Below are 919694 nucleotides of genomic sequence, written 5' to 3'. Positions count from 1 at the left end.
AAGGGCACGGAGCAGGCCCGCTCTTCGGGACCTGCCGGAACGCCTGGAGAACTGCGGCCGGGAGGCCCTCGGCTTTCTAGCCGCCCATCCCCGGACGGTGGGGCTTATGCTCTTTAACGCCCTAGTGGGCGCCTGCGCCACACTGCTGCGTTTTTTTCTCCAGGACGCGCTGGTCCGCGCCGGCGCACCCTCTGCACTGCTGGGGCCGCTTCTGCTGCTGATCGAGCTGGGGGGTGTGGCTGGAGCACGGCTGGCGCTGCCGCTTTCCCGGCTCTCCTACCGTAGGGCCGGGGCGCTCTGCGCTGTGGGGGTAACCGTGGGATGCCTGATGCCGCTTACAGGGGCCGTCCATCTGATGGCTGCCGGCGGCCTCCTGGCCGTAGCCTGTGACGACGCGCTCGAGACGCTGACGGGCAGCCGGCTCAACGAAAACTTGCCCTCAGATCAGCGCGCCACGCTCATCTCCGTGTCCTCCATGGCGTTCAGCTTGGTGATGATCGCGCTCGCTCCGATGGCCGGGGGACTGGCCGCATAGGCATTGTTACAGGAATGTTACAGCAAAATCACGAAAAATTCGCTCTGCGCAGAGGGCGCACTTGGAACCTGTGACCCGATAAATGGTGGATATTTATAAAATAGAGGCAGGAATCCGCAACATATTGCGGCGTTACTCCGTCAAAAGAGCGGGAATGGACTCGACCGTTTCTTACCAAAAAGGACTTGACGCTGTACGGAAAAGCGTGTATCATTACTTTTGTAACCTTTTGTAATCATTTATTATCGCTCTGTCATTATTCTTCGATTATTTTGATCGGATTTTCTGACTAACGCATAAGGGAGGCTTCGTCTGCATGGATGAGATCCTACGGGCGCCGCAGGAAGAGTTCCCGCTCCATACGCAGCGCAAAGGCCGCGCCCCGTCTGCTCAGGGCGGGAGAGAGAAGGCTGAGCGCGCAGGAGAGCGGTTCCGCAAGCTGATGGAGGCGGGGGTTGCGCAGGGACGCGTGTTCCGGCTGCAGGGCATCCGGGTATATCACCGGACTCGGTCCGCTGTTGCCGGGCGGCCCAAAATGGCGCCGTTGCCATTTCTGGCGCTGACAGCCGTGATAGGCATTGCCGCTGTGGTGGGCACGATGTACACCCCGGCCTATGTTGTTACGGTAGACGGCGTGGATGTGGGGCTCGTAAGAGACCAGTCGGTGTTCCGGCAGGCGGTGGAGCGCGTGGAAGAGCGGGCCTCCGATATTTTGGGCTATGACTACCACTTGGCGCACGAGGTGAGCTACGAGATGGCCCTCACCGGACAGGATCAGATTACCCCGGCTGCTGAATTTGAGACCTATCTCTTTGATCAGATCGGTGAGGTCATGAAGAGCTATGTCCTCACGGTGGACGGCCAGTTCGTGGGTGCGGCCACGGATCGGGCGGCGCTGGACGGAATGTTGGAGCAGTTGGCGGCTCCCTACGTGACGGAGAACACGGTTTCCGTAAGTTACACCAAGAACGTCCACATCACCCGGGAGTACACGCCCTCCGATGTTCAGCAGGACACCGCCGCCATGCTGGCCATGCTCACGGAAAACACCAACGGGCAGACCACCTACGAGGTTCAAAAGGGCGATACCTTTATGGCTCTGGCCTTCGACAATGATATGACCATGGCCGAGATGGAGGAGCTTAACCCCGGTGTCGACATCAACAAGCTGTATATCGGCCAGATCCTGAACATCAAAGAGGAGATCCCCTTCCTGGGGGTGCAGACGGTGGACAGCCTCACCTACCATGAGGAGATCGCCTGCGAGGTCCGGGAAGTGGAGGATGACAGCATGTATCAGGGCGAGTCCAAGGTGCTGGATGCCGGTATCCCCGGCGAGGCGCTGGTGACCGCCGACGTGACTTATGTCAACGGCGTGGAAAAGGAGCGCAACGTCACCTCTACCACTGTCCTGCGGGAGGCCACGGAGAAGGTCATCGCAGTCGGGACCAAAGAGCGGCCCACCTGGTATCCCACAGGGAACTATATCTGGCCAGTCTATGGGCGCATCACATCCCGCTTTGGCTACCGCTCCATTTTCGGCTCTTACAGTTACCACTCTGGACTGGATATCGCCGTTCCCTACGGCACCTCGGTAAAGGCTTCTGACGGCGGTACCGTCACCTTTGCGGGGTACAAGGGCAGTTATGGCTACCTGGTCATCATCAACCATGGCAACGGCGAGCAGACCTATTACGGACACAATTCCAGCCTGCTGGTCTCTGCGGGCGACAAGGTCTATCAGGGGCAGACCATCGCCAAGGCCGGTTCCACCGGGCGCTCCACCGGCAGCCATTGCCACTTTGAGATCCGCATCAACGGCACGGCGGTAAATCCGGCGGCCTATCTCAATTGAAACGGAAGCTTGCAATATAAAAGGCCGCCCGTCCCTCAAGGGCTGATGACGAATAAGGAAAGAGACCATGATTCGGATAGGCGGCTAAACGGGCGAGGGTTTTAAGAAAAATACACGAAAAGGGACACTGACTTGAAGCAGTGTCCCTTTTTCATACCCATTTCCGGATAGCTGCCTCCAGGAAATGAGGCGAGAAGATGGCCGAGCCGGGTGCATAAGATCGCTTCTATGGAGCCGAGGCAGAGCAATACACCTTGCTTTGCCTGCCCAAAGACAAAGGCCGGAAGCGATGTCAGGGGTGCGCGTAGCGCATTTATTTTACCCTTGACTCCGTTTCCGGCTTTTGCTATGCCTCCGGAATAGAAGCGTCCGCAAGGACGCGCAAGCCACCACGTTCGCGTGGTGTTCGGCCCGCACGTTTTGTGTCGGGCCAGGGGCTTGGGAAACTCACCAGCAAGCGGGAAAGGATATCTCTTTCCATTGCGTGCTAACTAGTATTTTTCTGGAACCCGGATATTAGCCTGCTCGGAATCTACATGAGTCGAAAGAGTGAAAAGGCCGTTTACGAAATTGGTCAAATTTATATGTCTAGAATGAATGAACAAATGTCCAGACACTTTGAAACTGTTATTAAGTTGCGTTTTGATCAGGTCAGCGGCATTGTTTCTGCTGTCTCAGCAGATAATAACAATAAAGAAAAGTTATATGAGGAACTTGTTTACAGGGCACAGGTCAGGAACTTTGACTATTTAGCACTTTGTTCTACTGAGGGAGATTTTCAGACTCTTTGTGGACAATCAATACAGCCACTGAACCCGGAGCCCTTTGTAGAAGCATTAGTACGAGGAGAGCAAAGAGTCGCGTTAGGTAGTGATCCTGCTGGAAATCTAGTGGTATTGTTTGGCGTTGATGCTACTGCTTACCCTATGCAGGATGGCAGTATGAGCACTGGACTGATAGCAGCCGTCCCACTGGAGTACATCACCGATTTCCTTTCCTTAGAGGATGAAGAGTAGCTGATGTATTATCATATTATCAGGCCGGACGGTAGTTTTGTAATACAGAACTCCAACACGGAGTTGGGGTATTTTTCAAAAACAATTAAACAATTCAAAGGATACGCGCTCACCGGAAACGCCTCACTAAGCAAGAATTCCTGCGCTGTTCTCTGGAATGTTGTACTGTGCGGACTGGGGCTCCCCGCTCCGCGCTCATCGCGGCCAGATCATATTAAAGATGGCGAGTAATACACTTGAGGAACTGACCCCAGGAATGCTTCGAGATCTGATTAAAGAAATTGTTATTCATGATGGTGACAGAAGCAGCGGCCACCGGCAGCAGCGTATACCTTCATCGGCGCGATGGAGGACGCACAGGTGCTTGCAAAACTCGATCTAAAAGGTCAAGCAGCGTAATGTACTCTCGTACATTACGCTGCTTGACCTTTTGTGTCCTCAGCCAAGAGACGGGCTGCCTTTTATATTATCTGCGTTCCAGTGCCATGTCATAGGCGTGTTTGGTCTTTTCGTCAAAACAGACGAAGAGGATCTCGTCAAAGGCGGCTGGGTGGGAGGTGAGGAATCCCCGCACCGCTCCGACGGCAATGGGGGCGGCCCGGTCCAGAGGGAATCGATAGACGCCGGTGCTGATGGAGGGAAAGGCGACGGTCCGGCAGTCATGCGACAGGGCCAGTTCCAGACAGGAGCGGTAACAGGAGGCCAGCATAGCCTCCTCCCCATGTCCGCCGCCGTGCCATACCGGACCGGGGGTATGCAGAACGTATTTTGCGGGCAGAGAATAACCTTTTGTAATTTTAGCGCTCCCTGTTTTACAGCCGTGCAGGGTCCTGCATTCAGCCAGGAGGGCCGGGCCGGCCCGCCGGTGGATGGCCCCGTCCACACCCCCTCCTCCCAGAAGAGAGGGATTGGCGGCGTTGACGATGGCATCTGCCCGGATCTGTGTGATGTCGCCCAGCAGGGTGCGGATGGGCTCACGCATCGCCGTTGCCGGGTTCCGGCCAGGGGTCGGAGGCCGAGTCGCCGTCCCCGTCTGCGGGGAGCTGGGCCTGCAGAGAGGCCGGGTCGGTAAAGACCTGCTCAAAGGTCTTGGAGTCCATGGTCTCATGCTCCAGCAGGTAGCGCGCCACCAGGTCCAACTCCTTGGCGTGCGCCTTCAAAATGGACTCACACCGGGCGTAGGCGTTGTCGATGAGGGTCTTGACCTCCTCGTCGATGATACCGGCGACCTCCTCCGAATAGCTCTTGGCCTGGGCCATGGACCGACCGATAAAGACCTCGTCATGGCCGGTATCGAAGGTGACGCTACCCAACCGGTCGCTCATGCCGTAGCGCATGACCATGTTCCGGGCGATGGAAGAGGCCCGCTGGATGTCGTTGCCCGCGCCGGTGGAGATATCCCCCAGGGTGAGCTGTTCGGCCACCCGTCCGCCCAGCAGAGAGGCAATGCGTTCGGTGAGCTCCGTCCGGGAGAGGAAGTTCTTGTCCTCCTGGGGTAGGCTGATGGTCATGCCGCCTGCGCCGCCCCGGGGCACGATGGTGATCTGATGGACCGGATCGGCGGTCTCCAAGCTGTGATTGACCACGGCATGGCCTGCCTCATGATAGGCGGTGAGGCGCCGTTCCCGGGGCGTGACCACCTTGCTCTTCTTCTCCGGGCCGGCGATGACTTTGATGACCGCCTCGTGGAGATCCTCCATGGTGATGAAGCGCTCCTCCCGGCGGGCGGCCAGCAGGGCCGCCTCGTTCATCAGGTTCTCCAGGTCCGCACCGGTGAAGCCGCCGGTGGCCTTGGCAAGCTCCGCCAGGGAGACGTCGTCCGCCAGGGGCTTATTGCGGGCGTGGATCTTCAAAATGGCCTCCCGCCCTTTGATGTCGGGATACCCCACGTAGACCTGCCGATCGAACCGGCCGGGACGCAGGAGGGCGGGATCGAGGATGTCCACCCGGTTGGTAGCGGCCAGAACGATGACACCCTCGTTGGCCGAAAAGCCGTCCATTTCCACCAAAAGCTGGTTCAGGGTCTGCTCACGCTCGTCATGGCCGCCGCCCAGGCCGGCGCCGCGCTGGCGGCCCACGGCGTCGATCTCATCGATAAAGACGATGGCGGGGGAGTCCTTTTTGGCCTGGTCAAAGAGATCGCGGACCCGGGAGGCGCCCACGCCCACATAGAGCTCCACAAAGTCCGAGCCCGAGATGGAGAGGAAGTTGACGCCGGCCTCGCCCGCCACGGCGCGGGCCAGCAGGGTCTTGCCGGTGCCCGGTGGGCCTACCAGTAGCACGCCCTTGGGGATACGGGCCCCCAGGGCCACAAACCGCTTGGGGTCCCGGAGGAATTCTACGATCTCCCGGAGTTCCTCTTTTTCCTCATCCGCGCCGGCCACATTATCGAAGGTCACCTTTTTGTCGCCCTGGTCTGCCAGGGTCCGGGTCCGGGCACGGCCAAAACGGGCGGTCTTGTCTCCGCCTCCGCCCGCGCCGTTCTGGCGCAGAAACATAAAATACCACATAAAGCCGAAGATGACAAAAATGGCCAGATATGGCAGGAAGGACATCCAGGGAGAGGGTGTGGGGTCGGGGGGATAATCGTAGTCAGCGAGGATGCCCGCCTGCCACTGCTTTATAATGAGCTCGTTGAAATCCTCCCGGAAGAGCTCCAGGGAGTAGAGCTTGTAGGAGAGGGTGGTCCCGTCCTTCAGGAAGAGGGTCAGGTTGTTGTTTTTGTCCACCACCAGGCGCTCCACGTTCTGCTGTTCCAGCTCCCGGCGGACCTGGGCATAAGAGGGGGCGGCGGTGGCGTTCATATTCTGGAGGGTCCAGAGGGTCCCCACCAGGATCATCAGGATCAGGCCGTAAAAGGCCACGTCCCGCAGGCTGATTTTTTTCAAGAAAGTACCACGTCCTTCTGTATGGGGTGGGGATACTTAGTCCGCCGTGACAAGCTCCTCTTCATAGACACAGGGCTTCAGGATGCCTATGTAGGGAAGATTGCGGTATTTTTCCGCAAAGTCCAGCCCATAACCCACGACAAAGAGGTCGTCTACGGAAAAACCGGTGTAGTCGGCCTCCACGGGCTTGGTGCGGCGGGAGGGCTTATCCAGCAGCGTACACAGCCGGATGGAGGCGGGGTGCCGGGCCTGGAGCAGCTTGAGCAGATAGCTCAGGGTGTTGCCGCTGTCCAGAATGTCCTCCACCACGATGACATCCTTGCCCTCGATGCTCTCCGAGAGGTCCTTGGTGATCTTCACCTGACCGGAGGAGGTAGTGCCGGCGCCGTAAGAGGATACGGCCATGAAGTCCAGGGTGCAGGGGAGGGTGATGGAGCGCACCAGATCCGCCATAAAGACAAAGGAGCCCCGGAGGACGCTGATGAGAATGGGCTCCCTGCCCGCGTAGTCCCGGTCAATCTGTTTGGCCAGCTCTTGTACTCTGGTGCGGAGCGCCTCTTCGGTGAATAAGACCCGTTCGATGTCCTGTTCCAGCATATCCATATCCATCCTTTACTCATTCTGAAGCTCCTCAGCGGGAGCGGTTCTGAGGGCGATGACCTCCAGCGCCGGCGCGCCGGAAGACGAGAGGCGGCCCTGGTCGGGGCCGAAACCTGCCAGCCACAGAGGGCCTGATGCGTCAGCCAGCAGGGGAAGACGATCCCGGTCCCAACGGGGCACCTTGGCGTCGATGAGTAGCTTTTTGACTGTCTTGGCACGCCGCCGGGGGAGGGTGATCATATCTCCGGTCAAACGGGGGCGGACCACCAGGGGACCGGTCAGACGGGAGGGATCGAGAAAGAAGTGGTCTGGGGTATCGGGCGGCTGTTCCGGTGCCGGGGCCCGGCGGCAGGCAATGGTCCAGCCGATGGAGGGCAGGACCGCCTCGCCGGGAACGGACAGGGAAACAGGCGCAAAGGAGGGGGAGCGGCGTGCCCCACGGACCAGGATCAGCTCCCCATAGACACGCCGGGCGGTGAGGCTGTGGGGCAGACTCACTGCTCCGGAGGGGGATGGCGAGCGGGAGAGGGCCACCACGGCGGTAAGATGGGCGGCGCGGAACTGAAACTCCCCCAGACGGCCCAGCAGACAGCTCACGATGCGGACTGCGATGGGGTCGGGCTGAGAGGCCAGGAGGGCGGCAGAGATCGAAAGCCCGCCGTCGCCCGCAGGTCTCGCCCTGCGGGCGACCGCCGCGGCCTGGGCGGAGAGATAGTCGTTGTCGGAGCGGAGATAGCGAATGGTGTCCGCCATGCGGGGGACAAACCAGGGGTTGATCTCATCCAGCAGGGGGATCACCTGATGCCGGACCTGATTCCGGGTGTAGGCGTCGTCCTGGTTGGTGCTGTCCTCCACGTGGGGAATATGGTAAAGCTCCAGATAATCCTCGATTTCCCGGCGGGTGGTGGTGAGCAGGGGGCGGACCAGCCGCCCCTGGCGGGGGCGGATGCCGGTGAGGCCCTGGAGACCGGAGCCCCGGATGAGATGGAGGAGGACGGTCTCAGCGTTGTCGTCGGCGGTGTGGGCGGTGGCGATCCGGTCTGCACCCACGGCCCGCGCGGCCTCCTCCAGAAAGGCATACCGCATCCGGCGGGCGGTCTCTTCCAAGCCCAGGCCCAGGCGCTTTGCCTCCCCGGAGACGTCTCCTCCGCCGGTGATGAGCCGGACGGCAGGGAGGGGGGCCTGGCCCGCGGCTGGGTCTGGGCCACACCAGTCCTCCACCCAGCGCTTCACAAAGGCCTCGTCCCGGTCGGACTCGGCGCCCCGAAGATGATGGTTATAGTGGGCGGCCACCAGGGTGAAGGGACGTATCGCCCGCAGCTGGTTGAGCCGGTGGAGCAGACAGATGGAATCCGCTCCGCCGGAGACCGCACAGACCACGGTACACCCCGGAGGCAGCATATCATATTCGTCTATGAGCCGATTCATGGCACAGTCCGGGCGCTTATCCATAATCAGTACTCCTGATGGGTCCGGTCGATGGAGGAGAAGGTGGTGTACTCGGGCAGCCACTGGAGCTCCACCTTTCGGGTCTCCCCGTGGCGGTTTTTGGCAATGATGCACTCCGCCAGGTTCCGCAGCTCGGAATCCTCATTGTAATAGTCGTCCCGATAAAGGAACATGACAATGTCGGCATCCTGCTCGATGGCGCCGGATTCGCGCAGGTCGGAGAGCATGGGCCGTTTGTCCTGGCGGCTCTCCGGTCCACGGGAGAGCTGGGAAAGACACACCACGGGCACATTGAGCTCCTTTGCCATGATCTTCAGGGCCCGGGAGATGTCGGACACCACCTGCTGACGGTTCTCGCCGGAGTAGCGCTGCTTGCCGCCGGCGGATTGCATCAATTGGAGATAGTCTATGACGACGAGCCCCAGGTTATCCACCCGACGGCATTTGGCGTTCATATCGGCGACCGAGAGGGCGGGATTGTCGTCGATCAGGATCTTGGAGCGGCCCAGGGCGGCGGCGGCCAGGGCGATCTTGTCCCAGTCTTCATCGGAAAGCCGGCCGGTCACCAGCTTTTTGTTATCGACAAAGGCCTCGTTGGAGATGAGGCGCATGGCTAACTGTTCCCGGCTCATTTCCAGAGAAAAAAACACCGCCGTTTTGCCCGAGAACTTGCCTACCTGAAGAAGGACGTTCAGGGCAAAAGAAGTCTTGCCCATACCGGGACGGGCGGCCAGCAGGATCAGGTCGGAGTTGTTGAGGCCGGAGATGGCGGCGTCCACATCCGGGAGGCCGGTGGACAGTCCGGGCACGGCGGCGTCCAGCTTGGAGAGCTCCTCCAGCCGGTCCAACACGTCCAGCACCACGGAGGAGATGGGCGTGAGCCCCTGACTGGAGCGGCCCTGCCGGATGGCGTAGATGCGCTGTTCGGCGGCATCCAGCACCTCCTGGGCGGTACCGGTGCCCTCCTGCACCATGGCCGTGAGGTCTCCGGCGGTCTCCGCAATGCGGCGCAGCAAAGATTTGTCTTTTACGATCTCAATGTATTCCCCCACGTTGGCGGCGGTGGGGGTGACCTCCATAAGCTGAAGGATATAGGACCGGGAGGTGTTTTCGTCGAATACGCCTCCCAGACGCATATGGTCCAGTACAGTTACCGGATCGATGGTCTCGGAGAGACTGAACATGGAATAGATGGTCTCATAGATATCCCGGTTCTGCTTGAGATAAAAGTCCTCCGGGCGGAGTTTTTCGATGACGGCGGGGACGCATCGGACATCGATGAGCATGGAGCCCAGCACCGCCTGCTCCGCCTCCACCGAATGGGGCATCTGACGGACCAAGAGTTCCTCGTCCATTTTCTCTCCGCACCTCCTGTCGTCGGAGCAAGGTCCGCTCCGCACCGCCCGCTTTTCGGCGGGCTACCGTACCGCTTATTTCTCCTCGGCGACGACCACGTGAAGATTGCCGGCCACCTCATAGCCGAGCTTGCACTTGAGGTCATAGGTGCCGAAGGACTTGATGGGTTCCTCTTGGACGATTTTGCTCTTGGCCACATCCAGGCCGTATTGGGCCTTGAGGCACTCGGCGATCTCCTTGGAGGTGACGGCGCCGAAGAGGCGCCCGCCGGAGCCGGACTTGGCGTAGATTTTCACGGTGCAGCCCTTGAGCTGCTCGGCGATGGCCTCGGCCTCGGCCTTTTCCGCAGCCTCACGGGCCTTTTTGGCCTTTTCCTCCAGCTTCATCTTGTTTACGTTGTCAGCGTTAGCCTCCACAGCCAGCTTGCGGGGGAGCAGAAAATTGCGGGCGTAGCCGTCGGAGACCTCCACTAGTTGGCCCTTCTTGCCCTGGCCCTTGACGTCCTGATTCAAAATCACTTTCATGTTATGTCGTTCCTTTCCGGATCAAATTTAATATGCCGCATGGATTTCCGCAATGCGCCAACCGCTAAGGGCGTGCGCTTCAGGTGTCCTCCCGCTGTCAATCTTCCTCGAAATACTGGTCGATGGCGCGCAGAAGCCGCTGGAGGACCTCCTCCACACTGCCGGAGGGCACCTGGGCTCCGGCGGTGGCGGCATTGCCGCCGCCGCCCAGCTTTTCCAGAACCACCTGCACGTTGGTGTCCCCCATGCTGCGGGCGGAGATGACCACCCGCTCTCCATCCGCGTCGGGGAAGAGGACGAAAGAGGCGTCGATGCCGCTGATGTTGAGCAACTCGTCAGCGGCCTGCGCCGCCGTTACCCGCCCGACCGTGTGATCCACCGCAGCCACGGCGATGTCATTGTGGTACATCCGGGCGGTCCGAATGATGTCATAGCGGGCAATCACGCCGCTCAGATCATTTTGAAAGAGCTTCTTCACATCTCCGGTGTCGGCCCCGGAGCGGCGGAGAAACGCCGCCGCCTCGAAGGTACGAGTACCAGTACGCATGGTGAAGTTTTTGGTGTCCAGCACAATACCCGCCAAAATGGCCTCCGCTTCGATCTTGAGCAGGTCGGTGGGCTCCAGGATGTATTGGAGCAGCTCGGTGACCAGCTCACTGGCGGAAGAGGCGTAGGGCTCGTGGAAGTTGAGAGCGGCGTTGGAGATGTAGGAGGCGGCCCGCCGATGGTGGTCGATGACGGCCACCCTGGTACAGCACTCCAGCAAGTCCTGGCTCATGACCTGCTCCGGGCGGTTGGTGTCCACCACCACCAGCAGCGTCCGCGGATCGGCCAGGATGATGGCGTCCTGGGCGGAGAGGAACGTCTCCTTATACTCCGGCGTCTGACTGAGCTTGCCCACCATATCAGCGGCGGGATTGTTGCCCGGTTCCCGGATGATGCGGGCCTGTACGCCCCGCTTCCGGGCGATGGCGCACACCCCGGCACAGGCGCCGATGCAGTCCAGGTCCGGGAATTTATGACCCATGACAAAGACATAAGAGGAGTCGGCAATGAGCTCGCCCAGTGCATTGGCCATGACACGGCTCTTTACCTTGGTGCGCTTCTCCATCTCCTTGCTGCGGCCGCCGTAGAATTCGAAGTTGAATTTGTTTTTCACCACGGCCTGGTCGCCGCCCCGGGAGAGGGCCATCTCGATGGAGAGAGAGGCATACTCCAGCAGTTCCTTGAAACTGGGGGCGTCTTTCCCCACGCCGATGGAGAGCGTGGCGGGCACGCCGCTGGGGCTGGGAATATCGTGTACGGCGTCGAGTACATCGAATTTGGTCTCCTGAAAATGCTTGAGATAGCGCTCTTCAAAGAGGAAAAGATAGCGGTCCCGGTCATAGCGGCAGAAGAGACCGCCGGTGGGGGCCACCCAGGCGGCCAGACGCTTGTTAATCTCGCTGAGCAGGGCGGTGCGCCCGGATTCGTCGGCGGATTTCACCGCATCCTCATAGTTGTCCAGCAGCAGCACGGCCACCACAGGCTGAGAAGCGAAGAACTCCTCTTTCACGGCGGAGTAGTCGGTGATCTCCACCCAGTAAGTCGTGGCCAGCGCGGCCGCGCGGCCGCGCTTCTCCTCGGAGCGGACCAGGGAGCCGAAGACCAGAAAACGCTTGGCTCCCAGCTTCACCTCCCCGGGACAGGCGCTCTTTCCCTCCAGGAGCCACCGGGAATCGAAGCCGGGGACCAGTGTGGAGAGCTTGGTGTCAAAGAGATGGTCCCTCTCGTCGGTGAGCTGGAGAAACCGCTCGTTGGACCATATGACTTCGTCGGTGTCCGGCTGGAAGAGGACCATGGGCAGGGGAGAGTTGAGCATAGTGTCCCGGCTGGCCGCGTCCATGTTGGTCGTCACCGAGTCGATATATCGAAGCATCTCCTTTTTGCGAAGGCTGTTGCTGCGGCGAAGATAGAGGTAGAGAATGACGACCACGACCCCCTCCACCACGGCCAGCGGCACGGAAAACAGAGCGGAGGCGGCAGCAAAAAGGACCAGGCAGGTGAGATAGAGCCCCAGACTGGGCTCCAGCAGGTTGGAGAGCTTTTTGTTCTTCAAACGCACACCTCCTTAAAGTTGGATGAAAGCCTGATATGAGAATTTATTATATCAGAAAAGGGGGGAAAATACAAGGGCTGCCCCTGGGAGAGAGAAATGAAATAGTGACGGCGGAGCAGGGTGGGGAAATCCCATTTTCCGTCACTTCCTCTATTGCGTTAAAGTGGCGATACTGCTATAATATCCTCTAATCAGATAACGTTTAGGGAGGCATCCACCATGGAGGAGATCAAAATCCAGCGCGCCGCCAAGCTCAAGGAAAAGCCCGACCCCAAAACTCTGGGATTTGGCAAGATTTTTTCCGATCACATGTTCCTGCTCGACTATCACGCCGGACAGGGCTGGCACGACCCCCGCATCGTTCCCTATGGCCCCTTTATGCTGGACCCCTCCGCCATGGTGTTCCACTATGCCCAGGAGGTCTTTGAAGGGCTGAAGGCCTATCGGGCTCCCGACGGCAGCGTACAGCTCTTCCGGCCCGCCGACAACGCCCGGCGTATGGCCGACTCCTGTGACCGCCTGTGCATTCCGCCGGTCCCCGAGGAGCTGTTCGTAGAGGCGGTCAAGGCTCTGGTGAAGGTGGACGCCGACTGGGTGCCCAACGAGCCGGGCACTTCCCTCTATATCCGCCCCTTTGTGATCGCCACCGATGCCAGTCTGGGAGTCCACGCCTCCCACAGCTATCTCTTCTGCATCATCACCGGACCTGTGGGGGCATACTATGCCGAGGGCATCAACCCGGTGAAAATCTATGTGGAAAACGACGACGTCCGGGCCGTCAAGGGCGGTACGGGCTATACCAAGTGCGGCGGCAACTACGCCGCCTCCATCCGCGCCGGTGAGCGGGCGGAGGAGCAGGGCTACGCCCAGGTCCTCTGGCTGGACGGCGTCCACCGGAAGTATATTGAAGAAGTGGGCTCTATGAACGTGATGTTCAAGGTGGACGGCAAGATCATCACGCCCGCCCTCACCGGCTCCGTGCTGCCCGGCATCACCAGAAGGTCCTGCCTGGAACTGCTGCGGGACTGGGGCTACGCGGTGGAGGAGCGGCTCATTACCGCCGAGGAGCTGTTTGACGCCGCCGAAAGCGGCAAGCTGGAGGAGGCCTGGGGCACCGGCACCGCCGCCGTGATCTCTCCCATCGGTGAGATGGGCTGGAAGGACAAGCACGTGGTGGTCAACGGCGGGGAGATCGGGAGCCTGACCCAGAAGCTGTACGATACTCTGACAGGTATTCAGTGGGGTGTGGAGCCCGACCCCTACGGCTGGACCGTTAAACTGTAAACAGAAGAAGAAAAAGACAAGCCCCTGGAGCGCCTGAGCAGGCGTTCCGGGGGCTTTTATGCGTTTTGGGACGACGGGGACCTCCCTCAGCGCCAGTGATTGGGACCCTTTTCGACGATGCGGACCACTTGGTAGCGCATGGCCGTTCGCTCCTTTCCTGAGCGTGCTGCAAAGGGAGGGCCCTGAGGCCCTCCCTTTGCAGCTTGGAATTGGGTTTGCACAGACAGAGAAGGTAGTGCAGAATTGGAATCGCAGAGATGGAGGCCGAGGGATCAGACGAACGTGGGGATGAAGTACAGACCCAGGCAGGTGATGACCACCCAGAACATACAGATGAAGGCCATGAAGCCCCACACATCCTTCAGCTTCATGCCGACCACAGACAGGGCAGGAATGACATACAGCGGCTGGAGCAGGTTGGTGCACTCGTCGCCATAGACAAAGGCGTTGAGGCAGTTGACCAGGTTGGCGCCCGGAATAGCCTTGGCAGCTTCAACAATAAGAGGACCTTGCACAGTGAACTGACCGCCCTGAGAGGGAATGAACAGATTGGTGACACAGGCCGAAAGGAAGGAGAAAATAGGCAAGGTCTGAGCATTGGCTATGGAGACGATGGCGTTAACCAGCACGGAGCCCAGGCCGCCGTCCAGGTACATCATGCCCATGATGGCACCGTAGAAGGGGAACTGGAGCATAACGTCCGTGGCCAGGTGCATGCTGTTGGAGTGGGCCTCGATCCAGGCGTGGGGTTCGGGGAACAGGAAGCAGTTGATGCCCACGAACAGGAAGATGACCAGATTCATATTCAGAGCGCCCAACAGGCCTTTGGTGGCCACAGAATAGATGATATAGACGAAGATGAAGGCGCCGACCACCCACATGATGGGCTTGAAGGTGTTCATTTTCTCGGCCGGTGTCTCCGCTTTGGTAGTACTGCGATAGGACTTGGGTTCTACATCGGCCTGGGTGGCGATATTGCCCAGCTCCACCAGTTCATGCTCACCGGGCTGGGTGAAAAGGACCAGCAGAATAAACACGATGGCCAGGACAGTAAAGAGGATAATGTTCATGGGGTTGTAGCAGGTGTCGGCTACGCTCATGGTCTGGCCTACGATAGCCGCATAAGAACTGCCCTCGGTGGCCAGGTTGGAGTACAGGGTGGCGGAGGGCCCGAGACACTGGCCCAGGATCATGCAGGAGTAGCCGCCGGCCACCATCATGGGGAAATGGAGACCTTTGATGCGCTTTGCCAGATGCATGGCCAAAATGGGGGTGACGATGGTGCAGAAAGCCCAGTTCAGCATGGAAGTGACATAGCCGAAAATCATCAACACAATCAGCGCGGCGGTACGGCTGTTGACCAAGCCTGCAATTTTGTTCAACAGCTTAGCAACCTGAGGACTTTGGGCGCAGGTGGCACAGACAATGACCATCAGGCCCATCTGGAAGGCCAGGGTGAACTGGCTGCTCAGGCCATCCCACCAGGCGATCAGGAGTTCCAAGGGGCCCTTGCCGCAGAGGACCAGCGACAGGACGAAGACGACAAGCATCAGGATCACGCAAAATACGAAGGAATCGGGAATGATCTTTTCGGCGGCGAAGTTAAATTTCTTGCTGATCCGCCAGAGCGGCGTCCCCTTGGACTGGGCAGCGGTGTTGCTGGACATAAGAATCGCTTCCTTTCTCTCTCAACATTATAGCTTAAGCGCGGTGCGTGAGGAAACGGTGGAAAATTACTTCTTTTTTCCGTAGAGCATATCTACCAAGTAGTCGTTGAGCCCCTCGTTGGACGCCTTGATCTGCCCGGGGGTCCAGGTCTGGAAGCCCTCTCCGGTCTTGAAGCCGATCTTGCCCTCGCCGCGCAGCTTTTTGAGCAGGGGAGAGGGCTCATGGGAATCCTCCAGGTCCTTTAGAATGTAGTCGTGGATGTTGTAGGTGAGGTCGGTGCCCACCATGTCGGCGTTCTCCATGGGGCCCAACTGGGGCAGCCGCAGGCCGAAGGAGTAGCGCACAGCCTTGTCCACGGTGGCGGCGTCGGCAATGCCGCGCTCCACAATGGAGATGGCCTCCCGCCACAGCGCGTGCTGCATCCGGTTGGCGATGAAGCCGGGCACGTCCTTCTTACACAGGACGGGCTCCTTTCCGGCGGAGGCGAACACATCCATTACGGTCTGGGCCACCTCATCGGAGGAGGCGTCGGATTTGACCACTTCCACCAGGGGGATCAGATGGCCGGGATTCCAGAAGTGGGTGCCCACAAAGCGCTCCCGGTGCTGGAGCTCGGCGGAGATCTCACTGGGGCTCATAACGGAAGAGTTGGTGCAGAAGATGGTGTCGGGACGGCAGCGCGCCTCCAGCTTGGCGAAGATATCCCGCTTGATCTTCATGTCCTCGAATACGGCTTCGATCACCAAGTCGGCCCGCCTGACCAGCTCGCTGTCCAGGTCGGTGGTGAAGGAGATGCGGGAGAGCCGGGAAGCCAGCTCCTCCTCGGTGAGAGCGCCCTTGGCGATCAACTGCTTGGTGTTGGTCCGGATACCAGCCGCCACATCGGTCTCATACAGGTCATAGACACCCACCTCGTAGGTGGGATTGGACGCCATGACGAAGGCGATGTTCTTGCCCATCAGTCCGGCGCCGCAGATCAGAATATACTTAATATCTTTCATGAAAAGGACCTCCTCAATCCGCAGTGTCCTCGTAGTCATGGGGATCTGGTGGAACAGTTTTGCCGCTCTCGCCGACCAGCACGCCCTCGGTCCGGCAGGCGGGGCATCGACCGAAGGCGGGCTCGGTGATGGTGTCCGTGCCGGATTTGAATTTTTTGCCGCACACCGGACAGCGGTAAAACATCCAGTAGACTCCCCAGCTCATTTCTTCAGCCCCAGGATATCACGGGCTTCGTCGGGAGTGGCCACCTCATTGCCGTACTCCCGGATGACGCGGGCCGCACGCTCCACAAATTGGACGTTGCTCTCCGCGAGCTGCCCCTTGGCGTACATGACATTGTCCTCCATCCCCACACGGATATGGCCGCCCATGGCCACTGCGCCGTAGAGCATCTCCATTGCGGAATGGCCCACCCCGAAGCAGCTCCAGGTGGAGCCGGGGCACAGGGATTCCATCGTCTCTTTCATAAAGACCAGGTTCTTCATGCTGCCGGGGATACCGTTGGCGCACCCCATGCAGAACTGGAAGTGGAGGGGCGCCTTCAAAATGCCCTTCTTCAGATAGTAGGCGGCGTTTGCGATCATTCCGGGGTCAAAGGCCTCGATCTCGGGCTTTACGCCCCACTCCTGCATATGCGTGCCCAGCTCCTCCAGGAATTTGGGGTGGTTGATGAACAGGCTGGAATTCAGCCAGTTCATGGAACCGCAGTCATAGGAGCCCATCTCGGGGCGGAGCTCTTCCAGGTGGAGCTGGCGGGTCTCGTCGGTGGCGTTCAGATCGCCGGAGGTGGTCATATTGAGGACAATGTCACAGTCGGGATGATTTTTACGCAGCAGTTCCACAGTCTGACGGAACTTGTTCACATCCATGGTGCCGTTCCCCTCGTCGTCGCGCATATGCAGGTGGGCCACGGCTGCCCCCGCCTTCCAACAGGCGTATACGTCCTCGGCGATTTCGGCGGGTGTCATGGGGACATTCGGATTGTCCTTCTTCTTCGGCCACGCGCCGGTGGTCGCCACAGTGATGATGGTCTTTTTGCTCATGTTCTTTACCTCGACTTTCTCTTCGAGAATCTTTGGGCGAATACCCATTGCACACCTTCTATCTATGCAAACGCCGTGCCAATTCCGGAGAACGAGCGGAAAAAATACGCAACCCATTGGGGGAGAGGCGGTTGAGCAGGATGCAAAAAAACGGGGTACAGGGACAGAAAAAAGAAAAACGGTGATAAATTTCACCGACTGTAAATTTGCCTTCTATAGAGAAAGACCAATATAAAACAAATAAAATGGGAAAATTGCCCTATGATTTGGAATATTTCGAGACGAAATAAAGAAAAAAGCACCCGGTGAAACTCATCACCTATGTGGTGATGAGTTTCACCGGGTGCGGCATCAGCGCTAGGGACGGTTGTACTGCCGACATTTTTTGACCAGGGTGGAGTGGTCCACCCCCAGGACCCGGGCCGCTTTCCGGAGGGAGCCCTCCCGCTCCAGCGTGTGGAGGATGAGCTCGCGCTCGAAGGTGCCTACCTGGGCTTTCAGGGTCTGAGAGGTCTCAGAGGGGGAGAACGGCAGCCCATTGGGGTTGAGGGCCCGGAACACGCTGCTGCGGGCGATGGGGCCGGAGTCGTTGGTGACCACCAGGCGCTCAATCAGATTTTCAAGCTCCCGGATGTTGCCGGGCCAGTGGTACTCCATCAACAGATCCATCCCATCCGGGGAGAGGAGAACGGACTTTCCATATTTTTTGCTGTAGGCCCGGCAGAACTCCTCTGCCAGGAGAGGGATGTCCTCCCTGCGCTCCCGCAGGGGTTTCAGCGCGATAGGGACCACGTTGAGCCGGTAGAAAAGATCCTCCCGGAATCGTCCCCCTTTGATCTCCTCGCGCAGGTCTTTGTTGGTGGAGGCGATGACACGGATGTCCAGCTTGACCGGTTTACTGCCTCCGATGCGCATCAACTCCCGTTCCTGGAGCACGCGGAGCAGCTTGGTCTGGAGAGGAAGGGGCATGTCGCCGATCTCATCCAGGAGGATGACGCCGGTGTTGGCCAGCTCAAACATGCCCGCCTTGCCCATGCGCCGCGCCCCGGTGAAGGCTCCCTCCTCGTAGCCGAAGAGCTCTGACTCCAACAGCTCGGAGGGGATGGCGGCACAGTTGACCTTGATAAAGGGCTTGTCCCTCCGCTCACTGCGCTGATAGACCTCGTTGGCCACCAACTCCTTGCCGGTGCCGGACTCCCCGGTGATGAGCACCGTGACGTCGGCGGCGGACACGGTGCGGACCACCTCCATCACCTGCCGCATGGCCTCGCTGCGGTAATAGATCTGTTTGTGCCCTGTCTGCTGCCTGCGGAGATAGGCCAGCTCCTCGTTGACCTTTTTGCTCTCCTCCGCCATGGTGAGCAGCCGCTGTTCCAGCCGCTTGAGCTCAGGAAAGTCTCGGGTATTGGTCACCACCAGTTTGATGTTGCCCGCACCGTCAAAAACGGGGTTCCCCGTGACCAGCACTTCCTTATCCAGCTTGAGGATGATGGCCACGGAGTTGACCCGTTCCCGGCGCTTGAGGACCTGTTCGGTGACAGAGCCCCTGTAAAGGACGCCTTCGGCCTCGATATCGGCGACCTTCCGGCCCAGGATCTCCGCCGGGCGGATGCCGGTGGTGCGGGTATAGGCTTGGTTGATGAAGAGGACCTTCCCCTCTCCGTCGGTGATGTGGATGCCGTCGTATAGGTTGTCGCAGATCTCGCGAAAATCGTAATAGCCCGCCTGAAATTGGTCCAGCGCGCCCACGGCCTGGGCGGCCTGCTGTTCCAGATCGGTCCCCTTCAGGGCCCGATCCAGCTCCAGGAGGGAAGAACGGACCCGGTCGAGTGCCTCGGTCCCCTCCACAGTGCAGCCTCCTCTCTTATTTTCCCCACATCAGGGTGATGGCCTTATTCTGGTTTTCGATCCGCGCCACTTCCGGCGCGCCGCCGTACTCCCCGTCCAGCGTCCAGGGAAGCGCCTCAGCAGCGGTGATCTTCAGCTTCTGGGTGTGGAAGGCCACCACCTGCCGGCTCTCCTCTGCGTTCTGGCGGACCAGGGACAGCAGGGCGTCCTGGAGGTCCCCCACCTTCCGGGGCTGGCGGACCAGCACCACCTCAAACACCCCGTCGTCCAGAGAGACCTGGCTGGGAGGAAAGACCTTGAAGCCGCCTACGGAATTGGTGTTGGTTACCATGCCGTAAATAAAGTCGTCCTCCAGGGTGCCGCCGTCGTGTTCCACGGTGAGATGATAGCCCCGGCCCAGATCTCCCAGCTTGGTGGCGCCCTCCAGCAGGTAGGCCAGGTGTCCGAAGGCGTTTTTGAACTCCTGGGGGGTGCCGTAGCTCACATCGGTGAAGATGCCGAAGGCCGCCACATAGACAAAATACCGGTCATTGAAGCGGCCCATATCACAGGGGCGGGGCGTGCCCTCCACTGCGGTAAGGGCGGCCTTCTCCAGCCCGCGGGGAAGTCCCAGATTCCGCGAGAAGTCATTGGTGGTGCCGGCGGGAAGATAGCCCAGCACCGGCGGAGTCTCCAGGGTGAGAAGGCCGGATACCGTCTCGCTGAGGGTGCCGTCGCCTCCGCAGCAGACCACCCGGTCGTACCACCAGCCCTGCCGGGCAGCCACGCGGGTGGCGTCTTCCTTGCCCTGGGTGGGCCAGACCGTCACCAGATAGTCCGCTTTGGTGAAGATATCCACAATGTTGGCCAAGTGGTTTTTGACGATCCCCTTGCCCGCCTGGGGATTGTAGATGAAGAGCAGCCGTTTCATTCTGATTCCTCCGGATTCCTTGTGTTCCTGCCGCCGGGGCAGAGGATTATGGATATTTACAATTATACAAGTTTCCCTGGAAAAGCAAAGCCCCAATTTAGCAAAGGAGAGAAAAAGGACAGCCGCCCTTGCATTTCAGGCCGGACAACGGTAAACTATTAATTCAATAAGCAAAAAAGTATCGGACGAAAGGAAGTGTTGCCGCCGTGTATCGTCGCGCCTTTCGCGCCGCCTTTCCAGCCACTGTGCCGGTGCTGATGGGGTATCTGTCCATCGGGATCGCGTTTGGACTCATGCTGGAGGCCATCGGCTATAACGTCATCTGGGCCTTTTTTATGTCCCTGACCATTTATGCCGGATCAGGACAGTATATGGGGGTGGAGCTCCTGTCCACCGGCGCGGCGCTGGGAAGTGTGGCCGTGCTTACGCTGATCCTGAACTTCCGTCATCTGGTCTACGGGCTCTCCATGCTGGAAAAGTTCCGGGGGATGGGGCTTCGAAAGCTCTATATGATCTTCTCCCTGACCGACGAGACCTATGCGCTCCTCTCCTCAGCCCGGGTCCCGGAACGGGTGGACCCCCATGCCTACTATTTTGCCATCGCCGTTCTGGACCACGGCTATTGGATCCTGGGCTCGGTCATCGGCAGTGTGGCCGGAGCCCTCATCAGCTTTGACACCACCGGCATCGACTTTGCCATGACAGCGCTTTTCATTGTCATCGCGGTGGACCAGTGGAAGACCTATCGTTCCCACCTGCCCGCCCTTTTGGGCTGCGGTATCACGGTACTCGCCCTGGTCATTCTGAAACCCGACGCCATGCTGATTCCCGCTCTGTGCGTCATCGTTGTGGCGCTCCTGCTGCTGCGTGCCCGGTTGGATGATAGTCGGGCGGAAGCGGAAGAGGAGGTGAGATAAATGGCGCTTACCACCGGACAGGCCGTCGCCTCCATTGCGGTGATGGCGCTGGTCACCTTCCTGACCCGGGCGCTGCCCTTCCTCCTTTTTGACCGGGGAAGCGCCCCGCCCAAGGTGGTCCTCTATCTGGGAAAGGTCCTTCCTCCGGCAGTCATTGCCATGCTCATTATTTACTGCCTGCGGAATGTGAGTTTTTCCATCCCGGCGGACTGGACCTCCGAGGCAATCCTGGCCGCCATGTCCACCTGGGCGCCCCAGCTTGCTGCCGCCGCGGCGGTGGTGGTGCTCCACCTGTGGAAACGCAACAATCTTCTGTCCATTTTTGGCGGGACAGCACTCTACATGGTGCTCGTCCAGGCGGTATTCGTATAAAAACCGTCCCCTCCGGCTCGAGCCGGAGGGGACGGTTTCTTTTTTCAGAGATGAAGGCCTGTTTCAGCGGACAAATCGGCTCAGCCCAGGTAGGCTTTTTTGACCGCTTCGTTGCTGAGCAGCTCCCGACCGGTGCCCTTCATGGTCAGCCGACCGGTCTCCAGAACATAGGCGGTGTCCGCCGTGTGAAGGGCCATATTGGCGTTCTGCTCAATGAGCAGGATGGTCACGCCCTGGCGATTGATCTCCTTGATGATGTCGAAGATGCCCTTCACTACCAGCGGGGCGAGGCCGAGAGAGGGCTCATCCATCATCATGAGCTTGGGCCGGGACATCAAGGCCCGCCCCACCGCCAGCATTTGCTGCTCGCCGCCCGAGAGCGTGCCAGCCGCCTGCCAGGAGCGCTCCTTGAGCCGGGGAAAGAGATCGTAGACCCAGGCGAGGTCGTCCTCCAGGCTGTCCTTGCGGAGATAGGCCCCGATTTTCAGGTTCTCCAGCACCGTGAGGTCGGGAAAGACCCGCCGCCCTTCCGGCACCAGGGTAATGCCCTTGGACACGATGCGGTCCGGCGAGAGGGCGGTAATGTCCTCCGCCTGGAGGTGGATGCGGCCCGAGGCGGGCTTTACCAGTCCGGCAATGGCCCGCAGGGTGGTGGACTTGCCCGCGCCGTTGGCGCCGATGAGGGTGACGATTTCCCGCTCCGGCACCTCAAAGGTGATGTCCTTGACCGCTTCGATGCCGCCGTAATTGACCCGCAGGCCGTCAATCTTCAGCATCGTCTGCCACCCCCAAATACGCTTCGATGACCCGCTGGTCGTTTTGCACGGCCACCGGGGTGCCCTGGGCGATCAGTTTGCCGAAATCCAGGACATAAATACGGTCGGAGATCCGCATCACCAGGTCCATATGGTGCTCGATCATAAAAATGGTGAGATCGTACTCCTTCCGAATCTGCTGAATGAAATCCGTGAGGTCCTGTGTCTCCTGGGGATTCATGCCCGCGGCCGGCTCGTCCAGGAGGAGGAGCCTGGGACTGGTGGCCAGTGCCCGGGCGATCTCCAGCCGGCGCTGAAGGCCGTAGGGAAGGCTGCCTGCCACTTCATCCTTCAGATGGGCCAGGTTTTGCTCTTCCAACAGGGCCATAGCCTCCTCCCGCATCCGGCGCTCTTCCCTGGCGTTGAGACGGAAGGTGGCGGAGAGGAAATTCTGTCTGGCGCGCATATGCTTGGCAATTAGTACATTGTCAAATACTGTAAGCGCCCCAAAGAGCCGGATATTCTGGAAGGTGCGGGCGATGCCCAACTGAGTGATGTGGTCCGGGGTGGGGTTGCGCCTTTGGGTGAAAAGACCCTTGTTCTCTCCGGCGTAGAGCTTCTGCATCTTGCCCTGGGGGAAGTTTTCCACCATGGGCTCGCCTAGAAAGGAGACCCGGCCGTTGGTGGGCTCGTAAACGCCGGTGATGCAGTTGAAGGCGGTGGTCTTCCCGGCACCGTTGGGGCCGATCAGCGCCACGATCTCCCCCTTATTAACCTCCAGGGAGAGGTCGTTTACAGCCACCACGCCGCCGAACTGCATGGTCACATGTTCGACCTGAAGGACAGTTTCACTCATTTTATCGCCTCCTTCCGCCGCTTTGCACGTCTCCGGAAGAGATCCGGCAGCTCCTTGTCGCCCATGATGCCCCGGCGGAAGAAGAGGACCACGATCATGATGATGACGGAGAAGACCACCAGCCGGAACCCGTTGCGCAGGAAGGGGACCTTAAAGCCGTTTTCCAGGATGATCTCACTGTCCAGAAAGCGGAGCCACCACTCGCTGCAGGAGACGAAGAGAAACGAGGCCAGACAGCTTCCGGTGACGGAGCCGATGCCGCCGATGACCACGATGAGCAGGATCTCGTAGGTGAGCGCGGATTTGAACTGTGCAGCGGCCACGGTGCTCTGAAACATGGCCAGCAGCGCCCCGCCGATGCCGGCGAAAAAGGAGGAGATGCAGAAGGAGAGCTGCTTGTGCCGGAAGAGATTGATGCCCATCGCCTCCGCGGCGATCTCATCCTCCCGGATGGCTTTGAAGGCCCGCCCATAGGAGGAGTTGATGAGCAGCACGATGACGGTGATGCAGATGGCCGCCACCGCCAGAGGGAACAGGGTGGAGAAAAAGGCGATGTGCTGGCTGTAAAAACCGTAGAAGGGAGAGTCCTCGGAAATCAGGGTGCTGAAGGTGGGAAAACTCTTGAGCAGGTTGGACCCATTGGTGACCGGACCCAGGGGCTTCCACAGGAACACGGCCTTAATGATCTCGGCAAAACCGAGGGTGGCAATGGCCAGGTAATCGCTCTTGAGCCGGAGGACCGGCAGACCGATGAGCCAGGCGAAGACGGCCGCCAGCAGTCCGGCCAGCACCAGGGCCACCGGAATGGGCAGGCTGAAGCCGATGATGCAGTCATAGTACTGATAGACCTTCTCCTTGGCCTCTACGGGGATGGTGAAGATGGCGTAGGCATAGGCGCCGATGAGCATGAAGCCCGCCTGACCAAGAGAGAACAGGCCCGTAAACCCGTTGAGCAGGTTCATAGAGACCGCCACCAAAGCGTAGATGGCACTCTTTTTGAGTACGGTAAAGAGCATATGTCCGCTGGGCAGGACCAGATCCAGAATGTAGAGGAGCGCGATGCAGACCAGGGCGGCCGCCACGGGAACCCAGATATGATTTTGTTTTTTCATGGCAGTCACCTCAAACCTTGTCGGTGGCCTTCTCACCGAAGAGTCCGGTGGGCTTGGCGATGAGAATCACGATGAGCAGGGCGAAGGTAAAGGCGTCGGAGAAGGTGGTGAGCCCCAACCCCGTCTGGATGACGCCCAGTTGGACCAGCATGTCGTCCAGACCCTTGATGATGTTTTCACAGATGCCGATGAGGAAGGCGCCAACTACGGCGCCGGGGATAGAGCCGATGCCGCCGAATACGGCGGCCACGAAAGCCTTCAGGCCCGGCATGGCCCCCGAAGTGGGCACGACGCCGGGATAGTTGGTGAAGTAGAGCAGCGATCCGACGGCAGCCAGAAAGGAGCCGATGATAAAGGTGACGCTGATGACCGAATTGATCTTGATGCCCATGAGCTGGCTGGTCTCGAAGTCCTTGGCCACAGCCCGCATGGCCATGCCGGTCTTGGTGTGATTGATGAGCTGCATGAGCACCACCACCAGCACGATGGTGAGCACGGGGGTGACCAGGGTGACCACCTTGGTGGTGGCCGGGCCGATGGTGACCTGCTCAGAGATGCCGGGAATGGCGGGATAGTTCTTGTTGAGCCCGCCGGTGACATACAGGGCCAGGTTCTGGAGCAGATAGCTCACGCCGATGGCTGAGATCATCACCGACATGCGGGGCGCAGTGCGCAGGGGCTTGTAGGCCACGCGCTCGATGAGAAAGCCCAGCAACACGGTGAGCAGCAACACCAGAGGGATGGCGATCCACAGAGGGAGGGAGGCGGAGAGATACACCATCATGAGTCCCGCCACCATAAACACGTCGCCGTGGGCAAAGTTGATGAGACGAAGGATGCCGTAGACCATGGTATAGCCGATCGCAATGAGAGCGTACTGTCCTCCCACTGAGATGCCGGCCAGCAGATAGGATAGATTCTTTGTTAAAAACTCCATATAGGCGGACCTCCACTTTGGGCCGTCTCGAAAAAGGCCCACCGGCCTTTTTCGAGGCAGCCCAAAAATTGTAAGGGCGTTTTTTATGGGATAGCGGGGGCAATTCTGCCCCCGCTATCCAACCAATGCTTGCATTGTACAGTGCGCTGAGACAGGGTACACGGCGCAGGAGATCTCCTGCCGCCAGAGCCTTAGCTGGCCTTCTGCACGGTGACAAAGTCCCATGCGCCGGTCTCGGTGTTGGCCACTTTTACATAGGCCACGTCACGGATGGCGTCGCCGTTGGTGGACTCGAAGGCAATATCGCCGGACACGCCGGTATAAGTCGTGTCCCAGAGAGCCTCGTTGACAGCGGCGGGATCGGTGGAGCCCGCATTCTTCAGCGCCTCCAGCGCCACAAAATAGGCGTCATAGCCCATGGCGGAGACGGCGGCGATCATATCATTGCCGCCATTTTCCGCCAGACGGGTGGAGTCGGCGTTGATCCACTCTTTAATGCCGTTATCGAAGTCCTCGTTGCCGCCCTCCTGATAGAAGGTGGTGACATAAACTTCCACATCTTTGCCCTGGGCCGCGCCGGTGATCACGTTGGAATCCCAGGTGTCGCCCGCCATGATGGGCATACCCAGGCCCTGGGCGGCGGCATTGTCGATGATAAGCGCGGCGGCCTCTGTGGAGACGGGGGCGAAGAACACGTCGGCGCCGGCGTTCTTGGCAGCGGTGACATAGGAGGTGAAATCGGAGGTGCCCTCAGGGAATTCAGCGGCCACGACAGTGCCGCCCTTGGCTTCGAAGGCCTCCTTAAAGTAGTAGCACAGGCCGCCGGAATAGTCGTCGCCCTGCTTGCTCAGGGTGTAAGCGGTCTGGGCCTCAAAGTTATCCACGGCAAAGTTGGCCAGAACGGTGCCTTGGAATGGGTCCAGAAAGCAAATGCGGAAATAGTGGGTATTCCCCTCGGTGACCTGGGGATTCGTGCAGGTGACGCCGATGACGGGAATACCGGCGTTTTTAAAGGTGTCGGAACCGGCAATGGATACGCCGGAGCCATAAGAACCCAGCACCACGGAGCAGCCCTTGCTCACCAACTCGGAGGCGGCGGTGGCGGCCTTGTCGTTGGAGGACTGATTGTCTACAATGGCCAGCTCCACCTGATAGGTCTCGCCGCCGATCTCCACTGTGGGCTGTACGTCATGGGCGTACTTCATGCCCAGGACCTCCTGCTTGCCGCCGGCACCGTTGTCGCCGGAAGCGGGCTCAAAAATACCGATGGTAACGACCTTATCCCCGGACTCAGGAGCAGAAGAACCGGGGGTACCGCTCCCGGAGCCGGTACCGGAGCCGGAACAGCCCGCCAGTGCGGTCAGCGCCAGGGAGCAGGAAAGCGCGAGTGCAAGAAACTTTTTCATCAGATGGGATCCTCCTTCTTGTCCTTTCTGTGTGACGGGACTGTCTTTTCAAGAGAGACAATTGTCCGCGCCTGCTGCTTTATTATAGCAACGCACCAGAGAAAATGCAAGCAGAACCAGAGCAAAAAATCAGTTTTTTCCATTTTATATAAAAGAAGGCCCGGATATGGGAGAAAAATCGGCCTGCACAAGAATCACAAAAGAGAGAATCCTGCATATGAGGACAAAAAGAGTAAAAAAGCCCCCCCGCTGCGGACATAAGCCCACAAGGGGGAGCGTGATGGCCGATCAGGAGGAATGAGGCTGCTTCATTTCAAAGTGAATCAAAAAGGATAGAAGGGCCCGCAGAATGATGACGGCGCCTAGGACCACGAGCTCATTCAGTTCGCGGACCAAGACGGTCTTCAAGATCTCAGCGGCCATCTTGAACTCCAGACTAAGGGCCAGGCCGTTGGCCAACTGAAATTTTATATCGCATGGGGCGTGGGTAAAAAGAGTTTTGAGGTAACGACCAAAGGAACCCAGCGCAGAAACAGCTACAATAAAAATCCCCATAAACTCACACAGGGAGATTACCATGGGCAGCGCCCACTCGACGGCGGATTCCAGCATTGCTTCCCCTCCCGAATGAAATAGAGACGGATGTCCTCACTGCAAACAGGATACCCGCCGGCAGGGGACGGCATACCAAAATCTTAGGGCGGATGTTCTCAGACAAACCGGCATACGCGGACTCCGCAGCGCACGTCCCAAATGGAAACGATCGACGTATATCTGGTCAAGGGGTGGCGAAGAAATAACAATCAATAGATATTTGATAAATTATAAAATATCTATTGACAAGAATCCTGACAAATTGTAGACTAAAATAGATAACAAACACAGGGAGAGAATGCGGTAATTTGACGAAATCGAAAATAGAAAAGGGGTTTATTGATGATGAGAAAACTAATTATTACAGCGGCGCTGACAGGCTCTCTGCCAACCAAAGAGCAGAACCCCAATGTACCCATCACGCCGGACGAGATTGCCCAGGATGCCTTGGCCTGCTACAACGCAGGCGCCGCCGTGGTCCACATCCACGCCCGCAATGCCGAGGGGAAGAACTGCCATGACACCGCAGTATTCCAAGAGATCCACGACAAGATTAAGGCCCTGGCACCGGAACTCATTGTCCAGTTGTCCACAGGGGGCCGCGCCGGTATGAGCTTTGAGAGCCGCCGGGGATGCCTCTTTGTGAATCCCGAGATGGCCAGCCTCTCCACCGGATCGGTGAACTTCCCCACCTCAGTCTATGAAAACTCCCCCACCCTCATTACGCAGCTGGCCGAGATGATGCATGAGCGGCACATCATGCCGGAGATCGAGGTGTTCGACACCAGCATGGTCGCTCCGGCGGTGGAACTGAAGAAGAAGGGGCTGATCGACGGGCCCTTGTACCTGAACTTTGTCATGGGCATGCGGAATGTACAGCCCGCCAACATCGGCCAACTCAGCCACTTGCTGACCATGATCCCCGACGATGCGCTGTGGTCCATCTCCGGCGTGGGCGCCAACCAGGTCACCACTATGCTGCTGGGACTGGCGGCCGGCGGAAACGTGCGGGTGGGTCTGGAGGATAACCTGTATCAGACCAAAGGGGTGCCTGCCAGCAATGTTTCCCTGGTGGAGCGGGTGGCCCGTATCGCCAAGGATGTGGGCAGGGAGATCGCATCCCCGGCGGAGGCCCGCGAGATACTGGGGCTGTAACGCACGTGCGTCCGGCAGGCCGCCGCAGGAGCGGCGGAACAATGGAGGGAGAGATCGACAATATGAATCCATGTGCATTCCCGCTTCTCTTTTCCCCGCTTCAGGTGGGGAGCATGACGGTGAAGAACCGCATTTTTATGTCTGCCATGAGCACGGCTTTGTGCGACGGACAGAATCAGGTCACGGAGGAAGCGCTGGCCTACTATTCCGCCCGGGCGCGCGGCGGCGTGGGGCTGATTACCACAGAAAACGTGATGGTTGACGAGAACAGTCACTATAATATCCCCAACAATATGGGGCTTTACCGAGACGACCAGATCCCCGGGATCCGCCGTCTGGCCGACGAGGTTCACAAGTACGGTGCCAAGCTGGCCCTCCAACTGCTCCACGGAGGGCCAGCGGCTACCGCGCGGCTCAACGGGGGGCGTCAGCCGGTGGCGGCCTCGGCCATTCCGCTGCGGAATGTGGGTGAGATGCCCCGGGCCATGACGGTAGAGGAAATCCATGCATTTACCCATAAGATGGGACAGGCCGCCCGCAGGGCCAGGGAGGCGGGCGTGGACGCAGTGGAGATTCATGCGGCCCATCGCCATGGGGTGCTGGGAACATTCCTCTCCCCTCTGAGCAACAAGCGGGTGGATGACTACGGCGGCAGTGTGGACGGCAGACTGCGCTTCCTGCTGGAGGTAATCGCCGAAGTCCGCAGAACAGCCGGAGAGGACTATCCGATCATCGTCCGCATGTCCATGACGGAGTTCGAACCGGGCGGGCAGTCCATGCTGGACGCCATATACATCGCACGCCGCCTGGAAAAGGCGGGGGTGAGCCTGCTGAACCTGTCCAACGGCACTCTGGAGACCTATTGGAAGACCGTCACCCCCAACGGGACCCCCAGAGGAGTAAACACGGAGCTCTCCAAGCAGATCAAGGATGCCGTGAGTATCCCTGTGGGCGTGATCGGCCGGAACTGCGAACCCTGGGCGGCGGAGCAGGTGCTGGATCTGGGGCGCACCGACGCGGTGTACATGGCCCGTGCGCTTCTGTGTGATCCCGAGTTTCCCAATAAGGCCCGGGAGGACCGGGTAGAGGAGATTCGCCCCTGCATCGGCTGCACCGACTGCATCACCCATGTCCACGGTGCCCAGATCCGCTGCACGATGAATCCCTATGCAGGAAGAGAGACAGTGGCGGTGACGCCTGTGCCCGCGCCGAAGAAAGTATTGGTCATCGGCGGCGGCGCGGCGGGGCTCCAGGCCGCGGCCACTGCAGCCCGCCGGGGATGCCGGGTCAAGCTGGTGGAGGAGAGCACCGGCCTGGGCGGGCAGATGGTCCTGGCCGGAATCCCCATCGCAAAGCATGATATCACCCAGGGGACCCAGTATTTGATCCGCCAGGCCCGGAGGGCGGGCGTGGAGCTCTGCTGCGGGGTCCGGGCGGATGAAGCGCTGATCCGGGCGGAGGCCCCGGACGCCGTTATCGTCGCCACCGGCGGAAAGCCGGTGATCCCGGGATTCCTGAGAGAAGCCAAACAGTTGGTCTCCGCTTGGGATGTCCTGGCTGGCAAGGTGACCACCGGGCAGAATATCGTGGTCATCGGCGGCGGAGCCGTGGGCTGTGAGACGGCGGAGTTCCTGGTCCACCCGCAAAATGACCGCAAGCCCAACGGCAAGCACGTCACGGTCATTGAGATGATGGATAATCTGATGAAGGAGGACCGCTCTTACGCCCGTTCCCTGCTGGTACGGCGGATGCAGGAAAAAGGGTGCGAGATCCTGGTGGATACCAAGGTGGAATCGGTAAAAGGGGACGCCGTCACCTACTCCCATCAGGGGCAGAGCGTCACGCTTACCGGTGTGGACACAGTGGTGTGCGCCTTGGGCGTGCGGCCCAGCAACGAGCTCACGGAGCTGGTAGCTGAACTGGGTATCCCGGTCTATACCGCAGGGGACGCGCTGAAGACTGGCCGGATCTATGAGGCGATCACCAGCGGAGAGGCGCTGGGAGCGGGAATTTAGCCGTGGCCCTGGCAGCTACTGTTGGGGTCGCAGTGCTGGGGGCGTATCTGTTTTATCGGATGAAGGTGCCCGCCGGTGCGCTGATCGGTGCCATCCTGTTTACGGCCATTTTCAATATTATGACGGGAATGGGAACTTTCCCGACGGCTATGAAAACAGTGGTCCAGGCCATAGCGGGCGGCTTCATTGGACAGCGGATCACCCGCGGCGACCTAAAAGAGATGAAAACTATTTTGGGCGCAAGTCTGCTGATGTTTTTCTGCATGGCGGCGGATACCGTTGTCGTGGGCTTCCTGATGTTCCGATTTTCGGAGCTGGATCTGGCGACGGCTCTGGTGGCCGCCATGCCGGCGGGCCTGAGCGATATCGCGTTGATCAGCACGGACCTGGGAGCGGATGGGACCCTGAGCACGGCCCTTCAGCTCGTGCGGACACTCTTTGCGATTATGGTACTGCCGCAGATCGCCTTTCGGGTGTGCGCCCGGCTCGACGGGGAGAAAAATGAAATGGACCCGACCAGAGCGCCCGGCTACAAGGCGCCGGATATACGAACGTGGAAAAATGCCCTGATCACGCTTATACTGGCGGAAGCTGCGGGGATAGCGGGGAAGTTGGCGGGGATCCCGGCTGGGGCCATGATATTCGCAGTATTTGCCGTGGCGGCGCGCAATGTAAAAAGCGGCCACGCATACCTGCCCAAAAAGCTGCGCCTGGCAGCCCAATGCGTAGCGGGGACTATTGTAGGAGTGGGAATTACCATGCAGGATGTGGAAAATATTCGCTTTCTGCTGATTCCCGCCCTGATCTTGGTGGTCAGCCTCGTGCTCTGTAACTATCTCTTCGGTTGGCTGATCCACAAGGTCTGCGGGCTGGACCTTGCCACGGCACTTTTTGGGGCGATTCCGGCGGGAGTATCGGATATGGCCTTGATCTCCACTGAGACGGGCGGAGACGCGCCCAAGGTAGCGGCACTCCAACTGGTGCGGTATGTGGGTATTTTAAGCCTGATGCCGGCGGCCATTCAGCTTCTCACTACAGTATTGCACAAATAAGAAGCAGCCGCTGTCCGTTTGGACAGCGGCTGCTTCTTATTGCGCGGGACAAATTTAAAATTTAGTGTAGTCGTTTTTTTTCAGGATATCCTCAAAAATGGGGAGGAACTCCCGGACACAGTCCTTCGCGTCAGGGGCGGAGGCGGCCTGCTTGAGGAAATGGTTGATCTCCAAGGCGGGATCATCCGTCAGGATGGTGTGCATCAGCTCCAGGTTGGAGCGGCAGCGCTGATAGCGAATGATGGCCATGCTGCGCTGGATGTCGTGATTCCGAAAGGCCTCGATCCAGTCCCTGTGTTCTTGACAGGATTCTTTGCTGGCCTTGGGCACAACACTGAAGAAACTTACCGCAAGCTGTGTGCGGCTCATCAGAATATTGATGTACTCCAAAAGGGAGGGGTTGTTGCTGACCTCGCAGACCAAATTATGAGATTTGCGATTCACCCGGCCATAAGTCTCATAATCCTTGGCATCTCTGGCGGACTCCATGGCATGGTAGAGCTCCTCAAGCTCCTGAATAAACGCATCGCTGTGATTCATCGCGGCAAACATGGCGGCCAAAGCCTCAGCCTCAATGCGCAGCAGCATAAAAGTGAAATAATTGCGCAGGTTCATCTCGGAGACCCATGCCCCCTGATGAGCTGAGGTGTGGACAAAGCCCAGCTCTTCCAGCCGGGTGATGGCGTTGCGGATAGGCATGGAGCTTACCTGATATTCCTCCACTAGGTCCTTGACCACAAGCCGTGACCCGCCCGGAATTTTACCGCTCAGAATATCATCGTGCAGTCTCCGATAGGCATACTCGCCTTTGGTTATAATCTCCACAAAAATACCCCCAAATAGAGATAAAATATACAGAATAACTAAAATGAATCAATTGATTTGTGATTTATGATCTAATATCTTATATTATACAGAATATTTTTGAAATTGCAAGAAAGAGAGGTCAAAAACTGGCGAAAACCGCAATTTTGATGAAAATAGACAAGATTATAGAGAAGAAGAGAAATTTAATGATAATTTCGGGGCATATTGACCAAAAATAAAGAAGGTATTTAGGCATTTCTGACAATTTACATCATCTTTTATATTTGATAAAATATCGAATATAAAAGATGAGAGATAAAACTAGAGAATCTATACAAAAGGAGCAATGTAGCTGTGAGCGCGTTTGATATGAAGGGCACAATTGATATTCATGTGCACGCAGGCCCATCTGTGGCCAAGCGCAAAGTCGATTCCGGCGAGATGCTGCTCAATGCCCAGGCGGCAGGCTACCGGGCATTTGTCACCAAGGATCATTATTTCCCCAGTATGATGGGGACGGATATGGTGACCAAGCATATGGGAGACGGCACCACGCAGGCGATGGGGTGCATCTGTCTGAATAACTCCGTGGGCGGTATCAATGTCAGTGCGGTAGACGCGGCCTGTGGTATGGGGGCCAAAATTGTGTTTATGCCCACCGTGTCGGCAAAAAACCACATTGAACACCATAAGAAGACGGCTTTTGTGGGCGCAGGCAAGATGAAGCTGCCGGAGAAGCCCATTTACTATCTGGATGAGCAGGGCGAGTTGCTTCCCGAGGTCGTGGAGGTCCTGAACTATCTCAAAGAGTACCACCCCGAGGTGGTGCTGGGGACCGGACATGGCTCCGTGCCGGAGATCAACAAACTGATTGATAAGGCTGTGGAGCTGGGGCTGCCCAAGATCTTGGTAAACCACCCCTTCTTCCACATTGGCGCTACAGTGGATGATATGGTGCACTGGGCGGATCAAGGGGCCTATATTGAACTCAACGCCGTGGTGTTCAATGATGTAGAGCCTGCGTCCCACCATCTGCCCATCAGCATTGCGCAGGAAGTGCTGGATCGAGTGGGCTATCAGCGGATTGTAGTGGACTCCGATATGGGACAGAGCGTGTACAAAGAACCAGTCAGCGGCCTTCAGACGTTTGCTCAGGTCCTGATGGAGAAGTGCGGCGCCACAGAGGAGCAGCTCCGCGTAATGATGATAGAGAACCCGGCAAAACTGATGGACATCAGACTGTAAACTTAAATGATATGAAATACTTAGGAAAGACGAGGGAACAAAAATGGACGAAGTGAGACATCTCGATTGGGGCAAGTGCGACTGGTTTCATCCGAAGCCGAGCGTGATGCGGAAGGTGTACCAGGGCAGCAGTCACTACACCATCAGCATGGGCGTGATCCAGCCCGGCCATGTGCCCGGCCCCCACAAGCACGACTATGAGCAGTCCGTGGTGATTCTGAAGGGAAAATGCGACTTCCATGTGGATGACAAGGTGTACACTTTTGACGCCGACCTGGATAAGGACGGCGGCCTGTGCTTCATGACGATCCCGGCGGGCGCGATGCACTGGATCGAAAACCCGTATGACAAGCCTGTGTACAACATGGACATCTTCTTCCCCAAGCGCACCGCCGACCGTGAGGAGAGCGTGGAGGTCCGCTGACGGGAAACACCTGCCAGGAAAATACATTGCGATAAAAGGAGTGTACGATTTAAAATGGACGAAGTGAGACATCTCGATTGGGGCAAGTGCGACTGGTTTCATCCGAAGCCGAGCGTGATGCGGAAGGTGTACCAGGGCAGCAGTCACTACACCATCAGCATGGGCGTGATCCAGCCCGGCCATGTGCCCGGCCCCCACAAGCACGACTATGAGCAGTCCGTGGTGATCCTGAAGGGGAAATGCGACTTCCATGTGGATGACAAGGTGTACACCTTTGACGCCGACCTGGATAAGGACGGCGGCCTGTGCTTCATGACGATCCCAGCGGGCGCGATGCACTGGATCGAAAACCCGTATGACAAGCCTGTGTACAACATGGACATCTTTTTCCCCAAGCGCACCGCCGACCGTGAGGAGAGCGTGGAGGTCCGCTGAATCCTGTGAAACCGGCTGTGCCGGCTGCACGAGGAAGCGCGGCCAGCACAGCCATTTGGAATGGAGAAGACAACGCATGACTGATCAGAAATCCCTGCGTACCCGCCTGAAAGACGGCGAGACCGTATTCGGCATGTTCTATAAATTGAACAGTCCCCTGGTCACCGAGATCATGGGCTGGTCCGGCCTTGATTTCATTGTTGTGGATTGTGAGCACTCCGCCATCGGCTACGAAAGTGTGGAGAACATCGTCCGTACCGGGGAAAATGTGGGGCTGTCCACCATCATTCGCGTCCCCTCCGCCTCGGAGGAACATATTTTCCACGCCCTGGACTGCGGCGCCACCGGCGTTCAGATCCCCAATATGACCACGGTGGAGCAGTTCCGGGAGAACGTCAAATCCGCCAAGTACTACCCCGAGGGCACCCGGGGCCTCTCCCGCCAGACCCGCAACGCTATGTATGGCTTCTGGGATGAGAAGGCCAAGCCCTATGTGGAAGCCTCCAACGAGAAGTCCCTTGTGGTTGTCCACATTGAGAATAAGGAGATGGCGGACGCCGCTGAAGAGATCTGCCAGATCCCCCAGATCGATGTGGTGTTTGTCGGCCCCGCCGACATGAGCCAGTCCCTCGGCATCCCCGGCAAGTCCACCGATCCCCGCGTGGTGGAGGTAGCGGCCAAAGTGCTGAAGACCGCTGAAAAGTACGGTAAGGCCGGCGGCATTAACGTGACCAGCAAGGCCGATATGGAGCGATATATCGACCTTGGCGCCCGCTACATCCTTTACAGCTCCGACACTGCGGTATTTTCCAAGACCATGAAGGAGCTCGCGGCCCAGTTCGCACCTTACCGCAAGACCAACTGACGCAGCCAAGTCCAAGTTTTCCGGTCACCTGTGCACGGATCGAAATCAGAATTTAGGAGGAATACCAATGAAACGCAGATTGGCAAGCCTGATCGCCCTGGCGATGGTGGGCACCATCGCACTGACCTCTTGCAGCTCCGGTTCCGGCTCCACCACTCCCGCGCCCGCAAACACTGACTCTGTGCAGACAGAGGGGAAAGACTACGGCGGACTGAAGTATCTGCGGATGTGTTCCGGCACCCAAGGGGCAACCTGGACCACTGTGGGGTCCGCCATGATGGAGTATGTCGGTTCCGCCGTGAAGGATATGGGCGTGAGCGCCTCCAACGGACCCGGCGGCTCCGTGGCCAACTGCCGTGCCGTGGCCAACGGAGAGTATGAGCTGGGTTGGGCGTTCACTTCTACCGTATACGACGCTTACGGCGCTACCGGGGCGTTTTCGGAAGATGAACCCATGGAGAACCTGACCCATATTATGTCTATCTTCCCCAGCCAGCAGCACTTTGTGGTACCGGCCGACAGCAGCATTCAGTCTCTGGCCGATATCAACGGCAAGGTCGTCAATTTTACACCTGTCACCGAGACCAGCTATACTGTGAACAACAAGGTGTTCGAGGCTTACGGCATCAATCAGGATACCATTGAGAGCGCCGGCGGCACCGTGACCCTGACCCGATTCAATGAGGCCTCCGAGCTGCTGAAGAATGGAGAGCTGGACCTGTGGACCGCATGTATCGCCGCCCCCGGCTCCGCTGTCAGTGATATGGCATTTGCCCCTGGCATCCGCTTTGTCAACATTGACGAGGACAAGATTCCCCAGATTTTGGAACAGCTGCCTGGCTTTACTGAGATGACCATCCCCGCCGGTACCTACGAGGGCGTGGACGAGGATGTTCGTACCGTCGGTACCGTAGGATCCATCTTCTGCACGGCGGATCTCCCCGAAGATGTGGTCTACGACTTCCTGAAGACCATCTATGAGAACTGGGATGCACTGAAGGCCATCAATCCCACCGCCTTCGGTGATCTGGACGTGAACGACTGGCTCAACGGCGCTACCGCCCCCATCCATCCCGGCGCTGAGAAGTTCTATAAAGAGATGGGCGTCATGTAAACTCAATCATCTTTAGGGAGGGGCGATCCCCTTCTTACCGCCTGCACCGTAAGAAGGGGATCCCCTCCGCAATCGTTACTTGGCCGAGTTCAGGCGAATACCCCTGGGTCGGATTCAACGTAGCCTTGAAAAAGAGAAGGAAGGAGTTCAACTCCCATGCTGTTCAAAAAAGACAAGCAAGCGGCCTCTACCGGGTCCGAAAAGTCTCTTCAGGAGAAGATGATCGAAAAGGAAGAGGCCGCTGCCACCAAAGAGCGTATGGCGGAGGAACTGATCCAGGGCAAAATCAGCCTGTTCAAGAATCCTCTGGCGGTGGCGACCGCCCTTGTGGCGGTGGTACTCACCCTGCTGCATATTTTTTACGCCTACAATGGTGTGATCGAGGCCTGGAGCCTCCGATTTGCCCATCTGACCTTGATCCTGTTGATGTGCTTCCTCATGAAACCTACCGGCAGGGCCTCCGTCAAGCAGAAGCCCACCATTGGCACTGTCTGGGATCTCGTGGCCATTGCGGCCACCCTGGTGGTGGCGGTGTACATCTTCTCCGACATCGCAGGATTCCAGAACCGGGCCGGTATGCTGAATAAGATGGACGTCATCATGGGGGCTATCTTTATTGTGCTGGTGCTGGAGGCCGCCCGCCGCACCGTGGGTAAGGTCATGGTGATCCTCTGCCTCTTCTTCCTGGCCCACACCGCATTCTCCCACTATTTCCCGGGCTTCCTGAACGGACCTCCCAGCTCCTTGAAGAGTATCGTGAACTGGATCTTTGCCTCCACCGAGGGTATCTTCAGCACCCCTGTGGGCGTGATGGCCAGTTACATCTTCCTGTTTGTCCTCTTTGGCTCCCTGATGATCCACACCGGCGCCGGCGAACTGTTCATTGATTTCGCACTGGTTGCAACAGGAAAAATGCAGGGCGGGCCCGCCAAGGCCGCCGTGGTCTCCTCCGCCATCATGGGTACCGTCAGCGGCAGCGCCGCGGGCAATGTGGTGACCACCGGCACCTTTACCATCCCCCTGATGAAGAAGGTGGGTTTTCCTCCTGCCTTCGCCGGTGCGGTAGAGGCCTGCGCCTCCAGCGGCGGCCAGATCATGCCTCCGGTCATGGCCGCCACTGCATTTATCATCGCCGAGACCATGGGCGTGCCCTATATCAAGGTGGTGGTGGCCGCCATCATCCCCGCTGCCATGTACTACTGGAGCATTTTCAAGATGGTGGACATTGAGTCCTATATGCAGGACTTGAAGCCCTTGAAGCAAGAGGATCTGCCCGACCTGAAAGCTGAGTTCAAGGAAAAGGGACACCTGATCATTCCTCTTGCCGTATTGATCATTGTGATTTTCATGGGCATGTCCGCCGGTAAGTCTGTGGCCATCGCCATTGCCCTCATTTTTATCGTCTCCTCTCTGAGAAAGTCCACCCGCATGTCCATTACGGAGATTATCTGCGCCTTTGAGGAGGCGGCCAAGAGCGCGGTGCCCATCACTGCCGCCTGCGCCGCCGCCGGCATCATCATTGGCTCCCTGGTCACTTCAGGTCTGAACATCCGCCTCACCAGCATCATCACGAATCTGGCTGGCGGAAGCGTGCCCATTCTGCTGATCTTCACCATGATCGCAGCCATCATCCTGGGTATGGGCATGCCCACGGCCGGTGTGTATATCACCCTGTCCGCCCTGGTCATCCCTGCGCTGGTCAATGCCGGGATCAACCTCTATGCCTCTCACTTTTTCCCCTTCTTCTTCGGTGTGTTCTCCAGCATTACGCCTCCCGTCTGTTTAGCCGCCTTTGCTGCGGCGGGTATTGCGGGCACCGATCCCATGAAGACGGGATTCGAGAGCTTTAAACTGGGCCTGATTGCCTTGGCCATGCCGTTCTTCTTTGTGGTCAACCCGGCCCTGCTGGCCCAGGCATCTCTTCCCATCTGCATTAAGGAGGCATTCTTCGCTTTTGTCGCAGTCAACTGTCTGGGCTATGCCATCAAGGGCTGGTGGGGGAAAAAGCTCCCCGCATGGGAGCGGCTGCTGTTAGCGGCCCTGGTTTTGTTGCTGCTGACGCCTTCCACCATTGCGGAGATCGCCGCGACGGTAGTTTACTTCATTCTGTTCTTCAAGCACAAGAAGGACAAGGCGGTCCTGAAAGCCGCAGCCTGAGCAAGGAGGCATAACATTATGTATGAACTTCTGGAATACCTGATTGCCATCGGCGGCTCCGTAGTGCTCTTTTTTATCACAAAGAGCACCAATATGGGCGTACGCCAGTTTACGCTCTATCTGTGTGTGCTGGTCGTGTGGAGCATCGTTCTGTATGCGGCGCTCTACCTGATCCATAAAGCAAAGTCGAAGTCCAAGAAACCCTCCTGACGTTTTCCCAACACATCCCAACCAATACTTTGCGCTGGAATGCCGCCGGTCCGCTTTGCGGCCGGCGGCATTCCAGCATGAGGCAGACTGGACAACAGGAGGTTATGATGGAAGGACAATGTGCATTCTGCGGCCTGTCCAATCAGGTGCGGATCTGCAAGAATCCGGATACCGGCAAGGGCCCTCAGTTTTGTTCTACATTGCTGTACCCAGAGTGTATAGAGAAGGCGGCAGAGGAGTACCAATCGGAGGAGATGCACACATTTGCGGTAAACTCCGCAAAGAATGAGCGGTCCTGCTATGACTGCAGCGTGGAAACAGCCGGACTTCCCAAGCCGGTGAAGTGCCGGATCGAGGAGACCATCGACTTCTGCAAGAGCATGGATTATAAAAGAATCGGCCTTGCTTTCTGCGGCGCCCTTCACAGAGAGGCGGCCGTGGTAGCAAAGATTTTTCGGGCGCACGGGCTGGAGACCGTCTCCGTCATGTGTAAGGTAGGCGGCATAGACAAGGCCGCCATCGGTATCCAAGAGGAGGAAAAGCTTCACCCGGGGAGATTTGAGGCCATGTGCAACCCCATTGCTCAGGCAGAGATTCTGAACCAGGCGGATACGGACTTTAACGTGGTGATAGGGCTGTGCGTGGGGCATGACTCCTTGTTCTTATCTCACAGCAAAAAGATGTGTACCGTCCTGGCGGTAAAGGACCGGCTGCTGGGGCATAACCCCCTGGCCGCCGTATACACCAACCACAGCTACTACGGCTTTTTGAACAACGGGGATTGACCGCATAGAGACTTAATGTTACAAATAATGGATAAAAGGAGGGCCCGCCATGCAGGGCACCATAAGCAAGGACTTGATGAAGTCCGCCGTTAAGGAGGTTTGGATCCGCTCCCTCACAGAGATCCAGCCGGATATCCTCGAGGCGCTCAACGCCGCAAAGGAAAAAGAGACCAATGAAAGGGGCAGGCAGTATCTGGATATTTTGATTCAGAACGCGCTGCTTGCCACCCAGAATCGGACTGTGATCTGCCAGGATACCGGAGTGCCTACCTTTTTTATCAAAACATCACTGGGCTTTCCCTACGACGGCGATCTGCGGGAGGTCTTTGATGAGGCTCTCCACGAACTGACCATGGGGGAATTTCCCATGCGGCCCATGGTGGTGCATCCCCTGACCCGGGAAGACCGGTGTGATAACACTGCGGCTAACGTGCCCCTTCTGCACATCGAGCTGGACCACGGCACTGATTATATGGAGATCAAAGCCATGCCGAAGGGAGCAGGGTCCGGAATATGGGGGACACTCCAGTTCTTCCCACCATCGGTGGGAGCGGCCGGTGTGAAAAAATTTGTGGTGGACTCCGTTCTGCGGGCCGGTTCCAATCCCTGTCCGCCCCTCATTGTGGGCGTAGGCCTGGGCGGGCCTCTGGAGGAAGTGGCCCGACTGGCCACGGTGGCCTCTGCACGGCCCATAGACCGGCGTCACCCTGAACCGGAGATCGCCGCACTGGAGGAGGAGTTGAAGGAGGCGCTCAATATGAGTCAGATCGGCCCCATGGGCATGGGTGGGGACACCACAGTTCTGGCCGTCAATGTGGAGTATTCCGGCACACATAAGCCCTGGATGCCCGTGGCGGTGAACATCAACTGCTGGCCAGGGCGGAAGGCCACCTGCCGCATCTACAGCGACGGCCATGTTGAGCAAGTGAAGGGGGAATAGCCATGGCAAGAACCGTCTATTTGAAGACGCCGCTGACAGAGGAGGAGGTTCGAGGACTGCAGTTGGACGATGTGGTCTACCTCACCGGCGACGCCTATACGATGATGTATATCGACCATTTTACCCGTCTGACCGGTATGATCAAGGCAGGGGAGCCTCTGCCTATGGAACTGAAGGGGAATGTCATTTATAATACCGGCACAATTTTTCGCCGTGAGGAGGACGGCACATACGACTTCCGGGCCATTGGAGCCACCACCAGCTCGAAATTTAACGCCTATACGCCTGAGTTTATCCGTCTTTCGGGTGTCCGGGCCGTAATCGGCAAGGGCGGTATGGACCGGAATGTTTTGGACGCCATGCAGGAATGTGGCTGCGTGTATCTGGCCATCGTAGGGGGCTGTTCGGCCATCTATACCCCCCATGTGGAGTTGAAGCGGGAGTTCTGGCCGCAGAAGAGCTGGGCGGACAACCAGCTCCAGCTCAGACTGGACGCCTTCGGCCCCCTCTTCGTGGCCATGGATGCCAATGGGAACAGCATCTATGAGCAGTGCGGAGACACGGCCCAGGAGAACCTGCCCGCCATCTATGAAAAGCTGGGGATTAAGGCAACGTAATGAGTAGAAGGCGGGCAGCGGATCGGATGATCCGCTGCCCGCCTTTTCGCGTGGGGCCATCCCCGGGTTTCTCTTCTGGCCTGACCCTCTTTTTCATAGGATGGAACAAACACATTTAGGAGGGAACCGGATATGAAATTGTTTCTGGTCAGACGAAAGCTCATCACAGCGGTAGCCTGCCTGCTGCTGGCGGCGGGGATGTTCTATGTGGTGAACCACCCGGCCATAGTAGGGGCCGCCGCGACCACAAGGCAACTGCCCATCTACTGCGTGCAGCGGGACCAAAAGGTGCTGTCCATTTCCTTCGACGCAGCATGGGGTGATGACAGATTGCGGCCGTTGGGCCGCTAAGCGCTGCAGCGCAGACTGCGGGAGATGAGGAGCGCTCCGGCGAGATTTAACGGGAGCAGAAGAAGGCACACAGCGCCATAGCTGCCCCATTGGGTAGAGAGAGAGCTGCCCAACATGGGGCCCAGGAGGGAGGCGGGAACCATCTGGAGGGACATAATGGCGAGGTTTTGAGGATAGTGGCGCGGGCCGAAGAGGTCCCGAACCAGGGCGGCGCACAGACTGGACATGCCGCCATAACCGATGCCCAGCAGCCCAAGGCCCAGCAGCAGAAGCGGCAGACGGTCCAAAAGAAAGGAAATGACCATAAGTGCCATGGCGACCGCCATGATGAGGCTGTCCCACAGTGCACTTCTATGGCCGCCCAGCATGTCGAACAGCCGCCCAAAGGCCAGCCGACCTGCGCAGCCGAAGGCGGTCACAACGCCGGAGAGCAACGCCGCCGTCCCCGCCGCAGCGCCCAGCTCCAGTGCCATTTGGGCGGCGCTTCCGATGGCGGCCAGCCCTCCGGCTGTCAGGACCATGAGCCACAGAAAGACGCTGCAAAAGCGGCCTGTTCGCAGCATTTGAGCGGGAGACAGGTCCGCGGAGGACCCCGGCGCGCCCGGTTCCGACGGGACCGGGGTGGGAGAAGGGGGGAGGAGCAGTCCGCCCAGGACCAGCACACTTCCCTCAAAGAGACCGAATGCCAGTAGGGTCCGGGTCCAGCCCAACGCGGAGAGCAGATGATTGGCCGCAGCCGCCATGGGAAAGGTGGCAAAGCCGTAGCAGGTGAGGAGCAGGCCGTTACAGGATCCCGGCCTGTCCGGAAACCACCGGGCGGCGTATCCCAACAGGATGTTGTAGGCCATGCCCACGCCGCAGCCGCACAACACGCCATAGCCCAGGGCCACGCCCGCAAAAGAGGGGGTGGAGCCTCCCGCCGGAAGGAACCCCAGAAGCAGCGCGCCCCCAGAGCACCACAGAAGAGTTCGGGGCTTTAGGCGCGCCGACAGAAAGCCGCTGAGTAGCGAGCCGGCACAATAGGAGCACATGGACAGGGTGAATACGCCGGAGGTCTCTACCCGGGACCAGCCGTAGACTCCCTCCAGAGGGATGACGAACACTGACCAGGCGTACAGCACGGCCACGGACATCAGCAGCACACAGCACAGGGCCAGTACGGCCCACCGCTTGTTTCCCATTTGAACGCCTCCTGAGGAGCGCCCGCCGGGCCCGGCGGGCGCTTTCTGTGAAAAAACGCCCCCCAGAGCAGACTGGGGGGCGTTCCGGGTGATTGCAGGTTATTTCGCTCTGGCGTGGAACATGCGGAAGTCCACTTTTTCAGGGACCACCACCTCTTCGGGGTCCAGGGTCCTGCCCTCGCGGGCCGCCAAAGTCTGCTGGATAAAGATATACTCGTTGGGCACGGAGTTGTCGCCCTCCCGCAAATCGGGGATCTCCAGGCCGCCGCCGGCTTCCAGAATGGCCAGAGCTTCCTCTGGCCGTCCCGTGTGGGCCAGGGCAAAGGCGTGGTAGGCCTGCACCATGGGAGCCGCGCGCTGCTCGTCCGTCAGCTCGTCATAGACCGAATTCATCAGTGCGTATTCGCCGGCCTCATAGGCAAAACGAAGCGCCTCTTTGGCAAGCGGCAGATCACCAGGATTGAGCGCCCGGGCCTTGGCCATCAGGTAGGCGCTGCGGTGCTCATCCCCCAGTACCCGCCAGACATTGGCCAGACCGTGGTAGCCCCAGGTACTCTGTTCCAGAGCCATGGATGTCTCAAAGGCGTTCAGGGCGTCCTCGTAGAGGTCACGGGCAAAGTAGCACAGGCCCAGATGGTACCAGGCATACCAATTCTTTTCGTCGGCGGATTTCACCGCCTTTTTCAGAAGGTCAAACCACTCGTTCTGGACCAAGAAGGAGGCGGGAGAATCCTTGGGGTCGGGGCAGTCCAGATAGCCGTTTTTCAGGAAACGATACCACACTTGCTGCGCGGGCTCCAGCCCGCCGAAGTCAAGGTAAGGGGCCACCGGCTTGCGCCCCCGGGACTCCTGCATCAGGTTATCCAGCGCGCCCCAGCCCTGCCCCTTCAGCACCACCTTGGCGGGGGAGGTGGCGGCGGTATGGGTGGCCTGGAGCATCCGGTCCATCTCCGCCTCAGGGAGTACGCCGTCCAGCCACTGCTGTACGGCCTGTTTGCTCTCCTGCCAGGGGCCGTGGACGCGCTCGGGAGAGAAGTCCACCGCGCCGTAGGCCTCCAGCCATTCCCAAGCGGTCTGCGGGGGCATGGGGAGGCTCTCGTTCTGGGTGGGAGCCAGTCCTGCCTGGATCTCCAGGTAGGGCTGGTCGTAGCCGGTGCCGCCGGTGAGGAACTTCTGCCAGTTGTCCCCTCCCACAGAGGTGCCCCAGACAAACATTTTCCGGCCCTTCAGACGGCGGGTGGATGCGTGGATGATGCCCTTGCCGTCAGCCCGGACATAGGCCTCGTATTTCCGCTGTCCCTCGGGGATCTTGTAGAAATGATCCACCACAATGGTGTGGTTGGTGGGATAAGAGAGATCTACGCCGTCTACCATGGGGATGGGGAGCTTGTACACCGGATCCTCGTCCTGATTGATATAGGCCTCGTCGGCGGGAACGATGACTCTGGCCCCCTCCTCCTGCTTCACCGCGATGGTGCTCCACCAATACACCGGCTTCACCTCTGTGGAGCCGTTGACCAGGCGCATCCGGGCAAAGAGGAAGGGGACGTCGTCTTTCAGGAAGAAGTCCATTTGGAAGGTATTGGCCCGGATGCGTTCAAAGGCGTAAAGCCGCAGCACCGGGGTGCCGTCGTCGAGGGCATAGGAGGCGGCGAAAATGGGGGAACAGGTGAGGGCGGAATGTCCTCGGACACCGCAGTTCCACTCCACGCCGCCGGAGAACCAGGCGTTCCGCACGGCAAAGTTGCAGGGGCGAAACACAGGGTTGTTGATGATGAGGTCTCTCTGGGTTACCTTGTCGTAAAGGGACCACATGCGCCCGCCCAGGGCGGGGACAAAGGTGGCCTTGAGAAAGCGGTTTTCCAGCACGGCCACGTCAAAGACCTGCTCGGTCTCAGAGCGATCATAGTCGTCCTGACTGGTGTAGGGCAGCATGTGGAGGATATTTCCGTAGTTAATGTACAGACCCTCCGACTCATCCAGAATGCTGGTCTTTTCAAACATTTTCTGCTTGTAGAGGATGGGATAGGCGCTGTCGGGCCCCAGATGGGAGCCGGGAATATGCATTTTTTCAAAAGTCAGGCTGCTCATGCCGCACCCCTCCTCAATAAGTCACTTCGACGGGAATGCCCTTTTCGGCGGATTCGATGATGGCCAGAATTGCAATACAGGTCTTGCGGGAGTCCTCCAGCGTCACCCGGAACTCCTGGCCGTCCACCATGCGGTCGATAAAGTCGCGGATGCTCTCATAGGAGAGCCCCTTGCACTTGCCAAAGACAAAGTTGCTCACCAGAATATCGGGGACCATGATCTTCTCCTGGTCGGCAAAGGTGATAAGGTCGTGGTTGGAGAGATTCAGGTTTACCATGCCCTCGGTGCCCATGATGGAGAAACGGAAGTCGTTGACATTGCCGTTGCCGTTGGGGGTGACCCAGCCGTTTTCCATATGGGCGATCCCGCCGTGTTCAAATTCGATAGTGGACAGATAGATGTCGGGGGTATCGATGCCCTCCGCCTTTAGGATGCCCTCGCGTTTTACCGCGTAGACCCGCTTGACTTCGTCGTTGAAGAGCCAGCGCAGGGTGTCCAGGGAATGGCTGCCCAGGAACCAGAGGATGGAGGACTTGGCCGCCCATGGAAGCAGGTCCGTAGCGCACCACTTGATGTCGCTGTGGCGGATATAGGCGGTATAGGGATCTCCCAGCTTGCCCGCCTCGATGAGCTGCTTGCAGGTGTTGAAGGGGGCGTTCCAGCGGTTGTGGAGGTCCACCATACACCGCACGCCGTTGCGTTTCACCGCCTCCACAATGCGCTCGGCGTCCTCGCGGGTGGTGGCCAGGGGTTTCTCGATGAGCAGGTGCCGCTTGTGATCGGCAAAGCAGCAGGCGATGTCGGCGTGGGCAAAGTCTGGTGTGACGATGGCCACGGCGTCAATGTCGGCCTTTTCCGCCATCTCGTGGTAGTCGGTATAGACCTCTTTGATGCCGAATTCATCGGCGATGGCCTGAGCCCGCTCACGGTTCATGTCGCAGATGGCCACCGGCTCGGCATTGCTGTGCTCCCGATAGATATAGGCGTGGGTCCTGCCCCAGGTGCCGGCGCCTACGATACCCATTTTAATTTTCTTTTCCATCATTCATTCACCCTTATTCCATCAAAAATATTGAGAACCATAGAATCAGCCCTTGACGGCGCCCGCCGTCATACCGGCGACCAGATGCTTCTGGAGCAGCCAGAAGATGATGACCACCGGGACGGTGATCATGACGGCCCCGGCCATCAGCGTGCCCCAGTTGGTGTCGTATTGCCCCTGGAAGCTGGCGATACCGATGGGGAGCGTCCAGTTGCTGTAGCTGCGCAGCAGGACGCTGGCGAACACGTATTCGTTCCAACCGGAGATGAAGGCGAAGATCGTGGTAGCCGCAAGCCCGGGCAGGGAGAGCGGGAGCACGATTCTGGAGAAAACCTGAAAGCGGTTGGCTCCGTCCACCATGGCCGCTTCGTCGATGGTGGGCGAGATGGAGTCGAAATAGCCCTTCATCATCCAGGTGCAGAAGGGCACGGTAAAGGTGGTATAGGCTAAAATCAGTCCGAACATGTTGTCCAGCAGGTTCATATTGCCCATGATCACGTACATCGGCACCACGATGAGGGCGCCGGGAATGACTTGGGTCGTGAGGATAATGTAGGAGAGAGCGCTGCGTCCCTTAAAATGAAACCGGGAGATACCATAGGCGCCCAAGGTGGCGATGATCAGGGAGAACAGCGTGGTGCAGAGGGAAACGATGACGCTGTTCTGGAGCCAGGTGGTAAAGCTGAAGGCACCGGTGGTGGAGAGCATGGCCTTGTAGCCGTCGAGTGTGGGCGCTTTGGGGAAAAGGGTGGGCGCGGCATACACTTCGCTGGCGGGTTTGAAAGAGACGGAGATCATCCAGATAAAGGGGAAAATGGCAAAGAGGCAGACCAGCACTGCGACCACGACGACTCCGATCTTCAGTCCAAGTGATTTCTTCATGCCTTCTCTCCTTTATTCAGAGCTCGGAAGTAGAGCCCGGTGAAGATGCAGCTTGCCAGGAGCATGAGCATGCCCACTGCCGAGGCCTTACCGAAGTCAAAATATTTAAAGGCCGTCTGCTGCACAAAGATGGTGAGAATCTCCGTGGCACGTGCGGGGCCGCCCTTGGCCAGCAGATAGGCGATGGCGTAGTCTTTCAGCGTCCAGATGATGAGCAGAAGGAACACGACCATGGAGACGGGCTTGAGTGAGGGCCAGGTGATATAGCGCAGCTTTTGGAGGCGGGTAGCCCCGTCGACTGTGGCGGCCTCATACATCTCCTGATCAATCCCCTGCAGCCCGGCCAGCAGCATGATGGCCACAAAGGGGAACCCCTTCCAAATATTGACCGCCATGGCCGCCGGAAGCGCCACGTTTTTGTCCAGCAGCCAGCCCACGTTTCCTGAGAGGACTCCCATGCCGGTGAGCATTGAATTGATGATGCCGTAATCCTTGTCGTACATCAGGATCCAGACCAGGCATGCCACCACCTCCGGGACGGCCCAGGGGATGATGATCAGAGCTCTGGCCAGTCCGCAGCCCCGGAACTTTGTATTCAGGGTCAATGCGGTGCCAAAGCCGAGGATGAACCGGAACGCCACCGTCACCACCATGTACAGCACGGTCACCCGCGCCGAGTTCCAGAAAAACTCATCTTGGAACACGTTGACGTAGTTTTCCACACCCACAAAGTAGTGTCCGTCGGGCGACGGCTTGGTCATTTTCCAGTATTGCACGCTCATCAAAGCCGCCTTGAGGATCGGGTAGGCCAGGAAGACGGCCAGGATGATCACCAGCGGTAAGATAAAGAGATAGCCGCTCTTTGTCTCGCGGCTTATTTTCAGTCTTTTCATGGGGCGCCCTCCCTATCGGCGGAGAAGCGGACCGGGCCCGGACCGACTTCACCGGTTAAGCTCTGGCTGATTTGATTCCGGCGCCGGCGGCAACTGCCGCCGGCGCCGGTCCGTATGCGCTGTGGATCTGCGTCAGGCTCAGGAGCCCAGAATGGCGGCCATCTTGTCGTGGGCCTCGTCCAGGATCGGCTTGACATCCACCGGCGTATCGGTGAACATCTCGGCGGCGGCGTCGATCATGACCTGGCTGAGTTCGCTGTATTCGGGGATGGCAGGGTCGGCGATCAGAGTGGTGTAGTTGTTCTCCATGAAGTCATAGAACAGGGCGGAGAGGGGATACGCAGCCTTGTACTCGTCAGAGGAGGCGTACTCGATGCTGGCGGGAATCTGGCCGCAGTCGGCGATGATCTTCTGGGCCTCGGCGCTGGTCATCCAAAGCAGGAAGTCCCAAGCCTCGTCGGGGTGCTCGCACTTGCTGCTGATGAGACTGAGCACGGGGAAGTTGGTGGGGTTGGGCTTATAGGTTTCGCCGTTATAGACCACGTCGAACTGGGGGATGATGCCGATGTCGTCCATCATGGCGGCGTCATGCTCCTGGCACATGCCGATGAACCAAGGGCCATCCATGCAGAAGGGGACTTCGCCGTTCCAGAACATCTCGCGGGAGTCCTTCTTGTCCAGCACCAGCTTGCCGCACTTCTCGGTGGCGATGAAGTCGTTCCACCACTGGGCGGCCCAGACGTTGGCCTCAGAGTTACAGTTCAGATGGTCTGCGGTGTAAGGCGCGGTTTCGCCGTCGGCAAAATACAGGCCATTGGAGACGGGACGGGCGATCAGACGGTTCCACTCGCTGACGGAGAAGGCGTGGGTGCCGTATACGACGCCCATTGCCACGCTGTCGCCCTCGGAGAACTTGCGGCAGGCATCCAGGAAGTCGTCCTGTGTCTTGATGCTCTCGGGGTCGATGCCCTTTTCCTCCAGCATGGATTTGCGGTAGAACATGGCGGTAGTGCCCCAGGAGTAGTTGGACACGCCCAGCGTTTTATCGTCATATACACCGGTCTCCTGGCCGGTGAGCTTGCCCTCCAGCCCCGCTGCGTTGAAGCGATCGGTGAGGTCCAGGAAAGCGCCGCCCTCCCGCAGCGTCTGGTAGGAGGCCAGGTTCTCCGGATAGATCTGCATGATGTCGGTCTCGTTGTTAGCCAGGATCTCTGTGGTCAGGTTGTTCCAGTAGTCGGCATAGCCGGCGCCGGAGATCTCGATCTGCACATTGGGGTCAATCTTGTTGTACTCCTCCACCAGCCGGTCGATTACGGCACGGTGGGGGGCCTCAACATAGAGGAAGGTGGCCATCGTCAGCTTGATGGGCTCCGTGGCGGAGGAGGAGTCGGCGGGTTGGGTAGTGGCGGGGGCGGGAGTGCCGCCGCCGGAGCCGCCGCCGCAGGCGGCCAGGGAGAGCGCCAGGGCCGTTGCAAGAGAGAATGTGATCAGTCGTTTCGTCAGTTTCATTTCAGTACCTCCTTAAAATTCAATCGAGTTGAGTCCTTCCTGTGGGTGTGCGTCTGCGTTATCTTCCGATCGGCTACCCTCCACTTCTTTTCAGTGTCTTAATGTCGCGTATAGGTAATCCTCGATTACATCGCCCACATGGTCCTCCAATAGGGCGTTGGGCTCATTTTCCAGGGCCGTGGTCCGCACCCGTTCCGCCTGGCGGGGCAGGTACTGACTTAGCAGGGAATAGGGGATGGGGCGGCTGCCCAGACGGTCCATCAGCCGGCGGATGGAGCTGCGCACTTCTCCGTCGGTGAGATAGTAGCGGGCCCTGTCCGACAGGCTGAAGGCCCGGTCATATTTCTGCTGTGATTCGGTACCGTGATAATGCTTCCTCCAGTACTTGTCGTCCCGAAGCATGGCCGCCTCCAACACGGCACGAAAGCCGCTCAGGGGCGCCTCCGTATCGGAGAAGAGCTCCCGTTCGATACACTCCAGGGCAAAGAGACCCTCCCGCACGGCAAATGTGAGGGCAGGCCCCACCTTCAGGATGGCCACCCCGTCCTCCACCATCTCCCGCAGGGCATATCTGGTCTGATAGTCGGTGGAATGGCCCTCCAGCACCAACCGGTCATAGCGGTGCAGTGCACCGGTGATTTTGGCGGCGCTGGACCGGCTGTAATCAAAGACAGAATCGCTCCCAAACTCCACGCCGGGCTGGACCACCACGGCTACCACCCGTTCCCAGGCGTCCTCCAGCCCTCTGGAGAGGAAGGCGTCCCGAAATGCGTGCAGAGTATGGTCCAGATCGGAGGGTTCCGTAACGGCGATGCCCTCCTCCGCCTCCTGGGCACCGCCCGGAATGGGCACTTCGCTGCCCACCACATAGACCGGGGCTACGGCATCCGGGTCCTGAGCCCGCCGCTGGGTGTAAGCCGCTTCGGCCACGGCGCACAGCTCTGCGCCCCGCCGGGCGATGACCTCGTCGGGCAGGCGGAGATGGGCGTCGTCGTCCCCCACCTTCATACTGGTGTCGATATGTATTTTGGTAAAGCCGGCGAGGACGTACCGGCGGACGAGTTCACGGGCGAGGGCCATGGCCTCGGCCTCCGGTTTCTCAGCAAAGGTCAGGGGGCCCAGGTGATCGCCCCCCAGGATGACCTGGCTGCTGGGCACGTCCAGCTCACGGGCGAGCCCCAGTACATAGGCGTAAAATTGTTCCGGCGTCATGCCGATATAGCCGCCGAACTGATCTACCTGATTGGCGGTGGATTCGATGAGGACATAGGTGCGGTGTTCCCGGGCCTTTTTCAGAGCGGCGCGCAGCACATATTCGTTGGCGCTGCAGCAGGAATAGATGCCCACGCCCTCGCCCGCCCGGTTGGCGGCGGCAATTTCCTGTAAAATATGTCCCATGGCGCTCACAGCTTGATCCAGGCGTCCAGCCCGTCGGGGTGGTCGGGGTCGGTGCCGGTGACCCTGGACTTGTAGAAAGCGGTGAGCTGGCACAACACGATGACAGCCAGACCTCGCACGATGTGGTCCAGATCCTCGTCCACAGGAAAGTTGAGGGCCCCATCGATTGCAAGAGGACGGTCGGTACAGGTGACCACGGTGGAACCGTGCCCCACCATATCCCGGATCAGGTCCTGCTCCAGAGGTCCGCTGGCGATGGCGGCGATAACCAGGGTCCTGTCCCGGATGAGGACCATGGGCCCATGACGGACGTCCAGTACGTGGTAGCAGTTGCTGGGAAGCTGGCAGACCTCTTTAAAGGCCAGGGCACCCTCCTCGGCGATGCCGTGGATCTCCGCGTCCGCCAGGACCACGGCATGATCCCAGCTCCTGCCGGCCAGGGCCTCCCACTCGGCCTCGAAGCGCCGGACATAGCGCTCTCCTATGTCCGGGAAAGCCAGGAGCTGGGCCCGAAGGGTCTCGTCGCCCATCAGGCGGGAGAGCACGTATATCACTGAGTAATAGAGACAGCTCACCGTCCTGGTCTGGCATACGCTCTCATCGAAGCACCAGGGCATCTCAATGGACAGGGCGCTGTGCTCGGAAAGTTTGCAGTGTTCCGCACAGGAGAGACTGAGCACGGTAAAGGAGCAGCCGGCCGCCTTCAGCGCGTCCAGCGCGAACATCACTTCGGATGTGCTGCCGGAGCGGGACACCGGGACAATCAGGGCTCCCTCCATCGTGCCGGCATACCGTGCCGCGTGGACCGTGGCGTCTCCGGCGGGGACGGCAAAGGAGGGGCGTTTCAGGCGGATATTGACGGTGTCCGCCATGGATTTGGCCAGGGAGAAGCTGGAGCCGCAGCCCATAAAGACCACAAGGGGAGGGTTGACTTGCTCCACCAGAGCCCGGATTTCGGGGAGCCGTGCCTCCAGGTGCTCCGCGCACCTGCGCATGGCCTGGTACTGATTCTTGATCTCATCATAAATAAGGCTCATATTCCATCCTCCTCAGACGTCTGTTTCAGCCGTTCAAACCCAAATTTAGCGGCGCCCAGCAGGGCCGCGTCATTTCCCATGGAGGCATATACGATGGCGGTGTCTTTCATGCAGCCGCACACCCGCTCCCGGAACCGCCGCTCCAGGGCCTCCGCCCACACGCCGCGCGTATCAGAGATACCGCCTCCGATGAGAAAGGCGTCCGGGTTGCAGAGATTGGAGATGTCCACCATGACCAGACTCAAATCGTCCACAAAGGCGTCCATCACCTTGCGGGCCGCCGGGTCGCCGGATCGGAGGACTTCGAAAAATTGATAGCCGGAGTGGAGCCGGTCCGCGCCTACTTCCCGGTTATAGTTGCTCCACAGGGCGGTGCCGCTGACATAGCGCTCCACACAGCCCTTCTGACCGCAGTAACAGGGGAGGCCGTCCGGGTGAAGGATCATATGGCCGATTTCACCGGCGCCGAACTGCGCCCCATGCCAGAAAGCGCCGTTGGAGACCATGGCGCCCCCCAGGCCGGTACCGATGACGATTCCCACCACCACCGAGTATGTCCGGGCGGCCCCCTTCCACAGCTCACCCTTGATGGCGCAGTAGCAGTCGTTGTTCACGCTCACCGGTATGTGGAAGTCGTCCTCCAGCTCTTTTCGGAGGTGGCGCCCCTGCCAGTTGGCGTGGACCCCGCAGTTGAGGATGACGCCCTCCACGGGATCAATGCGCCCATTGCCGCCGATCCCCACCACGGAGATGGGATACTCTCCGCTGTACTGGGAAATAATGTCCCGGAAGGTGGCGATCAAAAAATTTCCATCCCGTTCCGGAATATCGTACCGCTTTTTGGTCAGAATGTTGCCATCGCCGTCCACAACCGCGCCGACCACTTTCGTTCCGCCGGAGTCTATGGAAATTGCGTACATACAGACCACACCTCACGGTTCTAGTATTGGTTTATATGCACAATTATAGAGGCCGTTTTCCCGCGCCTCAATGGATAAGTGTTCATCGTTTTAGTAAAAATGTCCGAACTTTTCGCCGATTTTTTCTGATTTATTGACTTATCACTTTCGAACGAATATACTGAAGAAAAAATGGTAGGCGAGGGGGGAGGATTGGTTCATGACATCCATCTATGATTTTGACAAACTGGCCAAGCTGCTCAACAGCCTCTATCTCCTAACGGGACGAAAGATCACGCTGAAAGACAGCGATTTCAACAACGTCATCACCAGCAATACCGCCTGCGAGTTCTGCAGACTCATCCAGAGCACACCGTTCGGCTACGAGAAATGCCTGGCCTGCGATACAGAGGCGCTGGCCTATGCGAAACGGCAGAACAAGGCGTATCTCTACCGATGTCATGCCGGACTGATGGAGGCGGCGGTGCCGGTGATGGAAAAAGGGAGGCTGCTGGCCTACCTCATGTATGGGCAGGTCCTGGACGAGTCCCCGCTGGAGGAGCAGTGGGCGCGGATCAAACGACAATGTGCCTGGCATGAGGATCTGCCCGCGCTCCGGGTGGCCTTTTACCGATTGGACCAATTGGAGCAGAAGACCTTGCAGGCATACGCCGACGTGCTCTCCGTCTGCGCCTCCTACATCTGGCTCCATGAGTATGTCAAGCAGAGCGAACCCACCGAGTCCCAGATGATTGCCTCTTACATTGATAAAAACTATACCCGGCCGCTCACGCTGGGGGTGATCTCCACAGAACTGGGGATAGGGAAGACCAAGCTGTGTGAAACGGCGAGAAACAGCTTTTCCTGCAGCGTGCAGCAGTTGATCCGCCAGAGACGGGTGGAGGCGGCCAAGGAGCTGATGGCCGAGGGCGATCTGCCCATCAGTCAGATCGCCGAAGCGGTGGGCATTGGGGACAGCAATTACTTTGTCAAGGTATTCAAAGCGGCGACGGGATACACACCTCTGCGCTACAAAAAGCTGCTTCAAAGTGCGGCGCGGGACGCCGGACCGGAAGCGGCGACCCGGGGGGAACGCCCAAACAATCTGTACGAAATGGAGAAAGGAGAGGAATCGCATGGCAACGATCTGTAATGTGCGCATATTTGACGGAACAGCGTTTCGAAAGGAGTCTGCGGTCACGTTTGAAAACGGCACGGTCACGGCCCTGGATGACCGCCGGGAGGGAGAGGACATGGGCGGAGTGCTCCTCTGCCCCGGGTTTGTGGACATCCACATGCATGGGCAGAAGGGGCTGGACAGCATGCGCCCGGGGGACAACGGGCGCATGGCGGAGACCCAGGTGAAGTATGGAGTCACCTCCTTCTGCCCCGCCTCCATCACAGAGACGGACGAGGCCATCCGGGCCTATCTGGCTGATATCCGCGCCGCCATGGAACTGGAGCGGGGCGCGCGGGTGCTGGGGGCCTACCTGGAGGGACCCTATCTTGCCGAGCGGGTGAAGGGCGCACATAACGCGGCCAAGCTCCGGGATCCGGAGTTGACGCACTACAAGGCGCTGACCGCCGGATTCGAGGATGAGATACGCCGGGTGACCCTGGCTCCTGAAAAGCCGGGGGGCATGGAGCTTGTGCAGTACCTCAAGGGCCGGGGGGTGGTGGCCTCTATCGGACATTCGGTCGCAACGGCGGCGGAGGCATCCCGGGCCGTGGCCCTGGGGATCACCTGCTCTACCCATACCTGCAACGGGATGGAACCGCTCCACCACAGAAAACCGGGCGTCCTGGGGGTGACCCTCACCAACGACGGGATCCGGGCCGAGTTCATCGCCGACCTGGTCCACATCGACCCCATCCTGATCCAGCTGATCTACCGGGCCAAAGGCGTGGAAGGCTGCTATTTCTGCACCGATTCCATGGAGGCCGCCGGTATGCCGGATGGGAACTACCACTTGGGCAATGAGGCGATCACAGTAAGGAATGGAATGGCGCTAAAAGGAGAAAGCCTGGCGGGGAGCACGCTGACGATGGACCAGGGCGTCCGGAATCTGGCGCAGAAAGTGGGTCTGCCCCTGGCGGACGCCCTGCGCATGGGGACCCGGAACCCGGCGGACGTGTTGGAACGGAAGGACCTGGGCCGGGTGGCCATAGGGGCTAAGGCGGATTTCGTCCTTTTGGATGACGGGCTCCGAGTCTGCGCCACCTATGTTCGGGGCAGACGGGAGTACAGCGCTCGCTGAGCCGCACCACCCCAAAACGAAATAAATATGAAAGAATAATACTTTCGTTTGATGGTATTGTACGTCTGTCCGATGGACTTGTCAACTACAAGACGGAATCTCATGACAGAAAGAGCGGCGCCGGAACCACCTCATGGGGGGCCGGCGCCGTATTTGGTCAAGGGACTCAAAGGGGGCATAGAATCCCCAGATCGTCGGAAAAGGTATATGTAACCTCAATCCTGCCGTGCTCAAAAACAAGGATCTGCTCCACGGCTTCGGCCATGGTGGCCCGGTCCAGTTCCAGGAGGGAGCCGCGCGCGACAAGAGATTCCAGCCAGCCCGGCGCGTGGGGGGGTGCCTTTTCAGCCGCCTCCAAATGGGCAAGCTGCGCCGAGAGGCCCGCCGTCTGACGTTCATAATCCGCCCGGTAAAGGAGGTAGTCCTCCCGGCTGAGCAGGCCCTCTCGATAGTCCTCATAAACCGCCTGCCGGAGGCGGTGGAGGCGGTCCAGGCTGGTCTGCAGCGCCCGCTGCCCATCGTCGGTTCCCCTTGGTTTGGCCTTTGGCAGGGCCTCTGCGGCCAGCAGACGCAGGTCCCCGGCGGCGGAGAGCAGCCGGTTCAGATCGCCCAGCAGAAGCTGTTCCAAGTCCCGATGGGCAATCTCATGGCGGGTGCAGATAGAAGAGCCATACCGCTTGTAAGAGCCGCAGCAGTAGAAGGCCCCTCCGTTTCGAGTGACTTTGCTCATGGCCCGGCCGCAGTCTCCGCACCGGAGAAAGCCGGCAAAGGGGCTCACATTCCGGGCGAAGTCGGGCGTCCGGGCCTCTCTTTCCAGCAGCGCTTGTACCCGTGCCCACTGCTCGGGACCGATGATGGCCTGATGCGTACCCTCTACCACCGCCCATTGGTCGGGCGTCAACTGCTTTGCTCTGCCGTGCAGGGTTTGCCGGGGAGCACGGCCCTGCTCCATATTGCCGATATACATCTGATTGTGAAGCATCCGGTGGATGGTAGCATAGGTCCAATAGGTCGTGCTCCGGATGCGGCGGCCGTTGCTGTATTTCTCCCCGTTCAGGCGCTTGTACTCACTGGGGCAGGGGATACCCTCCTCATTGAGCAGCTTGGCGATCGATACTTTTCCCATGCCGTGCTCAAAGAGGGTGAAGATGCGCGCCACCACGGCGGAGGCAGCGGGGTCCACCACCAGCCGGTTGTGGTTATCAGGGTCCTTGCGGTAACCGTAAGAGGCGAAGGCGCCGATGAACTCCCCCTGCCTCTGTTTGGTGCGGAAGGCACTCCTCACTTTTCGGGAGATGTCCCGGGCGTATTGCTCGTTAAAGACGTTTTTGACCGGCAGCAGCATGTCGTAAGGGCCCTTCTCACTGTCGATCCCGTCGTTGACGGCCAAAAAGCGTACGCCGTGCTCCGGAAACCAACGCTCCAGATAGCGACCCACATCGATGTAGTCCCGGCCAAACCGGGAGAGGTCCTTAACCACCACACAGTTGACCTGCCCGGCTTCAATATCGCCCAGCATCCTCCGGAAACCGGGACGGTCGAAATTGGTTCCCGTGTACCCGTCATCGGCATACCATCCGGCTGGACACAGGTCCGGCCGCCGGGACAGAAAGTCCTCCAGGAGCGCGCGCTGATTGGAGATGCTGTCGCTCTCCGGCTTGTCCCCGTCCTCCCGTGACAGCCTGGTATAGAGCGCGGCCCGCCATACGGGGGCGGCTTGCTCCCCCGCGCCCCGGCGGGATGCAGAGGGAGACGACTCCATCCATCTCTTCCTTTCCATATCCTAAAATATAGAAGTTCAGGAGCCGGTGTGGGCACGGATCAGCCGCTTGAGCATGTCTCGTGTCCCGTATGTCCCGCTGAATCGCCGCGCGATGGTGAGAGCGGAGCCCGCCTGCGGCCCCGCAGGTGGAGCTTCCTTTTTGGAAGGTACAGATGTCATTCTATGATTCTCCTCTCCCTGTGGTCTTTTTCTATAATGTATTGCGATGGACGGGCCGCTATGCAGGCGTTTGATGGGGCGGGAGGGAGAGAGAAGAGAGGATTTTGATCGAAAAAGTACGCCTGCCATTGCCATGGAGGCGTATTTTTGTTATGCTGCAAAGGACAAGAGGAGGGAACAGAATATGGTGAGACCCATTATAAAAGATGTCCTGCTTCTGGGCCGGAGGGCGGAAGCCGCAGTTGAGGCCGATCTCCCTGTGGTGCAGGATCTGATGGATACCCTGAGGGCCCACACAGGGCATTGTGTGGGGCTTGCGGCCAATATGATCGGCGTCAATAAGCGGATCATTGTGGTGGACGGAGGCGGAGTACCCTTTCCCATGCTCAACCCTGTCATTCGAAAAAGAATGGGAGAGCCCTATGAGGCGGAAGAGGGCTGTCTGTCCCACTCAGGAACCAGGAGGACGCTGCGCTATCCTTCCATTGAGGTGGAATTTCAGAATCTGAGTCTTCAAACATGCAGACAGAGGTACAGCGGATTCCTTGCACAGATCATCCAGCACGAGCTGGACCACTGTGAAGGGGTGCTCATATGAATGGACCTATGCTGTGCTTTGGCGATTCAAACACATACGGCTATGACCCGCGTTCTTATCTGGGAAGCCGTTATCCGACAGAGGAACGCTGGACCGGTATTTTAAAGGGCCGTGGGTGGGAAATTTTAAACTGCGGAGAGAATGGGCGGGAAATTCCGCACAGGGCATCTGAACTGGAGGCGCTGGACAGGCTGCTGGAACGGAGCGGGCGCCTGGAAGGAATCGTTCTCATGCTGGGAGGAAATGATCTGCTGCAAAATCCCGCATTTGCGGCGGAAGATGTGGCGGCCCGAATGGAGGAGATGCTGGGCAGGCTTTTGGAGCACAGCGCGGTCAGAGAGGACGGTGCGGGGGTGCTATTGCTTGCTCCGCCGCCCATGCGTCCCGGGACCTGGGTGACGGAGGAGAGTCTGCTGACGCAGTCCGCCCGGCTGGGCGGCTGTTATGGAGCATTGGCCCGGCGGCTGGATATCGGGTTTGCAGATACGGCGCCCTGGAATGTTGACCTAACCTTTGACGGAGTACACTTTTCTCCGGGGGGACACCGCACCTTCGCGCAGAAATTGGAACAGGTCCTGAAGCATATCTGTACCGAAAAACGGCGTTCGCAAGCTGACATCACCCTGGGGGAACGAGGACACCCAGATGCTGATCGATATTCTGGGCAAATATAAGGTCAAGGCAACCTTCTTTGTCGTGGGCGACTGGGTGGATAAATACCCGGAGTCGGTGAAGGCGCTCCACGACGCCGGGCATGAGGTGATGAACCATTCCAATACCCATGCCCATATGTCCCAGCTCTCCAAGGATGAGATCATCGCGGATGTGGAGGCGTGCAACGACAAAATTGAAGCGGTGACCGGGGTGCGGCCCACCCTGATCCGTCCGCCTTACGGAGAATATGACGACAACGTGATTACGGCGATCCGTTCTATTGGGATGGAACCCATCCAGTGGGATGTGGACAGCCTGGACTGGAAGGACCTGGAGGCGCCGGAGATCATCAAACGGGTGACCGGGAAAGTTCAGTCCGGCTCCATTGTTCTGTTCCACAATGCTGCACTGCACACACCGGAGGCTCTGCCAACCATTATTGAGACCCTTCTGCAGGAGGGGTATACCTTTGTGCCCATCTCGGAAATCATTCTTCCGCAGCCCTATACCATTGACCACACCGGGCGGCAGTTGCCTGCGGATGCGCAGGCATCCTAAAATGAGGAAACCGCCGGCTGCTGTAAATACAGCAGCCGGCGGTTTCCTCATTTTTTATTATATGCCGGAACAGGGTGTAATCCCGCTGTTCTTTTCACACAAGTCAAGGGGCCGGGAGGCAGAATCACTTCAAACCATATCTTTTCAGCTTATATTGCAGCGTCCGACGGGAGATCCCCAAATACCGGGCGGTATTTTCTCGGTGACCGTTGTTGAGCTTAAGGGCGGCGATAATTTGTTCCCTCTCGTCGTCAGACGAGCTCAGCTTCGGGGGAGGATCCTTCTGTACAGCTGGAACGCTGAGCAGCTCTGGAGGAAAGTGCCTGATTTTAACGACATCAGAGGCGCTCATTACGACGATCCGTTCAACAAAATTCCGGAGCTCGCGAATATTTTCCGGCCAGTCGTACTGCAAAAGGGCTTGGTATACCTTGGGGGAAAACTCTTTGTGGAGGCTGTATTTCTCACAAAATATTTTCAGCAAATGGAGAAGGGGGAGCACACGGAGAAGGTGAAGGAGCTCCTCTCGGCGCTGGAGGGGCTGCCGAAGTATGAGCACAAGGGGAAGAAAGTGATCCTGACGGGGATCACGGCGGAGCCCGACGAGTTTTTGGAGCTGTTCACGGAGTGCGGGATTGCGGTGGTAGGAGACGATCTGGCGCAGGAGTCCCGGCTGTACCGGACGGCGATCCCGAAGCGTGGAACGGCGCTGGAGGATCTGGCGGGGCAGTGGTTTGAGCGGAAGGGATGCTCGATGGTGCATGAGGTGGAGAGCACACGGGGCTCCATGCTGGTGGAGATGGCGCAGGCCGCGGGGGCCCAGGGGATCGTGGTGTGCCTGATGCGCTTCTGCGATGTGGAGGAGTACGACTATCCCATGATCGCACAGTGCGCCAAAGAGGCCGGCCTGCGCTGCCTCTGCCTGGAGATCGACCAGAGCACCCAGAACAACGAGCAGTCCCACACCAAGATTCAGAGCTTCGCTGAGATGGCGGAGTAGCACAGACAGGCCGTGATGGAAAAAAGACCGCCGCCCTATTGCCTCATGGCATAGGGCGGCGGTCTTTTTTCGCGCGTGGGCTGGCGCGTCACTCCGCAGCGGAGGTGGGGCGCTCCGCAGGGGGCTTTCTGCGGCGAAAGATGTGGCTGAGCTGATCGATCACAGAATAATAGACCGGAGTAAACAGCAGGGTGATAATGGTGGAAATCACCATGCCGCTGATCATGACCACACCCATGTCGGACATCATCTCATTGGTGTCCCCGATGCCCAGCGCCATGGGGACCATCGCCAGAATCGTGGTCAAAGTGGTCATCATCACTGGGCGGATGCGCAATGGGCAGGCATGGAGGATGGCCTCTTCGCGGCTCTCTCCGCGCTCCCGGCGCTGCTTGATATAGTCCACCAGGATGATGGAGGAGTTGACCACCGTGCCGGCCAGCATGATGATGGCCACCAGAGAGATCATGGACATATCCCGTCCGGTCAGCGGTAGGGCGAACAGCGCTCCGGCGAAAGCCACGGGCAGGATCATCATAATGATGACGGGCATGAGGAAGGATTCAAACTGAGAGGCCAGAATGAAGTAGACCAGACCCAGCGCCACCAGCAGAGCCAGCAGCAGGTCGGAGAAGCTTTCCATCATCTGAGAATAACTGCCGGTGATCTCGGCGGTATAGCCCTCCGGCATGGCGTATCCATCCAGAATGGCGTTGATCTCCGCGGTGATCGCGGTGGTGTTCCCACTGCGTGTATCGCCGGTGACGGTGACCTGGCGGGACTGGTTGTCCCGGGTGATGCTCTGGGGGGCCATCTCGATGCGCACATCCGCCACCGAGGAGAGGGGCACATAGCCGCCGTAAGAGGAAGCTACCGGCATGGAGCGCAGGGCGTCCAGACTGGCGGAGGAGGCGCCGTCGCCGCGGACCACCACGTCCAGCTCCTTATTGTCGATGGTGACGGTGGTGGCGGTGGTGCCGGTGAGCTCGGAGCGAACGGCAGCGCCCACGGTGGCCGCGGTAAGGCCGTACTGAGAGGCGGCCTCACGGTTCATGGTCACCTTCACCTGGGGCACCTGGTCGGCCATGGAGGTGGTCACGTCCACAGCGTCGGCCAGGCCGGAGATCTGAGCGGCCAAGTCGTCGGCGATCATGGAGAGCGTGCCGTAGTCGGTGCCGGTGATCTCCACGCTGATGTCGTCGCCGCCTCCCATCAGGGCGGTCATGTCGGAGGTGGACACCGTGATCTCACAGCCGGCGATATCCGCCAGCGCAGCCCGCAGCCCGTCTGCCACTTCGGCGCTGCTCCGGTCGCGCTCGCTCTTGTTCACCAAGGTGAGGGAGATGGTGGAGGATTCAGGCTGCGCCATATAGTACATGCTCTCCATCTCGGGCACCTGTTCCCGGGCGATGCCGGAAATGCGCTCGGAGATGGCGGAGGTCTCATCCACCTCAGAGCCAATGGGCATACTGACGCTGATGGACACCTGTCCCTGGTCCATATCCGGGATCAGCACCATATTGGTGGAGAGACAGGACGCCACAAAGACAACCGTCAGGGCAACGGAAACCAGCATCGCCAGTCCCAGGTGGCGCACAAAAAAGCCCAACAGCTTTTGGTAGAGCGCCATCAGGGGATTGGCACGGGACTTCCGGGAGGCCCTGCGGAGGTTCTGCCTGCGAATTTTCTCCTCGTCCAGCAGGAAATAGCACAGCAGGGGCACCAGCGTCAGCGCGATGACCAGGGAGGCCAGGATCAGAAAGGCGATGGTCAGGCAGAAATCTTTGAACATCATACCGGCCAGCCCGCCGGTGAGACCCAAAGGCAGAAAGACGGCCACCGTGGTCAGGGTGGAGGCCATGACGGAGGTGGTGACCTCCTTGGTGCCCTCCACGCAGGACTCCATGCGGCTGTGGCCCTCGCCGGCAAAGCGATAGATATTCTCCAGCACCACGATGGAGTTGTCCACGATCATGCCCACGCCCATGGCGATGCCGCCCAGACTCATCATGTTCAGCGTGAGGTCAAAGACATTCATCAGGATGAACACGGTCAGGATGCAGACGGGCATGGAGACGGCGATGGTCATGGTGGCGCCCCAGCGGCGCAGGAACAGGAACACCACAATGGCCGCCAGGACCACGCCCAGCACAATGTTCTGCATGGCGGATTCCACCGACAGATTGATATAGTCGGAGGCCAGGTAGGGGGTGGCGTATTGCATGGAGGGGTTGTCCGCCTTCAGCTCCGCCAGACGCGCCTCCACTGCGTTGGAGGCGTCCGCCTCGTTGGCGCCGGACTGCTTGGAGACCTGGAGCAGAACGCAGTTTGTGCCGTCCATGGTGGCAATGGTATCCGGGTCCGTGGTCTCCAGAGCTACGGTGGCCACTTCCGCGAGACGTATGGTCCCGCCGGTGGGCAGGGCCAGGATCATGTTGGCTACGTCGTCCACCGTCTGAAACTTGGCGTCGGTACTCACCGTCAGAGTTTTGGAACCATTCTTCATGTCGCCGCCGGGGTAGATGAGATTTTCCGCAGCCAGGAACTGTGAGATATAAGCATTGGAAAGGCCGAAGCCGGCAGCCCGGGTGGGGTCCACCTCCACGGCAATCTGCTGATCCACGCCGCCGTAAATATCCACAGAGGCCACGCCGGCCACACGCTCCAGCGCAGGGACCACGGTATCCTCGGCCATGGTCTGGAGTTGCGCCAGATCATCGCCCATAAGGGCGACCATAGCGGTGGGCATCATGTCGCTGATGTTCATGTTGACGATGACCGGATCGATGGCTCCGTCAGGGAGGGAGACCATATCAAACTGCTCCCGCAGTTTGGTGGCGGCGATGTCCACGTCGGTGCCGTCCACATAGGTGATCTGGATCTGGGTCGTGCTGTCGGAGGAGACGGACTGCACCTCGTCCACGCCAGGCACCGACATAACGGCGGCCTCCAGGGGGCGGGTCACCAGTTCCTCCATATCGCTGGGGCTGGCGCCGTTATAGTAGCAGATCACCACGGCGGCCGGGTATTCCATGTTGGGCAGCAGCGCCATCTGGAGCTGAGTGGTAAAGACCAGGCCGAAGATGGCGATCATGATGACGGCCAGCAGCGTGGTCACCTTATGCTTGATACAGAATTTCGCAGTACTCATGTGGGCATCAATCCTCCCCGGTTACGATCCGGACCGGGGCGCCGTCGGAGAGGTAGGCCTGTCCTACGGTGACAAGCTGCTGTCCCGCCTCGAGGCCGGAGGTGATCTCCGTTACGCCGTTTCCGGTGAGGCCGGTGGTCACCTCCACATAACGGGCAGTATCGCCCTCCACCACATAGACATATTGGGTGCCTCCGCTGGTCAGAACAGCCTGGGCGGGGATTACGATGGTGTCAGCAGAGGTGTCGGTATGGAACGTCACGTCGGCAAACATACCGGAGAGCAGACCATCCACCTCGGAGGGGATGGTGACCGTGACAGTATACAGCTTGGTCTGGGCATTGGCGGTCTTGTCCACGGCGCGGATGGTGCCGGTGAAGGAGGCACCGACGGAGCTGACGGTCACATCCACGCTGTCGCCGATGGAGAGCTTGGGCACCAGCGCCTCGGAGACGGTGACGGCAATCTTGAGCTGGTCCACCCCGTCGATGACGGCCACGGGCATGGCGCTGGAGACAAAGCCGTCCTTCTCTGCGGACAGGGACAGCAGTACGCCGGAGATAGGGGCAATGACGTTGCCGCGGGCATCCACATTTTCCAGAGCGGTGGCCAACTGTTCCACGCTGGCTTTGGCGCTTTGGATACCGGCCTCAAGCTGGGAGAGCGTGGAGTCCCGTGTGACCTGGGCCGACATCAGGGTCAGCTCGGCGGCGTCGATCTCCGACTGGGAAGCCGCGCCGATCTCCTGCAGGGCTTTCAGGTCGTTGACGTTTTTCTCATAGAGGGCGATTTGCTTATCAAACAGGGCGGCCTGATCCTGGTAGCTCTGTACGGCGGAGGTATAGCCGATATTGGCAGCCTCATAAGAGGAGAGTGTGCTGGCAAGGTCCAGCGTGCAGAGGGCTTGGCCGGCACGGACGGTGTCGCCCACCTCGACATAGACCGCCGTGCACTTGGCCGATGTGGCCACAAAGACCGACGCATCCAGGTCGGAGGTCACCTTTCCGGAGACCTTATTCTCTGAGGAAATGGTATCAGAGGTCACGGTCTCCACCTGGACGGCGGTACCGGCGGGTACGGATGCGCCGGCATCAGGGCTGGGCTGGCTGTCATCCTTGCCGCAGGCGGTAAGGAACAGGGCCAGCAGGCCGGCCAGCAGCAGGGAAACTATGGGTTTTTGATGAGTCATGGGTCGGAGTCCTCCTTATATTCAGTTCAAGATGCCGTGCTCGACAGCCCAGCAATAGGAGTTATATGCGGAAAACAGGTCCAGCTCGGCCTTCTCCACCGACTCCTGAGCGGCACTCACCTGATCGGCCGCATCCAGCAGAGCGTTCTGAGAGAGGTTCCCCTGCTCATATTTGAGCTGCAGAGAGGCATAGGTCGCCTCCTGGCTGGAGAGGGCGGCGCGGGAGGCGGAGAGGATCTGCTGGTAGTCCTTGACCTGCATATACAGGGTCCGGAAGTTCATTTCAAAGTTCTGGATCGTGGCGTTATATGTATGCTGGGCGGCTTGAAGCGTATGCTGGGCGGAAACGAGCTGGTACTTGCTGGTGTCATAATGGTAGTCCTTGGCGGTATCCTTGTAGTCCTCTTCGGCATCCTCCAGGGTTTTTTGGGCGGCATAGAGGTCATAGCTGGCCTCCCGCGCGGCGGTCAGGTCAGCCTCCAGATTCATGGCGTCCAGCCGGGCCTGGGGGAGCTCGGGCAGGGGCTGGAGTACCATTTTGCCGGTGAGATCGGTGCCGATCATCAGCTCAAGCTGCATATTGTAATTGGTAATGTTCATATCCAGCGTGGCCTGACTGCTGAGCAGAGAGGGGCGGCCGGCCTTCACCTGGTCCAGCGTCAGGGCGGAGATCTGGCCCAGTTCATAGCGAAGCTCCATCTCCTGAATGGAGCGGTCCAGCGCTGTCAGGGAGCGGTCCAGCGTACCGCGGTTGATGTCCATCTCCAGCAGAGCCACGTAAAGGGACTCGGCCGCCTTGACGATTTGATCCTGCGCATTGCGGAGCTGAAGCACAATGTCGGCGTTGTCCTGCTGCAGCTCGCCGTCCTTGAGGGAGTCAAAGGTCTCCCGCAGGGACTGATAACTCTGCTTGAGGGTGCCGGCGGTGTAAGAGTCCGACATGCCGAACTGGATCAGCATCCACTGCGCGTCGGCGATATCATTCAACGAGTCGCGCAGGTCATCATACATCTCATCATAGACCAGCGCCTCGATGGAGGCGATGGTCTCGTCCAGCGCCAGCAGGTTGCAATTGCCCTCCCTCAGGCGACGCTCCAGATTGTCAAAGGACAGGGTGCCGGTCGGGTCGGGCTGGGCTTCCCCCGAGGCGGCCGGCTCAGCCGCCTCGGCCGATCCCTCCGGCGATTCCGGCACGGGGTCTGTGTCAGGGTCGGCCGTTTCGACGATGCCCTGTGCTTCCGAGGCAACTGGCATCTCCTCTGTCTGCCCCGCTGCGAGAACGGATACCACACACAGAGAGAGGGTCATGGCCACAGCCAAAAACAGAGCGATTCCTCTTCGATTCATACTTGTTTTCCTCCTTGCTGCTGCTGCGGGGCCTCTTGACAGGGCAGGAGGCAGCCGCGTTTTACGATTTCGATCCTCTCCCGCAGCACGGTTCGCTGAAGCGCAGCGCGGTCCATGTGGGCAAAGGTATCCATGATCACAGAGATAAGACACATGATGGACAGGAAAAAGGCGGATTCGACAAAGTTGCGGTCCCTGCATCGAAACTGCGCGGTATCAATGAGCGGGAACAGCTCATCCGGCAAAAAGAAAGGGGGCTTGGAAAAGGTCTGGAACATATCCATTCCCGGATTGATCCGCAGGATCTGGATGCAGCGTCTGGGCATCAGGTCGCCGCGCTCCCGCCGCTGGAGGAACTGATCGTATGCCAGCATCGGTAGGGAGAACAGGTCCCCATCCACATCCAGCAGCAGAGACTTCAGGGCCTGGATAAAATGGTTTCGTACGTCGCCCAACAGATAGAAAAAGAGGTCCTCTTTCCCGTCAAAGTATTGGTAAAAGCTGCCCCGCGGAATTCCAGCAGCCTGAATGATTTTATTAATGGATACGTCGGCATAGCTGATGTGGGTAAACTCCTCCCAAGCAGACTCCATCAGGCGCATCCTTTTTTCCTCCGGCAGGCGGAAAAAAGTTCCCGTCGGCATGTGCTCAACTCCTATATGACAAACTGTCATATATTATAAAAAGGCAGTTACTCTATGTCAACTGTTTTTTCAGGTTTCTGATTTTTTCTACAGGTTTCACCCCTGGGCGGAGGAGAGGGGATCAATTGCCCGTGCTAAGGTACAAAAAGACAAGGAAAAGGCCGGACTGATTACAGTCCGGCCCTTGTCCGCTGGGAATTGGGAAGAGATAGGAGGGGACGCAAAAATTAGAAGGGATACATGATCGGAGCAAAGAAAACGGCACCGATGATGAGGAGAATCAGAAGCGGACCGCCGATCTTCATGTAGTCCATATACTTATAGCCGGCCGGGAGGGTCTGGGTGCAGGCAGGGGTGCCGACCGGCGTGGCGCAGGCCAGGTTGGTGGCCACACAGCCGATGGCGATAACAAAGGGAACGGGGCTGATCCCCAAGCTGTTGGCGATCTGGATGTAGATCGGGGTCATCATAGCGGCCAGCGCCGTGTTGGACATAAAATTGGTCAAAACTGCGGTGACGATGATGCCGGCCACCATGAGAACGGTAGTAGAGGCCTCCTGGCCGCCGAAGAGATTCAGCACTGCGTCGGCGATGACTCTCCCGCCGCCGGACACATCCAGCCCCTTGGCAAAGCCCTGGGCGGCGGCCAGAATGACCAAAGTGTTCCAGTCCATCTCGGCCAGCGTCTTTTTCAGGGGCATACAGCCGCTGGTGATAAGGACTGTGGCGCCGATCAAAGCCACGACGGCCACGTTGATGTAGGGCTTGAAGGCCGCCTGGTCGGTCAGGATAAAGCCCACGATGCAGAGGAGGAGGACGATCAGGGAGAACCAGCCCTTCCAGGCGGGGACATCATTTTGTGTTTCATCAGAAGTTTTGCTGGCCAGATCGGCATAGTAGTTGCCCTTGTCAAAGTCGGGGCTCTCCGGCTTCAGTACCTTCTTGGTGAGGGAGTAACCAACCGTAGCAAAGTAGATGATCATGATGAGGCACAGGGGAATCATGATTTTCGTCTGATCGAAGAGGCTCAGACCGTCCTCGTAGCCGGCCACCCCCATCAGGACGGCGTTGGCGGTCTGCTGGGAGGTGGAGCCCACCAGGGTGCCCGCGCCGCCGATGGCGCTGGCAATACCGGCGGCCATAATGACCATTTTGGAACGGATCACGCCGTTGGACTTGGCGGCCACGGCGGCGATCAGGGGCATCCACATGGCGATGGTGCCGGAATTGGACAGGAAGGCGGACATCACTGTGCAGCAGATCACCACGGCGACGAGGAAAGTGCGCTCATTTTTGGCGACGGCGCTTTTGCCGAGGGCCTTGCCGATCTTATTCGCCATGCCCGTTTTGAAAAGTGCATCGCCCACAATGCACATGCCGGCCACCATGATGACGTTGTTGCTGGCAAAGCCGGAATAGATGTCGCTCAATTTCATCTCTGGAACGAGAATACCCATCGCAAGAGAGGCGATCATAGCGGTCATTGCCAAAGGAATCTTTTCCAGAATGAAGGAGACGATTGTGATAACTGTGATGACAATTGCAATGGTGCTGGAGTCCATACCGAATTCTCCTCTCGCTGTTTTTTGAGCTTTCTGTGTCTATGCAGCCAAGGGGCGCGCGATGCAATAAGTAAAATCCCGATATCATTGGCATACCACCAACGCTAATTAGTTTTCCACGATTTGCCCCAAAAGTCAAGTTAAGAATGTGTCAAGAATTGATGAAAACGTAAAATGTCCTTTTGCAAAAAAGAAAGAAGAGAAAATTGCTTTAAAAGAAATAAGGCCGGAAAACATTGTGCCCGTAAGAAAATATCGGAGAATAGAAGGGCATGGAATTCTGGTATACCAATAAACTGTTGACAAATGCAACCAGCTCATGTAGACTAGAGCCATCCCGAGAGAGCCAGAGTACCTGAATTGGACCCAACGGCAGGTGTACCACCCCTTCACTTTCCCTTGATTCCCACTGAACCGACTTTGACTTTGAGAGGATTCACACGACATGGAAAACGAAAAAGACATGGGCACCGTAGTCTCTGACTACGCGATCGAAAATTTCAAGAATGGACTCAACTGCGCGGAGAGCGTGATGGATGCCCTGGTGCGCAGCGGCGCGCTGAAGGACTCACCTGAGATTGTGGGGCTGTGCACCGGCTTTGGCGGCGGGATCGGCCTGGCGGGCTATACCTGTGGGGCACTGTCCGCCGCAGTCATGGCCAACAGTGCGGTCTACGGTCGGCCTGAGCCCTGGAAGGTAGACGCCGAGGTGCGGGGCTCTGAGATCGCGGAGAAGTACTATCGGCGTTATAATCGCATGGTACAGGACTTCATAGCACGGAACGGCAGCGCACTGTGCGGAGAGATCTGTGCGCCTTATGGCGACTTCCACTGCAAGGAGCGCCGGATCGGCTGCCTCAAAATGATCGGCGCCACCGCCAAGCTGGCCTATGAATATCTTCAGATGACGCAGGATGAGGCGTTTGCGCTGCCCTATGGCCCCAATTTGGGAGGGAAAGAATAATGAAAGTCGTAATCATTGGCGGTGTGGCGGGCGGCGCCAGCGCCGCCGCCCGTCTGAGACGCCTGGATGAACAGGCGGAGATCCTTCTGTTCGAACGGGGAGAATACATCTCTTTTGCAAACTGCGGGCTGCCCTATTACATCGGCGGCACCATCCAGAAACGGAATAAGCTGCTCCTGCAAACGCCGGAATCCATGAAGGAGCGGTTCAACGTAGAAGTGCGCGTACAGTGCGAAGTGACGGCCATCGATCGGGCCCGCAAGGTTGTGACGGTCCTCGACCTCACCAGCGGAAAGACCTATGAGGAACGCTACGACAAACTGGTGCTCTCGCCCGGTGCGGCGCCCATGCGCCCGGACTTCCCGGGTTCCATGCTGCCCAATGTATTCACGCTGCGGAACATGGCGGACTGCGACGCCATCAAGGGATATCTGACCGAGTCCAAGCCAGCCAGGGCCCTGGTGGTGGGCGGCGGCTTCATCGGCGTGGAGATGGTGGAGAATCTGGTCCACGCCGGAGTGGACGTCACGGCCATTGAGCTGGCGGACCAGGTGCTGGCCCCGCTGGACTACGAGATGGCGTGTATGGTCCATCAGAATATGCGGGCCCATGGGGTAGACCTCAGACTGTCCACCGGTCTGGAGGCCATCGAGCAGGAGGGTGCGAGCCTCACATGCACCCTCAGTGGCGGGGTCAAGGTCTTTGCCGATATGGTCCTGCTGGCCATTGGCGTTCGGGCGGATCATGCCCTGGCGCAGCAGGCCGGCCTGGAACTGGACATCAAGGGATCCATTCGGGTGGATGAGCATATGGCCACTTCGGACCCGGATATCTATGCCGTGGGCGACGCAGTCGCCGTATCTGACTTTGTATCCGGGGAGAAGGCGGTCCTGCCTCTGGCGGGCCCCGCCAACCGGCAGGGCCGCATGGTGGCAGACCTCATCAACGGCCGCGAGGCCTCCTATGAGGGGACCCAGGGCACCATGATCTGCAAGGTGTTCGATCTTTCTGTCGGCGCCACCGGTAATAATGAGAAGCAGCTCCGGGCCAGCGGGCGGGCCTATGACAAAGTGTATGTGCATCCCTCCTCCCACGCCGGCTATTATCCCGGCGCGGAGACCCTCTCACTGAAACTCCTCTTCGATCCTGCGTCCGGCGTGATTTTGGGCGCTCAGGCCGTGGGCAAGGAGGGCGTGGATAAGCGTATCGACGTGATCGCCACTGCCATGCGGGGCAGAATGACGGTGCAGGACCTGGAAAAGCTGGAGCTGTGCTATGCGCCTCCCTTCTCCTCGGCGAAAGACCCCGTCAATATGGCGGGATTTACGGCCTGCAACGTAATGAAGGGCGATCTGCGTCAGATATTTATTGAGGACTTGAAGGATCTGGACCCGGAGAAGGATCTTCTGGTGGATATCCGGACCCAGGGCGAATACGATGCGGGGACCATCGGCAACGCGGTGCTCATCCCCCTTGACTCCATCCGGGACCGCCTTGCAGAGTTCCCCAAGGATAAGCGGGTCGTTATTTTCTGCCGTGCCGGACTGCGGGGCTATATCGGCTACCGTATTCTGGTGCAGAATGGGATCACCAATGTCTATAATCTCAGCGGCGGCTACCTCACCTGGGAGCCGGTCTATGGGGCAAAAAACAAATCATGCGGGGGTGGTAAAACCACGCGTATTCCAAAAGAAAAGGCGTGAAAGAAAATGAATAAAGTGGTCAGCCGTGAGACGGCGCTGGAACGGGTAAAGTCCGGCCAGACCCTCATGGTAGGAGATTTTCTTGCCACAGGCACGCCCGAATACCTCATTGACGGGGTGATGGAGCGGGATATCTCTGCGCTTACGATGATCTCCTGCACCACCGGTATGCCGGACAAAGGCTGCGGCAATCTGATTGTGGGGAAACGGGTCAAGAAAGTGATCACCTCCCACATCGGGACCAACCCTGAGACCGGACTCCAGATGATGGCCGGCGAGCTGGAAGTGGAATTTTCTCCCCAAGGGACGCTGGCGGAGCGGATTCGCTGCGGCGGGGCCGGGCTGGGCGGGGTCCTGACGCCCACTGGACTGGGTACCACGGTCGCGGAGGGAAAAGAGGTCGTGACGGTCCAGGGACAGGAGTATTTGCTGGAGACGGCCCTCCACGGCGAAGTGGCGCTGATCAAGGCGTGGAAAGCGGATGAGCGGGGGAATCTGGTCTACCGCCATACCTCTCATAATTATAATCCGCTGTGCGCGATGGCTGCGGATCTGGTCATCGCCGAGGTGGAGGAGGTGGTCCCGGTGGGCGGGCTGCTCCCTGACGAGATCGACACGCCGGGCGCACTGGTGGACATGGTGGTCCTAGCGCCGAAGGGAGGAGAAAAACATGAGTGACTCCCGTGTACGGATTGCGCGCCGTGTGGCAAAATTTCTCCAGAACGGTGATCTGGTAAATCTGGGTATCGGACTGCCCACCCTGGTGGCGAACTACCTTCCTGAGGGCCTGGAAGTAGAGTTCCAGTCGGAAAACGGGCTCATCGGCCTGGGCGGCGCGCCCGAGGCCGGACAGGAGGACCAGGATATCACCAACGCGGGCGCACAGCCTGCCACCTTGGCGATGGGCGCGTCCTGCTTTGACAGCGCGATGTCCTTCGCCGTTATCCGCGGCGGACATGTGGGCGTCACTGTCCTGGGCGCCCTGGAAGTGGACCAGGAGGGCAACCTGGCAAACTGGATCGTACCGGGGAAGATGGTGCCCGGCATGGGCGGCGCCATGGACTTGGTGGCCGGCGCCAAGACGGTGATCGTGGCCATGGAGCACTGCACCAAGGCCGGGGCCAGCAAAGTGCTCAAGCACTGCACCCTTCCCCTTACGGCCAGCAGGCGGGTCAAATACATCGTTACAGAGCTGGCGGTCCTGAAGGTCACGGAACATGGACTGGAGCTTATGGAGACAGCCCCGGGCGTGACCCCGGGGGAGGTCCAGGAAAAGACTGAGGCAACCCTACTGATCCCAGACACCGTGGGATGTATGGAGTAGTACCTATCAATTGGAAATTCCCTTAGGAGGACGGATTATCATGGCTGTTACGGCTGATTCAGAAAAGGAAAAGAACCTGTTCCCGCCTGTAGACCGCTTCAAGATGGCGGCCCCCACCAGGCTCTACGAGAGCATCATCGCGGATATCAGCGACCGTATCTCGCGGGGCGTATTGAAGCCGGGCGATATTCTCCCGTCGGAGCGGGAGCTGGCGGAGCAGTTCCAACTCAGCCGTATCCCGGTACGGGAGGCCCTGAAGATTCTGGAGTTTTTGGGTGTGATCAGCTATGTACCTGGAAAGGGCATGTACGTCCAGCCTCTGGAGGTGCCGGCCCTGGTCAGCAAGATCTTTTTTGGGCTGAACACCAGCTCAGACAACATTCGTCAGCTCTTTGAGGTCCGCCTCCTGCTGGAGACCTACGCGGCCCGTTACGGCGCGGAGCGGAGGACCGAGGAGGACCTGGAAGAGCTGCGCGCCGCTGTGGAGCATATGCCAGGCGAAGAGGGGGCTCAGATCGAAGAGTCCTTGCGCTTCCACATGGGCGTGATCAAGACGGCGCACAATGATATCATCACGGAGTTCTACAAGTTTCTCTCCACCCTGCTGACCGAGGCAAGGGAACGGACGCATATGGAAAAGCGGTTCGCCAGCCAGCCGCTCTATTACCATACGGAGATTTTCCATGCGATAGAGGGAAAGGACAGCCAGCGCGCCGCCGACCTCATGCGCGACCATCTGCGGATGGAGATGGAGTATCTGGACCGGGAGGATGCCCGGACATCTCTGCCCGACGCCGCATCCAACTGAGACGGCGGCTGTGGCGGAGCCCACGGGGCTCCGCCACAGAGAGGGAGATCAACACGATAAAGCGGTATACCAATATGACCAATAAAAGCTGATCAAATTTGAAACGGAGGAAAAGGTTATGAAAATCGTCAGCGTAGATGTCATGCAGGTCCCCAGTGGAAACGCAGGGTCCTCCCGCGGCGCTTGGAGTCCGGTCGTCGTCCGGGTGAATACCGATGAGGGGATCAGCGGATTCGGGGAGGTAGGTCTGGCCTACGGCAAGGGCTGGCGCGCCGGGTTCGGCATGGTGCAGGATTTTGCCGAGCAGATCATCGGTATGGACCCCATGAACAATGAGCAGATTTGGGAGACCATTTTCCGCAAGACCTTCTGGGGCATGGGCGGAGGCACCGTGGTCAACGCAGGTATCAGTGGCATCGACATTGCCCTGTGGGATATCAAGGGCAAGGCGCTGGGTGTGCCCATCCACACGCTGCTGGGCGGAAAGATGAACGATAATCTCCGTACTTATGCCAGCCAGCTCCAGTACAACTGGGGGACCAACCTCACCAAGCAGCGTCTGGTGGAGCCCGAAGAGTACGCGGAGGTCACCCGTGTGGCCATGGCGGAGGGCTATGATGCCATTAAGGTGGACCCCATCGTGATCCCCGGCGAAGAGGGCAAGCCCTGGAAGATCACCGGTCCGCTGGAGAACCGTGTGATCAGGACGGTGTACAACCGCGTAGCTGCTATGCGCGAGGTCGGTGGAGAGGACCTGGATATCATCATTGAGATGCACTCCAACACTGATACCACGGCCGCCATTCAGATCGGCCATGCGCTGGAGGACCTGCGCATCTTCTACTATGAGGAGCCCTGCCATCCCCTCAACGTGCAGAATATGGTCGAGGTGCGCAACGCCGTCAACATCCCCATCGCCACCGGCGAGCGCATTTACACCCGCTGGGGCTACCGCGATTTCTTTGAGAAGCGCGCCATCGATGTCATCCAGCCCGATATCTGCCTGTGCGGCGGGCTGACGGAGGCCAAGAAGATCTGCGACATGTCCCATACCTACGACTGCGCTGCGCAGATCCACGTTTGCGGCAGCCCCATCTCCAAGGCGGCGGCCCTGCAGATCGAGGCGGCCATCCCCAACTTCATCATTCACGAGCATCACCAGCGCGCTCTGAGCCCCGCCATGCGGGAGACCTGCCTGTACGACTATCAGCCTGTGAACGGCAAGTACAAGGTCCCCGACCTGCCCGGCCTGGGCCAGGAGCTGACCCCCGAGACCATCAAGAAGTGTGAGATTGTCACGGTGACCACCCGCCTGCCCTATATGGGCTGAGTCCGGCGTGGCGAATCAGTGAAAAAGAGCGGCCTGAGCGCCGGGGCCATTCGGCCCGGCGCTCAGGCCGGTTCTTTTGGCATGACCGCTCCGGGGAAGAGAGGGACGGGGGGGTGGCGGCTGACATTTCGGCTCCCCTTATAATAAAAAATTACGAGTGCAAGTCGCCGGAGTGGGAGATGTGGGTATGATCGTTCATGTGATAGAGACGGTGTTGTCCCTGGTGCTGCTGATCGGGGTCGGCTGGTGGATTGCCGGACGCCCCTGGTGCGGGAAGGCCGGTACGGATCTGTTTTCCAAATTTACCGCCAAGATCGCCATTCCCTGTTATATGTTCTACAACATGCTGGAGACCTGCGGAACCCGGGAAGAACTGCTGTCTCTCTTCACCAGCCTGCCGGTGCCTCTGTTCACTATTTTTTGCAGTCTGCTTCTGGCGCTGGTCCTGGCCCGGCTCTGCCGGGTGGAGTGGGGGCGCAGGGGGGTATTTCTCAATGCGGTCACCTTCTCTAATGTTGTGATCATCGGGTTCCCGGTGGTGACCTCTCTCTTTGGAGAGGAGAGCCTCCCGGCCGCGATGCGCTATTATATGGCGAACACACTGCTCTTTTGGACGCTGGGGGTCTATCTCCTGCGCCGCTTTGGGGGCGCGGGCGGGCCTCAGACGCTGGGAACCACCCTGAGGGGGATCCTATCGCCGTCCATCCTGGGGATGCTGGCAGGGCTCCTTGTGGTGCTGCTGGAGCTTCCCGTGCCCCAATTTCTGTTCAGCGCCGTCACCACCCTCAAAGGGACCACTACCGCGCTGGCCATGGTTTTTGTGGGCTGCGTGATCCGGGGCACGGACTTCAGCCGGATGAAGCTCACCCGGGACCTGGCCGTGGTGGTGCTGGTCCGCCTGCTCCTCTTCCCGGTGTTTGTAGGTGTACTGGTTGCGGCGCTCCCCATCGACAGCCTGACAAAACAGGTCTATTTCGTCTTTGCCACCATGCCGGCTATGACGCAGATGGGAATTATGGCGCGGGAGACCGGCAGCGACTATGAATTTGCGGCGGTGCTTATCACGGTCACTACGATTTTGAGCATGGCGGCCATCCCGATCTATATGGGGATCGTGACCCATTTCCATCTCTTCCTGTAGGAGCGCAGGAAATAGGAAACCGAGTGGCGGAACGGCTATGCCGTTCCGCCACTCGGTTTTTGATCCACAGGGAGCCCTCTTGTCAGACAGGCCTTAAGCGCGGAGACGGCTTAACCTGCCCAACAGGCGCAGCAGAGGGCGGCGGAAGGGGATCAGCGCGCCCCACAGCCGCTGAAGAAGGCGCTGATCCATGCGCCGGGGTGAAAATGGCGGTCCGTCGTCCCGGCGGATGTGCTCCACCACGGCCAGGACCTGCTCCTGGGACGCTGTTTCCAGCCAGGTCTGACCATCTCCGTTGAGGAGCAGAGTCCCGTCCCCGCGGACCTTGCGAAGCCGGTGGAGGACCAACTGGCCGCCCGCCCGGCGAAAAAGCAGGATGTCCCCCGGCTGATAGGGAAGGAATCGGGGCGCTCGGAGAGAGACGAGGTCCCGCCGGTCCCGGAGGAAGGGGACCATGCTGCTTCCCGTCACCCGTAGCGGAACGGAGGCGCCTGCCTCCAGCAAGGGGAGCAGCCGTCCGGCGGCCTCCCCGGGCGTGAGAAGGATAGGAGTCTCTCTCATGGGATCACCCGGTATTTTCTCAGCAGTGCCACGCGCCGGGTGCCGATTCCAACGCTCTCCCAGGCGGAGGCCCCCCTGCTCGGTCCTCCCAGCGCATAGCGCCCCAGCCGGTGAACCCAGGCGGCCGGGAGCAGCCAGGGCTGTTCCTCCAGATAGGGGTAGATGCCCTTCAGGGTATCCCGACGGGGAAAGACCGCGCGTAGCACGCCGCCGGTGGGCCGGCCGCAGGATTCGGCTGCGTGGAGCGTGATCAGACTGCTGTGCCGCCTCGCCTCGCTGCTGCCGCCATAGACGCCGGCAGAGAGCAGGTCATCCAGCAGAGGGACACAGTCCAGCGCTCCGTTGCGGCGCTCCATCTGAGACAGAAGGCCGTCGGGCAGCGCCAGACCCAGATATTCGCGGCCAATCTGAAAGATATTGGCCGCAAATACTCCGGCCTGCACCGCCTCCAGACTGGAAAATAACTGCTCCCAGTCCAGCTGGCGTCTCTGGGCGGAGGCAAACAGGCAGATGTCACAGACCTGCCGCACCCCAAAGCCGGAGTGGAGAAAATGCTTGCAGCTATGGAGGATGAGATAGAGCAGATGGTCCTGAGGGCACAGGGTCCACAGAGGCGTATCCTCCACTGTCGTTTCCTCCGCGCGGTCAAAGGCGGTGAGGAAGGGCGCATTGAACCGCCGGTAGGCTGCCGCGTCCCCGGGGAAAAGGTGGCGGTGGACCTCCACATAGAGGCCGCTCCCCGGGTCCCGATAGGCCGTCTCCTCCGTCTCCCGCGCTGTATCCCCCAGCGGCTGAAAGCCCAGGGAGAGGAGAAGGTCGCGGAGGGGGACGAATTCCTCCGCGCGGACGTACAGGTCCTCGTCCGCGGAGGGGCGCAGGTCCGGCTTGGGATAGAGGCTCCGGCACAGGATACCCTTGACCACCAGCGCCTGAAGGGAGGCATCCCGGAGCGCCCGGCACAGCTCCAGAAAAGCGAGGCTCTTTCGGGCCTGCTCTGCGGCGCTGCGGAGCGCCGGCGCTCTGGCCTGTCCCAGGGCCGGGCCAATGCCGCCTGATGCTCTGGCCCCTGCGGCCAGAGCATCATAGATCATGGGGAGCACCTTTTGTTCCGCCGACAGACGCAGCAGCGCGCGCCAGTCCTCCTCCGTCCTGGGACAGGAGGGGGCGGGCAGGCCCCGGAGGGAGGCACCCAGGGCGTCCAGAAATTGCCGCTCATATCCCTGCAAGGGGCACATCTCCTCTCCGTCAGGATTCCGGAGTTAGGTCGATCACCATGATCTCCGGGGGATTGTGGAAGCGGGGCAGGCGTTCCCGCTGGCTGCCCAGCCCGCTGGTCACGGCCATGGTGAGGCCGTCCTTGCGGCACATCCCATGGAGGTAGGGGGAAAACAGGCCCAGATCTCCACCGAACACACCCCCCAGCACAGGCAGCACCACCTGTCCGCCGTGGGCGTGGCCGCTGAGGACCAAGTCGATGCTCCAAGTGCGGGCGGCCTCCCCCAGTGCAAAGCTGTCCGGGCGGTGGGAGAGCATCAGTGTGAACCGCTCTGTATCCTGAAAATCGGTCAGGAACCGGCAGACCTCCGGGTCCATCCGGTCCGGATCGCAGGAGTTGCGGTCGTCCAGGGCGAAGGCATAATCGTAGAGCCCTCCCAGCCTCAGGGGCGTGCCGTGGATGTCCAGGTCGCACCAGGCGCGGTCCAGCACGGTAGCCCCCGCCGAGACGAGCTCCTCCTCCAGCAGGGAGGTCCCCGCCGCCAGATAGTCCAGCTCATGGTTGCCCCAGGCGTAGTAGACCGGGGCGATCTTGGAGAGCGCCCCCACCAGCTCCGTGCTGTTTTGAGAGGAGGCGGAGTAGGCGTTGAGCATGTCGCCGCACAGAAGGATGAGGTCGGGCCGCTGCTCCGCCACCGCCTCCACGAGGGGGGCGTTGTCCTGACCGAACACATGCTCGTGGAGATCGGACATCACCGCCAGGCGCACCGGCCCCTCTGCCTTGTCTGTGGGGAAGCGGTAGGTCGTGACGGTGAGCGAATGGTAGGAACGCCACACGGAAAAGCACACCGCGGCCAGGAGAAGGACCGCGGAAAAGGGGCAGATCGCCGGGAGCCGCCGCCCGGGCCGTTTCCTCATAGGATGCCCAGCGACCGCAGCTTGTCCAGGAATTCCGCCACGTCCCGGTCCAGCGTGTCCCGGTCCGCGTCGTACTCCTCCGCCAGTGCGTCGGTCAGCGCGGCCGCGCTCTCCGCGCCGGGAAGCAGCTCCCAGATGCGGGCGGCCACCTCGTTGATGGTAAACAAGCCGTTATTTTCAAGCACGGTAGTACCTGTTGGAATCAGCACAAAGTCTCCCGCGATGTCCCGCAGGACCAATTCTTTCTTCAGCTCCATGGCTCAGTCCTCCGTTCCGTATTTCTCCCGGGTGATCCGGCAGAGGGTGTGGGTCAGCGAACAGATGTAGTCCGGCTTCCGGTCGTAGTCGCCGGTCTCGGCGAAGCAGGAGGCGGCGCAGAGATTGCAGTGCCGCCGCAGGGCGCAGCCGGCGCAGGCGGCGGGCAGGCGGATCGCCTCCACCTCCGTCCGGACGGACCGCCAGGCGGCGGAAAACCCCTGTTCCATCACCGGTGTCCCGGGGGAGGCCATCATGCCGCAGGGGATCATCCGCCCGTCCCAGGTGAGCCAGAAGGAGCTGCGCCCCGCCCGGCACAGAACGGGTTCTCCCTCCGCGTTTCCGGTGCACTCGTCGCCGTCGGACAGGGGCACGCCTGCGGCCGAAGCCCGCAGCTCCTCCAAGGTGAACTGCTGCTCCCGGCACAGCAGCATATAGCGGGCTGCGTCCTCCGGGGCAAAGCGGTGTGGGGCGTCGCCGGGGCGGCCGTCGCCCAGCCGCACCGGAGGGTACATATAGGTGCTGGCCTTGGTGTGAAGGCCCAGCTCCCGGGCCAGCCGAAAGATCTCCGGCACGTCGTCCTTGTTGTCCGGGGTGACGGACACGTTGAGCCGCACAGGAATCCCCGCGTCCTTTAAGGCGCGGAGGTTGTCCACCACCTCCCGGAACATGGCCCGCCCGCACAGCCGCTCATAGGCAGCGTTGGAGCCGCCGTAGAGGGTGATGTTAAAGCGCAGGGGCGGGTCCCGCTTGACGGCCTCCAGCAGTTCGCCCCGGAGCAGGGAGCCGTTGGAGTTCACCGACACCAGGAACCCCATGTTCTTGAGGGCGTGGAGGAGCTCGGGAAAGTCCGGGCGCAGCAGCGGTTCCCCACCGGTGAGGAGGAGAAAGACCATCCCTGCCTTCCGGGCCTCCTCAGCGATGGCGAGCCACTCCGCCGTGGTGAGCTCCCGCCTGCCGCCCTGGGCCGCCTGGGCCTCGGTCTGGTGGACATAGCACATGTTGCAGTTGAAGTTGCACCGGGGCGTCAGCTCAAAGGTCCCGGTCACCGGGAGGCCCAGCCGGGCCCCCTTCTGGTGGATATAGGTGGACCAGAGGGGCTCTACCATCTGGGGAAGGGCGTTGTTCTGTCGGCTCATAAACATTCCTCCAGGGCCTTCACGGCGCTCTCATCCGGGAGACAGTCCAGCCGAAGGACCGGCGTCTCTCCGATGAGGCGGGAGAGGGTATCGGTGGCGGCGGCCACATCCTGCGGGTTCCAGGTGCGGTAGGCGCACTGGGGAAGGAGGGCGCGGAAGGCATCCTTCCCGCCCAGCCTCCGGCAGGTGGAGCGCTCCGCCTGCCCCAGCACCACCAGGGCGGAGAGAGGGGCGCTGCGGTTCCCGCAGATACCGGAGGTGCCGGAGAAGCAGATGCCGTGGGCCTGGAAACAGCCCTCACGCGCCCGGAGCAGAGCCCGGTCCCCGTTGACGATCTCCGCCCCCCGTAGCCGCGCCCACAGGGCGGCTTGGGTGGACTTTCCGGTGCCGCTGGGGGCGGAAAAGAGGAGGGCCCGCCCCCGATGCAGAATATAGGAGGCGTGAAGGACCACGCCTCCCTGCTCCAGCAGAAAGCGGAAGAGATCCACAGACTCCAGGATCTGCTGGGCGTGGAGTCCGGAGGAGAGGGCTGGGAGCCAGTCCACGGCCACCTCCATGCCGGAGCGCTCCACATAGCAATAGGGGACCTCCGGCTCCCCGGCGCTTCTGTAGTAATACAGCAAGCGGCAGTCACGGGGACCCGCCCGCCAGCCCCTGACCCTCCGGGTGTGGACATACAGCCCCTCCGGCGGCTGAGGAAAGGCGTCCGAGAGGCGGAGCTTCACGCGGTAGTCCGCGTCGGTCTCTCCGCCGGAAAAGAGGCGCAGGGCGTCCGACTCCCCGATGGGAACGGGGGCGGACAGAGAAAAGCCTACGCCTCCAAAGCAGTAGTTCCTTTGATACACAGCGGGCCCCCTTCCGAAAGATGGAGAAACAGGACCGAAGGAGAGAAAGCGGCCCCGCCCCACGTGGGGCGGGGCCGCTGCGGCGTTTGGCTCAGGAGGTGAAGAGGACGGTGTCCCAGGTGGGGATGTCGTAGCAGACCTTGACGCCCATCGTGCTCTTCTGATCGTTGTAGTCGAACTTACAGCCGTTCCAGGCAAAGAGATCCATGCCGCCGATCGTAATGCTGCACTGGCCATCCAGGTTTTGGTTGGCCGGAATGGCGCAGCCGGCAGCGATGCTGCTGGTGAGCTCAAAGCTCTCAAAGGCGATCTGGGGCTTGCAGTAAGTTTTCTTCATCTTGCAGCACCCCTTTCTCACTGATTGCCCGTGCCGGGCGTCTGCATGGCGGCGAGTACCTTGCCCACCGCAGCCTGGCTGGAGTAGAGGTTGAGGGTGGCGGTACCGCCGGTGGCCTTCAGGTTGGTCAGGGCCACCATGCCGTCACCGATGTTGGTGATGGTAACGACTTTGTCGGCGCCGATCGCGTTCTTGATAGAATAATACAGATTGGTAGCGCTGTCAAGCTGGATTGTCGTTCCATTCACCGTAATGGAGCTTGCTGCGGAGCCCGTCAGGCTGGCGCCGAGCTGGATATCCGCAAAGTCGATGCTGCTCAGCGTGAAGGTGACGCCCTGGCCCTTGCTGAGGTAGACCTCATTGTTGGGGCCATAGCTTTCATAGTCAGCGAGAACGGCCGTCTCGCCCTTGCCGTCGATGAAGGTGGTTCCCTGAACAACGGCGCCGGAGGTCAAAGCGGCTGCCTTCAGCAGGCTCTTCCGCAGCTCCACATACTGAGGCGCCGCCTCGCTGTCCGAAGCATAAGCGGAGTAGCTGCTGCCCATGGGATCATAGACCCGGATGCCGTCCAGCCAGAAGGAATAGCTGCTGTCGCCGGTGTGGTCCAGTTTTTGATGGTAGACCACGGTGACGGTCACGTCGTAGGTGCCGTAGGGAAGGCCCACCAGCTTGGCCACGGGTACCTGCTCGATGGAACCCTTGTCCGCAGTGACAAACGCTCCATTCACAAAGTCATAGCCATAGTAGTTGTCCACGATCAGCCGTTTGGTAGTGCCTCTGGTTCCCATAGCCTCGATGAAGATAACGCCGGAATCGCTGTCGGTCCGGCTGATAAGGTCAAAGCCGGTCCCCTTAAAGGAGAAGGAGGCGGTGGCGGAGTCGTTTGCGGCATTGACCGTGACGGTATGGGCGGAGCCCATGCTGAAGCCGGTGCCGGACGTGTAGGCCGGATCATAGCCGTAGAGATTTTGCTTGGCGCCCAGCTTCTCGGCGGTCTGCGCCGTACCGGCGAGGGTGCCGGTCCCGCTCCAGCTGCTGTCATACGTGGCGAAGCTGTCCTCATAGTAGACCACGCTGGCGGGGAGGACGGTGACAGAAATATCCTGATTTCCTCCGCTCTGGTAGGAAAGCCGCACAAAAAACTGCTCAGGCGCTTTCATTATGGAGGATTGCGTATAGGTCAGTCCGGCAGACGTTGTGCTTATGGTGCCGTATGTGCCCACGGCCTGGGAAGAATAATTGGCGGAAGAACCCGTAGATACCAGTATCGCCGTAGGCGGATTGGTAGCGCCCAAATCACTATAGCCTAACTGAAGAGGGAGACCATAGTCGACTATGAACTGGGGACCCTCCACGTCATAATAGAGGGTCAGCGTTTTGTTGTCATCGCTGACCTCTGCGCGTGTCCATACGTAGAGGCCGCTGGAATAAAGATCATCCAGCTCCGTCATATTCTCCAAGTCTGTTCCAAGATACTTGATGGTCTGGGTCTCGTTGTCGATGTTGACGACCGTGGGAGGCGTATGCACGGCGGTAAAGTTTCCATTGGAAACATAACCCGCAAAAGTAGTGCCTTCATGGACGTTGATATTATACGCATAGAACTGAGTGCCGGTCCCCTCATTCACATAGCGGACAGTGAGGGAGTCCTGATTGGGTTTCGCTTTGACATAAATACGGAGTAGCCAAGCCTTACGGTCAACGCTGGTTTTGGGTATGGGCTGAATGGTCCCCGTGGCAACGTCATAAATAGAGGTCTCCTCAAACTGGTCGAAGTCGGGCAATGTGAACGCAGAAGCAGATTTACCAGTGAATTTACAATTATCGTTGCCCATATCGGTCAAGGTGACGTCATAGATTTCATAATTGGTAGTCTCCTCGGCCAAAATAACAGAAAACTGGGTGCCTGTACCGGTAAACATCGTTGTGCCCGCATGGTCCAGGTCGGCGGGGTATTCGGTACCGTCCTCGTATACGACCTGAAGGGAGAGGGACATCATGTCTGCCCAGTACCAAATTTGATCATTATTGGCGTCCCAGGGATTGGAGCCCCAGTCGGAGATGTAGACGTCTATCTGAGGCGCCACGTTCCAATGTTCCACATAGTACGCAGTGAGCTGGGCGTCTTCAGGCAGATCGGTCCAGTCAAGAGAGTCGTTCCGGTACTGCCATTGACCGCCCTTGACGCGGAGATGGGTGGCCTCGGAACCGATATCCTGTCCCACATCGGTCAGGTCTTGCTGGTCTTGCTCTTGTTTTGGGCTGGTCTGGACATAGGCTTTCCAGAAGCGGCCGTCATTGCCTTGCGCAGTTGTCACACTGTCAGCCACCATATCCGCGATCGCCATGCCGTCGCCGCCGACAGGGATGGCGGTGGAAGCGTTCTTGCCCTCCACATTTTGATTGGAGCTAGCACCGCTGAGGTTATGGGCATTGGCCACGAAGTACATAAGCGTCAGCGTCTCGGCAGGGACGGATGTATAGGAGAAGGTAACTGTCATATCGCCCTGAACGGTAACGGTTTGGGAAGCGGTGTCCGCCGCATAGCCGGAGACAGTGGGGGATGTGACGGTCAGTTGACCGGCTGCGGCCCGGAGGGTCTCCGTATGAATGGTTTCACCGTCGGCGACACAGAGAATGGTCACCGTGTAGGGAGCCTTCACCAGCCCGGCATAGGCGGTGTTCAGGGCAGAGAGGGCGGCGTCGATGGCGTCCTGTGCCGCCTGAGCGGTCTCCGCGCTGGGGTAAGCGGTAGTGTTGGGGGTCAGATTCTGGGCGGCGTCCAGCGCGGCAGTGTAAGCACTCCAGCTCGCGGAGGTGTAGTCGTCTGCCTGAAGGCCCTCCGCAGCCAGCGCGGCCAGCTTGGCGTCCAGCGCCTCAGTGTCCACATGCCAGGCCTCGGTGCCCGCCGTGTACTCATAAAAATAGAGGGTGGTGCCGCTGCTGGCGGCGCCAAAGGAACCATTGCTGTAGCTTACGTAAGAATTCGAGCTGGTATTGGCAATCTGATAAGCGCCCGTACCGGACTGCGAGCTGAGGGAAATTTCGGTTTTAGAGTTGTCGATATTCAATGTATACCTACGGTTCGAACCGTAACCACTACGGCGGGGATACAAATAGTCGTTCCCGCTGCTGAGGTAGTAACTGTAGGAAACGCTACCAAACCATCCTTCTGTACGCTCCTCCGTATACGTCCACAGCATATCCTCCGTGACCTTGGAGACGACCCGGCCGTCTGCAATGGTGACCGGCACGGCGCTGCCGTCGTTCTTCAGGGCATAGCCGGAGGTGGAGTCGGACTGGTACACGATGAGGTACTGGCCGCCGTTGGACACGTCGCTCAGCTCATAGGCGTCTGCGGTGCCGCCGCCGGTGATGGTGCCGTTCTGGATTGCCGCCGCGTCGAGCTGTTCCTGCGTGACGGTGACGGCGGAGGACACAGGGGCGGCAGCGTCGCCGTCCAGCGCGGCGGATACGGTGTACGCCCCCGCTCGGGCGTTCTCCACGGTATAGGTGGTGGCGTCAGTGGCGCCCAGGACCGTCCCGTCTCTGGAGACCGTATAGGTCACGGCGGGAAGGGCCAGGGCGGCAACATCGCCCGTGGCTGTGATGAGCGGTTCGCTCCAGGTGAGGGTCAGGCTGCCGCCGGCGTTCACGGTAGGGGCGCCCACGGTCAGTTCGCCCAGTTCGTAGGTATATGCCAGGACTGCATAAATGGTCCCGTCGGCGTTGAAGCCGCCGGGTACCGCCTCGTTGCTGACGGTGGCGGAGGTGACAGAAGCGCCGCTCTTTTTATCCATCCGCCCGCCCATGACCCGCAGGGCCTGGCGGACGTTGGCGGCAATCTCCGTCTCGCTCTCAGCGGCGGGGTAATCGCACCAGATGCAGAACATGGAGCCGATGACCAGCGATTCGTCCTCGTCAAACGTGGTGCCCATAAACGTATAATTGCGGAAGCTGTCCGCACCGCTGCCGGTTTTGTCGCCGTCAAATTTGTCGCTCTTGCCCAACACATAGTAGTAGTCGCCGTTGGTGTTGATAACGGCGTGGCCCTCCTCCACAATGGTCGCCGCGGAGGCCACGGCATATCCGTTCCACCCGGAGGACCAGTAGCAGACCTGGATGTCCTGGTCAAAGGACACGGAGGTATCATTATTATAGTAGATGCCGTCATTGAAGGCCCGGGGGGTCAGGTCCAGGCTCTTGAGGACGCCGGCCAGGGAATTAACATAGTCTGCAAAGTCGCCGTACCGCCCGGCGCTGACCAAATGGCCAAAGCCCATGCCGACGGAGGAGTAGAGATCATTGGCAAACTCGTCGCAACCCATGTTGAAGTACTCGCAGCCCTCGTCGGCGAAGTATGCGGCGTACTTTTGTACCAGGGCGATACCGAAGGCTTTGGCGTCGTCGCTGGTGATGTCCAGGGAGTTGGAGTTCTGGTAGCGGTACTCTGGGGCGACAGTGTCCAGGATCTGCCCCAGATGGCCGGGGGAATTGAGCAGGGGCACGATGGCGACGTCCTCGCCTCTCGCCACGGACAGAATCTCGTCCATGTCGGCCTGGGTCAGCCAGGGGGTATCCGTGGCGGAACCATCTGCATCGCCGCCCAGGGCGGGGGTCAGATCGATGCTCCTCTCCACTCCGGACGCAGTCATAAAGGTGACATCCATATCGTCCAGCGCGAAGCGGAAGCCCTCGTTGTTGGAGAAGTCCAGCTCCAGTTCATTGTACCCGGCGGCGGCCATCTCATGGATCAGGGCGATGACCCACTCCTTGGTAAAGTATTTGCGGCCGCAGTCCAGGTGCAGGATCTTATGGCCGAAGCCGTTCTCCACACTGCTGACCGCAGCGGGCGGTGTCTCTACGGTCTCCAACTCGTCAAGCACCTCATCCATCGGAACTTCCGTGCTGGGCGTGGGGGTGGGGGTGGGGGAGACCTCAGGGCTCGCCTCCGGTGCAGGCGTGGGGGAGATCTCGGGGCTCACCTCCGCTGTAGACGCGGGGGAACCCTCTGGGGCAGCTTCCGGTGTGGAGACAGGGGTCTCCGTCTGGACGGGGGGCGTGCCAGTCCCCTCGTCCGCCAGCGCGCTCATGGGAAGCATCCCAAACAGCATCACCAGGCACAACAGCATGGCGACGAGCCGGGACGAGCCCTTTTGCATTCCAGTCCTCATCACAAACATCCTCCCTTGCGAACCTGCCCCCTCCACAGACAACTGCGGCCACGGCGAAGAAATGCCGGAGCGCGGCGCCGAACGACCCTGGCGCGGGGGAGACAAGCGTGAATAACAGAAAAGTGTCTATTGAACCACTTTGTGCCAGTATAGCACGGGGGGAGGACAAATTCAAGGATTCCTAAAGATAAAGTTAGGAAATTTACTAAATTTCACATGGAAAGGAGAACGCATGGTAAGAAAAAGTTACAAATTTATATTTTTAATAAATTTACATGAAAAATTTGTGACCGAAAGAAGTTTTTAGAGAGGAACTTCCCAAAACGGGCGGTTTTTTAGTTGCTGTTCCAGATTTGCCATGCTATAATGACATAAACTTGAAGAGAAATTGGGCGTTCTTCTGCGGATTGGCAGTTCCCGGTTTCTTTCACAGCCGATTCTGTGAATGTTTCAAATGGAGGGATCAGGGTAATGGATAAGCGCAGGATTTTGGCCGCCGCGCTGACCGCGGTGATGCTGCTTGGCATGCTGCCGGCCGCGCTGGCGGCGGAGCCGCAGCCCACGGAGGCGGCGGACGAGCTGGGGATCACGCTGCTGAAAACGGCGGGCGCCCTCAACAGCGTCCGCGAGACGAAGATCTCCCTGGAGATCTCCGCACCGGTCAACGAGACGCCGGTGGCCGTCGAGTTCGTCATGGACGCCACCAGCAGTCTTTTCAGCTCCGGAGACGAGATCATGATCCAGTTCTGGGCCGAGGAGATCCGCGGCGCCATGGCGGATAAGAATGTCTACGCGGGCCTCACCGTCTTTGCAAACGACGCCAAGACGGTCTATGAGATGTCCCAACTGACCGCGGAGAGCACGTTCGACTACAGTCTGGGCGAGGAGATGCTTTGGCTGGCCGGCCACACCGGCACCAACCTGCAGGCCGGTATCCGGGCAGGACTGGCCGACCTGGAAAAGGCCCCCGACACGATCCCCCAGGCCAACCGCTATCTGGTGCTCATCACCGACGGCGGCAGCTTCTGGTGGCTGGACGACGCCGGGAACCCGGCCAATGACACCTATAATGACGGGACCCGGCTCCAGAACAACGACGCCGCCGAGGGCGGCTATGAGAGCCTGACGGACCTGACCGCTCTGCTGGGGCAGACGGTCAGCGCCCAGCCCGCCGCGTACACCGCTGCGGGCGACGAGGCCCTGGCCGATGTGGTGGGCCAGATCAAGACCTCCGGCGCCCTCACCAATTTTGAAAAGGGCGTCTACTTCGCGGCCAAGGAGCTGGACAAGGTCACGGAGGCGGGGGTCAGGCTGATCACCGTGCGCTATCCCTACTATGCAGACGAGGAGGGCCTGTCGGCCCTGACCACGCTGGCAGGGCAGTTGATGGATTACGCCGAACGCAAGAGCGTCTTTACCGCCAGCCCCGCCTCCCTGGAGGAGACTGCCGCCGAGCTGGAGAGCGTAATGGACCAGATCTATGGCGGCGGAGTCAACGTGGTGGTCCCCGCCGGGAGCACCATCACGGACGTCATCGGCAAGGATGAGGATTACGATTTCGACCTGTCCATCAAGAGCAAGGAGATCCCCGCACTGGCGGACTTTGCGCTGAAGATCGGCGGCGACGCCCCCATGGAGGGGCAGTTGGACGAGAACAACCAGATCACCTTTGCCGACGGTTCCACATTGACCTATTACCCCGAGGCGGAAGGTCAGGATGAGCGCTTTGTGCTGACCCTGGGACAGGATATCCATCGTAGCGAGCGGGTGTCCCTGACCTATACCGCCCGGCTGGCGGAGCGGGATACCTCCAGAGGCGAGCACTACGTCTATCCCAATGTGGAGGCCTATCTGACCCTGTCTGACACGGGCGAGAGCTATCTCTTCCCACGTCCACGCTTGGGCTACACCATCAGCGGTGGCGGCAGCGGCGGTGGCGGTGGGGATACCGTCATCGATGAGAACGATACGCCTTTGGGACCCCTGCCGGAGCTGAACATGGCCGATCACTTTGCCTATATCATTGGGCGGGACGACGGTCTGGTCCACCCGGAGGCCAGCATCACCCGGGCCGAGGTGGCCACCATTTTCTTCCGTATGCTCACCGAGGACTCCAGGGCTCAGCTTTGGACCACCACAAACCCCTACTCCGACGTGGCGGCGGAGGCCTGGTACAACAACGCCGTCTCCACGCTGACCACCTCGGGGGTCATCATGGGCAAGCCGGGGAACGTCTTTGATCCCGACGCGCCCATCACCCGCGCTGAATTCGCCACCATCGCCGTGCGCTTCTTCGGCGGCAATTACGAGGGCGAGGACCAGTTCACCGATATCGCCGGGCACTGGGCCAACAAGTACATCAACCGCGCCGCCGTGCTGGGGCTCATCAACGGCAAGGGGGACGGAACCTTCGATCCCAACGCCGATATCACCCGGGCGGAGGCGATGGCCATCGTCAACCGCACCCTGGGCCGCAAGCCCGACGCCGACCACATGCTGCCCAATATGATCACTTGGGAGGACAATCTGGATGAGAGCAAGTGGTATTACGCCGATGTGCAGGAGGCCACCAACTCCCACGACTTTGAGGTGGAGAGCGGCGCAGACGGGCTCTATGAGATCTGGACCGGTCTGTTGCAGGTCCGCGACTGGGCGGCCCTGGAGCGGGAGTGGTCTGAGAGCAATTCCTCTTCCAACCCCGGCGATGTGGTGTCCGACGTGGTGACGGAGCCGGAGGCCGGCGAGGGAACCGCCGCGGACGGCGGACAGATCGAGACCGAAACCTGAGCCATATCTGGGCACGGTCAGCACACCCCAACTGAAACAGAGAACGGTCCGCGCCCGAGGGCACGGACCGTTCTGTTTTGACGGGGACGGCCTGCGGCGTACGCCGGGGCACTGTGCCGGGAGGTCAGGACTGGTTCATCTCCTCTACGGTGATGGACTTCTTGATGGGCTTGGAGGGGTCCAGGGGGGCCAGTGTCCAGCCCGTGAAGGCGTAGAGAATGGAGATCAGGGGGTTGATGATGGCCAGAAAACAGTACGGGGCATACTGGAAAGCACTGATGCCCAGGGTAGCCAGATAGACCGCGCCGCAGGTGGACCAGGGGACGATGCCGGAGGTGAGAGTGCCGGAATCCTCCAGGACGCGGGAGAGGTTTTTGGGTGCCAGGTTCAGCTTTTCATATACCTTTTTATACATCTGGCCAGGGATGACGATGGACATATACTGGTCGGCGGCCATGAAATTCATGGCGATGCAGGTGAACACGTTGGCGGTCATGATGCTGCCGCGGGAATGACAGCGCTTGAGAATGGCGGCGATGATGGTGTCCAGACAGCCGGCCGCCTTGACCGCACCGCCGAAGGCCAGTGCGCAGATGACAAGGGAGATGGTGAACATCATGGACTGCATGCCGCCGCGGTTCAGGAGGGCATCCACCATTTCGTTTCCACTGGAGAGCTGTACGCCGTATATCATCTGACTGAGAATGTCACCCAGTGGATTTCCCTGGGCCAGAGCGAAGCAGAAGCCGATGACCGTGCCGCCCAGCATACCGGGAATGGCGGGCACCTTAAAGACGATCATGAGGATGACGGACAGGGGAGCGATAAAGATGAGGGGTGTAATATTGAAGCTGGCCTCCAGCGTGGAGAGGATGACGTCGATCTGAGAGGTATCCACGGAATCGGCGCTGTAGCGGCTGCCGATAACGGCAAAGATAGACACTGCGATAAGAAAGCTGGGAATGGTGCTGTAGAGCATGTGGCGGACATGGTCAAACAGCTTGGTGCCCGCCACCCCGGCGGCCAGATTGGTGCTGTCGGAGAGGGGGGAGAGCTTGTCGCCGAAGGAGGCGCCGGTGACCACTGCTCCGGCGGCGATGGCGGGCGGGATACCCAAACCGGCGGCGATGCCCATGGCGGCGGCGCCCATGGTGCCCGCTGTGGTCCAGGCGCTGCCGGTGGATACCGCGATGATGGCGCAGATGACAGGGAGCAGGGCCAGGAACACGCTGGGCGAGAAAAGCTTGAGACCGTAATAGATCATGCCGGGGACAATACCGCCAGCGATCCAGGTGGCCACCAGGCAGCCCACGATCATAATGATGAAATTGGCCTGCATGGCCATTGTGTTGGTCTCGATCATGGAGTCTTCGATCTCCTGCCAGCCGCGTCCCAGGAAGCAGATGGCAATGACGGAGGTAACGGCGGTACAGATGATGAGGGGGATCTGGGGGTCGGCGCCCAGAATGATCACACTGGGCAGCATGATGGCGATGAGACAAATAAAGGGGACCAGCGCAAGGAGAAGGGGAGGCTGTTTTCGCACTTTGATCTTGGCTCCGGGGGAAGCAGTTGACATAACGTGACCCTCTTTCCTCAAGTTCTCGCAGGACGCCGTGGGCGCCCCAAGCGTGAGGAAAGCATAACATACCGGGTGTTAAATTTTCGTTAAGAGAAAAGCCTCGCCGGCGCAGGAATTGCGCCGGCGAGGCCATGGCCGTCAGGCGAGTAAGAATATCCCGGCCTCTCAGCCGATGAACATCTGGGTCCAGTAGTGACCGTTGGCCACATAACCCACGCCGATCTGCGTATAAGAGCTGCTCAGAATATTGGCCCGGTGGCCGCTGGAGTTCATCCAGGCATTGACCACAGCCTGGGGGGTGCGCTGGCCATAGGCGATGTTCTCACCGGCGCTCCGATAGGAGAGCCCGAAGGAGCGGATCATCTGGAAGGGGGTGCCGTAGGTGGGACTGGTGTGGGAGAAATAGCGGTTGTCTACCATGTCCTGGGACTTATAGCGGGCCACCCGGGAGAGCTCCCAGTTGTAGGTCAGGGCGCTCAGTCCGTTCTGCGCCCGAATTTCGTTGACCAGACGGATCACCTCCTGTTCGTACTGGGTGACCGCCGCGTCCTCTTCGGGGATGGTGAGGATCTGGCCGGGATAGATGAGGTCGGGATTGGAGACCTGCGGATTGGAAGCGATGATCTCGCTGGTGCCGACCTGATACTGCACGGCCAGTTTCCACATGGTGTCCCCGCGAACCACGGTGTGGGACAGGGCGGACGCGCTGGTGGTAAGGACGAGGGCCGACAGTGAAACTGCGGCCAGCTTGGAATAGAAATGCTTCATGGTGATGTACCTCCTGCCTATGAGGGTAACATTGGCCCGCCGCCAGACGCAAGGCAAAAATATTGCCAAAGAGATGTCCTCCCCCCGGGAAAGCAGCCGGAGGGAGGATATTCGCCCTCTTAGGGGAGAAGTTCAATTACGGCCCGTTTAAACCTGTCCGGAGGGAGCTGGCACAGTGTAAAGAGCTCAGCCATCTTGCTCACGAATTCCTGATTGCAGGAGATATCCTCCAGAACGATCTGCTTTCCGTCCGCGCCATGGTACGCGATACCGTAGGAGAGCCCATGGGGCTGTGCAAAGGAAGTGGCTGTGTAAATACCCGAATGGCTGCAGCCTGCAAGAGACATAGAATGGATCGCTTCCTTTCCTGCGTGTTAGAGAGGCGGATGCGCTGGCATTTGGCACAATATGTATCATACCGAATTATGGAGAAAAAAGAAAGACATAACATTTTACAAAAATTAACATGAAAAATCTCTGTTATGAACAAACAGTTTGCGGGACGATCAAAAACTTTGGCGGGTATACGGAATGCGGCGGCTGAGCGGGATGGGAGGAACGGCGCTCCCTGGGAAACAGGATGCCCGGCGGGGATTGAAAAGGGGCGGGCGCTGCTGATATAATGTTGCCTGCAATGGAAAGAGAGGGTAGGATATGCGGATTTTGGTGGTGGAGGATGAGCAGGACCTGTTGGAATCTCTGGTAGAGGGGCTGCGGCTCAATTCTTACGCGGTGGACGGCTGTGACGACGGCTGCAAGGCCCATGAGCTGGTCAGCGTGGTGGAGTACGATCTGGTTGTTCTGGACCTGAACCTGCCGGGAATGGATGGATTTCAGCTTCTGCGGGAAATACGGACCGTGAATGCGGAGGTGAAGGTCCTCATCCTCTCGGCGCGGGATGGCCTGGAGGACAAAGTGCGGGGGCTGGACGCCGGAGCCAACGACTATCTCACCAAGCCCTTCCACTTCGCAGAGCTGGAGGCGAGGGTCCGGGGCCTCCTGCGCCGCCGGTTTACCCAGCAGGATCGACTTCTCACCTTCCGGGGCGTTATGCTGGATACCGCCGCCCACGCGGTGGAGGCGGCCGGACAGCCCCTGACGCTTACCAGGAAGGAGTATGCCCTCCTGGAGTATCTGCTCCTCCATCGGGGCAAGGTTGTCAGCGCCGAGGAGTTCATGGAGCATGTCTGGGACGGCGGCGTGGACAGCCTGAGCAATGCGCTGCGGGTACATATGGCCTCCCTGCGGAAAAAACTCCGTGCTGCTCTGGGATGTGACCTCATCCGAACCAAGGTGGGGGTGGGATACTATCTGGACGAGGGGGCGGAGGTATGAGGGGCGTTCATCCGTTTCAAAGGCTCTCCCTTGGCAAACGCCTTACCCTGCTGGTGATGATCGCCATGGCCCTCTCCTGCATCGTACTGGCGGCCGCCATGACCGTAGCGGGGGATCAGATGCTCTATACCATCTATGCCTCCCAGACCACCGTCACCCGTGGGGACGACCGGTACGGTTTACCCACCGTCTCCAAGGGAGCCGCCGCCAGCGGCACGATCCTCCTTCCTACCGGGGAGAAAGGGCCTTTATACGCGGAGGATCGGGGCCTGGGGGCGAAATTCAAATACCGGATTGAGAGCATCGTCTATGTCATCTGTACCATCGCAGTGGCCGGTGTGGCCACCTATATGATCACAGAGAATTGTCTCAGTCCTTTGGTGAATTTGAAAAATCAGGTCGCCAATCTCAGTGCGCAGAACCTCTCCGACTCCCCGGAGGGCGGCGCACCCCAGACCGGAGACGAGATCGAGAGCCTGTCCAACGCCTTTCAGGGAATGCGGTTGCGGCTGGACAGCGCCTTTGAGACACAGAAGCGTTTTGCCGCAAACGCCGCCCACGAGCTGCGCACCCCGCTGGCGGCCATCCAGACCCGGCTGGACGTGTTTTCCAAGCATGAGGACCACACGGAAGAGGAGTATCAGGCCCTCATCGGGTCGTTGCGCCGGCAGACGGAGCGGCTGAGCCTGCTGGTCAAGGACCTGCTGGATATGTCCTGTATGGAGGAGGTCCCCATGCAGGATGTCATTGACGTGGCCCCTCTCATGGACGAGATTGCCCACGAGCTGGAGCCCTTGGCGGAGAAAAAGGGTATGAGCTTCCGGACGGAAGGGGGAGGCACCGTACTGGGCAGCGACAGGCTCATTGCAAGGGCCCTCTATAATCTGGCGGAAAATGCGGTCAAATACGGCGCGGACGGAGGACATGTTGTACTGGCTGCCAGCCTCCAGGACCGAAATGTGCTGATCCGGGTGGAGGACGACGGGCCCGGAATCCCAGAAGAACACAGGGAGAAGATCTTTGAACCCTTTTACCGGGTGGACAAGTCCCGCTCCCGGGCCATGGGCGGAGCGGGACTTGGGCTTCCCATGACACGCGCCATTCTGGAGCGCCACGGAGGGACCATCCGGCTGGAGGAGAAGCCGGGGGGAGGATGCTGCTTCTGTGCCGCCCTCCCCACGGGGAAGTGGGACGGGTACCCTGGAAGCGCGGGAGAGCCGAGAACAAAGGGAGTTGTTTGACTTTTCCGCACGGAAGAGGTATAATAAAAGGTAAAATTTTTGAAATTCAGGTTAAAATCGGGGAAGGAGGGGAGAATCGTGCATCTATCCCGTTTCCGCGGGTGGATCGTCCTGGCAGCCGACGTGCTGCTGATCTTTACCTGCAATTTCTTCCTCTTTCTTCCCGCGCTGCTGCGCAGTGACATTCAGCTTTTGAACCTGGTGCTCCATATCGGCTTTCTCACCCTCTGCGTACTGGTGTTCCAGCTCTCCTTCAAGACCTATGAGAGCCTGTGGCGCTATGCGGAGAGCCGGGAATATCTGGTGCTGCTGATGGGGATGTCCTGCGGATATGGCCTCTACGCGGTGGCCAACCTTGCCCTGAGAGCCAGCCTTATCTGGATCGTCCAGGCGCTGACGGGCACGGCGCTGGCGCTGCTGGCCATGCTGTTTATTCGCTTTCTCTACCGCATATACCGCTTCCGCGTCACGGGCCGCAGCGGCGAGGGCCGCAGCCAGGCGGCCATCATCGGCGCGGGTACGGCGGCGGTGGCCCTGTTGTCCGAGCTCCAGAGCAACCCTCTGGGGCGCTATGCGCCCTGTTGCCTGGTGGACGACGCCCCCGACAAGATAGGGAAGATGATCCACGGCGTGCCCATCAAAGGGCCCATCGACGACCTGCTGACGATTCTTCCGAACACGCCGGTCACAGAGATCATTTTGGCCATTCCCACCCTGACGCCCCAGCGGCGGTCGGAGATCCTGAACCTGTGCGCCCACACCAACTGCCGCCTCCACATCCTCTCCGACCCTCTGATGCAGTTGGAGAAGGGGAGAGGCTCCCTGGCCGCCAATGTGCGGGAGGTGCAGATCGAGGACCTGCTGGGCCGGGAGGCGGTCAAGCTGGACGACAGCCGGGTCCGCAGCTTTGTCCAGGGCAAGACCGTGATGGTCACCGGCGGCGCAGGGTCCATCGGCGCGGAGCTCTGCCGTCAAATCGCCGGCTGTCAGCCCCGACGCCTAGTGGTGGTGGATATCGCGGAGAACGCTGTCTACGATCTGCAGAACGATCTGCTCCACCGCCATGGAGACGGGCTGAAGCTGGCTGTGGAGATCGCCTCGGTGCGTGAGCTGGAGAAAATGGACCAGTTGTTCCGAAAATATCGACCGGAGCTGGTCTTTCACGCGGCGGCCCACAAGCACGTGCCCCTGATGGAGCAGTGTCCCGAGGAGGCCGTGAAAAACAACGTGTTCGGCACCTACAACACCGCGCTCTCCGCCAAGCGATATGGGGCGGAAAAATTCGTGCTCATTTCCACGGATAAGGCCGTGAACCCCACCAACATCATGGGCACGACCAAGTACCTCTGTGAGCAGGTGCTCCAGGGCCTGCGGGAGGGGAGCCGGACTGAATTCGCCGCCGTGCGCTTCGGGAATGTCCTGGGGTCCAGCGGCTCGGTGATACCACTCTTTAAAAAGCAGATTGCCTACGGCGGGCCGGTTACCATCACGGACCGGCGGATCATCCGCTATTTCATGACCATACCCGAGGCGGTACAGCTGGTGCTGGAGGCAGGGTCCTTTGCCCGCAGCGGCGAGGTCTATGTGCTGGACATGGGGCGGCCCGTTCATATATTGGAGCTGGCGGAAAATCTCATCCGCCTGTCGGGCTACACCCCTTATGTGGATATCAGGATCGAGGAGGTCGGGCTGCGTCCCGGTGAGAAGCTCTATGAGGAGCTCCTCACCCAGAGCGCCGACCTGCGCCGTACCGAGCACGAAAAGATCTTTGTGGAGGAACGGGCGCCTGTGGCTCCTACGGAGCTGGACCGATGGCTGGAGTCGCTGTCCGATGCGGTGGACAGCGGCAGCCGGGAGCGTATTTTTCAGGAGCTGCACCGTCTGGTTCCCACTTTCCGGGAGCCGGACGAGGTGAACGAGGCCGCCATCCGGGCGGTGGAACAGGGGGCGGCGGTCCAGTTGGAAGAGCTGGCGGCAGTCCGCCGCTGAAAGGAGTTGTGCTATGAAAAAAGGGGCGAAGATCGCGCTGTGTGTTCTGGTGGTGGCGGTGGCTGCCGGCGGGGCCGCGGCGGCGTGGCAGTGGAACAATATCAACGCCGCCCGCTACGGACTCACCATGGACAAGGACTCCATCAGCCAGCGGCTGGAGGAAAACCAGCGGGCCCTCAACGATGCCATGGTCAAATACAACGTCACCCAGTATAGTTTCTCGCAGGAGGAGATCGAGCAGCTTGCGGATGGGAGTCTTGCGCCTGAGGAGGCTGCCCGCAGGCTCCTAGACGGCGGCGGGGCGGAGCCCTCCGGCACTCCGGCGCCAGACGCCTCCCCGACCCCTACGCCCACTCTGTCCACCGGCGGGGATACGGCGGCTGTGGAAACGGCGCAGGAGGAGATCCGAGAAGAGATTGCCACTATGTATGTGCTCCGCTCCACTTATGTGGGCAAGCTGGAGGCCATCGTCCAGTCCGCCATTGACGAGTATACGGCGGGGGAGCACACCTCCGAGCGGCGCACCCAGGTAGTGTATGGCAAGCTGGAGGAGCTCACGGCGCTGGAGAAGGAGTGCGACCAGAAGGTGGCCGCTGTAGTGGCCCGGCTGCGGGAGCTCCTCAAGGCCACCGGACAGGACGACTCGCTCGCCAAGGAGGTGGAGGCGACCTACGAGGAGGAGAAGAGCCTGAAAAAGGCCTATTACCTCAAGGAATTCCAGGGTGGTTAGGCGATGATCGACCTGCACTGTCACATCCTGCCCGGCGTGGACGACGGATCCTCCTCTGAGGAGGAGAGCTGTCGGATGGCCCGTCTGGCGGTGGAGAGCGGCGTTACCGCCGTGTGCGCCACCCCGCACTGCAATGTGCCGGGTTGTTTTGACAATTACCGCACAGAGGCGTTGGAGGAGCGGTTCCTGTGCCTGGCCCGCCTGCTGGGGGAGCGGGACATCCCTCTGCGGCTGTATGCGGGGATGGAGGTCTATGTCACCCCGGAAACCCCACGGCATCTCCGGGAGGGGAAGCTCCTCACTCTGGGCGGCAGCCGGTATCTCCTGGTGGAGTTTGGATTTGAAGCGCCCTTCTCCTTTGCCCAGCGGATGCTGGAGGAGATCAGCGCCGCCGGGGCGGTCCCTGTGGTGGCCCACCCGGAACGCTACCGTTTTGCGCAGGAGGACCGGGGGTGCCTTCTCCGGTGGATAGAGGCGGGGTGGGCGCTCCAGATCAATAAAGGAAGCCTCTTTGGCCGGTTTGGCCGCCGGGCGGCCCGGACGGCTCACTGGTGCCTGGGGGAGGGGTGCATGCACCTCATCGGCAGCGATGCCCACAGCCCTTACCGGCGCACCCCATGGCTGGAGGACGCCCGGAGCTATGTGGCGGAGTACACCGCGCCGGAAATCGCGGATTTCCTGCTGGAGGAAAATCCCCGGCACATGTTGGAGAATGCGCCCATCAGGCCGGTGCTGGCCCAATTCTAACGACCGAGGAATGCCATGAAAAAGCTGAAAATTTTCACTCTGGTGCTCTTCCTGCTCACCGGGAGCGCCCTTGCCGCGTCCGAGTACTATCACTACCGGGCGGAGGACCGCACCCTGCCCGTGCTCCAGTGTCCCGATGAGCCCCTGGTCATCTCTGTAGGAGAAAACAGCCGGGAAAAGCTGCTGGAGGGAGTCACCGCCTGGGACGACAAGGATGGAGACCTCACCGAGAGGGTACTCATCCAGGGGATCGCCAAAACCATCGAGGGCAGTGAAACCACCATTACATATGCCGTGGTGGACAGCGACGCCCACGTCGCCCACCGCACCCGGACCGTGCGCTATACCGATTACGCGCCCCCCAAATTTGCCCTCTCCCGGGAGCTGCGCTATTCCGTGGGGACGGCGGTCCAGATCCGGGACCGGCTGACCGCCACGGATCTCATCGACGGGGATGTGTCCGAGCGCATCAAGGTGACCAGCAGTGGCCTCTCCGCTTACGCCGAGGGGACCTACCCCGTCACCTTTGAGGTCACCAACAGCCTGGGAGATACCGCCTCCTTCACGGCGGACATCGTCATCAGGAACCAGGCCCAGGGGGAGCCGCGCATCTACCTGACGGAATATTTGGTCTATCTGGCCAGGGACGCGGTTTTTCAGCCCATGGAGTATCTGGAGTCGGTGACCTACGGTGCCGAGGAGACGGTGACGGTGGACGCACAGGTGGACACCTCCGTGCCGGGGACCTATCGGGTGCGCTATACCTGCGCCGGGCCGACGGGGACCGAGGGGACCGCCGTGCTCTACGTCGTTGTGGAATGAGGGGGCGCGGGATGGAAGAAAAGCAGATGTTTTCCATGTCGGAGCTCAATCCCCTGTGTCTGTGGCGGCGGCTGTGGAAAAACTGGCTGCTGATCCTGGCGGCAGGGCTCATCGCCCTTATGGGGACGGAGATCGCCGTCCAGAACCTGTATGCCCCAGAGTACACCGCAGGTGCCGTGCTGGCCGTCAGTGTCAAACGGAGCAGTTACTCCACCGTGCTCTCCAACCTGAGCATGTCCGCCGAAATCGCGGACACCTTTACCCAGCTCTTTGAGAGCAATATGTTTGGTTCAGTGGCCGCCGGTCAGTTGGGCGTAGAGAGCCTGCCGGGCACCCTGAAAGCCACTGTGCTGCCCGAGACCAATCTGCTCAGCCTGCGGGTCACGGCGGACTCGCCTGAGGACGCCTTTCAGACCCTGAAGCTGATGCTGGAGAACTATGACACTGTTTCCGAGCATGTGTTCCAAAACGTGATCCTCAAGGAGCTGGACAGTCCCACCGTGCCGACAGCCCCCTCCAATCCGGTGGATATAAGCCGGGTGCGCAGGCAGGCCTTTCTGGTCGGCACGGCGGCTATGACGGCGCTGCTGTTGGCGGCGGCTCTCTGCTCCGACACCGTGCAGACCACCGCCGCCCTCCGGCGCAAGCTGGATGTGAAACTCTTCTCCACCCTCCACCATGAGGTGAAGAACAAGACCCTGCGGGCAAAGCTGCGCCGGGCCAACAAGGGGCTGCTCATCACCATGCCGGTGGCCAGCTTCCACTTCACCGAGTCGGTGTATAAGCTGGGAGTGAAGCTGACCTATGCCCTCCAGAAAGAGTCGGCCCAGGTGCTCCTGGTCACCAGTGTGGCGGAGAACGAGGGAAAATCCACCGTCTGCGCCAACATTGCCCTGACGCTGGCCCAGCGGAACAAGAAGGTGCTCCTCATCGACGCCGACCTCCACAAGGCGGCGCAGTACAAGCTCTTCGGACGGAAGCCGGAGCGGGAGCTGGCCGATCTGCTGGAGGGCAAGATCCCCTATGAGCCGGAATATCTGGAGCAGTATCCGCTCTACGCCCTCTTTTCCACCCGCTCCAACAGCCGGGCGGCGGAGCTCATCCCCTCGGAGAACATGGCGGCTCTGCTGCGCCAGGCGCGGGCGGAGATGGATTATATCATCATCGATTCGCCCCCCATCGCCCTTTTCTCTGACGTGGAAGCCCTGGCCGACCAGGCGGATGCCTCGCTGCTGGTGGTCCGGCAGGACGGGGTCCCGGCCGGGCGGATCAACGATGCGGCGGATATGCTCCGCCAGAGCCGGGCCAGGCTGCTGGGCTGTGTCTTCAACGATGTGCGCAGCATGCCCTTCTCCACCGACCACAGGGGCTATGGCTACGGATATGGGTATGGATACGGCTATAAATACGGATACGGTTATGGCCAAAGCGCGGGCCGAAAAGACCGAGACGGTGGGGAGGGCCCTGGAGCCGCGCCGTCCGACCAGGCGGGGAGTCACCATGGAAGAACATAAGCTGGATCAGGAAGAGGGCCGGATTGATCTGTACCGCCTTCTGCCGGAGCTGGGACGGGCCCTGCGCCGCCTGTTCTGGGTGCCGCTGCTGCTGGCGCTGCTGGGCGCCGCCGCGATGGGGGTGCGTGCCTGGAGGAGTTATGTGCCGCTCTACCACTCCGAAGCCACCTTCACCATCGAGACCAGCGCGTCCGCCCTCAGCGACATGGCCGGGAGCGGCAGTTATTATGACAAAGCCACGGCCGAACAACTGGCCAAGACCTTCCCCTATCTGCTGCAGTCCGACCTTCTTCAATCCCTGCTCCGGCAGGAGCTGGGAGTGAGCTGGCTCAACGGCAGCATCTCGGCCCGGGCGGTGGACAACACAAGCCTTTTCTCCCTCCGGGTCACCAGCACCAGCGCCCAGGACGCCTACGACATCCTGGAGACGGTCATCCGCATCTATCCCCGGGTGGCCGATTACGTGGTGGGCAGCACTGAGATGCACATTCTGACCCAGCCTGCGGTGGCCGCCCAGCCCGACGCCCCTTTTGATCCGGTACGCAGCATCTGCAAGGGCGCGCTGCTGGGCCTTGCCCTGGGGCTGGCGGTCGTGCTGCTCTTCGCCGCGACCCGGTGCACTGTCCGCACGCCGGAGGAGGTCAAGCGTCGACTCAATCAGACATGCCTTGCCTCCCTGCCCGCCGTGCGGTTCAAACGGCGCTCCGGGCAATTCGACCGTACCATCTCCATCCAAAACCCCAGGATATCCGGCGCTTTCCTGGAGAATGTACGTAGCCTGCGCATCAAGTTCCTCCGGGCGGCCGAGGGGCGCAAGGTGATCATGGTCTCCAGCACTCTCCCCGGCGAGGGAAAGACCACCGTGGCTGTCAACCTGGCCCTGACCCTCAGCCAGAACGGCGCGCGGGTCATTCTGGTGGACCTGGATCTGCGCAAGCCCTCCGTCAAGCGCTGCCTGGGGGTGAGCGTCCCCTCCAGGGGGGCGCCGGAGCTGCTGAACCTCCGGGGCGCAGATCCCAGGGAGCACCTGCTGACGCTGGAGGGGACGCAGGTCCGCCTGCTGGCCGGGGATGAGCCGTCGTCCAATCCGCGCAGACAGATGGAGTCCAGGCGCCTGGAAGCCCTTCTCACCACCCTGCGGGAGGAGGCCGACTACGTGATCCTGGACACGCCCCCCTGCGGTCTGCTGGGCGATGGGGCGGCGCTGGCCGGACTGGCCGACGCCTCCCTGTATGTGGTCCGCTCCGGGACCGCCCAGGTCTCCCATATCCTGGACAGCCTCCAGTTTCTCGCCGGCAGCGGGACTCCTCTGATGGGCTGTGTGCTCAATGGAGCCTCCGGCGGTGGGGGACGCTACGGGTATGGCTATGGGTACGGGTACGGCGGTGACCACTACGGGAAATATCACGCCTACCGGCAGGAAAAATAGGGGGCGTGAAGGCGGTCCCCTCTGCGCGCGGCGCTGAAAAACGGGGGCCGCCGTCCCGACCGGGACGGCGGCCCGTTTCTATGCGGATAGGGGGTGAGTATCCTGGCAGGGATGAAAAAAATATGGGACAAGCTGCGGGAGGGCTATCTGCAGGAAATGTGCCAGGAGCTAGGCTGGATTTACCGCTATGCCAGGCGCTACCGGGGACAAATCGCGCTGTATATCGCTCTGGGGCTCCTGGTGGCGGGGCTGGGCTTGGGCGGCAGTCTTCTCTCCCGCACCCTCACCACCGCCGTGGTGGGTGCGCATCGGGCCTGGGGAGAGGTGGCGGCCCTTGCGGCAGGCTATGTGCTGCTGGGGCTGGTGGCCCTGGGCCTCTCCGCCCTCAACAGCCGCATTTCCACCAAGGTGAATCTGAAGATCCAGAATGAGATGCAGGCCGACGTGTTCCGCCGCTTTCTCCAGGCGGATTGGAGCGCCCTCCAGGCATTCCACTCCGGCGATCTCCTCAGCCGGGTGACCGGGGACGTCGGCACCGTGGCGGGGAGCGTGTTTGGACTGCTGCCCAGCCTGGTAATCCGTCTGTTCCAGTTTTCGGCCTGCCTGATCCTGATCCTGTGGTATGACCCGGTGATGGCCCTGCTGGCCCTGCTCAGCGCCCCGGTGACTCTGCTGTTTTCCCGTGCCCTGATGGGACGGATGCGGGAGCATCAGAAACGGGTGCGGGGAGCCAACGCCCAGTTGATGGCCTTTCACGAGGAGGCCCTCCAGAATATGCAGGCCATCAAAGCCTTCGACCTGACGGGGCGGTTCACCGCGCGGGAGGGGGAGGAACAGGCCCGCTGGCGGGAGGCCAGCCTGGACTTCAACCGCTTTTCCATCCTGACCTCTTCTCTGATGTCCCTGATGGGGCAGGCGGTCTCCTATACCTGTCTGGCCTGGGGCGTTTACCGGCTGTGGACAGGATACATCGACCTTGCCCTGATGGTCATGTTTCTGCAGCTCGCCGGGCAGCTCTCCGCCGGGTTTTCCGCCCTGGTGGGGCTGGTGCCCGGCGCCATCTCCGCGACCGTGGCCGCCCGGCGCATCTTGGCTGTGCTGGACCTCCCCCGTGAACCGGAGGTCGCCCCTACGTTGGCGCGGCGGGTGGAGCGAATGGCCGCCGCGGGACGGGGAAAGGGGCTTACGCTGCGGCTGGACCGGGTGAGCTTCCGCTATGCGCCGGACCGTCCGGTGCTGGAGGAGGTCTCCCTCCTGGCGCGTCCGGGGGAGCTGGTGGCCCTGGCCGGCGCCTCCGGCGAGGGTAAGACCACCCTGCTGCGGGTGTTGCTGGGCCTGATCCGACCCCAGGGCGGGACGGCGATCCTCCAGGCGCCGGGGGAGGAGGACCTGCCTGTGTCGGCCTGTACTCGTCCCCTCTTTGCCTATGTGCCCCAGGAAAAGGCCGCCTTTTCCGGCACCATCGCCGAGAGCCTGCGCCTGCTGCGGCCGGATGCCGACGACCAGATGCTGGAGGAGGCCCTCAGGACCGCCTGCGCCTACGAATTCGTCAGCCGGCTTCCTCAGGGGATACACACCCCTTTGGGGGAACAGGGGGCGGGGCTCTCCGAGGGGCAGAACCAACGCCTCTCCATCGCCCGCGCGCTGCTGCGGGACGCTCCGGTCCTGCTGCTGGATGAGGCCACCTCGGCGCTGGACGCGGAGACCGAGGCCCGGGTGCTCCGGAACCTGCTCACAGGGCAGGGGGGACGCACCTGCATTGTCACCAGCCACCGGCCCACGGTCTTTGCCATGGCCGACCGGGTCTACCAGATCCGGGAGGGCAGGGTGGAGGAGGGTCCGTGCTAGGGCGTGTTTCCATAGTTCAAACAGGCCCCAGGCATCTCAAAAAAGGAGGATCCCGGCATGCAAAACGTCTCCAAGTCAAGGATCGGATGTTACCCCGTGTTGACCCTGCTGTGGCTGGGCGTCATCTGGGGGCACTCCCTCCAGCCCGCCGCCGTCTCCTCACAGGAGAGCGGTGCGGTGCTCTCGGGCCTTTCGGCGCTGCTGGAGGCGCTGTGCCTTCCCCCCTTTCTCACCGAGACGCTGGTGCGCAAGGGCGCCCATATGGCGGAGTATCTGGTGCTCGCGGCGCTGCTCACTGGGAGCCTGCGAAACCGGGACCGGACCGGGCGGGGCCTGTGTGCCGGGGTACTCTCCGCGTCGCTCTTCTGCGCCCTGATCGATGAGACCATCCAGCTCTTTGTGGAAGGGAGGGCGGGAAAGGTGTCCGACATCTGGGTGGACCTGGGGGGTGCGGCGCTGGGCTTGCTGCTGGCACTGGCGGCGGGGGTGCTGCGGAGGAAGAAAAGGTACGCCGCATAAAAAAGACAATGTCCCGCGCCGCTCCGGCCCTCCAGGGCCTGGGCGGCGCGGCTGCATGGAGGGAGAAATTTTCCTGTTGACATACATTTGTTCGAGAACTATAATACTAGTACAAATGTTTCATAACGGGAGGAAAAAGAACTGTGGAGCTGCTGGACAAGCTGACCATTCTGACCGATGCGGCCAAATACGATGCGGCCTGTACCTCCAGCGGTCTGGACCGGGCGGGGCGGCCGGGAAAACTGGGCTCCACGGTGCTGGGGGGATGCTGCCATTCCTTCTCCGCCGACGGGCGGTGTGTGACGCTGCTGAAGGTGCTGATGACCAACGCGTGCTGTTACGACTGTCAGTACTGCGTGAACCGCCGCTCCAACGACGTGCCACGCACGGCCTTTACGCCCCGGGAGCTGGCCGAGCTCACCATCGGCTTCTACCGGCGCAATTATATCGAGGGGCTTTTCCTCTCCTCTGCTGTGCTGAGAGACCCGGACTACACCACAGAGCGGATGATCGAGACCCTGCGCCTCATCCGGGAGGAGTACGGCTTTGCCGGATACATCCACGCAAAGGCCATCCCCGGAGCGGATCCGCTGCTCACCTATCGGCTGGGACTGCTGGCGGACCGGATGAGCGTGAACATCGAGCTGCCCTCCGAGGCATCCCTGAAAGCGTTGGCCCCGGACAAGACCAGGGCCTCCATCCTGACCCCCATGGCCCAGATTCGGGAGGCCATTCTAGAGTCCGGGCAGGCCCTCAGGCTGTACCGGGGCGCTCCCCGGTTCGCTCCGGCCGGACAGTCCACCCAGATGATCATCGGCGCCACGCCGGAGTCTGATCTCCATATCCTCCGCCTTACCGAGGGGCTCTATCAGAAGTATCAGCTCAAGCGGGTCTTTTATTCGGCCTATCTGCCCGTGTCCGACAGCAAGCTCCTGCCCGCCCCGCAGGGCTTCCAGCCACCCCTTCTCCGGGAGCACCGGCTGTATCAGGCCGACTGGCTGCTGCGGTTTTATCACTTTGAAGCGACGGAACTGCTGGATGAGGGCCACCCGGATCTCGACCCCCGCCTGGACCCCAAATGCTGCTGGGCGCTGCGGCATCTGGAGGAATTTCCGGTAGAGGTAAACCGGGCGGACTATGAGCGGCTGCTGCGGGTCCCCGGCATAGGGGTGCGTTCGGCGCGGCGGATCCTCACCGCCCGGCGGGTGGGCCCCATCACCTTTGAGGGGCTCAAAAAGCTGGGCGTGGTGCTCAAGCGGGCGCAGTACTTCCTCACCTGCTCCGGGCGGATGCTCCCGGGGCTGAGCCGCGTGAAGCCGGACAGTGTGCTGCGGCAGATGGTGGCGCTGGAACGGCCGCTGCTGGCCGGAGACGTTCCGGAGCAGCTCTCACTCTTTGCGCAAAATGCCGGATAAGGAGGCCCTTATGGACCACGGAACGCCCTTTGCCTATCTCTATGACGGCTCTTATGCGGGTTTCCTCACCTGTATCTATGAGAGCTACGTCCGAAAAGAACTGCCTGTGAGCTTCTCCACGCCGGAGGATCCCCGCATCTCCCTCTATCCCGAACGGGCGGTGGAGACCGAGGAAGCCCATGCCGGGCGGGTGTACCGCTCTCTCAGCCAGAGGATCTCGCTGGACGCACAGCGCATGGTGACCCGTGGCTTCCTCACCTGTATGCCCGAAAAGGAGGAGCGGATCTATGCGTTTGTCCGGCTGGGGTACCGGATCGGCCCCGCTGTGGTGCGGGACCTGACGGACCCGCGGGTGGCGCCGCTGGTGACTGCTCTGACCCATCTGAAGGGCGAGGCTCACCAGCTACAGGGCTTCCTCCGTTTCTCCGAACAGGGCGGCGTGCTGACGGCGGAGATCGAGCCTAAAAACCGGGTCCTCCCCCTGCTGCGGCCCCACTTCTGCGCCCGGTACTCCGGAGAGCGGTTCGTCATCTACGACCGCACACACCGGGAGGCGCTGTTTTACCAGCCGGGGCGGTGGGCCATTGTACCGCTGGAGGCGTTTTGTGCCGGCGCGCCGGGGGAGACGGAGCTGGATTACCGCAGGCTATGGCGGCGGTTCTACGATACCGTCTCCATCGAGGGACGCTATCATCCCAAGTGCCGTATGACCCATATGCCCAAACGCTACTGGAACACCATGACCGAGTTCCAGACTGAGCCGGGGCTGGGAGAGCGATAACGATTTTACCTATTTTTAATCTTGCCTTTATGGTGGTTTCAGAGAAGAATGGTAGGATAGGACCAACACAAAGGAGGGAACTTACGATGATCACGCTGCTTACGTTGAGTATTCTGTGTGTGGTGGGGGTGGCGCTCGTCAGCGTGGCGCTGCTGCTGATCGGGCTGCCGTTTGCCATTCTCTTCGGCCTGCTGCCCTGGTTTTTGAATCTGGCCGCCGTGGTGCTGCTGGTCAAGGGGCTCCTGGACCGGCCCTTCCGGTGGGAGAACCTCATTCCGGCGGGGGCGGCCCTGCTGTGCGCCGGCCTTCTCAAATGGCTCTTCTAAAACCTTATGATTTTCTTATCTTTTCTCAGGAGGCGTTGACTTGCCTGCGCCCCGGTGGATATAATATCCGGGAAGAGGTGAGAGATATGGAGGCCAATATCCTGGTGGTGGACGACGAGCCGGAGATCGCGGACCTGGTAGGGGTCTATCTCAAAAGCGAGGGATTCACCGTCTTTACCTGCGGCACAGCCGCGGAGGCGCTGGCCTGCGTCCGGGCGCAGAGCCTGGATCTGGCCGTGCTGGATGTGATGCTCCCGGACATGTCCGGTTTTGTCCTTTGTGGGGAGATCCGCAAGGAGTACCATTTTCCTGTGATCATGCTCACGGCCAAAGGATCGGATATGGACAAGATCACCGGGCTCACCATCGGGGCCGACGACTATATCACCAAGCCCTTCAATCCGCTGGAGCTGGTGGCGCGGGTCAAGGCGCAGCTTCGGAGATACACCCGCTATAATGGGACGGAGAAACCGCCTACAGGGGATGTGATCGACTTTAACGGTCTGGTCATCAACCGCAGCACCCATGAATGTACGCTCTATGACCAGGAGCTGAATCTTACCCCCATCGAGTTTGATATCCTTTGGATGCTCTGCGAAAACCGGGGGCAGGTCATCTCCGCCGAGCGTCTCTTCGAGACGGTGTGGGGCGAGAAGTATCTGGACCGGAACAATACTGTAATGGTGCATATCCGCCGCCTGAGGGAAAAAATGGGGGAGCCCTCCCGGGACCCCCGCTTTATCAAAACAGTGTGGGGAGTGGGCTACAAGATCGATTAGGGCCTGCCCCGATATTGGAAAGCGGTCCCAGGAGTGCCGTTTCCGCTGAATAAAGGAGCTGTCTGGCGGGCCCAAAAATTTGGCCTCCCCGGCGACGGAAAAATTTTAAAAAATCAGATATTTCTTGTTGACAACCGTGGACAAATCGGGTATACTAACTCTTGCCCTGTTCGTCGGGGCCTATTTGGCGGCATAGCTCAGTTGGCTAGAGCATGCGGTTCATACCCGCAGTGTCCCCGGTTCAAATCCAGGTGCCGCTACCATGCAGCACTAGCTGCACCGCACCCCATGGCGCGTTGGTCAAGCGGCTAAGACACCGCCCTTTCACGGCGGTAACATGGGTTCGATTCCCATACGCGTCACCAACACGTTCCCCATATGGAGGCATAGCTCAGCTGGTAGAGCGCTCGCCTCACACGCGAGAGGTCACAGATTCGAGTTCTGTTGTCTCCACCAGAAAACACCGTTAAAACCGCTTGGTTTTGACGGTGTTTTCTTCTTTGTCCAACTTTTTGGGCTGCTTTCTTAAAATTTCTAACGGATTTCTAACAGGCGGGATTTTTCTGTCAGTAACGTGGCAGTAACCCTTACCTTAAAGCTGCATCAATGGAATCCGCCATATCCCGCTTTGCTGAGTAGAGAAAGTGCGAATAGATGTTGGCGGTGATGGAGATGTCACTGCGGCCCAGCCATCCCTGAATATCCTGAATGTCCCGTCCAGCGCTATGGAGCAGTGTGGCTACGCTGTAACGCAGCCCGTGGAAGCGAATGTAAGGCAGGCCGTTTTTCCGGATCATCCGCCGAAAGTGCATAGAGACCGCATTGGGCGTCAGCGGAGCTCCGTCCGGACCCACGCACACATATCTACTGTCCACATAGGCAGCCCCAAGAAACGCCTTCTCTTTTGCACGCATCTCAGATGCTCCGCCATGGAGGCTGTCAGCGGTAGGGTACGGCAGCTGCTCCGTGTCTTTGTCGCATCGGCATAGATCACGCCATTCTTGCTGCTCACCGCAGTATGACAGATGGAGATCGTGCCTTTCTCAAAATCTACCGACTCCCATCTCAGGCCGCAGACCTCGGGCCAATCCCCGCAGCGTGACGTCCTGAAATGTCGGGAATATTGAAATCACGTTGCGGAACACCGCCTTATATTGCTCCAAGGTCGTAACGCGGATGGAATACCTCTCCACCTCGTTCAGCCACTGCTCCATAAAGGGCAGGAAGGGGCTGATTTGTCCCGGTCAAGTGGTGGTCCTGGATCTTCTCCGGCTTGTCCATCTCCTGCTTCAAAAAGGCTTCCGCTCTGCGCTTATTGTCCTTTTTCTCCTTCATGCCAAGATAGGACGGCACAATATTTATTCTTTTTAATTTGCAGGCTTCCTGTCATAAAAACTCTTTTCCAACAGGATAGAGTACCCGCTGTTACAAACCCATTATATCACATCCGGCGTTCGGATGCGATATAATGGCACTTGATTTCTAGGGTTACTCAGTTATTTTTCAAAAACCTTAGAACCTCCGCTTTGGGGATACAGATTCTTCTGCCGATTCTAACACTTCTGATCTGTCCGGAATGTATCAGCTCATAGGCCGTATTCCTGCCGACGGAGAGTATTGGCATCAGTTCTCTCACCGACAGCGTCAGGGGAAGGTCATCATAGGAGGTAGGACGTCTATCCATCCCCATCGCCTCCCTTCTTCTTCAGCGAAGCGAGGTAGATACGGGTCACATCATCCCGGCCATGTCCTAGCAGCTTAGCAACCTCTTTCCTGGCCTGATAGGGGCTCCTCCCCTTTTGGATGCGTTCCTGATACCACTCCGCTCCGCCGCCCGGGTGTGCCACAGCCCGTGAAAGGTCATAGGCCGGTCGGAGTCTGGGTCCTGGGCCAATGGCCGGTTGTCTGCCAGGAATCGCTGAAAGTCCTTGATCGCCTCGTGGGTCAAACGGTTGTCGGGAACGAACAGCTTATGCCCGCGGGCTGTATTACGCAAATGGAATCTGAGCCGGTCCAGAAAAGCGGTACCGCTCCGCCAGAAAGCGGCAAAAGCGTTTCATCGCCTCATATATCGCTCCCTGGGTTTGAAGCTGCCCTGCCGGTTGTGGCGGTGGAGTTTGTCCAGATGGAGCAAAAGGTTTTCATATTGTTTTAACATTGAAGTACATCTTTTCTAAAAAATATATTCTACCTCTATTTACTTCCAGGTCAAACCGGTCCGGCGGCACCCACAAGGGGTACGCCACGGCTCTAAGCGGCAAAGCCGCCAAGAGCCGTGCAGAGGGCATACTACGCCCCTGGTCCTCTCCATTCCGCCCTAACTTACTCCGCCCTGAAATACAAGCCCATTTTACCCCTTTACACCTGGCTTGTATAGTTGAAGTTTCTTTACCTAAGTCAAGTTTTACCTTAAAATAGCGGCGATAGAAAATCTATCGCCGCCTTGTCTTGCTAGGGAAACCCCTCTTTTTCATTTTTTCAATCCACTCTAACTGCTGTATCTGTCAGAGACTAATTTAGTATATCACGTAAAATTTTTTTGCAAATACCATTTTATATTCAATGAAAAAGATGAGTTAAACGTTGACAAAAATGAGGCCCTAGGGTAAAGTTTTGCCATCAAGGCAATCTCCAATTATCTAAAATTTGTTTCCGAGGCAAAAGATTGTCCAGTTTATTGGACAGCAGATGTTGTATTTTATAATAAAATCACGCATTTGGAAGTGGGACCAATGGAAAGCTACCTGGCACACATTCAGAGGGATCCATCTGACAAAATAATCGCCGTCCAATCGGTCAGTGAACACTGCCATAATACCGCAAGATATGCGGCAGCGGCACTGGAGCCCGTTGGCCTCTCCGCCGCTGGGGAGGCGGTGGGGCTGTTGCATGATCTCGGAAAATACTCAGAGCAGTTCCAAGACTACATAAAGGATGGAGCTGGCACACGCGGCTCGGTGAATCACACCTTCGCTGGAGTACGTCTTCTTCTGGAGCGATATCACCATGAGCCGCCAGAGGATCTGGCAGACATCGCCGCTGAACTGTTGGCCTTAGCCGTCGGCGGGCATCATGGCGGTCTGTTTGATTGTGTGGATGACCAACAAAAAAACGGTTTTCGGCACCGACTGACTAAGAAAGAGATCGGCTATGAAGAGGCAAAGGATAACTTTTTCCGTTTCTGCATCAACCAAGAGGAGCTTGACCAACGGTTTCAAACCGCCCTGAAAGAGTTAACACCGGTCCTGGAATACATCTGCGCCATGACTGGAGAGGAAGCCAGCGATGAACGTTATGACCAGGAAACAGCGTTTTACTCCGGGCTCCTCGCCCGCCTGCTGCTCTCCGCAGTGATTGAGGGAGACCGACGGGATACGGCAATCTCCATGAATGGTGTCGTGTTCCCTCCTGCCCGAAGCGGCGAGGAGCTGGAACAGATGTGGTTCACTCTTTTGACACAGACAGAGGAAAAGCTGAACACGCTGCCCTCAAAAACTCCCATTGACCAGGCCCGACGCACAATCTCGAACCAATGCGGACAGGCGGCGGAACAGCCCGGCGGCGTATTCCGTCTAAATGTACCAACCGGCGGCGGCAAGACCTTGTCCAGCCTCCGATTTGCTCTCGCCCACGCCCGCCGGCATCGAAAGCAGCGTATCATCTTCACCTCTCCCCTGCTCAGCATCTTGGATCAGAACGCAAAGGAGATTAGAAAATATATTCAGGACGACAGCCTGATTTTGGAGCATCACTCCAATCTGGTTCGCACAGAGGAAAACAGTGAGCAACTGGACAAGCGAGAACTTCTTACCGAGACTTGGGAGGCCCCTGTCATCATCACTACTCTGGTTCAACTGCTGAATACCCTATTCTCTGGAAAAACCACTTGTATCCGGCGGTTTCATTCTCTTTGTAACAGCGTTATCGTCATCGATGAGGTGCAGACAGTTCCCAGCAAAATGTTGTCTCTGTTTTCTCTGGCGGTTAACTTTTTAGCGGAGATTTGCGGAGTTACAGTGGTTCTCTGTTCCGCCACCCAACCCTGTACGGAGCAGATCGAGCATCCAATCCATGGCCCGATCCGTGATATTGTCCCATACAATCCCGCTCTTTGGCAAGTATTCCAGCGAACAGATATTCAAAGTGTCGGATCAATGTCCTTGGAACAGATCGCTGATTTTGCCGTAAAAAAGCTGGAGCATGTCGATAGTTTGCTGATTGTCTGCAACAAGAAGAATCAATCAGAACATCTGTATAGTCTCCTGAAGGACAAGAGCTTCGCTCTGTTTTCCCTTTCTGCCGCTATGTGCGTGACCCATCGGAGGGACACGCTGAACAAGCTGAAAAGCGCTCTGGGGCAGAGTAGTCAAAAAACAGTCTGTGTCTCTACCCAGGTCATTGAGGCCGGGGTGGACATCTCCTTCGGTTGTGTGATCCGCCTGTCCGCCGGGATGGACAGCGTGGTCCAGGCAGCGGGCCGCTGCAACCGCAACGGCGAGGCCAGGCCCGGTGTCCTGGCTCCGGTCTATCTGGTAGAGTGCCAGCAGGAGAACCTCTCCCATTTGCCAGACATCCAGCTGGGCAAAGACGCCACCCAAGAACTCATCGCGGAATTTGCAGCTCGCCCGGAACAGTTTCAGCACCGTTTGGATTCTGATGCTTCCATCGAATACTATTACCGGGCGCTGTATCGCCGGGAACCGGCGGGGCACCATGACTACTGTGTAAAAGACCGCCCCTCACTGTTTTCCCTTCTGTCGCTGAACGGCCAATACGCTCAGGAGCACCCTTATTATTTCAATCAGGCATTCCGGCTGGCCGGAACCCTTTTTGAAGTTTTTGAGGAAAACACCACGGACGTGGTAGTCCCCTACAAAGAAAGCGAAGCGCTCATTTCCGGTTTATGCAGTGAAAAAGCCCAACGGGACCCGTTTTATCTGCGCTCTCTTTTGGAGGCGGCAAAGCCCTATACCGTCTCACTGTACCAATATCAAATTGACCGTCTGAACGAGGAGCACAGCCTGATTCCCCTCCAGGGCGGTGCGCTGGGACTCAGCGGACATTACAGTGCGGAGACCGGCTTTTCTATGGGTGAATCAAATCTTGAATTCTTGTGGAGGTGATACGATGCGGCACCCAAATATTGTGGAGTTTCAGGTCACAGGGGATTATGGCCTCTTCTCCGACCCGATCATGCGGGTGGGCGGGGAGAAATGCAGCTATCAGGTGCCTACCTATGAAGCATTGAAAGGCATTTTGTCCTCTGTGTACTGGAAACCAACACTGATCTGGTACATTGACGCGGTCCGGGTCATGAACCAGATTCAAACCGAGGTAAAGGGTATCCGGCCCATCCACTACCAGGACGGCAAAAACGACCTGTCCTACTACACCTATTTGAAAAACTGCCGTTATCAGATACGGGCCCATTTTGAGTGGAACGAGAACCGCCCGGAGCTTGCTCAGGACCGCAGTGAGAACAAGCACCACAATATCGCCAAACGGATGATCGAAAAAGGCGGCCGTCGGGATATCTTCCTGGGGGCCAGGGAGTGCCAGGGATATGTGGAGCCCTGTGTATTTGGAGAAGAGCCAAGCGCCTATGACAAGCTGCCGGAGTTGAGTTTCGGTCTGATGTATCACGGTATCACCTATGCTGACGAGGCCTACTCCACCGAGACCCAGGGAAAAATGACTGCACGGTTTTGGTATCCGGTGATGAAGCAGGGAGTTATCACCTTCCCCCGTCCGGAGGACTGTCCGCTCACCAAGCCTCTGCGCAAGATGGAAATGAAACCCTTTGGGATTGATATGGAAAACTTCTCCGGTCTGCGGGAATTTGGGGAGGTGGAGTGATGGGGCTTTTGCAAAAGGCCTGTGAGACCTACGATGCGATGGCCGGCCGGGTTGGAATCATGTATGAGAAAGAAAAGGAGCCGCTGGCACCAATCTCCCACATGATGGCGCGGCCGCAAATCAAAATCACTTTGGATCAGAACGGAAACTTTATCACCGCTCAGGCGTTAGAGAAGGACGTCCCCAAAATTATCATTCCCGCAACGGAAGAATCAGCAGGACGAACGGTCAAGGCTGCTGAACTTCCCCACCCCTTATGCGATTACCTGCGGTATCTGCTGCCCCAAAACCAAGTGGAGTACAGCCACTATGTGTCACAGCTGTCCGCATGGGTCAATTCACCCTTTTCCCATCCAAAACTGCACGCCATCTTAAATTATGTGCAGGATAGAACCATTTTGGCAGATTTGAGTCAGGCGGGTATTACTGCCGAAGAGAAAGCGATGGTCTGCTGGGAGGTCAACGGCTTAGGGGAAAAACTCAACGGACCTTGCTGGACAGACCAGACGCTTATGAAAGCATTTATCGACTACACCGCCGCGAAACGGGCGGACACGCCGCCCGCACTGTGCATGGTTTCCGGCGAAATGGAAGCTCCCGCCGGACAGCATCCAAAAGGGATTATCCCCATCAACGGAAACGCCAAGCTGATCTCCGCCAACGACTCCAGCGGCTTCACATACCGGGGACGGTTCGACGATGCGGCGCAGGCCGCGACGGTAGGCTATACCGCATCCCAGAAGGCCCACAACGCCTTGCGGTGGCTGGTGGCCAACCAGAGCGTCTCTTTTGGCGGGCGGACCTTTGTTTGCTGGAGTCCCCAGGGCATCCAAATTCCCAAGGTGACAGGCCCCATGGGCCGCAAAGGTGGAGGAAACGTTCAGCGGGCGGCCACTCCCAGCCAGTATCAAAAGCAACTGTGGGAGGCTCTCTCCGGTTGGAAAGAGGACCTGCGCCCGCCTGCGGGCGTAGTGATCGCCGCTTTCGACGCGGCCACCACAGGCCGTCTGGCCGTCACCTACTACAACGAACTGCTGGCCTCCGATTTTCTGGACCGGCTGCACGACTGGGAGGTCTCCTGCTGTTGGGAAAACGGTCCCTATGGGATCCAGTCACCTTCGTTGTTCCAAATTGTCAGCTGGGCCTTCGGGACACCCCGAAACGGAAAAGCAGAAATTGATGACCGCATCTTGAAGCAGCAGATGCAGCGGCTGGTGGCCTGCCGGGTGGACAAAGCGCCATTCCCACTGGATATCGAGCGGGCCCTGGTGGAAAAAGCCTCCCATCTCCTGCTCTATGAAGGAGAGAACCGCCAAAAACTGCTGTTCACAGCCTGCGCGGCCATTCGAAAATACCATTCAAAGGAGAAGTGGGATATGGCTTTAGACAAAAATTGTTCCGACCGGAGCTATCTGTTCGGTCGCCTGCTAGCCATCGCGGACGCAATAGAAAACAGCACCTATACTGACGAGGACCGGCGGGAGACCAACGCCATAAGAATGCAGAAAGTCTTTACGCTGCGCCCAATGGCAACATGGTCCGCCCTATGGGACAAGTTAGCGCCCTACAACAAGCGTCTGGCACAGTCCAAACCAAAACTTTACCGATATTACCAGAATATGATTGATGATATTCTGGACAGCTTTTCTCCTTCCGACAGCACACTGAACCAGCAGTTGGATGATATCTATCTGTTGGGATATTCCCATCAGCGGGCCTACCGCAGCGAAAAAACGGATCAACAAGAGACAGAGGAGGAGTCTTAAATGGGTATCTTACAGAACAAAATCGACTTTGTGGCCTTTGTATCCGCCACCATGGCAAACCCCAACGGCGACCCTCTCAACGGCAACAGCCCCCGCACCGACTACAACGGTTTAGGGGAAATGAGCGACGTGTGCATCAAGCGCAAGCTGCGCAACCGGATGCAGGATCTGGGACAGGCCGTGTTTGTCCAGTCCGCTGACCGGTGTGAAGACGGATGCGGAAGTCTCAGCGACCGGGCCTCCGCCGTTCTGGGAAAAGCGAAGGAGTTCAAGGATTCAGAAGACTATGCACAAAAGGCCTGTGAAACATGGCTGGACGTACGTTCTTTCGGCCAGGTATTTGCGTTTAAGGACACAAAAGGCATGTCCATCGGTGTGCGGGGCCCGGTCTCTGTACATCAGGGTGTCAGCGTCTCCCCCGTGCAGATAGAGGATATGCAGATCACCAAGAGTGTAAACGGTGAGAGCAACGACAAAGGCCGTTCCTCCGACACCATGGGCATGAAGCACTTTGTCCGCTTCGGTCTCTATAAGATCAAGGGCTCTATCAATGTTCAGCTTGCGGAAAAAACCGGCTTCACTGAGAAGGACGCCGATATTTTGAAGGAGTGTCTGCGCACCCTCTTCGTCAATGACGCCTCTTCCGCCCGGCCGGAGGGCTCCATGGAGGTGGTCAGACTCTACTGGTTCCACCACAACTGCAAGGATGGGCAGTATTCCTCCGCCAAGGTCCACCGTTCGGTCCAGGCTGAGTTGATTGCTTCTGACGCCATCCCCGCCTGCGCGGAGGATTACAAGATTACATTGGAGCCTTTGGCCGGACTGGAGCCGGAGATTCTGAATGGGATTTAAGGAAGAGGATTATCTCCAGCTTTCGGGTTTGCAGCACTTTGTCTTTTGCCGCCGCCAGTGGGCGCTGATCCACATTGAAGGTCAGTGGGCGGAGAATTACCGCACGGTGGACGGCCATCTCATGCACGAGCGCGTCCACGACCAGGAATTTCGGGAGAGCCGGGGGGACTGTCTGACCGTCAGGGGGCTGGCCATCCACTCGACGGAGTTGGGTGTTTCCGGCCAGTGCGACGCGGTAGAGTTCCACAGAGCCCCTGCCGGAATTGCTTTGCAAAATCGTGAAGGTTTGTGGCTGCCTTATCCGGTGGAGTACAAACGGGGCAAGCCTAAGAAACACAGTGCGGACGAGCTTCAGCTGTGCGCCCAGGCCATGTGCCTGGAGGAGATGCTCTGCTGTGCCGTCCCGGAGGGGGCACTCTATTACGGAGAGCCCCGCCGCCGGACGGTGGTCCCCTTTACGCCTGAACTGCGCGGGCAGGTTCAAGATAACCTGAAGGAGATGCATGAGCTGTATAAAAGGCGCCACACACCCAAGGTCAAGCCGTCCAAGGCCTGTAACGCCTGCTCTTTGAAAGTCCTGTGCCTTCCAAAGCTGATGGGCTGCAAAAGAGTTGCGGACTATTTGGCCGCTGCCATGGAGGAGCTGAAATGAAACATCTGCTCAATACCCTCTACATCCTCTCAGAGGATATTTACCTGTCCCTGGACGGGGAGAATGTGGTGGCCAATCGGGACAAGCAGGTTGTCGCCCGCTATCCTCTACATACCTTGCAGAATATCATTACCTTTTCCTATGCCGGGGCGTCCCCCGCGCTGATGGGCGTCTGCGCCCAGCGTCAGATCGGCTTATCTTTCTGTACCCCCAGAGGAAAATTTCTGGCCCGGGTGTGCGGCGAGGGGAACGGAAACGTCCTGCTCCGCCGGACACAATATCGGACCGGGGATGATCCCACTCAATGCTGTCAGATCAGCCGCACTATGATCTTCGGCAAGCTGTTCAACGCCCGCTGGAGCATCGAGCGCACCCGCCGGGACCACGGTTTGCGGGTGGACGGCGAAAAACTGGTCTCCGCCTCCAAGCAAATCTACGGACTGCTGTCTCAGGTCAAGGAGGTAAGCGCTCCGGAGGAATTGCGGGGCCTGGAGGGGGTGGGAGCCTCCGCCTATTTCAGCGTTTTTGACGAGATGATCCTGGGGGATAAAGAGACGTTTTCCTTCCGGGGCCGCAGCCGTCGCCCTCCGCTGGACGCCGTCAACGCCATGCTCTCCTTCGCCTACAGCCTGCTGGCCCACGACTGCGCCTCCGCCTTGGAGAGTGTGGGGCTGGATTCCTATGTGGGATTCCTGCACCGGGACCGCCCGGGTCGGACTTCCTTGGCCCTGGACCTGATGGAGGAACTGCGTCCCTGCATGGCGGACCGCTTTGTGCTCACGCTCATCAACAACCGCCAGGTCAAGGCGGGAGATTTTCAATATATGGAGAGCGGCGCGGTGCTGCTGGCCGACGGCGGCAGGAAAACATTTCTGAAACATTGGCAGGAAAAGAAAAAAGAGACACTGACCCACCCCTATCTGGAGGAAAAGCTCCCATGGGGGATGATCCCCTATACGCAGGCACTTCTGCTGGCCCGTTATCTCCGGGGAGACTTGGACGCTTACCCACCTTTTTTGTGGAAGTGATAGTATGCTGGTTTTAATCACCTATGATGTGAACACCGAGGACGCCGCTGGCCGCAAACGTCTGCGGCAAATCGCGAAGCAGTGCGTCAACTACGGACAGCGGGTGCAGAACTCTGTCTTTGAATGTCTGCTGGATGCGGCCCAGTACCGCATGTTACAGGCAAAGCTGTGTAAGATCATGGACCCGGAAAAGGACAGTCTTCGTTTTTATTACTTGGGAAACCGCTATGAAAACAAGATCGAGCATTTTGGAGTAAAGGCATCCTACAACCCAGAAGATGTATTGATGCTTTAGGTGCGAAACGTAAACGCGCAGAAAATCACCGAGGTCTCGCACCAGATTTTGCAGTATTATCTGTAAGGAGGCAACCTTATTTTTCAAAATCGGATAAGAGTTAGGAGAGGATATTTGTAAGAATTGTCTATTTTTCGCGCGAACAGCTTGAATTTTTAGCTGTTTTTGCTGTCGCCCCCCACACGGGGGGCGTGGATTGAAATAGCGCTGTTCGGCCTGTCTGACCGGAGCATCACGTCGCCCCCCACACGGGGGGCGTGGATTGAAATTTGGAAATGAACCCCAAAGGACGGGTATAGTTGTCCGTCGCCCCCCACACGGGGGGCGTGGATTGAAATACCCCGGAACTTCTCGATGCCCTCCCGGAAGGACGTCGCCCCCCACACGGGGGGCGTGGATTGAAATATCAGAAACCTCTGTGTCTTTTACAACATCGTCAGTCGCCCCCCACACGGGGGGCGTGGATTGAAATCAAAGGGTACAAGGACGCTTACATTACCTGCGACAGTCGCCCCCCACACGGGGGGCGTGGATTGAAATGCCGCTCGTCCGCGTCCAGGCGCTTGTCATTACGTCGCCCCCCACACGGGGGGCGTGGATTGAAATTTTTGTCTGGAGGTGATAGCCCATGGCGCAAAAACCGTCGCCCCCCACACGGGGGGCGTGGATTGAAATACAAGTGGCACAAAGTTGCTGGAGAAGTCGAAAAGTCGCCCCCCACACGGGGGGCGTGGATTGAAATGACCCAGGGCGCCGCCGCCATCCAGACCATGGTGTGTCGCCCCCCACACGGGGGGCGTGGATTGAAATGTCAGGGTGTGTAGAAAAGGAGAAAAAGCCTTGGTCGCCCCCCACACGGGGGGCGTGGATTGAAATGGCGAAAGCCTGTCCCTGCCCGCCGCTCATGGTCGGTCGCCCCCCACACGGGGGGCGTGGATTGAAATATTTCCTACCTGACCGCCTATGCCATCTACCCCAGGGTCGCCCCCCACACGGGGGGCGTGGATTGAAATGGCCATCTCCAGAGCCGTTTTTTGGTTGTGATGCGTCGCCCCCCACACGGGGGGCGTGGATTGAAATACGGTAGCGCTATCTCCGTTGACTAGGACGACCACGTCGCCCCCCACACGGGGGGCGTGGATTGAAATCTATGGGGCGGCTACAACGCCGACGAGCTGCGGGTCGCCCCCCACACGGGGGGCGTGGATTGAAATTGGAGCAGGTATTGACCGAGCTGTGCCGGATCATGTCGCCCCCCACACGGGGGGCGTGGATTGAAATGACCACTGAAACCGCCACCCTGAACTGTAGTGGATGTCGCCCCCCACACGGGGGGCGTGGATTGAAATCATATGTCACCGCATCTGATGCTGGCAAGATTTTGTCGCCCCCCACACGGGGGGCGTGGATTGAAATAACGAGGTCGGCGCAGGAGATATTGCCGGTGTCCGTCGCCCCCCACACGGGGGGCGTGGATTGAAATCATGCCGTCAATGGATGCTTGCGACATTCCGTAAGTCGCCCCCCACACGGGGGGCGTGGATTGAAATAGTCCGGCATTCATGGCCGTGTTTCCCAGGCGGGTCGCCCCCCACACGGGGGGCGTGAATCTCCACTTTATACAGTCGCTCACATATGGATAAAACCGCTAAAAAATCCAATGAATCTTTCGTAACAGCATCCTATCCTACTTCTAACAAATTTCTAACAGAACGATAAAAAATGAATATCCAACAGGCCCAATGGTTTTTGAGATTTTATTCCGCATGAAACCCGGAACTCCTTGTGCCACAGCGGTTTTATTGGGTATTACCAGAGACAGCCAAACACCCGTAGGAACATACCATGCCCTCTTCGAGTTCTGCTGTCTCCACCAGAAAAATCCCTGGAGCCGCAAGGCTTAATAGTGATAAGGTACTATTTAGCTTTGCGAGGGGCAGAGAACGGTGTGACCGCAATGGTCACGCCGTTTTTCTGCGTCCAAGGGTAGATTTTGCAACAACAGGCTCGGAAATCACAGGAATCTCTACGTCATCCACGAAGTTGAAATAGATTTTTACCTTCTGTACCCGCTTGCCACTGGATTTGTCCGGCGCAAACACCTCAATCTTCTTGATATACTCATTGGCTATCGTAGGTGTTAATTCCGGCACATCCACATACTTCTGGGTCAGAGCGACAAAGGCATCTACATCTGCACTCATGGTTTCCTGCGTTTCCAGCCATTCTTCCGTCACTTCAATTTCGAGTTTTAACCGTTCCTGTTCTGCCTCGTAATCGGCGGTCATTTTCTTGTACCGCTCCTTGCTCAGATCGCCCAGGACAAAATCCTCATAGAGTCGGGACAGAAGAACATCCAAGTCAGCCAGCCGCTTCTTGGCCTGCTCCACTCGCTTCCGATCTTCACGGATGTTGCGTTCCTGATCGGAGCGGCGGCATTGCAGCCACTCCTCCTGAAAACTCTCCACGTCCTGCCGGATATAGGCATTGACCGCCTGAATGCGCTCCAACACCAATTCCCGCAGTACATCTTCCCGGATATAGTGGGCAGAACAGGTGCCTCGACCGCTTTTGTAGCTGGAGCATACATAGTGGTCTTGCTTACCGTCAAAGCTCTTGCAGGTAGCAAAGTGCAGCTTATTCCCGCAATCAGGACAGAACAGAAGCCCGGAGAATAATCCCTGCCGCTGGGCTTTTGTGGGACGGCGTTTGTTTTTTCGCAGCTCCTGCACTCTGTCCCACTGAGCCTGAGAGACGATAGCTTCCTGCGTGTCAGGGAAGATACACATATCTTCGATGGCATTGGGAATCCGCTTCTTCAGCTTGTAGGACTTGGAATAGGTCTTGAAATTGCAGGTACAGCCGGTGTACTCCATCCGTTCCAGAATACCCGCAACCGATTGACCAATCCAATGGTAAGGACGCTCCGGCATCTTCTTCCGTTTTTTGGGGTCAGGATGGTTTTCCGACTGTTTGGCATACAGCGCCTTGGTAGTCAACACCTGATCCTGCTCCAGTATACGGGCAATCTGTTCCGGCCCCTTGCCGTCAATGGCCAAGTCAAAGATGCGCTTGACTACTGGGGCGGCATCCTCGTCAATGATCCAATGGTCTTTATCGGCGGGATCGGTGCGATAGCCATAGGGCGGTTTTCCCAGATGCTTTCCGCTGGTGCCTTTCTGACGGAATACGACCCGAACTTTCTTACTGGTGTCCCGGGGATACCATTCGTTGAACAAATTACGGATAGCGGCAAAGCCGTCGCTGTCGCCCCGTTCACTGTCCACACCATCGTTGACGGCGATAAAGCGTACATCGTAGCTGGGGAAAATGATGTCCGTGTACTGCCCAACGGTCAGGTAATCTCGGCCAAACCTGCTGAGATCCTTGACCAGCCAGCAACCGACAAGCCCCTGCTTAACCAGTGCAAAGCCCTCCTGTACGCCAGGGCGGTCGAAGTTAGTTCCCGTATATCCATCGTCCACCAGAATTTTCAGGTTGGTGTAGCCATGTTCGGCTGCGTACCGAGTTAAAAACTCTTTTTGATTCTGTATCGAATTTGATTCTCCATCCAATGCATCCTCATTGCTGAGGCGGCAGTACAGGATGGTAATTTTCTGCTGATCCAACATAACGTCCTCCTTTACGGTTGGGTCAGCTGACAGAATCGGTGTGCATGGTGATATTGTAGCATGAATTTGAGTCTGTGTCATGAACAAAGCGCCTCCTTATCCGAGAAAATGAGCCGTTTTACCTTGTGGGTAAGCGGCTCATTTCCGTCACATACAGTCTCCAGCAGATACCAGGTATTCCCAATTTTCCGTTCCACCGTACCAGTGAACGGATTCATCCGGTTTTCCCAGCGTTTCCGGCATTCTTCCAGAAAATCAATCGGCGGCTCAAAAATTGGGTCAAAGCAAGATTCAATGTCGATATAGCCATAGTCGGGTTCGTTCATAAAATCTTCGTGTTTTCTCATGCAGTTTCCTCCATCAATTAAAGTTCCATATCTTGCGATTTACGGCGGACAGGTTGATTGTGTTGCTTTGTTTGCCGGGTCCGGGTCAGAATGGCGTCAAGAAAAGCCCGCACCTTTTCGGGTGCGAGCTTGACAGCTTCCAGATAGGGCCGTGCCTGTTCTTTCAGCGATTCATATCGCTGTTTCCAGACAGCGGCGCTCTTTTGCGCTTGTTGCAGCTTTTCTACCAAGCGGCTGTTTTCCGCCTTGGCAAGAATTCCATTGACCGCATAATCCTTGAGCGTGCTGCACTCGGATGGGGTCAGAGTGATGTTGCCGGTGATCGTCTTTTTCCCCATGGAGCGGATTTCCTGCACAGTCAGGGCGGCAGTACGCTGTTCTTGGGTCTGCTTTTGCAGGGATTGCAGCTCCTTCTGTTTTTTCTCAACGGCTGCCTGTGCGGTGTCCAGCGCCTGCTCTGACTGAGTGATTTGAGCAGTCACAGCTTCCAGCCGCTGTTGCTCCTGTGCCACCTTGAACTGGGTCACAGTCAGATGTTCCTCGGTGCTGCCACGCTCTCCACGCTCCACATCGGTATATCCGGCAGCTTTCATATAGTTGAAGAAATCGTCTTGCAGGACACTGTACGATGTCCGCAGGACTTTCTTGCCTTTGGAGGTCAGAAGCGGATTGCCCTGCTCATCCAGAGCAACTTTGGATTCCCACTTTTTGCTCCGGCTGACCTGCATAATGGTCTCCTTGACCGTGCCCACAAGGGACTTATCCTTGCACCGCTTCGACCAGAGAATCTGTTTTTCCACCACCGGGACATAGACCACATGAAGGTGGTAGTGGTACACATCCTGCCCCAGAGCTTCCGACATAGCCCGGTTGCGTTCATCGGCGTGCATAACAGCGGAGAGAATATATTGCTCACCGCCCACGATCTCTACGGCAGCTTTATATGCGTCGGTGTAAAATTGCTTGGCGTATTCATAGCCGCCGTGATTGTGGAAGTAAGCGGAGTTCACATCGAAAATCAGCTCCCCGTATTTCACCGCATCAGCTTTCAGGCCACGGGTGGAGATAGCGCCATCGGTAATCATCTGATCGAACATGGCGGCATAGCTGTCGGTGGGGGCTTTGAAGTGGATATTCCGGTAGGTCTGGGTGGTATCAATATCCTGGTTGGAGTAGCTCTCCTTTTCTCGTTCGTTATGCTCCTGAACCTTCGCCACATCATCAAGGGTGGGCAAGTCCTGGTTACGGGCAAAGGTGCGGTCGATTCCGTCGTTTCTGGCCATGGAAATCAGCTCCTTTCTGTTGCGTGGCAGACGGCTTGGGGACGGGGATGCACTTCCTGCGGGAAGTGTAATAACCCACTATGACACTTTCATCCCAGAGGGCTGCAAAGTGCCGTGGGCTCTCCGAGGGAGAATTGCGGTCATTGCGATGACCACTGCTGAACTGCCCGGAAACCGTCTGCATCGTTTCCTGTTGTTCAGCCCGGACAGCCGATGTTTTGCGAAACATCAGCCATCCGGCAGCAGCGAAAAATCGAATGTTTTCGCCGCCCGTCCATAGCAATACTGCGGTATTGCCATGGGGACGAGAGATACGGAGAATAGGAACGGCAGGCATCATTTGTCCCTCCGCTTCTGCCATACAAGGTCATAACCAAGGGCGTCAGCAAGCTGTACCGCCTCCACATACCGCAGAGACTCTCTCTGGAGCTTGTTGGACAGGTTGGAAACGCTGTCACTCCAGCCATAATCCTCGGAAAGCCGGTCAACGACTTCCTGCATCGTGTTGCCTGAACGCACGATGTACGACTTGATTTCATTTCTCAAATTGGATTTCATAGAAAACACCTCATTCTTTCGTAAAGTCGGTTTACCGTGGAGCATACTCACTGCACGACTCGACAAACACAGATAATATTCAAAAAAACGCTCAGGACTATGTCCATGAAGAACTGTCCGCAACAGCACCCCATCGACTTTACCGTTAGGTGGGCTTGCAAGCGAAACCGTGTAAATAGCCACCTTGCCGTATACCACCATCACCATTCTGTAAATCACCGAATGATGATTTATGTTCTGCTTATAGTAGTGTTTTTCACTGTTTGCACAACCATTGACTGAGCATTGCCAATTTTAACGCCCAGCCGGATTATCAAATATAAACTGAACTTCGATTTTTTGCGTTCGTGCGTTCCTTCGTTTCACAGGCTGCACCCGATCAGGAACGCATGAACGCACGAACAGAAGGTTTTGAAGTTTCATTACAACTCCATAGGCGAGAGCAGAACATAAATGCCCATATACCCCCGGCACCGTTTTCCGCCGCCGATGTGTAGATTGCTGACTGGTTCCAAATGGTAGCGTTCTGCGTTCTGGCTAAGCTGGTTTGCAAAGCTCTTTGGGGACAGTGGGTTTTCTGCGTTGTCCTCACACCACCGCTTATAGGCTGCGTACAGATTTTTGGTGCTGGATTCATAATCGGCCTTGAATGCCACATAACCCTCAGAATCGAGAAAGTCCAGAATGTTATTGGCATCCCGAACAGCGGAAGAGATATTGTCCTTGGCTCTCTGGCTAATGGTAAAGTGATAGTGATTAGCGATCAACCGCCGCAGTCCCTCCAGCATCCAGAGAAAGATCCCCTCTTTTTCGGCAATCAGTTTCTCGGCAAGAAACGGGTCATCGAACCGATCCGCAGGCTTGTCCTTGGTGGTCAGAATGATTTGGCGGCGAAAGAAACCGTCGCTGCGGTCGTGAAGCGCAGTCAATGCCCCGTTGCCGAAGCAGAGGAAGCGTACATAAAGCTGTCCTTGATAGCTCTGTTCTTTCTTCCTTTCCAAATCCATCCGCAGTTCTGCTGTCACGATTGATTTTACATAGTTGGTCTTGGTCAAGGCATTCATATCCAGATCATCGTCAATCATCAGCAGCTTGCCCTCCAGATCGGCTCTGGCGAAACGGTTGTTTTCTACCTTCTGGATAGAAGTGGTGTTCATGTTGAGCCCGAAAATGGCGTTCATCACCACACCGATGCGGCTTTTGCCTTCGCCGCCCTTGCCGATCAGCATGAGCATCTTCTGTCCCTTGGTAGAGGGAATCAGGCAGTAGCCCAGATACTCTTGCAAAGCGGGAATATCCTCCGGCTCCAACAGTTCCGAAAGAAAACGTAGCCAGTGTTGCGGTACAGGAGCATCTGCCCGATAAGACACCGATAGGCGGTTGCCGCAATACTCTTTTTCCTCTGTAAATGTACCGTCCAGAAAATAAGTGCCGTTCGCAACATGGATGCGGTCACATTGCAGGGGCAAAGGGTCTGCGTATGCCGCCAGCTTCAACGCCTTGATCACCTGCTCCACCGTCTGTGCGACCTTGGCATGAAGCCAGGGCGAGATTTCCTCATAAATCGTCCGCTTCAATTTGCTCTCATCCGGCAACGGTCCATCCACAGTATAAAAGCGTTCATTGATGCAGCGCATGGGATACCGGGCGAGGAAGTCCCGGCAATAATCCGGCTCGACGATTTTCCCCTTATCATCGATCCATACAGGGTTGTTCATGGTATCGCTCCTCTCTCAGGCAGGTCTGTAATTTGCGGATAAATCCGCCTGCCGTTAGTTCACTCACGACTTCGCCTCGTTCATAGGAATCGCCTTGCAGCAGGATGTCCAGCTGATACTCTGCCCAGGGCAGCCGGTGGCAGGCTTCCACAAACCGCTCGTCCAACACATCTTCCGGCGCTTGCGGCGCATACCGTTTTTCCCAATCCAGAAGCCACCTCCGATACTCGTTCAAAACAGAAAAGCACAGCTGCTCGTTCTCACGAAGCTGCTGTGCTTTGGTTTTGTATTTCATTTTCCGGCGAATGGCTTCCGGCAAGGGCTTGTCCGGCGCAAGGTGAAAGTCCGACGCCAGTTTTTGGGCCGCATCATACAGCCGAAGGTCAAACAGTTTGGCGGTTAGGTCGATTACATCCCCGTGTTCTCCGCAGGCGAAACAGTGGTAGTGGTCATCCGATACATACAAGCTGGGGTGACGGTCATTATGGAACGGACACAGTGCCATGCCATAGTGGTTGACATCGATTCCATACGCCTGCGCTGCTTCCTGTGTGTTGATACTGGCTTTCACCACTTCAAACAGATTCATACAGATTTCCTCCATTTCCTTTTTGATGGGGCAGTTTTCTCACCCCTCTGTATAGGTTATGGGGAAAAACGAAAAAAACAGGCTAATGGCATGACAAGCCGTTTTCAAAAAACATGACAAGGTCTTTGTTGTGTGCTATTATGAAAATAGAAAAACATGACAGGAGGGAGAAAATGGATCAAATCATCAACCATGCGGTTTTATCTCTGGATTTTTGGCAGGACACCGTGACCTATGAGGGGTGTACCATGCCCACAGGAACCATTGGCTGCGAGGTGCTGAACATCCCGGACAGTACCATTGAAAAGCTGGATACTCCCTGCAATGTGCTGAACCAGCTGCTTCAGGGGATGAACACCGGTTCTTTGGATATGGAGCTTCTGCCGCAGGTACAGCAGGCCGCTGGCGAGATCATCTCCTTTTTGCAGGCCACACCACCGTTCTCCCGCCTGAATCGAAGCTATTTCGAGCAAAAACTTGCAGCCATCTTTTCCGAAGAATATATGGAGGACACCAAAGCTTATTTACAGCTCACTCAGCAGGAGCAGCTAATCTGTGCTTTGACTGGTCAGCATGTCAAGGCAACAATGCTCGTCCGAATAGCGCAGGTGCTGGGGCATTTGAGTTATTCTCTGGGGCAATACAAGGAAGCCTTGACAAAACTTGCGGAGCGGTTGAATGAGCCAGACTATGACCGTACCCCGGACGGTTATGCGGCAATGTTCGGACAGTTCTTCAAAGGAGAGCCAACTTTATCGTTGGATAACCCGGCCTGGATGACCCTGACCAATGCTTCGGTACAGTATGTAGCCGCTATTCGGCCCGGAAAGACGGAGCCTCAGCTGGTCAAGCGGATGCACTATGTCTCCTTTGTGGGGATGTTCCGTTCCGATTTGTTTGAGGGACTTTGTGTGGGCCATGCGCCCAAGAAATGCCCCATCTGCGGCAGATGGTTTCTTACCATTGACGCACGGCATACCAAATACTGCGGCGGTCTGGCCCCCGGCGACCAGCGTGGACGGACGTGTCGGCAAATTGGCAATCTAAGGGGCCGGGAGCAGCGGGAGCTTGCCGACGATCATCCCATCAAGGCCATTTATAACCGGCGGATGAACACCATCGTACAAAGCAAGCACCGTGGAAAACTGGATGACGAAACGGCAGCAGCTATGAAAAAACTGGCAAAAGATAAGATGCTCCGTGCGCTTTCAGATCATCGTTATGCCAGCACAGCCTATGAGCAGGAAATGACCCAGGATGCACTTTTGAAGGCCATACAAAAGAAATAAGCAGTGAAACATCATCAGAAAGGTGGTGAGGGGAAATGGATGCAACGTGGACATGGGAGTTGCCCGGTTACTGTGTCAAGTATGGCTTTCTGGCTGAACCCAAGGGATTGACTATGTGGGAAGTGGAACGCATCTTTCAGCTTGACCCGGAACCGCCTGTCCATGAAAATCTGAATGATTATATTATTAAGGCTGTGCAGAGCCGAGAACTGTGCTGGTTTTCCTTTTTCCTGCACCACTATGAGAACCGGCTCGATGGTCGTATTCGCCGTTTCCTGCTGCGGGAGGGGCTGGATCGCTATGACCCAGAACGCTTTTTGGACTATAAAATGGGCTGTGTACTTACCATGCTGGATTGTCTCCGGGAATACGATCCCGCACAAGGGGCAGATTTTCTGACCTATGCCCATCATTTTATCGGGAACACCCTTTTGACCTGCCGGATGCAGGAGGAGGCCGGTTCCTTTGAAAATGTGGATGAGTACAAAGCTGTGCGCGGGATTGCTTGGCTCTATAATCAATCCGGGCACTCTGAACAGGCGGCAATCCAGAAATATGCCCAGAAACATAACTGCTCAGGTGAAACCGCAGCGAAGTTTTTGGCGTTAGCCAAGCAAAACCGAAGCCGTGTTCCGTTTTACCAGACCGTACAGGACGAGGACAGCGAAGAAACCGGCGAGGATGTCAGCCGAGATAACCACTGGGACTATGCGGAGATTCTCTGGAACGGTATCCGGGCTGAAGCTGTCCGAGAAGCGTTTGAAAAGCTGAATTACCGGGAGCAGACCCTTTTGGAAAAACGCAACGCTATCTGTATGACCTGTGGGCGGGTCAGCCCCATCAGCACCCGAAAGACCTTTGAAGAACTGGCGGTTCTCTTTGAGGGTAGCACGGCCAGCGGCGCAGAACGGGCCTACCGCAAAGCCGTGGAGCATTTGGCCTGTTTGCTGACAGAAGCCGGGGTGCTTCACATGATCCGGCTGAAACGAAAATCCCAGACCAAGCGCAAAAAGAAAATCGCCACCGCTGTCTACCTGTATCAGGTGGACAACGATGGCGAATGGGGTGAGATTTCGTTTGATTTTGAGTCCGGAACAGCGGAGATCATCCGGTTGGCGGAGTGGGATACGACAATCAGCCAGCAGTTTGCAAAGCAAATTATTCAGTGCCTGTTAAGTCCCAATAGCATCTCATTTTCGCATAATAGTACAGTTATCATTCAATGATAGAACAGCTATGGTATTTGCCATGGCTGTTTTTTATTGTAAGCTCCTTTAGGTGGTAGAGCTTTGCTGAACTATGCCATGAAAATCATCAATCATGGATTGTAGCGTAATTTCTTCCATCGCATTCCTAACGGCATCTTCAATTTTATGATACGGCGGCTCCAGTACTTTGCGAATATTTTGTGCAACCGGACAAGGGCGGCCATCACAGGGATGAATTCCGATGATGGAGGTCACGCCATCTGGCTCCAGTGCAGAATAGATTTGGTATAAGGTGATTTGGGATGGGTCGGCGCACAATTCTGCACCGCCGGTCCCACGGGGCACCGTAATAAGCCCTGCCTTTTTCAGGGCGCTGAGGATGTTGCGGATTACAACGGGATTGCTCCCTGTACTTTCAGCCAAAAGATTGCTGGTCACTTTTGCAATACCTTTCGCTTCATGGATAAAAATCAGGCAGTGAACCGCAACGGAACATTTTATACTGATCTGCATAGATACTCTATATCCTTTCAAAACAAACACGTTATCATTGATGTAATTATTAACTTTACATCTAACAAGTGCTAAACTAAAGAAGATGTAATTTGATTTATTACATCTAACATTTTATCGGTTCTTGCGAAAAAAAGCAAGAGAGATTCTATAAAAACAAAATTCATGCAGAGAGGTCTTATATGAAAGCGGTTCAAATCAAAAACTACTCAAAAGAAATCTATACGACCCTGAGCGACATCCCGAAGCCTCAGATTTCAGATTCTGAAGTACTGATTCAGGTAAAGGCTGCGGCAGTTAATCCGGTGGAACTGCTGATCCTGACAGGAAGCGTAAAACTGATTCAGGATTATCCGATGCCACTGACACTGGGCAATGAATGCTCCGGTATTGTGGAGCAGGTAGGCAGCAAGGTTGAGGGATTCAAAAACGGAGACCGAGTCTACACCCGCCTGCCGATTGGAAAAATCGGTGCTTTCGCAGAATATGTGGCGGTCGAGCAGGATGCCGTTGCCAAAATGCCGGAGGGGTATGATTTCAATACTGCCGCAGCTATCCCGCTGACCGGTTTGACGGCCTATCAGGCTATCGTGGAAGAGCTGGAAGCAAAGCCTGGTCAAACGATTCTGATTCCCGGCGGCTCGGGCAGTTTCGGTCAGATGGCGGTTCCTATCGCCAAGGCGCTGGGACTGAGAGTGATTGTGACAGGCAACGCACGGGCGAAAGAGCAGTTTCTTGCCATGGGAGTTGACCGGTATCTCGACTACAAGACAGAAAACTATTGGGAAGTGTTGTCTGATATGGACCATGTGATCGATACCCTGGGTCCTGCTGAATTTGAACATGAATTAGCGGTGCTGAAAAAGGGCGGGCGGTTGGTGAGCCTGCGAACTGGACCCAATAAAACTTTTGCCCTGCGGCATCAGTTCGGCGGCCTGAAAAAACAGCTGTTCACCTTGGCGGGCAGTAAATTAGACAAGGCTGCACAAAAGCAGGGCAAAGAATATCGGTTTGTGTTTGTCCGTTCCAATGGGGCACAGCTGCAAAAAATCACCGAGATCGTGGAGAAGCAACAGGTCAAGCCTGCCGTCGATTCTCGTATTTTTTCTCTGGATCAGGCCAATGAGGCATTACAGCTTGTGGCTAAGGGTCAGCTCAACGGTAAAGTTATGATTCAGCTGTGAGAGAGGGTGAAATACAATGAAATTGTCCATTCCTGTTGTAGAAACCGTTCAAAAACGGCACAGTGTTCGCACTTATAAGAGTAAGCCCTTGCTGCCCCAAGATCGAGAAGCCCTGCTTATGTGTATGAAACAGCTGGATAATCCCTTTGATGTTCCTGTTCATACATACATCATTGATCAGAAACTGAATGCAGATGGGGAAAAGCTGGGAACCTACGGCGTCATCAAGGGAGCAAGCACTTTCTTGGGAATCTCCATCCCGGATACAAAGCTGGCACCCCTGGCGGCCGGATATGAATTTGAAAATCTGATTCTGTCAGCCACTCATATGGGACTGGGTACGGTGTGGTTGGCAGCGACCTTCAATCGGGACAGCTTTGCTTCTGCCATGAAAATTCCAAAGGACGAACTGTTTCCGGCGATTTCACCGGTGGGCTATCCCGCAGCCAAACGCAGCCTGACGGAAAATCTGATGCGCTCCACCATGAAATCTTCTTCCCGAAAAGAGTGGAAAGAGCTATTCTATCAGGCGGATTTTCGCACTCCGCTTACCAAGGATACGGCCGGAGCCTATGCCCAGCCGCTGGAAATGGTGCGGTTGGCTCCCTCGGCAAAAAATGCCCAGCCTTGGCGGGTGCGTAAAACCGAAAACGCCTATCACTTTTATGCGGATTATAAACCCGAACTTTCCAAAGGAGAGGAAACCATCAAACAGGTGGATCTGGGCATTGCTCTGTCCCATTTCCATCAGACAGCTTTGGAGCTGGGGCTGACTGGAGCCTTTGAACAGATGGCCCAGGAAGATGAAAAACTTCCTGAGAACATACATTACATGATTTCCTGGCGTATTGCCGAGTAAAAGGAGGGTATTCTGATGAAACTTTATGACATCGTGTTCAGTCCCACGGGCGGAACAAAAAAGGTGGCCGACTATTTAACCGATGCACTGGAGGGGGATGTAACCACCGTTGATCTGAGCGACAGCAAGCAGGATTTTAAAGCCGCTTTACTGACAAAAGAGGATGTAGCAGTCATTTCCGTGCCGTCCTATGGTGGTCGTGTTCCCACTGTAGCAGTAGAGCGGCTGGGCATGGTACATGGCAACGGTGCCCGAGCCGTTCTGGTTTGTGTCTATGGCAACCGTGCCTATGAGGATACGTTGGTAGAATTGGAGGATACCGCAAAGCAGGCTGGTTTTCAGGTGATTGCGGCAGTTGCCGCCATTGCGGAACATTCCATCGCCCGTCAGTTTGCCGCCGGTCGGCCTGATGCACAGGACGCAACACAGCTTTCCGATTTTGCCAAACAGATTCAGCATAAGCTTTCTGCGGCAGACACTTCAGAACCTGCGATTCCCGGTAATCGTCCTTATAAGAAAGCTGGAGGAGCTGGTATGGTGCCCAAAGCAACAAAGGAGTGCACCAACTGTGGCGTCTGTGCAGCAGAGTGTCCTGTGCAGGCCATCGACAAGAAAGATCCGAAGAAAGTGGATGAGAAGGCGTGCATCTCCTGTATGCGTTGTATCGCTGTATGTCCGCAGGGTGCTCGCAAGATCAATCCTGTCATGCTCTGTGCGGCCAGCCTGATGCTGAAGAAGGTTTGCTCTGAGCGGAAAGAATGCGAGCTGTTCCTTTGATGTTGGAAACATCCCGCTTGGAAGGTGAGAATATATTATGAAAACAGGCGTGATAGATGTAGGCGGCGGGCTGAGAGGTATCTATGCCGTCGGCATATTCGACTATTGTATGGATCACGACATTCATTTTGATTTGGGAATCGGAATCTCAGCAGGGAGTGCAAACCTGGCGTCCTTCGCAGCAGGTCAAAGAGGAAGGAACTATCAATTCTACATGGAATACGCATTTCGTAAGCAGTATATGAGTGTAGGGAATTTCATCCTCAAGCGATCTTTTATCGATATGGATTATGTGTATGGGACGCTGAGTTGTTCAAACGGAGAAAATCCCTTGGATTACTGCGCCTTGCGGGATAACCCGATAGAATTCTATGTAATTGCAGCAGATGCCCGAACCGGACAGGCGAAGTATTTCGATAAGACAGATATTAGCCAAGATGATTACAGCATCTTTAAGGCTTCTTGTGCAATCCCCTTTGTTTGTAAGCCGTATAAAGTGAAGAACATCCCGTATTATGACGGCGCTTTAGGTGATCCGGTTCCGGTGGAAAAAGCCTTTCAACTGGGATGCGACCAGGTTGTTGTCATCCTCACCAAGCCAGAGGGCGAGTTGAGAACCGCAGATAAAGATGAAAAATTGGCTGCACGCATCCGAAAAAAGTATCCAAAAGCTGCGGAAAAGCTGTGTCAGCGGGCGCAAAGATACAATGAAGGCGTATCGGCGGCACAGAAATATGTCCGGCAGGGCAAAGCTCTCATCCCCTCACCAGACGATACCTGTGGCGTCAGCACCCTAAAAAAAGATAGGACTTCTCTACAACGTCTATACGATAAGGGGTATGCAGACGGGAAAAAGATTTCGGACTTTCTGCTCGCCATAAAATAAGGAAAATACCGCCACCCTATTTCTTCAACGGGAAACTGGGTGGCGGTATTTTCTGCTTAAATAAACAAGGACTTAAAGCCGACTCTCGCTTCTCGTGGAACTCCGCAATCGTTCATAGACAACACCCACCAACAAATCACGAACGGTATCTCCGAACTTGGCGTCATCCAAAACCCTTTCGCAGAACTGCTGATTCTGTGCCATGCGTCCGATAACCACATCCATGAACGCATCGTTAAAGGGAAAATGAAAATGCTCTTGTGAATTGTTGCGAGCTTGGACACGCAATTCCTCATTGGCATCCATATCAGAAACAATTTGTTCCAAGACCTTGTCGATGTTGGTAAACTCTGTGCCGAACTTTTCGTTGATTTTATCAATCAGCTCAGACAGGGGAGCCTTTTCTTCCTCTGGCTTCGGTTTTCCGGGGTGAAGTTTATTGGGCAACGGCTCACTCTGCTCCAGCGCAATAGACCCTTCAAAAATCTTCTGAACCCGGTAATATTGCAGCGATACTTCATCATCCAGAAAAATAGGACCGCCGCCTTCTCGCTTTGGCAGTTTCTTCTGAAGAAATTTTGCGTAAGCATGGAACTTATGCAGGTCGGCATCATCTAATCGGATGATATTGGTGAGGAACGTGTAGGTGCGAACAAACTTTACAAGGGTAGACTTGAATTCTTCCTGCTCGTTCTCATTCAAACCGTTATACCGATCTACTGCCGGGTCAAGGAAACTGTTGAGTACGCCAAAATCCATATTTCCCTGTTTTTTGGTAGGCTTGAAAAATGCTTTAGAGAAAGCCTCGATTTCACTCTGCCAATACACACGAAATTCATCCAGTTTGGATTTCAATTCATATACAATGTTGGCGTCTGTTGTCTCCTCAATGCTGGTTTCTTCATAATACGGGGCAAAAGCGGCTCGTATATCCTCGGCGGAGTTTACAAAGTCCAAAACAAATGTATCATCTTTTCCGAAGCAGGTTCTGTTCAATCTGGAAAGTGTTTGGACAGCTTTTACACCACTGAGCTTTTTATCTACAAACATGGTGTGCAACAACGGCTCATCAAACCCAGTTTGGTATTTTTCCGCAACCAAAAGCACCTGGTACTCGCCGCTGTGGAATTTTTCCGGCAGTTCGCTTTCTTTTATTCCGTTTAGACTGACTTCGGTGTATTCCTCGCCGCCATCATAGACAGTCCCAGAAAATGCGATCAGGATACCCAGCTCATTTTCGTATCCCATCTTTTTGATGTAACGCTGAAACTCCTGATAATACCGGACTGCGTGCAGGCGTGAGCCGGTCACTACCATTGCTTTGGCCTTGCCGCCAATCTTGTCTTTGGTGACAGTGCGGAAGTGCTCTACGATGATCTGGGTTTTCTGGGCCAGATTGTGCGGATGCAGACTTAAGAATTTGCCAAGCGCCTTATTTGCCTTGCTTTTTTCATAGCGGGGATCATCGGCAATTTTCTTGCCGATTTTGAAATAGGTATCGTAGGTCACGTAGTTTTTCAGAACATCCAGAATAAAACCTTCCTGAATGGCCTGCTTCATCGAGTAAATATGAAAAGCATGAGGAATACCGCTTGCATCCGGGGTTCCAAACATCTCCAGCGTTTTCGCCTTGGGTGTTGCGGTAAAGGCAAAGAAGGACAGGTTAGGCAACCGACCATGTGTAGCCATTTCTTTTGCGATTTCATCCTCGCTGTCGGATTGCTTGCGTTCTTCCTTGGCCTCCTCATCCGCAACCTTTTGGAGCTGTTCTTCCTCTGTTAGCCCCTCAGCGTTTCCCAGGATCGCCTTCATTTTTTTGCTGGCTTCTCCGGTCTGGGAAGAATGGGCCTCATCCACAATGACCGCAAACCGCTTGCCGCTTAAATCATCTACCTTTTCAAGGATAAACGGGAACTTCTGAAGTGTGGTAATAATGATTTTCTTGCCTGTGTTCAAAGCATCTGCCAGCTGTGCGGCGTTGTTGTCGATTTTAGTCACAACGCCTTCCACGTGCTCAAACTGGTAGATGGTATCCTGAAGCTGTTTATCCAATACGAGGCGATCTGTAATTACAATGATGCTGTTGAATACAACCTTGTCATTTTTATCGTGCAGGTTAGACAGATGGTGTGCCAGCCAAGAAATAGAGTTGGATTTTCCGCTCCCCGCACTGTGCTGAATCAGATAATTGTGTCCGGTTCCGTTTGCGTAGACATCGGCAACGAGCTTGCGGACCACATCCAGCTGGTGGTAACGTGGGAAGATCATAACAGACTTTTTAGGATTCTTTTTATCTTCCTGCAAATGGATAAATCTCTGTACAATGTCCAGCAGACTGTCTTTTTGCAGGACTTCTTCCCACAGATACGAAGTCCGGTAGGTGCTGTTCCCAACAGGGTTTCCCTTGCCGCCGTTGTTTCCCTTGTTGAACGGCAAAAAATAGGTGTTGATGCCATTGAGCTTTGTGGTCATCCACACTTCTTCGGTATCCACGGCAAAGTGAACCAAGCATCGGGCTTTGAACGAAAGCAGAAGTTCTCTGGGATCACGGTCTTTCATATACTGACGCTTTGCATTTTCGACAGTCTGACCCGTGATTGGATTTTTCAGTTCCACCGTCGCAACAGGCAATCCATTGATGAACAGCACAACATCTATGGAGTTCTCATTTTTCAGGCTATAATGCACCTGCCGGGTGATGGAGAGAATGTTCTTCTCATAGAGTGCCTGACTGGTTTGGTTCATGCCGCTGGCAGGCTTGAAATAGCACAGAGATAGTTTGGCGGGAGCATCTACAACGCCATGCCGCAGCACATATAATGTTCCGTATGTATCAAGATCACGATACAGCTTCTTCAGAAAACCCGTTTCCACATTCTCTCCGTGTTTTCTGCACAGCTTTTCCCATTCCACGGGCTGGCTGTCTTGAAGAAACTGAAAAAGCTGCTTGGTGTCTATGGCAAATTCACGATTATAGTCACGGGGATTCCCTTTGATGTATCCGCCGTGGTCAATCAGGCTGTATTCAATCTCTTGTTCAAATGTAATTTCTTTGGTTTCGATTGCCATTATTGACCACCTCCTATCAAAGTACAAATCCAGGGGATCAGCCCAACCATACCGCCAATGATGGCCGATATGACAGCAATCCGCCATTCCCGCCGTGAGAGTTTTCTTTCGGCTTTTTTTGCGGCCTTTTTGTTAGTGAAATAATTCTGACCATCCACTGTGAGGGACAGATAGTATGGAATGTTGTCAGCCCACTGTATGTGGACATAACCACATTCTCTCAGCTCTCGAAATGTATCCCGGAGCAGGGTATCCTGTTGCATGGATAATCCATCAAACCGCTTGCTCCAATAAGCTGCATTGTCCTGACCACTGGCTTGGAGGTCGATAATTTCTTTCAGCAAAGTTTCGCCTTGCGGTGACAATTCTTGATAGTTCATTCTACTGCCACCTTTCCGGTTACCACCTCAGAAATGACGCTTTGGCGGTATTCCTTTAGTTTTTCGATTTGTTGCTGAGTGAGAGAAATCAATTCATCAATATCTTTCACACGCTTGTCCAGATAAGCTACAATTTCATTCTGTTCTTCCAGAGGAGGCACCACTGCTGGAATTTTGAAGAAGTTCACAGGATATAAGCGCATCCGGTGTTCTGCAATGCCTGTGGAATAATTTTTGAAAATTTCCATGTACATCGGTGTCTTGAACAGGTAGTACAGGTACTGAGGATTTACCTCTTGCCTCGGATAATAAATGCAGTATGCAGGAGAGATCACGCCGTCATATCCAGAGATGCCATAGCTGCCATCTTTTGCTCGCATGATATTCATGACCAGGTCGCCTTTTCGGACAACCTTATACCCTTCGGTAGTTTCTGCCGGGGCAACGGTGGCAAGGTTTAGCTCCTCTGCCTGCGATTGCAAAATCACACCAAGATATTTGGTAACACTGAGTAAAACGGCGTCCTGTTCTGCGCACTTAATGTTCCGTTCAGCAAAAAGTTGATGATTAGTAAGAACTTGCCAGTGGGCAGGAACTTGCCCAAGCCAGCTTATACCGGTATCCTTTGTTGCAGAATTGCTATCCAATCCTTTTGTAACAGTCTCAGCAACAATGGATGTGCTTGCTTCTTGTAAGCGTTCAATAAGAGATTGTTTTTCGTTGATTAAATTAGATATGGTATTCACACAACCATCAAGATATTCTGAAACTTTCCTTTGAACACTTAAAGGTGGTAGAGGTATCTTTATTCGGTTCATTGCCGATTGCGTCAATTTGTTGAGGATCGCTCCATTTATATATTCTTTATAATCGACAGCATTAAGTGCATAAACAATATATTGGGGGTCAGCATTCTGATTTATTCGCAGTACATGGATGTGATTATTTGCCCATATAGGTTCAGTAATGTGAAAAGCAACAGGGCGTGTATGGTCAAAAAAGGGGGCGCCATCCTCACCTAATAGAACGAGTTCTTCGTCGAACAATGCCCTATCAACATAATCAACAATATTGCCTGCTCCCCAATACGGAATACTTCCTTGCATTTCGGAACGCAAGCCAGTTTCAACCGGAACCCTTTTCCCGTCAAGACATTCAATTACATAGCGTAGCTGTGAAAGGTTCCATGTGGCTGGAATATCACCAATCCAAGAAACTCCGCTATTTTTGTAAGCCGAATAACTCTTCATTCGGAAAACACCTCCACCAATCTGGTTTGGATGCGTTCCTCCAAAGCCTTAATTTCTTCCATAATCACAGAACTGTGACGCAGCGGAGTGAATTTGTAGAAATAGCGGGTAAACGGAATCTCATAGCCGATTTTGGTCTTGCTCTCGTCAATCCAGGCACCCGGCACAAACGGCAGAACCTCACGACGGAAATATTCGTGGATGTCTTCCTTCAACGGCACCATTTCGTAGTCACGAAGGGCGGCATCTGCTTTTCTATTGCCTTTGCGGTCGATTACCGGTGTACCATCTTCGTCGAGCAGAGGTCGCTCTATAACAATTTTCCGGTATCCGAAATCTTCATTATCCAAATCCATGTAGTTCTCATCCGACTCGTAGGTGCTGTACAGACGCACCAATTCCGCACGATTTTCCGGGCTGATCATGTTGCGCTTATTGCCGAGGCCCTTGCGCATCTTTTCATAGAAACCAGCTCCGTTGATCAGACGCACTTTGCCTTTTCTGCGGTTCTCTTTGCGGTTAGTCAAAATCCAGATATAAGTGGTAATGCCGGTGTTGTAGAACAGCTGATCCGGAAGGCCAATAATAGCCTCCAGCAGATCGTTTTCAATAATCCAGCGGCGGATTTCACTTTCTCCGCTTCCGGCATCGCCGGAGAACATGGGCGAACCGTTAAAAACAATACCGATGCGGCTTCCACCTTTTTCCGGCGGGTTCATTTTGGAGATCAGATGCTGGAGAAACAGGAAAGAGCCGTCCGAGATACGGGGCAGACCAGCGCCAAATCTGCCACGATACCCCTGAGAAGCCGCTTCGTCTTTGATGAATTTTTCTACTTTTTTCCATTCCACACCAAAGGGAGGGTTGCTCAGCATATAGTCAAACGTCTGGGACTTGAATCCGTCCTCATTGAAGCTGTTTCCCAAAACGATACGGCTGTTGGTGTTGCCTTTCAAAATCATATCGGAACGGCACGTTGCGTATGTTTCGGGGTTTAATTCCTGCCCAAAGGGGATTACCTGAGTAGTGCTGTTCAAAGCCTCCATCTTGTTCTGGGCAACGGACAGCATTCCACCCGTGCCGCAGGCCGGGTCCAGAATGGTGATGACCTTTCCGTCGGTATTTGCAATTTCATCCATGTCAGGATCGAGCAGCACTTCTACCATCAGTTCGATTACCTCACGGGGCGTGAAGTGCTCACCAGCGGTTTCGTTGGACTGCTCAGAAAATCGCCGGATCAATTCCTCGAACATATATCCCATTTCCAGATTGTCAATCTGGGTGTCGCTCATATCAATCTCCGCAAAACGCTGCACGACCAGATAAAGCAGATTCGCCCTTGATAGACGATCGATTACCCCGAAAATTTCAAAGTTGTCCATGATTTCACGGACATCTTCGGAAAAGCCATTGATGTAATCTCGTAGATTGGCTTCGATAGCGTTGCTGTCATCCATCAGCTTTTCGAAATCAAACTGGCTGACATTATAGTAATCATGGCCAGTCATGCGCTTAAAGATAGGGCGCTTGTTGCTGACCGTCAAAGTCTTATTAGCCTCCAAAATTTTTGCCTTGGAAGGTGCAAGTACACAGTCAAAGCGACGCAGCACAGTAAAGGGCAGAATCACCTTGCCGTATTCGCTCTGTTTGAAATCGCCACGCAGCAAATCGGCTATGCTCCATATAAAATTGGCTTGTTCATTGATGTTCATATATCTGCTCCCTCTTCCCTGAGTCTCTTATACCGTTCGTATGAGATAACGACGTTCTGCGGCTTGTTTTGCTTGCTGACAATTAAAACTTTGTCCTGCTCGTTCACTTCCTTAAAAATGCGTGAAGCCTGGCCTTTTTGAAATGATGTAATTGCTTCATAATCCGGCGTCACGGTAGAAGCGGACCTCTTTTTCGCCACAAAACCACCTCTTTTCGGCAAAATATGTCGATTTAATTTTAACACAAAGTCATTACTTTTCACAATATAAAAAACTATATAAAAGTAATGACTTTTTTCTTATAAATCGATATGCGGCAAGGCTGTCACCTGGATTAACCCTTTGCTCTCTCTTTTTCTTGCATATTCGAGAAGGTCTCTTGCATTGCTGGCAGGGTGCCACGCATAGGCAATGAGGAAATCAGTATGATCGACCATATACCGATTTGCCCTGACAATAGCAACCTTACGAGGGACATTTTCCATCCCTGGAGGATAGTAGGTACTGTCAAATCCATCCGGTACAGGAATCGGGCGCTCTGCTGGATGGTACGGCAGCAATAATGTCAGTCCGACTTCTGGATGGGTTTGTTTTGCGGTTTTTACGGCTTTTGCCGCAAGACCGTCAAAACATCCATAACGACCAACAATAAATTCAGTAACGCCGTAGCGGACTATATGCTCCTCAACAGCGGCGCATAGCACTGTGTAAATTTCTTCCGGTGTTTCTCTGTGCCCAATAAAGAAACAGCTTTTCTGGCTCACTGAAATCATTCTCCTTTTGCTTGCGTATATCGTTAAAATTATACGATTAAAATTATTAAAGAGCAACGACAAACAAAAGTATAATTTACGAAGAACACAAGCAAAGGGGTGATGCAGGTGAAAGATATTCTCTCTGCCATAACCACATATCGAGAGGATCGGGGCTGGACGGAGTATCAGCTTGCAGAACGCTCTGGTTTGCCGCAGTCTACGATCTCCTCGTGGTATCGCAAGAATATGGTTCCCACTATTCCGTCGTTGGAAAAAATCTGCATGGCTTTTGGCATCACGCTTTCTCAGCTATTCGCAGAAGAAGATTCACCGGTTTCTCTGACTGATTCACAAAGGAAGCTCCTGGAACGATGGTCGAGATTGAGTGAAGAGCAACAAGCCGTAGTGTTTGCTTTGATTGACAAAATGTAAAAAAGCCGCCAGAAGCAGCATCGCATGGATGTGCCTCTGGCGGCTTTGCTTATCAATCGAAATCTGACTGTGGTATCTCCGTGACGGTTCGTAAGTATTTTTCTGGATCACCATTCAAAATCAATTCCGCATAGGATAGCGGATCATTATAGATGAGCCAGTCCAGTTCAGACCGCTGGAAACGGCTATTCGCAACTTCGTCCTCTACAGCGGTGCAGTTAATGGAAATCATGCTGCCGTCAGAATATCTTAGTTCAACGCAGCCGGTATCCATGTTAAATTCACAAGAAAGTAATGTTTTCATAATGCTATCCTCCAATATAAGCTCTGTTAACAAGAAAAACTCCCGCCTAATTCCTGTTAGGAATCAGACGGGAGTTTCGTATGCACCCGAAAACCGTCAGCTAACAGTTGATAAGCGATTTAGTTCCTTATCACTGTTAAGCCAAGGCTTTGGGGATTTTTCGTTTTTGGTTAATTTTTAAATGTGACATTTCTTTGTATCAAATGTGTTTCTTTTATGAATTTTAGCACTCCTATATTGACAGTGCTAAAACAGAGGACTATAGTAGAACCGTACCAAGGGAAGGGGACCAGAAAAGGTCTTCTCTGCAGGGCAAAAAGGTAAGACAACGAATGGAGGAATGACTTATGTTGCCCAGCATTTTCAGCGAGAATTTGTTTGACGATTTCTTTGGAGACTCTTTTGAAAAGAATTTCTTTGGGGAGCACAATCCCCTTTATGGCAAGCGGGCCAAGAACCTGATGAAGACGGATGTGAAGGAAACCGAAAGCGGCTATGAGGTCGCGGTAGACCTGCCCGGCTTCAAGAAGGACGAGGTGAATGTAGAGCTCAACGACGGATACCTCACCATCAGCGCGGCCAAGGGTCTGGACAGGGATGAGAGGGATAAGAAGGGCCGTTACATCCGCCAGGAGCGCTATAGCGGGGCATGTAGCCGGAGTTTTTACGTGGGCGATGTAAAACCTGATGAAATCAAAGCCGGGTACGAGGATGGCATCCTCCGTCTGGAAATCCCCAAGCGGGAGGCCAAGGCGGCGTCGGCTCCGAACCGGATCGCAATTGAGTAAAACACACACAAAACCCGCAGGCCAAAAGCCTGCGGGTTTTGTGTGTGTTGGGCTCCTATTGTAAGGAGAGAGAGAAAAGGCAAGTTTTAGAAGAACATGGCCCAGCCCAGGAAGCCCAGGCAGGCAACCACGCCAGTGAAGATGGTCACAATGACCAGGTATCCCATGATATTGCGGGCGGACAGACCGGCCATACCCAAGATGGGCAGCGCCCAGAAGGGCTGTACCATGTTGGTCCACTGATCGCCCCAGGCGATGGCCATGGCGGCCCGGCCGTATTCGATTCCCATCGTGGTGGCGGCAGGCATGACGATAGGCGCCTGCACGGCCCATTGGCCGCCGCCGGAGGGGACGAAGAAGTTGATAAGGCCGGCGGACAGGAACGTCAGCATGGGGAAGGTGACGTCGTTGGAGATGCTGACAAAGAAGTCGGCGATGATGCCGGCCAGGGATACGCCGGTTTCGGGATTTTGAGCCACCATCAGCCCCATGATGCCGGCATAGAAGGGGAACTGAAGCAGGATACCGGCGGCGCCGGAAGCGGCGTCTCCAATGGCGTCCACATATTTCCGCAGGTCGCCGTGGAGCAAAATGCCCAGGAAGAGGAAAATCATGTTGACGATGTTCAGGTCCAGGTTAAAGCCCTTGGTGGCAAAGTAATAGATGATGTAGGCAAAGCCCAGCAGAAGAGTGATGGCCCACAGGATCTTGCTGTGCTCCATCTTTTCGGCGGGGGTGCCCACTGTATAAGTACGCTCTTCCTCGTCCACCAGCCGGGCGGGGTCCACGATGATGGTGTGCTCGGCATCAGGGTGCATGGCATAGTTGACAAAGGGCATCAGGAAGAGGATGACGGCCACCATGATCAGGTTGGCAGGATGCAGAACGGTATCGGTGATGGGGGCGGAGTAGAAGACGCCCAGGATCTCGGTACCGCCCTCTGCGGCCATTTGCAGGGGGATGGAGCCGGAGAGACCCGCGTGCCAGATCACGAAGCCGGAGTAGGCGGAGGCGATCAGAAGTGGATAGTCCACGTCACGAACCCGGCGGGCCACTTCTTTGGCCAGGAGGGCGCCGGCGATGAGGCCGAAGCCCCAGTTGAGCCAGCAGCAGACGGTGGAGACGAAGGTAGTGACCAGGATGGCGCTCTTTTTGTCCTTGGCGACAGAGGCAATGGCCCCCAGAAAACGCTTGCAGATCTTGGCGGAGGCCATGGCGGAGCCGAAGACCAGCACCAGGGCCATCTGCATGGAGAAAGACAGCAGGCCCCAGAAGCCCTTGGAATTACCCCAGGCGTCGACCAGCTCAAGGGGGGTCTGCTTTGTCCCGATCATGGACCCCACAAAGGTCACAATGGTCAGGATGACGGCGAACAGGAAGGCATCCGGCAGCCATCGATTGACTACGCGCACGCAGCCGTTTGTGAATTTCTTGAACATACAATTCCTCCCAATCTTCCCAATTGAAACTGGTGCCCCCCAACCTAGGCGCCAGTTACAGTTACAATCATATGGAAAAGAGGTCCGCTGTCAACACGGTTGGGGAAAGCTTGGCGGAAACTTAACGAGAGAATTGACGGAATCTTTATTGGAGAGAGGAATATCGTTCCCAGCCGCTGGGGCGGGCTTGTGTTTTGCCCTGGTATCCGGTATAATAATGGAGCTTATTTCGTATTCTTACACCGAAAGGACGTCTTTGCTATGAAGCTTGGCATCGTGGGGTTGCCCAACGTGGGCAAATCGACCTTGTTCAACGCCATTACCAATGCCGGCGCGGAGTCGGCCAACTATCCCTTCTGTACTATCGATCCCAACGTGGGGATGGTGGCGGTGCCGGATCACCGCCTGGACTGGCTCTCCGACTTCTATAAGCCCAAGAAGACCACCCCCGCCGTCATTGAGTTCGTGGACATTGCCGGGCTGGTGAAGGGAGCCTCCAAGGGAGAGGGGCTGGGGAACAAATTTCTCTCCAATATTCGGGCCACGGACGCCGTCGTTCATGTGGTGCGCTGCTTTGACGACCCCAATGTCATCCACGTGGAGGGCTCCACCGATCCACTGCGAGACATCGAGATCATTGACATAGAACTCATCATGGCGGATATGGAGATGGTCCAGCGCCGGGTGGAGAAGGCCGCCAAGCTGGTAAAGTCGGGTGATAAGAAGGCCGCACGGGAAGCGGAAGTCTTTCAGGAGCTGCTCACCTGGCTCAACGAAGGCCGCTCCGCTCGTTCCTATGAGTGCAGTGAGGAGGATGCGGCGCTCATCGCCACATCTGAGTTGCTCTCCCTCAAACCTGTCATCTACGCGGCAAACCTGGATGAGGCCGGATTCTCCGACTACGAAAACAATGCCTACTACAAACAGGTATCTGAAGTGGCCGCCAAGGAAGGTGCCCAGGTGATCCCCGTGTGTGCGCAGCTGGAGGCGGAGATCGCTGAACTGGAGAGCGATGAAAAGAAGATGTTTTTGGATGATCTGGGGATCGCCGAGTCCGGCTTGGACCGGCTGATCAAGGCATCCTATGCATTGCTGGGGCTCATCTCTTTTCTCACTTCGGGTGAGGATGAGTGCCGGGCCTGGACCATCAAGCAGGGGACCAAGGCGCCTCAGGCGGCCGGAAAAATACACTCCGATTTCGAGCGGGGCTTTATCCGCGCGGAGGTAGTGGCATTTGAGGACCTGGTGAAGTGCGGAGATCTGGTGCACGCAAAAGAAAAGGGCCTGGTGCGGTCAGAAGGAAAAGAATACGTGATGCAGGATGGGGACGTAGTGCTGTTCCGCTTCAACGTATGAGGGCCTTACCCCGGCGGATCGCCTGTCGGATATGGAACGACGTAAAACAGGGGGCCGCGGTCCATACGGACCGCGGCCCCCTGTTTGGCCGAGTGCAAATGCGGACAAACCCTAATCCCCCTTGTATTTTTTGCGGGTGGCGATACCGCCGCGGATGTGGCGCTCAGCCTTGTTTTCGTCCAGGACTGCCTTCACTTGCAAATAGAGGGGCTTATTGAACGCAGGCAGGCGGTCCTGGAGGTCCTTGTGAACCGTGGACTTGCTGATACCGAACTTCTGAGCCGCGGCGCGCACCGTCGCTTTGTTCTCGATTATGTAAAGAGCCAACTGACAGGCCCGCTCCTCGATGTTCCCTTTCACACTCACAACACTCCCCCGCATCTTGGATTCCACTGCTGGATGTATATGCGCGGAAGAGAGGAGAAAGAACGGGACCGCCAATCCGGCGGTCCCGTTTCCCATGGGGTGGATATGTTCTGACAGATGAGGCCCCGCCAGAATCCGCGCGGCGGATCACAGCACGCCCTCTACCAGGGCGCGCATGGCGGCACCGTCTAGTTGGGTGTCCGTAAAGTGTTCCAGAGCAAAGACGGCCTGGTGGATGAGCATGCCCAAGCCGTTCAGCGTCCGGTGGCCCCGCAGCCGGGCCTGGGCCAGGAGCTCCGTTTCAGCCGGGTGGTAAATGAGGTCGCACACCGCCGCCGCATGCGGAAGGGCGTCCAAAAAGTGAAAATCCTCGAATTGGCCCGCCACTCCCCCCATGCCCAGGGAGGTGCAGTTCACCAGCAGATCGGCCCTAGAGGCCTCCAGCCGCAGCGTTGCAGCGTCAAAGCCGACGGCGCGCATGACGGCTGCATTGAATTGACATAACATCTCGGCCCTTTCCAGGGTGCGGTTGCATACGGTCAGGGAGACGCACCCCTGTTGAACCAGCTTCAGAGCGACTGCTTTGGCCGCGCCCCCGGCGCCCAGCAGGAGCACCCGCTTTCCGGCGGGGTCCACTCCTGCGTCCAGAAGTGCCTGCAAAAAGCCCCGCCCATCGGTGTTGTATCCGTATACTTTCCCCTCTTTTATACATACAGTATTGACGGACTGGTATAGGCGGGCGTCCTCGTCCAGCTCGTCCATCAGGGGGACCAGGTCCAGCTTGTGGGGCATGGTGGCGTTGAAGCCCGCATATCCGGCCACCTTTGCCGCGGAGAGCCACTCTGCCGCCCGACCAGCTGAAACTGGTTGACATAAGTAAATATAATCCAAACCGAGTGCCGAGAGCATGGTGTTCTGGATGAGGGGGGATTTGGAGTGGAGCACCGGATCTCCGATGACGCAGAGCTTTCGAGTGGTGTTTTTCAGTTCGACATGCACAGGAAGTACCTCATGGCGGCCTCGTAGCCGTACAGCCCCAGCCCGCAGATCTGACCCACGCAGGCGGGCGCGGTCACGGACCTGTGCCGAAACTCTTCCCGCTGATGGACGTTGGAGATGTGGACCTCGATGCAGGGGATCCTGACCGCCTTGAGCGCGTCCAGGATGGCATAGCTATAGTGGGTAAAGGCGCCGGGATTCATGATGATAGCGTCATAGTTGCCCTGCGCGGCATGAATGGCGTCGATGATGGCTCCCTCGTGGTTGGACTGGAAGCACTCGGCAGTACTCTGATGGGCGGAGGCAAAGGCGCGCAGGCGGCCGCAGAGGGCGGTGTAGTTCTCCTCGCCATAGATGCCGGGCTCGCGCTGGCCCAGCAGGTTCAGATTGGGGCCGTTGATGATGAGAAATTTCATGACAATCCCTCCAGAATGGCATTGACCGTCGCCTCCGGCGACGAGAAATCCGTGACGATCTGATCGGCCCAGAAGCGGTAGACCGGCTCCCGGTTCCGGAATCGGGCGAGAAAGGCCTCGCGCCCCTCTTGGGCCAGCGGACGGGCGTCCATGGGCACGGTGTCGAAGGTCTCACCCGGGTCACGGCACAGAAAGACCACGGTGCCGCTGGACTTGAGGGGAGCCATGGCGTCGTCCCGCAGGGGCAGGCCGCCGCCGCAGGCCACCACCAGCCCTTCCCGCCGGGCCAGCTCCTCCGCTACGCCTCGTTCCAGCTCCCGGAAGCGGTCCTCACCCTGGGCGGCGAAGATTTCGGGAATGCTCCGTCCCTCACGGGCGGCGATCAGGGCGTCGGTATCCACCAGCTCCCGGTCCAGCCGCCGGGAGAGCAAGCCGCCGCAGGTGGTCTTGCCGCAGCCCATCATACCGATAAGGATAATGTTTTTCATTTTAAGCCACCGCCCTGCCCGTCGGAACACGCTGCGCCGCAGGCCTCCTTGTAATTGCCCAGCACCCGGAAACCCTCGGCCGTCTGGGAGAGCTCCAGCAGCACCCCGTCCATGCCCGGGGCGGCCAGGTCGCCGGTAAAATCCACAAAGAAGAGATATTCCCAGCTCCGGCCCACGATGGGACGGGACTCCAGCTTCATCATGTTGAGGCCGTTGACGGCAAAGATGGTCATGATCTCATGGAGAGAGCCGCTACGGTGGGGCAGGACGAAAAGGGCGCTCACCTTGTCGCAGCCCGCCCGGCGCTCCATCACCGGAGAGACCACCACGAAGCGGGTGTCGTTTTGAGCGTTGAAGTGGATGCGCTCGGCCAGGATATCCAGACCATAGAGCCGGGCGGCCCGGCGGGAGCAAATGGCGGCCAGAGTGAGATCTCCCCGCTCTGCGACGTATTTTGCGCTCTCCGCGGTGTTGAGACGCGGCACAGCCCGCCAGTCGGGATGGGCCTTGAGGAACTCGGCACACTGTCTGAGCCCCTGCTCGTGGGAACAGACTTCGCGGATGCCGTCCAGACAGGCCCCGGGAAGGGCCACCAGACAGTGCTCCACCCGCACCGTCTGCTCCCCTACGATATAGGCGCCGTACTGGGCCAGCAGATCATAGACCTGGCTGATGGAGCCGGTGGAGCTGTTCTCAATGGGCAGTACGCCGTAATCCGCCCGGCCCTCCCGCAGGGTCAGGAAGATGTCCTCCCAGGTCTCCACATGGGCCCGGGGGACATCCTCGCCAAAAAAGAGCGCGGCGGCCTCGTCGGCATAAGCCCCTGGCTCCCCCTGATAGAGGACCCTGGGGGCCGTCAAGGGGGCCAGGCTATGGGAGATGGCCTCCCGGATCTGCCGATAACCCTCGTTTCCGGCCTCATTCACCAGATTGCGCTGCTGGCGGCGGCTGAGCCCCATGATGGTCTCGTAGAGGGCGGTGACGTCGGCCCTGCGGGCCGGATCGGAGACTGCGGCCGACTTCCTGGCCAGGACCTCCTGTTCACGGGCCTCATCCAGGACAGGGAGACCGTTTTCCTGCTTGTAGGCGCCCACCCGTGCCGTCACATCCATGCGGCGGAGGAAGAGGGCGGTGAGCTGGGTGTCTATCTCGTCGATCTCGGAGCGGAGGGTGTCCAGTTCGCTCATGCTTTCACCTCACATCCCAAGTAGCTCGCAGGCGGCCAGTGCAGCGGCGGCCTCAATGACGGGCAGGGCGCGGGGGACGATGCAGGGGTCATGACGGCCGGTGATCTCCAGCTCGGCCTCCCTGCCGGCGGAGAGGTCCACCGTCTGCTGCCGGCGGGCAATGGAGGGCGTGGGGCGCAGGGTCACCTCGAACTCCACCGGCATTCCGTTGGTGATGCCGCCGTTGATGCCGCCGGAGTGGTTGGTGCGGGTCCTGACCGTGCCGCCGTCCAGGTAAAAGGGGTCGTTGGCCTGGCTGCCCCGCAGGGCGGCAAAGCCCTCGCCCAGGCCGAAGCCCACCGCCTTGACCGCAGGGACGGCGAAGAGGTATTGGGAGAAGATTCCCTCCACGTTGCATCCGAAGTCGGGACTGCCCAGGCCCACGGGAAGACCGGTGACGGAGCAGCGGATGCGGCCGCCCACGGAATCCAGCTCAGCCTTGGCGGCCAGAATGGCCGCCTCCATCTGCTCCGGCGTGGGGTCCGGGATCCCCGCCACGTTGGAGATCCGTCCCGTCACGGCCACGCCCCGCTCCCGCAGGACCAGCTTGGCCACTGCGCCGGCAAAGACCAGCGGGGCGGTAAGCCGCCCGGAGAAGTGGCCGCCGCCGCGGTAGTCGCCCCATCCGGCGTAGCGGACAAAGCCGGTATAATCGGCGTGGCCGGGGCGGGGCAGCGTCCTGAGCTTGGCGTAGTCCTGGCTGTGGGTATCGGTGTTCCGGATCACGGCGCACAGGGGAGTGCCTGTGGTCCTGCCCTCAAAGACGCCGGAGAGGATTTCCGGCGCATCCTTTTCTCTGCGGGCGGTGGTCATGGCGTTCTGTCCGGGCGCCCGGCGGGCCATTTCAGAGGCGATGAAGTCCATGTCCAGCGCGATGCCGGAGGGGAGGCCCTCCAGGGCCACCCCAATGGCGGGACCGTGGGACTCGCCGAAAATGATATATTTCATAGGAACATCCCTCCCAGACGCTGATAGTCCTCCCAGAAGTTCGGGTAGGATTTGCGTACGCTCTCCGCTCCCCGGATGGTGACGGGGGCGGCGGCACGGGTGGTCGCCACGGCGGCCATCATGGCGATGCGGTGGTCGTTATGACTATCCACCGCCACGCCGCCGGCCAGAGTGTCCACACCCAGAATGGTCAGGCTGTCCGGGTGCTCCTCCACACGGCTCCCCAGGGCGTTGAGGACCTGGGTCACCGCGGAGAGCCGGTCGCTCTCCTTCATGCGCAGCCGGGCGGCGCCTACGATGCGGGTGGTCTGTCCCGGACGCAGGGCGGCCTGGACCGCCAGCGGGGGGACAAGGTCGGGGCACTGGGACACGTCCAGCTCCACCGCTCCCGGGCCGCACAGGCTGGCGGAATCCTCCACGATGCACCGATCCCCCTGAACGGAGAAAGGGTTGAGCCCCTGTAGCTCCACCTGACTGCCCAAGCCCCTGGCGGCGTACCAGAAGGCCGCCTGGGAATAGTCGCTCTCGATGGCCATATCGTGGGGGCGGTAGGTCTGTCCGCCGGGTACATGGAAGGCGCAGGAACCGTTGGGGACGGCCCTGACGCCGAACCGCTCCAGCACATCCAGGGTCATGTCCACATAACCCCCGGATTCCAGAGGCGTGGTGAGGAGGATGTCTGAGTCGCCCTCCAGCAGGGGGAGGGCATAGAGAAGGCCGGTGATAAACTGGCTGGACACATTGCCGGGAAGGGCATAACGCCCCGATGGTAGCGCGCCCCGGACGGTGAGCACACCGGCCTCCAGGGAATAGCAGACATGCTTTTCCTCAAAAAGGCGAAAATAGGGCTCCTGCGGGCGCTCCATCAGCCTCCCGCGGCCGGTAAAACGGCCGCCTCCCCGGAGGACCAGGGAAAGGGGGATGAGAAAGCGCAGGGTGGAGCCGGATTCCCCGCAGTCCAGCAGAGGCAGGCCGCTGCTGGGCGCGCACAGGGCCGCCAGACAGCGGGAGGTGGCCTGGATATCCTGGGAGTCGGCCAGATTTTCGATGCGGCTCCCGCCTCCCGCCAGCGCAGCGGCGATGAGGGCGCGGTGCGCCTGGGATTTGGAGGGCGGGGGGGTGATGCGGCCCTTCAGCAGCCGGGGGGCGATGGTGATGTCCATATCCGCTTACCTCCCGCAGACGTGCGCCAGGTTTTGCAGCACGTCCTCCTTCTTCATCTTCATGGGCAAGGCCTTGCCCATGTGGGACAGAAAGATCATGGTAATGGCCTCTCCGTCGCCCTTCTTGTCCAGGCCGACGGCCTCCACGATGGCGCTCCAGTCGCAGTCAATGTGGGTGGGCAGGCCGAAAGCGGACAGCACCTCCAGCAGTTCGGAGAAGCCGTCGCCGTCGGAGACACCCAGGGCGGCGCCCAACCGTTCGGCGGCGACCATCCCGGCGGCGACCGCCTGTCCGTGGGTCCAAGTCTCATAGCCGCCCGCCTTTTCAAAGGCATGGCCCACGGTGTGGCCGAAGTTCAGGATCATCCGGACGCCGGTGTCCCGTTCATCCTCCTCCACCACCTGCCGCTTGATATCGCAGCAGGTATAGAGCACGGACTCAATGTGCTCCATGACCGCCGTCCGGGAGGAGTGGGCGCAGAGAAAATCGAAGAACGCCCGGTCCCGGATGCAGCCGTACTTGATGACCTCGGCCATGCCGTCGGAAAAGGTCTTGTCATCCAGTGTACGGAGGCACGCGGGGTCCATGAGAACCAGCCGGGGCTGCCAGAAGGCGCCAGCCAGGTTCTTGCCTGCCGGGAGGTCGATGGCCACCTTGCCCCCCACGGAGGAGTCCACCTGGGCCAGAAGTGTGGTGGGAATCTGTACGAAGTCCACGCCACGCAGGATGGTGGCCGCGGCGAAGCCCGCCAGATCGCCCACCACGCCGCCCCCCAGGGCCACCACGCCGTCGGAGCGGGTGAGCCCCTGAGCCGTGAAGGCGTCGTATAGACGCCCGAGCATGCTCAGGCATTTGGAGGACTCACCGGCGGGGATAGTGACCAGTTCCGCCTGAAAGCCGGCCCCGGCCAGGCTGGACATGATCGTTTCTCCGTAGAGGGGACCCACATGGGAATCCGTGACCACGGCCAGCCGCCCGGCGCGGGGGAGGGCGGCGCGGCAGAGCGCGCCCGCCTGGGACAGGAGGCCGGGCGCGATATGGATGTCGTAGGAGCGGTCGTCAAGACCGACATGAAGGGTTTTCATAGGGGGTTCTCCTTCCGGATGGAGGCGCATCAGCGGATCAGCTTCTTGCCCATCATGGGCACCAGGGCCTCCACCTTTTTCATCAGCTCGTCAAACTTTTTGGGGGTGAGGGACTGCTGGCCGTCGCACTTAGCGTGGGGGGGATCGTTGTGGACTTCAATGATGAGGCCGTCGCACCCGGCGGCGATGGCCGCCATGGCCAGCGGCTCCACCATCCAGTACATGCCGGAGGCATGAGAGGGGTCCACGATCACGGGCAGATGGCTCATCTGCTTGATGGCCGGGATGGCGGAGACATCCAGGGTGTTGCGGGTGAAGGTCTCAAAGGTGCGGATGCCCCGCTCGCAGAGAATGACGTTTTCGTTGCCTGCGGCCATGATATATTCGGCGGACATGATCCACTCCTCATAGGTGTTGGAGAGGCCGCGCTTGAGGAGGATGGGCTTGGACATCTTGCCCACCTCTTTCAAAAGCTCAAAATTCTGCATGTTCCGGGCGCCTACCTGGACCACGTCTACCTCCCGCTCGAAGAGCTCCGCCATGCGGGGGTCCATGATCTCGGTGACGATGGGCAGGCCGGTCTTTTCCCGGGCCTCCATAAGGAGGTCCAGACCGGGCGTGCCCATGCCCTGGAAGGAGTAGGGGGAGGTGCGGGGCTTGAAGGCGCCGCCGCGCAGCAGCGCCGCGCCGGAGGACTTTACGTCCTCCGCCACCGCGCAGATCTGCTCCTCCGACTCCACCGAGCAGGGACCGGCGATGACGGAAAAGCTGCCGCCGCCGATCCGGGCCTTCCCTACAGTGACCACCGAATCCTCAGGGTGAAACTTCCGGTTGGCCTTTTTATAGGGCTCCTGGACCCGCATGACCCGCTCCACATTGGGCTCCATGGAGATTTTGTCGATGTCCAGGCTGATGGTGTCACCCACAAGGCCCAGGATGGTACAGCCCACGCCATTGGTGATGCCCACGTCCAGACCCTGGTCGCGGAACTTGCGGACCAAAATGTCGATGTCCTCTTTTTTCGTGCCGGGTTTCATAATGACTACCATAGATTTTTCTCTCCTTTTCCGCCATGGGCGCGGATGCGGATGACAAAAAATGCGCCCATTGACGATAAAATCAATGAGCGCACGGTAAGACGATGCAAGGAGCCCTTGGGAGGGCCCGCCCATTCACTTTATCCCGCTGTTTTTACCCATGCCAAAAAAGCCGGCGCCCGTAAATCGAGCCCAGCCAAAATAGGTAAAGGAACGGGATTCGGTTGTGAGGCGGATCTTTTGCATAAAAATACCTCACTCAAAATGGTTGGAGTTATTTTACACCTGAAAACAGGAAAAAGCAACCCCTAATTTTTCACATTGCTGTGACAGAGCACGGACGGTCTCCCCGGGAGCCTGTGAAGCGGCGGTAGAGGGACTGACGGAGCGCCAGTCTCCCTTTGTAGAAACCAGAGGGCCGGGGAGTCGGAGCCGGGAACGGAGCCGCCGGGCTGCAAGCCCGGCGGCTCTTCGCTTTTTAGGCGGAGGCATAGGAAGTCTCCGCGCGGGTATAGAGAAATACGCCGGCCAATACGATCAGGGCGCCCAGAGCCTGGAGAGGACGGATAGCCTCCCGAAAGAGGAAAAAGCCGAGTATCGAGGCGAATACCGGCTCACACAGCTTGGCGGCGGAGACATAGGCGGAGGAGAGCCATTTGAGGCTCCAGGAGAAAAGAGAGTGGCCCAGCAGGGTACAGAAGACCGCCAGAAGCAGACCCACAGCCGCTTCCCGGAGACCCCAGCCCAGAATGGGCGTGCCGGTGAAAAGGTCCATACACAGCAGGGCGGCAAGACAGGAGGCATAGGTGAGAAAGGTATAGACGGTGGTGGACTGGTGTCCGCGCTGTACCTGCCCGATGAGGGTATAGGCGGCCACAAAGACCGCCGCCGCCACGGCCAGAAGATCCCCCTTCAGGGCGCCGGCACCGCCGGAATCCGACAGGGCCAGCGCCACGCTGCCGCCGAAGGCCAGAACAATGGCTAGGACTCCTGGTCTGGGGATCGTTCCCCGGAGAAAAAGGGCAAAGCCCAGGGCGGAAAAGATGACCTCTGTGGACACCAGTACGGTGGAGGAGGCGATGGAGGTCCACTTGAGGGATTCAAACCAGGCCGTGAAGTGGAACGCCAGCAGCAGGCCGCTGAGGGCGCAGAAGAGGAGGTCCCGGCCTGTGGCGGCCCTGAGCTCCTCCCGGTGCCGGAGTAGCACGGAGGGGAGGAGCAGCAGCACCGCCCAGCCCAGCCGCCAGGTGGCGGTCACCAGAGAGGGGGCGGCGGACCAGCGGACAAAAATAGAAGAAAAGGAGGCGCCCAGAACGCCGAGGAAGAGCCCGTATTTCGGGTTGAATGTGCCCTCCCGGGGGGACAGGGGCCTCACCGGGGCAGGCCCCGCCGGGCGGCCGCCTGGTCCAACCGCTCCAGGGCCCGCTCCAATTGGAGGCGGGGGCAGGCCAGCACCATGCGTTCAAATCCGGCGCCCTCCCGGCCGAATATGTACCCTTCATCCAGAAACAGCCCGGCCTCGTCCCGCATGAAGCGCTCCTGCTCCTCTGGCGTCAGACCCAGGCAGGAGAAGTCGGCCCAGAGGAGATAAGTGCCCTCCCACGGGGCCACCCATGCCGAGGGGAACCGCTGGGCCAGAAACTCCCGGCAAAGGCGGAAGTTGCCCTCCAGATGGACCAGCAGCGCATCCAGCCAGGCCTCGCCCTTTTCATAGGCGGTCCGGGTGGCCGTCAGGCCGAAATAGCCGGTGTAGCCTCCCGTATAGCCGTCGGTCTTGGCGCGGAAGCGGCGGCGCAGCGTATCGTTGGGGATGATGATGTTGGCGGTGGACAGCCCCGCCAGGTTGAAGGTCTTGCTGGCGGAGGTGCCCACGATGCAGTTGTCCCGGGTCTGCTCGTCCAGTGTGGCCAGAACGGTATGGCGGTGGCCGGGGGCGATAAAGTCAAAATGGATCTCGTCGGAGAAGAGCAGAACGCCGTTGCGGGCGCAGATATCCGCCACCCGGCGGAGCTCCTCCTCCGACCATACCCGTCCCGTGGGGTTGTGGGGGGAGCAGAAGAGGAGCAGCTTGGCGTCGGGGCGGGCACACAGGGCCTCCAGCGCCTCGAAATCCAGGGTATAGCCCTGTTCCCCGCGCAGCAGAGGATTGGAAAGGGGCGTCCGGCCCGTGGCCTGGAGGATACGGAGGAAGGGGGGATAGGCGGGGGTCTGGAAGATGACGCCCTCTCCCGGCTGGGTAAAGGCCTGCACAGCCTGTCCCACGGCGTGGACCACGCCGAAGGCGTTGATGATCCAGCCCGGCTGGATTTCCCAGCCGTGGCGGCGGCGCATCCATCCCGCCACAGCGGAGCGATACGCCTCATCCATGGAGGTGTAGCCGTAGACGCCGAACTCGGCGGCCTCCCGCAGGGCGGAGATGATCTCCGGCGCGGTCATCAGGTCCATGTCCGCGATGGAAAAGGGGATGACGTCGGGGTCGGCGACGCCTGCCCGCTCCAGAGGCTGCCACTTGGAGGCGCCGATGCCTCTCCGGGGGCGGAGGGTGGTGAAATCATACATAGGGGGACCAGCTCCTTTCTCTCTTTCGGGTCAATGAACATAACAGGAAGGCGGCCTCGCGGCCGCCTTCCTGGCAGAGCGGCGGGGCTTATTCCGCCGAAATGAGATAATAGTAGACGGGCTGTCCGCCGGAGAGCAGGGTGATCTCGGCGTTGGGACACTCGGCGGTGAAGATCTCCAAGGCGGTCTGGGCCTGGCTTTCGGTCACATCTTCGCCGTAATAGACGGTGATGAACTCGGCCTCCTTCTGCGGCGCATCCTGGGCCAGCCGCCGGAGCAGGGCCAGGATATCCCGGTCGGTGCCGAAGAGCTGGCTCTCGCTGAGGGCCAGATAGTCCCCCTCCTTGATGTCGAAGCCGTCGAAGTCGGAGTTGCGGGCGGCATAAGTGATCTGGGAGGTATGGACGTTCCCCAGCGCCTGGGTCATGGCCTGGGTGTTGTCCTCCTGAGAGGCGTCGGGGGCAAAGCACAGCAACGCGGAGACGCCCTGGGGAATGGTCTTGCTGGGCAGGACCACCACGGTTTTGCCTTCAGCCAGAGGGACGCACTGCTCGGCGGCCATGATGATGTTTTTGTTGTTGGGCAGGACATAGACCACCTCGGCAGGCGTCTTGTCGATCTCCTTCATGATATCCTCGGTGGAGGGGTTCATGGTCTGTCCGCCGGAGATGATGCCGTCCACCCCCAGGTCCCGGAACACGGCGCTGATGCCGTCGCCGGCGCAGACGGAGACGAAGCCGTATTTCTTCTCCGGGGGGGCCACCTTGCGCACCTCCTCCTGTTCTGCGGGATGGCCGGCGGCCTCCTCCAGGATCTCGGTGTGCTGATTGCGCATGTTTTCGATCTTCACGGTCTGGAGCGAGCCGTAGGTGATGGCCTCCTCCAGCACCTTGCCGGGGTGGTTGGTGTGGACGTGGACCTTGATGATCTCGTCGTCGTCCACCAGCACCAGGGAGTCGCCCAGTGCGGAGAGAAAGCCCCGCAGGGCCTCCGGGTCCTTCTTGCTGTCACGGGAGCAGATGAACTCGGTGCAGTAACCGAATTTGATGTCCTCCGTCTTGAAGGTGCCGAAATCAGCGTGCTCCTGGACCTTGGAGGGCGCCTCGTCCTCCGTGCCCGCGGGCATGGGCTCGCCCCGCAGCTCGTCCAGCATGCCCTGGAGAATGACCAGGAAGCCCTTGCCGCCGGCGTCCACCACGCCGGCCTTCTTGAGAACCGGGTTCTGGTTGACGGTGTCGGCCAGGGCGATGTGGCCCTCCTTGATGGCCTCGTCCAGCACGAACTCCACGGAGCGGTCCTCACGGGCGGCCTCCGCGGCCCGCCGGGCGGCCAGGCGGGAGACGGTGAGGATGGTGCCCTCGGCGGGCTTCATCACCGCCTTGTAGGCGGTTGCCACGCCGTAATCCAGGGCCACGGCGAAGTCGCCGCCGTCAGCCTGCTCCTTGTCCTTGAGGGCCTTGGCAAAGCCCCGGAACAGGAGGGAGAGAATGACGCCGGAGTTGCCGCGGGCGCCCCGCAGAAGGGCGTTGGCGTTGGTCTGGGCCACCGCGCCCACGCCGGCGGGCGCCTTCTTCTTCAGCTCGGCGGCGGCGGTGGAGATGGTCATGCTCATGTTGGTGCCGGTATCCCCGTCGGGGACCGGAAAGACGTTGAGCTCGTTGATCTGCTGCTTCTGGGAATTGATGGAGGCCGCGGCGTGGATCACCATCTGAGCCAGCGACGCCCCGTCAATGGTTCCTCTCATGTCGAATGTTCCTTTCTATGACGGTTTGGGCTGGGCGATCAGCCGATGACCATGGAGTCTACGCAGACGTCCACATTTTTTACCTTCACGCCGGTGATGCGCTCGACGATATAGCGCACCTCACTCATGATGGAGCGGCTGACGGCGGTGAGATTTACGCCGTTGTCCACAATGATGTGGAGCTCGATGGAGACGGTGGCGTCGTCGTTGAAGCGGACTTTGACGCCCTTGGCCATGGATTCCCGGCGCAGGAGATGGACCAGGCCGTCGGTGGTGGAGCGCACAGCCATACCCTTGACGCCGTAGCAGTTGGTGGCCGCGGCGCCGGTGATGTTGGTGAAGACGTCAGGGCTGATGGAGATGGCGCCCCGCTCTGTTTCCAGTCTCATATGGAACCTCCTTACAGGACAGAGTATACCTATTTTGGATTTTATATATTGTATTCTATTTTGGCCTTAAATACAAGGGAAAAAGTTATAAGGGGTGATTGTAATTTGCACAGAAATCGTGTACACTATGAATATCTCTGAACAATGGGAGGCGTATTTGGGATGAAAGTTGCCCGTTTTGTGTTGAAGATCGTCGGCTGGTCCTTGGCGCTGGCCGCGGCGGTGTGCTGTGTCGTGGCTTACTGGGACAAGATCACCAGCAGTCTGTGCTGCCTGAAAGATAAGCTCTCCGAGAAGGGCGAGTGCTGCTGCCACCCCTCCGAGTTCGACGATTATGCCGACTGGGACGAGTGAAAAAATGATGGATAGACAAGGCCCGGAGCCATTGCTCCGGGCCTTGTTTTCTATGACTCGTCCGCGGTGTGCTCCAGACATTCCGGGGTGGTGCCGTTGAGCCGCTTGTCCATCATAAAGAAGGTAAAGTTCCCGGTGGCCACCTCCAGGCCCTCGTCGTCGGTGAGGGATACGTGATAGACGCTGAGCGTACGCCCCGTTTTTTCCGGTGTGGCCCGGCAGCGGATCTTCTGATTGGTGCCCATGGCCGGACGGAGAAAGTGGAAGGCATAGTTCACCGTCACGCAGGTGCGGTGCTGGGCGGAGGAGGCGGTCCAGCCGCCCACGGAGTCGGCCAGGGCGGCCAGACAGCCCCCGTGGACAATGCCGTGGGGGTTCAGGCTCTCGCGGGTGACGATCAGCTCGCCCTCGCCGCTGCCGTCCTCGTAGGTGGCGGTGACCCGAATGTTGTTGTGGGAAGAAAAGGGATCGTACCGGGCGATGGCCTCGGCGTCCAAAAGCTTTTTTTTCGTGGAAGAATCCATGGAGCATCCTTTCCCTGGCCCCCTGAGAATGGGGACAGGCATGATTCAAAGACTTATAGGGCCGACATAAAATAGGTAAAGTCTCCGCTGGCCACCACGGTGTCGGCGTCGTCCAGGAGAACTACGTGATAGACGCACAGCGTCCGGCCCAGTTTTACCGGCGCGGCCCGGCAGCGGATTTTCCGGCTGGTGCCCATGGCCGGACGGAGAAAGTTGAGGGTATAGCTGGCGGTGGCGCTGTTGCAGTGCTGCACGGCACCCGCCACCCAGCCGCTGACGGCGTTGGCCAGCGTGGCGAGGCAGCCGCCGTGGACCGCGCCCCTGGGGTTGAGACATTCCGGCGTGATCGTCAGCTCGCCCTCGCCGCTGCCGTCGGCATAGGCGGCGGTAACACGAATGTTGTTGCGGGTGGAGAAGGGGTCCTTTTCGGCGATGGCCTGGGCGTCCAGAATGTTTTTCTTATTGCAGGAAGCCATTGAGTATCCTCTCCTCGGCCTCCTCTTCGGTAAGGCCCAGGGTCATGAGCTTCATGAGCTGGTCTCCCGCGATGCGGCCGATGGCGGCCTCGTGGATGAGCTGGGCGTCGGGACACTCGGCGGTGATGGCGGGGATGGACTTGATCTTGGCGTTGCCCATGATGATGGAGTCGCACTGGACATGGCCGAAGCACTTGGCCTCGCCGATCATTCTGGGGTAGAAGATCTGCTGGGACTCGTCCTGGGCCACAGAGCGGGAGATGACCCGACCGGAGGCGCCATCACCGGCCAGGACGATGTCCATCTCGGACTCGGCCACCTGCGCGCCGTCGGTGAGGAGCTTCTCAGTGATGGTCCCCTCGCCGCCGGGGCCCACCACGATCTTGGTGTAGCGCTTGGTGGAGTCCACGCCCCGGATCTGCGTGGTCTCCATATGGATGGAGGCGCCCTCCTCCAGATAGGCGATGGTCTGGGGGTTGAAGATGCGCTTGCCGGTCCCCTCGCCCTCGCCGTAGTGCTTTTCATAATAGCGCACCTTGGCGTTTTTGCCCACGTGGAAGGTGTGCACGCCGTCGTGCTGGCTGGTATCGCAGCCGCCGTTGTGGATGCCGCAGCCGGCGACGATGTCCACGTCGCAGTCCTCGCCGATATAGAAATCGTTGTACACCAGCTCCGTGAGGCCGGTCTCGGTGATGATGACGGGGATGTGGACCGACTCATGCTTGGTGCCGGGGGCGATGTGGATGTCGATGCCGGACTTGTCGGTCTTGGTGTCGATCACGATGTGGGCGGTGTTGTTCCGGCCGCCCGCGCCGCCGTTTTTGCGGATGTTATAGGCCCCCACGGGGAGACTGTCCAGGTCGGCGATCTCCTTGAGGAGCTTGGCTTCTAATTTGTCCATGGTGTTACGCCTCCTTCATATAGCTGCACCCGGACACGGTGTTGGCCAGGATCTGAGGAAAGATCTCCTCCTTGGGGCCATGCTGGGTGATGACGCCGCCGGAGACCATCACGATCTCGTCGGCCAGATCGATGATGCGCTCCTGATGGGAGATGACCACCAGGGTGGCGCTCTTCTCGTCATGGAGCTGGCGGAAGGTCTCGGTCAGACGGGAGAAGGACCACAGGTCGATGCCGGCCTCCGGCTCGTCAAAGATCATCAGCCCCGCGGACCGGGCCAGGATGGTGGCGATCTCTATGCGTTTGACCTCGCCGCCGGAGAGGGAGGCGTCCACCTCGCGGTCGATATAGTCGTTGGCGCACAGGCCCACCCGGGTGAGGTACTGGCACTCCTCCTCGTGGGAGAGGTCCTGGCGGCCGGAGGCGAGCTCCAGCAGATCCCGGACCCGCAGGCCCTTGAACCGGGGGGGCTGCTGGAAGCCGTAGCTGATGCCCTTCCGGGCGCGGTCGGTGATGGAAAGGCCGGTGATATCCTCGCCGTTCCAGAGGATGGAGCCGGAGGTGGGCTTCACCAGCCCCATAATGGCCTTCGCCAGCGTGGTCTTGCCGCCGCCGTTGGGGCCGGTGACGACCACGAATTTGTGATCCGCGATGGTAAGGGAGACGTCGTTGAGGATGCCGAGCTCCCCGCCGGATTCGTCGGACACCTGATAGGATAAATGCCTGATTTCCAGCATGTTAAGGACTCCTTTTGTTTCTATGTCGCATCTTGACTTTTTATTCTACCATAATTCCGATTGATTAACAAGAATTTCTTTTCCTCCCCGGCCCGTGCCGGTTTGGCCGCTTCTGCATAGTATGGACTGAATCACTGGATTTATAGGAGGCAGTTTCATATGGAACAGAATCAGATGCCACAGCCGGGCCCGGGACTCTGCGGCAGCGACCGCGAGATCTTCGAGCGGGTGTGGGGGCGCGTGACGCGCTCGGGCGGGGCGGAGAGCCCCATCGAGCCCGTTCCGGCGGCGGAATGGCCGCACGCCCCCCAGTACATACAGGGGTATATGCCCCAGGTCACGGCTCCCGAGCCGGCCCCTGTGCCGGCGATGCCGGCTCCGGTCCAGCCGGAGCCCTCTCCCGCCCCGGAGCCCAGGCGGGCGGAGGCCGCCGATATCCGCTGTCTGGGCCCCTCCTCCGCCGTCCACGGCGCGGAGCTCCAGGCCTTCATTGAGGATGAGCTGGGAGACCACAGGACCTATACCGCGCTGTCCCGGCGGACCGCCGGGCAGGCCTCCCGGACCTTCGCCTCCATGGCGGCGGATGAGAAGCGCCACGCCAAGCGGCTCTCTGCGGCCTATTTTCTCATCTCAGGCGTGCGCTACTGGCCGGCGGACCGGGCCCCTGTGCGGCTGGAGGGGACCTATCTGAGCACCCTGCGCAGCCGCTTTTTGGGAGAACAGAAGGGGGAGGCGGAGTACCGCGCCGCCGCCGGACGGACCGAGGACCCCTGCCTGCGGGAGCTGTACCTGGAGCTGGCGGAGGACGAAAACGCCCACGGCTGGATGCTGCGTGGGATGCTGGAGAAAATGTAAAGCCGTGCCCGCTGCAACCCGAGGGTTGCAGCGGGCACAGTTTTGGGGCCTCACTTTTTCAGGAGATAGCGGTGGCAGGCGGGGGTCTCCACCTTCTTGTCCCGGCAGCGGGGGTCCGTGCAGTGCCCCACGGACAGCGGGCGGAAGGTCTGTCCGAACTTGTAGTAGTGTTGGATAAAGTGTTTGCAGGTCTCGCAGGTTTTTGTGTTTTCCATCTATATCACCTCTGTACTTAGTATATACCATGTATGTACCACTTGTTGAAAAAAGTTGCATATGATATAGTGCATACATGGTGTATAGGGGGGTAATATGATGGGTGAAGCACAACTGGTAAATCGGACGAAGTTTATCTCATCCTTGAAAAATGAACTGGTTCCACAATTTAACCAGCTCTCTGCTGAGACGCGGGTCCCCAAATCCCGGCTCCTGGATGAGGCCATTGAGGACCTGCTCAAAAAATATGAGAAGAGGAGGGCGCTCTATTGAGCGCCCTCCTCTTTTGGCGTGTTCTATCATTATATCTCCTGGGGACCTTCGCCTGAGCCGCCGAAGGTCCTGATGGCCCTGGCGTCTTCGGCTCTCTTCTCCTCGATGGCGTCTTTGAGGAGCATATCCTTGACCTTCATGAGGCGGATGGTAGAGGCGCGCTCATTTTCATCCAGCTTCATGGAGATATATTTGATGCTCTCTTCCATCTGGGGGATCTTGACGTATTCCAGGGCGTTGACCCGGCGGCGGGTCTTTTCGATCTCCTCTGCCAGGAGCTGGGAGGTCTTTTCCATCTCAGCCAGGCGCAGCATATCCTGGAACACGCCCGAGAGGGCGTCCACCGCGTCGTCCAGAGCGCCGGAGGTGGCGGCAAAGCCGTAGGGGTACACGTCCCCCGCCTCGGCGTTCTTGGTCTTGAAGTGGTACTCCGGCACGTTGACCGACATGACGTTCTGGAAGTCCATGGTCAGCTCCACAGACTGCTTGGGGTACATGAGGGACTGCTCCAGCATCTCGGTGGACATCAGGGCCGAGGCCACGGTAAAGGAGCCGTGGGCCTGCATCAGGGCCTCCTCCACCCGCCTCCGGAGGGCGCGGTTTTCCCGGACCACATCCAGAAACTGCTTCATCAGCTCGTCCCGCTTATCCTTCAGGAGCTTGTGGCCCCGGCGGGCCGTCTTCAGCCGCCCCTTGAGGCGGGTGAGCTCCATTCGGGTGGGATTCACAGTGGTCGCAGGCATGCGTTATCCCTCCTTTTTCGGGAGGTACTTTTCAATGAACTCCGGCTTGATCCGCTTGAGCTCGGAGGCGGGCAGGATGGACAGAAGGTCCCAGCCCAGGTCCAGGGTCTCGGTGATGGAGCGGTTCTCGTCGGTGCCCTGGTTCACATACCGCTTTTCGAACTCATCGGCGAACTTGGCGTACAGGAGATCGGTGGGGGAGAGAGCCGCCTCGCCCAGGATGGACATCAGCTCCTTGTTCTCTTTGCCGGTGGCATAGGCGGCGAAGAGCTGGTTCATGGTCCCGGCGTGGTCCTCGCGGGTCCGCCCCACGCCGATGCCCTTGTCCTTCAGACGGGACAGGGAGGGCAGCACGTCCACAGGGGGATTGATGCCCTTGCGGTAGAGCTCGCGGGAGAGGATGATCTGGCCCTCGGTGATATAGCCGGTGAGGTCGGGGATGGGGTGGGTCTTGTCGTCCTCGGGCATGGTGAGGATGGGGATGAGGGTGATGGAGCCGGGCTTGCCCAACTGACGACCGGCCCGCTCGTAGATGGTGGCCAGGTTGGTATAGAGGTAGCCGGGATAGCCGCGGCGGCCCGGGACCTCCTTCTTGGCCGCGGACACCTCCCGGAGGGCCTCGGCATAGTTGGTGATGTCGGTAAGGATGACCAGCACGTGCATGCCCTTCTCAAAGGCCAGATACTCGGCGGCGGTCAGGGCCATGCGGGGGGTAGCGATACGCTCCACGGCCGGGTCGTTGGCCAGGTTGGTGAAGAGCACGGTGCGGTCGATGGCCCCGGTGCGGCGGAAGTCCTGGATAAAGAAGTCGGCCTCCTCGAAGGTGATGCCGATGGCGGCAAAGACCACGGCGAAATTGCCCGCGTCGTCCCCCAGCACCTTGGCCTGGCGGGCGATCTGGGCGGCCAGATTGGCGTGGGGCAGGCCGGAGCCGGAAAAGATGGGCAGCTTCTGGCCGCGGACCAGGGTGTTCAGGCCGTCGATGGTGGAGATACCCGTCTGAATGAACTCATTGGGGTAGTCCCGGGCGGCGGGGTTCATGGGCAGGCCGTTGATGTCCCGGAACTCCTCGGCCAGGATGGCGGGGCCGCCGTCGATGGGCTGGCCCATGCCGTTAAAGACCCGGCCCAGCATGTCGCCGGATACGCCGAGCTGCAGCGGATGGCCCAGGAAGCGGATCTTGGACTCGGCCAGATTGATGCCGGCGGAGGGCTCGAAAAGCTGGACCACGGCGGTATCGCCGTTGACCTCCAGCACCTGGCAGCGGCGGACGGAGCCGTCGGGCAGCTCGATCTCGCCCAGCTCGTCGTAGGCGACGCCCTGGACCTGCTTGACCAGCATCAGGGGTCCGTTGACCTCCTGAATGGTGCGGTATTCACGAATCATTCCTCAGCACCTCCCTTGGCAACCGCCGCGTCGATCTGCTCGGCCATCTCCTGCTCCATGGCGGCATAGACGGCGGGATAGTCGGCGTCGGGCACGCTCTTGGCGCGGCCCATCCGCTCCCGGAAGGGGATGGCGAAGAGGTCGGTCACCGGGGCGCCCTTTACAATGGCGGCGCGGCAGAGCTTGTCGTACTCCAGGATCATGCCCAGCATCTTGTCCTGGCGGTCATAGCTGGAGTACCAGTCCACCTCCATGAAGCCGTTCTGCTGGAGGAAATCCTCCCGCAGCATTTTTGCGGTCTCCAGGGTGAGCTGGTCGGCGGCGGACAGGGAGTCCTTGCCCACCAGCTGGACGATCTCGTTGAGGCTGGCCTCCTCCTGGAGGATGCTCATGGCCTTGTCGCGGTTGACCATGAACTGGGGCCCCAGATTCTCGTCGTACCAGGGCTTGAGGGAGTCGAGGTACAGGGAATAGGAGTTGAGCCAGTTGATGGCGGGGAAGTGACGGCGGTAGGCCAGCGAGGCGTCCAAAGCCCAGAACACCTTGACGATGCGCATGGTGGCCTGGCTGACGGGCTCGGAGAGGTCGCCGCCCGGGGGAGAGACCGCGCCCACGGCGGTCAGGCTGCCGCGGCGGTCTCCCTGGGAGGTGATGCACTCCACCGAACCGGCCCGCTCGTAGAACTGGGCCAGACGGGAGGCGAGGTAGGCGGGGTAGCCCTCCTCGCCGGGCATCTCCTCCAGGCGGCCGGACATCTCGCGCAGGGCCTCGGCCCAGCGGGAGGTGGAGTCGGCGATAACGGCCACGTCGTACCCCATGTCACGGAAATACTCGGCAATGGTGATGCCGGTGTAGATGGACGCCTCACGGGCGGCCACAGGCATATCGGAGGTGTTTGCGATGAGCACGGTCCGCTTCATCAGGGACTCGCCGGTACGGGGGTCCACCAGCTCGGGGAACTCCCGGAGCACGTCGGTCATCTCGTTGCCGCGCTCGCCGCAGCCGATGTAGATGACGATATCCACATCGGACCACTTGGCCAGCTGGTGCTGCATGACGGTCTTGCCGGAGCCGAAGGGCCCGGGGATGGCGGCGGTGCCGCCCTTGGCCACGGGGAACATGGCGTCCACGATGCGCTGGCCGGAGAGAAGGGGCGTCTTGGGGGGATATTTGTGTTTGTAGGGGCGGCCCACACGGACGGGCCATTTCTGCGTCATGGTGAGGGGCACCACGTCCCCCTTGGGGGTGCGCAGGGTGGCCACGGTGTCCAGCACGGTGAAGGAGCCGGACTGGATGGTCTCCAGGGTGCCGCTCATCTTGGGAGGGATCATGATCTTGTGGAGGACGGAGGAGGTCTCCTGGACGGTGCCGATGACGTCGCCGCCCTCCACCTTGTCGCCGGGCTTGGCGGTGGCCTGGAAGTCCCAGTGCTTCTGGCGGTCCAGGGCCGGGACCTCGATGCCGCGGGTAATGGTGGAGCCGGCGATCTTCATGATGCCCTCCAGGGGCCGCTGGATGCCGTCGTAGATATTTTCGATCAGGCCGGGGCCCAGCTCCACCGACAGGGGGGAGCCGGTGGTTTCTACCGCCGCGCCGGGGCCCAGGCCGGAGGTCTCCTCATAGACCTGGATGGAGGCGGAGTCCCCGTTCATGGTGAGGATCTCGCCGATGAGGCGCTGCTCGCCCACGCGGACCACGTCGGCCATGTTGGCGTCCGAAAGTCCCGTGGCGACCACCAGCGGGCCGGAGATTTTTACGATCTTTCCGCTGCTCAAATATATCGACCTTCTTTCGGGTGATTTCGCTGCGATGCGGGCGGGGGATTACAGGATATCCGCGCCTACCGCCCGTTCCACGGATTTTTTCACGTTGGCCATGCCGATGCCCAGACTGCCGCCCTTGCCGGGGATAAGGATGATGGCGGGGGTCAGATTATCCTTGTAGCGGGCGATCTCCGGCTCCAGCCCCTGGGCAAGCTGTTCGGTGAGGTAGATAATGGCGGTGTCGCTCTTGGCCAGGCGGTGGAGGATCTCCCGGGCCGCCTCCACCGTCTCGGCGGGGTAGACGTCCAGCCCCAGGGCCTTGAAGCCCAGGACGCTGGCCTGATCCCCCAGCACGGCGATGCGGTATTTTTCGTTAGACATAGCTCTCACGCAGCCTTTCCCGGATGGTATCCGAATCCAGCCCGGCCAGCCGGCCGGTGAGGATGATGCGGATGGTGGTGAGCTCGTTCTCTTTGGCGTACAGATAGCCGATCAGGGGGTGCTCACCGAAGGCCACCCGCTTTCCCTGGGTGAGATAAGCGGTGAGGGCGTTGTCGCAGAGCCGCTCAAAGTCGGTGAGGGCGCCCCCCTTGACCGCTTCGGCGCCGGAGGCCGCGGCGGCCTCCAGATAGGTGTGGGAAAAGACCTGCGTCAGCTCGCCGCGGCCGGTGACGGCGGCGGTGATGCTGTCCAGACTCACATTCCCACCGGGGATCAGCGCCCGGCGGAGGAAGTCCGCCCCCTTGCCCATCCGCGCGGAGCGGACCGCCGAGCGCAGGTTGGCGCTGTCGATGGACAGCCGGACGTAGCCCAGAAGGAACTGGCTGCGGGCGGCCTCCGCCGCCTGGAGCATCTCCGCATAATAGGCCCGGTCCAGCACAAAGTCCGCGGCCTGCGGGTCGCCGCTGGAGGCCATGGTGTCCTTGGCCTCCGCCACGGCGGCCCGGAAGGTCTCGCTGTACCGACTCAGATCTCCCTTGAGGTAGTCCTCCTGCAGGGCGGCGGCGGGATAGCGGCCGGCGTCCAGGAACAGCCCGTCCGGACGCTGCCCGGTGGCCTCCGCCTTCAGGAGCACCTTGGCGTTGTGGTAGTCGTACTTGATACAGAACACGTCCACGATGCTGGGGTCGGGCACGGAGCGGCGCAGCTCGGTGAACAGCTCCAGCCTGGCCTGATCCAGGGTGTGCTCGATGGAGGCGGGCGTCAGGGAGGCGAACTCCCCGTAACCGCACTCGGACAGGACCTTGGCGGCGTCGTCCACGCTGTGGGCGCCCAGCATCCGCTCCATGCGCTCCCGGGTCAGGAGCCGGTTTTCCATCGCATGGATGCGGGCCGAAATATAGAGATAGTCGTACTCATTGATTTTTTTGGCCAATGGTCACCCTCCTTTCCTTGCGGCGAGAGGCCCTAATCAAAGAGAGTCTTTGCCACTTCCGCGGCCAGGGCGTCCCGCTGGAGGTGGATGAGCACCTCGAAGGAGCAGTTGGTCTCCACGTTGTTGTCCCGGAGGATGAGACCGCCGGCCATGGGACGGGATTCCTCGGCCAGGGTGAGCATGCCGGTCCCTGCCAGCACGGCGGAGGCGCCGGCCACCACCTTGTCCAGAATGGCGCCGGCCTTGGAACCGGTGAGCTCCTCGGGAAGCTTGGGGGCCACCTTCCGGGCCAGGATGTCATTGGCCAGGGTGACGACCTGCTTGCCGAAGCGGGCCCGGTCCTTCTGTGAGAAGATGACAGCCTCATGTCCGGAGCGGCTGCCGGCTGCGGCCAGATTGGCCAGAAGAGAGACATACTCGGCGTCGGGCAGGCTGGTGAGCTTCTCCAGCGCCCGCTGGAAAGCCCTTTCCACCATCTCCTGCTTGGTGCCCAGCGTCAGCTTGCGGGCCTCCAGCCGGGCCATATCCCCCAGCCGCTCTTCCCGCTGGGCGGCGGCCAGAGCGCCCCGCTTCAGGGTGGCCTCGGCCTCGGCCCTGGCCCTGGCCTCATAGTCGGCCAGGATTTCCGCCGCCTGGGCCTGGGCCTGGGCGGTCAGATCGTCGATCTCGCGCTGGACGTCGGCCTCGATCTGACCGGTGATTTTTTCGATACCGTTCATAGGTTACCGCCTTTCCTTCCTGTCTTGTCCCGAAGGACCGCCCTTACAGAGCGTTCATCAGCAGCAGCACGGAGGCCAGCAGAGACAGGATGGCGTAGAACTCCACGATACCGCAGAGGATAATGCCCTTGGCCCAGTCGTCGGGCTTCTTGGCGACCACATTGATGGCGGAGGCGGCCACGCGGCCCTGATAGATGGCGGACAGCCAGCCGCCGATGGCCATGGGGATACAGGAGACGCAGATGGTGAGGCCCTGCGTGACGGAGAGGTCCACGATGCCGCCGGAGAAAGCGCCCATGGTAAACAGGGCGAAGAACCAGATGACCAATCCGTACAGGCCCTGGGTGCCGGGAAGCACCTGGAGGATCAGGCACTTGGAGAAATGCTCAGGGTTCTCACTCAGGACGCCGGTAGCGGCCTCGCCCACCATGCCGGTGCCTTTCGCGGAGCCGACGCAGCACAGGCCCACCGCCAGCGCGGCGCCCAGAAACGCCAGACCAATACCGCCAAATTGAGCAATGAATTCAGCCATGTTAATTTTCCTCCTTGATATCTACATATTTGGTTTGGATCAGCAGGGGCCGGAAGGGCTTGCCGCCCTCCTTGTAGAAACGGTTGAAGAATTCCAGGCACTGGAGCCGCAGGTCATGAACGTAGCAGCCCAGCAGATTCAGCGCGAAGTTGAGCATATTGCCGATGAGGGAGATGATCACGAAGCCGATCACGTTGCCCGTCACCGAGCCCAGCGTGTTGAATACCTGGGCGATGACGCTGCCCGCCAGCATCAGAGCCATCAGACGCGCGTAGGAGAGGATGTCGCTGAAAAAGCCGGTGGCGCCGTTGTAGACCGTCCCGATGAGGGAGGTGATCTTTCCAAAGCCCTTGGCATTCCGGGTCCCGGCGTAGAGCAGCATGACGAGTCCGACGATCAGGACCACGGGATAGCCGCCCACCGAGCCGATGCCCAGCACGGCCAGGGCGATGCCGGCGAGGATGATCCACCAGGTCACCTCGTCCCAAATGGCGTCGGCCACCTGGCCGGCCTGCACCTTGCGCACCACGCTGATGATCATGCCGGTGATGATCTGGATCAGGCCCAGGGCCAGAGAGCCCACCAGAATGGCCAGTGTGTCGTTGAGGGGGGTGAACAGGGCTGGAAGCTCGGTGAGTGTGGTGTTGGGGTTGATGATCTTGGCCAACTGGGGAATAAAGTCGCCCAGGAAGCCGCCGGTCAGCGCGCCCATGATAAAGGTGCTGATGCCGCACAGCAGCAGCAGACCGGCAAAGTCCCGCATACCGCCCTTGGGCCGCATGACGCGGAACATAAAGACGGCGCCCAGGACCATCAAAATGCCGTATGCCATATCCGCCATCATCAGCCCAAAGAAGAAAATGAAGAAGGGGGCCATCAGCGGATTGGGGTCCACGCCGTCATAGGCGGGGAGAACATACATATTGGTGACCATGTTGAGAGGCCGGGTCAGCGCATTGTTCTTGAGCTGGATCGGCACGGAGGGGTATTCCTCTGGCTGGGGATCCGAGGCTTCCCACGCGGTGGGGTACCGGCTCAGGAGCGACTCCAGACGGGGCAGGCTCTCCGCCGGGACCCAGCCCTCCAGAAAGATGGTGGTCTGGGAAGCCAGGAGCCGCCCCTTGACCTCCTCCCGCTGGATGTCCTGGGTCATACGGTCCATGCAGAGCTTCAGGTCCTCCCGGTGGACCACCTCGCCGGAGATGGCGGCCCTGCAGGCCTCCAGCTCCCGGCCCAATTCAGCAAGACGGGCCTCGATCCGGTCGGTGTTGGCCCGGGCGGTGCCCTCCCAGCCCCGCAGAGAGGAGGGAGTGAAACCAAAGCCCTTCAAAAGGTCCAGGGCCTCCTCTTCCGCTTTTCGATGGCAGAGGAGAAGCACATACTGAAATTCCCGGTCGTGCCCGGCCCAAGTGAGCTGGGCCAGCTCCGTGGCAGTGGCCAGCGCCCGCTCCACCGCCTGCCGGTCCGCCGATCCGGGAAAGGCGCCGAAGGTCACGGAGACCTCGCGGGTGGACGGGGTGTTCAGATCCACCTCCAGCTCCAGCCAGGGGGCGAGGGAGGCCTTCTGCGCGGCGAGCTTACTCTGCTCTGCGTAGATGGCGTTGATGCGCGCTTCGTGTCCGGTGATGCGTTCCGCAGCGTCCAAGGCTTCCCGCCGGGCCTGATCGTCAAAGAGCTGCCCTTCGGTGATCTCGGGCCTGGGAGAAAACAGACCGCCCTTGGAGGGTGCATAGCGGTTCAAGAGCTCCAGCGCGGCGCGCAGAGCGTCGGCACGGGCCCTGGTGTCCGCCAGAGCGGTGTCATCCACCCGGATGAAGGCGCTCCAGTCCGGATCCTCCATGCAGTCGGTGGGCTCCCGGACCTGCACGCAGCCCAGATGCTGGAGCTGGCGGAGAAGCTCCTCCCGGTGGGCGGCCATGCAAAACAGCCGCAGGCGTTTCATTTTGACAATGGACATTAGACTCCCACTACCCTTCTGATAATGAGTGCCGCCGCGTCCTCCAGTTTACCTTCCGCCGCTTGGCGCAGGCTGTCGCAGGACCGCCGCGTTTCCTCCATGACGGCTTCCGAGTGTTTCGCCGCGGACTCCTCCGCTTTGGTGAGCATGACCTTGACCTGGACGTCCGCCTCGGCCTTTGCCGCGCTCAGACGCTCTCGGCCCTGACGTTCTGCGTCGGCGATCAGCTTCTTTGCCTGTTCCACCGCCTCCGCCTTACGCGCGCGGGCCTTCTGCTCGGTTTCCGTCACCTTTTGGACTGCTTCCAAAGACATTCCATCACCGCCTTTCCATGTGCTTAAGCACGAACATCTGGATACTGCCCCAGAATACTTACCATGATACACGTTTGGGGCGTCAAAATCAATATACAAACTTGAACCAATGTCTAAATTGGTGGGGCCTATAGAAAAAATTTCAGGAGACCACACAAAAGCTGTCGCTGTGCGGCCTCCTAAAATTGTAATAAGTGGGAAAATAGTATCCAAATACTGACGGAAAAGGAAGAATGAGAACAAAAAATTTTTAGCTCCAACCCCGCCTCAAAATCAGGATGGAGAAAAATGGAGAGAAAATTCGGCGTTTTGACGGGGTCAAGGCCAGAGGCACCAACTGCGGTCTGAAACGCCCGCCTGCGTGTCGATAGATACCAGATTGACCTCGGGCCGGGAGAGGCCGGCTTCGTCCAGCAGTTGGACGCACTGTGTCCAGGCGGCGCCCAGATCCCGGACCCAGATCCGGTCCATGCGCTCTGCCATGCCGGACAGGGTCTGGCCGCTCTCTTCGCTGGTGGCAGCCTCTAGCGTGTCCCGGTCTGTGACTACGGAGAGGACCACTTCCGGGTACTGCTCCTCCAGCCGCTGTACCAGGTCCGTGTAAAAGCCGCGGACGGTGGCGGGGAAGAGGGCGCTGTCATAGGCATCGTTCCTCACGATATAATCCAAGTTTCCGTCCACGGGGTACCCTGCGTTGTCCAGCAGGATCTCGTCAAAACCAAGGCCCGCCAGCTCCAGACAGATATCGATGAGATAGCCCTGGGCGTCGCTGCTGGAGGGGGAGAGCCAGCGATAGCCGCCGTTGTCCCTCCAGTTTCCGGCGGGAGAGCGGACGGCCATGTCGTTGCGCGCCTTGGGCAGGGAATTGTCCCGGAAACAGGACACGCGGGCCACCGTATAGAGCCCGTCAGTCCCGTTGAGGGCCAGAATAGCGGCGTTGAGAGCGGTGTCCTTCGGATTGACGCCTGCCTGATCCGCCAGGGGGAGCTCGGAGCGGTAGTGCAGAAGCCCCTCATCGGTTTTCATATCAAAAAGAGCCGCCTCTGCGCCGGCCTCCGTAAGCCGTGCTGCGGCGCTGCCGTCATAGAGGGCCTCGCCGGGCAGAAAGGCGGCGTGGAGATATGCCGGGGTCTGGATCTCCGGCGTGACCACCACCACGGGAGAGGAGGAGAAGGGGCTGGGTTCGGCGGAAGGTGCGGGCGTCTGCTGGCTCCAAGGCAGGCGGAGCTGCGCCCCATCCGCGGAAACGACCCAATAGGGCTCCAGGAAAAACAGCGCCGCCACGCCCAGAAGCAGGACCACGGCCAGTACAACGGCGGTCGCCTTTAGAAATGTGCGGAGCGGGGAGCGCCCCCGATAGGAGTCGTAGCCGTAATGTTTCCTCATTTTTGGATTCCATCCTTCGTCACAGCGGCACGGAGTGAGGACCGCGCCGGATTCGTCCGTCCGGCGCCCGCCGGGAAAACCGTTTACTATAAAGTAAGTATATCAGATAATGAGGGAAAAATCACATGGAAAACAAACTTACAGCCCAGCGTCCTCCGCCTCCTTGGACAAAAGAGCCTCATCCAGCTTGTGCAAGGCGGAGGTGATGAGGAGTCGGTCCTCCTTCGGCATGGAGCACAGGACGGAGCTGAAGTAGCCGCCCACGTCGGTCTCCGCCTTTTTCCGCAGCGCCCGATAGTTTTCGGTGACGGCGACATAGATCACTCTGCGGTCCTCACCGGAGCGGTCGCGGCGGGCCAGCTCCAACTTCTCCAGGCGGTCCACGATGCCGGAAACGGTGGAATTGGTGCTGCCGGTGCGTTCGGCCAGGGTGCTGATGGGCATGGGACCCTCCTCGCCCAGCACGGTGAGGACCAGGGCCTGGGGGAAAGTGAGCTGCAGCCGGCCAAAATGGACGCGGAACAGCCGGGACATGTGCTGGGAGACCCGAAGATAGGTCATCAGGATATCGTCAGAACCCTTCATCGCCAAAACTCCTTTCCAAGAGAAGAGAGGCTATTTCGTGTATGAACAGAGCATATCGCGTTCTGCGGGGTTCGTCAATTCTCTCGGAGGAAGTTTTACGAAATGTTTATAAATGGAGAGGAGGCGGGGCCCAGGTGAGAAGGGCGAAGAAATCCTTGAAATACACGCGAAAATTGTGTAATTTATGCTTGACATCGGGCCTTGTATGTTATATCATAATCAAGCGCCTGTTTGGGCGCAGTCTGCGATGATGCAGGAGATTGCTCAGAAATGAGGTAACTTCTGCGGAGTATGTCCGTTGATCGGGCGGCTGAGAAATCATGCGCTCGGCGTATATCGCCGGGACTTGAGTGCGACGGCCGGCTACGTTATGTGTGCCGGCCTCCTTCATGCCTCGGAATGATACGCACGGAAGAGTGTATAAAAGATTTCTCACCGTACGGAGCGGCAGACGTCACAAACCACTTCGTATGTTTTAAGGAGGAACAACCATGGCAGCTCAGAAGGAAATGATCCGCATCCGTCTCAAGGCGTACGACCACCAGCTGATCGACCAGAGTGCCGAGAAGATCGTGGAGACCGCCAAACGCACCGGCGCCACCGTGTCCGGCCCCGTGCCCCTGCCCACTAAGAAGGAGGTCGTTACCATCCTGCGCGCCGTACACAAGTACAAGGACTCCCGTGAGCAGTTCGAGCGCCGCACCCATAAACGCCTCATCGACGTCATCAAGCCCTCTCCCAAGACGGTGGAGGCCCTGATGGCCCTGGAGCTTCCCGCCGGCGTTGAGATCGAAATCAAACTGTAAGCCAAGTGCGCCGCACATCTCCCGTCCTGCCAGATCAAAGCCCGGCGAAGCGGGTTTGATTCGGAGACGAGGAACAAGGTAGCGCAGCGCGGTTTTTGCCGCAGGCGAAAACGGAGCAAAGCGGACTTTGTAACGAAGTCAGTACCGCAGTCCATCGCGTTTTTGAGATGGACGGGTCAAGTCGCGAGAGCAATGCCAGCCTGATGGGCACCTCTCCCGACCAATAACCTTATTTTAAGGAGGAAGTCACATGGAAAAGGCGATCATCGGCAAGAAAGTGGGCATGTCCCAGATCTTCGATGAAGCCGGCCACATCATCCCGGTCACGGTCATCGAGGCCGGCCCCTGCACCGTGGTCCAGAAGAAGACCACGGAAAAGGACGGCTATGAGGCGGTCCAGCTGGGCTATGAAGATGTTGCCGAAAAGAAACTCACCAAGCCTGAGTTGGGCCACCTGAAGAAGACTGGCGAGGCCCGGAAGAAGGTCCTCAAGGAGTTCAAGCTCAACGGCGCCGCCGACCTGAACGTGGGCGACGAGATCAAGGTGGATACCTTTGCCGAGGGTGACCGCGTAGACGTCACCGGCGTCAGCAAGGGTAAGGGGTATGCCGGCGTCATCAAGCGCTGGGGCGCCCAGCGCACCCCCACCAGCCACGGCGGCGGCCCTGTGCACCGCCATGCTGGTTCTATGGGCTCCAGCACCGATCCCTCCCGCATCTTCAAGGGCAAGATCGGTGCCGGCCACATGGGAGACGAGCAGGTCACCGTCCTGAATCTGGACGTGGTCAAGGTCGACCCTGAGCTGGGCATCATTGCCGTGCGGGGCGCCGTTCCCGGCCCCAAGGGCGGCGTTGTGTATCTGCGCAACAGCGTGATCAACGTCAAGGAGAAGGGCGCCGCGGCCAACGCCAGCCTCAACCCGCAGAAGGCTTCCGCCCGCGTCAATCCCCAGAAGGCTTCCGCCCGTAACAAGTAAGAAAGGAGAGAAACCAAATGCCTAAGGCAACTGTTGTGAACATGTCCGGCACCAAGGTCGGTGAAGTGGAGCTCTCCGAAGCTGTGTTCGGGATCGAGCCCAACGAGGACGTCGTCCACGCCGTCGTGAAGAACCACCTGGCCAACTGCCGCCAGGGCACCCAGTCCGCCCTCACCCGCGCCGAGGTCTCCGGCGGCGGCATCAAGCCCTACCGCCAGAAGGGGACCGGCCGTGCCCGTCAGGGCTCCACCCGGGCTCCCCAGTGGACCCACGGCGGCATCGTGTTCGCCCCCAAGCCCCGCTCCTATCGCTACACCCTCAACAAGAAGGTGAAGCGTCTGGCCCTCAAGTCCGTCCTCTCCGCCAAGGCCGCTGAGGGCAACGTGATCGTGGTGGATGAGCTGAACGTCCCCGAGATCAAGACCAAGACCATGCAGAGCTTCCTCACCGCCGTGAACGCCGGCAAGGCCGTGCTGGTCACCCCTGAGGTCAACATGAACGTGGTGAAGTCCGCCCGGAACATCCCCGGCGTGAGCGCCACCACCGCAAAGCTCATCAATGTCTATGACATTCTCAACGCCAAGCAGCTCATCGTCGACAAGGCTGCGCTGGCCGTCATCGAGGAGGTGTTTGCGTAATGACAAAGGCTTATGACATCATTAAGCGCCCCATCATCACCGAGAAGTCTATGTCGATGACCGAGGACAAGCGCTACACCTTTGAGGTCGCCAAGGACGCCAACAAGATCGAGATCGCCAAGGCGGTGGAGGAGATCTTTGGCGTGAAGGTGGCCAAGGTCAATACTCTGAACATGTATGGCAAGGAGAAGCGCACCGGACGGTTCCCCGCCGGTCGCCGCCCCTCCTGGAAGAAGGCCATGGTCACCCTGACCGAGGACTCCAAGGCCATCGAGTTCTTTGAGGCGTAAGGAGGAGAAGAGAGACAATGGCTATCAAGACTTATAAGCCCACGACGCCCTCCCGCCGCCACATGACCGTGTCGGCCTTCGAGGGCATCGATAAGAAGGCCAAGCCTGAGCGCAGCCTGACCGAGAACCTGAAGAAGAACGCCGGGCGCAACAGCTACGGCCGCATTACCGTCCGCCATCGCGGCGGCGGCAACAAGAAGAAATACCGCATCATCGACTTCAAACGCCAGAAGGATGGCGTGGAGGCCACCGTGCTTCGCCTGGAGTACGATCCCAACCGCTCCGCCAACATTGCCCTCATCCAGTATACCGACGGAGAGAAGGCCTATATCCTGGCCCCTGTCGGCCTGAAGCCCGGCCACAAGATCGTCTCCGGCCCCGAGGCCGACATTCTCCCCGGCAACTGCCTGCCCATCGCCAACATTCCTGTGGGCGAGCTCATCCACAACATCGAGCTCTATCCCGGCAAGGGCGCCCAGTTGGTCCGCTCCGCCGGCGTGGCCGGTCAGCTCATGGCCAAGGAGAACGGCATGGCTCAGGTCCGCCTCCCTTCCGGCGAGGTCCGTTATGTGCGTGAGGAGTGCAAGGCCTGCATCGGCCAGGTCGGCAACACTGATCACGGCAACATTCAGATCGGCAAGGCCGGCCGCAAGCGCCACATGGGCTGGCGGCCCACCGTCCGCGGCAGCGTCATGAACCCCAACGACCACCCCCACGGCGGCGGCGAGGGCAAGAGCCCTGTGGGCCGTCCCGGGCCTGTCACCCCCTGGGGTAAGCCGGCCATGGGCTACAAGACCCGCAAGAAGAAGAGCCGCACCGAGCAGTTCATCGTCAAGCACCGGAATTCCAAGTAAGTAAGGAGGCAGTGAAACATGTCCAGAAGCGTTAAGAAAGGCCCGTTTTGCGCCCCCGAGCTGCTCAAGCGGGTTGACGAAATGAATAAGACCGGAGATAAGAAGGTCCTGAAGACCTGGAGCCGCGCCTCCACCATCTTCCCCTCCTTCGTCGGTCACACCTTTGCCGTCCATGACGGCCGCAAGCACGTTCCCGTCTATGTGACCGAGGATATGGTCGGCCACAAGCTGGGCGAGTTCGCCCCCACCCGCACCTTTAAGGGCCACGCGGGCGCCAAGTCCGGCAAGTAAGGAGGAGAGAGAAGAATGGAAGCGAAAGCACATCTGAGATACGTCCGGATCTCTCCCCGAAAGATCCAGATCGTCTGTGATCTCATCCGCGGGAAGAGCGTGGCCCAGGCCACCGCGATCCTGATGAATACCCCCAAGGCCGCCTCCGAGCCTCTGCTCAAGCTCCTCAAGAGCGCCGCGGCCAACGCCGAGAACAACCACGGGATGGACCCCGAGAAGCTCTACGTCTCCGAGACCTTCGCCACCCCCGGCCCCATCATCAAGCGCATGATGCCCCGGGCCCAGGGCCGCGGCTACCGGATCAACAAGCGAACTTCTCACGTCACCATCGCTGTGGCAGAACGCTAAGGGAGGAGGCAGAATCTATGGGACAGAAAGTGAATCCCCACGGCCTGCGCGTGGGCGTCATTAAGGATTGGGACTCCCGCTGGTATGCCCGCAACGAGAAGGTGGGCGACCTGCTGGTCGAGGACGACAAGATCCGCAAGTATCTGAAGAAGACCCTCTATTCCGCCGGCATCCCGAAGATCGAGATCGAGCGGGACAGCGCCAAGGTCCGCATCTACCTGCACTGCGCCCGCCCCGGCGTGGTCATCGGCAAGGGCGGCACCGAGATCGAGCGTATCCGCCTGGAGGTGGAGAAGCTCATCGGCAAGAGCGTAGCGCTGAACATCGTCGAGGTCAAGAACCCCGATATGGACGCCCAGCTGGTGGCGGAGAACATCGCCCAGCAGCTGGAGAAGCGTATCGCCTTCCGCCGCGCCATGAAAAACGCCATGGGTCGCGCCATGCGGATGGGCGCTCTGGGCATCAAGGTCCAGGTCTCCGGCCGTCTCAACGGCGCTGAGATCGCCCGCACCGAGCACTACCATGACGGCACCATTCCCCTGCAGACGCTCCGCGCCGATATCGATTACGGCTTTGCCGAGGCCGCTACCACTTACGGCCGCATCGGTGTTAAGTGCTGGATCTACAAGGGCGAGGTCCTTTCCCAGGCCCTGCGGACCACTCCCCGCACCCTAGATACCAAGAACTTCAAGGAGCGTCCCGACCGGCCCCGCCGCCGCGACGGTGACCGGAAGTTCGGCGATCGGAAGCCCGGTTTCGGCGACCGCAAGCCCGGCTTCGGCGGCCAGCGTCCTCAGGGCGGCTACGGCCAGCGCCCCGCCGGTCAGGGCTTCGGTGGCCAGCGTCCCCAGGGCGGCTTCAACAACCGTCCCGCCGCCCCCCGTCCCGCCGCTCCTGCTACTCCTAAGGAAGGAGGCGCCAACTAATGCTGCTGCCTAAGAGAGTCAAATATCGCCGCGTCCACCGCGGCCGCATGAAGGGCAAGGCCACCCGGGGCAATACCGTCACCTACGGTGAGTTCGGCCTGCAGGCCACCGAGCCCGCGTGGATCACCTCCAATCAGATCGAGGCCGCCCGTATCGCCATGACCCGCTATACCAAGCGTGGCGGTAAGGTCTGGATCAAGATCTTCCCCGACAAGCCCATCACCGAGAAGCCGGCCGAGACCCGCATGGGTTCCGGTAAGGGCTCTCCCGAGTACTGGGTGGCCGTGGTCAAGCCCGGCCGCGTCATGTTTGAGATCGCGGGCGTTTCCGAGGAGACCGCCCGTGAGGCCCTGCGTCTCGCCTCCCACAAGCTGCCTGTCAAGTGCAAAATCGTGGCGAAAGAGACCGCCGAGACCGAGAATGGTGGTGAATAATGATGAAGGCAACTGAGGTACGCAAGATGTCCGCCGCAGAGCTGGACGCCAAGCTCCTGGACCTGAAAAAGGACCTGTTCCAGCTGCGCCTGCAGCACGCCACCAATCAGCTCGACAACCCCATCCGCATCGCGGAGGTCAAGAAAGACATTGCCCGAGTCAAGACCATGATCCGTGAGCAGCAGCTCGCAGGCCGATAAGGAATAGGAGGAAATGAAGATGGAGAACAGAACTTCTTCCCGTAAAACCAGAGTCGGCCTGGTTGTCTCGGACAAGATGGATAAGACCGTGGTGGTGGCCATCGCCGACCGTGTGGCCCATCCCCTCTATAAGAAGATTGTAAAGAGGACCTACAAGCTCAAAGCCCATGACGAGCAGAACGCTTGCGGCGTGGGCGACCGCGTGAAGGTCATGGAGACCCGCCCCCTCAGCAAGGACAAGCGGTGGCGCGTGGTCGAAATCATTGAAAAAGCGAAGTAAGGAGGTGCCGGAATGATTCAGCAGGAAAGTTATCTGAAGGTGGCCGACAATACCGGCGCCAAGGAGATCAAGACCATCCGCGTGCTTGGCGGCTCCAAGCGCAAGTACGGCAATATCGGCGATGTGGTCGTGGCCTCCGTCCGTAAGGCTCAGCCCGGCGGCACCGTGAAGAAGGGCGAGGTCGTCAAGGCCGTGATCGTCCGCTCCGCCCGCGGCGTCCGCCGCGCCGACGGCAGCTATGTCCGCTTTGACGACAATGCCGCTGTCCTCATCAAGGACGACAAGAATCCCCGCGGTACCCGTATCTTTGGGCCCGTGGCCCGTGAGCTGCGCGACAAGGATTACATGAAGATCCTGTCCCTGGCTCCCGAAGTGCTGTAAGGGGGTAGGAGAAAACATGAACAAGATGAGCATCAAAAAAGACGACCTGGTGGTCGTCCTCTCCGGCAAGGACAAGGGCAAGCAGGGCAAGGTCCTCTCCGTCCTCCCCAAGGAGAGCAAGGTCATCGTGGAGAAGGTCAACATCGTCTCCCGCCACACCAAACCCCGCAAGCAGGGCGAGGAGGGTGGCATCCTGAAGAAGGAAGCCCCCATCTATGCCTGCAAGGTGCAGAAGGTGTGCCCCAAGTGCAATAAGCCCACCCGCATCGGCCATAAGGTCGAGGGCGGCAAGAAGGTCCGCGTCTGCAAGAAGTGCGGCGCTGAAATCTGAGAGAGGAGGAGTGATTGAATATGGCAGAGGAAAAGAAAGTGCCTAACCTGAAGGCCAAATACCAGCAGGAAGTCGCTCCTGCTCTCATGCAGAAGTTCGGCTACAAGAGCACCATGCAGATTCCCAAGCTGGATAAGATCGTGGTGAACTGCGGCTGCGGCGAAGCCCGCGACAACTCCAAGGTGCTGGAGGCCGTCGTGAGCGATCTCACCACCATCACCGGCCAGAAGGCGATCATTACGAAGGCCAAGAAGTCCGTGGCCAACTTCAAGCTCCGTGAGGGCATGCCCATCGGCGCCAAGGTCACCCTGCGCGGCGACCGGATGTGGGAGTTCCTGGACCGCCTCTTCAATGTGGCCCTGCCCCGCGTCCGCGACTTCCGCGGCATCAATCCCAACGCGTTCGATGGCCGCGGCAACTATGCCCTGGGCCTGAAGGAGCAGCTCATTTTCCCCGAGATCGAGTACGACAAGATCGACAAAATCCGCGGCCTAGACGTGGTGTTCTGCACCACCGCCCAGACCGACGAAGAGGCCAAGGAGTTGCTGACCCTGATCGGCGCTCCCTTTGCCGGGCGCTAAGGAGGAGAAGGAAACATGGCTAAGAAATCTATGATCCTCAAGCAGCAGCGTGAGCCCAAGTTCTCCACCCGGCGTTACAACCGGTGCAAGATCTGCGGCCGCCCCCACGCATATCTGCGTGACTACGGCATCTGCCGTATCTGCTTCCGTGAGCTGGCCTACAAGGGCCAGATTCCCGGCGTCAAGAAGGCGTCCTGGTAAGACGCGTCCCCGTGCAGCTCTCGTCCTTTTTTTCACATGGAAGCCCTTTGGGCTTCCATGTGATGAGGAGGAGCAGGGGAGTCGCCTGCACGCCCGGCCACAGCCGGGGCGGGAAGGCAGAACCTGCTCCGATTATGCCGGCGGTCAACAGGTCGAAGTTACCTAGCTCCGATACCTTCCGCTGCAACAGGCAGATGTCTGTAACTCTTATATAGGAGGTAAGATCCATGCATATCACGGACCCCATTGCGGATATGCTCACCCGCATCCGCAACGCCAACAATGCCAAGCATGACACTGTGGACGTGCCCGCGTCCAACATGAAGAAGTCCATCGCGCAGATCCTGCTGGATGAAGGCTATATCAAAAACTTCCAGCTCATCGACGACGGCACTCAGGGCGTGATCCGTATCACCCTGAAGTATAACCCCGGCAAGGAGAAGGTCATCACCGGCCTTCGCCGTGTCTCCAAGCCCGGCCTGCGCGTCTACGCGGGCGCTGACGAGCTCCCCAAGGTGCTCCGCGGCTTGGGTATCGCGATCGTGTCCACGTCCAAGGGCGTCATGACCGACAAGGCTGCCCGTGCCCAGCATGTCGGCGGTGAAGTCCTGGCCTTCGTGTGGTAAGGGAGGGAGAGAGAAATGTCTAGAATCGGAAGAATGCCTATCTCTGTCCCCGCCGGCGTGGAGATCACCATCGGCGCAGACAACCTGGTTACTGTGAAGGGCCCCAAGGGCACCCTCACCCAGCAGCTCAGCCCCGCCATGACCATCGCACAGGAGGGTGCCGAGCTCCATGTGACCCGTCCCAACGACGCCAAGGAGAACCGTGCGCTCCACGGCCTGACCCGCAGCCTTCTCCACAACATGGTGGTAGGCGTGACCGACGGCTTCAAAAAGGAGCTGGATGTCAACGGCGTGGGCTATCGTGTGGCCAAAGAGGGCAAGAAGCTTGTCATGAACCTGGGCTTCTCCCATCAGGTCACCATGGAGGAGCCGGAGGGTATCGCCATCGACGTGCCCAACCCCAACAAGATCATCATCTCCGGCGCCAGCAAGCAGCAGGTGGGCCAGTTCGCCGCCGAGGTCAGAGAGAAACGTCCGCCTGAGCCGTATAAGGGCAAGGGCATCAAATACACTGACGAGGTCATCCGCCGCAAGGAAGGCAAGACCGGCGTCAAGAAGAAATAAGGAGGTGTGCCAAAATGATCAACAGACCCAATACCAACGCTCAGCGGCTTAAGCGCCACAAGAGAGTGCGCGGGAAAATCTCCGGCACGCCCGAGAGACCCCGCCTGAATGTGTTCCGCAGCGAGACCAACATTTACGCTCAGGTCATCGACGACGTCAGCGGCAAGACCTTGGTCTCCGCTTCCTCCCTGGAGAAGGACTTTGCCTGCGAGGGCACCAAGTCCGACGCCGCCAAGAAGGTGGGCCAGATGGTGGCCGAGCGCGCCAAGGCCGCCGGCATCACTACTGTGGTCTTTGACCGCGGCGGCTATGTCTATCACGGCCGGGTCCAGGCTCTGGCCGAGGGCGCCCGCGAGGGCGGCCTGGAATTTTAAGGGGAGGAGAGAACGAACATGGCTAGATTTGAAAGAGAACCCAGCGAGTTCACCGAGAAGCTCGTTTCTCTGAACCGCGTCAGCAAGACCGTCAAGGGCGGCCGTATCTTCAAGTTTGCCGCCCTCATGGTGGTCGGCGACGAGAAGGGGCGCGTGGGCTTCGGCCTGGGTAAGGCCGCCGAGGTGCCCGAGGCGATCCGCAAGGGCATTGAAGACGCCAAGAAAAACATGATCAATGTGACGCTGTCCGGGACCACCATCCCCCACGAGGTGATCGGTGAGTTCGGCGCCGGCCGCGTGTTGCTCAAGCCCGCCGCCCCCGGTACCGGCGTGATTGCTGGCGGCCCCGTCCGCGCCGTGCTGGAGACTGCCGGCATCAAGGACATCCGTACCAAGTGCCTGCGCTCCAACAACCCCCAGAACGTGGTGGCCGCCACCATGCAGGGCCTCAAGTCCCTGCGCGGCCCTGAGGAGGTTGCCCGCATCCGCGGTAAGAGCGTGGAAGAGATCGTAGGTTAAGGAGGGCTAGGAAATGGCTAAGCTGAACATCAAGCTGGTCAAGAGCCTGAACGGCCGGATTGCCAAACACAAGGCGACGGCAGAGGCTCTGGGTCTGCGCAAGATCGGCGACACCACCGTGCAGCCCGACAACGAGGCTACCCGCGGCAAGATCGCCCATATCGGTTACCTGCTCCAGGTCACCGAGGAACAGTGAGGAGGTGCGCGAAATGAATCTGCATGAACTCTCCCCCGCGCCCGGCTCCGTGAAGAGCGCCTACCGTAAGGGCCGCGGCGCCGGCTCCGGCAACGGCAAGACCGCCGGCAAGGGTCACAAGGGCCAGAAGGCCCGCTCCGGCGGCGGCGTCCGCGTGGGCTTTGAGGGCGGCCAGATGCCTCTGGTCCGCCGTATCCCCAAGCGCGGCTTCAACAACATCTTTGCCAAGCCCCTGGAGATCGTCAATGTCTCCGCTCTGAATAAATTTGAGGACGGCGCCACCGTCAATGTTTGCGATCTGCTGGAGAAGGGTATCCTCTCTAAGTGCGAGTACGGTGTAAAGATCCTCGGCAACGGCAGCCTCGAGAAGAAGCTGATCGTCCGGGCCAACGCCTTCTCCGCCTCCGCTAAGGAGAAGATCGTTGCGGCAGGTGGAAAGTACGAGGTGGTCTGACGTGATCCAGACCATCAAAAATGCCTGGAAGATCCCTGAGCTGCGCAAAAAGATCATGTTTACAGTCTTTGCGCTCCTCATCTTCCGGCTGGGCTCCGCAGTGCCTGTACCCTTCGTGAACACGACACTGCTGGGCAACTACCTCAACAATATGAGCGGCACCATCTTTGGGCTGATGAACGCCATGAGCGGCGGCGCTTTCGCCACCGCCACGGTGTTCGCCCTGGGTGTGCAGCCCTATATCAACAGTTCGATCATCATCCAGCTCCTCACTGTCGCCATCCCTGCCCTGGAGCGGCTCCAGAAGGAGGGCGGCGAGGAGGGCCGGAAGAAGATCGCCGCCATCACCCGTTATACCACGGTGGCCATCGCCCTTTTGCAGGGCTTCGGCTACTACACCCTCATCAAGGCCAACGGCCTGCTCAATCTGGGCGGTATGAACGGCGTCTGGGCCGGCATCGTCATCGTGGTGTCCTTTACTGCCGGCTCTGCCTTCATCATGTGGCTGGGTGAGCAGATCACCGAGTTCGGTATCGGTAACGGCATCTCCATCATCCTGTTCGCCGGCATCGTGTCCCGGGTGCCCTCCATGGTGCAGACCCTCTGGCTGGGCGTCACCAACAACATCAGTGGCATCTCCGGCGACAACGTGTTCTCTCTGCCCTGGTGGGGCGCGGTCCTCATCGTGGTGGGTATGCTGGCTATCGTGGTCTTCATCGTCTTCATCTCCAACGCCGAACGGCGCCTGCCCGTGCAGTACGCCAAACGGGTGGTGGGTCGGAAGATGTACGGCGGCCAGTCCAGCCACATCCCCATGAAGGTGAATATGTCCGGCGTCATGCCCATCATCTTCGCCCAGTCCATCGCCTCTCTGCCGGCTACCATCGGCGCGTTCGCGGGGTGGGACACCACCACCGAGGGCTTTGGCGGCGGCCTGATGCGGGTGTTCGATACTGCGGGGCTCCTTTACTCCGTAATCTATTTCCTGCTGATTCTGGGCTTTAGCTACTTTTACTCCACCATGCAGTTCAACCCCATCGAGGTGGCCAACAATCTGAAGAAGAACGGCGGCTTCATCCCCGGCTTCCGCCCCGGCAAGCCTACCGCCGACTTCATTCACAAGGTGCTCAATAAGATCACCCTGTTCGGCGCGCTCTATCTGTCCGTCATCGCCATTGCCCCCATCATCACCCAGAACCTGACTGGGGCGCGGAACCTGGCCATCGGCGGTACGTCCATCATCATCGTTGTCAGCGTGGCGCTGGAGACGATGAAGGCGCTGGAAGCCCAGATGCTGATGCGGCATTACAAAGGCTTCCTGGAATAAGGGGAGGGTTCAGGCTATGAAGATGATCCTGTTAGGGCCACCGGGCGCCGGCAAAGGCACCCAGGCCGAGGTCCTCTCCCGTGAGCTGAACATCCCTACCATTTCCACCGGTAATATCCTCCGTGCCGCCGTCAAGGCCGGTACGCCCATCGGCCTGCAGGCCAAGTCCTATATGGATGCCGGCAAGCTGGTTCCCGACGAGGTCATCATCGGCATCATTCAGGAGAGGCTGGCCGAGCCCGACTGCACCGGCGGCTATATCCTGGACGGTGTGCCCCGTACCATCGCCCAGGCCGAAGCCCTGGAGGCACATGGGATCGAGTTTGACCATGTGATCTCTCTTGAAATCGCGGACGAGGCCATCGTGAAGCGGATGGACGGTCGCCGGGTATGCACCCACTGCGGCACGCCTTTCCACGTGGAGTCCAAGCCTCCCAGGGCGGAGGGGATCTGTGACCTGTGCGGCGGCGAACTCACCGAGCGCGATGACGACAGACCCGAGACGGTCCGGGCCCGGCTGGTGGTCTACCACGAGGAGACTGAGCCCCTGAAGCACTTCTACGAGAAACGCGGCAAGCTCGACACCGTGCCCGGCGATCTGGGCACCATTGAAGATACCACGAGGGCCATCAAGCAGGTCCTGGAGGCATCCCATTGAACATGATTTCCATCAAGTCCGACCGAGAGATCGAACTGATGCGCCGGGCCGGGGCCCTTACGTCCCAGGCCCGCGCGCTGGCCGGCTCTATGGTCAAGCCAGGCGTCTCCACCCTGGAAATCGACCACGCGGTGCGGGATTTCATCCGCTCTCACGGGGCCGAGCCTTCTTTCCTCAACTACAGCGGCTATCCCGGGTCCGCCTGCATCTCCATCAATGAGGTGGTGATCCACGGCATCCCGGACCACCGGAAGCTGCTGGAGGGGGATATCGTCAGTGTGGATGTGGGCGCCTACCTGGACGGCTTCCACGGCGATTGCTGCGGCACCTTTGCCTGCGGCACGATCAGCCCTGAGGCCAGACGGCTCATCGACGTGACCCGGCAGAGCTTTTTTGAGGGGATCAGGATGGCCAGACCCGGCAACCGGGTCTCCGACATCTCCCACGCGGTCCAGCAGTATGTGGAGCAGAACGGGTACTCCGTGGTCCGCAACTTTGTGGGCCATGGCGTGGGCGCCAAGCTCCATGAGCCCCCGGAGGTCCCCAATTTCGGCCCCGCCGGACACGGTGCCCGGCTCTTGCCCGGGATGGTCCTGGCGGTGGAGCCCATGGTGAACGCCGGAGGCTGGGAGGTCCGGGTCCTGAAGGACGGCTGGACCACCGTCACTGTGGACGGCTCCCTCGCCGCCCACTATGAGAACACCATACTCATTACCGAGGGGGAGCCGGAGCTGCTGACTCCCCTGGGCGGGGACGTGTAATGCCGGACTGCTGCAGTGCCGGCTGGATCGTCCGCTCCGCCGTGGGGCGCGACAGGGGGAAGCTCCTGTGCGTGCTGGGCGAGGAGGGGGAGTTCCTCCTGCTGGCGGACGGCAAGCGGCGAAAGGCGGCCTCACCCAAGCGCAAAAAGCGCGGCCACGTGGACATAGTGTGCCGAGGGAACTTTGGGCATCCGGTGCTCCGGAAGCTGAAGGACGGAACACCGGTGTCCGACAGGGAACTCAGGAGGGTGCTCGCCGCCTTCCGTGACGAGTCAGACCAAGGAGGGAATCACGCTTGGCAAAAAGCGATATGATCGAGCTGGAGGGGATCGTCACCGAATCCCTGCCCAACACCACCTTCCATGTGGATATCGGGAATGGGCATATCATTCTGGCCCATATCTCGGGAAAGCTCCGCATGAACTTTATCCGAATCCTGCCCGGCGACAAGGTAACGGTGCAGATGTCACCCTACGACCTGACCCGGGGCCGGATCACCTGGAGAAGCAAGTAAGCCCGGCCTCCGGGCCCGAATGGAAGCACAGCAAAGCGGTGTCCGTTTGGAGAGGAGGCACAGGGAAGCGGAACGAGCGCCCACAGAGGGCGCAGGGAAGCGGACCTTGCGACGACGACAACGACCGGCGGCCGCGCCAGGGCTTTGCCCACGGCCGTCGGGGCCATCAAGGCATTCAAGGAGGTTTATCATGAAAGTAAGACCGTCCGTGAAGCCCATGTGCGAGAAGTGCAAGATCATCAAGCGCAAGGGCAAAGTCATGGTTATTTGCGAAAACCCCAAGCATAAGCAGAGACAAGGTTAAAGGAGGCGCTGAAGAAATATGGCACGTATTGCCGGCATTGACCTGCCGAAGGATAAGAGAGTGGAGATCGGTCTCACTTACATCTTCGGCATTGGGCGCACCAGCGCCAACAAGATCCTGAAGGAGGCCGGGATCAATCCCGACACCCGCGTGAAGGATCTCACCGAGGAAGACGAGGCGAAGCTGCGCGAGGTGATCGCCAACGGATACACCGTGGAGGGCGACCTCCGCCGCGATGTGGCGATGGACATCAAGCGTTTGACCGAGATCGGCTGCTACCGCGGGATGCGTCACCGCAAGGGCCTGCCCGTCCGCGGTCAGCGCAGCAAGACCAACGCCCGTACCCGCAAGGGTCCGAAGCGCACGGTCGCCAACAAGAAGAAGTAAGGGAGGGATATGAACAATGGCTACTGCTGCTAAGGGCAAGAAAGTGGTGCGTAAGCGCCGCGAGCGTAAGAATATCGAGAAGGGCCAGGTGCATATCCGCTCCTCCTTCAACAACACCATGGTCACTGTGACCGATATGGGCGGCAACGCCCTGAGCTGGGCCTCCTCCGGCGGCCTGGGCTTCCGCGGTTCCCGTAAATCCACTCCCTTCGCCGCTCAGACCGCCGCCGAGACGGCTGCAAAGGCCGCCATGGAGCACGGGCTGAAGACCGTGGAGGTGTACGTCAAGGGCCCCGGCGCCGGTCGTGAGGCCGCCATCCGCGCCCTGCAGGCCGTGGGCCTGGAAGTCACCCTCATCAAGGACGTGACCCCCGTTCCCCACAACGGCTGCCGTCCGCCCAAGCGCCGCCGCGTCTGATTTAGAGGAGGGAAGAAAACAATATGGCTAAGAATATGCAACCTGTGGCCAAGCGCTGCGCGGCGCTGGACATCTCCCCCGCGGCCATGGGATACAGCAAAAAGACCACCAACCGCAACCCCAAGGCCAATGTGCGGAAGAAGAAGTCCGAGTACGCCATGCAGCTCAACGAGAAGCAGAAGGTCAAATTTGTCTACGGCATCATGGAGAAGCAGTTCCGTATGTACTACGAGAAGGCCTCCAAGACCCAGGGCAAGACCGGCGAGAACCTGCTGATCTTGGTGGAGCGCCGTCTGGACAATGTGGTGTACCGTCTGGGCCTCGCCATGACCCGTCGTGAGGCCCGCCAGCTGGTGAACCACGGCCACTTCACCGTGAACGGCAAGCGCGTGAACATCCCCTCTTACTTGGTGAGCGCGGGCGATGTGATCGAGGTGGCGGAGAAGAGCCGCTCCTCCGTCAAGTTCAAGCGCCTGACCGGAGAGGACGCCGTGGTGGTCATGGTGCCCCAGTGGCTGGAGCGGGAGAAGAATTCCCTCAAGGGTACTGTGACAAGGATGCCCTTCCGGGAAGACATCGACCTGCCCGTTGAGGAGCACCTGATCGTCGAGCTGTATTCCAAGTAATTTATTTGATACCCTCGACTGTGGGGACCGCGGGGGTGATCCCCCGCGGTCCCCGATGAACCTAATGACGATACGGCGGAGCCAACCCATCCGCCGCCGCAACAAGGAGGGTAACTGATTCATGGTAGAAATCGAAAAGCCGCGCATCGAATGCGTGGAAAACCCTGGCGACGGCTCCTATGGCAAATACGTGGTGGAGCCGCTGGAGCGCGGCTATGGCACTACGCTGGGAAACTCCCTGCGCCGGATCCTGCTCTCTTCTCTGCCCGGTACGGCTGTGACCTCCATCAAGATCGCAGGCGTACAGCATGAGTTCTCCACCATCCCCGGCGTCAAGGAAGACGTGACTGAGATCGTCCTCAACGTGAAGGGCATCATCGCCAAGCTTCACTCCGAGGGCGTGAAGACCGTCTACATTGAGATGAACGGCGAGTGCGAGGTCACTGCCGGCGATATCAAGGCTGACGGCGAGGTGGAGATCCTGAATCCCGACCACCACATCGCCACCCTGGGCCCCGATGCCTCCCTCAACATGGAGCTGACGCTGTCCCACGGCCGGGGCTATGTCCCTGCCGACCGGAACAAGCCGGCCCAGACGGTCATCGGTCTGATCCCGGTGGACTCCATCTACACTCCGGTCAAGAAGGTCAACTATACCGTTGAGAACACCCGTGTGGGTGATCTCACCGACTATGACAAGCTGACCCTGGAGGTGTGGACCAACGGCACCATCGACGCCCGGGATGCAGTTTCTCTGGGCGCCCGCATCCTGGTGGACCACTTTATGCTCTTCACCGATCTCTCCGAGACCATGGGCAACAAGTCCACGGTGGTGGAGAAGGCGGAGGCGCAGCGGGACAAGGTGCTGGAGCTGACCATCGAGGAGCTGGACCTCTCCGTCCGCTCCTTCAACTGCCTCAAGCGCGCCAACATCAACACGGTGGAGGACCTGATCTCCAAGACCGAGGATGAGATGATGAAGGTGCGCAACCTGGGACGCAAATCCCTGGAAGAGGTCATCAACAAGCTGGCTATGATGGGCCTGAGCCTGGCCAGCGACGACAGCAGCAACTAGGTCCCTGCGGCCTGCGATCAAACCGAGAGAAAGGCAGTCCGGGGGCATGTAACGTCCCCTCCCGGATACGGGCCCGCCATGACCGCGGGCCTGCTGCCGCACTGCGGCGTCTTTCCGAGGGCCGGGGGGTCCTCAGGACGAATTTACAAGGGCTTTCGCCGCGCGAAATGCCAATAGGAGTTGACTCACATGTCCGGATACCGTAAACTGGGTAAGCGTTCCGACCAGCGCAAGGCCATGCTCCGCGCTATGGTGACCTATCTGCTGGAGAACGGCCAGATCAAGACCACCTATGCCCGCGCCAAAGAGGTGGCCCCCGTGTGCGAAAAGATGATCACCCTGGCCAAACACAACAACCTGGCCTCTTATCGTCAGGCGCTGAGCTTCATCACTAAGGAAGATGTGGCCAAGAAGCTGTTTGATGAGATCGGCCCCAAGTACGCCACCCGTGACGGCGGCTATACCCGCGTCGTAAAGATCGGGCCCCGCCGCGGCGACGCCGCCGAGATGGCAATCGTTCAGTTGGTGTAATCCCTGCTTCAAGGGCGAAGAGAGCCTCTTGCGGCCCCCCCGGTGCCCGGGAGTCCGCAAGAGGCTCTTCCTTGTTTCAGAGGAAAAAGAATTGGACTTTTGAGAGGGAAGCGGCGGCGAAGCCCAGACGCAGGCGGCGTGTCCTGCCGCCTGAAGACACGCTTGACCAGCGTTTGACACAGCGCCCACGGAGCGGGAGGAGGACATATTTTATTATGCTGTATCTGATGACGTTTTCCTCCCATTTCGACGCTATTTTTGCGAATCGGACGCTGAAAAGCGCCGGTCTGGACGTCCGCCTCATGCCGGTGCCGAGGGCGGTGTCGGCCTCCTGCGGCACCTGTGTGTGCTTCCCGATGAAGGAGGGGGCGCGCCCTCCGGAGGCGCTGTGGCGGCATCTGGTGTGGGAGCGGCTGTACAGCCAGTGTGACGGAGCGTGGACGGAGCTGGTCAGGGGCCCCAGCAGGGGCGGGCCATGCTGAGCGGCGGCCCCGAAGCCATGCTCCCCCATGGGTTGGGAGAGTATGGCCGCTAGATTACGCTTATATTACAAATCCGGTTTTTCACTTGACGGAAAGGCGTTTGGATTGTATAGTATCGTCGTACCCTAGGGAAGAGGATGTCTCCTCCTCCCGGGAAAATAATGAAGGAGGAATTCCACATGAGAAACCTCAAGCGGGCTCTTAGCCTGGCAATGGCTTCCATCATGGTCCTGGGCATGATGGTTGTCGGCGCCGGCGCTGTGAGCTACGACGACTTTTCCGATAAGGACAAGATCGTCAACGACGACGCCGTTTCCATGCTCGTTGAGCTGAATGTCATCAACGGCAAGGACGACGGCAGCTTTGATCCCGAGGGGATCGTGACCCGTGCCGAGATGGCCAAGATGATCTGCGTCGTCCTCAACGGCGGCAAGGATCCCAGCCTGGGCAACGTGTCCAACTACACCTACACCGACACGGTGGGCCACTGGGCTGCTGCGTACATTGAGTACTGCACCACCCTGGGCATCGTGGCCGGCGACGGCACCGGCAAGTTCAACCCCTCCAACACCGTGACCGGTGCTGAGGCGGCCAAGATGCTGCTGGTGGCTCTGGGCTTCAAGTCCGAGATCGAAGGCTTCACCGGCGCGAACTGGGCCGTGAACGTCAACGTGCGCGCCAACCAGAAGGGCCTGTTCGACGAGCTGAGCATCAACCCCTCCGAGGGTCTGACCCGCGACAACGCCGCTCAGATGGTGTGGAACGCCCTGGATGCCGGCGTGGTCTCCTATGACTACACCCTGATCACCGACGGCTCCTCCATCACCTCCAGCCCCACCCTCATCGACAACGAGAGCAAGACCCTGCTGACCGACAAGTTTAAGGTCGCCAAGCTGGAGGGTGTGATCGTTGCCAACGAGAATGCCACCTCTACCGGCACCGCCGTGGAGAAGGAGGATGTCACTGTTCTCCTGCTGACCTCCGACGATGCCGACAGCAAGCAGGACGAGGGCGATACCATCACCCTGAAGACTGCCACCGCCGCCAACCTGCTGGGCAAGTCCGTCACCATGTTCGCCAAGGACTGGAAGAACGGCGCTTATCAGACCGTGCTGGGCAACCCCGTTGTCTCCTCTGACAACATGATCGCCACCATCAGCGAGTCCTCCGACGCCGACGACGTGAAGGACGCCCTGAAGGACGCCGGCATCAAGGAAGTGAGCAAGGCCGTTCTGGTGCAGAACTTCATCCGCGCCACTGACAAGGACGACAAGGAGCTCACCATCTCCGGCATGGCCGACGTGGCCAAGCTGACCGGCAACGGCATTGAGGTCACCGTCATCAGCAACGACAACGACAACAAGGCCGATTTCGTCATCGTGACCAAGATGATCGCCGGCAAGGTCTCCGCCTACAACGCCAAGGGCAACGACGGCGACGGCTACATCACCGTTTCTGCGCTGACCGATATTGCCAAGGCCGACCAGATCGCCGGCGCTGAGTTCGCTGACGTGAAGGGCTCTGAGGACCTGGCGAAGGACGACATCGTGCTCTACTACCGCGTGGGCGACACCTTCTATGCTGAGAAGGCCGACTCCGTCAACGTGACCGTCACCTCCACCAAGGGCAGTGACACCATCAAGGACGGAAAGAACACCTATAAGGCCTCCGCTCTGTCCAGCAAGTACGACGATGACAACAACACCGTGCTGACCACTGCTGTAGAGCCTGACGACGAGGTCACCCTGTATCTGGACAACTTCGGCTACGTGGTGTACACCGACGCCGTGACCGCCGCTGATGAGTATATGTTCATCACCGGTTCCGACGCCTCCGTGAAGCCCGGCTTTGAGAGCCTGACCATCAAGGGCGTGCTCTCCGACGGCACCGAGGTCACCGCTTCCGTCAACAAGCTCGACAGCAAGAAGCTCTCCTCTGCTTTCGACGGCAAGACTGAGTCTGCTGCCGAGGCCATGGTCAACAACAAGATCGTGACCTACACCAAGACCGGTGAGAAGTACAATATCACTGTGAAGGACGATACCAAAATCACTCAGATTCAGAAGAATAAGGCCAACCTGGGCGGCGCTACCGCCAACAGCAAGACCATCTTCGTGATCGGCGACAAGAACGACAACTACAAGGTCTACACCGGCATCTCCAACGTGCCCAATGTGACTAACAAGGATGCGAAGCTGTACTGCTATGCCAAGTCCGGCGTTGCCAAGTTCGTGGTTGCTCTGAGTGCCACCACCTCCGACGGCGATACCAACGGCATCTACATCCTGGGCAAGACCGCTTCCGCTAAGAAGGACGGCGACGACACCATCTATGTGGTTGAGGCCTATGTGAACGACGAGTACGTGGCTGAGCTGGAGCTGGACGGCTACACCAAGGGCGAGACCATCACCCGCGGCTACTACAAGGATGTGAGCACCAGCGGCGGCAACACCGTTGACTTTAGTAAGCTTGATCCCAAGAAGGTTGACGCCGGTAGCGCCGTGACCGATTTCGGCGACGGCATCATCAACAACGGCAAGGGTGCTCTGACCTACGATAAGGACACCACCGTCATCATCGTGGACGGCACCAAGCACATTGAGGGCGGCGACATCGATGAGATCGTCTATGTCAAGGGCGACACCAACGCCAGCTCCAAGGTGGTCCTGGTCGAGGGTACCGGCAGTGACGAGGGTCACGCCGACTATGTGTTCATCATCCGCTAAGGATCAGACACACCGCAATCACTAAAAAACAAGTGTTTTTCGTCCCCCATCCAGTACTGGATGGGGGACGTTTTTTGCTGTGCGAAGACACAGCAAAAAGGCCATCGTACCGCCTGCGGCGAGTACGGCCATGGGATCACAAGCGCATGGGCTGGGACTGCCCATATGCGCAAAAGCTTCCGGTGACGTCCGTTTCACCCGCCATCCTAGTGTGTCCCGGGCACAGGAAGCTTTATACCTGGAAGAGCGGCAAAAAAAAGAGAGAGGCCGACTTGCGCTGACCTCTCTGTATTCTTTTGCCCGGCTACGTGCGGACGGAGCCGCTGGGCTCCTGTGTCCCGGCGGGGACGATGAGGCCGTAGGCCTCCAGCACCTGAGGCAGTACCGCCTCCAGGCGGAGGCGTTCCGCGGCTCCGGCGGCGGCGAGGCCCAGGCGCATGGCCTCGCCGGGGGAATCCATCAGGAGCGTGACCGCCTTCTGGAAAGCGGCACGGTCGTCGTAGGGATATAAAAGACCGCAGCCGTCACCCAACAGATCCCGGTGGCCTTTTACATCGCTGGCCACCACCGGCAGACCGGCGTGCATGGCCTCCATGATATTGAAGGGAAGCCCCTCGCTGCGGCTGGAGGACACGGCGCAGTCCGCCGCCCGGTAACAGAGGGAGGGATCCCCGAGCTGACCGGGAAAGCGCACCCGCTCCGCCAACCCCAGCTCCTCCGCCAGAGCCTGGCAGGCCCCGCGCTCCGCACCCTCTCCAGGGAGCAGGAGCATGGCCCGCTCCGGCAGGCCGCGGAGGGCCTGGATGAGAAAAGCCTGATGCTTCCGCCGGGAGAATTCCGCGGCGTAGACCATCAAAAAGGCGGTGTCGGGGATACCAAGTTCCCGGCGGTATGTCCGCCCATCCGTCTCGCTGACCGCGTCCAGCCGCCCATAGGGGACCCCCATGCCCGGGATAAAGCCAATCTCGCCGCCCAAGCGGTAGCGCCGGGCCAGCGCCTCGTCGGCGCGGTTCATGACCAGCACCAGATCTGTGCAGGGGGCGGTGAGCCGTTCGGCGGCCAGAAGGATTTGCCGCTTGGGGGCGGTCGTGTCGTCGTCGAAGAGATAGCCGTGGACCGTATTGATGACGCGGGGGCGGTCCTTCCGCCCCAGAAGGGGCAGCCGGGTGAAAAAGGCCGCCAGGGAGGTATGGGTGATGACCAGATCATAGGCCTCACACTTCATCAATTCCCCCAGGCGGCGGGCGCACCCCAGGTTTTCCGGCGCGGTCATCCGCTTTGCAAAGGGGACGTCCACCACGCGGTCGGCTTCGGGAAGCGCCATGGCCGTTCCGCCGCAGGCCACATGCACGGTCCATCCCGCCTCCCGGAAGGCGCGCAGATAGGGCAGGTGAAAATTGGCGATATGGGAGTATGTAGAGGCGGTATAGAGCAGCTTGCCGGGCATGGGTGCACCTCCTGACGGCTTTGTTTCAAATAAGGGAAGCTGTGCCCAGCCTCCGATAAAAGAAGTAACCCCACTTTTCAAGTTATTTGATTATAGTATATCTTTTTTTCAGATGCAAGAGCGCAGGCCCTGTTTGGTCATAGGAAATATGACCAAACAGGGCCTGCGTCTGCGCTTCATTCGACCGAAAATACCGCTGCTTTCCCGGTAAAAACGTGCGGGAAAGCAGCGATATTCCGAATTTCCGTTATGTCAGGCCCAGCAGCGCCGCGGCGTCGGCCCCGGTAGCCCCGGTAGCCTTCACCGCTTGGATACGCTCCAGGAAAGCCAGATTGTCACCGGTCAGGGTGACAGGCTCCATCCTGTCGGCATTGTAGTCGTGCATCATCTGCTCGGTCTGGAGGACCTGATCGGCGAACCACTGGATGTCGTCCAGGACCCCCTCGGGGTCGCTGCGAAGGGCCTCTTCATAGAGGGAGAATTCCTCCTGCCATGTCCTGGACACGGAGGCTTTTTGAGGGATGCCCTCCCGGGAGGCGGTGAAGAGCTCCTCATACCGCCCCTGGGGCAGATAGACGTACCGTTCCAGGCTGAAGTTGATGGAGTGGACCCGCAGCTTGCGGCAGTCCTGGGCATAGCTTGCAGCGGTCTGGGCGAATTCCTCCACGGGAGAGCTGGCGGCGTTGACGGCCATATCCAGCTTGTATTGGGCCCAGCCGTAGCGGTCGCGGCGGGCCAGATTGGTCATGCTGTAGGCGTCCTGAATCCGGGTGCCGGCCTGGATCTCGGCGTAAGCCCGCTCCGCAGCGAGATTTCCGTAGAGCAGCCAGGCGAACACGGCGGAAAAGAGACACAAGAGGGCCGAAGAGGCCAGCGCGGCGGTTTTGGAGGTCAGTCTGGTCACAGGGCGGCCGAAGCAGACGGCGATCATGGACAGGACCAGCAGGGCCATGGTCTGATACTGTCCCAGGGACCACACCGCCTCCGCGGCGGCATGGAGCGCCGCCATGGCCAGGCAGGCACAGAGCGCCGGAAGCAGTGCGTCTTCCTCCCCCTCCCGCCGCCGCTTCCAGAGGGTGACGGCGGCGGAGCCCAGAATGGCCAGAAAAGCCAGCAGGCCCGGAATGCCCATCTCGGCCAGGACCTGGATATAGTGGTTGTGGACGTATTTGCTCTCATAGTAAAAGCTCTGTACGCTGGTGACCAACCCCTCCACACTGCCGAGCCCGTTTCCGATGACGGGGCTCTGGGCATAGATGCGCAGGCCGTCCCGGAAGAACTCCGTGCGCTGGATGGCGTTCTGATTGGCCCACAGGCCCTGGAGGCGGTTGGCGGCAAAGCCGGGCAGCAGGCGATAGCCCAGCTTGACGGAGGGGCCGCCCGAGAGGGACAGCCGCTCCAGCGCCGCACCGTCCTGGGCGGAGAGATCGAGGTAGACCACGGTGGAATCCTCCGGCACGGTGAAAGCCGCGCCGTCCAGCGGCCCTCTGTAGAGGACCGTGCTGGTGTGCATGATGGTTTCGGTCTTGTTCTGGCTCTCCACTGTGAGCTGGACCCCGCCGCTCCAGTCGCCCTCCAGCGTGTAGTCCCCGGGGGCGGGATACACCGAGCGGCGGAGGGTCTCTCCGGGGGAGAGGGCGTAGCCCCCGGTGACGTTGAAGGCCAGCACCGCGTAGACACACAGCAGCCCGGCCAGCCCGGCCACCACCAGACCGGCGGTCCGGCCATGGGCGGAGAGACGCTGGGAGAGGGGCAGGCCCACGAATTCGTGGAGCGCCCACAGGAGCACGCCGCCCAGCAGCGCCGCGCAGACCGGCAGCGCCGCCATGGCTCCGGTCTTTCCCAGACCGGCAAAGGAGAGAAAGGCCATCAGGAGGGCCACGGCGGCTGTCTCCACCATCAGGAGGAAGAGCGAGAAGCGGAGCCCCTTCCGTTCAGCCAGAAGATAGAAGAGCACCGCGACCGCAAACATGCCGATGGCGCCCATGCTGAAGGCCAGCAGGAAGCTGAGGGAGTTGACGAAAAGGAGCATACAGCCGCCCAGACGGGCCCGGCGGGAGCCCGCCGTGCGGACCAGATAGAGGGCGAGAAAAACGCCCAGCGCCAGGAAGCCGGCCAGAACATTGGCGTTGCCGAAGATGCCGGTGACGCGGATACCGGACTCGTAGCCCGTGCTGAGGCTGGCATAATAGCATCCCAGGGCCCCGTCCATCACCCGGATAAAGGCGGAGGAGAGCAGCTTGAGAGAGGAGCCGTCGATGCTGATGAGGCCGAAGACGGCGCTGACGGCGGAGGCCATGGCGGCCAGATACCGCGCCTCGCCCCGGCGTGCCCGGAGCAGCACCACACAGAACACACAGAAGGCGCAGAGGATCTTACCGAACTCCCCGGCGGCAAAGCTGCCGAACCGGGAATAGAGCCCGGCCGCGCTGTTGAGGAGGAGGTAGGCGAACACCGCCAGCACAGGGATCGAAAGACGGTGGCGCAGGCTCCATTGGGGCATTCTGCCGAAGACGCAGGCAATGAGGACCAGAGACATCCCCACCGCGGCGGCCCGGTCGTTCCCTCCGGCCTGGAGGGCGATCACCAGAAAGAGCAACACCCCCAGAATGGCATAGCGCAAAGGGGCGCTCCAGCCGATACGGAGAGGCGGCTCAGGGTCTGCGGGAGGGCGCCCGGGCGCGGGGGACGGCCTGACCGGTGCGGTCCGGGCCTCCCCACCGTCGGGGGCGGCGGCTTCCGTACCCGGCGCCGCAGGGGAAACATCCGGTCTCTTCCGGGACGCCTTGGTCTGTTTTTTTGACATGGTTCTACGCTCCTTGTATCAGTTCAGCTTTTCGCTGTTGATGAGCCCTTTGAAGAGGGTCATGAACAGAATCTTGATATCAAAAAAGAGGGTCCAATGCTCGATATAGTAGATGTCGCACTCGATCCGGCCGCGGATCGAGGTGTCGCCCCGGAATCCGTTGACCTGTGCCCAGCCGGTGATGCCCGGGCGGACCTGGTGCTTGACCATATAGAGCGGGATCTCCTCCTTAAATTGTTCCACGTAAAAGGGGACTTCGGGCCGCGGCCCCACCAAGCTCATATCGCCTTTGAGCACATTGAAGAGCTGGGGCAGCTCATCGATGGAGCACTTGCGGATCAAGGCGCCGAATTTGGTCTTGCGGTCGTCGCGGTCCCGGCTCCAGCCCGTGTCCTGGCCGCTGTTCAACCGCATGGATCGGAATTTGTACATGGAAAAGGGCTTTTTATCCCGCCCGATCCGCTCCTGGCGGAAGATGACGGGGCCGGGAGAGGAGAGCTTGACCCCGATGGCCGCGAAGAGCATCACCGGGGAGGTGAGAACGATGAGAAGCAGGGAGCCCACCAGGTCCATGCACCGCTTGAGAAAGGCGTTGCCCCAGTTGTCCAGGGGGATACGCCGGATATTCATGAGAGGGAGGCCGTCCAGGTCGTCGAACTGAGGGTTGGAGGGCATATATTCGGCGTAGAACGGGATCATGGAGAGCTTGACGCCCGCCTTTTCACAGGCGGAGATGATGGCCGGGGTCTGGCTGAATTCTTCCGCGGGGATGGCGGACACCACCTCGTCCGGACGGTACCGCTCCAGGACACGGTCCAGATCGGCGTACCCGCCCAGCCGGTCCAGGCCCTTCCAGCCGGTCCGGTCGGAGACATAGCCCATCGGATGGTAACCCAGCTCCTTGTCGGCGCGGATCTTATCCAGATAGCGCCGGGCCATGGGGCCCGCCCCCACGATGAGCACATGCTTGAGGTTGTAGCCCTTCTGGCGGTAATGCCGCAGGAGATAGCGCAGAAAAAAGCGCTTGGTTCCCAGGAGCGCGGTGTTCAGCAGGAAGAAAAAGATCAGCGTCCAGCGGGAGAAGTGGACCTCCTTGAACATGAAGAGAAAGGTCTGCAAAAGGGCCATATCCAGCACATTGGCGGTGCAGAGCCGGCCCAGCTCCTGATAGAGCCTTTTTTTGCGGAAGGATTCATAAAGGCTGAAGGAGGCATATGTGAAGAGATGGATGGGGACCAAGGCGAGGCCCAGATAGACATAGTGGGAAAAGGGGACGGAGATTTCGCCGCCGGGCAGCAGAAAAAAGCGTACCCAGAAGGCCAGAAGGAGGGTGAAAAAAACCGACACCCCATCTGTGATCACATTGAACTGATTCAGCAGCCGCTGATTTTCCTTGATCATGGCTTTCTCCCACATTCACCTGTATTCTACAGTATTTTATCCCGAATGGCCCGTTATGTCAATGAAAGTACACAGCTTCCCGCGATTGTGGGAACGCAGAGAAGAGGACCTTTTTAAAATACAAAAAAATTTCATTTTATATTCATATTTTGTTCACTAAATAATTCTACACTAAGTAAATATTTTGTGCCCAACTACAAAACCGCTCCCCATCCAATTCTTTGGATGGGGAGCGGAAAACAAACGTTTTTAATCAGGGGCTACAGGTACTCAGCGGATGATGAACACGTAGTCAGCGTGTTCATCATCGTCGTCAGGCACGATAACCACCACATCGCTGTCAGAGGGTGCGCCGTCCACGCAGATGACCTCGTCGATGTCGCCGGGGGCCATCTCCTTGGTGCCGTCCACAACGATCACCACGGTGTCTTTGTCGTAGGTCAGAGCGGTCTTATGGTTCTGACTGGAGATGATGCCGTCGCCGCAGTCGGTCACGTAGCTGCCGAAATCATACCAATCGTCCTTGCTGTAATCGGCTCCGTTCTTCTTCGCGTTCAGAAGATCGTGCCAGTCCACCACATTGCTGCCGCTGGTGGTCACACCGCCGTAGTAGCCGCGCGACACCTCGCCGTCGACCTTGTCGTAGCCCTCCAACTCCAACTCGGCCACATATTTGCCGTTCACATAGGCCTGGGTCACATAGATGGTGTCGTCGCTGCTGTTCTTCTTGGCAGAGGGGGTCTTGCCCAGGATATAGATGCCCTCGGTATCACCATCGGAGGTCTTGGCCTTGGTCACAGCCACGAACTTGGCCACCGTTTCCTTGTCCTTGACATAGGCGACCTTCACACCATTGGTTCCAACGCTGTCCACGTCGGGCACGTTGGAGATGCCGGTGTATGCCTTGTAGTTGTCGTTGTGGTCGCCGATTACAAAGATGGTCTTGCTGTTGGCGGAGTAGTTACCGGACAGCTTGGCGTTGCCCTTCTTCACCTGCTCAATCGCAACGGTCTTCTTCAGCTTAATGTTGTAGCTGGAACCGCTCTTGGTATAGGTTGCGATCTGATGGAGCACTTCCTTCTCAAGGTCGAGATCGCTGTAGTCTTTATTCTCCTTCTTGGCATCTTTCTTGGCATCTTCCTTGGCATCTTCCTTGGCATCTTCCTTGGCATTTTCCACATAGGTGGAGAGCTTCTTGCCGTCGATCTTGTTGACGGAGGCGGTGACCTCGGTGCCGTCGTTCAGCACGGCTTTGATGGTCAGGGTCTCGAAATTCGTCTTTACGCTGGCATCCGCACCGGTGATGAACATGTAGTCGTCACTGCTCTCGGAGCCGTCCGTATAGATGACGTAGCCGAAGTTGTCCAGATACAGGGTGACCTCGTCATCGATCTCCACCACGTCGGTCAGGTTCGCGTTCTTCTTGATGCTGCTGTCGTCGTCGAACTTCCAGGACAGGGCGGACTGCTCATAGGTGTCGGAGCCGTCCTTAATGGTGTCGCCGCCCTTGGTGGAGGTAACGGTCACGCTGACGGATTCGGCCTTCTCAATATAATAGGTGTCGTCCACGCGGTAGTAGAGCACGATGTCGTCCTTCGCCACGTCCTTGACGCCCACCACGTCGTCAAACTCCTCGCCAGAGATTCGATCATCGCTGTCATCAAGGTTGGTGAACGGGGTGACGGTAATATAGCCGTCGCCGTCGTTGCCGTTGGCGTTATAGGCGGAGACCTTGCCGGCGATCATCTTGGTCACGATGACGAAATCGGCCTCGTTGTCGTCATCGTTGCTGATGACGGTGACCTCAATGCCGTTGCCGGTCAGCTTGGACACAGCCTCCATGCCGGAGACGGTGCGGTCCACGTCCTTGCCGTCGACCTTATCGCTGTTGCGGACATAGTTTTCCACCAGGACGGCGTCCTTCACCGTCTTGATGCCGGCGGCCTTCAGGGCGTCGTTCACGTCGTCGGAGTCGGAATCCTCGGTGATGGTGGCGATCAGGTTGTCGGAGGAGAGGACAGGATTGCCCAGCACGGTGTCATAGGACCCGTTCTTCCAGTCCTTGGCAAACATAGTGACGGACTTGCCCAGCAGGTTGGCGGCGGTGGTGGTCTTCAGGGTGATCTTAGCGCCCTCGTCCTTGCCGCTGGTGGCGTCGTCAGAGGTCAGCAGCAGGATGGTGTTGCCCTCTTTTTCAGGAGCGGTGCTGGTGGAGGTGGCGTACTCGTTGGAGATGATCACGCCCTCCAGCTTGGCGACCTTGAACTTGTCCTCCAACAGGGTCTTGTCGTCCTTGTCGTCCTTGAGGGTGGGGCTGGAGGTGATGGAGGAGCCGTCGGTGATCAGGGTGTAGTCATAGGAGACCACGCCGGCATCCAGGGCGTTCCACACCATCTGAGCGGCGTTGTCGCGGGACAGACCCTCGGAGGGGTTGATGCTCAGCTCGTCGAACAGGCCCTTCTGGTTGGCGCGCACGTTGACGTTCACGGCCCAGTTCGCGCCGGTGAAGCCTTCGATCTCGGACTTGAAGCCCAGAGCCACCAGCAGCATCTTGGCCGCCTCAGCACCGGTCACGGTGTTGGAGGGGTTGAACTTGCCGGTGCCGTCGCCGGCCACGATGCCCAGGGTGGTGCAGTACTCAATGTACGCAGCAGCCCAGTGGCCCACCGTGTCGGTGTAGGTGTAGTTGGACACGTTGCCCAGGCTGGGATCCTTGCCGCCGTTGAGGACGACGCAGATCATCTTGGCCATCTCGGCACGGGTCACGATCCCCTCGGGATCAAAGCTGCCGTCGTCCTTGCCGTTGATGACATTCAGCTCAACGAGCATGGAGACGGCCTCGTCGTTGACGATCTTGTCCTTGTCGGAAAAGTCGTCGTAGCTCACAGCGCCGGCGCCGACGACCATCATGCCCAGGACCATGATGGAAGCCATTGCCAGGCTAAGAGCCCGCTTGAGGTTTCTCATGTGGAATTCCTCCTTCATTATTTTCCCGGGAGGAGGAGACATCTTGCCGCATACGGGGGAAAGGCCGCTCCGCACAAGCCTTTGCGAGGAGGCGGGTAGCCATCTGGTAACCGTGGATATCTGTGGGACGGACGCCGGAACGTCCCTGACACAGACCGATAGGAGGATACGATGTCTAGAAAACGGATAGGAAAGAATGTGGCCTATGACACGGAAAAGAAGCTCTACTACGCCTACTTTGACGGAGGGCGCGGAAAGAACGGGCGGCGGGAGCGATGGACAAGGACCTTCCGCAGCGAGCGGGAGGCGGTCCAGGCGGTCGAAACCTTTGCGGCGGAGCGCAGGGAGGGGGGGCTCCCGGCGGCCGAGGCCATCACCGTTGGGGCGTGGCTGGACTACTGGCTGGAGGAGATCGTACGGCCCAACTTGGAATACACCACCTACTACTGCTATGCCAACATCATCCGGAACCACCTCAAGCCAAGTCTGGGCCGGGTCCTGCTGCGGGAGCTCACGCCGCTGCGCATCCAGCAGTATTATACGCAGATGATCAAGGGCAAGGGGCTGAGCCCGAACACCGTGCATAAGCACCATATCCTGCTGCACACGGCGCTAAAGCTGGCGTTTCGCCAGGAGATCCTCGGCAGTAACCCTGTGGACCGGGTGGAGCCCCCCAGAGCGCGGGCGGCCCGCCAGCTCTACTATACGCCGCAGGAGCTCAAGCTGCTCTTCCAGGCCGCGGAGGGCGGGCGGATGGAGCTCATCGTCAAGCTGGCCGGGTATCTGGGCCTTCGCCGGGGGGAGATCTGCGGCCTGCGCTGGGAGAACATCGATTTTCGGAAGAAGGTGCTCTCCGTCCGTCTGGCCCGCACCACCGCCGGCGGGACCGTGGTGGAAAAGCCTCCCAAAACGCCCAACTCTCTCCGGAGCCTGGGCTTTGCGGGGCTGGAGGACCTGGAGCGTCTGCTCCGCCGTACCCGGGAGGAGCAGCGCGCGGCGGTGTGCGCCGGTCTGGCCGAGGACACCGGTTTTGTACTCGCAGACCGGCGGGGACGGCCCTGGAACCCCAATCAGGTCACCCGGGCCATGGAGGCGTTTGTGGAGGTCAACGGGCTACCCCCCATTACTCTCCACGGCCTGCGCCACACCTTTGCCAGTGTGGCCAACAGCGCCCACATCCCGCTGCCGGATATCAGTCGTGCGCTGGGGCACAAGGATGTGGTGGTGACGGGCAGGGTCTATACCCATATTTTCGACCAGACCCATGTCGAGGCGGTCAGCGCGGTGGCCAGAAGTATCCGGGGCGCTTGAAAACAGAAAAAGGAAGAGACTTTTTTTGAACTTTGTGCTATAATGACTCCACACAGCGCGCCATGCGCGCCGCTGCTGCATGATTTCGATTCTTGGAGGCGAAAACAGATGAGACATAAGAGGATCGCGGCCTGTACGGCGGCCGCACTCTGCATCGGTATGCTGACCTTTCCGGCCTCGGCGGCCTCGGAGGACTTTCCGGCCTGGGCGTCACAGGCGGCAAAGCGCTGGGAGGACTGCGGCAAGCTGGATCAGAGCATGTCCCCGGAGCATGTGATGACCCGGGGGGAGGTGGCCGCCGCCATCGACCGGGTGATGACCTACACCCAGGAGGCGGAGAACCGTTTTACCGACATCAGGGCGGAGGACGCCCATTCCGGCGCGCTGCTGCGCCTGGTAGACGCCGGAGTATTGCAGGGGAACGGGACCGGACAGCTTCTGCCCGACGCGGCCGTGACCCGTCAGGAGACTGCGGTGATGCTGGACCGGGCCTTCCACCTCTCCGCGGGCGGACAGACGGACTATACCGACGCGGCGGAGATCGCCGGCTGGGCGGAAGGGGCTGTGTCCGCAGTGACCCAGGCCGGTGTCATGCAGGGCTCGCAGGGGCTGTTCCGCCCTGCGAGCACCGTGACCTATGCCGAGATGGTCCAGAGCCTCACTGCGGCCGTGGAGGAGGAGGGCCTGATCACCGGGCTGATCGTCCGGACCAGAGACGCCGAAGGGGTGCTGGCAGAGGGTGCGGCCCGGCAGGTGAACGACGGAAAGTTCCGGGTGGAGACTGTGACGGCGTCAGAGGAGGGCTATACCGTGGCGCTCTCCGGCCTGGAGGCCCTGACCGGGCAGGAAGCGGATGCCGACGGCCCCGGCCAGCCCCGCGAGGCCGGGAAATGGATGGGTGTACAGCTCCAGCTGGGCGGCCTGGTCCGGGTGGAGACGCTTACATACAGCCGGGACGGAGAGACTTGGTTCCAGGCCAAGAGCAGCGATGCCCTCTCGGAGGCCCATCGTCTGGACAGCCTGATGGTCTACGTCAATGGCGCGGAAACGGCGGATATCGACGCCAATGAGGTGGAGAAAACCTCCACGCTCTACCTGCGGCAGGGCGAAGAGGGACCTGCGGTGAAGATCACATTCCACTATACCCCGGCGTCCGGGGAGAGCGGAACTTCGGAATAACGTCAATCGGGGCCGGATGCCGCACGCGGCGTCCGGCCCCAAAAAACGGCGGGAGCACAGAAATCAGGAGGGGTATGCGGCATGATGTATTATCTGGAGAGTGGCAGCCATGATCCCGGATTCAACCTGGCGTTGGAGCAGTATGTCTTTGACCGGCTGGACCGGGCCCATGCATACTGCATGCTCTGGCAAAACGACAACGCCATCATTGTGGGGAAAAACCAGAATACCGTCGGCGAGATCAACGCCGCCTATGTAAAGGAGCATGGAATCCGGGTGGTACGCCGGCTCTCCGGCGGCGGGGCGGTGTACCATGACCTGGGGAACATCAACTTTACCTTTATTGTAGACAGCGGCGCCACGGCTGCCTTTGACTTTTCCACCTTTTGCCGCCCTATTGTGAAGGCGCTGGAGCACTTTGGAGTCCATGCGGAGATCAACGGGCGGAACGATATGACCATTGACGGCAAGAAGTTCTCCGGGAATTCCCAGTACGGGAAACAGGGACGGACCATGCACCACGGCACCATTCTGTATGACTCCGACTTGGAGGTGGTGGGAAAGGCGCTGACGGTATCCCGGGATAAACTGGAGGGGAAGGGGATCCAGTCGGTCCGAAGCAGGGTGACCAATGTGCGCCCTTATATTGCCGGAGACATCTCCACCGAGGCGTTTTTTGCCGCCCTGCGCGACTTCCTGTTCCAGGAGTACGCTCTGCAGCCCTACCGCCTCTCCCAGGGGCAGCTTGCGGAGATCCGGGCCCTTCAGGCGGAGCGCTATGATCAGTGGAGCTGGAACTACGGGGCCTCCCCCGCATACCGGCTCCGCAAGGCCCGGCAGGTGGACGGATGCGGAAAGCTGGAGATTTTTTTGGATGTGCAGAAAGGGATCCTGCGGGACGTCGCTTTCTATGGAGACTATTTTGGGAATGAAGATACGCAGTCGTTGGCGCGCAGGTTGTCGGGCTGCCCCATGGAGGCGGCGGCCATCCGCACCGCCCTGAAGGACCTGGAGATCGGAACATATTTTAACCACATGGACCTGGAGACCTTTCTGGAGGTCCTGCTGCAGTGACGGACCGCGCCGCGTTCTGCCCTTGGGCTGAGCGCGGCGCGGTTAGTTTTGTAGGCAGGAGGCGCGGAAAGAGGAGAAAACAGGACCTTTTTGACGAGATTGAGCGCTGCGCCATTGCACATCCCAGGCACAGATGATAAAATATTACTATTACCAATGGCAGGGCGGAAAATGAATGCCGCGCAGTTGCGGCCGGGGAGGAATTCCAATGGAAAACGCCGCCGTTCAGGAGAGGGCTCAGGCGCCCCATATGCTGACGGGAGCGCAGCGGTTTTATATCGGTGTCAAACGGGCCGCCGACGTGGCGCTCTCACTGCTGGGGCTGGTCCTGCTCTCTCCGGTGCTGCTGGCCATTGGGATCGCCATTGTGCTGGACGACGGCTTTCCCGTTCTGTTCACCCAGAGGCGGGTGGGGCGTGGAAAGCGTCCCTTCCACATCCTCAAATTCCGCACCATGAAGAGCGATACCCCCCATGACAAGCCTACCCATCTGCTGGAGCATCCGGAGCAGTACATCACCAGGGTGGGAAAGGTCCTGCGGAAAACCTCACTGGATGAGCTGCCGCAGCTCCTGAATATCCTGACCGGGTCCCTTCACATCGTGTCCTACCGGCCCAGCCTGTACAATCAAACCGACCTGATCCGGGAGCGGGACCGCTGCGGTCTCCATCAGCTCCGCCCCGGGCTGACCGGCTGGGCGCAGATCCACGGCCGGGATGAGCTGGAAATTCAGGAGAAGGCCGCCCTGGACCGCTATTATCTGGAGCACTTGGGACCGGCCATCGACCTCAAGTGCTTTTTCGGCACCTTCCTGGCCGTGTTCCGGCAGAGCGGCGTGGTGGAGGGCGGCACGGGCGCCATGGAGCGCCGGGACAGGAAGGAAACGAGATGAAGATACTGGTGCTCACAAACCACTCCTATATGCTCTGGAGGTTCCGGAAGGAGCTCATTTCCACCCTTCTGGAAGAAAATGAAGTGGTCATCAGCACCCCTTTTGTGGGGCATGAGGAAGATTTTGAACACATGGGTTGCCGATGCCTGGAGACGCCGGTAGACCGCAGAGGCGTCAACCCCGCCACGGATCTCAAGCTGCTGCGCGCCTATCGGCAGCTGCTCCGTGCGGAGCGGCCGGATCTGGTGCTGACCTATTCCATCAAGCCCAATATTTACGGCGGTCTGGCATGCCGGATGATGAGAGTCCCCTATTGCGCCAATGTCCAGGGGCTGGGCACGGCGTTCCAGCGCCCCGGCCTGGCCCGGCTGGTCACAGTTTTGTACCGGACGGCATTGAGCGGCGCGAGACGGGTATTTTTTGAAAACAGCGACAATGCGGCGCTGTTTTTTCAAAGGCATATTATCCCGCAGAAGAAGGCGTGTGTGCTCCCTGGGGCGGGCGTCAGTCTGGCGGAGTACCCCCTGCGTCCCTACAGGGAAAACGGGCGGGTCCGCTTCCTCTTTGTGGGCCGTATCATGAGGGAAAAGGGTGTGGAAGAGCTGTTTTGGGCTGCCCAGCGCCTAAAGGAGGTCTTCGGCGCGGAGATCGGGTTCGATATGGTGGGGTTTTTTGAGGATGCATACCGGGAGGCGGTGGAGGGGCTGGTCCGGGAAGGCGTGGTGGATTTTCACGGCTTTCAGGAGGATGTCCGCCCATTTTATGAGGAGGCGAGCTGCGTGGTGCTCCCCTCCTACCATGAGGGAATGTCCAACGTACTGCTGGAGGCGGCGTCCAGTGGGCGTGCCCTCATCACCTCGGATATTCCGGGCTGCCGGGAGGCGGTGTGCGACGGGGAGAACGGGTTCCTCTGCCCGCCCGGCGACGCCCAGGCGCTTTATCATGCCATGCGCCGCTTCGTGGAGCTGCCCCCTATCCGGAGGGAGGAGATGGGCCGGGCCGGTCGGGTACATATGGAGGCGTGTTTTAACCGCGCCAACGTGGTGCGCAGGGTCCTCGCAGCGATGCAGGAGGAGGGCTTATGACCACGCTGCTTCTGGTATGTGCCTCCTCTGTCGTACTGGCACAGCTCTCTCAGTGGTACGGCGGCGGAATCCGTGAGAGGGGGAATAAGCCCCGGTGGGACCTGTTTGTGCTGGCGATAGTGGTGATCCTCTCCCTCTTCGCTGGGCTGCGGACCGATTACAATGATACTGCCGCCTATATTCGGGGATTTCAGAGCGCTGAGACCATCGGGGCCTTCCTGTCGGACAGTGAAAACCTTCATGTTCTGCACAATCCCCTGTTTTATGGGCTGACCGCTCTGATTCGCACGGTCACGGACAACTACCATATTTATCTGCTGATCTTTGCAGCAGTCAACGAAGTGCTGCTGATCCGCTTTGTCCAGCGGTATACCGCGGACGGAAATTTCGCGTTTGGCCTCTGGCTGTTCTTTGGAATCGGGGCCTATGTATTCTCCATGGCCGCCATGAAACAGATCACGGCCATGGCGGTGCTGACCTTGGCGGTCCCGGCGCTGAACGAACGGAAATGGGCGAAATATTATATCATCGTAGCGCTGGCGGGGCTCCTCCACACCTATGCGTTCCTGTTTGTGTTTCTGCCGCTGCTGACCGGAAAGCCCTGGGGCGGGAGGATTCTCCTTGTTGCGCTGGCGACTGTGACGGTGATGCTCACCTTCGAGGACTCCATCGGCACGCTCCTCTCCTATGCGGACTCTATGGGCAAGCATGTGGCGGAGTTTGAGGTATTTGACGGCAATCAGATGAATCCCCTGCGGGTAGCGGTCTTTGCCGTGGTGCCGGCGATGTCCCTGATTTTCCGGCGGCGGCTGTTTCCGGCAATGGGGAGGCAGGAGGCTGTGCTGATTAATATGAGCATCGTCAGCCTTATGTTCATGCTCATGGCAACCGTCAACGGAGCCAATATGTTTGGGCGGCTGGCCACATATTTTGAGCTGGGCGCGGCGTGTAGCCTCCCGTGGATGATCGATCAGATCTTTGAACGCCGTTCCGCCAGGCTGGTCAAGCTGTGTGCCACGGCATGCTTCCTGGTGTTTTTCCTGTATGATAACTGGGGGTTCACGTACCACGGGGTTTCCTTTTTTGCATTCATAGCGGGGCTGGTATAGAGGAGATGAGAAAGTGAAGGTATCCATCATTGTCCCTGTTTATCAGGTGGAACGCTATCTGCGGGCGTGTATTGAGAGCGTACTGTGCCAGACTCACCGGGAATGGGAACTGATTTTGGTGGAGGATGGATCGCCGGACCGCTGCGGTGTCATTTGTGACGAATATGCAAAGAATGATGCCAGGATCACCGTGATGCACAAGGAAAACGGAGGGCTATCCTCCGCAAGAAACGCCGGACTGTGTCGGGCCACAGGAGAGTATATCCTCTTTCTGGACGGAGATGACTTCTGGGCGGAGCCGGAGGGACTTGCACGGCTGATCCCCCAGCTCACATCGGATGTGGTGGTATTCGGCTTTTCCAAATGGTATGAACCCAATGGCGCGGAGCGGGGGCGGTGGATCGGCCCGGACATCGCAGAGGGGTGCCCGGTCTCCGGGCGGGAGGCACAGCTCGGCTACTTGCTTCAAAAGGGCTGTTATACCGCCTGTGCCTGGAACAAGGCGGTTCGGCGGGAGCTGTTTTCCTCGTGCGACCTCAGATTTCGGGAAGGCGTGACCTCAGAGGATATCGACTGGTGCGCACGCTTGGCGCTGGCCGCGAAGTCTTTCGGCCTCAGCGCCTGCCGATTTTACCGATACCGGCAGAGAACGGGCTCCATTACCCGCACAATGAACTTGAAAAGCCTGCGGGATTTGAAGGAAAATATAGAGCTGTGCCTCCAATTGCCTCAGGAGATGGGAGCGAGCACGGCGATAAAAGAGTTGTACTGGAGCTATGTGGCCTACCAATTTGGCACCTTCCTGGTGTGCGCACCCTCAGTCAACGGGCCGGAGGGGCGCGGACTGGTGCAGGAGATGCGGGAAAAGCGGTGGCTTCTGCGTTACAATGCTGCGAGTCGAAAAGTGCAGCTGCTGTATGTAGTGGACCGGCTCTTGGGATATCGGGCCCTGTGCCTCTTGTGCAGGGGCTATGCAGCAATTCGAAAGTAGGAAGAATATGGCGGCCATTACAGTATTCACCCCAACCTATAACCGGGCGTACTGCCTGCATCGGTGCTATGAGAGCCTCTGCCGCCAGAGCTGCAAAGATTTTGTGTGGCTTATTATTGATGATGGGTCCACCGACCAGACAAAGGATATCGTGGAGGGCTGGCAGAGGGCAGAAAATGGGTTTGAGATCGTGTATCTCTATAAAGAAAATGGCGGAATGCATACCGGGTATAACTGCGCCTACGCGAGAATAGACACAGAACTGAGCATTAATGTGGATTCTGACGACTATTTGACGGATACCGCCATCGAAGAGCTGCTGGCCTTCTGGAGGGAACATCAAAGAGAGGACATTGGAGGGATTTATGCACTGGACCGCTTTGAGGATGGCAGGATTGTCGGCCTGCCCTTTCCAGACGATTTGAAGGAATTCAAAGGTTGGGGCTATAAAGAGGTACACTATGTCGGTACGGACGGGAAGAAGAAGGTCTTCCACAACCGAGGGGACAAAAAATTCATTGGTGTAACCGCGGTGATCAACCGATATCCTCCTATTCCCGAGTTTCCCGGTGAGAAATATTACAGCCTTTACTATAAGCAGCACCGCATCGAGCGGGATAATGCCATTTTAGTTTATAACCGGCCGGTCTGTGTGGTGGAGTATCAGGAGGATGGCAGCACAAACCATATGTTGTCTCAATATGTCCGCAATCCCAAAGGCTTTTGCGACGAGCGGAAGTTTGTGCTGGAGTATGCCCCGACCCTGCGCCTGCGTGCCAACGCCGCAATCCACTATGTGGCGGAAAGTCTGCTGGCAGGGGATTGGGCGTTCTTTTCACACACGCCCAGGAAAGGCTTGACCCTGCTCTGTGCCCCAATGGGGCTGGCGCTGTATCTTTGGATCAGGAGGCGGACGAAGACGTGAAAATTGCGATGGTACTCCCCTATTTTGGCGCCTTTCCCGAATATGCTCCCCTGTTTTTTCAATCATGTGCGGCAAACCCCGATTATACATGGCTGATCCTGACCGATTCTGGTGTCCCGTGCGATCTGCCGAACAATGTAAAAATTATCTCCATGACGTTCCAGCGGTGCCGTGAGCTCATCCAGAATAAGTTTGACTTTCCGATCTCCTTAAAGACGCCGCAGAAGCTGTGCGATTATAAATGTGCGTACGGATACCTTTTTAAGTCATATCTGAGTGGATTTGATTTTTGGGGTCACTGTGATATGGACCAGATTTTTGGAGAGCTGGGGCGGTTTGTCACGCCCGAGCTCCTAGAGCGATATGACAAGCTGTATACGTTGGGGCACTTTACTCTGTATCGGAATAAGCCGGAAAACAATGTGAGATTTATGGAGCCCATCAACGGGGCATCCCGGTATCGGGAAGTATTTTCGACGCCTGGAAGTTGCGGCTTTGACGAATGGATGCCCGGGAATATCAATCAAAGCTATGCATGCCACGGTTGGCCCCTCCTCGCTGAGGCCATTGGCGCGGATGTCGACCCCTACTATACCTCGTTTCGGCTGGTGTGGTACGATCAAGCGGCAAAGCGGTACATCAGGGAAACAGCGGATAACAGCGTGTTCCGGTGGAAGGCGGGTCGGCTGTATCAGTACAGTTGGGCGGATGGGATGCTTTGCGAAAGGGAGCGGCCCTATGTACACCTCCAAAAACGCAGGATGAGGCATGTGGAGCGGGTCTGTGGGGCAGAGGAGTACTTTATCCTGCCCAACCGGTTCCTTCCGGGGCCCCAGCGGCCGGAACAACTGTTGCGAAATTGCAGGAAGTACCGGGTACTGAATTACCAGTATCCGGCGGTGAAGTGGCAAAGCCTGAAAAAACGGCTAAAGGATCGAAATTTTGTGTGCAGCAATGTATTCCGGGGGGATAATATATAATGGGACCTCTAATAAGTGTCATTATCCCGGTGTATAACCGCGAAAAACTCATTGTGGATGCGCTTGAGAGCGTCCTCAATCAACCCTGCCGATCATTAGAGATCATTGTGGTTGACGATGGCTCAAGTGACCGCAGCGCGGAGGTTTGCAAAAGATACCAAGCAAGGGACCCGCGCATAAAGATATTTCAAAAAGAAAACGGCGGAGTTTCAAGTGCGCGTAATTACGGTATCAAGCATGCCACAGGCAGATATGTTGCATTTCTGGATTCCGATGATGCTTGGGTGCCTGGAGCGATGACATCTGCCCTCTGCAAATATGTGGAAGAAAGTGATGCGGATATCATCAATTTTGCATACTATTACTGTAATGAGTCAATGACACGGTTTCGCTTACAGGCGGGACTGAGGGGCGAGTACGCCGGCGAGGAGAAAAGAGACCCCTGGAGATTTTCCTTTTTTTGGACCATGCTGTATAAAAATACATTTTTACTTCAGCACCAATTGCATTTCCCAGTTGGAATAAACGACGGAGAGGACGAGGTGTTTAAAACAGCAGCAATATATTTTTCGAATAGGATCATTTGTACTGAGATCCCGCTCGTCGCTTACCGAAAGACGCCGGGATCCCTTTCCCGGCGCAAAAAAGACGGCATACAAAAGTTCCTTCCCTATATAAACGGGCGGCTGGAGCTGGCGAAGGTATATCATATAGATAACGAAATATGGATAAATATGCAAGAGGAAGTGTGCTGCTGGCTGATGAAAGAGATGGCAGTGTGGCATTTCAAGTATGGCTGTAGACGAGATATTTTAGAGCAGACGATTCGGACGCATGCGCTGTTTAAAAAGTTTAGGGATTATGATCTGTTGGGGCTTGGGGAAAGAGATAAAAGAGAGATTCGGTTTTACCTGAGACATCCCTATCTGTTCGAAAGCCGTATGAGGCTAGCAGGGATGGTTGAGGCGGGAATAAAAGCCCTAGTGGAGAAGCCCGGGATAAAGGATATATTTGAAAAAGCACGTTACCCATTGGAGCGGTCATCAATAGGGAACATGGGGTAAGAAGCGTATGGGTCAAATGTTGAAAAAACAGGTGCTTTTTGTCATTCATGATCTGCACCTGGGTGGAGCTGAAAAGGTCCTGGTCAACCTGGTCAATCACATGGACCGAAGCAAATTCGATGTTACAGTCCTTGCCCTGTTCGGAGGCGGAGTCAACGAACCGTTTTTGAATCCGGATATCCGGCTGATCGTGGGGCACAAGCGGCCCTTTCCGGGTAACAGCCGCGTCATGAAACTGTTTTCCCCTGAACGGTTATTCCGGTACTATATTAAGGGGCGCTATGATGCCATCGTCTCCTATTTGGAGGGACCCAGCGCCCGTATTGTCAGTGGATGCCCCCGGGACGGGACAAAGCTGGTATCTTGGGTTCACTGTACCATGGAATCCCAGGAAACCATTGGAGTCGGGTTTCGAAGCTTTCAGGAGGCAAGGACCTGCTATGGAAAATTTCATATCGGTGTTTTTGTGTCACAAGAGGTGAGGACCGCATTCTGTCGGTGGATTCCGATGAGAGATACTGAGGTACTGTACAATACAGTGGACAGTGATGAAATCTTGAGGGATGCGGCGGAGCCGGTGGAGGATAAGAGCACTCCAGACGGGGAGATCAAGCTGATTGGGGTAGGAAAGGTCGTGCCGAATAAGGGCTTTGACCGGCTGGCCCGTATCCACAAAAGGCTTCGGGAAGAGGACGGATTGCCCGTACATACTTATATTCTGGGAGAGGGATTTCAAAGGAAGGGGCTGGAGGCATGGGCCGCGGAAAACGGACTTTCCGACACCTTTACGTTCCTGGGCTATCAGACCAATCCCTATAAATATGTAGCAGCCTGCGATCTGTTTGTATGCGCCTCCCATGCAGAGGGCTTTTCCACCGCCGTCACCGAGGCCCTCATCGTTGGGACGCCTGTGGTCACCACGGAGGTGTCCGGTATGCGGGAGATGTTGGGGGAGAATGAGTACGGCGTGATCACAGAAAACAGCGAAGAGGCGCTGTATCAGGGCGTGAAAGAGATGCTCACGGCGCCGGAGAGGCTCAGCCACTATAAAGAGAAGGCCAGGGAACGGGGACGCCGATTTTCCACGGGGCAGACGGTCCGGGCCGTAGAGGAGATGCTGGATAAGCTATGAACCCCTTAAAAGAATTTGTCTATCGCCTCAGGGGGGAGCACACCACAGAACGGCTGGTCTCCATGGGGATGCATGTCGGGAAGGATTTCAAGCGGCTGAAAGGCGTAATCCTGGACCCGTCTCACTGCTGGCTCATAGACATCGGCGACCGGGTGACCATGGCCCCCGGCGTACACATCCTCTGCCATGATGCCAGTACCAAAACGGCGCTGGGATACACCAAGATCGGGCGTGTAACCATTGGAAACAACGTGTTTATTGGCGCGTCCTCTGTGGTGCTGCCCGGTGTGACCATCGGGGATGATGTGATCATCGGCGTCAACAGCACGGTGACCCACGATATTCCGGCCGGTATGGTGGCTGCGGGCTGTCCGGCGCGGGTCCTCTGCACGACGGAGGCATATCTGGAGAAGGAGCGCGCCCGTATGGCGCATGCACCGTGCTATGGAGAGGAGTATACGCTCCGGCGGGACGTGTCCATGGAGAAGCGGGAACAGATGAAAAGCGAGCTCTCAGGCCGCATAGGGTATATCGACTGATGGGCGGACGAAGGATCAGCGTGATCGTCCCGGCCTATAATATCGCCCCCTATCTGGGGCGCTGCCTGGACAGCCTCCTGGCACAAACCCACGTCGATCTGGAGATCATTGTGGTGGACGACGGCTCTAAAGACGGGACCGGGGCGATTCTGGAGGCATATGCGGAGCGGGAGGGGCGGATCATACCGGTCCATCAGAAAAACGGCGGCGTTACCAGCGCCCGCTTCGCAGGGCTGAAGCTGGCGACCGGGGAATATATCGGGTTTGCCGATGGAGACGACTATGTGGAGCCGGACATGTTTGAACTGCTGTTCCGGCAGGCGGAAACGCATAGGGCTGATATCTCCCACTGCGGTTATCAGATGGTATTTCCCAACGGTCGGGTGGATTGGTACTATAATACCGGGCGTACCGTGGAGCAGGATCGGGAGACAGGGCTTTACGACCTGATCTGCGGGAAGTTTGTGGAACCAGGGCTCTGGAATAAGCTGTACCGGGCCGAGTTGCTGCAAAGCCTGCTGACACGGCCCACACTGGACAGGGACATTCGCATCAACGAGGACCTTTTGATGAACTTTATCCTGTTTTCCGATGCGGATCGTTCAATCTACACCGATCAGTGTAAATATCATTATATGATTCGACGGGGATCTGCCGCAACTTCGCGGCCCCAGGGGTATAAGTTTTCAGATCCGCAGCGGGTCATGGAGCGGCTGTACCAGGACACGATGGGAAATGATCGCCTTCACGGGGCGGCGCTGGAGCGGTATGTTCGGGTGCTGACAGGAAACTGCACACAAGACCAATTCCCGGAAATCGCCTCATCGGCTCGAAAAAAACTTTACGCGGTGCGGAGAGAGCTGGACAAGCTCCCGGCAAAGCTGCGCTGCATGGCGCTGGGGGCGCTGTATGCCCGCCCCCTGTACCGCATGGTACGGAAGGCGTATGATACGGCGACAGGTGCGGCACATAAATATGACGTATGATTGTTATATAATTTGAAGATATTGCGGACCTACGGGTTTTAAGGAGTCTAAAACTGAAAGCTATCATTAGGTGGAGGATATTTAAATTGTGATATATATTACAGTTTTTACACCAACGTATAACAGAGGGTACATATTAGAAAGGGTTTACCGTTGCCTACAGGAACAGACCTTCTCTGCATTTGAATGGCTCATTATAGATGATGGTTCTTGTGATAACACAAGGGAACTGGTAGAGGAATGGATGATGCGGGGAAATACGTTTCCAATTCATTATGTATACCAAGAAAATCAGGGAAAACAGAAAGCAATCAATCATGCACTTGATTTGGCCAGAGGTAAATTATTTTTTGTTGTAGATTCTGATGATATGCTAACAAAGAACGCATTGGAGAAGATAGACCAATGGGAACAAACACTTCCGGTGAATAAAAAGTTCTGCGGTTTTGCTGGCAGTGATGGAGACATGAGCGGAGAACCGACAAATCCCATTTTTAAAGAGGAATATGTTGATGCTACTTTTTTAAACCGATATCCTGAAAGTGGACAATTCATTGGATACGATAGACCATGGGTGTTCTACACAGATGTGCATCGGAAATATAAGTATCCAGAATTCAAAGAAGAAACTTTCGTACCAGAAGCAGTTGCATGGAATAGAATGGCACGCGATGGATACCAAGTGCGTTGTTTTAATGATGTGATTTATTTATGGGAACATCAAAATGATGGACTTACAAAGAATATCCAGAATATTTGCGCTCAAAATCCGTGGGGATATGGGGTATGGCAGAAGGAGAAAGCACAGTACCTGGAGTATTCGCTAAAAAAGAGATGGAAAATGTATTATAGCTTTTACTGCGATTTAAAGGAGAAACATTCGTGTAGAGAAATTGCTTTATATATAAGTGTTCCTACAATTGTTATAAAAATGTGTGCTGCCGTATTTTGTATAAAGAAAATGATTCGATAAGGTTATATAGAATGAAAAAGAAGATACTATTTTGCTGTTATGGAATTGGAGTGGGCGGTATTGAGAGGTGCATGATTAATCTGTTAAATGCAATAGATTATACACGCTATGATATTGACCTACTTCCAATGAATCCAGAATATGGAATGTTACCGAATTTGAAAGCAAAAGTGAATTTGCTCAATCCGGCCGATTATGTTATGGATACAGAAAATACAGTTGGGGAAATGAGAAAACGAAAGGCTCGGATAGCGGATTATGCAAGATATTTGCTGTTCCGAATTAGGAATAAATGGGGATGGAAACCATGGAAGATGTTCCATGCGCCGGATAATACATATGATATCGCCATTGCTTATGCGCACACGGGATATGTTCCCTATTATGTGATAGACCAAATAAATGCCCGAAAAAAATATATGTGGCACCATGAGGGCCGGTATGTGATAGAAAAGAGATATATGCTTGATAAACAGTACTACCCACGATTTGATTCAATTATTGCAGTGTCAAATGGAGATAGAGACATACTGTTAGAGGTGTTTCCTGAGCTATCAAATAAAATTAAAGTTTTATATAATATTGTCGATTGGAGCGAAATTAAAACAAAGGCACAAGAAAGAGTTCTATTCAGTAAAAAACCTGATGTGCAGCAGTTGGTGACAGTAGGAAGGCTGACGCATCAAAAGGGGCCAGATATTCTATTAAAGACCGCACAGATGCTGGCCCAAGATGGCATCCCCTTTCAATGGTTTTGGATAGGGGATGGGGATATGGCGGCAAGTTCAAAAGAAAAGTGTCATGAGTATGGATTGGAAGATAAAGTAATTTTTGCGGGCAATCAAGCTAATCCATATCCATATATTAAATTATGTGATATTTATATACAGCCTTCGTACTATGAGGCATACTGCACAACGACAATAGAAGCGAAGGTGCTTCAAAAGCCAATTGTAGTTACTGATGTGTGTGGAATGAGGGAGCAGTTCAAGCATGGGGAAACGGCCTTAATTGTAGGGGTGAAACCAGAAGAAATTTATGCCGCCATAAAACAGCTGATAACACAGGATGGGCTGAAAGAGTATTTAATGGATAATTTAAAAAAGCAAACAAACCCAATGGAGTGCCTTTTATCAAAATACTATCAGTTATTTGATGAATGACACTAAAAGAATGGACAACCATTTATGAGGAAATCTTATGAAAAAAATAGGAATTGTTGTCCCTTATTACGGTAAATTTCCGAACTATTTTGCATTGTTTTTAAGATCTTGTGAGAACAATCCAACAATAGATTGGATTGTTTTTACAGATATTATGGAGGTGGTTGAGTATCCGAAAAATGTTTTGAGGGTCCAAATGACATTTCAGGAATTAAAGAAGTGGTTCCAAAGTAAATTTGATTTTCCGATTGTGTTAGATAGTCCCTATAAGCTCTGCGATTATAAGGTAATGACCGGATACCTGTTCAATGATTATTTGAAGGATTATGATTATTGGGGTTATAGCGATGCAGACATGTTGTTTGGAGATATCCGCAAGTTTCTTCCGGATAATAAGCTGGAACAGTATGATAAGATAGGACATCTAGGCCATTTTACGTTATATCGCAACACAGAGGAAATAAATACGCTTTTTATGAAGCGCATTTATGGACATGAACGCTATAAAGAAGTACTAACTTCCAGCGCACATTTTGCATTTGACGAATGGTTTGGGATTAATATTAATGATATTTTTATTAACCAGAAAAAAAGAGTCTGGTTTTTTAACGATTTTTTCGATGTCGAAGCATATGAAGAGAACTTTCACCGCGTTATGCTAGAACTCGATTGCGTAGATATATCTAAACGAAGGTGGAGTGTCGAGAAAAGGGCATCTTTTGCGAGCTGGGAAGACGGACATGTATACCAGTGGCTAGAAAATGGTGATGGTTGGGCAAAAAAAGAATGGATGTATGTACATTTTCAGAAAAGAAAAATGGAAGTATGCCTTCCCTACAACAAAGCAACAAGATTTTTATGTGTACCAAATCAATTTATTCCTTATAGTGATATAATACCATGTAAATATCGTATTCGATCGTTCAAAATGGGACTTATAAATAAGAGGCATTGGAAGAAATGGGCAAGAGGGACGGTGTATTGGATAAAAGAAAAAACAGGTCCCGTCAGGCAATGGATATTTGGGAAAAAGAGGAGAGAAGAAATATGAAGTTTCCTGAAAAACAGGAACGAAATTCTTCACTGGAATTATTAAGAATCATAGGAATGATGGCAATTATAGGACTACACTACTTCAATGGTAACATGGGAGGGGCGGCTACTTACGCGATTTACCCAACACCGCAATGGTGGATAAATCAATTTTTTACATCCGCGTTTTATCCACTGGTAAATTGTTTTGTACTTATTACTGGATTTTTTATGATTATCAGTACACGACTCCGTCTCAGGAAAGCAGTGGAACTAGTAATTTTAACTGCATTCTATGGCGTAGTGTCTTATGCTGTTGGAGTCACTATGGGACAAGAGCTCTCGGCAAAATGCCTCTTTTTTGCACTATTCCCCTTTTTTCAAGGCCGAAGGTGGTTTGTGGAAACCTATATTATTTTGCTGTTTTTTGCTCCATTTATAAGCAGACTAGTGCAAACATTAAGTAAAAGAAATTATCAAATTCTTTTATTGGCGCAGCTTGGATTTTTTTCTCTATGGCCGACGCTGGGGCTTAGTGCGCCTCTGCTGGATGGTGGTTATGGGATAACTAATTTTTTTACACTTTACCTAATAGGCGGGTATATCCGTCTTTGGGGGAAAGATAGCAGGACAATAAAAACAATTACCAAGGGGAGGGCAATTTCCTTATATATCATATGTATATTAGGTGCATTTGCTGCGAGCTATTTTATAAATCCTTTCTCGTATGCATATATAAACAACATTGTTGCCGCAGTCGTAATATTTCTTTTGTTTTTACAAATTGATTTAAAAAGTTTGGGGATCAATGAGTTATCGAAATATGTATTTGATGTTTATTTTCTCCATAGTGATTTGAACTCATGCGCCCTCCTGTTTGAATGGTTACTCCGGTGTAGTGCGTTTTGGACTTCATTATGGATCATTCCGCATCTTTTCCTCTCGATCGTTGTAATTTTTATTCTGTGTACTGGGATTGCAGTATGCAGAAAAAAACTGTTTTCCCGCACGATAGACCACTGGCTGGACCGTTGGGATAAACTCAATCGACCTATAAATATTTAGCATATGGAGGGGGACTATCATATGGTCAGGCTGTACGCCCATGGTGGCAGCGGAAACCACGGCTGTGAAGCCATTGTGCGCGCCACGGTCAAGATGCTGGAGTCCCCGGCGGTGCTGGCGACGACCGCGCCGGAAGAGGACCGGCGGTACGGTGTGGAGGAGGCCGTCACACTCCTGCCGGATACACCGCGGCAGTTGGGCGCGGTGGAGCGCCTGCGGCACGCGGTGCATTTTAAGCTCCGCCACGACGACGCCGTATATATCCGCCTCGCGCATCAGGATTTTTTCCAGTCGGTCCATCCGGGCGATATCTGTCTCTCCATCGGCGGGGACAATTACTGTTATGGCGGCACGGACATCCTCGGCATCTACCGGCGGGAACTCCAACGGCGGGGTGCGAAAACGGTCCTGTGGGGCTGCTCGGTAGAACCTTCCCTGCTCCAGAACCCGGCCATAGCGGAGGATATGAGGGGATATGATCTCATTACGGCCCGGGAGTCCATCACCTATCAGGGGCTTCTGGAGGCGGGGATCAGAGAAAACGTGGTCCTCTGCGCTGACCCGGCCTTCCAACTGGACCGGGTGGACCTTCCTCTGCCGGAGGGCTTTTCGCCGGGGAACACCGTAGGGATCAATGTGAGCCCCCTTGCCGCGGGTTACGGGAGCGGCGATCTGGTGGTGGAAAATTATGCCGCACTGGTGGCGCTGATCCTGAACGAGACCGGGATGCAGGTGGCGCTGATCCCGCATGTGGAGAAAAGCGGAAATGAGGACCGCGCGAGTCTTCTGACGCTGTACGACCGGTTCCGCGGCACGGGCCGCGTCCTGCTGGTAGGGGACCACAACTGTATGGAGCTCAAGGGCTTCATCGGACGGTGCCGCTTCTTTGTGGGTGCGCGGACGCATGCCACCATCGCGGCCTACTCCTCCTGCGTGCCTACGCTGGCGGCAGGCTATTCGGTAAAGGCCAGAGGGATTGCCCGGGATCTTTTCGGCACAGAGGAGCACTATGTGGTACCGGTCCAAGGCATGGAGCGGAGGGATGATTTGGCGCGGGCCTTCCGCTGGATGCTGGAGCATGAGGAGGCGATACGCATCCGGCTCCAGGAGACGATGCCGGAATACCGGGCCCGGAGTTTTTCCGCCGTCCATGCCCTGTGCAGGCTGGCTGATATGTCCTGACGTGGGCGAATGGTGGGCCCGTGGCTTGCCGGGGTGCCGGCTCCGGCGTTGGAAGTAAGGGATGAGACTGATGCAGCGCGCAAGGCGGCTGGAAAGGATACAAAAATATGAAAAAGATCTGTATGGTTGTCCCGTATTTTGGGAAACTCCCCCAATCGTTTAATTTCTTCCTGCTCTCCTGTGCCTATAACCCGGATGTGGATTGGCTGCTGCTCACAGACGATGACAGGCCCCTTCCATACCCCGAAAATGTACACTGTGTCGTGATGAGCTTTGACGCGCTCAGAGCGCGTTTCCAAACAAAGTTTTCCTTCCCATTGTCGCTGGAACGGCCTTATAAGCTGCGTGATTACAGACCCGCCTATGGATTCCTGTTGGAAGAGGAGCTGCGGGGCTATGATTTCTGGGGCTGCTGCGACGTGGATATGATGTTTGGAGACATCGGCGTGTTCATAACGGAGGATATGCTCAGCCGGTACGATCAGATTGGCCGGATGGGACACTTTTCCCTGTACAGAAACACGCCGGAAATCAATCTGTTGTTTACCGCTGCGGCGGGGGAGGAGGAGCCATACCGCCGGATCTTTACGACGGAAGAAAACTGTATGTTTGACGAGTGGGGCGCGCCGGGAATCCGCGACCTGTTCCGCCAGGCGGGGAAGCCCACCTGCGACCTGGACTGTATCGCGGATATCTCCCCGGACGACAGCTATTTTCGAACCGCAGTGTTCCAGCCGGAAAAACAGCGGTGGTCCTACGGGAAGGAAAACTGTATGGGCTGCTGGGACCGGGGGCGGGCCTTCCTGATGTGGAAAAAAGGCTCATACTGGAAAAATAAAGAGGTCCTGTATCTCCATTTTCCGAAGCGAAACATGGAGCAGGAGGCGCTGACGGAAGACGCCTGCTATATCATCCCGGACAAATTTGTGAGCACGGAGTACAGCATAGAGCGGCTCTATACGATCTGCCGGAACCGGCAGCTCTGGAATAAGGCGAGATGGCAAAAGGGTCGGGAAGGACTGCGCGAGCGGCTGGCCAAAAACTCCGCCTCCAAGCGTTGAGCGGAGCGCCGAATGGCAAGGAATGAACTGAAGGCCGGCGTAATCCTGTCCTATGTGAATCTGCTGATTGGAAATCTGATTCCATTTTTTTATACGCCGGTGATGCTGGAGCTGCTGGGCCAGTCGGAATACGGGCTCTACGGCATCGCCAATTCGGTCATGGGGTACATCGGCCTTCTGAATTTTGGGATCGGAAGCGCCATTATCCGTTACCTTTCCCTTTACCGGGCCCGGGGAGACAGGGAAGGGGAGGAGGGGATGGCGGGCCTTTTCCTTAAGCTCTACGGCGGCATCGCCCTGTTGATTCTTCTGGCCGGAATGCTGGTCTCAGGCCATCTGGAGGGCTACAGCCGGTCTCTGTCGGCGGCGGAAGTGGACAAGCTCAAAATATTGGTGCGGCTGATGACGGCGAACACCGCAGTGTTCCTGCCGTTCAGCGTGTTCTCCTCCCTTACGGTGGTCCACGAGCGGTACCTCTTCAACCGCCTGATCAATATCCTCTCCACGGTGGCGGCGCCATGCCTGAATCTGGCCATGCTGTACGGAGGATTTGCCTCTGTGGGCCTGGTGGCCGCGGGAACCCTGCTCAATCTGATCTCTTACGCGGCCTATACCATTTATGCGGTGTGCCGCCTGAACATCCGGCCCCGGTTCGGGTGGCGCTGCCCCGGTCTTCTGCGGGAGATCTTTGTATTTTCCGCGTTTGCTTTCCTCGGCAGCATGGTGGACATCCTCTACTGGGCGACGGATAAGCTCATCATCGGCTGGGCGGTGGGCGCGGCTGCGGTAACCATTTATAATGTGGGCGCCAGCTTCAATTCTTATGTGACGAACCTCTCCACAGCCATCAGCGGCGTTCTGATGCCGCGGATCACCAGTATGGTCACCCGGGAGACCCCATCGGAAGAGTTCTCGGACCTCTTTATCAAAGTGGGGCGGCTGCAATTCCTTGTGGTCTCCTTCATCGTATCGGCCTTTGTGGTTTTCGGCCGGCAATTCCTTGCCTTGTGGGTGGGAGTGGGATATGAAGAGGCCTATCCGGTGGCGCTGCTGACCATGCTGCCGGTGACGGTGCCCCTCATTCAAAACACCGGGCTGAATATTTTGTACGCCATGAACCGCCACCGCTTTCGGTCGGTGGTCTATCTGATCATTGCGCTCTTGAACGTGGCGCTGACCTTCTGCTGGGTGGAGCGATACGGCATGATCGGGGCTGCGGCGGCCACCTGCCTTGCCTACCTGCTTGGAAATGTACTGATCATGAACTGGTATTATGCCCGGCGCATCGGGCTGAATATCTCCCGTTTTTGGAAGAATATTGGGAGGATGTGCCCCACTGTGATTGTCTTTCTGGCGGCGGGACTTTGGACGGCCGACCATGCGGCGCTGGACAGTTGGCCCCGTTTTTTCACAGGAGCAGCGATCTATACGCTGCTCTATTTGCCCGCGGCATATGCCTTTATGATGGACCGCTACGAGCGGGAGCTCTGCATCGGCGTGCTGAAAAAACTGTTGAGACGGAGAAAGAGGGAAGACTGATATGCAAGCGCCAGTGGAAAAGGAGCGGTGCACGGGCTGCTGGGCCTGTGCGAATGGCTGTCCTGCCGGCTGTATCTCCATGGAGCCGGATGAAGAGGGGTTTCTGTACCCCAAAATAGATGCCGCAGCCTGTACCGACTGCGGTCTGTGCCGACGGGTTTGTCCGGCTGCGCGGTCGGTCCCGGTGGAGGGGGACGTACCGAAGGCCTACGCCCTGCACGCCCTGGACCGGGAACTGCTGGAGGGGAGCGCCTCCGGCGGAGGCTCCGCCCTGCTGGCGCAGAGCATGCTGGAGCGCGGAGGGGTGGTATTCGGCGCGGTCTTTGACGAGGCCTTCCTGGTGTACCACGACCGGATAGAGAATATGGCGGAGCTGGAACGGTTTCAGGGCTCCAAGTATCCCCAGAGCGCCGTGGGGGACGTCTATCGTCAGACCAAGGCGCTGCTGGAGCGGGGGACGCCGGTGCTGTTCACAGGGACCCCCTGCCAGATCGCCGGTCTGCGGGCCTATCTGGCGCGGGACTATGAGGGGCTTCTCTGTCAGGACCTGATCTGCCACAGTGTGCCCTCGCCCCGGGTCTGGCGGGCCTATCTGTCCGAGCTGGAGCGTGCGCACGGCGGGCGGGCCGCCTCCGTATGCTTCCGCCACAAGGCGGAGGGTTGGACACGGTATCAATTCCGCGTGGAATTCACCGACGGGGAGGCCGCTGTGATGCCGGGAAAGGACAATCCCTATATGCAGGCGTTCCTGGGCGGGCTGATCTGCCGGCCCTCCTGCCACCAGTGTCCGTTCAAGGGCCTGTCCCGCCCCAGCGACATCACGCTGGCCGACTTCTGGGGGGTGAAGCAGATCTGTCCGGAGGCCCTGGAGCGTCAGGGGACCACCCTGGCCCTGGTCCATACGGAAAAAGGGGCGGCGGCATTGGAGGCGCTGCGGGAGCGCGCCGCCGTAACAGAGGTGGACCCTGTGGCCGCGGTGACCTATAATCGGGCGGCGCTCCGCCCCAGCCCGGCTGCTCCCCGGCGGAAAATGTTCTGGCGGGCCTACCGTGGAAACGGCCTGGAGGAGATCGCCCGGCGGTGCTTGGAGCCGACGCTCTCCCAGCGCTTCAAGACGGCGGCGGGGGGGAACCCACTGCTCAGGGCGGGGGGCAAGTGCTTGCACTTGCTGAGGAAAGAGTAGATATTGAGCGATTTTGTGCTGTATTTGCTCCAATATTTGTTAAGCACAAAACTTTTTCTTGCCACCATTTTCCTCGGATGCTAAAATAAATACAATATATGCTCAGGGCGGTTTGGGAATTGCCGCCCCAGGCAGATATAGGAATTGGAAATGGGAGGCACGACTATGGAGCAAACGGAACTTTACCGGCAGAAATTGACCACGGCGGCGGAGGCCGTCAAAGAGGTGCGGTCGGGGGACTGGGTGGACTACGGCTGGTGCACCGGGACGCCCGAGGCTCTGGATCGGGCGCTGGCTGCCCGGTATGAAGAGCTGCACGATGTGAAGGTGCGGGGCGGCATCATCTTTCACCGGCCCGCCATCATGTCGGTGCCGGACGCGCCGGAGCACTTTACCTGGAACTCGTGGCATATGTCCGGCGTGGAGCGGAAGATGATCGCCGAGGGAGGGACCTATTATATTCCCCTGCGCTATTCTGAGCTGCCCCGCTATTACCGGGAACATCTGGCGCCCGTCCACGTGGCCATGTTCCAGGTGGCACCCATGGATGAGCACGGATTCTTCAATTTCGGGCCCAATGCATCCCATATGGCGGCGCTGTGCGATGTGGCGGAAGTCATTATCGTGGAGGTAAATCGGAACATGCCACGGTGCCTGGGGGGAAGCCAGGAGGCGGTCCATATCAGCCAGGTGACCCACATCGTGGAGGGGGAGAACCCGCCCATGCCGGAACTGGGTGCGGGCGGACCCGCCACTGAGGTGGAGAAAGCCGTGGCGGAGCTGATCGTGCCGGAGATCCCCAACGGGGCGTGCCTCCAATTGGGCATCGGGGGGATGCCGAACGCGGTGGGAAGCATGATCGCCCAGTCAGATCTGAAAGATCTGGGTGTTCACACGGAGATGTATGTGGACGCCTTTGTAGATATTGCCCGCGCGGGAAAGATCACCGGTATGAAAAAGAATGTGGACCGGGGCCGTCAGGCCTATGCCTTTGGCGCGGGCACAAAGAAGCTGTATGAGTACTTAAACAACAATCCGTCCTGTATGGCCTCCCCGGTGGATTACACCAACGACGTGAGAGTGATCTCCCAACTGGACAACTTCATCTCCATCAATAATGCGGTGGATGTAGACCTGTTCGGGCAGGTGAATGCGGAGTCCTCCGGCACCAAGCATATCAGCGGGGCTGGCGGACAACTGGACTTTGTGCTGGGCGCCTACCTCTCCAAGGGAGGCAAGAGCTTTATCTGCTGCTCCTCTACCTATCAGGACAAGGAGGGGCTGCTCCATTCCCGCATCGTACCGATGCTCAGCCATGGGTCCATTGTGACGGACACCAGGACCAACATCCACCATCTGGTGACGGAATATGGGATGGTAAACTTGAAGGGTTGCTCCACTTGGGAGAGGACCGAGCGGATCATTTCCGTTTCTCACCCGGATTTCCGGGAGGAACTGATCCAGGAGGCGGAGAAGATGAAGATCTGGCGCAGAAGCAACCGAAAGTAAACAGGATCTGCTATGCGGAAGAAAAGGAGCTGTATCCCTCTAGGGATACAGCTCCTTTTCTTCCGACGAGGCGGCGGCTTCCGCCTGAAGGGCCGCTACCGTGGGAAGGCAGTACTCCAGGAAGTTTTGAGCCACGACCGGGAGATACCGGTCCTTTACAGTGACGATGGCATTGGGGTAATCCAGGCCGGGCTCGTCAATGATCTTATAGTGAAAGTCCGGAAAACCAAACTGCTTTACCGTGCGGACCGGAACGATGGCGCAGCCCGGGATGTTCTTTGCCCACAGCAAGTTGGTGGAGATCCGCTCATTCAGCGCCACAATGTTGGGCGTGAAACCGGCGGAGAGGCAGAGCGGAGAAAACCGGGTGTTCCAGAAGCGGGAAACAAACAGGGGGATATCCTCCAGATCCTGCAGCCGGATCTTAGGCCCGCACCCCTGAAAGTACTGCTCGCCGCGGTAGCAGGCCACAAGAGGGTCGGGCGCAGTGTAAAATACATCCAGCCCGCTCAGCTTGACGGGGGTCCGGATGAGGGCGATGTCACAGAGTCCGTCCCACAGCCGCTGGATCAGGATATCGGACCGCTCCTCATAGATATCGAATTTGATGTTGGGAAAGTCTTTATGAAAGCGAGGAAAGACTGTCTCCAGCCACACGTTGAACAGATTCGGAACGGTGCCAAGGCGCAAGGTCCCGGACAGACCCACGGAGAGGTCGTGGATCTCCTTGTGGATGGAGTCTGACCACAAAAGCGTTTTCTTGGCGTATACGTACAGGATCCGGCCCTCGTCGGTCAGCTTCATCTGCCGGGAGCCCCGAAGCATGAGTTGAGCGCCATACTCCTCCTCAATGTTTCGCAGATGCCGGGACAGGGCGGACTGAGCGATGTGCAGATTCTCAGCGGCGGCGGTCAGCGTACCGGCATCCGCGATGGCAACAAAGATTTGCAGGTACTTAAAATCCATATGATCACCATACTTGTCCTGTATCTGAATAGATAAATCTATGAAAATGATTCTATAGTAGATGAAAGAAAAAAGCAAGAAAGGAAAAAGCAAGAAAGGAAAAAGAGGCGGGGTGATGTAAAATGCAGGTGGAGAGAACTATCTTATTTTAGCATGGTAAGCGTGTTAAATTGATATTTGAATTATACCGGAGAGAAAGATATAATACAAGAAAAAATAATACAAACAGAGCAAAGAGATTGAGCTCTTTTTTGTTACAAAGTTCAGAAATGGCCGGCCATTTCTGTTGTCTGGGCTTGCCCAGACAACAGAAACATTAAGGCCTTTTGGCAGAAAAGGAAAAGGCGGGATTTTGTCGGGGCACGGAAAAGTGACCATGGAAGAGGGAGAGAACATGCCAATCAAAAAGGTCAACCACATCGCCATCGCCGTAAAAGATATAGACAAGGGAATTTCCTTCTACCGGGATATCCTGCGGCTCCCCTACTATGGCACGCAGATCGTGGAGGCGGCGGGCTGCAAAGCGGCGTTTTTTGGCTGTGGAGACCTGGAAATCGAGCTGGTGCAGGGGATTGAGGACTTTGCGGCTGTCAACAGGTTTATAGAGGAGAGGGGGGAAGGCCTATATCATATTGCGTATGAGGTGGACGACTTGGAGCAGGATATGAGATATTTTCGCAGCATAGGAGTTGGGCTCCGAAATCCTGTGCCAAGGCCGGGCGCCAATCATACGCTTGTCAACTACATTGACGCGGAAGCAGGACACGGTGTAATCAGCGAACTGGTCCAGAAGACAGAACAGTAATCTTTCAAACGCACAGCATGTCAATATCCTTGCGCCCCATCCCATACCTTTGCTTCAAAATGTTTGTTCTCTAAGCGAGTCAATCGAGAGAAGATCCCACGCAGAGCATGGACTCAAAATGAAGAGAGAAGGAGAGACAAAAACATGAGAGCAATTTCGAAAGCGCTTTGTAAGTTTGTGCAAAAGTGGCTGCCCAGCGCATATGTTCTGGCACTGCTTCTGACCCTGGTCGCCTTTTTGGGGGCCTGGGGGCTCACGGACAGCAGTCTGTTGGACTGCGTCAAGTACATGTCTCAGGGCATGTATTCCCTGCTCAGCTTCACCATGCAGATGGTGCTGGTGCTGGTGACCGGGCACTGCCTGGCCAGCTCCAAACCGGTGAAGAAGCTGCTGCGCTCCATCGCTTACCTGCCCAAGAACCGCGTTGCCGCCACCCTGACGGTAGCCCTGGTGGGCATGATCGCCACTTACCTGAACTGGGGCCTTGGCATGATCGCCGGCGCTCTGGTGGCCAAGGAGATCGCCCGTGTCTTTAAGGGCAGAGGCGTCAAGGTGGACTATGCGGTCCTGATCGCAGCCTGCCATGCCGGCAACATCATCCGCGGGCCCTCCTCCTCCATTCCTCTGGAGGTCACTGCTGAGAGCAGCATCGTCTATGAGATCGTAGGCGATATCATCCCCACCACTGCCACATTGTACAGCTCCTGGAACCTGATCATCACGGTCCTGGTGCTGATCTCCGGCCTGATTACATACGCCCTGATCTGTCCCAGGGAGAGCGAATGCATCGAGATTCAGCAGGCTGTGCTGGATGCCGACGCCGCCCGGGAAGAGGCCGAGGAAAAGGCCCATGCGGCTAAAAGCTGGAAGGACATGGACTTCGCTGAGAAGCTGGATAACTTTGCCCCTCTGGCTATCATCCCCGCGCTGATCGTTGTGGCCTACATGGTGTGGTACTTCTGGACCAAGCGCACCCTGAACTTTGGCCTGAATGAGGTCGTGCTGATGTTCTTTGCCGCCGGCGCCCTGTGCCACAAGACCCCCGGCAACTATTCCCGCGCCATGGGCGAGGCCATCAAATCCGCCGCCGGTATTACCCTGCAGTTCCTGTTCTACGCCGCCATTATGGGCCTGGTCAAAAATTCCGGCCTTGTGGATATCCTGGCCAATTTCTTTGTCAGCATCTCCTCCGCCAAGACGCTGCCCCTCTTCACCTTCTGGGCTGCTGGTCTCGTCAACATTTTCATTCCCTCCGGCGGCGGACAGTGGACCGTGCAGGGCCCCATCATGATGCAGGCCGCAGACACTCTGAACGCGGACTTTGCCAAGACAGCCATGGCGCTGTGCTGGGGCGACTCCTGGACCAACCAGATTCAGCCCTTCTGGGCGCTGCCCGCGCTGTCCCTGGCCGGCCTGGGGATCAAGGACATCATGGGCTACTGCTTCACCTTTGCCATTGTGTCCGGCATTGTGATCTCGGTCTGTTTCCTGGTCCTGTAAGCAACAAGGCAACCGTTTTTAATCCAGAGCTTTTTTAGAAGGGAAAACCAGAATGAAAAAAGTAATTATCACCTGTGCCCTGACGGGCTCCGTCCCCAGCAAGGAGAAATTTCCGGCCCTCCCCATCACTGTGGATGAGATCGTCAACGACGCCATCGCGGTCTATGAGGCCGGCGCCGCCGTCGTCCATGTCCATGTGAGGGACCGTGTGACCGGGAAGAATTCTCATGATATAGAACAGTTCCGCGAGATCAAGGAGACCCTGGAAGCCAAGTGCCCCGATCTCATCGTCCAGCTCTCCACCGGAGGACGGTATGACGCCAGTGAGGAGGACCGGGACAACGCCCTGCGTTGCCTCCCGGAGATGGCCAGCTATTGTCCCGGGTCCAGCGCCTTCCCCACAGGAGCTTATGTAAACCGCGTGGAATACTATACCGCGCAGGCGAAATTCATGCTGGAGCACAACATCAAGCCCGAGATCGAAGTGTTCGACACCAACATGATGAGCAACGCCATCAACCTCCACAAGGAAGGCCTGCTGACCGGCCCTCTGTACTTTGACTTTGTTATGGGTGTGAAAAACACCATGCCCGCGACGATGTCTCAACTGGGATATCTGCTCACCATGCTTCCGGAGGGAGCTGAGTGGAACCTGGCTGGTGTAGCCGGAATGCAGGTCAGCACCATCCTTTGGGCCATGGGTGCGGGCGGCCACGTCCGCGTGGGTCTGGAAGACAACCAGTACCTCTATAAGGGCGTCAAGGCCACCAACGTGCAGCTGGTGGAGCGCGCCGTGCGGATCGCCAAAGAGGTGGGCCGCGAGGTGGCCACCCCCGATGAGGCCCGGATCATGCTGGGCATGAAGCCCCGCGGCATGAGAAAGACCGAGGCCTCCGATACCTAAACGGAGCAGCGTGGGGGACGGTGCGCCGAATGCAGTCCCCCCGCGTTCCCCATACTTTTCCTCCCCAATATCCCAACACAAGAAAGGCGGCCGCCCAATCGGGCGGCCGCCTTTCTTGTGTTGGGGTGGGAAAAGCAAATGGGAGAGAAGTATGATGACGCGGTGCCGGAACTCAGATCGTCTCGTCGATCAGGGGACCCACGGCCTTCAGAACCTGGAAGAGCAGTTTGTCCCTCTTTTTGCAGACCTCGGCGGGATCGCGTCCGCTGTAGTCGTAGAAGCCTTTGCCGGTCTTGACGCCCAACTCGCCCTTATCCACATGATCGAAGAGGACGGCGGGGTGCTTGCTGGTCTCCGGCATGACATAGCTTGCGTTGATGATGTTGTTGGCGCTGATGTCCAGACCGGTAAAGTCGTAGCGCTGGACCAGGCCCAGTACCATGCCGCGGGGCATCAGGCTGGCCTTGACGGCCAGATCCAACTGCTCCGGCGTACATACACCGTTTCCAAGCAGATAAAATACCTCGGTGTTAAGCAGGATCTGGATGCGGTTGATGATGTAGCCGGGTACGAATTTTTCCATACGCACAGGCGTTTTACCGCACTCCTTGAGAAGGGCCAGGACCGTTTCCATGGTCTCTTCAGAGGTGCGCTCATCCCTGGCGACCTCCACCAGAGGAATGATGTGAGGGGGCGCAAACCAGTGGGCGGCGGCAAAATTGGCGGCGCGGCCCTCGGGGATAAGTGTGAAGGGGTTGAGCGAAGAGGTGTTGGAGACCAAGATGGCCTCCGGGGGGAGCAGGGCGTCCACCTGGGCAAAGACAGAGGTCTTGATGGCGGGCTTCTCCGCCACCGTCTCCTGGACATACTGCACGTCTTTCAGTGCGGCCTCCAGGTCGGCGGTGAAGCTGACCCGGGCAAAGACACCGTCGGCCTCCTCTGCGGTGAGGAGCTCCTCCTCCACAAAGGTGTCCAGATTGGTGCGGAGCATGACCTTGGCCTTTTCCAGGGCCTGCTCACTGATGTCGTAAAGATTGACGCTCCGCCCGCTCATGGCGTAGCGCTGGGCGATGCCGGGCCCCATGGTGCCCGCGCCCAAAACGGCGATCCGTTTGATCGATTCCAGCCTCATAGCAATGGGCTCCTTTCCGCTTTTGTTTAGATGTGTTTGGTCAGGCCGAGGATCTCCCGTGCATCGGCGGCGGTGGCGATGGTGCGGCCGGCCAGCTCGCCCAGCTTGCAGGCCCGCTCCACCAGCTGCGCGTTGGTGGCCAGGACGCCCTTCTCCAGGAAGATGTTGTCCTCCAGGCCCACCCGCAGGCCGTCGCAGCCCTCGGCCAGGCCCAGCAGCATGCAGGGCAGATGGTCTTTACCGATGCCCGTGATGGACCAGGTGGAGCCGGGGAGCATCTTGGGCAGCAGATAGGCCAGCGAGTCGGCGTTGCCCGGCATGCCGCCCGAAACACCCAGCACGAATTGATAGTGGATGGGGGTGGCGAGGAAGCCCTTCTTCATGTAGTAGGCGATGTTGCCCATCATGCCGCCGTCAAAGACCTCGCACTCAGGCTTGATGGCCTCCTTCTGGCAGAGGGTGCCCAGACGCTCCAGGAAGGAGGGGCTGTTGGCAAAGATGTAGCTGTTGGCCCAGTTCATGGAGCCGGGGTCGTAGGAGCACATCTCCGGCTTGAGGATGGGCAGGTGGGCAAGGCGCATATCCTCGGAGAACTTGGAGCCGGAGGAGGTGAGGTTGAGGACGGCGTCCAGATTGGCTTTGGCCAGCTCCTCCCGGACCAGGTTGACCACGTGGCAGAAGCGCTCGGTCTCCATGGTGTTTTTGCCGTCGTCGTCCCGGACGTGGATGTGGATGACGGAGGCGCCGGCCTTCACGACGGCCACGGCGTCGGCGGCGATCTCCTCGGGTGTGACGGGCACATAGGGCGTCTGGGATTTCATGGTGCCCGCCCCGCAGAGTGCCGCGGTGATGATGAGTTTTTTGCCCATAGTAATTTCCTCCTGAATCATATGTCAAATAAATGTAGGAAGTAGGAAAGTCGATTTACGCTGTCTTGCCGAAATGGGCGCCGGCGGCACAGCAGAGCAGACTGACCGCCATACCGAGAAAGAGGGAGTCGAAGGGCAGGGACAGCAGACTGCCCAGCAGGACGGCCAACGGGCCGCCGATGACGGAACAGAGCACCCACTTTTCAGAAATCGGCGCCTTGCAGAAGAGGGCGAAGGTCATGGGGACAAATACCACCGCGCCCCGCAGCCCCATGGAGAGGAAGCCGAAGTCGTTGATCACAGGGCCGGGGACCGATACGGCAATGAGCGCTGCGCAGAGCAGGACCACGATAATGGTGATGCGGGTGACCACCAGACCCGTCCTGGGGTCGTCCAGCCGGCGGGAGAGGCGCTTGAAGATGTCGTTGACCAAGATCGAAGCCACGCCCATGGAGAGACCGGAACCGCCGCCCACGATGGTGATGAAGAGGGTGCCCAGCACCACGCCGCCCACCAGGGAGGGCAGATGGTTCACCACAAACATGGGGAAAGCCTGAGAGGTGGAGGCCATCTCCGTAAGCCCCGGGGGGACGGCCTGACCGAGGGCGGCCAGGGCCTGTACCTCCGCCGTGGTGATGTAGTGCGCCCGCATATAGAGCCCGATGAGAATGCAGGCGATACCGATGGGCGGGATGAGCAGCGCGGAGAGAAGGGCCCCCTTCCGGGCGGCGGAGTCGCTCCTGGCGGACCAGATGGCCTGGGCGTAGGTCTGGGTAGAGAGCACGCCCAGCAGGAGAGAGATGCCGGACCCCACATCCTTGAGGGGACCCCGGGCCACCAGACTGAGAAAGCGGGTATGGAAGGCGTCCGCCCCGCCGGACAGCCCGAGGACCGCGTCCATGCCGGGCGTCTGGCACAGGTCGGAGACCCGCCCCAGAAGGGGGGTGACGCCCCCGCTCAGGGACCAGACGGTGAGGCTGCCCACGATACAGGCCAGATAGAGCAGGAAGAGCTTGACCACGCCGCCCATGCCCGCGCCGGTCACGCCGCCGAAGACGACATAGAGCGTCATGATGGCCACGCTCACCAGGGCCGCAGCCCCCATGCCCATGGGGAAGATGGTGGTCAAAAGGGCGGTGGCGGAGATGACCTGGGCGATGACGCTGATGAAGATGCCCAGGGAGCAGAGGACGGAGCCCCAGTAGCCGGCGGCCTTCCCATAGCGCTGGGAGACGATGCCCAGCAGGGTGGTGGAGCCGCTGTGCCGCAGCGGCACGACGTAGCCCACCGCCAGAAGCAGGCAGCCGATCCCAGCGCCCAGTGTAAACCACCAGGCGGCAAAACCGTAACTGTAGGCGAGCTGAGCCGTGCCTACGGTGGCCTGCCCGCTGACCAGGGAGCCCATGATGGCGCCCGCCACCAGCCAGGGGCCGGAGTTCCCGCCGCGGTCAAAATCCGCGGCGCTCTTTACGCTCCTCCCCGAGTAGACGCTGACGCCCACGATCACGGCCAGCGTGGCCAGGATGCCGGTGATGTGCCAAATGGTGAGCGTCATGTCAGATCATGCTCCCGATCCGGGTGGGAACGATGAGTTCGGCATCCGTCTTTGCCAGGACTTCTTCCACAGTGACGCCGGGGGCCAGCTCCTCCAGGACCAGACCCTCCTCCATGCGGTGGAGCACGCACAGTTCGGTGACGATATAGTCCACCTCATGGGCTGCGGTGAGCGGCAGCGTGCATTTTTTCAGGATCTTGGGCGCGCCGCTCTTGTTGCAATGCTCCATGGTGATGATGACCAAATTGGCCCCGGCTACCAGATCCATGGCTCCGCCCATACCGGGCACCTTTTTTCCGGGGATCATCCAGTTGGCCAGGTTGCCCTCCTGGTCCACCTCCAGGGCCCCAAGCACCGTGGCGTCCACGTGGCCCCCACGGATCAGGCCGAAGGAAGTGGCGCTGTCGAAACAGACGCCCCCGGGCAGGATGGTCACCGGCTGTCCTCCGGCGTTTACCATGTCCTTGTCCACGTGCCCTTCCTCGGGCGTGGGCCCCAGCCCAATGAAGCCGTTTTCCGACTGGAGCGTGATGTTGACGCCCTCCGGCAGATGGTTGGCCACCAGCGTGGGCATCCCAATCCCCAGGTTCACCAGGTCGCCGTCATGAAAGAAGCGGGCGGCCCGGGTGACGATCAATGTTCTGGCATCCATGCAATTGCCCTCCTTTCACAGCTTGACGACGAGGTCCACACAGACGCCGGGCGTCATGACCTCGTCCGGGTCAAGCTGCCCAACCTCCACCAGCTCCTCGACCTCGGCGATCACAAAATCCGCGGCCATCGCCATCAGGGGATTGAAGTTCCGGCCTGCCCGGCGATAGACCAGATTGCCGGAGGTGTCGGCCTTCCAGGCCTTCACCACGGCCACCTCGGCGTGAAGGGGCTTCTCCAGCAGGTAGTCGCGTCCGTCCACTTGGATGACCTGCTTGCCCTCGGCCACCACCGTGCCGATCCCCGTGGGGGTGAGCACGCCGCCCAGCCCGGTGCCGCCGCAGCGGATCCGCTCAGCCAGCGTTCCCTGGGGGACCAGCACCACCTCCAGCGTACCGGCGTTCATCTGCTCCGCCACCTTGGGGTTCAGGCCCACGTGGGAGGCGGTGAGCCGGCGCACCCGGTGCTGGCAGATCAGGGTCCCGATGCCGTCGGTATGGTCGTTGCCGGCGTCGTTGGAGATGAGGTCGATGTCCGTGATCCCGGCTTCCGCCATTTTGACAATAAACTTGTTGGGAGAACCCACATTGGTAAAGCCGGAGAGCATGATGGTCTGTCCGCTTCTGATGTGGGTAAGGGCCTCTTCCACACTGGCCGCTTTGGAACCGTGCATTGCGGTCACTCCTTTGCTAAAATGGAATATAAAAGATGAAATGGAATTTTATCTCTGGTAAAAAGGGTAGAAATGAGGCGGCGGCGCAAAAACCAATTTGCGCGCCGCCTCATTTTCATAGAGGAATAGGAATCAGCCGGCGGACTCGAAGTCCACGGTGCTGTAGAGCTCGTAGTACTCCCGGACCAGGGCCTCATACTCGTCGCCGGTCATATAGGCGGGGGCTTGGTTGGTATTGGTCATGATCTCCTGGAAGGCGGCGTCCTCAAAGGCCGTGGCACAGGCGTCGCGCAGGACCTCCACGATCTCGTCTGGGGTGTCGGCGGGGACGCACAGGCCCATGTAGGAGTCGCACACGGCGTCATAGCCCATCTCCTGAAGGGTCTCCACCTCGGGAGCCACGTCCCAGCGCTGGCTGTGGGCGGAGGCCAGCAGGCGCATGTCACCGCTCTTCACATAGGCGGCGAAGGAGGCCATGTCGCCCAGCGCACAGGGGACGAAACCGCCCAGCACGTCGGCCACGCAGTCGGTGGTGGAGGGATACTGGACAAAGCTGAACTGGGCGCCGGTTTCCTCACCCAGGTCCTTCATGGTCAGGGGCTGGGGATAGCCGGTGGCGCCGAAGCTGATGGGGGACTCTTTGGCGGCCTCGATCAGGTCATCCAGGGTCTGATAGGGGGAGTCCTTGGCCACAACGATGCCGTAGCCGTACTGGCCGAAGGCGCAGAGATACTGGAAGCTGTCGGGGGTATAGGACACGTCCAACTGATAGGGGACCAGGGCCAGCGGAGCCAGGGTGGCCACGCCGATGGTGTAGCCGTCGGCCTTGCTGTTGGCCAGCTCAGTGACACCCAGGCTGCCGGTGCCGCCGGGCAGGTTGGTGACGGTGATGTTGCCGCCCAGGGCCTTGGCGATGGCGTCGCCAAAGGCGCGGGCGCTCAGGTCGGTGCCGCCGCCGGCGGAGTAGTTGACGATCATGGTGATGACGCGGTCGGGGTAGCCCTCAGCGGCGCCGGAAGCGGCGGGCGCAGAGGAGGCAGCGGGGGCGGCAGTATCCTTGGGGGCGGGCGTGCCGGCGGACTGGCCGCCGGAGCAGGCGAACAGGGGGAGGAGCATGGCGGCGCAGAGGAGCAGCGAGAGCAGTTTCGTACGAGTCTTCATAACATGTTGCCTCCTATCAAAAATATGAAAAGGGATTGTGCGCGTCACTTACAGGCCATCCTGCAGGTTCTTGTCCTTCCGCTTGCCGCGGACGATGAAGAACACGGAGAGGATGGTGGCCGCCCAGAAGAGCCAGCACAGGGGGGAGCTGAAGAAAATGCTCCAGTCGCCGCTGTTGAGGATGAGGGCCCGGCGGAAATTCTTCTCAAAGAGGGGCGAGAGAATGAATCCGATGAGCAGGGTGGCCATGGGGAACTTGAACTTGGAGAGGATGTAGCCGATGACGCCGAAGAAGAGCATGATCCACACGTCGTCCAAGTTGGAGTTGAGGGCATACACACCGATGACGCAGAACGCCAGCACACAGGGGAAGATGATGGTGGTCTCCATGCTGCAGATTTTGGTAAAGGCCCGATAGATGAGCAGCGTGATTCCCAAGAGGACGATGTTGCAGAGGATGAGGCCGGCATAGACGTTGTACACGGTCTCGGGGGACTCGGTGAAGATCAGGGGACCGGGGGTGAGGCCCTGGACCAGGAAGGCACTGATGAGCAGGGCGGCGCCGGTGTCGCCGGGGACACCCAGGGAGAGCAGGGGGATCATGTTGGCGCCGCAGACGGCGTTGTTGGCCGCCTCTGCTGCCGCCACGCCCTCGAGGGCGCCCTTTCCGAACTGCTCGGGGTGCTTGGCCGTCTTATGACCCACATCATAGCCGATGTAGCAGGCCAGGGAGGGCCCCAGGCCCGGCAGGGCGCCGATGGCGCAGCCCAGCGCAGAGGACCGCAGCCAGTGTGGCAGGCAGAGCTTGAAATCGCTTTTCAGGAACCGGGTGTCATCTTTGCAGGATGGCTCGGGGAGCTGGGCGCTGGTCTGACCGAGGGCCACGGTCTCCACCTGCTTGAGCACCTCGCTGAGCGCCAGCGCACCGATGAGCATGACCACCAGGTCGATGCCGCTGGAGAGCTTCAGGCTGCCGAAGGTGAGCCGGGGGATGGTGTAGGAGGCGTCCATGCCCACACAGCCGAAGAAAAGGCCGATGCAGCCGCCCAGGAGCCCCTTGGTCAGGGACTTGCCCGCCGCCGAGGCAATGATGGTCAGGGAGAAGAGCATCAGCACCGCGTACTCAGCGGGGCCGAACTTCAGGGCGACCTTGGCAATGGGCTGGGCGATGATGACCAGGATGATGCTGGAGAAGAGGCAGCCAAAGCAGGAGCTGAACAGGGCTCCCTTAATGGCCTTGCGCGCCTTGCCCTGTTTTGCCAGGGCGTATCCGTCGGTCACGGTGGCCGCGGCGGATACTGTGCCGGGGGTGCCGATGAGGATGGCCGACATAGAGCCGCCAAAGGTGCCGGCGTTATAGGCGGCCAGCAGCATGATGAGGGACTGGGTGGGAGTGAGATAATAGGTGAGCGGAATGACCAGGGCGATCGCCATGGTGGCGGAGAGACCGGGAATGGCGCCCAGAATCACACCGACGAGGACGCCGCCCACCAGGTAGAGCAGGTTTTCCGGCTGTAATACGGCTACGAATCCGTCAAAGAGCATACTTAATGCGTCCATACATTCTCCTCCTTTAAGGCATGTGCAGCTGAAGCCCGTAGGTGAAGCCGACGTAGATGATGATAGGCAGGAGCACCGACGGCAGAATGATTTTCAGCTTGTTGCGCTGCCCATAAAGAGTGATGAGCACGGCCAGGAAAACCATCGTGGCGGGAATATAGGGGATGAAGTGAAGGATAATGACATAAAGGATCACGATCCCCAGGGTCAAAAGGACCAGGCGGGTCTCCTTCTTGCCGAGGGAATAGGTCTCCTCATCCTCCTGCTTTGGGGCTTTCCCCTTGCGCCAGCCGCTGGCAAACAGCACGATGCCCAGCACGGTCATCAATCCCGCGATGATATTGGGGAAGAACCGGGGCTGGGGGTAGGCATTTTTGACGTAGGCGATCTGTGTCGGGATGATGACCGCCAGAAGGAGAACGCCCAGGACGGTAAATACCACACCCAGGATTTTTTCTGCCTTGCTTTCGTTCAGAACCATTCTTTTCCTCACGTCCTCTCTGTGATTGAATCGTATCGCGTTGGCGCCGGGAACCCTGCTGGCCCGGCGGACCGGGTATTCTGACACCTCCCTTCCTTATACACGCTTCCTGTTCCGGAAAAATGGATTGACAAAGATAAATTAAGCAAATGGCATGCCAAAATGGAGAATTGGCACATGGATTGCATGAATAAAAAAGAGAAAAGCCTTGGAAGGACGGAATTTCGGCAGGGCAAAAGGTTGAAAATTTGACAGGAGGAACAAAAATAACCGGGATTAAAACAAATTAAAGCGGATTATATTGCCGGATGACGGCTGGGAAGAAATGATTTAATATCGATTAATGCGGATTAATCACGCCTTTTGACAGAAAGGAAAACAGGATGGAAAGAGGATACCAAGAAAATTCCAAGCGGCTTCTGTGTGTGACGGGGACAGAACAAATGTCCCGGCATTTGCTGTCCCACACCAGGTCTGTTTTCGGGGACAGGCTCGGGGTAGCCTGTTTTACCCGAAATGTGGACGAGCCCTCTCTTTTCAAGGAGTACTGTGCGCGAAGGCCCGGGATCATCATCGGGCTGTCGGAGGAGTCGGTGGAATATGCGCGGGCCCGTTCAGAGGGAATCCCCATCATCAACGCCCGATTTTGCCTCCATGAGCCCCGAAACATCGATAAGCTCTTCCTCTTGCCGCCGGGCAAGGAGGTCCTGGTCATCAATAAGACCAAGCTCCACACGGAGGAGACGATCCGGGCGCTGGAGGATATGGGCATCCGCCACATCCGGTATGTCCCCTATTACGAGGGCTGCGCCGAGGATGTTTCCGGGCTGGACACCGCCATTTCTCCCAGTGTGTTCAACTACGGACCCCAGCACATCACCAACCGGATCGACATCGGATTCCGGGGCATCACCATAGAGACATGCGCGGCCATCGCTGAGGCGCTGGACATGCCCAAGGATTATTTGAACAACTATATCAATATCCAGAGGAACGTACTGACGCAAACCTTTAAGCATCTCAGCGAAGAATACCTACAGGCCCAGCACCTGAAAAACACGCTGCAGTCCATGATCGACAATCTGGATGAGGCCATTGTGGCGGTGGACCAGGAAAACCGGATCGTGGCGCTCAACGCTCTGGCCGTGGAGCTCTTTCAGCTCGACGGGGAGACGGCGCCCGGGAATCCCTTCGAGTGGCTTGTCAAGCACAGCTATTTGGAGCAGGACATCCTGGACACGCCGGAGGATTGGAAGACCGTTGTGAACATCGGAGAGCGCCAGTGCTATATGACCTTTGCGTCCGTGGAGCTCTCCGGTATCACCACCCGGATCGTACGCTTCCGGGATGTAAACCGTGCCCAAGCCAACGATTCCAACATGCGCCGGCTCCTCTACCAAAAGCATAAGGGACATGTGGCGAAGTACCATTTTGAAAACCTCTGTATGGCGGACAGCGCCATGCAGAAGGTGGTGGGCACGGCCAGGAGCCTGGCCGCCACGAATTACACCATCCTCATCACCGGCGAGAGCGGCACCGGAAAGGAGCTGCTGGCCTCCTCCATCCACAATGCGTCCGCACGGGCAAACTGCCCCTTCGTGGCCGCCAACTTTGCGGCCATTCCGGAAAATCTCATCGAGAGCGAACTCTTCGGCTATGAGGAAGGGGCCTTCACCGGTGCGAAGAAGCACGGAAAGGCCGGGCTCTTCGAGCTGGCCCACACAGGGACCATTTTCCTGGATGAGATCGGCGACGCCTCCCTCTCCGTTCAGGCCCGGCTCCTCCGGGTGCTGGAGGAAAAGGAGGTCATGCGGGTGGGGGACACGAAGGTCACCCCCATCGACGTCCGGGTCATCGCCGCCACCAACAAGGACCTCCGGGAACTCATCCGGCAGGGACAGTTCCGGTCCGACCTCTACTTCCGCATCAATGTGTTCCAGCTCATGCTGCCGCCCCTGCGGGAGCGGACAGAGAGCATCTTCCCGCTGATCGGCAGCTTTTCCAGGGGGAAGATCGCGCGGGAGAGCTTTACAGAAAACGCGATACATATCATAGAGACCTACGACTGGCCGGGCAATCTCCGGGAACTGCGGAACATGGTGGATTACATCTCCATCATGCGCAGCCGGAAGAAAAAGATCGATGAGGATCAGCTCCCCATCGACATCACGGCGGCGGCCAGCCAGGGCTACCAGCCCTATTGTCCCTCTATGGAGCAGGTGATCAGCCGCTTCGGCCGCCCGCTGGTGCAGACGCTCCTGGAGCTGCTCGCCCAGAACAAAGATGGAGAGATTCGCTACAGCCGCTCGGATATTCTCCAGTACCTGCAGGCGCGGAAGCTGCGCTGCTCCACCACCATGCTGCGCGCCATCCTCTCCGAACTGGAAGGGCAGGGCATGGTCCTGGCGGGCAAGACCCGGCAGGGGACCCGGCTGTCCGCATCCGGGCAGCGGTATTTGGACGCCCTGCATGCGGAAGAGTGAGTCCCCCCCTTGCGGGGTTCTCGATTGACAGAAATTGAAGGAGGAAAAATCATGAGTCAAACAGTGCGGGAAGTTGTTGTGGCGGCCTACGGGCGCACGGGGATCGCCAAGGCGCGAAAGGGGGGGCTGCACCTTACCCATCCGGTGGATTTTACCGGGCAGCTGCTGGCGGGCGTGGTCCGCAAGGTACCCCAGTTGGCTGTAAGTGAAATCGACGACGTGGTGCTAGGCTGCGCCCGGCCCCAGGAGATCCAGTGCTCCAACATCGGCCGCCTGTCGGCGCTGCGGGCGGGCTTCCCGGCCAGCGTACCGGGGCAGACGGTGTCCCGGCTGTGTTCCTCGGGCCTGCAGGCCATCGGGAGCGCGGCCAATTCCATCGCGGTGGGGGAGGCCGATGTGATCGTGGCCGGCGGCGTGGAGTTCCTCACCTCTATCGGAATGGGGACACCGGAACAGTACCAGTGTAAAGAGCTCAAGGAGATTGACGATGGCCCCTATCTCTCCATGGGTATAACAGCGGAAAATGTGGCGCGGCGCTACGGGGTGAGCCGGGCCGAGATGGAGGCCCTGGCAGTAGAGAGCCACCGGCGGGCCCATGCGGCGCAGGAGGCCGGCGTGTTCGACGCCGAGATCGTGCCGGTAAACGCGGTCCAGGAGGACGGAAGCACTGCGCTTTTCCGGCGGGACGAGGGGATACGGCCCGGCACCACGGCGGAAAAGCTGGCTGAGCTCAAGCCATGCTTCCTGGAGGACGGGCTGGTGACGGCGGCCACGTCCTCCCAGGTCAGCGACGGCGCGGCCGCCGTGGTCCTGATGAGCCGGGAGAAGGCGGAACAGCTCGGCGTGCGCCCCATCGCCCGGTTCCTGGGCTTCGCGGTGGCGGGGGTGGACCCCTCCTATATGGGGATCGGCCCCATCTACGCCGTACCCAAGATCATGGCCCGTACCGGACTCACGGTGGCGGATATGGATGTGATCGAGCTCAATGAGGCGTTCGCGGCCCAGGCCATCCCCTGTATCCGGGAGCTGGGGATCGATACCCAGCGTCAGCTCAACCCCAACGGCGGCGCCATGGCGCTGGGACATCCGCTGGGCGCCACGGGGGGGATTCTCACCTGCAAGCTGCTCAACGAACTCACCCGGCGCCGCGGGCGCTACGGCCTCGTGACCATGTGTGTGGGCGGCGGTATGGGAGCCGCCGGGATCTATGAGATGCTGGACTGACGGACAAAAAACAAGGAGAGCGGGACAGCCTTAAGGCTGTCCCGCTCTCCTTGTTGGGAGGAAAATAAAGCAGAAGGATGGAAAAAACACGGCTTGTATCCGCGCTCAGGGAGGTTGGAGTCTTTAAACGTGCTTGGTGAGGTGGAGGATCTCCCGGGCGTCGGCAGCGGTGGCGATGGTGCGGCCGGCCAGCTCGCCCAGCTTGCAGGCCCGCTCCACCAGCTGCGCGTTGGTGGCCAGGACGCCCTTCTCCAGGAAGATGTTGTCCTCCAGGCCCACCCGCAGGCCGTCGCAGCCCTCGGCCAGGCCCAGCAGCATGCAGGGCAGATGGTCTTTACCGATGCCCGTGATGGACCAGGTGGAGCCGGGGAGCATCTTGGGCAGCAGATAGGCCAGCGAGTCGGCGTTGCCCGGCATGCCGCCCGACACGCCCAGCACGAATTGATAGTGGACGGGGGTGGCGAGGAAGCCCTTCTTCATATAGTAGGCGATGTTGCCCATCATGCCGCCGTCAAAGACCTCGCACTCAGGCTTGATGGCCTCCTTCTGGCAGAGGGTGCCCAGGCGCTCCAGGAAGGAGGGGCTGTTGGCAAAGATGTAGCTGTTGGCCCAGTTCATGGAGCCGGGGTCGTAGGAGCACATCTCCGGCTTGAGGATGGGCAGGTGGGCAAGGCGCATATCCTCGGAGAACTTGGAGCCGGAGGAGGTGAGGTTGAGGACGGCGTCCAGATTGGCCTTGGCCAGCTCCTCCCGAACCAGGTTGACCACGTGGCAGAAGCGCTCGGTCTCCATGGTGTTCTTGCCCTCGTCGTCCCGGACGTGGATGTGGATGACGGAGGCGCCGGCCTTCACGACGGCCACGGCGTCGGCGGCGATCTCCTCGGGTGTGACGGGCACGTAGGGCGTCTGGGATTTCATGGTGCCCGCCCCGCAGAGTGCCGCGGTGATGATGAGTTTTTTGCCCATACAGGGATAGATCTCCTTTCTAGGGTAGGATGCACAGTCTGGGACTGCGGCGAATGGCAGAAGGCGATTACACAGAGGGCTCCGTCTTTGTCAGGAAGCCGGCCTCCTTCAGGTACTCGCCCACCGCATACCGGGGCTTGGAGGAGATGGCGTGCTGTCCGCGGGCGATCCAGCCGAACTCGTTGGGATCGCTGGTGTGCTTGAGGAAGTATTCGCGGACCTCGTTGTCATAGGCAACCAGCGCGTCGGGATCTGGGAGGGCGGGATAGCGGTCCACCGCGTGGATAAACCGGGTCTCGAAGCGTGGGCGCTGCACGGGAACGGACTCAGGATAGCCCAGGCAGAGCACGTACAGCGGGAATACCAGCTCCGGCAGGTCAAAGAGGCGGGCCATTTTGGCGGTCTCATTGCGGACGCCTCCTACGATCACGCCGCCAAGACCAAGGGCCTGCGCCGCGATAAAGGCCCGCTGGGCCACCAGAGAGGCGTCAGAGACGGCGACGGTGAAGAGCTCCGCATTGTGCAGTACGTTCTGATCGGCCGGGTGGAGGAGCTGGTCGTCCCGGTGCAGATCGCCGCAGAACAGGAGCACCAGCGGGGCGTTGACCAGCCACTTTTGCCCGCCGGAGAACTCCATCAGGGCGGCCCGCTTCTCTTTGTCTTCCACCTGAATGATGGTATAGGACTGAAGATAGCTGGAGGTAGGCGCCCGCTGCGCGCAGTTCAAAATGGTGTCCACCACCTCCTGGGAGACCGGTTTGTCCTGATACTGGCGGACAGAGCTGTGAGCGAGCAAAAGATCGATGGTTTCGTTATGGATCATAGTGATGTTCCTTTCTGGGAAATTTTCAGATTAGTCTTTCTCTGCGGACGTATCCGCACCTTTGGCAGAGTTTAGTTTTGCATCCATGGTATTGGACTGTTTGTTTTTGACCAGCATCCAGGTGGTCAGCACGATGGCAGCGACCCAGATGCCGATGCTTAGGGGGCTGGAGAAGAAGCAGAGGGGATCCATATTGCTCCCGATCAGGGCCCGCTGGAAGTTGTTCTCGATGATGTTGCCCAGCACAAAGCCCAGGACCATAGGAGCCATACTGAAGCCAGCTTTGATGAGCAGGAAACCGACTGCGCCGAGGATCACGATGAGGAACAGGTTGTAGTAGGTGGAAGCGGCCGCATAGACGCCGCAGATACACATGACGATGACAAAGGGCATCAGGATCTGAGTGGGGACGGAGAGGATATAGGGGAACAGCTTGCTGCCCAAAAGACCAAACGCCCACATAAACAGATTGGCAATGATGAGGACGATAAAGAAGAAGTACAGCATGTCGGCGTAATTGGTGACAAAGGTCACGCCGGGGGTCATGCCGTGGATCATCAGGGCGCCCAGCAGGATGGCGGTGACGGAGTCGCCGGGGATACCAAGGGTGGTAAGCGGGATCATGGCACCGCCGGTCACCGCATTGTTGGACGACTCGCAGGCGATGACGCCCTCCGGAGAGCCCTTGCCGTACAGCTCGGGATGCTTGGAGGAGCGCTTGGCCTCGTTGTAGGCCATCCAGGCGGAGATGGTGGGGCCGGTGCCGGGGATCGCGCCAATGACGGTGCCAATTACACAGGACTTGAAGAGAATCCATTTGATATGGATATAGTCTGCGAGTTTGGGGGGATAGAATTTGAAGTCGGTAATGGTCCCCTTCTTCTCCCGGCCGATCTCTTCCGCCTTATTGAGGACCTCTGTCACGGCGAACAGACCAATGAGGCCGGGGATCAGGGAAATGCCGGAGATCATCTGGACAGAGCCGAAGGTGAAGCGGGTCATGCCGGTGATGGCATCCTGGCCGATCATGGCCATGCACAGGCCCAGAAGGCCGGAGGCGATGCCCTTGCAGAGGTCCTTGCCGGAGACGCCGGCCAGACAAGTCATGCCCATCATGGCGATGGCAAAGTACTCGGGCGCGCCGAACAGGTAACCCATTTTACCGATCAGCGGTGCAAAAAACAGCAGAACCAGAGCGGAAAAAATGCCGCCGATCATGGAAGAGGTGACAGAGAGGGAGAGTGCCTTGCCAGCCAAGCCCTGTTCCCGCATGGGGTAGCCGTCCACACAGGTGGCCGCGTTGCCAGGGGCGCCGGGTGTTTTGAGCAGAATGGCGGGGATGCTGCCCGCGTAGTAGCCGCCGCAGTAAATGCCCAGCAGAAAGCCGAAGGCGGGGTAGCGGGAAAGCGCAAACGTCAAGGGGGTAAACATGGCGAGTGCAGTGGTGGCGGTCAGACCTGGAATGGCGCCAAACACGATGCCGACGGCAACACCGAGGATAATGAAGAGCCAAACCTCAGGGCTGGCCAGGTGGGCAATGCCTGCGGCGAGGTTTTGCAGTATGTCCATATATAGTTTCTCCTTTCCGATTGACCCAGTTCGTCGGTGTCGCTGTTAGAAGCGTACGCTCATGATCTGAACGAAGAACAAGTACAGCACAGCAGTACCCGCGACACTGATGATCACCATGCGAAGCCACTTCCGCTCACCGAACAGCAGCATGGCAAGGAAAAGAAAGACAGGCGTGGTGAATAGGAACCCAAAGGCGCGAAGTGCAAAAATATAAACTAGAGTTAGGACGGTAACCGCGGCGACGTTTACCAGGTGCATGTCGATCACACGGTCCAGCTCAGCCGCAGAGTCCTTCTTGGAAAGGAACATCTTAAAAAGGGCCCTGCCCAGGATGATGGCGCCGCAGATGAGAATGCAGGTGAATACCGCGCGAGGATAGACTCTGGGGGAGAGGCCGCTGGATGCAGCGGATACTTTCCAGGTGGACGTCTCATACCAACCCCAGAGGGCAAACAAGATAAGTACCGTACCTGAGATACAATCCATGTATTTCTTCTTCATAATTCTCTGGTCTCCCTTCCAACGGACATTAGGATTTGACGAAGAACGGGCCTGCCCGGCCACGACGTTCTTGCATTGGGCTGGGCAGGCCGCTGTTCCTGCTGACTTAGATGGAATACCGAGAATATGAATCAGGAGAGGACGCCCAGGTCCTTCAGAATCCCCTCGTACAGGGCAAAGTCTTCCGGGATCCGGGCAGCGAAGTCCTCAGAACTGGTGAAGCTCATGGGGAAATCCAGCTTGGTAAAGGAGTCCTGCACATCGGCATTTTCCATGGCGGCGCCTACGGCATCGGAAAGGCACTGCGCCACAGCGGGGTCCATGTCGGCAGGGCCGACGATGCAGAAGTAGACAGAGGCGGGGAAATCATAGCCCAGCTCTTTAAAGGTAGGGACGTCAGGATAAGACGGGTTGCGCTCGTCGCCGGTAACGGCCAGCAGGCGGACGCTGCCGTCATTGGTAGAGCTCTTGAAGGTGGGCAGGTTGACGGATACGGCGTCAATGTGGCCGCCGATCAGCTCGGCAATGGCGGCGGGGGAACTGCTGTTGGGGGAGTGGTTCCACTGTACGCCGGCCTGCTGGCCAACGGCGGCAACCAGAAGATGGGGGGTGCTGTTGGCGCCGGGGGAAACATAGGTCACGCTGCCGGGGGCGGCGGCGGCCGCGTCAATCAGGTCCTGCAGGGTCTCATAGGGGCTGCTGGCGGCAACTCCGAGAGCGATGGGAATCTCGGAGACGATGCAGATGGGAGTGGTGGTCTCCCAGGTATAGCCCACTTCGTTGATCTCGGGATTGATGAGGTAGCCGCCGTTGGAGCAGATGGCCAGCGTGTAGCCATCGGCCTTGCTGTTTACGGCCTGGGAGGTACCGGTGGTACCGCCGCCGCCCTCCACATTCTGTACGATCACGTTGACACCAAGGTCATCGCTCAGCTGAGTGGTCAGGGCGCGGGCCAGCAGATCGGTGGTGCCGCCGGCGGCATAGGGAACGATGAGGGTGATGTCCTGCTTGGGGAAGTCCAGCGTGGCGCCGTCCGGAGAAGTCGAAGCGGGAGTTCCGGTGGAAGCGGGCTGGTTGGAGCCGCCGGAGCACGCTGCAAGAGAGAAGAGCGTGGCCGCTGCCATCAGGGAAACCAAGAGCCGTTTGCAAGTCTTTTTCATGATAGTTCCTCCTCTTATATTTCCGCGGCGACCGATAGGAGCCGCCATAAACGGTAGCGCGAAGGTTTATAGATCTTTCGGAACGAAGGCCACAACCCGGGACCAGCTGGCGCTGCCCTGGTAGAGGTTGACGGGGAAACAGGAGATGTAAAAACCCTTTTCGGGGACCTTGTCCAGGTTGCCCAGCTTTTCGATGTGGGAGTAGTCGTAATCGATGCCGGCGCAGTGTGCCTCCCAGAGGATGGATTTGTCGTGGGAATCGGCAAAATTTGCCTTTGTCTTGGCAAAGGGAACATCGAAGCCGGGGGAGTCGACGCCGATAACTTTGACGCCCTGATCCAGGATAAAGCGTACGGCCTCCGCGCTCAGGCCCGGATGCTCGCCCCAATAGGCCGCCGTACCGAAGGTCTTGTCCGTGTCATAGCGGATGCAGACGATGTCGCCATAGCTCAGGGTATAATCCAGAGCGGCCAGCGCGTCTTTTACGTCCTGGGCAGAGACGGTCTCGCCGCTCTTTTTGTGGGTCATATTGAGCACCACGCCGCGGCCGAAATACCACTCTAGGGGGCACTCGTCAATCCTGCGGGAGGGCTTACCGCCGGAAGCGGGAGCATAATGCCATGGCGCATCCACATGTGTCCCCGCATGGGTGGAGGTCCTGACACGCTCTGTGGCCCAGCCGCAGCCCCCGTGCAGATCCTCCGGACGACAGCCGAAATATCCGCTGACCAGGGGGATGGTATCCTCGTGATCCAGATATTCGATCTCAGCCGCCAGGCTTGTGGCCAGTTTCGGGTCCATCTCTTCCAAGTTCGGGGTCTTGATGGGGACGGTCAAATCCACCAGCCTGTAGTTTTCCAACAGTTCCATTGAAAGCATACCCTCTCTATCCCATGAATTTTCTGTTTTGCACGATTTTTTCGGAAAGCTTACCGGCCTTTTCTGTAACTTTCTCTTGACAGGCTCATCATAACACAGGATAATATTAAGTATCAATTTCATTTTTTGACGAGTTTTGTTAAGAAATATCTTAATGAAAGGACGGGAGAACGATGGACTTGCTGCAGTTGAAGTACTTTTCCGAGTTGGCAAAACGGCAGCACCTGAACAAAACGGCGCAGGAAATGCTGGTGACTCCCTCCGCCATCAGCTCCAGCCTGGCCAGACTGGAGAAGGAAATGGGCGTTAAGCTGTTTGACCGGGTGGGAAGAAATATCCGGCTGAACAATTATGGGAAAATATTACAGAAATATGTGGATCAGGTCTTTTATGCGCTGGACAGTGCAGAGACGGAGATCAAGGAGGCTCAGAATCTGGGCGAAGCAAGCGTCTCTGTGGCGGTGACCAATCCAAACCTCTGGAACAATCCGCTGCGCGCCTTTTCGGCTGAACATCCGGAGATTTCCATCTCCCTGCTCGCGTTCGACACAGGGACGAACTCCGATTATTCCGGCCGCTCGAACCCCCTGGTGGAGAACGCTGATTTTTATATTGCCACGACAGGGGAGATCATCAACCCCAAGTATGAATTCGAATACCAGCTTCTCTTTAATTCCCAGGTGTTTTTGGCCGTTCCGCCGACTCACCGATTTGCCGGGCGGGCATGGATCGATCTGGCGGAGGCCAAAGACGAGTGGTTTGTCAATTCCCCTCACAATACCTCTTTTCGGAATTTTTGCGATAGTCTCTGCCTCAAGGCAGGGTTTACGCCGAAATCGAGGATCGAGTGCGACTATATCCTGCGCCCAAGAATGCTCATCAGTGAAAATATGGTCTGTATTGCCACTTCGACGGGACAGAACAGCGGGCTGTATGACGGCACTGTCATGATTCCAATTGTAAACCCACCCTGTTCCCGGCCCCAGGCGATTTACTGGAGGGCAAAAAGCCATCTGTGCAAGAGCGCCCAGATATTCAAAGACTTCATGGTGGATTATTGCAGTAAGCTGTAGCGAGAGTGAGCGAGGAGGGGCCCAATAAAAAAGCGGCGGCCCAGTGGGGAACATACCGTAAGGAAGTTAACACCCGCCGAAAAGCAATTGCTTTTCGGCGGGTGTTGTTTTATAATGAACCAACCCAAAAAGCGGGATTTTCATAAGAGGAATACTACATGGAAAGATATAAGAAAATGGATGCAAATACAATCAAGTTAATTGCTGTTATTGCAATGACAATTGATCATGTTACATGGATGATCTATCCCGGCTATCCAAAAGAGTTTGTACCGATTTTGCTTCATATCATAGGCAGACTTACCTGCCCCATTATGTGTTACTTTATTGCGGAGGGGTATCACTATACTAAAAATTTGAACAAATACACGGTGCGGCTGTTTCTGTTTGCATTCATATCACACTTTGCCTATGTGTTTGCGTCGATGGATTTTGTCAATTGGAAGTCCTTTATTCCCTTTTACTACGGAAGTGTACTGAACCAGACAAGCGTCATGTGGTCGCTTGCATGGGGGTTGGTTATGCTTCGGGTGGTGAACAGCCGAAGCGTACAGAAAAATACAGTAAAAGTCATCCTTATCGTACTGATCTGCTTGATAAGCTTCCCCAGCGACTGGAGTTGTGTTGCAAATCTGTGTATTTTGGCGTTCGGAACAAATTGGGGAAAATTCAAAACACAAATGTTGTGGATGGTTTTCTATGTGGCGATTTATGCGACGGTGTATTTCTTTGCAATTGACAAAGTCTATGGGCTATTGCAGATGGGCATCATTTTTGCAATTCCAATTATCAGGCTATACAATGGCCAAAGAGGTAACAACGAGAAATTGAACCGTGTCATGAAATGGCTGTTTTACCTCTATTATCCGCTGCATCTTCTGATTATCGGGTGGATTCAATATGCGCGGTAACCTTCAGTTTATCTCTCTCCCACAGGCACTTTCCCCGAAAGTGTCATAGTGGGTTTACACACTATAAACAGGGCAAGGCAAACCATTGCGGTCTGCCTTGCCCTTAACTTCTTTATGAAACTTTGCCCTTCGGGCCGCCGCCTTTTTATATTGGATCTATCATTTTTAAAATAGGTCCATCCAACCTCGTCAACTCCGGGACGATGAAGAAAAAAATCAACTTACGCTGTCGAGCACGGCATCCCTGAAGTGGAGGGGAGAGAGCTGCAGCGTGTTGAACCTGGAGGCCAGGCTGAACACGTCGTCTCCGCAGAGGGAGATGTCCTGGATCATATCGAGCTGTATCCACTGTCCAGACAGCTTGCAGAGGCACTGAAGGCCGTAGGTATAGTAGGTATCCGCAGATGTATTTTTAATGCAGAAGCAGACGACTTGATAGTGGATACGGCAGGGGCCGACAGGAGAAAGGGACGCCTGATCGATCTCATCCAGTTTTTCCTGAAAGCGGAGCTGCCATTGGGCCAGCGTGTGTGAGCTGAAGCGCTGACCGCGGAGGAGGTCCGAGAGGCCCTGGGACGTTGTGCCCAGCAGGTGGGCAAATTCTCTCAACTGGATATCCCTGCGGCTCAACTCCGGAAGCAGCCACAGGCCCAGATGATTGAGCGAATGCTTTTTCATCATGATCGAATTCCTCCATCTCAGAGTTTGCACCACATATAAACTTATGTTATACTGTTCCCGTCAAACGGATTTCAGATATCTATACAAGATAGTAGGGCAGAGGGCGGAATGTGTCAAACACAAATCTGGTAATGGGTTTGGAAAAACGCGATATATCTGATAAATTGTCTTATCGTGGGTGATAAAAAATGATTTCGACACAGCTGAAAGAGTTGAAGGACCAGAGAAAGCTGACGAATCAGCAATTGGCAGATCTGGCGGGGATTCCGGTGGGAACGATCAATCGAATTATGGCAGGACAGACAGATAACCCCAGCTTTCAGACGGTGTGTGATATTGTCATGGCGCTGGACGGTTCGCTGGATGAGCTGGTGGGAATAAAGGACAAGGGCGGCCAACGGGCTGCGCCGCTCAACAATGAAATCATAGAGCTGTACGAAAAGATCATTGCAGGGAAGGAGAAGTGGCTGCACCGCCTGTTTCTGTGCTGCTGTGTGCTGACCCTGTTTGTACTAGGAGTACTGATTTATGATTTGACCCATCCCATGGTGGGTTTTTTCAGACAATAGGAAGAGGAAAATGTCCCAGGTGGACCCGGTTGGGTCTACCTGGGACATTTTTTAGAGCGGCGATGGCCCGTGACGGACGGTTCAGCCGCCCTGGGGCAATGCTTTGGATTTCATATCGGAGTCAGAGGCGTTCTTCTTCTCTATGTAGTCGAGGTACTACTGGCGGATTGCCTTCAGATCCCGCTGCCGGATGGAGACGATATCTCCGGTCAGCAGTTCAAAGTGCTTGTCCGCCTGCCGTATATAGTCCATGTTCACCAGAAAACTCTGATGACTGCGCAGAAAACGAGGATCGTTCAGCTCCTGTTCAATGGTATCCAAGCGTTTATAAATGTTATAAGTGGCTCCGCCCTTACTGTGGAGGATACACTTGGAGTTGGAACTCTCCACATACTGAATATCATGATAGGGGATCAGTATAAGCCGGTTCCACTGCTGCACCTGATAGGCGCTGATGTCAAAGTCATGGGTGAGCCGGTCCATGAGCTTCTAGATCTTCTCCACGCTGTGGGGCTTCAGAAGATAGCCGAAGGCGGACACCTCATAGCTGTCCACCGCAAATTTTTTCGTGCCGGTGAGAAAAACAATGGCGCCGTCGTAATGAAGGGAACGCAGCCTGCGGGCCACTTCGATCCCGAGCAGTTCTCTCATATAAATATCAAGAAAGACCGCGTCGAACCAGAGGCCGTCTTCCATGTCGCAGATTAGTGTGACCCCATCCTCATAGCCGGTCAGTTCACATCGGATGGAGCGATCTTCCAGATACTGCTGCAATAGGTCCATAATAAGTGCCCGGTCAAGGGCTTTATCATCGCATATTGCAATGCGCATTTCAAGCATCCTTTCCAACGAAATCAGAAAACCAATGCGTCTTGAGGTAAAAAAGACGCCAATATCCATGAAAAATTTGTTATTTTCGCAGAGAGTGCCCGGAAGCTGCTCTCATTTTGAGCGACAGCGCATACAGCAAATTGACCAGAGCGATTGGGAGGAATAGTATATGTATCAGTACAGGCTCATCAAGGAGGAGCAATATAACCAAGAACACGGAGTATATACCGCCTATGGAATTTGCGGGTGCGAACTTGCCCAGAATGTCATGCGAGAGACCATCTATCTGCCGGATGTATTTTTGAGTAAAACTGTGGCCGAACGCTTTGTGGCGCTGTGCAATGAGCTGGAACTCAGCCTGGTCCACCTGCACAATGCTGTACAGGATGCGCTCTGCTGGGAAACAGAATCGTCCGGACCATGATCCGAACGATGCGCAGAGGGGCGAAAAAAGTCGAAAAGCGCAAGCAAAGAGAAAACCCTAGAACCTTTGCGGTCCTAGGGTTTATGGTTGCGGGGAGTGGATTTGAACCACTGACCTCCGGGTTATGAGCCCGACGAGCTACCAAACTGCTCTACCCCGCGATATTGGTACCGGAGACCGGAGTCGAACCGGCACGGGATCGCTCCCACAGGATTTTAAGTCCCGGGCGTCTACCAATTCCGCCACTCCGGCGTGTTACTCCAGCTCACTGTACTTTTTAAGTGCTCAAATAGAATAACACATCTGGAGCGGCGTGTCAACCCCAAAAGTTTTGACAATGCCCGACAATTTTGGCAGAGGGCGAGCGCACATACTGAGGATGGTACTGCATATACTGATACGTACATCAAAAAACAGAGGGAGGCGCAGGGAAATGCCGGAAGAGCAGCGGGAGAATGAGCCGCGTCGGGCGACCGGAGCGGGAGACGTGGACGATCTCATTTTTCACGGCGACCAACAGCCCAATATCAGCGATAGATGAACCCGCCCGCCTTTTGGGCGGGTTTTTCTTTACATCATGGGGAGATTCGGATATAATATATGAGCTATTTGAACGGAAGTGAGCGTGCGAGCGATGCTGCAATTTGACGAGTACAAGGTAAAGCTGAACAACATCAAGCCGGCCCTGGACGAGCTGGCCCAGGCCCTGAACCTGCCCGCCGCCGAGCAGGAGCTGGATATGCTGAACTCTGAAAGCGCCGCGCCCGGCTTTTGGGACGACCTGGAGAAGTCCCAAAAGGTGACCCGCAGAATGCGTCAGCTGGAGAACAAGCTGGAGGCGCAGCGGAAACGGGAAGGCCAGTGGGACGATCTGATGACCCTGTGCGAAATGGGCAACGAGGAAGAGGACGACTCCCTGGTGCCAGAGGTGGAGACGGGTTTTGCACGGCTGGAGGCTGAGATGGAGGAGGCGCGCCTCTCCACGCTGCTCACCGGAGAGTATGACAGTGCCAATGCCATCCTCACGATCCATGCCGGAGCGGGCGGCACCGAGGCCCAGGACTGGGCGCAGATGCTTTACCGTATGTATACCCGCTGGGCAGAGCGGCACGATTTCACCTACCAGGTGGTGGATTACCTGGACGGCGACGAGGCCGGCATCAAATCCGCAACCATTATGATCCAGGGCGACAACGCATACGGACACCTCAAGAGCGAACACGGCGTCCACCGGCTGGTCCGGGTCTCTCCCTTTGATGCCAATGCCCGGAGGCAGACCTCCTTTGCCGCTGTGGAGGTCATGCCGGAGATCCCGGACGACGTGGAGGTGGATATCCGTCCCGAGGATATCGAGATGCAGGTCTACCGCTCCTCCGGCGCCGGCGGCCAGCACATCAACAAGACATCCTCCGCCGTCCGGCTGATCCACAAGCCCACGGGGGTGGTAGTGGCCTGTCAGACCGAGCGGAGCCAGTTCCAGAACAAAGACACCTGTATGCGGATGCTCCGCTCCAAACTGGTGGAGCTCAAAATGCAGGAGCATGCCGAGAAGATCTCCGACATCAAGGGCGTGCAGCTCAAGATCGAGTGGGGCAGCCAGATCCGCTCCTATGTGTTCATGCCCTATCAGCTGGTCAAAGACAACCGCACCGCCTTTGAGACCAGCAACATCAACGCCGTCATGGACGGTGAGCTGGACGGGTTCATCAACGCCTACCTCACCGCCGAGGCCACGGGCAATTGGGCCACGAAATAAGAATGAAAGGGCCGGAGACGAGCATGCTCGTTTTCGGCCCCTCTGCATTGAAAAAGCAAAATCCCGCACTTTTCGACCGCCGGCTCTTGTATTCCCCGCACTGCTTTGCTACTATTATAAAGATCCAGACCATACGGGCAAATGGTATCCGAACTGTGGAAAAGAAAGGTGGAAGCAAAAGAATGAAGCAGAAAAAATTGTTGTCGCTGCTGCTGGCGGCGGCCCTGGTATTCTCCCTGGCCGCACCTGCGGCGGCAGAGGAGACGACCTCTGAGGCCGCCCCCTACACGGTTCCGGACGATATGTCCGGAGAGATCGTGATCCTGCATACCAATGACGTGCACGGTGCCATCGCCGGCTATGCCAAGGTGGCCGCCTTGAAAGCCGCCATGGAGGAGGCGGGCGCCTATGTCCTGCTGATGGACGCCGGTGATTTCATCCAGGGAGATCCCACCGTCAGCATCTCGGAAGGGGCATCCGCCGTGGAGCTGATGAATTTGGCAGGGTATGATGTGGCGGCCCCCGGCAACCACGAATTTGACTACGGCTACGCCAATCTGGCCGCGCTGGCCGATGAAGCGGAGTTCCCCATCGTGGCCGCCAACGTCCTCTATGGAGACACGGTGGCCTTCGGCGCCAACACGGTATTCACCACGGAGGACGGCGTCAAGATCGGTGTGTTCGGCTTGGATACCCCTGAGACCGCCACCAAAGCCCACCCCGCCAAGATCGAGGGCGTTACCTTCCTGGCCGGTGAGGCGCTCTTCGCCGCTGCGCAGGAGCAGGTGGATGCGCTGGAGGCCGAAGGCTGTGATTATATTGTCTGCCTGGGGCATCTGGGCATTGACGATGAGTCCGCCGGTAACCGCTCCGTGGATCTGCTGGCCGAGGTCTCCGGCATTGATGTGTTCATTGACGGGCACTCCCATTCCACCATGGAAGATATCGCCGCTGTGGCCGAGGGCAATCAGGTGGGCGACACCGTGATCGCCTCCACCGGCACCAAGCTGGCAAACATCGGAATGGTCGTTCTCGACGAGACGGGGATCACTGCCCAGAGCATCCCCGCCGAAAGCGTCAGCCTGACCGACGAAGCGGTGGCTGCCCGTGCCGCCGAGATCCAGGCCCAGGTAGACGAGGAGTACGGCGCGGTGTTTGCCGGCACGGAGGCCCTTCTTAACGGCGAGCGTGAGCCCGGCAACCGAACGGAGGAAACCAATCTGGGCGACCTGATCACCGACGCTTTGGTCTGGGGCGCCGAGCGGGAAGGCGAGGCGGTGGACGCGGCCGTTACCAACGGAGGCGGCATCCGCGCCAGCATCGCCGCCGGGGACATCACCAAGAAGGATGTCAACACCGTGCTCCCCTTCGGCAACACGCTGAGCATCGTCAAGGTTACCGGAGCCGAGCTGCTGGAGGCGCTGGAGGCCTCCACCTACTGCACGCCCACTGCCATCGGCGGGTTCCCCCAGGTGTCCGGCATCGTATTCACCGTAGACGCCGGCGTGGCCTATGACCAGGGCGAGCAGTACCCCGGCTCCACCTACTACGCTCCCGCTTCCATCGGGCGCGTCTCCATTGAAAGCGTGGGGGGCAGGGACTTCAGCCTCACCGAAACTTACACCATTGCCACCAATGACTTCATGGCTTCCGGCGGCGATACCTACTATGCCTTCAAGGCTGCTACCGTCAACTATGATTTGGGAGTTTCCATGGATGAGGTCCTGATGGATTATATCACCGATGAGCTGGGTGGCACGGTCACTGAGGCTCGTTATGGGCAGACCGGGGGTCGTATCACAGTGACGAACGCCCCTGCCGAGACCCCTGAGGAGCCCGAGGCTGCCGACTGGGCGGATGTGGACGCGGATGCGTGGTACGCTGAGGCGGTGCATTATGTTATCGAGAACGGCATCATGGGCTCCACCAGCACTGAGGCCAAGGTATTCACCCCCAACGGCACGGTGACCCGCGCCACAGTGTTCCAGACCCTCTACAACATGGAGGGACAGCCCGACTCGGCTGAGATGCCCGCCGAGGATGGCGCCGCCCTGGTGTCCGCTGATGGAGACCTGACCTGGTCCGCCTTCCGCGACATCAGCGGCAAGTGGTACGCCGACGCGGCCAACTGGGCGGCAGGCATTGGTCTCGCCGCCATCCCGGAGGACGGCAGCTTCAACGGCGAGCGCGCCATCACCCGCGCCGAGCTGGCCACCGTGGTCGCCCGCTACGCCGAGTACCAAAACATGGACGTCACCGCGGGTGGTATGGCTATGCAGGAGATGGCCGATTACGACGCCATTCCGGACTGGGCGCTCTCCGGTATGAGCATCTGCTTTTACAACGGGATTCTCTCCGGCAAGCCGGGGAACCTGCTGGACCCCAACGGCACCGCCGTGCGCACCGAGCTGGCCGTCATTCTTATGAATTACGCCAAGCTGGAGCCCTCCGGCACCGTGGAGACCGACGCCTATACCGCCACCACCGTTTCCATCCCCAACGGAGATCGTCAGGTGCCTGCCGTAGTCACCATCCCCAAGGGGGAGGGACCCTTCCCGGCTGTGGTTATGAACCACGGCCACGGCGGCAGCAAAGATGAGAACGTGGGTTTCGGCGGCGTGGCCGCCGCTCTGGCCGAGGCGGGCATTGCCTCCATCCGCATGGACTTCCCCGGCTGCGGTGATTCCACCGCGCCTTTTACGGAGAATACGCTCTCCAACATGAAGTCCGACTCCAATGCCTCCCTGGCCTATCTGCTGGAAAACTATGATATTGATGAGGCGAAGCTGGGTATTTTGGGCTATTCCATGGGCGGACGCCTGGCGCTGGAGATCATCAGCGAGGAGGGGAACCCCTATAAGGCCGTGGTCCTCCTGTCCGCCGCCGCGAACCCCGGCGAAGAGTCCATTGCGGGCATACTGCCCGAGGGGACTTCCATCGAGGATGCCATCGCTTCTGCCGAGGAGAAGGGCTCCTTTGACTACACCACCCGCTATGGACAGAATCTGTCCCTCTCCGCCCAATGGTTTGAGGATATGTTGGTGGACCCCCTGGCCAACATCAAAAATTATACCGGTCCCATGCTGGTGCTCCACGGCGACAAGGATGATGTGGTGACCGACGCCACCAATAAGCTCATCGTGGCGGCTTACCCCGCCGCCGAGGAGATCGTTGTGCCCGACGCCGACCATGGCTATGGATTCTATTCCGATCAGCCCGCCGTGACCGCCGCCGTGGAGGGCAGCATCTCCGCCTTCTTCTCCAGAAATCTGCTGGGTAAGACGAGCATGGAGGATTACCTGGCCACCACCGAATACGAATGGTTTGCCACCGGCAAGACCGACTATATGATCCAGGGCAAAATGGTCTCTCAGGACACCGAGGTGTACAATGAGCTGGAGGACGCCCACTATACGGCCCAGCCCAATGGCGCGGATGTGATCCTCAAGGGTACGGTAGGCGAGGAGTGGGTGACCAAGCTTGAGAAGGTCATCCAGACCTACACCAAGGCCGACGGCAGCGAGCTCACGGCCGAGGATTTCACCGCCGATACGTATATCGAACTCAAGACAAAGCCCACCACCGGAAACTTTGCCTGCTTTGTTCCCGCAGAGCTCCAGGTGGAGGTGCAGACCTCCTGGGGCGACGTGCTCCAGGCCAATCGGGCCGGGGTCCCCCATGGCGAGGGCGACTATCTGGTCTGCGCGGTGGGTGAGGACGGCCAGCCCGACCTCACCGACGTATGGGTGGTCAACGGCGCCGTGTTCCCGAGCACCTATGACATGACAAACGCGGAGACGGAGCCATCCGCCGCGGCGTGACAGGACATACAGCCGACCCAAGGGGTCCGGAGCCGACTGGCTCCGGACCCCTTTTCTGAGCCTGGAGATCGAAAATAATCTGCGGTCGGTGCTTGTATTCTTGTCACCGTTTTGTTACTATTATAAATATCCGTACCATGCAGGTAAATGGTATGTAAGACGTGGAAAAGAAAGGTGGAAACAGGTCAATGAAAAAGAAGATGCTCTCGCTGTTCCTGGCGTTTGCCATGGTGATCACGATGGCGGCGCCAGCGCTGGCTGCGGAAGAGAGCGAAGGCGGAAAGATCGTGATCCTGCACACAAACGATGTGCACTGCGGGATCGATCAGGCGAAGAACGAAGAAGGGGAAGTCACCAACATGGGATACGCGGGTGTGGCCGCGTATAAGACGGCGATGGAGACCGAGTACGGCGCTGGAAACGTAACGCTGGTGGACGCCGGCGATGCGATCCAGGGCGGCCCCATCGGGACGCTGTCCAAGGGCGCATACATCGTGGACATCATGAACGAGGTGGGCTACGATCTGGCCATCCCGGGAAACCATGAGTTCGACTACGGGATGGAAAACTTCCTGAGCCTGGCAAAGGAGAAGGCGGAGTACGAGTACCTGTGCGCCAATTTTACGGACCTGGAGGGGAACCCTGTACTGGAAGGGTACAAGGTGCTGACCTATGGGGATGTGAAGGTGGGCTATGTGGGCATCGATACGCCTGAGTCCTTCACAAAGTCGACGCCGACCTACTTCCAGGATGCAGAGGGAAACTATATCTACAGCTTCTGCCAGGGGAACGAGGGCGCGGACCTGTATAACGCGGTGCAGAAGGCCGTGGACGCGGCGAGGGCCGAGGGCGCGGACTATGTGGTGGCGTTGGGGCACTTGGGCATCGATGAGCAGAGCTCCCCATGGACCTCTACGGAGGTGATCGCAAACACCACCGGCATCGACGTGCTGATCGACGGCCATTCCCACAGCACCTTTGAAAAGACGGAGAAGAACAAGGACGGTGAGGACGTGGTGGTGGCCCAGACCGGCACGAAGCTGGAGAACCTGGGCAAGGTAGTCATCGACACCGCGACGGGCGAAATCACCAGCGAGCTGGTGGCGGCGAAGGACTGCGCGGCGGAGGATGAGGCCACGGCGGCTTTTGTGAAGGGCATCAACGACGAATTTGCGGAAGTGCTGAAAAAAGTGGTGGCCAAGACCGACGTGGAGCTGACCACCAAGGACACTGTTACGGGGGAGCGCGCGGTGCGGAGCGCGGAGACCAATCTGGGCGACCTGTGCGCCGACGCATACCGTGTGATGCTGGACGCGGACGTAGCGTTTGTCAACGGCGGCGGCGTACGCGCGGACATTCCCGCCGGAGACATCACCTATGAGCAGATCATCAACGTGCATCCCTTCGGAAACGAGGCGTGCGTGGTGGAGACCACGGGCCAGGACATCCTGGACGCGCTGGAGATGGGCGCGCGGGTGATGCCTGAGGAGAACGGAGGGTTCCTGCAGGTGTCCGGGCTCACCTACACAATCGATACCAGCATCCCCTCCAGCGTGGTGCTGAACGACGAGAAGGAGTTCGTGAAGGTGGAGGGTGAGCGCCGGGTAAAGGATGTACTGGTAAACGGCGCGCCCATTGACCCTGAGAAGACCTATACGCTGGCGTCCCATAACTATATGCTGAAGTCCGGCGGCGACGGATTCGTGATGTTCAAGGACGACCCGTTGCTGAAGGACTGTGTGATGATCGACAACCAGGTGTTGATCAACTACATCGTGGATGAGCTGGGCGGTGTGGTGAGCGAGGACTATGCCGACCCCGCCGGACAGGGGCGGATCAAAGTGACCGGCACGCCCGCCGAGACCCCTGAGGAGCCCGAGACCGCCGACTGGGCGGATGTGGATGCCGATGCGTGGTACGCCGAGGCGGTGCATTATGTCATCGAAAACGGCATCATGGGCTCCACCAGCACCGAGGCCAAGGTGTTCACCCCCAACGGTATGGTGACCCGCGCCACGGTGTTCCAGACGCTGTACAACGCGCAGGGCAAGCCCGAGGTGGGCGAGACCACCTTTGCCGATGTGAAGGGCAAGTGGTATGCGTCCGCCGCCGCCTGGGCGGAGGAAGTGGGACTTGCCGTTGTTCCCACTGACGGCGGCTTCTATGGCGAGCGCGCCATCACCCGCGCTGAGATCGCCACCATCTTTGCCCGTTACGCCGAGCTGGAGGGCAAGATCGTGACGGACGGCGACCTGAGCGCCTATACCGACGTGGCCGATGTGGCCGATTGGGCCGCAGACGGCATGCGCGTGGCCGTGGGCTCGGGCATCATCGGCGGCAAGCCGGGGAACCTGCTGGATCCCAACGGCACCGCCGTGCGCACCGAACTGGCCACCATCCTTATGAATTACGCCAAGCTGTCCTCCGGCTACAGCGAGACCTACGTGGAGATCGAGGTACCCGAGACCGACGGCATCCCCGCCCACACCATTCCCGGCGTGCTGACGGTGCCTGACGAGGGCGCTTACGCCGCGGTGGTCATGCTCCACGGCACCGGCTCCAACAAGGACGAGGCGGGCAACGGCTATGCCACAGCCGCCCCCTTGATGGCACTCCAGGGCCTCGCCACCCTGCGCATCGACTTTATGGGCAACGGCGACTCCACCGCGTCCTACAGCGACTACTGCTATACCTCGGCCAACATTGACGCCAAGGCGGCCGCGGACTACCTGACCGCAGAGCTGAAGCTGAACAATCTGGCCGTCATGGGCTGGAGCCAGGGCGGCACCAACGCTCTGCTGGCCGCCGCCGCGTATCCCGACACCTTCAAGGCCGTGATCACTTGGGCGGGCGCCATGCGTCTGAGTGGGGCCAATTTCTTTGAGGACTACGACGCTGCTTATGAGACTGCCAAGAAGGAGGGCTCTGTGGAGCTCACCTTCGACTGGCGCGATCCCCTGCCCCTGGGCCTGCGTTGGTTCGAGGAGTCTCTGAGCACCGATAAGGCCGCCGAGGTGGCCAAGATCACCGGCCCCATTTTGGCCATCAACGGCCTGGCCGACACCACCGTGACTCCGGACAACGCCGATCAGATCGTGGCGGCCTCCAAGAATGAGAACTCCCGCACCTATTTCATTGAAAACTGTGATCACACCTTTAATGTGTTCTCCGGAGACGATACCGCCCTCACCGACGCCATCTACGCCGGCATCGGCTTCCTGGAAAATACCTTTAACGGCGGCATCGGCGCCGGCGTCACCAGCGTGAGCAAGTACGGCAACGTCACCACCAATATCCCCGCTTATCAGTTTGCCGGCGCCGGTTTTGAGCTGGGCGACATTCTGAACGTCACTGTGGGCGACACCACTGTGCAGGCCCCCTACGGCGACGCATACAGCAACGTGGACAACGGGAATGTGGTCATCCTCGCCGACGGAGACGGCTATGTGACCGTGGCCATCAACATGGGCAACTTTTCCGGTACTTATGGCGCCGAGGTGGGCTCTTACCTGGAGTTCACTATGGCGGAGAAAGCCGGCTACCTGGAGGAGTACGAGATCCGCAACATCGACTCCCTGCGTACCAATGAGCGGGACGACTACGCCTCTGATGAGGTGTTTGCCAATTTCCGTCCCGTGGTCATGGGAGATATCCCCGCCGGCATCCTCTACCGCTCCTCCAGCCCGGTGAACCCCGAGCTGGGCCGCAACAGCTATGCCGACAAGCTGGCCGAGGCCGCAGGGATCAAGACGGTCCTCAACCTGGCCGACAGCCTGGAGGTCCTGGAGGCCTATGAGGGCTATGCCGGCACCTATTACGCCACCCTCAATGTGGCACCCCTGGACATGGGTGTGGACTTTGCCGCTGAGGAATTCAATGCCAAGCTGAAGACCGGCCTTGTGTACCTGATCGACAATGAGGGCCCCTATCTCATCCACTGCAACGAGGGCAAAGACCGGGCCGGCTTTGTCGCCGCCCTCCTGGAGGCCCTGGGCGGCGCTGAGGCGGAAGAGATCGTGGAGGACTATATGCTCTCCTATGAAAACTACTACCATGTAGAGCATCATTCCGACCGCTGGTACAGCATCGCCAACAGCAACATCATCAAGACCCTGTGCACCCTGACCGGCACCGAGACCAAGGAGGAAATGAAGCAGGCCGACCTCCGGCAGGCCGCTGAGACCTACCTCATGGGGACCGTGGGCCTCACCGCCGAGCAGGTAGCCGCCGTGCGGACCGCCATTACCACCCCGGTGACCGCTGAGGCGGCTGCCTGAGGATATCCATCTGTTTCCATGCTCCGCCAAAGGGCGCCGGCTTTGTCCGGCGCCCTTTCCTCTGCGGGAGCCCGCTGCGGCGCTTGGAAGGCGGCCCGTCCCCGCAGAAGGCGCGGAAGGGGCGGAAGATGCTTGACATCCGGGGGATTTGGTGATATAGTGTCCCCGTTATGAAGGCAATGATGGGGACAACGTCCATCTCAGCGGCACAGAGAGGGAGCGCCACCGGCTGAAAGCGCGCCTGTCAGTCTGTATGGAACTGAAACCACCCCGGAGCCGCCCACCGAAGCGTTTTGTAGGCTGGGCCGGGTCCTCCCGTTACAGAGGACACGAGCGGCGGCGCTCTTTTAGGGCGGCGCAAGCAGGGTGGAACCGTGGGACCGTCTGCGTCTCACCCCTGGAATTCGATTCAGGGGTGAGACGTTTTTTATCGCCCCTACCCCAATACAAGGAGGAATTACCATGAGCGAAGAAAACAAAGAGTATACATTTGAAAACCCGGAATACCGGAAAACCTACTGGCATACCTGTTCCCACATCCTGGCCCAGGCGGTGAAGCGCCTGTATCCGGAGGTGAAGCTGGCCATCGGACCTTCCATTGACGAGGGGTTTTACTACGATATGGACTCGCCCTTCCCCTTTACCCCTGAGATCATGGAAAAAATCGAGGGCGAAATGCGGAAGATTTGCAAGGAGAAGCTGAAGCTGGAGCGGTTTGAGCTGCCCCGGGAGGAGGCCCTTAGGTTTATGGAGGAGAAGGGTGAGCCCTACAAGGTGGAGCTTATCAACGATCTCCCAGCCGACGCCCATATCTCGTTTTATCGGCAGGGGGAGTTTACCGACCTGTGCGCCGGACCTCATCTGGATTCCACCGGACGGGTCAAGGGTAACGCCATCAAGCTCACCGCCTGCAATGCGGCCTACTGGCGGGGCGACTCCAACCGGGAGACCCTCCAGCGGATCTATGGCATCGCGTTCCCCAAGAAGGATGAGCTGGACGCTTACCTCCAGCGCATCGAAGAGGCCAAGAAGCGGGATCACCGCAAGCTGGGCAAAGAGCTGGGACTCTTTACCCTCCTGGAGGAGGGCCCCGGGTTCCCCTTCTTCCTGCCCAAGGGCATGGTGCTGCGCAATACGCTGCTGGACTATTGGCGTGCGGTCCACAAGAAGTACGGTTATATGGAGATCTCCACTCCCATCATGCTCAACCGCCAGCTGTGGGAGCGCTCCGGCCACTGGGACCACTATAAGAACAACATGTATACTACCGTCATCGACGATGTGGACTTCGCTGTCAAGCCCATGAACTGCCCCGGCGGCATGCTGGTCTACGCCAGCGAGCCCCACTCCTACAAGGAACTGCCCCTCCGGATGGGCGAGATCGGTCTGGTCCACCGCCACGAGCTCTCCGGTGCTCTCCACGGCCTCTTCCGGGTACGTTGCTTCAGCCAGGACGACGCCCATGTGTTCATGACCCGGGATCAGATGCAGGACGTGATCCAGGAGACCGTCCGCCTCTTTGACGAGGTCTACTCCACCTTCGGCCTGAGCTACACCATCGAGCTCTCCACCATGCCCGAGGACCACATCGGCACCGTGGAGGAGTGGGAACGCAATCAGGACATCCTGAAGGCCGCCATCACTGCCATGGGCAAGGAGTTCGTCATCAATGAGGGCGACGGCGCCTTCTACGGCCCCAAGCTGGACTTCCATCTGGCTGACTCCCTGGGCCGGACCTGGCAGTGCGGCACCATCCAGCTGGACTCCCAGCTGCCCGAGCGATTTGAGCTGGAGTATACCGGCGAGGACGGCCAGAAGCACCGCCCAGTCATGATCCACCGGGTGGTACTGGGCTCCATCGAGCGGTTCATCGGCGTCATCACCGAGCACTTCGCCGGCGCCTTTCCCGCTTGGCTCAATCCCGTCCAAGTAAAGGTGCTCCCGGTCACCGACCGGGCCTCCGGCTATGCCGACCGGGTCGCCGCCGAGTTGGACGCCCAGGGCTTCCGGGCAGAGGTGGACCACCGAAACGAGAAGATCGGCAAGAAGATCCGGGAGGCCACAATGGAAAAGATCCCCTATATGCTGGTGGTGGGAGACCGGGATATGGAAAACGAGACCGTGTCCGTCCGTCATCGTACCGGGGAGGACTTGGGTGCCATGAGTTGCGGCGACTTTATCGCCAAGCTCCGCGAGGAAGTGGATTCCAAGGCCATTCGATAAACAGAGCCTGTACTGCGGTTGGAGCGCCAACGCGCTCCAACCGCAAACTATCTGGAGGGGGGAGCATATGGAAGAGATATGGGCGTTTCTCCAGGGGGATGAGGAGACCCGGCAGGCACGGAGGGCTTTTTCCAGGGCGGGCTGGGCCCTGGCAGCACTGATGGTCCTCCAGGTGGCGGTACAATATCCCGTCCTGGCTCTGGTGGAACGGATGGCGCCCTCCTGGCTGGCATACAGCGGCGTGAGCTTTGTGATCGCCGCCCTGGCCAGCTATGGGGCGGCCTTTCCTGCCGCACTCCTGATCCTGCGCACCCTGCCCGGAGAGGGGCCGGGGAAACTGCGGGATCTGAGCGGACAGACCTTGGGTGTGCTGTGGCTGGTGAGCCTGGGATGGCTTTACATGGCCAATCTGGTCACCTTAACCCTGGTGGGAGCGCTGGAGACGGCCAGGGGCGCCCCCATCTTCAACCCGGTGGAACAGATGGCGGACCAGCCGGTGGTCCTGAATCTGCTGCTGGGCTGTGTTCTGGCTCCTGCGGCAGAGGAGCTGCTCTTCCGCAGGACGCTGATGGACCGGCTGCGCCCCTGGGGAGAGGGGTTTGCCTTGGTGGTCTCCGCATTGGCTTTCGCACTGGTGCACGGGAACCTGTACCAGATGCTCTATGCCTTTTCGGTGGGGCTGGTGTTCGGCGGGGTATACCTCCACACCGGGCGCGTCCGGTACACCATGCTGCTCCATGCCGGGGTCAATGCGGTCTCTACTGGACTGGCCCCCGTCGCGCGTCTGCTGGGACAGGGTGCGGATGTGTGCCTCTCCCTGCTGGTTTTGGGGTCCATGATCTGTGCCTTCCAGTGGACACTGCATAACCGGGACGTGCTGGACGAGGCTGCCCGCAGAGCCGGTTGGGGAGACGGAGAGACCTGGGGACAGCTTGTGGTAAATCCGGGCATGACGGGATTCTGCCTGACGGTCATTGCCGCGATATGGCTGAGCATGTATCGATAGGCCTTCCAAAAAGCAAGCCCTCGGACGGGACGTCCGAGGGCTTTTTCTATGGCGTGACGTTAGGGGTAGGCGTCACTGTAGGTCTTTCCCGTCTCCAGGGGGATGTGCCTCGCGGCGAAAAGCTGGTCGACGGTGACGAACAGATACCCCTGGGCGTGAAGCTGATCCACGATCTGGAGGGCGGCGTCTACGCTCTCGGGGAAGATATCATGCATGAGGATGATGGAGCCGTCCCTGGCCTGGGAGACCACCTGCTGGACGACTCGGGCGGTATTCTGATCCCGCCAGTCCTCCGGATCTACTGACCAGAGGATGATCGGGCAGCCAGCGTGCTTTTTGACGCCCTGGTCGGTCATCCCGTAGGGCGGGCGCAGAAGGAAGTCGTTGTGCCCCAGAATACGGAGAAGGCACTGACGGGTCTTGTCGACCTGGGCGTCGAAATCGGTCTTGGAGAGACCGGTGAGCTTTACGTGGTCAAAGGTGTGGATTCCGATTTGGTGTCCCTCCGCGTCCATGCGCTGGACCACATCCTCGTTGTTGACAAGCTGTTCTCCGATCAGGAAAAAGGTGGCGTTGACGCCCCGCTGGGCCAGACCGTCCAGCAGAGCGGTGGTGGTGGAGCGGCGAGGGCCGTCATCAAAGGTCAGAGCAATCAGCTTTTGACCGGTCTCGGCGGCGGGCGCGCCGTCGTCCTCCGGCAGGGACTCGGCCGCGTCGGCATACACCGCCGGAGCGGTGAGGGCAAGAACGGAGGCAAACCAGGGGGCAGCGGTCCCGACAGTAAGGAGAAAGGCCATCAAGGCCGTAAACCAGCCCGGTGACCAGGGGGATTTGGACATAAAAACGCCCGCCTTTCATCTGTTCATTCCTAAACAGTATGTCCGGCGGGCAAAATTTGTTGTCATACAATTTTTTCAAATTTTATGCAGATCCTGATGGGACGCCTGCCCGGTGGAGGCGCGTCCGCCCTCCCCAGGCTCCGGGTCTCCGTCCAGGGATGAGAAGTACAAATACATGGGCATGAGGGCAGTAAAGCCCTCGATGAGCTCCCGGGCCAGGTCAGGAGAAAAGAGAAGCTCGTCGTGGTTCCGCTCACAGATGAGGGAAAAGTTCTTGCTGTTATACCAGTCCTGCAGCAGCGCGCCGGGGTGGCCCTTGGGACGCTTATAGCACTCGCTTTCCAGCACAAAGCGATCCTGATGGTGAAACCTGCGGACCAGCGTTTCAAAGGGACGGGGATCGCGGTCCAGGCGGGCGCGGAATTTGGCCATGGTCAGCGGGCGGGCGGAGTAGTATCCCATACCGAAGGAGTAACCCTCGGGCGCAAGCTCGAACCAAAAGACCGGATGGCTGGTCCATTCCTCCACAGGCTGTTCAATAGACATCCACAGACGGTCCTTGTAGGGGCCCCGCCCGTGGAGACGCCGGGCGTCCCGATAAATGCGGGAGACCTTGGAAATGAGGCCCAGGTCGGGGTACGCCTCGCACATGGCCGCATAGACCTCCCGGCTGAGCGACTTCATCGGCTCGTAAAAATACTGGAGATATTCCGCTTTATGGGCCTCAAACCAGCCCTTTTCATTGTTGAAGCGGATGCCCCACATAAAATCGATGGTCTCATTGGAAAATCCCTGAAACATTGTGATGCCTCCCTGCATGTTCCCGGAGTCTGCCGCCGGAGCCGCCCAGGACAAGCCGCCTGCCCGCCGGTCTTTCCTATTGTACCACAGAACCCGGCCGCACGGAACGACAAAATCCCGCATAGACTGAGAACGGAGGGATACAGTATGGATTATTGTGAGCTCTGTTTTGACCGGCCTCAGCCCCTGGAGTGCCGGGGACTGGGCAAGGTGAGGCTGGACGCGGTGGAGGGAGGCCGCCGTCTGCTGGGGGAGCTGGAGATCCGGGGGCCTGTCCGGCTCCATTTTGTGGAGGTGGAGGCCCACCGGCGGACCTGGTTTTCCGGCGACCGGGCACTGTATGCCGTGACGGTATATAACCGCTCGTCCCTGCCGATGGACCGGGTCGTCGTCTCCGGCGGCACCAGTGCTTTCCTGGAGGGCTCCGTTCGCATCAATGGCCTGAGCCAGCCCATGGAGGAGCCGGGCGTGGGGGTGGAGATCCCCGGCCTGGACGCGGGCTGCGAGGCTGTGATCACCTGGCAGGAGGGCCTCCGGGCGGAGGAACCGCTGCGGGAGGAGCCGGTGGAGGTCCGGTATGAGTACCAGTTCGGCGGCGAGCAGATGGACGGTAAAACACAGGTATAAAGAAGAGGCGGCGCTGCTTTCTAAAAGCCGCGCCGCCTCTTCTTGGTCCGTTATAGCGCCACAGGCGGAGCCTCCGGGTCAGGCGGAGGATCCAGAAAGAGGTAGTTTGAAAGCTCCATATAGGGAACGAGGTACAGGTTTGGGATGTTCCACAGGACCATGGAGAGGACTTGGAGTGGGAGAAAGGAGAGGTTGAGTTTAAAATAGTCCCCACGGCGGCCGGTGAGCAGGCGGAAGCCCCGGGAGAGCGCCTGCCTGACCGAGAGACCGGGTGATTGGGCCAGCAGATAGCGGGCGGGGAGGAGGAGCATATAGAGATAATAGCCTCCCAGCATCCCGAGGATGGAGAGGGATGAGGAGAGCAGGAGCATCCACTCCCCATTGGGAAAGGCGGAACCGGCGATGAGGCAGAGAAGGCCGGGCACCATGCACACCAGCCGCGCGGTCCACTGCCACAGGGTCAGCAGCACCTGTACCGCCAGGGCCTTGCCTGTAAGGTGCAGGTCGAGGTACCAGCGGAGCACGCTGCGGAAGGGAGCGGGGCGGCCCTCCAGAATACTGCGGAACTGGGTCAAAACGCCGTATTGCAGAGGGACGGTGACCAGGAAGACGATGCCCTGAATGACGACCAAGTTGATCAGCTGGCGCCAGGCCACAGGCAGGACGATGACAAGACCGGAGACGGCGTCGCTCAGGGCAAAGACCATGCCACCCAGGTCTCCCAGCCGCTCCAGCCCCAGCATGGACATCAGTGTGGTCATCAGGGTGGGATCGGCTCGCCACAGTCCCGTCTCCATGGGGAACTGCCGGATATCCAGCATGAGATAATAGAGCGCGCCTCCGGCATAGACCGAGAACGCCCGGGCCAGCACGGTAAAGGCCAGCAGAAGGCAGGCAGCCGCGATGCAGGGACGGGAAAAGCGGGCGATGGTCCGCTTCGCCCGGGCCTTCAGGATGCGGCGCGTCAGTGTGGGTCCATTCATGCCGCACCGCCTTCCGCCTGTCCGCCGGACTCCTCGGAGGGAGCCGCGGATACGATGGGAATGCCGATATCAGGCACCGCAGGGGTGGGGTCGGCCGTCGGGGTGTCCGACGGCTCCGCAGAAGGAGCGGCGGACTCTGCGGGGGACGGCGTCTCTGTGACCGCCGGGGCATCGGTGACCGGGGCGGAGGTCTCCGGAGCCGGAGCCGTACTGGCGGAGGGTGTGGGCGTGGCCGCCGGAGTGGGGGTGGCGGCGGGAGGCGTATAGGGTGTTCCGTCGGCGTTTAGACCGTACTGGTTGGCATCCGCAGGATTGACCAGAAGGATGCGCTCACGGACCTTGTATTTGTTGGTGGTCTCCAGGGTGGAACTCACCAGATTGCCGTCGCCGTCATAGAGGTTCCGGTAGGTGTCGGCATTGCGGCCGGTATAGCCGTTTTGCCCCTCTTTTACGGTGCCGGCGGGAACAGAGGCATCCACCTGATAGACGGTTTCGTAACTGACCCAGTTATAGACGTTGTTGGTCATTTTTACCGCGAGGTCATCCAGCTTGGTGCCATAAATGGTGACGGTGAGATAGGTGGCGCCGCCCTTCTGATAGCTTTCCGATACCAGCTTGATGGGGTAGTCGGTGTCGTTTTCAAATCGATAGTCCAGACTGCCGTAGTAGACGGTGGCGTCCATTCCGTCCGGCACATAGCCCACGGCGTAAGTGTGGTGGTGCCGTTCCACAATTTTCAGATTGGAGTTGAGCGTGGCGAGATACAGGGTGGAGGAGGGCTGGCAGATCCCGCCGCCGATCTCGTCCACTGATTTGCCGCCCTTGTAGACCGGAGCCATTTTGTAGCCTTTTTCAGCGGTGCGGCTGCCGGTAGAGGTGTTATAGGAGAAAACCTCGCCGGGGAGCAGGATGCGCCCGTTGAAGGTGGAGGCGGCGAGCGCCACATTGGATTTTCGGTTGGCCGAGCCGCCCACCTTAGAGGTGGCGGAGCCTAGGACATCCCGAAACAGGAGGTCACGGAGGCTCTCGGTGGACACCGTGGGCTCTGTGACAGCCAGGGGAACGGATACGTCGGAACCCCAAGCCGCGCCCTCCAGGGCAGCGGAGGCTGTGCTGATCTCAAAGTCCAGGCCAGTGACGCTGGGAGTGATCTCAAAGGTTTCAGGGTCCAGCGAGGCGTTGGATACTTCAGTGCAGACCTCGCTGTGGACCTGCTCCAGGTCCACAGCGGCGGGATCGGTCGTCTCGGCGGTAAGCTCCAGAGGGGTGGTGTCTCCGGAGGAGAAGTGGGCGAGAATGCCGCTCTTGACTGTGGACAGGTCGAAAGCCCTGCCCGGCTTCCCCAAGTGGAACACCAGCTCGTCACCCTCCACGGACCAGGTGGTCTCCTGGACCACGCCGCCCAGCTCAGACTCGATCCCGGCCAGAATGTCATCCACCTGAGCCTCTCCGGTCGCGGTGAAGCCGACGGATACCTCCACATCGTGGCCAACGATCAGGCTCTTGAGAAAATAGGCGCCCTGAGCGAAAAAGCCGTGCGCCCTGGGCCAGGAGTCGGCATCGGTAACGGCCTGGAGTACGTCGGCCTCCACAGCGCCGATTGGGATGGGATAGGCCTGGCTGTCTCCGGCCACGGTGAGGGAGAGGGACTGTGCCCTCCGAGAGAATTCCTGCTCCAGTTTTTCCTGGGCCTGCGGAAAGGACAACCCTCCAATGTCCACGCCCGCGACGGTGGTGCCGGGAAGCGGGTTGCCGCTGGTGGTTCCCACCCAGGCGCACAGGGCCACATAGGCGGCGGCCAGCGCCGCCGCTACGGCCCCAACAATGATCAGACCGCGCTTGGCTCCGGGGGATTTGGTCGCCCCCACGGCCAGGCGCTTGCCCGGTTTCTTTTCCTCCATGGTGTCTGCCTCCAAACTGTCAGTGCAGGCGTTTGCCTACAACAAATCATTGTACATTATACGGTCCCGCCGGGAAAAAAGCAATTACAGAACGGTTACACCACCGGTTTTCTGAAATCCCGGAGGAAATGCCCCGCCGCCCTGCTTTACTTTTTCCGTTTTTCGATGTATGATTATCCTGTTTTGTTGCCCTTGTTCCCCGAGGGAGGCATGGGGAAGAGGCCGCCCCGCGGAGCGGCCATGTGGGAAGATCAACCGGTGTTGGAGGGAAACGGGTATGCCCGAGGATCGCAAATACGACTATGGCTATGATGGGGACGGTGGCCCCGACAACGGGAACGACGGCGATCTGAGCGAGTGGATCCCGGTGCTGATCTTTTTGGTCTGCTTTCCGCCGGTGGGCGTGGTGCTGCTGGTGCTCAAGCTGATGGGGATCACCGGAAAGGGAGGACGGCGGCAGGGAAGCCGCCATCCCTATGATCTCCAGCGGGAGGCGTCCCAGACCGGAGGAGAGCGGAGGTACTACCGCCAGGCGCAGGCCGTGAATCAGAATCCCAAAAAGAAAAAGAAGTATGTCCGAAAGCCGGACCGGGACCCCGGAAGGGGATTTACCATCGGCGGCGCCATCATGGCGGGTATCTTTGCGCTGGGTGCCGCCGATGAGTTCTTCAGCGCCCTCTCCCGGGGCGGTCTCCTGGCCAGCCTGGGCGACATTTTTACTCCGCTGGCCTTCTGCGGTGTGGGGCTCTTTCTCATGTATTTGGGCGTCACCAAGAGCAAGAAGGCAAAACGGTACCGCAAGTACATGGCGCTGATCGGCAGGCGGGATGCCATCCCGGTAGCCATTCTGGCTCAGGCTATGGGGCTGTCCGTCCGCAGAGTGTGTGGAGATCTCCAGGATATGCTGGATGAAGGCGTGATCCCAATGGGCTATCTGGATATGGGAGCGGGACGGCTGGTACTCACGGCAGAGGGTATCCAGGACCCGCCGCCGGAGCCGGAAAAGGAAGCGCAGCCTCCCAAGGGGATGGAGCGGGAAGAGGCGGTGCTCACAGAGATCCGGGAGGTCAACGACGCCATTGCCGACGCCGTGATGTCCGCCAAGATCGATCACATCGGCGAGATCACCAGCAAGATTTTCGTCTATCTCCGGGAAAAACCTGATAAGGAGGGGCAGCTCCGCAGCTTTTTGAGTTATTACCTACCCACGACCCTTAAGATCCTGCGGGCCTACGCCCAGATGGAGGCCCAGGGGATCGAAGGGGAGAACATCAAGGCCGCCAAGAGCCGCATCGAGGGCATGATGGACAAGGTGGTGGACGGCTTTGAAAAACAGCTGGACCGACTGTTCCAGGATGACGCCATGGACATTGCCACCGATGTGGAAGTACTGGAGCGAATGTTGGATAAGGACGGCCTGGGGGGACAGGGCATGACCCTGGGCGGATGAAAACGGGCAAGAGCGGGCGCTCCGTCGCAGAACGGAGGCCCGCTTTTTGTTAAATTGCTGATTCCATAAAAAGCCGGGGCGCAAAAAGTGGAAAAAGTATGTATTGTGGGAGGCGGAGAAAGCCCCTATAATGGAAAGCAACGCGCCGGAGAAGCCGGCGTGAAATCGGAAGAAAAAGGAGATCGAGAGATGAAAAGAACCGTCACACTGGCGCTGGCCCTATCCCTGGCCCTCACGCTGCTGGGAGGCTGCGCCAACTCTGACACACCGGCTCAAGGTGCCGAGAGCAAGGAAAATTTTACGGATGAAATGAAGATCCCCTACGCTGTGGACCTCTCCCCGGAAGATGGCGCAGACTCGGTAGAGCGCCTGGGTGACCATCAGGACTCCCCCTATTTCGCCCACCCGGATGTGTACCATCTGGAGTCTACCGAAACGCTCACCGTACTCAGCCGGTTCCAGACCATGCAGCAGACCAGCGAATGGGCCTGCGGCGTCACCTCGGCCCTCATGGTGCTCAACTGGTATGGTGAGTTGGGCGACTGGAACGAGAAGACCCTGGCGGCGCTGCGGCATCCTCTGGAGGGAGAGCTGGCCGAATACCCCGGCACCACGCTGCGGCAGGCCATGGATATTTTTGACGGCGTAGGCGGCTTTACTTATACCACAACATTGGATCAGCCGGAGATCTGGACGGAAGATATCCGGGGCTGGCTGGCCGAGGGGACCCCGGTCATGGTCTGCTGGAATGACTGGGGCGGACACTGGCAGGTCATTGTGGGCTATGACACCATGGGCGCCGAGAGCGAGCAGGACGATGTGATCCTGGTGGCGGACCCCTACGATACCACCGACCACAATCAGGATGGCTACGGTGTGATCCCCGCCGAGCGGTTTTTGTATAATTTCTCCATGTACGGCGCCTTCCCCGAGGAGGAGGGTGGAAGCGATATGCTGTACATCGCCGCCAAACCGGTGGCGTAAGGACATAGAAACGGGGCCGCCGCACGATGTCTCATCGTGTGGCGGCCCTTTTTTGAAACAAGGCTCAATGCTCCATCTCCGTGATCAGGCCCACTCTGCGGGCGTGGCGACCGCCCTCAAATTCTGTGGTAAGGAAGGCCTCCACGATACGCTCGGCCAGATTGGGACCTACGATGCCCGCCCCGAGGGCGAGCATATTGGCGTCGTTGTGACGGCGGCACATCTCCGCCATGAGGGGATCGGTGCACAGGGCGCAGCGTATGCCGCGGACCTTGTTGGCGGCGATGGAGATGCCGATGCCGGTGGTGCAGATGACGATGCCCTTCTCACACTGGCCGGAGGCTACGGACTCAGCCGCCGCCTTGGCATAGACAGGGTAGTCGCAGCTACTCTCGTCCATGCAGCCGAAATCTCGATAGTCCAGCCCGTGGGAGTCAAGATAGTCCCTGATGTGCTGCTTCAGGCCATATCCGCCGTGATCGGAACCGAGTGCAATCATGATAAAATACCTCCAAGTTTTTTGATTCAACGTTGCAACGTGGTCCGCCTTTTATAGCGGAATAAAGGCCGGCTTTCGCCGCGCGTAGACCGCCACGTACCGGAACCCGGCCTCCGCGATGAGCGCATAGGCATCCCGAATGCCCCGGGCCACGTTCCGGGGGGCATGGGCGTCGGAGCCCACGGTGAGGATCTCGCCGCCCACTTCTCGGTACAGATCCAGAATAGGGCGCCAGTCGGAGACGGTCCGGCCGTTATAGGTGTTGACCTCTATGCCGTGGCCGGTCTCCACCACTGTCTTCAGGATCTCCCGGATGGCGTCCATATAGCGGTCCAGCGAGACGCTCTGGCCATCCCGCATACACATATACCGCAGGGGGTAGATGATGTGGCCCAGACTGTCATAGAAGGGCAGCGGCGCAAGGCGCGCCATATGGGCGAAATAGTCGTCCAGCGCGGCATAGCAGATATCCGGAGAGGTGTAGTCGCCCAGATAGAAGTCCGCGCCGCCCGCCTCCGGGGAGTAGTTGTGGAGAGAACCGATCACAAAATCAAGCAGAGACTGATCCAGAGTGCGCCGGGCGGCGGTGTGGTCATAGGTGGGGCTTCCGAACTCCACGCCCAGCTTGAGGATGAGGCGCCCCGCCATCCGACGGCGGACCTCCTCCCACTGGGCGACGGCGGCGGGCCAGTCCAGAGGCTGTGTCCGGGGGGTGCCGTCCATCTCCACCAGATCGTAGTGATCGGTGATGCACAGCTCGGAGAGGCCAGCGCGGGCCGCGGCCTCCGCCATGTCGAGGAGGGGGGCGTCGCTGTCGGGAGAGAGGCGGGAGTGGGTGTGGTAATCTGCATAGTACATAGAAAAGAACCTCCGTCAGAAGGGCCACGAGGGCAGCCACTTGAGGATATTGGACGTATACCAGGTCGGCGTCATCAGTCCGATGAGGACTGGGTAGAAAAGGACATAAAGCCCGACGACCCCTGCGGTGAGACCGTATACCGGCCCCCTCCAGGCATCTGGCCTGCGCCGGATCATCCCATCCATCACATAGGAGACGGCCAGCACCAGAAAGACCGTGGAGGGGAAGTAGTGGTATTCAAACGTGGTACGGCCGATGAACACCCAGGGGAGGAATTGAGAGAGATAGCCGATGAGGATGAAGATCCCCCGCCCGTCAGGGGCCAGAAAGTCCAGGACCGGCGCACCGTCGCAGCGGACCGTTCCGCCAGGCAGGAGGCGGGCCAGGAGCGCCCGCAGGGGGCGGGTAAGAGTGGACAGGAGGGACAGAAGGGGCGGCAGGAGCAGCGTGAGCATGGCCAGCAGACCTGCCCAGCAGACAATGGGGTTGTTGAAACAGCCGAAGGCGGCCTTGAGTTCCTGTGCGGCGCCGGATTTGTTGTCCAGGTAGTAGAGGATGGGCCGGGCGTCCACGAGCCACTGATACCAGCGGGAGGAATAGGGGTGAGCGGCGTGGACCCCCTCATGGTAGGTGAGCATAAACCACTGGTTGTCGGCCATGATTCCCGGCAGGCTGTCCTTGGGGATGGAGGCGGCCTGGAAGCCCTCTCCGCCGGTGTACCTGCCCCAGAGGTTCTGTATGAGGACCGGCAGACTCTCCCGCGCCCCGGCCAGTGTGTTGGCAAAGGACAGGTCCACCCCCTTGGCCTGGGCATAGGGGAGGTAGCTCAGGCAGTAGATACAGGCCGGGATCGCCACAAAGCACAGGGCGGAAAGGAGCAGCGTCTTGACCAGCCAGGGGGCGAACCTGGGAGCCTGTTCTCCCACGGGCCAAGCCCGCCACTTGGCATGGAGGCCGATGAAGTAGAGTACCGCCAGGCCCGCCGCACCATAGATCACCGTCCATTTGCTGGCCGCCCCGATCCCCCAGAAGAGCCCGGAGAGAAAGAGGGGCAGGGCGCCCCGCAGGAAAGGCGTGCCCGCCGGGAGGGTCAGATAGCGGTAAAGGAAGAAATACATCAGCAGAATGAAAAAGACGCCGTAGGTGTCGATGGTGGCGATACGGGTCTGGGTGAGGTGCATGAAGTCGAAGGCAAACAGACAGGTACCGCAGGCGGCCACCGCCGTTCTGCCGAAGAGATTTTTCAAAAACACGTAGAGGATAGGGAGCATGCAGACGCCGAAAAGGGTCCCCATAAAGCGCCAGCCGAAGGGGGTCATGCCAAAGACGCGGATCCCCAGACCGATGATGAGCTTGCCCAAAGGCGGATGGGAGACCTCGTAGGGATAAACGCCCTCCAAATGCTCCAGGGCGGTGCGGGCGTGATAGATCTCATCAAAGTAGGCGGAATTGTACCAGGTGGACTGCGCCGGAACGGTGTCCTGCTCGTCAAAAAGGGCGTCCGCCCCGGATACGGTGATGCCGGTGAGGTCGGCGCCGTTCCGGGCCGACAGGGGAGCAGGGGAGACGTTGAGGCGGCCCAGGGGGTCTCGGCTTTCTCCGACGGCGCTGTAAAGAGCCAGCTCTCCCAGCTCCAGGAGACCCTTGTCAGCCTTGCCGGTGAGACGGAGATAGCGGACGTTCTGGGGGTTCTCCGGCTCGATCTCCAGCCACTTGAAGAGATCGTTATACTTCTGGAGCAGGGCGTAACTGGGGGAATAGCCCTCGGCGTCGGCCCAGTAGTAGCCCGTCACATCCCCCTCCTCGTCCTTCCTGGCCCAAAGGGTGTACCAAGTCTCCCCGTCTGCGGAGACCTCCAGATTGTAGCTTCCGGTCCCCAGGTTGGAGAAGTACATCAGCTTGGTAAGATAGACCTGCTCCGAGAGCTCGATCTCCACGGAGCCGTTGTCCCCCAGGTCCAGGGCCGACTGTGGGGCGGAGAGGGAGCCCAACCGGAAAAAGGCGCTGAAGGCGTAAAGCACAGTGATCAGGAGCAGAGGGAGGGCGTCCCGCCGCTCCATGGGGTGCAGCGGAAGGGAAAAGCCGCGCCGGGTACGGCGCTCCCGCAGGGCGATCCACTCCACGTTGCCCCGGCGCGGGCGGCAGGCGGAGCAATAGGCGGAGAAGAAGAGGACGATCCCCAGCAGTACCACCAGGGCAAAGGCCATGCCGGTAAGACAGGGGTAGATATACTGCCGGAAGCCGGACTCCAAGTTCTGCGCGAGGTCGGACATAGGACACCTCCGAGGCTTTCAAAAAAGGGCGTGCTTTCCATGGGAAACAGGGACCCGTGTGGAAGGGGCGGATGAAGTGGGCAGGGATCACAGCCTGTCCCGCTGCGCTCCGCAGAAGGGCGGAAAAACAAAAGGGGCGGCCCTATGGGCCGCCCCTTATTTTATTTCTTTTTCCTGTGCTTGTCAAAGAGATTCTTCAAGGAATCGGTTTCAGGCGCTGTTTCACCCATGGTGGTGCCGAACGCCTTCAGCGCGTCCTTCTGGGCACGGGAGAGGCCGGTGGGCACCTGGACCTTGACGGTGACGTACTGATCGCCGCGCCCGCGGCCGTTGAGACCGGGGATGCCTTTCCCGCGCAGCCGGAAGGTGGTGCCCGACTGGGTCCCCTCGGGCATGGTATACTTCACCGTGCCGTCGATGGTGGGGATCTCCAGCTCGGCACCCAGAGCGGCCTGGACAAAGGAGACGGGTTGGTCCATGTAGACGGAGGTGCCCTCCCGGCGGAAGGTGGGATGGGGCCTCACCGTGACGGCGATGAGCAGATCACCCGCCGGACCACCGTTCTTGCCGGCACCGCCCTGACCCCGGAGGGAGACGGCCTGGCCGTTGTCGATGCCCGCAGGAATGGTGACGGCCAGCTTTTTCTGCCGCCGCACGCTGCCCGCGCCGTTGCAGGTCTTACAGGGCTGGTGAATGATTTTTCCAGCACCCCGGCACTTGGGGCAGGTGGTGGTGGTGGCGAAGGAAAAGCCACCGCCGCCTCGCTGGATGCGGACTGTACCACTGCCGTGGCAGTCCGGGCAGACCTCCGCCGTGGTGCCGGGGGCGCATCCGGTGCCGTGGCAGACGTCGCACTGCTCGGTGCGGCTCACCGTGACCTCCTTCTCGCAGCCGAAGGCCGCCTCCTCAAAGGAGATGGCGACCCCTGTACGGATGGTCTCCCCCTTCTGGGGGCCGTTCCGGCGGCTGGAGCCGCCTCCGCCAAAGCCTCCGCCGAAGAAGGAGCCGAAGAGGTCGCCTAGGTCGATGTCGCCCATATCCGTAAAGCCGCCGAAGCCGCCTCCGAACCCGCCGCCAGGATTGAAGTTGGGGTCCACGCCCGCATGTCCGAACTGGTCGTAACGGGCGCGTTTTTCCTTGTCGGACAGGATCTCGTAAGCCTCGTTGACCTCCTTGAACCTGGCCTCGGCCGCCTTGTCGCCCGGGTTCAGGTCCGGGTGGTACTGTTTGGCCAATTTCCGGTAGGACTTTTTGATCTCATCGTCCGTGGCGCCCTTTGAGACGCCCAGAACTTCATAATAATCTCGTTTTTGGTCAGCCATATATGGTCACCTCTTTCAATGAGGAGGATCGATTGCGCAGATACAGCGGGCGCGGACCGTCCGCCGATACATTCTGCGTGGGACGGAGGAAGCTCCCCCGTCCCACGGCAGTCAGGTCATTCCGGGATTTACTTGTTGCCGTCGTCGTCCACGACCTCATAGTCGGCATCCACTACATTGGGATCGGTGTCCGCGCCGCCGGCCTGTGCTCCACCGGTGAAACCGGCGCTGCCCTGCGCGCCGCCGGCCTGGGCGCCGGCCTGATTATAGAGCTTTTCGCTGATGGGATAAAAGGCCTTGCTCAGTTCCTCGGTGGCGGACTTGATGGCCTCCACGTCGGTGCCCTTCAGGGCGTCCTTGAGCTTGGTGAGGGCGGCGTCCAGGGTCGCCTTGTCGCCGGAGTCGATCTTGTCCTTGAGCTCTTCCATGACCTTTTCGGTCTGGTACACCATCTGGTCGCCCTGGTTGCGGACATCCACCTCTTCCTTCCGCTTGGCGTCCTCGGCGGCAAACTGTTCGGCCTCCTTGACGGCCTTCTCCACATCCTCTTTGGACATGTTGGTGGAGGAGGTGATAGTAATGTGCTGCTCTTTGCCGGTGCCCATATCTTTGGCGGAGACGTTCACGATGCCGTTTGCGTCGATGTCAAAGGTGACTTCGATCTGAGGCACGCCGCGGCGGGCCGGTGCGATCCCGTCCAGATTGAAGCGTCCCAGGGTCTTGTTATACTGCGCCATCTCCCGCTCGCCCTGGAGCACATGGACCTCCACGGAGGTCTGATTGTCTGCGGCGGTGGTGAAGATCTGGCTCTTCTTGGTGGGGATGGTGGTGTTGCGCTCGATGAGTTTGGTCATTACGCCGCCCATGGTCTCAATACCCAGGCTGAGGGGGGTGACGTCCAGGAGCAGCAGGCCCTTCACATCGCCCACCAGCACGCCGCCCTGGATGGCGGCACCGATGGCCACACACTCGTCGGGGTTGATGCCCTTGAAGCCCTCTTTGCCGGTGAGCTTTTTGACCATCTCCTGCACGGCGGGGATACGGCTGGAGCCGCCCACCAGCAGGACCTTGGCGATGTCGTTGGCGGCGAGACCGGCGTCGCTCATGGCCTGGCGCACAGGACCGGAGGTCCGCTCCACCAGGGAGGCGGTGAGCTGGTCGAACTTGGCCCTGGTGAGGGTCAGATCCAGGTGCTTGGGGCCGGTGGCGTCGGCGGTGATATAGGGGAGGTTAATGGCGGTGGAGGTGACGCCGGAGAGCTCGATCTTGGCCTTCTCGGCGGCCTCCTTCAGCCGCTGCATGGCCACTTTGTCGCTGGAGAGGTCGATGCCGTTGGAGCTCTTGAACTCAGCTACCATCCAGTCCATCACGGCCTGGTCGAAGTCGTCGCCGCCCAGATGGGTGTCGCCGGAGGTGGACAGCACCTCGATGACGCCGTCGCCGATTTCCAGGATGGACACGTCGAAGGTGCCGCCGCCCAGGTCGTAGACCATGATCTTCTGATCCTGCTTCTCCTTGTCCACGCCGTACGCCACGGCGGCGGCGGTGGGCTCGTTGATGATCCGTTTCACGTCCAGGCCGGCGATCTTGCCGGCATCCTTGGTGGCCTGGCGCTGGGCGTCATTGAAGTAGGCGGGGACGGTGATGACGGCCTCGGTGACGCTCTGGCCCAGATAGGCCTCGGCGTCCGCCTTCAGCTTCTGCAGGATCATGGCGGAAATCTCCTGGGGTGTGTAGGCCTTGCCGTCGATGTTTACCTTGTGGTTGGTGCCCATCTCGCGCTTGATGGACATAATAGTGCGGTCGGGGTTGGTGATGGCCTGGCGCTTTGCCACTTGGCCCACCATCCGCTCGCCGTCCTTGGAGAAGGCCACCACGGACGGGGTGGTACGGTTGCCCTCTGCATTGGCGATGACAACGGGCTCGCCGCCCTCCATAACAGCCACGCAGGAGTTGGTCGTACCCAGGTCGATACCGATAATCTTAGACATAATAAATTCCTCCAATAATAAAGAAATTGGCTTTACAAATTCAACTGAAACGGCGTCTTCCGCCTGTTCCGGGGGACCCTGGCGTCTCTAGTTGGCCACCTTTACCATAGCGAACCGGATGACCTTTTCCCCCAGCCGGAAGCCGGCCTGAAAGACCTCCACGACGGTGTTCTCTTCGGCGCTCTCGTCCTCCACATGCATCACGGCGTTGTGAAGCGAGGGGTCAAAGGGCTGCCCCAGGGCGGGAATCTCTTCGATGCCCAGCCGGGTCATGATCTCCTTCAACCCGGTCATGGTCATCTCCACACCCTTGGCGTAGGCCTCGTCACAGGTCTCCTGCTTGAGGGCACGCTCCAGGTTGTCATAGACGGGAAGGAAAGCGGATACCGCGTCGGTTTTGGCGTCGGCATAGGCGGATTCCTTCTCCTTCTGTGACCGCTTCCGGAAGTTATCATATTCAGCGGCCAGACGCAGATATTTGCTCTCTTTTTCCGCCAGCTCGTTTTTCAAGGCTTCCAGCTCCTCCACCAGGGGATCGGGGGCAGTCTCAGCCTCCGGCGTACAGTCAGGCTCCGCTGAGGGCTGGGCCTGTGCGTGTTCTGCGGGAGACTCTTGGATGGGGTCCTTTTTCTGATCCTTTTTACTCAAGGTGTTTCCTCCTATTTTTCCTTGGCGCCGTCGTCCGCCGGAGGGAGCTCGCCCGTTCCGAAGAGGCGGGTGAGGCCGGAGGCGAAATACGCAAGGCGCGCGGTGATCTTGGCGTAGTCCATTCGGGTGGGGCCCACCACGCCGATGACCCCTCGCATACCGTCGCCGATCTCGTAGCTTGCCACCACCACGCTGGTGTCTTTCAGGGCGTCTACTACGTTTTCGGGACCGATGAGGATCTCCATGGGACCGACCTGAGGCATGGGGAAGCGGCCTGCGTCCTGATCCTCGCTGAGGTAGCTCATGAGGGGGGCGGCCCGGTCCAGACTCTGGTACTCGGGGTGGGAGAGCAGACTGGCGATGCCCGCCGTATGGACGGTGCGCTGCTCCAGGCTCTCCAGCACGTCGATGGCGAAGGACACCACCAAGGAGATGAGCCCATAGGCCTCACCGGCCGCGTGGGAGGCTACCCGCATCAGCTCAGGGGTGATCTCATCCAGCGTGAGACCGGTAAAGGTAGTGTTCAAAAGGGTGTTCAAAAGCTGAAGCTGTGCCTCCGAGAGATCGGCGGGCAGCCTGACCAGCCGGTTGCGCACCACATTGGTATCGGTCATCACCACGATGATGAAGGAGTCGCTGGCGACCATCAGAAGGTCAAAGCGCTGGATGGTGACCTTGCTGGCCCGGTCGGCCAGGGCAAAGGCGGGATACCGGGTGAGCTGGGAGACCACCCGCCCGGCCTGGTCGATGACCTGGTCCAGCTCCCGCATCTTCAGGTGAAGCGCCTGGTTGAGCCGCTTGGTCTCCTGGACCGACAGGCGGTAGTCGTCCATCAGCTCGTTGACATAGATGCGGTAGCCCTTGGGGGAGGGAATCCGCCCCGCGGAGGTATGGGGCTGCTCCAGCAGGCCCAGCTCCTCCAGGTCCGCCATCTCGTTGCGGACAGTGGCCGAGGAGACGTTCAGGCCGGGCGTGGAGGCCACAGCCTTGGAGCCCACAGGCTCCGCCGTCTCGATATAGTTTTCGATGATGGCGCGGAGGATTTTTTTCTTCCGGTCGCTCAGGTCCATACCGCGCTCACCTTCTTTTCCAATCTCAGTATGTTTAAAATCTTAGCACTCGACATCTCTGAGTGCTAATGTAAATCTACCACTACCCGGAAAAAAAGTCAATAGCAAAGGATGTAAATTAAATGTGAACGAAAAATCCCGGATTTATGCTTGCAAAAGCGGGATTTGATTGCCAGCGGAATTGCCAAAAGGGGGGGAGTGTGGTAAGATGGGTAAAACGGCGAAAGTGGGGGAGCATATGTCAGAGGAATTTGTCATTATCGACTACGAGGACCAATATAAGCCGGAGCTGTTGGCGATCTCTCTGCCCTGGCTGGAGGAAAACGACATTCTGGAGCCGGCAGACCTGGAACAGTTGGAGCATCCGGAACGGGTGCTGGCAGGCGGCGGGCGCATCTTTCTGGCCCGGGCGGGGGAAGAGATCGTGGGAATGATGATGCTGGAGCTCTTCCGGGACGGCGTGGCGGAGCCCTTCAAATTTGGGGTGAAGGCTCCCTGGCGCAACCGTGGGATCGGCAAAGCTCTGATGCGTGCAACCATCGACGCGGCCCGGGAACTGGGGGTACATACCCTGGTCCTCACCTCCCACCACAGTCTGAAAGCGGCCCTCCATGTATATGAAAGCTTCGGTTTCCGCTACGAGGCCCATGACAACGTGGCCTTTGCGCTCTCCGATATCATGATGAAGATGGAGCTCTAGGGCGTATCGGAAAAGGGGAGAGCGCCCGACCGGCGCGGGGCTCCCTTGCGATCGGCCGGGCCCCTGGACCGCCTCTCCGATGCGCCCCCGCCTGCTCTGCCCTGGGACGGCGTCGCAATTGCGGGGCGGTGTCTGAAATAAAATTTCTTCCAGTATAGAAGGCTCGCTTCCTCCACATCCTTTTCGTAGTAACTTCGATGATGGAGGAGAAGACCAACTATGAAACGAATTCTCGCGGCATTTCTATGCGCCTGTCTGCTGGTCCTGCCCGCCGCCGCCGTTACCGGCGCTCCGGAGACCGAGGCAGGGTCCGCCGTCCTGATGGAGAAGGAGACGGGCACCGTCCTCTATGAGGACCACGCCCACGACAAGCTGGAGCCCGCCAGCGTGACTAAGGTGATGACACTGCTGCTGGTGATGGAGGCCATCGACTCGGGGCGGCTCAAGCTGGACGATATGGTTACCGTCTCTGCCCGCGCCGCCTCCATGGGAGGGTCACAGGTCTACCTCAAAGAGGGGGAGCAAATGACGGTGGACGACATGCTCAAGGCAGTCGCCGTGGTGTCGGGCAACGATGCCGCCGTGGCTCTGGCCGAACACCTGGCCGGCAGTGAGTCCGCCTTTGTGGAGAGGATGAATCAGCGGGCCCGCGAGTTGGGGATGGAGGATACCAATTTCCTCAACTGTACGGGCCTTCCGGCGGCGGGACATCTCACCTCCGCCTATGATATCGCATTGATGAGTCGGGCGCTGATCGGCCACGCCAAGATCCGGGAGTACACCACCATCTGGATGGACACCATCCGGGACGGACAGTTCCAACTGGCCAACACCAACAAGCTGGTGCGATTCTATGAGGGCTGTACGGGGCTGAAGACCGGCTCCACCGACTCCGCTCTCTACTGCCTGTCCGCCACTGCCGAGCGGGACGGAATGGAGCTGATCGCCGTGGTGATGAAGTCCCCCACCTCCGCCCAGCGGTTTGAAAGCGCCAAATCCCTTCTGAACTTCGGCTTTGCCAACTATACCCTGTTGGATATCCAGCCGGACGCGGCCATCCCGCCGGTGGAGGTATCCCTGGGTACCCTGGATCAGGTGCAGCCCATTCTGGGACAGGGCAGCCGGATTCTGGTGGACCGGAATGAACTCAATGAGGTGACCACGGAGCTTCGACTGACGGACAATGTGGAGGCCCCGGTGGAACAGGGACAGAAACTGGGAGAGATGGTGGTTTCCGTGGGGGGACAGGAGCGGCAGGTGATTCCCCTGGTGGCCGACCAGGCTGTGGAACGTCTGACCCTGCCCGGAATCTTTGCAAAGTTCGTGAAACAGTTATTTATGGCAGGATAAGCGGTATAAAGACGCCCGCCGGGACATAAAATCCCGGCGGGCGCCTTTCTCTTGGTGGGCGCTGTATGCCGATCTTACAAAAAGCTGAGAAACTTTATGTGCAGAATTTACGATTCGCGGCGACCTGCGCCTTGACGGATAAAGGTTTGTGTTGTATAATTCATACAAATATATGGAACAAAAAAATTAAGCAATTAGCCGTAATGACAACATATGAGACAAAATTTTTTTAAAATTTGGATAAATATACCAATGAAATGAGGAGTGTGCCATGGAAAGCCCAAAAAAGTACCCTCCGGCGGACAGCCGGACGGAGCAAATGATAAAGGAGTATGCCGCCGGAGAGGCCCTTCGGGCGTGGGAGTACATGGGTTCCCATCAGGAGGAGCGTGAAGGCATCCCGGGCTATGTGTTCCGGGTCTGGGCGCCCCATGCGGCAAAGGTGTCGGTAGTGGGGGACTTCAACGGCTGGGAGGCGGAGCGGGGCCCCATGCACCTGCTGGGCGGGGGAATCTGGGAGGCCTTTGTGCCTGGGCTCCAGCGGTATGACATCTATAAGTATGCGGTGGAAGCTGCGGACGGGCGCGTCCTTCTCAAGGCCGATCCCTACGCCTTCCACGCCGAGACCCGGCCCGGCACGGCCTCCAAGCTCTATGAGCTGGGGGAATACCGGTGGGGGGACAGGGCCTGGCTGGAGTACCGGAAGAACAACCCGGTCTACCACAGACCGCTGAATATCTATGAGATCCATTTGGGGTCTTGGCGCAGAACAGGGGAGGGGGAGTTCCTCTCCTATCGGGACATTGCTCAATACCTGGTCCCATATGTAAAGGAGATGGGTTTTACCCATGTGGAGCTGTTGCCCATCACCGAGCATCCGCTGGACGACTCCTGGGGCTATCAGTGTACCGGGTATTTTGCGGCCACCAGCCGCTTTGGCACACCCGACGACCTGATGTATCTCATCGACCAGCTCCACCAGGCCGGTGTGGGCGTGATTCTGGACTGGGTACCCGCCCACTTCCCGAAGGACGCCTTCGGACTCTATGAGTTTGACGGACAGCCCTGCTATGAATATGCCGATCTGCGCAAGGGAGAACACGCCGACTGGGGTACCCGTGTCTTTGACTATGGGAGGAACGAAGTCCGCTCCTTTCTCTACTCTTCGGCCCTCTTCTGGCTGGAAATGTTTCACATCGACGGATTGAGGGTAGACGCCGTAGCCTCCATGCTGTATCTTGACTATGGCCGCAAGGACGGAGCGTGGGTCCGCAATATCCACGGCGGCAATGAGAACCTGGAGGCCGTGGATTTCCTGCAGAAGCTCAATGAGCGGGTCTTCGCCGCCCATGACGATGTGCTGATGGTCGCGGAGGAGTCCACCGCCTGGCCCAAGGTATCTCATCCGGTCTCTGAAGGCGGCCTGGGCTTCAACCTGAAGTGGAACATGGGATGGATGAACGATGTCCTCCACTATATGAAGATGGACCCCTACTTCCGCCAGTTCAACCATAAGGATATCACCTTTTCGTTCCTGTACGCCTTTTCCGAAAACTTTATCCTGCCCCTTTCCCACGACGAGGTGGTGCACATGAAGGGCTCGCTCCTCAACAAGATGCCGGGGAGCTATGAGGAGAAGTTCGCCGGTGTGCGGGCCTTTTATGCCTACATGCTCACCCATCCGGGCAAAAAGCTGCTGATGATGGGCAGCGAGTTTGGACAGTGGAACGAGTGGCACTTTGAATATTCACTGGACTGGCACCTGCTGGACAATGAGATTAACCGCAAGACCCAGGCCTTCTTCCAGGCGGCCAACCACTTTTATTTGGCGCAGGCCCCGCTGTGGGAGGAGGATTTCTCCTGGGAGGGCTTTGAGTGGATTTATGCCGATGACAGCCAGGCCAACACCATTTCCTTCCTCCGCAGGGATAAGAAGGGGAACGCGCTGGTGGTGGTGTGCAACTTCTCGCCTGTAGATCGGACGGGCTACTGTGTGGGCGTGCCGGCGGCGGGCGCGTATACCTGCCTGTTCAACACCGACGATCCGGCGTTTGGAGGCGAGGGCCGGGGGGATCGCGAGGCCGTAAAGAGCCAGTATATCCCCTGCCACGGCAGAGAACAGTCCATCGTGATCACCCTGCCCCCCATGAGCGCGGTCATTTACAAGTGCACCCGGAAGTTCCCGCCCAGGAGAAGGAAGGGAACCTCTGCGCTGGCGGTCAAGTCCGCAGCCAAGCCAGCCGTGAAGAAGAAGGCGGCCAAGCCGGCCGTCAAGGCCGGAGCCTCCCATCCCGCGGTCAAGGAAAAGGCCAGGTATCCGATGGTGAAGCCGAAATCCCCCAAGCCGGCCGTCAAGAAGGAACAGCCGTAGTGCGGCGCGGACCATCCCATCGTCCAAGTTTCACTTCAAAGCGAGAGAGGTGTTCGATAAGATGAAGAAAGAATGCGTCGCCATGCTGCTGGCAGGCGGCCAGGGAAGCCGCCTGCGGGCCTTGACGTCCAGGGTGGCAAAGCCAGCCGTCCCCTTCGGGGGAAAATTCCGCATCATCGATTTCCCCCTGAGCAACTGCGTTAACTCCGGCATCGACACGGTGGGAGTGCTTACCCAGTATCAGCCGCTGGAGCTCAACGGCTACATTGGAAACGGACAGCCCTGGGACCTGGACCGGTCGGACGGGGGCGTCCATATCCTGCCCCCCTATGTGAAGGAGGGGGACAAGGGCACCTGGTACAAGGGCACCGCCAACGCCATCTATCAGAATATCGGCTTTATCCAGCTCTATGACCCGGACTATGTGCTCATTCTCTCCGGCGACCACATCTATAAGATGGATTATGAGAAGATGCTTGAGCATCACAAGGCCATGGACGCCGCCTGTACCATCTCCGTCATGGAAGTCCCCATGGAGGAGGCCTCCCGGTTCGGCATCATGAATGTGGACGAGCACGACATGATCTATGAATTCGAGGAGAAGCCTAAGCGGCCCAAGAGCAACCTCGCCTCTATGGGCATTTACATCTTCAATTGGAAACAGCTCCGGGAGTATCTGGTGGCGGACGAGGCGGATGAGAAGTCCAGCAACGACTTTGGAAAGAACATCATCCCCGCCATGCTGGAGAAGGGGGAGCGGATGGCTGCCTACCGCTTTGAGGGCTACTGGAAGGACGTGGGCACCATCGACTCCCTGTGGGACGCCAATATGGATATGCTCTCCGTCCACAGCGGCTTCAATCTCTATGATACGGAGTGGCCCATCTATGCCCGCACGCCCACGCGCCCGCCTCACTTTACCGGCCCCGACGCGGTGGTCAGCCACTCTCTGGTCACCGGCGGCTGTGAGGTGGACGGCACGGTGGAGAATTCGGTGCTCTTCCACTCGGTCAAGGTGGAGAAGGGGGCCAGTGTCCGCTACTCCATCCTGATGCCCGGCGCGGTGGTGCGGGAAGGCGCCGCGGTGGAGTACGCCATTGTGGCGGAAAACGCCGTCATCGGCGCCGAGGCCAAGGTGGGCGCGCCGCCGGAGGGGGAAGGCGCCCCTGACGACTGGGGCATCGCCGTGGTAGCCGAGGGGATCAAGGTGGGGGACAAGGCCGTGGTACCCCCCAAGGCCATGATCACCCGGAATGTGAAAGGGGGTGCGGTGAAATGACCAACAAGCTGCACGGGATCATCTTTGCCTACCGCTCCAATCCGCAGCTCCGGGAGCTCTCCCAGCACCGGAATACCTGCTCCATCCCCTATGGCGGGCGCTACCGCATCGTGGATTTCATGCTCTCCAATATGGTAAATGCCGGCATCTCCGATGTGGGACTCATCGTCCACGCCAATTATCAGTCTCTGCTGGACCACGTGGGCTCCGGCAAGGACTGGGACCTCTCCCGGAAGCACGGCGGTCTGCGGATACTGCCCCCCTTCGGCTATGCCGACAAGCGGCGGGAGGGCGAATACCGGGGGCGTATGGACGCCCTGGCCGGTGTCTATTCCTACCTGGAGCGTATCCGTCAGGACTATGTGGTCCTCTCCGGCGGCGATGTGGCGGTGAACCTGGATCTGGACGATGTCTTTGAGCAGCACCTGCGCACCGGGGCGGACATTACCGCCGTCTGCACCCCCGTCCCCAGGGGCGATCCCAGAAGCTCCGATTACTTCACCGTGGATGAGAACAGCGTCATCACCGACGTCTCCGTCCACCCCATCAACCCCATGGGCTGCGAATCCATGGAGGTGTACATCATGTCGAAGGATCTGCTCATCTCCCTGGTGGAGTACTGCATCGCCCATAATATCCCCTCCTTCAGCCAGGGCGTGCTCCTCAATATGGGCGGCCGGCTCAAGATCATGTCCTATTGCTTTGAGGGCTATGCCGCCCGGCTCCAGTCCGTGGCGGGCTATTACGCCCGGAGTATGGAACTGCTGGACCCGGCGGTGCGGGCCGATCTCTTCAATCCTATGCGTCCGGTCAAGACCAAGGACATGTCCAATCCCTCCACCTATTACGGCCCTCTCTCCAAGTCCAAAAGCTCCCTGGTGGCCGACGGCTGCATCATCGAGGGCGAGGTGGAAAACTCGATCCTCTTCCGCGGCGTCCGTGTGGAGAAGGGTGCCAAGGTACAAAACTGCATCCTGATGCAGGGCACGGTCATCCAGCAGGGCGCCACCCTCAAATACGCCATCACCGACAAGAACGTGCAGGTGAACGCCGGGCGGATGCTGATGGGTCACGAGACCTACCCGCTGGCGATTGCAAAAAACGCCGTGGTATAGTATAACAAAGGGACCGGGCGCCGCCGTGGGGCCGCGCGGGTCCCGGAGCGGCACAAGGACGCGGCCGCCATATGGGGCGGAGGGCCCGTATATGGCGGCCGCGCGGTGTATCACCCCTGAGAATATGAAAAGGAGACAAGTATGAATATTCTGTTCGCCTCTTCCGAGGTAGCCCCTTTTATCAAGACCGGCGGCCTGGCCGATGTGGCCGGCTCCCTGCCCAAAAAGCTGGCCGAAATGGGACACGACGTAAAGGTGATCCTCCCGCTCTATGAGGGCGTGGCGCAGCAGTACCGGGAGAAAATGAAGCTCCTGTGCCACTGGAACTGCCGGGTGGCCTGGCGGACGCCCTACTGCGGCATCCTGGAGCTGCGGGAGGACAACATCTCCTACCTCTTCGTGGACAACGAATATTATTTCAAACGCGCCGAGGTCTACGGCCACTATGACGACGGCGAGCGGTTCACCTTTTTCTCCCGTGCCGTCGTCGAGACGCCGGCCCACCTGGACTGGCACCCGGACGTCATCCACTGCAACGACTGGCAGACCGCTCTGGTGCCCATCTACCTCCTGGAGGAGCGGGAACGGGTCTGGCAGTTGCGGGGAAGCAAGAGCGTGTTCACCATCCACAATATCGAGTACCAGGGGCGTTACGGCGACCAGGTGCTGGAGGACCTGCTGGGTTTGAACCGCGGGTATATGAATGAGCATATGCTGGCCTATCACGGGGACGTGAATCTGATGAAAGGGGCCATTTATGCCGCCGACTATGTGACCACGGTCTCCCCCACCTATGCCGAGGAGCTCCAGTATCCCTTCTATGCCCACGGCCTGGAGGGCGTGGTGGCCGACAACCGCTGGAAGCTGCAGGGCATCCTCAACGGCCTGGACGCGGACCTCTACGACCCCTCCAACGGTGCCGGGCTGGCCGCGGCCTTCACGCCCGACGATCTGGGTGGGAAGGCCGCCTGCAAGGCCGCGCTGCAGCGGGCGGTGGGGCTGCGTGAGGACCCCAATGTGCCCATCATCGCCTGCGTCTCCCGCCTGGTCCGGCACAAGGGCTTCGAACTGGTGGCCTCCGCCATCCCAGAGATCATGAATATGGATGTGCAGATGGTGGTGCTGGGTACCGGCGAATGGAATTTTGAGGAGGCGTTCCGCCATGCGGAGGCCCAGTATCCCAGCCGCTTCTCTGCCCGCATCCAGTATTCCGCCGCTCTCAGCACCGCCATTTACGGCGGCGCGGATCTGTTCCTCATGCCCTCCGTCTCCGAGCCCTGCGGCCTCTCCCAGATGATCGCCATGCGGTACGGCACCGTACCGGTGGTCCGGGAGACCGGAGGACTCAAGGATACGGTGGTCCCCCACGGGGTATTTGGGGACAACGGCTTTACCTTTGCCGACATCAACGCCCACGACATGGTGTGGGTGCTGGGGGAGGCGGTGGACCTCTATTACAACGATAAGAGCGCTTGGCGGGGCCTCCAGCATAACGGCATGACCCGGGACTTTAGCTGGAACGAGCCCGCCCGGGAGTACGAGGGCGTGTACTACCAGATCACCGGGATTCCGCGCCCGGAGGCAGAGTTCCACGCCCCCGCCGGGGCGCCTGCACCGACGGAGGTCCCCATTCCCGACGAGGCGCCTGTGGCGGAGGAGCATCCCGCGCCCGCGCTCGCGGAAGAGCCTGTGCCGGAGGTGCCCGCTGCGCCCGCGGAGGAGCCCCCCGCCGCGCCTGTGAAGAGGCCCGCGGTCAGGAAGGCGGCGACCAGGAAGTCTGCCTCCTCCGGCGGCGCGAAAAAAGCGTCCTCCGGCGCCGGTACGGCCGGAACAAAAAAGCCGGCGGCGCGGAAAAAGAAGGAGACGCCGGCGGACTGAGCGCCGGACGTCTCGGTCCTGGGCTCCCCCGAAGGCCTGTGAAAAAACGGCATGAGGGCGGGAAAGCCCCACGGCGACGGATGGGGCCCCAAGCTCCGGGTATGGTTTCAATCTTCAAACGGGCCATAAGCACATGTTTAGTTGACAGGGCGGGGCCCCCTGTGATAGACTTTTGCCGCAAAATTGTACCCTTACACGGAGACACACGCAGACGAGGCGGGGGGAGGACCCCCGCCGTTTGCGTCCCTGCTCCGATCCTTTTGAAATGGAGACATACACATGGCGAAGAAATACACCAAAAAAGAGCTGGAGCAGCAGATTATCGGCAAGCTGCGCCGGAATTTCGGCCGGGAAGTGGAAGAGGCCACCCCTGTCCACATGTTCCGGGCATGCGCCCTGGTGCTCCGGGATATTATGTCCGCCCGGGAGCTGGAGACCGAGAGCCGCATCCGGGACAGCCACGCCCGCCAGGTCCACTACCTCTCCCTGGAGTTTCTCATGGGCCGCTCCCTGGAGAAGAACGCCTATAACCTGGGGGTCCTCCCCCAGTTGAAGGAGGCCGTCGAGGGCCTGGGCTTCTCCGCCCCCGACCTCTTTGAGGTGGAGCCCGACGCGGGTCTGGGCAACGGCGGCCTGGGCCGCCTGGCCGCCTGCTATCTGGAGTCCATGACCACCCTGGAGATCCCCGCTACCGGCTACTCCATCTGCTATGAGCTGGGCCTCTTCAAACAGAAGATCGTGGACGGCCAACAGGTGGAGCTTCCGGACAACTGGCTGGACGTGGCCGACTGCTGGCTGATCCCCAAGGTGGATGAGACCGAGCGGGTCCACTTCGGCGGCGAGGTCAGGGACATCTGGGGCGAGGACGGCAGCCACCGGGTCGCCTATGTGGGGGGCAGCGATGTGCTGGCCGTGCCCAAGGATATGGAGATCGCGGGCTACGGCACCGAGCATGTCAACGTCCTCCGGCTGTGGGACGCCAAGAGCCCCACGCCGCTGGACATGTCCCTCTTCTCCCGGGGAGAATACCTCAAGGCGGTGGAGCAGCAGGCCATGGCGGAGTCCATTGCCAAGATCCTCTATCCCGAGGACAACCACTATGAGGGCAAGTCCCTGCGCCTGAAGCAGCAGTATTTCTTCGTCTCCGCCACGGTCCAGTGCATCTGCCGCCAGCACAAGGCGGAGTACGGCACCCTGCGGAATTTCCATCAGAAGCACGTCATCCAGATCAACGACACCCATCCCACGCTGGTCATCCCCGAGCTCATGCGCATCCTTCTGGACGAGGAGGGGTATGGCTGGGATGAGGCGTGGCACATCGTCACCCATACTGTTGCCTATACCAACCATACCATCATGGTGGAGGCCCTGGAGCGCTGGCCGCAGCAGCTCATAGAGACCCTGCTGCCCCGGGTGTGGCAGATCCTGGTGGAGATCAGCAACCGCTATCAGGCGCATCTCAACGAGTACTTCCACGGCGACCAGTCCAAGGTGCGGGATCTGGCCGTCATCTGGGGCGGAGAGGTGCGCATGGCCAACCTCTGTGTGTGCGCCTGCTTCGCGGTGAACGGCGTATCCGCGCTCCACTCGGATATCCTCAAGCGGGAGACCTTCCATGATGTCTATGTCCAGACGCCTGAAAAGTTCAAGAACGTGACGAACGGCATCGACCACCGCCGCTGGCTCAGCGAGATCAATCCCAAGCTGGACGCGCTGATCCGGGAGTGCGCCGGCGGGGACTCCTATCTGCTCCAGCCGGAAAAGCTTGTCCAACTGGAGAGATATAAAGAGGATGCCAGCGTGCTCAATCGCCTGGCTGAGATCAAGGCGGAGAACAAGCGCAGCTTTGCCGGCTATGTGGCCCGGGAGTCGGGGGTCCTGCTGAATACCGACGCCATATTCGACGTGCAGGTGAAGCGCCTGCATGAGTACAAGCGCCAGCTCCTCAATGTCATGCACATCACCTATCTCTATCAGCGGCTCAAGGCCGATCCCCACTTCGAGTTTACCCCCAGGGTCTATCTCTTCGGGGCCAAGGCGGCGCCGGGCTACTCCGTGGCCAAGGAGATCATCCACCTCATCAACTCCCTTGCCGCCACCGTGAACGCCGACCCGGCCTGCAAGGACCGGCTCCAGGTGGTGTTTTTGGAGAACTACCGGGTTTCCCTGGCGGAAAAGCTCATGCCCGCCAGCGAGCTCTCCGAGCAGATCTCCACCGCCGGCAAGGAGGCATCCGGCACCGGCAACATGAAGTTCATGATGAACGGCGCCCTGACCATCGGCACGCTGGACGGCGCCAATGTGGAGATGCACCAGCAGGTGGGGGACGAGAATATCTTCCTCTTCGGGCTCAAGGCCAACGAGGTGGCGGAGAAAAAGGCCAAGGGCTACCGCTCCTATGAGTACTACATGCACGATGAGTTTCTCAAGGCGGTCATCGACCAGATTACCCGCGGCTTTGACGACGGGGTGGGCTATGCCGACGTCACCAACCGCCTCCTCTTCGGAAAGGGGGGGCCCGCCGACGAGTATATGCTCCTGGCGGACTTCGAGAGCTACCGGGAGGCCCAGGAGCGGGCGGGCCGCACCTACCGGGACCCCGGCCGGTGGAACCGGATGGCGCTGGTGAACATCGCCCGGTCCGGCATCTTTGCCGCGGACCGCAGCATCCGGGAGTACGCCCGGAACATCTGGGACGTACCCGCCAAAAAGCTGTAACGCGGAACAGAAAATCGCCGCCCCGTCCGGGGCGGCGATTTTTTACAGGGCGTGGAGCTTCTCCAGGCAGGCGGGACAGATGTACTTGTCCTGAAAGGAGCGCAGGTCCTCCGTCTCTCCGCAGAAAATACAGGTGCACTGATGCTTTTTCAGAATGATGGAGTTCCCCTCCACGTAGATTTCCAAGGGAGCCTTTTCACCAATCTCCATGGATTTGCGCAGCTCCATGGGAAGCACAATACGTCCCAGCTCGTCTACTCTGCGTACAATACCAGTTGATTTCATAATTTGACACACACTCCTTAAAAATCCTTTTATTCCCTGGTTTATATTTACATTTTACAACATTGTCTTACTTGTGTCAATCCTAGAAATAATGTTTTTAAACGTTAAATTCGGGTTTGATGAGAAATAGAACTGGTCCATGGATATAATGCAATCAATAGGGAGTTGATTGCATGACCGTGGGAGAAAAGATTCAAGAACTCCTGGACTGGGGCGGCAAAAATCAAAAAGAACTCGCAGAGCTGTCAGGCGTCTCCCAGAGCGCAATCAGCGATTATATTAGGAATATACGAATTCCATCTATTGAGGCGGCGCAGAAGATCGCCGATGCGCTGGACGTATCCCTGTGGGTACTGCTCAACGGCGAGGCCCTTCCGGTGACGACCCTGGATATGACGGAGAAGGAGCGGAGGCTGATTGGCGAGTACCGCCGCCTTACAGGGAGCGAACGGGAGGCAGTAGACCATGTGATCCAGGTCTACAATGAGAGAAAAAAGGAGAGGACCGGTGGATGACGGGCACATCCACCGGCCTTTTCTATCCAATAGCGGTATTTTATGATTGCGTCCGTGCCGGAAATCAGATATAATATCCGCCGGCGGTTTTGGAGCGAAAAGCTCCAGCCCCGAGAAAGGAAGTGGCCTTTGCTTTGAACCGGCGTCCCATCAAACGTATCCAGTGCTGGCACAATACCCGATTTCCCCGCAGGCCGCCTCCGGAGGGCATCCTTCCCAATGGATTGAAAAGGAAAGGATGACAACAAAATATGAATTGGTTTCTTCTCTCCCTGATCGCGATCCTCTTTTGGAGCGGCTCCGACCTCTTTTCCAAGATGGGGGCCAAGCCGGAGGACACGTACAGCCACTGGAAAATGGTCATGGCGGTGGGCGTGGTCATGGGGCTCCATGCCGTCTTCATGATCGCCACCGGCACCCCCTTCTCCCTGGGGGACATCGTAACCTATCTGCCCGCGTCCTTCTGCTACATCACCTCCATGGTCATCGGCTATGCCGGGCTGCGGTACATCGAGCTGTCCATCTCCTCCCCCGTGTGCAATTCCTCCGGAGCGGTGGCCGCCCTGCTGTGCTTCCTCGTCCTGGGCGAGACCATGACCGGCCTCCAGCTCTTCGGCGTGGTGCTGGTATGCGCCGGGGTCTTTGCCCTGTCGTACATTGAGAAGAAAAAGGACGACGCGCTCCGGGAGGCGGAGGGCTTCACCCCCGACAAAAAGCACACCCGCAGCGTCATCGCCATCGTGTTCCCCCTCCTCTACTGTGCCATCGACGGCCTGGGGACCTTTGTGGACGCGCTGCTGCTGGACACCGTCATCGCCGAGGAGCAGGCCAATATCGCCTATGAGTTCACCTTCCTGCTGATGGCGGTGTTCGCCTTCGTCTATGTGGTGGTAATCAAAAAGCAGCGCATCCGCCTCTCCGCAGAGCGGCCCAAGATCGTGGGCGCGCTGTGCGAGACCGCGGGACAGTTTGCCTATGTGTTTGCCATCGGGGCCAACGCCGTGGTGGCCGCCCCCATGATCTCTTCCTACTGCATTGCCTCTCTGCTGTGGAGCCGGATCATCCTGAAGGAAAAGCTCACCCGGGGCCAATACGCGGTCATCGCCGTGGCCGCCGTGGGCATCGCTATTTTGGGCATGGAGTGAGTCCATAAAAACAGACGTACCGCGCCCCGTTGGGGCGCGGTACGTCTGTTTTTTTATCTCGGTCAGGAGAGCCGCCCCATTCCCGGCAGGGGCGTGCCCTCAGTCCAGGGGCTTGAACATGGCCTTGTCCATGCCGCACAGGGGGCAGGTCCACAGCTTCGGCATATCTTCAAAGGCGGTGCCGGGGGCCACGCCCCGGTCCGGGTCGCCCGTCTCGGGATCGTAAATATAGCCGCAGAGCTTGCAGATGTACTTCTGCGCCTTGGGCTTGACCGACTCCGGAGCTTTGACCAGGTCTGCCACCCCGCGGGCCCACTCCGCCATGGCGGTGAGGTCGGCCTCGGTGGGCGTGAAGCAGACCTTGAAAGGGGCCTCCACAGTCTTGAACTTGAGTTGCTTGAGCTGCTCCTGGACCATGCCGGCGGCCTCGCCGGTCCAGCCGAAGGAGCCGAAAGCGCCGGCGGCCCGCCCGCGGGTATTGATGGCGTCCACACCGTGGACGGCATTCCAGATGGCCTCGGGGGCGTTCCGGTTGATGGTTGGTGTGCCGAAGAGGACCACGTCACAGGCGTTTACCAGAGCGGACACAGTCTCCGGGGCGGCAAAGACCACGTCAAGGGTGGTCACCTGCAACCCATCGGCGGTCAGCGCCTTGGCTGCGGCGTCGGCAAGAGCGCGGGTACAGCCGTAGGCGGAGCAGTAGATGATGCCCACCGTCTTTTTCCCATCGGGACGGACTGCGGGCGCGGCCCACTGGCGGTAGCAGTCCTTCACATAGCCGATGGACTGGGAGAGGGTGGGGCCGTGGCTGGTACACACCAGCTCCACCCTGGCGGGCATCTTGTCCAGGCCGTCCAGCACGGCGGGCTTGAATGGGCCAAAAATGCAGTTAAAGTAGTTGAGGAGCTCCGCCTCATAGTAGCGGCGGTACTCCGGATGGATGCCGGTATCCCGCATGGAGGGTTCACAGAAGTGACAGCCCAGGAAGTCGCAGGTAAAGAGGGTCTTGTCCGCCTCGTCCCAGGTGAAGATGGAGTCGGGCCAGTGGAGGAGAGGCGCGCTGATGAACCGCAGCGTCTTGCCGCCCAAGTCCAGGGTATCGCCGTCCTTCACCACGCGGCAGGGAAATTCCTCATTGGCAATGGAGGTGAGGAATTTTTTTGCGGAGCTGGAGCAGAGCACGGTGAGGTTGGGGCAACGATCCAGCAGGGCACGGACGCCGCCGGAGTGGTCGGGCTCGGTGTGGTTCATGATCAGATAATCCAGCTTTTCCACAGGGAGAATCTCCTCGATGTTGGAGACCAGATCCTCAAAGTAGTCCTTGTGAACGGCCTCGATGAGGGCGGTCTTTTCTCCGCCGGTCACCAGATAAGCATTATAAGAAGTCCCATACCTGGACTCCATCACAATATCGAACACCCGGAGCGCGGGATTCAGAACGCCCACGGACCAGACGCCCTCACGCAATTGAATGGCACTCATAGCGTTGTTCCTTTCTATCGTCATTTGGGAGAGTTGGAAACCCTTCTATTTCTGTCGGAATTAAGTATATCTTCCAGGGGCGGGTATGTCAACCTTCAAAATGTAAGAAAGTGGGCCGAAAGCGGTTGGGGCGGTTGGGCACAAACATCTGTCGGCTTGACGGGGCTTCGTTTGGGCGGTAGAATGGTACGGCAGAAAGACGGGAACAGGGGAGAGAAAGAAAAGCATGGGCATCTATTTAGACAATGCAGCCACCACGCGGGTGTGTCCTGAGGCGGCTCAGGCGGCGCTGGAGGTCATGACGGAGGCATTTGGGAATCCGTCCTCGGGGTATGCATTCGGCGCACAGGCCGCGGAGCGGCTCAGCGCGGACCGGGCCGCGGTGGCGGACGCCTTGGGCTGCCTGCCGGAGGAGCTGGTGTTCACCTCCTGCGGCACCGAGGGGGACAATTGGGCGATCCGGGGGGCCGTGGAGTACGGACGGCGGAAGGGAAAGCATATCATCACCACCGCCATCGAGCATTCCGCCGTGCTGGAGCCCCTGCGGGAACTGGAGGGGCAGGGGTACGACGTGACCTATCTGCGGCCGGACCGGTCCGGACACATCGATATCGCTGGGCTGGAGGCTGCGCTCCGGCCCGACACCGTACTGGTCTCCATGATGCTGGTGAACAACGAGCTGGGCACCATCCTGCCCGTTAGGGAGGCGGCGCAGGCCATCCGCCGCGCGGGCAGCCCGGCCCTCCTGCACACCGACGCGGTCCAGGGCTTTCTCAAGGTGCCCTTCACGCCGGAGGAGCTGGGGGCGGATCTGCTCACCATCAGCGGACACAAAGTCCGCGCCCCGAAGGGGATCGGCGCGCTCTATATCCGAAAGGGCGTAAAGTTAAAGCCCTTGCTGCGCGGCGGCGGACAGGAGGGCGGGCTCCGGCCCGGCACCGAGCCCACGGCGCAGATTGCCGCCCTGGCCGCGGCGTGCAGAGCGTGGGCAGAGCACCGGGAAGACTATACAAATCGTATGTCAGATACAAAAAATTACTTTTTGGAATTACTTGAAGCGACGATCCCAGATGCGGCGGTGGTGAGCCGGGGAGACGCGCCTCACATCTGTGCCGTCTCTCTGCCCGGCTATCCCAGCGAGATGCTGGTGCGGGAGTTGAGTGACAGGGGGATCTGTGTGTCCTCCGGGTCAGCCTGCCACAGGGGCAAGCCCAGCCATGTCTTTGCCGCCACCGGACGGCCCAAGCGGGAGCTTATGGGGACGCTGCGGGTCTCCTTCTGTCCGGACAGCACCCGGGAGGAGGCAAAGGTGCTGACGGAAGCCCTGACCGAGATCAAAAACACGCGCATCGCCGCAGGGTGAGGTGAGGAATTGTTCGACTATCTGAAGCGGGGCCCGGCGTTTTACCGGGGAGTGGTGACGCTGGCCGTTCCAATCATTCTCCAGAACCTGATCACCACCTCGCTGGGGCTGATCGACACCTTCATGGTGGGAGCGCTGGGTGAGGCGCCTCTGGCCGCAGTGACACTGGCCAACGTGCCGGTCTTTGTGATCCAGTTGGTCATCTTCGGCCTGCAGAGCGGGTCCTCGGTGCTGATCAGCCAATATTGGGGCAAGGGCGATGTGGAGAGTATCAACCGGGTCATGGGGATTGGCTGTTATGTGGCGGGGGCCATCTCCGTCCTTTTTGCCCTGGCCATGGGACTCTTTCCCCGACAGCTCATGGGGATGCTGACGGATAACCCCGCGCTGGTGGAGATCGCCGCGGGATATGCCCGCATCGTGGGTCCCTCCTACCTTTTCAACAGCCTCACCGGCATCTACGTGGGGGCCCACCGCAGCATGGGGAATCCCCGTCTGGGGCTGGTCGTATTTACCATATCCATGTGTACCAATACGGCGCTCAACTGGGTGCTTATTTTTGGGAACCTGGGCGTGCCGCGCCTGGAGGTGGAGGGTGCCGCCCTGGCGACCCTCATCTCGCGGGTGGTGGAGTTCGCAGCCATGGCGGTGTACGCCGGCGGCAACAGGCGGTTTCGTCTCCGGCTCTCCTGCCTGATCCGTCCGGGGAGGGAGATCGTCCGGAAATTCATCCACTATTCCGGCCCTGTGGTATTCAACGAGGGGATGTGGGGGCTGGGGACGTCCCTTTACAAGGTGATCATGGGCCATATGGAGGGGAGCACCGAGATCTTGGCGGCTCGGGCCCTGGCCGGAAACATCGAGGACATCTGTCTGGTGGCCATCTTTGCCATGGCCGGGACCACCGGCATCACGGTAGGCCGGGAGATCGGCTCCGGCAGGGATTCCGGGACGGTCTATCAAGTGGGAGCCGCCATGGATACGCTGGCCCTTTTCTGCGGGCTTGGCATTGGGCTGGTGCTGCTGGCTGCCACCCGGCTGTTCCTGGCGCCTGTGGTCTATCCACTTTTCCGGCTTTCTGAGAATGCGGCCGGGATTGCCACGATGATGCTGACGTTCACCGCTGCCGCCATGCCCCTGCGGGCCTTCAACACCACCAATACCGTGGGGGTGCTCCGGGGCGGAGGAGATGTGCGGGCCGCCATGCTGATCGATATCCTGCCGCTGTGGTGCGTGGCGCTCCCCCTGGCGGCGCTCTTCGGGCTGGGGCTCCGGTGGGGCATCTTCTGGGTCTATGTGGGGGTCTTTATGGAGCAGGCGGCCAAGCTGGGCGCGGGGGTCCGCCGCTTCCGTTCCCGGGGATGGATCGTCGACGTCACAATGGCGGGGCGAAATGAAAAAAGAAATTGAGTGCGCGCGGCCTGTCAATTGCACAGAGGTCGAAGCTTGCAAAAAAAAGTCCAAAATGATATAATTTCCAAGAAAAGAGGTTAAGCGTTTCCGTTGGCTGAGGAGGTGACGGTATGCCCGACTCCAATATCACAAAAAAGGCGCTGGCACAGACCATGAAGGAACTCATGGCAAAGCAGCCCTTCTCCAAAATCAGCGTGGGGGATATCTGCGACGCCTGCGGGATGAGCCGAAAGAGCTTTTATTATCATTTTCGGGACAAATACGATCTGGTCAACTGGATCTTCGATACGGAATTCCTCCAGTCCATCCGTCCCGAAAACTATACTGCTGGATGGAAGCTTCTGGCAGATATGTGTACTTATTTCTACGAGGAGAAGGAATTTTACCGCTGTGCGATGCAGATCGAGGGACAGAATTCCTTTCGGGAATATTTTTGTGAAGCCATTACGCCGCTGATTTCCTTCTTTTCGAAGGACGTCTTTGACGGGGTGGAGAATGCCGACTTTTATATCACCTTTTTCAGCGATGCCATCCTGATGTCGCTGATCCGCTGGCTCACCGAGGGTGTGCAGATCCATCCGAAGGAGTATCTGGAACAGCTCCGGGAGATCGCTGTGCGCCTTGCGCGTCTTACCCTGGAGAAGCTTGGTGGACAATAGAGAGACGAAAGAAACGCCCGTCCGTGTGGTCTGCACGGACGGGCGCTGTCGATCCTGGGGGAGGGCGGCGGAGAAAATGCCCGCCGCCTTACGAGGCCCATGGAAAGAAACGTTCCAAGACCTCTGCGAGGGTGGAGGAGCGCAGAGAGGCGTCCAGGACCGTCTCGCGCCCGGTCCGGCTCCCGCAGACGGTGCCGTCCGGCGCGACGGAGAGGAAGCAGGGCTCATCGGAGATGATGTGGTCCACCAGCAGCAGGTCGGAGGTGTACTCCACAGGGAAAAAGGAGCAGTTCTGGGCAGTCCTGGCGTCCAGAGCATAGCGCCGGACCGCCTCCTGGACGGAGGGAGGGCAGCTCCGGGCGGGGACATAGAAGATGGCCGGTCCCGCGTCCCCGCCCAGCCCGTTAAGCCAGCCGCCGGATGTGATGTCCGCGGCGTCCTCCTCACACGTATAGGTGCGATAGAGCCCGTGCAGGCATCCATCGCTTCGGAGACGGCTGTCGGGGGCGCGCCATATGTCCGCGTCCGTCCGGAGCAAGAGCATCAGATTGCCGCACCGGGAGGCCGCCGTGAGGAGAGGCTCCTTGAGGGCCGCCGGGGGAAGGAACAGGAAAAACGCGCAGCGGCTGAACTGGAGGGCCAGCTCCGGGAGAAACCCAGGGTCGGCGCCGGGCTCTTCCGCGAAAAAGAAATAGGAGCAGATTCCCAGCTCCTGTCCCTGGAGGAGAAGCGCCCGGTAGTCTTCCGCGCCCAGTGCCCAAGGCTGTCCGCCCAGTCGGAAGGTGAGGCACCACGGAATGTTGTAGTGTCGCTCCCCCTCCAGGGCCCGGATGCGGCCGGCTCCCACGGTCCAACTCTCCCAGCCCAGATTGATCCCGAAGCATTTCAGTTTTTCCCGGTCCACTTCCTGAACGATGCGGCGGACCATATCATAATAGGGGCTCCCCTCGTTTTCCAATACCCTGCTCAGGAGAGAAAAGGACTCCTTTTGAGAGCGCCCGCGGGCCAGCAGATTGCCCAGATCCACCAGCTTGCGGAGACTACGGTCCGGGTCCGAGACGATTTCACGCAGGCTCCGGTCCACGACGGACTCCACCATGGCCCTGGACAGCGCCCTTGACTCCATATCGGCGTCCCCCTTTCCAGACTTACACGTCTATCCTATTCCAACCCCCGGCGGACCAAAAGGGACAAAACGTCCTGAATGTCCCAAAAGGTGACACTCTCGAAAAGTGTCGAAAAATCCCACAGACCGGTGTGATTGTCCGGCGACAGGAGGGGAGGTCTCCGATAGGATAGAGGTAAGCTGAAAGACCTGTGAGATGGCCCGCGCAGCGGGAACACAGGCGCAGAAAGGATGGAAATGCAGCCATGACTGTCACGGAGAAGGCAAAGAGTGCCGCCATTACCGCCGCTGTGAGTACGGCCCTCAATTATTTGGAGAAGGACCCGGAGGGAAACATCCCCAAGGTCATGGACCTGGTGGACAGGCTCTGCCCGGAGGACTGGTATGTCCCTCAGCGCAGGGCCTTTCGGGAGGCCATCGCGGCAAAAAACAACTGGTATCAGCTCATCCTGCGCTTTTATGAACTGGATCCTGGCGTCCGCAAGGCGTTTTTCCAAAATTTCATTATCAACGCCAGCCTGAAGGGGAGCGCCACGCAGGAGGAGAACATGGCCAAGTATAACTGCAATGTGCCCTGGGCTATCCTGCTGGACCCCACTTCTGCCTGCAACCTCCGCTGTACCGGCTGTTGGGCTGCCGAGTATGGCCACAATCTGAGCCTGGACCTGGATACCCTGGATTCCATCATCCGCCAAGGGAAGAAGTTGGGCACCTATATGTATATCTACACCGGCGGGGAACCTATGGTCCGCAAGGATGACCTGATCCGCCTGTGTGAGTTGCACCCGGACTGTGAGTTCCTCTCCTTCACCAACGGGACGCTCATCGATGAGGCGTTCTGTCAGGAAATGCTGCGCGTAAAGAACTTCATCCCCTCCATCAGCCTGGAGGGGTTCGAAGCCGCCAACGACGGACGCCGGGGAGCGGGCGTCTATCAGAAGGTCATGGACGCCATGACTCTCCTCAAGTCCCACAAGCTGCCCTTTGGGATATCCACCTGTTATACCAGCAAAAACTACCAGGATGTGAGCAGCGAGGCCTATTACGACAAGATCATCGACTGCGGCGCCATGTTCGTCTGGTTCTTCCACTATATGCCGGTGGGCAACGACGCCTCCACCGAGCTGCTCCTCACCCCGGAGCAGCGCACCCAGATGTACCGCCGCATCCGGGCCTTCCGTCAGACCAAATCCATCTTTGCCATTGACTTTCAGAACGACGGAGAGTACATTGGTGGGTGTATCGCCGGCGGGCGGCACTATCTGCACATCAACGCCAACGGAGATGTGGAGCCCTGTGTCTTCATCCACTATTCCAACTGCAACATCCACGAATGTACGCTGTTGGAGGCGCTTCAAAGCCCTCTCTTCATGGCCTATCATGACAATCAGCCCTTCAACCAGAACCACCTGCGCCCCTGCCCCATGCTGGAGAACCCGGAGCGGCTGCGGTCGCTGGTGCAGGAGACGGGGGCGAAGTCCACGGACCTACAGTCTCCGGAGAGCGCCGCGCACCTGTGTGAAAAATGTGAACCGTACGCCGCCGCCTGGAAGGGGACGGCCGATGCGCTGTGGGCGGAATCCCACGGGACAGGAAAGGGGTAAAAGCGATGGAAAAGACCTACCAGATCATAACCGACGCCACTGCGGACCTGAATGCGGAGCTGATGAAGGAGAGCGGGCTGGAGATGCTGCCCATGGATGTGGAGATCGAAGGAAAGCGGTACTCCTATGCTCCGGTGGGCGGCGATCTGGGAGAGGCCGAATTCTATCGTGCGCTCCAGGCGGGAAAGCGGGCCAGCACCTCCCAGATCAATCCTCTCGTCTATGAGAGCTGCTTTGAGCGGTTTTTGAAGGCGGGGATGGATGTCCTGTATGTCTGTTTTACCTCCGGATTGTCCGGGACCATCATGGCGGCCCAGACCTGTATGGAGGAGCTGCGGGAACGATACCCGGAGCGGAAGCTGATCTGTGTGGACTCTCTGTGCGCCTCCGCCGGCGAGGGACTCCTGGCCCGCCGGGCGGCCAAGATGCAGCGGGAGGGACACAGCCTGGAGGAGACGGCGGCCTGGCTAGAGGAAAACCGCCTCCATGTCTGCCACTGGTTCACCGTGGACGATCTGCAGCATCTGCGCCGTGGCGGACGGATCTCCGCCGCCACGGCCATTGTGGGCACGGCGCTCCAAGTAAAGCCCATCCTGAGGGTAGATGAGACCGGACATCTGGAGAATGTGGATAAGGTGCGGGGGCGCCGACGGGCACTTTCCGCTCTGGTGGAGCGGTTTGACGAGACCTGGGCGCCGGAACTGGACGGCACGGTGATGCTGGGACATGGCGCGTGCCTGGAGGACGCGGAGTTCGTGGCCGGTCAGCTCCGGGAGAGGCATCCGGGCATTGAAATCGACATCGTCTATATGGGGCCCATCATCGGAGCCCACACCGGCCCCGGTACGGTGGCCCTGTTGTACTGGGGCAGCAAGCGGTGAGAAATAAAACGGAGCGCCCGGACCATATGGTCCGGGCGCTCCGTTTTTAGATGGGATCAGCGCTGCAGTGTCTCCGCCCAGGCGGAATACTTGGAGATCTTTTCTCCGCATTGTGCGTGGCTTTCGCCCTGGGACAGAATATAGACCTTGACCTTGGGCTCGGTACCGGAGGGGCGAACCACCAGGTCGGTGCCGTCGGCCAGCTTGTACTTGAGCACGTTGGAGCCCTTGAGTTCCATCTCCTCCCGCGCACCGGTGGAGACGTCCTCCAGGATCCCGGAGGAGTAGTCCTTTCGCTGGAGAACGGCCACTCCGGCGATCTCGCACAGGGGATGGTCCCGGAGCTCCCTCATAAGCGCGGCCATCTTCTTGAGGCCGTCCAGGCCCGGCATGACCAGGTTCAGGGTCTTCTCCCCGTAGAAGCCGTATTTTTCATAGAGCTTTTCCATCGCGGCGTAGAGGGTCAGGCCCTGCCCGTGATACCAGGCCGCCATCTCGGTGGCCACCAGGGCGGCGGTAACCGCGTCCTTGTCCCGGACATAGTCGCCCATCATGTAGCCGTAGGACTCCTCGTAGGAGAAAATGACCTTGCCCTCGCCGCTCTCTTCCAGGGTGTTTTTCTTTTCCGCCATGAATTTGAAGCCGGTAAAGGTGTCGAACAGCCTGACGCCGTTTTTCTCGGCCACCGTCCGGGCCATTTCGGTGGTCACGATGGTCTTGAGGGCCACTGCGTTCTCCGGCAGGGTGCCGGAGCGCTTTTTGGCGCCGATGAGATAGTCCAGCAGCAGTACGCCGGTCTGGTTGCCGGAGAGGGGGACGAAAGCCCCCTCGTCGTTGCGGACCATCAAGCCCATCCGGTCCGCGTCGGGGTCGGAGCCTACGATGAGGTCCGCCCCCTCGCGGTCTGCCAAGTCCACCGCCAGATAAAAGCCCTCCGGGTTCTCCGGATTGGGGGAGGCCACGGTGGGAAAATTCCCGTCCAGGACCATCTGTTCGGGAACACAGAGCACGTGCTTCATGCCCAGGCGCCTCAGGGCCTCGGGGATGAGTTTGTAACCGGTGCCGTGGAAGGGGGTATAGACGATCCTGAAATCGTCGGCCACACGCTCCACGGCGGCGCGGTCGTTGACCTGCCCCATGACCCGGGAGAGGAACGCCTCGTCAGTCTCGGCGCCCATCAGGGTGATAAGGCCCTGGGAGACGGCGGCATCGTAATCCAACCTCTGAATGGAGGTAAAGAGGTCCAGCTCGGCCATTTTCCTGGCGATGGCATCGGCATGGTGGGGGGGGAGCTGAGCGCCGTCGGCCCAGTACACCTTATAGCCGTTGTATTCCTTGGGGTTGTGGCTGGCGGTGACGTTGATGCCGGCGATGCAGCCGTATTCCCGGATGGCGAAGGATAGCTCAGGGGTAGGGCGCAGGGCATCGAAGAGGCGCACGGGGATGCCGTTGCCGGCCATGACACAGGCCGCCTCCCGGGCAAACTCCTGGGAGTGGTTGCGGCAGTCGAAGCACACCGCCACGCCCTTTTGCGCAGCCTCCGGACCTTCCGCCAGGATGACCTCGGCAAAGGCCTGGGTGGCGTGGCGGATCACATGGACGTTCATGTTGTGGAGTCCCACGCACATGGTGCCGCGGAGGCCCGCAGTACCGAACTCCAGCGGGGCGAAAAAGCGGGCTTCCATCTCCTTGTCATCGCCGGAGATGGCCCGAAGCTCCTCCTTCTCGTCGGCGCTGAGGGCAGGGCTCTCCAGCCATTTCCGGTAGGTTTCCTGATAGGACATAGTGATTCCTCCTTCATTCTTCCGCAGGATTCTCCTCGGGGGACAGAATCGCCCTCGCCGCCTCCAGGAGGCTTTCAGGGACAAAAACCTGCACCCCGGTGAGAGAGGCTCCAGTATAGAAAAACGACATCTCGCCCAGTCCGGGTCGGGCGGTGTAAAAAGGGATGCCGAAAGCCTCCAGCTTGGACAGGGCGATGCCGCTGAAAGCAGGAAGATCCGCATCCCAGTCCAGAAGCGCGGCGCGCTCTGGCACTCCCGATGGGGACAGGGGCCAATTCTCCGTGCTCACAAGACACCCTCCTCTATTTGTGATAGCCGGACCCCTGGTTGATCTTAAAGACCCGATAGAGCTGCTCCAGCAGCATGATACGGGCCAGGTGATGGGGAAAGGTCATGGGGGACATGGACAGGCGCAGGACGGCGGCGTCCTTTACGCGCGGGGCCAGACCATAGGAGCCACCGATGAGAAAGACCACGCTGGAACGGCCCTCCAACATCCAGTCGGACATGCGCCGGGCCAGATCTTCGCTGGAGAGAAGCCGACCCTCCACACACAGGGCCACCGCCAGAGCGCCCTTGGGGATGCGCTGTAGAAGGGCCTCTCCCTCCCGGACGAGGGCTGCATCGATCTGAGCACGGGAAGGGCGCTCCGGCAGGCGCTCTTCCGGCAACTCCGCCAGATTCAGACGGCAGTATCCGCCCAGGCGCTTGACGTATTCGGCGGCAGCTTCGGTATAGAAGCGCTCTTTCAGTTTGCCCACACAGAGGATGGAAATATTGAGCATGGCAGTCTCTCCGATTCAGAGCGCATACGTGGGACCCGGCTCGGACCGGGGGGCCACGGCCAGGGTCACCCCGTCCGCCAAGGCGCCGCAGGCGAAGAGTATACGCTCCACGGCCGCCCTGGCGTGCTCAGGTGTGTTATTTTCACTGCTCAGATGTGCGAGCACCACTGCGCGGGCGCCGTGGGCCACAGCATCCCGGGCCAGAGCGCCGCCCGCTTCGTTGGAGAGGTGACCATGGTCGCCCAGAATGCGGCGTTTCAGCGCATATGGGTAGGAGCTGGACGCCACCCAGTCTGGATCGTGGTTGCACTCCACCACCACCAGCCCGGCCCCCGCCATCCCGGCGCGGACCTGATCGGTGACAAAGCCCAGGTCCGTGACCACGGCGGCCTTCTGTTCTCCACAGGAGACGGCATAGCCCATGGGCTCGGCCGCATCATGCAGGGTGGGAAAGGTCTCCACATCCAGACTGCCCAGGGTAAAGGAGCCCCCCGGGGCACAGGCATGGAGCACGTCCTCCAGGGCAGCGATGCGGTAACAGAGCTGGCGGGCGGTGCCGGGACTGGCATAGACCGGAAGCCGGAACTGCTTGGTCAAGGTGGCGAGCCCCGAGATGTGGTCCGTGTGTTCATGGGTGATGAGCACGCCGGAGAGGGATTCCGGCTCCACCCCCAGGGCGCGGAGAGACCGACAGATGCGGCGGCAGGAGATGCCCGCATCAATGAGGATGTGCTCGCCCCCTCCCGAGAGCAGGATGCAGTTCCCGGAGGAACCGCTGGCCAGAGTGGTGAGTGTCAGCAAGGGAATCGCTCCTATGTATCAGAATTTATCCGGCGAAAGATCGACGGTCAGCCAGCCGCAGCCGAGGTGCACCCACGCATCCGGTGAAAAAACAGAACAGGGGGAGATCAATGAAAGACGGCCCCCCAACAAGACAAAGCGGACGGCGGCAGAAAGCCGCCGCCCGCGCCACGGTTCATCCAACGGAAGCCTGGGCTTTTTCCTCCTCGGGGGTGACCACCACGCGGATGTCGGCCCCCAGGCCGGAGAGCTTGCGGACGATATCCTCGTAGCCGCGCTCAATATACTGGATCTGATCCACCTCTGTGGTGCCGTGGGCGGCGAGGCCGGCGATCACCATGGCGGCGCCGGCCCTCAGGTCGCAGGCCTGCACAGGCGCGCCGGTGAGCCTGTCCACCCCTTCGATGACGGCGACCTTTCCATCCACCTGGATCTGAGCCCCCAAGCGGTGGATCTCGTCCACATAGCGGTAGCGGCTGTCCCACACGCCCTCGGTGATCACGCTGGTCCCCTCGGCCAGACACAGGGCAACGGCAATCTGGGGCTGCATATCAGTGGGGAAGCCGGGATAAGGCAGTGTTTTGATATTGGTGCGGGAGAGACGGCGGGCGGGATCGCGGCGCACCAGCACCGAGTCGTCCCCCTCCGTGATCTCCACCCCCATTTCCTCCAGCTTGGCGGTGATACAGTCCAGATGCTTGGGGATGACATTGCGGATGCGCACTTCGCCGCCGGCAGCGGCCACAGCGGCCATATAAGTGCCCGCCTCGATCTGATCGGGTATGATGGAGTAGACACCTCCGCCCAGACGGTCCACCCCACGGATCTTGATGACGTCCGTGCCCGCGCCCATGATATCGGCCCCCATGGAGTTGAGGAAATTGGCCAGATCCACGATATGGGGCTCCTTGGCCGCGTTTTCAATGATGGTCATGCCGTCGGCCAGGGCGGCGGCCAACATGATATTCATGGTGGCCCCTACGGAGACGATGTCCAGATAGACCTGGGCGCCCTGCAGGCGACCGTCCTTCGCGCTTGCGTTGATATAGCCGCCTCGGACGTCCACGTCGGCGCCCATGGCCACAAAGCCCTTGATATGCTGATCAATGGGACGGGCGCCCAGGTGACAGCCGCCCGGAGGCGGCACCTGGGCGGCCCCGAACCGGCCCAGCAGCGCGCCGATAAAATAATAGGAAGCCCTGATCTTGCGGGCCATCACGTCGGGTACCCTGGCATTGCGGACGCGGGTGCAGTCGATGTCCACCGTGGTACGGTCCACGGTGCGGACATCTGCACCCAGTTCCTGGAGAATTTTCAAAATAAGGGTGACGTCGCTGATCTGGGGAATGTTCTCGATCCGGCACACGCCGTCCACCAGCAGGGCGGCAGGAATGATGGCCACCGCGGCGTTCTTGGCGCCGCTGATCTCGATATCTCCATACAGCGGTTTGCCCCCGTGAATCACATACTTCGTCAAAACCGCACCTTCTATCCTCATTCGCCGGACCCGCTTGCCGCCGGGTCCGCGTATCAACGGCCGGACCATCCGAAATCCGGCCGATTTTCTCATTCTCTTGCGGTCTGCGCGACGGCAGCCCACTCCAATGCAATGGTATTATAACATCCCTAGTATGCAAAATCAAAAGAAATTTTACACGAATGTTACAGCATTCTCTGCTGGAAATATTTCCGGAGGAAATTTGCCCAATTTTTCCGGTTTTATTCCATTTTCTCGGGAAAATAATGTAGCAGGACGGCAAGCGCTTCGCCGGTGAGGAGCGTGCTGCCGTGCTCTCCCAGGCGGGTGGACAGGAAGGGGGAGGAGTCGGCGGGACCGGTAAACTCGGAGAGGAGGCAGGCGGCCCGCTCCGCGTCGGCGGGCAGGGAGAGCCAATAGACCCCGTCGCACCACACCAGATCGCCCTCCGGCGCCGGATTGCCCAGGGCGCGGGCGGCGGCCAGGACTTCTTCCAGGGAGCGGAAGGTGAACCAGAGCCGCCGGGGCGGCTGAAAACGGGCGAAGACCAGGACGCCGCACAGCTCGGGGTATGCTTCGATCTCAAGCGTGCCCTCCACAGAGATACCAGCCTGGGAAAAGGCCTCTCTGGTGAGACGGAGGGCCAGCTCCTCGGTGAGATCCTCGGGGGTGAGGCCGTGCTCCCGCAGGTCGTCGGGGGTGAGGTAGAGCGCCACACTGGCGGCGCCGATGGGTTGGATGGTCATAGGGGTCCTCCTCCTAAAAAAGCGGCGTTGGGGCAGAGTATGATTATAAAGCGCCGGAGGCACGCCGGGTAGCTGTAATGATTGGAGAAAGCGGGAATGATTGCAGTTCGCCCCGGTCTGTGGTATACTAATTCTTACTTATGCAGAGATGCGGACAGGAGCGGTACGTGTGGAACTGTATGAAAAGACCATATCCAGCGAGACTGTTTTCAAGGGGAATATCGTGGAGCTTCGGGTGGACAGGATCGAACTGCCCGACGGGAGGCCGGCGCGGCGGGAGGTGATCGCTCATCCGGGCGGCGTGGCGATTCTGCCCTATCACGACGATGGTACCGTTACCGTGGTGCGGCAGTTTCGGTATCCCTTTGGGCGGGTGGTGACCGAACTTCCCGCCGGAAAGCTGGAGCGGGGAGAGGATCACAGGGTCTGCGCCCGGCGGGAGCTGGAGGAGGAGACCGGCCTGACGGCCGGAACACTTACCTACCTGGGCTGCCTGCTGGCCTCACCCGGATATTCCGACGAGGTGCTCCACATGTATCTGGCCCGGGCCCTGAAAACGGGGGAATTCCACCCGGATCAGGATGAATTTCTGGAGCGGGAACGGGTGCCGTTCGAGACGCTGATGGAGCAGGTGATGCGGGGCGAGCTCCAGGACGCCAAGACCGTGGCGGCTTTGATGAAGACCAAGCTTCTGCTGGGACTGTGAGCAAGAGCGATTGGGCCCGCTGTGACAATCAAGACGAAAGTGAGGCGCGATATGGCAAAGAAGATTCTGATCGTTGAAGACGAGAAGAACATTGTGGACATTCTCAGCTTTAACCTGACCCGGGAGGGGTACACCGCGTTGGAGGCTTATGACGGAGAGGCGGGGCTGCAGCTGGCCCTGGAGCAGGACCCGGATCTGATCCTTTTGGACCTGATGCTGCCCAGAAAGAACGGGTTTGACGTGTGCCGGGCGATTCGGGACGCGGGCAGGACCACGCCGATCATTATGCTCACCGCCCGGGAGGAGGAGACCGACAAGGTGCTGGGGCTGGAGCTGGGGGCTGACGACTATATCACCAAGCCCTTCTCCATGCGGGAGCTGCTGGCGCGGGTAAAGGCCAATATCCGCCGCAGCGGTATGGCGGCCGTGGGGACCTCCGCCCAGCCGTCCGTCGGCGGACGGCTGGAGCTGGGGCGTATCTCCATCGACGCCGAGCTCCTGATGGCCTATAAGGACAATACGCCGCTGGACCTCACCCAGCGAGAGTACGAACTCTTGAAATTCCTGGCGTCCAACCCCGGCAAGGTGTTTTCGCGGGAGGCGCTGATGGAGAACGTGTGGAACTATGAGGGCTATGTGGGAGATGTGCGGGCCGTGGATGTGGCCGTCCGCCGCCTGCGTGAGAAGGTGGAGGACGACCCGGCGTCCCCGCAGTTCGTGGTGACCCGCCGGGGCCTGGGCTATCTCTTTAACGCCTGAGGAGGGGCGTCCTCCACCGGGGCCCCATCTTGGATGGGGCGGCGCGGTCAGCGCCGGACAAGCGTTTTGGCCGAAGGGCAAAACCTTGGCGCAGGCGGAATTGATTTCCGCCGAGCATCTCAGCAGAGATGCAGGGTCCCCGTGCGGCGGAGCCGCATGGGGCGCGGACGACCCGGCGTCCCCGCAGTTCGTGGTGACCCGCCGGGGCCTGGGCTATCTCTTTAACGCCTGAGCACCCGCCGGGCGCAAGGTGCACAGGGATATCCCGATCAGATTTACGAAAGGGGGCGCCCGCCCCATATGTTCCGAAGCCTGCATATGAAATTGGTGCTCATCATGGTGCTGCTCATCGTGTCCCTGATGACCGTGGTGGGCGCCTTTCTGATGAACTCTGTGGTGCGCTTTTATCTGAACGATTTCAATGAGCGTATGACCACCATGTTTTCTGCGGAGAACATGGATTTTTACGAGGCCCTGACCGAGCCCTATGACGGGGAACAGGACGGTGTGGAGGGCCTTCAGCGCGTGCTCAAGGCCAATATGGGCGAGTTGGGGGTAGACGGGCGTACCCGGAATTACTTCATCCTAGACGGCACCACCGGCATCTGTCTGGCTGGCTCGGATGAGAAGATGGGGGAAAGCCTGGAGAGCAGTCCCAACGTGCTCAAGAGCCTGCGGACGGGCGAGCCGGCCTCCAGCAGCGACGTGACCGCCTCCTATATGGACGCCGCCATACCCATTACCCGGGGGGAGGTCCGCTATATCATCTATATCTATGACAACCGCCAGACGGTACAGGAGCTCAACAGCTCCCTCTTCATGCTCATCATCCAGGCCCTGATTTTCGGCTTGGTGAGTTCAGTGCTGCTCTCTTTCCTGCTGGCCAAGACCATGATCACGCCCATCGAGCGCCTGACCGACGGCGCCAAGCGCGTGGCTTCGGGTGACTTCTCCCATAAAATCGAGGTGGGGTCCAAGGATGAGATCGGCATTCTCACCGCCAATTTTAACATCATGGCCCGGCAGCTTCAGTCCACAATCCGGGAGGCGGAGAACGAGCGCAACAAGCTTGATACCCTCTTCCTCCACATGACGGACGGCGTGGTGGCCTTCAACAAGAGCGGAAAGGTGATCCAGAAAAATCCCGCCGCCGAGGACATGCTGGCCCGGCCCATCGGGGAGGAGACTACTTACAGCGTGCTTTTTGCGGACGCGGCGCCGCTGGAGCAGGTACTCTCGCTGGAACAGCCCGGCTACCTGGGACAGGAGCGGTCTGTGGGAGAGCGGAGCCTGGAGCTGCTGATGGCGCCCTTCGACCAGGAGAGCGACGAGGGCGGCGTCATGGTGGTGATCCACGACGTTACGGAGCAGCGGCGGACGGAAGAGCTGCGCCGGGAATTCGTGGCCAATGTATCCCATGAGCTGCGCACCCCTCTTACCAATATCCGCAGCTATGCCGAGACGTTGACGGACGGGGCGGGGGATATCCCGCCGGAAATGGAGAAAAACTTCCTCGGGGTCATCCTGAACGAGTCGGACCGGATGACCCATATCGTCCAGGATCTGCTGACACTCTCCCGCTTTGACTCCGGGAAGAGCGAGATCAGGCTGGCCCCCTTCGCCTTCGAACGGGCCGTCCGGGACATCTATAACGCCGTGCTCATGGAGGCCCAGCGCCACGGTCACACCCTGATCCTGGACTTGGAGGAGAGTCTCCCCGATGTGGTGGGGGACCGGGACCGCATCCTCCAGGTTATGATGAACGTAGTCTCCAACTCCATCAAATATACCCCTGACGGCGGGCGGATCGAGATCACCGCCGGGCGGTCCGGCGGCAAGGTGTGGATGCAGGTCACCGACAACGGCATCGGGATCCCGGAGGAGGACCGCCCCCGTATTTTTGAGCGCTTCTACCGGGTAGACAAGGCACGCTCCCGCGAATCCGGCGGCACGGGCCTGGGGCTCTCCATCGCAAAGGAAATCGTGGACCGGCATGAGGGGACCATCAGACTGGTGGACCGGTCCGGACCCGGACTCACCGTCCGCATGGAGCTGCCTGTGGGGGGGCCCTCCCATGTCTGAGAAAAGAAAGCGCCGTCTGACAGAGTGGGGGAAAAGTCTGCTCATCGTCCTGCTGTCCGTTTCGGCCCTTTACCTGGTGGGGCGCACGCAGTTTTACATGGACGGCTCCGCCATCGGCCAGAGCTGGCTCTCGTCGGTCCTCTCCATCCTGCCGGGCGGGGAGGAGACGCAGCCCGCCCAGTCCGTGGCGGTCTGGAGCGAAGGGACGGCGGTGCGTCCGGTCCGCGCTGTGGTCACCAGTCCTCACGGGCGCTCCGGCATTCAGTACGATCAGGAGAGCGTGGAGCGGCTGTTCAGCAGCTTTGCAAACCCTCTCTCCGATGCGCTGGCCGGATGCTCCGCGCCGGAACAGACCACGGCCGCAAAATTTCAGGCCGCGCTGGGGTCCAAAAATCCCGGCGTCTATCTGGACTTCCTGGGCGGGGTGCCTCTGGCCGACCTCTCCGCCTGGCTCAGCGGTGGGCGCGCGCCCAACCAGGCGCTGACAGACACCGCCCGGCGGCTGCTCCTCACCGTGACCGACGAGGGAGACGTGGTGCTGTACTATATCAATGAGGATACCGGCCTGTACTATGCCTGTGAAACTACCCGGGATCTGGCGGAACGGCTGTCCCAGCTCGTGGAGGGCATCTCCCCCAACGGGGCGGCCTTTGCCTTTGAGAGTGGAGGGCCCTATGCGATCTTGGACCCATATACGCTGCTGGAGGGAGGGGCCACACCCCAGCCCGGCAGATATGCCTCCTCCAATCCGGTTCCGCTCCCGGCGGACACCGGTGGCAGCTACGGCGCGGCTTTTGACGCCTTGGTCCAGAGCCTGTCCTTCCACGCCCAATCCATGTCCTATCCCTACCGGAACGCCGTGGCCGTCCAGGAGGGAGCCGAGCGGCTGCATATCTTTAAAAACGGCCTGGTCACTTATGAGGCCGCCGACTTGGAGGATCCCCGCTTCCCGGTCCAGGGGGAGGGCGAGAACCTTACCCATTGGGAGATCGTAGGCAGCGCTTGGGCTTTCGTGGAACGCACGCTCTCGCCCCTGTGCGGAGAGGCCCGGCTCTATCTCATCGGCACCGAGGAGGGCGAGGCAGGCGGCACGGCGGTGCTGATCGGCTACCAACTGGACGGCGCCCCCGTCCTGGTGGGCCGGGACGGCTATGCGGCCCGGGTGGAGATCTCCGGCGGCGCCATCACCGCCTTCCGCCTCCAGCTCCGGACCTACACCTATCTGGAGGAGGGACCCATGGTACTGCCTGAGCTGCAGGCCACGGCGGCGCTCTCCGCCCTGGAGGGGGGCGGCTCTGAGCTGATGCTCTACTATCCGGACACCAGAGGCGACACCGTCACCGCCGCCTGGGGCGCATTTTGACGGAGGGAAAGGAGGCGGCGCCGCGTGGAGTGGTCCAAACTGAAAAATATCATCATCATCATGCTGGCCGCCGTGAACCTCTTCCTGTTGGTACTGGTGGTCCATCGCCAGTGGGAGAGCCGTAGCTCCTATGAGAGCGCCAGGGAGGACGCCCTGGCCGTGCTGTGGGAGACCAGCCGCATTCGTCTGGAGCGTGAGATCCTGCCCGAGGAGCTGGACCTCACGCCCATGAGCGTGACCCGTGACCCGGAGCTGGAGGAGACCCAGGCCGCCGCGCTGCTGGGGGAGCTTACCGCATCTCCGCCGGAGGCCCTGCGCTATGTGGGGGCGAAGGGGGCCGCGCAGTTTTATGTGGACGGAGAGTTCTCGGCGGAGTTCCGGACAGGGGCCTACCCTCTGGCGGGGGCGGAGCCCGAGGAGTTCGCCGTGGATCTGCTCGCAACCATAGGCTTTGAGGCACAGGTCATGTCGACGGAGGAGAGCGGCGGAGAGACGGTGGTGACGCTGCGGCAGTGCTGGGAGGGAACACCGGTATTCGACCGCACCGCCGTCTTGGTATTCCGGGACGAGGAACTGAAAAGCATTCAGAGAAACGTCAGCTACCGGCTGACGGGCATTCCCAAGCAGGAGGGCATGGAGCAGCCCATGAATCTGGTAACGCTCCTCATGCGGTTTGTGGATTACGTGAACCGGAACAGCCGGGTCTGCAATGAGATCACCGGCTTTACTGCGGGCTATCTCCTGGACAGCAACGCCCAGTCCGACCCGGCCCTGCTGATCCCCGCCTGGTATGTGACCACCGACCAGGGCAGCTACTTTTGGAATGCCATTACAGGCGAGATCACCCCGGAGGGATAAAGCCTCCGCCGGGCATCCCGGTCCGGGGGGACATACGCGCAAAAAAACGCGGAGACCTGCACGACGGCAGGGCTCCGCATTTTTACAGCCGGCACGGCTTACGACCAGTCCTTCCAGATTTCCGGGCAATAGCCCACCGTTGCCTGCCGCCCGTTGCGGACGATGGGGGTCTTCAGCAGGCGGGGGACCTCCAGCAGCTTTTCCAGCTTGTCCTCCTCATAGGCCAGGTAGGTGAGCAGCGCGGCGTCAGGGTGCCTGGCATCGATGAGGGCATCCAGACCCACCGCATTTTTCACACTTTTGAGTTCGCCGGGGCTGATGCCGTATTTGAGAAGGTCCACGGACTGAAAGCTGATCCGCCGCTCCTTGAAGTATCGCTCCGCCTTCTTGGTATCAAAACACTTGGATTTGCCAAAAATCTGAATATTCATTGGCTCATTCTCCTAAATAGGTAAATCTGGGTCCGGAATAGCCGTCCCGTTCCACGTGTTCGCTCCACATGGAGGCGGGGCGTACCCAGACGCCTCGCTCCCCGTACAGGGCCTGATAGACCACCAGCGGCTCCAGCGTCTCGGAATGGGCGGCGTTGTAGAGCACCCGGTATTCCTTGCCCTTGAAATGGCGGTACAGGCCGGGCCTGACGGGCTCGGCCTTGGCAGGCCCGGCATCACGGCCCACCAGATAGTCCAGGCTGACGTGGTAAAAGTCCGCAATTCGGATCAGCGCGGAAGCGGGGACGGCAATCTTGCCGAGCTCATATTTGGAATAGGTCGTTTGCCGGATCCCGAGTTCCGCCGCCAGGGTCTCCTGCTTGAGATCATGGTCCTCCCGCAAATCTCGCAGACGTGTGAACATGAGATATCCCCTCCCTTTATACCATACAATACTCCTAATACGACTATTCAAAAAAGTCGTATTAGGACTAAAGATTTGCGGCGCCTTCCGCCATGACGCAGAAATGCGGCCCCGTGGGATCTGCTCCAAAGGGGCGCAGGTCAGGAAGCACAGCACAGAGGGCTTTCGTGTGTTAATTTTGTCCCGGAGGGCAATACTAGGGAAAATCGCCTTTTAAGAGAGAGGATGGTTTTCCTGTGAAAGCAGTCATTATGGCGGGAGGCGAGGGCACCCGTCTGCGCCCCATTACCCTGGGGCTCCCCAAGCCCATGGTGCCCCTTCTGGGCAGGCCGGTCATGGAGCATATCATCGGCCTGCTCAAGCGCCATGGGATCACGGATATCTGCGTCACCCTCCAATACATGCCCGAGGTGGTGCAGAGCTGGTTTGGAGACGGCGCGGAGCTGGGGGTGCGCCTGACCTATTTTGTGGAGCGGGAACCCTTGGGCACGGCGGGCAGTGTAAAAAACTGCATGTCCCACCTGGGGGAAGACGACTTCCTGGTGATCAGCGGGGATGCCGTGTGCGATCTGGACCTGTCGGCAGCCATGGGCTTTCACCGGGCCAGCCGTGCCGACGCCACACTGGTCCTCTACCGCCACCCGGAGCCGCTGGAATACGGCCTGGTCCTTACTGACGATACCGGACGGGTGGAGCGGTTCATTGAAAAGCCCGGCTGGGGCCAAGTCTTTACCAACACAGTGAACACGGGGATATACCTGCTTACCCGGCGGGCCATGGACCGTGTGCCGGAAGGGCGGGCCTGCGACTTCGGCAAGGATCTTTTTCCGGCGCTTCTGGAGGAGGGCGCTCCCCTATATGGGCACATAGCGGATGGCTATTGGTGCGATATGGGGGACTGCGGCGCCTATCTGGCCTGTACCGCCGACGCGCTGGGGGGCAAGGTGACGATGGATATGGGACTTCCCCAGCGGGGCCCCGGCATCTGGGCGGCGGAGGAGCTGCCCGGTGGGATCACGGTGGTGCCGCCCTGCTGGATCGGGCCGGGGGCCTCTATTGAAGAGGGGAGCCTCCTGGGCCCCCATGCCGTGGTAGGGCCGGGAGCCTTCGTCGGCCGGAGGAGTCTGGTCCAGCGCAGTGTCCTGATGGAAAATGCCAAAGTCGCGGAACGCTGCACGCTGTACGGCACCATCCTGTGCCGCGGTGCCGCGGCACAGGCCGGAGCCGTCCTCAACGAGGGCGCGGTGCTGGGAGCCGAGGGCATGGCGGGGGAGAACAGCGTCCTCATGGAACGGGTCAAGGTCTGGCCGGGGAGAAAGGTCCCGAAGGGGGCACGGCTCACGGCCTCTCTGGTCAGCGGCGGCGGGACGGGGCGCGCCTGTTTTGGAGACGGCGGCGTGATACGGGGCACGCTGGAGGAGGAACTGAGTCCGGAGCTGCTGATGACCCTGGGCGGGGCCTTGGGAGCCGAGGGCAGGCTGGGACTGGGATACGGAGGGGGCGAGTGTGCCCGGATGCTGGCCCGCTGCGCCGGATGCGGCGCGGCGGCGGCGGGCGCGGCGGTACTCCTCCACGACGGCGGATGTCCCTCGGTGGGGGCCTGGGTGGCGGAGCGGTACGCTCTTCCCGCCTCCCTCTTTGTGGAACAGGAGGGGGAGAGAATCTTTCTCCACTTTTTCGACCGGCGGGGGCTGCCTCTCTCCCGGGCCCGGCAGCGCAAGCTGGAGGGCGCCCTTCTCCGGGGCGAGGTCCGCCGTGCGTCCGCCGACGGAGTGGGAGCCTGGGAACATGTGACGGGGACGGCCTCCGCCTGCGCCGCCGACGCGGCTCGCAGAGCCCGGTATGCCGGGGCCTCCATGACGCCGGTGGCGGTCTCCGTGCCTGGGGAGACGCCGGCCGACCGGCTCCTCCGCTCGGCGCTGGAGGAGCTGGGCTGCGTGGTGCTGCCCCGGAAGGCCGTGGGGGTGCCCGGCTTTGCCGCGGAGTATGGCGGCCTCCGGCTGGCGGCATGGGATGAGGAGGGAACGGTCCTCCCGCCGGAGCGGGTCCTGGCCCTGGTCAGCCTCATCGAGCTGGAGAACGGCGGAGGCCGCGTGGCGCTCCCGGCGGGGGCGCCGGAGGCGGTGCGGGCGCTGGCCGCCGTACGCGGCGGGGAGGTCCTGGCCCTGGACCGGGACGGTTTGGAAGCGGAGGAGGTCTATGCCGCCCTTCCCTGGCTGCGGGACGGGATCTTCGCCGCAGTCCGGCTGTGTGCCCGTCTGGGCCAGACGGGGGAACGGCTCTCCACGCTGGCGGGGCGGGTCCCCAAATTTGTGGTTCTCCGCCGGGAGGTGCCCCTCCGGCGGAGCCGGGGAGAGGTCATGCAGGACCTGGCTGAGGCTGCGGGGGCGCAGAACGGGGAGGGGGTGCGCATCCAGGACCGGGGAGGCGTGGTGTGGCTGGCGCCCCTCAGCCGCCGGGCTGCGCTCCGGGTAGCGGTGGAGGCCGCCACACTGGAGGATGCCGAGGCGCTGTGCAGAGAGTATGCCGACCGGGTGCGCGAGCTGGACCGACAGGGATAGGCGGGAAGGAATGCCCCCACTCCGCCCTCACAAAGGGCCGGAGAGGAAAATTCTTGTATACTTTTATATCTCATTGTGGTATACTAAAGTGTCATCTCATATGGCTTTATGTGCTTAGGCACTGATATATAAGGCAAAATTGGACATGGAGCGGAGCATGGCGGACCGCCATCCCGCTTTCCGGCGAGGCAGGGCCGGAAAGCGCGGAGGGGAAACGTCTGTGCTTTGCTGCGCTCCGATGTCTACATACCATCCATTTTGGTACAGTAAAATAAGGAGTGTAAGATTACTTTTATGGCAGAAAAACTGAAGATCATTTCTCTTGGCGGTCTCAACGAGATCGGCAAGAACCTCACCGTGTACGAGTACGGCGGGGACATCATCGTGGTGGACGTGGGCATGGGCTTCCCGGACGACGACATGTACGGCATCGACGTGGTCATCCCCGACTTTACCTATCTCATCAAAAACCAGGACAAGATCCGAGGCATCTTCCTCACCCATGGTCACGAGGACCACATCGGCTCCATCCCCTATCTCCTGCGGAGTGTCAACGCCCCCATCTACGCCACCCGCATGACGGCGGGGCTGGTGAAGCTGAAGCTGGAGGAGCACCGCCTGCTGGACAAGACCAAGCTCATCACCTGTGAGGCCGGTGAGGTGGTAAAGGCTGGAAAGTTCAGTGTGGAGTTTATCCATGTGAACCATTCCATCGCCGACGCGGTGGCCTTCGCCATCAAAACACCGGTGGGCACCTGTATCCATACCGGCGACTTTAAGATCGATTCCACCCCCATCCAGGGCGGCATGATCGATCTGGCCCGTCTGGGCGAGCTGGGGAAGAAGGGCGTACTGGCCCTCCTGTGCGACTCCACCAACGTGGAGCGGCCCGGCTATACCAAAAGCGAGCGGTGCGTAGGCGCCTCTTTCGACGCGCTGTTCCGCAACTGCGAGTCCCGCATCATCGTTACCACCTTCGCCTCCAATGTGGACCGCATTCAGCAGGTCATATCCGTCGCGGCGAAGTACGGCCGCAAGGTGGCCGTTACAGGCCGCAGTATGGAGAATGCCCTGCGGGTCTCCACCGAGTTGGGCTATATGAACGTCCCGGAGGGGACGCTGGTGGACCTTAACCATATCAAAGGACTTCCAAAGAACAAAATCTGCATCATCACCACCGGCAGCCAGGGCGAGACCATGTCTGCCCTCACCCGGATCGCCTTCTCCACCCACAGGCAGGTGGACATCCAGGCGGGAGACCGGGTCATCATCTCCGCCTCCGCCATCCCTGGAAATGAAAATTCCATCGGCAACGTGGTCAACGAGCTCTACCGCAAGGGGGCCGAAGTGGTCAACGAGCGGGTGGGGGAGCTCCATGTCTCCGGCCACGCCTGCCAGGATGAGCTGAGGATCATCCATGCGCTGATCAAACCCAAGTTCTTTATCCCACTCCACGGTGAGCAGCGGCACCTGAAAGTCCACGCCAAGCTGGCCCAGGAGATGGGCATGGACCCCCGCCACATCGTCATCAGCGATATCGGAAAGGTCATTGAGCTGACCTCCAACTCCATCAAGCTCAACGGCACGGTCCCCGCCGGAAAGGTCTTTGTGGACGGATACGGCGTGGGCGATGTGGGCAGTGTGGTGCTCCGGGATCGGAAGCATCTGGCCGAGGACGGCATGATCGTGGTGGTCACCTCTATGTCCGGCGAAAACGGAGCCGTGGTCTCCGGCCCGGACATCATCACCCGTGGCTTTGTGTACGTGAAAGAGTCCGAGGGGCTGATGGAGGAGCTCAGGCGTGTGGCCATGGAGGCGCTGGAGCGGTGCGAGAAAACCCATACCACCGACTGGGCCGCCATCAAGGGCGAGATCAAAAACGACCTGTCCGGGTTCCTTTACAAAAAAACCAAGCGCAATCCGATGATCCTGCCTGTCATCATGGAGGTCTGAGGCGCTTGCCTTTTGCGCCCATCCCCGGATGGAGCGCGCCGCAGGGAATTGCTTTCCCCTGCCAAGAAACAGGGGCCGGACACGCTCCGAAGTTCCTGCATGTCGTTTGGAAGAAAAGCGAGCGAAATCAGAGCGCCCGCGTACCAGTTCCATGGTACGCGGGCGCTCTTGTTTTTACGGAAGGATCATTCGAATGCCACGATGGCGCTGGGGTCCTTGATGCGCAGCGCCGCGGTCTCCAGGATACGGAAGCTGTGGTTAAAGTCCTTGAGCTCCAGATAACCCACGGAGAGATCCACACCCACGGCCAAGTCCATATACTGGGGCTCGGCGCACACGAGTGCGGCCTTCCCGGCGCCAAAGGGGCCGGCGGGATACACACGGCCTCCCACCAGCTTAGAGATGCGGTCCAGCTCCAAAAGCCCCACATTGGGCTGGAGGCGCTGGAGGTCCAAATAGAGCTCGGGGCTGAGGACCAGGGCGTAGCGGCCCAGCTTGCTGTTGCTGGAGAGATAGGAGATGGCATGAGCCACATCCTTGTAGGCGTCCTCGCCCTCATTCCAGGTGCCGCGCTTGATCTTGTAAGAGCCGGCGGCAGTCATAAGACCCTCGGCCCCCAGCGCCTTGTTTCCGAAGAGGATCAGCTCATCCTCGCGCTTGGCGCTGCGCTGGGCGGCAGAGGCGGCGGCGGAGAGGTCCAGCGGGCGGTCCAGCTTTTCGGACTCCTCAATATCCCGCCATAGCAGGGTAAAGTCCTCATAGAGCTGCGGCAGCTCCACCAGCTTCCGGCCGGTGATGCGGCCCAGGCCGTTTTGCAGGGATTCCGCCTTGTTGGGGCCGTCCACAGGCACGGTGGAGGCGCCGGGCCCCAGGGGGCCGTAAATGTTCAGAAAGCGGCGGCAGACCATATGCTTCTTGGCATTGTCGATCACGGTACTGTCGATTTTCTCCCACGTCTCAGGGGAGAAGGGTGCGCTCTCTCTGGCTAAATAGTCCATGATTCATACTCCTTTCCAATTATTCTTCCACCAGGCTGCCGACCGTGGGCCCGGCGGCGGATGCGGGAATGCTCTCTCCGGTGATCCCCAGCTCCTCCAGCTGCTCCCTGACCTCGGACTCGCCGTCCAGGAAAAGCTCGGCCTCTCTGGGGTCCAGGTGGCGCATCAGAGTGATGAGCTCCCCCATATGGACCTTTTCTTCGTCCCGGATATCCGCTAGGACGGCTTTGGCCACCGGATCGTCGGTGGCGAGATAGTGGGCGTCGTACAGGAAAATGGCCTCCAGCTCCCCCGCAATATCCAGGCGGAGGGCCTGCATGAGCTCGGCGTTGGTCAGCTTGCGGTCTACATTACCCTGAAAGGGATTGGCAAAACTAGGCATGGTCGTCTCTCCTTCTAATAATAGTAATTACTCTTATTTATGTGAATACTATATCGGATGTGCGCGCGCTTGTCAAGGGAATTTCAAAATAAATTTTTCCAGATCCATCAGGATTCTATACACCAGTGAGCCGAAAGAATAAAAAGGGCCCCGGCATTGTATGCCGGGGCCAGCCATTTGATTCAATTCTGTGCGTACCTGGACAAAAACTGCCGGGTGCGCTCCTCACGGGGATGCCCGATGACCGCCTCCGGGGGACCCTGCTCCACAATGACGCCGCCGTCCATAAAGATGACCTGGTCGGCGACATCGCGGGCGAAGGCCATCTCGTGGGTGACGATGACCATGGTGGTGTGCTTTTCCGCCAGCCCGCGGATGACCCTGAGCACTTCTCCGGTGAGCTCTGGGTCCAGGGCCGAGGTGGGCTCGTCAAAGCAGAGGATATCCGGCGCCAAGGCCAGCGCCCGGGCGATGGCCACCCGCTGCTGCTGGCCTCCTGAGAGCTGATGCGGGTAGTGGTCGGCCCTGTCGCTGAGGCCCATCTGATGCAGCAGCTCCCTGGCAGCGGCCTCGATGTCCGCGAGGATGTCTTTTTTGCGGGCCCTGAAATCCGGACGCTCCTGGGCCAGAAGCTGGCTGGCCAGCATCACATTCTGGAGGGCCGTGTACTGGGGAAAGAGGTGGAAGGACTGAAAGACCAGACCGAAATGGAGCCGTTTCTTCCGGATCTCGCTCTCCCGCCGGGTGGCCGGATCTCCGGCGTCGAAGAGGACCTCGTCCCGGACGGCGATGCGCCCCTGGTCCGGCGTCTCCAGGAAATTAAGGCATCGCAGAAGCGTGGTCTTGCCGGAGCCGGAGGAGCCGATGATGGCCAGGGCCTGGCCGGGATCCAGAGAGAAGCTGATGTCCCGGAGCACTTCGGTATTCCCAAAGGCCTTGCTGATATGTGAAACGTCTAAAATCGCCATATCGTCCCCTCCTTATGCCCGGAAGTAGTCCAGCTTCTTTTCCAGCCGGCCCAGCAGCACGGTCACCACGCCGTTGAAGATCAGGTAGTAGAATCCAGTGAAGAACAGGGGCCACACCAGGCCGGAGTAGCCCTGATTTCCCTTGAGGAAGGACTCGCCCATCCAGATGATCTCCTGCAGGGCGATGATGCGGGAGAGGGAGGTGTCCTTGACCAGGGTGATGACTTCATTGGACATGGGGGGGACAATGCGCTTGATCATCTGCAGCAGCGTGACCCGGAAAAAGATCTGCCCCCGGGTCATGCCCAGCACCTGCCCGGCCTCATACTGCCCCTGGGGCACGCCCGCGATGCCGCCCCGGTAGATCTCGGAGAAGTAGCAGGCGTAATTGAAGATAAAGGCCACGCTGGACGCCAGGAAGCGGCCGTGCTCTCCGCCGCCCCAGATGGGGAACCCCTTCAGGCCCGGGACATAGTAGATGATCATGAGCTGAAGCATCAGGGGTGTGCCACGAATGACCCACACCATCGTCTTGGTCAGGCAGCGCAGAGGCGGGAAACGGCTCATGGAGCCGAAGGCGATGATGAGCCCCAGCGGGATGGCGCCGACCAGAGTGGTGGCAAAAAGCTGCAATGTTTTGAGAAAGCCGCTGTTCAGCGCCTGTACGACGATGCGCAGCGCAGGGTCGTCGAAAAACATGGAATCGACCTCACCTTATGAAGTTGGGGGAGATGCCGGGCGGAGCTCAGTCGGGTTCGATCAGGGACTCCTGCACGCCGTAGGTCTCGGCGGCGGTCATCACGGTGCCGTCGGCATAGGCGGCCTCCCAGAACGTGTTGAAGGCCTCAGCCAGATCGGAACCCTTGCGGAAGCCCACGCCGTATTCCTCACTGTTGAGCTTGACGGTGTAGGTGAGGTCGGGGTAGCTGGTGCCCTCGCCGATCATGGCGCCCGCCATCAGCAGGTCGATGATGGCGGCGTCGGAGGTGCCGGCCTTGACCTCCAGGAGCGCGTTGGCCTGGGTCTGGACGGGCGTGAAGCTGCAGCCCAGCCGCTCCACCTCGTCCTCGCCGGCGGACCCGGACTCCACGGCAAAGGAGAGGTCCTTGAGGCTCTCCTCCGTCTGGTAATCAGCGGCCTTGCCGGCGGGGACCACCACCACCTGCGCGTTGAGGCAGTATGCGTTGCCGGTGGACATGGCGCTCTTCACCTCGTCGGTGAGGGTCATGCCGTTCCATACGCAGTCGATGTTTTTGCCGTCGAGCTCCAGGACCTTATTGTCCCAATTGATCTCAACGAACTCCGCCTCCACGCCCAGGGACTCGGCAAAGGCCTTGGCCATATCGGCGTCGAAGCCGATCCATTCGCCGGACGCATCGCGGTAATCCATGGGCTCAAAGTTGGTGATGCCCACCACCAGCGTGCCCTTGTCCTGGATGTAGGCCACATCGCTTTCTTCCTCGGTGAGCAGGATGTCCGTGGGGCCGTCAGCGCCGCCGATGGTCTCCACCGGCTCGGTGTCGGCGGGCGCGGGGGTGGCCGCCGAATTGCCGCCGGAGCAGGCGGCCAGGGACAGGCACAGACACGGCGCCAGGAGCAGCGCAGCGAGACGATTTTTCTTCAGCATACAAGTATCCTCCATTTTGTCAGGTTGTGTCGGGACGCGCCCGAGGACTTTAACATAGTACCACGATAAACTACCAATGTAAAGAGAAAAAGTAGAATGGGAGAGACACAGTTGAATTGCCCAGATTTGGAACGAAAAGTTTGTATAAAATGCCAAAGAGTGGGATTTGAGGTCAGGAAAATTTCTAAAAATCTGGTAGCACCAATGGTTTTCCAATTGACAATGGGCCCGTCCCGGTATATGATGTTCCATGGGAAAAATGGCTTTGGACAAGTGCGCCCATTTGTTGGGAAGAACTTGAAAAACGCCATGGGACCCGGTGTATGCCGCAGTCCCAAAAAACGTAATAGGAGGAAAAGAACCAATGAACATGCTTGTATGCGTCAAGCAGGTGCCGGATACGACGGAAATCAAGATCGACCCGGTCACCAATACCCTGATCCGCGCAGGCGTCCCCTCCATCCTGAATCCGTTTGACGGCTATGCCCTGGAAGCCGCGGCCCGGATCAAGGATGCCGACCCCTCCGCCAAGATCGTGGTGCTCTCCATGGGTCCCGAGCAGGCGAAGGCCGTGCTGAAGGAGTCCCTGGCTATCGCGGCCGACAAGGCGTATCTGGTCAGCGACCGGGCCTTTGGTGGTTCCGACACCCTGGCCACCAGCTACATCATCAGCGAGACCATCAAGAAGGTGGAGGAGCTGGAAGGCAAGTTTGACATTATCTTCTGCGGCAAGCAGGCCATCGACGGCGACACCGCCCAGGTCGGCCCCGAGATCGCGGAGCATCTGGGCCTGCCCCAGGTGACCTACGGCCTGGAGGCCGAGGTGGACGGCGACACCGTGAAGGTGAAGAAGGAAGTGGAAGAGGGCGTCGAGGTCATCGGCGTGAAGATGCCCTGCCTGCTGACCTTCACCAAGCCCGCCTGGGATCCCCGCTATCCCACCATCAAGCGCAAGATGGCTGCCAACCGCGCCGAGATCCCCACTCTCACCGCAGCGGACCTGCCCACCATCGACCTGACGCAGGCCGGTCTGAAGGGCTCTCCCACCAAGGTGAAGAAGACCTTCGTGCCGCAGAAGAAGAGCGGCGGCGTGAAGATCAAGGAAGAGACCGCTGAAGACTCCGCGAAGAAGCTGTTCCAGCTGCTGAGCGACGCCAGCATTATCTGAGGGAGGGGGAGATAACAATGGAAGCTAAGACCAAGGATCTTTGGGTATTTGTAGAGACCAATGAGGACGGCACCGCGAAGAACGTGGGCCTGGAGCTGCTGACCCCCGGCCGGATGATGGCCGGCAAGCAGGGCGGCGAGCTGGTGGCCGTGGTCATCGGCAACAATGTGGAGGCCGCTGTGAACGCGGCCAGCGCCCAGGGCGCCGACAAGGTGATCGTGGTGGAGGGCCCCGAGTACGCCCACTTCAGCACCGACGCCTACGCCATTGCTCTGGTGAGCCTGGTGGAGAAGTACGGCCCCACCAGCATGCTCATCGGTGCGACCAACAACGGTCGTGACCTGGGCCCCCGCGTGTCCTGCCGTCTGAAGACCGGCCTGACCGCCGACTGCACCGCGCTGGACATCGACCCCGAGAGCGGCAACGTGGCCTGGACCCGTCCCGCTTTCGGCGGCAACCTGATGGCCACCATCCTGTGCCCCGATCACCGTCCCCAGATCGGCACCGTCCGTCCCGGCGTATTCAAGAAGGGCGAGGCCGGCGAGGCGAAGGCCGAGATCATCAAGGAAGACATCCATGTGGATGCCAAAGATATCCGCACCCAGGTGCTGGAGCTGATCAAGGATATGGACAGCGAGAGCGTGGACCTGGAGGGCGCGGAGATCATCGTGTCCGGCGGCCGCGGCGTGGGCGGCCCCGAGGGCTTCGAGCCCATCAAGGCTCTGGCCGGCGTGCTGGGCGCCACTGTGGGCGCTTCCCGCGCGGCGGTTGACGCGGGCTGGATCCCCCACAGCCATCAGGTGGGCCAGACCGGCAAGACCGTCGGCCCCAAGCTGTACATCGCCTGCGGCATCTCCGGCGCCATTCAGCATCTGGCCGGTATGAGCGGCTCCGACGTGGTGGTCGCCATCAACAAGGACCCCGAGGCCCCCATCTTCGACGTGGCCGACTACGGTGTGGTGGGCAACCTCTTTGAGGTCCTCCCCGTCCTCACTGAGGAGATCAAGAAGGCCCGCGCCTAAGAGTCATTGCCCCTGTTTGGGATAATCATGAAAAAAGGAAGGGATTTTGTATGAATTTCCACTTCGATCAGGACGAGCAGGACGTTCTGGACATGCTGCATGACTTCTGCCTGAAGGAAGTCGCCCCCATCGCCGCTGAGATCGACGAGACCGAGCGTTTCCCCGAGGAGACCTGGCACAAGCTGGCCGATATGGGCATGATGGGCATCGCCTATCCCGAAGAGGTCGGCGGCGCCGGCATGAGCTATGTCACCTACATCGGCGCCTGTGAGGAGCTGGCCAAGCACTGCGCCACCACCTCCGTCATGGTGTCCGCCCACAGCTCTCTGTGCTGCTGGCCCATCAGCGAGTACGGCACCGAGGCCCAGAAGGAGAAGTACCTGTCCAAGCTCTGCTCCGGCGAGTGGCTGGGCGCTTTCGGCCTGACCGAGCCCGGCGCCGGCACCGACGCCGCCATGCAGAAGACCGTGGCCGAGGATAAGGGCGACCACTGGGTCCTGAACGGCTCCAAGATCTTCATCACCAACGCCGGGTTCGCCAATGTGTTCGTGGTCTTCGCCATGACCGACAAGAGCCTGGGCACCAAGGGCATCTCCGCCTTCATCGTGGAGCGCGATTTCCCCGGCTTCAAGGTCGGCTCCCACGAGAAGAAGATGGGTATCCGCGGCTCCTCCACCTGCGAGCTGGTCTTTGAGGACTGCATCGTGCCCAAGGAGAACCTGCTGGGTGAGATCGGCAAGGGCTTCAAGATCGCCATGACCACCCTGGACGGCGGCCGTATCGGCATCGGCGCCCAGGCTCTGGGCATCGCGCAGGCCGCCATTGACGAGTGCGTGAAGTACACCAAGGAGCGCGTGCAGTTCGGCAAGCGCATCAGCCAGTTCCAGAACACCCAGTTCCAGCTGGCAGATATGCAGGCCAAGCTGGACGGCGCCCGTCTGCTCATCTACCGCGCCGCGCAGGCCAAGCAGGATCACGAGCCCTACAGCCACCTGGCCGCTATGGGCAAGCTGATGGCCTCCGAGGTCGCCAGCGACGTGACCCGCCGCGCACTGCAGCTGGTGGGCGGCTACGGCTACACCCGTGAGTATCCCTTCGAGCGCTTCATGCGCGACGCCAAGATCACCGAGATCTACGAGGGCACCTCTGAGGTCCAGCGTATGGTCATCTCCGGCTGGATGGGCGTGAAGTAAGAAATCCCCTTTTCACAAACAAGAGAAGGTCCCGCGCCTCTGGGCGCGGGACCTTTTTTGCTGCATATTCAAATGGGGTCCACGCCCGTCAGGTCGAAAGGGGGGATGAATTCGGCGTCGGCGGAGGCCGTCTCCTGGCAGAAGCCCGTCAGTCCCAGGTTTTCCAGATACGCCAGGGCGCTTCTGGCCTCGGAGGGGCGCAGCCGCCGGTCGATCTCCGGGAACGCCGCCGCCCGCCCCAGGGGCACATACTGGCTCATGAGGGAGAAGAGCACCGTGTCCGGAGGGAAGTGTCGGGCCACCCAGTCCATGACGGCCTTGGCCTCATGGAGCCGGCCGGGGAGGATCAGGTGCCGGATCACCGTCCCGCGCTTGAGCAGCCCGTCCTCCAGGACGCAGGGCCCGGTCTGCCGGACCATCTCCAGGATGGCGGCAGCGGCGTACCGCGGATAGTCCTCCGCGCCGGAGTACCGTCCGGCCAGGGCCGGGGTGAGGTACTTGAGGTCGGGGAGGTAGACGTCCACCTTCCCCTCCAGGCTCCGCAGGGTCTCCACCCGTTCGTAGCCGCCGGAGTTCCATACCACCGGAACGGGCAGGGGATCGTCCAGGAGCCGGGCCACCACATGGGCGAAGTGGGTGGGGTTGACGAAATTGATGTTGTGCGCCCCCTGGGCGGCCAGGTCCAGGCAGATCTCCCGCAGCCGCTCCAGCGTGACGGCCCGGCCGAAGTCCTGGTGGCTGATGGAGTCGTTCTGGCAAAACACGCAGTCCAGCGGGCAGCCGGAGAAGAACACCGTGCCGGAGCCCCGGGTCCCTGAGATGGGGGGCTCTTCCCACCGGTGGAGGGCGGCCCGGGCCAGCACCGGCGCTGCGGGCATCCGGCACCGGCCCGCGCCGTGGGTCTCGGTGCGCACGGCGCCGCAGCGGCGGGGACAGAGATTGCAGACCATTACGGCTGTACCTTCCGGTTCTCCGTGCGGCCCATCAGCCAGTCCACGGAGACCTCGAAGAAGGTGGCGAGATGCAGAAGGCCGGTATAGTGCGGTTTCGCATCGGCCTCCAGCCGCTGATAAGAGCGAACCGTCATACCACACGCTGCCGCCACTTGGGCCTGTGTTAACTTTTTTTCTATCCGAAGCTGCTTGATCCTCTCATTAAAAACCATGGAATACCTCCGCTTGACACGAATTTTCTGTCGTGTTATAATACACGACAGAAAGTAAGTTTTGAGGTGGTCTTATGTCGTACATCATAGAGCTCTTATACCATTACTGGGTGGGAGGACCGGAGCCCAGGCGCTGGCCGGAGCACCTGAAGCAAAATCCCGTTGAGGGACACGGCCAATACGCCTTTCAGGCCGGGTTCCTGCTGGGGCTCCAACTGGGGGCGGAGGCCTTTTTCCGGGACGGGAACACAGGGGAATAGCGTCATTTCCTGGGGAAGCCGGGGCCCAGGTTTCCCTCCCGCCAGTGCTTGCGGCACAGGCCGATATACTGGTCATTGGCGCCCAGCACCACCTGCTCGCCCTCCCGGAGCACCTTGCCGTGCTGGTCGAAACGGGCGTTGTAGGTGGCCTTTTTGCCGCACCAGCAGATGGTCTTGACCTCCTCGATGATGTCGGCCACCGCCAGCAGCTCCTGGGAGCCGGGGAAGAGCTGTCCGGCGAAGTCGGCCCGCAGGCCGTAGCAGATAACGGGCACGTTCCAGTCGTCCACCACGCCCACCAGATACTGTACCTCGTCCCGGCTCAGAAATTGGGCCTCGTCCACGATGACGCAGGCGTAACCCCGCACCTTCTCCTCCGGCATGGCCTGGAGCTCGGAAAAGTAGATGCACGTATGGGACAGGCCCATGCGGGAGGCCACGAATTTGGCGCCGTCCCGCTGGTCCAGCTCCGGCTTCACCAGCAGGGCCTCCTGACCGCGCTCCTCGTAGTTGTAGCGCACCATCAGGGCATTGGCCGTCTTGCTGGAGCCCATGACCCCGTAACGGAAGTATAGCTTTGCCATTCCTTCTTCTCTCCCTATCTCATCAGCTTTTTTAAAAGTCCGATCTTTCTGTCGCCGCAGGGCGGATACCGCAGCGGAAAATCCAGCCGCCCCCGGCGGAGCACGCTCTTGCGGTGGGTAAAGGTGTCGAAGCCCGCTTTTCCATGGTAGGCGCCCATGCCGCTCTCCCCCACGCCGCCGAAGGGGAGGCCGCTCACCGCCAGGTGGACCACCGCGTCGTTGACGCAGCCGCCGCCGAAACGCAGGGCGCCCAGGACCCGCCGTTCCGTCTCGCGGCTGCGGGTGAAGAGATAGAGGGCCAGGGGGGAGGGCCTCCCCTGAAGGTGGGAGAGGAGCCCGTCCAGATCGTCGTAGGTGAGCACGGGCAGGATGGGACCGAAGATCTCCTCGCCCATCACCGGCTCGTCCTCGGACACATCCACCAGCACCGTGGGGGCGATGCGCAGCCGGTCCGGGTCGGTCTGTCCGCCCAGGGCGGTGCGCCCGCTGCCCAGCAGGGCGCAGAGCCGGTCGTAGTGCTTCCGGTTCACGATGCGGGGCAGGTCCTCCCCCTCCAGGGGGGCGGGACCGTAAAATCTGCCGATATAGCGGCCCATCCGCTCCACCAGCGCATCCCGCTGCTCCGGGCGCACCCATACGTGGTCGGGGGCCACACAGGTCTGTCCCGCGTTGAGGAATTTTCCCCACACCAGGCGCTTGGCGGTCAGGTCCAAGTCGGCGTCCGGGGCCACGATGACCGGGGACTTGCCCCCCAGCTCCAGCGTCACCGGGGTGAGATGTCTGGCCGCCGCGGTCATGACGGTCCGCCCCACCTGGGGACTCCCGGTGAAGAAGATATAGTCGAATTTCTGGTCCAGCAGGGCGGCGTTCTCCTCCCGGCCGCCCTCCACCACGGCGATATAGTGCCGGGAGAAGGTCTCGCCCAGCAGTCGGGCCAGGGCGGCGGAGGCGGCGGGGGCGTAGGCCGAGGGCTTCACCACCGCGGTGCAGCCCGCCGCCATGGCGGCCGCCAGCGGACACAGCGTGAGCTGGAGCGGATAGTTCCAGGGGGACATAATAAGGGTCGTGCCGTAGGGCTCGGGGTAGACGAATCCCCTGGAGGGGAATTGGGACAGAGGCGTGGGCACCCTCCGGGGACGGGCCCAGCGGTCCAGCTCCCGCCGGGCCTCCCGCAGCTCGGAGAGGACCAGGGCCAGCTCGGTCTCGTAGCCCTCGAACGCGGTCTTGTTGAGGTCGGCCTTCAGCGCGGCGAGCAGTTCGGCCTCGTGTCTGCGTACCGCCTCCTCCAGCCGGGCGAGCATACGCCTGCGGAAATCCGTGCTCCGGGTGGCCCCGCTGTTGAAATAGCGCCGCTGGGCGGCAATGATGTCATTCACAGACCTGTTCCTCCACAAGATGGGCAAATCCCTGAAAGGCGCTGGGGACGGCGTACAGAGTCCGGAGGGCCTCCCGCCCGGCCCAGACCCAGCCCTCCGGGAGGGCGTCCTCCGCGGCCTGTGCGATGAGGGCCTCCATCTGCCACTCGATATGGGTAAAGACATGCCTGGCCGTTCCGCCCCGCTCCAGCCGCAGCGGCGTGACACCCCATTCCTCCAGGAGGGCGGGGCCGCCTCCGGGCTCGTTGGGGTACTCCCACAGCCCGGAGAGAAGGCCCTTTTCCGGCCTGCGCCGCAGGGCCACCCGGCCCCGGCGGAAGATGAGGTAGACCGTGCGCGCCTCCACCCGGCGCGCACGCTTGGGCGCTTTCACCGGCAGCTCGCCCGTCTGGTTCTCCAGCAGCGCCCGGCAGAACCCGCGTGCCGGACACCGGGCGCACAGCGGCGCCCCGTTGGGGAGGCAGACCATGGCTCCCAGGTCCATCATGGCCTGGTTGAAGTCCCCGGGCGCGCCCGCCGGGATCACGGCCTCCAGGGCCCCGCGCATCCGGCGTTTGGTCTCGGGCTTTGTGATGTCGCCCGCGTCTCCGGTGAGGCGGGCGACCACCCGCAGCACGTTCCCGTCCACTGCGGGAATCGGCAGGCCGAAGGCGATGGAGGCCACCGCACCGGCGGTATATTCCCCCACGCCGGCCAGGGACAGCAGGCCCTCGTAGGTGCCGGGGAAGACGCCCCCGTGGTCCGCCATGATCTGGCGGGCGGCCTTTTGGAGGTTGCGGGCCCGGTTGTAGTAGCCCAGCCCCTGCCACAGCTTCATCAGCCGGTCCTCCTCCACCGCGGCCAGATCGGCCACGGCGGGCAGTGCGGCCATAAAGCGGCGGTAATAGTCCAGAACCGCCGCCACCCTGGTCTGCTGGAGCATGATCTCCGACACCCACACGCGATAGGGGTCCCCCAGCGCGCCTCCGCCGGGGGCGGGGCGCCAGGGCAGAACACGGGCGTTTTCGCGATACCACGCCAAAAGCGGAATGGGCAGACGGTCAAGCTCCTTCAAGGGCGGCTACCTCCTCAGCATACTCCCTGTATTATATATGGTGCGGGAGAAAATTTCAACGGACGCAATCAAAACGCCGCTACGGAACATCTAATGGTCAGAAAGGAGGGATGGGCGTGACGGAACAGGAATACGCCGTCCGGGCCGACGCCATGAAGGGGAAGCTCTACGGCATGGCCCTCCTCTACCTGGGCAGCGCCTCCCTGGCGGTGGACGCGGTGGACGAGGCGGTCTACAAGGGCCTGCGCGCCTGCGAAAAACTGCGGGAGGAGCAGTTTTTCGGCACATGGCTCACCCGTATCCTCATCAATGTCTGTAACGCGGAGCTGCGGCGGCACAGACGCGAGGTATCCGTGGCGGAGCTCCCGGAGACGGCACAGGAGGACTTCGACGCCCTCCCCCTGCGGGATGCGGTGGGCCGGCTCCCCAGAGAGCTCAAGGAGGTCATCATCCTGCGGTATTTTTCCGGACTCACCCTTGCGGAGACCGCCCGCGCCCTGGACATCCCCCAGGGGACGGCGGCCACCCGGCAGAGAAAGGCGCTCAGGCTCCTGCGCCTGGAGCTTGTGGATGGAGAGGAGGTGGGCGCATGAACCGAAACGAGGAATACTGGGCCCTGGTCGCAGAACTGGGGGAGACGCCGCCTGCGCTGGACGGCACCGTAGAGCGGGCCCGTGTCCGGGCCCGTAAGGCAAGGGCGGGCCGCTGGCTGGGAATCCCCGCGGCCTCCCTGGCCGGGGCGGCCTCCGCCTTCATTTTACTGGTGAACTGCTCGATGCCCTTCGCCATGGCATGTCGCCGTGTGCCTTTTGTCAGGGCGCTGGCGGAGGCCGTGGCCGTGGACCCCAGCCTGAAGGCAGCCTTTGAAAACGACTACATCCAGCCCGTGGGCCAGACCCGGACCGCCGATGGCGTCACCCTGTCGGTGGAGTATCTCATCGTGGATGAGAGGCAGCTCAATGTGTTCTATACGCTGGGCTGGGACGGGGAGAACGCCCTGGAGGCGCAGCCGGCGCTGCTGGCGCAGGATGGGGAGCATTTGGAGGGCTATGCCGCCACCTGGGGCAGTCCGGGGGAGGAGCTGCAGGAGAAGGATTACCGCGTTGCCACCTTCTATTTTGTGGAGGGCAGCCTTCCTGACAGGCTGACGCTGCGCTTTGACGTGCGGGACGCCGGCTATCCCAAGGCGGGACAGGGCGCGGCGGAGAGCCGGGCCGCTCCGGCGGACGGGCCCTGGCCGGAGGAGACCCCGCAGGACCGCCCGGCTGCGATGGCCTCCTTTGACTTTCCCCTGACCATCGATACCGGACTCATCGGACCCGGGCGGACGGTGCGGGCGGAGCAGTGGATCGAGCTGGACGGTCAGCGCCTCCGGGTGGACGGACTGTCCATCGACCCCACGCAGATGGTCCTGACCCTCTCCGACGACCCCAACAACACCGCGTGGCTGACCGGCCTGGACTGCTATGTGGCAGATGAGAAGGGGAACCGCTATGAGAAGGGAGGCGTCTCCTTCGGGAGCGCGGAGGGGGAGCACTTCTGGCCCAACTACACCCTGGAGAGCCCCTATTTCACCGGCGGGGAGGCATTCACTCTGGTGATCACCGGCTGCTCCTGGCTGGACAAGGACCGGACCCAGGTCACCCTGGACCTGGAGACCGGGGAGGCCGATTGGCTCCCGGAGGGACTTTTCGTGGAGAGTATCGAGCGCCGGGGGGAGGACGTGTATCTGTCCCTGCGCAACGACGGCCAGGGGACCTCCTTCCAGTGGTACTATTACGATCCGGAAGGCGGAGAGCATGAGTGGGGCGGCTACTCCATGAGCGCCGTAGACCGGGACGAAGACGGCTGGTGCGAGGAGAACACGGAATACCGCGTCCTGAGGGACTATGGATGGGACAGCGTGAAGCTGGCGCTTTCCACCAATCGCCGGATCGAGCTGGAGACCCCGCTGGAGGTCCCGCTTTTTTAAGCGGACGGTCCAGAGGCCCGCTCCCCGCACCGGGGGAGAGGGCCTCTGGACCGTCCCGGCGGAAAGGGCGCCGAGAGGCGGATAATTTGAAATTTTCCTTGACATTTCTAGGATTTTCTATATAATAATATAGCCTGTCGAAATGAGATGGGCGTCATCCTTGCTCTCACCAAAGAGTGAGGGCCACAAGACCATAAGGAGGTGCAAGTAAAATGGCAAAGATCAACGGCAACTACGAGGTGGCATATATCCTCAAGCCCGAGCTGGGCGAGGAGGCCACCGCCGCGCTGGTGGCCAAGTTCAAGGCGATGGCCGAGGCCCGGGGAACCGTGGCCGAGGTGGACGAGTGGGGCAAGCGCCGGCTGGCCTATCCCATCGACGACCTGAACGAGGGCTACTACGTGTTCATGACCTTTACGGCTGATGCCGCGTTCCCCGCCGAGCTGGACCGCGTGATGCGGATCACCGACGGCGTGATGCGCTCCATGATCGTCTGCAAGGACGAATAAGGAGAGGCCATGCTCAACAAAATTTTTCTTCAGGGCCGCCTGGTGGCGGACCCTGAAATGCGGCACACCCCCTCGGGGGTAGCCGTGGCATCCCTGCGGCTGGCCGTGGACCGGGACTTCAAGGACAAGGAGACCGGGGAGAAGAAGGCGGACTTCATCAATGTGGTTGCCTGGCGCTCCACCGCCGAGTTTGTCTCCCGGTATTTCACCAAGGGCCGTATGGCCGTCGTGGAAGGCCGTCTCCAGATCCGGGATTACACGGACCGGGACGGCAATAAGCGCACCGCCGCAGAGGTAGTGGCCGACAACGTCTATTTTGGCGACTCCAAGCGGGACGCCGAGGGCGGCGGCTACGGCGGTTACGGCGGCGGCTACTCCGCCCCAGCGCCCAGCGCGCCCGTCCCCCCTCCGGCCTACGCCGCCCCCGCGGGCGGGGATCAATTCGCCGAGCTGGACGACGACGACGGCGAACTCCCGTTTTGATGCACCCCATCAAAACAGGGCCTTGAAAATGGGCCGACAGGTCCGACTTTCTTTTCAAAATAAACATAAGGAGGGTATATACCATGCCTATGGATAGAGAGCGTCCCCGCGGCCGCAAGCGCCGCAAGGTTTGCAGCTTCTGTGTGGATAAGGTCGAGCACATCGACTATAAGGACGCGGCCAAGCTGCGCCGGTTTGTCTCCGAGCGGTCCAAGATCCTGCCCCGCCGGACCACCGGTACCTGCGCCATGCATCAGCGCCAGTTGACCCAGGCCATCAAGCAGGCCCGTCAGATCGCCCTGCTGCCCTTCGTCACCGACTAAATTCCGGATATGAGAAAGCGGACATGCCATATGGCATGTCCGCTTTTCTTATGAGCAGAAACGGTGGTTTCCAATGACCTTGATGAGGGGACGGGACCAGATCCAGCCGCTGGTTGCGGTGCTGGGATTAAAATAATAGATGGCTCCGCCGCTGGGGTCGGCGCCGTTGAGCGCCTCCCGGGCGGCCCGGATGGAGGATTCGGCCACCGGCTGGTCGATCTGCCCATCGTCCATGCAGGAGAAGGCGCCCGGCTGATAGACCACTCCCGCGATGGTGTTGGGGAAGGAGGGGTGGCTCACCCGGTTGAGGATCACGGCGCCCACCGCCACCTGGCCGCTGTAGGGCTCGCCCCTGGCCTCCGCCGAGATGACACGGGCCAGCAGATCCACGCTGTTGCTCTGACTGGAGGAGGCACCGTTCTCCGTGGTCGTCATGCCCAGCGCTTTCAACGTGGCGGTCCCCGTCACACCGTCGGCGGTAAGGCCGTTTTTCTGCTGAAATTTCTTTACGGCTGCCTCTGTTTTGGAGCCATAGATGCCATCCACTGGCCCATCAAAATAGCCCCAGCGCACCAGCTTTTCCTGAATGGTGCGTACCGCCTGGCCGGAGGAGCCCTGCCGGTAGGTAGCCGCCTGGGCGGTCTGGACCAAGGTAATGATCAGAATGTTGAGCCCGAAGATGAGGGCCAGCGACCAGAGAAGCCGCTTTCTGTGTTTCCCCACGTTCCCGCCTCCAAAAAAGTTTCTGTCCCTAGTCTACGACAGGCCGCTTCTTCTTATGCGAGGCGAATAATGGAAGCATAACCGGGTCATACTGGAAGGACGAGAAAAAAGCAGGAGGGGATCCAGAATGGTCAAGGGAATCAACAAACGGGTCATCGTGGTAAAGGCGCCGGACCCGCGCCTTTTTGAGCAAGCGATTTTTATCATGCGGGAGGATGCCTTTGCCGAGGGTGTCTCGGCGGAACAGGTGCTGGAGGAGGCCCAGAAGGCGGCGAAAAGCTATGTGCGGGGAAATACGCGGGTGGGGCGGTGGATCAGATTTTTGCCTGCGCCGGCCTGGGCGGCAGCCGGCGCGCTGGTGGCCACGGCGGCCTGGAGTCTGGCTCTGTTTTTCTAAGACGGAGCAGATGCATAGGGGTAACACAAGGGGGCGGCGGCATACCCAAAAGGGGTCCGCCGCCCCCTTGCACGCCATGAAGACGGCGGATTTCTGCAAAAAGGCCGGGGGCCGGAGGAATTTCCTCCGGCCCCCGGCCAATACATTTAATCCCTTTGGGGATACTTACTTCATGCCGTTCTCGTAGGCCTCGATCATCTTCTTGACCATCTGGCCCCCAACAGAGCCGGCCTCGCGGCTGGTCAGGTCGCCGTTATAGCCCTGCTTCAGGTTCACGCCGACTTCCTGAGCAGCCTCCATCTTAAACTTGTTCAGGGCCTCGCGGGCGCTGGGCACGACAGGCTGATTAGAATTATTAGAGCTAGACATAATTTCGCATCTCCTTGCTTCGTTTGTTTGTTGGATTGGGAATCCAGACATAGCATTGCCTCACGCGGTATTTCTATGTGCGCCATTTTTTGCCGTCCAGGCTCCCAGCTTCACTGCGGTCGATCAAAGCTCTTAATACGTTGCGATGCCTGACGTGATTGTGATTCAGATGGCGATGCGCTCTGTTTTTATAGACAAGAGAAGGAAGCGACTGTTCGCATGCTGCTTTTGGCTTTCACAATGGCGGAGCGGCCATAAGCGGCCGCAACGACCTATCGCTGCATATGTATAATCAACTGCGCCTTCTATGTCTCACCATACGTATAGAATCCCTTTCCAGTTTTTCGACCCCACAGGTGGGATTCGTACATCTGTTTAGCAATATCATAACCGTGGGGCTTGATGCCTGTGTCCTTCCAGCGCTGTTCCATGGACATATAATTGAGATCGATCCCGGTCAGATCCAAAAGGCGGAAGGGACCCATGGGGTGATTGAGCCCTAGTTCCACACCGATGTCTAGGTCTTCGGGTGTGCAGACACCCTCTTCCACCAGAAAGTAAGCCTCATCCCGGATGGCACGCAGAACACGGTTGACCACAAAACCATCGATTTCCCGATTGACACGGATCGGTGTTTTACCGATTTTCTTTGCAAATTCCACAATGAGCTCCACGGTGTCCGGCGCGGTGTGTTCTCCTTTGACCACCTCTACCAGCTTCAGGACTAAAGCGGGATTGAAAAAATGCATGTTGGCCAGTCTGGAAGGGGTTTTAACACAGTCTTGAAAGAGGGAGGAGACCATATAGCTGGAATTGGACGCCAAAATGGTATCTTCCCCGACGATGCCGCCGAGTTCGAAATAGAACGAGCGCTTGATCTCGCGGTCTTCTAAGATGGCTTCTATCACAATTTGAGATCCAGCGGCGGCCTGTTGCAGCGTGGGGACCAGATGAAAGCGGGCGCGTGCCGCATCTGCCTGCTCGGATGTCATCTTTCCCTTGGATACCCGACCGTCCAAATAGTCCCGTGACCAAGTGTCCGTCTGCGCAAGCGCGGCAGGGACGGAGTCGGTCAGATAGACGTCGTACCCGTGAAGGGCAATGGTGAGCGCAATTTGCCGCCCCATCTGGCCGGCGCCCGCAACGCACACTTTTTTGAGCGCATCAATCTTCATAGTACAGATACTCCCTTATGTGTCAAATATGGTATAGAATTACCAAATCTTATAATCCTTGGCCTTCTGGCGCAGCTCGTCCCGGAATTTGGGGTGGGCAATATGGATCAGGTTTTCTACGCGTTCAGCAATGCTCTTTCCCTTGATCTTTGCGATTCCATATTCCGTAATGATGTAGTCGATGTCATTCCGGCTGATGGACACTACGGCACCGGGGGTGAGGAGGGGCTGTATGGTGGAGACGGTTCCTTTCTTTGCGGTAGATTTGACCGCCACAATGGATTTCCCGCCTTTGGAGTGGGAGGCGCCGACGGCAAAATCAGCGGCGCCCCCGGTACCGGAATATTGGACATGCCCCATGGACTCCGAGCAGATCTGACCGGTCAAATCGACTTGGAGGCAGGAGTTAATGGAGACCATCCGGTCGTTTTGGCAAATCACGCGGGGGTCGTTGACATAGCTGCCGGACATCAGCGCGATTTCAGGATTGTGGTCAAGATATTCATAAAGCCGCTGATTGCCTAAGGCGAAGCTTCCCACGATTTTCCCGCGGTTGATGGTTTTCTTTTTCCCTGTGATCACACGGGATTCAGAAAGGTCCGCAATAATACTGGTGATCATTTCCGTGTGTACGCCCAAATCATTTTTTTCGGCGAGATAGGTCCCCACTGCGTTGGGGATATTCCCGATGCCGAGTTGAATGGTGGAACCATCCTCCACCAGCGAGGCGACGTTGGCCCCAATCTTCATTTCCGTTTCCCCGGGCTGACTGCCTTCGATTGTGATAAGCGGATCCTCCACTTCCACTATGTAGTCGATATCACTGATGTGGACGAGGTTGTCGCCCCCGACCACGGGAAGATTTTTATTGACCAGCATGACCACCACGTCAGAACGAAAGACGGTGTCCATTTCGTTGTACGCGTTAAGGGAAAAATGGACGTAGCCGTGCTCGTCCATCGGACAGACCATACCGACGAACATATTGATGTGGCGGTCTTCCAGGCAGCGAGCTACGCCGTTATGCAAGTGGATCGGCATATAACTGGAAATCTGGTAATCATGGCAGGCGCGGGCAAATTCATCATAAAAGCTGCTGATAACATCAAAATGGCCCTTCATTTCTGGGCTGGAGACAAATTCATAGTTTTTCCAAAGTCCGGCGTGGCGCACGGTGACATGTTCCACCCTGTCTTTTATGGTGTGGAGTTCCCGGAAGAACGACTGAGGCTCCAGACCGTTATAGGAGGTCCAGATGAGATCATTGGATTGGATCATATGCAGGACATCCTGTATGGTCACCTTTTTGGAAGCGTACTCCTCCGCGAATCGGTTCATTATATTCCTCCTAAAATTTGATTAGTAGCCGGTAAAAACGGGCCAGCGTTTCTCTAAAAAGGAACGGATGCCCTCGTCTTTATCTGCGCTGTCCAGCAGGACGCACAAGGAGAGTTTCTTCATCAGAATTACGCACTCCTGACTGGTGGAGAGAACGGCGTAGAGCAATTTCTTGGCAAGCATCAGGGCCAGCGGCCTTCTGTCGTGCAGTTCCTCTGCGACGGCTTTGGCCCTCTGGAGCAGAAGCGTCTGCGGAACGCAGTCTGGAGCAAGGCCAAGGGCCAAAACCTGCTCTCCATTCAAGATCTTTCCGGCCGGAATGATCTATCTGGCAATTGCTCATACCCCCGCAGCGGGCCAACCACCGTGTCCCGCCGATCCCGGGAATGATACCTAGACTCGGCTCAGAAAGTCCAAGACGGGGTTTATCACAGGCAATACGCAGATCACAGGCCAGAACCAATTCATAGTGATGACTGCGATTTGTGCAGAAATATCCACACGGAGGGCTTCGTAAGAATGTGTCATGTTGACTGCGTTCCCTTATTAAAGCTACAGATGTGCTGAAATAAAATTGAGAAGTGTTTCGGCTTAAAGCTTCACCTGCATCAATAATGAATTAAGGTCGCAATGATAGTCATTGCCATACCCGCAAGCCATTGAACTGCTACAATTTTAAAAGCTAGCTTGAGCCACTTCTGGAATGGGATTTTGGCTGCGGCCATCATTGCAATTAGGGTAGTATAGGTCGGAATAATACCATTGGAGATACCATCTCCGCATTGGAACGCAAATACTGCTGTTTGACGCGAAACGCCCAGAAGGTCCGCCAGAGGAATAATGATCGGCATAGTAGCCGTAGCTTGGGCTGAGCCGGATGGGAGGCCCAAGTTAATGATGGTCTGAGCGACTTGCATACCAGCGGCCTGTACGATACCGGGCAGGTATTGGAGCGGCATTGCCAGATAGTAGACGATTGTATCCATAATTACGCCGTCTGCCAGAATGACTGCGATTGCTCTAGCAAAGCCGACGGAACCAGCTCCAACTGCAATGTCCGACATTCCAGAGCAGAATAGGCGACACATCTTGTTAGGCGTAAATCGAAAAATAATTCCTGTAAGGACCGCCATCCAGAAGAAAGCGGCGGAAATTTCGCCGAACCACCATCCTTGAGAGACGCAGCCCCAAATAATCAAAGCAAAGCCGCCCAAGAAAATAAACAATCCAAGATATTCTTGAATAGTGGCCTTACGTCCGCTGCTCTGCACAGAACGCCAACTCTCGGAATCTGGGTCTTTGTACACCAAACTCTTGGTGGGATCTTTTTTTATCCTGTCTGCATAACGCATCAATCCTATGCTTGCAATCATCAGTAACACGAAAAGGAAGATCCAACGATACCAAGCACCCTCGTAAAGCGGAATTTCTGCTAGAGAATGTGCTACGCCCACATTGAAGGGATTATAAATGCCAGCAGTATATCCGGCATTGCTGCCCAAAAAGACAATTGCCAATCCTAGGATACTGTCGTAGCCAAGAGCTATAGACAGCGCAATGACAGCCGGGATAAAAGCGACGGCCTCTACAGCCATACCGAAGGTAATACCGCCCATGGACATGACGAAAAGAAGGATGGGGATAAAAAGCTTTTCCTTTCCTCGCATTGCACGTGCTAAGGAATTACAAATAAAAAAGTTTACCGCACCGGCCTCATTTAGAATGCCAAAGGAACCACCCATAATGAGCATGAACATCAATAGGTCAGCGCCGGCCTGCATGCCCTCATGAATTTTAACCGGCAACTTGATAAAAGGAATCGGATTTGCCTCAACCTCGTGATAGGTTCCGGCGATAACTACCGTCCGACCATCCGCATTTCGTTCACGGTCAAATACACCGGAGGGTAAAACATTGGTCAAGATTACAGCTAAAGCGCAAAGCGCAACCAAAATCAAATAGGTGTGGGGAAATGCAATTTTGAATTTCTTTGGCTTTTTAACCTCCGTGGAGGCATTGGGCATTTGTTCCATTTCCAACACTCCCTTTTTTGTGTATTCTTTATATTGTCCATACTGTGTTATTGTTTTTAAGACCACCTTTTATAATTAGCAAGTTCTATAAAGAGTGCGGGGATAACTGTCGCAGGGGCTGGACCCAGAGGTTATTTCCCCTGGAAGCGGGGCTTTCTTTTTTCCAAAAAGGCGCTTACAGCCTCCTTAAAGTCGGCCGTTTTCTTGTGGGCGCGGTTTTTTTCGGCGGCAAACTCCACCTTTTCAGCCAGGACATCGGGCTCGAAAATTTTGAGCAGGACCTCCTTGGAGTAGCGCAGGCCGATGGGCGGATGGGCCGCGATGGCGCGGGCAATGTCCATGGCCTCGTCCATAAGCTGTTCCTCGGGGACGATCTTATGGACAAAGGAGTATTTTTCCATATCCCTGGCGGACATCATGCGGCCGGTGAGAGACATATAGCTCACGACCTTTGGCGGGAGGCAGTAGCTTGCTTCCGCGGCGCCTCCGATGATACCCACATTAAGCTCAGTGATACCAAACTTGGCCTTCTCGGTGGCGACCACGACATCCGCTACGGCGGGAATGCAGAAGCCGGCACCCGCACAGGCGCCGTTTACGGCAACGACCACGGGGACCTTGGAGAGCATAACGGAATCCAGCCCTTCGGCCACCACGTCGGAATAGTTGGCCACCTGATAGGTGCTGTCGTCGGCGAAGTCGTTGACGTCATTTCCGGGGGAGAACATTTTACCCTCTGCACAGACAACGACACAGCGCACGTTGTTGGCGGGGTCGTCGGTGAACTGGAAGGCCTTGTGGAGTTCACGATACATCTGTAAATTGAAAGCGTTGACAGGGGGGCGGTTCAGGGTAACGACGGCGATCCCCTCTTCGACGATATCGACCTTGATAAAATCCAGGTGTTCCATAAAACTATCTTCCTTTCTTGTGAAATGGTAGAGATCGGAGAAACATTGGCCGGCAACGGCCATCAGGCGGAAAGTGCCGGTCTCAGTGGCCGTGGAAGCAGGGCGCACGTTTTTCTGAAAATGCACGTCTGCCCTCCTGGTAGTCTTCTGTATCGCAGAGACGGAGCCCAAGGGTATTTTCCAACTCCAGACCATCGTCAAGGCTGGACTCACAGCCCTCGTCCAGACAACGCTTGATAGACTCTACAGAAAGAGGGGCGAGAGCACAGATGCGCCGTGCATAGGCCCAAGCCGTATCCATCAGGTGCTCTGCCTCCACGACCTCGGAGACGAGTCCGATGGAAAGGGCCTCCTGGGCCGCTACCCGCCTACCAGTCAAGAGAATCTCGCGGGCCCTGGCCGGACCGATGATACGGGGAAGGCGCTGTGTCCCGCCCAAACGGGGCAGAATACCCAGGGAGGCCTCCGGCCATCCGAAAACAGCGTTGCGGGAGGCCTCCCGAATGTCACAGGACAGAGCCAATTCGCCGCCGCCTAGCGCATAACCGTTGACGGCCGCAATGAGAGGCTTTTTCATTTGAAGTCCCCGCATCGGCGTCCGCGGCATCTCTTCCGGATGCGCTTTTGCCTGCGCAACAAAGGGGAGTCACTGCTGGATGTCTGTGCCCGCGCAGAAAGCTTTGGTCCCGTGCCCGGTGAGGATGCCTGCACGGATGGAGGGATCGTCGTTGATTCTGCCGCGGTGTGCTTCCAGCTCGCGCATGAGATCCGGCGTGAGGAGATTGAGGCCATGGCTCCGGTCTATGGTCAGGCAGGCGGTATGATCCTGTACGATAAAATCTATTTCCATGATACCTCCCTAGCTCTTCTTATCGGGCCGCGTCCGGCTGCGGCTCAGGTAAGAAAGTTCCAAAACGAAAGACACCGGTGTTTATTGCAAGTATATGGGACAGAAGGTAAAAAGGGAAATACATACCTCTTATCTGCCTCATAACGAATGGTTATGATTGAACAAAAATAGTTGAAAATATACAGGATGTTTTGGTATAATTCCTAAAACAGGCCGGGCCGCATCACATGGGGGGACTGGATATGGAAATCAGACAGCTTCAGTATTTCATCGAGATCGTCCGGAGAAAGGGCTTCACAGCCGCCGCCGCTGCGCTGTATACGACTCAGCCGGGACTCACCAAATCCATCAAACAGCTGGAAGATGAATTGGGGGTCTGCCTCATCGACAGGAACAAAAGAGTATTTAAGCTGACGGAGGAGGGACAGGTCTTTTATGAGCGGGCCCAGGATATCTGTAGCCGTATCGACGACCTGTACAGCGTGATGCGGGACACGTCGGCAAATGTATCCGGGAGGGTCAACATCGGCACAGTCACCATAGCCAGCGTATTTTTTCGGGAGTTGGAGGCCAGCTTTTCCTCCCGCTTTCCGGATGCCTATCTGAATATTCTGGAAATGACTTCTCGCGAGATCAAGAATGCCGTGTTGGCACACAGGTGTGACATCGGGTTTGCCGTGCTCCCGGTGGCGGAGAAGCCAAATGCCGCATTGGAGATAAAAGTGATCAGTTCAGATGCGATGGTCGGCGTCATGCACAAAGAACACCCTCTGGCAAAGCAAAAGCACCTTACCATTGAGGATCTGCGCGACGAGCCACTTCTTCTGTTTAACGATGACTATCAGCCCCACCAAATGCTGATGGATATGTGTATCCGGCATGGATTCAGGCCAAAGGTTGTCGGCACTGCGCCGAGAGCCTACCTGCTGATGCGTATGGTGAGCAACCGGCGTGGGATCAGCATCCTGCCCCAGCCTTATATAGAGGAATACCTGGTGCCGGAGTTGGTGTCGAAGCCTTTCCAGCCGCCCATTTCCCGCCAGCTCGCCATTATCTATGATCGGAACCGATATATGCCCCGTGTGGTACAGGAGCTGCTGAAGTTTTCTGAGGCATATTTTGATAAAACAATCCACAGTTTTGTACGGCAGAGGAGCGAGGTATTTTGAGCAGGGGTGAGATCAGGAGTTGCATGGATGTGTGGAACGTGGCGGCTGGGAAAGGTGGTGGGCCTCTCTGTGGCGCTGGGCGTGGGAATCACCCAGGTGCCGGGCTGTCTGGCCGGCAGCGGCTTTCCGGACTGGGTGACCACGGTGTTCGGCTCCTCTTCTGTGGTGGTCGCCACGCTGATGGCGATCCTCCTCAACCTGATCCTGCCCAAGGACCGGACGGAGCGCAAGGCCGAAGAAAAGTAGAAAAAGGCCCGGCGGATTTTATCCGCCGGGCCGGGAATCGCCGCAGGAGCGATTCCCCTTTTTCCAACAGCGCCTAGTTCTTGGCCTCGTCGATATAGCTATAAAGGGTGTACTTGGAAATACCGAAGAACTTGCACACCTTGTCGCCGGATTTGGTGATGAGGAAAGCGCCGGTATCGTTGAGAAATTGGATGGCCTTCACCTTGTCCTCTTTGTTCATGAGAGGTACCGGTTTCCCCACCAGCTTGACACTCTGCTCGATGAGCTCATCCAGAAGGTCGGCCACATTCCGGGAGATGTGCTCCGGCTCCCGTTCCGGCACCTGGGTGGCAGTAAAGCCCTTGAGGGCGTCCTCCATGGCCAGCATGAGGGTGATGTCGTAGTTGATGGCAAAGACGCCGATGGCTCTGCCGTCATCATCTCGGATATAGATGGTGCTGGATTTGAGGATCTTTCCGTCGTCGCTCCGGGTCAGATAAGCCAATCGGTCCTCCAGGCGGGCACAGTCGCCGCGCAGAGCCTCCAGCACGATATGGGAGGGGCCATCTCCCACCCGGCGCCCGGAGACGTGACCATTCTCAATGGCCACAATGGAGTGCTCCACATCGTTGGAGTCCAGGTCATGAACCACTACTTCGCAATTTGAACCAAATTGCTGCGCAATACCCCGGGCCAGTTGAAAACAGAACTGCAGATGGGAAGCCTGCATCGTGATCGCCCGCCTTTCTCTGTTCGTTGGGTTATTTTTATTATAACAGATATCAGGGGGAATTCAACAAAAAGAGTTTGCGCTAAAAAATATTTTTAATATGCCCTTGCAAAGATAAAAAAACTATGATAAAATTAAATTGTTCAAAGAAAAGAACCTTGTGCAGAATTGACAATATAAGCTGTAAAGAAGTGCTTCGCGCACGGGCCGGTGTTCATTCAGAGGAATGGGCACCGTTTTGTTTTAAAGGGGCAAAGAGTGAGGAGGAGAGTGCAATGCTGCTCATTGGAAACGGAAGGGTCATCACAAGAGACGATGCGCTGCCCTATCTGGCCGACGGCGCGGTGGCGCTGGACGGCGAGCGGGTCGGAGAGGTGGGCCCCCTTGACGCGATGAAGGCCAAGTACCCGGATGCGGAATTCGTGGACGCCCGGGGCGGCGTCATCATGCCGGGGCTCATCAATGCCCACACCCATATCTACTCGGGGCTGGCCCGGGGACTGGGGATCGAGGGAAACGATCCTACCAACTTTTTGGAGGTGCTGGAGGGGACGTGGTGGAACATCGACCGTCATCTGACCCTGGACGGCACCCGGGCCTCGGCCTATGCCACGGTGCTGGACTGTATCCGGGATGGAGTGACGACCATTTTTGACCACCACGCCTCCTTCGGCGAGATCCCCGGGTCGCTGTTCGCCATTCGGGATGTGTGCCGGGAGCTGGGGATGCGTGCCTGCCTGTGCTATGAGGTATCGGACCGGGATGGGGAAGAAAAGTGCGGGGAGGCCATCCGGGAGAACGCCGACTTCGCCAAGTGGGCGAGAGAGCAGGACGACGATATGATCCGCGCCATGTTCGGCGGCCATGCGCTCTTTACCCTGTCCGACAGGACCTTTGCCCGTATGGTGGAGGCCAACAACGGCATGACGGGGTTCCATATTCACGTGGCCGAGGGCATGAACGACGTGTATGATTCCCTGCGGAACTACGGATGCCGTCCGGTGAACCGGCTCTTAAACCACGGCATTTTGGGGGAAAAGACCATCCTGGGCCACTGCATCCATATCAATCCCGCCGAGATGGAGATCCTTCGGGAGACCGGCACCATGGTGGTCAATAATCCAGAGTCCAATATGGGCAACGCCGTGGGCTGTTCGCCGGTGCTGCAGATGATGGAGCGGGGCATCCTGGTGGGTATGGGCACCGACGCCTATACCCACGACATGCTGGAGTCCCTGAAGGTGTTTCTCCTCATCCAGCGGCATAACGCTTGCCGGCCCAACGTAGGCTGGTGCGAGGACATGCAGATGCTTTTCCGCAACAATGCCGCCATCGGCGCGCGGTACTTTCGAAAGCCGCTGGGTGTTTTGAAGCCCGGCGCTGCGGCGGATGTCGTCGTCATGGACTATAAGCCGTTCACTCCCTTCTCCGAAGAGAACATCGACGGGCATATCCTCTTCGGCATGATGGGAAAGAACTGCCGCACCACCATCATCAACGGGAAGGTGCTCTACCGGGACCGGGAGTTTGTGGGCATCGACGAGGACGCCATCAACGCCTGGACGCTGGAACAGAGCAAAAAGCTGTGGGGAGCGCTCAACCGCAGGAGCTACTAAAACACGGGATGCGTTGATTGCGTCCTCCCCAAGGTTTCGCCCCAGAGCGGCGGATGCAATGGAAAAGAACGAGAGAATTGGCTGGAGGTCATACATATGAGTGATATTATGCGTCCCATCCCCTTCGCCCAACTGATGGACTGGGCGCTCACCGAGTACCGGCAGCAGAAGAGCCTGTTCGGCGTCTGTAAGCTGGTGCGCCATGAAAATGGGCAGGCACGCCCTATTTTCGGCGAAAAAATCGAGGCGCCGTTCGGTCCCGCCGCCGGGCCCAATACCCAGCTTGCCCAGAATATCGTGGCGGCCTACGCCGCCGGGGCCCGGTTCTTTGAGCTCAAGACCGTGCAGATCATGGATGGCGAGGCCCTCTCCAAGTGCGTGGCCAAGCCGTGCATCACCGCCGGGGACGAGTGTTATAACTGCGAGTGGTCCACCGAGCTCACCGTTCCCCAGGCCTATGAGGAGTACGTCAAGGCATGGTTTGCCTGCAAGCTCCTGGCAAAAGAGCTGGCGCTGGGCGATCCGGACGGCTTTGTTTTCAATATGTCCGTGGGCTATGACCTGGAGGGGATCAAGAGCCCCAAGATCGACGCCTATCTTGAGGGCATGAAGGATGCCTCTGGCTCCGCCGTGTGGCGGACATGCATGGAGTGGGCCCTGGATAATACGGACCGCTTCGAACAGGTGGACGCGGCATATATCCGCGCCGTCAGCCCCAGGGTGTCCTGCTCCATCACCGAATCCACGCTGCACGGCTGTCCTCCGGATGAGATCGAGCGCATCGCCACCTATCTCATCACGGAAAAAGGGCTCCATACCTATATCAAGTGCAATCCGACCCTCCTGGGCTATCCCTTCGCCCGGAAGCGGCTGGACAGTCTTGGGTTTGACTATGTGACCTTTGACGACCACCACTTTGCAGAGGACCTTCAATGGACCGACGCAGTGCCCATGTTCCGCCGCCTGATGGGGCTGTGTGCGGAACGGGAACTGGAGTTTGGCGTCAAGCTTACCAACACGTTCCCCGTGGATGTAGCGGCCGGTGAGTTGCCCAGCCAGGAGATGTATATGTCCGGACGCGCGCTCTTCCCGCTGACCATCTCCCTGGCCCGCCGCATCGCCGAGGAGTTTGAAGGAGGGCTGCGCATCTCTTACTCGGGCGGTGCCGACGTCCACAACGTCGAGGCGCTCTTCGCCGCGGGCATCTGGCCCATTACCGTGGCCACCACCATTCTCAAGCCCGGTGGCTACCAGCGCCTGAGCCAGATGGGCAAACTCCTGATGGACTGCGGGAGCGAGCCCTTCCGGGGCGTGAATGCCCAGGCGGTGGCGGCGCTGGCGGAGCAGGTGGAGTCGGACCCCTATTACCGCAAGCCCATCAAGCCCCTGCCGGAGCGGAAGATGCACAGAAAGGTGCCCCTCATCGACTGCTTCACAGCGCCCTGCCGGGATGGCTGCCCCATCGAACAGGATATCCCCGCCTACCTGATGGCTGTGAGCCGGGGGGAGTACGGGCAGGCGCTGGAGATCATCACCCGCCGGAATGCGCTCCCCTTCATCACCGGCACCATCTGCCCCCACCACTGTGCCGACAAGTGCATGCGCAATTACTATGAGGAGTCGGTCTGGATCCGGGAGATGAAGCTGCGGGCCGCCCAGGGCGGCTATGATGCGCTTCTGTCCAAACAGAAGGCCAGGTCCGCCGTCTCCGGCAAAAAGGTGGCCGTGGTGGGCGGCGGCCCGGCCGGGATGGCGGCGGCCTTCTTCCTGGGCAGGGAGGGGGTGCCCGTTACTCTGTTTGAAGCCACCGGCGCTCTGGGCGGTGTGGTGCGCCATATCATTCCGGAGTTCCGCATTTCCTCCGAGGCCATCGACAAGGATGAGGCCCTGGTCCGGGCCATGGGTGCGGAGGTCCGCCTGAACACGTATGTCGGCTCCTATCAGGAGCTGGAGGAGCAGGGCTTCACCCACGTGATTTTTGCCACCGGCGCCCAAAAGCCCGGAGACCCCAGGCTGGAGTATGGGGACTATGTAAACTTTACGGAGGTCCTCGCCGCCCTCAAGGCGGGCAATGCCCCTGCCCTTGGGACCGATGTAGCGGTGATCGGCGGAGGCAACTCCGCCATGGATACCGCGCGGGCGGTAAAACGTCTGCCCGGCGTGGAGCACGTGCGCCTGGTCTACCGGCGGACCAGACGGTATATGCCCGCCGAGGAGGAGGAGCTCCGGCTGGCCCTGGAGGAAGGGGTGGAGTTCCTGGAGCTGCTGGCACCCAAGGGGGTAGAGGATAATATCCTGACATGCGCCGTCATGGAGCTGGGCGCGCCGGACGCCTCGGGCCGCCGGGCGCCGGTGCCCACAGGCAGGACCCAGGAGCTCCCCTGCACCACCCTCATCGCCGCCGTGGGGGAGCGCATCGACGAGTCTGTGGATGTGGGCCCCTGGCCCGTGATCGGCGACCGGCGGCGGGGCCCGGCCACAGTGGTGGAGGCCATTGCCGACGCCATACAGGCCTCCAGGGCCATTGTGGAGTGGGAGACCGGGACCTATACAGATCAGAATATTTGTGAGGACTATAACAGATCGTTTTCGAAAAAGGGGGATCTGTGCAGCGACTGTGACGGCTGCGCCGACACCCGATGCCTGGGATGCCCCACGGTCTGCGAGGTGTGCGCCGACGTGTGTCCCAACCGCGCCAATATAGCGGTGGCGGTACCGGGCAAACGGCAGCGCCAGATTGTCCATGTGGACGGCATGTGCAACGAGTGCGGCAACTGCGCCACCTTCTGCCCCTACGAGAGTCGTCCCTACCGGGATAAGTTTACACTGTTCTGGAGTCGGGAGGATTTTGACAGCAGTGAGAACGAGGGGTGGCTCCCAGCGCCCGGCGAGAACAGCGGGTGCCTGGTCCGCCTGGACGGCCAGGTGCGGGAGTATCAGGTGGAAGATTCCGGCTGTGGGCTCCCTGGGGACCTCCGGCTTCTGATCCTGGCAGTGCAGGACCACTATGGCTATCTCCTGCGGGAAAAGTAACATACTTCGGCTGTCCGGCGGAGCACCGTACCTGCGTGGCAGACGGCTCCGGGGAAGGGACGGTCACAAGGCCGCTGTGGAGGCTGGGGCGTGAAGGGCCGCTCGGACGGCGGCGCATGAGGTATGCAAACGCTAAGATTTGGAGGCGGCAAGATGACTGGAAAGGACGGGGTCCGGCGGTATTCCATATTTTTTGCGGGGGTGCCGATCTGCGCTGCGGGGATCGCGCTGATCACCAGGGCCGGACTGGGAACCTCGCCCATCTCCAGCATCCCCTTTCTCCTTAGCCTCATCACGCCCCACCATGGGGGTGTATACCTTCGTCTTCAATATGCTTTTCCTGGCCTGCGAAGCCCTGCTCCTGCGCCGGGTTACCGCGCTGCAGGCGCTGCAGATCCCGGCCACGCTGGTGTTCAGCGCCTGCATCGATTTGGCGCTGGACCTGATCCCCACCCAGTACGGCGGGCCCTATCCCATGAGCCTGCTCTATCTGGCGGCGGGCTGTCTGGTTATGGCGCTGGGCATCTCCCAGGAGGTCATGGCCGACGTAATTATGCTCCCGGGCGAGGCTTTTGTCTGCGCCCTCTCCCGTGCCTGGGGGAGGGAGTTCGGCAATGTGAAGGTGTGCTTTGACAGTTCTCTCACGCTTGCCGCCGCTCTCATCGCCCTGCTCGCCTTCCATAAGCTCAATGGTGTTCGGGAGGGCACGCTGGTCTCCGCTCTGGCGGTGGGGCAGCTCGTCAGGTTCTATACCCGCCGCCTGGGCGGGCTCAGGGTCCTGTGGCTGGGGCCAGACGGGACGAAACGATCTGAAATCGCTGAATAGGGGGACCACACATGGGTGAATCGTACACCTTTACGGTAAACGGCATCCTCCGGGAGACCGAGGAGGAGAAGCCTCTGCTGCGCTATCTGCGGGACGACCTGCATCTCACCTCCGTGAAGGACGGATGCAGCGAGGGGGCATGCGGCACCTGTACCATCGTGGTGGACGGAAAGGCCGTGCGGTCCTGTATCCTGACCACAAAAAAGGCGGTGGGAAAGCACATCCTCACCGTAGAGGGGCTCACCGAGGCCGAGCAGGAGACCTTTGTCTACGCTTTCGGCGCGGTGGGGGCGGTGCAGTGCGGCTTTTGTATCCCGGGCATGGTCCTCTCGGGCAAGGCCCTTCTGGACCAGAATCCCGATCCCTCCGAGGATGAGATCAAGAAGGCCATTCGGGGCAATGTGTGCCGCTGCACCGGGTACAAGAAGATCATAGAGGGCATCTCCCTGGCCGGGGCCATCCTGCGGGGGGAGAGGACCGTGGACCCCGCCCTGGAGCGGGGAGAACGCTTCGGGGTGGGGGAGCGGGCCTTCCGCTCCGATGTGCGGGACAAGGTGCTGGGCCGGGGAGAATACTGCGACGATGTGGCCCTCCCGGGGATGGTCCACGCCTCGGCCGTCCGCTCGGAGTACCCCAGGGCACGTGTGCTGGACATCGACGCCTCGGCCGCCCTGGCCCTCCCCGGCGTGCTGGCGGTGCTTACCGCCGAGGATGTACCTCATAACAAGGTGGGGCACATCCAGCAGGACTGGGACGTGATGATCGCCAGAGGCGACGTGACCCGCTGTGTGGGCGACGCCGTCTGCCTGGTGGTGGCCGAGACGGAGACGGCGCTGGCCGAAGCCAAAAAGCTGGTAAAGGTGACGTATGAGCCCCTTTCGCCGGTGCGCACCATCCAGGAGGCCATGGCGGAGGACGCCCCCAGGCTCCACCCCAACGGGAACCTCTGCCAGTCCCGCCATGTTACCCGGGGCGACGCCAAAGCGGCCCTGGCAAACTCCAGATATGTGGTGACACAAAACTATCGTACCCCTTTTACCGAGCACGCCTTCCTGGAGCCGGAGTGCGCCGTGGCCTTTCCGTATGAAAATGGGGTGAAGGTGTATACCTCCGACCAGGGCGTCTACGACACCCGGAAGGAGATCGCCATCATGCTGGGCTGGGAGCCCGAGCGCATCGTGGTGGAGAACAAGCTGGTGGGCGGCGGGTTCGGCGGAAAAGAGGATGTGTCGGTGCAGCACATCGCCGTGCTGGCCGCCCTGAAGGTGGGCCGCCCGGTCAAGGTCAAATTCTCCCGCAAGGAGTCCATCGCCTTCCACCCGAAGCGTCACTATATGGAGGGCACCTTCACCCTGGGCTGCGATGAGAACGGCATCTTTACGGGCCTGGACTGCGAGATCTACTTTGACACCGGGGCCTACGCCTCCCTGTGCGGGCCGGTACTGGAGCGGGCCTGTACCCACTCCGTGGGCCCCTACTGCTACCAGAACACCGACATCCGGGGCTATGGGTACTACACCAACAACCCGCCCGCCGGGGCCTTCCGGGGCTTCGGCGTCTGCCAGAGCGAATTCGCCCTGGAGTCCAACATCAATCTGCTGGCCGAGCAGGTGGGCATCTCGCCCTGGGAGATCCGTTACCGCAATGCCATCGAGCCGGGCAAGGTGCTGCCCAACGGCCAGATCGCCGACTGCTCCACCGCCCTCAAGGAGACGCTGGAGGCGGTGCGGGAGGCGTATGAACAAAACGCCGGACATGCAGGCATCGCCTGCGCCATGAAAAACACGGGGGTGGGAGTGGGTCTTCCGGACAAGGGGCGGGCCCGGTTGGAGGTCCGCGGCGGCGTGGTGGAGATCTACGCCGCTGCCTCCGACATCGGCCAGGGCTGTGCCACCGTGTTCCTCCAGATCCTCTCCGAGACCGCCGGCCTGCGCCGGGTACAGATGCGCAATATGGGCAGCAGCTCCGAGCTGGCCCCCGATTCCGGCACCACTTCCGGCTCCCGTCAGACCCTCATCACCGGCGAGGCAGTGCGCATTGCCGCCGCTGACCTCAAAAAGGCCCTGGACGGCGTGGGTGGCGACCTCTCCGCCCTGGAAGGCCGGGAATTTTTTGCTGAGTTTTTTGACCCCACCGACAAGCTGGGCGCCGACAAGCCCAACCCCAAAAGTCACGTCGCCTACGGCTTTGCCACCCATGTGGTGGTGCTGGACGACGACGGCAGGGTGAAAGAGGTCTGGGCCGCCCACGACTCCGGCAAGGTGGTCAACCCCATCTCCATCCAGGGACAGATCGAGGGCGGTGTGCTGATGGGCCTGGGCTACGCGCTCACCGAGGACTTCCCCCTGAAGGACTGTGTGCCCCAGGCTAAATTCGGCACGCTGGGCCTGATGCGGGCCGATCAGATCCCGGACATCCACGCCATCTATGTGGAGAAAAAGGAGCTCCTGCCCTTTGCATACGGGGCCAAGGGCATCGGAGAGATCGCCACCATTCCCACCGCGCCTGCCGTCCAGGGGGCCTACTATGCCCGGGACCATGTTCTGCGCACCGCACTGCCTATGCAGGATACGTTTTACCGTCCGGCCAGTAAGGGAAAATAGCGCCTCCGCCGCTCCGCCGCAGTTGACACGGCGGGGCGGCTTTCTGGGAGGAGCGGGAGAGAACAGAATCAAAAAATATTTTTGAAACTCTCTTGACAACAGGGGTGGCTGTGGTATGATAGCATCAGAGACAAACAAAAAGTTTGTATTACTTAAAAATATTTTGCAGGAGACGTCGGGATGAAGGATTCCATCAAGTGGGCCGGCAATCGCATGCCGAAAAGCGACGACCGGCAGCTCGCGGTGATGGCCCTGAGCAACGTGGCAAAGGCCAGGTTTTTCCACAGCAGCTTTCCCCAGTATTCCATTACCCCGCTGGCCCGGCTGGACGGCATGGCCAAGTATCTGGGCCTTGCGGGACTCTATGTAAAGGACGAGTCCTACCGCTTTGGGCTCAACGCCTTCAAGGTATTGGGCGGGTCGTTCGCCATGGCGCGGTACATCGCCGGGGAGATGGGGAGAGACGTCTCGGAGATGACCTACGACTACCTTACCAGCGAGGCATTTCGCCGGGAGTTCGGCCAGGCCACCTTCTTTACCGCCACAGACGGCAACCATGGACGGGGCGTGGCGTGGGCGGCCAACAAGCTGGGCCAGAAGGCCGTGGTACATATGCCCAAGGGCAGCAGTCAGGCCCGCTTCGACAACATCGCCAGGGAGGGCGCCGCCGTCACCATTGAGGACGTGAACTATGACGACTGTGTGCGTATGGCCGCCGCTGAGGCTGCGGTCACGCCCCACGGCGTGATGGTGCAGGACACCGCCTGGGAGGGCTACGAGGAGATCCCGACCTGGATTATGCAGGGATACGGCACCATGGCCAATGAGTGTGCCGACCAGCTCCGTCAGGTGGGGGTGAACCGGCCCACCCATGTCTTTGTCCAGGCCGGAGTGGGGAGCCTGGCGGGTGCGGTGATCGGCTACTTTACCAACCTCTTTCCCAGTGATCCCCCCAAGTTCGTGGTCATGGAAGCCCGGGCGGCCGACTGCCTCTACCGGGGAGCTCTGGCCGGGGACGGCGCCCCCCGCGTCGTGGAGGGCGACCTCCAGACCATCATGGCGGGTCTTGCCTGCGGCGAGCCCAACACCATCTCCTGGGACATCCTGCGCAACCACGTCTCTGCCTTTGTCTCCTGTCCCGACTGGGTGAGTGCCCGGGGAATGCGGATGCTGGGCGTCCCTGTGAAGGGGGACCCGGTTGTGATTTCCGGCGAATCCGGCGCGGTGGGCATGGGACTTCTCGCCGCCCTGATGGAGACCGACGCGTATCGGGACCTGCGGGAGGCCCTGGAGCTGGACCGCTTCAGCCAGGTGCTGATGTTTTCCACCGAGGGGAATACCGATCCCATGAAGTTCAGAAAGGTGCTCTGGGACGGCGAATATCCCACAGTTTGACCGAAGGTCAAACCGTGGTGCCGGGAGAGGGCACCTTTAGAAGAGAGCGATATTGTTGAATAGATGGAGGGTTTTAAGTATGGATTTTGAGCAGATCAGGAAAGCCGCGCAGGGCTACGGCGCCGACATGAACCGCTTCCTGCGGGAGATGATCTCCTACCCCAGTGAGAGCTGCGAGGAGAAAGCGGTCGTCGCCTGTATCCGGCGGGAGATGGAAAAGCTGGGCTACGACAAGGTGGAGGTGGACGGCCTTGGCAACGTCATCGGCTGGATGGGTGACGGTGAGAAGATCATTGCCCTGGACTCACACATCGACACCGTGGGCATCGGAAACCTGGACAACTGGGAGCGCGACCCCTACCAGGGCTATGAGGACGACGCGGTGATTTACGGTCGGGGCGGCTCCGACCAGGAGGGCGGTATGGCCTCCGCCGTATATGGCGCCAAGATCATGAAGGATCTGGGCCTCATCCCCGCCGGGTACAAGATCATGGTGGTGGGCTCCGTCCAGGAGGAGGACTGCGACGGCATGTGCTGGCAGTACATCGTCAACAAGTTCTTCCCCCAGAGCGGCATTCGGAAGGAGCAGATGGAGTTCGTCATCTCCACCGAGCCCACCGACGGCGGTATCTACCGCGGACACCGGGGCCGCATGGAGATCCGGGTGGACGTGAAGGGGATCTCCTGTCATGGCTCCGCCCCCGAGAGGGGCGACAACGCCATCTACAAGATGGCCGACATCCTCCAGGACATCCGCGCCCTCAACGAGAATCCCGCCGACGACACGGTGGAGATCAAAGGCCTTGTGAAGATGCTCGACCCCAAGTACAACCCCGAACACTATGAGGATGCTCGCTTCCTGGGCCGGGGCACCTGTACTACCTCCCAGATTTTCTACACCAGCCCCAGCCGCTGCGCCGTGGCCGACTCCTGTTCCGTCTCGGTGGACCGCCGTATGACCGCCGGCGAGACCTGGGATTCCTGTCTCCAGGAGATCCGGGACCTGCCCAATGTAAAGAGGTATGGGGACGATGTGAAAGTCTCCATGTACATGTATGACCGGCCCTCCTGGACAGGAGAGGTCTACGAGACCGAGTGCTATTTCCCCACCTGGATCAACAAGGAGAGCGCCGCCCACGTCCAGGCCCTGGTGGAGGCCCATCAGGCTCTCTTCGGCGCGGAGCGCATCGGACACGCTGACGCCGAGGCCAAGCGGGACGCCATGCACCTGCGCGTCGGGCGCCCCCTTACCGACAAGTGGACCTTCTCCACCAACGGCGTATCCATCCAGGGCCGCTACGGCATCCCCTGCGTAGGCTTCGGCCCCGGCGCCGAGAGTCAGGCCCACGCCCCCAATGAGATCACCTGGAAGCAGGATCTTATCACCTGCGCCGCCTTGTATGCCGCGGTGCCCGGACTCTACAAAGAGGAGAACAAGACCGGCGATGTGGCGCAGTTCCGCGCCGGCAAAACGGACAACGACATTCTTTGACCCGCCGCTTTGTTCCGGGAAAGATGAAAAAGGACCGCCCGAGTCCGCCATCCATCATCAGAAGAGGAGAAACAGAACTATGGATCAGACCCTTCAAAACTATATTGACAAGCTTAATGCCCTCAACTTTAAGGAGATGTACGAGGGCGACTTCTTCCTCACCTGGGATAAGACCGACGACGAGCTGGAGGCCGTGTTCGCCGTGGCGGACGCGCTGCGGGATCTGCGGGAGCGGAACATTTCCGCCAGGATCTTTGATTCCGGCCTGGGCATCTCCCTCTTCTGGGACAACTCCACCCGGACCCGCTTCTCCTTCGCCAGCGCCTGCAACCTGCTGGGCCTGGAGGTCCAGGACCTGGACGAGGGCAAGAGCCAGATCGCCCACGGCGAGACCGTGCGGGAGACCGCCAATATGATCTCCTTCATGGCCGATGTCATCGGTATCCGGGACGATATGTACATCGGAAAGGGTCACACCTATATGCAGTCCGTGGCCGACGCGGTGGCCGAGGGCTACCGGGACGGGGTGCTGGAGCAGCGGCCTACCCTGGTGAATCTCCAGTGCGATATCGACCACCCCACCCAGTGCATGGCCGATATGCTCCATATCATTCACGAGTTCGGCGGCGTAGAGAACCTGAAGGGCAAGAAGGTGGCCATGACCTGGGCGTACTCACCCAGCTACGGTAAGCCCCTGTCGGTGCCCCAGGGGGTGATCGGGCTGATGACCCGCTTCGGCATGGATGTGGTGCTGGCCCACCCCGAGGGCTACGAGGTCATGCCCGAGGTGGAGGAGGTGGCCCGCCAGAACGCCCGGCGCTCCGGCGGCACCTTTACCAAGACCAACTCCATGGCGGAGGCCTTTGCAGGGGCGGATATCGTCTACCCCAAGAGCTGGGCGCCCTTCGCCGCCATGGAGAAGCGGACCGAACTGTACGCCGGGGGCGACAGCGCGGGCATCCAGGCGCTGGAGAAGGAGCTGCTGGAGCAGAATGCCCGGCACAAGGACTGGTGCTGCACCGAGGAGCTGATGAAGACCACCCGAGAGGGCAAGGCGCTGTATCTCCACTGCCTGCCCGCCGACATCAACGGCGTCTCCTGTGTGGACGGCGAGGTGGAGGCCAGCGTCTTCGATCGCTACCGCACCCCCCTCTACAAGGAGGCCAGCTTCAAGCCCTACATCATCGCCGCCATGATCTTCCTGGCCAAGGTCAGGGATCCCCAGGCCACCCTGAAGGCCCTGGAGGACCGCGGCACGGCCCGCTGGTTCCAGAAGTAAGCGCGGGAGGGCCCTTCCCGACTTCCGCACTTTCTCCATAAATTCCTGCTTCTTTCCCTCCTTCCTGCAGACCCGCCCGTAACTGCTGATCAAACGGTAATTGCGGACGGGTCCGCTATTTAAAAATGGTTTGAACGAGGTGTCATCATGGGGAAACGTATCGTCATCGCCTTGGGCGGCAATGCGCTGGGGGAGAATTTGCCCGAGCAGATGGCCGCGGCCCGTGGGACCGCCCGCGCCATCGCCGATCTGATCCAGGCGGGCCACGAGGTGGTCGTCGCCCACGGCAACGGCCCCCAGGTGGGCATGATCCAGAAGGCCATGGCTGAACTCACCCGATCCGATCCGGAGAGATATATCCCCTGCCCTCTGTCCGTCTGCGTGGCCATGAGCCAAGGCTACATCGGCTATGATCTCCAGAACGCTCTGCGGGAGGAACTGATGGACCGGGGCATTGATAAAGGCGTGGCCACGGTGCTCACCCAGGTGGAGGTGGACCCCGCAGACCCGGCTTTCCAGCATCCCACCAAGCCCATTGGAGCCTTTATGACCAGGGAGGAGGCCGACAAGCTGGTAGCGGAGCGGGGTTACGATGTCGTGGAGGATGCCGGGCGGGGCTGGAGCCGGGTGGTGGCCTCCCCCAAGCCGGTCTCTATTGTGGAGATCAAGTCTATCCGTGATATGGTGGCCGCCGGACTGGTGGTGGTAGCCTGCGGCGGCGGGGGTATCCCGGTTTTTAAGACCGACGGACATCATCTCAAGGGCGCGGCCGCCGTCATCGACAAGGACTTCGCAGCCTGTACCCTGGCCCGGCAGCTGGATGCCGATTGCCTTATCATCCTCACCGCAGTGGAAAAGGTGGCCATTCACTTCGGAAAGCCGAACGTGGAATGGCTCTCCTTCCTGACCCCGGCCCGGGCCCGGGCCTATATGGACGACGGCGAGTTCGCCCCCGGCTCCATGCTGCCCAAGGTCCAGGCCGCCGTGGAATTCGCCGAGTCCGCCCCGGGACGCACTGCGCTTATCACACTTCTGGAAAAGGCGGGAGAGGGGATCGAGGGGAGGACCGGCACCCTGATCCAAAGATAAAATAGATTCCCGCATGGGTCGGCTGGATTGTGGGGCACAGGGTGTGACATGGAGCAAAAAAGGGCGCCACCGTTTGAAAAAACGGTGGCGCCCCTCGGCCATTTGAACGGGAAACTGCGTTCAAGGACAGACGGCGCCCCAGCCTTTTACGACGACACGATTTCGGCCTTCGGCTTTAGCCTGATAGAGCGCACTGTCGGCCTGACGAAGAAAGTCTTCGAAGTCCGTGTTTCCCCAGGGCGCCCGGACATGGATACCTATACTGGTCGTCACCGGAGGATAGCCGGAGGGGCCCTGCGCAACGGATACCGCCTTCCGCAGGCGCTCCGCGCCTTCCTGTGCCTCCTGCGTCCCACAGCCAATCCAGCACAGGAAGAATTCCTCTCCGCCATAACGCACGGCGTGGATATCCCCCTGAGCCGCAAAACGGCGGATCTCTTCCGCGATCACACGGAGGCATTCGTCTCCGGCCAAATGGCCGTATTTGTCGTTGTACTGTTTGAAGAAATCAATATCCACCATGAGCCCCGCTACAGGCAGACAGCTTCCACGCATATCCTCCAGCCGTTGACGGATATGCCGCTCCAAATACCGGCGGTTGTTGAGCCCCGTAAGCTGGTCGGTATCCGCCAATTCCTCCAGCTTCTGATTCACCCGCTCCAGTTCCTGATATTGCTTCTGGACCAAAATATTTCCGTAGTGTGCGGAGGCCCGTGATAGATAGAGTCTCCAGGCAATGAAGATGGACAGGGAAGAGAGCGCAAAGCTGTTGATGAGGTTGCTGAAGAGATTATGGATGCCGCCGGGCAGAAAGGGGAGAGCCAGATTGATAATAAGGAAGGCAGAGCCGAAGATCAGGATGCTCTGGTGCAGGGTGAGCACCGTGAGGGCAGCCAGGGCGGGAAGCATATAGCTGAAAACCACCAGCCCATTGCCGCCCAGTTGATCCAGACATGTGACGGCGCAGGACCACAGGCACACAAGGCCGGCATAAGCTGCACCCAGGCGGAGTTGAAACGCACCACTGCGATGGCGCGTCCTGCGACGGGCCCAGAGAAAGAGCAGCGTAAATACGATCAGCAGGAAGTAGAGCAGCGTGTACCCAGTACGCCGGGGGGAGAAAAACGGTCCGCCAGCCCGGAAACAGAAAATAAACAGAAGCAGCGACTGCATAAACAAAATACACAGGGCCAAAAAATGCTCCGTGCGGTAGGCGTCTTCTGCCAGGCGAGTTTCCACCTCACCCCGGTACTGCTCGTCAAAGGGGAGCAAAGCCTGTGTATTTCGAGAGATCATTGTGGACCACACTCCATCAAAAACATAAAGGGAGGACGCGGGCGGCAAGCACCGTATGAATCAACTGTGGGCAGATGATCCGACAGGCAATATTATATGATATCGTAATTGGAAACGCAAAGAAAAAATTTGAAGCGATGGATGAGCGTGAAAAGGCGGTCAACGGCACGACTTTATGTTTTCCGGAGTGTGAGGTCGATGGAGGCAGTAACCTGCTTGCCACATAACATAAACCAGGGGAAAAATAAAAATTTCATTTTCCCCCAAGAATATACTAAAATATAGGGGAAATGTGCAAAATAGAGATATCAGGAATTGATAGAGCAGATATAGGAGGAAGGTATGTTTCAAAAGGGAGAGCTGATCTTTTACAACAACTCCGGCGCATGCCGCGTGGAGGCAGTGGGACCGCTGGAGGAGGCGCGGGGTGCGGACCGGGCGCGGAGCTATTACACCCTCTCGCTGTTGCATGGGGGAGGGACGATCTTCGCCCCTGTAAACAGCCAGGTCTTTATGCGCCCCATCCTGTCGGCGGAGGCAGCCAATGCACTCATTGATACACTCCCCTCCATTGAGGCATCCGGCTGGAACGAAAGGGGCGCACGTTCCCTGACCGACCACTACCATAAAGCCTTTCAGGGACACAGATCAGAAGACCTGCTGCAGTTGATGAAGGATATCCATGTCAAATCTCAGGAGTCGCTCCGACGGGGAAAGCGTCTGGGTATGATCGATCAGACCTATAAAAAGAAAGCGGAAGAGCTGGTCTACAGCGAATTCTCCGCTGCTCTGGGCATCCCCTTTGAAGAGGTGGAGGACTATATCGCTAAGAGGCTGGAGTCCCGGGAGAAGAAAAACGCGTAGCAAAAAGGGCCGCCCCGGCGGCCCTTTTTTGATGGGGCAGTGCCCGTTAAGAGAGCGGCAGCCCCTCCGAAAAGAAAGAGAAGAGCGCATTCTGATCCAGCTCAGGAACAGATCTGCCGCTATGTATCCCGTCAGAGCGGTTCCAGGTGCATGACAGACACCTCAAAAGCCGTGCGGTCCTGTGTCACGCCGTCCACTACCTTCTGGTAGCTCCGACTCTGAAGCCGCCCCTCCAGCTTGACCCCGTCCCCCACGTGCAGGCCGCCGCAGCGCTGGGCCAGCGTGCCCCAGGCGATACAGGGCAGGTAATCGGCCCGGCCATATTTTCGGTTGACCGCCAGCATCAGGTCGCAGATCTCCCGGCCCAGCGGGGTGCGCCGCAGGATCGGAGACTTGCACAGCACGCCGGAGAGCTCCAGGCAGTTCGCGGGCTCCGCGCGGGTGGGGGAGAGGCTCCGCGCAAAGAGGGTGATGACCAGGCGGCTGCCGGGTCCGGTGCGGTTGTTGAAGGAGCGGACCTCGCCCTGGACCTCCACGCGGTCGCCTGGGGCCAGGGGACAGTCCGTCAGCAGCGGACGGGCCGCCACTACGTTGAGGCGGTCCTCGGCCCCGGAGAGGCGGGGGACCGAGAGGGGGAAAACGTCGTAGCTCACGCCGTGATTCTCATGGGAGAGGACCGGCTCTCCCGCCACTGTGCCGCAGAGTAGCGCCCGGTTCTCATTCCAGCCTGTTTGCATATCGTCCACACTCCGTTTGCATTGATTCTCAGTGGCATGTATATGCAAACTTGTCCCCCGGTATGTCTCCGGGGCGGCCGGAATGGGCGGGGAGCGGGAAAAGGCGCCCGGTCTTAGGACCGGGCGCCTTGCCATATCGCGGTAAAACCATCCTATGTCGCGGCCATATGTCCGCAGCGGGGAGAAAGACAAACGGGAAGAGCGGAAGGACACCGCCGCACCATCTTACAGAATATCGCTGTCTACCGTGAGATTATCCGTGCCGTGCTCCTCAAATTCGGCGATATAGGCGTCGATGCGGGAGTTGAGCTCCTCACAGTTACTGTCATCGATGGGGACGTCGTCCATATCGCGCCGTGCCAGATCCTCGGCCAGAATGTCGAAAAACACGCTGTCCTCGTAGTCCATGATGGCCTCGTGGATGCCGCCCTCGGCAAAGGCCCGGGACGGAACGACCTCCCCGTCGTAGACCTCGGCCAGGATGCCCATACCCTCGTCCCTGGCCTTGGAAAAGAGAAGGCTCTCCACCTCGTCGTAATCGGGGATACGGTCCTCCCCACGGGTGGAATTGAGCACCCAGTTTCCGATATAGACCATGTCCAGCAGACGTCTGTACTGCTTTTTCGTCAGTTCCAGCTTCATGTTGAGAACCCTCCTTACCAGGCAGACTGCCCTGCCATCCTTATTATAATGCGTGCGCGCCCAAACCGCAAGTCGGCCGCAGGCCTTTTGCCCGGAAAATCGAGGGAGCGGCTGGTTCGGCAGACATTATTATAGTATATTTCCGGGGCTTGTCAAACGTCACCGGATCGGAAAAAGCCACTTGTTTTTCCAGGCCGTTTCGCATATCATTACTAAGACGGCCGTCGGCATGCCTCCGGCGGGTGTCTGAGAAGGAAAAGCAGGAGGTCTGTTGCGTGGATAATCGGCCAATCGGCGTGTTTGACTCCGGCCTGGGCGGCCTGACGGCGGTGCGCGAGCTGCAGCGGCTGCTGCCCGGGGAGGACATCATCTATTTCGGAGATACTGCACGGGTGCCCTACGGCGGCCGTTCGCGGGATACCCTTGTGCGCTATGCTAGGCAGGACGTGGCTTTTCTCCGTACCTTTGACCTGAAGGCCATCGTCATCGCCTGCGGCACTGTGTCCACTACGGCCCTGGACGTACTGACGGAGGAAAACGACATTCCCATCTGGGGCGTGGTGGAACCCGCGGCGGAGGCGGCGGCCCGGAGCACGAAAAACGGCCTGGTGGGACTCATTGGCACCCAGGCCACCATTCGCAGCGGGGCGTACGAGCGGCGGATCGCGGCGGAGGCCCCCGGTGTGCGCGTGCTCTCCCGGGCATGTCCGCTCTTTGTGCCGCTGGTGGAGAACGGGCGCTTCCGCCCAGGCGATGTCGTGGCGGAGACGGTGGCGGCGGAGTACCTGGAACCGTTTCAGGATGCCGGCGTGGATACCCTGGTGCTGGGCTGCACCCATTATCCGCTGCTGACCGAGGTCATCGGGAACTGTATGGGGCCCGGCGTGACGCTGGTGAACGTAGGGGAGAAGTGCGCCCGCCGTGTGGCGGAGCGACTGGGCGGGATGGCCGCCCTGGCGGAACCTGGCAGGCGCGGGGAAAGCCGTTACTATGTCAGCGACAGCGTGGAGGATTTTTCCCGTCTGGCCTCGATCTTCCTGCGGCAGGATGTGGCGGCGGAGGTCACCCAGGTGGATATCTGGCGGTACTGAGGCGCTCCCCGGCGTCCGACCAAGGCGCACGTTTTTGGGCTTTACATTCCCCTCCTTCTAGTATATAATAACCCGGATTCTATGTGCAACCGAGGTAATTTCCCGATGGATAAAAGCGTTATCATCTCTATCAGGGGGACGCAGACCCTGGACGACAACCCGCCGGAGACCGTGGAGCTCATTACGGAGGGACGGCTGATAGACTGCGGGGAGGAGGGCTATACCCTCACATATCAGGAGAGCGAGCTCACCGGGCTGGAGGGGACCCTCACCACCTTCCAGGTGGAGCCGGACTGCATCACGCTGCTGCGGATGGGCGAATTCAATTCCCAGATGGTCTTTCAGCCGGGGCGGAGGCACTTTTCCATGTATGATACGCCCTATGGGGCGCTTTCGATCGGCATCAACACCCGGAAGATGCGCGCCGCCCTGGATGACCACGGCGGCCAGATCGAAATCGATTACGCCATTGAGATCGACCATGCGGTGGCGGGGGAGAACGCCTTCCACATCGATGTAAGGGAAAAGGAAGCCATCCTGAAGCAGTGAGGGCGCGGACCGGCCCCAAGCCGGTACCGCACAAGTGGAGAGCACAGATAGTATAAGTGATGGAAAGGGGAAGGACATGTCGAATCTGATCCAGTCCGCCAAGAGTCAGGTGGCGGAGCTTACGCAAAAGGCTTATGAGAGGGCCGCGGCGGCCGGACAGCTCCCCGGCGGCCTGGAGGTCGGGGGCTCTGTAGAGATCCCCAAGGACGTCTCCCACGGGGATTACGCCTCCTCCTTCGCAATGGCGGGGGCCAAGGCCATGCACATGGCGCCCCGCGCCATTGCCCAGACACTCTGCGACCACCTGGATCTGGAGGGCTCTTTTTTTGACAAGGTGGAGATCGCCGGACCCGGCTTTCTCAACTTTACCTTGGGATCCAGGTGGTACGGCCAGGTCATCGCCGACGTGGAGCGGGAGGGCGCCCGCTATGGCGAGAGCGACGAAGGCCATGGGGAAAAGGTGATGGTGGAGTTCGTCTCTGCCAATCCCACCGGCCCCATGCACATGGGCAACGCCCGGGGCGGCGTGCTGGGCGACACGCTGGCCAACGTCCTGTCCATGGCTGGATACGACACTTGGAAGGAATTCTATGTCAATGACGCCGGCAATCAGATCCACAAGTTCGCCGTGTCGATCGACGCACGCTATCATCAGCTCATTCTGGGCGAGGAGAACTTCGCCTTCCCGGAAGACGGCTACCATGGCGACGACATCCGGGAGCTGGCGCAGGCTTTCCGCGCCGAGCACGGGGACGGCTGGCTGGAGGAGAGCGAGGAGGAGCGTCAGGAGGCGATGGCCCAGTTCGGGCTGAGCGTCAACGTGCCCAAGATGAAGGAGGACCTCCGGCGTTATCAGATCGAGTATGACGAGTGGTTCTTCGAGTCCAGCCTCCATGAGAGCGGCTATGTCCGTGAGACGGTGGAGATGCTCACCCAGCGTGGCTGGACCTACGAAAAGGAAGGGGCCCTGTGGCTCAACACCACCGAGCTCCTCAAGGAAAAGTATATGCGGGAGGGAAAGACCCGCGAGCAGGCGGACAAGCTGGACCTGAAGGATGACGTGCTCCGCCGGGCCAACGGCTTTTATACCTATTTTGCCGCCGACATCGCCTACCACCGCAACAAGCTGGAAAAGCGGGGATTCTCCAAGGCTGTGAACATCTGGGGGGCCGACCACCACGGCCATGTGGCGCGGCTCCAGGCGGCGCTGGACGGCCTGGGCCTGGACGGCTCTCACCGCCTGGTGGTGGTGCTCATGCAGCTTGTGAACCTCCTCCAGGACGGCAAGCCTGTCCGAATGTCCAAGCGCTCCGGCAAGGCCATTGCCCTCCATGACCTTCTGGATGAGATCTCCGTGGATGCGGCCCGCTATTTCTTTAACTCCCGCAGCAGCAATTCCCCGCTGGACTTCGACCTGGATCTGGCTGTCCGGGAGGATTCGGATAATCCGGTTTACTATGTGCAGTATGCCCACGCCCGCATCTGTTCCCTCATCGCCAAGCTCGCGGAAGAGGGGGCGGCGGTCCCGGCGGCGGGGGACGTGGACGCCGTGCTGCTCGTCCAGCCGGAGGAAAAGGCGTTGCTGAAGGCGCTCTCCATGCTGCCGGAAGAGATCCGGTTGGCGGCGCGGGACTACGATCCCTCCCGCATCAACCGCTATCTGGTGGAGCTGTCAGGCGATTTCCACCGGTTCTATAATGCCTGCCGTATTCGGGAAGAGGCCCCCGCCCTGCGGGATGCCCGCCTCAAGCTGGCGGATACCACCCGGGCCGTCATCGCCGGCGGACTGGGACTGCTGGGGGTGAGCGCCCCGGAAAAAATGTGACGATGCTCAGAGTAAAAAGCTGCGCCTTACCCACAGTAAGGCGCAGCTTTTTTGAGCATGCTCCTCAAAAAGCATGGGAAAAATCCGGGTAAAGAATGTGTAAAATGCACAAAAAGTATAGAAGAAAACTATTGAAGTAGCAGAAAATAGTTGGAGGCATTGCAATTAAAAACGTGCTCGTGTTATCATCAAAATGCCTTTACCAGAGAGGAGGAATGCCGGGAAAAACGACATCCCTGCGTAAAAACAGCATTATTTTCAAGAGTTGTCAGGAGGAACGATACATGAAGAATCGTAAAAGTTCAAAGCTGCTGGCCCTGGGCTTGGTCTTTGCCCTGGGACTGGGTCTCTCCACTGCGTTCGCCGCCGTCTCCGTGACGCCCGCCACCACAAAGGTGACTGTGGACGGTAAGAATGCGTCTGTGGAGGCTTATAATATCGACAACGGGAACAACTACTTCAAGCTCCGCGACTTTGCCACCAATCTGGATTTCGGCCTCACCTGGGATGCGGCCACCGACACCGCCGCCATCGACACCACCACCCACTACAAGCCCGACGCTACGCAGTTGATCACCGGCAACTGGGCCCCCGCCACCCGGGCGCGCATTCAGGCCGTCATAGATGAGAACGCGGGCAAGGGCCGCTATGTGGTCTTCGATTTCGACAATACCTCCGTTATCTTCGACGTGCAGGAGGCCCTGCTGGTCTACCAGACCGAGAACCTGATCTTCAAGATCGCCCCCGAGGACATGGAGGCCGTGCTGGAGACCGGCATCCCCGATCTTGATAAGGAGATGGGCAAGAGCATCGACGGCAAGACCATCACCCCCGCCACGCTGGTGGCCGATCTGGTGTCCGATTACGCCTGGATCTACAACAACTACTCCGGGATGAAGGGAGACAAGGATCTGGCCTACATCCACGCCTCCAACGAGTACCAGGATTTCGCCGCCAAGCTGCGCTTTATGTACAACAATCTGGGCGACTACTTTGATCACGCCGTCTCCTATCCCTGGGTCACCTATCTCTTCACCGGCATGACCCCTGAAGAGGTACAGGAGCTGGCGACCGCCTCCCATGAATATTGGGCCGGCTACGGCCGCTATGCCTCCGAGACCTGGACCTCTCCCATCGAGCTCCCCGGCGAGACCGGGATCGTCAGCGCCTCCTACACCACTGGCGTCACCTTCACGGATGAGCTGGTGGATCTCTATCATACACTGATGGCCAACGATATCGATGTGTATATTGTCTCCGCCTCCCCCATCGACACCATCCTGGCCGCCAACGAGTGCATGGGGTATGGCGTACCTGAGGATCAGGTCTTTGCCATGCGCAACAAGCTGGATGAGAACGGCCGCTATATCAATGAGTATGACTACGACTGGGGCGGCGAGGGCATGTATGCCCAGACCCAGGGTGAGGGCAAGAGCACCATCATCACCAATTTCATCGCCCCCAAGTATGACGGCGCGGGCCCCCTGATCGTCTTCGGCGACAGTGCGGGCGACTGGAACATGATGACCGACTGGATGGAGTCCGGCGATACGGTGCTGGGCGTCATCTTCAACCGCTACCGCAAGCCCTCCAGCGATCCCATTTGGGAGGGTTCCAACGAGGCTGCCCAGACCATCGGCGACGCCGACGCCCGTTTTGTGCTCCAGGGCCGGGACGAGAACAAGGGCCAGCTCCGTCCCAGCGAGTACTCCATTCTGCTGGGCCAGACCGAGGAAGTCCTGGTCCGCCCCGCCTCCTGACAATTCGCCCGCCTGCGGGCGATGATAAAAAGCAAGGGCCGCCGACAGGCGGCCCTTGCTTTTTTCATCCGGCCTGTGATATACTGAGCAGAACAAACTGGAAGAACATGAGGAGGAATCCTATATCATGGAGCCCATACCCTTATCCCTGCCCATTCTGATGGATGGGGCCACCGGCACCGAACTGCAGAAGAGGGGCATGCCCCAGGGGGCTTGCACCGAGCAGTGGGCCCTGGAACACCCGGAGGCCCTGCTGGAGCTCCAGCGGAGCTATGTGGAGGCAGGGGCCGGCGTGCTGGTGACCCCGACGCTGGGGGCCAACCGGGGCGCGCTGGAGAGATTTGGACTGGAGGGGCATCTGGAGGAGTACAATCGGCGCCTCACCGCGCTCACCCGCCAAGCCGCGGCGGGCCGGGCCTTGGTGGCCGGGGATCTGGGACCCACCGGACAGGCCATCCCCCCCTATGGAGAGACCCCTTTTGAGGCGCTGGTGGACCTGTATGCCGAGCAGGCGGGCGTCCTGCTCTCCGCCGGGGTGGATCTCTTTTTGGTGGAGAGCGTCATGGCCATGGCGGAGGCCCGGGCCGCCGTACTGGGGATTCGAAAAGCCGGAGGGGACAAGCCTGTTCTGGTAACCTGCTATTGCGACGACGAGGGGCGCACTCCCACGGGTACGGACGTGCTGGCCTGTGCCATCGTGATGCAGGGCATGGGGGTGGCCGCTTTTGGCCTCAACTGTGTGGACCCTGCTGTGGCTGAAGAGCAGCTCACCCGTCTCCACCTCTATACGGATATGCCCCTCATTGCCGAGCCCAGCGCCGGCCTGCCGGAGACCTTGTCGGATGGAACGCCGGCCTATCAGGACAATGCCGGGGAATTCGCCAAACGGGTCCCGAGCTGGGCGGCGGCGGGTGTGCGCATCTTCGGCGGCTGTTGCGGCACCAACCCGGGCCATATCCGGGCGATGCGGGAAGCGTTGGAGCAGATCGATTTTTCCGCGTTTCCACCGGTGGCGAAGGACCCGGACGTGATCCCCTGTGCCAGCGAGAAGGAGGCCCGGTTCATCACTCCGGACGTGGATGTGGGAGAGACCATCGAGTGTACCCCCGATCTGGTGGAGGATATCCTGGAGGCGGAGGAGGAGAGACCGGTGGGGGCGCTCCGTATCGCCATCCTGGAAGAAGATGATCTGGAGATCTTCGCCGAGGAGCAGTACGCCATCAAGGACGCCCTTTGTCTCTGGTCCGATGTGCCGGAGCTGATGGAGGGGGCTCTGCGGGTCTATCAGGGCCGGGCCTTTTACGACGGCACCGCCGAACTGGAGCCGGAGGTGCTGGAACGGCTTTCCAGACTCTATGGGCTCATCGTACTCTAAAAAGCAGCCTCTGATTTTGTGGTGTCAAAAAGCCTCAACGAGAGAAAAAACTTGCCATCATGGCGTTTCCGCCTGTTAATGTAAAGGGGGAAAACGATGGAACACAGAGGTACCGTTCCAATCGATACAAAACGACTTCTGCTGAGACGGTTTACAGCGAATGATATTCAACACGCTTTTGATAATTGGACGAGTGACAGCAGAGTAACAGAATTCTTGAGATGGCCGGCGCATCGGGATATTACAGTTACGGAAACGGTTTTAAAAAGCTGGATTGAAAATTACAAGGATAAGACGTTTTATCAGTGGGGCATCGTTTTGAAAGAAATCGATGAGCCAATTGGAACCATATCCGTTGTGGATATGGAGGAAAAAACGAGCAAGGTCCATATTGGATATTGCATTGGGAGTAAGTGGTGGAATAAGGGATATACAAGCGAGGCGTTTTCTGGTATTATTCCATTTTTCTTCCATGAGGTGAAGGCCAAAAGAATCGAGTCCCAGCATGACCCTGAGAACCCGAATTCGGGTAAGGTGATGGAAAAATGCGGATTGTCATTTGAGGGAATTTTACGGAAGGCCGATTGGAGCAACAGAGGAATTGTAGATGCGGCTATGTATAGTCTGCTGGCAGAGGATTACGATAAGGCAACTGGATCAATCCCAATTTGCCCGGATGCATAAAATCAATGAAAAACGCTGTGCCTCTTTTTTAAGAAGCACAGCGTTTTTGGTTGGGAGCGGTCAACCACACTTGGAATAGCCGCAGTTCCGGCATGTGACGCAGCCGCCCTCATGCTCCAGCCGGCTGCCGCACTCGGGGCAGAACTTGGCCTGCTTGGCCTCGGCGGGGGTCATGGAGGGGCTTGGGGCCCCCTGGGGCCGGATGGGCTCCATCGGGGGCGGACAGGGGGGTATCTCCTGGTTTTTGGAGGCCTTCATGACCTTTTCAATGGCCTTGGCAATGGCGTCGGGACAGGAGGTGACGGCCATACCCTGCTGGCGGATGGTGGAGGGACAGCGGATGCCCTTGAGCTGACGGATCAGCTCGTCGCTGTCCACACCCGCCCGCAGGGCCACCGACATGAGCCGGGCCGTAGCCTCGGACTGCGAGGGGCAGCCGCCCGCCCGCCCGGTGTTGGTAAAGACCTCGCAGATACCCTGCTCGTCGTAATTGACGGTAATATACAGGTTACCGCAGCCGATCTTCACTTTTTCCGTGTAGCCCATGGTCACGTCGGGCCGGGGCCGGGGCATGATGGAGCCGTTGCGAAGGAGACATGCGGTGGAGTCGCAATTGGACTCCAGCAGCTTTTCCACGTGGTCGGGAAGGGGCGCCGATCCGGACTCGGCAGGCTTGCCGTCGTTTACCTTGCCGATGTTCAGCACCTGCTCGTCCCGGGAGCCGTCCCGGTAGATGGTGGTGCCCTTGCACCCCAGCTCATAGGCCAGGCGGTAGACCTCGGCGACCTCTTCCCGGGTGGCGGAATTGGGGAAGTTCACCGTCTTGGAGACCGCGTTGTCGGTGTACTCCTGGAACGCGGCCTGCATTTTCACATGCCAGATGGGGGAGACGTCGTGGGCGCAGACAAAAATCCGGCGGATATCCTCCGGAACGCCGGGGACATGGGCCAGGGTGCCCTTCTCCACGATCTCCCGCATGAGGGCATCGGAGAAAAGTCCGCGCTCCGCCAGCTTGTCCTTCAGGATCTGGTTGGTCTCGATCAGGTGGGTGTTGTCCATCACGTTGCGGATGTAAGCATAGGCAAAAACGGGCTCCACGCCGGAGGAGACGCCGGCAATGATGGACAGGGTGCCGGTGGGAGCGATGGTGGTAACAGTGGCGTTGCGGAGAGGCGTGCCGTCCCGATAGACGCTTTCGGCGAACAGGGGGAAGGCGCCCCGGGTCTCGGCCAGCCGCTGGCTCTCCTGATGGCCGATGGTCTGCACCAGCTCCATGACGGTTTTGGCCATGGAGACTCCCGCGTCGGAGTTGTAGGGGATGCCCATGTAGAGGAGCATATCCGCAAATCCCATGACCCCCAGGCCGATCTTCCGGGTCAGTTTGGTCACCCTGTCAATTTCCGGCAGGGGATACTGATTGACCTCAATCACGTTATCCAGGAAATGGACGGCAGCCCGAATGGTCTTTTCCAGCTTGCCGCGGTCCAGTGTATAGCCCTCTGCGGTCTGCCTGAGGTGGTTGACCAGATTGATGGAGCCCAAGTTGCACGCCTCATAGGGCAGCAGAGGCTGCTCTCCGCAGGGGTTGGTGGACTCGATTTCCCCCTGTCCGGGGCAGGGGTTGTCTCGATTCAAGCGATCCAGGAAGATGATGCCGGGTTCACCCGTCTGCCAGGCGGAGTTGACAATGGCCTCGAACACCGCCCGGGCGTTGAGCTGTCCGGTAATCTTCTTGGATGCGGGGTCCACAAGATCAAAGCTCCCTCCGGACTCCACAGCGGCCATGAAGGCCTCGGTAAGACCAACGGAGATGTTGAAGTTGGTAATCTCCTTGGTGTCGTTCTTGCAGGTGATAAAGTCCATGATATCGGGGTGGTCCACCCGGAGAATGCCCATATTGGCCCCCCGGCGGGTGCCGCCCTGCTTCACCGCCTCGGTGGCGGCGTTGAAGACCTTCATAAAGGAGATGGGGCCGCTGGCAACACCCCCGGTGGAGTTTACCGTGGAGCCCTTGGCCCGCAGCCGGGAGAAGGAAAAACCGGTGCCGCCGCCGGACTTGTGGATCAAGGCGGCGTTCTTGATGGCGTCGAAGATGTGCTCCATGGAGTCCTCCACCGGAAGCACGAAGCAGGCCGAGAGCTGTCCCAACGGACGGCCGGCGTTCATGAGGGTGGGGGAGTTGGGGAGAAAGTCCAGGCTGGTCATCAGGTCATAAAAGGCTTTGGCCGTGGACGCCACATCGGCCTTGGGGTCGAAGCGCGCATCGGCTGCGGCGACCGCGTCCGCCACCCGGTGAAAAAGCTCGTCCACCGTCTCAACAGGCTCTCCGTGCTCGTCACGGATCAGATAGCGCCGCTCTAGGACGGCGCGGGCATTTTCGGAAATGGGCATATATCTCGCTCCTCTTTTGTGGGATGAATCCTGCGGATGTACACCAGATATTGTATCATGGAAAACACTGTTGTCAATATATCGTTGTGTAGAAAAAAGAAGGGTCTGAAAAGGAATGCGCCCCGAAGTCCTTGGGGGAAGGGAGAAGAGGGGACAGAGAAAAAATTTGCGGCCCTCCTCCTGAAGAAACAGAGGAAGGCCGCAGCAGGTGCAGACTGTAAGGTCGGCGGCCGGACTTGAGCCCGTTCAGTCCTCCTCCGCCAGGCGTGCCAGGGGCAGGACCATCGTCATCCGGGTGCCGATCCCCTCCCGGGAGAGGACTTCAAACCAGCCGCCGTGGCGTTCCACGATCCATTTGGCGATGGCCAGGCCCAGGCCGGTGCCGCCGGTCTGGCGGGCCCGGGACTGATCGGTGCGGAAAAAGCGGTCAAAAATATGCGGGAGGCTTTCAGCGTCGATGCCCTGGCCCTCATCCTGGACAGAGAGGCGGGCAAGGCTCTCGTCCGCCTCCACCCGGAGGGTGATCCGGCCTCCGGCGGGGGTATATTTGATGCTGTTGTCCACCAGGACCCGGAGACACTGCTTGATGAGCCCGAGGTCGGCGTGGACGGGTACGGGGCCGGTGGACCACTGCGCGGAGAAGAGATGGGTCTGATCGATCATCTCTGTCTCTTTGAGGACCTGGGCGGCCACCTCCGTAAGGTCAAAGTCCGTCTGGTCGATGCGCATGGAATCATTGTCCCCCCGGGCCAGAAAGAGAAGCTGCTCCACCAGCTCCTTCATGGCGTCGGCCTCGGAACGGATGGCGTCGATGGCCTCCTGCATGGTGTCGGGGTCATCCTTGCCCCATCGGTCCAGGAGATTGGCATAACCCTGGATGACAGAGATGGGGGTCCGGAGCTCGTGAGAGGCGTCGGAGACGAAGCGCATCTGAGAGCGATAGGCCTCATTGATGCGGTCCAGCATGGCATTGATGGCCTGGGCCAAGGTCTTGAGCTCCTTCTGGGTGCCGCTGACCGGAATGCGCTTATCCAAGTGGGTGGCGTTGATCTCATCCAGCCTTCCCGCCAGAGCGGAGAGCTCCTCCGGAGACATGGAGGAGGCGTTTCCCAGCCGGGTGGCCGCAGCGGCCAGCTCCTGAATGGGTTTGAGGGTGCGCCTGATGGTGCCCGCGTTTTTAAACAGATTGCACAACAGACTCACCAATTGGCAGATAAGCAGCACCCGCCCGGCAAAGACCGCCAAGGTGACCTGGTGCTCCAGATCCAGGGTGATGGCGTAGGGTTCGCCGTTGTTGGGCAGGGCGACGGTGTAGGTCACGTCCCGGCCCGGATGAGAGGTCCAGGGGCCGAAGAAGAAGGGGGCGGCGCCCAGATCCAGGGTGCGCAGGCTCCCGGAGAGCGGGTCGTCGCGGAGAGAACCCAGGTTGAAATACGCACCGTTGAGGAGAAAGCCGGCCCGGTCTGGGGGCTCGGTCAGTGCGGACACGGTATAGTCCCCGGCGGCCATCCAGACGGTGGCCTCGGCAGAGGGCACACCGCGCTCCTCCACCAGGGCGGACACATCGGCACACTGCCGGTCGGCCCAGAGCAGGACGCCTCCCCCGGTCAGCAGCAGGAGGAGAAGGTCCATAAAGACATAGATGCCCAGCAGACGCAGGAAAAGACGCAGGTTCAGCCGCAGGACGATGGAGGATTTTACCCGCCCCCGGGGCTTTTGGCTTTGTTTTGACGGCATGGCGGACGCCTCCCTTGCGGAGCGGGGTGGAGTGTGCTACTCGGTCAGCGCGTCCAGCACCGGGGAGAGCTGCTCCGCGCTCACCCAGTCGCCGCCTTTGGCAAAGGCCTCCTGCATGGCGCGCGCGCCCTCGTCCTCGGCGGACGCTTTGGAGACCATTCTGGACATCAGAGACATCATGGGTCGATAGAGACCCGTGAGCCGCTCCGGGGCGTAGCCGCCCCGGAGGTAGAAAAAGGGGAGGTTCTCCAGATGATTTTGGGCGCGGACCTGATCGGTGTATGCCGTCCCGGCAGGGCTCATGCCGACGGCGCACACCGCCTGCACCTTGTAGCGGGCCCGGGCCTTTCGGAGGCCTTTGATCCCACCTGCGCACAGCCAGCCCAGATAGAGAACCGCCGCGCCCCGGTCCGGGCCGGGCACGGCGCCCAGCGCAAAGCAGGGCAGGCCGGTCCGCTCTGAGAGAAGATCGGCGTATCGGCGGGTAAAACCGGTGGCGGAGGCATATACGATGGCGGACGGGCTCATGACGCATCCTCCTCCCGGACCACATAGCCCACGCCCCGGACCGTGTGGATGATCTTTACACCGAACTTTTCGTCGATCTTGGACCGGAGAAAGCGGATGTATACGTCCACGGCGTTGGTTTCCCCGGCGAAGTCGAAGCCCCAGACATGGTCCAGAAGGGATTCCCGGGAGATGACCTTCTCCTTGTTTTCCAACAGATAGTGCAGTAGGTCGAATTCCCGCCGGGTGAGCTCCACGGGAGCGCCCCTCACCGTTACCTCGTGGCGCTCGGTGTCCATGACCAGGGCGCCGCAGGTGAGCTTGGGGGCCTCCGCCGGGGCGGAGGGCCGCTTGCGCAGGGCCGCCCGGATGCGGGCCAGCAGCTCTTCGATGGCGAAGGGTTTGGTGATATAGTCGTCCGCCCCGGAGTCCAGGCCGGACACCTTGTCCACCACTGTGTCCCGGGCGGTGAGCATGATAACAGGCGCCTGGCTTTCCCGCCGCAGACGGCGGAGCACCTCCATGCCGGACATGCCTGGGAGCATGATGTCCAGCAAGATCAGATCGTGTTCCCCTGAGAGGGCCCGCTCCAGGCCCGTTCGGCCGTCGAAGGCCTTTTCTACCTCGTAGCCCTCATATCGGAGCTCCAGCTCCACCATCCGGGCCAGCTTTTCCTCGTCCTCGATGAGCAGGATTTTTTCCGCCAAGGGACAAGCCTCCTTTCAAAAACACCGTCATCGCCTGCGGCCGCGCCCTCGCCCCTGAAGCGCAGCACGGATCTTGTCCCGCACGGCTGCCGCCTTGGAGGAGAGCCGGGCCGTAGCCCGATCCATGGTCTCCCGGTCCAGATCCGGCCCGCCGAAGCGATAGCGGAAGCCCAGCACCAGCCCCAGGGCCAGTACGAGCGCCGTGATCCAGAAAAAGAAGACCAGGAGCAGCAGAAGGATCAGCAGGGGCATGGAGGTCACCCGCCTGCCCCGGCGGCGGATCTCCAGATAGTTCTCTACGCTCCGCCGGGCCAGATCCCGCAGGGCTGCGGCCAGGCCCGGCGGGGAGAGATCCTCTTGGGTCCGCCGCCAGCCGCCCGTACGGCGCCCTCCCGCATTGGCGACGGGAAGGGCGGAGGCGGGACCTGTGCTGCCCTGGGGCCGGGTGGTATAAAATCCACCTCGGGCTGGGGGCCGGGCGCTGCCCTGCCGCTCCAGCTCCAGAAGGGCCTCCAGCAGGTCCCCGTTCCGGCGCTCTAGGGCAGAGAGCGCGGCGATCTCGTCCGCGCCGGAGGCTGCGCAGAGCCTTTTCACTTGTTCCGGCGTTGCGGTCATGAGAGCGGCCCCTCCTTCCCAGCTTGTTATGGACAGTATACCCCAACGGAGACAAAAAGGGAATTTACAAAGTCTTTAAAACAGATTAAATTATATCCGAGAATTCTGCGGAGGACAAGCCGGGGTTTACCGTGCCGGGCGGGGTATGCTATAATAACAGGAGAACATCCGCTTTGAATCGTTGGAAGAGGAGGCGCGGAGGAGATGAAAAAGAAAATTCTGGCGGCCCTGTGCGCCGCCATACTGCTGCTGGGGCTGGCGCTTCAGGCCGCGGCCGCCGGCGAGGATTGGGACGCAAACGTGATCTTCCTGGGACTCAACGACAGCCCCATGCCCCTCAACGACAGCACCATGCCCATCCGGGTGGGCGGGACCATCTATGTCCCCTACACCACCTTTGTGGCCAATCAGAACGGCGGGATCAAGCTGGGCGTATTTGACGGGGGACAGAACAAGACCCAGAATACGCTCACGCTCTTCAACAGTGACGCGAAAAATCTGACCTTTGACCTGCGGACCGGGGTATCCTATGATTACTATCCGGACGGAGAGCGGAAGACGCCCACCGCCATTATCCGCAATGGGCAGATCTATGTCTCGGCCAGCTCCACCTGCGCCTATTTCGGGCTGGAGTGTACCCAGGGCAACATTGTTTTCGGAACAAAATATTACCCCTATATCCGCATCCACAACGCAGACGCCAGCCTCAGCGACCAGCAGTTCCGGGGGTCGGTGACCACCCCTTACCTCATCCAGCTTCAAAACTACTACCGCACCGTCACGGCCCAGACCGGCGGGGAGCCCGGGGGCGAATCCACGCCGCCCTCCGCCGTCCTGCCCACGCCTGCGCCGGGCAGCCAGGACGAGCGGGCGGTGCGGGTCTACCTGGCCCTCCGCTGTGATACAGGGGAGGCGGGAGAGGCGGTGCTGGACGCGCTGGCCCGGGAGGGCAGAGCGGCGCTGCTCCTGTTCCCGGCGGACCGGCTGGCGCAGCGGGACGACCTGATCCGCCGGGCCATGGGGGAGGGGCATGTCATCGGCCTGTTCACACAGGCGGACACGCCTGCGGCGGCCCGGGAGGAGCTGCAGGCCGCCAATGAGCTTCTGGCCCATATCGGAAGGACCTACGCCCGGATTGTGCTGGCGGAGGACCGGACGGTGGCCGATGCGCTGGAGGCTGAGGGCTGGCTGTGCTGGCGTGGGAACCTGAGCGGCCTGCCGGAGGGGAGAGGGAGCGGAACGGTCTACAACGAGCTCCTCGGGGCATTGGAGGACAGGGAGAACACGGCGCGCATCACGCTGGACGACAGCGCCGCGTCTGCCGCGGTGCTGGGCCGGCTGCTGACCACCCTGCGGGAAGACCGCTATGATTACCGCGTGGCGGTGGAGACGGAATTTTAATTGAGGGGGCGCACCATGAGACAGCGATACTTTGACAGCGCGGCCACAACCCGGCCCAAAGCGCCCGGCGTATCGGAGGCCGCGGCGGACTTCCTGGACCGGGTATGCTGCAACATCGGCCGCGGCGACTACCAGAACGCCTATGACGCGGCAAATGTGGCGCTGGAGGTGCGGGAGAAGCTCTGCACACTTCTGGGGGGGCCGGCCCCCCAGAATGTGATCTTCACGCCCGGCTGCACCCACTCTCTCAACTATGTGATTAAGGGCCTCCTGGAGCCCGGGGACCGGGCGGCCGTCTCCACCATGGAGCATAACGCCGTGCTGCGTCCGCTGAAACAGATGGAGCGCTGGGGCGTGGCGGTGGACTACCTGCCCTGCAGCGAACAGGGAGAACTGCTTTTGGAACAGGTGGAGGGGCGCCTGACGGAGCGGACAAGGCTTGTGGTGCTCACCCACGCCTCCAACGTGTGCGGCACCCGGATGCCCATTGAGGCGGTAGGAAAACTGTGCCGGGAGCGGGGCATCTTCTTTTGTGTGGACGCCGCCCAGAGCGCTGGTCTGCTCCCCATCGATATGGATGCCATGGGTATCGACGCGCTGGCCTTCCCTGCCCATAAGGGGTTGATGGGACCGCAGGGACTGGGGGGCTTACTCCTCACCGACGCCCTGGCAGAGCGGCTCACACCTCTCATTGCGGGGGGGACGGGGAGTCTTTCGGACCTGGAGAGTATGCCCGGCTTCCTTCCGGACCGGTTTGAAGCGGGCACACTGAATCTTCCCGGGATTTACGGGCTCCGGGCCGCGCTGGACTGGGGCGCCGCCCAGGGCTGGGAGAACCTGCGCCGGCGGGAGAAGAGGCTGACCGGCCATCTCATCGCCCGAATGCGGGAGATGGAGGAGGACGGATTGCGGGTGCTGGGGACGCTGGACGCCGAACGCCAGGTGGGTGTGGTATCGGTGGATTTTCCGGGCCTGGACAATGCCGAGGCCGCCTTCCGCCTGGAAAAGGAGTTCGGCATACAGGCTCGGTGCGGCCTTCACTGCGCCCCGCTGGCCCATAAGACCCTGGGGACCTTCCCACAGGGAACGGTCCGCTTTTCCGTGAACCCCCTCACCCGGTTCGAGGATATCGACTACCTTCAGGCCGCCGTGTGCGAGGTCATGGGGATATGAGAATACAAATGCGTGTGCGCGCCGGGGCGTAAAAAGGCTCCGCCGGTCCCCTGATCGACAGGGGGCCGGCGGAGTTCATCATATTGTTTGTAAATGCCTTGCCGGGCGGTGGGGGATGTCCTGCGGTCTACCATCCGGTCCCAACCAGCCGGCCGTGCCAGCCGTCGTCCTCCAGGGTGATGTAACCGCAGCGGTAGTATTCCAGCGCGCCTTCGGGGACGGCGGGGTCTTCGCCGGTATAATCTCCGGTGTTGCCGGCCATGGACCAGCCCAGGGCGTATTCATTCTGGGGGACGAACACCGTCGTCAGATAGAAACAGTAGGTGCGCTCGTCGATCTCTCCCCGCTCCCGCATAGAGGAGGTGGTCTCCTCGGCCTCCTCTACGCTGGTCAGCACGAAGGAGTAGCAGAGCTTGCTGCCCGCTGAGGCCTGGAGGTGGATGCGCTCGAAGGCATCCACATAGACCGCGGCGGCCTCCAGGTAGCCCTGTCCCACGTCCGGAACGACGATGCTTTGGTGGTCATACCCGCCGCCCAGCGCGGTATACTCCGCCTCGTCAAACCAGCCGCGCAGCATCTCATAGGCGGAGTCATCCTCCATTTCCGGCTTGAGCCACCGCGTGCCGGCAGGGTCGCTGAAGCAAACCTCGTCCGCGCCGTCGTAGGCGGTCATGGTCCACCCGTCGGCGCCGGAGAGAGTCACGGCGTCCCTGTCGTCGTATGGGCCGTTCTCTTCCGCGGCCGCCCAGGAGAGGGCTTGCAGGGAGTTGAAATAATAGACCGCGTTCGACTCAGACCAGCAGTCGTCATAGGTCCCGATTTCATCGCCGTTGCGGGTCAGACACAGCGTCAGAGGGGCTCCTCTCTGTACGCCGCCCAGGGGCCCGGCGGTCGCCTCGGGGGTGGGAGCGGGGAGGGGAGCGGTCTCCTCATCCACGGTGAAGCTTTCGGCCATGGCCTGGAGGACGTCGGGCTCTATGGCGGTATAGGGGTAGCCGGAGATATTCTGCGCCTGCCACTCAATGCGCACCTGGTAGCTGCCGCCGTCCGGGGCGTCATAGTAATAGTCCTCGATGTCGTACTCCCAATGCCGGACATGGGGGACGGCGCCCTCTATCTCGATCCAGCCCTGGCGGACCAGATAGTCCGCCTGTGTCCGGGCATCCTGGTCCTGTCTGTATACCGTCAGCGCGGAGCCGGTGCCGTAGCCGGACTGCCAGAGGTTGCCGCCCTCCGCCCGCTGCCACGCCTGCACGGGGATATAGAGGTACCAACCTTCTCCATCGCAGCGGTGGACCGGGAAGTTTCCCAGGCTCGCCGGTGCGCCAATCGAATCGGTCCAGTCCTCCACGTACAGGGGCAGGTCCAGTCCCTGGTCGTCCACATACCAGTCGTAAATGGCCTCCTCATAGCTGTTGTGATAGCCGTAAAAGTCCAGATTGTCGTTGACGGCCTGGTCGTAGAGGACGTCATAGCTGCCGTCGTCGTACCGCAGGGCCACCACATTGTGGCCGCCCTGCCCCTCCAGGTCGTACCAGCCGTCTTCCTCATACATGCCGCCCACCAGACTGATGTCATCCGCGTTGATCTGGACCAAGAAGTGGAAGGTCCATGCCTCCAGGGCCCCCTCCGGGGCCAGACCATCCACCTCGCCCTGCTGCTCCAGCCAGGCGAGCTTGGTTCCGGTGACGGCGGCCGTGGCCTCTCCGCCTTCCGCGGTATAGTAGACCGCGGTCTTGGCCGCGTCCATGGTCTGCCGGGCAAAATCTTCCATGCTGTCGTACCGCCCGCGGGTGCTCCCCTGGGGATTGGCGGCACAGGCCGCGGCCACCGCGATGCAGACCACGGCGGCCAGAAGCGCCGCCCACCGCTTCGGCGTCTTCCAGCTGACGAGATTTCGGATGCGGCTTTTGGTGTCCCCCTCTCCGAAGGCCAGGGGCATGCCGGCGATCCTCCGGCGGCCGGTGGCGAGGCGCAGCAGAGAGGTGGAGTAGTCCGCCCGGATCTGTTCGCCCAGCGCATGAACCACCGCCTCATCGCAGCTCATCTCCATATCCTTTCCGGACAGGAAGAACGCCGCCCAGACCAGGGGATTGAACCAGTGGATGCACAGCGCCGCGAAGGACAAGACCTTTACGATGTGGTCGCCTCTGCGGATATGGTGCTGCTCATGCCGGATGATATAGGCCTGCTCCCGCCCGCTCAGTGCGGAGGGAAGATAGATTCTGGGGCGGAAGAGGCCCATCACGAAGGGGGTGGGGATGTGGTCCGCCAGATAGATATTATCCCGCAGCGGCACGGCGCCGACCAGTCTGCGCCGTATTTTGAGGTAGGACGCCACGCTGTATGCGGCCATGGCCAGGATTCCCAGCAGCCAGAGCCAGGTGGCGATGGCCATCGGAGCCTCCAGAGGATCGGCCGTCGTCTGTTCTTCCCCCTTGGGGAGGACCTCGTTGACGGCGGTACGGACGGGCTCCACCGGGAACTGGACCTGGGGGTCCTCCGCATGGACGATGTCCGGCGGCACATACTCCACCGTGGTGGTATGAGGCGTAGCTGCCCGCGTGGGCATGTCCACCAGCCCCAGCAGGGAGAAGCCGGCGGAGAGGGAGACGGGACACAGGAGGCGGAATAGAACCACCGACCACAGGGCATAAGAAAACACTTTGGGTGCCCTCCGGAGCAGCAGACGGGCCAGGAGTACAAATAGAATCACGATGCCGGCCGTTACGCTCATGTTGAAAATACGGGGAAGCAGTTCATATGCGATCAAATTCGCCATGAAATATCACCTCCTGATCTGGTCGATCAACCTCTGGAGCTGGTCCAGGTCATCCTTTGACAACTTTTTTCTGGTGGTGAACGCGGTGAGGAACGCGGGGAGGGAGCCGGAGAAGGTTTCCTCCACAAACTGTTCGCTCTGTGCGGCATAAAACGCTTCTCTGGAGAGCAGCGAGGTGACAGTTCCGTCCTGATTTTGAAAAATGCCCCGCTGGCTCAGTCGTTTCAAAACCGTATAGGTTGTGGACTTTTTCCAGCTCAGTTCCTGCTCGGCCAGTTTGACCAGCGCCGTGGAGGCGATGGGCTCATTTTGCCAGATCAGGTCTGCGAAACGGGACTCCACCGCCCCCAGCTTGCAATCATTCAATAGGATCCCCTCCTTGGTCTACTTGCTGTCGTCCTATAGACAGTCTACACTGTGTAGTCCAAAGTGTCAAGAGAAATTGTAAAACAGCGGGTGCAAGTGGCATTCATAGGAATCGGATCCGATCAGCATGGGCACTGGTGCCCGGAGCTGGGCGGCGTGTCGGCCGCTGCGGCAAATCGCGTCCTGGCAGGGCTGGTCGATGGGAGAATGCTGGTCAAACGCCGGATGGCCGGACACAGGTTGGACCGCAAATCCTGCCCTCACAGGGCAGCAAAAAGGCCGCTGCTCACGAATATGAGCGGCGGCCTTCCTCAATATTTGTCGCTCTTTTTCCCGTTGCAGGCTTTGCAAAGCATTTGACAGTTATCAGGTGTCGTTTGCCCGCCCTTGCTCCAAGGCTTGATATGGTCGCCCTCCATCTCCTCAAATGCAAAGTGCTCTCCGCAGATGGGACATATCCCATTTTGTCTGCTGTACGCCGCCAGCTTATCCCGCTTGTCAAATGCACGCAGGTTTAACAATCTGCCTGCAAATGGGTCTGTATCGCGACAAAGCAAAAACTCATAAATGCCTTTTGGCTTCTGCACATCTTCATCCTCATGCAGACGCTTCACCTCTGCGGCCATAACCGAAGAATTATAAGCGAAATTATGGTACTCGTTGTAGAGGTGACACCAATCCAGGCCTTTCATATCTAAAAAGTATTTTGGAAAAATCTTCTCCACCCAATGGATTACATCCTGGAAATACTGCCACAATTCGTCTGCATCCGCATCCGATTTATAGCGGGCCATGTATTCCGTAATCTCCGAAATGCCTTGGTACTCACAGATCCCCCGCAACGCCTTTTCGAGCAATTCCTGCCTATTCGGATCGCCGGTAATATATTTGTCCGACAACAGCTTTGCGGCGCAGTTTCGTTTGGAAAAATATCGCTTTGCATCGGAAAGCCACGCGCCGGTATAAACGGAATTGCGAAGCTCCTGTTCTGTCAACTTTGCTCCGGCAATATTGACGACCCGAAACCACTCCAGCTTTTCCGACTCTTTTCCCTCGCAGATATAGACCATAAATTCGTAGTTCATGATTGCATCGTAACTGTCATCGGGCAACGCGTCCCAATAGTATTTTTTCCCATCCAGGGTGATAGGGTACTGGTGTTTCAAATACTGCATGACGGATAGGGTTCTCTGCTGGCCGTCCAGCACCTCATAGCTGTCGGGACTGGCCTTGACCCAATACATAACATTGAGAGGGAAGCCTTTCAGCACCGTTTGAATCACGGACTCCGCCTGATCGTTGTCGTAAACAAATTCCCGCTGATAGGGCGGTCGAATGGCAAGCCTGCCGCCGTAGGCGAAAACACCGTCGTCGCCCTGATCGGCATAGCCGTCAAAAACCTCCCTGATCTTGATTTGCTTCGGCTCTATTTTCATTTGGCATGGCCCTCCTTTTAATGAGGATGCGCTTAAATGTATTTTTTGCGTTTCTATCCGCATCGTAATATACGAGACTGGTCATGTTTGCGGTATAATGCCCTCTGCCACCCTGCACCCGATATTTTGTGATCCACTCCTCGCCGATTCTTTTGATTCCGATTTCATCGGAGCCATATTTCCCAGTGTAATCAGCACAGCCAACGATTTCAAATTGCTCTGGATTGTACTTATCCAAAAAGGTGATGGGAACGCCCATGACACCGCTGCACCTTCCGCTTGATGACGATCCGGTCATACAGCCGTCTATACCCTGCGGCGCTTGATGACCACTCTGTCGTAGAGACAGCGGAAGAGGAGTCTCTCTCTCTCTCTCTCTCTCTCTCTCTCTCTCTCTCTCTCTCTCTCTCTCTCTCTCTCTCTACATGAACATTTTGTGAACTTTCAACAGGCAAATAGAAACGCACTCCGCCGGACACATAACTCCCTTTAGGGGCGATTTCCGACATGGGTTTTCCTAACCATCTGCTTGCCCCAATGATTTCAAACTGATCGGGATTATGCTTGTCCAGATAGGTGATGGGAACGCCGATTTCCTCATAGTAGTCGCAAGGAATATCACTGACCTTCGATACTTCTATTGCATCGTAATTCGCATAATGGGGATATTCTTCTTCGTTGCCGTAATATCGTTTGAACAGCGTTAATTCTTCATGCCGTTTTTGAATATCTAAATTTGTATACCAAGTACAGTTGCGGAAATGAACAAGCCCTGTGGCCGGATTGTATACACCGGGGGCATACCCCATCGCTCTTTCAAGAGGTATCCGAAAATACGCGTCATCTTTTCTGAAACCATAGCCAAGCCACAATTTATCCTCTTTAATAAGCGGAAAAATTTCTTTGTATGTAACCGCATTTTTACTTCCTATAATTAAAAATTTTTTGCCGTACTCCATGAGTTGGGCCACATATTCCCGAAACAGGCTAAACGGCGGATTCGTAACTACAATGTCCGCCTGTTTGAGATATTCGATACATTCCTCACTGCGAAAATCCCCGTCGCCCTCTAACTTTTTTACCCCGCGCTTTTTGGATTTCAAAAGGGCGTCAATATCCGCGTCAGATACGCCCCTGCCGTTTGCCATCGGAACTTCTCTGATGTCCATGGCATAGCCGTGCCCCCGGACAACAGGCTCGTCCATCCAGTCAAAGAACGTAAGCTGCTGTCCAATCACGGGTGAGGTGCTGTAAGAGGTGCAGATCAATCTTTTCAAGCCCAGATAGTTAAAATTTCGCAGGAAGAATTTGCAAAAATTGCTCTCAAAAGGGTCGTCGCAGTTGCAAAGGACAGTTTTTCCCTGGAAGTGCTGCTCATAGTGATTCAGCTCATTCTGTATATCCTCATACTGCGTGTAGAACTCGTCTTTTTTCGCGTCCTTGGCCTTGTGTAAATTCTCATTCTTTGCCATCTGTCGATTCCCCCGCTACTACCACATTTATGACTATCTCTACTATAATACAAATGGAAAAGAAGGGCAAGAGAGTGTTTAGACATGATATTTCAGCACAAAAGGCCGACACCCACAAAACTGTGAGTGTCGGCCTTTTATTACCCTATCATGCGCTTTGTCTGTGGCGTAAGTCTGGCGTAAATCCGCTTTTCTGTACGCTGAAACCTAAGTGTTTCAAAGGCTTGCGGTATTTTTTTAGTACATGCCGCCCATGTCGGGAGCAGCGGGAGCGGCAGGCGCAGGGGGCTCGGGCTTATCGGTGACCAGGGACTCGGTGGTCAGCAGCACGCCGGCCACGGAGGCGGCGTTCTCCAGCGCGGAGCGGGTCACCTTGGTGGGGTCCACGATACCGGCGGAAATCATATCCACATAGGTCTCGCTCAGGGCGTTGAAGCCGTAGCCCACCTTCTTGCTGTTCTTGACCTTCTCCAGCACCACAGAGCCGTCAATGCCGGCGTTGGCGGAGATTTGGCGCATGGGCTCGGTCAAGGCCTTGGCAACGATGGCCACGCCGGTCTTCTCGTCGCCCTCGGCGGCCTTGAGCAGCTTCTCCACAGCGGGAATGGCGTTGACATAGGCGGTACCGCCTCCGGCCACGATACCCTCTTCCACGGCGGCGCGGGTGGCGTTCAGGGCGTCCTCGATGCGGAGCTTCTTCTCCTTCATCTCGGACTCGGTGGCGGCGCCCACACGGATGATGGCCACGCCGCCAGCCAGCTTGGCCAGACGCTCCTGGAGCTTCTCGCGGTCATAATCGGAAGTGGTGACTTCGATCTGGCTGCGGATCTGGGCGACGCGGTCCTTAATGGCCTTGCTCTCGCCGGAGCCGTCCACGATGATGGTGTTGTCCTTGGTCACCTTGACCTGGCGGGCATGGCCCAGCATATCGGCAGTGGCCTCCTTGAGCTCATAGCCCAGGTCGGAGGAAATGACGGTGCCGCCGGTGAGGATGGCCATATCCTGGAGCATCTCCTTGCGGCGGTCGCCGAAGCCGGGCGCCTTCACGCAGCAGACGTTCAGGGTACCGCGCAGCTTGTTGACGATCAGGGTGCTCAGGGCGTCGCCCTCCACATCCTCCGCCACGATCAGCAGCTTCTTGCCGGACTGGACCACCTGCTCCAGGATGGGCAGCAGCTCCTGGATGTTGGAGATCTTCTTGTCGGTGATGAGGATGGCGGCGTCATCCAGAACGGCCTCCATCTTCTCGGTGTCGGTGACCATATAGGGGGCGATATAGCCGCGGTCGAACTGCATGCCCTCGACGACCTCGCTGTAGGTCTCGGCGGTCTTGGACTCCTCAACGGTGATGACGCCGTCGGCGGAGACCTTTTCCATGGCCTCGGCAATCAGCTTGCCGATGGTCTCATCGCCGGAAGAGACGGCGCCCACACGGGCGATGTCCTCGGTGCCGTTGACGGGCTTGGAGTTCTCCTTGATGGCGGCCACGGCGGCGGCGGTGGCGCTGGCAATCCCCTTCTTCATGATCATGGGGTTGGCGCCGGCGGCCAGATTCTTCAGGCCCTCGCGGATAATGGCCTGGGCCAGCAGGGTGGCGGTGGTGGTGCCGTCGCCGGCCACGTCGTTGGTCTTGGTGGAGACTTCCTTGACGATCTGGGCGCCCATGTTCTCAAAGGGATCGGGCAGCTCGATCTCCTTGGCGATGGTCACGCCGTCGTTGGTGATGAGGGGGGTGCCGAACTTCTTGTCGAGCACGACGTTGCGGCCCTTGGGGCCCAGGGTGATCTTAACGGTATCGGCCAGGGTGTTGACGCCGCGCTCCAGGGCGCGGCGGGCGTCCTCGCCGTAGAGAATCTGCTTGGACATAGCGTATTACCTCCAAATTGTAATATGATGCTGGGATCAAAACGAAAACTTACTCGACAACGGCCAGGATGTCGCTCTGGCGCACGATGGTGTACTCCTCGCCGTCCACCTTGACCTCGGTGCCGGCGTATTTACTGGTGATGACCTTCTGGCCCTTCTTGACCACCATCTTGACTTCCTTGCCGTCCACCATTCCGCCGGGGCCCACTTCGATGACTTCGGCCACTTCCGGCTTCTCCTTGGCGGCGCCGGTCAGGATGATACCGCTCTTGGTGGTCTCCTCGGCCTCCACCATCTTGATGATGACTCGATCTGCAAGGGGTTTGAGCTTCATTTGAGGTTCCTCCTTATATGTGTTTTGTGTTTAGCAAATTTAAGGGGTTAGCACTCGAATTATATGAGTGCTAACTTCGAGTATGATAATACCTCGACTTGCCAAAAAAATCAACCCCTATTTTTTAAAAACAGGGGTTGATTTTTTAAAAATTCATCTTTTGTTCACAAACGGAACGGGAGAGTGCTAGTTTTCGCCACGGTAATCCAAATCGCCTGGGTAGAAAAAGGCAACCTTGCGCTCTGAGATCCGGACAGTAAAGGACTTGGCGCGCATCACTTCGCCGTCTATCACCGCCACCAGCTCTTCGGGGGAGGAAAAAGAGAAGGCGGGACCGTGGAAGTGGCGGATGACCTCGGGGTAGCTGCGATAACGGCCCTTGGCATATGCTCCCACCAGCCGGAAAAAGGTAAAGCGGCTCACCCGGGGTACCACGACCATATCCAGCACGCCGTCGTCGGGCTGCGCGTCCCCCACAGGCATGAATCCGCCGCCATAATAGCGGCCGTTGCAGATGCAGATGATAGAGGTCTCCTCCTCCAGGCGGTCCAGGCCAGCCTGGACCACGGTGGGGCGGGCGATGTCGGTGAGGAGGACGTTAACCCCCAGGGAGAGGAGGTAGGCACCGGGGCCCGTGACCAGCGGGAGGCGCTTATAGCGGTGGACGTCGGCGGCCACCCGGGCGTCCACGCCGGCACAGATCACGCCGATGCCCAGCTTACCGTTGCAGTCCATCAGATCAAAGGCGGCCTGGGGTCCCCTGGACAGGGCGGCCAGATCGGAGAAACGGGCGGCGTAATTGGCACCGAAAATCCTCAGAAAGTCATTGCCGGTCCCCTTCGGCACATTGGTGATGGCCGCGTTGGGGTAGCCAGCCGCGCCATTGACCACTTCGTTGAGGGTCCCGTCCCCGCCGCAGGCGTAGATGCGCACCGGGCCGCCGGAACAGGCCGCCCGCCGGGCGAGCCGTTCCGCGTCTCCTGCGGAAGAGGTGAGGACCACCTCGTGCTCCAGGCCCAGCGGGGAAAAGGTCTCCTCCACCCGGCGGAGCAGCGCCTCCGTGCTGCCCCTCTTCCCAGCGGCGGGGTTGACGAGGAAGAGATGCTTCATGGCTTGTCTTCCTTTCATGTTGGAAATGGAGCGTGAAATATGTATGGAAGAGTTACGCTGTCACCGCCGGGGCGGACTCCGGCGCGGTGTCGGCCGCGGCGCTGCGATAGGCGGAGGGCCACAAGGTGATGCGCTGCTCGGCACGGGCCATACGAGAGACGATGGCGGCGGCCTCAGCGCGGGTGAGGCTGTCGGCGGGCCGGAAGGTGAGGCCGGCGTCGGTGCCGGAGAGGATCCCTTTGGCATACAGGCTGAAAATGGCGTCGGCGGCGTAATCCCCGGCCTTTACATCGGGAACGGATGCCTTAACCTGCGCCAGGCTGTTGCGCTCGGGTATGCTGCGGCCCAGTGTGGTGGCGGCAAAGATGCGCGCCATCTCGGCCCGGGTAACGGGGCGTTCGTAGTCGTCGAACTCACCCGGGGAGATCACGCCGCTGGCCTCACAATAGGCGACGGAAGAGCGATACCAAGGGGTCCCGGTGATGGGCTGGAGGTGGAAGCTGTCCCCCCTGGACTGGCTCTCCATGAAAGCAGCCAGCTTTAGGGCTTCCGCCACCGTCAGAGTCTGGTTGGGGGAGAAGGCGCCGTTTCCGGTACCCTGCATCAGGCTGACATTGTAGGCGATATCCACCCATACGGCGAACCAGTCCCTGGGCCCCACATCGGAGAAGGAGGGAAGGCGGCCCTTGATCAGCGGGAACTGGGCGGAAGGTACCTGCCGCTGGGCCATGAGGGAGGGGAGACTGGAGAGGGACACCATCGTGTCCACGCCGCCGGTGGCGAAGACCAGAACATCCAGCCCGTCTACCCGGTCCACCCGGACGGCATCGTAGGCGATGGGATAAAATTCCCATGTCTCGCCCCCCTGGCCGTCGGGGAAAGCGAGGATGCTCACCACGCCCCATTGGTCCCCTTTCTGGGCAAGATACAGCCCATAGCCCAAGTTCTCCAGCGTGTCGTACTCCGGCTGGAGCAGATAGGCGCCGTCCTGGCGGATGAGCCCCATTTTATTGTTTGTGCGGACCAGGGCGGTGCCCAGCGTGAAGTCCAGGACCGACTGATAGCGGATGGGGACGACGACGCTGCCGGTGGTGTCTACAAAGCCCCACAGGCCGTTCTCTGTCGCCTGGGCCAGGCCCTCTTGGTAACCGTATACGATAGGGGCCGCGACGGCGGCGGAAACCACCGCAGCGCAGGAGAGGACCAGAGCGGCCAGCTTGCGGCCCGGATTACTTTTTGCCTTTCTCATATCGTACGCCTCGCTTTCCGTACAGGAACAGATCGCATTTTATCATACCGTTGTATAATTTGCGCCTTTTATCGGCGGTGCGGCCGAAGGTGCGCTCAAACTCCGTGTGGGACGAGAGCAGGGACAGGGTCCAGCCGTCGGGCAGAGAGCGGAAGGCCCGGCCGAATTCCCGATAGAGCTCCTCAGCCTCCCGCTTCTCTAGGATACGTTCGCCGTAGGGAGGGTTGGTGACGAGCCGGCCGTAGGGGGCCTCACGGCGGAACCGGAGGGCGTCCGCCACCTCGAAGCGGACCAGATCCTCCACGCCGGCCTTTTCAGCGTTGGAACGGGCGATGGACACCGCCTTGGGGTCGATATCCCCGCCCCAGATGTCGTAGGACCCGTCAAATTCCCGGTCCATGGCCTCGTCTGCGGCGTCCATCCAGGCCCCAGAGGGAAGAAAGCCCCACTTCTGTGCGGAAAAGGAGCGGTCCAGGCCGGGAGCGCGGTTTTTGGCGATGAGGGCGGCCTCGATGGCAATAGTGCCGGAACCGCAAAAGGGGTCGCAGAAAGGATCGCGGCCCCGGTATTTGGAGAGGAGCACCATGGCGGCGGCCAGAGTCTCCCGCAGAGGCGCCGTGACGCCCACCGCCCGATAGCCCCGTTTGTGGAGGCCGGGGCCAGTGGTGTCCAGCATGAGGACGGCGGTGTCCTTCATGAGGGAGAACTGGATCTGATAGAGAGGGCCGGTCTCGGGCAGCTTGTCCAATCCATAAGCGCCGCCCAGCCGGGCCGCCACGGCCTTTTTAATGATAGCTTGACAGGCGGGAACAGCGTGGAGGGCGGAGTTGAGACAGTGGCCCTTCACCGGGAAGGCCCCGTTCCGGGGGATGAGATCCTCCCAGGGGAGGGCGCGGGTCCCCTCGAAAAGGGCATCGAAGTCCCCGGCGGGGAAGGAGCCCAGCACGAGGAGCACCCGTTCTCCGGTGCGAAGATTTAGATTGAGGCGGGGAATGTCCGCCGCACGGGCCCCGCAGAGGACCCGACCATTTTCCGGGCGTACGTCGGTCAGGCCCAGGCGGCGCAGCTCTTCCGCCGCAAGCCCCTCCAGCCCGAACAGAGTGGGTACGGCCAATTCCAGATGTTCCATCATTGCTCCGATCTCCAGACGATCTCATTACTTTATGATAGATTATAGCGGACTTCCCCCGGCTTGGCAAATCCTTTTCCTGTTTTACCCACAAAATTACCGGTTGCAGCCCGGAACGGGGCACAGAGACTTTTCAGAAATACTCTGGTATTTTACCCGGGGATATGGTACACTGATGACATCCCGTAAAAAGGAGGGGATCTATCATGAACATGAGCCTGTTCTGGCTCATCGCCCTCATCCTGTTCGGCGTTTTGGAGGCGGTTACGGTGGGCCTGACGTCCATCTGGTTTGCCGTAGGGGCCCTGGCCGCTCTCGTGGCCTGTGCCGCAGACGCGCCGATGCTGGTGCAGGTCGTCGTCTTCCTGGGGGTGTCGTTCCTCACCCTGCTGCTGGTCCGCCCCATGGCGCAGAAGTACGTCAATGACCGGCATGTGGCCACCAATGCAGACCGGGTCATCGGCAGGGAGGCCGTGGTCATCCAGAAGATCGACAACCTGGAGGGGCAGGGACAGGTCTCCGTGTCCGGGGCGGTATGGACCGCCCGCAGTCAGGAGGATCAGGTCATCCCCGTGGGGGAGCGGGTCCGGGTCCTCCGCATCGAGGGAGTCAAGGTCTACGTTACGCCAGCATCCGGCCCGGTCGAGCCGTCTGAAGAGTAAAGGAGGAAGTTCCATGCATCCATTTGCCGCCCTGGGCACCTTTCTGGTGCCTGTCGTGCTGATCGTACTGGTAATTCTGATCCTGGCCGCCAACATCAAGGTGGTCCAGCAGTCCAAGGCCTATGTGGTGGAGCGCCTGGGCGCGTTCCATTCCGTCTGGGGCGTGGGCATCCACTTCAAGCTCCCCTTCCTGGAAAAGGTGGCCAAGGTGGTCTCCCTGAAGGAGCAGGTGGTGGACTTTGCCCCTCAGCCGGTCATTACCAAGGATAATGTGACCATGCAGATCGACACGGTCATCTACTTTCAGATTACCGACCCCAAGCTCTACACCTATGGCGTAGAGCACCCCATGAGCGCCATTGAGAACCTCACCGCAACCACGCTGCGGAACATCATCGGCGAGTTGGAACTGGACCAGACGCTGACCAGCCGCGACATCATCAATTCCAAAATGCGGGCCCTGCTGGATGAGGCCACCGACCCCTGGGGCATCAAGGTGGGCCGCGTGGAGCTTAAGAACATCATCCCGCCCCGGGAGATCCAGGACGCCATGGAGAAGCAGATGAAGGCCGAGCGTGAGCGCCGGGAATCCATCCTTCAGGCCGAGGGACAGAAGCAGAGCCAGATCCTGGTGGCCGAGGGCGAGAAGCAGTCCCTCATCCTCCGGGCTGAGGCGGCCAAGGAGGCCGCCATCAAGAAGGCCGAAGGCGAGGCAGAGGCCATCCGAAAGGTCCAGGAGGCCACCGCCGAGGCCATCAAGCTCCTCAACGAGGCCAATGCCAGCGACGCCGTGGTGAAGCTCAAGGCACTGGAGGCGTTCCAGACCGCCGCAGACGGAAAGGCCACCAAGATCATCATCCCATCCGAGATCCAGGGCCTGGCCGGACTGTGTGCGTCCGCCAAGGCGCTGCTGGAGCCGGACGGCAGACCCACCGACACAAAGAAATAAGAGCTGAAAACAGGACGTACCGCTGTCGGCAGCGGTACGTCCTGTCAGTTTACCGGAACAGCGGGCTCATGTCCGTATCTGGCCGGTGCCGTAGACGATGTATTTGGAGCTGGTGAGCTCCTCCAGCCCCATGGGGCCCCGGGCGTGCATCTTCTGTGTGGAGATGCCGATCTCCGCCCCTAGTCCGAACTCAAAGCCGTCGGTGAAGCGGGTGGAGGCGTTGACGTACACCGCCGCCGCGTCCACCTCGTCCAGAAACTTCTGGGCGGTGAAGTAGTTGGCGGTCACGATGGCCTCGGAGTGTCCGGAGCCGTGGTCGTTGATAAAGGCGATGGCCTCGTCGGCGTCCTTTACCACACGGACGGCCAGGATATAGTCTCCGTATTCGGTGTCCCAGTCCTCCGCTGCGGCGGGGACCACGCAGGGGCCCAGAATCTCCGCCGTCCGGGGGCAGCCACGGAGCTCCACATGTTTCTCATCCAGCAGCGCCTTGGCCTTGGGGAGAAAGGCCTCCGCCACGGCCTCGTGGACCAGCAGGCACTCGGCGGCGTTGCACACGGAGGGGCGGGAGGTCTTGGCGTTGTAGATGATATCGGCCCCCATGTCCAGGTCGGCCTCTGCGTCCACATAGACATGGCAGACCCCCACGCCGGTCTCGATGACAGGCACTTTGGCGTTCTGGACCACAGCCCGGATGAGGCCTGCGCCGCCGCGGGGGATGAGAACGTCCAGGTAGCCGGTGAGCCCCATCAGCTCATTTGCGCTCTCCCGGCTGGTGTCCTCCACCAGGGCCACACAGTCCTCGGGCAGCCCGGCGGTCTCCAGAGCGGACCGCATGACGGAGACAAAGGCCTGGTTGGAGCGGAAGGCCTCCTTGCCGCCCCGGAGGATGACGGCGTTGCCCGACTTGAGGCAGAGAGCGGCGGCATCCACCGTGACGTTGGGCCGGGCCTCGTAGATGATGCCGATGACGCCCAGGGGGACCCTGCGTTTGCCGATGATGAGGCCGTTGGGGCGGCGCGTCATTCGGGTGACTTCACCGACCGGGTCCGGAAGGGCGGCCACCTGGCGCACGCCCTCGACAATGCCCGCTATGCGCTGCGGGCTGAGGGCAAGCCGGTCCAGCAGGGATTGCTTCATGCCGCCCGCCCGGGCGGCGTCCAGGTCCTTTTGATTTTCAGCCAGGATGGCGTCCTGGTGCAGGCACAGCGCCTGGGCGATGGCCTCCAGAGCGGCGTTTTTCTCTGCGGCGCCCGCCACGGCAAGGACGCGGGCGGCGCGCTTCGCGGCCAGGCCCTGGGTCTCCAATGCGGTCATAGTGGGGGATCCCTCCTTCAAAGATAAGAATTAAGAACCAACTGAGTCCAGTGCCTTTTCAGGACAGGGCGGAGCAAGGGGGCTTTGCGACAAAGCGGGTCCCCACATCCTCGCCGTTGACTACGCCGTAGAGGTCCTCGGGGCGGGCGCCATTGGTGATGACCATGTCCACGCCTGCGCCCATGGCCAGTTCGGCGGCGCTGAGCTTCGTCGCCATGCCCCCGGTGCCGCGCCAGGACCCGGCTCCGCCGGCCATGGCCCGCAGCTCCGGTGTGACGGCCTCCACCCGGTGGATGAGCCGGGCGGAGGGGTTTGCATGGGGATCGGCGTCGTAGAGACCGTCAATGTCGCTCAGAAGCACCAGCAGGTCCGCCCGGCACAGCCGAGCTACCATGGCCGACAAGGTGTCGTTGTCGCCCAGAACCTTGCACTTGCCGGTCTCGATCTCCGCAGAGGACACCGAGTCGTTTTCGTTGACCACGGGGATAATCCCCAGCTCCAGCAGGGACTCAAAGGTATTGTGGAGGTGCTCGGCCCGGACAGGGGCGTCCACATCCTCGCCGGTGAGCAGGATCTGGGCCACCACCCGGTTGTATTCCCCGAACATCTTGTCGTAGAGGTGCATCATCATGCACTGTCCCACCGCAGCGGCGGCCTGCTTCATCCGCAGCTCGGTAGGGCGCGCCTTCAGTCCCATCTTGGCCGTCCCGACGGCAATGGCGCCGGAGGACACTAGGATGACCTCATGGCCCATCCCCTCCAGATCGGAGAGCGTTCTGGCCAGCAACTCCATATTATGTAGATTGAGCCTTCCAGTGTCGTGGGTCAGGGTGGAGGTCCCCACCTTTACCACGACACGGAGACAATGCTTTTCCGTTTCCATCACACTCACGCTCCTGCTGTTACGAAAAAATCCCATCCCACTTTACCACATCATAGCACAAGCGCGGGCAAAGAGGAAGAGTAAAATTGAATGGTGAGATTTTTGCCGTTTCGCTCTGGAAAAGCAAGAAAATTTTGCGCAAATTCGTGTTTTTTATGTTGTAATTCCGCCTCCATTGCGTTACAATGTAGTGCGCTGGGAAACTGTCGATTGAAAGGGGCTTGACTTGTGTATGATAAATATCGTCCTGGTCGAACCCGAGATCCCCATGAACACCGGCAATGTGGCCCGCACCTGCGCGGCCACCGGCAGCACGCTCCATCTCATCGAGCCCCTGGGTTTTGACATCTCAGACAAGGCGGTCAAGCGGGCGGGCCTCGATTATTGGCATCTGGTGGACGTACACGTCTATGCGTCCCTGGATGATTTTTTTGCCCGGAATCCCCAGCCGGACCTGTGGCTCACCACCACCAGGTCTGCGCGCCGGTACAGCGACGCGGCATACCGGGACGGCTGCTGGCTCTTTTTCGGGAAAGAGACGGCCGGGCTGCCGCCGGCGCTGCTGCAGCGGTACCCCGAGCGCTGCGTCCGCCTCCCCATGCGGGAGGAGGCCCGCAGCCTGAACCTGGCCAACACCGTGGCGGCGGTAACCTATGAGGCCCTCCGCCAGTTGGATTTCCCCGGCCTGATACAGGATGGGCACCGGGCCTGGGAGGAACAGAAAGCCTGCGCCATCCGGCGCTGAGCCGCCGCAATTCACCGTTTCGATCACACCTCCACCTGTAACCTTGAAAGGAGCTTTGCAAATGAACTATAACAAAAAGACCGTGAAGGACATCGACGTAGCGGGCAAGAAGGTCCTGCTCCGCTGCGACTTCAACGTGCCGCAGGACAAGGCCACCGGAGCCATTACCGATGACAAGCGCATCGTGGCCGCCCTGCCCACCATTGCGTACCTGCTGGATCAGAAGGCCGCCGTGATAGCGTGCTCCCATTTGGGCAAGCCCAAAGGCGAGTGGAAGCAGTCCCTGAGCCTGGCCCCTGTTGCAAAGCGCCTCTCCGAGTTGCTGGGCCGGGAGGTCCTCTTTGCCACGGATATCGTGGGAGAGGACGCCAAGGCCAAGGCCGCGGCGCTGAAACCCGGGGAGATCCTGTTACTGGAGAATCTGCGCTTTGATAAGCGGGAGGAGAAGAACGACCCGGAGTTTGCCAAGGAGCTTGCCTCCATGGCGGAGGTATATGTCTCCGATGCCTTCGGCACCGTGCATCGTGCCCATGCCTCCACTGCCGGCGTGGCGGCCTATCTGCCCGCCGTCTCCGGCTTCCTCATCGGCAAGGAGCTGGATATCATGGGCAAGGCGCTGGACGACCCCAAGCGCCCCTTCGTGGCTGTGCTGGGCGGCGCGAAGGTCTCCGACAAGATCAATGTGATCAACAACCTCCTGGAGAAGGCCGACACCATCATCATCGGGGGCGGCATGGCGTATACCTTTAAAAAGGCGGAGGGCTACACCATCGGCAAATCCCTCCTGGAAGAGGATAAGCTGGACTACGCGCGGGAAATGATGCAGAAGGCCGAGGCAAAGGGCGTGAAGTTCCTGCTGCCTGTGGACAACCTCTGTGCAGCGGAGTTTTCCGCCAGCGCAAAGCCTGTGCTGGAGGAGCAGAACATTCCGAACGAACTGATGGGAATGGACATCGGGCCCAAGGCCATCGAAGCCTTCTCCGATGCGGTGAAGGGCGCGGGCACTGTGGTGTGGAACGGGCCCATGGGCGTCTTTGAGTTCCCCGCCTTTGCCGGGGGCACCAAGGCCATGGCCAAAGCGCTGGCTGAGTCCGGCGCCATCACCATCGTGGGCGGAGGCGACTCTGCCGCGGCGGTGGAGCAGCTTGGCTACGCCGACAAGATGACCCATATCTCCACTGGCGGCGGCGCCTCTCTGGAATTCCTGGAGGGTAAGGAACTGCCCGGTGTGGCATGTTTGCTGGATAAATAAAAGCACAGGCAGGCGCATGGGGGAGACGGGAAAATGAAAAAGCGCCTGCGGCCTTCCGCCCGCAGGATATGTTTCGTAAAAGGCCGGGCTGATGTGCCGGTCGTTGCCCAACCCGCGCCGTGACAGCGCAATGAGCAAGAAGCGACAGATCAAACAGATAGAAAGGGGTCCGCGAAACCCATGAATAGAAGATACCGGAAAACGATCATTGCGGGAAACTGGAAGATGAACAAGACTCTCTCGGAGACCCGTGCCTTTGCCGAAGAGCTTAAGCCCATCCTGCCCAAGGGCAAGTGGTGTGACGTGGTGCTCTGCGTGCCCTATGTGAACATCCCCGCCGCGATCCGCCTGTTCAAGGACTGCCGGGTGGCCATCGGCGCGGAGAACTGCCACTATGAGGCCACCGGCGCCTACACCGGCGAGGTGTCGGCCGAGATGCTCAAGGAGCTGGGCGTAAAGTATGTCATCATCGGCCATTCCGAGCGTCGGCAGTATTACAACGAGACGGACCTCACGGTCAATAAGAAGGTACACGCCGCCCTGGAGGTGGGGCTGCGCCCCATCGTCTGCGTGGGCGAGAGCCTGGAGCAGCGGGAACTGGGCGTGACCATGGAGCTCATCGCCTATCAGGTGAAGTGCGCGCTCTCCGGCGTGAGCGCCGATAAGTTGCGCCATGTGGTCATCGCCTACGAACCGCTATGGGCCATCGGTACGGGCAAGACCGCCACGGCCGAACAGGCCGGTGAGGTCTGCCAGGCCATCCGCGCGGTGATCCGCAAATTGTACGGTGCCCGTGTGGCCCGCAGCGTGACCATCCAGTACGGCGGCTCCATGAATCCCAAGAATGCGGCTGAACTTCTGGCACAGCCCGACGTGGACGGCGGCCTGATCGGCGGCGCGTCTCTGAAGCCGGAGCAGTTCGTGGAGATCATCAACGCGGCCAATCAGGACGGCTGAGGAGGCCGCAGTCCACGGGTGAGCGAAGCGAACCGCGCCGGCAGGCGCGTCCAAGCCCAGAGGGCTTGCCGCAGGGCGGATTGATTCTGCCCGAGGAAGTCAAATAAAGGGGGTCCCCGCGCAATGGAAAAATTGCGTGGGGCGGACGGCGGCCTGATCGGCGGCGCGTCTCTGAAGCCGGAGCAGTTCGTGGAGATCATCAACGCGGCCAACCAGGACGGCTGAGGGACGTTCCCAATCTCCAACTTTATAGATTCGAGGTTCCATCATGAACAAAACGCCTACCACTCTCATCATCATGGACGGGTTTGGACTCCGGAAGGAGACCGCGGGCAACGCCATTGCCAACGCAAAAAAGCCAAACCTGGACCGCATCTTTGCCTCCAATCCCGGCTGTAAGCTGTCCGCGTCCGGCCTGGATGTGGGGCTGCCCGCAGGGCAGATGGGCAATTCCGAGGTGGGACACACCAATATCGGCGCGGGCCGGGTGGTCTTTCAGGACTTGCCCCGGATCTCCAAGGCCATTCAGGACGGGGACTTTTTCACAAACGAGGCCTATGTTTCCGCAATGGACGACTGCAAGGCGAAGGGGACGGCGCTCCATGTCATGGGACTGCTGTCGGACGGCGGCGTTCACAGCCACATCGAGCACATCTTCGCACTCCTGGATATGGCCAAGCAGCGGGGACTGTCCAGGGTGTATGTCCACGCCTTCCTGGACGGACGCGACGTACCCCCCTCCTCCGGCAAGGACTTTGTGGCGCGGTTGCAGGCCAAGTGCGAGGCGCTGGGCAACGCCAAGATCGGTGTGATCTCCGGCCGGTATTACGCCATGGACCGGGATAAGCGCTGGGACCGGGTGCAGAAGGCCTATGATGCGCTGGTGCTGGGAGAGGGCCCCTTTGAGCCGGACCCGGTGAATGCGGTGCAGAAATCCTACGACGCCGGCGTGACCGACGAGTTTGTGGTGCCTGTTGTCTGCTGTAAGGAGGCGGTCATTGGCGGGGAGGACTCCGTTGTCTTCATGAACTTCCGCCCGGACCGGGCGCGGGAGATCACCCGTTGTCTGGTGGATCCGGACTTTACCGATGTAGAGCGGAAGAAGGGATTTTTCCCCCTCCACTATGTCTGCACCACCGAGTACGACGCCACTATGCCCAATGTGACGGTGGCATTCCCCCACCATAAGCTCACCAATATTTTCGGCGAATATATCTCCAAGCTGGGACTTACCCAGCTCCGGATCGCAGAGACGGAAAAATATGCGCACGTCACATTTTTCTTCAATGGCGGCGTGGAGCAGGTGTTTCCCGGCGAAGACCGGGTGCTCATCCCCTCTCCCAAGGTGCCCACCTACGATCTCAAGCCCGACATGAGCGCCCGCGAGGTCACAGACGCCTGTGTGGAGCGGATCGAAAGCGGCAGCTATGATGTGATCATTCTGAATTTTGCAAACTGTGATATGGTAGGCCACACCGGCGTCTACGAGGCCGCCCGCCTGGCAGTGGAGACGGTGGACGAATGCGTGGCCAGAGTGGTGGAGGCCACCTCCCGCATGGGCGGGATCACCCTCATCACGGCCGATCACGGCAATGCGGACCGGATGCTGGAGGACGATGGTGTGACGCCCTATACGGCGCACACCACCAATCCTGTCCCCTTCTATATCGTCGGGGCTGATGTGAAGCTCCGGGACGGCAAGCTGGCGGATATCGCCCCCACTATGCTGGACCTGATGGGGCTCCAAAAGCCCGCCGAGATGGATGGGGAGACCCTGATCGTTTCTTGAGATGCGTGTTCGGGCGGCGTGACCGCCCTGACAGGAATAGACGCGGCCCACAGGGGCGGCCGCGCAACTTGAAAGGAGATCATACCAATGAAGCAGATCATCGAAATCGTTGACGTTCTGGGCCGCGAGATTCTGGACTCCCGCGGCAACCCCACCGTGGAGGTGGAGGTCTATCTGGAGGACGGGACCGTAGGCCGCGCCGCAGTGCCTTCCGGTGCCTCCACCGGTATTTACGAGGCCTGTGAGCTCCGGGACGGCGACAAGAGCCGCTACCTGGGCAAAGGCGTGCTCAACGCTGTAGAGAATGTGAACACGGAGATCGCCGAGTGTCTGGTGGGCATGAACGTGCTGGACCAGGTGTCCATCGACAAGGCCATGCTGGAGCTGGACGGCACGCCCAACAAGACCCGTCTGGGTGCCAATGCCATTCTGGGCGCCTCTCTGGCCTGCGCCAAGGCGGCCGCGGAGAGTCTGGGCTGCTCGCTCTATAATTATATCGGCGGCGTGAACGCCAAGACCCTACCCGTGCCCATGATGAATATCCTCAACGGCGGCGCACACGCCACCAACAATGTGGACATCCAGGAGTTCATGATCATGCCTGTGGGCGCCTGCTGCTTCCGCGAGGCTCTGCGGATGTGCGCCGAGGTCTTCCACACCCTGAAGGGTGTGCTGAAGGAGAACGGCACTCCCGCCGCCGGCGTGGGCGACGAGGGCGGCTACGCCCCCAACCTAAAGAAGGATGAGGACGCCCTGAAGGTCATCGTCCAGGCCATTGAGAAGGCCGGCTTCAAGCCCGGCGAGGACTTTATGATCGCCATCGACGCCGCCACCTCCGAGTGGTACAACGACGAGACCGGCTGCTATGATCTGCCCAAGGCCAAAAAGACCATGACCAAGCAGCAGATGGTCAACATGTGGAAGAACTTCGCGGCCAAGTATCCCATCATCTCCCTGGAGGACGGCATGGGCGAGAACGACTGGGAGGGCTGGGCCATGCTCACCAAGGCCATCGGCGACAAGGTCCAGCTGGTGGGCGACGACCTGTTTGTCACCAACACGCAGCGCCTCTCCACCGGTATCGAAAAGAAGGTGGCCAACGCCATCCTCATCAAGGTCAATCAGATCGGCACCCTCACCGAGACGCTGGACGCCATCCAGATGGCCAACCGTGCCGGCTATACCGCCATCGTATCCCACCGCTCCGGAGAGACCGAGGACGCCACCATCGCTGATATCGCCGTGGCACTGAACGCCGGGCAGATCAAGACCGGCGCCCCCAGCCGCACCGACCGCGTGGCAAAGTACAATCAGCTCCTGCGCATCGAGGAAGAGCTGGACGATGTGGCGGAGTATCCCGGCAAGAAGGCGTTTTTCAATCTGAACAAGTAAGCGGCTGCCGCAGAGAAAAGGAGGTCCCCGACCGATGGTCGGGGACCTCCTTTTCTCTTACGCGTCGGCTCGCGGCCCCGGAATGGAAAACAGCGCGGGGAAAACCTGAAAGAGGACCGGCATCACAGATTTTCCTCCATCACCCGCTTGACCAGATCGGCGGATACCAGATGTTTGACCATCTCCTTACAGGTGGTCAGAGCCTGGACGGACACGAACTCATAGCGTCCGTGGGCGTACTGGGTTCCGCATGGCAGGTTGGGGCAGGGGAGGCCCTTGCTGGTGAGCTGGCTGCCGTCGGTGCCGCCGCGGATGGCCACAGCCACCGGATCCTCCACACCGGCCAGGCGCATGGCGGCCACGGCCAGCGCCACGATCTCGGGCTTATCTTCCAGCCATTTGGCCATGTTGGGGTACTGGTCGGTGATCTCCAGGCGGATGCAGTCGGAGCCCCAACGGCGGCGCAGCTCCTCCGAGGCCTTTTCCATCACGGCCTTCCGCTCTGCAAAGCGGGCGGAGTCGTGGTCGCGGATGAGATAGATCATCCTGGCCTCCTCCACGTTGCCGGTGAGGGAGAGCAGGTGGAAGAAGCCCTCCCGCCCATCGGTGTGGAAGGGGGTCTCCAGAGGCGGCAGGAGCGCGTTGAAGTCCATGGACATCAGCAGTGCGCTCTTCATCAGCCCTTTGGAGGAGCCGGGATGGACGGACAGCCCGGTAAGCGTGACCTGGGCCTGGGCGGCGTTGAAGGTCTCATAGGCGTATTCGTTGGGGGCGGGACCATCCAGTGTATAGGCGAAGTCCGCGCCGAAGCCGGGAATATCAAAGCCCAGAGGACCGCGGCCGATCTCCTCGTCGGGGGTGAAGGCCACCTTGACAGTCCCATGGGGGGTGCCGGCGGCGATAAGATCCTCCAGTGCCTGAAGGATTACGGCGATACCACCCTTGTCGTCCGCACCCAGGAGAGTCCGCCCATCGGCAAAGATCAGATCTTCACCCAAGAAGCGGTCCAGCTCCGGAAAGTGTTCGGCGTCCATCACCACGCCCAGCTCCCGGTTGATTACCAACTCGCCGCCGTCGTAGTGGAAGATTTGAGGGTTGACATCCTTGCCCGTCAGATCTGGGGAGGTGTCCATATGGGCCAGCAGGCCGATGACGGGGAGAGCGCCGCATCCGGGGGTGGCCGGAAGGGTGGCATATACATAGCAATGCTCATCCACATGGGCATCGGTGAGTCCCAGCTCCCGCAGTTCATCCACTAGAAGCCGGGCCAGATCGAATTCCCGCGCGGCGCTGGGCAGGACGTCCGGCGGAGCACTGGTATCGCTTTCGGTATGGATACGCACATAGCGCAGGAAACGGGATACGACTTTTTCCATGGTTTAACCTCCTATCCGGCCGCACTGCCGGGAGCGACCGGTACTGTATGGGGCTACGGCGGAACACAGTGGGAAAAGGGAGCGGTGGTCAGCCCTTGTCCGATGGCTCCTTTTCCGGCAGTACCACGACCCGGATCTCCAAAACGCGGCGGTGATCCACCTTCGTCACCGTTACATCCAGATTTTCATAGACAAAATGGTCGCCCTCCTCAGGCACCCTGCCCACCTCCTCCATGACCCAGCCGGAGACCGTGGTGGAGTCGCGCTCTCCCTTGATGGAGAAGAGGTCGTAGAGGTCGGTGAGGTTGGCGTTGCAGGAGATGAGGTAGCTCCCATCCTCCTGCTTTTTGAATTCCTCGATGACCTCGTCGTGCTCGTCCCAGATCTCTCCCACCAGCTCTTCCACGATATCTTCTAGTGTGCAGAGACCCTCGGTGCCGCCGTATTCGTCCACCACAATGACCATGTGGGCCTTCTCCCGCTGGAGGATGCGCAGCAGATCGGAGATTTTAGTGTTGGCAGTGGTGTAGAGGACGGTGGCGATAATGGCGGACACGTCGCTTTGACCATGGTAGCGTGCGGCATGGAAATCCTTTTCGTGGATGACGCCCACGATATTGTCGATGTCCTCATGGTATACGGGCAGGCGGGAATAGCCGTTTTCCGCAAAGACTTTGGCGATCTCGTCCATGGAGTCGGTATCCTCCACGGCCACGATATCCACCCGGGGGGTGAGGATCTCCTCCACCTCCAGGTCGCTGAACTCGATGGCGGAGCGGATCAGCGCGCTCTCATCCTGGTCCAGGCCGCCCTCGTTTTCGGCCTCAGAGACCATGGTGATAAGCTCCTCTTCCGTGATTCCCGCATTCCCCTGCTTCCGGATAATTAGACTGAGGAACTTCTTCCACTGGGCGGCCAGAAAGGTGAGGGGACGCAGCAGGGCCATGAGCAGCCGCAGAAAGGGGGCGGAGAACATGGCGAATTGCTCGGGGAACTCCTTGGCCATGCTTTTGGGGGAGATCTCGCCGAAGATAAGGATCACGATGGTGACCACGAGGGTGGCGACGGCCGGCCCCTGGGCCTCACCCAGCAGAGAGATGAACAGCAGTGTGGCAAGCGAGGTGGACGCATTGTTGACCACGTTGTTGCCGATGAGGATGGTGGACAGCAGCCGGTCATAATCATCGGCCAGGGCCAGGGTGGAGGCAGCCCGCCGGTCCCCGGCCTCCGCCCTGCTCTTCAGACGAATGCGGTTGAGAGAGGTGAAGGCGGTCTCTGTGGCGGAAAAATAGGCGGAAAAGACGACCAGGACAAGAATGGCGACGAGCTTGGCAATACTGGACGGGTCCATGAGGACAGATCAACTCCATTTTTTAAGATTGAGATTTTGTGTACAAAAGGACAGCCCTATGCCGCGCTGCGGCTAAGGCTGCCCTCTTTGTCATCCTGTGCAGTTACTGGGCGGAGGTTGGTCCACGGGGACTCACCGACCCCTTTCAAAATATTTGTCTTTCAGTATAGCAGAGCTCTCCTGTAATTGCAAGGGAAAAAATCAGCGCATTCCTTCTTCCGGTGTATAGCAGTTATGTTGAACACAAAAGGGAATGAGGACTTTCTCAAAGGTTGCGCTGATATCAAAAATTGATAAAATTGACTTTGGATAAAATACGGGAATGTATGCCAGTTCGAGAACTCCCAGTCTGCGGGGGCGCCCCATTTTGAGGCGTCCCCTTATTGTTTCGACGGAGGGTGCTCCAAATGTACAATAGACAAGAGAAAAGGAAAATCAGCGCCCATTGCGCTTGGGCATTTCAAAAAAGCGCATATCCCGTCCACACGCGCGGGTGAGGAAATCCTTGAAATCCGCCGCCTCTCCCACGGTAAAATCCGTTTTGCGGGCCAGAACACACTGTCCGCTTTTCAGAAAGACCAGAAAATACCGCTCAGTCTCCACCAGGTCGGTGACCTGAGAGTAGGGGGTCTCCACACTGCCTGCGCTGTCGGAGGCATCCAGCTTGTCATCATAGAAGCGGTAGCGGGTGGGGATGCCGTAGAATTTGTTTTTTTTTGCCGCCTTCACCACGCGGTCCAGCAGCCGGTGACACACCTGACGGGCGGCAAAACGGTCCACATAGGGGACCAACAGAAGCACGATGGCCAGCGTCGTGATGCCGGAGCCCAAAGCTCGGATCGAAGTGTAGTTGCCGCCGGCGGCGATCCACCAAACGCACAGGGCCAGTACGACGGCGAGGGCATACAGGCTTTTGATGGAGTTTTTTTCATGCAGCATATAGTGGGCGGTCACCATATTGTTGTAAGCATCCTGGTCGTGGGCGGTCTCCACCTGAAAGTTCGGCTCCATGAACATCAACTCCTCCTCAATTGTGCGCACTGCTCATCCGTAAGCGGGACGCCGCCGCCCAGCAGGCGGACACCCAGACAGATCTGCGCGGTGTGCTCCAGCGTCTCCATCCGCCAATAGGCCTGCTCCAGGTCCAAACCCAGCGTAACGGCACCGTGATTGGCCAGAAGGACCGCGTCGTGGTCGTCGAGCAGAGGGCCGGCGGCGGCGGACAGTGCCGGGGTACCGGTACGGGCATAGGGGGCGCAGGGAACAGGGCCCAAGACCATCAGGGCCTCGCCCAGAATGGACGCATCCAAAGCTTTGTGGGCGCAGGCGAATGCTGTGGAGGCGGGGGGATGGGCATGACAGATGCCGCCCACATCGCCCCGGCGGCGGTAACACTCCAAATGAAGGGGCGTCTCGGAGGAGGGGAGGTAAGCCCCGCTGGACTCCACCACCCGTCCCTCGCTGTCCACGACCACGGGCATATCCGTGGTGAGAAAGCCTTTGCTGACGCCGGCGGGGGTCACCAGAAAAAGCCCCTCCCCCAGACGGCGGCTGAGGTTTCCATCGTTGGAGGCCACCCAGCCCCGCTCCCACATCCGACGTCCCAGCTCGCATATGAGCCGGCGCTGGGTCTCATAATCCATACTGCACTCTCCTTTATGCGGATCGACTGTATCTATCATTATAATGCCCCGAGACGGGGCTGGCAAGTCCGAAGGAAAAAGAAAGGCTCTCCGCGCTGCGGAGAGCCTTAAAATGCCGCGGGGGTCCGACTTTTCCAGAGGCGGAGAGGCATCGTCCGTCCCTCTGTGTCCTGTGCCGCCCAGGGAATACAGAGCATTCCGCCTCGCGGGGCGGGGTGATGGCCCTATCCCCGCCAGCTGAACACGTCCAGACCGGTTTTTGGCAGCCGGAAGGCGGTCGGGACGAGCCGGAGAGAAAAAGCTACCGCTGGCCCAACGGCTGATAGGTCCGGTGTTGCCCCACATATTTGTAGGCGGGGCGGATGATCTTTCCCATATTGATGAGCTCTTCGATCCGATGGGCGCTCCAGCCGGCGATGCGGGCCATGGCGAAGAGAGGCGTATAGAGCTCCAGGGGGAGATCCAGCATGTGATAGACGAAGCCGGAATAGAAGTCCACGTTGGCGGCCACGCCCTTATAGATCTTGCGCTCGTCGGCGATAACCTGGGGAGCCAGGCGTTCCACACGGGAGTAGAGCTCATATTCATCGGTGCGGCCCTTTTCCCGAGAGAGGGTCTCCACAAAGCCGCGCAGGATGTTGGCGCGGGGGTCGGAGAGGGAGTAGACTGCGTGGCCCATGCCGTAGATGAGGCCGGCGTGGTCGAATGCCTCGCCGTGGAGGAGGGCGCGCAGGTGGGCTTTGATCTCGTCCTCGTCGGACCAGTCCTTCACGCTGGCCTTGATGTCCTCAAACATCCGCACCACTTTGATGTTGGCGCCGCCGTGCTTGGGACCTTTGAGGGAGGCCAGCGCTGCGGCCATACAGGAGTAGGTGTCGGTCCCCGAGGAGGTGACCACATGGGTGGTAAAGGTGGAGTTGTTGCCGCCGCCGTGCTCCGCGTGGAGCATGAGGCAGATATCCAGAATGTGGGCCTCCCAGAAGGAGTAGGAGGAGTCGGCGCGGAGCAGCGTGAGGATGTTCTCCGCTGTGGAGAGCTCCGGACGGGGGGCATGGATGAAGAGGGAATTCCCCTCCTTGTAGTGATAGGCCTGATAGCCGTAGACGGCGTAGAGAGGGAAGGTGGCGATAAGCTGCATACACTGCCGCACCACATTGGGCAAACTGATGTCGTCGGTTTTGTCGTCATAGGATGCGATGGAGAGAACGCATTTGGCCAGGGAGTTCATCATATCCTGGGTGGGGGACTTGAGGATGACGTCCCGGACAAAGTTTTTTGGAAGCGTGCGGTAGTAGGAGAGCTGGGCGGAAAAGGCGGAGAGCTCCGTCTCCGTGGGAAGCTGACCGAAGAGAAGCAGGTAAGCGGTCTCTTCAAAGCCGAAGCGCTTTTCGCGCAGGGCGGAACCCACCAGGTCCTGAATGCTATAGCCGCGGTAATAGAGTTCGCCCTCGCAGGGGATCTCCTCCCCGTCCACCATCTTTTTTGAGACGATGTCGGAGATCTCTGTCAGTCCCGCCAGGACGCCCTTGCCGTTCAGGTCGCGGAGGCCGCGCTTCACATCGTAGCGCACGTAGTCGTCCGCGGCAATGGAGCTGTTCTCCAGGCTGCGGCGCGCCAAGGCCTCAATGGCGGGGGTCACATCGCTGTAGTTGGGGTTGCTGGCCATGTTAAGATCGCACTCCTTTCTGTGTAAAGCACAGCCGGAGGAAGCTCCCCCGGCTGGTGGTCTATATTATCAAATTTACTTTATCATATAAATGTTACCATTCTGTGAATGGAGAAAAGTTTCATTTTGCGAAAAAACTGCGGAGAACGGCGCGGCGGAGAGAAAGAGGCAGGGCGGTCTGCTTTGGCAGACCGCCCTGTTGGGACGGGGGAGGTAAGACTATTCCAGGGCCTCCAGCTCTTCCAGCCAAAGGACGGCCACGGCGTCCGATGGCATCCTCCAGTCGCCCCTGGGAGAGAGGGTGACAGAGCCCACCTTGGGCCCGTCCGGCAGACAGGAGCGCTTGAACTGCTGGTTGAAAAAGCGGCGGTAGAAGGTTTTTTCCCACTTCAGGATGGTGGCCCTGTCATAGCTCCGGCCAAAGGCATGCTCGGCAAGGCGCAGCACTTTTCTGGGCGGGAAGGCCCAGCGAATGGCATAGTAGAGGAAAAAGTCGTGGAGCTCGTAGGGGCCCACCAAATCCTCGGTCTTTTGAGAGATCTGACCGTTGATGGCGGGCAGAAGCTCGGGAGACACGGGGGTATCCAAAATGTCTGCCAGTACGTGGGAGAGCTCCGGCTCGCTCTCGGCCTTGTCGCCGCAGACGTAGGAGACCAGATGCCGTACCAGGGTCTTGGGGATGGAGGCGTTGACGCCGTACATGGACATGTGGTCCCCGTTATAGGTAGCCCAGCCCAGGGCCAGTTCGGAGAGGTCGCCGGTACCTACCACCATGCCGCCCACCTGGTTGGCGATATCCATCAGCACCTGGGTCCGCTCCCGGGCCTGGCCGTTTTCAAAGGTAACGTCATGGGTTTCCATGCTCTGGCCAATGTCCCGGAAATGCTGCTTCACCGCCTCGCCGATATCGATGCGCTTCAGGGTGGTGCCCAGGCGGCGGGAGAGCTCCACGGCATTGTCCCGGGTACGGTCCGTGGTGCCGAAGCAGGGCATGGTGACGGCGATGATGTCGCTGGCCGGACGGTCCAGGAGGCGCATGGCGATGGCGGCGATGAGGATGGCCAGGGTGGAGTCCAGTCCGCCGGAGAGGCCCACCACGACGGCGGCGGCCCGGGTGTGCTCGATGCGTTTTTTGAGCCCCATAGCCGCGATCTTCAGGATCTCGTCGCAGCGCTCCGCCCGGTCTCCGGCGTCCTCGGGTACGAAGGGGGTGGGGGAGACATAGCGGGTGAGCGTGGTGGTGGAGGGGGCCAGATTGAAGCTCACCCGCAGCGTCGAGTCGTTTGGAGCGGCCGGGAAGGTGCTCAAACGGCGGCGCTCGGAGAGCAGACGATTGACGTCCACCTCTGACACGGTGAGGCCGGAGGCAAAATTGCGGCTCTCGTCCAGGAGAACGCCGTTTTCCGCGATGAGATCGTGCCCGGCAAACACCAGATCGGTGGTGGATTCCCCCTCGCCGGCGTCGGCGTAAAGATAGCCGCAGACCAGACGGGCGGACTGCCCGGTGACCAGAGAGCGGCGGTAGACGTCTTTCCCCACGGTCTCATCGCTGGCCGAGAGATTCAGGATCAGCGTGGCACCGGCCTGGGCCAGTCTGACCGACGGCGGCTGGGGAGCCCACAGGTCTTCACACAGCTCTACTCCGATGGTGAGACCGGGCAGCGTCTCGCAGGAGAAGAGCACGTCGGTGCCGAAGACCGTCTCCTGGGAGCAGAGGGTGAAGAGCCGGTCTGCGGGCCCTCCGGGGGTGAACCATCGCTTTTCGTAGAATTCGCCGTAGTTGGGCAGATGGGTCTTGGGGACCACGCCCAGAATCTCACCCTTGTGGATGACCGCCGCACAGTTGTAGAGCTTGTTGTGCCGGCGGACCGGCAGCCCGACGGCAGCGATCATATCCAGGCTCCTGGTGGCCTCCAGCACCGTGGAGAGGGCCTCCTCGGCGCCGTCCAGAAGGGTGTCCTGGAGGAACAGGTCCCCGCAGGTATAGCCGGTGAGGCACAGCTCCGGGAGGCACAGCACCCGCACACCCTGGCGGTAGGCCTCCCGCATGAGGGTAAAGCAGCTCTCGGCGTTGTAACGGCAGTCGGCCACCCGGATGGCGGGCGTGCCGGCGGCGACCTTGACAAAACCATCGCGCATGAAAAAGACCTCCTTTGCGTTGCAGATATTGTACCCCAAAATGGGAGCCTTTGCAACAAAAGGGAGAGGAAGCGAGGGGGAGCGAGCAAAAGTTTTCCATCTTTCACTTTTGACGGGCTTGACAAACGGGCGGATATCCGGTATAATTCCACTGTTCAAAAGGGAGTAGTCGCAAGTTCCTCCATCAACATCACGGTCCGGTCAGGGCCTGGTGGAGGGCGCCGATTCCGGTGACAAGACTTTTGAGTATGGGCTTCGAATCCTCAAAGCCCATACTCAAAAGTCTTTTTTGCTATAAGCATAGCAAAAGGGTCATGCGCGCCTATGACGGCACGGTCCGGAATCAAAGCGTGTGGGCCTGGACGACCTGCATGCACAAAGACTTCATGTGTCCGCTTCTGCCCGTTTATCGTGATGCGCCAATGGCGCATGAAGTTTTATGCCCGATTGGACAAGATAGATGCAGAAGGAGTGTGGCAAGTGTGGAATCCTCATTTTTCAACCGCACCGTGGATGAGACCCTGAGCGCCCTCGGAGGGACGAAGGCGGGGCTTACTTCCAAGGAGGCGGCCGAGCGCCTCCAGAAACACGGCAAAAACGCCCTGGCGGAGGGGAAGAAGAAGTCCGGACTCCAGGTGTTTCTGGACCAGTTCAAGGACCTGCTGGTGGTGATCCTCATCATTGCGGCCCTGATCTCCATGGTGTCGGATAACGTGGAGAGCACGGTCGTCATCTTTGCGGTCCTGATCCTCAACGCCGTACTGGGTACGGTCCAGCACTTCAAGGCGGAGAAGTCCCTGGAGAGTCTGAAGGCCATGTCCTCGCCCAGTGCAAAAGTGCTCCGGGACGGCGTGCGGTCCGTGGTGCCTTCGGCCCAGGTGGTGCCTGGCGACATTGTGGAGCTGGAGGCCGGCGACATGGTGGTGGCCGACGGAAGAATCCTGGAAAATTTTTCGCTGAAGGTCAATGAGAGCTCCCTCACTGGTGAGAGCGAGGGCGTGGAGAAGACCTCGGATGTGATCGCCGCGGAGAAGGTGGCGCTGGGCGACCAGAAAAACATGGTGTTTTCCGGCTCCCTGGTGACCTATGGGCGGGCCACGGTAGTGGTCACGGGCACGGGTATGGACACCGAGCTGGGCAAGGTGGCCGCCCTGATGAACCGGACCCAGCAGCGCAAGACCCCCCTCCAGGAGAGTCTGGACGACTTCAGCAAGAAGCTGGCCACGGCCATCCTGGGGATCTGTGTGGTGGTATTTGCCCTGTCCCTGTTCCATCATATGGCGCTGCTGGACTCGCTGATGTTTGCCGTGGCGCTGGCGGTGGCCGCCATCCCGGAGGCCCTCAGCTCCATCATTACCATCGTCCAGGCCATGGGCACCCAGAAGATGGCACGGCAGAACGCCATCATCAAGGACCTCAAGGCGGTGGAGACGCTGGGCTCGGTGTCTGTGATCTGCTCCGACAAGACCGGCACTCTCACCCAGAACAGGATGACGCCCCAGAAGATCTACGCCGACGGCTCCCTTCTGGAGGGGGACGACCTGGATCTGGTAAACGATGTGCAGCGGCTGCTCCTGAAGGCGGCCCTCCTGGCCAGCGACGCCACCACCAATGTGGAGGACGGCACCGCCATCGGCGACCCCACTGAGGTGGCCCTGGTCATGCTGGGGGACCGCATCGGCGTAGACGAGGAGCTTTACCGCAGGCACCACCCCCGTCTGGGGGAGCTGGCCTTTGATTCCGACCGCAAGCTGATGTCCACCCTCCACGAGATCGAAGGGGTCCCCACCCTATACACGAAGGGCGCCATTGACGTGCTGCTGGACCGTTCCCGGTATGTCCTTACCCGGGAGGGACAGGTGCCCATGACGCCTGAGTGGAGGGAGCGCATCTCCCGGGTCAACATGGAGCTCTCCATGGAGGGCCTGCGGGTACTGGCCTTCTCCTACCGTGAGCTCCCGGAGGTCCGGGCGCTCACCCTGGAGGACGAGCGGGACTTTACCTTCATCGGCCTCATCTCCATGATCGACCCGCCCCGGCCGGAGGCCGTCCAAGCCGTGGCCGACGCCAAGCGAGGCGGGATCCGCACCATCATGATCACCGGCGACCATAAGGTCACTGCGACTGCCATCGCCCGGCAGATCGGCATCTTCCGGGAAGGGGACGAGGCGGTGTCCGGCGTGGAGCTCTCCGATATGAGTGACCACGACCTGGATGAGCGCCTGGAGCGGATCTCCGTCTACGCCCGGGTATCGCCGGAACATAAAATACGCATTGTAGAGGCGTGGCAGCGCAAGGGAAAGATCGTCTCCATGACGGGCGACGGCGTGAACGACGCCCCGGCCCTCAAAGCCGCCAACATCGGCGTGGCCATGGGGATCACCGGTACGGAGGTGTCCAAGGACGCGGCCTCCATGATCCTGGCGGACGACAACTTTGCCACCATCGTCAAGGCGGTGGTCAACGGGCGGGGCGTCTATACCAACATCAAAAACGCCATCAACTTTCTTCTTTCCGGCAACATGGCGGGCATTCTCAGCGTCCTCTTCACCTCCATCCTGGGCCTGAGCATGCCTTTTGCACCGGTCCATCTGCTGTTCATCAATCTCCTTACCGACTCGCTGCCCGCCATCGCCATCGGGGTGGAGCCCGCGCGGAAGGGCCTGCTGGACCAGCCGCCCCGGGACCCCAACGAGCCCATTCTCACCCGGGGATTGATGCTCAAGATCCTGGCCTACGGCGCGCTGATCGCCTGTGCTACCATGGGAGCCTATTTTATCGGGCTCAATGCCGACAACGGCGGAGCGGGGCTGGCCATGACCCTGGCCTTCTCCACGCTGACGCTGGCCCGGCTGTTCCACGGGTTCAACTGCCGGGGCATCGAGTCCATCTTCAGGCTGGGCCTCACCACCAACAGGGCGAGCCTGGGCGCCTTTGCCGCCGGCGTGGTACTGCTGCTGGCGGTGCTGTTCCTCCCCGGCCTCAACGCCCTCTTCCAGGTGAGCCCCTTCACCATGGCCCAGTTCGGCTGGGTAATCCTCCTGGCGTTCCTGCCCACGGTGGCGATCCAGATCTACAAGGTGATCCATGACGCCGTGCGTCGGAAGAACAGATAAGTCCATTCAAACAGGGCCGCCCATGAAATGGGCGGCCCTGTTTGAATGGATCACGGCGCGGGGTGAAAACACCGGCGGAGTGCGAAGAGCCGGTTCATAAGGGCCAGACTCACCAACAGGCCGGCCAGGGACAGGGCGGCGGAGAGCCACGGAGCCGGTCCGCCGCACAGGTCGGAGAGGGGCCCGGCCAGGGCCAGGCCGGTGAGAAGCAGCACCTGGAGCGTCCGCAGCCGCAGCAGATGCCGGTCCAGGTCTGCGCCCTCCGGCTGGTACCGGGCGGCCAGCAGAGCCAGGTCGGTAAAAAGCTGGAAGTGGAAATAGAGGGAGGCGGCCTGGAGGATCACGTCCAGAGGATAGAACCGGCCGTCCAGACTGCTGCCGGTCCAGGAATAGAGCCATCCGGCTCCCGCCCACGCGCCCAACAGGGCGCACAGGGGCCGGAGGAGGGACAGGTCCCGGACCTCCCCTTCCAGCGCACTGATGGCGCTCCAAAAGAGCAGATAACCGACGAAGGCGGGGAGAATGCTCACCGTCCCCAGGTTGACGTCCAGATAGAGGAAGAGATAACCCCAGGCGGCGTGGGAGACGCCCCGATAGAGGGCTTCCGGATGAGAGGTCATGCTGCGCCTCCTTCTACAGGGAGCAGGGTGGCCTGCCGGGAGGTCCCTCCGGCGGTGAGCTCCACCAGGTAGCCGGCTGGCCATACCGGTGTGTCGTTGGGGTCGCCGCCCAGATAAGTCCCGCCGCCGTCGGAGAGCGTACCGTCCCAGGGGCTGGGGCCGCTGTTGGAGCTGCTGCCCCAGAAGGCCCCGGTGCTGCTGCTGCCGCTTCCCGCGCCGTATTTGAGCGCGGGGTGGCTGCCGTCGGCAGAGAGGGGGACGGCGGCATAGCGGACCTCGCCCAAGGCGGCCCGCTGGTCCTCGTTGCCGGTAAAGACGGCTGTGAAGGAATAGGACGCGTAGGCCCTGGCAAAGCGGGCATAGGGCTTGACGGCGGTGTCGAAGGCGGAGGCGCCCGGGTGCCAGGACAGGCCGGTCTGGGACTGTATGGCATTGTCCAGCACATGGACCGTCTGGTAGCGGAGCTCTAGGCGGAACTGCTCCGTCTCGGCGGCATAGGTCGCGGCGGCGGGCAGAGAGGCGTCCCCCCAGACCAACCATCCGCCGTCGTCCAGGGAACGGGAGGTCTCCGTCAGGGTGAACGCCTCCTGGGGAAGGACCACCCAGCGGTCTTCGCGGCGCTCAGCCCGGACAGGCCGGGAGGCGAGCCAAAGGCAGTCGGGGTCCGAGGCGGGGGGCTGGTCCGGCCCGTCCGGATAGGCCCACTGGAGAGGAAAGACCATGAGAGCCCGGTAGCCTCCGCTGTCGGGGGTCAGATTGTAGAGAAAGTAGCCCGCCCGCGGATCGGGATAGCCGGGCAGGCCGCTCTCCCAGCGGGTGTAGACCCAGTGGTCGGGGCCCGTAGCGGCGGCCTCCATCTCGGCGGCCAGGGCGGGGTGCTCCTCCAGGGGGGCGCAGAGGGCGCGGTAGATGCCGTTTTGCTCCAGGACCGCCTTTCCATAGGCGTCCAGCGCCGCGGCGGCGGTGGTGCACCGGGCGACCCGGGCCGAGGCCATGGCGGTCTGGAAATCCAGGGCGTCGTCCCAGCGCCGGGAACCCAAAACAACGCCCCCGGCCCGGGTGCCGAAAAGGGCGGGCAGGGCCAGCACCGCCGCGATGCACACCGACACCAGGGCCATGCCGGCGGGGTAGCGCCTGAAGCGGGCGATGGCCTGGATGCGGGCGCGGATGTTCCGGCCGCCGTTGGCCATGGAGGAGGTGCCGGGGGCGCGGGCGTAGCGGTCGTCGGCCATGGAGAGGAGGATGCGCCCATAGTCCCGCCGCTCCTCCCCCTCCAGCCGCTCCAGCACCCGCTGGTCACAGAGGGACTCGGCGTCGTTCTGGGCGAGGTCGGCGCAGATCCACAGCAGGGGATTGCACCAGTGGAGGCAGCGGAACAGGCAGATCAGGAGCCCCCAGGCGGCGTCGTGGCAGCGGAGGTGGAGCAACTCGTGGAGGATCACCTTGTCGTCCACCGGGCGCTCCGCCGGGAGGGCCAGCACGGGACGGAACACCCCGCAGACAAAGGCCGAGGAGAGGCCGGGGACCGCCACGGCCCGGCAGGGCCGGCAGCCGTATGCGGCCGCCACCCGGCGGATCTGGGCCCCGTCGGCCTCGGCGCCCTGGCGGAGGGCCAGCCGAAGCCGCAGATAGGAGAGGGCGTACCGCAGCAGCAGCGCCGCCGCGCCCGCCAGATAGAGGAGATAGAGCAGGTCGGCGGGAGATGCCGGACGGCCCGGCCCCAGGGGCAGCGGGATGGGGGCGAGGACCCGGGTGAGGGAATAGTCTCCGGTGAGGGCGGTCTTGGCACTCTCCACCCACAGGGGCCAGTTGAACAGGGCGTACCGCCCGCCCCCACCGGCGGGGAGCAGCAGGACCAGCGCCAGCACCCCCCACACGCCGAACTGCCACCGGGGGGAGAGCTTATCCCGAAAGAGGGCCTTGACGGCCAGCAGCAGCGCCGCCGCACCGGAGGCGGTGAGGGTCTGGAGGAGAAAGGACCAGAGATCGGTCATCGGGCTCAGACCTCCATTTCGTCCAACAGCTTTTTGAGCCGTTCCCGCTCTTGGGGGGAGATGGGCTCCTCCTTCAGAAAGGCCGCCACCAGGTCCCCGGCGGAGCCCTGGTAGACCCGGCTGAGGAAGCTGCGCCGTTCCTCCGTCCGGCCCTCCTCCCGGCTCAGGGCGGCGCGGTAGCGGTGGGGGTAGTGCTCTTTGTCGATGGTCACCAGCCCCTTGCGCTCCATCCGGGTGAGATAGGTGAGCACCGTGTTCCGGCTCCAGCCGGTGTCCGGGCGCAGGGATGCCGCCACCTCGCCCAGGGCGGCGTCGCCGGAATCCCACAGAGCGGTGAGGACCCGCCACTCACTGTCGGTCAATCTGGACATAGAAAAGCCTCCTACAGATGTAGTATCTATGATTGAATACTACACCTGTAGGAGGCTGCTGTCAAGGGGAAGCCGGCCTATTGGGCCGCGACCGCGTCCACCAGGGTGTTGAGGGCGTTCAGGTCGGGCGCGGAGACTGGCTCTCCGCTCACGCCGTACTCCAGTTTCAGGGAAAGGATGCGTCTGACGCTCTCGTCCAGCCGCGCTTGGGAGATGCGGCCGGATGCCGCCGCCTCCAGCAGGGCCGAGCGGGCGGCGTCCACGCTGTCCCGGCCGTGGCAGACCAGCAGCATGTCGCACCCGGCCTCCACGGCCAGCACGGCGGCCTCGCCCAGGCCGTAATTTTGTGTAATGGCGCCCATAGTGAGGTCATCGGTAAAGACCACGCCGCCGAAGCCCAGCTCCCCCCGCAAAAGGTCGGTCACCACCGCCGGGGAGAGGGAAGCGGGTAAGTCGGGGTCCAGTTGGGTCATCAGGATGTGGGCCACCATGACGGCGGGGACGGCCTCTGCCCTGCCGGAGGGGGTCTCGCCGCCCGAAACGAGGTCCCGGAAGGGAGGGAGCTCCTGGAGGGAGAGGTTCTCCAGGGACTTGTCCACCACCGGAAGTCCCATATGGGAGTCCACCGCCGTGTCCCCGTGGCCGGGGAAATGCTTGACCACCGGGATCACGCCCGCCGCCTGGAGGGCATTAGACACCGCGGCGCCGAAGCCGCTGACCACTTCCCAGTCGCTGCCGAAGGCCCGCTTACCGATGACGGTGTTGTCCGGGTTGCTCCACACGTCCAGCACGGGGGCAAAGTCCAGATGGAAGCCGAAGGCCGCGCACTCCGCCGCCAGGGCGGCCCCCAGGGCGCGGCCCTGGTCCCAGTCCGACGTGGAGCCCACGGCGTACGCGCCGGGGGTGCGGTGGACCTCCGGCGGCATCCGGTCCACCAGCCCGCCCTCCTGGTCCACGCCGATGAGGAGGGGGATCTGGTCGCCGTTGAGGGTCTTGAGGCCGTTGGTGAGGGCCGTGAGCTGTTCCGCGCTCTCGATGTTCCGCCCGAAGAGGATGAGTCCGCCCACCTGATAGTCCTGGAGGAAGACGGCGGCGTCGCCGCCGGGCTCGGTGCCCTCGAAGCCCGCCATCAGGAGCTGCCCCACCTTCTCCTCGGTGGTCATGGCATCCAGCCGGGCCTGAACGGGGTCCGGGGTGGGTGTGGGTTCCGGTGTGGCCGGGACCGTGGCCGTGGGTATGGGCACGGCGGTGGCGGAGGCCCCGGGACTGCCGCCGGGAGCGGTCCCGGAGCTGCACCCGGCGGCAGAGATGAATACACATAGCAATAGAAACAGAGATAAAATACGTTTTGTCATCGCTTTTTCCTCCCCTTCTCCCGTTTGGGAGGCCGATAGGCGGGTTTTCCGGAGGGGCGCTTCGCCTTGGTCCTGGTCTGGCGCTTGGGCGCGGCGGCGGGGATCGCCCGGGGCGCGGCGCCCTCCACGCCGGGAAGGGTGAAGTCGATCTGGCCGGAGCCGGCGTTGGCCGCCGCGCAGAGGACCTCCAGGGGCATCCCAAAGGAGTAGGTCAGCTTGGTCCGGGACCCGGTGAGGGTCATGCGCACCTCGTCGTATTCGTACCGGTCGTCGGGAAGGGCGGTGACGGGGAGGAGCCCCTCCACCCCGTTTGCCAGGGCCACGAAGAGGCCGAACTTGGTGACGCCGGAGACCGCGCCGGGGAAGGTCTCCCCCACATGGGCGGACATGAACTCGGCCATATAGCACTTCTCGATCTCCCGCTCGGCGCTCATGGCGGCGAGCTCCCGCTCGGAGGACTGCACGGCGGCGCGCTGGGCGGCGGCGGAGAGCGCCCCGGCGGACCGGCCCTCCCCCAGCGTCCCGTCCAGCAGGGAGGTGAGGATGCGGTGGACCATCAGGTCGGGATAGCGCCGGATGGGGGAGGTGAAATGGCAGTAGTATTTGGCGGCCAGGCCGAAGTGGCCCAGATTCTGCACGTCGTACCGGGCCTTCATGAGAGAGCGGAGGACCATGGTGTGGATGGCGGGGGCCTGCGGCGTCCCCCGCGCGGCGTCCAGGACCTTCTGGAGGCTGCCGTTGTCGGCCTCGCGGAGGGCAAAGCCCAGGGGAGCGAGCATGGCCTTCAGGTTGGTCGCCTTGTCCGCCGAGGGCTTTTCGTGGACCCGATAAACGGCGGGCAGCGCCGCCTTTTGGAGATGCTCGGCCACGCACTCGTTGGCGGCAAGCATAAAGGACTCGATGAGCCGTTCGGACGTGCCGGATTCCCGCACCCGGATATCCACGGGCAGACCATCGGCATCGCAGACGATATAGCACTCCCGGCTCTCCAGATCCAGGGCCCCGCGGGCCCGGCGCTTCTTCTCCAGGGTCCGGGCCAGCCCGGCCATGTCCCGGAGCATGGGCAGAATGTGGGCGTACCGCGCGGCCAGCTCGGGGGACTGGTCCTCCAGGAGGAGGTTGCAGTCCTCATAGGTCATCCGCTCGGTGGAGCGGATGACGGTCTTGGCCAGCTTGTGGCCCAGCATCGCCCCGTGGCCGTCCATGGTCATGATGCAGGAGAGGGCCAGACGGTCCACCTGGGGATTGAGGGAGCAGATGCCGTTGGAGAGGGCCTCCGGCAGCATGGGCACCACCTGGTCGGCAAAATATACCGAGGTGCCCCGGTGAAAGGCCTCCAGGTCCAGGGGGGAGCCCTCGGTCACGTAGTGGGACACATCGGCGATGTGGACCCCCAGGACCCAGTTGCCGTCGCCGTCCCGCTCCAGGGACACGGCGTCGTCAAAATCCTTGGAGGAAGCGCCGTCGATGGTGATGACGGTCCCGCCCCGCAGGTCCAGGCGGCCCTCCAGGGCCGCCGGCTCCACCGCGGAGGGCGCCAGCTCGGCGGCGGCCCGCACGGGGGCGGGAAAGTCCCGCTCGATGCCGTACTGGTAGAGGATGGCCTCCACGCTGGCACTGCGGGTGCCGTCCCGGCCGAAGGCGGCCTTGAGGGTGCCCATGGGGGGCAGCTTGGCGCTGCCGAAGCTGCTCATGGACACGGCGATCTTGTCGCCGGGGCGGATGGAGGAGGTGCGTCCCACCACCTTGACGGCGTGGGGCAGGCGGTCGCTGCTGGGCTGGACCCAGACCTCGCGGCCACGGCGCTCCACCGCGCCGATGACGGTGCGGTTGCGCCGCTCCAGCACGGCGGTGACAACGGCGGTCTGCCGGTCCGGGTCCTTGGGGTCCGGGCGGATCACGGCGGATACCTTGTCGCCGTTCCAGGCCCCGCCGTCGCAGCGGGGCGGCACAAACAGGTCCGATTCCCGGCCCTCCGCGCCCTCAGGGGTGAAAAAGCCGAAGCCCTTGGAGGAGGCCTGGTAGATTCCTTGTAAACTCATAAAATGGATGATCTCCTTTGTATCTCATAACAGTCGATTCTAGTATAACACAAAAGGCGCCTGCGCAACAAAAAAGGACGCCCTCCTGTTCGGAGAGCGTCCCGGAAGCCTCTCAGGCCGCAGTGTTGGGCATCAGCGTCAGGACCATGGTCAGGATCATAAAGCCGATGGCGACCCACTTGGTCCAGCGGGCCAGCTTTGCGTCCCAGCTCTTGGCCTTGTTCTTGGACAGGAAGGTATCCGCGCCGCCGGCGATCGCGCCGGACAGGCCCGCGCTCTTACCGGACTGGGCCAGCACCACAAAGGTGAGGAATACGGCGCCCAGCACCTGGATGATGGTGAGGATCAGCTTGACAGTAGCCATGAAAGCATCGTTCCTTTCAAGCCCCAAGGGGCGTGGTCAGCATAAAATGGGCGCAATCGCGCCCGAACAGTAATCAGTATATTACCACACTTTTCGAGGGAATGCAAGTCCCAGTTTGCGGGTTTACACATCCTTTCGGTTCGGAGCGGCTTCCCGGAGTTTTTTGAAGCGCGCATACTCGGCGAGAAGGGCCAGCAGATGGTCGTTTTTCCGATGGGCAGAGTCTGCGATCCCTGAGAGCTCTTCGGGGGAGATGGTTTTGACGGAGATGAGCCGGTCCAGTGCGTCAATATTTCGTATCATCCACAGGACAAGAGCTTGCTGTTCCGGGAGCAGGCATCTAAAACGCAAGATAAATTTTAGGGACTCCCAGTCTAGGCGTTTATACATTTTATACACCCTTTCTTTGCGATGGAATGTATACATTCCAATAATAGCGGAATTTTAGTGTAATATCAAGAGCGAAATGTATGAATTCCAATCAGTGGGAGAGCGTCATGTCACACAAGCTGAAACAGGATGTTTCGATTGGCGGCAATCTGAAACGCCTTCGCCTGAAAGCTGGATATACGCAGGAAGAGGTGGCTGCAAAGCTCCAAACAATGGGGCTTGCGGTGAGCCGAGAAATGCTATCTCAAATGGAACAGGGGAAATACAGCATACGCATCAGCGTATTGGCGGCGCTGCGAACATTGTATAAAACGAATTTTGAGGACTTCTTTGCTGGGCTGTAAGTGTGGGCAGGGAAGTCCTTTTTATCAAAAGCGGTGGAAAAGAGCCCGGCGGAGACAACCATCTCCGCCGGGCTTCTTTTCTACTATCCGTTTTCCCGCAGGATACGCTTGCTGCCGCAGTAGGTGGCCAGGAAGTAGGCCCCATAGATGACCAGGATGAAGCAGGCCGTGACGGCGGAGCTGGCCGCCGAGTCCACCCGGCCCACCTGGGCAATGACCGCGTTGGCCGCCGTCATACCCACCGCGGCATGGACCACCGCCAGGGCCAGGGGGAGGAAGAAGGCCAGGAACACCTGGGTGAATACGGACCGGCGGCGCATCTTCTCCGGGGCGCCCAGCCGGGCCAGAATGCGGTAACGGGGGGCGTTGTCCGCCGCCTGGGAGAGCTGTTGGAGGGCCAGCACCGCCGCCGCCGTGAGAAGAAAGACCATGCCCAGATAGAGCCCCATGAAGAGGACCAGGATCTTGGAACCCATATTTTCCATATACACCCCGATCCGGGTGCCCAGGTGGAAGGAGGTCTCCTCCGTGTGGAAGTCGGGGGAAGCATAGGCGGCGTTGAGGGCGTCCTCTGCGGCCTGCTTGTCGCCCCGGTAGTTTGCGGCAAACACCTGGCGCCGGGGAGAGAGGCGGGCGGCTGTCTCATCGGAGACCACGGCCAGCCCGGTGAAAGCCCCGTAGCCCGTGAGAACGGGCTCCCGACTCAGCGCGGGGAGCGCGGCCGCGGCCAGAGGGGCCTTTCCCTGCATCGCCATCAGGGCGTTGTAGTCGCGCAGGGACACCGCGGCGTTCACCTCCTCGTCGGAAAAGCCGGTGAGGACGGGATCATTATAATAGAGGAGAAAGTCCAGGCTGTCCTCCAGCAGGGCGTCCGTGTCGAAGCCGGCCTCGGTGAGCCGGGTGGAGATGTCCACCCGGACGGTGTCGCCGCTGTAGTTCTGGATGGTGAGGTCATAGGGGGCGGCGGAGGCGGTGCTCTGCTCAATGGTGTTGTTGAGGCCCACGCAGCAGGCGGTGATCCCGATGGCCAGCAGCAGGAGCAGACAGATCACCGTCATGGAGAGATAGGTGGTGTGGATGCGGCTGTTGAACTGCCGCAGCACAAACATATTGAGACCTTTGTAGTAGAGCTTTTTCCGGCTCTTCACCACCCGGAGGAGAAAGCCCGAGAGCGAGCGGAAGAACAGCAGGGTCCCCAGGGTGCCCAGGGCCAGCATGAGGAAAAAGCGCGGGTCGATATAGAGCAGTCCCCGGAGGAGCAGCATGGCGTAGGCGGCGAGCAGCAGCGCGACGCCGGCCAGAAAGGTGAGCACGCTCCGCCACAGGGGGCGCTCCCGCATCTCCTCGTTTCTGCGCCCGCTCTGCATGAGGTCGATGAGCCTGGCCCGGGAGACGGACAGACCGGTAAAGACCATGACCAGCAGGAAGATGACACCGAAGTAGAGGGCGGTCTTCCCCACAGCCTTCCCCGACAAAACCAGGCCGAACGCCTCCCCGGAGGGATAGGCGGAGAACATGGCGATGGTGAGCAGACCCAGGCATTGGGAGAGGAGGATACCCAGGAGGATGCCGGTGACCAGGGCGGCCAGGCCGATGAGCAGGGTCTCCAGAAAGAGGAGGAGGGAGACCCGGGCCGTGGGGAGGCCCAGCAGGAAATAGGTGCCCAGCTCCCGCTTGCGCCGCTTCATGAGGAAGGTGTTGGCGTAGAGGATGAGGCAGGCGAGCACAACAGAGACGAAGGCGGAAAAGACGTTCATGAAGATGAGGATGCTCTCCACCATGTAATGGGCGCTTTTCGCCAGCATCTGCATGCACCACTGACTCTCCAGGGAGTTGAACACATAGAAGATGCTCACGCCGAAGGTGAGGGTGAGAAAATAGACGGAGTAGTCCTTGAGGCTCCGTGTGACGTTGCGCAGGGCCAGCTTAGAGAACATCGGCGCCGTCACCTCCCAGCGTGCTCACGACCTCGAGAATGCGGCTGAAGAAGCTCCGGCGGTCCTGCTCTCCCCGCAGCAGCTCCCGGTAGAGCCCGCCGTCCTTGATGAAGAGGATGCGGCGGCACCAGGAGGCGGTGAAGGCGTCGTGGGTGACCATGAGGATGGTGGCGCCCCCGGTCTGGTTGAGGGCGGAGAGCTGCCGGAGAAGCTGCCCCGCGGCCTTGGAGTCCAGGGCCCCGGTGGGCTCGTCGGCCAGCACCAGGGCTGGGTGGGTGATGATGGCCCGGGCGGCAGCCACCCGCTGCTGTTCGCCGCCGGACATCTGATAGGGATACTTGTCCAGGACGCGCTCCAGCCCCAGCAGGGCGGCCGCCTCCGTCACCCGCGCGTCGATGGCCCCGGCGGGCGTGCCCAGGATGGTAAGGGACAGGGCGATGTTCTCAAAGCCCGTGAGCGTGTCCAGCAGGTTGCAGTCCTGGAAGATGAAGCCCAGCCTTTCCCGCCGGAAGCGGGACAGGGCGGCGCCCCGGAGCGCGGTCACGTCCGTGCCGTCCACGGTGATGGAGCCGGAGGTGGGGGCGTCAATGGTGGAGACGCAGTTGAGCAGCGTGGTCTTTCCGGAGCCCGAGGCCCCCATGATGCCCACGAACTCGCCGGGGAGAACGTCGAAGCTCAGGTCGCTGAGGGCGGTGGTCCGGTTTCCGCGGCTGCCGTAGACTTTTTCCAGGTGTGAGACAGACAGAATGGGTTCCATAGGAAAACCTCCTTCGTAGTAACCAGAGTCTACTACGAAGGAGGTAAAATTCCCTTGAGAAGGTGTGAAGAAAACCTAAAGTTTCTCTGTCGGCGGCGGACGGCTCAGACCGTCAGATGGAACCGCTCCATCCAGACGTTGAGCTGCACCAGGTAGGCCAGCATCTGGGGACCGGCCATGAGCTGCCCGAACCAGGGCCGGCCGTAGTCGCCAGCGGAGGTGAGCAGGCCCTCCCGCAGGGCCCGGGCGTTCACCAGGGCGTGAAGGGGGGCCGCCGGGTCATCCAGAATGGCGGCCAGCCGGGCGCGCACCAGCTCTTCGTAGAGGGGATTGTGGGTCTTGGGATAGGGGGACTTGGGCCGTGTGCGCACGTCCTCGGGCAGCAGCCCCTCCGCCGCGTCCCGCAGCACCTGTTTGCGGCGGCCGTTCATGGCCTTCATGCTCCAGGGGATGTTCCAGACGTATTCCACCAGGTGGTGGTCGCAGAAGGGGACCCGGACCTCCAGGCCGGAGGCCATGGACATACGGTCCTTCCGGTCCAGCAGGGTGGTCATGAACCAGTTGAGGTTGAGCCAGGCCACCTCCCGTCGCCGGGCGTTCTCCGGGTCCTCCCCCTCCAGCCGGGGCGTCTGGGCCACGGACGCCCGGTAGCGGTAGTCTACATAGTCCGAGACGCCCAGACGCTTCCACAGTCCGGCGTCAAAGACCTCCCGCCGGGCGTCCAGATCCCGGCACCAGGGGAAGGTGTCGGCGTGGAGCATTTCGGACCGCTCGAACCAGGGATAGCCGCCGAACACCTCGTCGGCGCACTCACCTGAAAGGGCCACCACATGCCGCTCCGCCACCCGGCGGCAGAAATAGAGGAGGGAAGAGTCCACGTCGGCCATGCCGGGCAGGTCCTTGGCCGCCACCGCGTCGTCCAGCAGGGCGCACAGGTCCGGTATGGGGCAGGTGAGCACGGTATGCCGGGTGTGGAAGGCCTCCGTCATCCGCTCCACCCAGGGCTGGTCGGCGTCGGGCTGGAAGGAGGAGGGCGTGAAGTATTTGGCGTTGTCCGTGTAGTCGAAGGAATAGGTCTCCAGGGCGGGCAGCCCCCGGCGCTGGTAGTCCCGGGCCGCCACGGCAGAGATCACACTGGAGTCCAGCCCGCCGGAGAGGAAGGTGCACAGAGGCACGTCGGACACCAACTGCCGGGTGATGGCGCCGGTGACCAGCTCCCGGACCCGGAGCACGGTGTCCTCATAGTCGTCGGTATGGGGGCGGCTTTCCAGGGACCAATACCGGCGCTTGCGGATGCCGCCCCGGCTGATGGTCATGGAGTGGGCCGGCTCCAGTTCCTTTACCCCGGAGAATACGCCGCAGCCGCTGGTACGGGCCGGGCCGATGCCCAGTACCTCGCACCATCCGGCGGCGTCCACCCTGGGCGTAAGGCCGGGATACCGGAAGAGAGCCTTGAGCTCGGAGCCAAAGACCAGCGCGCCGTCGTCGGCCAGGGCGTAAAAGAACGGCTTTACACCGAAGCGGTCCCGGCAGGCGAAGAACTGGTTTCGGACTCCGTCCCAGATCACAAAGGCGTAGATGCCCTCCAGCCGGGCGGGGACCTCCTCTCCCCAGGCCATATAGGCGGTCAGGAGGACCTCGGTGTCGGAGCTGGTCTCAAAGCGATAGCCCTGGTCCGAAAGCTCCCGGCGGAGGGCGTCCGTGTTATAGAGCTCTCCATTGTAGACGATGGTATATTCCGCGCAGTCCCGGGTCCGGGTCATGGGCTGACGGCCCCGGTCCGGATCGATGACGGCCAGCCGCCGGTGGATCAGGGCCCCGGCGGGACAGAGCCAGGTGCCCTTGTCGTCGGGGCCCCTGTGATTGATCGCCTCCCCCATAGAATGGGCAATGGCCGCCCACTGGGGGCGGCCATTGTCCCTGTCGAACGAAATGAAGCCGGCAATACCGCACATACGCAACACACTCCCTTCTGCATTCACCTTAGTATATGCAGAAAGGGGATGTTTGCCCCGGATGGAAAAAAGTCCCCGGACCTTCACAGAAAGTCCGGGGACTTAGCCCGAAAGGGAGGGGACTTACGCGCCCAGGGAGAGTGTGGGCAGCGTGACCGAGCTGGGGTACTCGCCGCCAATGTAGATGGTCTGGTTGGCGATCTTGGTCTCGGTCTGTTCGGCCCAATTGCCCACGGTATTGGTGTGGTTGCTGAACTCGGGGAAATCGGAGGAGGAGATGTCGATGCGGATGCGGTTGCCGGCGGAGACGGTCCAGACGATGGGCAGGGACTCGATCTCCATCTCCACCACCTGGCCGGGGACATAGTCGTAGACGGCCTGTGCATAGCGGTCGTTGCGGTAGGCCAGGGTCAGCAGCCCGTTTCTAATGTTGTGGGCGGTGCCGTCGGCATCCACTTCGCTGATGGTATAGGTGAAAGCGGTGTCCTCCACATCGGTGCTGACGAAGAGATTGGCCACCAGGTTTCCGGCCAGGGTGGTGTCCTCGGCCAGAGGATCGCTGACGAAGCTGATGACGTCGGAGCGGTAACCCGCCGGGGAGAGGGGATTGCTTCCCCGCAGGTCCGGGCTGGAGCTGCTGTAGAGCATACACTCGCCGCCCTCAGTGCGCTTGGGGGCCGCGGGGTCATAGACATAGCTGACGGTGTCGGCGTGCTCTGCCTGACGGTCGGAGAGCAGATAGACGGTGCCGTCGGACTCTGTGGGTTCCGTGGTGAGGTAATAGGTGCGCTCTCCGTCGTTTTTCAGGGGGAAGCTGTCCAGATGCACCCATGCATCGTCGCCCACCACGTAGGCGTCCACGCCGGTGGCGGGCACCTTGCCGTTGACCATGATGCTGTAGAACCAATTGAAGGTGTCGGTATTCACATCGTAGGCGTAGTTGTCTCCGCCCTTCCAGCCGGTGGTGTAGCCGAAGCCGTGGTTCCAGGAGCCCAGCACCATGTGGCTCTTGGCCTTGGTCTCATCGCTGAGCAGGTTCCAGCCCTCGATGGTACCCTCGAAGTGGTGGTCGTAGTAGCCGCCGAAGATGGTGGTGGGCACGTCGATCTTGCCGATGGCGTTCTTCAGGTCGCCCCAGACACCTTCATTCCAGTAGTCGTCGGTAAAGTCCGGATGATTGACCCAGTCGGCGTAGCCCTCTACAGGGGTGCCCCAGAGATCGGTATCCACGCTGATCTGGGGGAGGTATTGGGCGGACTCCAAATAGAAATCATAGGAGTACTTGTCGGTGCAGTTCTGGAGGGTCCAGGCGGTGATATTGTCCACGGCCACCAGTCCGGAGTGGCTGACGGAGAGATTGCGCAGCACCCCGTAGCACTGGACATGGAGGGCCTCTACCTTGTCAGGCAGGCTGTCTCCCACGATCCAGGTGGTGAGGGCCAGGTAGGAGTGACCGTGCATGCCGATGCTTTTGACCCAATCCTGATCGTTGAGCCAGTTCAGACTGGCGATGCCGTCGGCACGCTCGTCCACGTTGGCCACATACTCGCCCTCGGAACCGCCCTTGCCCCGGCAGTATTGATAGACGTAAGCCATACCGCGCTTGGCATATTCCTCGCCCAGTGTATTTTTTGTCTCCTCCTGATTGGGGTAGGGCCCGCGGGTGAAGGCGGTGGGCCAGGGGCCGTCGCCGACCGGCTTATAGACCACGGTGCGCAGCTTCACGCCGTCATCCATCGGAACCATGACTTCATACTTCTCATACGCGCAGGTCTCTTTTACATCGTAGTCATTGGCGCGGATGGTGTTGCGGGTGGAGGCCATGGAGCTGGCCGCCGCGGTGGCGGAGGCGCCGTTCACGGTGATGTCGGCGTCCAAGTACTGCTCAAAGAAGGACTGGTCCACATAGATGCGGTCGTCCTTCATGGTCATGGCCGCGCTGACGGCCCCCTCTACATAGCTCACGGAGGTGGTCTTGCGCAGCGGCTGAATCTGGACGAAGTAGACGTTGTTGGAGACAGTGGCGGTCTGGGTGGCCTGATCCCAGTCCACGGAGAAGCCCAGATCCTCGGCGATGGCCCGGAGGGGAACATAGGTGATCTCCGATTCCGTCAGGACTGGGTAGAGTCGGGGGGCGGTGTCGGACTCGGCGGCCAGGGCCGGGAACGCCAGGGACAGCGACAGTGTGCTTGCCAGAAGCAGGGACAGGATGCGCTTTCTCATGGATACATTGCCTCCTCTATTTTTATTGTTATGGGGATATAGTAAAGAGGGGCGGCACGCGAAGGTGGAAACGCGTGCCGCCCGGGCAGAGAAGGGGAAAAACTCAGATGTCCATGTCCAGCAGATAGGAGGACAGGCCCTTGCCGTGCATGTCCACGGAGAGGGAGCGGGTCACGCCGCCGCCCAGAGCGGCGTACATGACGAAGTTGAGGGCGTGGATGTTGGGCAGCTCATAGCGGACTACCTCGCCCTTGACAATGCCCTTGAAGTGCTCCTTCACCTTTTCAGCGGTGACCTTTTCGCAGAGCATGGCGTAATCCTTGGGGTCGTATGCGATGAGGGACACGTTGGAGATGTCGCCCTTATCGCCGGTGCGGGAATGTGCAATATCCCAGAGTTTCATGGCTGATACTTCCTTTCTGTCCCTGAATCAGACTTCAAAAATTTCGGCTTCCGGCTTCACGTCGTAGCGGCTCACCAGGATGGAGGCCACGGACACGATGTCGCGGGTGCGCTTCACAGCGCCGCAGCCGCCGGCAGGGCCGTTGGTGTACAGGGCCTCCACCTCGTTGCCGATGAGGTCGGCCTCGGCCTTGGTCTTGGCGCGGCCAGCCACGCGGACCCGGACCTCGCTGGGCTCCTCGTTATACCGGTAGTCGGGATTCCAATAGAGGCTGTTGCAGCCGATGAGGTCGAACTTCAGTTCGTCAAACACGCCGGGGGCCACCAGCTCCAGCCGCTCCTTGACGATCTCCAGCGCCAGCTTGGCGCGGGCGACGCAGCCGGGGCCGCCGTAGCTGATCTCGCCGTCGCCGATGTAGCAGTCCTTGTAGCCGATGGAGCATTTGAAGGTCTCGGTCTTGGGGCGGCCGGTGGCGCCCTCCACCTGCACCTTGTCCTTGGCCACCTCGGTAAACTTGACCTGCTTGAAGTCGGCCACCACGTCGGGAGTCAGATACTTCTCGGGGTCATGGATCTCATAGCAGATCTGCTCGGAGCAGGTCTCCACGGTGACCATGCCGCCGGCCTCGGGCACCTTGGTGACGAAGAAGGAGCCGTCCTCGGCGATCTCGATGATGGGGAAGCCCAGGTGCCCCACGCCGGGCACGTCCTTCTTGCCGGGCTCTGCGAAGTAGCCGCCGGTGACCTGACCGCCGCACTCCAGAAGATGACCCACCATGGTGCCCTTGCCCAGTTTGTCCCAGTCCTCCAGGGACCAGCCGAACTCGTGGATGAGGGGGGCCATAAAGATGGCGGGGTCGGACACGCGGCCGGTGATGACCACATCGGCGCCCAGGTCCAGCGCCTTCAGAATGCCCTCCACGCCCATATAGGCGTTGGCGGAGACGATCTCGCCGGGCAGCTCCCGGAGGGGCTTGTGGGTCTCCCACACCTCGGTGTCCATGTACTTGTCGATGACGGGCAGCAGATCGTCGCCGGTGACACAGGCGATTTTCATGCCCTGGAGGCCGTGCCTGCGGGCGATCTCCACGCAGACCTTGGCGGCGGCCTGGGGATTGGCGGAGCCCATGTTGGTGATGACCTTCACTTTGTGCTTCCAGGCCAGGGGGAGGGCCTTCTCCATGCGGTGCTCCAGCAGGCCGTTATACCCCTTGGTAGGGTCCTTCAGTTTGGCCTGCTGGCCGATGGCGATGGTGCGCTCCGCCAGACACTCGTAACTGATGTAGTCCAGATTGCCCTTCTCAATGAGCTCCAGGGAGGGCTCCAGCCGGTCGCCGGCATAGCCCGCACCGCTGCCGATACGGATGGTTTTCATAGCGTAACTTCCTTTCTAAATCGTAAATGCGGTAAGGGAGGGATCGACGTTCTGTCAGATGGTGATGCCGCCGGTGAGGACGCCCACCACCAGCATGATGAGGGAGAGCAGCCATACCAGAGGGATGGTCTTTTTCTGGTGCTCGCCCAGATCCACGCCGGCCAGGCCCACCAGCAGGAAGGTGGAGGCGGTCAGCGGAGAGACGGGGAAGCCGGTGGTCATCTGACCCAGGATAGCGGCCTGCCCCACGTTGACACCTGCCACGCCGAAGCCCTCGGCGGTCTGTGCCAGCACGGGCAGCACGCCGTAGTAGAAGGAGTCGGGGTCAAAAAGCAGAGAGGCGGGCATGGAGATGACGCCCACGATGACGGGGAAGAAGCGGCCCAGGGAGGCGGGGATGAGGCTGGTGAGGGCGCCGGCCATCTCGGTGATCATGCCGGTGCCCTTCATGATGCCGGTAAAGCACCCGGCGGCGAAGAGGACGGAGCACATCATCAGGCACTCCTTGGCGTGGGCGTCCACGCGGGCCTTGGACTCCTTGACGTTGGGGTAGTTGATGACGGTGGCCAGCACGTAGAACACCATAAAGACCACCGCGGGGGCGAAGCCGGAGAACAGCAGGGAGACGATGGCGGCGATGATGAGGATCAGGTTGATGGGGAAGAGGTGGGGCCGCAGCAGGGCCTTCTGCTCTTCGGTGAGCTCGGCCATGGTGACGGCGGCGCTGCCCAGGGCCACGGAGCCGATGCGGGCCTTCTCACGCTTGCCCAGCAGGGCGGAAAAAACAATCACGCACACAAGGCCCACGATCACGGCGGGGAGGATGGGCATGAACAGCTCTTTGACCACGTCCACGCTCAGGGCGGTGGCGGCGCGGATGGTGGGGCCGCCCCAAGGGAGGATGTTCATGGTGCCGGCGGCCATCGCCACGATGGCGGCCAGGGTGGTGCGCTTCATGCCCACCGCGTCGTACAGGGGAACCAGCGGGGGTACACAGATGAGAAAGGTGACGGCGCCGGAGCCGTCCAGATGGACGCACATGGCCAGGATCGCGGTACCGATGGCGATCTTCACCGGGTCGGTGCCCATCATCCTGGTGATGCCGCCGATGATGGGACGGAAGGTGCCCGCGTCGGTGAGGATACCGAAGAACAGGATGGAGAAGATGAACATGACGCCGGTGGCGGCCACGGAGCCGATGCCGGAGGAGCCGGTGATCATCTTGCCCAGGCTCTTGAAGTTGGCGACGAAGTCAACGACGCCTTGGGTTCCCTCGGGCGCGCCCTCGGGGACCACCGAGATAAAGAAACATGCGATGATGCCGGTGACGACCGGGACCGCGATGAGCGCCACCAGCGGGGATGCCTTTTTGGTCATGATCAGGATAAGCATGAGGATGACCGTGATGAAACCGAGTGCTGCTAACATGCAAGAAACCTCCTCTTGTAGTAATGCAACCAATTCCAACGTTGCTTGCACCTCTGTATAGAAGCAAAGGCCGTGCCAATTTTGCCGAAGCGGGGCGCAAAAAATCCGAAACACCTGATGCCCCAGGGTGTTTCGGATTTTTGGACCGTAGGCGGTCGGACAGCCGGCCGGTGGGAGGACTTCTAAAATTTTGGAAGCTGGAGGCCCGGGGCGGTGCAGGAAGGGGAAAAAAGTCTTTTGAGATGGGCGGTTCCAGCAAATTAGAAGCGAATTCTAAAAATTTAGATCTCCGACGCCTTCAATTTGTTGTAGAGGCTGGCCAGGGAGATTCCGAGCTGCGCGGCGGTCTTTTTCTTCCCCTCCAGGCTGGAGCCGTTCTGCTCCAGCAGGCGGCTGATCTCCCGCTTTTCAAAGGCGCGGGTCCGCTGGGCCAGGGTAAGGAGGGGGGCGGACTGGGGGTCATGGGGCAGGCTGTCGGGGAGCGATTCCTCCGTGATGATGCCGGAGGAGGAGAGGTAGGCGGAGAACTCCAGCACGTTGCGCAGCTCCCGGACATTGCCGGGCCAGTCGTGGGCCTGGAGGCGGCTCACCGCGTCCCCGGTGAGGGAGAAGCTGCGGTGGAGCTTGCGGGAGAGGTCGTCCAGGATGGCGCCGGCCAGGGCGGGGATATCGCCGGGGCGCTCCCGCAGGGGCGGGATGTGGACGGGAAAGGTGTTTAGCCGGTAGTAGAGATCCTTGCGGAACCGGCCCTGGGCCACATAGTCCGGGAGGTTCGCGTTGCAGGCGGCAATGACCCGCACATCTGTGTCCAGCTCCTTGACCCCGCCCACCGGGCGGACCTTTCTCTCCTGGAGCGCCCGGAGGAGCTTGGCCTGGAGGGCCAGGTCCATCTCGGAGATCTCGTCCAGGAAGAGGGTGCCTCCCGCCGCGGCCTCAAAGAGCCCCAGCTTGCCCCCCTTTTTGGCCCCGGTAAAGGCCCCCTCCACATAGCCGAAGAGCTCGGATTCGAGCATGTTGGGGTTGAAGTTGGAGCAGTTGATGGCCACGAAGACCCCCTCCCGGCGGGGGCTGTGATTGTGGATGGCCTGGGCGTACAGCTCCTTGCCGGTTCCGCTCTCCGACTCCAGCAGCACGGTGGCGTCGGTGGCGGCAATCTTCTCCGCCAGGGCTTTGACCTGGGCGGCTGCGGGGGTGACGGCCACGATGTCGTCAAAGGTGTATTTCGCGCCGTTGGCCCGGCTGATGCTGCGCAGGACCTGACGGCTGCGCCGCTCCATGGCCTCCAGCTCCTCCCGGGTCTGATAGGCGTCCTCCAGGAAGGTGACCACGGAGAGGCCGCCGGCCAGGACTCCGTCCTGATAGATGGGGTAGAGATTGACGAAATAGAAGTCCTGGATCTCCTGCCGGGTGATGTGGAGGATGGGCGCTCCCGCCTCCAGCACATCCGGAAGCCGCGCGCCGGGCCGCAGATCCCGCAGCCGGTAGCCCTCGATCTCGCCGATATCGCCCCCGGCCTCTTTGTTCAGAAAATCCCGATAGGCCCGGTTTCCAAAGACGATGCAGCCCTCGGTGTCGATGATGGTGATGCCCTCCCGCATGGCGTCGAAGGCGGCGCGGGCGGCGGCGTTGAGCTCCACAGGCTTCCCTCCTTTTTATGCTGTCGGTGCATCCGATTATAGACTCTCGGGCGGCGGCGCGCAAGAGGGAGAGAATTGACGATTCTCCATTGTCAAGCGCGTCCCCGGCGTTTATAATGGAGAGAAGATCGAAAAAAGACAAAAAGCGGGGGCGAAGAGAGCGCATGGACACCATGATCATCGGGATCGCCGGGGGTACCGGCTCAGGCAAGACCACCCTGACCAAGAAGCTCCAGGAGGAGTTTGGAGCGCATGTCAGCGTGCTCTACCACGACAACTATTATAAGTCGCACAGCGAAATGCCCTTTGAGGAGCGGACCAGACTCAATTACGACCACCCGGACGCCTTCGATACCGGGCTGATGATCCGGGATATCCAGGCCCTCCAGCGGGGGGAGACGATCCGGTGTCCGGTGTACGACTACACCATCCATGACCGATCCGGCGAGACCGTGGAGGTCCGCCCCACCAAGGTCATTCTGGTGGAAGGCATCCTGATCTTTGAGAACAAGGCCCTTCGGGACCTGATGGACATCAAGATTTTTGTGGATACCGACGCCGATGTGCGCATCCTCCGCCGCATCACCCGGGATGTGAAGAAGCGGGGGCGGAGCTTGGACTCGGTGGTCAGCCAGTATCTCACCACCGTCAAGCCCATGCACGAGCAGTTCGTGGAGCCCTCCAAACGGTTTGCCGACATCGTGGTGCTGGAGGGAGGCCGCAACCTGGTGGCCCTGGATATGATCATCCAGCGCATCAAAAGCCATGTGGAGGCGGAAGAGACGCCATAACAGAAGAGCGGCAGACAGCGCGGCCCGGTCTCCCGAGGGGGACCGGGCCGCGCTGTCTGTCCCCGATGGGCACAGGCGGAGGAGAAAAAGAGTGAATTTAAGAATGTGACCCGGATGTAACCGAAGAGGTCTATGCTGATGCCGTTAGCTGGGCACGGGAACATGTGACGGTAAAGTTACAAAAAGAAGAAGAAAAATAAAATGCAAAAGAAAAATGTAAAATGTGACTGAAATGTAACCGAGACGCGGTAAGCTGTAGACACTCCGCAGGAAACGGCTCCGTGATCTCGGAACGGACAGTCCAAAGGGGGGATCAACAGGCATGAAACAGACTGGAGAACGGGAGACTTTCGTCGTACGCATCCTGAACACCCAGAACGCCACGTGGCAGGGGACCGTCACCTGGACGGACGGGAAGCGGATGGAGTCCTTCCGAAGCGCTCTGGAACTGATCAGGCTGATCGACAGTACCTTGCTGGAGCAGGGCGCTCCGGACACGGAAGAACCCCCAGAAGGGGGAGAGGCGTAGCGAAACAGAAAGCCGACCCAGCGCACGTGAAAAAGGCAAACCGGCCGAAAGGCCGGGACGCAAAGCTCAGGAGGCTAAGGCCGCGAGGCTAGGCCAGTCCGGCTGCCGCATGGTTTCAACGCCATCTAACTGATTAGGAGGAAGAATCATGTTGGCAAACAGCAAGAAAAGAGTGTTGTCCCTGTTCCTGGCGTTCGTCATGGTATTCGGACTGCTGCCGACGGCGGCGTTCGCAGCGGCCAATGACGGTCAGATCGGAAAGTATGTCGAACTGAACGCCGATAACACCATTCAGGCGGGGACAGAGACTGCAACGTCCACAAAGACGATTCAGGATCCCAACGGATACGTGATCATGAGCAAGGACATTACCGGGACTGACAAGGAAAACGAGTTCCTGGTCACCCTCAAGGTGGAGACCACGGAGCAGGAGTCCACCATGACCGCCACCTCCGGCGCGGACGTGGTCCTGGTCTTCGACGTGTCCACCAGCATGGACTATACCACCGGCGGGACAGCGCCAGGTAGGTGGGGCTGGAAGCTTTCCAACACCCGCTGGACCGCGCTGAAGGCAGCGGCCGAGAGCTTTATTACCGGGCTGCTGGCGAACAACAAGAACCGGGTCTCCATCGTGATCTATGGCGGTGGAAATAGTTTTAATGGCAATAAAGTCCACAAGACCATCTGTAACTGGACCAGCGACGCCCAGACGGCCATCAACACCTTTAAGAACTATGATGTGGTGCGCCAGAATTATGTCAATCAACAGGGCGTGACCAATAAGACCAGCCTGCGCAAGGCCTATCTGAACGACAACGGTAACGATTATGGCGCCACAAACTGCCAAGCCGGGTTTGTCGCTGCACAAGAGGTACTGGGCCAGCGCGGCGCCACAGAGAATTCCTCTTACGTGATCTACATGTCCGACGGCGTCACGAACCGCAGATACCGCGATAGTCGGGGAACCGTTATCGTGGATACGGGAAATGAGTATTATTACGGTACCAGCTCCGGCAGTAACGGCGACTCTAGGGTAGTCAAGGCTGCGCAAGATCAGGCAGCCAAGCTGAAGAGCAAGTACCCGGATACCACCCTTTACACCGTGGGCTTCGGCTTGGGCGATAACGGCAACAACGTGATGAGTCCGAGCGGGAAGAATGGCAACAAGTCGGTGGATAAGTATTACCCGGCGGACGACGCCGACGAGCTGGAGATCGTCTACAACAACATCAACACCGCGATCACCCTGCGCAGCAAGGCTTGGGAGGTTACGGACCCCATGGGCGCCATGATCGAGTTCGGCGAGATCAAAACTGCGGTCGGCACTGCGGTCGCCCGCGAGGAGAACGGCACCCTCACCTGGACCATCCGTAAGGATACCCCCGGCGCAAGCTATGACAAGACCTTGGATGGCAAGAAGTACACCTTCCACCCCTATGAGCTCCAGTATACCATCCGTCTGAAGACTGAGAGCAGCGGTTTTGCGGCGGGAGAGTTCTATCCCACAAACAAGCAGACCAAACTGACCTATGTGTTTTCCGACGCTGAGGGCAATATTCCGGAGAATGCCGAGCTGAAGGAGGCATTCTTCAAGGTCCCCACTGTGAAGGGCTACCTGGGAAGCCTGAGCTTCCGCAAGGAGGACGGCCGGGGGAACGCCGTGACGGGCGCGCAGTTCACACTCAACTGTACCTGCGGAGACCCTGTGCATGGCGCTGCCGCTTCCGGCACCTCCGTGAACGGCACTGTCGCCATCTCCAACATCCCCTCCGGGCACACCTATACCATGACCGAGACCGTGCCTGCGAACAGCGACTTTGACCAGTCTGCGGTCAAGACCTATACCGTCGCCGTGGACTACGGCAAGGTCACCGTGACCGACAGCAAGAATGCCGTCGTGTACTCCGACGCGGAGAACAAAAAGGACATGACGGTGATCAACTACTATAAGCCCCAGAACGAGACCCTGGAGCTCACCAAGACCTGGGTGCCCGAGGCCCCCGCCGGTGTGACCGAGATCACCGTCACCGTGGACCGCATCACCGGGTACGACCAGAATCAGGCCCCCATCTTTGACGGCACCGGCGCGTATCAGCATGAGATCAAGGTCACCAAGAACGGTGATACCTGGACCGGCTCCGCCAGCCTTCCCACCCGGGATATCAACGACAACACCACCATTACCTACGGCGTGGTCGGCGAGACCGGCGCCTCCGGCTATGACCTGGTGAGCGGCACCAGCGTGGACCTGGTCAACGTGAGCAGCGGCGAAGATACCATCCAGCTGAAGAAGATCTGGAATACCCCGGACCAGACCGGCGAAGCCGTCACCCTGCGGGTGAAGGGCTCCGACAGCTCCGTGAAGGACGTGACCCTGGACGGCACTGTGGACAGTGTGGAGACCACGGCCTGGGAGGCCACCCTCAGCCTGCCCAGCTACGATGCTGAAGGCAAGATCACCTACAGCGTGGTGGAGCTTGATAAGACCGGCGCTGAGAAGAGCACCGGCGTGGTGGAACTCGCCAATGGCGCTTATACCGTGAGCATCAGCGGCGGCACTGTCACCAACACCATCCAGCAGGACTACTACGGCACCCTCTCCGGGACCAAGGTATGGAAGAATCCCGAGGGGAACTATGACGACACTGTGGAGATTTCCCTCATCGCCACCGTGGACGGGAGCGAGTACACCGTGGCCGTCGACACCATCGGCGAGCAGGACCCTGCGACCGGGAGCCGCGACTGGGGTTACAGCTTCAGCTCTCTGCCCAAGTACGCCGTGGACACCGCGGGTAACAGCGTCATCGCCGCGCTGGCCGCCGAAGGCGTAGAGCTGGAGGGCCAGAGCATCACCTACAAGGTCACCGACGACCTGACGGACTACAACGTTACCGACGGCACCTTTGAGCAGAACCTGACCAACCAGATCAAGCCCGCCGCCGGCACCCTGTCGGTCACCAAGACCTGGGAGGACGACGGCAACAGTTACGACACCCGTTCGGTCGAGGACGTGACCCTGGTGGTCACCCGTTCCTCCAACGGCGAAACCGACCCTGCGTTTGAAAAGACCGTGACCTTCGACCCCATCTACGGCCTGGACGAGACCCCCGAGGCAGTGGCCGTGAACACCGCTACCTATACCTTTGAAGAGACGTTTGACGTCTATGACGCCGACGGAAAGCTGTACACCTACACCGTGGCCGAGCAGGGCGCTGTGACCGAGAATCAGGTCACCACCATTGCCGGCAAGGACGGCGCCGAGTACGGCGTAACCTATCCCAAGCAGAACGTCACCCTGGTCGACGGCGCCGCCGAGCTGGAGGCCCTGAACACCCTGGACGGCGATCAGGTCACCATCACCGTGAGCAAGACCTGGAAGGGCCCCGGTACGGAGGCCGCCACCGGCAAGGCTACCTTCCAGGTGAAGGACGGCGATACCGTGGTCGACTCCTGTGAGCTGACCGGTGACGACAGCCACACCTTTACCCTGCCCAAGCCCGCCGCCTCCTACGATGTGGTGGAGGTCGCCGTGGAGGGCTACACCACTGACAAGACTGTCAATGATGAGAAGACCGCATACAGCTTCACCAATACCATCGGGCAGAGCACCTTCGACATCACCGGCACCAAGGCGTGGACGGGCGTTCCCGAGGGGGAGAATCTGCCTGAGACCGTCACCGTAATCCTCAACCGCAACGGCGAGAAGATTGACGAGGACGTCATCACTGCCGCCGAGGGCTGGAACTATGCGTTCGAGGGCTTGGACAAGTACGACCTGACCACCGGCAAGGAGTACGTCTACACCGTCACCGACAGCGTGGGCGGCTTTACCGCCACGGACGGCGTGAAGTCCAACGGCTACCAGCTCACCAATGCCTTTGTCCCTGATTACTGGAAGACCAGCTTTGAGGTCACCAAGGCCTGGAACGACGGCGGCAACGCCGACGGCGACCGGCCCGAGAGCATCTATGTGGGCCTGTATGCCGGCGATACCTTCCTGAAGTACGCCGAGCTGACCTCCGATACCTGGAAGCATACCTTCACCGATCTGCCCAAGTACGCCACGGACGGCAAGACCCCCATCCAGTACACCGTGAAGGAGGGCACCGTGGCTGGGGATGTGTTCACCCCCGCCGGGGCCAGCATTGAGTTGGACGGCGTGACCTACACCATCCTCATTGCCGGCGGCCAGATCACCAACACCCGCGACAGCGAGACCGGAGGCTCCACCGTCACCTACTCGGTGAGCAAGATCTGGAACGGCCCCACCAGCGCGGACGTGGCCTTCGGCCTCTTCCGGAACAGCGAGACCACACCCATCCAGACCATCACCGGCGGCGAGATGACCGCGGCCCAGGCCACCGACGCGGTCTGGAGCGCCTCCTTCGCCCCCGTCGACAAGTTTGACGGCAGCGGCAGCCGCTACACCTATACCGTGAAAGAGGGCACCGTGGCCGACGGCGTGTTCACCCCTGCCGAAGGCACCATCACCCTGGGCGGCGAGACCTACACCGTGGAGGCCCGTGAGCCCGTGGGCAACAGCTACACCTTTGTCAATACCGTGCAGGATGCGCACACCTTCAGCGTCACCGCCACCAAGACCTGGGAGAACATTGAGAACGTCACCCTGCCGGAGACCATCCAGCTCCAGCTGCTGGCCAACGACGTGAAGAGCGGCGATCCCGTGGAGGTCAAAGCTGACGCCGAGGGCAAGTGGACCCACACCTTTACCGGCCTTGCCAAGTACGACGGCGCCTATGAGCCCATCACCTACACCGTGGAAGAGGTGGGCGCTTACGACTCCACCTCTGTGGAGAGCGACGGCGTGGCCGCCGTGAGGCTGGTGAAGTACGGCAACGACTACTACGAGGTGAAGTATGACGGCCTGAACGTCACCAACACCTACACCAGCACCGACAAGTACTGCTACCGTGTGGACCGCGTCTACAACTACTACCTGGACGACGTGCTCCAGAGCGGCAAGACCGTGACCAAGACCGGCGAGCTCCAATCCGGCGAGGCCAATGCCTATATCACCAACCTGGACACCGACGCCTACAAGAGCCAGGACGAAATGAGCAGCTACCGGTACGTCAGCGGTACTCCCACCGTGGTGATCGCCGATGTGGAAAAGGTGGGCGTGCAGCTCGTCGAAGCCAACCATGAGTACGTCATCACCTTGGTCTACGAGCTGCGTGAGGAGTCCTCCGATCCCGGCCCTGGCCCCGGCCCCGATCCCACCACCCGCTATGATCTGGTGGTGAAGTACCTGGAGGAGGGGACCGAGGAGGTGCTGTCCAGCGAGTACTCCACCCGCAAAGCCGAGGGCAGCAGCTATAACGTGACCGCCCAGACCGAGAAGACCATCTCCGGCTACACCATCACCGACATCACGGGCGACGATGTCATCGGCAACATGAACAGCGACAAGGAGATCATCGTCTGGTACGTCAGGGAGACGGACATCGATCCCGAGCCCACACCCCTCGACCCCACCCCCGGCGGCGATGTCGACATCATCGACGACAAGACGCCTCTGGACGACGGCAGCGGTATCGCTACCGGCGACGGCGACGAAGTGACCATCGTGGACGACCCCACTGCTATGGGCAACCTGCCCCAGACCGGCACCATGGCCCGCAGCGCGGTGAATCCCACTACGACCCTCGGCCTGCTGGCCCTGAGCCTCTCCATGGCGGCAGCCGGCCTGGCCATTACCATCGGCCGCAAGAAGGAAGAGGAGTTCGAGGACTGACCCATCCCTCTCAAGGCCCACACAGCAAAAAACATTCCCCCCGCCTGGCGCGGGGGGAATGTTTTTTACCTGTTCGGGAACTTTTGGAAGGGCGCCGCCGTCAAAGGGAAAAGACGCGGCGGCCGGAGGCCGAAACGCCGGCTGCTGTACAAAACCGGAAAAAACGGATATAATAGAGCCCGCAGCCATTCCAATCACTATGATGTGAGGTGAAGCGCTTGGTTTTCTCCAGCCTCCTGTTTCTGTTTCTCTATTTGCCTGTTGTACTGCTGATTTACTATGTGACGCCCCTGCGTTGGCGGAACGGGGTACTGCTGGTCTTCAACCTCATTTTTTACGGATGGGGAGAACCGGTCTATATCGTCATCATGTTCCTCTCCACCGCGATTGACTACACCCACGGAATGCTGGTGGAGCGCTATAAGCGCAGAGATGACGACCGGGGCGCCCGGCTGGCGGTGTGCTCCTCGGTGGTATTCAACCTGGCGCTGCTTTTCTTTTTCAAGTACTGGGACTTTGTCGCCGGGAGCCTGGCCGCCATTGGGCTGCCCCTCATGCCCATTTTGGGCCTGAGCCTGCCCATCGGCATCTCTTTCTATACCTTCCAGACCATGTCCTATACCATCGACGTCTACCGGGGTGACGCACCGGTCCAGCGGAATCTCATCAATTTCGGCACCTTCGTCACCCTGTTCCCCCAGCTCATCGCCGGGCCGATCATCAAGTATAAGGAGCTGGGAGATCAGATCGACCACCGGGACTGCCCGGTGGAGCGGTTTGCCTCCGGCATACAGACCTTCGCGGTAGGTTTGGGCAAGAAAGTGCTGCTGGCCAACAATCTGGGGCAGCTCTGGGACGCCTACAAGGCTCTGCCCGCCGCGGAGCTCACCACGGCGGGCGCCTGGCTGGGCGTGATCGCCTTCTCCCTGCAGATCTACTTCGATTTCTCCGGCTACTCCGACATGGCCGTGGGCCTGGGCAGGATGCTGGGCTTTGAGTTTGCGAGGAACTTCGACTACCCCTATATCTCGCGCTCCGTCACCGAGTTCTGGAGGCGCTGGCACATATCCCTGGGGTCCTGGTTCCGGGAGTACGTGTATATCCCCATGGGGGGCAACCGGGTGTCCAGGCCCCGGCTGTGCTTCAATCTGCTGGTGGTGTGGGGCGCCACCGGCATCTGGCACGGCGCGAGCTGGAATTTCCTGCTGTGGGGGCTCTACTTCGGCGTGCTGCTCATTGTGGAAAAGCTGTGGCTGGGGCGGCGCATCGAGCGGTGGCCCGTCCCGCTCCAGCACGCCTACGCCCTGTTCCTGGTGGCGGTGAGCTGGGCCGTCTTCGCCGTGGAGGACTTCTCTCAGCTGGGGCCCTATCTGGGGGCCATGTTCGGTTTCGCCGGCGGCGGCGCGTTCGACGGCGCGTTCTTCTATTATCTGCGCTCCTATCTCCCCACCCTGGTCTTGGCCTGTGCGGCTTCCACGCCCCTGGCGGCTGGGCTGTGGCGGCGGCTGCCGGAGCGGGTGTGGAAGGCTGCACTGCCGGTTCTGCTGTTGTGTGTGCTGCTGCTGTCCACCGCCTATCTGGTGGATGCTACCTACAACCCCTTCCTCTATTTCCGCTTCTAAGGAGGTGAAGAACCATGTCCAAACGATATGCCGTTTTTCTGACTGTGCTGTTCTGTGCTTTTCTGGGGGTGTTCTTCGCCGCCAACCTCATCACGCCGGACCGGACGTTTTCCCCGCAGGAAAACCGCTACCTGACCCAGCGACCCTCGCTGTCGGCGGAGGACTTCCGGATGCGCCTGCCCCTCCGGGACAGCGGCGACTTTTTTACCGGCACGTTCATGTCCGAGTTTGAGCAGTATATCACCGACCAGTTTGTGGGCAGGGACGGCTGGATCGCCGCCAAGGCCGTTGCCGAGCGGACCCTGGGAAAAGGGGAGAACAACGGCGTCTATCTGTGCGCGTCGGATACCCTTATCCCGCGCTTTGACCGGCCGGACGAAAAAAGAGTTGCGGATAACTTAAATTATGTGAACAAGTTGGTGGAAAATGTGGAGATCCCGGTGTACTTTTCCCTGATCCCGGGGAAGGTATCCCTGTGGGCGGACCGGCTCCCGGCGGGCGCGCCCAACGCCGATGAAAACGCGATCCTCAGCCAGGCGGAGGCGGCCACGCAGGCCAATTGGGTGGATATCGCCTCCGTACTCCGGGCCCACGCCGGAGAGGAGATCTACTATCGTCTGGACCACCACTGGACCAGTCTGGGGGCCTACTACGGCTACGCTGCTCTGATGGACGCCATGGGGCTGGCGGCGGCGCCGCTGGACAGCTATCAGAGGACGACGGTGTCCACGGATTTCAACGGCACGACCTTTTCGACCTCCGGTGTGCGCTGGATGAAGCCCGATTCCATCGACATCTATGTGCCGGAGGAGGGGATCACAGCCACGACTTGGTCCGGGACACAGCCCGAGGAGGGCGTGCTTTATGACTGGCCCAAGCTGGAGGAGAAGGACAAATACGCCTTTTTCCTGGGGGGCAACAAGCCCCTGACGGTACTGGAGACCGCCCATACGGACGCGCCGAAGTTGCTGGTGGTCCGGGACTCCTACAGTGACAGCCTGGCCCCCTTCCTCACAACGGATTTTTCGGAGGTCCATCTCTTTGACCCCAGATACAATAAGACCCCTCTCACCCAGTATGTCGCGGAAAACGACATCGACCAGGTGCTGGTCCTGTACAGCGTGGCAAATTTCGTCACCGACAGCAATCTGTTCGTATTGAGCAAGTGAGTAAAAGCGCGGCAGAGGCCTTTCAGGGGGCATCCGCCGCGCTTTTTTTAAACCGAGTTGAGCCGCTTTTTCACGACCGCAGGGACCCCGGCGGCCAGGCTGTCGGCAGGGATATCCCGGGTGACCACGGAGCCGGAGGCGATCACCGCCCGGTCTCCGATGGTGACGCCGGGATTGACGATGACCCCGGCGCCCAGCCAGACTTGGTCGCCGATGGTGATGGGGCGCGCGTATTCCCCCTCATAGGGGATGTCGTCCCGCCAGCAGCGGCGCTCTGCCTCCACCGGATGGGTGGCGGTGATCAGGCTGACCCGGGGACCGAACATGCACCCGTCGCCGATGGTGATGGGCGCGGAGTCCAGCATGATGCAGTCGTAATTGGCATAAAAGCCCTCGCCCACATGGATGTTGTAGCCGTAGTCGCAGCGGAAATTCGGCTCTACATAGACGTCTGTCCCCGTGGAGCCGAAAAGCTCCTTCAGCAGCGCCGTCCGCGCCGCCGCCTCTCCGAAGGGGTCCAGGCAGATGCGGCGGCACAGGGTCTGTGCCCGGCAACGGTCGGCCGCCAGGGTATGGTCTGCGGGGTCGTAGGGCAGACCGGCCAGCATTTTTTCCTTTTCCGTCATGACCATACCTCCCGGGAACAGGCGGGGAGCGGACACCGGTCCCCGCGGACGTCAACGCCTGCTTTCAAACAGGACCTACGGCTTCTCTCTCTCCTCCCGGCGTTTTTCCCGTCGCTTGTCGATCAGCGAACCCACGGCGATACCCATGATGCCGCCGAACACGGGGCCCAGGACCGGTTCCTGGACCTTCATGCCGATGAACACACCCAAAACGGTGCCGGGCACGACCAGGATCCAGGTGAAAAAGGGGCGCTTGGCCATCTGGGACTCATCTTCGAATTTCCCAAAATAGGGGTTGTAAGGGCCGGAATGGCTCTTCCGGTCTTTTTTCTTCCGCGCCATACAGAGGACCTCCCGATGTGATTTCAGGAGTAGTGTATCATAGAGCGGGGGAAATTACAACTTGCACAGCTCGGCGGCGGTCTGCGCGGCCAGGCGGGCGTTGTTGAAGACGAGCTGGATGTTGGAGTCCAGACTGTCGCCGCCGGTGATGTCTTTGATGGTGGCCAGAAGGAAGGGGGTGGTCTCCTTGCCGTGGACGCCCTGCTCCTTGGCCATGGCCACGGCCTTTTCAATGGCGGAGTTGATGACGTCGGCATCCATGGAGTACGCCTCGGGGATGGGGTTGGTGACCAGCATACCGCTGCGCATGCCCATCTCCTCACCGGCGTGGAAAGCGGCGGCCAATTCGGCGGGGGTATCGATCTCATAGTCCACGGAGAAGCCGCTCTTCCGGGTGTAGAAAGCGGGGAGCTCCTTGGTGCCGTAGCCGATCACGGGTACCCCATGGGTCTCCAGATACTCCAGGGTGAGGCCCAGGTCCAGGATGGATTTGGCGCCGGCGCACACCACCATGACGGGGGTGTTGGCCAGCTCTTCCAGATCGGCAGAGATATCCATGGTGGTCTCGGCACCGCGGTGTACGCCGCCGATGCCCCCGGTGGCAAAGACCTTGATGCCGGCCATGTGGGCGATGATCATGGTAGTGGTGACGGTGGTGGCGCCGTCCTCGCCGCGGGCCACCAGCACGGCCAGATCCCGACGGCTGGCCTTATTGACGGCGTGGCCCTTCTTGCCCAGATACTCGATCTCCTCGGGGGACAGACCGGCCTTCAGACGGCCGCCCAGAATGGCGATGGTGGCGGGCACGGCGCCGTTCTCGCGGATGATGGCTTCGACCTTGAGAGCGGTCTCCACATTCTGCGGGTAGGGCATGCCGTGGGAGATGATGGTGGATTCCAGGGCGACGACAGGCTTGCCGGCGGCGACGGCGGCGGCCACCTCGGGGGAGACGTCGAGATACTTGTTCATAGACATTTGAATGACCTCCATAAGAAAATGAAAATTAAAATAGAAAAAGCGGAGAGAAGGGGGCGGCTCATAGTCCGGCGCGGGCTCTGACCGCTGCGGCGGTCAGTTCGGGATTGATGGTCTCGGTGCCCTCCATGGCGATGGCGGAGGCGGCAAGGCCCGCGCGGGCGGCCTCTTCCAGGCCCAGGCCCTCCAGCCAGCCCCAGGCCAAGGCGGCCATAAAGGCGTCCCCGCAGCCGGTGGTGTTCACCATCCTGGCCGGGACACAGGGGACCTTTTGGTGCCCGCCCAGGTGGTCGGCGGCATAGACGCCGTCTCCCCCCAAGCTGATGAAGACCCGGTGCAGCCCTGTGGCGAGCAGAGCGTCGGCGCAGGCGGCCAGACTCCTGTCGTCGACGATGGGGACGCCGGAGAGAAGCTCCGCCTCGATGCGGTTGGGCTTGAGCGTGTGGAGCGCGCCCAGGACCGGCGCCACCTTCACCGCCTTGGCGGTGGAGACCGGGTCCACGAAGAGGGGGGCCTTGCAGTTTGCGGCCAGCCATTGAAGGCTCTCGGCGGGGATGTTAGTGTCCGCCACCACCAGCCGGGCGTTGTTGAGGAGCTGCTCCTTGGTGGCGAGGAACCGGGGTGTCAAATGGTCGTAGATCTCCATATCGGATACGGCCAGCTCCATATCCCCCTTGTCGTTGGTGATAAAGAGATAAGTGGAGGTGGTCCCGCCGGGCACCTGCAGAGAGGGGCCCAGGTCAATGCCCAGCTCAATGCAGGAGGTGGTGATCTTCTGGGCGTTCATATCGTCGCCCAGAGCGGTAATCATGCGCACGTCCAGGCCCAGAAGGGCCATGTTATGGGCGATGTTTCGTCCCACACCGCCCAGGGACATGCGCACTCTGCCGGGATTGGAGTCCTGGCCCACCAGCGGAGCGTAGGGCGTGCCGCCGATGTCCATGTTCACCCCGCCCACCACCACGGCGTATGGGGCGGTGCGGATGATGTAGCCTTTGCCGTCGATATAGCCCTTTTTCATCAGGTTGGAGATGTGGACCGCTACCGACGAGCGGGTGATCCCCGCCCGGTCCGCCAGCTCCTGCTGGGAGATGAGGGGATTTTCCTGGATCCATTGCAGGATCTGGGCCTCCCGCTGGGTCATGGTCTCGCCTCCTAAGCAATAATTTATTTTGTAATCATATGCTTAGTTTACTCGCTTCGGACGAAATGTCAAGAGGGAATTTTCCCAGGGCGGAACAAGAGCGGCGATGGCGCCGTCTAAAAGAAAAAAGGAGGTCGATTCTATATGGGGAAAAGAACCTGGATGGCGCTGGCGCTGAGCCTGGCGCTGCTCGCCGGCTGCGGATACCGGACCATGCCGGCGCAGGGGGAGGAGCCCGCGCCGGGGGGCGCCTCTTCCGCTGTGGAGACCGCTCCGGGCGGGGAGACCGCCATGCCCGCCCAGACCCCGGAGGAAGGCGTGCGCGCCGTCTGCCGGGTGGTGGACGGCGGCGCGGAGGGCGCCCTGATCCTGGCGGGGGAAGAGGCCGGCGAGGTGTATACCCTGGACGTCTCCGCTCTGGGACTGGAAGAGCCCCTGGCCGACGGCATGATGGTGGAGATTCTGTATGACGGGATGATCCTGGAGACTTGGCCCGCCCAGTTCGCCAATGTCCTTGCCGTGCGCCCGGCGGAGGGAGCTGCCGCCGCCGACCGCTGTGGGCTCTGCCTCCAGGTGCTGGCGGACCTGTGGGAGGTGGACGCGGGCCTCAACGAGGATATCACCCAGCTGGGCGTGGACCTCTCGGGTTTTACCGGCCTGACTGAAGGGGAGAAGGCGGCCGTGGCTTACGCCTTCGGCATGGAGCACGACATCCTGCCGGTCATGGGCACCTGGGAGGAGTTGGCCGAACAGGGCTATATCGACAGGGAAAACCTCTATTGGGAGGACGGGTGCCTCTTCTCCATCACCGGAGAGACCGGAAAGTTCGACGCGCAAAAGTGGCGTTCGGGCCTGGGGGCCTATTTCTTCCTGGACTGCACCGCCTCCATGGAACAGGACGGGACCTGGACCTACACGGTCGGAGGCGAGGCCATCGCCTGAGCCGAATATCACGGCAGAGAGGCCGTCTGTCCCCAAACAGTGGACAGACGGCCTCTTTTTACTTTATACTGGGAAATAGAAAGGGGGAGGGGGCGTTGCGGGTAGAGGTCCATATCGATCCTGATTGCCGGGAGCCGCGGGTGACCATCACGGCCCCCATCCTCACCGACGAGATCCGTGATCTAGCCGCCCGGCTGGAGGGCGGCGGAGGGCTCACGGGCTGGCGAGGCGAGACCGCCGTGCCTCTGAGGGAGGAGGCGATCCTCCGATGCTTTGCCCAGGATAAGGGGGTGAAGGCCCAGACGGCGGAGGGCGTGTACGATCTGCGGGAACGGCTCTATGAGCTGGAGGCCAGGCTGGACCGCCACACCTTTGTTCGGATCTCCCATTCGGAGATTGTCAATCTGCGGAAGGTCACGGCTCTGGATCTGTCCCTCACGGGCACGATCAAAATGACCCTGGCGGAAGGAGTCGTGTGCTATGTCTCCCGGCGGTATGTCAAGAAGATCAAAGAAGCGTTGGAGCTCTGAAAGGGGGAGATCCCATGTCTGCCGGACAAAAAAGTTGGATCGTCCGCATTCTGGCGGGCGGTTTGGCAGGGGCGGGCCTGGCAGGGGCCGGCTATCGGCCTCTGTTTATCGGCGGGTTCTCCGCGCCGCCCCTTTGCGGGGCACTGATACAGAGTTGCGGCATCCTGGGGGCTGTCGCCGTCACCCTGGCTCTTTTCTTCGCCTTTGGGGCGGCGGTGGGGGTGGCCACCCTGCCCTTTGAGGGCGAGGGGCGGAGCGTGCTCCTCCGCTCCGGACTCCACTTTTTAGTCACCGCCGGGCTCCTCGGGGCCATACTGCGGGTGTGCCTTGGTGTGGCGTGGAGATACCTCCCCGGGTGGCTGGCTCTGCTGGGGGCCATCTACCTGGTGGTCTGGCTGGGCAGGTGGGTGGGGTGGTACGCCGAGGTGCGGCAGCTCCGCTCCGCCCTGGGGCTGGAAGCCGGCCCATCCCCCCTGCGGTGGAGGGAGAGCCTGCCCTATCTGCCTGTCCTGCTGCTGGTCAACGCCGTCCTGCCTGCGGTGCTGGCCCTGCTGGACGCCCCCGACGTGCCAGTGCTGCGGGCACTGCTGATCCCCTGTCTGCTACTCCCCCTGGGGGGCTTTTTCCCCGCGCTCTCACTGGGCAAGCGGCAGGGTGTGTGCCTGCTCTATCCGGCGGCGAGCCTGCTGATCTTCCTGCCCGCGTCCTTGTGGGTCTACGGGGGACAGCGGATTCCCCTCTTTTGGGGGATCGCGCTGGCGTGCCCCCTGGCGGGAAATTTGGTTGGGGCCGCTTGGCGGCGGCGAAAAGAGAGGAGGCGGCCCCAATGGAATGGCTGCTGTTGATTGCGTTTGCACCGTTGCTTCTGATGCTGTCGCTCCAGCTCTTGCTCCTGCGCCTCACCAGAAGACGGGCGAGGTGTCTGCGCTGGGCCCCTCTTCTCCTGCTGTCTGTGCCTCTTTGGGGTGCGGTGGCGTGCTGGCTGGATGGGGGCTGGTTCTGGCAGCTTGGGGTCGCCCTTTTTCTGGGGATCGGTGCCTCGGCACTGACCGGCTGGGGCCTTGCATGGGGGGTGTGCGCACTGCGCCGGAGGAAGGGGGCACCATGAATACGGCCGTAGGAGTGTGCCTCTGGCTGTGCAGCGCGGCGGTCGTCACGGGGCTAACCGTCCTCTGCAACGCGGGAGGTGCCTGGATGGGGGGGCCGGCGGGGTATGGGAGTGCATTGGCCACGGGAGGTTATCTCATTTTCTGGGCGGTTTTTACCTTCCTGAGCGGAACTGAGGGCGGACGGCCCCTCCTGCAGAGGATTCTCTTGATCGCGGGAGTGGTCCATCTGGTTTCCGCCGCCGCAGGGTTGCTGATGAGATGGGGGATACTCAGTATTTTGGCGCTGCCGCTGGCGCTTCCCGCCGCCGTCGTATTTTATGGCCTGCGGGCCTGGATGGGATGGACGGAACTCTACGGGACGGCGGCGCTGCTCTCCCTGCTGTGGGTATGCTGGGGAAGGGCCAGAAGATAACTGCCCACGCTGGAAGGCGCTGACGATGTTCAAACAAACCCTAGAAATCCCTTGTAAAATTCCGTTGGAGTCCGTATAATATAGGGTACTGTGGAAGCCTACAACGACGTAGAGAGAGGAAGTACCCAATGGAACGCACAAAGATCGCGCAGATTTTCGCGGATCGGGAGGCATTCGGCGGCAAGGAAGTCGCCGTGTCCGGCTGGGCCCGCACGATCCGGGACATGAAGACCTTCGGCTTTATTGAGCTCAACGACGGCTCCTGCTTCAAAAATTTGCAGGTCGTTATGGATGCCGCCGCTCTGGAGAATTATAAAGAGATCGCCGGACAAAACGTGGGCGCCGCCCTGTCCGTCACCGGCACCGTGGTTCTGACCCCCGAGGCGAAGCAGCCCCTGGAGATCAAGGCCGCCGCCATCTCGGTGGAAGGGGCCTCCACACCGGACTATCCCCTCCAGAAGAAGCGGCACAGCGTGGAGTATCTGAGGACCATACAGCATCTTCGTCCCCGGACCAACCTCTTTTCCGCCGCCTTCCGGGTGCGCTCCGTGGCCGCCCATGCCATCCATACCTTCTTCCAGGACCGGGGCTTTGTCTATGTGCACACGCCCATCATCACCGCCTCTGACTGTGAGGGCGCGGGAGAGATGTTCCGTGTCACCACGCTGGACATGGATCACCTCCCCAGAACAGAGGACGGGGCCGTGGATTACAGCCAGGACTTTTTCGGCAAGCCCGCCAATCTCACTGTGTCCGGACAGTTGAACGCGGAAAATTTCGCCATGGCTTTCGGAGACGTATACACCTTCGGCCCCACCTTCCGCGCCGAGAAGTCCAACACCACCCGTCACGCCGCCGAGTTCTGGATGATCGAGCCGGAGATGGCGTTCTGCGACCTGGCGGGAGATATGGATGTGGCGGAGGCCATGATCAAATTTGTCATCCGCACGGTGATGGAGAAATGCCCCGATGAGATGAATTTCTTCCAATCCTTTGTGGATAAGGGCCTGAAGGAGCGGCTGGAGCATGTGGCTTCCTCCGACTTCGGACGGGTGACCTACACCCAGGCGGTGGAGCTCCTGAAGCGGTCCGGCCACAAGTTTGACTACCCTGTGGACTGGGGCTGCGATCTTCAGACCGAGCACGAGCGGTATCTCACCGAGCAGGTGTTCCAAAAGCCGGTCTTTGTAACGGACTACCCCAAGGAGATCAAGGCTTTCTATATGCGCCTCAACGACGACGGGAAGACGGTGGCGGCTGCCGACTGCCTTGTGCCCGGCATCGGCGAGATCATCGGCGGCTCCCAGCGTGAGGAGCGGCTGGATGTGCTGGAGAACCGGATCCGGGAGCTGGGCATGGACCCCAAGGACTACTGGTGGTATCTGGACCTGCGCCGTTATGGCGGCTGCAAGCACGCGGGGTTCGGCCTGGGCTTTGAGCGGATGGTCATGTATCTCACCGGTGTGGGCAATATCCGCGACGTCCTGCCCCATCCCCGCACCGTGGGCAGCGCGGACTTTTAAAGAACGTGAAAATAATCATCCACCGGCAAAGCCGGTGGATGATTATTTTCACCTTTCTCTCGAGCTATGCCCCGGGAGGGGGTGGCGGTCCCTGTACCCAATATTTTGGGATTCATCGTGTTTTATCGCGTGATTATGGGTGACAAACGCAGGCATAAAAAAACCCTCGCATCCTTTGGGATACAAGGGTTTTCCTTACTGGTGGAGGAGGATGGATTCGAACCATCGAAGTCGACGACAACAGATTTACAGTCTGCCCCCTTTGGCCACTCGGGAACTCCTCCATATGCAATTGACGCCTTTCAAACAGACGATGGAGCTGGTGGACGGATTCGAACCCCCGACCTGCTGATTACAAATCAGCTGCTCTACCAGCTGAGCTACACCAGCGTATCGGACACTATAGCTCGTCCGCAGCGACGTTTATTCTATCAGATGGAAGGGAGATTGTCAACAGGGAATCCGGGAAAAGCACCAACTTTTTTATGCGTGCTCAAAAAATACTACAAGCAAAGATCATGCCAAATTGGAGATAGACGATTGTAATTCTGCATCGAATTGTGTTATACTTTTGAACGGAAGAGAGTGAAGTATAATTGGTAAGGGGGACGGACGATGGAACTGAATATGTCGATGAAACAGACCCAGACCCTGTCGCCTCAAATGATGCAGTCGATGGAGATACTCCAGATGGGCTCCCAGGAGCTTCTGGAGTACATCGAAAATCAGGTGCAGGAAAACCCGGTCCTGGAGATGGAGGAAAAATACACAGGCAAGGATGAGGGCGTAGACCTGCAGCGAAAGCTGGAGTGGCTGGAGTCCACGGATGCGCAAAACCGGGTCTATCACCAACAGGACAGTGAGGATGACGGAACGGACCCCGTCTCCAATTACGGGAACGCAGATGAGACGGAGGAAAACCTCTATCTCTACGTGCTCTCTCAACTGGAGCTGCTGGACCTGGAGCCGGAGCTCTTGGAGGCGGGGCGTTTTTTAGTGGAGTCCCTGAATCAGAACGGCTGGCTGGACGAGCCGCTGGAGGACCTGGCGGTACAGATGGAGAAGCCCCTGGTTTTGGCGGCACGGGCGCTGGAGATCGTTCAGAGCCTGGAACCGGCGGGGGTGGGGGCGAGGACCCTCTCGGAATGTCTGGTGCTCCAGCTCAAACGCCGAGAGGACAGCGGACTGGCAATCCGGATCGCCCAGGACCATCTGGACCCCCTCAGCAAGAATCGATACGGCTTCATCGCCAAGGCCCTCGGGGCCACGCAGGAACAGGTCTATGCGGCCTGTGAGCTGATCCGGTCGCTGAATCCCAGGCCGGGCGGCGGGTTTGCCGCCCGAGAAAACCTCATTTACATCAATCCGGATATTTTTGTCGTCAACTTTCCGGATCACTTCGAGTTGCTGACCAACGACTACTTTTTCCCCACCCTCAATGTGAGCTCCTATTACTGCAGGATGCTCAGGGACAGCAAAGACGACGAGGTGAAGGATTACCTGGTGAACAAGGTCCGGCAGGCCAAATGGGTGGTGCGGAGCATTGAGCAGCGGCGCTCCACCCTGATGCAGTGCGCGGAGGTTATGCTGGACCTGCAGGAGGACTTTTTCCGCCACGGCCCCGGCCACCTCAAACCTATGTCGCTGGCCGATATCGCGCAGCGGGTGGGGGTGCACGAGTCTACGGTGAGCCGTACGGTAAAGGACAAATACCTCCAGTGCTCCAGCGGCGTCTATCCTCTGAGCTACTTTTTCTCCCGCAGCCTGGGCGGCGGTGTGGTCGGCGGCCCGGGCGACGCCTCTTCTCCCGATACCGCCAAGGCGATGCTCAAAAAGCTTATCACGGAGGAGGACAAACACAAACCTCTCTCCGATCAGAAGCTGTGTGAACTCATGGCGAAGGACGGATGCGAGATCTCCCGCCGCACGGTGGCCAAATATCGGGATGAGCTGGGGATTCCTAGCACTACGGGCAGAAAGCAATACGAATGAAAAGGACGCCGGGCGGCCCAGCCGAGCCGCCCGCGATTTATGCACCGGAGGAACAGGCATGGATTATAAGGCCGTCATTTTTGACTTTGACTATACGCTGGGCGACGCCACCGACGCTATTTTTGCGGGGTTCCGGCACGGATTTTCGGTGATGGGGTACCCGGAGCCGGACCGGGAGACGGTGCGGCACACCGTGGGTATGCTGCTGGAGGATGCCTATACGCAGCTCACAGGGGATGCCACGGAGCAGGGAAGAGCGGCGTTTCGGGCGCAGTTTTCCTCCGTGGCGCGGCCCATGCAGGCGGCGGGCACGCCCCTGTGTGAGGGTGCGGAAGCGCTTTTGCACGCGCTGCGGGCGGCGGGGATCGCCACCGCCGTGGTGAGCACCAAGCATACGGAGACCCTGGAGAGTATTTTTGCCCAGCACGGGCTGTTGGACGTATTCTCCTTTGTGATCGGCGGGGACAAGGTCCGCCGCCCCAAGCCGGACCCGGAGGGGCTCAATACTGCTCTGGAGCGGCTGGGCCTGGTCCCGGAGCAGGTGCTCTACTGCGGGGATACCGTCATCGACGCCGGGACCGCGGACAACGCCGGGACGGATTTCTGCGCGGTCCTCAACGGGACGACGCCGGCCGCCGCCTTTGCGGCGTTTCCCCACATCCATATCGCGCCGGACCTGCCCGACCTGAGACGGTTTCTGGGCCTGTAAGAGGACTTTACACAGAATGTAAAATTGTAAAACGCCGCCTCCGTTTCTTACGGGGACGGCGTTTTTTGCTGATTTTCGGGCAAAATAGGCTTTACGAAGAGTTTACACAGAGAAGAAAGCGGACTTTACAAAGGGCCGGTATACTGAAAGCTGTTCCGAGAAACCTATATGGATTGGAGAATGAAAAACAATGAAGAAATCGCTTGCAATGCTGCTCTCCCTGACCCTGTGCGCGGGCCTCTTCGCGGGCTGCTCCAACAGCGGCAGCGGCACCCCCTCTGCTGAGCCCACCCAGGCGCCCGCCTCCGTGGAGCCCGCCCAGACCTCTTCCGAGCCGGCCAAGCTCTCCGGGAATGTGGCCACCGACGGCTCGACTTCCATGGAGAAGATCATCGGCTCCCTGGGTGAGGCTTTCATGGAGATGAATCCCGACGTCAACTTCACCTATAACCCCACCGGCTCCGGAACCGGCATCCAGGCCGCCATCGACGGCACCTGCGACATCGGCCTTTCCAGCCGCGCCCTGAAGGATGAGGAGAAAGCCTCCCTCACCGAGACTATCGTGGCGCTGGACGGCATCGCCATCATCGTCAACCCCGCCAATCCTGTGAGCGACCTCAGCGTGGAGCAGATCGCCCAGATCTACACCGGCGAGATCACCAATTGGAAGGACGTGGGCGGTGACGACCTGGAGATCTCCCTCATCGGCCGTGAGGCCGGGTCCGGCACCCGGGACGGCTTCGAGACGATCACAGGCACCAAGGAAGCCTGCAAGTACAACCAGGAGCTGACCTCCACCGGCGATGTGATCACCACTGTGGCCGGCAACCCCAACGCCATCGGCTACGCCTCCCTCTCCGCTGTGAAGGACAGCGTCAAAGCTCTGACCGTGGGCGGCGTGGCCCCCTCTGAGGAGACCGTGCTGGACGGCACCTACACCATTCAGCGCCCCTTCGTCCTGGCCACCCGCACCGGCGAGGCCCTCAGCGAAGCCGCTCAGGCCTTCTTCGATTTCGCCACCAGCGCCGATGCCAATGAGATCATCGCTGCCGCCGGTGCGGTGCCTGTTGCAAAGTAAGAAAGCCCCCCTCTTCCCCCTCTTCGACAGCACCCAGGAAAAACTCCCGTGCCGATCCGCGGAACACCCGGCCGGGGGTTTTTTCTAAGAGACAATGTAAAGTTTGTAAATGACAGATAAAAACTTCGGGAAAGGTCTGGACGCGATATGAAACACAGCGGCGCCCATAATGCCTTGGAACAGACGATGCACCTGGTCTTCCTGCTCTTCGGCGTCGTCACCATCGGCTTTGTCCTGCTTATCAGTATTTATCTCATCGCCGCGGGCCTGCCCGCCATCCGGGAGATCGGCCTGGTGGACTTCCTCTTCGGCAAGACCTGGGCTTCCACGGCGGCGGAGCCCAAGTTTGGGATTCTCCCCTTCATTCTCACATCGATTTACGGCACTGCGGGAGCCATCCTCATCGGTGTTCCCGTGGGCTTTATGACGGCGGTATTTCTCGCCAAGGTGGCCCCCAGACCGCTGGCAGGGCTGGTCCGCCCCGCCGTGGACCTGCTGGCGGGCATTCCCTCGGTGGTCTACGGCCTGGTAGGCATGATCATTTTGGTGCCTGCCATTCGTACGGCCTTCGGCCTGGCCGACGGCGCCTGTCTCCTGGCGGCCATTGTGGTGCTGGCCATTATGATCCTGCCCTCCATCATCTCTGTCTCCGAGACCGCGCTCAACGCTGTGCCCAAGGAATACGAGGAGGCGTCCCTGGCGCTGGGCGCCACGGAGATCGAGACCTATTTCCGGGTCTCCGTCCCGGCGGCCAAGAGCGGCATCGCCGCCTCCATCGTCCTGGGCATCGGCCGGGCCATCGGCGAAGCCATGGCCGTCATGATGGTGGCCGGCAACGTGGCCAATATGCCCTCCCTCTTCCAGAGCGTCCGGTTCCTTACCACCGCCGTGGCCAGCGAGATGTCCTACTCCTCGGGGCTTCAGCGGCAGGCGCTCTTTTCCATCGCCCTGGTGCTCTTCCTCTTCATTATGCTCATCAATGTCACCCTCAACGCGCTCCTGAAGCGGAACAAGGAGAAGTAAGAACATGGATATGGAAAAGCTCTCCGGCGCACGAAAGCTCTATGACAAGACCCTGCGCTGCCTGCTCTATCTCTGCGCCTTTCTCACCTGTGCCCTGCTGGTGTTCATGATCGGCTATATCTTCTACCGGGGCCTTCCCCATGTGACGTGGAACCTCATCTCTACCAAGCCCAGCTACCTGTCGGACAACATCGGCATTCTGCCCGATATCCTCAACACGCTCTATATTGTCATCGCCACACTGGTGATCGTGCTGCCTCTGGGCGTGGGCGCCGCCATTTACCTCACCGAGTACGCCCGGAACCGAAAGCTGGTGACCGTCATTGAATTCGCCACCGAGACCCTCACCGGCATCCCCTCCATCATCTACGGACTGGTGGGCATGCTCATCTTCACCCCCCTGCTGGGCAAAAGCCTGCTGGCGGGCGCGCTCACGCTGGTCATCATGACCCTGCCCACCATCGTGCGTACCACCCAGGAATCCCTGAAAACCGTGCCCGCCTCCTATCGGGAGGGGGCGCTGGGCCTGGGGAGCGGAAAGTGGCATATGATCCGTACCATCGTGCTGCCCTGCTCCATTGACGGCATCGTCACCGGCTGTATCCTGGCCATCGGACGGATCGTGGGCGAATCCGCCGCCCTTCTCTTTACCGCCGGCTTCGCCCATGCCCTCAACGGCTTCTTCACCGGGCTCACCAGCTCCGGCGCCACACTGACCGTGGCCCTTTACGTCTATGCCAAGGAACAGGGAGAGTTTGAGGTGGCTTTCGCCATCGCCGCCATCCTTATGATTCTCACCCTCATCATCAATCTCGCCGCCAATTTTGTGGGCAAAAAGCTCAAGCAGCGGCAGGGATAGGAGGTTACGTTATGGAAGCAATCTTATCGGCCGGGAATCTGGACCTCTATTATGGGCAGACCCAGGCGCTGAAGGGCGTCAGCATCGACATTCCGGCGCGGGAGGTCACTGCCCTCATCGGGCCATCCGGCTGCGGCAAGTCCACCTTCCTCAAGACGCTGGACCGGATGAACGACCTGGTGCCGGGCGTCACGATTACCGGCAGCGTGCAGTACCGCGGCAAGGAGATCTACGACCCTGACGTGGACGTGACCTGGCTGCGCAAGCAGATCGGCATGGTGTTTCAGAAGCCCAATCCCTTCCCTATGTCCATCTATGACAACATTGCCTACGGGCCCCGGACCCACGGCATCCGGAACAAGGCCAAGCTGGATGAGATCGTGGAGCGCTCCCTGCGGGGCGCGGCCATCTGGGATGAGGTGAAGGACAGGCTCAAAAAGTCCGCGCTGGGCCTCTCCGGCGGCCAGCAGCAGCGCATCTGCATCGCACGCGCGCTGGCCGTGGAGCCGGATATCCTCCTGATGGACGAGGCGACCTCCGCGCTGGACCCAATTTCTACCTCAAAAATCGAAGATTTGATTGCAGATTTGAAAAATTCCTATACAATAGTAATTGTGACCCACAACATGCAGCAGGCCACCCGTATCTCCGACAAGTGCGCCTTCTTCCTGCTGGGCGAGCTTATCGAATATGGAGATACCAGCCAGCTCTTCTCCGTCCCGAAGGACAAGAGGACAGAGGACTACATTACGGGCCGTTTCGGCTAAGGAGGGCACGAGCACATGAGAAAAACATTTGACGCGGAACTGCTGGAGCTCAATGAGGCGCTGACGGCCATGGCGCGTACCGCTCAGGACGCCATCGATGTAGTGACGGAAAGCCTCTCCACGGACGACGAGGCCCATGCCAAGGCGGCCATCGACATGACGGCCTCCATGGACCAGATGGAGCGGGATATTGAGAACCGCTGCCTCCAGCTCCTGCTGCGGCAGCAGCCGGTGGCCCGGGACCTGCGGGCCATTTCAGCGGCCATGAAGATGGTCACTGACCTCCAGCGCATCGGCGACCAGGCGGCCAATATCGCAGAGATTTCCCTGCTGTTCTCCAGGCAGGGGGAGGTCAAGGTGCCTCAGGACATCGGTGTGATGGCCTGCAAGGCAGGGCTCATGGTGCGGCAGGCCATTTCGTCCTATACCGGGCGGGATGTGGAGACCGCCCACGCCGTGGTCAACCTGGACGACGAGGTGGATGAGCTCTTCCGGAAGATCAAGGGGGACCTGATCAACCAGGTGGCGGACAACCTGGACGAGGCGGATCTTTCCATCGACTTTATCATCATTGCAAAGTACTTGGAGAGGATCGCCGACCACGCGGTTAATATCGCCCAGTGGGCGATATTCTGCGTCACAGGAGAGCTCTGAGAAGCGCGAAGGCGAGCGGAGCAGCCAAACAGTGAAGTTTACAGACGGCGCCGGAACAGGTCCGCACCGCGGACCTGTTCCGCCTTTTGAACCGTCAAAATAGCGGCGCTCCGGCGGCGGTGGAGCGCCGCGAGAGAAAAGGGAAGCATGAGGAGGACGAGACAATGCCAGAGACCATTGTGATCATTGAGGATGATGAGAGCATCCGGGAGATGCTGCGCTACTATTTTCGTTCCGTGGGGTATGAGGTGGGCTGCTTTGAGTCGGGCGAGGCCTACTTTGAGACGGGCGGGGAGCTGAAGCCATCCCTCTTCATTCTGGATATCATGCTGCCTGGCATGGACGGTCTGGAGATCCTCCGCCGTCTCCGGGCCGACGCGGACCTGGGGGATGTGCCGGTCCTGATGCTCACCGCAAGGACCTCCGAGATGGATAAGGTCAAGGGCCTGGAGGGCGGGGCAGACGACTATGTGGTCAAGCCCTTCGGCATTATGGAGCTTCAGGCCAGGGTCAAGGCGCTGCTCCGCCGCACCGGCCGGCCCAGGAGCGAGGCGGTCATCACCTGCGGCGACCTGGAGATCGATCCGGCCGCCAGAGAGGTGCGGAAAAACGGCGCCCTGGTGGAACTTACGTATAAGGAGTTTGAACTGCTGCGCCTCTTGGCCTCGCGGCACGGCATGGTACTCACGCGGGACGATATCCTCCAGGCGGTGTGGGACTACGACTTTGCCGGCGAGACCCGCACAGTGGATATGCATGTGAAAACCCTCCGCCAGAAGCTGGGAGACGGTTATATCCAGACTGTTCGTGGCGTGGGTTATAAAATGCCGTGATGAACGGCTATCTCTGATTTGGGATGGGGGCCTTTTCTGTGAAAAGACGTTTGACTACTTATTTCTTACTCATTGCCACCTTGGGGATCGCGCTTTCCAGCGCCTTTGGGGTCTGGGTCTACCGGGACCGGGAGCTCTCTTCCGCCCGGCAGACTCTGGTAGAGCTGCTGAACCTGATGGACGCCCAGAACTATTATACGGATGCTGAGGCTTGGTCGCAGCAGCTCCACACCGCCGCGCCGGACAAACGGCTGACCATTATCTCCCCGGAGGGCGAGGTGCTCTCCGACACCTATGGGCAGGTTACGGAGAACCACGCGGACCGGCCCGAGTTCCAGTCCGCGCTTGCGACCGGCTGGGGTGAGGCGGAGCGTAAGTCGGACACCACCGGCGAGATGCTCCTCTATGAGGCGAAACAGTTCACCGATGGGAACGTGGGGCGCCTCTCCATGCCCATCTCTTCAGTGAACGCCCTGGTTCTTCAGGGCCTGGTCGGATTCCTGGCGGCCGCAGTCGTGGCGCTGGTCCTCATGCTTGTACTGGCCCGAAAGCTGGCGGACCACACGGCCCAGCCCCTGGAGCAGAAGGAGGAGGAGCTGGAGCAGGAGGGCGAGAAGCTCCAGACCGTGCGGAGCGAATTTGCCGCCAATGTGTCCCACGAGCTCAAGACCCCCCTGACCAGCATCAAGGGCTTTACCGATATGATGTCCTCGGGCATGGTGAAGGACCCGGAAGATCAGAAACGCTTCATCACCATGATCGGCGTGGAGGTGGACCGGCTCATTGAGCTCATCAACGACGTGCTGAAGATCTCCGAGCTGGAATCCGTGGTCATGCCCCAGTCCGACGACCGGGCAAACGTGCTCTCGGTGGCGGAGGAGTGCCGCGCTGCGCTGGGACAGATGGCCGAGGCGGCAAAGATCAGTGTCAACCTCTCCGGCGACAATGCCGAAGTGGCGGTGGCACCCGGTCGCCTGCGTGAACTGCTTACCAACCTGATGGAGAACGGCATCAAATACAATGAGCCCGGCGGACGGGTGGACGTGCAGGCGGCGCAGCGGGACGGAAAGGTGGCCATTACCGTCTCCGATACCGGCATTGGGATCCCCAAGGAGAGCCGGGAGCGGGTCTTTGAGCGGTTTTACCGGGTGGACAAGGGGAGAGCGCGCAAGACCGGCGGCACCGGATTGGGGCTTTCCATCGTCAAGCATATTGTGCTCCTCTACGGGGGAACCATTTCCCTGAAGAGCGAGCCGGGCAAGGGGACGGAGATCACGGTCCTGTTTCCCGCCGTCCGGTAGAGAAAACGCATGAGAAAGCGGCACAGCTTAAGCTGTGCCGCTTTTGCTCTGCACGGAGAGAGGACAGGCCGCGCATAAAAAACTATGGTTTCCGCCAGCGGGCGCCGAGAAAGGTCGCGGCGAGCATCAAAAGAAACGCGGCGCAATAGGCGGAAAATACGGAGTGGCTCCAGGGTGTCAGGGTAAATCCCAGGTTCATCAGCGGCAAATAGTAAAGCTGCGTCCAAAGACCGGCCGGATTACTCCAGTAGGCACCCAAGACGAGCTCCTGCACGCCGACCAGAATCAGGTCGATCCCTGCCGCGAGGTTGAGACAGACGGCCAGGGTACGGACGCCTGCTACACGGGGCCTGACAAAGAAAGCGATTGCCCCCCAGATCAGCAGAAACAGGATCGCAATCAAAGAAAAGGGCGGCAAAACGTCCGGATAAGCCAACATAGCCCAGTTCATCAGTCCGCCGACCGCAAAAGGAAGGAGCCCCAAGAGAAACAATAAGAGCGGCATACCATGCCCACCTTTCCCGATTTCCGGCATCCGTTGTGCCGCCGGCCTCTTGAACGAAAGAAGTGCGGCAGGCGCTGGGAACTGTCCCAAGGTGAAGACATGATATCAAATGCGGGGGAGCCCTGTCAACGGCGCAGGGGGGAAATTTATGCGGTGAATGGAAACCTGCGTAATATTTGCAGCTCCGGCGGAAAATTTTCCGCCGGAGCTATATTTTTTCATCCACCTGCCATACTAACCGCATCAAGGAAAAGGCAGGCAGAAACCATGGAAACCTTTTGGATCAAGCCCAAACTCTATTTTGGACCGGAGCCCATGGACGCGCTGGACCGGCTGGCCGGGAAGAGGGTCCTCATCGTTACAGACGCGTTCCTGGCCTCTTCCGGTCTCCTGGACCGGGTAAAAAACCGCCTCACCGGGGCAGTGGAGATCTTTGACCAGGTAGAGCCGGACCCCTCCCTCCGCCTGGTGGCCCAGGGGGTGCGGATGCTGCGGGACTTCGGGCCCGACGCGGTGGTGGCCTTCGGCGGCGGTTCCCCGATGGACTGCGCCAAGGGAATGTGCTGGTTTTCAGGCCGCCACCCGCCCCTGTGGTGTATTCCCACTACGGCGGGGACCGGCAGCGAGGTCACCTCCTTCGCCGTCCTCACAGACACGGACCAGGGCGTCAAATATCCGCTGGTGGAGGAGGACCTTCTGCCGGAGGCGGCCATACTGGACGCCTCTCTGCTGGAGGGGGTGCCGCCCCATGTCACCGCCGACACGGGCATGGACGTGCTCACACACGCGGCGGAGGCTGTCGCGGCCAAAGGCGCCAGTCCCTTCTCCGACGCTCTGGCGGAGAAGGCATTCGCGCTGGCCTACCGCCGCCTGCCGGAAGCCCACGCCGGAAGCCGGGAGGCCAAGCAAGACATGCTGTTGGCCTCCTGTATGGCAGGTATGGCCTTCAATGCCGCCGGGCTGGGGGTCTGTCATTCGATGGCCCACGCCTTGGGCGGGCGGTTCCACGTGCCCCATGGGAGGCTCAACGCGCTGCTACTGCCCGGCGTGATCCAATTCAACGCCGCGGAGCAGGCAGCGGCGGAGAAATATGCCCGCTTGGCCAAGCTCTGCGGCCTGGCGGCAAACCCCAGGGCCCTGGCGTCGGCGGTGACTCGTCTTCGGTCCGGGCTGAAGATCCCTCTCAAGCTCCCGGTACCGGCACAGGAGTTCAGGGCCGCGCTGCCCGGTCTGACTGCGGCCGCTCTGCAGGATGTCTGCCTGCCGGGAAACCCGAGACCCGTGACGGCAGGGGAGATAGAGGCCATGCTGAGGGAGATCGGGGGATGACGGAGACGCTCAAATCGGTGGGGATCGATATCGGAACCTCCACCACACAACTGGTAGTCTCCAAGCTGACACTGGAAAACCGGGCCAATCCCTTCTCCGTTCCGCGCATCGCCATTACGGATCGGGAGATCGTCTATCGCAGCCGCATCCACTTTACGCCCCTCCTCTCTGAAACGGTCATCGACGCCCCCGGCGTGCGGGAGATCGTGGCGGAGGAGTATCGGCGCGCGGGGTTGCGGCGGGAAGAGGTCCAGACCGGCGCGGTCATCATCACCGGGGAGACGGCCCGAAAAGAAAATGCCAGGGAGGTCTTGAACGCCCTTTCGGAATTCGCGGGAGACTTTGTGGTGGCCACCGCCGGCCCCGATCTGGAATCCATTCTGGCCGCCCGAGGGGCGGGGGCGGACGAATACTCCAAGGAAAAACATTGCCGGGTATTACACTTTGATATCGGAGGCGGGACCTCCAACCTGGCGCTCTACGAAAATGGAGCGCTGCAAGATACCGACTGTCTCAATATCGGCGGGCGTTTGGTGAAGTTCGCCGGAGATGGGAGCGTCACCTACCTCTCCCCGGTCCTGGCCGAATGGACGGCGGACCCGGGAGTCCGGCTGGGGGAGCGGGCTGAACGAAGAGCGCTGAAGCCCCTCATCTCGGCCATGGTGGACGGCCTGGAGCGGGCGGTGCCGGGAGACGTCAAGGTGCTGTCCTTTTCCGGCGGGGTGGCCGACTGCATGTGGGCTCCGCCGGAGGACTGGCTGGCCTACGGCGATATCGGTCCCCTGCTGGGTCCGGCCATCCGGGATCGGTTTGAAGAGCAGGGCTATACGCTGGTCCGGGGGGCGGAGACCATCCGGGCCACCGTGGTTGGGGCGGGCGCTCACTCCATGGAGGTGTCCGGCTCCACGATCTTCTACCGGGAGGTGGCGTTTCCGCTCAAGAATTTGCCCGTCCTCCGTCTGAACCAGGAGGAGGAGCAGGGGAATGCCGCCGCCCTGGCGGAGGCCGTCCGCAGGAAGCTGAACTGGTATGCCGATGAGGGAGGACTCACCCAGGTGGCCCTGGCCTTTGCGGGAGAGCTCTCGCCCGCCTACCGGAGGGTGGAGGAGATCGCCCGGGGCATTCGGGAGGGGCTGGCTCCGCTGCTGGAGCGGGGGTATTTTCCTGTGGTGGTGCTGGAACGGGATATGGCCAAGGTCCTGGGACAGGCCATGGGGGGGAGCGGTCCCCTTCTGTGCCTGGACGGCGTGGCGGTGCACAACGGAGACTACATCGACATCGGAGCCCCAGTGGGCGGGGGGAATGTGCTGCCGGTGGTGGTGAAGACCTTGGCATTCCAGAAATTGTAATGCGGCGGACAGGGAGCGCCCTGACCGCGACAGGAGGAACAGGAATGATTTTAAAAACCAAGCTGCTGGGCCATGTCTATGATTTCCCTTCGGTACGGGAGGTCATGGCCAAGGCCAATGAAGAAAAGTCCGGGGACCGGCTGGCGGGCATTGCCGCCGAGAATGCCGAAGAACGGGTGGCCGCCAAGGTGGTGCTGGCAAACCTGACCCTGGGAGACCTGCGGAACAGTCCTGCGGTCCCCTATGAGACCGACGAGGTCACACGCATCATCCAGGATGATGTAAATGAAAAGATTTACGCGCAGATCAGGAACTGGACGGTCTCCGAGCTGCGGGAGTGGATCCTGGACGAGAAGAACGACGGCGCGGCCATCCGGCGCATCTCCCGGGGCCTCACCAGCGAGATGGTGGCCGCCGTGGCAAAGCTTATGAGCAATATGGATCTCATCTACGCCGCCCGGAAGCTGCGGGTCACGGCCACCTGCAACACCACCATCGGCGAACCGGGGACCCTCTCCGCCCGCCTCCAGCCCAACCACCCAACCGACGACCCCGACGGTATCATGGCCTCCCTGCTGGAGGGGCTCACCTTCGGCATCGGAGACGCGGTGCTGGGGCTCAACCCGGTAGACGACTCGGTGGAGAGCGTCACGCGGGTGCTGGAACGGTTCCATGAGATCCGCAACCGCTGGGAGATCCCCACCCAGATCTGCGTGCTGGCCCATGTGACCACCCAGATGGAGTGCGTCCGCAGGGGGGCTCCGGCCGATCTGATCTTCCAGTCCATCGCGGGCTCGGAGAAGGGAAACGAGGCTTTCGGCTTTACAGGAGAGACCATCGAGGAGGCCCGGCAACTGGCCCTGCGCGAGGGGAACGCCATGGGGCCCAACGTCCTCTATTTTGAGACGGGTCAGGGCTCCGAGCTCTCCTCCGAGGCCCACAATGGCTGGGACCAGGTGACCATGGAGGCCAGGTGCTACGGCTTTGCCAAGCGCTATCAGCCCTTCCTGGTGAACACGGTGGTGGGCTTTATCGGCCCGGAATACCTCTACAATTCCAAGCAGGTCATCCGGGCCGGTCTGGAGGACCACTTCATGGGCAAGCTCACCGGCATCCCCATGGGCTGCGACGCCTGCTACACCAACCACATGAAGGCCGATCAGAGCGATATCGAGGATCTGGCCGTCCTGCTGACCACCGCCGGATGCAACTACTTCATGGGGATTCCCCACGGGGACGACGTAATGCTCAACTACCAGACCACCGGCTATCATGAGACGGCGGCCCTCCGGGAGATGTTCGGCTTGACGGCCATCAAGCCCTTCCAGCAGTGGCTGGAAAAGATGGGCTTTGTGGAGAACGGCCGGCTCACCGCCCTGGCGGGAGACGGCTCCATTCTGCTGGCATAAGGAGGATTTCAGATTTGAACGAGCTGGAATTGCGCGCCCTGGTGGAGCGCATGGTGGCCGACCTGATGGGTCAGGCGCCTACGCCCCAGGTCAAGGCGGCGGACTATAAGCCCCTGGAACGGGGGCAGGAGAGCGGGAGCGGAGGCGAAATGCTTCCGGACGTCACGGAGGTGGATCTGCGGCGGCAGTACCTGGTGCCCAATCCGCAGAATGGCCCCGCCTTTCTGGACCTGAAGCTGAAGACGCCCGCACGACTGGGGCTGAGCCGGGCGGGCGCCCGGTATAAGACGGAGACCATGCTCCGCATGCGGGCCGACCACGCGGCGGCTCAGGACTCGGTGTTCTCCCATGTGGACGAGGCGTTTGTAAAGCGGAACGACCTTGTTTTTGTCCAGACGCTCTGTCAGGACAAGGACGAGTACCTGACCCGCCCGGACCGCGGACGCCGGTTCGACGAGGAAAACCAGGCCGTGATCCGAAAGACCCTTGGCGCCGAACCCAAGGTGGCCCTGGTGGTGGGGGACGGTCTCTCCTCCGCGGCCATCGAGGCCAATGCCGAGGACTGTATGCAGGCCATCCGCGCGGGCCTGAAGGGCTACGGCATTGATCCCGGTCCAACACTTTTCGTAAAATACTGCCGCGTGGGCGCCTCCGATCACATTGGGGAGCTGACGGGAGCCCAGGTGGTGTGCATGCTGGTGGGAGAGCGCCCTGGCCTGGTGACCGCCGAGTCCATGTCGGCTTATCTCACATACCGGCCTCACATCGGCATTCCCGAATCTAAGCGGACGGTCATCTCCAATATCCACCGCCAGGGCACTACCGCGGTGGAGGCGGGGGCGCACATTGCGGAGCTGATCAAGACCATGCTGGAGAAGAAGGCCAGCGGCATTGACCTGGCCAGGGGGGTGAGTGCATGACAGGCGATCTGCTGAAATGCAATGTTCTGGCCACGCATACCATTGCCAACGTTTCGGAGACCCTGGCGCAAAAGCTGGGCCTGCCGAAGGAATACCGTTCCATCGGTATCCTCACCGCCGACAGCGACGACGTGACCTACTGTGCCTTGGATGAGGCCACCAAGGCGGCGGCCGTGGAGGTGGTATACGGAAGAAGCCTGTATGCGGGCGCCGCAAACGCCAACACGAAGCTGGCCGGAGAGGTCATCGGCATCCTGGCCGGTCCCAATCCGGCGGAGGTAAACAGCGGCCTGCGGGCGGCGGTGGGATTCATGGACAGCGGCGTGGGTTTTCGCTCCGCCAATGAGGACGACTCCATCGTATACTTCGCCCATACGGTGTCCCGGACGGGGAGCTATCTCTCCAAAACGGCGGGCATCAAAGAGGGGGAGGCCCTGGCCTACCTCATCGCCCCCCCGCTGGAGTCCGTGGTGGGGCTGGATGAGGCGATGAAGGCTGCGGACGTGGAACTCATGGCCCTTTTTGAGCCGCCCAGTGAGACTAACTTCGGCGGCGGCCTGCTGACGGGCACCCAGTCGGCGTGCAAAGCTGCCTGTGAGGCGTTTGCCGAGGCGGTCAAGGCGGTGGCCGCCCATCCAGTGGAGGTGTAGAGCATGATGATACAAATGGATCAGGACCTGTGTTCCATCCAGGAGGTGCGCGACCTCGTGCAGCAGGCCCGAAAGGCGCAGCGGGCTATGGAGCGCATGACGCAGGGAGAGCTGGACAAAATAACGGCGGCCATCTCCAGCGCCGCCGCAGCCGAGGCCGGACGTCTGGCGGGGGTGGCGGTGGAAGAGACCGGGTTTGGGCTCAAAGCCGACAAGGAGATCAAGAACCGCTTTGCCGCTGTCACACTGTACGACGCCATCAAGGACGAAAAGACCCATGGCATCCTGGCCCAGGACCGCGAGAAGCGGACCATTGACATCGGGGTGCCGGTGGGGATCGTGGCCGGGCTGGTGCCATCCACCAATCCCACCTCCACGGTGATCTATAAGTCCATGATCTGCATGAAGGCGGGCAATCCCATCATTTTTTCCCCCCACCCCAGCGCAGTGAAGTGTATTCTGGAGACAGTGGAGGTGGTGCGCCGGGCGGCGGAGGCGGCGGGGGCTCCCAAAGGGGCCATCGCCTGCATCACCACCCCCACGCTGGAGGCCACCAACGCGCTAATGAGGCACGATCACACCCGGCTCATTCTGGCCACCGGCGGCGGCGCCATGGTAAAGGCGGCCTACTCCTCCGGGACCCCAGCCATCGGTGTGGGGGCGGGCAACGGTCCGGCCTATATCCACCATACCGCCAACGTTCGTCTGGCCGTCAAGCGCATCTTGGACTCCAAGACCTTTGACAACGGCACCATCTGCGCCAGTGAACAGTCGATCATCGTTACCCGGGAGATGGAGCGGGCCGTGACCGAGGAGCTCCAGCGGCAGGGGGCCTATGTGCTCAGCGACAGCGAACACACCAAGCTCTCCAAATTCATCCTGCGCGCCAACGGTACGATGAATCCGGCCATCGTCGGCAAGAGCGTGGAGACTGTGGCCAAACTGGCCGGACTTGACCGGGTGCCCGCTTCCGCCAGGGTACTGGTGGCCCGGGAGACCGGTGTGGGGCGGGGCTATCCCTATTCCAATGAAAAGCTGGGCCTCATTTTGGCCTATTATGTGGAAAACGATGAGCCGACGGTGCTGGAGCGCTGTGTGGAGATCCTGGAGTGGGAGGGCGCGGGCCATACCTTCTCCATCCATGCCGAGGACGAGAATGTGGTGAAGAAGTTTGCCGAGCGGGTCCCGGCCAGTCGGGTGCTGGTGAACACGCCCTCCGCCCTGGGAGGGATCGGGGCAACGACCTGCCTGTTCCCGGCGCTCACGCTGGGCTGCGGCGCGGTGGGCGGCTCCTCCAGCTCCAACAACATCGGTCCCCTGGATCTGATCAATATCAAGCGGGTGGCCTGGGGCGTCCGGGAGCTGGAGGATATCCGGGCCGGAAACAGCACATCTCCCTGGGAGAACGGCCGGAGCGAGGTCAAGGTGGACGATGCGATGCTCCAGGAGCTGGTACGGCAGATCGTGGGGAGGCTGATGTGAGATGAAGGAGGCGGACCGCTCCGGCATCTACTCCAAGAATGCGGCGCTCGCCCCGGGCGGCGTGACGCCGCCCGCCGCGGGAACCAACGTATTTGATGAGGTGAACGACCCCGGCACCCTCATCAACCCCTATGCCAATCTGCTGCGGGAGATGGGCAGGCTGACCGCAGATATGGAGGCGACCGATCCGGAGACCCCGCCCCCCTCCGGCGACGAGGTAAAGCCCTTTTCGGCGTCCAAGCGTCTGAATGCTGACGGCGGACCCACCGCATGGGCGCAGCCGGACATGGGGGGGACCGGAGCCAAGAAAACACGGGGCCGGAAAAAAGAGACCGGTGCCGACAACAGCAAGTCCGGCGGAAGAACGCCGGAAAAAGCAAAAACGGCCCCGACCGGCGGTGCGGGGCGTGGAGCCCCGGAGCCAAGACCCGAGTCCAAGGACGGCATGGCCGCTCTGGCTGCCTCTGTGATCGGCGGCGGGGCGGCGGCTCGGCCGGAATCAGGGCCAAATTCCAACCATCGGGGAGAAGCTCCCGCAGAGAGACGGGAGACCCCCTCCAACAACGAAAGGAGCGCGAAGAAAATGGCGAATACAAATGCACTGGGTATGGTAGAGACGAGAGGACTGGTGGGCGCCATCGAGGCGGCGGACGCCATGGTGAAGGCCGCCAACGTCCAGCTGGTGGGCAAGGAGCAGGTGGGCGGCGGTCTGGTGACCGTCATGGTCCGGGGTGACGTGGGCGCCGTCAAGGCTGCCACTGACGCCGGCGCCGCCGCCGCGGAGAAGGTGGGAGAGCTCATCTCGGTCCACGTGATCCCCCGGCCCCACGTCGAGGTGGACGGTATCCTCCCCCACAAGAACGGCGAATTCGATCAGGGACAGTAAGCCGTGGCGCTTCTGGATGAGGCCCGGGTCCGCCAGATGTCCAATGGCGGGACCCGGGGCCCTGTGGTGGTGACCCGGGGGGATGTGCTCACCCCTTCCGCCCGGTCCTGGCTCCGGGAGCACCGGGTGGAGGTGGTCTTTCCCCAGGGAGAGCCGGAAAAAACCGGCGGCGGGCGGCAGGAAAAGGGCGGCGCTGCGCGCTATCGGACGCTGTTCGGCGCGGAGCTCCACGAGAAGCCGGAGCACATGACCCACCTGAAAGGAAACCTTCTGGTATTCAAAGACCATCCACGCATCGCCTTTCGGGGATACATCGACCTGTTGGAGGCGGAGATCGTGCTCTGCCAGCAGGCATGTGTCCGGGAGGGATACCGCGTCTTGGCTGTGGAGCTGGAAGAGGTGCTGGGCTTTGTGCGGCGGTTCATCCGGTTCGACGTTCTGGATGAGCCTGTGGGAGAGGTGCGGCTGTGCGGCTACGGCCCTGCGGAGCTGCGGGAGTACTCCCATTACCCGGAGAAGCACTTCGGACAGCCCCATTTTATGCTCAGCTATACCGATTCTCCCGCTGTCGCGGCGGTAAATAAGGTGCGGGCGGTGGTCCGGCAGACCGAACTGGCGGCCTATCAGGCCTTCCGGGACGAGAACGGAGCTGTGGCGCGGGAGGACATCATTTTGGGGCTCAACCGCCTCTCCTCCCTCTTCTGGATTTTCATGATCAAGCTGAAGGCGGGGAAGTATGAACGCACATGAGATAGAACGTCTGGCCGAAGCGGTGGTCCGGCGGGTCACTGTGGAGATAGAGGCCAGTGGGCGCCATGTCCACCTGAGCCGGGCGGGTGTGGATCAGCTCTTCGGCGTGGGCTATCGGCTCAACCGGGTCAAGGACCTCTCCCAGCCGGGACAGTTCGTCTGCGCCGAGCGGGTGAGCCTTGTGGGCCCCAAGGGAGAGTTGAAGAACGTGGTGGTGCTGGGGCCTGAGCGGGGGGAGTGCCAGGCGGAGGTCTCCCTCACCGATGCTGTGGCCCTGGGGTGCAAGCCCCCGGTCCGGCTCTCGGGGGAGATCGAGGGGACGCCGGGTATCACCCTCCGCCACGGCAACCGGGAACTGCGGCTGGAGCGCGGCCTCATCGTGGCCAAACGGCACATCCACATGACCCCGGCGGATGCCGGACAGTTCGGCGTGCGTAATGGACAGAGCGTCCGCCTGAAAGCGCTCACCGCCCGTCCTCTCACCTTTGGTGAGGTGGAGGTGCGGGTCAGCGAAAAATTCTCCACCGTGGTCCACCTGGACTACGATGAGGCGAACGCCTGTGGATTCCAAAAAGGGGATCGGGGGCTGATCCTGTCATGACGATGGAGGAGCGGGAGGGCGCGCTGATCATTACCCGCCTGCCTATCGAGCAGATGGGACTGCTGACCCTGGGGCTGGCCCTCACGGGAGAAGAGAGACAGGTGCTGGAAGCCCTCTTGGCCGGAAAAAAGGTAAAGGTCCTGGAGACAGGTCTGGAGTATAAGCAGTATCGGAAAACAGCCCCTCTGGGGGTGTATCAAAAATTTGTCTCCCTGGAACGGGAGCTGAGGGAGATGGGCGTCTGTGTGGTTAGGGATCGTCATTGGTAACGTGTGGTGCACCAAAAAGGTCTCCGCCCTGACAGGGCAGACTTTCCTTCTGGTGGCGCCGGAGGGTCACCAGGGGCCGGCCCTGGTGTGCGCCGATCAAGCGGGAGCGGGCCCCGGCGACAGAGTGCTGGTGACGCGGGGCAGCGGGGCCAGAGTCGCTGCGGGGGAGTCTATTCCGGTGGATGCCGCCGTGGTGGGGATCGTGGACCGGGTGGAGCAATGACCGCCCCGGAATCATCAAGATAGGGGGCAATATTTTGTCCATTAACGAGATCATCGTCTATATCATGGTCCTGTTTATGGCCCTGGGGGCCTTGGATCGTATCATCGGGAACAAGTTCGGGCTGGGTGAGAAGTTTGAAGAGGGCATCCTCGCCATGGGATCCCTGGCACTGGCCATGATCGGCATCATCTGCCTGGCGCCCGTGCTGGCAAATCTCCTGCGGCCCGTGGTGGTGCCGCTCTATTCCCTCCTGGGGGCCGACCCGGCCATGTTCGCCGGGACCATACTGGCAAACGATATGGGCGGCGCGCCCTTGGCCAGAGAGCTGGCGCTCACCCCGGAGGCGGGGCAGTTCGGCGGACTGATCGTGGGCGCCATGCTGGGGCCCACCGTTGTGTTCACCATCCCTGTGGCGCTGGGTATCATTCAGAAAGAGGACCAGGAATTCCTGGCCAAGGGCGTGTTGGCTGGCGTTATCACCATCCCACTGGGGGCCCTGGCCGGCGGACTGGCGGCGGGGTTTCCGGTGGCTATGGTGCTCCGCAACCTCATCCCTATCGTGCTCATCGCCGTGCTCATTGCGGTGGGGCTATGGCTCATTCCCGGGGGCATGGTAAAGGGATTTACCGTGTTTGGAAAGATCGTGGTGATCGTCATTACCGTGGGCCTGGCCGCCGCCATTGTGGAGACCCTGACCGGTCTTGTGCTCATTCCGGGGATGAACCCCATCGACGAGGGGTTTTCCACTGTGGGCGCCATCGCCATCGTGCTGGCTGGGGCGTTTCCCCTGGTATTCGTTATTACAAAGGTATTCCGGAAGCCGCTGATGGGGCTGGGGCATCTGCTGGGGATGAACGATATTGCGGCGGCGGGATTGGTGGCTACCCTGGCCAACAATATTCCCATGTTTCAGATGATGGGGGAGATGGATCGGAGAGGCAAGGTGGTCAACGTGGCCTTTGCCGTGTCGGCCGCCTTCGTATTCGGCGACCACCTGGGGTTTACGGCGGGATTTGACTCCACCATGATCTTTCCTATGATTGTGGGAAAGCTGGTGGGCGGTGTTACCGCTGTGGCAGTGGCCATGCTCATCACTGGAAAGGAGAAGACATATGGCTGAGCTGGATAAGGCCGCGCTGGAGGCGCTGGTGCGGCAGGTACTGTTGGAAAAGCTGGGCGCTGCCGCGGGATGCGGCCGCGGACACGGCGTACGAAGTGTGGCGGTCCCCGCCATACAGGTGACCGAACGGGACCGGCTGGACACCGGGCGCAGCGGGGACCGGGTGTGGACAAAGGACCTCTTTTCTCTGGAAGAGGCGCCCCGTCTGGGCTGCGGTCTCATGGTGATGGAGGAGACCACCTTTCCCTGGAAGCTCACATATGACGAGATGGATTATGTGATCGAGGGGCGGCTGGATATCCTGGCAGGAGGGGAGACCGTCTCCGCCGGGCCCGGCGAGGTGATCCATATTCCCAAGGGAAGCGAGATCCAGTTCTCCGTCCGGGATCGGGCGCGATTTCTCTACTTTGTCTATCCTGCGGATTGGCAGAAGTAAAAAATAGGGCGCTGCCGAGCATGCTCGGCAGCGCCCTATTTTTTATTGGTCACGATAGCGATCCAGAAAGGCCTCGTCCTTGACTTCAAGCCCGCGCTCCCCGGCCAGCCCCTCGATATGATGGGTAAACTCATGGGCCAGGGTCTCGTAGAGCTCCTCCTCCCAATTCCGCCGCGTCCAATCCTCCTCTTCGGCCAGCACTGCAAAGGAGCCGTAATAGAGATTGATATACCGGCCCATCTGATCGTTGCAGTATTCCCCCATGATGTACATTTCACCGGGAGGAAAGTCCGGGTCGGGATGGGCTTCCGGGAGAAGCAGGATCCCACCGTTCAAGTCGCTGAAAAAGGCTGGCGGGAAGGACTCCGCCATGGCATCCAGCAGTTCGCCCGCCTCGTCGAAGGACAGCACCATATGGGATAGGCCCCCTTTACAGATCGCCCTTGGGCTTTTTCATGGTCAGGGAGATGCGCTTTTTTTTCTCGTCCACCTCCAGCACCCATACCATGACGATATCGCCGACGGCGCAGACCTCGCTGGGGTGACGGACGCGGCGCTCGCAGAGCTGGGAGATGTGCACCAGCCCGTCCTGATGGACGCCGATGTCCACAAAGACACCGAAGTCGATGACGTTGCGCACGGTGCCGGTGAGCTCCATGCCGGGCTTGAGGTCCTTGATCTCCATTACATCGGTGCGCAGGATGGGCTTGGGCAGTTCGTCTCTGGGGTCCCGGCCCGGCTTCATAAGTTCCCCTACCAGGTCCCGCAGGGTGGGAAGCCCCACGCCGCAGGCCTGGGCGGCCCGCTCCTCGCCAAAGTCGGTCACCCGATCCCGGAGGTCTCCGATGCCGCCCGCCTCCACCGCGTTCAGGTCGTAGCCGCACAGGGCCAGGAGCTGTTCCGCCGCAGCGTAGCTCTCGGGATGGACAGCGGTATGGTCCAATACATTTTTGGACTCCGGGACGCGGAGGAATCCCGCGCACTGTTCAAAGGCTTTGGGGCCCAGCTTGGGGACCTTCAGCACCTGCTTCCGGGAGGTAAAGGCGCCGTTCTCCTCCCGGTACCTGACGATGTTTTTGGCCGTGGCGGCGCTGAGGCCGGAGACCCGGGAGAGAAGGGGCGCGGAGGCGGTGTTCAGGTCCACCCCCACGGCGTTGACACAGTCCTCCACCACACCGGAGAGGGTCTCGTCCAGCCTGGCTTGGGGCATGTCGTGCTGATACTGGCCCACCCCGATGGCCTTGGGGTCAATCTTCACCAGCTCCGCCAAGGGGTCCTGGAGCCGCCGGGCGATGGAAACGGCCGAGCGGAGGTTTACGTCATAGTCGGGAAACTCTTCGGCGGCCAGCTTGGAGGCGGAGTACACGCTGGCCCCTGCCTCACTGACGATCATATAGCTCACGCCGCCGCCCACGGCCTGGATGAGCTCTACCGCCATCTGCTCGGTCTCGCGGCTGGCGGTGCCATTGCCGATGGCGATGTGCGCCACGCCGTGCTTTTTGATGAGGCGGGAGAGAACGTCGATGGCCTCCTGCTTTTTGCGTTCGCTGAAGGTGGGGTAGACCACCGCCGTGTCCAGAACCTTTCCGGTGCCGTCCACCACAGCCACCTTGCAGCCGTTGCGGTAGCCGGGGTCCAGCCCCATGGTGACAAAGCCCTTTACCGGCGGCTGCATGAGAAGGGGCTTGAGGTTGAGCCCGAACATCCGGATAGCCCCTTCGTCGGCCTGCTCGGTGAGCATATTTCGGATCTCGCGCTCCACCGAGGGGGCGATGAGGCGGTCATAGGCGTCCTCCGCTGCACTGCGGACAAAGGGCATGGCGGGAGAGCCGGGGATCAGGACGCTCCGGCGGACCGTGATGAGAGCGGTCTCCCGGTCCAGCTCCACCGAAACTTTCAGGAGGTCCTCCCGTTCACCCCGGTTGATGGCCAGCACCTGGTGCCCCTGGACCCGATTGACGGGAGTCTTAAAGTCGTAATAGAGCCGATAGACCGAGTCCCCTTGGTCCTTTTTTGCGGCGGTGGAGATCAGGACCCCCTTGGACCACCACAGCGCCCGCAGCCGCTTACGCAGGGCGGCGTCGTCAGAGATCTGCTCGGCCACGATGTCGGAGGCGCCCTGGAGCGCCTGCTCCGGAGTCTCCACCCCTTTTTGGGGGTCCACATAGCCGGCGGCCACAAGAAGCGGCTCGGAGCAGTCCCGGCCCTGGGCGAACAGGAGCGCGGCCAAGGGCTCCAGACCCTTTTCACGGGCGACGGTGGCGCGGGTGCGGCGCTTTTGCCTGTAGGGACGGTACAGGTCCTCCACCTCAGCCAGGGTGGCCGCGGCGTCAATGGCGGTGGAGAGAGCCTCAGTGAGCTTTCCCTGCCCGTCGACAGCGGCCTTGACCTCGCCCCGGCGTTTTTCCAGATTGCGCAGGTACTGGAGGCGGTCGGCCAGGGTGCGCAGGGCGGTGTCGTCCATGGCTCCGTGGAGTTCCTTGCGGTAGCGGGCGATAAAGGGGATGGTATTCCCCTCGTCAATGAGCTTGACCACGTTTTCCACGTGGATGGGGTCCTGGCTTAATTCCTTTGCGAGGATTTGGATCATAGCGTCCATGGGGTATGCTCCTTTATCAAAGTACGCGGCGCGGCCGCGGGCGCCGGATCCGGTCCGGCAGGCACTATTTTACCACGGAGCGGGCGGCTCCCGCAAGGGTGGGTACGGCTTGACTATCCCGCGCCGGGAGGGTAGAATAAATCGGATAAAACAGAAGAGGACACAAAGGGGTGCAGGCAGATGAAACAGCTCGGCTTTGACAACCGCAAATACTTGGAGACCCAATCCGCCCATATCAAGGAGCGCATCGCCCAGTTTGGAGACAAGCTCTACCTGGAGTTCGGGGGCAAGCTTTTCGACGACCATCACGCCTCCCGGGTGCTGCCGGGCTTTGCGCCGGACAGCAAGATTCGTATGCTGTGCGAGCTCAAGGAGGACGCCGAGATCGTCATCTCCATCTGCGCCAGCGACATCGAAAAGAACAAAATCCGGGGGGACCTGGGCATCACCTATGATGTGGATGTGCTCCGGCTCATCGACGCTTTCCGGAGCAAGGGGCTCTATGTGGGCAGTGTGGTGGTGACTCAGTACGCCGGACAGAGCGCCGCCGACGCCTTCAAAAAACGGCTGGAGGATCTGGGGATGCGGGTATTTCTCCACTACCCCATTGCGGGCTACCCCAACAATATCCCCCTGATCGTCAGCGACGATGGGTACGGGAAAAATGAGTATATCGAGACCTCACGCCCCCTGGTGGTGGTCACCGCTCCGGGGCCGGGCAGCGGTAAGATGGCCACCTGCCTCTCCCAGCTCTACCACGAATATAAGCGCGGAGTGAAGGCTGGATACGCCAAGTTCGAGACCTTCCCCATCTGGAATCTGCCGCTCCAACATCCGGTGAACCTGGCCTATGAGGCGGCCACTGCCGACCTCAACGACGTCAATATGATCGACCCCTTCCACCTCCAGGCCTACGGCGTCACCACCGTCAACTACAACCGGGATGTGGAGATCTTCCCGGTCCTCTCCGCCATTTTTGAGAAGATCACCGGCCAGTGCCCCTATAAGTCCCCCACGGATATGGGGGTTAACCTGGCGGGCAGCTGCATTGTGGACGACGCGGCCGTCTGCGCCGCCGCCCGCCAGGAGATCGTCCGGCGGTATTACGCGGCTCTGTGCGACCGGCGCCAGGGCCGCTGTGGGGACGAGACGGTGTACAAACTGGAGCTGCTGATGCAGCAGGCCAAGGTGGACGCCTCCATCCGGCCTGTGGTGGCCGCTGCCGGCGCCGTGGCCGAGGAGACCGGCAACCCCGCTGCTGCCATCGAGCTGCCCGACGGCGAAGTGGTGACAGGAAAGACCACGGATCTCATGGGGGCCTCCTCCTCCACGCTCCTCAACGCCCTCAAGCGCCTGGCCGGGATCGGCCATGAGCACCACCTCATCTCCCGGGAGGCCATCGAGCCCATCCAGACCGTGAAGGTCAAGCATTTGGGAAGCGCAAATCCCAGGCTCCACTCCGATGAGACCCTCATCGCTCTGGCCATCAGCGCCACCACCAATCCCCTGGCCCGGCGGGCGCTGGACAAGCTCTCCGAGCTTCGGGAGTGCGAGGCCCATTCCTCCGTCATCCTCTCCCCGGCGGACTCCGGCACCTATGCAAAGCTCGGCATGCGCCTTACCTGTGAACCTACCTACGAGACCAACAAGCTGTACCACAAATAGAGCGGCGGCAAGAAAAGCGGGCCCATGGAAATTTTCCATGGGCCCACTTTGTCTGGACGGCTCACAAGAGGCTATCCTCCGTGTCTCTGGGGGCAATTGCCGGGACTGTGGTCAACAGAAGCAGCGTCTGGATCAGGGCGGCAAACGGAAAAACAGGAGGTCCGCCCTGGCAGATGAGTTGTGCAGCGGCATAAAGAACCAGGACAGTCAAAAAATCCCCCTTCGATGGATATTCCCGATAGGCAAGCAGGTCTTAAGACGGCTCTATTTTAAGGGAAAACCCCTTAAAATCCAACAAGGAATTTTCTATTATGGCATACTATCTGTGAGGTGACAGAGATGTATGATCGTATCCGGGCGCTCCGTGAGGATGCAGACCTGAAGCAAAAAAATCTGGCCGAGGTCTTGAACATCCGCCAGCCAACCTATTCCGATTATGTACGCGGAAATTTGAACGTGCCTGCGCCGGCTCTGATCGCGCTGGCCCGTTTTTATCACACCAGTGTGGACTACATTCTGGGATTGGCGGATATCCGGGAGCCCTATCCCAGGCACGAGGAGAAGGGAGAGCGGCAGTGGATGGAAATCACGCCATAAAACGTTGACTTTTGGCTTGACGCGGCCCCGGATTCGGGCGTAGAATAAATAGGATTTTTTTGTAAGGAAAAGGCAGGGGACAACGGGGTCCCGGGACAAAGGCGTCCCATGCGGAATGGGAGGAATGAACGATGGCGGTCAAGTACATTTTTGTCACCGGCGGCGTGGTATCCGGGCTGGGTAAGGGGATCACGGCGGCGTCGCTGGGGAGGCTCCTCAAACAGAGAGGGCTCAAAGTGGCCCTTCAGAAGTTTGACCCCTATCTCAACGTGGACCCCGGCACGATGAACCCCTACCAGCACGGCGAAGTATTCGTCACTGACGACGGGGCCGAGACCGATCTCGACCTGGGACACTATGAGCGATTTACCGATGAAAATCTGACGGTGGACTCCTCCGTCACCTCCGGCAAGGTATACTGGACCGTCCTCAACCGGGAGCGGGAGGGGGGCTATCTGGGCGGTACGGTCCAGGTTATCCCTCATATCACGGATGAGATCAAGGAGCGCATCTACCGGGTGGGCCGCCGGGGCGATGTGGATGTGGTCATCACTGAGATCGGGGGCACCGTGGGCGATATCGAGTCCCAGCCCTTTTTGGAGGCCATCCGACAGGTGAGCGCGGAGGTGGGACGGCAGGACGTGATGTACATCCACGTCTCCCTCATCGTGGCCATCCCCGGTTCCAATGAGCTCAAATCCAAACCCACGCAGCACTCTGCCAAAGAGCTGCTGGCCCTGGGTATCCAGCCGGACGTCATTGTGTGCCGCTCGGAGCATGAGGTGCCTGAGGACATCCGAAATAAGATATCCCTCTTTTGCAACATCCCGCCCGAAAACGTCATCCCCAACCTCACCGCCCCCTCTCTCTACGAGGTGCCGTTGATGCTGGAGAAGGAGGGGCTGGCCGCCGTGGTGTGCCGGCGTCTGGGGCTTACCGCCGCGCCGCCGGATCTGGCGGAGTGGACCGCCATGGTGGAGCGGGAGAAGGCGGCCGTCCGCCGCGTGGAGATCGCCCTGGTGGGCAAGTACGTGGGACTCCACGACGCCTACCTCTCCGTGGTGGAGGCCCTGGCCCACGGCGGCATTGAAAACGACGTGAAGGTGGATATCCGGTGGGTGGATTCCGAGGAGGTCACCGATGAGAACGTCGGGCGGCGGCTGGACGGCTGTGACGGCGTGCTGGTGCCCGGAGGCTTCGGGAGCAGGGGCATTGACGGTATGCTCTCCGCCGTACGGTACGCCCGGGAAACCGGCGTGCCCTATTTTGGCATCTGCCTGGGGATGCAGATGGCGGTGGTGGAGTTCGCCCGAAATGTGGCGGGGTTGACAGGAGCCCACTCCAGTGAGCTCGCGCCGGAGACGCCCTATCCCGTCATCGATCTGATGCCCGACCAGGTGGGGGTCACCGCAAAGGGCGGCACCATGCGTCTGGGCGCCTACCCCTGCCGTTTGACCGGACACGGAGGTCCCTGCTACGCCGCCTATGGCGCCGATGCCATCTCCGAGCGGCACCGCCACCGCTATGAGTTCAACAACCCCTACCGGGAGGTGCTGACGGCGAAAGGGCTCCGCCTGGCAGGACTTTCCCCGGACGGGCGGCTGGTGGAGATGGTGGAGCTGCCCGACCATCCCTGGTTCGTGGGGGTCCAGTTCCACCCGGAGCTCAAGTCCAGACCCAACAAGGCCCACCCGCTCTTCCGGGCCTTTGTGGGGGCGGCGAAAGCGCATCAGAGCTGAAAACGCAATGGAAGCGGCAATGGGGCCGGGATGGGAAAAGCCGTCCCGGCCCCTCCATATGTTGCATCCCGGCGAAATTTCTGATATGCTGTTTACCGGTACGAAATGATTTTGGAGGTGTTATATTTGAAGCGAATTTTCAGCGTGTTCTTAAGCCTGGCGCTGGCGGTCTCGCTGTTCCCGGCGGCCTTGGCGGAGAAGTCTGCGGGTATGGACCGCGGAGCACTGGCCCAGCGCCTGGCAGAGCTGTGCGGCTATGCCGACGAGCTGGAAGGCTATGCAGCCCAGCCAAGCGCCTTTTCGGATGTGGAGGAGGAGGACGAGTGCAGGGCAGCCGTTAACCTGCTCCGGGACAAGGGTCTGATGCAGGGCGACGGTTCCGGCGCTTTCCGCCCTTCCATTCCTGCCACCCGGGCGGATGCCGTCACAGTGCTGCTGCGCTGGGCGGGGCTCACCGAGGCGCAGATCGGCGCGTACGGCTCCTATGACAGCGCCTGTCTGATGGCCAGCCTGGGCCTGTCCGGCGATCTTGCCGGCAGGATCAAGGATGAGGGCGAGCTGACAGATCTGTACGAGGCCGTAAAGCCTCTCTACGATGCCCTGCACGCCGAGGCCCCCGCCCCCTATTTTGTGGACGGCGCGGCACTGCCCATCTTCCCCTATGATACCGTGATCCGCGAAGTGGTCTACGTGGAGACCGATGCGGATACCGACGGGGACGGCAAGGCGGACAAGGTGCAGGTGCTCGTCCAGCGTCCCGCCGCCACAGACAGGGGCATGAAGGCCGCCTCCATCTTTGAGGCCCGGCCCTATTCCGCCGGGTGTACCGACGCCTATGATCTGGATACCTGGAATGCGCACATCGTGGACGCCCGGCTCACCGAAGACACGGCATCCACCTCCACCGGCAAGGAGGACTGGGACTGGCACGCCTCCAGCGAGCCGGGACCCGCCACGCTGGAGGTGCAGACCGCTGGCGGCGCCGGCGCGGCCGGAGACGGTGGAGATGTGTGGGGCAATACAGAGAATGTGGACGCTTACGACTACTGGCTGGTCCGCGGCTATGCCTACGTCTCCTGTTCCGGTCTGGGTACCTTGGGCTCCGACGGCTTTGAGACCTGCGCCAGCGCCGACGAGACGGCCGCCTTTGCCTCCGTGGTCCGGTGGCTTGCCGGGGATGAGGGTGTCAAGGCGTACAGCGATAAAAACTCCGGCGTGGAGGTGAAGGCCGATTGGTCCAACGGGAATGTGGCAATGTCCGGCCAGTCCTATGCCGGGTCCACCGCCTTCGCCGTGGCCTCCACCGGTGTGGAGGGGCTCAAGACCATTGTGCCCCGGGCCGGTATCGCAAGCTGGTATGACTATTACCGCTCCCAAGGTGTCGCTGCCGGCGGGCTCTACTATCCCGGCGACGACTGCAACATCCTGGCCGACTACTGCATGTCCCGGCAGCTGGACGAGACGGACTATGCCCCCATCCAGGCAGACTATGAGGCCTATCTGGAAGAAATGATCGCCGAGCAGGACGCACTCTCCGGCGACTACAACCGGTTTTGGGACGAGCGCAACTATACAAACGGCGCGGAGAATCTGAAGTGCAGCGCGCTGATCATCCATGGGCTCAACGACTTCAACGTCCGTCCCAAGCAGTTCGACCTGATGTACGACGCCTTCCGGACCGCCGGACAGGAGGTAAAGCTTCTCCTCCACCAGGGTGCCCACTATACCCCGGAGCAGATAGAGGGGCTGGACCTCAACGGCATTTTGGGACGCTGGTACGCCCACTATCTCTATGGCATGGACAACGGCGCCGAGCGGGAAGCCGAGGTGCGTGTGCAGAGCAATACGGATCTCTCCTGGAACACCTACGATGCCTGGGGAGACGCCGTGGAGAGCGTTGTCCTCTCCGCAGGAGAAGGGGAGAACCGCTTTACCAGTGATCTGGGAGTCACCAGCTTCGATACCTCTCTGGCCGATGTGGAGGAGGGGTGGATCGAGTACTGCTCCGACATGGATTATACCTGGGAGCAGGAGATGATCGCCGGCGCTACCGGCGCCAGCGCGGTCTACACTTTTGACATGGAGAAGGATATGCACATCAGCGGCACGCCCACCGTCACTGTGCGGGCCAGCGCGGACCGTCCCACCGGCATCCTCAGCGCAATGTTGGTGGACCTGGCGCCCGAGGGCGGCATGGAGGCGGTTATGCTCGAGCAGTATGGCGAGGGCGTGGCCACCGAGACAGTGGAGGCAAACGGACTGTGGTACGGCGGCGGTCTTGCCGCGAAAGATTTGACCCAGTTCTCCATGACATCCACTGACAATAAGATCGTCACCCGGGGGTGGATGGATATCCAGAACCGCACCTCGATCTACAGGGTAGACATGGTGGAGCCCGGCGTGTTCTATACGCTTACGCTGGAGCTCCAGCCCATGGATTACACCGTGAAGGCCGGACACAAACTGGCTTTGGTGCTCTACTCCGTCGATCCTGAGGTCACTTACTGGCCGGAGGCGGTGACCAACTTCACCGTGGACAACACCGGGACCTATGTGACCATCCCCGTGCGGTAAAGAGGGTAAAAAGCCCCCCGGCGGCGCGTATGCGCCGCCGGGGGGCTTTTTCAGTAGGGAAGAATCAGTGCGGAGAGGTTGGAAAAGTCGTTGTCGCCCATGGAATAGAGGCCGTCGTCATCGGGGGCCACCAACACCAGGATGGGGACGACATCCAGTTGGTTCAAAAGTCCCAGGGCGTCCCGGCAGAGGGATACAATGCCCATGGCCCAGTCGTTTTCATAGTCCGTGCGGAATTGTTCCTGTTCGTCCTGCGAGAGCGCGTCGAGGTCAGTATCGGCGTATTTCCGGGCGAACGCCTCCTGATAATCCGCCAAACTGTCCTCACGGACCTGAAGAAAGAGGTCCAGGGGACGGACGGAGACTTCCACGGCGTATCGGGTGTCGTCCAGGGGCACGGCCTCCTGGACGCTGTACTGTGCCTTGGCGCAGACCTCCGCGAGAAGATCCAACACCGCCTGTCGGGTCTCCTCCGTAAGGGCGCTCTCGTCCAGGTCAAACTGGTAGGCAAACCGCCGGTACTCCTGCTCCAGGGACGCCTCGTAGGCGTCCTGGGCCTCCCCATCGGTGAGCTCCACCAGATCCAGAAAGGCATTGTTCCAGGTCCCCTTGTAGGTCTCGTCCAGCACGCCCTTCACGTAAGCGGTGGCGTCGAAGACGGTCATCTTTGTCTCCCCGCAGGCCGTGAGGCTCAGACAGAGAAGGGCCGCGGCGGTCAGGGCGGCGGCGCGCCCGCGCAGCCTTCCCATCACCGGCACAGCTCCGCGATAGCCTGGGTGAAGATCTTGCAGGAGAGAAGGAGGTTCGGGATGCTGGCCTGCTCGTCGGCAGCGTGCATCTTGGGGTCAAAGCCGGGGAAATCACAGCCGAAGGCCACGCCGCCGGGGATATCGTGGACATAGGTGCCGCCGCCGATGGCGATGGGCTGGGGGTTTTCCACGCCGGTATAATCGGCATAGCACCGCAGCAAAGTCTGGACCAGCTCGGAATCCCGGGGGACGCAGTGGACGGTGGTCATGTCCGGGTCGCCGGTGACCGAGATGCCATAGCCCGCGAAAGCGGCCTCACAGGCCTTCTTGCAGGTTTCCTCCGTGGCACAGATGGGGAACCGCACGTCAAATTTGGCGGTAAAGCCGGTCTCTGTGAGGGTGAGAAGCGCAAAATTCAGGGTAAGGGGGCCGGACTCGGCATCCTCCTGGGCGATGCCGAGGGCCTTGCCGCGATTGTCCCCAAAGGGGAAGAGGGTGTGTAGGGCCAGGACGGCCTTTGTGCTGCCGCAGTCGGCCAGAGGGAGGCGTGCCAATACCTCCAGGAGGGCGGCGATGGCGTTGATACCGTCGTCGGGGGAGGCGGCATGGGCATTTTTGCCCTCACAGTGGATGTGGCAGCCGCTGGCGGAGCCGTTTACCAGGAAGGACGCGCCGGTGGTCCGGGCCACTTCGTCACAGGCGGACTGGACGTCCCGGTCAAAGAGGCCCAGGATCATACACTCGGCCTCGGGGGGAACCACATTCTGACGGAAACCGCCGGTCATGGCGGCCACCCGGGGAAGCGCGCCGGAGCGCTCCCACCGCGTGCCGAAATCGGGATGGTAATGTCCCTTCTCGATGTTGATGACAGGGAAATCGGCATCTGGGGTAAAGGCGTAGGGGGCGTAAGGCTCCCGGGCGTAATAATAGGCGATGTCGGCGGAACCGCTCTCCTCATCGGTGCCCAGGATCAGCCGGGCGTTGGCGCTCACGGGGAGTCCCAGCTCACGGACCGCCTTCATGGCCAGGAGGGCGCAGACTACGGGGCCCTTGTCGTCGGAGACGCCGCGGCCATAGAGAATTCCGTCCCGCTCCACACAGGTATAGGGATCGGTGGACCAGCCGGAGCCCTCGCCCACTACGTCCAAGTGGCCCAGGATGTGCAGCCGGGTCTCCTTGTCGTTGAGGTCGGCAAGGCCGACATAGTGGTCATAGTCGGTGACAGCAAACCCCAACTCTTTGCAGAGGGACAGGGCCTCCGTAAGCGCGGCGGCAGGGCCCGGGCCAAAGGGCTTGCCGGGTTCGGCCTCGCCCTTCACGCTCTTAACGCCCACCAGCCGGGAGATGGCGGCGACCAGCTCCCGCTCCCGAGCAGGGTCGTTCCAATATGCCTCGATTTCTTTTTGATACATAATTGATGCTTCCTTTCCTGAAAAGACGGGCCGGATACCCATGCGCTGCATTACGCGTGAGGGGCTCCCTCCCGCTGGGCCAGCTCGTCGAGATATTTGTACACCGTGTAGCGGCTCACGCCCAGCCGCCGGGCGGCAAAGGGCACCGATTTCCGGTAGGAAAACGCGTTTTTCTGGTCCATCATGGCCACGATCTTCAGGCGGTCCGCCTTGCTCAGGGCATCCACGGGCTTTCCCACGGCGGAGAGACACTCGTCGAAAAGGTCGGCCAGGGCGGAGTCACCGCCCTGCCACAGGGCGGTCTTGAGGTCGGCCTCCGCACTCATCAGGTCCACCAGAATGCGATTGGCGTAGACAAGGGAGGTGTAGTCAAAGTTGATGCCCAGGGCCAGATTGTAGTCCTCTCCGATGAGATGAAAGGTGGAGGATTTGATCTGCTGGCCGGAGGGGGTGGTGGCATACAGGTTCACCTGATCGCTGCTCCGGGCCTCGGGGTCCAGCTCCCGGGCGGTGCCCAGGATATCCAAGGTGGAGCCCACCTCCCGGCCGGAGACATGCCCGTTATAAATGGACAGAATGGGGTGGGTGGGCACGCCCATATCGTGGACCAGAGTCTCACAGGAGGAGCCGAACATTTCCGCGATGCCGCGGGCGGCGCGGTCCAGAAATTCAAAGGCTTCGTCACGGGTCATTTACATCGGACCTCCTTCTGACAGTGCCATTATTTTACCCGGAAACGAAAAAAAAAGCAAGAGGCGGAAGGCTGCTCCCGATAAGAAAACATCGTGAGGAAAGAGAGAACGGTATAGCTTCGGCTGTACCGTTTTCTCATTTTTCCATTGATGCCGTGACTTTTGACATTTCCAAGGCCCCGATGCCCTTGTAGTAAATATCGATCTCCTGCGTCCGGTTCTTGCCCTTCGGGTCGCTGGCCGCATGGACGATGATTTTCTCCACGAACTCATGGAGGATGCAGGGCGTGAGTTCCGGGATATCCGTATACCTCTCCACAACGGAGAGAAAACGATCTACATCCGCCGATTTGCTTTCCTCCAGCTCCACTTCTTTCCGAAGGGAGTTTACCAGCACCTTGAGCTCCTGTTCTTCCTTCTCGTAGTCCGCAGAGAGCTTCTGAAAGCGTTCATCGGAGAGTTTGCCCGAAATGTTGTCCTCATAGAGCCGCTTGAAGATAGCATCCAGCTCAGTGATCCGCTTCTCGGAATCGGTAAGCTGCCGTTTCCTCTTTACAAGATCCCGGTTACGCTGCCGCAGGTCGCTGTCCATGACCAGCCTCACAAATTCGTCCTTACTGCGGGAGGCGAAGGAAACGATCTCCCGCAGGTTTTCCAGAATCAATTCCTCCAAGATCACCGTGCGGATGGAATGGGTCTGACCGCAGAAGTCACGGCTCTTTCGGTAGCCGGCGCACAGGTAGTATTCCTGCTCGCGCCGGAAGTTGGTGGCCCTGCATTGATACATGACAGATCCGCAGTCTGCGCAGAACATCATGCCGGAGAACATCCCCATTTCTCCCATTTTTGTAGGACGCCGGCGCGTCTGCCTTGCTGCTCTCGCGGCGTCTGCGATTGCCTCCGTCCAGATCGGGTCATGGGTGTTCTCAAAGATCATCCACTCACTTTCCGGATTATGGATGACCTTTTTGCTCTTGTAGGACTTCTTCCTTGTCTTGAAATTGACCGTGTGCCCCAGGTACTCCCGCCAGCGGTCCATAATATCCGCTACGGTGGAGGCATCCCATGCGTAGGGCAAACCCCGCTTGATATTACTTGCTTTCCGGCCCTTGCTGGCATAATAGGCGGCCGGGGTCAAGATCCTTCGCTCTGTCAGCTTTCTTGCAATCTGAGACGGCCCGAAGCCGTCCATCACATATAGGCCGATCTCATAGACCACCGCTGCGGCGTCCTCGTCCCTGACCCACAGCTTTTTGTTGTCAGGAGACTTCATGTAGCCATAGGGCGGCAGGGTCGTCAGATGCTCGCCAGCGTTGCCCTTGACCTTCATCACGGCACGGATCTTCTTACTGGTGTCTTTCGCATACCACTCATTGATGATGTTCCGAAAAGGGGTGAACTCATTATCACCCTGGGTGCTGTCCACGCCATCGTTGACAGCAATAAAGTGAATGTCATGCTCCGGGAACATGATCTCGGTATACATGCCCACTTGCAGATAATCACGGCCCAGGCGTGACATATCCTTGATAATGACCCGATTGACAAGGCCGGCTTCGATATCCGCAATCATTTGCTGGAAGCCAGGTCGGTTAAATGTCGTACCCGAAATGCCGTCATCAATATAAAAGCGATAATTTTTGTAGCCGTGGTCAAGTGCATAGCGTTGAAGGATCTTTTTCTGGTTGATGATACTGTTGCTGTCGCCCTGCAATTCATCGTCACGCGACAAACGGCAGTACAAAGCGGTAACAGCTTCGACGCTCATAGCGCTGTAAGGGAATTGAAGCGCGGCAGCGGTGTTTGACTGATGATACATAGTAACCTCCCATCCGGCAGTCAAACACGGTTTTGAAGTCACCTTCATTATACCGCGTCTTTTTGTCCCTGTCTGCCTGTTTGGGAGAATTAAGTTGTAGCTTCTTTCTGAACGTCCGCTTTCATCAGACGTTCCAGCTTTACGGCAATACCCTCATCGCCCTTTTCCCGAAAGAAGGAATTGACGATAAAGGTTGTGTTGCCGATCTGTTTTTCGCTCCGCCTCGGCGGGGCGTATTTCTTTTCGGATGAAACGGTCGTTTGCATAGTTAGCCCCTTTCTAATCGTCTGAAAACAAATCATTTTTTGATAGCTTACAAAGAACAGCAGAAACGGACGGCTGAATGGCTTTTCAGCTCCACGGGAATCCCACCCCCCGCACGGTTCTCGCGCGGCCCTGCTCATTGCCTGCGACGCCTCACCGCCTGAATACGGCTGCACGCCCGGACTATGACTGCAAGGGAGTATCGCCCCGCCTGTGCATCGTGGCCCGCGGGCTGCCTTGCCCGCTTTGCGTCCCGGTGGATATCGCTCGCCCCGTTGGAGGGTCATGGCGCACCGGCCGTATGGCTCCGCACAGACGGGAATGTATCCGTCTGCTCTATGCTGCGCCGGGATTTGCCGGGCTTTCTTTGTCAAGGAGCAAAGGGCTCAGCCGCGCGGAAAGGGGGGCGCACGGTTAAGGCCTGCCTGGGTTCAGTTCAGGTCGAAACTCAGGATGGCGACGATCAGCTTCGTCTCAATTCGACGGCGGATCTCCTCGTCCACAGCAAAGCAGGGGTTTCCGTTCTGATTGCAGCCCCTACGCATGGACAGTGCCGCTATGTAGCCGGAATAGTGGTCCAGCACACGGTTTACGGCTTCCGGGTCGCCCCGCACGGCGGCGGCGATCACCGGGTAAGGGATCAGGCTGCTTCGCGCGGTTCTGCGCTTACTCATTCGCGTCACCTCCCATCAGCCTTTTCAGCAGCTCATAGGCCTGCTGCCTGCGGTTGTTGACCGTTCTCCGGGACAGGCTCAGCCTCTCGCCGATCTCCCGGTCTGCCAACTCCAGGAACCAGTACATCAGAAGGATATCCCGGAATCTCTGCGGCAGGGCGGTCAGCGCGTCGGCCAGCCGGTCATCCTTAATGAGGATCACGTCGCCGCCCACGGGGAAGGATGTGTATTCCCAGGGGTAGACGTCCCAGGTCGCAAGTGCCTCCATCGCCTCCTCCGGCAACTGGCTGAACGGGATCTCAAGATCCTGCCGGCGCCCGATTGCGCGGTAGGCGTTGTAGGCTTCGCACCGTATCACCTTTTTGCAAAAGCTGTCAAAGGCGTGCTGCTTGTGTTCGTCGTGACGGTCGAGGTCCATTTTCTCACCTCCCTTCGCGCCGGAAGGCAGGTCGTTGTTTCCCCTTTCACCCCCTACTCGTCTTGCAAACACCCCTTTTGGCCATTTTTGCGGAAATTTCTCAAAAATATTTTTCTCGCGGCTCATGCTGCGCTCCTTTCGTTCTGTTCGGGTGGATGTTCCTTCCAGAACGAAGGGCGGCGGGGAGCGGCAGCCCACGGCGAAAAAGTGCCGGGAACGACAAAAAGCGCCCACACAGGCATAAAAGCCTGCATGGGCGCTTCGGTGCGGTTCAGTATGGAAATTGTCGGCGGCTGTCGGAGGGCATAGGTATCCTACGGTGTCCGGGTATCGCCCGGCTATGCTCCCGGCGTGGCTCGTCGCCGCAGCATTAGCGGCACCTCCTGTGCTCTCCTGTCATACGCATAGGTCCCTTTCATCTGAAAAATGTTGGGACAGCAAAAACGACGGCTGCCCCGTACAGAGCAGCCGCCGTTTTCCCTATACCATACGCTGCTTTTCAGTACCGCAAGGATGGGTGTCCTATTATCGTCGTATTCTGATTTCTTTCAGGGCATTTCCGGCTTCTTCACCAGCTTGACGGTGAACGCCTGTTCCGTGGCCCCCTCCGGCAGCAGCTTTGCCATGACCACAAGCCGCTGATTGCCGCTGTTGGTCTTGTCGTACTTCCGGCAGCAGGTGGAGAGGGTCAGGAAGGTATCCCCCTCGGAGAAGGTCACACCGTCAATATCCAGCCAGTTTTTCTTCTCCACGGTCTGGAAGAACTCGGTGAGCTTACTCCCCATGGGATTGGGGTCAATATAGTCGAAGCCGACGTCCGTAATAAACAGGGCGGTGATCTGGAAAATCAGGTCGTCCCCGTCCACAGAAAGGTAGATGTAGGGGTTCTCCTTCACGAAGTCCGCGTCCATATAGCGGTGCAGCTTGGTAAACCGCACACCGTCCGGGTCGCAGTCGTTGGCAGAGTGGCCGTAGATGACGGTGTTGGTATCCAGCGCGTCCCGCCCGCTGAGATGGTTCCGGCAGTCGGCGTAGTAGCAGCCCCATGTGCTGTACTCCCGCAGCTCGTCCCGGTTGAGGTAAAAGCCGTTGTCCTCCGCCTGCATCACGGGGTCGTCCACCTCCGCGCCGGGGATATACAGCCACGCCACGGCGTCGGGGTTCCTGCTTTTGGCGTCGGCAAGCTCCGTCTGCCGGTTGACGGTGGAAATGGGGGTCGCCTCCACTTCGGAGGTGCCGGAGGGATCTTCAATGGGATCGGGGTCTTTCTGATAGCAGCCCATGACGCCCGTGGTCATGGCAATGAGCAAAACCACCATGCAAAGCATGGGTCGGATGATCCGTCTGATTCTTTTCATAATGCGTTCTCCTGCCGCGCTGGAGCAGCGGCATGGCTCAAAGTGTTGTGTGTTCGGACTAAATGTTTCTTATAGCGAAAAAGGAACAGCGCAGCTTCGGGGCGAGATGCCCGTCCGCTGCGCTGTCCAATGTTCGCTTATGGGTCTTTGCCAGCGGCCTTGCTATTCAGCCATTCGTATAGACTGGGGAACTCATCCGGCGGCTCTGGCGGCTTTTTGCGGCGCTCGCGCTCGATGCGCAGATCGCACCGCACCAACAGAATACCGCAGACCGTTACTATGAGGAATGGCACGAGCAGAATGCCTCCGATCAGCACCGTCACCAGCCACTCATCCAGAGAGGATAAAAGCCCGCTGTCGGTGAACTGATCAAACCAGCCAAAGTACGAAAGAGCAACTATCATGGCGGTGATCAGCAGCGTTCCAACGCCGCCAATGACCACAAATGAGATGTCAAGCCTCTTTATCTGCTGCCATTCCTTTTCAGTCATACGCGCTTACTCCGCAAGGGCGCGCCAGATGAAGGTGACGATCTGTGCGCGGGTGCAGTTGGCGTCAGGGCTGAACGTGGTGTTGGTGGTGCCCTTGGTGACGTCCTCCTTGACAGCCCACAGCACCGCGTCAGCGTAGTAGGCGCTTGCCTTCACATCGGTGAAGGGATTGGCCGTGCCCGCTGCCGGGGACTTCTGAGAGCGCCACAGGAAGGTGACGATCTGCGCGCGGGAGCAGGTGGCGTCGGGGCTGAACATGGTGTCGCTGGTGCCCTTGGTGATGCCGTTCTCCACGGCCCACAGCACCGCGTCATAGTAGTAGCTGCCAACCTTCACATCGGCAAAGGGCATGACTGCGGACTTGGCGGCGGGGCTGCCTGCGGCGCGCCACAGGAAGGTCACAGCCTGCGCGCGGGTGCAGATGCCATCGGGGGAGAAGTGGGTCGCATCGGTGCCGGTGGTGATGCCCTTTTCCACGGCCCAGTTGACAGCTTCCTCATAGTAGCTGCCCTCCGGCACATCCACGAACACGCCGGTCTGGGGGTTGCCGCTGGCCTTCATAAAGACGACCTCGATGGTGTGGTTCTTCTTCACATTCTCGAAGGTGTAGGACTTCACCGCGCCCACGTTCTTGCTGTCGATCAGCACCTTGGCGACGGCGTAGCCATTATTCGGGGTGATGGTGAAGGTCTGATCCCGGCCCTCGCGGACGCTGACATTGCCGGTGGGAGAGATGGAGCCGTTCACGCCTGCGGTGGCCTTGATGGTGTAGTAGGTGTAACCGCCGCCGCTGCTGCCGCCGCCGTTGTAGACCCAGTTGGCCTTGACGGTGACATCCTTATCCGGCATGACGAAGCTGGCGTTCTTGCTGCTGGCGCTGAGGACGGTCACATCGTCGGAGGTCCAGCCGTTGAAGGTGTAGCCGGACTTGGTTCCTGCGTAGATGTTGACCGTGGTTCCTGCCGCATGGCTGCCAGCGCCGGTAGCGCCGGTGCCCGCGCCGGTCAGGGTGACGTTGTGATACTTGGCAGCCTCCGCGTCGGCGACCTTGATGGTAAGCTCCTTCGTGTCAGAGCCGCCGCCGTTGGTGGCCTTGACGGTGAACTTGAACTCGCCGGCCTTGGAGGGCGTACCCTTGATGGTGTCGCCCACCAGCGTCAGGCCGTCAGGCAGAGTGCCGGCCTCGATGCCCCAGGTGATGGGGTTGGTGCCGGTGGCAGCCAAGGTCTGGCTGTACACATCGCCCACCTTGCCGTCCGGCAGGGCAACGGTGGTGATGGCGGGCTTGGTGGGAACATAGGTGCCCTCGGTGGCATCAAAGGTGTAGGTCAGGATCACGCTGTCCGCATGGTTATCGCCGGTCAGATTGGGGCTGACCGTGGCCGTCTTGCCCTCGATGGTGTTGTAGGTGGACTTAACGGAGAATACGCCTGCGCCAGCGGTCTCCAGCGTGATCTTCACGGTGTAGACCGTACCGGGCTGGAACTTGCCGCCGATGGCAAGGGGCGTACCGTCCGCAGCCATCCACTCGGTATTTGCCACAGTGTAGGAACTGTCGGTGGTGGTTGCCATAGCCGCAGCAGCGTCCTTGACGGGCTTGGCAACGGTCAGGTGCTCCACCATGATGCTGGTCAGCATGGGGATCTCGGTGTTTTCACTGCGCTTCGCGTGGCAGTCAACGCACTCCTCATGCTGCTTGCCCGCTGCATTGGGGGTCGCGGGGGCGTCTACCACCCACTGCCAGTTGTGGTTGGCGGTTTCGGTGTAGGTGGAGCTGTCCGTCATCTTGCAGACGGTGCAGTGGCGGCTGTGTGTGCCGTTTCCGTTATCCGTCCAAGGCGTGAACGCATGAGGCTGAATGTTGTAGCCGCCGTCGTTCGCCGTGCACTCCTGATAGTGATTGCCGGGGTCCAGATACAGGTACGGCTGACCGGTGTAGTCATGCGTATGCACTGCATCCGTGCCGATGTTGTAGACTGCCTTGGGGTTGGAAAGGACAGTCAGATCGACGGTGCCGTTTGCATACAGCTTATCCCTGGGGATGGTAACGGCAATCGGCTCGATAGAAGCCGCCTCGGGCGTACCGCTGATGGTAACGGTCAGGTTTTCGTGGTAGCCGTCCGCCTCGGAAAGCGCCTTGACCTTAGCGGTCAGACCTGCGGGCCGATTGGTAAACCAATTGGAAACATCTTCGCCCGCCGTAACATTCTCAAAGCGGTCGCCGTTCATGCGGATGACCACATCCTGCGTCAGCGTCTCACCGACCTTGCCGCTGACGGTCACATTGTCGATGGCGGCGGAGTAAGTCCGGGTGTAGGTGGCGGATACATTCTCACTGGTGAGATGCTCCACATGGTCTCCCATATCCACTTCCTTAAAGCTACGGGCATAGAGGGTGATCGTTCCGAATTCATATACATCAATGCCTATCTCAGGATTATACTCATGCCACTGATTACTAGCAGGCTCTTCGCCCGGGGAAACAAGCTGATACTCCAGCTTCACGCCATCCAGGGCGGGGGCTGTCAGATAAGCCTTGATGCTGCCGGTGTAGGTCATGCCCTCCGGGGTGATGGTGGGCTTGGGCAGGGTCGTATCGGAATACTTGGTAAAGGTAGCTGTTGCCAGCGGGCCCCACTTTTCGGCATCTGCGGCAGCGTCCCCATTATAGGTTCTTGCCTTGATGGTGGTGGTCTCCGTCAGCGTGATATGCACGGAGTCTGTGTTGGCATTTGTAGCCGCAGTATTGTCCTTGGGGTCTGTGCCGTCTGTGGTATAGACGATTTCAAAGATTTCCTCACCGGCGTACAGGGCATCGGAAGCAATTACTTCGATTTCCCCGACGAACTGCGTCCCGTCAGCGGGGGTAAACTCCACCGCCGGAGCCTGCGGCCAGCTGACCCATTTGACCTTGAACTCGTCGCTGGAGAACTTCTGACCGTTTGCCGTCACAACGACGGTATAGGTCTTTTCCACCTCACTGCTCTGCGCGGGAATATCCACCGTGATGGGGTTTCCGGTGTTGATAAAGAGGTTGCCGCTGGAGGCCACGGTGGTGTTGCCCTCCTTCAGCTCCCACTTGGTGATGGGTGCGGAGAAGGTGACGGTGGCCTTGCTGCCGTGATTCACCTGCGGCCAGCTATCGAGCGGCTGCTTTCTGAACGAAACCTGCTGGAATCCGGGGTTCACTTTCACATCACAGTCCGGCATAACAAAGGTTGTTTCCTGCTTGGTCGCATCTGCGAAGGTCACGCCGGGGGTATCCGTATTCCACCGGGTGAACATCATGTTGTCGGCGGTGCGATCATTCGCCTTCACGGTGATGGTTTCTCCGGCGATTGCCGTGGTGGGATTTGCCGTGCCGAAGCCGTTTATAATCTTGATGCTATGCGCCACGGGTGCGGGGGGCGCGGGCGGCGCTTCGCTCACCAGCAGCCTAACGATATGCTCGTTGCTCACGATGCCGACGTTGCTGGTGCCCTTTTTCAGATTCAGGTGCAGGTCAAAGGAATAGAGCGTCGGGTCTGCGCCCTTGAGAAAGGTATAGGTGTAGTATTCGGTGCCGTCGAGAATAAAGTTGGTGGGGGTAGAGGTAGCGCCAGGAACATAGCGCTCGCACTTGGCGTCGTAGCTGTAGCCTGCGCCCCTCAGTTCGTCCGCCAAAGGCTTCCACGTGAATGTGAGGGTATGCTCCGTGTCGTTGGTAATCTCCTTAACTTCGCCCATGAAGTCCTTGGCGTAGTCGATGGGGTTGCCGTCCAGCGTAACGGACTTCATGCCCCATGCGTTGGGGATGATTCGGACGGGGTTGGAAGCAGTGCCCTCCAACCACATGTCATAATCATAATCACCTGTCTTTTTCAAAACACCAGTTTTTGCATCGGGACCGGCAAAGGTGCCGTCAGGCGTAACAACTGCGCTGTAGCCAAAGCACTCGTTCAATCCCAGCGCAACATTGGGGTTGCTTTCCGGTTTTTGATAAACGGTTATATTATTTACTGCGTGAAGGTCTACTGTGCCCTTAAAGGTGCCGCCATTCAAACGGTACGGCATATAAAGGCTTTCCTTCCAATCCCAGTCCTGCAAATAAACATTGTCCTCAAAGGTACCGCCGTTCACTGTAACAGTAGGATCAGAATTATTCTTCTTTGCTACATACAGCGCTTGCACACCCTTCTTGAAGGTGCCTCCGTTGATTTGAACAGAGCCGTTGGTGTCTGGATATCCGATCAGCCGTACCCAGCCGTCGAAGATACCGCCGTCAATGACAACATGGCTTACTTTATCTCCATAATTAAATTCTCTTTCTTGTTCACAAAGTGCGTATCCGCGACCTTTAAGAGCACTGCCGCCCCCACCATACGCATAATGCTCCGGTTGGCTGATGGTCACGCCATCTTTGATCGTAACATTACTCTCTAAATAATCAATCACATTGACATTGGTTCCATAAGGCTTGGCAGTAGCGCGGAATGTGCCGCCTTCCAGTGTCAAACTGGATTTATTCATATGAATTAAATACCTGTCGCCTGCGTTAGCATTTTCAAACTCACCCGTGATTTGACCGCCAACTTGGCTGTCCTTGATCGTCAGGTTGCTTCCCTCATATACGCGCATGAAAGTCGGCATATCACCCATCCTGGTCAGCAGCGACAAGGTTTTTCCGTTCAAGTCGAGAGTACAGGTTTGGTTTTCAAAAGTCAGCCAATCGGCTATGTCCAAACCGCCGCCCGAGTAGTGGAAGTCTTTGGTGTCAATGTCTCGACCCAGTTTGATGTATTCTTTCTTGGCTTTGACTGCCGTTTGCAATTCCGCATAGGAATTGACGGTTTCCCACGTCTCCTCCGCGCTCGCCGTCACGCCCATGGCGGGCACGAGGGAGAGCAGCATCACCAGCGTCAGAAGCAGACTGGTCATTCGTTTTCTCATGTTTTTTCTTCCTCCTTCATAGAAAGAATTTGTTGTGCGCCGCGTTTTTGTCCCCGGCCCGCGGCCGCCGGGTAAAAGGCAGGCGTTCCTTCGGATCTACCCCACCTCCTAAAGCGGAGCCACGGCGAAGGCCGTGCCCTTCGTGCCGTGGACGCCGGGCGGCGCTCTGTTGGCTGCCGCCCGGGGCATGGACGGCTTTCCCTCGCCGTCGCTCTCCCGGTCCCGCGCCTGTGTGCGGGGGCGAAGGAAGGAAAATAGCTTCTTCATCCCGTGTCACCCCCTGCCGTCAGAGCGCGAAAAGGCGCGCCCTGTCCGAAAACACTTCGGGCAGGCCGCGCCTGTTGACAATATATGGGGGCAGCAGAAAAGGACAGACTTACTCTGTCTGTCTGTCTGTCTGTCTGTCTGTCTGTCTGTCTGTCTGTCTAATTATGGGGGAAAATCTCATGTTGTCAACCCCTTTTTTGCAGATGTTTCAAGGGCTTTCCGGTTTTGCGCTTCCGTTCAGACGCCTCGAAAAAGCGGTCTTGCGCAGCGCTGTCCTCGCCCTTCCAGCCGGACGCTCCGCCGCCTCGCCACACCCCAAAGCCCGGACAATTCAGCGCCCCGGCAAAGGGGTATAGTTAGATATAATAAGTTTACCATAGACCCCTCCGCAATTCAAGGTTTTTGTGTGAATCCCCTGTATCTTTTTCGGGAACGGGTTAAAAAAATCCGGCTTTTTTCGCCGCGAGACAAACATTTCTCCGAAAATCTGGCCAAAACGCCCTGTTCGGATTGTAGTATGGGTAGAGGGGGAAATACGGGGGTACGAAGTAGTCAGCAAGCACAGCAAGCGAGTACCCGCTTGCGGATTTTGCGCTGTTCAGGTCCCTTGCCCGAACAGTCAAAATTGCTTGCTGGGATATCCCAGACCCTTATGAGAAACGGAGGCTGCCCATGGCGAACCGAAAGCGGAATATTCAGATGAAATTCTATGTGACGGAGGAGGAAAAACGGCTCATAGATGAAAAGATGGCGCAGCTCCCCACACGGTGGTACGGCGCGTATCTGCGGAAGATGGCGATAGACGGGTATATCATCCAGCTTGACACCACGGATATCAAGCGGATGAACGCCGCCCTGTCCGCCATCGGCCGGAACATCAACCAGATCGCCAAGCGGATCAACGCGGGAGGCGGCGCGTACAAAGCGGATATGCAGGAGATACAGGAGAGGCTGGATGAGATATGGCAGTTACAAAGACGCATCCTATCAAGTCAACGCTGAAAGCGGCCATTGACTATATCTGCAACCCGGAAAAGACGGACGGAAAACTGCTTGTATCCTCCTATGGCTGCGCCGCTGAGACCGCGGATATCGAATTTGCCTGGACCCGCCGCCACGCCATCGACAAGGGAACGAACCTGGGCCGCCACCTGATCCAAGCCTTTCAGCCTGGGGAGGTCACGCCGGAGCAGGCCCATGAGATCGGCATGGAGCTGGCAAGGGAGATCCTGGGCGGCAGGTATGAGTTTGTCCTGACCACCCACATAGACCGGGATCACGTCCATAACCACCTGATCTTCAATGCCGTCAGCTTTGCGGATCACAAGCACTACCATTCCAACAAGCGCAGCTATCACTTCATCCGCCGCACCTCAGACCGGCTTTGCAAAGAACACGGCCTGTCCGTCATCGTCCCAGGCCAGGACAAAGGAAAAAGCTACATCGAGCATCAGGCGGAGCGGACCGGCACCAGCTATAAGGCGAAGCTGCGCGCCGCCATCGACCGGCTGCTGCCCGGCTGCCATGATTTGGAGGAGCTGCTGGTGCGGTTGCAGCGGGAGGGCTATGCGCTCAAGCGGGGCAAGTACATTTCTGCCAGAGCACCGGGACAGGAGCGGTTCACAAGGCTAAAGACCCTGGGCGCGGACTACGCCGAGGACGCCCTGACCGCACGGATGGCCGGACGCGCCAGACCCTCCCGCCAACCAAAGCAGCGCGGAGGCAGGGTCAGCCTGCTCATTGATATTCAGAACAACATCAAGGCCCAGCAGAGCGCGGGCTACCGCCATTGGGCGACCATTGAGAATCTGAAACGCATCGCCGAGACCAGCAACTTCCTGACGGAACACGGCATCGGCAGCATGGAGGAGCTGACAGAGCACTGCGAGGCGGCGTCCGCCTCCGCCGCCCGGCTGAAAGCGGAGCTGCGGGAGACCGGGGCGCGGATTGAGGAGCTGACGCTGAAAATAAAGCACGTCGCCGCCTACCGTCAGCTCAAGCCCATCTATGACCGCTATCAGGCGTCGAAGGACAAAGAGAAGTTCCTGCGGGGCTATGAGAGGGAGATCATTCTCTTTGAGGCCGCCGCCAGAGAGTGCAAGCGCCTGGGCGCGGTTCCGCTGCCTGCCACAGAGCGGATGCAGGCGGAAATGGACGCGCTCACTGCCCGGAGGGCGGCGCTGACCGCCGAGCGTCAGAAGGCACGGCGGGAGGAGCAGGACTACGCCGCCGTGCGCCGGAATGTGGAGGAGTTCCTGTCCCCGCCCCGGCAGGCGCCGGCACGGCAGAAGGATATGGAGCTGGAATGACCCCTGGGACAAACTTTTTGCCGCGATCTGCGTTTTCCCCTGGGCTTTTGCCGAAACGTCAGATATAATGAAGATACAAACGATTTTGAAGGAGGCGAACCCCATGACAAGAGGCGAGGCCTTAAAAGACTTTTTCCGCAAGACCATCCTGCCGGTGGCGTCGGCCGCGCTGCTGTACTGCATCTTCCGCTCCGCCTGCGTAAAGAACGGGGAACTGGACTATCTCTGGCTCTGGATCCTCTGCGGGCTGCCGTTTGGGATCTGGCGGCTGCGGCTCTGGATCATACCGGGCGGCGGCTCTCTGGGCGGCGGGATCGCCCTGTTCCTTCTGAACTTCGTCTTTGCCGGTCTTATCGGCGGCTGCGTCCTTGTCTGGCGGCTGCTGGTGGCGGCGTGGTATGTGCCGCTGACGCTGTACCGCCTGCTGACGGCGGGCTGTGCGTGTATCATCACCGAGGATTAGGCCCGCGCTATGGAAATGTGGAAAACGGCCGCTTTGCCGATGGAAAAGCCATTCACCCCCTAATGGAAAAGGACAGGCCTTTCCCACAGGACGGCAAACCGCTTTCCCACAGCGCCGCCCGGCTTGGCCGTTGCCCACAGTCCCACAGCGCCTGCGACTGCTGCTGCCGCAAAAATCGCGTTCCCTGTTAGAAAAAATCATCATTTCATGGTAGAATGGGGATAGCCCATCAAAGGAGGGAAAAGCCCATGGACGAAAATAACTCCATCCAGCTTTTTGAAGATAGAAAGATCCGTACCGCCTGGGACGAGGAAAAGGAAGAATGGTACTTCTCCGTGGTGGATGTGGTGGCAGCACTGTCGGACAGCGCCAATCCCACGGATTATCTCAAAAAAATGCGCAAGCGGGATGAACAGCTCGCAAGCTACCTGGGGACAAATTGTCCCCAGGTAGAAATGACCGGCTCCACAGGCAAAAAGCGAAAGGTGCTTGCCGCCAATACCGAGGGCATCCTGCGCATCATCCAGTCCATCCCCTCGCCCAAGGCTGAACCCTTCCGGCTCTGGCTCGCCGCCGTAGGCCGGGAGCGCATCGAGGAGACCATCGACCCGGAGCAGGCCATCGACCGGGCACTGGAGACCTACCAGAAGAAGGGCTATGACGCCGACTGGATCCACCAGCGCATCCTCTCCATCCGCGTCCGCAACGAGCTCACCGCCGAATGGCAGGCGCGGGGCGTGGAGCAGGGCCGGGAATACGCCATCCTCACCGACGAGATCACAAAGGCCTGGTCCGGCATGACCACCCGGCAATACAAAAACCTGAAAGGGCTCAAAAAGGAAAACCTCCGGGACAACATGAGCACATTGGAGATCGTGCTGAACATGCTGGCCGAAACCACGACCACGGAGCTTTCCAAGGCCCACCAGCCGGAGGGCTTTGAGGAAAGCCGGATCGTCGCCCGGCGCGGCGGCAAGGTGGCGGGAGACGCGCGGCGCGCTATCGAAGCGGACACCGGGCGGCCCGCCGTCACAGCGGAGAACGCCGCCCAGCTCAACGCCGTGGTGACGGATGTGATCCAGGGCGTGGCGGAAGCGGACAAGCCCAACGAGGACGAAAAATAAGCAAAAAAGAAGCGGGGACGCAGCCAACGGATATACCGAAGGCCGCGTCCCCGCTTTTGCTATGGGCGCGGATGGGAAAGTGTCGAAAACCGCTGCTTTTTCGCCGCAGGAGCGCGGAGAAAAGCGCGGATGGGAAATCATAAGGGCATGGTCTGAAAACGCCGCCACGGGGGACTATTTTGCCCGTTTCCCACCCTTATCCATGCCTTTTTTCACACGCTGGGACTGGAAGTGCGGGCAGTCCAACACCACCGCTCGGAAGCTCTGCTTGCAGGGATGGACACAGCCCTTGCAGAGCCGGTTGTACTGCCGCCTGCCATTCTCCCCCAGGAAGAAGGCCCATTCCAGCCGCCACTTCACGCCCCGGCTCATCGCTCCCCCAGCTCCGGGGGCTTTTTCTCCGGGGCAGACCTGGGCTGCTGCTTCGCGCACTCCTGCCTTGCCGCCGCCAGCCGTTCCCGGATGGAGGGCTTTTTCTCCGGCTGCGTCCGCTCCGCGTGCTCCTTGGCCTTCTCCAGCTCCTCGCCCCGCCGGCCGTTGTTGATAACGCCGTCGATCATGCCGTAGTCGTCCTCCAGCGTCATTTCAGCGGTACGGAGGGGATTGTCCTTTTCCGGCGCATCAGCTCTGACCGCATACGCCTGGGTCCCATTTGCCATAATGAAATATTTTCCATCCTCAGAGGCGTGATGAAAACCGTATCCGTCCGCCTCCATCTGCTCCCTTGTCATGCCGCAGAGATAGAAGCTGCCCCTGGGTGTCTGGATGCGCTCGGTGATATCGAGGCTTTTCTGCGCCGGCTGCAAAAACTCCGGCACTTCGGAAAAGCCAGCGCGGTCGCAGTAATGGGCGGTATCCTTCCCGCCCTGATGCAGTACCACGATATCCGATACCGACAGGGAGTGCCCGGTGAAATCTGCCGGACGATCCACATTGAACCGGGTATAAATGCTTTCAAGGTTGTCCTTTTCCGTCAGCGGCGCTTCATAGACCAGCTCATAGTTTTCCGGCTTCACAGAAAGGCCGTTGCGGTGGATGCTGTCCAGCGGCTCAAAGCGATAATCCAGCGTTTCATTGCCGCTCTTGAGCTGGTAGATGGAGAAACTGCCCACCGGCTCGCCCTGCGCCGCCCGTGCCTGCTCCACGATAGCGGCGGGGCTCTGCACATAGGCGGCCGCCTCCGCCGCGTACTCCCGTTCCGCCTTTTCCGCCGCGGCCAGCATTTCATCCACACGGGATCTGTCCGGATCCTCCAAGGCCGCCTTGACCTCCGCCGGGTCAAAATCAAGAAACTCCTCGTAGCCCGTGGCGTCCTTGAACTTTTCGATCTCGGAGGGAAGATAGTCCTCCTGCGTCTGGCCCAGCGCCGCCAGCTTTTCATCCAGAGCGGAGATGCGTCCGGCCATCAGATTTTCGTAAATCGCTTCCTTTGCGGCGTGCGCCTCCGGGTGCTCCGCCGCGTACTGCGGATCGTTCTGACGGAAAAACTCGTCCATGTCAAAGGCGATATCCATGGCCCATTCGGATTTTTCTTCTTCGGGAAGATCGTCCTGGAAGGTCATCACCCGGTACTCGTCGGGGATGCTGCCGCGCTCGCCGTCGTAATACTCGCAGAAGCGGTCCCCCGTATCCCGCACATAGCCCTGATCCGTAAAGCTGCCGTTTTCGTCCATCGCCACGTCCCGGCCGTAGGCCTCATAGTCGATGTAATTTTGCAGGTGCTCCGGCACCTGCATGACCTCCAGCTCCTCGATGTAGTAGCGCCCAAGATCGTCATAGTCCTCAATATGGGGATAGACCTCATAGCAGTCCAGATTTTCCGTCAGGTTGATGATCTCCTGCAGGCTGCCGCAATGGTCGCCCATTTCCATACCGGCCTGAAACTGTGCGTATTCGCTGTCGCTCATTTCATCCAGCTTCGACGCCAGATAATTGAGCTCGTCCAGATTTTCGTATTCGCCCAGCTTGTCATAGAGGCCATCCACATAGCAGTCATAGTCCGTGATGAACCATTCCTCATAGGGCTGGCCGAAGTCATCCCTCTGGCCGATGCCGATACGCTTGAATACCTCCTTCAGTTCCTCGGCGGTGGTGGGAAACTTCACCCACTCGCCCACAAGCTCGCCCTCGTTGTACTTGCCAAGATTGGTGATAAAGGCGGCAAAGGGATAGTCCTTGTTGTAACTGTAATCCGGCATATACGCTCCTCCTTCAGCTTCGCTTATTTTTGGGAAATTCCAGCTTGAAATCGATGTACCTGCCGCCAGTGTCATTCAGGATCACAGCGGCGTCGTAGGCGGTCTGTTTCTTCTCAGACCACATCCCCTTGACATTGGTACGGCCCTTTTTCAGAAGGTCTGCCGCCATCTTCTTTGTCAGCTCCTTCCTGCGGCTCGTCCAGAAGCGGTCATTTTTCCAGAGGACGAAGCCGCAGGACCGATCCGAACAGGCAAAGTTTTTCTTCCCCTCATAGACCGGCTGACCGCAGCGGGGGCAGGTGCCGATCACTTCCTTCTCCGGGGCAAACAGCTTTTTGCCGTCCTCGGAAATACAGGAATAGGTAGAAACGATCTCCCGGACCATCGTGCGGATACCGTCCATGAAGGTATCCGGGTCAGCGCCGCCCCTTGCGATCTCCGTCAATTTCTGTTCCCATTCCGCCGTCAGCATGGGAGAGGTCAGCGGCTCCGGCAGGACCGTGACAAGGTTGATACCGGTTTTCGTGGGGATCAGGCTCTTGCCCTTGCGCTCCACAAATCCGGCTGACACCAGCTTTTCGATGATGGCGGCGCGGGTGGCGGGCGTACCAAGCCCTTTTCGCTCTGCTTCGTCGGGGATATCGTCCTTGCCCGCATTCTCCATAGCGGACAGGAGGGTATCTTCGGTATAGGGCTTCGGCGGCTGGGTGAAATGCTCGGTGACGGAAACCTCCGCGCCGTCAAAGGTCTGCCCTTCGGTGAAGTCCGGCAGCGTGCCGCCGTCCCCATCCGCAGGCTTTTCCTTCAAGAAGGCGCGGAAAATGCGGTCGATCTCCCGCCAGCCTTCGGAGATGACGCGCCTGCCCTTTGCGGTGAAGGAATGGCCGCCGCAATCAAAGGCAGCCGTGACCGCCTCATACACATAGGGCTCCGCCGACGCGCACAGCAGACGGCAGCAGACCAGAAGAAGCAGCTCACGCTCGCCCAGGGGCAGGGCGGGGATATCCGCTTTTTCAATCTCCATCGTGGGGATAATGGCGTGGTGGTCGGATACATCTTTATCGGAGATCATGGCCTCCACCAGAGGGAAGAAGTTTGTGCAGCCATCAAAGGGCGGCAGCTTCGCCGCCAGGTGGATCACACAGGAGGCCGTTTCCGCCATATCGGAGGTCAGATGCCGGCTGTCCGTGCGGGGATAGGTCAGCAGCTTTTTTTCGTAGAGGCTCTGAGCGTAGTCAAGGGTCTGCTTCGCCGTGTAGCCAAGCAGCCGGTTTGCCTCACGCTGCAAGGTGGTGAGGTCATAGAGCTTCGGAGGCTGTTCCTTCTTCTGCTCCTTCGTGACGGAAGTACAGATGACGGCCGCGCCCTTGCACATAGCCGCCGCCTGCTCCGCCTCCGCCGGATCGGTGAATCTCTCCGATACCGCCTCCGCGCCGGCCAGGGTCAGGCGCACATGATGATACTTCTCCTTCTGGAACAGCGCGATCTTCGCGTCCCGCGCCGCCAGCAGGGACAAGGTGGGCGTTTGGACGCGGCCCACGTTCAGGGTACGGTGATAGAGGACGGAGAAAAGGCGGGTGGCGTTGATCCCCACCAGCCAGTCAGCCCTCTGGCGGCAGAGGGCTGACTGATACAGGGCTTCATAGTCAGCGCCGGGGCGCAGCTCGGAAAAGCCCTCCCGGATGGCGCTGTCCTCCATGGACGAGATCCAAAGCCGGAGGACCGGCTTGAGGCAGCCGGCCAGTTCATACACCAGGCGGAAGATCAGCTCGCCCTCCCGTCCGGCGTCGCAGGCGTTGACGATCTCCGTTACGTCCTCCCGCGCCATGAGGCGCTTCACATTGTCCAAAGCCGCCTCCTTGCCGGGGATGGGGGCGTAGCGGAAGGGCTCCGGCAGGATGGGCAGATCCTCATAGCGCCATTTTTTGAAGCGCTCGTCATAGCCGCCCGCGTCCAGCGGGGATACCAGGTGCCCCACGCACCAGGAAACGATCAGGCCGCTGCCCTCATAAAAGCCGTCGGCCCTGGATGAAGCACCCAGGGCCGACGCGATGGATTTTGCCACGCTCGGTTTTTCCGCGATAATCAGTTTACTCATGCTCCGCCTCCGTTTCAGCCTCCGCAGGCTCGTCCTCGTTGATATACTCCTCGTCGGGGAAATCGTACTCGTCGGGATCGGCGCTGACCTTCACGCTGCTGCGGTTCGGCTTGATGAACTTCACATAGGCGAAGGCTCCGCCGCCTGCCAGCGCCAGCAGCGCCACCGCGGCCAACAGGCCGCTGCCGCTCTTTTTCTCCGGCTGCTCCGGTTCCGGCTCCGGCTCCCTGACCTTCTCCCTGCCCGCGCACTCGGAGAGGTTGGTCTTGCAGACAGAACAGGATGTATCCACCGCGCCGGCCGCGCATTTTTCCTTACAGGTACACACCGGGGCGGCGGGCGTCTCCTCGTCCATCAGGGCCAGCAGGTTGCGCTCGTCTACCTGGTTGAGAAAGTGGACGGTGTTCTCGCCGTCCTCCGCCCGGTCGATGATGATGTAGAAATAGTTGCCGCCTTTTGTGACCACGGTGATGAACTGCTTATCCCCGGCGCTTTCACCGGCGATATCGTCCACCAGGGTCATGTTGCCCTCCGGGGTCAGGGGCTGGGGCTCATGGCCGCCCGTGGTCTCCTCCCCGGTGTAGTAGGGCTCGCCGTCCCCGCCGCCTGCGAAGGCCACGGTGGAGGTGGCCGCCATGCAGAAAAGCGCCAGGAACACGGCGGCGAAACGGCGAAAAGCTCTGTTACGCTTCATCTTCCGCACCCTCGCTTTCCTCCGTCTCCATCAGCCCGTCCGGCAGGGAGATCATGCCGCTGGCGTAGGCGCGCAGGAAGGCGGTGAGTTCCCTGTTGTCCATGCGGACAGCCTTCACCATGCGGACGATCTCCAGGTTCTCCTCCTCCGTGAGCTGGGCTTCCAGCGCGCGGAGACGCTTCTGCTGCTCGGCGATCTTTTCCCTCGTTTTCTCAATATCCTTGCGGATCTTCTCAGTCGTTGCCATGATTGCATTGCTCCTTTCCAAATCGTTCTTTCCATGAATAATTGCGCCCAAGCCCCCGAACGGTTTTCAGGTTGGCCCGTGCGTTATCCTCCAATGCCAGCGCGCGCCGGAACAGATCCGGGTAACGCTCCCGCAGGTCGATGATCTCCTCCGCCCGCATACTGGGGCAGGCCCGCTGCCTCGATTGCCCGGACACACGCCTCCCGGTCCCAGCCCCATTCCATCAGGGGATACCATTTGCTGTACTTTGGGTCTGCCAGATCACGCAGAAGGATCTTGTCGCTGCGATAGTGCTCGCCAGCGTCATAGCCGATGAACTTGACCACCTTTTTCCCGCCGGCCCAAACCTCATGGCATGGAGGATAGTTGTTGCAGAACTTTTCCTGCGGTCCGATCTTGTGTTTCAGAGAACACCGCTTGAAGCCGTAGGCGATAGAGGGCAGCGTACCGCTTTTCAGACATTCATCCTCCAAGGTCAGCCGCCTGCCGTCCTTCGTGGTCTTATAGACCCGTGTGATCTCCGGCATACCGTGATCCTTCAGCCAGCGATCCATAATATCCAGATAGGCGTAGGTATGGGGATGCTCACCGCCCGTATCCGCAAACAGGATCAGGTCAACAGGGATACGGTGCTGGTGCAGCCCAACGAGAAGGGCGGTGCTGTTCGCACCGCCGCCATAGGAAACAATATTGATATGCTCACCTCATCTCAAAGCCTTTTCGTATCGGTATTTCATTTGTGCCGGATACAGCGGTTCGGGCGGGCGGCGCTTGCCGGTCCACTCCCGTCCGCCCGCCAGCCCCGCGCATCGCCAGCCGGAGGCACGGAGGCTGACGCCGCTCTCCGTGTCCAGAATGTAGGTGACGATCCTATGGTAGCCCAGGACCTTCGCCGCCCGCGCCGCCGCGCCATAGAGGAAGCTGCAAGCGTTTTTTGTCCCGTCCGTGCAGAGGCGGTTGACCTCCAGGGTCAGCCCATCGTCCAGGTATCGGCTCACCGGCCGCCCCACGATGGCGACGCCCACCAGATGGCCGTTCGCCATGCAGCCCAGGGAAAACTTATGCCCTCGCACCGGCTTATGGTGGCGGTGGTGCTCTGCGACAAAGCCGTTCGCATCGGCAAGGGGCATCGGTTTTACAGTCAGCATCGGCTCCGCCTCCATCAGTTGTACGGCGGTCTGCCGTAGGCATAAAGGTGGGATTGCCAGTAATTCGAGTTGAGACTGGTGTACTGGATGGGATCCCCGCAGTGCAGGAGCATCCCGTCCCCCACATAAAAGCCCACATGGCTGACCCCCGGCGTGTCGTAGGTGCCCACAAAGAACACCAGATCCCCCGGCCGCGGCTCGGATACCGGCGTGGAAATGTTGTAGAGGCCCTGCGCCCCCAGCCGCCCGGTATCGCACAGGCCGCTGTTGGTCAGGACATAGCTGACAAAGCCGCTGCAATCAAAGGAGGTGGAAGGGCTGCTGCCGCCCCAGACATAGGGGAAGCCCAGATACTTCTCCGCCTCTGTAATCAGCATGGCAAAGCGCTCGTCGGACAGGTACTCCGCCGGGATCTCATACTTGGCGGGCGGGTTGGTCACATACTTGGGAACATAGCCGGAGGACGGGAACAGGTCGGGGCGGTTGCCCAGGGTGGACATATACACGGCGTACATGGAAAGCGTCTCCTGATCCATCATGTAGACCGGCAGATGGGAGAGGTCGAAGTTTTCCAGCTTCACGGTGCAGATATAATAATCGTAATAGACCCGGTAGCTCTCCGTATGGGTGTTGCCCTCCTCGTCCGTCCAGGTATCCGTCTCGATGTAGTACCGCCGCTCCACCTCCACCGTCTCGGTGAGGATATATTGCCGGTCAAACAGCATTTGAAGGTCGCCCTGCACCTGGTCTATGGTGAAGGTCCCCTCATGGAGCGCCGACAGGATGGACAGCAGCACATAGGGATCGTGCTCGATCTCGTCCAGATCATAGTGATACTCGTCATAGTCGTGGGTCTGCTCATAGGTGTCCAGATACCGCCGCAGCTCGTCCTCCTTGGCGCAGTAGGCGGCCTCCGCCGCCAGCAGGTCAGCATCCTCGGAGAGATAAGATGAGGCCACAATGTTGGACACGCCACCGCCGAACATGGAGGAGCAGGATTGCAGCAGGCCCAGCAGCAGCACCAGCACAAGGCCGATCCCGCCGATGATAAGGAACGCCTTTTTGTGCCGGGCTATGAACTCGCCGGCCTTCTTCGCTGCCTCCGCGCCCTTCTTTGCGCTCTTGGCTGCCGTCTGTGCCGCCGCCTTTGCACCCTCCGCGCCGCGCGACGCCCGGTAGGCCGCCGCGTACTGCCGCTGCATCCGCTTCTTCCGCCAGATGCGGGAGATAGGGCTGCCGGACGCAAGCTGGGGGTTATCATGGAGCGCCTTTTGGTAAAGTGCCTCCGCGTTGGCCCTGACCGCCGCCTGCTCCGCCTTTGCCGCGTCCCGCCAGGGCTTCACCTGCCGCTCCGCCCGCCAGTTTTGCAGCTTGCGGTTCCCATAGCCCACGGCCTTTTCCATGCCGCGCTCGGTGAGATGGCCTGCGGCCACGCCGGAGTTCTCCTGCTCCACCTCCCGCACCTTGGCGTGGGCGACGTGGGCGACCTCCTGCAAAGGCCGCGCCAGCGGGTTCGGCCCCGGCTGCCGGATCGAAGCCAACTTATCCGTCTCATGGAATACCAGTCTTGTACGCCCGGCGCCGGAAGCCTCGTCAAAGACACGCTCCGTGCCCAGGACGCGCTTTTTGGGGATGGCGGCCCTTGCTGCGTCCAGCTTATCCGCCGCCTTGTCGGATTTGCGGATCGCCTTTTGCAGCTCCGGCGCGGCGCGTTCCTCCTCGGTGAATTGCAAACGGGAGGATGGACGGCTATTTGCCGCCGTACCCTCCCGGTAGGCTTTGCGGCGGTTCCGCCGCTTTTTCTTCTGAGACTTCCGGACGCGCCGGTCGTCCAGATGGTGGAGGGCAGTCCTCGCCAGCGCCGTGGAATCGCCGGAGGGGGAATAGTCCTGCTCCGGCGCACGGTCTGAAACATGGCTCGCCTCGCCTGTGACCATGTTGACGGAAATGGCCCCGTCACGGGTCATCTTCTGCGCCTCCTTCTCGGAGGCCTTCCATTCCTTCATGCGTCACCACCTGCCTTTCCGTAGGGGCAAATGCTCACGCACTCGCCCGTCTCGATCATGGAGATATACTTGAAAATGGGATATGCCTGGGGCGGGCAGACCGCGTTGCCCAGGGTTTTCAGCCGTAGGGCGCGATCCGCGGTGTTTTCGGTGATACGGGGGACGCCATCCGGCTCGGCGGCCCAGAGGATACGTCCGTCCATTTCCGGGGGAAGCCCATGAGCCATTCCACCCAGTCCGGGTTCAGCGCCGCCGTCTCGGATAGCGGCTGCTCCTGCCGGATCACCTGGGATGACAGGTTGGCAGACGGGGCGCTGTTGCGAAACGCCGCCGGTTTCAGCGTGGAGCGGTAGCCCTCCGACGCTGCCGGGGTCAGATAGAACACCGCCGCCGACAGGCTCAGGCTCCAGATGGCCCCGTTCCGGTTCACCTTGCGGAAGATCCCGTTGTCGGAGAGGTACACATCCAGGTTGGCCGCGTCCCTGCAGGTGTTCTTGTCGGAGGCAAGGGGCGTGGGAAACATCAGCCGCGACGATAAAAGTTCGCTGGCGCTCATGCCATGCGCCGACACCGCAAGCCGGAAATACGAATGGGAGAACAGCGTATCCCGCTTTTGCCAGGTCAAAGATCGTTTTGTCGAGGCCCAGATTGATGAAGCCAGCAACATTTTCCCCAAGCACCCAACGGGGCCGCAGCTCGGTAATAACGCGGCACATTTCCGGCCACAGGTAGCGTTCATCCGCAAAGCCCCTTCGCTGTCCCGCGGTGGAGAAGGGCTGGCAGGGAAATCCGCCTGAGATAACGGTAACGGTTTCAAGTCCTGTTTTTTCAAAAAACGCCTCCTTCGTAAAAGTTGTGATATCCCGGAATCTCGGCACCTCCGGCCAGTGCTTTTCCAGAACGGAATAGGGATAGTCCGCCCACTCGCATTGGCAGACGGTGCGGAAGCCCGCCGCCTCCGCCGCCAGGTCAAGCCCGCCGATGCCGGAAAACAGGCTCACATGGGTCAGCTCAGTCATAGTCGTCCTCGCAGGAATGATCTCCGCAGAGGGCGCAGCAGCGGCCGCAGCCGATGCCGTCCTCCGCCGCTTCCTCCGGGTCATAGGGCGTCAGGTGCCTGCGCCGCAGCGTTGCCTCCAGAATGTCATAGCAGGTGACACCCTGATCCTCCGCAAAGCCCCACCTGCGGTACATCCTTCGGATGCACGGATTCTCGCCGGAGAGATTCTTTTGCAGCCGTGCAAGCTGCCGCTCCGTTTTCACTTCCAGAACACGGTTGCGGAGAAAGCTGTACTGTGCCAGCAGGTCAAAGAGATCGCCCACCAGCATACGGAAGGCGCCGCCGGAAATGATGTAGGCGGGATCATCGGCGGTGGCGGCGCGCTGCTTTTCCCTGATTTTTGCGTCGTGCTCTTTCAGCACGGCGGTCAAGGGCGTGAGCTCCGCCGCCTTCAGCTCCGCAAGGTCCTTCCTGTCCCCAAACACCAGATAGCGGCCGGGGATACGCCAGGCGGAAAACTTTTCCTCCGCGATCTCTCCGTAGAGCTTTGCCGTCTCGGCCAGATTATCCAGATCCTTCTCGTCCTTCGCCTTTCCCGCCAGGAAGGCGAGCTGGTGGAGCAGGCCGTACAGATGTACCTCATCATTGATGTGGTTTTCATATACCTTGCTGTCGATCACATATTTCATATCTTGTCCCATCCTTTCCTTATCCGGTTTGCCCGTCGTGGGAAACCTCGCTGGGCTTTGTCGTGAGAAGTCTGTATAGCTCGGTGGTCTTGGGAAACTCGTCCTTGAAGGGCAGGATCACATTTTGGAAGAACAGAAGGCCGCTGCCGGGGTCCGCGTTGGTCACATAGGCAAGCTGCTCGGCGGAGATGTTCAGCCGCTCCGTCATCAGCTTGCGGTCGCCCGCGGAGAGGTTCAGCAAATAGATAAAATCGCTGTTTTCCAGAATGTTTTCGATCTCCGGGCTGTGCAGCAGGTCCTTCGGGTTCTGCGTTGCCCCGGTCGGGACGCCGCCCCATTTGCGGAAGCGCTTCCAGATCTCGGCGCTGTACGCCGCCGTCTGTTCCTCCTTCAAAAGCAAATGGAATTCGTCCACGAAATACCAGGTGGCCCGCCCAATGGAGCGGTTCACCGTGACGGTGTTCCACACCGCGTCCTGGACAATGAGCATCCCCGGCTTTTTCAGGTTCTTGCCAAGCCCCTTGATATCGAAGCAGACAAGGCGGTTGCGGATATCCACGGTGGTACGGTGGTTAAAGAAGTTGAGAGAGCCGTTCACATACAGGTCAAGCGCCTGGGCCACACGGTCCGCCTCCGGGATATGCTGGGCGGTGAGGGCTGCCATGAGATCGGAGAGGATCGGCATATTCTCCGGCCGGGGGTCTGCGAAGTACGGCTGATAGATCTTCTGCACGGCACGGTCGATGACGGTTTTCTCGATGGCCTCCAGCCCTGTCTTGCTGCCCATGATGAGCTCACAGAAGGACAGCACGAAATCGCTTTTCAGCGCCAGCGGGTTTTCTTCCTCGCTGTAATTGAGGTTGATATCCAGGGGATTCACATAGTCTCGGCTGTTGGGGGAAAGCCGGATCACCTGACCGCCCAGCCGGTTCACCAGCGGGGAATACTCGTCCTCCGGGTCACAGATGATGACATTATCCTTCGTGGTCAGCATGACATAGGTGATCTCCCGCTTACAGCTCATGGACTTGCCGCTGCCCGGCGTGCCGAACACAAGGCCGTTGGGGCATCGGGACTGCTTGCGATCCAGCAGGATCATGTTGCCGGACAGGGCGTTGAGCCCGTAATACATGGCGTCCCCGCCCATAAAGAGCTCCTGGGTCACAAAGGGGACGAATACCGCCAGCGCCGAAGTGGTGAGGCTGCGTTCGATTTGGATACGGTTAAGGCCCAGCGGCAGCGAGGACATCAGCCCGTCCTCCTGCTGGAAGTCCAGCCGGGTCAGGATGCAGTTATGGGTCTGGGCGACGCTGGCAGACTGGGAAACGGCGATCTCCAGCTTTTGCTTCGTGGGCGCCAGATGCAGCATGAGGAAGGTCATATTGAACATTCGCTCGTTGCGGCTCTGTAAATCCTGCAAGAGATTTTTCGCCGCGCCGCCGTAGGTGGAGAGGTCGGAGGGGAGGATATCCAGATCGTAGCCGCTGCGGGCGGCCTTCTTCTGCTCCTGGATCTTCATGGCGTCCAGATCGGTGATCTTGCGCTTGACCATCTTGATGGCCTCGTTCTGATTGATGCCGCGGACGTGCATGGTGACGAGAAGGTTTCCCTCCACATCCATGAAATCCGTGAGGATACGGTCCTGGATCTCCGGGGCCAATATCTGCAAGAAGGACACCGCGCCGTACATTTCGCCCATGCGGAAGCGCCGTGTCTCCCCAAACTCGAAGGAGGAAGGCGCGATAAAATCCTTTACGGACAGGCCGGAGGGCGCCAGCCAGTCCCATTCAAAGGCGAAGGGCTCCCCTCTGGGATGGAGGAGGCCGTGCAGCAGCGCCAGCCGCTCCTTGCCGTCCAGCACCTTTGCCGCCGCACCCATGACCTTGAAGCGGTTCAGGGTGTCCGCCTCGATCCGAGAAAACCTTGCCCGCGCCGCCTGGACGCTCTCCGCCTCGATGGTCAGCGTGACATACTTGCTTTTCACATAGCCGTTGCTGCCGCGCTCATACTGCGTTTGCAGGATACCGGAGGCCTCGGCGCGGATCCCGTCCAGATCGTCCCCCTGGGCCGCCATGCGGAACAGGTCCCCACCGCCGGCCTTGTGGCTGCTGCTCAGGGTCATTTGCACGCCGATGGAGGGGTCATAGCCGTTATAGAAGTCGCAGAGGCGTTCAAAGATATCCCGCTGATCGTCCGGCCCCGCCAGACGGTAGCTGACGTCGGCGTAGGCGATGGTTTTGGAAAAATGCCGGTCGTCCAGACGGCACAGGCCGTCCGGGTGCATATTGCGGAAGGGGAGGCTTGCCTGTACGGTGTGATTCTTGCCGTCCCCCCTGGCCTGCCGGATGACGGCCTCGATCTGCTTTCGCTCCTGCCGGGTGAGCCTGCGCCGGCCCTTGCCTCTTTTCCCAGCGCCGGAGGCGATCCGCCCCACCGTCCGCTCCAGCTCCGCCTGCTTTTCCAAAGCGGAATAGGCGTTATTTGTCTGATAGACACGCTTTTTCGGACGGGTGAATTTGCACTGGATCAGATTACCCAGCAGCGCCTCCGGGGTCTGCCCGTTCTTCTCATACAGGGCGAACAGGAAAAAGGGCAGCATGACAAGGATCATGCACAGCGCCGCCGGCGTCGTGCCCATGCTGCCCTTGCTCAAAAAGAAAAGCGGCACTCCAACAAGCGCCGCCGATCCGAAACACACAAGCTGCCGCTTCGTCAGGCCGAACAGCATCTTGCTTTTGATTTTTGTCAGGTCCTTCGGGACCGTTACGTATGCCAATGGTTCACATCCTTTCCGCAAGCCGGATATCGCTTGCAACTTCATTTCCCCACACATCCCAGCCGGGCGGTGAGGCTCTTGCGAACAGCTCAATACGGGGCACGTCCCCCATGAGGGCTTCGATCCGCCGCCGCGCCTCCTCCGGCTTCTGGCTGTGCCGCTCCACATGGGAGAGGATGACCTGCTTCACATCCCGCGCCGCCCGCTTCGGGCGTCCGCGGGTCGCCAGCAGGCAGATCTCCGCGTTGGCCCGCGTCCAGTAGCCCATGCCGGTGAACAGGCCCTCCGACTTCCGGCACTGCTTGATCCAGACGAAGGCTACGGTCTTGAAGGTGAAGCCCCAGGCGTCCATGACGCCCCAGGCCTCCCGCAGCATGGGGAAGGTGATCCAGAGAAACAGGGCGCAGTCCTTGTCCGCCAGCTCCCCCACTGGCAGGGCCTTGATGGCCTCTATGTCCATGGTGGGGTAATGGCTCTCGGCGCTGCGCCCCGCGCCCTTCTTGCTCCAAACCTTATAGGCCCAGGGCGGATCCGCGTAGATGACCTTGTATTTTTTCATGGCCGCCTCCCGTCAATGCGCCCCGAACAGGCTCTTTGCGAGGCTGCCGGTGCGGAACAGGGTGTAGCACAGCAGCACCGTATAGCCCAGGCACTCCCAGATCGCCACGGTGATATCATCCCCCACGGCGATATTCTGCACCAGCACCGCGTAGATGCCCACGCAGACCATAATGAGAAACGCCTGAAAGCCCAGGGCTAGCAGGGACTTCAAATAGTTCTGCCCCGTCTGACCCCACTCACGGTTGGCCATGGTGGCAAAGGGGATCGGCCCCACGGATACGGTCAGATACACCTCGATCATTCTTCCGTAGATCACAAGGAAGATGGCGATGGTGAGGATATGGGAGCAGAGGCCCACAAAAATACTCTGAAACCACAGGCCCAGCAAAGAACCGATGCTCCAGTCCGCCAGGGCCGTTTCCAAATTGCCGACCACGCCGGAAATATCGATCCCCGCGTCGGAGATGATGACGCCGGCGCTCTGATTGACCACGCTCTGCGCCATATCGAATACCGCCATGACGATATTCCAGGTATTGGTGACGATGAGCACCGCGCAGAAGGTCTTGAAGATCCACTTCCAGAAAAGCCAGGTGTCAAAATCGTGGAGATTATTCTTTTCCACGATGAGCTGGATCAGCTCATAGCACATGACGAAGGTGAGGATGATGCCGGCGATGGGAACGATGACCGTTTCAGAGAGGCCGCGGATCATGTTGAAGATGCCGCCATTCCAGCCGGCCGGCGTCATACCCACCTCGCCGGCGATCTCGCCCACCTTCGTATTCACGGTGTCAAAGGTCCCGGAGAGGTTGGAGATGATGCCGTCGATCAGCAGCTCCTTGAACCACTCCTGGATCATTTCAATTATCACGGGTGGTCACACCTCCTTTCGGGGGCTCCCGCCGTGAAACGGGAGCCTCCGGTTGGGATGGTCCTGCCGCCGCTCAGCCAAGCAGGCCGGACAGCAGGGGGATCAGGGTCACGCCGATCAGGGCGACGCCGCCGCCCGCGACAAGCTGCTTGACGCCCTGCGATTTGGCCGCGGGGTTATCCTGGCCGTAGCCTTCCAGAAGGTTGATGCCGCCCCACACGCAAAGGCCGCCGCCCAGGGCGATGACCAGGGTCTGCAATACGTCGATGGCACTGTTGAAGAACTCCATAAATCATGTTTCCTTTCGTTTTGTAGAATTGTTGTCGGGTTCGTCTGTCAGGTCTTTTGCGCTCAATTCGTACATATCGAAAGGCTCGTCCGGCTTCACGATGGCCGGTCTGCGCTTCATGTACCGTTCTACGTCAAAGACGTTCTTTTTGTCGGCGTCGGACAGGTATTTGTAGCGGGGGTGCTTTGTCAGGTCGTACTTGTCGCTGAAAAACGGGCGCACGCCCCGAAGCTGCAAGATACACTTGCCGCCGTCCATGACCGCGATCTCGTCCTGGGTCATCAACTCCTTTCCCAATTTCTGATAACTGAGGCCGTGAGAGGTCTGCGCGCCGCGATTTTCGGACTGGCTCAGGCTGTCGATGGTCTCCTTGCCCAGCAGCTCCGAGATCTCTTTCAGCGTTGACTTCTCCTTGCCTCCCAAAAACAAGGTGACGTCGCAGTTGCCGACAATGGTATCTGCCGCGTCCTTGTAGATGGTCTTTAGCTGGCTTTGCGACTGCAAAATAATAGAAGCCGATATCTCACGGCTTCGGATGGTGGCGATCAGCTTGTCAAAGTTTGGTATCTGGCCGATATTGGCAAACTCGTCCAGAAGGCATCGCACATGGACAGGCAGCCGCCCGTTATAGAGATCGTCCGCCTTGTCGCAGAGCAGGTTGAAAAGCTGGCTTTGCAGCATGGCAATGACGAAATTGAAGGTGGTATCGGTATCACTCATAATGAGGAACAGCGCCGTTTTCCGGTCGCCCATCGTGTCAAGCTCCAATTCGTCCTCCGTCATAATGTCCCGCAGCTCCTTGATATCGAAGGGGGACAGGCGGGCGCCGCAGCTCACCAAAATGCTTTTGAGTGTCTTGCCGGCCGCCATTTTGAATTTGACATATTGCTTGACGGCGAAGTGCTCCGGCTGCGCCTGCGCCAGCTCGTCAAAGAGGATATCCACGGGGCTTTTATAGGTCTCGTCGTCCTCTCTGGCCTCGCAGGCGTTGATGAGCTCCAGCAGGGTGATGAAGTTTTTCTCCTCCGGCTCCGCCTCGTACCAGATGTAGCCGATCAGAGCGCAGTATAAAAGGCGCTCGGCTTTGACCCAAAAATCTTCGGAGGACTTTTCACCGTCGCCCTTCGTGTTGGCAATGATGACATTGACCAGCTTCAAGATATCCTTCTCGGAGCGCACATAGGCCAGCGGGTTATATTTCATGCTCTTGGAAAAGTTGATGGTGTTCAGGACCTTGATGCGGTAGGGCTCATAGACGATCTTGCCGCGGCCGTCTCGCACCGGCTTTCCGTTCTCGTCCCGCTTCGGCCCGCCGTGCGCCAGGAGCTTTCCCGTCTCCCGAAGGAGCTGCCCTTTGGGGTCGGTGACCACATAGGAGCTGTGCATTTGGAGCAGGGACGGCTTGACAAAGAACCTTGTCTTACCGCTGCCGGAGCCGCCGATGACCAGGATATTTTTATTTCTCGCCGTTTTCGGATCCTTCGGGCGGCTGGTCATGGTGAGGCTTTCCGTCCGGGTCAGAGGGATGTTCCAATCGGGAACGGGGTCTATGTAGGGCGCGATATCCTCCGGCCGGCCCCAGCGGGCCGATCCGTACTCAACGCCACGGCGATATTTCTTCGCGTTTTTCGCTTTCAGGTACACCGCCAGCCGAACAAGCGCCGCCCCGGCAACGCCCAGCAGCAGATCCAGAGGATGCAGGCTGAGCCAGAGGGAAGCGAAGGCCTCGGTGAAGCCCTGGGCGATACGAAGCAGCTTTTCCGAAGCGTCCGCCCCCGGCGAGAGCCGGACCGCCTGGCAGAGCTTATCAAAAAGCCAGGCGAACAGCAGATACGGAAGGTTCGGCAGCAGGACCTTTTTCAGCTTTCCCGTCATCGTTCCAGCCCCCGATTCCTGTTTTTGACCTTCTCGCCCCGCTCCAGCTCCTGCCGCTTCGCCTGCTCCTTGGCCTTGGTCAGCCGCCTGCGGATGGAGGGCTTTTTCTCCTTCGCCAGATTCTTTGCGGAGAACTCGCGGAAGGCCGCCGTCACCGCGTCGGCGTCCCTGCCCTTAAAGAACACCAGGTACCGGGGAATCTCCCCGGTGGTATCTTTTTTCAGGGCAAAGTCAATGCCGTACTTCTTCGCCGTGGCGGAGAACGCCTTGATATTCTGGTCCGTGATCTCAATGTTGGAAACGCCGGTGTTGTGCTTCATAAGCTGACGGAGTGTCTGCTTGCCGTGATGGAGTTGCGGGTTTTTCTTGTGCTTTTCCATATCCGCCAGCACCTTCTTCATGGCCTGCTGCAAGAGCTGGGCGGTCATTTTACCGGTCTCCACACAAAGCGCAAGGGTTTTCTGCGTGATTTCTTCCTGCAAGGCGTTCACCTCCGATCTCCGCTGCCGTACAGGTCATGGCTGACAAGGGATGTGTAGTAGCTGTCCATCGTGACCGGTGCGTTATACAGCGCCGCCAGCAGATATTTCTTGATATTGCGGACATAGGTGGTGTTCTCCCGCATCCGGTCAAGGACATACTCGATGTGGGAGCTGCCGATCTTCAAGAACCGGGACTTCACCACCTCGGCGGGGTAGTCGTCCCCGGCGATACGGATCATCTTACGGTTGGAGCAGACGGTATCCACCATGAGCTCCACCAGCTCATCCAGACGGTCCCTGTCCAGCTTTTCATCCTGGGTGAGGATATCGTAGTCGATGTTCTCCAAAATGATCTCCCGGTAGCTCTCGCGCTCCCGCATCCTGTCCTGTCCGATCCTGCTTTTTTCTCTGGGGGTAGGGGGACTTGATGGGATAGGACTTGATCCTTGCGTAATTGATAATTCTTTATTTTGTTCTTTAGTATTTAATTGGGCGGGGTTTTCCTGAATTGGGGCATCCAACATTGGCTTCACCTGTATTGGATTTTCCCGTATAGGTTTTTCCCGGATAGGCGCGGGCGTCTGTGCCGGCTCCTTCGGCTGCTCCAAAATGGTGTACTCGATGGAGCCAAGCTGCCCGTTCTCGTTGCGGACGCGCGCCCGGACGAGATAGCCGTGCGCCTCCAGCTCCCGGATCCCGCCGCTGATGCTGTCGATACCGTCCTTGCAGATGCGGGCAAGCCCCTTCATGGTATAGTCCCAGTCCTCCGGCAGCGACAGCATGAGGGATAGCAGCCCCTTCGCTTTCAGGGACAGCGACCTGTCCCGCAGGTGGTAGTTGGACATGACCGTGTAATCTCTGGTCTTTTCGATGCGGAAAACTGCCATATCCGGCGCCTCCTTTCTCTGGTTTTGAAAAGTGTTGATTTTGGCGCAAAAAAGCCCCTGTCCTGCCTCTCGGACGCTTCCCATGAGAAAACACCCACGCCGCCTTTCAAGCGGCGCTCTGAGAGGAAAAAACAGAGGTTTTCGCACCCTAATTGATACATTTTTCGGGTGGGTATAGGTACGGATATGAAAAAACGCCATAGGGCGGCTGCCTATGGCGTGGGGACAGGAAAAGGGCGCTGATGTGAAAATCAGCGCCCTTCTTGCCTGTCAGTATGAGATTTTTTGACTTCGTACCGTGTTCCCTGCCTTTGAAAACATTGATTTTACTGACTTTCTTATGTTTTCTTATTAGGAGGCGAGGGACGGCGCCTCTTGCCTCATACTACCCCAGCGCGAATTGGCTGATCTGCTTCTCCTGGCCGGGACGGATCTTGATGGAACGGACCTGGTTCCCGGCGGGAACACAGAGCCGCAGGCCGGCCATTTCGGGCGCGCGCTCCAGCTCTCCCACCACAAAGAGCAGGACCTTCTTGCCCCTGAAGCGGAGCGAGGAGAGGTAATTTTTCAGGGGGCGTCCCACCTCGCCCATATAGGCGCTGCCTCCGAAGATCAGAAGGTCATATTCCATGGGGTCATATTGGAGGACGGGGGAGGGGTAGTTCACCGTCACCGTATGGCCCGCCCTGGCCAGGGCCCGGGCCAGCGCCCAGGCGATGGCGTTGTTCCGCCCCCGGTTGGAGGGCTGATAGATGAGCAGGGCCCGCTTGAAGCCGTAGCCCACCTGACGCTCCACGGGGCGGCGGACCAGATCCCGCCGCCGGACAGTCCAGTAGAAGATCAGGTACAGGGCCGCCGCCAGGGCGGCCAGGGTCAGCGGGGGAATGAGCCACAGGTTCATGGCGGACCTCCTTTCTACCGGGGACGCGGGCCGCGCGTACAGACTGCGTTAGGCCCTGCTGAAAATGGCTGGCCCGCAGGCCTTCGGCCCATGTCCAATCTGCAGGCAAGTCCTAATTGAACTTATAGATGCGCCGGGCTAGGCGGTAGAGACGCACGGAGAGCTTCCGGCCCTGGTAACCGGGAAAGTTGCCCACGGCGCTGATGGAGCGGTATTTCATCTTGTGGTAGATGCCGCTATCCACCGTCCGCAGATATTCCCACAGCTCCGTCTTTTTGCCCAGCGCCTCGGGAGAGCCGTCAATGATGAGGAAAACGGAGGAGATGGTCATCATCATGGAGAGGTAGTTGAACATATACCGGCTCAGCCGGCGGTGCTGCGCGGCGACGCTCCTCAGGTTGTGGGAGTCGATCATGATCCGGGTCACCCGGAGCTGCTGGTCCACCCGCTTCACCATCACCTGCTCGTTCACGCTTTGATCGGCCCGGCCGATGAAGTAGCGGTAAAAGTCCAGATCCATATAGTAGAGAGTCTTGACAAAGGGAAGGGGTTGGTAGACAAAGATGTTGTCCACATAGAAGGTGTGCTTGGGAAGCTCTAGGCCGCAGCCTCGGAGCAGTTGGGTACGGTAGAAAACCGAGTGCATCAGCAGATACTGGGAGGGGCGGAACCGTCCGATCTCATCCCAGGTGAAGACCCGATTCTGTGGGAAGACGTTGGTGTACCGCATGACCTTCTGCGTCTGGTCTTCCACATGCTCGTAGACGTAGTTGCACACCAGCATGTCCACGGGCTGCTCCATCTGGGAGAACTCCCGCAGCTTGGCAATGACCTTGCGGAGGGCGTCCACGTCGGCCCAGTCGTCGGAGTCCACCACTTTGTAGTAGAGCCCCTGGGCCCGGCGGAGCCCCTGATTGACCCCCTCGCCGTGACCCCCGTTTTCCTGGTGCACCACCCGGACGATATCGGGGTATTGGGCGGCATATCGGTCGGCGATGGCACCGGTATCGTCCTTGGAGCCGTCATCCACAAGGATGATCTCCACGTCGTCGCCGCCTTCCAGAAGCGTCTCGACGCAGTGCTCCATGTAAGCCTGAGAATTATAGCAGGGGACCGCGAATGTCAGCAATTTCACAAAATCCGCTCCTATTGCTCCAGGATACCGTCGCACAGGGTCAGGGCTCGCAGCGCGATGGCATCCATATTATAATATTTATACTCGGCCAGCCGGCCCAGTAGGTGAAGGTTGGAAAAGCCGCCGGCCAGGTCCCGGTACCGACCGTAGAGGGCGTTGTTTTCCGGGCTGATGACGGCGTAGTAAGGGATCTCGCCGGGAGAACCGGTATAGGCCCGGGAGTACTCCTTCATGATGGTGGTCCTCCCGGGCACCACCTGCCCGGTGAGCTGCTTATACTCGGTGATGCGGGTATAGTCCTCACTCACCGTATAGTTCACCGTGGCCGTGGGCTGGAACCGGTCCACCTCCAGCGTCTCAAAATCAAAGTCCAGTGTGCGGTAGGGCAGATGGCCGAAACGGAAGGAAAAGAGCTCGTCCACCTCGCCGGTGTAGATGACCGGGCCGGCAAAGGGCTCGCCGTCCAGGCGGATGACGCCGTCCTCCAGCGCCATCCGTTCACGGGCGTCCACCCCCAGCTCCACGGTGATGCGGAGATGATCCAGCATACGCTGGAACAGCGGGGTATAGCCCTCCAGGGGCATTCCCTGATAGGGGTCCTGGAAATACCGGTCGTCCCGGCTGAGAAGGACGGGGACCCGGGCCGTGGTGGCCGGGTCGATCTCCTCAGGGGTCTGCCCCCACTGCTTCATGGTGTAGTGAACGAATACATTTTCGTAGACATAATCCGCCACCTCCCGCAGCTCGGGATCGGTATTTTCCCGCAGCGACAGGATGGTGACTCTGGCGTTGGCGCTATAGGCGGAGAGAAGCTTGTCCTCCAGCCGGGCGGCCTTCTCTTTGGGAAAGGCCATATGGAGGGAGGCGAGATTGAAGGGGACCGGCAGAAAACGGCCGTGGACGTTGGCCACCACCCGGTGCTGGTAATCCCGCCAGCCGGTGAAGCGGGAGAGGTAATCAAAGACTCTCCGCTCAGAGGTGTGGAAGATATGCGGGCCGTATTTATGAATGAGAATCCCATGCTCGTCAAGGCAGTCATAGGCGTTGCCGCCCACATGGCCGCGGCGCTCCAGCACCAGGACCCGCCGGCCGCCCCGCTCTGCCATCTCCCGGGCGGCCACCGAACCGGCGTAGCCCGCGCCGATGACCAGGCAGTCAAAATGTGTGTCCATCAGGTTCCCGCCTTTTCTGAATTTTTCCATCGATATGTGCTTATTCTATCATACCGTGAGAGGGAAGAAAACGAAAAAAGTATTAAAGTTTGCTTAAAGAAAACGCCCTTGTAGATCAAAGGGAGGGGAGCGCCCGTATGGTCAACGGGAGGAGTGCCGCTCCGGAGTGTGGTCGGAGGAGCCCAGGAAGGTCTCATTGTAGTGATCCATCGCCTTGCAGATGACCTGAATGGCGGCCTTGCGGTCGTTCACGTCGCCCGCGACGGCCTCTTTTCCCTCCAGCGCCTTATACACGGAGAAAAAGTGCGCCATCTCGTCAAAGATATGGCCAGGCAGCTCCCAGATATCCTGATAGGTGTTGTAGGTGGGGTCGGAGAAGGGGATGGCGATGATCTTCTCATCATTTTTGCCGCCGTCCAGCATGCTGATGTAGCCGATGGGATAGACCCGCACCAGGGTCAAGGGGTCCATGGCCTCGGAACAGAGTACCAGCACATCCAGCGGGTCGCCGTCGTCGCCATAGGTCCGGGGGATGAAGCCGTAGTTGGCGGGATAATGGGTGGAGGTATGAAGGACCCGGTCGAGGATGATGAGGCCGGTCTCTTTATCCAGCTCATATTTTTTCTTACTGCCTTGGGGGATCTCGATGACTGCGATGAAGTCCTCCGGCTGGATGCGGGCAGGGTTGATGTCGTGCCAGATGTTGGACATAAGGGCACGCTCCTTTCCAAAGTGGTCGTGACGGTTCATTATATCCGATTTAGAGGAAAAATACAATGGCGGACCCTTATTCGGGCCCGCCATTGCGGATGTCAGAACGTACAGCGCACGATACACTCCAGCGTCTGGCCGTCCACCTTGCAGGTGATGGTGGTGGTGCCGCGGCCCACAGGCTTGACAAGGCCGCCCTCCGTGATGGTGGCCACCGAGGTGTTGCCGATGGACCACACGGGGGTGGAGGAGGTGCCGGACACCTTCATCTGCACCGCCGGCTCGGAGAGAGAACCGAAGGTGAAGTCCGTCTTGTTCAGGCTGAGGGAGGCGGAGGAGGCCGAGCCGGACGAGGAGGCGCTGGTGACACTGTTGCGCACGGTGCACTCCTGCTGGTAGTCGCCCGCCATGGCTGCGGTGATGGTGGCAGAGCCGGTCTTGGAGCCCGGGCGCACCAGACCGGTGGCGTCCACCGTGGCCACATCGGGATTGCTGCTGGTCCAGGTGATCTCGCCCGTGGTCCCGGCCGGAGTGAAGGTGACCGTCAGTTGGACCGGGTCCGGGTACTGATCGTTCATGGTGAAGTCGCTCTTATTCAGCGTGAAGCCGGTGGCGGTCTGCCCCACCGGTACGGTGAGAGGGGCCTCCGGCTCCGGCGTGAGACTGGGAGGCGTGGTGTCGTCCGGCGCATCGGTGGCGTCGGGGTCCTGAGAGGGGCCTGCGCTCTGCGTGACCGGGGGCGTCGGCGTGGCGTCGGGGTCGATCTCGCTGCGCTTTACCAGCGGGACAATCTGAGTGGCCACGATCCAGATCGCGGCGGCGATGATGACCAGTGAGATCACAGTGCCGGCGAGACGCAGGGGCGTCCAGCTTCCGCCGCCCTGCCCGCGCCGCGGGGAACCGCCCGCCAGACGCTTGCCGCCGCTCCGGCGGGAGGTGGATTCCTCGTCGCCCTCATATTCGATCTCGAAGTCCCCGCCGTCGTCCTCATAGCGCTCCCGCTTTTTGGCGGATGCCTTCTCCTCGCAAAACGGACAGCGCTTATAGGTGACAGAGTAATCTTCCCCGCAGTTGGGGCAGCGGATCACGGTGGAGCGGCTGCCGGTGGCGCGCTTGTTGGGCATGGATAATCCCCCTCTGCTCGATTTTACTTCAATTATGTATATAGTACATGGTTCGATGGAAATCGTCAACCGGGCAGTGAAATAAATAATGAATTGTTTACAATTTTATGTCTACTGGTGCGAGACTTGACCTGGAAGGGCCATTGCAATATAATGAAAGACGTTTCGGGCAAGGTAAAAATAGGAAAAGGAGTGGGGCCGATGAAGGGGGCAATGACCGCCGCGGCGATGCACAAACAGTACAGTGATGGGGTGGCCGCCTTCCGGCAGCACATCGCCAATCCCGCCATGCGGCAGAAATTCAACGCCGATGCGGACGAGTTCATGCGCTTGTGCGCACTGGGAGTGTGGCAGGCGGATGGAGGCAACGTGACGCCGCAGCATGTGGAATACTACAACGCCATTTACTGCAAGGGAAACCCGGCGCCGGCGGCCCTCTTCTGGGAGCTCTCCACAGCGGTGGCCGACTACTCCGGATTTGAAGCCCCCGGTTTCTTCCAAAAAATGCGGGAGTATGACAAAGCATATGGGCAAAAGACCTCCCGCAGGTTCGTGGATCTGCTGACCTTGATGCTGCTCCTGTTCGCGGCAGTGGACGGCGCGGTGAGCGACAGGGAGGCCGGGTTTGTGAACGCCTGTGCAGACAAGCTCTCCGCTCTGTGCGACCGGGACGGACTGCCGGATGATAAGCCGAAGCTGGATGCGGACGTTTTCGTCACCCGCAGGGGAGGGCAAAGTTCACAGCCAGAGGGGGATGCTCCAGCGATGTCGAAGGAGGACCCGGTCCCGGTCGGGGACCAGGCCGAGCCGGAGGTGAGCCTGGAGGAGCTGCTGGCCCAGTTAGATGAACTCTGCGGCTTGGAACAGGTCAAGAAGGACGTAAAAAGCCTCATCAACCTGGTCAAGGTGCGCCGGCTCCGGGAAAAAGAGGGACTTCCCGTGCCTCCTATGTCTCTTCATCTGGTGTTTATGGGGAATCCCGGCACAGGAAAGACCACGGTGGCCCGATTGCTGGCCAGGATCTACCACGCGATAGGCGTCCTTTCCAAGGGACAGTTGGTGGAGGTGGACCGCTCCGGGCTGGTGGCCGGCTTTGTGGGACAGACCGCCATCAAGACCAACGAGGTCATTCAAAAAGCCTTGGGCGGGGTCCTCTTTATCGATGAGGCATACGCGCTGGCCAGCCACGACAATGCCAACGACTTTGGGCGGGAGGCCATCGAGACGCTGCTGAAGGGGATGGAGGATCACAGGGCCGACCTCATTGTGATCGTGGCGGGATATACCGAGCTGATGGGGGATTTCATCCACGCCAACCCCGGTCTGGAGAGCCGGTTCAATAAGTATTTCTATTTTGAGGATTACAATGGCGGCCAGCTTCTGGAGATTTTTCAGTCCATGTGCAAAAAGAACGGCTACACTTTGGACGACGAGGCGGAGCGATACGCCGAAACGCTGTTTCAGACGCTTTATGAACAGCGGGACGAAAATTTCGGAAATGCCAGAGATGTGCGGAATCTCTTCGAGCGGGCGGTCTCCCGTCAGTCGGATCGGGTGGCTGCATTGGAAGCACCCACCAAGGAACAGCTTATGGAGCTTGCCGCAGGGGACCTGAGAGAAGAAGAGTCGCCGGGAGAAGAGCGGAACGGAGCGGAAGCATGAGGTTGGGCCCGCCGAAAACATCGGCGGGCCCAACCTTTTTCCGGGGGAAGCTCCCCTTTAGACCCGTAGGCTGAACGGGGAAAATAAAATTCTTCTAAAAATTTCTTCAAACCTCTTTACAAAAGTGGATAGCTGTGGTATAGTATAGACAGTTAATCAATAACAATTATCGTTAGCAAATATAAAATGTTTTTGGAGGTAGCGATTATGAAAAAGTTTATCTGCACCATTTGCGGCTATGTTTACGAGGGGGAGACCGCTCCGGAGTTCTGCCCGCAGTGCAAGGCGCCCCGGGAGAAGTTCCAGGAGCAGACTGGTGAGAAGACCTGGGCGGCTGAGCATGTGGTCGGCGTGGCCAAGGGCGCGCCTGAGGAGATCATCGAGGGCCTGCGCATGAACTTCAACGGCGAGTGCTCCGAGGTCGGCATGTATCTGGCCATGGCCCGTGTGGCCCATCGGGAGGGCTATCCTGAGATCGGTCTCTACTGGGAGAAGGCCGCCTACGAGGAGGCTGAGCACGCCGCCAAGTTTGCCGAGCTGCTGGGCGAGGTCATCACGGATTCCACCAAGAAGAACCTGGAGATGCGTGTAGAGGCTGAGAACGGCGCCACCGCCGGTAAGATGGAGATTGCCAAGAAGGCCAAGGAGCTGGGCCTCGATGCCATTCACGATACCGTACATGAAATGGCAAGGGATGAGGCCCGGCATGGAAAGGCCTTCGAGGGCCTGCTGAAGCGTTACTTCGGCTAAGAGAAAGGAAGATATATACGATGAAATACCTCTGCCCCTGCGGCTATGAATATGACCCTGCGGTAGGCGACCCAGACAATGGAATCGCGCCCGGCACAGCTTGGGAGGATCTCCCTGAAGACTGGGTGTGCCCCGTCTGCGGGCTGGGCAAGGACGCCTTCGAAAAGGAATAAAGTTCTGAAAGAAGATGGGAAGCGGCTGTGCCGCTTCCCATCTTCTTTCAGAACAGATTTATTGGATCCGGAGGGAGGGCAAGGCATGTACGGGCACGGAATCGGGGGGATGCCGTTTTTGTCTACTGGCAAGTTATCTAAAAATGAAGGGTAAAATTCGGCACGGGTTCTCCTTGACGGCTTGTCCCAGATACGGTATCATGTAGATGCGTTTTTAGTAGCAAATACAAGATATTGTGTTACATATTTATTTGAGCACAACGATGACGCCCTTGCAGAGGGCGTTTTTCCTGTGACACAGAGGAGGATGTTCCCTATGACCATGACCAGCATCCGCAAGCGGGACGGAAGGGTGGCGCCCTTTGACGAGGAGAAGATTGCAGGCGCGATCGGCAAGGCCTTTGACGCCACCTACAAGCCGGGCTATGGAGAGACCGCTCACAAGCTGGCCGACGAGGTGGTCTCTATCCTGGAGCTGGAGGGAGACCGGCAGCCGGATGTGGAGCACATCCAGGACCTGGTGGAGCGGGTGCTGATGGATAACGGATATGTCCAGACCGCCAAGGCCTACATCCTGTACCGGGACCAGCGTAGCAAGGCCCGGGAGATGAACACGAGGCTGATGAAGATTTACGAGGACATCACCTTTACCGCCGCTAGGGAGTCTGATCTGAAGCGGGAAAACGCCAACATCGACGGCGATACCGCCATGGGCTCCATGCTCAAATTTGGGTCCGAGGGGGCCAAACAGTTCTACGATATGTTTGTGCTCAAGCCTGAGCACGCCCGGGCCCATCGAGAGGGCGACATCCACATCCATGATCTGGACTTCCTCACGCTGACCACCACCTGCTGCCAGATCGACATCCGCAAGCTCTTCAAGGGCGGTTTTTCCACAGGGCACGGTACCCTGCGGGAGCCCAACGACATCTCCTCTTACGCCGCCCTTGCGTGCATTGCCATCCAGTCCAATCAGAACGACCAGCACGGCGGACAGGCGATTGCCGACTTTGACTACGGGATGGCCGATGGTGTGCGCAAGACCTTTGTGCGCATGTACCGGCAAAATCTGGCCCGGGCGGTGCTGCTGCTGGAGGGCGGTGAGGACCCGGAGGGCGCGCTCAAAGACATCATCGCCGAGGTGGAGGCTGAGACGGGCCTGCGCCCCACACTGGAAGACAACGAGGCCTATGCCGCAGCGGAGCTCCCCAAGCTTACGCCCAGATTCGGGAATGAGGAGGAGCTCCGGAAGGCCCAGCGATTTGCCCACTACCGCGCCGTGAAGGAGACGGATCGGGCCACTTATCAGGCCATGGAGGCGCTCATCCACAATCTCAACACCATGCACTCCCGGGCGGGCGCCCAGACGCCTTTCTCCTCCATCAACTACGGTACGGATACCTCGCCGGAAGGGCGCATGGTCATGAAGAATATTCTCCTCTCCACCGAGGCCGGCCTGGGCGGGGGGGAGACCCCCATCTTTCCCATCCAGATCTTCCGCGTGAAGGAGGGGATCAACTATAATCCGGGCGAGCCGAACTATGACCTCTTCCAACTGGCGATCCGTTGCTCGGCCAAACGGCTCTTCCCCAATTTCTCCTTTATCGATGCCCCCTTCAACCTGCAATATTACAAGCCCGGACATCCGGAGACGGAGATCGCCTACATGGGGTGCCGGACCCGGGTCATCGGGAACGTCTATGACCCCGAACGGGAGATCTGTAACGGGCGGGGCAACCTGAGCTTCACCACCATCAACCTGCCCCGGCTGGCGATCAAGGCCAAAGGGGACGTGGACACCTTTTTTGAGGGATTGGACCGGATGCTGGATCTGTGTGTGGACCAGCTTCTGGAGCGGTTTGAGATCCAGTGCCGCAAGCATGTCTACAATTTCCCCTTCCTCATGGGGCAGGGCGTGTGGCTGGATTCAGACCGTCTGGACTGGAACGACGAGGTGCGGGAAGTGCTGAAGCACGGCACGCTGTCCGTGGGCTTTATCGGCCTGGCGGAGACGCTCAAGTGCCTTGTAGGCGAGCATCACGGGGAGAGCGAGAAGGCCCGGGTGCTGGGCCTGGAGATCGTCTCTCACATGCGTGCCAGAATGGACGCCGAAAGCGCCAGGCGCGGGCTCAACTTCTCCCTGCTGGCCACGCCGGCGGAGGGACTGTCCGGGCGCTTTGTGCGCATAGACAAGGAGAAATACGGCGAGATCCCCGGCGTGACCGACCGGGACTACTATACAAACTCCTTCCATGTGCCGGTGTATTATCCCATCACGGCCCATGACAAGATTCGGATCGAGGCCCCCTATCACGCCCTCACCAACGCGGGCCACATCAGCTACATTGAGATGGACGGGGACCCCACCGAGAACCTGGAGGCGTTCGAGCGGGTGATTCGGGATATGAAGGAGGCGGGGATCGGATACGGCTCCGTCAACCACCCGGTGGACCGGGACCCGGTGTGCGGTTTCTCAGGGATCATCGGCGATCAGTGTCCGGGCTGCGGCCGCACGGAGGAGGACGGCGTTCCCTTCGAGCGCATCCGGCGGATCACCGGTTATCTGGTGGGAACGCTGGACCGCTTCAATAACGCCAAGCGGGCCGAGGAGCATGACCGTGTGAAGCACGGCGTCTGAATGGAGTGGAAAAGGGCGCGCCGCGGAAGAGAAGGTTCCGCGGCGCGCCCTGCGCGCTTGTGTTTGCCGCTGCAGATGGGTATAATAGCTTTAAACGGCCAATCGGCTGATGGGAGGGGAGCCCTGTGCGCATTGCCAATCTGATTTCAGACTCCATTGTGGATGGCCCCGGTCTGCGCCTGACGGTATTTACCCAGGGCTGTCCCCACCGCTGTCCCGGCTGCCAGAATCCCGAGACCCATGATCCCTCCGGCGGACGGGAGGTGAGTGTGGCGGAGCTGGCGGCGGAGCTGGATAAAAATCCGCTGCTCCAGGGGCTGACCCTCTCCGGCGGCGATCCGTTTTTCCAGGCGGAGGAATGCGCGGCGCTGGCTCGGGAGGCCAAGGCCCGTGGGCTGGATGTCTGGACCTATACGGGGTATACCTATGAGGCGCTGCGGGCAGAGGACCGGCCGGACTTTCGCGCGCTGCTCTCCGCTACCGATGTGCTGGTGGACGGGCCGTTCCTCGTGGCGAGAAAGTCCTACGCGGCTCTCTTCCGGGGCAGTGACAACCAGCGCCTCATCGACCTGGGCCGCACCCGGGCGTCCGGCCGGATGACGCTCTGGACCCGGCCGGATGCTCTGGGGCACTTTGTGATTCCGGAATCCTGAGGAGGGCAGCGCTGTGACGATTTCAGAGTTTGAACAGGAATTCATGGGGCATGTCCCTGAGATCATGGGGGCCAAGGCCCACTATGCCGTGCTGGTCCCCCTGGTGGAGTGGCGGGGAGAGGTCCATGTCCTCTTTGAGGTCCGGGCCGACACCCTGGAGCGGCAGCCCGGGGAGGTCTGCTTCCCGGGCGGACACATGGAGCCCGGCGAGAGCCCTACGGAATGTGCCTTTCGTGAGACCTGGGAAGAACTGGGGATACCGGCGTCGGCCATTCGCCCCATTGCACGGTTGGACGATGTGTATATGCCCAGGGGGGACCTGATGCATCCCGTAATGGCGCAGGTAGAGACGGGGGCGGTGGTCCATATGACCGCCAGCGCGGACGAGGTAAAGGAGACCTTTCTGGTACCGGCAGACTTCTTTCGGCGGGAGGAACCGCTGGTGTACACATATCCCCTGGAGCCCAAGGTGGGGGAGGACTTTCCCTATGCCCTTATCGGCTTTCCGCAGGGCTACCGCTGGCGGGGAGGCAAGGTGGAGGTCCCCATTTGGACCTATAAGGGACATGTGATCTGGGGACTCACCGCCCGCATCCTGCGATGGAATTTCAAAGACCGCGGAGAAGCTCATCGGCCCTATGGCGCTCGGTGAAGCTGCGGGCGAGGCAGATCGCCGCGGCGTTCCGGCTGGCGCCTGTCCGCCTTCGGTACACGACATGGGGATGGGGAATACCGCAAAGGGGCTGTGGACGATGGAACGGATGGAACGACTGGGGCGCTATGTGCTGCTTCAGGCGGAGGGGGTGTTCCCTCTGGGAGCGGACACCTTGGATCTGAGCCGGTTCGCCACCGTGCGGCGGGGGTTTCGGGTCTGTGATCTGGGCTGCGGCTCCGGGGCGCTGGGACTCCTCCTGCTGGAGCGGGAGGAGAAGCTGGAACTCACGGGGGTGGAAGTGGAGCCGGCGGCGGCGGAACTGGCGCGGCGGAACTTGGCCCTCAACGGGCTCTGCGGACAGGTGCTCACTGGCGATCTGCGGGACAGGGCCCTGCTCCCGTCCGGATATTTTGATCTGGTGGTCTCCAACCCGCCTTGGTTTCGAGAAGGGGGCGGGCATTCCGGCGGCCCGGCGCGGTGTGAGGAGCGCTGTTCGATGGAGCAGCTCTGCGCAGCCGCGGGGCGGCTGGTCAAAAACGGCGGGCGGGCGGCACTGATCCACCGGCCCGAACGGCTGCCCGAGCTTTTTGTGCAGCTGCGGGCGGCATCCTTAGAGCCCAAACGGATGCGCCTGGTCCAGCACAGTCCGGATGCGCCGCCTTCCGCCGTTTTGGTGGAGGCGGTCCGCCAGGGGCGTCCCGGGCTGGAGGTCCTGCCCGTGCTCTTGCGCACGGAGCGCGTAAAATAAGAAGGAATAGGGAGGTCCCACCATGCCAGGAACCCTTTATCTGGTCCCCACCCCCATTGGAAATCTGGGGGATATCTCAGCCCGCATGGCAGAGACGCTGGAGACTGTGGACTTTATCGCGGCGGAGGATACGCGAGTCACGGTAAAGCTGCTCAACCATCTGGGAATCAAAAAGCCTATGGTGAGCTATTACCGGCACAATACCGATGCCAGCGGCGCGGCGGTGCTGGAGAGGCTCCTGGCTGGAGAGAACTGCGCTCTGGTCACCGACGCAGGGACGCCGGCGGTCAGCGACCCCGGCGAGGATCTGGTGGTCCGGTGCGCCGCCGCAGGGGTGCCGGTGGTGGCTATTCCAGGGCCGTGCGCCCTGGTCACGGCTCTGGCCGTCTCGGGACTTCCTACCGGACGCTTTACCTTTGAGGGATTTCTGGCCATGAACAAAAAGAACCGGCGGGCCCACCTGGAAGCGCTCAAGAGTGAGCAGCGGACGATGATCTTTTATGAGGCGCCTCACAAACTCACGGCCACGCTCAGGGACCTGCGGGAGGCCTTTGGGCCGGAACGGCGGATCTCCCTGTGCCGGGAGCTGAGCAAGCTCCATGAAGAGATCCGCAGGACGACCCTGGGCGAGGCGGAGAGCTGGTATGGGCAAAATCCGCCGAAGGGTGAATTCGTCCTGGTGGTGGAGGGCGGCGGTCTGGAACAGGAGGAAAAGCCGACGTTGGAGCAGGGGCTGGCGCGTGTCAGACAGCTTATGGATGAGGGGAGTACCCGCCGGGACGCGGTGCGGCAGGCAGCCGAAGAGCTGGCGCTTTCCAGGAATGCTCTTTATGAGGCATCTATGGCGGAAAAGTCATAAAAGTTTTTCGAAGCGAACCCTTATTTGTTATTTTATTACACCTATTTATACATATAGTATAGTAATAAAAAAATATCACGCCTATATAATCACTCGCCTGTAAAAGAGTAAAAATCCACAAAAACCGGGGCCGTTGATACGGCCCCGGTTTTTTGCAGCCTCAAAAGAGGAGTTACTTTTCCATCAGCTCGCGAATGCAGTTGGGACATACGTTTTTGCCCTTGAAGTTGATCACATCTTTTGCATCATCGCAAAAAATGCAGGCGGGCTGGTACTTTTTCAGCACAATGGAGGCGCCGTCCACATAAATCTCTAGGGAGTCCTTTTCCGCGATGTCCAATGTGCGGCGAAGCTCGATCGGAAGAACGATCCGTCCGAGCTCGTCGACTTTACGTACAATACCAGTGGATTTCATAATGAATTCATGCTCCTTCCCAGATATTGGAAACAGTAATCTTGCAAATAGACCAATATCTGACAGTATTATAACATGGGGTATAGATTTGTCAATCGAAATCTGGAAACTCATGAGAATTTTTGTAACACGGTGAAAGGTTTTCCCCGGAGGTATTTTTGAAGTGGGACATGCGTATAGATGAGTGTTGAAAGTGAGGGCGGCGCTATGGCAATGACAATCATCTGGACCGGCATGGTGGTGCTATCCGTGCTGTGTGGGCTGGCGACGGGGCGGGGGCCCGCAGTGGCTGCGGCGGCCATGGAGGGGGCGGCGGCAGGGGTGGAGCTGTGTCTGTCCATGGCCGGCGTGCTCTGTCTTTGGATGGGCGTGATGGAGGTCATGAAGCGGTCCGGATTGTCGGATAAGCTCTCACGGCTCCTGATGCCGGTGCTCAGAAGGCTTTATCCGGCCTTTGCCCGGGACAGAGAGGTGATGGACACCATCTCCGCCAATGTATCGGCGAACCTGCTGGGACTGGGCAATGCGGCCACGCCCCTGGGCCTGGAAGCGGCCCGGAAGATGAGCAGGAAGACGCCGGGTGTGGCCTCTGACGGCCTGTGCATGCTGGTGGTGTGCAACACGGCCTCCATCCAACTCATCCCCACCACCGTGGCGGCGGTACGGGCCGTGGCGGGATGTGCGGCGCCCTTCGATATTCTGCCCGCCGTCTGGCTGGCCTCCGCCATCTCGGTCTCGGTGGGGATCCTGGCCGCCAAGTTATTTTCCAAAGTTTGGAGGTAGGGGGTGAGCGGAGTGGAATTGATGCTCAACATGATGGTGCCCTTTATCATTGCAGTGGTGGCCCTGTACGGGATGCTGCACAGGGTGGATGTGTATGACGCGCTGGTCTGCGGGGCAGGGGATGGGCTGGGGGTGCTGATCCGGATCGTGCCGCCTCTCATCGGTCTGCTGACGGCGGTCTATATGCTCCGCGCCTCCGGGGCGCTGGAACTGGCGGCGGGACTGCTGGGCCCCATCCTGGAGCGACTGGGGATTCCGGCCGAGACCGTCGCGCTGCTGCTGGTACGGCCGGTGAGCGGCAGCGCGGCCCTGGGGGTGGGGGCCGACCTCATCCAGACCTACGGCCCGGACTCGCTGGTGGGGCGCACAGCTGCGGTGATGCTGGGGTCCACGGAGACGACCTTCTATACCATCGCCGTCTACTTTGGCGCGGCGGGGATCGTAAAGACCCGCTATGCGGTACCGGCGGCGCTGTGTGCCGACTTGGCGGGGTTTATAGGCGCGTCCTGGGCCGTGCGGGTCCTGTTCTATGGATAGAGAAGCGGCCTGCCTTAAAGGCAGGCCGCTTCTCTATCTCAGGTTTACACAGTATCCAGGCGCTTGCGGACATCCCTGCGCAAAAGCGTGTAGAGAACGGAGGCCACCGGCACGCTGAGGAGCATCCCCAAAAAGCCGAAGAGTCCGCCTCCTACCGTGACGGCAGCCAGCACCCAGATGCCGGGCAGGCCCAACGAGGTGCCCACCACTCTGGGGTAGATGACATTCCCTTCAAACTGCTGGAGACAGACCAGGAAGACGAGGAAGATGACCGCCTTCATGGGATCGATCATCACCAGCAACAGGGCCGAGGTAAAGGCGCCCACGTAAGCGCCCACAATGGGCACCAATGCGGATACGCCGATGAGCACGCCGATGAGAAGGGGGTAGTCCAAACGGAGGATCACCATGCCGGCGAAGGTGAGCGCGCCCAGAATGCAGGCCTCCGTGACCTGCCCGGTGACAAATTTGCTGAAGGTGCCCGCTGTGAGAGCGGTCACGTCCAGCACCGCGTCGTACACCGGGCCCGGCACATAGGCCCGGAGCACCCGGCGGCATTGGGCGAGCAGGCGGTCCTTCCCCGAGAGCATGTAGATGGAAAATACCAGGGAGAGGACCAGGGTGACCACAATGGAGACCAGATTGCTGGTGAGGCTGAGAAGCTGGGGCACGGCGTTGGAGATGGCGGACAGGACGGTGCTGAGCAGATCCTTGATCATCTGGTCGAGGCGGCTCAGGTCCAATTCCTCCAGGTGAAAATAGGCCACCAAGGTGTTGATCCACTCCTGTGCCTGGGCCATATAGCTGTTCAGGTTGGAGAGGAAACGCTCCATACTGCTGACGAGCTGTGGGATGACGAAGGCGAACACAGCGGTAACTACGCCGAACAGCAGGACATAGGACAGCGTTACGGCCAGCGGGGCACTGGCCTTGGAAAGACGGGTCCCCTTCAGCGCGTGGTCAAAGGCCCCGTGGAAAAAGGCGCAGGGCCGGCTGAGGACAAAGGCAATGGCGAACCCCAGAAAGAGGGGAGTGAAGTTGGACAGGATATTGGCGCATACGCGCCACAGATCGTCAAAACGGACGATGACGAAGATGAGCCCCACGGTAAAAGTGATGAGAAGCAGCAGACTGCGGAAAAGTTTTTTGTCCATCCGGATACTCCTATCTGACAAAACCCAACGAATGGTTTGATGGATGCCGCGGCGCGTGGATGCGCCAAAAAGGCGCGCAATTGCGCAAGAACACTATATCATCCCATGGCGGTCGAAGTCAAGAAAAGGAGGCGGAAGACAGGGCCGCGCCGTTGCGGCCTCGATATACATCAAAATTTTGAACCACAAATTTACTGCGATCCGCCAGAAGGTCGGCGCAAAACTGTCATAATCCATACGAGCCGGACGGCGCGGTCCTGTCTTCAGATTTTCGAAAGGGACAGGGCGGCTCACTCCAGGTTCATATGACGCTTCCGGTCGGCGGACCAGGCCAATTTCTCCGCAAGTGCGGCGGTGTCGCCGGACGCTATGACCTCGCGGTAGGCGCGCAGGTTGTCCTCCAGATTGCGGATAACCTTGCAGAGAGCGGGCGCGTTCATAGAGAAAAGCTCGGTCCACAGAGGCACGTCCAGGGCGGCCACCCGGGTACAATCCCGAAAAGAGCCGCCTTCGAAGCCCTTGCAGTCGAAGAGGTCGGGATCGTCACACACCGCCACGGCCATGATGTGCATGACCTGGCTGGTATAGGCGATGATGGCGTCGTGCTTGGCGGTGGTGGTGTTGACCACGTCGCGGCAGCCGATGTGGTCGGCGATACGGTGGAGCAGATCCACGTGTTCCGGGCGGCTCTGGGGGCGGGGGGTGATGATGTAGTGCGCGCCGCGGAAGAGAGCGCCGTCGGCGTGAAAGATGCCGGAGGTCTCCTTGCCCGCCATGGGATGGCTTCCGATGAAATCCACCTCATCGGGAAGGACGGCCGCTGCGTCCACGATGGCGGTTTTGATACCGCATACGTCGGTGACCAGGGTGCCGGGCCGGAAGCACGCCCGGTAGGTGGAGAGAAAGTCCACGATGCCGCGGGGGTGGAGACACAGATAGACCACATCTGCAGTGCTGACCGCCTGGCCCGCGTCGGTGCTCAGGTAGTCGGCCACGCCATGGGTACGGGCAAATTCCAGTGTGGCGGGGTCCCGGTCCACCCCCACAATCTCATAGTCCTCAAAGCCCTTCAGGGCCATAGCCATGGATCCTCCGATCAGCCCTAGACCGATGATGGCAATGCGCTTGCACATGGAAAAGACCTCCAGAAAATAGAAATAGGGGATGCCACCGGAGCCTTACAGGCTGCGGCCCACGCATTGGGCCAGGGCACCCAGCCTGCCCATCAGGGCGTCGAACTGGTCCGGAGTGATGGACTGCGCACCGTCGCATTTGGCGTGAGGAGGATCGTTGTGGACCTCAATGATCAGACCGTCCGCCCCAGCGGCCACGGCCGCCATACTCATCCGTTCTACCATCCAGGCCTGGCCGCAGGCATGGGAGGGGTCCACCACCACGGGGAGATGGGAGAGTTTCTTGACCGCCAGCACGGCAGAGAGGTCCAGCGTGTTGCGGGTAAAAGTCTCGAAGGTGCGGATGCCGCGTTCGCAGAGAATCACGCGGTCGTTGCCGCCGGCCATGATGTACTCCGCCGACATGAGCCACTCCTCGATGGTGGAGGAGAGGCCCCGCTTGAGCAGGATGGGCTTGGTGGTATGGCCGAGCTGCTTGAGCAGATCAAAATTCTGCATGTTCCGGGCGCCCACCTGGATAACGTCCACGCACATCTCGAACATCTCGATGTTGTCGGTGGACATGATCTCCGTCACAATGGGCAGTCCGGTGGCCGCCTTGGCCTCCTGGAGGAGACGGATCCCCTCGTTGCCCATGCCCTGGAAGGCGTAAGGTGAGGTGCGGGGTTTGAAGGCACCGCCTCGCAGCGCGGCCGCCCCGCTCCGTTTCACGGACTCGGCCACCCCTACGATCTGCTCTTCGCTCTCCACGGAGCAGGGCCCGGCGATGACCGCAAGACGATCCCCGCCCACTGTGGCGCTGTTGCCCAGATCGATCACTGTGTTGTCCGGGTGGTATTTCCGATTTGCCTTCTTGTAGGGCTCGCTGACCCGCATGACACGATCCACGCCGGGGAGCATGGATACCTTTTCCTGGTCAATACGGGAGGCATCTCCCTCCGCACCCAGAATGGTGGTTTCGGAGCCCTTGGATACCATGACCTTGACGCCGCCAGCCTCCATGGCCTTGACAGCACTCTCCAACTGATCGGTGGTAAAACCGGCCTTCATAATGACGACCATACACTCAAATCCTTTCTGATGCATAAAATAAAACCGCGGCAAGCCCAAATGGCTCGCCGCGGTCCGGGTCCAAAAGCAATCCGTCCGTGAAGCGCCGACTATGGGCATGCAAAACCGCCGTTACCATAATAATAGTAACGGTAGCAATACCCATAAGCATGACGGCTCAAAGACTTCATGGAGGACACACTTCCTTCTATCCATAAACTTTAACACTGTTTGCTGCTAAAGTCAAGAGACGGTCTGAATTTCCTGCCGGAAATTTTATGTGGATTCAGTCTTCTTCCAGAAACTTACTGGGGGGAACCCCCAGCGCATCCGACATAGAAAAAAGGGTATCCAACGAGATGCCCTTCAGTGTGGCCCCGTTGTTGGCCTCCACCTGACTGATAAAGGACCAGCTTTTCCCGATCAGTTCGGCAAACTGCTCCTGCGTATACCCTTTTCTCTTGCGGTAATAGGCAATGCGCAAACCAAGCAGACGGTAGCGCTCCCGGTATTTTTCATGCACGATTTCCACCCCATATAATCCTAACTTAATTCCGAGAGGATTATTACCGCCCATCAGTGTTTTATTATTTACTTTTAGCGAGTAATATGTTATTATTAGTGAGAGAATAGGGTTTTGAGAGGGGGAGACCGCAACGGACCTGCTAGAATACCTGCAGAAAAAGACGGGGTGCCTTTATCTGTCGGATTTGCATACACCGGAAGTCAGAGAACGGGCGCTTGCCGAGGCGCTGTTGCTGAAAAAAGAACGTTTTCCGATTTCGCAGTGGAGAGAGGCGGCCCGGTATCTGTTGGAGAGCGCGGCGGAGGATGCGACTATGGAGGAGATTCGGGCGCAGTTCAAGGCAGCCGCTGAAAACAAGTAAAAAGGGAAGGGGCCGCGGCGACTGCCGCGGCCCCTTCCCTTTGAAAAAGAGGGTGGGATTTGGTTTGCTGAAGTGTGATCAAGGACGGAACATCATGCCCACGGCCCGCCAGGGGCTTCCGGACCAGTAAGCGGACCTGGCGCCCAGGGAGCACCAGTCCTTCTTCCAAAGCCGCTCATGGCCCACCTGGACCTGGGGCTGTACACGGTTCATCGCGCTTTTGTTCCATTTCATGACTTGACGCTCCTTTCCGGTCTGTACGGCATTTGCCTCTTGTCTTCCTCTTGTGATTATTATACAATGGCATTAAGCATTACACAAACGACTCTTTCTCATTGATTGCATTCTGAAATAGAATGATAGGAGGCGGGGCATGGACATCGGAAAATATCGGGCACTGCTGCGGACTGTGGAGATGGGAAATATCACCCGGGCGGCGGAGGAGCTGGGCTACACCCAGAGCGCAGTAAGCCGGATCATCGCCGATCTGGAGCAGGAGTGGGGAGTGACGCTGCTGACCAGAGGCAGGATGGGCGTGGTCCTCAGCTCTGCCGGGGAGGCGCTGCTGCCCCATCTAAGGGCAGTGTGCAATGCGGACCGGGAGCTCCTGGAGGAGGTGGACCAACTCCACGGACTCACCCGGGGCACCATTCGGGTGGGGACATTCAACAGTATTTCGGTCCACTGGCTGCCCCGGCTCATGAAAACCTTTCTGGAGCGATATCCGGGGATCCGATTCGAGGTCATGACCCATATTGAGTATCGGGAGATTGAGGAGTGGGTGGCGGGAGGCCATGTGGACTGTGGCTTTATCGCTCTGCCCAGCGCCCTCACGCTGGATACGGTGTTTCTCCGCCGAGACCGGCATATGGCGGTGCTGCCGCTGGATCACCCATTGGCTGGAGAGGAGAGCTATCCCATCAGCCGCTTTGCTGAGGACTCTTTCATTAAATTGGAGGATGACCGGGACCGCGAGATCGTGCAGATTTTTGAGCGATATCAGGTAAAGCCCAACCTCCAGTATCGGGTAAACGACGACTATGCGGCCATTGCTATGGTGGAGAACGGGCTGGGGGTGAGCGTACTCACGGAGCTGGTGTTGCAGCGCACTCCGTACGGCGTGGCGGTAAAGCCGTTGGACCCGCCGCAATTTCGGGATATCGGCCTGGCAGTGCGCAGCCGCCGGTCCGCCTCGCCGGCCACGGCCCGGTTCCTGGACCATGTGGAGCGCTGGGCCACCGAAGGGATTTGACAGCGGGTCCCGGCGGAGGTATAATAATACCGCCAAAATCTAAGGAGACGGGAGTACGCCGCAATGACGATTACCTATAAGACGAAGGGGACCTGTTCCTCCAAAATGACCGCCGAGGTGGAGGACGGTGTGATCCGCTCTCTCAAGGTGGAGGGAGGCTGTGACGGCAATCTCCAGGGCATCTCCAAGCTGGTGGTCGGAATGCAGGTGGAGGATGTGATTGAGCGGCTGGAGGGCATCCGCTGTGGTCGCAAGGCGACCTCGTGTCCCGACCAACTGGCCCGGGCCCTGAAACAGGCTCTTTGAATCAACTGGCGGCGCATCTGGGAACAGATGCGCCGCCGGTCTTTTTTATTGAATGTGGGCCTCAATGGCGGCCCGCAGGAAGGCCGCGCAGCCGGGGAGCACGCGGTCATAATAGGCGGTGAACCGCTCGTCCTCGGTATACATGGCGGCCAGCATCCGGTGTGCTTCCGGGCTGTACCGGCGCTCCTCCCAGGAGTGGGAAAGCCAGGTTTTGTGCCGCATGGCCAGGTCCAGCCCCACGTCCCCGGCCGGATCGGCCCCGGTCCGGACCGCGGCCTCCAGTCTGCTCCGGATCTCTTCCTCCAGCGTGGTCATCGCCCAATACTGCTCCTGTGTAAGCTGCGCGGTCCGGGCATTGGCGCGGTCCATGACTTCATTTCCATAGCGGGCACGCACCTCTGCGCCGTAGGTCTCCTCGTTTTCTCTGATTACTTTTTGTTTAAAACATTCGAATTTTTCCAGATCTGACATCACACTGTCCCCTTTTAAAGTCTTTTTTACGGTCAGAATGAGAGCATCCAGCCGGATACGGCGGGCCTCCAGGGCGGCGAGGTGGCTCTGCAGCGCCGCCTCACGGTCAAAGGCCGGATCATCCAGCAGTCTGCGGATGGCAGAGAGCTCCAGCCCCAGCTCTCGGTAAAAGAGGATCTGCTGGAGCCGGTCCACCTCCTGCGGACCATAGAGCCGATAGCCTGCGTCGGTACGTCGAAGGGGCTTGAGCAGCCCCTCCAAGTCGTACCAGCGCAGGGTCTTGGGCGTGACGCCCGAGAGGGCTGCGAGCTGCTTGACAGTATATTCCATGGAACACATGCCTCCTGACAAGGGGAGTATAGCCCCTGCCGTAACGGCAAGGTCAAGATAAAAATTGGGGGCGCGGCTGACGCGTCCCCAATTCTTGAACCGGTGTCATCGCCTGCGGCGGCCGCTGTAGCGGCCGCCGCTATAGCCGCCCCGGCGGCGGGAGCCGTATCTGCGGCGGCGTCCGAAGAGCAGCCAGCGCAGCAGCAGCACAGCCGCCAGCACCAGTACCACGACCAGCAGGATTTTTACCCAGAGCTGGTCAAAAAAACGCTTGACCTGGTCCAGACGGTAGAGAAGCTCCGAACGCGCCACGCTGTCCACGGCCACCAAGTCCAGAGAACCGTATACCGTATCTCCGTTGGAGACCGTGACCTTGCCCACGATCTGACCCTTGTCCACGGGGGCCTCCAGGCTCTCGGCGTTGAACTCGGGCGTCACCTGGAAATCCGCCGGGTCCAGATCGTTGGGGAGGATCGCCTCGATTTCCCCCGATGCCTGGGCCCCGACATAGTTGGCGTCCCGGGAGAGCGTGACGGGAATGGTGCCTCCAAAATAGGTGCTGTCCAAAAGCGTTTTGGTGGAGAAGCTGCTGAATCCCCATTGGAGGAGCCGCTTGCTCTCGGAGAAGGACTGCCGCAGAGTGGTGCCGTCGGACTGCGCAATGTTTTCCGCACCCAAAACGACCGAGATGAGGTTCCGGCCGTCCTTGGAGGCGGAGGCGGCCAGGCACTGGCCGGCCTCCGGCGTGGAGCCTGTTTTGATGCCGGTGGCATATTCATAATAGTAGCCGGTGATCCTCCAGGTGGAGACTAGGGCGTTGGTATCGTGGAGTTCTCTGGCCTCATGGAGGTTGGTGGCGGGCACTGTGTAGCTCTTGGCGGTGACGATGGTACGGAAGGTTTCGTGCTGCATCGCCTCCCGACACATAAGGGCGATGTCGTAGGCCGTGGTGTAGTGCCCCTCGTTGTGATAGCCATGGGTGTTGGCAAAGTGGGTGTCCTCCATGCCCAGCTCGCCTGCCCGCTGATTCATCAGGGCCACAAAGTCGTCCACACTGCCGGAGACCGCTTGGGCCAGAACATTGCAGGCCTCATTGGCGGAGGCGGTGAGGGCGCAGTAGAGAACGTCCTCCAGCCGGATCTGTTCCCCCTCCTTGATATTTTGAGTGGAACTGCCGTCGCCCACCTCGCGGTTAACCTCGGAGCCCACGGTGATCACGTCGTTCAGGGACAGCTCACCGCGATCCACGGCCTCGATGGCCAGCATGGCGGTCATGACCTTGGTGATGCTGGCAGGATAGCGCTGCTCATGGGCATTCTGATCGAAGAGCACGGTGCCCGTGTCGGCGTCCACCAGGATGGCGGCTGCAGCCTCAATGTGCATGTCACTGAGCAGTTGGCTCTCCACCGGCGCCTTTGGCGTGACCACCGCCGGCGTGGCCTCGGGAGGGGCGCTCTGCGCGGCGAGAGCGGTGGGGAGGGTGAGTCCGGCGGCGAGGGCCAGGGCCAGAAGAGAGCGGAAAAGACGATATTTTTTCATTAGGAAACTCCTATAAACTGTGGTATAATAGCAACGATCCATGCGTCTGCGGATGGGCGGCGCGCGGAAATATTATACCAGACGAACGCACACCGTGCAACCGGGTGGAGGAGGTGGGCGACATAAAAATTTCAACTTTGGAAAAGGCGCTTCTGGGCCTTACCGCCGCCTTTCTGCTGATGACGACCGGATATTTCCTGGGTGCGCGCAGCGCCGCGGACCCCTACCGGGTGGACACGCAGCATCCGGCTGCCGCTGAGATCGCCACTCCGTCAGAGGCGCCGCCCGCCGCGCCGGAGGGCGCGGTCAATATCAACACCGCCACCGCGGCCGAGTTGGAGACCCTTCCCGGGATCGGGGAGAAACGGGCGGCGGATATCGTGGCGGACCGGGCGGCAAACGGCCCCTTCCGGATTCCGGAGGACCTCACAAGGGTGAAAGGGATCGGAGAGGGTACGCTGGCGGGACTTATCGAGTATATCACCGTAGAATAAACAGGATGCTGGCAGTGGAGGGTGTGCAATGGCGAAAATCTTAGTGGTTGACGACGAAAAGGTACTGGTAAAGGGCATCAAATTCAATCTGGAAAACGAGGGCTATGAGGTCGAGGTGGGCTATGACGGTGAACAGGCGGTGGAGCTGGCCCGGAACGGCGGCTTCGATCTCGTCATCCTAGACCTGATGATGCCCAAGATCGATGGACTCCAGGCCTGTATGCGCATCCGGGAGTTCTCTAACGTGCCCGTCATCATGCTGACGGCCCGGAGCGAGGATACCGACAAGATCATCGGGTTCGAGTGCGGAGCGGACGACTACATCACCAAACCCTTCAATATTCTGGAGCTCAAGGCCCGCATCCGGGCCATGCTCCGCAGGGCGGGCGCTTCCGGACAGAAGGACAAGGCCTCCCGTGTGCAGCAGGGCCACATTGTTTTGGATACGGATGAGCGCTCGGCCTGGCGGGACGGGGTGCCGGTGGAGCTCACTGCCAAGGAGTTCGACCTCATGGAGCTGCTGATGCGCAACCCCGGCCGGGTCTACAGCCGGGAGAACCTGCTGAACATCGTGTGGGGCTACGAGTACGCGGGCGAGTACCGCACCGTGGATGTACACATTCGCCGGCTGCGGGAGAAGCTGGAGCTGGACCCCGCCAATCCGGAGTATATCCTGACCAAATGGGGCGTGGGGTACTATCTGAAAAGCACCTGAAAAAGGCCGGACCGCGGCGGAGAAGAGGGAGGTGGCGAGCGGTGGAGGAAGCGGAAAAGACCCGGAAGACGGAAAAAACCCCATTCCGGCGGTCCATACAATTGAAATTTGCCCTAAGCTATATCGTCATCATCGCGGCGGTGCTGGCGCTGCTGAATACCTATCCGGTGCTGGTCTCTCAGGATCTGGTGTTCCATTCCAAGGCTAGCCTGCTCCAGTCTCAGGCCACGGTCATCGCAAACTCACTGGCGCTGTCGGCCACCCTGACCGCCGACACGGTGCGGGAATATATCGACGGCTCCCTCATGGGCTCTCTGGACAACGCCGGACGCATCCGTATTCTGGTCACGGACCCTTCCGCACGGGTGCTCTATGACAGCGATGAATACCGGGCCACGCAGAACCGCTATGCCCTGCTCAGCGAGGTGACGGCGGCGCTGAAAGGGTACGACGTGGCGGCTTCGGAATATCGGGACGGGGCCTTTCGCAGCAGAGCCGCCACGCCCGTCATGTACCGGGGCGTCACCATCGGCGCGGTCTATGTCTATGAAAACGACGCCGACCAGGCGCGGCTGCTCACCGATATCCAGAGCAACCTGCGTACCATTTCCATCGTCATCTGTGTGGTGGTGCTCATTATGAGCATTGTCTTTTCCAAGGCCCTCACCCGACGGATCGGCGACCTGCTGCGGGCCATCCGGATCGTACGGGAGGGCGAGTACAGCCACCGGGTGAGTATTCGCGGCGGTGATGAGCTCAGCCAGTTGGCCGGGGAGTTCAACCAGCTCACGGACCGACTCCAGACCACTGAGGAGGTCCGCCGCCGCTTTGTTTCCGATGCCTCTCACGAGCTCAAGACACCGCTGGCCTCGATCCGGCTGCTCACCGATTCCATCCTCCAGACGGAGGAGATGGACATGCCGACCGTAAAGGATTTCGTCTCCGACATCGGCGAGGAGGCGGGACGGCTCACCCGCATTTCGGAAAAACTCCTCACGCTCACCCGCATGGACAGCGCCGCACCGCTTGAGCGCGTGCCGGTCAACGTGAGGGATGTGTTGGAAAAGGTGAGACATATGCTCACCCCACTGGCGGAGGAGAGCCGGATCACGGTGGAGACCGAGCTGGCGGAGGATTGTGTGGTGCTCGCCACCGAGGACGACCTCTATCAGATCGCCTTCAACTTGATGGAAAACGCAGTCAAATACAATGTGCCCGGCGGTCGGGTGATGGTGTCCCTCCGGGGAATGGGTGATCTGGTGCTCCTCACGGTAGAGGACACGGGCGTCGGAATCCCCGAGGCCGATCTGCCCAAGATATTCGACCGCTTCTACCGGGTGGACAAGGCCCGCTCCCGCGCTGCGGGCGGCACAGGGCTGGGGCTCTCCATTGTGCGGGATACGGCCAGACAGCACGGCGGAGCCGTCACCGTCTGCCGCCGTGAGCCGGAAGGCACCCGCTTTGAGGTGGCCTTTCCCCGCTATGAGCCGAAGGGAGGCGAGGAGAGATGAGCAGACGGCTGCTGGCCCTGTACTGCGCGCTCCTGCTGCTTCTGCCGGCCTGCAAGCAGGGAGGGGAGGCGGGCCAGAGCGGCAATGGCGGGTATCAGGTCTACTTTGCCGTCCCCTTCGGGGGAGAAGACGACCCCGGAGAGGCGGGGGGGACGGCCGTGGCCAGCGAGATCCGAAGGCTGCCGGAGGGGGCCGACATCCCCGGAGGACTGATGGAATGCCTGCTCTCCGGCCCGGTCTCAGACGATCTGGCTTCCCCGTTCCCGGAGGGCGTGTACCTTCTGTCCCAGCCCACTGTGGAGGAGGGCGTGTGCCGGGTCAACCTCTCGGAAAAGTACGGCGGACTCTCCGGGGTGGAGCTGACGCTGGCTGATTACTGCATCGTTCTCACGCTCTGCCAGGTGCCCGGGGTGGAAGCGGTCTCCATCGATGTGGAGGGCTCGCCCATCCCCTATCGAGACCGTCAGCTCCTGCGGAGCAGCGATGTGGTCCTCTCAGGCGGCGAGGACCAGCCGCTCTATCTGACAGTGAAGCTGTTTTTCCCGCGGAGGAGCGGAGGACTCGCAGCAGAGGAGCGAAATGTGCTGCTCACCGAGCAGGACACCCCCGTCACCGCGGTGCTGAACGCACTGCTGTCGGGGCCCGAGACCCAGGGGCTTTTCTTCCCCTTTCCGGAAGAGGCCCATATTCTCTCCGCCTGGGTGGAGAACGGAAACTGCTATGTGGATTTTGACGCCCCCTTCTTGGACCGGGAGCCGGAGTCTGCGGCCCAGGCCCAGCAGCTCCTGTACGCCATTGTGAATACCCTCTGCCAGCTCCCGGATGTGGGGGCGGTCCAGATCCTGGTGGAGGGGGAGGCGCCGGAGCGGTATGGTGAGATCCCCACCTCCTCGCCGCTGGAGGCAAACAAGGACCTGGTGGTGGATTGAGTCAGATTTTGATTGACAACGCCCGGGGACCCGAGTAGGATATTTTCATATATTTTGCCCCATATGCCTGAAAGGATGATGTCCCATGTCCGAGTATCAGCCCAGTACCAACTGCCTCCACGCGGGCTACGTCCCCGGGAGTGGAGAACCCCGCAACATTCCCATTGTCCAGTCCACCACCTTCCGGTATGCCACCGGGGAGGCCATGGGGGCCCTCTTCGATCTGGAGGCCGAGGGTTATTTTTACACCCGGCTCCAGAATCCCACCAACGACCAGGTGGCGGCGAAGATCTGCGCCCTGGAGGGCGGCACCGCCGCCATGCTCACCTCCTCCGGCCAGGCGGCGAATTTCTTTGCCATCTTTAATATCGCCTCCTGCGGCGACCATGTGGTGGCCTCCTCCGCCATCTACGGCGGCACCTTCAACCTCTTCGCCGTCACCATGAAGCGTATGGGGATCGACTTCACCTTTGTGGGGCCGGACTGCACGGAAGAGGAGCTGGAGGCGGCGTTCCGTCCCAATACCAAGGCGGTCTTTGGCGAGACCATCGCCAACCCGGCCCTCACTGTACTGGATATTGAAAAGTTTGCGCGGTGCGCCCACGCCCATGGCGTCCCGCTCATTGTGGACAACACCTTCCCCACTCCCATCCACTGCCGGCCCTTCCAGTGGGGCGCGGATATCGTGACCCACTCCACCACTAAATATATGGACGGCCATGCCAACGCGGTGGGCGGCGCCATCGTGGATTCCGGGAAATTCGATTGGAACCGGTATGCCGACAAGTTCCCCGGACTTACCACGCCGGATGAGAGCTATCACGGCATCACATATACCGCGCGGTTCGGCCTGGGGGGCGCGTACATCACCAAGGCTACGGCGCAGCTGATGCGGGACTTTGGCGCCACCCCGGCCCCCATGAACTCCTATTTTCTCAACGTGGGCCTGGAGACCCTGCCCCTGCGGGTGGAGAAACACTGTGCGAACGCCCAGGCCGCGGCGGAGTTTTTGGTGAGCCACCCCAAGGTGGCGTGGGTCAACTATCCCGGCCTTCCCGGCAATCCGTACTACGCCCTTGCACGGAAATATATGCCGGACGGCACCTGCGGCGTGGTTTCCTTCGGCGTGCAGGGAGGACGTGAAGCGGCTTCCCGGTTCATGGCGGGGCTGAAGCTGGCATCCATTGCCACCCATGTGGCCGACGCGAAGACCTGTGTTCTGCATCCCGCGTCCACCACGCACCGGCAGATGAACGACGAGGAGCTGCTGGCCGCGGGCGTCTCCGCCGACCTGGTGCGCCTTTCGGTGGGCATCGAGGACCCGGCAGATATCCTGGCAGACCTCGAACAGGCCCTGGCTCTGGTGTGAGAGAGTACCCATACCGATCAAAAGAAGACCCTCCGGCGATTGATCGCCGGAGGGTCTTCTTTTGATCGAAAAGAGCGCCCGAGGAATCAGACGGCCTTTCCCATTTCATACGCCTGCTGTACCGCAGGGGTGCGGAGAATGTCCCCCTTTTCCCAGGCGCCCACGCCGTAGAGGATACCCTTCTCGAACGCCCGGTCCAGGCAATCGAGTGTAAAGCCGCGAAGGCCCTCCACGGTCTTTTCCAAATTGGCGCGCTCCGTGTCGGCGGCGGTTATAATGTAATAAAATTCTTTGTCCGTCATCTCTGTATAACGGGGAACCGTCCGGTCGATCAGGGTTTTCATCTGGCCGTCCATGGTGTAGAAATAGACCGGTGTGGCCAAGACGATTACATCGGCAGCCACCATTTTGTCGAGGATTTCCGCCATGTCGTCCTTCTGCACGCATCGGTGTGTATGGTTGCAGACACCGCAGCCTGTGCAGTAATGGATGTTTTTGTCACGAAGGAAGATCTTTTCCACCGAATGGCCGGCCTCCGTGGCGCCGCGCAGGAAGGTGTCGCACAGGACATCCGAGTTACCGCCCTTGCGGGGACTTGCTGACAGGATCAAAACTTTCTTGCTCATAAACACGTGCGTCCTTTCTAAAAATATGACCTGGATACCGATCCCTTCGGTCCCGATGCATACCCGAGGCGGGCGGGGCGACCCGCTGAATAGCGCGCGCGTCCACGCCGGAGGGGGCCCCGAACAGGAGGGATACCGGCATTGTAATCCCTGGAGCGCACTCCAAGTCAAGCGCTTTTTTGAAGGATTGGAAAACACACCCGCACAATAGAGAACTCCCGTCCCAGGCGGTTGGAAGCCGCGCGGGCCGGGAGCTCTCCGGGAAAATTTGTAATTGGAGTTACTTTTCTTTGCGCTGGAGCTGGAGACGGTCGGCGATCATAGCAATGAACTCAGAATTCGTGGGCTTGCCCTTGGCGTTGGAGACGGTATAGCCGAAATACTTTTGCAGGGTCTCCAGATCGCCGCGGTCCCAAGCCACCTCGATGGCGTGACGGATGGCGCGCTCCACCCGGGATGCGGTGGTATTGAAGCGCTTGGCCACTTCGGGATAGAGGATCTTGGTGACGGCATTGATGACGTCCATATTCTCCACTGTCATGATGATGGCCTCGCGGAGGTACTGATAGCCTTTGATATGTGCGGGAACGCCGATCTCGTGGATGATGGAGGTCACAGACGCCTCCAGGCTCTGATGGGGACGGCTGGAGAGGCGGTCGGGGAACTCGTCCTCGCCATGGAGGGGAGTGGTGATTTGGCGGATGCGCTCCACGGCAGAGGAGAGCTTGCATGGCTTCATCAGGCAATAGTTGGCGCCCCGGGCCAGGGCCAGCTCCGTGGTACCGCCTCGGGCCAGGGCGGAGAGCACCATCACCTTGGGACGTCCGGCGGCATCGAGCGCAGCCAGAACATCCAGACCATCCATGTGAGAGAGGATCAGATCCATCACCAGGATATCCGGCTTGCAGGAGCGGACCAACTCCACTGCGCGCTCGCCGTCGTCGGTGGTCCCCACGACCTCCATATCTCCCTCTTCGCTCAAAGCCTCAATCAGCGCGTCGCGAAAAACCACGTCCGCGTCGGCAATCAGAATACGCTTTTTGCTTTCCATGTCGACTCCCTTTCCAGCAGAACTCCCTGCTCTCTGATTTGCGCCCAACCTTTCGGTTGTGCCATGACCATAATTTACCACAATCAGACAGCAAACGCAACCCTTTTTTTCCAGCTTATGGGAAAATATTTTTGCAGTGCTGTCTAAAAGATACGAAAGTGCCCCCGAAAAGAAAGCGGATCAAACGGATAGATCAGGGGCTCGCGTTCGAGAGACCGGTTGATTTTTGAGGGCGGGGCCGATATAATACAGGCGAGAACAGGAGGAGGGAGACCGGAATGGCGGAAGCGGCATTCACCTTGAAGCTTTCCCCGCGGCTGTTCTGGGGAGGAGAAAAGTGTTTTGGCCCCGGAATTGCAGAATTGCTGGAGGGGGTGGACCGGGAGGGTTCCCTCCGCGCGGCGGCGTGCGGGATGGGAATGGCCTACTCAAAGGCATGGACGGCGCTGCGCCGGTGTGAAGAAACTCTGAAGGTCCCCCTTTTGGAGCGAAAGACCGGAGGGCGCAGCGGAGGACATTCCAGACTCACGGCAGAGGGACGATTTTTATTGGAAGAATACCGGAGGCTGGAGCGCCGTCTCTCACAGGAGGGAAGCGGCCTGGCGGATGCGTTCAGCAGGGCGTGGGAAGCCTTTCGCACCCAATAGGGATGAAAGGCTGTGGCGGGAAGATATCTGTAAAGGGGAGGCTGCCGCTGGGAATATCCCAGGGCAGTCTCCTTTTCTCTGCCCCCGACCGCTCAGAAGGCGGTGGGAACGGGCAGAAGGGTTATGACGCCTTTGTCCCGGTTTGAAGGCCGGATTCGGCCAGCATGTGTTCGGCCAGTATGCCATAGCCGCTTGTGGGGTCGTTCACAAGCACATGGGTCACCGCGCCGATCAGCTTTCCGTTTTGCAGAATGGGGCTGCCGCTCATCCCCTGGACGATGCCTCCGGTGGCCTCCAGCAGACGGGGGTCCGTAACCTTGATCATCAGGTCGCGGGTATCGTGACTGCCGGACGGAAAGACCTTGGTAATTTCAACCGTATACTCCTCCACGGTATTCCCCGCGATATTGGATAAAATAGTGGCGGAACCCACCTTTACCTCTTTTCGGGCGGCCACCGGCATGGGTTCGAGACCGTCCACAAGGCTCTGATCGGTCAATGTGCCGAAGATCCCGCCCGGCGTATTGGCGAGCAGGTCGCCCATATCCTGCGAGACCTGGAAGGCGCCGTGGAGTTCACCAGGTTGACCGGCCTCTCCCTTTTTTACGTCGGAGACGGAGGCATACATGATCGAACCGGACTCCAGCGGCATGAGAAGAGCGGTGTCTACATCATTGATGCCATGGCCCAGCGCGCCGAAAAGCCCGGTATCCGGGTCGTAGAAGCTCATGGTTCCAATGCCGGCCATGGAGTCCCGGATCCAGGCGCCGAGCCGGTAGCTGCCGTCAGAACAGGCCACGGCCTGGGCGGTGAATTGGACCTGTTTCTCTCCACGCATGGCGCGGATGCTCATTTTGTCTCCCTCCAGATCCTGAAGCACATCCCGGACCTGCTCAATGGTGTCCACCTGGGTATCGTTGATATGCGTAATGATATCGCCCTGGCGGAGTCCGCAGTCCTTGGCCGGGGTGGAAGCGCCGTCGGAGCTTGGCACCTCGGCCAGACCCACGACCATCACCCCATCGGAAAACAGCTTGATCCCCACGGCGCGACCCATGGGGATCAACTGCCGCTGTGCATTCCCCTGCGCCAGCACAGGCACGGCCTCTTCCGCCCGGGCCCTGGAGCCGAAGCTCAGAAGGAAGAGGGCAGCCGCAGTGCCCAGCGCCAGGAGGCGCAGGGCCAGGAGGACCGAAAGGGTCCAGGGCTGAGTCTGTTCCTCATCTCTCATAATATCACCCCTTTTAAAAAATGAAAACAGCGTGAAGCAATTTTGCCCCCGCTGTGATTTAATATGGCCGCTTTCTGAAGAAAAAAGCGGCGGCGCGGCTGGCAATGAAACACACCTTTGGTATGGTGAGAGTTGGAAATCGGGCAGGCGGCGGGCTTATGCGCCGGTCGAGGCGGCGATTTCTGTTAAATAAATAAAAAAAGGAAATGCGGCATACTCCGGACAGGGCGGTACATATGCTCTATTGACAAGTTCTGAGGGAGGGATCACCCATGCGGAAGCTGCCAAAAAAGCTGTTGACGGCCTTTGTCGTAACCACCCTGGCGGGCGCGTGCCTGCATTTTTTGTATGTGCTGCTGCCGAATCCGGTCACTGCGCTGCTGGCACCGGTCAATGAGAGTCTGTGGGAACACCTGAAAATCTTCTTTTGGCCTTATCTGGCGGCCGCGCTGCTGCTCACCAGGGGAGGAGAGCGGGGCTGCCGTGCGCCGTGGATGCTCTCCGCCCTGCTGCTGTGCGTCGTCATGCTGTGCGCGGGGTACTTCTATCACATCATTCTGGGTGGGGAGCGGTTGGCGGTGGATCTGGGACTCTATGTGCTGCTGATGGCCGCAGGATTTCTTCTGCCCGGCGTGTTCTGCCGTGTGGGCGAGCGGACGGGGGTAAGGGACATCATTCTTCTGCTCACCGTGACGATGGCCGGAGCAATTGCGATTTTTACATTCCTGCCGCCGGATCATATTCTTTTTACCGACCTCTCAGGGGTCAATACGTGGGCGACCATTCCATATTAAACTGAAATAAAAACCATGTGAGGGCGCGGCATTCCGCCCCCTCACATGGTTTTTGCAAAAAAGGCTCTTTACAAACCCGGAAAAGGTTGCTATAATAATCTAGCGCATTGAGAGATGCATTGCGCGCGCCCGTAGCGCAATTGGATAGAGCGTCAGATTCCGGTTCTGAAGGCTGGGGGTTCGAGTCCCTTCGGGCGTACCACGTCGGAGCAAGCGTCATATCGCTTGCTCCGACTCATTTTATGAGTCAGAGCGCGCTCATTTTGTGGCTCCTCCCTTCCAAATCACAACCACTGTGCTGGGGTGTGATTTGATGGGGAAAACGGTCTGCCGAAATAGCCTATTTATCGCATTGGGGCATAAAAATACCCACACCATTTTGGTGCGGGTCAGCCTGTCGAGAAAGCCTTGAAATCCTAGAACCACTAGGATTTCAAGGCTTTCTTGTTTTTGAACCAGACCTTCGAAATGAGAAGCTTTTGGGAGCCTAGCAGCATGATTCCGGCTGGATGCCGGGCAGCCGGTCATAGAGGTGGAAAACGGACTCAAAGGCGGCGCCCGCCTGGTAACAGACATCCTCGCGGAAGGCGTCTCCCAAAAGCTGGAGGCCAACAGGGAGGCCACGCTCATCCAGACCACAGGGAAGGGTCAGCGCGGGAAGGCCGGTGGTGGGGGCATAGCAGACATAGGTGCCGGACAGGGGCAAAACATTTTCTTTTACCCCGTGGATGATGAGTTCATAATCTCCAATGGGCACTGCGGTAAAAGGCAGCGTGGGAAAGAGAAGCAGGTCCACCTGTTCACGGAACAGGGTGCGGAACTGTTCCCGCAGCCACCGGCGGTACCGCTGTGCGTGAACATAGGTGGTTCCGGAGATGAACTCTCCGGCCTGAAAGAGAACCCGTACGTCATCTCCGTAATCCAATGGGCATGTCCGCAGATTTTTCTGATGGAAAGAGGTGGCCTCCACATAGCAGACGGCGGACCATGCTTTGGGCATCAGCTCCAGGCGGTCCACGCGGCATTTCACGATTTCGGCTCCCAGGCTGCGGAAGGTCTCCAGCGCACGTTGCACTGCGGCAACAACAGCGGGCTGATCTTTCTGGAACAACACCTCCGGCAGAATGCCGATACGAAGGCCCTTCACACCGCGGTCAATGGTCCGGGAAAAATCGTCGCCGGGGCGCTTGGCGGTTGACGGATCACCGGGCTCCTCACCCGCCAGGACTCCCAGCATAAGGGCATTGTCACGGATGCTGCGGGTGATGGGGCCGCAGGCGTCCAAGCTCCAGGCCAGAGGAACGATACCGTTGAGGCTCACCCGGCCGATGGTGGGGCGCATCCCTACCAGGCCGCATACGCCGGAAGGCAGGCGGATGGAGCCTCCGGTGTCTGTACCAAGGGAGGCCAGGGAGGTTGCGTTGGCCACTGAGGCCGCAGAACCGCCGCTGGAGCCGCAGCAGAACCGCGCAGGGTCCCAGGGGTTGCGGGCCGCGCCGAACATAGGGGAGTCAGTGGTAGCGCCCTGGGCAAATTCATGCATGACGGTTTTCCCGATGATGACCGCTCCGGCGGCCTTCAGCCGCCGCACCACCACGGCGTCCTCGGTGGGATAATTGTCCCGATATACCTGACTACAGGCAGTGGTGCGCAGTCCTTTCACGTTGATGTTATCCTTCAGAGAGACCGGGATCCCATGGAGGGGGCCGAGAAAACGCCCGGCAGCCTGCATCTCTGTCAATGCGCGGGCGGAAGACCGCGCAGCATCGGCATAGACTTCAGCAAACGAACGAAATTTCGCTTCCGTCTCTTCAATGCGCGACAAATAAGCATCCACCAGTTCCAGGGGCGTGACCTCTTTTCCAGCGATCAGGACCTGTGCCTGTGCCAAGGAGAGTCGGAGCAGTTCCTGATGTGTCATGGCTTCTGTTCACCTCCCCTCTTCCATGGATACGATGAAAGCTGGAAAAACACCATTGTACTCCGGTTTCTCCATCTCTTCCCTTAGATCGTTGGCGTCGTTGAGCCATCCCTCTACCGTGGCACGGGTGGCCTCGCGGGTGGCGTCGTCCAGCGGCAAGCCGATTCGCGCCGCGATCTGTTCCATCTCTGTGACAGAAAAGAAAACTCGATCCACAAAAACGCTCCTTTCTGCGGTGCTCCTTTTTCTCTGTGGGAGAGAAGAGCGCTATCAGTTCCGTTCAGTGGAACGCGGGCAACTGCTCATAGAGGTTAAACGCCGTTTCAAAAGCGGCGCCGATGCGGTAAAGCGTTGCCTCGTCGAAAGGACGGCCCAGAAGCTGCATCCCAATCGGCAGGCCCTCATGATCCAATCCGCAGGGGATGTTCAGTGCGGGCAAACCCGTCAGACTGGCGATACAGGTAAAGAAAGCGTCCATATCACGGATACTTTTGCTGGCGCCGTAGAGCTCGCTGAGCTTGAGCGCGGTGCAGGGGATGGTGGGGAACAAAAAGGCGTCCACTTCGCGGAATTTGGCGCGAAACTCCTCTATGATGCATTGGCGCAAACGCATGGCCTGAAGGTAGAAGGTGGCGGGCAGAAATTCTCCGGCAGCCAGCAGGGTGCGGACATCGCCGCCGTAGTCCTCGGGCCGTGCCCGGATGTCTCTCTGGTGGTAGGCGCTTCCCTCCGCCGAGTTCAGGATGAGCCAGGCGGTCATAGCGTCGTCCAGGTAGTCGAATCGGCACGCTACGATCTCGGCACCCAGAGAGCGGAACACGTTGGCGGCCTCCTCCACTCCCGCATCCACGTCCGGCTGGCTCACCCTATGCATAAGCTGGGGAATCATGCCGATCCGCAGATGATTGACGCCCAGCTCCAGATCGGCGGTATAGTCGCAGGTGCACTTTTCCGAGCAGCCGGGGTCTTTGAAATCGTGGCCGGCGATGACACCCAACATCACAGCATTGTCCCGGACCGAGCGGGTCATGGGGCCGCAGGTGTCCATCGTCCAGCCGCAGGGAATGATTCCAGTGTTTGGGACACGTCCTATGGTAGGGCGCATTCCCACGATGCCGTTGACCGCTGCGGGAAGACGGACGGAGCCGCCGGTATCCGTACCTAGGGCGCCCAAAGCGGTGCCGCCGGCCACCGCCGCACCGGAACCCCCGCTGGAACCGGCACAGTATCGCTCCAGATCCCAGGGGTTGTGCGAGGCACCGAAATGGGGACTGTCTGTGGTCCCACCCCAGGCAAATTCATGCATGTTGGTATGGCCGATGATGACCGCGCCGGCAGATTTGAGCCGAGCCGCCACGGTAGCGTCACGGGAGGCGACGTGGTTGCTGCGGATCTTACTGGAGGCGGTGGAGCGGAAGCCTTTCAAATCGATGTTGTCTTTGAGCGCGATGGGAATTCCATGCAGGGGCCCCAGCGGAAGGCCGGCGGCCTGCAGCGCCGTGAGCCCCTCGGCCGCTTGGCGCGCAGCCTCCTCGTGGACGGTGACATAGGCGTTGTAGGCCGGCTCCTTTTCGTGCAGGCGCTCCAGATAGGCGTCCAACAGCTCCGAAGGCGTAACGGTGAGATGTTCGATCTCGTCCCGTGCCTGTACCAATGAGAGATGGAGCAGTTCCTGATGTTTCATGGACTTCACCTCACGGAGATGACAATCGCCGGAGCGACATCGTCAAATTTATGATCCGACATACGATCTATAAAAGGCAGCATTTGCTGATACCAGCTCTCCACCTTTGCACGGATGTCCTCCTCTGCCACCTGGCCTGTCGGGAGAAGAAGCTTTTCCCCCATGACGCTGAGATCTTCCGATGAGACTGTAACCGACAGTTCTTTCTGCATGACAGTCACTCCTTATAGATTGCTCCGCCGAGGGAGCGTCTAAGCAGGACGAAGTCAGAGCACCCGCATGCGAGGGCCCTGACTCGTCCTGGCCGGTCCGTGCAGCTCGCAGAAAAGCCGAGCCGCACGGGCCGGTGTATGGCTATTCTTTTTTTGCGGAATCGGCAGCCTGCTCTTTCTTGAACTTTGAAGCGTCACGGAGAACGGTAAACAACAAGTATGCCAAGGCGCAAAGCCCCCAAATGGGTACGCCCCACATCCAAATTTGGAAGATGATTAATGGCAGACGCATCACAATACCTCCTTATTATTGTCAGGTAAGTGCTTACCTAAGGGTTACACATGGAACTTCTCGCCCAGCAGCGCATAGTCGAAGGGGTCGTCCGGCTTGACAGCTGTAATGATGATTGGAAGGATAAAGGAAACCACGTAGGAATAAATATAGGGGGTGTTGGCGCCTACGCCTGTTCCGGCCAGTACCATAGCAGACAGGATCACATTGCCCACCATGGCGATAAACATGGTGAGGGTGAGTCCCTTTTTATTGACCTTTTTCCAGAAAGCCGCATAGATAAAGGGGATAAACAGCGGCGGGAGCACGCAGTTGATAAACATGTTGATGTACATAAGAGACATCTCGCGTGCAGTAGAAATGACCATGACAATACCCATAATGGCCATAGTCCAGCGTCCGATCTTGACATTCATCTTCTCATCGGCCTTTTTACCCTTGAGGATATAGGGCTCATAAAGGTCGACGACGACGTGGGTACCGATGGAGCAGATACAGCTGGACATGGTGGAGGTCAGCGCGAAGAGAATGACAATTGCGCCAACTACGGCACCGCCTTTTCCCAAGAGAGTCATAATGGTCAGAGGGATCACGTCGGTGCCCACCTCGCCCTGAACATTCATGGCAAGACCCAGCATACCGATGATGGCGGACATCAGAGGAATGGGGATCCAGGCGAGAGAGGTGCCCACGCAGGCCTTCAGGAAATCCTTCTCCGTGCGCACGGACCAGACGCGACCCCACACATTCTGCTCGATGACGCCGTAGCCGATATAGCCCAATGTGAAAGGAATGCCGTAGGCGATAGCGGCAGGCACATTAATAGGGTCTAGGACCAGCGGCATTGTGGTTGCTTCTTTGGCTAAGAGCAAGTTATAGAATGTTTCAGCTCCGCCGATATGCTGCAAGCCAAACAGGCAGATGAACGACATACCTACTACAATGACGGAAATTTGGAAGGAGTCCGTCAGTAGCACGCCCCACAGGCCATTGGCCACAGAAAACGCGATGGTGACCACACCGATGATGATGGCGCTGCTGCGGAAAGGCAGGCCCAGAAGAGAGCGGCAGACGATGCCCGCCCCCACGATCTGAAGCCAAATGGTAAAGGCTTGGAAAACGACGGACCCGACCGCGTTGATGAGACCCGCCCCCGGACCAATTCTACGGCGGATGAATTCGGGGAAGGTGAGGCCATAGGGCATAACTTTTCTGACCCGGTTGAGGATAGGGATGGCGATCAGGATACCGATGCCGCCGCCAATGGGATAATACCAGGAAGCGGCAAAGCCGTGGGTATAGGCGCCCTCACCGGCGGCCATGGTGGTGGTGGCCCAGGTCCAGGAGGCTACCAATGAGAGGCAGGCGACCTGCCAGGGCACACCGCGCCCCGCTGCAAAGTAAGAGGCGGTGCTGTCCGCCTTCTTCTGGGTCTTGTAGGCAAACAGAGCGATTACAAAGAATGCGATTGCCACAAAAGCGACGACTAACCAGCCTTCCAACGAGGTTACCGGGGTTACAATTTTACTGTCCAATGACATAAACCATTCTCCTCCCGTTCTTCAAATTTCTTGTTGTGCGGGGGAACCCGAGCTTGCAGTCTGACCGGCGGCAACAGCTCCTTTCCGGTGGATTTGGCGAGGTCCGGCTAACAGTCCTGAATGTTCTTGGGGAAAGGGACCTCAGGGAACCAGGGGTATGCGGGGGGCATATCTGTTACGGGGCTCATCTTGAATTCCGGCGGTCTCTTCTCCATAAAAGAGGCCGCGCCTTCCAGAGCGTCCGGAGCAGTTCCGATATAGTAGAAGCAGGAGGACTCGATCTTGTGAGCGGTCATCGGGTGCCGGGCGCCCGCCATCTGATACATCATCTGGCGGCAGAGAGCCACGGAAACAGGGGCGGTGTTGTCCCGAATGTCCCGGGCAACCTCCAGCGCCCGGGCATAGACGCGGCTGTGGGGGACCACCTCGCTGACCAAGCCGCTGTGCAGAGCCTCTTCCGCGCCGATGATGCGCCCCGTGGTAACCCACTCTACGGCCTTGGAGAGGCCCACAATGCGGGGCAGGAACCAACTGGAGCAGGCCTCGTTGACATAGCCGCGGCGCGCAAATACAAAGCCGAGCTTGGCGTCCTCGGAGAGAATGCGCATGTCCATGGGGAGGGTCATGGTGATCCCGATCCCCACGGCGGAGCCGTTTATGGCGGCAAGGACGGGTTTGCGCATGGCGTAAATGCGCAGGGCGTTGGTGCCGCCGGTGTCCCTGGTGTTGTGGAAACCTGCTTCCGAAAAATCGAAGGGCTTGTCAACGGTGAGATCAAAACCGGCGCAATAGGCGGGCCTTTTCCCACCCTCCGCGCCTGTGAAGATTACCACGCGCACGTCGTCATCACTGTCGGCGGCATCCAGGGCGAGGTTGATTTCCTGACACATTTGGCTATTGTAGGAATTCATGTGTTCGGGACGGTTCAGGGTGATGGTACAGATGCGCTCCCGCACCTCGTACAGGATGGTATCATAGGCCATGGGCGCAGCGCTCCTTCCTCAAACTAAAATGTTTCTTTTCTTCGCTTCAAAGGTGAGCTGATCCCGGAAATTGGGATGGGCAATGCCGATCAGGGCCCGGGTGCGTTGGCTGAGGCTTTGGCCTCGGAGTTTGGCAATGCCATATTCCGTGGCGATATAGTCCACATCATTTTTACTGGTGCTCACCACGGCGCCGGGCGATAACTGGGAGACGATGCGGCTCACCGTCCCATTCCGGGCGGTGGAGGGGAATACGATAAAGCTTTTTCCGCCCTTGGAGGAGATGGCACCGCGAACGAAGTCGGATTGCCCGCCGGTGCCGGATACATGGGCGGGGCCCATGGATTCGGCACAGACCTGACCCCAAAAGTCTACTTCCAGAGCGGCATTGACCGAGACAAAATCAGGATGCCGGGCGATTATGGCGGGATCATTCACATAGCTGACCGGCAAGAGCTCCACAGCGGGGTTCTCATGGATGTAGGAGTATACCTTCTGCCCCAGACCAAAGGTAGCGACAGTCAGCCCGGTGTGGAGGGGCTTTTTTTCGTTGGTGACGGCGCCGCACCGGATCAGATCCACCATACCATCGGTCAGCAGTTCCGTATGCAGCCCAAGGTCATGCTTGCTCCGCAGTGCCTCGGTGATCGCCTCCGGGATCGCGCCCACCCCAAGCTGAATGGTGGCTCCGTTGGGGATCTCTTCCGCTACCAGACCGCCGATGGTGGCGCTGAGCGCATTGTGTGAAACGGGAGGGAGGGTAGGAAGCGGGGCGGCCTCCTCCCACAATCCGTCGACTTGGGAGATGTGGACCAGTGGACCACGCAGCGCGCGGGGGACGTTGTGGTTGACCTGCAAAAACACGCGGTCGCTCTTTTTCAGAAGGGACTCGGTACAGGAGCCCACAGGCCCAAAACTGAAATATCCCTGTTCATCCATGGGAGAGACGACGGCAAAGAAGGCATCCACCCGTGTATATTGGGTGAGCAATGCGGGGACATCCCGGTAGTAGCAGGGGAGGTATTCACCGAATCCAGCATTGACGGCGCCCCGAGCGCCGGCGCCGGAGAACCAGGAGAATCCCTTCAGTTGCGCCCCCATATCCTCCTGATAAAAGGGCAGAGGGGACATATCCATGATGGTATAGACCCGCAGATCCTCTATTTGTCCCCGGCGGACCCGCTCCGCCAGATCCCAATATAAACCATATGGGACGGAGGAGGCGATATCGGAGCAGCAGGACCAGCCGGAGCGGATACGGGAGGCGATGCGCGCCCTGGAAGAAAGCTTGCGGCGGTATGTGTCTTGATGTGTGTTCACTTGCGCCGGTCCCCCCATGCTCATTTGAGAAGCTGACCCGAGATCACCACGCGCTGGATCTGGTTGGTCCCCTCCACGATTTGAAAAATTTTGGCATCACGCATCAGCTTTTCCACCGGGTACTCCCGCATGTAGCCATAGCCGCCCAGAATCTGAACCGCATCCAAGGCCACCTGCATGGCGGCGTCGGTGGCGCAGCATTTGGCAATAGAGCCATTCATGGTGACGGGAAGATGCTGATCGATGAGCTCCGCGGCGTGATAAACCAGACAGCGGGCCGATTCCAGCCGCATCTCCATGTCCGCCAGCATAAAGCGGATGGCTTGGTTGTTGCAGATGGGCTGCCCAAACTGGCTGCGGACTTTGGAGTAGGCAATGGCCTCCTCCAGCGCCCGCTGACCGACGCCAAGGGCCACCGCGCCGATATACGGCCGCCCGTGATCAAGGGCCGCCATGGCCTGCTTGAAGCCGTCCCCCTCCCGACCTACTCGACAGGAGGCGGGAACGACCACATCCTCAAACACCAGCTCTACCGTGTTGGAGGTTCGGAAGCCACACTTGTCTTCTTCCTTGCCCACGGTGAGGCCGGGAGTGTCACGTGTGACAAGGAAACCGCTGAGCCCTTTGTTGCCCTTGCTTCTGTCAGTAGAGGCGATAACGAAGTATAGTTCGGCGTATCCGCCGTTGGTGATAAAGCATTTGGTGCCGTTGAGCACATAGCTGTCGCCCTGTCGGACGGCGGTCATGCGGCTGGCACCGGAGTCCGAACCGGAGCCGGGCTCGGTGAGGCAGAAGGAGCCCAGTCCCCCCTTACGGAAGAGGATATCTGCGCAAAGCTGTTTTTGTTCCTCAGTACCGTACTTCATAACGGGGACCGCCGCCGTGCCGGTCACACTGAAGGCACAGGTGACGCCGGCATCCGATTTGGCAAGCTCTTCAAAGACCATACAGGCCGTCTTGGTGCCCAGACCTGCGCCGCCGTATTCCTCCGGCTGGTCCAGACACTGCAGTCCCATCTCCAGGCCGGCCCGAATCACGTTCAGGGGGCATTCCCCCCTTTTATCCCAATCGGCCGCATGGGGACGAATCTCACTCTCGCCAAACTTTCGGACCAGATCGATGAGCTCACGCTGCTCCTCGGTATGCACGTGGAAAGCCATTTCTGATTCCCCCTGTTTATAGAAAATGCTCGGCACTTTTCAGGATGTAACTGCCGGCGATCAGGCGCTGAATGTCAGCAGAACCCTCAATATTGGGCGCAATGACGGCGTCGCGCAGAAAGCGCTCCACTTGATACTCTGCCGTGACACCGTAGGAGGCGTGCATGTTGAGGGCCATCGTACAGGTCTCCACCGCCAGATCGGCAATGTAGCCCTTGACCAGCGCGGCGCTGGCCTGCACCCGGCGGATATCGTTGGTGATGGTGTCGGCATCCTCCGCCGCCTTATAGAGCATCAGCCTGGAGCTGAGGGTGTTGGCTGCCACCCGGGCAGCCTTGTCCTGCATGGAGGGAAATTTGGAGATGGGGGAGCCTCGATGGAGCTTTTCCTTGGCATATTTCACCGCCAGGTCATAGGCACCGTCCATAATGCCGGTAAACACGGCGGAGAAGGCCAGCTTACCGTAAGTAGTGGTGCCGATCAGCAGGTCAAAGCCCTTGCCATATCCCCCCAGAATGTCTGCTTCAGTGACTTCTACATCGTCTAAGAAGACATCATAGACATGGCTTCCATGAAGTCCAATTTTGTCCCAGGGCTTGGAGAGGGAATACCCCTTGCAGAATTTTTCGACGATATAGGCCGTACAGGTGTCGGCGCCCTCGTCACGGGCCACGACGACGATAGGCCCCTTGTAGGCGGCGTTGGAGATAAAACGCTTGGTCCCGCTGATGAGATATTTTCCGTTCCCCCCTTTGGCAACTGTGGTGAGCTGCTTGGGGTCGGAGCCGGTACCCGGCTCTGTAAAGGCCAGGGAGCCACGGTAAGCGCCTTGGATACCGGGGACCAGATATTTCTGCTTCTGCGCCTCGGTGCCGAAAAGGTGGATGGCGTCCAGGGGCAGCAGACACACGGTAAGCAGCGTCGCGGCGCTGGGAGACACGCGGGCAATTTCCTCGAGGACCATGGACAAGGTAAGATATCCGGCGCCCAGACCGCCATAGCTTTCGGGATAGCTCAGGGAGAGAAACCCCATATCCGCCATGATGTGGAACAGGTCCTCTGGAAACTGCTCTGCAGTCTCGATCTCCTCTACCCGCGGCTTGAGATAGTTTTGGGCGAAGTCTACGGCGGAAGAACGTATGGTCTCCTGAAGTTCATTGCGTATAAATTCCATGAGATCCCTTCTTTCTGAAAGATTTTTATTACATTTTTATTAAATAATGGAATTTAAGAGTGATAATGAACCATCTACAGCGCCATTTCTCTAAAAAATGGGCCATTCTGTGTTATAACCGTCCTTCCAAGGCAAACAGGGCTGCACCTACGGCACCGGTGAACTGGGGGAGAGACGGGAGCAGGAGCCCGCACTTCAGATTGCGCTCCAATGCCCGGACCAAGCCGGTATTCAGGGCGCCGCCCCCGGTGAGTGCCACCTCTGGAAGAATACCCATTCGGAGGGTCAACCCCGTGATTTTGCGGGCTACGGAATCATGAATGCCCGCCACTAGGTTGGCAATGTCCACGCCGGCCGAGAGCTTAGAAATCACCTCGGACTCGGCAAATACCGTGCAGGTATTGCTGATAGTCTCCACCCCAGTGGCACGGGCGTCATACTCGCCCAATTCTGCTACCTCCAGGCCCATGACACGGCTCATGACCTCCAGGAAACGCCCGGTCCCGGCGGCGCATTTATCATTCATCACGAACTGTTGCACGCTGCCCCGGTCATTGATCTGTATGGCCTTCAGATCCTGTCCTCCCACATCAATAATCGTGCGCGCCTGCGGGAGAAAGTGGTGGAGCCCCTTGGCATGGCAGGAGATTTCACTGACCTGTGCGTCGGCTCCGCGAAAAATAAGCCGGCCATATCCTGTGGCGATGGTTCGCACACAGTCAGATGGGGACAGCCTGGAATTCCGATAAAAGGTCTCCAGCGCCAATTGGTCGGCCTGGGTGCCGGTCCCAAAGGGGACCACTGTGGTTCCCAGCAGGGCCCGCTCTCCGGAGAGTGCTGCCAGTTTGGTAGCGGTAGAGCCAATATCGATTCCTATATAGTGCGCTTCCATGCAGCCGCCTCCCCGCCCGTCTAGCAAGTGTGCGTAAGCTGTTCGGCAAAAGCCTGTAGCCTTGTGCGCAGAGGCTCGGCCGATTGCATCGTCTGTTCCAGCTCCAGGTGGAGAAAGGGAAGATCCGCCTCTTGGGCGGCGCACCGCACCCAAGGGAGATCATACTCGTCGGTATCGCAGAATTTCATCAGTGCGAACAGCACGGCGTCAGCGCCGGCTTCTTTGGCCGCACGGGCCACCCGTTCACCCCTGGTTTTTCGGGGGTCATAGAGAAATGCCTCACCTTCATAGGTCTGAACCTGGCGCGCCAGACGCTCCAACTGCGAAAGGGCTTCGGGTACCAGGTGATTGAACTGACGGCTCTCATGGGCGAGTTCATCCCCTACGATGGTGTATCCCAATTCGTCCATTACATCCAGGATATGGGACGGTTCCAGCATGACGCCGGAGACATAGACTTTGATACCCTCAAAGCTTGGGGCGGTGCTGGCGCGGAGCATCCCGTTGAGCTCCCGCATCAGACGGGTGTGCTCCTCCTTCCTCATAAAGTAGCGGGCCTTGATCACGGTGTGCCGTTCCCGGCAGGTGAGCAATCCGGGCTTCTCCGCCAACAGGCGCGCAAACGCAATCATTTCTTTTCGGTTTTCATTGTAGATTTCAATACTTTGACACAGAGCCTCCTCGGTGATCTGTCTTCCCGTGAGTGTTTCCAGTTGAGCACGTACACCCTCCAGTTCACGAATAAAGTACGTTACAGCCCCCTCCAACCGGTGGTTTTGCGGGTGCTTGACAAAGATCGGCTTCACGCTGGGGCAGGTGAGTGGGAAACTCTGCGTGACGCATTTGAGCGTATCGCACAGGCAGGAGATCAGTACTCCGTCTAAACCGTCATACGCGCCGGCAATGGCCAGCTCTGTAATGGACTGTACCACAGAGCAGGCGTAGGGGGGATAATACTCCGCCGCACGGACGATGGGGAGGCGCTCGGCGCCCCAAATACCCACGGGAAAGGCACCTGATGCATGGACAAGTTCCTCGGGAATCAGGATGGGAAGGCAGCCTATGACTTTGTGACCACGGGCTTTTTCATCCAGAACCCGTTCCCGGATATGGGTCACCGCGTACTCCATTTCGCGGAGGATTTCTACTTTAGACACAGACACTCAGGGCCCCCCTCTCTCGGCTTTGGCCGCTTCCATGTTTTCACGCAGGGCTTGCACTCGAGTCTCAAACTGGGCGGGGGAAAATGTTGTGGGATCGGTCTGATCACCGTCAAAGGTGGCGAAGGGCTTGTGGTTGCGCTCGTATATCCCCCGGCGCAGGCCGGCCTGGAGAAAAGTAAGGATCTTACAGCTTCGATTCACGTGGTAGAGCGCGCCGTCGCACCGGGTCTCCTCCATGATCCGAGCCCGGATATCTGTCTGCCGAGTCAGACTGCCGATGGGGGGGCGGGCAGCATAAGCCCGGGCGAGGGAGCGCACATCATCCTGATCATAGTCCACACACCATTCCACCGGATACATGCCGCCTACAACGATCATGTCGTTTGCCTTGAGGCACTTGTAGTTCTGCGCCAGATGAGGCCAACAGGCGATACCTTCCCACATGATGCGGTGTTTCTGCTCACCCTTGAACTGGCTTTTGTGCTCCCGGAGGTACTCCTCCATTTCCTCTGAAAGCCTGTCGTAAAAGTCCGCTGTGGAGGATTTGCCCCGGGCCACTACGGCCAAAAACATATAGTTGAAGAGATTAAAGCCGTCCAGAGGGCTGGGGCTGTGCTGGACGTAATCCGTGGCCCTCTTCCAGGATTTTGCGACCCGGCGTGAGATGGCGAGGACCTGGCGGAACTTTTTGTAGTTGAATGGCCTTCCGCAGAGAAGTTCCAACTGGCGAATGAGCTCTTGAAACTGGGATACGATATAGTCCACATCGTTTTCCGTCGGACCGTATTCCGTCTGGTAAGGCGTATCGATGAGGATATAGGGCACATCCAGCCGCTTTGCCGTACACTCAAACCACTTGACGCACAGGCCGCAGATGTTGGTACAGTTGCAGATCATATCCGGACGTGGAAGGTTCAGAATGTCGCTGTCGAAGGACTCGATGTAGCCCAGCCCGATACGGGTATAGGAGCACAGGTCGCTGGAATAACCAAGCGCCTCACATTTTTCCAGATAGGGCATGACACCTTTTTTTGCCCCCAGCGTGGCGGCCAGATTTTCAGGATAGGCCACTTGGATGTCCATGGCCTCAAAAAATTCCTGGGGGAACAGGCCGTTGGTCCACACCACTTTCTGGCCTCGCTCGTGGGCATGGTTTAAATCGTCGTAATACTGCGCGGTTAATTGTTTGAGCAATGTTTTGGTATCAGTTGTGCATGGGTCCATGCTCTTCCCTCGCTTTCTGCCGCCCGGGACTGCTTCGTGGTGAGCCGGAGAAAAGGAAAGGAGGGGCTCTGTGATAGCGGGACCCGCCGAGACCGGGTCAGCCCAGTACCTGGAGGCGCCTCATCCACTTGTACAGCGTTTTGCGGGATACGCCCAGATATTCCGCCGCCCTGGATTTATTCCCCCTGCACTCTTTCAGTGCGTGCAGGATGGCGTCCCGGGTGAGGGAGGAGGTGTCGTCGGGCTGTGGTGAGGCCGCTTTCGGCTCCGCATCTTCCTCCAATTCGGAAGCGGGATGTTGGACCGCGCCGATCACATTCAAATAATCCGTAATGTGATTGACTGTAATGACCGAAGGCGAATAGATCTGGACGATTCCCTCCATCAGGTTCTGCAACTCGCGTACATTTCCTTTCCATGGGAGCTGGCTCAAGTAAATCACTGCATCGTCAGCGATTTGCGGAGGGGTGATGTGGATTCGCCTGGCGACCCGGCTGATAAAGTGATTGGCCAAGAGTACCACATCTTCCCGCCGTTTGCGCAGGGGCGGAATATTCAGTACAAAGGCCGACAGTCGAAAGTAGAGATCGCCCCGGAAGCTCTTTTGGGAGACCATCTCCAAAATGTCGGCGTTGGTGGCTGCGATGATGCGGACATCCACGGAGGTCTCCTTGGAGGCCCCCAATTTCATAAAGCGCTTTGTCTCCAGCACCCGCAGCAAAATGGCCTGTAGGTCCAGAGGCAGTGTGCCGATTTCATCTAAAAACAGGGTGCCGGTGTTGGCCAGCTCCAGTTTGCCGGTATTCCCATTTTTCTTGGAGCCGGTGAACGCCCCCTGCTCGTATCCGAAGAGTTCGCTCACCATCAAATCCCGCGGGAAAGTGGCGCAGTTCACCGCGATAAAGGGGCGGTCCCTGCGGGAACTGGCATTGTGGATCGCCTGGGCAAAGATGTCCTTGCCCACTCCGCTCTCCCCCATGATGAGGACATTATTGTCGAACTCGGCATATTTCCGGGCATATCGGATAGATTGCTTGATTTCGCGGCTCTGCCCAATGATGTTCCCGAAAGTCATAATGGCGTTGTTGCCGATTTGCCGGGAGACAAAGGAACTGACCTGCTCCTTGTTGGAGATAAAAAAGCGCATTCCCTCGTATCCCACGCTGACCTGTCGGTAGGGCATGGTAGAGACGATATACTGTCGGGTGACACCCTGGATACTCAGAGAGATGCTGGCGTTATGTAAATATTCGTTGCTGCTCAGCACCTGCCAAAATTCCCGGTTGGCAGGCAGCGGGTCAAAGACAGTGCTCAGACTTTTGAAGCACAGGTCGCTGAAAGGGATTCCGAGCACATTGAAAATATTGGAGTTGTGATACAGACAATAGGGCCTGCGCGTCCGCTCGTCGATATCCACACAGATGTATCCCATGGTCTCGCTCATATAAAAATTGTAAAAGGTATTCACCATGTCCAAATGGAGACAAACCTCTTTGCACATGGTAATGACTGTGGCCAGGTAATCTTCGAAGCGGTCCGTCCGCGGTGTAATGATGCCAATGCCCCCCAGAAGCTCCAGCTCGCCAAAGCGCTCCCTGGAATTGTCCTCCAGAACACAGGGGGCGAAATACATCGTCATATCAATGAATTTGGACAGATAGTGCTCGCTTCCAGTGGTGCGAAATGGTCTCTTATATTTGATGCCCAGGGAAAAGGCTGTGGTTCCCGCGTGTTCCTCCGCCAGGCTGCACCGCTCTCGAATCCCGCGCTCCTCCAGCCAGCCCCGGATCTCCTCCCCGCAGTACAGCTTCAGAATAAAGCCGTGCCCATCTACCATCACATAGGCAAGTGGGCGGACGGACCAGTGGTAGATGCTGTTGATGAGACGGTTGGAATAAGCGTAGAGCTTTTTGGTATTCTCTTTGATGGAGAAGAACTCCTGTTCCCCACAGAGATAAGGGGCCGAAATATCTGGAACCATGGCCTGCTTCTTGCAGTCGCCCCAGGAGTCCCTCAGCGCCGGATCCTGGAATAGCTGCCAGCCCCCTTCGTGATTGCGGCGGTGATTCTCCATCGTAATGCGGTCCGTCATTGTGGTCTTCGTACCCGCCTGAATTGGAGCGGGCACGCCCCTCCCTTCTGCATGTAAGTCGCAGTAAGCATATCACAGAAGGTGCGCTGTCTCAACTTGGCCTTTTTTGGAAATGGAGAGGATTATTCCTTGGCATAGACGCCGACGACCTTGCGCGCGAGCAGCGCGTCGATTTCTTCACGGCTGTACCCATACTCCAGCAGGATCTCCACAGTATGCTCACCGACGAGAGGGGAAAGACGATGCTCGGGATCCTCCACCGTTCCGAATTTAATGGGGGTGGCCGGTCCGATGCAGGTGCTCCCGTCCCGCATGGTGTATGGATAGACATAGTGGTTCTCCAGCGCCTGCGCGTCGTGGATGATGTCTTTGATCTTGTCAATATAGGAGTGGGCCACATCCGCCTCCGTCAGGCGGCGGTGCATTTCCTGGTGATCGTACCGCTGGAACCCCTCCTCAATGACACGGATCAATTCCGGGGTGACCGGCTTGCATGCCGCCAGATCACTGTATAGGGGGTGGTCCACCAGGTCCTCCCGGTCGATGGCACGCATCACGGCGTTATAATAACGCTCATGGTCGATTACACACATATAGATCCACACGCCGTCGGCACAGCGGTAGGAGTTGACCAGCGGGGAAACTGCATTTTTCCGGGTCTTTGGGTACTCGTCGCCGTATTGAGTCGACTGTACCCCTACGCCCAAGGCCCAGATAGCATTGCTGTACAGTGAGACCATTACTTTTTCGCCCCTGCCGGTCCTGGCCTGCTGATAGAGCGCCGCACCGACGCCGGCGCAAACGGTCTCGGAGGTGAGCATGTCTCCGAATGCGATGAGCGGCGGGATGGGCGCGGTGTCTTTTTCCGGCAAATCTCCCATGGCGCCGCTCCTGGCCCAGAAAGCCACGGTGTCGAATCCGGGATCATTGGCCTGGGGGCCTTCCGTCCCGAATCCAGTGACCTGGCACCAGATGATGTGGGGGTGCCGCGCGGAAACGGATTCGTAGTCCAGTCCCAGCTTTTCCAGTGCTCTGGTGCGGAAATTGGTGAGAAATACATTGGACTCCGAAAGCAGCCTTTCCAGAATCGCCTTGCCCTCGCTCTGCTTCAGGTCCAGGGCAAGGCTCCTCTTGTTTGCATTGAACACTTCGTTGTGGGGGTTATTGGAGTCATCAATGGGCATCCCCATCATCCGGCCCGCGGGGCGGTTATTGTCTCCCTTCAGCGGCTCCACCTTAATGACGTCGGCACCCCACTCTCCCATCATGCGGGCGGCCGCCGGACCGGCCACATACATGGAGAGATCGACGATTTTTACACCCAGCAAAGGCTTGTGCATCATAAAACCCGCGCCTCCTCTCATCTTCAGGACTTATTTTCTCCTGTGGCCACAGGCCCCTTGCAGCTTATCTGCCGCGGAAAACGGGCGGACGTTTTTCCGAAAAGGCCAGCATCCCCTCCCGAAAGTCCGCTGTGTCGAACAGCATGGCATCATTTCTGGCCTCGATCTCCAGGGCGGTGTACAGATCATGATTTCTGCCCTGGTCTACGGCCGCCTTGGCCATGTGGAGCGCAAGGCTGCTCCGCTCCTTGATGACATTGGCCATGGAGACGGCCTCCTCCAGCTCCCGGCCATCCGGAACCACCTGATTTATGATGCCCAGGCGCTCCGCCTCAACAGCGGGAAGAAGTTTTCCCGTAAAGAGAAGTTCCTTGGTTTTTGCCGTGCCGATAAGCCGCGGCAGACGCTGAGTCCCGCCGATGCAGGGGAGCGCACCCAGTTTCAGTTCGGGAAGCCCTAGTCTGGCACTCTCAGCGGCAATACGGATATCACAGACTAGCGCAAGCTCCAGCCCTCCTCCGCAGGCAGCGCCGTGGATCGCCGCGATGACGGGTTTTTTGATCGACTCGATGCGGTTGAAGACTCTCTGTAGGCCCAGAATATATTGATAGGCGCCCATAGAGGTTCTCTTTTTCAGAAGATCTCCATCGGTGATATTGTCACCGGCACAAAAGCCCCGCCCAGCGCCGTGGAAGATCAGGACCTGTATACCATCATCCTGGTCGGCTAGCTCCGCGACCTCATAGAGCTCCTCATAGGCCTTGGCGTTCAAGGCGTTCAAAACGTTCGGCTGATTGAGTGTGATGATACCGAGTCCCGCTTCCTTTTTATAGACGAGTGTTTCGTACATCCTTTTCCTCTCCTCTCTTTCATCGCGGAGAATTGACTCTGGCTGTCTCTGTATACAAGCAAATCGAGTGCCAAGTTTTATATGCGTGAATAGGATGCAAAAAGGTGGATAAAGCAGCCCAAACAGGCAGAAATTATAAACTTGTGAGGAGTAATCAGAAAATGGTGTTACCCAATGTCACCTCGTAAGGGTGACAAAATTGTGGATACGGTATCCAAAGTGTTACCTGTCTGGGGTAACGCGGATATGGACTTTGTCATATTGGGCTGTCCTCATTATCCCATCGATCAGGTGGAATACGCGGCCTGCCCGGTGGGGGAAAAAGGTCCGGGATGGGATACCGTCCTGGGCCCTTGTGCCGCAGTCCATCAAGGACCTGGCTGTGCGCTACGGCTATACGGGCATCATCGAACAGAACGGCGGTCTGGTTGTCGCGGGGCTGCAAAGATCGACCTGGGCTGCGTGGTGCCCCACTGCCCCGGCGTCACTGATCTCGGCCAGGATCCCACTGAGGGCATCCACACCGGAGACTGGGGTCCGGGTGGACGGAGACAGGGGCGCCGTGGAGATTCTGCGCTGGAAGGGCGAGGAGGCGCGCGTCGGCGCAGAAACGTGACGCGGCATCCCAAGCGGGGTTGACAGCAGAAGGAAGCAGGCGCGGCTTTTGCTCCGGAAGGGAGCGGGGGCCGCGCCTGTTTTGTGTGCCAAAGGGCGGTTGACCGGGCCGGCGATCTATGTTATATATATTATATATGTTATATCGTGGAGGAGAGGTGGTCGCCTTGGCGCGCGGAAAATCCGGACGGATCGTACTGGAGATCGACCCTGCACTGAAGCGGCAGCTGTATTTGAAGTTGGGGCAGGACGACGTGACGCTGAAAGAATGGTTCCTTCGGACCGCGGAGCGGTATATCCGCGGCCGGGACCCGCTGGAGCAGAGCAGCCCGACAGAAAAGGAGCCGTTTGACGCGCATGGGGATTGACTTTCTGGGGAACAAGGAGCAGCTTCTGCCCTTTCTCTACACGCATATCAGCGAGGAGACCGCCGGACTTCCGGGGCCGGTGGGGTTGGTGGACCTGTTTTGCGGGGCGGGGGCGGTCAGCCGATGCTTCAAGTCCCACGGCTGTCGGGTGACGGCCAACGATTTTCTCACCTGCTGCGCCGTGATGACAAAGGCGATCCTGCTCAACGACGGGGCGCCGGAATTCCGGGGGTTGAGGGAGGCGGCGCCGGAAATTTTTGCAGGCGAGAGCACCCGCTCGCCCTATGAGCGGGTGCTGGCCTACCTCAACCGCCTGGAGGGGCGGGAGGGGTTCATTTACGGGAACTATTCACCGGCCTCCCTGGAGCAGTGCGAGTATGAGAGGATGTACTTTACCCGGGAAAACGCGCGGAAGATCGACGACGTCCGGGAGACCATCGCGGAGTGGTCCGGACTTCTGGAGGAGCGGGAAGAGGCGCTTCTCATCGCCGACCTGCTCTTTGCAGTGAGCGCGGTGAGCAATATTGCGGGGACCTATGGGTGCTATATCAAGTTCTGGAAGCCGAAGGCCCGGCAGCCGCTCTGGCTCACACCCCGCCGCTTCACGGCGGGAGGCGGGGGCCATACCGTCTGGAACTGTGACGCCAACGAGCTGGTCGGGCGGGTGGAGGCCCCCATCATCTACGCCGATCCGCCGTATACCAAGCGGCAGTACAGCGCGTATTATCACATCCTGGAGACCATCGCGCGGAACGACCGGCCGGAGATCGGCGGTAAGACCGGATTGCGGAACTGGAAGGAACACTCCTCCCGCTACTGTTACCGGCGCTCCGCGGGCAAGGCCCTGGAGGAGCTGTTGGAGCGGGCCCGCTGCCAATACTTTTTTCTGAGCTACAACAGCGACGGACAGATCCCTCACGAGGAGATCCGCTCGATCCTGGCCCGGTTTGGTGAGACGAGGTATTGGGAGGTCCCGTACAAACGCTATAAGAGCAATTCCGCAGTGTCAAGAAAACCGCCGCTGACAGAGCGGCTTTATCTGGCAGATCTGCGGGAGCGGCGGGCGGCGCTGACAAGGGACGGGGGAGCACATTGATATGGAGAGAGTAAGCAGGAACGACAGGGAGCGGATCAGCGCGCTCTGCGACGATTGGAAGCGCGCCCTTGCCCGGCTCTTCCAGGAGCGGTTTTCGAACCTGGAGGGCAAGGCGGCAGACCGGGCCTTCGACCGGGCGCTGACGCGGCTGTTTGAAACGCTGCTGTGCAAGTGCTGGTGGGGCGCGGCCCGGACAGGGACAGGGGCCCCGTTCTCCCTGCGGGAGCAATTCCCCGCCTTTTGGGAAGCGATGCGGGCGAGCGGCTGTTTTCGGAAGCTGTTCACACTGGCGTGGGGGGTGGGGCCGGACGCCGGCCTGGATATGGCCGTGCTGGACATGGTGCAGGAACAGATCACAGAGCATGAAGGCCTGCGCTGGATGGATATCCGGCATGCGGGGGCCCTCTTCGAGGAGCTGATGGACAAGCACCTCCTGCTGGAGGGTGGGAAGGCCGACGTGGTCAACAGCATGAACAAAAAGACCGACGGAGTGTATTTCACGGACCGGTCCATCGTCGCCTTTCTGGTCTCCGCGGCGCTGGAGGGCTATCAGGACCGGAGCGCGGAGGCGCTTTTCGGCCTGAGGATCATTGATCCCGCCATGGGGGCGGGTTTTTTCCTGACCGAAATGGTGGATCAGCTCTCCGGGCTCATCGCCGCAAAAAGCGAGCTCGCCCCTGAGGAGATCAGGCGGCGGGTTCTGCACGGATGTATCTACGGGATCGACAAAAACCCGGTGGCGGTGGATATCGCCATGTTTACCCTTTGGCTCACCGAGCTCCAGGGGGACGAGGCGTTTCCGGAGCTGCGGAGCCGCCTTCTGGCCGCCGACAGCCTGCTGCTGGTCCCGCCGGGCCGGGAGACGGAGGAAAACCGGGATCTTATGGGTTGGAGTCAGCTCTTTCCGGAGGTGTTCGGGGGTACCGGGCCGGAACAGGGCTTTGATATTGTGATCGGAAATCCGCCCTGGGGCAAGATCAAGACCAATGTCAACAGTTTTCTCCTGAACGATGCGGGGACATTGGCCGCCCTGCCGCAGGGCCAGGCCAAGAGAACGTATATCGAGAAGGACCAGCGCCTTCAGGCAAACTGGCGGCAGTACTATCTGGACACCAGCGGCTATCTCCGGCAGCTCAAGGGCCGCGGGCTCTATGTCCACCAGCGCTGCGAGATCAACGGGAAGACGGTGGGCGGGGACGACGACTTCTACAAATTTTTTGTGGAGCTGGCCTTCCAGATCACCAAGAGAGATGGGGTGGTAGGGCTGGTGGTGCCCGCGGCCTTTTATCTGTCCGAGAGCGCCAGCGGCCTGCGGCACCTGTATCTGGAACACGGCTGTTTTTCCCGGCTGACCGGTATGATCAACAGCCGGAAGTTGTTTCCCATCCATCCCTCCTTTAAATTTGTCGCCTTTTTGTATCGCAAAGGGGCGGTGGGAGACGCGGTATGCGGTGCACGCTTCGACGTCAAAGATCCGGAGGAGCTCCGGACCGACAGACAGGACGGGGTCTCCTATTCCATGCCTTTTCTCCGGCGCTACAGCGGTGACTTTCTGACCATACCCGAGTGCAAGTCTCCCGCGGAGGCGGCTCTGATGGAGCGCCTGTGCGGCGTGTTCCCGCGCCTGGGGGAGCGGGTGGAGGATGGCTGGAACGTTTCATTCCTCCGGGAGGTGGATATGACCGGGGACAAGGAGCAGTTTCTGCCCCGGGAGGCATTCCTGCGCAAGCGCGGCGCGCAGAGAGCGCAGTATGTCCCGGTATTTGAGGGGCGGATGGTACACCAGTATGACTGCTCCCGCAAGCGGTATCGGTCCGGTAGCGGACGGACGGCCAAATGGGAGCGCAATCCCCGACCGGGGGCGCCGGTCACGCCGCAGTTTTATATGAAGGAGAGCCAGGTCCCGGTGGATCTCTCCCATTTCCGCGCCTGCTTCTGCGATGTGACGGGGCAGCACAATGTGCGCACCGTCCTGGCCGCCCTGATCCCGCCCCACTGCGTCTGCGGCAACAAAGTGCCGGTATGCCGGTTTGATCGGGAGGACATCCGGCTGCCGCTGCTCTGGGTCGCCCTAGCGAATTCCTTTGTGGTGGACTGGCTGATTCGGAAGCGGATGACCACTACGCTGAATTTTTTCCACTGGGCCAACGTGCCGTTCCCGCGCCTCTCCCCTGACGGGGAGGCAGCCAGGGAGCTGATTCGGGATGCTGCCCGCCTTCTATTGCAAAATGCCGGAATGGAGGCCCTGCCCGGCCTGCTGCCCGGCGTTTGCCCGGCGGGCGGTCCGGCGGAGCCGGGGAGACCCCTGCCGCCCGAGGCGCAGGAGGAGCTGCGGCTGCGGATCGACTGTAGGGCTGCGGAGCTCTTCGGTTTGAGCCCCGAAGAGCTGGCCCTGATCCTATACGCCTTTCCCTCCCTGGACAATCCCCGGAGGGGCCTGCCCGGCGACCGGAAATATGGCGGGGTGAGCACGGGCTGCTATGTGACCCGGGACAAGCTGCTGCTGGCTTATCTGGAGCGGCGCGCACCGGACGACACCAGAGATGTGGTGGAGCTGTATCGGAGAGCGGGAGTATCCATAGAGGACTGTACGGGGCCTGTCCGGGACCTGCGGGAACGGGCGGACCGATATGAGGAACTGGGAACGGTGGCCTATGAGACATAGACCATGCCCATCCCGCCCGTGCGGCTGCGGGCAGCAAAAAAGAGAGCGGCGGTCCCGGACGGACCGCCGCTTTTATCTGCCCCCAGAGCCGGCCTGAGGAGCAGCGCGCTGTATGTGATTCGGGACGTGCCGCTGCGGCCCGGACCTAGAAAAGAAAGGCCAGCAACTGTGCTTCCAGCGCGTTCTGGGCGGCAAGAAGGGCGGACTTTGTACTCAGATCGGAGATGTCCCAGCGCAGCAGTCCCGTCCGCCAGATGGTTTCCCCGGACGCCGTGGTCCAGGTCAGAAGAGGCGGCTCTCCGCCAAGGTCCCCCTCGCTGGGGACGACCAGCAGAGCCTGGGCGCAACCGTGGGCAATGAGAGAGGCAAGCATCTGGTAGTAGTCCCCGGATCGGGGCTGACGCAGAGGGCCATGTCCGGCGAGATCACACTTGTACTTGGCGTCGATCAGGGCTGTGACCATCCCCTGGATCGTAAGCGTGTTGTCCGGGCGGGTAAACAGCACGGAGCCGGCGCCCTCCGGATGGCCGAGCGCCGCGGTGCGCTGGGCCGTGACGGACCAGTCTGTGTGCCGCCGGGCAATGCGCTGGAGCATCCGCTCCAGAAATTTCTCATAGGTCCGCTCTGTGTTGAAAAGAAAGCCGTAGCCGGAGGAGCCCTGATCTTGGAGGACTGCGGAGGCCCCGCCTGCGATGAGGTTGCCGATTTCAAGGGCGGCCCGGTAGCGGCTGTACTGGGCCGGAAGCGCGGCGTGGACCGGGAGCCTGTAATGGTGCTCCGGCTTGGGCAGAAGGGAAACGACCCGCTCCAGCCGGCGGCGCAGGACCTGGCTGCGGACATGGCGGGCCAGCCAGGCGGTGCTCCAAAAGAGCAGATATTGAAAGGCGTTGTCCGGAGAAAAAACGTCGTGCTCGGAGACGACCTCGCCCGGATGCGTGAGCAGCATGCGCATCTGTTCCGGCAGAAGGAGGCGGCCCCTCAGATAGCGCCCCTGAGAAACGGCGGCGCGATAGGCGCAGATGGGCCCCTTTTGCAGCGCCGGCTCTACGGACTCCAGAAAGGCCAGGGCGATGTGGTCGCAGAAGCTCAGCGCGCCACGCCCCATGTGCCGGCTCCGCTCAAAGCTGATGTGCCCGTACTCGGCGATGCTGAGCATATGGAAAAAGCCGTTCTGCCAGGAGGCCGACTGCCGGAAGGAAAATTTGGGGATAATCTCAAACTCATAGCCCACGAGGTTCAGGATACCGGCCACACCGGCAAACCGGAGAAGGAGGCCCCCCGATCCCTGCCTCAGGGAGATGGGGTCCCGGGACAGGCGGAGCGCCCGCTTCAGTTCCTTGTTTTTGGTGGAGACGATTCCCGGCAGACGGAGGGCTACGTCTCTGTCCGAGGCGGGCCAGAGAAAATCCTGGTGCTCCCAAACTGTGATCTGGACCATGACGTGCCTCAAACGCCGCCCGCGGGAGACGGCTCGGCGGCCCCATGCTCCATGAGGAGGCGCAGGACCCATTCCGAGAGCCTTGCATCGGAACAGGAAAAGAGACCGTCCCACAAAATGGCGGCGGAAGCCCCTAGCTCCTCGTCCAGCGCGTCGGGCTCCAGGAGCCGGATGGGGGAGGGCTTTCTGAGCTGGAGCAGATGAATGAGCTGCTCGGGTCGGGCGGAAAAGATTTCCCGGAGCTGGGGGATCAGCTTGTGCCGCACCGCGCTGGAAAAGGCGGTCAGGGCCTGCGCCCCGGTCTCGGCGGAGGCGAGGGGCCACAGATAGGAGTGCCCGAGCCGATAGTCGCAGCCTGCAAAGAGGGCGATCTTCTCATTGAGGAAGGACCAGAAGAGAAAGGCCAGACGCTTGATGGCCACGGGGTCGGAGGCAACCGCGCCGGGGGTGAAGCGGCGGTCTCCGGCGCTGACGCCCAGATGTGCGGAGAGCAGCACGGCGTCCGGGCGGACCTCATAGCGGAAGAAGCGCCGCCCCAGCGCACTGTCCAGAGGATTGGTGGAGCTGTCCACAGAGTTCATGCTGGCCAGAGTGTATACGTGCTTGGGCATCCGCATGGGGTTGCGGAAGACCAGAGGCGTGCCGGGGGCCGGAACGGGGAGCACCTCCCCCTCCTGAAGGTAAGGAAGGCGAACGGAGACCGTGGTGGGGGTCTCGCCGCCGTCCTCGTCCAGCCGCTTGTCCGGCTCCATACAGGTGATGAATTCTCCGAACAGTCTGGAGACATTGCCGCGGTTGATCTCGTCGGCCAGGAGCAGGGAGCGGCAGCCGGGCTGACGGGCAAACTCGGTGAGTTCCAGCAGGATACCGGGCCGTGGAGTGATCTTGAGAAGCGTATGGCTGTCGGAGGCGGTCGTCACCCCCAGAATGAATTCCTCATAGGAATAGCTCTGATGGATGGTGGTCCAGATGGTCCTGGAATGCCCCGCCTGGGTCGGGTCCACCGCGGAGATCATGGGTGCCTCGGAGGAGCCGTACTCCAAGGTATCCTGGAAGGTCCACAGCGCGCCGTCCCGTTCGAACAGACGCTTGACCTCCTGCATGAGAAAGGTCTTTCCGGTGCCGGGAGGGCCATACAGAAGGACATTGTACTCCCGCAGCAGGGTCAGATAGAGATCGAGGGCCTGGGGAGAGGCTGTAGCCAGCATCCGACAGCCCCGCTCGTTGGAGAGCAGGAGATCCTTCAGGTCCTCAGGCAGATAATCAAGTTCCCGGGCCAGGATCAGCCGTCCGTAATACTTGCCGGAATATGTTTTCAAGAGGACCAGAAAGCTCTTGTCTGACGGGGCGTCGGGCAGCCTGCGGTCCGGCCGCCAGAGGGAATAGGCCGTGGCGCTGCGCTGGCTGGGGATGTTCCAGTCCCTGCGGCTGGAGTCGTTGCCCATATAGCGCACGACCAGCGGAGTGGATGCGCCCGTATCGGCGGTGGGAAAAGAGGTGAGGGGAACGGTCAGGCTGAAACCGCCTATATTGGTGGCGTTCTCGCGGGGCAGGCCGTCAAAGAAGGCGCTGTAATCGGCGGAGCCCAGGCGGATGTCGTATTGCCCCGGGGACCGGTTGTTGAGCGTATCAAAGGTTGCCTTGTTGAGATTCCTCCAGACGATACCGGATATGAATTCCATGAAGAGTCCTCCCCTTCCGGCGGTGTGTTAGACCCGGATCCCTTTGCGGGTCTTGATCCGGGAGACGATCAGGTCGCTGCTGACGCGCTCTATTCCGGGCAGAGGATAGAGCTTCTCCAGCACAAAGTGCTCCAGGTCCTGGTTCATCTCCAGCACGGCGTGGACGTGGAGCTTGCTGGCGCCGGTCATCAGGTACACGTCGGTGACCGCCTCTTCGGCGATCAGCGCATCAGCCACCTGGTGGAGCGCGGAGGGCGTTACCTGGATGTCAAAGAATACGGAGACGTTCCGTCCCACCTTCTCCGGATTCAGGATGACGGTGTACTGTTCGATGACGCCGCTCTTTTCCAGTGCGTCGATCCGGTTTTTGACCGCAACACGGGAGAGCCCCACCTGCTCTGAGATATCGATGAGGGAGATACGGGAATTTTCGATCAGCAGGTCCAGGATCTGCTGGTCGATCTGATCAAATGTACTGCTTCTCATGGCCGCCTCCTGCAAAAAGCGTTCAGATTTGATAACCTTATTACATATTGTAAGGTATAGATAATCAAAAAGCAATATAAACTGTGCGTTCCGCCGGAAAAATTCGGGTAAGGACCATAAGGGAAAGATGAGATAAACAAAACATGCAAATTTTTTGCAAAATCCTTTCAAATAGTCAAACTAATACTTGCAAATAGAAATCAAAGGGAGTATGATAGGCAACAGAAGAAAAGCCGGCGCTTCCGGCATGAGATGGGAGGAAATAAAATGAAGCGACTAGCAGAAATTTTCTGGGTATTTTTCAAGATCGGCCTGTTCACCATCGGCGGCGGGTACGCCATGCTGCCGATCATCCAGAAAGAGGTGGTGGAGACAAAAGGGTGGATGACGGATGAGGAGTTTCTCGACGCCATTTCACTCACCAACAGCCTGCCTGGCCCTCTGGCCACCAACTCCGCCACATTCGTGGGTTATCGGGTGGCGCGGGCTCCCGGCTCTCTGGCCGCGGTGCTGGGGGCGGCCACACCGTCCGTTTTGATCATCCTGCTGATTGCCGTGGTGTTCAACAACATTATGGATTATCCTGTGGTGCAGTACATATTCGACGGGATCCGGCCCGCAGTGGTGGCGCTCATCCTGTATGCCGTCATCAAGCTGGCCAAGTCGGCCAAGGTGGGCGAGTACTTTAACTGGGTGGTGGCGCTGTGCGGCTTTGTGGCGATTGCGGTGTTCGGGCTGCATCCCATCCTTGTGGTGGTCTGTGCGGCGGCGTACGGCCTGTTTGTGCGCGGCCGTGTGGTAAAGGCTGTGGATGCCCGCAAAAACCGGAAGGGAGGAGATGAAGCATGATGGAACTGCTGCTGAAGGTCTGCTTTTCCTTCTTAAAAATCGGCGCTTTCTCCTTCGGCGGGGGATATGCCGTCCTGGCCTTTATCCAGCGGGAGGTGGTGGACGGCCACGGCTGGATCAAGCCGGATGACTTTGTCAACATCGTGGCCATTGCGGAGATGACACCCGGCCCGATCGCGGTAAACTCCTCTACCTTTGTAGGCTATAACCTGTTTGGGATCCCGGGCGGGATCATCTGCTCCATTTGTACCCTCCTGGTCCCCTTTATCTTGGCCCTGATCGTGTCTGTCTACTTTACAAAATTTAAGGACAATATTCACCTGAAGAACGCCCTCTCCGGGATCAGGCCGGTGGTCATCGGGCTGATCGCGGCATCCTGTCTGTCGGTGGCGAAGATCTCTATCACCAGCGTATACAGCCTGATCTTCTTCGCCATCGCACTGGCTATGGTCTGGAAGTTCAAGATAAATCCCATCATTACCCTGATCGTCTGCGGCGTACTGGGCGCTGGTTTGTACGGCTGGGTCCTTCCGATAATCGGACTCTGATCCGGACAATCCCATACGAGCACAGGCAGAGGCCCCCGCCGGTTGGATACGGCGGGGGCCTCTGCCTTCACCGAAAAAAAGGCAATGTATCCGGTCATAGGGCGACCAAAGCGGGAAAAAACGGGCGAAAAAGAGCGCTCGGGCGTTGCCAATGGCGTCCAGGGGACTGGACGGAGCGCCGGCGGCTATGATACACTGCTCCCATGGAAGAGAAATTTATGCGAATTGTAACATGGCGGGCCTTTGATTCGATATAGTAGATAAGAGGGGAGGGGAGACTGTGGACCTGCACACCCTGTTCAACTGCTTTATTGTGGGCGGATTTGTAGTGCCAGTATTGAATATGGTTACGGGCGTGATCGGCGGCGCGCTGGGTGGCGGTACGGATCTGGATGCGGATGCGGATTTTGATATAGACCCGGATATGGACATAGACCCGGTCCCGGATATGGATGCAGACCTGGCCACGGACGTGGACCCGGCGGTAGACGCAGGGTATGGAAAGCTCCCTGTGAACCTGATGACCCTTTCGCTGACGGCAGTGGTCTTTGGTGCGGTGGGACGCCTGCTTCTGGGAAAGCTGCCCGCGCCGTGGGCCGTGATACTGGCGCTCCAGGCCGGCGTGTTCGCCGGATTTTTGCTGGGGTGGTTCGTCATCCGGCCCCTGAAGCGCAATCGGCCGTATGCCACCAATATACGGGCCCTTCGGGGGCAGCGGGCCACTGTGCAGTTGGAGGCCCGGAGCGATTTTACCGGCACCATCCGCGCCCTCAGCGCCACAGGGAGTCTTGTGTCGTATGACGCCCGGCCTGTGGAGGGGGTGGAGAAGATCCCCGTGGGAACAGAGGTATCCATTGTGGACGTAGATGCGGGCAAGGGCCTGTGCTTGGTGCGTCCGCTGGAGAATAGAGAAGAACAAAAATAAAAGGGGGAACCAAAAGCATGGAGTATGTGATCACGGCAGGTATCATCGCAGCAGTCGTCATTCTGATCCTCATCTGCATCCTCTCTACCTGGCGCAAGGTGCCTGCGGACAAGGCGGCCATCGTCACGGGACTGGGCAAAGCAAAGGTCATCACCGGCGGCGGCGTCATCGTTATTCCGGTGCTGCAGCGCATCGACTATGTGACCCTGGAGAACATGAGCTTTGACGTCAATATGCAGGGCACTCTTACCGCCGACGCGGTGCCCATCGAGGCCAACGGCACCGTGGTGGTCAAGATCAAAAACGATCAGGCCATGATCCGCTCCGCGGTGGAGCAGTTCAACTGCGGCAAGGAGTCCGAGACCCGCCAGCACATTGTGGATACGGCGCGGGACGTCTGTGAGGGGCGCCTGCGCGAAATCATTGCCGATATGACCGCCGAACAGCTCTATAAGGACCGCAAGACCTTCTCCGAGCGGGTCAAGGAGGTGGCGGAGGAGCAGCTCAAGGAGCTGGGCCTGGAGCTCAAGAGCTTTACCATCAAGGGGATCGGAGATCAGAACGGTTACTTCGAGGCCCTCTCCAAGCCTCAGATCGCGGCCGTCAAGCGGGATGCTGAGATCGCCCAGGCCGAGGCCATCAAAGAGAGCATGATCAAGACCTCCGAGGCCAAGCGGGCTGGCGAGCAGGCCCGACTGGAGGCCGAAGCCCGCATGGCTGAGGCCCAAAAGGAAGCCGACATCAAGAAGCTGAACTTCGAGCGGGAGCGCCAGACCACAAAGGCGGTCTCCGATGCAGCCTATTCCATCCAGCAGAACGTGACCATGAAGGACGTGACCAACGCTGAGATGGATGCCAACGTGCTGAAAGAACAGCGTGCCCGGGAAGTCCGCGAGGCAGAGATCCAGATCCAGATCGCTGCGGAGGAGAAAAACATCGAACTGGCCAAGAAAAAGGCAGAGCGCAAGGAGGCAGAGCTGCTGGAGACGGTGGTGAAGCCCTCACAGGCAGAGAAGGAGCGGGCCCGTCTGGCCGCTGAGGCCCAGAAGGTGGCCGCTATCCTGAAGGCCGAGGCTGACGCCGAGGCCCGCCGCCTGGACGCCGCTGCGCAGGCCGAGGCCAAGAAGCTGGACGCCGTGGCCCAGGCCGAGCGCATCAAACAGGAAGGTCTGGCCCAGGCGGAGATCACCGCCAAGCAGGGCGAGGCCCAGGCGGAGGCGGTCCGTCAGATGGGCCTGGCGGAGGCAGAAGCCCTGGAGAAAAAGGCGGAAGCGCTGGCCAAGATGAACGATGCCGGTAAGCTCCAGATGGTCATTGAGAAGCTGCCGGAGATCGCCGCGGCGGTGGCGGAACCCATGAGCAAGATCGGCAACATCACCATCATCGGCGGCGGCTCCGGGGAGAGCGGCGAGAGCGCCGGCGCAGCAGATGTGGCACGCTATACGGTGGGCGCCCTGAAGGCGGTCAACGAGGCGCTGAAGGATACCATCGGCTTTGATATGACCGAGGTCATGCGGGCCAATACCTTCGAGGCGAAGACCACCAGCAAGGTCCATCTGGAGGTAGATAATAAGACCAAGAAGGAAGAGGAGCCCGGCACGGCCGGGGAGAAGAGCGAAACATAAAATAGACATCTCAATTGAGAGGGGCCGCCGGAGATCCGGCGGCCCTTTACGTTTTTGGAAATCAGAGGCGCGCCGCCTGCCGGGGCGAGCGCCCAAAACAAACTATGAAACCTGTGAAACCGGCTCCGCCTTTTAGGCGGAGCCGGTTTCACAGAGAGAAAGAGAAAAAAGAGAGGAGGAAGTGGAATGATATATAGAAACACATGACTGTGTTGCTGCTTGTCTGCCCCACAGCGGGAGGCAGTAGTTGATGCCGGAGCTTTGCTGTAAGTATAGGATAGCACACCGGGGAGGGAAAAGGTTGGATGAAGTTTGAATAACATTTAAAGAATGTGTGAACGGAGAGGAGTACGGCGGCAAAATGGAGCGGAGTTACGCCTTTGAGGCGGTCATTCAAAAGGTGGATGGGATCGATGGGGCTTACGTGGAGATCCCCTTTGATGTAAAAGCCGAATTTGGGAGAGGGCGCGTACCCGTCCGCGCCACTTTTGACGGAGTTGCCTATGAGGGAAGCCTGGTCCGCATGGGGACGCCGAGCCATATCCTCGGCGTGCGGAAAGAGATCCGCCGCCGGATCGGAAAGGGGCCGGGCGATCGGGTATATGTAACGCTGGTCCCGCGACAGGACAGGTGAAAACAAGCAAAAACCGCCCCGACCGCTGTTGCGGTCGGGGCGGTTCCCTTATGGAAGCGGCATTTCCTCCGGAGTGGCGTTCTCCTCGGGAAGCTCCGGCTCCCGGTGGAGCTTAGTCGCGACACAGCGGTTGATGGGAGTGCCCAGGCTGTGAAATTTCTCTTCATAGTCGGTCATTACGCCTCGTATCCCCCCGCCATGGAGGTCTCGCGTCACCTCTGAGAGAGCGTAATCCGCCCTGGGAAACTGGAAGAGGGACCACTCAAAGAGACCGCTGTTGTCGGTTTTGAAGTGGATCTCGCCGCCGTCACGGAGGACATGGCGGTAGAGCTCCAGAAAACCGGGATGGGTGAGGCGACGTTTGGCGTGACGGTTGGTAGGCCAGGGGTCGCAGAAGTTGATGTAGATCCGCTCCACTTCGTCGAGAGAGAAGTAGTCACGCAGACAGGCCACGTCGGCGTCGATAAAAAAGACGTTTGCAAGCCCCACCGCCTTGGCGCGCTCCATGGCGATGACCATTGCGTCGGGGACGCGCTCCACGGCCACAAAGAGGACGTCCGGCTCAGCCGCCGCCGTCTCGCAGGTGAAGCGGCCCTTGCCGCAGCCCAGTTCCAGCCGCAGCGCGCAGTTTGGAGACAGCTTTTCCCGCCAGCGGCCCCGCCAGGCCTCCGGGTCTGTAATCAGGTATTCCGCGCACCGCTCCATCCGGGGGATGAGATTGGGCTTTTTCCGCATACGCATGGGGCGTATTCCTCCCTTGCCGTCAGATATCCAGCGGATAGTTTACCACAACTTTGCACAGAAGTCGAATGTTTTTCTTGCGGGGAGGGCGGACAGGGCTTAGAATAGAATCATACTATATTTCGAGGTCAGGAGGAATCAATGTGAAGTATGAAATCGTGGGTGAGCCTATGCCCGTGGTGATCTGCGACCTGAACGCCGGCGAGTCCATGATCACGGAGAAGGGCTCCATGGTGTGGATGTCCCCCAACATGGAGATGAGCACCAACGCGGGCGGCGGGATTGGAAAGGCCTTCGGACGCATGTTCTCCGGCGAATCCATGTTCCAAAATAGTTATACGGCCCAGAAGGGGCCCGGTATGATCGCCTTTGCCTCCAGTTTCCCCGGCTCCATCAAGGCGGTGGAGATCACCCCGGAGCGTCCGGTCGTGGTTCAGAAGTCCGGGTTCCTGGCCTCTGAGCAAGGGGTGGAGCTGTCCATTTTCTTTCAGAAAAAGGGCGGGGCCGGATTCTTTGGCGGGGAAGGCTTCATTATGCAGAAGCTGTCAGGCCGAGGCATGGCCTTCCTGGAGATCGACGGCTACGCCGTGGAGTATGAGCTCGCCGCCGGTCAGAAGATGGTGGTGGACACCGGCAATTTGGCCGTGGTGGATGCGACCTGCTCCATCGATATCCAGACGGTGAAGGGCGTGAAAAACGTCCTGTTCGGCGGGGAGGGCCTCTTCAACACCGTGGTCACCGGCCCGGGGAAAATCATCCTCCAGACCATGCCGGTAAGCGGCGTGGCCGCAGCCCTGGCGCCCTTCTTCCCCAGCGGCAGCTAAAAAAACGGCGCCCCGGAGAGCTTTGCTCTCCGGGGCGCCATTTTTGTGGGGGTGTCACTGGAATACGACCACGCGATACATCAAAAAGAAATGGGCGATACTGCCCAGAAGGATAAAAACGTGGAAGATTTCGTGGCAGCCAAAACGGGGATTGCTCCGTCCGGGCCACTTGACCGCATAGAGCACGCCGCCCACCGTGTAGAGTACGCCGCCCAGAATGAGCCAGAACATCCCTGCCTGGGGCATGGTGCGCACCAGCGCGGGCAGCATAAAAACCGCCATCCAGCCCATAAAGATGTAGATGCCGGATGTGATCCAACGGGGGGCATTGATCCACAGCAGAGCCATCACCGTGCCGGCCAGGGCCACCCCCCACACAGCGGCCAGCATGACGAGTCCGCCTTCCTGGGGCAGAACGATGAGGCAGATGGGAGTATAGGATCCGGCGATGAGGAAGTAGATGGAGATGTGGTCGTACTTCCGCAGGGCAATGCGCCCTTTGACGCCGGTATTCAGGCAGTGATACAGCGTACTGGCGGCGTACAGGCCCACCATGCTGGCTCCATAGAGGAGAAAGGCGGCCAGATACAGGGGACCTTTTCCCAGCGAAACCGTCCGCAGGAGCAGCATGACCGTTCCCAGCACACCCAGCACTGCGCCGAGTCCGTGGGTGATGGCGGACCAGGGCCGCAGGCCGTCATAGGGAGTTCTCCCCTTTTCCTCCCGGACCCTGCGGTGAGGGCGGCTGAAAGGATAGTTGTTGTATTCGATGCGCTCATCCATGTAAATCACCTGGGTATAGTATACCACAGCATATGATGAAATATCAATATATAAATCATGAAAAATAGTATTTAAAATTATATTACAAAAATTTCCTCCTGCCGCATACATGATCGGGGTATGGGACGGGCGTGGTAGGACATAAGTATCTGGTGAAGGATAGGGGGGTGCTTATGGAGGGATATACGAGCGCGGGGATGGTATTTGGGGCCCAGGAGCCTTATCCGCCGGTTCAGGCGGAGCGGCCCAACCATCGATATGCGGAGGCCATGCTGGACAATGTGGGGGGAAGCAATTCCGAGATGTCCGCGGTGGGGCTGTATTTTTATGGACATCTGGCTGCGCTGGAAGTGCCGGAGGCGGCGGAGATCTTTCACCGGATCAGCCTGGTGGAGATGCACCACCTGGAGATTTTTGCGACCCTGGCACGGCAGATGGGCGAGGACCCCAGGCTGTGGGGCGTCCAGCAGGGGCGAAAGCGGTGGTGGACGCCGGGATATCTCCAATATCAGCGGCGGCTGGGACCGATGATCCGCATCGCCGTCAGGGAGGAAAAGGCCTCCATCCGAAAGTATCGGGCCCAAGCCCGGTGGATTGGAGACCGCAATATTGTGGAAAACCTGCGCCGGATCATTCAGGATGAGGAGCAGCATCTCGTGGTGTTGGGACAGCTCTACGAGACCTGTGTAGGCACGGAGGAGGCCGCAGTCAGGTCCGGTCCTCGCCATGGCGGTACGTGAGTCCGCGATACCACAGCAGGGCGTCGGTGGTCCGGTCACGGCGCAGGACATAAACGGTAAAGACTGCGTCCAAGCCCAGAAAAAGAGCCGTGGGAAGGGTGAGCCAGCCGGGGATGGAGGAGACGATCTCAGCCACAAGGGGCTGGACCCCGTAAACCAGCAAAAGGCCCAGCCCGCACCAGAAAAGGGAGAAGAGAAGGCACACCCGCCCATGGATCTGAAAGGGGAGATGGGAGTAGTCCCAGAAGGAAACATGCAGAAATATTTCGTAAAGGAGGCTCATCAGATATTCAGCGGTGGTGGCCGCAAAGGCGGACCACAGAGCCAGCAGGACGATATGGCGAGACAGAAGCGGGGCGGGGGCCAGAATAAGAAGGGCGCCCAGGCCGTAGACCGGGCAGAGCGGAAGAAAATAGAAACATTTTCGGTCCCGCTTGGGGTTGTGGGTGACGCGGGCAAAGGCCACTTCCAGCAAAAAGCCCAGAAAGCTGTAGAACATAAAATACCAGAACCAATCCCTCAACACTGCCGCCTGCCTTTCCAGTTTGTTTTCCTTAGCATGGGCAAGGCGGGAAAAAACATGCGGGTCATTTTCTGGCAAAACGACGGGAAAAAGAAGCTTGTTATGCCTTGTCGAACGCTCCCCAATATGATAGAATAGAAAAAATTCTAAAGGGGAAGATTGAGGTATGCGGCATCTCATCGACTTTGGAGATCTGTCTAGAGCGGAGTGGGACTCTCTGTATCACCGGTGCAGTGAGATCATGGACCACCCCGCTGATTTTTTGGACGCCTGCAAGGGCAGGGTGATGGCCAGTCTCTTCTATGAGCCCTCCACCCGCACCAACTTTTCCTTTCAGACCGCCATGCTGCGGGTGGGCGGTACGGTATTTGGCTTTGCCGATCCCCGCTCTTCTTCGGTGGCGAAGGGAGAGACGCTGAAGGACACCGTCAAGATGGTCTCCGGCTACGCGGATGTGGTCGTGATGCGCAACCCTCTGGAGGGGGCGGCCAAGGCGGCGTCCCTCTACTCCAATGTGCCCGTGATCAATGCCGGTGACGGCGGCCATATGCATCCCACGCAGACCACGGCGGACCTGACCACCATCACCCGCCTCCGGGGCGGGGTGGACGGGCTGTCGGTGGGACTGTGCGGCGACCTGAAAAATGGCCGCACGGTGCACTCCCTCATCAAGGCCATGGCCAAATTCCAGGGTGTAAAATTCTTTCTTATTTCCCCCCGGGAGCTGGCAGTGCCGGAATATATGCGGGCATTCATGCGGGAAAACGGGATGTGGTTCACGGAAGTCACCGGATTGGAGTCCGTCATCCCGTCCCTTGATGTGCTGTATATGACCCGTATCCAGCGAGAGAGGTTTGTGGACCCCCTGGAGTACGAGCGGAACAAGGGTGTCTATATCCTCACCCGGAGGAAACTGGAGCGGGCCCGCAGGGATCTGCTGGTGATGCACCCGCTGCCCCGGGTGGATGAGATCTCCATCGACGTGGACGACGATCCCCGGGCAGTCTATTTTGAGCAGGCCCGATACGGTATGTTTGCCCGGATGGCGCTGCTCACCGACCTGGCAAACCAACCCCGCATGGACCCGGGTGCGGTGGAAATCGGTACTGCGCCCGTGTGTCGGAATCCCCGCTGTGTGACGCAGGCGGAGCACTATCTGCCCCCGCTGGTCAAGCAGAACGGCGGCCTGACCTGCTGTGCTTACTGCGATGCGGCGCTGGAGTGAAAAAATAGAAAAAAAGGAATTGACAAAAGTACGGTTCCTATGCTATTATACTTTGGCTGACATTCGAGGATGGACAGCGCCCGTGCGGGTGTAGTTCAATGGTAGAATCCCAGCCTTCCAAGCTGGTCGCGTGGGTTCGATTCCCATCACCCGCTCCATACGCGCCAGTAGCTCAGGTGGATAGAGCAACTGCCTTCTAAGCAGTGGGCCGGGGGTTCGAGTCCCTTCTGGCGTACCAGAAACACCCCCGGTCTCTCTTAGAGACTCGGTGTGTCGTTTTCCGCAGGTCTTCCATATGGTGGATGTAGTTCAGTTGGTAGAGCATCGGATTGTGGTTCCGAGTGTCGTGGGTTCGAGTCCCATCATCCACCCCATATGACCTCAAGGCGAGAGGGCCGGAGCGTCCGCTCCGGCTTTTCGCTTTCGACTTTGCGATCATGGGGTGTAGCCAAGCGGTAAGGCACGGGACTTTGACTCCCGCATTCGCTGGTTCGAGTCCAGCCATCCCAGCCAGAAACAGCGCCGAGAAGGCTTTTAAAAAGTCTTTTGGCGAATCAATATGATGTGACTCAGTAGCTCAGTTGGCAGAGCAATTGCCTTTTAAGCAATGGGTCCGGGGTTCGAATCCCCGCTGGGTCACCATAAAAATACCCACACCGAAAGGGTGTGGGTATTTTTATGGATATCGTAAGAGATTAAAATGCTCGGGCGAAATGAATCCGAACTGCGCAATTCTCGCTGCGCTCGAATATACGGCGCAAACGCGCCGCCGGCCAGAAGGCCGGTTTGGCCGATAAAAGAGCCTTTTTACCGCATTGGGGCAATTCATCGCAAGCGGTATACCGCTTGCGATGAGCTTTTTATCCCAGAGTCATCGCTCATTCACTCCGCCGCTCCACCTTTTCAGATCACAACCGTTTCGCTGAGGTGTGATTTGGTTTTGGTTGGGATCTGCGGCATCTATAGTGTTGCGATGTTCCAAACCCAAAGCACCTGCTTTGAACTGCCCCAGAATGTACAGACGGCACAAAAAGGCTCCCAAACAGAAACGGGGCGGTCCGGCTTGTCCATAGACTGCGGCCGTCGAGAATATCAGACACCAGACTGGGGGAGAACCGACATTATGCAGACATCGACAGACTTAAAGGAGCTGCTCGCCAGGATCGACCGGAAAGGATATCCGGCCTATAAGGACACAAAGGGGACCTACCAGTTTCCTGGGTATGTGCTCTCTATCGACCATGTCCAGGGAGACCCCTTTGCCGCGCCCTCCAAGCTGAGCATCCATGTGAGCGGGCAGACTGCCGCCTTTCCACGGACACTGTACCGGATGCCCTGCCAGCGTATTGCGCTTCAGGACGAGCTGACCCGCCGGTTTGGGCGGCAGGCGGAGCAGGTGTCCTTCCAGGCCAAGGGTTCGGGGCACAGCGGCCTGGTCTCGGTGAGCCGCTGCGGCCAGGAGGTGCTGGAGCGCACCGCATGCCGCCTGGACCCCAGGAGCGGCGACCTTCTGCTGCGCCTTGAGGTGGGCTTCCCGGCCAATGGGCGGACCATCAACGCCCGGGAGTTGGAGAAGATATTGTTCGATCTCCTGCCAAGGTGTGTGCAGACTGCGCTGCTTTACCGGAACCTGGATGCCAAGCGGCTACAGGCTGTGGCCGATCTGGCGGAGGACCAGCACTATATCCGTGAGGCGCTTCCCGGATTGGGCCTGTGCGCTTTTGTGGCGGACGGGAGCATCCTGCCCAGGGCTTCGGGGGTTTCCGCCCGGCCCATGAGGGAGGGTGTGGTGTTCCAGTCTCCCAAGGAGCTGGCCGTGACCCTGGAGCTACCCCACAGGGGCAAGCTCACCGGCATGGGGATCAGGAAGGGCGTCACCCTTATCGTGGGCGGCGGCTATCATGGCAAGTCCACTCTGCTGAAGGCACTGGAGCTCGGGGTATACAACCATATTGCCGGGGATGGTCGGGAGTATGTCATCACGGAAGACGGCGCCATGAAGATCCGCGCCGAGGACGGAAGGAGCGTCCAGCGGACGGATATCTCCATGTTCATCAACCATCTGCCCAACGGCAAAGACACCACCCGGTTTGTGACCGAGGACGCCAGCGGCAGCACGTCCCAGGCGGCCAATGTGGTCGAGAGCATGGAGGCGGGGGCCTCCCTGCTTCTGATCGACGAGGATACCAGCGCCACCAACTTCATGATCCGGGACGAACTGATGCAGCGGGTCATCCACCGGGATATGGAGCCCATCACGCCGTTTATCGAGCGGACCCGGGAATTGTATGACGCCCACGGTATTTCCACAGTAATCGTGGCCGGGAGCTCCGGCGCGTACTTCCACATCGCCGACCACATCATACAAATGGAACGGTATGTGCCCCGGGACATCACCGCCCTTGCAAAGCGGGAAGCCGAGGCATTCCCGATAAACAGCGCGCCGCCGGAGCCGGCGGGGGCGCTGAACCTTGACCGGCGCCCCAAGGCTTCGCCGGAATTCCAGAGCGGGGACCGAATCAAACTCAAGACCATGGGCCGGGATGGGGTATCCCTCAACCGGGAGACCATCGATCTGCGGTATGTGGAGCAGTTGATCGACAGCGAGCAGACAGCCGCCCTGGGCTACTGCATGCTCTATGCGCAGAAGCACCTGCTGGACGGCAGGCGGACGCTGCGGCAGGTGGTGGACGCGCTGGATGAGCTGATGGAGCGGGACACCTTGGCGGCCCTCTGTGAGAGCCGATCCGGCGTCGCGTTTCTGGCGCGGCCGAGAAAGCAGGAGATTTTTGCCTGTCTGAACCGCTACAGGGGCCTGAAAATGTGAACAGCCGACGGAGTCCCGAGGAGAGCCGGCAATATGGATGCTGAAACGCTCCCGGGCTGCTATCCCACCGCAGCCCGGGAGCGTTTTGCCCTTCTGCCGCCGGGAAGCGGCAGGTTAGAGGAGCCCCAAAGGTGGAGCCATGACGGCCTCCGCCTCGCCGAGCCGGTAATACTGGATATACTGTGTCCGGACCATCTGGAAAGAGCGGCGGTAGTAGTCGGCCATCTCCAGGGAAAAGGTCTCCATATCCTCCGCCAGCAGAGCGTCGAAGGCGGCACGGCTTTTGTGGTTTACCCGCCGGACCCTCTCGGAACGGGGCTCATGCAGAAGGGTGCAGTAGTCCCAGCGCACCAGGTGCTCTGTCTCAAGGAAAATTGCCCGCAAGGGCTCCGGGTCCAGATGCCTGCCGATGCACTCTACCAGGAGGATCAGCGGGATGGCGTCGGGGCGCTTGAACTGGGCCGCCAAGGCCGCTTTCTCCTCCGCGGTGAAACGCGGAGCGGCCAGCCGTGCGGCAGGGCCGGCCAGCAGGGCCATGAATTGCAGTCCGTAGAGATACCGCATCGCGTCCCGCTTTCGGGTGGGATTCCGCACGGTGCGGCGGGCGGTCTCAATGGAACGCCTCTGGGCGATGCTGCCCTTTACGTTGAGGGTACGGCAGTAACCAAGCCACCGCAGTTCGGCCAGCGCTTTGCGCACCGTGGTCAGGGAGACGCCGTAGGCTTTGGCGAGTTCGGCTTCATGGGGAAGATACTGTTCCAGCGGATAGACGCCGGTGTTGATCTTGGTGATAAGATCCTGTGTGATCTGGATATAGATCGGATCGCATCCATACAGACTTTTCCACTGAAAGGGCTCCGCCGGGGGAAGCGCTACGTCCCGGTACTCCGCCTCCAGCCGACGGAGCGACATCCGAACGGCGTCCGCAGTGCGCAGATAACTGGCAGTCAGCCAGTTGTATTTTTCCTGGATGTTCCGGTTTTCCAGGGCCGCGAAAAAATCCCCATACCGGTCCATTTGCGCGAGAAGTGGGGAGTCGTCACACGCAAAGAAAAACGGCAGGTGGCTATACCGGTTAAAGCGGGCATAGACTTCAGAAAACAAAGGGTTTCCGCACGCTTGAAACAGTTCCCGGCACAGCCGGGGCATAAGGCCCCACTCGTGGGGCTTTATGCCCCGGTGCATGGCCCGCTTCGTCTGTTCATAACAGGGCAAGAGACGCATATCACATGTCTGGGAGGCAAAGGATGACAGCAGCGGCATGACGACCGCAAGGGCGTCATACAGTTCCGACAGATGTCCCCTGTGGGACAGCACTGCAAGGGCGGCGGGCATGCCGCCCTCCCAGCAGACCTGCGGCGGTTTTCTGTCTCTGGAGGCGATGTAGCCATCTTCCCGCAGCCTGACCGTCACCTCTTTCGCGGTGCGAAAACCGATCTGGTATTCCTGCCGCAGGCGCTGGATGGAGGGGAAGTCGCTGCCGGCGGGGAGCTGTCCGGTCACGATCCGCCCTTTCAAATCCTGATAGACCCGGGAGAACAAGGTCTCATACTGCTCCATACTATATCATGTCCCTTCCTTAGGCTTGCCCCTATGATAGCAGGTAACAAAAATTTCTGCAATACTATATACATACGGTCAAAGTTAGTATATTGTAAAAAAACGAGTTTTTTATATAATAAATCAAAAATGAACGCATTACTGCAGAAAGAGCAGCGGCAATAACAGAGACCAAAGGCCCTTTCTTGGGAGCGGCCCTTGCGCTCTGTTTTCCTTTTTGCAGGGGAACCGGGCGAGAACGCGCAAAGGAGAGTGTGGCCAGATGGAACAGACCATAGGGAATGTCCCATACGTCGCCCCGCAGACGCTGCTGATCGTGGATGACGACGCGATCAACCGCGGCATCCTGGACAATATTTTCTCTGCCTATTACAAGGTGGAGGAAGCGGAAGACGGTCGGGTCGGACTGGAGAAGATCACGGCGGCGCCGGAGAACTACTGCGCGGTCCTTCTGGACGTGATGATGCCGGAGATGGACGGCCTGGAGACCTTGCAGCATCTCAAGGGATTGGGGCTTGTGGATGAAGTGCCGGTGTTCCTCATCACGGCCGAGAGCAGAGACGCCTTGATGCGGGAGGCTTACAATCTGGGAGTCATGGATGTCATCAGCAAACCGGTGGTACCCTATATCGTGACGCGACGGGTCAATTCAGTGGTGGAGCTGTTTCGGGCCAGGAAGAGCCTGTCCAGCCAGGTCATGAAGCAGCAGGCCGAGCTGCTCCGGCAGGCCGAGCGGATTATTCTGCTCAACCAGGGGATGATCGAAGCGCTGTCCACGGCCATCGAATTTCGAAGCGAGGAGTCCGGGGACCATGTCCGGCGCATCCACGACATCACCCAATATATGCTGGAGCACACCGCCTGGGGGGAGGGACTGACCCGGGAGAGCACGGAACAGATCGCCCTGGCCTCCATCATGCACGACGTGGGAAAGATCGCCATCCCCGACGCCATTTTGAACAAACCCGGCCGCCTGACGCCGAAGGAGTTTGAGATCATGAAGACCCACACGACAGAGGGGGCCCGGCTGTTGGGACGGATCCCGCAGCTGCGGGAGAACGGGGCCTATTACTATGCCTGTGACATCGCCCGCCACCACCATGAGCGCTGGGACGGGGGCGGGTACCCGGACGGCCTGAAGGGGGACGAGATCTCTCCCTGGGCACAGATCGTCTCTCTGGCCGATGTATACGACGCGCTGAGCTGCAAGCGGGTCTACAAGGACGCTTTCCCCCGGGCGCAGGTACTGGAGATGATCCGCGGCGGAGCGTGCGGCGTATTCAATCCTAAACTGCTGGACGCCTTTTTCTCGGTGGAGGAATCACTCGCCGGACTGTACCAGTCGGAGTAAACGAAAAGGAGAAGCCAGAATGGAAGCTTGGAAAAAGGAACAACTCACCGCTGCGGGCGTCGACGTGCACGGCGCGCTGGAACGGTTTATGGGAAACGAGGCACTCTTGGAGCGGATGCTGCAGAGGTTTACCGGCGACGCCAATTACGCGCAGCTCCTGGCGGCGGCGGACAAGCGGGACACGGAGGAGGCACTGCGGGCGGCCCATACGTTGAAGGGGATGACCGGGAACCTGTCGATGACGGCGCTGTGTCCGCTGTTCACCCGCCAGGTGGAGCTGCTGCGTGCTGGGGACCCGGACGGGGCTTATGCCATGCTGCCGGAGATCACACTGGCCTATGAGCGGATAGTCGGAGCCATCGGCGCGATCGGCAGATAAAACACAGCGCTGTAGGGGCCGGCGGAGGTGCGGGCACCGGAGGGCGGGGATGGACGCCCGTTTCCCCAAGTCCCTCGACGTTGAAAAACGGCGCAATCTGATGCGGCACGTTCTGCCGCAATGCCGTGCCGGAGGAAGAGCATCATTCTGTTTCCGCCGCCGGAGCGGGGCGGTGCGGGCAAAGGCAGGGGAAGTGGCATGTATAAGAAGACCATTTGGTTTTTAGGGGTCAGTTTTGTCGGTCTTCTGGCCCTGTGCATCGGCGTGTTTTCGGCGATTACCAACCTTATGGGCAGGCAGAACAACGCGGCCCTGAACCAGGTGGTGGGTACCTATATGGAGGGTATGAGCACCCATATCCAGCACCATTTTGAGACGATGACGAGTACACAGATGATTCAGGTGGGGGGATCGTCCAGGCGATACCGCCGGAGAGCGTGACCGCCCTGGATCAGACGACCAGAGAGCGGCTCAAGAGAGCGGCCGCATACCGGGGCTTTGTCCACTTGGCGCTCTACAGCACCGAGGGAGAGGCCGAGGTCCTCTGCGGGGAGGATGTGGCGCTGGAGAACAAGGAGATTTTCCTGGTCAGCATGAACAGCGGCGACAAGCTGGTGACCCTGGGGACCACGGCCGGCGGCGAGATGATGCTGCTCTATGGTATCTCCGTGGGCTATCCCAACGATGTGGGCTACCCCATGCCCGGCGGACAGAGGTGTACCGCCCTGGTGGCGGGCTTTCCCATCAAACAGCTCAGCGACGCCCTTTCCCTGGGCGTGGACAACACCCTGATCTTCACCCATATCATCCGGGCCGACGGCAGTTTTGTGGCAAAAAATACGGACATCCCACCCGACAGCTGCTACGACTGGATCAGGGGAAATGGCCGGGACTACGGCCTGGAAGACATCGACGACACGATGGCGGAGTTGCGGCAGGCCGTGGAGACCCGCACGGAGTTCAGCATGGTGGTGCCCATCGGCGGCGAGATGAGACACGCCTATTGCGCGCCCCTGCCCAATACGGAGTGGACCATAGTCACGGTTATGCCCCGCGGCGTTCTGGACGAGACGCTGACTACTCTGGGCAATCAGCGTGTGTGGACCGCCCTGGCCGGGTGCAGTATTATCATGCTGGCAATGCTGGCGATCTTTCTGGGCTATTTCCGCCTCTCCCGGCAGCAGATGGTGGAGCTGGACAAGACGAGGCAGAAGGCGGAGCGCGCCAACCAGGCTAAGAGCGAATTCCTGTCCAATATGAGCCACGACATCCGCACCCCCATGAACGCCATCGTGGGCATGACGGCCATCGCCACCACGAATATCGACAAACCGGACCAGGTGAAGGACTACCTGCGGAAGATCACGTTCTCCAGCCGGTATCTGCTGAGCCTCATCAACGACGTGCTGGACATGTCCAAGATCGAAAGCGGCAAGCTGACGCTGGACATGGAGCTCATCTCCCTGCGGGAGGTCATGGACAACATCGTCAGTATAGTACAGCCCCAAATCAGCGCGAAAAAGCAGGTGTTTGACATCTTCATCCAGGACATCCGGGAGGAGCGAGTCTACTGTGACGGCGTGCGCCTCAACCAGGCCCTGATCAACCTGCTCTCCAATGCGCTGAAATTCACGCCTGCCGGCGGCCAAATTCATGTGACGCTGAGCCAAGAGCCCTCTCCAAAAGGGGAGGGATACATCCGCACCCACTTCTCGGTCGAGGACACCGGCATCGGCATGTCCCCAGAATTCCAGAGCCGGATTTTTGAGTCTTTTGTGCGGGAGGACAACAAACGGGTCCACAAGACCGAGGGCAGCGGTTTGGGCATGGCCATCACCAAGCACATCGTAGACGCCATGGACGGCACTATCGAGGTACAGAGCGAGCTGAACAAGGGCAGCCAGTTCCATGTGACGCTGGATCTGGAGCGATTCGAAGAGCGGGAGGAGGAGATGCTCCTGCCCGCCTGGGACATCCTGGTGGTGGACGACGACGAGCGGCTCTGCATCAGCGCCGCCGACGCACTGCAAGAGATCGGACTGCGGGCAGACTGGACGCTGGACGGCTCCTCCGCCGTTGAGATGGCGGAGCGCCGCCATGCGGAGGCGCGGGATTACCACATCGTGCTCCTGGACTGGCAGATGCCCGGTATGGACGGCATCGAGACTGCACGAAGGATGCGGGAGAAGATTGGGGAAGACGTTCCCATCCTGATCATCTCCGCCTATGATTGGAGCAGCATCGAGGCGGAGGCCCGGGCTACAGGGGTCAGCGGCTTTCTCTCCAAGCCGCTGTTCAAGTCCACGCTGTACTATGGGCTCAGCCGCTTCAAGGAAGGGGCGGAGGCCAAGAACGAGGCCGACCAGAAGGCCGGGGCGGACTATACCGGCAGGCGGCTTCTGATAGCGGAGGACAATGAACTGAATTGGGAAATCGCCCGTGAGCTGCTTGCCCCCTATGGATTTGAGCTGACCTGGGCGGAAAACGGTCGAATCTGCCTGGAGAAGTTCCAGGTGTCCGAGCCGGGCTGGTATGACGCGGTGCTGATGGACCTGCGGATGCCGATGATGGATGGCTATGAGGCCACGAGGGCCATCCGCGCTTGTGACCGCCCGGACGCGGACATACCCATCATCGCCATGACGGCGGATGCCTTTTCCGAAGACATCCAGCGCTGCATCCAGTGCGTTATGAACGCCCACGCGGCCAAGCCCCTGGATATGCGGGAGCTGCTGCGCACGCTGCAGGGGCTGATGTCCCCGACGGCCAATGGCCCGGGATAGTGAGCGGCCCCTATCCGATAAGCGGAAGGGTGACGTGAGAAGCATGAAGAGAGTCAAAACGACAATAATTTTGGGGCTCAGAACCGGTTTTATGGCCTGATGCTTCTGATGTTTTTGCTCCTGGCAATCGCCAATCTGGATATCCTGCAAAACAAGCGGCTGGAAAACGCCCAGCAGGTGGGCCGCACCCTGGCCCGCAGCTATGCGGTCGAAGAGGGGCGCAGCGTCTCCATTCTCGCGGTCACCGCCAACGCCTTTGCCGAGGACATCGCAGCCACCACGGAAGTCGGGATGAACGCCCACATCTCCAAGCCCATTGCTTTTGGAATCCTCTACCAGAACCTGATGGAACAGATGCGCCGAAAGGGCCTTGAAGAAGGCAGATCCGATGTTGGAACGGCTTGAGCTGGGCGGCGTCCAAACACAAACTGGGGGAGAGACCGGCAGGGCCAATGCCATGGGGCGTGCCCAGCCGTGAATTTTGGCGGAGAGACGGTGCAAGGCGGGCGTATCTCATCGATGAGATACGCCCGCCTTGCGTGACGGTTTGGCGCGGCTGCCGGTCATGCCTTCGGCGGCATAACGGTGGCCATTCCCTGGATGACGATTTCATCCCGCTGATTGGTACAGACCGTGTCAAATTTGACGATATTCTTTTCCGGTATGATCTCACGGACCGTGCAGGTCGCCGTGACGGTGTCTCCAATATGGACGGGCCTGGTGAACTTCAATTCCTGGCCGAGGTAGATGGTCCCGGGGCCGGGCAGTTTCATGCCCAGGACTGCCGAAATGAAGCCGGCGCCCAGGATACCGTGGGCGATCCGGCCGCCGAAGGGGGTCTGGCTGGCCGAGACCTCATTGGTGTGGGCGGGGTTTAAGTCTCCGGTAATGCCGGCAAAGAGATAGACATCCGTCTCGGTGACGGTTTTGGTTGTGCTGGCGCAGTTGCCCAGCGTTATTTCCTGGATCGTCATGAAGCAGACCTCCTGATATTTCAATAGGGTGTTCTCTCTGTTTTACAGGGGAAAGGCGGCGGGCCGGTCTAATGGACAAGACCCATGCGCTCCTCCCGGAAGATACGCGCGTCCATTGTCTTGACGTCTTTTAGAATGGGGGTAAAGTCCATCTGGCTGAGAATATCCCTCTGGATGTCGATTCCGGGGGCCACCTCCTTCAGCTCCACACCGTCGGCGGTCAGCTCAAAAACGGCCCGTTCGGTGACATAGAGGACGGGCTGTCCGTGCCTGACGGCATAGGCTCCGGCAAAAGTGACCTGTTCGACTCGATCAATCAGTTTTTTGACCTTGCCCTCCTGCTGGATGACCAGACGGCCCTCCCCTACCGCGATCTTTAGCCCGCCGGCGGTAAAAGTCCCGCAGTAGACGACTTTCTTGGCGTTCTGCGTGATGTTGATAAACCCGCCGCAGCCCGCGATCTTGGGCCCAAACTTGCTGACATTGATGTTTCCGCTCCTGTCCATTTGGGCCAGGCCCAGAAAGGCCACGTCCAGACCGCCGCCGTCATAAAAGTCGAACTGCGTGGGCTGCTCCAGGATACAATCCACATTGGTAGACGCGCCGAAATCCTTCCCCCCGGCGGGGACGCCTCCGATGCCGCCCACTTCGGTGGTAAGGACCATGCCCTCCATGCCCTCCTCAGCGGCCACAGCGGCCACGCCTTCCGGCATGCCGATCCCCAGGTTTGTAACGGCATGGGGGACCAGCTCCATGGCGGCCCGTCGGGCGATGATCTTACGTTCGCCCATGGGGAGGGGGGCCAGGGCATCCAGGGGTATGCGGACCTCTCCCGAAAAGGCGGGGTCGTAATGGGTTCCGAAGGTCTGCATGTGATTTTCAGGACTGCCTACCACCAGCGCATCTACATAGATTCCGGGTATACGGATAAGCCGGGCATCCAGGCAGCCATGGGAGACTACCTTTTCCACCTGAACGATGACCTTGCCGCCGGAATTGTGGGCGGCCTGGGCCTGGGCAAGCGCCTCGGCATAGGCGCCCTCTTTTTCAAAGGTGCAGTTGCCGTGACAATCGGCATAGGTTGCGCGAATCACCGCGATGTGGATCGGGAAGGATGGGTAAAACAGCTTCTGCTCACCCTGAAACTCAATGAGCTTGACCAGATCGCCCGCGTCCCGGGCCGCCTGGTTGATCTTTCCCCCCTCCAGGCGGGGGTCCACGAAGGTGTCCAGGCCGACATGCGTTATGACGCCGGGACGTTTCGCCGCAATTTCGCGGAATAGTTCGGAAATGACGCCCTGGGGCAGGTTGTATGCGGCCAGCTTATTTTCCGCGGCCAATCTGCCCAGCTTGGGCGCCAAGCCCCAGTGCCCGCCGATCACGGTTTTGCACAGGCCCGCCACCGCCAGATGGTTCAGACCGCGGTCGGCGCTGTCACCCTGGCCCGAGGCGTAAACGACCGTCAGATTCCTCGGGTGTCCCTGCCGCGCGGCCTCCTCCAGCGCCGTCATGATCTCCTCCGGATGCATCAGCCCATTGGCAAACCCGCCGAAGGTAACGGTCGCGCCATCGTAGAAGTAGGCTGCGATTGCTTCTTTTGCCGTCATAACTTTTGCCATGATTCCGCTTCCTTTCTGTCTCGAGGGCCGCGCGTCTCCCGCCGGGGCCGTGCGCGCCGTGTCGTGAAAAATAGTTTGAAATGGGGAAGATGGAAAGAGGGCCGGCGGCCATATTGATGGGCGCTGACCCTTTCCACTTATGTCGGCTTCACCGCCGCGTTGATCGAATCAGATCAGCCCAACGATTGCCATACCGGCAGCGACCAGCGCCAGAACGATTGGGGTAATTACGGTCATGACCATAACATAGGGATAAGACTCCTTGGTGGTGACGCCGCAAACCTGGGCCTCCATCACGAAGGTGGGGCAGTGGGGCAGAGTGTCCATTCCCATGGCCGCCATGCCCACGACCTTATAGAGCGCCTGGGCGTTGACCGTGCCCAGAGCCATAAACTGGTCGGCCATGGTGCTGCAGAAGATTTGGGTGCCGCTGAGAGAAGCGCCGGTGATGCCGGAGAACACATTGGTGACGATAACGGCGGAGATGTAGGGGTTCATTTTGTCGGCCATCAGCATGGCAAACTTCATGAAATACTCAAATCCGGGACAAATGTTGACCACAGCGGCAAAGCCCATCAGAGCGGCGGTCAGAAGCAGGGGATTGATGCTGGAGAGCCACCCGTTGACAAAGTCCTGTACGATATGTCCTTTCAGATATTTGTAGTTTGTGAGGATCAGAACAATGATACCGGCCCCCATGGCAGTACAAATGCCGTCGGAAGCGCTCATGGCGTTGGCGAGGGCCAGCTTCAAAACGACAATGACCACGTAAGGCAGAATGGCCATGTGGATGGGGGGCAGCTCCTTGCCGCCGGTGCTGCCCGCGATCAGCTCGGCATCACTTTCCGAGGCGACGAACCCGATGCCGCGGGCACGCAGGGAATTGGCAGCCCAGGTAAAATAGAGGATGCCGAAGCCGAAGGCCAGGACAAGGATCACAATGGCCATGGTGGGAGCCGCAAAGGTGGTGACGCCCAGTTTCTCAGACAGGGTGATGCACAGCATGGAGGGGGCGCCGGGGGTGACAACATTCAAGACCACGGCGCCGTACAGGAAAATGGCCGGCATCAGGAGCTTGGATACGTTGGCCTTACGGAACATGGGGACCGCAACGGGATAGACGGCAAAGATGATGATAAAGGCGTTGACGCCGCCGTATGCCAGCAGGAAGGTGATGATCAGGGTGCCCGCAACCGTCGCCTTCACACCGAGAAAACCAAACAGGAAGTTGGCGATCGATTCGGCGGCGCCGCTCTTCTTCATCAGTTCGCTGTAAGCGGAGCCGATGGTGAAGAGGAACAAATAAGAACCAAAGGTGCTTCCCAGAGAAGCGGCGTAAGAACCGGTCAGCGTTCCCCAGAAGGGGAGGCCGCTGGTAATGATAACGATGATGGAGCCGATCAGGGAGGCGACAAAGCCGTTCAATCCCTTGAAGGTCAAATAAATGAGGACTACAACACCAACGATCATGCCGATAACACTGACTATCTGCATATTTTTCCCTCTCTTTCTTTTACGGCCATATGGGGCGCTTAAGTCTTGCCTGAAAATGAAAGCCGGGGCCGGCGGCGCGGAAAAGGTTCCGCGGCTTGGGCGTGGCGCCGGTAGTGAGACAAGTCCTGAAGCGCGGGGCGCGAATTCTGGAACCAGATGGCCTTGCACTCATTTCCACAGTAGTAGGCAGATGGACCGCAGATCAAAACGGGGCTTAGGAATAGGCAAAGGCCGCAATACAGCCGCGCCACTGCATGGGGTTTTCAGATGCCGCCATATGGGTACAGCCGTAAATGGGCATCAGCGCGGCGTTGGGGAGCTGGGATTTCATATATGCTGCGGTGGCGGGAGAATACCCGGAACCGGGGTCGGCGTATAAAATCAAAACAGGGACGTCGATCTCAGGCAGGACGGTGCGGAAATCCGAACCGGCCATGGTGGACCAGTACTCGTAATTGGCCGCCATATGTTCCTCCGTGATATCGACCATGCCCTGGATCAGGCCCTGTGCGATGGGGTCGTTGCGTTTATTCAGGATGCGCGCACGGATCTCATCGGCGGTGCCGGTAAAATTGCGGGCATGCTGGGGAGAGTTTTGAAAAAGAAGTCCTTCCGCCACGATCAGGGCAAAACGCTTGTAGTCGGTACGGATCAGCTCCAGATCCTTTTCATACATGCTCCGGGTATAATGCCCCTGATACAGGCCCAGGGCCCAGTCGCCTTCGTTGATCAGCTTGGGGGACATATCGCCCAGAATGATTTTAGAAAGGCCGGCGGTGCCGAACTGACTGATGTAAGAGAATGTGACGGCCGCCCCCATGGAGTAGCCATACAGAACGACATGCGGAAGCTCCAGGGCCTCCATAAGGGCCTTGACGTCTCGGGCGGACTGATGGACCCCCATTTCACCTGTGGCAGGCGTGGTGCCGAAAGCGCGCTGATCCAATACGATGATTCTCCCGCGGGAGCGCATGGCGTCGATAAAAGGGGCCTGAGACGCGATCGTGCTTCCAAAACCGCAGACATATATCATCGGCTGACCGCTGCCTACATCTACATAGTGGATCTCCGCGCCGTCATAGGCCTTGAAAGTTTTGATTTGAAAAGCGGAGCAATTCATAGTTCACCTCCTTTCCATTCCGTACTCCCCGGAATTTGGGGGAATGCATACCGGAGAAAACCGGGAGCTTTCCCCCGCGGCTTACCAGATCATGTTCTTTTCCGCTTCTTCTCTCAGCCAGTCTCTGAAGTCCGGATGAGCGATCCGGGTCAGCGCGTCGACTCTCTGGCGGATATTCAGGCCGCGCAGCCAGGCGATGCCGTACTCCGTGACAACATAGTCCGTGTCGTTTCTGGAAGTTGTGACTGCGGCGCCCCGCGCAAGGAACGGCACGATCTTGGAGTGGAGGACCTCTTTGCCGCTTTCGTCCTTTGTGGTATACGTGGAGTGCATGGCAATGATGGATTTTCCGCCGGGGGACATCTGCGAGCCCTGCACGGTCTCGGACTGCCCGCCGGTGCCCGACCACTGCAGGTTGCCCACCGTTTCGGATGCGCACTGGCCGGTGAGGTCGATCTCAAGGCTGGCGTTTACGGAGACAAACTTGTTGTTCTTACCGATGGTATATGGATCATTGGTGAACGTGCAGGACTTGAACAGAACGGAGGGATTGTTGTTGACGTAGTCGTACAGCCGCTGACTGCCCATCGTGAAGGAGCATACAGAATACCCGTTGAGAAGCCCCTTCTGGGAATTGTCTACGGCGCCGCACTCGATCAGGTCGACCATGGTCTCGGTAAACATTTCCGTGTGAATGCCTAGGTGCCTCTTGCTCCTCAGTTCCTTTGCCACGGCGTTGGGAATATTTCCGATACCGAGCTGGATGGTGGAGCCGTCCTCCACCAGAGAAGCCACGTACTCCCCAATCTTTTGATCGACAGCGGTATAGGGGGCCAGCTTTGCCGTGGGGATCGGCCGGTCGGATTCCACGAGGGCGCCGACCTCTGAGATATGTACCTGCGTATCGCCGAACGTCCGGGGGAAGTTCGGGTTTACTTCCAGCAGCACCAGGGCGCCCCGATCGATCAGATCTCTCTCGTAGATGGCGCTGATGGAGAGGGAGAAATATCCATGTACATCCATGGGAGAAACGGTTGCCATTACAACAGGCCGTCGCCCCTCATAGTTCAGCCGCTGGAGCGTTTTCCGCAAGATGGAGGTGGAGCTTTGCGGTACGGCGCTGACCAGCTTTTTCTTCTGGGCGTCGCGAAGTCCTGCGTTAAAAAACCATCCGCTGTGATCCATGATGCCCTTCATGTCGGGGTCTTTCATGACATCGTAATACTGGAGGGGGAGGCAGGTATTCAGCGTGGTGCCTTTCACGCCGGTCTTCTTCAGGTGCTGCAGCTTCGAAAGGATTGCCTGGGGTTCTCCCGCGGCCTGTGCGGAAAACATGTAGTCACCGTCTTGGATTAGTTCCAGGGCCTGTTCTGCTGTCATTTTTTTCTGTTGGTACATTTCCTGATATCGATTCATCTGAAATCTCCTTCCCTGCTTAGACTCTCATCTTTGGAGTTAGGCCTGCCGTTTATAAGGGCGGCTGACTTTGTGGCTTCATTATAGTGGAACGGAAATGATTTGATAAATACATCTTTTTCATCGCCGTATGAATCGAATTCATAGCGATGTCTCCCTGGCGGCAGAGCGCAGGGATTACCGGACAAATAAAAAACCGGGCTGAATTTCAGCCCGGTGAAATAAACCTGTTGAAAACGGCTGGGCGGCCTGCGCCGCACCACCCGCAAAATTATAGATCTTCTCCGCAAAGCGCCAAGAAACACTTCATAGGGACGGTCAATGGCCTCCCCTTTTTATAAATCACCCCCAACCCCCAGGGGAACTCCGGATTCTTTAGATGGATACAGTTTAACCGCTCGCTGTACATCTTTTCCACAAGCGGCTTTCCAATAATGGTGACCCCCTGGTTTTCCGCCGCCATTTCCAACAGGATATCCCACTGAGAACTGTGGAAAACGATGTTCGGCGTAAAACCAGCCTTTTGACAGTACAGGATGACCTGGTCATAGTACATATAATCTTTCGATACGGCCAGCATCGGTTCCTCTTTCAGCGCGGCAAAGTCGATTTCTTTTCTGTCTGCAAAGCGGTGGTCTTTGGACACCGCCAAAACGGCTTCCGAGCGGAATACGGTTTTCAACTCCAGTTTTGGGTTGTGGAACGGCTCAACCACTACCCCCAGATCCAGCTTATCATTCAAGACCATTTCTTCGATCTTCTTCGATTTTTCTTCAAAAATCTGAAGATCGACATGGTCGTACTCTTTTGAATACAGGTAGAGGACCCTTGAAAAATATACGCTCCCCGCAGAAGGCGGAAGGCCGAAACGCAGGGTCCCTTTTTTATAATTGAGTGAAGAAAATAATTCCGCGGTACGGTCATGCCAATAGTTGAGGACGTCCTTTGCGTAATGATATACGAGCCGCCCCTCTTCCGTCAGCTTCAATTCCCGGGGATCACGCGTAAAAAGCGAGGTGTCCAATTCTTTTTCCAGGGACTGAATGGACTTGCTCAACGCGGACTGGCTGATAAACAGCTTTTCCGCAGCCTTCGTAAAATTATTCTGCTCAACGACTTCAATAAAATATTCCAATTGTATTTGCTTCATAAAATACCTCACAAAGCGGATAAGCCGCATCGGCCTCAAGCTGACATCCACAGTATAGCCCCAAGGGAGGGAGTTGGCAAGGCGGAACATCGTCGGGAATGGCGCCCATAGGCGACGCCGCTTGTAAATATCGCCCGGTTCCGATATAATGGCAACATGTGAGCAACCGGCCCTGCCGCGGGCGAGAACCTCCCCCGGGGCGGATACGGCGACGCCGACCGGGAACGGGATGATCCCTGAGGCCGCTCCGGAAGACCGGTGAAAACAATCGTTTTTAAAGAGGGAATCTGCCATGCACAACGAACTGACGCAAAAGGATATCCAGATGATGAGGGACGAGCTGGATTATCGCCGCATCCAGCTCCGGCCCAAGCTGCTGGAGGCGGTGAAGGAGGCCCGGGGATTCGGAGACTTGAGTGAAAACTTTGAGTACAAGGCGGCCAAGCAGGAGAAAAACCGCAATGAAAGCCGCATCCGCTTCCTGGAGAACATGATCAAAACAGCGGTGGTGATCTCGGAGGAGGCCCCTTCGGACGGCGTGGGACTCTATGACAAGGTGACCGTCTATCTGGAGGACGACGATGACACCGAGACCTACCAGGTGGTGACCACCATGCGGCAGGACGCCCTTCACGGTCTCATCAGCCGTGAGTCCCCGGTGGGCAGGGCGCTGCTGGGGAAAAAGGTGGGAGAGCGGTTCTATATCCGGGTAAACGATACATACGGCTATTATGCCGTAATACGGGCCATTGAAAAGGCCGCTGACGACGGCTCCATCCCGCTTAACGGTTATTGAGCGGCAGAAAAGATCCCCTGATGCAGCGCAGTTTTTCTGCATCAGGGAATCGACATGGAGAGAGAAAAGCACACAGCCGAGGCTTGTTTGGGAACAGGCCTTTAAAATATGCTGTTTTCCAGCGCCGCGGGGCGGAGAAGGGAGAGGTCAGCGGCCGGGAGAGGACCAGTGGAAGGCAGCGGGGCCCGCGCCGACCTCGAAGTGGTACTTGACGATGCCCAGGTCCACCTTGGAATAAAAGCCGCCGGTGGATTCCGCGCGGACGGCGTCGCCGGAGAGGGTGAAGCGGAACTTCTGCTGGTTGGTGGCCGTGGGGGCCAGAAGGGCGGCCTCCATGCCCCGGCGGAACCAATCGGGCATAGGGCCTTCCGTCCGGCACAGGGCCTCCAGCGGTTTGCTCTTATGGGGGACGCCGTGGCCCTCTCCATAACCCAGCGCAATGACACAGACCAGCTTTTCGCCCGGGCGGGCGACGTATTGACACTTCCCCTTGCGGAAGGTCAGCGCCACCCAGCAGGAATCCAGCCCCAGCATGGCGGCGGTCAGGACCAGCCGTTCCCCGTAGTAGCCCGCCCGCTCCTCCAGGGATGGTCCACCGGGCCCGACCAGGGCCAGATAGTTTTTGACGTTGCGGAATTTTCCGTAGTGGGCCAGCACGCCGCGGAAAGCCTCCGGTTCGCCGGTGACCAGTTGGATATGCAGCCCGCCCTCTATGTTGCAGGCGCGCACCTCCCGCTCCAGGGATGCCAGAACCTCGCCGCAGATCGGCTGGTCCGTATAGCTGCGCACGGAATGGCGGCGCTCCATCGCTTCCAATAAAGTCATAGTTCCACTCCTTTCCTTTGGACTGTTATTATACCACGGGCAGTGCCCGATGGAACAGGGGATCGGGAGGTCGAGACGGATGATTTTTCGGGTTCCTGGGCTTGCAGCCGGGCGCCAACCGCATTATAATAGCGGGAAAGGAGTGATCGCCATGAACAAAACCCGACTCAGCCGGGTTATCGCCAATATGGAGGCCCAGAGCCTGGAACAGATCGTCGTTACCTCCACCTCGTCGGTCTACTATCTCACCGGTATCCATGTGGAGCCTATGGAGCGGATGCTGGCCCTGTATATCCACACCTCCGGCCGCTGTGTGCTCTATGCAAATGAACTCTTCGCCATTCCTCCCCAGGAGGACTTGGAGCTCCTCCTCCATACCGACAGCGATGACCCGGCCGCGCTGCTGGCGGCCGGGGTGGCGTCGGGCAGGTTGGGGATCGACAAATCCTGGCCCAGCAAATTTCTCATCCGCGTGCTGGAGGCGCGGCCCGACGTGGCTCCGGTGCTGGGGTCCGCCCCGGTGGACGAGGCCCGGATGATCAAGGACGAGGCAGAGATCGCCGCCATGCGCCGCGCCTCCCGGATCAATGACCAGGTGGTGGGACAGGCCATCGCCGCCCTCCACGCCGGAGCCAGTGAGACGGAGATCGCCGATCTGGTGGAGCGGCTCTTCCAGGAGAAGGGGGCCAACCGTTCCAGCGAGGGACAACTGGTCTGCTTCGGCCCCAATGGCGCCGACCCCCACCATGGCCCGGACGGCACGCGCCTCCGGGAGGGAGACTCGGTGGTGCTGGATATTTTCATCCCCATTGGGCGCTATTGGTGCGATATGACCCGCACGGTGTTCTTCCGCTCTGCCAGTGAGGAGGGGCGCCGGGTCTATGAGACTGTGAAAGCCGCCAACCTGGCGGCGGAGGCTGTGATCCGGCCGGGCATGCCCATGCGGGAGATCGACCGGGCGGCCCGGCGTGTCATTGAGGAGGCGGGCTACGGTCCCCACTTCACCCACCGCCTGGGACACGGCTGCGGCCTGGACTGCCATGAGCCCCCCGATAACTCCGCCGCCTGCGGTGTGCTCACCCGGCCCGGGATGGTGTTCTCAGTCGAGCCGGGCATCTATCTGCCGGGTAAGCTGGGGGTGCGTATCGAGGATCTGGTGTTGGTCACCGAGGAGGGCTGCGAGGTCCTCAACGCCTATCCAAAGGAACTGCAGGTGGTGGGCTGAGTTGATCCGGCGCACCATTCCCCACCTGGACCTGGCGCAGATCGCCGCCTCCGGTCAGTGCTTCACCTGGGGGCGGGGGGCGGCAGGCAGTTGGACCATTCCCGCGGGAGAGCGGCTGGTGACGGCCTGCCAGCGGGGGGAAGAGCTGACATTTTCCTGTGACATGGCGGAGTTCGACGCCTTCTGGGCCGGATATTTCGATCTGGACACCGACTATGGGGCGCTGAAAGCCTCCGTGGACCCGGCGGATAGGTATCTCACCGCTGCAGTGGCCCATGGAGGCGGCATCCGGATCCTCCGCCAGGACTTTTGGGAGGTGCTGGTGAGCTTCCTTATCTCACAGAACAACAACATCACCCGCATTACCCGCAGCATGGCCCTCCTTCGGGAGCGGTATGGAAAATCGACGGGCGGGTTCCGGGCTTTCCCGCGCCCGGACGGTCTGACCGGCGTCTCTGAGGCTGATTTCCGGGACGTGGGCCTGGGATACCGGGCCAAATACCTGACATGGCTTTCCAGGGAGCTGGCGGGCGGGGGACTGGAGGCGCTGGAGCGCACACTGTCGGATGCAGGGGATGAGGAGGCTGAGCGGACCCTGATGGGGCTCTATGGTGTGGGGAAGAAGGTGGCAGACTGCGTCTGCCTCTTCGGCCTCCACCGCACGGATTTCTTCCCGGTGGACACCCACATCCGGCAGGTCCTGGACCGGCACTATCCCGGCGGATTTCCCAGAGAGCGGTACCGGGGCGGACTGGGCATCCTCCAGCAATACATGTTCTACTATGATCTGAAGCAATAAGCGGAGCGGGCGGCCGGATGGCCGTCCGCTCCGCTTTCGGTTTTTTTGAACAGGGGCGTCCCGTCCGGACACCGGGACAGCAGCGCTGTTTTTTCCTGCGGTCCGTCGGGCTTCCGGCAGAAAAGCGGCGGCGCGGGGTCAAAGGACCACGTTGACTGGAGTGCCCTCCAGCCACTTCTGGATGTTGTCAAACACGATCCTGCACCTGGCCTCCATGGACTCCGCTGAGGCAAAGGCCACATGGGGGGTGACGATGGTGTTTTTGCTGTGGAGCAGCGGGTGGTCTGCGAACAGGGGCGGTTCGGCCTCAAAGACGTCGATCCCCGCTCCGGCGAGATAGCCGCTGTTCAGGGCGTCGGCCAGGGCCTGGGAGTCCACCACGGGTCCCCGCGCCACATTGATAAGGTAGGCTCCGCGCTTCATTTTCGCGATGGCCGCCCGGTCAATCAGCCCTCGGGAGTCGTCGTTCAATGGGCAGTGAAGGGAGACGATGTCGGACCGGGCAAGCAGCTCGTCCAGGGGCACAAACTCCACAAAGGAGGGCTCATCTCCGCGCATATGGCGCTTGTAGCCCAACACCTTGCAGCCAAACGCCCGGCAGAGATTGGCGGTGCGGGAGCCGATGGCGCCCACGCCGATGAGCCCTACGGTCTTGCCGCCCAGTTCGGTGCCTACAAGACCGCTCTTGTCCCGCCCGTTCCGGCATCGCTCGTCCACCTGGGGCACGTTGCGCAGCAGGGAGAGCATCAGACACACGGCCAGCTCCGCCACCGCCTGGGTGGAATAGCCCGCAGCGTTTGAGACCCGGATGCCCTTGGCGCGGGCGGACTCCAGGTCCACATGGTCCACCCCGGTAAAGGCCACGTCAATGAATTTGAGGTTGGGACAGGCGGAGATGACCTCGCCGCACAGAGGCATGTTGGCGATCATAAGGACGTCGGCGTCTCCGGCACGGGCGATCTGTGTCTGCGGATCGTCCTCTCTGGCATAGGCATGAAAGGTGTGTCCGGCCTCCACCAGGGGGCGTGCGCAGGCGGCAAGGACCTCCTGGGGGACCCCCAGGGATTCCAGCAGAACAATATGCATCGATAGGTGCCTCCTTTTTATCGGTAGCACCATTATAGCACCGTGCAGGCGGAATGCAAGGGGTCACAAGGTCCGCCGCAGCACGTCCTCCAGCAGAAGGGGCCCGATGAGGGACACACCGAAGAGCACACAGGCCATGGACTGGAGGTAGCGGGCGTACCATCCGGCGAGCCAGGGGTCCTGTCCGGCCAACAGCAGCGCAACGGCGGCCAACAACAGGGCATATGTAAGAAAGAGTCCGCGGGTCATGAGAAAGAAAGAGAGCTCGTGGAGCCGGGCGGGCCGGCGGAAAAGAGAATGGATCATCCGATCCCCTCCCAAGTTTGGATTTATGCCCATGATAACAGAGAAAAACCATTTGACACAAGTTTAAAAAAATTCCAAAAATATGCCGCATATTTCGACAATATATTGGAAAAGGAACGTGTTTATACAAAAAACAAGGGGGAATTTATATGAATAATATCGAAAAAAAGAGAATCGTGCGATATTTTATAATTTCCAAAATGTTACATTTAAGGTATAATGATACGACCAAGCAAAAGAGAAGGAGAGATACAAGGATGAGAGAACTGTTTGTTGAGACGAGGACAGCGGTGGGAGAGGACGGCAGGCTCCACAGTTTTGATTACTATGTGGTGATCGGAGAGATGGAGGTGGGCGGACGCTTTGCCTGCGAGAGCTACGGCGTGAAAGTGGCGGAGCAGGGCGGCGATACAGCGGTGATTCCCAACATCACGGTAAGCATCTCCCGCATTGACGCGCTGGTGGACCGGATGCTGCGCAACACCGTGGGCCCGGCTTCGGCCCGGGACGTGGTGGACGACTGGCTCTGATCCGGGAGTACATAGGCCGGTGTGCGAAGAGGACTTCCGGCACAAAAGGGGGAGAGGGGCGGAGCGGACGGGCGTTCCGCCCGCCTCCTCTGACTGTTGACTATGAATAAAAGGGGGAAGGCTTTCAGAAAAAACAGGGGAAAAGCGCGAGAAAGGCGGGGAGGGCCTTCCGTGCGACGGGGGCGATGGAGTTCTCAGTCCATGGAAAGTTTCGCCCCACTGTAAGGCGCAGAGCTCGGGCTGGAGACAGAAGAAAAGCGCAATGGGGAACCGCCGATTCCGGTGGTTCCCCATTGTGCTTTGTAAGGAGGGGTTTCCTGCGCCCCTGCCTTGCGGCGCATCGTTTTCCCGAAGCGGGGTTTACAGGGGGCGCTCAAAACTTTTACGCAGAGATTCAGGGTGAACGGGGGAAACTTCTTGCACGGTCCGCGAAAAAAATACGGATAACTGCTTGTGCAAAGGGGGAGAGGGGACTGGGTAAAGAGCGGTGCAGGAGAGGTTGGGACAATGGAAAAGCGCAGGTAAATGTCCGGACAGAGGGAATACAAAAAATTTGCAGAGTGGAAACTGCCGGTGGATTTACGGCGGCCCGATAGCGGATTTTACACACCGGACCCTATAATACATCTGCGGCAGGCCGGGACGGCGTCTGCCCATACGGCGGAGGGCCAGAAGCCGGAAGCCGATTCTGTTAGGAGAGATGAAAGGAGCAGAACAGATGAGAAATGCACGAAACCGTGCGCTTTCCCTCCTGTGTGCCGGTGCGATCCTGGTGTCGGCCGTTCCGGTCCGGGCCTCAGCGGCGGCGTCCGCCGCAGTGGAGGGCGCCCTGATCCAGGGTGTGGAGGGGCGCATTCGCATCGACTTGGGCGATGCATCGATCGACGGGACAAAAACCGTGCGCCTGAGTGGGTATATGGAGCCTATTCCCGACGCATATGTGGAAGATGGGCTGGTCCTCCGTCTGGACGGCCTGGAGGGCACCGACGCGGAGGCGGGCACCTGGACGAACCTGGCCGGGAGCCGGGACCCTGTCTATGAGAACAACGATATCGTCTATATCAACCGCCCCGAGGTGGACAAGGTAACGGGCGAGGGCGCCAACTACTTTGAGGGCAACGGCTTGGTGCTGGACAACAGCAAGGTCTACCTCCCCGCGTGCGTGGCGGAGGCGGTCAACGGCGACGCCTACACGGTGGAGTATTTTGTGGACAGCGAGGGCTACAGCGGCAACGAGCGCGCTTATTCCCCTCTGCTGACTGTGGACGAGACCGCAGACAGTTGGAGCATCTTCACCCGGACCCCGGGCTCCACCATGGAGCTCAAGCAGGGGGCAAATGCCCGGCTGAAGGTATCCTTTGAGAGCGCCCTGGGTGCCCCCAGCGCGGTGGTGTTTGACAAGGCCTCCGGGGCCGCAACCTGGTATCTGGACGGCACGGCCAAGGGCCAGGTGAACGCCGCCAATCCTGCTGCGGCCGAGCAGGTCATCCTGGGGGGACGGCTGGCCGACAACAGCGGGAAGCCCGGCCCGGCCTACCAGACGGAAGCCAAGTATTACAGCGTCCGGGTCTATAACCGGGCCCTGAGCGCCGGGGAGCTGCGGGCCAATGCCCTGCGGGACCACAGCCGGTTCCTGGGCGAGAGTGGGCTGCCCGACCTCAAAGTAAAGGGGATCGCCCTGAAGGAGTCCGGCACAACCGAAGTCAGCCTGGACTTTACCGACGGCGTGGCGCTGCTGCCTGTCCAGAGCGGGACGTTGGGAACCCTCTCTCTGAAGCTGAGCGTGGACAGCACCGGCATCCCGGTGGAGCTGGAGACCGTAACGCCAGTGGAGGCCGTCAGGGATCTGGCGGCGGAGGCTATGGAGATCACGGTGGCCAGCAGCGCCACGGAGTGGGATGTCCGCGCCGCGGTGGAGGACGAGCTGAAGAGCGTCCTGGCGGGCTCCTACTTCCTGACCCAAGGGGGAGCCATCGTTGTCTCCGGTAGGGAGAGCGGCGGCTTTACCGCCAAGCTGTCCCTCAAGGACGATGAGGCCACGGTAACGCTGCAAGTCACCGTCCGCCGGAGCGCGCCCACCGACTTTGACGCCCTGAAGCCCTATTTCATCCGGGTGATGCAGGGCACCTTCCAGTTTGACAGTGCGGAGGCCGTCACCGCCCACGCCATTGCCCAACAGGTCTCCGCCCTGCTGGAAGACGAGACGGTCACGCCCTCCGTACGGTGGGAAGAGGAGGAGGGCTGCTGGATGCTCACCCTGGACCAGGGGGAGAAGAGCGCCTCCCTGCCCCTCTATATCAACAGCGAAGTGAACTATGACTTTGACGACGCCGACCTGCTCAATTACTGCACGCTGCGTATGGCGGGGAGCGACTACGCCCGCATCTCCGGCGGCGCGCTGGAGGTCAGCGGCACTGTGGGCAACACTTATGAAAATGTGGTCTTCCCGGTGTGGAACTTCGGCCGGGACTTCTGCATCGAGGCCGAGGTGCAGCTCAAGAGCGCCGTCAACAATAGCCGGTGGATGGCTGTCTCCTACGGCCTCAAACCATCCGAGGACGACTATCAATACACCTTCTGGCAGATGGCGGTCCGGCAGAACGCCACCGCAAGCAACGGCGTGGAGTGCGCCAACATGGCGAATGGCTGGAATGTGACCCATACCGCCTCCTACGGCGAGGCGATCTCCCCGGACAAGACCTATAAGCTCACCATCCTCTATAAGGACGGCGTGATCTATGAGTATATCAACGAGGAGTTTATGATCAAATCCGAACGCGTCCCTGCCGCCGGGGCCGACGGTAAGATCGCGTTCACCTACGACCGCCTGAACGCGGAGGTCAAGAGCCTGCGGGTGACCTCCGACCTCCCGGATCTGCCCATGGAAAAGCCCCTGGCGGAGAATGGGTATGATACCGATGTTTACGAGCCCGTGACCGACCTGGTGATGGCCCCCACCGTGGTGGCTGAAAACAGCGGTGAGAGCGCAGCGGCGGTGGCCGCCGGGGAGCGCCGTCCCGCCACCCTGGTGCGGGAGGTGGCCGGGGACCTCACTGTGGAAGACGACGGTGCGCGCATCGCTCTGTCCGAGTATATGACCCGCCTGGAGAAAAAGGCCCTGGCCGGCTTCCGCATCGAGGACGAGGAGACGGCCGCCGCCTTTGCCCAGTATGCATCGGAGAACAGCCTGGTGGATGTGACGGTGTTCTCCACAGACAGCAAAGTGCTGAAAACCGCCTGCGCCGGTGCGCCAGGCATCCGCGGGGTACTGGACTTCACCGGGGATATGCCGGAGAAGACCATCGACGTGGTGTTCGACACCAACCGCAGCGGTGCGCGCATCGCCCTCATCCCCGCCTCCACCGCCACCCGGGAGACTGTGAGCTATATCCAGGCCCGCGCCGTGACCGTCTGGGTCCAGGCCGCCGGGGACGAGATGGACACCGCCATCCTGGCCGGTGCGGACGGCATTGTGACCGACGACTGGACCGCCGCCCTGGACGCCATTGAGGCCTACAGCAGCGGTGAGCAGGTCCTTACCCGGCCCACCGTCATTGTGGCCCACCGCGGCTTCCACCAGACTGCCCCTGAAAACTCCGAGCGGGCCGCCAAGCTGGCCGTGGAGGCGGGCGCGGACGCCATCGAGTGCGACGTCTACCTTTCCAGTGACGGCTATGTTATGATCAACCACGACGACACCACAGGCCGCCTGATGAATAAAAGTTTGAGTGTGTCCGGTTCCACCAAGGCGGAACTCCAGGCCCTGACCTTTACGGTCGGTACCGCCCAGGAGGGCGATAAGATGCCTACCCTGGAGGAGCTCTTCGCTGCGGCGGATGAGGCCGATCCGGACGACGATATTATCCATGTGATCGAGATCAAGAGTTCGGCCCCCGAACTCATCGATCCTCTGGTCCAGGTGATCAAAGACTGCGGCATGGAGGATCGGGTGGTGTTTATCTCCTTCCACGACGAGCAGATCAAACGCATCCGGGAGAAAATGCCCGAGATCTCAGTGGGCGAGCTCAACAGCTGTACCAACTCCGGCAACGATCTGGCCACCAATATAAAGGGCCTGAGCGACCGGCTGGATCCCCTCAATGCCTTCTATAACTGCAATTACGGCGCGCAGACGGAGGAACTGGTCCAGGCCGCCCGCCACCGCGGCATCTATGTCCACCCCTGGACGGCGAATGACCAGAGCACTTTTGAGCAGGAGTTTGGGGACGGCTACCACGGCATCACCTCCGACCGGGTGGACTACGCCACGGACTATCTCTCCGGCCTGACCGTGGAGAGTGCTTCCGTAACCGCCAAGACCGGCGAGGCCAACGCCGTGGCCATTGCCGCCGACGAGGTGCGCCGCATCGGGAGCACACCCGCCCAGCAGGTGGGATTCCGCCAGCTCTCCGGCGTGAAGGTCCGGCAGGACGAGCAGGGACGCTTCTGGGCCGAGCAGGCGGGTGTTGCCGTCATTGTCCTCAGTGCCACGGATACCCTGCCCGCCACCGGGGAGACCTACACGGTCTACTCCATGCCTGTGGCCGTAGAATTCGCGCAGGCCGTGACCCTGAGCGGCTATGATACCGATATCTATGAGCCCGTGACCGACCTGGTGATGGCCCCCACCGTGGTGGCTGAAAACAGCGGTGAGAGCGCAGCGGCGGTGGCCGCCGGAGAGCGCCGTCCCGCCACCCTGGTACAGGCGGTGGCCGGGGACCTCACCGTGGAAGACGACGGCACACGCGTGAGCCTGAAGGACTACATGGCCCGTCTGGAGAAAAAGGCCCTGGCCGGCTTCCGCATCGAGGACGAGGAGACGGCGGCCGCCTTCGCCCGGTATATGGCAGAGAATGGCCTGGTGGACGTAAATGTATTCTCCACGGACAGCGAAGTGCTGAAAATCGCCTGCGCCGGTGCGCCCGGTATCCGCGGGGTGCTGGACTTCACCGGGGATATGCCGGAGAAGACCATCGACGTGGTGTTCGACACCAACCGCAGCGGTGCGCGCATCGCCCTCATCCCCGCCTCCGCCGCCACCCGGGAGACTGTGAGCTATATCCAGGCCCGCGCCGTGACTGTGTGGGTCCAGACTGCCGGGGAGGAGCTGGACCAGATCATTCTCTCCGGCGCAGACGGTATTGTGACCGACGACTGGACCGCCGCCCTAGACGCCATTGAGGCCTACAGCAACGGCGAACGGGTCCTCACCCGGCCCACCTATATCGTGGCCCACCGCGGCTTCCACGAGGCCGCCCCTGAAAACTCCGAGCGGGCCGCCAAGCTGGCCGTGGAGGCGGGCGCGGACGCCATCGAGTGCGACGTCTACCTCTCCAGCGACGGCTACATCATGGTCAACCACGACGACGACACCGGCCGCCTGATGAATGAAAACCTGGTGGTGTCCGAGTCCACCAAGGCGGAACTCCAGGCCCTGACCTTTACGGTCGGTACCGCCCAGGAGGGCGATAAGATGCCTACCCTGGAGGAGCTCTTCGCCGCGGCGGATGCGGCCGATCCGGACGACGATGTCATCCACGTCATCGAGCTCAAGAGCACCGATCCCGCCATGATCGAACCCCTGGTCAAGGCAGTCAGGGACTGCGGCATGGAGGACCGGGTAGTGTTCATCTCCTTCTCCGACGAGCAGATCGCACTGATGCGGGAGTTGATGCCCGAGATCTCCGAAGGAGAGCTCAACCCCTGCACCCTCTTCGGAGACGCCGGATTGGCGGAGAATCTTCAGAGCCTCAGCGAGCGGATCGATCCTCTCAACGCTTTCTATAACTGCTACTATGGCTACGGCGTCCAGACCCCCGAGCTGGTCCAGGCCGCCCGCCACCGCGGCATCTATGTCCACCCCTGGACGGTGGACGGACAGAGTGATTTCGAGCAGGAGTTCTACGACGGTTATCACGGCATCACCTCCAACCGGGTGGACTACGCCACAGATTATCTCTCCGGTCTGACTGTGGAGAGTGCTTCCGTAACCGCCAAGACCGGCGAGGCCAACGCCGTGGCCATTGCCGCCGACGAGGTGCGCCGCAGCGGGAGCACGCCCGCCCAGCAGGTGGGATTCCGCCAGCTCTCCGGCGTGAAGGTCCGGCAGGACGAGCAGGGACGCTTCTGGGCCGAGCAGGCGGGCGTTGCCGTCATTGTCCTCAGCGCCACGGATACCCTGCCTGCTAGCGGGGAGACCTACACCGTTTACTCCGACCCCATCGCCGTCACCTTCACGAAGGATTCCGGAAGCAGCGACAAGGATGACGATGACGACGATACCAAACCCACACAGCCTGATCAGCCTGACACTACGCCCGACACCGAACCCGCCCAGCCGGATACGGAGCCGCAGGAGCCCGTGCGCTTTTCCGACGTGCCCGAGACTTATTGGGGGTACTCCGCTATCCAGAAGCTGGTGGCCCTGCAGGTGGTCAACGGCACTGACAATGGAGCTTTTGAGCCGGAAAAGAGCGTGACCAGGGCGGAATTTGTGGTCATGCTCTCCCGCCTCAGCGGCGATGCCACAGGGCAGGGAAGCACCGGATTCCAGGATGTGGCGCAGGATGCCTGGTACGCTTCTGCGGTGGCTTGGGCGGTAGAGAACGGTATCACCACAGGCACGTCCGAGACCACCTTTGCCCCCGACGCACCCATCTCCCGCCAGGATATGGCGGTGATGCTCTATCGTTTCCTCAACGCTCGGGGCGTCAGCCTGAATAAGGGCGGCACGGCGGGCCAGTTCCTGGATGTGAACGAGATCTCCTCCTATGCGGCCGAGGCGGTGGAATACATGCGCCGCACCGGCGTCATCAACGGCAGGCCAGACGGCAGTTTTGCCCCTCTGGACAGCGCCTCCCGTGCGGAGACCTGCAGCATGCTTGCAGGCATTGCGGACGCGGTACGGAGCTGAATCAAACATAATAGAACAAGAGAAGCGCCGGGGGAATTCCCCCGGCGCTTCGGGCTGTCGAAAAAGTGAAGCACCCTGCAAGGAAGTCAAATTACCATGCAGGGGACAAAAGGCCTCGGCAGAGTTTTGCCGCTCGCGGCGGCAAAAGAAATTGAAATCCGATTTTTGCGGGGACCTGAGCCTCGCAAAAATTACTTCTCAGGCCGCAAGCGTGCGAGCGCAGCGAGTGCGGCGCAGCGAGTGCGGCGCAGCGGCCTGCAAGAGTTCAAAAAAGTGCTTGCACTTTTTTGAAGCGTGTCGAGGTTTCTCGACACGCTGAAGCGCCGGGGAACTTCCCCGGCGCTTCTCACTGCCTGCGATGGGATGTAAAATGGTTACAGCTTGTAGCAGACCTTGCCGGGATTGAGGATCAGGTTGGGGTCAAAGACCTTCTTGATGTCCTCCATCAGCTTCATATTGGTCTCGCCCACGCTGCGGGCCAAATATTCGATCTTGCCCATGCCGATGCCGTGCTCACCAGAGACCAGACCGCCCATCTCGGTGGCCTTGTCATAGATCTTAGTCATGAAGGTATCGACCTGCTTCTTGAACTCATCCAGCTCCATATCGTTGGCGCAGGTATAGATGTGCAGGTTGCCGTCGCCGGCGTGGCCAAAGCTCTTCACGGCGAAGCCGAATTCAGGCTCGATGCTCTTGACATAGCCCACAAAGTCGGCGATACGGCTGGTGGGCACCACCACGTCGCACTCGTCGAGCAGCTTGGTCTGCTCCTCGATCCCCTCCAGGAAGGAGGAGCGGGCGGCCCAGGCGTCCTTCATTTTAGCGGGGGTATCCGCCACCAGCACGTCCAGAGCGCCGGCGTCCAGCACCAGCTCGGCGGCCTTCTCCACGATGGCGTCGATCTCCTCCTGGGTCTCGCCGTCGAAGGTGACCAGCAGGTAGGCGCCAACATCGGTGCCGCCCACGTTGCGGGGGAACACGGCCTTGCCCAGATACTCCTCGGAGGAGATCAGAATCTCGCGCTCAAAGAACTCCAGCGCCTGGGGATTCATATGAGCCTTCTTGAACTGGGGCACGGTGGCGATGGCGTCGGGCAGGCTCTCATAGGGGACGATCAGGCTGACGGTGACCTTGGGGGCGGGGATGAGCTTCAGCGTGAGCTCGGTGATGATGCCCAGCGTGCCCTCGGAACCGATCATCAGATTCAGCAGGGAATAACCGGAGGAGGTCTTGGATACGGAGGAGCCGAATTTCACCACCTCGCCGGAGGGAAGCACCACAGTCATGGAGCGGACATAATCGCGGGTGGCGCCGTACTTGACGGCCCGCATGCCGCCGGCGTTGGTGGAGACGTTGCCGCCCAGCGTGGCAAACTTTTCACCGGGATCGGGGGGATACAGCAGCCCCTGCTTCAAGGCGTCCTCGGCCAGATCGTTGAGCAGCACGCCGGGTTGCACGGTGACAGTGAAGTTGTCGGTGTCATAGGAGAGGATCTTCTTCATCTTCATGGTGCAGATGACCACGCCGCCGGCGATGGGGGTGCAGGCGCCGGCCAGTCCGGTGCCCGCACCGCGACAGGTGACCGGGATGTGGTTTTCGTTACAGATCTTCATGATGGCGGAGATCTCCTCCGTGCTCATGGCGTCAATGGCCACGTCGGGCATCCGTGTGCCATAGATGGGCATCTCGTCGCGGGAGTAGTCCTCATTTACGTCGGCGCCGGTGTAGACGCGGCCGGGAGCGATTGCCTGTAACTTTTCAACGATTTCCGGTGTGACTTGATTGTACTGAGCCATAATGGGTACCTCCTATCAATATTGGACAGATTTTTCTGCTTCGCTTTTGTTACGGCTCTACGATCACGGAGATGCCGTTGGGGATGACCACCAGATGGGCGTCGCGGCCCTTGTCCGCGTAGGCCCGGTCCAAGGCGGTGTTGAGATCGGGAGCATACTCCAGCTTCATTTCCTCCACGGTCTTCTGCATGGAGGGATCGGAGACAAAGATGATGCGGTGCTTGAGCATCATCCGGCAGAGGATCTGATACTCCCACTGATCGGGGTCGGTTTTGTCCATGGGAGTGGCCAGGATGCGTTTCATCAGGTTTTCCAGGGTGTCGCAGTCGTGGAGAGCGTGGTAGAAACTCTCGCCTCCGGTGCCGTCGTTGCAGCGGGAGGAGATGATGAGCACGGCACCGGGCGCCGCCGCGGCCTCCGCGGCGCTCAGGCCCTTGACGGACTGGTACATATTCTGGTCCAGCGGCGCACCGCCGTTGGAGGTGATGACGATATCGCCCTTCCGCTGGGGCTTTACGCGGCAATAACCCTTGAGGAAGGCACAGCCGGTCTCATGGGCCTGGAAGGGATCCCCGGCAAAGGCGGCGGCCACCTTTTTCTCCTCGTCGATGACCACATTGACGATGTATTGCAGCTTGGCAAGCTTGGCGGCGGCTACCATGTCGTTATGGAGAGGATTGCCCTCCAGAATGCCGGTACGGGCGTAGGGGGAGTCGATGAACTTGGAGCAGTGATTGCCCAGCACAGTGACCTGATCGCAGACGCCGGGGAGGATGCTCTTCCGCCCGCCGGAGAAGCCGGCGAAGAAATGGGGCTCGATAAAGCCCTCGGAGACCAGCAGATCGGTCTCGGCGGCCACTTTATCGATGACCAGCCGGGCGCCGGAGGGGAGCACGCCGATGTCTACGTTCGCCTCGGGATTTCGGCTGTCATGACAGACGAACTTCTCTTCGTTGGCGATCTTTTCACCCACCTTATTCACCAGCTCTTCATGGGTGGTGGGGCGGTGGAAGCCGGTGGCGATGAGCAGGGTGACGTCGATGTCGGGGTTGCCTTCCCGCAACTCGGCCAGCATAAAGGGGAGAATGTGCTTGCTGGGCACCGGACGGGTGTGATCGCTGACGATAATGGTCGCGGTTTTCTTGCCTTTTGCCAACTCAGCCAGGCGGGGAGAACCCATGGGCGCAGCCATGGCCTTACATACGATGTCGTCCTCGCTGCCTTCTGCCTTCAGAGTCCCAATGGCGGATTCCAAGACTTCGGCCCCGGTCAGGTCCCGGTCCAGTTCCAGGCCGGTGGTGCCGTAGGGAATGCGCATAATCATCCCTCCAAATGAAGCGTTTCACTTGCTGTAACCATATTTCTAAATTGGTACTACCTATTTTCTGACTATTAGTTTATCACATCTGGGAGAAGATGCAAGCATTTTTGTGTGGTTTTTCTTCATTTCTCCATTCCGCACAATTTGTAGGACCAATTTTCAGCGAATTGTAGGAAAATGGATTTTGCCGCCAAAATGCACTGGACAATATCTACAGGAAGGTCTAAAATAAAGGCGAGAATTGGTGGAACCAATATGAGGCATCACAAGGCGACCAGCAAAGAAACGAAATTGCCGATAAATTGGTAGCACCAATATAACCGAGAGGAGTGACATCTTGTGGGAGAAATCATAGGAAAGGGTGCCTTGGCGCTTTTGCCCATCATTTGGCTCATTGTGGCGCTGACCGGACTCAAGATGGCCGGGCACAAGGCCTGCGTGGGAGCGCTGATCATCACCATCGTGGAGTCCCTGTTCATCTGGAAAATGCCTGTGGTGGACTGCGGGACCTCTGCACTGGAGGGATTTGCCTCCGCGCTGTGGCCCATCATCCTGGTCATCATCGCGGCCATCTTTACATATAACCTGTCCCTGAAGACAGGGGCCATGGATGTCATCAAGCAGATGCTTACCGGTGTTTCCGCCGACAAGCGGGTGCTGGTGCTCCTCATCGGGTGGTGCTTTGGGGGCTTTATGGAGGGCATGGCCGGCTTCGGCACCGCAATTGCCATACCGGCCAGCATGCTGGCCGGTATGGGGATGAACCCCATTACTGCCTGCCTTGTGTGTATGCTGGCCAACGCCTTCCCCACGGCCTTCGGCTCTGTGGGCATTCCCACCGTAACGCTGGCCAATGTGACCGGGCTGGACCCGCTGCCCCTGGCCTTCACCACCGTGGTGCAGATGATCCCCTTTATGATCCTGGTGCCTTTCCTCATGGTCATTGTGGGGGGCGGCGGCGTCAAGGCGCTCAAGGGTATGGTCGGCATCACGCTGGTCTCCGGTGTCACTTTTGTCATTCCGCAGTTGATCGTGGCCAAGTTTACAGGACCTGAGCTGGCCGTTATCGTGGGCTGCGTGGTCAGCTTAGGCTGTACCATCCTGATGGCCCGGGCCCGGAAGGGGAGGGAGATCCCGGCCGAGTACGATATGCGCTCCGGCCAGCCCACCGCAGGCAAGCCTCTCGACGGCAAAACAGCCATCATATCCTGGCTGCCCTTTATCCTCATCTTTGTCCTGCTGCTGATCACCTCCAAGCTGGTTCCCCCTGTGAACAGCGTCCTGGCCCACTTCTCCACCTCGGTGAAGATCAGCACCTCGGTCAATGCGGGCAATGCGTCCTTCAGCTGGATCAATACCCCGGGCATCTGGATCTTTGTGGCGGCCATCATCGGGGGCATTGTCCAGAAGGCCAGCGCCAAGGTCATGGCGGAGACCCTGGCGGCCACCGTCAAACAGATGTCCAAAACCATCATCACCATCATGTCCGTGCTGGCTGTGGCCAAGATCATGACTTACTGCGGCATGATCAACGATATGGCTACCTTCTTCGTATCCATTACGGGCAAGTTTTATCCTTTCGTGGCGCCGATCATCGCGGCCCTGGGCGCGTTCATCACAGGCAGCGGCACCAGTACGGAGGTGCTGCTGGGGGCCCTCCAGACCTCTGCGGCCCAGCAGATCGGCACTTCCGAGTTCTGGCTGGCAGCGGCCAACTCCACCGGTGCGGGCATTGGTAAGATTCTCTCTCCCCAGTGTATCGCCACCGCGGCGGCGGCCGTCGGCCTGGTGGGACAGGACAGCAAGCTGCTGGGCGGCGTCATCAAGTGGGCGCTGCTGGAGCTGGTCATCGCCTGCCTGATCGTGGGCCTGCTGGGCGGCGTGGTCATGCCGCTCATCGGTGTGTGATACGCTCCGCTGCGGCAGAGTAACAAAGAAGGCCCGCTGCAAAATGCATCTGCATTTTGCAGCGGGCCTTCTTTCCATGTCCGGGGTGTCACCCCGGCTCAGTCAAAGATCATGGTGGAGAAATAGTCCTCCGGGGTTTCGGCCCGGCGAATCAGCCGGGTGCTTCCGTCCTCGCGGAGTAGCACCTCCGCAGAGCGGAGTTTGCCATTGTAGTTGTAACCCATAGAGAAGCCATGGGCGCCGGTGTCGTGGATCACCAGCAGATCACCGGATTGAATCTCCGGCAGCATCCGGTCCACGGCAAATTTGTCGTTGTTTTCGCACAGGGAGCCGGTGACATCATACTTGTGGTCGCAGGGGGCATCCTCTTTTCCCACCACCGTGATATGATGGTAGGCCCCGTACATGGCGGGACGCATCAGATTGGCTGCGCAGGCGTCGACCCCCACGTACTCTTTATAAGTGTGTTTGAAGTGAGTGGCCTTTGTCACCAGACAGCCGTAGGGTCCCAGCATAAATCGGCCCAGCTCGGTAAAGATGGCCACATCACCCATGCCGGCAGGGACCAGGATCTCCTCGTATTTCCGGCGCACACCCTCACCGATGGCGGCGATGTCGTTTTCTCGCTGCTCCGGACGGTAGGGGATACCTACGCCGCCGGAGAGATTGATGAACCGGATGTCACAGCCTGTCTCCTCCCGAAGCTCTACCGCCGTCTGGAAGAGGATACCCGCCAGTGTGGGATAATAGGCGTTGGAGAGGGTGTTGGAGGCCAAAAAGGCGTGGAGGCCGAAATGCTTGGCGCCCAAAGCCCTCAGCTTGCGGAAGCCCTCGGTGAGCTGCGCACGGGTAAAGCCGTATTTGGCATCTCCGGGGGTGTCCATGACCTGGAAGCCCTCCTCACTTGCCCCGATGGAGAAGGTGCCGCCGGGGTTGTAGCGGCAGGAGATGGTCTCGGGGATGGCCCCGATGGTGTCTTTCAAGAAATCGATGTGGGTGAAGTCATCCAGATTGATGGTGGCCCCCAGGCGGGCGGCCAACTGAAACTCCTCCGGGGGCGTATCATTGGAGGAGAACATGATATCCGCCCCCGAAAAGCCGCAGCGGTCGGCCAGCATGAGCTCTGTGAGGGAGGAGCAGTCCGCACCACAGCCCTCTTCCCGCAGGAGCTTCAAAATGGCGGGAGTGGGGGTGGCCTTGACGGCAAAATACTCCCGGTAACCTGGATTCCAGGCAAAAGCGGCCTTCAGTTTTCGTGCGTTTTCCCGGATGCCTTTCTCGTCGTAGAGGTGGAAGGGAGTGGGATACCGGGCCGTGATGGCCCTGAGCTGCTCCAAGGTGACAAAAGGCTTTTTCAAGGGAAAACACCCGCTTTCTGAAAAAATCAAATTTATCTTATAAAAATCCGGCGTATTTTGTCAATCGCCGCAAAGTAGGAATTGAAACAGAGTTTCCAGCTGTTTCCGTAGTATTTGACAAAAAGCCAAAAATAAAACAAAAACAGTGGACCGCGCCCTGAAAAAAGTGGTATACTTTCACGAAAAGTATTTTGAGAGGAGAGGTATCCCATGGACAAAAAGCGCATCATTCAGGTAGATGAAAAGGTCCCTCCGGCACAGCTTGTTCCCCTGAGCATCCAGCATGTTTTCGCCATGTTCGGCGCGTCGGTGCTGGTCCCCATCCTGTTCGGCATCCACTCCGGCATCGTCCTCTTCATGAACGGCATCGGTACCTTGCTGTTCATTTTCCTCACCAAGGGCAAAGCTCCGGCCTATCTCGGCTCCAGCTTTGCTTTTTTAGCGCCCGCGGGCATCGTCATCGCGGAGCTGGGCTTTGAATACGCCCAGGGCGGCTTTGTGGTCACGGGGCTGCTGGGCTGCCTGCTGGCCCTGGTGGTGTGGAAGTTCGGCACCGACTGGATCGACATCGTTCTGCCGCCCGCGGCCATGGGGCCGGTGGTGGCCCTCATCGGTCTGGAGCTGGCCGCCAACACCGTAAAGGGCGGCGCCATCGGCGCGGACCTCATGGCCGTGAATCCGGAGGGCGGGCTGATGCTCAGTCCCACCATGGAGACGGGGGACATTCTGGTCTTTGCCGTCACCCTGGGGGTAGCCGTGTTTGGCTCCGTCCTCTTTCGGGGCTTCCTCTCCGTCATTCCCCTGCTCATCGCCATGATCTGCGGCTACCTCACCGCCGTGGCGGCGGGCGTGGTGGACTTCTCCCCCCTCCAAAACGTGTCCCTCTTCACCATCCCCGACTTCCACATCGCAAAATTTGACCTCAACGCCATTCTCACTATCTGCCCGGTCATTCTGGTCATCACCGCCGAGCACATCGGACATCAGGTGGTCACCAGCAAGATCGTGGGCCGGGACCTGCTGAAGGAGCCGGGCCTCCACCGCTCACTGCTGGGGGACAACCTGTCCACCGCGTTCTCCGGGCTTTTCGGCTCTGTGCCCACCACCACCTACGGCGAGAACATCGGCGTCATGGCCGTTACCGGGGTCTATTCGGTCCAGGTCATCGCCGGAGCCGCCGTTATCTCCATCCTCATGGCCTTTATCGGGCCCCTCTCTGCGTTCATCGCCACCATTCCCGGTGACGTGATCGGCGGTATCACATTCCTCCTCTACGGCATGATCGGCACCTCCGGCCTGCGGATCTTGGTGGACAAGAAGGTGGACTATGGCAAGAACCGGAACCTGATCCTCACCTCTGTGGTCTTTGTGGCGGGCCTCTCCGGTCTCACCCTCACCTTTGGCGCGGTATCCATCACCGGCATGACGCTGGCGGCCGTCACCGCCGTGATCATCAGCCTTCTGTTCTATCTGCTGGAGAAGGCCGGACTGATGAACGACTAAAACTTGCTTGAAACATGCGGTCGGACCGCGGCCAGTTTTTTCATCCGGTCGTCAGTCCTTCCCCAAGAGAAAGAGAGCGCCTTGGCGCTCTCTTTCTTTTCTATGACAGCCAGTCGGGGGCGGCTTGTCCTCCGGGAGGGGCCATGGTATAATCGGGATCATAAGTAAGAGGGCGGGAGTACCGCCGGAGAACGGACAAAGGAGCTTTCATGAGTGATATCAGACTGGCCGCCGAAGTGGTGGCCGAGGTGAAGAAAGCGGTGGTGGGGAAGGACGACATCCTGGTGAAGGCGCTGCTGGCCGTCTTGGCCCGGGGTCACATCCTACTGGAGGACATCCCGGGTGTGGGCAAGACCACCATGGCGCTGGCCTTTTCCAGGGCACTGGGGCTTGCGTGTCACCGCGTCCAGTTCACGCCCGACGTGATGCCCTCCGACATCACCGGCTTTTCTCTCTACAACAAAGCGGCTGGACGAATGGAGTACCAGCCCGGGGCGGTGTTATGCAATCTCTTCCTGGCCGATGAGCTCAACCGGGCCACCAGCCGCACCCAGTCTGCGCTGCTGGAGGCCATGGAGGAGGGGCAGGTCACGGTGGACGGGATATCCCATCCGGTGCCCCAGCCCTTCCTGGTCATTGCCACCCAGAATCCGACGGGGGCCTCTGGTACCCAGCTTCTGCCCGATTCCCAGCTGGACCGCTTTACGCTGCGGCTGTCCATCGGGTATCCCCGTCCGGAGGATGAACTGGAACTCCTCCGCCGCCGGCGCGGCGGCGCACCCCTGAACGGGGTGCGGCAGGTGGTGGACCGGGAGGGGCTGGAACGGATGCGCGCCCAGGTAGATCAGGTCCACATCGCCGACGAGATTCTGGATTATATGGTTCGGCTGTCGGCGGCCACTCGCAGCCATCCCCTGATTGTTCAGGGGGCCAGCCCCAGGGCCACCCTGGCGGTGGCGGCGGTCAGCCGGGCCGCGGCCTTTGTGCGGGGTCGGGATTATGTGATCCCCGAGGATGTGGCCGACATCTTTCGGGATACCGTGGCCCACCGCCTGGTCCTCACGCCGGGGTGCGATGGAACGCAGCAGGACCCCCTGGGAGAGGTGCTGCACATGGTCCATCCCCCCAGGCTCCGGTAGCCGCCGTGGCCCGCCGCCGCGGGGCCTATGCGCTCCTCCTGGCCGCAGCTTTGCTGTTCCACCTTTTCGATATCGGATATCTGGCCTGTTTCCTGCTGGCGCTTGCCCTGACCCTGCCTGTGCTGGGGATGCTGCTGAGCCTGCCTGCCATGCTGCGGTGCCGCCTGGAGCTGCAGGCCGAGCCCACCGGTGTGGAGCGGGGCGGAGAGGCCGGCTGGCGGCTGGCGGCCCATGGGCCGGTCCGGCTGCCTCTGGCGCAGGTGACGATCCGCCTGCGGATGGAAAACGCCCTCACCGGCGGGAAGGAGACCCGACGGGTGACGCTCACCGGCCCGGAAGAGGTGCGAAGCGCTGTCCTGCGGGCGGACGCCTCCCACTGCGGCCGACTGACATGCCGGGTGGAGAGGGCTAGGGTATGTGACTGTATGGGACTGTTCACGCTGCCCCTCCGCCCTCCCGCGCCGGCCTCCCTGCTGGTCCTGCCTCAGGCGGGGGCGCCTGTGCCGCCGGACCTTCCGGGGGAGGGGAGCAGCCCGAGCGGCGCGCTGGTGCCCCGGCCCGGCGGCGGTCCGGGGGAGGACTACGACCTACGCCCTTATCGCCCGGGAGACCCCATACGCACGGTCCACTGGAAGCTCACCTCCAAACGGGACGAGCTGGTGGTGCGGGAGACGTTGGAGCCCCGGCGGTCCGAAGCGGTCCTCACCTTTGACCACTTTGGCCGCCCGGAGGAAATGGACCGGGTGCTGGACCGGCTCAACGCCTGTTCCCTGGCGCTGCTGGAGAGGGGAGAGGCCCATTGGGTCCGCTGGGCCCATCCGGTGAGCGGACAGGTGCGGGATTATCCGGTCTCGGACCGGAGGAGTCTTTCGGTGTGCCTCGCCGCCGTTCTGGCCGACCCCGCCCCTGTGGAGGGGCGTACCCTCCCGCCCACCCGTCCTGAGACGGGCATGCACAGGCTCCACCTGGAGCCCGGAAGGGAGGGAATGCCATGAGCAGACACAGGCGGCGCACAGACGCGCCGCGTGCTCCGGGCCCCATTTTCCTGCTGGGCGACGGCCTTCTCCTGTACCTGGGCCTGGCCGGTACGGTGCTCTCCTGGACCACGGCCTATGGCCTGGGCGGACAGTGGGGCATACTCCTGGCCGGATGTCTGCTGTTGGTGCTCCTCTCCCTGGCGGTCTGGTCTGTGCCCCGGCACAGCGTGCTGCCGCCGCTGGTCCTGGGCGTCTGCTGGCTGCTGGCGGTGTGGCGGCTGTGGGATGATCTCCGGTTGGGATGGTGCACAGCGGCCGCACAGGCGGTGGAATCGGTGGGCGGAAGAGTATGGCTTCTGGACCGCATCCTGGCTGTGGGCGCGGAGACAGCGGGCGGGATATCCGGAGGGCCGGAAGCGGAGCGGGCCGTCACCCTGTGGCTGCTCTGCGCCGCGGCCCTTTGGGCGCTGCTGCTGGGCTGGGCAGTGGTGCGGCGGAGACGCTGCTGGCCGGTGGGGCTGCTCACGCTCCCTCTTTTGATACCCGCCTTTGCCGCCAACCGCCTGCCGGATTGGCCCCCCTTTCTGGCCCTGCTCACCTGCTGCTGTACCATGTTCCTCTCCGAGCTGTACGCCCACAGCGACCCGAAGGGCGGTGCCCGATTCACCCTGCTGGCGCTGCCCGCCTCGGCGCTCCTGCTGGGGCTTCTCACGGCGACGCTGCCTATGGAGCAGTATGCCTATCCCCAGCGGACCATGGAGGCCCGGTACCGGCTGTTGGAGGCACTCCGGCTGCCGGGTATGCCGAACCTGTTTTCTGGCGGCTACTCCTCCGCAGGTTCGGAGGCCGAGGTGGACCTGGCCGGCGCCGGGCCGCTGTCCTTTTCCGGACGCACAGTGCTGCGGGTGGAGACCGATGTGGCGGGGCGCGTCTATCTGCGGGGCCACTCCGCGGGTGTCTACACCGGCACGGCCTGGGAGAGTCTGGATGAGAGCCTTTACGAGGCGATGGGCGAACTGCCAGGCGGCTACGAGCCTCTCAATTTCCCGGCCCTGGCCAACTCGGACCAGCCCTATCATGCGGTGACGGTGGAGAGCGCCGGTGCTTCCGGAGGGTGTCTCTATTTTCCCTACAGCCTGCTCACCCGGCCGGGGGAGATCTCGGGGGGTGCCTTTGTCGGCGACTCCTGCGTCGCCAAGGAGCTGGGCACTTGGCGGCATACGCTCTACTACAGGCCGGAGGCCGGGCCCCGCGCCGATATGCCGGGCCTGCGGGGCGAAGTGGCCCGGGCCGAGCGGGTCTACCGGGAATTCGTGCATGAAAACTATTTGACCCTCCCGGAGGGCTTTCAGGAGACCGCCTTCGCCTGGATCGAGGAGGCGATCCAGGCGGCGGGGCCCCTCATGGTCCGGGAGCCGCGCCGGGACTTCGGGGCCGCCTATGAGGGCGATGTCTACACCGCTGAGGTCATATCCCTGCTGCTGGCCGCTGTCACCCGGTACGATCCGGCCACCCCTCTTACGCCGGAGGGTGAGGACTTTGTGACCTATTTCCTCAACGGGAGCCGCCGGGGCTACTGCATGCACTATGCCAGTGCCGCCGTGCTCCTGCTGCGGACCGTGGGCATTCCGGCCCGGTATGTCAGCGGCTTTGCGGCGGTGGTGCCCCCCTCCGGGCGGGTGGATGTACCGGATTCCTCTGCACACGCTTGGGTGGAGATCTATCTGGACGGCTATGGCTGGTATCCGGTGGAGGTGACCCCAGGCTATGGCGGCGGAGGGGGGACAACGGCGTCGGAGACCCCATCCCCCTCCCAGATCCCTGCACCGGAAACCACCCCCACACCCACCAGGGCCCCCACGACCGGGGCGGTGCGGACTCCGGCCCCCACCCAGACGCTGCCGCCCGACAGCGCCCACGCCGGGGATGGAGAGGCGGAAAAGGTTGCCCCGCTCCTGCGGTGGATGGTTCCGCCTGGCCTTGGCCTGATCCTGTTGGCGGCTCTCTGCCTCCGGCGGCGTCTCCTGCGGGAAAAGCGTCTGCGCCGCCTGGAGTGGGAGGGGGAGACCAATCAGGCCGTCCTGGCGGCCTACGGGTACCTCCAACGCCTGCTGCCCTGGGGCGGACAGGAGAACGCCAGGCTGGAGGAGCTGGCCTGCAAGGCCAAGTTCAGCCAACACAGGCTGACGGAAAAGGAGCGGGGGGAGGCCGCGACGCTGGTCCTCCGGGAGGCGGGACGGGTGGACGCCGCGCTTCCGGTCTGGAAGCGGTTGGCCTTCCGCTATCTGTGGGGCCTGTTCTGATGCGCCCAAACTGACCTTGCCGAATTTTCTAAAACTGAGATTTGAAATAAGACCAGTATTCGGCTATAATCAGACCAGCAACTGAGATAGGAGTGTTTGGAATGAATCGCCGTTTTGATCCCCGGACGCTGGCCTTCCTGGGGATGATGACCGCCCTGGTCTTTGCCAGCAATTACGCCCGCATTATCATGCCCATCGCCATCGGTGGGCGTACCTCGTTCACCCTGGCCAACATCGTCTGCGTGCTCTCCGGGCTGCTGCTGGGGCCCATCGGGGGGCTGGCCTCCGGGCTGGGCTCCGCCCTCTATGACCTCACCAATCCCCTCTATGCAGCCGAGTGCTGGATCACCTTCCTCACCAAGGGTGTCATGGGACTGGTGGCCGGCCTGCTGGTGCGCCGGCAGGCCAGGGAGGGAGAGTTGAGCTACGCCCGGTGCCTGGCGGGGGCGGTATGCGGATGCCTTGCCTATTATGTGCTCTATTTCGCCAAGAGCTTTTTCTATGACGGACTGTTGGTGGAGGGGCTCCAGCCCGGAGTGGCGCTGGCCGCGCTCCCGCTGAAAATCCCCGCGTCAGTCTTCAACGCCGCCGTGGCCATCATTGCCGCGCCGCCGCTGGCTTTGGCCCTCCAGGCCGCCCTCAAGCGCAGCGGACTTACCCTGCGCCGGGCGTGAGTTGACCCATGCTGGAAAATAAGCAGCGGCCCGCGTTCCTCTTGGAACGCGGGCCGCTGCTTGTCAGTTCAGGCCGTACTCTGCCGCCAGCTTTTTGAAAAGGGGGAGGGCTTTTTGCACCGTTTCAGTGGCGGTGCAGAAGGCGATGCGGCACCAACCGGGACAGTGGAAGTCGTCGGTGGGGGGGAAGAGAAGGTCGTAGCGTTTGGCCCGTTCACAGAAGGCGGCGGCGTCGGGCTCCGGAGATTTGACCATCAGGTAGAAGGTGCCGCCGGGCTCCACGCAGGTGTAGCCCAGCTCGGTGAGGCCGTGATAGAGGAGGTCCCGATTGGTCTGGTAGACGGTGAGGTCGGAGGTGAGTCCGTCGCACTCGGCGGCCACCCGCTGGAAGAGGCTGGGGGCGTTGACGTAGCCCAGCACCCGGCCCGCGCCGCAGATGGCGGCATACAGGGCCTCACGGTCCGCCACCGGCTTGCCGATCAGGATATAGCCGATCCGCTCGCCGGGCAGGGAGAGAGATTTGCTGTAGGAGTAGCACACCAGCGTGTCGTCGTAGAAGTCCGGGAGCCAGGGGACGGAAAAGCCCTCGAAGACGATCTCGCGGTAGGGCTCATCGGAGATGAGATAGATGGGGTGGCCGTATTCAGCGGCCTTTCGGCGCAGAAGCTCCGCCATAGCGCTCAGGGTCTCGGCGGTATAGACCACGCCGGAGGGATTGTTGGGGGAATTCACCACTACCGCTTTGGTGTGGGAGGTGATGGCCCGCTCCAGGGCGCCCAGGTCGGGCTGAAAGGTGGCGTAGTCCGGAGGGACCACCACCGGCTCTCCGCCGTTTCCGGTGATGAAGTAGGTATACTCGGTGAAGAAGGGGGCCAGGAGGATGAACTGGTCTCCGGGGCAAGCCAAGGCCCGGAAGCAGCAGCACAGGGCCGCCGCCGCGCCCACCGTGAGGTAGAGGTCCCCGGCGTCATAGGGCCCTCCGAAGCGGCGGGTGAGGGAGGCCGCCAGCTTTTCCCGGACGCCCAGCTCTCCCTGGGCGGTGGTATAGCCATGGACGGAGGCGGCCTCCGGGCCGCTGAGCAGCTCCCGAATGAAGTCGTTGACCCGTCGGGGCGGTTCCACACTGGGATTACCCAGGGAGAAGTCCAGCACCTTCTCCGCGCCCACCTCCCGGGCACGGAGAAGGCCGTATTCCCGGATCTCACGCATAATATTGCGCTTGGAGCCCATTTGGATGAGGGATTCCGGCAGATTCATTCTGCCACCTCCAGGTCCACACAGCAGCGATCTTTCAAATGGACCTTGGCCCAGCGTTTAAAAGCCACATGAGGGGGGTAGTCCTGGTAGGCGGCCAGGGCCTCCATGCTGTCCAGGTCGCAGGAGAGGCCCACGCCGTGGGTGCCAAGCCCCTGGTCAAAGCCGATGTGGGCCGCGCGCAGGCCGGGGACGGCCCCCACCATGGCGGCGAAGGTCTCCTTGAGAAAGCGCTCGGTTTCGACCCGGTCGGCGTTTTCCTCGGCCAGATTCCAGAAGATCATATGTCGGATCATACGCTTCAACTCCTTTGCGATATTGTAGCACAGCAAAGCGGAAAAGGGAAGAGCGCGGCATACTGCGAAATGGACAAAAAAGCGGCCCGCCTCTCCAAAGGCGGGCCGCTGAAAATGCGGTGCTAGCCACGGGGGATGCCTCCGGGGCAGCCCGGCCGCGGGGCCGGAGGAGGCGGACGTCAGGCGGCGGTAATGGTGAGTACGCCGTCGGCTTCGGTGACAGAGAGTCCCAGCAGGGCGGCCAGACCCTCAGCGGTGATACAGTGATAACCGGGGGACATGAGGGCGGCGGCGACCTCCACCTGGCCATCAGCCAGGACGGAGAGGGTGGTTTCCATGAAGGCAGGGCTCATAGGAGAGTCCTGGATAGGCTCGGCCGTATAGGCCGCGCCCTTGGTGATGACCACCATCTGGCCGTTCCACTCTACATTGAAGGCAACGGAGGTGTCCTTCAGGGCAAAGGCCAGATCGCGGAGACGGTAGTAGACGGCGCCGTCGTCGATTTGGTAGGTAAAGGCGGAACCCACTACCGTGCCGTTCACCGCAACATTGCCGGCGGGCGCGGCGCTGGCGATGATGGCGTCGTAATCGGCCAGATTATAGCTCTTGTCGTAGGGGGTATCCAGCCGTCCGGCGTTCACCAGGTCGATGATCTCCTGGCGGCGGGGGTCGTCCAGGCTCAGATCCACACCCACGATCTTCCAGTTGTTGTCCACCTCGGGAGAGATGGGGGAGTGCTCAGCCAGATAGGCCACGATCATATCGCGGATGGAGTTGGAGGACTCCCACTCCTTCTTGCCTGCGATGAGGTTCTGCGCCTTCAGGGCGGAGGAATAACGGTAGTTGTTCACCGCCAGGGTCAGAGTCTGGTCGTCCTGGAGGGGCGCGCCCTTGAACATGACGTTTTTGATGCGCTCGCCCTTGGGCTGACTCAGGTCGATCTCGTAGTCCACACCGGCGAACATGTCATAGAGGTAGCCGGGATACTCGGGATCGAAGGAGATGTTGATGTCCCCGGGCACCCACTGGTTGTAGCACGCGGCGGCCCATTCCATGTACCCTTTGAGCTCCTTGCCGGTGACGGTGACACGATAGAGAGTGTTGTCGAACTTGTAGATGTCGAAGATATTGCCGTAATTGATGTCACCCTCGGGCAGATCGCTGGTGTCCTTGAAGAGGGCGGCGGCGGAGACATCGGCGCCGGAATTCTCCAGTTGGACCTTGTTGATGAGGTCCATCACGGCGGTATCCTGGAGCTTCCCCTCAGGCAGACCGGCGATTTCGTCCGCGGGCTGGAACTTGGCGGTGGTGGAACCCAGGGCTGCGCCGCCCTCTCCGTCCTCGCCGGCGCCGCCGCCGGTGATGAAGTCGATGGTCTTCTGGTGGGACTCCTTCACCAGCTCAATGTCGCGGAGGGCCTGGCTGGGGGTTACGCCGGTCATGTCCACGATCTCCACCGTGGCGTCGGTGACATGGTTGTTCTGATCCAGCGTGAGGTCAAAGCGAGCGATGTCACGGCCGCCGTTGCGCACGCCGCCGATGACGGTATCGCCCTGCGTCTCACTGACCACCACATGGTTGTGGGCCACCTGGAGCACGTCGATCTCGGGGTTATCGTCCAGGATCTTCTGGGCGGAATCAGAACCGCCGTCTTCATCGAACTCGGCATACATGCCCATGTGGGCGGAGACCACGATCGCGTCGGCACCGTCGCCGATCTCGGCGATGGCATTCTTGACGGCGGTATTGGCGGCCTCGTAGGTACAGGCCTCCACGCCCTCCTTGCCGCCGTCCCAGATGGGCACGTCGGGGGTGACCACGCCGATGACGGCTACCTTCACGCCGTCCTTCTCCACAATGGTCCAGCCCGCGCCGGTGACAAAGCCGCCGGAGGCGTCCTTGACATTGGCGGCCAGGACGGGGAACTGTGCCTGAGAAAGGATCTTCTGCATGGTGTCGATGCCCCAGTTGAACTCATGGTTGCCCAGGGTCATGGCGTCATAGCCCATGTAGTTCATGGCGGCCACGACGGGGTGGGGCTCTTCGGGAATCTTGTTGTAGATGTCGTCGGTCATAATGGTGCCCTGAATGTCATCCCCGGCGTCGATGAGGATGGTGTTCGGGTTCTCGGCGCGCACCTGTTGGATATAGGTGTACAGGCGGGCCATGCCATTGTTGTCGGTCTCCTTGCTGTCCTCGTAGCTGAAGCCCCAGATATTGCCGTGCATATCCGAGGTGCCCAGGATGGTGATGTGCTTTTCCCCTTCGGCGGCAAAGGCCGCGGAGGGCAGCAGCGCCAGCACCATGACCAGGGCCAGCAGGACGGAGAGCAGTTTCTTGCCGTGCTTCATGTGTAGAGTCTCCTCCATTCAAAAAAGATACCTTTATTTTAGCACTGCCGGTCAGGAAATACAAGAAAGCCGGGTCCGTCCGGCACCCTCTTCTGAAAAGGCTTGGAAGGGGAAATCTGTGAGAGAAAAAGCACCGGGAGCGCCATTTGACGGTGAATAAGGCAACTTTTCAGACTGCTTAGGTTGAAAAAAGCACAACAGCCTGCCGAAAAAGTTTTTCGGCAGGCTGGGCCGCCCCTGTTCGGGGCGCCGGGATAAATGCGGCAGGGACTTTCAGACGCTCGGGTTTTTGAGCAGGTCCTGTTCCTCGGGGTGTTGCGCAAACCATTTCACCGCGTAAGAACACACGGGAACGGCCTTGAGACCTCTGGCGCGGAAACGGTCCGCGGCGGCTTTGACCAGGTCCGCGGCGACGCCCCTCCCCTGGAGCTCAGGGGAGACATAGGTGTGATCGATGGACATGGCCCGGTCGGACCGCTGGTGAAACGTGATCTCTGCGGCCATGCGTCCGTGATCGTCGGTGAGATAAATGCGCTCGGCCTCATATCGAAATTCCATAGGGATGCCTCCGTTCCGCCGCGGATGAGGGCCCCACGGCGTATTCTGGCAGCAGTATATCACACCCGCGCCGGTTTTCATAGCCCCCCGCGATCCATCTGGAACCGGTTTTTGCCCGCACGTTTGGCCCGGTAAAGGGCGGCGTCCGCCCGGTCAAAGAGCCGGCTGTATTCTGCCGGCCCCTTACCGCAGGCGGCGCCGACGCTGCACTGGAACATGGGGTCCCCCTTCCGGCGGCACTTCAGGTTGCGGTAGAGCCCGTGAAGGGCCTCCTCAGCGGTCCGGGGAGCGGTCCCGGGCAGAAAGACCACAAACTCGTCTCCCCCATACCGTCCGCACAGGGCACCGGGCCCAAAACTGCGGGACAGGATGGCGGCAAAGGCCAGCAGGACCTGATCCCCAAAGGTGTGGCCGTAGCGGTCGTTGAACCGTTTGAAGTCGTCCAGGTCGGTCACCAACAGGGCGTAGGTCTCCTCCGGCCCGGCGGCGGAAAGGTAGGTGCGGACGTCCAGGCGAAAGGCGTCCTTGTTGAGAAGGCCGGTCATGGTCTCCCGCCGGGCCTGCTCCGCCAGCGTCTGGCAGCGCTCGGAGAGCTCCGCCTCCGCCCGCCGCAGGTCGCTGAGATCCAAAAGAAAGCACTCCAGATGAATCCCCAGCGCCTCCGTGTCCACCAGACCGGCACACAGCGTGACCCAGAGGGGGGGAAGACTCCGCCGGAGCAGGCGGTATTCCGCCTTGATCCGACCGGCAGAGGCAAGGAGGGATTCCAGCGCGGCGAGGATGCAGGGGCGGTCCTCCGGGCAGAAGAGATCGTATAGCGCACCGCCGGAGGCCTGGATGAGGGCCTCGGCGCTCTCCCAGCCGGTCAACGCCAGCAGCCCGGGACTCAGCCGCAGCAGGGACCAGTTGGGCAGGGCCGCCGTCGCCGTGCCTCCGGGCAAAATGTCGGAAGCCGAAGGATAGACACGCCCCTCTACAATGGCGCGGTCAATGGAATCCGCCACGATATCTCCTCCCTTTCACGTGGAATGTTACCCCACAATACCACACCGGAGGGGTCGAAGCGGCGGGAGAAGGGTCGGGACGGAAGCTCACCGGGACAGGGGGAATTCCACCTCCACGGTAAAGAGATCGGCGTCGGTGCTTACCCGCAGGGCGCCCCCGCAGGCGGCAGTGAAGCTGCTGGCGATGGCCAGGCCCAAGCCGCTGCCTCCATCGGTGCGGCTCTGGTCGCCCCGGACGAACCGGGCGGTAAAATCCACGCCGGGGGGAAGCTCTGTGCGGGAGATGTTTTTGAGGCGTACTGTGGCGGCATCTTTGCCCGCATCCAGGGTCACGTAAACTCTGGAGCCCTCCAGCGAGTATTCCAGCACGTTCTGGACAAGGTTCTGAAACACGCGGTAGAGACGGTCTCCGTCGGCTGTGATCCATACGGGCGCCTCCGGGAGCTCGGTACGGAAGGTAAGGGAGCTCTGGGAGACCGCCTCGTCCATGTCTGCCAGCGTTTGGCGGAGAAGCTTCCCCAAGTCCAACCGCTCCGTGTGGAGGGAGAGCTCTCCGGAGGCGGCCTTGCTCACTTCGAACACATCCTGGACCATGACGCTGAGCCGCTGGGCTTTGTCGTTGAGGATGCGGATATAGTCCTGCACATGCTCAGGCAGGTCCTCCTCCTCACGGAGCAGCTCGGCATAGCTGATGACCGAGGTGAGGGGAGTCTTGAGATCGTGGGAGACGTTGGCGATGAGCTCTACTTTCATCCGCTCGCTCTTCATCCGCTCCTCCAGGGCGGCACGCATCCCCTGATGGATACCATTGAGGTCCTCCGCTGCCTGCCGGAGATCGGAGTCCGCAGGCAGTTCCAGCGGAGCGGTCAGGTCTCCGCTCCGGACGGCGGAAAGCCGGGCAGTGAAGGGGCCGAGCTGCCGGAGCAGGTCCCAGCCCCTGCGCAGAAGCCAGACCATGGGGGCCAGGAGCAGCAAGACGAGGGCGGTGGCCAGAAGCAGGGAAAAGAAGCACTGGTGCCAGAAGTTAAAATAATAGAAAGGAACGTTATAAAACAGCAGGTATAGGAGAAACCATGCCGCGATACTGAGCAGGAGGATACAGACCGCCGCCACGAGCCCCCGCCGGAGGAAGCGGCGCTGAAGGGGAAGGGCGAGTTCGGCAGCGGAGAGGGCGGCGCGGAGCTTGCGGAGGGCCCGACCGACCCGTCCCGCCAGGGCGCAGCACAGACTGTGGCGCCAAGGCTTCTCATTATGCCGCAGGTCACAGCCCGCCAGATAGAGTAGCCAGGGGTACGCCAGACAGAACGTCGCTGCTACGGCCAGAGCGGCTGCATAAGAGAAGAAAGCGCGCGCAAAGAAACCAAGGCAGAACAGCGGTGCCAGAAAAGGGGGAGCGGTGACCGCCAGGACCTTGCACTCGAACCAGACCGGTCCCGTGCGCCGGGCCAGGGCCAGGCGGGCCTCCCGGCGGGCATCCCGCCATAAAAAGGCCAGGAGCAGCAGAAGAAGGGCGAGGCCGAGCACGGCGCATTCCCCCAGGTAGAACCAGCGGGCTATGGTCAAGCCCTGCTGGAGCTCATAGAGACTGCTATAACAGCCCCGGACGCGGACCGGCTGGGCAATGGCGGCCAGATAGACCCGGATGTCACCGTCCCCCTCTTCCGCCGGACGGTTGCTGTAACCCGGCACGTCCCAGAGGCTGTCCGGCGTATAGACGCCGTCGCCATAGATGTCCAGCGCCTCCCCGTCCTTGTGGATGGAGACGCGACCGCCGTCATAGGTCAGGGCGAAGTTGTACCCGACGGGGGAGCCGCCGGCGAGCGCCGTCTCTGTGTTGCTGTACACGGTCTGCCAGGCGCCGGAGGCGGAGCGTATCATGAGCTGGCAGAGCAGATTGCTGCCCTCCTCTTCCATGGAGTACCAACTGCTCTTGTCGGCGCTCCGGGCCAGCCGGAGCGCCGACTCCAACTGATCTTCGATTTCCCGCCGGAAGAGGGCTGTGTTCTGATAGCCGGCCTGGAACGCGTCCTGGGGGCTGTACCCGCCGGGAAGAAGCACCGCCCCGGCAAACACCGCGCCGGCGAGCCCCACCAGCAAAAGGTCCACCCCCAGTACCAGGGCCAGCAGGCTAAGTCTTTTTTTCCATCTTGTAACCAATTCCCCACACCACCTTCAGATATTCCGGCTGCCTGGGATTGAGCTCGATCTTTTCCCGAATCCGGCGGATATGGACCATCACGGTGTTCTCGGGGGCATAGCACTCCCCCTCCCACACCCGGCGGTAGATCTCCTCGGCCGGAAAAATGCGCCCCAGGTTCCGCATCAGCAGGTCCACGATCCGGGTCTCGGTGGCGGTGAGACGCACCGGCTCTCCGTCGGCGGCCAGCACCAGATCTCCGGGGCGGTAGACGAGCCGCCCATTGACGATCTCGTCCTGCCGGGCCTCTCCGTGGACATCCCCCAGTCGGGTGTACCGCCGGAGCTGACTGCGGACCCGGGCCGCCAGCTCCTGGGGGCTGAAGGGCTTGGTCACATAGTCGTCTGCGCCTACCGAGAGGCCCAGGATCTTGTCCGTCTCCTCGCTGCGGGCGGAGAGGACGATGATGGGCAGATTCCGCCTGTCCCGGATCCGCATGACGGCGGAGAGGCCGTCCAGCCGAGGCATCATCACGTCGATGAGCAGCAGCCGCACCGCCGGGTCCATGACCCGGTCCAGGGCCTCCATACCGTTGTAGGCCCTGATTACCCGATAGCCCTCTTTCTCCAGCAGGATGGCGATGGCGCCCACGATCTCCCGGTCGTCATCCACCACTAAAATGGTCTCATGCATGGTCGAACCCTCCCAAAGCCGGTCTTTAGCATAGCAGGAAACTCTTACGGACCCGGCGACAAAATTCTTACGGATCTCTTACAGCATCAGCAGGAATAGCAGCTGAGCACCAGTTCGCGCAGCTGTGTCAGGTCCCCGCCCGGCATCCGGAGCTGACGTTCCCTCAAGTGCTCCAGCACAAGATCGTTGAGGCTGTGATAGGTGTAATAGGTGACATGCGGGCGGCAGAGCGCGCCGGGCAGAGCTTTTTCCGTGACGCCGATCAGAATGGGGTCCTGAAACATCCGGGCGTAGCGCTCCAACTGTGGCGTGGGGTCCGCGTTCCCCAGTTTGAGCTCGAAGAGGACCGCGCGGTCCCCCTCCATGGCCAGAAGATCGACCCGGCCCCCGTCGGGCAGTAAGTACTCCTGACCCAGCAGACGGTATGTGGGGAAGAGGTCGGAAAAGCTGTCCGTCATCCGGACCTGGAGTTGGCGCTCAGAGTAGCGGCGGTAGGTCCCCATGGGCAGGAAATAGGCATAGGGCAGGAGCATCTTCTGAAGAGAAAGAATGGAGAAGTCCCCAAAACGTCCCCGAAAAAAATCCAGCAGGGAGAGGATCGCCTTGAGCTCGAGGGGGTAATAGCAGGTGCCGCACCGCTGGGCCACCTCCTGAAAGAGCTGCTCGAACGCCGGCTCCGGGGGCAGCCGGTGCAGGAAGCTCCACACGGGGAGAGCGATGCAGTCCCGATGTGCGGCAGACATGCCGGGGACGCCGTGGGCAAAGAAATGGAGCAGGTCCCCGGAGAGAACAGACCAGCCTTCCATAGCCACCCCTCCTTATAGCCAGGCGCGCTGGAGGCGGCGAAAGGCAGAAATCATATCCGCCACCTTGAGACGGGCGTATCCCATGACCAGGGTGGGAGGCGCGTCGGGCGGCGGCGGAGTGAGACAGCAGTCGGAGAGCGGGTACACCGCCACCCCGTATTCCGCCGCCCGGCGGACCAGCGTCTCCTCACTGAGACCGTTTTCCATGCGCAGGAGCATGTGGAGCCCGGCATCCGCCCCGGACAGGGTCCCGGGGATGCCGAAGTCACGGACGCAGGCGGCCAAGGCGGCCTTGCGGTCCCGGTACTCCACCCGCATCCGGGCGATGTGACGCTCGAAATGTCCTCCCTCCAGGAAGCGGGAGAGGGTGTACTGCTCAAAGGAGGGGACCGTAGAAGAGTAGAAGAGAAAATCGCGACGGTAGCGCTCCGCCAGATGGGGGGGCAACACCATATAGCCGATGCGTAGGGAGGGGGCCAGACTTTTGGCAAAGGTATTGAGGTATACCACTCTCTCCCCGCCGTCCAGACTCTGGAGGGCGGGGATGGGACGACCGGAAAAGCGGAACTCGCTGTCGTAATCGTCTTCAATGATGTACCGCTCCGGGATCTCGGCGGCCCAGGAGAGGAGCTCACGCCGCCGCCCCACGGGCATGACAGTGCCCAGGGGATAGTGGTGGGAGGGGGTCACGTGGACCACCCTGGCGCCGGACCAGCGCAGGGCATCCACACGCAGCCCCTGGTCGTCCAGCGGAATGGGGCAGACCAGGGCCCCCTGATGGGCCAGAATACGGCTCACCTTCAGGTAACCGGGGTCCTCCACTGCGTACCCTCCCTCACGGCCCAGGAGCTGAAAGAGGATGCCGATGAGATACTCCGAACCGGCTCCCACCACCACTTGATCGGGGCTGGCGGTGATGCCCCGGAAATCATGGAGATATTGGACGATGGCCGCCCGCAGGGCAGGGACGCCCTGGGGCTCGATGGCGGAAAGAAGTCCGCTGTCCTCCCGGGTGAGCACTTGGCGCATCAGCTTGGCCCAGGTGGAAAAGGGAAAATGGACGGCGTCCACAGCGTTGGTGGCAAAATCATACTCCGGGACGGGGGCGGCCGCCGCCTCCGAAACAGGCACGGAAGGCGCCTGTTGGGCTGGGGGTGAGGCGATCTCCAGAGGCGAGACAAAAAAGCCGCGCTTGGGTTCGGAGCGGATATAGCCCTCGGCCAGAAGCTGGCCATAGGCACCCTCCACCGTCACCACGCTCACCTTGAGGTGGGCGGAGAGGGCGCGCTTGGAGGGCAGCTTTTCACCGGCTATCAGGGAGCCGGACTCGATGTCGCGGCGGAGCTGGAGATAGAGCTGTTCATAGAGCGGGCGGCCCAGCGAGGGGTCCAGTACGGGCGTCAGCATGGTCGGCCTCCAATCTGACCTTGTAAGAATAAAAAAGGATCTTATGGGGAATAAGGTCAGATTTGATTATACCGGAGGGAGGCGGCGGATGCAAGGCCGGGACAAAAAATCCGCCCCCTCCATATAGAGGGGGCGGATATCGGACATAGGGAAGGATTTACTTCTTGGAGTAGTCGTAGAAGCCCTTGCCGGTCTTGCGGCCGAGGTAGCCGGCGCGGACCATCTTGCGGAGGAGGAGAGAGGCGCGATACTTGGAGTCGCCGGTCTCCTGGTAGAGCACGTCCATGATGGCGAGGCAGACGTCCAGGCCGATGAGGTCGCCCAGCTCGAGGGGGCCCATGGGGTGGTTGGCGCCCAGCTTCATGGCTTTGTCCACGCCCTCGACGGAGGCGACGCCGGTGTAGACGAGGTCGATGCCCTCGTTGACCAGGGGGATGAGGATCTTGTTGACGACGAAGCCCGGGGCCTCGTTGACCTCGACGGGCTCCTTGCCGAGCTCGGAGGCGAGGGCGGCGATGGTGGAGTAAGTCTCGTCGGAGGTCTTGGCGCCGCGGATGACCTCCACCAGCTTCATGACGGTGGCGGGGTTAAAGAAGTGCATGCCGATGACCTGCTCGGGGCGCTTGGTGACGGCGCCGATCTCGGTGATGGAGATGGAGGAGGTGTTGGAGGCCAGGATGGTCTCGGGCTTGCAGATGCCGTCCAGGTCGGTGAAGATGCCCTTCTTGATGGTGGGGTTCTCAGTGGCGGCCTCGATGACCAGGTCGGCGTCGGCGGCCTGGTTCAGGTCAGTGGTGAAGCTCATGTGGGCCAGGATGTCGGCCTTCTTGGCCTCGTCCATCTTGCCCTTGGCCACCAGCTTGTCCAGGCTCTTGTTCAGGCGGGCCTCGTTGGCCTTGAGGATCTCGTCGCTGATGTCGCGGACGACCACGTCAAAGCTCTTCTTGGCAAAGACCTGGGCGATATCCAGCCCCATGGTGCCGCTGCCGATGACTACGATCTTTTTCATAATAGCATACCCCTTTTCATTTTTATGTAGATCCTGCAAAATCATATTCCAGACCTGATCGTCCGGACGTGCGATGACGGGAGACACGGTTATTTGTTTTTGAAGTGCTTTTCAGCGCGCTTTTCCAGGAACGCGCCCATGCCCTCATCCTTGTCTTCCGTGCCGCAGCAGACGCCGAAAGCCTCGGCCTCGAAAGCGGAGCCGGTGGAGATATCGGTCTGCATGCCCATGCGGATGCAGCGCTTGGACTCCTGCACAGCGATCTGGGCGTTGGCGCAGATGGCATTGGCCAGTTCCAGAGCCTTGGGCATCAGCTCCTCGGGGGGATAGACCTCGCTGACCAGACCGATGGCCTTGGCCTCGGCGGCGCCGATGACCTTGGCGGTGAGGATCAGCTCCATCGCCTTGGAGATGCCCACGATGCGGGGAAGTCGCTGGGTACCGGCAAAACCGGGGGTGATGCCCAGGCCCACCTCGGGCTGACCAAACTTGGCCTTCTCGCTGGCCAGACGGATGTCGCAGGCCATGCTCAGTTCACAGCCGCCGCCCAGGGCAAAGCCGTTAATCGCGGCGATGACCGGCTTGGCCATGTTCTCCAGCTTCAGGAACACGCCGCCGCCGTGGACGCCGAACTTCTTGCCGTCGGCGGAGGAGAAACCCTTCATTTCGCCGATGTCCGCGCCCGCCACAAAGCTGCGGCCCGCGCCTGTGAGGACGACCACATAGACGTCGTCATTGGCCGCGACCTCGTCGATGGCGGCATCCAGGTCGTTGAGAACCTGGCTGTTGAGGGCGTTGAGGGCCTCCTGACGGTCAATGGTCAGAATCCCCACATGGCCCTGCTGCTCAACTTTGACAAATCCCATACTTTGCTGCCTCCTTATGTTGCGTTTTTACGCTTTCCCATCCGGATTTTTGCATCTATAAGTATAGTCTCTTTCCTCTCTGCGCGCAAGAGGCAAAAAGGGAAAATCTTCGTTCCGAAACCCGGAGACATACCAAAGCAAAGTTCCTTTTTTCAAGGAATTCACGGGTGGTAGTACCAATTCAAAAGATTTTTTGAACATCTGACCCGCCAAATCCGGAAATGAAAACTTTTTGTGAATTGCATAAAAAAACTGGAGAAGGGATCTGAATCCTGTGAATTTCACGCAAAACACCGGGGAGCAAGGGCGGACCCGGCGGGAGGGAGAAAGACGTTCCGACAATCGGAACGATATGGGCAATCAGATCGGCAAGCTGGAGAGCAGAGATTCGACCGGGAGGTGCAGCAGCGGCAGGAAAATGGCGGGGAGCATGTTGCCCACGCGGATCTTTCCCTTGCCCAGCCCCAGCATGTTGACGGCGATGCCCATGATGATGGTGCCGCCTACAGCGCTCATCTCCGTGATGGCGGCCGGGTCGAGGAAGGGACCCACGCAGGAGAAGAGAAGTGTGAGGCCGCCTTGGTAGAGGAGGAGGGGGACGACGGAGAAGGCCACGCCCAGCCCCATAGCGGAGGCGAATGTGATGGCGGTAACGCCGTCGATGACCCCCTTGGAGATCAGGATGTCGTATTTGCCCTGGATGCCCGCCTCCATGGAGCCCATGATGGCCATGGAGCCCACGCAGAAGAGGACGGAGGCGGTGACGAAGCCCTCGGTGAAGCGGGTATTCCCACCTCCATGGACCAGCTTTTTCCGCAGCACCTCGCCCACGGAGTCCAGGCGGTCTTCGATCCGCAGAGCCTCTCCCAGGATGGTGCCCAGCACCATGCACACGATGACACACAGGGTGTTCTCCGTCCCCACGGCGGAGGAGATGCCGATACCCAGGACGCACAGGCCCAGGGCGTGGGTGAGGATGGAGTGAAAACGCGCCCCGATATGGTCCTTGAAGAGCATGCCCAGCAGGCTGCCCAACAGGACGAGAGCGGCGTTGATGAATGTGGCCGGCATGAAAAAGACTCCTTTCCGTCGACTGAAAACGTGGTTCTGCGTTATCATACCACGGATACCCTGCCGCTGTAAAGCGTTGAAACAAAGGCGGGGAAAGCCTGTCTCCCCACATGTTTCGGGTACGCGGAGAATATGTATTTTGGGAAAGGGGGCGCTCTTTTGAAACTTGACCGCACGTCCATGCTCTATGGGACCCTGCTGCTGACGGCCACCGGGCTGGTGAACCAGCTCCTGGGGTTCTTTTACCGTATTCTGCTCTCACGGCTCATCGGCTCGGAGGTCATGGGGCTCTATCAGCTCATCATGCCGGTCTATTCCGTCCTTCTCTCCGTCACCGCGGTGGGCCTTACGGCGGCGGTATCCACACTTACCTCCGAATATCAGGCCCTGGGCAACTGGCGGGCGGCGTGGCAGGTGCTGCGCCGGTGCCTGCTGCTGCTCCTGGGGCTGCTGGCCCTTCCCACGCTTGGAGTCGTCCTTTTCTCCGACCCCATCTCAGTCTACCTCCTGGGGGATGCCCGGACCAGACTGGGGCTGGTGATCCTGCTGCCCTGCATCCTCCTCACCGGGGTGGAGAATCTCCACAAACACGCCTTTTACGGTGCGGGCATGATCCGTCCTCCGGCTTTTACCGAGCTGCTGGAGCAACTGGTACGGACGTGTGCGGTGCTGGGGCTGCTGGTGCTCTTCCTGCCCCAGAATCCGGAGCGGACGGTGGGGCTCATCGTTACAGGCATGGTGATCTGCGAGGTGTTCTCTTCCTGCGCGCTCACCCTCCTGCACCGCCGCTGGCGGTGGGGGATGGATGGTCCGCTGGGGGCGGGAGAGGCGTCCGGCCGCCTGAACCACCGCATTGCCCGCATTGCGCTGCCCATTGCCGCTACCTCCCTGTTGGGGAATCTGATGGGGTCGGTCTGCGCCATTTTGATCCCCCAGAAGCTGGTCCAGGGGGGGATGGAGGTCTCGGCGTCCATCTCGGCCTTCGGCGTCATGTTTGGCATGACCCTGCCTCTGCTGACGCTGCCCACCGCTTTTATCGCCGCGTTGGGGCTGGTGCTGGTCCCAAAGCTGGCCGAGTCCACCGCCCTGAAGCGGCGCGGAGAGGTCCACCGCCGTATCTCCAAGGCCATGCTGGGGACATCGGTGCTCATGCTCCCGGCCATGGCCTTTCTGGTGGTGTTGGGGCCCACCTTGGGCTCCGCCCTCTTCAAAGAGCCCGCCGTGGGAGACTATCTGGCCCCCCTCTCCGTGGGGGTGGCGCTCTCTTGCTATCAGTCGGTACTCTCCTGTGCACTCAATGGGGTGGGGCGTCAGCCCGCCGCCGCCCGGAACGCCTTGCTGTGCGGGGCGGTAGAGCTGGTCATCGTCTTTTTTACGGTGGGCGTACCCGGCGTGGGGCTCCTGGGTTATGTGTGGGCCTTTCTCATCAGTTCTCTGCTGGGAGTGGTGCTGGGCATGGCCTCCCTCCACCGGGCGACCGGCCTGCGTCCTCAACTCTTCCTGTGGGTGACGGCGCCCGGACTGGCTGCGCTTCTGGCGGGGCTGGTGATCAATCTCCAGTTTGCCATCCTCCAGGACAGGGGGCTCGCCGCGCTCCATGCGGCGGTGGTCTGCCTTGTCTTTGGAGGCGTGCTGTATCTGGCGGCGCTCCATGCCCAGGGGGTACGCGTCCGGGAGCTGTTCCGGCTGAGAGCGGGGGAATAAAAGGGGCGGAGGCTTGGAAAAGCTGTGAGTACTGTAGTATAATACACCCACGACGACCCGTCAGGGCCGTTACCCGATACAAAAGGAGGCGCTGCACCATGAAGGCGCTGGTTACCGGAGCAAGCTCCGGGATAGGAAGAGAGATCGCCCGGGTCCTGGCCGCACGAGGCTGTGACCTCGTGCTGACCGCCCGGCGGGAGGAGCGGCTGAGGGCACTGGCCTCAGAGTTGAGTATGGTGCGGGTCACGATTCTCCCGGCGGACCTCTCCAGCCGGGAGGGGTGTCGGGCCCTGTACCGGGCGGCACAGGGCGAGAACATCGATATCCTGGTGAACAATGCCGGACTGGGGCTCTTCGGCCCCTTTGACGAGACTGACCTGGAAGCAGAGCTGGGGATGCTGGATGTGAATATCATCGCCATGCATATGCTTATGAAGCTGTTTCTCCCGGATCTGGAGGCCAAGGATCGGGGGTACATCCTGAATGTAGCGTCCTCGGCAGCCTTTCTGCCTGGACCGCTGCTCTCTTCCTACTACGCCTCCAAGGCCTATGTGCTCCGACTGTCTGAGGCGGTGGCCGAGGAGCTGCGCCGGGCGGGGAGCGGAGTGAGGATTAGTGTGCTGTGCCCCGGCCCCGTGCAGACGGAATTCGACCAGGTGGCTAACGTGTGCTTTTCCGCGCCCAGCCTGAGCAGCAGGCGGGTGGCGGAGTGCGCGGTGAACGGCATGTTTCGGGGGAAGCCGGTCATTGTGCCCGGGGCCCGGATGAAAGCGGTCCGTCTGGCCCAGCGTCTGGTGCCGGACCGCCTCCTGGCACGGATCTGCTGGCACGTCCAGCGGAAGAAAAGCGGCACATGAGGGCGCCTCGTATGCAGGCATGCACAGCGGGGTGCTGCCGCCCAACGGCAAAATAAACCCGCGCCCCGAGCGATCTTGCTCCGGGCGCGGGCTTATTTTTACACCAGTTCTTTCAGAAGCGGCTCGAACTGCACGCCGTCCAGCACGGGGGTCCCTGCCGCAAGAGTGCGGGAGACGCACTTCTGGATAAAATCCACTGCCCGGGCAGTGGCGTCGGCCAGCGTCTCGCCCCGGAGGGAGGCGCCCAGCAGCACTGAGGCGAAGAGATCGCCGGTGCCGGAGAATTCGCCGTGCTCCTGCCGAGCCATGGCAAAGCGGATCTTGCCGCTGCCGCGGTCAAAGCAGCCGGCGCCCACGGTCCCGGGGGCAAAGCTGACTCCGGTGATCACCACTGAGCGCTGGCCCTCCAGGGAGAGGCGGGTGAGCCATCGCTCCATGCCGGCCTGTCCGGTGGGGACGCTGGAGTAGTCCTCGCCCAACAGGATGGCGGCCTCGGTGAGGTTGGGGGTGATGAGGTCTGCACCGGCGGCCAGTTCTCCCATTAGGCGGCACATCTCAGGGGTATAGGTACGATAGACCTTTCCATGGTCCCCCATCACCGGGTCCACCAGGACAAGGGTCTCCTTCCGACGGAACTCGGAGAGGAGGCGGTGGAGGATGCCGATCTGCTGTTCGGAGCCCAGAAAGCCGCTGTAGATGGCGTCGAAGCTCACATGGAGCTTCCGCCAGTGCAGGAGCATCCGTTCCATCTCGTCGGTGAGATCCAAAAAGGTGGCTAGGTGTGAGGCGGGGAAGGCGGTGTGTGCGGAGAGCACCGCCGTAGGCAGCGGACAGCACTGCGCGCCCATAGCGGAGAGCACGGGCAGCGCCACGGTGAGTGAGCACCGTCCCAGGCCGGACATGTCATGGACGGCTGCGACTCTCGGCGTAAGATTCATATGCGTTCCTCCAACGAAAAAGTGGGGTCTCATTCATGATACCACGTTCGATGTGGCGGCGCAATTGACTTTTTTGTGGGCAGATGGTAAAATAACACCGCATCACTGTTCCGGCAGACGCCCTGCGGCGGAATGCAGGAATTGACAGACATACAGGGCCTGGAGGCCGCTGTGTTGCGCTCACGGAGGAGAGCAAAGGGAAATTGAATATGCGCCTGTGATGGAATTGGTAGACATGCGAGATTTAGGTTTTAACACCAAATCCGGCACGTCCGCCAATGCCGCAAAAGCCCTAAAAACCTTAGTTTTTTCACAACAAGGAGCAATTCGGCTGACACGTAAGATTTAGGTTTTGACTTTTTCGTCATGATTTAAGTCCACGAACTGATAATATGCTCCATTATATGCGGGTATGGTGGAATTGGCAGACACGATGGATTTAGGTTCCATTGGGAAACCGTGCAGGTTCGAGTCCTGTTACCCGCACCAAACCAATATAATCCGAACCTATTTCCAATCGGTGATGGGTTCGGATTATTGCTTTTCTTTGACCGCTACGAAACCACCTACTTCCGCAACGGAGTGAAGCGCAAGCCCACCTCCAAGCCCAGAGGCCCACGGAAGAAGAAACGAGCCCCATAAACGCAAAAAGGGCGGGCGCACCGTAAAACGGCTGCGCCCGCCCTTTTCGCCCTTATTCCGTTTTGTCCTTCTGCTTCTCCGCTTCCCGCCGCTTCTTCCATTCGGCAAATTCCCGCTGTCCTTCCTCACTCTCATAAAAGGCCAGAATGTCCGGCATGATACAGCGGGCAATCGCTTCAATCTTGTGCTGGGGAATGTCGGTGTTGTTTATCAGCTTCTTGCGTCTGCTCAAATGTACCTCCGTATGTCATATTCAATTTTCAAGGTGCTGTGCGGCCTTACCGCTGGTGGTCTTTGGGCCGCCGCTGGCCCCGTTGCTGTTCCTTTAACGCCTGCCTGACCTCCGGGGGTATGCTGTTCACAAACCGCCGGAGCTGTTCGTTTTCCTTTTTGAGCATAAGCACCTCCATCTGCTTCTGGATACCCGTTTCGTCCCTGACCTTCTCCCGCAGGCCCTCGTTCTCCTGCGTCAGATAGTCGATGGTAGCTTGGTACTTCTTCATCTGCCCCAGGTGCTTTTCCAGCCGTGAGAAGTACGGCCCCACCATCTCCAGAACCTCGTCCCGCTTCTTCCCGGCGTTCAGCACCCCAATTTCAGAAATTGCCTTTTCTATGGCCTGCTGCTGTTTTGTGAGGTCTACGGACTGCTTGAACAGCCATGTGGGAATGTGCTTGCGCTTGGTAACAAGGGCGCTCTCGCCCCGCTTGAGGACAGGAAACACCTTTTTCATGTGGGCGTGAAACTCGTCCTGCCACTTGGAAAGCTGCGCCCGGTTGCCCAAAATCTCCTTGGCGGACAGCCGCCCGTCCTCCGTGATGGGCGTGAAGCAAAGGTGGAGGTGGGGCGTTTTCTCGTCCATGTGTACCACGGCGGAGAAGATGTTGCCCCGGCCCACCTTCTTCTCCATGAAGGCCACCGCCTCCGTGAAGTAGTCTTGTACCTCCTGTTTGCTCCTACCCGTGAAGAACTCCGGGCTTGCGGTGATGAGGGTATCCACGAACATGGTGCTGTCCTTCCGGGTGCGGCATCCCGCCGCCTTGATACGGTTGTTGATCTCCCGCCTGTACTTTTGGGCGGGTTGGATAATGTGAAAGTTGTCCTTGCTCCTGCTGGTGTCAATGTCCGGGTTGCTGGCGTACTGGTCCTTGGTGCGCTCGTGGTGGGCCTCCAGCGCCCCGGCAGGCCCCGCCTTATGCTTGGCGAAGCGTAAAATTGCGTGCTGTGCCTTTTGTGCCATTGTACCTCCTTGTTGACGGTATTTCCCCGTTTTCGGGGGTGGGAATGGTAGATACCCCTGCCTGTTCCGGGGCCGGAAAGCCTTGAAAACAGGGCTTTCTGGCCCCCTAAATGGTAACAGGCCAGCGTTGCTGGCCTATTACGTTTTGGGCGCAAAAAAGCCACGCCCGCCGTGTCTGGCTTGCGTGGCTTTACCGCCCCGTTTCGTTTTCGTACTGAATGAACCGCTTCTTGATGGCCTCCATGCGCTTGACCACGGCGCTGTGGGTCTTATACCCCAGCCTGTCCGCTATCTCCTCGTAGGTGTACCCATCCACCCGCAGCTCTAAAATCGCCATGTCCTTTTGGGACAGGGTGGCCTTGAACCGCTGGCAGAAGTCCTCCCTCTCCACCTGCCCCGTGAAGTCCCCGTCCGGGGCGGGCAGGGAATGAATGCTGCTGTCCTCGTCCTCCATACACTCCTCCAGCGAAACGGTCTGCACCCGCTTGGAGCGGGTATGATACCACTTGCGGAGGAAGTCCTTGCGGGCATTGGTGTCCCACTTCTCAAAATCCTCATCGCAGGGCATTTCCCGCACCACTTCCAGCATTGGCCCCCAGCCCTGTTCCTCGATGGTCTGCTCTACCACCTGCTTCATCACCGAGCGCACATCGTCCGGGTCAAAGAAGGGTATCTCGAAGTCGGACGGCAGATCGAACAGGGCCTGCACGCCCCAGCCCCGCACACGCTCCACGCCCTTGGCCCACAGGGGCAGGGCGTAGGACAAGCGCCAGACGGGACACCAGCCCGTGTAATGCTCCTTCCAGCCGCCGAAGCCGAAGTGGGGGAACGCCAGCGACGCCACGGCGTCCAAGACCTCGTTAAGAAACTGCTGGCTCTGAATGACCCCGGCCCACTCCGGGGCGTTCAGCGCCCCCATGTTCCGGGGCAGCTTGCGGAGGGTGGGACAGCGGACGAGCAAATCATAGGGGAGCATATAGACCAGGGGCAGGTAACGGAGCGGGGTGTCATAGGGGAATTTGTAGGCAGCGGACATAAGATTGACCTCCTTTCCATGTGAGATTTTTCTATCTCCATTTATTTACGGCATAAGTTTACACCATTTGTTCCTAAAAGGCAAAAATATTTTTTGCTGTTTTGCAAGGCAGGGCAAAAACTCTCTCTGCCTACTTTCTTTTCCAGAAAAAATATGCTATAATACTTTTGCGACGCAACTGAATATCTACCTATGAGGGTGTGCATATTTTACTTCGGTAAAAATGCACTCTCCATTTTCGCATCCTCGTGGGTGGTAGAAAAGTTGCGTCGCGGCAACGGAGTTGTACGTTTTTCGGCGTGCGGCTTCGGCCGCACGCTTTTTTTATCATTTTAAGGGAGATAAGTTTACCATGCATGACTTTATCAGATACATTTTTTACTTGTTTCAAAATGCAATTCCCCTTGCCTTGATTGGCTTGGCAATAGGTGTAGCTATCCTTGTTATACTGAACCGAAAGTACCGCCGAGAAGGGGAACGTTTTCCGAAAGGACAAGCCATGGCGCTTCTCCTTCTGCTGTGCTACCTGGGTGGGCTTGCCGCCATCACTTTTATGAACCGCGAGGATGGTGTACAGACGGGTGTCCAACTCCGCCCATTTTTGGCGTTCTGGGAGGCGTGGAACAGCTTTACCCTGCAAATCTGGCTGAACCCCCTGCTGAACATCGCCATGTACCTCCCGCTGGGTGTGCTACTCCCGCTGGCAGAAAAACCTTTCCGGCGGTGGTATTGGACGCTGACAGCGGGGGCTGGCACGTCTCTTGTGATCGAAATGCTCCAGTACATCCTTGGTCGGGGACAGGCTGATGTGGACGATCTGATCTGCAATATTTTGGGGGGTATGCTGGGGTACTGCTTGTGTATGCTGTTCCTCAGTTTGGCGGGAAAGCGACGAAAGATTGCTGGAGCTTATGCCATTCTTCCCGTTCTGTCCGCTGCTGTGTTGGTGGGCGTGTTCCTCACCTACCATTTCCAGCCCTACGGCAATCTTGCGGATGCTCCGATCTACGCCGCTAACACCAAGGGAATAGAATGGGTATCGGAGTGTTCACTATCTGACGAGCCGGGGCCGTCCGGGGTGTACTGGACGGAACCGTTCACCATAGAAAGCAGCGATGCTTTTGCTGTAGAGTTTCTTGGAAGGCAGGGGGTTGAAAACATATTTGGCACTCCCGATGTGGACGATGATTACCATGACGTGGATTACTATGACAATACCGCCCTCTATACCGACCATCATACCTATTCCCTGTGGGTAACTTACAAAGATCGCTCCTATGAGTACACGGATTACAGTGTGGACAGCGAATTGCGATACAGTGATAAAGGCGGGGCCATTACGGAAGATGAGCTCCGTACCGCTCTGGAGAAACTGGGCATCGAAATACCTGCCGCAGCCGAGTTTATTACCGTAGACGAGGAAAAGGGAAGGTATGCTTTTCGGGCAGAATGTGTGGTAGAGAACGATGTGCTTACCGATGGTGAATTGACCTGCTGGGTGGCAGAGGGCGGCATTCTCTACAAGATCGACAACACTCTTTCTGTCAGCACCCTTCACGGAAACGCAGCAGTTATCTCTCCCCAAGAGGCATATGAGCGTCTTTGCGCTGGGCAATTCTCTTGGCGTGATGTGCCCATGTTCAACTATCTGTCCCCCCAACAAGTGCGGGTCATTGACTGTAAGCTGGAATACATAACCGACAGCAAGGGGTTCCGGCAACCTGTTTACTCCTTCACTCTCTCAGATGAAAATGATATAGAGTTGCGGGACGGCACTGGCTGGACTACTTTCGTCCCTGCACTGGCAGGATAGCAAACCCAGCCGGGGCCGTCAATGGTCGAGATGAACGGCGCACTTTGTGCGCCGCCATTGACAGCCCCGCCCGGTTTTGCTTATCGGTCATCAAGGCGGGCAAGCCCCACGGGTGCTTGCCCGCCTCTTTTGATTTTGGGAGAAGAACGGCCCCAAGCTGAAACAGACAGCGGCCAAGCACCGTTAAGGGGATTGGCCGCTTTGACTGCCTTCCAGCGGGCCGACGGGCGGCGGTCAAGGCCGGGCGAAGCCTGCTTGTTCCAGCCTTGACGGACGCTCGTCGGTCTGCTTCTTTGGGACGCTTTCTCCCAGCCCTGCGGGGGACGAAGGACGAGGGACGGGGGCTTGTATACCTGCCGCCGCTTTCTGAAAACAGACGGGCTTTTTGCTCCCTCCCGGTCACAAAACCCCCGCCTGTTTTCCTGCCGGTGCAAGCGGGGGACAAACAGCACCGCCCCCCGCTTCCCCCGTCAGCCGCGCCAGCAGGTATAACACACTATACCTTGCAAGCAAGGTCGTGTGCCAAGGGGGTACTGCCGCCCCCCTTGGAAACCCCCGGTTTTGTGGTTGTTTGGCCACAGTCCGCATTTGCGGCCCATGTCCCCACCCCTCCAAAACCAAAAGAAGCGGCGCAGACCAGCCTACCCCACGGGCCGATCTGCGCCGCTCCTTTGTTCGGCCTGTGGGCCGGGACGGGGGATAAAATGCAAATAGCATTTGCATTTTCGGGTTGCATTTTTCGACAAACTGGGTTATAATGAGATTAACCCGAATAGGAGGTTATAACATGAAAGAAGTGGGTAAGCGCTTGAAGGCTCTGCGGGAAGGCATCGGCATTTCACAGGTGAAAATGGCCGAGGCCATCGGCTCCACACAATCCAGTATCAACCGCTATGAAAACGGCCAGTCCAGCCCGCCCGTTGAACTGCTCCGCCGTTATGCGGATTATTTTGATGTGTCGCTGGACTATATCTTTGGCCGGACGGACAAGCCCCAAGGGGTAACATACGAGTTTAAGCCCAAGGCCACCCCGGAGCGGGAGGAAATGCGCCGCTTCATTGAAATGTGTTTTGACCCCCAATCCCCCATGAACGAGAAGCTGAAAGAAACCCTGTTCCGCATGATGGAGGGCGAACAATAAGAACTGATAATTTTTCTTAAATGGTGACGTATGGATAACAACTTACATAGTCTCAATAAATTAAAAACTGATATAAAAGCCGCACGGCTAATATCTTTCTTGCTTCCAAAAGATAAACGGACAGAAATTAAAAATTTAGAGAAGCAGGTTGAAGAAATGGAGAAGTCTATAATTCTGTTTAATAGTTATTTTACAGATTTGGGCTGGTGTGCTTATGATTCCATGAATACGTCGTTGATGAATGCGGCTATTTCAAAGTACGAATCTTCTGGTGCAGATGCTGGCGAAGAAGTACTATTAAATTACTACAAAACAGATGCTAGGGAAATCATACATTGGCTTAAAAACAAAGCAGAGCCTTTTGCCCAGAGATACGAGCTTATACAAAAAGCGTTTGATGACCACTTTGAGGGCAGATATTATGCAAGCGTCCCACTTTTTCTTATAATCATTGATGGCGCAGTGAACGACTACACCAAAAGTAAAGGATTCTTTGCTGAAGGAACTGACGTTACAGCATGGGACTGTTTAGTGGGCTGTAGTGATGGACTCACTAAAATGAAAGGTATCTTCAATAAAGGAAGAAATAAAACAAATCATGAAGAAATTCGAGTTCCATACAGAAACGGTATTCTTCATGGCAGAGATTTGAACTACGGAAACGAATATGTTTCATGCAAATGTGTTGCTCTTATGTTTGCATTAGCCGATTGGATGAGCATGAAAGATAGCGAGGAAAGGCGAAAAGCAAAATTTGAAAAGGAAAATAACCCTCCGCCTATTTCCGAGTCGATAAAGAAATTAAAAGAAAATGCTTTAGAAAGGGAAGAAATAAGCCGATGGACGAAGCGGAATGTGATCGTCGGAGTTGACATACCTTCCAATCCGACCATTGAGGATTGCGAGAAATATCAGTATATAGTCCCTGTAATTAAAACTTTTGACGCATGGAAGTCAAAAAATTATGGCACACTTTCCTTATATCTAAAAAGACTGTTCAGTTATGAAAATTCTGAAAAGAAGCGTGCGGGAGAATGCCGACAAATGTTTTCGCCAAAGAACTTTTGCTCATTTGAGATTAAAGAGATTGAAGAACGTGGCTGTTCAATGACTCGCATATTGGTGCAAGCAGACTGGGAAGTTAATGGAAAACATTTTTCGGAACCATTAGAATTTGGTGTCCTCTACCAAGATAAAAATGAAAAGCCAGCTTTGCCGTGGAGAGGAAATGGAACATGGTGCCTTATACCATGGAAAGTTCAGGGCCTATATAAAATGTAAAGGTAGGTGAGTCATGAAAGCTGTTATTTACGCCCGCTATTCCTCCGACAACCAGCGGGAGGAAAGTATCGAGGGGCAAATCCGGGAGTGTACCGCTTTTGCCGAGAAGAACGGCATTACAATCCTGCGCCACTACATTGACCGGGCTTTTTCCGCCAAAACGGACAACCGCCCGGAGTTCCAGAACATGATTAAGGACAGCGGCAAGCGCCTGTTCGATATGATTATCGTCTGGAAGCTGGACAGGTTCGCCCGCAACCGCTACGACAGCGCCCGCTATAAAGCCACGCTGAAAAAGAACGGGGTCAAGGTGGTGTCCGCCACCGAGGTTATTTCCGACGGGGCCGAGGGTATCATTCTGGAAAGCGTGCTGGAGGGCTACGCCGAATACTACTCCGCCGACCTGTCCGAGAAGGTTGTCCGGGGCATGACGGAGAACGCCCTGAAATCCAAGTACAACGGCGGCACCCTGCCCATCGGCTACCAGATCGACAGCGAGCAGTATTTCCAGCTTGACCCGCTGACCGCCCCTTTTGTGCGTGAGGCGTTCCAGCGTTATGACGAAGGGGCGACCATGACCGCTATCCGGGACTGGCTCAACGAGCAGGGCGTGAAGAACACACGGGGCCAGAAGCTGACCTATAACAGCGTCCAGCACCTTCTGAACAACCGCCGTTACATTGGGGAGTACACCTACCGGGACATTGTGGTGCCGGACGGTATTCCCGCCATCGTCCCCCAAGACCTCTTTGACCGGGTGCAGGAGAAGCTGGCGAAGAACAAAAAGGCCCCGGCCCGCCACAAGGCCGAGGACGATTATCTTCTGACAACCAAGCTGTTCTGCGGCTACTGCGGAGCTTACCTCTGCGGCGAGAGCGGCACCAGCCACACAGGGAATGTTCATCACTACTACAAGTGCGTGTCCGTCAAGAAGAAGCGGACGGAGTGCCACAAGAAGTCTGTCAAGAAGGAATGGATTGAGGATTTGGTAGTCAGCGAAACCATGAAGATGGTGATGGACGATAAGGCGATAGAGGCCATCGTGTCCATGCTGATGGACTTGCAGGACAGGGAGAATGTGAACTTGCCCCTCTATGAGCAACAACTGCGGGAGGCGGACACGGCCATTCAAAACCTGCTGAACGCTATCCAACAGGGGATTTTAACCAAGTCCACGAAAGGCCGTCTGGAAGAACTGGAAGCCACCAAGGAGGAATTGGAAACCCGGATAGCCTGTGAGAAGCTGGCGAAGCCCAAGGTCAGCGCCGAGTTTATGACCTTCTGGCTCCACCGCTTCCGCAAACTGGACGTGCGGCAGAAGTCCCACAGGAAGATGTTGATTGATACCTTTGTCAACGCTATTTTCCTTTATGATGACAAGATGGTGATTACCTTCAACTACAAGGAAGGCACAACGACCATCACTTTTGATGACCTGAAAGCGGCACTGGACGGCAAAAATACAGGTTCGGATTTGGATTGCTTAACTGCACCACCTTTTGAAAGCTCTGTAGACGATTGCCGTTTACAGAGCTATTTCTTTTTATAGGACATAAAAATAGCACTCGTCGGATTTCATTGCTTGTTACAGTAGTCCGGCGAGTGTTTTTCTGTGTAGAAAGGAGTATCTCCATGCCCAAAATTAGAATGCAACCAATTAATACGGCTGATGTATTGCTGACTGATGCTTTTTCCGAATTTATGTCAAAATGCAGAGCAAAAAACCTATCCGATAAGACATTGGAAGTCTATGGAATCCACTTCAAGATTTTTAATCAATTTCTTGACAACCCAAGTTTTAAAGTCGCCGAAATTACACAAAGAACCCTTGATGATTTCACCCTCTACCTCCAGCGTAGGGGTTGCAATGATGTGACCGTTCAATCCTATATCCGGGATATTCGTTGCTACTGCTACTATTTTATGGAACAGGGTTACACGGAACCCTTTAAAATCAAGCTACCTAAGGCTGACAAGAAAATCAAGGAAACCTACACTGATGAAGAGTTAAAGCGGCTTCTCAAAAAGCCAAACCTCAAACGGTGTGAATTCAACGAATATAAAACGTGGGTGTTTTCCAACTATCTTCTGGCAACAGGGAATCGCATTTCCACTGTGCTCAACCTGAAAATCAGGGATTTAGACTTTGAAAACGGTGTTATTCAACTCAACAAGTGCAAGAATCGAAAGGCGCAAATCGTCCCCATGTCAACATCGCTAGCGGTGATTCTCCGTGAGTATCTGGCCTATCGAAAGGGAGAAGCGGATGATTATGTGTTCTGCAACTCCTATGGAGGTCAAGGCGATATCCGTTCTTACCAGGAAATGCTGGCAAAATATAACAAAGGCCGTGGTGTTAACAAGACTTCAGCTCATCTATACCGCCACACCTTCGCCAAGCGATGGATTCTCAATGGTGGTGATATTTTCCGGCTTCAAAAGTTGCTGGGACATAGTGATCTGGGAATCGTGAAGGAATACGTCAATATGTTCAGCCGGGATTTATCCAAGGATTACAGTGAATTTAACCCACTCGACACGCTGGGGACTGTTAGAAATTCCTCTAAGGTTGGATTTTAAATAAAATATATTGTTTCTTGATTCCCGGAGATACGGAGATAACTTTTTTGAAAAAGAAAAGTTTTTTCGATTTCCTTTGCTTCGCAAACGGAAGCCTGCGGCTTCCGCAGTTTAGATTGAATTTTTCCGCTTTTCATTCTTTCAGAACAGAAAAATAGTAAAAAGAAAAACTCTTGCGGAGCAAGAGTCCGTAGTGCGCCAGCACTACGGAGGGAATCGGGTTATTTCTTATTTTCTATCTCCGTATCGCCGGAGAATTTTCCATCCGTATAAGCAAACAACAACTTAACCATATTCACGGCCATTTCCTTTTCGGTCGCACTCTTTCCGTGAAATAGTTGCGTAAGACGACTCAAATTCAAATCTTCATCAGATGAAATATAGTCAGCCAAGAGAAAATCCACCGTTACTCCCAGATAATTGGCTAAGGAAATGAGCTTGTCCAAAGTGACGCTACGCTCCCCACGCTCAATCTGGCCAAGATAGGCAGTTGAAATTCCCACTTCCTCCGATAACTTTTCCTGTGTAAGATTCAAGCGGAGTCGTTCCTCACGAATACGTTTTCCTAACTTTGTATAATCCATCTCAACCATCCCTATACAACTTACAGCATAATAAAATAATACAAAATAGGTGTTCTCAATTTAATCTGCTATTTGCATTATTCACATATGCTAATAGTTGTATTTTGGAAAGGCATCTGATATACTGTATTTGTTCATTTTAGCTATTGATATAGGATTTTGGAGGATCGATTTATGAGAAAACTTCTTGTTGCCCTATGTATAGTGCTTTTTTTAACATCCTGCGGAAGTAATTCCGTTAATTATGAATGGTATCAAGGGCGGTACTACAGTGATGTTGAGAACTCGAATCACTGGATAAGCTTTTACGAAGCCGAGGAAGGACTGTACGTTTCTGTTCCAAGCTATTCGTTCCGTGTAGAACAACCAGAAGTCATCGAAAACAAAGAATACGGAACCGTTCTACGTTATCGTTACAACGAAGAAAATGGGCGATTCGACTTTATTATTGACTACATGGTTGAGCGTGATGAAATTATTGTTCTTTACACCAACTATACATACCAATCATCGAAAGCGGTAGACTACAGCGGAGTCTATGCGTATAATGACACACTTACAAATAACAGCGAAAGGAATTCTCTTAACAATCCAAAAGAATCAGAACAGCTCTTTTATGATGGGCAACGGTTTGAATGTTTTGAGACCGAAGGCGGCGAAGACTTAATATTGACAATAAGGCTATTCTATGAAAACCAAGGAGAAGCACCATCCGCGTATAAAGGAGAACTGAGTAACGGTGTGGAATTTTGGTTTGAATACTACGGAAATGAGGCGTCGTTTGGCAAATCCGCTACAAGCTACACTAAATATCGAATTCTTTGTGAAGATAATTCAATGGCATACCTCAAAGCCAATTTTGATACATCAGAAATTATATTTGTTGCTGAGGAAGGGAATGAATACGGAAATATGTATGCTTATAGTGGAACATACATCGGCTTGCCAGACACTTCCGAGTAATCTAAAACAGCGCATAAGGAGATACGGAGATAGTTTTTCTGCTCCGTATCTTTTTTCCCTTAGACAGAAACATGCTTTATGTGCAGTTTTCCTACAGCCATAATAGTTTGTCACAGCCTACACACAGGGCTGTGAGTCCGTAAAAGTTGCTGGAAATATTTTTTCTAAAAATTCTTTGTTTTGCACAAATGACATCCAGAATGAGAAGTGGTTATAGTGCGAAATGCTCATACTAGATGGATTTTTTCTTGTTTTTGAAGATTATTAATGTATAAAATCAGGCAAAAGCAGGAAATACAACAGCGGTTTTGGAAGTTTCAGCAATCGCAACTTTGCACATCTCCCTTTATTTATAACAGCAAGACCTTCCATGGGGCTTGTACATAAATAAAGGAGGATTTGTCATGAGTAAATCAGAAAAAGTCTTGGAGCTTTTAGATGGATATCAGTATAAGAACACCACCAAAGGTATTTATGCTTATATTGATACCATTAATGGGCGGGAAGAAGTACCACTTAGCAGTGGCATTTTTTATAGTGTTCTCGCTGACGATTTCAGAACCAAATATGATGGTGCTTCTATCAGTCAGAAAATGCTCATGTACGGTAAGGAAGCAAGCAACCGAAAACAAGAGATAGACCGCCAGCACTACACTATTCCGAACCAAAGACCAAAAGATAAGCATTGTGGGAAAATCTAAACTTTTGGATTTTCCTACAATGCCAACTACGGCGGAATCCCTCCCACTCCTTATATCTTTCTGTATACATTGAATTTGTATTTAGTAAAATGCAGACAACACCACGGATCGGCTTTTGGTTGGACAATTCCAACCAAACACCACAGCAGACAGCAGAAAACATTCTGAACGCTAGGAAGCCGGTATGATTGTTACATATAAGGGGAAGAAAAATTTCTTTTAGGTACTTGCTTTCCTAAAACTGATGTGATACAATGATTTAATCCAGAAAAGGAGTAAAAAATATGCGGCAAGGTATTCTTAAATAAAACTATAATCAAATAGTGGGAACAAAGGATTATGATAGCTCCTTTTGTAGGGGCTTAGTTTTTTGTACCCAATTTAAGAATACTTTTGCCTTATCAATTTTGACATATCCCCAAAAACAGCAATCACAAACAGGTGTATGCTGTATATGTGTATGTCCGCAACTTATAATCCCCAGTGGTAAAAGTATTTTACTGCTGGGGATTTTTATGCCCTTTGGGGCTGTAAAGGGAGGACAATCACATGAAAATAATCAATATTGGAATTCTTGCCCATGTAGACGCTGGAAAGACGACCTTGACGGAGAGCCTGCTATATGCCAGCGGAGCCATTTCAGAACCGGGGAGCGTCGAAAAAGGGACAACGAGGACGGACACCATGTTTTTGGAGCGGCAGCGTGGGATTACCATTCAAGCGGCAGTCACTTCCTTCCAGTGGCACAGATGTAAAGTTAACATTGTGGATACGCCCGGCCACATGGATTTTTTGGCGGAGGTGTACCGCTCTTTGGCTGTTTTAGATGGGGCCATCTTGGTGATCTCCGCTAAAGATGGCGTGCAGGCCCAGACCCGTATTCTGTTCCATGCCCTGCGGAAAATGAACATTCCCACCGTTATCTTTATCAACAAGATCGACCAGGCTGGCGTTGATTTGCAGAGCGTGGTTCAGTCTGTTCGGGATAAGCTCTCCGCCGATATTATCATCAAGCAGACGGTGTCGCTGTCCCCGGAAATAGTCCTGGAGGAAAATACCGACATAGAAGCATGGGATGCGGTCATCGAAAATAACGATGAATTATTGGAAAAGTATATCGCAGGAGAACCAATCAGCCGGGAAAAACTTGCGCGGGAGGAACAGCAGCGGGTTCAAGACGCCTCCCTGTTCCCAGTCTATCATGGCAGCGCCAAAAATGGCCTTGGCATTCAACCGTTGATGGATGCGGTGACAGGGCTGTTCCAACCGATTGGGGAACAGGGGGGCGCCGCCCTATGCGGCAGCGTTTTCAAGGTTGAGTACACCGATTGCGGCCAGCGGCGTGTCTATCTACGGTTATACAGCGGAACGCTGCGCCTGCGGGATACGGTGGCCCTGGCCGGGAGAGAAAAGCTGAAAATCACAGAGATGCGTATTCCATCCAAAGGGGAAATTGTTCGGACAGACACCGCTTATCAGGGTGAAATTGTTATCCTTCCCAGCGACAGCGTGAGGTTAAACGATGTATTAGGGGACCAAACCCGGCTCCCTCGTAAAAGGTGGCGCGAGGACCCCCTCCCCATGCTGCGGACGACGATTGCGCCGAAAACGGCAGCGCAAAGAGAACGGCTGCTGGACGCTCTTACGCAACTTGCGGATACTGACCCGCTTTTGCGTTGCGAAGTGGATTCCATCACCCATGAGATCATTCTTTCTTTTTTGGGCCGGGTGCAGTTGGAGGTTGTTTCCGCTTTGCTGTCGGAAAAATACAAGCTTGAAACAGTGGTAAAGGAACCCTCCGTCATTTATATGGAGCGGCCGCTCAAAGCAGCCAGCCACACCATCCATATCGAGGTGCCGCCCAACCCGTTTTGGGCATCCATAGGACTGTCTGTTACACCACTCTCGCTTGGCTCCGGTGTACAATACGAGAGCCGGGTTTCGCTGGGATACTTGAACCAGAGTTTTCAAAACGCTGTCAGGGATGGTATCCGTTACGGGCTGGAGCAGGGCTTGTTCGGCTGGAACGTAACGGACTGTAAGATTTGCTTTGAATACGGGCTTTATTACAGTCCGGTCAGCACGCCGGCGGACTTCCGCTCATTGGCCCCGATTGTATTGGAACAGGCATTGAAGGAATCGGGGACGCAGCTGCTGGAACCTTATCTCTCCTTCATCCTCTATGCGCCCCAGGAATACCTTTCCAGGGCTTATCATGATGCACCGAAATACTGTGCCACCATCGAAACGGCCCAGGTAAAAAAGGATGAAGTTGTCTTTACTGGCGAGATTCCCGCCCGCTGTATACAGGCATACCGTACTGATCTGGCCTTTTACACCAACGGGCGGAGCGTATGCCTTACAGAGCTGAAAGGATATCAGGCCGCTGTCGGTCAGCCGGTCATCCAGCCCCGCCGTCCAAACAGCCGCCTGGACAAGGTGCGCCATATGTTTCAGAAGGTAATGTAAAGATACATAATCGTCAAGACGGCAACAATCAGAAGTTATGGAGGGTAACAATGGAATATAGTAAGGAAGATTTAATGGAAGCAAAAAAGCAAATTTGGGGAGTGGGAGAGAACATGGGAACAGAGGAAAGTAAAAAAATCTGGGAGGAGAACGCACAATTTTGGGATAATGCAATGGGTGACGAATCTAATGAATTTCACAGAGAGGTAGTGCGTCCCAAAGTAACGGAACTTCTATCTCCTAATCCTGCGGATTACATTTTGGATATTGCGTGTGGCAATGGAAATTATTCTTCGTATCTTGCACAAAGAGGCGCTTCGGTTGTCGCTTTTGATTACAGCAAAAAAATGATAGAATTGGCTAAAAGACGGCAATCACAATATGCAAAACAAATTGAATTTTGTGTGGCGGATGCGACCGATAGAAAAAGTATATTAGAATTAAAAAGAAATCGAGCCTTTACGAAAGCAGTTTCTAATATGGCAATTATGGATATTACGGATATTGAACCACTTCTTATGGCTGTTTATGAACTGTTGCAGGAAAGCGGAATTTTTGTCTTTGCAACGCAACACCCTTGTTTTGTCACGTTGACTGAAAAATATATGACACCGCACAGTTACTATGATATAGCGATTGAAGGGCAACCGAAAGAGCAGATTTATTATCATCGTTCCATACAAGATATTTTTAACCTTTGTTTTAGAGCTGGATTTGTCATTGATGGATTTTATGAAGAATGTTTTAAAACCAACAAAGAAATTCCTATGGTAATGATAGTAAGGCTTAAGAAGGTAAAACGTGATAGCTTAAAATAAATTCAAGTTTGTCGGGTAAATAGCAAACCCAGCCGAGCCAGTCAACGGTCAAGATGAACGGCGCATATGCGCAGCCGTTGACAGCCCCGCCCGCCTTTGCTGGTAGGCAATCAAGGGGCGACAGCAAGAAGTGCCACCGCCCCGCACTATTATTCAGAAAGGGGAATTTCCATGACCGACCAGATAGCCTATCAAGAATATATCCAGCGCAGGTACAACGCCTTTTGCAAGACTGTTATCCGCTGTGCCGCCTTGGACAAGATTTTGAAGCTTAGGCCTTGTTTGAAAAAAGATAGAGAATGTGCCAAAGCAACAAAATAGCGATGGAGACAAGATAAACGAAGGCGAGAAAGGAAGCATCCGACTTGTCATATCTGGTGGCGATTCTGCGAAACCACTTGATTTTCTGGAAAAAACACTCCACCAGATGGCGCTCCTTATACAGATGCCAGTCAACCGGCCGGGGATCGGAAATGTTGCTCTGCGGCGGGATCACATAGCTGGCCCCGTGCTCTGAGATGTATTCCCGAATTGCCCGAGCGCCATAAGCCCGATCTGCCAGTACAGCACTCCCGCCGATTCTGACCTTTTTCAGCAGTTCAACAGCGTGAACCGAATCGTGGTCATTTCCAGCGGAGAGCAGGAACTCCACCGGGTTTCCCAGACCGTCTACGACAGCGTGGAGTTTTGTGTTCCACCCGCCTTTGGTACGGCCAACCGCCTTATCCGCCGTTTTTTTCCCCGCCATTTGCGCTTTCATGCACCTTTACGCAAGTGGAGTCCATGCTCAGGTTCTCCATATCCGCGTCCGCAGACAGTGTGTGGAATACCGCTTCCAGAGTGCCGTCATCCCGCCATTTGGCGAATCGGGCGTATATAGACTGCCAAGGGCCATAGGTCTCCGGCAGCTCACGCCACTGCGCACCGCTCCGGACGATCCAGAGCATCCCGTTTAGCATGGTCCGGTTATCCTTCCGGGGGCGGCCCCGCTTCCCCGTTTCTTCCGGTGGCAGCAGCAGCTTGATTCGTCCCCATTGTTCTTTTGTTAGTTCATATCGTTTCATGCTATTAGCTTCGCATAGCTTGGTTTATTGTGCAACTTTTATTTTTCAAACAAGGCCTAATCCATCTTGAACACTATAGATTACTTCTGCTAATTCTTGCTTTTCAGAAATACCTATTTTCCTGTATTCAATCACCATATTATATCTTCCTCCAAATTCAAATTTTCGCCTTTACTTCTTTCAGCAAAGCATCCTGTTCCATTTCCGTGGCATAATCGCCTTGAGCGTAAGCAACCTCTTTGATCGCCCGTTTCAGTTTGTTTTTCGCCAACCGCTTCATCTCCTTAGCGGTCTGCTCGTCCAGAGTACCACGGTGGAGATACTGAGTGATCGTGTTCATGCGGCGGGTGTAAATCGCCTTGATGGGATGATCGTCTGCAAGCTCTCGTTGCTCTCTGCCCTTGAGATATCCAAACTGTAGATAATCTGTTTAAGGCTGCTATGTTCAAGGAAGTACAGAGGCTTGAATATGATATTCAAAGCTTTTCTTGAATTTGCGAAAAAACGTCTCAGGTATCATTCCTCTAATCCCATGTTACTGTTCCAATAAAGCCACTTCTGTTCCACAGCTAATTTCATTCAAGAAAACTCATCTCCTGGTGTGCGAAGTTATCTGCACATCTGGAGATGAGTCTTTTACTTGCTTTTTTCGTCTGCTCCGGTTTCTTCCGTTTCTTACCCTCTCGAGCCTGGGGCTGGCTCCCGATTTTTGCCTTCTGCTTCTTCAGCTCCGCGAGCTCGGCCTTCATCTCTACGATCAGCACCTTCAGCTTTTCTTCACACTCCTCGCGGGTGTGGGCGTAGACGTTGCGAGAATGCTTCTTGCCGTCGATCCACATGGGCGAGTAGCGGCCCTCGAAGAGGTGATCATTGATCTCGGTGATGCAGCCGGTGCCGTGTTTGACATAGAGCAAGTCCAGATGGCCCAGCTTTTTCTCCCGGTCCCAAACAACGATGGCCCCGCCGACGATTTGCCCGCCCTCCACCGCCCTGTAGGCGATGGCCCCCTCCGCGCCAAGGGAGCGGTCGATGTCGGACTCCGGCAACACCAGCTCTCCGGCGGCGAAGCAGCCGCCCTCCTGGGCGCCCAGCTGGAATGCCCCCTGCATATCCGCCTTGTACTGGGGCAAGTCCCTTTTCTCCAGTAAACGCAGTCCCAAATTCATGTTCCGATCTTCCTTTGCAGATACACCATATCCACTAGTTGGACCCCGCACTCATAGATAGGATGGTCGTAGTGGTCGGTGAAGAAGTTCTTCACCAGATGGTGCCTGCGAAACCCGCAGGCCTCGTAAAATGGGATGGTGGACAGGCTGTCTCCAGTGCCCACCTGCAGCACCGCATAGCGTCCTGAATAGGTTCGGATGAGGAAGTCCACTAGGGCCTTTCCATAGCCTTTGCCCTGAAAGCCCGGCTCCACAGCGATGTTTTTCAGTTCCAGAACGCCGTCGCCCTCGGCAGCCACCACGCACTCGGCTTTGACTTCGCCGTCCTCCAGCACATACATGGTCCCACGCTCCAGATAGCGGTCGATCATGTCCTCCTGCTCATCCGCCAACAACAGCAAGGCGAGGTATTTCTTTTTATCCTTCTCAACTTTTCTGATTTCCATGGGCACACCTTACTTTTTTAGGAGCCGTTTCAAAGCGGCGGCGTCCAGCAGATTCACCGTCACGAACTTCCCTTGATAAAATACCGCCCAGTTGTTGAACACACCGGGCAGAGCCTTGGCCTTTTCCAAAGTGTCCACTGGAATGAGGATATAGGGTACCTCCAGCTCCCCGCAGGTCCTGTGCACCAGTTCTACGCTCTGATGGATGTAGGGACACTGGGGGCTATAATAGATGGTCAAGTCCGAGCTTTCGATCTCCAACTGCTTGGCATTCTCCGCAAAGTGCGGCTTGGTTCCGTCAAAGGAGCGGGCCAGCAGCCGATAGCCGCCCGGGGTGGTATCCACCGTTTCAAACCCATATTTCGCTGCGAAGGCCTGGTCCGAGAGCCAGGCCTTTTGCTTTTCGGCACCCAGCATACACACACCGGATTTCCCCTTGGATTTGGCGTCGGCCAGGCAGTACTCCATCAGATGCCTGCCGTAGCCCTTGCCCTTAAATTCGCCGGAGACCCACAAGCAGTAGATGTAGAGATAGTTCTCTCCCTCCACTGGTGCCCAGGCGGTCTCCAGCGGAGCGTACTCGATGAACACCACACCCTTGGTGTCCAGCTTGCGGAACACATGGCCTTCCCGGAGCCGTTGGGCCAGCCAGGCCCGCTTGGCTTCCACGCCGGGGTGGGGCTTCTTGCTGCGGATAATGCAGCACAAATGCTCCTGCGCCAGATTGTCTTCCGTCAAATTGATAAATTGATCACTCATTGCTTGTCACCGCTTTTCGTATACCAGATCTACGATTCCGTTGTAATGTTCTGTTCCCACCAGCTTCAGCGGCAGTTCCGGCCCTAGTTCGGGGTACAGCCGCACGCCTTTGCCCAGTACTGTGGGGATTACCGACAGCCACAGTTTATCGATGCGCCCCTCTTTCAGCAGCTGCCCGGCCACGGACGCACCGCCGCAGATCCAGATGTTTCCCTCCCGCTCCGCTTTCAGCTTGCCCGCCAGGGCGGTCAGTTCTCCATTCCAGAAGCAGATACCCTCCTGGTCCTCTTCCTGCCGGTGGGTTACCACATAGCAGGGACGGCCCTCATAGGGCCAGCTGTCCGGGGAAAGCTCCGTGACGATCTGACGATAGGTGGTCCAACCCATAACGATGGTGTCCACCGTCTCATAAAACGCCGGGTAACTGCCGGGGGCATCCGGTTCACTGCCGTCACCGCCCAGCCAGCCCACGCCGCCCTGCTCGTCCGCAATATATCCGTCCACACTCATGGCGAGATATAAAACGATCTTTCCCATGACCATCCCCTCCGTTGCCCCTATTGTACCCAATGGTCACAAAAAGCACAAGGCAAAAAGAAACATGACAGACAGTTGTCGTGTTCCTATGGTATAATAGCTACAGAACGGCGATTATGCTTCGATTTTCAGTCGTTTTCTCGCCTCTGACGGGGCAGCCGAAAAACATGGCGTGATACCACTCCAGGGCCGTCGTCATGGTATCATGCAGGAAAAACCAGGAAGGGCGGTGCATCTCATGAAGATGGAGCGGCTCATCGGTATCCTATCCATCCTGCTCCAGCGGGAGAATGTCACCGCCCCGGAGCTGGCGGAACAGTTCGAAGTGTCCCGCCGGACCATCCAGCGGGACATCGAGTCCCTGTGCCGGGCGGGCATCCCCATCTCCACCGCCCAGGGCGCAGGCGGCGGCATCTCCATCATGGAGGGCTATCGGGTGGACCGTACGGTGCTCACCGATCCGGAGATGCAGGCCATCCTGGCAGGGCTGCGGAGCCTGGACAGCGTCAGCGGCACCCTGCGCTATGCTCAGCTGATGGAGAAGCTGTCCGCCGGGACGGGTGGGCTGGTGCCCGGCAGCGCCCACATGCTCATTGACCTCTCCTCCTGGTACAAGACCAGTCTGCCGCCGAAAATTGAGCTCATCCAGGGGGCCATCGAGCAGCACCATACTATCCGCTTTACCTATTTCTCGCCCAAAGAGGAATCGGTGCGAATCGTCGAGCCATGCTACCTGGTGTTCCACTGGTCCGCTTGGTATGTGTGGGGCTGGTGCCAAATGCGGGAGGATTTCCGCCTGTTCAAATTGAACCGTATGACGGGCCTCACCTCCGGGGAACTTTTTGAGCCCCGGCCTGCGCCTCTGCCCGACCTGGAGCCGGAGCGGGTCTTTCCGGTGAAATATCAGGTCACCGTTCTCTTTGACCCGACCTGCCGCTGGCGTCTGGTGGAAGAGTACGGCGCGGACCGCTTCACCGTGGAGCCGGACGGGCGGCTGCGTTTTACCGGAGGCTTTCCAGACGCGGACAGCGTGCTCAGCTGGGTCCTGACCTTCGGAGACAAGGCGGAGCTGCTGGAGCCGGAAGAGTTGCGGGAGCGGCTTGGAGTTTGGAGTCAAACCTTGGCCGACCGTTATCGAGGGAGGGATTAGCATGGCGTCTCATCCGGATTTTGTGAACTATGTGGCCGAGCAGCTACGGGAGGCCGGAGCCATCCGCAGCCGGAAGATGTTCGGCGAATACGGCCTTTACTGCGACGATGTGTTCTTCGCCGTCATCTGTGACGACCAGTTTTTCGTAAAGATTACCCCGCGGGGCGAAGCGGCGTTCCCCGACCTGCCCAAGGCTCCGCCTTATGAGGGGGCGAAGGACTCCCTGCTGGTGGAAGATGTGGAGGACCGGGAGCGGATGACGGGGCTGGTGCGCGTCACCTGCGAGGCGCTGAGAAGCAGGCACCAAAAGAAGAGGAGGAATGACCATGCCCTTTGATTACAAGAAAGAATACAAGGAATTCTATCTGCCTCCCACGACGCCGGGTATCGTCACGGTACCGGCTATGAATTTCCTGGCGGTGTGGGGCCAGGGTGATCCCAATGAGGAGGATGGCGCCTATAAGCAGGCCCTGGGAATGCTCTACGCCGTGGCCTTCACCATCAAAATGAGCAAGATGGGCAAGCACAAGCTGGAGGGGTACTTTGACTATGTGGTGCCGCCCCTGGAGGGCCTGTGGTGGCAGGAGGGCGTCCATGGGATAGACTACGCCTGCAAGGCGGATTTTCAGTGGATCTCCCTCATCCGGCTGCCGGAGTTTGTGACGAGAGAGGTCTTTGACTGGGCGATCCGGGAGGCTACGGAAAAGAAGCAGAAGGATTTCTCTCCGGTGGAGTTCTTCCCTTGGGAGGAGGGAGTGTGCGTCCAGTGCATGCACATTGGCCCCTACGACGACGAGCCCGCCACGGTGGCCGCCATGGAGGAATACGCCAAGGCCCAGGGCTATGAGGCGGACTTTGGGGAGGGCCGGTTCCACCACGAGATCTACCTCAGTGATGTGCGGCGGTGTAAACCGGAGCGGATGAAAACCGTCATCCGGCACCCCACCAAAAGGACAGAGTAATGAAACACATTTATACACAAATCCGCAAAATGTGCCCGAAGGGATGTGGTCTTCTGCGGGAATTTCTCTATTAGGCCATCTATCCTATCTCCCGTAGGGAGCGGAACCGCCGCCCCGGTCGGTGGTCGATCTGCCGGAGCTGCAGGTCTATATTGCAGGTTTTGGCACACAACCCGGGGATCACTGTCTCGTTGCCGAGACGGAGGGAACGGTCGTTGGCGCAGTGTGGAGCCGTATCATGGAGTACTATGGCCACATCGACAGCAGTACGCCATCCCTGACCATCTCGCTATTGCCGGGATACCGCGGGCTGGGCATTGGGACACAGCTGCTGGACAGCCTTCTGTTTCTGCTGCGGGAGAACGGTTATCTACGGGCATCGCTCTCTGTTCAGAGAAAAAATCCAGCGTTGCGCCTGTATGAGCGGGCGGAATTTCAGATCCTGGAGGAAAAAGACACGGAATATTTGATGCTGCGGGACATCACCCAAGCGGTGCAACAGGGGAGCGTGGATATGGAAACAACAATGGAGAAGCAGCGGGAAAACAAAATCCGGCAGTGGGTTTCCATGTGGCTGGACAAGCAGAACACGGGCATTGAGGACCTTTTTGCCCCCGACGCCGTCTACATCGAGAGCTGGGGGCCGGAGTATCACGGAAGTGGGAAAATCAAGCTGTGGTTTGACGAGTGGAACACCCGGGGAACCGTGCAGCGCTGGGATATCCGGCAGTATTTTCACAAAGGGGACCAAACCGTAGTGGAGTGGTCCTTCCGGTGCGCCATGACAGATGGTCTGATCCAGAGCTTTGACGGTCTCTCCCTCATTCGTTGGAATGGAGCGGGACAGATCCGCTTTTTGCAGGAATTCGGCTGCAACGAAAATCGTTATGACCCCTACGCCCAAGGGAAAACCCCGGTGTTCCGGGAAGAGCAGGCGCTGTGGTTCTAAGGGAGGAAACGGCATGAAAGGTTTTACCCGTACAGAAACCCGCTTCTCCCTGTGTGGCCTCAACTGCGCCCTGTGCTCCATGCACCTGGGCGGCCACTGTCCCGGCTGCGGCGGCGGAGCAGGCAATCAGAGCTGCGCTATGGCCCGGTGCTCCCTGGAGCACGGCGGCGTCCAGTTTTGCTGGGAATGCCCGGAGTACCCCTGTCCCCGCTATGATGGCTTCGGCGACGGGGATTCCTTTGTCCCTCACCGGAACCGGCAGCAGGACATTGCCCAGGCCCGGGAACTGGGACTGGAGGCGTACCTTGCCCAACTGGAGGAAAAACGGGCGATCCTGGATAAACTTCTGGCCTATTACAACGATGGCCGCCGTAAAACTCTTTTCAACACAGCGGTCCATCTCTTGCTCCTGGAGGATCTGCGCTCTGTGATGGCCGCTCTGGACAGCCGGCCGGAACTGGCAGAGCAGACGGTCAAGGATCGTGCCCTTGCCGCTGTGGGGCTGCTTCAGGAGGCGGCGGACCGCCAAGGTATCAGCCTGAAGCTCAACAAGAAACAAAAGAAGGGGTGATCGTATGGCGGTTTCCAAAGTGACAGTCCATTTTCCCTGTCCGGTGGAGCGGGTGTGGCATACGGTGACCGACCTCACCCATACCGCCTGGCGCAGTGATCTTGCGCGGGTGGAGGTACTGGACGAGGGCCGTTTTGTGGAACACACCAAAAGCGGCTACGCCACCAACTTTGCGGTCACAGTCTGTGAGCCGCTCCGTCAATGGGCCTTTACCATGGAGAGCGGCAACATGTCCGGCTCCTGGGAAGGGGCCTTCGAGTCGGCGGAGGGCGGCACCCGGCTGACTTGCACTGAGGCCGTCACCGCCAAGCACTGGTGGATGCTCCCCTTTATCCCCGGATATCTGAAACGGCAGCAGAAGCTGTATCTGGATGATCTGCGAAAGGAACTGCTGAAATGAGCGCTTCTATGGATGGGACTCCGCTTGCACAGGACAACCGGACGCTGATCTCTAATCTTGACAGGCTCCATACGACTGTGATGGGTACAGAACGGATCAAGCGGAATCTGAACATAGAGACGGACGCAGTCGCATATTGCAAGGCTTTGATTTTGAAGAGAAACTGCGTGATTTATCAGCAGGGCAAGAACTGGTACTGCGGGGTGGATGGGGTGCGTATCACCATTCATGCCCGAAGCTACACGATCATCACCGCACATACAGAAAGGGCAGCGTCCAATGGATCGCAATGAGGAATAAAACCATGGAAATAAAACTCGCACAAACACAAGACATTCATGCCTAGATGGCGCTGGTGGAACAGGTCCGGGATGTCTTTTCCGGTCTGGAGACCGCCGAAGCTATGGAGGAACACAGAGCCACAGTCCTGCGCTTTATGGAAAATTCCTCCGCCGTCTGCGCGGCGGAGGCGGACCGCATGGCGGGCATTTTGCTGTTTTCCAAGGAACCGGGTGAGCTATGCTTCCTGGCGGTGGACCCGGCCTGCCGGAGACAGCACGTTGCGCAGAAGCTGGTGTCCTTCATGCTGACGCAGATGGAAGAGGGCAAAGACTTTCAAGTATGAGGACGCCGCCGCTCAGGTCCCCCAGTTCTGGGCGGAGCATTTCGGCACAGGTGGAGGCAAGGTGGTGTGCGGCATGTACGGCATCAACCTGGACGAGAGTATGGGCGGCAACGAGTTTGAATATCTCATCGCCGACAACTACGATCCAGCCAAGGAAATCCCTGACGGCTTCACCACCCGTACCATCCCGGCCCACACCTGGGCGGTGTTCCCCTGCACCGGCCGGATGCCTCAGGCTCTCCAGGGGCTGAACCAGCAGATATTCTCCCAGTGGCTGCCCACGAACCCAGACTACAAGATCGCCGCCGGCATCAACGTGGAGCTGTACAGCGACGCCAGCAAGTTTGAGAACGGCGCTCAGGACCAGGACTACTACTGCGAGGTCTGGATTCCGGTGGAAAAGAAGTAAGGCACATCCCCCACGGGAAAATGCCCCTGTGCGATAAAGGAGCACGAGAGGCTTGATCGACAGCCGCCTCGCTATAAGAGGAATTTGATAGAGAAACTCATACCTATACGGTAGAATAACAATATAATTCTGATTGATAGAGGAGGCGGCTGTCGTGCTTGACATGGTACCGGACGCAGAGCAAATGACAACTTTAGTGGGAAAATCCTTATACGAGATCTGGACTCAATTATGTGCCTTGATTGATGAAAAATATGACATGGAACGTCTGTGGGGCAGCGGTGGGAAAGCATGGACCTATGAATATAAATACCGCCGAGGCGGCAAAACCCTATGCGCACTGTATGCGAGAGAAAACTGCATAGGATTTATGATCGTCTTAGGTAAGGATGAGCGCTTGAAATTCGTAAATGACAGAGAACATTACTCAGAGGAAGTTCAAAGAATTTATGACGAAACGCAGACTTACCACGATGGAAAATGGCTGATGTTTGAGCCAACAGACACCTCGTTGTTTGATGATTTTATCAGGCTTTTGGGCATTAAGAGGAAACCAAACAGAAAATAGAGACATGATCCTTAGAAGGGGACGGCGCATTCATGATGCCGTCCCCTCTCGCTTTTCTATTCCCAACATCTTTTGGAGCATCTCAATAGTGCTTGGCCACCATGTGCATGGTTGCCTTCGCGCCTTTGGTGATGACGTTCATGTTAGTTTCCTCAGGATGGAACTTCATGTACGCCCAGATCTGGCGCTCCTTCTTGTGGAGCTCGCACGGTGGGGTGATCCCCTGCAGGCGGTCCTGTACGGCCTTCCGCTCCGCGTTCATCTGCCGAATGAGCACCTTCAGTTCCTCCTCGCATTCCTCCCGGGTGTGGACGTAGACGGGCTTGAAGTGTTTGGTTCCGTCCGGCCGGGCGGGCAAGTAGCGGCCCCCCAAGAGGTGGTCATTGAGGTCAGAGATGCAACCGGTACCGGGCTTTCGGGTACACTTGGTCACCGGCTGGAAGTCGGTGACTGGATTCTGTTTTGTCAGAGGCAGCGCTCGGGGGGTGGGCTGCTCCGGCTTTAACGGATGGGGAAAGATCCATTCCGTCAGGGCAGTCTTTTCCGCTCCCGGAGCGACTCGGCAGTGCTGGGCGACAGGGTAAATGGTGCGAGTCCCCGCGGCGGTCTTGGTATCCCAGGGCGTCAAAGTACCGCCCTTCTCCTCGCAGGTACTCATCGTCCAGCTTAACACAGTCCGCCAGCGTACTCAGACCCATGTCCAGCTCCACCGACTTTACGATAAAGCCGGTGAGATTTCGGCTGCCATCTTCCGTATATCTTCGCTCCAGGGTTGCTTTTTTCTCCGGCGACAGGTAGAGGGGAAGTTTCTCTTTTTTGCTCATGTTGATCTCCTCTCCGGGGCTTGCCCTCTGTTTTTTTCCTGTGGGAGCAGGCACTGCGGGATAACGACCGCAGAACTGATTTTTCTCTCTGGATTCGCCCCCATTTTTAACGCCCACGGAAACTCCTGAAACTGCCCGCTTGCCGATTCCGCTGTTCCTCCAAGTGAAGCATCTGTTGCTGGTAACAGCGATACATCGCTACTTGAATGGGCATGGTGTACTGGTTGTTGCCGTTCCACTTCATACCATGGTTGTCGATATAGCTGGTGCTCTCCACAGCAATGAGCTGCTTCCCCTCCAACTTTTTGTCCGCATCCCCCGGCCCAATGGCAGAATTCAGGATGAAAGATTTGCGGGTAAGGCTGGCGGAACAGGGGATTTCCTGATTTTCCAAATGGAGGTTTTGACCAACTCTTTTGGTCGGGCAATCGCTTTCTGCGGCGCTGGGGCGCCGAAGGAACCCTGCTTTTGAACCGGTTCAAAAGCAGGGTTCCCTTTTCCAGGGAGGCCCGCGTGAAACCGGCCTGAAAAATATTTTCAAAAAAGAGGAGCAGCCTATTGACTTGGAGTCTACTCCAGGTGTTATGGTAGTAAAAAGCATGCGGAACAGAGGAGAAGATCCTGCGACGCCTCTCTGTCTGCAGGAACGCGAAGCAAACGTACAAGGGCTGAGACAACGCTTTACTATGATGGGGCCGCACCGCCGGACGGGGCAAGGCAGGTGACTGCGTGGCCTGCGGGATACCCGTCCGGCTCAAAAGGCCGCCGGGACCCTTTGTGCGCGAAGGGAGAGACCGGCTGAATGCTGGAAAGGAGACAGACGCCATGACCATTGCAGAAGTGAGCAGGAGATTCGACCTGTCGGCGGACACCCTGCGCTATTACGAACGCATCGGACTGATTCCACCGGTACCCCGCACCAAGAGCGGTATCCGGGACTACGACGAGGAGTCCTGCAACTGGATCGAGCTGATGAAGTGTATGCGCGCCGCGGGCGTGCAGATCGAGGCGCTGATCGAGTATGTGGCCCTCTTCCAGCGGGGCGACGAGACCGTGGAGGCCCGCAAGGCCCTCCTGATCGAGCAGCGGGAACAATTGACGGCCCGCATGGAAGAGATGCAGCAGTCGCTGGACCGGCTCAATCACAAGATCGAGCGGTATGAAAAGGGCCTGATGTGCAAGGCGCAGCTGCTTCAGCGGCATCAGGACGGAAAGAAGAACGGCCATGTGTGACTGGAAGCAAGGCGTGATCTTTCCCCGGGGGGCGGAGAACGCCGCCTTTGCCCCCTATTTTGTGGGCCGGAGCTATTTGAATATGCTCTCGCTGGAGGGGGTGGTCATCGGCAACGTGACCTTTGAGCCGGGCTGCCGAAACAACTGGCACATACACCGGGCCGCAAAAGGCGGCGGGCAGATCCTGCTGTGCATCGGCGGCCGGGGGTGGTACCAGGAGGAGGGAAAGCCAGCCCGTGAACTCCGGACCGGAGATGTGGTCCATATTCCCGCCAACGTGAAGCACTGGCACGGCGCCGCCAAGGACAGTTGGTTTGCCCACCTGGCCGTGGAGATACCGGGGGAGGGCGCCGGGAACGAGTGGTGCGAGCCGGTGTATGACGAGGCATATGGGAAGTTGCCGTAACTATAGAAGCGAAGTACCGCAGGGGGCGGAGCGGACCGGAAACGGCCCGGTCCGCCTTTCTGACGCCAAGGAATTAGCACTCTATAATGATGAGTGCTAACATTTACAGTTTAGACATATTTGCCTGTATATTTGTTCATAATCCAGGCTTATACTAGGTCCAGAAGATGAGACAAGGGGGCGCGTTCGAGAGGGCGCAGTCCCCGGAAAGAGGATGGTTTCCATGAAAAGCAAAGGATTTTAGCAAATTAGTCTAATGACTGCTAACAGAGAAATCAAGATGGATCACAGTTTGAAAGGAGCCTTTTATATGTTTGGTATGATTCCCTTTGAGCGCAATAACGACAATTTCTTTGATATTTTTGACAACTTTGAGCGCAAGTTCTTCGGCAACAGCAGCGCCGCCCTGCCCGATTTCCGCACCGATATCCGCGACGCGGGCGACAAGTTCGTGCTGGAGGCAGAGCTGCCCGGTTTCCAGAAAGAGGATATCAAGCTGGATGTGAAGGATGGGATCCTCACCATCTCCGCCGAGCACAGCGAGAGCAAGGACGAAAAGAACGAGCAGGGCGGTTATATCCGCAGGGAGCGCCGCTATGGGTCCTTCCGCCGTTCCTTCGACATCAGCGGTGTGGATGACGAGCACATCACCGCCTCCTATCAGAACGGCGTGTTGGAGCTGCATCTCCCCAAGGTCATTCCTGCCGTGCCGGAGAGCAAGCGCATCGCCATAGAGTAAACAGCGCGGATGGGCCGGAGCGTGACAAGCGCCAGGGCTCCGGAGCGCTCTGCTGGGAGAGAAGGAGCCGGTCAGCGCGGTCTGGCCGGCTCCTCCCTGTATGCCTCCCAGTGCGGACAGGTCCCGTCGGGCTGCGGATACCGCCCATGGTGGGGTACGTGACAGTGCCCGTACCAGAGAGGTTCGAGCCGTCCGCCCTCGCTCAGGACGTAGTGCTGGCGATAGTGGACGCAGGTGCCGCAGACCTGTGGGCGCGCGATATAGATTTTGGGGGATATCATAGCATTTACCTCAAGGGACATTATAAATCTGATCGGGTTTAAAGTCAATACATCCAATCAGGTTTGTGATATGGTCCTCATGAGGTGATAACATGTACTGCTATCCAAGACTGCGCGATTTGCGAGAGGATCAGGATATGACGCAGGCGGAAGTGGGTTGCCTGCTGGGAACAACACAGCAGCAGTATTACAAATATGAAAAGGGGATTCAAGAGATTCCCGCCCACCATCTGATCGTCCTGGCCGACTATTACCACGTCACTGTGGATTATCTCCTGGGCCGGGACACCAAAAATTTGTAAATCAATCACTCCGGAAAGGATGTGAACCACCATGAACATGAATCAATTCACACAGAAATCCCTGGAAGCGGTGCAAAACGCCCAGACCATCGCCCAGGAGTACGGCAACCAGCAGATCGAACAGGTCCATCTCCTCTACGCACTGTTGGAGCAGGAGAACGGCCTGATCCCGCAGCTCCTGGGCGGCATGGGCCTCACCGTCCCGAGTCTGGAAGCGGCCGTCCGTAAAGAGGTAGAGGAGCTGCCTCGGGTGACGGTGGGCGGCGGCCGGGAGGCGGGCAAGGTCTATATCGCCGCCGACGTGGACAAGGCCCTCAACCGGGCGGAAGCCGTGGCCTCCTCCATGAAGGATGAATATGTCTCTGTGGAGCATCTGCTCCTCGCCCTGGTGGAGACGGCCAACGGCGGGCTCAAAGACTTGTTCCGTACCTACAACATCACCAAGGAGGGGGTGCTCAAAGCCCTCTCCGCCATCCGGGGCAACCAGAGGGTGACCTCCGACAACCCTGAGGAGACCTACGACGCCCTCAAGAAATACGGTTCCGATCTGGTGGAGCGGGCCCGGCAGAATAAGCTGGACCCCGTCATCGGTCGGGACGACGAGATCCGAAACGTGATCCGCATCCTGAGCCGGAAGAGCAAGAACAATCCGGTCCTCATCGGCGAGCCCGGCGTGGGCAAGACCGCCATCGCCGAGGGCCTGGCCCAGCGGATCGTCAAAGGGGACGTGCCCGGTTCCCTGAAGGACAAGACCATCTTCGCCCTGGATATGGGTTCCCTGGTGGCCGGCGCCAAGTACCGCGGCGAGTTTGAAGAGCGGCTCAAAGCGGTGTTGGGCGAGGTCAGGAAGTCCGAGGGACGGATCATCCTCTTCATCGACGAGCTCCACACCATCGTGGGCGCGGGCAAGACCGAGGGCGCCATGGATGCAGGCAACCTCCTCAAGCCCATGCTGGCCCGGGGCGAGCTCCACTGCATCGGCGCCACCACCCTCAACGAGTATCGCCAGTATATCGAAAAGGACGCGGCCCTGGAGCGCCGGTTCCAGCCCGTCATGGTCAGCGAGCCCACGGTGGAGGACACCATCGCCATCCTCCGCGGCCTGAAGGAGCGCTACGAGGTGTTCCACGGCGTGAAGATCACCGACAACGCCATCATTGCCGCCGCCACCCTCTCCAACCGCTATATCACCGACCGGTTTCTCCCCGACAAGGCCATCGACCTAGTGGACGAAGCCTGCGCCATGATCCGCACAGAGATCGACTCCATGCCCACCGAGCTGGATGTGATCCGCCGGAAGATCATCCAGCATGAGATCGAGGAGGCCGCCCTCAAGAAGGAGGACGACGGCATTTCCAAGGAGCATCTCGCCGAGATCCAGAGAGAGCTGGCCGAGATGCGGGATGAGTTCAACGCCCAAAAGGCCCAGTGGGAGAACGAGAAGAACGCCATCGGCAAGGTGCAGAAGCTCCGCGAGGAGATGGAAAACGCCAACGCGGCGCTGGAGAAGGCCCAGCGGGAGTACGACCTCAACAAGGCTGCGGAGCTCCAGTACGGCAAGATCCCCGAGCTCCAGAAGGCCCTGGAGGCCGAGGAGCGGATCGCCCAGGAGGGCAAGGAGCGCTCCCTGCTGCGGGATAAGGTCACGGAGGAGGAGATCGCCCGCATCATCCAGCGATGGACCGGCATCCCCGTGTCCAAGCTCATGGAGGGCGAGCGGGAGAAGCTCCTCCATTTGGAGGACATCCTCCACCAGAGGGTGGTGGGCCAGGACGAAGCCGTGCGCCTGGTGAGCGAGGCTATCCTGAGAAGCAGGGCCGGCATCGCCGACCCCGACAAGCCCATCGGTTCCTTCCTGTTCCTGGGCCCCACGGGTGTGGGCAAGACGGAGCTGGCCAAGACCCTGGCCGAAGCCCTCTTCGACAGCGAGAAGAACTTGGTGCGGATCGATATGTCGGAGTATATGGAGAAGTTCTCTGTTTCCCGGCTCATCGGCGCCCCTCCCGGATATGTGGGCTATGAGGAGGGCGGCCAGCTCACCGAGGCCGTCCGCCGCCAGCCCTACTCCGTGGTCCTCTTCGACGAGGTGGAGAAGGCCCACCCGGACGTGTTCAATATATTACTCCAGGTATTGGATGACGGCCGTATTACGGATAGTCAAGGCCGGACGGTGGATTTCAAGAACACCATCATCATCCTTACCTCTAACTTGGGCTCTCAGTTCCTGCTGGACGGCATCGGTCCCAACGGGGAAATCACCGAGGAGGCCAGAAACCAGGTCAGCGACCTGCTGAAGCACTCCTTCCGGCCCGAGTTCCTCAACCGGCTGGACGAGATCGTGTTCTATAAGCCCCTTACCAAGGACAACGTCACCCACATCATCGACCTGATGGTGGCGGAGCTCAACCGGAGGCTGGGAGACAAGCAGCTCACCGTGAGTCTCACCGAGCGGGCCAAGGACCACGTCATCGACAGCGCCTACGATCCCATTTACGGCGCCCGGCCCCTGCGCCGTTACCTCCAGCACACCGTGGAGACCCTCATCAGCCGGAAGATCATCTCCGGCGAGGTGGAGCCCGGCGACACCCTGGTGGTGGACTGTGCCGGGGACGAGCTCACCGTCAGCGCCATGCAGGTGCAATGATTCCGCAAAAAGCAGATCAATGTTAAGCTTTGGCCCCGCCGGGTATGCCCGGCGGGGCTGTTGGGCAACTGCCGCCCGATGCGGTGTGATTTTACAAAAAACGGAGGTGCTTTTCTTGCACGGAAATCGAAATATCCTGCTGGCTGTGCTGGTCAGCCTAGTCGTTGTGGTGTCCGTACTCATTGCAAGAGTCAATCCCCGCCTGCTCTCGCCGGCACTGATGCTGATGGATCTTGCATCTCGCCCTGCGGAGACCACCGCGTCGGACCACAGAGCGTCTCCGGCACCTGAAACTGCGCCTACACCGTCTCCGGCCCCTCTTGCCATCGATTACGCTGAGCTGATCCGTTATGCAGAGACCTATGATGGGCAGTGGGTGCAGATTGCCGGACGTATTGGACATGTCGAAGGGGAAAGACTGGACATATTTGATCGCATTAGCTATTATGTGGCGGAAGAGGGAAACGCGACCTCGACGTTCCAAATTTATCTGGACAAGAAGACTGCGGCTCCCTGTACGGAGGGCGAGTATTATGTAATAGAGGGCCTGTGGAAGATCGGATACCGAGGGCCCTATCTGTCGGAGGCGGTGATTCTCGACAGCGGCGCGACTGCAAAGGCGAAGGCCATGCAGTATCAGGAGGACTGGGAGGCGGAACGGCTGCAGCGTGCGGAATCCACGCCATTGACGGATTACTTGGAGCTCTGGGAGCAAAGGGATCAGTATGAAGGCAGTTATGTGCGAACGGCAGTTCAAATCGGACGGGTTAAGAATTATAAAATTGACGTGCATACGAAGTATTGGTTTGACGTGAGAAACGAACGCAATGGAGAGGATATCGGGACAGTTGATCTGGAAGGATGTATGCCTGAGGTGCTGGCGCTCTGTCAGGATGGGGGCGCGGTGATCGTTGGGGGGAAGCTGGTCGGAACACGCGAGCGTTTTAGTGTAAAAGACTGCTATATTGAGGCGGCGGGGGAGACGGCACAGGCGGAAGTAGATGCGTTTGTGGCACAGCATAAGGCGGACTATGCCCAGCGCAAGCAGGAGTATATTGCGGGCTGTACTCCGTTGGACTATCGCACTGTGCTGCGTTACCCCACGGAGTTTCGGGAGGCGCAATTGAGTTGCACCGGCACTGTGGTGGAGCTCTCCCGTGGAAATCCAATCAGCGCAAGCTTTATCCTTTTGCTGGACGGAGAGTCTGATAACAGAGTGGAAGTCTATTATAGCAGTGGAGCAATTGGGGATCCCAATATTGTGTTGGGAGATTCTGTTGCCGCATACGGCTACGTTTTTGATGTTTATTACCCGAAGAATGAGGAGGGCGTTTCAAAGGAGGCGCTGCCGGACTTCCGTGCGATGTACTTAGACTATGGGGAGTGAACGTGCGATTGCTTTTCACTTAAAAGGCTGACCGGTTTCGGATGAAAATAGAATAGTCCACAATATGCGGACTATTATGCGTTTAAACGAGACAAAAGAGGAAAAACGGCATATCCCTGTGCGTTCTGACGAGCTTTGCAACTTTAGAAGAAACAGATTGCAAAAATGGCGCCCATATCGTATAATAAAGAACAATAAACCAATGGTCGTGAAATCCTGACAAGGGCTGTCGGACAGCGGGGCAGGCGATTTCGCCCGCCCCTTTTTCTTCGGAGCACGACTTGCCTTTGAATGAAAGCGAGGAAGGGGAAAGTGTCAGAACACAACTTCAAGAAGGTACTGGTGGCCAACCGGGGGGAGATCGCCATCCGGATTTTCCGGGCCTGTTATGACCTGGGGCTGCACACGGTGGCCATGTATTCCAATGAGGACACCTATGCGCTCTTCCGCACCAAGGCCGACGAGGCCTACCTGATCGGGGAGAACAAATCCCCCCTGGGGGCTTATTTGGATATCCCCGGCATCATCGATCTGGCCAAGCGGAGAGGCGTGGACGCCATCCATCCGGGCTATGGGTTCCTCTCCGAGAACGCCGAATTCGCCCGCGCCTGCGAGGAGGCGGAGATCACTTTTATCGGTCCGGACTCCGGCATCCTGGCCCAGATGGGCGACAAGCTGGCGGCCAAGGCGACGGCCCTGGCCTGCGGCGTGCCCACCATACCCGGCTCCAAAGAGCCCCTGCGGGACGCCGACGAGGCCCTGGAGCGGGCGGTGTCCTATGGGTTTCCCGTCATCCTCAAGGCGGCCGCCGGAGGCGGCGGCCGCGGGATGCGCCGCTGTGACAGGCCCGAGGAGGTCAAGCCCGCCTTCGAGTTGGTGAAGGGAGAGGCCCACAAGGCCTTCGGCAACGACGATATCTTCATTGAAAAGTACCTGGTGGAGCCCAAGCATATCGAGGTCCAGGTGCTGGGCGACCGGTACGGCAACGTGGTCCACCTGGGTGAGCGGGACTGCTCCCTTCAGCGGCGGTACCAGAAGGTGGTGGAGTTCGCGCCGGCCTGGAGCGTGCCGCAGGCCACGCTGGAAAAGCTCCGCGCAGACGCGGTGAAGATCGCCCGGCATGTGGGCTATGTGAACGCCGGCACGGTGGAATTTCTGGTGGATCGGGACGGCAATCACTACTTTATTGAGATGAATCCCCGCATCCAGGTGGAGCACACCGTCACCGAGCAGGTCACCGGCATCGATCTGGTGCGGGCACAGATCCTCATCGCCGAGGGACACCCCCTCTCCCACCCATCCATCGACATGGGCAGCCAGGACAACCTGCACATCAAGGGGTATGCCATCCAATGCCGGGTCACCACCGAGGACCCGGCCAACCACTTCGCGCCCGACACCGGAAAGATCACCGCCTATCGCTCCGGCGGCGGCTGCGGCGTCCGCCTGGACGGCGGCAACGCCTATACCGGGGCCGTGATCTCCCCCTATTACGACTCCTTGCTGGTCAAGGTCACCTCCTGGGACAACACCTTTGAGGGGGCCTGCCGCCGGGCCACCCGCGCGGTGCGGGAGGAGCACGTCCGGGGCGTCAAGACCAATATCCCCTTCATCACCAACATTCTCAGCCACCCCACCTTCCGGTCCGGGGCCTGCCACACAAAGTTCATCGACGAGACCCCCGAGCTCTTCGAGATGCAGTACGGCCAGGACCGCGCCACCAAGGTGCTCAAGTACATCGCCCAAAAGCAGGTAGACAATTCTTCCATCGACCGCCGGCAACTGGACATCCCGCGGATCCCACGCGCCTCCGGCGAGGCCCGGCCCGGGCTCAAGCAGCTCCTGGACCAGAAGGGGCCCGAGGCCCTGCGGGACTGGGTGAAGGGGCAGAAAAAGCTCCTCATCACCGACACCACCATGCGGGACGCCCATCAGTCCCTGCTCTCCACCCGGGTGCGGACCCGGGATATGCTCCTGGGGGCGGACGGCACTGCGGAGATCCTGGCGGACTGCTTCTCCCTGGAGATGTGGGGCGGGGCCACCTTCGACGTGGCCTATCGGTTCCTCCACGAGTCCCCCTGGGAGCGGCTGGACCTGCTGCGGGAGAAGATCCCCAACATCCCCTTCCAGATGCTGCTCCGGGGCGCCAACGCCGTGGGCTACACCAACTATCCGGACAATCTGATCCGCGCCTTTGTGAAGGAGGCCGCCCGCTGCGGCATTGACGTATTCCGCATCTTCGACTCCCTCAACTGGGTTCCCGGTATGGAAGTGGCCATAGACGAGGTCCTCAACCAGGGCAAGGTCTGCGAGGCGTCCATCTGCTACACCGGCGATATTCTGGACCCCAAACGGGACCGCTACACCATTGCCTACTATGTGGACATGGCCAAGGAGCTGGAGCGCAGAGGGGCCCATATCCTGTGCATCAAGGATATGTCCGGACTCCTGAAGCCCTACGCCGCCAAGAAGCTGGTGAAGGCCCTCAAGGAGGAGGTGGGCATTCCCATCCACCTCCACACCCACGACACCTCCGGCAACCAGGTGGCGGCCCTCCTGATGGCGGCTGAGGCCGGGGTGGACATCGTGGACTGCGCAGTGGACTCCATGTCCTCCATGACCAGCCAGCCCTCCCTCAATGCGGTGGTCTCCGCGCTCCGCGGGCAGGAGCGGGACACCGGGCTGGACTCCGACGGCCTCCAGAAGCTCTCCGACTACTGGGCCGACGTGCGGGAGCGGTATGCCTCCTTTGAGACGGGGATCAAGAACCCCTCCACCGATATCTACCGCTATGAGATGCCCGGGGGCCAGTATTCCAACCTCAAGTCCCAGGTGGAGAGCTTGGGCCTGGGTCACAAGTTCGAGGCGGTCAAGGAGATGTACAAGGCCGTCAACGATATGCTGGGAGACATTGTAAAGGTGACCCCTTCCTCCAAGATGGTGGGAGATATGGCCATCTTTATGGTCCAGCACGACCTGACGCCGGAAAACGTGGTGGAAAAGGGGGCGGCGCTTGCCTTCCCGGACTCCGTGGTGAGCTACTTCAAGGGTATGATGGGCCAGCCGGCCTGGGGCTTTCCCGAGGACCTCCAGCGAGTGGTCCTCAAGGGCGAGGCGCCCATCACCTGCCGCCCCGGAGAGCTGCTGCCCCCCGTGGATTTGGAGGCAGCCCGGAAAGAGGTGGAGAAGTTCTACCCCGGCGCTTCTGACCGGACGGTCATCTCCTGGTGCCTCTATCCCAAGGTGGTGGAGGAGTTCTGCCGTCACAGGCAGGAGTACGGCTACATCATGCGCATGGGCAGCCATGTGTTTTTCAATGGCTTGGCCCTGGGCGAGACCAACAAGATCAGCATCGAGGATGGAAAGACCCTGGTCATCAAGTACCTGGGCCTGGGCGACCTCAATGAGGACGGCACCCGGAACGTCCACTTCGACCTCAACGGCATGGGCCGCACCGTGGCGGTGCCGGACCGGAACGCGGCCGTGCAGGTCCACCCCGTGGCCATGGCGGACCCGGAGGACAAGAGCCAGGTGGGCGCCTCCATCCCCGGTATGGTGTCCAAGGTCTCAGTAAAGCCGGGCGACGTGGTGGAGGAAAACCAGGTTCTCGCAGTCATTGAGGCCATGAAGATGGAGACCAGCGTGGTGGCCCGGATGTCGGGCACCGTGGACCAGATCCTGGTGACGGAGGGAACTTCGGTGAAGGCGGGCGAGCTGCTTATTACCATTCAATAAGAAAGAAGAAAAGCGGACCGCAATGCGGTCCGCTTTTCAGTGTTTTATCGGGTCAGCCGCCCAGGGCGCCGGCTATCAATTGCTCATAAGGCACGACGGTGGCCCCGGCGGGGAGCTCGGTCTCAGGGGTCTGATCGCCGGCGGCATAGTCGCCGGTGATGTTGAGGGACAGATCCATCAGGGGGTCCATACCCATGGACACCGTGGCGGTCATGTGATTTTCGGCATCCATGCCGGCCTTCATGGCCGTGGTGGTGGTGATCTGCCCACCCTCACCGTCGTCAACAGAGGTGGAGCTGTCCATGGACAGCTCATACCCCACGACCTTGTCGGACTGCATGGTGAGCGTGAAGGAGAGGGTCACCTTGGTGCCGTCCTCCTCCAGGGCGTAGGTGGTGGTATAGTTGTCGCCGCTCTTTACGAAGGAGTCGTCCGCGAGCACCTTGGCCGCGCCGTTCACCAGCGCGGAGACAGTGGCGTAAGCGGTGTCCTTGTCGCTGAGGTCGGCACTCTGGAGCGCGGTCTGGAGCAGGGCGGAGGCGTCCATGGTCTTGGAGGCGTCGATGAGGGCGGTGTAGTCCAGACCCATCTGGCCGTACATGGAGGCCATATCAAAGGAGTACCAAGTGTCGGCGGGGAGTCCCAGGGTCTCCAGGGCGCTGCCGCCCATGGTCAGATACATCACACCCTTTTCCATGTCGGCACGGATCTCCATATCCATGCCTTCGCTCTTCAAGGCATCCAGCAGGGCCTGATCCTCGGCGGTGAGCTCGGAAGCCTGACCGGCCACTTGGGACATGGCGTCCAGGAAGGCAGTCAGATCCATCTTCAGGTTCATGGCCGCGGCCATCTGAAGAGAGTCGGCGGTGGTGCCGTCCATAGAGCCCTGGAAAGAGAGGGGGCCAGCGCCAAACATGGTGGCGGAGCCGTCAAACTGGGCGCTGATGTCCCAGATGCCCTCCTGGAACTGCTGGTTGTACGCCAGATACTTCTCCATATAGGTGAACTGATGCTCAGCCAGCGCGGCGTCCAGAAGCTTCTCCGTATCCACGATCACAGCGGTCTGGTTGTCCTGATCCCAGCCCACCGCGCATCCGAAGGCCTGGGCGGCAAAGCGGACAGGCACGTAGGTGCGCCAAGTGGTGGAGTCCACATAGGGGGCCACATCCATGGTAATGGCGGAGCTGGCCCCACCCTCGGTGAGGGTGGCCTCGGTGGAACCGATGGTCATGGTCAGGGTCTTGCCGTCGCGGACGGCTGTGATGGTGTTGCCCTCGTTGCTGACTTCGGCACCCATGGCCTCGAACACGGCGCGGAAGGGGAGGAAGGTGCGGCCGTCCTGCGCGACGGGAACGGCGTCGGTAAAGGTGAGGGCCTCTCCGTTGAGCTGGACAGCGATACCGGAGGGAGCGGGAGAGATGAGCATGGTGTCGTCTTCGGCCGCTAGGGCGGAACCGCAGGCGCTGAGCACGGTCAGGGAGAGGGCCAGCGCCAGCGCACGGCTGGACATAGATTTCATGGTGAATTCCTCCAATCCTATATAAGTATTGACTTGATTATAATACGGGGATGTACAAGATACAAGAGTGAGAAATCTTAAATTTCTATAAAACGTGCTCGACATAGTCAGATGGGGAGGAAGGAACAAGAGAAAAAGGTGAAATGTTAAATTAAATAAGGTGACGTTACAAATTTTTTACAACCACATTACGATGAAATTACACTCTATTCACATTAGGTTCATCAACTTTACTTCACGGGATGTAAAATTGTTCCATAAGGTATGAGGATAAACACAAACCAAATTCCCACCGGTATGCTGTTTTCCTCCCCTTTTTCCCAACAGAACGCAGGTCTGCTTCGGTGGACCTGCATTCTTATTCTGCATACATGAGGCGCAAACAAAATGCCGCCCGGTCGGGCGGCATTTTGAGGCTTGCGTAAAATCAGCGCTTGCTGAACTGAGGCGCACGACGGGCGGCTTTGAGGCCGTACTTCTTGCGCTCCTTCATACGAGGATCGCGGGTCAGGAAACCGGCGCTCTTCAGAGCGGGACGGTACTCCTCATTCATCTGCAGCAGGGCGCGGGCGATGCCATGGCGGATGGCGCCGGCCTGTCCAGTCACGCCGCCGCCGGTGACGGTGGCGACCACGTCCACCTTGCCCACATTCTCTGTGGTGACCAGGGGCTGACGGACCAGCAGCTTCAGGGTATCGAGGCCGAAGTAGTCGTCAATGTCGCGGCCGTTGATGGTGATGGCGCCGGTGCCGTTGGGGAAGAGGTGGACGCGGGCCACGGAGGACTTCCGGCGGCCAGTACCATAGTGGTAAGGCTTCTTGCTCTTATACATGTTCGAAATTCCTCCTTATTCCTGGGTCCAGGACTCGGGCTTCTGAGCAGCGTGCACATGCTCAGCGCCGCGGTAGATCTTCAGGCGGCTCAGGGAGTCCTTGGTGATGATGTTGCGGGGCATCATGCCGCGGATGGCCAACTTCATGGCCAGCTCGGGCTTGTCCTGCATCAGCAGGCGGTACTTGGTCTCATGCAGGCCGCCGGGGTAGCCGGAGTGAGTGCGGTAGTACTTCTGCTCCAGCTTCTTGCCGGTGAGGACGGCCTTCTCGGCGTTGATGATGATGACGAAATCGCCGCAATCGGCGTGCGGGGTGTACTCGGGCTTGTGCTTGCCACGCAGCAGGGTGGCAGCGGTGGCGGCAGTCTTACCCAGGGGCTTGCCCGCCGCGTCCAGAATGTACCACTTGCGGACGATGTTGCCCTTGTTGGCCATAAAAGTGGACATGGTCTAACCTCCAATTTGTACTTCTATGATAAATTTGGTCCAAACATGATTGACGCCCCACTCTTGCCGAGTGGAGCGTTTTGTATTATATCCCATGGGGCCCTAGGTGTCAACAGGTTTTCAGATGTTTTTTAATTTAGAATTTGAAATCTTCTGTTTTCGCAGAAATACTCTTGAATACTGCGGAATACTCAATTCTGTTTTTCAATTTTATCCGATGCGCTCTCGCCCAGACAGTATTCGATCATGCTGATGACCACGTTATTGAAGCTGGTGTCGTTTCCTTTGGTCAGGGCCTCTACCTGGTCGGCGAGCGCCTCAGAGATGTAGAGCGTCTTGTAGACGGCCTGCACCTTCTTTTTTGTCGGCTTCGGCTGAAACGGCATAGAATCGCTCCCTTATGATTCTATTCTATGCAACAAATATATTTTAATATAAACCAGATATTTCTGGTGTAAATAAAAAGGAAATATGACAGACCATTTTTGACAGCATCTGACACGGTCCTGGGGTTAATCTGAAATGGGGGAAGAGCGCGTGAAAAAAATCTTGAAAATACTGCTGATTCTGGCTGCCGCGCTCCTGCTCCACCTTCTGGGGGGGAGCGCGGGCCTGTTCCGGGCCGTGGGGACCCAGGGGCAGGCCGCCGTCCGGGTGTGCATCTGGAGCGGGGCCGGTTTTTTCTGGGTGTCGATCCTGCGCGGCGGAGGATAATGGGGATTCCAGACGAAGGAAAAATATGATAGAATGCTGTCCAAGCAGAGTAAAAAATGCGCTGAGACAGGAATGATATCATGATGAACCAAATTTTGAGCTATGTCCGCCGGTGTGTGGAGGACTACGATATGATCCAGGCCGGGGACCGGGTCGCCGTGGGGGTGTCGGGGGGAAAGGATTCCCTCACCCTCCTGGTGGCGCTGGCCCGGCTGTCCGTTTTCTACCCCAAGCCCTTCACCGTGGAGGCGTTCACGCTGGACATGGGCCATGTGGACGGGGGCGCCGGGATGGACTTTTCCCATGTGGCGGAGTTGTGCGGGGAATTGGGCGTGCCCTATACCCTGCTCCACTCAGAGATCCACCACATCATATTTGACCTCCGCAAAGAGAAAAATCCCTGCTCCATGTGCGCTAAAATGCGCCGGGGCGCGCTCCACAACGCCATCCGGGAGAGAGGGATCACCAAGATCGCCCTGGGCCACCATTTTGACGACGCAGTGGAGACCTTTTTCCTCTCTCTCTTTTATGAGGGACGCATCTCCTGCTTCCAGCCCGTGACCTATCTGGACCGAATGGGCATCACGCAGATCCGGCCCATGCTTTACTGCGGAGAGTGGATGCTCCGCAAAGCGGCGGAGCGGGAGCATCTGCCCGTGGTGTTCAATCCCTGTCCCGCCGACGGCTACACCAAGCGGCAGGAGGTCAAGGAGCTGATCCACAGCCTGTCAAAGGAGTACCCGGACCTGCGGGAAAAGGTCTTTTCGGCCATGCAGCGTCTGCCCCTGCCCGCCTGGGAGCCGCAGGATCACCGGCGGCGGCCGCTGGCGGACGATGGGAGAGAGGAATAAAAAATGGACGTCTGCCCCGGTGGGCAGGCGTCCGTTTTCATCTGTGGAGAAGCGCGGCGCCGGGTCAAGCCTTGCGGCAGGTGAGCTGATGGATGACATAAGGCGACTCTGTGACCACATTCACCGGCTTGGAAAAATCCAGGGTGAAGAGGCCGATAAAAGACTTGGCGTCCACCATGATGGCGTTATCGGGAGAGTGGAGGAACACGTCTTCGTCGGCCGCACAGGCCAGGCGCTGTATGGCGCGGATCTCCTCAATAGACTCAAACTGCACCGGAATGACCATGGAGCATGGCCTCCTTTCAAAATCAAGATGACCGGCGTGAACCGCCGGACGGCTGAGGGGCGGAAGACGTTACCGCACAGCGGCTTTCCTGCGGCTGGCGATCTCCAGCTGACGGATCACATATACGGAATCGGTAACGACCTCCACCGGCTTGGAAAAATCCAGCGTAAAAAGGCCCAGGAAGGACTTGGCGTCCACCAGAATATTGCTCTGGGGAGCGCGGAGCAGCACCTGCTCATCCACCGTCTGCGCCATGCGCTGCAGTCCTGCAATCTCAGCAATGGAATCAAACTTTGTCTCAATGACCATATAGGGCACCTCCTTGTGACACGCTGAGTATAACACGGGGGGCATGGGGGCGCAATGGGCAGGATAACTAAAGTTAGAAATAAGGAATGCTTTCGTTTGAAGCTATTTTTGATGTGCAAATTAAATTATACAGAAAACAAATTGGTAGCACCATTTATTTTGTGCAAATTGATAAAAGTCCCCGGGGCGGTAATAGGCCGCCCCGGGGACCCGGGTAACATTCTTTTATTGCATCAGAGAACAGACCAGCTCCGTATAAGCGGCGGGGTCTTCCAGTGGGAGTCCGGCGATGAGAAGGGCCTGATCATAGAGAAGCTCGGCATAGGTCCTGGCCCGCTCCTTGTCCCCCTCCAGAGCAGCGCGGAGGGCGGCAAAGGCGCCGGAGTCGGGGTTGAGCTCCAGTACCCGGCCTGCCTTCATCTCCTTGGCGGCCTGGGGATCCACACGCTGGAAATACTTCTCCATCTCCAGGGATACGGGGCCGTCGGCGCTCATGCAGACGGGGGCGGACTTGAGGATCTTGGAGATGCGGACCTCCTTGATCCTCTCGCCCAGGGTCTCCTTGACGAAGTCCAGCACATCCTTGTTTTCCTCGGCCTTTTTTTCGGCCTGGGCCTTCTCTTCGTCGCTCTCAGGGAGGGCGTCGTCGTCGCAGACGTTCTTGAAGGGCTTGCCGTCCCACTCGGAGAGGGTGTTCATGACAAACTCGTCCACCTCGTCAGTGAGGTAGAGGATCTCATACCCCTTGTCCAGCACGCGCTCGGCCTGAGGTAGCTTGGCGGCCTTCTCCACGCTCTCGGCGCAGAGGAAGTAGATGGATGGCTGGTCCTCCGCCATGCGCGCTGCGTACTCGGCCAGGGAGGTATTCTTGCCCTCGCGGGAGGACCAGAAGAGGAGCAGATCCTTGAGCATATCCTTATGGGCGCCGTAGTCGGAGACCACGCCGTACTTGAGCTGACGGCCGAAGGCGGAATAGAACTGCTCATATTTTTCACGGTCGTCTTTCTGGAGCTTCAAAAGTTCGGCCTTCACTTTCTTCTCCAGGTTGCCGGAGATGACTTGGAGGACCCGGGTATGCTGGAGCATCTCACGGGAGATGTTGAGGGAGAGGTCGGGGGAGTCCACCACGCCCCGGATGAAACTGAAGTGGTCGGGGACCAGGTCGGCGCACCGGTCCATGATGAGCACGCCGGAGGAGTAGAGCTGGAGGCCCTTTTCATAGTCGCGGCTGTAGTAGTTGAAGGGTGCGTGAGCGGGAATGAACAGGAGGGCCTTGTACTCCACCTGTCCCTCGGCGGACACGTGGACGACCGCCAGGGGGTCTTCCCAGTCGCCGAACTTCTCCTTATAAAATGTGTTGTACTCCTCGGTCGTCACCTCGCTCTTGGGGCGCTGCCACAGGGGCACCATGGAATTGAGGGTCTCCCACTCCTTCACCGTCTCATACTCGGGTTTGTAATCCTCCCCGGCATCCTCCGGCTTGGGCTTCATGTGGGAATGCTCCATCTCCATGACGATGGGGTAGTGGATATAGTCGGAATACTTTTTTACCAAGCTGTCCAGCCGGTACTGCTGGAGGTACTGGTCGTAGTCATCGTCCTCGGTGTCGGGCTTGATGTGGAGGATCACGTCGGTACCGGCAGCCTCCCGCTCGCAGGGGGTCATGGTGTAGCCGTCGGCCCCGGCGGATTCCCACTTCCAGGCCTCGCCGCTGCCGTAGGCTCTGGAGATCACCGTCACCTGATCGGCCACCATGAAGGCGGAGTAGAAGCCCACGCCGAACTGGCCGATGATGTCGGCCACGTCCTGGTTTTCCCCCTCCTTGGCGGCCATCTCCTGCTTGAACTGGAGAGAGCCGCTGCGGGCGATGGTGCCCAAATTCTGCTCCATCTCGTCCCGGGTCATGCCGATGCCGTTGTCGCAGACGGTGAGGGTGCGCGCGTCCCGGTCCGGGATCAGGGTGATCTTGAAGTCGGAGCGGGAGAGTCCCACCTGATCGTCGGTGAGGGACCGGTAGGCCAGCTTGTCCACCGCGTCGCTGGCGTTGGAGATGAGCTCCCGGAGGAAAATCTCCTTGTGGGTATAGATGGAGTTGATCATCAGATCCAAAAGCCGCTTGGATTCCGCCTTGAACTGTTTCTTTGCCATAAGTCAAGCCTCCGTATGAAAAAGATAAGAGAATAAAAAACGATAGTTTAGCACTCTTTATCTTTGAGTGCTAAACTATCATAATCCTTCGTATAGAAAATTGCAAGAGGGTTCAAGAATTGTTTACAAATTATCCCGCTGCGGTGATGGAGAAGGTCTGGCGGAAGGTCTGCGTCTGCCCCTCGATGGGGAGCAGGTAGTGCTCGCCGACCGCCTCATAGCCGCTGTAGTCCACCCGGTTGGTGATGGTGAGACCGTATCTGGTGAAGGAGAAATCCTCAAAGCTTCCGCCGAGCTGGGACGTTGTATCACGGCTGGCAAAATACCAGTTGTGAAGCCCCACTTCGGGCTGAGCGGGCAGGAGGGCGAGCAGGGAGAACAGCGCCAGGCTGTCGTTGGAGTTCAGAAAGGAGGGCGCGGCGCTGGTGGTAAAGGACACGCCGGTGACCACGCCGTCCTCCAGCGTGTACTGAAGGGCGGGAGGGGGATCGGACAGGCCGATGGAATAGGTGCCTGCCGGCGCGACCTTCACCCAGCCGCCATCAGCGTCCAGCACGTAGGTCTCAGCCCCGCCGTACCGGCGCAGGGCGGCGTTGTAGTTTCGGGAGAACTCCGCTACAGTCAGGGGGTGGCGTACCGGCGGGACCAGGACATGGAGGCCCAGCAGCAGGGACACGGCCAGAAGGGTGGCCTCCGCGCCCAGAAAACCCACCCACCGCACCGGGCGCAGGTCCCGGATGGTGTAGGCGCACGTCTCTTCCCAGAGGAGGACTTCGCCCTCCTCAAGGGCGCGCATGCTTTTATAATTGCGGTAGAGCGTATAAAAGGGGATGCCCCAGCCCTCGCCCCGCCCAAATAGGACGGACAGCCGCCCAAAGGCCTGGGAAAAGGTGAGCTTGCCCCCATCGGCGTTCCGGACGGCCAGACCGAAAAGCCACTTGCCCGGGGTAAATCCCCAGGTGCTCAGCAGCAGAGGCTCCAACAGGAATTGAACGCCCCAGGTAAGATAGGCCATCAGCAGGCCCCACATCAGCCCGTCTCCCGCAGTGGTCCGAAAACCCAGGGCCAGCACGGCGTCCAGCAGCAGGCGGCACAGGCTGAAGTCCAGCGAGCGGGCAAAGAAGCGCCTCCAGGGGTGGTTGACGGTAGGGAGGGCGTCCCGTTCCACGCTTTGGAACCGGACACCGCCCTGCTCCAGCCGGACCATTTCCTCCAAATATTTTCCCGCATTCAGATCCCGGTACTGGACCCCGTCGGCCTCCATGGTGCGGCACAGGGCGCGGGCCGCATCTAGGTCGTTGGCCCGGCGCTGGAGACGGGCCTCTTGCTGCCGGAGGGCGGCGGGCAGGTCCAGCGCGCCCGTCTGCATGGCCCTGATGTCCTCCAGAGAGAACTGGAGCTGGCGGAGGAGCTTGATCCGGCGCAGGGTGTCCAGATCGGACCCGGTATAGTCCCGGTAGCCGTTTTCACTGCGGGTGGGGGAGAGCAGCCCCTCTTTTTCATAAAAACGGATGTTGGCCCGGGTCATGCCCAGAGCCGCTTCCAACTGGCCGATGTTCATGGATACACCTCCTGACAGGCCCAGTATAAAGGGTGAAGGGGGTTTACAGTCAAGCCTTTTTCGTAAAAAAGCAGCAAAAACCCGGGCGCCACAGCAGAGGCACCCGGGTTTTCTCAGAGATGGATGGGCGGCAGGGCGGCGCACAGGGCGTCCGCCATCAGGCGGTGCCCCTCCCGGTTGGGGTGGAGGCCGTCCAGATACAGCCGCATGCCCTCCGGCGGCGCAAAGGCCGGCAGGGAGAAGTCCACGGTCTGTATGCGGAAGATCCCGGCAAAGCGGAGCAGCCAGTCCCGGTAGGCACGGAACACCGGCTCCAGCGCGAAGAAATCCGTCAGCTCGGTCCAGGGGGGAGGGACCAGGGCGGGAGAAAGGGGGATGGGCAGGCCCAGCATAGGGCGGATGCCGGCGGCGACCGACTGGTGGACCAGGGCGCCGAGATCAGCCCTGGCCCGCAGGTCGCTGCCGGTGAGAAAGATATCGTTGGCGCCGCCCATGATGAGCACACGGTCCGGCCTCTCATTCAGCACATCCCGGCCAAAACGGGAGAGCATACCGCCCGCCGTGTCGCCGGTGATCCCCCGGTTCACCAGCGTATGGCCCGTCCGCTCCGCGCACAGGCTGACCCAGCAGTCCCTTCGGGGGACGCCGTAGCCATAGGTCAGGCTGTCCCCAAGGCAGACCAGCTTCATGTTACCGCTTCAGCGCCAGGGCGGCCCGGACCTTCTCCACGATGCCCACGGCGGTGAGGCCATAGGCTTCTAGGACCTCGGCGGCCTTGCCCGAACGACCGAACTCATCGTTCACGCCGTGGCGCACCACCGGCACCGGGTACACGCCGGCGAGATAGTCGGCCACGGCGGAGCCGAGACCGCCGATAATATTGTGCTCCTCCGTGGTGACAATGGCTCCGGTCTCCTTGGCGGCCTTGAGGACCAGGGCCTCGTCCAACGGCTTGACGGTGTGCATATCGATGACGCGGGCGTCCACCCCTTCGCCTTTCAGGAGGTCGGCGGCCTTCAGGGCCTCCTGGACCATACCGCCCACGGCGACGATGGTCACGTCGCCGCCGTCCCGAAGCACCGCGCCCTCGCCCAGCTTGAAGGCGTAGCCGGGCAGGGAGGCGGTGACATCCTCCACGGCGGCCCGGCCAAGACGCAGGTAGGCGGGACCGTCATACTCCACCAGGGCCTGGACGGCCTGACGCATCTCATTGGCGTCGCAAGGGCAGCAGACCACCATACCGGGGATGCTCCGCATGGTGGCGAAGTCCTCGCAGCACTGGTGGGTGGCGCCGTCCTCTCCTACGGAGAGCCCTCCGTGAGACCCCACCACCTTTACATTCAGATGGGGATAGGCGATGGAATTGCGGACCTGCTCGAAGGCCCGCCCGGCGGCAAACATGGCGAAGGTGGAGGCAAAAGGCTTCTTGCCGCAGGTGGCGAGGCCCGCCGCCACGCCCATCATGTTGGCCTCGGCAATGCCCATGTTGAGGAAGCGCGCGGGGTAGGTCTGGGAAAATTTCTTGGTCATGGTGGCACTGGACAGATCGGCGTCCAGGACGACCAGCTCGGGGTGCGCTGCGGCAAGCTCCACAATGGCGTCGCCATAGGCGGCGCGGGTCGCGATCTTATCAGCCATGTCAGTTCGCCTCCAATTCCGCCAGGGCGCGCTCCAGCTCCGCCTTGGCGATCTCATACTGCTCGTCGTTGGGGGCCTTTCCGTGCCATCCCGCGTTGTTCTCCATGTAGGACACGCCCTTGCCCTTGATCGTGCGAGCCAGGATCACGGTGGGCTTGTCCTTACAGGCGGCTGCCTGCTCCAGCGCGGCGGCGATGGCGGCATAGTCGTGGCCGTCCACGTGGAGGACGTTCCAGTTGAAGGCCTCAAACTTTTTGTCCAGCGGCTCGGAGGGCATGACGTCGGCAGTGCTGCCGTCGATCTGGAGGCCGTTTACATCCACGATGGCGCACAGGTGATCCAGATGGTATTTGGCCGCGGACATGGCCGCTTCCCACACCTGGCCCTCCTCGATCTCGCCGTCGCCGAGGATGGTGTAGACCCGGTAATTCCTGTCGTCCATCTTGCCGGCGAGGGCCATGCCGACGGCGGCGGAGATCCCCTGCCCCAGGGAGCCGGTGGACATGTCCACGCCGGGAACGTGCTTCATGTCCGGATGGCCGGAATAGTGGTCCTTGATAGAGCGGAAGAGCTTGCAGTCCTCTACAGGAAAGTAGCCCTTCAGGGCCAGCACCGCGTAGAGAGCGGGCGTGCAGTGGCCCTTGGAGAGGACCAGACGGTCCCGATCCGGGTCCTTCGGGTCCTTGGGGTCTACCCGCATCGTATGGAAATACAGGGTCGTCAGCAGGTCCATCACGGACAGGGAGCCGCCGATATGGCCGGAAGCCGCGGTGTGGACCATATCCATTGCCAGCAGGCGGGCGCGGGCCGCGGTCACGGCCAACGCATGGGCGCAGGTCTGTTCCAAGCAGGATCATCCTTTCCACGTTGCAAAAATAGGGGATCGCCGCCCGAAAAGGAAACCTGCGGGCCGCGGTCCTATCACTGCCCCATTATACCCCCGGCCCCCGGGTGACGCAAGAGAATTCTTTCGTTTGAATGTACTTTTGCTTGCGTTTTCCGGAGATATGCGCTATGATACTCTTTAAGAGAAAACACGCCACATTTCATACGGCGGGATGGAGGCTTTCGCATTGTTCAATCAAAGGCAGTTGGAAATCATCGATCTGCTGCAGACGGAGGACAAGGTCAGCGTCAGTGAGCTCACCCAGCGGTTCGGGGTATCGCTGGTGACGGTGCGGCAGGATTTGAAAAAGCTGGAGGACCAGGGTGTTCTCAAGCGGACCCACGGCGGGGCGATCCCCGTGGACAACGGATACGACACCTCCACCCGGATGTGGAACAACTACGAGCAGAAGCTCCGCATCGCCCAGCGGGCGGCCTCCATGGTCAGTGACGGGGAGACTGTCATTGTGGAGACCGGTTCCACCTGTTCCTTGCTGGCCAGGGAGCTAGCCTCCAAGCGGGGGGTCACGGTCATCACCAATTCGGTATTTCTCTGCAACTTCGTAAGGCGGTGCCCCGCGCTGGACGTGGTACTGCTGGGCGGCTCCTTCCAGCACGACGCCGAGGCCAATGTGGGCCCCCTGACCAAGCTGGGCCTGGCCCAGTTCTCGGTGGACAAGTGCTTCATCGGAGCCGACGCCATCAGCGAGGATAAGGGGGTCTCCACCATCAATCTGTTCCGGGCCGAGGTGGCCCGGGCCATGGCCAAGTCGGCCAAAAAGATGATCGTTTTGGCAACCTCCGATAAGGTGGGGGCCAGCGCGGTGGCGTCCAGCTTCCCCCTGGCCTCGGTCCACACTGTGATTACGGACAAGGATCTGAGCCGGGAGGGCAGGTCCCTGCTGGACGGCGCGGGCGTGGAGGTCATCACTGTCTGAGCGCGCGGAGGCACTTGCCGAGAGGCTGAGGCCCCCGGCCACGTCTGTGGCCGGGGGCCTTTTGCGGTGGGAAGGAGCGTAGATTCTCTTCCCGCCCACGCACGCGGGAAGGTGCGCGCCCGGACGCCGGACGGCCGGGAGACACGATGGGAGGAGAGAAAAGGGTGCGCCACAATGAAAGTTCAGAACGCTGCCTTCACTTTTCAGACAAATTTCAGCTTTGGGGCGTAGACTGAGGACCAAAACTGAAAAGAAGTGGTACGACATGCGGGTACTGATTGTAGAGGACGAGGTGCGCCTGGCCGAGGCGCTGGGGCAGATCATGGCGGAGCACCGTTATTTGGCCGATCTGGTGTATACCGGACCGGACGGACTGGAGTATGGACTAACCAACCAGTACGACGTCATCGTGCTGGACGTGATGCTCCCCGGCATGGATGGGCTGGCGGTGGCCCGGGGACTGCGGGAGGCCAAAGTGTCCACCCCCATCCTCGTGCTTACCGCCCGGGACGAGGTCCCGGACAAAGTGGCGGGCCTGGACCATGGGGCCGACGACTACATGACCAAGCCCTTTGCCACGGAGGAGCGGCTGGCGCGGATCCGGGCGCTGGCCCGGCGGAAGGGGGAGGTCCGGACGGAGCTGCTCACCTACGCCGACCTCGCCCTCAACCTCTCCGCCCGCTGCCTCCGGTGCGGAGAGCGCGAGGTGCGGCTGGGATTCAAGGAATTTGAGGTGCTGCGCCTCCTGATCGCCTATCCCAAGATGGTGGTCCCCAAGGAGGAGATCATTCTCAAGGTCTGGGGGGCGGACAGCAATGCCGAGGACAACAATGTGGAGGTCTATGTCTCCTTCCTGCGGAAAAAGCTTCTGTTTTTGGAGTCCGGCGTCACCATCCGTACGGTGCGGAAGGTGGGCTACTTTTTGGAAGTGGAAGAACCATGATCAAGCGCCTGCGCAAAAAATTTATTCTCACCAATATGCTCCTGGTCGCCCTGGTGCTCATCACCGTCTTTGGCGTGCTGGTGGGCTACAATTACCAGCGTCTGGTCCGGCAGAGCGAGGAGGCTATGCGCACGGCCCTGAAGTGGAGCGACGACGCGCCGCCCCCTGTGTTCCAGTTCGGCGCGTCTCATGAGGAGGAAATGGAGGAACAGGGCGAGGAACGCCGGTTCACGATGGTGCCAGTCTTTGTGGTCCTGCTGGACGAGGACGGCGGTCCCGCCCAGGTCACCGGCGGCAACAATGTGGAGGTATCCGACCAGGTGGTGGCCCAGGCCGTGGCCACAGCCACGGAGGAGAGCGGCGCCATATCGGGGTTGAACCCGCGCTATCTGCAGGACACGGACCGGGGGGGAGAACAGCCGGATCGCCTTTGCCGATATGGGCTGGGAGACCGACTCACTGTGGCCGCTGATCCGCTCCTCGCTGCTGGTGGGGGCGCTGGCCCTGGGCGGTTTCTTCGTCATCTCGCTGATGCTCTCCGGACTGGCCCTCAAGCCGGCGGAGGAGGCGTGGGAGCAGCAGCGCCGCTTTGTGGCGGACGCCTCTCATGAGCGCAAGACTCCACTCACCGTCATACTCACCAATACCGGCATCCTCCTCGCCCACAGCGGGGACACCATCGCACAGCAGCAGAAATGGGTGGAGTATATCCGGGACGAGGCGCAGCGGATGCGCGCCCTGGTGGAGGACCTCCTCTTCTTGGCCAAGAGCGACGCCGGAAAGGAGACTTCTCCGGTCACCGCGCCTGTGGATGTTTCAGAGCTCACCTGGAGCGCGCTGCTTCCCTTTGAGCCGGTGGCCTTCGAGCAGGGCGTGGAGATGGAGAGCGAGATCGCCGACCAGCTCACTGTCCAGGGCAATGCCGACCAGCTCCGCCGGCTGGTGGCCATTCTGCTGGACAACGCTGTAAAATATGCCGGAAACGGCGGCCGGGTCAAGCTCGTCCTCTCACGCCCGGAGCGTGGCGGCGTCTGCCTGACGGTCCACAATACCGGACCGGCTATCCCGCCGGAGCATCTGCCCCACCTGTTTGAACGGTTTTACCGCGCCGATGACTCCAGGGCCAGGACTTCCGGCGGTTATGGCCTCGGCCTCGCCATCGCAAAGCGCATCGTGGACGGGCACGGCGGCTCCATCACCGTGTCCAGCAGGGAGGACGCCAGCACGGACTTCACGGTGAGGCTGCCGCATAGTCAATAGACACGCCCGGAAAGCCAAGGGGAAGATTCACACATTGTTCACGCATCCTTCAAAGATTGTCCATTCATTTTCGGGAAAGCTGTGGTATCCTTATCAGCGTAGACAGGAAAGCAAACAATCATTGCCGTACCATCTATCTCAAACCTCCTCTCTCTTTCTCAACACCAACGAAACGCGGCGGCGCCCCAAAAGGCGCCGCCGCGTTTCGTTGGTGCCGCACGGGCGGGGCGGAAACGTGCAATTGACATTTCGGCGGCGGAATAGTATTCTATAAGGGACCGGAATACACAGGGAAACGCCTCTCGGCTCTGCGCGAGCCATGGGGGAGCCGTGAAATACAAAATTGAATACTGCTTTGAGTGGCCCGCACGAGGGGCTGCCGCAGCCTTGCGGCGTGTATCGTGTGGGATGAAAAGGGAACCCGGTGAAAATCCGGGACGGACGCCGCCGCTGTAAGGGTACGTTCGGCCAGTGACGAAAGTCAGCCATTGTATCGGATCGGATACGATAAGGCGGGCCGATGAGAAGTGTACCTAAGTCAGAAGACCTGCTTGAAGTATATCCTCCACCGTGCGTGAAGTGGATCAGGGATAGACTGCGACAGGACGACACAGGAAAACGGCTGTGGCGCGGGGCAAAGCCCCGCGCCACAGCTTTTTTTGACGAAAAGAGGCCATTTGTAAGGAAGGAAAAGGAGGAGAAACGAATGAAACAGAGATGGAGACGGCCGGTATCGCTGGCGCTGGCATGGGTACTGGCGCTGAGCCTGAGTACCGGAGCGTGGGCGGCGGTGTCGGACGAGAGGCTGGCCGACACCGTTACGGACACAGCGGCGTACATGTACCGCACGGTGAAGGATCCCCAGGTGGGGTCCATCGGCGGCGAGTGGGCGGTGCTGGGCCTGGCGCGGAGCGGGTATGAGGTGCCTGAGGAGTACTATCAGAAATACTACGCCACGGTGGAGAGCTATGTGAAGGCCTGTGACGGGGTGCTCCACGACAAGAAATACACGGAATATTCGCGTCTCATTGTGGCGCTCTCGTCCATCGGAAAGGACGCGCGGGACGTGGCGGGGTACGACCTGACCAAACCCCTGGGCGACTACGGCAAGACGATTTGGCAGGGGCTCAACGGCCCGATCTGGGCGCTCATCGCGCTGGATTCAAAGGACTACCCCATGCCGGAAAATCCCGAAGCGGCGACGCAGGCGACGCGGCAGATGTATATCGACCGCATCCTGGACTGCCAGCTCCCGGACGGCGGATGGAGCCTGTTCGGGGGCACGGCGGCGGCGTCCTCGGGGGACGGGGTGTCGGACCCCGACATCACGGGGATGGCGCTCCAGGCGCTGGCAAAGTACCAGGACCAGGCGGCGGTGGCAAAGGCCACAGAGGAGGCCCTGGCGTGCATGTCGAAGCAGCAGGACGCGAGCGCGGGCTATGCGTCCTGGGGGACGACCAATTCGGAGAGCTGTGTACAGATGATCGTGGCGCTGTGCGAGCTGGGGATCCCGCTGGACGACAGCCGGTTCGTGAAAAACGGAAAGACCATGCTGGACAATCTGATGACCTTCTATCTGCCCGGGAACGGTTTCCTGCACACGGCGGACGGGTCGGGCTCGAACCAGATGGCCTCAGAGCAGGCATTCTATGGCCTGATCGCAGCCCAGAGGGCCCGGGACGGGCGGAACAGCCTCTACCGGATGGGAGATTCCCTGACGGTGACGGGTGAGCTGGCCGGGGCCAAGCCGGGGGAGGGACTGGAGGGGAAGGACCCCGCGGTCACGTATATGCCCATCGTGGACCGTGAGGCCACCTTCCCGGACATCACCGGCGTGAACGCCCACAAAAACCAGCCCGCCATCGAGTCCCTGGCTTCCCGCGGGGTTATCAGCGGGAAAAGCGACGGGAACTTCGACCCGGACGGGGACATGACCCGGGCGGAATTCGCCGCCATCGTGGTGAAGGCTCTGGGTCTGGCGCCGGCGGCGGCGGACCGGTTCACCGACGTGCCCGCGGACGCGTGGTACGCGGGATATGTGGGCACGGCCAGCACGTACGGCATCGTGACCGGCACGGGAGACGGGAGCGCCTTCCGGCCCGACGGGACCATCAGCCGCCAGGAGGCGGCGGTGATGGTGGCCCGGGCGGCCAAACTCTGCGGGATGGACACGGCCCTGGACACCGGCGCCATTCGGGACATCCTGGCTCAGTTTACCGACTATGTGACCACGTCGGAATGGGCCCGGGAGGGGCTGGCCTTCTGTTACCAGGAGGACATCCTGGACCAGTCGGCTCTGGAGATCCGACCCACTGCGGCCATCAAGCGCTGCGAAATCGCCCAGATGCTGTTCAACCTGCTGGGCAGCGCCAATCTGCTGTAAATCTGTAAAGTTCTGTAGAGTAAGGAAAAGGAAAGGAAGTGCCCATCATGCATGTGAACTGGTTCAAGGACCCTGACAACGTGGTGTACTGCAAGGAGGAGGAGGTCCTCCCCCGGCTGTCGAAGGAGCTGGGGATCGGAGATCTGGCGGAGCGCGTGGCAGCCTTCCGCGCGGCGCCCGCAGCGGAGGGGATCAACCTCAAGGGGCTCCGGCGGACAACGCTGAAGCTGTTCGTCCCTAATCTCACCTTCCCCGAGCCCATAGAGATGGGGGAGAACGTGTGGATCTACATGGGGGAGCTGTGTCCGGCGTACTGCCTCTATACACCGTGGGAGGACGGTGAGAAGAAGTGAAGCTGACCAGGGGAAAGGTCGTCGGCGTACTGGCGGTGCTGGTCATCCTGGCGGCGGCGTTCTGGTATGGCGGCGGTGCGCCGGGGTTGCAGGGGTGGACGGTGGAGAAAACCACCCCGCCCCCCGTTTCTCTGGAGACGGCCGGCTCCACACCCCAGACCACGCCTTTACCGTCTGCAAGTCTGGTGCCCGCCGCCTCGGCACTCCCCGCTCCAACGGAGAACCCCGCGGCGCAGGAGGAGACGGAGCCGGCGGCCACCCCCGCGCCCACCTCCGGGATCGAGTCCCGGCCCGGAGGACTGGAAGGGGGATTCACCGCAGAGGAGAAGATCGCCGCTGCCCAGGCCATCGCGGGAGGCTCCTCCCCCGGTGTGGAGAAGGGGGACGCTGCGTACTCCGAGGCCCATGGCATGGTCCTGGACCCCAACACGGGCAAGGACAAATATCTCACAGACCCGGTGCCGGAGGGAAAGCCGCTGCCCGTAGAGCCCCAGGACGCCTCCATCTCAGATACGGCCTATACCTGCACACTGTCCATCTCCTGCGCCACGATCCTGGACAACATGGACTGGCTGGACCCTGAAAAGGTGGAGCTGGTGCCGGAGGACGGCTGGATCCTGGAGCCCACCACCGTCACCTTCTACGAGGGGGAGAGCGTGTTCAACGTCCTCCAGCGGACCTGTAAGCAGAAGGGCATCCATATGGAGTTTGAGAACACGCCCATGTACAACTCCGCGTACATCGAGGGCATCCACAATCTCTATGAGTTCGACTGCGGGGAGCTGTCGGGGTGGATGTACAAGGTAAATGAATGGTTCCCCAACTACGGCTGTTCCCGCTACCAGCTCAAGGACGGGGACGTGATCTGCTGGGAGTACACCTGTGACCTGGGTGTGGACGTGGGGGGCTTCTACTCCACTGGAGGCTGATCAGAGAGCATAGCGACAGAATGTAGCAGGGGCGCGGGAGACCGCGCCCCTGGAACGGATGTGATGAAAAACGCGGCACAGAGATACCTTTTCCAGCTACCATCCCGCCGTCAACTTCCTGTACTTCGGGCTGGTGCTGGGCTTTACGATGTTCTTTATGCACCCGGTCTGCCTGGGGATCTCACTGGTGTCGGCCCTGATCTACGCCGTCTATCTGGGCGGTCGGAGGGCGGTGCGGTTCCAGCTGTGTGGCCTGCTGCCCATGCTGCTGCTGGCGGCGGTGGTGAACCCGGCGTTCAACCACGAGGGCGCGACGCTGCTGACCTACCTGCCTTCGGGAAATCCGCTGACCCTGGAGAGCATGGCATACGGCCTTGCAGCGGCGGCCATGCTGTGCGCGGTGATCGAGTGGTTTTCCTGTTATACGGCGGTGATGACGTCGGATAAATTCGTCTACCTCTTCGGCCGGATCATCCCGGCCCTCTCCCTGGTGCTGAGTATGACGCTGCGCTTCGTACCGAAGTTCAAGGCCCAGATCCACACGGTGAGCGAGGCACAGCGGTGCGTGGGGCGGGACGTGTCGGACGGAAGCGTGCTACAGCGGCTGCGCCACGGGATCACAATCCTCTCCATCATAGTGACATGGTGCCTGGAGAACGCCATCGAGACGGCGGACAGCATGAAGAGCCGCGGCTACGGCCTGCCGGGGCGCAGCGCCTTTTCCATCTACCGGTTTGATGACCGGGACCGCGCGGCGCTGGGGTGGCTGTCCTTCTGCGGGCTCTATCTCCTGTCCGGCGCCCTGGCCGGAGGGCTCTACTGGCGGTACTTCCCGACGATCAAGGGCGTGCCGCCCGGGCCCTTTCCCATCAGCTTCCTGCTGGTATATCTGGCCCTGTGCCTGACGCCGGTCGGCCTGAATGTCCGTGAAGACCGGGTGTGGGCGCGGCTGAAAAGGGAAGGGGGAACGGCCAATGCGTGAGGCGTATTCCGTCCAGACCATCGAGACCTGCGTCCCCGTGGCGGAGTATCTGCGCACCTGTGTGGACGTGGAAAAATTCTTGGGCTTCTGTCGGGAGTGCGGCAATTACGGCCGCCGCTGGTCCTGCCCGCCCTTCGAATTTGACCCGCTGGAGCTCTGGAACCGATATGACACCCTCCATCTGTATGCCCGTGTGCTCGTCCCCGCGCCGGGAGCGGACACCGACGGGCTGCTCGGCGGCATGAAGGCGGAGAAGGAGGGGCTGCTGGGCCAACTACTTGCGCTGGAGCGCGCCGGGGACGGCGCTCTGCTCCTGTCCGCCGGGAGCTGCACCTTGTGCGGGGCGCGCTGCACCCGTCCGGACGGCGCGCCCTGCCGCTGCCCGGAAAAAATGCGCTATTCCATCGAGGCGCTGGGCGGCAACGTGGCCGAAACGGCGGAGCGCTACCTGCATAAGCCCCTGCTCTGGATCGAGGACGGCCGGATGCCGGACTACCTGACCCTGGTGTGCGGCTTGCTGACCCGGGAGGAGGACGAATGAACGACATATTTTCGATTGAACGCCTGACCTTCTACTATCCGGAGCAGACAAAGCCGGCCATTGAAGGGCTGGACCTGCGGGTGGCGCAGGGGGAGTTCCTGGTGCTCTGCGGCCCCTCCGGGTGCGGAAAGTCCACGCTGCTGCGCCAGCTCAAGACGGTGCTGGCGCCCCACGGGCACCGGGAGGGTGAGATACTCTTCGAGGGGAAGGCGCTGGATGGCCTGGACCAGCGGACCCAGAGCGAGCGGATCGGATTCGTGCTGCAAAGCCCGGAAAACCAAGTGGTGACGGACAAGGTATGGCACGAACTGGCCTTCGGTCTGGAGAGCCTGGGCTACGACACGCCCACCATCCGGCGGCGGGTGGCGGAGATGGCGTCCTTTTTCGGTATCCAGACCTGGTTTTATAAAAATGTGACGGAGCTCTCCGGCGGCCAGAAACAGCTCCTGAATCTGGCGTCGGTGATGGCCATGCAGCCCAGCGTGCTCATCCTGGACGAGCCCACCAGCCAGCTCGACCCTATCGCCGCCTCGGACTTCCTGGCGACCATCGGGCGGATCAACCGGGAGCTTGGGACCACGGTGATCCTGACGGAGCACCGTCTGGAGGACGCCTTCCCGCTGGCGACCCGGGTGGCGGTGATGGACCGCGGCCGCCTGTTGTGCACGGGTACGCCGGAGGAGGTGGGCGGAGCCCTGAAGGGGGCGGGCCACTCCATGTTCCTGTCGATGCCCACGGCGATGCGCGTGTGGGCGGCGGTGGAGAACGCGGCATCCTGTCCCGTTACGGTGCGGGAGGGGCGGGACTGGCTCACAGGTCTGGCGGCCTCACGACCGCTGGAGCCTCTGCCCAAGGAGCGGCGGCACAGCTACCCCGAGGGCGCGGCCATCGAGGCGGAGGACCTGTGGTTCAAATACGAAAAGGAGTTGCCCGATGTGGTGAAGGGCCTGAGTCTGCGGGTCGGGAAGGGGGAATTCCTGGCCCTCCTGGGCGGCAACGGCACGGGCAAGACCACCACCCTCAAGCTGCTGGCGGGACTGCACAAGCCCTACCGGGGATCGGTCCGGACCCATGGGGGAGTGGGGGTACTGCCTCAGAACCCCCAGGCGCTGTTTGTGAAAAAGACGGTCCGGGAGGACCTGTTTGAGATCCTGAGGGACCGGCGCATGGCGCGGGAGGTCCAGACGGCCAGGGCGGCATGGGCGGCGCGGCTGTGCCGCCTGGAGGAGCTGCTGGACCGCCACCCCTACGACCTGTCCGGCGGCGAGCAGCAGCGGGCGGCGCTGGCAAAGGTGCTGCTGCTGGACCCTGAGATCCTGTTGATGGACGAGCCCACCAAGGGCCTGGACGCGGAGTTCAAGCAAGTGTTCGCCGAGATCCTCCAGGCGCTGCTCCGCCGGGGTGTGACCATCCTCATGGTGAGCCACGACATTGAGTTCTGTGCCAGGTACGCCCACCGCTGCGCCCTGTTCTTTGACGGCGGCATCGTTACGGAGGCCGCGCCCAGGGCGTTTTTCTCCGGCAACAGCTTTTACACCACCTCCGCAAACCGCATGGCGCGGAGCCTGATGCCGGAGGCGGTAACGGCGGAGGACATCATCGCCGCCTGCGGCGGTGAGCTGCCCCCTGTCCCCCAACTGCCGGAGGACGACGGGCCGCTGCCCCCTCCGGCGGAGAGGAGCCCGGACAAAAAGCCCGGACCGCTCCCCTGGTGGCGCAAGGCTATCGCGGCGGTCTCGGCCCTGGTGGCAGCGGCCGCCTTCCTGCAGGCGCTGGGGATCACCGACCTCACGGCCCTGGTGGGCGCGGACGGCGCCACCGCCCTGGGCGCCGGCTATGCCGGTATCTACGGGGCGCTGATCGTCGCCCTGTTCGCCTTCGCTCTGGCCATCGGCCGCCGCTCCAGGCCGCCGACGGTGCCGGTGCAGGTGCCGAGAGGGAAACGCCGGCTCTCCAAGCGCACCGTGGCGGCGGCGGTGATGATTCTGCTGCTTGTCCCCGTGACCCTGTTTGTGGGCGTCTACTATCTGGGCAACAAAAAATATTACTTCATCGCCTTGCTGGTCCTGCTGGAATGCATGGCGCCCTTTTTCCTCATCTTCGAGGGGCACAAGCCCCAGGCCAGGGAGCTTGTGATCATCGCCGTGCTCTGCGCCATCGGAGTGGCGGGGCGGGCGGCATTCTTCATGCTGCCCCAGTTCAAGCCCGTCATGGCGCTGACCATCATTGCGGGCGTGGCCTTCGGGGGGGAGACCGGGTTCCTGGTGGGCGCGGTGACCATGCTGACGTCCAACGTCATGTTCTCTCAGGGGCCGTGGACGCCCTGGCAGATGTTCGCCATGGGCATCATCGGGTTCCTGGCCGGCGTCCTGTTCCGCAAGGGGCTGCTGCGCCGGGCGCGGATGTCGCTGTGTGTCTTCGGCGCTCTGGCCGCCATCCTCATCTACGGCGGCATCATGAACCCGGTTTCGGCGCTCATGTGGGCCAGTGAGCTCAACTGGAAGGTCCTGCTGGTGTATTACATCACGGGCTTCCCCATGGACCTGGTCCACGCCTCCGCCACCTTCCTCTTTCTCTGGTTTGCCGCGGAGCCCATGCTGGAAAAGCTGGACCGCATCAAGGTCAAATACGGGCTGATAGAGACCGAGACGCCATGAGCGCACGCGGCGGCGGACAACGGGCGCCAATTCCTGTGTGGAGGAAAGAGTATGACCAACTTGGAAGAGAAAAAGAGGCGGCTTGCGCAGCTTGCGGCGGCGTGTACCGACCCGTCCGAGACAGAAAGCGAGGCGTCTGAGGAGGAACTTGACGAATACTCTCTCCAGACAGCGGCGGGGAAGCTGCTCTATGAGAGTTTTACAGATGAGGAACTTTTGAATGTGGTGCGGAAAACGGCGGAACAGCTGGGCCACTCTCCCGCCCAACGGGAGGTCTTTTGGGTCTACCGGTGCTATTTGAAACGGCGGTTTGAAAAGTGGCCCTATGCCCTTCAAAAGGCAGGTCTGAGCAAAGCGGCCGGGAGAGGCGGCACATCGATGGCCAGGATGGAGGCGGAGCGCAAGCACCACCGGGAACTGCTGGAGCTGGTGCGGGAGCGGGGCATCCAATTGGGGCGCATTCCCCATCCAAAGGACTTTCAGGACGAGTTGGGAGACCTGGCGAAGTATTATCAGACCTGGAATCAGGTCCTCACCGCGGCGGGCATCCATTGGGAGGATACCGTGCACCCCATCGGGGACCTGGAGCCGGAGTACCGCGCGATGCTGGAAAAACTGCTGGAGCAGGCGCGGGCGCTGGGGCGGGCCCCGCTGCGGAGCGAAGTGGAGGAGCCGCTCCGAAAAAAACTGATCGCACGTTGCGGATCCTGGAGAAATACGCTCTATCAGATCGGGCTGGAGCCGGTGGCCCATATCACGCCCTTTTCCGGGACCGTCCTGAGCAACACCAATAAAGGCACAAAGCGGCACCGCACGGTCCTGCACGAGTGCTATTATAAGGTGCTCAATCTGGATGAGCGGGCGAAGAGGGAGCTGGAGGAGGTGCGGCGGCTGGCGGAGAAGCTGGGGCGGCCTCCCAAGCGAAAGGAGGCGCCTGAGGCGCTGCGCAAGGACCTGCAAAAATGGTGCGGGTCGTGGTCCAACACGCTGTTTCAACTGGGCCTTCAGCCTGAAAAGAAAAAGACGTTCCAAGGGACGAAGGAGCCCCGGGAATAGGCAAACGGAAGGGCGCCCCCTGTAGATGGTTCTACAGGGGGCGCCCTTCCGTTTATTCTATTGAAAGAAGACGCGGTACGGGCGGGGAGCCCGAGGGGGCGTCCGCCCGTACCGCATGGGATCGAATGGTCTGTGCCGGCCGCGCCGCAGCCGGCACAGCAACGGTATTTTTGGCCGGTTACTTCACCATCATGGCGACCATGCGCTGAAGGATGGCGGCCACCTCGGCGCGGGTGGCGTTTCCGGTGGGATCAACGGTGCCGTTGCCCTTGCCGGTGAGCAGACCGGAGCCTACCGCCCACTGCATGGCCTCCTCGGCCCAGGCGGAAACCTTGTCTCCGTCGGAGAACTGGGAGAGCGCACCGGCGGCGGAGGTATCCAGACCCAGGAAGTCGGCGTAGCGGTAGAGGATGGTGGCGAGCTGCTCACGGGTGATCTGCCCGTCGGGCTCGAAGCCGGAGCCGGTGCCGGTGACGATGCCGTTCCCGCTGGCCCAGGCCACCGCGTCGGCATACCAGGCGGCGGCGTCCACATCGGGGAAGGCGGCGTCGGCCTTGGCGGCGGGCGTGTCCTCCAGGCGGTGGAGCACCGTGACCAGCATGGCGCGGGTCATGGGCGCGGCGGGGGCGAACTGGTCGTCGCTGATCCCGTTGAAGAGCTCCCGGGCGGTGACGAAGGCGATGGCGTCCTTGCCCCAGTAGTTGTCGGGCACGTCGGAGAAGGTCTTGCTGTTGTCCTTGACCATGAGGGTGCAGGAGCCGTCCAGCTTGGCTGTGAGGGTCTTGCCGTCCAGGCTGGACTTTTTGATAATTTTGGCGCCCTCGTCGGTGATGAGCATGAGCACGGTCCCGGAGGTGGGATCGGACACGGTGAGGGAGACGGTGACGCCTCCCGCGAGCTGCTCCACCACGGTGTCGCCGGACTTGACCTCCACGCGGACCTGTCCGGTGGCCTTGCCGCTTTTATCCTTGAGGGTCTCGGCGGAGATGGAGACGGTCTTGCCGTCCCGGCCCGCCAGATCGGAGAGGGCGGCGGTGGGAACGGTGACGTCTGCGGCGCCGGCCTTGACCACCAGGGCGGCCTTGGTGTCCTTGGCGATGGAGGCCACGGACTCCTTGGGCAGGACCACGGTGATCTTGTTGGGGGCGCCGTCCACGTCGGGATCGATGATGATGCGCTCGGCGTTGTCCTCCTTGGTGCGCTCCACGATGGCGGCCATATCCTCGGCGCTTATCTCCACCTTGGCCTCGCCGCTTTCGTCCACGGTGACCGAGGGCTGGGTGGTGATGGCGGAGCCTCCTCCGCCGCCGGAGCCTCCTCCGCCCTGGCCGGTGAGGGCCTGATAGGCCGCGTCGATCTCGCTCTGGGTGGCGGCGGGGTTCTCCAGGACCGCGATGGCCTTGACGAAGTTCTCATCCTTCTCCAGCTCGGCGTCCTTGGTCTCCTTGCGGAGGGCGGCCACCTCCCAGGTGAGCGCGCTCTTGTTGCCCAGCTCGGGGACCACGCTGGCGGTGCCCCAGGCGGAGTTGTCCGCGTTGAGGTCCGCGCCGTAGCCGTAGCAGGTGAACTGCCAGCGCATGACCTCGCCGTCGATCATCCGGTATTCGGAAGCGCCCACGCCGGGGAAGGAGGGGTAATCGTCGTTGTCGCTGTCGCCGGTGGAGTACATCCAGCCGGACCAACTGTTGTAGTCGAACTCGCCCAGCTTCTTGTCCTTCTTGTCGTCCTCGTTGAAGGTGAAGTCCTTGAGCTCCAGCAGGAAGTCGGCGGGCTTGGCGTCGGTCTGATCCACGGGCTTGATCTGTGCCAGATAGAAGCTGCTTTCGATGGTGCCGGTGTTCTCCCAGCGGTAGCCGTTTGCGGTGAGGAGGTCGGTGAGCACCACGGAGGCGCGGGTGTACTTGGGCACCGTCACCAGGGTGGGCCGGACCAGATAGCCCAGGCCGATGGTGTTGGCGTCCACGGAGACGGCCACGGTGATGTTCCCCACGGACTGCACGGGCACGGCGTTCATGCGGTTGATGGCGGCGTTGAGGGCCTTATAGATGGTGTTGTAGATGGCCTGGTTGACGTCGTCGATGTCGTCGCTGACGGGCTTGGGCTTGGCGACGCCGATGGCGTATACGCCGTTTTCATACTCCAGGAGGATGGTCTTCCAGTTGTCCTCGCTGTAGTCCTTCCGGTCCATACGGTTCAGGGCCTCATCCAACTGGGCCAGGGCCTTCTGGCGGTCCTCGTGATAGGGGTCCTTGTCGGGGTCGATCACGCTGCCGCTCTTGGTCCACTTGGCGTAGAGGTCCAGGTTGGAGGCGGGGATGACCGTCTCGCTCCAGGGCTTTTCAAAGGTGTCGTTGTCATAGTACCACCCGGCGAAGGTGTACCCATCGCGGGTGGGCCTGGGCACGGAGACGGCGCTCCACGCCTGGCCCGTCACGGGGGCCACATCGCTGCCGCCGTTGGAGTGGAAGGTGATGGTGAAATCGGCGGTCTGGAGATACATCGCGCCGTCGGTGCCGTAGAAGAGGGTCACGCCCTCGGCGGCGGCGGTGATCCGGCTGATGGCGGTGGGGCGGGTATACGCGTCCGAGGCGCCCGCCGCGTCGAAGGCCTCCGAGGTGTCCATGGGCTGCCAGCCGGCTTCACCGGCCCGGAGGAGGTAGCTGCCGCTCGAGAGTATGTTCACGGCGGCGTACACCGCGCCGTCCCCGCCGAAGCCGATGGCCGCAGGGGCGAGGGTTTGGTTGGAGACGGTGCAGCCGGCAGGGGTCCAGTAGCCGCCCAGGGCGGAGTAGCTCACGGCGGGGTAGGAGGCGGTGGTCTTGCCGTCCTCCACCACGGCGTAGCCCTCCGTCCACAAGCCGCCATACTGCCAGGTCCCCAGACCCACCAGCAGCTTCCCGTCGGGGGAGGCGCCGACCAGGGCGCCGGGCAGGTCCTCCAGCTTGGTCCAGGCGCCGTCGTCATAGCGGTAGGAGGAATACTGAGCCCATGTATCTTGGTTGGTGGCATAGGCGGCGCCGTCCTCCCCCTGGAAGAAGGCGGTGAAGTGGTAGTCGTGGTTCGTCCATTCGGCGCCGTCCCAGTGGGCGCGCCCGGTCCACACGTCGTCCCCGTCCAGCACCAGGACGGGGTAGTCCCAGTCGTCGCCGGGCCAGCTCACCGTGGTGGGCATCTGGGAGCCCTCCACCGTGATCCAGCTTCCCTGGGCGGCGTCGTACCGGCGCAGCTCATAGGTGCGGTCGGCACCGCCCCAATCGTTGAGCTGCGCCACCTTCACAAAGGCGGTCAGGGTCTCCGCGTCGGGCCCCCCCACTCCCAGGACGTAGGAGCAGTAGGAGGAGTTGTCCCCGCCGTTGCCCAGGTCCTCCAGGCCGGCCATGGGGACCAGGTCGGTCTTGCCGCCGTAGTCCAGCTTGAACACGCCGCCGAGACCGGCGGCGTAGAGGGCGGGCTGCCCGGTCTGCCGGTCCACGAAGGCCGCCACATCAGTGAAGGCGGGGTGGTTGATGGCGGAGCCGGCGGAGGTGCGGTACGCCTGGGGGGAGGAGAGCCAGGTGAGGTCCAGCGCGTCCACAGCGGCGGTCTTCACGGCCATGGTGTCATAGTGCTTTTCAAACCCGTCGGTCCAGGCCACGGCGGTGATCCGCTCCACCCCCTGGGGCCACACCGCCACGGAAATGGTACTGCCCAGCCCAGACTCTCCGCTGTCCTCCTGGCCCAGGAGGGCGGCGGTCCCGGCCTCCACGGCGGCCTGATCCCCGGCGTACACCGCCAAATGGCTGTTTGGCAAACGATAAATAGAAGTGTTGCTCGCGATCTGGACAGACACGGTGGCGCGGGTCCCCGCATAGATGGGGAGGTCCCCGGCGTCGGAGCCATAGTTCCCCCCCCAGCCGGCCCCTGTGATGGCCACGCCGGTGACCTGCTTGGGAGCGTAATAGGCGGTGTAGGCCGCGTCCCCGTCCAGGGTCACCTCCACTATCTGGTTGGTCAGCCGGTACACCGGGTCGTCCTGGGCATAGCCGTCCCGGTTCCAGCACTGGAAGGTATAGCCCATTTCGCCGTCGGAGGCGGACAGCCTCCAGGTGTCTTCGCGCAACTGCTTCGCCGACACGGTCCCCGCCTCCGCCGGGGAGGCGGACACGGTGGGAGTATGGCTCTTCCGGAAATAGGCGGTGTAGCGCGCATCCTGGGTCAGCGCCGGGGTGGTATAGGGGTTCTCCCGGATCTGATACACCGGGTCGTCGGGATATGCGTCGTAGGCTCCGTTCCGCCAGTAGTCAAAGGAGTACCCCTCGCCGGGCGTGGCCCGGAGGGTATAGACGTCGGTTCCCGTAACGGTGGCGGAGACAGAGCCCTTGACCGAGTCATCGGGCGCTGCGGTGAGAGAATATTGGCTCGTCATAAAGGTGGGGGTGATCTTGACGGTCTGGCCGCCCTTACCCCAATAGGCTTCCCCAAATATTCTTGATACACCGCGAGGGATCCAGTGGAGAGTGAAGACGTTGCCCTCGACACTACAGAGTTGATAGGAATTAGATGATACGGATGTCGTCTTTTTATAATACAGAGTCTGTTTGCCTGTCGAATCATCCGTCAGCAGATAGTTTTCGAAGTCATCCAGGCCGGTGACAGACACACGCCACTCCTTCACTGTCTGGGTGGTAAAGGTGAGTTGCGAATTACCAGGAGAAAGACTATCCCCGGTCGACAGAAAGAATTCGTTTTTCTGGCCGGGGGTGATGGAGATCGGAGTAAATGAGTTCGAACCAGAGGGCCTATATTGAAGTCCATTGTCGACCTCACCGGTATAGCCGGTCAGGTCGATGACAAACTTGATTTGCTCGCTTGTAGGCTCCTGGGCCCAGGCGGTGGGGGCGCACAGGGACAGGAGCAGGGTCAGGGCCAGGAACAGGGACAGCAGTCGCCTTTTCATCAATTCCTTCACCTCTCTCTAGAATATGGGAAAATCCGTCGCCGGGGCGGTCGACCGCCCCGGCGACGGTCCCTGGGATTATTTCACCACGTACAGGTGATTCTTATCGTTGCCAAAGACGAGGTAGCCGTTGTCACAGGCCATGCCGCCCAGGGCGTAGGTGTCGCCTCTGGTGGACCACACCGAAGCGCCGGCGCTGCCGTTGTAGCTGTAGCAGTAGCCCGCGCCGGAGCCGGAGTTGGTGTTGAAGTACAGGTAGTCGGTGCCGGTGCCGGCGCCCTGGACCAGGATGGAGCTCTGGACCGGGAAGCCGGAGGCCACCGTGGCCACGGTATGGCTCCCGCTGGCGCCGACGCACTGAACGCCGCCGGCACTGAAGCCGGAGTAGTAGCCCACGTAGATGCGGTCGCCCACCTTGGTGGGGGTGGAGGTGGAGGTGCCGCCCAGGGAGGCCTTCCAACTGATGGCGGGGGCGCCGCTGCTGCCGATGGTGCAGCACCAGAGGTATTTGCCCTGGCTGGTGAAGTACAGCTTGCCGCCGTCCAGCATGACGGTGGACCGGATGTTGCCCACGTCGGACGCGCCGTCCGTGTCGGTAGCCAGGTTCAGGCTGGTGCTCTGAATATCCGTGTCGGAGGTGGTCCCGAAGCCGCTTCCCACCGGGCGGTAGTACAGATAGCCGCCGTCGCCGCCGAAGTAGATGTAGCTGCCGGACACCACGGCCCCGGCCCAGTAGAAGCCCTTGGCGATGGAGGACACGGACTGTACGTTGTCGGTGTCATTCAGAGCCACCTGGTAGTAGCGGCCCGGCGCCGTGGCGCCCTCGATGGTGCCGTTGCCGACCCAGGTGCCGAAGTAGAGATAATCGTCATAGATGGTCAGCGGGGTGTTGATCTGGCCCGTGCTCACCGAAACGACCAGCGATTTTGCGCCGTTACTGGTGTCCACGGCGTAGACCTCGCCGCCGTTGGTGGCCACATACACTTTGCCTCCATAGAGGACCGGGGTGGAGAGCTGGAAGCCGGAGGCGCTCCCAAGCTGTACGTCCCATTCCTTTGCGGCGGCATAGATCGCGTCGCCGCTGCTCCCAGTGTTGCTGATCGCCGTACCGCAATTGAATTTTGCCAGGTGGGAGCCGGCCGCATGTCCGTCATAGAGCACATAGGCGTAGGTCACGCCGTCCACGGTTTCCATCACGGGCACGGTGTCCACGCCGTCCCAGCCGCTGTTCGCGTTAAGCAGGTTGATTTCTGCGACTGTGGGGGACGAGGTGGGCGCGCCGCTGACCACGCTGTTGTGGTTGGCGTTCCCGCCGTAGACGGGCCAGGAGCTGGTGGAGGAGGCGAGGGCGCTGGTGGCCAGCATAGCCAGGGTGGCGCCCAGGGCGAGGACTTTTCTCAGGTTCAGTTTCGTTTGCATGTTACCCTTCCTTTCACATACATATATTTTGGGAACGGGATCGCAGTTGATCTGTGGGCATGTCTCCTTTCTCTATTGAATTTGCAAGGCGCACCGGCGCTCCGGCGGCCCCTAGAAAGCCGCGGGCCACGCCCGAAAAATAGAAAACGGCCGCGACGAATGTACTTCCATTCGTCACGGCCGTTTGTTCCCGTAGACAATCTCCGCACCCGCACAACGCGGACGCGGTCTCGAACACTGTAGGTCTACCGGCTTATGCTTCCGGGCCCCGGCACAGGGGCCCACGTCTGCTGCTCCACCTTCTCGGGGTCCCCCCAATGGCCGGCTCACGCCGCGAACAACAGCCTCATGCACACACGGATACGGAATAGCTCCGGAGTCTCACCGAAATTCCCTCATCCCTGCGCCTGCCCGGGTCCCAGGCGCAGGGGCACAATGCACGTTATAAAGTTGTAAGGTTATTTCTGGATTTCTGTCGCCTTTTATTATACAACGTAACCCTTAAAAGTCAAGGGGGATGTCCCATTTTTACAAAATCCACAAAATCTCGAAAGATGACGGACGACGTGCGTTTTTGCCGCGGGCATAAAAAAGCCGGAGCAAAGCGAACTTTGCTCCGGCGTGGTGCGCGAGGCGGGAGTCGAACCCGCACGTCCTTGCGAACACTGGCACCTGAAGCCAGCGAGTCTACCAATTCCACCACTCGCGCAAGTGGTTTTGCGCCGTTCAGCGCAAGAAATATACTACCATAGGATGTCCCCGGTGTCAACACTTTTTTCGCTGTTTTTTTGCGTGCGGGAGAAAAAATTGAGTTGACAAACAGGGCCAAACGCAATATAATAATCAGGCAGCTTGTTGAGTTGCTGTGATCTGCGGCTGTGCTGGAACTGGTAGACTGGCAAGCTTGAGGTGCTTGTGTCCGTATGGGCGTGCGGGTTCGACTCCCGCCAGCCGCACCACGTCGGAGCAAAGTGAACTTTGCTCCGACGTTTTTTTGCCTATGGCAAAAAAACGTCATCCGCCCGCTCCTCTGCTCCCCCTTTCCCAATCACGAACGCTGCGCCGGGTTGTGAGCGGAGCGGCGCCATATCGCCGCTCGAACCAACAACAAAACAAGAAGTGAGGCACGACGTTTTGTCGTGCCGTTTCCTTGCGCTCCGGGCCGCAGGATGGGGGGAGTTTGTTTTTACCGGCTTATGGGAAAAATGAATAGCCTGAACGCGGCGCAGCCATACTATGCGGGAACCTGAGACCTGGCTGAAAAGCGCGGGCCCGCTCAAACGCCGGGACGGCTGCGCCCTGGCGGCGGGCATGGTTTCAGGATTTCAGAACAGGCCGTTAAAACAAGGAGGCAGAGTAAGAGATGAAGGTCATGATAGATCGGGATGGGTGCATCAGCTGCGGGCTGTGCGCCGGGACCTGCCCGGAGGTTTTTCAGATGGCGGACGACGGACTGGCGGAGGTATACCGCGCGCCGACCGGGGAGAATGAGGAGCAGGTCAGGATGGCGGCCGACGGATGCCCGGTGGCCGTTATCCACATCGAGGACTGAGGGCGGTCAGACACCGGAAGCCGATCACGGCGCCGGAACAGGATATGGACCCGATCCTCCACCTGCGGGGAAAAAGATAAAAATTTTGTGAAATATAAAACTTTTGCTTGCCCAACGACCGTGGAGCGGATATACTGATATCCGTTGACATAATCGAGAGGGTGAGCGGAGTTTGGCGAGGCGTCTACTGAAAAAGAAACGGCGAAAGGCCTCCGGGGTGCGGCGGCTTGGTCGGGCGCTGTACCGGACCGCCGTGGCTGTCTCCGTCCTCATCGTGGTGTTTTTCTGCGGGTTCAAGGCCCTGGTCCGCCCGCCGGAACAGGCGGCGCCTCCGACCACCTCAATCCCTTCCCGTGCCCCGGCTTCCGACGATCCGGACACGCCGGAGGATGAAAGCGCGGCCACCCCCACACCCGTGCCCCTGGTGCGCAAGGAGGGCTTCTATACCTTTCTGCTGGCCGCCACCGACGTGGGGGGCGGAAACACCGACACCATCATGGTGGCGGCCTACGACACAGCGGAGCAGAAGGTGGGCGTGGTCTCCATCCCCAGAGATACCCTGGTAGACCGCAGCTTTCCGAAGATCAACGCCGTCTATGGCTCCGGCGGGATCGAGGCCCTGAAAGAGACGGTCTCCGATCTCATAGGCATCCCCATCGACCACTATATGACGGTGAACATCAGGGCATTCAAGGCCCTGGTGGATGCGGTGGGGGGCATTGATTTCTACGTCCCCTGCGATATGGATTATGATGATTCCACCCCCGACCAGGAGCTCTACATCCACTACAAGGAGGGGATGCAGCATCTCAACGGCCAGCAGGCCCTGGAGGTGGTCCGTTTTCGCCACAACAATGACGGCAGCGGCTACACCGATGTGGGCCGGACCCAGACTCAGCAGAAGATGCTCACCGCCATTGCAAAAAAAGTCCTCTCCTGGTCCAGCCTGAGCCTCTTCAATAACTTTGTGGATATTTTCACCCAGAACGTAAAGACAGATCTGTCGGCCACGGATATCGCCTGGTTTGCCACCCAGGCAGTGGGTGTGGACTTCGGCACCGGGGTCTCCACCGGCACCCTGCCCGGCAACGGAGACGCGCGCTATAACGGCGTATCCTGGTGCTATCAGTTGGATCGGGAGGGATGCCTGGAGATATTCAACGAGCTCCTGAATCCCTACACCACCGAGATCACCCTGGATATGACCAACATGTTTCAGGTAAAATAGGAATCAACAGCGTGAGCGCCGCAGAATAAAAATTCTGCGGCGCTCATTTCTCATTTCTGGTTTGATGCTGCTTGGATCAGGCGGCCTGGAAAAGCAGGGAGAGACGGCGGGTGCTCCGCCCGGCGGGCCGTCGTCAGGAGTCTCTCCGGAAAAGCTCTGTGGAGAGATAGCGCTCCCCGGTGTCCGGCAGGACGACGACGATGGTCTTTCCGGCATTCTCAGGCCGTGCGGCCAGGAGCGCGGCCGCACGTGCGGCCGCACCGGAGGAGATGCCCACCAGCAGCCCTTCGGTCCTCACCAAGGCCCTTCCGGCCTCCAGCGCCTCCGCGCTGGGGATGGTGAGGACCTCGTCCACCAGCGACAGATCCAGGACCTTGGGCACAAAGCCGGCGCCGATGCCCTGGATCTTGTGGGGGCCGGCCTTCCCGCCGGAGAGGACGGGGGATTCGGCGGGCTCTACCGCCACCAGGCGGATGCCGGGCTTCTGCTCCTTCAGGAAGCGGCCTGCGCCGGTGAGGGTGCCGCCGGTTCCCACGCCCGCCACCAGGATATCCACGGTCCCGTCGGTGTCCCGCCAGATCTCAGGCCCGGTGGTCTCATAGTGGGCGGTGGCGTTGGCGGGGTTGTCAAACTGGCCGGGCATCCAGGCCGACGGCAGGGTGGTGAGCAGTTCGTTCGCCTTGGCGATGGCGCCCTTCATGCCCTCGGCGCCGGGGGTGAGCACCAGTTCAGCTCCCAGGGCGGCCAAGAGGTTCCGCCGCTCCAGGCTCATGGTCTCCGGCATGGTGAGGATGATGCGGTAGCCCCGGATGGCCGCAATGTAGGAAAGACCTACGCCGGTGTTCCCGCTGGTGGGCTCCACGATGACGGTGTCCGGCTTCAGAAGGCCTCTGGCCTCGGCGTCACGGATCATATAGAGGGCCGCCCGGTCCTTGGCGGAGGAGAGGGGATTGAAGGACTCCAGCTTGGCCAGGATGTGGGCGCCGGGGGCGTAACGGTCCAGGGCAAGCAGGGGGGTGTTGCCGATCAGATCGGTGAGCACAGGGGCGATTTTCATAGTATTCCCTCCAATTTAGTATGATTTTTGGTGTTGGGAAAACCCGTCCGCAGGGCGGGCGGGTCCTCCCATGGGGATTTGATCAGAATACGGCGACCACGGCGCCGTCATAGGTGTCATTAATGAAGTCCTTGACCTCCTGGCTGGTCATGGCCGCAGCCAGGGCCTGGATGGCGGGATCATTCTCACGGCCCTCCTCGACGGCGAGCACATTGACATAGGCGGAGGCGGCTTCACCGTCGGCGGCCTCGATGGCCACGGCGTCGGAGACCTTCAGGCCGGCGTCGATGGCGTAGTTGCCGTTGATGACGGCCATGTCCACGTCGGCCAGGCGCACGGGGAGCTGACTGGCTTCCAGCTCAACGATGTCCAGGTTCTTGGGGTTCTCCGCGATGTCGGCCTTGGTGGCGGTGATGCCGGCGCCCTCCTTGAGGGTGATGAGCCCCTCCTGCTCCAGCAGCAGCAGGGCGCGGGCCTCGTTGGTGGTGTCGTTGGGCACGGCGATCTGGGCGCCGTCGGCCAGGTCGGAGATGGAGGAGGTCTTACCCGCGTAGAGTCCGAAGGGCTCATAGTGGATCTCGGCCGCGCTCACCAGGTGGGTGCCATCGCTCTCGTTGAACTCATTCATGTAGGTGATGTGCTGGAAGTAGTTGGCGTCCAGGGAGCCGTCCTCCACGGCCAGGTTGGGCTGGATATAGTCGTTGAACTCCACGATCTCCAGGGTAATGCCCTGCTGCGCCAGCAGGTCTTTCACCACTTCCAGAATCTCGGCGTGGGGGGCGGGGGTGGCGCCCACCTTCAGCACGGTGCCATCTAGGGGATTGGTCTCGGCGGGAGCAGTGGTGTCCACAGGTGCGGTGGTGTCGGCAGGGGCGGGCGTACTGGCGGCGTTGCCGCCGCAGCCGGCCAACAGGCCGCAGGCCAGAGCGCCGGTGAGGAGCAGAGAGACGAGCTTTTTCATGTTTCATTCTCCTATTCTTATGATACATTTTGAACCATGAGAACCAGGGTATATCGCCGGCAAGGGACAAAAAAACGCCCTCGATGCCACTGCATCAAGGACGAGAGCATTTCGCTTCGTGGTACCACCTTGTTTCGCCCGGACCTCACGGCCGGGGCCTTGGAGCGTACAGGAGAATCCGATACGCCTGCGCTATGACGGGCGCCCCCGTCGCAGCCTTATGTACGCCGGTACACTCGGTGCGCGGCTCCGAGACCATGTTCAGCGCGGCCTTCCATACCCCTTCCCACCAGCCGGGGCTCTCTGTGACGTATCTCCGCACGTACTCTTCTCTTCATTGCCTTTGTCAGCGATATTCCATTGTCTCCGGGTTGCATTTAGTTTACCCCGGAGAAGCGGCTCTGTCAATGGTGCATTTAATCAAAAAGGCGGGTTTGACAAAGCGAGGACTTTGTCAGACCCGCCAATTCCTTTACATCGCGCCGGGGATGTGCCGGTCATTTTTGATCTTTTTCCCGGCCTCCTTGAGTCCGCGCTTTTTCCCCTTGGGCGTGATGCGCTTGTCCAGACGGACCGCCATGCGGGTGCCCACGGACTGGAAGATCTGCACCAGCACCACCAGGACGATGACCGCCACATAGAGAACGATATACATGCGCCGCTGGTAGCCCAGGTTGAGGGCCATGGAGCCCAGACCACCGCCGCCGATGGCACCGGCCATGGCGCCGTAACTGAGGATGGTGATGAAGGCGGTGGTAAAGCCGGAAATGAGGGAAGGACGGCTCTCCGGGATCATCACCTTGGAAATGATCTGGAAGGGGGAGCAGCCCATGGATTGGGCGGCCTCCACCACACCCTTGTCCACCTCGCGGATGGAGGCCTCCACCAGCCGGGCCACGAAGGGGAAGGCGGCCACGATGAGGGGGATGATGGTGGCCACGGTGCCGATGCTGGTACCGATGATCAACCGGGACAGGGGAATGACCAGGACCATCAGGATGAGGAAGGGGACCGAGCGCAGGATGTTGATGATGAAATTGAGGACGGTCATCACCGGGCGGGGCAGGGGCATGACGCCGCCCTCCTCGCCGGCCACCATCAGCACACCCAGCGGCAGGCCGATGACATAGGCGAACAGGGTGGAGACCACCGTCATATACATGGTCTCCCAGACGGCGAAGAGCAGCCCGGTGTCCGGCGCCAGAAGGCGCTGGACCTCGGGGTTGTTGAGCAGCTCATGCATGGTAGTCCGGCACCTCCTCCACGGTCACGTCTTTCTGCGCCATGAGATAGCTCATGGCCCTGGCGGCCTCGCCCTTGTCTGCGGGCAGGCCCAGCAGCATGGTGCCGAAGGCCTTGCCGCCCACGTTGCGGGTGTCGGCTCCCAGAATATTCACCTTCACACCGCAGTCGATGGCCAGGGAGGCGATGAGCGGCTCGTAGGAGGAGCCGCCGTTGAAGGCCACACGGACCACGCCCGACGCGGGAAACTGATCGATGTGGGCCCCTTCGGGATAGACCAGCCTTCGCCCGGCCTCGGTCTTGGGATTGGAGAAGATATCCTCCACCGTGCCGGTCTCCACCATATGTCCGTGGTCCAAAATGGCCACGTGGGTACAGATCTCCTCCACCACGGCCATCTCGTGGGTGATGATGATGACGGTGATACCCAGGCGCTTGTTGATGTCCTGGATGAGGCGCAGGATGGAGCGGGTGGTGGTGGGGTCTAGGGCGGAGGTAGCCTCGTCGCACAGCAGGACCTTGGGGTCGGAGGCCAGGGCGCGGGCGATGGCAATGCGTTGCTTCTGGCCGCCGGAGAGCTGGGCGGGATAGGCGTCCGCCTTGTCGGGAAGTCCCACCACGTCCAGGAGTTCCAGCGCCCGCTTTTTGGCTTCGGCCGCGGGGACACCGGCGATCTCCATGGGGAAGCAGATGTTTTTGAGGCAGGTGCGCTGCATGAGCAGATTGAACTGCTGGAAGATCATGCTGATGGACCGGCGCATCTCCAGAAGCGCCCGGGCGGACAGGGCGGTCATGTCCTGGCCGTCGATGATCACATGGCCGGAGGTGGGCTTCTCCAGCAGGTTGATGCACCGGACCAGCGTGGATTTGCCGGCGCCGCTCATGCCCACGATGCCGAAGATGTCCCCGGTCTGGACGGTGAGGCTCACATCCTCCAGGGCGTGAAACTCACCCTCGCCGGTGGAGAAGGTTTTGGACAGGTGTTTGAGTTCGATCACAGGGCCGTTCCCCCTTATTCTCTCTCTGAAAGGTGCCGGAACGGAGCGCAGAGCGCGCCCCGCGGGAATTTTACACCAGCAAAGAAGAAAATTCACGTACAAATTATTGTATGTCATACGGGGGAAAGTGTCAAGGAGAAAAGGGCGGGGGCGGGTCTCAGTGACAACAGCAGCCCTCGCCGTCCTCACAGGCCAGCTTACAGGCCTCCGGCACCTCCAGCCCCTGCTTTTGGTAGTAGTCGGCCAGAGCCGCCTTGATGGCCTCCTCAGCCAGCACGGAGCAGTGCATCTTGTAGGCGGGCAGGCCGCCCAGCGCCTCGGCCACGGCGGCGTTGGTGAGGCCCAGGGCCTCCTCCACCCGCTTGCCCTTGATGAGCTCGGTGGCCATGGAGGAGGTGGCGATGGCGGAGCCGCAGCCAAAGGTCTTGAACTTTACGTCAGTAATGACGCCGTCATCGATCTTCAGATACATCTTCATGATGTCGCCGCACTTGGGGTTGCCCACCTGACCCACCCCGTCGGCATGTTCGATCTCACCCACATTGCGGGGATGTTCAAAGTGGTCCATGACCTTTTCTGTATAAAGCATAAGAAATTCTCCTTTCGTCGTTTACAGGTTCCAGACGGGCTTCTGCTGGGCCTTGTCCCACACGGGGGACATATTCCGGAGGTATTCCACCACCTCGGGGACAGCCTGGAGGAGGTAGTCCACGTCCTCGTCGGTGTTCTCCTCTCCCAGGGAGAGGCGCAGGGAGCCGTGGGCCACCTCATGGGGCAGGCCGATGGCCAGCAGGACATGGGAGGGATCCAGGGAGGCGGAGGAACAGGCTGAGCCGGAGGAGGCGCAGATGCCCTTGGCATCCAGATGGAGAAGGAGCGCCTCGCCTTCCACGCCCTCAAAGACAAAGGACGCGGTGCCGGGCAGGCGATGCACCGGATCGCCGGTGAGGCGGGAGCAGGGCAGCCGGGTGAGGCCCTCGATCAGCCGGTCCCGCCGGGCGGCGAGCAGGACGGAGCGGGCCTCCAGCCCGTCCACCGCCTCTCTCAGCGCGGCGGCCAGGCCCACGGCGCCGGCCACATTTTCCGTACCGGAGCGGCGGCCCTTCTCCTGCCCGCCGCCGTGGATGAGGGGCGGCAGGCGCAGGCCCCTGCGGACATACAGCGCGCCCACGCCCCTGGGGCCGTGGAATTTATGGCCGGAGAGGGAGAGCATATCACAGTTCCAGGCGGATACGTCCACGGGAATGTGTCCGACCGCCTGAACGGCGTCGGTATGGAAGAGCACACCGGCCTCCCGGGCGATGGCGCCGATTTCGGCGATGGGCTCGATGGTGCCGATCTCGTTATTGGCGGCCATGACGGTGATGAGGATGGTGTCGGGGCGGATGGCCGCCTTTACCGCCTGAGGGTCCACACGGCCCAGGGAATCCACCGGCAGGTAGGTGACCGAAAAGCCCAAGGCCTTTTCCAGGTGCTCCAGGGTGTGCAGGATGGCGTGATGCTCAATGGCGGAGGTGATGATGTGCCTGCCCTTGCCGCCCCGGAGCTCGGCCACGGCCTTGAGGGCCCAGTTGTCGCTCTCCGTCCCGCCGGAGGTGAAGAAGATCTCCTCGGGCTTTGCGTTCAGGCACCGGGCGACCTCTGCCCGCGCGGCGTCCAGATCGGACTTGGCCTGCTGGCCGAATGTATAGAGGCTGGAGGGGTTCCCATAGGCGTCCCGAAAATAGGGCGTCATGGCCTCCAGCGCCCTGGGAGAGAGCGCGGTGGTAGCGGCGTGATCGGCATAGAGAAAACGGGACATACTGACAGCTCCTTTCAGGAACATAAATTACTTAATTCATATAGAATTACTATGATTACAAATTATAAGCCATGCCCCACAACTTGTCAAGAGGTGAAGAGGAAAAAAACGGGGGGAGCAGCCGCTCCCCCCGACAGGCTGAATTACGACCGGGCCTGATCCATCAGAAGAAGGGATTTCTGGCGGTGGCGTTCCACCAGATCCGCCAGTGTGATATGGTCCACTACGCCGGACACCGCCTTTTGGATCTCCTGCCAGACCTCCAGCGTGACGCATTGGGCGGCGCGGCCGCAGCACTCGCTGCCGTCCACACAGCTCACCGGTGCAAGGCTCCCCTCCAGAGGCCGCAGGATCTCCCCCACGGTGTACGCGGACGGGGCGCGGGTCAGCAGATAGCCGCCGCCGGCGCCCCGGACGCTGCGCACCAGGCCGGCGCGGGAGAGAGGGGTGACGATCTGCTCCAGGTATTTATCGGAAATCTCCTGCCGCTGGGCCACGTCCCGAAGGGGGACCGGCTCCCCGGGAGAGGCCAGGGCCAGGTCCAGCATCAGGCGCAGGGCGTAGCGGCCCTTGGTGGAAATTTTCATGCAATCATCCTCATTCTTAAAAGTATACCAAACTGTGTTCCTATAATACCACAGGAATAGTATGTTTTCAAGACTGTGTGCGGAGAATTGCGCCCGGCGCGGCGGCAAACAAATTTTTCTTTCGTATGCTGTAACTTTTCGGGGTCGAGCATCGTCTAATGAATGACACGTCATACAGAACTCTTAAGAGAACCTTAAGAAATTGTCATTGCTTTGTAATTACGCTTCCGGAGGAGCGTGGTACAATAGCATCAGTATGCGCAGCAATTCAGGAGGGAATACAACATGGCTGAAATGACAGAGCAGAAGGCGACGTCCGTAGAGACCCCCGCGCCGCCCGAAACACCCAAGAAGTCCAGCGGGCAGAAGAAGAGAAACCGGAAAAGGGTCCGAAATACCATCATCACCCTGGTCGTCTTGGCGGCGCTGGCGGTGGGCGGGGTTTTCCTGTACCGTTTTCTCACCAAGAAGGAGGAGGTGGAGAGCCAGATCCAGACTGCCGTGGCCCAGATCTCCTCGATCCAGAGCACCGTACAGGGCAGCGGCAACGCCAAAGCCAAGGAATCCGCCGCCATCACGCTGACCCAGGGCGGCACCGTACAGGAGGTCTATGTCACCGCCGGCGATACGGTCACCGCGGGGCAGCCTCTCTATACCATCCGCAGCCAGGACGCCGAGGACGAGGTCACCGCCGCCCAGGAGAAGGTGGACAATCTCCAGAAGGACATGAACGATCTGGTGAAGAAGGCCAACAACCTCACCGTCCGGGCCCCCTTTGCCGGCAAACTGGTGGAGATCAGCGAGTTCCAGGTGGGAGACGACGTTGCGGACGGCGCCGCGGTGGCCACACTGGTCAACGACAAAAAGCTCAAGCTCTCCCTCTACTTCAGCTATGCCTATGAAAACGACATTGCGGTGGGGCAGAGCGTCAGCGTCTCCATTCCCGCCGTGATGGACAGCTTCAACGGCACGGTGGAGAAGATCAACAAGGTCAGTTACATATCTCCCGAGGGCTCGGTCTACTTTGAGGTCGTCATCGCATTTGACAATCCCAGCACCCTGACCCAGGGGATGACCGCCACAGCCACCCTCGCCGCCGCCGACGGAAGCGCCATCTATCCCTATGCAAACGGCGAGACCGAGTACTATGAGACGCGGAAGATCGTTACCGAGTCCGAAGGCCCCCTGCTGACCGACAATCTGCTGCGGTACGCCAATGTGAACGCCGGGGACGTCCTGCTGGTGATGGGTTCCGACACCATCGACTCCGACATGCGTGCCAAGCAGAAGGAGATCGACGACGCCATGGAGAAGCTCACCGAGGCCCAGAAGGCACTGAGCAACTTCAACGCCACTGCGCCCATCGACGGCATGGTCACTACCTGCACCCTCACCGAGGGCGCGGAGGTCAAGAGCGGAGAGACCGTCATCACCATTTCCAATACCACCACCATGGTGGTGGAGATCACCGTGGACGACCGGAACATCTCCTTTGTCAGTCCCGGCATGGCGGTGGAGCTCACCGACTACAACGGGAACAGCTTTATGGGCACGGTCACCAGTATCAACATGAGCGTGGGGGAGAACAGCTCCAACGGCATGACCAGCTATCCCGTGACCCTGGAGGTGGACAACTTCGGCGGCACCCTGCTGGCCGGTATGTGGCTGGACTACTCCTTTGTGGCCAGTCAGTCCGACGACTGCATCGTAGTGCCCATGCAGTCGGTGAAGTACGTTAGCGATACCGACGGCAACACCTCCTCCGTAGTGTTCATCCATGCCGACGCCCGCCCGGACAACGCTGTGGAAATCGACATCCCCGCCACGGAGCCCGGGCAGACGCCCACCTATCCCAGCGAGGCGGAGGGCTACTACCCCGTGCCCGTGGTCACCGGCCTTTCCGACAACTACAATGTGGAGATCAAGGAAGGTCTCCAGGGAGACGAAGAGGTCTTCGTGAACTACTATGTCGAACAGGCCTGGGGCTGAGGTAGCGCCATGCTCATAGACATCAGAAACCTGTATAAGATTTATAATGAGGGCAAGGAGAGCGAGGTCCGGGCCCTGGACGGCGTGACGCTTACCATCGACCGGGGGGAGTTCGTGGCCATCATCGGCCAGTCCGGCTCCGGCAAGTCCACGCTGATGAACATCCTGGGCTGTCTGGACATCCCTACCTATGGGGACTACTGGCTGGACGGCACCGACATCACCGAGCGGACGGACCGGGAGCTGGCCCACATCCGGAACAAGGAGATCGGCTTCATCTTCCAGGGATACAATTTGATCCCGGCCCTGAGCGCCTATGAGAACGTGGAGCTCCCTCTCATCTACCAGGGCGTGCCTCTGGGCAAGCGGGAGGACATGGTGATGGAGGCGCTGGAAAAGGTGTCCATGGAGGACCGCTGGCAGCACAAGCCCGCAGAGATGTCCGGCGGACAGCAGCAGCGGGTGGCCATCGCGCGGGCCATTGCCACCCGTCCCCCCATTATCATGGCCGACGAGCCCACCGGCGCCCTGGACTCCAAGACCGGCAGGCACGTGCTGGAGATCCTGCACAATCTCCATGAGGACGGTACCACCGTCATCCTCATCACCCACGACAACGGCATCGCCGCCACCGCCGAGCGGATCGTCCGCATCTCCGACGGCCGCATTGTGGGCGACGGCACACGAGAGGAGGTGGGCCTGTGAACCTGACCCAAGCCATCAAGATGGCGGCCAAATCCATATCGTCCAACAAAGGCCGCTCCGCCCTGACCATGCTGGGCATCATCATCGGCCTGGCCGCCGTGATCATCCTGGTATCCTACGCGCAGGGCCAGAATATGGCCATGAAGGCCTACTATGAGAGTATGGGCAGCAACAAAATCAACGTCTCCGCCTATACCTGGGGCAATTCCAGCAGCGTGGATGTGGGGCAGGCGCTCTACGACTACTGCCTCCAGCTCGACGGCGTGGTGGGTGTTTCCCCCAACGGATATATCTGGTCCAGTCCCACCATCAAGTATGAGTCCAAGACCCTCAGCCGGAACTCCAATCGATCCTACGGCGGCGGAGGCGTGATGGTCAGCTACGACAGCAGCAGTGACTATCCCCAGATCTATCTGGGCAATGACAAGTTCGGTCTCTGCAACGATTATGTGATCTCAAAAGGGCGGGATCTGTCCTATCTGGATGTGGAGAATTCCAATCAGGTCTGTGTCTTGGGCGCGGCCACGGCGGAGTATCTGTTCTCCTTTGCCGACCCCGTGGACAAGACCATCTCTATCAACGGCACCCCCTTCCGGGTGGTGGGCGTCTATAAGAGCAAGGGCTCCGGCGCGGACCTGGGCACCTCTGAGGAAGCGCAGTGGATGAGCGAGTCCATCAAGCGGCTGGACCGCATGATCCTCCTGCCCAGCACCATGACCCGGCTCTTCAACGACAACCAGCCCATCGAGGAGTATGTGGTCAAGGTCAAGAACTCCGACGCCATCAAGGAGGTCACCACCAGCCTCAACGGCTTCCTCTCCGGAATCATCAACACAAACTCCGGGAGCTACAGCATCTACTCCGAGGATACCTGGCAGAACGAATCCAACGAGGCCAACGCCATGCAGCAGCGGTTCCTGGGCGGCATCGCGGCCATCTCCCTGCTGGTGGGCGGCATCGGCATCATGAATATCATGCTGGTCACCGTCACCGAGCGGACCAGAGAGATCGGTATCCGCAAGGCCATCGGCGCCGAGCGGAAGAGCATCGTGGTCCAGTTTCTCATTGAGGCCGCTATGATCTGCGGCATCGGCGGCATCTTCGGCATCGGCGTGGGCTATATCGGCACGCTGATCGTGGGAAAGCTGTCCTTCGGCACCATACTCATCCCCAGCGCGGCCATCACCGTGGCCGCTGCGGCCATTTCCGTGGCGCTGGGCATCATCTTCGGCATGTACCCCGCCATCAAGGCCAGCGGCCTTCAGCCCGTGGTGGCCCTGCGGGCGGAATAAGGGTGCAACTCCACACTGCAAGGAGAGAAAAGATATGAGAACAAAACGAGTTTTGTCGCTGCTGCTCACCTGCGCCGTCCTGTGCGGTATGCTGGTCCTGCCCACAGCGGCAGACACCGCGTCCACAGTTTCCACCGCCTTTACCGACATCGCCGACCCCGAGGTGGCGGGGGCCGCTGAGACCCTGCGGCTCCTGGGTATCGTCAACGGTACCGGCGGCACCGCCTTTACGCCGGAGCGCACCCTCACCCGGGCGGAATTCTGCAAGATGGCGGTGGAGCTCATGGGCAACGGCGACCAGGTGCCGGCCCAGATGAACCGCACCATCTTCAAGGACGTCCCGGCCACCCACTGGGCCAGGGGTTATATCGCCGTGGCCACCCAGAGCACCACCAGCGGCTCCGGGGAGAACGCCTCCACCACTCCGGGCATCATCCGGGGAGACGCCTACGGCAATTTCAATCCGGACCGGGCCATCACCTATGCGGAGGCCGTCACCATTCTGGTGCGCATCCTGGGCTATGGGGACAGCGATGTGGGAATGGTGTGGCCCAGCGGCTATCTGGCCAAGGCCGATGAGCTGGCGCTCTCCGACGGGGTGAGGCTGGCGGCCGGGGATACCATCACCCGGGGCCAGACCGCCCTCCTGATGGAAAATCTGCTGTTCATCGATACCAAGGGCAGCGATAAGGAATACCTCACCAATCTGGCGTGCACCATCACCGATGAGACCATCGTCTTTGATGTGGCGGCGATCGCTCCCGACGGCGCCGCCGGTGTGAAGGTGTCCGAGGATAAGGTGTATAAGACCGACCACGCCCCCTTCTCCGACGACCTGGTGGGCCGCCGGGCCAAGCTGATGCTGGATAAGGACGAGAAGATCGTGGCCGTCCAGCCCTCCGAAAACGGCACCCAGCAGGTGGTGGGCATCCTCTCCATGGCCTACGACAGCATGAAGGTCTCCGGCGGGGGCACCGTGGACATCGATGAGCCGGAAAAGACCGAGGTGTGGCAGGACGGCAAGGCTACCACGTACGACAAGGTGTACCTCAGCGGCCTGGCCGCCGGGACCCAGGCGGTGTTGCAGTACTCCGCCGCAGGAGAGCTGGAATATATCTTTGTGCGCACCGCGGCCGGAAGGACGGACAACTCCACCACGGTGGTGAAGAATAAGCCCAACTATTCCGGAAACGAGTCCTATGCCGTCTATAAAAACGGGATCCCGGCCACCACGGAGGATATCCGCCAGTACGACGTGACGACCTTCGACGCGGCCAACAACGTGATGTACGTCTCCGACCTGCGCATCACCGGTATCTATGAGAACGTCTACCCCAACCGGGATACGCCGGCCACCATTACGGTAATGGGGCATGATTTCACCGTGCTGCCCGGCGCGGCATCCGACCTGCGCTCCTTTGAGCCCGGGGATAAGCTCACCCTTCTGCTGGCCTACAACGGCATGGTGGCCGGTGCGGTGGAGACTTCCGCGGCCAAGTCCACCACCGTGGGCACAGTGGAGAGCATCGACTCCTCCGGCAACGCCACCATCACCACTCTCAATCTTCTGGATGAGAACGGCAAGCCCCTCACCCTGACGGGCGGCACCGCCTACACCGGGACGCGGGCGGACGATATGCTGGGACAACTGGTCAGCGTTTCCTCCACGCAGAAGGGGCGCCTGAGCCTCACCAAGCTCACCGGAGGCGGCTCCAAATCCGCCCTGGATGTGCAGAAACGGACCATGGGTTCGGTAAAGCTCTCCGATAACGTAAAGCTTTACGAGCAGGTGAACGCCAGCCCCCTGGTGGAGATCGAACTGGAGGACATCACCCGCGCCACCGTCCCCGCCGGACAGATCACCTATGTCCACACGGACTACGCGGGCAACGCCGACATCGTGGTGCTCAATGACGCCACCGGAGACTGCTACACCTATGGTATGCTCAAGGTCGAGACCACCAGGAAGCCCATCTACGGCGATCTGGAGAATCCCGATACGGTCACGGGCTGGAGCACCACCACCCATGTGGGGATCGAAAATGCGGAGAACCCGAGCCCCGCCGCCGGTCTGCTCACCTACACGAACTACCGGGACGGAAAGCCCTATGGGGTCGTGGAAGGGCCCAAGCGGAAGGATGGGACCCGGACGCTGGGGACCGCCGTGGAGCTGAAATCCGTGGACAACGTCCGCAGCGACGCCTTTGATATGGACGAGATGACCCTGACGCTGCCCAGCATGGTCCTGCCCATCGCCGACAATGTCCAGTGCTACAATAAGGCCACCGAGACATGGTTTGCCGTGGGGGAGAAGGCCTCGGACGAGGACTATAAGAATGCCCTCAACCTGGCCCGGGCCTATTCCGGCACACTGACCGTTTACTATGACAAATCCCCCGACGAAGGCGGCAAGGTCCGCCTGGTCGTGGCGGGCTGATCCCCGAAAAGTGGAAAAAGCCACCCCCGGAGCCGACGCAGGCTCCGGGGGCGGCTTTTTACGTCTGGTGCCGGCTTCAGCGGACCGGCGCCGTTCCCCGGCTCATGCGGAGAGAGGCCAGGGCCAGCCCTGCGGCCAGGACACAGCAGACCATACAGAACGCCAGCATCAGGTTGGCGCCGCCCAGGTCCAGGGCCCTCCCGGCCAGGAGACTTCCGAGGACGCCGCCCAGGCCGTTGGAGGCCACCATCATCACCGTCTGCCCCTTTATCCGGTCCTCCTCGGGGACGGACTCATTGACATAGTAGACCGAGGTGGGGGTGAAGAGACCATAGCCCAGCATTTGAAGGGGCTGGGCGAGAAACACCCAGAAGAGGTCGGGGGCGAGGAAGAGGGCCAGGGCCTTTCCAAAGCAGAAGAGAATGCTCACCAGCAGGAGACGACCGCCGCCCAGCCTCCGATAGAGGCGCTGAAAAAGAAAGGCGGTGGGCAGCTCGAAGGCTGCCATAAGAAAGAGCGCGGCGCCCAGACTTCCCTCCGTGCCCCCGCGGCTCACCACCACGTTGACCAGGAAGTTGGACATGGGTAGGCAGCCGGTGATGCCCAGAAGGATGGCCAGCAGCATGACGGTGAAGGCGGGATTCTGCCGCAGCAGCCAGAACACGGAGTGGGGCTTCCGCGCCTCATGGGCAACCTTGGGTCCCGCGGGGCAGAAGGGATAGGTGGCGACCAGGGCGATCTCCAGGGCTACCAGCAGGGCGTGGGTGATAAGGGTGGACTCCACCCCGAAGCGGGTGACCTGGAGCCCCAGGAAAATGCAGACCACCGCATAGGAAAAGGAGCCGATGCCCCGGCCCAGACTGTACCGGATCGGGACGCCCAAGCTGATGAACTGGATGGCCATGGCGTCCATCAGGGGATAGGAGGAGATCTCAAAGCCACCCATGACCACCAGGACGGCGATGGTGCCCGCCATGCCCATGGGGAAGAGCAGGAACACCAGACTGGCCGCCAGACTGAGGACCAGGGACAGGCTGACGATGCGCCGTAGCGGGATGCCGGGATGCCTGTCGGCAAAGCTTCCCAGCGCCGGCTGGCACACGATGCCGGCCAGACACCGCACGGCGATGAGCATTCCCGCCTCGCCGTTGGTGAATCCCCGCGCCGTGAGCAGCGCGGCCTGATAGGCGCAGACGGCGGCAAACATGGCCCAGAAGCCCGTCTGCATGGCGATATAGTGGTAGTCCAGGCGGCGGGCGTCGGGCAGGGCGGAGGACATAGGCAATTACCTCACAGTTCCGGTTTTTGGGCGATGGGCGGCGCACTTTGATAGGTGTCCAGACAGAAGTCGCCCGCGGGGAAGAAATCGAAGAGGGGGTCCAGGGCCAGGCTGCCCGCGGTGTACATCACCAGCACCACGTCCGGCTCCAGCCAGTCCACGTAGGAGAGCAGGTCGTCATGGAAGTACCGCAGGTCTATGGTGATGAGCTCTCCGCAGCTCAGGGCCAGGAAGGGGGTGAGGGCGCAGGCATAGGAGTCCCGCAGCAGAAGGATGCGTTTTCCTTCCGGATGTACCTCGTTGTAGATGCGCCCCATGGGGTAATCCCCACCGGCGTAAAGGGTATATGGATTGCCTCCGAAATAGTCCCGCTCCTCCACCCGCTCCGGGAAGAGGAGGGATTCCTCAAAGGGGCCGGTGCGCTCCATATCATAGATGGGGATGGAATAGGTGAAATTGGTATGAAAGGTGGGGACCCAGAGCTCTATGTCGTCCACTCCGGCGTAGAGGGAGCCCACCCGTTTGCCCTGGCTGCCCAGGAAGTAGTCCGAATAAAAGGTACGGGTGAAAAAGCGCTCATCGGTGTATTTCCCGGGGATCGTGAAGCCGTAATCCCGGCGCAGGGTCTCCGCGATGGTCTGGCAGGCGAGAAAGCCGGCCTCCGGGGTCCAGTGGTGGTCGGTGCGGAAAAAGAGGGAAGACCAGTCCCGGCCGCAGGCGGCCAGGGTCTCCCGCAGGTCCAGCGCCGCCACGCCCTGTTCCTCCAGCACGGCGAGGATCTGGTCGGCATAGTCGTTGCCGTAGTCCGACACTCCATCCGGCAGGCGGGGGTCGCCGCTCTGGAGCTTCTGTGGGGCCTGGACATAGAGAAGGGGGATATCCCGCTTCTCCAGGGCGCGGGAGAGACGGGCCACGGACCGGCCATGTCCGGAGACGTCCAGCGCCTGGTCGTTTACGAAAGTGAGGGTGCCGTCGGTGAGCTTTACCACCGAGTAACGGGGGTCGGCGTCCTCCACCACGGTCCGGCCGGAGAGCTTCTGGACCTCGCCGTAGAGCTGGATAAAGAAGTGGTCCTGTTCCAGGGCGCTGTTGGCCGTGGCCTCGGCGGAGCCGATGAACGACTGTATTCGTTCTTCCAGAGGTGTCCGCGCCGCCTCCCGGGCCCTGCCCTTCTGGCTGGGGCCGCCCCAGCCGTCGCCCATGCGGGCATGGGCGACAAAGGAGGCTCCGCTGCGCTGGGGGAGGCGCACACCCTTGCGGGCCGGGGACGTGTCGGCAAGCCCGGTGACCAGCAGGAGCGCGCCCGCCGCCAGTGCACCCAGAAAGAGCAGGGCACCCAGATTGGTATGCGGTTTGACCAAGGGGAGGCCCTCCTTTCTGCGGGCTAAAAATTGAAGTAGATGAAGGGGTTATAGGTCCCCTTGACCAGAAAGGCCGACGAGGCCAGGAAGAGGAGCAGCAGAGAGGCGCCGTATACCATATCCCACAGAGGAAACACGTGGGGGGCGTATCGGCCCAGATAGACCTCCACCTTTTCCGTGAGCCACCGGCCCACAGGGAAGGAGAAGAAAACAGATAGTAGAATTACGAGGAAATATTGCTCCCAGTAATAACAAGCCTGGAGACCGGTGACGCGGCCCGGGGAGAACATGGCGCCCAGATAGTCCAGGGCGGCGGGGAGAGAGGGGGCCCGGAAGAGAACCCAGCCGAAGTTGACCATGAGGAAGGTCCAGGCCCAGCCTGCGGGGGCGGGGATAGGGCGGCCGGAGGCCCCCAGCTTTTCCAGGCACAGCAGCAGGAAATAGAAGAGGCCCCAGCAAAGAAACGTCCAGTTGGCCCCGTGCCATACGCCGGTGAGCAGCCACACAACGAAGAGATTCCGGTAGGTCCGCCACGGACCTCTCCGGCTTCCGCCCAGAGGGATGTACACATAGTCCCGAAACCAGGTGGACAGGGAGATGTGCCACCGCCGCCAGAACTCCGTCACCGAACGGGAGAAATAGGGATAGTTAAAGTTCTCTAAAAAGTGGAAACCAAACAACTGGCCCAGACCGATGGCCATATCGGAGTAGCCGGAGAAGTCATAGTAGATCTGCAGGGTATAGCACAGGGCCCCCAGCCAGGCAAGGGCGGCGGAGAGCTCCCCGCCCGGCGTGTCCCAGGCGGCGTCGGCCACCCCGGCCAATTGGTTGGAGAGGAGCACCTTTTTCCCCAGGCCCACAATGAAGCGGCAGCAGCCGGAGGAGAAGTCCGCCCAGGTCTCCCGGCGGCCCTCGATCTCGTCGGCTACGGTGGAGTACTTGACGATGGGCCCGGCGATGAGCTGGGGAAAGAGGGAGATGTAGAGGCCCAGCCGGAGGGGGTTGCGCTGAACCTGTGCCGTCCCCATGGCCACGTCAAGGACATAGCTCAGGGCCTGGAAGGTGAAGAAGGAGATGCCGATGGGCAGGCCGATCACCGGAACAGGGGTGTTGAGCCCCGCCAGGTTCAGGTTTTCCAGGGTAAAGGTGAGGTATTTGAACACAAAAAGGAGCCCCAGGTTGCATACCACGGCGGCGGTCACAGGCAGCGCGGGCCGCCTGCCCCGCCGCCTCCAGGCATGCACCCAGAGGCCGAAGCAGTAGTTTGCCAGGATGGAACCCATCATGACCAGCACAAACCAGGGCTCCCCCCAGGCGTAGAAGAAGAGGGAGGCCGCCAGCAGGAGTAGGTTTTGTGCCCGGCGCATGCCCCGAAAGACCACATAGTAGCCCAGGAGCACCGCCGGGAGAAAGGCGAAGAGAAAGATGGAGCTGGAGAAGAGCATGGGCGGAGCTCCTTTGTCCGGAGATTGGGTCAGGTGAGATATCGCCCCACCACAGGGATTTTGTGGATGAGCCAGGAGAGCAGGAAGCTGGGGAGAAAGATGACCAGGGTGAGGAGGGGAACGGCGACCGCCGTGGGGATGGGCGGCGTGGCCAGCCCAAAATGGCGCAGCAACACCAGAAAGATCACATGGGAGAGATAGACGCCGAAGCCGCATCCGGCCAGCCGGCCGGCCCGCTGCCTGCGGGAGCGCTCGTCGCTCAGGCCCAGCACATACCGGAAGAGGACAAAGACGGCCACCGCCATGGCGCAGACGTTGGGCGTGAGATAGCTGTAAAGCGTGACGTCCAGAGCGCCGGCGCGCCGGGAGAGGAGGGAGGTGCCCAGCACGGTAAAGGCCCCTCCGGCGATGCCCAGCACGTAGATGAGCCCCTCGGCCAGGCGGCCCAGGGTATAGGTCTTCAGATAGTAGCCCGCCAGATAATACCCCACAAAGGCCAGGGGCGGAAAGCCCAGGGTAAAATTGAGATAGAGCCGGTTGGCATAGAGGGCGACGGTCTGGCTCCCACGGAGACGGAGGAAAAGGGGGATGACCAGCATGAAGAGGGCGTACACCAGAAAGAACCAGTGGAAATCGCTCCGCTTGGCCCCGCGGACAAAGGCGCGCAGCAAAGGGGTGAGGAGATAGAGGCCGATCGTCATGGTGAGATACCACAGGTGGGTCTCGGTGTTCCCCAGGATCACCGCATAGAGGGCGCGGGGCAGACTGGCGGGGCTCAGAGTCCCGGCGGCAAGCTCATAGAGCAGGCGGTAAGCGGCGCCCCAGAAGAGCAGGGCCGTGACCATCCGCAGGATGTAGCGGAGGAAGAGGGAGGGCCAGGAGAGCGCCTTTTGGGGGTCCAGCAGAAACATGCCGCTGCACATGACGAAGACCGGCACACACCAGCGGCACAGGCTGTCCCACATGTTGAGGGCGTGCCAGTCCGTAGTGCCCACCGGGAGGGACTCCAGCCAGCCGCCGGAGACGTGCAGGACGATGACCGCCAGCATGGCCACCACCCGCAGAAGCTCGGCGTAGGCAAGGCGCCCGCCCTCATTGGTACGGGCCATGGGTCACTTCCTCTCCGGGACGATCTCAACCCAATAGCCGTCCGGGTCTTCTATGAAATAGATACCCATGGCGGGATTCTCAAAGCAGATACAGCCCAGGGCCGCGTGCCGTTTGTGGGCGGCGTCCAGGTCGGGCACGGAGAAGGCCAGATGGAACTCGCCCTCTCCAAGGTCGTAGGGCTCGGTGCGGTCCCGCAGCCAGGTGAGCTCCAGCTGGAAGCCGGTGGCGCCGTCCCCCAGATAGACCAGCTTGAAGGAGCCGTCGTCGGCCTCCTTTTTCCGCACCGGCGTCAGGTCCAGCGCGTCTTTGTAAAAACGCAGGCTCCGCTCCAAATCCAGAACATTGAAATTGAAGTGATGGAAAGTAAACATAGACAGCAACTCCTTTTTGGGATCCGAGACAGTATACCACAAAAGATGGAAACGACGCAACGGCTTTACGGGCCCAGCAGCTCCTCGGCGATCCTCCGCCCGGTGGGGGTGGCGGCCAGCCCGCCGCCGCCGGTCTCCCGGAGGGCGGTGGGCATCACGTCGCCCACGGCGCGCATGGCGTCGATGACCTCGTCGCAGGGGATGACGTTCTCCACCCCCGCAAGGGCCAGTTCTGCGGCGGTGAGGGCGTTGACCGCACCGATGACGTTTCGCTTGACACAGGGGACCTCCACCAGTCCGGCCACCGGGTCGCACACCAGTCCCAGCAGGTTCTGGAGGGCGGTGGCGCAGGCGGCGGCCATCTGCTCCGGCGTGCCCCCCAGCAGGGAGACCAGCGCAGCGGCGGCCATGGCGGAGGCCGAGCCGATCTCCGCCTGGCAGCCGCCCTCCGCCCCGGCAATGGAGGCGCGGGTGGCGATGACCTGGCCGAAGCCGGCCGAGACATAGAGGGCCTTTACCATCTTCTCCTCGGAGAAGTCGTATTTTTTCCGGATGGGCAGCAGCACCGCGGGCAGCACGCCGCTGGCCCCGGCGGTGGGGGCGGCCACGATGCGGCCCATGCAGGCGTTGCACTCCCCCACCTTCAGGGCGGTGGCGATGATCTCGGTGAGCACCGGCCCCGCCAGCGAGACGGCGCAGGTCTCCACCTTCCGGGCATCCCCGCCGGTGAGGTTGCAGGCGGAGCGCCGGGCAGGGTCGTAGCCCTCCACGGACTCCACCATGGCCCGCCACAGACGGGTCATTTTTTCCCAGGAGGCGTCCCGTTCCCCGCCCCGGTCCCGGAGATCGTCGGTGAGGACGGCCTCCCACAGGGGCATGTCACCGGCGGCGCGCAGCAGGCTTTCCACAGAGACAAAGGCCATTTTACTCCTCCCCCTCCATATTGAGATAGGTCACTTTTACGATGCCGGCGGCGGCGCGCAGTTCGTCGACGGCCTCCCGCCAGATGGGTTGGTCGCTCTCCAGCACCATGACGGCCAGACCGCCCCTGCGGTCCCGGTAGAGCTGCATGGTGGCGATGTTTACCTGGCGGCGGGAGAGGACGGAGGTGACCTCCGCCACGGCGCCGGGCCGGTCCTCATTGCGGATGATGAGGGTGGGGTAGTCCCCGGTGAAGGTGCATTCCATCCCGTCGATGGCGTTGACCCGTACCCGGCCGCCGCCCAGGGAGGAGGCGTTGACCTCCAGCTCCCGCCCTTCCCGGTCCCGGACCCGGAGGATGACGGTGTTGGGGTGGGCGCCGCGGATGACGGCGGTGGAGATTCGGAGCTCCATGCCCGACTCGCGGGCCAGAGCAAAGGCGCGGGGGATGCGGGGATCGTCGGGCTGCATGCCCAGGAGTCCGGCCACCAGGGCGCGGTCGGTGCCGTGCCCTTTGCCGGTGGCGGCAAAGGAGCCGTGGAGGAGCAGCTCCGCCGCCGCGGGCCGGTTCCCCAGCAGATGGCGGGTGATGAGGCCGATGCGTGCCGCCCCCGCCGTGTGGGAGGACGACGGCCCCACCATAATGGGGCCCATGATGTCGAAGATGTTCATGGAGAAAGACTCCTTATTGAGAAGTAGAGGGCGTGAGGGGCTGTCGTGCCGCGCCGTCAGGCGCGTACAAGCGTTTTGCCCGGAGGGCAAAACCTTGGCGCAGGCGGAATTTATTTCCGCCGAGCAGGTCAAATCAGAAAAGGGGTCCCCGCGGGGTGCGAAGCATCGCGTGGGGAGGCGGCCCCACCATAATGGGGCCCATGATGTCGAAGATGTTCATGGAGAAAGACTCCTTATTGAGAAGTAGAGGGCGTGAGGACCGTCAGGCGCGTTCATCTTTTCGGCCGACCAAATAATCGATTGAAATATGCAAGCAGTCTGCAATCTTTAAAAGTCCATGAAAATCGGGAAAACGCTTTCCCTCTTCGTAATACTGATAGGCTCTCGGTGTAATGCCCAACAAGCCGGCCATATCTTTTTGCTTGATGCCCAACTTTAGGCGTTCTTCTCGCAGTCTGACAGAAAACAATTCCATGAAGCCTCCTATTGTAATGAACATATGGTTCTCCTGTAATGGGAATACAAAGTTCTTAACTATAGGAGGTATCAAGATGACAGAATTCCTCTTCTGGCTCTATCCTGCCTACATCAAGCCCTATTTGTCCACCATATCCAAGGATGATGCGGACGCACTGCGCTTTTTCCTGCCGAACGGTAGCTTGTGTCCGGCGCAGAAGAAGGACATGGAAGTTGTCATCCGGTTTTATGCTGCCACAGCTTTCTGCTGGGAATGCGCACCGGGATCGGACTGGCGGGAGAGATCACGCCTGAAACACCCGAACTCCATCCTTGATGGTCTCCAGCACCCGGAGCCCTCGGATGTCCTCCGGCGGAACGACGGTGGGATCGCGGTCCAACAGCACCAGATCGGCGGCCTTGCCTGGGGCAAGGGTGCCCCGCCGCCCCTCCATGCGGTACTGGTAGGCGGCGTTTGCCGTCACGGCCCGGAGGGCTGCGCAGGGGGAGACGCGATATTCCGGCCCCAGCACGGCTCCGCTCCGGGTGACCCGGTTTACGGCACACCAGACGCTCTCGAGCATATCCGGCTGGATGACGGGGGTGTCCTGGTGGAGGGTATAGGGAAGGCCCAGCCGCTCCGCCGCCCCCAGGGGGGAGATGGAGGCGGCCCGCCGCGCCCCGAAGTTTTCCACATGGATGTCGCCCCAATACCACAGGTGGGCGGCAAAAAAGGAGGGGAGGATTCCCAGCTCCTTCATCTCGGCCAACTGCTCCGGGCGGACGAGCTGGGCATGGATCATCACCGGGCGGATGTCCCGGACGGCGCGGCCCGTCTCCTCCTGCGCCCTGCGGCAGCAGCGGATATACTGCGCCGCGGCCGCGTCTCCGTTGCAGTGGGCCAGAAGCTGCGCCCCGTCGGAGAGCGCGCGGCGCACGAAGCCGGTCACCTCTTCATCCGAGTAGATGGGATAGCCGGTATAGGTCCCGTCGCCGCCCTGATAGGGCTCCAGCATCCAGGCCGTGAGACCCTGGGGGGAGCCGTCCAAAAAGATCTTCCAGCCCCCCAGGCGAAACCCGCCCACGGGCGTCTGCCAACAGGGGGACGACGAGAGCTCCGGGGCCTTCTTGAGGTCGGCGTAGCCCACCACATCGGCCGTAAAGACGCCGGCCCGGGCGGCGGCGGAGAGCATTTGAAACTCATCCGCGCCGGTGAGGCCGTCCTGGATCAGCGTGATGCCGCGGGAAAGGTAGATCTGCTGGGCCGCGTCCAGGGCCGCGGCGGCGTCAGCGGCGCGGTCCATGGGGACCTTGGCGGTGGCCTGCCGGAAGGCGAGCTCTTCCAGATAGCCGCTGGGGGTCCTGCCGTCGGCCTCCCGGCCGATGCGTCCGCCCTCCGGGTCGGGGGTCTCCGCCGTCACGCCCATCAGGGCCAGGGACTTGGAGTTGGCCACGCCCATGTGTCCGGAGGCGTGGGTGATGAGCACCGGCGCGTCGGGAAAGAAGCGGTCCAGGACCTGACGGGTGGGGTGCGCGCGCTCGGCGAGCACATTGTGGTCGTAGCCAAAGCCCATGACCCAGGCGTCGGGAGGCAGGCGCCGCGCTTCCGCGAAGGCGCGCAGGGCAAGGCCGATCTGCTCGAAGGAGTTCGCCGCGCCCAGCTGGCACAGGGAGAGGGTGGCGGCCAGGGCCGTGATGTGGGAATGGGGGTCCAGGAACGCGGGAAGGAGGGTACGGCCCTCCAGGTCGACCCGACGTGCGCCGGGGGCCAGGGAGGAGAGCTCTGAGAGGGCTCCCAGGGCGGCGATGGCTCCGCCTCTGGTGAGAAGGGCCTCCGGACGGGGGCCTGGCTCCATGGTCAGGATGGGCCCGCCGTGATAGAGAACAGCCTGCATATGCTTATTCCGCCTTTTTATCGATTTGATGGGGGGTACGCTTAGAATATACGATTTGCTGCTCGCTATACAGACCTGTGTACCCGGACAGACGGTAGGACACGGCGATGGCCAGGGCAAAGAGGGGCAGCCCGCCGCCGCCGAAAAGCTCATAGGCCAGGAGGATGGAGGAGAGAGGACAGTTGGTCACGCCGCAGAAGGCGGCCACAGTGCCCAACGCGCCGCCGAAGGAGGGGGAGAGACCGATGAGCGGCCCGGCCACGCAGCCGAAGGTGGCCCCGCAGGCAAAGGTGGGGACGATCTCGCCGCCCCGGAAGCCGGCCCCCAGGGTGAGGGCGGTAAAGACGATTTTCACCAGGAAGCCCCAGGGTTCCACGCCCGCGCCGTTTCCGGTGACGGCGGCCTGGACCAGATTCCCGCCCGCGCCGTTGTAGACCTGGTCGGAGAGCCCGCCGTCCAGCAGGGAGAGGCCGATCATGATGAAGCCGCCCGCCACGGCCCGCACCCGGGCGTCGGGGAGGTATTTGGCGTAAAGGCGGCCGGTGCCGTGCATCACCTTGCAGAAAAGAACGGAGAGGGCGGCGCACAGGCCGCCCATCACCACCACCTGGACCAGCGCCAAGGGGGAGAGGACGGGAAGGCCGGAGACGGTATAGGCCGTGGGAGGGACGCCCAGGTATCCGGCCAGCAGAAAGCCGGTGAGGGAGGAGAGAAAGGCCGGGACCAGGGCGGCGTATTGGATGATCCCCACATGCACCACCTCCAGGGCGAAGATGGCGGCGGTGAGGGGAGTGCCGAAGAGGGCGGAGAAGGCGGCCGCCATGCCGCAGACCGTGAGCATCCGTCCCTCCTCCGGCTCCACGCCCAGCCGGTGGGCGATCTTGTTGGAGATAGAGGCGCCCAACTGGAGGGCGGCCCCCTCCCGGCCGGCGGAGCCGCCCACCAGATGGGTGATGACGGTGGAGAGAAAGATAAGGGGGGCGGTGCGCAGCTTCATGGGTTCATGCTCCCGGACGGCCACCAGCACCAGATTCGTGCCCCGGTCCTTTTCCATCCCGCAGGCGCGGTAGAGAAGGATGATGGACAGCCCGCCCACCGGCAGCAGAAGGATCAGGCGGGGGTGGGCCTGACGCAGCTCGGTAACAACGTCGATGCCGTAGTGAAAGGCCACGCCCACGATCCCCACCAGCAGCCCGATCACCACGGCAAAGACGGCCCGGCGCAGAAAATCCAGAAAATCCAGGGACTGGGGAGGCAGCAGTTCGGCGGGTTCCCTCATGGTGGTCTCATCTCCCAAACTCAGATGGAACGCGGGCGTCCACGGCACCCGGCCCCTCCGCATATCCGGCGCGCTCCGGGCACGCCCGCATTCTCGACAGTCCCCAGTATAGCATAATAAAAAGAGGTTTTGAACTTTATAGTGAAAAATTTTAGATACTGTGATATAATACCCCCAAATCGTACCTCCGCCGCCGGAACGGCGGGCGGAGCCATGTTTCAAGGGGGAATCTGTTTTGCTGCCGGACCCGTTATGGCCCTACATACTGGCAGGTGCCGTCCTGTTCCTGGCGGGAGCGCTGCTCTCCGCCGCCATCGGTCCCTTTGGCCGGGCGCTGAACCGACTCTGCAACGCGTTTCTCCGCGTCACCCGCATCAAGCCGGACGCGGGGCTCCAGTCGGTGTCGGAGGATGAGCTCCGCGCCCTTATGGATCTGAGCGAGGAGAAGGGCTCCATCGAGGCGGACGAAAAAGAGATGATCGAAAACGTCTTCGATTTCAACGACACCGTGGCCGAGGACGTAATGGTCCACCGCACCGACATGGTGATGCTCTGGACCGGGGATACCGACGAGGAGATCGTCCAGACCATCGAGGACTCCGGTCTCTCCCGTTTCCCGGTCTATGAGGAGGACGCGGACGACATCGTGGGTATCCTCAGCACCCGGGACTACCTCCTCAATGCCCGGCGGGCATCGCCCAAGCCGTTGAAGGAGCTGTTGCGTGCCGCCTATTTCATTCCTGAGTCGGTTCGGGCCGACGTGCTGTTCCGGGATATGCAGAGCAAGAAGGTCCACATGGCCATCGTGGTGGACGAGTATGGCGGCACCTCGGGGCTGGTGACCATGGAGGACCTGCTGGAGGAGATCGTGGGCAATATCTACGATGAATTCGATCCCCAGGAGGATCAGGAGATCATCCAGCTCGAGCCCAACCTGTGGCGCATCTCCGGTTCGGCGGAACTGGAGGACGTGGCCGAGGCCCTGGAGATGGAGTTCCCCGAGGACGAGGAGTCCGACACCCTGGGCGGGCTGGTGTTTGATCAGCTCTCCGTCATCCCCGAGGACGGGAGCAAGGTGGAAGTGGATACCCACGGTCTCCACATCAAGGTGGAGAGCATTGTGGACCGCCGGGTGGACTGGGCCCTGGTGAGCAAGTGTCAAGAGGAAGAGGAGAGCCAAGCGTGAACCGATCAAGTCCGCGCATGCCACAGGCATGCGCGGACTTGATTTCTGTCCTGCGGGAAAAAGCGCCGATGTTCCGGCGCAAAGGATCTTTGCGTGACTTTTATGATAGGTGGCCATATAATTATTTTATATCCGGACATAGATAAAGAAAGGGCGCGCTGCGGAGTATGGTCTCTGCGGCGCGCCTTCGTCTGCTGAAAAAGTCTGACCGAAAGTGAAACGAAGCGCCCGGTCCAAGTGTCTAAAAGACAGAAGGAGGTGGAAGGGGCCGTGGACATCGAAGCGCTGATGGAGAAGTATGGAGACAACATCCTGCGCCTGTGTTATCTCTATCTGCTATCTGCGGGATGGGGCACTGGCGGAGGACGCGGCCCAGGAGACCTTTGTCCGGGCCTGGCGGAGTCGGGAGGACTTTCGGGGGGCATCCAGCGAAAAGACCTGGCTGACCAGCATTGCGGTCAATGTATGCCGGAACATGCTCCGGTCTCCCTGGCACAGCAGACGGGTGGATCTGGAGATTTTGGAGCGGGTCCCGGCTGAGGAGCGTGAAGCGGTCGACGACACCGTGATCCGGGCCGTGCTGGGGCTACCGGGAAAATATCGGGAAGTGGTGGTCCTCTATTATTATCAGGACTGCTCCACGGCGGAGATTGCCCAGGCGCTGGAACTGCCCCAGGGAACGGTATCGATACGGCTCAAACGGGCCAGAGAACGGCTGAAACCTGCGCTGAAGGAGTGGTATTATGCGGAATATTGAGCTTCAAAACGCGCTGGACCGCTCTATGTCCGGATTGCAGTTCCGGGAGGAGATGAAGGCGGCCGCGGCGCTGGTATGCACCGCGCTGCTCTTTACCGCTCTGGCGGCGGGGCCGGGTATTTGGTCGTTGATCCAGGAGCACTTGGGACCCCGCGCCCCCTACGCCACCGGCGCGGCGGGGGCTGTGAGGGACCAGGGGATCGAATTCGGCGCGGCGGCGGCCCTCGCGGACCGAAACACGGTCCGAGTCTCACCCTTCGGGATCTGGAGGGAGAGCGGCTGAGGAACGGGGTGGAGCTGGATCTGTGGGCCCTTCCCAGAGATGAGGAGGGCATACCTGTGGCGCAGGAGGACGGCCCCAACGGCGGCACTCCCATGCAGACGGTGTCCTATGAGGAGGAGACGGGGACCCTGACCCTCTGTCAGACCTTCTACAGCAGAGAGGCCCTCTCCTCCCTCACGCTGTCGGTGCGGAAGATCATGCCCGGGGCCCGCTCTTTCCAACTGGCGCTGAAGGGAAGCCAGCTCGATGCCTTGGTGCCGGAGGGGGAGGAGCCGGGCGTGGCCGTCACCTCCATGGGATTTGCCGAGGATGGGCGGCCCCCTCCCGGACCCCCGCCGGGAAAACGCGGCGTGTCACCTGAAGGGGATATGGCTCTCCCCTCTGAGCCTGTCGGTGCGCTGCCGGACTGTGAACGGCGCCTCCTTCCTGCGCTCGGACCGACCGGTCATCACGCTGCTGGACGGAAACCGGGTGGAGCCGGGAGAAGGACGCCTGCTCGTGGGAGAAGGCACGGTGGAGGAGACGCTGGAGGAGTGGGTCTGGGAGTTTGAAAGCCCGGTGGACCTCCAGAAAGCGGCCTCCGTGACCCTGTTGAGAGAGACGATCTCCCTGTCGGGGAACTGAAGAAAGGAGCGGTCAAGATGAAGAAACGGATACAGTGGACGCTGGCCCTTCTCTGCGGGCTGGTTCTGGCGGGTGCCGCCGGGGCGGCGGGCCCTGCCACCGTCCGTGCCGAGCTCTGGCACGGCGGGGTCTATGTGGACGGCGCACGGGCCGGGTTCGTCAGTGAAAAAGGGGAGTGGGCCTTTCTGGTGAACTATCAGGGCATGGTATATCTCCCTCTGCGCACTGCGGGGACCTGGATGGGGAATATCCGGGGAGACCTGACCATCATCCAGGAGGCGGTGGAGCGGGAAAAGACCATGCTCACAGACCTTTTCGATATGGAGTGCAGAGACGGGAAGCTGGTTCCTCTGGAACGCAAGAAATGAGACGGGCGGGGCCGGGCGGAGAAAAATCCGCCTGGCCCTATCTCCGCGGGACAAAAGCGCCGCTTTTGGGCCTTTTCCGCCTGCGCAAACGGACAAAAGGCCCCGGGATGCGAAAAGCGCGTACTGGTCTTTGGCAGCCCCCTTCCGCGCGGAGAGAGACAAAAAGCAGACGGGAAAAATCTTTTTCTTCATAAAATTTTTACTTTAAAAATGCCACCGGATGTAGTATGATAAGGGCGTAGGCTTTCAAACGGAAACTCACATACCCATCAGGAGGTATTTATGATGAGAAAGACAAAGGTGATCTGCACCCTGGGGCCCTCCGTGGACAACGAGGAAACCCTGCGCAAACTGATTTTGGCCGGGATGAACTGCGCCCGCTTCAATTTTTCCCACGGCACACACGAGAGCCATCTCGCCACCCTGACCAAGCTCAAGCGAGTCCGGGACGAGCTGGGGGCTCCGGTGGCCTCCATGCTGGACACCAAGGGGCCTGAGATCCGCATCAAGAGCTTTGAGAACGGGCCCATCACCCTGACCCGCGGCGCGGAATTCACCCTGAGCACCGAAGATGTGCCCGGTGACGAGCACCAGGTCTCCGTCACCTATGAGAACCTTCACAAGGAGCTCGGCGAGGGCTGCCGGGTGCTGGTGGACGACGGGCTGGTGGAGCTGGTGGTCCGCAGGATCGAGGGCAGAAAGATCCACTGCGAGGTGGAGAACGGCGGTACGCTTTCCAGCAATAAAAGCATCAACATTCCCGACGTGCACATCCTGCTGCCCTCTCTCACGGAAAAGGACAGGGAGGACCTGAAGTTCGCCGTGGAGAACGATTTCGACTTCATCGCCGCCTCCTTTGTGCGGAAGGCCTCCGACGTGGAGGATATCCGCGCCTGTCTGCGCGCGTGCGGCGGGGACGACATCCGCATCATCGCCAAGATCGAAAACCGGGAGGGCGTGGACAACCTGGACGCCATCATCGCCGCCTCCGACGGCGTCATGGTGGCCCGGGGAGATCTGGGGGTGGAGATTCCCGCCCATGAGGTGCCGATCCTACAGAAGAAGATGATCAAGGCCACCATCCGCCAGGGCAAGCCCGTTATTACTGCCACCCAGATGCTCGATTCCATGATCCGCAATCCCCGGCCCACCCGCGCCGAGGTCTCCGATGTGGCAAACGCCGTCTTTGACGGCACCTCCTGCGTCATGCTCTCCGGCGAGACCGCCTCCGGCAGATATCCGCTGGAGGCCCTCCAGACCATGGTGAGCACGGTGGAGGCCGCCGAGGGGGCCATCGACTATTGGGGCCGGTTTCGGGAGAACAATCTGCTCCCCGGCATCAGCTCCATCAACGACGCCATCACCCACTCCTGCTGTCTCACCGCCATGGACCTGGGCGCCTCTGCCATTCTGGCCGCTACCAAGAGCGGCTATACGGCCAAGGTCATTTCCCGCTTCCGCCCCGCCTGTCCCATCGTGGCGCTGTGCCAGAGCGAGCAGACCAGGCGGCAGCTCGCCATCTCCTGGGGCGTCCACCCCTACCTCACCGGAGAGGTGGATTCCACCGACCGGCTCTTCTCCATGGCTGTGGATGTGGCCCGGCGGGAGGGTGCGGTGGCATGCGGCGACACCGTGGTCATCACCGCCGGCGTGCCCATCGGCATCAGCGGCACCACTAACCTCATCAAGGCCCAGGTCGTGGGAGAGCGCGCCTGAGCGCCGCAGGACGCTGCTGCATCTGCGGGGCCTCCGCCTCAGCGGCAAACATCCCCCGGTCCGGGACGGGCCTCCGCCGAAGTGCGGAGGCCCGTTTTCACAAATTGTAAAGAAAGCGTAAGACGGGCCGCCTTGCTTTTACAGGCGGCCCGTTGTAAAATAGACTCCGTTTCAACCAAAGGAAAGAGACGGTATCATTTGCTATGCGCACCCAAGTCAATATAAAAAAACGGCCGCCCATGGAGCTGCGGCCGGACCTGCTGCTCCCGGCTGCGGCGCTGGCCATCGCTCTGCTGGCGGGACTTCTTCTCTACGGGCTACCCCTGGGGCAGGCGCTTTGCTGGGCGCTGGCCTTCGGCGCGCTCCTCCCCCTCCGCTTTTCCGTGAACGGGCGGGCCGGGCGCGGCCTCTCCAGCCTGGCCTTTGTGCTGGGGCCTCTGCTGTGCTTTTTCTTGGTGGAGTGTATGAATTACAACTACGCTCCCTGGAGGGATTTTTCCCTCCTCCAGATCGGCCTCAATCTGGTGTGGTATTACATGATCGCCGGTGCGGTCTACCTGCTGGCGGGACGGCTGGTCCTCTCCGCCGGGATTTCCGCCGGACTTTTCGTCCTGATTGGGCTCATGAATCGCTATGTCATCCGGTTCCGGGGCCGCACCATCTTTCCGGGCGACCTCCTCACCCTGCGTACGGCCGCCAATGTGGCCGGAAATTACGACTACTGGCCCGACGAGGTGCAGCTCCGGTGTCTGCTGGCGCTGGCCCTCTTCTGTCTCCTGCTGTGGAAGCTCCCCCGCAACCCGGGACGGCGGCTTCCCAGGCTGCGGGTGGTGCTACCCCTTGCGGCGGCCTGCGCGGTCTATCTGTGCGTCTTTTTCCGCACCGGGTTTCTGAGCTGGGCGGGGATCGAACCCTCCCTTTGGACCACCAGGGGAAACGGCTTTCTCCTCAATTTTTCCGTGTGCCTGCGCTACAGCACCGTGGCCGAGCCGGAGGGGTATTCCCAGGAGGCGCTGGAGGCGGTCCGGGCGGAGACGGAAGGAGACGCGGAGGCCATGGGGCCCGCCGTGGGCGGGCACAGCCCCGTCAACCTGATCGTCATTATGAACGAGTCCTTTTCCGATCTCACGGAGACCTTTGGTCTGGAGACCAACGAGGACCCCATGCCCTTTCTCCATGGCCTGACGGAGAACACGGTGAAGGGGACGGCCTACTCCTCGGTGTTCGGGGGCACCACGGCCAATTCCGAGTTTGAATTCCTCACGGGGAACACCATGGCCTTCCTGCCCGACGGCACCGTGCCCTTCCAGATGTACGTGACGCCGGGGATGCCCAATCTGGGCGCCCAGATGAAGGCGCTGGGGTATGAGACCGTGTTCATGCACCCCTACCTCTCCTCCGGGTGGAACCGGACGGCGGTCTATCGGGACTTCGGCTTCGACCGCATCCTCTTTCAGCGGGACTTTACCGACGCGGCCTTTATGCGCAATTACATCACGGACCGGTCCAACTATGAGAATCTGATCCGTCTTTACGAGGAGAAGGAGGCGGGCGAACCGCTCTTTGTCTTCAACGTCACCATGCAGAACCATAGTGCCTACAACGTGCCCTGGACGGGGCTGGACAAGACCGTGTGGCTCACCGGGGCGATGGAGGGACGGTTCCATACCGTCAACCAGTATCTCTCCCTCATCCGGGAGTCGGACAGCGCCTTTCAATATCTGGTGGAGTACTTCTCCCAGGTGGAAGAGCCCACCATGATCCTGATCTTCGGCGACCATCAGCCCCAGGTGGCCACCAATTTCTACACCGAGGTGCTGGGCGGGGCGTTCGACACCCTGGATGCCGGGACCGCCCAGAGGCGGCAAAAGGTGCCTTTCGTGCTCTGGGCCAACTATGATATTCCGGAGGAGCAGGGGACGGAGCTCTCCCTGAATTACCTCTCCTCCCTGCTGCTGGAGACGGCGGGCCTGCCCCGGACCGGATACCAGCAGTTCCTGAGCGCGCTCCGGGAGACCGTGCCGGCGGTCAACGGGGTGGGCTACCGGGATGCGGACGGGGCATGGTACAAGCGCAGAAGCGAGCTCTCCGAGGCCGCCAGGGCCAGCCTGCTCCAGTACGAGATGCTCCAATACAACCTGCTCTTTGACGACGAAGAAAACCGGCTGGCGGATTTTTTCACCCTGCCGGAACAGAATGGAGGATCGACATGAGCGACGAATTCTATATGCCCGGGCTCTCCCACTTTGAAAACGACAACGGCTGGTCGGGGAGCCGGGGGCTGCTGTGCTACGAGATCGAAAAGCCTCAGGAGGGCCGCATGCGGGCGGTGACATGGCAGGGCCCCTTCTGCCGGGACTATGCCGTGGAGGATGCCGAGGCATTCTTCGCCCTCTCCGAGGAGGGGGTGGCCGCTATGACGGCATGGCTGCTCCAGGAGGCGGAAGAGATGAACGCCCATCCCAAACGGACGCCGGAGGAATGCCGGGCGCACTATGAAAAGCTGTCCCGGGGCGGGACCTGACGGCGGGGCGCCCCGGGCGAGACCCATCCGGAGACAGATAGGAGGTATCCCCATATGAGAATTCAGCACACCCTGTCGGCGGTCCTGGCCGGGCTGCTGCTTGCCGCAGCCCTCTCCGCGCCCGCCCTGGCGGCGGAGGACGCCCGGATCAGGACCCGGGAGGAGGCCGCCCGGCACGCCGTCCGGCTTGCGGCGGAGTATGGAGGCGCGGACAGCATCCGCTACGCCCTCTGGGAGGGGGGAGAGATCACGCTCCAGGGCGGCTGGGGAGTCTATTCCCGCAGTGAAAACCGGGCGCTTACCGAGGATATTCTCTACGGTGTGGGCTCGGTGTCCAAGACGTATACGGCCGCAGCGGTGCTGAAGCTCTGTGAAGGGGGGGCCCTGACGCTGGAGACGCCGGTGGCGGAGATCCTGCCGGAGTTCTGCATGGCAGACGAGCGGTATCAGAGCATCACGGTGCGGATGCTCCTGGACCATTCCTCCGGCCTGATGGGGGACAGCACCCGCAATGCCTTTCTCTTTGACGATACCGATCCACAGGCCGCCGATGCGCTGCTCCGGCGCCTCGCCACGCAGCGGCTCAAGGCCGAGCCGGGCGCCTACTGCGTCTACTCCAACGATGGCTATACTCTGGCCGAGCTGGTGGTGGAGGCGGCCTCCGGAATGGAATACATGGACTATGTCCGCGCCGCCCTTCTGGCGCCGGGGGAGCTGGCAGACACCTTCGCCCCCGGCGGGGACTTCGACCCGGACCGCCTGGCCAGGACCTACGCCTCCCCCCAGGATCCCTGGGCCCTGCCTCAGGATACCCTGGGTATCGTAGGCACCGGCGGCATCTACGCCACCGCCGCGGACCTTGCCTCCTTCGGCGGCCTCCTCTGCGGCACGGAACTGCTGAGCCGGGCGTCCCTGGACGCCATGACCGCCGACTGGGCCGCGCGGGGCCTGTGGCCGGAGGACAGCGCCGACGACCAACTGGGGTATGGCCTGGGCTGGGACAATGTGCACATGTTTCCCTTTGGGCAAAACGGTATCCAGGCCCTGGTAAAAGGCGGAGACACGTTGCGCTACCACGCGGGGCTCATCGTCCTGCCGGAGCACGATATGGCGGTGGCCGTACTCTCCTCCGGCGGTGTGAGCACCTATAACCAACTGGCAGGGGCCCGCATCCTGGTCGACGCCCTGGCCCAGCGGGGGATCACTGTGGACGAATCCTGGTCGCTTCCCGAGGCGGAGCCCGCCCGGCTCCCCCAGGCGGTCCTGTCATATGCCGGGACGTACGCCGGGCTCACCGGTATGCTTACCGCCTCTTTTGACGAGGCGGGCGCCCTGACGCTGGCCGCTCCTGCGGCGCTGGGCGGCGCTCCTATGACGCTCACCTACTATGACGACGGGTCTTTCCGGGGCGAGGAGGAGACCCTCCTGGTAAAATTTATCCCCGAGGAGAATGGACGGGTCTATCTCTATGAGAAGGCCTATTCCGACATTCCGGGGCTCGTCCCTCTGGGGGCGGCCAGCTATGCCATGGAGCGCCTGGAGCCCAATGGGGAGGCGTCCGAAGAGGCCCTGGCCGCCTGGGAGGCCAGAGGGGAGAAGCTCTACCTCATCGCCAACGAGAAGTATACCTCCCAGGTGTACCTCTCCGGCCCCTTCACCGCCGTCTCCACCTTGGCCGAGGCGCCCGGCTACGCGGCCCTGGACTGGATCGAGGATGCGGACACCGCGCGGCAGTATCTCCAGCTCCCCGGTACCGGGAGCCGCAACGGTGCGGACTATACGGTGCAGGTGGAGGACGGCACAGAGTATCTCACTGTGGGCGATTACCTGTGCATGGACTCCGCCGCCGCCCGCCCCCTTTGGGGTGGGGAGGGGGCCTACACCACCATCCAGTCCGACGGCCGGGCCCGCTGGTATCAGGTCGGGGCGCTGGCGGGCGGGACGCTGAATGTCACGCTGCCCGAGGCGGGGGCTTTTTACGTATACGACCAGCTTGGGCAGGTCGTGGCCGGGTCCTGGGCGTTTGGAGATACCCACGCCCTGCTTCCGGAGGGCGGCTGGATCGTTTTCGCCGGCGAACCGGGCACGCGGTTTCCTCTCTCCGTAACGGAAGAAGCGCAATAATACGCCGGGCGCCCCGGCATTTGTACCGAAACAGAGCAGCGGCCCGGACATCCGAGATGTCCGGGCCGCTGCTCTGCAATGCGCAGATGCGTCCTGCCGAAGGATGAGGCGTATGTGGAATGCTATGGAGAGAGAGGTCCCTGCCTTTTCTTGCAGAGCGATTTGAACAGCCCCATCCCCACCAGGCCGATCCATAGAAGGACTACCGGCAAAAACGTATGGAGGAGGATGAGCATATAATCAGCGCGTGAATAGCAGGGATCAAAGGCCGAAAACGGGAGCGTGACCGCAATGCCTCCGAGCAGGAAGGCTAGGAGAAAGAGAAGAGAGTGCTTCATCGACGGCAGGGGGGCAGACCTGGGAGCAGGACGGCAAGCAGGATGCAGCCGGCAAAGGAAGCCGCTTGGGCGAGCCCCTCGAGCAGCTCCCATGCGCCGATCACTGCGAGGCGCGTCTCAATGAGCGGTCTTGTGGCCTCCGTAATCAGCATATCACCGGCGACGGGGAAACATGTATTTGCAAACAGGATCAGGCAGGAGTGCATCAAAGTGAGGAGCAGCGGGACAAGAAACGTCATGAGCGCCGCGACTTGAAACCGGCGCATCTTTTTCTGCGCGCTGCCCCGCCCATATACGACGCCAAGAAGATCGGTATGGTACAATTCAGCGAGTTTCAGGAGCATATCCATGTCCGGCTGCCTTCGGCCGGATTCATAGCCCGAAATGGCCTGCCTGGTCAGGCCGACCCTGGATGCCGCTTCTTCCTGCGTCAAGCCCGAAATTTGACGCAGGTCCCGAAGATTCTGATGGACGGTCATTTCATCACCTCGGGTCAAGTATAGTTCAGAAGCCGGTGAAAAGTAAAGACGCGATTTGTTGCGGCGCGGTTTGCACCGGGTTTGCCTGACGTACGGCGTGTTTCGCCGCTTTTCTGACTTCCGGACCCTGCGGTGCTCCGCCCTTGTGGCGATTTTGTAAATTTTCGACAAGGGCTTTACACCTGGGGGGGAAAGCATTAGAATAAATATATAAGTAACAGGGAGGTGCCACATGAAGCTCACATTCTTCGGCGCGGCCAAAGCTGTCACCGGCAGCTGCCACTGCCTGGAGGTAAACGGAAAGAAGATCCTTATCGACTGCGGACTGCAGCAAGGGCGGGACGAGCGGGACAACCGGGTCCTGGACTTTGCCCCCGGCTATATCGACTACGTCATTGTGACCCACGCGCATATCGACCACTCGGGGCGCATCCCCCTGCTGGTCAAGCAGGGCTTTCACGGGACCATCGTCGCCACCCGCCTCACCGGAGAGCTGATGTCCATTATGCTCCGGGATTCCGCCCACATTCAGGAGTCCGACGCCCAGTGGCAGAACCAGAAGGGCCGCCGCGCGGGCAAGCCCATAGTGGAGCCGCTCTACACCATGGCGGACGCGGAAGCGGCCATGAAGCTGGTCACCACATACGAGTACGGAGATACAGTGGATCTGTGCGAGGGCGTGCGCATCCGTTTTGTGGACGCGGGGCACCTGCTGGGCTCGGCCAGCGTGGAGCTGTGGCTCACCGAGGAAGATGTGACCCGGAAGATCGTCTTTTCCGGAGACCTGGGCAATGTGGATCAGCCCATCATTCGGGACCCGCAGTACATCGGAGAGGCCGACTATGTGGTGATGGAGAGCACCTATGGAGACCGCCTCCACGAGCCGCCGGAGAGCTATACCGGGGCTCTGGCCGAGATCATAGACGAGACCTTTTCCAAGGGCGGCAACGTGATCATCCCGTCCTTCGCCGTGGGCCGTACCCAGGAACTGCTCTATTTCATGCGGGAGATGAAGGACGAGGGCCTGGTGAAGACCCACCCGGATTTCCAGGTCTGTGTGGACTCGCCGCTGGCCAATGAGGCCACCCGCATCTTCTCCAGCAATCTGCACGGCTATCTGGACGAGGCAGCCATTGAAGCCCTGAAGGGCGGCGCCCTCTTCCAGTTCCCCGGCCTCACCCTCACCGAGTCCAGCGAGGAGTCCAAGGCTCTCAATATGGACAAAGCTTCCAAGGTCATCATCTCGGCCTCCGGTATGTGCGACGCGGGCCGGATACGTCACCACCTCAAGCATAATCTGTGGCGCCGGGAGTGCGCCATCGTCTTTGTGGGCTATCAGGCCGAGGGCAGTCTGGGCCGGGCCCTGCTGGAGGGGGCCAAGTCGGTGAAGCTCTTCGGCGAGGAGATCGCCGTCAATGCCCGCATCGTCAACTTCAAGGGACTCTCCTCCCATGCCGACCGGGACCATCTGCTCGCTTGGGCCAGGCACTACGCCCCCAAGCCCCGCCACACCTTTGTGGTCCACGGCGAGGCGTCCGTCACCGAGATCTTTGCCCAGCATCTGCGCGACGCGGGGCTGGCCGCCCATGCCGCGGAGTATGAGGAGGTCTATGACCTGGCCAATGACCGTATGCTGGCCGCCGGTGTGCCCCTGCCGCCCAAGCCTGTCTCGGCCGGCGGTTCCCCTGCCTACCGCAAGCTGGAGTCCGCCGGGCAGGACCTGCTGGACGCCATCCGCCACAACAAGGGAGGCACCAACAAGGACCTGGCCCAGTTCGAAAAGGAGCTGCTGGCACTGATCCAGAAATGGGATCGGTGACCTTTCGTCTGAAAACGCAAGGGGCGCGCCGTACGGCGCGCCCCTTGGATTATGCGGTTTCGGTCTCCGGCGCACCCCCGTCCGCGCCGTCCTTCGAGGGGGCCCTCCCTGTGCCCTGCACCCAGCCGATCAGGGCGGAGGAGAGGGTGACGGTGATGAGGGAATAGAGAATACGGGAGACGGAAATATAGGAGAGGGACAGCGCCAGTACGGTAAGGTCGGTGAGGAGATAGCACCGGGCGATGGGCCAACGGGTTGCATGGGAGATGCTCAGGGCCAGGGCATCGTCGCCGCCGCAGGCTCCGCCGATGCGTACCACCAACCCCACGCCCAATCCAACGAAGAGGGCGCCGGCCACGGCGGCGATGGCGGGGTAGGCGGAGAGGTCGGGCAGGAGGGGCGGAAACTGCTCCCACAGGGCATGAAAGCCGGCGAAGGCCAGACTGGCCGCCAGCGCGTACCGGGCAAAGGCGTTCCCCAGAAAGCGCCAGGCCAGCAGATAACAGGCGATGTCCATCAGAGGGCTGGTGACGGAGGGGGAGAATCCAAACCAGTGCTGAAGGAGCAGCGTCATGCCCAGCACACCTCCCTCGGTGACGTTGGTGCGCTCATGGATGTTGTAGAGCCCGAAGGACAGGATGCCCGAGCCCAGTAAGATGATTCCGTAGGTAAATACAGTTTTTTTCCACATTCCGCTGTGGGAGGACATAATAAAACTCCTAACTCGATTTGATCAGGGATATGGCGGAGACCGACGCCGTCTGCCGCGGGGATACGGCGCTTGTTCCCTATGATATCAGAAAGGACTCCGTCCCGGCAAACCCGATGGCGGAGACTCAAACCGAATAGGACGGGATAGAGGCGGATAGGGACAAACGGCGTGCGCGGTCCTCCCATCTGCGCCCGGTTCCTGCGATTTCAGAAAGGATGCGAGGTCCATGTTAGAGTGGAAAAGCCAGGAGAAAGCCATCACGCAGGAGGAAGAAGGGGCCTGCAAACGGGAGATCAAGGCCATCCAAAAGGAATTGGCGGCCCTCCAGCAGCCCATAAAACAGGCAGGACTGCCGGTGCTGCTGGTCTTTGAGGGCTGGAGTGCGTCGGGGAAGGGGAGCATCATTTCCAAAGTGATCTCGGAGCTGGACCCTCGGGGCTACCAGGTGTGGTCCTATGCCGATCCCACCGACGAGGAGGGGAGGCGCCCCCTGCTGTGGCCCTTCTGGAGGGATCTCCCACCCAGGGGAGAGATGGCGGTGCTGGACCGGAGCTGGTACAGCCGGGCGCTGACCCGGCTGGAGGAGGACCAGGCGGCCGCCTCCGGTCTGGTGGAGTCCATCAATACCTTTGAGCGGCAATTGGGGGACGACGGCTATCTGATCCTCAAGTTCTTCCTGAACATCAGCCGGAGGGAGCAGAAGCGGCGGCTGGAAAAACTGTCGGACCATGGGGCCACAGCCTGGCGGGTCACGGACCGGGACTGGAGGAGGAACCGGGAGTATGCCGCCAGGGCGGAGGTCACGGAGCTGCTGCTCCAGGCCACCAACCCCGTGCATGCCCCCTGGCATGTAGTGCAGAACGAGGACAAGACCCGGGGAACCCTGGAAGTGCTGCGCAGAGTGCGGGACGCGCTCCGTGCCGCCCTGGAGGATGGCGCGCCGCGGCCTCTCCCTCCGGAGCAGGTGCCCTGGCCGCTGCGCGCCATGCCCCGGCTGAAGGATGTGGATCTCTCGCCGAGCACCACGGAGGAGGCATACCGGGCAGAACTGAAGCGGGAGCGCAAGAAGCTTCAAAAGCTCCACAGCCGTCTCTATCGGGAGAAGGTGCCCGTGGTCCTGGGCTTTGAGGGATGGGATGCATCCGGCAAGGGGGGTGCGATCCGCCGGCTCTCCTGGGCGCTGGACCCCCGGGGCTTTGATGTGGTGCCCATCGCCGCGCCCACCCCGGAAGAGCTCTCCAGACCCTATCTGTGGCGTTTCTGGCGGCAGCTTCCCAAGGACGGCCATGTGGTCCTCTTCGACCGTACCTGGTATGGCCGGGTCATGGTGGAGAGGGTGGAGGGCCTCACCCCTGAGGCGCGGTGGAGCATGGCCTATGACGAGATCAACGAGTTTGAGCGGGAGCTGAGCCGGTGGGGGGCCGTAGTGCTGAAATTTTGGCTCCAGATCGACCAGGATACCCAGCTCCGCCGGTTTGAGGACCGGCAGAGCACGCCGGAGAAACAGTACAAGATCACGGAAGAGGACTGGCGCAACCGAAAGAAATGGCCGCAGTACGAGCTGGCGGTGGACGAGATGCTGCAAAAGACCTCCACCGAGTACGCCCCCTGGATCCTCGTGGAGGGGAACGACAAAAAATATGCCCGGCTGAAGGTGCTCAGGACCGTGCGCAAGGCCCTGGAGCGGCGCCTGGACGGTTAGCTCCCGGTCCGTCCGGGTGAAAACAGACGTATGAACAAATTGAAAACAAGGGCGCAGGCGCATATTTTGGCATCTGCAAAAGGTGGACAGAGCGGACGGAGGATGGTACAATAGCAGCAGCTGTCATCCCGGGACGGGACAATAAAGGAGAACTTGTCAAATGAAATTTCAAAGACCCATGCGCGCGGCGGCTCTGCTGCTGGCATTGACCCTGACGCTGAGCCCCGCCGCTGGCGCCATCTCTGTGGAGCAGGCCAGGGAGATCCTGCGGGAGTACTACATCGACGAGATCCCCGAGGAGATCTTGGCCCTGCCCACCATCGACGAGATCACCAACGCCTTGGGCGATCCCTACACCTACTATATGACCGCCCAGCAATTCGAGGACTTCCAGAAGAACCTGGGGGACAGCGATGTGGTGGGGATCGGTGTGATGGTGGAGTCCACCGCGGACGGTCTGAAGGTCACCAGCGTGGCCCCGGATTCCCCCGCCTCTCAGGCCGGGCTGAAGATCGGGGATCTTATTGTGGCCGCCGACGGCGTCATGGTGGAGGAGGCCGGCAGCACCGAGGCGCTGGCCACGCTGATCCGGGGGGAGGCCGGCACCAGGGTGACCATCACCGTGGAGCGGGACGGCGCCCGGACGGAGCTCGATATGACACGCGCCGAAGTGGTGTTCCCCACGGTCACCGGCGAAGTGGTGGACGGCCACATCGGCTGGCTGGAGTGCACCAGCTTCGGCGAGAACAGCGGCTCCTATTTCCAGACCTATATCACCGAGGAGGACGAGCAGGCGGACCGCTGGGTGGTGGATCTCCGGGGCAATCCGGGCGGCGAGGCCACCTCGGTGGTGGAGGCGGTGGGCCATGTGCTGGGCAACCGCACTGTGGCCTATCTGGTGGACCGGGAGGGGAGCATGAGCTCCTGGACGCCCAACCCCTTTCCTGTGGAGACGCCGGGGCTCATCGAAGAGCCCTTGGTGGTCCTGGTAGACGCCAACTCCGCCAGCGCCTCCGAGCTCTTTGCCGCCTCTATGCGGGATTACGATTATGCGCTCATCATCGGCACCCGGACCTTCGGAAAGGGAATTGCCCAGAGCGTGCTGGGACTGGATGACGGTTCGGTGATGCGCGTAACGACGCACCGATACTACTCGCCCAATTATGTGACCCCCGACCGCTCCGGTGTACTGCCCGACTTGGTGGTGGACGCCGACCTGGCCGACGAGGTGGCGCGCCTCCTCTGCGGCGAAGCCGCGGCGGAATCGCCCGATGTGCTGGTCCTGGAGCTGGCGGGGCAGGAGTGGTATGTCCACAAAGAGGCCGCCCTCAGCGCCGACTATGCCCCCGCTTTTGCCGAGCTCCTCTCCGCCTTGGCCCCCGGCACGCCCATGACGCTCGACGGCGAGTCCGTGGACCCGGAGACGGTCTCCGCAGACTGGGAGACCGAGTATGTCTCCCGCTGGATGGAGGATGTGGAGGACTCCCCCTATGCCGAGGAGATCAACGCTCTGGCCGCGCTGGGAGCGGTGCAGGGAGATGAGAACGGCAGCTTTCTGCCCGAGGAGCCCCTTACCCGGGCGGAGCTGGTCAGTCTGATCACACAGGCCATGGGCTACTGGTGCTGGACCAACCAGGGCCGGGCACCCTTCACCGACGTATCGGAAGAGAGCTGGTACGCCACGGCGGTGGACATCACCTATCACTTGGGACTGGTCCAGGGCAATGAGAACGGGGAGTTCGACCCGGATGCGCGCATCGACCACCAGCAGTTCATCACCATCCTGGCCCGCATGGGCCGGCGGGCGGACCTGAAGGTGGGCTGGCGGCTGGACAGCGTCACCGACGAAGAGCTGGCCGCTCCGGACGTCCAGAAGTTCGCCTCCTGGGCCCGGGAGGCCGCCGTTGCGGCGGACAGCCTCGGCCTGCTCGCCGACGACCTTGCGGACATTGATCCCAACGCTCCCACCACCCGGGAGGAGGCCGCCGCCATGGTCTACCGCCTGATGTCCTATTCCGGCATCCTCACCCCGGCGGCGGGCGCGTAACGGAAAATTTGTAAAGCGCGGGAACATTCTCTGCGCCCGCGCGTCCAAAAGACGAAAGACGCATAAGGAGGAATCAGACCTTGAAAAAGCCCAAACTGCTGAAAACGGCCCTCACTGCGGCGCTTGCCGCGACGCTGCTCCTGCCCTGTGCGGCCGCCGGGGCGGAGATGAGTGCGAAAGAAGGCGCGGCGGAACAGCCCGCCTACACGCTGATGCAGCGGAGCGAGAGCTTCCCCATCCAAGTCTGGGGCCAGGCCGCTGAGCTGGGAGACAACAGCCTCACGCTGCAAAATGACAACGAAGGGGCTGCCTATGCCAAGATCGTGGTGAATGTGGAGGAGGACACAAAGATCCTGGATGCCGTTACCGGAGAGGAGAAGTCCTTTGCGGACATCCGGAAGAATGAGATCCTCTATGCCTGGGTGGGGCCGGCCATGACCAAGAGCCTGCCACCCATCGCCTCCGCATCGATCATCCTGTGCAATATTCCCGCGGATTTCGGCGTGCCCACATATGCCGAGGTCCAGAGCGTGGCAGAGACCGAGGCCGGTGTGGACGTGTATGTAAGCGGGGATGTGGTGCTCCATCTGACCGGCGAGACCCAGTATCTGGCCGGACCGGGCAATACCTGCGGTACCGTGAGCGCCGCCGACCTCTATCCCGGTGTGCGCATCCTCTCCTGGTATGACGTCGTGACCATGAGCCTGCCCGCGCAGGCTGCGCCCGGCAAGGTGATGGTATTCCCCTCCGCCTATGCGGGCTGGGTCACTGCGGAGGGACTCTCCGTGTCGGTGAACGGCGAAGCACTGGAGCTCTCCGGCGCCAGCGCGGCCAGGGTAGAAAACGACCGCCTTCTGGTCCCCGTCCGCAAGGTGGCCGAGGCGCTGGGATACCAGGTCTCCTGGGAGCCCTATACCAACCGTGTCACGGTCTCCGAGGGGGAGGGCGAGCTCTACCATTTCACCATCGGAGAGGAACAGGCCGCCAAGGGCGACGTAACGGTAGGTCTGGTGGCCCCCACCCAAGCGGTGGACGGCGTCACCTTTATGGCCTTGGACGACCTCATCAGTCTCCATGTGCTGAAACTGGAGAGCAACTGGTTCTGAACCATTCGACAGACATCCAAAGGCCGCGTCACGATGTGACGCGGCCTTTTCCATTCCATCTTGATTTGCGATGCGTTTTTCAGGAGAGCAGTAGTTTATCATCGGCCTCTGTTGAGCCGCTGACCTTGCTGAACATCTCCAGCAGGCCCTCCACGGTGAGCTTTTTCTTCGCCTCACCTGCCACATCGATGGCGATACGGCCCTCATACATCATGATGAGGCGGTTACCATGGGCAATAGCGTCCCGCATATTGTGGGTGATCATCAACGTGGTGAGCTTGTCTCGCTGGACGATTTTCTCGGTGGTGTCCAGCACCTTGGCCGCCGTCTTGGGGTCCAGGGCGGCGGTGTGCTCATCCAGCAGGAGGAGCTTGGGCCTTTGGAGGGTGGCCATCAGCAATGTGAGGGCCTGGCGCTGGCCTCCGGAGAGAAGGCCCACCTTGGAGGTGAGGCGGTTCTCCAGGCCCAGGTCCAGGATCTTGAGCAGCTCCCGGTAGCGCTCCCGCTCCGCCTTGGTGATGCCGGCGCGGAGGGTGCGGGCCTTGCCGCGGCGCATGGCCAGGGCGAGATTCTCCTCGATCTGCATGGTGGCGGCAGTGCCCATCATGGGGTCCTGGAACACCCGTCCGATGAATTTGGCCCGCTTGTGCTCCGGGAGTCTGGTTACGTTCGTTCCGTCGATGGTGACGCTCCCCTCGTCCACCTGCCACACCCCCGCCACCGCGTTGAGGAGGGTGGACTTTCCCGCGCCGTTTCCGCCGATTACCGTGACAAAATCGCCGTCGTCCAGGGTGAGGGACACGCCGTTGAGGGCTGTTTTTTCATTGACTGTCCCGGCGTTAAAGGTTTTATAGATGTTTTGGATCTCAAGCATGGGTGACTCCCCCCTTCTTCACGGGCTTGGAGAAGTATTTCCCTTTCCAGTACGGAACGGTAAGGAACACCGCCACAATGAGGGCGGAGAGCAGCTTCAGGTAGTTGGAGTTGATGCCGCTCAGGCTTACCACGGCCTGGATCACCACATAGTAGATGATGGAGCCGATGGCCACGGCCAGCAGCTTCAGGCCGAAGTTGCGGAAGAGCTTGCCGAATACCACCTCACCGATGATCACGGCGGCCAGGCCGATGACAATGGCGCCGCGGCCCATGTTGATGTCGGCGAAGCTCTGGTACTGGGCCAGCAGGGCGCCGGACAGCGCCACCAGTCCGTTGGAGAGGACGAGACCCAGCACCTTATTGAAATCCGTGTTGATACCCTGTGCGCGGGCCATGTTAGGATTGGCGCCGGTGGCTCGGAGCGAAGAGCCCAGCTCGGTGCCGAAGAACCAGTACAGAACGGCCACAATGACCACGGTAAAGGTGCCCACTACAAAAATGGGGTGCTGCCAGAAGGGACGGGTCCCTTTGGATACATCCTGCAGATAGCGCAGGGAGACCAGAAGCTCATAGTTGTTGACGTTCAGGGACTGGTTGGCCTTCATGCCCATGATGGCAAGGTTGACCGACCACAGCCCCAGCTGCGTCAGGATGCCGGCCAGGATGGCGGGGATTCCGCAGGCCGTGTGGAGCACACCGGTCGCAAGTCCGGCCAGCATGCCCGCCAGAATGGCACACAGCAGGGAGAGCCATACGTTGTGGCCGGCCACCATCATCATGACGCCCACGGCGCCTCCTGTACAAAAGGAGCCGTCCACCGTCAGATCGGCGATATCCAGCAGCTTGTAGGTGATATACACGCCGATGGCCATGATGCCCCAGACCAGCCCCTGGGATATGGCGCCGGGGAGTGCGTTGAGAAAGCTCGTCAATTCCATTTCCCCCAATTCCGGAGGCAAAGCGTCCGCCCCGCCTCCAAATGTCAATATACGTCGACAGTATAGCAAAAAACAGCCGGAAAAGAAAGACCCTTTCCGGCTGTTTTTTCAGTTGAGAAAGAATCCCGCTTATTCCATGTCGATGGCGACGTAATTCTCGGGCAGGGTGAGACCCAGCGCCTCGCAGATGACAGGGTTGTACTTGGGGGTGAAGTTCTCGGCGTAGGCGATGGGCATGGAGGAGATGTCGGCCTCGCCGGTGAGGATCTGGGCAGCCATTTTGCCGGTGGTCACGCCCAAGTCATAGTAGCTGATGGAGAGAGTGGCCACGCCGCAGCCCTTGGCAATCCCCTCTTCACCGGCCACCACCGGGACCCCGGCGGGCTGACAGATATTGTCCACGATGCCGGTGTTGGAGGCTACGGTATTGTCGGTGGGTACGTAGATCACGTCGGAGGCGTCGCAGGCGGTCTGGGTGACGGCGGCGGCATCATTGGAGTCGGCGAAGGGGTAGAGCTCACAGGTGTAGCCCAGCTTCTCCAGCTCGGCCTTCACGGTGTCCACCTGATACTGGCTGTTGGCCTCGGCGGAGCAGTAGATGAGGCCCACCGTTTCGGCATCGGGGAAGAGCTCGTAGATCATGGCGGCCTGCTGGTCCAGCGGGGCCAGGTCGGAGGTGCCGGAGACGTTGCCGCCCACGGTGCCGTCAAAGCCCTGGATATTCAGGGCCACGCCGTACTCGGTGACGGAGGTGCCAAGAATGGGAATGTCGGCGGTGGCGGCGGTGGCGGCCTGGAGGGCGGGAGTGGCGTTGGCCAGGATCAGGTCCACGCCGTCGGCCACGAAGCTGTTGACGATGGTGGAACAGGTATTGGAGTCGCCTGCGGCGTTCTGGACGTCAAATTCGACCTGGCCGGGCAGGGCCTCGTTGAGGGCATCCATGAAGCCCTGGGTGGCGGCGTCCAGCGCGTCGTGGGTGACCAGCTGGCAGATGCCCACGGTGTAGGTCGCTCCCTCGGAGGGGGCGGCGGTATCGGTGGGCGTGGAGGTGTCCGCCGGTGCGGGCGTGGAGGCGGCATTACCGCTGGAGCAGGCGGCCAGAGACAGGGTCATGGCGGCGGCGGAGAGAAGAGCCGTCAGCTTAGACAGGTTTTTCATGTGATTCATCCTTCCTTTATGTATACCTTGTACCTGCTTTAGTGCTTTTTGGTGCTAAAGTATTGTCTGTATTATAACCCATCATCTTGAAATGTCAATGCTTAATTTTTTATAAAATGGGAAGGAGGGGCCGGTTGCGAGTAGACTTTTCCCTCGCTGTGTGGTATCATGAGGGACAATGATTCTTAAATGATAATGGAGGCATTTGCCTTGCGGACAGACATTCTGGGCGTTGGTTTTGACGACCTCACCCTGGAGGAAGCGGTGGCCAGGGGGACGGCCTTTCTGGAGGAGGACAGGTTCCACTATGTGGTCACCCCCAACCCGGAACTGGTGGACCGGGCCAGCCGGGAGGGGGCCTTCCGGGAGGCCCTCAACGGAGCCGATCTGGTGCTTCCGGACGGTATCGGCGTGATATATGCCGCCAGGATCCTGGGCCGCCCCCTGAAGGGGCGCTGCCCAGGCATCGATTTTGCCTCCGGACTCATGGCATCCATGGCGGCTGGCGGAAAGCGGCTGTATCTGCTGGGCGCCAAGCCCGGCGTGGCGGAGGCGGCCGCCCGGAACCTGAAGGCGAGATATCCGGGACTCTCCATCTGCGGCACGCACGACGGATACTTTCAGGAGGACGGCCCAGTGGTGGATGAGATCCGCCGCTCCGGCGCCGACGCGGTCTTTGTCTGTCTGGGGGCGCCAAAACAGGAGTACTGGATGCGGGAACACGGCCCGGCGACCGGGGCCCGGCTCATGGCCGGCCTGGGCGGGAGTCTGGATGTATTCGCCGGCGTGGTGGAGCGGGCCCCTGAGAGCTGGCAGAAGATGGGCCTGGAGTGGCTCTACCGCCTGATGAAGGAGCCCAGCCGCATCGGCCGCATGGCCCGGCTGCCCCTGTTTCTGGCCTCGGCCCTGGGCGAGCGGTGCAAGCGGAAAGGTGGATGAGGATGGAAGGAAAGCTCATTGTGCTGGAGGGCACCGACGGGTCGGGAAAGTCCACCCAGTTCTCCCTGCTGTGCAGGCGCATGGAGGCGGAGGGCCGGCCCTTTCACCGCATCGTTTTTCCCCAGTATCAGGAGCCCTCTTCCGCTCTGGTGCGGATGTATCTGGGGGGGGAGTTCGGCTCCAGCCCCTCTGATGTGAACCCCTATGCCGCCTCCACCTTTTACGCGGTGGACCGCTATGCGGCCTGGAAAAAGGTCTGGGGCCGGGACTACGCGGCGGGGAAGCAGATCCTCTCGGACCGCTATACCACCTCCAACGCCGTCCATCAGACCGGCAAGCTGCCGGAATCGGAGTGGGAGGACTTTTTGCGCTGGCTCTTCGATTTTGAGTACGGTAAGCTGGGGCTCCCCGAGCCCTCGCTGGTGCTGTATCTGGACATGCCCACGGAGCAGGCGGTGGAGAACCTCCGCCGCCGGGAGGGAGAGACCCACACCACCGGGGATATCCATGAGGTGGACACCGCCTATCTGGCCCGGTGCCGCCGGGTGGCCCACAAGGCCGCCGAGCTGTGCGGCTGGGAAAAGATCGCCTGTGTGGACGGGGCGGGAAAGCTCCGCCGGCCGGAGGAGATTCACCGCGAGATCTGGCGATTGGTAGAATCTAAATTGTAATTGCGGCAAGAAATATAACTGGAGGGAATCTGGATATGGTATATATTCTGTTGGGCGAAGGGTTTGAGGAGGCCGAGGCGATCCTCCCGGCCGATCTGCTGCGCCGGGCGGGGGTGGAGGTGTCCCTGGTGGGGCTGGAGGGCCCTGTGGTGACGGGGAGCCACGGCATTGCCGTCACCGCCGATGTGACGCTGGAGCAGGTGGACGCCGAGGCCATGGAGATGCTGGTGCTCCCCGGCGGCCTGGGGGGCGTGGCCTCCATCCAGATGGACCTCTTTGCCACCGCGCTGATCCAGAAGGCCAGCGATCGGGGCTGCTGGCTGGGCGCCATCTGCGCCGCCCCCTCCATACTGGCCCACATGGGCATTTTGGACCGCCGCAAAGCGACCTGCCACCCCTGCGTGCTGGACGAGATGGGGTCCGCCGCCGTCCAGCGGGACGAGCAGGTGGTGGTGGATGGACGCATCGTCACCGCACAGGCAGCGGGAGCGGCCTTCCCCTTCGGCCTCAAGCTGGTGGAGGTCCTCAGAGGCCGCGAGGCCGCGGAGCAGGTCCGGGATGCAGTCCTGTACCGGGGCTAAGGACATCCTCCGGAGCCGGATGCGGGCGGCGGCGGCCGCTCTGACGCCGGAGGCGCGAAGGGCCGGCGACCGGGTCCTGGCCGACCGGCTGCTGGCCCTGCCGGAGCTGAAGGGGGCGGAGACCGTGCTGCTCTTCTGCGGTGTGGGGACCGAACCGGACACCAGGCCCATTGCGGAGGCCCTGTGGGCGGCGGGAAAACAGGTCCTCTTTCCCAAGTGCCTTCCCCATCGGCGGATGGAGGCCCGGGCCGTAAGGGGCATGGAGGAGCTTGTCCCGGGCGTCTTTGGGATTCCGGAGCCCGGGGAGGACTGTCCTGCGGTGGAGCGGGGAAAAATAGACATGGTCCTGGTCCCCGCCGTGTGCTATGACCGGAGCCGATTCCGGCTGGGACAGGGCGGCGGGTACTATGACAGATATCTCTCCGGCTATGGAGGTGCCACTGTGGGCCTGTGCAGGGACGCGCTCCTGCTGGAGCGCGTCCCGAGGGAGCGCCACGATCTGCCGGTGGAGCGGGTCCTCACCGAGAGCCTGTGCCTGTAGGGGGGCCTGTCCGGTCCACGGACAGGCGGTGGCGGGGCCCGAAGGCCCCGCCGCGCCCGGAGGAATACAGAGGCTAAGTAGGCTGGCTAAGTGATGCGTGGGGGATCAGCAGCAGGAGTCGCAGCCGCAGTTGTTGTTGCAGCCACAGCCGCAGTTGTTGCCGCAGCCGCAGCCACAGTTGTTGCCGCAGCCGCAGCCGCCCCAGCTTCCGCCGCCGCAGCAGCAGCAAATGAGGATGATGATGAGGATGATCCAGCAGCAGCTACCATTGTTACCAAACATGAGAACAAACACCTCGCTTTAAATTTTGGAGGGCCGCTCCGGCGTTTGACCGGCGCCTTGCCTTCCAACTGGCCCATTCTATGTAGGCCGCGGCGAAGTGGTTCCCCGGCGGGCCGGGAACTTTTCAAAGGGCATGAAGGAGAAATCATATGGCATACGAGGAAAGAAGGCCGGCGGGCCGTCGGCAGGAGCAGCCTAGGGAACGGGCCGTCGGCAGGACGCCCCGGAAGAAGCGCCGCAGGCGGGGCAGCGCAGGGGGGACCCTGCTGTATGTGGCCTTTGTCATCGGCATTTCCACGCTGCTGGCCGCTGTGGGCTGGGTGGCCGCCAACGACGTGCTGGCGCTCAACAAGGAGGAGCGCTCGGCCATCATCACGGTTGCGGAGGGAGAGACCTTCAATGAGGTAGTGGACGACCTGAAGGAAAACGGCCTCATTGAATTCAAGTCGGTGTTCCACCTCTACTCGGTCTTTTCCCACGCCGCGGATAAGATTACTCCGGGGACCTACCAGCTCGATACCAATATGGACTACCGGGCCATCGTCACCAACCTGGGCTCCAAGTCGCCCAACCGGCAGAAGGTGACGGTCACCATCCCCGAGGGCTTTACCGTGGCCCAGATCTTCGGGCGGCTGGAGGAATACGGCGTATCCACCGTGGCCAAGCTCAACGATATGGCCTCCACCCACGATTATAATTTCTCCTTCCTCAAGGAGATCCCGCTGGGCAGCCCGGACCGACTGGAGGGCTACCTCTTCCCGGACACCTACGAGTTTTATCTGGGCGAGGACCCCAAGACCGCCATCAACAAGATGCTGGTCAACTTTGACCGGCGGTTCGACGACGAGATGCGGGCGGCGGCGCAGGAGAAGGGATACTCCGTCCGGGATATCGTCATCATTGCCTCCATGATCGAGAAGGAGACCGACGGCACAGACCAGGCCCACATTGCCTCCGTCATCTATAACCGCCTCACCAACACCAGCGCCGAGACGGTGGGCCTGCTGGGCATCGATGCCACGCTGGTCTATGCGCTGGGCCGCCCCATCACCCAAGACGACTATCAGACCGCGGACACGCCCTATAACACCTATAAGTATCAGGGCCTGCCCCCCGGACCCATCTCCAATCCCGGCATGGTGGCCATCCGTGCCGCCATGAATCCGGACAGCACCAGCGATTACTATTACGTTCTGGGCAACGACGGCAAGCATCACTTCTTCAAGACGCTGAAGGGTCAGCAGGACTTCATCGCCCAGCAGCAGGTGGAGAAGCGCAGCGGGTAACACAGGATTGGAGGGGGCGGGCGAAGAAAACGCCCGCCCCCGTTTTCACAAGGAGGAAGAGACCAATGGGAATGGAGCTTCTGGCGCCGGCGGGGGATATGGAACGGCTACGCATGGCCGTGACCTACGGGGCGGATGCGGTCTATCTGGCGGGGAATGATTTCGGGATGAGAGCATTTGCCGGCAATTTTGACCGGAAAGGGCTTCGGGAGGCGGTGGCGCTCTGCCATGGGAACGGCGTGTCCGTCCATGTGACATGCAACACCATGCCCCGCTGCGGCGAGGTGGATCGCCTGCCGGAGTGGCTGGAATATCTGGACGCCGCCGGCGTAGATGCCGCCATCGTGGCGGACCTGGGAGTCTTCCGCCTGGCGCAGCGGTACGCCCCCCGGCTCAAGCTCCATGTCTCCACCCAGGCGGGGGTCAGCAATCACGAGGCGGCCCGGGCGTGGCATGAGCTGGGGGCCAGCCGGGTCATCCTGGCCCGGGAGCTCTCCCTGGAGGAAATCCGGGAGATCCGGGGCAGGACACCTCCCTCCCTGGAGATCGAGGCCTTTGTCCACGGGGCCATGTGCGTGAGCTATTCCGGGCGGTGCCTCCTGTCCAATTACATGGCGGACCGGGACGCGCAGCGCGGTATGTGCGCCCAGCCCTGCCGCTATCAGTATGCGCTGATGGAGGAAAAGCGGCCCGGCGAGTATTTCCCCGTCTATGAGGAGAACAACGAGACCTTCATCATGAATTCCCGGGACATGTGTATGATCGATCACATTCCGGATCTCATGGAGGCGGGGCTGGACAGCCTGAAGATAGAGGGACGGGCCAAGTCGTCCTACTACACCGCCGTTGTGACGGGGGCCTACCGCCGCGCCGTGGACGCGGCCCGGGCGGGGGAGGCCCTGGACCCGGTGTGGCGGGCCGAGCTGGACAAGGTGTCCCACCGTCCCTACTCCACCGGTTTTTACTACGGCCCGCCGGGACAGTATACCGGCTCCGCCCGATACATTCGGGATTACCAAGTGTGCGCCGTGGTGGAGACATGTGACGGAGCGGGGAACGCGGTGCTCTCCCTGCGTAATAAGTTTTCCGCCGGAGACAGCGTGGAGCTGATGGGCCCTGGTCTGCGCCCTGTGGAGTTTGAGGCGCCCCCTATGGAGGATACGGACGGCCTCCCACTGATGGAGCCCCGTCGGCCGGAAATGAAATTCCGGATGCGCCTTCCGGCCGCCGCAAAACCGCTCTCCCTCCTGCGCCGCCGGGTAGACTTGAGTCCCAAGGGGACAGAATGACGGAAAAAAAGGGTTTTCATCTGAAAAAATTGTGATATAATATTGCACTAACGAGGAACAGAGCTTGCTGAAAGGGGGGAAAGTCTCTGTGAGACGGCTCCTGCTGCGCCCCACGCTGCTGGAATTTTGCCGCACCCATCTGATTTTTACCGCCGCAGGTGCGCTCTTTACCGTCCTGACGGGCCTGGTTACCACTGTGTTCCACCTCAGTGAGACCATCATGAAGGCGGCGCCGCCGGACTGGTCCAACGCCTCAAAAACATCGCTGGGCACGCTGCCTGTGCTCCTGCCTCTGCTGCTGTGTCTGGCCGCCTATCTCCCGGCAGGACGGTTGGTCCGCCTCAGAAACGGTTGGGCGCGCCCCGAAGTGCCCGACGCGCTGGTGCTGCTGCTGGCGCCCGCCGCAGCCTTCTGGGTCCTGGTGGGGCTGGGCGCGCTGATCCCCCATGGCTATGGGCTCACCATCGCCGCAGCGCTTCTCAACTCCCCGGCTTACGGGCTGTTCACCCTGTATATGGTGACCACCGGGTGGGGTATCACGGCTCCGCCGTGGGCCGGCTACGTCGGGGCGCTGGTCTCCGGACTGCTCCCGCCCCTCCTCTACCTCATCGGCAGCTATCTCCCCATCCGCGCGCTGGACGAGGCGGAGGAAAACGTGGAAATATAGCCGGTTCCTCAGGTCAGGGACCAAAAGGCGGTTGACAACCGGGGAGAATGTGATAAAATAAGGCAGCAAACGAAAAAGCGATGACGGAGCCAAGCATAGTCTGCGGCCACGAGCGAGAGGGGATGGTGAAAGCCCTCGGCCCGGCGGATATGCGCGCCACTCCCGAGCCGCCCGTGAGGAGCGGGACGCCCCATCCCCGTTACGGATGTCCGAGATACCCGCGCTGTGCGGGTTATTAGGGTGGTACCGTGGAGTCCATCTTGCTCCGCCCCTAACCATGGGGCGGAGCTTTATTCATGATAGGGAGGTAATTCCAATGCCCACAAAAAAGTATGGAGTCAATGAGCTCCGGGAGATGTTCCTGCAATTCTTTGAGAGCAAGGGGCATCTCCGCCTGCCAAGCTTTTCCCTGATCCCCCAGAACGATGCGTCCCTGCTGCTCATCAACTCCGGTATGGCGCCTATGAAGCCCTGGTTTACCGGAGAGCAGGAGCCCCCCTGCCATCGGGTGTGCACCTGCCAGAAGTGCATCCGTACCGGCGATATTGACAACATCGGCCACACCGCCCGCCACGGCACCTATTTTGAGATGCTGGGCAACTTCTCCTTCGGCGACTACTTCAAGCACGAGGCTATCGCCTGGAGCTGGGAGTTCCTCACCTCGCCCGAGTGGGTGGGGCTGGACCCGGAGCGGCTCTATCCCTCCATCTATGAGGAGGACGACGAGGCCTTTGAGATCTGGAACAAGGAGATTGGGATCCCCGCCGAGCGCATTTTCCGCTTCGGCAAGGCCGACAACTTCTGGGAGCACGGTTCCGGTCCCTGCGGCCCCTGCTCGGAGATCTACTACGACCGGGGCGAGCGGTACGGCTGCGGCCGACCGGACTGTACCGTCGGCTGCGACTGCGACCGGTATATGGAGGTCTGGAACAACGTCTTTTCTCAGTTCAATAACGACGGTGAGGGGCACTATACCGAGCTCAAACAGAAGAACATCGATACCGGTATGGGTTTGGAGCGTCTGGCCGTGGTGTGCCAGGACGTGAACTCGCTGTTTGACGTGGACACCGTTATGAACATCACCCACAAGGTCACGGATATCACCGGCGCCCGCTATGGCGAGACGCGGGAGAAGGATGTGTCCCTGCGGGTCATCACCGATCACATCCGGTCGGCCACCTTCATGATCTGCGACGGTGTGCTGCCCTCCAACGAGGGCCGGGGCTATGTGCTGCGCCGCCTCCTGCGCCGGGCTGCCCGCCACGGCAAGCTGCTGGGCGTCAACGAGCCTTTCCTCTACGAGGTGTGCGATACGGTCATCCATGAGAACGAGGGGCACTATCCCGAGCTTCGGGAACGCCAGGACTATATCACCAAGGTCATCCGCACAGAGGAGGAGAACTTCGCCCGCACCATCGACGGGGGCATGAAGATTTTCAATGATCTGCTGGCAGGCCACAAGGGCAAGGGAGAGACCGTTTTTTCCGGCGCCGACGCCTTCAAGCTCTATGATACCTACGGCTTCCCCATCGACCTCACCATCGAGATGGCGGCCGAGCAGGGCCTGAGCGTGGATGAAGAGGCCTTCAAGGCCCTGATGCAGGAGCAGAAGGAGCGGGCCCGTAAGGCCCGTGAGGCTTTGGGTGATCTGGGCTGGGCCGGCGTGGAGTTCGGCAAGGATGTGCCCGAGACACAGTTCGTGGGATATGACCACACCTCGGTGGACGACGCCAGGGTGGCGGCCCTGGTGGTGGAAAATGAGCAGGCAGAAGAGCTCATGCCGGGCGTGGAGGCCATCGTGGTCCTGGATAAGACCCCCTTCTACGCTGAGATGGGCGGTCAGGTGGCCGATCACGGCGCCATCACCGCCCCCGGCGGCGCGCTGTTCCAGGTCACCGACGTGCAGAAGAACAAGGGCGGCAAGTATATGCACTACGGCAAGCTGACCGGCGGGGTCCTGAAACTGGGGGACACCGTTGCCGCGGCCATCGACGTGCCCCGCCGCAAGGCCGTCATGCGGGCCCACTCGGCCACCCATCTGCTGGATAAGGCCCTGCGCGCGGTGCTGGGCGACCATGTCCAGCAGGCAGGCTCCCTGGTGGAGCCGGACCGGCTGCGCTTTGATTTCACCCATTTTTCTGCCATGACCACCGAGGAACTCCAGAAGGTAGAGGATATGGTAAACGAAGCTGTGCTGGAGGGGTATGAGGTCTGTACCGATGTGCTGCCCATTGAAGAGGCCAAGCAGAGGGGGGCCATTGCCCTCTTTGGAGAAAAATATGGCGACACCGTCCGCGTGGTAGACATGGGCCATGGCTACTCCGTGGAGTTCTGCGGCGGCACCCATTTGGATAATACCGCCAAGGTCGGCGTGTTCCACATCCTGAGCGAGTTCTCGGTGGCCTCCGGCGTCCGCCGGATCGAGGCGATTACGGGGCATGCCACGTTGGCCTGTATACGGGATAACTGCTGTACCATCAACGCTGTGTCAGAGGCGTTGAAGACGAAGCCCGCGGAGCTGGTGCAAAAGGCGTTGCAGGAGTCTCAGGAGATCCGGGAGCTGCGCCATGCAGTGGAATCCTTCAAGACCAGGGAAGCTGTGGGCGAGGCGTCCAACTTTCTGATGGGAGCCAGAGAGGTGGGCGGGCTGAAGGTGCTCACCGCCACCCTGAACGACGCCGAGGCCGAGCGCCTGCGTAAGATGGGCGACTTCCTGCGGGATAAGGATCAGCGTGTGGTGGCCGTCCTCTCCTCTGTAAAGGACGGAAAGATCACATTCCTGTGCGTCTGCGGCAAAGAGGCCGTGGCCAAGGGCATCAAGGCCGGGGACATCATCAAGAAGGTCACGTCCCTCTGCGGCGGCAAGGGCGGCGGCAAGCCGGATTCCGCCATGGGCGGCGGCTCCGATGTGCTGAAGCTGGACAACGCGCTGGCCACCGTGGACGAATTTGTCCACGAGAAGCTGGGTCTGTAAGCTATGCTGCCCCAGGACCCTTTTATTCTGCTGAGTTTTGTGAATACTCAGCTGCGGGACCGCTTCGACAGCCTGGAGGCGCTCTGCGAGGAGCACCAGTGTGCGCCGGAGGAGCTGCGAAAAAAGCTGGAGGCCGTCGGGGTCCGGTATGACAAAGCGCACAACCAGTTCAAATGACAGGAGGGAAACAAATGAGCGATTGTCTGTTTTGCAAAATTATTGCCGGGGAAATCCCATCCTCCAAAGTGTATGAGGATGAGCTGTGCTATGCGTTTCATGACATCGATCCTCAGGCGCCGATGCACTTTCTGGTGATCCCCAAGGCCCATATTGGGTCCTGCGGGGAGATCACTGCAGAAAATTCCGCAGTGGTGGCCCACATATTTGAGGTCATCTCGAAGATTGCAGAGGAACAGAGCATCACCGATTTCCGCGTGGTCTCCAACTGCGGCGAACAGGCGGGGCAGAGCGTACACCATCTGCATTTCCATGTGCTGGCGGGGCGGGACATGACTTGGCCTCCGGGCTGAACGTCAAAACCCCCGGCGCTGTCCATCGGACAGCGCCGGGGGTTTTGTATTTCGCTCAGGGACGGCTGCGCTTGCCGCCGCATTTGGGACAGAAATTCTCGGAGCCTGCAAAGGCATGGCCGCAGTTACCGCAGAAGGCAGCGGCCCCTTCTGCCGGAGCGGCCGCTGACGCCGCCGGAGGTGGGACGGTCCCCGGCGGCGGGGATGCAGGTGTGCGAAGGACTGAATCCATCACCTGGCCCACCTGCCGGCTGACCCCGGTCATGATGCCCAGCTCCATGCCCATGCTGCCCAGGGCGCCTGCGCCGCCGCTGCCTGCCATGGCCTCGGCCACGTCCAGCGTGCGCTCCTGCTGGTAGGTGTAGCCCTCGATGCTGCGCTTCTCCGCCATGGCTTTGGCCTGGGCGGTCAGCTTCTGCGCGGCGGTGGCCTGGTCGATGGCGGAGACGCGTTGCCGCAGCTCGGCCTCCGCGATGTCGGCATACTGGCGGAAATAGAGATCCTTGAACTTTCGGTAGGTGGGGTCCTCCTCCGGCTTGAGCACCGTCATGACATAGAAGCGCTCCAGTGAGAGCCCATACTCCTCAAAATCCGGCGCCAACTGTTCCTGAAGCTTCTGGGAGAGGGCTTCCAGGTGGGAATCGATCTCAAAAATACTCACGCCGCTCTCCCGCATGTATTGGGCGAGACAGGTCTTGACCCGGGTGATGACCGCGGAACGGAAATACCGGGAGAGCCCCTCCCGTGTGAGGACGTCATCCACGCCCACCAGGCGGGTCAGCAGCTTGTAGGAGTCCCGCACACGCAGGCTCATCTCCCCGCAGGCGCCGATCTGGATGGGAAAGCGGTAGGTGGGTTCCAGGTACTCCACCTTGCTGTCGGTTCCCCACTTGATGGCCATCTGGTCGCTCTTATTGATAAAATAGACCTCGCAGTGGAAGGGGGACGTGCCGCCGAAGGGCAGGTTGACCAGGGCGGAGAGCAGGGGGAGGTTATCGCTGTCCAGCGTATACCGCCCGGGCCCGAACAGGTCCAGAACACGCCCATCCTTGAGAAAGACGGCCTCCTGGGACTGGTGGACGATCAGCTGTGAGAGCATGTTGAAATCTTCACTGGGGTGCTTCCAGAGAAACGTGCCGTTGTCGCCATCATATTGGATGACATCAAAAAGCGCCATACATAGATCCCTCCCGTTTTACCAGATGTGTGCGGCGCTGACACTGCTTTGAAGCGCCGCGGGAAAATCCCCGCTGATATGTAAGGTGCCGTCATTTTGGATACCCAGAAGACCGGAAGGGGAGGCCAGAAGAAAAATGATGTCCCGCCACGTCTCTTCTCCGGCCCCCGTGCCGCTGGTGCGGACGGTGCCGTCCCGGCAAAGGCCGTAGACCACACCAGGGCGGGTACGGAGCTGGATGATATCGATCCAGTCCGCCGTGCCGGACCCGCCGGCCAGACCGTAGGCGGCTACCGTGCCGTCCGGGCGGAGCCCGGCTATGGTCCCCTCACTGACAGAATAGGAGATGCACCGGGCCAGGTCGGAGCCGGTGTCGAGTGTGCGCACCCAGCCGTCGTCACCGGCGGAGAGAAGGGTCCCGTTCAGCAGAATGCCGAGAACGGAGGTGTCGGTCACCGCGATAGTATAGAGCCCGCTCCACTGGGAGAAGGATTCCGCGCTGTAGTAGGGATTTTCCCCGGCCATGCGCACTGTGCCGTCGGCACACAGCGCCACAACGGCGTGGTCCCCTGCGGCATAGAGCCCGGCCACTCGGCTCCAGCTGGAAACGGCCTCCCGAATGGAGCTGTCGGAGCCGTCCCGCTTGCCGGCATAAGCCACAGTGCCGTCCGTCCGGCGGCCCAGGAGGCAGTCGGACAGGCTAACCAGCGAAGCGGTGTCCCGCCACTGGGAGAGCTCGGCCTGAAAGCCGGGGGAGAATGTGCCGGCTTCGAAGGGCTGGCAGATGACGGAGCCGTCTCCGCAGATTGCGGCGGCACAGTCAGAAAACAGCGAGATGCTCTGTGCCCCTTCTAAATAAAAAGAACTGGAATTTCCCTGTCCGTCATATAGACTGAATTCCCCACCAGTAAACGGGAGCGCGGCGACCAGATCACCGGAGGTGGAGAGCAGCTGGGCAAATACCCGCTGCATGGAAAAATGAAGGCTCCTGGCTTCGGCGTTGTCCAGGATAAGGCCGCTAATCGAAAAGGCGGCGGAGAAGTCCAGCGCGGAATAGCGCTCTCTGGCCTGCGTGATCAGAGTGGGGTCCACCTCGGCCCGCTGCTGCTGGGTCAGATGGGGAAGTATACGCTTTAGCTCGTCATAGGAGCCCTGCTCCACCAGTTGAATTGCATCCGCATAGAGTTGAGACATCTCCTCGGCAGTGAAGGAAGGCGCAGGAGGGGCACTGCTCTCCGGACTGGAAGATGGGGTACTGGAAGACGGACTTCCGAGCAGAACTCCTAAAAGCATAAGCCCTAAAAGAACCAAGAGAATGACACCCAGAGATCCTGTTTTGACCGGCTTATCCTGCCGGACATACTTGGTGGGCGTCTTCTGGGGAGCGGCATTTTGAGCAACAGCCGGCCGCCCCGTCAGTTGTTGCTCCAGCGCCCGTCTTGCAGCCAATAGCTGTTCATTGCAGCCCTCCAGCAGCTTTTTCAGCTCCGGATCGGCGAACCGGACGGCCTTACGGTAGTTGGAGCTGGCCTCCAGGGGTTTTCCGGTGCGGCCCAGGTCGCTGGGGACCTTGACCTTCCGCTCCACCATCAGCTTCCCCACATAGGCCATGGCCTCTTCCGGATCGTGGTCCAGCGCGCGCTCAAAGTGGGCGTCCGCAGCGGCAAAATCCCCGTCCTCCAGGGCTAGCATCCCCCGTTTGGTGAGGGTGGAGGCGGTGGGGCCGGTGCGGCCGCCGCCGTCGTCTGGTTCGCGGCGGAGGAATTTATGGATGCCCTCCAGCAGGTCCTGCATAAAGCCCAGCTTGCCCATATCCTGCGCCTGGAGGGAGGCCAGTTCCTCGGGGAGCGTGTAGGGGTCCATGTCCCGGTAGGCGGGGATGAGGACCTTGTCCTCCCCTTGGCGGATGAGGGCCAGATAGCGGCTCCACTCATTTTTGACCCATGGCGCGTTGACGTACTCGGCCCGCGTGGTCACCACCACCATGACCCTGGCGCTCCGGAGGGCGGCGAAAATATAGGGCTCGTAGGAGATGCCCAGCTTGCCCTCCAGGGTGAGGCGGGAGAAAAAGACCCGGTAGCCCTTTTCGGTGAGCTCGTAGTAGAGCTCCTGGGCCAGCACGCTGTCCGGCGTCCGCTCCCCCTGCCCATCCTTCTCCTTGTAGCACAGAAAGACATCAAAGGGCTCCTCTCTGGCGGAGATGTCCAGGAACTCCCGCTGGATGGCGGCAATGGCCTCGGCCTCCGCCTGATAGACCGCCTTGGCCTCACCGTCGGCCCAGGTGATGGCCTGGAGATAGTCCTCGTCCTCCAGGATGGAGCCGAAGCGGACCCGGTTGCAGGTGGGCAGACGGCGCCCGGTCTTGGGGTCCTCCACGTATGTAATACCAAACCGGCAGAGCACCATGCCCCAGTGGGCCTCGGCGTCCCGGGGGTTGGCCTCCAGGAGCCGGAGGTAGACCTCCGAGGCCCGGTCGAACTCATCTCCTTGGCGGAGGCCGGAGGCACGGTTGAACTGGTCGGCCACCTGCGTGCTGCCTGTGACGGGCAGGGTCATGGTGGTGCCGCAGTACTGGCAGGTGCCCACCGATGCGCCGGGGGACACCGACAGGTCGCCGCCGCACATTTTACACTTCAGCGCGATCATAGACCGCCCTCCCCAGTTGGTTTCTTAAACTCCATTTTACCTGTCCGCTCCCAAAAAGGCAAGATTGGAAGCGCGATTTCGTGCCCCTGTCCTTGCACGCGCCATGAATATTTGTTAAAATACTGCCATATGGAGCGACGTCTCTCCATCTTCGCCCCGGTCTGATACACGGACGGGGGTCTGCGCGGCGCCTGCATGTATCCAGGCGCCGTGCCTGTAAAAAGGGGTTGAGATCCATGCGAATTTGCCGCGTGATGCAAACGGCTGGCCTCCCGGAGGTCAGCTTGCACTGCTTTATGGGCCATTCCAATCGCAATGCGTAAGCTGGCGTCCTTCGCTGTCCCCTTTTCTGCAGCGGTGTTTGCCGTCCGGTATGGGGTCTGGCCTTTGGCCCTTGTGCTCCTGCCGGCCGCCCTAGTCCTGCGGGAGGAGCGGCGGCTCCGGTGCGCACTGGTGTGCGCGGGGCTAGCCTGCGGATTTCTCTGGTGCCGGGGTTATGACGCGCTCTGCCGCGCGCCGGCCAGAGCGATGGAGGGGCGGACCCTGACGCTCTCCGCCGCGGCTGCCGACTGGCCCTGGGAGACAAATTACGGCGGGGCCGTCACCATCCGGATCTCGCCGGAGGAGGGACCCTCCTTCCTGGCGCGGCTCTACGGGGACGACTCCCTGCTGGCCCTCCGGCCGGGGGACATGTTCACCTGCGTGGCCCAGTGCCGCGCGCCGGACCTGGTCCGGGGCCGGGAAAGCGCGGATTACACCGCCAAGGGCGTTTTCCTTCTGGCGTATGCCAAGGGAAGCGTGATGGGTACGCGCCCGGAGCGGGTCCCGCTCCGCTATGTGCCGGCCTACTGGACCAGGGCGCTTCAGGAGGGGGTGGCCGCCGCAGTGCCGCCCGACGCCGCGCCGCTGGTCACGGCGCTCCTCACCGGGGACAAGACGGGACTCCCGGATGCGGACTATGCGGCCCTCCAGCGGGCCGGGCTGGCCCATGCGGTGGCGGTATCGGGACTGCACATCGGTTTTCTGGTCCAGTTGGCGGTGGCCTTGGCCGGGAGCCGGTATCGAAGGCGCGCCGCCCTGCTGGCCGTGCCGCTGATGGTCGTCTACGCCCTGGCGGTGGGGTGCACCCCTTCGGTCCTGCGGGCGGTCGTGATGCATACGCTGCTCCTGCTGGGCGCGATTCTGGGCCGGGAGACCGATCCGCCCACCAGCCTCTCCTTTGCGCTGATGCTGCTTCTGCTTCAAAACCCCTATGCCGCCCGAAGCGTGAGCTTGCAGCTCTCCTTTGCCTCTGTGGCGGGGATCGCCGCCTTCAGCGGTCGGGTCCATGACTGGCTTTGGGGCGGCTTCCGGTTTCCCAAGGAGAAAAAACGGCTCCGCCGCCTGCCCGGCGCCCTCTGCCATGGCGCTGTGACCTCCCTGAGCACCACCGTGGGCGCCCTGACCTTTACCATACCGCTGGCGGCGGGATATTTCGGGAGCCTTTCTCTGGCCTCGCCACTTGCGAATCTGCTGTGTCTGCCTCTGGTGGCGCTGGCCTTCCCGCTGGGGCTGCTTGCGGCCCTGCTGGCCCTGTTCAGCCCGGCGCTGGGGGCGGCGGCAGGAATGGCGGCGGCCCTGCCGGTGCGGCTGCTTCTCCTGCTCACACGGGGCTTTGCCGCGCTTCCGTTTGCCGGTCTTACGCTGGAGAGCGGATATCTCCGGGCGTGGCTGGCTTTTGCCTACGCCCTGTGGGTCCTCTTTCTGGCCCTGCGGGGCAGGCGTCCCCTGGTCCCGCTGTGCTGCTGCGTCATGTCTCTGTGCTGCGGGCTGGTGCTCACCCACGCGGCCTACAACCTGGGGCCGCTTACCCTGACCGTGCTCAATGTGGGACAGGGACAGAGCGTGGTGCTCCGAGCAGGGGAGCGGACGGCGGTGGTGGACTGCGGCGGCAGCGCCCAGCGGAACGCCGGGGACCTGTGTGCCGACTATCTGGGCACCTTTGGGCGCAGCCGTGTGGATCTGCTGGTGCTTACCCATTTCCATGCCGATCATGCAAACGGCGTGCTGGAGCTGCTTGCACGTGTGAAGGTGGATGTGCTGGCCGTCCCCGATGTGGAGAGGGATGACCCGCTCCGCCGTGAGCTGTTCTCGGCGGCCGAGGAGAGCGGCACACAGATCTGGCTGATCCGGGACGACGAGACGGTGGAGCTGGGCCCGACGCGGCTCACGCTCTATGCTCCGCTGGGAGCCGGAGAGGCCAATGAGGAGGGGCTCTCCCTCCTGTGTGAGACGGGCCGCTTCTCCGCCCTCCTCACCGGGGATATGGGCGCGGACGTGGAGGCTCGGCTGGTGAAGTATGGAGCTCTGCCTGAGGTGGACCTCCTCCTGGCGGGACACCACGGATCCCAAAACGCCGCGTCTCAGCTCCTGCTGGATACGGTGGAGCCGTCGCTGGCGGCGGTCTCTGTGGGGTATAATTCATACGGGCATCCCGCGCCGGAGACCCTCCGGCGGCTGGAAGAGTCCGGGTGCAGCATCTACCGCACCGATTTACAGGGAAATATCACCGTCACCGTGGGTCCGGGACCCGGGTGAGTCTGGAGGGTGTGTATGGCAGCAAAGATATCCGCCGCCGATGCGGCGGCGTTCAAGCAACTCAAACAGGACATCTCGGCGGGCACTCTGGGACGGTTCTATATCTTTCACGGGGAGGAGGCCTATCTTCGGGACTTCTACCTGGGGCAGATGAAAAAAAAGCTGTTCCCCGCCGGTATGGAGGAGTTCAACCTCCACACCTTTCAGCCCAAGGAATGCGATCCCAAGCGGCTGGAGCAGGCGGTGGACTGCCTGCCGATGATGAGCGAACGCACGATGATCCTGGTGTACGATTACGACCTCTTCAAGGCTTCCGCCGGGGACAAGGAGGCGTTCACCGCCCTCTTTGCGGATCTGCCGGATTATGTGTGCCTGGTGTTCATCTGCGATCTCATCGAATATAAGCCGGACGCCCGCACCAAGCTGGCGGCCGCCATCAAGCAGCACGGCTCCACGGTCAAATTCACCCGGCAGGAGCAGGGGGATCTGGTGGATTGGATCCGCCGGCGCTTCCGGGCTCTGGACCACGACATCGACTCGGAACTGGCCCGTTATCTCATTTTCCTCTGCGGAGACCTGATGACGGGGCTCATCTCAGAGATCGGCAAGATCGGGGCCTACGCCAGACACCGGGTAATCACCCGGGAGGATATCGACGCGGTGGCCACTCCGCAGTTGGACGCGGTGGTGTTTCAGCTCACCGATGCCATCACCGGCGGAAACTTTGACAAGGCCGCTTCAGTGATGGGGGATCTTCTCCACATGGGAGAGCCCCCCATCAAGACTCTGTCTGTGCTGGGGCGGCAGCTCCGGCAGCTCTACTCCGCCCGGCTGGCCCTGGAGGGGCGGAAGGGGACCGGATATCTGGTGGAGCTGTGGGGCCTGCGCTCGGCCTATCCGGCCCAAAAGCTGATCGACGCCGCCCGGCGGTACGACCTGGGCTGGTGCCGTATGGCGGTATCCGAGGCCGCCCGGGCCGATCTTGCCATGAAATCCGTGGCGGGGGCGGATGGGGAGGAGCTTCTGATCGAGCTGCTGCTGAAGCTTGCGAACACACCGCCAAAGGCGGAGGACAGACAGACCCCGCAGGGCGTGCCCTACCGGCGCACCCGATAATACGGAAAGCAGGAGGCGAGGCGATTGCTCCACATCCGGGAGGCCATCGTGGTCGAGGGCCGCTATGATAAAAACACCCTGTCCCAGGTGGTGGATACCGTGATCCTTGAGACCGCGGGCTTCGGGGTGTTCCACAATACAGAGTTGACAGCCCTTCTCCGCCGCTTGGCGGAAAAGCGGGGGCTCATCATTCTCACAGATTCCGACGGGGCGGGCTTTGTCATCCGGAACCACCTCAAAGGCGTTCTCCCTCCGGCGGGGGTGAAGCACGCCTATATCCCAGACATCGCCGGCAAGGAGCGCCGCAAGCGTGTTCCGGGGAAGGAGGGAAAGCTGGGCGTGGAGGGGATGTCCCCGTCGGTGCTGGAGGCGGCGCTGCGCCGCGCGGGGGCCACGTTCCTGGATGGAGCGGCGGACCCTCCCGCCGATCGGACGCCTATCACCAAGGCGGACCTCTTCTGTCTGGGGCTCTCCGGCGGAAAGGATTCGCAGCTCCGGCGGAGGGAGATGCTCAGATGGCTGGACCTCCCGGAGCACATGGGCGCCAATGCTCTGCTGAGTGTGCTCAATGCGCTCTACAGCCGGGAGGAATTTTTGAGGGAGGCGGACGCATGGAGGTGACCACGCCCCTGAGGGATTTTCCGGGCGTAGGGGACGCCCGTGCCAAAAGCCTGGAGCGGCTGGGCCTCCGCACGGCAGGGGACCTGACGGCCTATTTCCCGCGGGGATATGAGGACCGCAGGGAACAGTATACCATCGCCGCCGCGCCCTTGGATGTGCCGGTGTGCATTCCGGTACTGCTGGCCGAGGAGCCCCGGCGCATGAATATCCGCCGGGGCTTGGACGTGACGCGGATGAAGGTGGTGGACGGCGCCTCCGCCATGCTGGTGACTTTCTTCAACCAGGGCTATGTGCGCCAGGCCCTGCACCGAGGGGAGGAGTATATCCTCTACGGCAAGGTGGAGCAGATGGGGAACCACCGGCAGATGACCAACCCCCAGTTCGAGCCCGCCGCCCGGCCGCGCTTTACCGGGTGTATCATGCCGGTATACCCCCTGACGGCGGGGGTCTCCAACAACCTGCTGGCGGGACTGGTCCAGCGGGCGTTAGAGGAGCTGCCGCCCGCGGCGGAGAGCCTTCCGGAGGACTTCCGGGCCGCCCACGGCCTGGCGCCGGCGGCGGAATGCTATCGCAACATTCACTTCCCGGATTCTTTTGAGAACCTGGAGGCTGCGCGGCGGCGGTTCTCCTTCGAGGAGCTCTTCTACCTGTCCTTGGGCCTTGCCCTCCTGCGGGAGCGGCGGAGCCGGGGAGAAGGACCGGTTTTTCAGGCGGCGGAGCTGGAGGCGTTTGAGCGGCTGCTGCCCTTTCCCCTCACGGGGGCACAGCGGCGGGCTGTCCGGGAGGCAGCGGCGGACATGACCTCCGGGCGGCCGATGAACCGGCTGGTCCAGGGAGATGTGGGCTCCGGTAAAACGGCGGTGGCCGCCGCCTGTGCGTGGCTGGCCTTCCGTGCGGGATGGCAGTGCGCCATGATGGCTCCCACGGAAATCCTGGCGGAACAGCATGCCAGATCCCTGTCGGTGCTGCTCGCTCCTGCGGGGATGACGGTGGGGCTCCTCACCGGCTCCATGCGCGCGGCGGAAAAGCGGGCCGTCTATGCCGCCCTGGGCAGCGGGGCGCTCTCCTTTGTGGTGGGGACCCATGCCCTCCTCTCGGAGGGCGTGACATTCCAGCGGCTGGGGCTGGTGATCACCGATGAGCAGCACCGCTTCGGCGTGGAGCAGCGATCTGCCCTGGCGGCCAAGGCGAACCCGGCGGGTGCGGCGCGTCCCCATGTGCTGGTCATGTCCGCCACCCCCATCCCCCGGACGCTGGCCCTCATCATCTACGGAGACCTGGACGTCTCGGTGATCGACGAGCTGCCCCCCGGCCGGATGCCGGTCAGGACCCTCCTGGTGGGAGAGTCCAAGCGGCGGAGGATGTACGGCTTTGTGCGGGAGCAGGTGCGCGCGGGACGGCAGGTCTACATCGTCTGCCCTGCTGTGGAGGAGAATCCTGAGTCGGAGTGGGACCTGAAGGCCGTGAACGAATACGCCCGGGTCCTCCGGGAGGAGGTCTTCCCGGAGTTCCGGGTGGGGCTGGTCCACGGCAAGCTGAAGGCCAGGGAGAAGGAGGCGGCCATGGCCGCCTTTACTGCTGGAGAGACGGATATCCTGGTGTGCACCACCGTCATTGAGGTGGGGGTGGACGTGCCCAACGCAAACCTCATCATCATCGAGAATGCCGACCGCTATGGCCTTTCCCAGCTCCATCAGCTTCGGGGCAGAGTGGGCCGGGGAGCGCACCAGTCCTGGTGCGTGCTGGTGAGCGACAACCGGAATCCGGAGACCAGAGCCCGGCTCAAGGTGTTGACGGACACCAGAGACGGGTTCAAAATAGCGGAAGAGGACTTGAAGCTCCGGGGCCCCGGCGACTTCTTCGGGGCCCGACAGCACGGCCTGCCGGTCCTGCGGGTGGCCGACTTCAACACGGACGCCAGGGTCCTTAAAGAGGCCCAGGACGCGGCGGCGGAGCTCCTCGCCGGCGACCCGGCGCTGGCCCTTCCCATCCACCGCCCCCTCCTGGAAAAAGTTCGCGGGCTTTTTGAGGAAAACCCGGACATGTTCAATTAGCGGCTGTGGAAAAGCCATCAGAGCAGGGGCGGCAATGAGGGGAGCCGGGAGCAAATGAACCTTCAGGAGGAAGAAGTATGTACGAATACAAGTATGTGGATCTGCTCTCAGAGGGCGTCTCTGCCTCCAGGTTTGAGGAACACCGCGCCATCATTGACAAATACGCCGCCCAGGGCTGGCGTTATGTGGGATATCTCCCCACCAAGATCAGCATGGGCGGCGTATTGTGCAATATTGATTTGATTTTTGAGCGAAAAGCAGAGGAGCGGGACTGAGATGGATTATACAAAGCGCGCGCAGGCCCTCCGCGACGTCAAGGAGCGGCACTATAACTGCTGTCAGGCGGCGCTTCTCCCCTTTGCGGAGGAGCAGGGCCTGGACCATGAGGACATCTGTCGCCTGGCGGCCCAGTTCGGCGCCGGTATGCGCCGGGGCTCCGTCTGCGGCGCGGCCACCGGCGGCCTGATGGCCCTGGGGCTGCTGGGAGCGGACGAGGAGACGGCGGTGGAGTTTCAGCGCCGGTTCCGGGCACGGGCGGGGGCCATGGACTGCCGTGATCTGCTGGAGGCGGCTCAGAAGCAGGGAGAGGAAAAAAAGCCCCACTGCGACCGTGTGGTGGCGCTGGCCGTGGCGCTGGTGGATGAGCTGACCGCCGGGAAGGAGCGGTAAGGGGGCGTACGCGCCCTGGTCCTCTATGGGTCGGGAGGCGGCGTTTCGCGGCAGACGACGGCCCGCTGCAGCTTGTGTCCCTGGATCTGTGTCACGTGGATGTGGAGGCCGCAGGCGTCCAGTTCGAATTCCGCCCCGTCCTCCGGCACAAAGCCGTAACAGGCAAAGACAAAGCCGCCGAAGGTGTCGTATTCCTTGACGGGGAGGTTGACATGCAGCGCTTTGGCCACATGGGCCAGGGGGGCGCTGCCCAGAATGCGCCAAGTGCCTGAGTCCAGCGGTTCGATCTCCGGGAGGACGGGCTCGTGCTCCGCGCTGTCGTCCAGATCGCCCACCAACTGCTCCAGAAGATCGCTCATGGTGACGATGCCCGCCATACCGCCGTATTCGTCCAGCACCACGGCAAAGTGGTTGCGGGAATGCTGCATCTGCTTGAACAGCACATCCGCCCGCACGGTTTCGGGAATGAACCAGGGCGGCGTTACCGCATGCTGCATCACGCTCTCCCGGCTTTTGTCGGAGAGGCGGAAATAGCGCTTGGCGTCCAGAATGCCCACCACCTGGTCCACGGTGCTCTCACAGACGGGATAGCGGGAATGGCGGCTATCGTGGATGGTGGTCTCCCATGCCTCCTGGGGTTCGTCCAGGCAGAGATGGCACACATCGGTGCGGTGGGTGGCAAATTCCTCCACGGTAAGATCGTTGAACTCAAAGACGTTCTGGATGAACGTGGTCTCCTGCGGGGCGATGACCCCCTTGGAGCCGCCCTTTTCCACCAGCAGCCGGATCTCCTCCTCGCTGACCTCCTCGTCCTCCGCGTCGGGGTCCACGCCGCACAGCCGCAGCACCAGGTTGGTGGAGGCGGTGAGCGCCCACACGATGGGGGCGAAGAGCTTTGAGATCAAGGAGACCAGATTGGCGATGCCCAGCGCCAGCGATTCGGCCCGCTTCATGGCCAGCCGCTTGGGCACCAACTCGCCGAAGATGAGGGTGACGTAGGAGAGGATCAGGGTGATGATCACCACGGACACGGTATTCAGGGTGGAGGCGGGGAGGGGGATGCCGAGAGAGAGCAGCCACTCGGTCAGCCGGGCCGCAAAATTGTCCGCAGCAAAGGCACTGCCCAGAAAGCCGGAGAGGGTAATGGCCACCTGAATGGTAGCCAGAAAACGGGCGGGCTGGCTGACCAGCCGGGAGAGCCGGATGGCCCGGCGGTCCCCTTGCGCGGCCAGTTGCTCCAGCTTCATATCGTTCATGGAGATCACGGCGATCTCAGCGCAGGCGAAAACAGCGTTTAAGAGAATGAGAACGGCTTGGAGCAGGAGCTGCCACAGGAACGGGTTTTCCAAAATTGATATCCTCCTTGTGATGGGTAAGGATTGGGGCGGCTTAAAGTGGAGCGCGTCACCCCTTCACAGCCCGGCAGAGGCGGAAAAGCGCACAAAACGGCATGGCCCGCCGCTCAGAGAGCTGTGGACCATGCCGTTTCAAATTGCCAGGGGAGCGACTTCGGCCTGCGTCGCCGGTGTCAGCGCTTTCCATCCGGAGTGCCTTCCTTTCTCTGCAGGGGGCGGCGCACTGCCGCGCCGATTGCTATATGATACCCTCCATGAAGGTGGAAAGTCAACAGCGTAACCGAAATTTTACATGCCAGCGGCCCGGGGGAACTCTTTTTTCGGGACGGAGGACTTCTCTATACGGGCCGGGCGGGGGGCGGATTCCGCCCGGCGGGCCCGCAGGTGGACGGCAAGGGTGACCCCGCCGCTGAGGAGGAGAAAACTGTAAAAGCTGATGCCGCGGGCCACCACCACGGCGGGCGCGGCCAGGGCGGGGCCGAAGAAGAGGGTAAAGGTCTTCAGGGCGCACCCTTCCGCCACCCCCACCGCTCCGGGGAGGGGGAGCGAGCCGACTGCCATGGAGACCAGGGCCTGGGCGCCCAGAAGCTGGAAGAGGCTGTGCGCGCGCAGGCCGAAGCCCAGGTAGACCACGTAGGGTACGGCATAGAGGGCGGTGAGCTGGAGAAAGGTGATCAGCAGCAGGGCGGGAAGAAGATTCAGGTTTGCCCGGATGCACGCCGCCCCCTCCCGATAGGCGTCCATCTGCCGCGCCAGCTTCTCCCGCGTCTGGGCCTCATGCCTGACCAGACGGAGGCGTCCCCCAAGGGAAACCAGCCCGCCGGTGAACCGCTGGGCGGCGTTGGGGAGGAACATCATGCACAGCATCCCGGCGGTGAGAATGAGCATCATCGCCCCGCCATAGAGCAGCAGCAGCCCCAGGCCGGCTCCCATGCCCGTCCGCACCGAGGGCAGCAGCAGGAACGCGGCGACGGCATAGCCCAGAGTGACCACTTGATAACATACGGCGATGAGCATCATATTGAGGGAGCCGTGGGCCGCGGGTACGCTGTCTTTGGACATGTAATAGATCTGGGCGGGCTGCCCTCCCGTAGAGGAGGGGGTGATGGAGCTGACATAGAACCCGGTAAAGGAGTAACCCAGGCACCGGCGGTAGGGGAGGTGGTGCCCCAGACGGGCCAGGATGAGCTTCGAGCACATGGCCTCACAGCCCACAAAGCAGAACATCAGCCCCAGGCCCAGCAGCACATAGCCGGGCCGGATGGTAGAGAGGATGCCCAGCAGGCTGGAGAGGGGCTGCTCCCGGAGAAGAAGGAAGATCGTTCCGGACATGAGGGTCAGAATGAGAAGAAGCCCCCAGTTGGTTTTCCGGTCCATCATGCGCACACCCCCCTGCCCTGGGCCGCCAGAGTGGCAACGATGCGCGCCAGGCTTTGCGCCTCCAGCCGCCCTTTCAGAAGGCGCATATTCCGCCCCATGCGGCGGAGGGCCTTGTCGTCGTAGAGAAGCCGCCGTATGGCCTCCACACAGGCTTCCGGCTCTTTGGCGGCAATACGGCCGATCTGATAGCGGGTGATAAAGCGGGCGTTGTTGCGCTCCTGCTGGAGGAAGGGCTCCCAGGCCAGGATGGGCAGCTCGGAGAAGATGGTCTCGAACAGGGTGATGCCGCCCGGCTTGGAGAGCATCAAATCAGCGCGGGCCATATAATCGTATACCCGGTCTGTAAACCCCACGACCTCGATATTCTCGTATTTGCCGTGGAGCTTGTCATAGAGCTTTTGATTCCCGCCGGTGATCAGGGTGGTCCTGACGTCCGGAAGCGCGTTGAGCGCCTCGTAGAAGCTGTCCCGCTTGGGGAGCAGGCCCAGTCCGCCGCCCATAATGAGCAGGCGGCGCACGCCATCCTGCCCCCGACGGGCAGGGGCCTTGAACTCAGGCTTTACGGGAATACCGGTGACCAGGATGCGCCCGTGGTCCACGCCTTTTTCCTCCAGACGGTCCCGGATCTCGGGAGAGCCCACCAGATAGCAGTCGGTGTGGTCATTGATCCACTCGGAATGGGAGGTGAGATCGGTGATGCAGGTCACCAGGGGAAGGGTGGAGCACAGCTCCTCCTTGTAGTCGGACACCAACTGGGCGCAGAAGGGGTGGGTGGCGATCACGGCGTCAGGCCGCCGCTCCCACAGCAGCTCGGCAAGCTTGTCCTGGAAGAGGCTTTCCAGCGGGGGCCTAGTCTTGAGCGAGGCGTTCTCCGTGGCTTTGTAGTAGATGTTATAGAGACCGCTTCCGTGGGTCACCAGCAGGGAGAAACCCTTGTAGATGGCCTCGGAGGCGTCGGGCAGGGCGTAGGCAAAAAAGTCCTCCACGGTCACATTGGCGGCGGGAAAGGCGTTCAGAAGCTGTAAGCGCAGCGACTGAGAGGCAGACCAGTGTCCCATGCCGAATTTTCCAGTCAAAATCAAGATGTTCATGTCTGTCCCTCCTTTTACACCCCCAGTATACCGATGGATTCTTTAGAAAACAGTGGGTCCATTATTAAGTTATGATTAAGAAAAAGTGAACCACTCCAGCGCCGCCGTGTCGGTGGGGGAGCACAGGGCGGCCCGGTACCCCTCTCCGGCATAAGTGGTGAAAACCAGACCGTCCAGGGTGGCGGCCGCGCCCGAATCCAGAAGGGGAACGGAGATGGAGGCGGGGGCCTGGATCAGCCCTGTGCCCAGGCACTTCACCCGTGCTTCCTTGCAGGTCCAGAGAGTGTAGAAGTCCTCCCAGCGGCGGCCGCGGGAGACGTACCAGGCGGATTCCTCCTCCGACAGGGCGCGTTTGACCAGCGCCACCCGGCGGGGGCGCAGCCGTTCCACATCCACCCCCACCGGCACGTCGGAGAGGGCACAGAAGGCGTAGGGACCGCTGTGGCTGAGATTGAAGTGGAGCGCGGGATGGCTGGGGAAAAAGGGCTTGCCCAGGGGGCCGAGCGCCGTCTCCGGGAGAGCTTCCAGGCGCCAGACCGCCCGCACGGCCCCGGCGAGCAGAGCGGCGGAGATGGATGCGCCATCCTCCGCCGCCTGTGCGGCAAAAAGACGTGTCACAGGATATGACCTCCCATTCGTTATACCCATTTTAGCATGCCTCTTATCCACGCCCCACCGGATTTCTGTAAAAAGACGGTCTCTATCTGGTAATTCCGCGCCCCATCGTGTAAAATAGTAGCACACACGACTGGATGCGAAGGAGGACTTTTCCATGAAGCTCGTCTCTTGGAACGTGAACGGCCTGCGGGCCTGCGCGAAAAAGGGTTTTTTTGATTATTTTCAGAGGGCCGACGCCGACGTGTTCTGCCTGCAAGAGACCAAAATGCAGCCCCATCAGGCCGAGATCGAGACGCCCGGCTATTTCCAGTACTGGAACTCCGCTGAAAAGAAGGGCTATTCCGGCACCGCCGCCTTCACCCGGCGGGAGCCGATCTCCGTGTCCTACGACATCGGAGATCCGGCCCATGTGGGAGAAGGGCGGGCCATCACCCTGGAGCTGGAGAAGCTCTATCTGGTCACCGTCTATACCCCCAATGCTCAGGACGGTCTGGCGCGTCTCCCTTACCGGATGGAGTGGGAGGACGCCTTCCGGGCCTATCTGCTCTCCCTGGACGCGAGAAAGCCGGTGGTGGTCTGCGGGGATATGAATGTGGCCCATGAGGAGATCGACCTGAAGAATCCCAAGACCAACCGGGGGAACGCGGGCTTTTCCGACGAAGAGCGGGCCAAGATGACCCGGCTGCTCGCATCCGGCTTTACCGACACCTTCCGCTACCTCTATCCTGATTTGGCAGGGGCCTATTCCTGGTGGAGCTACCGCTTCCACGCCAGGGAGAAGAACGCGGGCTGGCGCATCGACTACTTCCTAGTGTCGGACCGGCTCCGGGACCGCATTGAAAAGGCGGAGATTCATGCCGATGTCCTGGGCAGCGACCACTGCCCGGTGTCCCTGACCCTGAGGGAGGACTGAAGACCGGATAAAAAGAGCTGTGGCAAAGCCACAGCTCTTTTTTGCGGAGCGGGTCCCACCGGAGGCGCGCCCTAAGCGGCTCGCGTTCAGTCGTCCTCTTCCCACTTGAGAATCTCACCGGTAAAGGCGTCCAGCTCGATTTCATATTTGAGATCGCCGTGGCGGAGCTTGGCCTCGTAGATCCACCGGCCGTCGTCCTCGTCCAACTCCAGCTCTTTGAGTACGGCCTCCGGCAGGCGCTGACGGAGGATATCCCCCACCGCCTCTTCGGAGAGGGGGGCCGTGGGCTGCGGGGAAGGAGTCGGCGTGGGTGCAGGTGTGGGAGCAGGCGTCGGGACGGGCGTTGCGGCGGGTGTGGGAACAGGCGTGGAATAGGGGGTTGCGATGGGAGTCGGCACGGGTGTGGCCGCCGTTTCGGACGTAGGAGAGGGGGCGGGAACATCCGGCTGCGAGAACCCGGAGAGCTTTTCGGCGACGCAGCGCTCCACGGTCTCACGGAGCGCCCGGCCGTGGTCGGCGTCTTTGCTGTTCACGGCGACATCCACGGCATCGTCGGCAGAGGTGAGATATCCTTGGGCGGCCAACCCGTCCAACAGATTTTCCACAGTGGCCTCCAGAGTCCAGCCCCGGTAGGAGCGGCCCTCCAGGATTGCCTCCGCATCCCCGTTGAGGGCGGTCACGTTCCGCACCTGGTCCCCCCGGTTGAGCGCAAGGGCGAAAGATGGGTTTACCGTCAGATCTACCACGGAATAGATCTGGAAAAACCGAAAATAGGAATAAAGTCCCACAGCAAGCGCCAGCGCACAGGCGGCCAGGGCCAAGGGGAGCGCGCGGCGGCGAACGGGGCGGACGGAGACATCCTGCCGGGTTACATAGTCGTGGACCTCCATCTTTTGGACCGGGGCCTCCGCCACAGTCCAGTAATCGGGCTGCGGGAGCTGGTCCATGGCCCGGCGCAGGGAGGTCTCTATCTTCCGTTTCATAGGCGCACCCCCTCTTCAGAAAGACAGCGCTTGAGTTTTTTGAGTGCCCGGCTGTACCGGGAGAGCACTGTGGAGAGCGGGAGACCCAGGTCCCGGGCGATCTCCCGGTGCCGCAGACCGGAGACGGCGTGGAGCAGCACCACCTGGCGCTCATCCTCTCCCAGAGTCTTGAGGGCGGCCTCCAGCACCAGTCGGTCCGTGGGATCGGAGACATAGGAGAACCGCACGTCATCCTCCAGGCCGTCCGGAGCCTGCCCGGTGCGCGCCTGGACACGCTGGAGGTCCCGGCACAAATTGCGGGTGATGGTGAAGAGCCAGGCCAGCGGTTTCCCCTGCGGCACATACAGGTGAGCCGCCGCCCGGACCTTCAGGTAGACCTCCTGGGTCACATCCTGGGCGTCGTCCGGATTCCGGAGGATAGAGAGGGCCAGGGCATAGACGGCCTTTTCTGTCTGAAGGTAGAGAGATTCCAAGGCGGTGAGATCCCCCCGGCCCACCCGGCCCAGCAGCCCCTCGTCCAGCCGCTGCTCGGGCCGTTCCCGCCGGGCAAGGGACTCCATGGTCATCACGAGAAACACGCGCCGCTCCTCCTCTTTAAAATTTGGAATGGGATGCCTTTTCTTTTATCATATCATAATTGCCGGGAGAAGGAAAGGCGGTGTCGGCAGAGCCGCGCTGCAAAAAAATAACGGGACAAAAGGCGTTTTTATCGCAGGCGCAGCCCTGTTTGCACCATTTGGCCGGAATGGGACGATCCCGGAGGAAAAATATTCAGCCGGACCGCTTGTCTCCGGCGGGGGAGTGGAGTGTGTTATAATGCAGTTAGTTTAAACTAACTGCACGGTCCGTAGCACAGATAAGATCAGGAGAAGATCCAAAATATGACGAAAGTGACCCTGGAGATCGAAGGTATGGCCTGTTCCATGTGTGAGTCGCACATCAATGAGGCGGTCCGGAAGGCGTTTGATGTCAAAAAGGTGAGCGCATCCCACAGCAAAAATCAGACCGTCATCCTCACAGAGCAGGAGATCGATGAACAGGCGCTGCGGCAGGTGATCGACGCCACTGGCTATCGGGTATCGTCCATCCGGAGCGAGCCCTATCAGAAGAAAGGGCTCTTTTCCTTTGGAAGATAAGCAAATCGCCGGTGCCGCATCATAGAGGCGCGAGGACGGACAGAGAGAATACAGAGAGGCCCCTCCCCCTTTTCAACAGGGGGGAGGGGCCTCTCTGTGCGGGGAATAAGGTCCGGGAAGGCGGCGGCTCAAGTAGATGGGCACCCTCTCCCGGAGCAGCGCCGGTGATCCGGGCTGAAGTCACTCCTTTTGGGCCTCCAGTCCCTCCTGGGCCAGACGCAGGTCCCGAAGGACCCCGAGCCCCATGGGGAGGGCCACCAGGAAAGAGCACAGATCCGCCGCCGGTTGGCTGAGCTGAATGCCGGGGATACCCCAGAGGCGGGGCAAGGTCAGAATAAAGGGGAGGAAGAAAAGCCCCTGTCGGCACATGGCCAGCGCGGAGGCCTTTAAGGAGAGGCCGGTGGTCTGCAAGGTCATACTGGTGGGAAAGAACCAGGCCATCAGGGGAAAGGTGACACACTGCATCCGCAGGGCCGTGGCGCCGATGCGGATGACCTCGGAATCGTCCCGGCGGAAGATGGCGACCAACTGGGGGGAGAAGAGGAAGCCCAGCGCCGCCAGGATCAGCGCTCCGACGGCGGCCACTTTGAAGAAAAAGAAAAAGGCCTCCCGGACCCGGCCATACAGCTTGGCCCCGTAATTGAAGCCACACACCGGCTGGTAGCCCTGCCCGAAGCCCACCAGCGCCGAACCGGCGAACATCGTGATGCGGGAGACGATGCTCATGGCCGCCACGGCCACATCGCCGCCGCCGAATTCCCGTCCGGCCACATTGAGGAGAATGGTGGCCACGCTGGCCAGGGCCTGCCGCCAGAAGGAGGGAAGGCCCCCGGAAATGATCTTGGAGTACCGCTCCACCGTGGGCCGGAACGCCCGGAGGGAGAGGGGAAGATTGTCGCCGTGGAACGTGCCACCCACCAGCAGGCAGAAGCTGAGGAACTGGCTGAGGATGGTGGCCAGGGCGGCGCCGCCGGTGTCCATATCCAGGACAAAGATGAAGATGGGGTCCAGGATGATGTTGACCACGGCGCCCGAAAAGATGCCCACCATGCCGAAGACGGCGTTTCCCTGAAAGCGGAACTGGTTGTTGAGGACCAGGGCGGAGACCATGAAGGGGCAGCCGATGAGGATGTATCGAGCGTAGTCCTTGGTGTATCCGGCGCTGGTGGCGGTGGCGCCCAGCAGATCGACCAGCGGATCGAGCCACAGGGTGCCCAGCACACCCAGCACCGCCCCCAGCGCAAAGGCGGAGAAAAAGGCGACGGAGGCCATGTGCTCCGCCTCCTCCCGCTGCTGCTGGCCCAGAAGCCGGGAGATGTGGTTCCCGGAGCCTTGGCCGAAGGTGAAGCCGATGGCCTGGATGATGGCCATCAGCGGGAGAGCCACGCCCACGGCGGCGGTGGCGCTGGTACCGATCTGGCCTACGAAGAAGGTGTCGGCCATGTTGTAGAGCGAGGTGATGAGCATACTGATGATGGTGGGTACCGCCAGCGTGGACACCAGAGTCGGGATGGGGGTCTGGGTCATACGGGCAAACTTGTCTTCCGGCTGCCGGAAAATGGACATAGATGGTCACTTCCCATGTTCAGTTTATTATTCAACAGTATACCATAGGAATAGTTGAACATGCAACAATAAGGGCAAAAAAGAGAGAATTATGCGCCGAGGAGAGGAAGGACCGCCTGAAGAAAGGACCAGAGGAGTTTTCCGCCGTAAAAAATGACGACACTGCCGCAGACGAGGTTGATGATGCGTAACACGTTCCGGCTGAAGCGGTGGCCCGCCAACTGGAGCACGGTGGTGACGCCGGTGAACCACAGGCAGGAGGCAGAAGTGACGCCCAGGATGAACCGGGTGCTTTCTCCGGCGGGAAGGGCGGCGTGGAAGGCGCCCAGCATCATGGTGCCGTCGATGATGGCCTGGGGGTTGAACCAGGTGACGACGCAGGCGGTGGTGACCACCTTGGCCCAGGGGACATCCACATCGGCGGCGGTGTCCTCGGGCCCCCTGTCCCGGAGCAGGCCGATCCCGATCCAGATCACGATACCGCTGCCCACCAAGAGGACCGCCATGCGCAGCCATTCGAAGCGCTGCATGATGGCGCCGATCCCGAAAAAGCAGGCAAAGGCAAGCGTGACGTCAAAGAAAATGACGATGAGAGCGGTGAGATAGGCCCGGCTGCGCTTTTGGGTGAGGGCGGTGTTGATGACGAAGAGGTTTTGCAGTCCGATGGGGGCCACGTAGGCTAGCCCCATGGTGAGGCCCTGTAGATAAGCTTCCATAGGCACGCTCCTTTTACAAGATGGGATGATCTTAACACGGCGGCGGGTGGGTTGTCTCCGTCCAAAGGCTGCGGGGGGAACCAACCAAAGCCGACCATCTTGGTGCCGGCGCGGCAATGTGGTATACTACCCAGAGAGGGCGGCGGCGCCTCTCTTAAGAACTTCTTAAACCTTTTCCACCTTGCGGCTTAAAAAGCGGCTGGTAGGATAACAAACAGGAGGAGTGATTTTGTTGTACAACATTCTCATCTGTGATGATGACCGGGATATCGTATCCGCCCTGGACATCTACCTCACCAGCGACGGGTACAAGACCTATCACGCTTACGACGGACTGGAAGCGCTGAAGATCGTGGAGGAGCGGGAGATCCATCTCATCCTCATGGACGTGATGATGCCCCACATGGACGGGATCCGCGCCACCGCCAAGCTCCGGGAGAGCAAGAATGTCCCGATCATCCTCCTCACAGCCAAGAGCGAGGACGCGGACAAGATCCTGGGCCTCAATATCGGGGCGGACGACTATGTGACCAAGCCTTTCAACCCCATTGAGGTCCTGGCCCGGGTAAAAAGCCAGCTCCGCCGCTACACCACGCTGGGGGGCCAGCGGAAGGAAGAGACCTCCCGGGTCCTGCGCAACGGCGGCATCGCCCTGGACGACGCCGCCAAGTCCGTGACCGTGGATGGGGAGGGCGTGTCCCTGACCCCCATCGAGTACAACATCCTGCTCCTGCTGATGAAAAATCCGGGCCGGGTCTTCTCCACCGGCCAGATCTACGAGCTGGTGTGGAACGACCCCTCTCTGGGATCGGAGAACACCGTGGCGGTGCACATCCGTCATCTAAGGGAGAAGATCGAGATCGACCCGGCCAACCCCAGATACATCAAGGTGGTCTGGGGTCTGGGATATAAGATGGAGAAGGTGTAGCCCCCACCGCGGGGAGCCGCCGGGCTCCAACCCTGAATAGGAGTGATTCCATGAAAATCCGCTTCACCAGTCCCCAGGGGCGGGCGGCCCTCACCCTCCTGTGCCTGGTGACCACCGCACTGGCTTTCTGGACGGGGCTCTTTACGGCGTCCCAGTGGGACAATCTCTGGTCCGGGGGCGATTATATCCACAGCCACAGCATTTATGCCCCCATGAAACAGTATGAGTACATGGTGGACCAGGTCCGGGATCTCTGCCAGCTCCAACGGTGGCAGGGAGAACTGACCTACACCAGCCAGCAGCGGCTGGAGAACCTCGCCAAGGCGCTCTCTCCGGAGCGCACCAATTACCGCTTTGAGATACACGACCAGACGGGAGAGCTCCTCTGCTCCAATCTCCCCGAGGAGGAGAGCATGGACCAGGCGGCCGCCGTACAGCTCAGTGAGCACACCCTTATCCGGGGCGACGATCTGGTGCAGAACGATTACAGCGTCTACGACGATGCGAGCGAACGCTATGACAAGATGGTGTACCTGGCGGACGGAACCTACGTCCGGTGTAAGCCTGCCGAGCAGCCCGGAGAGTATAACGCATACGGCTGGCGCTCCGACGGTGAGGACTGGTGGGACTATGATTCTGCCATGGACACCCGGATCCAGGCGGCTACCCTTACGACCCAGAGCGGGGTGAGCTGGCCCCTGACGGCGGACGATTATTTTATGGAATACTACCGGGACTACATGGAGTTTCAGCAGTATCTCCCGGCCGTCGCAGCGGCGGCGGTCGTGACGCTGACACTCTCCGTGGCGCTCCTCATACCGTTCTGCCGGTCGGCGGGCCGCCGCCGGGGACAGGACGGCCTCGTGCTGAATTGGCAGGACCGGGTCCCGCTGGACCTGTACCTCTGCCTGTTTGTCGTGCTCATCACCCTCCTGCTGGCTGCGGGGGACTCCATCACATACAGCATCAACCAGGGAGGGCAGCGTCCCACTGCCTATGTGGGCTTGGGCGTGTTCACCGTGGCCACGGACGGGCTGTGCCTGGCCCTGCTCCACACGCTGGCCGTGCGGTGCAAGGCGGGAGGGCTCTTTCGGAATACGGTGCTCTGGCAGCTGTGCGCCCGGGTGTGCCGCTTCTTCCGGGAGGTGGCCGCCAACTGGAGCGTCATCCGCCGCCCTGTGCTCACCTTCCTCCTCTATCTGCTCATGACCGTCATCACCATCCCCACGGTGGTGCTGGTGCCCGTCTGGCAGGGCGTGGTGCTGTGGCTGCTATGCCGGTGGGCCCGCCAGTGGCGCGCCGTCCGGGAGGGGACGGCACGCATCGTGGGCGGAGAGCCGGACGATAAGATTGACACGGCAAAAATGTACCGGGACCTTCGGGAGCACGCCGGACAGCTCAATGATCTGGGCAGCGCCATCGGGAATGCGGTGGACGAGCGCCTCAAGAGCGAGCGCTTCAAGGCCGAGCTCATCACCAATGTCTCCCACGACCTGAAAACCCCCCTCACCTCCATCATCAACTATGTGGACCTCCTGAAAAAGACCGGGGTGGAGGACCCCAAGGCGCTGGAGTATATCGAGGTGTTGGACCGGAAGTCCCAGCGGCTCAAGAAGCTCACGGAGGACCTGGTGGAGGCGTCCAAGGCGTCCACCGGCGCCCTTACCGTGAATAAGGAGCGGCTGGGGTTCATCCAGCTTCTGGATCAGGCCCTTGGGGAGTACGAGGAAAAGTTTGAAAAAAGCGGCCTCAGCCCCGTGTGCACGGCCCCGGACCACGAGCTCTATGTGGAGGCCGACGGGCGCCACCTCTGGCGGGTCATCGACAATCTGCTGGGCAACTGCGTCAAATACGCCATGCCGGGCACCCGCGTCTATCTGGATGTGAAGGCATGGGACGGGAATGTGGTGCTGTCCGTCAAAAATGTGTCCCGGGAGCCGCTGAATATCCCGGCGGACCGGCTTATGGAGCGGTTTGTGCGGGGCGAAGAGTCGCGGACCACCGAGGGGTCCGGCCTGGGACTCTCCATCGCCCGCAGCCTCACCGAGCTCCAGGGAGGGACCTTCCGTCTGGACATCGACGGGGACCTTTTCAAGGCAGTGGTGAGCTTCCCGGAGTGCAGGGCCCTGACGGCCACGCCGACGCGCTAAAATCCCTTTGCTTTTCCCTCCTGGATCGGATATACTATATTTGACAACGACCAGAAAACCTGTGGAGGGGAAACTATGCTGTACGATATCGTCATCGCGGGCGCGGGTCCGGCCGGACTGACCGCCGCGCTCTATGCCCGGCGGGCGGGCCATTCCGTGCTGGTACTGGAGGGCGGGGTCCCCGGGGGCCAGGCCGTCACCACCCCCCACGTGGAAAACTGGCCCGGCACCCTGTCCATCTCGGGGCCCGACTTTGCCATGGGGCTCTACCAGCAGTGCACCGAGCTGGGGGCGGAGATCCAGTTTGCCGCCGTCACCGGCTTTGAGGACCGGGGGGACAGAAAGACGGTCCGGGCGGGAGAGCAGATCTTTGAGGGCCGCACCTTCATTCTGGCCAACGGCGTCCGCCGGCGGAAACTGGAGGTGCCCGGGGAGGAGCGCCTGGGCGGCAGGGGTGTGAGCTACTGCGCCACTTGTGACGGCAGCTTTTTCAAGGGGAAAGACGTGGCTGTGGTCGGCGGGGGCAATACCGCCGTGGAGGACGCCATCTATCTCGCCTCCATCTGCCCCACCGTTTGGCTCATCCACCGCCGGGACAGCTTCACCGCCCAGCAGTATCTGCTGGACAATCTGGCCTCCAAGCCGAACGTCAAGCCCCTCATGGGACACCGGGTGCTGGAGATTCAGGGCGACAAGCAGGTGGAGAGTCTGCGCCTGAGCGGGCCGGAGAACCAGCGCATCCTCCATGTGGCTGGGGTATTCGCTGCGGTCGGACTCATCCCGGACAACGCCATGTTTTCTCCCCCTCTGGAGCTCAACGAGTATGGTTATGTAAAGGCGGGGGAGGACTGCGCCACCAATGTGCCCGGCGTTTTTGTGGCGGGGGACAGCCGGTCCAAGGAGTTGCGGCAGTTGGTCACCGCTGCGGCCGACGGTGCCATGGCCGCCAGTAAGGCGGGGCAGTATCTCGGAGCCCGGTAAAAACGGATCAGAAAGCAAAAGCCTGCGCAGGAGAGCGCATGGATTCGAAAGACGGAGAGGGCCGGCCCTATTTGGGGCCGGCCCTCTCCGTGCAGACAGACACTGGAGAATTTTTTGCAATATCCTGCAAGCCGGTGGGGCGGGGCGTGGTATCATATCCCTGCAAGGCAAGGGAGATGAACAGAGCCATGGAACAGGGCGTGCGCACAGTGCGGTATGACCCGGACCTGGGGCTGGAGGCCTATCACTTCAGCGGGATCATCCAGATCTTCCCCGGTCATTTTCACGAGTATTATACCTTGGGCTTTCTCGAGCGGGGGCTCCAGCACACGATCTGCCGGGGCACCGACTGCCTGTCGGAGGCGGGCGATCTGCTCCTCTTTGCGCCGGGGGACGTCCATTCCTGCCGTCCTGTAGACGGGCGCAGTCTGGATTACGGCGGCCTCAATGTACCGGAAGAGACAATGGCCGGGTATGTCCGGGAGATTACGGGGGAGGCGTCCTTACCCCGGTTCCGGGAACCTCTGATGCGCCGGAGCGAACTGACCGCGCCGCTGCGGTCCCTCCACCGCATGGTGATGGAGGGGAAAGGGGCGTTCTGCAAGGAGGAGACATTTCTTCTCCTGCTCTCCCAGATCCTGGAGTGCTGCGCGGTGGGAGGATCCGCAGCGGCGGAGGGGGAGGAAGCCCGGCTGACGGCGGACCTATGTGCTTGGCTGGATGATCACTGCACCGGCCATGTCTCTCTGGAGGAGCTCTCACGAATGGCGGGGCGATCCAAGTACAGCCTCATCCGGGCCTTCACCCGGGAGCGGGGCATCACCCCCTACAGCTACCTGATGGCGGCCCGGGTGGGTGAGGCCAAGCGGCTGCTGGAGGCGGGGACCGCGCCGGCGGAAGCCGCCCTGGAGGCGGGATTTTCCGACCAGAGCCATTTGACCAATCAGTTCAAGCGGCTCATTGGCCTGACGCCGGGACAGTATGCCGCCATCTTCCGGGAGAGGGGTGGGGGGCGTGAGTGAGAAGACGAGCGGCCACGTGTGCGCCCTGGTGACCATCCTCATCTGGGGGACCACCTTTATCTCCACCAGGGTATTGCTGGATACGCTGACCCCGTTGGAGATCCTGTTCGGCCGATTTCTCCTGGGCTACCTGGCCCTGGTGATGGTGCGGCCGCGGATGCTGCGGCCCGGGGGCCTGAGACGAGAGCTGCTGTTTGCCGCCGCGGGGCTGTGCGGCGTTCCCCTTTATTTTTTGCTGGAGAATCTGGCCCTTACCTATACCTTGGCCTCCAACGTAGGGGTAGTGGTCTCGGTGTCCCCCGTCTTTACCGCCCTGCTGGCCCATCTCTTTCTGGATGGAGAACGGCTCACGGCCCGTTTTTTTGCGGGCTTTGCCGCCGCGATGGGGGGCATCTGCCTGGTCACGTTCCAGGGGGCGGACCTGCGCCTGGAGCCGCTGGGAGATATGCTGGCATTGCTGGCGGGACCGGGCGTGCTGCCCAATCTGCTGTACCTGGGGCTGGGGGCATCCGCCCTGTGTTTTGTCACCTGGAACCGGGCGGTGAGTGTACTGGGCGCGATGAGGACCAGCGTCTATATTTATCTGGTGCCGTTCATTACGGTCCTCTTCTCGGCCCTGATCCTGAAGGAGCCCTTTACGCCCAAGATGGCGGGCGGCATGGCCCTCACGCTGGCGGGAGTACTGCTGTCCGAGGGAAAGTTCCCCGGGCGGAGAAAAGAGGCGGCCTCATTTGGAAGAGAGTGAGATCAAGTGCGTCCTGGTGCTGGATGGGGACCAGGCGCCGGGCGTTCAGGCCAATGCCGCGGTCATTCTGGGCATGACGCTGGGGGAGCGGCATCCCGCGCTGGTGGGTCCGGATGCCCGGGATGGCGACGGCGGCCTCCACCCCGGGATCAGCACCAGCCCTGTCCCGGTGCTGAAAATCGACGCCGACGGCCTGCGGGCCCTGCGGAAACGGCTGCGGGAGCCCCGGTTTGCCGGCGTTTTCTGCGCCGATTTTTCTGACGTGGCCCAGTGCTGCAGGAGCTATCCCGCCTATCTGGAGAAAGCCGCCCGGACCCGGGAGGAGGAGCACCGGTACTTGGGCCTGTGTCTGTGTGGGAAGAAGAAGCTGGTAAACAGGCTGACCGGATACCTGCCGCTGCTGCGGTGAGCGGCGGATGAAAAGATGCCCCCGGTCCGAACGCACGGTTCGGACCGGGGGCATTCCTTGTGTGAGGACAAAAAAGGGCATGGCAGCCGCATTCCAACAGGCCCTAATCCAGGACCTGCACGCAGGTGCCGAGGACCCCGTCGCCGATGTAGACGCTCAAGGTGCCGTCCAGTTCACCGTCCCAGATATGGTCGTAATAAGGGAGGGCCGCCTTCAGCTTTTCCTTGAGGACGGCCATCTCCTCCGGGGCTCCCCCGTTGGCCACGGCCAGATTGTACTTTTTGTGATTCCCGCAGGCCTTCACCACCAGATCGATGAGCTTGTCCATGACCTGTTTCCGCCCGCGCACCTTGGCGATGGACTGAAGCTGTCCGTCGGCGGCAAAGGTGATGAGGGGTTTGATCTGGAGCATGGTTCCCGCCATGGCGGTCACTTTGCCGATGCGGCCGCCCCGCTGAAGATATTCCAGCGTGTCCACGGAGAAGAAGGGGAAGGTGTTCTTGATGAGCTGAGGCACCCGCTTGTGGGTGAGCTCCCGCCAGGAGGCGCCCGCACGGAGATCCTCCGCCAACTGGAGCATGGTGACGCCGATGCCCAGAGAACCGCTCACCGAGTCGTAGACCTTGATCTCAAGGTCCCGGCGCTCCTCCGCCAGCAGGCGTGTCATATTATAGGTGCCGGAGAGGCCCCCTGAGAGCATGACGGCGATGACGCCGTCATAGCCCTCGTCCCGGATGCGGTCAAAGGCCGCCGTGATGTCCTCCCCCGCGGGAAGGGAGGTCTTGGGCAGCTCGCCCGCCCGGAGCCGGGTATAGATATCGGCGGCATGGATATCCACGCCGTCGGAATATTCGCCGTCGGCACAGCGGATCCGCAGGGGAACGACGTGGATGTGGTTCTCCTCCGCGACCTGAGTCGTCAGATCGGCGGTGGAATCGGTGAGCAGGGCAATTTTACGAGGCGCCATAGGGGTGATCATCTCCATCTATTGACAGGGCTCCCGCCCCAGCTTATAATAGGATCACATAACATTGTTATGCCATAGTTATTATAGGACACGAAAGATATCTTGTCAACTGCCGGAAGGGGGAAACAAGATGGATTACGCCCAGCGGAGGAAGCTCCAGGGGAAAGAGACGGAGCGCAGGATCCTGAATGCAGCGCTGGACCTGATGCGGGACCGGGGCTTTGACAAGGTGTCCATCCGGGACATCTGCAAGGAGGCGGGAATCACTACAGGCGCCTTCTACCATCATTTTTCCTCTAAGGAGGCCCTCCTGGAGAGCGGGTTCGCCCCTCTGGACGACTATATGGCGGGGGCGCTGGCGGGACATGAGGGAGAGCCGCCGGACCTGCGGCTGTGGCGTATCCTTTCGGCTTATGCCAAATTCATGGAGCAAAGCGGAGAGCTCATCGGCCGCTATTATCAGCGGCGCATCGCCGAGCCGGGGACCAGGAGCATGGACGCCACCCGCTATACGCTCAGGGCCATGCTGGACTGTTTCCGTCAGGCGGAGGGGGAGGGCCTCCTGAGGCCGGAACATCCGCCGGAGTGGGTGGCGGATTTTTGCTTTCGTCATTTCCGGGGCGTGGTCATCGACTGGGCCCTCCACCAGTATTCTTACCCATTATTGCCCAAGATGCAGGAGGATTATAAGCTCTTCGCCACTCTCTTCCACACCTGAGGCCCCGGAGGGCATAGCAGTATAAAATATAAAGAGAGGGCCTGAGGCCGCCGGTCATTCCGGCGGCCTCAGGCCCTCTTTGAGTGCATCTGCCCTGTCCAGCAGGGCCCTCCGGGTATTTGCCTCGGGGTGTGCCAGCACAAAGGCCTCCAGGGCCTTGCGCACCCTGCCGATCTCGCCGCCCCGCAGGCCCAGGTCATAGAGGTCACGCCCGGTGAGGACCGGCTCGGGGCCCTCCGAGCGGAGCACCGCGCGGCGGATGCGCCTCTCCACGGGGAGGCGCGTGATATCCAGGCCGGAGACCCGGCAGAATCGCCGCCAGCGGACTTCGGGCGTGGGGGGAAGGCTCTCCAGGCCGCGCAGGTCCACAGGGGCGGCGGGAACTCCGAAGCGGGTGAGCATACCCAGTTCAGCGGGGAGAGCGGCCAGGGCGGGGCGGGGGGAGAGCAGGATCTTCTCCAGCTCCGCCTTGACGCGCTCACCGGATACAAGGTCCAGACGACCGGCGTTTCGGTGCAGGGCGGCGGCGGTACCGTTCTCCAGGGTGAAGTCCAACTGGGCGGCGAAGCGCACGGCCCGCAGCAGGCGCAACGCGTCCTCCTGAAAGCGGCGGTCCGGGTTTCCCACACAGCGGATCAGTCCCGCGTCCAGATCTGCCTGCCCACCGAAGGGGTCTGCCAGGGTCCCATCCCGGCGCAGAGCCATGGCGTTCACGGTAAAGTCGCGGCGGGCCAGGTCCTCCCGGAGCCCCACGCCGAAAGACACGGCGTCCGGATGCCGCCCGTCGGCATAGTCGCCCTCCCGCCGGAAAGCAGTGACCTCCAAAGACATGTCTCCCAGCAGCACGGTCACGGTGCCGTGGCGGAGGCCCGTGGGTACGGTGCGGGGGAAGAGGGAGACTACCGTCTCCGGAAGAGCGGAGGAGGCCACATCCCAATCCCCGGGCGGCCGCCCCAGCAGGGTGTCCCGAATACAGCCGCCCACGGGGCAGGCCTCGTATCCGGCCTCCCAGAGGGCGGCGCAGCAGACCCGTACCGGGGTGGGCACCTGATTCCAATCCATCTTCTCTCCCCTTTTTGGTATCTTTTGCTTGCCTGAGGTCTATAATGGCCGTATAATATAATATTTGAGAATAGTCCCATTATAAACTTTGAAAAAGGGTGTGTAAACCCATGGATCACAACATCCATACCTATATCGCCCCCGGTCGCCGGGCCCATCTGGTGGGGATCGGCGGTGTGTCCATGTCTCCGCTGGCGGAGGTCCTCCACGGTGCGGGCATGGTCATCACCGGTTCCGATATGCGGGAGGGCCCCGCCGTAGCACATCTCCGGAACCTGGGGATTCCCGTGGCCATCGGCCACAGAGAGGAAAATGTGGGGGATGCGGAGCTTATCATCCGTACCGCCGCCGTCCACGACAGCAACCCTGAGATCGCGGCGGCCCGGGCGCGGGGGATACCCGTCTTTGAACGGGCTCAGGCATGGGGCGCCATTATGAAGGGATATCAAAACGCTCTGTGTATTTCCGGGACCCACGGCAAGACCACCACCACCTCCATGTGCACCCATATCATCATGGCGGCGGGACTGGACCCCACCGTGATGATCGGCGGCACCCTGCCCCTGCTGGGGGCGGGCCACAGGGTGGGCGCCGGGGACACCATCATCCTGGAATCCTGCGAGTATTGCAACTCCTTCCTCTCTTTTTTCCCCACCATTGCCGTCATCCTGAACATTGAGGCCGATCATCTGGACTTTTTCAAGGACCTGGAGGATGTGGAGAGCTCCTTCCGGGCCTTTGCCGATCTGGTGCCTGAGGGCGGGCGCATCATTGCCAACCGGGACGATGAGAACACCATGCACACCCTGGCGGGCGAGACCCGACCCGTCACCACCTTCGGCCTGGAGGAGGGCGACGTGCATGCCGCGGGCCTCACTTGGTCAAAGGGGCTGCCCAGCTTTGACATCATCCTGCGGGGGGAGCGGTTTGCCCATGTCTCCCTGCGGGTGCCCGGGCTCCATAATGTAAAGAACGCCCTGGCCGCCGCCGCCGCCGCCGCCGCCCTGGGGGTGTCCGGAGAGGCGGTGGAGCGCGGACTGGGGCAGTTCGGCGGGGCGGGGCGCCGCTTCGAGTATAAGGGGAGCTTTCGCGGCGCGGAGATCTATGACGACTACGCCCATCACCCAGGCGAGCTGAAGGCGCTGCTGGATGCCGCGCACACTCTGGGCTATCAGAGGGTAATCTGCGCCTTCCAGCCCCACACCTACACCCGCACGGCGGCGCTCTTCGATGACTTTGTAGAGGTGCTCAAGCAGCCGGACGTGGCCCTGCTGGCAGAGATCTATGCCGCCAGGGAGACCAATGACATCGGCATCTCCTCCAAGGATCTGGCGGCCCGGATCCCGGGGGCCCGCTACTGCGCCACCCTGCCGGAGGTGACGGCGGCCCTGCGGGAGCTGGCCCGGCCGGGCGACCTCATCCTCACCGTGGGGGCGGGAGACATCTACACCGCCGGGGAGGCCCTGATCGGCGAAGCGTGAGCGTACCAACTTGAATCAGCATATTTTTAGGGGCCATCGTTTCCAGAAACGATGGCCCCCACTTTGTATTGACTTTGTATCAGAACCCATCGATTCGGCGGACTTGCGGCGACCGTGACGGCGACGCGGAAAGTCCACCTGTTGACGCGGCGGATATAGAGCTGGCCGGGCAGGGTCAGATTCCGGAGAACATTTACTCCAGCCCGGCCTTGGCCACCCAGCGCCCACTTTTCCAGCGAAAGGCGCACAGCACGCCGCGGAAGATGAGATCGGCCGCCATGGCGGTCCAGACGCCCGCCAGGCCCACATCCAGTACAAAGACCAGAATGGGGGCGCAGACCACCCGGACCCCCCACATACAGAAGAGGGCCAGGAACATGGGAAAGCGCACATCGTGGGCGCCGCGAAGGGCGCCGGAGAGCACGATGAAGGCGGCAAAGAAGGGTTCTGACACAGACACGATGCGCAGCACCAGCGCGGCCTGGTCGATGACCGCCTGATCCGTGGTGAAGAGCCCGGCCAGAGGGCGGGCCAGGAAGAAGAGGGCCAACCCTGTGGCGGAGCAGAGGAGAAAGCCGGCAATGCCCGCCAAGGTGCCATAGGCCCTGGCGTCCTCCCGATTTTTGGCCCCCACCGACTGTCCCACCAGGGCGGTGGCGGCAAAAGAGATGCCGTAGGCCGGGAGATAACACAGTCCCTCTGCAGTGGTGGCGATATGGTTGGCGGCCAGGGCCACTGTGCCCAGCTTGGCCACCACAAAGGTCATGGCGACCTGGCCCAGGTTGATGGTGGCGCGCTCCGCGATATAAGGAACGCCCAAGTGGACCGCCTGCCGGATGATGGCCCTGTCCGGATGAAAATCCTCTCCCCATTCGATGTGGATCTCCCGCCGACGGTCAAAGGCGGCGCGGAAGGTGAGGACACCGGCGGCTGCAAGGGCCATGGCCGAGGCGATAGCGGCGCCGGCCACGCCCAGTCCGGCCCCTGGAATGGTGACAGTGCGGCCCAGCAGGGAGACGGGCCGAGTCTCGTAAATAAGGAAGAAGTTAAAGACGATGTTGAGCAGGTTGGCCGCTGTGTTGAAGAGCAGCGGCCGCTTGGTGTCTCCCATGCACCTCAAAATGGAGGAGAAGACAGATACCGCGGCCGCGAAGGGAAGGCCCAGGGAGTAAAAGCGCAGATACTCCACGGCATAAGGGAGCACCTCCGGCTTGGCACCCAGCCAGACAGGGATATAGGAGGCCAAAAGCTGGAACACGGCCAGGACGGCCAGACCGGCAGCCGCAGTGGCCAGCACCGCCTGCCGGATGACACGGCGGGCCTGCTCCGGGTCACCCGCCCCGATGGCATTGGCCACCTGGACCGAATAGCCAACGCCGATCCCGGCCAAGGTGCCGTTGACCAGCCAGATGGAGGCGGCGTTGATGGCCACCGCCGCTGTGGATGTGGCGCCCAGGACCCCCACCATGCCGGTGTCCACATAGCTCACCATCGTGCCCAAGATCTGCTCGATGATGGCGGGCCAGGCCAGATGGGCCAGAATACGCAGGCGGTCTCCGCCGCCCGTCAGCCTTGCCGGTGTGGTTGCTCCCACGTAGGATCCCCGTCCCCTCTGCGTTATAAAAAAATATTGATTGGATTATTTTTTATTATACAGCAGAGCACCCTCTGCCGTCAACCGCTCTTTCCACGCCTCGGCCAGCACCTCCAGGTCCTCCCGGTAGGCGCGGTCGGTCTGCTCGGGGCGCTTTTTCAGGGTCTCCAGGATCTCAAAGGTGAAAGCGGAGGCGCCGCAGCGGGACCAATCCTCCTGAAGGGGAAGAAAGGTGCAGGAGCCGGTGGACGCGGAAAAGAGAAAGCGGTTCTGCTGACCTCTGGGATCCATCGCGGTGAGCACCAGGATCCGCCCGGAGACGGTATTCCGAATGGCACAGATACCGCCCTCGGTGGGACGAGACTTGTAGGCGGCGGTGAGCTCCTTTTTCCGTTCCGCACTGGTGGACATCAGTAGCCCATCTCCTTCAAAAGACCGGCAAGGAGCCGCATCCGCTCCCCCAGAAGCTCTCCGTCCCGGCTCAGAGCCTCCCGAAAGAGGCGGACATCCTCACTGATATGGTCGTTTTCCGTGCAGACCGCCACCGTCATGGCATCCCCCTGGAGGCCCACCCGGTCGATGACCGGGTGGGCCTCGTCGTAGCCCTTTGGGTAGCGGTAGGCCTCCTCCCGGAAATAGAGCAGGGAGCGACAGGTGAGGATGGCCAGGTCCAGGACCCGGTGGAGAGGGAGCTCCTCCGACTGCCGGGACCACTTTTCGCCGGTATAGCGCCAGACTTTGGCGGAAATGTCCACTTTGCCCCGGTCGTTCCATTGTGCAAGGCCCAGAGAGAGGCCCTTAGTGTCGGTTTGATAGGCGTTCCGACCGTCAACGTGCTCATAGTCCTCAGCTACGATGACCGGTTTGTGCCTGAGTGCGGTGGGGATCTTCATGGCAATGCCTCCATTTAGTAAATTAGTAAATAAGTAATTTAGTAATGTGAGTATAACACGCATGTTTTTTACTGTCAAGGGGAAAACTATGCGAGCCAAAGGAGGAAGCGTTTTATGGATATGACCAATAAGGAATATGGGGAGTATGTCAACGGCAAGTCCAAACCCTCGCCCATCCTAAAAAATTTGATATGGGCGTTTGTGATCGGCGGACTGATCTGCACGGTGGGACAAGGGCTGCTGAACCTGTACAAAAAGGCGGGACTCACGGCGGAGGACGCAGGGAGCGCCGTATCGATGACCCTCATTTTCGCAGCCGCTCTGCTTACGGGACTGGGGCTCTTCGACAAGCTGGCCAAGCGGGCGGGAGCGGGCACGCTGGTGCCCATCACCGGCTTCGCCAACGCCATGGTCTCTCCGGCGCTGGAGTTCAAAAGCGAGGGGTTCATCACCGGCACCGGGGCCAAGCTGTTCACCGTGGCGGGGCCGGTCCTGGTGTTTGGGATCAGCGCGTCGATTCTCTATGGGATTCTTCTGGTCCTCTTTTTCAGAGGCTGAAGGGAGGGGAAGTCCCCTCTCTACATAAGTTTTTAGAATTTCTTACAAATAGAGCTTGACAAAACTGCAATTATGTTGTATTATATAACCAGAAAGGATGAGGTGAGTCCGATGTACTAAGGCAAAGCTCACGAATCCCTTTACCGGGCGTCGAACCTAGGCGGCGTCCACCGCGTTGAAGGTCCAGAGGCAAAGGAAAACCACCCCCGCAGCGCAAGTTCCCTGACAAGGCTCACTGATCGTGAGAAGGCACACGGCAAACCTCCAGCGAAGTATCGCAGACGACGGAACCGAATGTGCGACTGGTTGTACGAGTGGTAACTGCAAGCAAAGGTCGTTTCCCCAAGGCACCGGATGTTTGGCGCGTTAAAAATCCGCAGAAAGTCAGAGGTAACCAATTTGATCGAAATCCAGAATCACGTGTAGCCCCCCGGTCACATTCGGATGACCGGGGGGTTGTGCTGTATTAAGAGGAGTTTGATAGGCGGCACGAGCCTCCCTTTGCATAAAACAAGCTCCCCCGATGCCGGACCTGACCTCAGGCGGACAAGGGGGGAGCTCTGGAGGGGCTCAGGTCTCCATATGGCGGCCTAAAAAGCCCGCAATGGTTTGGGCCAGTTTGTATTCGGTCTCGCCGGTGGGGGCGTCCCCGGGGGCGGCGACGAAGAGGACGCAGCCCAGAACATCACCCTCGGAGAGAATGGGAGCGGCCACGTCCAGAAGGTATTTGTCCGTGTCCTCGCAGATGGGGAGCGGACTGTCCGCCTCCTTGCGCTGATAGATCTGGCGGCCCTCCATGATGTTTTCCAGTTCCGCGGATATCCGCTTATCGGCCAGTTCCCGGCGGGCCGTTCCGGCTACGGAGATGCAGGTGTCCCGATCTGTAATTACGGCAATCCGTCCGGTGGTCTTGTTCAGAGTCTCGCACATCTGGCCGGCGAAGTCGCTCAGTCCACCCATCAGGGAATATTTTTTAAAAATGACGCCGCCGTCTTTGTCGGTATAGATCTCCAGGGGGTCGCCCTCGCGGATTCTCATCGTGCGGCGGATCTCCTTGGGGATCACGACACGGCCTAGGTCGTCGATGCGCCTGACAATGCCTGTGGCTTTCATATATAAAATTCCTCCTGCACTTCTTTTTCTAACAGTCCTTAGTATCCACAGGATTCTTTTCCCTATGCGGCAGGAAGGGATGGTTTCATTTGGAAGTAAAATATTTAAAATGCGAAAGGGAAAGCTCTGACGGAGGACTTGCCGAGGGGGCCTGTTTGTGCTATCCTGTAGCTCAAAGAAAAGACGGAGAGGCATGAGAACAATGATTCATGAGCTGCGCGCGGCCCTGCTGGGCATTTCTAGCTATCGGGCCCTGATGGAGGAACCCCTGATGGGCTCAGTGCGGAGATTGCTGGATGCGCTGGTAAAAAACCGGGGTGAGGAGGCACTGGAGGCATACACAGATGTGTTCTACCGACTGCGCCGGGAGGGAAATATGGGACTCGGGGAGTGGATTTGGGACAAACTGCGGTATCTGGAGTCCCCTTATCCCACGGCGCTGGGCACGGGTGTGTGCGATCCTGCGCTGGAGTCCGCCGCCCGCCGGGATATCGAGACGCTTGCTCTGCTGGCCGGTCTGGACTGCGACCGGCTGATCTCCTCCATGGCTAAGCGGCTGGCGGAGGAGTTTGCCCCTGTGCTGGCGGGATTGCCCCGGTGGAGGGCGGGAGCGCCCTTCACCTTCCAATCCCTCACCGAGTTTTACCGGGTGCATGGGGCGGGACGCTTCGCCCGTTACCGGGCCTTCCTCTGGTCGGACGGGGCACTGATTCCGGTGGCCGACCCGGACTGTCCCGCCGAGGAGGAGATGCTGGGCTATACCCTTCAGCGGGAGCAGGTGATCGCCAACACCAGGGCCTTTCTGGAAGGGCGAAGAGTCAATGACGTGCTCCTCTACGGCGACAGCGGCACCGGAAAGTCTGCCACGGTAAAAGCGCTGCTGTCCGTACCGGGATTTGACCGCCTACGGCTCATTGAGGTCCAGAAGGATGGACTGCGGGATATGGCGGGGCTGATCCGCAGTCTGGCGGGACGGCAGCAGCGGTTTATTCTCTTCATCGACGACCTGGCCTTCGACCAGGATGACCGCACCTATTCTGTGGTAAAAACCATTTTGGAGGGCGGGCTGGAAAAGCGGCCGGACAATGTGGCCATTTATGCTACCTCCAATCGCCGCCTGCTGGTGCGGCAGACCTTCAGCGACCGGGCCGGGGATGAGGTGGACGCTCAGGAGACCATTCAGGAAAAGACTGCTCTTTCGGACCGCTTCGGACTGAGGATTCCCTATCTGGGCCTTTCCAAGGGGGAGTTTTTGGACTTGGTGGAAAAGCTGGCCCGCCGAAAGGGAATGGATGTGGATGCGGCGGACCTGCGCCGGGAGGCGGTCAAATGGGATATGAAATTCCCGGGTCGCACCCCTCGGGGGGCGCGGCAGTTCCTAGCCAGCCTGAGCGCGAAATAGGCGGCGGAAAATCAAGGAGCGGCGCGGCCTTTTGGGTCCGCGCCGCTCCTTGATTTTCCACTGACAAAGAGGACCGCCGGCTATGTCGGAACGGACTTTGCTGCCACTAAACACATAGATAAGTCCTGTATAGGTGCTGACTATGCTGTGCGCCGGCGAGTGAGGGCTATGATGCATCTCAGCTATGCCTTCCGACAGGTCCAGCGGCAGAAGTCCAAGACAAAGGTGCGTTGAGCGTCCCTTTTGAACGCTGTGCAAGGTTAGCCTGCGTCTTTGTTTATGGAGACTATTTCCACATAAAACAGCCCTTTTCCAGCACGATCTGCTTTTTTTCGGGTGCGAGCATACGGAAATATGCCAGACCGTCCTGCACCTTCCAGATGTGTAGCTCAACTTTGGTGTCCGGGAACAGCGGGCTGCGGAACTGCGCCTCCATGGAGGTCATGCGCTCTGGCGCATGGGGAATCAATTCCCTCACCGCCAGTCTGCATGCGTAGCCAAATGAGCACAGACCCTGCATGATAGGCCTGTCAAAGCCCTGCTTATGGGCCTCCTTCTGATCGACATGGAGCCGATTCGTGTCGCCGGACATCCGGTAGAGCAGATTCTGGTTGGGGGCGATATAATCGGGACACACATAATCAGGGGTACGCTCAGGAATCACGGTACTGCTCTTGGGGAAGGGAGGGGAGTCGGGGGCCTGATAGACGGCAAACAGGGTATCTCCGATATTGCTGAATACCTTCTCGCCCTTCTCATCATAAGCGGATAAATCTGTGCGCATGACGCAGCCCTTCCCGGGGCCGCGGTCGTAAAGCTCCACCACGGAATCTTCAAAGGTGAGCTTGCCGCCCATCGGATCGATGGGTTTATGGAGAACGAGCTTGTGGGCCATGTGAAGGCTGCCCTGACGGTCCAGCCCCATAGTGCAGTTAATTGGCGTCGGGATCGCCCGCGGCGGGTTGATGCCAAAGGTTCCCCAATAGGGAACTACGCCAAATGACGGGATGACCTTGAGGCCGTCCTCGTCGAGATATTCCATCTCATCCGGGCCGGCTCCGACCCCAAGGGCATAGATGGCGCAGTCGCGCCATGTATATTCAAAGGTCTGCGGGCCGGTAGTGGTTCCAATTACGCTGCGGTTGAGTTCCTTCATACAAGCCTCCTTGCATACAGCGGCAGGGCGGCTATGCGCGCCTGCCGGAATGGGTGGATCTATCATCTGGGTGTCGTGTGGGAGTATAGCGATGCGTCGGTATGGTGTTGTGTCAGGCGGAGCCAGCCCTGTGCGCCATGGGGCCGGACAACCCGCCAAAGTGTGCCGCGCCGGAACTGCACACCTTATTGCCGTCGTCTTTTAAAACAGCACAGCTCCGTCAAGGGCGCCCCACACCAAGCGGCGTGATATAAATTGGATCATCCGGGGGCGCCGGCTTCACGTTCCGGGAAACAGGGAGGATCGATGAGGGGCCTGACACTGCGGCGTATAACGGGAATCAGAGGGCCACCAGCGCAGCGGAAAGGAGCGTCCCCTCCCGGGCCCCTTTCAGGTGACCAAATGAGCAAAAGGACAGAGCAAGTGTGTAGATAACGATGCGCTGGGGGAGCCTGGCCGGAAAGTGGAAATGGATCATGGCGAGGACTCTTGGCTGGAGCCGGGAATGGGGCCGCCTCGGCGGATGGGGAGCGGCTCATTCTGATATAGAGCTTGCAGAAGCTGCTTCTCAATTTTTCCGGTGGGGTTTCGGGGGACCGGTCCGAAAAAGACGCGCAGGGGCCGCTCAAAGCGGGGCAGACCCTGGCAGTAGTCCAATACTTCCTCCTCTGTGTAGGAGGCGCCGGGGGCCAGCGCGATCTGTGCCGCCACGGCCTCGCCCAGGCGGCAGTGCCGCAGACCGAAAACCCCCGTGTCCTTTACGCCTGGAAGCCGACGCAGGAAATTTTCAATCCTCTGCGGGTAAATATTTTCCCCGCCGCTTATGATGATCTCCTTCCTGCGGCCTATGATGTAGTAGTACCCGTCTATGTCCCGGCACGCGATGTCGCCGGTGTGGAGCCAGCCTCCGGCCAGAACTTCCTCCGTTGCCGCTTCGCTCTTATAGTAGCGGCTCATCATGTGAGGTCCCTTAAGAAGCAGTTCGCCCGGCGCCTGCGGGGGCGTCTCATTACCTGCGTCATCCACAACCTGGGCCTGCCAACCGGGGGGCGGCAGCCCTACAGAGCCGCTTCGTTCGATGTCCTCCATACGCAGATTCAGCACGCCTGGGCCGCCCGCCTCCGTCAGGCCATAGCTGATGCCCAGCGCAATCTGTGGGAAGTGCTGCCGGAGCTGCTCCACCACGCTGGGAGGGATGGGCTGGGCCCCCGTGTGGATCAGGCGGAGGGAGCACAGCGCATCGGCAACATCGCTGATGCGGCCCGCATCCAGCGCAACCAGGATATCCTGAAGCCATGGGAGCAGCAGGAAAGCGATGGTAACGCGCTCCTGATGGACGACGCGGAAAAAGGCGGGAACAGTAAAGCCCTTGAGCAGCACTGCCCTGGCTCCTACCAGCAGGTTGGCCATCCAATGAAGCTTGGCGCCCACATGGTACAGCGGGGGGATACACAGAAAGCAGTCGCCGTGCATCTGCCCATGGTGGTACCGCTCCCGTTCACAGGCGGAAGCGAGGGTGGCGTGACTGTAGACCACCGCCTTGGGAACGCCGGTAGTACCCGAAGAAAAGTAGATGGCGGCGTCTTCCATCGGCTCCAGGGGCGGGAGGTCCGGCTCGTTTTCAGGCTGGGTCTCCCATATGTCCTGGATCGGAAAGGCAAAGGCAGGACAGTCCTCCCGACTCCCCATATACAGAAAAGAGCGCAGACCCAAAGTCCGCGTTAAAATCTGCTGGATCACAGAAGAGGCGTCCGCATCAAAAATCAGCGCATCCAGGTCGGCAAATCGGATGCTGTATACTGCGGAATCCGCATCATAGCGAAAATTAAGGGGCACGACGACTGCGCCGGATTTTAGTATGCCGAAGTATATGGGCAGCCATTCGATGCTGTTTTTCATCATAAGGCCCACATGGCTGCCCCGGTGGATGCCGATGGAGAGATAGAAGTGTGCGATCTGATTGGCCTGTCGGTTCATTTCTTCCCAAGTCAGCGACTCCCGGCGCAGCAAATACGACTCAGGACCCGGATCGGTCAAGTTGGCGGCCTCCACGGCTACCAGGGCGGTCTCCCGTGCCCACAGGTGTGCATTTCTGCGCAGCAGATCCGTGACTAACATACATTGCCTCCTGATCATGCAAATCCGAAGCGCCCCAGGCGGCGACCCGTGCGCCGCCTGGGGCCGGGGGGTATGGAGCGGGCTTACTTGCTGAGCATCGCCCCGAGGACGACCTGCTGGATCTGGTTGGTGCCCTCGAAGATCTCAAAAATTTTCGCGTCGCGCATCAGCTTTTCCACAGGATACTCCCGCATATAACCGTATCCGCCCAGAACCTCCACCGCTTTGGAAGCGACCCAGGAGGCGGTCTGGGAGGCATAGATCTTTGTCGCAGAGCCCATGCCGTTGAGAGGCATGCCGTGATCCAGGAGATGGGCGATATTCATCAGTGCGCCGTGGGACACCATTGTCCGCTCCAGCATCTCAGCCAGCAGGAAGTTCAGCCCCTGCAGGCGGATGATGGGCTGGCCGAACTGGGTGCGCACCTTGGCGTAATTGACAGCCTCATCTACAGCGCGCATGGCGATCCCGGTAGCAAAGTTCATGGACGTGGGGCGGACGACCTCCATATTGCGCATCACGATGCCCCAGCCCCTGCCCTCCGCGCCGATCATGTGGTCGGCAGGTACACGGATGTCGTCAAAGACCACCTCGTTGGTGGGGGAAAGCCGGATCCCCATTTTCTCCTCATGCTTGGCAATCTGTACGCCGCGCTCCTTCTCTACCAGAAACAGCGTGATCCCCTTGTACTTCAGGCTGCGATCAATCGTGGTCGCAACAACGAAGTAGTCTGCGAGCTCGGCGCCGCTGATGAAGCATTTGTTGCCCTTGATAACGTACGCATCCCCCTCGCGGGTGGCGGTGGTGGCGATGGAGGCGGCGTCAGAGCCGCAGGCCGGCTCGGTCAGACAGAAGGCAAACGTCTTGCCATTGAGCAGCTCGTTGGCCGCGAATTGCTTTTGTGCCTCTGTTCCGCCCATGAAAATACATTCGGCGCCCATACTGCCGGCATGGAAAGTGAAGCCGAACCCGGCATCATAATAACCCAGGGTCTCCGCCAGAAGGAAATTGGTCTCATGGCTGACGCCCATGCCGCCGTATTGCTCCGGAACCTCAAGGGCGTACAGGCCGGCATCAAAGAGCTTCTTTGCCACATCTCTGGGGTAGGTGCCGGTGCGGTCCAGCTCCGGTACCTGCGGAAGCAACTCCTTCTCACAGATTTGACGCGCAATATCCAGAATGTCCTTTTGCTCCGCTGTCGTCTGGATGTAATCAAAAATCATGTTTTCACCTCATCATTTAAAATCTGTAGTAATCTGACTGGAGTACATAAAGACTACTTGCAATCCGGATGCCAAGTTGGCGGGAGGTGAAAAGAAAAAGTGATGGCCGAGCCGCAGAGGAAAGCGGCTCGGCCATCACTTCGGCAGACGATATGTTTTTAGAGATGGTATCGCTCCATCCATCTGTACAGGGTTCTTCTGGATACGCCCAAATACCGGGCGGTATCGGTTCTGTTGAACCGGTTTATCAACAGAGCATGTTCCAGGGCTTCCCTCGTCAGAGACTGCTGCGGAGGCGCTGTCCCAATGGTAGAGGCAGGAGCGTCTGGCGGAGGCGGCAGAACAGAGTCTTCTTCTCCGGCGGGGGACATCCCCAGATACTCCTGAAAATGCCTGGCCTCAATGTAGAAATCGGAGTTGAGCTGGATGACCCCTTCAATCAGATTCTGAAGTTCCCGGACATTGCCCTTCAGGGGGAGCTGGAGCAGCAGCTGTTCGGCATCGGGCGCAAGCTCCGCGGGAACCGACCGCTGTATCCTGTGGCAGACTACGCGGGCGAAGTGCCGGGCCAGCAGGATCACATCATTTCCCCGATCTCGGAGGGGCGGTATGTTTAAACGAAGGGTGCTCAGACGGTAGTACAGATCTGCCCGGAATTTTTTCTGCTCCACCAGATGTATCAGATCCGCGTTGGTGGCGGCAATGATCTTTACATCTACATGGATAACTGTGCTGCCGCCCAAGCGCATGAATGCCTTCTGCTCAATGACACGCAGCAGCGTGGCCTGGAGGTCCAAAGGCATCTCGCCGATTTCATCCAGAAAGATGGTGCCGGTGTTTGCCAATTCAAACTTCCCGATATTTCCGTTCCGCTTTGCACCAGTAAACGCCCCCTGCTCATAGCCAAAGAGCTCGCTGGCGATCAGGTCCCGGGGGAAGGCCGCGCAGTTGAGAACGATAAAAGGCTTGTCCCGGCGGGCGCTGGCATTATGGATGGCTTGGGCGAAGATGTCCTTGCCCACACCGGATTCACCCAGCAAAAGGGTATTGCTGTCGCTGCGGGCAATACCACGGGCCAGCCGGAGCGCGGAGATTATTTGAGGACTGTCTCCGACGATATCGTCAAATGTTTTCATCGCATTGTTGCCGATGCGGCGGGATACGTTGGAAGAAATTTGGCTGGGCGCAGCAATGAAGAAGCGAATACCCTTGAACCCTAAATAGCTCTGATGGTACGGCTCTGTTGTGACAAGATAGGTGCTCTCCCTCCCATGAACACTGAGTGTGAGCTGCTTTTCAAAAACGGTTTTCCCCTCTTTGAGAATACTCCAAAAATCCTGATTGCTGGGCAGGGGATCCAGCAGCTGCTCGACCTTTTGGTAATATAGGTTTTCATAAGGGATCTTAAACGTGTCAAAGATATTGGCGTTGTGGTAGAGAATATGACACTTCCCATTGGTCACATTAATATTAACGGAAAACATGCCGCGGTTATCCGGTAGATACATACTATGTAAGTTATCCCCCATGTACATATGCAGGGACACGTCATAGGCTGCTGCGGCGGCCAGGAGCAGATAGTCCGGAGAACTCTGCTCTGCCGGCAGCAGGAGGGCCATGCCGCCGTGGCACAGGTACTCGCCCGGTCTCTGCTCGTTGTCGGTGACAAAGGGAGAAAAATGGACGGCCACATCCAGCAGCGGCTTGCAGTAGTGCTCCTCTCCAACCGTGGACATAGTTTTGTACTGCTGTAGGCCCAGGGCTACCGCATTGGCGCCGATGGTCTCCATTCGCCAGACGGTATTGCGGGCAATGCCATGGGCGCGGCACCAGGACTGGATGTTTTCTGCGCCATACAGCTTGAGGAGGACACCTTTCGGGTCGAACAGCGCAAACCCCATGTTCGGATTGGAGACAAGCGGAAGCATCTTAAAAAGGAAGCGATTGGCGTAGCCATATGCCCTGATGGCATTCCATTTTGCCTCTTCAAACTGCTCTGGAGGCAAACACGGCAGTGCGTCCAGATCAGGCTTCACTCCCATCGAAGCGCACTGGGCCCAAGCGGCGGCCAGGAAAGGCGACAGCCGGTCCTGTGCCCCTCCGGCGTGCAGTTGGTCCCAAAGCTGCCTCCTGTCGTCCTGTGTCAGCATGGCTATCACTCCCTGTAAAATACGAATGAGGCAGGCCGCATGCAATCGTTCCATCCCACCTTGAAGTAAAATTATAGCATACAATATTTGAGAATAAAATAACAAAATTTTAACTGGGGAGGGGGCGGAATGGAATGGGAGCGGGCACGAGGGTGTCACAAAATGGGACGTTGTTCCGCGCAAATTGGGACAGTCAGTGACACAGCTCGGGCACAGAGGCCGGCAGATGCGATTTATGTACTGCGTAGAGCCTTGGGGGGTTGGGCGAGTCAAGGGGCCTGGACTTCCAATGAAACCGGAAGGACTCCGGCAGATGCCCCAGACTTGGCATGGCGCTTGCATATATTCTTTGCAGAATCTGGAGTACATCCGCAAGCAGAACGACAAAAAAGAAAGCAGAGGGGGATTGAGTATGGATTACCAAGATATCATTTGTGAAGTGCGAGACGGTGTGGCATACCTGACAATCAACCGGCCCGAAGTGTTGAATGCGCTTCGGATGCAGACAAAGGAGGAGCTAGAGGCTGCCATCGACAGGATTGCCGCCGATGACAGCGTCCTGGGTGTCATCATCACCGGCGTAGGCCGTGCCTTTATCGCGGGGAACGACATCTCTGAAATACGCATTGACGCCAAGGGAGAAGAGACGATCGCCATGTCCACGCAGGCTCACCGCCTGTTCGACAAGTTCGAGGCCATGGATAAGCCCATCATCGCCGCTGTAAACGGTTATGCCCTGGGCGGCGGGACAGAGCTGGCCCTGGCCTGTGACATTCGGATCGCAAGCGACAAGGCGGTCTTTGGCCTTCCGGAGGTGACACTGGGCGTCGCACCCTGTTACGGCGGCACTCAGCGCCTGCCCCGGCTGGTGGGCAGCGGGATAGCCAAGGAAATGCTGTTCACCGGGCGCAAGGTGAAGGCGGTGGAGGCGCTCTCCATCGGCCTGGTAAACAAGGTGGTGCCTGGGGAGGAGCTGGCACAGCAGGCCGATGCCATGATGCGGGACATCCTGAAAAACGCGCCCATCGCCGTGCGCACTTGTAAGCGCCTGGTCACGCAGGGGCAGGCCATGGCTCTGGCCGACGGCTTGAAGCTGGAGGCTGAGCTCAACGGGATGCTGGCGGAGACACAGGACGCGAAGGAAGGCGTAAAGGCGTTCTTCGAAAAGCGGGCACCGGTATTCCGGAACCGGTAAACGAAGCGGCTCTGACCGAAGCGCAGCACCTTTAATACTTCAATCAGAAGAGGAGAATGATGGCCTTATGACTGCTGTCAGCATTATTGGTATCTTTCTTGGGCTGGCCGTACTGATTTTCTGCTCCATGAAAGGACTTTCCGTATTCATTTCCGCCCTGCTCGCCTCCGTAGTCATCGCCCTGACCGGCGGGATCTCTCTGGAGTCGGCGCTCCTGACGGACTTCATGACCGGGTTTGTCAACTTTATCACGGGTAACTTTATGGTCTTTGCCGCCGGCGCCCTGATGGGCAAGGCATATGAGATCACCGGCGGGGCCAAGGCGGTGGCCCGGCTGTTCATCAAGCTGTTCACGGTGAGATTTGCCCCATATGCAATTTTTCTGGCCATTGTGGTGATGACTTGGGGGGGAATTGCGGGCTTTGTGCTGGCATTCTCCGTATTCCCTATCGCGGTTGAGATATTCCGGGAGGCGGACCTGCCCCGCAGCATGATCCCCGGCATCGTAATCGCCGGGTGCTGCACGATCTCCAGTTGGGGTCCGGGAAGCGCCCAGCCCGTGAACAACATCTATGCGACCAACTTCCAGACCTCCCTGATGGGCGCTCCGGTTCCAAGCATCATCATGGCAGTGGCCAGCCTGCTCGTCACGTGCCTGCTTCTGGCGGTCTTTATTGGACGGGCCCGCGCCAGGGGGAAGGGCTTTGTGGCCACCAAATGGGATGTGCCCGAATCCGATGCGGCCCTCCCTAACGGCATCCTAGCGCTTATCCCGCTGGTCGTGGCTCTGGTCACCATCAATGTGAAGGTTAACGGCAAGGCGATCCTGCCCACCGCATTTGGTATTTTCGTAGGCGCTGTGGTGGCCATCCTGCTGATGTTCCGGCATAAAAGCGACGACAAAGCGCTCGTCGCCCATATCGGCGATGCCTTTCAGAATGCCCTAACCTCCATCGGCAATACGGCGGCAATGGCCGCCGTGGGCACCGTGGCCCAGTCGGTCGTGGGCTTCAGTTTCCTGCTGAACGCACTGGTGGGCATGGGCGGCAACCCGTTGATCTCTGCGGCCGTGTGTGCCGGGCTGATTTGTGGCGTGACCGGCGGCGCCACCGGCGGAACGAGCCTGATCGGGCCCACGCTGGCCGGAATTTACGGGGATATGGGGCTGAATCTGTCGATGGTGGGCCGCATTGTCAACGCGACCGGCCATGTCACCGGGACACTGCCCAACTGCGGCTTCATCAATACCACCATCACCGGCATCGCCCACGACACATACAGTGCCTGCTACAAGTATTCCTTTGCCTTCTGTACGCTGGCAAACCTGTGCGCGGTCATCGTCGGCATCATTGTAATGTCAATCATGGGCTTCTACATCTAAGCAGGCATGTTCCACGTCCCAAAGGGTTCCGTTGCCGCTCATCTACTTATCATTTATAGAAAAGGAGTTGTTGAATCATGAGTTTCCATCAACCGCTGAAGGGTATCCGCGTGATCGATTTCTGCACCCATGGCGCCGGACCGGCTGCCTGTAAGATGCTTGCAGACTGGGGCGCCGAGGTAATCAAGGTCGAACCCCTGGAGGGCGAGGCAGGGCGCTATACCAGCAAAGTGCTGGGCATGCGGGCAGATGAGCTGGATAACCCTCACGCCGAACTCATCAACGCCAACAAAAAGTCTCTGCCCTTGAACCTGAAGCACCCGGAGGGCAAGGCGGTCATGGACAAACTGCTGGCCAGCGCAAACGTCTTTGTCTCCAACTATCGTATCCGTGCGCTGGATAAGCTGGGGATCGGCTGGGAGGAGATGCACGCCAAGCACCCCCACATCATCTGGGCCGTGCTGACCGGCTTCGGCCTGTATGGGCCCGCCGCCAACAACGCCGGGTTTGACACGGTGGCCTTCTGGGCTCGCTCTGGCGCTATGATTGATTTCTCGGAGAACGGAGAACTGCCGCTCACGCCCCCGTTCGCCCTCGGAGACTTTACGACGGCCTGCTCTCTGGCGGCTGGCATCGCGGCGGCCTGCTACCAGCAGGCCAAGACCGGTCAGGGCGAGCGAGTAGTGACCTCCCTGTATGGACAGGGACTGTGGGCGAATTCCGCTGTGTTCCAGGCTGTGAATCACGGCAATCCCTGGCCCAAGTCCCGCAAACTCCCCGACAGCCCGCTGCGCAATACCTACCGCTGCAAGGACGGCACCTGGGTCATGATGGGCACGGTCATTTATGACCGCTATTTCCCGGTGGTATGCAAAATGATCGGGCGGGAGGATCTGATCTCCGACGAGCGGTTCAACACTGAGGCCGCCGCCAAGATCAACTCCAGGGCCTTTGTGGATATCCTGGATGAGGTCTTTGCCACAAAGGACTACGACGAGTGGGCGAAGCTGCTGACCGAAAACGATATTGCCTATGACAGAGTAAACCACATTAAGGACACCATTGATGATCCCCAGGCCTGGGAAAACGGGTTTATCTACAAGTATATTACCCGCGAGGGCAAGGAGGATCTGGTGGTTGGGACCCCGGTCAAATTCGGCGACTGCGTCCCCGCGCCCCACCTGAACGCCCCTCTGCTCGGAGAGCATTCTGCCGAGATCCTGAAAGCATTGGGTTATAGCGAGGACCAGATCAAGGCGCTGAACGACGCACAGACGACCATCGTCCGGTAATCGCGCCGCCATAACGGAAAAGCAGAGAAATCCCGGCCGGCCCCTGAGCCGACTTTTGCGGACAGGGCCGGCTGGGAGTTGGAAAGGAGAACGCTTATGTTATGGCAAGCTGTCAGCATTATTGGCATTATAGCCGCGCTTGTGCTTCTCTCCTATCTGGTTATGCGCGGAGTCAACTTGCTGGTTGTGGCAGTTGCCTGCTCTTTGCTCGTCGCCATTACCGGCCACATCGACTTATATGACGCGCTGGCAATAAACTACATGTCCGGGTTCGCCTCGTTTGTCCAAAACAACTTCTTGATTTTCCTGGCGGGCGCGCTGATGGGGACCGTATACGAGATAACCCAGGGGGCAAAGTCCATCGCCCGGCTGATCATCCGCACGCTGGGTAAAAAGCAGGCGACCCTGGCGGTTATCCTGTCTGTGGGAATCCTGACCTATGGCGGTATTGCGGGCTTTGTGGTCTGCTTCGCGGTGTTCCCCATAGCGCTGGAAGTCTACCGCGCCGCCGACATTCCCCGCCGCTTTATTCCGGGCACCATCATCTTTGGCTGCTGCACCTTCTCCAGTATCGGCCCAGGCAATCCGCAGGTTGGCCAAGTGGTATTGATGAAGGCCCTGGGCACCACACTGATGGACGGCGCGGTAATTGGCTTTATTGCCACCGGCCTGGTGCTGGTCATCGGAACGGTATGGCTCAATTCCATGATCGGTTCGGCCCAAAAGAACGGCGAGCACTTTGTGGCCAAGGATATCGACAAATTTGAGGACAATGTGGAGGTGCCCGAGGCGTGGAGGGCATTGCTGCCCCTTGTCTTGACGCTGATTGCCATTAATATCCCTGTGGGAGACGGCAGCCTGATCGAGGTGGAGTACGGCGTATTCCTGGGAGCGGTTCTGGCCTATCTGCTGATGCGCAAGTACAGGACCGAGCATCGCCCGATCATGCAGTATGCAGGTGACGCAGTAAAGAACGCCATCACCTCGGTGTGCAATACCTCCAGCGTAGTCGCTTTCGGCTCTGTTGTAAAAGCCGCCATAGGCTTTGACGCGATCATTTCCGCCATGACCAATATACCCGGGCCGCCCCTGCTGGCGGTCGCCATCGCTACCACAGTACTGGCCGGGGTGTGCGGTTCCGGTTCCGGCGGCTTGGGCATCGCGGCCCCCATCCTGCTGGAGCTCTATGGCGGAGTGGTTCCCCTGCCGGCCCTTCACCGGACGATGCTGGTGGCCTCGTCCGGACTGGACACGCTGCCCCACAATGGTTTTGTAGTCACTGTACTCAACGGCGTGTCGCATGAGACACACAAGGACGGCTATATGCCCATCTTCGCACTTACGGTTGTAACCCCGATCATTGCAACGGTGGTCACCATTGTTTTGTTTACACTTTTCCCCAATCTGCCCTGAGTATAAACGAAGTATCAGCCCGGCTGGAGCACTGCCTCAGCCGGGCTGATACTTCGTTTGGATATTGGATAGCTTAAGCGAACAGAACCAGCTCTGCTGGTGGGTGGAACCGGGGTGGAGATCAGAGCATGCAGTAGAGCATCTTTGCCACTTCGCCCCGCTTGACGGGATCGTTGGGGCGGAGCTGGTTGTCGTAGCCGGAGATGATCCCCTGCCCCACCAGGGACTGAACATAGGGGAGCGCCCAGGAGGCCACATCGCCGGCATCGGAGAAGGTGAGCTCGGACCGGACGTACCCCTTATTCTGGATACGGCCCAGGATGGTCATGGCCTCTGCGCGGCTGATGGAGTCGTTGGCCCGGACCACCAGGGTACCCGAATCCAGACTGCCCTTGATGATCCCTTCGGCATACATGGCCTTCATACCATCCAGGGCCCAGGAGGCGATGGAAGAGGCGTCGGCGAAGGGGAGCTCCACGTTGGAGTAGGAGGTGAGGTCCAGGCCCATCCAGCGGGCCACCATCAGGGCGAATTCGCCCCGGGTGATGTTCTTGTCGGGCTGGAACACGGTGCCCGCCACCGACTCCAGGCCCTGCACCACGCCCATGTTATAGAGGTACGTGGTGTAGAGGCCGGCCCAGTGAGAGATCATATCCACGAAGGGGCCCTGGTCGGCGGGGATGGCCGCGTCGTCGGGATCGCCGGTCAGAGCATCGGGCAGAATGTCGGCGGAGCCTCGGCCGATGTTGCCGCTCTGGTCCACTGCGGTGACGGTGACCCGATGGAGCCGCCCGTCGTCCGCGGGCAGTGTGGCGGTGAGCGTACCGCTTTCCGCCTTCCAGTTGAAGGACACGGGCTCGCCGTCCCGGGTGAGGGAGATGGCGGCGGCGGCAAAGCTCTTATCCACGTTGTCGGAGACATAGGCGGTGAGCTTGGTGCCGTCCACCTGCACTGTCACGGCGGGAGGCGTGGTATCGGTCAGGTCCTCATTGGCGGTGGTAAACTGATCCAGGTAGAGGGTACCGATGGACTTCTCGCCGCCGCTGTAGATGATGTTCAGGGAGCGGATGGAGGCCGCATTTTCAGGCAGGGCGGCGGTGACCTGCTTCCAGCCGGTGAAGTCCAGGCCGGTGAGCACAATGTCGCTGGCGGCGCCGCTGGTATCCGTCACAGTAGCGGTAAGGGCGTTGACGGAGCCGTCGCCGTAGACCCAAAGGCCCAGATACCGCTCGCCGGAGGGGATGACCAGGTTAGACTCTACCGTGGCAGTGCCGCCCTCGGAGGCGTTGTAGTCCACCCGGACGCTGCGCTGGCCGTACCGCACCAGATCGGAAGAGGTCTCGACGTTGACGGCAGCGGTGGCGGTACTGGCGAGGGCGGAGAGGCCCGCGTCGGTCTCAAAGGAGTCCAGCTCCTGGATGTGGCCGGACACCGTGACGGGAATGGTAACCGAGCGGCCGCCGGCGCTGACGGTCAGATTGCCGGAGCCGCTCTGGGCCGCGGCGGTGAAAACGCCGTTTTCATCCACCGTGCCGGCGGAGGGATCGGCAGTCCAGACATAGCAGGTGTCCTGGGAGGTGAGGGCGATTTTTTTATAGACGGCGCTGGCCTTCAGGTCCACGCTCTGGAGCGGGGAGAGGGCCAGGGAGGTGATGGGGGCGCCGGTGGACTCGTTGGAGAGAGAGATGGAATCCGGTGTTTTGACCACGGTGACGGAGGCCGACCCCTCCGCGTTGCCGGAAGAGGCGGTGACCAGGGTGGTGCTGCTCTCGCTGCCCGCGGTAAAGATGCCGCTTACATCCACCAGTCCGTCTCCGTTGCGGATGGACCAGGCGACGGAGCCGCTGTCGGAGAGCGTGAAGCCGTTTTGATCCATGGCGGTGGCTCGCAGGGACACCTGCGCGCCGGAGAGGACGATAGAGTCATAGGGGGTGACGTAGAAGTGGTCCAGTGTGCCAGTCGGCTTCAGGTCGGAGACCAGGAAAATGCCGTTGGTGACGGCTCGCTGGGAGCCGCCGGAGGGCACATTCAGGATCTCCATGCTGGAATTGCCCGGCATGGTGGCGCCGATGGTGGTAGAACCGCCTCCGTCCAACCCTACTGCGTCCACACAGCCCAACTCGATGAGCCTCTGGGCCACCTGGGTGAGCGTGGCGCCGACGCTGTAGCCGCTCTGGTGGCCGTCGATGGCGTAAAAGATCACGCTTCCGTCTGCTTTGATGCCGATGGCGGTGCGGGGGTTGGCGGTGTTGTCGGTCTGGGGACCCACCGCTCCATTGGTGACGATGCGGTAATAGCCGCCGATGGCGGTGACTGCGTCGTTCCAGCGGGTATCCGTGCTGGTCACGTCGATGTCCACCTGGTCGCCGGGCTGGAGGCCCTTCACCATGCCCAGCAGCCACTCGTTGTTCTGCTTGTTGACGGTGAGGACCATCTTCCCGGCGGGGATATCGATGGAAGCGGAGGATTCCAGCACCTGGTCCACGGTGCAGGATACCCGGCCGCCCACTTTCAGCGTGTCTGAGAGGACCAGAGAACCGGTGACCTGGCTCACCTCGCGGGTGCCCTCGGCGAGGGCCTCCTCTTCATTCAGACTTTGGGAGTCAGCGGCGGACTCGCCGTCCGCAGCGGCGGATTCATCCGGACTGCCGTCGGTGCCGTCGGCCTCGTAGCCATCGGGGTCGGTGACCTCCAGATCCACGTCCACCGTGTCCCCCTCCTGCCCGGTGATGGGGGTGAGGATGATGTCATAGCCCGCGCTGGTGTGCTGGGTGGTCGTGCTGTAGTCTTCCGTGTAGAGATAGAGCCCGCCCTCATGTTTGCCGTCGTCTGCGGTACGGGTCTTGTTCACGTCGGTGACCCGCATGGTGGAGCCGGAGAAGGTGGCGGTGACGGAGAGGCTGGGCCAGCCGATGAAGGCGGTCCCATCCTCCCGGAAGCCCACGGCGTAGTGAGCGCCGTCGGTGGTGCGCAGCGTACCGTCGCTGATGAGCACGCCCAGGGCGTTGCCGGTGGACATGTCGAAAAAGTCGCCGTTTACGCCGCCCACCACGCGGTGGCCCTGGGCCTCCAGCGTCTGGGCCATGGTGGAAAGGGTCTGCTTGCTCAGAAGCTTGTCCCCATAAACCACCACGGGGTAGACGCCCTGGCCGGGCGTATAGGTGATATAGCGCTCTGTGCGCAGATCGGATTTGGAATTGCTCCAAAAGACCTGGCGGATGAGCTCGGAACCGGGAGCCAGCTCCACGGTCCCGCTATGTAGTTCGTCGCCCAGGGCCACAGAGGCCGATGCCATGGGGGAGAGCCCCACCAAGGCGGCCAGGGTCAGGGCGGTGGCGCGGATGCCGAATCGCTTCATAATGTGCCTCCAAAAATAGTCGCAGGGTGGAAGGAATGTCATCGTCCATCCTACCACAAACGCGCCGCCTTGTAAACGGCAGGCCCTGCCAAAACCTGTCGTTTCAGGGTATGCGGACACGATGTTAGAAAGAAGTTAGAAAAGTCGGGCGGGCTCTCCGCCCCGGCCCGGAGGCAAGTCTTGGGATAGACAAGGACGGGCCCGGCAAGGCCCGTCCTTGTTCACAGCGTGTCCCCGTCCGGCTGCGGCGGGGGCGTGTCCCGCACCTTGGGCAGGGTCGTCTCTAATGTGGCGCTCTCCTGGAGCTCCAGGAGCTCCCCGATCAACTGGTTGGAGAGCAGGAAACCAATGGGGGTGAGCCGCCAGCGGTGGCCGTCCCGGGCGGCCCAGCCGTTGTGCTCATATGCAAAGAGCTTTTGCTCCACGGGATCGAAATTCATAAAGTATTCCCGGCGGTATTCCCATTCCTCAATGCCGCGGACCGTCCGCAGGCGCAGCATCAGGTATTCGCCTGAGCGCTCCCGCTTGGGGATAAGATCGTCGGAGTCGATAATGGGCTTGCCGCCCAGAACGCCGTCGATATAGCCGTCCAGGTCCCGCATGAAGGAGAAGCGGCGTCCGCCGAAGTCGGAATGAGCGCCCGGACCAAAGCCCAGGTAGGGGCGGGTCAGCCAATATTTGAGGTTGTGGCGGGATTGAAAGCCGGACTGGGCGAAGTTGGAGATCTCGTACTGATGGTAGCCCGCAGACTCCAGCCGGGCCACCATCCACAGATACATGTCGGCCTGCTGGTCGTCGCTTGGAAGAACCTCGCCCCGCCGTACCCGTCCGCAGAGGGGGGTGCCCTCCTCCACTTTAAGACCATAACAGGAGAGATGTTCCGGCTTGAGGGAGATGGCTTTCTCCACCGAGTCCTGCCAGCGGGCCATGTCCTGGCCGGGCAGGCCGTACATGAGGTCCAGGCTCAGATTTCTGATCTTGGCCGCCCGGATGGCCGCCACCGCGTCCTGCACCTGCTGGAACGTGTGGGGGCGGTGGAGGGCGGAGAGCTCGTCGTCGTGGGCGGACTGCATCCCCAGGGAGATCCGGTTGATGCCCGCGCGGCGTAGGTGGAGCATCGTGCGTCTGTCGGCGCTGTCGGGATTGGCCTCCAGTGTGATCTCAGCATTGCCCGCGACCTCGAACCGGCGGCGGATCACGGCCAGAAGTTCACGGATGCGCCGTTCTCCATACAGGCTGGGAGTGCCGCCCCCAAAATAGATGGTGTCCACCAGATAGCCCCTGGCCTGAGGGGCAGTCTCTTTAATGTGGGTGAGCAGGGCCTTCTGGTAGGCGTCCATGCGCTCCTCCCGGTCCGGCAGGGAATAGAAGTCGCAGTAATCGCACTTGCTCTTGCAGAAGGGGATATGAATGTAGAGGCCCAGTTGTTTGCTCATGGTGGTCCCACCTTGTCCTGGCGTTTCGCGCGGAGAGCGGCCGGTCATTTGGACCGGGCGCCGGGCGTGTTGCCCCTTGTCCGTGGATGATATATAATAATTATAAAGGTTTTTTCAGCATTGTGCAAGAAGGAGGAGGGCCCGCAGTATGGGAAATGACGGGAAAGGTGTCCGCAGGCTCACGCTGCGGGTGGAGGAGGACCGGGCGGGGCAGAAAGTGGACACGCTCCTGCGAAAGGAATTGGGCCTCTCCGGGACGGTGATCCGGCGCATCAAATGGCTTCCGGAGGGCATCCTCCTGGATGGCGAGCGGGTGTTCACCAGCCGGCGGGCGGAGGCCGGACAGGTGCTCTCCGTGCTGGTGGCCGACCCGGAGCTCCGCAGCGGCGTGACGCCTGTTCCGGGCCCATTGGACATCGTATACGAGGATGGAGATATGCTGGTGCTCCATAAGGCGCCCGGCGTTCTGGTCCACCCCGGGGCGGGACACCTTTCAGATACCATTGGGAATTTTCTGATGGCGTATTACCGGGATCAGGGTATCCAGGCCGACTTTCACCCGGTCCACCGCCTGGACAAGGGGACTTCCGGGCTGATGGTGGTGGCCAAGCATCCCCATGCCCAGGAGAGACTGAAAAGACAGCTCCACACGGCGGCGTTCCGGCGGGTCTATCTGGCGGTGTGCCTGGGGGGGCCGCAGGCGGAGGAGGGGGTGGTGGATGCGCCCATCGGCATGGCGGAGGGTTCTATTGTGGCGAGGGTGGTCCGTCCGGACGGCCTGCCCGCTCGGACCCGATATCGGGTCCTGCGGCGGAAAGGGGAGCGGGTGCTGGTCCGCCTGGAGCTGGAGACCGGGCGCACCCACCAGATCCGAGTGCACATGGCCCATCTGGGCTGTCCGCTGGCGGGCGATTTCCTGTATGGAACGGAGGACCGGGCGTTGATCGGCCGGCCGGCGCTCCACTCTTCGGAACTGGAGCTGCTCCAACCCATTACGGGAGAGCGCCTGTCTTTCAAGGCGCCGCTTCCGGCGGATATGCGGACGCTGATGGAATAGAAGGTCAAAAAGAGGGCGCGCCCCTGTGGGGCGCGCCCTCTTTTTGACTATTAGGAGTTTATTCCGCGTAGGCGGGGATGGAATCGATGATATCCTGGCATTCTTCCACCGTCAGCTCGCCGCTGAAGCTGCCGCTGATGTTCCCGTCCAACCAGGCGACGGTCTTACGGGTGAGGTTGTTCATGATGTAGAACGTGATGCCGCCCCGCTCATACTCCACGACAGGGGTATCGTCCTTTTCGTAGACCCTGCCGCCTGCGGCGGAGGGGTCCTCATACCAGTCCAGGCCCAGGACCAGGTCGCGCTTTCCCTGAATATCGGTATAGTACAGAGAGGCGCTGGTCCAGCCGCCGTAGTCGCTCTCATAGGTGGAGGACTGGACCGGAACGTAGCCCTCGGGAAGCCAGGCGGGGGCATACTGCGCATCGATCCCTACAGCGGCCATTGCCTTTTGGATGGTGTCGAACTCCGGGGGAACACTCATATCAGGGGGTTCGTAAGGGATATCATCCCACTGGGTGACGGAGCGGGCAAAGTGTTTTGCCATCTCCAGGTCCATCGTTCCATAGACCTTGCCGGAGTACTTGCCGACCGTCCATGTGATGGTGTATTCCCCCGTGTCAGCGGGGGCAATATAGTAGGTGCGCCCGTCGAACTCGTACACCTCGGTGTCGGAGGCGTCCACGCCCACCAGATCGGCCTGGGTGGCCTCGGCGCTCTGGTGCTGTCGCACCTCGTAGGTATAGCCCCGCCCGTCGGTCAGGCGGTGGTCCTCCACAAAGAGGACGACACCGTCCTCCTCCGTGACGGACACCTCCAGCCCCGGGACCTCGCTCCCCGGAAGGACCGGGTTCCAGGTGGGCATCATTTTCTCCTCCACCCCGTAAGCGTCCAGCGCGGCCTGGCCGTCGGAGTAGAAGGTGTCGTCTTCCCAGATGGTGGGGGCATATCCCTCCTCCTGGGTGCCGGTAGTATCAAAGCGAAACTGACCTTTGCTCCAGCGGGCGATGGCGCCGAAGAGATCAATCCCCATGCCCTGAGCTGCCAGCGCAGAACTGACGGCGACCACCGCGGCGACCGCGGCGACCCGCCCCGCCACACGGCGCACCCGGCGGCCCGCCCGCCGCCCCTCCATCACCTGGAGGGCTGGGGCCGCGAAGAGGTCGGCATGTCTGGCACGAAAATCCTCTTCAGCGGCGTGCACATCAAAGCCGGAGGCCACGGGGGCTTCGCGGCCCAGAACCTCCAGGTAAGCGTCCACCACATCGGGATCGAAACCCTCCTCGCCCATCTGGTCCAGCCGGTCCGACAGCTCCTCTACAAGTGCTTCTGCGCCCATGGCCTCCAGCCGCTCCTTGTCCATGCCCCGTCACCTCCTTTCGGTCTCACTCTTATATCGATTTGTCTCCGCCATTCGTGACACAGACACAATTTTTTCTCTCAAAAAGTTTTTTGCAGTGGTTCTTGGCCCGGAAGAGCCGTGTCCTGGAGTTCATCTCCGAGATGCCGAGACGGCGGGACATCTCCTGATGGGTGAGCTCCTCCTCATAAAAGAGAATCAGAATCTCCCGCTCTGAGTCGCTGAGCCCTTCGGGCAGCGAGTCGGCCAGGGAGGATACCTCCATCTCCGGCACGGCCGCATTGAGGGCGGGCTCCAGCGGGACCTCCCGGTGATAGCGCGCCAGCTTTACCTCAGTGAGGATCAGATGCTGAAGCGTTTTCCAGAGCCACCCCGCCGGATTGGGGTGCTCCCAAAGCTCCTCACGACGCTGTAGGAGCCGAACAAAGGCCTCTTCCACCAGTTCCTCCGCAATCGAGGCGTTTCGAAGCTGATAGGAGGCATAGCGCAGCATTTTGGAGGCGTTCTGCTCGTAGAGTGCCGTGAACCACTGTTCCGTATCCTGCATGTCGGGCGAACACCTCCTTTGTGATGAATGTCTGTTTATTATAGCGGAATATGGAGGGAAATGCAAGGCGGTGGAAGCGCGTGGTTCGGTCATAATTACCTCCCTGTCTCTGTAAGCGGGCCCTGGAGTTCACACGGGTGGATAAAAATCGCAGTTTAGTCATCTTTGGAATAGTATAGCGCCAAAACTATGCTACCGTCAATACGAATTATCCATCTTTGGAATACAGAGGGCGTGGAATCGAAATGAAAATCTATCAATTCAAGGGAAAATGTAACATTTCGGGCAGCGCGATTCGGAGGGAACGGGAACGCCAGCGGCTCTCACAGGAACAACTGGCGGCGCGGATGCAAGTGGAGGGCATTCAGCTCAATCAAAAGGCGATCAGCCGGATCGAAACAGGTGGGCGGGTGGTGGCGGACTATGAGCTGACTACGTTTTCGCGTGTTCTGGGAGTCTCCATGCAGAAGCTTGTGGATACAGAGGGGTAGCGTATCCGAAAAGGACGGCCCCTTAGGAAACCAACGGTTTTTGAGACCACATGCTGAAAGGCGGCGCTCTCACCGGGAGAGCGCCGCCTCAGCCTTTCCAAGGAGAGGGGCCGCGCGGGACCAGCCACGGGGGAAAAGGGGGCGGCGAACCCCCGCTTTCCCGTTCGGTCGGGCATTTTTTCGATCACAGGTTTCGGAGGTCTTTCAATGTTTCGTGGATGATCGGCTTGGGTAAGTACACTTGGGCGAACCCGATGAGCTGTTGGAGTGTCAGGGTGCGGGCGGTGGCCACCATAGGGTGGCTGAGATATTTCCCGAACCGCTTTTGAAAGACGGCCCTGGAGGCGGGATTATCCAGAAGTTCCCCCACCAGGATCTGATTGTTGCGTAGATCCAAAGATAATCACCTCGCTCCATTCTATGCCAATGGGGCTTATCCCTTGCGTCGTCATTCGGGCTGTGATAGAATAAACGGGATTTCGAGCGCCGGCGCCCTGCGCCGGAAGGAGGCCGATGATGAGACAAAGAAAGAATCTTTCCAGAGGCGGTATGACCCTGCGAGAGGAGATCAAGCAGAAAAAGGGCGTGGCCACGCTCTACGTGGTCCTGCGCATCCTGGTCATTCTTGTGATGGTGGCCCAATTTCTCAATGGTAACTTTGAAAATGTGTTTCTCTGTATCCTCACGCTGATCCTGTTTCTGGTCCCTACCTTTATTGAACGAAAGATCCACATCGACCTGCCGGACACGCTGGAGGTCATCATCCTCCTCTTTATCTTCGCCGCAGAAATTCTGGGGGAGATCCAAGCGTACTACATTACGTTCCCCTACTGGGACACCATGCTCCACACCCTCAACGGGTTCCTCTGCGCCGCCATCGGCTTCGCCCTGGTGGATATCCTCAACCGAAGCGAACGATTCTCCATCTCGCTGTCCCCGCTGTTCCTGGCCCTGGTGGCGTTCTGCTTCTCCATGACCATCGGCGTGTTGTGGGAATTCTTTGAATGCACCATGGACCACTTCTTTCTGCTGGATATGCAGAAGGACACGGTGGTCCACTCCATCTCTTCGGTCATGCTGGACCCGCTGGGCGGCAACCACCCCACCGCCATCCGGGATATCACCGACGTGATCGTGGTCACCGCCGACGGCGTACAGCATGCGCTGGGACTGGGCGGTTACCTGGATATCGGGATTTTGGACACGATGAAGGATCTGTTCGTGAACTTTATCGGAGCAGTCGTTTTTTCCGTCATTGGCTATTTTTATGTGAAATCCCGGGGCAAAGGACAGTTTGCCCGCCGGTTCATCCCTCAGGTGCTGCCTGCGGAGGAGGAGCAGAAAGAAGTTAAGTCCGTCGAATAATTTGCGCTCCGGCGTACATACTAACGGCGTACCAAACAAAGGAGGTCTATGTACGATGGAACACAGAAATGCCAATCCCAGCATCGCTTGTACGGTGACAAGCTGCGCCTATCACTGCAAGGACCAGAACCATTGTTCTCTCAATGAGATCAAGGTGGGCTGCTGTGACCCCAAGGTCACCGATTGCACCGCCACCGAATGCGCGTCCTTTCAGCTCGGCGGCTGTGAGCACTGCCGCTGAGATCTTGTGTGGACATTGTGAAAACGCCCTGTCGGCGGGTGTTCTTTCATCCGGACAGCACTTCCGCAAAGAATGGTTTGCCGGACGGGCGAAGCCCCTGCCGCTGGGCCTGTTTCCATGTATCCAACCGGCCTGATTTTCGGAAAACACAAAACGGCGCGGACCGTTTCCCTCTCAGGAAAACGGTCCGCGCCGTTTGGCTTGTACCGAAAATGTGGCGGCCTAGTTCGTATGCTTTTCCTGGAGCGCCTTGCCCTGCTTGACAAGCTGCTCATGGTCCTCCAAGACGGACTGCGCGGCAAGATCCAGGTCCTGCACCGCCTCATACTGGTCCACCAGATCGCTCTGGACCAGATCGCCGTATTCCTTACGGCCACGGTACACCAGTTTGAGAAGGATGGGTGTGCAGATGGTGCTGGCCACCACCATGAGGATGACGGGGGCCACATATTCCGGCTGGAGCATCCCCAGGGAGATCCCCTTTGTGGTGACGATGAGGGCCACCTCACCGCGGCAGATCATGCCCACGCCGATCTGGACGCACTCTTTGCCGGAGTAACGGCACAGCTTGGCGCCCAGTCCACAGCCGATCACCTTGGTAATCACGGCCACTGCGATGAGAAGCAGGGAGAAAAGCACGATGGAGGCGCTCATTTCCGGCAGGACCACTTTCGCCCCGATACTGGCAAAGAAAACGGGAGAGAAGAACATATACGAGATGGTCTCGCACTTTGCCGCGACATAGGTGGCCCGTGAGGTGTTGGAGATGATCAGGCCGGCAATATAGGCTCCCGTAATATCGGCCACGCCAAAAAACTGCTCCGCCCCGTAGGAGAAGAAGAGGCACATGGCAAAGGCGAGGATGGCGTAGCGCTTCCGGTCCCTGCCCGCTCCGCCGGTAACCTTTTCAATGAGCTTGTGCAGGAATACGCCCAGGACCAGGGCCACAACGAAGAATGCCACGATTTTCAGCAGGACGGTGACAATGTTCACGCTCTCATCCGCCAGGCTGGTGATGAGGGTGAGGGCCACGATACCCAGGATGTCGTCGATAAGGGCGGCGCCCAAAATGGCGTTGCCCGAGCGGGTGGAGAGTTTGCCCATCTCCCGGAGGGTCTCCACCGTGATGCTCACCGAGGTGGCGGTGAGGATGATGCCGATAAAGACGTTTTCCAGGAGGTGCTCTGCGCCGCGGTTGAAAGCGGCGGACAGAAGAAAGCCGCCTGCCAGAGGGAGCAGGACGCCGCACAAAGCGATCACAAAGGCTGGACCGCCGGACTTTTTGAGCTCGTGAATATCCGTCTCCAGGCCGGCGGTGAACATAAGGATGATCACACCCAGCTCCGCCACCTGGTCGATGAAGGCGGTCTCTTGGAGAAGACCCAGAAATGCGGGGCCGAATATCAGTCCGGCCACCAGCGCGCCCACCACCTGGGGCATGGCGAAGCGCTTGGTGACGATGCCGAGGAGCTTGGTGCTGACGAGAATGAGCGCCAGATCCAGAAGAAAATGATAGGATTCCATGCGGAGGAACACCTCGATTCTAAAAATGGAGCGGCGGGACCGCCGCCGGGGAAGGGGAACAGCCAGGGGCGGAAAGAAGCATGAGGCACTGCTTCTCTGAAGCACCGGTATATCTTAGTCCCGCTGGGGCAAAATAGCAATCGTCAATTTGAACAAGGAGGAATGGACTGTGGAGAGATACATCTGTGACGCCTGCGGTTATATTTATGACCCGGAAGTGGGCGATTCTGAGGGCGGTGTACCCGCTGGAACGCCATTCAGTGCGCTGCCGGAGGACTGGGTATGCCCGCTGTGCGGACTGGGGAAGGAACAGTTTTCCAAAATGTAATACAAAAACCCCCGGCGTCTCGATGGGTTTCCCACACAGACGCCGGGGGTTTGTGTCAATTGACGAAAGAAAATCAGGCCAGCTTGGACTTGGCCAGTTCAGTGAGCTGGGTGAAGGCGGCCTTGTCGTTGACGGCCAGCTCGGAGAGCATCTTGCGGTTGATCTCCACGCCGGCCTTCTTCAGGCCGTTCATAAAGGTGGAATAGTTCATGCCGTTCATCTTGCAGGCCGCGGAGATGCGGGTGATCCACAGGGAACGGAAATCACGCTTCTTCAAGCGGCGGCCGGTGTAAGCGTACTTGAGGGACTTCATGACCTGCTCGTTGGCCATCTTGAAGTGCTTGCTCTTGGCACCCCAGTACCCCTTCGCCAGCTTCAGGACCTTATTTCTTCTCTTGCGCGTCATCATCGCGCCTTTCACTCTAGCCATTGTCGATTAGCCTCCTATGTTGTGGTAAAAAGTTCTTATTTATAGGGGATCATACGCTTGATCGCGGACTCGTTGGTCTTGTCCGCATAAGCGCCAGCCCGGAGGCCTCTCTTGCGCTTGGTATCCTTGCCGTGGCCGTTGAGGAGGTGGGACTTAAAGGCGTGAGCGCGCTTGACCTTGCCGCTCTTGGTGAGATTGAATCTCTTCTTCGCGCCGCTGTGGGTCTTCAGCTTGATCTTAGGCATATCAATTGACTCCTTTTTTCTTACTTTGTGGCATCCTTGGAGACCTTCGGAGACAGGAACATGTTCATATGGCGGCCGTCCAGTTTGGGCTCTTTGTCCATTACGGCGACCTCGGCGCAATCCTCCGCAAATTTCATGAGGAGCTTTCTGCCGATGTCGGTGTGGGCCATCTCGCGCCCGCGGAAGCGGACGGTAGCCTTGACCCGGTTCCCTTCGGCCAAAAACTTCTGGGCGTTGCGGAGCTTGACGTTAAAATCGTTCACGTCAATACCGGGAGACATGCGCACCTCTTTGATCTCCACGACATGCTGGTTCTTCCTGGCCTCTTTCTCCCGCTTGGACTGCTCGAATTTGAACTTTCCGTAATCCATCAGCTTGCATACGGGAGGGGTGGCCTTGGGAGAGATCTTCACCAAGTCCAATCCCGCCTCTTCGGCCTTTGCCAAAGCGTCGTGGGCGGACATAATACCCAGCTGCTCCCCCGACTCGGAAACCAAGCGGACCTCGCGGTCCCGGATCTCGTCGTTGATCTGATGACTCATGTTACTGATACGAAAGCACCTCCTAAATCGCAATAAAAATGCGGACACCCGGAAGGGTACCCGCAATCGACACATCAAAACCACGCCGGCAGACCGGCGTAAAGTTTTCCATGTTGACCTCTTCGCCGCCTGGCTGGAGGTGAGGACGGGGGTACCGTTCCTACTTTGTTATGCTATGACAGTATACCAGCATCCCCCCCGCTTGTCAAGGCCGAAAACAGACTTTTCCTGCCATTGACCTCCTCTGCACGGCGGAGTATACTGTCCTTATCCATGTTGAAAGGAGGCGGTGGCATGAAAAAGGGAAAACTGGCGGCCCCGATCGCGGTCACGGCGCTGCTGTGTATTTGGTTTGGGGGCTGGGGGATCACAGTTTTCCGTCTGCTTCCCGGCCTGCCCCTCCCGGTAAAGCTGATCGGGGCCCTGATCCCTTTGGCGCTGGTCGGCGTGTCTGTTTACGTGCTGGTGGAACGGATCAAAGAGATAAGGAGTGGTGAAGAGGATGATCTTGACAACTACTGAGACGATTTCCGGCAGGGAGCTGGAGACCCTGGGGCTGGTCCGGGGAAGCACCATCCAGTCCAAAAATATCGGCAAGGACATCACACAGGGATTCAAAACGCTGGTGGGCGGCGAGCTCAAGGCGTACACCGAAATGATGAATGAGGCCCGGGCCCTGGCCACCAAGCGGATGGTGGAGGACGCGGAGCAGTTGGGAGCCGACGCGGTGGTGTGTATGCGCTACGCATCCGCCGCCGTCATGCAGGGGGCGGCCGAGGTCATCGCTTACGGCACGGCGGTAAAGTTCAAATAATAGGTAATAGGAAAAGGGCCGGAGGGCGTCCCGCGGGACGCCCTCCGGCCCTCCGTTTTCGGGAAACCTCCCCGCAAGACCCTCAGATCAGGAAGCGGAAGGGCTGGCTCAGCCACTGCGTAACGGGGTAGAGGATCGATTTTGGGGGGCCATAGGTCTTAGGTTCCACGCCGGCCCGGGGAAGGTACCCCTCCTCCGAGACTTGCAGGCACTGTGCCTCCATTTCCATCAGGTTGGCCTCCAGCAGGTCGTAAAAGGCGTCCCCATAAAAAACCAGCATCATTTCAGTGTCCAGATAGGTGCTGCGCATATCGAAGTTATAGGAGCCCACCACCGCCAGATCGTCAATGAGGGCGGCCTTGCCGTGGGAGGAGTAATCGCCGAACCACTCCCACACCGTCACCCCGGTATCCAGCAGGCGGGAGCGGTTGGTGAGGTAGTCGGAAGAGGCCACAAGATTGTCCCCCACGGCCACTGAGTTGAGCTGCATCTCAAAGGGGATGCCCTTCTCCGCCACCCGGGCGAGACCGTCGTACATGGCGGCGCTGGGAACGGCATAGGGCGTCTGGAGGTAGACCCGGTCCCGGGCCCCCTCCATCAACTGCTGGAGCTGCCACCAGAGAGTGGGTTCTTTGGCGAAGATGCCGGTGGGATTGGTGAGGAGCGTGGCCTTTTCCACAGGGACGGTCATGGCCTCGTAGTCCAGTCCCGCCGGAGTGAGGGCGTAGGCGGGCCGCGCCCGCAGCTCCCCGGCGGCGGCCGCCACAGCGGCGGCGCGCAGCGCGGGGGTGCGCTCCAGGGCGGGGCGGGTATCGGGCTGATCCCACACCTTTTCAAAATAGCCCTCCACCTGGCCGATGACGCTGTGCTCCAACGTGGGGGCGGTGTTGCAGACCAGAACATCGTTGTCGTGGCTCTTCTGGCTGTCGGGAACATAATCCCCAAGAAAGAGATCGAAGGTGTTCCGCCCGCCCAGCACCATGAGGGAGCCGTCCACGATGAGGTATTTGTCGTGCATCCGCCCGTTGAAGGTCCAGGGCAGGAGAAAGTTGGGCTCGTTATAGAAGCGGATTTCCACATTGTCCCGCTCCCCAAGCGCGCGGAACACGGGGGCGCGGCCATGAAGCATGCCGCTCATGCCGTCCCACAGGATTCGGACCGCCACGCCCCTCTCGGAGGCGGCCAGTAGGGCGGCGAAGATGTCACGGGCGCTCTCGCAGTCCCGGATATCGAAGGAGGTGAGGATGATGGACTCCTCCGCACCGGCGATCATTTGAAGGCGCAGGCCCAGGGCATCCTGATTGTCCAGGACCAGAGCCGCCCGGTCCGTGGAGTCCGAACCCCGAAAAGCGGCGGGGTCGAAGCGTCCCTGCACGGCGGCGCTCACCCCCGGGTGGAGGGTGAAGGGAAGCAGGGCGCCCACGGCGAAATAGAGCAGGTAGACGAGCAGGAAGCAGCGGACGATCCGCAGAGGGGTCCAGCGTTTCCGGGGCTTGGGCGCTCCGGTGAGGGTCTCATAAAGATTTTTCGCCATGGCTCAGAGGAGGATCACCCCGGCCTCCTGGCAGACCCGGATGGTCTCCTCGTCCCACACGCTGGCCTGAACCTCGCCGATGTGGGCCTTCCCCAGAAGCTGCATGCAGAGCCGGGACTGGCCGATGCCGCCGCCCACAGTGAGGGGGAGCTCGCCGGCCAGCAGGGATTTATGGAAAGGCAGGGTTCTGCGGTCGTCGCAGCCGGCCAGGGAAAGCTGGCGGTCCAGGGCGGCGGGGTCCACCCGGATGCCCATGGAGGAGAGCTCAAAGGCCCGGCCAAGCACCGTGTTCCACACCAGAATGTCGCCGTTGAGGGTCCAGTCATCGTAGTCGGGGGCCCGGCCGTCGTGGGGGCTGCCGGACTTGAGGGCCCCGCCGATCTGCATGAGAAAGGTGGTGGGATGGTCCTTCACCCAGGCGTCCTCCCGCTCCTTTGGAGTGAGCACCGGGAAGCGGTCCTCCAGCTCCTGTGTGGTGACAAAGGAGATCTCGCGGCTGATGCCGGGCAGGGGGGAGAGCTGGGGAAACATGGCCCGGATCGTGGTCTGGGTCTGGCAGATGGCGTCCACGATGGTGGATACGGTCCGCTGGAGATATTCCAGGTTCCGGTCCCTGGGGGCGAGCACCTTTTCCCAGTCCCACTGGTCCACATAGACGGAATGGAGATTGTCGGGCTGCTCATCCCGCCGGATGGCGTTCATATCGGTGTAGAGCCCCTCCCCCACGGAGAACTGGTAGCGGTGGAGCGCCATGCGCTTCCACTTGGCCAGGGAGTGGACCACTTGGGCGTCCCGCCCGGCGGCGGGAATATCAAAAGTGACAGGCCGCTCCACACCGTTGAGGTCGTCGTTGAGGCCGGTGGATGCCTCCACAAACAGGGGGGCGGATACCCGGCGCAGGTTCAGCGCGCCGCCCAGCGTGTCCTCAAAAAGACGCTTGAGCAGGCCGATGGCCTTCTGGGTGTCGTAGAGGTTGAGACGGGGAGCGTACCCCTGGGGGATGTAGGACTGGTCCATAGGCTCGGACTCCTTTTATTCTGATTGCGATTTGCCCCGACGGTGCCCGGTGGGAACCGGCGTGGCCGTCCCTCCGGGCGCCGTCCAGGCAGATAAAAAATATTATAGTATGGGCCGGGAGGAAAAGCAAGGTGAAAGGGGGGCTTCACAGATCCTGGATGTTCATTTTTTCGATGCCCTTTTTCTCCAGAACGGCCCTGCGGGTGCAGCGGTGGATGATGAGGAACACCGCAGTGGGGAGATTCAGGATCACCAGTGCGGCGAGCGGGAGCAGGACCGCGGGAAAGGGGCTGTCCGCCGCCAGTTGGAAGAGCAGCAGCGCGGCGATACACACGGAGAAGAAAGCGGAGAGTATGGGCAGGACCCGGCCCGGCCAGGGGCTGGCTGTTTTGGAGAGGAAATATTCCGCTACACCCAGCACGGCGGTGGGGATCAGCAGATAGATAAACAGAGCCAGGGGCAGCAGAGCGGCAGCGATGTTCATGTTTGATTCGTCTCCTTTTGCTTTTTATATTCGCTGATGAGGATCTTGGCGGCGTCGAAATCCACCTTGTCGCTGACGGCCAGACGCTTGATGAGCGCCACATAGGGATCGGCGGCCCGGTCCTCTCCCAGCCTGATTTTCTGGATGAGGCGGTCCAGCCGCAGACGGACCGTGGGGTAACTCACCCCGTACTCTCCCGCCACCTCCTTGAGGGAACCGGAGGCCAGAAGAAAGCGGCGGATGAATGCCACATCCTCCTCATCCAGCTCCGCCATCCATTCCGGTACAACGAAAATTGACATTTCGCACCTCCTGATTTAATTTTGATTTTCATAATATTTATTATAAACTTTAATTTTATTAAAGTCAAGGGCCAAAACAAATCATACTTGCCGATTGGTTTCGATGCGTGTATAATTACAGGCAATACCCAGATGAAAAGGCAGATAGGAGGAACGACGCATGCAGACGAAGCTGTTACGTCTTCTGGAGGAGGACTGCACCCACACTCCGGAGCAGTTGGCTTCCATGGCCGATATGACCGTCGAGGAAGTCAAAGCCGAGATCAAGCGATACGAGGAAGAGAAGATCGTGCTGGGCTATCAGGCCATTGTGGACTGGGACCGCACTGAGCGGGAGAGCGTCACCGCCCTCATCGAGGTCAAGGTGACGCCCCAGCGGGGCGCGGGCTTTGACCGGGTGGCCGAGCGGATCTACCAGTATGATGAGGTGGAGTCGGTCTATCTGATGTCCGGCGCTTTCGATCTCACCGTCATCATCTCCGGGCGTACCCTGCGGGAGGTGGCCGAGTTTGTGGGTCAGCGGCTGGCCACCATCGAGGACGTGACGGGTACGGCCACCCACTTTATTCTAAAAAAATATAAAGAGAAGCACCTGATCTTTGAGAAGCAGGAGCAGCAGGAGAGGGAGCTGATTTTCACATGAATTACGATTCCATTCTCTCCAGCCGCATCCAGGAGGTGAAGCCCTCCGGTATCAGAAAGTTCTTCGACATCCTGGAGGAGATGAAGGACGCCGTCTCCCTGGGGATCGGCGAGCCGGATTTCGTCACCCCCTGGCACATCCGGGACGCGGGCATCTACTCGCTGGAGAAGGGCTTTACCAAATATACCTCCAACGCCGGCATGGCCGAGCTGCGGCGGGAGATCGCCTCCTACCTGGAGCGGCGCTTCCAACTCAGGTATGACTTTGCCAGCCAGATCATCGTCACCGTGGGCGGAAGCGAGGGCATCGACCTGGCGCTGCGGTGTATGGTGGACCCCGGGGACGAGGTCATCGTGCCGGTGCCCTCCTTTGTGTGCTACGGTCCGCTGGCCAGCATGGCGGGGGGCACTCCGGTCTATGTGGAGACCAAGGCGGAAAACGAATTCCGCCTTACGCCCGAGGAGTTGCGCTCCGCCATCACCCCCAGGACCAAGGTCCTGGTGCTGCCCTTCCCCAACAACCCCACCGGCGGCATTATGAGCAGGGAGGACCTGGAGGCCATCGCCCAAGTGCTGCGGGGCACGGACATCATGGTGATCTCCGACGAGATCTACGCAGAGCTCACCTATGGCCAGCACCACGTCTCCATCGCCAATATTCCGGATATGTATGAGCGCACCATTGTGGTGAACGGGTTCTCCAAGAGCCACGCCATGACCGGATGGCGCATGGGGTATCTCTGTGGACCTGCACCCCTCATCAAGCAGATGCTCAAGCTCCATCAGTTCGGGATCATGTCCGCCCCCACCACAAGCCAGTACGCCGCCATCGAGGCCATGCGAAACGGGGACAGGGATATCGAGAAGATGCGGGACGAGTACGACGGACGCCGCCGCTATCTGGTGGAGGGCCTCCGGCGGATCGGGCTGCCCTGCTTCGAGCCCAAGGGCGCTTTCTATGTGTTCCCGGACATCCGGGGCACCGGACTGTCCTCGGAGGACTTCTGCGAGCGGTTCCTCATGGAGGAGAAGGTGGCCGTGATCGCGGGCAACGCCTTCGGCGCGGGCGGGGAGGGCTTTGTCCGCTGTTGCTATGCCACCAGCATGAAGGATATCGCCGAGGCGCTGACCCGCATGGATAATTTCCTCACCAACCTGAAGAAGAAGCAGGCCCGTGAGCGGGAAGAATAGGCGCCCGCCGGCGTGATTTTGAGAGGAGGACAAGCAGGATGTATCTGACATGCCTGGATATGGAGGGTGTGCTGGTACCGGAGATCTGGATCGCCTTTGCCGAGGCCAGCGGGATCCCGGAGCTGAAGCGGACCACCCGGGACGAGCCCGACTATGATAAGCTGATGCGCTATCGCCTCTCCATTCTGAAAGAGCACCACCTGGGCCTGAAGGAGATTCAGGAGACCATCGCCACTATCGATCCCCTTCCCGGAGCCAAAGCGTTTTTGGATGAGCTGCGCTCCCTCACCCAGGTGATCATTCTCAGCGACACCTTTGAGCAGTTCGCCAAGCCCCTGATGAAAAAGCTGGGCTGGCCCACGCTTTTCTGCAACACGCTGGAGGTGGCCCCCGACGGGGAGATCACCGGGTTCCAAATGCGCTGTCCCCAGTCCAAGCTGACCACAGTGAAGGCCCTGCAGTCCATCGGTTATCAGACTATCGCCAGCGGGGACAGCTACAACGATCTGGGCATGATCCAGGCCAGCAAGGCGGGCTTCCTCTTCAAGAGCACGGACCAGATCAGGGCGGATCACCCGGAGCTTCCCGCCTATGAGACCTTTGACGAGCTTTTGGCGGCCATTCGGCGGGCCATGGACTGAAGATAGACGAGGGGGATCATCCACGATGGACGAGCGTTTTCGGGGCTTGGGCTTTTACCCGGCCGATATCCTGCTCCCGCAGGGCTGCGACCTGAAAAAATGGGCGGTGGTGGCCTGTGATCAGTACACCTCCCAGCCGGAATACTGGCAGAGGGTGGAGCGGTGCGTAGGGACCGCGCCCTCCGCCCTCCACCTCATCCTGCCGGAGAGCTCCCTGGACGGACCCAACGTGGAGACGGATATCATGGATGTGACCAATACCATGAGCCGCTATCTGCGGGACGGGATCTTCCGGACCTGCCCCTCCGCCCTCGTCTATGTGGAGCGCACACTGGCGTCCGGCAAGGTGCGCCGGGGGCTGGTGGGCATGGTGGATCTGGAGGAGTACGACTATGAGCCGGGGTCCACCTCCCTCATCCGCGCCACGGAGGGGACCGTGCTCAGCCGCATCCCGCCCCGGGTGGCGGTGCGGAAGAACGCCAGTGTGGAACTGCCCCATGTGATGGTCCTCGCCGACGATCCGGCAGGGACGGTCATCGAGCCGCTGTCGGAGGACAAGGCCTCCCTGGAGACGCTCTATGACTTTGACCTGATGGAGCACTCCGGACACCTCCGGGGCTGGCTCCTGGACCGGGAGCGGCAGGGCCGTGTGGCGGAGGCCCTCCGCGCCCTGGCGGACCCTGCGGCCTTCAATGCCCGGTACGGCACGGAGGGCCTCCCTGTGATGCTCTTCGCCATGGGGGACGGCAACCACTCCCTGGCCACGGCCAAGGCCTGCTATGAACGGCAGAAGACCCTGACGCCGCCGGAGCAGTGGGCCGCGCTGCCCGCCCGGTACGCTCTGGTGGAGCTGGTGAACCTCCACGACGGCTCGCTGGAGTTCGAACCCATCCATCGGGTGCTCTTTGGCGTGGAGCCCAAGGCGCTGCTCGCCGATCTCGTGGCCGCCTATCCCGGCGCCCGCGAGGGAATGGGTGAGGGCCACGTACTCCGGTATGTTCATGCCGACGGCACGGGAGCCGTCACGGTGCCCCATCCCTCTGCCCAACTGCCGGTGGCCACGCTCCAGACCTTCCTGGACCGCTGGCTGGGAGCGCACGCCGGGCGCATCGACTACATACACGGCGCGGATGTGGTCCGCTCCCTGGCCTCTCAGCCGGGGAATCTGGGCTTCCTCCTCCCGCCCATGGGCAAGGAGGCGCTCTTCCCCACCGTCATCCACGACGGAGTCCTGCCCCGAAAGACCTTCTCCATGGGAGAGGCCCAGGACAAGCGGTTCTATCTGGAGGCCCGCAGGATTCGATAAACAGCGCTTTGGAAAGGAGCGTATGGTCATGCCCAGGCTTACGGTGGAAGCGCCGGCCAAGCTGAATCTGACCCTGGATGTGCTGGGCAGAAGGAGCGACGGCTATCACGAGCTCAGAATGGTGATGCAGTCGGTGGCCCTGGCGGATCGGATCACTCTGGAGACCGGTACGGGCGGAGGCGTGCGGGTGCGCACCAATCTGAGCTTTCTCCCTACCAACGAGAAAAATCTGGCCGCCGCCGCCGCTCTGCAGTTTTTGGAGGACTGCGGCCTCGACTGCGGCGGACTCTCCATCTCGGTGGAGAAGCATATTCCCGTCTGCGCGGGGACCGGCGGCGGCAGCTCGGACGCCGCCGCCGTTCTGCGTGGCCTCAACCGCCTCCTCGGTGCCGGATACTCCGGCGAGGCGCTGGCCCGGCTGGGAGAGCGGGTGGGCTCCGACGTGCCCTACTGCGTGCTGGGCGGCACGGCTTTGGCGGAGGGGAGAGGTGAGGTTCTCACCCCACTCCCGGCGCTGCCGCGGTGCCACGCCGTCCTCTGTAAGCCGGCTTTTTCCATCTCCACGCCCGAGCTCTTTGCACGGGTCGACGGGGTCAAGCTCCGCCACCGCCCGGATACCGAGGGGATGGTGGTGGCCTTGGAGGGAGGAGACCTGGGAGGCGCGGCCCGGCGGATGTACAACATCTTTGAGGATGTGCTGCCCCCCCGGCAGGCGGAAGAGATCTCCGGCATCAAAAATGTGCTGGTACAGCACGGGGCTCTGGGGGCCAACATGAGCGGCACCGGGCCCACCGTCTTTGGACTTTTTGAACGCGCCGAGGATGCCGCACAGGCTTGGGAAGAGCTGCGCGGCACATACCGGGACACCTTCCTCACCGAGACCCTCTGAAGAGCGATCGGAAGCGCCGCGGGCCGCCGCGGCGCATTTTATGTCCGGGACATTCCAAAACGGAATGGAGGCCATGCCAGATCCGTGCGTGACCTGGGCCCCGGAGTAAGATAAAATAAAAGTGCAGAAAGAGAGAATAGGTGAACACATGCTGGATCAAGACCAAGAATTGAGATTTTGTAAGGCCAGGCGGGCCGTCATCGAAGGGGAGTTCCAGAACCTGAATCCGGAACAGCGCCGGGCGGCCATGGCCACCGAGGGACCTCTCCTCCTGCTGGCGGGGGCGGGCAGCGGCAAGACCACCGTGCTGATCCACCGTATCGCCAATCTGATGAAATACGGCAGGGGCTCCGACTCCGACGACGCGCCCGGCTGGGTCACCGAGGACGACCTTGTCTTTCTGGAGGCCTATGCCGCCCATCCCATTCCGGAGGGACGCGAGGAGGCGGAGCGGCTGTGCAGGTTGGACCCTGCCTCCCCCTGGTCCATCATTGCCATCACCTTCACCAACAAGGCCGCCGGAGAGCTCAAGGAGCGGCTGGAGCGGATGCTGGGGCCCGCGGCCAACGACATCTGGGCCTCCACGTTCCACTCGGCCTGTGTGCGCATCCTGCGCCGGGACATCGAAAAGCTGGGCTTCCAGCAGTCTTTTACCATTTACGACTCCGCCGACTCCGAGCGGGTGGTAAAGGATATCCTCAAGGACTTCAACATGGACGACAAGGCGTTCCCTCCCCGGTCGGTCCTCGCAGCCATCTCCCGCGCCAAGGACGCCATGAAGTCCGGGCCCGCCTATCTCCAGGAGTGCGAAAAGATGGGAGATTTCCGGCTGACCCGGATCGCCAAGCTCTATGTGGAGTACGAGCGCCGCCTGCGGGAGGCCAATGCGCTGGATTTTGACGACCTCATCCTGGACACGGTGCGCCTGCTCGAAGAGCACGAGGATGTGCGGAGCTACTACCAGAACAAGTTCCGGTATGTCCTTATCGACGAATACCAGGACACCAACAACCTCCAGTACCGGCTGGCCGCCGCCCTGGCGGGCAAGTGGGAAAATATCTGTGTGGTGGGCGACGACGACCAATCCATCTACCGCTTCCGGGGGGCGACCATCGAAAACATCCTCTCTTTTGAAAAGCAGTACAGGGGCGCCAGGGTCATCCGTCTGGAACAGAACTACCGCTCCACCAAGAATATTCTGGAGGCGTCCAACGCCGTCATCAAGCACAATCTGGGGCGCAAGGGCAAGGAGCTGTGGACCAGCCATGACGCCGGGGACAAGGTCCAGGTCTACACCGCCATGAACGAGAACGACGAGGCCCAATACGTGGCCTCCCAGATCCTGACCGGCTTCAGTCAGGGCAGGAAGTGGCGCGACCACGCCGTCCTCTACCGGATGAACGCCCAGTCCAACCAGATCGAGCAGGCATTCAAGCGCAACGGCGTCCCCTACCGTATCATCGGCGGCATCCGCTTCTTCGACCGGGCGGAGGTCAAGGATATGCTGGCCTACCTCTGCGCCCTCAACAACCCCGCCGACGATCTGCGTCTCACCCGGATCATCAACGTGCCCGCCCGGGGCATCGGGCAGAAAACGGTGGATACCGCCCAGACCTTGGCCGTACAGGAGGGGAAGAGCCTCTGGGAGATCATCAAAAACGCCCGGGCCTACCCCGATCTCCAGAAAGCTGCGGCCAAGCTGGCCCAGTTCACCGATATGATGGAGGAGCTGCGCGCTCTTGCCGGGGAACTCGACCTCCCCAACTTCTACGAGGAGGTCCTGGCCCGGACGGGTTATGCCGTGGCCCTGGAGGCCAAGAACACCGTGGAGGACCGCACCCGGCTGGAAAACGTGCGGGAGCTTTTGACCTCCATCAACAGCTACATAGAGAACGCGGAGGGCGGGCCCTCGCTCTCCGGATTCCTGGACGAGATCGCACTGTATACCGATCTGGACAGTCACGACCCCAGCGAGGACTGCGTGGTCATGATGACCATGCACTCGGCCAAGGGCCTGGAGTTTCCCGTGGTATTCGTGGTGGGCGTGGAGGAGGGGATCTTCCCGGGAAGCCGCGCCATCGGCGACGACGAGGAGATGGAGGAGGAGCGGCGGCTGTGCTATGTGGCCATGACCCGCGCCAAGGAGCGGCTCTGTCTCACCTGCGCCGGACAGCGGATGCTCTTTGGACGCACCTCCGCCAACCGTCCCTCCCGCTTCGTGGGGGAGATCCCCGGCGAGTACGTGGAACAGAGCGGACGGAACTTTCTCTCGGAGCCGGACGACGCCGCCGGACGCTGGCAGTCTCCAAGGCCGGGCGGCATGTCCGCAGACCGGCCGGGCGTGTATGGTGGCCATGGGGCCGGCGGCTACCAGAGACCCGCACAGGGCGCGCGCCCTGCCTATGGCGGCGTCCGCTCCGCCCCGGCGCCCCGCCCCGGAACGCCGGCGGCCCGTCCCAGGCCGGACGCCGGCGCGCTGCCCGCCTTCCAGAAGGGGGACACCGTGATCCACAAGGCCTTCGGCAAGGGGCTGGTCACCAGCGTGCAGCCTATGGGGGGCGATGCCCTCATCGAGATCGCGTTCGACTCCGTGGGCACCAAACGGCTTATGCTCAAGTCGGCCCGGCAGCATATGTCCAAGGCGTAAGCAGACCGGCGGACCGCCTGCGGGCGGTCCGCCGGTACAAAAACGGCCCCATCAGAGCAGCTCGGTGAAGCTGCGGATATAGCGGTCGCTGTTTTTTTGCATCTCCTCCTGGTAGGAATCGTAAAAGGCGTCGTATACCCCCACCACAGTCATACCGGCCAGCCGGGCGGCGGCACAGTTGGAAGGCGCGTCCTCGTAGAGCGTGCAGTCTTCGGGAGAGACCCGGAAACGCTCTGCGGCGATGCGGTAGACCTGCGGGTCCCGTTTTTCCAGCCCCAGCTCCTGGGCGAATACGATCTCCTCAAAACAGTCTGTGAGCCCGTGGCGCTCCAGGGCGGTTCGGCACAGCGCCGGCACGCAGGCGGTGACGACGGCCATGCGCTCCCCGCCGCGGGCGCAACGGGAGAGATAGTCCCGGGCACCCTCCTTCATGGGGACATGGGCGTAGGCATTCCCGGCCATGGAGAGCCACTCTTCCATGATCTCCTCCGGGGTGAGGTCCAGACCGTAGTAGTCCCTGGTGAATTCCGCCGCTACGGGAAAGATGGAGTGGCCCACGGCGTAGGTGTACTCCTCGGTGGGGGTAAGGCCGTGGCGCCCGAGAAAACGGAGGTCCACGTCCACCCAGATCCCATTGGAGTCGATGAGGGTGCCGTCCAAGTCAAACAATTTCATAGATAAAACCTCCAAGGAAAATCGGCGGCCTCTTCGGCGTAATCGATGCCGATCCGCTTTCCCACATGGATTTGTTCCGGAGTCTCGCCTGCGTCCCAGAGGAAGAGGGTATCTCCCGTGAGATCCAGGCCGTTCTGCGCCCTGGTCAGGGAAAAGGCCCGGCACACCTTGCCGGGGCCGTTCAAAAAGTTTTTCCTCTGATAGGGTGTCAGTGCCGAGAGACCGCAGCCGAACCGGTTTTGCGCCATGAACTCCGCGCCCTCCGCCGCCTCCACCGCCCGCAGCAGCACCGCACAGGGCTCTCCCTCCGGCTCCGTGACAAAGTTGAGGCAGTGGTACATGCCATAGATGAGGTAGAGGTAGGCCGTGCCGGGAGGAGAAAACAGGGTCTGCGTCCGCGGGGTCCGCTTGTAGCCGTAGGCATGGCAGGCCTTGTCCATCCGGCCGATGTAGGCCTCGGTCTCGGTGATGCGGCCGCAGAGCGGCACACCGTCCACCCGGTGCACCAGATATTTGCCCAGCAGGTCCCGGGCCACCAGAAGGGTGTCCCTTTCATAAAAGTCCCGCGTCAATTTCGGCACAGCGACCACCTTCCTCCGCGTAGTATGTACCATCTTACCATAGCAAGGGAGAGGAGACAACCCATGAACGAATCCGTACTGAAAAAGTTGGCAAAGCCCATGCTGATCCTGGCCCCTATCATCTGGGGCACCTCCTTCGTGGTCATGAAGCACTCGCTGGACAGCTTTACCCCTTTTTATCTGCTGGCCTTCCGCTTTACCGCCGCCGCCGTCGTACTGGGCCTGGTGTTTTGGAAGTCCTGGAAGGTGATGGACCGCGGCTACCTCAAGGCGGGCTTTCTTATCGGCACCATGCTCTTCCTGGCCTATGCCTTCCAGACCTTCGGCCTGGACCGCACCACCTCGGGCAAGAATGCCTTCCTCACGGCAGTATATTGTGTCATCGTCCCCTTTTTATACTGGGTCATCGCCCGCAAGCGTCCGGACAAGTGGAATATTCTGGCCGCCGTTATCTGCGTGGTGGGCATCGGCATGGTCTCCCTGTCCAACGAGGGCGGGGCGCTGAGCATCAACTCCGGCGACGCCCTCACGCTGGTGGGCGGGTTCTTCTTTGCTGCCCATATCGTGGCGGTGAACAAATACGCCGAGGGGCGGGACATCTTCCTCATCACCACCCTCCAGTTCGCCTTTTTCGGGGCCTGGAGCTGGGTGGGGGCCCTCCTCTTCCGGGAACCCTTCCCCACGGACCTTTCGGGGAGCGCCGTCTTCGCCATGGTCTATCTGGTGATCTTCTCTTCCTGCGGGGCGCTGCTGTTCCAGAACATCGGGCAGAAGTACACCGCGCCCTCCACCGCAGCGGTCCTCCTGTCCCTGGAGGCGCCCTTCGGCGTGCTGGCCTCCATTGTCGTGGGGGAGGAGGACCTCAACGCCGTGATGGTGCTGGGTTTTGTGCTCATCTTTGTGGCCGTCCTGTGCTCGGAGACCAAGTTTGAGTTCCTGAGGAAAAAGACGCCCGCTGAAACGGAAAAAAAGGGTTGACAATGGCCTCGGCTCTGCGTATAATAACCTACAAGCAATAGCGATCAAACCTGTGACGGAGAGAAGTACCCGGTGCATTCCAATCTTTAGAGAGTCCCGGATGGTGGAATCGGGATGTGCGGAAACCGGCGAATGGACTCCGGAGGGCGGCTTGAAAGGCGGTTTCGCTCAGTAGATGCCGACGGGGCCCCACCCGTTATCCATCGGGCACGCATGATGGTGCGTGAAGCGAGTGGACGCGCAAGCGTCAATTTGGGTGGTATCGCAGAAGTGTTTTGAAACGCTTTTGTCCCAGAAATGGGACAAAAGCGTTTTTTTTACATGCTGCTGGCTCCATCTGCCGCCCAAAACTCAAAAAAGGAGAAAACTACAATGAAAAAGCTGAATCTGAAGAACACCATGTCTCTGACCGCCGCCGCCGCGCTGACCCTGTCCCTCGCCGCCTGCGGCTCCGGCTCCGGTTCCTCCACTCACGCGCCCGCCGACACCGCCGAGCCCACCGGGCAGGGGGTGTCCGGGTATAAGATCGCCATCGTTCAGCAACTGGACCACGCCTCCCTGGACGAGATCCGCCAGGCGGTGGAAGCCGAGCTGGACGCCAAGGCGGCGGAGCTGGGCATCGCCATCGACTATACGGAGTTCAACGGCCAGAATGACCAGAGCCTGCTCAACCAGATCGGCGCCCAGGTGGCCGGCGAGGGCTATGACGCCGTGATCCCCATCGCCACCCTGGCGGCGCAATGCATGGTCAATGCCACCGAGGACCTGGGCACCCCCATCATCTACGCCGCCATCAGCGACCCCGCCACCGCGGGACTCACCGGCATCGACCGGGTCACCGGCACCAGCGACGCTCTGAACACCGCCTTTATTCTGGACATGATGTTTGCCCAGGACCCGGATATTCAGACCGTGGGCCTGCTGTACTCCCCCTCGGAGCCGAATTCCGAGACGCCCATTGCCGAGGCCAAGGAATACCTGGATGCCAAGGGAATCGCCTATGTGGAGCGCACCGGTGTCAACCCGGATGAGATCATTGCCGCCGCGGCCAGCCTGGCAGGCGAGGCGGACGCCGTCTTTACCCCCACCGACAACAGCGTGATGGCCGTGGAGCTGACCATTGCCGAGACCTTCATTGAGGCGGACGTGCCCCACTATACCGGGGCCGATTCCTTCGTCCGCAACGGCGCATTTGCCACCTGCGGCGTCAACTACACCGAGCTCGGAGCCTATACCGCCGATATGGCGCTGGAGGTACTCCAGACCGGCGTGGTGCCTGAGTACCACGTGATGGACGGCGGCATCATCACGGTCAATACCGAGACCGCCGCCGCGCTGGGCGCCGATTACGCCGTGTTCAGCGATATGGCCTCCACCGTCAGCGAGGTGGAGACCACCGAGGACTGAAACGGGAGAATGTCTGACGGTCATACCCCTGCCGGACCCGGCAGGGGTATGACCGCGTGAAAGGAGAAAGACCCTCATGCTCACCATTGTACAGACGGCCCTGGAGGCCGGGGTGATCTACGCCCTGGTGGCGCTGGCGCTCTTTTTGAGCTACACCATCCTGGATATCGCCGATCTCACCACCGACGGCGCCTTTACGCTGGGCTGCGCCGTGTCCGCCACGGTCTGCCTGATGGGCCACCCTGTTCTGGCTCTGCCCATGGCCATGCTGGCCGGGGCCGCCGCCGGTTTTGTCACCGCCTTCCTCCAGACCAAGCTGGGGGTACCCTCTATCCTGGCGGGCATCATCACAAACTTCGGGCTCTATTCCGTGAATCTCACGGTCATGGGGTCGGCCAATGTGAACCTCTACAAAAGCGACACCATCTTTTCTCTGGTCAAGGAGACCGGCTTTGCGGGGAGCTGGCACAAGCTGCTGGTGGCCTCCGTGGTGGTGCTGGCTGTCTGCGTGCTGCTGGTGCTGTTTCTGGGCACCCGGCTGGGGCTGTCCATCCGGGCTACGGGGGACAACACCGATATGGTGCGCGCTTCCTCCATCAACCCGGTCTTTACCATCACGGTGGGCCTGTGCCTCGCCAACGCCATGACCGCCCTCTCCGGCGCTCTTATCGCCCAGTATCAGAAGAGTGCGGATATGAACCTGGGCACCGGCATGGTGGTGCTGGGGCTTGCAAGCCTCATCATCGGACAGTCCGTGATCTCCCGGGGCAAGAGCGGGATCTTGCGGGGCGTCGTCGCCGTGGTGGTGGGCAGCCTCATCTACCGGGCCATTTATGCCGTGGCGCTGAAGTTTAATGTCACCACCTATCTCAAACTCATCACCGCTGTCATTGTGGCCCTGGCCATCGCCGCCCCGGCTCTGAAGGACTATTTCCTGCTCCAGCGCCGCAAGCGGGCGGCGCTGTCGGAGAGGAGGCGGGGCGCATGCTGAAGCTGAGCGGGGTCTCCAAGACCTTCAACCCCGGCACCGTCAATGAGAAAAAGGCCCTCACCGATGTGGATCTGCGCCTGGAACGGGGAGATTTCATCACCATCGTGGGGTCCAACGGCGCGGGGAAATCCACCCTCTTCAACGCCATTTCCGGCGTTTTCTTTGCCGATGCGGGCTCTATTGTTCTGGATGGGGAGGACATCACTTTCCAGCCGGAATACCGCCGCAGCCGGGAGATCGGACGGCTCTTCCAGGACCCCATGAAGGGGACCGCCCCCCATATGACCATTGAGGAGAACCTTGCCCTGGCCTATCTCCGCGCCGCCAAGCACCAGCGGGCCTTTTTCAGCCGGGTGAACAAGGAGGATAAGGCCTTTTTCCGGGAGCAGCTCTCCCTGCTGGGGATGGGGCTGGAGGACCGGATGCGCCAGCCGGTGGGGCTCCTCTCCGGCGGACAGCGGCAGGCCCTCACTCTGCTGATGGCCACCATGGTGCCGCCCAAGCTACTCCTTTTGGATGAGCACACCGCGGCTCTGGACCCCGGGACGGCGGAGAAGGTGCTGGCCCTCACCAAGGATATCGTGGCCCGGCAGAACATCACTTGCCTGATGGTCACCCATAATATGAAAAACGCTCTGGAGCTGGGAAATCGCACACTGATGATGGACGCGGGGCGTATTGTACTGGACATTGGGGGCGAGGAGAGGAAGGGGCTCACCGTGGAGGACCTGCTCTCCCGTTTCCGGGCCGGCGCGGGAAAGGATCTGGACAACGACCGCATTCTGCTCTCATGAGCGCGCAGGGGCCTGTGGCAAGATACACGAAAATACCGAGGCCGAGCCCTTTTGGGCTCGGCCTCGGTATTTTCGTGGGGAAGCGTGCTCCGCCGGGTGACAACGGATACGAGTGGAGACGGAAACCCGTTACCACGCTCCACTGTACTGAAGGGTCACACTGCTGCTCTGGGCGCCCAGGGCCATGCAGTCGGGGATGCTCTTTCCACGCAGAAGTCCAAAGAGAAAGCCGGCGATGTAGCTGTCCCCGGCCCCCATGGTGTCCACGACGCGGCAGGGGACGATGCCGTACTCGTAGAACTGAGAACCATCATAGGCCATGCTGCCCGCCTCGCCCCGCGTGGCCACCGCCACCTTGGGCCCGCGGGCCTGCATAGAGCGGAGAAAGGTCCGCAGAGTTTCGCTGTCGGCTCCGTCGTAAGAGAAAAAGGCGTAGTCCACATAGGGGATGGCCAGGTCCAGGGTGGGGTCGGTCCGCTTGTCGGCGAAGTCGAAGGCCACCGGGACGCCCCGGGCGCGGAGCGCGGGCAGGTCTCCGGCGATCATGCCCCACAGCCCGGTCACCACCAGGTCATGGGAACAGAGAAAGTCTATGTCCTCCGGGGTGAGGCGGAACCCGGCCATGACGCCCTCTTCGTAGTCGCCAAAGACCCGATTGCCGTTTGCGATCTCCACATGGGAGACGGCGGTGACCCCGGGAGCGGTCTTGAGGTGGGAGACATCCACACCTTTGGAGGCCACGGCGGCGCGCATGAGGGACCCATACTGGTCTGTACCCACCACGCCGGTGTAGGAGGCTTTGCCCCCCAGCCGGAGGGTATAGACGGCCACATTAACAGGATTTCCGCCGGGGTAGGCCTCCCCGGTCCGGTCGTAGACGTCCATGCAGTTGTCGCCCACGGCGGCCAGCTTGATTTCTTTGTCCATTGGCGTCACCCTTTCTTAATGGGGGAGCAGAGCCCGCACGCGCTGGAGGGCCTGCTTGGCGTACAGGGAGGGCTCATTGCGGTAGGATGTCACCAGCTCGATGGTGGCCCTGCCCCGGTACCCCCTGACCTCCAACTCCTCCAGCAGCTCCGGCAGGGGGATGCAGCCGTCGCCTGGGATCAGATGGCTGTCGCTGTTCCCATCGCCGTCCACCAGATGGAGGTGGGCCATCCGCCCGCCCAACTGATCCAGATAGTTCGTGATGGGCTCCCGGATGACCCAGGGGGGCACCACATCGCACATACCCATAAGAGCGGGAGAATCCACCGTCTCCAGCGTCTCGGACAGCTCCCCGGCAGTGGTGCAGACATTGGTCTCATAGGGGGTGAGGGCCTCCAGCAGAATGGTGTGGCCGATGGACTCGGCGTGATCCGCCAGTTCCCGGAGGCAGCGGACGAGACGGCTGCGGAGCTCCCTGCGGGAGGCGGTGTAGCCGCCGTGTCCGGTGGAGATGAGGGTATGGTCCGCGCCCAGCGCTTTGCCCATGTTGAGGCAGAGCTTCAGATAGTCCAGGGCGTCTGCGCGCTGGAGCTCACTCCCCAGCATGTAGTTGTACGGATAGGCATTGTGCTCGGGGGTGTAGACCCGCACGGGCATCTCATGGCGCTCGATGAGGGCCAGAACGCCGGAAAGCTCTCCCCGGGCCAGGTCGGGGGCGAAGGCGTGGGGCCGGCCGCCCCAGAGTTCGATATAGTCGTATCCGAAACGCCTGGCGTCGGCGAAGGCCCGCTCCAGGGGGTAGTATTGGTAGCCGCTGGTGAACATGCCCAGCTCCATAAGCATCCTCCTGACAAGCGGGGCCGCCCCGTGCCGCGGCATCCGGAGCGGTCCCGCTTGATCTGCTCAGTAGTCCAGTCTGCGGTAATACCGCCGGATCTCCATGGGGTGGCGGTTGATGGCCTCGATGTGGGCGTCGATGCGCTGGGTGACGGCGTGGGTCACCAGATGGGAGAGATTCCCCCGAAAGCGCTCGTCGATGCCGGGCAGAGCATAGTCCCTGGAGTCGATGACGGTGTAGTTGGCGCACACCCTGGGCAGGAATCGGACCACCCGCTCGCTGAGAGGGCGCTGGGAATCCTCGCCCACAAAGACCGTCACAGGGGTGTCCCGGTCCACGATCTCCAGCATGCCGTGGAAAAATTCGGAGGAGTGGATACTCTTGGTCCGGATCCAGTGCTGTTCCTCCCAGTAGCACATGGCGTAAGAATAGGTGGAGCCGTATTGATTGCCGGCGCCCACGAAGTAGTGGAGTTTGTCGTCATGGTGCTTCTGGGCGAAGGCCAGGCCGAAGGCGTCGGCCGCTTTCTCCACCTCCGCCAGGTCCACCGCGAGGTGGGCGTCCAGTTGGGCGTAGTACTCCTCATATTCAGGAAACTCGCCGTGGCGGAACATCAGGCGGTCGGCCACCATGAAGAATTTGAGCTGTTCGTTGGCGGGATAGGCGATCTCCCAGTCCATCCGCTTGGCAAGCTCCGTGGTCTCCACGTCGATGAAGCCCAGCACCCTGGCCCCGTCGGCCTGTGCCTTTTTCACGGCGTCCACCATCTCGATCGTGCTGCCGGTGACAGAGGAGATGACCACCACCGTGCCTTCGCCCACCCGGCGGTTGCCGGTGGTGAGGTACTCTGCGGCATTCTCCACAAAGAACTCCAGTGTGGAGCGCTCCTTCATGTGGACCTCGGCCTGGAGGCAGGAGGCGTAGGTCCCTCCAATGCCCAACCAGCAGATGTTCTTGAAGCCGGCCCTGCAGATGTCATCCACGATCGCCTCGATCCGTCCCCGCAGGGCCAGGGCGCCCTGGACGCTGGCGATCTGTTTTTCTTCGTCAAATTTCAGCATGTTGTCGTCTCCTCCTGGCGGCGGGAATCACTCGCCGACTTTCAGCTTCTGATAATAGTCATTGTAGATGGTGAGGGCGTCGCCCACGTCCTTCTGGAAGAATACGTTCTCTTTGTAAGAGAAGTCGCGGGCGGGGTCATTGCGGTAGGACTCGGAGGCGGCCGCCACGGCGGCGTCGTTGGGGCAGGAGTAGGGGAACTCCTCCAAGTTTTTTGCCATGACCTGGGGGTCGGTGATGTAGTTGAGAAACTTTTCGGCCAGATCCACGTGCTTGGCGCCGGTGGGGATGACGTAGAGATCAAAGCCCAACTGCACGGGATCGCTTTCGAAGTCGGCCACCTTCAGTGTGTTCTTGTCGCCCAATTCGCTCATGGCCCAGGAGGCGTTGCCGTCATAAGTGAGGGCCACGCAGGCCGTGCCGTTGGTCAGATTCTGCTCGGCGGCGCCGTAGGCCACTACGTTGTCGTTATACTTGGTCAGCCACTCGTAGGCCGCGGCGATCTCCTGCTCGTTGGTGGAGTTGGGGTCATAGCCCAGGGCCACCAGGGCGATGGGGAACAGGTTACGGGCGCCGTCGATAGTGCTGATCTGGCCCTTGAGGGCGGGGTCGATGAGGTCGTTATAGCATGTGATCTCGATGGGGCAGGTCTCAGTGTTATAGACCACATAGATGTAGTTCATGAGATAGGGGACGCAGTAGTCCTTCGCGGTCCAATAGGCCTCGTTGATGTTGGAGGAGTTGGGGATATTGTCCAGATTGAGTTTCTGGACATAGCCGCCGGCCACCAGGGAGTCCATATAGGCGTCACAAGTCATGATGAGGTCGTACTCCTGGCCGCCGCCGGCGGTCAGCTTTGTGATGGCGTCGGCGTTGTCGCTCATGTAGGAGAGGTTGATCTTGCAGTTGTTCTGGGATTCGAAATCAGCGATGAGCGCGTCGGAGATGTACTGCTGCCACATGTAGATGTTGAGCTCTGTGCTGGCCTCGGCGGGCACGTCGGTGGCGTTGCCGCCGGCGGGGGTGGAGCCGTTTCCAGAGCCGCCGCATGCGGCCAGGGGGAGGGCGAGGGCAAGAGACAGGGTGAGAGCAAGGAATCTTTTCATGCTGTTTTCCTCCTAAATATGAATGATGGGGCTGACGAATATGCCGAACCGCCGGAGGCGGCAGAGGCCGGGAGCGGTCAGACGGCGCTTCTCCGCTTGACGAGGGCCTTGACGCCGTTGCTCAGGAGCATGCCCGCCACAATGACCAGGATCATGATGGTGGTAAGAGCGTTGACATCGGGGGTGATGCCGGACTTGTTCATGGAGAGAATGAGCACCGGAAGGGTGGAGTTCTTGGCCCCCGCCAGCATATTGCTCATGACCACGTCGTCAACGGAGAGGGTGAACGAGAGAAAGGCGGCGGACATAACGCCGGGCATGATGCTGGGCAGAGTGACCCGGAAGAAGGTTTGAATCCGATTGGCGCCCAGGTCCATGGAGGCCTCCTCCAGCGTGTCGCCGTCGCCGCTGATGCGGCCCTTGATGGTGACCACTGCGTAGGGGATACAGAAGGTACAGTGGCCGATGAGGATGGAGCCCATGCCCAGGGAGAGGCCGAGGTTCATAAAGATGATGAGCAGCGCCACGGCGAGGACGATCTCGGGTACAATGATGGGCACATAGAGCATATTGTTGACCAATTTTTTGCCGTGGAATTCATACTTCTTCAGGCCAAGCGCCCCGAGCGTACCGATGACCACCGAGATGACCGTGGCCAGCACGGCGATGATAAGGGAGTACCAGAGGCTCCCGATGAGCGCGGAGTTGTGGAAAAGCTTGCCGTACCACTGCGTGGTAAAGCCGTTCCAGTAATAGTTGTACCGCTGGTCGTTGAAGGAAAAGACCATCATGACCACGATGGGAATGTAGAGCACCGCGTAGATCAGGATGGCATAGACCTCGCCCAGGATGGCGGCGGTCCGCTTATGCCTTTGTACCTTGGAGAGCTTTGCCATCTCAGACCACCTCCATGTCCTCGATCTTGGCGAATCGGGTGTAGATGAAGATCAACAGGCCCGTGATGACCAGTAACAGCACAGACAGCGCCGCGCCCAGGGGCCAGTTCCGGATCGAACCAAACTGGTTCTTGATGATGTTGCCGATGTAAAGCACTTTGCCGCCGCCCAGGATATCGGAGACGGTGTAGATCCCCAGGGAGGGGATGAACACCAGAATGATGGCGGAGAAGATGCCGGGGAAGGTGAGGGGAAGCGTCACCTTGAAAAAGGTCTGCGACGGCGTGGCCCCCAGATCGGCACTGGCCTCCAGAAGGGACTTCTGAAGCTTCTCAATGGAGCTGTAGAGAGGGAGCACCGCGAAGGGGAGCATGTTGGTGATAAGCCCCAGGACCACCAGCCCGTCTGTATAGATGAAGGTGATGGGGCGGTCGACGAGACCGGTCCACTGGAGAAAGTTGTTAACCGGACCGCTGGTCTGGAACAGCAACAGCCAGCTGTTGAGCCGCATGAGGGAGTTGGTCCAGAAAGGGATCATGATGAGCATGATGAGCCTGGAGGCCACCTCAGGCGGCTTGCGGGCAATATAGTAAGCGAAGGGATACCCTAGCCCCAGGCACAGCACTGTGGTGAGAAGGGCGGCCTTCAAAGACTTGAGGATGACCTTGAAATAGGTGGCATCCAGCAGGGTCTGGTAGCTCTCCAGGGAGAACTGGTAGACCACGTCGCCGAACACGCCCCGGGACATAAAGCTGATGTAGATGATAAAGAGCATGGGAAGGGTGACGAAAAGGATCATCCAGATCGAGACCGGACCGGCCTGGGCCAGGGCGGGGATGGTCTTGCGGCGCATGTCCCGCTTCCGGCGGATGGCCTGGAGGTCGCTGGTGCCGCTCGGCTGCTTGCTCATACCCGCACCCCCTTATGTATGAGACTTCTTGATGGGCACTGACTTCTCCGGCCGCCAGGAGAGATAGACCTTGTCGCCCTCGTGGGCGTTTGCATCCTGCTCAAACCGGGAGAGCTTGAGCTCGGTGCCGTCGGCCATGTCCAGGGCGGTCTTGACCACTGTGCCCATATAGGTGAAGTCCTTGATCCTCGCGGGGAGATCGAAGCCGTCGGCGCTCCTCTCGCCGGCCTCCAGATACTCCGGCCGGATGGAAACATGCATCTCCTCGCCCACCGCGAAGCCGCTGCCCCGGGTGAGCAGCTTTCCGGCCGGGGTGTCCACCCGGAGCAGATCACCCTCCACCGCCGTGACGGTGCCGTCGAAGATGTTGGACTCTCCGATGAACCCGGCCACGAACCGGGTCAGAGGGTGGTCGTAGATCTCCATTGGAGTTCCCAGCTGCTCGATGACCCCGGCGTTCATGACGGCGATGCGGTCAGACATGGTGAGGGCCTCCTCCTGGTCGTGGGTGACGTAGACGAAGGTGATGCCCAGTTTCTTCTGCAGGCGCTTGAGCTCGATCTGCATCTGCTTGCGGAGCTTCAGGTCCAGGGCGCCCAAGGGCTCGTCCAGCAGGAGCACCTTGGGGCGGTTGATGAGGGCGCGGGCGATGGCCACCCGCTGCTTCTGACCGCCGGAGAGCTCATCAGGCTTGCGCCTTTCATAGTCGGTCAGTTGTACCAGCTCCAGCATCTCGGCGACCCGCTGCCGGATCTCATCCTTGGGAACCTTTTTGATGGTGAGGCCGTAGGCGACGTTGTCGAATACGGTCATGTGTGGGAAAAGCGCATAGTTCTGGAATACGGTGTTCACGTCCCGCTGGTAGGGCTCCTTGTTCTCGACCCGTTCTCCCTGGACTTTGATGATGCCCGAGGTGGCGTCCTCGAATCCGGCGATCATCCGCAGTGTGGTGGTCTTACCGCAGCCGGAGGGCCCCAGAAGCGTGAGAAATTCGCCTTCGTAGATCTCCATGTTCATTTTCCGGACCACTAGATTGGAACCAAAGCGCTTTTCCACATCGATCAGGGATACGATTGACTCAGCCATGTGTGTCCTCACCTCGTTTTTTGTACAGAATAGCTAAAACAAATCATCTCGACACATAAATTTTTACGTCTTCCTTACTTGCCTGCCATAATAGCACACATCAAAACCAATATCAACCTATTTTAATAGATATGAAAAAAATAATAAGATACCAATTTATGATTTTTAAAATTGTATTTGACAAAGATGAGGCCAAAACAAGAGAGCAAACCTAGGGAATAAGGAGACGAAGTAACACGCCGCCGCATATATTGGTATCAAATTGATGAAGACATATATGATGTTGTGGTTTCTAAAAAACTGTGGTATGATGACCATATACTCCGGAAGGATCAGAGGCCAAAGGGGGCTCACACATGACGCAGGACTACAGGCCCAGACCCAGAGAACTGGCGCGGGAACTGTTGAACGGATATCTGGTGGAACATCAGCTCCGGTCGGGGGACCGCCTGCCCTCGGAGCGGAGCCTGTGCGAGGCGTGGGGGCTGAGCAGGTCGGCGCTGCGCAGCGCCACGGCCCGGATGGAGAAGGACGGCGTGCTGTGCTCACGGCCGGGCGCGGGCACCTATGTGGCCCAGCGCAAATATACCCGGAACCTGCAAGGTCTCTTGTCGCTCAGCCGGTCCGCCTCGGAGCAGGGACGCAGGGTCACGACCCGACTGCTGGATCTGAAACGGATCGAGTGCGACAAGACGCTGGCCAAGCGGTTTGGACAGGTGCTGGGCTACCCGCTCTATAAGGTGGCCCGCCTGCGTATGGTTGACGGGGAGCCGCTCATGGTGGAAACGGCTTTCCTGCCTGCGGAGCGGGTGGAGGGCCTGGAGAAATGGGACCTGGAGCGCGGCTCTCTCTTCGCGGTGTTGGAGGAGGCGTACGGTCTCATCCCTGAGCAGGGCGAGGAGAAGGTGAGCATTACCTATGCGACTACGGATGAGGCCGAGCTGATGGGCATCGAGGAGGGCGCACCCCTCTTCTGGATCGTCAGCCAGACCTATGACCAGAACGGTGAGCTGCTGGAGTACTGCCGTGCTGCGGCCCGACCGGACCGCCTGCGGATCACCAGTGAGCTCAAGCGGCGGGACGCCGCCGAGAGGGGAGGCGACATCCATGAGGCATGAGGAGGCCATCGGGCCCAACTCTCCCCTCTACCTCCAGCTCCGGGAGCTTATCCGCGGCAAGATCGAGGGCGGGGAGTATCCGCCTGGCACGGCGATCCCGTCGGTGGGTACGCTGGCGGAGACCTATGGGATTCACCGGCTGTCGGTCCGTTCCGCCATTTCAGCCCTGATCGGAGAGGGGCTCTTGAAGAGCGTTCAGGGCAAAGGGATCTTTGTGGTGGGGGACAAGCTGGAGCGCGATCTAGAGACTGTGGGCGGGTTCCGGCAAAATATGCAGGCCAAGCCGGAGAGCAGGGTGCTGGTCAAGGCCCTGCGACCCGCCGGTGTGGTATACGGTGCGCTGCTGAGCTGCGCGCCGGGTGAGCCGGTCCACTACATCAAGCAGGTCAGTTATGTAAGCGGCGAACCGGTCTCCCAGGAGGAGACCTATATCCCGGAGGCGCTGCTTCCCAACCTGAAACAGGTGGATCTGGGCGTGTTCTCGGTCTACGAGGCGCTGGAGTTCTATGGCATCCGGGTGGCGCGCAGGGAGCAAAGCCTGGAGATCACAGAGCTCGACCCCATGGATGCCCGGCTCCTGAACGTCGAGCCGGGCCGCGGCGTGCTGGTCCTCAGCAGTGTCAGCTACGATGAGGAGGGTAGGGCCGTGGAGTTTACCCGCTCCTACACGCGCGGAGACAAGTGTACCTTCAGCGTCCGCTACCAAAGAGAGGGCTGAGGTGTACAGCCGATGTGACGGGGGCGCCGCATATGCCGCGGCGCCCTCATTTTATTGTCAGCGAGGAACGAATGTGGTATTCTGTGGAGGAGAAGAATCCAAAAGGAGAGAAAACATATGGAACTCAAACAGATCGCCAGCTTTCAGGTGGACCATCGGAAGCTCACTGAGGGAATGTATACCTCCCGCGTGGACGGAGATGTGACCACCTACGACATCCGTATGGTGCGGCCCAACTGCGGGACGTATCTGGGGTATGGCGCCATTCACAGCTTCGAGCACCTCTTCGCCACCTATGTCCGCAGCGGGGCGCTGTCGGACCGGGTGATCTATGTGGGCCCCATGGGCTGCCGTACAGGATTTTATTTTCTGGTCCGTGGTCTGGCGCCGGAACGGGCCATCGATCTGGTCCGGGAGACCATGGCCTTCATCGCGGGCTATGAGGGCCCCATCCCCGGCGCCTCCGAGGCCGAGTGCGGCAACTACCGGGAGCAGGACCTGGAGGGGGCCCGGGCGGCGGCACAGAAGATGATCCCCATTCTGAAAAACTGGACCGTGGCGCGGCTGACCTATCAGGCCTGACGCGGCATGGCCCCTTCCGCGCGGGGAGGGAGACGCCCTCGGAGAGGGTGTGGGGGAAGGAATAATGGAAAAGGCCCTCTTTGATTACGGCGTCTCGGGGGCGGCAATGGGGCGTGTGGACGATTTGCAGACAGAGCCTGCAATTTGGAAAGGAGAAAAAAGATGTTGTTGGTATGGTACCCCAAATGCACCACATGTCAGAGGGCCAAGGCGTGGCTGGACGCCCACGGCGTGGCGGTGGAGACCCGGGACATTAAGCTGGAAAAGCCCACGGAGGAGGAGCTGCGGCGGTGGTATGCCATGAGCGGACTGCCCCTCAAGCGGTTCTTCAACACCAGCGGACTCCAGTACAAGGCTCTGGGGCTCAAAGATAAGCTGCCCGGCATGTCGGAGGAGAAACAGTTCGCCCTTCTGGCCACGGACGGTATGCTGGTCAAGCGGCCCATTTTGGTGGGAGAAAACTTTGCGGTCACCGGCTTTAAAGAGGCCGAGTGGATGGAGCGGCTGGAACAATAAAGGGAGGCACGGCAATGCTGGCGACCATGGGAAAACGGGCTCTGGGAGCCTTTGGGGCCACAGTGGGAGTTTTGGTGGTATGCGGACTGTTGCTGGGCTTTGTGGAGGGAAAAAGTACAGAGCTCCTCTATCGTCTGTTCGGATGGGGCGGGGTCCTCTTTACCGGCGTGGCCGGGACTCCGATTCATGAGCTGGGACACTACCTCATGTGTAAGCTGTTTGGGATCCAGGTGACCGAGGTGGCCCTCTTCCGCCCGGTGGCGGGCCGCGCCGACGGTATTCTGGGGTATGTCCGGTATGCCTATGACCCGGGAAGTCTCTGGCAGCGCTTGGGCAGCTTTTTTGTAGGCATTGCTCCCATGGTGCTGGGTGTGGCCGCCATTCTCCTGCTCCTGAGGCTGCTTACGCCGGAGGTGTTCCGCTCCTCCAGTGACCGGCTCACCGGAGCGCTGGGGGACCGCAGAGGTCCCCCGGCCCTTCTGGGGGCGGCCTGCTCCGGATTTTTCAGCGGACTGTTCCGCCTGCGGGGGCTTGGAATTCTCCGGGGCGTACTTTGCCTTTACCTGGTGTTCTCCATCAGCACGCACATGACGCTGAGCCCCGCCGACCTGCGGGGCGCCGCCGCAGGGCTGGCCGTGGTGGCGGCGCTCTGCGTGCTGTTCGGCGCGGTCACCACGCTGCTTGGGATCGAAGTGAACGCCGCCCTCAAAAAGACCGCTGTGGTGATCGCCTCCTTTTTGGGGGTGGGTCTGGCCTTTGCACTGCTTTCCCTGCTCCTTTCCGGCGCCGCATATCTATTGCTCGGGTAGAACGGTCGGCGAACCTTGACACGGCGCGGGGCGAAAGAGTGAGATGCATTTGCTTTTTTGGGAAAGTGAAGAAAAAGAGAAAATATTGGAGGAGACAGCATGAAAATCAGCAAGCGGATCGCCGTCCTTGGGGCGGCGGCGGTTTTGACAGCCGGCCTGGCCGCCTGCGGCGGGGTCACAAAGGACGACGCCACCGTGTACGTCAAGGGTCAGATCGATTCCACCTATTTGGGGCAGTACAACGAGGACTACCTCAAGCTGATGGACATGACCGAGGCGGAGGCTGCGGAGGACTATGAGTGGAACCTGGGTGCCGAAGCCGACTGGTTTATGGACTTCGCCAGCATCTACCCTTCCGATGAGACCAAGGAGAAGGTGGTCGAGCTCTACAAGGAGATCTACGCCAAGTGTAAATATACGGTCCAGCCCGCCAGCAAGCTGGACAACGGTAACTTTGCCGTAGAGGTGCTGGTGGAACCCATAGACCTCATGGTGCAGTTTCAAAATACCGCCGATCTGGACACGGTTTGGATAGAGGTAGCCGCCTCTGCGGGCATCACCAGTGACGAGCAGATCAACGCGATGTCCGATGCGGAGTATGAGGCCCTGGAGGCCCGGTATGCGGACAAGGTCATTGCGCTTGTCCGGGGGCTGCTGCCCGACGTGGGATATGAGACGGAGCAGTCCTGTATCATCCAGCTCAAGCTCAATGACGAGAACGTCTATGAAATGGTGGGCACGGACTGGCAGAATTTGGACGGCATGATGATCGACTACTATGGGAGCTACGCCCAGTAAAAATGTGCAGGGTCATGACAAAGGAGGGCGGCTCAGCCGCCCTCCTTTGTCATGATATGGAGCTCCAGCCAGTCGAGAACATCCTGGTAGACAGTATCGCGGTTGATCTCATTGAGCATCTCATGCCGCCCCCCGGGGTAGAGCTTTACCGTCACGTCCCGGCATCCCGACTCACGGAAAAAGCCCGCGACCTTCCGCACGCCTTTTCCACGGGAACCCACGGGATCGGCGTCGCCGGAAAAGAGATAGACCGGCGTATAGGGGTCCATGCGCCTGAGATTTCGGGGGTCCGAGATGAACTGGAGCCCCTCCATCATGTCGTGGAACATGCCCACAGTGGGGACGAAGCGGCACATGGGGTCTCGGACGTAGGCATCCACCACGGCCTGATCCCTGCTGATCCAGTCGGCGCTGGTGCGGGTGGGCCGAAACTGGCGGTTATACGCCCCCAGGGACAGGGCGGTGACCAGCCCGCTTACGTGGTTCCCGCCCTTTATGCGGAGCAGAAGGCCGGAGAGTCCGCGGCCGAAGGCCACCAGAAAGGGCGGCTCCTGCCCGGTGCCGGAGAGGATGCAGCCATCCACAGTGCCGGGATAGTCGATGAGATAGGTCCTGACCACAAAGGACCCCATGGAGTGCCCCATGAGGAAGTGGGGGAGACCGGAAAACCGCTCCCCCGTCAGCTCCCGAAGGGTGCGGGTGTCGTGAACCAGATAGGCCCAGCCGTTTTGCTCGCCCAGAAAGCCGTATTCCCGGCGCCCACGGGCGGTTTTCCCGTGGCCTAGATGATCATGGCCCACCACGGCGAAACCGTGATCCGCCAGATAGGCGGCAAAGCCGTCGTACCGGCCCATATGTTCTGAGATCCCGTGCACCAACTGGACCACGGCCCGGGGGCCGCTCTCCTCCGGCAGCCACCGAAGGGCGTGGATCTGATGCCGTCCGTCACTGGAAGGATAAGAAAATTCCTCTCGCAAGGCCATAGCAATCGAGCTCCTTTTGTGATAAACTAAAAAAACCACTTTACTCAGTGTAGTCTGCCCGCGCCGCCGCGTCAATAGGCAAAGCGGCGGGATTACGGGACGGACTGGAAAGGACCTGACGGTATGAATGTGATAGAACGTTTTTTGAGGTATGTCTCCTTTGATACACAGTCCGCAGAGGACTCTGACACGGTACCCACCACCGCCAAGCAGAAGCTTCTGGGGGCGGCGCTGGCGCAGGAGCTCACCGAGATCGGGCTCCACGGGGCAAAGATGGACGAGTACGGCTATGTTTACGGCTGGCTCCCGGCCACCGCGGGCTGTGAGGGTATCCCCTGTGTGGGGCTCATCGCCCACATGGATACCTCGCCCGATGCGCCGGGGGATGGCGTCAAACCGCAGATCATCCATTACGAGGGGGGAGATATCCCCCTCTCTGAGCGCGTGATCATGCGGGAAGCGGACTTTGAGAGTCTGAAAAAGTATGTGGGCAGGGACCTGATCGTCACAGACGGGACCACCCTCCTCGGAGCGGACGACAAAGCCGGCGTGGCCGAGATCCTGACCGCCATGGAATACCTGGTCAATCATCCGGAGCTGCCCCACGGGCGGATTGCCGTGGGCATCACGCCCGACGAGGAGGTGGGCAGCGGCGCGGACCATTTTGATGTGGAGGGCTTTGGGGCTGCAGCGGCCTATACCGTGGACGGCGGAGAGCTGGGGGAGTTGGAGTATGAGAACTTCAACGCCGCCTCGGCCCGGGTCACCATCCGGGGCTTCAACATCCACCCCGGCTCGGCCAAAAACAAGATGAAGAACGCCTGCCTCATTGCCATGGAGTTTGCCGGTATGCTACCCCCGGCGGAAACCCCCGCCCACACCGAGGGATACGAGGGCTTTTATCATCTCAATCGGATGGAGGGGGATGAGACGGAGACCCGGCTGAGCTTTCTCCTCCGGGATCACGACCGTGCCCGCTTCGAGGCGCGGAAAGAGCGGATGAATTTGATCGCGGCCTATCTCAACGAGAAGTATGGCCCCACCGCCGTGCAGGTGGAGTTCAAGGACTCCTACTATAACATGCGGGAACAGATTGAGCCCCATATGTATCTCGTCCACCGGGCCCGGGCGGCCTTCCAGAAGGCCGGTGTGGAGGCGGTGGAGGTTCCCATCCGGGGCGGGACCGACGGGGCGCGGCTCTCCTACATGGGCCTTCCTTGCCCCAACCTCTCCACGGGCGGCGCCAACTTCCACGGCGTTATGGAGTATATTCCCGTGTATGCCCTGGAGAAGATGGTGGAAGTCCTGGTCCACCTGGTGACAGAGGGCAAGTGAAAACGCGGGAACCTGTCCGCTCTTTCCGGAACCATCTCTTTCGACAGATTGAAAATGCCTGGGGCGGCACGCCGTCCCAGGCATTTTTGCTGTGTCGGATCAGCCGCTGCAGCCGCAGCCGGAATCCCCTGTAAAGAAGTCCGCGCCGAAGGGCAGGCTGTCCGTCGTCGCCAAATCGGAAGCGGCGTCGGTCAGGGCCGTGGAATTTGTGGACCAGTTGGGCGTGCAGACCCAGCGGCAGCGCCAGGTGGGATCGCTTCCGTTGGAATTTCCAGATCCATTCCCGGTGCAGCCGCACCCACAGTCCCAGCGGCTGCATCCACAGCCACACCTACGGCCCCAGCGGTTGCATCCGCAGCCGCACCAATTGGAATTGCTCCAGCACATAACCTGTTCCTCCATCTCAAATATTGCGGAGAGCCTCCGCAGAAATATCCTATGTTCCCGACCGACGAAATGCGACAGAGTATTCTGCCCTCGTGACCGGCCGGGCCTCCCGAGCGGATGGGATTGTTCGGAATCTCTTGAACGATCCAAGGGAGAAAAGGAAATGGAAAAAAGCCGAAAGGGTATGGCCTTTTGAAAAGTTTGTGGTATAATAAAAAACAAATAGGTAATACCATTTTCAAATGTGGGTGGACCGATCTGCGGCTCTGATTTGCGTGGGGACGCTGGAGACAGAGAGGCCGGAGAGCCGGGCCCCCCACGGGGGAGAAGCGTAAAAACGCAGGAAAGAGCGGAAGGAAAAGAATGAAAGAGGAAAGCGTGCAGCAAGGAAAGGCCTATGAGCGGGTCATCAGCTATATCAAAGGTGAAATTTTAAAGGGCGACCTGAAGCAGGGAGAAAAGCTGCCCCCGGAACGGGAGTTGGCCGAGCAGCTCGGCGTGGGGCGCAATTCCGTGCGGGAGGCGCTGCGGACCCTGAGCTTGATGGGGTTCATCTCCAGCACCCAGGGGGCGGGAAATTTCGTCTCCTGCGATATTGAAAAAAATCTGGCGGAGTCCACACAGATGATGATGCTGCTGGGGGCGACCGACTATCGCCAGGTGAGCGAACTGCGGCAGGGCTTGGAGAGCCAGACCGTGCTGCTGGCGGCCGAGCGGGTCAGCCCCGCGCAGCTCAGCGAGCTGGAGGATATCGTCTGGCAGCTCCGGGATGAAAACGATTTGGAAAAGAGCGCCGCACTGGATAAGCGTCTGCACTACCTCATCGGCGAGGCGGCGGGGAATCAGCTCATTATGGTTATTCTGCGGGCTATGAGCGAGACAGTGGACAGCTTTATCAGTCATATGCGGGAAAAAATGATGCTGGATGAGGGGTATCGCAAGCGGCTCCAGGATACTCACCAGGGGATCGTGCTGGCCCTCCAGGATCGAAACGGAGTGGAGGCAGCGCGCATGATGCGGGAGCACTTCCGTGTGGTGGATTCCGCTATGGTGGACCTTTTTTGACAAAAGCAAGAAAACGAGGCCCGGCTTCTTCGGAAGCCGGGCCTCGTTTTGCTCGCTTTGCCGCGCAAAGCGAGCGGAGACGGCCGGGGGGTGGACCCGTTTTGTCTCACAGCCCTAAAAGCGGAGGCGCCCGGGTACAAAGCGTCAGAACGCGCGTGAAAAACAGCATCTGTCCCGCCGTTTTTTATTCCGTGACGGCAGGACCGCCCTCCTGCCAGAAGCGGACGGTCTCCGCCCAGGCCGCGGCATTTTTTCCCGTTTGAGGTCTGGGAACGAGCCCCATCTCACCAGTGAGGAAATCCCCCAGCCAAGCGGAAAAGAGCGCCGCCCCGGCCCGGTTCAGATGGCCGGGGTCATAAAAGTGGAGAGAGGGCTCCAGCCCCGCTGCCTCCACCTCCTCGCTCCAGTCAAAAAAGCGGATATGTGCATCCAGATCGGCCACATCCGCCCGAATGGCCTCGCGGACCTGAGAGGGAAGCTGACTGTAGGTAGGGTGAAAAACCACTGCCAGCGGAATGCCCCGGTCCGCACAGAGAGAAGCGATGCGTCCCAAGTCCTCCAGATTGGCACGGTAGACCGCCTCCTCTTGAACGTCGCGGAGAAAGGGGCCGTCGCCGATGGCGTCGAAAACCCCGTCCACAGCGGTATAGCCCTTGCACTGGTCGGCCAGGGGAGGAGCGAGCGCCGACCGGAGCTCCCCGAAGGTGGCGGTCTTCCAGCGGCTGTGGTAAAAGTACAGGTCAAACAGCAAACCGGTGCGCAGTTCTGGCTCGGAGGCGGTGAAGACGGCCCCCAGCTTGTTGAGGCCGGCGGGGAGGTATCCCACATTGACCTGGGTGTAGTTCTGATATTTGGCGAAATGGAGCGCGGAGGCTTCCAGCACTACGGCGGACGGACGCTGGGTCTCCAGCGCCTGGCGGAGGTACCAGTAGGTCTGGGAGAGCGTCTGTTCCGGGCCGGCCAGCACATAGCCGGTCAGGCCGGTTTCATCGTAGATCACGGCGGGATTGACGTCGCAGTAGGCATAGGAGCTGCCCAGCCAGAGATAATCCAAGCTGTCCTCGGGCTCCCCCAGATAGGGACCCCACACGGCGCCGTAGCTGGTGCGGACGGGGCGCAGCGCTGTGGAGGTCAGCCCGATGAGAAGCACGGCCAGCAGCAGAAAGAGCACGGCGAAACAGAACTCCCGTACAACCGCTTTCCGATTCATTTCACCGCCCCCTAAAATTTGAAATAGATGAAGTCCTGGGGATCATAGCCGGTGCCGTAGATGCCGCAGATGAGGACCGCCAGCGTCAGAGAGAGCGCCAGAGCCCAGCGCAGGGGACGGGGCAGGCGAAGAAAACCGGTCCACAGGTCCACACGAAGAGAGGCGAGATCCACAGCTAGGAGGAGCAGAATAGCGAAAAATGCCACGACGAGCTCCGGCCGGTCCAGCCCCCAGGCAGTGACGGGATGGGTCAGCCAAGGGCCGGTAAACATGTTTTGGAAGATAAAAAGGGCGTGGGTGAAGGAGCCGCCTTTGAAAAAAACCCAGGCGACGGTGCTCAGAAGGAAGGTGATCCCGACTTGGAGCAGGACAGTGAGCCGGCCGTCCTCCGTCAGGCCCAACCTGCCGCGCACCCGGGTGCGCAGATCGGCGGTAAGACCGCCGATCACCTGATAAAGCCCGTTGAGGAGCCCCCAGGCCACAAAGGCCAGGGCGGAGCCGTGCCACAGGCCGCTGACGGCAAAGACGATGAGGAGATTTGCATACGTTCTCATCCGCCCTCTGCGGTTCCCGCCCAGAGGGATATAGAGGTAGTCCCGGAACCAGGAGGAGAGGGAGATGTGCCAGCGCCGCCAGAACTCCCCGATGGAGCGGGAGAAGTAGGGCGTGCGGAAGTTTTCCATCAGCCGGAAACCCAGCGCCTGGGCGCAGCCCAAGGCCATATCCGAGTAAGCGGAGAAGTCGCAGTAAATTTGAATGGAAAAGGCGGCGGCGGCCGCGATGACCTGGAGGCGGCCAAACTGATCCGGCGCGGCATATACGGTGGTGACCAACATGCCCAGGCGGTCGGCAATGACCAGCTTTTTAAAAGCACCCCATAAAAAGCGCAGCAGTCCGCTGCGGAAGCCGTCATAAGAGAAACGGTGGGTTTCCCGGAATTGGGGAAGGAGGGTGTCTGCCCGGCCGATGGGGCCGGAGAGCAGGTAGGGGAAGAAGGAGAGAAAGAGGGCAAATAAAAGGAAGCTGCGCTCCGCGGGCCGGTTCCCCCGATAGACGTCGATGAGATATCCGGCCGCCATGAAGAGGTAAAAGGAAATACCGGCGGGGAGGATGAGCTCCAGGGCAGGAGAGGTAAAGGACAGCCCTGCGGCGGAGAGGAACCGCTCCAGCATGGAGAGAGCAAAGCCCAGGTATTTGAATAGAAACAGCGTTCCAAACAGCAGCAGAAGGAGGAGCGTCAGGACCCGACGTCTGGCCCGTCCCGACTGCCCTTCCAGAAAGCGGGCGCCGGTGTAGGTAAGGGTCAGGACGCAGAGAAGAAAGAGAAAGGAACCTGCGCCGGCACAGAGGTAAAAATACCAGCTGCTCACCAAAAGCCAGAGATTTCGGGCCCGCTGAGGCAGCAGGAAATAGAACAGCGTGACCAGGGGAAAGAACAGGAAAAATCCCGGAGAGAGAAAGCTCAAGGGCGGACACCTCCAATAGGGCGTGGAACTGCATGCGGATATTCTATCGTAAATCCGGCGAAATAGCAAGGCGGCCATACGGGGGCAAACGCGGTGCAGCATTGACGAGAGAGAGGGCCGGAGACTGTCGCGGGCTGGGAAAAGAGCTGCTTTTCCGAGTTTGAGCGGCAAAAAACGTGAAAAGGCCGCCGCTGGGCCGCACCGCCGCGGTCGATGCGGCATACCTTGTGGTAGAAACGGTATTGGAGGGTAGGCCAATGACAACGGAACCACAGGTCCGATTTTATTTGGGGGCGAATTCCCCGGCAGGTTTCTATTCGCTGTACGATCAGCTCATCGACCCCGCTCAGGCGGCGGACATTTTGATCCTGAAAGGAGGCCCCGGCTGCGGCAAGTCCACCCTGATGAAGCGGGTGGCCAGGCAGGCGGAAGAGCGGGGACTGGATGTGGAGTACATACCCTGTTCCGGAGACCCTGAGTCTCTGGACGCCATCGTTCTCCCACAGAAAAAAGCCGCCATCGTGGACGGCACTGCGCCCCATGTGGTGGAGCCCAAATATCCCGGCGTGGTGGAGCGGTACGTCAATCTGGGCGACTGCTATGACCGGACGGGGCTGGGGGATGTGCGAAAAGAGATCATGGAGGCGATGAAGGGCTACAAGGCCTGCTATCAGCGCGCCTACCGCTGCCTGGACGCGGCGGCGGAGATCTCCTCCGACATGCGGGCCATTGCGGCTTCGCCGGCGGTGGAAGCAAAAATTGCCAAGCGGTCCAAGGGTATTTTATCCCGGGAAGTGCGCAGAAATGGGACGGACAGCGGGAAAGTGAAGCAGCGATTCCTGTCCGCGGTCACGCACAAGGGGCTCCTCTGTGAATTCGGCACGGTGGACCGGCTGTGCAAACGGGTCTACGAGCTTGCGGACACCTACAGGCTGGGACACCTGATGCTCTCCCATCTGCTCGCCGGAGCGGTGGCGGCAGGACATGATGTCGTCGCCTGTCCTTCGCCCATGGAGCCGGACCGATTGGAGCACCTCATTGTGCCGGACCTGTCCCTGGCTTTTGTCACCAGCAGCCCCGCGCTTCCCTACGAGAAACGACCTTACCGCCGGATCAGGATGGACGCAATGGCGGATCTGGAGGCGGTGCACCGCAGCAAGGCCAGACTGAAATTTTCCCGCAAGGTATCCGCCGCCTTGGTGGACGAGGCGGTGGAGTCCCTGGCCCAGGCCAAGGCTATGCACGACGAGTTGGAGGCCCTGTACAATCCCTATGTGGACTTTGATCAGGTCCACATGATGGCAGACGGCATCGCGCGGGAGCTCCTCACGGAGTGAATGCAAGAGGCCGCGCACCTGTTGGGTGCGCGGCCTCTTGCACGCTGGGGGCACTGAGCGAAGAAAGCGCTGGGAGGCGAAGAGGACGTTTCAGCCTCTTCACCGGCGGTTGGAGAGCTCCCTGCGGACCGCTTTGGCGATCAGCTCCTGCCCCTCGGGAGAACTGAGGGTATCCAGCACGGCCGCACGGAGCAGATCCCGAAACTGTTTCCCCGAGAGGAGAGAGTCCAGCACGGTACCGTGGGTTTCGCCGGCGCTCTCCCTGGGACACCTCGCAGCGGGAGGCGGGGTGGGAACAGAGACAGGGGGCTCCTCCGCATAGGCCGCGTCCATCCAATTGTCCTGGCGGGTGCGGTCACTGCTCTCGCCGCGCAGGTAAAAGGCGGAGACGCCAAAATAGAAAGCAATTTTTTCCTGCTGTTCGCGGGTGGGGGTTTGTCGTCCTGTTTCAAACTTTTCCACCGCATTTTTGGGAAATCCCAGTTCTGCGGACAGGGCGGGACGGCTCAGTCCGCGCTCAGTGCGCAGCTCTTCCAGACGCTGTGCCAATGTAACCATGGTAATCGACCTCCTTGCAGCCAAACGGATCAACCGCAGCGCAGTTGATTCAGCAGGCACCATTATAGCAGAACGGAGGGAAAAGACAAGGTGCGGGACGGACTCGCAGATGTTCCGGACGCTAATTTCCTTCCAGAAGATCGGCCAGCAGCCCGAGCCCGCGGGAAAATCGCTCCGGGCTCTCATAGGCGTAGGAGAGCCGCAGCGCGCTGGTACGGCCGAAGTCATAGAGTGTACCGGGGTGGAGCAGCAGCCCGCACTCCAGCGCGCGCTGGAAAAGACGCTCCGTGGCGGCCTCCGGCCTGGGGCGCAGCCAGATATAGAATCCGCCCGAGGGCAGGAAATAGTCTGCGAGGGAGGAGAAGCGGCGCGTCAGGAGAGCTGCTGCAGCGTCGCGGCGGGCGCGCAGCGCGGCGCGGAGCGCCGCCAGGTGGGCGTCATAGGCCCCGCTTTCCAAGAGTTCCAGAAAGGCCCACTGGGAGAGGGAACTGGTGCCACAGTCGGTTTGGCTCTTCACGTCCGCCAGACGCTGGACGACCGATTCCGGACCCACCAGCCACCCCAGGCGTAGCCCCGGGGAAAGGGTTTTGGACACCGTGCCCAGATAGAGGATGCCGCCGGTCCGGTCCAGCGCTTTGATTGGAGCAGGGGGCGGGGCGTCCAGCCACAGTTCGCCGTAGGCGTCGTCCTCGATGACGGGAAGGCGGCGCTCCAGACACAGTTGAAAGAGTTCCTCCCGGCGGGACTGTGGCATCGTGGTCCCGGTGGGATTTTGAAAGGTGGGGATGGTGTAGAGAAGGCCGCTGCGGGCGGCGCAGGGGGTGAGCGCGGCACGCAGCGCGCCGGGGCGCAACCCCTCGCGGTCCATGGCGAGCCCTTGCAGGCGGGCACCGGCGGACGGAAAAATCTGAAGAGATTTGAGATAGGTGGGGGACTCGGCAAAGACTGTGGAGCCGGACTTGAGCATGGAGGCGGAAATGAGTTGAAGAGCCTGGATTGCCCCAGAGGTAATGAGCACGCAGGAGGGAGGGAGCCGGATACCGCGCCGCTCCAGCCGGTGCGCCACGGCCTCTCGCAGTTCCGGCAGCCCCGCGGGAGGCAGATAGCCAAGGGCGGGAGCACGGGCCGCCGCTCTGCTCAGCGCCTCTCCGATGGCCTCCCGCGGAAAGAGCTGAGGGGAGGGCTCACCGCTGCCCAACCGATAATATCCGGGCTGGAACTCCAGGCGGAATATGGTTTGAATGGTTGGGGTGTTTGCAGGGAAGGGGCCGGCATGCAGATAACGTCCCCAGTCCATTCCACCTCCGGCCATACGCAGGGACCAGGTGTTGCTCCCTACCCGTGTCCCACCGCCGTAGTCCGCCTCTAGCACGCCGAAGGAGGCGAGTTCTTCCATGGCCTGGACCACTGTGCTGCGGTTCAGGCCGAGCCGCTGGGCCAGGACGCGCTGTGCGGGGAGCCGGTCACCCACAGCCCAGTCGCCGCAAGCGATCTTTCCACTGATATAATCTGCCAGCTGGCGGTAGAGGGGGAGGGGAGAGCCGCGGTCCGGAACCCAGTTAAAAATCACGTCGGACATAGGAAACGCCTCCTTTGCGCCTGCGCGGGATATCGGCGGTGGGGTGGAGAAAGGGGGCCTTCAGGAGATATGACGGCCGAACCCACCGCCCGTCCGGACGATGATATACTTGGTTGGGGGAAAAGTCAAGCCCAACAGGGAGACCGGCGGTCGAAAAGCGTATGCGGCAGGGCGGAGGGACAGGACGGCATCTTTTCTGATATGAGCATGCTCATGCTGCGAAAAAAGTACATCGGAGGCCGGACATGAAGAGGGAGCCGGCCTCCGATGTATTTGAAAAGGCTCTGCAGGCAGGCATTGACATTTCCGACGAAGGCCCCCTATAATGGAGATACTGGAAACCAATTGAAGCGACAAGGAGGGACTGCCATGACGCCGCTGCTCGCCCCCCTGGTGGGGGATGCGCCTACCATTACGATCATCGGCCTGTGCAAGAATGCCGGCAAGACCACGGCCATGTGCCGGCTCATCAAGGAGCTGTCCGGGGAGGTGCTGGCCATGACCTCGGTGGGCCGGGACGGGGAGCGCACCGATGTGGTGACCGGCACGGAGAAGCCGGAAATCTGGGTGCCCAAGGGCACGTTGTTCGCCACCGCGCGGGGAATGCTCCCCTTGTGTGACACGACCCTCCAAGTGGAGGGAGTCACCGATGTGATGACGCCGCTGGGGGCGGTGGGGATTTTCCGGGCGCTCAGCGATGGATTTATCCAGTTGGCCGGTCCTTCCGCCGTCAACCAACTGGCGCCGCTGTCCCATACCTTCCGCGCCATGGGGGCCAGGCGGGTCCTCATCGATGGGGCTGCGGGGCGAAAATCCCTGGCGGGTGCGGAGCCCGGCGCCTGTGCTATTTTGTGCGTGGGGGCATCCATGGACGGTGGTGTCTCCGCCATCGCCGCCGAGACCGCCCATACCTGCCGGCTTTTTGCCACACCGGAGGCGGAGCACACGGGGCTGTGGTCGGCCTTGAGCCGGGAGACCGCCCGCTACGCCCTGTATACCTTGGAGGGGGAGCGCCTCCCGCTGGCGCTGGAGGAAAACGGACAGCCCAGGTGGCACGAGCTGCCGCGGGAGAAGTGTGTGCTCTGGATCGGTGGCGGTGTCACCGGGCCCACCCTGCGCACTCTGGCGCGGCGCGGGGCACCCATTGTGCTGGCGGCACCGGATGCCACCCATTTCCTCTGCGACCGCACCTCCACCGAGACCTTTCATCGCTGCGGCGGGGAGCTGCTGGTGCGTCAAAAGCTGACCATCGCAGCCGTCACCGCCAACCCCTGGTCGGCCTACGGCAAGCATCTGGACGGCGCGGAGCTTCTGCGCGCGCTGCGCAGCGTGGTCACGGTACCCGTGGTGAACGTGAAGGGAGAAAACTGACCTTTCCGGACCGAAATAGAATGCTTTTGAGGTGAATATACATGAAACTGAATTCGCAGCTCAAGGAGGACACCGGCTATAGCTGGGTCATGACCCGGGTGGAGCCCGCCTCGCCTTTCGGCCACGCCTTGGTGCGCAATCCCAAATGGTACGGTCCCGGAGAACAGGACAAGCTGGAGGCGGAGTTTTCCCGCGTGGATACCCTCCTGAATCTGATGGGGGAGGGTTCCGTCCTGCTGGAGAGCATCATCCACATCCTGTCCGAGTTCCATGATATCCGCAATTCCCTCAAGCGGCCCACCAGCGCGCCCATGGACGAGGTGGAGCTGTTTGAGGTCAAGCATTTCCTGATCTATCTGGAGCGCCTGGCGGAGGAGTGCGGCAAGCTGCCCCGGCTGGAGGGGCTGGAGATCCGGCCCATGGACGCCGCACTGAATCTGCTGGACCCCAGCGGACGCAGGCTGCCCGCCTTCTCCGTGGAAAATGCCTTTGAGCCCGCTCTGGAGCGGGTCCGGGAGGAGAAGGCCCTGGTGGAGAACGCCCTCCGGCAGACGGAAAAAAAGGGCCGGGATGATCTGATGGCCCGCCGCCGGGAGCTGGTGCTCAAGGAGGACCGCTTGGAGTTGGAGGCGAGAAAGCGGCTGACCATGGCGCTGCTCCGGGACAGGGACACCTTCCTCTCTACCATGGAAGCCATCGGGCGGCTGGATCTGGTGCTGGCCAAGGCGAAGCTGGCCAGGCGGTTCCGCTGCTGCCGCCCGGCCGTCACTGCGGAGGCAAGGGTGGTGGCGGTGGATATGATCCATCCCGAGGTGGCCGACCACCTGAAGGAGCGGGGCGGCGAATTCACATCGGTCTCCCTCTCATTGGAGCAGGGGGCCACTGTCATCACCGGCGCCAATATGGGTGGCAAAAGTGTCTCCATGAAGAGCCTTACCCTCAACCTCCTGCTGGCGCAGACCGGCTTTTTCACCTTTGCAAAGGCATTTTCGGCGCCGCTGTTCGACAGCGTCTCCCTCATCTGCACGGACCGCCAGTCCGTGGAGCAGGGCCTGAGCTCCTTCGGAGCCGAGGTGGCGGCGCTGGGCGACGTGCTGCGGCAGGAAAAGGGCAAATTTTTCTACGTGGCGCTGGACGAGTTTGCCCGGGGCACCAATCCGCGGGAGGGCGCGGCCCTGGCCAGAGCGTTGGTGGAATATCTGGGCCGGCTCAACTGCGTGGCGCTTCTGACGACCCACTATGATGGAGTCTCCGACGCGGCCAGGCGGCACTACCGGGTGGCCGGACTGGGGGCGCTGGATACCGCCGCCATCCGGAAGGACGAGGCGCCGCTGGACCGCCTCTCCAGACTGATGGATTACCACCTCATCGAGTCCGAGCCGGGGGAGCCATGTCCCCGCGACGCGCTTAGAGTCTGTAGGCTTCTGGACCTGGAACCGGACCTTATGGAAATTTTCTCAAAAAATAGTTGACAAACCTAAACGGCGTGCTATAATAGATTTTGTTAAAAGTACATAACAACAATTTAATAATATGGTGAATAGAGGCGCGGTGCGCCAGGTAGCATCGTAATGCAAAGGGTTGGCAGGCCCGATGAACGATGGGAATGGGACCACCGCCGAAGGGGTAGGGACGCTGTTGGGTACTACTCCTGCGTCGTACGCTCAGTGCGTACGGAGTGTCATGACTACATGGTGCGCTATTTACATGCGGGTGATTTCCCGGATGTAAATAGTGCGCCTTTTTATTCTGCGTCATGAAGCGCTGTTCGTTTTCCGCCTTTGGGCGGAAAGCGGGCGGCGCTTGTTGTTTTTTGGGTCCAATAAGATTTACATAAAAATTTTTAAATTTGGGAGGGCTTACCAATGGAAGAAATGAAATCTCTACTCCGGCTCCGCATGAGCGCAAAGGACGCCCATTACGGCGGAAATCTGGTGGATGGGGCTCACATGGTCCATCTCTTCGGCGATGTGGCCACCGAGCTGCTCATCAAATGCGACGGCGATGAGGGCCTTTTCTGCGCCTACGACAACGTGGAATTCCTGGCGCCCGTCTATGCTGGCGACTATATCGAGGCTGAGGGCACCATCACCAAGATCGGCAATACCTCCCGGAAGATGACCTTCGAGGCCCGCAAGGTCATCATCTCCCGTCCCGACATCAACGACTCCGCCGCCGATGTGCTGGCCGAGCCTGTCGTGGTCTGCCGCGCCTCCGGCACCTGTGTGGTGCCCAAGGACAAGCAGCGCATTGCCCGATAAGAAAGGAGCGATCTCGTGGAGAAACTGATCATCACCGCCGCCATCTGCGGCGCCGAGGTCACCAAGGAAAACAATCCCGCCGTCCCTTACACCGTCGATGAGATGGTGCGGGAGGCCAAGAGTGCGTTTGACGCGGGCGCGGCGGTCATTCACGTGCACGTCCGTGAGGACGACGGCACGCCCACCCAGGACCGGGAGCGGTTCCGGGTGGTCATGGATGCCATCAAGGCAGCTTGCCCCGGCGTGATCCTTATCCCGTCCACCGGCGGCGCAGTCGGCATGACGGCGGAGGAGCGGCTCCAGCCCACCGAGCTCTTCCCCGAGATGGCTACGCTGGACTGCGGCACCTGCAACTTCGGGGACGACGTGTTCATGAACGATATGCCCACCATGCGGGCCTTCGGCAAGCGCATGCTGGAAAACCACATCAAGCCCGAGTACGAGTGCTTTGAGATGGGTCACTTGGACACGATCCTGAAGATGGCGAAAAAGGGACTGGTCCCCGGCGACCCCATGCAGTTCAACTTTGTCCTGGGCGTCAGCGGCTGTACCCCCGCTACCGCCGGCAATCTCCAGTGGCTGGTGAACGCCATTCCTGCCGGGTCCACCTGGACCGCCACCGGTATCGGTCGCTTTGCCTACGAGCTGGCGGCAGCGGCCATTCCCATGGGCGGCAACGTCCGCGTGGGTTTTGAAGACACGGTATATCTCTCCAAGGGTGTCCTCGCCAAATCCAATGGCGAGCTGGTAGCGCGGGTGGTTGAGCTGGCCAACCTGCTGGGGCGCCCCGTCGCCAATCCCGCCGAGGCCCGTAAGATTCTCAGCCTGGGCTGAGTTTCTGATACAATTCCCATTTCCCATTTTTCCCAATCCCGGACCGGGCGGGCGCGATATGGGGACCCGCGTTTTCACCCCGTCCACCAAATTCCCAAATTCCAAACCCAAACCAATCCCACAATTCCAATTCCCAAAACCCAAACCAAAAATTCCAATCCCACAATTCCCAAACCAGATTGGTCCCCAAACAGATAAATGGAGGTCAAAACATGCAGAAAAAAGGCAATAAGTATGGTGTCCACCGCGTGATTGAGCCCAAGGGCCTTATGACCCAGGCCGCCAAGAAGATCGACAATACCATGGAGTGCTACTCCAACGAGATCCTCTGTGACGTCTCCGCCCTGAACATCGACTCCGCCTCCTTTACCCAGATTTATGAGGCCTGCGGCAAGGACCTGGGCAAGACCGAGCAGATGATCCTGGATATCGTCAACGAGCGCGGCAAGATGCAGAACCCCGTCACCGGCTCCGGCGGCATGTTCATCGGTACGGTCAAGGAGATCGGCGAGGATCTGCAGGGTAAGATCGACCTGAAGGTGGGCGATAAGATTGCCTCTCTGGTCTCCCTGTCCCTGACCCCCCTGAAGATCGGGAAAATCAAAGCGATTCACCCTGAGATCGACCGCGTTGAGGTCGAGGCCCAGGCCATCCTGTTTGAAAGCGGCTTGTATGCCAAGCTGCCCGACGATATGAGCGAAGAGCTGGCGCTGGCCGCTCTGGACGTGGCCGGTGCGCCCGCTCAGACCGCCAAACTGGTCCAGGCCGGCGACAGCGTGCTGATCCTCGGCGGCGCAGGCAAGGGCGGCATGATGTGCTGCTACGAGGCCATGAAGCGCGTCGGCCCCACCGGCAAGGTGGTGGCGCTGGTCATCTGCCAGGCCGATGCCGACCTCCTGAAGAGCATGCACCTCTGCCATGAGGCCATTGTCGCCTCCGCCACCGACCCCATGGATGTGCTGGAGAAATCCCTGGCCGCCAACAACGGCAAGGAGTACGACGTCTCCATCCTCATTGTCAACGTGCCCGCCTGCGAGATGAGCGCCATCCTGCCCGTGCGCGACAACGGCATCGTCTACTTCTTCTCCATGGCGACCGACTTTGCCAAGGCCGCCCTGGGCGCCGAGGGCGTAGGCAAGGACGTCACCATGATCGTGGGCAACGGCTATACCAAGGGCCATGCCGAGATCACGCTGGCCGAGCTGCGTGAGAACCCCGAACTGAAGGCCTACTTCGAGAAGAAGTATCTGTAAGACGGGATCCAATCTCTTGATTTTGGAATTGCAGGCCATAGCGGCCTGAGTCATGAAAGGGGTTTACTTACCATGAAGTTTACCAACGAGTCTCGCCGTAAACAGCTGTTCCCCAACGTGTCCGACGCCGACTGGAACGATTGGCACTGGCAGGTCGCCAACCGGGCCGAGACCCTGGAGGACCTGAAAAAGTACATCGAGCTGACCCCCGAGGAGGAGGAGGGCGTCAAGGCTTGCCTGGGCACCCTGCGTATGGCCATCACCCCCTATTACCTCTCTCTGATCGACCCCAACGATCCCCATGACCCCGTGCGTAAGCAGGCCATCCCCACCGCCAAGGAGTTGCATCAGTCCTGCGCCGACCTGCTGGACCCTCTGCACGAGGATTCCGACTCCCCTGTGCCCGGGCTCACCCACCGCTATCCTGACCGCGTGCTGCTGCTGACCACCGACCAGTGCTCCATGTACTGCCGTCACTGCACCCGCCGCCGCTTTGCTGGTCAGCACGACACCAGTGTGCCTGTGGAGCAGATCGACAAGTGTATCGAGTATATCCGCAATACGCCCACCGTCCGCGACGTTCTCCTCTCCGGCGGCGACGTGCTGATGCTCTCCGACGATATGCTGGAGTACATCATCTCCCGTCTGCGTGAGATCGACCATGTGGAGATCGTCCGTCTGGGGTCCCGTACTCCTGTGGTGTGCCCCCAGCGCATCACGCCCGAGCTGTGTGCCATGCTCAAGAAGTATCATCCCATTTGGCTGAACACCCACTTCAACCATCCCCAGGAGATCACCGCCGAGGCGCAGAAGGCCTGCGCCATGCTGGCCGATGCCGGCGTGCCTCTGGGCAACCAGTCCGTGCTGCTGGCCGGGGTGAACGACTGTGTCTTTACCATGAAGAAACTGGTCAACCAGTTGGTCGAGATGCGCGTGCGTCCCTACTACATCTATCAGTGCGACCTGTCCATGGGTCTGGAGCACTTCCGTACTCCCGTCTCTAAGGGCATCGAGATTATTGAGGCCCTCCGCGGCCACACCTCCGGTTACTGTGTGCCCACCTTCGTGGTGGACGCCCCGGGCGGCGGCGGCAAGACTCCCGTCATGCCGCAGTATGTCATCTCCCAGACTCCGCATAAGGTCATCCTCCGCAACTACGAGGGCGTCATCACCACTTACACTGAGCCCGAGCACTATGAGGAGACCTGCCAGTGCGAGTACTGCAAGGCTGAGCGCGAGGGCAAGCGCAAGGTGGAGCTGATGGGCGTCGCCGGCCTCGAGCGCGGCCAGGCCCTCTCCATGGAGCCCGCCAACCTGGAGCGCCACAAGAGAGAAGAACACTAAGCATCGGGAAAAGGGCGGATCGCCGCGCTGCGGCGCGGCGATCCGTTTTCCCCGCCTTCCGCGTAAAAAATATATGGAATGGAAGTGATATGTGTTGGAATCCAAGCTCAATTTGAACTTTGACCTTGTGGAGCAGGCCCGTAACCATGCTTCCAAGGTGGCCGATGACACGCAGCGCTTTATTGACCGCCATACCACCGTGGCCGTGGAGCGTACCGTGTGCCGGCTGCTGGGCATCGACGGCGTCAACTCCTTTGAGGTGCCGCTGCCCAACGTGGTGGTGGAGCATCTCACCGGCAAGGGCGCGCTGGGACAGGGTGTGACGTTCTGGATCGGAAATGCGATGGTGGAGACCGGCAAGTCCACCCAGGAGATTGCCGAGGCCGTGGCCGACGGGTCCCTGGACCTCACCACGCTGCCCACCCACTCCGACGCTGAGATCGACAAAGCCATCGAGCCCGTGGTGCAGGAGAGCCTGAAGAAGATCGCCGCCCGCCGCAACCGCCGTGAGGAGCTGCTGGCCAAGTACGGGGATAAAGAGGGCCCCTGGATCTACCTGATCGTGGCCACCGGCAATATCTATGAGGATATCGTGCAGGCCACCGCCGCCGCCCGTCAGGGCGCCGATGTCATCGCCGTCATCCGGACCACCGGCCAGTCCCTGCTGGACTACGTGCCCTACGGCGCCACCACCGAGGGCTTCGGCGGCACTTACGCCACCCAGGAAAACTTCCGCCTGATGCGGGATGCCTTGGACAAGGTAGGCGAGGAGCTGGGTCACTACATCCGCCTGTGCAACTACTGCTCCGGCCTCTGTATGCCCGAGATCGCCGCCATGGGTGCCTTCGAGGGTTTGGATGTGATGCTGAACGACGCCCTGTACGGCATTCTGTTCCGCGACATCAATATGCAGCGGACCTTGGTGGACCAGTCCTTCTCCCGTGCGATCAACGCCTATGCCGGCGTGGTCATCAACACCGGCGAGGACAACTACCTCACGACGGCCGACGCCGTGGAGGAGGCGCATACCGTGCTGGCCTCCCAGTTCCTCAACGAGGCATTTGCCCTCCGTGCCGGCCTACCCGAGGAGCAGATGGGCCTGGGCCACGCCTTTGAGATCGATCCCGATGTGGAGAACGGCTTCCTCTATGAGCTGGCGCAGGCCGAGATGGCCCGGGAGATCTTCCCCAAGGCTCCCCTGAAGTACATGCCCCCCACGAAGTTTATGACGGGCAACATCTTCCGCGGCCATGTGCAGGATGCCCTCTTCAATATCGTCACCATCCTCACCGACCAGAAGATCCATCTGCTGGGCATGATGACCGAGGCCATCCATACGCCCTTCCTCTCCGACCGTTTCCTGGCCATTCAGAACGCCCAGTATATCTTCCGCACCATGAAGGACCTGGGAAGCGAGATCGTCTTCAAAGAGGGCGGTATTATGCAGACCCGTGCCAACGAGGTCCTCACCAAGGCCACCAATCTGCTGGGGGACATCGAGCAGCTCGGCATTTTTGAGACGCTGGAGAAGGGCATTTTTGCCGACATCAAGCGGCCCCGCGACGGCGGCAAGGGCCTGGATGGCGTGTTCCAGAAGGCGCCCGGGTACCGCAATCCCTTCATGGAGCCCATGATGAAAGGAGGCGCTTCCAAATGAGTTCCGGACTGTATCAAATCAGAGACAAAGACCTGGACACCACCCTGGATCTCACCAAGCTGCGCCCCTATGGCGACACCATGAACGACGGCAAGGTGCAGATGTCCTTCACCCTGCCTGTTAAGGACGACGCTAAGGGACAGGCCGCTGCCGTGCAGATGGCCCAGAAGATGGGGATCGCCGACCCCAACGTGGCCCTGCACCAGAAGCTGGATGAGACCTTTACCTTCTATGTGGTCTACGGCGCAGTGACCCACAGCGTCAACTACAACGAGATCGAGGTCCTCACCGTGGCCGATGAAGCCATGGAGATGGAGGAGACCAACGAATATATCCGGGAGCACATCGGCCGTAAGATCGTGGTGGTGGGCGCCTCCACCGGCACCGATGCCCATACCGTGGGCATCGACGCCATCATGAACCGGAAGGGCTTTGCCGGCCATTACGGCCTGGAGCGGTACGAGATGATCGAGGCTTATAACCTCGGCTCTCAGGTCCCCAACGAGGAGTTCCTCCAGAAGTGTCAGGAGCTTCACGCTGATGTGGCCCTGATCTCTCAGACCGTCACCCAGAAGGATGTCCACATCAAGAACATGACGGAGTTCATCGAGCTGGCCGAGGCCGAGGGCGTCCGTGACAAGATGATCCTGTGCTGTGGCGGCGCACGCATTACCCACGCGCTGGCCAAGGAGCTGGGCTTTGACGCCGGCTTCGGCGCGGGCACCTACGCCGGTGACGTCATCACCTTCGCTGTGAAGGAAATGGCCCGCCGGATGGGCAAGGAGTAAGTGCCGTTACCCTCCCTTATTATAATGTAAGGAAAAAGACGCATGCCCTCCGCGACGATCATCAGGCAGAAAAAGACGCGCCGCCAGCATATGCTGGCGGCGCGTCTTTTTCGTATTTGGGAAGGCTCAATCCTCGATGAGTCCGATGGCTCGAATGGGAGAGCCATCAGCTCCTACATGCTTGAGAGGCAGGGCGCAGAGAGTGAAGAGGCTGTGTCCCACAAGGTGCAGATTCGTGAGATTTTCGATGATGACAAAGGCATTGTTCGCCAGCACCTTCTTATGAAGGGGAAGGGCCGCCGCCGCAATAGGGTCCAGGCCGATGGTGTCGAGGCCGACCCCCTTTTTGCGGCTCTGGACGAGGTATTCCGCGACGTCGCCGCCGATGCAGGGATAGGCCCCAAAATAGCGCGGGTCTCCCCAGTATCGGTCCCAGCCGGTGCGGAAGAGGAGAAATTCAGCCATATCGGCATCGGCCCTGCGGCGTTCAACGCGATCCATGGCGATCCGGCCGCCCTCCCGCAGATCGGTGCAGTCGATGACCAGAGCAGTGCCGACAAACTGCGTGATGGGGAGACGGTCCAGCGTTGCGCCGCCAGGGAACAGGTGGGCCGGCGGGTCCACGTGGGTGCCGGTGTGGGTGTACATGGTCATGCGTGTCTCCTGAAAACCATCTCTTTCATAGGTGTTCGCCGACTCGAATCTGGGGCCCTCCGTACCGGGGTAGACCGGCATACCCTGTGAAAGAAAATGGGTGAGGTCGACGACCTGCATAGGCTCACCTCCTGGTTTGAAATTGGACAATTGCGGCATCCTAAGGATAAGCGCGCCGCGATGCAGTAAAATTGTAGCATATGGGCCGGAAATTAACAAGAAAACCAAGGCCGATACCAAAAATTTTAGCAAGTTGATGCTTTACAGGCGTGCGCATTTGCGGTATGCTGGTAGTGCCAATTCATAAGGTAAGGGGAAGAAAGAAGATGCGAGGTGTAGAGACCAGAATCCAGGAGATCCGGCACAGGATCTTTCGTGAGGTCGCCCGAATGGCCTATCATACTGAGTGGCCGGTGGATAAGAGGATCGAGGCCCTCCCTTACAAGATCATTCCGGGCGAGGTGGGCAACTTTCGAAACGATGTGTTCCTGGAGCGGGCCATCGTGGGGGAGCGGCTTCGGTTGGCGATGGGCCTTCCCTGCCGGAGCGCGGCGGAACATGCCCCTCTGTCGGACAACATCGAGGCGGCGGATCAGCCTGAGACCTACTATACGCCCCCGCTCATCAATGTGATCAAATTTGCCTGCAACGGCTGTACGGAAAAGCGCCTGTTGGTGACGGAGGGCTGCCAAGGCTGCCTAGCGCACCCCTGTGAAGAGGTCTGCCCCAAGGACGCCATCAAGCTGGACCGCTACAACGGCCGCTCCCATATCGATCAGGAGAAATGCATCAAGTGCGGTCGCTGCGCGGAGGTGTGCGCCTATAACGCCATTATTACCCAGCAGCGCCCCTGCGCCGTGGCCTGCGGCGTGGATGCGATCCATTCCGATGCCAACGGCAAGGCGGAGATCGACTATGACAAATGCGTCTCCTGCGGCATGTGTCTGGTGAACTGCCCCTTTGGCGCCATTGCGGATAAGTCCCAGATCTTCCAGGTCATCCGGGCCATGCAGTCCGGTGAACGGGTCTACGCAGCGGTGGCCCCCGCCTTTGTGGGCCAGTTCGGTCCCAAAGTGACGCCGGGCAAGCTCCGGGCCGCCATGAAGCAGTTGGGCTTTGCCGACGTCTTTGAGGTGGCCATCGGCGCCGACCTGTGCGCCACCCAGGAGGCTGAGGATTTCATCAAAGAGGTCCCTGACGAGTTGCCCTTTATGGGGACCTCTTGCTGTCCGGCCTGGTCCGCCATGGCAAAAAAACTCTTTCCTGACCATGCTAATTGCATCTCCATGGCCCTGACACCCATGACCCTCACCGCGCGCCTGATCAAGCATGAGCATCCAAAGGCCAAGGTGGTATTCATCGGGCCCTGCGCGGCCAAAAAGCTGGAGGCCATGCGCAAGAGTGTGCGCAGCGAGGTGGACTTTGTGCTCACCTTTGAGGAGATGGCGGGGATTTTTGACGCCAAGCATCTGGATCTTACCACCATTGAGGAGGACCCCAACGGCGTTAACGACGCCTCCGCCGACGGACGGAACTTTGCGGTCTCAGGCGGCGTGGCTCAGGCGGTGGTGGATGTCATCAAGGCGCGGCATCCTGACCGGGAAATCCAGGTGACCAGCGCCGAAGGCCTGCGGGAGTGCCGCAAAATGCTCAGTGCCGCCATTGCGGGGAAATATCCCGGCTACCTGCTGGAGGGCATGGCATGTCCCGGCGGCTGTGTGGCGGGCGCCGGAACCATGCAGCCGATCAAGAAGTCCCAGACGGCGGTCAATCTCTACGCGAAACAGGCCAATCACAAGACCTCCAATGAGACGGAGCACATCAAGGAGTTGGACAAACTGGTGGACTGAGCCGCGGCGCGGACAATGTTACAGCCGACAAATGAGTCAAAAAAGAAGGGTCATCGTGGAACGGAGGTTCCACGATGACCCTTTTTTCATACTAAAAAAGGCAAAAAACGAGAATATCCTCATAAACACTATATCTATCAGCGAAACAAATAAAAGATCCTTATTTAACGACTTATACAAAGAAATACGGAATTACGGAAAATTGGCACTTGAAATAGAGTGTCTTTTCTATGCAGTGAAACATCATACTACTTCATTTCTGCTTGATTATCCTAAAACTTATTAGTCTATGGTTTGTCAAGGGCTTGTTGCGTGAGCAATGTTTAGCACCCTTTACAAATCATGGGATAATAAGTAGCTTACCAAAAATAAAATATAAAATTCAAAGGAGATACCTATGGCAACAGAAATTTTGTTCACGGCCCAGGACACAAAGCAACAAGTTGGAATAAAACAATTTCATATATGACAAACAACGAAGATATTGTATGTCCAAATCTATCCTCCATCCTTAAAGGAAAAGAGGCAAATTACGAAAATCTATATTCTCCATTTGTAAAATATTGCAACGAAATTGACGGACAAATTCATTTATGCGGTCTTTCATTAGGCGGTATTTTGGCGTTAAATTTTGCTTTGGATTTCCCGCAAAAAGTGAAAACATTAGTTTTAATCGGAACGCCACATAAAGTCCCGAAGGTAGCATTTAGTTTTCAAAATATAATTTTCAGATTTTTACCAAAATCTATTTTTGAAACTATGGCATTTGATAAAAAGGACACTTTTGCTTTAGGAAACACCATGAAGAACTTAGATTTCAGTAATAGGGTGAAAAATATTAAGTGCCCCACTCTAATCCTTTGCGGAAAGAAAGACAGCGCAAACATAAAATCAGCGCATTATTTGTCACAAAACATTAAAAGTGCAGAATTGAAAATTATTGAGGATACAGGCCATGTTGTAAATGAGGAAAATCCGGAAATTTTAGCAAATATACTAACAGAATATTATTCATTGAATGCTTAATTCACTTCATAGCTATAAGGATTTACAGAAAAATAGCAAAGCTGGCCCGCTCTCCTTTGCTAAAGGGCAATCAAGGCGGGAAAGCCCTAAAATGGCTTCCCGCCCATTTCAATTTTGAGAGAAGTAATCATTTGGATTGTTTAGAAAATCACACACAATATATTTGTGGTACTTGCGGGCGGTACATTTGTATTGAACATGACCCCCATCGTGGATTACAACGATGGAATTTCCCTTTTAAGTCGTTAGAAATTGCAAAGTTGTATTTGCGTACTGCTGATTATAGTATGAAAATGAGCGACCCTGCTTGAGAAAAAGGGTCCAAGGACAGAAGGGAGTCGTAAAAATGAAAGAGAACTTTATGGAGCGGCAGTCCGTGGAGCGTCTTCAGCATGATCCTTCACGGCTGAGCGGGGCGGGAGCCGCTTCCGATAAACCGCCGCACCTGAGAAGTTGGGCGCGGCGGCTCGCTTTTCTACGCGAAGCGTGATATACTGGGCCTTGCCTGGGGGATGGATGTGGCTGCACATACCGTCCCGGGGGAGGAGGAGAAAAAATGGGAGTCAGAGAGGACGGACGGCCGACGCTTGCATCCTGGCCCCGGCGCATTTATGACTGGCCGGAGCTGCCCGCCCGCTTTGGCCCCGCGCTGGACTCGTGGCGGATGCGGGGCCTGCCCCCGGAGCATGTGACCTATATCCCCAAACTGCACCAGCATGTGTCCGGTATGGAATACCTGACGGCATGGCTGGGGGAAGAGGTACTGCTCCTGTGCGATGACGGGGAGGGACACTTGGAGCGCACACTGATCCGGCGCGGAGAGGTGACGGAATTGACATATGGAGTGCGGCTCTTGGCGTGCAGTGCGGCGGTGGCGCTACGACAGGACCACGTCCAGAAACAGGTCGACTTCCGATATAACAAGACGAAGGAGGATGTACTCCTTCCGGTGCTGAATCTGCTGCTGGGGAATCCGCCAGACTTCCGGCCCAGACAGGCGCATCCCCCCACGGAGGCGCTGGAGCGGCTCCGAGAGGACAGCTTTGCCATGTACCACATGGCAAAGCTGTGCTACCGGTTTGGGGAAGAGATCCGGGACAGTCTGTGGCTCCGAGGCCGGAGCTATGGGGCTGCCCTGCGAAGAAGGCAGAAGCCGGAGTATTTTCTGGCAAAGATGGACCGCGGCGTGGTGGGACTCCGGATGGATTTTTACGGTGTGGAGGCGGTCTATTTGGCGTGGGACCGTCTGGCGGGGACTGAGATGCGGCGGGCGGGCCCAAGAGGGCGGGCCACGCTGGTGCTGGAGGCCGAATACGGGGCGGATTTTGCCGTGCCTCTTCTGCCGGAACAGCAGGAGCGGGCGGAGGCGTTTGCCGTCCGCCTGAGCGAAAGATAAACGAAGCGGGGAGGCGCTCCAGCGCCTCCCCGCTTCGTTTAGGATTCTGAAAAAATTTCTGTGTAGATGCGATAAAGCGAGCCTCCGCCGCGTTATTGGGGTGAAAGGGAAAGCAAACGACACCCCGAGGGGCGCCTATGGCGCCGATCAACATAGGAAAGGAAGGAAACCTGATGAAAAAGAATCTGAGAGTTCCCGTACTCGCCGCTGCGCTGGCAGGAGCCATGGTCCTGGGCGCGGGCGCCACCACTGTTGCAGAGCGCGTCAGCGCCGACCTGCGCCCCGATATTACGGTGACGGTGGACGGCAAAGATCAGACCCTGCTGGACAAGAATGGCGATGTTGTCTACCCAATCACCTATGAGGGCACCACCTATCTCCCCATCCGGGCGCTGGGCAACGTAATGGACCTGGATGTGGAGTGGAATGGAAAAACGCAGACCATCAGCCTCTATACCCGGACCGATACCAAGCCGGAGGATCTCACGCTGGAGAAGCTTACTGTGCGGGCAGAGGAGGCGGAGCAGGCGGTCAACGACCTGAAGGCGGCCTCCACCTATGCCGGCCGCCGCGACCAGTATGATCTCCACAGCGATACCATCGAAGACATTCGGGAGGACCTCTACGAGTTTGCCCAGCTCGTCAACCGGCAGTACCGGGACGGCGAGATGGAAACGGCGGATTTCAACGTCCTCACCACCAAGATCGACAAGCTGGACAACCGTCTGAAGGATGCTCTGGAGGACCTCCGCGTCAAGACCATCGACAATGAATCCGGCAAGCTGACCGTGTACGAAGAGCATGAACAGATCGTGGATGAGCTGGAAAGCCGGATGAAGGAGATAGAAGCCGACATCAAGGCCATTCGGCCCGCCGGCACGTATGCCAAGCGCCTGGAGCAGTACAATGCGGTTGCCGGGGACCTCCATCTCGTGAGCAGGGACGTGAGTACGGAGTACCGAAATCTTGGCACGGATCGGAAGGAGGACCGGCTGAGCAGCAAAGAGTATACCGCGTTCAACGACAAGCTCGACGCGCTGGATAACCGTGTAAAGAGCGCCTGGGGCAACCTTGCCGACAAGACCGTGGGATATGACGAGTCCGACGCCCAGTCCGGAGTCTCCGGTGGGGCGACCTACGACGGCTATGTCTCCGAAATCAGCGGCTTGGACGACCGGGCGGATGAGCTGGTACAGGAGGTCCGGAACTTCAAAACTGCCGACGGCGCGCAGGCATGGAAAACGCTTGAGAAGAAAATAGAGACGCTGGAAGATGAGCTGGAGCGGCTGGAGGATAAGATCGAGCGATCCTACCGCGACGGTAAGCTGACGACCACGGAATTCCGCGCCCTGGATCGTCTTTTGGATCAGACGGATGATAAGATTGATGATCTGGACGACCGATACGACGATTGGTACGACGACCACGATGATGACCGGGACGATGATTGGGATGACGACCACGACGATTGGGACGACTGAACGGCAGAAAAAATGGAAGGAGCCCGGCCTGAAAAGGCCGGGCTCCCGGCTTGTTGGGAAGCAGACAATGCGCTAGGCTGGGTCATGCACTTCGAGTACCCTCGCGGAAATAAGTAGAAATAGACCCGGAACGTATCAGTCCGGCAAATTGGGACTCATCAAAGAGAACGAATTGCCTTCAATTCAATATATCCACGCTCACCGCGAGGTTCCAGCTGAATGCGTGGATTGGAATCATCCCAAACATAACCGATTGTAGACGGGTCATATTTTTTCATAGAATTCTGTACGGTCTCAATTGCATTGCAATAATCCTCTTCCTTGAACGGCTCCCCCTGAAACATCAGATATTTTGCAGCAGGCAACTTAATGATATCAAATCCTTCAGGGATAACACTATCATAGTTAATCGCTGTCTCAACACCCTGTACATATTCGGAGGTGCCTTTTTCCCGGTACTTTTCTGGCAGCCACAGGCAAACAGGCTCACCGCAAAGGGACTTCATGCTTGTCAGGATCCCCCACACGTCACAGCCGACCTCCTGGCAATAGCTCCAGTATTCATTGCCTTTTTCTCCGCGTTTAATGATGACTTTACGCTCAGGTTTTTCAATCACCTGAATAAAAATATTGGCAATATTTGCCATAACTTTATTCTCCTTCCATAAACTTCTGAATTTAACGCCATAAGGAGTGAAAAGTGAAAGCGGAATCGGTGATTTTGCGTATTCGTGTGGATTACATCCGAATTCGTTATAAAATGCCCGTTGGTATCCGTCTACACTGTCATAGCCGATGTTATAGGCCACATCAACCACCTTGCGCTTATCATCTCGCAGACGCAATGCGGAACGCGACAGCCGAAGCCGCCTGATGTAATCCGCCGGTGAAAGTCCTGTCAGCTCCTTGAATATTCGAGCGCAATAAAAAGGAGAAAACAATGCCGCATTGGACAGATCGCATAATGTGATTTTTTCCGTCAAATGAGCGTCGATATAGTCTTGCATTCGCTGTACAGCCAAAATTTTTTCCGTCACTTGTATCACCTCCTGACGGTAAATATTATCGCAGAAGGAAAACGGAAATTCTCGACTTTTCTTGCTGCCTTACAACTTCACATTTATCGGCTATCGGTGCAGCAGACAGAGCACTGCACTCTGACTGCATTTATAAGACAAGTTCGTATAATAGATAATCTGTCCAGCCGGTGTCTTCGTAAAACATTTGCGTGGTCCTGCGATGCTCGAACCCCATGCTTTCGTACAACTTCAGCGCAGGCACATTGCCGTTTAGCACATCCAACCGGATTGCGCGTTGATGGCGCTCACCCGCGATTCGGATGACTTCCTTCACCATATGCTTTGCAACCCCTTTCCCCTGAAAAGCCGGGAGGACCCCAAGGGCATGAACGATCAATACCTGATGCTTATCCGCATCAACCTTCCATGCTGTACCGGAATATCCCTCGTTGGTTTCGTGGTTAAGGACCATAGCCGCGGCATAATTTCCGTCGCACTTCAGCATATAAAGCGCCCTGTTCCTGAGGGATTCCCGCAAAAATATATCGGAGGGATATACGCCCTTCTCCCAGCCGGGGAGATATGAGCCGCCCTGCATCTGTTCGATGAGTTTCCAGTAAAATGCCTTCACTTCTGTGAAGTCTTTCTCGCTCATGATTAACACACGGTTCATTTCTTCCCCTCCAAACCAGAAGCGCCTTATCTTCTCGGTGCGGCCAAGGCCTGTTGGCGCGCTGCGAATATGCCCCGGCGCCGGGTCCCCTTTCTCTCCGCCTTGCATCTTAATCGTCCTGGCAGAGCGATTGCAAGGCGGAAGCAATTGCTGGGGCATTCTCCCGGATTACGGGAGCGGTAAAAAGAAGCTGGGAGGCGAAAGCGGCTTTCCATCAAAGAAAAGAGGAGCCCGGCCTAAAAAGGACAGGGCTCCCCTTCTGTTACAATTACAATACAAAATCCTCGTCCTTCAGCCGGGAAAAGTCCGGGGCGGCGGGGCGGGGGGGGACCCGCTTGAGCGGGTCATATTTGAAAGCACGGCAGTGGAAGCCCGCCGGAACCACCCCCTTTTTGATGCACATGACGCTCTCTTCGTCCAGAGGAGCGCAGCGCTGGCAGTAAGCACAGCGGGGGTCCATCTTTTTCTCAAACAGCATGGCGGCCACTCCCATCTTCAAGCTCTCTATCTATGCCATTATACTACAGCATGTTTCCTTTTTCTACTGGTTTTTCTCACCGCCGCCGCAGCGGCCCCGAAGAAGAGGAGCCACATGACCCAGGCGGCCGTTGTGGAGATGGTAAGGGCGGTGGAAAAGTCGATGCCGGCGATCCCCTCCACCTGTTCAGCCAAATAGGCGGCCACTGGTTCCTTCAGGGGGAAGAGTCGTACCAGCAGGGCGGTGAAGAGGGCGGCGAGTCCGCCGTGGAGGAATTTTCCGGCGATATAAGTTCTGACGGAAAGCCCGCTGCCGCCGAGGAAGGAGAGAACCTGGCAGTGGACGGAGAGCCCGGCCCAGCCCAGCATGAAGGCCGCCATGGACATGCGCCCCGCCATGCCACCCGCGCCGGAGAGGGTCCAGACGCCGGAGGAGAGTTCGATGGCCCCGGTGAGGAGCCGCTCGGCCCATTCCTGGGTAAAACCCAGTGGGGAGAGCAGGACGCCCAGCAGCCGGGCGAGCGCCGGGAGGGCCCCGGAGAGAAAGAGCAGACGGATGACCACGGTAAAAAAGACCACAAAGGCACAGATATTCAAGGTGGAGAGGAAGGAGTTCTTCACCGCTCCGGTGAAGGCGGTGGTAAACCGCTCCGCCTCGAACTTGGGGGACACCCTGGCCTCGCGGCCTTTTTTACCCCGCCTGTAAAATCGGAAAAACAGCCCCACACAGATGGATGCGGCGGCGTGCGCCAGGTAGAGGAGGACGCCCACCCGGCTGCTGGCGAATACGCCCGCCCCCACTACGCCCAGAATAAAGGCCGGGCCGGAGTTGTTGCAGAAGGAAAGGAGGCGCTCAGCCTCGGTCTTGGTGCACATCCCCTTCTGGTAGAGGCTCAGGGCCGTCCGGGCCCCTACGGGGTAGCCGCCCACAAAGCCCAGGACAAAGGCGGAGGCGCAGGCCCCCGGGACGTTGAAGAGCGGACGCATGAATCCCTCCAGCGCGCGGCCGATGTAACCGGCCAGACCAAGATCCACCACTAAGGCGGAGAGAACGAAAAAGGGAAAGAGGGAGGGGATGATCACATTATAGCAGAGCATGAGCCCCTCACGGGCGGCGGACATAGAGTCCTGGGGGTAGAGCATGAGGGACAGCGTGGCGCACAGCAGGGCCAGCCCCAGAAAAAGATCCCGGACGCCCTGCCGGGAGAGCAGCTTGGACAGCAAAAGGACCACCTCCGTCTGGAAAATCTATGCGGAGGAGGGAATGTCCTATGCAAAAAAGCCGGTGGGTGGTATAATGGGACCCGATCAAAAGGGGGCCTCCTGTGGAGCGCGCCCCTTCGGCGCGGAACAAGGAGGAGGCTCCATGCAGCATGAGATCACGCATGCCATTCCACTGCTGGATGAGCGGGGAAATCTGACCGAACCGGGCTGGGCCAGACGGCTGCTGCCCGTCTATGACCGGGCCCGGGTGAAGGGCGGCCCAACCGGGTGCAGGGAGTGGGACGATTATCTGGTGATGGGCCCCGGCTTTGCCCTGGCCCTCACCATTGCAGATCACTTTTATCTGGGGTTGGATTCTATCTCCCTGCTGGATTTCCGGGAGGGCTGGCAGATGACCAGGTGTCCCAGGCGGCCCTTCCCTATGGGGCGCACCGGGCTTCCGGAGACCTCCGAGCGGGGAAATGCGGCGGTATCCGGGCGGGGATACGGCATCCTTTTCCACAACGACGGCCTGAACCGTACGCTGACTGCCCACATGGACGCCTTCCGGGAAGGGGCGGCCCTGGACGCCCACATCGTGCTTCGGGACGAACCGGAGGAGTCTATGGTGCTCTCCGTGCCCTTTGACAGGCCGGGGCAGTTCTATTTCAGCCAGAAGATTCATGGCATGCGGGCGGATGGAACGGTGCAGCTGGGCACGCGGCGCTACGACTTTCACTTGGGGGACTCCTTCGGTATCCTGGATTGGGGGCGGGGGGTATGGACCTGCCGTGACACCTGGCACCGGGTTTCAGCGGCCGGGCTGCTGGGAGGCGCCCCCTTCGGCTTTCACCTGGGGCGCGGCCTGGGGGACGCCTGCACAGCGACGGAAAACATATTGTTCTATCAGGGGAGAGGACACAAGCTCTCCCGGGTAGATTTCAGGATCCCGCAGCGGGGCGGCAGGGACGACTTCAGATCACCGTGGGTCCTCGCCAGTGACGACGGGCGGTTTGAGGCGGTTTTTCGCCCCATGCCGGCCCGCGCAGGCGCCGAGGTGGTCCGGCCGGACCATCACCAGGTGTTCGGCGTCTTTGCCGGTGCCGCCGTGCTGGACGGCGGAGAACGGCTGGAATTCCGAGACCTGATGGGGGTGGCAGAAAAGGTGGAGAACAAGTGGTAGAGGAGCTGCGCACGGTGAGTACGCCGCAAGGAATGATCCAGTACCTGCTTGCGGTGAAAAAGGTCAAGAATATGAATCTGCGGGTGCGGCCCGACGGTTCGGTGCATGTGTCGGTCAGCCGGCGGGTCCCTAAGACTGCCGCGGACGACTTCGTGCGCAGCCGCGCCAATTGGATCGCGGCGCGGCTGGCGGAACGCGCTGCGGGGCCCGGCCCCCTGGCGCCGCCGGACCGGGAAGCGGCGCTGCCTGTGCTGCGGGCCTCGCTGGAGCGTATGTGGCCGCTGGTGGAGCCTCTGGGGGTGAAAAAGCCGGAGCTGAAAGCCAGATTCATGACCAGCCGCTGGGGGAGCTGCCACTGGACTCGGGGAATCATCGTGCTGAACACGGCCTTAACGGTCGTACCACAGGAGCTCCTGGATTATGTAACACTCCATGAGCTGGTCCATTTCCTCCACCCCAATCATGGCGCGGGCTTCTATGCCGCGATGGACCGGCTCCTTCCGGAGTGGCGGGTGCGGCGGAGCGCGCTGCGGAGCTATACGCTGGCGCGGTAGCGGCGGTGGGCGACCCGCGGTTTTCGGCTTGACAAATGGCCAAAGAGGACTATACTTATATATAGTTCTATTTAGAACAAAGGAGGTGAGCCGATGTACCTTTCCGATCTGTGGGACCTGCGCTCTCTGACCAAGCGGCTGTATGGACAGCGGATTCAGCCGGTGTGTGAAGCGTACGGCCTGACCCGTATGGAGATGGATATTCTGCTGTTTTTGGCCAACAATCCGGCGTTCGACACGGCCAGGGATATTGTAGAGCGCAAACAGTTCACAAAATCCCATGTGTCGGCGTCGGTGGCGGAGCTGGAACGGCGCGGTTATCTGCGGGGCGAGTTCCGGGAGGGGAACCGAAAAACGGTACACCTGGCCCTCTGTCCGGGGGCGGAACCGGCGGTACGCGCGGGACAGGCGGCCCAGAGGGAGGTTCTTACAGCCATGTTCATGGGATTCACGGAAGAGGAACGGATGCGCATGGGGCAGACCATAAGTCGGATCGTCTCCAATATTCGCACGGCGCTCTGAGCCGGAGGGAAAAAGGATGCTGTACCAATTTTTCATCTGTTTTGTGGCGGGGATCGGGGCCGGATTGGGCACCGGTTTTGCAGGCATGAGCGCAGCGGCGGTGATCAGCCCCATGCTGATCACCTTCCTGGATGTCCCTGCTTACAGCGCCGTGGGCATCGCGCTGGCCAGCGATGTTCTGGCCAGTGCGGTCAGTGCTTATACCTATGGCAGAAATCAGAATCTGGATGTAAAAAACGGTGTCATCATGATGGCCACAGTACTGTGCTTCACCCTGGTGGGAAGCTGGATCTCCAGCCTGGTGCCCGGCACCGCCATGGGTGGGTTTTCCGTCTTTATGACGCTGCTTCTGGGGATCAAGTTCATCGTGCGTCCCGTTATGACCACCAGGGAGAAGATGGGGACGGTCAGTGGGGGAAAGCGGGCAGTCCAGTCCATTCTGTGCGGGATGCTGGTCGGCTTCATCTGCGGCTTTGTAGGGGCGGGCGGAGGTATGATGATGCTGCTGATCCTCACCAGCGTGCTGGGCTATGAGCTCAAAACGGCTGTGGGGACCAGTGTGTTTATCATGACCTTTACGGCATTGACTGGCGCGGTGAGCCACTTTGCCATCGGCGGTGCGCCCGACCCCGGGGTGCTGCTGTTTTGCGTGCTCTCCACCCTGCTTTGGGCGCGGATCGCCGCCAAATTTGCCAACCGGGCGGCCCCCGCTGTGCTCAACCGGGCCACCGGCGTGGTGCTGACCGTGTTGGGCGCTTCTATCCTGGCGGTCAATTATTTGTAAGAGTTGAGGGATTCCGAGGGCGGCCGGGGACATTCCTGCCTCTCCTGCGAATCAAACGTGCGGTTGCTTTTTCGGCCACAGTAGGTCGGAAAAGCAGCCGCATTTTTGTGCCGGACAGGCAAGGCGGCGCGGTCCCCTTCATACACATAGCAGGACAGGAGGGCTCGCCATGGAGAAAAAAGGACGCAAAGAGGGACTTCTGGAAAAAACGGCGGAGGTCTTCGATCTGCCCGGCGATGTGGTGGCAGGGCTTCCGCGGGTGGAGCTGCTGGGGGACCATCAGCTTCGGATGGAAAACCACAAGGGGATCCTGGCTTACGGCACTGAGGAGATCCATATCAGCGGCGGAAAGCTTATTGTGAAGGTGCGCGGCGCCCATCTGGAGCTCCGGGCGATGAACGCGGTAGAGCTGCTGATCACGGGAGATATCGTCGGGGTGGACCTGGCGTAACGGAACACGGAGGGAAGCGTATGCAGGCCATCATCAATTTTTTGCGGGGCAGCGTTCTTTTTACGGTGACAGGCGCTTTTCCCGAGCGGTTTTTGAACCTCTGCGCCCAGCGCGGAGTAGGATTTTGGGATCTGGAGTGGCTGGACGAGCACAGTTTGCGGCTACGGGTGGCCCGGGGGGATGCCAAACGGGTGGGCGAGCTGGCGGAAAAGGTCATGTGCGAGGCGTCGGCCCAGCGCAGGGCCGGGATTCCCTTCTTCCTGGCCGGGTTTCGCAGGCGGTACGCCCTTCTGCTGGGTCTGGCGCTCTCGGTTGCAGCGGTGTGCGTCCTCTCCCGGTTTATCCTCACCATCGAGGTATCCGGAAACGAGAAAGTACCCACCGCCGCCATCCTGACGGAACTCTCCCGGCAGGGGGTGCGGGTGGGGGCCTACGGTCCCGGCCTGGATGTGAGGCGGATCAGCCAGGAGGCGCTGATCCGCCTGGAGGACCTGGCTTGGATGTCGGTAAACCTCCACGGTACAAGGGCGGAGGTGTTGGTACGAGAAAAGCTGCCCACGCCGGAGCTCCGGGATGAGACCACCCCTGCCCATGTGATCTCGGCCGCCACCGGCATCATCACACATATGGAGGTGCTGGAGGGACAGCCCTCCTTCCAGGAGGGGGATACCGTGCTGGAAGGCGAGGTGTTGATCAGCGGCGTGGTGGACCTGAAGGAGCCCAAGTATGCCACCGTGGATGCCGGGCAGCGCCTGGTCCATGCCAGAGGCAACATCTACGCCCGGACATGGCGGACCCTGGAGGCCGAGATCCCGCTGGAGGCCAAGGTGAAAGCATACACGGGAGAGAAAGAAACCGGCTGGTCTCTGATCCTCCTGGGCCACAGCGTGAATTTTTTCGGAAAGACTGGCATTCCCATGGATGGGTATGATAAAATAAGCACGACCCGCGTATTCACGCTTCCGGGAGGACGGGTGATGCCCCTGGCCCTGCGGAAGACGGAATACCGCGCCTATGAGACGGTCCCTGCGGCTCTGGACCCGGATGCGGTCCAGGCCATGCTGGAGGAACAGCTTGCGGACCGGCTGGAAAAGTTGGTGGGAGAGGACGGTGAGGTCGTCCAGGTGAGCTTTGCCGCCCGGGAGGCAGAGGGGATCCTGACCGTTACGGCGAAGGCGGAGTGCCGGGAACAGATCGGCCGGGAGGTCACCTTCGAGGGAACGGTGGGCGAGACCACGCCGGCCCAGCCGCTGCCTGCGGGATAGAAGCGTAAAAATAAGGAGCGACAAAATTTGATCGAACAGACCGTCAGTATGGAGCGCGTCGAGGAGGCCGTCAACATTTTCGGCTCCTTTGACGAGAACATCAAGATCATTGAGCATGAACTCTCGGTCTCGGTGGTGAACCGGGACGGAAGCCTGAAGATCGCCGGCGAGAACGGGGAGAACGTCATCTATGGCGTTAAAGCCATCGAGGGGCTATTGGAGCTGTCCGGCCGCGGCGAACCCATCAACGAGCAGAATGTCCGCTATGTCCTCCAACTGGTCAAATCCGGCCAAGAGGACAAGATTGGCGAGGTGGCCCGGGATGTACTGTGCGTCACGGCAAAGGGAAAGCCCATCAAGGCCAAGACGCTGGGGCAGAAGCGGTATGTGGACGCCATCAAAAAGAGCACCGTGACCCTGGGGATCGGCCCGGCGGGCACGGGCAAGACCTATCTGGCGGTGGCCGCCGCTGTTGCGGCCTTCCGGGCGGGCCAGGTCAACCGCATCATCCTCACCCGGCCCGCCGTGGAGGCGGGGGAGCGGCTGGGCTTCCTACCCGGCGACCTGCAAAGCAAGGTGGACCCCTACCTGCGGCCCCTCTACGACGCACTTTTCGACATGCTGGGGACCGAGACCTACAATAAATATCTGGAGCGGGGCAATATCGAGGTGGCCCCCCTGGCCTATATGCGGGGCCGCACGCTGGACGACTCCTTCATCATTCTGGACGAGGCCCAGAACACCTCGCGGGAACAGATGAAAATGTTTCTTACCCGCCTGGGCTTCGGGTCCAAGATCGTCATTACCGGTGATGTGACCCAGATCGACCTGCCTGCCGACAAGGTGTCCGGCCTCAGGGAGGCCATGCGGGTGCTCAACGGAGTGGAGGATATCGCCATCTGCCGCCTCAGCGGGGCCGATGTGGTCCGGCATGTGATCGTCCAGAGGATCATCAAGGCCTATGAGGAGGATGAGCACCGGCGGAAATCGGCGGAGGGGAAGCGGGATGGACGGTGAGGCCGCCCCACGGGAGAAACGCTATTGGGTCTACATCCTCCGCTGTGCCGACGGCACGCTCTACACCGGGATTACCAACGATGTGCCCCGCCGCTTGGCGGCCCACAACAGCGGGCGGGGCGCAAAATATACCCGGGGCCGCGGCCCGGTGGAGCTGGTCTACCGGGAGGCGTGCGGGGAAAAATCGGCCGCCCTCCGGCGGGAGGCGGCCGTCAAGCGCCTGTCCAGGGAGGAAAAGCTGCGGCTGATGGGGGAAGTGTGCCAGTGAGCGGGGCGGGATGAGGCCGATCATCCCGCCCCGATTCTTGTATGGAGGACTGGTAAAAAGACGGGAAACCGTGTATAATCATAGGCAAGCCCGGAGAAAAGAGGAGTGGAGTGCCATGGACAACGAAATCATCATCGAATCCGAACTGGAGGAGGACACGGCCGTCTGGGAAACGCTGCTGCGGCGGGTCATCCCGGCCGCTCTGGCGGCTGAGGGCGTGGGCGTGCCCTGCGAGGTGGACGTGCTCCTCACCAACGACGAGGGCATTCACCGGATCAATCTGGAGCAGAGGGATGTGGACAGGGCCACCGATGTGCTGAGCTTTCCTATGTTCGAATATGCTCCCGGCCGCCCGCCGGAGGATGCCGCCGACGCCGACCCCGAGACCGGCCTGATCCCTCTGGGGGACATGGTGATCTCACTGGAGCGGGCTCGCGCCCAGGGAGAGGAGTACGGCCACGGGACCGAGCGGGAGGTGGCCTATCTGGCCGTTCACTCCGTGCTCCATCTGCTGGGGTACGACCACATGGACGACGGCCCCGAGAAGGCCCGGATGCGGGAGCGGGAGGAGGCCATCCTGGGCGCTCTGGGCATATCCCGGAGGCAGATGTGATGAGGACCGGCCCGGCGCGTCCCATACCCGGCGGGAACTCCAATTCTATCCGGGAAACTTTGCGAAGCTGGATGGGGAGCTGTGAGGGGGCGGCGGGCACCGGCGCAGCTTGGAGCCTTACACTGTAAATAGCGGAAATCAGCTCAAACCGCACAAAGAAAGTTGAGGATCATCTGAAATGAATCTTACGAAATCCGGCATGATCTCCATTGTGGGCCGCCCCAATGTGGGAAAGTCCACCCTGACCAACGCCCTGGTGGGCGAAAAGATCGCCATCGTCACCAACAAGCCCCAGACCACGCGCAACCGCATCTGCGCGGTTCTCAACCGGGGCGAGTGCCAGTATGTCTTCATGGACACCCCCGGCCTCCACAAGGCCCGGACCCGTCTGGGAGAATATATGGTGGGCGTGGTGAAGGAGAGCGTGGCAGATGTGGACGCCGTCATGCTGCTGATAGAACCCATCCCCCATGTGGGCGGCCCGGAGGCGGAGCTCATCGCCCGCATCCGGGCGCTGGGCGTACCCGTCGTGCTGGTCATCAACAAAATCGACACGGTGAAAAAGGAGGAGCTCCTTACCGTCATGCAGGTCTATCAGGCCGAGTGCGACTTTCAGGCCATTGTGCCAATCTCAGCCAAAAACGGAGACGGGGTCGAAGAGTTGTTGAATGTGCTCGCCGCGTTCCTGCCCGAGGGGCCGCAGCTCTTCCCCGACGACATGATCACGGACCAGCCTGAGCGGCAGGTGTGCGCCGAGATCATCCGGGAAAAGCTGCTGCTGTGCTTGGACAAGGAGATCCCGCACGGCACCGCGGTGGAGCTGTCCAAGTTTTCCGAGCGGGAGAACGGTATCATCGACATCGACGCTACCATCTACTGCGAAAAGGCCAGCCATAAGGGTATCATCATCGGGAAAAACGGGGCTATGCTGAAGAAGATATCCACCCTGGCCCGCAAGGACATTGAGGCGTTTATGGGCGCCAAGGTGTTTTTGGAGACATGGGTCAAGGTCAAGGAAAACTGGCGCGACAATCTCAATTTTATCCGCGATGTGGGGTATCGGGACGAGTAAGGCGCGGATACGGAAGGGCGCAGACCGTACAGGATACGGAGGACGGGCCGGCGACCGGCACCAAAATAAGTCCGAAAATTTACCGCTGATAACAGAGCGGGAAACAGGCAACCTAATGGAGAAGGGGGCCTGTCAAAATGAACTGCGAAGCACTTTGGGAGCTCTTCCTCGCCACCGGTCTGCCGGAGGCCTACGCGCTTTACCGCCTGCTCAGGGAGGAGGAAGCGCGCGAGATCAAAACCGCCTGAACCCCCGCTGCAGGCTGATTGTCCGGCGGGGCTTGCGGCCCGACCGATGTTCTACCAAGGGCGCTTACGCGCCCATACATAAAGGGTGACGGGATGCACATTGTGACCCAGGGACTGGTCCTGCGGGAGACCAACTACAAGGAAGCCGACAAGATATTGACCGTCCTCACCCGGGAAGGGGGCAAGCGCACGGTGAAGGCCCGGGGCTGTCGGCGGAGAAACAGCCCGCTGGCGGCCTCGGCACAGCTGCTGGTCTGGTCGGATATGACGCTTTTTGAGTACCGGGACTATATTTCCCTCAACGAGGCGGAGGTACTGGAGCTCTTTTGGGGGGTCCGCAGGGATGTGGAGAAGCTGGCCCTGTGCTCCTACTTTGCCGAGGTGGCCGAGGCAGTGGCCGAGGAGGGACGGCCGGATCAGGCGCTGCTGTCCCTGCTGCTCAACTCCATATATGCCCTGGACAGGCTGAACAAGCCTCCGGCGCTGGTAAAAGCCGCCTTTGAGCTCCGGCTTTTGTGCGTGGCGGGATACGAACCGCTGCTGGACGTCTGCGCGCTCTGCGGCGAGGAGGCGCCGGCGCAGCCGCGGCTGGATCTGGGCGAGGGGGTGCTCTGCTGCGCCGCCTGCGGTGAAAGGGGGAGCGCCTCCCGGCCTCTGGACGCCGTCAGCCTGGCCGCCATGCGCCATGTGGTCTATGGAGATCCGAAGCGCCTTTTTTCCTTTTCGATGAATGGGGAGAGTATGGCGCTGATGGCCCGGGCCTGCGAGGATTTTCTTCTCACGCAGTTGGACCGGGGTTTCCGCACCCTGGACTTTTATAAACAGCTCGATATGGGCGAAAAAGGAAGGTGGCCGTCATGAAACTATATGTTGTGGACGCATTTACGACCCGGAAGTTTTCCGGCAATCAGGCGGGAGTGGCGCTGCTGGGCCGGGATGAGGACTACCCGGACGACGGCTTTATGCAGACTCTGGCGGCGGAGCTCAAGCACTCCGAGACCGCCTTTGTCAAGCGCCTGGGGCCGGAGTCCTTCCGCCTGCGCTATTTCACTCCCGAGGGAGAGGTGGACCTGTGCGGGCACGCCACCATTGCGGCGTTTACCGTGCTGCGGGAGGAGGGAAACCTGGCCCCAGGCACCTATGGCGCCTCTACGCTGGCGGGTGAGCTGAGCATTGAGGTCTCCCGCACCGCGGTGTGGATGGATATGGCCCCTCCGGTGGAGGGGAGGACCTTTAGTGAGGAAGAGGCCAGGGAGCTGTATGCCGCCTATGGACTGAGCCTGGATGATATGCCGGCGGATATGGTGCCCAGAGCCGTGAGCACGGGGCTGTGCGACATCCTGCTGCCGGTGAGCACCAGGGAGGCCCTGGAGGCGGCGGTACAGAACGAGGCGGCGGTGACGGAGCTCTCCCGGCGCTACCAGGTGGTGGGCATCCACATGTTCTGGCCGTCCCTGGAGCGGGGGGAGACCGCCCATTGCCGGAATTTTGCCCCCCTCTACGCGATCCCGGAGGAGGCGGCCACAGGCACCTCCAACGGCGCCCTGACCTATTACCTCTACCGCCAGGGGAAGCTCCGCCCTGGAGACGAGAGCCGCTTCCTGCAGGGGGAGCATATGGGCAAACCCTCGGAGATCCTGAGCCGGCTGGAGGAGGGCGACGGAAGCGTCAAGATCCGTGTCGGGGGCCGGGCGGTGCTCACCTTGGGGCTGGAGCTGCTGTAAGGGCCTCCCACAGGCGGAGAAACCGATATGGAAAATCAATGGAAGGCAAAACCTGCAAAGAGGTAACTACATGACCGATCTGTTTGAAAAATCCATCCAGACTCTGGAACTGCCCAGGGTGCTGGAGCTGTTGGCCGGGCAGGCCCAGACGGAGGAGGGGAAGGATCGCTGCCGCGCCCTGCGCCCGCTGACCGATGCCGACGATGTGCGCCGCCGCCTGGAGGAGACCTCCGCCGCGCTGGGGATGATTGTCCTACGGGGGAGCCCCTCACTGTCCGGCGTCCGCCCTGTGGGAGCGTCCCTCCAGCGGGCCGATATGGGAGGGGCGCTGAACACCAAGGAACTGCTGGACATCGCCGCGCTCCTGCGCTGCGCCCGGGCCGCCAGGGAATACGCCTCCGGGGAGGGCAGCGCCAAAACCTGCATCGACCATCTCTTCGCCTCCCTGGTGCCGAACCGTTTTCTGGAGGAAAAGATCAGCGGAGCCATCCTCTCGGAGGAGGAGATCGCCGACGCGGCCAGCCCCGAACTGGCCGATATCCGCCGCCATATCCGGGCCTGTTCCTCCAAGGTGCGGGATATCCTGCAAAAGCTCATCTCCTCCTCTCAGTCCAAATATCTGCAGGAGTCCATCATCACCATGCGTTCCGGGCGGTATGTGGTGCCGGTGCGGTCGGAGTGCAAGAACGAGATCCCCGGCCTGGTCCATGACGTGTCCGGCTCCGGCGGGACCTTTTTCATTGAGCCCATGGGCGTGGTCAAGACCAACAATGAGCTCCGGGAGCTCCAGGCCAGGGAGGAGAAGGAGATCGAACGCATCCTGCGGGAACTCTCCGCCGAGTGCGCCGCCCACAGGGAGGACATCGCCCAGAATTACGATCTGCTGGTGCTCCTCGACGGCATCTTTGCCCGGGCCCGGCTCTCCAGCCGGCTCCACTGCTCCGCGCCCAGGCTGGCGGCCAGGGGGATCGATCTGAAAAAAGCCCGGCATCCCCTACTGCCGCCCGACAAAGCGGTGGCCAACGACCTGCGCCTGGGCGGGGACTTCGACACGCTTGTAATCACCGGGCCCAACACCGGCGGAAAGACCGTGACGCTGAAGACCATGGGTCTGCTCATCCTCATGGCCCAGTGTGGCCTGCACATCCCTGTGGGGGACGACAGCAGCATTGTGATCTTTGACCACGTGCTGGCCGACATCGGCGATGAGCAGTCCATTGCACAGAACCTGTCCACCTTCTCCTCTCACATGACCAACATCGTGGGGATCCTGGAGGCGTGCGGGCCGGGTTCCCTCATCCTTTTTGACGAGTTGGGGGCGGGCACCGATCCGGTGGAGGGTGCCGCTCTGGCAGCAGCCGTCATTGAGTCCGCCCGGAAGCGGGGCGCTCTGGTGTGCGCCACCACCCACTATGCCGAGCTCAAGGTCTATGCCATGACCACGCCGGGGGTGGAAAACGCCTCCTGCGAGTTCGACGTGGAGACCCTGGCTCCCACCTACCGCCTCCTCATCGGGATACCCGGCAAGTCCAACGCCTTTGCCATCTCCAAGCGGCTGGGGCTACCGCAGAGCATCATCGATCAGGCCGCAGCCCGGATCGACGCAGAGAATGTCCGCTTTGAGGATGTGCTCACACAGCTGGACCGCCAGCGGCAGGAGATGGAGCGGGAGAAAGAAGAGGCGCGAAAGCTGCGCCGGGAGATGGAGGACGCTGCAAAAACCGCCAGGGAGTACCGCCAGCGCCTGGAGATGGAGCGGGACAAAGCGGTGCAGAAGGCCCAGGCGGAGGCCAGAGCGATCCTGGACGAGGCCAGGCGGACGGCGGATCAGGTCTTTGCCGAGCTCAACGATATGCGCAGACGCCAGGAGAAGGAGGCCAGCTGGCAGGAGCAGAACGACCGCAGGGCGGGGCTCCGCCGGCGGCTCAACGAAGCGGAGGACGCCTTGGGCGGGCACGAGGAACTGCCCGTCCCGCCTCCCACCCGGCCGGCCAAGGTAGGGGACACGGTGGAGCTGGTAAAGATGGGCACCCGCGCCACGGTTTTGGCGGTCAATAAGGACGGCGGACTCCAGCTTCAGGCCGGCATCCTGAAGATCACGGCGAAGCGGGAGGAGGTCCGCGTGGTGGAGGACGCGGGGGATGGGAAAAAGCAGGCTGCCCACATCGCCCAGAGGGCGGAACACAAGTTACGCGCGCTGGGGGCCTCCCCCGAGGTGGACCTGCGGGGCATGATGACCGACGAAGCCCTGCTGGTGCTGGACCGTTTTCTGGACAGCGCCGTTATGGGGCGGCTGGAGACCGTCACGGTGATCCACGGAAAGGGAACCGGGGCGGTCCGGAAGGCGGTCCGGGACCACCTGAAACGGAGCAGATATGTCAAGTCCTTCCGCCCCGGCCGCTATGGCGAGGGCGAGGACGGCGTGACGGTGGTGGAGCTGAAATAGGGTGCCGACGGGGGCCGGGGAGACCGTCCGTACGAAAACGGGGCGGGGAAAAGGCCGGACGGATCGGACGATTTGTCAACTTTCCCAGCATCCCGCGGATTTAGGCCTTGATTTTCTCACGCCTGAGTCCGTGAATTTGTGCAAAATGTCATTGACGGGTGAGACTAAATTTGGTATGCTAGATACGCAAACAATGCTTTGCTTGAGGGGGGAACACAATTGTATATCAAAGAGGCTGTCGTGAACAATCAGGTTGGTCTCCATGCTAGGCCTGCTACATTCTTTATCCAGAAGGCCAACGAGTTCAAGAGCTCCATCTGGGTGGAGAAGGACGAGCGCAGGGTGAATGCCAAGAGCCTGCTGGGTGTCCTCTCTCTGGGCATCGTCAAGGGGACCGCCATCAATCTGATCGCGGACGGGCCCGACGAGAAGGAAGCCGTCGAGGCGCTCATCGAGCTGATCTCCAGCAACTTCTCGGAGTAAGGTTTTCGCCACAGGAAAAGCGCCGCATTGCGGCGCTTTTTTTAATATTTGGGTCGTGACGGTATGAGCAGTTTACGCAATCCATATAACCGGCAGCTGGACCGCATCCGCCGCCGAGAGGACCGCCTGTTCCGGGAGAGCAGAGGGGGCTCCGCCCTCAAGACGGGCCTGAGGGAAAAGATCGAATCCAAGATACCGGAAAAGCTGATGGAGACCATGGACGCCGCCTTTTATACGGCATTTCAGGTCATTTTCAAGCGAGGGACCGGGCTGCTGGGTAAGACCATTCCGGAAAAAAGGCTGCGGGCAGACCGGTACATCAAGGAGTATTATCTGGGAAAGGACCCGGACGCCCGGAGCGTGCGCGCCTTCCACAAGAGCGCGGTCCTGAGTGGCGCGGCTACCACCGCTATGGCCACGGCGGAGGGCTGTGCGCTGGGGCTGGCGGGAATGGGCCTGCCCGATATCCCCATCCTGATGTCCATTCTGCTGCGGGCGGTCTACCAGACCGCCGTCCGCTACGGGTTTGCCTATGATACGCCCCAGGAGCGGTACTATATCCTGCTGCTCCTCAGCGCGGCGCTCACCAAAGGGCTGGAACGCGCCGCCTTTAGCCGCCGGGCGGATGACTTCGGGCGGTCTGTGGACCACGGAGAGGGACCGTGGTTCGACCTGGACACCCAGATGCGAGAAACCTCCAAAGCCCTCTCCAACGCCATGCTGGTGGTAAAATTCATCCAGGGGACCGCCATCGTGGGGGTGGTGGGAGGCGCGTGCAACTTCTCGGCCAGCCGGAAGGTCACAGAAGTGGCCAATCTGAAGTATCAGAAGCGTTTTTTGGAGAAAAAGAGGAGGGGACTGTGATGCGGGAAGGGATGACGCCGGTGCCGGTCCGGCGCAGAGTGCTGCGGCTGTGGCTGGGGACCCGGTATTTTCGTGCCCGCCGATGGGTCTGGTGGCGGCTGGGCGGCGTGTCCTTTGCCCGCCGGCGTACGGATCCCCCGTGTCCCTATCGGTGCGCGGCCCACGCCACCCCGCTGATGCGCAGGTTCAAGGATGTGGACATGTGGATGCAGGAGAACAAGGTGAAAAACCTGCGTCTGGCCGTGGCGCGGCTGGATGGAATGACGCTCCTTCCCGGTGAGACCCTCTCCTACTGGCGAAGCATCGGGAACCCAAGCCGCCGAAAGGGCTATGTGGAGGGGATGCTGCTGCGCAACGGTCAGGTGGTGCCCGGGGTGGGGGGCGGGCTGTGCCAGTGTTCCAATCTCCTCTACTGGATGACCCTACATACCCCCCTTACGATCACGGAGCGGCACCGGCACGGGTACGATGTGTTCCCGGACGCGGACCGGACCCAGCCCTTTGGAAGCGGGGCAACCTGTTTTTATAATTATCTGGACCTGATGATTCGAAACGACACGCCCCATGTGTGGCGGCTGTCGCTCCGGGTCATGGACGCCGAGCTGGTGGGAGCGTGGCAGTGCAGCGCGCCCCAGGCGTTCCGGTATGAGGTCTATGAGAAGGAGCACCGTTTTCAGGGAGAGTACTGGGGCGGATACACCCGCCATAATGTGCTCTTCCGCAGAGTGTTCGATATGGAAGGGGTCCCGGTAGGGGAGGAGTTGGTGTGTGAAAACCACGCCATAATGATGTACTCTCCCATGCTCTCGGAGCGGAAGCAGGCGGCGCGGCCGCAAGAATAAGGTGGTGCGTTCTCGTTGACCTTTGAGGAACTGAAAGAAAAGGCCCATGGCCTTCCGCTGAAGCCCGGCGTATATATCATGCAGGACGCCAAAAACGAGGTCATCTACGTCGGCAAGGCTAAGGCGCTGAAAAACCGGGTGTCGCAATACTTTGCGGACCTGGCCTCCCACACGGAGAAGACCCGTGCCATGGTCTCGCAGATCGATCACTTCGACGTGATCATCGCCGACAGCGAATTTGAGGCGCTGGTGCTGGAGTGCTCCCTGATCAAGCGGCATCAGCCCAAATACAACATACTGCTCAAGGACGACAAAGGCTATCCTTATATCCGTCTCACCGTGCAGGAAGCATATCCCCGCTTTTCCCTGGCCAATAAGGTGGCGGAAGACGGTGCGCGGTATTTCGGGCCCTATGGGAGCCGCGGCGCCAGCCAAGCCATCATAGACGCCCTCAGGGCGGCCCTGCGCCTCCCCGTGTGCGGGAAACGGTTCCCGCGGGACATCGGAAAGGAACGACCCTGCCTCTATTACCGCATGGGGCAGTGCGACGGCTACTGCCGGAAAGAGATGGACCAGAGCCGTTACCGGGAGAACATCGATCAGGCGGTCCGGCTGCTGGAGGGGAAATACGATGAGGTACTCTCCGATCTGAGCGCGGAAATGGAGCGCGCCGCGGAGGAACTGCGGTTTGAGAAGGCGGCGGAGCTCCGAGACCGGATGCGGGCCATCGAACTGTTGGGCAAGCGGCAGAAGGTGGTGGCGGGCTCCCTCTCGGATACCGATGTGGTGGGGTTCCACCGGGGAGAGGCCAAAAGCTGCTTTGTGGTGCTCCACTATGCGGATGGGGACCTGGCCGCCAAGGATATGGACCTCATTGAGACCCCGGTGGAAGAGGCGCGGGAGGACACCGTCTCGGCCCTGATAAAGCAGTATTATGGCAGCCGGGGGAGCCTCCCCAGGCAGATCCTGCTTCCCTGCGAGATCGAGGACGAGGTGCCGGTGATGCGGATGCTTTCAGAGGCGTGCGGGCACCGGGTGAGTCTGATGACCCCCCAGAGAGGGGCCAAGATGGATCTCATCCGCCTGGCCAACAAGAACGCCGTGGAAGAGGTGGAGCGGGCCACCAGTCGGGAGGAGCGGGCGTCCAAGCTGATGGAGGCCCTGGGAAGGATGCTGGGCCTTCCCCGGGCGCCCAGGCGCATCGAGGCCTATGATATCTCCAACACGGGGGACACCAATATTGTGGCCTCCATGACGGTCTTTGTGGACGGGCGTCCCCTGAAGCGGGACTACCGGCATTTCAAGCTCCGGGATATGGAGCACGCCGACGACTACGGGTCCATGGAGCAGGTGCTCACCCGGCGCTTCCGGCGGTACCTGGATGGGGACGAAAAATTCGACGCTCTCCCCGACCTTCTTTTCATCGACGGCGGTGAGAACCACGCCAGGGTGGCCCTGCGGGTCCTGGAGGAGAACCAGCTCTCCATTCCCGTGTTTGGCATGGTGAAGGACGACCGGCACCGGACCCGTGCGCTGGTGGACCCGGCGGGCGGGGAGATCGGTATCCAGCAGATCCCGGCGGTGTTCGCCCTGGTGGGGCGCATCCAGGAGGAGACCCACCGTTTTGCCATTGAATTTCAGCGCCTCCAGCAATCCAAGCAGGTCCGGGGCTCCGTGCTGGACAGGATCCCCGGCGTGGGGGAAAAGCGCCGGACGGAACTCCTCAGGCATTTCAAGAGCGTCAAGGCGATCCGGTCGGCCTCTTTGACGGAGCTGGAAGCCGCGGTGCCGAAACACACAGCCCGCGCCGTATACGATTATTTCCGCCTTCCGGGGGAGATCCCATGAGAAGGATGGATATGCTGCTGCTGGGCCTGCTGCTGGGCGCCTGCGGCGGCGCGGGGGAGCCGGTGGACGCTCCCACCCCGGAGCAGATTGCCCGGGCCATCTGTGACAGCCAGGGGGAGGCGCTTTCCTTGACGAGCCTGGAGGCCGCGGAGCGGGGCGACTACTTGGCTGAACACTATGATCTGGAGGGTGTCTGGGAGGACGCGGCGGTCTACACCGCTTCCGGGGCGGATGTCCGGGAGATCGCGGTGGTGCTGATGGAGGAGGAGGACGACGCCAACGGACTGAAGGCACGGATGGAGGACTACCTCATAGAGAGGCAGGGGGACTTCTTCGGCTATTTCCCCGACCAGGCGAAGCTGCTGGATGAGGGCAGAGCGCTGGTGAAGGGGCGGTACGCGGCGCTGATCGTCTGCGAGGATATGCCGGCGGCGGAGGCGGCTTTCTACGGATGTCTGGAAGGCGGGGGCGCCGCACCAGCGTCCGGCCCTCCGGCGGAGAACGATGGGGATGCCGGGTTCAAGCCGCCCAACGAGACGGATATGACCCTATATGACACCGAGGCCATCCGCCGGGCCTGGGAGAGCGGAGATGCCGCCGGACTTTCGGAACGGGACGCGGACATCCTGGCCCGGTGCCGCGAGGTGCTGGACGAATGTGTTTCCGACGGCATGAGCGATTTTCAGAAGGAGCTGGCCATACATGACTGGCTGGTAGAGTGGGGAGAATACGACCAGACGGTCTATGATGATCCGGACCACGCCGGACGGGAGGGGAACCGGGACCCCTATGGGATGCTGGTGGGCGGTTATGGGATCTGCCTGGGTTACGCCACCACCTTCCAGCTCCTGATGGACCTGGCTGGCGTGGAGTGCATCACCGTGGTGGGGGCCTCCTTCCAGTCCACCTCGGACCACGCCTGGAACATGGTGAGGCTGGACGGGGAGTGGTACTGCGTGGACCCTACCTGGGATGACCCCTCGGGCGGGGCGGCATGGGCCTCTCCGTCCGCCGTGGCCCGGCGGACCCACCGCTATTTCAATGTGACCAGCCGGGCGATGCGGGAGAGCGACCACCAGTGGGACGAGACGTCGGTGCCGGAGGCCACTGCGGAGGCATACCGATGGGACGGTGTGTCCAAACTGCCCGGGACCTGAAGGAGCCCGGGGCAAGTAATGAAAAAGGAGCGTGCGGGAACATGCGCGTGATTACAGGCTCCGCCAAGGGGCGCAAGCTGAAGGAACTCCAGGGCAGGGAGACCCGCCCCACCACCGACCGGGTGAAAGAGGGGCTTTTCAACATCATCCAATTTGACATCGAGGGGCGGCGGGTGCTGGATCTCTTCGCCGGTACCGGTCAATTGGGAATTGAGTGCCTCTCCAGGGGGGCGGATCGATGCACCTTTGTGGACCTCCGGAAAGAGGCTGCGGCCCTGATCCGGGAGAACCTGACTTGGTGCGCGCTCCAGGAACGGGCTCAGGTGATTCAGGGGGACTATCTGGCCTATCTTACCCGCTGCGGGGAGAAATTCGACCTCATCCTGTTGGACCCGCCCTATGGCAGTGGATTATTGGAAAAGGCGCTGGAGTCCATTGCGGCGATTGACATCCTGTCGGAAAATGGTATAATGGTCTGCGAAAGTGCGGTGGAACAGGTACTTCCGGAGTTGAAAAGCCCTTATACAAGGGGAAAAGACTACCGCTACGGCAAGATCAAGCTCACGGTGTATCGCCGTGACGCCGATTGACCATTCCCTCCAAGGGGGCAAGGACCAATGAAGATCGCGATTTATCCCGGCAGTTTTGATCCCATCACCCTGGGACATCTGAACATCATCAAGCGGGCGGCCCTGTGTTTTGATAAACTGATCGTCTGCGTGATGGTGAACTCCCAAAAGAACGGGCTCTTCACCCCGGAGGAGCGGGTGGAGCTGATCCGCAGAGTGGTGTCCCAGCTCCCCAATGTGGAGGTGGATGCCTCCTCCATCCTGCTGGCGGAGTATGCCAAGCAGCGCCGGGCGAGAGTGATCGTCAAGGGCCTGCGCGCGGTCTCCGACTTCGAAGCGGAGGTCCAGATGTCGGTCATCAACCGGAAGCTGAATCCCAATGTGGACACCATGTTCCTGCCTTCGCACGAGAAGTATACCTATCTGAGCTCCACGGTCGTGAAGGAAATGGTGCGCTATGGCGTGGAGCTGAGCGATTTCCTGCCCAGGGAGATCATCCAGGATGTGAAAAAGAAAACGGAAGAAAGCAGGAGGGATGGCTGATGGCGACCGGTGTGGAAGAATTGGTGGATATGCTTTTTGCCATGATTGACGAGGCGAAAAGTGTGCCGCTGAGCAGTGAGAAGTGCATCATCGAGCGGGACAAGGCCCTGGACCTGCTGGACGATATCAAGGCCCAGTTCCCCATGGAGCTGGGGGAGGCCAAGAAGCTCCTGGCCGCCCGGGCGGACTATATCGCCTCCGCGAAGCGGGAGGCGGAGCTCATCCGCAAGCAGGCGGAGGAGAAGGCGCGGCAGATGCTGGCGGAGGACGAACTGCTGGCCCAGGCCAAGCAGAAGTCCAATGAGATGGTCAAGGTGGCGGAGGACCGCAGCCGGGAGCTGCGCCGGGCCGCCAACGAGTACTGTGAGGACGCCCTTCGGCGTACCGAAGAGGCCGTCAGCGAGGCATACGACGAGATCAAGCGCTCCCGCGCGCGGTTCCGCGCGGCTGCCGCAGGCGTACAGCAGCCTGTGGCCGGCACCGGGGCGGTTGCCCCGGGCGGGCGTACTGTATACGACGCGGCGGCAGACGAAAATTAAAAAGTGACATAAAAAGGCGGCGGATCCCTACAGGGTCCGCCGCCTTTTTGCAGAAAAATTCGATGACCAAAACAGTTTGGGAAGATTGTGCGCAAAATATGGTGGTAAGCTGGGGTAGTAATACCAAATCCAGTATGTTTCCATAAAATATCCAAAAAATGACCTGTAATCATTTGTCACTGATTGTAATAGAACATACGTTTTCATTCTAAAAAGCAGGCGATTTCCCCCTGAAAATCCGGTGTTTTTACAGAAAAAATGAGGAACAAACCCTTGCAATTTGGTTACGAAACCTTTATACTGAAACTACTGGTGGAGCAAAATGGAGTGAAGTAGAGTAAAGTGGGGACCAAGGGGAGGAGATGAACGGTCTTGGGCAGCGTCACTGGCACATATGAGCACAGCATCGACGCCAAGGGCCGTCTGTTCATCCCCGCCAAGCTTCGGGAGGAGCTTGGCGACACATTCTACCTCGCCATGGGTGTGGATACCTGTCTGGCAATCTATCCACAGGAGAGCTGGGACCGGTTCACGGAAAAGTTCGCGTCGCTCCCCGTCAGCAAATCCAAGGATATGCGGTCTCTGTTCGCCAACGCGGTGAAATGCGTGCCGGACAGCCAGGGCCGTATCGTCATTCCTCAGCGTCTGCGGACGTACGCCGACCTGGGGAAGGACGTGGTCATCATCGGCGTGCACAACCGGGCTGAGATCTGGAGCGCGGCGCGCTGGAACTCGGAGGAAGAGGAAATGACGCCGGAGAAGATGGCGGCTCTTATGGACTCTCTGGGAATGTAGGAGGCACGACGATGGAATTCATCCACAAGCCGGTCCTCCTCAGAGAGTGCTTGGAGGGGCTGAACATCCGCCCGGAGGGGACCTATCTGGATGGAACGCTGGGTCGCGCGGGCCATTCCCGGGAGATCGCCCGGCGGCTGACGACCGGGCGGCTCATCTGCATCGACCGGGATGCGGCGGCCCTGGACGCCGCCGAAACCAGACTGGCGGACTGCCTGGAACAGGTGACCCTGATCCACGGGAATTTTGGAGACCTGGGCCAACTGCTGGACAGCCGGGGAATTTCCGGCCTGGACGGAATGCTCTTTGACTTGGGGGTGTCCTCTCCCCAGTTGGACGACCCTGAGCGGGGCTTCTCCTATATGCAGGACGCCCCGTTGGATATGCGTATGGACCGGTCGGAGCCTCTTACCGCCGACACGGTGGTGAACCAGTGGTCCCAGGAGGAACTCAAGCGTATCCTCTGGCAGTACGGGGAGGAGCGCTATGCCCCCCAGATCGCGGCCGCCATCGTCCGGCGGCGGGCGGAACGCCCCATCACCACCACCTTTGAACTGGTGGATGTGATCAAGAGCGCCATGCCGGGACAAGCCCTGCGGGAAAAACAGCACCCGGCCAAACGCTGCTTCCAGGCCATCCGTATCGCAGTGAACGATGAGCTGGGCGCAGTGGACCGGATGCTTCAGGCGGCGGTGCCACGGCTGGCTCCGGGCGGGCGGCTGTGCGTCATCTCCTTCCACTCGCTGGAGGACCGCATCGTGAAAAACGGTCTGGCGGCCTTTGCCAAGGGCTGTACCTGCCCGCCGGATTTTCCGGTGTGTGTCTGCGGGCGAAAGCCCGAGGTGCGGCTGGTGAACAAAAAACCCATCACCTCCACGGAGGAGGAGCTGGATGAAAATCCCCGCGCCCGGAGCGCTAAGCTGCGGGTGGCGGAAAAGCGATAAAAGACCCATTACAAAAGAGATCGGAGTGATACCCCTTGGCGAGTGCAACGGCCAGAAAACGAACCAGATACGCCGAGACCAGAGGCACGTACGGTAACCTGGCCTATGCGGAGCCGGCGGTCCGCCCGCTGGAACGTGGTGGGTCTGAGGTCCTCCGGCCCCAGCCCAAGGTGCGTACCAGGGAGCGGGCGGCGGTCCGGCCCAAGGTACGGGTCCGGGAGGCGGGGCAGATCTCCGTATTCGCCGTGGTGGGGTTCCTGGCCGTGGGCGTCTTTGCGGTGCTGCTGATGCTCAGCACCGTGCAGCTCACCCGGGTCAGCGACGAGATGATCTCCCTGAAGAGTCAGCTCTCCAACCTTCAGAGCGAGGAAAAGAAGCTGATGGCCCAGTATGAGTTGGCGTATGACCTGAGTACCATCGAGCAGAAGGTCACATCCGACGGCAGCATGGTCAAGCCGCAGAGCAGCCAGATCTATACCCTGGACCTCTCTGAGGAGGACAGCGTGGTGCACTACAGCCGGGAGAACGGGGGAGCGGAGACGGTGGACAGCCTGATCTCCAGCCTGAAGAGCCTTCTGGATGGGGCGCTGTCATATTTCCGCTGAAGCGCCGCATATGTTTGTGGAGGACAGAGGCAGAAGCCAAGACAGAATATAGAGAGAATGAGAGGGCGTAAGAAAATGGATATTTTCTTACGCCTCGCTTTTCACCCGGGATGCATGGGAGGCCGGGACCGCGGAGGAACAGGGAACGGGAGCCGGGCTCCCGTTCAGAGCGCATAGGGACATAGGCCCCGGAAGCGGGCGGTCCGGACCGTTGGTATTCCATATCTTTGCAGCAAGGAGATCGGCATGGCGCAGATGGAGCGAAAAAATAAGATTGGCAGCAACAGCGGGGACCGACGCCAGAACCGCACCATTTTGGGACGCACGCTCTTCCTGATGGGAGTGTTCGGCGTGATGGCCTTTGTGCCCCTGCTGTGGAAGCTGTGGCAGATCCAGATCGTGGATCACGAGTTTTATGAGGAACTGGCCATCGACCAGCAGACCCGTGATATGCTGGTGACCGCCCCCCGGGGAACCATTTATGATTCCCAGGGAAATATTTTAGCGGTCTCCACCACGGTACAGAACGTGGTCATCTCACCCAAAGACATCTTCAAGGGCCAGTCTACGGCGGCGGAACGGGGGGCATCCAAGCTGGAAAAGGGCGCCGGCCTCACCGATGCGGAGAAGGAAAAGAAAAATCTGGTCGTCACCGACGCCGAGGTGGCGGCGATGAACGGCACCTACAAGGAATTTATCGCCGAGGGCCTGGCGGATATCCTGGGTATGGAGAAAGCAGACGTCCTCAAGCGGATGGAGAACACCGCCTCCCAATACGAGGTCCTCAAGTGGCGGGTGGACGACGACGTATCCCAGGCTGTTCGGGAGTTCAAGGACACCTACGACCTCTATCCCGGCGTCTACCTGCTGCCGGATACCAAGCGGGTGTATCCGTACAGCTCCCTGGCGGCCCAGGTCATCGGTTGGGTCAATGTCAACGACGGTAACCGGGGTGCCTATGGCATCGAGGCCAAGTTCGAGGAAGAGCTGGCGGGCGAGCCGGGCCGCGTGGTCACAGCCAAGAACGCCGCCGGTACGGAGATGCTCTCCAGCTATGAGAACTATATCGACGCGCAGCCGGGGCTCAATCCCCATCTTACCATCGACGCCACCATCCAGAGCTATTGCGAGCGCACGCTGGAGGAGGGCATCAGCTCCTACGAGGTGCGCAAAGGCGGCTTCTGTATCGCCATGAATCCCAAGACCGGGGCTGTGCTGGCCATGGCCTCCACCCCCAATTATGATCTCAACAGTCCCCGCACGGTCACCGATCCGGTGCTCTCTCAGTACCTGGAACAGGTGCAGAACGATCCCAGCACCAGCGAGGAGGCATACAAAGAGGCCCTGCAGGCGGCCCAGTATCAGCAGTGGATCAACCGGGCGGTCACTGATACTTATGAGCCGGGCTCCACCTTCAAGACCGTTGTGGTGGCCGCCGCCCTGGAGGAGGGCGTGGTCAACGAGAACACGCACTTCTACTGTCCAGGGTATAAGATCGTGGCGGACCGGCGCATCAGTTGCTCCAAGCACGAGGGACATGGGGACCAGAACCTGGCCCAGGCCGTTGCCAATTCCTGCAACCCAGCGTTCATTGAGATCGGCCAGGCGCTGGGGGCGGAGAAATTTTACCAGTATCTTCTGGATTTTGGTATCATCGGCAAAACAGGCATCGACATCCAGGGCGAGGCGGACAATACCAATCTGGTGTGGACCCAGGAGTACTTCACCGGCCCTTACGGCGAGGTGTCCCTGGCCACGGCCTCGTTCGGCCAGACCTTCCGCCTGACCCCCATTCAGCTCATCACCGCCGCCTGCGCAGCGGTGAACGGCGGTCATCTGATGCAGCCCTACGTGGTCCAGTCCTTCACCGATCAGGACGGCAATGTGGTGAAGCAGACACAACCCACCGAGATCCGCCAGGTCATCAGCGAGGAGACCTCGGCCAAGGTCCGGCAGATGCTGGAGGGGGTGGTGGACGGCGGCACCGGCAAAAACGCCTATATGGAGGGCTACCGCATCGGCGGAAAGACGGGTACCTCGGAGAAGCGAGATGAGAACACCGGCGACAATATCGTCTCCTTCCTGGGCGTGGCCCCGGCGGACGATCCTCAGGTCGTGATTCTACTGGCATTTGACAGCCCCACGCCTGTGACGCCGGGCTCCAACTATACCTCCCACGGCTTCTATATCAGCGGCGGCAATATGGGCGCCCTCTCCGCCGGACCGCTGATCGCCGACATCCTGGACTATCTGGGCGTGGAAAAGGTGTACAGCGACGCCTCCTATGCCGACGTGGTGGTGCCCCAGACCGTGGGTTTGAGCCAGGCCGACGCACAGTCCCTGCTCCAGTCCAAAGGGCTGGGTTACCGCGTTGTGGGAGACGGGGCCGTGGTCACCGACCAGATCCCCTCTCAGGGCGTCTCCATTCCGGGCAAGAGCGAGGTGGTCCTCTATCTGGGCGCGGAAAAACCCACGGAGCAGGTAGAGGTCCCCGACCTCACCCGCAAGACCCCCGGGGCGGCGGAACAGGCCCTGGAGAAGCTGGGACTCTATATGCGCGCCTCCGGCGTCACCACATATTCCGACAGCACCATCTCCACCAGCCAGTCCATTGCGGCGGGAACGATGGTGGAACCCGGCACCGTGGTGGAAGTCCACTTTATGGATACGGCGGTCCAGGATTACGCCGCCAATGGAAATATCGACTCGATCCACTGAGCATGCTCCAACCAACCATCGGGGGTGAATCATGAAGCTGAACCAATTGCTCCGCGGTGTGGCGCTCACCGGCTGCCGCGCGGACCAGGACGTGGAAATCACAGGAGTCAGCTACGACACCCGGACCATGGCCCCGGGCGGCCTGTTTGCGGCGCTGGAGGGCTATAAAACCGACGGACAGCTCTATATCCGGGAGGCGCTGGAAAAAGGGGCGGTGGCGGTGCTCTGCCGCCGCGCGCCGGACTTTGACGGACCCTGGCTGACGGCGGAGGACCCCCGGGCGGCCCTGGCGCTGATCTCTGCGAACTGGTTCGGGCACCCGGCGGAGGCGCTTACCTGTGTGGCTGTGACGGGGACCAATGGCAAGACCACAACGACCTACCTTCTCAAAGCCGCGCTGGAGGGGGCCCTGCACGCCAAGGTGGGGCTCATCGGGACCAATCAGAATATGATCGGGGAGGAGGTGCTTCCGGCCCACCGCACTACCCCGGAATCCTATGAGCTCCAGGAACTGCTGCGCGCCATGGCCGACGCGGGCTGCACCCATGTGGTCATGGAGGCGTCCTCCATCGCACTGGTCCTCCACCGCACCGGCGGCATCCGGTTTGCGGCGGGTATCTTTACGAACCTGACCCCGGATCATCTGGACTTCCACGGCACCATGGAGGCTTATCGGGCGGCCAAGGGTCTGCTTTTTGACCAGACGGATCTGGCCGTCGTCAACCTGGACGATGATGCGGGGCGATACTATGCGGAAAGCGCCCCATGTCCGGTGTTCACCTATTCCGAGCGGAAGGATGAGGCCGATCTGGTGGCCAAGAACATCCGCCTCTTTCCCAGCCATGTGGAGTTTGAGGCCGTGGCGAGGAACACCATCGGCCGCATCTTTCTTCCCATTCCGGGCGGCTTTTCCATCTACAACGCTCTGGGCGTGGTGGCGTGTGCCCTGAACCTGGGCGCAGGACTTCCGGACATCGCCGCCGCCCTGCGCTCGGCAAGGGGGGTGAAAGGGCGGGTAGAGGTAGTCCCCGTTCCGGCGGCCTATACGGTCATCATCGACTATGCCCATACGCCGGATGCCCTGGAGAACATCCTTACCACGGTGCGGGATCTGACGGACCGGCGGGTCATCTGCCTGTTTGGCTGCGGAGGAGACCGGGACAGGAGCAAGCGTCCTGTGATGGGCTCCATTGCCGCGGCCCTTGCCGATATATGTGTCGTCACCTCGGATAACCCCCGCACCGAGGAGCCGGTTGCCATCATCGCAGATATTCTGAAGGGGATGGAGGGGACGGATACGCCCGTCCGTGTAGAGCCGGACCGCCGCGCCGCCATCCGGCTGGCCCTTTCAGAGGCCGGGACCGGAGATGTGGTGGTGCTGGCAGGCAAGGGACATGAGACCTATCAGGAGATCGACGGCGTCCAGTTCCATCTGGACGAGCGGGAGGAGGTCGCCGGTTTTTTTGCCCGGGGCAGACGCGGATAAGAGCGGCGTTCCGATACTTTTCTCTTTCCCTCTGCGCGGTAATATGGTATAATCCCCGTTTGGGAATTTGCCAAGGAGGTTGAATAGATGAGAATACTGATTGCTGCGCTGGTGTCTTTTGCGGTCTCGGCCATTGCCGGAAAGCTCCTGATCCCCATCCTGCGCCGAATGAAGGCGGGACAGTCCATCAAGGAGGACGGCCCCACCTGGCATATGTCCAAACAGGGTACCCCCACCATGGGCGGGCTCATGTTTATTCTGGGCATCCTGGTCGCCATTGTCCTCATCGGCTGGCCGGATATTGCCAGGGGGGACTTCCGCGCCGTTTTTGTCTTTTGCTTCGCGCTGGTGTTCGGTGTCATCGGCTATCTGGATGACTATGAAAAGGTCAAAAAGCATGAGAACACCGGCCTGACCGCCGGCCCCAAGTTCTTGCTTCAGCTGGCGGCGGCCATTGCCTTTACCGCCCTGCTGCGCCACTTCGGCTATCTGGCACCTCATCTCTATATCCCCTTTGCCAATGTGACGGTGGAGCTGCCGTGGATGCTTTACATGGTCTTTGCGGCCTTCGTCATGGTGGGGACGGTGAATGCCGTGAACATCACCGACGGCGTGGACGGCCTCTCCTCCAGCGTCACCCTGCCGGTAGCGGCCTTTTTCTCCGCCGTGGCCTGGTACTGGAGCATCCCTGACCTGGGCATCTTCGGCGGCGCCCTCTTCGGCGGCCTGTGCGCGTTCCTGCTCTACAACCACTATCCGGCCAAGGTCTTTATGGGCGACACCGGGTCCCTGTTCCTGGGGGGCGCGGTGTGCGGACTGGCCTTTGCATTCGATATGCCCCTCATCCTCATCCTGGTGGGTATCGTCTATATCGCGGAGACCCTCTCGGACATCATCCAGGTGGTCTATTTCAAGGCCACCCATGGAAAGCGTATTTTCCGCATGGCCCCCCTTCACCATCACTTCGAAATGGGGGGGTGGAGCGAGAAAAAGGTGGTGGCGGTGTTCGCACTGGTATCCCTGGCGTTCTGCGCCGTGGCGTTCCTAGGCGTTTTGAACCGCTATCCGGTATGACCCCCACTTCCCTGAAAGGCAGGTAACCTATGGCCCGTAAACTCAAGCGCGATCTCACCGTGGAAGAACAGCTCGCCAGGGGTCCCATGGACCTGCCTTTTCTCATGCTGGTGCTGCTGCTCACAGGCATCGGCCTCATCATGATGTTCTCGGCGTCCTATGCCTACGCCCTCTATACCCGCACCGATCACGATGCCACCTACTACTTCCTGCGCCAGGGCCTTTTCGGCGCGGCGGGGGTGGCGGCCATGTATGTTATGTCCAAGGTTAACTACCAGAGCCTGCGGTGGATGTCCGTCTTCGCGCTGGGGGCCTCCATCGTCCTGCTGATCCTGGTGAAGGTTCCCGGCATCGGCACGACCGCCAACGGTGCCAACCGCTGGATCCGGGCCTTCGGGCCCATCCCCCAGTGGCAGCCCTCGGAGGCCGCCAAGCTGGGCGTCATCCTCTACTTCTCCGCCCGGCTGGCCAAGCGGAACACGGAGAAAAAGAAAAAATTCGATAGGCATCAATTTAAGGGGCGCGTACTGGACCTTCTCGACCGGATCGGCTTCCTGGAGCTGGTGCCCTACGGGGTGGTCTTGGTCGTCATCGCGGGCCTTCTGCTGCTGGAGCCCCATATGTCCGCGACCATCCTCATCCTGGCCATCGGTGCCTCCATCCTCTTTGCCGCCGGGATCCGTCTGGGCTGGTTTGCCGCAGGAGGGGCCATTGCGGCGGTGGGGCTCTTTTTCATCATCAATATGACCCCCTATATGAACGACCGCATCGCCATCTGGCAGAACCCTTGGTCGGATATGCGGGGCGACGGCTACCAGACCATCCAGTCCCTCTACGCCATCGGCTCCGGCGGTCTGTTGGGCGTGGGCCTGGGCAACAGCCGCCAGAAGTTCCTCTACATCCCGGAGCCGCAGAACGATTTCGTATTCTCCATCGTCTGCGAAGAGCTGGGCTATATCGGAGCAGCTCTGGTGCTCATCCTGTTTGCACTGCTTATCATCCGGGGCTACTGGCTGGCCATCCATGCCAGGGACCGGTTCGGGGCCCTGCTCATCGTGGGTGTTACCACACAGGTGGCGGTCCAGGTGTTTTTGAACATCGGCGTGGTCACCAATCTCTTTCCCGTCACCGGCATCTCTCTGCCGTTTTTCAGTTACGGGGGCACGGCCCTGCTGATCCAGCTGCTGGAGATGGGCATCGTGCTGAGCGTGTCAAGACAAATCCCGGCCCCCAAGGCCGGTTAGAGAAGGTGTTCCCTTGAAGATACTCTTTACCTGCGGCGGTACCGCGGGGCATATCAATCCGGCCATCGCGCTGGCCCGGCTCTTCCAGTTCCGGCATCAGGGCTGCCAGGTTCTCTTCGCCGGAGCGGACAACGGGATGGAGCGGACGCTGGTGCCCCATGAGGGCTATGAACTGCGCACCGTCCACGTGAACACCATCCACCGGGCCTGGAAATGGAAGGACATCAAGCACAATGTCATGACCGTTGTCACGCTGCCCCAGGCGAGGCGGCAGGCCAGGGCCATTCTGGATGAATTCCGGCCCGACTTGGTGGTGGGCACCGGCGGCTACGCCTCCTATCCCGTGGTCAAGGAGGCGGCGCGGCGGGGTATCCCCACCGCCGTCCACGAGTCCAACGCAGTTCCCGGCCTCACCACCAAGATGCTCTCCAAGGTGGTGGACCGGGTCATGGTGGGCTTTGAGGACTCCAGGCAGCACTATCCCCATCCGGAACGGGTGGTGGTCACCGGCACGCCGGTGCGGCGGGACTTCTTCAACGATACCCGCAGGGAGGCCCGCCAAAAGCTGGGCCTTGCCGATGGAAAGCCCATGGTGCTCTCCTATTGGGGGTCCCTGGGGGCCGACGTGATGAACCACTATATGGCGGATTTCATCGCGGAGGAGGTTGGAGAGGGCTGTCCAATTCACCATCTCCACGGCGCGGGCCGGAACTATGCCTGGCTGACCGGTGAGCTGGGGCGCCGGGGCGTGGCGCTGACCAAGGGGGGCGATGTGGAGGTGCGGGAGTATATCTATGATATGCCCCTGGTGATGGCCGCGGCCGACTTGGTGATCTGTCGGGCAGGGGCATCCACCATCTCCGAGCTCACCGCCATCGCCAAGCCCTGTATCCTGGTGCCTTCCCCGAATGTGACCAACAATCACCAGGAAAAGAACGCCAGAGTGCTGGAGCAGCATGGGGCCGCAGTGGTTCTGCTGGAACCGGAAATTGACGGAAAGCGGCTCTATGGAACAGCGAAGGAGCTGCTGGCGGACCGGGACCGACTGACGGCTATGTCCAAAAGTCTCACCGAGCTCTCCGTTACCGACGCCTCGGAGGAGATCTACCAGACGCTGATAGCACTTCTGAAGTAGGCCGGGCACTGTCACATACCCGTCTTTCCGCATAGTATGGCCTGAAACCATGAAATGCGGAGGATGGACCTATATGAGTGCTTATCTGGTGGAAGGCGGCAGACCGCTGCGTGGAACGGCCAGAGTCCACGGGGCCAAGAACAGCGTGCTGCCGATCCTGGCGGCGACGATTCTGTGCAGAGGGGTGAGTGTGGTCCACAACTGCCCCGATCTCTCAGACGTCCGCGCCTCCATTTCGATCCTGGAGCATCTGGGATGCAAGGTGTCGCGGACCGGGGACACCATTACTGTGGACGCCTCGGAGCTGACCCAAAACGATGTGCCCGACGCCCTGATGCGGGAGATGCGGTCCTCCGTCATCTTCCTGGGGGCGATCCTGGCCCGTACCGGCTCCGCGGCCCTGAGCATGCCGGGGGGGTGCGAGCTGGGCCCCAGGCCCATCGACCTGCACTTGGCCGCCATCCGGGCCCTAGGGGCGGAGATCCGGGAGGAGGGAGGCGCCCTCTTGTGCGCCCTACCCGGCGGGCATATGGCGGGCTGTGAGATCAATCTCTCCATCCCCAGCGTGGGGGCCACGGAAAACGCCATGCTGGCGGCCTGTGGGGCGGAGGGGACCACAGTGATCTCCAATGCCGCCCGGGAGCCGGAGATCGTGGATCTGCAGGCATTCCTGCTGGCTCTGGGGGCCGAGGTGCGGGGCGCGGGCTCCTCTGTGGTCACAGTCCGGGGTGGAAACGTGCTCCACGGCGGAGAGCATACCGTTATGCCGGACCGTATCGTCGCGGCCACACTGCTCTCGGCGGTGGCTTCCGCCGGCGGAGAGGCGGAGATCCTGGGCACCGATTATCGGCAGCTATCTACGGTCACCGCCGTGCTGGCGGAGGCGGGCTGCCGGATCCGCAGCGGGGCCGATTACATCACCATCCGTCGGGATGGTCTGCTCAAGGGCGTGCGCCCCATTCGCACGGCGCCCTACCCCGGCTTTCCCACCGACGCGCAGCCCCCGGTCATGGCCGCTCTGACCAGGAGCGAGGGGACCACCGTCATTGTGGAGAATATGTTCGAAAGCCGCTACCGGCATGTGGATGAGCTCTGCCGCATGGGGGCGGATATCCGGGTGGAGGGCCGTGTGGCGGTGATCTGCGGCGTAGACCGTCTCCGCGGCACCGGACTGAAGGCCGCCGATCTGCGGGGCGGGGCCGCCCTGGTGGTGGCGGCCCTAGGAGCCGATGGACGGAGCGAGATCACCGGCCTGACCCACATTGACCGGGGGTATTACGGCCTGGACGAGACTCTGCGGGGGCTGGGGGCCGGAATCACAAGAGCATAGAAGCGGACGGGCCGCCGTTCCCGGCGGCCCCGCCGCCTGCTTATGGATTTGTAAGCATTTCTTAACGATTTTCTCACTTTTTTGTGCTATACTATCCCAACTGTGAGGAAAAAATGACACGCGGAGGCGGACCCATGGCTGCAAGGCGCTCCAACAAGAGAAAAAGGCGCAACCGGGGACGTTTCGGCATCCTCTACCAGTTTTTGTCGCTGGTCATCATACTGGTTGTGATCGCTGCGGGCTGCGTGGTTTTTTTCCGGGTGGATGAGGTCACCGTGGACGGTGAGAGCAAATATACCGCGGAGGAGATCATAGCCGCCTCCGGTATTGAACAGGGGGACAACCTCTTCCTCATCAGCCCGGTGCAGACCGGGAGAAAGATTGCCTCTGTGCTCCCCTATGTAGATAACGTCAACGTCCGCCGGGCGCTGCCGGACGGGGTGGTCATCACGGTGACAGAGTGCATGCCGGCCGCCGTGATCCAGGGGAATGGGAGCTGGTGGATCATCGACGCCAAGGGAAAGGTCCTGGAGCAGACGGCTTCCGGGACCGGGGCCGCTGTGGTCAGCGGTCTTACCGCCCTTCTGCCCGTCGAGGGGACCCGGCTGGCCGTGGAGGATGCCGACAGCGCCAAACTGAACAGCTTGCTCCAGCTCCTTCGGGCGTTCAGCGACCGGGGGATGGCGGAGAAGGTCTCCTCCATCGACCTCACTTCCACCGCAAATATCATCCTGGAGTACGACGGGCGCTTTACAGTGAAGATCCCGATGAATCCGGAGAACTTTGCCCTGAAAGTGCGGGCGTTGGACGAGACGGTGGCACAGCTCCAGACCAATGAGAGCGGTTCCATCGACCTGACTCGGGAGGATAAGGTCTATTTCGACCAGACGGGAGGCGGAAAATGACGGGGAAAGTTGCTTGAAATGTCTCCCAGCCTATTGACCTCACAGGAAAAGAGCGATACAATACATTATATTGATATTCTTGTGACTTTCGTTACTATAATTAGTCATTTACATAGGAGGAACAGGCATGGCTTTTGGACTGGATACAGGGCCTGAGAGCGTCGTCACCATCAAGGTCATCGGCGTGGGCGGCGGCGGCAGCAACGTGGTCAACCGCATGGTGCGCTCCGGTGTGCAGGGTGTGGATTTTATCGCGGTGAATACGGACAAGCAGGCGCTGGCCACGTCCAGCGCTACCTATAAGATCCAGATTGGGGAGAAGCTGACGGGCGGTCAGGGCGCCGGCTCCAATCCGGATGTGGGACGCAAATCCGCGGAGGAGAGCCGGGGGCAGATCGCCAAGGCTCTGGAGGATGCGGATATGGTGTTCATCACCGCCGGCATGGGCGGCGGCACCGGCACGGGCGCGGCCCCCATCGTGGCCGATATCGCCAAGGAGGCAGGGCTCCTTACCGTGGGTGTGGTGACCAAGCCCTTTTCCTTTGAAGGCCGCCGTCGGATGCAGCAGGCCGAGGCCGGCATCGAGGAGTTGAGGGGCAAGGTGGATTCCCTGGTCATCATCCCCAATGAACGGCTCAAATTTGCCACCGACCAGAAAATCACCTTCCAGAACGCCTTTGAGATCGCCGATGATGTGCTGCGCCAGGCGGTACAGTCCATTTCCGACCTCATCAAGAATACCGGGTTCATCAACCTGGACTTTGCCGATGTGACTGCGGTGATGAAGGACGCGGGCATGGCCCATATGGGTGTGGGCCGGGCCGCGGGCAAGAACAAGGCCGAGGAGGCCGCCAAAATGGCCATTTCCAGCCCCCTGCTGGAGACCTCCATCAATGGCGCCCACGGTGTGCTGGTCAACGTCACCGGTTCCATGGACATCGGTCTGGAGGAGGTGGAGACCGCGGCCAACCTGGTGCAGCAGGCCGCCCATCCCGACGCGCTCATTATTTTTGGCGCCGCTTTTGACGAGGAGCTGGAGGATGAGATCCGCGTTACCGTCATCTCCACAGGCTTCGAGGAGGGAAAAAACGGCGGTATGCCGCAAAACCCCTTCTCCGCAGGCAAAGAGGCCGCCGTGAGCCAGCAGGCCGCCGAGCGTGGGGGCGCGGAGCGCGTGGCGCCTCCGGACCCGCTGGACGAGGACCCCTTCGTGGACATTTTCAAGATTTTCAACAAGGATAAATAACGGCTCCGGCCATAATGTGATACGGATGTTAGAAAGACGGAAGGCCGCCGGCGGAGTTCCTCCGCTGGCGGCTTTTTGCCCTTGCAATCCCAGGACCCGGGGGATATAATAGTAACGTTCTCAAAATACAGAATCGAGCCTAAAAGGAGTGAGACCGTCGTGAGCAGCGACCCTGGAAGTCGAAGTAAATACATAAAGACGGCGCGTTTCACAGGGGAGAGGTATGCCCTGCGGTAGCGCGCCGGAGAGAAAGGCGTGGTACCAATGCTGAGTATTCATAAGACCATCAATGGTCAGATGACCAAGCTGGACAAGGTGGAGGACGGGTGCTGGGTGAACCTCACTTACCCCACTGAGGATGAGATGTCCACCGTTACGGCCCTTTTGGGGATCGACCCGGGTTTCCTGCGGGCGGCCCTGGACGAAGAGGAGACCTCGCGGATCGACACCGAGGATGGGCAGACCCTCATCATCATCGATCTCCCGTCGGTGGAGAAGGGGGAGGCGGTGGTATACTCCACCCTCCCGCTGGGCATCATCGTGGCGGAAAAATGCATCATTACCGTCTGCCTGAAGGAGACTCCTGTGATCCGGGACTTTCAGGACGGATTGGTGAAAAACGCCGAGACCCAGAAAAAGACCAGCTTCATCCTCTACCTGCTGCTGCAGGTGGCGAAGCGGTTCCTCCAGTACCTCAAGCAGATCGATAAGATCTATAACTATATGGAGCGCCAGCTCTATAAGTCCCAGCGGAACAAGGAGCTCATCCAACTGCTGGATCTGGAGAAGTCTCTGGTCTACTTTAACACCTCCCTGAAGGCCAACGAGGTCACCCTGGAAAAAATTCTGCGCGGACGCATCATTACCCTCTACGAGGAGGACCACGATCTCCTGGAGGATGTGCTCATTGAGGTGCGGCAGGCCATTGAGATGGCGAATATCTACTCCTCCATCATCTCAGGTATGATGGATGCGTTTGCCTCCGTGATTTCCAATAACCTGAACGTCATCATGAAGGTGCTGACCTCTCTCACTATCCTGCTGACCCTGCCCAACATCATTTTCGGCTTCTATGGAATGAACGTGGCCAACCTGCCCCTGGACCATTTCTGGTGGTTCCCGCTGGTCATTGCGGGTGTGGCCATCGTGGTGGTGGGCATCGTGCTGAAGATGAAGGATCTATTTTGACAGAACAAAGAGAGCCCCTGCTTCCTGGCTGGAAGCAGGGGCTCTTTCCATATCGCGGCGCGTATGTCGCCCGGCGGCGCTATTCGTGCCGGGTGGAGCCGGCAAATTCATCCTCCGTGGAGAGAGGCTCGTCGGTCCTGGGGACAGTCAGGGTCTGTTTGTCGTCCAGACCGGGGATGAAGAGGTATTTCCGAATGATGAAGAGCACGGCGATGGAGATGACCATGATCAGATTTTCCATGGGGGTGGTATGCTCGATGACCATCTGCCGGGCAATGGCGAAAAGCAGGACCTCCACAGCCGAACTCATATTGTGGCGGCTGAGCATTTTCAGAAACTCAATGCCGATGACAACGGTGAAGGCGGTAGAGAGAAAGCTGCGCAGGCCCTCCGTGTCGGACGGATGACTGGCCATGACGCCCAACTGGGAGAGAATGGTGCCAAAGGACAATATGATGGCGGCGATGACCAGAAGGCTAACCAGGATCTCCAGAAACTGGGCAATGCGGTAAATGGTGTTGGGGATCTTGATTTTCAGGTAATACATGGCGTTCATAGGGGGGCTCCTCACAGGGTGGGCAGGGCGGCCAACAGGCCGTCTACGTCCGACTTCTCGGTGTTGAAGCAGGTCACGAACCGGATGATGGTATATCCGGGCCCGTCGGCGGGGCACCAGTCCTCGTAGTGACACACGGCATCGATTTGAGGCTTGAGGCTGTCAGGCACGATGGGAAAGACTTGATTGGTGGGGGAGTCCACCCACAGCTTCCACCCCTTGGCCTTCAGGCCGCTCTGGAGGCGGGCGGCCATGGCGTTGGCGTGGCGGGCCATCTCAAAGTAGAGTCCGTCCTTCAGCAGCGCTTCGAACTGGACCCCCAGCAGCCAGCCCTTGGCCAGGACCGCGCCGAGCTGTTTCTTGATGCGGAAGAAGTCGCCCTGGAGGGCGGGGTTGGAAATGACCAGAGCCTCCCCCATGAGGGCCCCGTTTTTAGTGCCGCCAATGTAGAAGGCATCGGTCAGCCGGGCCAGATCGGCCAATGTGAGGTCGTTGGCCCCAGAGGCCAGAGCGCAGCCCAGACGGGCACCGTCCAGGAAGAGCAGGAGATCGTGCTCCCGGCAGAATTCCGAAAGAGCGGTGAGTTCCGCTTTGGTGTATACCATGCCGCTTTCCGTGGCGTCGGCGATCTCCACCAGCCGGGGCTTGACCAGGTGTTCGTCCCTGTGCCGCTCCAGGATGGGTTCGATCTGCTCAGGCCGGATCTTGCCATCAGCCCCGGTGCATACCTGGAGGATCTTATGCCCGGTGGCTTCCACCGCGCCGACCTCGTGCCCGTTGATATGGGAGGAGTCGGCCGCCACCACGCCCTCCCAGGGGCGCAGGAAGGCGGCGATGGCAGTAAAGTTGGTCTGGGTGCCGCCGATGAGGAACTGGACCTCGGCCTGGGGACACTGGCAGAGATCCCGGATGAGGGCCTTGGCCCGGTCACAGTAAGCGTCGTCACCATAGCCCACGTTTCCCTCCAGGCTGGTCTCGGCCAGAGCGGAGAGGACCTTTGGGTGGGCGCCGAAGGAGTAGTCGTTGCGGAAGAGATACTTCATTTCGTGAGCCTCCATTGTAGTGGTGGAGGCGGGGCACCGGACGGCGTCCCCGCCGCTGCGCCTTAAAATTTAAAGCTGTCCTTCAGACTTACGGAGCGATTGAATACCAGACGTCCGGGGGCGCTGTCCCTGTTGTCCACACAGAAATAGCCCTGCCGCATGAACTGGAAGGACCCGGGAGCCTGGACGTGTTCCAGGCTCCGCTCCACCTTGGCCCCGGTGAGGATTTCCAGGGAGGCGGGATTCAGGCAATCCAGAAAGTTTTTCTCTCCGGCATCGGGGTCTGCGTCGGAAAACAGGTTGTCATAGAGCCGGATCTCGGCGTCCACGGCGGTGGCGGCGTCCACCCAGTGGATGGTGGCCCCCTTTACCTTGCGCCCGTCGGCGGGATCGCCGCCGCGGGAGTCGGGGTCGTACTCACACAGGACCTCCGTCACACGGCCGTCCGCATCCTTGACACAGCCGACACATTTGATGAGGTAGGCCCCCTTCAGCCGGCACTCGGGGCCGCCGGGGAACAGCCGCTTATACTTGGGGACCGGCGTCTCCAGAAAATCCTCCGCCTCGATATAGAGCTCACGGGAGAAGGTGACCTCCCGGGTGCCGTCCTCGGGCCGATTGGGGTTGTTCTCCACCTGAAAGCTCTCGCTTTGTCCCTCCGGATAGTTGGTGATGGTGAGCTTTACCGGGCGGAGCACCGCCATGACCCGCTGTGCGGTCTCGTTGAGGTCCTCCCGGAGACAGTGCTCCAGAAAGGCGAATTCCACGGTGGAGGATGCCTTGCTCACGCCGTTGCGTTCGGAGAAGTTGCGGATAGCGCGGGGGGTATAGCCGCGGCGGCGCAGGCCGCAGAGGGTGGGCATACGGGGATCGTCCCAGCCGGAGACCTTGCCCTCCTCCACCAACTGCCGCAGCTTCCGCTTGGACATGACCGTGTAGTTGATGCCCAGCCGGGCAAACTCGATCTGCCGGGGATGAGAGGGCACCGGGCAGTTGGCGATGACCCAGTCGTAGAGAGGGCGATGATCCTCAAACTCCAGGGAACAGAGGGAGTGGGTGATGCCCTCCAGCGCGTCCTCCAGGGGGTGGGCAAAGTCATACATGGGGTAGATGCACCATTTGTCGCCCTGGCGGTGGTGGTGCATATGGTTGATGCGGTAGAGCACCGGGTCCCGCATGTTGAAGTTGCCACTGCTCAGGTCGATTTTGGCCCGCAGGGTATATTTGCCGTTGGGGAACTCCCCGGCCTTCATCCGGGCGAAGAGGTCCAGGCTCTCCTCCACAGGCCGGTCCCGCCAGGGAGAGCGGGCAGGGGTGTTCACATCGCCCCGATATTCCCGGAACTCCTCAGGAGTCAGGGCGCAGACGTAGGCCAGCCCCTTTTTGATGAGCTCCACGGCATACTCGTACATCTGCTCAAAGTAGTCGGAGGCATAGAAGAAGCGATCCCCCCAGTCATAGCCCAACCAGTGGATGTCCTCCTGGATGGCCTCCACGTACTCCACATCTTCCTTGGTGGGATTGGTGTCGTCCATGCGGAGGTTGCACAGGCCACCGTATTTTTCAGCGGTGCCGAAGTCGATAAAGATGGCCTTGGCATGCCCGATGTGGAGGTAGCCGTTGGGTTCGGGCGGGAAGCGGGTGTGGACGGCCATACCTTGGAACTGCCCGCCCTGTGCGATATCCTCGTCGATAAAATCATGGATGAAGTTCTGCGCCATTACAGGGGGTTCGGCGGCGCCGGGGGTCTTGTGTTCCTCGGTCATGTTTCGTCACTCCTTTATTTTCATGCAAGTCATTATTTTACCCTGTAAAGCAAGAAATTGCAACGCTTTCCTGCAAATATTCCGATAGATTGTGTTCTACTGTGAGGCCGAAATGTAACAGACGGTAATGCAACAACTAATGTACAACCCATAACATTTATTATATAATTTTTCAATGGATAAGCTGCCGGAGCTGCAGCGGGCGCATAGGACGGCAGAGCGCCTTGCCGCCATACCGCGCAGACGATAGAACGAAGGGGGAGAAGCGAGCATGCAGGGGAGTAAATCCTGCCCGCACAAGGAGGGACCCAACCGGGTCAGCACACGGGGATTGATGAAAGCGGCGGGCTTTACATCGGAGGAGATCGCCCAGCCCTTTGTGGGGATCGCCTGTTCCTGGACGGACGCCTTTCCAGGGCACAACCGCCTGAATCAGTTGGCCGAGGACGTGGCCCGGGGCGTCATCGCCCGGGGCGGTACGCCGATGATTTTCCACACCATTGCGATCTGCGACGGATATTGTGGTTCAACGGAGGGCGCGAAGTATTCGCTGCCGAGCAGGGAGGTCATCTGCGACTCCATCGAGTGTGAAGCGGCTGCGCATGGGTTTGACGCGATGGTCTTCGTGGCGGCCTGCGATAAGATTGTGCCCGGCATGCTGATGGCGGCGGCGCGGCTGAATCTGCCGTCCGTCATGGTGACCGGCGGGCCGATGCTGCCTGGACGCGTGCCGGGGGAAGAGGCACTGCAAAATCTCTCCACCATAGCGCAGCACGCGGGACGATTCAGCCGGGGGGAGATCAGCGCCGAACGCCTGATGGAATATGAGGACCACTGTATGCCTGGGTCCGGCTGCTGCGCGGGCATGTACACGGCAAACTCCATGGGGTGCATGGCGGAGGTCCTGGGTCTGGCGCTGCCCGGAAACGGGACGATCCCCGCCGTTTACGCGGAGAGAAACCGCCTGGCCAAAGAGGCCGGAAGGCAGGTGATGGCGCTCTGGGGGCGGCAGATTCTGCCCTCAGACATCCTAACGGAGGCAAGCTTTCAGAATGCGATCACTATGGATCTGTTGATCGGATGCTCGACGAACACTCTGCTGCATCTTCCTGCCATTGCCCATGAGGTCGGGATCCGTATCACGCCGGATGATTTTGAGGAAAAGGGGAGCAAGGTGCCGGTCGTCTGTTCTCTGGCCCCGGGCGGCGCCGACCATATCGTCGATCTCTATGAAGCCGGGGGGGTGCAGGCCCTGATGAAAGAGGGGATAGAGGGCGGACTACTTGACGGCGGCGTGATGACGGTCACCGGGAAAACGGCTGGAGAGAATACAGCTTCTGCGGTCGTCTGGAACGAAAAGGTCATCCGCCCGCTGGACCGCCCCCGCCTGCCCAACGGGGGGCTGTGTATCCTCAGGGGTAATTTGGCGCCGGAGGGAGCGGTCATCAAAGCTGCGGCCCTCAAGGCCGAGGACAGGAGATTTATGGGTCGGGCCCGGGTATTTGACAGCGAGGCGGCGGGCAGGACGGCTGTCCTGAACGGAGAGATCCACGAGGGGGAGGTCATCGTTATCCGCTACGAAGGGCCCAAGGGGGCGCCCGGCATGCCGGAGATGGCGCGGCTGATCACGCTGATCCAGAGCTCGGGGCTGGGGGAGCGGGTACCGCTGCTCACCGACGGGAGATTTTCCGGAATCACAAGAGGCGGCTGCATCGGGCACATCTGCCCGGAGGCCGCCGCCGGCGGCCCCATCGCGCTGGTAGAGGATGGGGACATCATCGACTATGATATCGATCAGCGCCGGCTCTCCCTACTGGTGGAGGAGGACGTCCTGGAGGAGCGGAGAAAGCGGTGGAGCTGTCCGCCCCCCAAGGTGACGCGCGGCTATCTGGCGCGATATGCCAGGCAGGTTACCTCGGCGGCGGAGGGCGCCGTACTCAGGTGATCGGGCTGCCTTTAAAAAATCTAATCCCGACGGCCTGCCGGAGGGTGGAAAGGTGTGATGATCGCAATGAAAGCGACGGTATATGGACTTAGGGAAGATGAAAGGCCACTGTTTGCAAAAGAGGCGGAGCGGTTTCCGGAGATTGAGCTGGTGCTTACCAAGGAATATGTGACGGAGGACAGCGCCGCCTTGGCGGAGGGGGCGGATGCGATCCTGATCACCGCGCCCTGCACGATCACTCCGGCGCTGGCCCGGCGGCTCCACGGGGCCGGCGTCAGATACATCCTCACCCGCAGCACCGGATTCGGACATATCGACCGGCAGGCCATCCAGAATTATGGGATCCGTGCGGCAAACGTGCCGGCCTACAGTTTGAACGCAGTCCCGGAATTCTGCCTCCTACTGACGTTGAACCTCCTTCGAAATTTTAAAAGAGAGTCGAAGATGCTGGAGAAAAAGGACTTCAGCCTCAGCGGCATCCAGGGAAAGGAGCTTGGGGCCATGACGGTGGGCCTGTTTGGAACGGGCCGCCTGGGCACAAGGGAGGCCCAACTGTTCAAAGCCATGGGCTGCCGGGTCCTGGCGTATAATCCCCACCCCAGGGAGGCGGCGAAGCCCTATGTGGAATACGTTACGAAAGAAACGGTGCTCCGGGAGGCCGAGCTGATCGTGCTGCAATGCGCGCTGAACGAGGAGAACCGGCACATGATCAACACAGAGACCATCGCGCAGATGAGGGACGGGGTCTATCTGGTGAATACCGCCAGAGGAGGTCTCATGAATTTTGCAGATGTGCTGGACGGACTCAAGAGCGGCAAGATCGCCGGGCTTGCGACGGATGTCTACGACCACGAGGAGACCTTTGTGAGGAAAAACTGCGCCGGGATGGACCTGGGCGATCCTGTGATGGAGGAGCTCATGGGAATGGAAAATGTGATCCTGACGCCCCATATCGCCTTTTTCACAGAGACTGCCATTCGGGACATCATCCATACCTCTCTGGAAAACCTCCGGGAATTTGCAAGGACCGGCGGCTGCTCCAACGAGGTGTACCAGGCCAAACAGAGTTGACCGGCAGAGGGTTTGGTCGTAAAATAAAGATGCGGAGATAAAAACACAGGCAGGTTGGTAGTCCGGCCACGGCCCGCCGGGGACCGGTCCCGTCCCCCGGCGGCTGTCAGTAGCCCTCCCTCCCATGGGTCGTCCATTTTCCGCAGATATACTGGTAATGGGAGGACAACTGCATATGGAACAGGGATACGCAAGGATAACCGTCTGCTTTGAGGCGCCTTTCTGGATCGGAGTGCTCGAGCGGGAATGGGGCGGTACGCTGGAGGTCTGCAAGATTGTCTTCGGCGCGGAGCCCAGAGATTACGAGGTCTATGCATTTCTCATGAGCCACTGGCGGGAGCTGAGATTCAGTCCGCCGGTGACGGGGGTGAGGCGAGCCGAGGCGGCGAATCCCAAGCGGGCCCGGCGGAAGGCGGGGCAGCAGCTCCGTGGTGGAGTCGGGACCAGGGCCCAGCAGGCGATCGCGCTCCAGCGGGAGCAGAACAAACGGAAGCGGCGGGAGGACCGCCGCAGACGGGATGAGGCGGAGGAGGCGCGCAGGTTTCAGCTCCGCCGACAGAAGAAAAAAGAGAAGCACAGGGGCCGGTAGATCCGGCCCCTGCGCTTCAGAAGGGAAGGGAAACATGGAGCAGAGGGAATTTCTTGATTTCATGCACGTGTTGGAGCGTCTCAAATGCAATACCCTCCACTCCTGGACCTCCACGGGCCGCCATGAGACGGTAGCGGCCCACAGTTGGCGGCTGGGCGTGATGGCCCTGCTCCTGCGGGGAGAGTTTCCGGGAGCGGATATGGAACGGGTGCTCCGGATGTGCCTGATCCACGACTTCGGAGAGGCGGTGACAGGGGATATTCCCTCGTTCCAAAAGACGACCTCCGACGAAAAGCGGGAGGAGCGGGCGGTAGCGGACATGCTCGCACCGCTGCCCCAGCCGGTGCGGGGGGAATTGGAAGCGCTTTTTGCCGAGATGGACGCCATGGCCACGCCGGAGGCCAGGATCTACAAGGCGCTGGACAAGTTGGAGGCCGTGCTCCAGCACAATGAGGCGCCGCTGGAGACCTGGACGGAATTGGAGTACGGGCTTAACCTAGTCTATGGAGAGGAAAATGCCGCCGAGTTTCCCTGGCTTCGGGCGCTGCGGGAGGAACTGCGGCGGGATACGGAAGAAAAGACGGCGGTGCGGGCCGCCTATTGAACGGGGCTCGCCGCCGGGGTTCGGGGCGCCTGTAGGGAGAGCCGATTGGAAAGAGAGCAGCGTCAGGCCGCGGCAGATGCCGCGGCCTGACGCTATTTCCCCATGTAGGAGAAGTGCATATTAGAAACGGCCCGGAATACCCCGTAAGATACAGTAAAATT

At 60.1% G+C, this 919694-nt stretch carries 862 protein-coding genes, 16 tRNA genes, 9 pseudogenes, 1 CRISPR repeat array, 4 riboswitches and 1 other annotated feature (1 of these 893 running past the window's edge); of the genes and pseudogenes, 475 read left to right on the top strand and 412 right to left on the bottom strand.

All coding sequences use genetic code 11. From position 1 onward, the window contains the following. The 4 genes from SRB521_RS15110 to SRB521_RS16905 all read left to right on the top strand — a co-directional run. A protein-coding gene (locus SRB521_RS15110) for an MFS transporter (protein WP_129868866.1) crosses the window boundary here: on the top strand, nt 1-535 show its final stretch. The gene continues 569 nt to the left of window position 1, outside the view; the window shows 535 of its 1104 coding nt (coding positions 570-1104); the start codon falls outside the window, past its left edge; the stop codon is at nt 533-535. Between the two features lie 316 nt (nt 536-851). Further along, on the top strand, nt 852-2390 hold the full coding sequence (locus tag SRB521_RS15105) for a M23 family metallopeptidase (protein WP_116722288.1): 1539 nt from the start codon (nt 852-854) through the stop codon (nt 2388-2390). Between the two features lie 536 nt (nt 2391-2926). Further along, complete coding sequence (locus SRB521_RS15100) at nt 2927-3406, top strand: hypothetical protein (protein ID WP_338068285.1); 480 nt, start codon at nt 2927-2929, stop codon at nt 3404-3406. Nucleotides 3407-3563: 157 nt separating this feature from the next. Continuing rightward, nucleotides 3564-3788 carry a DUF4368 domain-containing protein gene (locus SRB521_RS16905; protein ID WP_075704768.1) on the top strand — a complete coding sequence of 75 codons (225 nt, stop codon included), beginning with the start codon at nt 3564-3566 and terminating at the stop codon, nt 3786-3788. An 84-nt stretch (nt 3789-3872) separates the two neighbouring features. On the opposite strand, the gene SRB521_RS15090 is transcribed toward SRB521_RS16905, so the two are convergent. The 7 genes from SRB521_RS15090 to SRB521_RS15060 all read right to left on the bottom strand — a co-directional run bounded on the left by SRB521_RS15090 (nt 3873) and on the right by SRB521_RS15060 (nt 12321). Beyond that, nucleotides 3873-4388 (bottom strand): O-acetyl-ADP-ribose deacetylase, encoded by a 516-nt coding sequence (locus tag SRB521_RS15090; RefSeq protein ID WP_075704767.1) that lies wholly within the window; start codon nt 4386-4388, stop codon nt 3873-3875. Then, nucleotides 4381-6294, bottom strand: coding sequence for an ATP-dependent zinc metalloprotease FtsH (gene ftsH, locus SRB521_RS15085; RefSeq protein ID WP_075704766.1), 1914 nt, complete (start codon nt 6292-6294; stop codon nt 4381-4383). Before ftsH ends, SRB521_RS15090 begins: the two co-directional genes overlap by 8 nt. Before the next feature lie 36 nt (nt 6295-6330). After that, complete coding sequence (gene hpt / locus SRB521_RS15080; RefSeq protein ID WP_075705610.1) at nt 6331-6897, bottom strand: hypoxanthine phosphoribosyltransferase; 567 nt, start codon at nt 6895-6897, stop codon at nt 6331-6333. Between the two features lie 9 nt (nt 6898-6906). Further along, nucleotides 6907-8346 carry a tRNA lysidine(34) synthetase TilS gene (tilS, locus tag SRB521_RS15075; protein WP_242976576.1) on the bottom strand — a complete coding sequence of 480 codons (1440 nt, stop codon included), beginning with the start codon at nt 8344-8346 and terminating at the stop codon, nt 6907-6909. 2 nt (nt 8347-8348) lie between these two features. Further along, nucleotides 8349-9698, bottom strand: coding sequence for a replicative DNA helicase (dnaB, locus tag SRB521_RS15070; protein WP_058118603.1), 1350 nt, complete (start codon nt 9696-9698; stop codon nt 8349-8351). A gap of 75 nt (nt 9699-9773) precedes the next feature. Then, a complete protein-coding gene (rplI, locus tag SRB521_RS15065; protein WP_033118572.1) occupies nt 9774-10223 on the bottom strand; it encodes a 50S ribosomal protein L9 in 450 nt (149 codons plus the stop codon). A 97-nt stretch (nt 10224-10320) separates the two neighbouring features. Further along, nucleotides 10321-12321 (bottom strand): DHH family phosphoesterase, encoded by a 2001-nt coding sequence (locus SRB521_RS15060; protein ID WP_058118602.1) that lies wholly within the window; start codon nt 12319-12321, stop codon nt 10321-10323. A gap of 219 nt (nt 12322-12540) precedes the next feature. On the opposite strand from SRB521_RS15060, the gene SRB521_RS15055 reads away from it, so the two are divergent. Continuing rightward, nucleotides 12541-13605, top strand: a complete 1065-nt coding sequence (locus SRB521_RS15055) for a branched-chain amino acid aminotransferase (protein WP_033119397.1) — start codon at nt 12541-12543, stop codon at nt 13603-13605. Between the two features lie 272 nt (nt 13606-13877). Here the strand turns inward: SRB521_RS15055 and SRB521_RS15050 are convergent, their stop codons facing one another. From SRB521_RS15050 to SRB521_RS15025, 6 genes are all read right to left on the bottom strand, one after another. Beyond that, complete coding sequence (locus tag SRB521_RS15050; RefSeq protein ID WP_116722289.1) at nt 13878-15272, bottom strand: TIGR00366 family protein; 1395 nt, start codon at nt 15270-15272, stop codon at nt 13878-13880. A 66-nt stretch (nt 15273-15338) separates the two neighbouring features. Next, complete coding sequence (locus tag SRB521_RS15045) at nt 15339-16274, bottom strand: 3-hydroxyacyl-CoA dehydrogenase family protein (protein ID WP_116722290.1); 936 nt, start codon at nt 16272-16274, stop codon at nt 15339-15341. Nucleotides 16275-16287: 13 nt separating this feature from the next. Then, nucleotides 16288-16479: a hypothetical protein gene (locus SRB521_RS15040; protein WP_033119394.1), complete on the bottom strand. Its 192-nt coding sequence runs from the start codon at nt 16477-16479 to the stop codon at nt 16288-16290. Continuing rightward, the gene (locus SRB521_RS15035; RefSeq protein WP_116722360.1) at nt 16476-17318 is read right to left on the bottom strand and encodes a beta-keto acid cleavage family enzyme; all 843 of its coding nucleotides are present in this window, start codon (nt 17316-17318) and stop codon (nt 16476-16478) included. Before SRB521_RS15035 ends, SRB521_RS15040 begins: the two co-directional genes overlap by 4 nt. A gap of 357 nt (nt 17319-17675) precedes the next feature. Further along, the gene (locus SRB521_RS15030) at nt 17676-19166 is read right to left on the bottom strand and encodes a sigma-54 interaction domain-containing protein (RefSeq protein ID WP_242976577.1); all 1491 of its coding nucleotides are present in this window, start codon (nt 19164-19166) and stop codon (nt 17676-17678) included. 16 nt (nt 19167-19182) lie between these two features. Then, entirely contained in the window at nt 19183-20076 is an 894-nt protein-coding gene (locus SRB521_RS15025; RefSeq protein WP_033118507.1) for a diacylglycerol/lipid kinase family protein, read from the bottom strand. A 206-nt stretch (nt 20077-20282) separates the two neighbouring features. Here SRB521_RS15025 and SRB521_RS15020 point away from each other — a divergent pair, with 206 nt between their 5' ends. Both SRB521_RS15020 and SRB521_RS15015 read left to right on the top strand, forming a co-directional pair. Beyond that, nucleotides 20283-20993: an AzlC family ABC transporter permease gene (locus SRB521_RS15020; protein WP_075704763.1), complete on the top strand. Its 711-nt coding sequence runs from the start codon at nt 20283-20285 to the stop codon at nt 20991-20993. Continuing rightward, nucleotides 20994-21365 (top strand): branched-chain amino acid transporter permease, encoded by a 372-nt coding sequence (locus SRB521_RS15015; protein WP_075704762.1) that lies wholly within the window; start codon nt 20994-20996, stop codon nt 21363-21365. A gap of 80 nt (nt 21366-21445) precedes the next feature. On the opposite strand, the gene SRB521_RS15010 is transcribed toward SRB521_RS15015, so the two are convergent. The 6 genes from SRB521_RS15010 to SRB521_RS14985 form a co-directional block, all read right to left on the bottom strand. Continuing rightward, a complete protein-coding gene (locus tag SRB521_RS15010; RefSeq protein ID WP_033118510.1) occupies nt 21446-22141 on the bottom strand; it encodes an ABC transporter ATP-binding protein in 696 nt (231 codons plus the stop codon). Next, on the bottom strand, nt 22128-22976 hold the full coding sequence (locus SRB521_RS15005; protein WP_058118597.1) for an ABC transporter ATP-binding protein: 849 nt from the start codon (nt 22974-22976) through the stop codon (nt 22128-22130). The genes SRB521_RS15010 and SRB521_RS15005 overlap by 14 nt, the downstream gene beginning before the upstream one ends. After that, complete coding sequence (locus SRB521_RS15000; RefSeq protein WP_058118596.1) at nt 22973-24088, bottom strand: branched-chain amino acid ABC transporter permease; 1116 nt, start codon at nt 24086-24088, stop codon at nt 22973-22975. Before SRB521_RS15000 ends, SRB521_RS15005 begins: the two co-directional genes overlap by 4 nt. A 10-nt stretch (nt 24089-24098) precedes the next feature. After that, nucleotides 24099-25025, bottom strand: coding sequence for a branched-chain amino acid ABC transporter permease (locus SRB521_RS14995; RefSeq protein ID WP_058118595.1), 927 nt, complete (start codon nt 25023-25025; stop codon nt 24099-24101). A 191-nt stretch (nt 25026-25216) separates the two neighbouring features. Further along, complete coding sequence (locus SRB521_RS14990; RefSeq protein WP_058118594.1) at nt 25217-26431, bottom strand: ABC transporter substrate-binding protein; 1215 nt, start codon at nt 26429-26431, stop codon at nt 25217-25219. 288 nt (nt 26432-26719) lie between these two features. Beyond that, nucleotides 26720-27043: a DUF1622 domain-containing protein gene (locus tag SRB521_RS14985; RefSeq protein WP_075704758.1), complete on the bottom strand. Its 324-nt coding sequence runs from the start codon at nt 27041-27043 to the stop codon at nt 26720-26722. A gap of 324 nt (nt 27044-27367) precedes the next feature. Between SRB521_RS14985 and SRB521_RS14980 the strand changes: the two genes are divergently transcribed. Genes SRB521_RS14980 through SRB521_RS14970 form a run of 3 tightly spaced genes read left to right on the top strand, consistent with a single transcriptional unit; the run spans nt 27368 to nt 31247 of the window. Further along, nucleotides 27368-28180 (top strand): beta-keto acid cleavage family enzyme, encoded by an 813-nt coding sequence (locus SRB521_RS14980; RefSeq protein WP_081959977.1) that lies wholly within the window; start codon nt 27368-27370, stop codon nt 28178-28180. 41 nt (nt 28181-28221) lie between these two features. Continuing rightward, a complete protein-coding gene (locus SRB521_RS14975) occupies nt 28222-30195 on the top strand; it encodes an oxidoreductase (RefSeq protein ID WP_083630994.1) in 1974 nt (657 codons plus the stop codon). A 2-nt stretch (nt 30196-30197) separates the two neighbouring features. Continuing rightward, entirely contained in the window at nt 30198-31247 is a 1050-nt protein-coding gene (locus SRB521_RS14970; RefSeq protein WP_116722291.1) for an AbrB family transcriptional regulator, read from the top strand. A gap of 54 nt (nt 31248-31301) precedes the next feature. On the opposite strand, the gene SRB521_RS14965 is transcribed toward SRB521_RS14970, so the two are convergent. Further along, a complete protein-coding gene (locus SRB521_RS14965) occupies nt 31302-32072 on the bottom strand; it encodes a GntR family transcriptional regulator (protein ID WP_033119035.1) in 771 nt (256 codons plus the stop codon). 351 nt (nt 32073-32423) lie between these two features. Here SRB521_RS14965 and SRB521_RS14960 point away from each other — a divergent pair, with 351 nt between their 5' ends. The 11 genes from SRB521_RS14960 (at nt 32424) to SRB521_RS14910 (ending at nt 41197) form a co-directional block, all read left to right on the top strand. Further along, nucleotides 32424-33299, top strand: a complete 876-nt coding sequence (locus tag SRB521_RS14960; RefSeq protein WP_058118808.1) for a DUF6282 family protein — start codon at nt 32424-32426, stop codon at nt 33297-33299. A gap of 43 nt (nt 33300-33342) precedes the next feature. Next, complete coding sequence (locus SRB521_RS14955; protein WP_058118589.1) at nt 33343-33723, top strand: cupin domain-containing protein; 381 nt, start codon at nt 33343-33345, stop codon at nt 33721-33723. 54 nt (nt 33724-33777) lie between these two features. Further along, entirely contained in the window at nt 33778-34158 is a 381-nt protein-coding gene (locus SRB521_RS14950) for a cupin domain-containing protein (RefSeq protein WP_058118589.1), read from the top strand. Nucleotides 34159-34234: 76 nt separating this feature from the next. After that, nucleotides 34235-35023: an HpcH/HpaI aldolase family protein gene (locus SRB521_RS14945; RefSeq protein ID WP_058118588.1), complete on the top strand. Its 789-nt coding sequence runs from the start codon at nt 34235-34237 to the stop codon at nt 35021-35023. A 67-nt stretch (nt 35024-35090) separates the two neighbouring features. Continuing rightward, nucleotides 35091-36137 (top strand): TAXI family TRAP transporter solute-binding subunit, encoded by a 1047-nt coding sequence (locus SRB521_RS14940; RefSeq protein ID WP_052082904.1) that lies wholly within the window; start codon nt 35091-35093, stop codon nt 36135-36137. Between the two features lie 156 nt (nt 36138-36293). Continuing rightward, nucleotides 36294-38294 carry a TRAP transporter permease gene (locus tag SRB521_RS14935; RefSeq protein ID WP_116722292.1) on the top strand — a complete coding sequence of 667 codons (2001 nt, stop codon included), beginning with the start codon at nt 36294-36296 and terminating at the stop codon, nt 38292-38294. 18 nt (nt 38295-38312) lie between these two features. Beyond that, nucleotides 38313-38504 (top strand): hypothetical protein, encoded by a 192-nt coding sequence (locus SRB521_RS14930; protein WP_033119207.1) that lies wholly within the window; start codon nt 38313-38315, stop codon nt 38502-38504. Nucleotides 38505-38608: 104 nt separating this feature from the next. Continuing rightward, nucleotides 38609-39289: a DUF1847 domain-containing protein gene (locus tag SRB521_RS14925; protein ID WP_116722293.1), complete on the top strand. Its 681-nt coding sequence runs from the start codon at nt 38609-38611 to the stop codon at nt 39287-39289. Nucleotides 39290-39338: 49 nt separating this feature from the next. Beyond that, nucleotides 39339-40229 carry a fumarate hydratase gene (locus SRB521_RS14920; protein ID WP_116722294.1) on the top strand — a complete coding sequence of 297 codons (891 nt, stop codon included), beginning with the start codon at nt 39339-39341 and terminating at the stop codon, nt 40227-40229. Between the two features lie 2 nt (nt 40230-40231). Continuing rightward, nucleotides 40232-40846 carry a fumarate hydratase C-terminal domain-containing protein gene (locus SRB521_RS14915; RefSeq protein WP_075704753.1) on the top strand — a complete coding sequence of 205 codons (615 nt, stop codon included), beginning with the start codon at nt 40232-40234 and terminating at the stop codon, nt 40844-40846. A 132-nt stretch (nt 40847-40978) separates the two neighbouring features. Next, the gene (locus SRB521_RS14910; protein ID WP_033119205.1) at nt 40979-41197 is read left to right on the top strand and encodes a hypothetical protein; all 219 of its coding nucleotides are present in this window, start codon (nt 40979-40981) and stop codon (nt 41195-41197) included. Here the strand turns inward: SRB521_RS14910 and SRB521_RS14905 are convergent. The 9 genes from SRB521_RS14905 to SRB521_RS14865 form a co-directional block, all read right to left on the bottom strand. Continuing rightward, nucleotides 41194-42378, bottom strand: a complete 1185-nt coding sequence (locus SRB521_RS14905; protein ID WP_116722295.1) for an MFS transporter — start codon at nt 42376-42378, stop codon at nt 41194-41196. The two genes, SRB521_RS14910 and SRB521_RS14905, sit on opposite strands and share 4 nt — an antisense overlap. 99 nt (nt 42379-42477) lie before the next feature. Next, nucleotides 42478-44469: a DUF5107 domain-containing protein gene (locus SRB521_RS14900; RefSeq protein WP_116722296.1), complete on the bottom strand. Its 1992-nt coding sequence runs from the start codon at nt 44467-44469 to the stop codon at nt 42478-42480. A gap of 13 nt (nt 44470-44482) precedes the next feature. Beyond that, on the bottom strand, nt 44483-45514 hold the full coding sequence (locus SRB521_RS14895; RefSeq protein WP_058118564.1) for a Gfo/Idh/MocA family protein: 1032 nt from the start codon (nt 45512-45514) through the stop codon (nt 44483-44485). A 42-nt stretch (nt 45515-45556) separates the two neighbouring features. After that, entirely contained in the window at nt 45557-46393 is an 837-nt protein-coding gene (locus SRB521_RS14890) for a carbohydrate ABC transporter permease (RefSeq protein ID WP_075704750.1), read from the bottom strand. Then, nucleotides 46390-47286 carry a carbohydrate ABC transporter permease gene (locus tag SRB521_RS14885; RefSeq protein ID WP_033119201.1) on the bottom strand — a complete coding sequence of 299 codons (897 nt, stop codon included), beginning with the start codon at nt 47284-47286 and terminating at the stop codon, nt 46390-46392. Before SRB521_RS14885 ends, SRB521_RS14890 begins: the two co-directional genes overlap by 4 nt. Before the next feature lie 138 nt (nt 47287-47424). Then, on the bottom strand, nt 47425-48795 hold the full coding sequence (locus SRB521_RS14880) for an ABC transporter substrate-binding protein (RefSeq protein WP_116722297.1): 1371 nt from the start codon (nt 48793-48795) through the stop codon (nt 47425-47427). 90 nt (nt 48796-48885) lie between these two features. Next, the gene (locus SRB521_RS14875; protein WP_075705598.1) at nt 48886-50193 is read right to left on the bottom strand and encodes a class II D-tagatose-bisphosphate aldolase, non-catalytic subunit; all 1308 of its coding nucleotides are present in this window, start codon (nt 50191-50193) and stop codon (nt 48886-48888) included. A gap of 5 nt (nt 50194-50198) precedes the next feature. After that, nucleotides 50199-51230 (bottom strand): SIS domain-containing protein, encoded by a 1032-nt coding sequence (locus tag SRB521_RS14870; protein ID WP_116722298.1) that lies wholly within the window; start codon nt 51228-51230, stop codon nt 50199-50201. Beyond that, nucleotides 51227-52150 carry an ROK family protein gene (locus tag SRB521_RS14865; RefSeq protein WP_058118561.1) on the bottom strand — a complete coding sequence of 308 codons (924 nt, stop codon included), beginning with the start codon at nt 52148-52150 and terminating at the stop codon, nt 51227-51229. The genes SRB521_RS14870 and SRB521_RS14865 overlap by 4 nt, the downstream gene beginning before the upstream one ends. 199 nt (nt 52151-52349) lie before the next feature. Here SRB521_RS14865 and SRB521_RS14860 point away from each other — a divergent pair, with 199 nt between their 5' ends. Next, nucleotides 52350-53282, top strand: coding sequence for a PocR ligand-binding domain-containing protein (locus SRB521_RS14860; RefSeq protein ID WP_033119197.1), 933 nt, complete (start codon nt 52350-52352; stop codon nt 53280-53282). Further along, a complete protein-coding gene (nagA, locus tag SRB521_RS14855) occupies nt 53266-54387 on the top strand; it encodes an N-acetylglucosamine-6-phosphate deacetylase (protein WP_075704747.1) in 1122 nt (373 codons plus the stop codon). Before SRB521_RS14860 ends, nagA begins: the two co-directional genes overlap by 17 nt. Before the next feature lie 166 nt (nt 54388-54553). On the opposite strand, the gene SRB521_RS14850 is transcribed toward nagA, so the two are convergent. Together SRB521_RS14850 and SRB521_RS16260 are read right to left on the bottom strand one after the other, a co-directional pair. Beyond that, nucleotides 54554-56149: a recombinase family protein gene (locus tag SRB521_RS14850; protein ID WP_075704746.1), complete on the bottom strand. Its 1596-nt coding sequence runs from the start codon at nt 56147-56149 to the stop codon at nt 54554-54556. A 36-nt stretch (nt 56150-56185) separates the two neighbouring features. After that, the gene (locus SRB521_RS16260; protein WP_165366657.1) at nt 56186-56329 is read right to left on the bottom strand and encodes a hypothetical protein; all 144 of its coding nucleotides are present in this window, start codon (nt 56327-56329) and stop codon (nt 56186-56188) included. A 184-nt stretch (nt 56330-56513) separates the two neighbouring features. Between SRB521_RS16260 and SRB521_RS14845 the strand changes: the two genes are divergently transcribed. The 3 genes from SRB521_RS14845 to SRB521_RS14835 are packed head-to-tail and all read left to right on the top strand — an operon-like array spanning nt 56514 to nt 58139. After that, nucleotides 56514-56927, top strand: a complete 414-nt coding sequence (locus SRB521_RS14845; RefSeq protein WP_075704745.1) for a peptide deformylase — start codon at nt 56514-56516, stop codon at nt 56925-56927. Continuing rightward, a complete protein-coding gene (locus SRB521_RS14840) occupies nt 56924-57601 on the top strand; it encodes a GDSL-type esterase/lipase family protein (RefSeq protein ID WP_116722299.1) in 678 nt (225 codons plus the stop codon). The genes SRB521_RS14845 and SRB521_RS14840 overlap by 4 nt, the downstream gene beginning before the upstream one ends. Then, the gene (locus SRB521_RS14835) at nt 57573-58139 is read left to right on the top strand and encodes a polysaccharide deacetylase family protein (protein ID WP_227151782.1); all 567 of its coding nucleotides are present in this window, start codon (nt 57573-57575) and stop codon (nt 58137-58139) included. Before SRB521_RS14840 ends, SRB521_RS14835 begins: the two co-directional genes overlap by 29 nt. Nucleotides 58140-58263: 124 nt before the next feature. On the opposite strand, the gene SRB521_RS14830 is transcribed toward SRB521_RS14835, so the two are convergent. Next, on the bottom strand, nt 58264-58623 hold the full coding sequence (locus tag SRB521_RS14830) for an AAA-type ATPase lid domain-containing protein (RefSeq protein ID WP_165816312.1): 360 nt from the start codon (nt 58621-58623) through the stop codon (nt 58264-58266). Between SRB521_RS14830 and SRB521_RS14825 the strand changes: the two genes are divergently transcribed. Next, entirely contained in the window at nt 58624-59139 is a 516-nt protein-coding gene (locus SRB521_RS14825) for a 2-hydroxyacyl-CoA dehydratase family protein (protein WP_165816313.1), read from the top strand. A gap of 88 nt (nt 59140-59227) precedes the next feature. On the opposite strand, the gene SRB521_RS14820 is transcribed toward SRB521_RS14825, so the two are convergent. The 5 genes from SRB521_RS14820 to SRB521_RS14800 all read right to left on the bottom strand — a co-directional run bounded on the left by SRB521_RS14820 (nt 59228) and on the right by SRB521_RS14800 (nt 67032). Next, nucleotides 59228-62290 (bottom strand): efflux RND transporter permease subunit, encoded by a 3063-nt coding sequence (locus tag SRB521_RS14820; protein ID WP_116722302.1) that lies wholly within the window; start codon nt 62288-62290, stop codon nt 59228-59230. A 7-nt stretch (nt 62291-62297) separates the two neighbouring features. Then, nucleotides 62298-63479, bottom strand: a complete 1182-nt coding sequence (locus SRB521_RS14815) for an efflux RND transporter periplasmic adaptor subunit (RefSeq protein WP_075704733.1) — start codon at nt 63477-63479, stop codon at nt 62298-62300. A 21-nt stretch (nt 63480-63500) separates the two neighbouring features. Continuing rightward, nucleotides 63501-64826 (bottom strand): TolC family protein, encoded by a 1326-nt coding sequence (locus SRB521_RS14810; protein ID WP_165366656.1) that lies wholly within the window; start codon nt 64824-64826, stop codon nt 63501-63503. After that, entirely contained in the window at nt 64823-65470 is a 648-nt protein-coding gene (locus SRB521_RS14805; RefSeq protein ID WP_116722304.1) for a TetR/AcrR family transcriptional regulator, read from the bottom strand. Before SRB521_RS14805 ends, SRB521_RS14810 begins: the two co-directional genes overlap by 4 nt. A gap of 227 nt (nt 65471-65697) precedes the next feature. Continuing rightward, a complete protein-coding gene (locus SRB521_RS14800; RefSeq protein WP_116722305.1) occupies nt 65698-67032 on the bottom strand; it encodes an SLC13 family permease in 1335 nt (444 codons plus the stop codon). Nucleotides 67033-67180: 148 nt separating this feature from the next. Here SRB521_RS14800 and SRB521_RS16375 point away from each other — a divergent pair, with 148 nt between their 5' ends. The 8 genes from SRB521_RS16375 (at nt 67181) to SRB521_RS14765 (ending at nt 74302) form a co-directional block, all read left to right on the top strand. Next, on the top strand, nt 67181-67327 hold the full coding sequence (locus tag SRB521_RS16375; RefSeq protein ID WP_165816314.1) for a hypothetical protein: 147 nt from the start codon (nt 67181-67183) through the stop codon (nt 67325-67327). 150 nt (nt 67328-67477) lie between these two features. Beyond that, nucleotides 67478-67996: a C-GCAxxG-C-C family protein gene (locus tag SRB521_RS14795; protein WP_116722306.1), complete on the top strand. Its 519-nt coding sequence runs from the start codon at nt 67478-67480 to the stop codon at nt 67994-67996. After that, nucleotides 67996-69699 (top strand): FAD-dependent oxidoreductase, encoded by a 1704-nt coding sequence (locus SRB521_RS14790; protein WP_075704701.1) that lies wholly within the window; start codon nt 67996-67998, stop codon nt 69697-69699. The genes SRB521_RS14795 and SRB521_RS14790 overlap by 1 nt, the downstream gene beginning before the upstream one ends. A gap of 6 nt (nt 69700-69705) precedes the next feature. Continuing rightward, nucleotides 69706-70377 carry a CoA transferase subunit A gene (locus SRB521_RS14785; protein WP_116722307.1) on the top strand — a complete coding sequence of 224 codons (672 nt, stop codon included), beginning with the start codon at nt 69706-69708 and terminating at the stop codon, nt 70375-70377. Continuing rightward, complete coding sequence (locus tag SRB521_RS14780) at nt 70370-71023, top strand: 3-oxoacid CoA-transferase subunit B (protein ID WP_058118545.1); 654 nt, start codon at nt 70370-70372, stop codon at nt 71021-71023. The genes SRB521_RS14785 and SRB521_RS14780 overlap by 8 nt, the downstream gene beginning before the upstream one ends. A 40-nt stretch (nt 71024-71063) precedes the next feature. Next, nucleotides 71064-71831 (top strand): FadR/GntR family transcriptional regulator, encoded by a 768-nt coding sequence (locus SRB521_RS14775; protein ID WP_075704699.1) that lies wholly within the window; start codon nt 71064-71066, stop codon nt 71829-71831. Nucleotides 71832-71949: 118 nt separating this feature from the next. Next, nucleotides 71950-73161, top strand: coding sequence for a mandelate racemase/muconate lactonizing enzyme family protein (locus SRB521_RS14770; protein ID WP_075704698.1), 1212 nt, complete (start codon nt 71950-71952; stop codon nt 73159-73161). 187 nt (nt 73162-73348) lie between these two features. Further along, the gene (locus SRB521_RS14765; protein WP_075704697.1) at nt 73349-74302 is read left to right on the top strand and encodes an AEC family transporter; all 954 of its coding nucleotides are present in this window, start codon (nt 73349-73351) and stop codon (nt 74300-74302) included. A gap of 93 nt (nt 74303-74395) precedes the next feature. Here the strand turns inward: SRB521_RS14765 and SRB521_RS14760 are convergent, their stop codons facing one another. The 8 genes from SRB521_RS14760 to SRB521_RS14725 form a co-directional block, all read right to left on the bottom strand. Beyond that, nucleotides 74396-74863 (bottom strand): S24/S26 family peptidase, encoded by a 468-nt coding sequence (locus SRB521_RS14760; RefSeq protein WP_116722308.1) that lies wholly within the window; start codon nt 74861-74863, stop codon nt 74396-74398. Next, entirely contained in the window at nt 74860-76089 is a 1230-nt protein-coding gene (locus SRB521_RS14755) for a nucleotidyltransferase domain-containing protein (protein ID WP_075704695.1), read from the bottom strand. Before SRB521_RS14755 ends, SRB521_RS14760 begins: the two co-directional genes overlap by 4 nt. 19 nt (nt 76090-76108) lie before the next feature. Then, the gene (locus SRB521_RS14750) at nt 76109-76996 is read right to left on the bottom strand and encodes a metallophosphoesterase (protein ID WP_116722309.1); all 888 of its coding nucleotides are present in this window, start codon (nt 76994-76996) and stop codon (nt 76109-76111) included. Beyond that, nucleotides 76993-77253 (bottom strand): PqqD family protein, encoded by a 261-nt coding sequence (locus SRB521_RS14745; RefSeq protein ID WP_033118391.1) that lies wholly within the window; start codon nt 77251-77253, stop codon nt 76993-76995. Before SRB521_RS14745 ends, SRB521_RS14750 begins: the two co-directional genes overlap by 4 nt. A gap of 3 nt (nt 77254-77256) precedes the next feature. Then, nucleotides 77257-78390 (bottom strand): radical SAM protein, encoded by a 1134-nt coding sequence (locus tag SRB521_RS14740; RefSeq protein WP_165366655.1) that lies wholly within the window; start codon nt 78388-78390, stop codon nt 77257-77259. Beyond that, nucleotides 78387-79235 (bottom strand): hypothetical protein, encoded by an 849-nt coding sequence (locus tag SRB521_RS14735; protein ID WP_116722311.1) that lies wholly within the window; start codon nt 79233-79235, stop codon nt 78387-78389. Before SRB521_RS14735 ends, SRB521_RS14740 begins: the two co-directional genes overlap by 4 nt. Before the next feature lie 91 nt (nt 79236-79326). Next, nucleotides 79327-79572: a hypothetical protein gene (locus SRB521_RS14730; RefSeq protein WP_116722312.1), complete on the bottom strand. Its 246-nt coding sequence runs from the start codon at nt 79570-79572 to the stop codon at nt 79327-79329. A gap of 17 nt (nt 79573-79589) precedes the next feature. Beyond that, the gene (locus SRB521_RS14725; RefSeq protein WP_165366654.1) at nt 79590-84746 is read right to left on the bottom strand and encodes a family 20 glycosylhydrolase; all 5157 of its coding nucleotides are present in this window, start codon (nt 84744-84746) and stop codon (nt 79590-79592) included. A gap of 471 nt (nt 84747-85217) precedes the next feature. On the opposite strand from SRB521_RS14725, the gene SRB521_RS14720 reads away from it, so the two are divergent. After that, nucleotides 85218-87533 carry an S-layer homology domain-containing protein gene (locus tag SRB521_RS14720; RefSeq protein WP_116722314.1) on the top strand — a complete coding sequence of 772 codons (2316 nt, stop codon included), beginning with the start codon at nt 85218-85220 and terminating at the stop codon, nt 87531-87533. 124 nt (nt 87534-87657) lie between these two features. Here the strand turns inward: SRB521_RS14720 and nhaC are convergent, their stop codons facing one another. The 3 genes from nhaC to SRB521_RS14705 form a co-directional block, all read right to left on the bottom strand. Next, nucleotides 87658-89112: a Na+/H+ antiporter NhaC gene (gene nhaC, locus SRB521_RS14715; RefSeq protein ID WP_075704688.1), complete on the bottom strand. Its 1455-nt coding sequence runs from the start codon at nt 89110-89112 to the stop codon at nt 87658-87660. A gap of 168 nt (nt 89113-89280) precedes the next feature. Continuing rightward, on the bottom strand, nt 89281-89883 hold the full coding sequence (safA, locus tag SRB521_RS14710; RefSeq protein WP_075704687.1) for a SafA/ExsA family spore coat assembly protein: 603 nt from the start codon (nt 89881-89883) through the stop codon (nt 89281-89283). A 119-nt stretch (nt 89884-90002) separates the two neighbouring features. After that, nucleotides 90003-90230, bottom strand: coding sequence for a hypothetical protein (locus SRB521_RS14705; RefSeq protein WP_058118531.1), 228 nt, complete (start codon nt 90228-90230; stop codon nt 90003-90005). Nucleotides 90231-90537: 307 nt separating this feature from the next. Between SRB521_RS14705 and SRB521_RS14700 the strand changes: the two genes are divergently transcribed. From SRB521_RS14700 to SRB521_RS14620, 17 genes are all read left to right on the top strand, one after another. Further along, complete coding sequence (locus SRB521_RS14700) at nt 90538-91218, top strand: response regulator transcription factor (RefSeq protein WP_058118530.1); 681 nt, start codon at nt 90538-90540, stop codon at nt 91216-91218. Then, on the top strand, nt 91215-92459 hold the full coding sequence (locus SRB521_RS14695) for a sensor histidine kinase (protein WP_075704686.1): 1245 nt from the start codon (nt 91215-91217) through the stop codon (nt 92457-92459). The genes SRB521_RS14700 and SRB521_RS14695 overlap by 4 nt, the downstream gene beginning before the upstream one ends. Before the next feature lie 78 nt (nt 92460-92537). After that, nucleotides 92538-94448, top strand: a complete 1911-nt coding sequence (locus tag SRB521_RS14690; RefSeq protein ID WP_242976580.1) for a polysaccharide biosynthesis protein — start codon at nt 92538-92540, stop codon at nt 94446-94448. A 13-nt stretch (nt 94449-94461) separates the two neighbouring features. Next, nucleotides 94462-95178, top strand: a complete 717-nt coding sequence (locus SRB521_RS14685; RefSeq protein WP_075704684.1) for a hypothetical protein — start codon at nt 94462-94464, stop codon at nt 95176-95178. Nucleotides 95179-95181: 3 nt separating this feature from the next. Beyond that, the gene (locus SRB521_RS14680; RefSeq protein WP_075704683.1) at nt 95182-95925 is read left to right on the top strand and encodes a tyrosine-protein phosphatase; all 744 of its coding nucleotides are present in this window, start codon (nt 95182-95184) and stop codon (nt 95923-95925) included. Between the two features lie 15 nt (nt 95926-95940). Then, entirely contained in the window at nt 95941-96747 is an 807-nt protein-coding gene (locus SRB521_RS14675) for a DUF5011/hyalin repeat domain-containing protein (protein WP_058118525.1), read from the top strand. 11 nt (nt 96748-96758) lie between these two features. After that, entirely contained in the window at nt 96759-98261 is a 1503-nt protein-coding gene (locus SRB521_RS14670) for a tyrosine-protein kinase domain-containing protein (RefSeq protein ID WP_058118524.1), read from the top strand. Continuing rightward, nucleotides 98248-99690 carry a polysaccharide biosynthesis tyrosine autokinase gene (locus tag SRB521_RS14665; protein WP_165366653.1) on the top strand — a complete coding sequence of 481 codons (1443 nt, stop codon included), beginning with the start codon at nt 98248-98250 and terminating at the stop codon, nt 99688-99690. Before SRB521_RS14670 ends, SRB521_RS14665 begins: the two co-directional genes overlap by 14 nt. A gap of 111 nt (nt 99691-99801) precedes the next feature. After that, nucleotides 99802-101538, top strand: a complete 1737-nt coding sequence (locus SRB521_RS14660; RefSeq protein ID WP_116722317.1) for an ABC transporter ATP-binding protein — start codon at nt 99802-99804, stop codon at nt 101536-101538. Nucleotides 101539-101595: 57 nt separating this feature from the next. Further along, complete coding sequence (locus tag SRB521_RS14655) at nt 101596-102057, top strand: VanZ family protein (protein ID WP_075704679.1); 462 nt, start codon at nt 101596-101598, stop codon at nt 102055-102057. Between the two features lie 143 nt (nt 102058-102200). Further along, the gene (locus SRB521_RS14650) at nt 102201-103472 is read left to right on the top strand and encodes a putative DNA modification/repair radical SAM protein (protein WP_116722318.1); all 1272 of its coding nucleotides are present in this window, start codon (nt 102201-102203) and stop codon (nt 103470-103472) included. Between the two features lie 10 nt (nt 103473-103482). Further along, nucleotides 103483-104253, top strand: a complete 771-nt coding sequence (locus SRB521_RS14645) for a TIGR03915 family putative DNA repair protein (RefSeq protein WP_116722319.1) — start codon at nt 103483-103485, stop codon at nt 104251-104253. Nucleotides 104254-104339: 86 nt separating this feature from the next. Then, nucleotides 104340-104579, top strand: a complete 240-nt coding sequence (locus SRB521_RS14640; protein ID WP_033116953.1) for a hypothetical protein — start codon at nt 104340-104342, stop codon at nt 104577-104579. Between the two features lie 86 nt (nt 104580-104665). Beyond that, the gene (gene vanR / locus SRB521_RS14635; protein ID WP_033116952.1) at nt 104666-105358 is read left to right on the top strand and encodes a VanR-ABDEGLN family response regulator transcription factor; all 693 of its coding nucleotides are present in this window, start codon (nt 104666-104668) and stop codon (nt 105356-105358) included. A gap of 186 nt (nt 105359-105544) precedes the next feature. Continuing rightward, nucleotides 105545-105621: transfer RNA gene (locus tag SRB521_RS14630), tRNA-Met, on the top strand. 27 nt (nt 105622-105648) lie between these two features. Beyond that, nucleotides 105649-105723, top strand: a tRNA-Glu gene (locus SRB521_RS14625). A 15-nt stretch (nt 105724-105738) separates the two neighbouring features. Next, nucleotides 105739-105814: transfer RNA gene (locus SRB521_RS14620), tRNA-Val, on the top strand. A gap of 131 nt (nt 105815-105945) precedes the next feature. Here the strand turns inward: SRB521_RS14620 and SRB521_RS14615 are convergent. The 4 genes from SRB521_RS14615 to SRB521_RS16365 all read right to left on the bottom strand — a co-directional run bounded on the left by SRB521_RS14615 (nt 105946) and on the right by SRB521_RS16365 (nt 107205). After that, nucleotides 105946-106272 (bottom strand): tyrosine-type recombinase/integrase, encoded by a 327-nt coding sequence (locus tag SRB521_RS14615; protein WP_116722320.1) that lies wholly within the window; start codon nt 106270-106272, stop codon nt 105946-105948. Nucleotides 106273-106507: 235 nt separating this feature from the next. Next, nucleotides 106508-106693 carry a hypothetical protein gene (locus tag SRB521_RS16370; RefSeq protein ID WP_165816315.1) on the bottom strand — a complete coding sequence of 62 codons (186 nt, stop codon included), beginning with the start codon at nt 106691-106693 and terminating at the stop codon, nt 106508-106510. 157 nt (nt 106694-106850) lie between these two features. After that, nucleotides 106851-107042: a helix-turn-helix domain-containing protein gene (locus SRB521_RS14610; protein WP_116722322.1), complete on the bottom strand. Its 192-nt coding sequence runs from the start codon at nt 107040-107042 to the stop codon at nt 106851-106853. Further along, nucleotides 107035-107205 (bottom strand): hypothetical protein, encoded by a 171-nt coding sequence (locus tag SRB521_RS16365; protein WP_165816316.1) that lies wholly within the window; start codon nt 107203-107205, stop codon nt 107035-107037. Before SRB521_RS16365 ends, SRB521_RS14610 begins: the two co-directional genes overlap by 8 nt. Before the next feature lie 149 nt (nt 107206-107354). On the opposite strand from SRB521_RS16365, the gene SRB521_RS16360 reads away from it, so the two are divergent. From SRB521_RS16360 to cas2, 8 genes are all read left to right on the top strand, one after another. Beyond that, nucleotides 107355-107513 (top strand): hypothetical protein, encoded by a 159-nt coding sequence (locus tag SRB521_RS16360; protein ID WP_165816317.1) that lies wholly within the window; start codon nt 107355-107357, stop codon nt 107511-107513. Between the two features lie 577 nt (nt 107514-108090). Next, nucleotides 108091-110481, top strand: coding sequence for a CRISPR-associated helicase Cas3' (cas3, locus tag SRB521_RS14605; protein WP_116722324.1), 2391 nt, complete (start codon nt 108091-108093; stop codon nt 110479-110481). A 4-nt stretch (nt 110482-110485) separates the two neighbouring features. Beyond that, the gene (gene cas5c, locus SRB521_RS14600; RefSeq protein ID WP_033116947.1) at nt 110486-111214 is read left to right on the top strand and encodes a type I-C CRISPR-associated protein Cas5c; all 729 of its coding nucleotides are present in this window, start codon (nt 110486-110488) and stop codon (nt 111212-111214) included. Continuing rightward, nucleotides 111214-112980, top strand: coding sequence for a type I-C CRISPR-associated protein Cas8c/Csd1 (cas8c, locus tag SRB521_RS14595; RefSeq protein WP_116722325.1), 1767 nt, complete (start codon nt 111214-111216; stop codon nt 112978-112980). Before cas5c ends, cas8c begins: the two co-directional genes overlap by 1 nt. Continuing rightward, a complete protein-coding gene (cas7c, locus tag SRB521_RS14590; RefSeq protein WP_116722326.1) occupies nt 112981-113832 on the top strand; it encodes a type I-C CRISPR-associated protein Cas7/Csd2 in 852 nt (283 codons plus the stop codon). It abuts the gene before it with no gap. Further along, nucleotides 113822-114484 (top strand): CRISPR-associated protein Cas4, encoded by a 663-nt coding sequence (cas4, locus tag SRB521_RS14585; RefSeq protein WP_075704673.1) that lies wholly within the window; start codon nt 113822-113824, stop codon nt 114482-114484. The genes cas7c and cas4 overlap by 11 nt, the downstream gene beginning before the upstream one ends. Then, nucleotides 114481-115512, top strand: a complete 1032-nt coding sequence (gene cas1c, locus SRB521_RS14580; protein WP_075704672.1) for a type I-C CRISPR-associated endonuclease Cas1c — start codon at nt 114481-114483, stop codon at nt 115510-115512. Before cas4 ends, cas1c begins: the two co-directional genes overlap by 4 nt. 4 nt (nt 115513-115516) lie before the next feature. Further along, on the top strand, nt 115517-115807 hold the full coding sequence (gene cas2, locus SRB521_RS14575) for a CRISPR-associated endonuclease Cas2 (RefSeq protein WP_075704671.1): 291 nt from the start codon (nt 115517-115519) through the stop codon (nt 115805-115807). 170 nt (nt 115808-115977) lie between these two features. Then, a CRISPR array of direct repeats spans nt 115978-117423; the repeat unit is 33 nt; unit sequence GTCGCCCCCCACACGGGGGGCGTGGATTGAAAT. Between the two features lie 345 nt (nt 117424-117768). Here the strand turns inward: cas2 and SRB521_RS14570 are convergent. The 6 genes from SRB521_RS14570 to SRB521_RS14545 all read right to left on the bottom strand — a co-directional run bounded on the left by SRB521_RS14570 (nt 117769) and on the right by SRB521_RS14545 (nt 123934). Beyond that, a complete protein-coding gene (locus SRB521_RS14570; RefSeq protein WP_116722327.1) occupies nt 117769-119520 on the bottom strand; it encodes a recombinase family protein in 1752 nt (583 codons plus the stop codon). Then, complete coding sequence (locus tag SRB521_RS14565) at nt 119517-119786, bottom strand: hypothetical protein (protein WP_116722328.1); 270 nt, start codon at nt 119784-119786, stop codon at nt 119517-119519. The genes SRB521_RS14570 and SRB521_RS14565 overlap by 4 nt, the downstream gene beginning before the upstream one ends. A 17-nt stretch (nt 119787-119803) precedes the next feature. Continuing rightward, nucleotides 119804-121069 carry a plasmid recombination protein gene (locus SRB521_RS14560; protein WP_116722329.1) on the bottom strand — a complete coding sequence of 422 codons (1266 nt, stop codon included), beginning with the start codon at nt 121067-121069 and terminating at the stop codon, nt 119804-119806. Nucleotides 121070-121405: 336 nt separating this feature from the next. Next, entirely contained in the window at nt 121406-121627 is a 222-nt protein-coding gene (locus SRB521_RS14555) for an LLM class flavin-dependent oxidoreductase (RefSeq protein ID WP_116722330.1), read from the bottom strand. Nucleotides 121628-122049: 422 nt separating this feature from the next. Beyond that, a complete protein-coding gene (locus SRB521_RS14550; protein ID WP_116722331.1) occupies nt 122050-123345 on the bottom strand; it encodes a DNA primase family protein in 1296 nt (431 codons plus the stop codon). Then, nucleotides 123320-123934: a CHC2 zinc finger domain-containing protein gene (locus SRB521_RS14545; protein ID WP_116722332.1), complete on the bottom strand. Its 615-nt coding sequence runs from the start codon at nt 123932-123934 to the stop codon at nt 123320-123322. The genes SRB521_RS14550 and SRB521_RS14545 overlap by 26 nt, the downstream gene beginning before the upstream one ends. Before the next feature lie 173 nt (nt 123935-124107). On the opposite strand from SRB521_RS14545, the gene SRB521_RS14540 reads away from it, so the two are divergent. Both SRB521_RS14540 and SRB521_RS14535 read left to right on the top strand, forming a co-directional pair. After that, nucleotides 124108-125223 carry a DUF6076 domain-containing protein gene (locus SRB521_RS14540; RefSeq protein ID WP_116722333.1) on the top strand — a complete coding sequence of 372 codons (1116 nt, stop codon included), beginning with the start codon at nt 124108-124110 and terminating at the stop codon, nt 125221-125223. Nucleotides 125224-125258: 35 nt separating this feature from the next. Further along, nucleotides 125259-126449, top strand: coding sequence for a hypothetical protein (locus tag SRB521_RS14535; protein ID WP_116722334.1), 1191 nt, complete (start codon nt 125259-125261; stop codon nt 126447-126449). A gap of 48 nt (nt 126450-126497) precedes the next feature. Here the strand turns inward: SRB521_RS14535 and SRB521_RS14530 are convergent, their stop codons facing one another. Next, complete coding sequence (locus SRB521_RS14530; protein ID WP_116722335.1) at nt 126498-126944, bottom strand: Rrf2 family transcriptional regulator; 447 nt, start codon at nt 126942-126944, stop codon at nt 126498-126500. A gap of 182 nt (nt 126945-127126) precedes the next feature. On the opposite strand from SRB521_RS14530, the gene SRB521_RS14525 reads away from it, so the two are divergent. From SRB521_RS14525 to SRB521_RS14510, 4 genes are read left to right on the top strand one after another with little or no spacing between them, the layout of a single operon-like run. Further along, complete coding sequence (locus tag SRB521_RS14525) at nt 127127-128128, top strand: NADP-dependent oxidoreductase (RefSeq protein ID WP_116722336.1); 1002 nt, start codon at nt 127127-127129, stop codon at nt 128126-128128. A gap of 16 nt (nt 128129-128144) precedes the next feature. Further along, on the top strand, nt 128145-128987 hold the full coding sequence (locus SRB521_RS14520; RefSeq protein WP_116722337.1) for a nitroreductase family protein: 843 nt from the start codon (nt 128145-128147) through the stop codon (nt 128985-128987). Between the two features lie 15 nt (nt 128988-129002). Beyond that, nucleotides 129003-129764, top strand: a complete 762-nt coding sequence (locus SRB521_RS14515; RefSeq protein WP_116722338.1) for a 4Fe-4S binding protein — start codon at nt 129003-129005, stop codon at nt 129762-129764. A gap of 37 nt (nt 129765-129801) precedes the next feature. After that, the gene (locus tag SRB521_RS14510; RefSeq protein WP_116722339.1) at nt 129802-130650 is read left to right on the top strand and encodes a patatin-like phospholipase family protein; all 849 of its coding nucleotides are present in this window, start codon (nt 129802-129804) and stop codon (nt 130648-130650) included. A gap of 72 nt (nt 130651-130722) precedes the next feature. On the opposite strand, the gene SRB521_RS14505 is transcribed toward SRB521_RS14510, so the two are convergent. The 6 genes from SRB521_RS14505 to SRB521_RS14480 are packed head-to-tail and all read right to left on the bottom strand — an operon-like array spanning nt 130723 to nt 137825. Next, nucleotides 130723-133719: a type I restriction endonuclease subunit R gene (locus SRB521_RS14505; RefSeq protein WP_116722340.1), complete on the bottom strand. Its 2997-nt coding sequence runs from the start codon at nt 133717-133719 to the stop codon at nt 130723-130725. Continuing rightward, on the bottom strand, nt 133719-134099 hold the full coding sequence (locus SRB521_RS14500) for a hypothetical protein (RefSeq protein ID WP_116722341.1): 381 nt from the start codon (nt 134097-134099) through the stop codon (nt 133719-133721). The genes SRB521_RS14505 and SRB521_RS14500 overlap by 1 nt, the downstream gene beginning before the upstream one ends. Beyond that, nucleotides 134096-135349, bottom strand: coding sequence for a restriction endonuclease subunit S (locus SRB521_RS14495; RefSeq protein ID WP_116722342.1), 1254 nt, complete (start codon nt 135347-135349; stop codon nt 134096-134098). Before SRB521_RS14495 ends, SRB521_RS14500 begins: the two co-directional genes overlap by 4 nt. After that, nucleotides 135346-137061, bottom strand: a complete 1716-nt coding sequence (locus tag SRB521_RS14490; protein ID WP_116722343.1) for a type I restriction-modification system subunit M — start codon at nt 137059-137061, stop codon at nt 135346-135348. Before SRB521_RS14490 ends, SRB521_RS14495 begins: the two co-directional genes overlap by 4 nt. Beyond that, on the bottom strand, nt 137058-137324 hold the full coding sequence (locus tag SRB521_RS14485; protein ID WP_207215980.1) for a type II toxin-antitoxin system prevent-host-death family antitoxin: 267 nt from the start codon (nt 137322-137324) through the stop codon (nt 137058-137060). Before SRB521_RS14485 ends, SRB521_RS14490 begins: the two co-directional genes overlap by 4 nt. A 36-nt stretch (nt 137325-137360) precedes the next feature. Continuing rightward, complete coding sequence (locus SRB521_RS14480; RefSeq protein ID WP_242976581.1) at nt 137361-137825, bottom strand: hypothetical protein; 465 nt, start codon at nt 137823-137825, stop codon at nt 137361-137363. Nucleotides 137826-137936: 111 nt separating this feature from the next. Here SRB521_RS14480 and SRB521_RS14475 point away from each other — a divergent pair, with 111 nt between their 5' ends. Continuing rightward, nucleotides 137937-138248, top strand: coding sequence for a helix-turn-helix domain-containing protein (locus SRB521_RS14475; RefSeq protein WP_116722345.1), 312 nt, complete (start codon nt 137937-137939; stop codon nt 138246-138248). Nucleotides 138249-138300: 52 nt separating this feature from the next. Here the strand turns inward: SRB521_RS14475 and SRB521_RS14470 are convergent, their stop codons facing one another. Further along, the gene (locus SRB521_RS14470; RefSeq protein ID WP_116722346.1) at nt 138301-138552 is read right to left on the bottom strand and encodes a DUF6061 family protein; all 252 of its coding nucleotides are present in this window, start codon (nt 138550-138552) and stop codon (nt 138301-138303) included. A gap of 347 nt (nt 138553-138899) precedes the next feature. Here SRB521_RS14470 and SRB521_RS14465 point away from each other — a divergent pair, with 347 nt between their 5' ends. Then, nucleotides 138900-139340, top strand: coding sequence for an Hsp20/alpha crystallin family protein (locus SRB521_RS14465; RefSeq protein WP_033116941.1), 441 nt, complete (start codon nt 138900-138902; stop codon nt 139338-139340). An 86-nt stretch (nt 139341-139426) separates the two neighbouring features. On the opposite strand, the gene SRB521_RS14460 is transcribed toward SRB521_RS14465, so the two are convergent. Beyond that, complete coding sequence (locus SRB521_RS14460; protein ID WP_116722347.1) at nt 139427-140779, bottom strand: short-chain fatty acid transporter; 1353 nt, start codon at nt 140777-140779, stop codon at nt 139427-139429. Between the two features lie 261 nt (nt 140780-141040). Here SRB521_RS14460 and ychF point away from each other — a divergent pair, with 261 nt between their 5' ends. Beyond that, a complete protein-coding gene (gene ychF / locus SRB521_RS14455; RefSeq protein WP_033116939.1) occupies nt 141041-142135 on the top strand; it encodes a redox-regulated ATPase YchF in 1095 nt (364 codons plus the stop codon). Nucleotides 142136-142246: 111 nt separating this feature from the next. Here the strand turns inward: ychF and spoIIID are convergent, their stop codons facing one another. The 9 genes from spoIIID to aroF (SRB521_RS14410) all read right to left on the bottom strand — a co-directional run bounded on the left by spoIIID (nt 142247) and on the right by aroF (SRB521_RS14410) (nt 149876). Beyond that, nucleotides 142247-142495, bottom strand: a complete 249-nt coding sequence (gene spoIIID / locus SRB521_RS14450) for a sporulation transcriptional regulator SpoIIID (protein ID WP_058118805.1) — start codon at nt 142493-142495, stop codon at nt 142247-142249. 153 nt (nt 142496-142648) lie between these two features. Continuing rightward, the gene (gene aroE, locus SRB521_RS14445) at nt 142649-143500 is read right to left on the bottom strand and encodes a shikimate dehydrogenase (RefSeq protein ID WP_033116938.1); all 852 of its coding nucleotides are present in this window, start codon (nt 143498-143500) and stop codon (nt 142649-142651) included. Next, nucleotides 143485-143916, bottom strand: a complete 432-nt coding sequence (aroQ, locus tag SRB521_RS14440; RefSeq protein WP_033116937.1) for a type II 3-dehydroquinate dehydratase — start codon at nt 143914-143916, stop codon at nt 143485-143487. Before aroQ ends, aroE begins: the two co-directional genes overlap by 16 nt. Beyond that, on the bottom strand, nt 143913-144404 hold the full coding sequence (locus SRB521_RS14435) for a shikimate kinase (RefSeq protein ID WP_058118514.1): 492 nt from the start codon (nt 144402-144404) through the stop codon (nt 143913-143915). The genes aroQ and SRB521_RS14435 overlap by 4 nt, the downstream gene beginning before the upstream one ends. Further along, a complete protein-coding gene (locus SRB521_RS14430; protein ID WP_116722348.1) occupies nt 144401-145591 on the bottom strand; it encodes a bifunctional chorismate mutase/prephenate dehydratase in 1191 nt (396 codons plus the stop codon). The genes SRB521_RS14435 and SRB521_RS14430 overlap by 4 nt, the downstream gene beginning before the upstream one ends. 9 nt (nt 145592-145600) lie before the next feature. Further along, entirely contained in the window at nt 145601-146578 is a 978-nt protein-coding gene (locus tag SRB521_RS14425; RefSeq protein ID WP_075704667.1) for a chorismate synthase, read from the bottom strand. After that, nucleotides 146575-147741: a 3-phosphoshikimate 1-carboxyvinyltransferase gene (locus SRB521_RS14420; protein WP_116722349.1), complete on the bottom strand. Its 1167-nt coding sequence runs from the start codon at nt 147739-147741 to the stop codon at nt 146575-146577. The genes SRB521_RS14425 and SRB521_RS14420 overlap by 4 nt, the downstream gene beginning before the upstream one ends. A gap of 6 nt (nt 147742-147747) precedes the next feature. Continuing rightward, complete coding sequence (gene aroB / locus SRB521_RS14415) at nt 147748-148827, bottom strand: 3-dehydroquinate synthase (protein WP_075704665.1); 1080 nt, start codon at nt 148825-148827, stop codon at nt 147748-147750. A gap of 29 nt (nt 148828-148856) precedes the next feature. Continuing rightward, nucleotides 148857-149876, bottom strand: coding sequence for a 3-deoxy-7-phosphoheptulonate synthase (aroF, locus tag SRB521_RS14410; protein WP_075704664.1), 1020 nt, complete (start codon nt 149874-149876; stop codon nt 148857-148859). 39 nt (nt 149877-149915) lie between these two features. On the opposite strand from aroF (SRB521_RS14410), the gene SRB521_RS14405 reads away from it, so the two are divergent. Then, nucleotides 149916-150176 (top strand): hypothetical protein, encoded by a 261-nt coding sequence (locus tag SRB521_RS14405; RefSeq protein WP_129868864.1) that lies wholly within the window; start codon nt 149916-149918, stop codon nt 150174-150176. Between the two features lie 166 nt (nt 150177-150342). Here SRB521_RS14405 and SRB521_RS14400 read toward each other — a convergent pair whose 3' ends face one another. The 4 genes from SRB521_RS14400 to SRB521_RS14385 form a co-directional block, all read right to left on the bottom strand. Next, the gene (locus tag SRB521_RS14400; protein WP_242943956.1) at nt 150343-151239 is read right to left on the bottom strand and encodes a DMT family transporter; all 897 of its coding nucleotides are present in this window, start codon (nt 151237-151239) and stop codon (nt 150343-150345) included. Further along, nucleotides 151236-152423: a MalY/PatB family protein gene (locus SRB521_RS14395; RefSeq protein ID WP_075704663.1), complete on the bottom strand. Its 1188-nt coding sequence runs from the start codon at nt 152421-152423 to the stop codon at nt 151236-151238. The genes SRB521_RS14400 and SRB521_RS14395 overlap by 4 nt, the downstream gene beginning before the upstream one ends. 88 nt (nt 152424-152511) lie before the next feature. Then, complete coding sequence (locus tag SRB521_RS14390; RefSeq protein ID WP_075704662.1) at nt 152512-154167, bottom strand: DAK2 domain-containing protein; 1656 nt, start codon at nt 154165-154167, stop codon at nt 152512-152514. A 38-nt stretch (nt 154168-154205) separates the two neighbouring features. Further along, nucleotides 154206-154556, bottom strand: a complete 351-nt coding sequence (locus tag SRB521_RS14385) for an Asp23/Gls24 family envelope stress response protein (protein ID WP_058118508.1) — start codon at nt 154554-154556, stop codon at nt 154206-154208. 162 nt (nt 154557-154718) lie between these two features. Here SRB521_RS14385 and SRB521_RS14380 point away from each other — a divergent pair, with 162 nt between their 5' ends. Then, nucleotides 154719-154910 carry a hypothetical protein gene (locus SRB521_RS14380; protein ID WP_033116928.1) on the top strand — a complete coding sequence of 64 codons (192 nt, stop codon included), beginning with the start codon at nt 154719-154721 and terminating at the stop codon, nt 154908-154910. A 50-nt stretch (nt 154911-154960) separates the two neighbouring features. On the opposite strand, the gene SRB521_RS14375 is transcribed toward SRB521_RS14380, so the two are convergent. From SRB521_RS14375 to SRB521_RS14360, 4 genes are read right to left on the bottom strand one after another with little or no spacing between them, the layout of a single operon-like run. Then, a complete protein-coding gene (locus tag SRB521_RS14375) occupies nt 154961-155434 on the bottom strand; it encodes a PaaI family thioesterase (protein ID WP_165366652.1) in 474 nt (157 codons plus the stop codon). A 53-nt stretch (nt 155435-155487) separates the two neighbouring features. Beyond that, nucleotides 155488-155910, bottom strand: a complete 423-nt coding sequence (locus SRB521_RS14370; RefSeq protein ID WP_052082540.1) for a PaaI family thioesterase — start codon at nt 155908-155910, stop codon at nt 155488-155490. Continuing rightward, entirely contained in the window at nt 155894-156811 is a 918-nt protein-coding gene (locus SRB521_RS14365) for a SufB/SufD family protein (RefSeq protein WP_033116927.1), read from the bottom strand. The genes SRB521_RS14370 and SRB521_RS14365 overlap by 17 nt, the downstream gene beginning before the upstream one ends. 4 nt (nt 156812-156815) lie before the next feature. Further along, a complete protein-coding gene (locus SRB521_RS14360) occupies nt 156816-157547 on the bottom strand; it encodes an ABC transporter ATP-binding protein (protein WP_058118506.1) in 732 nt (243 codons plus the stop codon). A gap of 159 nt (nt 157548-157706) precedes the next feature. On the opposite strand from SRB521_RS14360, the gene SRB521_RS14355 reads away from it, so the two are divergent. Next, nucleotides 157707-158402, top strand: a complete 696-nt coding sequence (locus tag SRB521_RS14355) for a ferritin family protein (RefSeq protein ID WP_058118505.1) — start codon at nt 157707-157709, stop codon at nt 158400-158402. 50 nt (nt 158403-158452) lie between these two features. Here SRB521_RS14355 and SRB521_RS16255 read toward each other — a convergent pair whose 3' ends face one another. Beyond that, nucleotides 158453-158617, bottom strand: a complete 165-nt coding sequence (locus tag SRB521_RS16255) for a hypothetical protein (RefSeq protein WP_165366651.1) — start codon at nt 158615-158617, stop codon at nt 158453-158455. 97 nt (nt 158618-158714) lie between these two features. Between SRB521_RS16255 and SRB521_RS14350 the strand changes: the two genes are divergently transcribed. Then, the gene (locus SRB521_RS14350) at nt 158715-158891 is read left to right on the top strand and encodes a ribbon-helix-helix domain-containing protein (protein ID WP_338068283.1); all 177 of its coding nucleotides are present in this window, start codon (nt 158715-158717) and stop codon (nt 158889-158891) included. A gap of 29 nt (nt 158892-158920) precedes the next feature. Here the strand turns inward: SRB521_RS14350 and SRB521_RS14345 are convergent, their stop codons facing one another. The 11 genes from SRB521_RS14345 to SRB521_RS14295 form a co-directional block, all read right to left on the bottom strand. Then, a complete protein-coding gene (locus SRB521_RS14345; RefSeq protein ID WP_033116924.1) occupies nt 158921-159634 on the bottom strand; it encodes a V-type ATP synthase subunit D in 714 nt (237 codons plus the stop codon). Between the two features lie 3 nt (nt 159635-159637). Further along, nucleotides 159638-161020 carry a V-type ATP synthase subunit B gene (locus SRB521_RS14340; RefSeq protein WP_033116923.1) on the bottom strand — a complete coding sequence of 461 codons (1383 nt, stop codon included), beginning with the start codon at nt 161018-161020 and terminating at the stop codon, nt 159638-159640. Beyond that, nucleotides 161017-162795 (bottom strand): V-type ATP synthase subunit A, encoded by a 1779-nt coding sequence (locus SRB521_RS14335; RefSeq protein WP_075704658.1) that lies wholly within the window; start codon nt 162793-162795, stop codon nt 161017-161019. The genes SRB521_RS14340 and SRB521_RS14335 overlap by 4 nt, the downstream gene beginning before the upstream one ends. 48 nt (nt 162796-162843) lie before the next feature. Beyond that, nucleotides 162844-163164 (bottom strand): V-type ATP synthase subunit F, encoded by a 321-nt coding sequence (locus SRB521_RS14330; protein ID WP_033116921.1) that lies wholly within the window; start codon nt 163162-163164, stop codon nt 162844-162846. Then, nucleotides 163157-164158, bottom strand: a complete 1002-nt coding sequence (locus SRB521_RS14325; protein WP_116722351.1) for a V-type ATPase subunit — start codon at nt 164156-164158, stop codon at nt 163157-163159. The genes SRB521_RS14330 and SRB521_RS14325 overlap by 8 nt, the downstream gene beginning before the upstream one ends. Nucleotides 164159-164190: 32 nt before the next feature. Beyond that, on the bottom strand, nt 164191-164877 hold the full coding sequence (locus tag SRB521_RS14320) for a V-type ATP synthase subunit E (RefSeq protein ID WP_058118502.1): 687 nt from the start codon (nt 164875-164877) through the stop codon (nt 164191-164193). 43 nt (nt 164878-164920) lie between these two features. Beyond that, entirely contained in the window at nt 164921-165409 is a 489-nt protein-coding gene (locus SRB521_RS14315; RefSeq protein ID WP_033116918.1) for a V-type ATP synthase subunit K, read from the bottom strand. Nucleotide 165410: 1 nt separating this feature from the next. Next, nucleotides 165411-167366: a V-type ATP synthase subunit I gene (locus SRB521_RS14310; RefSeq protein ID WP_116722352.1), complete on the bottom strand. Its 1956-nt coding sequence runs from the start codon at nt 167364-167366 to the stop codon at nt 165411-165413. Next, nucleotides 167366-167680 (bottom strand): hypothetical protein, encoded by a 315-nt coding sequence (locus tag SRB521_RS14305; RefSeq protein ID WP_116722353.1) that lies wholly within the window; start codon nt 167678-167680, stop codon nt 167366-167368. Before SRB521_RS14305 ends, SRB521_RS14310 begins: the two co-directional genes overlap by 1 nt. Nucleotides 167681-167998: 318 nt before the next feature. After that, on the bottom strand, nt 167999-169066 hold the full coding sequence (locus SRB521_RS14300) for a putative glycoside hydrolase (protein ID WP_075704655.1): 1068 nt from the start codon (nt 169064-169066) through the stop codon (nt 167999-168001). 138 nt (nt 169067-169204) lie between these two features. Further along, nucleotides 169205-169651: a MarR family winged helix-turn-helix transcriptional regulator gene (locus SRB521_RS14295; protein ID WP_075704654.1), complete on the bottom strand. Its 447-nt coding sequence runs from the start codon at nt 169649-169651 to the stop codon at nt 169205-169207. Nucleotides 169652-170142: 491 nt separating this feature from the next. On the opposite strand from SRB521_RS14295, the gene rpsJ reads away from it, so the two are divergent. From rpsJ to SRB521_RS14125, 34 genes are all read left to right on the top strand, one after another. Further along, the gene (gene rpsJ / locus SRB521_RS14290) at nt 170143-170457 is read left to right on the top strand and encodes a 30S ribosomal protein S10 (protein WP_033116914.1); all 315 of its coding nucleotides are present in this window, start codon (nt 170143-170145) and stop codon (nt 170455-170457) included. Between the two features lie 250 nt (nt 170458-170707). Next, entirely contained in the window at nt 170708-171433 is a 726-nt protein-coding gene (gene rplC / locus SRB521_RS14285) for a 50S ribosomal protein L3 (RefSeq protein ID WP_116722354.1), read from the top strand. Nucleotides 171434-171450: 17 nt separating this feature from the next. Further along, on the top strand, nt 171451-172071 hold the full coding sequence (gene rplD, locus SRB521_RS14280) for a 50S ribosomal protein L4 (protein WP_033116912.1): 621 nt from the start codon (nt 171451-171453) through the stop codon (nt 172069-172071). Beyond that, nucleotides 172071-172361 (top strand): 50S ribosomal protein L23, encoded by a 291-nt coding sequence (rplW, locus tag SRB521_RS14275; protein ID WP_033116911.1) that lies wholly within the window; start codon nt 172071-172073, stop codon nt 172359-172361. The genes rplD and rplW overlap by 1 nt, the downstream gene beginning before the upstream one ends. Before the next feature lie 17 nt (nt 172362-172378). After that, on the top strand, nt 172379-173215 hold the full coding sequence (gene rplB, locus SRB521_RS14270; RefSeq protein WP_033116910.1) for a 50S ribosomal protein L2: 837 nt from the start codon (nt 172379-172381) through the stop codon (nt 173213-173215). Between the two features lie 18 nt (nt 173216-173233). Continuing rightward, a complete protein-coding gene (gene rpsS / locus SRB521_RS14265) occupies nt 173234-173506 on the top strand; it encodes a 30S ribosomal protein S19 (protein WP_033116909.1) in 273 nt (90 codons plus the stop codon). A 15-nt stretch (nt 173507-173521) separates the two neighbouring features. After that, nucleotides 173522-173854 carry a 50S ribosomal protein L22 gene (gene rplV, locus SRB521_RS14260; RefSeq protein WP_033116908.1) on the top strand — a complete coding sequence of 111 codons (333 nt, stop codon included), beginning with the start codon at nt 173522-173524 and terminating at the stop codon, nt 173852-173854. A gap of 17 nt (nt 173855-173871) precedes the next feature. Beyond that, a complete protein-coding gene (gene rpsC, locus SRB521_RS14255; RefSeq protein ID WP_058118498.1) occupies nt 173872-174780 on the top strand; it encodes a 30S ribosomal protein S3 in 909 nt (302 codons plus the stop codon). Further along, nucleotides 174780-175214 carry a 50S ribosomal protein L16 gene (rplP, locus tag SRB521_RS14250; protein ID WP_033116906.1) on the top strand — a complete coding sequence of 145 codons (435 nt, stop codon included), beginning with the start codon at nt 174780-174782 and terminating at the stop codon, nt 175212-175214. Before rpsC ends, rplP begins: the two co-directional genes overlap by 1 nt. Before the next feature lie 2 nt (nt 175215-175216). Next, nucleotides 175217-175414, top strand: coding sequence for a 50S ribosomal protein L29 (rpmC, locus tag SRB521_RS14245; RefSeq protein ID WP_075704653.1), 198 nt, complete (start codon nt 175217-175219; stop codon nt 175412-175414). Nucleotides 175415-175433: 19 nt separating this feature from the next. Continuing rightward, nucleotides 175434-175694 (top strand): 30S ribosomal protein S17, encoded by a 261-nt coding sequence (gene rpsQ / locus SRB521_RS14240; protein WP_033116904.1) that lies wholly within the window; start codon nt 175434-175436, stop codon nt 175692-175694. 12 nt (nt 175695-175706) lie between these two features. Next, a complete protein-coding gene (gene rplN / locus SRB521_RS14235; RefSeq protein WP_033116903.1) occupies nt 175707-176075 on the top strand; it encodes a 50S ribosomal protein L14 in 369 nt (122 codons plus the stop codon). Between the two features lie 16 nt (nt 176076-176091). Then, entirely contained in the window at nt 176092-176406 is a 315-nt protein-coding gene (gene rplX, locus SRB521_RS14230) for a 50S ribosomal protein L24 (RefSeq protein WP_033116902.1), read from the top strand. Between the two features lie 20 nt (nt 176407-176426). Beyond that, nucleotides 176427-176987 carry a 50S ribosomal protein L5 gene (gene rplE / locus SRB521_RS14225; protein ID WP_033116901.1) on the top strand — a complete coding sequence of 187 codons (561 nt, stop codon included), beginning with the start codon at nt 176427-176429 and terminating at the stop codon, nt 176985-176987. A 15-nt stretch (nt 176988-177002) separates the two neighbouring features. Then, nucleotides 177003-177188 carry a type Z 30S ribosomal protein S14 gene (locus tag SRB521_RS14220; RefSeq protein ID WP_033116900.1) on the top strand — a complete coding sequence of 62 codons (186 nt, stop codon included), beginning with the start codon at nt 177003-177005 and terminating at the stop codon, nt 177186-177188. Between the two features lie 227 nt (nt 177189-177415). Next, a complete protein-coding gene (gene rpsH / locus SRB521_RS14215) occupies nt 177416-177814 on the top strand; it encodes a 30S ribosomal protein S8 (RefSeq protein ID WP_033116899.1) in 399 nt (132 codons plus the stop codon). Nucleotides 177815-177829: 15 nt separating this feature from the next. Then, nucleotides 177830-178378, top strand: a complete 549-nt coding sequence (gene rplF, locus SRB521_RS14210; RefSeq protein WP_033116898.1) for a 50S ribosomal protein L6 — start codon at nt 177830-177832, stop codon at nt 178376-178378. Between the two features lie 14 nt (nt 178379-178392). Next, nucleotides 178393-178752, top strand: coding sequence for a 50S ribosomal protein L18 (gene rplR, locus SRB521_RS14205; protein WP_058118497.1), 360 nt, complete (start codon nt 178393-178395; stop codon nt 178750-178752). 18 nt (nt 178753-178770) lie between these two features. After that, the gene (gene rpsE, locus SRB521_RS14200; RefSeq protein WP_033116896.1) at nt 178771-179271 is read left to right on the top strand and encodes a 30S ribosomal protein S5; all 501 of its coding nucleotides are present in this window, start codon (nt 178771-178773) and stop codon (nt 179269-179271) included. 13 nt (nt 179272-179284) lie between these two features. Then, complete coding sequence (gene rpmD / locus SRB521_RS14195) at nt 179285-179467, top strand: 50S ribosomal protein L30 (RefSeq protein WP_033116895.1); 183 nt, start codon at nt 179285-179287, stop codon at nt 179465-179467. Between the two features lie 13 nt (nt 179468-179480). Beyond that, nucleotides 179481-179921 carry a 50S ribosomal protein L15 gene (rplO, locus tag SRB521_RS14190; RefSeq protein WP_033116894.1) on the top strand — a complete coding sequence of 147 codons (441 nt, stop codon included), beginning with the start codon at nt 179481-179483 and terminating at the stop codon, nt 179919-179921. A gap of 1 nt (nt 179922) precedes the next feature. Continuing rightward, nucleotides 179923-181248, top strand: coding sequence for a preprotein translocase subunit SecY (gene secY, locus SRB521_RS14185; protein ID WP_075704652.1), 1326 nt, complete (start codon nt 179923-179925; stop codon nt 181246-181248). A gap of 16 nt (nt 181249-181264) precedes the next feature. Beyond that, nucleotides 181265-181906 carry an adenylate kinase gene (locus SRB521_RS14180; RefSeq protein ID WP_033116892.1) on the top strand — a complete coding sequence of 214 codons (642 nt, stop codon included), beginning with the start codon at nt 181265-181267 and terminating at the stop codon, nt 181904-181906. A gap of 2 nt (nt 181907-181908) precedes the next feature. Beyond that, the gene (gene map / locus SRB521_RS14175; protein WP_033116891.1) at nt 181909-182667 is read left to right on the top strand and encodes a type I methionyl aminopeptidase; all 759 of its coding nucleotides are present in this window, start codon (nt 181909-181911) and stop codon (nt 182665-182667) included. Further along, the gene (locus SRB521_RS14170; protein WP_075704651.1) at nt 182667-182981 is read left to right on the top strand and encodes a KOW domain-containing RNA-binding protein; all 315 of its coding nucleotides are present in this window, start codon (nt 182667-182669) and stop codon (nt 182979-182981) included. Before map ends, SRB521_RS14170 begins: the two co-directional genes overlap by 1 nt. Then, nucleotides 182963-183181 carry a translation initiation factor IF-1 gene (gene infA, locus SRB521_RS14165; protein WP_033116889.1) on the top strand — a complete coding sequence of 73 codons (219 nt, stop codon included), beginning with the start codon at nt 182963-182965 and terminating at the stop codon, nt 183179-183181. Before SRB521_RS14170 ends, infA begins: the two co-directional genes overlap by 19 nt. Nucleotides 183182-183371: 190 nt before the next feature. Then, the gene (gene rpmJ, locus SRB521_RS14160; RefSeq protein WP_006573428.1) at nt 183372-183485 is read left to right on the top strand and encodes a 50S ribosomal protein L36; all 114 of its coding nucleotides are present in this window, start codon (nt 183372-183374) and stop codon (nt 183483-183485) included. Nucleotides 183486-183503: 18 nt separating this feature from the next. Beyond that, complete coding sequence (gene rpsM / locus SRB521_RS14155; protein WP_075704650.1) at nt 183504-183872, top strand: 30S ribosomal protein S13; 369 nt, start codon at nt 183504-183506, stop codon at nt 183870-183872. 16 nt (nt 183873-183888) lie between these two features. Beyond that, on the top strand, nt 183889-184290 hold the full coding sequence (rpsK, locus tag SRB521_RS14150) for a 30S ribosomal protein S11 (RefSeq protein WP_058118494.1): 402 nt from the start codon (nt 183889-183891) through the stop codon (nt 184288-184290). A gap of 23 nt (nt 184291-184313) precedes the next feature. Next, a complete protein-coding gene (gene rpsD, locus SRB521_RS14145) occupies nt 184314-184916 on the top strand; it encodes a 30S ribosomal protein S4 (protein ID WP_116722355.1) in 603 nt (200 codons plus the stop codon). 121 nt (nt 184917-185037) lie between these two features. Beyond that, nucleotides 185038-185991, top strand: a complete 954-nt coding sequence (locus SRB521_RS14140) for a DNA-directed RNA polymerase subunit alpha (RefSeq protein ID WP_033116885.1) — start codon at nt 185038-185040, stop codon at nt 185989-185991. A gap of 189 nt (nt 185992-186180) precedes the next feature. Further along, nucleotides 186181-186522 (top strand): 50S ribosomal protein L17, encoded by a 342-nt coding sequence (rplQ, locus tag SRB521_RS14135; protein WP_033116884.1) that lies wholly within the window; start codon nt 186181-186183, stop codon nt 186520-186522. A gap of 215 nt (nt 186523-186737) precedes the next feature. After that, nucleotides 186738-187004 (top strand): putative Se/S carrier protein, encoded by a 267-nt coding sequence (locus tag SRB521_RS14130; protein ID WP_075704649.1) that lies wholly within the window; start codon nt 186738-186740, stop codon nt 187002-187004. 179 nt (nt 187005-187183) lie between these two features. After that, a complete protein-coding gene (locus tag SRB521_RS14125) occupies nt 187184-189730 on the top strand; it encodes an S-layer homology domain-containing protein (protein ID WP_165366650.1) in 2547 nt (848 codons plus the stop codon). A 304-nt stretch (nt 189731-190034) separates the two neighbouring features. Here the strand turns inward: SRB521_RS14125 and SRB521_RS14120 are convergent, their stop codons facing one another. The 4 genes from SRB521_RS14120 to SRB521_RS14105 form a co-directional block, all read right to left on the bottom strand. Then, complete coding sequence (locus tag SRB521_RS14120) at nt 190035-191177, bottom strand: glycosyltransferase (protein WP_116722637.1); 1143 nt, start codon at nt 191175-191177, stop codon at nt 190035-190037. A 247-nt stretch (nt 191178-191424) separates the two neighbouring features. Then, a complete protein-coding gene (locus tag SRB521_RS14115; RefSeq protein WP_116722638.1) occupies nt 191425-193983 on the bottom strand; it encodes an O-antigen ligase family protein in 2559 nt (852 codons plus the stop codon). 18 nt (nt 193984-194001) lie between these two features. Further along, the gene (locus SRB521_RS14110) at nt 194002-195384 is read right to left on the bottom strand and encodes an undecaprenyl-phosphate glucose phosphotransferase (protein ID WP_075704645.1); all 1383 of its coding nucleotides are present in this window, start codon (nt 195382-195384) and stop codon (nt 194002-194004) included. Nucleotides 195385-195654: 270 nt separating this feature from the next. Then, nucleotides 195655-198351 (bottom strand): S-layer homology domain-containing protein, encoded by a 2697-nt coding sequence (locus SRB521_RS14105; protein WP_165366649.1) that lies wholly within the window; start codon nt 198349-198351, stop codon nt 195655-195657. Nucleotides 198352-198522: 171 nt separating this feature from the next. On the opposite strand from SRB521_RS14105, the gene SRB521_RS14100 reads away from it, so the two are divergent. The 22 genes from SRB521_RS14100 (at nt 198523) to SRB521_RS13995 (ending at nt 222325) form a co-directional block, all read left to right on the top strand. Further along, complete coding sequence (locus tag SRB521_RS14100; RefSeq protein WP_033116978.1) at nt 198523-199662, top strand: tyrosine-type recombinase/integrase; 1140 nt, start codon at nt 198523-198525, stop codon at nt 199660-199662. A 108-nt stretch (nt 199663-199770) separates the two neighbouring features. Beyond that, the gene (locus SRB521_RS14095) at nt 199771-200841 is read left to right on the top strand and encodes an S-layer homology domain-containing protein (RefSeq protein WP_075704643.1); all 1071 of its coding nucleotides are present in this window, start codon (nt 199771-199773) and stop codon (nt 200839-200841) included. An 81-nt stretch (nt 200842-200922) separates the two neighbouring features. Further along, the gene (locus tag SRB521_RS14090; RefSeq protein ID WP_242943955.1) at nt 200923-201915 is read left to right on the top strand and encodes a lipoate--protein ligase; all 993 of its coding nucleotides are present in this window, start codon (nt 200923-200925) and stop codon (nt 201913-201915) included. Nucleotides 201916-202165: 250 nt separating this feature from the next. Then, nucleotides 202166-202807, top strand: a complete 642-nt coding sequence (locus tag SRB521_RS14085; protein ID WP_242976602.1) for a sugar transferase — start codon at nt 202166-202168, stop codon at nt 202805-202807. Then, nucleotides 202804-203892: a glycosyltransferase family 4 protein gene (locus SRB521_RS14080; protein ID WP_116722595.1), complete on the top strand. Its 1089-nt coding sequence runs from the start codon at nt 202804-202806 to the stop codon at nt 203890-203892. The genes SRB521_RS14085 and SRB521_RS14080 overlap by 4 nt, the downstream gene beginning before the upstream one ends. Further along, nucleotides 203889-205001 (top strand): EpsG family protein, encoded by a 1113-nt coding sequence (locus tag SRB521_RS14075; RefSeq protein ID WP_075704641.1) that lies wholly within the window; start codon nt 203889-203891, stop codon nt 204999-205001. The genes SRB521_RS14080 and SRB521_RS14075 overlap by 4 nt, the downstream gene beginning before the upstream one ends. A gap of 13 nt (nt 205002-205014) precedes the next feature. Beyond that, complete coding sequence (locus tag SRB521_RS14070) at nt 205015-205992, top strand: glycosyltransferase family 2 protein (RefSeq protein ID WP_116722594.1); 978 nt, start codon at nt 205015-205017, stop codon at nt 205990-205992. Between the two features lie 7 nt (nt 205993-205999). Further along, complete coding sequence (locus tag SRB521_RS14065; RefSeq protein ID WP_116722593.1) at nt 206000-206917, top strand: glycosyltransferase family 2 protein; 918 nt, start codon at nt 206000-206002, stop codon at nt 206915-206917. Nucleotides 206918-206925: 8 nt separating this feature from the next. Continuing rightward, on the top strand, nt 206926-207897 hold the full coding sequence (locus tag SRB521_RS14060; protein WP_306812366.1) for a DUF6625 family protein: 972 nt from the start codon (nt 206926-206928) through the stop codon (nt 207895-207897). Beyond that, the gene (locus tag SRB521_RS14055) at nt 207897-208961 is read left to right on the top strand and encodes a glycosyltransferase family 2 protein (protein ID WP_116722591.1); all 1065 of its coding nucleotides are present in this window, start codon (nt 207897-207899) and stop codon (nt 208959-208961) included. The genes SRB521_RS14060 and SRB521_RS14055 overlap by 1 nt, the downstream gene beginning before the upstream one ends. A 16-nt stretch (nt 208962-208977) precedes the next feature. Next, nucleotides 208978-210093: a glycosyltransferase gene (locus SRB521_RS14050; RefSeq protein WP_116722590.1), complete on the top strand. Its 1116-nt coding sequence runs from the start codon at nt 208978-208980 to the stop codon at nt 210091-210093. Further along, nucleotides 210090-210632 (top strand): DapH/DapD/GlmU-related protein, encoded by a 543-nt coding sequence (locus SRB521_RS14045; protein ID WP_116722589.1) that lies wholly within the window; start codon nt 210090-210092, stop codon nt 210630-210632. The genes SRB521_RS14050 and SRB521_RS14045 overlap by 4 nt, the downstream gene beginning before the upstream one ends. After that, nucleotides 210632-211618, top strand: coding sequence for a glycosyltransferase family 2 protein (locus SRB521_RS14040; protein WP_116722588.1), 987 nt, complete (start codon nt 210632-210634; stop codon nt 211616-211618). Before SRB521_RS14045 ends, SRB521_RS14040 begins: the two co-directional genes overlap by 1 nt. 88 nt (nt 211619-211706) lie before the next feature. Further along, on the top strand, nt 211707-212591 hold the full coding sequence (locus SRB521_RS14035; RefSeq protein ID WP_165366648.1) for a glycosyltransferase family 2 protein: 885 nt from the start codon (nt 211707-211709) through the stop codon (nt 212589-212591). Nucleotides 212592-212602: 11 nt separating this feature from the next. Next, nucleotides 212603-213754 carry a glycosyltransferase gene (locus tag SRB521_RS14030; RefSeq protein ID WP_116722586.1) on the top strand — a complete coding sequence of 384 codons (1152 nt, stop codon included), beginning with the start codon at nt 212603-212605 and terminating at the stop codon, nt 213752-213754. Nucleotides 213755-213791: 37 nt separating this feature from the next. Continuing rightward, a complete protein-coding gene (locus SRB521_RS14025; protein WP_129868860.1) occupies nt 213792-214805 on the top strand; it encodes a DUF6625 family protein in 1014 nt (337 codons plus the stop codon). Beyond that, complete coding sequence (locus tag SRB521_RS14020) at nt 214769-215851, top strand: acyltransferase (protein ID WP_207215979.1); 1083 nt, start codon at nt 214769-214771, stop codon at nt 215849-215851. The genes SRB521_RS14025 and SRB521_RS14020 overlap by 37 nt, the downstream gene beginning before the upstream one ends. Before the next feature lie 21 nt (nt 215852-215872). Next, nucleotides 215873-217033 (top strand): polysaccharide pyruvyl transferase family protein, encoded by a 1161-nt coding sequence (locus tag SRB521_RS14015; RefSeq protein WP_116722584.1) that lies wholly within the window; start codon nt 215873-215875, stop codon nt 217031-217033. A 122-nt stretch (nt 217034-217155) separates the two neighbouring features. Beyond that, nucleotides 217156-218094: a DUF6625 family protein gene (locus tag SRB521_RS14010; RefSeq protein ID WP_207215978.1), complete on the top strand. Its 939-nt coding sequence runs from the start codon at nt 217156-217158 to the stop codon at nt 218092-218094. A gap of 12 nt (nt 218095-218106) precedes the next feature. Continuing rightward, a complete protein-coding gene (locus tag SRB521_RS14005) occupies nt 218107-219633 on the top strand; it encodes an oligosaccharide flippase family protein (protein WP_116722583.1) in 1527 nt (508 codons plus the stop codon). A gap of 1 nt (nt 219634) precedes the next feature. Beyond that, the gene (locus SRB521_RS14000; protein ID WP_116722582.1) at nt 219635-220816 is read left to right on the top strand and encodes a Coenzyme F420 hydrogenase/dehydrogenase, beta subunit C-terminal domain; all 1182 of its coding nucleotides are present in this window, start codon (nt 219635-219637) and stop codon (nt 220814-220816) included. Between the two features lie 165 nt (nt 220817-220981). Next, nucleotides 220982-222325: a butyryl-CoA:acetate CoA-transferase gene (locus tag SRB521_RS13995; RefSeq protein ID WP_058118474.1), complete on the top strand. Its 1344-nt coding sequence runs from the start codon at nt 220982-220984 to the stop codon at nt 222323-222325. Nucleotides 222326-222364: 39 nt separating this feature from the next. Here SRB521_RS13995 and SRB521_RS13990 read toward each other — a convergent pair whose 3' ends face one another. Then, nucleotides 222365-223291 (bottom strand): LysR family transcriptional regulator, encoded by a 927-nt coding sequence (locus tag SRB521_RS13990; protein WP_116722581.1) that lies wholly within the window; start codon nt 223289-223291, stop codon nt 222365-222367. Between the two features lie 394 nt (nt 223292-223685). Between SRB521_RS13990 and SRB521_RS13985 the strand changes: the two genes are divergently transcribed. From SRB521_RS13985 to SRB521_RS13975, 3 genes are all read left to right on the top strand, one after another. Next, a complete protein-coding gene (locus SRB521_RS13985) occupies nt 223686-224096 on the top strand; it encodes a VOC family protein (protein WP_158453397.1) in 411 nt (136 codons plus the stop codon). A gap of 144 nt (nt 224097-224240) precedes the next feature. Beyond that, a complete protein-coding gene (locus SRB521_RS13980; protein WP_075704627.1) occupies nt 224241-225596 on the top strand; it encodes a short-chain fatty acid transporter in 1356 nt (451 codons plus the stop codon). 52 nt (nt 225597-225648) lie between these two features. Next, entirely contained in the window at nt 225649-226500 is an 852-nt protein-coding gene (locus SRB521_RS13975) for a beta-keto acid cleavage family enzyme (protein ID WP_116722580.1), read from the top strand. Nucleotides 226501-226672: 172 nt separating this feature from the next. Here SRB521_RS13975 and SRB521_RS13970 read toward each other — a convergent pair whose 3' ends face one another. The 8 genes from SRB521_RS13970 to SRB521_RS13935 form a co-directional block, all read right to left on the bottom strand. Further along, complete coding sequence (locus SRB521_RS13970; RefSeq protein ID WP_033118655.1) at nt 226673-227632, bottom strand: 3-hydroxyacyl-CoA dehydrogenase family protein; 960 nt, start codon at nt 227630-227632, stop codon at nt 226673-226675. A gap of 26 nt (nt 227633-227658) precedes the next feature. Continuing rightward, nucleotides 227659-228501, bottom strand: coding sequence for a beta-keto acid cleavage family enzyme (locus SRB521_RS13965; RefSeq protein WP_058118468.1), 843 nt, complete (start codon nt 228499-228501; stop codon nt 227659-227661). Between the two features lie 55 nt (nt 228502-228556). Beyond that, entirely contained in the window at nt 228557-230056 is a 1500-nt protein-coding gene (locus tag SRB521_RS13960; protein ID WP_075704623.1) for a sodium:solute symporter family protein, read from the bottom strand. Between the two features lies 1 nt (nt 230057). Then, a complete protein-coding gene (locus tag SRB521_RS13955) occupies nt 230058-230708 on the bottom strand; it encodes a 3-oxoacid CoA-transferase subunit B (protein ID WP_075704622.1) in 651 nt (216 codons plus the stop codon). Nucleotides 230709-230723: 15 nt separating this feature from the next. After that, the gene (locus SRB521_RS13950; protein WP_058118465.1) at nt 230724-231380 is read right to left on the bottom strand and encodes a CoA transferase subunit A; all 657 of its coding nucleotides are present in this window, start codon (nt 231378-231380) and stop codon (nt 230724-230726) included. 132 nt (nt 231381-231512) lie between these two features. Further along, the gene (locus SRB521_RS13945; RefSeq protein ID WP_116722636.1) at nt 231513-232541 is read right to left on the bottom strand and encodes a tripartite tricarboxylate transporter substrate binding protein; all 1029 of its coding nucleotides are present in this window, start codon (nt 232539-232541) and stop codon (nt 231513-231515) included. A 48-nt stretch (nt 232542-232589) separates the two neighbouring features. Continuing rightward, nucleotides 232590-234101, bottom strand: a complete 1512-nt coding sequence (locus SRB521_RS13940; RefSeq protein WP_116722635.1) for a tripartite tricarboxylate transporter permease — start codon at nt 234099-234101, stop codon at nt 232590-232592. A gap of 13 nt (nt 234102-234114) precedes the next feature. Further along, on the bottom strand, nt 234115-234582 hold the full coding sequence (locus SRB521_RS13935) for a tripartite tricarboxylate transporter TctB family protein (protein WP_058118463.1): 468 nt from the start codon (nt 234580-234582) through the stop codon (nt 234115-234117). A 425-nt stretch (nt 234583-235007) separates the two neighbouring features. On the opposite strand from SRB521_RS13935, the gene SRB521_RS13930 reads away from it, so the two are divergent. Together SRB521_RS13930 and SRB521_RS13925 are read left to right on the top strand one after the other, a co-directional pair. Continuing rightward, nucleotides 235008-237065 (top strand): sigma-54 interaction domain-containing protein, encoded by a 2058-nt coding sequence (locus SRB521_RS13930; RefSeq protein WP_165816333.1) that lies wholly within the window; start codon nt 235008-235010, stop codon nt 237063-237065. A 51-nt stretch (nt 237066-237116) separates the two neighbouring features. Then, complete coding sequence (locus SRB521_RS13925) at nt 237117-238289, top strand: thiolase family protein (protein WP_033117577.1); 1173 nt, start codon at nt 237117-237119, stop codon at nt 238287-238289. Nucleotides 238290-238412: 123 nt separating this feature from the next. Here SRB521_RS13925 and SRB521_RS13920 read toward each other — a convergent pair whose 3' ends face one another. From SRB521_RS13920 to SRB521_RS13895, 6 genes are all read right to left on the bottom strand, one after another. After that, nucleotides 238413-239255 carry a beta-keto acid cleavage family enzyme gene (locus SRB521_RS13920; protein WP_129868858.1) on the bottom strand — a complete coding sequence of 281 codons (843 nt, stop codon included), beginning with the start codon at nt 239253-239255 and terminating at the stop codon, nt 238413-238415. Between the two features lie 67 nt (nt 239256-239322). After that, nucleotides 239323-240078: a nitroreductase family protein gene (locus SRB521_RS13915; protein ID WP_116722393.1), complete on the bottom strand. Its 756-nt coding sequence runs from the start codon at nt 240076-240078 to the stop codon at nt 239323-239325. Nucleotides 240079-240108: 30 nt separating this feature from the next. Continuing rightward, nucleotides 240109-241647, bottom strand: a complete 1539-nt coding sequence (locus SRB521_RS13910) for a tripartite tricarboxylate transporter permease (RefSeq protein WP_116722392.1) — start codon at nt 241645-241647, stop codon at nt 240109-240111. A gap of 45 nt (nt 241648-241692) precedes the next feature. After that, on the bottom strand, nt 241693-242151 hold the full coding sequence (locus SRB521_RS13905; protein WP_075704617.1) for a tripartite tricarboxylate transporter TctB family protein: 459 nt from the start codon (nt 242149-242151) through the stop codon (nt 241693-241695). A gap of 131 nt (nt 242152-242282) precedes the next feature. Then, nucleotides 242283-243311, bottom strand: a complete 1029-nt coding sequence (locus SRB521_RS13900; RefSeq protein ID WP_075704616.1) for a Bug family tripartite tricarboxylate transporter substrate binding protein — start codon at nt 243309-243311, stop codon at nt 242283-242285. Between the two features lie 66 nt (nt 243312-243377). After that, nucleotides 243378-244181, bottom strand: coding sequence for a cyclase family protein (locus SRB521_RS13895; protein WP_075704615.1), 804 nt, complete (start codon nt 244179-244181; stop codon nt 243378-243380). A 182-nt stretch (nt 244182-244363) separates the two neighbouring features. Here SRB521_RS13895 and SRB521_RS13890 point away from each other — a divergent pair, with 182 nt between their 5' ends. Together SRB521_RS13890 and SRB521_RS13885 are read left to right on the top strand one after the other, a co-directional pair. Further along, nucleotides 244364-245263 carry a LysR family transcriptional regulator gene (locus tag SRB521_RS13890; RefSeq protein ID WP_075704614.1) on the top strand — a complete coding sequence of 300 codons (900 nt, stop codon included), beginning with the start codon at nt 244364-244366 and terminating at the stop codon, nt 245261-245263. 158 nt (nt 245264-245421) lie between these two features. Continuing rightward, entirely contained in the window at nt 245422-246174 is a 753-nt protein-coding gene (locus tag SRB521_RS13885; RefSeq protein WP_075704613.1) for a TraX family protein, read from the top strand. A 216-nt stretch (nt 246175-246390) separates the two neighbouring features. Here SRB521_RS13885 and SRB521_RS13880 read toward each other — a convergent pair whose 3' ends face one another. Continuing rightward, nucleotides 246391-246855 carry a DUF6514 family protein gene (locus SRB521_RS13880; RefSeq protein ID WP_075704612.1) on the bottom strand — a complete coding sequence of 155 codons (465 nt, stop codon included), beginning with the start codon at nt 246853-246855 and terminating at the stop codon, nt 246391-246393. Between the two features lie 188 nt (nt 246856-247043). Here SRB521_RS13880 and SRB521_RS13875 point away from each other — a divergent pair, with 188 nt between their 5' ends. After that, a complete protein-coding gene (locus tag SRB521_RS13875) occupies nt 247044-247424 on the top strand; it encodes a helix-turn-helix domain-containing protein (RefSeq protein ID WP_116722391.1) in 381 nt (126 codons plus the stop codon). Nucleotides 247425-247580: 156 nt separating this feature from the next. On the opposite strand, the gene SRB521_RS13870 is transcribed toward SRB521_RS13875, so the two are convergent. Both SRB521_RS13870 and SRB521_RS13865 read right to left on the bottom strand, forming a co-directional pair. Continuing rightward, nucleotides 247581-247907: a LytR/AlgR family response regulator transcription factor gene (locus SRB521_RS13870; protein WP_083630972.1), complete on the bottom strand. Its 327-nt coding sequence runs from the start codon at nt 247905-247907 to the stop codon at nt 247581-247583. Nucleotides 247908-247913: 6 nt separating this feature from the next. Beyond that, the gene (locus SRB521_RS13865; protein WP_165366645.1) at nt 247914-248255 is read right to left on the bottom strand and encodes a LytR/AlgR family response regulator transcription factor; all 342 of its coding nucleotides are present in this window, start codon (nt 248253-248255) and stop codon (nt 247914-247916) included. 169 nt (nt 248256-248424) lie between these two features. On the opposite strand from SRB521_RS13865, the gene SRB521_RS13860 reads away from it, so the two are divergent. Next, the gene (locus tag SRB521_RS13860; RefSeq protein ID WP_075704610.1) at nt 248425-248679 is read left to right on the top strand and encodes a DUF6514 family protein; all 255 of its coding nucleotides are present in this window, start codon (nt 248425-248427) and stop codon (nt 248677-248679) included. An 84-nt stretch (nt 248680-248763) separates the two neighbouring features. On the opposite strand, the gene SRB521_RS13855 is transcribed toward SRB521_RS13860, so the two are convergent. Next, nucleotides 248764-248840: transfer RNA gene (locus SRB521_RS13855), tRNA-Met, on the bottom strand. Nucleotides 248841-248844: 4 nt separating this feature from the next. Next, nucleotides 248845-248931, bottom strand: a tRNA-Leu gene (locus SRB521_RS13850). 382 nt (nt 248932-249313) lie between these two features. Here SRB521_RS13850 and prfB point away from each other — a divergent pair. The 5 genes from prfB to SRB521_RS13825 all read left to right on the top strand — a co-directional run bounded on the left by prfB (nt 249314) and on the right by SRB521_RS13825 (nt 261762). Further along, entirely contained in the window at nt 249314-250435 is a 1122-nt protein-coding gene (prfB, locus tag SRB521_RS13845; protein WP_033118108.1) for a peptide chain release factor 2, read from the top strand. Nucleotides 250436-250617: 182 nt separating this feature from the next. Further along, complete coding sequence (locus SRB521_RS13840) at nt 250618-254256, top strand: alpha/beta fold hydrolase (protein WP_116722389.1); 3639 nt, start codon at nt 250618-250620, stop codon at nt 254254-254256. Between the two features lie 188 nt (nt 254257-254444). Next, nucleotides 254445-258533, top strand: coding sequence for an alpha/beta fold hydrolase (locus tag SRB521_RS13835; RefSeq protein WP_075704600.1), 4089 nt, complete (start codon nt 254445-254447; stop codon nt 258531-258533). A 462-nt stretch (nt 258534-258995) separates the two neighbouring features. Further along, the gene (thrS, locus tag SRB521_RS13830; RefSeq protein ID WP_075704599.1) at nt 258996-260756 is read left to right on the top strand and encodes a threonine--tRNA ligase; all 1761 of its coding nucleotides are present in this window, start codon (nt 258996-258998) and stop codon (nt 260754-260756) included. A 67-nt stretch (nt 260757-260823) separates the two neighbouring features. Next, a complete protein-coding gene (locus SRB521_RS13825; RefSeq protein WP_116722388.1) occupies nt 260824-261762 on the top strand; it encodes a CPBP family intramembrane glutamic endopeptidase in 939 nt (312 codons plus the stop codon). Nucleotides 261763-261821: 59 nt separating this feature from the next. On the opposite strand, the gene SRB521_RS13820 is transcribed toward SRB521_RS13825, so the two are convergent. Continuing rightward, nucleotides 261822-262601, bottom strand: coding sequence for a polysaccharide deacetylase family protein (locus tag SRB521_RS13820; RefSeq protein ID WP_075704597.1), 780 nt, complete (start codon nt 262599-262601; stop codon nt 261822-261824). 75 nt (nt 262602-262676) lie between these two features. Then, a complete protein-coding gene (locus SRB521_RS13815; RefSeq protein WP_075704596.1) occupies nt 262677-263402 on the bottom strand; it encodes a DUF2461 domain-containing protein in 726 nt (241 codons plus the stop codon). 147 nt (nt 263403-263549) lie between these two features. Between SRB521_RS13815 and SRB521_RS13810 the strand changes: the two genes are divergently transcribed. Next, a complete protein-coding gene (locus tag SRB521_RS13810) occupies nt 263550-264029 on the top strand; it encodes a hypothetical protein (RefSeq protein ID WP_075704595.1) in 480 nt (159 codons plus the stop codon). A gap of 50 nt (nt 264030-264079) precedes the next feature. On the opposite strand, the gene SRB521_RS13805 is transcribed toward SRB521_RS13810, so the two are convergent. Both SRB521_RS13805 and SRB521_RS13800 read right to left on the bottom strand, forming a co-directional pair. Beyond that, a complete protein-coding gene (locus SRB521_RS13805; RefSeq protein ID WP_058118449.1) occupies nt 264080-265012 on the bottom strand; it encodes a DUF975 family protein in 933 nt (310 codons plus the stop codon). Continuing rightward, nucleotides 265009-266913, bottom strand: coding sequence for a VanW family protein (locus SRB521_RS13800; RefSeq protein WP_075704594.1), 1905 nt, complete (start codon nt 266911-266913; stop codon nt 265009-265011). The genes SRB521_RS13805 and SRB521_RS13800 overlap by 4 nt, the downstream gene beginning before the upstream one ends. A gap of 277 nt (nt 266914-267190) precedes the next feature. On the opposite strand from SRB521_RS13800, the gene SRB521_RS13795 reads away from it, so the two are divergent. Beyond that, nucleotides 267191-268363, top strand: a complete 1173-nt coding sequence (locus tag SRB521_RS13795; RefSeq protein WP_075704593.1) for a 5-bromo-4-chloroindolyl phosphate hydrolysis family protein — start codon at nt 267191-267193, stop codon at nt 268361-268363. 189 nt (nt 268364-268552) lie between these two features. Continuing rightward, nucleotides 268553-269347 (top strand): C39 family peptidase, encoded by a 795-nt coding sequence (locus SRB521_RS13790; RefSeq protein WP_116722387.1) that lies wholly within the window; start codon nt 268553-268555, stop codon nt 269345-269347. 64 nt (nt 269348-269411) lie between these two features. Here SRB521_RS13790 and rpiB read toward each other — a convergent pair whose 3' ends face one another. The 7 genes from rpiB to hrcA form a co-directional block, all read right to left on the bottom strand. Next, the gene (gene rpiB, locus SRB521_RS13785) at nt 269412-269846 is read right to left on the bottom strand and encodes a ribose 5-phosphate isomerase B (protein ID WP_075704591.1); all 435 of its coding nucleotides are present in this window, start codon (nt 269844-269846) and stop codon (nt 269412-269414) included. A 51-nt stretch (nt 269847-269897) separates the two neighbouring features. After that, nucleotides 269898-270704 (bottom strand): histidinol-phosphatase HisJ family protein, encoded by an 807-nt coding sequence (locus tag SRB521_RS13780; protein ID WP_075704590.1) that lies wholly within the window; start codon nt 270702-270704, stop codon nt 269898-269900. Between the two features lie 15 nt (nt 270705-270719). After that, nucleotides 270720-272978, bottom strand: a complete 2259-nt coding sequence (locus SRB521_RS13770; RefSeq protein WP_242976585.1) for a phospholipid carrier-dependent glycosyltransferase — start codon at nt 272976-272978, stop codon at nt 270720-270722. A gap of 161 nt (nt 272979-273139) precedes the next feature. After that, nucleotides 273140-274300 (bottom strand): molecular chaperone DnaJ, encoded by a 1161-nt coding sequence (gene dnaJ, locus SRB521_RS13765; RefSeq protein ID WP_058118443.1) that lies wholly within the window; start codon nt 274298-274300, stop codon nt 273140-273142. Nucleotides 274301-274428: 128 nt separating this feature from the next. After that, the gene (dnaK, locus tag SRB521_RS13760; RefSeq protein ID WP_116722386.1) at nt 274429-276291 is read right to left on the bottom strand and encodes a molecular chaperone DnaK; all 1863 of its coding nucleotides are present in this window, start codon (nt 276289-276291) and stop codon (nt 274429-274431) included. Nucleotides 276292-276378: 87 nt separating this feature from the next. Then, nucleotides 276379-276939 (bottom strand): nucleotide exchange factor GrpE, encoded by a 561-nt coding sequence (gene grpE, locus SRB521_RS13755; protein ID WP_033118098.1) that lies wholly within the window; start codon nt 276937-276939, stop codon nt 276379-276381. An 11-nt stretch (nt 276940-276950) separates the two neighbouring features. Beyond that, nucleotides 276951-278009 (bottom strand): heat-inducible transcriptional repressor HrcA, encoded by a 1059-nt coding sequence (gene hrcA / locus SRB521_RS13750; RefSeq protein WP_116722385.1) that lies wholly within the window; start codon nt 278007-278009, stop codon nt 276951-276953. A gap of 208 nt (nt 278010-278217) precedes the next feature. On the opposite strand from hrcA, the gene SRB521_RS13745 reads away from it, so the two are divergent. From SRB521_RS13745 to SRB521_RS13715, 7 genes are all read left to right on the top strand, one after another. Continuing rightward, nucleotides 278218-278709, top strand: coding sequence for a GNAT family N-acetyltransferase (locus SRB521_RS13745; protein ID WP_242976584.1), 492 nt, complete (start codon nt 278218-278220; stop codon nt 278707-278709). 219 nt (nt 278710-278928) lie between these two features. Continuing rightward, entirely contained in the window at nt 278929-280059 is a 1131-nt protein-coding gene (locus SRB521_RS13740; RefSeq protein WP_075704586.1) for a D-alanyl-D-alanine carboxypeptidase family protein, read from the top strand. A 271-nt stretch (nt 280060-280330) separates the two neighbouring features. Beyond that, on the top strand, nt 280331-282430 hold the full coding sequence (gene glgB / locus SRB521_RS13735; protein ID WP_334251582.1) for a 1,4-alpha-glucan branching protein GlgB: 2100 nt from the start codon (nt 280331-280333) through the stop codon (nt 282428-282430). A gap of 61 nt (nt 282431-282491) precedes the next feature. Beyond that, a complete protein-coding gene (locus SRB521_RS13730) occupies nt 282492-283709 on the top strand; it encodes a glucose-1-phosphate adenylyltransferase (RefSeq protein WP_075704585.1) in 1218 nt (405 codons plus the stop codon). Further along, complete coding sequence (gene glgD / locus SRB521_RS13725; RefSeq protein ID WP_033118095.1) at nt 283706-284824, top strand: glucose-1-phosphate adenylyltransferase subunit GlgD; 1119 nt, start codon at nt 283706-283708, stop codon at nt 284822-284824. The genes SRB521_RS13730 and glgD overlap by 4 nt, the downstream gene beginning before the upstream one ends. Before the next feature lie 141 nt (nt 284825-284965). Then, entirely contained in the window at nt 284966-286702 is a 1737-nt protein-coding gene (glgA, locus tag SRB521_RS13720) for a glycogen synthase GlgA (RefSeq protein ID WP_116722384.1), read from the top strand. A gap of 279 nt (nt 286703-286981) precedes the next feature. Continuing rightward, the gene (locus SRB521_RS13715; RefSeq protein ID WP_116722383.1) at nt 286982-289420 is read left to right on the top strand and encodes a glycogen/starch/alpha-glucan phosphorylase; all 2439 of its coding nucleotides are present in this window, start codon (nt 286982-286984) and stop codon (nt 289418-289420) included. A 42-nt stretch (nt 289421-289462) separates the two neighbouring features. On the opposite strand, the gene SRB521_RS13710 is transcribed toward SRB521_RS13715, so the two are convergent. After that, complete coding sequence (locus SRB521_RS13710; protein ID WP_058118439.1) at nt 289463-289705, bottom strand: AbrB/MazE/SpoVT family DNA-binding domain-containing protein; 243 nt, start codon at nt 289703-289705, stop codon at nt 289463-289465. Between the two features lie 173 nt (nt 289706-289878). Here SRB521_RS13710 and SRB521_RS13705 point away from each other — a divergent pair, with 173 nt between their 5' ends. Together SRB521_RS13705 and SRB521_RS13700 are read left to right on the top strand one after the other, a co-directional pair. Next, the gene (locus SRB521_RS13705; RefSeq protein ID WP_075704582.1) at nt 289879-290220 is read left to right on the top strand and encodes a helix-turn-helix domain-containing protein; all 342 of its coding nucleotides are present in this window, start codon (nt 289879-289881) and stop codon (nt 290218-290220) included. Nucleotides 290221-290471: 251 nt separating this feature from the next. Beyond that, nucleotides 290472-291365, top strand: coding sequence for a DMT family transporter (locus SRB521_RS13700; protein WP_058118437.1), 894 nt, complete (start codon nt 290472-290474; stop codon nt 291363-291365). 99 nt (nt 291366-291464) lie between these two features. On the opposite strand, the gene SRB521_RS13695 is transcribed toward SRB521_RS13700, so the two are convergent. After that, on the bottom strand, nt 291465-292847 hold the full coding sequence (locus SRB521_RS13695) for an oxygen-binding di-iron domain-containing protein (protein WP_075704581.1): 1383 nt from the start codon (nt 292845-292847) through the stop codon (nt 291465-291467). A gap of 226 nt (nt 292848-293073) precedes the next feature. Here SRB521_RS13695 and SRB521_RS13690 point away from each other — a divergent pair, with 226 nt between their 5' ends. The 3 genes from SRB521_RS13690 (at nt 293074) to SRB521_RS13680 (ending at nt 296282) form a co-directional block, all read left to right on the top strand. Further along, entirely contained in the window at nt 293074-294210 is a 1137-nt protein-coding gene (locus tag SRB521_RS13690; RefSeq protein ID WP_075704580.1) for a cysteine desulfurase family protein, read from the top strand. Nucleotides 294211-294219: 9 nt separating this feature from the next. Continuing rightward, on the top strand, nt 294220-295620 hold the full coding sequence (locus tag SRB521_RS13685) for an MATE family efflux transporter (RefSeq protein ID WP_075704579.1): 1401 nt from the start codon (nt 294220-294222) through the stop codon (nt 295618-295620). A gap of 113 nt (nt 295621-295733) precedes the next feature. Beyond that, nucleotides 295734-296282 carry a TetR/AcrR family transcriptional regulator C-terminal domain-containing protein gene (locus SRB521_RS13680; protein WP_116722382.1) on the top strand — a complete coding sequence of 183 codons (549 nt, stop codon included), beginning with the start codon at nt 295734-295736 and terminating at the stop codon, nt 296280-296282. Nucleotides 296283-296370: 88 nt separating this feature from the next. Here SRB521_RS13680 and SRB521_RS13675 read toward each other — a convergent pair whose 3' ends face one another. Further along, nucleotides 296371-297408, bottom strand: coding sequence for a hypothetical protein (locus SRB521_RS13675; protein WP_116722381.1), 1038 nt, complete (start codon nt 297406-297408; stop codon nt 296371-296373). A 245-nt stretch (nt 297409-297653) separates the two neighbouring features. Here SRB521_RS13675 and SRB521_RS13670 point away from each other — a divergent pair, with 245 nt between their 5' ends. Both SRB521_RS13670 and SRB521_RS13665 read left to right on the top strand, forming a co-directional pair. Further along, a complete protein-coding gene (locus SRB521_RS13670; RefSeq protein ID WP_116722380.1) occupies nt 297654-299012 on the top strand; it encodes a radical SAM/SPASM domain-containing protein in 1359 nt (452 codons plus the stop codon). 5 nt (nt 299013-299017) lie between these two features. Continuing rightward, nucleotides 299018-299893 carry a DegV family protein gene (locus SRB521_RS13665; RefSeq protein ID WP_075704575.1) on the top strand — a complete coding sequence of 292 codons (876 nt, stop codon included), beginning with the start codon at nt 299018-299020 and terminating at the stop codon, nt 299891-299893. A gap of 56 nt (nt 299894-299949) precedes the next feature. Here SRB521_RS13665 and SRB521_RS13660 read toward each other — a convergent pair whose 3' ends face one another. The 6 genes from SRB521_RS13660 to SRB521_RS13635 form a co-directional block, all read right to left on the bottom strand. Next, nucleotides 299950-301677 carry a phospho-sugar mutase gene (locus SRB521_RS13660; protein WP_116722379.1) on the bottom strand — a complete coding sequence of 576 codons (1728 nt, stop codon included), beginning with the start codon at nt 301675-301677 and terminating at the stop codon, nt 299950-299952. Nucleotides 301678-301690: 13 nt separating this feature from the next. Then, nucleotides 301691-301966 (bottom strand): hypothetical protein, encoded by a 276-nt coding sequence (locus SRB521_RS13655; RefSeq protein ID WP_033118079.1) that lies wholly within the window; start codon nt 301964-301966, stop codon nt 301691-301693. A gap of 13 nt (nt 301967-301979) precedes the next feature. Further along, nucleotides 301980-302462, bottom strand: a complete 483-nt coding sequence (gene rlmH, locus SRB521_RS13650; RefSeq protein ID WP_058118431.1) for a 23S rRNA (pseudouridine(1915)-N(3))-methyltransferase RlmH — start codon at nt 302460-302462, stop codon at nt 301980-301982. Nucleotides 302463-302477: 15 nt separating this feature from the next. Further along, a complete protein-coding gene (locus SRB521_RS13645) occupies nt 302478-303263 on the bottom strand; it encodes an MBL fold metallo-hydrolase (RefSeq protein WP_058118430.1) in 786 nt (261 codons plus the stop codon). A 175-nt stretch (nt 303264-303438) separates the two neighbouring features. Continuing rightward, on the bottom strand, nt 303439-304740 hold the full coding sequence (locus tag SRB521_RS13640; protein WP_075704574.1) for a UDP-N-acetylglucosamine 1-carboxyvinyltransferase: 1302 nt from the start codon (nt 304738-304740) through the stop codon (nt 303439-303441). A gap of 242 nt (nt 304741-304982) precedes the next feature. Beyond that, nucleotides 304983-305486 carry a hypothetical protein gene (locus SRB521_RS13635; RefSeq protein WP_116722378.1) on the bottom strand — a complete coding sequence of 168 codons (504 nt, stop codon included), beginning with the start codon at nt 305484-305486 and terminating at the stop codon, nt 304983-304985. Between the two features lie 169 nt (nt 305487-305655). Between SRB521_RS13635 and SRB521_RS13630 the strand changes: the two genes are divergently transcribed. The 6 genes from SRB521_RS13630 to SRB521_RS13610 all read left to right on the top strand — a co-directional run bounded on the left by SRB521_RS13630 (nt 305656) and on the right by SRB521_RS13610 (nt 311254). After that, nucleotides 305656-306192 (top strand): NUDIX domain-containing protein, encoded by a 537-nt coding sequence (locus tag SRB521_RS13630; RefSeq protein WP_116722377.1) that lies wholly within the window; start codon nt 305656-305658, stop codon nt 306190-306192. A 51-nt stretch (nt 306193-306243) separates the two neighbouring features. Continuing rightward, on the top strand, nt 306244-306951 hold the full coding sequence (locus tag SRB521_RS13625; protein ID WP_075704573.1) for a response regulator: 708 nt from the start codon (nt 306244-306246) through the stop codon (nt 306949-306951). 85 nt (nt 306952-307036) lie between these two features. Next, a complete protein-coding gene (locus tag SRB521_RS16250; protein WP_165366644.1) occupies nt 307037-307183 on the top strand; it encodes a hypothetical protein in 147 nt (48 codons plus the stop codon). 86 nt (nt 307184-307269) lie between these two features. Continuing rightward, the gene (locus SRB521_RS13620) at nt 307270-309033 is read left to right on the top strand and encodes an ATP-binding protein (RefSeq protein WP_083631087.1); all 1764 of its coding nucleotides are present in this window, start codon (nt 307270-307272) and stop codon (nt 309031-309033) included. Continuing rightward, a complete protein-coding gene (locus SRB521_RS13615) occupies nt 309026-310396 on the top strand; it encodes a hypothetical protein (RefSeq protein ID WP_075704571.1) in 1371 nt (456 codons plus the stop codon). The genes SRB521_RS13620 and SRB521_RS13615 overlap by 8 nt, the downstream gene beginning before the upstream one ends. Before the next feature lie 24 nt (nt 310397-310420). Beyond that, nucleotides 310421-311254: a two-component system regulatory protein YycI gene (locus SRB521_RS13610; protein ID WP_075704570.1), complete on the top strand. Its 834-nt coding sequence runs from the start codon at nt 310421-310423 to the stop codon at nt 311252-311254. A 98-nt stretch (nt 311255-311352) separates the two neighbouring features. Here SRB521_RS13610 and SRB521_RS13605 read toward each other — a convergent pair whose 3' ends face one another. The 3 genes and pseudogenes from SRB521_RS13605 to SRB521_RS16825 all read right to left on the bottom strand — a co-directional run. Next, nucleotides 311353-311685: an arsenate reductase family protein gene (locus tag SRB521_RS13605; protein ID WP_058118426.1), complete on the bottom strand. Its 333-nt coding sequence runs from the start codon at nt 311683-311685 to the stop codon at nt 311353-311355. A 4-nt stretch (nt 311686-311689) separates the two neighbouring features. Beyond that, on the bottom strand, nt 311690-311932 hold the full coding sequence (locus SRB521_RS16580) for a DUF1653 domain-containing protein (RefSeq protein ID WP_052082729.1): 243 nt from the start codon (nt 311930-311932) through the stop codon (nt 311690-311692). 9 nt (nt 311933-311941) lie between these two features. Next, a pseudogene (locus SRB521_RS16825) lies at nt 311942-312109 on the bottom strand (helix-turn-helix domain-containing protein); the annotation flags it as partial. Between the two features lie 236 nt (nt 312110-312345). Here SRB521_RS16825 and SRB521_RS13595 point away from each other — a divergent pair. Then, on the top strand, nt 312346-314670 hold the full coding sequence (locus SRB521_RS13595) for a sugar phosphate nucleotidyltransferase (protein WP_075704568.1): 2325 nt from the start codon (nt 312346-312348) through the stop codon (nt 314668-314670). 294 nt (nt 314671-314964) lie between these two features. Beyond that, nucleotides 314965-316623 (top strand): ribonuclease J, encoded by a 1659-nt coding sequence (locus tag SRB521_RS13590; RefSeq protein ID WP_033118068.1) that lies wholly within the window; start codon nt 314965-314967, stop codon nt 316621-316623. 185 nt (nt 316624-316808) lie between these two features. On the opposite strand, the gene SRB521_RS13585 is transcribed toward SRB521_RS13590, so the two are convergent. The 5 genes from SRB521_RS13585 to SRB521_RS13565 all read right to left on the bottom strand — a co-directional run bounded on the left by SRB521_RS13585 (nt 316809) and on the right by SRB521_RS13565 (nt 320598). Then, nucleotides 316809-317621 carry a family 1 encapsulin nanocompartment shell protein gene (locus SRB521_RS13585; protein WP_075704567.1) on the bottom strand — a complete coding sequence of 271 codons (813 nt, stop codon included), beginning with the start codon at nt 317619-317621 and terminating at the stop codon, nt 316809-316811. A 19-nt stretch (nt 317622-317640) separates the two neighbouring features. After that, nucleotides 317641-318003 (bottom strand): demethoxyubiquinone hydroxylase family protein, encoded by a 363-nt coding sequence (locus SRB521_RS13580; protein WP_075704566.1) that lies wholly within the window; start codon nt 318001-318003, stop codon nt 317641-317643. A 182-nt stretch (nt 318004-318185) separates the two neighbouring features. Then, nucleotides 318186-318971 carry an amino acid ABC transporter ATP-binding protein gene (locus SRB521_RS13575; protein WP_075704565.1) on the bottom strand — a complete coding sequence of 262 codons (786 nt, stop codon included), beginning with the start codon at nt 318969-318971 and terminating at the stop codon, nt 318186-318188. Nucleotides 318972-318983: 12 nt separating this feature from the next. Continuing rightward, entirely contained in the window at nt 318984-319670 is a 687-nt protein-coding gene (locus SRB521_RS13570; protein ID WP_075704564.1) for an amino acid ABC transporter permease, read from the bottom strand. Between the two features lie 46 nt (nt 319671-319716). After that, the gene (locus tag SRB521_RS13565; protein WP_082636115.1) at nt 319717-320598 is read right to left on the bottom strand and encodes a transporter substrate-binding domain-containing protein; all 882 of its coding nucleotides are present in this window, start codon (nt 320596-320598) and stop codon (nt 319717-319719) included. Between the two features lie 364 nt (nt 320599-320962). Between SRB521_RS13565 and SRB521_RS13560 the strand changes: the two genes are divergently transcribed. The 3 genes from SRB521_RS13560 to SRB521_RS13550 are packed head-to-tail and all read left to right on the top strand — an operon-like array spanning nt 320963 to nt 323981. Next, nucleotides 320963-321766 carry an electron transfer flavoprotein subunit beta/FixA family protein gene (locus tag SRB521_RS13560; protein ID WP_033119151.1) on the top strand — a complete coding sequence of 268 codons (804 nt, stop codon included), beginning with the start codon at nt 320963-320965 and terminating at the stop codon, nt 321764-321766. A gap of 17 nt (nt 321767-321783) precedes the next feature. Further along, nucleotides 321784-322788 carry an electron transfer flavoprotein subunit alpha/FixB family protein gene (locus tag SRB521_RS13555; RefSeq protein WP_033119152.1) on the top strand — a complete coding sequence of 335 codons (1005 nt, stop codon included), beginning with the start codon at nt 321784-321786 and terminating at the stop codon, nt 322786-322788. Nucleotides 322789-322838: 50 nt separating this feature from the next. Then, entirely contained in the window at nt 322839-323981 is a 1143-nt protein-coding gene (locus tag SRB521_RS13550) for an acyl-CoA dehydrogenase (RefSeq protein WP_075704563.1), read from the top strand. A gap of 68 nt (nt 323982-324049) precedes the next feature. Here the strand turns inward: SRB521_RS13550 and SRB521_RS13545 are convergent, their stop codons facing one another. Both SRB521_RS13545 and SRB521_RS13540 read right to left on the bottom strand, forming a co-directional pair. Continuing rightward, nucleotides 324050-324931 (bottom strand): radical SAM protein, encoded by an 882-nt coding sequence (locus SRB521_RS13545; protein ID WP_116722375.1) that lies wholly within the window; start codon nt 324929-324931, stop codon nt 324050-324052. Further along, entirely contained in the window at nt 324931-325146 is a 216-nt protein-coding gene (locus SRB521_RS13540) for a helix-turn-helix domain-containing protein (protein ID WP_116722374.1), read from the bottom strand. The genes SRB521_RS13545 and SRB521_RS13540 overlap by 1 nt, the downstream gene beginning before the upstream one ends. A 74-nt stretch (nt 325147-325220) precedes the next feature. On the opposite strand from SRB521_RS13540, the gene SRB521_RS13535 reads away from it, so the two are divergent. After that, complete coding sequence (locus SRB521_RS13535) at nt 325221-325406, top strand: hypothetical protein (protein ID WP_116722373.1); 186 nt, start codon at nt 325221-325223, stop codon at nt 325404-325406. A gap of 2 nt (nt 325407-325408) precedes the next feature. Here SRB521_RS13535 and SRB521_RS13530 read toward each other — a convergent pair whose 3' ends face one another. Genes SRB521_RS13530 through mutY form a run of 3 tightly spaced genes read right to left on the bottom strand, consistent with a single transcriptional unit; the run spans nt 325409 to nt 328420 of the window. Then, on the bottom strand, nt 325409-325990 hold the full coding sequence (locus SRB521_RS13530) for a thymidine kinase (protein WP_033119157.1): 582 nt from the start codon (nt 325988-325990) through the stop codon (nt 325409-325411). 14 nt (nt 325991-326004) lie between these two features. Further along, complete coding sequence (locus SRB521_RS13525) at nt 326005-327366, bottom strand: aldehyde dehydrogenase (protein ID WP_116722372.1); 1362 nt, start codon at nt 327364-327366, stop codon at nt 326005-326007. Then, entirely contained in the window at nt 327359-328420 is a 1062-nt protein-coding gene (gene mutY / locus SRB521_RS13520; protein WP_075704558.1) for an A/G-specific adenine glycosylase, read from the bottom strand. Before mutY ends, SRB521_RS13525 begins: the two co-directional genes overlap by 8 nt. A 116-nt stretch (nt 328421-328536) precedes the next feature. Between mutY and SRB521_RS13515 the strand changes: the two genes are divergently transcribed. The 5 genes from SRB521_RS13515 to rpsR all read left to right on the top strand — a co-directional run bounded on the left by SRB521_RS13515 (nt 328537) and on the right by rpsR (nt 331707). Beyond that, the gene (locus SRB521_RS13515; RefSeq protein WP_033119159.1) at nt 328537-329013 is read left to right on the top strand and encodes a sigma-70 family RNA polymerase sigma factor; all 477 of its coding nucleotides are present in this window, start codon (nt 328537-328539) and stop codon (nt 329011-329013) included. Then, nucleotides 329010-330392 (top strand): DUF4179 domain-containing protein, encoded by a 1383-nt coding sequence (locus SRB521_RS13510; RefSeq protein ID WP_075704557.1) that lies wholly within the window; start codon nt 329010-329012, stop codon nt 330390-330392. Before SRB521_RS13515 ends, SRB521_RS13510 begins: the two co-directional genes overlap by 4 nt. Nucleotides 330393-330604: 212 nt before the next feature. After that, on the top strand, nt 330605-330901 hold the full coding sequence (rpsF, locus tag SRB521_RS13505) for a 30S ribosomal protein S6 (RefSeq protein WP_033119160.1): 297 nt from the start codon (nt 330605-330607) through the stop codon (nt 330899-330901). A gap of 9 nt (nt 330902-330910) precedes the next feature. Next, on the top strand, nt 330911-331384 hold the full coding sequence (locus SRB521_RS13500) for a single-stranded DNA-binding protein (RefSeq protein WP_033119161.1): 474 nt from the start codon (nt 330911-330913) through the stop codon (nt 331382-331384). 83 nt (nt 331385-331467) lie between these two features. Next, nucleotides 331468-331707: a 30S ribosomal protein S18 gene (gene rpsR / locus SRB521_RS13495; protein ID WP_033119162.1), complete on the top strand. Its 240-nt coding sequence runs from the start codon at nt 331468-331470 to the stop codon at nt 331705-331707. 48 nt (nt 331708-331755) lie between these two features. Here the strand turns inward: rpsR and sleB are convergent, their stop codons facing one another. Further along, nucleotides 331756-332430, bottom strand: a complete 675-nt coding sequence (gene sleB / locus SRB521_RS13490; RefSeq protein WP_075704556.1) for a spore cortex-lytic enzyme — start codon at nt 332428-332430, stop codon at nt 331756-331758. A 127-nt stretch (nt 332431-332557) separates the two neighbouring features. On the opposite strand from sleB, the gene SRB521_RS13485 reads away from it, so the two are divergent. Continuing rightward, nucleotides 332558-332827 (top strand): hypothetical protein, encoded by a 270-nt coding sequence (locus SRB521_RS13485; RefSeq protein WP_033119164.1) that lies wholly within the window; start codon nt 332558-332560, stop codon nt 332825-332827. A 165-nt stretch (nt 332828-332992) separates the two neighbouring features. Here SRB521_RS13485 and SRB521_RS13480 read toward each other — a convergent pair whose 3' ends face one another. The 8 genes and pseudogenes from SRB521_RS13480 to SRB521_RS13445 form a co-directional block, all read right to left on the bottom strand. Beyond that, complete coding sequence (locus SRB521_RS13480; RefSeq protein WP_033119165.1) at nt 332993-333196, bottom strand: alpha/beta-type small acid-soluble spore protein; 204 nt, start codon at nt 333194-333196, stop codon at nt 332993-332995. Between the two features lie 305 nt (nt 333197-333501). Then, on the bottom strand, nt 333502-334371 hold the full coding sequence (locus SRB521_RS13475) for a 3-hydroxyacyl-CoA dehydrogenase family protein (protein ID WP_075704555.1): 870 nt from the start codon (nt 334369-334371) through the stop codon (nt 333502-333504). A 39-nt stretch (nt 334372-334410) separates the two neighbouring features. Then, complete coding sequence (locus SRB521_RS13470) at nt 334411-335709, bottom strand: acetyl-CoA hydrolase/transferase family protein (RefSeq protein ID WP_075704554.1); 1299 nt, start codon at nt 335707-335709, stop codon at nt 334411-334413. A gap of 21 nt (nt 335710-335730) precedes the next feature. Next, nucleotides 335731-336012 (bottom strand): enoyl-CoA hydratase-related protein, encoded by a 282-nt coding sequence (locus SRB521_RS16740; protein WP_257534832.1) that lies wholly within the window; start codon nt 336010-336012, stop codon nt 335731-335733. Between the two features lie 43 nt (nt 336013-336055). Next, nucleotides 336056-336172: pseudogene (locus tag SRB521_RS16900) on the bottom strand (enoyl-CoA hydratase-related protein); the annotation flags it as partial. 145 nt (nt 336173-336317) lie between these two features. Next, nucleotides 336318-337742: a YfcC family protein gene (locus SRB521_RS13455; RefSeq protein ID WP_242943953.1), complete on the bottom strand. Its 1425-nt coding sequence runs from the start codon at nt 337740-337742 to the stop codon at nt 336318-336320. A 131-nt stretch (nt 337743-337873) separates the two neighbouring features. After that, nucleotides 337874-338653 carry an enoyl-CoA hydratase/isomerase family protein gene (locus SRB521_RS13450; RefSeq protein WP_116722394.1) on the bottom strand — a complete coding sequence of 260 codons (780 nt, stop codon included), beginning with the start codon at nt 338651-338653 and terminating at the stop codon, nt 337874-337876. Between the two features lie 82 nt (nt 338654-338735). Next, nucleotides 338736-339503: pseudogene (locus tag SRB521_RS13445) on the bottom strand (enoyl-CoA hydratase/isomerase family protein). A gap of 242 nt (nt 339504-339745) precedes the next feature. Here SRB521_RS13445 and SRB521_RS13435 point away from each other — a divergent pair. Both SRB521_RS13435 and SRB521_RS13430 read left to right on the top strand, forming a co-directional pair. Next, entirely contained in the window at nt 339746-340672 is a 927-nt protein-coding gene (locus SRB521_RS13435) for a LysR family transcriptional regulator (protein ID WP_165366642.1), read from the top strand. A 36-nt stretch (nt 340673-340708) separates the two neighbouring features. After that, a pseudogene (locus tag SRB521_RS13430) lies at nt 340709-340918 on the top strand (purine permease); the annotation flags it as partial. A gap of 73 nt (nt 340919-340991) precedes the next feature. Here the strand turns inward: SRB521_RS13430 and SRB521_RS13425 are convergent. Then, nucleotides 340992-341627: a helix-turn-helix transcriptional regulator gene (locus SRB521_RS13425; protein WP_116722367.1), complete on the bottom strand. Its 636-nt coding sequence runs from the start codon at nt 341625-341627 to the stop codon at nt 340992-340994. 275 nt (nt 341628-341902) lie between these two features. Between SRB521_RS13425 and ssnA the strand changes: the two genes are divergently transcribed. The 8 genes and pseudogenes from ssnA (at nt 341903) to arcC (ending at nt 354960) form a co-directional block, all read left to right on the top strand. Beyond that, nucleotides 341903-343243, top strand: a complete 1341-nt coding sequence (gene ssnA / locus SRB521_RS13420) for a putative aminohydrolase SsnA (RefSeq protein ID WP_116722366.1) — start codon at nt 341903-341905, stop codon at nt 343241-343243. Between the two features lie 96 nt (nt 343244-343339). After that, the gene (gene ygfK / locus SRB521_RS13415; RefSeq protein WP_116722365.1) at nt 343340-346276 is read left to right on the top strand and encodes a putative selenate reductase subunit YgfK; all 2937 of its coding nucleotides are present in this window, start codon (nt 343340-343342) and stop codon (nt 346274-346276) included. 123 nt (nt 346277-346399) lie between these two features. After that, nucleotides 346400-347102 (top strand): annotated as a pseudogene (locus SRB521_RS16245) (YczE/YyaS/YitT family protein). Between the two features lie 11 nt (nt 347103-347113). Next, nucleotides 347114-349705, top strand: coding sequence for a selenium-dependent xanthine dehydrogenase (gene xdh / locus SRB521_RS13400; protein WP_116722363.1), 2592 nt, complete (start codon nt 347114-347116; stop codon nt 349703-349705). Between the two features lie 180 nt (nt 349706-349885). Next, on the top strand, nt 349886-351100 hold the full coding sequence (gene dpaL, locus SRB521_RS13395; protein WP_116722362.1) for a diaminopropionate ammonia-lyase: 1215 nt from the start codon (nt 349886-349888) through the stop codon (nt 351098-351100). A gap of 79 nt (nt 351101-351179) precedes the next feature. Then, nucleotides 351180-352592, top strand: coding sequence for a YgeY family selenium metabolism-linked hydrolase (locus SRB521_RS13390; protein ID WP_075704547.1), 1413 nt, complete (start codon nt 351180-351182; stop codon nt 352590-352592). A gap of 79 nt (nt 352593-352671) precedes the next feature. After that, nucleotides 352672-353871 (top strand): knotted carbamoyltransferase YgeW, encoded by a 1200-nt coding sequence (gene ygeW, locus SRB521_RS13385; RefSeq protein WP_129868856.1) that lies wholly within the window; start codon nt 352672-352674, stop codon nt 353869-353871. A 147-nt stretch (nt 353872-354018) separates the two neighbouring features. Next, the gene (gene arcC, locus SRB521_RS13380) at nt 354019-354960 is read left to right on the top strand and encodes a carbamate kinase (RefSeq protein WP_116722193.1); all 942 of its coding nucleotides are present in this window, start codon (nt 354019-354021) and stop codon (nt 354958-354960) included. A gap of 120 nt (nt 354961-355080) precedes the next feature. Here the strand turns inward: arcC and SRB521_RS13375 are convergent, their stop codons facing one another. Continuing rightward, nucleotides 355081-356256, bottom strand: coding sequence for a GGDEF domain-containing protein (locus SRB521_RS13375; protein ID WP_083630961.1), 1176 nt, complete (start codon nt 356254-356256; stop codon nt 355081-355083). Between the two features lie 342 nt (nt 356257-356598). On the opposite strand from SRB521_RS13375, the gene SRB521_RS13370 reads away from it, so the two are divergent. Further along, the gene (locus SRB521_RS13370) at nt 356599-357120 is read left to right on the top strand and encodes a CarD family transcriptional regulator (protein ID WP_075704544.1); all 522 of its coding nucleotides are present in this window, start codon (nt 356599-356601) and stop codon (nt 357118-357120) included. Between the two features lie 131 nt (nt 357121-357251). Here the strand turns inward: SRB521_RS13370 and SRB521_RS13365 are convergent, their stop codons facing one another. Continuing rightward, entirely contained in the window at nt 357252-357857 is a 606-nt protein-coding gene (locus SRB521_RS13365) for a single-stranded DNA-binding protein (RefSeq protein ID WP_075704543.1), read from the bottom strand. A gap of 225 nt (nt 357858-358082) precedes the next feature. After that, on the bottom strand, nt 358083-358499 hold the full coding sequence (locus tag SRB521_RS13360; RefSeq protein ID WP_033116599.1) for a hypothetical protein: 417 nt from the start codon (nt 358497-358499) through the stop codon (nt 358083-358085). Between the two features lie 275 nt (nt 358500-358774). Between SRB521_RS13360 and murI the strand changes: the two genes are divergently transcribed. The 6 genes from murI to SRB521_RS13330 all read left to right on the top strand — a co-directional run bounded on the left by murI (nt 358775) and on the right by SRB521_RS13330 (nt 365783). Further along, entirely contained in the window at nt 358775-359590 is an 816-nt protein-coding gene (murI, locus tag SRB521_RS13355) for a glutamate racemase (protein ID WP_075704542.1), read from the top strand. A 105-nt stretch (nt 359591-359695) separates the two neighbouring features. Next, nucleotides 359696-360139, top strand: coding sequence for a YwiB family protein (locus SRB521_RS13350; RefSeq protein WP_058118359.1), 444 nt, complete (start codon nt 359696-359698; stop codon nt 360137-360139). A gap of 76 nt (nt 360140-360215) precedes the next feature. Next, nucleotides 360216-361964: an arginine--tRNA ligase gene (gene argS / locus SRB521_RS13345; RefSeq protein ID WP_116722192.1), complete on the top strand. Its 1749-nt coding sequence runs from the start codon at nt 360216-360218 to the stop codon at nt 361962-361964. 284 nt (nt 361965-362248) lie between these two features. Then, a complete protein-coding gene (locus tag SRB521_RS13340; RefSeq protein ID WP_075704540.1) occupies nt 362249-363724 on the top strand; it encodes an HAD family hydrolase in 1476 nt (491 codons plus the stop codon). Nucleotides 363725-363851: 127 nt separating this feature from the next. Continuing rightward, nucleotides 363852-365099: a homocysteine S-methyltransferase family protein gene (locus tag SRB521_RS13335; RefSeq protein WP_033116594.1), complete on the top strand. Its 1248-nt coding sequence runs from the start codon at nt 363852-363854 to the stop codon at nt 365097-365099. A gap of 96 nt (nt 365100-365195) precedes the next feature. Beyond that, on the top strand, nt 365196-365783 hold the full coding sequence (locus tag SRB521_RS13330) for a GNAT family N-acetyltransferase (RefSeq protein WP_058118356.1): 588 nt from the start codon (nt 365196-365198) through the stop codon (nt 365781-365783). A gap of 60 nt (nt 365784-365843) precedes the next feature. On the opposite strand, the gene SRB521_RS13325 is transcribed toward SRB521_RS13330, so the two are convergent. From SRB521_RS13325 to SRB521_RS13305, 5 genes are all read right to left on the bottom strand, one after another. Beyond that, a complete protein-coding gene (locus SRB521_RS13325) occupies nt 365844-368174 on the bottom strand; it encodes a vitamin B12-dependent ribonucleotide reductase (RefSeq protein WP_116722191.1) in 2331 nt (776 codons plus the stop codon). 246 nt (nt 368175-368420) lie between these two features. After that, nucleotides 368421-369911, bottom strand: coding sequence for a sensor histidine kinase (locus SRB521_RS13320; protein ID WP_116722190.1), 1491 nt, complete (start codon nt 369909-369911; stop codon nt 368421-368423). A 36-nt stretch (nt 369912-369947) separates the two neighbouring features. Then, complete coding sequence (locus tag SRB521_RS13315) at nt 369948-370439, bottom strand: hypothetical protein (protein ID WP_116722189.1); 492 nt, start codon at nt 370437-370439, stop codon at nt 369948-369950. Then, nucleotides 370436-371125: a response regulator transcription factor gene (locus SRB521_RS13310; protein ID WP_075704536.1), complete on the bottom strand. Its 690-nt coding sequence runs from the start codon at nt 371123-371125 to the stop codon at nt 370436-370438. The genes SRB521_RS13315 and SRB521_RS13310 overlap by 4 nt, the downstream gene beginning before the upstream one ends. 27 nt (nt 371126-371152) lie before the next feature. After that, nucleotides 371153-371740 (bottom strand): hypothetical protein, encoded by a 588-nt coding sequence (locus SRB521_RS13305; RefSeq protein WP_075704535.1) that lies wholly within the window; start codon nt 371738-371740, stop codon nt 371153-371155. A gap of 204 nt (nt 371741-371944) precedes the next feature. Here SRB521_RS13305 and SRB521_RS13300 point away from each other — a divergent pair, with 204 nt between their 5' ends. Beyond that, nucleotides 371945-373141, top strand: coding sequence for a polysaccharide deacetylase family protein (locus SRB521_RS13300; RefSeq protein WP_075704534.1), 1197 nt, complete (start codon nt 371945-371947; stop codon nt 373139-373141). A gap of 15 nt (nt 373142-373156) precedes the next feature. Further along, a complete protein-coding gene (locus SRB521_RS13295; protein WP_075704533.1) occupies nt 373157-374314 on the top strand; it encodes an aminotransferase class V-fold PLP-dependent enzyme in 1158 nt (385 codons plus the stop codon). 127 nt (nt 374315-374441) lie between these two features. Here the strand turns inward: SRB521_RS13295 and SRB521_RS13290 are convergent, their stop codons facing one another. The 10 genes from SRB521_RS13290 to SRB521_RS13245 form a co-directional block, all read right to left on the bottom strand. Beyond that, nucleotides 374442-377096 (bottom strand): M56 family metallopeptidase, encoded by a 2655-nt coding sequence (locus SRB521_RS13290; protein WP_075704532.1) that lies wholly within the window; start codon nt 377094-377096, stop codon nt 374442-374444. Between the two features lie 6 nt (nt 377097-377102). Beyond that, on the bottom strand, nt 377103-377462 hold the full coding sequence (locus tag SRB521_RS13285) for a BlaI/MecI/CopY family transcriptional regulator (protein ID WP_075704531.1): 360 nt from the start codon (nt 377460-377462) through the stop codon (nt 377103-377105). Nucleotides 377463-377773: 311 nt separating this feature from the next. Continuing rightward, a complete protein-coding gene (locus SRB521_RS13280) occupies nt 377774-378898 on the bottom strand; it encodes a GmrSD restriction endonuclease domain-containing protein (protein WP_116722188.1) in 1125 nt (374 codons plus the stop codon). Then, the gene (locus tag SRB521_RS13275; protein WP_207215977.1) at nt 378855-379136 is read right to left on the bottom strand and encodes a hypothetical protein; all 282 of its coding nucleotides are present in this window, start codon (nt 379134-379136) and stop codon (nt 378855-378857) included. Before SRB521_RS13275 ends, SRB521_RS13280 begins: the two co-directional genes overlap by 44 nt. After that, on the bottom strand, nt 379129-380370 hold the full coding sequence (locus tag SRB521_RS13270) for an adenine-specific methyltransferase EcoRI family protein (RefSeq protein ID WP_129868855.1): 1242 nt from the start codon (nt 380368-380370) through the stop codon (nt 379129-379131). Before SRB521_RS13270 ends, SRB521_RS13275 begins: the two co-directional genes overlap by 8 nt. 237 nt (nt 380371-380607) lie before the next feature. After that, nucleotides 380608-382236: a chaperonin GroEL gene (gene groL / locus SRB521_RS13265; protein ID WP_033116568.1), complete on the bottom strand. Its 1629-nt coding sequence runs from the start codon at nt 382234-382236 to the stop codon at nt 380608-380610. 49 nt (nt 382237-382285) lie between these two features. Beyond that, nucleotides 382286-382570: a co-chaperone GroES gene (locus tag SRB521_RS13260; RefSeq protein WP_033116567.1), complete on the bottom strand. Its 285-nt coding sequence runs from the start codon at nt 382568-382570 to the stop codon at nt 382286-382288. A gap of 186 nt (nt 382571-382756) precedes the next feature. Continuing rightward, nucleotides 382757-383680 (bottom strand): diacylglycerol/lipid kinase family protein, encoded by a 924-nt coding sequence (locus SRB521_RS13255; protein ID WP_075704518.1) that lies wholly within the window; start codon nt 383678-383680, stop codon nt 382757-382759. Nucleotides 383681-383732: 52 nt separating this feature from the next. Then, entirely contained in the window at nt 383733-384929 is a 1197-nt protein-coding gene (locus SRB521_RS13250; protein ID WP_075704517.1) for a WG repeat-containing protein, read from the bottom strand. Then, a complete protein-coding gene (locus SRB521_RS13245) occupies nt 384910-386061 on the bottom strand; it encodes a THUMP domain-containing class I SAM-dependent RNA methyltransferase (RefSeq protein ID WP_083630957.1) in 1152 nt (383 codons plus the stop codon). Before SRB521_RS13245 ends, SRB521_RS13250 begins: the two co-directional genes overlap by 20 nt. A gap of 203 nt (nt 386062-386264) precedes the next feature. Between SRB521_RS13245 and SRB521_RS13240 the strand changes: the two genes are divergently transcribed. Then, on the top strand, nt 386265-386720 hold the full coding sequence (locus tag SRB521_RS13240; RefSeq protein ID WP_033116565.1) for an NfeD family protein: 456 nt from the start codon (nt 386265-386267) through the stop codon (nt 386718-386720). A 13-nt stretch (nt 386721-386733) separates the two neighbouring features. Next, a complete protein-coding gene (locus SRB521_RS13235) occupies nt 386734-387669 on the top strand; it encodes an SPFH domain-containing protein (protein ID WP_116722186.1) in 936 nt (311 codons plus the stop codon). Nucleotides 387670-387735: 66 nt separating this feature from the next. Here the strand turns inward: SRB521_RS13235 and SRB521_RS13230 are convergent, their stop codons facing one another. Both SRB521_RS13230 and proB read right to left on the bottom strand, forming a co-directional pair. Beyond that, nucleotides 387736-388986 (bottom strand): glutamate-5-semialdehyde dehydrogenase, encoded by a 1251-nt coding sequence (locus SRB521_RS13230; RefSeq protein ID WP_116722185.1) that lies wholly within the window; start codon nt 388984-388986, stop codon nt 387736-387738. Nucleotides 388987-389044: 58 nt separating this feature from the next. Beyond that, a complete protein-coding gene (gene proB, locus SRB521_RS13225) occupies nt 389045-389869 on the bottom strand; it encodes a glutamate 5-kinase (RefSeq protein ID WP_033116562.1) in 825 nt (274 codons plus the stop codon). A 232-nt stretch (nt 389870-390101) separates the two neighbouring features. Between proB and SRB521_RS13220 the strand changes: the two genes are divergently transcribed. The 6 genes from SRB521_RS13220 to eno all read left to right on the top strand — a co-directional run bounded on the left by SRB521_RS13220 (nt 390102) and on the right by eno (nt 396004). Further along, nucleotides 390102-390614 (top strand): tRNA (cytidine(34)-2'-O)-methyltransferase, encoded by a 513-nt coding sequence (locus SRB521_RS13220; RefSeq protein WP_052082460.1) that lies wholly within the window; start codon nt 390102-390104, stop codon nt 390612-390614. 61 nt (nt 390615-390675) lie between these two features. Then, nucleotides 390676-391866: a phosphoglycerate kinase gene (locus SRB521_RS13215; protein WP_033116561.1), complete on the top strand. Its 1191-nt coding sequence runs from the start codon at nt 390676-390678 to the stop codon at nt 391864-391866. Nucleotides 391867-392046: 180 nt separating this feature from the next. Continuing rightward, nucleotides 392047-392823: a triose-phosphate isomerase gene (gene tpiA / locus SRB521_RS13210; RefSeq protein ID WP_033116560.1), complete on the top strand. Its 777-nt coding sequence runs from the start codon at nt 392047-392049 to the stop codon at nt 392821-392823. Between the two features lie 123 nt (nt 392824-392946). Further along, nucleotides 392947-393048, top strand: a complete 102-nt coding sequence (locus tag SRB521_RS16565) for a triose-phosphate isomerase (RefSeq protein ID WP_242848475.1) — start codon at nt 392947-392949, stop codon at nt 393046-393048. Nucleotides 393049-393091: 43 nt separating this feature from the next. Next, nucleotides 393092-394612 carry a 2,3-bisphosphoglycerate-independent phosphoglycerate mutase gene (gene gpmI, locus SRB521_RS13200; RefSeq protein WP_058118325.1) on the top strand — a complete coding sequence of 507 codons (1521 nt, stop codon included), beginning with the start codon at nt 393092-393094 and terminating at the stop codon, nt 394610-394612. A gap of 87 nt (nt 394613-394699) precedes the next feature. After that, nucleotides 394700-396004, top strand: coding sequence for a phosphopyruvate hydratase (gene eno, locus SRB521_RS13195; RefSeq protein WP_033117285.1), 1305 nt, complete (start codon nt 394700-394702; stop codon nt 396002-396004). A gap of 122 nt (nt 396005-396126) precedes the next feature. Here the strand turns inward: eno and pepT (SRB521_RS13190) are convergent, their stop codons facing one another. The 6 genes from pepT (SRB521_RS13190) to SRB521_RS13165 all read right to left on the bottom strand — a co-directional run bounded on the left by pepT (SRB521_RS13190) (nt 396127) and on the right by SRB521_RS13165 (nt 404179). Then, nucleotides 396127-397380: a peptidase T gene (gene pepT, locus SRB521_RS13190; protein ID WP_116722184.1), complete on the bottom strand. Its 1254-nt coding sequence runs from the start codon at nt 397378-397380 to the stop codon at nt 396127-396129. Nucleotides 397381-397468: 88 nt separating this feature from the next. Then, nucleotides 397469-398731 (bottom strand): HlyC/CorC family transporter, encoded by a 1263-nt coding sequence (locus tag SRB521_RS13185; protein WP_033117287.1) that lies wholly within the window; start codon nt 398729-398731, stop codon nt 397469-397471. A gap of 435 nt (nt 398732-399166) precedes the next feature. After that, on the bottom strand, nt 399167-399742 hold the full coding sequence (locus SRB521_RS13180; protein WP_165366640.1) for a YcxB family protein: 576 nt from the start codon (nt 399740-399742) through the stop codon (nt 399167-399169). 5 nt (nt 399743-399747) lie between these two features. Then, on the bottom strand, nt 399748-400374 hold the full coding sequence (locus SRB521_RS16240) for a class II aldolase/adducin family protein (RefSeq protein WP_075704511.1): 627 nt from the start codon (nt 400372-400374) through the stop codon (nt 399748-399750). A gap of 301 nt (nt 400375-400675) precedes the next feature. Next, nucleotides 400676-402040 (bottom strand): citrate/2-methylcitrate synthase, encoded by a 1365-nt coding sequence (locus SRB521_RS13170; protein WP_075704510.1) that lies wholly within the window; start codon nt 402038-402040, stop codon nt 400676-400678. A gap of 219 nt (nt 402041-402259) precedes the next feature. Beyond that, on the bottom strand, nt 402260-404179 hold the full coding sequence (locus SRB521_RS13165) for an NAD(+) synthase (protein WP_116722183.1): 1920 nt from the start codon (nt 404177-404179) through the stop codon (nt 402260-402262). A gap of 482 nt (nt 404180-404661) precedes the next feature. Between SRB521_RS13165 and SRB521_RS13160 the strand changes: the two genes are divergently transcribed. After that, nucleotides 404662-407295 (top strand): cation-translocating P-type ATPase, encoded by a 2634-nt coding sequence (locus SRB521_RS13160; protein WP_242976566.1) that lies wholly within the window; start codon nt 404662-404664, stop codon nt 407293-407295. 50 nt (nt 407296-407345) lie between these two features. Here the strand turns inward: SRB521_RS13160 and SRB521_RS13155 are convergent, their stop codons facing one another. The 7 genes from SRB521_RS13155 to SRB521_RS13125 all read right to left on the bottom strand — a co-directional run bounded on the left by SRB521_RS13155 (nt 407346) and on the right by SRB521_RS13125 (nt 414344). Then, nucleotides 407346-407915 (bottom strand): hypothetical protein, encoded by a 570-nt coding sequence (locus tag SRB521_RS13155; protein ID WP_116722182.1) that lies wholly within the window; start codon nt 407913-407915, stop codon nt 407346-407348. Then, nucleotides 407912-409909, bottom strand: a complete 1998-nt coding sequence (locus SRB521_RS13150; protein ID WP_116722181.1) for a M56 family metallopeptidase — start codon at nt 409907-409909, stop codon at nt 407912-407914. Before SRB521_RS13150 ends, SRB521_RS13155 begins: the two co-directional genes overlap by 4 nt. 5 nt (nt 409910-409914) lie before the next feature. After that, a complete protein-coding gene (locus SRB521_RS13145) occupies nt 409915-410280 on the bottom strand; it encodes a BlaI/MecI/CopY family transcriptional regulator (protein WP_033117293.1) in 366 nt (121 codons plus the stop codon). A gap of 77 nt (nt 410281-410357) precedes the next feature. After that, nucleotides 410358-411635: a beta-N-acetylhexosaminidase gene (nagZ, locus tag SRB521_RS13140; RefSeq protein ID WP_116722180.1), complete on the bottom strand. Its 1278-nt coding sequence runs from the start codon at nt 411633-411635 to the stop codon at nt 410358-410360. Further along, entirely contained in the window at nt 411632-413677 is a 2046-nt protein-coding gene (gene rnr / locus SRB521_RS13135) for a ribonuclease R (RefSeq protein WP_116722179.1), read from the bottom strand. Before rnr ends, nagZ begins: the two co-directional genes overlap by 4 nt. Before the next feature lie 112 nt (nt 413678-413789). Next, nucleotides 413790-414041 carry a preprotein translocase subunit SecG gene (gene secG, locus SRB521_RS13130; protein WP_116722178.1) on the bottom strand — a complete coding sequence of 84 codons (252 nt, stop codon included), beginning with the start codon at nt 414039-414041 and terminating at the stop codon, nt 413790-413792. A gap of 123 nt (nt 414042-414164) precedes the next feature. Continuing rightward, nucleotides 414165-414344: a hypothetical protein gene (locus SRB521_RS13125; RefSeq protein ID WP_058118313.1), complete on the bottom strand. Its 180-nt coding sequence runs from the start codon at nt 414342-414344 to the stop codon at nt 414165-414167. Nucleotides 414345-414511: 167 nt separating this feature from the next. Between SRB521_RS13125 and SRB521_RS13120 the strand changes: the two genes are divergently transcribed. Continuing rightward, on the top strand, nt 414512-414775 hold the full coding sequence (locus tag SRB521_RS13120) for a helix-turn-helix domain-containing protein (protein WP_227151847.1): 264 nt from the start codon (nt 414512-414514) through the stop codon (nt 414773-414775). Between the two features lie 83 nt (nt 414776-414858). On the opposite strand, the gene SRB521_RS13115 is transcribed toward SRB521_RS13120, so the two are convergent. From SRB521_RS13115 to SRB521_RS13080, 8 genes are all read right to left on the bottom strand, one after another. Continuing rightward, nucleotides 414859-416712: an FtsX-like permease family protein gene (locus SRB521_RS13115; RefSeq protein ID WP_116722176.1), complete on the bottom strand. Its 1854-nt coding sequence runs from the start codon at nt 416710-416712 to the stop codon at nt 414859-414861. Next, nucleotides 416702-417469 (bottom strand): ABC transporter ATP-binding protein, encoded by a 768-nt coding sequence (locus SRB521_RS13110; RefSeq protein ID WP_058118311.1) that lies wholly within the window; start codon nt 417467-417469, stop codon nt 416702-416704. Before SRB521_RS13110 ends, SRB521_RS13115 begins: the two co-directional genes overlap by 11 nt. Nucleotides 417470-417573: 104 nt before the next feature. Further along, nucleotides 417574-419424: an asparagine synthase (glutamine-hydrolyzing) gene (gene asnB / locus SRB521_RS13105; protein WP_116722175.1), complete on the bottom strand. Its 1851-nt coding sequence runs from the start codon at nt 419422-419424 to the stop codon at nt 417574-417576. Nucleotides 419425-419547: 123 nt separating this feature from the next. Continuing rightward, nucleotides 419548-421647 (bottom strand): CocE/NonD family hydrolase, encoded by a 2100-nt coding sequence (locus SRB521_RS13100; RefSeq protein ID WP_116722174.1) that lies wholly within the window; start codon nt 421645-421647, stop codon nt 419548-419550. Nucleotides 421648-421750: 103 nt separating this feature from the next. Beyond that, complete coding sequence (locus tag SRB521_RS13095) at nt 421751-422050, bottom strand: AtuA-related protein (RefSeq protein ID WP_033117302.1); 300 nt, start codon at nt 422048-422050, stop codon at nt 421751-421753. Between the two features lie 27 nt (nt 422051-422077). Beyond that, nucleotides 422078-423424: an acyclic terpene utilization AtuA family protein gene (locus tag SRB521_RS13090; protein WP_075704497.1), complete on the bottom strand. Its 1347-nt coding sequence runs from the start codon at nt 423422-423424 to the stop codon at nt 422078-422080. 54 nt (nt 423425-423478) lie between these two features. After that, nucleotides 423479-424852: a CitMHS family transporter gene (locus SRB521_RS13085; RefSeq protein WP_116722173.1), complete on the bottom strand. Its 1374-nt coding sequence runs from the start codon at nt 424850-424852 to the stop codon at nt 423479-423481. A 281-nt stretch (nt 424853-425133) separates the two neighbouring features. Then, nucleotides 425134-426489: a sigma-54 interaction domain-containing protein gene (locus tag SRB521_RS13080; protein WP_116722172.1), complete on the bottom strand. Its 1356-nt coding sequence runs from the start codon at nt 426487-426489 to the stop codon at nt 425134-425136. Between the two features lie 164 nt (nt 426490-426653). On the opposite strand from SRB521_RS13080, the gene udk reads away from it, so the two are divergent. The 5 genes from udk to SRB521_RS13055 all read left to right on the top strand — a co-directional run bounded on the left by udk (nt 426654) and on the right by SRB521_RS13055 (nt 436355). After that, the gene (gene udk / locus SRB521_RS13075; RefSeq protein WP_033117306.1) at nt 426654-427280 is read left to right on the top strand and encodes a uridine kinase; all 627 of its coding nucleotides are present in this window, start codon (nt 426654-426656) and stop codon (nt 427278-427280) included. Nucleotides 427281-427602: 322 nt separating this feature from the next. Then, a complete protein-coding gene (locus SRB521_RS13070; RefSeq protein ID WP_116722171.1) occupies nt 427603-427809 on the top strand; it encodes a hypothetical protein in 207 nt (68 codons plus the stop codon). Between the two features lie 24 nt (nt 427810-427833). Then, a riboswitch (cyclic di-GMP riboswitch) is annotated at nt 427834-427919 on the top strand. 38 nt (nt 427920-427957) lie between these two features. Beyond that, complete coding sequence (locus SRB521_RS13065; protein ID WP_116722170.1) at nt 427958-433564, top strand: Cna B-type domain-containing protein; 5607 nt, start codon at nt 427958-427960, stop codon at nt 433562-433564. A 218-nt stretch (nt 433565-433782) separates the two neighbouring features. Next, nucleotides 433783-435186 carry an MBOAT family O-acyltransferase gene (locus SRB521_RS13060; RefSeq protein ID WP_075704493.1) on the top strand — a complete coding sequence of 468 codons (1404 nt, stop codon included), beginning with the start codon at nt 433783-433785 and terminating at the stop codon, nt 435184-435186. Between the two features lie 14 nt (nt 435187-435200). Further along, a complete protein-coding gene (locus SRB521_RS13055; RefSeq protein WP_075704492.1) occupies nt 435201-436355 on the top strand; it encodes a DHHW family protein in 1155 nt (384 codons plus the stop codon). 47 nt (nt 436356-436402) lie between these two features. Here SRB521_RS13055 and SRB521_RS13050 read toward each other — a convergent pair whose 3' ends face one another. The 4 genes from SRB521_RS13050 to SRB521_RS13035 all read right to left on the bottom strand — a co-directional run bounded on the left by SRB521_RS13050 (nt 436403) and on the right by SRB521_RS13035 (nt 439442). Then, complete coding sequence (locus SRB521_RS13050) at nt 436403-436987, bottom strand: sugar O-acetyltransferase (RefSeq protein ID WP_033117311.1); 585 nt, start codon at nt 436985-436987, stop codon at nt 436403-436405. A 69-nt stretch (nt 436988-437056) separates the two neighbouring features. Beyond that, nucleotides 437057-437323 (bottom strand): hypothetical protein, encoded by a 267-nt coding sequence (locus SRB521_RS13045; protein WP_116722169.1) that lies wholly within the window; start codon nt 437321-437323, stop codon nt 437057-437059. 54 nt (nt 437324-437377) lie between these two features. After that, nucleotides 437378-438298 carry a pseudouridine-5'-phosphate glycosidase gene (locus SRB521_RS13040; protein ID WP_033117313.1) on the bottom strand — a complete coding sequence of 307 codons (921 nt, stop codon included), beginning with the start codon at nt 438296-438298 and terminating at the stop codon, nt 437378-437380. Nucleotides 438299-438359: 61 nt separating this feature from the next. Beyond that, nucleotides 438360-439442 (bottom strand): PfkB family carbohydrate kinase, encoded by a 1083-nt coding sequence (locus SRB521_RS13035; protein ID WP_033117314.1) that lies wholly within the window; start codon nt 439440-439442, stop codon nt 438360-438362. Between the two features lie 144 nt (nt 439443-439586). Between SRB521_RS13035 and SRB521_RS13030 the strand changes: the two genes are divergently transcribed. The 6 genes from SRB521_RS13030 to asnS all read left to right on the top strand — a co-directional run bounded on the left by SRB521_RS13030 (nt 439587) and on the right by asnS (nt 443958). Further along, nucleotides 439587-440384: a hypothetical protein gene (locus tag SRB521_RS13030; protein WP_116722168.1), complete on the top strand. Its 798-nt coding sequence runs from the start codon at nt 439587-439589 to the stop codon at nt 440382-440384. Between the two features lie 95 nt (nt 440385-440479). Next, nucleotides 440480-440914 carry a LytTR family DNA-binding domain-containing protein gene (locus tag SRB521_RS13025; protein WP_075704489.1) on the top strand — a complete coding sequence of 145 codons (435 nt, stop codon included), beginning with the start codon at nt 440480-440482 and terminating at the stop codon, nt 440912-440914. 14 nt (nt 440915-440928) lie between these two features. Then, nucleotides 440929-441759 (top strand): DUF3021 family protein, encoded by an 831-nt coding sequence (locus SRB521_RS13020; RefSeq protein WP_075704488.1) that lies wholly within the window; start codon nt 440929-440931, stop codon nt 441757-441759. Then, complete coding sequence (locus tag SRB521_RS13015; RefSeq protein ID WP_058118299.1) at nt 441741-442022, top strand: hypothetical protein; 282 nt, start codon at nt 441741-441743, stop codon at nt 442020-442022. Before SRB521_RS13020 ends, SRB521_RS13015 begins: the two co-directional genes overlap by 19 nt. After that, nucleotides 442019-442435 (top strand): hypothetical protein, encoded by a 417-nt coding sequence (locus tag SRB521_RS13010; protein ID WP_116722167.1) that lies wholly within the window; start codon nt 442019-442021, stop codon nt 442433-442435. The genes SRB521_RS13015 and SRB521_RS13010 overlap by 4 nt, the downstream gene beginning before the upstream one ends. Nucleotides 442436-442563: 128 nt before the next feature. Then, nucleotides 442564-443958, top strand: a complete 1395-nt coding sequence (asnS, locus tag SRB521_RS13005; protein WP_116722166.1) for an asparagine--tRNA ligase — start codon at nt 442564-442566, stop codon at nt 443956-443958. 199 nt (nt 443959-444157) lie between these two features. On the opposite strand, the gene SRB521_RS13000 is transcribed toward asnS, so the two are convergent. After that, a tRNA-Tyr gene (locus SRB521_RS13000) sits at nt 444158-444242 on the bottom strand. Between the two features lie 30 nt (nt 444243-444272). Further along, nucleotides 444273-444348, bottom strand: a tRNA-Thr gene (locus SRB521_RS12995). Between the two features lie 225 nt (nt 444349-444573). On the opposite strand from SRB521_RS12995, the gene rpoN reads away from it, so the two are divergent. The 9 genes from rpoN to SRB521_RS12950 all read left to right on the top strand — a co-directional run bounded on the left by rpoN (nt 444574) and on the right by SRB521_RS12950 (nt 453174). Beyond that, entirely contained in the window at nt 444574-445950 is a 1377-nt protein-coding gene (gene rpoN / locus SRB521_RS12990; protein WP_075704485.1) for an RNA polymerase factor sigma-54, read from the top strand. Nucleotides 445951-446008: 58 nt separating this feature from the next. Continuing rightward, complete coding sequence (locus SRB521_RS12985) at nt 446009-446659, top strand: HAD family hydrolase (RefSeq protein WP_075704484.1); 651 nt, start codon at nt 446009-446011, stop codon at nt 446657-446659. A gap of 190 nt (nt 446660-446849) precedes the next feature. Continuing rightward, nucleotides 446850-447737 carry a phosphate ABC transporter substrate-binding protein gene (locus SRB521_RS12980; protein ID WP_075704483.1) on the top strand — a complete coding sequence of 296 codons (888 nt, stop codon included), beginning with the start codon at nt 446850-446852 and terminating at the stop codon, nt 447735-447737. Nucleotides 447738-447923: 186 nt separating this feature from the next. After that, entirely contained in the window at nt 447924-448760 is an 837-nt protein-coding gene (gene pstC / locus SRB521_RS12975) for a phosphate ABC transporter permease subunit PstC (protein ID WP_430408034.1), read from the top strand. Nucleotides 448761-448764: 4 nt separating this feature from the next. Further along, the gene (gene pstA, locus SRB521_RS12970; protein WP_075704481.1) at nt 448765-449619 is read left to right on the top strand and encodes a phosphate ABC transporter permease PstA; all 855 of its coding nucleotides are present in this window, start codon (nt 448765-448767) and stop codon (nt 449617-449619) included. An 11-nt stretch (nt 449620-449630) separates the two neighbouring features. After that, the gene (gene pstB / locus SRB521_RS12965; RefSeq protein ID WP_116722165.1) at nt 449631-450386 is read left to right on the top strand and encodes a phosphate ABC transporter ATP-binding protein PstB; all 756 of its coding nucleotides are present in this window, start codon (nt 449631-449633) and stop codon (nt 450384-450386) included. Nucleotides 450387-450401: 15 nt separating this feature from the next. Then, the gene (phoU, locus tag SRB521_RS12960; RefSeq protein ID WP_033117327.1) at nt 450402-451040 is read left to right on the top strand and encodes a phosphate signaling complex protein PhoU; all 639 of its coding nucleotides are present in this window, start codon (nt 450402-450404) and stop codon (nt 451038-451040) included. A gap of 164 nt (nt 451041-451204) precedes the next feature. Beyond that, nucleotides 451205-451873 (top strand): response regulator transcription factor, encoded by a 669-nt coding sequence (locus tag SRB521_RS12955; protein WP_116722164.1) that lies wholly within the window; start codon nt 451205-451207, stop codon nt 451871-451873. Nucleotides 451874-451911: 38 nt separating this feature from the next. Continuing rightward, complete coding sequence (locus SRB521_RS12950) at nt 451912-453174, top strand: sensor histidine kinase (protein ID WP_075704478.1); 1263 nt, start codon at nt 451912-451914, stop codon at nt 453172-453174. A gap of 82 nt (nt 453175-453256) precedes the next feature. Here SRB521_RS12950 and SRB521_RS12945 read toward each other — a convergent pair whose 3' ends face one another. Further along, entirely contained in the window at nt 453257-453679 is a 423-nt protein-coding gene (locus tag SRB521_RS12945) for a hypothetical protein (RefSeq protein ID WP_129868854.1), read from the bottom strand. 267 nt (nt 453680-453946) lie between these two features. On the opposite strand from SRB521_RS12945, the gene SRB521_RS12940 reads away from it, so the two are divergent. The 13 genes from SRB521_RS12940 to SRB521_RS12880 all read left to right on the top strand — a co-directional run bounded on the left by SRB521_RS12940 (nt 453947) and on the right by SRB521_RS12880 (nt 465103). Then, on the top strand, nt 453947-455008 hold the full coding sequence (locus SRB521_RS12940) for a 1-propanol dehydrogenase PduQ (RefSeq protein WP_116722162.1): 1062 nt from the start codon (nt 453947-453949) through the stop codon (nt 455006-455008). Next, nucleotides 455005-456357 carry an ethanolamine ammonia-lyase reactivating factor EutA gene (locus SRB521_RS12935; protein WP_116722161.1) on the top strand — a complete coding sequence of 451 codons (1353 nt, stop codon included), beginning with the start codon at nt 455005-455007 and terminating at the stop codon, nt 456355-456357. Before SRB521_RS12940 ends, SRB521_RS12935 begins: the two co-directional genes overlap by 4 nt. A gap of 44 nt (nt 456358-456401) precedes the next feature. Continuing rightward, nucleotides 456402-457766, top strand: coding sequence for an ethanolamine ammonia-lyase subunit EutB (locus SRB521_RS12930; protein WP_058118292.1), 1365 nt, complete (start codon nt 456402-456404; stop codon nt 457764-457766). A gap of 14 nt (nt 457767-457780) precedes the next feature. Beyond that, nucleotides 457781-458686, top strand: coding sequence for an ethanolamine ammonia-lyase subunit EutC (eutC, locus tag SRB521_RS12925; RefSeq protein WP_075704474.1), 906 nt, complete (start codon nt 457781-457783; stop codon nt 458684-458686). Next, entirely contained in the window at nt 458683-459336 is a 654-nt protein-coding gene (eutL, locus tag SRB521_RS12920; RefSeq protein WP_058118291.1) for an ethanolamine utilization microcompartment protein EutL, read from the top strand. The genes eutC and eutL overlap by 4 nt, the downstream gene beginning before the upstream one ends. A 6-nt stretch (nt 459337-459342) precedes the next feature. Continuing rightward, a complete protein-coding gene (locus tag SRB521_RS12915; RefSeq protein ID WP_116722201.1) occupies nt 459343-460818 on the top strand; it encodes an acetaldehyde dehydrogenase (acetylating) in 1476 nt (491 codons plus the stop codon). A gap of 583 nt (nt 460819-461401) precedes the next feature. Next, nucleotides 461402-461704, top strand: coding sequence for a BMC domain-containing protein (locus tag SRB521_RS12910; RefSeq protein WP_033117401.1), 303 nt, complete (start codon nt 461402-461404; stop codon nt 461702-461704). Between the two features lie 3 nt (nt 461705-461707). Further along, nucleotides 461708-462454 carry an ATP-binding protein gene (locus SRB521_RS12905; RefSeq protein ID WP_075704473.1) on the top strand — a complete coding sequence of 249 codons (747 nt, stop codon included), beginning with the start codon at nt 461708-461710 and terminating at the stop codon, nt 462452-462454. Continuing rightward, nucleotides 462441-463055, top strand: coding sequence for a phosphate propanoyltransferase (gene pduL, locus SRB521_RS12900; RefSeq protein WP_033117337.1), 615 nt, complete (start codon nt 462441-462443; stop codon nt 463053-463055). Before SRB521_RS12905 ends, pduL begins: the two co-directional genes overlap by 14 nt. Further along, the gene (locus SRB521_RS12895; protein ID WP_075704472.1) at nt 463052-463324 is read left to right on the top strand and encodes a hypothetical protein; all 273 of its coding nucleotides are present in this window, start codon (nt 463052-463054) and stop codon (nt 463322-463324) included. Before pduL ends, SRB521_RS12895 begins: the two co-directional genes overlap by 4 nt. Next, nucleotides 463299-463547, top strand: coding sequence for a EutN/CcmL family microcompartment protein (locus SRB521_RS12890; protein ID WP_033117339.1), 249 nt, complete (start codon nt 463299-463301; stop codon nt 463545-463547). Before SRB521_RS12895 ends, SRB521_RS12890 begins: the two co-directional genes overlap by 26 nt. 34 nt (nt 463548-463581) lie before the next feature. Then, nucleotides 463582-464667: an ethanolamine utilization protein EutH gene (gene eutH, locus SRB521_RS12885; RefSeq protein WP_116722160.1), complete on the top strand. Its 1086-nt coding sequence runs from the start codon at nt 463582-463584 to the stop codon at nt 464665-464667. Next, a complete protein-coding gene (locus SRB521_RS12880; protein WP_075704471.1) occupies nt 464660-465103 on the top strand; it encodes a cupin domain-containing protein in 444 nt (147 codons plus the stop codon). Before eutH ends, SRB521_RS12880 begins: the two co-directional genes overlap by 8 nt. A 42-nt stretch (nt 465104-465145) precedes the next feature. On the opposite strand, the gene SRB521_RS12875 is transcribed toward SRB521_RS12880, so the two are convergent. Then, complete coding sequence (locus tag SRB521_RS12875; protein ID WP_075704470.1) at nt 465146-465517, bottom strand: metallopeptidase family protein; 372 nt, start codon at nt 465515-465517, stop codon at nt 465146-465148. Between the two features lie 16 nt (nt 465518-465533). Beyond that, on the bottom strand, nt 465534-467702 hold the full coding sequence (locus tag SRB521_RS12870) for a Tex family protein (protein WP_075704469.1): 2169 nt from the start codon (nt 467700-467702) through the stop codon (nt 465534-465536). Nucleotides 467703-467882: 180 nt separating this feature from the next. Here SRB521_RS12870 and SRB521_RS12865 point away from each other — a divergent pair, with 180 nt between their 5' ends. The 4 genes from SRB521_RS12865 (at nt 467883) to SRB521_RS12850 (ending at nt 474277) form a co-directional block, all read left to right on the top strand. Further along, nucleotides 467883-469367: a DUF1846 domain-containing protein gene (locus SRB521_RS12865; protein WP_116722159.1), complete on the top strand. Its 1485-nt coding sequence runs from the start codon at nt 467883-467885 to the stop codon at nt 469365-469367. A gap of 339 nt (nt 469368-469706) precedes the next feature. Next, complete coding sequence (locus SRB521_RS12860) at nt 469707-469964, top strand: helix-turn-helix domain-containing protein (RefSeq protein ID WP_033117346.1); 258 nt, start codon at nt 469707-469709, stop codon at nt 469962-469964. A gap of 131 nt (nt 469965-470095) precedes the next feature. Further along, complete coding sequence (locus SRB521_RS12855) at nt 470096-471703, top strand: CTP synthase (RefSeq protein ID WP_033117347.1); 1608 nt, start codon at nt 470096-470098, stop codon at nt 471701-471703. 126 nt (nt 471704-471829) lie between these two features. Continuing rightward, the gene (locus SRB521_RS12850; RefSeq protein WP_165366639.1) at nt 471830-474277 is read left to right on the top strand and encodes a CocE/NonD family hydrolase; all 2448 of its coding nucleotides are present in this window, start codon (nt 471830-471832) and stop codon (nt 474275-474277) included. 50 nt (nt 474278-474327) lie between these two features. Here the strand turns inward: SRB521_RS12850 and SRB521_RS12845 are convergent, their stop codons facing one another. The 11 genes from SRB521_RS12845 to SRB521_RS16235 form a co-directional block, all read right to left on the bottom strand. Further along, complete coding sequence (locus SRB521_RS12845) at nt 474328-475026, bottom strand: hypothetical protein (protein ID WP_075704463.1); 699 nt, start codon at nt 475024-475026, stop codon at nt 474328-474330. Next, nucleotides 475026-476438 carry a M20 family metallopeptidase gene (locus SRB521_RS12840; RefSeq protein ID WP_116722157.1) on the bottom strand — a complete coding sequence of 471 codons (1413 nt, stop codon included), beginning with the start codon at nt 476436-476438 and terminating at the stop codon, nt 475026-475028. The genes SRB521_RS12845 and SRB521_RS12840 overlap by 1 nt, the downstream gene beginning before the upstream one ends. Before the next feature lie 50 nt (nt 476439-476488). Further along, nucleotides 476489-477130, bottom strand: a complete 642-nt coding sequence (locus SRB521_RS12835; protein WP_075704461.1) for a helix-turn-helix transcriptional regulator — start codon at nt 477128-477130, stop codon at nt 476489-476491. 136 nt (nt 477131-477266) lie between these two features. Continuing rightward, on the bottom strand, nt 477267-478949 hold the full coding sequence (locus tag SRB521_RS12830) for a recombinase family protein (protein WP_207215976.1): 1683 nt from the start codon (nt 478947-478949) through the stop codon (nt 477267-477269). Nucleotides 478950-479038: 89 nt separating this feature from the next. Continuing rightward, complete coding sequence (locus SRB521_RS16355) at nt 479039-479215, bottom strand: transposon-encoded TnpW family protein (protein ID WP_207215975.1); 177 nt, start codon at nt 479213-479215, stop codon at nt 479039-479041. Nucleotides 479216-479644: 429 nt separating this feature from the next. Continuing rightward, nucleotides 479645-479887 (bottom strand): helix-turn-helix domain-containing protein, encoded by a 243-nt coding sequence (locus SRB521_RS12820; RefSeq protein WP_116722154.1) that lies wholly within the window; start codon nt 479885-479887, stop codon nt 479645-479647. After that, on the bottom strand, nt 479880-480305 hold the full coding sequence (locus tag SRB521_RS12815; protein ID WP_242976565.1) for a sigma-70 family RNA polymerase sigma factor: 426 nt from the start codon (nt 480303-480305) through the stop codon (nt 479880-479882). Before SRB521_RS12815 ends, SRB521_RS12820 begins: the two co-directional genes overlap by 8 nt. A 548-nt stretch (nt 480306-480853) precedes the next feature. Next, entirely contained in the window at nt 480854-481663 is an 810-nt protein-coding gene (locus SRB521_RS12810) for a class B sortase (RefSeq protein ID WP_116722152.1), read from the bottom strand. Nucleotides 481664-481800: 137 nt separating this feature from the next. Then, nucleotides 481801-482154 carry a hypothetical protein gene (locus tag SRB521_RS12805; RefSeq protein ID WP_116722151.1) on the bottom strand — a complete coding sequence of 118 codons (354 nt, stop codon included), beginning with the start codon at nt 482152-482154 and terminating at the stop codon, nt 481801-481803. Between the two features lie 6 nt (nt 482155-482160). Next, a complete protein-coding gene (locus SRB521_RS12800; protein WP_116722150.1) occupies nt 482161-487083 on the bottom strand; it encodes an S-layer homology domain-containing protein in 4923 nt (1640 codons plus the stop codon). Nucleotides 487084-487191: 108 nt separating this feature from the next. After that, complete coding sequence (locus SRB521_RS16235; protein ID WP_165366637.1) at nt 487192-487350, bottom strand: hypothetical protein; 159 nt, start codon at nt 487348-487350, stop codon at nt 487192-487194. A gap of 672 nt (nt 487351-488022) precedes the next feature. On the opposite strand from SRB521_RS16235, the gene SRB521_RS12795 reads away from it, so the two are divergent. The 4 genes from SRB521_RS12795 (at nt 488023) to SRB521_RS12780 (ending at nt 491246) form a co-directional block, all read left to right on the top strand. After that, nucleotides 488023-488352, top strand: a complete 330-nt coding sequence (locus SRB521_RS12795; protein ID WP_116722149.1) for a MobC family plasmid mobilization relaxosome protein — start codon at nt 488023-488025, stop codon at nt 488350-488352. Next, a complete protein-coding gene (locus SRB521_RS12790) occupies nt 488313-489659 on the top strand; it encodes a relaxase/mobilization nuclease domain-containing protein (RefSeq protein ID WP_116722148.1) in 1347 nt (448 codons plus the stop codon). The genes SRB521_RS12795 and SRB521_RS12790 overlap by 40 nt, the downstream gene beginning before the upstream one ends. Nucleotides 489660-489762: 103 nt before the next feature. Continuing rightward, a complete protein-coding gene (locus SRB521_RS12785) occupies nt 489763-490122 on the top strand; it encodes a DUF6050 family protein (RefSeq protein WP_097800447.1) in 360 nt (119 codons plus the stop codon). A gap of 248 nt (nt 490123-490370) precedes the next feature. Continuing rightward, on the top strand, nt 490371-491246 hold the full coding sequence (locus SRB521_RS12780; RefSeq protein WP_116722147.1) for a BRO-N domain-containing protein: 876 nt from the start codon (nt 490371-490373) through the stop codon (nt 491244-491246). Between the two features lie 174 nt (nt 491247-491420). Here SRB521_RS12780 and SRB521_RS12775 read toward each other — a convergent pair whose 3' ends face one another. From SRB521_RS12775 to SRB521_RS12670, 22 genes are all read right to left on the bottom strand, one after another. Continuing rightward, nucleotides 491421-491618, bottom strand: coding sequence for a hypothetical protein (locus SRB521_RS12775; protein ID WP_075704717.1), 198 nt, complete (start codon nt 491616-491618; stop codon nt 491421-491423). Continuing rightward, on the bottom strand, nt 491615-493444 hold the full coding sequence (locus SRB521_RS12770) for an antirestriction protein ArdA (RefSeq protein WP_116722146.1): 1830 nt from the start codon (nt 493442-493444) through the stop codon (nt 491615-491617). Before SRB521_RS12770 ends, SRB521_RS12775 begins: the two co-directional genes overlap by 4 nt. A 13-nt stretch (nt 493445-493457) precedes the next feature. Then, nucleotides 493458-495542 carry a type IA DNA topoisomerase gene (locus tag SRB521_RS12765; protein WP_116722145.1) on the bottom strand — a complete coding sequence of 695 codons (2085 nt, stop codon included), beginning with the start codon at nt 495540-495542 and terminating at the stop codon, nt 493458-493460. Next, nucleotides 495535-496236, bottom strand: a complete 702-nt coding sequence (locus SRB521_RS12760) for a DUF4366 domain-containing protein (RefSeq protein WP_116722200.1) — start codon at nt 496234-496236, stop codon at nt 495535-495537. The genes SRB521_RS12765 and SRB521_RS12760 overlap by 8 nt, the downstream gene beginning before the upstream one ends. Continuing rightward, nucleotides 496226-496483 (bottom strand): DUF4315 family protein, encoded by a 258-nt coding sequence (locus SRB521_RS12755; RefSeq protein WP_006058365.1) that lies wholly within the window; start codon nt 496481-496483, stop codon nt 496226-496228. The genes SRB521_RS12760 and SRB521_RS12755 overlap by 11 nt, the downstream gene beginning before the upstream one ends. Nucleotides 496484-496566: 83 nt before the next feature. Further along, nucleotides 496567-497037: a hypothetical protein gene (locus SRB521_RS12750; protein WP_476737689.1), complete on the bottom strand. Its 471-nt coding sequence runs from the start codon at nt 497035-497037 to the stop codon at nt 496567-496569. A 150-nt stretch (nt 497038-497187) separates the two neighbouring features. Beyond that, nucleotides 497188-497631, bottom strand: coding sequence for an XF1762 family protein (locus tag SRB521_RS12745; protein ID WP_116722144.1), 444 nt, complete (start codon nt 497629-497631; stop codon nt 497188-497190). A 14-nt stretch (nt 497632-497645) separates the two neighbouring features. Continuing rightward, nucleotides 497646-499637: a C40 family peptidase gene (locus SRB521_RS12740; protein WP_116722143.1), complete on the bottom strand. Its 1992-nt coding sequence runs from the start codon at nt 499635-499637 to the stop codon at nt 497646-497648. After that, nucleotides 499634-500656, bottom strand: a complete 1023-nt coding sequence (locus SRB521_RS12735) for a DNA cytosine methyltransferase (RefSeq protein WP_116722142.1) — start codon at nt 500654-500656, stop codon at nt 499634-499636. Before SRB521_RS12735 ends, SRB521_RS12740 begins: the two co-directional genes overlap by 4 nt. Then, the gene (locus SRB521_RS12730; protein WP_116722141.1) at nt 500649-501326 is read right to left on the bottom strand and encodes a hypothetical protein; all 678 of its coding nucleotides are present in this window, start codon (nt 501324-501326) and stop codon (nt 500649-500651) included. Before SRB521_RS12730 ends, SRB521_RS12735 begins: the two co-directional genes overlap by 8 nt. Nucleotides 501327-501345: 19 nt before the next feature. Further along, nucleotides 501346-504102, bottom strand: coding sequence for a VirB4-like conjugal transfer ATPase, CD1110 family (locus tag SRB521_RS12725; RefSeq protein ID WP_116722140.1), 2757 nt, complete (start codon nt 504100-504102; stop codon nt 501346-501348). A gap of 4 nt (nt 504103-504106) precedes the next feature. After that, nucleotides 504107-504661: an MT-A70 family methyltransferase gene (locus tag SRB521_RS12720; RefSeq protein ID WP_116722139.1), complete on the bottom strand. Its 555-nt coding sequence runs from the start codon at nt 504659-504661 to the stop codon at nt 504107-504109. 12 nt (nt 504662-504673) lie between these two features. Beyond that, on the bottom strand, nt 504674-505537 hold the full coding sequence (locus SRB521_RS12715) for a VirB6/TrbL-like conjugal transfer protein, CD1112 family (protein WP_242976564.1): 864 nt from the start codon (nt 505535-505537) through the stop codon (nt 504674-504676). Nucleotides 505538-505610: 73 nt separating this feature from the next. Then, nucleotides 505611-505826 carry a Maff2 family mobile element protein gene (locus tag SRB521_RS12710; RefSeq protein ID WP_116722137.1) on the bottom strand — a complete coding sequence of 72 codons (216 nt, stop codon included), beginning with the start codon at nt 505824-505826 and terminating at the stop codon, nt 505611-505613. Nucleotides 505827-505829: 3 nt separating this feature from the next. Next, nucleotides 505830-507701: a VirD4-like conjugal transfer protein, CD1115 family gene (locus tag SRB521_RS12705; RefSeq protein WP_116722136.1), complete on the bottom strand. Its 1872-nt coding sequence runs from the start codon at nt 507699-507701 to the stop codon at nt 505830-505832. Continuing rightward, complete coding sequence (locus SRB521_RS12700) at nt 507698-508183, bottom strand: PcfB family protein (RefSeq protein ID WP_116722135.1); 486 nt, start codon at nt 508181-508183, stop codon at nt 507698-507700. The genes SRB521_RS12705 and SRB521_RS12700 overlap by 4 nt, the downstream gene beginning before the upstream one ends. 5 nt (nt 508184-508188) lie before the next feature. Continuing rightward, nucleotides 508189-509070 carry a DUF6017 domain-containing protein gene (locus SRB521_RS12695; protein ID WP_116722199.1) on the bottom strand — a complete coding sequence of 294 codons (882 nt, stop codon included), beginning with the start codon at nt 509068-509070 and terminating at the stop codon, nt 508189-508191. Nucleotides 509071-509455: 385 nt separating this feature from the next. Further along, the gene (locus tag SRB521_RS12690) at nt 509456-509971 is read right to left on the bottom strand and encodes a flavodoxin family protein (protein ID WP_116722134.1); all 516 of its coding nucleotides are present in this window, start codon (nt 509969-509971) and stop codon (nt 509456-509458) included. Between the two features lie 112 nt (nt 509972-510083). Further along, the gene (locus SRB521_RS12685) at nt 510084-511106 is read right to left on the bottom strand and encodes a glycosyltransferase family 2 protein (RefSeq protein WP_058118281.1); all 1023 of its coding nucleotides are present in this window, start codon (nt 511104-511106) and stop codon (nt 510084-510086) included. Between the two features lie 11 nt (nt 511107-511117). Next, nucleotides 511118-512278, bottom strand: a complete 1161-nt coding sequence (gene glf / locus SRB521_RS12680) for a UDP-galactopyranose mutase (protein WP_116722198.1) — start codon at nt 512276-512278, stop codon at nt 511118-511120. Nucleotides 512279-512419: 141 nt separating this feature from the next. Further along, nucleotides 512420-512989, bottom strand: coding sequence for an inorganic diphosphatase (locus tag SRB521_RS12675; RefSeq protein WP_033117354.1), 570 nt, complete (start codon nt 512987-512989; stop codon nt 512420-512422). Between the two features lie 101 nt (nt 512990-513090). Further along, complete coding sequence (locus tag SRB521_RS12670) at nt 513091-514113, bottom strand: Ig-like domain-containing protein (RefSeq protein WP_116722133.1); 1023 nt, start codon at nt 514111-514113, stop codon at nt 513091-513093. Nucleotides 514114-514314: 201 nt separating this feature from the next. Here SRB521_RS12670 and SRB521_RS12665 point away from each other — a divergent pair, with 201 nt between their 5' ends. From SRB521_RS12665 to rsmI, 8 genes are all read left to right on the top strand, one after another. Continuing rightward, nucleotides 514315-515775, top strand: coding sequence for an AAA family ATPase (locus tag SRB521_RS12665; protein WP_075704458.1), 1461 nt, complete (start codon nt 514315-514317; stop codon nt 515773-515775). Nucleotides 515776-515982: 207 nt separating this feature from the next. Beyond that, nucleotides 515983-516525 carry a ferritin family protein gene (locus SRB521_RS12660; protein WP_033117356.1) on the top strand — a complete coding sequence of 181 codons (543 nt, stop codon included), beginning with the start codon at nt 515983-515985 and terminating at the stop codon, nt 516523-516525. A 20-nt stretch (nt 516526-516545) separates the two neighbouring features. Continuing rightward, nucleotides 516546-516698: a rubredoxin gene (locus SRB521_RS12655; protein WP_075704457.1), complete on the top strand. Its 153-nt coding sequence runs from the start codon at nt 516546-516548 to the stop codon at nt 516696-516698. A 316-nt stretch (nt 516699-517014) separates the two neighbouring features. Next, on the top strand, nt 517015-519336 hold the full coding sequence (locus SRB521_RS12650) for an anaerobic ribonucleoside triphosphate reductase (protein WP_116722132.1): 2322 nt from the start codon (nt 517015-517017) through the stop codon (nt 519334-519336). Between the two features lie 125 nt (nt 519337-519461). Then, nucleotides 519462-519989 (top strand): anaerobic ribonucleoside-triphosphate reductase activating protein, encoded by a 528-nt coding sequence (gene nrdG, locus SRB521_RS12645; protein ID WP_075704456.1) that lies wholly within the window; start codon nt 519462-519464, stop codon nt 519987-519989. Nucleotides 519990-520002: 13 nt separating this feature from the next. After that, nucleotides 520003-520641, top strand: coding sequence for an NUDIX hydrolase (locus tag SRB521_RS12640; RefSeq protein ID WP_033117359.1), 639 nt, complete (start codon nt 520003-520005; stop codon nt 520639-520641). After that, nucleotides 520628-521392 (top strand): tRNA1(Val) (adenine(37)-N6)-methyltransferase, encoded by a 765-nt coding sequence (locus tag SRB521_RS12635; RefSeq protein WP_242976563.1) that lies wholly within the window; start codon nt 520628-520630, stop codon nt 521390-521392. Before SRB521_RS12640 ends, SRB521_RS12635 begins: the two co-directional genes overlap by 14 nt. A gap of 22 nt (nt 521393-521414) precedes the next feature. Beyond that, the gene (gene rsmI, locus SRB521_RS12630; RefSeq protein ID WP_116722130.1) at nt 521415-522251 is read left to right on the top strand and encodes a 16S rRNA (cytidine(1402)-2'-O)-methyltransferase; all 837 of its coding nucleotides are present in this window, start codon (nt 521415-521417) and stop codon (nt 522249-522251) included. 172 nt (nt 522252-522423) lie between these two features. Here rsmI and SRB521_RS12625 read toward each other — a convergent pair whose 3' ends face one another. After that, nucleotides 522424-522666 (bottom strand): AbrB/MazE/SpoVT family DNA-binding domain-containing protein, encoded by a 243-nt coding sequence (locus SRB521_RS12625; protein ID WP_033117362.1) that lies wholly within the window; start codon nt 522664-522666, stop codon nt 522424-522426. 207 nt (nt 522667-522873) lie between these two features. On the opposite strand from SRB521_RS12625, the gene SRB521_RS12620 reads away from it, so the two are divergent. Together SRB521_RS12620 and SRB521_RS12615 are read left to right on the top strand one after the other, a co-directional pair. Beyond that, nucleotides 522874-523449, top strand: coding sequence for a spore maturation protein A (locus SRB521_RS12620; RefSeq protein WP_075704453.1), 576 nt, complete (start codon nt 522874-522876; stop codon nt 523447-523449). A 12-nt stretch (nt 523450-523461) separates the two neighbouring features. Further along, entirely contained in the window at nt 523462-523986 is a 525-nt protein-coding gene (locus SRB521_RS12615) for a spore maturation protein (RefSeq protein ID WP_242976567.1), read from the top strand. Nucleotides 523987-524030: 44 nt separating this feature from the next. On the opposite strand, the gene SRB521_RS12610 is transcribed toward SRB521_RS12615, so the two are convergent. The 4 genes from SRB521_RS12610 to SRB521_RS12595 form a co-directional block, all read right to left on the bottom strand. Beyond that, a complete protein-coding gene (locus SRB521_RS12610; protein ID WP_058118273.1) occupies nt 524031-525140 on the bottom strand; it encodes an AI-2E family transporter in 1110 nt (369 codons plus the stop codon). 290 nt (nt 525141-525430) lie between these two features. Then, nucleotides 525431-526273: a prephenate dehydrogenase gene (locus SRB521_RS12605; RefSeq protein ID WP_116722129.1), complete on the bottom strand. Its 843-nt coding sequence runs from the start codon at nt 526271-526273 to the stop codon at nt 525431-525433. 45 nt (nt 526274-526318) lie between these two features. Beyond that, a complete protein-coding gene (aroF, locus tag SRB521_RS12600; protein ID WP_033117367.1) occupies nt 526319-527335 on the bottom strand; it encodes a 3-deoxy-7-phosphoheptulonate synthase in 1017 nt (338 codons plus the stop codon). Between the two features lie 274 nt (nt 527336-527609). Next, nucleotides 527610-527846 (bottom strand): helix-turn-helix domain-containing protein, encoded by a 237-nt coding sequence (locus tag SRB521_RS12595; RefSeq protein ID WP_052082616.1) that lies wholly within the window; start codon nt 527844-527846, stop codon nt 527610-527612. 187 nt (nt 527847-528033) lie between these two features. Here SRB521_RS12595 and SRB521_RS16350 point away from each other — a divergent pair, with 187 nt between their 5' ends. Then, on the top strand, nt 528034-528210 hold the full coding sequence (locus tag SRB521_RS16350; RefSeq protein ID WP_207215974.1) for a hypothetical protein: 177 nt from the start codon (nt 528034-528036) through the stop codon (nt 528208-528210). Nucleotides 528211-528288: 78 nt separating this feature from the next. Here SRB521_RS16350 and SRB521_RS16230 read toward each other — a convergent pair whose 3' ends face one another. Next, nucleotides 528289-528444, bottom strand: a complete 156-nt coding sequence (locus SRB521_RS16230; protein WP_156113741.1) for a hypothetical protein — start codon at nt 528442-528444, stop codon at nt 528289-528291. 139 nt (nt 528445-528583) lie between these two features. On the opposite strand from SRB521_RS16230, the gene SRB521_RS12590 reads away from it, so the two are divergent. Both SRB521_RS12590 and SRB521_RS12585 read left to right on the top strand, forming a co-directional pair. Next, entirely contained in the window at nt 528584-529462 is an 879-nt protein-coding gene (locus SRB521_RS12590) for a LysR family transcriptional regulator (RefSeq protein WP_075704449.1), read from the top strand. A 63-nt stretch (nt 529463-529525) separates the two neighbouring features. Beyond that, nucleotides 529526-529768: a TIGR03905 family TSCPD domain-containing protein gene (locus SRB521_RS12585; protein ID WP_075704448.1), complete on the top strand. Its 243-nt coding sequence runs from the start codon at nt 529526-529528 to the stop codon at nt 529766-529768. Nucleotides 529769-529813: 45 nt separating this feature from the next. Here SRB521_RS12585 and SRB521_RS12580 read toward each other — a convergent pair whose 3' ends face one another. Both SRB521_RS12580 and SRB521_RS12575 read right to left on the bottom strand, forming a co-directional pair. Then, complete coding sequence (locus SRB521_RS12580) at nt 529814-530569, bottom strand: MerR family transcriptional regulator (protein ID WP_116722128.1); 756 nt, start codon at nt 530567-530569, stop codon at nt 529814-529816. A gap of 105 nt (nt 530570-530674) precedes the next feature. Then, the gene (locus tag SRB521_RS12575) at nt 530675-532108 is read right to left on the bottom strand and encodes a D-alanyl-D-alanine carboxypeptidase family protein (RefSeq protein WP_116722127.1); all 1434 of its coding nucleotides are present in this window, start codon (nt 532106-532108) and stop codon (nt 530675-530677) included. Between the two features lie 137 nt (nt 532109-532245). On the opposite strand from SRB521_RS12575, the gene SRB521_RS12570 reads away from it, so the two are divergent. The 5 genes from SRB521_RS12570 (at nt 532246) to SRB521_RS12550 (ending at nt 537126) form a co-directional block, all read left to right on the top strand. After that, the gene (locus SRB521_RS12570) at nt 532246-532602 is read left to right on the top strand and encodes a ComEA family DNA-binding protein (RefSeq protein WP_207215973.1); all 357 of its coding nucleotides are present in this window, start codon (nt 532246-532248) and stop codon (nt 532600-532602) included. A 28-nt stretch (nt 532603-532630) separates the two neighbouring features. Next, nucleotides 532631-533317 (top strand): response regulator transcription factor, encoded by a 687-nt coding sequence (locus tag SRB521_RS12565; protein ID WP_033117373.1) that lies wholly within the window; start codon nt 532631-532633, stop codon nt 533315-533317. Between the two features lie 101 nt (nt 533318-533418). Further along, nucleotides 533419-534828 carry a sensor histidine kinase gene (locus tag SRB521_RS12560; RefSeq protein WP_242976562.1) on the top strand — a complete coding sequence of 470 codons (1410 nt, stop codon included), beginning with the start codon at nt 533419-533421 and terminating at the stop codon, nt 534826-534828. Next, on the top strand, nt 534825-535757 hold the full coding sequence (locus SRB521_RS12555) for a GerMN domain-containing protein (protein WP_116722125.1): 933 nt from the start codon (nt 534825-534827) through the stop codon (nt 535755-535757). Before SRB521_RS12560 ends, SRB521_RS12555 begins: the two co-directional genes overlap by 4 nt. Nucleotides 535758-535842: 85 nt before the next feature. Further along, entirely contained in the window at nt 535843-537126 is a 1284-nt protein-coding gene (locus tag SRB521_RS12550; protein ID WP_116722124.1) for an O-acetylhomoserine aminocarboxypropyltransferase/cysteine synthase family protein, read from the top strand. 86 nt (nt 537127-537212) lie between these two features. Here the strand turns inward: SRB521_RS12550 and SRB521_RS12545 are convergent, their stop codons facing one another. Continuing rightward, a complete protein-coding gene (locus SRB521_RS12545) occupies nt 537213-537752 on the bottom strand; it encodes a flavodoxin family protein (protein ID WP_116722195.1) in 540 nt (179 codons plus the stop codon). 280 nt (nt 537753-538032) lie between these two features. After that, a complete protein-coding gene (gene spo0A / locus SRB521_RS12540) occupies nt 538033-538803 on the bottom strand; it encodes a sporulation transcription factor Spo0A (RefSeq protein WP_116722123.1) in 771 nt (256 codons plus the stop codon). Nucleotides 538804-539081: 278 nt separating this feature from the next. Here spo0A and SRB521_RS12535 point away from each other — a divergent pair, with 278 nt between their 5' ends. Then, complete coding sequence (locus SRB521_RS12535; protein ID WP_116722122.1) at nt 539082-539450, top strand: winged helix-turn-helix domain-containing protein; 369 nt, start codon at nt 539082-539084, stop codon at nt 539448-539450. A 121-nt stretch (nt 539451-539571) separates the two neighbouring features. On the opposite strand, the gene spoIVB is transcribed toward SRB521_RS12535, so the two are convergent. Then, the gene (spoIVB, locus tag SRB521_RS12530; RefSeq protein ID WP_058118265.1) at nt 539572-540681 is read right to left on the bottom strand and encodes a SpoIVB peptidase; all 1110 of its coding nucleotides are present in this window, start codon (nt 540679-540681) and stop codon (nt 539572-539574) included. 272 nt (nt 540682-540953) lie between these two features. Between spoIVB and SRB521_RS12525 the strand changes: the two genes are divergently transcribed. Continuing rightward, nucleotides 540954-541475, top strand: coding sequence for a DUF6512 family protein (locus SRB521_RS12525; protein ID WP_116722121.1), 522 nt, complete (start codon nt 540954-540956; stop codon nt 541473-541475). Between the two features lie 125 nt (nt 541476-541600). After that, nucleotides 541601-541677: transfer RNA gene (locus tag SRB521_RS12520), tRNA-Arg, on the top strand. Nucleotides 541678-541962: 285 nt separating this feature from the next. On the opposite strand, the gene SRB521_RS12515 is transcribed toward SRB521_RS12520, so the two are convergent. The 16 genes from SRB521_RS12515 to SRB521_RS12445 form a co-directional block, all read right to left on the bottom strand. Beyond that, entirely contained in the window at nt 541963-543396 is a 1434-nt protein-coding gene (locus SRB521_RS12515; RefSeq protein ID WP_116722120.1) for an amidase, read from the bottom strand. 9 nt (nt 543397-543405) lie between these two features. Further along, complete coding sequence (locus SRB521_RS12510) at nt 543406-543612, bottom strand: hypothetical protein (RefSeq protein WP_116722119.1); 207 nt, start codon at nt 543610-543612, stop codon at nt 543406-543408. A gap of 64 nt (nt 543613-543676) precedes the next feature. Beyond that, entirely contained in the window at nt 543677-545080 is a 1404-nt protein-coding gene (locus SRB521_RS12505) for an amidase (RefSeq protein WP_116722118.1), read from the bottom strand. A gap of 5 nt (nt 545081-545085) precedes the next feature. After that, on the bottom strand, nt 545086-545292 hold the full coding sequence (locus SRB521_RS12500; RefSeq protein WP_075704439.1) for a hypothetical protein: 207 nt from the start codon (nt 545290-545292) through the stop codon (nt 545086-545088). Nucleotides 545293-545434: 142 nt separating this feature from the next. Beyond that, the gene (locus tag SRB521_RS16225; protein WP_156113742.1) at nt 545435-545584 is read right to left on the bottom strand and encodes a hypothetical protein; all 150 of its coding nucleotides are present in this window, start codon (nt 545582-545584) and stop codon (nt 545435-545437) included. Between the two features lie 44 nt (nt 545585-545628). Continuing rightward, entirely contained in the window at nt 545629-547059 is a 1431-nt protein-coding gene (locus SRB521_RS12495; RefSeq protein ID WP_075704438.1) for a sodium:solute symporter family protein, read from the bottom strand. A gap of 173 nt (nt 547060-547232) precedes the next feature. Next, a complete protein-coding gene (locus tag SRB521_RS12490) occupies nt 547233-548108 on the bottom strand; it encodes an enoyl-CoA hydratase-related protein (protein WP_033117385.1) in 876 nt (291 codons plus the stop codon). A gap of 18 nt (nt 548109-548126) precedes the next feature. Then, nucleotides 548127-549428 (bottom strand): acetyl-CoA hydrolase/transferase family protein, encoded by a 1302-nt coding sequence (locus tag SRB521_RS12485; protein WP_227152097.1) that lies wholly within the window; start codon nt 549426-549428, stop codon nt 548127-548129. A 20-nt stretch (nt 549429-549448) separates the two neighbouring features. Further along, entirely contained in the window at nt 549449-550588 is a 1140-nt protein-coding gene (locus SRB521_RS12480; RefSeq protein WP_058118259.1) for an acyl-CoA dehydrogenase family protein, read from the bottom strand. A 16-nt stretch (nt 550589-550604) separates the two neighbouring features. Beyond that, nucleotides 550605-551762, bottom strand: a complete 1158-nt coding sequence (locus SRB521_RS12475; RefSeq protein WP_058118258.1) for an acyl-CoA dehydrogenase family protein — start codon at nt 551760-551762, stop codon at nt 550605-550607. 112 nt (nt 551763-551874) lie between these two features. Beyond that, nucleotides 551875-552654 (bottom strand): acyl-CoA dehydratase activase, encoded by a 780-nt coding sequence (locus SRB521_RS12470; RefSeq protein ID WP_075704434.1) that lies wholly within the window; start codon nt 552652-552654, stop codon nt 551875-551877. Between the two features lie 20 nt (nt 552655-552674). Further along, entirely contained in the window at nt 552675-553811 is a 1137-nt protein-coding gene (locus SRB521_RS12465; RefSeq protein WP_075705554.1) for a 2-hydroxyacyl-CoA dehydratase subunit D, read from the bottom strand. Nucleotides 553812-553817: 6 nt separating this feature from the next. After that, a complete protein-coding gene (locus SRB521_RS12460; protein WP_165816303.1) occupies nt 553818-555011 on the bottom strand; it encodes a 2-hydroxyacyl-CoA dehydratase subunit D in 1194 nt (397 codons plus the stop codon). Between the two features lie 127 nt (nt 555012-555138). Next, nucleotides 555139-557169, bottom strand: a complete 2031-nt coding sequence (locus SRB521_RS12455; protein WP_129868853.1) for a sigma-54 interaction domain-containing protein — start codon at nt 557167-557169, stop codon at nt 555139-555141. Between the two features lie 86 nt (nt 557170-557255). Next, nucleotides 557256-558476 carry a CaiB/BaiF CoA transferase family protein gene (locus tag SRB521_RS12450; protein WP_197055533.1) on the bottom strand — a complete coding sequence of 407 codons (1221 nt, stop codon included), beginning with the start codon at nt 558474-558476 and terminating at the stop codon, nt 557256-557258. A gap of 64 nt (nt 558477-558540) precedes the next feature. Next, on the bottom strand, nt 558541-559326 hold the full coding sequence (locus tag SRB521_RS12445) for an enoyl-CoA hydratase/isomerase family protein (RefSeq protein ID WP_058118253.1): 786 nt from the start codon (nt 559324-559326) through the stop codon (nt 558541-558543). A 355-nt stretch (nt 559327-559681) separates the two neighbouring features. On the opposite strand from SRB521_RS12445, the gene SRB521_RS12440 reads away from it, so the two are divergent. The 4 genes from SRB521_RS12440 (at nt 559682) to SRB521_RS12425 (ending at nt 564070) form a co-directional block, all read left to right on the top strand. Continuing rightward, on the top strand, nt 559682-559942 hold the full coding sequence (locus SRB521_RS12440) for a hypothetical protein (RefSeq protein ID WP_165816302.1): 261 nt from the start codon (nt 559682-559684) through the stop codon (nt 559940-559942). A 136-nt stretch (nt 559943-560078) separates the two neighbouring features. After that, the gene (locus tag SRB521_RS12435) at nt 560079-560309 is read left to right on the top strand and encodes a hypothetical protein (protein ID WP_052082618.1); all 231 of its coding nucleotides are present in this window, start codon (nt 560079-560081) and stop codon (nt 560307-560309) included. Then, nucleotides 560299-561405 carry a DNA adenine methylase gene (locus SRB521_RS12430; protein ID WP_075704430.1) on the top strand — a complete coding sequence of 369 codons (1107 nt, stop codon included), beginning with the start codon at nt 560299-560301 and terminating at the stop codon, nt 561403-561405. The genes SRB521_RS12435 and SRB521_RS12430 overlap by 11 nt, the downstream gene beginning before the upstream one ends. A 1-nt stretch (nt 561406) precedes the next feature. After that, nucleotides 561407-564070, top strand: a complete 2664-nt coding sequence (locus tag SRB521_RS12425) for an Eco57I restriction-modification methylase domain-containing protein (protein WP_075704429.1) — start codon at nt 561407-561409, stop codon at nt 564068-564070. Nucleotides 564071-564215: 145 nt separating this feature from the next. On the opposite strand, the gene SRB521_RS12420 is transcribed toward SRB521_RS12425, so the two are convergent. The 3 genes from SRB521_RS12420 to SRB521_RS12410 are packed head-to-tail and all read right to left on the bottom strand — an operon-like array spanning nt 564216 to nt 567676. Next, entirely contained in the window at nt 564216-565508 is a 1293-nt protein-coding gene (locus SRB521_RS12420) for an McrC family protein (protein ID WP_075704428.1), read from the bottom strand. An 8-nt stretch (nt 565509-565516) separates the two neighbouring features. Continuing rightward, a complete protein-coding gene (locus SRB521_RS12415) occupies nt 565517-567190 on the bottom strand; it encodes an AAA family ATPase (RefSeq protein WP_116722115.1) in 1674 nt (557 codons plus the stop codon). 27 nt (nt 567191-567217) lie between these two features. After that, on the bottom strand, nt 567218-567676 hold the full coding sequence (locus tag SRB521_RS12410) for an Lrp/AsnC family transcriptional regulator (protein ID WP_033119336.1): 459 nt from the start codon (nt 567674-567676) through the stop codon (nt 567218-567220). A 267-nt stretch (nt 567677-567943) separates the two neighbouring features. On the opposite strand from SRB521_RS12410, the gene SRB521_RS12405 reads away from it, so the two are divergent. The 5 genes from SRB521_RS12405 (at nt 567944) to SRB521_RS12385 (ending at nt 572257) form a co-directional block, all read left to right on the top strand. Beyond that, nucleotides 567944-568525: a chromate transporter gene (locus tag SRB521_RS12405; protein ID WP_052082918.1), complete on the top strand. Its 582-nt coding sequence runs from the start codon at nt 567944-567946 to the stop codon at nt 568523-568525. Continuing rightward, nucleotides 568522-569073: a chromate transporter gene (locus SRB521_RS12400; RefSeq protein ID WP_052082917.1), complete on the top strand. Its 552-nt coding sequence runs from the start codon at nt 568522-568524 to the stop codon at nt 569071-569073. Before SRB521_RS12405 ends, SRB521_RS12400 begins: the two co-directional genes overlap by 4 nt. Nucleotides 569074-569353: 280 nt before the next feature. Further along, complete coding sequence (locus SRB521_RS12395) at nt 569354-569998, top strand: hypothetical protein (protein WP_075704425.1); 645 nt, start codon at nt 569354-569356, stop codon at nt 569996-569998. A gap of 17 nt (nt 569999-570015) precedes the next feature. Then, complete coding sequence (locus SRB521_RS12390; protein ID WP_052082715.1) at nt 570016-571623, top strand: flotillin family protein; 1608 nt, start codon at nt 570016-570018, stop codon at nt 571621-571623. Between the two features lie 361 nt (nt 571624-571984). Continuing rightward, a complete protein-coding gene (locus SRB521_RS12385) occupies nt 571985-572257 on the top strand; it encodes a DUF1905 domain-containing protein (protein WP_116722114.1) in 273 nt (90 codons plus the stop codon). 48 nt (nt 572258-572305) lie between these two features. Here the strand turns inward: SRB521_RS12385 and trmB are convergent, their stop codons facing one another. After that, nucleotides 572306-572998, bottom strand: coding sequence for a tRNA (guanosine(46)-N7)-methyltransferase TrmB (gene trmB / locus SRB521_RS12380; RefSeq protein ID WP_116722113.1), 693 nt, complete (start codon nt 572996-572998; stop codon nt 572306-572308). Nucleotides 572999-573141: 143 nt separating this feature from the next. Between trmB and SRB521_RS12375 the strand changes: the two genes are divergently transcribed. Further along, the gene (locus tag SRB521_RS12375; protein WP_033118036.1) at nt 573142-573822 is read left to right on the top strand and encodes a TIGR00266 family protein; all 681 of its coding nucleotides are present in this window, start codon (nt 573142-573144) and stop codon (nt 573820-573822) included. Between the two features lie 54 nt (nt 573823-573876). Here SRB521_RS12375 and trhA read toward each other — a convergent pair whose 3' ends face one another. Beyond that, nucleotides 573877-574605, bottom strand: a complete 729-nt coding sequence (trhA, locus tag SRB521_RS12370; RefSeq protein ID WP_058118245.1) for a PAQR family membrane homeostasis protein TrhA — start codon at nt 574603-574605, stop codon at nt 573877-573879. 173 nt (nt 574606-574778) lie between these two features. Between trhA and SRB521_RS12365 the strand changes: the two genes are divergently transcribed. Continuing rightward, entirely contained in the window at nt 574779-575345 is a 567-nt protein-coding gene (locus SRB521_RS12365) for a ferritin-like domain-containing protein (protein ID WP_242976560.1), read from the top strand. Here the strand turns inward: SRB521_RS12365 and SRB521_RS12360 are convergent. After that, the gene (locus SRB521_RS12360) at nt 575314-575868 is read right to left on the bottom strand and encodes a putative ABC transporter permease (protein ID WP_242857349.1); all 555 of its coding nucleotides are present in this window, start codon (nt 575866-575868) and stop codon (nt 575314-575316) included. The two genes, SRB521_RS12365 and SRB521_RS12360, sit on opposite strands and share 32 nt — an antisense overlap. 166 nt (nt 575869-576034) lie before the next feature. Between SRB521_RS12360 and pyrB the strand changes: the two genes are divergently transcribed. From pyrB to SRB521_RS12325, 7 genes are all read left to right on the top strand, one after another. After that, entirely contained in the window at nt 576035-577093 is a 1059-nt protein-coding gene (gene pyrB, locus SRB521_RS12355) for an aspartate carbamoyltransferase (protein WP_033118038.1), read from the top strand. Nucleotides 577094-577177: 84 nt separating this feature from the next. Further along, a tRNA-Gly gene (locus SRB521_RS12350) sits at nt 577178-577251 on the top strand. 3 nt (nt 577252-577254) lie between these two features. Continuing rightward, nucleotides 577255-577331: transfer RNA gene (locus SRB521_RS12345), tRNA-Arg, on the top strand. A gap of 60 nt (nt 577332-577391) precedes the next feature. After that, nucleotides 577392-577467: transfer RNA gene (locus SRB521_RS12340), tRNA-His, on the top strand. 64 nt (nt 577468-577531) lie between these two features. Continuing rightward, nucleotides 577532-577606 (top strand) — tRNA-Gln (locus tag SRB521_RS12335). Nucleotides 577607-577659: 53 nt separating this feature from the next. Further along, nucleotides 577660-577735 (top strand) — tRNA-Lys (locus SRB521_RS12330). A 481-nt stretch (nt 577736-578216) separates the two neighbouring features. Continuing rightward, nucleotides 578217-579920, top strand: coding sequence for an ABC-ATPase domain-containing protein (locus SRB521_RS12325; protein ID WP_075704422.1), 1704 nt, complete (start codon nt 578217-578219; stop codon nt 579918-579920). A 114-nt stretch (nt 579921-580034) separates the two neighbouring features. Here the strand turns inward: SRB521_RS12325 and SRB521_RS12320 are convergent, their stop codons facing one another. After that, nucleotides 580035-581480 carry a GntR family transcriptional regulator gene (locus SRB521_RS12320; protein WP_116722112.1) on the bottom strand — a complete coding sequence of 482 codons (1446 nt, stop codon included), beginning with the start codon at nt 581478-581480 and terminating at the stop codon, nt 580035-580037. Nucleotides 581481-581742: 262 nt separating this feature from the next. Between SRB521_RS12320 and SRB521_RS12315 the strand changes: the two genes are divergently transcribed. From SRB521_RS12315 to SRB521_RS12300, 5 genes are all read left to right on the top strand, one after another. Then, nucleotides 581743-582831: an HD-GYP domain-containing protein gene (locus SRB521_RS12315; RefSeq protein ID WP_116722111.1), complete on the top strand. Its 1089-nt coding sequence runs from the start codon at nt 581743-581745 to the stop codon at nt 582829-582831. Between the two features lie 19 nt (nt 582832-582850). Continuing rightward, nucleotides 582851-583210, top strand: a complete 360-nt coding sequence (locus tag SRB521_RS12310) for an Hpt domain-containing protein (RefSeq protein WP_116722110.1) — start codon at nt 582851-582853, stop codon at nt 583208-583210. Between the two features lie 198 nt (nt 583211-583408). Continuing rightward, nucleotides 583409-583651: a hypothetical protein gene (locus SRB521_RS16820; protein WP_338068272.1), complete on the top strand. Its 243-nt coding sequence runs from the start codon at nt 583409-583411 to the stop codon at nt 583649-583651. Further along, on the top strand, nt 583648-585993 hold the full coding sequence (locus SRB521_RS12305) for a hybrid sensor histidine kinase/response regulator (protein ID WP_338068271.1): 2346 nt from the start codon (nt 583648-583650) through the stop codon (nt 585991-585993). The genes SRB521_RS16820 and SRB521_RS12305 overlap by 4 nt, the downstream gene beginning before the upstream one ends. Before the next feature lie 99 nt (nt 585994-586092). Then, nucleotides 586093-586398: a response regulator gene (locus SRB521_RS12300; RefSeq protein WP_116722109.1), complete on the top strand. Its 306-nt coding sequence runs from the start codon at nt 586093-586095 to the stop codon at nt 586396-586398. Nucleotides 586399-586556: 158 nt separating this feature from the next. Here the strand turns inward: SRB521_RS12300 and SRB521_RS12295 are convergent, their stop codons facing one another. From SRB521_RS12295 to SRB521_RS12270, 6 genes are all read right to left on the bottom strand, one after another. Continuing rightward, on the bottom strand, nt 586557-586967 hold the full coding sequence (locus SRB521_RS12295; protein WP_033118541.1) for a MaoC family dehydratase: 411 nt from the start codon (nt 586965-586967) through the stop codon (nt 586557-586559). A gap of 68 nt (nt 586968-587035) precedes the next feature. Then, nucleotides 587036-588586 (bottom strand): acyl CoA:acetate/3-ketoacid CoA transferase, encoded by a 1551-nt coding sequence (locus tag SRB521_RS12290; protein ID WP_116722108.1) that lies wholly within the window; start codon nt 588584-588586, stop codon nt 587036-587038. 168 nt (nt 588587-588754) lie between these two features. Continuing rightward, nucleotides 588755-590080, bottom strand: a complete 1326-nt coding sequence (locus tag SRB521_RS12285) for a GntP family permease (RefSeq protein ID WP_075704416.1) — start codon at nt 590078-590080, stop codon at nt 588755-588757. 214 nt (nt 590081-590294) lie between these two features. After that, the gene (locus SRB521_RS12280) at nt 590295-591200 is read right to left on the bottom strand and encodes an alpha/beta fold hydrolase (protein WP_058118236.1); all 906 of its coding nucleotides are present in this window, start codon (nt 591198-591200) and stop codon (nt 590295-590297) included. Between the two features lie 81 nt (nt 591201-591281). Further along, nucleotides 591282-592616 (bottom strand): acetyl-CoA hydrolase/transferase family protein, encoded by a 1335-nt coding sequence (locus SRB521_RS12275; RefSeq protein ID WP_075704414.1) that lies wholly within the window; start codon nt 592614-592616, stop codon nt 591282-591284. Between the two features lie 271 nt (nt 592617-592887). Further along, nucleotides 592888-594060: a LysR family transcriptional regulator gene (locus SRB521_RS12270; RefSeq protein ID WP_242943947.1), complete on the bottom strand. Its 1173-nt coding sequence runs from the start codon at nt 594058-594060 to the stop codon at nt 592888-592890. Between SRB521_RS12270 and SRB521_RS12265 the strand changes: the two genes are divergently transcribed. After that, nucleotides 594059-594562 carry a GreA/GreB family elongation factor gene (locus SRB521_RS12265; RefSeq protein WP_033118547.1) on the top strand — a complete coding sequence of 168 codons (504 nt, stop codon included), beginning with the start codon at nt 594059-594061 and terminating at the stop codon, nt 594560-594562. The genes SRB521_RS12270 and SRB521_RS12265 overlap by 2 nt on opposite strands. 147 nt (nt 594563-594709) lie before the next feature. Here the strand turns inward: SRB521_RS12265 and SRB521_RS12260 are convergent, their stop codons facing one another. Next, a complete protein-coding gene (locus tag SRB521_RS12260; RefSeq protein ID WP_075704413.1) occupies nt 594710-595387 on the bottom strand; it encodes a nitroreductase family protein in 678 nt (225 codons plus the stop codon). Between the two features lie 151 nt (nt 595388-595538). Here SRB521_RS12260 and SRB521_RS12255 point away from each other — a divergent pair, with 151 nt between their 5' ends. Together SRB521_RS12255 and SRB521_RS12250 are read left to right on the top strand one after the other, a co-directional pair. Then, nucleotides 595539-596612 (top strand): M24 family metallopeptidase, encoded by a 1074-nt coding sequence (locus tag SRB521_RS12255; RefSeq protein ID WP_116722107.1) that lies wholly within the window; start codon nt 595539-595541, stop codon nt 596610-596612. Between the two features lies 1 nt (nt 596613). Further along, complete coding sequence (locus tag SRB521_RS12250) at nt 596614-597411, top strand: DNA-3-methyladenine glycosylase family protein (protein ID WP_075704411.1); 798 nt, start codon at nt 596614-596616, stop codon at nt 597409-597411. A 138-nt stretch (nt 597412-597549) separates the two neighbouring features. Here SRB521_RS12250 and SRB521_RS12245 read toward each other — a convergent pair whose 3' ends face one another. Together SRB521_RS12245 and SRB521_RS12240 are read right to left on the bottom strand one after the other, a co-directional pair. Then, on the bottom strand, nt 597550-598497 hold the full coding sequence (locus tag SRB521_RS12245; RefSeq protein ID WP_075704410.1) for a 2-hydroxyacid dehydrogenase: 948 nt from the start codon (nt 598495-598497) through the stop codon (nt 597550-597552). Nucleotides 598498-598560: 63 nt separating this feature from the next. Then, complete coding sequence (locus SRB521_RS12240; protein ID WP_058118229.1) at nt 598561-598803, bottom strand: hypothetical protein; 243 nt, start codon at nt 598801-598803, stop codon at nt 598561-598563. 257 nt (nt 598804-599060) lie between these two features. Here SRB521_RS12240 and SRB521_RS12235 point away from each other — a divergent pair, with 257 nt between their 5' ends. The 3 genes from SRB521_RS12235 (at nt 599061) to SRB521_RS12225 (ending at nt 606537) form a co-directional block, all read left to right on the top strand. Continuing rightward, nucleotides 599061-599333, top strand: a complete 273-nt coding sequence (locus SRB521_RS12235; protein WP_075704409.1) for a DUF6514 family protein — start codon at nt 599061-599063, stop codon at nt 599331-599333. A gap of 718 nt (nt 599334-600051) precedes the next feature. Beyond that, nucleotides 600052-606246, top strand: a complete 6195-nt coding sequence (locus tag SRB521_RS12230; protein ID WP_165366636.1) for a glycerophosphodiester phosphodiesterase family protein — start codon at nt 600052-600054, stop codon at nt 606244-606246. A gap of 96 nt (nt 606247-606342) precedes the next feature. Continuing rightward, a complete protein-coding gene (locus SRB521_RS12225) occupies nt 606343-606537 on the top strand; it encodes a hypothetical protein (protein ID WP_075704407.1) in 195 nt (64 codons plus the stop codon). Nucleotides 606538-606620: 83 nt separating this feature from the next. Here SRB521_RS12225 and SRB521_RS12220 read toward each other — a convergent pair whose 3' ends face one another. Both SRB521_RS12220 and larA read right to left on the bottom strand, forming a co-directional pair. Beyond that, a complete protein-coding gene (locus SRB521_RS12220; RefSeq protein WP_075704406.1) occupies nt 606621-608042 on the bottom strand; it encodes an FAD-binding oxidoreductase in 1422 nt (473 codons plus the stop codon). A gap of 49 nt (nt 608043-608091) precedes the next feature. Further along, a complete protein-coding gene (gene larA / locus SRB521_RS12215) occupies nt 608092-609360 on the bottom strand; it encodes a nickel-dependent lactate racemase (protein WP_334249497.1) in 1269 nt (422 codons plus the stop codon). A 342-nt stretch (nt 609361-609702) separates the two neighbouring features. On the opposite strand from larA, the gene SRB521_RS12210 reads away from it, so the two are divergent. Then, entirely contained in the window at nt 609703-611271 is a 1569-nt protein-coding gene (locus SRB521_RS12210) for an L-lactate permease (protein ID WP_083630949.1), read from the top strand. Nucleotides 611272-611369: 98 nt separating this feature from the next. Here the strand turns inward: SRB521_RS12210 and SRB521_RS12205 are convergent, their stop codons facing one another. Next, nucleotides 611370-612629 (bottom strand): diaminopimelate decarboxylase, encoded by a 1260-nt coding sequence (locus tag SRB521_RS12205; protein WP_033118762.1) that lies wholly within the window; start codon nt 612627-612629, stop codon nt 611370-611372. A gap of 210 nt (nt 612630-612839) precedes the next feature. Between SRB521_RS12205 and uraA the strand changes: the two genes are divergently transcribed. The 5 genes from uraA (at nt 612840) to SRB521_RS12180 (ending at nt 619225) form a co-directional block, all read left to right on the top strand. Further along, nucleotides 612840-614132 (top strand): uracil permease, encoded by a 1293-nt coding sequence (uraA, locus tag SRB521_RS12200; RefSeq protein WP_033118761.1) that lies wholly within the window; start codon nt 612840-612842, stop codon nt 614130-614132. A 209-nt stretch (nt 614133-614341) separates the two neighbouring features. Continuing rightward, nucleotides 614342-615271 (top strand): AAA family ATPase, encoded by a 930-nt coding sequence (locus tag SRB521_RS12195; RefSeq protein ID WP_075704405.1) that lies wholly within the window; start codon nt 614342-614344, stop codon nt 615269-615271. Nucleotides 615272-615276: 5 nt separating this feature from the next. After that, on the top strand, nt 615277-616266 hold the full coding sequence (locus tag SRB521_RS12190) for a DUF58 domain-containing protein (RefSeq protein WP_116722105.1): 990 nt from the start codon (nt 615277-615279) through the stop codon (nt 616264-616266). Continuing rightward, entirely contained in the window at nt 616263-618551 is a 2289-nt protein-coding gene (locus SRB521_RS12185; protein ID WP_116722104.1) for a transglutaminase-like domain-containing protein, read from the top strand. Before SRB521_RS12190 ends, SRB521_RS12185 begins: the two co-directional genes overlap by 4 nt. A gap of 101 nt (nt 618552-618652) precedes the next feature. After that, nucleotides 618653-619225 carry an ECF transporter S component gene (locus SRB521_RS12180; RefSeq protein WP_075704402.1) on the top strand — a complete coding sequence of 191 codons (573 nt, stop codon included), beginning with the start codon at nt 618653-618655 and terminating at the stop codon, nt 619223-619225. A 63-nt stretch (nt 619226-619288) separates the two neighbouring features. On the opposite strand, the gene SRB521_RS12175 is transcribed toward SRB521_RS12180, so the two are convergent. From SRB521_RS12175 to SRB521_RS12120, 12 genes are all read right to left on the bottom strand, one after another. Next, entirely contained in the window at nt 619289-620482 is a 1194-nt protein-coding gene (locus SRB521_RS12175) for a pyridoxal phosphate-dependent aminotransferase (protein ID WP_116722103.1), read from the bottom strand. Continuing rightward, nucleotides 620479-620775, bottom strand: coding sequence for a Dabb family protein (locus tag SRB521_RS12170; RefSeq protein WP_116722102.1), 297 nt, complete (start codon nt 620773-620775; stop codon nt 620479-620481). The genes SRB521_RS12175 and SRB521_RS12170 overlap by 4 nt, the downstream gene beginning before the upstream one ends. 179 nt (nt 620776-620954) lie before the next feature. Beyond that, nucleotides 620955-623126, bottom strand: a complete 2172-nt coding sequence (locus SRB521_RS12165; protein WP_116722101.1) for a bifunctional metallophosphatase/5'-nucleotidase — start codon at nt 623124-623126, stop codon at nt 620955-620957. A gap of 273 nt (nt 623127-623399) precedes the next feature. After that, nucleotides 623400-623765: a GNAT family N-acetyltransferase gene (locus SRB521_RS12160; RefSeq protein WP_082636090.1), complete on the bottom strand. Its 366-nt coding sequence runs from the start codon at nt 623763-623765 to the stop codon at nt 623400-623402. Continuing rightward, on the bottom strand, nt 623762-624688 hold the full coding sequence (locus SRB521_RS12155) for a GGDEF domain-containing protein (protein WP_058118222.1): 927 nt from the start codon (nt 624686-624688) through the stop codon (nt 623762-623764). The genes SRB521_RS12160 and SRB521_RS12155 overlap by 4 nt, the downstream gene beginning before the upstream one ends. 87 nt (nt 624689-624775) lie before the next feature. Next, on the bottom strand, nt 624776-626845 hold the full coding sequence (locus SRB521_RS12150) for a sensor histidine kinase (protein ID WP_129868851.1): 2070 nt from the start codon (nt 626843-626845) through the stop codon (nt 624776-624778). Next, the gene (locus SRB521_RS12145; RefSeq protein WP_116722099.1) at nt 626817-627518 is read right to left on the bottom strand and encodes a response regulator transcription factor; all 702 of its coding nucleotides are present in this window, start codon (nt 627516-627518) and stop codon (nt 626817-626819) included. Before SRB521_RS12145 ends, SRB521_RS12150 begins: the two co-directional genes overlap by 29 nt. A gap of 86 nt (nt 627519-627604) precedes the next feature. Further along, entirely contained in the window at nt 627605-628324 is a 720-nt protein-coding gene (locus SRB521_RS12140; protein ID WP_075704398.1) for a hypothetical protein, read from the bottom strand. Between the two features lie 12 nt (nt 628325-628336). Next, nucleotides 628337-629731 (bottom strand): MocR-like pyridoxine biosynthesis transcription factor PdxR, encoded by a 1395-nt coding sequence (gene pdxR, locus SRB521_RS12135; protein WP_075704397.1) that lies wholly within the window; start codon nt 629729-629731, stop codon nt 628337-628339. Nucleotides 629732-629888: 157 nt separating this feature from the next. After that, a complete protein-coding gene (locus tag SRB521_RS12130) occupies nt 629889-630740 on the bottom strand; it encodes a 3-hydroxybutyryl-CoA dehydrogenase (RefSeq protein ID WP_075704396.1) in 852 nt (283 codons plus the stop codon). Between the two features lie 89 nt (nt 630741-630829). Beyond that, a complete protein-coding gene (locus SRB521_RS12125; protein ID WP_033118609.1) occupies nt 630830-631606 on the bottom strand; it encodes an enoyl-CoA hydratase-related protein in 777 nt (258 codons plus the stop codon). Nucleotides 631607-631966: 360 nt separating this feature from the next. Continuing rightward, a complete protein-coding gene (locus tag SRB521_RS12120; protein ID WP_075704395.1) occupies nt 631967-632677 on the bottom strand; it encodes a DUF554 domain-containing protein in 711 nt (236 codons plus the stop codon). Between the two features lie 159 nt (nt 632678-632836). On the opposite strand from SRB521_RS12120, the gene SRB521_RS12115 reads away from it, so the two are divergent. Together SRB521_RS12115 and SRB521_RS12110 are read left to right on the top strand one after the other, a co-directional pair. Further along, a complete protein-coding gene (locus SRB521_RS12115; protein ID WP_242976600.1) occupies nt 632837-634381 on the top strand; it encodes a putative polysaccharide biosynthesis protein in 1545 nt (514 codons plus the stop codon). A gap of 98 nt (nt 634382-634479) precedes the next feature. Beyond that, on the top strand, nt 634480-635238 hold the full coding sequence (locus SRB521_RS12110; RefSeq protein WP_058118216.1) for an SDR family NAD(P)-dependent oxidoreductase: 759 nt from the start codon (nt 634480-634482) through the stop codon (nt 635236-635238). 98 nt (nt 635239-635336) lie between these two features. Here the strand turns inward: SRB521_RS12110 and SRB521_RS12105 are convergent, their stop codons facing one another. Next, a complete protein-coding gene (locus SRB521_RS12105) occupies nt 635337-636176 on the bottom strand; it encodes a pyridoxamine kinase (RefSeq protein WP_075704394.1) in 840 nt (279 codons plus the stop codon). A 217-nt stretch (nt 636177-636393) separates the two neighbouring features. Here SRB521_RS12105 and SRB521_RS16735 point away from each other — a divergent pair, with 217 nt between their 5' ends. After that, nucleotides 636394-636525, top strand: a complete 132-nt coding sequence (locus SRB521_RS16735) for a hypothetical protein (RefSeq protein WP_276330670.1) — start codon at nt 636394-636396, stop codon at nt 636523-636525. 57 nt (nt 636526-636582) lie between these two features. Beyond that, nucleotides 636583-636665: transfer RNA gene (locus SRB521_RS12100), tRNA-Leu, on the top strand. 205 nt (nt 636666-636870) lie between these two features. Here SRB521_RS12100 and SRB521_RS12095 read toward each other — a convergent pair. From SRB521_RS12095 to SRB521_RS12085, 3 genes are all read right to left on the bottom strand, one after another. Beyond that, a complete protein-coding gene (locus SRB521_RS12095; protein ID WP_116722555.1) occupies nt 636871-637050 on the bottom strand; it encodes a hypothetical protein in 180 nt (59 codons plus the stop codon). Nucleotides 637051-637096: 46 nt separating this feature from the next. Continuing rightward, a complete protein-coding gene (gene mobV, locus SRB521_RS12090; RefSeq protein ID WP_116722556.1) occupies nt 637097-638056 on the bottom strand; it encodes a MobV family relaxase in 960 nt (319 codons plus the stop codon). Nucleotides 638057-638246: 190 nt separating this feature from the next. Then, nucleotides 638247-639092 (bottom strand): RNA polymerase sigma factor, encoded by an 846-nt coding sequence (locus SRB521_RS12085; RefSeq protein WP_116722557.1) that lies wholly within the window; start codon nt 639090-639092, stop codon nt 638247-638249. Between the two features lie 499 nt (nt 639093-639591). Here SRB521_RS12085 and SRB521_RS12080 point away from each other — a divergent pair, with 499 nt between their 5' ends. From SRB521_RS12080 to SRB521_RS12060, 5 genes are all read left to right on the top strand, one after another. Continuing rightward, nucleotides 639592-640905: a VanZ family protein gene (locus SRB521_RS12080; protein ID WP_165816325.1), complete on the top strand. Its 1314-nt coding sequence runs from the start codon at nt 639592-639594 to the stop codon at nt 640903-640905. A 787-nt stretch (nt 640906-641692) separates the two neighbouring features. After that, on the top strand, nt 641693-642046 hold the full coding sequence (locus SRB521_RS12075; RefSeq protein ID WP_116722560.1) for a helix-turn-helix domain-containing protein: 354 nt from the start codon (nt 641693-641695) through the stop codon (nt 642044-642046). A 30-nt stretch (nt 642047-642076) separates the two neighbouring features. Continuing rightward, nucleotides 642077-643327: a hypothetical protein gene (locus tag SRB521_RS12070; protein WP_116722561.1), complete on the top strand. Its 1251-nt coding sequence runs from the start codon at nt 642077-642079 to the stop codon at nt 643325-643327. Nucleotides 643328-643340: 13 nt separating this feature from the next. Next, nucleotides 643341-644876, top strand: a complete 1536-nt coding sequence (locus tag SRB521_RS12065; RefSeq protein WP_116722562.1) for a recombinase family protein — start codon at nt 643341-643343, stop codon at nt 644874-644876. 83 nt (nt 644877-644959) lie between these two features. Next, nucleotides 644960-645907 (top strand): tyrosine-type recombinase/integrase, encoded by a 948-nt coding sequence (locus SRB521_RS12060; RefSeq protein ID WP_116722563.1) that lies wholly within the window; start codon nt 644960-644962, stop codon nt 645905-645907. 221 nt (nt 645908-646128) lie between these two features. Here SRB521_RS12060 and SRB521_RS12055 read toward each other — a convergent pair whose 3' ends face one another. Next, entirely contained in the window at nt 646129-646491 is a 363-nt protein-coding gene (locus SRB521_RS12055) for a helix-turn-helix domain-containing protein (RefSeq protein ID WP_116722564.1), read from the bottom strand. Between the two features lie 174 nt (nt 646492-646665). Between SRB521_RS12055 and SRB521_RS12050 the strand changes: the two genes are divergently transcribed. The 4 genes from SRB521_RS12050 to SRB521_RS12030 all read left to right on the top strand — a co-directional run bounded on the left by SRB521_RS12050 (nt 646666) and on the right by SRB521_RS12030 (nt 651442). Next, nucleotides 646666-647454 (top strand): putative periplasmic lipoprotein, encoded by a 789-nt coding sequence (locus SRB521_RS12050; RefSeq protein WP_116722565.1) that lies wholly within the window; start codon nt 646666-646668, stop codon nt 647452-647454. Between the two features lie 404 nt (nt 647455-647858). Continuing rightward, nucleotides 647859-648155 (top strand): hypothetical protein, encoded by a 297-nt coding sequence (locus SRB521_RS12045; RefSeq protein WP_116722566.1) that lies wholly within the window; start codon nt 647859-647861, stop codon nt 648153-648155. 549 nt (nt 648156-648704) lie between these two features. Then, nucleotides 648705-650624: a tetracycline resistance ribosomal protection protein Tet(W) gene (tet(W), locus tag SRB521_RS12035; protein ID WP_002586627.1), complete on the top strand. Its 1920-nt coding sequence runs from the start codon at nt 648705-648707 to the stop codon at nt 650622-650624. 50 nt (nt 650625-650674) lie between these two features. Then, nucleotides 650675-651442, top strand: coding sequence for a class I SAM-dependent methyltransferase (locus SRB521_RS12030; protein WP_002586626.1), 768 nt, complete (start codon nt 650675-650677; stop codon nt 651440-651442). 271 nt (nt 651443-651713) lie between these two features. On the opposite strand, the pseudogene SRB521_RS12020 reads toward SRB521_RS12030, so the two are convergent. The 6 genes and pseudogenes from SRB521_RS12020 to SRB521_RS11995 all read right to left on the bottom strand — a co-directional run bounded on the left by SRB521_RS12020 (nt 651714) and on the right by SRB521_RS11995 (nt 655414). Continuing rightward, a pseudogene (locus SRB521_RS12020) lies at nt 651714-652506 on the bottom strand (IS5 family transposase). A gap of 157 nt (nt 652507-652663) precedes the next feature. Continuing rightward, nucleotides 652664-652912: pseudogene (locus SRB521_RS12015) on the bottom strand (DUF6076 domain-containing protein); the annotation flags it as partial. Between the two features lie 169 nt (nt 652913-653081). Next, nucleotides 653082-653408, bottom strand: a pseudogene (locus SRB521_RS16555) (hypothetical protein); the annotation flags it as partial. A 260-nt stretch (nt 653409-653668) separates the two neighbouring features. Further along, a complete protein-coding gene (locus tag SRB521_RS12005) occupies nt 653669-654118 on the bottom strand; it encodes a GNAT family N-acetyltransferase (RefSeq protein WP_116721915.1) in 450 nt (149 codons plus the stop codon). A gap of 9 nt (nt 654119-654127) precedes the next feature. Beyond that, entirely contained in the window at nt 654128-654877 is a 750-nt protein-coding gene (locus SRB521_RS12000; RefSeq protein WP_116721914.1) for a GNAT family N-acetyltransferase, read from the bottom strand. A 6-nt stretch (nt 654878-654883) separates the two neighbouring features. Continuing rightward, nucleotides 654884-655414, bottom strand: coding sequence for a dihydrofolate reductase family protein (locus tag SRB521_RS11995; RefSeq protein WP_165366635.1), 531 nt, complete (start codon nt 655412-655414; stop codon nt 654884-654886). Between the two features lie 238 nt (nt 655415-655652). On the opposite strand from SRB521_RS11995, the gene SRB521_RS11990 reads away from it, so the two are divergent. The 10 genes and pseudogenes from SRB521_RS11990 (at nt 655653) to SRB521_RS11945 (ending at nt 661048) form a co-directional block, all read left to right on the top strand. Further along, a complete protein-coding gene (locus SRB521_RS11990) occupies nt 655653-656564 on the top strand; it encodes a helix-turn-helix transcriptional regulator (RefSeq protein ID WP_116721912.1) in 912 nt (303 codons plus the stop codon). Nucleotide 656565: 1 nt separating this feature from the next. Continuing rightward, nucleotides 656566-656901: a TfoX/Sxy family protein gene (locus tag SRB521_RS11985; protein ID WP_033117438.1), complete on the top strand. Its 336-nt coding sequence runs from the start codon at nt 656566-656568 to the stop codon at nt 656899-656901. Further along, a complete protein-coding gene (locus SRB521_RS11980; protein ID WP_116721911.1) occupies nt 656891-657526 on the top strand; it encodes a GyrI-like domain-containing protein in 636 nt (211 codons plus the stop codon). Before SRB521_RS11985 ends, SRB521_RS11980 begins: the two co-directional genes overlap by 11 nt. A 121-nt stretch (nt 657527-657647) precedes the next feature. Then, nucleotides 657648-658475 (top strand): GNAT family N-acetyltransferase, encoded by an 828-nt coding sequence (locus SRB521_RS16925; RefSeq protein ID WP_116721910.1) that lies wholly within the window; start codon nt 657648-657650, stop codon nt 658473-658475. A 13-nt stretch (nt 658476-658488) separates the two neighbouring features. Beyond that, nucleotides 658489-659046, top strand: coding sequence for a DUF3795 domain-containing protein (locus tag SRB521_RS11970; protein ID WP_075705334.1), 558 nt, complete (start codon nt 658489-658491; stop codon nt 659044-659046). A gap of 4 nt (nt 659047-659050) precedes the next feature. Further along, nucleotides 659051-659446: an SRPBCC family protein gene (locus SRB521_RS11965; RefSeq protein WP_116721909.1), complete on the top strand. Its 396-nt coding sequence runs from the start codon at nt 659051-659053 to the stop codon at nt 659444-659446. A gap of 8 nt (nt 659447-659454) precedes the next feature. Continuing rightward, the gene (locus SRB521_RS11960) at nt 659455-659739 is read left to right on the top strand and encodes a DUF3781 domain-containing protein (protein ID WP_033117494.1); all 285 of its coding nucleotides are present in this window, start codon (nt 659455-659457) and stop codon (nt 659737-659739) included. A 53-nt stretch (nt 659740-659792) separates the two neighbouring features. Beyond that, a complete protein-coding gene (locus SRB521_RS11955; RefSeq protein WP_116721908.1) occupies nt 659793-660071 on the top strand; it encodes a GNAT family N-acetyltransferase in 279 nt (92 codons plus the stop codon). A 46-nt stretch (nt 660072-660117) separates the two neighbouring features. Continuing rightward, nucleotides 660118-660480 (top strand): annotated as a pseudogene (locus SRB521_RS11950) (GyrI-like domain-containing protein); the annotation flags it as partial. A 154-nt stretch (nt 660481-660634) separates the two neighbouring features. After that, on the top strand, nt 660635-661048 hold the full coding sequence (locus SRB521_RS11945) for a DUF3788 domain-containing protein (protein ID WP_075705336.1): 414 nt from the start codon (nt 660635-660637) through the stop codon (nt 661046-661048). A gap of 82 nt (nt 661049-661130) precedes the next feature. Here SRB521_RS11945 and SRB521_RS16220 read toward each other — a convergent pair whose 3' ends face one another. Beyond that, nucleotides 661131-661721: a hypothetical protein gene (locus SRB521_RS16220; protein WP_165816292.1), complete on the bottom strand. Its 591-nt coding sequence runs from the start codon at nt 661719-661721 to the stop codon at nt 661131-661133. Nucleotides 661722-661978: 257 nt separating this feature from the next. Then, nucleotides 661979-662266, bottom strand: a complete 288-nt coding sequence (locus tag SRB521_RS11930) for a hypothetical protein (RefSeq protein ID WP_033117430.1) — start codon at nt 662264-662266, stop codon at nt 661979-661981. A 431-nt stretch (nt 662267-662697) separates the two neighbouring features. Here SRB521_RS11930 and SRB521_RS11925 point away from each other — a divergent pair, with 431 nt between their 5' ends. The 3 genes from SRB521_RS11925 to SRB521_RS11915 all read left to right on the top strand — a co-directional run bounded on the left by SRB521_RS11925 (nt 662698) and on the right by SRB521_RS11915 (nt 664250). Further along, entirely contained in the window at nt 662698-663105 is a 408-nt protein-coding gene (locus tag SRB521_RS11925; RefSeq protein ID WP_075705340.1) for a MerR family transcriptional regulator, read from the top strand. Then, nucleotides 663098-663511, top strand: a complete 414-nt coding sequence (locus SRB521_RS11920) for a cupin domain-containing protein (RefSeq protein ID WP_116721905.1) — start codon at nt 663098-663100, stop codon at nt 663509-663511. The genes SRB521_RS11925 and SRB521_RS11920 overlap by 8 nt, the downstream gene beginning before the upstream one ends. Nucleotides 663512-663821: 310 nt before the next feature. Then, nucleotides 663822-664250: an Hsp20/alpha crystallin family protein gene (locus SRB521_RS11915; RefSeq protein ID WP_033117427.1), complete on the top strand. Its 429-nt coding sequence runs from the start codon at nt 663822-663824 to the stop codon at nt 664248-664250. Nucleotides 664251-664321: 71 nt separating this feature from the next. On the opposite strand, the gene SRB521_RS11910 is transcribed toward SRB521_RS11915, so the two are convergent. Then, entirely contained in the window at nt 664322-664531 is a 210-nt protein-coding gene (locus SRB521_RS11910) for a hypothetical protein (RefSeq protein ID WP_116721904.1), read from the bottom strand. Between the two features lie 92 nt (nt 664532-664623). On the opposite strand from SRB521_RS11910, the gene SRB521_RS11905 reads away from it, so the two are divergent. The 4 genes from SRB521_RS11905 to SRB521_RS11890 all read left to right on the top strand — a co-directional run bounded on the left by SRB521_RS11905 (nt 664624) and on the right by SRB521_RS11890 (nt 672599). Further along, complete coding sequence (locus SRB521_RS11905) at nt 664624-664833, top strand: helix-turn-helix domain-containing protein (RefSeq protein ID WP_116721903.1); 210 nt, start codon at nt 664624-664626, stop codon at nt 664831-664833. A 31-nt stretch (nt 664834-664864) separates the two neighbouring features. After that, a complete protein-coding gene (gene clpB, locus SRB521_RS11900) occupies nt 664865-667477 on the top strand; it encodes an ATP-dependent chaperone ClpB (protein ID WP_116721902.1) in 2613 nt (870 codons plus the stop codon). A gap of 115 nt (nt 667478-667592) precedes the next feature. After that, entirely contained in the window at nt 667593-668864 is a 1272-nt protein-coding gene (locus tag SRB521_RS11895) for a hypothetical protein (protein WP_116721901.1), read from the top strand. Between the two features lie 291 nt (nt 668865-669155). Beyond that, complete coding sequence (locus tag SRB521_RS11890) at nt 669156-672599, top strand: pyruvate carboxylase (protein ID WP_195969578.1); 3444 nt, start codon at nt 669156-669158, stop codon at nt 672597-672599. A gap of 52 nt (nt 672600-672651) precedes the next feature. Here SRB521_RS11890 and SRB521_RS11885 read toward each other — a convergent pair whose 3' ends face one another. The 4 genes from SRB521_RS11885 to SRB521_RS11870 all read right to left on the bottom strand — a co-directional run bounded on the left by SRB521_RS11885 (nt 672652) and on the right by SRB521_RS11870 (nt 675783). After that, nucleotides 672652-674118 carry a stalk domain-containing protein gene (locus SRB521_RS11885; RefSeq protein ID WP_075705346.1) on the bottom strand — a complete coding sequence of 489 codons (1467 nt, stop codon included), beginning with the start codon at nt 674116-674118 and terminating at the stop codon, nt 672652-672654. Nucleotides 674119-674545: 427 nt separating this feature from the next. Beyond that, on the bottom strand, nt 674546-674950 hold the full coding sequence (gene rpsI / locus SRB521_RS11880; RefSeq protein WP_033117904.1) for a 30S ribosomal protein S9: 405 nt from the start codon (nt 674948-674950) through the stop codon (nt 674546-674548). A 15-nt stretch (nt 674951-674965) separates the two neighbouring features. Beyond that, nucleotides 674966-675397, bottom strand: a complete 432-nt coding sequence (rplM, locus tag SRB521_RS11875) for a 50S ribosomal protein L13 (protein ID WP_033117903.1) — start codon at nt 675395-675397, stop codon at nt 674966-674968. 191 nt (nt 675398-675588) lie between these two features. Next, nucleotides 675589-675783 (bottom strand): hypothetical protein, encoded by a 195-nt coding sequence (locus tag SRB521_RS11870; RefSeq protein ID WP_075703416.1) that lies wholly within the window; start codon nt 675781-675783, stop codon nt 675589-675591. Nucleotides 675784-675934: 151 nt separating this feature from the next. On the opposite strand from SRB521_RS11870, the gene SRB521_RS16215 reads away from it, so the two are divergent. Both SRB521_RS16215 and SRB521_RS11865 read left to right on the top strand, forming a co-directional pair. After that, a complete protein-coding gene (locus SRB521_RS16215) occupies nt 675935-676111 on the top strand; it encodes a hypothetical protein (RefSeq protein ID WP_165366633.1) in 177 nt (58 codons plus the stop codon). 83 nt (nt 676112-676194) lie between these two features. After that, nucleotides 676195-676962, top strand: coding sequence for a tRNA lysidine(34) synthetase (locus SRB521_RS11865; protein ID WP_075705391.1), 768 nt, complete (start codon nt 676195-676197; stop codon nt 676960-676962). Between the two features lie 64 nt (nt 676963-677026). Here SRB521_RS11865 and SRB521_RS11860 read toward each other — a convergent pair whose 3' ends face one another. The 7 genes from SRB521_RS11860 to SRB521_RS11830 all read right to left on the bottom strand — a co-directional run bounded on the left by SRB521_RS11860 (nt 677027) and on the right by SRB521_RS11830 (nt 683751). Next, the gene (locus tag SRB521_RS11860) at nt 677027-677248 is read right to left on the bottom strand and encodes a hypothetical protein (protein ID WP_033117899.1); all 222 of its coding nucleotides are present in this window, start codon (nt 677246-677248) and stop codon (nt 677027-677029) included. Between the two features lie 69 nt (nt 677249-677317). After that, nucleotides 677318-677557 carry a hypothetical protein gene (locus tag SRB521_RS11855; RefSeq protein ID WP_033117898.1) on the bottom strand — a complete coding sequence of 80 codons (240 nt, stop codon included), beginning with the start codon at nt 677555-677557 and terminating at the stop codon, nt 677318-677320. Between the two features lie 225 nt (nt 677558-677782). Then, the gene (gene htpG, locus SRB521_RS11850; RefSeq protein WP_116721898.1) at nt 677783-679705 is read right to left on the bottom strand and encodes a molecular chaperone HtpG; all 1923 of its coding nucleotides are present in this window, start codon (nt 679703-679705) and stop codon (nt 677783-677785) included. 130 nt (nt 679706-679835) lie between these two features. Then, the gene (locus SRB521_RS11845; protein ID WP_116721897.1) at nt 679836-681266 is read right to left on the bottom strand and encodes a MerR family transcriptional regulator; all 1431 of its coding nucleotides are present in this window, start codon (nt 681264-681266) and stop codon (nt 679836-679838) included. 113 nt (nt 681267-681379) lie between these two features. Next, entirely contained in the window at nt 681380-681955 is a 576-nt protein-coding gene (locus tag SRB521_RS11840; protein ID WP_052082697.1) for a GDSL-type esterase/lipase family protein, read from the bottom strand. Between the two features lies 1 nt (nt 681956). Then, nucleotides 681957-682904: a transketolase family protein gene (locus SRB521_RS11835; RefSeq protein WP_116721896.1), complete on the bottom strand. Its 948-nt coding sequence runs from the start codon at nt 682902-682904 to the stop codon at nt 681957-681959. Between the two features lies 1 nt (nt 682905). Next, nucleotides 682906-683751: a transketolase gene (locus SRB521_RS11830; RefSeq protein WP_257534824.1), complete on the bottom strand. Its 846-nt coding sequence runs from the start codon at nt 683749-683751 to the stop codon at nt 682906-682908. 226 nt (nt 683752-683977) lie between these two features. Here SRB521_RS11830 and SRB521_RS11825 point away from each other — a divergent pair, with 226 nt between their 5' ends. The 11 genes from SRB521_RS11825 (at nt 683978) to SRB521_RS16210 (ending at nt 695831) form a co-directional block, all read left to right on the top strand. Next, a complete protein-coding gene (locus tag SRB521_RS11825; RefSeq protein ID WP_052082696.1) occupies nt 683978-684727 on the top strand; it encodes a DeoR/GlpR family DNA-binding transcription regulator in 750 nt (249 codons plus the stop codon). A gap of 265 nt (nt 684728-684992) precedes the next feature. After that, nucleotides 684993-685670: a response regulator transcription factor gene (locus tag SRB521_RS11820; RefSeq protein WP_116721895.1), complete on the top strand. Its 678-nt coding sequence runs from the start codon at nt 684993-684995 to the stop codon at nt 685668-685670. After that, nucleotides 685667-686281 (top strand): hypothetical protein, encoded by a 615-nt coding sequence (locus tag SRB521_RS16550; protein ID WP_242943896.1) that lies wholly within the window; start codon nt 685667-685669, stop codon nt 686279-686281. The genes SRB521_RS11820 and SRB521_RS16550 overlap by 4 nt, the downstream gene beginning before the upstream one ends. Then, on the top strand, nt 686202-686930 hold the full coding sequence (locus SRB521_RS16545) for a sensor histidine kinase (protein WP_242976538.1): 729 nt from the start codon (nt 686202-686204) through the stop codon (nt 686928-686930). The genes SRB521_RS16550 and SRB521_RS16545 overlap by 80 nt, the downstream gene beginning before the upstream one ends. A gap of 343 nt (nt 686931-687273) precedes the next feature. Further along, nucleotides 687274-687499, top strand: a riboswitch (cobalamin riboswitch). A 137-nt stretch (nt 687500-687636) separates the two neighbouring features. Beyond that, nucleotides 687637-689313 (top strand): S-layer homology domain-containing protein, encoded by a 1677-nt coding sequence (locus SRB521_RS11810; protein ID WP_075703421.1) that lies wholly within the window; start codon nt 687637-687639, stop codon nt 689311-689313. A 47-nt stretch (nt 689314-689360) separates the two neighbouring features. Beyond that, the gene (locus SRB521_RS11805; RefSeq protein WP_207735835.1) at nt 689361-689666 is read left to right on the top strand and encodes a hypothetical protein; all 306 of its coding nucleotides are present in this window, start codon (nt 689361-689363) and stop codon (nt 689664-689666) included. Beyond that, entirely contained in the window at nt 689663-690595 is a 933-nt protein-coding gene (locus tag SRB521_RS11800; RefSeq protein WP_075703422.1) for a DUF4430 domain-containing protein, read from the top strand. Before SRB521_RS11805 ends, SRB521_RS11800 begins: the two co-directional genes overlap by 4 nt. 148 nt (nt 690596-690743) lie before the next feature. Then, nucleotides 690744-691577 (top strand): energy-coupling factor transporter transmembrane component T, encoded by an 834-nt coding sequence (locus tag SRB521_RS11795; RefSeq protein WP_116721894.1) that lies wholly within the window; start codon nt 690744-690746, stop codon nt 691575-691577. Then, entirely contained in the window at nt 691570-692118 is a 549-nt protein-coding gene (locus SRB521_RS11790; protein ID WP_058117179.1) for a DUF2284 domain-containing protein, read from the top strand. The genes SRB521_RS11795 and SRB521_RS11790 overlap by 8 nt, the downstream gene beginning before the upstream one ends. Beyond that, entirely contained in the window at nt 692115-694775 is a 2661-nt protein-coding gene (locus SRB521_RS11785) for an ATP-binding cassette domain-containing protein (protein ID WP_075703423.1), read from the top strand. The genes SRB521_RS11790 and SRB521_RS11785 overlap by 4 nt, the downstream gene beginning before the upstream one ends. 51 nt (nt 694776-694826) lie before the next feature. Beyond that, nucleotides 694827-695831, top strand: a complete 1005-nt coding sequence (locus tag SRB521_RS16210; RefSeq protein ID WP_165366632.1) for a homing endonuclease associated repeat-containing protein — start codon at nt 694827-694829, stop codon at nt 695829-695831. 178 nt (nt 695832-696009) lie between these two features. Here the strand turns inward: SRB521_RS16210 and SRB521_RS11775 are convergent, their stop codons facing one another. The 3 genes from SRB521_RS11775 to SRB521_RS11765 all read right to left on the bottom strand — a co-directional run bounded on the left by SRB521_RS11775 (nt 696010) and on the right by SRB521_RS11765 (nt 702895). Continuing rightward, on the bottom strand, nt 696010-700767 hold the full coding sequence (locus tag SRB521_RS11775; RefSeq protein ID WP_116721892.1) for an S-layer homology domain-containing protein: 4758 nt from the start codon (nt 700765-700767) through the stop codon (nt 696010-696012). A gap of 78 nt (nt 700768-700845) precedes the next feature. Further along, the gene (locus tag SRB521_RS11770) at nt 700846-702186 is read right to left on the bottom strand and encodes an outer membrane protein assembly factor BamB family protein (protein WP_116721891.1); all 1341 of its coding nucleotides are present in this window, start codon (nt 702184-702186) and stop codon (nt 700846-700848) included. Nucleotides 702187-702407: 221 nt separating this feature from the next. Next, a riboswitch (cobalamin riboswitch) is annotated at nt 702408-702639 on the bottom strand. A gap of 169 nt (nt 702640-702808) precedes the next feature. Further along, nucleotides 702809-702895: transfer RNA gene (locus tag SRB521_RS11765), tRNA-Leu, on the bottom strand. Nucleotides 702896-703058: 163 nt separating this feature from the next. Here SRB521_RS11765 and SRB521_RS11760 point away from each other — a divergent pair. The 3 genes from SRB521_RS11760 (at nt 703059) to SRB521_RS11750 (ending at nt 704966) form a co-directional block, all read left to right on the top strand. After that, a tRNA-Leu gene (locus tag SRB521_RS11760) sits at nt 703059-703145 on the top strand. Between the two features lie 404 nt (nt 703146-703549). Further along, the gene (locus SRB521_RS11755; RefSeq protein ID WP_058117184.1) at nt 703550-703738 is read left to right on the top strand and encodes a ferredoxin; all 189 of its coding nucleotides are present in this window, start codon (nt 703550-703552) and stop codon (nt 703736-703738) included. Between the two features lie 172 nt (nt 703739-703910). Continuing rightward, a complete protein-coding gene (locus SRB521_RS11750) occupies nt 703911-704966 on the top strand; it encodes an LCP family protein (RefSeq protein ID WP_116721890.1) in 1056 nt (351 codons plus the stop codon). Nucleotides 704967-705099: 133 nt separating this feature from the next. Here the strand turns inward: SRB521_RS11750 and cysK are convergent, their stop codons facing one another. From cysK to SRB521_RS11715, 7 genes are all read right to left on the bottom strand, one after another. After that, the gene (gene cysK / locus SRB521_RS11745) at nt 705100-706023 is read right to left on the bottom strand and encodes a cysteine synthase A (RefSeq protein WP_116721889.1); all 924 of its coding nucleotides are present in this window, start codon (nt 706021-706023) and stop codon (nt 705100-705102) included. Between the two features lie 82 nt (nt 706024-706105). After that, the gene (locus SRB521_RS11740; RefSeq protein WP_075703430.1) at nt 706106-706984 is read right to left on the bottom strand and encodes a MetQ/NlpA family ABC transporter substrate-binding protein; all 879 of its coding nucleotides are present in this window, start codon (nt 706982-706984) and stop codon (nt 706106-706108) included. Nucleotides 706985-707456: 472 nt separating this feature from the next. Continuing rightward, nucleotides 707457-708227: a methionine ABC transporter permease gene (locus SRB521_RS11735; RefSeq protein ID WP_075703431.1), complete on the bottom strand. Its 771-nt coding sequence runs from the start codon at nt 708225-708227 to the stop codon at nt 707457-707459. Beyond that, entirely contained in the window at nt 708220-709224 is a 1005-nt protein-coding gene (locus SRB521_RS11730; protein WP_075703432.1) for a methionine ABC transporter ATP-binding protein, read from the bottom strand. The genes SRB521_RS11735 and SRB521_RS11730 overlap by 8 nt, the downstream gene beginning before the upstream one ends. A 157-nt stretch (nt 709225-709381) precedes the next feature. Next, nucleotides 709382-709813 carry a Fe-S cluster assembly scaffold protein NifU gene (nifU, locus tag SRB521_RS11725; RefSeq protein WP_058117188.1) on the bottom strand — a complete coding sequence of 144 codons (432 nt, stop codon included), beginning with the start codon at nt 709811-709813 and terminating at the stop codon, nt 709382-709384. A 21-nt stretch (nt 709814-709834) separates the two neighbouring features. After that, on the bottom strand, nt 709835-711025 hold the full coding sequence (nifS, locus tag SRB521_RS11720) for a cysteine desulfurase NifS (protein WP_116721888.1): 1191 nt from the start codon (nt 711023-711025) through the stop codon (nt 709835-709837). Nucleotides 711026-711168: 143 nt separating this feature from the next. After that, on the bottom strand, nt 711169-711612 hold the full coding sequence (locus SRB521_RS11715; RefSeq protein ID WP_058117190.1) for an RrF2 family transcriptional regulator: 444 nt from the start codon (nt 711610-711612) through the stop codon (nt 711169-711171). A gap of 285 nt (nt 711613-711897) precedes the next feature. Between SRB521_RS11715 and SRB521_RS11710 the strand changes: the two genes are divergently transcribed. From SRB521_RS11710 to SRB521_RS11695, 4 genes are read left to right on the top strand one after another with little or no spacing between them, the layout of a single operon-like run. Continuing rightward, nucleotides 711898-713601 carry an RND family efflux transporter gene (locus SRB521_RS11710; protein ID WP_116721887.1) on the top strand — a complete coding sequence of 568 codons (1704 nt, stop codon included), beginning with the start codon at nt 711898-711900 and terminating at the stop codon, nt 713599-713601. A 9-nt stretch (nt 713602-713610) separates the two neighbouring features. Beyond that, entirely contained in the window at nt 713611-714306 is a 696-nt protein-coding gene (locus SRB521_RS11705) for an ABC transporter ATP-binding protein (protein WP_058117192.1), read from the top strand. Beyond that, complete coding sequence (locus SRB521_RS11700; protein WP_116721886.1) at nt 714303-715598, top strand: ABC transporter permease; 1296 nt, start codon at nt 714303-714305, stop codon at nt 715596-715598. The genes SRB521_RS11705 and SRB521_RS11700 overlap by 4 nt, the downstream gene beginning before the upstream one ends. Before the next feature lie 34 nt (nt 715599-715632). Further along, a complete protein-coding gene (locus SRB521_RS11695; protein ID WP_116721885.1) occupies nt 715633-718035 on the top strand; it encodes an S-layer homology domain-containing protein in 2403 nt (800 codons plus the stop codon). A 76-nt stretch (nt 718036-718111) separates the two neighbouring features. On the opposite strand, the gene SRB521_RS11690 is transcribed toward SRB521_RS11695, so the two are convergent. The 10 genes from SRB521_RS11690 to SRB521_RS11645 all read right to left on the bottom strand — a co-directional run bounded on the left by SRB521_RS11690 (nt 718112) and on the right by SRB521_RS11645 (nt 728824). Continuing rightward, the gene (locus tag SRB521_RS11690; protein ID WP_116721884.1) at nt 718112-719314 is read right to left on the bottom strand and encodes an MFS transporter; all 1203 of its coding nucleotides are present in this window, start codon (nt 719312-719314) and stop codon (nt 718112-718114) included. An 11-nt stretch (nt 719315-719325) separates the two neighbouring features. Continuing rightward, a complete protein-coding gene (locus tag SRB521_RS11685; protein ID WP_075703437.1) occupies nt 719326-720675 on the bottom strand; it encodes an alginate O-acetyltransferase AlgX-related protein in 1350 nt (449 codons plus the stop codon). Nucleotides 720676-720698: 23 nt separating this feature from the next. Next, nucleotides 720699-722120 (bottom strand): MBOAT family O-acyltransferase, encoded by a 1422-nt coding sequence (locus SRB521_RS11680; protein ID WP_116721883.1) that lies wholly within the window; start codon nt 722118-722120, stop codon nt 720699-720701. A 29-nt stretch (nt 722121-722149) separates the two neighbouring features. Beyond that, nucleotides 722150-723229 (bottom strand): acyltransferase, encoded by a 1080-nt coding sequence (locus SRB521_RS11675; protein ID WP_116721882.1) that lies wholly within the window; start codon nt 723227-723229, stop codon nt 722150-722152. A gap of 3 nt (nt 723230-723232) precedes the next feature. Continuing rightward, nucleotides 723233-723601, bottom strand: a complete 369-nt coding sequence (locus tag SRB521_RS11670) for a VOC family protein (protein ID WP_058117199.1) — start codon at nt 723599-723601, stop codon at nt 723233-723235. A gap of 65 nt (nt 723602-723666) precedes the next feature. Beyond that, a complete protein-coding gene (gene sdaAA / locus SRB521_RS11665; RefSeq protein WP_116721881.1) occupies nt 723667-724524 on the bottom strand; it encodes an L-serine ammonia-lyase, iron-sulfur-dependent, subunit alpha in 858 nt (285 codons plus the stop codon). Nucleotide 724525: 1 nt separating this feature from the next. Then, entirely contained in the window at nt 724526-725194 is a 669-nt protein-coding gene (gene sdaAB, locus SRB521_RS11660) for an L-serine ammonia-lyase, iron-sulfur-dependent subunit beta (protein WP_075703441.1), read from the bottom strand. Nucleotides 725195-725456: 262 nt separating this feature from the next. After that, a complete protein-coding gene (locus SRB521_RS11655) occupies nt 725457-725669 on the bottom strand; it encodes a helix-turn-helix domain-containing protein (RefSeq protein WP_075705394.1) in 213 nt (70 codons plus the stop codon). Between the two features lie 286 nt (nt 725670-725955). Next, nucleotides 725956-727545: an amidohydrolase gene (locus SRB521_RS11650; RefSeq protein ID WP_075703442.1), complete on the bottom strand. Its 1590-nt coding sequence runs from the start codon at nt 727543-727545 to the stop codon at nt 725956-725958. A 4-nt stretch (nt 727546-727549) separates the two neighbouring features. Then, nucleotides 727550-728824, bottom strand: coding sequence for a chloride channel protein (locus tag SRB521_RS11645; RefSeq protein WP_075703443.1), 1275 nt, complete (start codon nt 728822-728824; stop codon nt 727550-727552). 235 nt (nt 728825-729059) lie between these two features. Between SRB521_RS11645 and SRB521_RS11640 the strand changes: the two genes are divergently transcribed. The 3 genes from SRB521_RS11640 (at nt 729060) to SRB521_RS11630 (ending at nt 731050) form a co-directional block, all read left to right on the top strand. Continuing rightward, on the top strand, nt 729060-730010 hold the full coding sequence (locus tag SRB521_RS11640) for a hemolysin family protein (protein WP_242943897.1): 951 nt from the start codon (nt 729060-729062) through the stop codon (nt 730008-730010). Between the two features lie 298 nt (nt 730011-730308). Then, a complete protein-coding gene (locus tag SRB521_RS11635) occupies nt 730309-730767 on the top strand; it encodes a sigma-70 family RNA polymerase sigma factor (RefSeq protein WP_242943898.1) in 459 nt (152 codons plus the stop codon). Continuing rightward, nucleotides 730754-731050: a hypothetical protein gene (locus SRB521_RS11630; RefSeq protein ID WP_075703444.1), complete on the top strand. Its 297-nt coding sequence runs from the start codon at nt 730754-730756 to the stop codon at nt 731048-731050. Before SRB521_RS11635 ends, SRB521_RS11630 begins: the two co-directional genes overlap by 14 nt. A 148-nt stretch (nt 731051-731198) precedes the next feature. Here the strand turns inward: SRB521_RS11630 and SRB521_RS16205 are convergent, their stop codons facing one another. After that, a complete protein-coding gene (locus tag SRB521_RS16205) occupies nt 731199-731345 on the bottom strand; it encodes a hypothetical protein (RefSeq protein WP_165366631.1) in 147 nt (48 codons plus the stop codon). Nucleotides 731346-731359: 14 nt separating this feature from the next. Here SRB521_RS16205 and SRB521_RS11625 point away from each other — a divergent pair, with 14 nt between their 5' ends. The 6 genes from SRB521_RS11625 (at nt 731360) to SRB521_RS11600 (ending at nt 738406) form a co-directional block, all read left to right on the top strand. Next, nucleotides 731360-731674, top strand: coding sequence for a hypothetical protein (locus SRB521_RS11625; RefSeq protein ID WP_075703445.1), 315 nt, complete (start codon nt 731360-731362; stop codon nt 731672-731674). Between the two features lie 17 nt (nt 731675-731691). Further along, nucleotides 731692-732042, top strand: a complete 351-nt coding sequence (locus tag SRB521_RS11620) for a hypothetical protein (protein WP_116721880.1) — start codon at nt 731692-731694, stop codon at nt 732040-732042. A 282-nt stretch (nt 732043-732324) separates the two neighbouring features. Further along, a complete protein-coding gene (gene pyk / locus SRB521_RS11615) occupies nt 732325-733758 on the top strand; it encodes a pyruvate kinase (RefSeq protein ID WP_052082408.1) in 1434 nt (477 codons plus the stop codon). 239 nt (nt 733759-733997) lie between these two features. Next, entirely contained in the window at nt 733998-735971 is a 1974-nt protein-coding gene (locus SRB521_RS11610) for an LTA synthase family protein (RefSeq protein ID WP_242943899.1), read from the top strand. Next, on the top strand, nt 735968-736282 hold the full coding sequence (locus tag SRB521_RS11605) for a hypothetical protein (protein WP_052082406.1): 315 nt from the start codon (nt 735968-735970) through the stop codon (nt 736280-736282). Before SRB521_RS11610 ends, SRB521_RS11605 begins: the two co-directional genes overlap by 4 nt. Nucleotides 736283-736336: 54 nt before the next feature. Then, nucleotides 736337-738406: a serine hydrolase domain-containing protein gene (locus tag SRB521_RS11600; protein ID WP_116721879.1), complete on the top strand. Its 2070-nt coding sequence runs from the start codon at nt 736337-736339 to the stop codon at nt 738404-738406. A 334-nt stretch (nt 738407-738740) separates the two neighbouring features. Here the strand turns inward: SRB521_RS11600 and SRB521_RS11595 are convergent, their stop codons facing one another. After that, nucleotides 738741-739223, bottom strand: a complete 483-nt coding sequence (locus SRB521_RS11595) for a helix-turn-helix transcriptional regulator (protein ID WP_075703449.1) — start codon at nt 739221-739223, stop codon at nt 738741-738743. Nucleotides 739224-739455: 232 nt separating this feature from the next. Between SRB521_RS11595 and SRB521_RS11590 the strand changes: the two genes are divergently transcribed. Continuing rightward, a complete protein-coding gene (locus SRB521_RS11590) occupies nt 739456-741042 on the top strand; it encodes an MBL fold metallo-hydrolase RNA specificity domain-containing protein (RefSeq protein ID WP_116721878.1) in 1587 nt (528 codons plus the stop codon). A 49-nt stretch (nt 741043-741091) separates the two neighbouring features. On the opposite strand, the gene SRB521_RS11585 is transcribed toward SRB521_RS11590, so the two are convergent. Then, nucleotides 741092-741733 carry a YitT family protein gene (locus SRB521_RS11585; protein WP_243276434.1) on the bottom strand — a complete coding sequence of 214 codons (642 nt, stop codon included), beginning with the start codon at nt 741731-741733 and terminating at the stop codon, nt 741092-741094. Nucleotides 741734-741980: 247 nt separating this feature from the next. On the opposite strand from SRB521_RS11585, the gene pap reads away from it, so the two are divergent. From pap to SRB521_RS11570, 3 genes are all read left to right on the top strand, one after another. Further along, a complete protein-coding gene (gene pap / locus SRB521_RS11580; RefSeq protein ID WP_058117213.1) occupies nt 741981-743456 on the top strand; it encodes a polyphosphate:AMP phosphotransferase in 1476 nt (491 codons plus the stop codon). Nucleotides 743457-743616: 160 nt separating this feature from the next. Continuing rightward, complete coding sequence (locus tag SRB521_RS11575; RefSeq protein ID WP_116721877.1) at nt 743617-745503, top strand: S41 family peptidase; 1887 nt, start codon at nt 743617-743619, stop codon at nt 745501-745503. An 80-nt stretch (nt 745504-745583) separates the two neighbouring features. Then, the gene (locus SRB521_RS11570; RefSeq protein ID WP_075703454.1) at nt 745584-746609 is read left to right on the top strand and encodes a copper amine oxidase N-terminal domain-containing protein; all 1026 of its coding nucleotides are present in this window, start codon (nt 745584-745586) and stop codon (nt 746607-746609) included. Between the two features lie 79 nt (nt 746610-746688). Here SRB521_RS11570 and SRB521_RS11565 read toward each other — a convergent pair whose 3' ends face one another. From SRB521_RS11565 to SRB521_RS11555, 3 genes are all read right to left on the bottom strand, one after another. After that, the gene (locus SRB521_RS11565) at nt 746689-747483 is read right to left on the bottom strand and encodes an ABC transporter ATP-binding protein (protein ID WP_075703455.1); all 795 of its coding nucleotides are present in this window, start codon (nt 747481-747483) and stop codon (nt 746689-746691) included. Next, entirely contained in the window at nt 747476-748423 is a 948-nt protein-coding gene (locus tag SRB521_RS11560) for an ABC transporter permease (RefSeq protein ID WP_033116388.1), read from the bottom strand. Before SRB521_RS11560 ends, SRB521_RS11565 begins: the two co-directional genes overlap by 8 nt. A gap of 129 nt (nt 748424-748552) precedes the next feature. After that, nucleotides 748553-749581 (bottom strand): ABC transporter substrate binding protein, encoded by a 1029-nt coding sequence (locus SRB521_RS11555; RefSeq protein WP_075703456.1) that lies wholly within the window; start codon nt 749579-749581, stop codon nt 748553-748555. A 210-nt stretch (nt 749582-749791) separates the two neighbouring features. Between SRB521_RS11555 and SRB521_RS11550 the strand changes: the two genes are divergently transcribed. From SRB521_RS11550 to SRB521_RS11535, 4 genes are read left to right on the top strand one after another with little or no spacing between them, the layout of a single operon-like run. Beyond that, on the top strand, nt 749792-750520 hold the full coding sequence (locus SRB521_RS11550; RefSeq protein ID WP_075703457.1) for a WecB/TagA/CpsF family glycosyltransferase: 729 nt from the start codon (nt 749792-749794) through the stop codon (nt 750518-750520). A gap of 2 nt (nt 750521-750522) precedes the next feature. Then, nucleotides 750523-751191, top strand: coding sequence for a dTMP kinase (locus SRB521_RS11545; RefSeq protein ID WP_058117219.1), 669 nt, complete (start codon nt 750523-750525; stop codon nt 751189-751191). Between the two features lie 35 nt (nt 751192-751226). Beyond that, a complete protein-coding gene (locus SRB521_RS11540) occupies nt 751227-751772 on the top strand; it encodes a DJ-1 family glyoxalase III (RefSeq protein WP_116721876.1) in 546 nt (181 codons plus the stop codon). Continuing rightward, on the top strand, nt 751750-752313 hold the full coding sequence (locus tag SRB521_RS11535) for a 5-formyltetrahydrofolate cyclo-ligase (protein WP_075703459.1): 564 nt from the start codon (nt 751750-751752) through the stop codon (nt 752311-752313). The genes SRB521_RS11540 and SRB521_RS11535 overlap by 23 nt, the downstream gene beginning before the upstream one ends. 105 nt (nt 752314-752418) lie before the next feature. Here the strand turns inward: SRB521_RS11535 and SRB521_RS16200 are convergent, their stop codons facing one another. Then, on the bottom strand, nt 752419-752595 hold the full coding sequence (locus tag SRB521_RS16200) for a hypothetical protein (protein ID WP_165366630.1): 177 nt from the start codon (nt 752593-752595) through the stop codon (nt 752419-752421). Nucleotides 752596-752744: 149 nt separating this feature from the next. Between SRB521_RS16200 and mltG the strand changes: the two genes are divergently transcribed. The 6 genes from mltG to SRB521_RS11505 all read left to right on the top strand — a co-directional run bounded on the left by mltG (nt 752745) and on the right by SRB521_RS11505 (nt 759341). Beyond that, on the top strand, nt 752745-753881 hold the full coding sequence (gene mltG, locus SRB521_RS11530) for an endolytic transglycosylase MltG (protein ID WP_075703460.1): 1137 nt from the start codon (nt 752745-752747) through the stop codon (nt 753879-753881). Between the two features lie 65 nt (nt 753882-753946). Further along, the gene (locus SRB521_RS11525) at nt 753947-755170 is read left to right on the top strand and encodes a peptidase U32 family protein (protein ID WP_116721875.1); all 1224 of its coding nucleotides are present in this window, start codon (nt 753947-753949) and stop codon (nt 755168-755170) included. 88 nt (nt 755171-755258) lie between these two features. Beyond that, complete coding sequence (locus SRB521_RS11520; RefSeq protein WP_129868850.1) at nt 755259-755837, top strand: hypothetical protein; 579 nt, start codon at nt 755259-755261, stop codon at nt 755835-755837. Nucleotides 755838-756153: 316 nt separating this feature from the next. Continuing rightward, nucleotides 756154-758811: an alanine--tRNA ligase gene (gene alaS, locus SRB521_RS11515; protein ID WP_116721874.1), complete on the top strand. Its 2658-nt coding sequence runs from the start codon at nt 756154-756156 to the stop codon at nt 758809-758811. A 3-nt stretch (nt 758812-758814) separates the two neighbouring features. Next, nucleotides 758815-758988 carry a DUF4250 domain-containing protein gene (locus SRB521_RS11510; protein WP_075703464.1) on the top strand — a complete coding sequence of 58 codons (174 nt, stop codon included), beginning with the start codon at nt 758815-758817 and terminating at the stop codon, nt 758986-758988. Nucleotides 758989-759002: 14 nt separating this feature from the next. Continuing rightward, nucleotides 759003-759341: a histidine triad nucleotide-binding protein gene (locus SRB521_RS11505; protein WP_033116377.1), complete on the top strand. Its 339-nt coding sequence runs from the start codon at nt 759003-759005 to the stop codon at nt 759339-759341. A 55-nt stretch (nt 759342-759396) separates the two neighbouring features. On the opposite strand, the gene SRB521_RS11500 is transcribed toward SRB521_RS11505, so the two are convergent. Both SRB521_RS11500 and SRB521_RS11495 read right to left on the bottom strand, forming a co-directional pair. Next, the gene (locus tag SRB521_RS11500) at nt 759397-760518 is read right to left on the bottom strand and encodes an SPFH domain-containing protein (protein WP_058117221.1); all 1122 of its coding nucleotides are present in this window, start codon (nt 760516-760518) and stop codon (nt 759397-759399) included. An 18-nt stretch (nt 760519-760536) separates the two neighbouring features. Further along, a complete protein-coding gene (locus SRB521_RS11495; RefSeq protein ID WP_116721873.1) occupies nt 760537-763164 on the bottom strand; it encodes a toll/interleukin-1 receptor domain-containing protein in 2628 nt (875 codons plus the stop codon). 315 nt (nt 763165-763479) lie between these two features. Here SRB521_RS11495 and SRB521_RS11490 point away from each other — a divergent pair, with 315 nt between their 5' ends. The 6 genes from SRB521_RS11490 (at nt 763480) to SRB521_RS11465 (ending at nt 770201) form a co-directional block, all read left to right on the top strand. Beyond that, nucleotides 763480-765741 carry a DNA internalization-related competence protein ComEC/Rec2 gene (locus SRB521_RS11490; protein WP_116721872.1) on the top strand — a complete coding sequence of 754 codons (2262 nt, stop codon included), beginning with the start codon at nt 763480-763482 and terminating at the stop codon, nt 765739-765741. A gap of 15 nt (nt 765742-765756) precedes the next feature. Then, the gene (gene holA, locus SRB521_RS11485) at nt 765757-766857 is read left to right on the top strand and encodes a DNA polymerase III subunit delta (protein ID WP_075703468.1); all 1101 of its coding nucleotides are present in this window, start codon (nt 765757-765759) and stop codon (nt 766855-766857) included. A 24-nt stretch (nt 766858-766881) separates the two neighbouring features. Next, nucleotides 766882-767478, top strand: a complete 597-nt coding sequence (locus SRB521_RS11480) for a ribonuclease M5 (protein ID WP_075703469.1) — start codon at nt 766882-766884, stop codon at nt 767476-767478. Then, nucleotides 767469-769532 carry an ATP-dependent DNA helicase RecG gene (gene recG, locus SRB521_RS11475; protein ID WP_075703470.1) on the top strand — a complete coding sequence of 688 codons (2064 nt, stop codon included), beginning with the start codon at nt 767469-767471 and terminating at the stop codon, nt 769530-769532. Before SRB521_RS11480 ends, recG begins: the two co-directional genes overlap by 10 nt. Before the next feature lie 77 nt (nt 769533-769609). Further along, nucleotides 769610-769807 (top strand): DUF4177 domain-containing protein, encoded by a 198-nt coding sequence (locus SRB521_RS11470; RefSeq protein ID WP_033116371.1) that lies wholly within the window; start codon nt 769610-769612, stop codon nt 769805-769807. A 1-nt stretch (nt 769808) separates the two neighbouring features. Then, entirely contained in the window at nt 769809-770201 is a 393-nt protein-coding gene (locus SRB521_RS11465; RefSeq protein ID WP_075703471.1) for a C-GCAxxG-C-C family protein, read from the top strand. Nucleotides 770202-770224: 23 nt separating this feature from the next. Here the strand turns inward: SRB521_RS11465 and SRB521_RS11460 are convergent, their stop codons facing one another. The 4 genes from SRB521_RS11460 to SRB521_RS11445 all read right to left on the bottom strand — a co-directional run bounded on the left by SRB521_RS11460 (nt 770225) and on the right by SRB521_RS11445 (nt 774645). Beyond that, nucleotides 770225-771550 (bottom strand): hemolysin family protein, encoded by a 1326-nt coding sequence (locus SRB521_RS11460; protein ID WP_207735837.1) that lies wholly within the window; start codon nt 771548-771550, stop codon nt 770225-770227. Between the two features lie 294 nt (nt 771551-771844). After that, on the bottom strand, nt 771845-772936 hold the full coding sequence (locus SRB521_RS11455) for a lysylphosphatidylglycerol synthase transmembrane domain-containing protein (protein WP_116721871.1): 1092 nt from the start codon (nt 772934-772936) through the stop codon (nt 771845-771847). Beyond that, nucleotides 772933-774027: an MGDG synthase family glycosyltransferase gene (locus SRB521_RS11450; RefSeq protein ID WP_075703473.1), complete on the bottom strand. Its 1095-nt coding sequence runs from the start codon at nt 774025-774027 to the stop codon at nt 772933-772935. Before SRB521_RS11450 ends, SRB521_RS11455 begins: the two co-directional genes overlap by 4 nt. A 75-nt stretch (nt 774028-774102) precedes the next feature. Continuing rightward, nucleotides 774103-774645: a 4'-phosphopantetheinyl transferase family protein gene (locus SRB521_RS11445; RefSeq protein WP_075703474.1), complete on the bottom strand. Its 543-nt coding sequence runs from the start codon at nt 774643-774645 to the stop codon at nt 774103-774105. 154 nt (nt 774646-774799) lie between these two features. Between SRB521_RS11445 and SRB521_RS11440 the strand changes: the two genes are divergently transcribed. Next, the gene (locus SRB521_RS11440; protein ID WP_033116367.1) at nt 774800-775558 is read left to right on the top strand and encodes an exodeoxyribonuclease III; all 759 of its coding nucleotides are present in this window, start codon (nt 774800-774802) and stop codon (nt 775556-775558) included. An 86-nt stretch (nt 775559-775644) separates the two neighbouring features. Here SRB521_RS11440 and SRB521_RS11435 read toward each other — a convergent pair whose 3' ends face one another. Together SRB521_RS11435 and SRB521_RS11430 are read right to left on the bottom strand one after the other, a co-directional pair. Continuing rightward, entirely contained in the window at nt 775645-776541 is an 897-nt protein-coding gene (locus tag SRB521_RS11435; RefSeq protein ID WP_083630847.1) for a PepSY domain-containing protein, read from the bottom strand. Beyond that, entirely contained in the window at nt 776538-777119 is a 582-nt protein-coding gene (locus tag SRB521_RS11430) for an RNA polymerase sigma factor (RefSeq protein WP_227151457.1), read from the bottom strand. The genes SRB521_RS11435 and SRB521_RS11430 overlap by 4 nt, the downstream gene beginning before the upstream one ends. Before the next feature lie 303 nt (nt 777120-777422). Here SRB521_RS11430 and SRB521_RS11425 point away from each other — a divergent pair, with 303 nt between their 5' ends. Beyond that, nucleotides 777423-777677: a heavy-metal-associated domain-containing protein gene (locus SRB521_RS11425; protein WP_058117227.1), complete on the top strand. Its 255-nt coding sequence runs from the start codon at nt 777423-777425 to the stop codon at nt 777675-777677. Nucleotides 777678-777857: 180 nt separating this feature from the next. On the opposite strand, the gene SRB521_RS11420 is transcribed toward SRB521_RS11425, so the two are convergent. Both SRB521_RS11420 and SRB521_RS11415 read right to left on the bottom strand, forming a co-directional pair. Continuing rightward, the gene (locus SRB521_RS11420) at nt 777858-779243 is read right to left on the bottom strand and encodes an MATE family efflux transporter (protein ID WP_058117228.1); all 1386 of its coding nucleotides are present in this window, start codon (nt 779241-779243) and stop codon (nt 777858-777860) included. Between the two features lie 89 nt (nt 779244-779332). Further along, nucleotides 779333-779959, bottom strand: coding sequence for a LysE/ArgO family amino acid transporter (locus tag SRB521_RS11415; protein WP_075703476.1), 627 nt, complete (start codon nt 779957-779959; stop codon nt 779333-779335). Between the two features lie 232 nt (nt 779960-780191). Between SRB521_RS11415 and SRB521_RS11410 the strand changes: the two genes are divergently transcribed. From SRB521_RS11410 to SRB521_RS11385, 6 genes are all read left to right on the top strand, one after another. After that, nucleotides 780192-780887 (top strand): response regulator transcription factor, encoded by a 696-nt coding sequence (locus tag SRB521_RS11410; RefSeq protein WP_116721870.1) that lies wholly within the window; start codon nt 780192-780194, stop codon nt 780885-780887. A 50-nt stretch (nt 780888-780937) separates the two neighbouring features. After that, a complete protein-coding gene (locus tag SRB521_RS11405; protein ID WP_075703478.1) occupies nt 780938-783037 on the top strand; it encodes a sensor histidine kinase in 2100 nt (699 codons plus the stop codon). Between the two features lie 75 nt (nt 783038-783112). Then, a complete protein-coding gene (locus SRB521_RS11400) occupies nt 783113-784018 on the top strand; it encodes an NAD(P)/FAD-dependent oxidoreductase (protein ID WP_306812355.1) in 906 nt (301 codons plus the stop codon). A gap of 38 nt (nt 784019-784056) precedes the next feature. Next, a complete protein-coding gene (locus SRB521_RS11395; RefSeq protein WP_116721869.1) occupies nt 784057-785040 on the top strand; it encodes a helix-turn-helix domain-containing protein in 984 nt (327 codons plus the stop codon). Further along, a complete protein-coding gene (locus SRB521_RS11390) occupies nt 785000-785785 on the top strand; it encodes an EamA family transporter (protein WP_116721868.1) in 786 nt (261 codons plus the stop codon). Before SRB521_RS11395 ends, SRB521_RS11390 begins: the two co-directional genes overlap by 41 nt. After that, on the top strand, nt 785772-786194 hold the full coding sequence (locus tag SRB521_RS11385; RefSeq protein WP_075703481.1) for a DUF2000 domain-containing protein: 423 nt from the start codon (nt 785772-785774) through the stop codon (nt 786192-786194). The genes SRB521_RS11390 and SRB521_RS11385 overlap by 14 nt, the downstream gene beginning before the upstream one ends. Nucleotides 786195-786297: 103 nt before the next feature. Here the strand turns inward: SRB521_RS11385 and SRB521_RS11380 are convergent, their stop codons facing one another. Beyond that, entirely contained in the window at nt 786298-787179 is an 882-nt protein-coding gene (locus SRB521_RS11380) for a DegV family protein (protein WP_242976535.1), read from the bottom strand. 112 nt (nt 787180-787291) lie between these two features. Here SRB521_RS11380 and SRB521_RS11375 point away from each other — a divergent pair, with 112 nt between their 5' ends. Then, nucleotides 787292-787879, top strand: a complete 588-nt coding sequence (locus tag SRB521_RS11375) for a TetR/AcrR family transcriptional regulator (RefSeq protein WP_033116358.1) — start codon at nt 787292-787294, stop codon at nt 787877-787879. 54 nt (nt 787880-787933) lie between these two features. On the opposite strand, the gene SRB521_RS11370 is transcribed toward SRB521_RS11375, so the two are convergent. Then, complete coding sequence (locus SRB521_RS11370) at nt 787934-788941, bottom strand: tRNA nucleotidyltransferase/poly(A) polymerase-related protein (protein WP_116721867.1); 1008 nt, start codon at nt 788939-788941, stop codon at nt 787934-787936. A gap of 110 nt (nt 788942-789051) precedes the next feature. Between SRB521_RS11370 and murC the strand changes: the two genes are divergently transcribed. Next, nucleotides 789052-790422: a UDP-N-acetylmuramate--L-alanine ligase gene (gene murC / locus SRB521_RS11365; protein ID WP_116721866.1), complete on the top strand. Its 1371-nt coding sequence runs from the start codon at nt 789052-789054 to the stop codon at nt 790420-790422. A 193-nt stretch (nt 790423-790615) separates the two neighbouring features. Here murC and SRB521_RS11360 read toward each other — a convergent pair whose 3' ends face one another. Genes SRB521_RS11360 through SRB521_RS11350 form a run of 3 tightly spaced genes read right to left on the bottom strand, consistent with a single transcriptional unit; the run spans nt 790616 to nt 792909 of the window. Continuing rightward, nucleotides 790616-792016 carry an MATE family efflux transporter gene (locus SRB521_RS11360; protein WP_116721865.1) on the bottom strand — a complete coding sequence of 467 codons (1401 nt, stop codon included), beginning with the start codon at nt 792014-792016 and terminating at the stop codon, nt 790616-790618. A gap of 45 nt (nt 792017-792061) precedes the next feature. Further along, nucleotides 792062-792427, bottom strand: a complete 366-nt coding sequence (locus tag SRB521_RS11355; RefSeq protein WP_058117239.1) for a GIY-YIG nuclease family protein — start codon at nt 792425-792427, stop codon at nt 792062-792064. Continuing rightward, complete coding sequence (locus SRB521_RS11350) at nt 792427-792909, bottom strand: DUF6530 family protein (protein ID WP_075703484.1); 483 nt, start codon at nt 792907-792909, stop codon at nt 792427-792429. Before SRB521_RS11350 ends, SRB521_RS11355 begins: the two co-directional genes overlap by 1 nt. Nucleotides 792910-793023: 114 nt before the next feature. On the opposite strand from SRB521_RS11350, the gene spoVAC reads away from it, so the two are divergent. Next, the gene (gene spoVAC, locus SRB521_RS11345; protein ID WP_033116354.1) at nt 793024-793467 is read left to right on the top strand and encodes a stage V sporulation protein AC; all 444 of its coding nucleotides are present in this window, start codon (nt 793024-793026) and stop codon (nt 793465-793467) included. 570 nt (nt 793468-794037) lie between these two features. Here spoVAC and SRB521_RS11340 read toward each other — a convergent pair. Continuing rightward, nucleotides 794038-794580 (bottom strand): stage V sporulation T C-terminal domain-containing protein, encoded by a 543-nt coding sequence (locus SRB521_RS11340; protein WP_033116353.1) that lies wholly within the window; start codon nt 794578-794580, stop codon nt 794038-794040. Between the two features lie 193 nt (nt 794581-794773). Here SRB521_RS11340 and SRB521_RS11335 point away from each other — a divergent pair, with 193 nt between their 5' ends. Further along, nucleotides 794774-795982 carry an ATP-binding protein gene (locus tag SRB521_RS11335; RefSeq protein WP_116721864.1) on the top strand — a complete coding sequence of 403 codons (1209 nt, stop codon included), beginning with the start codon at nt 794774-794776 and terminating at the stop codon, nt 795980-795982. A 286-nt stretch (nt 795983-796268) separates the two neighbouring features. On the opposite strand, the gene SRB521_RS11330 is transcribed toward SRB521_RS11335, so the two are convergent. From SRB521_RS11330 to SRB521_RS11315, 4 genes are all read right to left on the bottom strand, one after another. Further along, nucleotides 796269-797138 (bottom strand): MaoC/PaaZ C-terminal domain-containing protein, encoded by an 870-nt coding sequence (locus SRB521_RS11330; protein WP_075703485.1) that lies wholly within the window; start codon nt 797136-797138, stop codon nt 796269-796271. A gap of 474 nt (nt 797139-797612) precedes the next feature. Continuing rightward, nucleotides 797613-799256, bottom strand: a complete 1644-nt coding sequence (locus tag SRB521_RS11325) for a class I adenylate-forming enzyme family protein (protein ID WP_165366629.1) — start codon at nt 799254-799256, stop codon at nt 797613-797615. 83 nt (nt 799257-799339) lie between these two features. Further along, nucleotides 799340-800479: an acyl-CoA dehydrogenase family protein gene (locus SRB521_RS11320; RefSeq protein WP_116721862.1), complete on the bottom strand. Its 1140-nt coding sequence runs from the start codon at nt 800477-800479 to the stop codon at nt 799340-799342. 158 nt (nt 800480-800637) lie between these two features. After that, entirely contained in the window at nt 800638-802629 is a 1992-nt protein-coding gene (locus tag SRB521_RS11315) for a sigma-54 interaction domain-containing protein (protein WP_052082384.1), read from the bottom strand. Between the two features lie 412 nt (nt 802630-803041). Between SRB521_RS11315 and SRB521_RS11310 the strand changes: the two genes are divergently transcribed. The 4 genes from SRB521_RS11310 (at nt 803042) to SRB521_RS11295 (ending at nt 807910) form a co-directional block, all read left to right on the top strand. After that, nucleotides 803042-803824, top strand: coding sequence for an enoyl-CoA hydratase/isomerase family protein (locus tag SRB521_RS11310; RefSeq protein ID WP_075703487.1), 783 nt, complete (start codon nt 803042-803044; stop codon nt 803822-803824). A 67-nt stretch (nt 803825-803891) separates the two neighbouring features. Further along, nucleotides 803892-805205: a GntP family permease gene (locus tag SRB521_RS11305; protein WP_058117245.1), complete on the top strand. Its 1314-nt coding sequence runs from the start codon at nt 803892-803894 to the stop codon at nt 805203-805205. Nucleotides 805206-805282: 77 nt separating this feature from the next. Beyond that, the gene (locus SRB521_RS11300; protein WP_033116348.1) at nt 805283-806497 is read left to right on the top strand and encodes a CaiB/BaiF CoA transferase family protein; all 1215 of its coding nucleotides are present in this window, start codon (nt 805283-805285) and stop codon (nt 806495-806497) included. A gap of 96 nt (nt 806498-806593) precedes the next feature. Beyond that, a complete protein-coding gene (locus tag SRB521_RS11295) occupies nt 806594-807910 on the top strand; it encodes a GntP family permease (RefSeq protein WP_058117246.1) in 1317 nt (438 codons plus the stop codon). 121 nt (nt 807911-808031) lie between these two features. Here SRB521_RS11295 and SRB521_RS11290 read toward each other — a convergent pair whose 3' ends face one another. Next, complete coding sequence (locus tag SRB521_RS11290; protein WP_116721860.1) at nt 808032-811268, bottom strand: phosphodiester glycosidase family protein; 3237 nt, start codon at nt 811266-811268, stop codon at nt 808032-808034. 221 nt (nt 811269-811489) lie between these two features. After that, nucleotides 811490-812704 carry a radical SAM family heme chaperone HemW gene (hemW, locus tag SRB521_RS11285; protein WP_052082381.1) on the bottom strand — a complete coding sequence of 405 codons (1215 nt, stop codon included), beginning with the start codon at nt 812702-812704 and terminating at the stop codon, nt 811490-811492. 148 nt (nt 812705-812852) lie between these two features. Here hemW and SRB521_RS11280 point away from each other — a divergent pair, with 148 nt between their 5' ends. Beyond that, nucleotides 812853-813761, top strand: coding sequence for an RluA family pseudouridine synthase (locus SRB521_RS11280; RefSeq protein ID WP_075703490.1), 909 nt, complete (start codon nt 812853-812855; stop codon nt 813759-813761). Between the two features lie 58 nt (nt 813762-813819). Here SRB521_RS11280 and SRB521_RS11275 read toward each other — a convergent pair whose 3' ends face one another. Beyond that, entirely contained in the window at nt 813820-815124 is a 1305-nt protein-coding gene (locus SRB521_RS11275; RefSeq protein WP_116721859.1) for a DUF4367 domain-containing protein, read from the bottom strand. Nucleotides 815125-815152: 28 nt separating this feature from the next. Continuing rightward, nucleotides 815153-815668 (bottom strand): RNA polymerase sigma factor, encoded by a 516-nt coding sequence (locus SRB521_RS11270; RefSeq protein ID WP_058117250.1) that lies wholly within the window; start codon nt 815666-815668, stop codon nt 815153-815155. 245 nt (nt 815669-815913) lie between these two features. Between SRB521_RS11270 and SRB521_RS11265 the strand changes: the two genes are divergently transcribed. Then, complete coding sequence (locus tag SRB521_RS11265) at nt 815914-816159, top strand: helix-turn-helix domain-containing protein (RefSeq protein ID WP_058117251.1); 246 nt, start codon at nt 815914-815916, stop codon at nt 816157-816159. A 184-nt stretch (nt 816160-816343) separates the two neighbouring features. Here the strand turns inward: SRB521_RS11265 and SRB521_RS11260 are convergent, their stop codons facing one another. Next, nucleotides 816344-816556: a hypothetical protein gene (locus tag SRB521_RS11260; RefSeq protein ID WP_033116342.1), complete on the bottom strand. Its 213-nt coding sequence runs from the start codon at nt 816554-816556 to the stop codon at nt 816344-816346. Nucleotides 816557-816708: 152 nt separating this feature from the next. Between SRB521_RS11260 and SRB521_RS11255 the strand changes: the two genes are divergently transcribed. Both SRB521_RS11255 and SRB521_RS11250 read left to right on the top strand, forming a co-directional pair. Beyond that, nucleotides 816709-817524 carry a DUF2238 domain-containing protein gene (locus SRB521_RS11255; protein WP_338068269.1) on the top strand — a complete coding sequence of 272 codons (816 nt, stop codon included), beginning with the start codon at nt 816709-816711 and terminating at the stop codon, nt 817522-817524. A 55-nt stretch (nt 817525-817579) separates the two neighbouring features. Further along, nucleotides 817580-817765 (top strand): DUF1540 domain-containing protein, encoded by a 186-nt coding sequence (locus SRB521_RS11250; RefSeq protein WP_058117253.1) that lies wholly within the window; start codon nt 817580-817582, stop codon nt 817763-817765. 222 nt (nt 817766-817987) lie between these two features. Here the strand turns inward: SRB521_RS11250 and SRB521_RS11245 are convergent, their stop codons facing one another. Next, nucleotides 817988-819289 (bottom strand): cation:proton antiporter, encoded by a 1302-nt coding sequence (locus tag SRB521_RS11245; RefSeq protein ID WP_058117254.1) that lies wholly within the window; start codon nt 819287-819289, stop codon nt 817988-817990. A 169-nt stretch (nt 819290-819458) separates the two neighbouring features. Here SRB521_RS11245 and rd point away from each other — a divergent pair, with 169 nt between their 5' ends. Continuing rightward, nucleotides 819459-819617: a rubredoxin gene (gene rd, locus SRB521_RS11240; RefSeq protein ID WP_075703493.1), complete on the top strand. Its 159-nt coding sequence runs from the start codon at nt 819459-819461 to the stop codon at nt 819615-819617. A 73-nt stretch (nt 819618-819690) separates the two neighbouring features. Here the strand turns inward: rd and rplT are convergent, their stop codons facing one another. Genes rplT through infC form a run of 3 tightly spaced genes read right to left on the bottom strand, consistent with a single transcriptional unit; the run spans nt 819691 to nt 820834 of the window. Beyond that, nucleotides 819691-820047, bottom strand: a complete 357-nt coding sequence (rplT, locus tag SRB521_RS11235; RefSeq protein WP_033119236.1) for a 50S ribosomal protein L20 — start codon at nt 820045-820047, stop codon at nt 819691-819693. A 35-nt stretch (nt 820048-820082) separates the two neighbouring features. Continuing rightward, nucleotides 820083-820292, bottom strand: a complete 210-nt coding sequence (gene rpmI, locus SRB521_RS11230) for a 50S ribosomal protein L35 (protein ID WP_033119235.1) — start codon at nt 820290-820292, stop codon at nt 820083-820085. Nucleotides 820293-820312: 20 nt separating this feature from the next. After that, complete coding sequence (gene infC, locus SRB521_RS11225; RefSeq protein WP_033119234.1) at nt 820313-820834, bottom strand: translation initiation factor IF-3; 522 nt, start codon at nt 820832-820834, stop codon at nt 820313-820315. A gap of 294 nt (nt 820835-821128) precedes the next feature. Between infC and SRB521_RS11220 the strand changes: the two genes are divergently transcribed. Then, the gene (locus tag SRB521_RS11220; protein WP_033119233.1) at nt 821129-821356 is read left to right on the top strand and encodes a hypothetical protein; all 228 of its coding nucleotides are present in this window, start codon (nt 821129-821131) and stop codon (nt 821354-821356) included. Then, nucleotides 821337-821648, top strand: coding sequence for a YbjQ family protein (locus SRB521_RS11215; RefSeq protein ID WP_058117256.1), 312 nt, complete (start codon nt 821337-821339; stop codon nt 821646-821648). The genes SRB521_RS11220 and SRB521_RS11215 overlap by 20 nt, the downstream gene beginning before the upstream one ends. Before the next feature lie 82 nt (nt 821649-821730). Here the strand turns inward: SRB521_RS11215 and SRB521_RS11210 are convergent, their stop codons facing one another. The 4 genes from SRB521_RS11210 to SRB521_RS11195 all read right to left on the bottom strand — a co-directional run bounded on the left by SRB521_RS11210 (nt 821731) and on the right by SRB521_RS11195 (nt 824985). Then, nucleotides 821731-823182, bottom strand: a complete 1452-nt coding sequence (locus SRB521_RS11210) for a phospholipase D-like domain-containing protein (protein WP_116721856.1) — start codon at nt 823180-823182, stop codon at nt 821731-821733. 3 nt (nt 823183-823185) lie between these two features. Further along, nucleotides 823186-824199 (bottom strand): aspartate--ammonia ligase, encoded by a 1014-nt coding sequence (asnA, locus tag SRB521_RS11205; protein WP_075703494.1) that lies wholly within the window; start codon nt 824197-824199, stop codon nt 823186-823188. Between the two features lie 145 nt (nt 824200-824344). Beyond that, entirely contained in the window at nt 824345-824683 is a 339-nt protein-coding gene (locus SRB521_RS11200) for a hypothetical protein (RefSeq protein ID WP_116721855.1), read from the bottom strand. Next, nucleotides 824680-824985: a DUF2089 family protein gene (locus tag SRB521_RS11195; RefSeq protein ID WP_075703495.1), complete on the bottom strand. Its 306-nt coding sequence runs from the start codon at nt 824983-824985 to the stop codon at nt 824680-824682. The genes SRB521_RS11200 and SRB521_RS11195 overlap by 4 nt, the downstream gene beginning before the upstream one ends. A gap of 160 nt (nt 824986-825145) precedes the next feature. Between SRB521_RS11195 and SRB521_RS11190 the strand changes: the two genes are divergently transcribed. The 6 genes from SRB521_RS11190 to SRB521_RS11165 all read left to right on the top strand — a co-directional run bounded on the left by SRB521_RS11190 (nt 825146) and on the right by SRB521_RS11165 (nt 832301). Continuing rightward, a complete protein-coding gene (locus SRB521_RS11190) occupies nt 825146-825628 on the top strand; it encodes an Lrp/AsnC family transcriptional regulator (protein WP_033119228.1) in 483 nt (160 codons plus the stop codon). Next, nucleotides 825625-826818, top strand: a complete 1194-nt coding sequence (locus SRB521_RS11185; protein WP_075703496.1) for a pyridoxal phosphate-dependent aminotransferase — start codon at nt 825625-825627, stop codon at nt 826816-826818. The genes SRB521_RS11190 and SRB521_RS11185 overlap by 4 nt, the downstream gene beginning before the upstream one ends. Nucleotides 826819-826856: 38 nt before the next feature. Beyond that, entirely contained in the window at nt 826857-827459 is a 603-nt protein-coding gene (gene thrH / locus SRB521_RS11180) for a bifunctional phosphoserine phosphatase/homoserine phosphotransferase ThrH (RefSeq protein ID WP_033119226.1), read from the top strand. Between the two features lie 25 nt (nt 827460-827484). Beyond that, nucleotides 827485-828765 carry a DUF1015 domain-containing protein gene (locus SRB521_RS11175; protein ID WP_075703497.1) on the top strand — a complete coding sequence of 427 codons (1281 nt, stop codon included), beginning with the start codon at nt 827485-827487 and terminating at the stop codon, nt 828763-828765. A gap of 28 nt (nt 828766-828793) precedes the next feature. Then, entirely contained in the window at nt 828794-829654 is an 861-nt protein-coding gene (gene ispE / locus SRB521_RS11170) for a 4-(cytidine 5'-diphospho)-2-C-methyl-D-erythritol kinase (protein ID WP_058117260.1), read from the top strand. 148 nt (nt 829655-829802) lie between these two features. After that, nucleotides 829803-832301, top strand: a complete 2499-nt coding sequence (locus SRB521_RS11165; protein WP_116721854.1) for an ATP-dependent helicase — start codon at nt 829803-829805, stop codon at nt 832299-832301. A gap of 51 nt (nt 832302-832352) precedes the next feature. Here SRB521_RS11165 and SRB521_RS11160 read toward each other — a convergent pair whose 3' ends face one another. Beyond that, entirely contained in the window at nt 832353-832976 is a 624-nt protein-coding gene (locus SRB521_RS11160; RefSeq protein ID WP_075703499.1) for an HAD family hydrolase, read from the bottom strand. Next, nucleotides 832973-833590: a DNA-3-methyladenine glycosylase gene (locus SRB521_RS11155; RefSeq protein WP_075703500.1), complete on the bottom strand. Its 618-nt coding sequence runs from the start codon at nt 833588-833590 to the stop codon at nt 832973-832975. The genes SRB521_RS11160 and SRB521_RS11155 overlap by 4 nt, the downstream gene beginning before the upstream one ends. A gap of 30 nt (nt 833591-833620) precedes the next feature. On the opposite strand from SRB521_RS11155, the gene SRB521_RS11150 reads away from it, so the two are divergent. The 4 genes from SRB521_RS11150 to SRB521_RS11135 all read left to right on the top strand — a co-directional run bounded on the left by SRB521_RS11150 (nt 833621) and on the right by SRB521_RS11135 (nt 837727). Then, on the top strand, nt 833621-834535 hold the full coding sequence (locus SRB521_RS11150) for a DMT family transporter (RefSeq protein WP_033119220.1): 915 nt from the start codon (nt 833621-833623) through the stop codon (nt 834533-834535). A gap of 43 nt (nt 834536-834578) precedes the next feature. Further along, nucleotides 834579-834832: a binding site (T-box leader), on the top strand. A gap of 75 nt (nt 834833-834907) precedes the next feature. After that, nucleotides 834908-835942 carry an ABC transporter substrate-binding protein gene (locus SRB521_RS11145; RefSeq protein ID WP_116721853.1) on the top strand — a complete coding sequence of 345 codons (1035 nt, stop codon included), beginning with the start codon at nt 834908-834910 and terminating at the stop codon, nt 835940-835942. Nucleotides 835943-836018: 76 nt separating this feature from the next. After that, nucleotides 836019-836933, top strand: a complete 915-nt coding sequence (locus SRB521_RS11140) for an ABC transporter permease (protein ID WP_033116281.1) — start codon at nt 836019-836021, stop codon at nt 836931-836933. After that, nucleotides 836927-837727 carry an ABC transporter ATP-binding protein gene (locus tag SRB521_RS11135; protein WP_116721852.1) on the top strand — a complete coding sequence of 267 codons (801 nt, stop codon included), beginning with the start codon at nt 836927-836929 and terminating at the stop codon, nt 837725-837727. The genes SRB521_RS11140 and SRB521_RS11135 overlap by 7 nt, the downstream gene beginning before the upstream one ends. Nucleotides 837728-837856: 129 nt before the next feature. Here the strand turns inward: SRB521_RS11135 and frlD are convergent, their stop codons facing one another. From frlD to SRB521_RS11100, 7 genes are all read right to left on the bottom strand, one after another. Next, the gene (gene frlD / locus SRB521_RS11130) at nt 837857-838654 is read right to left on the bottom strand and encodes a fructoselysine 6-kinase (protein ID WP_075703503.1); all 798 of its coding nucleotides are present in this window, start codon (nt 838652-838654) and stop codon (nt 837857-837859) included. A 15-nt stretch (nt 838655-838669) separates the two neighbouring features. Next, nucleotides 838670-839491 carry a fructoselysine 3-epimerase gene (gene frlC / locus SRB521_RS11125; protein WP_116721851.1) on the bottom strand — a complete coding sequence of 274 codons (822 nt, stop codon included), beginning with the start codon at nt 839489-839491 and terminating at the stop codon, nt 838670-838672. A 66-nt stretch (nt 839492-839557) separates the two neighbouring features. Continuing rightward, nucleotides 839558-840553, bottom strand: coding sequence for an SIS domain-containing protein (locus SRB521_RS11120; protein WP_116721850.1), 996 nt, complete (start codon nt 840551-840553; stop codon nt 839558-839560). Between the two features lie 27 nt (nt 840554-840580). Next, nucleotides 840581-841657, bottom strand: coding sequence for a polyamine ABC transporter substrate-binding protein (locus tag SRB521_RS11115; protein WP_058117270.1), 1077 nt, complete (start codon nt 841655-841657; stop codon nt 840581-840583). Between the two features lie 77 nt (nt 841658-841734). Further along, nucleotides 841735-842553 (bottom strand): ABC transporter permease, encoded by an 819-nt coding sequence (locus SRB521_RS11110; RefSeq protein ID WP_033116275.1) that lies wholly within the window; start codon nt 842551-842553, stop codon nt 841735-841737. 1 nt (nt 842554) lies between these two features. After that, nucleotides 842555-843463: an ABC transporter permease gene (locus tag SRB521_RS11105; RefSeq protein ID WP_227151378.1), complete on the bottom strand. Its 909-nt coding sequence runs from the start codon at nt 843461-843463 to the stop codon at nt 842555-842557. A 12-nt stretch (nt 843464-843475) separates the two neighbouring features. Then, nucleotides 843476-844549 carry an ABC transporter ATP-binding protein gene (locus SRB521_RS11100; protein WP_033116274.1) on the bottom strand — a complete coding sequence of 358 codons (1074 nt, stop codon included), beginning with the start codon at nt 844547-844549 and terminating at the stop codon, nt 843476-843478. 356 nt (nt 844550-844905) lie between these two features. Here SRB521_RS11100 and SRB521_RS11095 point away from each other — a divergent pair, with 356 nt between their 5' ends. The 6 genes from SRB521_RS11095 to SRB521_RS11070 all read left to right on the top strand — a co-directional run bounded on the left by SRB521_RS11095 (nt 844906) and on the right by SRB521_RS11070 (nt 849090). Further along, nucleotides 844906-845667 (top strand): GntR family transcriptional regulator, encoded by a 762-nt coding sequence (locus SRB521_RS11095; RefSeq protein ID WP_116721849.1) that lies wholly within the window; start codon nt 844906-844908, stop codon nt 845665-845667. After that, on the top strand, nt 845657-846385 hold the full coding sequence (locus SRB521_RS11090) for a GntR family transcriptional regulator (protein WP_058117272.1): 729 nt from the start codon (nt 845657-845659) through the stop codon (nt 846383-846385). The genes SRB521_RS11095 and SRB521_RS11090 overlap by 11 nt, the downstream gene beginning before the upstream one ends. Before the next feature lie 117 nt (nt 846386-846502). Next, a complete protein-coding gene (locus SRB521_RS11085) occupies nt 846503-846967 on the top strand; it encodes an S-ribosylhomocysteine lyase (RefSeq protein ID WP_075703505.1) in 465 nt (154 codons plus the stop codon). Nucleotides 846968-847129: 162 nt separating this feature from the next. Next, nucleotides 847130-847483: an arsenate reductase family protein gene (locus SRB521_RS11080; protein WP_075703506.1), complete on the top strand. Its 354-nt coding sequence runs from the start codon at nt 847130-847132 to the stop codon at nt 847481-847483. Between the two features lie 14 nt (nt 847484-847497). After that, nucleotides 847498-848292: a hypothetical protein gene (locus tag SRB521_RS11075; protein WP_075703507.1), complete on the top strand. Its 795-nt coding sequence runs from the start codon at nt 847498-847500 to the stop codon at nt 848290-848292. Nucleotides 848293-848391: 99 nt separating this feature from the next. Then, on the top strand, nt 848392-849090 hold the full coding sequence (locus SRB521_RS11070; RefSeq protein WP_116721848.1) for a hypothetical protein: 699 nt from the start codon (nt 848392-848394) through the stop codon (nt 849088-849090). 32 nt (nt 849091-849122) lie between these two features. Here SRB521_RS11070 and SRB521_RS11065 read toward each other — a convergent pair whose 3' ends face one another. Further along, nucleotides 849123-850073, bottom strand: a complete 951-nt coding sequence (locus tag SRB521_RS11065; protein ID WP_075703510.1) for an alpha/beta hydrolase — start codon at nt 850071-850073, stop codon at nt 849123-849125. Between the two features lie 123 nt (nt 850074-850196). On the opposite strand from SRB521_RS11065, the gene pepT (SRB521_RS11060) reads away from it, so the two are divergent. After that, entirely contained in the window at nt 850197-851408 is a 1212-nt protein-coding gene (gene pepT / locus SRB521_RS11060; RefSeq protein ID WP_075703511.1) for a peptidase T, read from the top strand. Nucleotides 851409-851507: 99 nt separating this feature from the next. Here the strand turns inward: pepT (SRB521_RS11060) and SRB521_RS11055 are convergent, their stop codons facing one another. Continuing rightward, the gene (locus tag SRB521_RS11055) at nt 851508-851795 is read right to left on the bottom strand and encodes a hypothetical protein (protein ID WP_116721847.1); all 288 of its coding nucleotides are present in this window, start codon (nt 851793-851795) and stop codon (nt 851508-851510) included. Between the two features lie 363 nt (nt 851796-852158). On the opposite strand from SRB521_RS11055, the gene SRB521_RS11050 reads away from it, so the two are divergent. Further along, complete coding sequence (locus SRB521_RS11050) at nt 852159-852860, top strand: FadR/GntR family transcriptional regulator (RefSeq protein WP_058117278.1); 702 nt, start codon at nt 852159-852161, stop codon at nt 852858-852860. Between the two features lie 184 nt (nt 852861-853044). Here the strand turns inward: SRB521_RS11050 and SRB521_RS11045 are convergent, their stop codons facing one another. Next, nucleotides 853045-854070, bottom strand: a complete 1026-nt coding sequence (locus SRB521_RS11045) for a hypothetical protein (protein WP_075703513.1) — start codon at nt 854068-854070, stop codon at nt 853045-853047. Between the two features lie 11 nt (nt 854071-854081). After that, entirely contained in the window at nt 854082-855536 is a 1455-nt protein-coding gene (locus SRB521_RS11040) for an MBOAT family O-acyltransferase (protein WP_165366628.1), read from the bottom strand. Nucleotides 855537-855793: 257 nt separating this feature from the next. Here SRB521_RS11040 and SRB521_RS11035 point away from each other — a divergent pair, with 257 nt between their 5' ends. Beyond that, complete coding sequence (locus SRB521_RS11035) at nt 855794-856873, top strand: P-loop domain-containing protein (RefSeq protein ID WP_242943904.1); 1080 nt, start codon at nt 855794-855796, stop codon at nt 856871-856873. A gap of 99 nt (nt 856874-856972) precedes the next feature. Here SRB521_RS11035 and SRB521_RS11030 read toward each other — a convergent pair whose 3' ends face one another. Next, nucleotides 856973-857431, bottom strand: a complete 459-nt coding sequence (locus SRB521_RS11030) for a helix-turn-helix domain-containing protein (RefSeq protein WP_033116264.1) — start codon at nt 857429-857431, stop codon at nt 856973-856975. Between the two features lie 121 nt (nt 857432-857552). Continuing rightward, nucleotides 857553-859010 carry an aminotransferase-like domain-containing protein gene (locus tag SRB521_RS11025; RefSeq protein ID WP_116721845.1) on the bottom strand — a complete coding sequence of 486 codons (1458 nt, stop codon included), beginning with the start codon at nt 859008-859010 and terminating at the stop codon, nt 857553-857555. A 369-nt stretch (nt 859011-859379) separates the two neighbouring features. On the opposite strand from SRB521_RS11025, the gene kamB reads away from it, so the two are divergent. The 8 genes from kamB (at nt 859380) to kamE (ending at nt 868518) form a co-directional block, all read left to right on the top strand. After that, complete coding sequence (kamB, locus tag SRB521_RS11020) at nt 859380-860381, top strand: lysine 5,6-aminomutase reactivase subunit KamB (RefSeq protein WP_075703517.1); 1002 nt, start codon at nt 859380-859382, stop codon at nt 860379-860381. Between the two features lie 41 nt (nt 860382-860422). Further along, nucleotides 860423-861853: a lysine 5,6-aminomutase reactivase ATPase KamC gene (gene kamC / locus SRB521_RS11015; RefSeq protein WP_116721844.1), complete on the top strand. Its 1431-nt coding sequence runs from the start codon at nt 860423-860425 to the stop codon at nt 861851-861853. Between the two features lie 61 nt (nt 861854-861914). Continuing rightward, nucleotides 861915-862091, top strand: a riboswitch (Lysine riboswitch). Nucleotides 862092-862255: 164 nt separating this feature from the next. Further along, a complete protein-coding gene (gene kal, locus SRB521_RS11010) occupies nt 862256-862642 on the top strand; it encodes a 3-aminobutyryl-CoA ammonia lyase (RefSeq protein ID WP_033116293.1) in 387 nt (128 codons plus the stop codon). A gap of 15 nt (nt 862643-862657) precedes the next feature. Next, entirely contained in the window at nt 862658-863476 is an 819-nt protein-coding gene (kce, locus tag SRB521_RS11005) for a 3-keto-5-aminohexanoate cleavage enzyme (RefSeq protein ID WP_033116260.1), read from the top strand. Nucleotides 863477-863688: 212 nt separating this feature from the next. Beyond that, nucleotides 863689-864729, top strand: coding sequence for an L-erythro-3,5-diaminohexanoate dehydrogenase (gene kdd / locus SRB521_RS11000; RefSeq protein ID WP_033116259.1), 1041 nt, complete (start codon nt 863689-863691; stop codon nt 864727-864729). A 72-nt stretch (nt 864730-864801) separates the two neighbouring features. Next, on the top strand, nt 864802-866073 hold the full coding sequence (gene kamA / locus SRB521_RS10995; RefSeq protein ID WP_033116258.1) for a lysine 2,3-aminomutase: 1272 nt from the start codon (nt 864802-864804) through the stop codon (nt 866071-866073). Between the two features lie 94 nt (nt 866074-866167). After that, nucleotides 866168-867730, top strand: coding sequence for a lysine 5,6-aminomutase subunit alpha (gene kamD, locus SRB521_RS10990; RefSeq protein ID WP_058117284.1), 1563 nt, complete (start codon nt 866168-866170; stop codon nt 867728-867730). Further along, the gene (kamE, locus tag SRB521_RS10985) at nt 867727-868518 is read left to right on the top strand and encodes a lysine 5,6-aminomutase subunit beta (RefSeq protein WP_033116256.1); all 792 of its coding nucleotides are present in this window, start codon (nt 867727-867729) and stop codon (nt 868516-868518) included. Before kamD ends, kamE begins: the two co-directional genes overlap by 4 nt. A gap of 126 nt (nt 868519-868644) precedes the next feature. Here kamE and SRB521_RS10980 read toward each other — a convergent pair whose 3' ends face one another. Further along, nucleotides 868645-869292, bottom strand: coding sequence for a cyclase family protein (locus SRB521_RS10980; protein ID WP_075703520.1), 648 nt, complete (start codon nt 869290-869292; stop codon nt 868645-868647). Nucleotides 869293-869498: 206 nt separating this feature from the next. Between SRB521_RS10980 and SRB521_RS10975 the strand changes: the two genes are divergently transcribed. The 4 genes from SRB521_RS10975 (at nt 869499) to SRB521_RS16195 (ending at nt 874925) form a co-directional block, all read left to right on the top strand. Next, complete coding sequence (locus SRB521_RS10975) at nt 869499-871022, top strand: 4Fe-4S dicluster domain-containing protein (protein ID WP_033116254.1); 1524 nt, start codon at nt 869499-869501, stop codon at nt 871020-871022. Between the two features lie 375 nt (nt 871023-871397). Beyond that, nucleotides 871398-872048: an alpha/beta fold hydrolase gene (locus SRB521_RS10970; RefSeq protein WP_075703522.1), complete on the top strand. Its 651-nt coding sequence runs from the start codon at nt 871398-871400 to the stop codon at nt 872046-872048. Nucleotides 872049-872604: 556 nt separating this feature from the next. After that, entirely contained in the window at nt 872605-873444 is an 840-nt protein-coding gene (locus tag SRB521_RS10960; RefSeq protein WP_116721843.1) for a hypothetical protein, read from the top strand. A 173-nt stretch (nt 873445-873617) separates the two neighbouring features. Further along, nucleotides 873618-874925, top strand: coding sequence for a stalk domain-containing protein (locus SRB521_RS16195; protein WP_075703525.1), 1308 nt, complete (start codon nt 873618-873620; stop codon nt 874923-874925). 158 nt (nt 874926-875083) lie between these two features. Here the strand turns inward: SRB521_RS16195 and SRB521_RS10950 are convergent, their stop codons facing one another. The 4 genes from SRB521_RS10950 to SRB521_RS10935 all read right to left on the bottom strand — a co-directional run bounded on the left by SRB521_RS10950 (nt 875084) and on the right by SRB521_RS10935 (nt 878318). Continuing rightward, the gene (locus tag SRB521_RS10950; protein ID WP_242976534.1) at nt 875084-875962 is read right to left on the bottom strand and encodes a helix-turn-helix transcriptional regulator; all 879 of its coding nucleotides are present in this window, start codon (nt 875960-875962) and stop codon (nt 875084-875086) included. Nucleotides 875963-876092: 130 nt separating this feature from the next. Further along, nucleotides 876093-876725 (bottom strand): GNAT family N-acetyltransferase, encoded by a 633-nt coding sequence (locus SRB521_RS10945; RefSeq protein ID WP_242976533.1) that lies wholly within the window; start codon nt 876723-876725, stop codon nt 876093-876095. 160 nt (nt 876726-876885) lie between these two features. Beyond that, nucleotides 876886-877095 (bottom strand): hypothetical protein, encoded by a 210-nt coding sequence (locus SRB521_RS10940; RefSeq protein WP_033116290.1) that lies wholly within the window; start codon nt 877093-877095, stop codon nt 876886-876888. 38 nt (nt 877096-877133) lie between these two features. Further along, nucleotides 877134-878318 (bottom strand): nucleoside recognition domain-containing protein, encoded by a 1185-nt coding sequence (locus SRB521_RS10935; RefSeq protein ID WP_227151369.1) that lies wholly within the window; start codon nt 878316-878318, stop codon nt 877134-877136. A 142-nt stretch (nt 878319-878460) separates the two neighbouring features. On the opposite strand from SRB521_RS10935, the gene SRB521_RS10930 reads away from it, so the two are divergent. The 33 genes from SRB521_RS10930 to SRB521_RS10770 all read left to right on the top strand — a co-directional run bounded on the left by SRB521_RS10930 (nt 878461) and on the right by SRB521_RS10770 (nt 911959). Beyond that, nucleotides 878461-879480, top strand: coding sequence for a DUF2804 domain-containing protein (locus SRB521_RS10930; protein WP_242976532.1), 1020 nt, complete (start codon nt 878461-878463; stop codon nt 879478-879480). Further along, the gene (locus tag SRB521_RS10925; RefSeq protein ID WP_058117292.1) at nt 879474-880034 is read left to right on the top strand and encodes a M48 family metallopeptidase; all 561 of its coding nucleotides are present in this window, start codon (nt 879474-879476) and stop codon (nt 880032-880034) included. Before SRB521_RS10930 ends, SRB521_RS10925 begins: the two co-directional genes overlap by 7 nt. Before the next feature lie 93 nt (nt 880035-880127). Next, nucleotides 880128-880556 carry a MarR family winged helix-turn-helix transcriptional regulator gene (locus SRB521_RS10920; protein WP_033116245.1) on the top strand — a complete coding sequence of 143 codons (429 nt, stop codon included), beginning with the start codon at nt 880128-880130 and terminating at the stop codon, nt 880554-880556. A 16-nt stretch (nt 880557-880572) separates the two neighbouring features. Beyond that, complete coding sequence (locus SRB521_RS10915; RefSeq protein WP_075703528.1) at nt 880573-881340, top strand: sulfite exporter TauE/SafE family protein; 768 nt, start codon at nt 880573-880575, stop codon at nt 881338-881340. Nucleotides 881341-881509: 169 nt separating this feature from the next. Next, a complete protein-coding gene (locus SRB521_RS10910; protein WP_033116243.1) occupies nt 881510-881791 on the top strand; it encodes a YabP/YqfC family sporulation protein in 282 nt (93 codons plus the stop codon). Nucleotides 881792-881811: 20 nt separating this feature from the next. Further along, nucleotides 881812-883056 (top strand): sporulation protein YqfD, encoded by a 1245-nt coding sequence (locus tag SRB521_RS10905; protein ID WP_075703529.1) that lies wholly within the window; start codon nt 881812-881814, stop codon nt 883054-883056. A gap of 27 nt (nt 883057-883083) precedes the next feature. Next, complete coding sequence (locus SRB521_RS10900) at nt 883084-884073, top strand: PhoH family protein (protein WP_075703530.1); 990 nt, start codon at nt 883084-883086, stop codon at nt 884071-884073. Beyond that, nucleotides 884063-884341: a GIY-YIG nuclease family protein gene (locus SRB521_RS10895; RefSeq protein WP_116721842.1), complete on the top strand. Its 279-nt coding sequence runs from the start codon at nt 884063-884065 to the stop codon at nt 884339-884341. The genes SRB521_RS10900 and SRB521_RS10895 overlap by 11 nt, the downstream gene beginning before the upstream one ends. A 115-nt stretch (nt 884342-884456) precedes the next feature. Further along, entirely contained in the window at nt 884457-884954 is a 498-nt protein-coding gene (gene ybeY, locus SRB521_RS10890; protein ID WP_116721841.1) for an rRNA maturation RNase YbeY, read from the top strand. Between the two features lie 178 nt (nt 884955-885132). After that, the gene (era, locus tag SRB521_RS10885) at nt 885133-886026 is read left to right on the top strand and encodes a GTPase Era (protein ID WP_058117296.1); all 894 of its coding nucleotides are present in this window, start codon (nt 885133-885135) and stop codon (nt 886024-886026) included. A 341-nt stretch (nt 886027-886367) separates the two neighbouring features. After that, entirely contained in the window at nt 886368-887135 is a 768-nt protein-coding gene (gene recO, locus SRB521_RS10880; RefSeq protein ID WP_075703532.1) for a DNA repair protein RecO, read from the top strand. Next, on the top strand, nt 887132-887998 hold the full coding sequence (locus SRB521_RS10875) for a PhzF family phenazine biosynthesis protein (RefSeq protein WP_075703533.1): 867 nt from the start codon (nt 887132-887134) through the stop codon (nt 887996-887998). The genes recO and SRB521_RS10875 overlap by 4 nt, the downstream gene beginning before the upstream one ends. Nucleotides 887999-888068: 70 nt before the next feature. Next, nucleotides 888069-890444 carry an endonuclease MutS2 gene (locus SRB521_RS10870; protein ID WP_116721840.1) on the top strand — a complete coding sequence of 792 codons (2376 nt, stop codon included), beginning with the start codon at nt 888069-888071 and terminating at the stop codon, nt 890442-890444. A 219-nt stretch (nt 890445-890663) separates the two neighbouring features. Next, complete coding sequence (locus SRB521_RS10865) at nt 890664-890927, top strand: HPr family phosphocarrier protein (RefSeq protein ID WP_033116234.1); 264 nt, start codon at nt 890664-890666, stop codon at nt 890925-890927. Nucleotides 890928-890990: 63 nt separating this feature from the next. Beyond that, nucleotides 890991-891791 carry an EcsC family protein gene (locus SRB521_RS10860; protein ID WP_075703535.1) on the top strand — a complete coding sequence of 267 codons (801 nt, stop codon included), beginning with the start codon at nt 890991-890993 and terminating at the stop codon, nt 891789-891791. Then, nucleotides 891791-892633: a VanW family protein gene (locus SRB521_RS10855; protein WP_116721839.1), complete on the top strand. Its 843-nt coding sequence runs from the start codon at nt 891791-891793 to the stop codon at nt 892631-892633. The genes SRB521_RS10860 and SRB521_RS10855 overlap by 1 nt, the downstream gene beginning before the upstream one ends. 15 nt (nt 892634-892648) lie before the next feature. Continuing rightward, on the top strand, nt 892649-894481 hold the full coding sequence (gene uvrC / locus SRB521_RS10850) for an excinuclease ABC subunit UvrC (protein WP_116721838.1): 1833 nt from the start codon (nt 892649-892651) through the stop codon (nt 894479-894481). Then, nucleotides 894478-895638: a transglutaminase domain-containing protein gene (locus tag SRB521_RS10845; RefSeq protein ID WP_116721837.1), complete on the top strand. Its 1161-nt coding sequence runs from the start codon at nt 894478-894480 to the stop codon at nt 895636-895638. Before uvrC ends, SRB521_RS10845 begins: the two co-directional genes overlap by 4 nt. Nucleotides 895639-895679: 41 nt before the next feature. After that, nucleotides 895680-896228, top strand: a complete 549-nt coding sequence (gene rsmD / locus SRB521_RS10840) for a 16S rRNA (guanine(966)-N(2))-methyltransferase RsmD (RefSeq protein WP_033116231.1) — start codon at nt 895680-895682, stop codon at nt 896226-896228. A gap of 27 nt (nt 896229-896255) precedes the next feature. Further along, nucleotides 896256-896750, top strand: coding sequence for a pantetheine-phosphate adenylyltransferase (gene coaD / locus SRB521_RS10835; protein ID WP_033116230.1), 495 nt, complete (start codon nt 896256-896258; stop codon nt 896748-896750). Then, a complete protein-coding gene (locus SRB521_RS10830; RefSeq protein ID WP_033116229.1) occupies nt 896750-897289 on the top strand; it encodes a hypothetical protein in 540 nt (179 codons plus the stop codon). Before coaD ends, SRB521_RS10830 begins: the two co-directional genes overlap by 1 nt. 372 nt (nt 897290-897661) lie before the next feature. Then, on the top strand, nt 897662-898084 hold the full coding sequence (gene mraZ, locus SRB521_RS10825; RefSeq protein WP_033116228.1) for a division/cell wall cluster transcriptional repressor MraZ: 423 nt from the start codon (nt 897662-897664) through the stop codon (nt 898082-898084). An 11-nt stretch (nt 898085-898095) separates the two neighbouring features. Next, on the top strand, nt 898096-899028 hold the full coding sequence (rsmH, locus tag SRB521_RS10820; protein ID WP_033116227.1) for a 16S rRNA (cytosine(1402)-N(4))-methyltransferase RsmH: 933 nt from the start codon (nt 898096-898098) through the stop codon (nt 899026-899028). Nucleotides 899029-899063: 35 nt separating this feature from the next. Continuing rightward, complete coding sequence (locus SRB521_RS10815; protein WP_058117309.1) at nt 899064-899633, top strand: hypothetical protein; 570 nt, start codon at nt 899064-899066, stop codon at nt 899631-899633. A 255-nt stretch (nt 899634-899888) separates the two neighbouring features. Further along, nucleotides 899889-902351 (top strand): penicillin-binding transpeptidase domain-containing protein, encoded by a 2463-nt coding sequence (locus tag SRB521_RS10810; protein ID WP_116721916.1) that lies wholly within the window; start codon nt 899889-899891, stop codon nt 902349-902351. Nucleotides 902352-902382: 31 nt separating this feature from the next. Next, complete coding sequence (locus SRB521_RS10805) at nt 902383-903837, top strand: UDP-N-acetylmuramoyl-L-alanyl-D-glutamate--2,6-diaminopimelate ligase (RefSeq protein WP_116721836.1); 1455 nt, start codon at nt 902383-902385, stop codon at nt 903835-903837. Nucleotides 903838-903924: 87 nt separating this feature from the next. Next, on the top strand, nt 903925-904911 hold the full coding sequence (mraY, locus tag SRB521_RS10800) for a phospho-N-acetylmuramoyl-pentapeptide-transferase (RefSeq protein WP_075703539.1): 987 nt from the start codon (nt 903925-903927) through the stop codon (nt 904909-904911). A 29-nt stretch (nt 904912-904940) separates the two neighbouring features. Beyond that, nucleotides 904941-906155, top strand: coding sequence for a putative lipid II flippase FtsW (gene ftsW / locus SRB521_RS10795; protein WP_242857412.1), 1215 nt, complete (start codon nt 904941-904943; stop codon nt 906153-906155). 13 nt (nt 906156-906168) lie between these two features. Further along, on the top strand, nt 906169-907290 hold the full coding sequence (gene murG / locus SRB521_RS10790) for an undecaprenyldiphospho-muramoylpentapeptide beta-N-acetylglucosaminyltransferase (RefSeq protein WP_116721835.1): 1122 nt from the start codon (nt 906169-906171) through the stop codon (nt 907288-907290). Nucleotides 907291-907363: 73 nt separating this feature from the next. Next, a complete protein-coding gene (gene murA / locus SRB521_RS10785; RefSeq protein WP_075703541.1) occupies nt 907364-908620 on the top strand; it encodes a UDP-N-acetylglucosamine 1-carboxyvinyltransferase in 1257 nt (418 codons plus the stop codon). Nucleotides 908621-908754: 134 nt separating this feature from the next. Continuing rightward, nucleotides 908755-909525, top strand: coding sequence for a cell division protein FtsQ/DivIB (locus tag SRB521_RS10780; RefSeq protein WP_052082337.1), 771 nt, complete (start codon nt 908755-908757; stop codon nt 909523-909525). A 127-nt stretch (nt 909526-909652) separates the two neighbouring features. Then, the gene (ftsZ, locus tag SRB521_RS10775) at nt 909653-910771 is read left to right on the top strand and encodes a cell division protein FtsZ (RefSeq protein ID WP_033116221.1); all 1119 of its coding nucleotides are present in this window, start codon (nt 909653-909655) and stop codon (nt 910769-910771) included. Nucleotides 910772-911035: 264 nt separating this feature from the next. Next, on the top strand, nt 911036-911959 hold the full coding sequence (locus tag SRB521_RS10770) for a magnesium transporter CorA family protein (RefSeq protein ID WP_033116220.1): 924 nt from the start codon (nt 911036-911038) through the stop codon (nt 911957-911959). A gap of 79 nt (nt 911960-912038) precedes the next feature. On the opposite strand, the gene SRB521_RS10765 is transcribed toward SRB521_RS10770, so the two are convergent. The 3 genes from SRB521_RS10765 to SRB521_RS10755 form a co-directional block, all read right to left on the bottom strand. Beyond that, nucleotides 912039-912515: a phosphate-starvation-inducible PsiE family protein gene (locus SRB521_RS10765; RefSeq protein ID WP_075703543.1), complete on the bottom strand. Its 477-nt coding sequence runs from the start codon at nt 912513-912515 to the stop codon at nt 912039-912041. Nucleotides 912516-912526: 11 nt separating this feature from the next. Next, nucleotides 912527-913558, bottom strand: a complete 1032-nt coding sequence (locus SRB521_RS10760) for a threonine aldolase family protein (RefSeq protein WP_116721834.1) — start codon at nt 913556-913558, stop codon at nt 912527-912529. A gap of 62 nt (nt 913559-913620) precedes the next feature. Further along, nucleotides 913621-915324 carry a glutamine--tRNA ligase/YqeY domain fusion protein gene (locus SRB521_RS10755; protein ID WP_075703545.1) on the bottom strand — a complete coding sequence of 568 codons (1704 nt, stop codon included), beginning with the start codon at nt 915322-915324 and terminating at the stop codon, nt 913621-913623. 271 nt (nt 915325-915595) lie between these two features. Between SRB521_RS10755 and ilvD the strand changes: the two genes are divergently transcribed. From ilvD to SRB521_RS10735, 4 genes are all read left to right on the top strand, one after another. Further along, complete coding sequence (ilvD, locus tag SRB521_RS10750) at nt 915596-917269, top strand: dihydroxy-acid dehydratase (protein ID WP_116721833.1); 1674 nt, start codon at nt 915596-915598, stop codon at nt 917267-917269. Between the two features lie 66 nt (nt 917270-917335). Continuing rightward, the gene (locus tag SRB521_RS10745) at nt 917336-918340 is read left to right on the top strand and encodes an NAD(P)-dependent oxidoreductase (protein WP_165816290.1); all 1005 of its coding nucleotides are present in this window, start codon (nt 917336-917338) and stop codon (nt 918338-918340) included. Nucleotides 918341-918515: 175 nt separating this feature from the next. Further along, nucleotides 918516-918929 (top strand): YjdF family protein, encoded by a 414-nt coding sequence (locus SRB521_RS10740; protein ID WP_116721832.1) that lies wholly within the window; start codon nt 918516-918518, stop codon nt 918927-918929. 34 nt (nt 918930-918963) lie between these two features. Further along, nucleotides 918964-919533: an HD domain-containing protein gene (locus SRB521_RS10735; RefSeq protein WP_116721831.1), complete on the top strand. Its 570-nt coding sequence runs from the start codon at nt 918964-918966 to the stop codon at nt 919531-919533. Nucleotides 919534-919694: the final 161 nt, after the last annotated feature.

Source organism: Intestinimonas butyriciproducens (assembly GCF_004154955.1).
GTDB classification, from domain to species: Bacteria; Bacillota; Clostridia; order Oscillospirales; family Oscillospiraceae; genus Intestinimonas; species Intestinimonas butyriciproducens.
This window is presented reverse-complemented; position numbering and strand designations above follow the sequence as displayed.

Bases quoted from the DNA above. Each gene is read 5' to 3' on its own strand.
- SRB521_RS14120 (WP_116722637.1), bottom strand. From the start codon at position 191,177: ATGCCCGGCAAGCTGCTCTATACCGCCTCTACATACTCCCATATCGCC.
- SRB521_RS13700 (WP_058118437.1), top strand. From the start codon at position 290,472: ATGAATTGGTTTCTTCTCTCCCTGATCGCGATCCTCTTTTGGAGCGGC.
- SRB521_RS14405 (WP_129868864.1), top strand. From the start codon at position 149,916: ATGACAAAAAATGCGCCCATTGACGATAAAATCAATGAGCGCACGGTA.
- ssnA (WP_116722366.1), top strand. From the start codon at position 341,903: ATGCTGCTCATTGGAAACGGAAGGGTCATCACAAGAGACGATGCGCTG.
- SRB521_RS16550 (WP_242943896.1), top strand. From the start codon at position 685,667: ATGATCAAGCGCCTGCGCAAAAAATTTATTCTCACCAATATGCTCCTG.
- SRB521_RS13910 (WP_116722392.1), bottom strand. From the start codon at position 241,647: ATGGACATACTGCAAAACCTCGCCGCAGGCATTGCCCACCTGGCCAGC.
- SRB521_RS11110 (WP_033116275.1), bottom strand. From the start codon at position 842,553: ATGGCAAAGCTCTCCAAGGTACAAAGGCATAAGCGGACCGCCGCCATC.
- SRB521_RS14085 (WP_242976602.1), top strand. From the start codon at position 202,166: ATGCTGACGGGAGCGCAGCGGTTTTATATCGGTGTCAAACGGGCCGCC.
- SRB521_RS11115 (WP_058117270.1), bottom strand. From the start codon at position 841,657: ATGAAAAGATTCCTTGCTCTCACCCTGTCTCTTGCCCTCGCCCTCCCC.
- rplN (WP_033116903.1), top strand. From the start codon at position 175,707: ATGATTCAGCAGGAAAGTTATCTGAAGGTGGCCGACAATACCGGCGCC.
- SRB521_RS14305 (WP_116722353.1), bottom strand. From the start codon at position 167,680: ATGTCTTTGGAAGCAGTCCAAAAGGTGACGGAAACCGAGCAGAAGGCC.
- SRB521_RS14060 (WP_306812366.1), top strand. From the start codon at position 206,926: ATGGTACTCCCCTATTTTGGCGCCTTTCCCGAATATGCTCCCCTGTTT.
- SRB521_RS15045 (WP_116722290.1), bottom strand. From the start codon at position 16,274: ATGAAAGATATTAAGTATATTCTGATCTGCGGCGCCGGACTGATGGGC.
- SRB521_RS11400 (WP_306812355.1), top strand. From the start codon at position 783,113: ATGCTGTACGATATCGTCATCGCGGGCGCGGGTCCGGCCGGACTGACC.
- SRB521_RS11310 (WP_075703487.1), top strand. From the start codon at position 803,042: ATGGATTACCAAGATATCATTTGTGAAGTGCGAGACGGTGTGGCATAC.
- SRB521_RS10830 (WP_033116229.1), top strand. From the start codon at position 896,750: ATGGCGACCGGTGTGGAAGAATTGGTGGATATGCTTTTTGCCATGATT.
- SRB521_RS13695 (WP_075704581.1), bottom strand. From the start codon at position 292,847: ATGAGTGCCATTCAATTGCGTGAGGGCGTCTGGTCCGTGGGCGTTCTG.
- SRB521_RS12720 (WP_116722139.1), bottom strand. From the start codon at position 504,661: ATGAAAAAATACAAGGTCATCTACGCGGATCCGCCCTGGGCCTATAAG.
- groL (WP_033116568.1), bottom strand. From the start codon at position 382,236: ATGTCCAAGCAGATTCTCTACGGCGAGGACGCCCGCCGCGCCCTGGAG.
- SRB521_RS13950 (WP_058118465.1), bottom strand. From the start codon at position 231,380: ATGCACGGTTCCAAAGCGGCCAGTGTGGAAGAGGCCCTTACCCACATC.
- SRB521_RS11495 (WP_116721873.1), bottom strand. From the start codon at position 763,164: ATGATCGCGCTGAAGTGTAAAATGTGCGGCGGCGACCTGTCGGTGTCC.
- SRB521_RS12220 (WP_075704406.1), bottom strand. From the start codon at position 608,042: ATGGCTCAGTACAATCAAGTCACACCGGAAATCGTTGAAAAGTTACAG.
- SRB521_RS11565 (WP_075703455.1), bottom strand. From the start codon at position 747,483: ATGCTTGAGATCCAAAACATCTATAAAACCTTTAACGCCGGGACAGTC.
- SRB521_RS13145 (WP_033117293.1), bottom strand. From the start codon at position 410,280: ATGTCCAGATTGACCGACAGTGAGTGGCGGGTCCTCACCGCTCTGTGG.
- ygfK (WP_116722365.1), top strand. From the start codon at position 343,340: ATGAGTGATATTATGCGTCCCATCCCCTTCGCCCAACTGATGGACTGG.
- SRB521_RS10845 (WP_116721837.1), top strand. From the start codon at position 894,478: ATGAGAAGGATGGATATGCTGCTGCTGGGCCTGCTGCTGGGCGCCTGC.
- SRB521_RS16545 (WP_242976538.1), top strand. From the start codon at position 686,202: ATGCTCTCCGGACTGGCCCTCAAGCCGGCGGAGGAGGCGTGGGAGCAG.
- SRB521_RS10780 (WP_052082337.1), top strand. From the start codon at position 908,755: ATGGCTGCAAGGCGCTCCAACAAGAGAAAAAGGCGCAACCGGGGACGT.
- SRB521_RS14350 (WP_338068283.1), top strand. From the start codon at position 158,715: ATGATGGGTGAAGCACAACTGGTAAATCGGACGAAGTTTATCTCATCC.
- SRB521_RS11265 (WP_058117251.1), top strand. From the start codon at position 815,914: ATGAAAATCTATCAATTCAAGGGAAAATGTAACATTTCGGGCAGCGCG.
- SRB521_RS13690 (WP_075704580.1), top strand. From the start codon at position 293,074: ATGGGCATCTATTTAGACAATGCAGCCACCACGCGGGTGTGTCCTGAG.
- SRB521_RS12660 (WP_033117356.1), top strand. From the start codon at position 515,983: ATGAAAAAGTTTATCTGCACCATTTGCGGCTATGTTTACGAGGGGGAG.
- SRB521_RS10940 (WP_033116290.1), bottom strand. From the start codon at position 877,095: ATGCTGTTTGAGAAAAAGATGGACCCCCGCTGTGCTTACTGCCAGCGC.
- SRB521_RS14095 (WP_075704643.1), top strand. From the start codon at position 199,771: ATGAGACATAAGAGGATCGCGGCCTGTACGGCGGCCGCACTCTGCATC.
- SRB521_RS12410 (WP_033119336.1), bottom strand. From the start codon at position 567,676: ATGAGAAGCAGTACATTTGATCAGATCGACCAGCAGATCCTGGACCTG.
- SRB521_RS12695 (WP_116722199.1), bottom strand. From the start codon at position 509,070: ATGGCAGTTTTCCGCATCGAAAAGACCAGAGATTACACGGTCATGTCC.
- SRB521_RS11625 (WP_075703445.1), top strand. From the start codon at position 731,360: ATGGGCGGCCCCCTCCCGGACCCCCGCCGGGAAAACGCGGCGTGTCAC.
- SRB521_RS14785 (WP_116722307.1), top strand. From the start codon at position 69,706: ATGAATAAAGTGGTCAGCCGTGAGACGGCGCTGGAACGGGTAAAGTCC.
- SRB521_RS12290 (WP_116722108.1), bottom strand. From the start codon at position 588,586: ATGGCAAAAGTTATGACGGCAAAAGAAGCAATCGCAGCCTACTTCTAC.
- SRB521_RS13230 (WP_116722185.1), bottom strand. From the start codon at position 388,986: ATGACCGCATTGGAGACCCAGGGCCTGGCCGCGAAGCGCGCCGCCCGC.
- SRB521_RS14930 (WP_033119207.1), top strand. From the start codon at position 38,313: ATGTATGAACTTCTGGAATACCTGATTGCCATCGGCGGCTCCGTAGTG.
- SRB521_RS14910 (WP_033119205.1), top strand. From the start codon at position 40,979: ATGAAATTGTTTCTGGTCAGACGAAAGCTCATCACAGCGGTAGCCTGC.
- SRB521_RS10745 (WP_165816290.1), top strand. From the start codon at position 917,336: ATGAAAGCGACGGTATATGGACTTAGGGAAGATGAAAGGCCACTGTTT.
- SRB521_RS12315 (WP_116722111.1), top strand. From the start codon at position 581,743: ATGGAACAGACCATAGGGAATGTCCCATACGTCGCCCCGCAGACGCTG.
- rplT (WP_033119236.1), bottom strand. From the start codon at position 820,047: ATGGCTAGAGTGAAAGGCGCGATGATGACGCGCAAGAGAAGAAATAAG.
- SRB521_RS12325 (WP_075704422.1), top strand. From the start codon at position 578,217: ATGCAGACATCGACAGACTTAAAGGAGCTGCTCGCCAGGATCGACCGG.
- SRB521_RS12390 (WP_052082715.1), top strand. From the start codon at position 570,016: ATGGAGTATGTGATCACGGCAGGTATCATCGCAGCAGTCGTCATTCTG.
- rpmD (WP_033116895.1), top strand. From the start codon at position 179,285: ATGGCTAAGCTGAACATCAAGCTGGTCAAGAGCCTGAACGGCCGGATT.
- SRB521_RS14915 (WP_075704753.1), top strand. From the start codon at position 40,232: ATGGCAAGAACCGTCTATTTGAAGACGCCGCTGACAGAGGAGGAGGTT.
- pstB (WP_116722165.1), top strand. From the start codon at position 449,631: ATGGAAGCAATCTTATCGGCCGGGAATCTGGACCTCTATTATGGGCAG.
- SRB521_RS11425 (WP_058117227.1), top strand. From the start codon at position 777,423: ATGACGAAAGTGACCCTGGAGATCGAAGGTATGGCCTGTTCCATGTGT.
- SRB521_RS14125 (WP_165366650.1), top strand. From the start codon at position 187,184: ATGAGAAACCTCAAGCGGGCTCTTAGCCTGGCAATGGCTTCCATCATG.
- SRB521_RS12730 (WP_116722141.1), bottom strand. From the start codon at position 501,326: ATGAAATATGTGATCGACAGCAAGGTATATGAAAACCACATCAATGAT.
- SRB521_RS13510 (WP_075704557.1), top strand. From the start codon at position 329,010: ATGAACCGAAACGAGGAATACTGGGCCCTGGTCGCAGAACTGGGGGAG.
- SRB521_RS12745 (WP_116722144.1), bottom strand. From the start codon at position 497,631: ATGCTGACTGTAAAACCGATGCCCCTTGCCGATGCGAACGGCTTTGTC.
- rpsM (WP_075704650.1), top strand. From the start codon at position 183,504: ATGGCACGTATTGCCGGCATTGACCTGCCGAAGGATAAGAGAGTGGAG.
- SRB521_RS12840 (WP_116722157.1), bottom strand. From the start codon at position 476,438: ATGTATCAAAAAGAAATCGAGGCATATTGGAACGACCCTGCTCGGGAG.
- SRB521_RS13945 (WP_116722636.1), bottom strand. From the start codon at position 232,541: ATGAAGACTCGTACGAAACTGCTCTCGCTGCTCCTCTGCGCCGCCATG.
- SRB521_RS11990 (WP_116721912.1), top strand. From the start codon at position 655,653: ATGAAGATGGAGCGGCTCATCGGTATCCTATCCATCCTGCTCCAGCGG.
- pyrB (WP_033118038.1), top strand. From the start codon at position 576,035: ATGCGGCATCTCATCGACTTTGGAGATCTGTCTAGAGCGGAGTGGGAC.
- SRB521_RS15055 (WP_033119397.1), top strand. From the start codon at position 12,541: ATGGAGGAGATCAAAATCCAGCGCGCCGCCAAGCTCAAGGAAAAGCCC.
- SRB521_RS12075 (WP_116722560.1), top strand. From the start codon at position 641,693: ATGAAAGAAGTGGGTAAGCGCTTGAAGGCTCTGCGGGAAGGCATCGGC.
- tpiA (WP_033116560.1), top strand. From the start codon at position 392,047: ATGAATAGAAGATACCGGAAAACGATCATTGCGGGAAACTGGAAGATG.
- SRB521_RS13615 (WP_075704571.1), top strand. From the start codon at position 309,026: ATGTCTGAGAAAAGAAAGCGCCGTCTGACAGAGTGGGGGAAAAGTCTG.
- SRB521_RS12125 (WP_033118609.1), bottom strand. From the start codon at position 631,606: ATGGGATTTGTCAAAGTTGAGCAGCAGGGCCATGTGGGGATTCTGACC.
- SRB521_RS13705 (WP_075704582.1), top strand. From the start codon at position 289,879: ATGACCGTGGGAGAAAAGATTCAAGAACTCCTGGACTGGGGCGGCAAA.
- SRB521_RS13955 (WP_075704622.1), bottom strand. From the start codon at position 230,708: ATGGATGCCAGAACATTGATCGTCACCCGGGCCGCCCGCTTCTTTCAT.
- SRB521_RS13745 (WP_242976584.1), top strand. From the start codon at position 278,218: ATGGGTAAAACGGCGAAAGTGGGGGAGCATATGTCAGAGGAATTTGTC.
- SRB521_RS12085 (WP_116722557.1), bottom strand. From the start codon at position 639,092: ATGTCCGCTGCCTACAAATTCCCCTATGACACCCCGCTCCGTTACCTG.
- SRB521_RS13300 (WP_075704534.1), top strand. From the start codon at position 371,945: ATGAAAAAGAAAATTCTGGCGGCCCTGTGCGCCGCCATACTGCTGCTG.
- SRB521_RS14940 (WP_052082904.1), top strand. From the start codon at position 35,091: ATGAAACGCAGATTGGCAAGCCTGATCGCCCTGGCGATGGTGGGCACC.
- SRB521_RS10915 (WP_075703528.1), top strand. From the start codon at position 880,573: ATGCTGTACCAATTTTTCATCTGTTTTGTGGCGGGGATCGGGGCCGGA.
- SRB521_RS13560 (WP_033119151.1), top strand. From the start codon at position 320,963: ATGAACATGCTTGTATGCGTCAAGCAGGTGCCGGATACGACGGAAATC.
- SRB521_RS12230 (WP_165366636.1), top strand. From the start codon at position 600,052: ATGAGAAATGCACGAAACCGTGCGCTTTCCCTCCTGTGTGCCGGTGCG.
- SRB521_RS13255 (WP_075704518.1), bottom strand. From the start codon at position 383,680: ATGAAGCATCTCTTCCTCGTCAACCCCGCCGCTGGGAAGAGGGGCAGC.
- vanR (WP_033116952.1), top strand. From the start codon at position 104,666: ATGGAGGCCAATATCCTGGTGGTGGACGACGAGCCGGAGATCGCGGAC.
- rsmD (WP_033116231.1), top strand. From the start codon at position 895,680: ATGCGCGTGATTACAGGCTCCGCCAAGGGGCGCAAGCTGAAGGAACTC.
- SRB521_RS14700 (WP_058118530.1), top strand. From the start codon at position 90,538: ATGCGGATTTTGGTGGTGGAGGATGAGCAGGACCTGTTGGAATCTCTG.
- SRB521_RS14570 (WP_116722327.1), bottom strand. From the start codon at position 119,520: ATGACACAGACTCAAATTCATGCTACAATATCACCATGCACACCGATT.
- SRB521_RS14525 (WP_116722336.1), top strand. From the start codon at position 127,127: ATGAAAGCGGTTCAAATCAAAAACTACTCAAAAGAAATCTATACGACC.
- SRB521_RS11545 (WP_058117219.1), top strand. From the start codon at position 750,523: ATGGAAGGAAAGCTCATTGTGCTGGAGGGCACCGACGGGTCGGGAAAG.
- SRB521_RS15010 (WP_033118510.1), bottom strand. From the start codon at position 22,141: ATGCTGAAGATTGACGGCCTGCGGGTCAATTACGGCGGCATCGAAGCG.
- SRB521_RS12590 (WP_075704449.1), top strand. From the start codon at position 528,584: ATGGACATCGGAAAATATCGGGCACTGCTGCGGACTGTGGAGATGGGA.
- SRB521_RS14870 (WP_116722298.1), bottom strand. From the start codon at position 51,230: ATGAGCCTTATTTATGATGAGATCAAGAATCAGTACCAGGCCATGCGC.
- SRB521_RS13365 (WP_075704543.1), bottom strand. From the start codon at position 357,857: ATGCAAACAGGCTGGAATGAGAACCGGGCGCTACTCTGCGGCACAGTG.
- SRB521_RS11305 (WP_058117245.1), top strand. From the start codon at position 803,892: ATGACTGCTGTCAGCATTATTGGTATCTTTCTTGGGCTGGCCGTACTG.
- SRB521_RS12065 (WP_116722562.1), top strand. From the start codon at position 643,341: ATGAAAGCTGTTATTTACGCCCGCTATTCCTCCGACAACCAGCGGGAG.
- pap (WP_058117213.1), top strand. From the start codon at position 741,981: ATGTTAGAGTGGAAAAGCCAGGAGAAAGCCATCACGCAGGAGGAAGAA.
- uraA (WP_033118761.1), top strand. From the start codon at position 612,840: ATGGACAAAAAGCGCATCATTCAGGTAGATGAAAAGGTCCCTCCGGCA.
- SRB521_RS16205 (WP_165366631.1), bottom strand. From the start codon at position 731,345: ATGGAGGTGACGGCCACGCCCGGCTCCTCCCCCTCCGGCACCAAGGCA.
- rpsC (WP_058118498.1), top strand. From the start codon at position 173,872: ATGGGACAGAAAGTGAATCCCCACGGCCTGCGCGTGGGCGTCATTAAG.
- nifU (WP_058117188.1), bottom strand. From the start codon at position 709,813: ATGCTTTATACAGAAAAGGTCATGGACCACTTTGAACATCCCCGCAAT.
- SRB521_RS11680 (WP_116721883.1), bottom strand. From the start codon at position 722,120: ATGCTCTTCTCCAGCTCCATCTTTCTCTTCGCCTTTCTCCCGGCGGTG.
- rplR (WP_058118497.1), top strand. From the start codon at position 178,393: ATGATCAACAGACCCAATACCAACGCTCAGCGGCTTAAGCGCCACAAG.
- SRB521_RS12385 (WP_116722114.1), top strand. From the start codon at position 571,985: ATGGAGCGGAGTTACGCCTTTGAGGCGGTCATTCAAAAGGTGGATGGG.
- SRB521_RS13870 (WP_083630972.1), bottom strand. From the start codon at position 247,907: ATGGACCGGCTCACCCATGACTTTGACATCAGCGCCTATCAGGTGCAG.
- ftsZ (WP_033116221.1), top strand. From the start codon at position 909,653: ATGGCTTTTGGACTGGATACAGGGCCTGAGAGCGTCGTCACCATCAAG.
- SRB521_RS13340 (WP_075704540.1), top strand. From the start codon at position 362,249: ATGAAGAATCGTAAAAGTTCAAAGCTGCTGGCCCTGGGCTTGGTCTTT.
- SRB521_RS12575 (WP_116722127.1), bottom strand. From the start codon at position 532,108: ATGAAAAAATATCGTCTTTTCCGCTCTCTTCTGGCCCTGGCCCTCGCC.
- SRB521_RS11420 (WP_058117228.1), bottom strand. From the start codon at position 779,243: ATGTCCATTTTCCGGCAGCCGGAAGACAAGTTTGCCCGTATGACCCAG.
- SRB521_RS12295 (WP_033118541.1), bottom strand. From the start codon at position 586,967: ATGACGATCCAGGAAATAACGCTGGGCAACTGCGCCAGCACAACCAAA.
- SRB521_RS11865 (WP_075705391.1), top strand. From the start codon at position 676,195: ATGAACCAAATTTTGAGCTATGTCCGCCGGTGTGTGGAGGACTACGAT.
- SRB521_RS13840 (WP_116722389.1), top strand. From the start codon at position 250,618: ATGAAGCAGAAAAAATTGTTGTCGCTGCTGCTGGCGGCGGCCCTGGTA.
- SRB521_RS14045 (WP_116722589.1), top strand. From the start codon at position 210,090: ATGAACCCCTTAAAAGAATTTGTCTATCGCCTCAGGGGGGAGCACACC.
- SRB521_RS11155 (WP_075703500.1), bottom strand. From the start codon at position 833,590: ATGGTACATACTACGCGGAGGAAGGTGGTCGCTGTGCCGAAATTGACG.
- SRB521_RS12780 (WP_116722147.1), top strand. From the start codon at position 490,371: ATGGACGAAAATAACTCCATCCAGCTTTTTGAAGATAGAAAGATCCGT.
- SRB521_RS12320 (WP_116722112.1), bottom strand. From the start codon at position 581,480: ATGGAGCAGTATGAGACCTTGTTCTCCCGGGTCTATCAGGATTTGAAA.
- SRB521_RS13290 (WP_075704532.1), bottom strand. From the start codon at position 377,096: ATGGCGAATTTGATCGCATATGAACTGCTTCCCCGTATTTTCAACATG.
- SRB521_RS14645 (WP_116722319.1), top strand. From the start codon at position 103,483: ATGGACCACGGAACGCCCTTTGCCTATCTCTATGACGGCTCTTATGCG.
- SRB521_RS13740 (WP_075704586.1), top strand. From the start codon at position 278,929: ATGAAACGAATTCTCGCGGCATTTCTATGCGCCTGTCTGCTGGTCCTG.
- SRB521_RS14725 (WP_165366654.1), bottom strand. From the start codon at position 84,746: ATGAGGACTGGAATGCAAAAGGGCTCGTCCCGGCTCGTCGCCATGCTG.
- rpsR (WP_033119162.1), top strand. From the start codon at position 331,468: ATGCCTATGGATAGAGAGCGTCCCCGCGGCCGCAAGCGCCGCAAGGTT.
- SRB521_RS14295 (WP_075704654.1), bottom strand. From the start codon at position 169,651: ATGAAGGGTTCTGACGATATCCTGATGACCTATCTTCGGGTCTCCCAG.
- rpsJ (WP_033116914.1), top strand. From the start codon at position 170,143: ATGGCAGCTCAGAAGGAAATGATCCGCATCCGTCTCAAGGCGTACGAC.
- rplB (WP_033116910.1), top strand. From the start codon at position 172,379: ATGGCTATCAAGACTTATAAGCCCACGACGCCCTCCCGCCGCCACATG.
- SRB521_RS10760 (WP_116721834.1), bottom strand. From the start codon at position 913,558: ATGAAGTATCTCTTCCGCAACGACTACTCCTTCGGCGCCCACCCAAAG.
- SRB521_RS14460 (WP_116722347.1), bottom strand. From the start codon at position 140,779: ATGTTCAAGAAATTCACAAACGGCTGCGTGCGCGTAGTCAATCGATGG.
- SRB521_RS13185 (WP_033117287.1), bottom strand. From the start codon at position 398,731: ATGGACCCGTCCAGTATTGCCAAGCTCGTCGCCATTCTTGTCCTGGTC.
- SRB521_RS11600 (WP_116721879.1), top strand. From the start codon at position 736,337: ATGAGAATTCAGCACACCCTGTCGGCGGTCCTGGCCGGGCTGCTGCTT.
- SRB521_RS13590 (WP_033118068.1), top strand. From the start codon at position 314,965: ATGGCAGAAAAACTGAAGATCATTTCTCTTGGCGGTCTCAACGAGATC.
- SRB521_RS13715 (WP_116722383.1), top strand. From the start codon at position 286,982: ATGGCGAAGAAATACACCAAAAAAGAGCTGGAGCAGCAGATTATCGGC.
- SRB521_RS13245 (WP_083630957.1), bottom strand. From the start codon at position 386,061: ATGATGGAACATCTGGAATTGGCCGTACCCACTCTGTTCGGGCTGGAG.
- SRB521_RS11175 (WP_075703497.1), top strand. From the start codon at position 827,485: ATGGACGAGCGTTTTCGGGGCTTGGGCTTTTACCCGGCCGATATCCTG.
- SRB521_RS14380 (WP_033116928.1), top strand. From the start codon at position 154,719: ATGAAAGTTGCCCGTTTTGTGTTGAAGATCGTCGGCTGGTCCTTGGCG.
- SRB521_RS15005 (WP_058118597.1), bottom strand. From the start codon at position 22,976: ATGAGTGAAACTGTCCTTCAGGTCGAACATGTGACCATGCAGTTCGGC.
- SRB521_RS13980 (WP_075704627.1), top strand. From the start codon at position 224,241: ATGAGAGCAATTTCGAAAGCGCTTTGTAAGTTTGTGCAAAAGTGGCTG.
- SRB521_RS10960 (WP_116721843.1), top strand. From the start codon at position 872,605: ATGGGAGTCAGAGAGGACGGACGGCCGACGCTTGCATCCTGGCCCCGG.
- spo0A (WP_116722123.1), bottom strand. From the start codon at position 538,803: ATGGAAAGCAAAAAGCGTATTCTGATTGCCGACGCGGACGTGGTTTTT.
- SRB521_RS11050 (WP_058117278.1), top strand. From the start codon at position 852,159: ATGAAAGAGGAAAGCGTGCAGCAAGGAAAGGCCTATGAGCGGGTCATC.
- SRB521_RS13120 (WP_227151847.1), top strand. From the start codon at position 414,512: ATGAATTCCAATCAGTGGGAGAGCGTCATGTCACACAAGCTGAAACAG.
- SRB521_RS12490 (WP_033117385.1), bottom strand. From the start codon at position 548,108: ATGGCCTATGATACCATCCTGTACGAGGTGCGGGAGCGCATCTGTACC.
- SRB521_RS11820 (WP_116721895.1), top strand. From the start codon at position 684,993: ATGCGGGTACTGATTGTAGAGGACGAGGTGCGCCTGGCCGAGGCGCTG.
- secG (WP_116722178.1), bottom strand. From the start codon at position 414,041: ATGGCTACTGTCAAGCTGATCCTCACCATCATCCAGGTGCTGGGCGCC.
- SRB521_RS12180 (WP_075704402.1), top strand. From the start codon at position 618,653: ATGAATCGCCGTTTTGATCCCCGGACGCTGGCCTTCCTGGGGATGATG.
- SRB521_RS11295 (WP_058117246.1), top strand. From the start codon at position 806,594: ATGTTATGGCAAGCTGTCAGCATTATTGGCATTATAGCCGCGCTTGTG.
- SRB521_RS12160 (WP_082636090.1), bottom strand. From the start codon at position 623,765: ATGAAAACCGGCGCGGGTGTGATATACTGCTGCCAGAATACGCCGTGG.
- SRB521_RS11650 (WP_075703442.1), bottom strand. From the start codon at position 727,545: ATGCAGGCTGTTCTCTATCACGGCGGGCCCATCCTGACCATGGAGCCA.
- SRB521_RS10875 (WP_075703533.1), top strand. From the start codon at position 887,132: ATGAAACTATATGTTGTGGACGCATTTACGACCCGGAAGTTTTCCGGC.
- SRB521_RS11380 (WP_242976535.1), bottom strand. From the start codon at position 787,179: ATGGAGATGATCACCCCTATGGCGCCTCGTAAAATTGCCCTGCTCACC.
- SRB521_RS11035 (WP_242943904.1), top strand. From the start codon at position 855,794: ATGACAACGGAACCACAGGTCCGATTTTATTTGGGGGCGAATTCCCCG.
- cas7c (WP_116722326.1), top strand. From the start codon at position 112,981: ATGGGTATCTTACAGAACAAAATCGACTTTGTGGCCTTTGTATCCGCC.
- SRB521_RS14425 (WP_075704667.1), bottom strand. From the start codon at position 146,578: ATGAAATATATCATTTTCGGCGAGTCCCACGGTCCCGCCATTGGGGTG.
- SRB521_RS11375 (WP_033116358.1), top strand. From the start codon at position 787,292: ATGGATTACGCCCAGCGGAGGAAGCTCCAGGGGAAAGAGACGGAGCGC.
- SRB521_RS12470 (WP_075704434.1), bottom strand. From the start codon at position 552,654: ATGGAAGCGCACTATATAGGAATCGATATTGGCTCTACCGCTACCAAA.
- SRB521_RS11045 (WP_075703513.1), bottom strand. From the start codon at position 854,070: ATGAATCGGAAAGCGGTTGTACGGGAGTTCTGTTTCGCCGTGCTCTTT.
- SRB521_RS13240 (WP_033116565.1), top strand. From the start codon at position 386,265: ATGAACATGAGCCTGTTCTGGCTCATCGCCCTCATCCTGTTCGGCGTT.
- SRB521_RS14760 (WP_116722308.1), bottom strand. From the start codon at position 74,863: ATGAGAGAGACTCCTATCCTTCTCACGCCCGGGGAGGCCGCCGGACGG.
- alaS (WP_116721874.1), top strand. From the start codon at position 756,154: ATGCCCACAAAAAAGTATGGAGTCAATGAGCTCCGGGAGATGTTCCTG.
- SRB521_RS13115 (WP_116722176.1), bottom strand. From the start codon at position 416,712: ATGTTCTCTAAGCTGGCCCTGCGCAACGTCACACGGAGCCTCAAGGAC.
- SRB521_RS13280 (WP_116722188.1), bottom strand. From the start codon at position 378,898: ATGAAAATAGAGCCGAAGCAAATCAAGATCAGGGAGGTTTTTGACGGC.
- SRB521_RS13730 (WP_075704585.1), top strand. From the start codon at position 282,492: ATGAAGAAAGAATGCGTCGCCATGCTGCTGGCAGGCGGCCAGGGAAGC.
- SRB521_RS12525 (WP_116722121.1), top strand. From the start codon at position 540,954: ATGCGGAAGCTGCCAAAAAAGCTGTTGACGGCCTTTGTCGTAACCACC.
- SRB521_RS10810 (WP_116721916.1), top strand. From the start codon at position 899,889: ATGGAGCGAAAAAATAAGATTGGCAGCAACAGCGGGGACCGACGCCAG.
- spoIVB (WP_058118265.1), bottom strand. From the start codon at position 540,681: ATGAGAGATGAGGAACAGACTCAGCCCTGGACCCTTTCGGTCCTCCTG.
- SRB521_RS11805 (WP_207735835.1), top strand. From the start codon at position 689,361: ATGCATGTGAACTGGTTCAAGGACCCTGACAACGTGGTGTACTGCAAG.
- SRB521_RS11735 (WP_075703431.1), bottom strand. From the start codon at position 708,227: ATGCATGAGCTGCTCAACAACCCCGAGGTCCAGCGCCTTCTGGCGCCG.
- SRB521_RS14365 (WP_033116927.1), bottom strand. From the start codon at position 156,811: ATGGACAAATTAGAAGCCAAGCTCCTCAAGGAGATCGCCGACCTGGAC.
- SRB521_RS11490 (WP_116721872.1), top strand. From the start codon at position 763,480: ATGCGTAAGCTGGCGTCCTTCGCTGTCCCCTTTTCTGCAGCGGTGTTT.
- SRB521_RS11955 (WP_116721908.1), top strand. From the start codon at position 659,793: ATGGCGCTGGTGGAACAGGTCCGGGATGTCTTTTCCGGTCTGGAGACC.
- SRB521_RS11455 (WP_116721871.1), bottom strand. From the start codon at position 772,936: ATGATGGACCGGAAAACCAACTGGGGGCTTCTTCTCATTCTGACCCTC.
- SRB521_RS11440 (WP_033116367.1), top strand. From the start codon at position 774,800: ATGAAGCTCGTCTCTTGGAACGTGAACGGCCTGCGGGCCTGCGCGAAA.
- SRB521_RS14865 (WP_058118561.1), bottom strand. From the start codon at position 52,150: ATGTACGCAATTTCCATAGACTCCGGCGGAACGAAAGTGGTCGGCGCG.
- SRB521_RS11220 (WP_033119233.1), top strand. From the start codon at position 821,129: ATGAAAAAGGGAAAACTGGCGGCCCCGATCGCGGTCACGGCGCTGCTG.
- SRB521_RS14545 (WP_116722332.1), bottom strand. From the start codon at position 123,934: ATGAATCTGTTTGAAGTGGTGAAAGCCAGTATCAACACACAGGAAGCA.
- SRB521_RS12585 (WP_075704448.1), top strand. From the start codon at position 529,526: ATGACGATTACCTATAAGACGAAGGGGACCTGTTCCTCCAAAATGACC.
- SRB521_RS11105 (WP_227151378.1), bottom strand. From the start codon at position 843,463: ATGAGCAAGCAGCCGAGCGGCACCAGCGACCTCCAGGCCATCCGCCGG.
- SRB521_RS14820 (WP_116722302.1), bottom strand. From the start codon at position 62,290: ATGAGTACTGCGAAATTCTGTATCAAGCATAAGGTGACCACGCTGCTG.
- pdxR (WP_075704397.1), bottom strand. From the start codon at position 629,731: ATGCTGACGCCCGTACTGGACCCCTCGCTGGGCCGCCCGCTCTATGAA.
- SRB521_RS10910 (WP_033116243.1), top strand. From the start codon at position 881,510: ATGGAGAAAAAAGGACGCAAAGAGGGACTTCTGGAAAAAACGGCGGAG.
- SRB521_RS12425 (WP_075704429.1), top strand. From the start codon at position 561,407: ATGGAGAGAGTAAGCAGGAACGACAGGGAGCGGATCAGCGCGCTCTGC.
- SRB521_RS13625 (WP_075704573.1), top strand. From the start codon at position 306,244: ATGGCAAAGAAGATTCTGATCGTTGAAGACGAGAAGAACATTGTGGAC.
- SRB521_RS12985 (WP_075704484.1), top strand. From the start codon at position 446,009: ATGGATTATAAGGCCGTCATTTTTGACTTTGACTATACGCTGGGCGAC.
- SRB521_RS11300 (WP_033116348.1), top strand. From the start codon at position 805,283: ATGAGTTTCCATCAACCGCTGAAGGGTATCCGCGTGATCGATTTCTGC.
- SRB521_RS12310 (WP_116722110.1), top strand. From the start codon at position 582,851: ATGGAAGCTTGGAAAAAGGAACAACTCACCGCTGCGGGCGTCGACGTG.
- SRB521_RS13890 (WP_075704614.1), top strand. From the start codon at position 244,364: ATGGACTTGCTGCAGTTGAAGTACTTTTCCGAGTTGGCAAAACGGCAG.
- SRB521_RS13070 (WP_116722171.1), top strand. From the start codon at position 427,603: ATGAAACAGACTGGAGAACGGGAGACTTTCGTCGTACGCATCCTGAAC.
- SRB521_RS13485 (WP_033119164.1), top strand. From the start codon at position 332,558: ATGGTCAAGGGAATCAACAAACGGGTCATCGTGGTAAAGGCGCCGGAC.
- SRB521_RS14140 (WP_033116885.1), top strand. From the start codon at position 185,038: ATGGTAGAAATCGAAAAGCCGCGCATCGAATGCGTGGAAAACCCTGGC.
- SRB521_RS11910 (WP_116721904.1), bottom strand. From the start codon at position 664,531: ATGATATCCCCCAAAATCTATATCGCGCGCCCACAGGTCTGCGGCACC.
- SRB521_RS12915 (WP_116722201.1), top strand. From the start codon at position 459,343: ATGATACAAATGGATCAGGACCTGTGTTCCATCCAGGAGGTGCGCGAC.
- SRB521_RS14680 (WP_075704683.1), top strand. From the start codon at position 95,182: ATGATCGACCTGCACTGTCACATCCTGCCCGGCGTGGACGACGGATCC.
- SRB521_RS11075 (WP_075703507.1), top strand. From the start codon at position 847,498: ATGCTGGCGACCATGGGAAAACGGGCTCTGGGAGCCTTTGGGGCCACA.
- SRB521_RS13110 (WP_058118311.1), bottom strand. From the start codon at position 417,469: ATGGAACCCATTCTGTCTGTCTCACACCTGGAAAAAGTCTACGGCAGC.
- SRB521_RS14100 (WP_033116978.1), top strand. From the start codon at position 198,523: ATGTCTAGAAAACGGATAGGAAAGAATGTGGCCTATGACACGGAAAAG.
- SRB521_RS11630 (WP_075703444.1), top strand. From the start codon at position 730,754: ATGCGGAATATTGAGCTTCAAAACGCGCTGGACCGCTCTATGTCCGGA.
- rlmH (WP_058118431.1), bottom strand. From the start codon at position 302,462: ATGCTCAATATTTCCATCCTCTGTGTGGGCAAACTGAAAGAGCGCTTC.
- rplQ (WP_033116884.1), top strand. From the start codon at position 186,181: ATGTCCGGATACCGTAAACTGGGTAAGCGTTCCGACCAGCGCAAGGCC.
- SRB521_RS12195 (WP_075704405.1), top strand. From the start codon at position 614,342: ATGAGTGATATCAGACTGGCCGCCGAAGTGGTGGCCGAGGTGAAGAAA.
- SRB521_RS12565 (WP_033117373.1), top strand. From the start codon at position 532,631: ATGGCGAAAATCTTAGTGGTTGACGACGAAAAGGTACTGGTAAAGGGC.
- SRB521_RS12690 (WP_116722134.1), bottom strand. From the start codon at position 509,971: ATGAACCTGTGGCTCATTCCCCCGCTGACCCTGGCCGCCCTGGCGGCG.
- SRB521_RS10905 (WP_075703529.1), top strand. From the start codon at position 881,812: ATGCAGGCCATCATCAATTTTTTGCGGGGCAGCGTTCTTTTTACGGTG.
- SRB521_RS12895 (WP_075704472.1), top strand. From the start codon at position 463,052: ATGACGATGGAGGAGCGGGAGGGCGCGCTGATCATTACCCGCCTGCCT.
- SRB521_RS13425 (WP_116722367.1), bottom strand. From the start codon at position 341,627: ATGCAGGCTTCCCATCTGCAGTTCTGTTTTCAACTGGCCCGGGGTATT.
- SRB521_RS14320 (WP_058118502.1), bottom strand. From the start codon at position 164,877: ATGAACGGTATCGAAAAAATCACCGGTCAGATCGAGGCCGACGTCCAG.
- SRB521_RS13880 (WP_075704612.1), bottom strand. From the start codon at position 246,855: ATGATGAAAAAGCATTCGCTCAATCATCTGGGCCTGTGGCTGCTTCCG.
- dnaK (WP_116722386.1), bottom strand. From the start codon at position 276,291: ATGTCTAAGATTATCGGTATCGACCTGGGTACGACCAACTCCTGCGTG.
- glgA (WP_116722384.1), top strand. From the start codon at position 284,966: ATGAATATTCTGTTCGCCTCTTCCGAGGTAGCCCCTTTTATCAAGACC.
- SRB521_RS14670 (WP_058118524.1), top strand. From the start codon at position 96,759: ATGGAAGAAAAGCAGATGTTTTCCATGTCGGAGCTCAATCCCCTGTGT.
- SRB521_RS14005 (WP_116722583.1), top strand. From the start codon at position 218,107: ATGGCAAGGAATGAACTGAAGGCCGGCGTAATCCTGTCCTATGTGAAT.
- recO (WP_075703532.1), top strand. From the start codon at position 886,368: ATGCACATTGTGACCCAGGGACTGGTCCTGCGGGAGACCAACTACAAG.
- SRB521_RS11120 (WP_116721850.1), bottom strand. From the start codon at position 840,553: ATGCTGAAATTTGACGAAGAAAAACAGATCGCCAGCGTCCAGGGCGCC.
- SRB521_RS11215 (WP_058117256.1), top strand. From the start codon at position 821,337: ATGATCTTGACAACTACTGAGACGATTTCCGGCAGGGAGCTGGAGACC.
- SRB521_RS12240 (WP_058118229.1), bottom strand. From the start codon at position 598,803: ATGATCCATTCTCTTTTCCGCCGGCCCGCCCGGCTCCACGAGCTCTCT.
- SRB521_RS14395 (WP_075704663.1), bottom strand. From the start codon at position 152,423: ATGTATGATTTCACCACCCTCCGCCCCCGGAGAGGCATCGGCGCCTCC.
- SRB521_RS13500 (WP_033119161.1), top strand. From the start codon at position 330,911: ATGCTCAACAAAATTTTTCTTCAGGGCCGCCTGGTGGCGGACCCTGAA.
- SRB521_RS12555 (WP_116722125.1), top strand. From the start codon at position 534,825: ATGAGCAGACGGCTGCTGGCCCTGTACTGCGCGCTCCTGCTGCTTCTG.
- rnr (WP_116722179.1), bottom strand. From the start codon at position 413,677: ATGAGTTTACAAGGAATCTACCAGGCCTCCTCCAAGGGCTTCGGCTTT.
- SRB521_RS13375 (WP_083630961.1), bottom strand. From the start codon at position 356,256: ATGATCTCTCGAAATACACAGGCTTTGCTCCCCTTTGACGAGCAGTAC.
- SRB521_RS12545 (WP_116722195.1), bottom strand. From the start codon at position 537,752: ATGAGCAAGAAAGTTTTGATCCTGTCAGCAAGTCCCCGCAAGGGCGGT.
- aroQ (WP_033116937.1), bottom strand. From the start codon at position 143,916: ATGAAATTTCTCATCATCAACGGCCCCAATCTGAACCTGCTGGGCCAG.
- SRB521_RS11080 (WP_075703506.1), top strand. From the start codon at position 847,130: ATGTTGTTGGTATGGTACCCCAAATGCACCACATGTCAGAGGGCCAAG.
- SRB521_RS14345 (WP_033116924.1), bottom strand. From the start codon at position 159,634: ATGCCTGCGACCACTGTGAATCCCACCCGAATGGAGCTCACCCGCCTC.
- SRB521_RS12870 (WP_075704469.1), bottom strand. From the start codon at position 467,702: ATGGACGCTATGATCCAAATCCTCGCAAAGGAATTAAGCCAGGACCCC.
- SRB521_RS14010 (WP_207215978.1), top strand. From the start codon at position 217,156: ATGGTTGTCCCGTATTTTGGGAAACTCCCCCAATCGTTTAATTTCTTC.
- SRB521_RS14300 (WP_075704655.1), bottom strand. From the start codon at position 169,066: ATGAGGAAACATTACGGCTACGACTCCTATCGGGGGCGCTCCCCGCTC.
- SRB521_RS12285 (WP_075704416.1), bottom strand. From the start codon at position 590,080: ATGCAGATAGTCAGTGTTATCGGCATGATCGTTGGTGTTGTAGTCCTC.
- SRB521_RS12000 (WP_116721914.1), bottom strand. From the start codon at position 654,877: ATGAGTGATCAATTTATCAATTTGACGGAAGACAATCTGGCGCAGGAG.
- SRB521_RS11860 (WP_033117899.1), bottom strand. From the start codon at position 677,248: ATGGTCATTCCGGTGCAGTTTGAGTCTATTGAGGAGATCCGCGCCATA.
- SRB521_RS13215 (WP_033116561.1), top strand. From the start codon at position 390,676: ATGAACTATAACAAAAAGACCGTGAAGGACATCGACGTAGCGGGCAAG.
- SRB521_RS15040 (WP_033119394.1), bottom strand. From the start codon at position 16,479: ATGAGCTGGGGAGTCTACTGGATGTTTTACCGCTGTCCGGTGTGCGGC.
- recG (WP_075703470.1), top strand. From the start codon at position 767,469: ATGGAGGTGACCACGCCCCTGAGGGATTTTCCGGGCGTAGGGGACGCC.
- SRB521_RS11330 (WP_075703485.1), bottom strand. From the start codon at position 797,138: ATGAAGGAACTCAACCGCAGCGTAATTGGAACCACTACCGGCCCGCAG.
- SRB521_RS11200 (WP_116721855.1), bottom strand. From the start codon at position 824,683: ATGAACATCGCTGCCGCTCTGCTGCCCCTGGCTCTGTTTATCTATCTG.
- SRB521_RS12055 (WP_116722564.1), bottom strand. From the start codon at position 646,491: ATGGATTATACAAAGTTAGGAAAACGTATTCGTGAGGAACGACTCCGC.
- SRB521_RS12235 (WP_075704409.1), top strand. From the start codon at position 599,061: ATGAGAGAACTGTTTGTTGAGACGAGGACAGCGGTGGGAGAGGACGGC.
- SRB521_RS11355 (WP_058117239.1), bottom strand. From the start codon at position 792,427: ATGTCCACCAGTGCGGAACGGAAAAAGGAGCTCACCGCCGCCTACAAG.
- SRB521_RS13820 (WP_075704597.1), bottom strand. From the start codon at position 262,601: ATGTCCAAATCCCCCTGGTCACCGGGCTGGTTTACGGCCTTGATGGCC.
- SRB521_RS12475 (WP_058118258.1), bottom strand. From the start codon at position 551,762: ATGGAATTTATACGCAATGAACTTCAGGAGACCATACGTTCTTCCGCC.
- SRB521_RS13330 (WP_058118356.1), top strand. From the start codon at position 365,196: ATGGAACACAGAGGTACCGTTCCAATCGATACAAAACGACTTCTGCTG.
- SRB521_RS12275 (WP_075704414.1), bottom strand. From the start codon at position 592,616: ATGAATCGATATCAGGAAATGTACCAACAGAAAAAAATGACAGCAGAA.
- SRB521_RS12815 (WP_242976565.1), bottom strand. From the start codon at position 480,305: ATGGACCTCGACCGTCACGACGAACACAAGCAGCACGCCTTTGACAGC.
- ychF (WP_033116939.1), top strand. From the start codon at position 141,041: ATGAAGCTTGGCATCGTGGGGTTGCCCAACGTGGGCAAATCGACCTTG.
- SRB521_RS11275 (WP_116721859.1), bottom strand. From the start codon at position 815,124: ATGGACAAGGAGCGGCTGGAGGCCATGGGCGCAGAAGCACTTGTAGAG.
- SRB521_RS12910 (WP_033117401.1), top strand. From the start codon at position 461,402: ATGGCGAATACAAATGCACTGGGTATGGTAGAGACGAGAGGACTGGTG.
- SRB521_RS13220 (WP_052082460.1), top strand. From the start codon at position 390,102: ATGATAAATATCGTCCTGGTCGAACCCGAGATCCCCATGAACACCGGC.
- SRB521_RS13480 (WP_033119165.1), bottom strand. From the start codon at position 333,196: ATGTCTAGCTCTAATAATTCTAATCAGCCTGTCGTGCCCAGCGCCCGC.
- SRB521_RS12620 (WP_075704453.1), top strand. From the start codon at position 522,874: ATGGCAATGACAATCATCTGGACCGGCATGGTGGTGCTATCCGTGCTG.
- xdh (WP_116722363.1), top strand. From the start codon at position 347,114: ATGGGTGAATCGTACACCTTTACGGTAAACGGCATCCTCCGGGAGACC.
- SRB521_RS11555 (WP_075703456.1), bottom strand. From the start codon at position 749,581: ATGAAAAACCTGTCTAAGCTGACGGCTCTTCTCTCCGCCGCCGCCATG.
- SRB521_RS14055 (WP_116722591.1), top strand. From the start codon at position 207,897: ATGGGACCTCTAATAAGTGTCATTATCCCGGTGTATAACCGCGAAAAA.
- SRB521_RS14360 (WP_058118506.1), bottom strand. From the start codon at position 157,547: ATGCTGGAAATCAGGCATTTATCCTATCAGGTGTCCGACGAATCCGGC.
- kamE (WP_033116256.1), top strand. From the start codon at position 867,727: ATGAGTTCCGGACTGTATCAAATCAGAGACAAAGACCTGGACACCACC.
- tilS (WP_242976576.1), bottom strand. From the start codon at position 8,346: ATGGATAAGCGCCCGGACTGTGCCATGAATCGGCTCATAGACGAATAT.
- SRB521_RS13095 (WP_033117302.1), bottom strand. From the start codon at position 422,050: ATGAAACTCTGGGATATTGCACATTCCCGCACCGGCGATAAGGGCGAC.
- eutL (WP_058118291.1), top strand. From the start codon at position 458,683: ATGACAGGCGATCTGCTGAAATGCAATGTTCTGGCCACGCATACCATT.
- trmB (WP_116722113.1), bottom strand. From the start codon at position 572,998: ATGCGTATGCGGAAAAAGCCCAATCTCATCCCCCGGATGGAGCGGTGC.
- SRB521_RS13995 (WP_058118474.1), top strand. From the start codon at position 220,982: ATGGAGCAAACGGAACTTTACCGGCAGAAATTGACCACGGCGGCGGAG.
- SRB521_RS14030 (WP_116722586.1), top strand. From the start codon at position 212,603: ATGAAAAAGAAGATACTATTTTGCTGTTATGGAATTGGAGTGGGCGGT.
- SRB521_RS16360 (WP_165816317.1), top strand. From the start codon at position 107,355: ATGGAATCTGAGCCGGTCCAGAAAAGCGGTACCGCTCCGCCAGAAAGC.
- SRB521_RS12505 (WP_116722118.1), bottom strand. From the start codon at position 545,080: ATGAAACATCAGGAACTGCTCCATCTCTCATTGGTACAGGCACGGGAC.
- SRB521_RS11785 (WP_075703423.1), top strand. From the start codon at position 692,115: ATGAACGACATATTTTCGATTGAACGCCTGACCTTCTACTATCCGGAG.
- SRB521_RS10860 (WP_075703535.1), top strand. From the start codon at position 890,991: ATGAGCAGTTTACGCAATCCATATAACCGGCAGCTGGACCGCATCCGC.
- SRB521_RS12105 (WP_075704394.1), bottom strand. From the start codon at position 636,176: ATGAATCTTACGCCGAGAGTCGCAGCCGTCCATGACATGTCCGGCCTG.
- murA (WP_075703541.1), top strand. From the start codon at position 907,364: ATGAGTGCTTATCTGGTGGAAGGCGGCAGACCGCTGCGTGGAACGGCC.
- SRB521_RS12140 (WP_075704398.1), bottom strand. From the start codon at position 628,324: ATGGAAGGCTGGTCTGTTCTCTCCGGGGACCTGCTCCATTTCTTTGCC.
- kal (WP_033116293.1), top strand. From the start codon at position 862,256: ATGAAATCTCTACTCCGGCTCCGCATGAGCGCAAAGGACGCCCATTAC.
- SRB521_RS12790 (WP_116722148.1), top strand. From the start codon at position 488,313: ATGGCAGTTACAAAGACGCATCCTATCAAGTCAACGCTGAAAGCGGCC.
- rpsH (WP_033116899.1), top strand. From the start codon at position 177,416: ATGCATATCACGGACCCCATTGCGGATATGCTCACCCGCATCCGCAAC.
- SRB521_RS16240 (WP_075704511.1), bottom strand. From the start codon at position 400,374: ATGGATTATGAGACCCAGCGCCGGCTCATATGCGAGCTGGGACGTCGG.
- trhA (WP_058118245.1), bottom strand. From the start codon at position 574,605: ATGGATGAGCGCATCGAATACAACAACTATCCTTTCAGCCGCCCTCAC.
- SRB521_RS13810 (WP_075704595.1), top strand. From the start codon at position 263,550: ATGGATTATTGTGAGCTCTGTTTTGACCGGCCTCAGCCCCTGGAGTGC.
- SRB521_RS11995 (WP_165366635.1), bottom strand. From the start codon at position 655,414: ATGGGAAAGATCGTTTTATATCTCGCCATGAGTGTGGACGGATATATT.
- SRB521_RS11925 (WP_075705340.1), top strand. From the start codon at position 662,698: ATGACCATTGCAGAAGTGAGCAGGAGATTCGACCTGTCGGCGGACACC.
- SRB521_RS13580 (WP_075704566.1), bottom strand. From the start codon at position 318,003: ATGCCTAGTTTTGCCAATCCCTTTCAGGGTAATGTAGACCGCAAGCTG.
- rpsD (WP_116722355.1), top strand. From the start codon at position 184,314: ATGGCTAAGAATATGCAACCTGTGGCCAAGCGCTGCGCGGCGCTGGAC.
- SRB521_RS16200 (WP_165366630.1), bottom strand. From the start codon at position 752,595: ATGTTTGGTAACAATGGTAGCTGCTGCTGGATCATCCTCATCATCATC.
- SRB521_RS12655 (WP_075704457.1), top strand. From the start codon at position 516,546: ATGAAATACCTCTGCCCCTGCGGCTATGAATATGACCCTGCGGTAGGC.
- SRB521_RS14805 (WP_116722304.1), bottom strand. From the start codon at position 65,470: ATGCCGACGGGAACTTTTTTCCGCCTGCCGGAGGAAAAAAGGATGCGC.
- SRB521_RS16195 (WP_075703525.1), top strand. From the start codon at position 873,618: ATGAAAAAGAATCTGAGAGTTCCCGTACTCGCCGCTGCGCTGGCAGGA.
- nifS (WP_116721888.1), bottom strand. From the start codon at position 711,025: ATGTCCCGTTTTCTCTATGCCGATCACGCCGCTACCACCGCGCTCTCT.
- SRB521_RS11965 (WP_116721909.1), top strand. From the start codon at position 659,051: ATGGCGGTTTCCAAAGTGACAGTCCATTTTCCCTGTCCGGTGGAGCGG.
- SRB521_RS14465 (WP_033116941.1), top strand. From the start codon at position 138,900: ATGTTGCCCAGCATTTTCAGCGAGAATTTGTTTGACGATTTCTTTGGA.
- SRB521_RS16905 (WP_075704768.1), top strand. From the start codon at position 3,564: ATGTTGTACTGTGCGGACTGGGGCTCCCCGCTCCGCGCTCATCGCGGC.
- SRB521_RS10855 (WP_116721839.1), top strand. From the start codon at position 891,791: ATGCGGGAAGGGATGACGCCGGTGCCGGTCCGGCGCAGAGTGCTGCGG.
- SRB521_RS11405 (WP_075703478.1), top strand. From the start codon at position 780,938: ATGAAAATCCGCTTCACCAGTCCCCAGGGGCGGGCGGCCCTCACCCTC.
- SRB521_RS16260 (WP_165366657.1), bottom strand. From the start codon at position 56,329: ATGACATCTGTACCTTCCAAAAAGGAAGCTCCACCTGCGGGGCCGCAG.
- SRB521_RS12185 (WP_116722104.1), top strand. From the start codon at position 616,263: ATGAGCAGACACAGGCGGCGCACAGACGCGCCGCGTGCTCCGGGCCCC.
- SRB521_RS11870 (WP_075703416.1), bottom strand. From the start codon at position 675,783: ATGCCGTTTCAGCCGAAGCCGACAAAAAAGAAGGTGCAGGCCGTCTAC.
- infC (WP_033119234.1), bottom strand. From the start codon at position 820,834: ATGAGTCATCAGATCAACGACGAGATCCGGGACCGCGAGGTCCGCTTG.
- SRB521_RS10740 (WP_116721832.1), top strand. From the start codon at position 918,516: ATGGAACAGGGATACGCAAGGATAACCGTCTGCTTTGAGGCGCCTTTC.
- SRB521_RS11755 (WP_058117184.1), top strand. From the start codon at position 703,550: ATGAAGGTCATGATAGATCGGGATGGGTGCATCAGCTGCGGGCTGTGC.
- rplO (WP_033116894.1), top strand. From the start codon at position 179,481: ATGAATCTGCATGAACTCTCCCCCGCGCCCGGCTCCGTGAAGAGCGCC.
- SRB521_RS13885 (WP_075704613.1), top strand. From the start codon at position 245,422: ATGGAAAGATATAAGAAAATGGATGCAAATACAATCAAGTTAATTGCT.
- SRB521_RS14530 (WP_116722335.1), bottom strand. From the start codon at position 126,944: ATGCAGATCAGTATAAAATGTTCCGTTGCGGTTCACTGCCTGATTTTT.
- SRB521_RS13530 (WP_033119157.1), bottom strand. From the start codon at position 325,990: ATGGCAAAGCTATACTTCCGTTACGGGGTCATGGGCTCCAGCAAGACG.
- SRB521_RS11315 (WP_052082384.1), bottom strand. From the start codon at position 802,629: ATGCTGACACAGGACGACAGGAGGCAGCTTTGGGACCAACTGCACGCC.
- SRB521_RS14675 (WP_058118525.1), top strand. From the start codon at position 95,941: ATGAAAAAGCTGAAAATTTTCACTCTGGTGCTCTTCCTGCTCACCGGG.
- SRB521_RS14115 (WP_116722638.1), bottom strand. From the start codon at position 193,983: ATGTCAAAAAAACAGACCAAGGCGTCCCGGAAGAGACCGGATGTTTCC.
- SRB521_RS13905 (WP_075704617.1), bottom strand. From the start codon at position 242,151: ATGAAGAAGAAATACATGGATTGTATCTCAGGTACGGTACTTATCTTG.
- SRB521_RS14750 (WP_116722309.1), bottom strand. From the start codon at position 76,996: ATGAGGAAACGGCCCGGGCGGCGGCTCCCGGCGATCTGCCCCTTTTCC.
- SRB521_RS14390 (WP_075704662.1), bottom strand. From the start codon at position 154,167: ATGAGAGGAACCATTGACGGGGCGTCGCTGGCTCAGATGGTGATCCAC.
- SRB521_RS12860 (WP_033117346.1), top strand. From the start codon at position 469,707: ATGTATGATCGTATCCGGGCGCTCCGTGAGGATGCAGACCTGAAGCAA.
- SRB521_RS13800 (WP_075704594.1), bottom strand. From the start codon at position 266,913: ATGGAGGAAAAGAAACCGGGCAAGCGCCTGGCCGTGGGGGCGACCAAA.
- SRB521_RS12755 (WP_006058365.1), bottom strand. From the start codon at position 496,483: ATGGCAACGACTGAGAAGATCCGCAAGGATATTGAGAAAACGAGGGAA.
- nagA (WP_075704747.1), top strand. From the start codon at position 53,266: ATGGCAACGATCTGTAATGTGCGCATATTTGACGGAACAGCGTTTCGA.
- SRB521_RS10975 (WP_033116254.1), top strand. From the start codon at position 869,499: ATGCGAGGTGTAGAGACCAGAATCCAGGAGATCCGGCACAGGATCTTT.
- SRB521_RS13325 (WP_116722191.1), bottom strand. From the start codon at position 368,174: ATGCCCATTTCCGAAAATGCCCGCGCCGTCCTAGAGCGGCGCTATCTG.
- SRB521_RS14535 (WP_116722334.1), top strand. From the start codon at position 125,259: ATGGATGCAACGTGGACATGGGAGTTGCCCGGTTACTGTGTCAAGTAT.
- SRB521_RS14665 (WP_165366653.1), top strand. From the start codon at position 98,248: ATGGAAGAACATAAGCTGGATCAGGAAGAGGGCCGGATTGATCTGTAC.
- SRB521_RS14105 (WP_165366649.1), bottom strand. From the start codon at position 198,351: ATGAGAAACCTCAAGCGGGCTCTTAGCCTGGCAATGGCTTCCATCATG.
- SRB521_RS12080 (WP_165816325.1), top strand. From the start codon at position 639,592: ATGGCGCTTCTCCTTCTGCTGTGCTACCTGGGTGGGCTTGCCGCCATC.
- SRB521_RS11190 (WP_033119228.1), top strand. From the start codon at position 825,146: ATGCAGACGAAGCTGTTACGTCTTCTGGAGGAGGACTGCACCCACACT.
- SRB521_RS14050 (WP_116722590.1), top strand. From the start codon at position 208,978: ATGTTGAAAAAACAGGTGCTTTTTGTCATTCATGATCTGCACCTGGGT.
- SRB521_RS14880 (WP_116722297.1), bottom strand. From the start codon at position 48,795: ATGAAACTGACGAAACGACTGATCACATTCTCTCTTGCAACGGCCCTG.
- murC (WP_116721866.1), top strand. From the start codon at position 789,052: ATGGATCACAACATCCATACCTATATCGCCCCCGGTCGCCGGGCCCAT.
- SRB521_RS11710 (WP_116721887.1), top strand. From the start codon at position 711,898: ATGGCTGAAATGACAGAGCAGAAGGCGACGTCCGTAGAGACCCCCGCG.
- SRB521_RS12265 (WP_033118547.1), top strand. From the start codon at position 594,059: ATGCACAACGAACTGACGCAAAAGGATATCCAGATGATGAGGGACGAG.
- SRB521_RS11675 (WP_116721882.1), bottom strand. From the start codon at position 723,229: ATGGCCCGTACCAATGAGGGCGGGCGCCTTGCCTACGCCGAGCTTCTG.
- pepT (WP_116722184.1), bottom strand. From the start codon at position 397,380: ATGGAAAAAGTCGTATCCCGTTTCCTGCGCTATGTGCGTATCCATACC.
- nagZ (WP_116722180.1), bottom strand. From the start codon at position 411,635: ATGACAAAACGTATTTTATCTCTGTTTCTATTGCTATGTGTATTCATC.
- ilvD (WP_116721833.1), top strand. From the start codon at position 915,596: ATGCAGGGGAGTAAATCCTGCCCGCACAAGGAGGGACCCAACCGGGTC.
- SRB521_RS13985 (WP_158453397.1), top strand. From the start codon at position 223,686: ATGCCAATCAAAAAGGTCAACCACATCGCCATCGCCGTAAAAGATATA.
- SRB521_RS11690 (WP_116721884.1), bottom strand. From the start codon at position 719,314: ATGTCCTCCGCCCTGCCCGACGCCCGCCGCCTGGACTACCACTATATC.
- SRB521_RS13050 (WP_033117311.1), bottom strand. From the start codon at position 436,987: ATGGTCATGACGGAAAAGGAAAAAATGCTGGCCGGTCTGCCCTACGAC.
- SRB521_RS12535 (WP_116722122.1), top strand. From the start codon at position 539,082: ATGGCGGAAGCGGCATTCACCTTGAAGCTTTCCCCGCGGCTGTTCTGG.
- SRB521_RS12070 (WP_116722561.1), top strand. From the start codon at position 642,077: ATGGATAACAACTTACATAGTCTCAATAAATTAAAAACTGATATAAAA.
- SRB521_RS14340 (WP_033116923.1), bottom strand. From the start codon at position 161,020: ATGATTCGTGAATACCGCACCATTCAGGAGGTCAACGGACCCCTGATG.
- rplF (WP_033116898.1), top strand. From the start codon at position 177,830: ATGTCTAGAATCGGAAGAATGCCTATCTCTGTCCCCGCCGGCGTGGAG.
- thrS (WP_075704599.1), top strand. From the start codon at position 258,996: ATGAGCGAAGAAAACAAAGAGTATACATTTGAAAACCCGGAATACCGG.
- SRB521_RS14170 (WP_075704651.1), top strand. From the start codon at position 182,667: ATGCCGGACTGCTGCAGTGCCGGCTGGATCGTCCGCTCCGCCGTGGGG.
- hrcA (WP_116722385.1), bottom strand. From the start codon at position 278,009: ATGGACCTGAGCGACCGGAAGAAAAAAATCCTCCGCGCCATCATCGAA.
- frlC (WP_116721851.1), bottom strand. From the start codon at position 839,491: ATGGAGCTGGGCATGTTCACCAGCGGCTACCAATACTACCCCCTGGAG.
- SRB521_RS14555 (WP_116722330.1), bottom strand. From the start codon at position 121,627: ATGAAATCCAATTTGAGAAATGAAATCAAGTCGTACATCGTGCGTTCA.
- SRB521_RS16235 (WP_165366637.1), bottom strand. From the start codon at position 487,350: ATGAAGAAGCTATTTTCCTTCCTTCGCCCCCGCACACAGGCGCGGGAC.
- SRB521_RS12170 (WP_116722102.1), bottom strand. From the start codon at position 620,775: ATGATCCGACATATGATCTTCTGGAATCTGGCCGAGGAAAACGCCGAC.
- SRB521_RS11885 (WP_075705346.1), bottom strand. From the start codon at position 674,118: ATGAAATCTATGTCCAGCCGTGCGCTGGCGCTGGCCCTCTCCCTGACC.
- SRB521_RS16565 (WP_242848475.1), top strand. From the start codon at position 392,947: ATGGAAAAATTGCGTGGGGCGGACGGCGGCCTGATCGGCGGCGCGTCT.
- SRB521_RS13370 (WP_075704544.1), top strand. From the start codon at position 356,599: ATGTTTCAAAAGGGAGAGCTGATCTTTTACAACAACTCCGGCGCATGC.
- SRB521_RS12865 (WP_116722159.1), top strand. From the start codon at position 467,883: ATGAAACAGCTCGGCTTTGACAACCGCAAATACTTGGAGACCCAATCC.
- SRB521_RS14795 (WP_116722306.1), top strand. From the start codon at position 67,478: ATGGAAAACGAAAAAGACATGGGCACCGTAGTCTCTGACTACGCGATC.
- SRB521_RS13170 (WP_075704510.1), bottom strand. From the start codon at position 402,040: ATGGCCAGCAACCCCAACTACAGCGATGTGACCCCCGCCATTGAGGCC.
- rpmI (WP_033119235.1), bottom strand. From the start codon at position 820,292: ATGCCTAAGATCAAGCTGAAGACCCACAGCGGCGCGAAGAAGAGATTC.
- SRB521_RS11280 (WP_075703490.1), top strand. From the start codon at position 812,853: ATGGGAAATGACGGGAAAGGTGTCCGCAGGCTCACGCTGCGGGTGGAG.
- SRB521_RS11065 (WP_075703510.1), bottom strand. From the start codon at position 850,073: ATGGCCTTGCGAGAGGAATTTTCTTATCCTTCCAGTGACGGACGGCAT.
- SRB521_RS12735 (WP_116722142.1), bottom strand. From the start codon at position 500,656: ATGACTGAGCTGACCCATGTGAGCCTGTTTTCCGGCATCGGCGGGCTT.
- SRB521_RS14800 (WP_116722305.1), bottom strand. From the start codon at position 67,032: ATGGACTCCAGCACCATTGCAATTGTCATCACAGTTATCACAATCGTC.
- SRB521_RS12775 (WP_075704717.1), bottom strand. From the start codon at position 491,618: ATGAGCCGGGGCGTGAAGTGGCGGCTGGAATGGGCCTTCTTCCTGGGG.
- SRB521_RS12710 (WP_116722137.1), bottom strand. From the start codon at position 505,826: ATGGAGTTCTTCAACAGTGCCATCGACGTATTGCAGACCCTGGTCATC.
- SRB521_RS14040 (WP_116722588.1), top strand. From the start codon at position 210,632: ATGGGCGGACGAAGGATCAGCGTGATCGTCCCGGCCTATAATATCGCC.
- SRB521_RS13920 (WP_129868858.1), bottom strand. From the start codon at position 239,255: ATGGGCAAAAAACTCATCATCACCGCGGCACTCTGCGGGGCGGGCACC.
- SRB521_RS14730 (WP_116722312.1), bottom strand. From the start codon at position 79,572: ATGAAGAAAACTTACTGCAAGCCCCAGATCGCCTTTGAGAGCTTTGAG.
- SRB521_RS13805 (WP_058118449.1), bottom strand. From the start codon at position 265,012: ATGAATGGACCCACACTGACGCGCCGCATCCTGAAGGCCCGGGCGAAG.
- SRB521_RS12045 (WP_116722566.1), top strand. From the start codon at position 647,859: ATGAGTAAATCAGAAAAAGTCTTGGAGCTTTTAGATGGATATCAGTAT.
- SRB521_RS11350 (WP_075703484.1), bottom strand. From the start codon at position 792,909: ATGAAGATCCCCACCGCACTCAGGCACAAACCGGTCATCGTAGCTGAG.
- SRB521_RS14825 (WP_165816313.1), top strand. From the start codon at position 58,624: ATGGAGAAGGGGGAGCACACGGAGAAGGTGAAGGAGCTCCTCTCGGCG.
- SRB521_RS12435 (WP_052082618.1), top strand. From the start codon at position 560,079: ATGTTATATCGTGGAGGAGAGGTGGTCGCCTTGGCGCGCGGAAAATCC.
- SRB521_RS14000 (WP_116722582.1), top strand. From the start codon at position 219,635: ATGCAAGCGCCAGTGGAAAAGGAGCGGTGCACGGGCTGCTGGGCCTGT.
- SRB521_RS16370 (WP_165816315.1), bottom strand. From the start codon at position 106,693: ATGAAGGAGAAAAAGGACAATAAGCGCAGAGCGGAAGCCTTTTTGAAG.
- SRB521_RS12665 (WP_075704458.1), top strand. From the start codon at position 514,315: ATGAAGGGGGCAATGACCGCCGCGGCGATGCACAAACAGTACAGTGAT.
- SRB521_RS11575 (WP_116721877.1), top strand. From the start codon at position 743,617: ATGAAATTTCAAAGACCCATGCGCGCGGCGGCTCTGCTGCTGGCATTG.
- SRB521_RS11500 (WP_058117221.1), bottom strand. From the start codon at position 760,518: ATGGCGCTTTTTGATGTCATCCAATATGATGGCGACAACGGCACGTTT.
- kdd (WP_033116259.1), top strand. From the start codon at position 863,689: ATGCAGAAAAAAGGCAATAAGTATGGTGTCCACCGCGTGATTGAGCCC.
- SRB521_RS14490 (WP_116722343.1), bottom strand. From the start codon at position 137,061: ATGAACATCAATGAACAAGCCAATTTTATATGGAGCATAGCCGATTTG.
- SRB521_RS13475 (WP_075704555.1), bottom strand. From the start codon at position 334,371: ATGAAGATTGATGCGCTCAAAAAAGTGTGCGTTGCGGGCGCCGGCCAG.
- SRB521_RS11695 (WP_116721885.1), top strand. From the start codon at position 715,633: ATGAGAACAAAACGAGTTTTGTCGCTGCTGCTCACCTGCGCCGTCCTG.
- SRB521_RS14355 (WP_058118505.1), top strand. From the start codon at position 157,707: ATGGAACAGAATCAGATGCCACAGCCGGGCCCGGGACTCTGCGGCAGC.
- SRB521_RS14520 (WP_116722337.1), top strand. From the start codon at position 128,145: ATGAAATTGTCCATTCCTGTTGTAGAAACCGTTCAAAAACGGCACAGT.
- SRB521_RS11985 (WP_033117438.1), top strand. From the start codon at position 656,566: ATGGCGTCTCATCCGGATTTTGTGAACTATGTGGCCGAGCAGCTACGG.
- SRB521_RS10765 (WP_075703543.1), bottom strand. From the start codon at position 912,515: ATGAACGCCATGTATTACCTGAAAATCAAGATCCCCAACACCATTTAC.
- rpsQ (WP_033116904.1), top strand. From the start codon at position 175,434: ATGGAGAACAGAACTTCTTCCCGTAAAACCAGAGTCGGCCTGGTTGTC.
- SRB521_RS13065 (WP_116722170.1), top strand. From the start codon at position 427,958: ATGTTGGCAAACAGCAAGAAAAGAGTGTTGTCCCTGTTCCTGGCGTTC.
- mltG (WP_075703460.1), top strand. From the start codon at position 752,745: ATGGCATACGAGGAAAGAAGGCCGGCGGGCCGTCGGCAGGAGCAGCCT.
- SRB521_RS11415 (WP_075703476.1), bottom strand. From the start codon at position 779,959: ATGGAAGCTTATCTACAGGGCCTCACCATGGGGCTAGCCTACGTGGCC.
- SRB521_RS13035 (WP_033117314.1), bottom strand. From the start codon at position 439,442: ATGACCCAGCGGGAGGCCCAGATCCTGCAATGGATCCAGGAAAATCCC.
- SRB521_RS12400 (WP_052082917.1), top strand. From the start codon at position 568,522: ATGATGGAACTGCTGCTGAAGGTCTGCTTTTCCTTCTTAAAAATCGGC.
- SRB521_RS14080 (WP_116722595.1), top strand. From the start codon at position 202,804: ATGAAGATACTGGTGCTCACAAACCACTCCTATATGCTCTGGAGGTTC.
- SRB521_RS11165 (WP_116721854.1), top strand. From the start codon at position 829,803: ATGCTGGATCAAGACCAAGAATTGAGATTTTGTAAGGCCAGGCGGGCC.
- SRB521_RS12795 (WP_116722149.1), top strand. From the start codon at position 488,023: ATGGCGAACCGAAAGCGGAATATTCAGATGAAATTCTATGTGACGGAG.
- SRB521_RS14130 (WP_075704649.1), top strand. From the start codon at position 186,738: ATGCTGTATCTGATGACGTTTTCCTCCCATTTCGACGCTATTTTTGCG.
- SRB521_RS14705 (WP_058118531.1), bottom strand. From the start codon at position 90,230: ATGTCTCTTGCAGGCTGCAGCCATTCGGGTATTTACACAGCCACTTCC.
- SRB521_RS13320 (WP_116722190.1), bottom strand. From the start codon at position 369,911: ATGCCGTCAAAACAAAGCCAAAAGCCCCGGGGGCGGGTAAAATCCTCC.
- SRB521_RS12845 (WP_075704463.1), bottom strand. From the start codon at position 475,026: ATGGGAAGGCTGCGCGGGCGCGCCGCCGCCCTGACCGCCGCGGCCCTT.
- aroF (WP_033117367.1), bottom strand. From the start codon at position 527,335: ATGGTCGTCATTATGAAGGCCGGTTTTACCACCGATCAGTTGGAGAGT.
- SRB521_RS14540 (WP_116722333.1), top strand. From the start codon at position 124,108: ATGGATCAAATCATCAACCATGCGGTTTTATCTCTGGATTTTTGGCAG.
- SRB521_RS13865 (WP_165366645.1), bottom strand. From the start codon at position 248,255: ATGCGCATTGCAATATGCGATGATAAAGCCCTTGACCGGGCACTTATT.
- SRB521_RS12255 (WP_116722107.1), top strand. From the start codon at position 595,539: ATGAACAAAACCCGACTCAGCCGGGTTATCGCCAATATGGAGGCCCAG.
- SRB521_RS11775 (WP_116721892.1), bottom strand. From the start codon at position 700,767: ATGAAAAGGCGACTGCTGTCCCTGTTCCTGGCCCTGACCCTGCTCCTG.
- SRB521_RS13965 (WP_058118468.1), bottom strand. From the start codon at position 228,501: ATGGGCAAAAAACTCATCATCACCGCGGCACTCTGCGGGGCGGGCACC.
- SRB521_RS13585 (WP_075704567.1), bottom strand. From the start codon at position 317,621: ATGGACTATTTAGCCAGAGAGAGCGCACCCTTCTCCCCTGAGACGTGG.
- SRB521_RS12875 (WP_075704470.1), bottom strand. From the start codon at position 465,517: ATGGTGCTGTCCTTCGACGAGGCGGGCGAACTGCTGGATGCCATGGCG.
- SRB521_RS11540 (WP_116721876.1), top strand. From the start codon at position 751,227: ATGGTATATATTCTGTTGGGCGAAGGGTTTGAGGAGGCCGAGGCGATC.
- SRB521_RS11610 (WP_242943899.1), top strand. From the start codon at position 733,998: ATGGAGCTGCGGCCGGACCTGCTGCTCCCGGCTGCGGCGCTGGCCATC.
- SRB521_RS14220 (WP_033116900.1), top strand. From the start codon at position 177,003: ATGGCTAAGAAATCTATGATCCTCAAGCAGCAGCGTGAGCCCAAGTTC.
- safA (WP_075704687.1), bottom strand. From the start codon at position 89,883: ATGAAGCATTTCTATTCCAAGCTGGCCGCAGTTTCACTGTCGGCCCTC.
- SRB521_RS11795 (WP_116721894.1), top strand. From the start codon at position 690,744: ATGTTCTTTATGCACCCGGTCTGCCTGGGGATCTCACTGGTGTCGGCC.
- SRB521_RS14550 (WP_116722331.1), bottom strand. From the start codon at position 123,345: ATGAACAACCCTGTATGGATCGATGATAAGGGGAAAATCGTCGAGCCG.
- SRB521_RS14845 (WP_075704745.1), top strand. From the start codon at position 56,514: ATGGTGAGACCCATTATAAAAGATGTCCTGCTTCTGGGCCGGAGGGCG.
- SRB521_RS14840 (WP_116722299.1), top strand. From the start codon at position 56,924: ATGAATGGACCTATGCTGTGCTTTGGCGATTCAAACACATACGGCTAT.
- SRB521_RS13900 (WP_075704616.1), bottom strand. From the start codon at position 243,311: ATGAAAAAGACTTGCAAACGGCTCTTGGTTTCCCTGATGGCAGCGGCC.
- SRB521_RS11560 (WP_033116388.1), bottom strand. From the start codon at position 748,423: ATGGAATTGACGAGCTTTCTCAACGCACTCCCCGGCGCCATATCCCAG.
- SRB521_RS12550 (WP_116722124.1), top strand. From the start codon at position 535,843: ATGTCCGAGTATCAGCCCAGTACCAACTGCCTCCACGCGGGCTACGTC.
- aroF (WP_075704664.1), bottom strand. From the start codon at position 149,876: ATGGTAGTCATTATGAAACCCGGCACGAAAAAAGAGGACATCGACATT.
- SRB521_RS12030 (WP_002586626.1), top strand. From the start codon at position 650,675: ATGGAATATAGTAAGGAAGATTTAATGGAAGCAAAAAAGCAAATTTGG.
- SRB521_RS12835 (WP_075704461.1), bottom strand. From the start codon at position 477,130: ATGACCCGTGACGAAGCCTTTGAATTTCTGGACCGCGCCGCCCGCGGC.
- SRB521_RS13895 (WP_075704615.1), bottom strand. From the start codon at position 244,181: ATGGAACTGTTGGAAAACTACAGGCTGGTGGATTTGACCGTCCCCATC.
- SRB521_RS14850 (WP_075704746.1), bottom strand. From the start codon at position 56,149: ATGGAGTCGTCTCCCTCTGCATCCCGCCGGGGCGCGGGGGAGCAAGCC.
- SRB521_RS14110 (WP_075704645.1), bottom strand. From the start codon at position 195,384: ATGATCAAGGAAAATCAGCGGCTGCTGAATCAGTTCAATGTGATCACA.
- SRB521_RS12515 (WP_116722120.1), bottom strand. From the start codon at position 543,396: ATGACACATCAGGAACTGCTCCGACTCTCCTTGGCACAGGCACAGGTC.
- cas2 (WP_075704671.1), top strand. From the start codon at position 115,517: ATGCTGGTTTTAATCACCTATGATGTGAACACCGAGGACGCCGCTGGC.
- SRB521_RS12760 (WP_116722200.1), bottom strand. From the start codon at position 496,236: ATGAAGCGTAACAGAGCTTTTCGCCGTTTCGCCGCCGTGTTCCTGGCG.
- SRB521_RS13535 (WP_116722373.1), top strand. From the start codon at position 325,221: ATGTCGTACATCATAGAGCTCTTATACCATTACTGGGTGGGAGGACCG.
- SRB521_RS14510 (WP_116722339.1), top strand. From the start codon at position 129,802: ATGAAAACAGGCGTGATAGATGTAGGCGGCGGGCTGAGAGGTATCTAT.
- pduL (WP_033117337.1), top strand. From the start codon at position 462,441: ATGAACGCACATGAGATAGAACGTCTGGCCGAAGCGGTGGTCCGGCGG.
- SRB521_RS11670 (WP_058117199.1), bottom strand. From the start codon at position 723,601: ATGTTTACTTTCCATCACTTCAATTTCAATGTTCTGGATTTGGAGCGG.
- SRB521_RS12830 (WP_207215976.1), bottom strand. From the start codon at position 478,949: ATGTATCATCAGTCAAACACCGCTGCCGCGCTTCAATTCCCTTACAGC.
- SRB521_RS15050 (WP_116722289.1), bottom strand. From the start codon at position 15,272: ATGTCCAGCAACACCGCTGCCCAGTCCAAGGGGACGCCGCTCTGGCGG.
- SRB521_RS11510 (WP_075703464.1), top strand. From the start codon at position 758,815: ATGCTGCCCCAGGACCCTTTTATTCTGCTGAGTTTTGTGAATACTCAG.
- SRB521_RS13835 (WP_075704600.1), top strand. From the start codon at position 254,445: ATGAAAAAGAAGATGCTCTCGCTGTTCCTGGCGTTTGCCATGGTGATC.
- SRB521_RS13450 (WP_116722394.1), bottom strand. From the start codon at position 338,653: ATGGAACACCTGGATTTTATCAAGGTCGATATCGTCGAAGAGGGGATC.
- SRB521_RS11245 (WP_058117254.1), bottom strand. From the start codon at position 819,289: ATGGAATCCTATCATTTTCTTCTGGATCTGGCGCTCATTCTCGTCAGC.
- sdaAB (WP_075703441.1), bottom strand. From the start codon at position 725,194: ATGAACATCTTCGACATCATGGGCCCCATTATGGTGGGGCCGTCGTCC.
- SRB521_RS11855 (WP_033117898.1), bottom strand. From the start codon at position 677,557: ATGGTCATTGAGACAAAGTTTGATTCCATTGCTGAGATTGCAGGACTG.
- SRB521_RS11135 (WP_116721852.1), top strand. From the start codon at position 836,927: ATGCTGAAGCTGAGCGGGGTCTCCAAGACCTTCAACCCCGGCACCGTC.
- glgD (WP_033118095.1), top strand. From the start codon at position 283,706: ATGACCAACAAGCTGCACGGGATCATCTTTGCCTACCGCTCCAATCCG.
- SRB521_RS12610 (WP_058118273.1), bottom strand. From the start codon at position 525,140: ATGGACAAAAAACTTTTCCGCAGTCTGCTGCTTCTCATCACTTTTACC.
- SRB521_RS12750 (WP_476737689.1), bottom strand. From the start codon at position 497,037: ATGGATCGCTGGCTGAAGGATCACGGTATGCCGGAGATCACACGGGTC.
- SRB521_RS13555 (WP_033119152.1), top strand. From the start codon at position 321,784: ATGGAAGCTAAGACCAAGGATCTTTGGGTATTTGTAGAGACCAATGAG.
- SRB521_RS13100 (WP_116722174.1), bottom strand. From the start codon at position 421,647: ATGAGAAAGCGCATCCTGTCCCTGCTTCTGGCAAGCACACTGTCGCTG.
- SRB521_RS11605 (WP_052082406.1), top strand. From the start codon at position 735,968: ATGAGCGACGAATTCTATATGCCCGGGCTCTCCCACTTTGAAAACGAC.
- SRB521_RS13270 (WP_129868855.1), bottom strand. From the start codon at position 380,370: ATGGCAAAGAATGAGAATTTACACAAGGCCAAGGACGCGAAAAAAGAC.
- SRB521_RS12450 (WP_197055533.1), bottom strand. From the start codon at position 558,476: ATGATGCACAAGCCTTTGCTGGGTGTAAAAATCGTCGATCTCTCCATG.
- SRB521_RS13675 (WP_116722381.1), bottom strand. From the start codon at position 297,408: ATGGAGTCAAGGGCGCTGTCCAGGGCCATGGTGGAGTCCGTCGTGGAC.
- mobV (WP_116722556.1), bottom strand. From the start codon at position 638,056: ATGGCACAAAAGGCACAGCACGCAATTTTACGCTTCGCCAAGCATAAG.
- SRB521_RS12580 (WP_116722128.1), bottom strand. From the start codon at position 530,569: ATGGAATATACTGTCAAGCAGCTCGCAGCCCTCTCGGGCGTCACGCCC.
- SRB521_RS14950 (WP_058118589.1), top strand. From the start codon at position 33,778: ATGGACGAAGTGAGACATCTCGATTGGGGCAAGTGCGACTGGTTTCAT.
- SRB521_RS12800 (WP_116722150.1), bottom strand. From the start codon at position 487,083: ATGAGAAAACGAATGACCAGTCTGCTTCTGACGCTGGTGATGCTGCTC.
- SRB521_RS11465 (WP_075703471.1), top strand. From the start codon at position 769,809: ATGGATTATACAAAGCGCGCGCAGGCCCTCCGCGACGTCAAGGAGCGG.
- SRB521_RS14960 (WP_058118808.1), top strand. From the start codon at position 32,424: ATGAAGGGCACAATTGATATTCATGTGCACGCAGGCCCATCTGTGGCC.
- SRB521_RS13660 (WP_116722379.1), bottom strand. From the start codon at position 301,677: ATGTCCTATCAGGAAACCTACCGGAAATGGCTGGAGAGCCCTGCCCTC.
- SRB521_RS11890 (WP_195969578.1), top strand. From the start codon at position 669,156: ATGAAAGCGAGGAAGGGGAAAGTGTCAGAACACAACTTCAAGAAGGTA.
- SRB521_RS14090 (WP_242943955.1), top strand. From the start codon at position 200,923: ATGATGTATTATCTGGAGAGTGGCAGCCATGATCCCGGATTCAACCTG.
- cas3 (WP_116722324.1), top strand. From the start codon at position 108,091: ATGGAAAGCTACCTGGCACACATTCAGAGGGATCCATCTGACAAAATA.
- htpG (WP_116721898.1), bottom strand. From the start codon at position 679,705: ATGGCAAAGAAACAGTTCAAGGCGGAATCCAAGCGGCTTTTGGATCTG.
- SRB521_RS13335 (WP_033116594.1), top strand. From the start codon at position 363,852: ATGGAGCCCATACCCTTATCCCTGCCCATTCTGATGGATGGGGCCACC.
- SRB521_RS12365 (WP_242976560.1), top strand. From the start codon at position 574,779: ATGGAGGGATATACGAGCGCGGGGATGGTATTTGGGGCCCAGGAGCCT.
- SRB521_RS15000 (WP_058118596.1), bottom strand. From the start codon at position 24,088: ATGAAAAAACAAAATCATATCTGGGTTCCCGTGGCGGCCGCCCTGGTC.
- SRB521_RS12270 (WP_242943947.1), bottom strand. From the start codon at position 594,060: ATGGCAGATTCCCTCTTTAAAAACGATTGTTTTCACCGGTCTTCCGGA.
- SRB521_RS11645 (WP_075703443.1), bottom strand. From the start codon at position 728,824: ATGAGGGAACCCGCCGAACTGCTGCCTCCCCAGTCCCTGGATTTTCTG.
- ftsW (WP_242857412.1), top strand. From the start codon at position 904,941: ATGGCCCGTAAACTCAAGCGCGATCTCACCGTGGAAGAACAGCTCGCC.
- SRB521_RS12805 (WP_116722151.1), bottom strand. From the start codon at position 482,154: ATGACTGAAAAGGAATGGCAGCAGATAAAGAGGCTTGACATCTCATTT.
- argS (WP_116722192.1), top strand. From the start codon at position 360,216: ATGTCGAATCTGATCCAGTCCGCCAAGAGTCAGGTGGCGGAGCTTACG.
- SRB521_RS14885 (WP_033119201.1), bottom strand. From the start codon at position 47,286: ATGAAAAGACTGAAAATAAGCCGCGAGACAAAGAGCGGCTATCTCTTT.
- SRB521_RS14685 (WP_075704684.1), top strand. From the start codon at position 94,462: ATGAAAAAAGGGGCGAAGATCGCGCTGTGTGTTCTGGTGGTGGCGGTG.
- SRB521_RS14920 (WP_116722294.1), top strand. From the start codon at position 39,339: ATGCAGGGCACCATAAGCAAGGACTTGATGAAGTCCGCCGTTAAGGAG.
- SRB521_RS14500 (WP_116722341.1), bottom strand. From the start codon at position 134,099: ATGAACTATCAAGAATTGTCACCGCAAGGCGAAACTTTGCTGAAAGAA.
- SRB521_RS12145 (WP_116722099.1), bottom strand. From the start codon at position 627,518: ATGCATGAGACCATTTTAGTGGTGGATGACGACCGGGAGATCGTGGGC.
- SRB521_RS14610 (WP_116722322.1), bottom strand. From the start codon at position 107,042: ATGGATAGACGTCCTACCTCCTATGATGACCTTCCCCTGACGCTGTCG.
- SRB521_RS14945 (WP_058118588.1), top strand. From the start codon at position 34,235: ATGACTGATCAGAAATCCCTGCGTACCCGCCTGAAAGACGGCGAGACC.
- SRB521_RS11255 (WP_338068269.1), top strand. From the start codon at position 816,709: ATGACCCTGCGAGAGGAGATCAAGCAGAAAAAGGGCGTGGCCACGCTC.
- SRB521_RS14615 (WP_116722320.1), bottom strand. From the start codon at position 106,272: ATGCGTGCAAAAGAGAAGGCGTTTCTTGGGGCTGCCTATGTGGACAGT.
- SRB521_RS13315 (WP_116722189.1), bottom strand. From the start codon at position 370,439: ATGAGCCCGTCCGCCATCGTATATGCCTCCGCCACCGGTTTTACCCGC.
- SRB521_RS12810 (WP_116722152.1), bottom strand. From the start codon at position 481,663: ATGAAAAGAATCAGACGGATCATCCGACCCATGCTTTGCATGGTGGTT.
- SRB521_RS10735 (WP_116721831.1), top strand. From the start codon at position 918,964: ATGGAGCAGAGGGAATTTCTTGATTTCATGCACGTGTTGGAGCGTCTC.
- kamB (WP_075703517.1), top strand. From the start codon at position 859,380: ATGACGCCGCTGCTCGCCCCCCTGGTGGGGGATGCGCCTACCATTACG.
- SRB521_RS14315 (WP_033116918.1), bottom strand. From the start codon at position 165,409: ATGGCTGAATTCATTGCTCAATTTGGCGGTATTGGTCTGGCGTTTCTG.
- SRB521_RS13790 (WP_116722387.1), top strand. From the start codon at position 268,553: ATGAAAAGAACCGTCACACTGGCGCTGGCCCTATCCCTGGCCCTCACG.
- cas8c (WP_116722325.1), top strand. From the start codon at position 111,214: ATGGGGCTTTTGCAAAAGGCCTGTGAGACCTACGATGCGATGGCCGGC.
- SRB521_RS13710 (WP_058118439.1), bottom strand. From the start codon at position 289,705: ATGAAATCAACTGGTATTGTACGCAGAGTAGACGAGCTGGGACGTATT.
- SRB521_RS16255 (WP_165366651.1), bottom strand. From the start codon at position 158,617: ATGGAAAACACAAAAACCTGCGAGACCTGCAAACACTTTATCCAACAC.
- SRB521_RS14720 (WP_116722314.1), top strand. From the start codon at position 85,218: ATGGATAAGCGCAGGATTTTGGCCGCCGCGCTGACCGCGGTGATGCTG.
- SRB521_RS14900 (WP_116722296.1), bottom strand. From the start codon at position 44,469: ATGAGCAGCCTGACTTTTGAAAAAATGCATATTCCCGGCTCCCATCTG.
- SRB521_RS14745 (WP_033118391.1), bottom strand. From the start codon at position 77,253: ATGGAGCTGAAGAAAGAATTGGTCCTGCGGGACATCGCGGGAGACTTT.
- SRB521_RS10920 (WP_033116245.1), top strand. From the start codon at position 880,128: ATGTACCTTTCCGATCTGTGGGACCTGCGCTCTCTGACCAAGCGGCTG.
- SRB521_RS11100 (WP_033116274.1), bottom strand. From the start codon at position 844,549: ATGGCTGAGTCAATCGTATCCCTGATCGATGTGGAAAAGCGCTTTGGT.
- SRB521_RS11590 (WP_116721878.1), top strand. From the start codon at position 739,456: ATGAAGCTCACATTCTTCGGCGCGGCCAAAGCTGTCACCGGCAGCTGC.
- rpiB (WP_075704591.1), bottom strand. From the start codon at position 269,846: ATGATTGCACTCGGTTCCGATCACGGCGGATATGGCCTGAAGCAGCAC.
- SRB521_RS13665 (WP_075704575.1), top strand. From the start codon at position 299,018: ATGGAAAAGACCTACCAGATCATAACCGACGCCACTGCGGACCTGAAT.
- SRB521_RS13565 (WP_082636115.1), bottom strand. From the start codon at position 320,598: ATGCTGAAGAAAAATCGTCTCGCTGCGCTGCTCCTGGCGCCGTGTCTG.
- SRB521_RS13680 (WP_116722382.1), top strand. From the start codon at position 295,734: ATGCCCGACTCCAATATCACAAAAAAGGCGCTGGCACAGACCATGAAG.
- SRB521_RS13360 (WP_033116599.1), bottom strand. From the start codon at position 358,499: ATGAAGCTGGAACTGACGAAAAAGCAGTACAGACGTCTGCTGGACATG.
- SRB521_RS11145 (WP_116721853.1), top strand. From the start codon at position 834,908: ATGAAAAAGCTGAATCTGAAGAACACCATGTCTCTGACCGCCGCCGCC.
- hemW (WP_052082381.1), bottom strand. From the start codon at position 812,704: ATGAGCAAACAACTGGGCCTCTACATTCATATCCCCTTCTGCAAGAGC.
- SRB521_RS10945 (WP_242976533.1), bottom strand. From the start codon at position 876,725: ATGCAAGGCGGAGAGAAAGGGGACCCGGCGCCGGGGCATATTCGCAGC.
- SRB521_RS12980 (WP_075704483.1), top strand. From the start codon at position 446,850: ATGAAGAAATCGCTTGCAATGCTGCTCTCCCTGACCCTGTGCGCGGGC.
- SRB521_RS16355 (WP_207215975.1), bottom strand. From the start codon at position 479,215: ATGCAAACGACCGTTTCATCCGAAAAGAAATACGCCCCGCCGAGGCGG.
- SRB521_RS13815 (WP_075704596.1), bottom strand. From the start codon at position 263,402: ATGTTTCAGGGATTTTCCAATGAGACCATCGATTTTATGTGGGGCATC.
- phoU (WP_033117327.1), top strand. From the start codon at position 450,402: ATGAGAAAAACATTTGACGCGGAACTGCTGGAGCTCAATGAGGCGCTG.
- SRB521_RS12280 (WP_058118236.1), bottom strand. From the start codon at position 591,200: ATGAATTGCTCCGCTTTTCAAATCAAAACTTTCAAGGCCTATGACGGC.
- SRB521_RS13960 (WP_075704623.1), bottom strand. From the start codon at position 230,056: ATGACGCTCACCATTTGGCACATCACCGGCATCCTGGCCACGCTGGCC.
- rplW (WP_033116911.1), top strand. From the start codon at position 172,071: ATGACAAAGGCTTATGACATCATTAAGCGCCCCATCATCACCGAGAAG.
- SRB521_RS13635 (WP_116722378.1), bottom strand. From the start codon at position 305,486: ATGACCATCCAACCCATCGGCGCCGCCAGTGTGGCGCTCTACCTCACC.
- SRB521_RS11705 (WP_058117192.1), top strand. From the start codon at position 713,611: ATGCTCATAGACATCAGAAACCTGTATAAGATTTATAATGAGGGCAAG.
- SRB521_RS13390 (WP_075704547.1), top strand. From the start codon at position 351,180: ATGGATTTTGAGCAGATCAGGAAAGCCGCGCAGGGCTACGGCGCCGAC.
- SRB521_RS11335 (WP_116721864.1), top strand. From the start codon at position 794,774: ATGAGAACAATGATTCATGAGCTGCGCGCGGCCCTGCTGGGCATTTCT.
- SRB521_RS14815 (WP_075704733.1), bottom strand. From the start codon at position 63,479: ATGACTCATCAAAAACCCATAGTTTCCCTGCTGCTGGCCGGCCTGCTG.
- rsmI (WP_116722130.1), top strand. From the start codon at position 521,415: ATGCCAGGAACCCTTTATCTGGTCCCCACCCCCATTGGAAATCTGGGG.
- SRB521_RS13015 (WP_058118299.1), top strand. From the start codon at position 441,741: ATGGAATGGCTGCTGTTGATTGCGTTTGCACCGTTGCTTCTGATGCTG.
- SRB521_RS14775 (WP_075704699.1), top strand. From the start codon at position 71,064: ATGGCTGTTACGGCTGATTCAGAAAAGGAAAAGAACCTGTTCCCGCCT.
- SRB521_RS13540 (WP_116722374.1), bottom strand. From the start codon at position 325,146: ATGGTTTTTAATGAGAGGATCAAGCAGCTTCGGATAGAAAAAAAGTTA.
- SRB521_RS13155 (WP_116722182.1), bottom strand. From the start codon at position 407,915: ATGACCTCTCATCCGGAAGCCCTCTATCGGGGCGTCTCCCACGCCGCC.
- SRB521_RS12120 (WP_075704395.1), bottom strand. From the start codon at position 632,677: ATGCCGGCCACATTCATCAACGCCGCTCTCGTCCTGTTGGGCAGCCTG.
- rplI (WP_033118572.1), bottom strand. From the start codon at position 10,223: ATGAAAGTGATTTTGAATCAGGACGTCAAGGGCCAGGGCAAGAAGGGC.
- SRB521_RS12300 (WP_116722109.1), top strand. From the start codon at position 586,093: ATGCTTCTGATGTTTTTGCTCCTGGCAATCGCCAATCTGGATATCCTG.
- SRB521_RS13020 (WP_075704488.1), top strand. From the start codon at position 440,929: ATGTCTGCCGGACAAAAAAGTTGGATCGTCCGCATTCTGGCGGGCGGT.
- SRB521_RS12625 (WP_033117362.1), bottom strand. From the start codon at position 522,666: ATGAAATCCACTGGTATTGTACGTAAAGTCGACGAGCTCGGACGGATC.
- SRB521_RS13125 (WP_058118313.1), bottom strand. From the start codon at position 414,344: ATGATACGAAATATTGACGCACTGGACCGGCTCATCTCCGTCAAAACC.
- rplV (WP_033116908.1), top strand. From the start codon at position 173,522: ATGGAAGCGAAAGCACATCTGAGATACGTCCGGATCTCTCCCCGAAAG.
- SRB521_RS12740 (WP_116722143.1), bottom strand. From the start codon at position 499,637: ATGAAGGAATGGAAGGCCTCCGAGAAGGAGGCGCAGAAGATGACCCGT.
- SRB521_RS12260 (WP_075704413.1), bottom strand. From the start codon at position 595,387: ATGACTTTATTGGAAGCGATGGAGCGCCGCCATTCCGTGCGCAGCTAT.
- SRB521_RS14180 (WP_033116892.1), top strand. From the start codon at position 181,265: ATGAAGATGATCCTGTTAGGGCCACCGGGCGCCGGCAAAGGCACCCAG.
- pstA (WP_075704481.1), top strand. From the start codon at position 448,765: ATGGATATGGAAAAGCTCTCCGGCGCACGAAAGCTCTATGACAAGACC.
- SRB521_RS13295 (WP_075704533.1), top strand. From the start codon at position 373,157: ATGAGACAGCGATACTTTGACAGCGCGGCCACAACCCGGCCCAAAGCG.
- SRB521_RS15090 (WP_075704767.1), bottom strand. From the start codon at position 4,388: ATGCGTGAGCCCATCCGCACCCTGCTGGGCGACATCACACAGATCCGG.
- SRB521_RS11195 (WP_075703495.1), bottom strand. From the start codon at position 824,985: ATGTCAATTTTCGTTGTACCGGAATGGATGGCGGAGCTGGATGAGGAG.
- SRB521_RS12430 (WP_075704430.1), top strand. From the start codon at position 560,299: ATGGGGATTGACTTTCTGGGGAACAAGGAGCAGCTTCTGCCCTTTCTC.
- SRB521_RS11770 (WP_116721891.1), bottom strand. From the start codon at position 702,186: ATGCAAACGAAACTGAACCTGAGAAAAGTCCTCGCCCTGGGCGCCACC.
- gpmI (WP_058118325.1), top strand. From the start codon at position 393,092: ATGAACAAAACGCCTACCACTCTCATCATCATGGACGGGTTTGGACTC.
- SRB521_RS11340 (WP_033116353.1), bottom strand. From the start codon at position 794,580: ATGAAAGCCACAGGCATTGTCAGGCGCATCGACGACCTAGGCCGTGTC.
- SRB521_RS12820 (WP_116722154.1), bottom strand. From the start codon at position 479,887: ATGAGTAAGCGCAGAACCGCGCGAAGCAGCCTGATCCCTTACCCGGTG.
- SRB521_RS13305 (WP_075704535.1), bottom strand. From the start codon at position 371,740: ATGACCGCAACGCCGGAACAAGTGAAAAGGCTCTGCGCAGCCTCCGGC.
- SRB521_RS14935 (WP_116722292.1), top strand. From the start codon at position 36,294: ATGCTGTTCAAAAAAGACAAGCAAGCGGCCTCTACCGGGTCCGAAAAG.
- rpsE (WP_033116896.1), top strand. From the start codon at position 178,771: ATGGCTAGATTTGAAAGAGAACCCAGCGAGTTCACCGAGAAGCTCGTT.
- SRB521_RS11370 (WP_116721867.1), bottom strand. From the start codon at position 788,941: ATGGATTGGAATCAGGTGCCCACCCCGGTACGGGTCTGCTGCGCCGCC.
- SRB521_RS10805 (WP_116721836.1), top strand. From the start codon at position 902,383: ATGAAGCTGAACCAATTGCTCCGCGGTGTGGCGCTCACCGGCTGCCGC.
- SRB521_RS11160 (WP_075703499.1), bottom strand. From the start codon at position 832,976: ATGAAATTGTTTGACTTGGACGGCACCCTCATCGACTCCAATGGGATC.
- SRB521_RS12945 (WP_129868854.1), bottom strand. From the start codon at position 453,679: ATGCCGCTCTTATTGTTTCTCTTGGGGCTCCTTCCTTTTGCGGTCGGC.
- SRB521_RS10930 (WP_242976532.1), top strand. From the start codon at position 878,461: ATGCAGCATGAGATCACGCATGCCATTCCACTGCTGGATGAGCGGGGA.
- cysK (WP_116721889.1), bottom strand. From the start codon at position 706,023: ATGAAAATCGCCCCTGTGCTCACCGATCTGATCGGCAACACCCCCCTG.
- SRB521_RS14810 (WP_165366656.1), bottom strand. From the start codon at position 64,826: ATGAATCGAAGAGGAATCGCTCTGTTTTTGGCTGTGGCCATGACCCTC.
- SRB521_RS11470 (WP_033116371.1), top strand. From the start codon at position 769,610: ATGTACGAATACAAGTATGTGGATCTGCTCTCAGAGGGCGTCTCTGCC.
- SRB521_RS12635 (WP_242976563.1), top strand. From the start codon at position 520,628: ATGGCGCTCGGTGAAGCTGCGGGCGAGGCAGATCGCCGCGGCGTTCCG.
- spoVAC (WP_033116354.1), top strand. From the start codon at position 793,024: ATGGATATGACCAATAAGGAATATGGGGAGTATGTCAACGGCAAGTCC.
- SRB521_RS15015 (WP_075704762.1), top strand. From the start codon at position 20,994: ATGGCGCTTACCACCGGACAGGCCGTCGCCTCCATTGCGGTGATGGCG.
- SRB521_RS12225 (WP_075704407.1), top strand. From the start codon at position 606,343: ATGCAGGGGACAAAAGGCCTCGGCAGAGTTTTGCCGCTCGCGGCGGCA.
- SRB521_RS13670 (WP_116722380.1), top strand. From the start codon at position 297,654: ATGACTGTCACGGAGAAGGCAAAGAGTGCCGCCATTACCGCCGCTGTG.
- SRB521_RS11055 (WP_116721847.1), bottom strand. From the start codon at position 851,795: ATGTGCTGGAGCAATTCCAATTGGTGCGGCTGCGGATGCAACCGCTGG.
- SRB521_RS14655 (WP_075704679.1), top strand. From the start codon at position 101,596: ATGCAAAACGTCTCCAAGTCAAGGATCGGATGTTACCCCGTGTTGACC.
- SRB521_RS14895 (WP_058118564.1), bottom strand. From the start codon at position 45,514: ATGATGGAAAAGAAAATTAAAATGGGTATCGTAGGCGCCGGCACCTGG.
- SRB521_RS13770 (WP_242976585.1), bottom strand. From the start codon at position 272,978: ATGTCCGACCTCGCGCAGAACTTGGAGTCCGGCTTCCGGCAGTATATC.
- SRB521_RS13570 (WP_075704564.1), bottom strand. From the start codon at position 319,670: ATGTTTTTCGACGACCCTGCGCTGCGCATCGTCGTACAGGCGCTGAAC.
- SRB521_RS12445 (WP_058118253.1), bottom strand. From the start codon at position 559,326: ATGTACGAAACACTCGTCTATAAAAAGGAAGCGGGACTCGGTATCATC.
- udk (WP_033117306.1), top strand. From the start codon at position 426,654: ATGGACACCATGATCATCGGGATCGCCGGGGGTACCGGCTCAGGCAAG.
- rpoN (WP_075704485.1), top strand. From the start codon at position 444,574: ATGGAACTGAATATGTCGATGAAACAGACCCAGACCCTGTCGCCTCAA.
- SRB521_RS11325 (WP_165366629.1), bottom strand. From the start codon at position 799,256: ATGTTAGTCACGGATCTGCTGCGCAGAAATGCACACCTGTGGGCACGG.
- SRB521_RS14385 (WP_058118508.1), bottom strand. From the start codon at position 154,556: ATGAGACTGGAAACAGAGCGGGGCGCCATCTCCATCAGCCCTGACGTC.
- SRB521_RS14515 (WP_116722338.1), top strand. From the start codon at position 129,003: ATGAAACTTTATGACATCGTGTTCAGTCCCACGGGCGGAACAAAAAAG.
- SRB521_RS11920 (WP_116721905.1), top strand. From the start codon at position 663,098: ATGTGTGACTGGAAGCAAGGCGTGATCTTTCCCCGGGGGGCGGAGAAC.
- SRB521_RS14990 (WP_058118594.1), bottom strand. From the start codon at position 26,431: ATGAAAAAGTTTCTTGCACTCGCGCTTTCCTGCTCCCTGGCGCTGACC.
- SRB521_RS10895 (WP_116721842.1), top strand. From the start codon at position 884,063: ATGGACGGTGAGGCCGCCCCACGGGAGAAACGCTATTGGGTCTACATC.
- SRB521_RS12955 (WP_116722164.1), top strand. From the start codon at position 451,205: ATGCCAGAGACCATTGTGATCATTGAGGATGATGAGAGCATCCGGGAG.
- SRB521_RS15025 (WP_033118507.1), bottom strand. From the start codon at position 20,076: ATGAAACGGCTGCTCTTCATCTACAATCCCCAGGCGGGCAAGGGGATC.
- SRB521_RS13030 (WP_116722168.1), top strand. From the start codon at position 439,587: ATGGGGAAAAGAACCTGGATGGCGCTGGCGCTGAGCCTGGCGCTGCTC.
- SRB521_RS11270 (WP_058117250.1), bottom strand. From the start codon at position 815,668: ATGCAGGATACGGAACAGTGGTTCACGGCACTCTACGAGCAGAACGCC.
- SRB521_RS13260 (WP_033116567.1), bottom strand. From the start codon at position 382,570: ATGAAGCTCAAACCCCTTGCAGATCGAGTCATCATCAAGATGGTGGAG.
- SRB521_RS14065 (WP_116722593.1), top strand. From the start codon at position 206,000: ATGGCGGCCATTACAGTATTCACCCCAACCTATAACCGGGCGTACTGC.
- SRB521_RS12405 (WP_052082918.1), top strand. From the start codon at position 567,944: ATGAAGCGACTAGCAGAAATTTTCTGGGTATTTTTCAAGATCGGCCTG.
- SRB521_RS14375 (WP_165366652.1), bottom strand. From the start codon at position 155,434: ATGGATTCTTCCACGAAAAAAAAGCTTTTGGACGCCGAGGCCATCGCC.
- SRB521_RS11845 (WP_116721897.1), bottom strand. From the start codon at position 681,266: ATGAACATCGGCCAGTTGGAAGCGGCTCTGGGCATGACCCGGGCCAAC.
- ygeW (WP_129868856.1), top strand. From the start codon at position 352,672: ATGGATCAGACCCTTCAAAACTATATTGACAAGCTTAATGCCCTCAAC.
- SRB521_RS13975 (WP_116722580.1), top strand. From the start codon at position 225,649: ATGAAAAAAGTAATTATCACCTGTGCCCTGACGGGCTCCGTCCCCAGC.
- ispE (WP_058117260.1), top strand. From the start codon at position 828,794: ATGCCCAGGCTTACGGTGGAAGCGCCGGCCAAGCTGAATCTGACCCTG.
- rpsF (WP_033119160.1), top strand. From the start codon at position 330,605: ATGGCAAAGATCAACGGCAACTACGAGGTGGCATATATCCTCAAGCCC.
- era (WP_058117296.1), top strand. From the start codon at position 885,133: ATGAATCTTACGAAATCCGGCATGATCTCCATTGTGGGCCGCCCCAAT.
- SRB521_RS14875 (WP_075705598.1), bottom strand. From the start codon at position 50,193: ATGGGACATATTTTACAGGAAATTGCCGCCGCCAACCGGGCGGGCGAG.
- SRB521_RS11740 (WP_075703430.1), bottom strand. From the start codon at position 706,984: ATGAAAAAGCTCGTCTCTCTGCTCCTCACCGGCGCTCTGGCCTGCGGC.
- SRB521_RS13470 (WP_075704554.1), bottom strand. From the start codon at position 335,709: ATGAACCGATTCGCGGAGGAGTACGCTTCCAAAAAGGTGACCATACAG.
- SRB521_RS12050 (WP_116722565.1), top strand. From the start codon at position 646,666: ATGAGAAAACTTCTTGTTGCCCTATGTATAGTGCTTTTTTTAACATCC.
- SRB521_RS13935 (WP_058118463.1), bottom strand. From the start codon at position 234,582: ATGGTTCTGAACGAAAGCAAGGCAGAAAAAATCCTGGGTGTGGTATTT.
- SRB521_RS14420 (WP_116722349.1), bottom strand. From the start codon at position 147,741: ATGGACATCACCATCGCCCCCCGGCTGCTGAAGGGCCGCATCACCCCC.
- holA (WP_075703468.1), top strand. From the start codon at position 765,757: ATGGCAGCAAAGATATCCGCCGCCGATGCGGCGGCGTTCAAGCAACTC.
- SRB521_RS11390 (WP_116721868.1), top strand. From the start codon at position 785,000: ATGCCGCCATCTTCCGGGAGAGGGGTGGGGGGCGTGAGTGAGAAGACG.
- glgB (WP_334251582.1), top strand. From the start codon at position 280,331: ATGGAAAGCCCAAAAAAGTACCCTCCGGCGGACAGCCGGACGGAGCAA.
- SRB521_RS14980 (WP_081959977.1), top strand. From the start codon at position 27,368: ATGATGAGAAAACTAATTATTACAGCGGCGCTGACAGGCTCTCTGCCA.
- rsmH (WP_033116227.1), top strand. From the start codon at position 898,096: ATGGAATTCATCCACAAGCCGGTCCTCCTCAGAGAGTGCTTGGAGGGG.
- SRB521_RS11290 (WP_116721860.1), bottom strand. From the start codon at position 811,268: ATGAAGCGATTCGGCATCCGCGCCACCGCCCTGACCCTGGCCGCCTTG.
- SRB521_RS14860 (WP_033119197.1), top strand. From the start codon at position 52,350: ATGACATCCATCTATGATTTTGACAAACTGGCCAAGCTGCTCAACAGC.
- asnS (WP_116722166.1), top strand. From the start codon at position 442,564: ATGGAACGCACAAAGATCGCGCAGATTTTCGCGGATCGGGAGGCATTC.
- SRB521_RS12940 (WP_116722162.1), top strand. From the start codon at position 453,947: ATGGAAACCTTTTGGATCAAGCCCAAACTCTATTTTGGACCGGAGCCC.
- SRB521_RS13925 (WP_033117577.1), top strand. From the start codon at position 237,117: ATGAGTCAAACAGTGCGGGAAGTTGTTGTGGCGGCCTACGGGCGCACG.
- SRB521_RS12480 (WP_058118259.1), bottom strand. From the start codon at position 550,588: ATGGCTTTCCACGTGCATACCGAGGAGCAGCGTGAGCTCATCGATCTG.
- SRB521_RS14695 (WP_075704686.1), top strand. From the start codon at position 91,215: ATGAGGGGCGTTCATCCGTTTCAAAGGCTCTCCCTTGGCAAACGCCTT.
- rpmJ (WP_006573428.1), top strand. From the start codon at position 183,372: ATGAAAGTAAGACCGTCCGTGAAGCCCATGTGCGAGAAGTGCAAGATC.
- SRB521_RS11635 (WP_242943898.1), top strand. From the start codon at position 730,309: ATGGAGACAACATCCTGCGCCTGTGTTATCTCTATCTGCTATCTGCGG.
- SRB521_RS13235 (WP_116722186.1), top strand. From the start codon at position 386,734: ATGCATCCATTTGCCGCCCTGGGCACCTTTCTGGTGCCTGTCGTGCTG.
- SRB521_RS12650 (WP_116722132.1), top strand. From the start codon at position 517,015: ATGACCATGACCAGCATCCGCAAGCGGGACGGAAGGGTGGCGCCCTTT.
- SRB521_RS14430 (WP_116722348.1), bottom strand. From the start codon at position 145,591: ATGAGCGAACTGGACACCCTCCGCTCCGAGATCGACGAGATAGACACC.
- SRB521_RS13040 (WP_033117313.1), bottom strand. From the start codon at position 438,298: ATGTCTATGAACAAGTATCTCGACGTCTCCCCCGAGGTGGCCGCCGCC.
- SRB521_RS14955 (WP_058118589.1), top strand. From the start codon at position 33,343: ATGGACGAAGTGAGACATCTCGATTGGGGCAAGTGCGACTGGTTTCAT.
- SRB521_RS13180 (WP_165366640.1), bottom strand. From the start codon at position 399,742: ATGGAGCCGAACTTTCAGGTGGAGACCGCCCACGACCAGGATGCTTAC.
- SRB521_RS14330 (WP_033116921.1), bottom strand. From the start codon at position 163,164: ATGTCTAACGAAAAATACCGCATCGCCGTGCTGGGGGATCAGGCCAGC.
- SRB521_RS14890 (WP_075704750.1), bottom strand. From the start codon at position 46,393: ATGAAGAAATCACTTGGACTGAAGATCGGAGTCGTCGTGGTCGCAGTG.
- SRB521_RS14925 (WP_116722293.1), top strand. From the start codon at position 38,609: ATGATGGAAGGACAATGTGCATTCTGCGGCCTGTCCAATCAGGTGCGG.
- SRB521_RS11435 (WP_083630847.1), bottom strand. From the start codon at position 776,541: ATGAAACGGAAGATAGAGACCTCCCTGCGCCGGGCCATGGACCAGCTC.
- SRB521_RS14790 (WP_075704701.1), top strand. From the start codon at position 67,996: ATGAAAGTCGTAATCATTGGCGGTGTGGCGGGCGGCGCCAGCGCCGCC.
- SRB521_RS11140 (WP_033116281.1), top strand. From the start codon at position 836,019: ATGCTCACCATTGTACAGACGGCCCTGGAGGCCGGGGTGATCTACGCC.
- SRB521_RS12005 (WP_116721915.1), bottom strand. From the start codon at position 654,118: ATGGAAATCAGAAAAGTTGAGAAGGATAAAAAGAAATACCTCGCCTTG.
- SRB521_RS12880 (WP_075704471.1), top strand. From the start codon at position 464,660: ATGGCTGAGCTGGATAAGGCCGCGCTGGAGGCGCTGGTGCGGCAGGTA.
- rpsS (WP_033116909.1), top strand. From the start codon at position 173,234: ATGTCCAGAAGCGTTAAGAAAGGCCCGTTTTGCGCCCCCGAGCTGCTC.
- aroB (WP_075704665.1), bottom strand. From the start codon at position 148,827: ATGAAAACCCTTCATGTCGGTCTTGACGACCGCTCCTACGACATCCAT.
- SRB521_RS14975 (WP_083630994.1), top strand. From the start codon at position 28,222: ATGGAGGGAGAGATCGACAATATGAATCCATGTGCATTCCCGCTTCTC.
- SRB521_RS11095 (WP_116721849.1), top strand. From the start codon at position 844,906: ATGACGCAGGACTACAGGCCCAGACCCAGAGAACTGGCGCGGGAACTG.
- SRB521_RS13795 (WP_075704593.1), top strand. From the start codon at position 267,191: ATGCCCGAGGATCGCAAATACGACTATGGCTATGATGGGGACGGTGGC.
- SRB521_RS14770 (WP_075704698.1), top strand. From the start codon at position 71,950: ATGAAAATCGTCAGCGTAGATGTCATGCAGGTCCCCAGTGGAAACGCA.
- SRB521_RS14475 (WP_116722345.1), top strand. From the start codon at position 137,937: ATGCAGGTGAAAGATATTCTCTCTGCCATAACCACATATCGAGAGGAT.
- SRB521_RS12500 (WP_075704439.1), bottom strand. From the start codon at position 545,292: ATGCAGAAAGAACTGTCGGTTACAGTCTCATCGGAAGATCTCAGCGTC.
- SRB521_RS14740 (WP_165366655.1), bottom strand. From the start codon at position 78,390: ATGAGCCGACAGAACAACGCCCTTCCCCAGATGGTAGAGCCCCTCTGG.
- SRB521_RS14660 (WP_116722317.1), top strand. From the start codon at position 99,802: ATGAAAAAAATATGGGACAAGCTGCGGGAGGGCTATCTGCAGGAAATG.
- glf (WP_116722198.1), bottom strand. From the start codon at position 512,278: ATGGACACACATTTTGACTGCCTGGTCATCGGCGCGGGCTACGCCGGT.
- SRB521_RS13605 (WP_058118426.1), bottom strand. From the start codon at position 311,685: ATGAATATTCAGATTTTTGGCAAATCCAAGTGTTTTGATACCAAGAAG.
- SRB521_RS14495 (WP_116722342.1), bottom strand. From the start codon at position 135,349: ATGAAGAGTTATTCGGCTTACAAAAATAGCGGAGTTTCTTGGATTGGT.
- sdaAA (WP_116721881.1), bottom strand. From the start codon at position 724,524: ATGGCCTTTGTCTCTGTGGAAAGCCTGCTGCGCGCCGCCGGTGACATG.
- arcC (WP_116722193.1), top strand. From the start codon at position 354,019: ATGGGGAAACGTATCGTCATCGCCTTGGGCGGCAATGCGCTGGGGGAG.
- SRB521_RS13545 (WP_116722375.1), bottom strand. From the start codon at position 324,931: ATGGTCTGCAATCTCTGTCCCCGCCGCTGCGGCGCCGTGCGCACCGAG.
- SRB521_RS13970 (WP_033118655.1), bottom strand. From the start codon at position 227,632: ATGAGGCTGGAATCGATCAAACGGATCGCCGTTTTGGGCGCGGGCACC.
- rplX (WP_033116902.1), top strand. From the start codon at position 176,092: ATGAACAAGATGAGCATCAAAAAAGACGACCTGGTGGTCGTCCTCTCC.
- cas1c (WP_075704672.1), top strand. From the start codon at position 114,481: ATGAAACATCTGCTCAATACCCTCTACATCCTCTCAGAGGATATTTAC.
- pyk (WP_052082408.1), top strand. From the start codon at position 732,325: ATGATGAGAAAGACAAAGGTGATCTGCACCCTGGGGCCCTCCGTGGAC.
- rpsK (WP_058118494.1), top strand. From the start codon at position 183,889: ATGGCTACTGCTGCTAAGGGCAAGAAAGTGGTGCGTAAGCGCCGCGAG.
- SRB521_RS11525 (WP_116721875.1), top strand. From the start codon at position 753,947: ATGGGAATGGAGCTTCTGGCGCCGGCGGGGGATATGGAACGGCTACGC.
- SRB521_RS14565 (WP_116722328.1), bottom strand. From the start codon at position 119,786: ATGAGAAAACACGAAGATTTTATGAACGAACCCGACTATGGCTATATC.
- SRB521_RS11585 (WP_243276434.1), bottom strand. From the start codon at position 741,733: ATGTGGAAAAAAACTGTATTTACCTACGGAATCATCTTACTGGGCTCG.
- asnA (WP_075703494.1), bottom strand. From the start codon at position 824,199: ATGGACCAGTCCTACATCCCCCAGGGGTACGCTCCCCGTCTCAACCTC.
- SRB521_RS11715 (WP_058117190.1), bottom strand. From the start codon at position 711,612: ATGAAAATTTCCACCAAGGGCCGCTACGCCCTGCGCCTGATGCTGGAC.
- SRB521_RS12245 (WP_075704410.1), bottom strand. From the start codon at position 598,497: ATGCATATTGTTCTGCTGGAATCCCTGGGGGTCCCCCAGGAGGTCCTT.
- SRB521_RS12420 (WP_075704428.1), bottom strand. From the start codon at position 565,508: ATGGTCCAGATCACAGTTTGGGAGCACCAGGATTTTCTCTGGCCCGCC.
- SRB521_RS12165 (WP_116722101.1), bottom strand. From the start codon at position 623,126: ATGAAGCACGGCAAGAAACTGCTCTCCGTCCTGCTGGCCCTGGTCATG.
- nhaC (WP_075704688.1), bottom strand. From the start codon at position 89,112: ATGTCAACTGCTTCCCCCGGAGCCAAGATCAAAGTGCGAAAACAGCCT.
- SRB521_RS12765 (WP_116722145.1), bottom strand. From the start codon at position 495,542: ATGAGTAAACTGATTATCGCGGAAAAACCGAGCGTGGCAAAATCCATC.
- SRB521_RS12130 (WP_075704396.1), bottom strand. From the start codon at position 630,740: ATGAAAAAGATCGTAGTCATCGGCAGCGGCACCATGGGGCTGGATATC.
- cas5c (WP_033116947.1), top strand. From the start codon at position 110,486: ATGCGGCACCCAAATATTGTGGAGTTTCAGGTCACAGGGGATTATGGC.
- SRB521_RS11835 (WP_116721896.1), bottom strand. From the start codon at position 682,904: ATGGCTGATAAGATCGCGACCCGCGCCGCCTATGGCGACGCCATTGTG.
- coaD (WP_033116230.1), top strand. From the start codon at position 896,256: ATGAAGATCGCGATTTATCCCGGCAGTTTTGATCCCATCACCCTGGGA.
- dnaB (WP_058118603.1), bottom strand. From the start codon at position 9,698: ATGGACGAGGAACTCTTGGTCCGTCAGATGCCCCATTCGGTGGAGGCG.
- SRB521_RS13085 (WP_116722173.1), bottom strand. From the start codon at position 424,852: ATGTTAGCAGCACTCGGTTTCATCACGGTCATCCTCATGCTTATCCTG.
- SRB521_RS13250 (WP_075704517.1), bottom strand. From the start codon at position 384,929: ATGAGAAAGGCAAAAAGTAATCCGGGCCGCAAGCTGGCCGCTCTGGTC.
- SRB521_RS13990 (WP_116722581.1), bottom strand. From the start codon at position 223,291: ATGGATTTTAAGTACCTGCAAATCTTTGTTGCCATCGCGGATGCCGGT.
- SRB521_RS13620 (WP_083631087.1), top strand. From the start codon at position 307,270: ATGAAATTGGTGCTCATCATGGTGCTGCTCATCGTGTCCCTGATGACC.
- map (WP_033116891.1), top strand. From the start codon at position 181,909: ATGATTTCCATCAAGTCCGACCGAGAGATCGAACTGATGCGCCGGGCC.
- SRB521_RS11620 (WP_116721880.1), top strand. From the start codon at position 731,692: ATGAAGAAACGGATACAGTGGACGCTGGCCCTTCTCTGCGGGCTGGTT.
- kamA (WP_033116258.1), top strand. From the start codon at position 864,802: ATGAAGTTTACCAACGAGTCTCGCCGTAAACAGCTGTTCCCCAACGTG.
- SRB521_RS11450 (WP_075703473.1), bottom strand. From the start codon at position 774,027: ATGAACATCTTGATTTTGACTGGAAAATTCGGCATGGGACACTGGTCT.
- SRB521_RS11505 (WP_033116377.1), top strand. From the start codon at position 759,003: ATGAGCGATTGTCTGTTTTGCAAAATTATTGCCGGGGAAATCCCATCC.
- SRB521_RS11915 (WP_033117427.1), top strand. From the start codon at position 663,822: ATGTTTGGTATGATTCCCTTTGAGCGCAATAACGACAATTTCTTTGAT.
- SRB521_RS11090 (WP_058117272.1), top strand. From the start codon at position 845,657: ATGAGGCATGAGGAGGCCATCGGGCCCAACTCTCCCCTCTACCTCCAG.
- SRB521_RS14560 (WP_116722329.1), bottom strand. From the start codon at position 121,069: ATGGCCAGAAACGACGGAATCGACCGCACCTTTGCCCGTAACCAGGAC.
- pepT (WP_075703511.1), top strand. From the start codon at position 850,197: ATGAATGTGATAGAACGTTTTTTGAGGTATGTCTCCTTTGATACACAG.
- SRB521_RS12930 (WP_058118292.1), top strand. From the start codon at position 456,402: ATGATTTTAAAAACCAAGCTGCTGGGCCATGTCTATGATTTCCCTTCG.
- SRB521_RS11535 (WP_075703459.1), top strand. From the start codon at position 751,750: ATGCAGTCCTGTACCGGGGCTAAGGACATCCTCCGGAGCCGGATGCGG.
- proB (WP_033116562.1), bottom strand. From the start codon at position 389,869: ATGGAAACGGAAAAGCATTGTCTCCGTGTCGTGGTAAAGGTGGGGACC.
- SRB521_RS12110 (WP_058118216.1), top strand. From the start codon at position 634,480: ATGAAGGCGCTGGTTACCGGAGCAAGCTCCGGGATAGGAAGAGAGATC.
- SRB521_RS13875 (WP_116722391.1), top strand. From the start codon at position 247,044: ATGATTTCGACACAGCTGAAAGAGTTGAAGGACCAGAGAAAGCTGACG.
- SRB521_RS10770 (WP_033116220.1), top strand. From the start codon at position 911,036: ATGCTGAGTATTCATAAGACCATCAATGGTCAGATGACCAAGCTGGAC.
- SRB521_RS12855 (WP_033117347.1), top strand. From the start codon at position 470,096: ATGGCGGTCAAGTACATTTTTGTCACCGGCGGCGTGGTATCCGGGCTG.
- SRB521_RS11185 (WP_075703496.1), top strand. From the start codon at position 825,625: ATGAATTACGATTCCATTCTCTCCAGCCGCATCCAGGAGGTGAAGCCC.
- thrH (WP_033119226.1), top strand. From the start codon at position 826,857: ATGTATCTGACATGCCTGGATATGGAGGGTGTGCTGGTACCGGAGATC.
- SRB521_RS14370 (WP_052082540.1), bottom strand. From the start codon at position 155,910: ATGGCTTCCTGCAATAAGAAAAACATTCTGGACGCCCAGGCCATCGCC.
- SRB521_RS12670 (WP_116722133.1), bottom strand. From the start codon at position 514,113: ATGCCCAACAAGCGCGCCACCGGCAGCCGCTCCACCGTGATCCGCTGC.
- SRB521_RS14470 (WP_116722346.1), bottom strand. From the start codon at position 138,552: ATGAAAACATTACTTTCTTGTGAATTTAACATGGATACCGGCTGCGTT.
- SRB521_RS10870 (WP_116721840.1), top strand. From the start codon at position 888,069: ATGACCGATCTGTTTGAAAAATCCATCCAGACTCTGGAACTGCCCAGG.
- SRB521_RS16210 (WP_165366632.1), top strand. From the start codon at position 694,827: ATGACCAACTTGGAAGAGAAAAAGAGGCGGCTTGCGCAGCTTGCGGCG.
- SRB521_RS11595 (WP_075703449.1), bottom strand. From the start codon at position 739,223: ATGACCGTCCATCAGAATCTTCGGGACCTGCGTCAAATTTCGGGCTTG.
- SRB521_RS11070 (WP_116721848.1), top strand. From the start codon at position 848,392: ATGAAAATCAGCAAGCGGATCGCCGTCCTTGGGGCGGCGGCGGTTTTG.
- rplC (WP_116722354.1), top strand. From the start codon at position 170,708: ATGGAAAAGGCGATCATCGGCAAGAAAGTGGGCATGTCCCAGATCTTC.
- SRB521_RS11905 (WP_116721903.1), top strand. From the start codon at position 664,624: ATGTACTGCTATCCAAGACTGCGCGATTTGCGAGAGGATCAGGATATG.
- rplD (WP_033116912.1), top strand. From the start codon at position 171,451: ATGCCTAAGGCAACTGTTGTGAACATGTCCGGCACCAAGGTCGGTGAA.
- SRB521_RS14020 (WP_207215979.1), top strand. From the start codon at position 214,769: ATGGATATTTGGGAAAAAGAGGAGAGAAGAAATATGAAGTTTCCTGAA.
- SRB521_RS15035 (WP_116722360.1), bottom strand. From the start codon at position 17,318: ATGAGCAAAAAGACCATCATCACTGTGGCGACCACCGGCGCGTGGCCG.
- SRB521_RS13860 (WP_075704610.1), top strand. From the start codon at position 248,425: ATGTATCAGTACAGGCTCATCAAGGAGGAGCAATATAACCAAGAACAC.
- kamC (WP_116721844.1), top strand. From the start codon at position 860,423: ATGAAACTGAATTCGCAGCTCAAGGAGGACACCGGCTATAGCTGGGTC.
- pstC (WP_430408034.1), top strand. From the start codon at position 447,924: ATGCACCTGGTCTTCCTGCTCTTCGGCGTCGTCACCATCGGCTTTGTC.
- SRB521_RS11810 (WP_075703421.1), top strand. From the start codon at position 687,637: ATGAAACAGAGATGGAGACGGCCGGTATCGCTGGCGCTGGCATGGGTA.
- SRB521_RS13550 (WP_075704563.1), top strand. From the start codon at position 322,839: ATGAATTTCCACTTCGATCAGGACGAGCAGGACGTTCTGGACATGCTG.
- rplP (WP_033116906.1), top strand. From the start codon at position 174,780: ATGCTGCTGCCTAAGAGAGTCAAATATCGCCGCGTCCACCGCGGCCGC.
- SRB521_RS11085 (WP_075703505.1), top strand. From the start codon at position 846,503: ATGGAACTCAAACAGATCGCCAGCTTTCAGGTGGACCATCGGAAGCTC.
- cas4 (WP_075704673.1), top strand. From the start codon at position 113,822: ATGGGATTTAAGGAAGAGGATTATCTCCAGCTTTCGGGTTTGCAGCAC.
- SRB521_RS14075 (WP_075704641.1), top strand. From the start codon at position 203,889: ATGACCACGCTGCTTCTGGTATGTGCCTCCTCTGTCGTACTGGCACAG.
- SRB521_RS11840 (WP_052082697.1), bottom strand. From the start codon at position 681,955: ATGAAGCTGGTCTGCCTTGGGGACAGCCTGACCTATGGCTACGGCGTC.
- SRB521_RS13150 (WP_116722181.1), bottom strand. From the start codon at position 409,909: ATGACCGATCTCTGGTCCTTTCTCCTCCAGACCCTCACCGCCTCCGGT.
- rplE (WP_033116901.1), top strand. From the start codon at position 176,427: ATGGCAGAGGAAAAGAAAGTGCCTAACCTGAAGGCCAAATACCAGCAG.
- SRB521_RS14640 (WP_033116953.1), top strand. From the start codon at position 104,340: ATGATCACGCTGCTTACGTTGAGTATTCTGTGTGTGGTGGGGGTGGCG.
- SRB521_RS13780 (WP_075704590.1), bottom strand. From the start codon at position 270,704: ATGTACTATGCAGATTACCACACCCACTCCCGCCTCTCTCCCGACAGC.
- frlD (WP_075703503.1), bottom strand. From the start codon at position 838,654: ATGGACAAAGAAATCAAGCTGGCCGCCGTGGGCGACAACTGCATGGAC.
- SRB521_RS12175 (WP_116722103.1), bottom strand. From the start codon at position 620,482: ATGAATCTGCCGGAATCCCTCATCCAAATGGGCTCCAAGCGCAATATT.
- SRB521_RS11970 (WP_075705334.1), top strand. From the start codon at position 658,489: ATGAAAGGTTTTACCCGTACAGAAACCCGCTTCTCCCTGTGTGGCCTC.
- clpB (WP_116721902.1), top strand. From the start codon at position 664,865: ATGAACATGAATCAATTCACACAGAAATCCCTGGAAGCGGTGCAAAAC.
- dpaL (WP_116722362.1), top strand. From the start codon at position 349,886: ATGAAGGATTCCATCAAGTGGGCCGGCAATCGCATGCCGAAAAGCGAC.
- SRB521_RS13940 (WP_116722635.1), bottom strand. From the start codon at position 234,101: ATGGACGCATTAAGTATGCTCTTTGACGGATTCGTAGCCGTATTACAG.
- prfB (WP_033118108.1), top strand. From the start codon at position 249,314: ATGCTGCAATTTGACGAGTACAAGGTAAAGCTGAACAACATCAAGCCG.
- SRB521_RS12770 (WP_116722146.1), bottom strand. From the start codon at position 493,444: ATGCCGGATTACAGTTACAACAAGGACTATCCCTTTGCCGCCTTTATC.
- SRB521_RS13045 (WP_116722169.1), bottom strand. From the start codon at position 437,323: ATGGCGCGGAAGAAAAAAGACCGGAAGAGCCATTCCGGCCCTTACAAC.
- rpsI (WP_033117904.1), bottom strand. From the start codon at position 674,950: ATGTATAAGAGCAAGAAGCCTTACCACTATGGTACTGGCCGCCGGAAG.
- SRB521_RS10980 (WP_075703520.1), bottom strand. From the start codon at position 869,292: ATGCAGGTCGTCGACCTCACCCATTTTCTTTCACAGGGTATGCCGGTC.
- SRB521_RS11320 (WP_116721862.1), bottom strand. From the start codon at position 800,479: ATGATTTTTGATTACATCCAGACGACAGCGGAGCAAAAGGACATTCTG.
- SRB521_RS14505 (WP_116722340.1), bottom strand. From the start codon at position 133,719: ATGGCAATCGAAACCAAAGAAATTACATTTGAACAAGAGATTGAATAC.
- rpmC (WP_075704653.1), top strand. From the start codon at position 175,217: ATGAAGGCAACTGAGGTACGCAAGATGTCCGCCGCAGAGCTGGACGCC.
- SRB521_RS12060 (WP_116722563.1), top strand. From the start codon at position 644,960: ATGCCCAAAATTAGAATGCAACCAATTAATACGGCTGATGTATTGCTG.
- SRB521_RS14310 (WP_116722352.1), bottom strand. From the start codon at position 167,366: ATGTCCATTGTCAAAATGAAACGCCTGCGGCTGTTTTGCATGGCCGCC.
- SRB521_RS13825 (WP_116722388.1), top strand. From the start codon at position 260,824: ATGGAAGAGATATGGGCGTTTCTCCAGGGGGATGAGGAGACCCGGCAG.
- dnaJ (WP_058118443.1), bottom strand. From the start codon at position 274,300: ATGGCTGACCAAAAACGAGATTATTATGAAGTTCTGGGCGTCTCAAAG.
- SRB521_RS14985 (WP_075704758.1), bottom strand. From the start codon at position 27,043: ATGCTGGAATCCGCCGTCGAGTGGGCGCTGCCCATGGTAATCTCCCTG.
- SRB521_RS13165 (WP_116722183.1), bottom strand. From the start codon at position 404,179: ATGCGCGATGGTTTTGTCAAGGTCGCCGCCGGCACGCCCGCCATCCGG.
- SRB521_RS11960 (WP_033117494.1), top strand. From the start codon at position 659,455: ATGGATGGGACTCCGCTTGCACAGGACAACCGGACGCTGATCTCTAAT.
- SRB521_RS13090 (WP_075704497.1), bottom strand. From the start codon at position 423,424: ATGAAAACCATCCGTATCGGCAGCGGTGCGGGCTATGCCGGCGACCGG.
- SRB521_RS14015 (WP_116722584.1), top strand. From the start codon at position 215,873: ATGGTCAGGCTGTACGCCCATGGTGGCAGCGGAAACCACGGCTGTGAA.
- mraY (WP_075703539.1), top strand. From the start codon at position 903,925: ATGAGAATACTGATTGCTGCGCTGGTGTCTTTTGCGGTCTCGGCCATT.
- SRB521_RS14780 (WP_058118545.1), top strand. From the start codon at position 70,370: ATGAGTGACTCCCGTGTACGGATTGCGCGCCGTGTGGCAAAATTTCTC.
- SRB521_RS10755 (WP_075703545.1), bottom strand. From the start codon at position 915,324: ATGACCGAGGAACACAAGACCCCCGGCGCCGCCGAACCCCCTGTAATG.
- asnB (WP_116722175.1), bottom strand. From the start codon at position 419,424: ATGTGCGGTATTGCCGGCTTCATTTCGTTCGACAGGGACAATGGCCGC.
- SRB521_RS12675 (WP_033117354.1), bottom strand. From the start codon at position 512,989: ATGTCCAACATCTGGCACGACATCAACCCTGCCCGCATCCAGCCGGAG.
- SRB521_RS11030 (WP_033116264.1), bottom strand. From the start codon at position 857,431: ATGGTTACATTGGCACAGCGTCTGGAAGAGCTGCGCACTGAGCGCGGA.
- SRB521_RS13575 (WP_075704565.1), bottom strand. From the start codon at position 318,971: ATGGCGATTTTAGACGTTTCACATATCAGCAAGGCCTTTGGGAATACC.
- SRB521_RS15100 (WP_338068285.1), top strand. From the start codon at position 2,927: ATGAGTCGAAAGAGTGAAAAGGCCGTTTACGAAATTGGTCAAATTTAT.
- SRB521_RS13435 (WP_165366642.1), top strand. From the start codon at position 339,746: ATGGAAATCAGACAGCTTCAGTATTTCATCGAGATCGTCCGGAGAAAG.
- SRB521_RS11025 (WP_116721845.1), bottom strand. From the start codon at position 859,010: ATGTCCGACGTGATTTTTAACTGGGTTCCGGACCGCGGCTCTCCCCTC.
- SRB521_RS13055 (WP_075704492.1), top strand. From the start codon at position 435,201: ATGTCCAAACGATATGCCGTTTTTCTGACTGTGCTGTTCTGTGCTTTT.
- SRB521_RS12785 (WP_097800447.1), top strand. From the start codon at position 489,763: ATGACAAGAGGCGAGGCCTTAAAAGACTTTTTCCGCAAGACCATCCTG.
- SRB521_RS12605 (WP_116722129.1), bottom strand. From the start codon at position 526,273: ATGTGCAAGCGCATTGCCATCATCGGTCTAGGGCTGATCGGAGGATCC.
- SRB521_RS11250 (WP_058117253.1), top strand. From the start codon at position 817,580: ATGGAACACAGAAATGCCAATCCCAGCATCGCTTGTACGGTGACAAGC.
- SRB521_RS11790 (WP_058117179.1), top strand. From the start codon at position 691,570: ATGCGTGAGGCGTATTCCGTCCAGACCATCGAGACCTGCGTCCCCGTG.
- ybeY (WP_116721841.1), top strand. From the start codon at position 884,457: ATGGACAACGAAATCATCATCGAATCCGAACTGGAGGAGGACACGGCC.
- SRB521_RS16820 (WP_338068272.1), top strand. From the start codon at position 583,409: ATGTATAAGAAGACCATTTGGTTTTTAGGGGTCAGTTTTGTCGGTCTT.
- SRB521_RS13455 (WP_242943953.1), bottom strand. From the start codon at position 337,742: ATGGAACAAATGCCCAATGCCTCCACGGAGGTTAAAAAGCCAAAGAAA.
- eno (WP_033117285.1), top strand. From the start codon at position 394,700: ATGAAGCAGATCATCGAAATCGTTGACGTTCTGGGCCGCGAGATTCTG.
- SRB521_RS12415 (WP_116722115.1), bottom strand. From the start codon at position 567,190: ATGGAATTCATATCCGGTATCGTCTGGAGGAATCTCAACAAGGCAACC.
- SRB521_RS13915 (WP_116722393.1), bottom strand. From the start codon at position 240,078: ATGATCCATAACGAAACCATCGATCTTTTGCTCGCTCACAGCTCTGTC.
- SRB521_RS14905 (WP_116722295.1), bottom strand. From the start codon at position 42,378: ATGGGAAACAAGCGGTGGGCCGTACTGGCCCTGTGCTGTGTGCTGCTG.
- SRB521_RS11655 (WP_075705394.1), bottom strand. From the start codon at position 725,669: ATGGAATTGTTTTCTGTCAGACTGCGAGAAGAACGCCTAAAGTTGGGC.
- SRB521_RS13010 (WP_116722167.1), top strand. From the start codon at position 442,019: ATGAATACGGCCGTAGGAGTGTGCCTCTGGCTGTGCAGCGCGGCGGTC.
- SRB521_RS12935 (WP_116722161.1), top strand. From the start codon at position 455,005: ATGACGGAGACGCTCAAATCGGTGGGGATCGATATCGGAACCTCCACC.
- SRB521_RS14025 (WP_129868860.1), top strand. From the start codon at position 213,792: ATGAAAAAAATAGGAATTGTTGTCCCTTATTACGGTAAATTTCCGAAC.
- SRB521_RS11150 (WP_033119220.1), top strand. From the start codon at position 833,621: ATGAACGAATCCGTACTGAAAAAGTTGGCAAAGCCCATGCTGATCCTG.
- SRB521_RS14765 (WP_075704697.1), top strand. From the start codon at position 73,349: ATGATCGTTCATGTGATAGAGACGGTGTTGTCCCTGGTGCTGCTGATC.
- SRB521_RS11210 (WP_116721856.1), bottom strand. From the start codon at position 823,182: ATGGCGAAAAATCTTTATGAGACCCTCACCGGAGCGCCCAAGCCCCGG.
- hpt (WP_075705610.1), bottom strand. From the start codon at position 6,897: ATGGATATGCTGGAACAGGACATCGAACGGGTCTTATTCACCGAAGAG.
- SRB521_RS14835 (WP_227151782.1), top strand. From the start codon at position 57,573: ATGCTGATCGATATTCTGGGCAAATATAAGGTCAAGGCAACCTTCTTT.
- SRB521_RS12705 (WP_116722136.1), bottom strand. From the start codon at position 507,701: ATGACGGGAAAGCTGAAAAAGGTCCTGCTGCCGAACCTTCCGTATCTG.
- SRB521_RS11395 (WP_116721869.1), top strand. From the start codon at position 784,057: ATGGATTCGAAAGACGGAGAGGGCCGGCCCTATTTGGGGCCGGCCCTC.
- SRB521_RS13350 (WP_058118359.1), top strand. From the start codon at position 359,696: ATGGATAAAAGCGTTATCATCTCTATCAGGGGGACGCAGACCCTGGAC.
- SRB521_RS16225 (WP_156113742.1), bottom strand. From the start codon at position 545,584: ATGCGTCTGCCATTAATCATCTTCCAAATTTGGATGTGGGGCGTACCC.
- rplM (WP_033117903.1), bottom strand. From the start codon at position 675,397: ATGTCCACTTTTATGGCCAACAAGGGCAACATCGTCCGCAAGTGGTAC.
- SRB521_RS14995 (WP_058118595.1), bottom strand. From the start codon at position 25,025: ATGGAGTTTTTAACAAAGAATCTATCCTATCTGCTGGCCGGCATCTCA.
- SRB521_RS11980 (WP_116721911.1), top strand. From the start codon at position 656,891: ATGCCCTTTGATTACAAGAAAGAATACAAGGAATTCTATCTGCCTCCC.
- larA (WP_334249497.1), bottom strand. From the start codon at position 609,360: ATGCGCATTCCCTACGGCACCACCGGCCTGGAACTGGACCGGGACCTG.
- SRB521_RS15105 (WP_116722288.1), top strand. From the start codon at position 852: ATGGATGAGATCCTACGGGCGCCGCAGGAAGAGTTCCCGCTCCATACG.
- SRB521_RS14435 (WP_058118514.1), bottom strand. From the start codon at position 144,404: ATGAAAAACATTATCCTTATCGGTATGATGGGCTGCGGCAAGACCACC.
- SRB521_RS16230 (WP_156113741.1), bottom strand. From the start codon at position 528,444: ATGAAATGGAACAAAAGCGCGATGAACCGTGTACAGCCCCAGGTCCAG.